The organism is Verrucomicrobiia bacterium, from assembly GCA_023953615.1.
GTDB lineage: Bacteria > Verrucomicrobiota > Verrucomicrobiia > Limisphaerales > JADLHS01 > JADLHS01.
Map to the genome: position 1 here is coordinate 1614801 of JAMLJH010000001.1, position 854301 is coordinate 2469101.

687 protein-coding genes, 6 tRNA genes, 5 pseudogenes and 1 riboswitch are annotated in these 854301 nt (G+C 57.9%); of the genes and pseudogenes, 392 read left to right on the top strand and 306 right to left on the bottom strand.

All coding sequences use genetic code 11. The features are described from left to right. Nucleotides 1–64: 64 nt before the first annotated feature. Nucleotides 65–1366: a hypothetical protein gene (locus M9920_06790; GenBank protein MCO5051992.1), complete on the bottom strand. Its 1302-nt coding sequence runs from the start codon at nucleotides 1364–1366 to the stop codon at nucleotides 65–67. A gap of 298 nt (nucleotides 1367–1664) precedes the next feature. Here M9920_06790 and M9920_06795 point away from each other — a divergent pair, with 298 nt between their 5' ends. Continuing rightward, complete coding sequence (locus tag M9920_06795) at nucleotides 1665–2042, top strand: hypothetical protein (protein ID MCO5051993.1); 378 nt, start codon at nucleotides 1665–1667, stop codon at nucleotides 2040–2042. Between the two features lie 138 nt (nucleotides 2043–2180). Here M9920_06795 and M9920_06800 read toward each other — a convergent pair whose 3' ends face one another. Genes M9920_06800 through M9920_06815 form a run of 4 tightly spaced genes read right to left on the bottom strand, consistent with a single transcriptional unit; the run spans nucleotide 2181 to nucleotide 6219 of the window. Next, a complete protein-coding gene (locus tag M9920_06800) occupies nucleotides 2181–2960 on the bottom strand; it encodes a TSUP family transporter (protein ID MCO5051994.1) in 780 nt (259 codons plus the stop codon). Between the two features lie 22 nt (nucleotides 2961–2982). Then, nucleotides 2983–3618, bottom strand: coding sequence for a DUF1080 domain-containing protein (locus M9920_06805; GenBank protein MCO5051995.1), 636 nt, complete (start codon nucleotides 3616–3618; stop codon nucleotides 2983–2985). Further along, nucleotides 3615–5420 (bottom strand): glycoside hydrolase family 9 protein, encoded by a 1806-nt coding sequence (locus M9920_06810; GenBank protein MCO5051996.1) that lies wholly within the window; start codon nucleotides 5418–5420, stop codon nucleotides 3615–3617. The genes M9920_06805 and M9920_06810 overlap by 4 nt, the downstream gene beginning before the upstream one ends. Nucleotide 5421: 1 nt before the next feature. Next, nucleotides 5422–6219 carry a polysaccharide deacetylase family protein gene (locus M9920_06815; protein ID MCO5051997.1) on the bottom strand — a complete coding sequence of 266 codons (798 nt, stop codon included), beginning with the start codon at nucleotides 6217–6219 and terminating at the stop codon, nucleotides 5422–5424. Between the two features lie 118 nt (nucleotides 6220–6337). Here M9920_06815 and M9920_06820 point away from each other — a divergent pair, with 118 nt between their 5' ends. Next, entirely contained in the window at nucleotides 6338–7732 is a 1395-nt protein-coding gene (locus M9920_06820) for a DUF1080 domain-containing protein (GenBank protein MCO5051998.1), read from the top strand. Nucleotides 7733–7766: 34 nt separating this feature from the next. Next, a complete protein-coding gene (locus M9920_06825) occupies nucleotides 7767–8066 on the top strand; it encodes a DUF971 domain-containing protein (GenBank protein ID MCO5051999.1) in 300 nt (99 codons plus the stop codon). A gap of 1231 nt (nucleotides 8067–9297) precedes the next feature. On the opposite strand, the gene M9920_06830 is transcribed toward M9920_06825, so the two are convergent. From M9920_06830 to M9920_06885, 12 genes are all read right to left on the bottom strand, one after another. Then, nucleotides 9298–10860: a hypothetical protein gene (locus M9920_06830; protein MCO5052000.1), complete on the bottom strand. Its 1563-nt coding sequence runs from the start codon at nucleotides 10858–10860 to the stop codon at nucleotides 9298–9300. Nucleotides 10861–11056: 196 nt separating this feature from the next. Continuing rightward, complete coding sequence (locus M9920_06835; protein MCO5052001.1) at nucleotides 11057–11575, bottom strand: hypothetical protein; 519 nt, start codon at nucleotides 11573–11575, stop codon at nucleotides 11057–11059. A gap of 13 nt (nucleotides 11576–11588) precedes the next feature. After that, nucleotides 11589–12188, bottom strand: a complete 600-nt coding sequence (locus tag M9920_06840) for a hypothetical protein (GenBank protein ID MCO5052002.1) — start codon at nucleotides 12186–12188, stop codon at nucleotides 11589–11591. Next, a complete protein-coding gene (locus M9920_06845; protein ID MCO5052003.1) occupies nucleotides 12185–12859 on the bottom strand; it encodes a hypothetical protein in 675 nt (224 codons plus the stop codon). The genes M9920_06840 and M9920_06845 overlap by 4 nt, the downstream gene beginning before the upstream one ends. Before the next feature lie 15 nt (nucleotides 12860–12874). Beyond that, nucleotides 12875–13948, bottom strand: coding sequence for a pilus assembly protein PilM (gene pilM / locus M9920_06850; GenBank protein ID MCO5052004.1), 1074 nt, complete (start codon nucleotides 13946–13948; stop codon nucleotides 12875–12877). A gap of 264 nt (nucleotides 13949–14212) precedes the next feature. Beyond that, nucleotides 14213–14896 carry a hypothetical protein gene (locus M9920_06855; protein ID MCO5052005.1) on the bottom strand — a complete coding sequence of 228 codons (684 nt, stop codon included), beginning with the start codon at nucleotides 14894–14896 and terminating at the stop codon, nucleotides 14213–14215. 31 nt (nucleotides 14897–14927) lie between these two features. Then, the gene (locus M9920_06860) at nucleotides 14928–16751 is read right to left on the bottom strand and encodes a hypothetical protein (protein MCO5052006.1); all 1824 of its coding nucleotides are present in this window, start codon (nucleotides 16749–16751) and stop codon (nucleotides 14928–14930) included. Further along, nucleotides 16748–17380, bottom strand: a complete 633-nt coding sequence (locus M9920_06865; GenBank protein ID MCO5052007.1) for a prepilin-type N-terminal cleavage/methylation domain-containing protein — start codon at nucleotides 17378–17380, stop codon at nucleotides 16748–16750. Before M9920_06865 ends, M9920_06860 begins: the two co-directional genes overlap by 4 nt. Beyond that, nucleotides 17380–17940, bottom strand: a complete 561-nt coding sequence (locus tag M9920_06870; protein MCO5052008.1) for a prepilin-type N-terminal cleavage/methylation domain-containing protein — start codon at nucleotides 17938–17940, stop codon at nucleotides 17380–17382. The genes M9920_06865 and M9920_06870 overlap by 1 nt, the downstream gene beginning before the upstream one ends. A 118-nt stretch (nucleotides 17941–18058) precedes the next feature. Next, nucleotides 18059–18985, bottom strand: coding sequence for a LysR family transcriptional regulator (locus M9920_06875; protein MCO5052009.1), 927 nt, complete (start codon nucleotides 18983–18985; stop codon nucleotides 18059–18061). 130 nt (nucleotides 18986–19115) lie between these two features. Continuing rightward, on the bottom strand, nucleotides 19116–22541 hold the full coding sequence (locus M9920_06880; GenBank protein MCO5052010.1) for a hypothetical protein: 3426 nt from the start codon (nucleotides 22539–22541) through the stop codon (nucleotides 19116–19118). Between the two features lie 48 nt (nucleotides 22542–22589). Continuing rightward, complete coding sequence (locus M9920_06885; GenBank protein ID MCO5052011.1) at nucleotides 22590–22835, bottom strand: hypothetical protein; 246 nt, start codon at nucleotides 22833–22835, stop codon at nucleotides 22590–22592. A 392-nt stretch (nucleotides 22836–23227) separates the two neighbouring features. Here M9920_06885 and M9920_06890 point away from each other — a divergent pair, with 392 nt between their 5' ends. The 5 genes from M9920_06890 to M9920_06910 all read left to right on the top strand — a co-directional run bounded on the left by M9920_06890 (nucleotide 23228) and on the right by M9920_06910 (nucleotide 28315). After that, complete coding sequence (locus M9920_06890; GenBank protein ID MCO5052012.1) at nucleotides 23228–24364, top strand: histidinol-phosphate aminotransferase family protein; 1137 nt, start codon at nucleotides 23228–23230, stop codon at nucleotides 24362–24364. A gap of 180 nt (nucleotides 24365–24544) precedes the next feature. Next, nucleotides 24545–24985: a hypothetical protein gene (locus M9920_06895; GenBank protein ID MCO5052013.1), complete on the top strand. Its 441-nt coding sequence runs from the start codon at nucleotides 24545–24547 to the stop codon at nucleotides 24983–24985. Nucleotides 24986–25073: 88 nt separating this feature from the next. Continuing rightward, nucleotides 25074–25559 carry an adenylyltransferase/cytidyltransferase family protein gene (locus M9920_06900; protein ID MCO5052014.1) on the top strand — a complete coding sequence of 162 codons (486 nt, stop codon included), beginning with the start codon at nucleotides 25074–25076 and terminating at the stop codon, nucleotides 25557–25559. Nucleotides 25560–25703: 144 nt separating this feature from the next. After that, on the top strand, nucleotides 25704–26792 hold the full coding sequence (locus M9920_06905) for an IS110 family transposase (protein ID MCO5052015.1): 1089 nt from the start codon (nucleotides 25704–25706) through the stop codon (nucleotides 26790–26792). Nucleotides 26793–27499: 707 nt separating this feature from the next. Next, the gene (locus M9920_06910) at nucleotides 27500–28315 is read left to right on the top strand and encodes a sugar phosphate isomerase/epimerase (GenBank protein MCO5052016.1); all 816 of its coding nucleotides are present in this window, start codon (nucleotides 27500–27502) and stop codon (nucleotides 28313–28315) included. A gap of 24 nt (nucleotides 28316–28339) precedes the next feature. Here M9920_06910 and M9920_06915 read toward each other — a convergent pair whose 3' ends face one another. Next, nucleotides 28340–28708, bottom strand: coding sequence for a hypothetical protein (locus M9920_06915; protein MCO5052017.1), 369 nt, complete (start codon nucleotides 28706–28708; stop codon nucleotides 28340–28342). 165 nt (nucleotides 28709–28873) lie between these two features. Between M9920_06915 and M9920_06920 the strand changes: the two genes are divergently transcribed. Beyond that, nucleotides 28874–29605 (top strand): YebC/PmpR family DNA-binding transcriptional regulator, encoded by a 732-nt coding sequence (locus tag M9920_06920; protein MCO5052018.1) that lies wholly within the window; start codon nucleotides 28874–28876, stop codon nucleotides 29603–29605. Next, complete coding sequence (locus M9920_06925; GenBank protein MCO5052019.1) at nucleotides 29602–30423, top strand: DUF4412 domain-containing protein; 822 nt, start codon at nucleotides 29602–29604, stop codon at nucleotides 30421–30423. Before M9920_06920 ends, M9920_06925 begins: the two co-directional genes overlap by 4 nt. Nucleotide 30424: 1 nt before the next feature. Here M9920_06925 and M9920_06930 read toward each other — a convergent pair whose 3' ends face one another. From M9920_06930 to nagB, 3 genes are all read right to left on the bottom strand, one after another. Further along, complete coding sequence (locus M9920_06930) at nucleotides 30425–30958, bottom strand: dihydrofolate reductase (GenBank protein MCO5052020.1); 534 nt, start codon at nucleotides 30956–30958, stop codon at nucleotides 30425–30427. A gap of 120 nt (nucleotides 30959–31078) precedes the next feature. Further along, nucleotides 31079–34507: an N-6 DNA methylase gene (locus M9920_06935; protein MCO5052021.1), complete on the bottom strand. Its 3429-nt coding sequence runs from the start codon at nucleotides 34505–34507 to the stop codon at nucleotides 31079–31081. A gap of 212 nt (nucleotides 34508–34719) precedes the next feature. Next, nucleotides 34720–35505, bottom strand: a complete 786-nt coding sequence (gene nagB / locus M9920_06940) for a glucosamine-6-phosphate deaminase (GenBank protein ID MCO5052022.1) — start codon at nucleotides 35503–35505, stop codon at nucleotides 34720–34722. 151 nt (nucleotides 35506–35656) lie between these two features. On the opposite strand from nagB, the gene M9920_06945 reads away from it, so the two are divergent. Then, nucleotides 35657–36598: a MoxR family ATPase gene (locus M9920_06945; GenBank protein ID MCO5052023.1), complete on the top strand. Its 942-nt coding sequence runs from the start codon at nucleotides 35657–35659 to the stop codon at nucleotides 36596–36598. Between the two features lie 61 nt (nucleotides 36599–36659). On the opposite strand, the gene M9920_06950 is transcribed toward M9920_06945, so the two are convergent. From M9920_06950 to M9920_06975, 6 genes are all read right to left on the bottom strand, one after another. Beyond that, entirely contained in the window at nucleotides 36660–37154 is a 495-nt protein-coding gene (locus tag M9920_06950) for a hypothetical protein (GenBank protein ID MCO5052024.1), read from the bottom strand. Nucleotides 37155–37223: 69 nt separating this feature from the next. Further along, nucleotides 37224–37586, bottom strand: coding sequence for a hypothetical protein (locus M9920_06955; GenBank protein MCO5052025.1), 363 nt, complete (start codon nucleotides 37584–37586; stop codon nucleotides 37224–37226). Nucleotides 37587–37726: 140 nt separating this feature from the next. Beyond that, complete coding sequence (locus tag M9920_06960) at nucleotides 37727–38731, bottom strand: NAD-dependent epimerase/dehydratase family protein (protein MCO5052026.1); 1005 nt, start codon at nucleotides 38729–38731, stop codon at nucleotides 37727–37729. Nucleotides 38732–39030: 299 nt separating this feature from the next. Beyond that, the gene (locus M9920_06965) at nucleotides 39031–40197 is read right to left on the bottom strand and encodes a hypothetical protein (protein ID MCO5052027.1); all 1167 of its coding nucleotides are present in this window, start codon (nucleotides 40195–40197) and stop codon (nucleotides 39031–39033) included. 151 nt (nucleotides 40198–40348) lie between these two features. Continuing rightward, nucleotides 40349–41314, bottom strand: coding sequence for a GDP-mannose 4,6-dehydratase (locus M9920_06970; GenBank protein MCO5052028.1), 966 nt, complete (start codon nucleotides 41312–41314; stop codon nucleotides 40349–40351). After that, nucleotides 41311–42435, bottom strand: coding sequence for an N-acetylmuramoyl-L-alanine amidase (locus M9920_06975; GenBank protein ID MCO5052029.1), 1125 nt, complete (start codon nucleotides 42433–42435; stop codon nucleotides 41311–41313). Before M9920_06975 ends, M9920_06970 begins: the two co-directional genes overlap by 4 nt. A gap of 106 nt (nucleotides 42436–42541) precedes the next feature. On the opposite strand from M9920_06975, the gene M9920_06980 reads away from it, so the two are divergent. From M9920_06980 to ubiA, 3 genes are all read left to right on the top strand, one after another. Next, nucleotides 42542–43099 carry a UbiX family flavin prenyltransferase gene (locus M9920_06980; protein MCO5052030.1) on the top strand — a complete coding sequence of 186 codons (558 nt, stop codon included), beginning with the start codon at nucleotides 42542–42544 and terminating at the stop codon, nucleotides 43097–43099. Nucleotides 43100–43183: 84 nt separating this feature from the next. Next, on the top strand, nucleotides 43184–43342 hold the full coding sequence (locus tag M9920_06985) for a four helix bundle protein (GenBank protein ID MCO5052031.1): 159 nt from the start codon (nucleotides 43184–43186) through the stop codon (nucleotides 43340–43342). A 5-nt stretch (nucleotides 43343–43347) separates the two neighbouring features. Further along, nucleotides 43348–44244, top strand: coding sequence for a putative 4-hydroxybenzoate polyprenyltransferase (ubiA, locus tag M9920_06990; GenBank protein MCO5052032.1), 897 nt, complete (start codon nucleotides 43348–43350; stop codon nucleotides 44242–44244). Nucleotides 44245–44282: 38 nt separating this feature from the next. Here ubiA and M9920_06995 read toward each other — a convergent pair whose 3' ends face one another. Next, nucleotides 44283–44969 carry a UDP-N-acetylglucosamine diphosphorylase gene (locus M9920_06995; GenBank protein MCO5052033.1) on the bottom strand — a complete coding sequence of 229 codons (687 nt, stop codon included), beginning with the start codon at nucleotides 44967–44969 and terminating at the stop codon, nucleotides 44283–44285. A gap of 220 nt (nucleotides 44970–45189) precedes the next feature. Here M9920_06995 and M9920_07000 point away from each other — a divergent pair, with 220 nt between their 5' ends. Next, complete coding sequence (locus tag M9920_07000) at nucleotides 45190–46461, top strand: cysteine desulfurase (GenBank protein MCO5052034.1); 1272 nt, start codon at nucleotides 45190–45192, stop codon at nucleotides 46459–46461. A gap of 183 nt (nucleotides 46462–46644) precedes the next feature. Then, nucleotides 46645–47754: a DNA polymerase III subunit beta gene (gene dnaN / locus M9920_07005; GenBank protein ID MCO5052035.1), complete on the top strand. Its 1110-nt coding sequence runs from the start codon at nucleotides 46645–46647 to the stop codon at nucleotides 47752–47754. Nucleotides 47755–47807: 53 nt separating this feature from the next. Here the strand turns inward: dnaN and M9920_07010 are convergent, their stop codons facing one another. Continuing rightward, nucleotides 47808–49937 (bottom strand): ferritin-like domain-containing protein, encoded by a 2130-nt coding sequence (locus M9920_07010; GenBank protein ID MCO5052036.1) that lies wholly within the window; start codon nucleotides 49935–49937, stop codon nucleotides 47808–47810. A gap of 682 nt (nucleotides 49938–50619) precedes the next feature. Between M9920_07010 and M9920_07015 the strand changes: the two genes are divergently transcribed. From M9920_07015 to M9920_07055, 9 genes are all read left to right on the top strand, one after another. Continuing rightward, nucleotides 50620–51444 (top strand): segregation/condensation protein A, encoded by an 825-nt coding sequence (locus M9920_07015; protein ID MCO5052037.1) that lies wholly within the window; start codon nucleotides 50620–50622, stop codon nucleotides 51442–51444. A gap of 31 nt (nucleotides 51445–51475) precedes the next feature. Then, nucleotides 51476–52159 (top strand): SMC-Scp complex subunit ScpB, encoded by a 684-nt coding sequence (scpB, locus tag M9920_07020; protein MCO5052038.1) that lies wholly within the window; start codon nucleotides 51476–51478, stop codon nucleotides 52157–52159. Between the two features lie 86 nt (nucleotides 52160–52245). Continuing rightward, entirely contained in the window at nucleotides 52246–52884 is a 639-nt protein-coding gene (thiE, locus tag M9920_07025; GenBank protein MCO5052039.1) for a thiamine phosphate synthase, read from the top strand. 104 nt (nucleotides 52885–52988) lie between these two features. Then, nucleotides 52989–54557, top strand: a complete 1569-nt coding sequence (gene murJ, locus M9920_07030) for a murein biosynthesis integral membrane protein MurJ (protein MCO5052040.1) — start codon at nucleotides 52989–52991, stop codon at nucleotides 54555–54557. 289 nt (nucleotides 54558–54846) lie between these two features. After that, entirely contained in the window at nucleotides 54847–55917 is a 1071-nt protein-coding gene (locus tag M9920_07035; GenBank protein MCO5052041.1) for a hypothetical protein, read from the top strand. Between the two features lie 415 nt (nucleotides 55918–56332). Continuing rightward, on the top strand, nucleotides 56333–58354 hold the full coding sequence (locus tag M9920_07040; GenBank protein ID MCO5052042.1) for an LTA synthase family protein: 2022 nt from the start codon (nucleotides 56333–56335) through the stop codon (nucleotides 58352–58354). After that, complete coding sequence (locus M9920_07045; GenBank protein MCO5052043.1) at nucleotides 58351–59130, top strand: DUF1559 domain-containing protein; 780 nt, start codon at nucleotides 58351–58353, stop codon at nucleotides 59128–59130. The genes M9920_07040 and M9920_07045 overlap by 4 nt, the downstream gene beginning before the upstream one ends. Before the next feature lie 505 nt (nucleotides 59131–59635). Beyond that, nucleotides 59636–61174, top strand: coding sequence for an insulinase family protein (locus M9920_07050; GenBank protein MCO5052044.1), 1539 nt, complete (start codon nucleotides 59636–59638; stop codon nucleotides 61172–61174). Further along, nucleotides 61171–62721, top strand: coding sequence for an insulinase family protein (locus tag M9920_07055; protein MCO5052045.1), 1551 nt, complete (start codon nucleotides 61171–61173; stop codon nucleotides 62719–62721). The genes M9920_07050 and M9920_07055 overlap by 4 nt, the downstream gene beginning before the upstream one ends. A 70-nt stretch (nucleotides 62722–62791) precedes the next feature. Here M9920_07055 and M9920_07060 read toward each other — a convergent pair whose 3' ends face one another. The 3 genes from M9920_07060 to M9920_07070 all read right to left on the bottom strand — a co-directional run bounded on the left by M9920_07060 (nucleotide 62792) and on the right by M9920_07070 (nucleotide 64323). Then, a complete protein-coding gene (locus M9920_07060) occupies nucleotides 62792–63307 on the bottom strand; it encodes a ferritin (GenBank protein ID MCO5052046.1) in 516 nt (171 codons plus the stop codon). Continuing rightward, on the bottom strand, nucleotides 63304–63489 hold the full coding sequence (locus M9920_07065) for a hypothetical protein (GenBank protein MCO5052047.1): 186 nt from the start codon (nucleotides 63487–63489) through the stop codon (nucleotides 63304–63306). The genes M9920_07060 and M9920_07065 overlap by 4 nt, the downstream gene beginning before the upstream one ends. Nucleotides 63490–63678: 189 nt before the next feature. Beyond that, on the bottom strand, nucleotides 63679–64323 hold the full coding sequence (locus tag M9920_07070; GenBank protein MCO5052048.1) for a hypothetical protein: 645 nt from the start codon (nucleotides 64321–64323) through the stop codon (nucleotides 63679–63681). Between the two features lie 260 nt (nucleotides 64324–64583). Here M9920_07070 and M9920_07075 point away from each other — a divergent pair. Next, nucleotides 64584–64658 (top strand) — tRNA-Val (locus M9920_07075). A gap of 57 nt (nucleotides 64659–64715) precedes the next feature. Here M9920_07075 and M9920_07080 read toward each other — a convergent pair. From M9920_07080 to M9920_07100, 5 genes are all read right to left on the bottom strand, one after another. After that, a complete protein-coding gene (locus tag M9920_07080) occupies nucleotides 64716–65750 on the bottom strand; it encodes a hypothetical protein (GenBank protein MCO5052049.1) in 1035 nt (344 codons plus the stop codon). Next, nucleotides 65735–66880 (bottom strand): S-methyl-5-thioribose-1-phosphate isomerase, encoded by a 1146-nt coding sequence (mtnA, locus tag M9920_07085; GenBank protein MCO5052050.1) that lies wholly within the window; start codon nucleotides 66878–66880, stop codon nucleotides 65735–65737. The genes M9920_07080 and mtnA overlap by 16 nt, the downstream gene beginning before the upstream one ends. Before the next feature lie 43 nt (nucleotides 66881–66923). Continuing rightward, nucleotides 66924–67286 carry a hypothetical protein gene (locus M9920_07090; GenBank protein ID MCO5052051.1) on the bottom strand — a complete coding sequence of 121 codons (363 nt, stop codon included), beginning with the start codon at nucleotides 67284–67286 and terminating at the stop codon, nucleotides 66924–66926. Nucleotides 67287–67414: 128 nt separating this feature from the next. Further along, entirely contained in the window at nucleotides 67415–68425 is a 1011-nt protein-coding gene (locus M9920_07095) for a UPF0236 family protein (GenBank protein ID MCO5052052.1), read from the bottom strand. Between the two features lie 23 nt (nucleotides 68426–68448). Further along, the gene (locus tag M9920_07100; protein MCO5052053.1) at nucleotides 68449–68745 is read right to left on the bottom strand and encodes a hypothetical protein; all 297 of its coding nucleotides are present in this window, start codon (nucleotides 68743–68745) and stop codon (nucleotides 68449–68451) included. Between the two features lie 200 nt (nucleotides 68746–68945). Between M9920_07100 and M9920_07105 the strand changes: the two genes are divergently transcribed. The 5 genes from M9920_07105 (at nucleotide 68946) to M9920_07125 (ending at nucleotide 73885) form a co-directional block, all read left to right on the top strand. Beyond that, a complete protein-coding gene (locus tag M9920_07105; GenBank protein ID MCO5052054.1) occupies nucleotides 68946–69620 on the top strand; it encodes a response regulator transcription factor in 675 nt (224 codons plus the stop codon). Nucleotides 69621–69734: 114 nt separating this feature from the next. After that, a complete protein-coding gene (locus tag M9920_07110) occupies nucleotides 69735–71207 on the top strand; it encodes a sodium:solute symporter (GenBank protein ID MCO5052055.1) in 1473 nt (490 codons plus the stop codon). Nucleotides 71208–71229: 22 nt separating this feature from the next. Then, a complete protein-coding gene (locus tag M9920_07115; protein ID MCO5052056.1) occupies nucleotides 71230–72249 on the top strand; it encodes a tRNA-dihydrouridine synthase family protein in 1020 nt (339 codons plus the stop codon). Further along, a complete protein-coding gene (locus M9920_07120) occupies nucleotides 72246–72650 on the top strand; it encodes a DUF983 domain-containing protein (GenBank protein ID MCO5052057.1) in 405 nt (134 codons plus the stop codon). The genes M9920_07115 and M9920_07120 overlap by 4 nt, the downstream gene beginning before the upstream one ends. After that, nucleotides 72647–73885 carry a class I SAM-dependent rRNA methyltransferase gene (locus tag M9920_07125; GenBank protein MCO5052058.1) on the top strand — a complete coding sequence of 413 codons (1239 nt, stop codon included), beginning with the start codon at nucleotides 72647–72649 and terminating at the stop codon, nucleotides 73883–73885. The genes M9920_07120 and M9920_07125 overlap by 4 nt, the downstream gene beginning before the upstream one ends. An 81-nt stretch (nucleotides 73886–73966) precedes the next feature. Here M9920_07125 and M9920_07130 read toward each other — a convergent pair whose 3' ends face one another. Beyond that, complete coding sequence (locus M9920_07130) at nucleotides 73967–76021, bottom strand: right-handed parallel beta-helix repeat-containing protein (GenBank protein ID MCO5052059.1); 2055 nt, start codon at nucleotides 76019–76021, stop codon at nucleotides 73967–73969. A 235-nt stretch (nucleotides 76022–76256) separates the two neighbouring features. On the opposite strand from M9920_07130, the gene M9920_07135 reads away from it, so the two are divergent. From M9920_07135 to M9920_07150, 4 genes are all read left to right on the top strand, one after another. Further along, the gene (locus M9920_07135) at nucleotides 76257–76721 is read left to right on the top strand and encodes a PTS sugar transporter subunit IIA (protein ID MCO5052060.1); all 465 of its coding nucleotides are present in this window, start codon (nucleotides 76257–76259) and stop codon (nucleotides 76719–76721) included. A 60-nt stretch (nucleotides 76722–76781) separates the two neighbouring features. Further along, on the top strand, nucleotides 76782–78554 hold the full coding sequence (argS, locus tag M9920_07140) for an arginine--tRNA ligase (protein ID MCO5052061.1): 1773 nt from the start codon (nucleotides 76782–76784) through the stop codon (nucleotides 78552–78554). 190 nt (nucleotides 78555–78744) lie between these two features. After that, entirely contained in the window at nucleotides 78745–79434 is a 690-nt protein-coding gene (locus M9920_07145) for a PEP-CTERM sorting domain-containing protein (GenBank protein MCO5052062.1), read from the top strand. Between the two features lie 113 nt (nucleotides 79435–79547). Continuing rightward, nucleotides 79548–79880 (top strand): hypothetical protein, encoded by a 333-nt coding sequence (locus tag M9920_07150; protein MCO5052063.1) that lies wholly within the window; start codon nucleotides 79548–79550, stop codon nucleotides 79878–79880. Between the two features lie 187 nt (nucleotides 79881–80067). Here M9920_07150 and M9920_07155 read toward each other — a convergent pair whose 3' ends face one another. Genes M9920_07155 through M9920_07165 form a run of 3 tightly spaced genes read right to left on the bottom strand, consistent with a single transcriptional unit; the run spans nucleotide 80068 to nucleotide 82084 of the window. Beyond that, a complete protein-coding gene (locus tag M9920_07155; GenBank protein ID MCO5052064.1) occupies nucleotides 80068–80391 on the bottom strand; it encodes a transcriptional regulator in 324 nt (107 codons plus the stop codon). Between the two features lies 1 nt (nucleotide 80392). After that, nucleotides 80393–80719 (bottom strand): type II toxin-antitoxin system RelE/ParE family toxin, encoded by a 327-nt coding sequence (locus M9920_07160; protein ID MCO5052065.1) that lies wholly within the window; start codon nucleotides 80717–80719, stop codon nucleotides 80393–80395. Between the two features lie 45 nt (nucleotides 80720–80764). Continuing rightward, on the bottom strand, nucleotides 80765–82084 hold the full coding sequence (locus M9920_07165) for a radical SAM protein (GenBank protein MCO5052066.1): 1320 nt from the start codon (nucleotides 82082–82084) through the stop codon (nucleotides 80765–80767). A 162-nt stretch (nucleotides 82085–82246) separates the two neighbouring features. Here M9920_07165 and M9920_07170 point away from each other — a divergent pair, with 162 nt between their 5' ends. Beyond that, on the top strand, nucleotides 82247–83929 hold the full coding sequence (locus M9920_07170; GenBank protein MCO5052067.1) for a DUF1338 family protein: 1683 nt from the start codon (nucleotides 82247–82249) through the stop codon (nucleotides 83927–83929). 222 nt (nucleotides 83930–84151) lie between these two features. On the opposite strand, the gene rsmD is transcribed toward M9920_07170, so the two are convergent. The 3 genes from rsmD to M9920_07185 form a co-directional block, all read right to left on the bottom strand. Further along, nucleotides 84152–84739, bottom strand: a complete 588-nt coding sequence (gene rsmD, locus M9920_07175; GenBank protein ID MCO5052068.1) for a 16S rRNA (guanine(966)-N(2))-methyltransferase RsmD — start codon at nucleotides 84737–84739, stop codon at nucleotides 84152–84154. Nucleotides 84740–84844: 105 nt separating this feature from the next. Then, nucleotides 84845–85621: a dienelactone hydrolase family protein gene (locus M9920_07180; GenBank protein ID MCO5052069.1), complete on the bottom strand. Its 777-nt coding sequence runs from the start codon at nucleotides 85619–85621 to the stop codon at nucleotides 84845–84847. Nucleotides 85622–85672: 51 nt separating this feature from the next. After that, on the bottom strand, nucleotides 85673–87655 hold the full coding sequence (locus M9920_07185; GenBank protein ID MCO5052070.1) for an OPT/YSL family transporter: 1983 nt from the start codon (nucleotides 87653–87655) through the stop codon (nucleotides 85673–85675). Between the two features lie 280 nt (nucleotides 87656–87935). On the opposite strand from M9920_07185, the gene M9920_07190 reads away from it, so the two are divergent. From M9920_07190 to M9920_07200, 3 genes are all read left to right on the top strand, one after another. Beyond that, entirely contained in the window at nucleotides 87936–89318 is a 1383-nt protein-coding gene (locus M9920_07190) for a formylglycine-generating enzyme family protein (protein ID MCO5052071.1), read from the top strand. 223 nt (nucleotides 89319–89541) lie between these two features. Beyond that, nucleotides 89542–90153, top strand: coding sequence for an RNA polymerase sigma factor (locus tag M9920_07195; protein ID MCO5052072.1), 612 nt, complete (start codon nucleotides 89542–89544; stop codon nucleotides 90151–90153). A gap of 14 nt (nucleotides 90154–90167) precedes the next feature. Beyond that, complete coding sequence (locus tag M9920_07200; protein MCO5052073.1) at nucleotides 90168–91526, top strand: hypothetical protein; 1359 nt, start codon at nucleotides 90168–90170, stop codon at nucleotides 91524–91526. Here M9920_07200 and M9920_07205 read toward each other — a convergent pair. From M9920_07205 to dcm, 4 genes are read right to left on the bottom strand one after another with little or no spacing between them, the layout of a single operon-like run. Beyond that, nucleotides 91501–91938: a very short patch repair endonuclease gene (locus tag M9920_07205; GenBank protein ID MCO5052074.1), complete on the bottom strand. Its 438-nt coding sequence runs from the start codon at nucleotides 91936–91938 to the stop codon at nucleotides 91501–91503. The genes M9920_07200 and M9920_07205 overlap by 26 nt on opposite strands. Nucleotides 91939–91971: 33 nt before the next feature. After that, on the bottom strand, nucleotides 91972–92343 hold the full coding sequence (locus M9920_07210; GenBank protein ID MCO5052075.1) for a hypothetical protein: 372 nt from the start codon (nucleotides 92341–92343) through the stop codon (nucleotides 91972–91974). A 60-nt stretch (nucleotides 92344–92403) separates the two neighbouring features. Next, the gene (locus M9920_07215; GenBank protein ID MCO5052076.1) at nucleotides 92404–93378 is read right to left on the bottom strand and encodes an HNH endonuclease; all 975 of its coding nucleotides are present in this window, start codon (nucleotides 93376–93378) and stop codon (nucleotides 92404–92406) included. After that, entirely contained in the window at nucleotides 93375–94532 is a 1158-nt protein-coding gene (dcm, locus tag M9920_07220) for a DNA (cytosine-5-)-methyltransferase (GenBank protein MCO5052077.1), read from the bottom strand. The genes M9920_07215 and dcm overlap by 4 nt, the downstream gene beginning before the upstream one ends. Nucleotides 94533–95286: 754 nt before the next feature. Here dcm and hemL point away from each other — a divergent pair. The 3 genes from hemL (at nucleotide 95287) to ilvB (ending at nucleotide 101984) form a co-directional block, all read left to right on the top strand. Beyond that, a complete protein-coding gene (hemL, locus tag M9920_07225) occupies nucleotides 95287–96576 on the top strand; it encodes a glutamate-1-semialdehyde 2,1-aminomutase (protein MCO5052078.1) in 1290 nt (429 codons plus the stop codon). Nucleotides 96577–96626: 50 nt separating this feature from the next. Next, complete coding sequence (locus M9920_07230; GenBank protein ID MCO5052079.1) at nucleotides 96627–99812, top strand: metallophosphoesterase; 3186 nt, start codon at nucleotides 96627–96629, stop codon at nucleotides 99810–99812. 354 nt (nucleotides 99813–100166) lie between these two features. After that, entirely contained in the window at nucleotides 100167–101984 is a 1818-nt protein-coding gene (ilvB, locus tag M9920_07235; GenBank protein MCO5052080.1) for a biosynthetic-type acetolactate synthase large subunit, read from the top strand. A gap of 261 nt (nucleotides 101985–102245) precedes the next feature. Here ilvB and M9920_07240 read toward each other — a convergent pair whose 3' ends face one another. Further along, entirely contained in the window at nucleotides 102246–103391 is a 1146-nt protein-coding gene (locus M9920_07240) for a Gfo/Idh/MocA family oxidoreductase (GenBank protein MCO5052081.1), read from the bottom strand. Between the two features lie 108 nt (nucleotides 103392–103499). Between M9920_07240 and lpxD the strand changes: the two genes are divergently transcribed. The 6 genes from lpxD (at nucleotide 103500) to rnc (ending at nucleotide 108328) form a co-directional block, all read left to right on the top strand. Beyond that, nucleotides 103500–104531, top strand: a complete 1032-nt coding sequence (gene lpxD, locus M9920_07245) for a UDP-3-O-(3-hydroxymyristoyl)glucosamine N-acyltransferase (GenBank protein MCO5052082.1) — start codon at nucleotides 103500–103502, stop codon at nucleotides 104529–104531. 44 nt (nucleotides 104532–104575) lie between these two features. Next, nucleotides 104576–106159 carry a D-alanyl-D-alanine carboxypeptidase/D-alanyl-D-alanine-endopeptidase gene (gene dacB, locus M9920_07250; protein ID MCO5052083.1) on the top strand — a complete coding sequence of 528 codons (1584 nt, stop codon included), beginning with the start codon at nucleotides 104576–104578 and terminating at the stop codon, nucleotides 106157–106159. Nucleotides 106160–106202: 43 nt separating this feature from the next. Beyond that, nucleotides 106203–106454 carry a hypothetical protein gene (locus M9920_07255; protein MCO5052084.1) on the top strand — a complete coding sequence of 84 codons (252 nt, stop codon included), beginning with the start codon at nucleotides 106203–106205 and terminating at the stop codon, nucleotides 106452–106454. Between the two features lie 100 nt (nucleotides 106455–106554). Further along, nucleotides 106555–107220, top strand: a complete 666-nt coding sequence (locus M9920_07260; protein ID MCO5052085.1) for a hypothetical protein — start codon at nucleotides 106555–106557, stop codon at nucleotides 107218–107220. A 59-nt stretch (nucleotides 107221–107279) separates the two neighbouring features. Beyond that, nucleotides 107280–107582 carry a hypothetical protein gene (locus tag M9920_07265; GenBank protein MCO5052086.1) on the top strand — a complete coding sequence of 101 codons (303 nt, stop codon included), beginning with the start codon at nucleotides 107280–107282 and terminating at the stop codon, nucleotides 107580–107582. Nucleotides 107583–107611: 29 nt separating this feature from the next. Then, the gene (gene rnc / locus M9920_07270) at nucleotides 107612–108328 is read left to right on the top strand and encodes a ribonuclease III (protein MCO5052087.1); all 717 of its coding nucleotides are present in this window, start codon (nucleotides 107612–107614) and stop codon (nucleotides 108326–108328) included. Between the two features lie 584 nt (nucleotides 108329–108912). On the opposite strand, the gene M9920_07275 is transcribed toward rnc, so the two are convergent. Beyond that, entirely contained in the window at nucleotides 108913–112125 is a 3213-nt protein-coding gene (locus M9920_07275; protein MCO5052088.1) for a DUF1080 domain-containing protein, read from the bottom strand. Between the two features lie 601 nt (nucleotides 112126–112726). On the opposite strand from M9920_07275, the gene M9920_07280 reads away from it, so the two are divergent. The 5 genes from M9920_07280 (at nucleotide 112727) to M9920_07300 (ending at nucleotide 116800) form a co-directional block, all read left to right on the top strand. After that, the gene (locus M9920_07280) at nucleotides 112727–113680 is read left to right on the top strand and encodes a hemin-degrading factor (GenBank protein MCO5052089.1); all 954 of its coding nucleotides are present in this window, start codon (nucleotides 112727–112729) and stop codon (nucleotides 113678–113680) included. Nucleotides 113681–113987: 307 nt separating this feature from the next. Further along, the gene (locus M9920_07285; GenBank protein ID MCO5052090.1) at nucleotides 113988–114467 is read left to right on the top strand and encodes a hypothetical protein; all 480 of its coding nucleotides are present in this window, start codon (nucleotides 113988–113990) and stop codon (nucleotides 114465–114467) included. 218 nt (nucleotides 114468–114685) lie between these two features. Beyond that, nucleotides 114686–115345: a hypothetical protein gene (locus M9920_07290; protein ID MCO5052091.1), complete on the top strand. Its 660-nt coding sequence runs from the start codon at nucleotides 114686–114688 to the stop codon at nucleotides 115343–115345. Nucleotides 115346–115794: 449 nt separating this feature from the next. Then, a tRNA-Arg gene (locus M9920_07295) sits at nucleotides 115795–115871 on the top strand. Beyond that, nucleotides 115844–116800 carry a dihydropteroate synthase gene (locus M9920_07300; GenBank protein ID MCO5052092.1) on the top strand — a complete coding sequence of 319 codons (957 nt, stop codon included), beginning with the start codon at nucleotides 115844–115846 and terminating at the stop codon, nucleotides 116798–116800. The genes M9920_07295 and M9920_07300 overlap by 28 nt, the downstream gene beginning before the upstream one ends. Here M9920_07300 and M9920_07305 read toward each other — a convergent pair. The 3 genes from M9920_07305 to M9920_07315 all read right to left on the bottom strand — a co-directional run bounded on the left by M9920_07305 (nucleotide 116794) and on the right by M9920_07315 (nucleotide 118960). After that, nucleotides 116794–117774: an L-histidine N(alpha)-methyltransferase gene (locus M9920_07305; GenBank protein ID MCO5052093.1), complete on the bottom strand. Its 981-nt coding sequence runs from the start codon at nucleotides 117772–117774 to the stop codon at nucleotides 116794–116796. The genes M9920_07300 and M9920_07305 overlap by 7 nt on opposite strands. Nucleotides 117775–117832: 58 nt before the next feature. Beyond that, nucleotides 117833–118051, bottom strand: a complete 219-nt coding sequence (gene infA, locus M9920_07310; protein ID MCO5052094.1) for a translation initiation factor IF-1 — start codon at nucleotides 118049–118051, stop codon at nucleotides 117833–117835. A gap of 120 nt (nucleotides 118052–118171) precedes the next feature. Next, the gene (locus tag M9920_07315) at nucleotides 118172–118960 is read right to left on the bottom strand and encodes a GDSL-type esterase/lipase family protein (protein ID MCO5052095.1); all 789 of its coding nucleotides are present in this window, start codon (nucleotides 118958–118960) and stop codon (nucleotides 118172–118174) included. A 150-nt stretch (nucleotides 118961–119110) separates the two neighbouring features. Between M9920_07315 and M9920_07320 the strand changes: the two genes are divergently transcribed. Together M9920_07320 and M9920_07325 are read left to right on the top strand one after the other, a co-directional pair. Beyond that, nucleotides 119111–120391, top strand: a complete 1281-nt coding sequence (locus M9920_07320) for an L-rhamnose isomerase (protein MCO5052096.1) — start codon at nucleotides 119111–119113, stop codon at nucleotides 120389–120391. An 85-nt stretch (nucleotides 120392–120476) separates the two neighbouring features. Next, a complete protein-coding gene (locus tag M9920_07325) occupies nucleotides 120477–121937 on the top strand; it encodes a rhamnulokinase (GenBank protein MCO5052097.1) in 1461 nt (486 codons plus the stop codon). Between the two features lie 176 nt (nucleotides 121938–122113). On the opposite strand, the gene M9920_07330 is transcribed toward M9920_07325, so the two are convergent. From M9920_07330 to M9920_07370, 9 genes and pseudogenes are all read right to left on the bottom strand, one after another. Beyond that, nucleotides 122114–122902 carry a hypothetical protein gene (locus tag M9920_07330; protein ID MCO5052098.1) on the bottom strand — a complete coding sequence of 263 codons (789 nt, stop codon included), beginning with the start codon at nucleotides 122900–122902 and terminating at the stop codon, nucleotides 122114–122116. After that, entirely contained in the window at nucleotides 122899–124263 is a 1365-nt protein-coding gene (rmuC, locus tag M9920_07335) for a DNA recombination protein RmuC (protein MCO5052099.1), read from the bottom strand. The genes M9920_07330 and rmuC overlap by 4 nt, the downstream gene beginning before the upstream one ends. A gap of 333 nt (nucleotides 124264–124596) precedes the next feature. Then, nucleotides 124597–124980, bottom strand: a complete 384-nt coding sequence (locus tag M9920_07340) for a RidA family protein (protein ID MCO5052100.1) — start codon at nucleotides 124978–124980, stop codon at nucleotides 124597–124599. Between the two features lie 149 nt (nucleotides 124981–125129). Beyond that, a complete protein-coding gene (locus M9920_07345) occupies nucleotides 125130–125609 on the bottom strand; it encodes a GreA/GreB family elongation factor (protein MCO5052101.1) in 480 nt (159 codons plus the stop codon). A 56-nt stretch (nucleotides 125610–125665) separates the two neighbouring features. Beyond that, a complete protein-coding gene (locus M9920_07350; GenBank protein ID MCO5052102.1) occupies nucleotides 125666–125905 on the bottom strand; it encodes a type II toxin-antitoxin system HicA family toxin in 240 nt (79 codons plus the stop codon). Beyond that, nucleotides 125902–126108 (bottom strand): 2-phospho-L-lactate guanylyltransferase, encoded by a 207-nt coding sequence (locus M9920_07355; GenBank protein ID MCO5052103.1) that lies wholly within the window; start codon nucleotides 126106–126108, stop codon nucleotides 125902–125904. The genes M9920_07350 and M9920_07355 overlap by 4 nt, the downstream gene beginning before the upstream one ends. Nucleotides 126109–126144: 36 nt before the next feature. Next, nucleotides 126145–127008: an S-methyl-5'-thioadenosine phosphorylase gene (gene mtnP / locus M9920_07360; GenBank protein MCO5052104.1), complete on the bottom strand. Its 864-nt coding sequence runs from the start codon at nucleotides 127006–127008 to the stop codon at nucleotides 126145–126147. A gap of 932 nt (nucleotides 127009–127940) precedes the next feature. Then, nucleotides 127941–128030 (bottom strand): annotated as a pseudogene (locus M9920_07365) (prepilin-type N-terminal cleavage/methylation domain-containing protein). Between the two features lie 215 nt (nucleotides 128031–128245). Next, nucleotides 128246–128845 carry an NAD(P)H-dependent oxidoreductase gene (locus M9920_07370; GenBank protein ID MCO5052105.1) on the bottom strand — a complete coding sequence of 200 codons (600 nt, stop codon included), beginning with the start codon at nucleotides 128843–128845 and terminating at the stop codon, nucleotides 128246–128248. A 358-nt stretch (nucleotides 128846–129203) separates the two neighbouring features. Here M9920_07370 and tig point away from each other — a divergent pair, with 358 nt between their 5' ends. The 15 genes from tig to hpnD all read left to right on the top strand — a co-directional run bounded on the left by tig (nucleotide 129204) and on the right by hpnD (nucleotide 142935). After that, nucleotides 129204–130514, top strand: coding sequence for a trigger factor (gene tig / locus M9920_07375; GenBank protein ID MCO5052106.1), 1311 nt, complete (start codon nucleotides 129204–129206; stop codon nucleotides 130512–130514). A gap of 7 nt (nucleotides 130515–130521) precedes the next feature. Next, complete coding sequence (ribH, locus tag M9920_07380) at nucleotides 130522–130986, top strand: 6,7-dimethyl-8-ribityllumazine synthase (protein ID MCO5052107.1); 465 nt, start codon at nucleotides 130522–130524, stop codon at nucleotides 130984–130986. A 122-nt stretch (nucleotides 130987–131108) separates the two neighbouring features. After that, nucleotides 131109–131876 carry a hypothetical protein gene (locus M9920_07385; protein MCO5052108.1) on the top strand — a complete coding sequence of 256 codons (768 nt, stop codon included), beginning with the start codon at nucleotides 131109–131111 and terminating at the stop codon, nucleotides 131874–131876. A gap of 206 nt (nucleotides 131877–132082) precedes the next feature. Continuing rightward, nucleotides 132083–133186, top strand: a complete 1104-nt coding sequence (locus tag M9920_07390) for a lactonase family protein (protein MCO5052109.1) — start codon at nucleotides 132083–132085, stop codon at nucleotides 133184–133186. 53 nt (nucleotides 133187–133239) lie between these two features. Further along, entirely contained in the window at nucleotides 133240–134307 is a 1068-nt protein-coding gene (locus M9920_07395; protein ID MCO5052110.1) for an Mrp/NBP35 family ATP-binding protein, read from the top strand. 130 nt (nucleotides 134308–134437) lie between these two features. After that, nucleotides 134438–134674, top strand: coding sequence for a DUF4032 domain-containing protein (locus M9920_07400; GenBank protein MCO5052111.1), 237 nt, complete (start codon nucleotides 134438–134440; stop codon nucleotides 134672–134674). A gap of 269 nt (nucleotides 134675–134943) precedes the next feature. Further along, on the top strand, nucleotides 134944–135477 hold the full coding sequence (pyrR, locus tag M9920_07405; GenBank protein ID MCO5052112.1) for a bifunctional pyr operon transcriptional regulator/uracil phosphoribosyltransferase PyrR: 534 nt from the start codon (nucleotides 134944–134946) through the stop codon (nucleotides 135475–135477). After that, entirely contained in the window at nucleotides 135474–136418 is a 945-nt protein-coding gene (locus tag M9920_07410) for an aspartate carbamoyltransferase catalytic subunit (protein MCO5052113.1), read from the top strand. The genes pyrR and M9920_07410 overlap by 4 nt, the downstream gene beginning before the upstream one ends. A gap of 120 nt (nucleotides 136419–136538) precedes the next feature. Beyond that, entirely contained in the window at nucleotides 136539–137420 is an 882-nt protein-coding gene (locus M9920_07415; GenBank protein MCO5052114.1) for a YicC family protein, read from the top strand. A gap of 11 nt (nucleotides 137421–137431) precedes the next feature. Beyond that, complete coding sequence (gene gmk / locus M9920_07420) at nucleotides 137432–138085, top strand: guanylate kinase (GenBank protein MCO5052115.1); 654 nt, start codon at nucleotides 137432–137434, stop codon at nucleotides 138083–138085. Nucleotides 138086–138160: 75 nt separating this feature from the next. Further along, on the top strand, nucleotides 138161–138703 hold the full coding sequence (locus M9920_07425; protein ID MCO5052116.1) for a phosphopantothenoylcysteine decarboxylase: 543 nt from the start codon (nucleotides 138161–138163) through the stop codon (nucleotides 138701–138703). A gap of 21 nt (nucleotides 138704–138724) precedes the next feature. Continuing rightward, nucleotides 138725–140353, top strand: coding sequence for an ATP-binding protein (locus M9920_07430; GenBank protein MCO5052117.1), 1629 nt, complete (start codon nucleotides 138725–138727; stop codon nucleotides 140351–140353). Beyond that, on the top strand, nucleotides 140350–141762 hold the full coding sequence (locus tag M9920_07435; protein MCO5052118.1) for a sigma-54 dependent transcriptional regulator: 1413 nt from the start codon (nucleotides 140350–140352) through the stop codon (nucleotides 141760–141762). The genes M9920_07430 and M9920_07435 overlap by 4 nt, the downstream gene beginning before the upstream one ends. A gap of 44 nt (nucleotides 141763–141806) precedes the next feature. Continuing rightward, a complete protein-coding gene (locus M9920_07440; protein MCO5052119.1) occupies nucleotides 141807–142058 on the top strand; it encodes a hypothetical protein in 252 nt (83 codons plus the stop codon). A 4-nt stretch (nucleotides 142059–142062) separates the two neighbouring features. After that, the gene (gene hpnD, locus M9920_07445) at nucleotides 142063–142935 is read left to right on the top strand and encodes a presqualene diphosphate synthase HpnD (protein MCO5052120.1); all 873 of its coding nucleotides are present in this window, start codon (nucleotides 142063–142065) and stop codon (nucleotides 142933–142935) included. On the opposite strand, the gene M9920_07450 is transcribed toward hpnD, so the two are convergent. From M9920_07450 to M9920_07475, 6 genes are all read right to left on the bottom strand, one after another. Beyond that, nucleotides 142917–143714, bottom strand: a complete 798-nt coding sequence (locus tag M9920_07450) for a hypothetical protein (GenBank protein MCO5052121.1) — start codon at nucleotides 143712–143714, stop codon at nucleotides 142917–142919. The two genes, hpnD and M9920_07450, sit on opposite strands and share 19 nt — an antisense overlap. After that, nucleotides 143711–145555 (bottom strand): BatD family protein, encoded by a 1845-nt coding sequence (locus M9920_07455; protein MCO5052122.1) that lies wholly within the window; start codon nucleotides 145553–145555, stop codon nucleotides 143711–143713. The genes M9920_07450 and M9920_07455 overlap by 4 nt, the downstream gene beginning before the upstream one ends. Then, entirely contained in the window at nucleotides 145555–147519 is a 1965-nt protein-coding gene (locus M9920_07460) for a VWA domain-containing protein (protein ID MCO5052123.1), read from the bottom strand. Before M9920_07460 ends, M9920_07455 begins: the two co-directional genes overlap by 1 nt. Before the next feature lie 118 nt (nucleotides 147520–147637). Further along, nucleotides 147638–148678: a VWA domain-containing protein gene (locus tag M9920_07465; protein ID MCO5052124.1), complete on the bottom strand. Its 1041-nt coding sequence runs from the start codon at nucleotides 148676–148678 to the stop codon at nucleotides 147638–147640. After that, nucleotides 148675–149229, bottom strand: coding sequence for a hypothetical protein (locus M9920_07470; protein ID MCO5052125.1), 555 nt, complete (start codon nucleotides 149227–149229; stop codon nucleotides 148675–148677). Before M9920_07470 ends, M9920_07465 begins: the two co-directional genes overlap by 4 nt. 77 nt (nucleotides 149230–149306) lie before the next feature. Continuing rightward, nucleotides 149307–150266 (bottom strand): DUF58 domain-containing protein, encoded by a 960-nt coding sequence (locus tag M9920_07475; GenBank protein MCO5052126.1) that lies wholly within the window; start codon nucleotides 150264–150266, stop codon nucleotides 149307–149309. Nucleotides 150267–150529: 263 nt separating this feature from the next. On the opposite strand from M9920_07475, the gene M9920_07480 reads away from it, so the two are divergent. Together M9920_07480 and M9920_07485 are read left to right on the top strand one after the other, a co-directional pair. Beyond that, nucleotides 150530–150754 (top strand): addiction module protein, encoded by a 225-nt coding sequence (locus M9920_07480; protein ID MCO5052127.1) that lies wholly within the window; start codon nucleotides 150530–150532, stop codon nucleotides 150752–150754. Continuing rightward, nucleotides 150751–151056: a type II toxin-antitoxin system RelE/ParE family toxin gene (locus M9920_07485; protein MCO5052128.1), complete on the top strand. Its 306-nt coding sequence runs from the start codon at nucleotides 150751–150753 to the stop codon at nucleotides 151054–151056. Before M9920_07480 ends, M9920_07485 begins: the two co-directional genes overlap by 4 nt. An 85-nt stretch (nucleotides 151057–151141) precedes the next feature. On the opposite strand, the gene M9920_07490 is transcribed toward M9920_07485, so the two are convergent. From M9920_07490 to M9920_07505, 4 genes are all read right to left on the bottom strand, one after another. Beyond that, on the bottom strand, nucleotides 151142–151978 hold the full coding sequence (locus tag M9920_07490; GenBank protein ID MCO5052129.1) for a KilA-N domain-containing protein: 837 nt from the start codon (nucleotides 151976–151978) through the stop codon (nucleotides 151142–151144). 220 nt (nucleotides 151979–152198) lie between these two features. Next, nucleotides 152199–152990: a Cthe_2314 family HEPN domain-containing protein gene (locus M9920_07495; GenBank protein ID MCO5052130.1), complete on the bottom strand. Its 792-nt coding sequence runs from the start codon at nucleotides 152988–152990 to the stop codon at nucleotides 152199–152201. Continuing rightward, the gene (locus M9920_07500; protein ID MCO5052131.1) at nucleotides 152987–154348 is read right to left on the bottom strand and encodes a DEAD/DEAH box helicase family protein; all 1362 of its coding nucleotides are present in this window, start codon (nucleotides 154346–154348) and stop codon (nucleotides 152987–152989) included. Before M9920_07500 ends, M9920_07495 begins: the two co-directional genes overlap by 4 nt. A gap of 21 nt (nucleotides 154349–154369) precedes the next feature. Next, the gene (locus M9920_07505; protein MCO5052132.1) at nucleotides 154370–155350 is read right to left on the bottom strand and encodes a MoxR family ATPase; all 981 of its coding nucleotides are present in this window, start codon (nucleotides 155348–155350) and stop codon (nucleotides 154370–154372) included. A gap of 216 nt (nucleotides 155351–155566) precedes the next feature. On the opposite strand from M9920_07505, the gene M9920_07510 reads away from it, so the two are divergent. After that, nucleotides 155567–157045, top strand: coding sequence for an FGGY family carbohydrate kinase (locus M9920_07510; GenBank protein MCO5052133.1), 1479 nt, complete (start codon nucleotides 155567–155569; stop codon nucleotides 157043–157045). A gap of 8 nt (nucleotides 157046–157053) precedes the next feature. On the opposite strand, the gene M9920_07515 is transcribed toward M9920_07510, so the two are convergent. Both M9920_07515 and M9920_07520 read right to left on the bottom strand, forming a co-directional pair. Then, on the bottom strand, nucleotides 157054–158580 hold the full coding sequence (locus tag M9920_07515; GenBank protein ID MCO5052134.1) for a YifB family Mg chelatase-like AAA ATPase: 1527 nt from the start codon (nucleotides 158578–158580) through the stop codon (nucleotides 157054–157056). Between the two features lie 96 nt (nucleotides 158581–158676). Beyond that, the gene (locus tag M9920_07520; protein ID MCO5052135.1) at nucleotides 158677–158961 is read right to left on the bottom strand and encodes a Smr/MutS family protein; all 285 of its coding nucleotides are present in this window, start codon (nucleotides 158959–158961) and stop codon (nucleotides 158677–158679) included. Nucleotides 158962–159090: 129 nt separating this feature from the next. On the opposite strand from M9920_07520, the gene M9920_07525 reads away from it, so the two are divergent. Then, nucleotides 159091–160350, top strand: a complete 1260-nt coding sequence (locus M9920_07525; protein MCO5052136.1) for a competence/damage-inducible protein A — start codon at nucleotides 159091–159093, stop codon at nucleotides 160348–160350. Between the two features lie 4 nt (nucleotides 160351–160354). On the opposite strand, the gene M9920_07530 is transcribed toward M9920_07525, so the two are convergent. From M9920_07530 to M9920_07540, 3 genes are read right to left on the bottom strand one after another with little or no spacing between them, the layout of a single operon-like run. After that, on the bottom strand, nucleotides 160355–161017 hold the full coding sequence (locus tag M9920_07530; protein MCO5052137.1) for an LUD domain-containing protein: 663 nt from the start codon (nucleotides 161015–161017) through the stop codon (nucleotides 160355–160357). After that, on the bottom strand, nucleotides 161010–162422 hold the full coding sequence (locus tag M9920_07535; GenBank protein ID MCO5052138.1) for a LutB/LldF family L-lactate oxidation iron-sulfur protein: 1413 nt from the start codon (nucleotides 162420–162422) through the stop codon (nucleotides 161010–161012). The genes M9920_07530 and M9920_07535 overlap by 8 nt, the downstream gene beginning before the upstream one ends. Then, nucleotides 162419–163138 carry a (Fe-S)-binding protein gene (locus M9920_07540; GenBank protein ID MCO5052139.1) on the bottom strand — a complete coding sequence of 240 codons (720 nt, stop codon included), beginning with the start codon at nucleotides 163136–163138 and terminating at the stop codon, nucleotides 162419–162421. Before M9920_07540 ends, M9920_07535 begins: the two co-directional genes overlap by 4 nt. Nucleotides 163139–163519: 381 nt before the next feature. Between M9920_07540 and M9920_07545 the strand changes: the two genes are divergently transcribed. The 4 genes from M9920_07545 (at nucleotide 163520) to M9920_07560 (ending at nucleotide 175418) form a co-directional block, all read left to right on the top strand. Beyond that, nucleotides 163520–167311, top strand: a complete 3792-nt coding sequence (locus M9920_07545) for an immunoglobulin domain-containing protein (GenBank protein MCO5052140.1) — start codon at nucleotides 163520–163522, stop codon at nucleotides 167309–167311. 286 nt (nucleotides 167312–167597) lie between these two features. Beyond that, nucleotides 167598–173504, top strand: a complete 5907-nt coding sequence (locus M9920_07550; GenBank protein ID MCO5052141.1) for a lamin tail domain-containing protein — start codon at nucleotides 167598–167600, stop codon at nucleotides 173502–173504. A gap of 136 nt (nucleotides 173505–173640) precedes the next feature. Next, nucleotides 173641–174528, top strand: coding sequence for a prepilin-type N-terminal cleavage/methylation domain-containing protein (locus tag M9920_07555; GenBank protein MCO5052142.1), 888 nt, complete (start codon nucleotides 173641–173643; stop codon nucleotides 174526–174528). Between the two features lie 107 nt (nucleotides 174529–174635). Beyond that, the gene (locus tag M9920_07560) at nucleotides 174636–175418 is read left to right on the top strand and encodes a prepilin-type N-terminal cleavage/methylation domain-containing protein (GenBank protein ID MCO5052143.1); all 783 of its coding nucleotides are present in this window, start codon (nucleotides 174636–174638) and stop codon (nucleotides 175416–175418) included. An 80-nt stretch (nucleotides 175419–175498) separates the two neighbouring features. Here M9920_07560 and M9920_07565 read toward each other — a convergent pair whose 3' ends face one another. Further along, a complete protein-coding gene (locus M9920_07565; protein MCO5052144.1) occupies nucleotides 175499–175987 on the bottom strand; it encodes an antitermination protein NusG in 489 nt (162 codons plus the stop codon). A 43-nt stretch (nucleotides 175988–176030) separates the two neighbouring features. Between M9920_07565 and M9920_07570 the strand changes: the two genes are divergently transcribed. The 3 genes from M9920_07570 (at nucleotide 176031) to M9920_07580 (ending at nucleotide 178591) form a co-directional block, all read left to right on the top strand. Further along, a complete protein-coding gene (locus tag M9920_07570) occupies nucleotides 176031–176396 on the top strand; it encodes a hypothetical protein (protein MCO5052145.1) in 366 nt (121 codons plus the stop codon). Nucleotides 176397–176715: 319 nt separating this feature from the next. Beyond that, nucleotides 176716–177960 carry a molybdopterin-dependent oxidoreductase gene (locus tag M9920_07575; GenBank protein MCO5052146.1) on the top strand — a complete coding sequence of 415 codons (1245 nt, stop codon included), beginning with the start codon at nucleotides 176716–176718 and terminating at the stop codon, nucleotides 177958–177960. Nucleotides 177961–177964: 4 nt separating this feature from the next. Continuing rightward, entirely contained in the window at nucleotides 177965–178591 is a 627-nt protein-coding gene (locus M9920_07580) for a c-type cytochrome (GenBank protein MCO5052147.1), read from the top strand. 36 nt (nucleotides 178592–178627) lie between these two features. Here the strand turns inward: M9920_07580 and cysC are convergent, their stop codons facing one another. From cysC to thiD, 8 genes are all read right to left on the bottom strand, one after another. Beyond that, a complete protein-coding gene (cysC, locus tag M9920_07585) occupies nucleotides 178628–179215 on the bottom strand; it encodes an adenylyl-sulfate kinase (protein MCO5052148.1) in 588 nt (195 codons plus the stop codon). After that, nucleotides 179187–182084, bottom strand: a complete 2898-nt coding sequence (locus M9920_07590; GenBank protein ID MCO5052149.1) for a tetratricopeptide repeat protein — start codon at nucleotides 182082–182084, stop codon at nucleotides 179187–179189. The genes cysC and M9920_07590 overlap by 29 nt, the downstream gene beginning before the upstream one ends. Before the next feature lie 58 nt (nucleotides 182085–182142). Further along, on the bottom strand, nucleotides 182143–185496 hold the full coding sequence (locus tag M9920_07595) for an efflux RND transporter permease subunit (protein MCO5052150.1): 3354 nt from the start codon (nucleotides 185494–185496) through the stop codon (nucleotides 182143–182145). A gap of 10 nt (nucleotides 185497–185506) precedes the next feature. Next, complete coding sequence (locus M9920_07600; GenBank protein ID MCO5052151.1) at nucleotides 185507–187195, bottom strand: efflux RND transporter periplasmic adaptor subunit; 1689 nt, start codon at nucleotides 187193–187195, stop codon at nucleotides 185507–185509. Beyond that, nucleotides 187192–188544, bottom strand: a complete 1353-nt coding sequence (locus M9920_07605; protein MCO5052152.1) for a TolC family protein — start codon at nucleotides 188542–188544, stop codon at nucleotides 187192–187194. Before M9920_07605 ends, M9920_07600 begins: the two co-directional genes overlap by 4 nt. 87 nt (nucleotides 188545–188631) lie before the next feature. Next, nucleotides 188632–188979, bottom strand: a complete 348-nt coding sequence (locus tag M9920_07610; protein MCO5052153.1) for a hypothetical protein — start codon at nucleotides 188977–188979, stop codon at nucleotides 188632–188634. Nucleotides 188980–189035: 56 nt separating this feature from the next. Continuing rightward, on the bottom strand, nucleotides 189036–189323 hold the full coding sequence (locus tag M9920_07615) for a hypothetical protein (GenBank protein MCO5052154.1): 288 nt from the start codon (nucleotides 189321–189323) through the stop codon (nucleotides 189036–189038). Between the two features lie 53 nt (nucleotides 189324–189376). Then, nucleotides 189377–190177 (bottom strand): bifunctional hydroxymethylpyrimidine kinase/phosphomethylpyrimidine kinase, encoded by an 801-nt coding sequence (gene thiD / locus M9920_07620; GenBank protein ID MCO5052155.1) that lies wholly within the window; start codon nucleotides 190175–190177, stop codon nucleotides 189377–189379. A 258-nt stretch (nucleotides 190178–190435) separates the two neighbouring features. Here thiD and M9920_07625 point away from each other — a divergent pair. The 7 genes from M9920_07625 (at nucleotide 190436) to M9920_07655 (ending at nucleotide 197779) form a co-directional block, all read left to right on the top strand. Next, nucleotides 190436–190510: transfer RNA gene (locus M9920_07625), tRNA-Val, on the top strand. 366 nt (nucleotides 190511–190876) lie between these two features. Next, nucleotides 190877–191545 (top strand): hypothetical protein, encoded by a 669-nt coding sequence (locus M9920_07630; protein MCO5052156.1) that lies wholly within the window; start codon nucleotides 190877–190879, stop codon nucleotides 191543–191545. Nucleotides 191546–191911: 366 nt separating this feature from the next. Beyond that, the gene (locus M9920_07635; protein ID MCO5052157.1) at nucleotides 191912–194410 is read left to right on the top strand and encodes a DUF4838 domain-containing protein; all 2499 of its coding nucleotides are present in this window, start codon (nucleotides 191912–191914) and stop codon (nucleotides 194408–194410) included. 133 nt (nucleotides 194411–194543) lie between these two features. Then, a complete protein-coding gene (locus M9920_07640; protein ID MCO5052158.1) occupies nucleotides 194544–195797 on the top strand; it encodes a hypothetical protein in 1254 nt (417 codons plus the stop codon). 146 nt (nucleotides 195798–195943) lie between these two features. Further along, the gene (locus M9920_07645) at nucleotides 195944–196297 is read left to right on the top strand and encodes a HipA N-terminal domain-containing protein (protein ID MCO5052159.1); all 354 of its coding nucleotides are present in this window, start codon (nucleotides 195944–195946) and stop codon (nucleotides 196295–196297) included. Between the two features lie 115 nt (nucleotides 196298–196412). Next, nucleotides 196413–197108: an endonuclease III gene (gene nth, locus M9920_07650; GenBank protein ID MCO5052160.1), complete on the top strand. Its 696-nt coding sequence runs from the start codon at nucleotides 196413–196415 to the stop codon at nucleotides 197106–197108. Further along, a complete protein-coding gene (locus M9920_07655; protein MCO5052161.1) occupies nucleotides 197105–197779 on the top strand; it encodes a lipoate--protein ligase family protein in 675 nt (224 codons plus the stop codon). Before nth ends, M9920_07655 begins: the two co-directional genes overlap by 4 nt. A 46-nt stretch (nucleotides 197780–197825) precedes the next feature. Here the strand turns inward: M9920_07655 and M9920_07660 are convergent, their stop codons facing one another. Next, a complete protein-coding gene (locus tag M9920_07660) occupies nucleotides 197826–198887 on the bottom strand; it encodes an AI-2E family transporter (protein ID MCO5052162.1) in 1062 nt (353 codons plus the stop codon). A 5-nt stretch (nucleotides 198888–198892) separates the two neighbouring features. Next, nucleotides 198893–200521 (bottom strand): glycine--tRNA ligase, encoded by a 1629-nt coding sequence (locus tag M9920_07665; protein MCO5052163.1) that lies wholly within the window; start codon nucleotides 200519–200521, stop codon nucleotides 198893–198895. Nucleotides 200522–201133: 612 nt separating this feature from the next. Here M9920_07665 and M9920_07670 point away from each other — a divergent pair. The 4 genes from M9920_07670 (at nucleotide 201134) to M9920_07685 (ending at nucleotide 204204) form a co-directional block, all read left to right on the top strand. Continuing rightward, complete coding sequence (locus tag M9920_07670; GenBank protein MCO5052164.1) at nucleotides 201134–201913, top strand: metallophosphoesterase; 780 nt, start codon at nucleotides 201134–201136, stop codon at nucleotides 201911–201913. A 30-nt stretch (nucleotides 201914–201943) separates the two neighbouring features. After that, the gene (locus tag M9920_07675; GenBank protein MCO5052165.1) at nucleotides 201944–202831 is read left to right on the top strand and encodes a menaquinone biosynthesis protein; all 888 of its coding nucleotides are present in this window, start codon (nucleotides 201944–201946) and stop codon (nucleotides 202829–202831) included. A 12-nt stretch (nucleotides 202832–202843) separates the two neighbouring features. Then, entirely contained in the window at nucleotides 202844–203272 is a 429-nt protein-coding gene (rpiB, locus tag M9920_07680) for a ribose 5-phosphate isomerase B (protein ID MCO5052166.1), read from the top strand. A gap of 71 nt (nucleotides 203273–203343) precedes the next feature. After that, the gene (locus M9920_07685; protein MCO5052167.1) at nucleotides 203344–204204 is read left to right on the top strand and encodes a sugar phosphate isomerase/epimerase; all 861 of its coding nucleotides are present in this window, start codon (nucleotides 203344–203346) and stop codon (nucleotides 204202–204204) included. Between the two features lie 20 nt (nucleotides 204205–204224). On the opposite strand, the gene M9920_07690 is transcribed toward M9920_07685, so the two are convergent. After that, the gene (locus M9920_07690) at nucleotides 204225–206525 is read right to left on the bottom strand and encodes a hypothetical protein (protein MCO5052168.1); all 2301 of its coding nucleotides are present in this window, start codon (nucleotides 206523–206525) and stop codon (nucleotides 204225–204227) included. After that, nucleotides 206522–207877, bottom strand: a complete 1356-nt coding sequence (locus M9920_07695) for a DUF58 domain-containing protein (GenBank protein MCO5052169.1) — start codon at nucleotides 207875–207877, stop codon at nucleotides 206522–206524. Before M9920_07695 ends, M9920_07690 begins: the two co-directional genes overlap by 4 nt. A 378-nt stretch (nucleotides 207878–208255) precedes the next feature. Here M9920_07695 and M9920_07700 point away from each other — a divergent pair, with 378 nt between their 5' ends. Then, entirely contained in the window at nucleotides 208256–209647 is a 1392-nt protein-coding gene (locus tag M9920_07700; protein MCO5052170.1) for an MFS transporter, read from the top strand. A gap of 65 nt (nucleotides 209648–209712) precedes the next feature. Here the strand turns inward: M9920_07700 and M9920_07705 are convergent, their stop codons facing one another. Next, complete coding sequence (locus M9920_07705; GenBank protein MCO5052171.1) at nucleotides 209713–210951, bottom strand: cation:proton antiporter; 1239 nt, start codon at nucleotides 210949–210951, stop codon at nucleotides 209713–209715. A gap of 124 nt (nucleotides 210952–211075) precedes the next feature. Next, nucleotides 211076–211278: riboswitch (cobalamin riboswitch) on the top strand. A 233-nt stretch (nucleotides 211279–211511) separates the two neighbouring features. Here M9920_07705 and M9920_07710 point away from each other — a divergent pair. The 5 genes from M9920_07710 to M9920_07730 all read left to right on the top strand — a co-directional run bounded on the left by M9920_07710 (nucleotide 211512) and on the right by M9920_07730 (nucleotide 216837). Next, nucleotides 211512–212150: a PEP-CTERM sorting domain-containing protein gene (locus tag M9920_07710; GenBank protein ID MCO5052172.1), complete on the top strand. Its 639-nt coding sequence runs from the start codon at nucleotides 211512–211514 to the stop codon at nucleotides 212148–212150. Between the two features lie 30 nt (nucleotides 212151–212180). After that, nucleotides 212181–212888 (top strand): hypothetical protein, encoded by a 708-nt coding sequence (locus tag M9920_07715; GenBank protein MCO5052173.1) that lies wholly within the window; start codon nucleotides 212181–212183, stop codon nucleotides 212886–212888. Nucleotides 212889–212916: 28 nt separating this feature from the next. Continuing rightward, a complete protein-coding gene (locus M9920_07720; protein ID MCO5052174.1) occupies nucleotides 212917–215175 on the top strand; it encodes a hypothetical protein in 2259 nt (752 codons plus the stop codon). Further along, nucleotides 215172–215999, top strand: coding sequence for a prepilin-type N-terminal cleavage/methylation domain-containing protein (locus tag M9920_07725; GenBank protein MCO5052175.1), 828 nt, complete (start codon nucleotides 215172–215174; stop codon nucleotides 215997–215999). The genes M9920_07720 and M9920_07725 overlap by 4 nt, the downstream gene beginning before the upstream one ends. A 352-nt stretch (nucleotides 216000–216351) precedes the next feature. Next, entirely contained in the window at nucleotides 216352–216837 is a 486-nt protein-coding gene (locus M9920_07730; GenBank protein ID MCO5052176.1) for a hypothetical protein, read from the top strand. A gap of 142 nt (nucleotides 216838–216979) precedes the next feature. Here M9920_07730 and gap read toward each other — a convergent pair whose 3' ends face one another. Together gap and M9920_07740 are read right to left on the bottom strand one after the other, a co-directional pair. Further along, nucleotides 216980–218029, bottom strand: a complete 1050-nt coding sequence (gene gap, locus M9920_07735; protein MCO5052177.1) for a type I glyceraldehyde-3-phosphate dehydrogenase — start codon at nucleotides 218027–218029, stop codon at nucleotides 216980–216982. A 204-nt stretch (nucleotides 218030–218233) separates the two neighbouring features. Continuing rightward, nucleotides 218234–219898 (bottom strand): 30S ribosomal protein S1, encoded by a 1665-nt coding sequence (locus M9920_07740; GenBank protein MCO5052178.1) that lies wholly within the window; start codon nucleotides 219896–219898, stop codon nucleotides 218234–218236. Nucleotides 219899–220180: 282 nt separating this feature from the next. Between M9920_07740 and M9920_07745 the strand changes: the two genes are divergently transcribed. The 5 genes from M9920_07745 to glmM all read left to right on the top strand — a co-directional run bounded on the left by M9920_07745 (nucleotide 220181) and on the right by glmM (nucleotide 224267). Further along, nucleotides 220181–220561 (top strand): VOC family protein, encoded by a 381-nt coding sequence (locus M9920_07745; GenBank protein ID MCO5052179.1) that lies wholly within the window; start codon nucleotides 220181–220183, stop codon nucleotides 220559–220561. 162 nt (nucleotides 220562–220723) lie between these two features. Continuing rightward, nucleotides 220724–221506: a dihydropteroate synthase gene (folP, locus tag M9920_07750; GenBank protein MCO5052180.1), complete on the top strand. Its 783-nt coding sequence runs from the start codon at nucleotides 220724–220726 to the stop codon at nucleotides 221504–221506. 73 nt (nucleotides 221507–221579) lie between these two features. After that, nucleotides 221580–222449 carry a diadenylate cyclase CdaA gene (cdaA, locus tag M9920_07755; protein ID MCO5052181.1) on the top strand — a complete coding sequence of 290 codons (870 nt, stop codon included), beginning with the start codon at nucleotides 221580–221582 and terminating at the stop codon, nucleotides 222447–222449. Between the two features lies 1 nt (nucleotide 222450). Continuing rightward, a complete protein-coding gene (locus M9920_07760) occupies nucleotides 222451–222888 on the top strand; it encodes a hypothetical protein (GenBank protein MCO5052182.1) in 438 nt (145 codons plus the stop codon). 5 nt (nucleotides 222889–222893) lie between these two features. Then, nucleotides 222894–224267: a phosphoglucosamine mutase gene (gene glmM, locus M9920_07765; protein MCO5052183.1), complete on the top strand. Its 1374-nt coding sequence runs from the start codon at nucleotides 222894–222896 to the stop codon at nucleotides 224265–224267. A 56-nt stretch (nucleotides 224268–224323) separates the two neighbouring features. Here the strand turns inward: glmM and M9920_07770 are convergent, their stop codons facing one another. The 8 genes from M9920_07770 to fabG all read right to left on the bottom strand — a co-directional run bounded on the left by M9920_07770 (nucleotide 224324) and on the right by fabG (nucleotide 232295). After that, complete coding sequence (locus tag M9920_07770) at nucleotides 224324–224884, bottom strand: hypothetical protein (GenBank protein MCO5052184.1); 561 nt, start codon at nucleotides 224882–224884, stop codon at nucleotides 224324–224326. A 362-nt stretch (nucleotides 224885–225246) separates the two neighbouring features. Further along, on the bottom strand, nucleotides 225247–226008 hold the full coding sequence (locus M9920_07775; protein MCO5052185.1) for a helical backbone metal receptor: 762 nt from the start codon (nucleotides 226006–226008) through the stop codon (nucleotides 225247–225249). Continuing rightward, a complete protein-coding gene (locus M9920_07780) occupies nucleotides 226005–226373 on the bottom strand; it encodes a cysteine-rich CWC family protein (GenBank protein ID MCO5052186.1) in 369 nt (122 codons plus the stop codon). Before M9920_07780 ends, M9920_07775 begins: the two co-directional genes overlap by 4 nt. Nucleotides 226374–226584: 211 nt before the next feature. Then, the gene (locus M9920_07785; GenBank protein MCO5052187.1) at nucleotides 226585–228192 is read right to left on the bottom strand and encodes an aldehyde dehydrogenase family protein; all 1608 of its coding nucleotides are present in this window, start codon (nucleotides 228190–228192) and stop codon (nucleotides 226585–226587) included. Nucleotides 228193–228396: 204 nt separating this feature from the next. Then, a complete protein-coding gene (gene deoC, locus M9920_07790) occupies nucleotides 228397–229332 on the bottom strand; it encodes a deoxyribose-phosphate aldolase (GenBank protein ID MCO5052188.1) in 936 nt (311 codons plus the stop codon). Nucleotides 229333–229453: 121 nt separating this feature from the next. Beyond that, nucleotides 229454–230833 (bottom strand): HD domain-containing protein, encoded by a 1380-nt coding sequence (locus M9920_07795; GenBank protein ID MCO5052189.1) that lies wholly within the window; start codon nucleotides 230831–230833, stop codon nucleotides 229454–229456. 51 nt (nucleotides 230834–230884) lie between these two features. Then, nucleotides 230885–231424 carry an NUDIX hydrolase gene (locus tag M9920_07800; protein ID MCO5052190.1) on the bottom strand — a complete coding sequence of 180 codons (540 nt, stop codon included), beginning with the start codon at nucleotides 231422–231424 and terminating at the stop codon, nucleotides 230885–230887. 127 nt (nucleotides 231425–231551) lie between these two features. Further along, nucleotides 231552–232295 carry a 3-oxoacyl-[acyl-carrier-protein] reductase gene (gene fabG, locus M9920_07805; protein ID MCO5052191.1) on the bottom strand — a complete coding sequence of 248 codons (744 nt, stop codon included), beginning with the start codon at nucleotides 232293–232295 and terminating at the stop codon, nucleotides 231552–231554. A 101-nt stretch (nucleotides 232296–232396) separates the two neighbouring features. Here fabG and M9920_07810 point away from each other — a divergent pair, with 101 nt between their 5' ends. Together M9920_07810 and pdxA are read left to right on the top strand one after the other, a co-directional pair. After that, complete coding sequence (locus M9920_07810; GenBank protein MCO5052192.1) at nucleotides 232397–233374, top strand: peptidylprolyl isomerase; 978 nt, start codon at nucleotides 232397–232399, stop codon at nucleotides 233372–233374. Between the two features lie 26 nt (nucleotides 233375–233400). Next, complete coding sequence (gene pdxA / locus M9920_07815; GenBank protein ID MCO5052193.1) at nucleotides 233401–234372, top strand: 4-hydroxythreonine-4-phosphate dehydrogenase PdxA; 972 nt, start codon at nucleotides 233401–233403, stop codon at nucleotides 234370–234372. Here the strand turns inward: pdxA and M9920_07820 are convergent. Then, the gene (locus M9920_07820; GenBank protein ID MCO5052194.1) at nucleotides 234369–235451 is read right to left on the bottom strand and encodes a dipeptide epimerase; all 1083 of its coding nucleotides are present in this window, start codon (nucleotides 235449–235451) and stop codon (nucleotides 234369–234371) included. The genes pdxA and M9920_07820 overlap by 4 nt on opposite strands. Nucleotides 235452–235524: 73 nt before the next feature. Continuing rightward, a complete protein-coding gene (locus M9920_07825; GenBank protein ID MCO5052195.1) occupies nucleotides 235525–236841 on the bottom strand; it encodes a glucose-1-phosphate adenylyltransferase in 1317 nt (438 codons plus the stop codon). Between the two features lie 240 nt (nucleotides 236842–237081). On the opposite strand from M9920_07825, the gene M9920_07830 reads away from it, so the two are divergent. Together M9920_07830 and M9920_07835 are read left to right on the top strand one after the other, a co-directional pair. Then, nucleotides 237082–238230: a Gfo/Idh/MocA family oxidoreductase gene (locus M9920_07830; GenBank protein MCO5052196.1), complete on the top strand. Its 1149-nt coding sequence runs from the start codon at nucleotides 237082–237084 to the stop codon at nucleotides 238228–238230. Between the two features lie 175 nt (nucleotides 238231–238405). Continuing rightward, nucleotides 238406–239329 (top strand): PEP-CTERM sorting domain-containing protein, encoded by a 924-nt coding sequence (locus M9920_07835; protein MCO5052197.1) that lies wholly within the window; start codon nucleotides 238406–238408, stop codon nucleotides 239327–239329. 51 nt (nucleotides 239330–239380) lie between these two features. Here the strand turns inward: M9920_07835 and trpC are convergent, their stop codons facing one another. From trpC to M9920_07850, 3 genes are all read right to left on the bottom strand, one after another. Then, nucleotides 239381–240190, bottom strand: coding sequence for an indole-3-glycerol phosphate synthase TrpC (gene trpC / locus M9920_07840; GenBank protein ID MCO5052198.1), 810 nt, complete (start codon nucleotides 240188–240190; stop codon nucleotides 239381–239383). Between the two features lie 91 nt (nucleotides 240191–240281). After that, a protein-coding gene (gene prfB, locus M9920_07845; protein MCO5052199.1) for a peptide chain release factor 2 occupies nucleotides 240282–241428 on the bottom strand; the annotation gives its coding sequence in 2 pieces (ribosomal slippage) (nucleotides 240282–241358 and nucleotides 241360–241428; 1146 coding nt in all). A gap of 367 nt (nucleotides 241429–241795) precedes the next feature. Further along, nucleotides 241796–242899: a DUF4623 domain-containing protein gene (locus M9920_07850; GenBank protein ID MCO5052200.1), complete on the bottom strand. Its 1104-nt coding sequence runs from the start codon at nucleotides 242897–242899 to the stop codon at nucleotides 241796–241798. Between the two features lie 672 nt (nucleotides 242900–243571). Between M9920_07850 and M9920_07855 the strand changes: the two genes are divergently transcribed. The 3 genes from M9920_07855 (at nucleotide 243572) to M9920_07865 (ending at nucleotide 248044) form a co-directional block, all read left to right on the top strand. Beyond that, complete coding sequence (locus M9920_07855; GenBank protein ID MCO5052201.1) at nucleotides 243572–246421, top strand: hypothetical protein; 2850 nt, start codon at nucleotides 243572–243574, stop codon at nucleotides 246419–246421. Nucleotides 246422–246539: 118 nt separating this feature from the next. Beyond that, nucleotides 246540–247424 carry a prepilin-type N-terminal cleavage/methylation domain-containing protein gene (locus M9920_07860; GenBank protein ID MCO5052202.1) on the top strand — a complete coding sequence of 295 codons (885 nt, stop codon included), beginning with the start codon at nucleotides 246540–246542 and terminating at the stop codon, nucleotides 247422–247424. 62 nt (nucleotides 247425–247486) lie between these two features. Then, nucleotides 247487–248044 (top strand): hypothetical protein, encoded by a 558-nt coding sequence (locus M9920_07865; GenBank protein ID MCO5052203.1) that lies wholly within the window; start codon nucleotides 247487–247489, stop codon nucleotides 248042–248044. 344 nt (nucleotides 248045–248388) lie between these two features. Here M9920_07865 and M9920_07870 read toward each other — a convergent pair whose 3' ends face one another. Both M9920_07870 and M9920_07875 read right to left on the bottom strand, forming a co-directional pair. After that, nucleotides 248389–250173 (bottom strand): hypothetical protein, encoded by a 1785-nt coding sequence (locus tag M9920_07870; protein ID MCO5052204.1) that lies wholly within the window; start codon nucleotides 250171–250173, stop codon nucleotides 248389–248391. A gap of 96 nt (nucleotides 250174–250269) precedes the next feature. Then, nucleotides 250270–253548 carry a DEAD/DEAH box helicase gene (locus tag M9920_07875; GenBank protein ID MCO5052205.1) on the bottom strand — a complete coding sequence of 1093 codons (3279 nt, stop codon included), beginning with the start codon at nucleotides 253546–253548 and terminating at the stop codon, nucleotides 250270–250272. 454 nt (nucleotides 253549–254002) lie between these two features. Here M9920_07875 and M9920_07880 point away from each other — a divergent pair, with 454 nt between their 5' ends. From M9920_07880 to M9920_07895, 4 genes are all read left to right on the top strand, one after another. Then, nucleotides 254003–255130 (top strand): hypothetical protein, encoded by a 1128-nt coding sequence (locus M9920_07880; GenBank protein MCO5052206.1) that lies wholly within the window; start codon nucleotides 254003–254005, stop codon nucleotides 255128–255130. Between the two features lie 26 nt (nucleotides 255131–255156). Then, nucleotides 255157–256146, top strand: a complete 990-nt coding sequence (locus tag M9920_07885) for a DUF3616 domain-containing protein (protein ID MCO5052207.1) — start codon at nucleotides 255157–255159, stop codon at nucleotides 256144–256146. 4 nt (nucleotides 256147–256150) lie between these two features. Continuing rightward, nucleotides 256151–257719 carry a TolC family protein gene (locus tag M9920_07890; protein ID MCO5052208.1) on the top strand — a complete coding sequence of 523 codons (1569 nt, stop codon included), beginning with the start codon at nucleotides 256151–256153 and terminating at the stop codon, nucleotides 257717–257719. 139 nt (nucleotides 257720–257858) lie between these two features. After that, the gene (locus tag M9920_07895; GenBank protein ID MCO5052209.1) at nucleotides 257859–259928 is read left to right on the top strand and encodes a thiamine pyrophosphate-dependent enzyme; all 2070 of its coding nucleotides are present in this window, start codon (nucleotides 257859–257861) and stop codon (nucleotides 259926–259928) included. Nucleotides 259929–260152: 224 nt separating this feature from the next. On the opposite strand, the gene M9920_07900 is transcribed toward M9920_07895, so the two are convergent. The 3 genes from M9920_07900 to radC all read right to left on the bottom strand — a co-directional run bounded on the left by M9920_07900 (nucleotide 260153) and on the right by radC (nucleotide 262705). Continuing rightward, a complete protein-coding gene (locus tag M9920_07900; GenBank protein MCO5052210.1) occupies nucleotides 260153–261118 on the bottom strand; it encodes an MBL fold metallo-hydrolase in 966 nt (321 codons plus the stop codon). Nucleotides 261119–261218: 100 nt separating this feature from the next. After that, nucleotides 261219–261782 (bottom strand): YqgE/AlgH family protein, encoded by a 564-nt coding sequence (locus M9920_07905; protein ID MCO5052211.1) that lies wholly within the window; start codon nucleotides 261780–261782, stop codon nucleotides 261219–261221. Between the two features lie 212 nt (nucleotides 261783–261994). Beyond that, nucleotides 261995–262705 (bottom strand): DNA repair protein RadC, encoded by a 711-nt coding sequence (gene radC / locus M9920_07910; GenBank protein MCO5052212.1) that lies wholly within the window; start codon nucleotides 262703–262705, stop codon nucleotides 261995–261997. 149 nt (nucleotides 262706–262854) lie between these two features. Here radC and M9920_07915 point away from each other — a divergent pair, with 149 nt between their 5' ends. After that, nucleotides 262855–263493, top strand: a complete 639-nt coding sequence (locus M9920_07915; GenBank protein ID MCO5052213.1) for a helix-hairpin-helix domain-containing protein — start codon at nucleotides 262855–262857, stop codon at nucleotides 263491–263493. Nucleotides 263494–263747: 254 nt separating this feature from the next. On the opposite strand, the gene M9920_07920 is transcribed toward M9920_07915, so the two are convergent. The 9 genes from M9920_07920 to M9920_07960 form a co-directional block, all read right to left on the bottom strand. Then, nucleotides 263748–264416: a polyphosphate polymerase domain-containing protein gene (locus M9920_07920; GenBank protein ID MCO5052214.1), complete on the bottom strand. Its 669-nt coding sequence runs from the start codon at nucleotides 264414–264416 to the stop codon at nucleotides 263748–263750. Between the two features lie 18 nt (nucleotides 264417–264434). Continuing rightward, the gene (locus M9920_07925) at nucleotides 264435–265121 is read right to left on the bottom strand and encodes a DUF4956 domain-containing protein (GenBank protein MCO5052215.1); all 687 of its coding nucleotides are present in this window, start codon (nucleotides 265119–265121) and stop codon (nucleotides 264435–264437) included. Nucleotides 265122–265190: 69 nt separating this feature from the next. Next, nucleotides 265191–267383, bottom strand: a complete 2193-nt coding sequence (locus M9920_07930) for a CotH kinase family protein (protein ID MCO5052216.1) — start codon at nucleotides 267381–267383, stop codon at nucleotides 265191–265193. 419 nt (nucleotides 267384–267802) lie between these two features. Continuing rightward, nucleotides 267803–268885, bottom strand: coding sequence for an alpha/beta hydrolase (locus M9920_07935; protein ID MCO5052217.1), 1083 nt, complete (start codon nucleotides 268883–268885; stop codon nucleotides 267803–267805). A gap of 28 nt (nucleotides 268886–268913) precedes the next feature. After that, complete coding sequence (locus M9920_07940; protein MCO5052218.1) at nucleotides 268914–270047, bottom strand: aldo/keto reductase; 1134 nt, start codon at nucleotides 270045–270047, stop codon at nucleotides 268914–268916. Between the two features lie 185 nt (nucleotides 270048–270232). Then, nucleotides 270233–271330, bottom strand: coding sequence for an alpha/beta fold hydrolase (locus M9920_07945; GenBank protein ID MCO5052219.1), 1098 nt, complete (start codon nucleotides 271328–271330; stop codon nucleotides 270233–270235). A 21-nt stretch (nucleotides 271331–271351) separates the two neighbouring features. Then, entirely contained in the window at nucleotides 271352–272998 is a 1647-nt protein-coding gene (locus M9920_07950) for a carboxylesterase family protein (GenBank protein MCO5052220.1), read from the bottom strand. 14 nt (nucleotides 272999–273012) lie between these two features. Continuing rightward, nucleotides 273013–273891 carry a carboxymuconolactone decarboxylase family protein gene (locus M9920_07955; protein MCO5052221.1) on the bottom strand — a complete coding sequence of 293 codons (879 nt, stop codon included), beginning with the start codon at nucleotides 273889–273891 and terminating at the stop codon, nucleotides 273013–273015. Next, nucleotides 273888–274889: an AraC family transcriptional regulator gene (locus M9920_07960; GenBank protein MCO5052222.1), complete on the bottom strand. Its 1002-nt coding sequence runs from the start codon at nucleotides 274887–274889 to the stop codon at nucleotides 273888–273890. The genes M9920_07955 and M9920_07960 overlap by 4 nt, the downstream gene beginning before the upstream one ends. A gap of 523 nt (nucleotides 274890–275412) precedes the next feature. Between M9920_07960 and M9920_07965 the strand changes: the two genes are divergently transcribed. The 14 genes from M9920_07965 to M9920_08030 all read left to right on the top strand — a co-directional run bounded on the left by M9920_07965 (nucleotide 275413) and on the right by M9920_08030 (nucleotide 289170). Beyond that, nucleotides 275413–275961: a hypothetical protein gene (locus tag M9920_07965; GenBank protein ID MCO5052223.1), complete on the top strand. Its 549-nt coding sequence runs from the start codon at nucleotides 275413–275415 to the stop codon at nucleotides 275959–275961. Nucleotides 275962–275996: 35 nt separating this feature from the next. Further along, entirely contained in the window at nucleotides 275997–277736 is a 1740-nt protein-coding gene (locus tag M9920_07970; GenBank protein MCO5052224.1) for a GspE/PulE family protein, read from the top strand. Next, nucleotides 277723–278976 (top strand): type II secretion system F family protein, encoded by a 1254-nt coding sequence (locus M9920_07975; protein MCO5052225.1) that lies wholly within the window; start codon nucleotides 277723–277725, stop codon nucleotides 278974–278976. Before M9920_07970 ends, M9920_07975 begins: the two co-directional genes overlap by 14 nt. A 19-nt stretch (nucleotides 278977–278995) precedes the next feature. Then, a complete protein-coding gene (gene gspG, locus M9920_07980; protein MCO5052226.1) occupies nucleotides 278996–279439 on the top strand; it encodes a type II secretion system major pseudopilin GspG in 444 nt (147 codons plus the stop codon). A gap of 13 nt (nucleotides 279440–279452) precedes the next feature. Then, on the top strand, nucleotides 279453–280055 hold the full coding sequence (locus tag M9920_07985; GenBank protein ID MCO5052227.1) for a prepilin-type N-terminal cleavage/methylation domain-containing protein: 603 nt from the start codon (nucleotides 279453–279455) through the stop codon (nucleotides 280053–280055). Beyond that, nucleotides 280006–280416, top strand: a complete 411-nt coding sequence (locus tag M9920_07990) for a type II secretion system GspH family protein (GenBank protein MCO5052228.1) — start codon at nucleotides 280006–280008, stop codon at nucleotides 280414–280416. The genes M9920_07985 and M9920_07990 overlap by 50 nt, the downstream gene beginning before the upstream one ends. Then, nucleotides 280416–281135, top strand: a complete 720-nt coding sequence (locus M9920_07995) for a prepilin-type N-terminal cleavage/methylation domain-containing protein (protein ID MCO5052229.1) — start codon at nucleotides 280416–280418, stop codon at nucleotides 281133–281135. The genes M9920_07990 and M9920_07995 overlap by 1 nt, the downstream gene beginning before the upstream one ends. Then, entirely contained in the window at nucleotides 281132–282463 is a 1332-nt protein-coding gene (locus tag M9920_08000) for a type II secretion system protein GspK (protein MCO5052230.1), read from the top strand. Before M9920_07995 ends, M9920_08000 begins: the two co-directional genes overlap by 4 nt. Next, the gene (locus tag M9920_08005) at nucleotides 282460–283908 is read left to right on the top strand and encodes a hypothetical protein (protein ID MCO5052231.1); all 1449 of its coding nucleotides are present in this window, start codon (nucleotides 282460–282462) and stop codon (nucleotides 283906–283908) included. The genes M9920_08000 and M9920_08005 overlap by 4 nt, the downstream gene beginning before the upstream one ends. After that, nucleotides 283898–284446, top strand: coding sequence for a hypothetical protein (locus tag M9920_08010; GenBank protein MCO5052232.1), 549 nt, complete (start codon nucleotides 283898–283900; stop codon nucleotides 284444–284446). The genes M9920_08005 and M9920_08010 overlap by 11 nt, the downstream gene beginning before the upstream one ends. Before the next feature lie 62 nt (nucleotides 284447–284508). Further along, complete coding sequence (locus M9920_08015; protein MCO5052233.1) at nucleotides 284509–285183, top strand: hypothetical protein; 675 nt, start codon at nucleotides 284509–284511, stop codon at nucleotides 285181–285183. Next, nucleotides 285180–286439 (top strand): hypothetical protein, encoded by a 1260-nt coding sequence (locus M9920_08020; GenBank protein MCO5052234.1) that lies wholly within the window; start codon nucleotides 285180–285182, stop codon nucleotides 286437–286439. Before M9920_08015 ends, M9920_08020 begins: the two co-directional genes overlap by 4 nt. Before the next feature lie 25 nt (nucleotides 286440–286464). Further along, nucleotides 286465–287646, top strand: coding sequence for a hypothetical protein (locus tag M9920_08025; protein MCO5052235.1), 1182 nt, complete (start codon nucleotides 286465–286467; stop codon nucleotides 287644–287646). A 30-nt stretch (nucleotides 287647–287676) separates the two neighbouring features. After that, the gene (locus tag M9920_08030; GenBank protein ID MCO5052236.1) at nucleotides 287677–289170 is read left to right on the top strand and encodes an ATP-binding protein; all 1494 of its coding nucleotides are present in this window, start codon (nucleotides 287677–287679) and stop codon (nucleotides 289168–289170) included. Here the strand turns inward: M9920_08030 and hflX are convergent. The 4 genes from hflX to M9920_08050 all read right to left on the bottom strand — a co-directional run bounded on the left by hflX (nucleotide 289167) and on the right by M9920_08050 (nucleotide 293011). Further along, nucleotides 289167–290450, bottom strand: coding sequence for a GTPase HflX (gene hflX, locus M9920_08035; protein ID MCO5052237.1), 1284 nt, complete (start codon nucleotides 290448–290450; stop codon nucleotides 289167–289169). The genes M9920_08030 and hflX overlap by 4 nt on opposite strands. Before the next feature lie 6 nt (nucleotides 290451–290456). Continuing rightward, nucleotides 290457–290777 carry a DUF5615 family PIN-like protein gene (locus tag M9920_08040; protein MCO5052238.1) on the bottom strand — a complete coding sequence of 107 codons (321 nt, stop codon included), beginning with the start codon at nucleotides 290775–290777 and terminating at the stop codon, nucleotides 290457–290459. Next, on the bottom strand, nucleotides 290774–291034 hold the full coding sequence (locus tag M9920_08045) for a DUF433 domain-containing protein (protein MCO5052239.1): 261 nt from the start codon (nucleotides 291032–291034) through the stop codon (nucleotides 290774–290776). Before M9920_08045 ends, M9920_08040 begins: the two co-directional genes overlap by 4 nt. Before the next feature lie 405 nt (nucleotides 291035–291439). Further along, entirely contained in the window at nucleotides 291440–293011 is a 1572-nt protein-coding gene (locus tag M9920_08050) for a hypothetical protein (protein MCO5052240.1), read from the bottom strand. Nucleotides 293012–293396: 385 nt separating this feature from the next. Here M9920_08050 and M9920_08055 point away from each other — a divergent pair, with 385 nt between their 5' ends. Then, nucleotides 293397–296927: a PDZ domain-containing protein gene (locus tag M9920_08055; protein MCO5052241.1), complete on the top strand. Its 3531-nt coding sequence runs from the start codon at nucleotides 293397–293399 to the stop codon at nucleotides 296925–296927. A gap of 582 nt (nucleotides 296928–297509) precedes the next feature. On the opposite strand, the gene miaA is transcribed toward M9920_08055, so the two are convergent. The 3 genes from miaA to M9920_08070 all read right to left on the bottom strand — a co-directional run bounded on the left by miaA (nucleotide 297510) and on the right by M9920_08070 (nucleotide 300221). Further along, entirely contained in the window at nucleotides 297510–298448 is a 939-nt protein-coding gene (miaA, locus tag M9920_08060) for a tRNA (adenosine(37)-N6)-dimethylallyltransferase MiaA (GenBank protein MCO5052242.1), read from the bottom strand. A 120-nt stretch (nucleotides 298449–298568) separates the two neighbouring features. Next, nucleotides 298569–299345 carry a prolipoprotein diacylglyceryl transferase gene (gene lgt / locus M9920_08065; GenBank protein MCO5052243.1) on the bottom strand — a complete coding sequence of 259 codons (777 nt, stop codon included), beginning with the start codon at nucleotides 299343–299345 and terminating at the stop codon, nucleotides 298569–298571. Between the two features lie 72 nt (nucleotides 299346–299417). Further along, a complete protein-coding gene (locus tag M9920_08070) occupies nucleotides 299418–300221 on the bottom strand; it encodes a TRAP transporter TatT component family protein (protein ID MCO5052244.1) in 804 nt (267 codons plus the stop codon). Nucleotides 300222–300462: 241 nt separating this feature from the next. Between M9920_08070 and hpnH the strand changes: the two genes are divergently transcribed. From hpnH to M9920_08100, 6 genes are all read left to right on the top strand, one after another. Beyond that, on the top strand, nucleotides 300463–301866 hold the full coding sequence (gene hpnH / locus M9920_08075; protein ID MCO5052245.1) for an adenosyl-hopene transferase HpnH: 1404 nt from the start codon (nucleotides 300463–300465) through the stop codon (nucleotides 301864–301866). A 143-nt stretch (nucleotides 301867–302009) separates the two neighbouring features. Next, nucleotides 302010–302792, top strand: coding sequence for a succinate dehydrogenase cytochrome b subunit (locus tag M9920_08080; GenBank protein ID MCO5052246.1), 783 nt, complete (start codon nucleotides 302010–302012; stop codon nucleotides 302790–302792). 1 nt (nucleotide 302793) lies between these two features. After that, nucleotides 302794–304755 carry a fumarate reductase/succinate dehydrogenase flavoprotein subunit gene (locus M9920_08085; GenBank protein MCO5052247.1) on the top strand — a complete coding sequence of 654 codons (1962 nt, stop codon included), beginning with the start codon at nucleotides 302794–302796 and terminating at the stop codon, nucleotides 304753–304755. A 5-nt stretch (nucleotides 304756–304760) separates the two neighbouring features. Continuing rightward, entirely contained in the window at nucleotides 304761–304943 is a 183-nt protein-coding gene (locus M9920_08090) for a hypothetical protein (protein MCO5052248.1), read from the top strand. 15 nt (nucleotides 304944–304958) lie between these two features. Further along, nucleotides 304959–305546 (top strand): ORF6N domain-containing protein, encoded by a 588-nt coding sequence (locus M9920_08095; protein MCO5052249.1) that lies wholly within the window; start codon nucleotides 304959–304961, stop codon nucleotides 305544–305546. Between the two features lie 2 nt (nucleotides 305547–305548). After that, nucleotides 305549–306322 carry a succinate dehydrogenase/fumarate reductase iron-sulfur subunit gene (locus M9920_08100; protein MCO5052250.1) on the top strand — a complete coding sequence of 258 codons (774 nt, stop codon included), beginning with the start codon at nucleotides 305549–305551 and terminating at the stop codon, nucleotides 306320–306322. Nucleotides 306323–306393: 71 nt separating this feature from the next. Here the strand turns inward: M9920_08100 and M9920_08105 are convergent, their stop codons facing one another. Together M9920_08105 and M9920_08110 are read right to left on the bottom strand one after the other, a co-directional pair. Next, complete coding sequence (locus M9920_08105; protein MCO5052251.1) at nucleotides 306394–307743, bottom strand: Gfo/Idh/MocA family oxidoreductase; 1350 nt, start codon at nucleotides 307741–307743, stop codon at nucleotides 306394–306396. 39 nt (nucleotides 307744–307782) lie between these two features. Further along, on the bottom strand, nucleotides 307783–308751 hold the full coding sequence (locus M9920_08110; protein MCO5052252.1) for a PmoA family protein: 969 nt from the start codon (nucleotides 308749–308751) through the stop codon (nucleotides 307783–307785). Between the two features lie 316 nt (nucleotides 308752–309067). Between M9920_08110 and M9920_08115 the strand changes: the two genes are divergently transcribed. Then, nucleotides 309068–310999, top strand: coding sequence for an NPCBM/NEW2 domain-containing protein (locus M9920_08115; GenBank protein ID MCO5052253.1), 1932 nt, complete (start codon nucleotides 309068–309070; stop codon nucleotides 310997–310999). A gap of 451 nt (nucleotides 311000–311450) precedes the next feature. Here M9920_08115 and M9920_08120 read toward each other — a convergent pair whose 3' ends face one another. The 7 genes from M9920_08120 to M9920_08150 form a co-directional block, all read right to left on the bottom strand. Beyond that, nucleotides 311451–314948, bottom strand: coding sequence for a polysaccharide lyase family protein (locus M9920_08120; protein ID MCO5052254.1), 3498 nt, complete (start codon nucleotides 314946–314948; stop codon nucleotides 311451–311453). A gap of 5 nt (nucleotides 314949–314953) precedes the next feature. Then, complete coding sequence (locus M9920_08125; protein ID MCO5052255.1) at nucleotides 314954–315628, bottom strand: hypothetical protein; 675 nt, start codon at nucleotides 315626–315628, stop codon at nucleotides 314954–314956. 241 nt (nucleotides 315629–315869) lie between these two features. Then, the gene (locus tag M9920_08130; protein ID MCO5052256.1) at nucleotides 315870–318101 is read right to left on the bottom strand and encodes an O-antigen ligase family protein; all 2232 of its coding nucleotides are present in this window, start codon (nucleotides 318099–318101) and stop codon (nucleotides 315870–315872) included. Further along, complete coding sequence (locus tag M9920_08135) at nucleotides 318098–318931, bottom strand: prepilin-type N-terminal cleavage/methylation domain-containing protein (GenBank protein MCO5052257.1); 834 nt, start codon at nucleotides 318929–318931, stop codon at nucleotides 318098–318100. The genes M9920_08130 and M9920_08135 overlap by 4 nt, the downstream gene beginning before the upstream one ends. Before the next feature lies 1 nt (nucleotide 318932). Then, entirely contained in the window at nucleotides 318933–319640 is a 708-nt protein-coding gene (mtgA, locus tag M9920_08140) for a monofunctional biosynthetic peptidoglycan transglycosylase (GenBank protein ID MCO5052258.1), read from the bottom strand. 78 nt (nucleotides 319641–319718) lie between these two features. Next, nucleotides 319719–320927 (bottom strand): hypothetical protein, encoded by a 1209-nt coding sequence (locus M9920_08145; GenBank protein MCO5052259.1) that lies wholly within the window; start codon nucleotides 320925–320927, stop codon nucleotides 319719–319721. A 1-nt stretch (nucleotide 320928) separates the two neighbouring features. Next, complete coding sequence (locus M9920_08150; protein ID MCO5052260.1) at nucleotides 320929–322077, bottom strand: hypothetical protein; 1149 nt, start codon at nucleotides 322075–322077, stop codon at nucleotides 320929–320931. A gap of 948 nt (nucleotides 322078–323025) precedes the next feature. Between M9920_08150 and M9920_08155 the strand changes: the two genes are divergently transcribed. Continuing rightward, complete coding sequence (locus tag M9920_08155) at nucleotides 323026–324543, top strand: hypothetical protein (protein ID MCO5052261.1); 1518 nt, start codon at nucleotides 323026–323028, stop codon at nucleotides 324541–324543. Between the two features lie 77 nt (nucleotides 324544–324620). Here M9920_08155 and M9920_08160 read toward each other — a convergent pair whose 3' ends face one another. The 6 genes from M9920_08160 to M9920_08185 form a co-directional block, all read right to left on the bottom strand. After that, entirely contained in the window at nucleotides 324621–325724 is a 1104-nt protein-coding gene (locus tag M9920_08160; protein MCO5052262.1) for an exo-alpha-sialidase, read from the bottom strand. Beyond that, complete coding sequence (locus M9920_08165; protein MCO5052263.1) at nucleotides 325721–327001, bottom strand: sigma-70 family RNA polymerase sigma factor; 1281 nt, start codon at nucleotides 326999–327001, stop codon at nucleotides 325721–325723. Before M9920_08165 ends, M9920_08160 begins: the two co-directional genes overlap by 4 nt. A gap of 91 nt (nucleotides 327002–327092) precedes the next feature. After that, on the bottom strand, nucleotides 327093–327485 hold the full coding sequence (locus tag M9920_08170) for a YciI family protein (GenBank protein MCO5052264.1): 393 nt from the start codon (nucleotides 327483–327485) through the stop codon (nucleotides 327093–327095). 641 nt (nucleotides 327486–328126) lie between these two features. After that, nucleotides 328127–329053, bottom strand: a complete 927-nt coding sequence (locus M9920_08175; protein ID MCO5052265.1) for an IS110 family transposase — start codon at nucleotides 329051–329053, stop codon at nucleotides 328127–328129. Between the two features lie 598 nt (nucleotides 329054–329651). Beyond that, complete coding sequence (locus tag M9920_08180; GenBank protein MCO5052266.1) at nucleotides 329652–331412, bottom strand: DUF885 domain-containing protein; 1761 nt, start codon at nucleotides 331410–331412, stop codon at nucleotides 329652–329654. A gap of 135 nt (nucleotides 331413–331547) precedes the next feature. Further along, nucleotides 331548–332174: a hypothetical protein gene (locus M9920_08185; GenBank protein MCO5052267.1), complete on the bottom strand. Its 627-nt coding sequence runs from the start codon at nucleotides 332172–332174 to the stop codon at nucleotides 331548–331550. Nucleotides 332175–332449: 275 nt separating this feature from the next. On the opposite strand from M9920_08185, the gene M9920_08190 reads away from it, so the two are divergent. Together M9920_08190 and M9920_08195 are read left to right on the top strand one after the other, a co-directional pair. Continuing rightward, entirely contained in the window at nucleotides 332450–332674 is a 225-nt protein-coding gene (locus M9920_08190) for an addiction module protein (protein ID MCO5052268.1), read from the top strand. Then, nucleotides 332671–332970: a type II toxin-antitoxin system RelE/ParE family toxin gene (locus M9920_08195; protein MCO5052269.1), complete on the top strand. Its 300-nt coding sequence runs from the start codon at nucleotides 332671–332673 to the stop codon at nucleotides 332968–332970. The genes M9920_08190 and M9920_08195 overlap by 4 nt, the downstream gene beginning before the upstream one ends. 37 nt (nucleotides 332971–333007) lie before the next feature. On the opposite strand, the gene M9920_08200 is transcribed toward M9920_08195, so the two are convergent. From M9920_08200 to M9920_08210, 3 genes are read right to left on the bottom strand one after another with little or no spacing between them, the layout of a single operon-like run. After that, nucleotides 333008–334156, bottom strand: a complete 1149-nt coding sequence (locus M9920_08200; GenBank protein MCO5052270.1) for a hypothetical protein — start codon at nucleotides 334154–334156, stop codon at nucleotides 333008–333010. 13 nt (nucleotides 334157–334169) lie between these two features. After that, complete coding sequence (locus M9920_08205) at nucleotides 334170–334559, bottom strand: PIN domain-containing protein (protein MCO5052271.1); 390 nt, start codon at nucleotides 334557–334559, stop codon at nucleotides 334170–334172. 1 nt (nucleotide 334560) lies between these two features. Further along, nucleotides 334561–334830 carry an AbrB/MazE/SpoVT family DNA-binding domain-containing protein gene (locus M9920_08210; protein MCO5052272.1) on the bottom strand — a complete coding sequence of 90 codons (270 nt, stop codon included), beginning with the start codon at nucleotides 334828–334830 and terminating at the stop codon, nucleotides 334561–334563. Between the two features lie 66 nt (nucleotides 334831–334896). Here M9920_08210 and M9920_08215 point away from each other — a divergent pair, with 66 nt between their 5' ends. Further along, nucleotides 334897–335100 carry a hypothetical protein gene (locus tag M9920_08215; GenBank protein ID MCO5052273.1) on the top strand — a complete coding sequence of 68 codons (204 nt, stop codon included), beginning with the start codon at nucleotides 334897–334899 and terminating at the stop codon, nucleotides 335098–335100. A gap of 24 nt (nucleotides 335101–335124) precedes the next feature. Here M9920_08215 and M9920_08220 read toward each other — a convergent pair whose 3' ends face one another. Both M9920_08220 and M9920_08225 read right to left on the bottom strand, forming a co-directional pair. Continuing rightward, on the bottom strand, nucleotides 335125–335415 hold the full coding sequence (locus tag M9920_08220; GenBank protein MCO5052274.1) for a type II toxin-antitoxin system RelE/ParE family toxin: 291 nt from the start codon (nucleotides 335413–335415) through the stop codon (nucleotides 335125–335127). Beyond that, nucleotides 335412–335642: an addiction module protein gene (locus M9920_08225; GenBank protein MCO5052275.1), complete on the bottom strand. Its 231-nt coding sequence runs from the start codon at nucleotides 335640–335642 to the stop codon at nucleotides 335412–335414. The genes M9920_08220 and M9920_08225 overlap by 4 nt, the downstream gene beginning before the upstream one ends. 228 nt (nucleotides 335643–335870) lie before the next feature. Between M9920_08225 and M9920_08230 the strand changes: the two genes are divergently transcribed. The 3 genes from M9920_08230 (at nucleotide 335871) to M9920_08240 (ending at nucleotide 337887) form a co-directional block, all read left to right on the top strand. Next, the gene (locus M9920_08230) at nucleotides 335871–337052 is read left to right on the top strand and encodes a HEAT repeat domain-containing protein (protein MCO5052276.1); all 1182 of its coding nucleotides are present in this window, start codon (nucleotides 335871–335873) and stop codon (nucleotides 337050–337052) included. Between the two features lie 173 nt (nucleotides 337053–337225). Continuing rightward, entirely contained in the window at nucleotides 337226–337489 is a 264-nt protein-coding gene (locus M9920_08235) for a hypothetical protein (protein MCO5052277.1), read from the top strand. Then, nucleotides 337489–337887, top strand: coding sequence for an HNH endonuclease (locus tag M9920_08240; GenBank protein MCO5052278.1), 399 nt, complete (start codon nucleotides 337489–337491; stop codon nucleotides 337885–337887). The genes M9920_08235 and M9920_08240 overlap by 1 nt, the downstream gene beginning before the upstream one ends. Before the next feature lie 168 nt (nucleotides 337888–338055). Here M9920_08240 and M9920_08245 read toward each other — a convergent pair whose 3' ends face one another. Further along, complete coding sequence (locus M9920_08245) at nucleotides 338056–338673, bottom strand: hypothetical protein (protein ID MCO5052279.1); 618 nt, start codon at nucleotides 338671–338673, stop codon at nucleotides 338056–338058. 107 nt (nucleotides 338674–338780) lie between these two features. On the opposite strand from M9920_08245, the gene M9920_08250 reads away from it, so the two are divergent. Beyond that, nucleotides 338781–340073, top strand: a complete 1293-nt coding sequence (locus tag M9920_08250) for an MFS transporter (protein MCO5052280.1) — start codon at nucleotides 338781–338783, stop codon at nucleotides 340071–340073. A 41-nt stretch (nucleotides 340074–340114) separates the two neighbouring features. Here the strand turns inward: M9920_08250 and M9920_08255 are convergent, their stop codons facing one another. Next, nucleotides 340115–341020: a phosphoribosylaminoimidazolesuccinocarboxamide synthase gene (locus M9920_08255; GenBank protein MCO5052281.1), complete on the bottom strand. Its 906-nt coding sequence runs from the start codon at nucleotides 341018–341020 to the stop codon at nucleotides 340115–340117. Nucleotides 341021–341189: 169 nt separating this feature from the next. Between M9920_08255 and polX the strand changes: the two genes are divergently transcribed. The 4 genes from polX to M9920_08275 all read left to right on the top strand — a co-directional run bounded on the left by polX (nucleotide 341190) and on the right by M9920_08275 (nucleotide 348643). Continuing rightward, nucleotides 341190–342938, top strand: coding sequence for a DNA polymerase/3'-5' exonuclease PolX (polX, locus tag M9920_08260; GenBank protein ID MCO5052282.1), 1749 nt, complete (start codon nucleotides 341190–341192; stop codon nucleotides 342936–342938). A 1173-nt stretch (nucleotides 342939–344111) separates the two neighbouring features. Beyond that, the gene (locus M9920_08265) at nucleotides 344112–345377 is read left to right on the top strand and encodes a Gfo/Idh/MocA family oxidoreductase (protein MCO5052283.1); all 1266 of its coding nucleotides are present in this window, start codon (nucleotides 344112–344114) and stop codon (nucleotides 345375–345377) included. A 53-nt stretch (nucleotides 345378–345430) separates the two neighbouring features. After that, entirely contained in the window at nucleotides 345431–346876 is a 1446-nt protein-coding gene (locus M9920_08270) for a hypothetical protein (protein ID MCO5052284.1), read from the top strand. Between the two features lie 165 nt (nucleotides 346877–347041). Next, nucleotides 347042–348643, top strand: a complete 1602-nt coding sequence (locus M9920_08275; GenBank protein MCO5052285.1) for a peptide chain release factor 3 — start codon at nucleotides 347042–347044, stop codon at nucleotides 348641–348643. Between the two features lie 37 nt (nucleotides 348644–348680). Here the strand turns inward: M9920_08275 and M9920_08280 are convergent, their stop codons facing one another. Beyond that, nucleotides 348681–351194, bottom strand: a complete 2514-nt coding sequence (locus M9920_08280; protein ID MCO5052286.1) for a glycoside hydrolase family 2 protein — start codon at nucleotides 351192–351194, stop codon at nucleotides 348681–348683. Nucleotides 351195–351817: 623 nt separating this feature from the next. On the opposite strand from M9920_08280, the gene M9920_08285 reads away from it, so the two are divergent. The 5 genes and pseudogenes from M9920_08285 to M9920_08305 all read left to right on the top strand — a co-directional run bounded on the left by M9920_08285 (nucleotide 351818) and on the right by M9920_08305 (nucleotide 353177). Further along, entirely contained in the window at nucleotides 351818–352042 is a 225-nt protein-coding gene (locus M9920_08285) for a type II toxin-antitoxin system HicB family antitoxin (GenBank protein ID MCO5052287.1), read from the top strand. Next, the gene (locus tag M9920_08290) at nucleotides 352035–352232 is read left to right on the top strand and encodes a type II toxin-antitoxin system HicA family toxin (GenBank protein MCO5052288.1); all 198 of its coding nucleotides are present in this window, start codon (nucleotides 352035–352037) and stop codon (nucleotides 352230–352232) included. Before M9920_08285 ends, M9920_08290 begins: the two co-directional genes overlap by 8 nt. Before the next feature lie 175 nt (nucleotides 352233–352407). Next, nucleotides 352408–352638 (top strand): hypothetical protein, encoded by a 231-nt coding sequence (locus M9920_08295; GenBank protein ID MCO5052289.1) that lies wholly within the window; start codon nucleotides 352408–352410, stop codon nucleotides 352636–352638. After that, nucleotides 352635–353057, top strand: a complete 423-nt coding sequence (locus M9920_08300) for a PIN domain-containing protein (protein ID MCO5052290.1) — start codon at nucleotides 352635–352637, stop codon at nucleotides 353055–353057. Before M9920_08295 ends, M9920_08300 begins: the two co-directional genes overlap by 4 nt. A gap of 24 nt (nucleotides 353058–353081) precedes the next feature. Further along, nucleotides 353082–353177, top strand: a pseudogene (locus M9920_08305) (ADP-ribosylglycohydrolase family protein). A gap of 162 nt (nucleotides 353178–353339) precedes the next feature. Here the strand turns inward: M9920_08305 and M9920_08310 are convergent. Both M9920_08310 and M9920_08315 read right to left on the bottom strand, forming a co-directional pair. Then, complete coding sequence (locus M9920_08310; GenBank protein MCO5052291.1) at nucleotides 353340–353741, bottom strand: PIN domain-containing protein; 402 nt, start codon at nucleotides 353739–353741, stop codon at nucleotides 353340–353342. Beyond that, the gene (locus M9920_08315) at nucleotides 353738–353989 is read right to left on the bottom strand and encodes an AbrB/MazE/SpoVT family DNA-binding domain-containing protein (GenBank protein MCO5052292.1); all 252 of its coding nucleotides are present in this window, start codon (nucleotides 353987–353989) and stop codon (nucleotides 353738–353740) included. Before M9920_08315 ends, M9920_08310 begins: the two co-directional genes overlap by 4 nt. Before the next feature lie 295 nt (nucleotides 353990–354284). Here M9920_08315 and M9920_08320 point away from each other — a divergent pair, with 295 nt between their 5' ends. The 4 genes from M9920_08320 to M9920_08335 are packed head-to-tail and all read left to right on the top strand — an operon-like array spanning nucleotide 354285 to nucleotide 361555. Next, on the top strand, nucleotides 354285–355697 hold the full coding sequence (locus tag M9920_08320) for a 3' terminal RNA ribose 2'-O-methyltransferase Hen1 (GenBank protein MCO5052293.1): 1413 nt from the start codon (nucleotides 354285–354287) through the stop codon (nucleotides 355695–355697). A 9-nt stretch (nucleotides 355698–355706) separates the two neighbouring features. Beyond that, on the top strand, nucleotides 355707–357080 hold the full coding sequence (locus M9920_08325; GenBank protein ID MCO5052294.1) for a hypothetical protein: 1374 nt from the start codon (nucleotides 355707–355709) through the stop codon (nucleotides 357078–357080). Nucleotides 357081–357094: 14 nt separating this feature from the next. After that, the gene (locus M9920_08330) at nucleotides 357095–359638 is read left to right on the top strand and encodes a polynucleotide kinase-phosphatase (protein MCO5052295.1); all 2544 of its coding nucleotides are present in this window, start codon (nucleotides 357095–357097) and stop codon (nucleotides 359636–359638) included. Nucleotides 359639–359644: 6 nt separating this feature from the next. Further along, entirely contained in the window at nucleotides 359645–361555 is a 1911-nt protein-coding gene (locus tag M9920_08335; protein ID MCO5052296.1) for an ABC-F family ATP-binding cassette domain-containing protein, read from the top strand. 39 nt (nucleotides 361556–361594) lie between these two features. On the opposite strand, the gene ligA is transcribed toward M9920_08335, so the two are convergent. Continuing rightward, nucleotides 361595–364039, bottom strand: a complete 2445-nt coding sequence (gene ligA, locus M9920_08340) for an NAD-dependent DNA ligase LigA (protein ID MCO5052297.1) — start codon at nucleotides 364037–364039, stop codon at nucleotides 361595–361597. A 210-nt stretch (nucleotides 364040–364249) separates the two neighbouring features. Here ligA and M9920_08345 point away from each other — a divergent pair, with 210 nt between their 5' ends. From M9920_08345 to M9920_08355, 3 genes are all read left to right on the top strand, one after another. Next, the gene (locus M9920_08345; GenBank protein MCO5052298.1) at nucleotides 364250–364630 is read left to right on the top strand and encodes a hypothetical protein; all 381 of its coding nucleotides are present in this window, start codon (nucleotides 364250–364252) and stop codon (nucleotides 364628–364630) included. An 876-nt stretch (nucleotides 364631–365506) separates the two neighbouring features. Next, nucleotides 365507–366406, top strand: a complete 900-nt coding sequence (locus M9920_08350; protein ID MCO5052299.1) for a PfkB family carbohydrate kinase — start codon at nucleotides 365507–365509, stop codon at nucleotides 366404–366406. Between the two features lie 65 nt (nucleotides 366407–366471). After that, on the top strand, nucleotides 366472–367131 hold the full coding sequence (locus tag M9920_08355) for an LON peptidase substrate-binding domain-containing protein (GenBank protein MCO5052300.1): 660 nt from the start codon (nucleotides 366472–366474) through the stop codon (nucleotides 367129–367131). A gap of 51 nt (nucleotides 367132–367182) precedes the next feature. Here M9920_08355 and M9920_08360 read toward each other — a convergent pair whose 3' ends face one another. Further along, the gene (locus M9920_08360; GenBank protein ID MCO5052301.1) at nucleotides 367183–368292 is read right to left on the bottom strand and encodes a peptidylprolyl isomerase; all 1110 of its coding nucleotides are present in this window, start codon (nucleotides 368290–368292) and stop codon (nucleotides 367183–367185) included. Nucleotides 368293–368313: 21 nt separating this feature from the next. Then, nucleotides 368314–369912 carry a phosphoglycerate dehydrogenase gene (serA, locus tag M9920_08365; protein ID MCO5052302.1) on the bottom strand — a complete coding sequence of 533 codons (1599 nt, stop codon included), beginning with the start codon at nucleotides 369910–369912 and terminating at the stop codon, nucleotides 368314–368316. 102 nt (nucleotides 369913–370014) lie between these two features. On the opposite strand from serA, the gene M9920_08370 reads away from it, so the two are divergent. Then, entirely contained in the window at nucleotides 370015–373035 is a 3021-nt protein-coding gene (locus M9920_08370; protein ID MCO5052303.1) for a histidine kinase, read from the top strand. 6 nt (nucleotides 373036–373041) lie between these two features. Beyond that, complete coding sequence (locus M9920_08375; protein ID MCO5052304.1) at nucleotides 373042–373677, top strand: response regulator transcription factor; 636 nt, start codon at nucleotides 373042–373044, stop codon at nucleotides 373675–373677. A 270-nt stretch (nucleotides 373678–373947) separates the two neighbouring features. Here the strand turns inward: M9920_08375 and M9920_08380 are convergent, their stop codons facing one another. After that, nucleotides 373948–374556 (bottom strand): riboflavin synthase, encoded by a 609-nt coding sequence (locus tag M9920_08380; protein MCO5052305.1) that lies wholly within the window; start codon nucleotides 374554–374556, stop codon nucleotides 373948–373950. Nucleotides 374557–374606: 50 nt separating this feature from the next. Beyond that, complete coding sequence (ribD, locus tag M9920_08385; protein ID MCO5052306.1) at nucleotides 374607–375737, bottom strand: bifunctional diaminohydroxyphosphoribosylaminopyrimidine deaminase/5-amino-6-(5-phosphoribosylamino)uracil reductase RibD; 1131 nt, start codon at nucleotides 375735–375737, stop codon at nucleotides 374607–374609. A gap of 160 nt (nucleotides 375738–375897) precedes the next feature. Between ribD and M9920_08390 the strand changes: the two genes are divergently transcribed. After that, nucleotides 375898–376128, top strand: a complete 231-nt coding sequence (locus tag M9920_08390) for a ferredoxin (GenBank protein ID MCO5052307.1) — start codon at nucleotides 375898–375900, stop codon at nucleotides 376126–376128. 123 nt (nucleotides 376129–376251) lie between these two features. Here the strand turns inward: M9920_08390 and M9920_08395 are convergent, their stop codons facing one another. Continuing rightward, nucleotides 376252–377028, bottom strand: coding sequence for a DUF481 domain-containing protein (locus tag M9920_08395; GenBank protein ID MCO5052308.1), 777 nt, complete (start codon nucleotides 377026–377028; stop codon nucleotides 376252–376254). Between the two features lie 120 nt (nucleotides 377029–377148). Then, nucleotides 377149–377748: a hypothetical protein gene (locus tag M9920_08400; protein MCO5052309.1), complete on the bottom strand. Its 600-nt coding sequence runs from the start codon at nucleotides 377746–377748 to the stop codon at nucleotides 377149–377151. A gap of 346 nt (nucleotides 377749–378094) precedes the next feature. On the opposite strand from M9920_08400, the gene M9920_08405 reads away from it, so the two are divergent. The 12 genes from M9920_08405 (at nucleotide 378095) to M9920_08460 (ending at nucleotide 394361) form a co-directional block, all read left to right on the top strand. Then, nucleotides 378095–379021, top strand: coding sequence for an IS110 family transposase (locus M9920_08405; GenBank protein MCO5052310.1), 927 nt, complete (start codon nucleotides 378095–378097; stop codon nucleotides 379019–379021). 146 nt (nucleotides 379022–379167) lie between these two features. Next, nucleotides 379168–379467 carry a Dabb family protein gene (locus tag M9920_08410; GenBank protein ID MCO5052311.1) on the top strand — a complete coding sequence of 100 codons (300 nt, stop codon included), beginning with the start codon at nucleotides 379168–379170 and terminating at the stop codon, nucleotides 379465–379467. A 26-nt stretch (nucleotides 379468–379493) separates the two neighbouring features. Then, nucleotides 379494–380357 carry a pantoate--beta-alanine ligase gene (gene panC, locus M9920_08415; protein ID MCO5052312.1) on the top strand — a complete coding sequence of 288 codons (864 nt, stop codon included), beginning with the start codon at nucleotides 379494–379496 and terminating at the stop codon, nucleotides 380355–380357. A 179-nt stretch (nucleotides 380358–380536) separates the two neighbouring features. Continuing rightward, nucleotides 380537–383479, top strand: a complete 2943-nt coding sequence (locus M9920_08420) for a hypothetical protein (protein MCO5052313.1) — start codon at nucleotides 380537–380539, stop codon at nucleotides 383477–383479. Nucleotides 383480–383595: 116 nt separating this feature from the next. After that, entirely contained in the window at nucleotides 383596–383964 is a 369-nt protein-coding gene (locus tag M9920_08425; protein MCO5052314.1) for a CoA-binding protein, read from the top strand. Nucleotides 383965–383981: 17 nt separating this feature from the next. After that, the gene (locus tag M9920_08430; GenBank protein ID MCO5052315.1) at nucleotides 383982–386258 is read left to right on the top strand and encodes a DUF4038 domain-containing protein; all 2277 of its coding nucleotides are present in this window, start codon (nucleotides 383982–383984) and stop codon (nucleotides 386256–386258) included. An 82-nt stretch (nucleotides 386259–386340) separates the two neighbouring features. Beyond that, on the top strand, nucleotides 386341–388509 hold the full coding sequence (gene uvrB, locus M9920_08435; GenBank protein MCO5052316.1) for an excinuclease ABC subunit UvrB: 2169 nt from the start codon (nucleotides 386341–386343) through the stop codon (nucleotides 388507–388509). Then, nucleotides 388506–389399: a rhomboid family intramembrane serine protease gene (locus tag M9920_08440; GenBank protein MCO5052317.1), complete on the top strand. Its 894-nt coding sequence runs from the start codon at nucleotides 388506–388508 to the stop codon at nucleotides 389397–389399. Before uvrB ends, M9920_08440 begins: the two co-directional genes overlap by 4 nt. Before the next feature lie 17 nt (nucleotides 389400–389416). Beyond that, nucleotides 389417–390364: an FkbM family methyltransferase gene (locus M9920_08445; GenBank protein ID MCO5052318.1), complete on the top strand. Its 948-nt coding sequence runs from the start codon at nucleotides 389417–389419 to the stop codon at nucleotides 390362–390364. Between the two features lie 132 nt (nucleotides 390365–390496). After that, nucleotides 390497–391849, top strand: a complete 1353-nt coding sequence (locus tag M9920_08450) for a hypothetical protein (protein ID MCO5052319.1) — start codon at nucleotides 390497–390499, stop codon at nucleotides 391847–391849. A gap of 138 nt (nucleotides 391850–391987) precedes the next feature. Beyond that, nucleotides 391988–393142: a PQQ-binding-like beta-propeller repeat protein gene (locus M9920_08455; protein MCO5052320.1), complete on the top strand. Its 1155-nt coding sequence runs from the start codon at nucleotides 391988–391990 to the stop codon at nucleotides 393140–393142. A gap of 7 nt (nucleotides 393143–393149) precedes the next feature. After that, nucleotides 393150–394361 carry a glycosyltransferase family 4 protein gene (locus tag M9920_08460; protein ID MCO5052321.1) on the top strand — a complete coding sequence of 404 codons (1212 nt, stop codon included), beginning with the start codon at nucleotides 393150–393152 and terminating at the stop codon, nucleotides 394359–394361. Nucleotides 394362–394369: 8 nt separating this feature from the next. Here M9920_08460 and M9920_08465 read toward each other — a convergent pair whose 3' ends face one another. From M9920_08465 to M9920_08475, 3 genes are all read right to left on the bottom strand, one after another. Continuing rightward, nucleotides 394370–395005, bottom strand: a complete 636-nt coding sequence (locus M9920_08465; protein MCO5052322.1) for an acyltransferase — start codon at nucleotides 395003–395005, stop codon at nucleotides 394370–394372. Nucleotides 395006–395532: 527 nt separating this feature from the next. Then, entirely contained in the window at nucleotides 395533–396027 is a 495-nt protein-coding gene (locus M9920_08470; GenBank protein ID MCO5052323.1) for a hypothetical protein, read from the bottom strand. Between the two features lie 124 nt (nucleotides 396028–396151). Further along, a complete protein-coding gene (locus tag M9920_08475) occupies nucleotides 396152–397387 on the bottom strand; it encodes a KamA family radical SAM protein (protein MCO5052324.1) in 1236 nt (411 codons plus the stop codon). Nucleotides 397388–397536: 149 nt separating this feature from the next. On the opposite strand from M9920_08475, the gene M9920_08480 reads away from it, so the two are divergent. Together M9920_08480 and M9920_08485 are read left to right on the top strand one after the other, a co-directional pair. Continuing rightward, on the top strand, nucleotides 397537–397833 hold the full coding sequence (locus tag M9920_08480; protein ID MCO5052325.1) for a hypothetical protein: 297 nt from the start codon (nucleotides 397537–397539) through the stop codon (nucleotides 397831–397833). A gap of 23 nt (nucleotides 397834–397856) precedes the next feature. After that, the gene (locus tag M9920_08485; protein ID MCO5052326.1) at nucleotides 397857–398867 is read left to right on the top strand and encodes a UPF0236 family protein; all 1011 of its coding nucleotides are present in this window, start codon (nucleotides 397857–397859) and stop codon (nucleotides 398865–398867) included. Between the two features lie 37 nt (nucleotides 398868–398904). Here the strand turns inward: M9920_08485 and M9920_08490 are convergent, their stop codons facing one another. The 6 genes from M9920_08490 to M9920_08515 form a co-directional block, all read right to left on the bottom strand. Further along, nucleotides 398905–400254 carry a hypothetical protein gene (locus M9920_08490; protein ID MCO5052327.1) on the bottom strand — a complete coding sequence of 450 codons (1350 nt, stop codon included), beginning with the start codon at nucleotides 400252–400254 and terminating at the stop codon, nucleotides 398905–398907. A gap of 18 nt (nucleotides 400255–400272) precedes the next feature. Continuing rightward, nucleotides 400273–400596, bottom strand: coding sequence for a zinc ribbon domain-containing protein (locus tag M9920_08495; protein MCO5052328.1), 324 nt, complete (start codon nucleotides 400594–400596; stop codon nucleotides 400273–400275). A gap of 16 nt (nucleotides 400597–400612) precedes the next feature. Then, nucleotides 400613–401854, bottom strand: a complete 1242-nt coding sequence (locus tag M9920_08500; GenBank protein MCO5052329.1) for a DEAD/DEAH box helicase — start codon at nucleotides 401852–401854, stop codon at nucleotides 400613–400615. A 271-nt stretch (nucleotides 401855–402125) separates the two neighbouring features. After that, nucleotides 402126–402350, bottom strand: coding sequence for a type II toxin-antitoxin system HicA family toxin (locus M9920_08505; protein ID MCO5052330.1), 225 nt, complete (start codon nucleotides 402348–402350; stop codon nucleotides 402126–402128). A 3-nt stretch (nucleotides 402351–402353) separates the two neighbouring features. After that, nucleotides 402354–402575 carry a type II toxin-antitoxin system HicB family antitoxin gene (locus M9920_08510; GenBank protein MCO5052331.1) on the bottom strand — a complete coding sequence of 74 codons (222 nt, stop codon included), beginning with the start codon at nucleotides 402573–402575 and terminating at the stop codon, nucleotides 402354–402356. A 253-nt stretch (nucleotides 402576–402828) separates the two neighbouring features. Next, complete coding sequence (locus tag M9920_08515) at nucleotides 402829–402984, bottom strand: hypothetical protein (protein MCO5052332.1); 156 nt, start codon at nucleotides 402982–402984, stop codon at nucleotides 402829–402831. An 860-nt stretch (nucleotides 402985–403844) separates the two neighbouring features. Between M9920_08515 and M9920_08520 the strand changes: the two genes are divergently transcribed. Continuing rightward, the gene (locus M9920_08520; GenBank protein MCO5052333.1) at nucleotides 403845–404915 is read left to right on the top strand and encodes a M42 family metallopeptidase; all 1071 of its coding nucleotides are present in this window, start codon (nucleotides 403845–403847) and stop codon (nucleotides 404913–404915) included. An 89-nt stretch (nucleotides 404916–405004) separates the two neighbouring features. Then, entirely contained in the window at nucleotides 405005–406201 is a 1197-nt protein-coding gene (locus tag M9920_08525; protein MCO5052334.1) for a hypothetical protein, read from the top strand. A gap of 3 nt (nucleotides 406202–406204) precedes the next feature. Here the strand turns inward: M9920_08525 and M9920_08530 are convergent, their stop codons facing one another. After that, a complete protein-coding gene (locus M9920_08530; GenBank protein ID MCO5052335.1) occupies nucleotides 406205–406759 on the bottom strand; it encodes a gamma carbonic anhydrase family protein in 555 nt (184 codons plus the stop codon). A 249-nt stretch (nucleotides 406760–407008) separates the two neighbouring features. On the opposite strand from M9920_08530, the gene M9920_08535 reads away from it, so the two are divergent. Together M9920_08535 and M9920_08540 are read left to right on the top strand one after the other, a co-directional pair. Beyond that, complete coding sequence (locus tag M9920_08535) at nucleotides 407009–407935, top strand: MBL fold metallo-hydrolase (GenBank protein ID MCO5052336.1); 927 nt, start codon at nucleotides 407009–407011, stop codon at nucleotides 407933–407935. Nucleotides 407936–407995: 60 nt separating this feature from the next. After that, nucleotides 407996–408071: transfer RNA gene (locus M9920_08540), tRNA-Gly, on the top strand. A 367-nt stretch (nucleotides 408072–408438) separates the two neighbouring features. On the opposite strand, the gene M9920_08545 is transcribed toward M9920_08540, so the two are convergent. Together M9920_08545 and M9920_08550 are read right to left on the bottom strand one after the other, a co-directional pair. Further along, nucleotides 408439–409179 carry a CBS domain-containing protein gene (locus M9920_08545; GenBank protein MCO5052337.1) on the bottom strand — a complete coding sequence of 247 codons (741 nt, stop codon included), beginning with the start codon at nucleotides 409177–409179 and terminating at the stop codon, nucleotides 408439–408441. A 27-nt stretch (nucleotides 409180–409206) separates the two neighbouring features. After that, the gene (locus tag M9920_08550) at nucleotides 409207–409629 is read right to left on the bottom strand and encodes a hypothetical protein (GenBank protein ID MCO5052338.1); all 423 of its coding nucleotides are present in this window, start codon (nucleotides 409627–409629) and stop codon (nucleotides 409207–409209) included. A 456-nt stretch (nucleotides 409630–410085) separates the two neighbouring features. Here M9920_08550 and M9920_08555 point away from each other — a divergent pair, with 456 nt between their 5' ends. From M9920_08555 to M9920_08580, 6 genes are all read left to right on the top strand, one after another. After that, the gene (locus tag M9920_08555) at nucleotides 410086–410514 is read left to right on the top strand and encodes a hypothetical protein (protein ID MCO5052339.1); all 429 of its coding nucleotides are present in this window, start codon (nucleotides 410086–410088) and stop codon (nucleotides 410512–410514) included. 80 nt (nucleotides 410515–410594) lie between these two features. After that, nucleotides 410595–411125: a zinc ribbon domain-containing protein gene (locus M9920_08560; protein MCO5052340.1), complete on the top strand. Its 531-nt coding sequence runs from the start codon at nucleotides 410595–410597 to the stop codon at nucleotides 411123–411125. An 83-nt stretch (nucleotides 411126–411208) separates the two neighbouring features. Continuing rightward, a complete protein-coding gene (locus M9920_08565; GenBank protein MCO5052341.1) occupies nucleotides 411209–411673 on the top strand; it encodes an NUDIX domain-containing protein in 465 nt (154 codons plus the stop codon). Between the two features lie 69 nt (nucleotides 411674–411742). Next, nucleotides 411743–412318 carry a sigma-70 family RNA polymerase sigma factor gene (locus tag M9920_08570; GenBank protein MCO5052342.1) on the top strand — a complete coding sequence of 192 codons (576 nt, stop codon included), beginning with the start codon at nucleotides 411743–411745 and terminating at the stop codon, nucleotides 412316–412318. 43 nt (nucleotides 412319–412361) lie between these two features. Next, nucleotides 412362–412871, top strand: a complete 510-nt coding sequence (locus M9920_08575) for a hypothetical protein (GenBank protein MCO5052343.1) — start codon at nucleotides 412362–412364, stop codon at nucleotides 412869–412871. Continuing rightward, the gene (locus tag M9920_08580) at nucleotides 412868–413755 is read left to right on the top strand and encodes a DUF3106 domain-containing protein (GenBank protein MCO5052344.1); all 888 of its coding nucleotides are present in this window, start codon (nucleotides 412868–412870) and stop codon (nucleotides 413753–413755) included. Before M9920_08575 ends, M9920_08580 begins: the two co-directional genes overlap by 4 nt. Here the strand turns inward: M9920_08580 and ispE are convergent. From ispE to M9920_08610, 6 genes are all read right to left on the bottom strand, one after another. Next, nucleotides 413752–414687 (bottom strand): 4-(cytidine 5'-diphospho)-2-C-methyl-D-erythritol kinase, encoded by a 936-nt coding sequence (gene ispE, locus M9920_08585; protein MCO5052345.1) that lies wholly within the window; start codon nucleotides 414685–414687, stop codon nucleotides 413752–413754. The two genes, M9920_08580 and ispE, sit on opposite strands and share 4 nt — an antisense overlap. Before the next feature lie 37 nt (nucleotides 414688–414724). Beyond that, nucleotides 414725–415165, bottom strand: a complete 441-nt coding sequence (locus M9920_08590; GenBank protein ID MCO5052346.1) for an exosortase system-associated protein, TIGR04073 family — start codon at nucleotides 415163–415165, stop codon at nucleotides 414725–414727. A 76-nt stretch (nucleotides 415166–415241) separates the two neighbouring features. Next, on the bottom strand, nucleotides 415242–415487 hold the full coding sequence (locus tag M9920_08595; GenBank protein MCO5052347.1) for a zinc ribbon domain-containing protein: 246 nt from the start codon (nucleotides 415485–415487) through the stop codon (nucleotides 415242–415244). A 59-nt stretch (nucleotides 415488–415546) separates the two neighbouring features. Beyond that, nucleotides 415547–416095, bottom strand: a complete 549-nt coding sequence (locus M9920_08600) for a ribonuclease H-like domain-containing protein (GenBank protein MCO5052348.1) — start codon at nucleotides 416093–416095, stop codon at nucleotides 415547–415549. A 132-nt stretch (nucleotides 416096–416227) separates the two neighbouring features. Beyond that, nucleotides 416228–417586, bottom strand: a complete 1359-nt coding sequence (locus M9920_08605) for a sigma-54 dependent transcriptional regulator (GenBank protein MCO5052349.1) — start codon at nucleotides 417584–417586, stop codon at nucleotides 416228–416230. A 54-nt stretch (nucleotides 417587–417640) separates the two neighbouring features. Beyond that, on the bottom strand, nucleotides 417641–418567 hold the full coding sequence (locus tag M9920_08610) for a hypothetical protein (GenBank protein ID MCO5052350.1): 927 nt from the start codon (nucleotides 418565–418567) through the stop codon (nucleotides 417641–417643). A gap of 225 nt (nucleotides 418568–418792) precedes the next feature. Here M9920_08610 and M9920_08615 point away from each other — a divergent pair, with 225 nt between their 5' ends. Both M9920_08615 and tadA read left to right on the top strand, forming a co-directional pair. Next, on the top strand, nucleotides 418793–419635 hold the full coding sequence (locus M9920_08615; GenBank protein MCO5052351.1) for a tetratricopeptide repeat protein: 843 nt from the start codon (nucleotides 418793–418795) through the stop codon (nucleotides 419633–419635). Nucleotides 419636–419637: 2 nt separating this feature from the next. Next, on the top strand, nucleotides 419638–421371 hold the full coding sequence (gene tadA, locus M9920_08620; GenBank protein MCO5052352.1) for a Flp pilus assembly complex ATPase component TadA: 1734 nt from the start codon (nucleotides 419638–419640) through the stop codon (nucleotides 421369–421371). Nucleotides 421372–421453: 82 nt separating this feature from the next. Here the strand turns inward: tadA and M9920_08625 are convergent, their stop codons facing one another. Beyond that, nucleotides 421454–423313 carry a GreA/GreB family elongation factor gene (locus M9920_08625; protein ID MCO5052353.1) on the bottom strand — a complete coding sequence of 620 codons (1860 nt, stop codon included), beginning with the start codon at nucleotides 423311–423313 and terminating at the stop codon, nucleotides 421454–421456. Nucleotides 423314–423364: 51 nt separating this feature from the next. Here M9920_08625 and rsmB point away from each other — a divergent pair, with 51 nt between their 5' ends. Both rsmB and M9920_08635 read left to right on the top strand, forming a co-directional pair. After that, the gene (rsmB, locus tag M9920_08630; protein ID MCO5052354.1) at nucleotides 423365–424720 is read left to right on the top strand and encodes a 16S rRNA (cytosine(967)-C(5))-methyltransferase RsmB; all 1356 of its coding nucleotides are present in this window, start codon (nucleotides 423365–423367) and stop codon (nucleotides 424718–424720) included. Nucleotides 424721–425026: 306 nt separating this feature from the next. Continuing rightward, nucleotides 425027–426412, top strand: coding sequence for a PhoPQ-activated pathogenicity-related family protein (locus tag M9920_08635; GenBank protein ID MCO5052355.1), 1386 nt, complete (start codon nucleotides 425027–425029; stop codon nucleotides 426410–426412). Nucleotides 426413–426460: 48 nt separating this feature from the next. On the opposite strand, the gene M9920_08640 is transcribed toward M9920_08635, so the two are convergent. Continuing rightward, complete coding sequence (locus M9920_08640) at nucleotides 426461–427894, bottom strand: spore maturation protein (GenBank protein ID MCO5052356.1); 1434 nt, start codon at nucleotides 427892–427894, stop codon at nucleotides 426461–426463. A gap of 7 nt (nucleotides 427895–427901) precedes the next feature. On the opposite strand from M9920_08640, the gene nusB reads away from it, so the two are divergent. The 3 genes from nusB (at nucleotide 427902) to ftsY (ending at nucleotide 430278) form a co-directional block, all read left to right on the top strand. Next, on the top strand, nucleotides 427902–428405 hold the full coding sequence (gene nusB, locus M9920_08645) for a transcription antitermination factor NusB (GenBank protein MCO5052357.1): 504 nt from the start codon (nucleotides 427902–427904) through the stop codon (nucleotides 428403–428405). An 85-nt stretch (nucleotides 428406–428490) separates the two neighbouring features. Then, nucleotides 428491–429345: a PHP domain-containing protein gene (locus M9920_08650; GenBank protein MCO5052358.1), complete on the top strand. Its 855-nt coding sequence runs from the start codon at nucleotides 428491–428493 to the stop codon at nucleotides 429343–429345. Between the two features lie 21 nt (nucleotides 429346–429366). Next, nucleotides 429367–430278 (top strand): signal recognition particle-docking protein FtsY, encoded by a 912-nt coding sequence (ftsY, locus tag M9920_08655; GenBank protein MCO5052359.1) that lies wholly within the window; start codon nucleotides 429367–429369, stop codon nucleotides 430276–430278. Between the two features lie 54 nt (nucleotides 430279–430332). Here the strand turns inward: ftsY and M9920_08660 are convergent, their stop codons facing one another. Continuing rightward, nucleotides 430333–431562: an MFS transporter gene (locus M9920_08660; protein ID MCO5052360.1), complete on the bottom strand. Its 1230-nt coding sequence runs from the start codon at nucleotides 431560–431562 to the stop codon at nucleotides 430333–430335. Nucleotides 431563–431795: 233 nt separating this feature from the next. Between M9920_08660 and ruvX the strand changes: the two genes are divergently transcribed. From ruvX to M9920_08675, 3 genes are read left to right on the top strand one after another with little or no spacing between them, the layout of a single operon-like run. Continuing rightward, a complete protein-coding gene (gene ruvX / locus M9920_08665; GenBank protein MCO5052361.1) occupies nucleotides 431796–432206 on the top strand; it encodes a Holliday junction resolvase RuvX in 411 nt (136 codons plus the stop codon). Nucleotides 432207–432210: 4 nt separating this feature from the next. Then, a complete protein-coding gene (truA, locus tag M9920_08670) occupies nucleotides 432211–433059 on the top strand; it encodes a tRNA pseudouridine(38-40) synthase TruA (GenBank protein MCO5052362.1) in 849 nt (282 codons plus the stop codon). A 4-nt stretch (nucleotides 433060–433063) separates the two neighbouring features. Next, nucleotides 433064–433528, top strand: a complete 465-nt coding sequence (locus M9920_08675) for a tRNA (cytidine(34)-2'-O)-methyltransferase (protein ID MCO5052363.1) — start codon at nucleotides 433064–433066, stop codon at nucleotides 433526–433528. 33 nt (nucleotides 433529–433561) lie between these two features. Here the strand turns inward: M9920_08675 and M9920_08680 are convergent, their stop codons facing one another. After that, a complete protein-coding gene (locus M9920_08680) occupies nucleotides 433562–436462 on the bottom strand; it encodes a YfhO family protein (protein ID MCO5052364.1) in 2901 nt (966 codons plus the stop codon). Between the two features lie 138 nt (nucleotides 436463–436600). Here M9920_08680 and M9920_08685 point away from each other — a divergent pair, with 138 nt between their 5' ends. Continuing rightward, entirely contained in the window at nucleotides 436601–437449 is an 849-nt protein-coding gene (locus M9920_08685) for a TylF/MycF family methyltransferase (protein MCO5052365.1), read from the top strand. 191 nt (nucleotides 437450–437640) lie between these two features. Beyond that, nucleotides 437641–438315, top strand: coding sequence for a class I SAM-dependent methyltransferase (locus tag M9920_08690; protein ID MCO5052366.1), 675 nt, complete (start codon nucleotides 437641–437643; stop codon nucleotides 438313–438315). A 68-nt stretch (nucleotides 438316–438383) separates the two neighbouring features. Here M9920_08690 and M9920_08695 read toward each other — a convergent pair whose 3' ends face one another. Together M9920_08695 and M9920_08700 are read right to left on the bottom strand one after the other, a co-directional pair. After that, nucleotides 438384–439061, bottom strand: coding sequence for a PEP-CTERM sorting domain-containing protein (locus M9920_08695; GenBank protein ID MCO5052367.1), 678 nt, complete (start codon nucleotides 439059–439061; stop codon nucleotides 438384–438386). Between the two features lie 169 nt (nucleotides 439062–439230). After that, nucleotides 439231–440280 (bottom strand): glycosyltransferase family 2 protein, encoded by a 1050-nt coding sequence (locus M9920_08700; protein MCO5052368.1) that lies wholly within the window; start codon nucleotides 440278–440280, stop codon nucleotides 439231–439233. A 457-nt stretch (nucleotides 440281–440737) separates the two neighbouring features. Here M9920_08700 and M9920_08705 point away from each other — a divergent pair, with 457 nt between their 5' ends. Continuing rightward, the gene (locus tag M9920_08705; protein MCO5052369.1) at nucleotides 440738–442087 is read left to right on the top strand and encodes a hypothetical protein; all 1350 of its coding nucleotides are present in this window, start codon (nucleotides 440738–440740) and stop codon (nucleotides 442085–442087) included. Between the two features lie 110 nt (nucleotides 442088–442197). Here the strand turns inward: M9920_08705 and M9920_08710 are convergent, their stop codons facing one another. Beyond that, entirely contained in the window at nucleotides 442198–442914 is a 717-nt protein-coding gene (locus M9920_08710; GenBank protein MCO5052370.1) for a class I SAM-dependent methyltransferase, read from the bottom strand. A 187-nt stretch (nucleotides 442915–443101) separates the two neighbouring features. Here M9920_08710 and M9920_08715 point away from each other — a divergent pair, with 187 nt between their 5' ends. Beyond that, complete coding sequence (locus M9920_08715) at nucleotides 443102–444265, top strand: glycosyltransferase (GenBank protein ID MCO5052371.1); 1164 nt, start codon at nucleotides 443102–443104, stop codon at nucleotides 444263–444265. A 2-nt stretch (nucleotides 444266–444267) separates the two neighbouring features. On the opposite strand, the gene M9920_08720 is transcribed toward M9920_08715, so the two are convergent. The 5 genes from M9920_08720 to M9920_08740 all read right to left on the bottom strand — a co-directional run bounded on the left by M9920_08720 (nucleotide 444268) and on the right by M9920_08740 (nucleotide 449651). After that, nucleotides 444268–445152 (bottom strand): hypothetical protein, encoded by an 885-nt coding sequence (locus tag M9920_08720; protein MCO5052372.1) that lies wholly within the window; start codon nucleotides 445150–445152, stop codon nucleotides 444268–444270. A gap of 7 nt (nucleotides 445153–445159) precedes the next feature. Beyond that, nucleotides 445160–446164, bottom strand: a complete 1005-nt coding sequence (locus M9920_08725) for a GDP-mannose 4,6-dehydratase (protein ID MCO5052373.1) — start codon at nucleotides 446162–446164, stop codon at nucleotides 445160–445162. Nucleotides 446165–446170: 6 nt separating this feature from the next. Further along, a complete protein-coding gene (locus M9920_08730) occupies nucleotides 446171–447457 on the bottom strand; it encodes a class I SAM-dependent methyltransferase (GenBank protein MCO5052374.1) in 1287 nt (428 codons plus the stop codon). Nucleotides 447458–447519: 62 nt separating this feature from the next. Next, a complete protein-coding gene (locus M9920_08735; GenBank protein ID MCO5052375.1) occupies nucleotides 447520–448590 on the bottom strand; it encodes a glycosyltransferase family 9 protein in 1071 nt (356 codons plus the stop codon). Between the two features lie 110 nt (nucleotides 448591–448700). Then, complete coding sequence (locus tag M9920_08740; protein ID MCO5052376.1) at nucleotides 448701–449651, bottom strand: D-2-hydroxyacid dehydrogenase; 951 nt, start codon at nucleotides 449649–449651, stop codon at nucleotides 448701–448703. 71 nt (nucleotides 449652–449722) lie between these two features. On the opposite strand from M9920_08740, the gene M9920_08745 reads away from it, so the two are divergent. The 4 genes from M9920_08745 to dusB all read left to right on the top strand — a co-directional run bounded on the left by M9920_08745 (nucleotide 449723) and on the right by dusB (nucleotide 454401). Further along, nucleotides 449723–450025: a hypothetical protein gene (locus tag M9920_08745; GenBank protein ID MCO5052377.1), complete on the top strand. Its 303-nt coding sequence runs from the start codon at nucleotides 449723–449725 to the stop codon at nucleotides 450023–450025. Between the two features lie 68 nt (nucleotides 450026–450093). Then, the gene (gene acs, locus M9920_08750; GenBank protein MCO5052378.1) at nucleotides 450094–452076 is read left to right on the top strand and encodes an acetate--CoA ligase; all 1983 of its coding nucleotides are present in this window, start codon (nucleotides 450094–450096) and stop codon (nucleotides 452074–452076) included. A 63-nt stretch (nucleotides 452077–452139) separates the two neighbouring features. Beyond that, the gene (gene dprA, locus M9920_08755) at nucleotides 452140–453249 is read left to right on the top strand and encodes a DNA-processing protein DprA (protein ID MCO5052379.1); all 1110 of its coding nucleotides are present in this window, start codon (nucleotides 452140–452142) and stop codon (nucleotides 453247–453249) included. A gap of 45 nt (nucleotides 453250–453294) precedes the next feature. Beyond that, nucleotides 453295–454401, top strand: coding sequence for a tRNA dihydrouridine synthase DusB (gene dusB / locus M9920_08760; GenBank protein ID MCO5052380.1), 1107 nt, complete (start codon nucleotides 453295–453297; stop codon nucleotides 454399–454401). Nucleotides 454402–454463: 62 nt separating this feature from the next. On the opposite strand, the gene tmk is transcribed toward dusB, so the two are convergent. Together tmk and M9920_08770 are read right to left on the bottom strand one after the other, a co-directional pair. Next, the gene (gene tmk, locus M9920_08765) at nucleotides 454464–455192 is read right to left on the bottom strand and encodes a dTMP kinase (GenBank protein MCO5052381.1); all 729 of its coding nucleotides are present in this window, start codon (nucleotides 455190–455192) and stop codon (nucleotides 454464–454466) included. Next, nucleotides 455189–455950, bottom strand: a complete 762-nt coding sequence (locus M9920_08770) for a thymidylate kinase (GenBank protein ID MCO5052382.1) — start codon at nucleotides 455948–455950, stop codon at nucleotides 455189–455191. The genes tmk and M9920_08770 overlap by 4 nt, the downstream gene beginning before the upstream one ends. A gap of 136 nt (nucleotides 455951–456086) precedes the next feature. On the opposite strand from M9920_08770, the gene M9920_08775 reads away from it, so the two are divergent. The 5 genes from M9920_08775 (at nucleotide 456087) to M9920_08795 (ending at nucleotide 461864) form a co-directional block, all read left to right on the top strand. Continuing rightward, a complete protein-coding gene (locus tag M9920_08775) occupies nucleotides 456087–457640 on the top strand; it encodes an O-antigen ligase family protein (protein MCO5052383.1) in 1554 nt (517 codons plus the stop codon). Further along, nucleotides 457633–459204: an O-antigen ligase family protein gene (locus tag M9920_08780; GenBank protein MCO5052384.1), complete on the top strand. Its 1572-nt coding sequence runs from the start codon at nucleotides 457633–457635 to the stop codon at nucleotides 459202–459204. The genes M9920_08775 and M9920_08780 overlap by 8 nt, the downstream gene beginning before the upstream one ends. Nucleotides 459205–459290: 86 nt before the next feature. Then, nucleotides 459291–460160 (top strand): glycosyltransferase, encoded by an 870-nt coding sequence (locus M9920_08785; protein ID MCO5052385.1) that lies wholly within the window; start codon nucleotides 459291–459293, stop codon nucleotides 460158–460160. Between the two features lie 82 nt (nucleotides 460161–460242). After that, nucleotides 460243–460887, top strand: a complete 645-nt coding sequence (locus M9920_08790) for a class I SAM-dependent methyltransferase (GenBank protein ID MCO5052386.1) — start codon at nucleotides 460243–460245, stop codon at nucleotides 460885–460887. Continuing rightward, nucleotides 460884–461864 (top strand): hypothetical protein, encoded by a 981-nt coding sequence (locus tag M9920_08795; GenBank protein MCO5052387.1) that lies wholly within the window; start codon nucleotides 460884–460886, stop codon nucleotides 461862–461864. Before M9920_08790 ends, M9920_08795 begins: the two co-directional genes overlap by 4 nt. Nucleotides 461865–461930: 66 nt before the next feature. On the opposite strand, the gene M9920_08800 is transcribed toward M9920_08795, so the two are convergent. The 3 genes from M9920_08800 to M9920_08810 form a co-directional block, all read right to left on the bottom strand. Next, nucleotides 461931–463103: a glycoside hydrolase gene (locus tag M9920_08800; protein ID MCO5052388.1), complete on the bottom strand. Its 1173-nt coding sequence runs from the start codon at nucleotides 463101–463103 to the stop codon at nucleotides 461931–461933. A 60-nt stretch (nucleotides 463104–463163) separates the two neighbouring features. After that, nucleotides 463164–464735, bottom strand: a complete 1572-nt coding sequence (der, locus tag M9920_08805) for a ribosome biogenesis GTPase Der (protein MCO5052389.1) — start codon at nucleotides 464733–464735, stop codon at nucleotides 463164–463166. A gap of 99 nt (nucleotides 464736–464834) precedes the next feature. Then, nucleotides 464835–466991, bottom strand: a complete 2157-nt coding sequence (locus tag M9920_08810) for an immunoglobulin domain-containing protein (GenBank protein ID MCO5052390.1) — start codon at nucleotides 466989–466991, stop codon at nucleotides 464835–464837. Nucleotides 466992–467143: 152 nt separating this feature from the next. Between M9920_08810 and M9920_08815 the strand changes: the two genes are divergently transcribed. Beyond that, nucleotides 467144–468136, top strand: coding sequence for a hypothetical protein (locus M9920_08815; GenBank protein MCO5052391.1), 993 nt, complete (start codon nucleotides 467144–467146; stop codon nucleotides 468134–468136). Between the two features lie 527 nt (nucleotides 468137–468663). On the opposite strand, the gene M9920_08820 is transcribed toward M9920_08815, so the two are convergent. Together M9920_08820 and M9920_08825 are read right to left on the bottom strand one after the other, a co-directional pair. Further along, nucleotides 468664–469401 carry an isoprenyl transferase gene (locus M9920_08820; GenBank protein ID MCO5052392.1) on the bottom strand — a complete coding sequence of 246 codons (738 nt, stop codon included), beginning with the start codon at nucleotides 469399–469401 and terminating at the stop codon, nucleotides 468664–468666. A gap of 95 nt (nucleotides 469402–469496) precedes the next feature. After that, the gene (locus M9920_08825; GenBank protein MCO5052393.1) at nucleotides 469497–470765 is read right to left on the bottom strand and encodes an adenylosuccinate synthase; all 1269 of its coding nucleotides are present in this window, start codon (nucleotides 470763–470765) and stop codon (nucleotides 469497–469499) included. 358 nt (nucleotides 470766–471123) lie between these two features. Here M9920_08825 and dapF point away from each other — a divergent pair, with 358 nt between their 5' ends. The 4 genes from dapF (at nucleotide 471124) to folK (ending at nucleotide 474435) form a co-directional block, all read left to right on the top strand. After that, on the top strand, nucleotides 471124–471933 hold the full coding sequence (dapF, locus tag M9920_08830) for a diaminopimelate epimerase (protein ID MCO5052394.1): 810 nt from the start codon (nucleotides 471124–471126) through the stop codon (nucleotides 471931–471933). 65 nt (nucleotides 471934–471998) lie between these two features. After that, nucleotides 471999–472880 (top strand): 4-hydroxy-tetrahydrodipicolinate synthase, encoded by an 882-nt coding sequence (gene dapA / locus M9920_08835; GenBank protein ID MCO5052395.1) that lies wholly within the window; start codon nucleotides 471999–472001, stop codon nucleotides 472878–472880. Nucleotides 472881–472905: 25 nt separating this feature from the next. Next, entirely contained in the window at nucleotides 472906–473640 is a 735-nt protein-coding gene (gene dapB, locus M9920_08840) for a 4-hydroxy-tetrahydrodipicolinate reductase (protein ID MCO5052396.1), read from the top strand. Between the two features lie 300 nt (nucleotides 473641–473940). Further along, complete coding sequence (gene folK, locus M9920_08845; protein ID MCO5052397.1) at nucleotides 473941–474435, top strand: 2-amino-4-hydroxy-6-hydroxymethyldihydropteridine diphosphokinase; 495 nt, start codon at nucleotides 473941–473943, stop codon at nucleotides 474433–474435. Between the two features lie 7 nt (nucleotides 474436–474442). Here folK and M9920_08850 read toward each other — a convergent pair whose 3' ends face one another. Next, on the bottom strand, nucleotides 474443–475795 hold the full coding sequence (locus M9920_08850) for an MFS transporter (GenBank protein MCO5052398.1): 1353 nt from the start codon (nucleotides 475793–475795) through the stop codon (nucleotides 474443–474445). A gap of 264 nt (nucleotides 475796–476059) precedes the next feature. Between M9920_08850 and M9920_08855 the strand changes: the two genes are divergently transcribed. From M9920_08855 to M9920_08880, 6 genes are all read left to right on the top strand, one after another. Then, complete coding sequence (locus M9920_08855; protein MCO5052399.1) at nucleotides 476060–476755, top strand: response regulator transcription factor; 696 nt, start codon at nucleotides 476060–476062, stop codon at nucleotides 476753–476755. 409 nt (nucleotides 476756–477164) lie between these two features. Beyond that, a complete protein-coding gene (locus tag M9920_08860) occupies nucleotides 477165–477860 on the top strand; it encodes a response regulator transcription factor (GenBank protein MCO5052400.1) in 696 nt (231 codons plus the stop codon). Nucleotides 477861–478027: 167 nt separating this feature from the next. After that, nucleotides 478028–479488, top strand: a complete 1461-nt coding sequence (dnaB, locus tag M9920_08865) for a replicative DNA helicase (GenBank protein MCO5052401.1) — start codon at nucleotides 478028–478030, stop codon at nucleotides 479486–479488. Between the two features lie 58 nt (nucleotides 479489–479546). Further along, a complete protein-coding gene (gene bamA / locus M9920_08870; protein MCO5052402.1) occupies nucleotides 479547–482036 on the top strand; it encodes an outer membrane protein assembly factor BamA in 2490 nt (829 codons plus the stop codon). A 2-nt stretch (nucleotides 482037–482038) separates the two neighbouring features. Then, nucleotides 482039–484447, top strand: coding sequence for an SBBP repeat-containing protein (locus M9920_08875; GenBank protein MCO5052403.1), 2409 nt, complete (start codon nucleotides 482039–482041; stop codon nucleotides 484445–484447). A 96-nt stretch (nucleotides 484448–484543) separates the two neighbouring features. Next, nucleotides 484544–485134 (top strand): OmpH family outer membrane protein, encoded by a 591-nt coding sequence (locus M9920_08880; protein MCO5052404.1) that lies wholly within the window; start codon nucleotides 484544–484546, stop codon nucleotides 485132–485134. Between the two features lie 6 nt (nucleotides 485135–485140). Here M9920_08880 and M9920_08885 read toward each other — a convergent pair whose 3' ends face one another. Together M9920_08885 and M9920_08890 are read right to left on the bottom strand one after the other, a co-directional pair. Then, complete coding sequence (locus M9920_08885) at nucleotides 485141–486322, bottom strand: aldo/keto reductase (protein ID MCO5052405.1); 1182 nt, start codon at nucleotides 486320–486322, stop codon at nucleotides 485141–485143. 120 nt (nucleotides 486323–486442) lie between these two features. After that, complete coding sequence (locus tag M9920_08890) at nucleotides 486443–487339, bottom strand: sugar phosphate nucleotidyltransferase (protein MCO5052406.1); 897 nt, start codon at nucleotides 487337–487339, stop codon at nucleotides 486443–486445. A 191-nt stretch (nucleotides 487340–487530) separates the two neighbouring features. Between M9920_08890 and M9920_08895 the strand changes: the two genes are divergently transcribed. The 14 genes from M9920_08895 (at nucleotide 487531) to M9920_08960 (ending at nucleotide 498588) form a co-directional block, all read left to right on the top strand. Beyond that, entirely contained in the window at nucleotides 487531–488028 is a 498-nt protein-coding gene (locus tag M9920_08895) for a hypothetical protein (GenBank protein MCO5052407.1), read from the top strand. 149 nt (nucleotides 488029–488177) lie between these two features. Continuing rightward, on the top strand, nucleotides 488178–488465 hold the full coding sequence (locus tag M9920_08900; protein ID MCO5052408.1) for an HU family DNA-binding protein: 288 nt from the start codon (nucleotides 488178–488180) through the stop codon (nucleotides 488463–488465). Between the two features lie 131 nt (nucleotides 488466–488596). Further along, nucleotides 488597–488866: a hypothetical protein gene (locus tag M9920_08905; protein MCO5052409.1), complete on the top strand. Its 270-nt coding sequence runs from the start codon at nucleotides 488597–488599 to the stop codon at nucleotides 488864–488866. A 3-nt stretch (nucleotides 488867–488869) separates the two neighbouring features. Beyond that, a complete protein-coding gene (locus M9920_08910; GenBank protein MCO5052410.1) occupies nucleotides 488870–489259 on the top strand; it encodes an NADH-quinone oxidoreductase subunit A in 390 nt (129 codons plus the stop codon). Nucleotides 489260–489288: 29 nt separating this feature from the next. Further along, nucleotides 489289–489897 (top strand): NADH-quinone oxidoreductase subunit B, encoded by a 609-nt coding sequence (locus M9920_08915; GenBank protein MCO5052411.1) that lies wholly within the window; start codon nucleotides 489289–489291, stop codon nucleotides 489895–489897. 217 nt (nucleotides 489898–490114) lie between these two features. Continuing rightward, nucleotides 490115–490594 (top strand): zinc-ribbon domain-containing protein, encoded by a 480-nt coding sequence (locus tag M9920_08920; GenBank protein MCO5052412.1) that lies wholly within the window; start codon nucleotides 490115–490117, stop codon nucleotides 490592–490594. Nucleotides 490595–490623: 29 nt separating this feature from the next. Next, nucleotides 490624–491088 carry a hypothetical protein gene (locus tag M9920_08925; GenBank protein ID MCO5052413.1) on the top strand — a complete coding sequence of 155 codons (465 nt, stop codon included), beginning with the start codon at nucleotides 490624–490626 and terminating at the stop codon, nucleotides 491086–491088. Further along, nucleotides 491066–491701: an NADH-quinone oxidoreductase subunit C gene (locus tag M9920_08930; GenBank protein MCO5052414.1), complete on the top strand. Its 636-nt coding sequence runs from the start codon at nucleotides 491066–491068 to the stop codon at nucleotides 491699–491701. The genes M9920_08925 and M9920_08930 overlap by 23 nt, the downstream gene beginning before the upstream one ends. 29 nt (nucleotides 491702–491730) lie before the next feature. After that, nucleotides 491731–492861: an NADH-quinone oxidoreductase subunit D gene (locus M9920_08935; GenBank protein ID MCO5052415.1), complete on the top strand. Its 1131-nt coding sequence runs from the start codon at nucleotides 491731–491733 to the stop codon at nucleotides 492859–492861. An 11-nt stretch (nucleotides 492862–492872) separates the two neighbouring features. Next, entirely contained in the window at nucleotides 492873–494252 is a 1380-nt protein-coding gene (locus tag M9920_08940; protein ID MCO5052416.1) for a HEAT repeat domain-containing protein, read from the top strand. A gap of 104 nt (nucleotides 494253–494356) precedes the next feature. Continuing rightward, entirely contained in the window at nucleotides 494357–495493 is a 1137-nt protein-coding gene (locus M9920_08945) for a response regulator (GenBank protein ID MCO5052417.1), read from the top strand. Nucleotide 495494: 1 nt separating this feature from the next. Next, nucleotides 495495–495860, top strand: coding sequence for a hypothetical protein (locus M9920_08950; GenBank protein ID MCO5052418.1), 366 nt, complete (start codon nucleotides 495495–495497; stop codon nucleotides 495858–495860). 62 nt (nucleotides 495861–495922) lie between these two features. Continuing rightward, entirely contained in the window at nucleotides 495923–497068 is a 1146-nt protein-coding gene (locus M9920_08955) for an iron-containing alcohol dehydrogenase (protein MCO5052419.1), read from the top strand. A gap of 92 nt (nucleotides 497069–497160) precedes the next feature. Further along, nucleotides 497161–498588, top strand: a complete 1428-nt coding sequence (locus tag M9920_08960) for a hypothetical protein (protein ID MCO5052420.1) — start codon at nucleotides 497161–497163, stop codon at nucleotides 498586–498588. Nucleotides 498589–498746: 158 nt separating this feature from the next. On the opposite strand, the gene M9920_08965 is transcribed toward M9920_08960, so the two are convergent. Next, nucleotides 498747–499478 carry a lipoate--protein ligase family protein gene (locus M9920_08965; protein ID MCO5052421.1) on the bottom strand — a complete coding sequence of 244 codons (732 nt, stop codon included), beginning with the start codon at nucleotides 499476–499478 and terminating at the stop codon, nucleotides 498747–498749. 320 nt (nucleotides 499479–499798) lie between these two features. Here M9920_08965 and M9920_08970 point away from each other — a divergent pair, with 320 nt between their 5' ends. From M9920_08970 to M9920_09010, 9 genes and pseudogenes are all read left to right on the top strand, one after another. Next, the gene (locus M9920_08970) at nucleotides 499799–500038 is read left to right on the top strand and encodes a hypothetical protein (GenBank protein MCO5052422.1); all 240 of its coding nucleotides are present in this window, start codon (nucleotides 499799–499801) and stop codon (nucleotides 500036–500038) included. A gap of 127 nt (nucleotides 500039–500165) precedes the next feature. Then, the gene (locus tag M9920_08975) at nucleotides 500166–501563 is read left to right on the top strand and encodes an ectonucleotide pyrophosphatase/phosphodiesterase (GenBank protein ID MCO5052423.1); all 1398 of its coding nucleotides are present in this window, start codon (nucleotides 500166–500168) and stop codon (nucleotides 501561–501563) included. A gap of 36 nt (nucleotides 501564–501599) precedes the next feature. Beyond that, nucleotides 501600–502721 (top strand): AP protein, encoded by a 1122-nt coding sequence (locus M9920_08980; GenBank protein ID MCO5052424.1) that lies wholly within the window; start codon nucleotides 501600–501602, stop codon nucleotides 502719–502721. A gap of 313 nt (nucleotides 502722–503034) precedes the next feature. Beyond that, nucleotides 503035–503154, top strand: a pseudogene (locus tag M9920_08985) (prepilin-type N-terminal cleavage/methylation domain-containing protein). Between the two features lie 967 nt (nucleotides 503155–504121). Further along, nucleotides 504122–504733: a hypothetical protein gene (locus M9920_08990; protein ID MCO5052425.1), complete on the top strand. Its 612-nt coding sequence runs from the start codon at nucleotides 504122–504124 to the stop codon at nucleotides 504731–504733. Nucleotides 504734–504861: 128 nt separating this feature from the next. Continuing rightward, on the top strand, nucleotides 504862–505464 hold the full coding sequence (locus M9920_08995; protein MCO5052426.1) for a TetR/AcrR family transcriptional regulator: 603 nt from the start codon (nucleotides 504862–504864) through the stop codon (nucleotides 505462–505464). Nucleotides 505465–505554: 90 nt separating this feature from the next. After that, entirely contained in the window at nucleotides 505555–508743 is a 3189-nt protein-coding gene (locus M9920_09000; GenBank protein ID MCO5052427.1) for an efflux RND transporter permease subunit, read from the top strand. Then, nucleotides 508740–509915: an efflux RND transporter periplasmic adaptor subunit gene (locus M9920_09005; protein ID MCO5052428.1), complete on the top strand. Its 1176-nt coding sequence runs from the start codon at nucleotides 508740–508742 to the stop codon at nucleotides 509913–509915. The genes M9920_09000 and M9920_09005 overlap by 4 nt, the downstream gene beginning before the upstream one ends. Next, nucleotides 509912–511366, top strand: coding sequence for an efflux transporter outer membrane subunit (locus M9920_09010; GenBank protein MCO5052429.1), 1455 nt, complete (start codon nucleotides 509912–509914; stop codon nucleotides 511364–511366). Before M9920_09005 ends, M9920_09010 begins: the two co-directional genes overlap by 4 nt. 72 nt (nucleotides 511367–511438) lie before the next feature. Here M9920_09010 and M9920_09015 read toward each other — a convergent pair whose 3' ends face one another. The 3 genes from M9920_09015 to M9920_09025 all read right to left on the bottom strand — a co-directional run bounded on the left by M9920_09015 (nucleotide 511439) and on the right by M9920_09025 (nucleotide 514887). Next, nucleotides 511439–513337, bottom strand: a complete 1899-nt coding sequence (locus M9920_09015; GenBank protein MCO5052430.1) for a type II secretion system protein GspG — start codon at nucleotides 513335–513337, stop codon at nucleotides 511439–511441. 482 nt (nucleotides 513338–513819) lie between these two features. Further along, entirely contained in the window at nucleotides 513820–514338 is a 519-nt protein-coding gene (locus M9920_09020) for an RNA polymerase sigma factor (GenBank protein ID MCO5052431.1), read from the bottom strand. Between the two features lie 472 nt (nucleotides 514339–514810). Then, nucleotides 514811–514887: transfer RNA gene (locus M9920_09025), tRNA-Arg, on the bottom strand. Between the two features lie 292 nt (nucleotides 514888–515179). Between M9920_09025 and M9920_09030 the strand changes: the two genes are divergently transcribed. The 4 genes from M9920_09030 to purQ all read left to right on the top strand — a co-directional run bounded on the left by M9920_09030 (nucleotide 515180) and on the right by purQ (nucleotide 517193). Beyond that, nucleotides 515180–515431, top strand: a complete 252-nt coding sequence (locus M9920_09030; GenBank protein ID MCO5052432.1) for a DNA-directed RNA polymerase subunit omega — start codon at nucleotides 515180–515182, stop codon at nucleotides 515429–515431. Between the two features lie 148 nt (nucleotides 515432–515579). Further along, on the top strand, nucleotides 515580–516035 hold the full coding sequence (smpB, locus tag M9920_09035; GenBank protein ID MCO5052433.1) for an SsrA-binding protein SmpB: 456 nt from the start codon (nucleotides 515580–515582) through the stop codon (nucleotides 516033–516035). A 129-nt stretch (nucleotides 516036–516164) separates the two neighbouring features. Beyond that, nucleotides 516165–516407: a phosphoribosylformylglycinamidine synthase subunit PurS gene (purS, locus tag M9920_09040; protein ID MCO5052434.1), complete on the top strand. Its 243-nt coding sequence runs from the start codon at nucleotides 516165–516167 to the stop codon at nucleotides 516405–516407. A gap of 75 nt (nucleotides 516408–516482) precedes the next feature. Continuing rightward, nucleotides 516483–517193 carry a phosphoribosylformylglycinamidine synthase I gene (gene purQ / locus M9920_09045; GenBank protein ID MCO5052435.1) on the top strand — a complete coding sequence of 237 codons (711 nt, stop codon included), beginning with the start codon at nucleotides 516483–516485 and terminating at the stop codon, nucleotides 517191–517193. Between the two features lie 130 nt (nucleotides 517194–517323). On the opposite strand, the gene M9920_09050 is transcribed toward purQ, so the two are convergent. The 9 genes from M9920_09050 to acpS all read right to left on the bottom strand — a co-directional run bounded on the left by M9920_09050 (nucleotide 517324) and on the right by acpS (nucleotide 534258). Then, the gene (locus M9920_09050) at nucleotides 517324–517578 is read right to left on the bottom strand and encodes a PEP-CTERM sorting domain-containing protein (GenBank protein MCO5052436.1); all 255 of its coding nucleotides are present in this window, start codon (nucleotides 517576–517578) and stop codon (nucleotides 517324–517326) included. A gap of 126 nt (nucleotides 517579–517704) precedes the next feature. Then, entirely contained in the window at nucleotides 517705–519309 is a 1605-nt protein-coding gene (locus M9920_09055; GenBank protein ID MCO5052437.1) for an autotransporter-associated beta strand repeat-containing protein, read from the bottom strand. 170 nt (nucleotides 519310–519479) lie between these two features. Next, nucleotides 519480–520466, bottom strand: a complete 987-nt coding sequence (locus M9920_09060; protein ID MCO5052438.1) for a tyrosine recombinase XerC — start codon at nucleotides 520464–520466, stop codon at nucleotides 519480–519482. Next, a complete protein-coding gene (locus M9920_09065) occupies nucleotides 520456–523251 on the bottom strand; it encodes a DNA topoisomerase III (protein ID MCO5052439.1) in 2796 nt (931 codons plus the stop codon). Before M9920_09065 ends, M9920_09060 begins: the two co-directional genes overlap by 11 nt. A gap of 148 nt (nucleotides 523252–523399) precedes the next feature. After that, nucleotides 523400–526258: a VWA domain-containing protein gene (locus M9920_09070; GenBank protein ID MCO5052440.1), complete on the bottom strand. Its 2859-nt coding sequence runs from the start codon at nucleotides 526256–526258 to the stop codon at nucleotides 523400–523402. Between the two features lie 151 nt (nucleotides 526259–526409). Continuing rightward, a complete protein-coding gene (locus M9920_09075) occupies nucleotides 526410–529811 on the bottom strand; it encodes an Eco57I restriction-modification methylase domain-containing protein (protein ID MCO5052441.1) in 3402 nt (1133 codons plus the stop codon). A 309-nt stretch (nucleotides 529812–530120) separates the two neighbouring features. Continuing rightward, nucleotides 530121–530612, bottom strand: a complete 492-nt coding sequence (locus tag M9920_09080; protein ID MCO5052442.1) for a hypothetical protein — start codon at nucleotides 530610–530612, stop codon at nucleotides 530121–530123. 54 nt (nucleotides 530613–530666) lie between these two features. Then, entirely contained in the window at nucleotides 530667–533729 is a 3063-nt protein-coding gene (locus tag M9920_09085; GenBank protein ID MCO5052443.1) for a hypothetical protein, read from the bottom strand. A 151-nt stretch (nucleotides 533730–533880) separates the two neighbouring features. Beyond that, on the bottom strand, nucleotides 533881–534258 hold the full coding sequence (gene acpS, locus M9920_09090) for a holo-ACP synthase (protein MCO5052444.1): 378 nt from the start codon (nucleotides 534256–534258) through the stop codon (nucleotides 533881–533883). A gap of 96 nt (nucleotides 534259–534354) precedes the next feature. Between acpS and M9920_09095 the strand changes: the two genes are divergently transcribed. Beyond that, nucleotides 534355–534969, top strand: a complete 615-nt coding sequence (locus tag M9920_09095; GenBank protein ID MCO5052445.1) for an ACP phosphodiesterase — start codon at nucleotides 534355–534357, stop codon at nucleotides 534967–534969. Here M9920_09095 and M9920_09100 read toward each other — a convergent pair. Continuing rightward, nucleotides 534929–535669, bottom strand: coding sequence for a pyridoxine 5'-phosphate synthase (locus M9920_09100; GenBank protein MCO5052446.1), 741 nt, complete (start codon nucleotides 535667–535669; stop codon nucleotides 534929–534931). The genes M9920_09095 and M9920_09100 overlap by 41 nt on opposite strands. A 96-nt stretch (nucleotides 535670–535765) precedes the next feature. Here M9920_09100 and M9920_09105 point away from each other — a divergent pair, with 96 nt between their 5' ends. The 9 genes from M9920_09105 to rsmI all read left to right on the top strand — a co-directional run bounded on the left by M9920_09105 (nucleotide 535766) and on the right by rsmI (nucleotide 548096). After that, nucleotides 535766–536566 carry a TIGR00282 family metallophosphoesterase gene (locus tag M9920_09105; protein ID MCO5052447.1) on the top strand — a complete coding sequence of 267 codons (801 nt, stop codon included), beginning with the start codon at nucleotides 535766–535768 and terminating at the stop codon, nucleotides 536564–536566. Between the two features lie 286 nt (nucleotides 536567–536852). After that, entirely contained in the window at nucleotides 536853–539333 is a 2481-nt protein-coding gene (locus M9920_09110) for an Ig-like domain-containing protein (protein ID MCO5052448.1), read from the top strand. Between the two features lie 84 nt (nucleotides 539334–539417). Further along, nucleotides 539418–543698 (top strand): S8 family serine peptidase, encoded by a 4281-nt coding sequence (locus M9920_09115; GenBank protein MCO5052449.1) that lies wholly within the window; start codon nucleotides 539418–539420, stop codon nucleotides 543696–543698. A 103-nt stretch (nucleotides 543699–543801) separates the two neighbouring features. Further along, a complete protein-coding gene (locus M9920_09120; protein ID MCO5052450.1) occupies nucleotides 543802–544176 on the top strand; it encodes a hypothetical protein in 375 nt (124 codons plus the stop codon). A 149-nt stretch (nucleotides 544177–544325) separates the two neighbouring features. After that, nucleotides 544326–544622, top strand: coding sequence for a hypothetical protein (locus M9920_09125; GenBank protein ID MCO5052451.1), 297 nt, complete (start codon nucleotides 544326–544328; stop codon nucleotides 544620–544622). A 23-nt stretch (nucleotides 544623–544645) separates the two neighbouring features. Next, nucleotides 544646–545656, top strand: coding sequence for a UPF0236 family protein (locus tag M9920_09130; protein MCO5052452.1), 1011 nt, complete (start codon nucleotides 544646–544648; stop codon nucleotides 545654–545656). Nucleotides 545657–545899: 243 nt separating this feature from the next. Further along, nucleotides 545900–546112, top strand: coding sequence for a cold-shock protein (locus M9920_09135; protein MCO5052453.1), 213 nt, complete (start codon nucleotides 545900–545902; stop codon nucleotides 546110–546112). 67 nt (nucleotides 546113–546179) lie between these two features. Beyond that, complete coding sequence (hemW, locus tag M9920_09140) at nucleotides 546180–547367, top strand: radical SAM family heme chaperone HemW (GenBank protein MCO5052454.1); 1188 nt, start codon at nucleotides 546180–546182, stop codon at nucleotides 547365–547367. Between the two features lie 3 nt (nucleotides 547368–547370). Beyond that, the gene (rsmI, locus tag M9920_09145; GenBank protein MCO5052455.1) at nucleotides 547371–548096 is read left to right on the top strand and encodes a 16S rRNA (cytidine(1402)-2'-O)-methyltransferase; all 726 of its coding nucleotides are present in this window, start codon (nucleotides 547371–547373) and stop codon (nucleotides 548094–548096) included. Nucleotides 548097–548133: 37 nt separating this feature from the next. Here the strand turns inward: rsmI and M9920_09150 are convergent, their stop codons facing one another. From M9920_09150 to M9920_09175, 6 genes are all read right to left on the bottom strand, one after another. Then, nucleotides 548134–549624, bottom strand: coding sequence for a hypothetical protein (locus M9920_09150; protein MCO5052456.1), 1491 nt, complete (start codon nucleotides 549622–549624; stop codon nucleotides 548134–548136). A 112-nt stretch (nucleotides 549625–549736) separates the two neighbouring features. After that, the gene (locus M9920_09155; protein ID MCO5052457.1) at nucleotides 549737–552910 is read right to left on the bottom strand and encodes a c-type cytochrome; all 3174 of its coding nucleotides are present in this window, start codon (nucleotides 552908–552910) and stop codon (nucleotides 549737–549739) included. 103 nt (nucleotides 552911–553013) lie between these two features. After that, a complete protein-coding gene (locus M9920_09160; protein MCO5052458.1) occupies nucleotides 553014–555356 on the bottom strand; it encodes a glycoside hydrolase N-terminal domain-containing protein in 2343 nt (780 codons plus the stop codon). An 82-nt stretch (nucleotides 555357–555438) separates the two neighbouring features. Next, a complete protein-coding gene (locus tag M9920_09165; protein ID MCO5052459.1) occupies nucleotides 555439–559323 on the bottom strand; it encodes a DUF4981 domain-containing protein in 3885 nt (1294 codons plus the stop codon). Between the two features lie 73 nt (nucleotides 559324–559396). After that, nucleotides 559397–560062 (bottom strand): response regulator transcription factor, encoded by a 666-nt coding sequence (locus M9920_09170; GenBank protein ID MCO5052460.1) that lies wholly within the window; start codon nucleotides 560060–560062, stop codon nucleotides 559397–559399. 52 nt (nucleotides 560063–560114) lie between these two features. After that, entirely contained in the window at nucleotides 560115–563294 is a 3180-nt protein-coding gene (locus tag M9920_09175; protein MCO5052461.1) for an ATP-binding protein, read from the bottom strand. Nucleotides 563295–563514: 220 nt separating this feature from the next. Here M9920_09175 and argB point away from each other — a divergent pair, with 220 nt between their 5' ends. The 3 genes from argB (at nucleotide 563515) to M9920_09190 (ending at nucleotide 565576) form a co-directional block, all read left to right on the top strand. Then, a complete protein-coding gene (gene argB, locus M9920_09180; GenBank protein MCO5052462.1) occupies nucleotides 563515–564396 on the top strand; it encodes an acetylglutamate kinase in 882 nt (293 codons plus the stop codon). Nucleotides 564397–564678: 282 nt separating this feature from the next. Next, entirely contained in the window at nucleotides 564679–564873 is a 195-nt protein-coding gene (locus M9920_09185) for a hypothetical protein (GenBank protein MCO5052463.1), read from the top strand. A gap of 139 nt (nucleotides 564874–565012) precedes the next feature. Next, nucleotides 565013–565576, top strand: a complete 564-nt coding sequence (locus tag M9920_09190) for a hypothetical protein (GenBank protein MCO5052464.1) — start codon at nucleotides 565013–565015, stop codon at nucleotides 565574–565576. Between the two features lie 121 nt (nucleotides 565577–565697). Here M9920_09190 and M9920_09195 read toward each other — a convergent pair whose 3' ends face one another. The 6 genes from M9920_09195 to M9920_09220 all read right to left on the bottom strand — a co-directional run bounded on the left by M9920_09195 (nucleotide 565698) and on the right by M9920_09220 (nucleotide 576601). Further along, nucleotides 565698–566906: a Tm-1-like ATP-binding domain-containing protein gene (locus M9920_09195; protein ID MCO5052465.1), complete on the bottom strand. Its 1209-nt coding sequence runs from the start codon at nucleotides 566904–566906 to the stop codon at nucleotides 565698–565700. Between the two features lie 72 nt (nucleotides 566907–566978). Next, nucleotides 566979–572087 carry a ThuA domain-containing protein gene (locus tag M9920_09200; GenBank protein ID MCO5052466.1) on the bottom strand — a complete coding sequence of 1703 codons (5109 nt, stop codon included), beginning with the start codon at nucleotides 572085–572087 and terminating at the stop codon, nucleotides 566979–566981. Nucleotides 572088–572100: 13 nt separating this feature from the next. Then, on the bottom strand, nucleotides 572101–572541 hold the full coding sequence (locus M9920_09205; protein ID MCO5052467.1) for a cupin domain-containing protein: 441 nt from the start codon (nucleotides 572539–572541) through the stop codon (nucleotides 572101–572103). 339 nt (nucleotides 572542–572880) lie between these two features. Then, entirely contained in the window at nucleotides 572881–573807 is a 927-nt protein-coding gene (locus M9920_09210) for an IS110 family transposase (GenBank protein ID MCO5052468.1), read from the bottom strand. Nucleotides 573808–574093: 286 nt separating this feature from the next. Further along, the gene (locus tag M9920_09215) at nucleotides 574094–574987 is read right to left on the bottom strand and encodes a phosphoenolpyruvate hydrolase family protein (protein ID MCO5052469.1); all 894 of its coding nucleotides are present in this window, start codon (nucleotides 574985–574987) and stop codon (nucleotides 574094–574096) included. 132 nt (nucleotides 574988–575119) lie between these two features. Next, nucleotides 575120–576601, bottom strand: coding sequence for an MFS transporter (locus M9920_09220; GenBank protein ID MCO5052470.1), 1482 nt, complete (start codon nucleotides 576599–576601; stop codon nucleotides 575120–575122). A gap of 140 nt (nucleotides 576602–576741) precedes the next feature. On the opposite strand from M9920_09220, the gene lpxA reads away from it, so the two are divergent. Then, nucleotides 576742–577557, top strand: a complete 816-nt coding sequence (gene lpxA / locus M9920_09225) for an acyl-ACP--UDP-N-acetylglucosamine O-acyltransferase (GenBank protein ID MCO5052471.1) — start codon at nucleotides 576742–576744, stop codon at nucleotides 577555–577557. Nucleotides 577558–577593: 36 nt separating this feature from the next. Here the strand turns inward: lpxA and M9920_09230 are convergent, their stop codons facing one another. After that, the gene (locus M9920_09230; GenBank protein MCO5052472.1) at nucleotides 577594–578400 is read right to left on the bottom strand and encodes an AsmA family protein; all 807 of its coding nucleotides are present in this window, start codon (nucleotides 578398–578400) and stop codon (nucleotides 577594–577596) included. A 168-nt stretch (nucleotides 578401–578568) separates the two neighbouring features. Then, the gene (locus M9920_09235; protein ID MCO5052473.1) at nucleotides 578569–579717 is read right to left on the bottom strand and encodes a hypothetical protein; all 1149 of its coding nucleotides are present in this window, start codon (nucleotides 579715–579717) and stop codon (nucleotides 578569–578571) included. 781 nt (nucleotides 579718–580498) lie between these two features. Here M9920_09235 and M9920_09240 point away from each other — a divergent pair. From M9920_09240 to coaE, 14 genes are all read left to right on the top strand, one after another. Continuing rightward, on the top strand, nucleotides 580499–582310 hold the full coding sequence (locus M9920_09240) for a metallophosphoesterase family protein (GenBank protein ID MCO5052474.1): 1812 nt from the start codon (nucleotides 580499–580501) through the stop codon (nucleotides 582308–582310). 140 nt (nucleotides 582311–582450) lie between these two features. After that, complete coding sequence (lpxK, locus tag M9920_09245) at nucleotides 582451–583623, top strand: tetraacyldisaccharide 4'-kinase (protein ID MCO5052475.1); 1173 nt, start codon at nucleotides 582451–582453, stop codon at nucleotides 583621–583623. A 2-nt stretch (nucleotides 583624–583625) separates the two neighbouring features. Then, nucleotides 583626–584537, top strand: coding sequence for a hypothetical protein (locus M9920_09250; protein MCO5052476.1), 912 nt, complete (start codon nucleotides 583626–583628; stop codon nucleotides 584535–584537). Nucleotides 584538–584584: 47 nt separating this feature from the next. Beyond that, on the top strand, nucleotides 584585–587236 hold the full coding sequence (locus tag M9920_09255; protein ID MCO5052477.1) for a DNA translocase FtsK: 2652 nt from the start codon (nucleotides 584585–584587) through the stop codon (nucleotides 587234–587236). A gap of 206 nt (nucleotides 587237–587442) precedes the next feature. Next, entirely contained in the window at nucleotides 587443–589356 is a 1914-nt protein-coding gene (locus M9920_09260) for a pilus assembly protein PilM (GenBank protein ID MCO5052478.1), read from the top strand. Nucleotide 589357: 1 nt separating this feature from the next. Beyond that, nucleotides 589358–590467 (top strand): Amuc_1100 family pilus-like protein, encoded by a 1110-nt coding sequence (locus M9920_09265; protein ID MCO5052479.1) that lies wholly within the window; start codon nucleotides 589358–589360, stop codon nucleotides 590465–590467. A 4-nt stretch (nucleotides 590468–590471) separates the two neighbouring features. Then, nucleotides 590472–591263, top strand: a complete 792-nt coding sequence (locus M9920_09270; protein MCO5052480.1) for a hypothetical protein — start codon at nucleotides 590472–590474, stop codon at nucleotides 591261–591263. 38 nt (nucleotides 591264–591301) lie between these two features. Beyond that, on the top strand, nucleotides 591302–594022 hold the full coding sequence (locus tag M9920_09275) for a hypothetical protein (protein ID MCO5052481.1): 2721 nt from the start codon (nucleotides 591302–591304) through the stop codon (nucleotides 594020–594022). Between the two features lie 114 nt (nucleotides 594023–594136). After that, nucleotides 594137–594952: a hypothetical protein gene (locus tag M9920_09280; protein ID MCO5052482.1), complete on the top strand. Its 816-nt coding sequence runs from the start codon at nucleotides 594137–594139 to the stop codon at nucleotides 594950–594952. Between the two features lie 83 nt (nucleotides 594953–595035). After that, nucleotides 595036–596916, top strand: a complete 1881-nt coding sequence (locus tag M9920_09285) for a fibronectin type III domain-containing protein (GenBank protein ID MCO5052483.1) — start codon at nucleotides 595036–595038, stop codon at nucleotides 596914–596916. Nucleotides 596917–596927: 11 nt separating this feature from the next. After that, nucleotides 596928–599234: an Ig domain-containing protein gene (locus tag M9920_09290; protein ID MCO5052484.1), complete on the top strand. Its 2307-nt coding sequence runs from the start codon at nucleotides 596928–596930 to the stop codon at nucleotides 599232–599234. Between the two features lie 37 nt (nucleotides 599235–599271). Beyond that, nucleotides 599272–602256: a hypothetical protein gene (locus tag M9920_09295; GenBank protein MCO5052485.1), complete on the top strand. Its 2985-nt coding sequence runs from the start codon at nucleotides 599272–599274 to the stop codon at nucleotides 602254–602256. A gap of 80 nt (nucleotides 602257–602336) precedes the next feature. After that, the gene (locus M9920_09300; GenBank protein ID MCO5052486.1) at nucleotides 602337–606017 is read left to right on the top strand and encodes a S8 family serine peptidase; all 3681 of its coding nucleotides are present in this window, start codon (nucleotides 602337–602339) and stop codon (nucleotides 606015–606017) included. A 175-nt stretch (nucleotides 606018–606192) separates the two neighbouring features. Further along, nucleotides 606193–606807 (top strand): dephospho-CoA kinase, encoded by a 615-nt coding sequence (gene coaE, locus M9920_09305; protein ID MCO5052487.1) that lies wholly within the window; start codon nucleotides 606193–606195, stop codon nucleotides 606805–606807. 3 nt (nucleotides 606808–606810) lie between these two features. On the opposite strand, the gene M9920_09310 is transcribed toward coaE, so the two are convergent. Then, on the bottom strand, nucleotides 606811–611076 hold the full coding sequence (locus M9920_09310) for a lamin tail domain-containing protein (GenBank protein ID MCO5052488.1): 4266 nt from the start codon (nucleotides 611074–611076) through the stop codon (nucleotides 606811–606813). A gap of 231 nt (nucleotides 611077–611307) precedes the next feature. On the opposite strand from M9920_09310, the gene glgB reads away from it, so the two are divergent. The 4 genes from glgB to M9920_09330 all read left to right on the top strand — a co-directional run bounded on the left by glgB (nucleotide 611308) and on the right by M9920_09330 (nucleotide 617566). Further along, a complete protein-coding gene (gene glgB / locus M9920_09315) occupies nucleotides 611308–613608 on the top strand; it encodes a 1,4-alpha-glucan branching protein GlgB (protein ID MCO5052489.1) in 2301 nt (766 codons plus the stop codon). 71 nt (nucleotides 613609–613679) lie between these two features. Next, nucleotides 613680–614930: a glycoside hydrolase family 57 gene (locus M9920_09320; GenBank protein ID MCO5052490.1), complete on the top strand. Its 1251-nt coding sequence runs from the start codon at nucleotides 613680–613682 to the stop codon at nucleotides 614928–614930. A 139-nt stretch (nucleotides 614931–615069) separates the two neighbouring features. After that, a complete protein-coding gene (locus M9920_09325) occupies nucleotides 615070–616542 on the top strand; it encodes a glycogen synthase (GenBank protein ID MCO5052491.1) in 1473 nt (490 codons plus the stop codon). Nucleotides 616543–616648: 106 nt separating this feature from the next. After that, entirely contained in the window at nucleotides 616649–617566 is a 918-nt protein-coding gene (locus M9920_09330) for a class I SAM-dependent methyltransferase (GenBank protein ID MCO5052492.1), read from the top strand. 279 nt (nucleotides 617567–617845) lie between these two features. Here M9920_09330 and M9920_09335 read toward each other — a convergent pair whose 3' ends face one another. After that, the gene (locus tag M9920_09335; protein MCO5052493.1) at nucleotides 617846–618718 is read right to left on the bottom strand and encodes a metallophosphoesterase; all 873 of its coding nucleotides are present in this window, start codon (nucleotides 618716–618718) and stop codon (nucleotides 617846–617848) included. 240 nt (nucleotides 618719–618958) lie between these two features. Between M9920_09335 and M9920_09340 the strand changes: the two genes are divergently transcribed. The 18 genes from M9920_09340 to M9920_09425 all read left to right on the top strand — a co-directional run bounded on the left by M9920_09340 (nucleotide 618959) and on the right by M9920_09425 (nucleotide 642312). Beyond that, nucleotides 618959–620707, top strand: coding sequence for a GspE/PulE family protein (locus M9920_09340; protein MCO5052494.1), 1749 nt, complete (start codon nucleotides 618959–618961; stop codon nucleotides 620705–620707). Nucleotides 620708–620742: 35 nt separating this feature from the next. Continuing rightward, a complete protein-coding gene (locus M9920_09345) occupies nucleotides 620743–622107 on the top strand; it encodes a hypothetical protein (protein ID MCO5052495.1) in 1365 nt (454 codons plus the stop codon). Next, nucleotides 622104–622811 (top strand): hypothetical protein, encoded by a 708-nt coding sequence (locus tag M9920_09350; GenBank protein ID MCO5052496.1) that lies wholly within the window; start codon nucleotides 622104–622106, stop codon nucleotides 622809–622811. The genes M9920_09345 and M9920_09350 overlap by 4 nt, the downstream gene beginning before the upstream one ends. 50 nt (nucleotides 622812–622861) lie before the next feature. After that, on the top strand, nucleotides 622862–625021 hold the full coding sequence (locus M9920_09355) for a hypothetical protein (protein ID MCO5052497.1): 2160 nt from the start codon (nucleotides 622862–622864) through the stop codon (nucleotides 625019–625021). Nucleotides 625022–625335: 314 nt separating this feature from the next. Further along, nucleotides 625336–626829, top strand: coding sequence for a sugar ABC transporter ATP-binding protein (locus tag M9920_09360; protein MCO5052498.1), 1494 nt, complete (start codon nucleotides 625336–625338; stop codon nucleotides 626827–626829). Beyond that, entirely contained in the window at nucleotides 626829–628043 is a 1215-nt protein-coding gene (locus M9920_09365; protein ID MCO5052499.1) for a glycoside hydrolase, read from the top strand. The genes M9920_09360 and M9920_09365 overlap by 1 nt, the downstream gene beginning before the upstream one ends. Further along, the gene (locus M9920_09370; protein ID MCO5052500.1) at nucleotides 628040–628969 is read left to right on the top strand and encodes an ABC transporter permease; all 930 of its coding nucleotides are present in this window, start codon (nucleotides 628040–628042) and stop codon (nucleotides 628967–628969) included. The genes M9920_09365 and M9920_09370 overlap by 4 nt, the downstream gene beginning before the upstream one ends. A 19-nt stretch (nucleotides 628970–628988) precedes the next feature. Then, the gene (locus M9920_09375; GenBank protein MCO5052501.1) at nucleotides 628989–629978 is read left to right on the top strand and encodes an ABC transporter permease; all 990 of its coding nucleotides are present in this window, start codon (nucleotides 628989–628991) and stop codon (nucleotides 629976–629978) included. Continuing rightward, nucleotides 629975–631000, top strand: a complete 1026-nt coding sequence (locus M9920_09380; GenBank protein ID MCO5052502.1) for a substrate-binding domain-containing protein — start codon at nucleotides 629975–629977, stop codon at nucleotides 630998–631000. The genes M9920_09375 and M9920_09380 overlap by 4 nt, the downstream gene beginning before the upstream one ends. Before the next feature lie 209 nt (nucleotides 631001–631209). Beyond that, on the top strand, nucleotides 631210–632295 hold the full coding sequence (locus M9920_09385; protein ID MCO5052503.1) for an agmatine deiminase family protein: 1086 nt from the start codon (nucleotides 631210–631212) through the stop codon (nucleotides 632293–632295). A gap of 60 nt (nucleotides 632296–632355) precedes the next feature. Continuing rightward, a complete protein-coding gene (locus tag M9920_09390; GenBank protein MCO5052504.1) occupies nucleotides 632356–634077 on the top strand; it encodes an excinuclease ABC subunit UvrC in 1722 nt (573 codons plus the stop codon). 395 nt (nucleotides 634078–634472) lie between these two features. Beyond that, a complete protein-coding gene (locus M9920_09395) occupies nucleotides 634473–635234 on the top strand; it encodes an SGNH/GDSL hydrolase family protein (GenBank protein ID MCO5052505.1) in 762 nt (253 codons plus the stop codon). A gap of 327 nt (nucleotides 635235–635561) precedes the next feature. Beyond that, nucleotides 635562–636530, top strand: coding sequence for a hypothetical protein (locus M9920_09400; protein ID MCO5052506.1), 969 nt, complete (start codon nucleotides 635562–635564; stop codon nucleotides 636528–636530). Between the two features lie 264 nt (nucleotides 636531–636794). Further along, nucleotides 636795–637292: a PIN domain-containing protein gene (locus tag M9920_09405; protein ID MCO5052507.1), complete on the top strand. Its 498-nt coding sequence runs from the start codon at nucleotides 636795–636797 to the stop codon at nucleotides 637290–637292. A gap of 100 nt (nucleotides 637293–637392) precedes the next feature. Next, nucleotides 637393–639315: a toprim domain-containing protein gene (locus M9920_09410; GenBank protein ID MCO5052508.1), complete on the top strand. Its 1923-nt coding sequence runs from the start codon at nucleotides 637393–637395 to the stop codon at nucleotides 639313–639315. 104 nt (nucleotides 639316–639419) lie between these two features. Then, the gene (locus M9920_09415; GenBank protein MCO5052509.1) at nucleotides 639420–640712 is read left to right on the top strand and encodes a hypothetical protein; all 1293 of its coding nucleotides are present in this window, start codon (nucleotides 639420–639422) and stop codon (nucleotides 640710–640712) included. Nucleotides 640713–640757: 45 nt separating this feature from the next. Beyond that, the gene (locus tag M9920_09420; protein ID MCO5052510.1) at nucleotides 640758–641996 is read left to right on the top strand and encodes a hypothetical protein; all 1239 of its coding nucleotides are present in this window, start codon (nucleotides 640758–640760) and stop codon (nucleotides 641994–641996) included. A 133-nt stretch (nucleotides 641997–642129) separates the two neighbouring features. Next, nucleotides 642130–642312, top strand: coding sequence for a hypothetical protein (locus M9920_09425; GenBank protein ID MCO5052511.1), 183 nt, complete (start codon nucleotides 642130–642132; stop codon nucleotides 642310–642312). Here M9920_09425 and M9920_09430 read toward each other — a convergent pair whose 3' ends face one another. Both M9920_09430 and M9920_09435 read right to left on the bottom strand, forming a co-directional pair. Continuing rightward, entirely contained in the window at nucleotides 642313–642549 is a 237-nt protein-coding gene (locus tag M9920_09430; GenBank protein MCO5052512.1) for a pilus assembly protein HicB, read from the bottom strand. Further along, the gene (locus tag M9920_09435) at nucleotides 642546–642746 is read right to left on the bottom strand and encodes a type II toxin-antitoxin system HicA family toxin (GenBank protein ID MCO5052513.1); all 201 of its coding nucleotides are present in this window, start codon (nucleotides 642744–642746) and stop codon (nucleotides 642546–642548) included. The genes M9920_09430 and M9920_09435 overlap by 4 nt, the downstream gene beginning before the upstream one ends. On the opposite strand from M9920_09435, the gene M9920_09440 reads away from it, so the two are divergent. The 3 genes from M9920_09440 to M9920_09450 all read left to right on the top strand — a co-directional run bounded on the left by M9920_09440 (nucleotide 642651) and on the right by M9920_09450 (nucleotide 643482). Beyond that, nucleotides 642651–642953, top strand: coding sequence for a hypothetical protein (locus tag M9920_09440; protein ID MCO5052514.1), 303 nt, complete (start codon nucleotides 642651–642653; stop codon nucleotides 642951–642953). The genes M9920_09435 and M9920_09440 overlap by 96 nt on opposite strands. A gap of 68 nt (nucleotides 642954–643021) precedes the next feature. Further along, nucleotides 643022–643231 (top strand): hypothetical protein, encoded by a 210-nt coding sequence (locus M9920_09445; GenBank protein MCO5052515.1) that lies wholly within the window; start codon nucleotides 643022–643024, stop codon nucleotides 643229–643231. After that, nucleotides 643228–643482 (top strand): hypothetical protein, encoded by a 255-nt coding sequence (locus M9920_09450; protein ID MCO5052516.1) that lies wholly within the window; start codon nucleotides 643228–643230, stop codon nucleotides 643480–643482. The genes M9920_09445 and M9920_09450 overlap by 4 nt, the downstream gene beginning before the upstream one ends. A 256-nt stretch (nucleotides 643483–643738) precedes the next feature. On the opposite strand, the gene M9920_09455 is transcribed toward M9920_09450, so the two are convergent. From M9920_09455 to M9920_09490, 8 genes are all read right to left on the bottom strand, one after another. Further along, entirely contained in the window at nucleotides 643739–644269 is a 531-nt protein-coding gene (locus M9920_09455; protein ID MCO5052517.1) for a very short patch repair endonuclease, read from the bottom strand. Nucleotides 644270–644429: 160 nt separating this feature from the next. Further along, the gene (locus tag M9920_09460; protein ID MCO5052518.1) at nucleotides 644430–644699 is read right to left on the bottom strand and encodes a hypothetical protein; all 270 of its coding nucleotides are present in this window, start codon (nucleotides 644697–644699) and stop codon (nucleotides 644430–644432) included. A gap of 146 nt (nucleotides 644700–644845) precedes the next feature. Then, nucleotides 644846–646369 carry a DNA cytosine methyltransferase gene (locus tag M9920_09465; protein ID MCO5052519.1) on the bottom strand — a complete coding sequence of 508 codons (1524 nt, stop codon included), beginning with the start codon at nucleotides 646367–646369 and terminating at the stop codon, nucleotides 644846–644848. 11 nt (nucleotides 646370–646380) lie between these two features. Continuing rightward, nucleotides 646381–647106 (bottom strand): hypothetical protein, encoded by a 726-nt coding sequence (locus tag M9920_09470; GenBank protein MCO5052520.1) that lies wholly within the window; start codon nucleotides 647104–647106, stop codon nucleotides 646381–646383. Continuing rightward, nucleotides 647103–647828 (bottom strand): hypothetical protein, encoded by a 726-nt coding sequence (locus M9920_09475; GenBank protein ID MCO5052521.1) that lies wholly within the window; start codon nucleotides 647826–647828, stop codon nucleotides 647103–647105. Before M9920_09475 ends, M9920_09470 begins: the two co-directional genes overlap by 4 nt. 22 nt (nucleotides 647829–647850) lie before the next feature. Then, entirely contained in the window at nucleotides 647851–649773 is a 1923-nt protein-coding gene (locus M9920_09480; protein MCO5052522.1) for a hypothetical protein, read from the bottom strand. 2 nt (nucleotides 649774–649775) lie between these two features. After that, the gene (locus M9920_09485; GenBank protein MCO5052523.1) at nucleotides 649776–650183 is read right to left on the bottom strand and encodes a type II toxin-antitoxin system VapC family toxin; all 408 of its coding nucleotides are present in this window, start codon (nucleotides 650181–650183) and stop codon (nucleotides 649776–649778) included. Nucleotides 650184–650379: 196 nt separating this feature from the next. Next, complete coding sequence (locus M9920_09490) at nucleotides 650380–650619, bottom strand: AbrB/MazE/SpoVT family DNA-binding domain-containing protein (GenBank protein ID MCO5052524.1); 240 nt, start codon at nucleotides 650617–650619, stop codon at nucleotides 650380–650382. A 155-nt stretch (nucleotides 650620–650774) separates the two neighbouring features. On the opposite strand from M9920_09490, the gene M9920_09495 reads away from it, so the two are divergent. Continuing rightward, nucleotides 650775–651692: an alpha/beta hydrolase gene (locus M9920_09495; protein MCO5052525.1), complete on the top strand. Its 918-nt coding sequence runs from the start codon at nucleotides 650775–650777 to the stop codon at nucleotides 651690–651692. 25 nt (nucleotides 651693–651717) lie between these two features. On the opposite strand, the gene M9920_09500 is transcribed toward M9920_09495, so the two are convergent. The 7 genes from M9920_09500 to M9920_09530 all read right to left on the bottom strand — a co-directional run bounded on the left by M9920_09500 (nucleotide 651718) and on the right by M9920_09530 (nucleotide 660786). Continuing rightward, nucleotides 651718–652107 (bottom strand): hypothetical protein, encoded by a 390-nt coding sequence (locus M9920_09500; protein MCO5052526.1) that lies wholly within the window; start codon nucleotides 652105–652107, stop codon nucleotides 651718–651720. A 44-nt stretch (nucleotides 652108–652151) separates the two neighbouring features. Beyond that, nucleotides 652152–653186, bottom strand: a complete 1035-nt coding sequence (locus M9920_09505; GenBank protein ID MCO5052527.1) for a TIGR00730 family Rossman fold protein — start codon at nucleotides 653184–653186, stop codon at nucleotides 652152–652154. A gap of 61 nt (nucleotides 653187–653247) precedes the next feature. Then, nucleotides 653248–655206 (bottom strand): hypothetical protein, encoded by a 1959-nt coding sequence (locus M9920_09510; protein MCO5052528.1) that lies wholly within the window; start codon nucleotides 655204–655206, stop codon nucleotides 653248–653250. Between the two features lie 3 nt (nucleotides 655207–655209). Then, nucleotides 655210–656574 (bottom strand): sigma-54 dependent transcriptional regulator, encoded by a 1365-nt coding sequence (locus M9920_09515; protein MCO5052529.1) that lies wholly within the window; start codon nucleotides 656572–656574, stop codon nucleotides 655210–655212. An 82-nt stretch (nucleotides 656575–656656) separates the two neighbouring features. Then, on the bottom strand, nucleotides 656657–657889 hold the full coding sequence (locus tag M9920_09520) for an ATP-binding protein (GenBank protein MCO5052530.1): 1233 nt from the start codon (nucleotides 657887–657889) through the stop codon (nucleotides 656657–656659). 3 nt (nucleotides 657890–657892) lie between these two features. Continuing rightward, nucleotides 657893–658894, bottom strand: a complete 1002-nt coding sequence (gene corA, locus M9920_09525) for a magnesium/cobalt transporter CorA (protein MCO5052531.1) — start codon at nucleotides 658892–658894, stop codon at nucleotides 657893–657895. 200 nt (nucleotides 658895–659094) lie between these two features. After that, nucleotides 659095–660786 (bottom strand): hypothetical protein, encoded by a 1692-nt coding sequence (locus tag M9920_09530; GenBank protein ID MCO5052532.1) that lies wholly within the window; start codon nucleotides 660784–660786, stop codon nucleotides 659095–659097. A gap of 232 nt (nucleotides 660787–661018) precedes the next feature. On the opposite strand from M9920_09530, the gene M9920_09535 reads away from it, so the two are divergent. Further along, nucleotides 661019–661642 carry a hypothetical protein gene (locus M9920_09535; protein ID MCO5052533.1) on the top strand — a complete coding sequence of 208 codons (624 nt, stop codon included), beginning with the start codon at nucleotides 661019–661021 and terminating at the stop codon, nucleotides 661640–661642. A 131-nt stretch (nucleotides 661643–661773) separates the two neighbouring features. Here M9920_09535 and M9920_09540 read toward each other — a convergent pair whose 3' ends face one another. The 6 genes from M9920_09540 to M9920_09565 form a co-directional block, all read right to left on the bottom strand. Beyond that, nucleotides 661774–662910 (bottom strand): exo-alpha-sialidase, encoded by a 1137-nt coding sequence (locus M9920_09540; GenBank protein ID MCO5052534.1) that lies wholly within the window; start codon nucleotides 662908–662910, stop codon nucleotides 661774–661776. 74 nt (nucleotides 662911–662984) lie between these two features. After that, nucleotides 662985–664268: a glycoside hydrolase family 5 protein gene (locus M9920_09545; GenBank protein MCO5052535.1), complete on the bottom strand. Its 1284-nt coding sequence runs from the start codon at nucleotides 664266–664268 to the stop codon at nucleotides 662985–662987. Next, entirely contained in the window at nucleotides 664265–665596 is a 1332-nt protein-coding gene (locus tag M9920_09550) for an endo-1,4-beta-xylanase (protein ID MCO5052536.1), read from the bottom strand. The genes M9920_09545 and M9920_09550 overlap by 4 nt, the downstream gene beginning before the upstream one ends. Nucleotides 665597–665604: 8 nt before the next feature. Then, the gene (locus M9920_09555; protein MCO5052537.1) at nucleotides 665605–668376 is read right to left on the bottom strand and encodes a glycoside hydrolase family 99-like domain-containing protein; all 2772 of its coding nucleotides are present in this window, start codon (nucleotides 668374–668376) and stop codon (nucleotides 665605–665607) included. Between the two features lie 154 nt (nucleotides 668377–668530). Then, nucleotides 668531–670858, bottom strand: coding sequence for a HEAT repeat domain-containing protein (locus tag M9920_09560; GenBank protein MCO5052538.1), 2328 nt, complete (start codon nucleotides 670856–670858; stop codon nucleotides 668531–668533). Nucleotides 670859–670903: 45 nt separating this feature from the next. Continuing rightward, nucleotides 670904–672379, bottom strand: coding sequence for an MFS transporter (locus tag M9920_09565; GenBank protein MCO5052539.1), 1476 nt, complete (start codon nucleotides 672377–672379; stop codon nucleotides 670904–670906). 90 nt (nucleotides 672380–672469) lie between these two features. Here M9920_09565 and M9920_09570 point away from each other — a divergent pair, with 90 nt between their 5' ends. From M9920_09570 to M9920_09590, 5 genes are all read left to right on the top strand, one after another. Beyond that, on the top strand, nucleotides 672470–673687 hold the full coding sequence (locus M9920_09570; GenBank protein ID MCO5052540.1) for an NlpC/P60 family protein: 1218 nt from the start codon (nucleotides 672470–672472) through the stop codon (nucleotides 673685–673687). A gap of 164 nt (nucleotides 673688–673851) precedes the next feature. Next, the gene (locus M9920_09575; protein ID MCO5052541.1) at nucleotides 673852–677583 is read left to right on the top strand and encodes a hypothetical protein; all 3732 of its coding nucleotides are present in this window, start codon (nucleotides 673852–673854) and stop codon (nucleotides 677581–677583) included. Next, nucleotides 677584–679635, top strand: a complete 2052-nt coding sequence (locus tag M9920_09580) for an acetylxylan esterase (protein MCO5052542.1) — start codon at nucleotides 677584–677586, stop codon at nucleotides 679633–679635. A gap of 488 nt (nucleotides 679636–680123) precedes the next feature. Continuing rightward, the gene (locus tag M9920_09585) at nucleotides 680124–682370 is read left to right on the top strand and encodes a cellulase family glycosylhydrolase (GenBank protein MCO5052543.1); all 2247 of its coding nucleotides are present in this window, start codon (nucleotides 680124–680126) and stop codon (nucleotides 682368–682370) included. An 833-nt stretch (nucleotides 682371–683203) separates the two neighbouring features. Beyond that, nucleotides 683204–683491: a hypothetical protein gene (locus tag M9920_09590; protein MCO5052544.1), complete on the top strand. Its 288-nt coding sequence runs from the start codon at nucleotides 683204–683206 to the stop codon at nucleotides 683489–683491. Between the two features lie 536 nt (nucleotides 683492–684027). Here the strand turns inward: M9920_09590 and M9920_09595 are convergent. The 5 genes from M9920_09595 to M9920_09615 all read right to left on the bottom strand — a co-directional run bounded on the left by M9920_09595 (nucleotide 684028) and on the right by M9920_09615 (nucleotide 693058). After that, complete coding sequence (locus M9920_09595; GenBank protein MCO5052545.1) at nucleotides 684028–685071, bottom strand: IS110 family transposase; 1044 nt, start codon at nucleotides 685069–685071, stop codon at nucleotides 684028–684030. 708 nt (nucleotides 685072–685779) lie between these two features. Then, complete coding sequence (locus M9920_09600; GenBank protein ID MCO5052546.1) at nucleotides 685780–686862, bottom strand: DUF4434 domain-containing protein; 1083 nt, start codon at nucleotides 686860–686862, stop codon at nucleotides 685780–685782. Next, nucleotides 686859–690590 (bottom strand): hypothetical protein, encoded by a 3732-nt coding sequence (locus M9920_09605; protein ID MCO5052547.1) that lies wholly within the window; start codon nucleotides 690588–690590, stop codon nucleotides 686859–686861. Before M9920_09605 ends, M9920_09600 begins: the two co-directional genes overlap by 4 nt. Nucleotides 690591–690931: 341 nt before the next feature. Further along, nucleotides 690932–691252: a hypothetical protein gene (locus M9920_09610; GenBank protein ID MCO5052548.1), complete on the bottom strand. Its 321-nt coding sequence runs from the start codon at nucleotides 691250–691252 to the stop codon at nucleotides 690932–690934. A 564-nt stretch (nucleotides 691253–691816) separates the two neighbouring features. Then, nucleotides 691817–693058 (bottom strand): hypothetical protein, encoded by a 1242-nt coding sequence (locus M9920_09615; GenBank protein MCO5052549.1) that lies wholly within the window; start codon nucleotides 693056–693058, stop codon nucleotides 691817–691819. A 187-nt stretch (nucleotides 693059–693245) separates the two neighbouring features. On the opposite strand from M9920_09615, the gene M9920_09620 reads away from it, so the two are divergent. Then, nucleotides 693246–694622, top strand: coding sequence for a hypothetical protein (locus M9920_09620; protein MCO5052550.1), 1377 nt, complete (start codon nucleotides 693246–693248; stop codon nucleotides 694620–694622). A gap of 411 nt (nucleotides 694623–695033) precedes the next feature. Here the strand turns inward: M9920_09620 and ald are convergent, their stop codons facing one another. After that, nucleotides 695034–696134, bottom strand: a complete 1101-nt coding sequence (gene ald, locus M9920_09625; GenBank protein MCO5052551.1) for an alanine dehydrogenase — start codon at nucleotides 696132–696134, stop codon at nucleotides 695034–695036. Beyond that, nucleotides 696131–698008 (bottom strand): YihY/virulence factor BrkB family protein, encoded by a 1878-nt coding sequence (locus M9920_09630; protein ID MCO5052552.1) that lies wholly within the window; start codon nucleotides 698006–698008, stop codon nucleotides 696131–696133. Before M9920_09630 ends, ald begins: the two co-directional genes overlap by 4 nt. Before the next feature lie 206 nt (nucleotides 698009–698214). Here M9920_09630 and M9920_09635 point away from each other — a divergent pair, with 206 nt between their 5' ends. Together M9920_09635 and M9920_09640 are read left to right on the top strand one after the other, a co-directional pair. Further along, nucleotides 698215–698907, top strand: coding sequence for a glycine zipper family protein (locus tag M9920_09635; GenBank protein ID MCO5052553.1), 693 nt, complete (start codon nucleotides 698215–698217; stop codon nucleotides 698905–698907). 114 nt (nucleotides 698908–699021) lie between these two features. Beyond that, the gene (locus tag M9920_09640) at nucleotides 699022–699645 is read left to right on the top strand and encodes a penicillin-binding protein activator LpoB (protein MCO5052554.1); all 624 of its coding nucleotides are present in this window, start codon (nucleotides 699022–699024) and stop codon (nucleotides 699643–699645) included. 259 nt (nucleotides 699646–699904) lie between these two features. Here the strand turns inward: M9920_09640 and M9920_09645 are convergent, their stop codons facing one another. Continuing rightward, complete coding sequence (locus M9920_09645) at nucleotides 699905–700102, bottom strand: hypothetical protein (GenBank protein MCO5052555.1); 198 nt, start codon at nucleotides 700100–700102, stop codon at nucleotides 699905–699907. Nucleotides 700103–700105: 3 nt separating this feature from the next. Between M9920_09645 and M9920_09650 the strand changes: the two genes are divergently transcribed. Then, on the top strand, nucleotides 700106–701311 hold the full coding sequence (locus M9920_09650; protein ID MCO5052556.1) for a hypothetical protein: 1206 nt from the start codon (nucleotides 700106–700108) through the stop codon (nucleotides 701309–701311). After that, on the top strand, nucleotides 701308–701727 hold the full coding sequence (locus M9920_09655; protein MCO5052557.1) for a YcfL family protein: 420 nt from the start codon (nucleotides 701308–701310) through the stop codon (nucleotides 701725–701727). The genes M9920_09650 and M9920_09655 overlap by 4 nt, the downstream gene beginning before the upstream one ends. 21 nt (nucleotides 701728–701748) lie before the next feature. Here M9920_09655 and M9920_09660 read toward each other — a convergent pair whose 3' ends face one another. After that, a complete protein-coding gene (locus M9920_09660; GenBank protein ID MCO5052558.1) occupies nucleotides 701749–702264 on the bottom strand; it encodes a tetratricopeptide repeat protein in 516 nt (171 codons plus the stop codon). Nucleotides 702265–702409: 145 nt separating this feature from the next. On the opposite strand from M9920_09660, the gene M9920_09665 reads away from it, so the two are divergent. From M9920_09665 to M9920_09685, 5 genes are all read left to right on the top strand, one after another. Next, nucleotides 702410–703690 (top strand): 6-phosphofructokinase, encoded by a 1281-nt coding sequence (locus M9920_09665; GenBank protein ID MCO5052559.1) that lies wholly within the window; start codon nucleotides 702410–702412, stop codon nucleotides 703688–703690. A 139-nt stretch (nucleotides 703691–703829) separates the two neighbouring features. Continuing rightward, the gene (locus M9920_09670) at nucleotides 703830–704834 is read left to right on the top strand and encodes an aspartate-semialdehyde dehydrogenase (GenBank protein ID MCO5052560.1); all 1005 of its coding nucleotides are present in this window, start codon (nucleotides 703830–703832) and stop codon (nucleotides 704832–704834) included. A 291-nt stretch (nucleotides 704835–705125) separates the two neighbouring features. After that, nucleotides 705126–705677 (top strand): DNA-3-methyladenine glycosylase, encoded by a 552-nt coding sequence (locus M9920_09675; protein MCO5052561.1) that lies wholly within the window; start codon nucleotides 705126–705128, stop codon nucleotides 705675–705677. A gap of 621 nt (nucleotides 705678–706298) precedes the next feature. Then, complete coding sequence (locus tag M9920_09680; GenBank protein MCO5052562.1) at nucleotides 706299–706715, top strand: DCC1-like thiol-disulfide oxidoreductase family protein; 417 nt, start codon at nucleotides 706299–706301, stop codon at nucleotides 706713–706715. A 158-nt stretch (nucleotides 706716–706873) separates the two neighbouring features. After that, on the top strand, nucleotides 706874–707047 hold the full coding sequence (locus M9920_09685) for a hypothetical protein (protein ID MCO5052563.1): 174 nt from the start codon (nucleotides 706874–706876) through the stop codon (nucleotides 707045–707047). Nucleotides 707048–707053: 6 nt separating this feature from the next. Here M9920_09685 and M9920_09690 read toward each other — a convergent pair whose 3' ends face one another. Beyond that, the gene (locus M9920_09690) at nucleotides 707054–709732 is read right to left on the bottom strand and encodes an immunoglobulin domain-containing protein (protein MCO5052564.1); all 2679 of its coding nucleotides are present in this window, start codon (nucleotides 709730–709732) and stop codon (nucleotides 707054–707056) included. 64 nt (nucleotides 709733–709796) lie between these two features. Further along, nucleotides 709797–710522: a hypothetical protein gene (locus tag M9920_09695; protein MCO5052565.1), complete on the bottom strand. Its 726-nt coding sequence runs from the start codon at nucleotides 710520–710522 to the stop codon at nucleotides 709797–709799. A 30-nt stretch (nucleotides 710523–710552) separates the two neighbouring features. On the opposite strand from M9920_09695, the gene M9920_09700 reads away from it, so the two are divergent. Beyond that, nucleotides 710553–712100: an arylsulfatase gene (locus M9920_09700; protein MCO5052566.1), complete on the top strand. Its 1548-nt coding sequence runs from the start codon at nucleotides 710553–710555 to the stop codon at nucleotides 712098–712100. Nucleotides 712101–712194: 94 nt separating this feature from the next. Here the strand turns inward: M9920_09700 and M9920_09705 are convergent, their stop codons facing one another. Next, nucleotides 712195–712536 (bottom strand): hypothetical protein, encoded by a 342-nt coding sequence (locus tag M9920_09705; GenBank protein ID MCO5052567.1) that lies wholly within the window; start codon nucleotides 712534–712536, stop codon nucleotides 712195–712197. Nucleotides 712537–713370: 834 nt separating this feature from the next. On the opposite strand from M9920_09705, the gene M9920_09710 reads away from it, so the two are divergent. Continuing rightward, entirely contained in the window at nucleotides 713371–713808 is a 438-nt protein-coding gene (locus tag M9920_09710; GenBank protein ID MCO5052568.1) for a hypothetical protein, read from the top strand. A 120-nt stretch (nucleotides 713809–713928) separates the two neighbouring features. On the opposite strand, the gene M9920_09715 is transcribed toward M9920_09710, so the two are convergent. The 4 genes from M9920_09715 to M9920_09730 all read right to left on the bottom strand — a co-directional run bounded on the left by M9920_09715 (nucleotide 713929) and on the right by M9920_09730 (nucleotide 719474). Next, a complete protein-coding gene (locus M9920_09715) occupies nucleotides 713929–715686 on the bottom strand; it encodes a hypothetical protein (protein MCO5052569.1) in 1758 nt (585 codons plus the stop codon). A 55-nt stretch (nucleotides 715687–715741) separates the two neighbouring features. Then, on the bottom strand, nucleotides 715742–716689 hold the full coding sequence (locus tag M9920_09720; protein ID MCO5052570.1) for an acetylxylan esterase: 948 nt from the start codon (nucleotides 716687–716689) through the stop codon (nucleotides 715742–715744). Between the two features lie 154 nt (nucleotides 716690–716843). Next, a complete protein-coding gene (locus M9920_09725; protein MCO5052571.1) occupies nucleotides 716844–718196 on the bottom strand; it encodes a Gfo/Idh/MocA family oxidoreductase in 1353 nt (450 codons plus the stop codon). An 18-nt stretch (nucleotides 718197–718214) separates the two neighbouring features. Further along, nucleotides 718215–719474, bottom strand: coding sequence for a PmoA family protein (locus tag M9920_09730; GenBank protein ID MCO5052572.1), 1260 nt, complete (start codon nucleotides 719472–719474; stop codon nucleotides 718215–718217). Between the two features lie 283 nt (nucleotides 719475–719757). Here M9920_09730 and nuoB point away from each other — a divergent pair, with 283 nt between their 5' ends. After that, on the top strand, nucleotides 719758–720285 hold the full coding sequence (nuoB, locus tag M9920_09735; protein MCO5052573.1) for an NADH-quinone oxidoreductase subunit NuoB: 528 nt from the start codon (nucleotides 719758–719760) through the stop codon (nucleotides 720283–720285). Between the two features lie 48 nt (nucleotides 720286–720333). On the opposite strand, the gene M9920_09740 is transcribed toward nuoB, so the two are convergent. Then, nucleotides 720334–720606: a hypothetical protein gene (locus tag M9920_09740; GenBank protein ID MCO5052574.1), complete on the bottom strand. Its 273-nt coding sequence runs from the start codon at nucleotides 720604–720606 to the stop codon at nucleotides 720334–720336. Between the two features lie 59 nt (nucleotides 720607–720665). Between M9920_09740 and M9920_09745 the strand changes: the two genes are divergently transcribed. The 10 genes from M9920_09745 to M9920_09790 all read left to right on the top strand — a co-directional run bounded on the left by M9920_09745 (nucleotide 720666) and on the right by M9920_09790 (nucleotide 726542). Continuing rightward, nucleotides 720666–721253, top strand: coding sequence for an NADH-quinone oxidoreductase subunit C (locus M9920_09745; protein MCO5052575.1), 588 nt, complete (start codon nucleotides 720666–720668; stop codon nucleotides 721251–721253). A 3-nt stretch (nucleotides 721254–721256) separates the two neighbouring features. Beyond that, complete coding sequence (locus tag M9920_09750) at nucleotides 721257–721562, top strand: DUF4160 domain-containing protein (GenBank protein MCO5052576.1); 306 nt, start codon at nucleotides 721257–721259, stop codon at nucleotides 721560–721562. Then, nucleotides 721559–721960, top strand: coding sequence for a DUF2442 domain-containing protein (locus M9920_09755; protein ID MCO5052577.1), 402 nt, complete (start codon nucleotides 721559–721561; stop codon nucleotides 721958–721960). Before M9920_09750 ends, M9920_09755 begins: the two co-directional genes overlap by 4 nt. An 11-nt stretch (nucleotides 721961–721971) precedes the next feature. After that, the gene (locus tag M9920_09760) at nucleotides 721972–722262 is read left to right on the top strand and encodes a type II toxin-antitoxin system HigB family toxin (GenBank protein MCO5052578.1); all 291 of its coding nucleotides are present in this window, start codon (nucleotides 721972–721974) and stop codon (nucleotides 722260–722262) included. Nucleotides 722263–722264: 2 nt separating this feature from the next. After that, on the top strand, nucleotides 722265–722489 hold the full coding sequence (locus tag M9920_09765; protein ID MCO5052579.1) for a hypothetical protein: 225 nt from the start codon (nucleotides 722265–722267) through the stop codon (nucleotides 722487–722489). 172 nt (nucleotides 722490–722661) lie between these two features. Further along, nucleotides 722662–722949, top strand: a complete 288-nt coding sequence (locus M9920_09770) for a hypothetical protein (GenBank protein MCO5052580.1) — start codon at nucleotides 722662–722664, stop codon at nucleotides 722947–722949. After that, nucleotides 722942–724228 carry an NADH dehydrogenase (quinone) subunit D gene (gene nuoD / locus M9920_09775; protein MCO5052581.1) on the top strand — a complete coding sequence of 429 codons (1287 nt, stop codon included), beginning with the start codon at nucleotides 722942–722944 and terminating at the stop codon, nucleotides 724226–724228. Before M9920_09770 ends, nuoD begins: the two co-directional genes overlap by 8 nt. Before the next feature lie 52 nt (nucleotides 724229–724280). Next, a complete protein-coding gene (gene nuoE / locus M9920_09780) occupies nucleotides 724281–724814 on the top strand; it encodes an NADH-quinone oxidoreductase subunit NuoE (protein MCO5052582.1) in 534 nt (177 codons plus the stop codon). 61 nt (nucleotides 724815–724875) lie between these two features. Continuing rightward, nucleotides 724876–725820, top strand: a complete 945-nt coding sequence (locus M9920_09785; GenBank protein ID MCO5052583.1) for a site-specific DNA-methyltransferase — start codon at nucleotides 724876–724878, stop codon at nucleotides 725818–725820. Beyond that, nucleotides 725817–726542, top strand: a complete 726-nt coding sequence (locus M9920_09790; GenBank protein ID MCO5052584.1) for a hypothetical protein — start codon at nucleotides 725817–725819, stop codon at nucleotides 726540–726542. Before M9920_09785 ends, M9920_09790 begins: the two co-directional genes overlap by 4 nt. Before the next feature lie 29 nt (nucleotides 726543–726571). On the opposite strand, the gene M9920_09795 is transcribed toward M9920_09790, so the two are convergent. After that, nucleotides 726572–726645 (bottom strand) — tRNA-Gln (locus M9920_09795). 155 nt (nucleotides 726646–726800) lie between these two features. Here M9920_09795 and nuoF point away from each other — a divergent pair. The 15 genes from nuoF to M9920_09870 all read left to right on the top strand — a co-directional run bounded on the left by nuoF (nucleotide 726801) and on the right by M9920_09870 (nucleotide 742659). Beyond that, nucleotides 726801–728228 (top strand): NADH-quinone oxidoreductase subunit NuoF, encoded by a 1428-nt coding sequence (gene nuoF / locus M9920_09800; protein ID MCO5052585.1) that lies wholly within the window; start codon nucleotides 726801–726803, stop codon nucleotides 728226–728228. A 1-nt stretch (nucleotide 728229) separates the two neighbouring features. Continuing rightward, nucleotides 728230–728685 carry a GxxExxY protein gene (locus tag M9920_09805; protein ID MCO5052586.1) on the top strand — a complete coding sequence of 152 codons (456 nt, stop codon included), beginning with the start codon at nucleotides 728230–728232 and terminating at the stop codon, nucleotides 728683–728685. Then, entirely contained in the window at nucleotides 728682–730421 is a 1740-nt protein-coding gene (locus M9920_09810) for a molybdopterin-dependent oxidoreductase (GenBank protein MCO5052587.1), read from the top strand. Before M9920_09805 ends, M9920_09810 begins: the two co-directional genes overlap by 4 nt. A 3-nt stretch (nucleotides 730422–730424) precedes the next feature. Next, on the top strand, nucleotides 730425–730676 hold the full coding sequence (locus M9920_09815) for a DUF4258 domain-containing protein (protein ID MCO5052588.1): 252 nt from the start codon (nucleotides 730425–730427) through the stop codon (nucleotides 730674–730676). 1 nt (nucleotide 730677) lies between these two features. Continuing rightward, a complete protein-coding gene (locus M9920_09820) occupies nucleotides 730678–730920 on the top strand; it encodes a DUF2283 domain-containing protein (GenBank protein MCO5052589.1) in 243 nt (80 codons plus the stop codon). Nucleotides 730921–730924: 4 nt separating this feature from the next. After that, entirely contained in the window at nucleotides 730925–732001 is a 1077-nt protein-coding gene (gene nuoH / locus M9920_09825) for an NADH-quinone oxidoreductase subunit NuoH (protein ID MCO5052590.1), read from the top strand. A gap of 225 nt (nucleotides 732002–732226) precedes the next feature. Beyond that, nucleotides 732227–732643: a transposase gene (locus M9920_09830; protein ID MCO5052591.1), complete on the top strand. Its 417-nt coding sequence runs from the start codon at nucleotides 732227–732229 to the stop codon at nucleotides 732641–732643. A 63-nt stretch (nucleotides 732644–732706) separates the two neighbouring features. Next, the gene (locus tag M9920_09835) at nucleotides 732707–733249 is read left to right on the top strand and encodes an NADH-quinone oxidoreductase subunit I (protein ID MCO5052592.1); all 543 of its coding nucleotides are present in this window, start codon (nucleotides 732707–732709) and stop codon (nucleotides 733247–733249) included. 6 nt (nucleotides 733250–733255) lie between these two features. Then, entirely contained in the window at nucleotides 733256–733765 is a 510-nt protein-coding gene (locus tag M9920_09840) for an NADH-quinone oxidoreductase subunit J (GenBank protein ID MCO5052593.1), read from the top strand. Nucleotides 733766–733870: 105 nt separating this feature from the next. Further along, nucleotides 733871–734176 (top strand): NADH-quinone oxidoreductase subunit NuoK, encoded by a 306-nt coding sequence (nuoK, locus tag M9920_09845; GenBank protein ID MCO5052594.1) that lies wholly within the window; start codon nucleotides 733871–733873, stop codon nucleotides 734174–734176. Between the two features lie 140 nt (nucleotides 734177–734316). Then, the gene (gene nuoL, locus M9920_09850; GenBank protein MCO5052595.1) at nucleotides 734317–736224 is read left to right on the top strand and encodes an NADH-quinone oxidoreductase subunit L; all 1908 of its coding nucleotides are present in this window, start codon (nucleotides 734317–734319) and stop codon (nucleotides 736222–736224) included. A gap of 227 nt (nucleotides 736225–736451) precedes the next feature. After that, the gene (locus M9920_09855; protein ID MCO5052596.1) at nucleotides 736452–737090 is read left to right on the top strand and encodes an NYN domain-containing protein; all 639 of its coding nucleotides are present in this window, start codon (nucleotides 736452–736454) and stop codon (nucleotides 737088–737090) included. After that, nucleotides 737090–738688 (top strand): NADH-quinone oxidoreductase subunit M, encoded by a 1599-nt coding sequence (locus M9920_09860; GenBank protein ID MCO5052597.1) that lies wholly within the window; start codon nucleotides 737090–737092, stop codon nucleotides 738686–738688. Before M9920_09855 ends, M9920_09860 begins: the two co-directional genes overlap by 1 nt. Then, nucleotides 738685–741126, top strand: coding sequence for a DUF87 domain-containing protein (locus M9920_09865; GenBank protein ID MCO5052598.1), 2442 nt, complete (start codon nucleotides 738685–738687; stop codon nucleotides 741124–741126). Before M9920_09860 ends, M9920_09865 begins: the two co-directional genes overlap by 4 nt. Nucleotides 741127–741201: 75 nt before the next feature. After that, nucleotides 741202–742659, top strand: coding sequence for an NADH-quinone oxidoreductase subunit N (locus M9920_09870; GenBank protein ID MCO5052599.1), 1458 nt, complete (start codon nucleotides 741202–741204; stop codon nucleotides 742657–742659). Nucleotides 742660–742770: 111 nt separating this feature from the next. Here the strand turns inward: M9920_09870 and M9920_09875 are convergent, their stop codons facing one another. The 5 genes from M9920_09875 to M9920_09895 are packed head-to-tail and all read right to left on the bottom strand — an operon-like array spanning nucleotide 742771 to nucleotide 747715. Further along, nucleotides 742771–743715, bottom strand: coding sequence for an SDR family oxidoreductase (locus tag M9920_09875; protein ID MCO5052600.1), 945 nt, complete (start codon nucleotides 743713–743715; stop codon nucleotides 742771–742773). A 43-nt stretch (nucleotides 743716–743758) separates the two neighbouring features. Next, a complete protein-coding gene (locus tag M9920_09880) occupies nucleotides 743759–745153 on the bottom strand; it encodes a sugar transferase (GenBank protein ID MCO5052601.1) in 1395 nt (464 codons plus the stop codon). 22 nt (nucleotides 745154–745175) lie between these two features. Then, nucleotides 745176–745913, bottom strand: coding sequence for an EpsI family protein (locus M9920_09885; protein ID MCO5052602.1), 738 nt, complete (start codon nucleotides 745911–745913; stop codon nucleotides 745176–745178). After that, on the bottom strand, nucleotides 745910–746881 hold the full coding sequence (locus M9920_09890; protein MCO5052603.1) for an exosortase/archaeosortase family protein: 972 nt from the start codon (nucleotides 746879–746881) through the stop codon (nucleotides 745910–745912). The genes M9920_09885 and M9920_09890 overlap by 4 nt, the downstream gene beginning before the upstream one ends. A gap of 39 nt (nucleotides 746882–746920) precedes the next feature. After that, nucleotides 746921–747715, bottom strand: coding sequence for a WecB/TagA/CpsF family glycosyltransferase (locus M9920_09895; protein ID MCO5052604.1), 795 nt, complete (start codon nucleotides 747713–747715; stop codon nucleotides 746921–746923). A gap of 211 nt (nucleotides 747716–747926) precedes the next feature. Between M9920_09895 and M9920_09900 the strand changes: the two genes are divergently transcribed. The 3 genes from M9920_09900 (at nucleotide 747927) to M9920_09910 (ending at nucleotide 751799) form a co-directional block, all read left to right on the top strand. Further along, the gene (locus M9920_09900) at nucleotides 747927–749222 is read left to right on the top strand and encodes a glycosyltransferase (protein ID MCO5052605.1); all 1296 of its coding nucleotides are present in this window, start codon (nucleotides 747927–747929) and stop codon (nucleotides 749220–749222) included. 133 nt (nucleotides 749223–749355) lie between these two features. Further along, complete coding sequence (locus tag M9920_09905) at nucleotides 749356–750996, top strand: NAD+ synthase (protein ID MCO5052606.1); 1641 nt, start codon at nucleotides 749356–749358, stop codon at nucleotides 750994–750996. A 26-nt stretch (nucleotides 750997–751022) separates the two neighbouring features. After that, nucleotides 751023–751799 (top strand): glycosyltransferase, encoded by a 777-nt coding sequence (locus M9920_09910; GenBank protein ID MCO5052607.1) that lies wholly within the window; start codon nucleotides 751023–751025, stop codon nucleotides 751797–751799. A 951-nt stretch (nucleotides 751800–752750) separates the two neighbouring features. On the opposite strand, the pseudogene M9920_09915 reads toward M9920_09910, so the two are convergent. From M9920_09915 to M9920_09925, 3 genes and pseudogenes are all read right to left on the bottom strand, one after another. After that, nucleotides 752751–752876, bottom strand: a pseudogene (locus M9920_09915) (prepilin-type N-terminal cleavage/methylation domain-containing protein). 94 nt (nucleotides 752877–752970) lie between these two features. Then, nucleotides 752971–753852: a prepilin-type N-terminal cleavage/methylation domain-containing protein gene (locus M9920_09920; GenBank protein ID MCO5052608.1), complete on the bottom strand. Its 882-nt coding sequence runs from the start codon at nucleotides 753850–753852 to the stop codon at nucleotides 752971–752973. Nucleotides 753853–753982: 130 nt separating this feature from the next. Beyond that, nucleotides 753983–756658, bottom strand: coding sequence for a hypothetical protein (locus M9920_09925; GenBank protein MCO5052609.1), 2676 nt, complete (start codon nucleotides 756656–756658; stop codon nucleotides 753983–753985). Between the two features lie 463 nt (nucleotides 756659–757121). On the opposite strand from M9920_09925, the gene M9920_09930 reads away from it, so the two are divergent. The 8 genes from M9920_09930 (at nucleotide 757122) to M9920_09965 (ending at nucleotide 766020) form a co-directional block, all read left to right on the top strand. Then, the gene (locus M9920_09930) at nucleotides 757122–758993 is read left to right on the top strand and encodes a hypothetical protein (GenBank protein MCO5052610.1); all 1872 of its coding nucleotides are present in this window, start codon (nucleotides 757122–757124) and stop codon (nucleotides 758991–758993) included. 143 nt (nucleotides 758994–759136) lie between these two features. Further along, on the top strand, nucleotides 759137–760138 hold the full coding sequence (locus M9920_09935; protein ID MCO5052611.1) for a MoxR family ATPase: 1002 nt from the start codon (nucleotides 759137–759139) through the stop codon (nucleotides 760136–760138). Between the two features lie 29 nt (nucleotides 760139–760167). After that, nucleotides 760168–760875 (top strand): DUF5343 domain-containing protein, encoded by a 708-nt coding sequence (locus M9920_09940; GenBank protein ID MCO5052612.1) that lies wholly within the window; start codon nucleotides 760168–760170, stop codon nucleotides 760873–760875. Next, nucleotides 760872–761387: a hypothetical protein gene (locus M9920_09945; GenBank protein MCO5052613.1), complete on the top strand. Its 516-nt coding sequence runs from the start codon at nucleotides 760872–760874 to the stop codon at nucleotides 761385–761387. The genes M9920_09940 and M9920_09945 overlap by 4 nt, the downstream gene beginning before the upstream one ends. 669 nt (nucleotides 761388–762056) lie before the next feature. Then, nucleotides 762057–762503 carry an IS200/IS605 family transposase gene (gene tnpA, locus M9920_09950; GenBank protein ID MCO5052614.1) on the top strand — a complete coding sequence of 149 codons (447 nt, stop codon included), beginning with the start codon at nucleotides 762057–762059 and terminating at the stop codon, nucleotides 762501–762503. A gap of 195 nt (nucleotides 762504–762698) precedes the next feature. Beyond that, nucleotides 762699–763676 (top strand): DUF58 domain-containing protein, encoded by a 978-nt coding sequence (locus M9920_09955; protein ID MCO5052615.1) that lies wholly within the window; start codon nucleotides 762699–762701, stop codon nucleotides 763674–763676. 42 nt (nucleotides 763677–763718) lie between these two features. Next, nucleotides 763719–764111, top strand: coding sequence for a four helix bundle protein (locus M9920_09960; GenBank protein MCO5052616.1), 393 nt, complete (start codon nucleotides 763719–763721; stop codon nucleotides 764109–764111). 58 nt (nucleotides 764112–764169) lie between these two features. Next, on the top strand, nucleotides 764170–766020 hold the full coding sequence (locus M9920_09965; GenBank protein ID MCO5052617.1) for a BatA and WFA domain-containing protein: 1851 nt from the start codon (nucleotides 764170–764172) through the stop codon (nucleotides 766018–766020). Nucleotides 766021–766295: 275 nt separating this feature from the next. Here the strand turns inward: M9920_09965 and M9920_09970 are convergent, their stop codons facing one another. Next, complete coding sequence (locus M9920_09970) at nucleotides 766296–766802, bottom strand: hypothetical protein (GenBank protein MCO5052618.1); 507 nt, start codon at nucleotides 766800–766802, stop codon at nucleotides 766296–766298. A 35-nt stretch (nucleotides 766803–766837) separates the two neighbouring features. On the opposite strand from M9920_09970, the gene M9920_09975 reads away from it, so the two are divergent. Continuing rightward, on the top strand, nucleotides 766838–767149 hold the full coding sequence (locus M9920_09975; protein MCO5052619.1) for a hypothetical protein: 312 nt from the start codon (nucleotides 766838–766840) through the stop codon (nucleotides 767147–767149). A gap of 1456 nt (nucleotides 767150–768605) precedes the next feature. On the opposite strand, the gene ruvB is transcribed toward M9920_09975, so the two are convergent. The 3 genes from ruvB to M9920_09990 form a co-directional block, all read right to left on the bottom strand. Beyond that, complete coding sequence (gene ruvB, locus M9920_09980; protein MCO5052620.1) at nucleotides 768606–769622, bottom strand: Holliday junction branch migration DNA helicase RuvB; 1017 nt, start codon at nucleotides 769620–769622, stop codon at nucleotides 768606–768608. A gap of 132 nt (nucleotides 769623–769754) precedes the next feature. Continuing rightward, nucleotides 769755–771611: a hypothetical protein gene (locus M9920_09985; GenBank protein ID MCO5052621.1), complete on the bottom strand. Its 1857-nt coding sequence runs from the start codon at nucleotides 771609–771611 to the stop codon at nucleotides 769755–769757. A gap of 228 nt (nucleotides 771612–771839) precedes the next feature. Next, the gene (locus M9920_09990) at nucleotides 771840–775376 is read right to left on the bottom strand and encodes an autotransporter-associated beta strand repeat-containing protein (GenBank protein MCO5052622.1); all 3537 of its coding nucleotides are present in this window, start codon (nucleotides 775374–775376) and stop codon (nucleotides 771840–771842) included. Between the two features lie 268 nt (nucleotides 775377–775644). Here M9920_09990 and allE point away from each other — a divergent pair, with 268 nt between their 5' ends. Further along, nucleotides 775645–776394 carry a (S)-ureidoglycine aminohydrolase gene (allE, locus tag M9920_09995; GenBank protein ID MCO5052623.1) on the top strand — a complete coding sequence of 250 codons (750 nt, stop codon included), beginning with the start codon at nucleotides 775645–775647 and terminating at the stop codon, nucleotides 776392–776394. Nucleotides 776395–776475: 81 nt separating this feature from the next. On the opposite strand, the gene M9920_10000 is transcribed toward allE, so the two are convergent. Beyond that, nucleotides 776476–777234, bottom strand: coding sequence for a PEP-CTERM sorting domain-containing protein (locus tag M9920_10000; protein MCO5052624.1), 759 nt, complete (start codon nucleotides 777232–777234; stop codon nucleotides 776476–776478). Between the two features lie 279 nt (nucleotides 777235–777513). Here M9920_10000 and M9920_10005 point away from each other — a divergent pair, with 279 nt between their 5' ends. Beyond that, the gene (locus M9920_10005; protein MCO5052625.1) at nucleotides 777514–779181 is read left to right on the top strand and encodes a site-specific DNA-methyltransferase; all 1668 of its coding nucleotides are present in this window, start codon (nucleotides 777514–777516) and stop codon (nucleotides 779179–779181) included. On the opposite strand, the gene M9920_10010 is transcribed toward M9920_10005, so the two are convergent. Further along, nucleotides 779167–779556: a hypothetical protein gene (locus tag M9920_10010; GenBank protein MCO5052626.1), complete on the bottom strand. Its 390-nt coding sequence runs from the start codon at nucleotides 779554–779556 to the stop codon at nucleotides 779167–779169. The genes M9920_10005 and M9920_10010 overlap by 15 nt on opposite strands. 245 nt (nucleotides 779557–779801) lie before the next feature. On the opposite strand from M9920_10010, the gene M9920_10015 reads away from it, so the two are divergent. Then, a complete protein-coding gene (locus M9920_10015; protein ID MCO5052627.1) occupies nucleotides 779802–780695 on the top strand; it encodes a prepilin-type N-terminal cleavage/methylation domain-containing protein in 894 nt (297 codons plus the stop codon). 76 nt (nucleotides 780696–780771) lie between these two features. Beyond that, entirely contained in the window at nucleotides 780772–783918 is a 3147-nt protein-coding gene (locus M9920_10020; GenBank protein ID MCO5052628.1) for a hypothetical protein, read from the top strand. 69 nt (nucleotides 783919–783987) lie between these two features. Here M9920_10020 and M9920_10025 read toward each other — a convergent pair whose 3' ends face one another. Then, nucleotides 783988–784749, bottom strand: a complete 762-nt coding sequence (locus M9920_10025; GenBank protein MCO5052629.1) for a Nif3-like dinuclear metal center hexameric protein — start codon at nucleotides 784747–784749, stop codon at nucleotides 783988–783990. 104 nt (nucleotides 784750–784853) lie between these two features. On the opposite strand from M9920_10025, the gene speA reads away from it, so the two are divergent. Together speA and M9920_10035 are read left to right on the top strand one after the other, a co-directional pair. Continuing rightward, the gene (gene speA, locus M9920_10030; GenBank protein MCO5052630.1) at nucleotides 784854–786794 is read left to right on the top strand and encodes a biosynthetic arginine decarboxylase; all 1941 of its coding nucleotides are present in this window, start codon (nucleotides 784854–784856) and stop codon (nucleotides 786792–786794) included. A gap of 82 nt (nucleotides 786795–786876) precedes the next feature. Then, nucleotides 786877–787560 carry a hypothetical protein gene (locus tag M9920_10035; protein MCO5052631.1) on the top strand — a complete coding sequence of 228 codons (684 nt, stop codon included), beginning with the start codon at nucleotides 786877–786879 and terminating at the stop codon, nucleotides 787558–787560. A gap of 291 nt (nucleotides 787561–787851) precedes the next feature. Here M9920_10035 and mqnC read toward each other — a convergent pair whose 3' ends face one another. From mqnC to M9920_10060, 5 genes are all read right to left on the bottom strand, one after another. Beyond that, the gene (gene mqnC, locus M9920_10040; GenBank protein MCO5052632.1) at nucleotides 787852–789033 is read right to left on the bottom strand and encodes a dehypoxanthine futalosine cyclase; all 1182 of its coding nucleotides are present in this window, start codon (nucleotides 789031–789033) and stop codon (nucleotides 787852–787854) included. Between the two features lie 50 nt (nucleotides 789034–789083). Then, nucleotides 789084–790787, bottom strand: coding sequence for a hypothetical protein (locus tag M9920_10045; protein MCO5052633.1), 1704 nt, complete (start codon nucleotides 790785–790787; stop codon nucleotides 789084–789086). Then, complete coding sequence (locus tag M9920_10050; GenBank protein ID MCO5052634.1) at nucleotides 790784–791518, bottom strand: ABC transporter ATP-binding protein; 735 nt, start codon at nucleotides 791516–791518, stop codon at nucleotides 790784–790786. Before M9920_10050 ends, M9920_10045 begins: the two co-directional genes overlap by 4 nt. 115 nt (nucleotides 791519–791633) lie before the next feature. Next, nucleotides 791634–792779, bottom strand: coding sequence for a tRNA guanosine(34) transglycosylase Tgt (tgt, locus tag M9920_10055; GenBank protein MCO5052635.1), 1146 nt, complete (start codon nucleotides 792777–792779; stop codon nucleotides 791634–791636). A gap of 67 nt (nucleotides 792780–792846) precedes the next feature. Further along, the gene (locus tag M9920_10060; protein ID MCO5052636.1) at nucleotides 792847–793803 is read right to left on the bottom strand and encodes an ABC transporter ATP-binding protein; all 957 of its coding nucleotides are present in this window, start codon (nucleotides 793801–793803) and stop codon (nucleotides 792847–792849) included. A gap of 104 nt (nucleotides 793804–793907) precedes the next feature. Between M9920_10060 and M9920_10065 the strand changes: the two genes are divergently transcribed. From M9920_10065 to M9920_10105, 9 genes are all read left to right on the top strand, one after another. After that, nucleotides 793908–795143 (top strand): hypothetical protein, encoded by a 1236-nt coding sequence (locus tag M9920_10065; GenBank protein ID MCO5052637.1) that lies wholly within the window; start codon nucleotides 793908–793910, stop codon nucleotides 795141–795143. A 127-nt stretch (nucleotides 795144–795270) separates the two neighbouring features. Then, the gene (locus M9920_10070) at nucleotides 795271–797448 is read left to right on the top strand and encodes a Zn-dependent oligopeptidase (protein ID MCO5052638.1); all 2178 of its coding nucleotides are present in this window, start codon (nucleotides 795271–795273) and stop codon (nucleotides 797446–797448) included. Between the two features lie 155 nt (nucleotides 797449–797603). Further along, nucleotides 797604–798080 (top strand): PaaI family thioesterase, encoded by a 477-nt coding sequence (locus M9920_10075; GenBank protein MCO5052639.1) that lies wholly within the window; start codon nucleotides 797604–797606, stop codon nucleotides 798078–798080. Nucleotides 798081–798110: 30 nt separating this feature from the next. Continuing rightward, nucleotides 798111–798482, top strand: coding sequence for a metallopeptidase family protein (locus tag M9920_10080; protein ID MCO5052640.1), 372 nt, complete (start codon nucleotides 798111–798113; stop codon nucleotides 798480–798482). Between the two features lie 158 nt (nucleotides 798483–798640). Then, complete coding sequence (locus tag M9920_10085) at nucleotides 798641–799789, top strand: family 20 glycosylhydrolase (GenBank protein ID MCO5052641.1); 1149 nt, start codon at nucleotides 798641–798643, stop codon at nucleotides 799787–799789. Between the two features lie 453 nt (nucleotides 799790–800242). Further along, on the top strand, nucleotides 800243–800470 hold the full coding sequence (locus M9920_10090; GenBank protein MCO5052642.1) for a helix-turn-helix transcriptional regulator: 228 nt from the start codon (nucleotides 800243–800245) through the stop codon (nucleotides 800468–800470). A gap of 302 nt (nucleotides 800471–800772) precedes the next feature. Continuing rightward, entirely contained in the window at nucleotides 800773–801720 is a 948-nt protein-coding gene (locus M9920_10095) for a hypothetical protein (protein MCO5052643.1), read from the top strand. A 228-nt stretch (nucleotides 801721–801948) separates the two neighbouring features. Continuing rightward, on the top strand, nucleotides 801949–802620 hold the full coding sequence (locus tag M9920_10100) for a glutathione S-transferase (protein MCO5052644.1): 672 nt from the start codon (nucleotides 801949–801951) through the stop codon (nucleotides 802618–802620). Further along, a complete protein-coding gene (locus M9920_10105) occupies nucleotides 802617–803939 on the top strand; it encodes a PhoH family protein (GenBank protein ID MCO5052645.1) in 1323 nt (440 codons plus the stop codon). Before M9920_10100 ends, M9920_10105 begins: the two co-directional genes overlap by 4 nt. Nucleotides 803940–803946: 7 nt before the next feature. On the opposite strand, the gene M9920_10110 is transcribed toward M9920_10105, so the two are convergent. From M9920_10110 to M9920_10125, 4 genes and pseudogenes are all read right to left on the bottom strand, one after another. After that, the gene (locus M9920_10110; GenBank protein MCO5052646.1) at nucleotides 803947–804477 is read right to left on the bottom strand and encodes a nucleotidyltransferase; all 531 of its coding nucleotides are present in this window, start codon (nucleotides 804475–804477) and stop codon (nucleotides 803947–803949) included. After that, complete coding sequence (locus tag M9920_10115; protein MCO5052647.1) at nucleotides 804432–804665, bottom strand: hypothetical protein; 234 nt, start codon at nucleotides 804663–804665, stop codon at nucleotides 804432–804434. Before M9920_10115 ends, M9920_10110 begins: the two co-directional genes overlap by 46 nt. A gap of 72 nt (nucleotides 804666–804737) precedes the next feature. After that, on the bottom strand, nucleotides 804738–805004 hold the full coding sequence (locus M9920_10120; GenBank protein ID MCO5052648.1) for an ISAs1 family transposase: 267 nt from the start codon (nucleotides 805002–805004) through the stop codon (nucleotides 804738–804740). Continuing rightward, a pseudogene (locus M9920_10125) lies at nucleotides 804943–805224 on the bottom strand (ISAs1 family transposase). The gene M9920_10120 and the pseudogene M9920_10125 overlap by 62 nt, the downstream one beginning before the upstream one ends. A gap of 166 nt (nucleotides 805225–805390) precedes the next feature. Between M9920_10125 and hisG the strand changes: the two are divergent. Both hisG and M9920_10135 read left to right on the top strand, forming a co-directional pair. Then, nucleotides 805391–806272: an ATP phosphoribosyltransferase gene (gene hisG, locus M9920_10130; GenBank protein MCO5052649.1), complete on the top strand. Its 882-nt coding sequence runs from the start codon at nucleotides 805391–805393 to the stop codon at nucleotides 806270–806272. 371 nt (nucleotides 806273–806643) lie between these two features. After that, nucleotides 806644–808101: an NAD(P)/FAD-dependent oxidoreductase gene (locus M9920_10135; GenBank protein ID MCO5052650.1), complete on the top strand. Its 1458-nt coding sequence runs from the start codon at nucleotides 806644–806646 to the stop codon at nucleotides 808099–808101. A gap of 1113 nt (nucleotides 808102–809214) precedes the next feature. Here M9920_10135 and M9920_10140 read toward each other — a convergent pair. Next, nucleotides 809215–809658: a transposase gene (locus M9920_10140; protein ID MCO5052651.1), complete on the bottom strand. Its 444-nt coding sequence runs from the start codon at nucleotides 809656–809658 to the stop codon at nucleotides 809215–809217. 156 nt (nucleotides 809659–809814) lie between these two features. Between M9920_10140 and glgP the strand changes: the two genes are divergently transcribed. From glgP to M9920_10155, 3 genes are all read left to right on the top strand, one after another. Next, nucleotides 809815–812004 (top strand): alpha-glucan family phosphorylase, encoded by a 2190-nt coding sequence (gene glgP / locus M9920_10145; GenBank protein ID MCO5052652.1) that lies wholly within the window; start codon nucleotides 809815–809817, stop codon nucleotides 812002–812004. 164 nt (nucleotides 812005–812168) lie between these two features. Continuing rightward, complete coding sequence (locus tag M9920_10150) at nucleotides 812169–813344, top strand: 23S rRNA (adenine(2503)-C(2))-methyltransferase RlmN (protein ID MCO5052653.1); 1176 nt, start codon at nucleotides 812169–812171, stop codon at nucleotides 813342–813344. Nucleotides 813345–813487: 143 nt separating this feature from the next. After that, a complete protein-coding gene (locus M9920_10155) occupies nucleotides 813488–815131 on the top strand; it encodes an L-lactate permease (GenBank protein ID MCO5052654.1) in 1644 nt (547 codons plus the stop codon). Between the two features lie 8 nt (nucleotides 815132–815139). Here the strand turns inward: M9920_10155 and M9920_10160 are convergent, their stop codons facing one another. Together M9920_10160 and M9920_10165 are read right to left on the bottom strand one after the other, a co-directional pair. Further along, complete coding sequence (locus tag M9920_10160; protein ID MCO5052655.1) at nucleotides 815140–819483, bottom strand: c-type cytochrome; 4344 nt, start codon at nucleotides 819481–819483, stop codon at nucleotides 815140–815142. Nucleotides 819484–819586: 103 nt separating this feature from the next. Further along, the gene (locus M9920_10165) at nucleotides 819587–819889 is read right to left on the bottom strand and encodes a hypothetical protein (GenBank protein ID MCO5052656.1); all 303 of its coding nucleotides are present in this window, start codon (nucleotides 819887–819889) and stop codon (nucleotides 819587–819589) included. 53 nt (nucleotides 819890–819942) lie between these two features. On the opposite strand from M9920_10165, the gene M9920_10170 reads away from it, so the two are divergent. Continuing rightward, nucleotides 819943–821445, top strand: a complete 1503-nt coding sequence (locus M9920_10170; GenBank protein MCO5052657.1) for a mechanosensitive ion channel — start codon at nucleotides 819943–819945, stop codon at nucleotides 821443–821445. A 517-nt stretch (nucleotides 821446–821962) separates the two neighbouring features. Here the strand turns inward: M9920_10170 and M9920_10175 are convergent. Beyond that, nucleotides 821963–823075 (bottom strand): FHA domain-containing protein, encoded by a 1113-nt coding sequence (locus tag M9920_10175; protein ID MCO5052658.1) that lies wholly within the window; start codon nucleotides 823073–823075, stop codon nucleotides 821963–821965. Between the two features lie 177 nt (nucleotides 823076–823252). Here M9920_10175 and M9920_10180 point away from each other — a divergent pair, with 177 nt between their 5' ends. The 3 genes from M9920_10180 to M9920_10190 all read left to right on the top strand — a co-directional run bounded on the left by M9920_10180 (nucleotide 823253) and on the right by M9920_10190 (nucleotide 826211). Beyond that, a complete protein-coding gene (locus M9920_10180) occupies nucleotides 823253–823807 on the top strand; it encodes a hypothetical protein (protein ID MCO5052659.1) in 555 nt (184 codons plus the stop codon). 87 nt (nucleotides 823808–823894) lie between these two features. Further along, nucleotides 823895–824824 carry a glycosyltransferase family 9 protein gene (locus M9920_10185; GenBank protein ID MCO5052660.1) on the top strand — a complete coding sequence of 310 codons (930 nt, stop codon included), beginning with the start codon at nucleotides 823895–823897 and terminating at the stop codon, nucleotides 824822–824824. A gap of 103 nt (nucleotides 824825–824927) precedes the next feature. Then, entirely contained in the window at nucleotides 824928–826211 is a 1284-nt protein-coding gene (locus tag M9920_10190) for a putative Na+/H+ antiporter (protein ID MCO5052661.1), read from the top strand. Nucleotides 826212–826271: 60 nt separating this feature from the next. Here M9920_10190 and M9920_10195 read toward each other — a convergent pair whose 3' ends face one another. Next, a complete protein-coding gene (locus M9920_10195; protein MCO5052662.1) occupies nucleotides 826272–826997 on the bottom strand; it encodes a glycosyltransferase in 726 nt (241 codons plus the stop codon). Between the two features lie 204 nt (nucleotides 826998–827201). On the opposite strand from M9920_10195, the gene M9920_10200 reads away from it, so the two are divergent. Together M9920_10200 and rdgB are read left to right on the top strand one after the other, a co-directional pair. Next, the gene (locus M9920_10200) at nucleotides 827202–830876 is read left to right on the top strand and encodes a hypothetical protein (protein ID MCO5052663.1); all 3675 of its coding nucleotides are present in this window, start codon (nucleotides 827202–827204) and stop codon (nucleotides 830874–830876) included. A gap of 222 nt (nucleotides 830877–831098) precedes the next feature. Continuing rightward, on the top strand, nucleotides 831099–831749 hold the full coding sequence (rdgB, locus tag M9920_10205; protein MCO5052664.1) for an RdgB/HAM1 family non-canonical purine NTP pyrophosphatase: 651 nt from the start codon (nucleotides 831099–831101) through the stop codon (nucleotides 831747–831749). On the opposite strand, the gene M9920_10210 is transcribed toward rdgB, so the two are convergent. The 4 genes from M9920_10210 to M9920_10225 all read right to left on the bottom strand — a co-directional run bounded on the left by M9920_10210 (nucleotide 831738) and on the right by M9920_10225 (nucleotide 838790). Beyond that, on the bottom strand, nucleotides 831738–833465 hold the full coding sequence (locus tag M9920_10210) for a peptidylprolyl isomerase (protein ID MCO5052665.1): 1728 nt from the start codon (nucleotides 833463–833465) through the stop codon (nucleotides 831738–831740). The two genes, rdgB and M9920_10210, sit on opposite strands and share 12 nt — an antisense overlap. A 40-nt stretch (nucleotides 833466–833505) precedes the next feature. After that, nucleotides 833506–834288 (bottom strand): inositol monophosphatase, encoded by a 783-nt coding sequence (locus tag M9920_10215; GenBank protein ID MCO5052666.1) that lies wholly within the window; start codon nucleotides 834286–834288, stop codon nucleotides 833506–833508. Nucleotides 834289–834435: 147 nt separating this feature from the next. Continuing rightward, complete coding sequence (locus M9920_10220) at nucleotides 834436–837657, bottom strand: efflux RND transporter permease subunit (protein ID MCO5052667.1); 3222 nt, start codon at nucleotides 837655–837657, stop codon at nucleotides 834436–834438. Nucleotides 837658–837668: 11 nt separating this feature from the next. Continuing rightward, complete coding sequence (locus M9920_10225) at nucleotides 837669–838790, bottom strand: efflux RND transporter periplasmic adaptor subunit (protein ID MCO5052668.1); 1122 nt, start codon at nucleotides 838788–838790, stop codon at nucleotides 837669–837671. A gap of 215 nt (nucleotides 838791–839005) precedes the next feature. On the opposite strand from M9920_10225, the gene M9920_10230 reads away from it, so the two are divergent. From M9920_10230 to M9920_10240, 3 genes are all read left to right on the top strand, one after another. Beyond that, entirely contained in the window at nucleotides 839006–839476 is a 471-nt protein-coding gene (locus M9920_10230) for a DNA starvation/stationary phase protection protein (GenBank protein MCO5052669.1), read from the top strand. A 522-nt stretch (nucleotides 839477–839998) separates the two neighbouring features. After that, the gene (locus M9920_10235) at nucleotides 839999–841756 is read left to right on the top strand and encodes a DUF262 domain-containing HNH endonuclease family protein (protein ID MCO5052670.1); all 1758 of its coding nucleotides are present in this window, start codon (nucleotides 839999–840001) and stop codon (nucleotides 841754–841756) included. Between the two features lie 409 nt (nucleotides 841757–842165). Beyond that, complete coding sequence (locus tag M9920_10240) at nucleotides 842166–842513, top strand: hypothetical protein (protein ID MCO5052671.1); 348 nt, start codon at nucleotides 842166–842168, stop codon at nucleotides 842511–842513. Nucleotides 842514–842540: 27 nt separating this feature from the next. On the opposite strand, the gene uvrA is transcribed toward M9920_10240, so the two are convergent. Continuing rightward, nucleotides 842541–845780, bottom strand: coding sequence for an excinuclease ABC subunit UvrA (gene uvrA, locus M9920_10245; GenBank protein ID MCO5052672.1), 3240 nt, complete (start codon nucleotides 845778–845780; stop codon nucleotides 842541–842543). 121 nt (nucleotides 845781–845901) lie between these two features. On the opposite strand from uvrA, the gene M9920_10250 reads away from it, so the two are divergent. From M9920_10250 to M9920_10260, 3 genes are all read left to right on the top strand, one after another. After that, nucleotides 845902–847971: an Ig-like domain-containing protein gene (locus tag M9920_10250; GenBank protein MCO5052673.1), complete on the top strand. Its 2070-nt coding sequence runs from the start codon at nucleotides 845902–845904 to the stop codon at nucleotides 847969–847971. A 185-nt stretch (nucleotides 847972–848156) separates the two neighbouring features. Continuing rightward, nucleotides 848157–849005 (top strand): prepilin-type N-terminal cleavage/methylation domain-containing protein, encoded by an 849-nt coding sequence (locus M9920_10255; GenBank protein MCO5052674.1) that lies wholly within the window; start codon nucleotides 848157–848159, stop codon nucleotides 849003–849005. A 231-nt stretch (nucleotides 849006–849236) separates the two neighbouring features. Beyond that, entirely contained in the window at nucleotides 849237–850163 is a 927-nt protein-coding gene (locus M9920_10260) for a sugar phosphate isomerase/epimerase (protein ID MCO5052675.1), read from the top strand. A gap of 15 nt (nucleotides 850164–850178) precedes the next feature. On the opposite strand, the gene M9920_10265 is transcribed toward M9920_10260, so the two are convergent. Next, nucleotides 850179–851474: a site-specific DNA-methyltransferase gene (locus tag M9920_10265; GenBank protein MCO5052676.1), complete on the bottom strand. Its 1296-nt coding sequence runs from the start codon at nucleotides 851472–851474 to the stop codon at nucleotides 850179–850181. Between the two features lie 144 nt (nucleotides 851475–851618). Between M9920_10265 and M9920_10270 the strand changes: the two genes are divergently transcribed. Beyond that, nucleotides 851619–852905, top strand: coding sequence for a nucleotide sugar dehydrogenase (locus tag M9920_10270; protein ID MCO5052677.1), 1287 nt, complete (start codon nucleotides 851619–851621; stop codon nucleotides 852903–852905). A gap of 235 nt (nucleotides 852906–853140) precedes the next feature. On the opposite strand, the gene M9920_10275 is transcribed toward M9920_10270, so the two are convergent. Continuing rightward, nucleotides 853141–853923, bottom strand: a complete 783-nt coding sequence (locus M9920_10275) for an IS5 family transposase (protein ID MCO5052678.1) — start codon at nucleotides 853921–853923, stop codon at nucleotides 853141–853143. Between the last annotated feature and the right edge of the window lie 378 nt (nucleotides 853924–854301).

Below are 854301 nucleotides of genomic sequence, written 5' to 3' on the forward strand. Positions count from 1 at the left end.
GCGGCAAGACAGAAAAAAGCTGGCAGGCCCGAAGACCTGCCAGCTCTGAGAGAACTAAACCGATTTAGTAAACGCGGGTTGATTCTTCCGCCGTCGTCGGGGCCGGGATGTCGGTGGACGTGCGGATGAATTTCACGCGTGCGTCACCCACTTTGGCGCCCTTGGCCTTGACGTGGAATTCGAACACACCCTTCGGTGCGAGGCGCGGATACGCCGGGAAGACCACGCGTTGACCTTGAACTTGGCCGCCGTTGTCGGCGCTCACCGGAGTCAGGTATTCAGGGAACTCAACCACCACCTTGATGTTGGTGTCATCCGTTGAACCCTGGTTGGTCACGCGGACATAATAGGTGGTCTCTTCGCCGATTTGGATCGGGTCAGGATTGTCACCTTTCTCCAGCAACAAGGCCGAGACGCCCACCACTCTGGTTTGGCAACTGGAAGCCACTTGCGCGGCGCAGGTGCCGCGGACGGCGCTGTTGAAGCTGTAAGTGCCAGCCGCAGCGCTGGTGAACGTGGCGCGAACTTCGCGCTGCGCGTCCACGGGCAGCGAACCGAGATCCCAAACCACATTGTTGCCAGAGACGCGGCCACCCGCCGTGGCGGAGCTGAACGTCGCACCAGCGGGAATCGCCAGCACGGCTTGAGCTCCGGCGGCAGCGGTGTCGCCCTTGTTCACGATCGTCAGATCAACATTGTAGGGTCGGCCGATGTATTGCTGTTCGTTGGCTTTGCAGGCAATGGTCAGAACGGCCTGATGCACCGTCGTCGAGGCGGTCGCCTTGGCGGTAACCCCTTGATCAGATGTAACCTCGGCGTTGTTCACGAATTTGCCGGTCTTGGAAGCCGTGGCATTAAACTTAAATTCTTTGCTTTGTCCGGGGGCCAGGGTGCCCGCGTCGAAGGTCAGGACATTCTTGCCTTCGCTGGCGAGACCTGCCGGGAGCGTGTCGGTTATCTTCACCCCGGTCAACTGGCTGCTACCCGAGTTCTTGACCACCAAGGTAACTGGGATCGGGTCGCAAATGGTCACTTCTTGCGGTTCAGTCTTGCTCAACTGAATGGCGGGATTGACCACGCGCGTTTCAGCGCAAGTGCGCGGATCGGCAGAAACGATGGCGCAGTTAACAATCGTGCCTTCTTTGCCAGCCTTGAGGACGAGCTTGATGGTACGGCTTTCGCCCGCATCAAAGTTCCCGAGCTTCCAGGTGAGTTGGCTGCCGTCAACGGTGGCGGCGGGTTCGCTGCGGACGTAGGTGACGCCTGCAGGAATCGTATCTTGCACAACCACATTACCGGCACAGGATTGAGCCGTGAGTTTAATTTCGGAGGTGAATTCCGCGCCGAGAACGACTTCTTTCGGCATGGTTTTCGCCATTTGAATGAGTCCCCGCGTTGCTTCGTTACAGGAAACTTGAGGTGCAGGTGCGGGTGCAGGGGCCGGAGCTGGCTCCACCACAACCGGTGCTGGGGCGGTTGTATTAGTTGATTGATGGTAGTGTGACGTTTGTTGACAGCCCGTAACCACCAAACTGGCGGCGAGAGCGAACAAACCCAATGATTTTAATTTCATAGTATATTTCGTTTCGAGGTTAAAAAACTGTGACCGTAAGTCTGTCCAATAAGCGGGCAAATTCTAGCTAATGTAAATAGGGGGTCAAGCGTTGAACTATCGAAAATTTACGGAATTCGAATCCGGAGTAATCACTGGCACACAAGCTGCGATTCGGTTTTGCCGCGTAATTGTGGCGCAAAGTTCAACACAAGGAGTAAAAATGAAGAAGTGGTTCAAAGTATTGATGGTCAGTTGCTTAATGACTTCCGGAGTAGCCTTTGGTGAAGAAACCAAAGCTGCCGACCAAAAATGGTTGGAAGTGGTCAAAAGCATGGTGTCTGAAGGTCAGTCAGTCGTGTCAACACCCAGCGAGGCGCGACTTAATCTGGTCAAGAACTGGAGTAAACAAAGTGGCTTCACCGCGAGCGTCACCAAAGAGCAAGCGGGTTATCGCATCGAAATTACCAAGGGATTCGCGCAAAAATAATGGCGCTGGAGGTTGGTGGGCATCGAATGCCTCCGCGTGCCGCGCGAGGCCACCTCACTCCACACCCCACGTTCTCATAGCCAAGGCCGCTGTAAACAGCGGGCGCGTTCACAAGGCTCGTTGCTCATCGCAACGAGCCTAATTTTTGCACGCGTCATACAGCAGTTTTATGGTCAGCCCCAATACCACGGTGATAAAAATCGGGCGAATGAATTTGGCCCCTCGCTGCACCACCATGCGACTGCCAATCCGCGCGCCAATGAGCTGGCCGAGACCCATGCAGCCTCCGGCAAGGTAGTTGACTTTCCCGGCCCATAGAAAAATCAGCATCGAGCCGACATTGCTGGTGAGATTCATGGCCTTCGTGTAAGCGGTGGCGCGCGCCAGGTTAAATCCCATGACCAGCACAAAGGCCACAGTCCAAAAAGTTCCCGTGCCCGGGCCAAAAAAGCCATCGTAACCTCCCAGCAGCAGACCGAAAATCAGGTCAAAATACGGGCGTGGCAAACGCGCCGGTATTTCCCGCGCGCCCAGATTGAGATTGCGCAAGGAATACACAGCGACGGCCAGCAAGAGCAGCGGGATGATGGCCTTGAGAAGGTCCGCTCCGATTTGCTGCACGGCCAGCGATCCAACGATGGCGCTGCCGAAGGTGATCAGCCCGCCGCGCCAGCAATCCCACACGTTCACGGTGCCGGCTTTTGCGTAATGCCACGTAGCGCTGGCTGCGCCGAACGTAGCCTGCAATTTGTTCGTGCCGAGCGCCACTTGGGGTTCGCAGCCCAAGGCGAGCAGCGTCGGCAGCGTGATTAATCCGCCGCCACCCGCAATCGCATCCACAAAGCCCGAAACCAAGCCAACGCCAAACAACAGTGGTAATTGCCACGCCAGATCGGTCTCAGAAAGCGAGCGGATCATTGCGGCAACGGATCCCCGACCCTCAATCCAATTCGGCGGCGTAGAGGTGGCGGAATTCGATCTTCATTTTCAAGCCGGGATGCACTTGCAACCCGAGCGGCGCGCCTCCCGGATAGCGCGGGTCCGTGTACTGACTGATTCGCTGACCGTTGCACCAGACGGTGAAAGTGTCGCCGCGCGCTTCAATCCGAAAGTGATTCCAATCCTCGGGTTTGAAAACCACTGCCAACCCCTTGGTGTGCCCCGCTTCCGGATAACCGACCTTGGTGTTGGTCGGCGATTTAGTGAGATAAAACGCGCCCGTCATATCCACCTTCAAGCTGCGCGAGATGCCAAACTGGACCTGCAACTCCGGTGCGCGCAGCATGACGCCACTGTCAATGTCACCCGACCAACGCGCCTCCAATTCCAAAACGAAATTGGTGTAACGCGACTCGGTGTAAATGACATTCCCGCGTAATGATTCATCGTTGGTCCCGATCAGAACGCCATCCCGCACCGTCCAGAAGGGATTGGGCTGCGGTGCCCGCCAGCCAGCGAGGTTGGTGCCGTTGAAAATCGGGGTGAGTTTTAGAGCGGTTGCATCAGCGGCGCACACTGCCGAGCCTGGAAAGCCGGCCAGCAAGCCGCCAAGGAGGAAGGGAGCAATAATTTTCATGGATATAGATTCAACAACGCAAACATTAAGATGGCCGAGGCCGTGCCGTCCATCGTGGGTTCGTTGGTGGAATAATCATGGACGTCATTGTGGTAAACCGCTTCACCTTGAAACGCCGCCAACGGATCGGGCTGCGTGATGCTGACGCCCTTGAGCGAGGAAAAAATGCGTTCATACACGGGGCCATCCACCAACCCCCCGCGCACCGGACGTTTAAGAATTTGCACCGTCATCAAATGAACGTCGGTGGGAAATACACTGCCGATCTCGGTGAACATGGTCGTGCCCCACGGATTGCGCCCCAGCAACCAGTCACATTGCTTGGTGGCGAACTGGCGATACTGCCGATCGCCGGTCATGCGTTCATATAGCAAGCATTGCGTCACGAGCGCGGTGAGCAGATTGTTCGAACACCAGATGAACGGCGCCCCGACGCGATAAGGATTTTTCTCCCCGGCGGCGACGCAACGTTCGATACCGGCGCGGTAATAACCCGCGAGCAACTTCTGAAACTCCGCGTCCACCAAGTCATGGAGCCGGAAGTGGCCGATGTTCATGAACGGATAATACTGGTAGTGCCCGGTCTGTTCCTTGCCCATCCAACCTTCATCCGCCGCGAGTTTCGCGTAACGTTTTGCGTCATCGAGAAACCGCTTTTCCTTCGTCACGCGATACAACTCCGCCGCGCCCCATTCCATGTCGTCGGCCCAGGTGGTTTCTTCGTAACGATACGGTGCGCCGTAGGAATTGCCCTGTTGCACACCTTCCTTGGCGCGACCAAGTTCATAGACTTCCAAACCGGCCTTGAGACAACGCGCGGCAAATTCCTTTTGCTGCGGATCGTTCTTCCAGATTTGATACGCAAGCGCCATCGCCGCCGCGTAACGCCCGGCAAGATTGGCGACACCAGTCGAGGCGCTTTGATAACTCTTCAACCCCTGCGGTTTGCCATCGGCGAAATAAACCGGGCGCGCGCCGCCTTTGCCCCAGCCGTAATCCACGGTTTCGTTTTGCGGCAACCGCCAGCCCGCGTGATCGCGATCATCGGCCACTTGATGATAAAGCTGGTCGGGCGCGGGATGCAGTTTGAGCATCCAGTCCAAACCCCAACGCGCCTCGTCGAGGATGTCGGGGATGCCATTTGTGCCGGGCAAACCAAGCGCGTTGACGTGAACCACTGGGTCATTGTGCAGGCGCGCATGATTGGCGCGATAACTCTCGGAATACCAATGTTTCGGACTGAGTTCATACGCGAGGAGCATTTGCGCGGTCGCGTTCCCGGAAGTGAGCAGGTATTGCAGCAAATCGCCCGCGTCGTGCCAGCCGCCAGTGGCGTCAATCGGCGTGCCGTTGGTCAATGGCCCGTACACCGTGCGTCCGTCGGCCTGATGACAATTCGTGTTCAGCCACGGATTGAAACCGCAACGTTGCTGGCGCATGAATTCCAGCAGGTGCGCCACCGACTCATAATCCGGCTCGCCGCTGATCCGCACCGGCAGAGAATGAGCCGGGCCGAGCTTCAATACAAACTGGCCCGGGGTATAAAACTTCGAGAAGTCCAGTTCCACATGGTTGGAAAATTGGCCCCACGTCGCGTTGGTGATGGGCTTGGTTTTGCCGTGAAACCAGACCTGATTGCTCGCCCCGACCACGGTGAAATCCTCCGGCATGGGCGCCCGGGAAAACGCAATGGCCGATTTCGCGCCGCCGCCGAAATAACCGACCTGATTCGCCCGGATATAAATCTCCTCTGCCGCCGCGGTCGCCAGACTCAGAGCCAGAATGATCAGCAGATGTTTCATATTATTTTTGCGGCGCGAGCAATTCATCCACGCGCACAAATTCGTAACCTTTGCCGGCCAGATAGTCGAGCAGTTCACCAAAGCGAGGATGAAATTTATCCGTGCGCCCCGGCCCACTGCCGAGATGCAACAGTAAAATGAACCCGTTCAGTCCATGCGGATCGGTCTGTTCCCGTTTGATGATGCTGTCAAAAATGGTTTGGGTTGAAACGAAATTCTGGTCGGCCTCGCCCGTGTAATCCGCATTGGACCGCGTGCCGGGCGTGTAATTGATGAGCGTGAAACCCTGTTCCCGCGCCCACGTTGCGATTTGTTGATTGTAATGCTCATAAGCCGGGATGAAGAAACGGCCCGGTCTGGCTTTAAGTTTCAATGCCTCGTATCGGGCGAAGTTGGCTTCAATGTCCGCGTGAAATTCATCACGAGAAACCAGGGTCTGGCGTTCCCGATCCCACGAGCAGAGCAACAGATGTTGATCCGAATGGACGCTGAAATAATGTCCGTCACGCGCCATCTGTTTGAGCCAGGGATGAAAGTTTGGATTGGCAATAAAATGGCCGGTGAGAAAAAACGAGGCGCGCGACCGATGCCTTTTCAACTCCGATAACACCGTGTCGCCGCCCTCCGCAAACTCGTGCGCCGTGAACGCCAGCGCGATAGCGCGGCGGGTTTGATCACCGCGAATGATGCCGCCATTTGACCACTCGCAACGCGCGGCGTCCACTTGAGGTGGCGTGGCGTTTCCCCGTTTTGGCGACTGACAGCCGCCCGCAAACAGCACGACGACACACCAGACCATTAGCCCGAATCGGCGCGGGGATACCGGGGGCCGAATCCTCGGGCGGGCGGAAAGCATCGCTTGACAGGTTCGCATTTTTCTCGAAGTCTCGCGGAAACCGTCCCGGTTCACAAGACGCATGAAAAGACGATTGAACTTCGGAATGCTGCTCGGCGGCAGCGCAGGTTTGGCGCTGATCGTCGTGGCGATGGCGCTTTCCGGCTGTCGTCAAGTGCGGCCTGACAGCAGCAGCAACCACAGCTTTCGTCCGCTGTTCGATGGCCACTCTTTAACCGGCTGGGTCATGGATAATCCGGAAGAACCCAGTTACGGCGTCACCAATGGTTCGATCTACTGCCGGCCCGGCGGCAAGGGAAAATTGTTCACCGAAAAGGAATACGAGAATTTCATTCTGCGCTTTGAGTTCAAACTCGATTCAGGAGCGAACAATGGGATTGGGATTCGGGCGCCGTTGCGCGGGCACACCGCAACGCTGGGGATGGAAATTCAGATTCTCGACGAGACGGCGGCGAAAGAGGGTCGGTGGGGTCAGTTGCGACCCGAGCAATATCACGGCTCGATTTACGACGTCGCGGCGGCGGAAAAAGGCGCGTTGAAACCGGTCGGGGAATGGAACAGTGAGCAAATCACCGCCGACGGACGAAAAATCACCGTCATCGTCAATGGCATCACAATTCTGGATGTGAACCTGAACGAGATTGACGATCCGGCCAAAATCGCGCGACACCCCGGATTGTTTCGTGAGTGCGGGCACATTGGCTTGCTCGGCCATGGCGATTACGTGGAGTTTCGTAACTTTCAGATTCAGGAACTGCCGCGAAAAACGGAGCGCAAGGATTTCGTGTCACTGTTTAATGGCCAGGATCTCACCGGGTGGAAGGGTTCGGTTGGCGCTCCGCCCAAACGCGCGGCGTTGTCGCCGGCGGATTTGGCCGCCGTGCAAACGCGAGCCAACGAACAGGCGCGAGCCAATTGGAAGGTGGAGGCGGGCGCGTTGGTCTATCGCGGCACCAATACGGATAATTTATCCACCGATAAAGATTACGTGAATTTCGAGTTGGTGGCCGATTGGAAAATTGAACCGGAAGGCAATAGCGGGGTGTATCTGCGCGGCACGCCCCAGGTGGAAATTTGTGATCCGTTTACGCACGCGGCGGGCGGCTCGGAGGGAGGTGGCAGCGGCGGATTGATCAATAATCGAACCAACGCCAACCAACCGCTGCTCCTGGCGGATAAACCCCTCGGCGAGTGGAATCGGTTTCGCATCATCATGGTGGCCGACAAAGTGCATGTGTTTTTGAACGACCAACTGGTGGTGAACGGAGCCACGCTGGAAAACGTCTGGCAACGCGATCTATCCGTGTTGCCGTTTGGCCCCATCGAATTGGAGGCGCGCCGGACGCCGGTCTGGTTCAAGAATCTCTACCTTCGGGAATTATCCCCGCCAAAGTCCTGGTCCGTGCTGGGTGCGCTTGGCGGAGCGGGGGCGGCGCAGTTACCGGGGGATGAGTAATTGCCCGCGGGACGATTTGCCCCATACTGACCTCATGCGAATTTTAGACCTGCAGCACATCGGTCAGGAGTTGGCCATCCGTTGGGAAAATGGTGAGGAAAGCTTCGTTACTTTGGAAAAATTGCGGCGCGGCTGCCCCTGCGCGGGTTGCCACGGCGAAAAAGACGTGCTGGGCAACGTCTATAAAAATCCCACGCGCGTGCTGCCACCAACAGCCTTTGAGCTGAAAGAGTTCACTCCCATTGGCGGATATGCGGTCAAATTTTTCTGGGCTGATGGTCACAGCAGCGGAATTTACGCCTTCGATTATTTGCATCGGCTGGTGGCGGGTTAGAGCCTGCCCTGCACTTTTGTCGGAGGGAAACGGACGGTTGCGGGCGGGATGTCGTTCTCGGGGAGCATACGCGCCCGCGCGTGTGGCCGACCGCGCCACGCGGTCGAGACTCTGGCGTGCCACCGCGCCGGCACGCGAGGCGCGTGCGCTCGCCGGGCGAAAGACCTGGGTAGCGGCGGTCTATGACCGTCGCACTTTATGCGCCGTGATGGAACTGAGGAAATGGCTTAGAGCGGATTAAATAAAGCCGTGGCCGCTTGATTTTTTCGTTTATAGCAGCGGGCTTCCCAACCTCAAGCCAAGCGTTGGGGTCAAACGGACAACCGCCCTGGGTTCGGGACAAGCACCGGCGCGACCGGTGATGTGGTCAACCGCCAGCTCGGTCCGGGGAAACATTGGCAGCGGAATAAAGTCCGAGGCGTTCCCGGAGCGCGGACGGTCTCCGTCCGCAGCGCGTGAACGGGAAGATCGGCTTTGCGATCAATCAACGCCTTTTAGTCTGGCGCAGCGCTGCGAGCGCGGGACCGCCCGCGCTCCGTTCCCAGCGCCAGCGGCGCGGCATACGTATGGAAACTCACCCGCAACAAATCACAAGCTCCATAGGAGCGGCAGGGGACTGCCGCAGTCCAAAACCTCGCGGACAGAGGCGCCATTCCCCATCCGAACCTCACCTTCATGGGGTTACACTCATTCGGTGCCATGGCGACAACTTCAATTAAACTGCTGCAGCCGCCGAGACACGGAAGCGCAGAGGATTGAGGATAGATCAAGCGCCCACAATTCAACGCTTTAGGGAGGCGATGATTTAACTACGAATGGACACCAATCAACACGAATACCCGTCCGATGGCCTTGATTTTATTGGGGTTCATTCGGGTGCATTCGTGGTTGATCTGAATGATTCAGCGTTTCCTTAGCCGGAACGATTCGATTGGAGTTTGGGTGGAACGGGCCACTGGCCCGTTCGGTCGGGCTACCAGCCCGACAGCCGAACGCCAAGCGTGCGAACCCAATGGGTGCGATCTCCGTGCGCTCGGCTGGACGGCAGGTTGCCGCCCAGAACGGCCAAGTTGGCCGTTCCACCTGGAGCAACTGCATCCTTCCGGCTTGGGTTGATGCGGTTCCAACGCAGGGCTTGAGTTTGCGGCGGTATAGACCGCCGCTACAACGCAAAAGAAACACCGGCCTGAAGTTCAGGCCGGTGTTTTGTCAAAACGTAGAAGCGATTGGCTTAATCGCGGAACGCGCCCGCCTGCTTCTCCTTGCGGATGTCGCCGGCGGATTTACCGCTATCCCACCAGGACCAATCATCAGTGACCTTTAGATTTGGGGTCGTCTTCAGATAGTCGGTTTGAGTCGGTTGGAAGTCTTCATCTTCCACCACCGTAGGCGTAATGAAGATGGTCAGGTTCTGACGATTGAGTTCCTTGCCATCCTTGCGAAACAGCAAACCCAATCCCGGAATATCACCCAACACCGGCACCTTGGTGCTCTCATTACGTTTTTCATCCTGGATCAATCCGCCCATCACCAGCGTGTTGCCGCTGGGGATCAGGACGGTGGTGTCCAGCTTGCGCGTGTAGAAAGAATCTACGTTGTTAATTACCCCGGCGACCTGGCTTTGGAAGGTTGGACCGAGGCGAAGCACCCCTTGGCTAACGTTCAACTCGATGAAGTTGTTGGCCGCAATGCGAGGCGTGACGTCCAAATTCACGGTTAAGTTCGAATAGCTGATCTCAGAACCGCCAGTGGTATTGGCCGTTCCCGCCGTGATGTTGACGATCGGGTATAAGAGACCCACATCAATGGTTGCCTTTTGGTTATCCAACGTCACCATGCGCGGCTCGGAAACCACTTTGGTATCGCCAGAACTGTTGAGGAACGAGAGCGCCGCCGAGACGCCGTCAGCGTTCAGGAAGGCTGCTGCCGGGTTGAAGCCGAAGCCACCCGCCGCGTCATTCATTAATATTCCCGGATTACCCAAGACCCCGCCCATAATGTCTGCGGTTGTAGGTTGATTATTCCCAGGGCCGTTCGGGACCGCAGGTACAGTTTGTAACGCGCTGTTACCAAACTGGACGTTCTGCGCTTTCAGCGTTCCGCTCCAATCAACGCCTTTGCTGGATTTCGGATTAAGCGTGGTTTCCAGAATCTTGGCTTCGATCAAAACCTGCTTGGTTTGGGTGTCCAGCCGGTCAATGAGCTTATGCACGGCTTCCATTTCTTTTTCGGTGGACGAGACGACCAATTGACTGGTGCGGATGTCCGCAATGACTTTGCTCCGCTTGTCCACAAACACGGTTTGCACCGAGGTCACGATGTTGCTGGGGGAAGCAAACTTGAGCTGCACAATCTCCGTGACCAGCGGCTCGGCAGCGGCCGGATCCTTGATGGTGACCCGGGAAATGCCCGTCTTGGTATCACTGACGAGCTGCAAGCCGTAGGTGGTAATGAGGGCGTTCAAGGCTTGTTCCGCCGTCAAGTTTTCCCAACGGATGGAAATGTTCGGTTGCGCCTTGATCTGGCCGCGTTCATCCGGTTGGCCGTAGCCCACCTTGGGGTCCATGATGTAATTGATTCCCGCCTGTCGGGCCAGATTGTCAATGGCCGTGATCAGCGGAACATCCTGGAATTGGATGAGGGGGATGACTGCCCCGCCGGTGGTGGCAACGTCCGCAAGCGCGGTGGTAGTGGTGGTTTCATCGGCGGCAGTTGCCGCGGGTTCGTTCTGGGCCAGAGCCACCGTGCAGGCGCTCAGCCCGATGAGGGTCATGAGGGCGAATTTCGCTTTCATTTGTTTTATTTGTTTGTTCTCTCCGTTGAGCTTCTACGTTTGTTTGGTACAGCCGCTCAACTCTCAATCCTGTTTAGCAGCAGCGATGCCACGCGCGGGTTTTCGTCAAAATCCCCGGGAAAACCGGGGAAAACCGGGGACAAAAAAAATTCTTGTCCACCTAGTGGACAAGAATGTTGCCAGCGTTTGGGCGCGATTACTTTTGCGGCGCGAGCCGCAATTCCCGACGTTCAGCACCAATCTGAATCAGAACCGTTCCCGCCGACATATTGATCTCGACGCAGGTAATTTTCGGTCGCCCGGTTTTGGTAATGACCTCGTTAACTTCACCGGTGGTGAACGTGGTCGTATTGATGATCGCGAGCGGTTGCTCAGGCGTTCCGGAAATGCCTTTCAACGTCAGGTCGGCTTCAACTTTTGGCGCCTCAGGGGCTTGGATGACGTTCACGGTGTACACGCGCGTCGAGTTGGGAAAGAAGGGATCCCGACCTTCCGACGGTTGCTTGGGAATGACAAAGGTCGAGGTCGTGGGTGCGGGCGCTTTGTCCTCGTCGGCGGCGGCAGATTTTGGTGCCGCCTGCGTGGTGGATAGAGTTTTGGCGCGAACTTGCAATACCTCATTGGTTTCCGCCGCTGACAGCGTTGAGGTACCACAATACGCGACGAGCCAACCCAGGAAGCCAACCGAAACTGTTTTAAGTGAAATGAGTCTCATAATGACGGGGCAATCAGCTTTTACCTGGAGCTTTCGTGGGTTTAACCAAGGTGATGATGTCCATTTTGAAGGCGAGTTTGTCGCGCTCACTGGCGACCGAAGCGGGACTCAAATCCAGCGAAAGATTTGAGATACGCATGAGTGGATGCTCATTTTCAAAGTCGGCAACGAATTGACCCAGATCGTGGTAATAAGCCGTTCCCACCACGGAGAGTTGAGCCTGTTGATACGGAAACCTGGGAATGAGATTCACATTCTCCGGCTGGCTGATGGGGCTGATTTGCGGAATTTCCACTTTGTAGTTGCGTTGGAATTTACGCAGAAAGCTTTGCACCCAGGAATACAGGTCCCCGGTGGCCATGCCGCTTTCCAACTCCGTCAGGCGGTCTGAGGTTTCGTTGAACACGGTTTCGACCTGATCGCTGCGCTTGATGGTTTTTTGCATTTCTTCCAATTTTCCCTCCGCCGCGACCTTGTTCTGCTTCAAGGTGGCCAACTGCTGGTTGCCGCCCAGGATCAGGTAATTACCCAAACCGGCGAGCACGGCGAGCGTGATCACAACCGTGATGATCAGGTGCTGTTTCTTTTCTTTCGAGAGTTTGTTGAATTTCATCGGGTGACCTCGGGATAACGACATTCCAGACTGAAAGTGACAACGGACCGACCGGTGTCCGGCGAAATCTGCGGCGAGGAAGAATTCTTCCAGGCGATGCCGTTGGCTCGATCCAGCGACGTTTTGAAGTACGGAGATTGCGCAATGACATCCTTCAACCGCAGCACCTGTTCCCCGGGATTCGACGAGCTGTCCGTCCCATCCAACGCCAACAGGGTGCGCTCGGTGACCGTGGCCGGCTTGCCGGGAAACGTTTTGTCGCCATCCTTGCGCGGCTTGGTTTCCGCGGTGAATTGATACGACTGGTTGATTCTCAACCGCGTCAATTGCACGTCTTCCACCGTGGCATGCTGTAACGCATCCATGAGGTTGCCGTTCAGAAACCGATTCGTGGTCAGCGTGTGCAGCGCCGCGAGCTTGGAATTCATGTCGCCAATTTGCTTCTGCATGTCCACGACATGCGTGAAATCATTCGTGCATTGCTTCATCTGCGCGGTGACGGCGGAAAGCTCGTTTTTGACAATGATGATTTTGAATTGAATAACGCTGGCCCAGGCGAGCACGAGCACGGTCAGCAGAACACCAATATAGGCCGTCCGCTTGACCGGGTCTTTCCGGCGCAGGTCCTCAAGGGCGTGAGCCTCAGCGAGTAGATTTAATCGAATAGGCATGGTCTTAAAATCAGGTTAAAGCGCGGCAATGGCAGCGCCGATGGCCACTGCCAACTGCGGAGCGACTTGCTCCAATTCCGAGGCTTGTTGCGGCGGCAGATCCAATTTGAGAAAACTGGCGGGATTCCAGGTGTGCGTCTCGATGGACAGTTCCTGTTGCAGCGCTTGCACCATGAATTCGGAACGGGTGGTGCCACCGGACAAATAGGCCGCCGATACGGGGCGATCTTGTTGGTGCTCGAAGAAGTCAATCGAAGCGCGCAACTCGCGGCCCAGGGGCAGCAGAACCGTCTCCAGCGCGGCCTGCACCTCCTGCGGCATGCCGACTTTGATGCCCTCCGCTTCCGCATAGCTGATCTCCAACGATTCAGCCACCGCATGGGTCAGCCGATCGCCGCCCAGATTCACCACGCGACTCAAGATCAATTCGCCTTGTTGCAGCAGACAAATGGAGGAGGAGCGGAAGCCAATATCAATCACCGCCACCACTTCATTGATGAAGGCATCGGGCATGGCCATTTCAAAGGCATTAACCGGGCCTACCAATCCAGGAACGATATGTTCGGCCACCAAGCCCGCGCTTTTGGCGCCTTCGGTGTACTCGTTGATCATCTCCTGTTTGCTGCCGGCGGCCAGCACTCGCTGTTTGGGCAGGGGTGCTCCAGAGCAAGCCGGTTCACCGGCCAAAGACGGCAGCAAATGACAATCGAAGGCGTGATTCAGCAATTCCTGCTGCAGATAGTTGCGTGAATTGTGTTTCAGCATCATGCGCATGTCGTCCAGCGGCATGCGGGGAATTTCGATGTGGCGGACAATGGCGTCATTGACCCCGGTGGTCAGGCTGACCTGTTTGGTTTTGGCCTCCAGCGCCTGGCTGACCGCCTTAAGGTGCTCACCCAGCATGTCTGCCGACATGGCCTTGTCGAAGATCGGAGCATCCAGAAGCGCGTAACGAGACAAATTGAATCCTTCACCGCGACGGTGCAAATGAACGGCCTTCGTGGTGCGGCTGCCAAGATCAATCGCGAGGACTTGTTCCGGCCGCTTCCGTCGCGGACCTGTGAACAACGTGGACAAAACCGTGTGCATTATTCTCTTTCTTTTGATTCGCGCTGCCCTTCACCCGAGCGCATCAGCGGGATTCGCCCGTGAACAGCATTTCACCGCGTATGAATAGCAAGACATTTGCCAGCCACCCGGGGCGGTTACTAGCCGCGCCCCGGAGTCGGCGTTTTACCGGAAAAATGGACGCAAACATGGGGAAACATTTTGATGAGCAACGGCTTGGCGGCGGCAGGATTTGCGAAAACCGTGACACGGGGTGTCTTGAAATGATTGGTCGGCCGGAAAGAATTAACTTTCGCTGTGATAAACCACGAGGGGCAGTTTGCCGTCAAGACCACTCATTTGAAACCCGCGCATCAATACGTACAGAGCGCTCTTGGCGGATTCGAACTGTTCCGGACTGCAGACGGCGGAAAATTCCAGGATGCCGGCGGGAGTTGGAACAAAACCAATCTGTACTTTGCGAACCACCCGATCCACTTTGCAGAGCAGATCAAAGGCGGGGCCGGAGTTTTTCGCGGCGCTGAAGGTATGTTCATTCAGAATTACCGGATCCGCCCAACGGGAAGATATCCAGGTCCGATATGCCGCCGCCGAACCGGGCGCCGGGCTATCTTCAGTCGCTGCCAGAACACGAACCGATAAGAGCGCGGTGAAAGATTCATTAGCCAAGGTGATTTTTTCAGGATTCCTGAGGTCCGCGCGAAATTCTTCTGGTAATACGAACCTCATGTGTCGCTGATTAGCCGACATGAGAATACACCGGACCGATTCGGAAGCTGTACTCTGCTGGTCTTGAACGGTGGCGTCGAACTCCAGCGGGCGAAGTAATTCAGTTGAACTTGGACTGTTGGTCGTCTCCTTCGCTTCGGTTTGATCCGAAGCCAAAGCGCCGAGCTGGCAAGCCAGTGCTAGAATTACAGCACCCGGCGCAAATCTACGAAGCCTGGAATTACGACAGAACGGCAACATGATTCGAAAGACTCGGATAACGCTCACTCGATCAAGGCGTCGCATTGAAAGTAATATTATTCGGCGGCGGCGTAGCCCAGTTGAAGCGGATGGGAATCATGGCACAAGGCATACCCGGCGGCTGTTTGTTGGGGTCGAGAAAATTCAGGTCGTAACTGAACTGCCGCTTGGGCGCTACATAATAAGATCCCGTGCCAGGAGTAATGAATTTGCCAACTGCCTTTTTACTATTGAAGAGATTGATAATGGACGTATTCAGCCAAACCTGGCGAGAAGTAGTCCAGTTTTCCAACAAGCGTGGCAGGTTATGCACACCACCACTGAACGTAGCAGAGGTATTCCCGGTTGAGGGAACAATGCCGGTCAACAAGGCGGCATTTATCGTAATCGCCGAGGAGGGATTGGGACCGGTATCGCTTTCGGTATAACTCGTGCTATCCTTCCAGTTTCCAGAGAGGATGGTAAGCGCATCAGACATCAACGCGGCGGGAACGGTGGAGGTGGTATTGGTCGTGGCGGTGCGAGTGGTCCCATCTTTGGTAACATTGTAATTGTCCCAGACGTAGAGTGGATTGGGGGTGGCAACGCTCCAGCCGAGGTTGTTGTTCTTCGGCAATTCACTGCCATTCACCAACCGCACTCCCGTCAACTTCCCGGACGCTGCGGTCCGATTGTCCGCAACATACAGAACGGTAGGATACAAGCCAGCCACGGCGGGAAACTTGGATTGGACGACTGAATTGGTAGCAATCCATTTACCGTACTTGGCCACATCAATTTGGGTGGTAATAATCTCTTTGTTTTCCCGTTGGTCCTTAAATTTGTTGGTGATACTCAGGAACGGCAGGTTGGTGGCTAAAGACTCCGGAGTCGTGTTCGTATAGCTCAGAATAATAGGACTGGGATCCGCACCGGGCACCTGTTCGCTGACACTCTCTTGAAGCCGAAGCTCAACCACTGAATTACTCACGAGCAGGACTATTTGGGCCTTGTTGTATAAGCGTTCCTGCCCCTCTAGTGATGTAGGCAATTCGGTGGCGGGCGGCTGTTCAATCAACGCATAAGTATTGGTCATGTTAATGGGTAAGGTGACCGATTGGGTATTGGTTCGGTAGTTCGGGCTGCCTGTAAACTTAACATTGCCGCTACTGCTAGTCCACGGACCACTTCCGTTGTTTTTAGGATAACCAATAGCCGCAGCCGAGGTTACTGTATCGTTAAACTGCACCACTTGGCTGGATCCAAGATAAATGTTGGCGTTCGCGTGAACACGGCCATTGATGGTCATCGTTGCGGCGGTGCTGAATTCCAGGAGGCCGTTGTAAAAGATCGCGTAAGTGCTTAAAGGCACAAGCGCCAATAGCACATCCATTTGCGCGGTGCCAACCGACGATACCGCTCCGCTCTTGTTACGTGCATTGGCGATGAGCCGGTACACCGGAGCGCTGATTGTGCTTTTGCCGGTGTACTGGGAGGGCATGGCGCCTGAGTAGTTGCTTAACGCTTGAATATAAACCTGGTTGATATTGCTTCGAGCGTCAGAAAATTCAAAATTGCTCCAGAAGGCGTCTTCCGTCGGAACATTGGTTCGATACAGAGAAAGGTTGTTGGCAACGCCACCGGGTCCCAACGCCGTAAAATCATAGGCCATCCGCGCAAACACTTTTTCCAGTGCCGCTTCCGCAGCATTGTTGTTCACCATGAATTGATTACTGCGCGCGTTCAGATTGGCGACCGTGCTGGTGCGTTGCATGGTGGCCGCCAAAACAATCAACCCTACGGCGATGAGACTCATCACCATGAGCAGGGCAAATCCGGTATTACGACGTAGGAGGGGGATTAAACGTGTTTTCATGGTCCATCAGGAACGTGGGATGCAGCTTTTAGTTCAGTCTTGTAATAATCATATTTCAACCCAGGGCCAACCTGAGTTAACGGGTACTGAAATTGGGCAAATTCCAAAATGGTGCTAACGATGCCTTTATGCGTCAGATCGGTCATGTTGACGCCACGATAGTCCTCCACGCGAAAGGTCATGCTGTTGGGCGTGGCGTTGGTCAGATGAGAAGCCAGAAGCGTCGGCGTGCCCGAGTCCACCTGACGCCAAAGTTGGTAATTGGCCGTATCGTAATAGTAGTAAATGAAATTTGTGGCCGCCGTGGTGTAATTGAAAAAGCTTAACTTGAGAGCGGTCCCTTCCTGTGTTGTTCCATTCGGGATCGGCGTAAAAGTCGAACCTGATTTCGTCCCCACCCGCACCGTCTTCGCGGTTCGAATGTCCTCCAACATTTTGTTCAGACCTATTCGGGATTGATCACTCGCGCCCAATTTACTGAGCACCAATTGGTCATAGCGTTGCCCAAAAAGGTGAATCGAAATCAAGCCGATGGTGACCATGCTGAAGATGCTCATGCTGATCATCAACTCCGCCAGCGTGAACGCGTGACGGAAACGAATCGAACGGCTTGCGAAAGAAGTTCTCATTAGAGTTGGGGATCGCGGTTGTCCGGAGCGAAGTAAGTCGCGATGGTGTTGGTAAAATATTTAACGGCTTGACCCTTGGAAAAAGGCCAGACGGTGTCCACGCGCATGAATTGAACCCGCACCTTGTTCAACAGTACATCGTAGCGCTTGATCGTCACGTAATTAGTCGCTATGACAAAATTACTGCCGGAATACGGCAGGTCTAAAATATTGGTGGTGTAACCAGTAACGGTTGGAACCCCTCCGGAAGCGATTGGATGAACCGTGAAATTCATCAAAGCCAGGTTGGTGATCTCGTTGCGTTCGGCGCCTGAGGAAGCATCCCACACCGCCGAATGAGCGCGCTCAATTTCCCGCAAACCAACCGCCTGTGCGGCCAGCGAGTAACCGGACCATTCGGCGCGGCGCGCTCCTTGGATGTAGGCCGCCAGAATGCCCGCAAACACCAGTCCGGTGATGAAGATCGCGGTAACCACTTCAACCAAAGTAAAGCCGCCCGCAGTGGAGCGGCGCAATGGACGGAAGCTGCGAGAAGTTTTCTGATTACGGTATAACCTCATTGTACGCCTCTAAAGCATTTGGTATTTAGCAAACCCGATGCCAAGCGCGCAGCGGTCAAAATCCGCTGGCAGATCAAACTAAAATGGCGTGGCTGTCTCATTGTTGGAAATGGCTGTCTCATATTTTTCGACGCGGCGATTTTCCGGCGGTTGGGGACGTTTTGGGCAACTGCGGTGCCAGTTGGCGGGCGCGGCTGGCAATGATGTCCAACAACCCCTGCAACACCGGCGTTTTGCGGCCCTGCCAGAGCACGCCAAACGTCACCGGCTTGAAATCCGGCAGCGGCAATACTCGTACGCGTGGATAAAATTGCCGTTCCGGCAAATGCACCGACACGCCGATGCCGTAGCCGTGCGCCACGTATTCCTGCACCAGTTCGATGCTGCTAACCTCGATTCCCACCGGCCAATCCACTTTTCGTTTCGCCAGCCCCTCCTGAAACGCGGTCTGGATGAGTTCGTTGCTGGGCACGGTAATCAGGGAGTCCGTAATGCGATCCTGCCGCCACAGTTCCTCCGCCGTTTGTAGAGGACTGGACTCCGGGATCAACAACGCCAGGGGCAGATCGAACATCGGTTGCGCGTGAATACCCGGAGGCGGTTTTCCGCCCAGCAGACCCATCGCCAGATCAATCTCCTGATTTTCCAGCCAGGCCAGCACCTCTGGATGATATCCTTCCCGCAACGAGACCTTGAGTTTGGGAAAGGCCCGTTTCAGCTCCCGCAACATTTCCGGCAAAAATCCCCGCAACACCGTTTCCGAAGCCGCGATTCGCAAATGTTGGGAAACGCCGCCGCGCAACTTGTCCGCCATGAAGCCGAGGTTGGTGAAGAAAGGTTTGATGAAATCATATAGTTCCTCGCCCGCCGCCGTCAGCGCAAAGGGGCGTCGGTGAAACAGGGTCACGCCGAGAAACTCTTCGAGCTGGAGGATTTGACCGCTGACCGCCGGTTGCTGAATGCCGTAAGGCATGTGGCGCACGGCCGGGCTGATCCCGCCGTGTTTCGCCACGTAGTAAAACAATTCCAGATGGTGAACATTCATGATTTATCGTGTGGCTCGGACACTGCCTTCGTTGTTCGCGCGCACCGCCCGCGTTCGGGGCCAAACACAACAGCCGAGCGGCGGTTGCCGTCGGCTGTTGTTTGATGCGACCCGCTTCGTCAGTCCGCGGTTAACTCGAATGACCGTTGTTCAGCACCGCGAGCGAGGCTTCGCGCACGTCCAACCCGTTTCGGGCGGAGTGATCGCCGTTGCCATTGCCGCTTTTCCAATCCGTCAACAGCGAGGAGGCGTCCGTCAATTTCTTTTCCATGGCCTGCACTTTCTGCAGGTTGGCCGCGGCGCGGCGCCGCGCCTCGTCACGCTCCTTTTCCGTCTGCACCAGCCGTTGATTGAGCGGCTCCAGATCGCGCTGCAGCAGGGTGAATTGCGTTTCCCATTGTTGCTGCGCGGTTTTGTGCGCGGCCAACTGCGCGTTGATTTGAGCGAAAAATTCCTGCTCCTGCTTTTTGTGACGCGCTTGCGCCGCTTCTTCCTTCTGCTGCATTTCCAGGCGCAGTTGCAGTTCCAATTCCCGCAGGGCGCGTTGGTTGGCATCCGCCGACTCTTCTTCGCGGCGCCGCTGTAAATGTTGCTTCTGGCTTTGCAACTCGATTTCCCGCGCGGCAAATTCCGTGTACAACTGCTGTTCGCGCTGGCGCAGTTTGACCTCAAAGATTTCGTCCTTCTGACGAATCTCCTGTTGCAAACGGGCTTCCACGGCCCGGGCCTGGGCTTCCGCCTGGTGTTGCCATTCCTGTTCATGGCTGCGCAAATCCTCGGCCCACTTGTTTTGCAGCTCGATCTCCCGAGCCACACTCTTCGCCGTGAATTCCTTCTCCAACTGCTGCAACTTGCCGGTATAGGTCAACTGTTGCGCTTGCAATTCCTGCTTCAACCGCGTTTCCGCCTCCCGCGCTTGCGCGTCCAGTTGGCGCTCCAATTCCGCTTCCCGTTGACGGAGGGATTGCGCGGCCTGCGCCTGAAGCTGCTGCTCGCGCTGTTTGGCTTGAATCTGCGCCGCTTCCTCCCGCTGTTGCAATTCCTGCTTCCACCGAAGCTCAATCTCGCGACCACGCGCTTCCAGTTGTCGCTCGGATTCTTCCTCGCGATGGCGGAGCTGTTGTTCGACGCGAGCCTGTTCGCGCAACAGACGATCTTCGGCCTCGAGCAGAAGTTCCTGCTCCCGTTGCTTGAGGCGACGGTCCGCTTCTTCGTTCTGCTCGCGGAGCGCTTTGTCGAAATCCAGTTGTTGCCGTTCCAGCCGGAATTTTTCCTGCCGCAGGGATTTGGCGTGCTCGCGAGTCGCGTCTTCCTGGGCCTGGGCCAGCCGCAAGGTGAGCGATTCCGTTTGCTGTTGCAGTTGCCGATCCGCGGCCTCCCGATCTTCAAGGGCCTGTTTCAAGTCAAAGGAAGCTTTGGCGACGGTTTCCTGTGCCAACCGCTCCGTCTCGGCCGCCTGGCGTTTGGCTTGGACGATCTGGTTCTGGCAATCATCCATGACCGCCTGAATTTTTTGCTGTTGTTCCTGGAACAACGCGGCCCGCTCCCGCTCGTAGGTGTGGCGCTGCGTATCCAACTCCTGACGCAATTGATTGACCCGCTCCGTCCACGCGCCCTGGCGCGCCTGCACCTGGCGGTCAATTTCGGATTTTTGGAAATCCAGCAAGGCGTCTTTTTCGGCGGCGGCACGGTTCAGCGAATCCGCCAGACTGCCGAACTTGGCGACCCATTCGGCCTCCTTCAATTTCAACTGCTCTTCGTGCTCGGCCGCCTGCCATTTTAATTGCTCTTCATGTGCGGCCGTCGCGGCTTGCAACGCTTCGCGGGCGGCTTGTGCTTCAGCGGTCTTGTCGCTGAGCGCCTTCTGCCCTTCGCGTCGGGCCTCCAACAACGCCTGCTCGCGTCCGGCGATCTTTGTGGAAGCTTCCTTGATCAGGCGCTCGGCGCGCAAAATCTTATGCCGCCCGGCGCGAATGTAGAGCCGGTGCAGATTGCGAACGAGGAATCCATTCCGCCGTTCCGTCCGCCGGCTGGTTTTCGGCTCGGGTTTGAACACGGTCGAGAAACCGATTTCCACCATCAACGTCGGCAGAAACGCCACGATGAACGCGAACACGGGATAAACCCAGATGCGCACCATGCTGATCTGGTCGGTCAGAATGTCGCCGCGCTCCTTGGCCGAGGCGGTGATGGACATGGGCCGTTCACCGAACAGCAGGCCGCGCACAATTTCCACCGTGGTGGCAATACGATGCACCTGGGTGTGGCGGATCGCGTTTTCGCGCGCTTCGTAGTAACTCTCCGCCGTTTTCCGGGCGGCATCCAACTCCGCGCGCACGGTGTCAATCCGCTGCACCGCCGGCGTCAGCTCGGCGTCAATTTGCTTTTCCTCCGCCTTCCACTCCGTGGTCAAGGTCGTATAGGCCGCCATCAACTCGTCGCGACGGCGATCCGCCTCCTCGCGTTTGGCGCGCGAGCGTTGGTCAAAGTCCTTGCGCAACTGTTGCGCGTTATCGCCCACTTGCGCCACCCGATCGCGACGCTTGTTGTTCACCGCCAGCAACTCGGCTTCCTTGGCTTTGATCTGCTCATCCAGGTCGGCGAGCAACGTCGGCTTCATCAGCTTGTTGACTTCGCGCTCCGGCGCCACCCCGGGGTCCACCGGCTGCCGCATGACCTGGCGCATGAGGAAGCTGGCGCTTTCGTAAGCGAGCTTGTCTTTTTCGTAAGCTGTTTTCTTGTTGGTGTAATCCGCCAGCTTGGCCTTGTAGGCGTTCTCGATGCGCGCCTCTTCCTCGTTCCACTTCGTGGCGTTGGGCAACTCGGCCTCGCGCCGCGCGCGCAGGTCGGTGAGCGCCGCGGATAATTGGGTCGCGTCCGCGTTGTATTGTTTAGTGATGGCGGCCTGTCGGGCTTCTTCCTCGGCCAGTTCCTTTTTCTGATAATCCGTGAGGCTGATGGCATCTTGCCGGGATTCATCGTTGCGCTTCAGCGCTTCTTCCAGGTCGGCCTTCGCCTTGACCTTCTTCTCCGCCAGTTCCGTGAGTTTGGTTTCCCGGTCAATTTTCTTTTGCTCAATGGCCTTCAACTCGCCGTTCAAATGAACAATTTTGACTTCCTCGGTGGCGGCTTTTTCGAGCGCCTCGGCGGCGGGCTGCATGGCAATGCCCATTTCATACACCGCCATGTCTTTGACGAGCTGGAAGGTCAGCACGCAAATCAGCGGCAAACCCGCGAACAGCATGAATTTCTTTTGCAAACCGTCGCGTGAGGCGGTCCAGATCGCCAGCGGCAGTTTCAACAATTCCACCGCCAGGATCGTGGCGCCGATCGGCCCGATACCGAAGAAGGTGACGCCCATGCCTGGCGGCAAACACACCGCTTGCTGGTACTTCCAGCCGGTGGCGATAATCACGTACTCCACCACGGTCGCCATGACCAGCAGCGGAATTGTGAAATAGGAAATCCGTTTGGTTTTTAACAACTGCCACCAGGACAGTTTTTGCGCGGCGGTTGCTGGCGGCGCGTCAGATTCAGCGTTAGGAGAATTATTCATGGAGGTGATGTGAGCGCCCGGAAGGGCGCCAGGTTGATGCGACTTTGGTTACAACTCGTATTCGTTGGGGTTATGAGGACTCATTGAGTGACCTTGAAACGACGCGTGGACGACGCGCGGTTTCTCCGGGTCAACGCGGGGCAGGGTGCGGTTGGGAACAGGTCGTTCCAAACGTTGCCGGGCGCGCTGAATCGAAGCGGGACTTTGCAGCACCATCGCGTACTGCGGCAACCCCTGCATTTGTGGTCCCGGCAGCACGACTCGATTCACCAAATTGGCCTCCTTGTTAGCCATGCGGCGGACTGTGCAGCTTGCGTGCCGGGAGGTTCAGTTCACAATAAATCAACGGCGCGCCCCGGAGTTTTTCAGCAGCGCCAACGCAAGGAGCCTTAAAGCGTTCCAGCGGCTTGACAGCGTTTGCCGAATAATGAGGAATGCGGAAATTTTGTTCCGGGTTTTCCCCGGGTAACTCCCGGTGAACGGAAATTAAAACGTCGCCGGCGCGCGGCTGAAACCACCTTGCACACGAGCGCGCTTGTTGGGTCGGAGGACGCGCGGCCGCCGGAAGTTCAGGCTCCGCTTGCCGTAAAATGCGGTCGGTCGAGACTTCCAACCGGTTGCGGTTTCCCCGGAGAAATTCAAATTAAAAAATTGCGGTGGCGATTGGGTTGAAAAACAATTCGGACATGCAAGACCGGTGTTACCACGGGGGCGCATTCTTCGAGGCGATCGGCCCGCAATTCGACCGCTTGGAACGGCGTCATCGGGTCATCAATGCCGACGTCCTCGATGCGTGGTTTCCGCCCGCGCCGCGCGTGCTCGAAGCGCTGACCGCCGATCTGCCGTGGCTGTTGCGCACTTCCCCGCCCACGCATAATGAAGGCTTGATTCAAACCATCGCGCGGGTCCGCGGCGTACCCGAGGCAGTTCTCCTGGCCGGCGCCGGTTCATCCGACCTGATTTTTCTTGCCCTGCGCGAGTGGTTGCACCGCGATTCCCGTGTCCTGATTTTGGACCCGATGTATGGCGAGTACGCGCATCTGTTGGAGAAGATCGTGGCGTGCCATGTGGACCGGTTGGTTCTACGCCGCGCGATGGGATTCCAACTCGATCCGGATGAATTGGTGGCGGCGGCGAAACGCCATTACGATTTGATCATTCTGGTTGATCCCAACAGCCCGACGGGACGGCACGTGCCGCGCGCGGAATTGCTTCCGGCACTGCAACAGATTCCGGCGACGACGCGGATTTGGGTGGATGAAACTTACGTGGAATACGCCGGGCCGGGCCAATCCCTTGAAACTTTTGCCGCCACCAGCCCGAATGTCGTCGTCTGCAAATCCCTGTCCAAGGTCTATGCGTTGAGCGGGGCGCGCGCCGCTTATCTGTGCGGGCCCGCCGCTTTGATCGCGTCTTTGCGACCATTGAATCCGCCGTGGGCGGTGAGTCTGCCCGCCCAGGTCGCAGCGGTAGCCGCGTTGGAGGATTTGGCCTACTACGAAGCGCGTTGGCAAGAAACCCACCAGTTGCGCGCGCATTTGGCGCGGGATCTGGAATCGTTCGCTGGCTGGGAAATCATCCCCGGCATTGCCAATTTTCTGCTCTGTTTTCTTCCGCCCGACGGACCAACCGCCGCAGAGGTGGTGACGCGGTGTCGCCGGCAAAACCTCTTCCTTCGCGATGCGGGCGCGATGGGCCGGAGTCTGGGAAATCACGCGCTGCGTATTGCCGTCAAAGACGCCCAAACCAACGCGGCGATTGTGCGCGGATTGCAATTGGCGATCGGCGCGCCGATCCCACCTGAACCCGTCACACTGGTTTAATTTCAGATTGGCGATACGATGGGAAAAATATGAAGAACAAATCACACATCAATTTATGAAACCGATCGTGCGTAGCTTATCCGCAGCGGGATTGATTTTATTAACGGGTTGCCTGGTGACGTCCGTTTATCCCTTTTACACCGCCAAAGACCTTGCGTTTGATCCTGCGCTGCTGGGTCGTTGGACGCGGAATCGGGTGAGGGCGAGCCGGCATGGCAGTTTGAAAAAATCGCCACGCAGACTTACCGGCTCACCTTGAGCAATGCGAGCGGCACGAACGTCTTCGACACCCATCTGTTCACGCTTGGCGACGCGCGCTTCCTCGATTGTTTGTCGCGTGACCGCCCGCCGTTTCAGACGCCACAACATTTCATCTTTCGCGTCACCAATCCCGGCGCCGGACTGGAGTTGCACCCAATGAGCTATTCCTGGTTGGAAAAATTGTTGAAGACCAATCCCGCCGCGCTGCGCCATCTCATCGTGCCCAGCCGGGCTGGTGCCGGAGATAAAGACGAACAATTGATGCTCACCGCTGACACGGCGGAATTACAACAGTTCATTCGGCAACATCTGGCGACGACCAACGCCTGGGATCCACCCATCTGCCTGAAAAAACCGTGATGCGCTCGGTTGGCAAGCCGCTCCTGGCGCGAGACCCGCAGCATCAAAAGCGTTGCCAGAACGAAACCGGCCGGAGCAAGATGACCGCGTGCATTTCCGGGACAAGCTGATCTCGTGGGCGGATTTGCCGCAATGGCGGGAAGAGTTGCGGCAGCTCCGGCAAACCTTGGTGGTTACGAATGGTTGCTTTGATCTGTTGCACCTCGGGCACGTCACTTATCTGGAAAGCGCGCGCAACCTCGGGCACACCTTGTTGGTGGGTGTGAATGGCGACGCTTCGGTGCGCCAGCTCAAAGGTCCAAGCCGTCCGTTGCACGCGGAGACGGATCGTGCCTTGGTGCTGGCCGCGCTGGAAAGCGTCAGCGCCGTTTGCATTTTTCAGGAACCGGAGGCGACCCGTTTTCTCACCGTGGCGCAACCGGACGTTTATGTGAAAGGCGGCGATTACACGCTCGACACGTTGAACCAAGCCGAACGACGCGTGGTGGAAGCCGCGGGCGGACGGATTCAGGTGTTGCCCATCGTGCCGGGCAAATCCACGACGGCTTTGCTGGAAAAAATTTCCCGGTTGTGACGCGGAGCAACGGTCCTTTGGCGCAACGGGAGGAGCGCGGACGGTCCCCGTCCGCAGCACGCGACTGACGAGCAGCAACTCGATGAGCGTGAAGGCTATGTTGCTCTTGCATCGGGGGCGAAGTCCCCGCTTGCTGGAACAACTATGAACACGACCTCGCTCAAAACCATCGGTGTGGACCTCCACAAATCCTCGCTCACCGCCACCGTCCTCGATCCTTCGGGCGCAGTCCTCGAACGCCGCGACCTTCCCACCAAGTGCCGCCGCCAGATCGCCGACTACTTCGCCAGCCACGGCCCCGACGTCCAGGTCGCCGTCGAATCGGTCGGCTTTTATCACTGGTTCTGGGACACCGTCAAACCCAAGGTCCGCAATCTGCATCTGGCCGATCCGGCCGGGGTGCGCGCCTGCGCCGGCCGCCGCACCAAGACCGACCGCAATGATTCGCTGCTCCTGGCCGAACTCTTGCGCGACGATCGCCTCCCGATGGCTTACGTGCCCGACGAACCCATCCGCGCCCTGCGCGAACTCTGCCGCCATCGCCACCGGCTGGCCCGCCAACTCGCGCTGGCCCGAAGGCACTTACGCTGGATCGCTTTGAAAAATAATCTGCCCGGCCCCGCCACCTTCACCAGCGACCGCGCGCAAAAGTGGCTGCTCGCCCAAGACGCCAAACTCAACGCCGTGCATCGCCTGTCCGGCCGGCAGTTCGTGGATCAGATCACTGCGCTGGAACGGCAACTGGCCGACGCGGAATGGGTCTTGAAAGACACCGTCGCCACGCACGCCGATCTGGCGCCCACGCTGGCCTTGTTTCAAAGCGTGCCGGGCATCGGTTTCATCACCGCCATCACGGTCCTGTGCGAGTGCGGCGACATCACCCGGTTCGATTCGATTGCTGAACTCAGCGCCTACGCCGGGCTGTGTCCGCGCGTGACGCAATCCGGGGAAAGCGCCCATCACGGCCACATCAGCAAGCAAGGCCCACCCCAACTGCGCTGGGTCTTGCAACAGGCGGCCTGGGTGGCCATTCGCACCGATCCCAACGCGCGGCGGATTTACGCGCGCATCGCCAAACGCGCCGGCAATAAGAAGGCCGCCACCGCCCTGGCCCGCAAGCTCCTCAGTTACGCCTGGAGTGTGTGCCGGCGCGGTCAACCCTTTGTCTGGCCCAACACCGAAACCAAAACCGACCACACCCCGGCGGTTCCGATCTGGAGTTATGACATTTGAGTTCACCGTGTTTCCGGATGGAGTTGTCTGCGCGCCGCTTTCAGGAACCCGACGGAGTTCGTCACTGTGTTCGTTAGCGTGAAGGCAGCACTCCATTCGTGTATCCCCCCCCTGGGCGGGCCCGGTCCGCGAATAGATGAGGACATCCGGTGAACTTGAGAAACCCACGCCAGACGGTGACAGCCAGCCCCCGGGCGCCGCCCCCAAAAAAGCTTTTAAGAAAAGAAAAAAAGCCGCTCCCTACTTGACGAGCAACATAGATAAAAGCGCGGTGGCGAGGTTGCGGATGATTCGGGTTCATGTGCTGTCATCCGTTTAGCACCGGCGATGCCACGCGGAATTGAGCTTGGCCACGCGGTAAATTCAGCCGGATATGCGCGGGCTTCACGCAAAAGGGAGGGAGGCTCGCGTAACGGAAGGAGCGGACGGTCCCCGTCCGCAGCACGCGACTGGATACAAGGCGGCTGAACCATCACAAGCTCTCATAATTAGATCGGCGCCAGAAATAATGTAGCCACCAGCGGTTCGCCGACTCCTCACTCGGCCTGACGGCCACCCTCACCCCATCGGATGGGGTGAGGGGCTCCTGGTAAAGGTACCGCTACATGTTTGACGGAAGCGCACCGGCGGAGCGCTGCGAGCGGAGACCGCTCGCGCTCCGAACTTTGAACCTTGAACTCGGAACTTTGAATCGTGAACCTGCGCCCGTGAAATTCGCCATCTGCAACGAGATTTATCAGCACTGGAAGCTGGAGGATATTTTCACCCACGCCCGCAAGGTGGGCTACGACGCGCTGGAAATCGCGCCGTTCACGCTGGCGGATTCGGTCCTTGATCTCTCCGCCACGGAACGACAACGCATCCGCGCTCTGGCCGCGCAATACCAAATGGAAATCGCCGGTTTGCACTGGCTGTTGGTGCGACCCGAAGGGCTTTATCTCAATCATCCCGAGGCGGCGCTTCGAACGGAAACCGCTAATTACTTCGTCGCCTTGGTGGATTGTTGCGCCGACCTCGACGGGAAAGTGCTGGTGGTGGGTTCTCCCAAGCAGCGGAACATTCTGCCCGGGGTTTCCGCCGACCAAGCCCGCGAATGGGCGACAGCCACTTTTCGCGACGCCGTGAAGCGGGCGGAAGATCGCCAGGTGACAATCTGCTTCGAACCTTTATCGCCCGTGGAAACCAATTTCATCAACACTGCTGCCGAGGCGATCGAGTTCGTCCAGCCGTTTCGTTCCGCCGCCTTCAAAATCATTCTCGATGTGAAGGCGATGAGTTCCGAAGCCAAACCAATCCCGCAAATCATCCGCGAAAGCTGGCCGCACTTTGCGCATTTTCACGCGAACGACAAAAACCTCAAGGGGCCGGGCTTTGGCACGGTGGATTTCAAACCCATTGCCGCCGCGTTGCGCGAAGTGGGTTACGCCGGCTACGTTTCCGTGGAGGTTTTCAATTTCGAGGAAGGACCGGAAGTCATCGCCCGTCAAAGCCGGGAATATCTGCGCGCGACTTTCGGCGCATAAATTCCCGATCGCCAAGGCCCTGGCTCATCGCGCCGCCACGACTTCCACCACGTCGTTGGTTTTACGCAGCGTGATTTGCAACGGCTCGTTGGTTTTCGACAAATGAAATCCGGTTGGCACGCGCACGAAGCGCAAATGGTACGTGCTCGATCCGCCTCGTTTGCTCCAAACCACAACCGCGCTGTTGGCGCCCAGTTGCACGGTGTAGGCTTGCTTCACGCCGTTCAACGGCACGAAAGGAATGGTTAATTCCGTGTCATCCGACGCTTCCAAGGCTTTCGCACCTTGCTCCAGAGTCTCAGCAAGATGCACCCCGTCGTCGCTCAGCAGCGAACAACCCGTGAACAAGAATCCCATCCCCACCGCGACCACCAATATCAGTATTTTTTTCATGGGCGCACCCTACGCGCCGCCGTCACCCACCGCGAATTGATAAAACCATCAGGTCATTGATGGAACCAATGCCCCCTGCCCCGCCCTCGTCCCGCGATTTATAGCCGCGCAAATTCTCCCAACGGTTTTCTTGTCGGTCCGAACAGCTTTCGCTAGGTTTGGCTCATGGGACGTCAGTGGTTACATGCCAAGCGTTTGGTCGCCGGTCTCAAGAAGGGGCGTACGACCAGTAAACTGGTTCGGGAAATTTCTGTTGCCGCCAAGATGGGCGGCCCCGACCCCAGCATGAACGCCCGCCTGTTCACCGCTGTCGAGAAAGCGAAAAAGGAGAGCGTGACCAAAGACGCCATCCAGCGCGCCATCAACAAGGGCGCGGGCATTGGCGGGGAAAAGCTCATCATGGAACACGTCGTGTTCGAGGGTAAAGCCCCGCATCACGTCCCGGTCATCGTCGAAGTTTACACCGACAACGTGAATCGCACCGCGCCCGAAATCCGGGTCCTGTTCAAAAAAGGCCTGCTGGCCACCGCGGGCGCGAATAAGTTTTTGTTCGATCATGTCGGCCTCGTGGAGGCGTATCATCCCGAGGCGCAAACCGATCCCGAAGCCGCGGCCATCGAAGCCGGGGCCAACGAGGTTGAACCGCTCACGCACGAACAGAATGACGATATTCCCGCCGGAGCAGCGGGTGCGAAATTCATCTGCGAACGCGCGGCGGTGGCCGAAGTGGCCAAATGGTTGACCGCCAATGGCTGGACGGTGGTGACCAGCGAGCTGGGCCACCTGCCCAAACAATTCCCCGAACTCACCGACGAGCAACGCGCCGAGGTGGGTGAATTTCTCCAAGCCTTGGACGATCACGACGACGTACACCGCGTTTGGGCGGCGATCCAATGATCCGCGCCGGGCTGCTGGGCGTTTTCTTTGGGATGGTGACGCTGGCCGGTTGGGCGCAACTGGATGGGCCTGCTTCCACCGGCGTGAGCGCCTCGCTCATCCGTTTGTTCGGCACGAACCAGAACTTCACCGCGCAAGCCGAGATGCAAATGTTGGATCATACCAATCAGGAATTGCTCGGCGTCCCGATGCGGTTCGCGCGCGCCGGCAACAAAATCCGCGTGGAAGTGGACCTGGCCCAGATGCGAAACAAATTGCACCCCGATGCCACCGCGCAAATGCGCCCGCTCGGATTGGATCAAACCGTCAGCATCATCCGTCCCGAGACGCGCACCAACCTGATTTGCTTCCCCAAGTTGAAGGCCTGTCTGCAATTGCGGATGCCCGCCAACGAAGCGGACGCCTTCCTGAAACGCGCCCGGGTGGATCGCGCGAATCTCGGCCGCGAAAAAATGCAAGGCTACCAATGCCTCAAACAGCGGGTGACCATCACCGACGCTTCGGGGCAGAAATCGGAGGCGACGGTCTGGGTCGCGCCCGAGTTACGGAATTTTCCCGTGTGCGTGGCGACGCGTGAAAAGGAGGGCGTGGTCATGATGCGGTTTCGCCAGGTGAAGTTTGACGCGGTGGACGCGGCGCAATTTGAGCCGCCCGCCGGATATGCCAGCTTCACGGATTTACAAATGCTGATTGCCGGTCTGGGCACGCAATACATGCGGGCCAATGGCACCGGCTTGAAATCAAGTTCATCCGCCCAGACTCAAACCCGGTCGCCCGCCTCGCGTCCTGCGACGGCTTCTCGCGCCCGTAAGAAATAGATCAGGCCCGCGCCTTTCGCCGATACCGCAAAATTTTGAACTCCGGCGTATCGCGAATTTCCTCCGCCAGCTCGAAGTGATCTTCAAATGGAGGAAAGAAAACATCACCGGCCACCTCGCGCTTCACAAACGTGAGCAGCAGTTCCGAGCAAAGCGGCAGCGCCCGCTCATAAATCTGCGCGCCGCCGCAGATGAAAACCTGGCGTTGTCCGAGCGCGCCCTTCACCCCGTCCCTCTCCCCATCGGGTGGGGAAAGGGTGGCGAAGCCGGGTGCGGAGGTATTCGCCCATGCGAGGAGTTCACTCAAGTCGCGCATGGTTCTCACGCCCGGATGCGAAAACCCCGAGCGACTCAACACAATGGTTTCGCGCTGGGGCAACGGCTTGCCGATGGATTCAAAAGTTTTCCGCCCCATCACGATGATGTGACCGGTGGTGGTGGCTTTGAACCACTTGAAGTCCTCGGGCAAATGCCACGGAATCCGGGGGCCATCGCCAATGACGCGATTCCGCGACATGGCGGCAATGGCTTTCAAAAATGGCAGGGGTTTAACCACGGATGAATACGGATGAACCCAGATGGCCGCAAGGGAACGCAAAGCGCGCAAAGGGGCAAAAGTCTTTGCGTTCCCTGAGTTCTTTGGCGGCGAATGGATTCATGCTTTCCAATCGTAGGTGGCGGCTTTGACGCGCTGGTAATTGGCGTCCAGTTCCGGCTGGAGCAAAATCAGCGCGGCGATGCGGCGGGCGGTATGCGTGACCTCCCGCGCCTCGTCCGGCGTGAGGGCGCGGCCCAGCAACTCGTGCTCACGATAGCTCAACCACTTTTTGATGACCTGATAACCGCCGATGGTGTAGTTCCAGACCTTTTCCGGCACGTTGCGCCAGCAGGTGGTGTCATTGAGAAAAATGTCGTGGGTGGACGAGCCGAGTATGGAGTGCGGTGACTTGTCCCCGCACTCCAAAGCTTCCGCCTCTTCCGCCGTGTAACCGCGCGTTTCCAGTTTGCCTTTGCCGGGCATCGTCACGCCGCCCTTGCCCGCGTGTCCCCAACTGGCGGTGAGGGAGAGATTCAACTTGTCGTTTGTGAGTCTTGTCACCACGGCAATCTTCACTAACTCGGGTCTCACCGTTGCAGCGGTCACGCCGTTCACAGCTGCCTCGATATCCAGTAACGCCGCAATTTGTCGTCCTAGCTTCGCAGATACCAGCAATTGCTCATGTGACGCAGGCAACGGCACGCGTGGCCAATCCTGCCGCAAGGCCCCGCTGTTTTCCTCCCGATAATCCGGCGAATGAAGCACTGCCAGTGTGTGATAAAAAAGCTCCTCCGATTTGTTGCCCAACCGCAGTGATACAAGAAATTCCTTCGCAGCATCAGACAAGTTGGCTTTGGGTTTGCCATCATCCAAGCGGTCAAAAAGCGAAGATGGATCGGGGTTGGGCTTCAGCCAAAGTGGAAAGCAACTTGCGCTCCGGTCCATAATGTCAATGCATCCGATTGCACGGATGAATTGAGGCTCAGTCCACTCCCGACGCGGTTTCTGTTGCGTAACAAGCCAAACATTCCCCTCGAAAACCTGTAGAAAGTAATCGGTTCGCTTTTCGTCGAGCAACTTGGTTTCAGGTTCCCAATAAAGCCAGCGAACGTCAAACGGACGGTAGCAATAACGCACGATGTTCTTTTTCAGAAAGCCGCGCTGACGCAATTCGTCCCGAACCCATTCCGCCCGGAAACGCGCCGAGTTTTCCATCGCCCCCGGGAATTGCCGCCGCATTTCCTCGTGGCTGACCTTCGGATCAAAATACTTTTCCAGCCGCGCAACCAGTTTGTCTTTTTCCACATCCACCAGAAAATCGTCGCGACTGGTTTTTACGCCCGGGAATGAGACGGGAAACAAATCCGGCAGCAACGGCCATCTGAAATAACCGGCTTCGGTCTTGGCGGGCAGGAACGGCAGCCCCATTGCCAGCGGCGGCTTGAGGCGTTGGTAAATTTGCTTCGGCGGTTTGGCGAGTGTTTCCAATAACTCCGCCCGCTTCGCTTTGCCCCACAGATGGCGGAAGTGAATTTCTCCGACGGCAGCCGACGGGAATCGGCTCTTACTTTTTCTCGTCTTTGAAGATGAATGAACCGACTCAAGTCGGCGGCTACGAACCAGCGTGGCAATCGCCGTGCCGACCTGAATGCCTTCGCGGTTGGATTCCGTTGAGAACACGCTGGGGTCGGGCTTGCCCTCCGGCGTGAGTTTGCCGGTCTTGTATTTGTCGCCGTTCAAGCAGTCCACCGTGATGGAATCGAAAACCTCCAGATACTTTTCGCGCATCCCGGTGAACGACAAACCATCCAGCCACGAGTAATTCGAGATGAAGCTGACAATACCTTCGCCAGACATTTCCACGATGCGGCGCTCGGCCATGCGGAAAAAACGGACGTAGAGATCGTTCAATCCCTGGCCTTGAGGCGCGGGCGCTCGCTTCGTGGTGCGGTAAGCGTTGGTCAGGTCCCGCTCTTCTTCCACCGCCAGTCCGGCAAAACCGTTGTAAGGCGGATTGCCGAGAATGACGATGATCCGCTTCTCCTGCTTGATGGCATCCGCCGCTTCTTTTTCCTGTTGGAATTCGGGGATGGCAAAGGTGAGTTGTTTCTTGGCTTCCTCCGAAGGCGGTTCCCATCCGGTGAGCGCGTTCGTTAGATAAATCGCGGCGCGTTCCTTTACGTCATCCAACGGCACGGCGAGACTTTGAAGCAGCAGACCCAATTGCAAATGCGCCACAACAAACGGCGCGGGCAGCAGTTCAAAGCCGAAGATTCGTTTCTGCGCAGCCTCTTTAACTTCAGCATACGCGAGCGCATCCTCGCCTTTTTCTTCTTTGAGGGTTTGCGCAATCTTCCGCAGCACTTCGACGAGATACGCGCCGGTGCCGCAGCAGGGGTCGAGCACGAACACGCGCGGGTCGGCCAGGCCGTCGGCGATGTCCAGTTCCGTGCGCAACACGGTGTCCACGCGAGCGACCTGGTATTGCACAATCTCCGGCGGCGTGTACCAGACGCCGAGTTGCTTGCGGAGTTCGGGGTCGAACGCTTCGAGGAACGGTTCGTAGAAATACTGGACGGCGTGGGTTTCGGCGAATTGCTTAAAAAATTCCGGACGATCCACACGGTTGAGCGCGGCGGCGGTCCAATCCAACACTTCCACGAGTCCGAGCGGGCCGAGTTTGGTGGGCGTGGCGACCTGCTCGAACAGCGCCTTGATCATCGGGACGTGGAGCGTCCACGCGGCGGATTTCCAGTCGAAGTCGTTTTTGCGCGCAGGATTTTCCTTGTGCCACAGCACCCACGCGGAGAACACGCCGTAGAACAGCGTTTGGACGAGCGTGGAGCGGAAGAAGTGCTCGCCCTTGTCCGCCTCGAACTTCATGCCGAGGGCTTCTTCAAGCGCCGTGCGGACGGCAGCCAGCGCGGGCAAATCCTTGGCCGCTTCCACGCGCCCCCGGGCGTCGCGCGCGTACGAGGCGAGGAAGAACGCGACATCCTTGGGATTGTTCAGCGGCGCGTTGTGCAGCATCACGCGCTTGAGGTATTCGGACAGGCGTTCACCCAGGGCGGCGGCGGTTTTGCGCGGGTGCGCGGCGGCGAACCAGAATTCCGTTTCATTTGCCGCAAGCTGAAAACTTTCGAGCGGTTGGATTCTACCGCCGGGCGCGCGTTTGAGCAGAAGAAAATCGCGATAATTGGTCAGCAACACCTGCCCGTAGTGCGCGACGTAATCTTTGACCTGTTGCGTCGTGGCAATGGCGGCGAGATCGTCGCCGGCGGGTTTGACTTCTATCGCGCCGCGCGCGGGCAGAAGTTCGCCGAAAGTGTCCGCCTCATCGTATTGTTTCAACTGGTCGGGCGTAAACAGGCCGCCGTCGGGGATGCCCGCGCCGCTGTTCTTGGGATGGATGATGCACCTGACCTTCGGTTTGAGTGTGTGACCGATGGCGTTGAGCAGATTGGCCAACGCCGGGTAGCCGGAAGTCTCCCGGGTCGCCCCGCGCAACGAGGCGATTTCAGTGAGATAAGCTTCCAGCGGGTGCATGACCGCACGCAGTTAAGCGGAAGCGGAAACTGAAAGCAAACCGCAAGCGCGGGGTTATGCGGTGAGTTTTGCCCCGGACCAACAACGCGGCGCGCTGGTCTCGATTGGAGAACGCGGGTGGCAAATTTTTGCCCCATTTGGAGCAAAAATTGTGGCGGTTCAAACGACGGATGGTTGGGGGTCGCCGGCACTTTACCGGCACGCCGATAATTTCACCGATATTCTTCCCACTCGGGTTCGTTGGCGAAAATCCAGCGGTAGTATTCGCGCTCCTTCAACTTGGCGGCGGCGGCTTCGTCCACAATTACCGTGGCGCGCGGATGCAATTGCAGCGCGCTGGCCGTGACCATGCTGGTGATGGGGCCTTCCACGGCTTTTGCAATAATGTCCGCCTTGGCTTCCCCGGTGGCGAGCAACAAGCAGCGGCGCGCATCGAGAATCGTGCCCACGCCCATGGTTATGGCGCGACGCGGCACGCGCGCTTCATCGCCGAAGAATGGCGCGTTCTGCTTGATTGTCGCGGGCGCCAGCGCCTTCACCCGGGTGCGCGAGCGCAGCGCCGAAAGCGGCTCGTTGAAACCAATGTGGCCCGACTTGCCGATGCCCAGCAGTTGCAGATCAATGCCGCCCGCCTTCTCGATGCTCTTTTCGTAATCGCGACATTCGGCGTCCAGGTCGGCGGCGCAACCATCGGGCAGATGTGTGTTCTCCAACTTGATGTTCACCGGATGGAACAGGCGTTCGTTCATGAAATGCCGGTATGAATTTTTATCTTCGGGCGCCAGGCCAACGTATTCGTCCAGATTGAACGTGCGCACCTTGGCAAAGCTTAACTTGGTCGTCTGGTGCAGGCGCACCAGGTGCCGGTAAACCGCTTCCATGGTGCTGCCCGTGGCCAGCCCAAGCACCGCGCGCGGATTGGCGCGAATCTCATTGGCGGCAATCTTGGCCACCAGCAGGGCGGCGGCGTCCGGGTCGCGTTGGATAATCAATTCCATCCGTCGAGCGTAGTAAATTTGCGCGTCTGAGGCACTAAGAATTGCGAGCCAGCCGGACTCGCGGTAAGGTGCGCGCCATGAATTGGAATTGGAGTCGGCAGGACGGTGCGGCGGCCAGGCCCGAGGCTCGGGAAGCGGCCGGGAGATTTCGATGAGCACCGCTTCCGCGCACGAAATTCTGCAACGCTTGGCCGCCAACATCGGCCGGGTGATGCAGGGGCAATCCGCCGCCACGCGCCAACTCCTGGCCGCGCTGGCCAGTGGCGGTCACGTTTTGCTGGAGGACTTTCCCGGCACGGGGAAAACCACATTGGCCAAGGCGCTGGCGCGTTCGGTGGACGCCCGGTTCAAGCGCGTCCAATTCACGCCGGACTTGTTGCCTTCCGATATTTTGGGCGTCTCGATTTTCAGTCAGCGCGACCAGCATTTTCATTTTCACGAAGGCCCCATCTTCACCAACATTTTGCTGGCGGACGAAATCAACCGCGCTTCGCCCCGGACGCAATCCGCCCTGCTCGAGGCCATGGGCGAAAACCAGGTCAGCGTGGATGGCGAGCGCCGCCATCTGGCCGAGGTATTTTTCGTAATTGCCACGCAAAATCCGGTGGAGTTTCGCGGCACCTATCCGTTGCCCGAAGCGCAGATGGACCGGTTCGCCATGCAGTTCACGCTCGGTTACGTGCCGCCCGCGGACGAAGTGGCCGTGCTCACCGCTCAAGCCACCGGGCATCCGCTGGAAGCGCTCACCAGTTGCGCCACGTTAGCGGATTTGCTCATGGTCAAACGCGCCGCGCAAGCCATCCGGTTCAGTGAGGAATTGAAGCGTTACGTGGTGGATTTGGTGGGTGCAACCCGCACGGCCAACGGCGTGCAATTGGGCGCCAGCCCGCGCGCCTCGCTGGCGTTGATGAAAGCGGCGCAAGCGCTCGCCTTGTTTGACGGCCAGGATTTTGTGACGCCCGAACAGATTCAAGAACTGGCCGGTCCGGTAATCGCCCATCGGCTGGTGATGCAACCGCAGGCGCGCTTTTCAGGATTAACCGCGCGCGGCGTGGTGGCGGAGATCGTCAAGAAAATCAAAGTGCCGGCGTGAACCGAGCGGCTGAGCCGGGTCGCTTCACCCGCGCCACTCACGCGGCGCCGTCCGCAGCGACTCAATTGTTTTCCGCCGCAGCGCTGATGACCGGTGCCGGGCCATTGCGAAATTCGCGATGCCGGATTTTTCCCCCGTTATCGGCGATGACCGCGCCGGCGAAAAGACTCGCCAGCCCGAACAGCAACACCACCCCGGCCGCAATCCGAAAATACTTCGGTCGTTTCCAGCCGATCCCCATGGCCGCCGCCGCTGCCAGGGCCGTCAACAAGTAGGTGAACAACCAGCGATTCGCCAACTGTTCGTGATACCGCAAATAGGCCTGGCCATCGTCATCGGACATGGCCATGACGCGATCCGCGCCACGGTCGCCGGAGCGTTTGACCGGCACCACGGACAGGGCCATCAGACCGACGAGCACCAGCATCAAAAACAGGGGCGCGCGGGATTTGAAAAATAGCGCGAGGGTCAAGCCGAACAGCGCCACAAACAATCCGATGATGGGCAGATGATTGAGCAGCACATGCACGTATTCCGGCTGCTGCAGAGTTTTCAAAAATTCGTTCACGGAAAGCAAACGTCACCGACGCTTTAGAAACGTCGGTGACGTCAGTTCAAGGTTGGATCACTTTTGGATTTCGACGTTTTCGATCATTTTCATGCCGTTACGCTCCACCACCTTGCCCTTGAGGGTGACGGTTTTGGCAGCGAGCGGCGCGAGCTTGTCGTTGATAGGTTTGTGTTCGCCAATCACCAGATATAACTGGTTGTCGGCGGTCAGGAGGCCCACCGGTCCGCCGCCTTTGATGCAGCTTTGCGCGCAGTCGGTGTGCTTCGCACCCTTCGCGCCGTGGTCTATGTAGCACATCAAGTCCACAATTTCGCCCTTGATGGTTTCGTCGGCAGCTTGCGCGGTGGAAATCAATCCCCCGAGACTGCCGCAGGTGGCCAGGGCCAAAGCCACTCCCAACCATTTAGATGAATTCATTTTCATAATCTTCTTTTTCCAGCGGATTCAGCATAGTTCCGCAAAGACAGTGTGTCTAATTAAACAGTTCAGTCAAACTGTCTTGCCTCAAGGCTGAGCCTTCAATCGGCGGTGGCCGCTGGCGCGAGCGGACGGTCGGATTATTTTGCCAGCCCTTGCGCGCGAAACCAGGCGACCGCATCGGCGAGCGCCTGACGCGGTGGTGTTTGCGGCAGCCCCAGCTCGCGGATGGCTTTGGCCGGATTGAAAAACATTTTGTATTTGGCCATGCGCACGCCGCCTAGCGGCGCTTTGGGTGGTTTGCCGGTGAGAGCCGAAACCGCTTCAGCCACGTAAGCCGCGCCCAACGCGAGCGCATACGGAATGCGTGCGCGCGGCGCGGGCACACCGGAAATTGCTTCCAGCACCGCGAACGCTTCGCGCATGGTCCAATTGCCGTCGGCATGGCCGAGGATGTAACGCTCTCCGATCCGTCCCTTCTCCGCCGCCAGAATGTGCCCCACCGCCACGTCGCGGACATGCACCCAGTTCAACCCCGTATCGAGAAACGCGGGCATGGCGTGATTGAGAAAATCCACGATCACCTGGCCGGTGGGGGTTGGTTTGACGTCGCGCGGCCCGATGGGCGCACTCGGATTGACAATGACCACCGGCAGACCCTGGGCCGCCAAGTCGCGCGCCACCACTTCCGCCTGCCACTTGGAACGTTTGTAATGATTGCTCATCTGCGCCGCGCTGACGGGCGTGGCTTCATCCGTGGGCACAATTTTACCCTCCTGAATTCGCGGCAACCCGATGCAACCCACGGTGCTGGTGTACACGATGCGGGAACAACCCGCTTCCCCGGCGGCCTCCAGCACATTGCGCGTGCCGGTCACGTTGGCCGCATACATCGGCGCGTAATCGCGCAACCAGAGGTGATAGCTCGCGGCCACATGAAAGCACCAATCACAGTCGCGCATCGCTTGTGTCAGCAACGCCCGATCCCCGAGGTCGCCCGTCACGATCTCGAACGCGGCGCCCGCCAGCCCGCGCTGATCGCTGCCGGGGCGCAACAGCGCCCGCACCTGATGCCCGCGCGCCACCAGCTCATGCACCAGATTGCCGCCGACAAAGCCTGATGCCCCGGTGATGAAACATTTCATAACGCGGTCAAGTTGCCAAAGCTCCGTCGCCAAAGCGACGCCGCAATGCGCGTGCTTTGCCGCGACCGGGCGAAGGCGTGAAAGTCGTCCCTCCCGATATAACGAAGCCGCCGCCATGAGCGTGTGTCCGGCTAATAATGTGGCGGCGGCGTCCCGCCGCAGTTCCGACCGAATCGAGTCGAGGTGCCTCGGTGGCTCTTAACTTTAGAACCGGATGTCGTCCGCGAGACGCGAACGACTACCGCCGAGGACGGCGATGCTCCCCCATTCCTTTGCCAATCATTCCCTTGTCTCTCTTTCTACTGAGGCCTGCGGCTCAACCGATACAGATGCACGTCCCAAGGGTTGAAATGATCGGTGAAGCGACCGTTCTTAACGGGCAAATTCCGGTTTTCACCAATGACTTCCACGGTGGTTGCTCCGGAGATTTCATTAAGTTGAAAGGTCGCTTCGGTTTGCCCGGAGCGCATGCCGACGGCGAACAGATACGTCGCGCCTTCAGGTTGTTTGACCTGGGTCGCGATCGGCACGTCGGGATTGGACGAGGTCACCTTTACCACGTTCGTCACCGTGGGATGGTTCAAAACCAGGGCGAGTTCGTGAATCTGCCGATTGATGGCAGTAATGGCGCTGAGCATTTCGGGATCAGCCAGCAGTGCGGCCTCGACAAACGTGGGTTGGAATTGATGCACGAAGTAGATCAATCCGCGCGAGCCGTGAATCAGCGACATCCAAACCTCCGCGCGCACTTCCTGCGGAGTGGCTTTGCGATCCGGATTGCCGATGTGTGTACATTCGATGCAATTCCAGACCGACTGCCGCCCTTCGCTCCACTGTATCAAGCGTTGCACTCCGCGCGCCACGAACCAGAGGTTGCCCGCCACGGCGGGGTTATTATGGACGGCAGGATAGATATCAAACGAGACCACGTCGCAGCCTTTAAGGTATTCGGGATAATCCTCGGGATGATTACTGCGTACGCCGCGTCCGGGCCAGCCGTCCCACGCCACGCCCTGCCCGAGATTGAGCATGACCGGACGGGTGGGATCGGTCGCGCGCAGACGCTGATAATCCGCCTCAATCTGCGCCGGTGGAATGGGCGGTCCCCAGCCCGGTCCATCGCTGCGAGGTTGCGCGTTGTCCGGTTCGTCACCGTGCATCCAGGCAAGGATATTGGTGTCGCTCAGATGGCGGCGGGCGACTTCGTTCTGCTCGCAGATGATATACATGCCGGCCTGTCGCAAAGCGGTCAGTTGGGCTTCGGTCGGTCCCTGCCACAAACCGATATAGGTGTTGATGCCGGCGGCGCGATAGCGTCGAGCGTTGGCAGGAGCTTGCAGCCAAACCGCGATGGGAAAGAAGTTCGGATCGGTCCACGGCGCATTCGTCCACTGCGGCAGCGTGGGGGCCGGATTTCCAGTTGGCGGCGAAGCTGCCGGACTGGCTCCGGCGAAAAATAGCGTCACGCAGATTGCGCTCAGGCACATCCATCGCTTTCCGCTACGATGTACGCGCTGGCCGCGCAAAATGGAGCAAGCGGTACTCAAGCGCTTGGTTGTCTTTGAAAAACTCATTGCCTCAAAACCTGGCCGATTATCGGTGTTTACCGGAACCGCGTTAATCGCTGGCGACGGTGCGTTGGATGATTTCCTGTAACGACGTTTGCGGTCGGAAGCCGATGGTTTGGGCCAGTTTATCCACGGAGGGCTTGCGTCGCCGCATGTCTTCAAAGCCCGGCGCATACGCTTGTTCGTAGGGAACGAGTTCAATCGCCGACGTTGAATGGAGCGTGTCAATGACCTTTTGGGCCAGCTCGTGGATGGTCACTTCTTCCGTGCCGCCGACGTTGAAAATCTGTCCGTACGCTGCCGGCGTATGGAGCAGGCGAATCAACGCTTCCACCGTATCCAGCACGTAACAGAAGCAACGCGTTTGGCGACCATCCCCAAAAACTTTGAGCGGCTTATTTTGTCGCGTGGCTGCGATAAAGCGCGGCAATACCATGCCGAAGCGCCCGGTCTGACGCGGACCGACGGTGTTGAACAGGCGTGCGATGACAACGGGCAGGCGGTATTGACGCGCATAGGCCAGCGCCAGAAATTCATCCATCAACTTCGAACAGGCGTAGCCCCAGCGCGAATGGTGCGGCGGACCGATGAGCAAATCGTCGTCCTCGCGAAATACCGCTTTCTCGCTTTTGCCATACACTTCGGAGGTGGAAGCCACGAGCGTGGGCACGGGATTCTTCGCCGCCTGAGCCAGCAACACTTCGGTTTCGTGTTGATTGGTGGCGAGGACGTGAATCGGCTCTTTGATGACCAAATCCACACCGACTGCCGCCGCGAGATGATAAATCGCCGCGGACTGAGCCACCAATTCGGGCAGTTCCGCGCAGGTGGAAATTTTGGCGATGATCAGCCGCAAGTTGGGATGCGTGGCCACGCTCGCCAGGTTTTCCCGGTTGCCGGTGGAAAGGTCGTCAATCACCACCACGCGCTGTCCTTCGCGCAGCAATCGTTCGACCAGGTGCGAACCGATAAAGCCCGCGCCGCCCGTGACCAGAATCTGTTGGCCCTCGGTCATTCGAGCGCCTTGGCCACGGCCCGCGCGAGTTGTTGCCGATACGCGGGATCAGCAATCTGGCGGGCTTCCGCCGGATTGGAAAGATAGCCGCCCTCGACCAGGACGGCGGGACGATGCTGGCCGGAAAGCACATTCAGAAAGCGCGCACGGCGCACGCCCCGATCCTTGCGACCGTTGACTTCCAACAGCGCCGTATGTAGGCGCAACGCGTAGTTAAAATTTTCCGTGTCGTAAGCGTTGTTCGGGAAACTGGCGTTCAGGTCGTCCGCGTAACCGCGCGTAATGGAGGAAGGCATCCCGACGGGCGGCAGGTAATAAGTTTCCAGGCCGGCCGGCAGGTTGTTGCCGCTGCCCGTCGAGTTAAAATGCAAACTTAAGAACAAGTCCGCCTGTTGCGCATCGGCAAACGCGATGCGATCGGCCAGGGAAAGCGTGACGTCGTTGGTTCGCGTCAGCAAAACCCGCCACCCGTTTTGTTGGAGCAACGGCGCGAGGCGCAGCGCCCAATCCAACGTGTAATCTTTTTCATAGCGTCCGGTGGCGACGTTGCGCGTGCCGGTGTGGGTGCCGCCGTGACCCGGATCCAAAACCACCAGGCGATTGGCGGGGGCGATGCTGGAATTACCGTTGGCGAGCGGCTCCAAAATCTTCTTCACATCCAGTGCGTGCAACAGGATTTGGTTGCCGTTCAACTCGGGCGCAAAGCCCAGGCGCACTTCCACCGTCCCCCAATACGCGCTCAAACTGTTCGGGCGCACGGTGAACGTGCCCGACGGGGTTTGCACGGCATACGCGGGAGGCGTCAGTGGGAGTAATTTTACCGCGCCGAACTGGTGCTGCGCGGCCCATTGGTTGAGGGAGATCATTCCTGTTGCCGACGTGACCACTCCCGGCGACTGAACCGTCGGGGGCATTGGTGCGGGGGTTGACGCCGGGACGGACGGATGGGGGTTCCAGGCGTTCACGGACGCGGGCGGCGCGGGCACCGGTTCAGAGAAAGCGCCAGGCTCCGAATCCCAATCCGGTGGCAGCGGCGCTTTCTTCCAGGAACGCATGGTGGGCGCGGCGCAACCCACCAATAACACGAGGGCGCTCACCCCGATAATCCGCACTTTCGACACGCGGCCATTTTGCGGAGGCGCGGGAGCAACTCAAGGAGTTTTGCCAGTGGACGCAAACTTGTTCGCGCCGGGTTTAGTGTTCATACTCCGCGCAACGATTCGAAACTTGAAAATTCTCGTCGCCATCACCGGAGCCAGCGGCACGCTATACGCGCAGCGGTTGTTGGATCATCTTGATCCTACACAACACGAGATTCGCGTGGTGCTGAGCCATTACGCGCCGCAGGTGATCGGCGTGGAATTGCCGGGCGGTTTGCACGTGCCGGCGGGCGTCAAGGTGCATGGCGTCAAAAGCATGAACGTGCCTTTCGTCAGCGGGTCCAATCCCGCCGACGTCATGGTGGTGATTCCCTGCACGATGGGCACGCTGGGACGCATTGCGCACGGTCACAGCAGCGATGTTTTGTTGCGCGCGGCGGACGTGATGTTGAAGGAAAAGAAAAAACTCATCCTCGTGCCGCGCGAAACGCCGCTCAGCCTGATCCACGTAAAAAATTATGAATTACTGCTGTTGGCAGGAGCGACGTTGATTCCGGCCAACCCCAGTTTTTATTCCGGCGCCGCCACCGTCACCGCCCTGGTGGATACGGTGGTCAGCCGCGTGTTGGATCACCTGGGCATTGCGAATCAACTCGCACCGCGTTGGGCGGAAGAACAGGAATGATCAGCCAAAACCTTGAACGTCGAACTTTGAACCTTGAACTCTGAACAACAGTCCGTTCCGCGCAAATATGATCTGGAGGATCGGTTGCTGGATTTTGCCTCAGCGATCATAGACGTTTCAGAAAAACTACCCAATAGCCGGGCGGGAAATCATTTGGCGGAACAAATCTTGCGCTCTGGAACTTCTCCCTACGGGAACCACGGTGAAGCGCATTTGTTCAAAGTTCGATGTTCAACATTTTAGGTTCAATGTTTTCCGTAATTTCCAAATGGGGCGGTTTTGTGCGGTTCTCGCACACTGTCTTCGCGCTGCCGTTCGCGCTGGCGGCCATGTGCGTGGCGGCGCGCGCTCACAACGGCTGGCCAGGCTGGAGAGTTTTTGGATTGATCCTGGCGGCGATGGTTTGTGCGCGCACCTGCGCGATGGCGTTCAATCGCATCGTGGACCGCAAATTTGACGCGCAGAATCCGCGCACCGCCAACCGCCACCTGCCGGCCGGTAAAGTTTCCCTCGGGGGTGCGATGGTGTTTTGTGTCCTGGCCGGAGCGGGACTGGTGGTGGCGAGTTACTTCTTGAATCCGCTCTGTTTTTGGTTGTCGCCAGTGGCGCTGGCGGTCATTTGTTTTTATTCCCTGACCAAGCGCTTCACGGATTACACGCACGTTTTTCTGGGTCTGGCGCTGGCGTTGGCGCCGGTGGGCGCTTGGCTGGCGGTGCGCGGGATGGAAATTCGTCCGCTCGAAATCATCCAGATGCTGGTCTTATCCAGTGCGGTGGTGCTGTGGCTGTTTGGATTCGACATCATCTACGCGCTGCAAGATTACGAGTTCGATAAATCCGTCGGGCTGCACTCGCTTGTAGTGGCGTGGGGACCGAAGAATGCGTTGTCGAGTGCGTTCCTGGCGCACATGGTGATGTGCGGGCTGCTGTTTGCGTTTGGGATGCTCTGTCGTTTTCGGATCGCCTATCTCATCGGCTGGATCATCATCGTCGGCTGCCTGGTGCTGGAGCATTGGATTGCGCGCCGCCGCAGTTTGAACTGGATCAATGTGGCTTTTTTCCGGCTCAACGCCGTCATCAGCACCGTCTTTTTCGTCGTGGTCGCCGCTGAAGTGATGTTCCACGGCGGCTTCCGACTGCGTTAGACTCCACGCGGCATCCGCCGTTGCGACAGGCTAAAAAACTATTCCGAACGCGGACGGCGCACGGCGACTTCAATGACGGCCTTGTTCTTCGCGATGTTGTTGGCGGGTAAAAAACCGCGCCAGTTCACGCCCGGATAAATCAGCGCGCCGCGGCCAATAATGCTGCCGGGATTCAACACGCTGTTGCAACCGATCTCCGCCCGATCGCCAATCAGCGCGCCAAATTTCCGCAAGCCGGTGTCGAACGGAATGCCGTTCAGCTCCACGGTGACGTTCCCGGGAAAGGAGCGCAGGTTGGAAGCGATGACGCCCGCGCCGAGGTGCGCTTTCGCGCCGAGGATGGAATCTCCGACGTAGTTGAAGTGCGGCACCTGACAGCCGTTGAACAGCAAAACGTTCTTCAATTCGCACGAGTTCCCCACCATGCAATCGTCGCCAACAATCACATTTTCCCGCACGTAAGCGTTATGACGAATTTGACAATTTTTTCCGATGATCGCCGGGCCTTTAATGACTGCGCCCGCCTCAATCACGGTGCCGACGCCGATGAACACGGAGTCGCTCAGCCACCGGCCGGTTAAGGTGGAAGCGGCCTTCTGGTTGTTGAGTTGCGTCTCCAGGTAGGCGTGAATTTGCTTCAACGCTTCCCAGGCATAAGCGCCATCCGCGAAGAGTCTCGCGTGTTCGGTCTGGCTCAAATCAAACAAATCAGCGGGTTTGAACATGCGCCCAAACGTAGTTTTGTAAGTTCCAAATTCCAAGCTCCATCAGCGGCAAATCGGTGCCAATTGACCGCCTCCATCCCGCCCTCGTTGTGGCGGCAGGCATCTCTGCCGCCTGGATAAAACGGCGGCTGGTGTAGGATGCTTGGAATTTTTCCACACGCTTGATTCTGCGAGCGGTTCTTTCCGCCGGGCTGGAAGCCCGGCTCTACGGCAGGCAGGGATGCCTGCCGCTACCATTCGGGCATTGGAGTCGGGACTGTTTCCCGCTATGCTGGGCGCGTTTGATGAAAGACACATTCGCTCCGGTTACTTGCTGACCATGTCGCGCACGATTTACTTCGATTACAACGCCACCACGCCCCTCGATCCGGCGGTGCGCACCGCGATGTTGCCCTATCTCGACCAGATTTGGGGTAATCCATCGAGTGTGCATCAAATTGGCCAAACAGCCCGGGCGGCCTTGGACGATTTACGCGATCGCGCGGCCAAGCTGCTGAAGGCCAAACCCAGCGAGATTATTTTTACGAGTGGCGGAACGGAATCCAACAACCTGGCAATCTTCGGCACAGCACGATTGTTGGCTGACAAGGGAAAGCACTTGATTACTTCCGCCATCGAACACCATGCCGGGTTACGCTGTTTCGACTATCTCGAAGCAAAAGAACATTTTGAAGTCACCCGTCTGCCGGTGGATACCACTGGCCGGGTCGCGCCGGAAGCGCTAGAACAGGCTCTGCGACCAGATACCACCTTGGTTTCGATTATGGCGGCCAACAACGAAATTGGCACCATTCAGCCAGTAGCCGAACTGGGAGCGATTTGCCGTCAGCACCGCGTTATTTTTCATACCGACGCCGCGCAATGGTTCGGTAAGGAGCCGGTCGCGACGATTGAGCAATTCAACGCGGATTTGGTTTCCATTTGCGCGCATAAATTCCACGGACCAAAAGGCGCGGGACTGCTTTACATCCGTTCGCCGTTACACCCTGACCTCATTCACTTCGGGGGCAGTCAGGAAAATGAACGGCGCGGTGGCACGGAAAATCTCCCCGCCATCGCCGGGTTGGTTGAAGCGCTGGAACGGTTCGTTCCACAACCCGTCTTCGATCGAACTCGGATGGCACCGCTCACGGAACGGCTCATTACGGCGGCGAATGACATTCCTGGTCTGCAATTTATCGGCTCGCGTGAATCGCGCCTGGCAAATACTGTGGCCTTCGTGGTGCCGGGCACGGACAACATTGCCTTGATGGCGGGTTTGGACCTGGAAGGTATTTGCGCCAGCAGTGGCTCAGCCTGCTCCGCTGGTTCGTTGGAGCCGTCTCACGTGGTCGCGGCGCTGGGTTGGGAGAAAAAGCTGGCCAATTCCCTCGTCCGATTTTCTCTGGGTCGCGAATCCACCGCCGCCGAAGTGGAAACGGTGATCGCGAAACTGCCGGAAGTTTTGCGTCGGGCAAAAGTGCCGAATAAATTCAGAACAACCCGTGAATGAGCAGTGGCTTTTGTGAACAACTTGAATAACTCGTGTTTTTTAATCTGGCGTCCGGATTTTATTTCCGTTTTCATTTTGGAAAATGACCGTTTATTTACGCGCGGTTTGAGGCTTGTTGGTGTTGTTCACCGGCTTTAATAATAATAATTTTTTGAGAAGAAGATAATCTATAAATAGGCTCGCATGAATCTGACCATCACCAAGGAGCAATTGTTGAACGGTTTGCAGGCGGTGCAAAACGTCGTGAGTTCGCGCACCACGTTACCGGTTCTCTCGAACGTATTGATTCAAGCCGACGGCAAAAAAGTGAAGTTCATCGCCACGGATCTGGATGTCACCATTTCCTGTTGCGTCGAAGGTAGTGTGACAAAAGCTGGCGCGACGACAGTGCCGGTGAAGAAGCTCTTCAGCATTGCCCGTGAATTGAACGGCAGCGAGATCGAGCTTTCCGTGGATGAAAAGAATGTCACCAGCGTGAATTGCGGTTCGTCCTTCTACAAAATTCACGGCTTGCCCGCCGAGGAGTTTCCTCCGCTGAAGAATTTCACCGAGGATAAAAGCGTAAGTCTGGCTCAGGAAATTTTGAAAGGGATGTTGAAAAAGACATCCTTTGCCATGTCCACGGATGAAGCGCGCTACGTTCTGAATGGAATTTTTATCAGCCTGAAAGAGCACAAGATGACGATCGTGGCCACGGACGGTCGGCGGCTTGCGCTTACGGATGAGGAAGTGGATTTTTCCGAGAAAAGTCAGGGAGAATTTATCATTCCCGCCAAAGCTGTGAATGAGCTTAATCGGCTGCTCCAGGACAAAGGCGAGGTCACCATCAAATATACGGACAATCAAGCCGAGTTCAGTCTCACGGATGAAAAAGGGTCGGCAGTGGTAATGATCTCAAAATTGATCGAAGGAAATTATCCCAACTACCGGCAGGTGATTCCGACTGAGGCCAAGGAGCGCATCAGTTTGCCGCGGGAGGAATTGCTGCACGCCTTGAAGCGCGCGGAAATCATGACCAGTGACAAGGCCAATTCAGTCAAATTGACGTTTGGCACAAACAATCTGGCAATTACCGCGAACAGCCCGGAAGTGGGTGAAGCGCGCGAAAGTTTGGCCATCAATTACAAAGGCGGGGAGATCGCGATTGCTTTCAATCCAAAGTACATGATTGATTCGCTCAATGCCCTAGCCAACGAGGAAGTGTTTATCGAGCTGGTGGATGAGCTGAGTCCGGGGGTGATCAAAATCAACGGACCCTTTTTGTATGTCGTGATGCCTATGCGGCTGAGTTGATCGAATCGAGATTTGCAGGCAAACGCGAAGTGGCAATGATCGCTTCGCGTTTTCTATTTACGCTGAGCAAAAGAATTTTTATCACCCCAAACTTGAAAGACGGCCAGAAATTCTTCCGCTTGCAGCGGATCATTCAAGGGCACAAAACCGCGCCGAATTCGCGGTCGCGGCGCGCCCTGGAATTCCAGCGGAAATAGGTTTTGTTGTTGGGCCACATACGCGCTGAAACTCGCGCAACCCAGTTTAGGCAGCGCGCGGTTGTTCAATAATTTCAACCGACCAAAACTACCTGGATGGACGTAATTCATCAGCTCCACCAGCACGCGGCCCATTGTGTAGCGCGGATTAATTTCAACGACCGGTTTGAGTTTTGGCGATCCGGAATCATCGTGGTAGATCAAACCATCAATGCCGATGGGGCCTTGAAATCCGAGTTGCTTCAACTCACTCGCGAGCTGCGCCAACAGTTCACCGTAAAGTTGTTTGATGGCATCGCCAACCTGCGGCGTGACGTTAAGTGTGGTGAGGATCGGGCTGGGAAAAGTTTTTCTGAAATGGGGTTCGGCCCAGTTCGCCTGAAACTGACCACGAGCGTCATTGAGCAGACCGGTGAAGCCGCAGAGTTTCAGATCTGTGGCAGTCATTTCCAGTTGCACCGAAAAATCCAGAACCCGGGTCAGCCAGGGTTCAATGATCACCGCGCGTCCTTCCGCAAAGGTGTTTTGCAACCAGCGTTTTTGCGAGTCGAGCAGGTCCGGCTCGAACAAGCGCAACGCCTGACTGCCCGCGGCACCGCAGGTTTCTTTAACAACTAATTTCTGATGCCCGCGGCAGCGGAATGAGCGAATGATCGCCTCAGCTTTTTCGGGAGAATCCGCCATTATTCCAACCACGGTCTCTGGACAAAAAATGTCGCCGGCTGCGGTAAAGCGGGCGTGACGATCTTTTTTCGTAAGTTGTAGTGAACGCAAAAAGCGACGCAGAAAATCAGCGCTCCAAGCTTTGCTGAACAACCCAGTCCGAGCTGCGTTGAAACGGGATGGTATGGATGGGTTCGGTATGGTGAGATTGGAAAATAGCGGGTGGAATCGTTCCACGCTATCCGGTCCCCAGCCCCAAGGACGCAACCCGCCGAGCTTGCGTTCGGCGAGAGCGGCGATGGTGTCAACAAACTCCGGTAGAATAAAATGGGCCTGCTTCATTTGACTCAGGAACAAAACCGAAGGGATGCGTTCCACCAGCACAATGTCATCCTGCCGACACAGAAACATGGGCAGTGCCGTTAAATCGCGCTGCAGGTGAAGCTGATGCTGGTTGGGGGAAAAATTTTTTCCTCCTGCCAATCGCGCTTCAACGAGCGGATTGAAAAGAAAAACCGTGGGGGTGCGACCTTTCGATTGAGTGTAAACATTGAGGTTTTTGATGAAATCTTCCGAAAGTCCGGCCGCTTTGCGTCCTTGAACATTGACCGAGAAACCCTTGGCGCGCGCTGGTGAGAGCGGGAATTTCAACTGTCGGCAAAACGCCGCCCAATCGCTGTCCTGCGGATTTTTCCAGCGCCGAAACCACTTCAGCCCGTAAGCCACATGGCCAATTTCATCGTGATAGATTTTTTGCAACAGACCAGCGGAATCGCCGTCACCGATTTCCGCAAAGCACGCGGAAAAGTGGCGCGCAAAATCAAGATTGGCCTGCTCAAAGGTCAGACTCAATCCGGCGACGTAATCCATCGGGCTTTCCATACCCGAGATGGCGCGCCAGAAATAACCACTAACCGGCAGCGCGCCGAATTCGATGCCGTTGGCGCGCATCCGTTCCAGGTAAAGCCGGGTGTGTTCTTGTTCGTCCTGGAGCGTTTTAAGCACACCGCGGCGAAAGGCGGCGGGAGCGTCCGGAAATTTCAACAACACGAGCGCCATCAACTCGGTGGCCAATAATTCGTGGTTGCCAAAGAAGTGGAGTAACCGACCCCGCTCGACCGAGGCTTCAAGCTGGTGCGCTCCGGGAAATTCCCGTCGGGCGGTGCCCGTAGGCTTAAAAATTAAATCACGCGGACGTCCCGGAGACGCTGGTGTTTTAATGGCCGTTCCAGGTCGTTCATCCGTAATCGGCTCCGGTGGTCGGAGCTTTTCTTCCAGCGATTGGGAGAACAAAACCCGTTCAGCAAATTCTCTAAGCTCCATGCAGCAATGGTTGACAACATCTTCCTGAGAAGCGAGCCAGAGCTGTTATTCCGTTGAAAGTTATGATCATTGAGAAAAAAATCCAAAATAAGAATCCGTTCGGGCGTGATGACTAGGTTCTTAGTCTTGAAAAAGAAGCCAATTATTTCAATAAATTTTAACGATATAAATTTATTCTACCATGCAGATTTTTAATGCGATATCTACTACTTAAAGAAGTTAAACTTCTTATGTTCTAAATGGTCACTCATTTTTTTGCAGAATGTTTGACACGGTAGGGGAGTTGTGTTTTACTTAGGGCACTAAGCAGGACACCGCGAGTGCGACTGCTTCGCTCTTTGAAGATAATTTTAGAATTTCCGTAATTCGCTCGGTGCATGCGAATTTCGGATGTCTCCGGATACCTACTGTAGCACCATTCGAAAATTCCCCGGGCCTCTCGGTCACCCCCTGATCGTTTGGCCCGGTTTTTTTATATCTACATCGCGGCGCTTTCGCCCGCCACTTCCAAAACACGCGAGGTTTTTTTCCTTCAGACCGATCACTTCGCAAAGTGACGCGGTCATTTCACCAGCCTGCCGCTTTCCCAATTCTGTAGTTGCCGACCGCTCGTTCAATCATTGCCAAGCCGTCCGCAGAACTTACAATCCCGCCTGCCGGTTCGAAGTCATCCGTCGACAGCATGTCGGAATACAAAGTTCAATTTGAGGTCTTTGAAGGGCCGCTGGACCTACTCCTTTATTTGATCAAGAAGGAGGAGGTGGACATTTATTCCGTCAACCTCACCAAGCTCGCGACTCAATTCATCGAATACATCGAGATCATGCGCGAATTCGATCTCGAGATCGCTGGCGAATTCCTCGTGATGGCCTCAACGCTCATGTATATCAAAAGCCGTGAGCTGTTGCCGGTGGACCAACAAACGCAGATCGAGGAGGAAGACGAGGGCGAAGACCCGCGTTGGGAGCTGATCCGGCAGTTGGTGGAATATAAAAAATTCAAGGACGCGGCCGCCAAACTCCAGGAGCTGGAAGCCCGGCAAGCCGAAGTTTATCCCCGCTTGCCCATCACGCCGGTTTTTGAGTCGGAACCCCTGCCGCTGAAATCCGAGGTCTCAATTTTTCACCTGCTCAACGCGGTGAACACGGTTCTCAAGCGATTTGAGCAGCGGGATAATCCGCGCGAAATCTACGAGGATAAATGGTCCGTTAGTGAGAAGATCGAACAAATCGTCAATTTAATGGCGCTGCGGCCAGTGGTGCATTTTTCTGAATTGTTCTCGGACGCCACCAGCCGCGGCGAAGTCGTCTGCACGTTCCTCGCGTTGCTTGAACTCATCCGCCTCAAACAGCTCGTCTGCGTGCAGCCCGAGGATTTTGGCGAGATTGAAATCAAAAAACGCGGGTCGTCCGCGTCCGCCGAAAGTGAAGCTGCCCCGGCGACCGGAGAAAAGGCCACGAGCGCGCCAACTGAACCGCGGTCCGACTCCGCGGCGGCCACCTCGTAAATCGTGAATCCAAAATCGTAAATCGAATCGCATGGAGCTGAAGTTCATTATCGAAGCCATTTTATTCTCCGCGCAAAAGCCGCTGACCCCCGCGGAACTCCGCGAGGTGTTGGTCAAAGCCGCCGAGGAAGCCGCCGATGCCACGGTCAAAGCCCTCAAGAAAACCAAGGAAGCCGACCTCATCGCCGCGCTCGAAGCGCTCGCGCAGGAACACGAAACCGCTGCGCGCAGTTACCGGCTCGTGTGCGTGGCGGGCGCGTGGCAATTCGTGACGCAACCGGAATTCGCGCCGTGGCTCAAGGCGCTCGTCGGCGTGAAGGCCCGCCCGCCGCGTCTTTCACCCGCCGCGCTGGAAACCCTCGCCATCGTTGCCTATCGCCAGCCGATGACCCGCGCCGATATCGAGCAGATTCGCGGCGTCAGCGTGGACGGCACCATGCAAACCCTGCTCGAACGCGGTTTGGTGGAACAAAGTGGTCGCGCGGAAGTCATCGGACGCCCGGCGTTGTACCGCACCACGTCCGGCTTTCTCGAATATCTCGGCCTCAAGGGTCTCGAAGATTTGCCCGCCGCCGATGAGCTACGACGGATTCCGATTGAAAAACCGGATGCTCCGTTAACGGCTGACCCCGGTTTGGCCACGGTTGCTCCTGAAGAATTGAAATTGGAGGAAACGCCCGCCGACCCCGCGCCAACCGAAGAAGCGCCCCAATAATTTTTGTAGCTGCCGATGTGAATTGCCTCAAACCAGTTGTTGCACTTCGATGAGCGCCGGATCCCATCAGCGCCCACGAAACCAAGATGAAACCGCTCGCTGATTGTAAACTCTACGCCTTCGTGGATACGGCCTATCTGCATGGTCGCGCCCCGGAAGTCGTGGCACAGCAGCTTTGCGATGGCGGCGCGGACTTGATTCAACTGCGCGCCAAGACTTCCCCGCCCGATGAAATCCGACGTATGGCCGAAAAAATTTTGCCCCTCACGCGCCGCGCCAAAGTCGGCCTCGTCATCAACGACCATCTCGACATCGCCCGCGAAGTTGGCGCGGAAATCTGTCATCTCGGGCAGGAGGATTTTTTTGACGCCGGTTTAACTCACGTTTCGCAGCTCGATACCCGCCGCGCTCAACTCCAGATCGGCTTAAGCTCTCACGCCCCGGCGCAGGCCAAGCGCGCCATCGCTGCCGGAGCGGATTATATCGCCATCGGACCGATCTATGCCACGGGCACCAAACCAACGGCCCAGCCCGTGACGCTTGAATACGTTCGCTGGGCCAAGGCCAACGTGACGCTCCCCTGGTTCGCCATCGGTGGGGTCAACCTGCGAACGCTTGACGCCGTGCTCGCTGCGGGCGCAACGCGCATCTGCGTGGTCTCCGCGATTCTCAACGCCTCCGATATAACCAAAGCCTGCGCGGAATTTCGGAAGCGGCTGGGTTGATGACGGCGCGCACGGACTGGCGCGCCCAACCTTGTTATCTCGCAGTCAACTTCCCCACTTTCCTCTTTGGCCCACAGCCGTCCGTCCTTAGACTCCGGCCCGCAATGTCGCAGATGTTGAAATCCTCCGGCGCCATGGCCGCCGCGACCATGACCAGTCGCGTGTTGGGCTTGGTGCGGGAGGTGGTTTATGCGTCCTTCATGGGAACCGGGCCGGTGGCCAGCGCCTTCAAACTGGCGTTCATGATTCCGAATCTCTTTCGCCGGTTGTTGGGCGAGGGCGCCTTGACGGCGGCGTTCATTCCCATCTTCAAACACAAGGAAGTGCAGGAGGGCGATACGGAAATGTGGCGCGCCGCCAACGCCGTGGTTTCCGGATTATTCGCCGCCGCCGGCGTGATCTCCGTGCTGGTGGTGTTGGGGCTTTCGGGCGCTTTGTGGGTCGGCAAATTTTCCACGGAAACCACGCTCATGCTGGAACTGCTGCGCTTGATGTTCCCGTACATGTTGCTGGTGTGTCTGGCGGCCGTGTTCATCGGCATGGCCAATGCGCGCGGTCATTTTTTTGTGCCCGCACTGGGATCGGTGATGTTGAACGCGGTGATGATTGCCAGCGTGTTGGTGACGTACCTCCCGCAGTTCAAGGACCTGCCGCTGGAGCAGCGTATTTTCGGACTGGCCATTGGCGTGTTGATCGCTGGTTTCGTTCAGATGATCTTTCAACTCCCGAGCCTGCATCACGAAGGCTATCGGTTTCGCTGGGTGACGCCGTGGCGCGATCCCACCGTGCGCGAGGTGGTGAAAAAAATGATCCCCGGTTCAATTGGCGTCGCCGCTTTTCAAATCAACGTGCTGGTGACCCAGGCGTACGTCTTCTTTGTTGATGGCACGAAAACGATCAACGCGACGTTTGACGTGGCCGTGCGGCTGATGGAATTTCCGCAGGGCGTCTTCGGCATTTCACTGGCCACCTTTTTATTGCCCACCCTGTCCGGCCTGGCTGCCGCCAAAAAATATCCCGAGTTTCGCGCCACGCTCAATCAAGGCTTGAACTACATCTCGTTCAGCAATCTGATTGCGGCGGCGGTCGCGTTTGCGGTCGCTGAACCCATCGTACGGCTGTTATTCGAGCACGGGAAATTCGGGCCGGACGCCACGCGCCGGGTGGCGCTGACGCTGCAATGCTTTGCGCCCGGGCTGGTCCTGTTCTCGATGAACAACATTTTGGCGCGCGCCTTCTTTGCGCTGAACGACATCAAAACGCCCATGAAAGTCAGTGTCTTTTGTCTGGTGTTGAATCTCAGTTTTGCGGTGGCGCTGGTGCATCCGTTTCGCGAGGCGGGATTGGCCGTCGCCAATACGTGCAGCGCGGTCATCAACACCGGGCTGTTGCTTTACGCCCTGCGCCGCAAATTGGCCCGCCTGGATTTGATCGGCCTCAACCGCAATGTCAGCATCTTGTTTGCTGCGGCCGTCATTTCTGGGCTGCTGGCTTATGGCGTGTTCCGCTGGTGGGACGCCGCGTTTGGGCATCAGGCGTTGGTCCCGCGTCTGGGAGGAGCGCTGCTGCCGATTGGCGTGGCGGGCGCGGCCTATTGGGCGTTGGCGTTATCAGCCAAAGTCCCCGCCGCGAGTGAGGTGACGCAATTGTTGCTGCGGAAGTTCAAGCGGTGACGGAGCGCGGACGGTCTCCGTCCGCAGCGCTTCGCAAAACCGATGCGCATCGAATCTTCCGGGGCCGCTATTCGTGGTCTCGCGCTGCGACCGGGGACCGGTCGCGCTCCGAACGATTCCGCTTCCTGACCAGGTAGGAGAACGTTCTTAACCGCTTGTGATAAACTGGCTGACATTCGTTGCGAAGTCTGGTATGAATGGCCCGTCGTCCAATCTTGCTCTCCGTTCTCCGCGTGGGGGTGGAAGCGTAGAAAATTAACAAACAAAAGGCGATGACATGAAAAGAATCATGAACTTGAAGTGTAGCAGTCTGTGCTCAGTGTTCTTCGCGATGATTGCGGCGATGGTGATGACCGGCTCCAGTGTATCCGCCACCCCGGCTGAAACGGCGCGCTGGGCACGGATGGTTCACGAAAGCCGTTCAGTTTCAATGCTTCTTGAACGGCAGGTTTTTGATCAGACGGGTGAAAAACATCAAAATGATGATAAGTACCAGATTCGTTCTCAAATCGGTGGGTTTTTCTTCCGGGAACTGACAAAATACGCGGACGCGGCGAACTATACCAATAGTCGCATGTATGTGGCTGGCTATGGCAACGATACGCGATGGATGGTGCAGGCGAACGATCTATTTGTTGAGGAGGCAGAAATGAATTTACGAACCAACATGTTATTGTCGTTTCCGATTGGTATGGGGCAGAGCGTGAGAGACGAGGTTTTGTGTTGGGGCATTTTGAACGCGGATCCAACAACCTTGGTTGCGACAGATGGCAACCGGTTTCAGGCAGCCGTCAAACGACCCATTTGGGAAATTCCTAGTGGGGGCGTGGAGGTTTCCGATACGAATAAGGACGTTGGGCGCGCGGGTTGGGAAATTCGCGGTGAAGTGTTGGAGTTCTCTGATGCGGGACTGCCCCTCCGACTGGAATATGTGACGCACGGACCAAAAGGGCCAGTTCGTACGAATTTGATCGAGTACCGTTTGGATTCCGAGGCCAAGTTGCCCTGTCTGCCTCGAGAGATTCGGACCTTTAAGCTCTCAGGCACTAAAAAAATTCCTCACATGGTTTATTTAATTGAGGACTTTCATTTTACGGCCGGAGTCATGCCCAAAGAGCAATTCCTCCCGACGGTATTTTCGGATGCGGCGCCGTTTCGGGCAAATTTGATTGTCAAACCCGAAGGCTTTTTCCAACAGATGGACGGTAAACTGGTAAAGGTTCCAGATGCTTCCACGGTTAAGCCCATCGGAGTCAAGATCCGTTATCTGTACATTCTCTTGGTAGTGGTTGCGGGCGGCACATTGGTGCTGGCATTGCGCCGCCGAGCACCAGAAGCAAATAAAGGTAAGATATTATGAATGTCGTACGCCTGACTGCTTGGTTACTCAGGGTCTGTGGCGGTATTTTAGCTATCACTGGCCTACTAAAATTGATCAGCTTGTTTGGACATGCCGGGATACTGGAGCAGGAGGACCCGGTCTTGGGTATTAACCTTCGATTGGTTCTACTCTTTGTAGGCATATTGGAAGTGTGCATTGCGGCCAGCTTGTGGCGGTTGCGGAACCGTGCAGTCGCTCTTTCTCTGGTGATGTGGACGGGATTTTGCTTCCTACTCTACCATCTTTTCCGGACCACGTTTGGTGACGGCCAAGCGTGCCCCTGCCTAGGGACAGTCTTTGGCTGGCTGGGATTAAACCCGCGTCTGCTGGACACCTCGCTGGTGGTGGTAAGTGTATTCATGTTACTCGGCGGGGGGATGTTGTTATGGAGATCGTGGAATCTAACAACTACTCCGACTGGAACGATCTGACTATTCGGAGGCGGCGTTGGTTGCGCTTTCAGGGGTGGGCATGTCGCTTCGCCCCGGAATTGGTGCTCACGGTGATCTACCTGACGTACGTGCTCGCGCAGAACGTCAGTCAAGCCAGCCGGTTCGCGGTACAGGATGCGGCTTACACCCACTTGGTGAAGTTGGTGGAGGTAGCGGTAGGTCTGGTCAGTCTGCAACTGTTGGCCGGTGCGCTGCGGCGATTGTTGTCGATGGGGCGACGGGTGGCGTCCGCGCTGATTGTTTTGGCGCTCTTCGGCTACGTGACGTTGTGCTTTTACAACTGGAAAACCAATTCCGCGCTGACCTTCGCATTGCTGGCGGATCATTTCCACGAGCTGCGGCACGCGGAAGCCTGGGTCGTGGTGAGCGATCAGTTGGAACCGGGAAGTTACCTGACCTTGGCCGTCACCTATGCCGGCCTCTGGCTGATCGAGTGGAAAACCGCGATGTTCCGCCGGGCGCTGGAATTGGGCCGGAGGTCATGGCTTACGGCTTGCGGATGTGGCGTGGGTTGGTTGCTGCTCGTGATCTGGGGACCGGTGACGCTGGAGCCCGCAACGCTGCTGGCGCGGAGCGCTTGGGGCGAGTCCTTCCGTCTGCGGCAGTTTGGCCTGACCGTTTCCACTAAAGACTTGGCCGAGTTTCCTTATGTCCGCGAACCGGGAATCCCTCCCACCGCCGTGACGGGTCCGGCGGATCGGCCGCACGTCTTCGTGATCATGATTGAGTCGTTCAACGCGCGTTTTGTGGATGAGCACGCGGCGGATGGGACTCCTTTGATGCCCCACTTTCAAGCGGCCATCCGAAACGGCGCCTGGGTTGAACCTTTCTACGGTAATGCCACCTACACGCTCAAGGGACAGGAAGCGGTTCTGACCTCGCTGCCCCCAACCCTGTCCGGCAATCTGGCAAATGACTACGGGGAGGTCCGGATTCGCGCACTGCCGACGCTCTTCCGGGAAGCGGGCTATGAGACTCGTTTCTTCCAAGCGTACAAGGATATTGATTTTGCCGGGACGGGTGACTTTATGCGCCGCTGTGGCTTCGAATTCATCCAGGCGATGGATCAAGAATTCACCAAAACGATGGACCCGGCGCTATTCTGGAATTGGGGAATCCGCGACGACGCCTTCTACGATCGGTTCTTCGCGTGGTTGCGGGAACGCGACCCAAATCCAGCGTCAGGCCGCCAGAATGAATCCCCCAAGCCCTTGTTTGCTTTGCTGGCCACCATTTCGAGTCACAGTCCGTACGATCAATTGCCGCGTTCTTTTTGCGAGGCCTTCCCTCAGCCAACTTCCAAGGCGGAATGGTATGCCAACGCCCTGCGCTTGGTGGACCGTGGGATCGGACGCTTCTTGGAGAATTTGGAACAGTCGGCCTACGGCACGAACGCCATCGTGGTGATCACTGGCGACCACGGCATTCCCATGGCGGAGCATGGAGTCAGCAGCCTTCAATCGGGATTTTTTGAGGAGTCCTTTCGAGTTCCGTGTTTGATTTTGTGGCCCGGGAAATTGGCGCCGCAACGCATCGAAGGCGGGCCGTTCTCACAATTGGACCTGGCCCCAACGCTGCTGGACCTCTGTGGCATCCAGGCCCGGAACCACTGCACGGGACGATCCGTGTTTGAACCGGTAACCAAGCCGCGCGCGGCGGTCATGCTCCAATCGTACGATGGACTGTACTTGGTGGCGCGGGTGGCATCGTGGAAATACGTATTTCATAATGCGACGGGTCGCGAGTTCATCTTCGACCTTGCCCGCGATCCCCAGGAGCGTCTGAATCGCTTTGGGGAAAGTCCATCCGATCTTCGCCACCGTTTGCGTGAAGCGGTGGGAGAGTTGTGGCTTTACAATCAATTGCTCGCCGAGAATCGCATCTGGCCGGAAGCTGACTTCCGTCCCCGTGACGACGGCCACGCCGTCATCACGCTGGACAAAACCCAAGGAATCCCACAATGAATCTCCTCGACCCCGCTGCGCATCGGTACTCCCGCACGGGAGGCTTCACATTGCTCGAACTGCTGGTGGTCATCGCGATCATCGCCATCCTCGCAGCGTTGTTGTTGCCCTCGCTCGCCAGCGCCAAGGAGAAGGCCCGGCGCACCGGTTGCCTGAACAACCTTCGCCAGCTTGGTTTGGGAGCGCTGGATTATGCGGAACAGTCCGCGCACAACGATCTTTCCGCCACCATCAGTGATGCGGATGATAACCTCAACTACCTCTACCCCGCGCACGTGAACACGTTGGGAGTGTTCGTTTGTCCCTCCACGTCAAACCGGGTGCGGCCAGAGGATATTTTTTACAACCTGCCCGACCTGCAACCGCAACTAACGGATTTGAGTCGCATCGCGATGGACAAGCGCGGTCCCGGCACCAGTTACGAAGTGTTCGGTTTTATGAATGTGTACGGGAGCAACACCACGCCGGTTCTTGTCGCGGGGAAAATGGTTCAGACGCCGGGCATCAGGAAATCGCTGAGTTCGATACAAAACTATGTTCACCGCAATACCGCGTTTGGTTTGCAGGGCACCGTGCCCGGCCCGGCGCGCATCTGGTTGATGGTGGATGCCGATGAGGGCTTCGTCGGCCACAACAATTACCCGGACCCGAGTGACCATCATGGGGATCGCGGCAGCAACGTCGTGTTTTGCGATGGTCATGTGGAATGGGTCACACGCGCCAACTATCTGCTCAGCTACGAGACCTCGCAGGACGAGAATCGCACAGCGCCTTGAGCTTCGGGTCCGCCGCCGCCCTGCGCCGCAAACTGGCCCGCTTGGATTTGATCGGCCTCAACCGCAATGTCAGCATCTTGTTTGCTGCGGAAGTTCAACCGGTGCCGGAGCGCGGACGGTCTCCGTCCGCAGCGCGTCGCAAGACCGATGGGCATCGAATCTTCCGGGGCCGCTATTCGTGGTCTCGCGCTGCGACCGGGGACCGGTCGCGCTCCGAACGACTCCGCTTCCTGACCAGGTTACAGAAACATTCTTAATCGCTTGTGATAAACTGGCTGACATTCGTTGCGAAGTCTGGTAGGAATGGCCCGTCGTCCAATCTTGTTCTCTGGTCTCCGTCCGCAGCACTTCGCAAGACCGATGGGCATCGAATCTTCCGAGGCCGCTATTCGTGGTTTCGCGCTGCGACCAGGGACCGGTCGCGCTCCGGAATTTTTCTGGCACTTCGTGGGAAGCTGACTACCGTAAGCACAGTTGCGGCATTCATTGAAACTCGATTCCTGATATGCGCTTGAAAAAAATCCTCTGCGGCGCCGGGGTGCTTTTCGCCCTCGCCAGTTTCCCGATCTGCGCTCAAAAAGTTCCGGTCATCGAAAAGACGCTGCCCAATGGTATGCGCCTTTTAATGGTCGAGCGGCATGACGATCCTTCCATCGCCGGCGGTTGGGTGGCGCACGTCGGCAGCGCCAACGAACGCCCCGGCATCACTGGCATCGCCCACCTGTTTGAGCACATGATGTTCAAAGGCACGCCAACCATCGGCACGCAGGACTTTCCCCAGGACGTGGAAATCATCGCCGCCCAGGAAAAACTGCGCGACCAGATGCGGACGGAGGAAACCAGGATGCGCGCGGAGTATCGCGCCGGAGAGATTGATGACGTGTTCAAACCGGAGCACCGCTCGCCGCGCTACCAGGAATTGGAAAAGCAATTCAACGAACTGATTGCCGCCCAACGGAAAATTCTGGTGAAGAACGAGTTTGACCGCATCTACAACCGCGCGGGTGGCGCCGGCATGAATGCTTTCACCTCCGACGACATGACGGCCTATTTCATCGGCGTGCCCGCCAACAAGCTCGAACTCTGGATGTGGATGGAATCCGAACGCATCCTGCGCCCAGTATTCCGCGAATTTTACGCTGAACGCGACGTGGTGTTTGAGGAGCGCCGCATGCGCACCGAAGCCACCCCGTTGGGAAAATTTGAGGAAACCTTCAACGCCATGTTCTGGGAATCGCATCCTTACGGCTGGCCGACGGTCGGTTGGCCTTCGGACATTCCGGCCATTTCCAAAGCGCAGGCGGATGACTTTTACGCCACGTATTACGCGCCGCAGAATATCACGCTGGTGTTGGTGGGGGATTTCCAAGCAGGACCGGCGGCGACTCTGGCGGAAAAATATTTCGCCCGGATTCCGCGCGGGGCCAAGGACGCGCCCGACGTGGTGACGCTGGAGGTAAAGCAACCCGCCGAGAAACGGATGAACGCCGAGGCGGAAGCCAATCCGCAGGTGGACATCCTTTGGCACACCGTTCCCTTCGGACACAAAGATTCGTATCCGCTTTCCATTCTGGCGCAGATTCTTTCGACGCGCACCGGTCGCTTATACAAGGGACTGGTGTTGACCAATGATCTCGCCACGCAAACCTGGGCGTGGCAAGGCTCGCAAAAATGGGCGGGCCTCTTCAACATCGGCGGGGAAGCCAAGGAGGGGCGCACGCCAGCGGAGGTCGAGGCGGCGATTTATGCGGAGCTGGATAAACTGGCGCGGGAGGAAGTTTCCGCCGAGGAACTGCAAAAGGTGAAAAATAATTTCGCCGCGGCCGAATATCGCAAGTTGTCCTCGAACATGGCGATCTTGATGCAGTTGTTGCAATACGATGGTTTGGGCAACTGGCACGAAATCAATGATGCTGCCGCCAAGTATCAAGCCGTCACCGCGGCGGATGTGCAAAGGATCGTCAAAACGTATTTCACCCCTGAAAACCGCGCCGTGGCCACTTACGTGCGCAAGGCGGAAACTCCCAAAAATCCCAAGTCATGAAAGCCGCTTTTTACTTCGGAACTGCCGCGCTGTTGATCTCATTGCTCGGCGGCTGCCGCACGACGTCGCCGCAATCCAGCGCGCCCGCCATCGCCACCGGCCCGGAAGTCAATTACATCAAACGGTATCCGGAGATTCCCGAGCGACCCGAGGAATTGAAATTCCCTCCGTTCAACTTTCAACCGCCCCACGCGGCGACCTACCGCGTTCCGCTGCGCAGCGGGCCGGTGGCGTACGTGGCGGAAGATCGCGAGTTGCCCTTGGTGACGATCACCCTGTCGGTACACACGGGGGATTGGGTTGAACCCGAAGGCAAGGAAGGACTGACCGATATGTGCGGCTATCTGCTGACGCGCGCCGGCACCACCACGCGCACCGCTCAGGAATTGGATGAGCGATTGGCTTTTTTGGCGGCCAACCTCGCCTCCAGCATCGGCAGCGCGCAAGGCAGCGTCTCCCTGAATCTTCTTTCCAAAGACCTGGATGAAGGCTTGGCGATTTTGCGTGAAGTGCTGACCCAACCGCGCTTTCAGGAGGATCGTCTCGCGCTTTACAAGCAACAATCGTTGCAGGCGATGAAGCAGCGCAACGACGAATCGGCAAATATCGAACGGTTGGAAACCGGCTATCTCGCTTACGGCGACAAGTTTTGGGATAATCGCAACGCCACGGCCGCTTCGCTGGAAGCCATTACGCGGGACGACCTGATGGCCTTTCATCACCGTTGGTTTTTCCCGTCAAATTTCGTGGTCACCGCGAGCGGCGATTTTGACCGCGCCACCATGATCACCAAACTCGAACAGCTCTTCGCCAACTGGCCCTGGACCGATTCGCCGCCACCGCCCATTCCGCAGGATGTTACCATGTCGCCGGCGGGCATTTATCTGGTGAACAAGGACGTGAATCAGGGCCGGGTGACGATGCTGTTGCCCGGCATCATGCGCGACAACCCGGATTATTTCTCCATCCTCATCATGAATGAGATTTTTGGCGGCGGCGGTTTTACGTCGCGCATTGTGAATCGCGTGCGCTCGGATGAAGGCCTGGCCTACGCCGTGGGTTCGGCCTTTCCGGGCGGCACGTATTTCCCTTCGTACTTTCGCGCGAGCTTCCAATCCAAATCCCGCACCGTGGCGTACGCCACCTCCATCATCCTCGAGGAAATGAAACGCATGGCCGCCGAACCGGTCAGCGCGGAAGAACTGGAGAACGCCAAGAGCGGTTTCATTGACCGGCTGCCGCGCAGCTTTGCATCCAAAGGCCAGATCGTCGGCATGTTGGCGAGCGAGGAATTTACCGGGCGCTACCAGACGGACCCCGGTTACTGGCAAAACGTCGCGGCCCGAGTGCGCGCCGTGACCCAAGCCGACGTGCAACGGGTGGCGCAAAAATATCTCACCCCGGACCGTCTCGTTATTCTCGTCGTCGGCGACAAGGAGGAAATTCTCAAAGGTCATCCGAACCACGACGTGAAGCTGGACGCGTTGGGGGCGATTCACGATCGTCCATTGCGCGATCCGCTGACGCTCGTGCCGATGCGCCAATGACGCGGCGCGGAAATTAAAACCAGGATCACCAGTCCCGAATGGAGCTGGGGTCTGTATTTTTCAAACGGGATCAATCCTCCGCTTCGTCGGACTTCTCGCTTTTGTTTGCGAGGTAGTATTCGACGAACATCAAGCCGCTCTCGCCCGCGCGTTGCACGATTTGCAACAATTCGTCAGCCGAGGAAACCTCCTCCAGTTGTTCCTTGATGAACCACTGCAGGAAATTTTGCGTGAAGGGATCACCCTCCTTCTGCGCCAGCGTCAAAATGTTTTTGATGGAATCCGTGACCTGCAACTCGCTGTCCAGGGCGAGTCGTGCGGCTTCCACTGCGGACTTGAACTTGCACTGCGGCGCGGTGATCGCCGGCAGATCCAGGCTGATGCCCGCGTCCAGAAGATACTTGATGAAGCGATGGGCGTGCTCGCGCTCCTCGGCGGCTTGGCGGGTAAAGTGAACGTGCAAGTGCGGCAAACCTTCCAGTTTGAACCAGGCGGCGATGGCTTCGTATTGGAGCGAAGCGAGAAATTCCATGCCGACTTGCGCGTTCAGCGCGGCAGCAACTTTCTTCGAGATGAGCGGCGTCATACCGACGGCGAATATGGCTGCTGCCGAACGGCTCCGGCAAGCCATTCTTTCGCCGCCGCCGCGGCGGTCGAAGCCCGATCCACCTTGGCGGCTTTCGGAGTCCGGGCCGCTGGCGGATTGCGGCGCCGATCGGCGAGTTGCTGATGGAATCGCATGAAATGCTGGAATTGCTTCGCGCTCATGGGCGGGAAAACTACGTCGGACAAAGGCTTCGCGCTCCCGGTCATTTGCGAAAGATTGTCGGGTGCTTGCACCCGCCGTCCGCCGCGCCACCGTTCGCTGGAGTGTTGATTGCCAGTGGTCTTTATCAACCACCGCAAACTTGCGCCCATGCGCAGCGCCCAATTCGAGACCAGCCCAACACGCTTCTTTCAACGGCGACCGGAAAGCTTTATCCAAGTGTTGACTGGAGGTAGAATGAACGGACTAAAAACTCCATTCGTATCTCTTACAAATAATCTGACTGTTACCTGCAAGCGATAATCCCCCGGCTCGACTATTTTGAACATCTTCATCAACTCCAAGTCCCACAGATGCTGGTCGCCGGCACCATAAGTAAATACCAGTTCGCGAGATTGCCCAAACATCGCCGATATATCGGTTGCGTAGGAGCCATCCAGAAGTTTCTTGTCGGGTTGAAGAGGTTTGCCCAGTTGTCGTCCGAAAAAGGTCTTTTTTATTTCTTTCCCATTCGCGTCAAATAATTGCGCATCGAATGCTTGTTTGGGGAGTGGCTTGTAAGCGACAAGATTGGTGCGGCCAAGGATGCCCACCCACATCAGATTTTTGACCTGACGCCCATCGGTGGTGACGCCATTGTGCAGTCCGCCTACGGTCACTTCCAAATATCCCTTGCGAGCTTTTTCCCAGTGAGCCTGAAGTAGCCTTTGGCTGGCTGCTTTGTCCGGGTCAGAAATGGAATGGGGAGATTCTGGTTCCGCCCGCGCAATCGTTGATGCGATTGTAAGAGACATCAACAAGACGAGAACAAAATGTGGATGCCGCTTGCTCTTCATAAAATGGGCGTCAATGGTTTGGTGCAAGATCAGATTCGAGGCAAGGCCAAATCACAGCAAATCATCGGAATCTACCCTGGGCTACCACCATTCGTCACTTCGCCACGCTTGTCTTTACGGGTACCGCATTGAACGTCTCGGAAACCAAAGTGCCTTTGGAAAAATCAAGAATCAGAATCAGATTGCGTCGTCACCCGTTTTTTCCGATGCTCCGGTCATGGCGCTCGGGCTCAAGAAGCAGACAGGCGCCGGGTCGGAGCGCGCGCTTAGCTCAGTGGTAGAGCATTACCTTCACACGGTAGGGGTCGTAGGTTCGAAACCTACAGCGCGCACCACTTTTCCAAAGGAAAATGCAGGTTTTCAAAAATCTTGCACAGATTTTGCACCCGCGTTTAATCCTGAAGCACCCGCCCCAAATCCACCCAGCGTAATTGGTATCGGACCGGATCCAACCCGGCGCGACGACACAGCTCATCCATGTCTTCCTGCATTTCTCGGCTTGGACCAGAAGTCGAGCGGCCGCTGATGAATACCAATCGCCCCGGTAACGGAATCAGGTTTGGCGATCCGGAATCGCCACCTTTCCAAGTGTTCACGGTCAGCGGCGATACGCCGGTGCTGACATTTCCGCCTTGCTCGGTTTGGAACAGCGGATAGGGCGCGGGACCGAAGCTGGGTGGCGCGTAGAATTCCTTCACGCTCTCCACCGATGCCACCGCCAGAGGCTCGATATCGTCAGGCAAATCGCGATCCAGCAGCAGGATGGAATAATCGCGCTTCGAGGGCGCCTGCGTCCGCACCACGGTCATTTTGATGGTGGCTTCGATCCGACGATTGTCCCGGGTGAAAAACCACGCGCGCTGACCGTTGTGATCGGGATTGAATCCATCGGCGCCAAAACCATGACCGCGGGTATAAACGTGCCGGCGCGTCAACACGGTCAACGGCACCTGTCCGGAATTGCCCTCGCCTTCCCAACACGGACTCAAGCCCGTGATGCCTTGCATGCCCCAGATTACGCTATTGGTATTCCATTCGACCACCGGGGGCGTCTTGGGCCAGCCCGGCGGATGGGTGCGCTGCGACCAGATGCGCAGGGTGCGTCCGTTGGTGTGGGCGATGAAGTTCGTCCAGATCAAATGGGCCAGCGTTCCGGTTTGATAACCCTGAAAAGTCCGATTGGTAAAAGTGTATTCCGTCCGGTAGCGGCGCAGGAACACTTCATTGGTCAACAACCGCGCGGGCAGGTTGGTGGGAATGGCGTTCGAATAGGCCCGCGTGATGGCCCATGATTCCCAAATGCCGCCGCCATTGGTGACCAGCCCCACGGAGTTCGTGATGGCACTGAGCAAAACTGGCGGCGTGGCCGCGCGTCCTTGAGCCGCACCTAAAACCACCAGGGCGAGAGCGATCAATTTTCCGTACATGTCTTGTAGCCTAGCTGGATTCGATGCTTCCACAATTCCGCAGGTTTGAAAATTCCCACCGGCGTAATGATGCCCGTGATCAATTCCGCCGGGGTCACGTCAAACGCCGGATTCCGCGCGGTACTGGTGGGATTGGCCACGCGAATATAAGTGCGTTGCGTCCGCTTTCCAGTCGTCGGTTTGACGGTCGGATTTGCGGGGACGCCCCAAGCGCCAAGTACTTCCGCCGCCGCCCGGTTTTCAATGGGAATTTCGCTGCCGCGCCGTAATTGCCAATCCAGCGTCGAGAGCGGAATCGCCACGTAGAATGGGATTCGGTGGCGCTGGGCCAGCACCGCCAGAGTGTAAGTGCCGATTTTATTCGCCACTTCACCCGTGCGTCCGAGGGTGCGATCGCTGCCCACAATGACCAGATCAACTTCGCCGCGCTGCATCAAAGGTCCAGCCGCGCCGCCCACGATGATTTCATGCGAAATACGTTGCTGCGCCAATTCCCACGCGGTCAATGTCGCGCCCTGCGAGCGCGGACGGGTTTCGTTACAAAGCACGTGGAAATGACGTCCCGCCGCTTGAGCAGCGTACAAAGGCGCGGTTGCTGAACCCACATCCACGAACGCCAGCCAGCCGGCGTTGCAATGAGTCAATATTCGCATGCCGTCGCGGATGAGATTGGCGCCCTGGCGTCCGATGGCTTCGCAGTGGTGAACGTCCGTATTGGCAAACTCCTCGGCGGCCGCGTGCGCCAGCGCCTGTTGTTCCGCCACGGATTTTCCACGCCGCATGGTTGCGCGCACCGCGTCCATGGCGTTCACCGGGTCCACGGCCGTCGGCCGCGCGTTCTTCAAAGTGCGATAAACCAATTGAACGTGTTGGAAAAACCGCTTCCGATCCGCCCCGCGAAACGCCGTCGCGCCTTGGGCGAGTCCGTAGGCGGCGGTGGCGGCGATGGCGCCCGCGCCGCGCACCACCATGTCGCGAATGGCGGCGGCGGTTTCACGAAAAGTTTTTGTGGCGACGATTTTGAACTCGTGCGGCAAGTCCCGTTGTTCGATGAGCCGGACTTGATTCAGTGAAGCGTCAAAAGTGACGGTGCGAAAAGGGCGCGCTTTGCCATTGACGGTCACCTGCATGTGGTCAGCCTACGGCGCGGTCGGGACGAGCGCCAGTTTTCGATTATTTTTCCACGACCTTGATGCGCTGAATCTCGACCTGAATTTTTTGGTAGCGCGAGTGCGCCCGTAAATTTTCCAGATCCGGGTCCTTGGCGAGCCATTTGAAATCCCGATAGCCCAGTTGCAGCGCTTTCTCCAGTGCGTCCGCGGCTGCCTCGCATTGATCCAGCAAAGAGTAGCTGCAGCAAAGATTGTAGAAGACCAGCGGATTGTCCGGTTCAAGCTCCGCGAGGCGCTGGTCCACGCCCAGCCCTTCGCTGAAGCGTCCGCGTTTGGTGTAGTTGTCGCCTAGCAGTTGCAGGGCTTCGATGTAGCGCGGATCGCGGCGCACGACGCCTTCCATGAATTGGATTTGGATGTCCAAGGCCCGCGTTTGTTCGCGAGTTTTACGACTCTTTCTGCTCTTGCCCGGCATACGACGCTTCAAGGTTTTCCGAATCCGGCGGTCAAGTCAAGCGGCGCCTCGGCTCGGGGTGTGATTGGAAGTGACGGTCAATTGAGGCCGAGTTTTGGCGTGGACCAGTAGCGCGACCAGAGTTGGTTGGCGCGGGCCACGCGTAGGCCTAGCATGGCTTCGGCGTTGGTTTCCTTCCACCAACTGCCCGCCAGTTTGAGCCGTTGTTGAATCACATGCCGATGGCCGCTTTCAATCTCGCCGGAGCCGATCTCCAGTCCCGCCGTCCGTGCGCCCGCATAGTCCAGATGCGCCCGCCGTTCGCTCAAGTAGCGGTACGCCGCCCGCACGGGCGCGGTCGGCACGCCTTCGGGTTCGAGGTGCGCAGTCAACGCCCGCAGCACGGCCGACACCTTGTTTTCCAGCAACCGGCTTTGTTGGCGGCGGCGCCAGCGTTCGGGATTTTTGGGGTGAATCACCGTCGCGGCCGCCGCGAGGTATTCGCTCACGTGGTAGAAGTCCAACAAGTAATCACCTTGCGCGCCGAACTGTTCCTGGAACTGGGTGAGAATCCAGGCCGCCCCGTCGCCCACCCCATGGACGTGCGTGCGTGCGCCCAGCCCGGCGGCTTGGGCCGTGGCCCGCCACATCGCGCCAGCCAGCGTCACGCTGCCCAAGGTGGCGCCGTAGCAGGGCGTGGCCGAGTCTTTGGGCCGAGCCAGACACAAACGCGCTTCGCGCCAGATGAGTTGTTTGCCGCAGCGACGATCTTCGCTGTGGGTGGGCGGCACCATGATGGGAATCAGACTGCCGTCCAGTTGCGTGACCAGCGTGCGGACCGCGCGTTTGGGCGGCGTGACGGCCAAGGCGCTGATCCGCGCCCCGTGCGCCAAGGTGTGCTGGCGCACCGCTGTGGCCGTCACGTCCAGCCCGTAGTGTTCCCGCACGCGTTGAGCGGCGCGGGCAAAACTTTCCTCGGCCCCGAAATCCACCAGCGCCCGTTGCAACCGCCGCGAACGGCCGCGCGGATTCACCCTGGCCCGTTGGCAGAAGGGGCGCAACAACCGGCCGCGCCGGCCCAGCCGCCATTGCGTCTCCTGGACTTCCACCCACCCAAAGGTGGTCTGCCACGTCAGTCTTTTTTTTTACCGTAGTGAATGGCATCCGGATGGCGCTGGGGCACCTGGGCTTGGGTGTGGGCCTCGGCTTCGCGGGCCCACTGGCCCAAAAGCTCCTGAGCCAATTGGCGCACCTGCGCGCTCACGCGCGCTTCGGCTTCATCGGCGGTGCAGTCGTCGGTGACGGATTGGTCGAGCGTATCGGCCAGTTCGTGCAGCCGTGCCAGCACGTCGGGCCGATGCGCCAACCGCTCTTCCAGGGATCGGCGGGAAGGGGAAACGTTTTTGGATTTCGGTCGTTCATCGTTCATGAACCACTTCAAATATACAAAATCGTTCCAAGGCGCCAGGGCTAAATCACTTACAAAAAATTAGCCTTTGACCGTCACTTCCAATCACACCCCTCGGCTCGGGTAAAATGCGGAACGGAGACTTGCCTCGGCCCCGCCGCAAGGTATGCTTGCGCTTACCTATATCGGGCAACGCCTGAAGTCGGTTCGGATTTTGGCCCATGAGCGCAGGTAAAAAGAAAATTAAAATCCTCGTCGTTGACGACCACCCCGTAGTCCGCAAGGGACTGATGTCCTGTCTGGCCAACAAGGAGCACCTGAAAATTGTCGGCGAAGCCAGCAACGGCCCGGACGCGATCCAGTTGACGAAAGAACAATCCCCGGACGTCGTTTTGATGGATGTTTCCATGCCGGGGATGGATGGTCAGGCGGTGACCGAAGCGCTGCGCAAGGAAACGCCCCAGGTCAAAGTGCTTATTCTTTCCATGCAATCCGCGCGCGAGCCGGTGCTGCGCCTGATCCGGGCGGGGGCGCGTGGTTACGTGTTGAAAGACGCGCCGCCGGAGGAATTAACCAGCGCCATTGAAGCCGTTTTTGCCGGCGAGGCGTACTTCAGCAAGCCGGTCGCCCAAATTGCGTTGAACCAATACATTTCGGATGCCGACGATACCAAGCCGGTGGCGAAATTAAGTGAACGTGAACGCGAAGTGTTGGCGCTCATCGCCGAAGGCAAGAGCAACAAGGAAATTGCCGTTGACCTCGGCATTGGCGTGCGCACCACGGAAACGCATCGCGAACGCATCATGCGCAAACTGGATATCCACAGCGTGGCCGGACTCACCAAGTTCGCCATCGCCAACGGCATTTCTTCGCTCGAAGAAAAAGATAAACACTGACCGTGCGCGCTGCCGGCCTCCGATCTCCCTCCGTCCGCGCCCGCCGCGCAAAGCGGGATTTATTGCTGACTCAGGCCGGCACGGTTGGCGCCCGGTGTTCCCCATAATTGCCCCATGAACCTCCACCCGCTCGATCTGATCATCATCGTCATTTACATGGCGGGCACTCTGGGAGTCGGTTGGTGGTTCAGCCGCCGGCAGCGCAATATCCGCGACTATTTTCTTTCCGGTAAAGACACGCCGTGGTGGGCGTTGATGGGTTCGATCGTTGCCACGGAAACCTCCACCGTTACTTTCATCAGCGTGCCGGCGTACGCGTTCGCGGTTAATGCCACCGGCACCGGCGGTGATTTTACCTTCCTGCAAATCGTCATCGGCTATCTCATCGGGCGATTGATCATCGTGGCGTTGTTCATCCCGCTTTATTTCAAGGGGGAACTGTTCACGGTCTATCAAGTGCTGGATCAACGCTTCGGCGGACGGGTGAAGCGCACGGCGGCTTCGTTGTTCCTGGTGACGCGTTCGATTGCAGATGGCATCCGGCTGTTCCTCACCGCCATTGTGCTGGTGGCGCTGACCGGTCTGGCGGATCCGGTTTCAATTCTCATCCTCGGCATCATCACGATCATTTACACCTATCTTGGCGGCATGGCGGCGGTGATTTGGACCGACGCCATCCAACTGGTCATTTATCTGGTCGGAGCGGTGGCGGCGGCGCTGGTGTTACTGGGTAAAATTCCCGGCGGTTGGAACGAAGTCGTCACCGTGGGCGGCGAATTGCACAAGTTCAACCTGTTTGATTTCACGTTCGACCTCAGCCGCAATTACACCTTCTGGTCGGGGGTCATCGGCGGTGCGTTTCTCACCACGGCGACGCACGGGACGGATCAACTCATGGTGCAACGCTACCTCAGCGCGCGCAATGCGCGGCAGGCAACCCTGGCGCTACTGACCAGCGGCCTCGTGATTCTTGGCCAATTTGTGCTCTTCCTGCTGATTGGCGTCATGCTCCACATCTTTTATCAAAAAGCTGGTTCGCTGCCGGCGGACGTGGCCGCCCGGGCGGATCGCGTCTTCCCGCACTTCATTGTTACCGAGCTGCCGATCGGGCTTATTGGTTTGGTGGTGGCCGCAATTTTTGCCGCCGCCATGAGCACGCTGTCCGGTTCGCTCAATTCGCTCTCCGCCTCAGCCGTCACGGACTTTTATCGGCCGTTGTTTGCGCCCCACAAGTCGGACCGGCATTACCTCAACGTCTCGCGGGTGCTGACGGCCGCCTGGGGCGTGGTGCAAATCATCGTGGCGATGGTGGCCATCGCCATGAAAGGGCGCGGGGTGGATGCCGTGCTGGCCGTGGCTTCGTTCACCAACGGTCCCATCCTGGGATTATTTCTCATGAGCGCGCTGACGCGGCGGATTGGATCGAAAGGCGCCCTCACCGGCGTGGTCGTTGGCATCCTCGCCATGCTGTTTGTCTGGCTGCGCCTCAACATCTCCTGGCAATGGTACGTGTTGATCGGCTCGCTCATCACCTTTGGCGCGGGTTACGTAACCAGTCGGCTGGTGGAACGCCAAAACCAAGATTAGTCGTCAACCACTGGTCGAGCCATTGTCCGCTGAAGCTCCATCCGCTCGCGCGACCTTCGACGCCCTGCTCGAAGGCGCTGCGCCCATCCTGACGCTCGCGCCCATGCAGGACGTCACGGACGCCCGATTTTGGGCGCTCATCCAGCAACGCGGCGGCGCGGACGTTTATTGGACCGAGTACTTTCGCGTTCACGCCGTTTCGCGATTGGAGAAATGGATCGTGGCCGATATTGAAGCGAACCCCACGGGACGCCCCGTCGTCGCACAAATGATCGGCAACGACATCCCGTCATTAATCCGCACCGCCCGGGAGCTGGAAAAATTACCAGTCGCAGCGATTGATCTGAACCTGGGTTGCCCCGCGCCAATCGTGTACCGAAAATGCGCCGGGGGCGGTCTGCTCCGCGATCCGCAACGCGTGGATTCCATTTTGGGCGCGTTAAGGGATGCGATCCGCATCAAGTTCACCGTGAAGACGCGCCTCGGTTTCAGCGCCATCGAAGAGTTTGAAACGCTGTTGCCCATCTTCGCCAAACACTCGCTCGATGTCCTGACCATTCACGTTCGTACCATCGCGCAAATGTACCGCCTGCCCGTGCATTACGATTTCATCCGCACTGCGGTGAGCGTCATGTCTTGTCCGGTGTTGGGCAATGGCCACATTTATTCAGCGCAACAAGCGCAGACGTTGTTGGCGGAGACTGGCGCGCACGGGCTGATGATCGGCCGCGGCGTCATCCGCAATCCGTGGTTGTTCCAGCAGATCCGGCAACAGTTGCGCGGCGCGCCCGTGACTTTACCGACCGGCCACGAGGTGTTAGCCTACGTCCGCGAATTATGGGAATCCCAGGCCAGCTTCGACGCCCCGGAGCGATTGCAGTGTGAACGCATGAAAAAATTCATGAACTACCTGGGCGAAGGCGTGGCGCCGGACTTTCTCCATCGCATCCGCCGCTCCCAGACCCGTGCGGAATTTTTTGATATCTGCCGCGAATACCTCGCTCACGATCAACCCATGAAATTGGAGCCGCATGTCGAATGAATGATGCCCCGCTTAAATTACGAACCGTGCTGTCGCGTGGAGTGCGGCGGCGTTGCCCGCAATGCGGCGAAGGCGCGATTTATCGCACGTTTTTGCACATGCACGACCATTGCCCCGTTTGCGGATTGAAATTCATGCAGGATCAGGGCGACATGTGGGTTTACATCATCATCGTGGATCGCGCGCTGTTTATTCTGCCGCTGATCGCCATGTTGTATTTCAAACTCTACAACCCCTACACCGTCTGGTTCGTGCTCTTCATCGTGTTCCTGGTCGGCGGACTGTTTTACACCGTGCCGCACCGCAACGCCATCTGCCTCGGGCTTGACCATTGGGCGCATCGCAAATGGGGCAACAAAAATTCTGCGCCCCCGTCAGACGATCCATCCGTGGCGCCATGACCGCGAATCCGCCGCCCCCGCCCGCGCCGCGCCTGCGTTTGCGCGTCACGGCGGCTGCGGAAAAGCCCATCCGCGCCGGGCATCCGTGGGTTTTTTCCGAGAGCCTTCGTGAGCAAAACCGACCGGGCGTGGCGGGGGAGCTGGCGGCGATCTATGATCGGAATGACAAGTTTTTCGCAATCGGTTTTTATGATCCGCAATCACCGATTCGCGTCCGGATTCTGCATGTGGGCAAACCGCTGGCGATTGATGAAACCTTCTGGCGGGGTCGTTTGGTTGCCGCGTTGGCGTGCCGCCGCGAATGGTTTGACGCGCAAACCACCGGATACCGCTTGATCAACGGCGAGAGCGATGGCTGGCCGGGGCTTGTTCTGGATCGTTACGAGCAAACCTGCGTATTGAAAATTTACACGGCGGCGTGGTTTGAACACCTGACTGGAATCGTTCACTTGATTCGTGAACATCTGCATCCCGAATTGATCGTCCTGCGTTTGAGTCGAAAGCTGGCCGCGTCCGATGCGCCTCGGACTGATGGCGAAATCTTGTTTCAAGGCGGGTCGGCGCCGCCACGCGACGCGCCCGTTATTTTTCAGGAACACGGACTGCGATTGGAGGCAGACGTCTGGCGGGGACAAAAGACCGGCTTCTTTCTTGACCAACGGGAAAACCGGCGGCAAGTCGAAGCGCTCGCGGCCCATCGCTCGGTGTTGAATACTTTCAGTTTCTCGGGCGGCTTTTCCCTCTACGCGGCCCGAGGTGGCGCCACGTCCGTCACGGACCTTGATCTCAGCATGCACGCTTTGGCCGCGGCCCGCCGCAATTTTGCGTTAAACCAAAATCACCCGACGATTGCCGCGTGCCGGCATGAACAAATCCAGGCTGATGCGTTCCAGTGGCTGGCGCGCAATCCGGATCGGAAATTCGATCTCGTAATCCTGGACCCGCCGTCGCTGGCCCGACGCGAAACGGAACGCGCCGGGGCCATTCGAGCCTACGAAAAACTGGCCGGCACGGGCATCGCCCACTTGCGAAGGAACGGAATTTTGGTTGCGTGTTCCTGTTCCGGGCATGTGAGCCAGGAAGAATTTTTCGGCGCGGTCCGGGCGGCCGCCCGCCGTTCTGAACGGCGTCTGCTCGAATGGCAAACGACGGGGCAGCCACCGGATCACCCGGCCACTTTCAAAGAGGCGGCGTATTTGAAAGCGATTTATTTGCGCGAGCGCGGCGGAAAATAAAGTCGTCGGTTGCGGTCCCGCTTTCGGCTTCCGTCAGGTCGCCAACTGACATTCGCCTTTCGCCGGGTTGCCGAAGCCGGCTCAACGGCGCGTTCGCCCGCCGCGTTGCAATCCGATCTCGGCAAACGGAATCGGCTCAAATCCGGGAAGTTTTTTGAACACACTCGCATCCCGGCGCAGTTGGAAATTCAGTTGTTGGGCGTCCACAAAGCCCGGGTCCTGATCGGTGACGAGGTTGTCGCGAAGCTCCCAATTTCCGGTCTGCACCGCGTCACAGTTGACGATGACGTTGTCGGTTGCGTAATTACGCCGCGGTGCCCCGTCGAACTCCAGCAGCCGCCGGGCTTCGGGGTAACGATCGGCAAAGGGTGGTTGAGTGATGTCCACGTCGCGGCGCAATTTGGTCTGCCACAATTCGCCCTCCAGCCATTCCCGCCAATGCGCGTCCGGCCAGGGACTGCTGCCCAACGCCAGCGGGCAATCAATGAACACGCAGTTGCGCACGATGTTGTCGTGGCCGCCGTGTGAAAACACCGCGCCAAAACTACCGCCGGCCGCGCGATAGAACACATTGCCGAACACCGTTTGTCCACCCGCTCCGTCGTCGAAGTAAACCGCGCAACTGCCGTGCGTCCGCTGGCTGCCGATGTGATGCCAGAAATTGTAACGCAACACCGACCCGCGCTCGGAGGGATTGCGCCCCATGTAAAACGCGCCGCAGTCGTCCGTCTCCATGCCGGTGTGATGGATTTCATTAAACTCAATCAAGTGATCATTACCCGCCAAGCCAATGGCCTGATGCGGTCCATCGTGCAACAAATTGTGAGCCAGTCGGACGCCGACGCCGCTCAAATGCACGTGATAAGCATGCGTGCGTTGCCGGCGTGAAACATTATAGATGTGATTGTTCACGGCTTCGTGGCCGCAGGACGTGAGCGTTTTGCGGTCGCCGCCGCCCATCTTCAATCCCGACGTGCCGGTTTCAAAAATATCGCAGCCCTCCACCCGGTGGCGCGCTCCGCCCGCGACGACAATTCCCGCCATGCCGGTATTGCGCACCCGACAATCAATGATGCGGCTGTCCGATCCGCCATTGATCTGAATCGCATCGCCAACGCAAGTTTCAACCGTCAGTCCCTGCAAACTGACATGGGTTACGTTGCTGAGTGAAATGACCGGTTGGCGCAACGTCGAGAGGATCATCCGCGCGCCTTTTAACACCGCCGGCGGCCAGAAGAACAAACGATTGGAGGCGCGATCAATGAAGTATTCGCCCGGTTGATCCAGTTCCTCCAACAGGTTCAACGCGAAAAACCGGCGCGGGCCGGGATTACCGCCGCCGAGACCATACCCGTGATTGCGCGCCAGAGTGATGCGTTGTTCCGCCGGATTGATTTTGCCAATGCGGATCGTTTCGCTGGCCCAATCAAAACACCAGTAGCCTTGCAACCAGACAGCCGGCGCCTGCAGCCAGCGCGTTGGGCGGTCGCCCTCGTAAGTGAACGCACCCAATTTATCCGACGCATGATTGCGCCACGGTGCCGGGCCGCTTTCGATCACTTGATGAAACTCGGCCCAGCCGACGTTGGGCCAACGCGCCAGCGTCATGCGCTGATCGTTGAAAAACAATTCCGGCACCAACGCCGCACCGCTGAATTGATCGGGAAACGCACCGAGGTTGGCGAAGCCCAACTCCGGCAACCCGGCAACCCGGACGTGGCGGCGCGCCCCGGCATCCAACCGCGCCAAATCCGCGGCGTTGGTTACAACCGCAAAATCCTTTGCGGCCAACCCGCGACCACCGATGAGCCGCACCTCGTCCTGACGAAACGCGCGATAGAGGATCGGGGAGTCCGTCGTGCCGCTGTCCTCGGCGGTCAAAGTGAAACTGGTGGCAAATGGATAGTCTCCGCGATGGATCAAAACCGTGACGCCGCCGGCGGGCAATCCCGCCGTGGCTCGCCGCGCGCGGATTGCGTCCCGGGCACATTCCCAAGTGGCGAACGGCGCCCGGCGCGTGCCGGGATTCGTGTCGCTGCCGTTGACTGCCACATGAAATTCCATTGGCTTGGCGGCGGCAACCACCGGCGCGCTCAGCGTCGTGGCCAGCGCGAGCAGACAGAGCGTGCGTTTCATCAGACACATGAAAGACCGAGGACCCGTGACAACGCAATCTTTGGATTCGAGGCTGCGGAGCCGTGGCCCGCCTGAAAGAATTGAAGCGCCGTTCCGGAAAACTGGGGCGGCGGGGTGGTTCCCGCGCGCCGATTTTTCCACAGCGCATGAACGTCGTGGTGTTGCCATCGTTGCTTTCAAAATAATTCAACCTTGAATTGTGGCGCATCTTCGGGCGAAATGAGGTTACGGCGCTATGGAATTAGCTGATATCTTGACCAAAGACCAAATCCTTACGGATTTGGAAGCGACCGACCGTTGGCAGGCCATTGATGAACTGATCAACACCCTGGTGACGGCGGGGAAAATTCAACCCGAACATCGCGCCGCCATTGCGGAAGTCGTCAAGAAACGCGAGCGGGCGATGAGCACGGGCATCGGGTTTGGCATCGGTATTCCGCACGCCTCCACCAATTTGATCCCCGAAGTCGTCGGCGCGTTGGGCCGCTCCAAGCAGGGCGTCAATTTCGATGCGCTGGACAATCAGCCGGTCACCCTCGTCATGCTGTTTCTGGTGCCGCAGGGCCAGTTCCAAAAACACCTGCACACGCTCGCCAACATCGCCAAGATTCTCCACAAAGCCGAATTTCGTCAGACCCTGGAACATGCTCCGGACGCGGCGGCCATGCTGCAGGCGATCAAACATCAGGAGAAAAAGTAACCGTTTGTTCCACGGATTTTCCGCGCGTTGGCAACGCTTGGAATCGAGTCAGTCATTTCTGTGTCGCTACATCAACAAATTGAAAGCCAGTTGCAAGCAGCCGTGCGCCGCGTTTTACCGGACGCGGATCTGGCACAGGTATTGGTTCGTCCCTGTCCGGACCCGAAGTTCGGTGATTACCAGTGCAACGCCCTGATGGCGCTGGCCAAGGCGCGAAAAACCAATCCACGCCAACTCGCCACCGCCGTGCTGGCGGAATTGGACGTGGCCGCCTGGTGCGAATCCGTAACGATCGCCGGCGCCGGCTTCCTCAATTTTCAACTCAAAACTGCGGCGCTGGTCGAGACCCTGCAAGCGGCCGCGCGCGGCGAACACTTGTTTTTTTCGCCCGCTGCGGTACCGCGTTGCCTCGTCGTGGATTTCAGTTCACCCAACGTCGCCAAGCCGATGCACGTCGGGCACATCCGTTCCACCGGCATTGGCGACGCGCTGCAACGGATTTTGCGCCTGCTCGGGCACCGCGTCATTACCGACAACCACATTGGCGATTGGGGCACCCAATTCGGGAAACTGCTGTTGGGTTGGAAGGAAATTTTGGATCGGACAGCGCTTGAACGCGATGCGATCACTGAATTGGAACGGCTGTATAAAGTCATCAACGCCGCGTGCGATGCGGACCCGCAGCGCCTGGAAGCGGCGAAGCACGAGCTGGTAAAATTGCAGGCGGGCGACGCGGAAAATCTTGCGATTTGGAAGGAAATGACCCGGCTCTCGCAGGTTCAGTTTGACGCGATCTATAGCCGGCTCGGAGTGAAATTCGACGTGACGTTGGGGGAGAGTTTTTACAACGCGCAACTGCCGGGCGTGGTTCAGGACTTGGTGGCGCGCGGCATCGCGCGGGAAAGCGAGGGGGCCATTGGTGTTTTTAGTGACGGCTCCGTGCCGCCCAAGGAGGATGTGTTTCTGGTCAATCGCGACGGTGAGTGGGTGGCGGATCCGGCGCTGGTACAAAAAAGTGACGGCGGTTTCAATTACACCACCACCGATCTGGCGACGATTGATTATCGGCTCAAAACCTGGGCGCCCCAGGAAATCATTTACGTGGTGGACGACCGGCAAAGCGGCCACTTCAAAAAATTATTCGTCACTTTTGCGCGTTGGCAACCCGAGGCCGCAAAGCGCGTCAAACTGGTTCATGTCGGCTTTGGCAAAATCCTCGGCGAAGACGGCAAGCCGTTCAAAACGCGCAGCGGCGACACCGTCAAGCTGGGGGAATTGATGGATGAAGCCCAGGAACGCGCGTTCCGGGTGGTTTCAGAAAAAAATGCCGAACTGAGCGAAACGCAGCGCCGGGAGATCGCCCGCGTGGTCGGCTTGGGCGCCATCAAATACGCGGACCTGTTGCCCAACCGCCAGAGCGATTACGTGTTCAGTTGGGATAAAATGCTGGCGTTAAGCGGCAACACCGCGCCGTATTTGCAATATGCCTACGCGCGCATTCAAAGCCTTTTCCGCAAGGCCGGATTGACCCGTGAAAGTCTCACGGAGGCGCCGATCCAGTTGACCCAATCCGCCGAGCTGACGCTCGCCAAACACCTGCTGCGCTTTGGTTTGACGCTGGAGGCTGCCGCCAGCGAATGTCGGCCCAACTTCATTTGCTCTTATCTGTACGAATTGGCCGGAGCCTTCACGTCCTTCTACGAAAACTGTCCGGTGCTGAAAGCGGAAAGCGCCGCAGTGCAGGCCAGCCGGTTGCAGCTTTGTGACCTGACCGCCCGGGTGTTGAAGCAGGGATTGGAAGTTTTGGGCATCGGCGTCCTCGAACAAATGTAAGTAGTTTTCCCGGCTTTCAACCACGCGGCCATGAAGGTATGCTCTCCGGCGGATGGGATTTATCGAACCAGTCTGCGCAAGTTGACCTCACGATGGATTCTTAAAAATCGCGTCCAGTTTGAACTGGAGATAGTAAACTAACTCGTAGAAAACAGTCGTAATCGAAGTCGCCACCACCGAAATAATCGTTATGAAAAAAATCCTTATCACCTCGCTCGTTTGCGCGTCACTGGGTCTGACCCAATGGGCCTCCGCCGACATCCTCGCGCAATGGAGCTTTGACACCTTGAGCGTTGATAGCGCGCCTGCCAACACGCCGTCAGTCAATAGTATCGCGGCGGACCTTGGGCTCGGCTCCGCCTCGGCCTATCATGCCAATGCGGCCAGCGTCTGGTCCACTCCGGTGGGCAACGGTTCACCCAAATCGCTGAGCGCCAATAACTGGTCCGTGGATGATTATTTCCAGTTCGAAGCCAGCTCAATCGGCTACGCCGGATTGGTCGTCTCCTTTGATCAGACGGGCAGCAACACCGGCCCGCGCGATTTCGGACTGCAATACAGTGCGGACGGCACCACGTTTCTGCAATTCGGCACCTACACGGTCATCAATGCGGGTTGGAATTCCTCAAACCCAACCCCAAATCCCAGCTCGTACAGCTTTGACCTCAGCGGCATCACGGCCTTGGATAACGCGACGGCCATTTACTTCCGTCTGGTGAACCTCGGGACTACCGCCATCAACGGCAACGATGTCGCCGCTGGCGGAACGGGGCGCGTGGATAACTTCACCATCGCCACGATTCCCGAGCCGTCCTCGCTGACCCTGGTGGGCGGACTCGGTTTGCTCGGCCTGTTTTTCAAGCGACGCCATCAGAAATAATTCAAGTCATATTGCCAACCCTCGGGGCGAAAGTGTGCTTCACTTTCGCCCCATTTTTTTGGCGCAGTTTGACACCGCACAGAAATAATGGACGAGTTGTTTTGAAGGGATGGATGCCCGCTTCGGTCTGTAATTGCGGCGAGGTCGCACCGCCGTGCGAAATGTCACTTGATGCGGTTACTGGGCGGGGTTATACGTCCTTCATGGTTATTAAGTCCATCCGTGAATTCAACCACGCAGTGCCGTTTCGGCCCTATGAAATTTGCATGGCCAGTGGCAAACGCTATATCGTGCCTCACTCTGATTTTGCCACGGTCTCTCCCAAAGGCTCGTTTGTTATTGTATTCGACAACGATGAACGTCCACACCACCTGAGCGCTTTGCTGATCGAAAGCGCCTCGCTCCTGAACGGCCACAAACGGAAGACAAAAAGGCAGTCCGCCTGAATCTCGGCGGCCAGCATGGTTGTATTACGCCGTCGCCAGATTATCTGCCGACACCTTCGATTTACCAGATGGCGGTTCGGCGTCGTTGGCTGAGGACTGAGGGCGGTCAGCTAAAACCTTGATCGGCTCGTAGAACGTATTCCGTTGCACCGGCGTGCGACCGGCTTCGCGGATGGCTTTGTTCGTCTCAAGCTGCCACCACAAACGTCACCTTCGGCTTGATGCCCAGATCGGCGGCAACGGTTTTAACGATGATGCCGAGATTGCGCGCCGTAGGGTTGCCGGTTTGGTTTAACATGCGGTGCAGCGTCTTTTCGCCCAAGCCGGTTTCATGCGCGAGTTCCTTGAAAGTGATTCCGGCGTGAACCAGATCGCGCAGGCGGGAAAGTGCCTCCGCCGTTTCGCCCGCCAGCAGCATATCTATCGCGCCGGCGTATAGCAGTCGCGCGAACTTGCGGTCGCGCTTGATGCGCGCGATGACCGTTTCTTTGTATGCTCGTGTCAGTGCCATGTTAGTTCTTTGTTTGTTTGTAGTGTTTCCACCGCACAATCGCGGCGGCGATGTCCGCACTCTGCCGCCGCTTGCCGCCGCCCCCCAACAGGATGATGAGCGTCTTTCCGTCCCGCCCGAAATAAACGCGGTAGCCAGACCCGAAATCCAGCCGCAGTTCGGACACGCCCTCGCCCACGACCTTGGCCACGCCGAAGTTGCCGGACTCCAGCCGGCGGATGTATCGGTCAACGCGATCTGCGGTTACGGCATCCAACCCATCAAACCATTCTGCAAAAGGCGACCGGCCCTCGATTGTATATTCCCGGATTTCAAAAGCCGCAGCCATATAGTTACATTTATGTTACCATTGTCAAGGGGCGGGCTTGCACGCTCACGCTGTCGCCAAATTGTCTGCCGACACCTTCGATTTACCAGATGGCGGTTCGGCGTCGTTGGCTGAGGACTGAGGGCGGTCAGCTAAAACCTTGATCGGCTCGTAGAACGTGTTCCGCTGCACCGGCGTGCGACCGGCTTCGCGGATGGCTTTGATCATGTCCGCTTCGGTTTGCAATTGCGGCGAGGTCGCACCCGCCATGTGGAAGATATGTTCCTCGATGATCGTACCGTGCAAATCATCCGCGCCGTAGCTCAACGCCACCTGCGCCAGCTTCATGCCCAGTCCGACCCAGTACGCCGTGATGTGATCAAAGTTATCGAGGTAAATGCGGCTGATCGCCATGGTGCGGAGTGAATCGAAAGCCGTCGGTGCGTGTTCAACCGGGATGTCGTTGTCCTGCGGCATGTAAGCGAGCGGCACGAAACCACAGAAGCCGTGCGTCTCATCCTGCAACGCGCGCAATTGGCGCAAGTGATCCACGCGATCGGCCAGCGATTCGACGTGGCCATAAAGCATGGTGCAGGTGCTGCGACCACCGAGCCGATGCCAGATGCGATGCACATCGAGCCATTCCTCCGCGGACTCCTTGCCCTTGGCAATCGCGCTGCGAACTTCCTTGCGGAAAATTTCCGCGCCACCACCGGTGAGCGATTCAAGCCCGGCGGCTTTCAACTCAATCAAGGTCTGTTCCACGGAACGCTTACCAAGCCAGGCCAGGTGCAGAATTTCGTTCGCGGTGAAACATTTGAGTTGAAGTCGGGGAGCACACGCGCCCCGCGTGTCATTTTCCGCGCCGCGCGGAAAATCTCTGTTGACTAACTCCTCCCCCGAAAGCTTGTTGGACGAAGGTTCGGACGAGGCGTCCGAACCAGCACGCGGGGCGCGTGCGCTCCCCAAGTCATCATTCAACGCGCTCAGCGCCTTGAGCATGTCCGTGTAATAGCTGAACGGCAGGGAGGGATGCAGTCCGCCGACGATGTGCAATTCCGTGATGCCGAGCCGCAACGCTTCGCGCGCCTTCTCGACCATCTGCGGGATGCTCAATTCAAAGCCGTCCTTGTCGCGTTTCTTGCGTTGGAACGCACAGAACTGACAGCTCAGGATGCAGTAGTTCGAGTAGTTGAGGTAGCGATTGACGATGTAGCTGGCGCGGTTACCCACCTTCTTTTGCCGCGCCAGATCGGCGATGGCGCCGAGCGCATTCAGGTCTTTGGAGGCAAACAAACGCAGGGCATCAGCTTCGGAAAGGCGCTCCCCGGCGGCGACCTTGTCGTAGAGATCGCGCAATTCGCTGCGGTGCAGGAAGAAACTCACGATTTACGACTAGCAGAATTAGGCGGGCGACGAAAGTCTCTTTAGCCGGAACGATTTCAAGCGATCGGGCGGCAAACGGATTGCGCCAACCGGTCCAAAATTCATTTTGCAAATCCGGACAAATGAGTAGTCTGGTTTCCGTTCGCCAACGAGTGACTGCTTATGAGTGACGCCTTTGCTGACAAGATTGAAATGCAACACCGGCTGTTTGCCGAGTTGTCCGAAATGTTCGGAGCGGAAGTGCCGCTCTATGACAAATCATTGCTCGTCAATCGCGAGTGTAATCGGGCCGTGTGCCACCTGCTCGGCCAGCGCCATCGCGGTTTCGCTCTGACCGACGAGCAACTGGATGAAACCAGCAGCGAACGGCACGGCGCGATCCGCATTGGCAAGCCCGCCGAGTACCGCCTGATCTGCCAGTTCTTCGCGGCGTTCGCCATGGAGCCGCACAATTTCTATGACATGGCCAACGTCGGCCCCAAGAGTCAACCAATCATCGCCACCGCGTTCCGGTCACGAGTGAATCCCGATCACCGGGTGTTCACGTCGTTGTTGCTGACGGACTTTTTTGATCCGGCCACCCGGTCACGCATTGAAGCGTTGCTTGCCACCCGCGAAGTTTTTTCCGAACGCGCCAAGCAGTTGGTGATTAAAAATGAGGAGCAGGACGGGCTGGATTGGGAGGACGCGAAAGCGCTGATTGCAGAAGGCGTGAACGGTATTTTCAAATGGACCGGTCACGCGCGCGATTATCCGCTGTATCAAGAGCTGTGTAATACCGGTTTCAAAATCGCCGCGGACATTGCGTGTTTCCAATCGCACCACTTGAATCATCTGACGCCCAATACGTTCTGCATGGATCTCTACACGGCAGCGATGAAGTTTTGCCTGGGCGAATTGAGCGCGGCGGAATTCCAGTCGCGTGCGGAAACCGCCCTCCGCCGCACCGTCGCGCGCGCTGATCGTGATTGGATGCGCCTGCATTTCAAACACATGGATCGCGCGGTGATTGACGGCTTTCAAGCGGGTGAAGTGCCGCCGCGAGCCGCGAGCGAAATCGCGGCACAATTATTACAGCGTTTGCGGCAGGAAGATCTGGATTGGCAATCGTTGAATCACTCGGGGTTCAAAGATTTCACGGAAGGTCCGCCGCAGGATACGCCGGTGTTGTTGCGGCAGGATTCCTACAAGGCGCTGACGGAACCGGTGCAGTTCCATAACCCGGATGGCACCGTCGTGGCGGGTGCGCACACCGCGCGCTTCGGCGAAATTGAGCAGCGCTTCTATGCGACCACGGCCAAAGGACGCGCGCTTTATGACCAGTGTCTCGCTGAAGCGGATGCCGCGCGCGAGCAGCATCCCGGACTCGTTAAAAAAGATTTCGCCGCGTATGAGGAAAGGTGCGCGCAGGCGTTCGCGCCGTTTCCGAAAACGCTGCGGGAGTTGCTGCGCGCGCGCTTGGTCTATGCGCGTTACCACGCCACGCCGCGGGGCCTCGCGCAAAAAGGTCAGCTCCCGACCACTGATCTCGAGACGCTGATCGAGCAGGGCTACGTGGATTACGAGGGGCTGCGTTACGAAGATTTTCTGCCGGTGAGCGCGGCGGGAATTTTTGCTTCCAATCTCAGCCAGTACGGCACCAAAGCCACCGCCGCGGAACGTCCGGTTTATACGCAGGCCGATCTGGAAAAAATCCTGGACCGTAAAATCGTGGACGCCAACGCCACCTACGCCGGCCTGCAGGCGGAATCGGTGTTGAACACCTATACCCAACTCGGTTTGCTCGACAAACTTTCCCCGGCGGAAAAATCAGCGCTCGAAGAAGCCGTGGCGGCGTTCAAATAATCAGCTTGAAAAGCTGCCGGCGGTTTCACAGCCGAAGCTGCGGAGAGTGGTGATGCCGAAGCAAGCCCTGGAGGGGCGGCAGATTCAGGCGCGCAGCGACGATTTTCTATCGCCCCTGCCGGGGCTGGCAATTTATCCAATCAGAACCCACAGGCCACGCTGTGGACTACCGGCTATCGCGCCTCCGGCGCCAAGGAAGAGTTTTGCAACGCTCGGATTTGGTCACGGCTTTACTGGAGTCGTTTCAAAAAAGCGGATCACGCTGTCACCGTGATTGAGTTGTTTAAGCTCCCGCCACGGCGCGGGTACTTCCAGCCGATCCCGTTTGGCGTGTCCCAACGCGAAGCGTCCGTCGGGAGCCAGCACCTGGGGCAGATGCGGATCATCCAACAGTCGCTGCGCAAAAGACGTTGAACGCTGCTCGCGATTTTTTTCGCCATACGGCGGATCCGCGAGGATCAAATCGAAGGTTTGTTGAGCGGCGACGAGTTGCGGCAACGCGGCGAAAACATCCTGCGTGCGCACCGTCAGATGGGCGACCGGTAATCCGGCGGCCTCCACATTGGAGCGGATGAACGCGGCGTGGCGCGGCGATAATTCCACGCAAACGACGGATTGCGCACCGCGACTCAGACTTTCCAAACTCAATGCGCCACTTCCGGCAAAAAGTTCCAGCACGCGCGCGGACACGATCCGCTCGCCCAGCGAGTTGAACAACGCCTGCTTCAGACGATCAATCGTAGGCCGCACCGCCAAACCTTTGGGCACTTTAAGAATTCGCCCGCCCGCTTGTCCGCCTGTGATGCGCATGGAAATGATTAGGGGTTCAGCAAAATAAATTCAGGTCCGACCCATTTCAGCCAACGCGATGCCGCGCCTGCAGCCCACCGGGGTCCGCCGGATGAAAGAGCGACCTCAGCGGAACAGCTCATCGAAAAACTGTTTCATGGCCGCCCACGAACGCGCATCCGCCGCCTGGTTGTAGGCGAATCCGGTTGAGTTGTCGTTGCCCGCATTCTTCTGGGTGAAACCGTGGACGGCGCCGCCGTAGGCAATCAACTGCCAGTCCACCCGGTGCGTGCGCAACTCGTTTTCAAAAGCGGCGAGATCGGTTGCGGTGATGTAAGGATCATCCGCACCGTGGCAGGCCAGAATTTTGCATTTGATATTGCGACCGTCCGCCGGCGTGGGCGAATCCAATCCGCCGTGGAAGCTGACGATGCCGTTAAGCTCCGCGCCGCTGCGCGCCAGCTCGATCACCGTCGTGCCGCCGAAGCAATAGCCAATGGCCGCAACGCGCTTTTTATCCACCAGTTGGCTTCGCTTCAATTCGTCCAACCCCGCGTTGACCCGGGCGCGCAACAACGGACGATTGGTTTTGTATTTGGTGGCCAGGACGCCGGCTTCACTGGTGTCTTTGGGACGGATTCCTTTGCCGTAGAGATCCACGCAAAACGCCACGTAACCCAGCTTGGCCAGCAGGACGGCGCGGGATTGTTCGTACTCGGTCAACCCGAGCCATTGATGAACCACCAACACGCCGGGGCGCGGCCCTTTGATGGCGTCGTCATAGACCAGCACTCCTTCCAGCGTGGTTTCACCCTGTCGGTATTCAATGGTCTGGGTTTGAATGGTTGCGTGCGCCGTTACCGCGCTGGCGCCGACGAGCGAGGCAAAAAGTAACATTTTCATCCGGCGTCATTCTTACGCTGCTTGCGGACGCAAAAGCAAAGCCAATTTCGGTTATTTGATCGCCAGGAAACCGGCGATGGTGCAAAGAATGGCAATCAACGCGGCCACGAGTGATTCGCCCGCGACCAATCCCGAGGCAATCGGGATGTTGAACGCCTCCCCGGATTTACGATGCACGCGCCGCCAGATCTCCGAGATCACGGCGCCGATGGCGAAGGAAAACACGTTGGCAAACGGCATGACCCAGGCGAGACCCAAACCCATCGCCGAGGGCAGAAAGCGGCGCAACCGTGGAAATAATTTTTCCATGAGCGGCAGCGCCACCCCCACCAGCGCGCCGATGACGATGGCGTAACGCGCCGTGGTGGGCAGCATGTGAACGCCCTGCGTCAGCAGATCGGCCACCGCCTTCCACATGTTCGTGGCGGGCGGATTGAAAGCTTCCAATGCCGCTTTGTCCGGCACCATCGCATACCAGGCGGGCACGATCGCCAGTGTGCCGAAAAAGATTCCAATGAATTGCGCCAGAAATTGTTTGCGCGGATTGGCCCCGAGCAGATAACCGCTTTTCAGATCCGTCAACAAATCCGCCGAGCTGCCGCCGGCGCCGGCCGTGACGCCCGCGGACATCAAGTTCGCCGTCACATGCCCCTTGGCGAGCACGGCGTAAAGCAACTGGGTCACTTTTCCCATCGCCCCGACGGGCGTGGTGTCGGTTTCGCCCGTGGCCCGGCAGCATACCAGTGAAATGACGAATGAGAGCGCAATGGCGATCGCGCCCAGCCACAGCGAAATTTGAAAGGCGTAATACTGCACCAGCAACATGCCGATGCTGATGGGAATCAACCCCATGATGAGCCAGGAATTGGGCACTTCGATTTGATCCAGCACGCCGCCCGCCGCGGGCCCTTGGCGTTTGCGAAACAGACTGAAGGCGCGCGCCAACGTGCGCCATTGCAACGCCACCGAAGCCAGACTGGAAAACACCATCACCGACGTGCCGCCCCAAAGCGCCCAACGCACCGGATAAAAATCCCCGTCCGCGTTCACCTGAAAGGACGGCACCCAGTCCGCCAGACCAGCGTGAGCCGCGTCCAGGGCCAGCAATTGGGGCGCGGCGATGTAATACAACAACACGCCACCCAGCAGCATGGAGAGCGAAACGCGCAGCCCCACGATCATTCCGGCGCCGATCAGCACCACGCTCGGCTCGAAAGTCAGTCCCTGCAGATGCCCGCGACTCAGCGGATTGAGCAGGCCGCCAAACACGATTTCCTCCGGGATGCGAATGACGGCTTGAATTTTCTCCAGCCAAACCTGGGGTCGGCCCGTGTGCCGCAGTTGTTCGATCAACGTGCCCCAGGTCCGCAGCAATCCCACCAGACCGCCCAACACCAGGGCGATGATCAGCGAGTAAGCCTGGTGCAACGCCGCTTTGCCGTGCGAATACAGACTGCGTAACGTTTCCGCCGCCGCGATGCCGCTGGGGAATTTCAACTGCTCGTAATTGATCATCTGCCGCTTCATCGGGATGGCGAGAAACACGCCCAGCGCCGCCGTAAAGAAAACGAAAATCGTCACCACCGACCAGGGCAGATGGTGTCCCGAGATCAGCAGCAACGCGCCAATCGCCGTCCCCACGGTCCCGCCCGTGGAGTAGCCCGCAGCGGACGCGGTGGATTGCATGCAATTGTTTTCCAGGATGGTCATCTGGGAGAGCTTGCCCCCGGACAGGGCGCGGAGCGCGTTCCACACGACGAATGAAATCACGCAAGCGGTGATCGCCACGCCAAAGCTCCAACCCAGTTTCAACGTGGTGTAGAGGTTGGAAACCGCCATGAACATGCCGAGAATCCCTCCCATCAAAACGGAGCGCACGGTCAATTGCGCCATGGAATCGCCGCGCCCGCGATACACCTGCTCCAGCCATTGCCGGTCAATTTCCTCCGGCGTGCCTTTGAACCCGGCCAACGGTAAGGCGGCGGATGATCGGTCGGATGGATCGGAAGCAGACGGCGTTGGCGGCTCAGACATGAACCTTCGTTTGGCGGTTTTTTCGCCCAACGTCAAGTCTGGCTTCGATGAAACAAATAACTATTTCCAGTTCGCGTTAACCGGATAGGATGGTTGCGGCGCCTGGAAAATGAGTTGTGCCCGGCGGCCCGGCTGCCGGTTGAAGCGGCTTGAATGTTGCAACGGCAAATTGGATATCAGGATTCCATGACTAACCAACCATCGTCATCTCCAGAACTTGAGCGTCAGGCGTCGAGCCGGAATGCCCGTTCGTGATGACCGTCAACCCCGGAGAGCTTATATGTTCAACATCCGCTTCGCTTTCGTTCCGCTGTTCACGATGCTGTCATTAACCGGCTCGGGAATCTTCCGCACGCTGGCCGCTCCGGAAATCGTCAACATCATTCCGGTCGCGCAATTAAGCATCCAAAGCGACATCGGCATCAACAATCGGATTGAGTTCAAGACTGCCTTGGACCAGCCCGCTTGGACGATCCTCAGCAACCTGACCGTGCCGCACTCGCCTTACCAAATCATTGACGCCACGCCGCCATCCAACTCGAACCGCTTTTATCGGGTCGCCACGCCCGCCGGGCACCCCACCACAATCGCCCTGCCGCAATTTGTGCGGCAGCTCACCATCACCAGCGAAACCGGAATCACCAACCAAATCCAGTACACTCCCGATCCGCTGCAATTTGCCTGGACCGCGCTGACCAATCTCGTCGTAACTGAAAGTCCGTATGCCGTTGTGGACGACACGGTGTCGGCCTCGACGCCGCGGGTTTATCGGGTCATCGGACCGCAAACCAACGCGCTGCCGCCCACGAACCTGGTCTTCATCCCTGCGGGTGGATTTCAAATGGGCGACGCCTTGGACGGGATGACTGAAGCCCAACCCGTCCACACGGTTCAGCTCAGCGCGTATTACATTGATCCAACCGAAGTCACGCAAACGATTTGGGACGAAGTTCATCAATGGGCCATCACCAACGGCTATGATTTTTCCGCCGGGATTCGCGGGGCGGCCTCCAATCATCCGGTTCATTCCGTGACCTGGTATGACGCGGTCAAGTGGTGCAACGCCCGCAGCGAACGTGAAGGTCGCGTGCCGGCTTATTACACCAACCCCGGCACGACGCTCGTCTATCGCCGCGGCGAAGCGGGCATCCAAATTTCCTGGGTGCTGTGGGATGCCGGTTATCGCCTGCCCACGGAAGCCGAATGGGAAAAAGCCGCGCGCGGCGGCACGACGGGACACCGCTTTCCCTGGACGGACACCGATACGATATCGCAGGAACGCGCCAACTTTTACAGTTTCTGGCGCAACGGCCAACCGCTCTACGCTTACGATGCGAGTGCAACCAATGGTTATCATCCGAATTTTTCCAGCGGCCCGAAGCCGTACACAAGCCCCGTCGAGCACTTTGCGCCGAACGATTATGGGCTGTACGACATGGCGGGCAATGTATGGGAATGGTGCGGCGATTGGTGGTCGGACACGTATTACGCCGCGTCGGCGGAAGCGGATCCGCTCGGCCCGATCTCAGGCTCGTTTCGGGTGCTGCGCGGCGGAAGCTGGGCCACGCAGGCCAATGGCGGTCGCGTAGCCCAGCGCGGCAGCGGCACTCCCGATGAAGGCTTCAACACCGTTGGCTTCCGCACCGTGCTGCCGGCACCTTGAGTGTGGCCAAGCCCGCCGAGTGTTTGTCCTATCGTTCTTCTGTCACCCACATTCCTTCGCCGGGACGGAGATTCACGCGCGCCGGAATTACCTCTCCATCGCATCGCTTCACTTCCCGCTCAATACTCCCGGTTTCACCTTCAGCCTGTGTCTTTTCTCGATTCGCGTTGTCGCGAAAATATGTTCAAAAACCATCCGTATTCGCTACAATCCGGTGGCAATAATGGAAAGTGAAGCCCAACTTCTGGCGCGATGTCGTCAGGGTGAAACCGCCGCCTGGGATGCGCTGTTTGATCAGCACTATGCGGCGGCGGGGCGTTTTGTCTTTCAACTGGCATCAGATTTTACCCGTGAAGACGTCGAGGAGGTCTGCCAGGAAACTTTTCTGAGTGTGATTCGCAATCTGCATTCGTTTCAGGGTCAAAGCCAGTTCCGCACCTGGTTGTTTCACATTGCGGCGAACAAAGCCCGCGATTTTCGCGAAAAGAAAAATGCGGCCAAGCGCGGTGGCGGCCAGCCGCCGCTTTCTTTGCAGGCGGAACTCGAACCGACCGGATCGGTGCTGGAGCCGCCGGATCAAACTCCCGCGCCAGACCTCCGCTTGATCAAACTGGAACAAGCCGGACAGGTGCGCGAGGCGGTGGCCTTGCTCGACGCGCCCTGCCGGGAAATTATCGAACTGCGATATTTCGGCGATTTGAGCTACGACGAGTTAAGCCGGCTGTTGGCGCTGCATCCCAAAACGGTCAGCTCGCGCCTCAGCAAATGCCTCGACAAGCTGGAGCTGATTGTGCGCCGCACCTTTTCACAGGAAAATTCACCAAATCCCGTCTAAACTGGAGTGAGTAAATGAACGACGAACGTCCCATTGAAGAATTGCTTCGCCGCGCGGTTCGCGAACGCAACGCCGCTGCCGGAGCCGCGCTCGAATTACATCCGCTCCACCGGCGCCAGTTGCAAGCGGAGGTGGCGCGACAGTTTCCCGCAGCGTCTGATGCGCCCACGGCTGCGGCCAGCATCCCGTTCTGGAAACTTCCCCTCTGGCGCTTTGGTTCCGCGCTGGCCGCGTTGCTGGTGATCGCCTTCATCATCTTCCGACTATTTTTCCAATCGGATAGAACCGAATTTCAACCAACCCACGAGCTGGCCCAAAACTCCCTCGGCGAAACTCCGCTTCGCGCCCCGAATGAACCGCCCGGCCCCAACGCGGCGGCGCTTGCGCTGGTGTCACCAACCACGGATGCCGCGCCCCAGGAGGAAGTGAAGCCCGTTGCGTCTGGCGAGAAGGAGGTCACCGCACGCGCAATTGCGGCGGCGCCGAAGCCGCCCGCGACCACCGAGGGACAGTCAATCACCATCGCGAAAAAACAGGCGTCACCGGAGCGGGCCGGAGCGCCGGCGGCGGTGCGGATGGATTCAGCGCAAACCGATTCGCAGACGGCCGTCCAATCGCTTGCCGCCCCGCCGCCCGCAGCCACCTTCGCCAACGATGCCAACGCCGCCAATGTTGCAGCGCCCAACAAACCCGTTGCCCGCCCCCTTTTACTCGTCGGTTCAGCCGGAGGTGAGCCTTCCGGAACAGCGATCCGTCTGGCCGCGAATTCGTCGCCCGTAACGACCAGCGTGCCGACCGTGACGGAAGCGGCGCCGGTGGAAGTACACTCGCAATCCTTCGTCCGCTTTGCCACGGTGCAACAGGAAAAAGCGCGTGATGAACGCCTGCCGCAGTTTCCCGTGCCGCCGCTGCTGCAAAGTTTCAAGGTGGAACAAAACGGGTTGAACCTGCGCGTCATTGACGCGGACGGTTCGATTTACCGCGGGATGTTTGATGAAGCGAACACGATTTACGGTCAAGTCTCCGCGCGCCGGACCCGCGACCTGGCGGCCGCCAATCGCAACCGGTTTCGTTCGCCCTCGCCAAAAGCCAGCGCGGAGCTGACACGGCGCGAGCCGGTGATTTATTTCTATCAAGTCAGCGGCACCAACCTGACGCGCAAAGCCACGCTGACCTTTAGTTGGAACTTCGTTTCCACCAATGAAGTGACGCTGGCGGCCATGCCCGATTACCGGCCGGTGATCAAGGACGCGGATTTCAGCAAACAAATCTCGGACTTCCCCGAGTTGCTGCACCGCTCCTACCTCAAGGGCCGCGTGCAGTTTGATGACGGTCGTGTAACCGAAATCAATGCCGCACCCGTAACGCCGTAGCAAAGTTTAGAACGCCAATCAGCCGATTCATGGTTCGCCCTGCCTGCCGCCGCGTGAGCGAACATTCCCAAACCCGCAGCACTGTCCAGCCCGCCGCTCGCAATGTTCGATTCACTACGCGATCACGCTTCTTGTTTGCCAAAAGTTTTCGCTGCCAGAATATGCGATTGTTCTTCGGCTTGGTCGCATGCTTGGGACAGCCGTGCCAGAAACAACCGTCCACAAAAACCGCCAGCTTGAGTTTTGGGAAAATAAAATCCGGTTTGCCAAACACCGGCTGCTGGCGGCGCCAGCCGGTGATGCGATGCGCTCGCAGGAGTTTCGCCAGCGCCAATTCTGTGTCCTTGTTCCCGCGTCCGCGAATCTTGGACATTACCTCCGCCCGTTTGGCTTTGGTGAAAACGTCAGCCATTTTTAACCGCAGATTTCGCCGATGACGACGGATTCATTCCGCGAATCCATCGCCGTGTTCATACGCCAACACCAACCGCCGCTCGATTTCATCGGGTTCGTGCGTATGCATTCGGTCGTAAAGCCCGCTCCATTGCGCGTCGCATGGATAGAGTTCTTCGTCCGTCAGTTCTCCGGCCTCCGCCCGCCGCCACGCCTCGGCAGCAAACCGCTTCAACACGCGCGGCCAGCCGCCATCAGCATCTTCAAATCCGTCGGGATGCAGATTGGGAAAAAGATATGCAACGGCTGACCACGCCCGCACGAATTGTTCACGCGGCAGATTTTCAAGCGGGTTGGCGAGCGAGCGCCGCACTTCGCGTCCAGCACTTCGCAGAGAATTTGGAACATGGCTGATCGTTTTCATGGAGTCCAGGCTAACCCCAGCAACACAATTTGCCAGGAAAAATTTTGCAAAAAAGACGCGTCAATCCCACTGTCGGACTTTGTTGTCGTAGTGCCAAGTGAACGCGTCCGCATGGACTCGCAGGCCTCTTGTCTTGGCCTCTGAAATAGGCTTCTTCTCGAATTGCTTTAAGAACGCGTTCTCGGCCATGCTCTTGACGAGGCGAGGAATGTAAATCGTGCGGTTCGGCAGAACGCCAACCAGACCGCGATCAAATGCCCAATGAATTGTCTGCGACAGAGCGAATCCATTGCGTATGTCATCTGAACCACCTTCACTCAACGGCACGACGTGAGCGGATTCGACTTCGTAAAGCGCTGACGGCGTAGCAATGTCAATCCCACTGATTGCGCATCGGTGCATATATTCCGCGCGAACACTTTCACGAAACGCCGAGCCTCGCGCAATTCTGCTTTGTCGGGTTTCCACGCGCGTCACTTCTGGCTTAACCACTTCGAATGGTCGCTCCGCCAGTCTCGTAATCTCGGTGCAAGCTTGGGTCAGTTGATTTTGCGTGACGGGAAGGTCTGTAACAAAGAGTGCGCCCCAACGCCGACCGTTGACCCACTGGTTCACTTCTTGATATTCAGGCGTGCCTTGCTTCACAAGAACCAGCCGAAAGCAATCTACTGCATCAGCACGCCGCTGGAATAAAAGCAAATCGCCTTCAGCCGCTTTGTTGCGGAGTGGAGCGAAGCCGTCGGTTATGCGACTCTCGGCTGACCGCGTGCCTCCCCACGTTTGGAATTGGTAACGCACAACGCTATCGGTTAGGCGGACCGTTCCCACAAACATTTCGGCACGCAAGTCACGATCCGTCGTAGGCGCAATTTGCGAGGTGGCGGCTTCATCAAGGCTCGGGAGAAAACGGCGAAGCTCTTTCGGCAAAACCATTCCGCCCTGATGACCTGCCGCTTGGCCAGTGTCGTTGTGAGCAAGCCGCTTGAAAAACGGGGCATCCCAATCCGGATTCGCAAGAAAGTCTCTCATGCTCATTTGCTCTTCCTCGCAACCTTGTATTGCACCGGCTTCATCGGCGATTTGGGTTTCATTCGCGGCGTTCGCCCTTCACGCTCGGCAAGTTCAAGCACGAGGTCTTTCCGGTAGTCCACCGGCCTCTGCAAAGCCTCCACGACAGCTTTTGCAATCCGTTCAACAACCGGTACAACGACCGAGTTTCCGAATTGCTTGTAGGCTTGCGTGTCGGAGACAGGAATTTTGAAGTCAGCCGGATAGCCCATGAGCCGAGCACATTCGCGTGGCGTGAGGCGGCGAGGATTTTTTCGCGAGCCTTGTGAGATAAGGATTTCCGAACCGTCCTTGTAGTAGCGGGCGCTCAAAGTTCGCGCAATGCCTTTTCCTGTTACCAGACCGAAACCGAATCCGTTGCCGGCGGCTTTGTGTTTCGCGGCGTATGCCTGGAGATAATTCCAAAGATGATCAGTGAGTGTGTATTTCTCCGGGACTTCGGCGTCGAGGATGGATTCCAGCTTTGGCCCTTCGCGCGGGTATTCCGGAAACTCGAAATGGCGGCGGTCGCGGAAGCCGACGAGGAAGATGCGTTCGCGGTGCTGCGGCACGACACTTTGCGCGTCAATCACACGATGATAAACGTGATATTTCAGATGGTCAGTGAGCGTTTCCCAAATGATGCGAAAGGTATTGCCCTTATCGTGACGTTGAAGGTGTTTGACATTTTCCAACACGAAGGCGTCAGGCCGGCGGTGGTCAATCAACTCAGCGAGCTTGAAAAATAGATTGCCCTGTTCCTTGTCCTCGAAGCCATGTTTCTTGCCAAGACTGAGTTTCTTGGAAACACCCGCGATGCTAAACGGCTGGCAGGGGAAACCGGCGCACAGAATGTTGTGTTGCGGAATGGAGTCATCCGGCACGCCGTAGATGTCGCCATGCGGTTTCTCGCCAAAGTTCGCCGCGTAAGTTTCCTGTGCCTTATCGTTCCAGTCGGAGGAAAATACGCATTCGCAACCCGCGCGCTCGAATGCGATGCGGAAACCGCCGATGCCGCAAAAGAGGTCAATGAACCGGAGCTGGTGCTGAACACCACTGCCGTTGATGCGATATTCCCGCGCGACTTCGCGGAGTGCGTCGGTCGTATTCTTTCTTCTGGCAGTGGCTCTGTGCTTCGACATGTGTCGTTGAGGTTACGCGGCCGCCCGTTTTTTTCGAGCAAATCCGTTCCCGTTTTTCACATTGTAACGATTTAACATTTTAACGCTTTCCCGGTCGCCGCTATGCTGGGCGCATGATTTCGCGGATCAAATCCGGGGCGTTCCCGGAGCGCGGACGGTCTCCGTCCGCAGCGCGTGAACCGGAAGCTCGGCTTGCAGATCAATCAACGTCTTCTGGTCTGACGCAGTGCTGCGGGCGCGGGACCGCCCGCGCTCCGTTCCCGGCGCCAGCGGCGCGGCATCTTCCCGCCGCGCCAACTGATGATGTCGCACCTAGCGGAGCTTGGTTGGTTGGTGATCGCGAAACTACAAATATGTCAGCCCTAACGGGCTTTTCCCTGCACCATCTGTCTTCATCAGATTTCCGCAAGCCGAGTCGGCGCAACCGTTGGCGTTGCCAACCGCCAGCTCGGTCCGGGGAACCATTGGCAACGGAATAAAGTCCGAGGCGTTCCCGGAGCGCGGACGGTCTCCGTCCGCAGCGCGTGAACGGGAAGCTCGGTTTGCGGATCAATCAATGCCTTCTGGTCTGGCGCCGCACTGCGGGCGCGGGACCGCCCGCGCTCCGTTCCCAGCGCCAGCGGCGCGGCATCTGTGTGGAAACTCACCCGCAACAAATCACAAGCTCCGAAACCGCTATGATCCACGAGCGTTCTCGCTACGGGGTAACGATTTAACATTTTAACGCTTTCCCGGTCGCCGCTATGCTGGGCGCATGAGTTCGCGGACCAAATCCGAGGCGCTGTTTGCGGCGGCGCTCAACTGTATTCCCGGCGGGGTTAATTCACCCGTGCGCGCCTTTCGCGCGGTGGGCGGTCAACCGTTCTTCGTCTCCCAAGCCAGCGGCGCTCGGATCACCGACGTGGACGGCAACGAATACCTGGATTATGTCGGCACGTGGGGGCCGGCCATTCTCGGGCACGCGCATCCGAAAATTATTGCCGCGATAAAAACCGCCGCAGATTTCGGCACGAGCTTCGGCATTCCCAATCCGCGCGAGGTCACCATGGCCGAACGGATTTGTCAGTTGGTGCCGTCCGTGCAAAAAGTTCGCATGACCAATTCCGGCACGGAAGCCTGCATGAGCGCCATCCGACTGGCGCGCGGTTTCACCAAGCGCGACCAGATCATCAAGTTCGCCGGTTGCTATCATGGTCACGCGGATTCGTTGCTGGTCAAAGCGGGTTCAGGCGCGCTCACGTTCGGCAATCCGGACAGCGCCGGCGTGCCGGCGGATTTTGCCAGACACACCCTCGTGTTGCCCTATAACGAAACGGAACCGCTCCAGGCCGCGTTCGCCGCGCACCCCGACACCATCGCGTGCATCATCGTCGAACCGGTGGCGGGCAATGCCGGTTTGTTTAATCCGAAACCGGGCTGGCTCGAGTTCCTCCGGCAGATCACTCAGGCGCACGGCGCGTTGCTCATCTTCGACGAGGTGATGACCGGTTTTCGCCTCGCGCCGGGCGGCGCTCAGGAAAGATTCGGCATCACGCCGGACCTGACCACGTTCGGCAAAATCATCGGCGGCGGATTGCCCGTCGGCGCGCTGGGAGGCCGCGCGGACATCATGGATTACCTCGCGCCGGTCGGTCCGGTTTATCAAGCGGGCACTCTCAGTGGCAATCCACTGGCCCTGGCCGCGGGTCTGGCCAATCTGGATGAACTCGCTGCGGGAAATTATTACGAACAACTCGAAACCCGTGGCGCGCAGTTGGAAGCGGGGCTGCGCGCGGCGGCTCGGTCCGCCAAGGTTGCGGCGACGTTTAATCGCTGTGGCTCGATGTTTTGTTGCTACTTTACCGATCAGCCCGTCTGGAATCTGGATGACGCGATGCGGTCCGATCGCGAGCGCTTCAAAAAGTTTTTTCACGGCATGTTGGCCGCCGGCGTGTATCTGGCGCCATCACAATTCGAGGCCGGCTTCATTTCGGCCGCGCACACCGAGGCGGACATCGAGCAAACCGTAAAGGCGGCGACCCAGGTGTTGAAGGGGCTGGCGTAATTGGTTTGGGCAATCAGAGTCATCAGAACGAACCCGCAGGAATCAACGTAATGAAATCCATACTTTTCACGATTACCGCCTTGTGGCTGATCGGAGCGGCCGGGGCCAATGAGGTCTATATCAACGAGGTGTTGCCCAATGCGCCCGGGGCGGATACCGGCAATGAATACTTCGAACTACGCGGCACGCCCAATCTGTCCCTGACCGGTTATTATCTGATCAGCGTGGAGGGGCAAGGCACGGGCACTCCCGGCAAAGGCGACATCAACCAGTTTTTTGATTTGAGCGCCTTCTCCCTCGGGGCCAACGGATATTTGTTTGCGCGGCAAGCGGGCAGCAAATACACGACGACCGCTCCCGCAGCCACAGTGATTGAGAACACCATCGGTACCGGTTGGGGACAAGTGAACGGCGCCGGGAGCACCGTGGGCCATTATTCAGACGGCACACAAGTGGACCTGGAAAACAGTGCGGCTACGATCTTACTGGTTAAAGTCGAACCCGGCGGTATTTTGCCCGCGGTGACGATTGATCTGGACACGAACAACGACGGCTTTTTGGATTTACCCGCGGGTTGGACGGTGGTGGATTCAGTGGGAATCATGGATGGGGCCGGCGCGGCGGCGACGGATGCCGTTTATGGGGCCATTAATTTTCGGGCGCCAGACACCAACGGGAACTACGTGGGCACCTGCGCTTACGGCAACATCATCAATGTGCCGGGGCCGTTGACCACCAGCTCGGGCACATTTTACGTGGGGCGCAAGGGCGAATCCACCGGTTCGACCGCCAACGATTGGGTGGGTGCGATCGCGGATGGTTCGGCGGGCAGTCCGTTGAACTTCATTTTCCATAGCGCCAGTGATCCGGCTTACAACGGCCTGAAGATCGCCGACATGGTTTATGGCGGGACCAACTGGGGACCGACGGACGTGCCGGGTTCGCCCGAAATCCCGGTCTTGATCGGGCCGCCGAGCAACGCGGTGAACGTCGCCACCGCTGCGACATTGCAGGCCAGTGTGGGCGACCCGGGCGGCAGCAATTTGACCGTCGTATTTTATGGGGGTCCGGTTTCGACCGGTCCGGACTTCACGCTGGTGGCGCTGCCGGATACGCAATACTACAGTGCCTCGGCCCGGCGCGGGCTTCCCGCCATGTTCAACGCGCAAACGGATTGGATCATCGCCAATCGCCTCGCGTGGAACATCGCCTACGTGGCGCATCTGGGGGACATCGTGGATACGGGCGATACGCTGACGCAATGGCGCAACGCCACCAACGCTCTTTACCGGTTGGAAAATCCGTTGCTCACGGGGTTGCCGGATGGCATCCCGTACGGCGTGACCGTGGGCAACCATGATCAGGCGCCCAATGGAGATCCGAGTGGCGACAGCACCGCGTACTTCAATCAATTTTTTGGCGTGGATCACTTTGCCGGCAAGTCGTACTACGGCGGCCATTACGGCACCAACAACGACAACCACTTCGATTTGTTTTCCGCAGGCGGCATGGATTTCATCGTGATTTACTTCGAATACGATACCCAAGCCAATGCGGCAGTGTTGGCCTGGGCCAAAGCGCTGCTGCAAACCTACTCGCAACGGCGCGCCATCGTTGTCAGTCATTACATTGGTCGCGCGGCCACGCCTTCCAGTTTTGGCGCGCAAGGCGCCGCCATTTACAACGAACTCAAGTCCCAGCCCAACCTCTTCCTCATGCTCTCGGGACACGTTAATGGCGAGGGAATGCGCGAGGATGTCTTTGCGGGGAACACGGTGCGCACCCTGGTTTCCGATTTCCAATTCCGTCCCGACGGCGGGGGCGGGTTCCTGCGATTGCTGCGTTTCTCGCCCGCTTTCAACCAGGTTCGCGTCTTCAGTTATTCTCCCTGGCTGCGCGAGTACGAAACTGATGCCGACAGTCAGTTGGAGTTTGCCTACAACATGCAGGCGACGACGACCACTTTCACCCCCATCGCCACGAATTACGTGCCGGCGGGCAGTTTGGTGGATTGCAACTGGACGGGTTTGACGCCCGGCGCCGCCTACGATTGGTACATTACGGCCAATAACGGTCGGGAAACTTCGGTCAGCCCCATTTGGCGCTTCGCCACGGCACCAGAGAATCCGCCGTGGACCAACCTCGCCCCGATCCTCAATGAATTTTCGCACCATACGATGCCGGCCAATACCACCGCCGAGATTCCCTTCACGATTGCTGACGCGGAAACGGATCCTACCAATTTGGTGGTGACCGCCGCCTCGAGCAACGCCCCGCTGCTGCCCCCGGCGGGCATCAACGTGACGGGCGCGGGCGCCAACCGCGTGTTGCAATTGACCCCCGCACCCGATCAAGCCGGCGCCGCCTGGATTACGGTTGCCGTGAGCGACGGCGATTACACCCCCAGCAAATCGTTCATGCTTAAGGTGCAACAGCCGGAGATTCTGGCGCTCTGGAATTTCAACAGTAATCCACCGGATAACAACACTTCCACCGGCACCCTGATTCCCGCGATCGGTGCCGGCGTCGCGGCCAGCGTGGGCACGGCCACCGACTCGCTGAACAGCGACGTGGCGTCGCGCAGTTTTGATCCCAATCAGACTGATAATTCCAAGTGGCGATTGACCGCGTTCCCATCCCAAGGCGCGGGCAACCGGACCAGCGGCGCGGAATTCCGCGTCAGCACCGTCGGCAGCCGTAATCTCGGGATTTCCTGGGATCACTACAACAGCGCCACCGCCAGCCGGTATTGGCGGGTGCAATACACCGTGGACGGCGTCAACTTCAATAACACCTCCTTCGTTTATACCAATCCTCATGAAACATTGTGGTTTCCCACCGGGCTTAGTCTGGCCGGTCTTCCCGGCGTGGACGACAATCCCAACTTTGGCTTCCGCATCGTCAGCGAATGGGAAAACACGGCCACCGGCCAGGGCGCGAATCAGTATCGGGGCACGCAAACCAGTGGCAGTTACAGTTCCGGCGGCACCCTCTGGCTGGACATGGTGACGCTCTCGGCGGAGATCATTCCACCGCAACTCACGCTGGAGCGGATGGATAACTTATTGTTCCTTTCCTGGCCCACCAATCAGTGGGCGTTCACGCTCCAAAGCCGCACCAATCTGATCCTCGGGGCGTGGGCAGCGGTCCCGACTCCGCCGGTGATCACTAATGGGCATCATCTCGTCGTGACCACCAATTTCCCCGGCCCGCGGTTCTTCCGTCTGGCTCACTGAGCCGGCGGCGTTTCCATTTCCGCGGCCCGGGGGCGGTTGCAAAATTGTGAATTGTTAATTAAGACTTGACCCGTTGGCAGCGGATTAGCTACGGTTCGCTCGTAATGAACGGGTCGGTTCGACAAGTAGTACTGGCAATCCTCGTAGTCGTAGGCAACGAGGCCGTCGGTCCTTGTCGAAATTGAAACAATTTTAACAAGAACCCACGGCTGGCAACGGCTGTGGGTTTTTTTATTGCCCGCCTGCCGCGTTCGGCCAAAAACAAGAACAAATAGTATGAGAAAAAACACCGAAAGCATAAAAACGAAACCGTCCAAGACCCGCGCCTCCAAGCGGCGTGAAGTGGGTCAGGCCATGTTGGGCCGCGACATCTTTGTCGAGGCGCTCGAGCGTGAAGGCGTGGAAGTCATCTTCGCTTATCCCGGCGGCGCGAGCATGGAAATCCATCAATCCCTGACGAAATCCAAGATACGCACCATTCTGCCGCGACACGAACAGGGCGGCTCGTTTGCCGCAGGCGGTTACGCTCGCGCCACCGGCAAGGCCGGCGTGTGCATGACCACCAGCGGCCCGGGGGCCACGAACATGGTCACCTCCATTGCCGATGCTTACATGGATTCCGTCCCGCTGATCGCCATCACCGGTCAGGTGCCCAGTGCGATGATTGGTCGCGGCGCCTTTCAGGAAACCGACATCATCGGCATGACGCTGCCCGTGGTGAAACAAAGCTATCTGGTGAAGGACGTGAACGAGATTCCGTGGATCATCAAGGAGGCGTTTTATCTGGCGCAATCCGGTCGCCCCGGTCCGGTGGTGATTGATGTGCCCAAAGACGTGCAACAGATCAAAACGCATCCGGTCTGGCCCACGTTGGAGCAGGTCAAGAAACGGCTGCGCGGCTACCAGCAACCGCAGTTGAAGGCGGACGACCTGGCGTTGAATGAAATCATCGGTTTGATCGAAAAGGCCGAGCGCCCGGTGTTGTATTGCGGCGGCGGCATCGTCATGGGCAACGCCATGGCTGAATTGAAAAAATTCGCCGAGGCCACCAACATTCCCGTGACCACGACCCTCGGTGGGCTGGGCGGATTTCCGGAAACGCATCCGCAATCCTTGCGCTGGCTGGGCATGCACGGTTCAGCCGTGGCCAACTGGGCGGTGAGCGGTGAATTCGAGAAACGCAAATCCTTCAGCGAGCCCATGGTCAAGTTGCATGAGGGCGCGGATTTGTTGCTGGCGTTTGGGGTGCGATTCGATGATCGCGTGACCGGCAAGGTGGAGGAATTCTGCAAGACCGGCACGATCGTCCACATTGACATTGACGCCTCGGAGATTAACAAGAATTGCAAAGCGCACCTGCCCATCGTCGGTGAGATCAAGGACGCGCTGACCCGCTTGAACCGCCTGCTGGCCAAGCGACCCTTGAACAAAAAATATCCGGCCTGGTGGAAGCAGATCGAGGCCTGGCGCGAGAAAGCTCCGTTCGCCTACGCCGTGACGCCGGAAATCATGAACAGCGAACACATGCGCAAACACCTCAAGGGGCAGCCCGAGGAATGTATTCTGCCGGAGATGGTCGTGGAGGAATTGTACGCCCTGACCAAAGGCGACGCCTTCATCACCACTGGCGTCGGGCAGCACCAGATGTGGGCGGCGCAATGGTATAAATACAAACAACCCCGGCGCTACATCAGCAGTCTGGGTCTGGGTTCGATGGGTTTTGGTTATCCGGCGGCGCTGGGCGTAAAAGCCGCGTTCCCGAACAAACAGGTGATTGACATTGACGGTGACGGTTCGTTCCTGATGAACAACCAGGAACTGGCCACGGCCAAGGTGGAAAAGCTGGCCGTGAAAGCCATCGTGTTGAACAACCAATACCTCGGCATGGTGATGCAGTGGGAGGATAAATTCTACGGCGGCAACCGGGGGCATACGTATCTCGGCAACCCTGAAGCGCGCACGGAAATTTATCCCGACTACGTGCAGATGTGCGAATCGTTTGGCGTGAAATGCGAGCGGGTGCTGTACAAAAAAGACCTGCGCGCCGCCATCCAGCGCATGTTGGCTGCCGACGAACCCTACGTGCTGGACGTCATCGTGCCGCACACCGAGCACGTGCTGCCGTTCATTCCGGGAGGTAAAACCGTGGCAGACATGATCTGGAAACTCTGAAGTTCGGAATCGGTTGATTTCAAGCCGGGCGAGCCAACCCTCGTCCGGCTTCTTGCTTGGGATTACGAGCTTCCGAACGCCCGGCAGATTGCCACGACCGAGGACGGTCGCACTCCCTTGGGTTTGAGTGAAACGACCAGCCCGATTTTATTTCCTTGGGAGGGACGCGTTCCACCGCATCCCTTTGCCTCGGAATGAAATTCTGATTCGCTCGCCGAGCCGTCAGCCCTCAGACCGGCGGTGCCATTTCAAGTGGCGGTTTCAAGCGGTCCGGACTTTGACCCATTTGCCGGTGGTGGCGGATTTTTCCACCGCGTCCAGCACCCGCTGATTTTGCACGCCGTCTTCAAAGGTGGGTTGCACCGGCTTGCCGTCCACGCACGCGTTCACAAAATCCACAACCGTGTGAATGAAGGTGTGCTCGTAGCCGATGAGGTGTCCCTCCGGCCACCAGTGCGCGCAATACGGATGCACCCCGCCTTTGGTGACGAGAATATCGTGAAAACCCTGACGGTCGGGCGCATCGGCATGATTGAAAAATTTGAGGCGGTTCATGTCCTCGAAATCAAAATAGAGCGAGCCTTTGCTGCCGTTGATTTCAATCTCGATGTGGTTCTTCCGCCCCAAGGCCATGCGCGTGGCTTCCAGGTTGGCCAGGGCGCCGTTGGCAAAGCGTCCGATGAACAGCGACGCATCGTCCACGGTCACTTTGCCGAGTTTGCCGGCGCCTTTGCCGCCCAAGCCCTGTTCTTTACCGGGGGCGGCGGGCAACGGTCGTTCCGTAATAAACGTGTGCAACAAACCGTTCACCTCGGTGAACTCGCCCACCAGATAGCGGCCGAGATCGAGGATGTGCGCATTGATGTCGCCATGCGCGCCGCTGCCGCTGACTTCCTTCTGCAAACGCCAGACGAGCGGGAATTGGGGGTCGGCGGGCCAATCCTGGGCGTAACGCGCGCGGAAGTGGTAAATCTGCCCCAGCGCGCCTTCCTGGATCATTTTCCGGGCCTGGGCGATGGCCGGGATGCGCCGATAATTGTGGCACACCATGTGAACCACTTTGGCTTTTTGTACGGCGGCGAGCATTTGCTCGGCCTGTTTGACTGTCAGCGCGAGCGGTTTTTCGCACAGGACGTGTTTGCCGTTCTGCGCCGCCGCGATGGCGATTTCCGCGTGGGAATCGTTCGGGGTGGTGATATCCACGATGTCAATCAGCGGGTCTTCCACCACCTCGCGCCAATCGGTGGAGGCGTTCTGCCAGCCCAACTGGGCGCGGGCGGCCTGCACGCCGGCGGGGTTACGACCACAGATGGTGTGCATTTCCACGTTCGCCTTGAGCGGAAAGAAGCGCGGGGCTTGTCGCCAAGCGTTCGAATGCGCCTTGCCCATGAAGCGGTATCCAATCATTCCAACTCGTAAAGTTTTCGCCATAATCAAAGTAGGGGTTGAATTGCTGCCGGGCGTCTTTATAGTGACGAAAATTTTTCAAGTCAACGAACGACTTGCCTCCGAACTATGATTTTTTCTGCCGCACAGGTAGCCGAACACCTCCAAGGGGAGCTGTTGGGCGACGGTCAAACCCCACTCCAAGGCTTCGCCCCCGCCGCCCAGGCGCAGCGCGGGGACCTCACTTTCGCCGAAAATGATGAGTTTTTAACGCGAGCGGAACAATCGGCGGCGGCGGCGATCATCGTCGGCGCGCAAACCACTTCGCGGAGCGGCAAGACGCTGATTCGCGTTAACAACGTCCGGATTGCCTTCGCCCGGGCGCTCGAGCTGTTTTTTCCAGAACCGATCCCGCCGCCCGGCATCCATCCCACCGCCGTCGTGGCGGAATCCGCTCAAGTGGACCTCACGGCGCACATTGGCCCCTATTGCGTCGTCGGAGAGCGGGTGAAGCTCGGCGCGCGGACCATCTTGCACGCTTACAATTCCATCGGCGCGGATTCCGTGCTGGGCGCAAGCTGCGTGCTGTTTCCGCACGTTGTGCTGTATCCGCGCTCGGAACTGGGTCAACGCGTGCGGATTCATGCCGGCTCGGTGATCGGCGCGGATGGTTACGGCTATGTGCTGGACCACGGCGCGCACCGCAAGGTGCCGCAGATCGGCAACGTCATCATCGGCGACGACGTGGAGATCGGGGCCAACGTCACCGTGGATCGCGGCGCGCTGGGGCCGACGGTCATCGGCAAGGGCACGAAGATTGATAACCTTGTGCAAATCGGGCACAACGTCCGGATTGGAGAACACTGTCTGGTTATTTCCCAGACCGGCATCGCCGGCAGCACGCAGTTGGGCAACTACGTCATTCTCGCCGGACAGGTGGGGCTGGCCGGACATTTGAAAATCGGCAACAAAGTGACCGTCGCGGCGCAATCCGGGGTGATGCACAACATCCCCGACGGCCAGACCGTGCTGGGCAGTCCGGCGTTGCCCGACAAGCAAACCAAGCGGCAGATGCTGGCGATACAAAAATTGCCCGAGCTGCTGCGCCGCGTCCGGCAGTTGGAGAAAAAACTGGGCGGCCCGGATGCGGACCCCACCTGAAAATGTATCTGGCCAAACGACGGGCAAATCGGAAAAATCCCCGCGTGAGGCTATTTCTACGCGGTCTGTTCGTCATCGGTTTCTGGTTGGGCTTGCCGCAACCGAATTTCGCTCAATCCACCAACGCGCCCGCCACGCTCGTCGAGTTGCGGCAACAGCTCACCGACTTGGTGAATCAGCCGCGCTTTGACGCCGCGCGCTTCGGCATCAAAGCGGTGTCGCTCGAGACCGGCCAAACCCTGTTCGAGCACGAACCGGCCAAGCTGTTCAGTCCGGCTTCCAATTGTAAACTCTACACCATGGCCATGGTGCTGGATAAACTGGGCGGTGATTACCGCCTCCGCACTTCGCTCTACAGCGCCGCCAGACCGGACGCGCGCGGCAATCTGAAAAGCGATCTCATCCTGTACGGGCGCGGGGACCCCACGTTCAACCTCAAAGCCGGTCAGGGCGATCTGCTTCGCGCGCTGCAACCGCTCGTGGCCGCTTTGACCAATGCCGGCGTGCGTAAAATCTCCGGCGACTTGATTGGCGACGATAGTTTCATCGTCGGTGCGCCTTACGGATCGGGCTGGGTCTGGGACGACATGAACTATTATTACGGCGCGGAGATTTCGGCCTTAACCATCAACGACAACACGCTGCAACTTTCCGCTCGTCCGGGCGCGAAGCTCGGTGCGCCCGGGCAACTGGAACTCAATCCACCCACCACTTTTGTCACTTTGATCAACCAAACCCGGACCAGCGCCCCCGACAGTCGCCGCGTGATCAATCTTTACCGGCCCGTGGGACAAAACGTGATTTACGTCAACGGCCAACTGCCGCTGAACTCGACCAACAAATACTCCGACGACGTCACTTTCAGCAATCCCGCCAGCTTGTTCGTCGAGTTTTTCAAGGCGGCGCTGGCGCGTAATGGCGTCAAAGTAACCGGCAAAACCCGCACGGCCCATTGGCTGGAACGACCGGGCGCACCGCTCGACACCAGCCGCTTGATCGAACTGGGCTTTGTGGAATCCGCACCTCTGCGCGAACTGAATGTGCTCGTGCAAAAACCTTCGCAAAATCTCTACACGGATCTGCTGCTGGCGCATGTGGGGTCACTGGAGCGTGAACGTGCGCTTGCCAATCAAGCGCCGAATGACAGCGCCTGGTTGGTGGATGCCGCCGGCAGTTCGGGCACTTCCGAAGATTACGGCGTGCGCGAGTTGTACAAGTTTTTCAGCAAGGTCGGCATCAAACGGAGCGACGTTAAATTCGAGGAAGGCTCCGGTTTGGCGCGCAATAATCTGGTGACGCCCAACGCCACCATCCAGTTGTTGCAATTCATGAGTCAGCATCCGGAAGCGGAAAGTTATTATCAGGCGCTGCCCATTGCGGGGCGGGACGGCACACTGCGCAACCGCCTGAAAGGCACGCGCGGCGAGAACAACGTCCACGCCAAAACCGGCACGTTACGCTGGGCGAATTCCACTTCGGGATATCTGACCACCGCCGCCGGAGAAAAGCTGGTGTTCAGTCTGATGTTGAATCGCTACACCGCGCCCTCGGCTCAATACAGCGCGCGGGGCGAGCTTGATAAAGCCATTCTGTTGCTCGCCAATTTCACCGGGCGCAGCGATGAATAATTCCCGCCGTTGCCGCGAGAAAGGCAATTGAAACGCGTGCGCCATGAGACTGTTTGGTTTTGATCTCTTTCCACCGGGTCGCACCCGCAGCCTGATTCGCATCCAAACCGGCGGGGTGCGCGTTTCCGGCGAGACCCTGCTGCCGCAGGTGGTGCAGACCGTGGCGGAAGTGTTGCAAACCGCGTCCGTCACTCGAGGCTTCATCGCCATCAAACCCGATGGCACCATCACCTTTTCGCATCATGTGCCGGCGACTTTGCACCAGCGTCTCCGCAACGTGATGCTGAATCCCTGACGCGCGGCGCCGGACGGGATTAACGCGTCGGATCGGAATTGAAGATTGAACTCACCGCTTTCCCGGCAAATAATCCAAGCGCGACTGATCAGTTGTTTTCATGAACGAGTGGAACATCCAATCCCGGGCCCGTGCTTGTGAGGCGTGCCAGCGACCGTTTGCCGACCAGCAAACCTATCACACGCTGTTGTTTGATTTAACGCCGGAACTGCGGCGCTCGGACGTTTGCGAAACCTGCTGGCAGGAACGCTACGCCGACGCCTCCATCCAAAAGGGCCTGATCTCACGCTGGCAGGGCACTTACGAACTGCCGCCCCCGCCCGCGGAAGTCATCAAGAAGGAAAACGCGGAAACCTTGTTGAAAAAACTCATCGAACTGAATGATCCGCGCCACATTCCGGCCGGCTACATTCTGGCCGTGATGCTCGAACGCAAACGCCTGCTCAAAGTGAAGGAGCAGATCGTGCGCGAGGGCCAACGCATTTTCATCTACGAGCAACCCAAAACCGGCGACGTGTTCACCATCACCGATCCCAATCTGCGTTTGGATCAATTGGACGAAGTGCAACGCGACGTGGCGCACTTGTTGGAGTACGGGTTAAATCCGCCGGACGCGACGGAAGCCGCCGCCAATCCCAACGCGCTGATTGCGAGTGACGCGGAACCCGCTTCTCCCTCTCCTGGGGGAGAGGGCCGGGGTGAGGGCGAGCTTGCCGCCGAAACGGAAAATCAACCCGCGCCGGTCGAAGCCGCCGCGCCAACGTGAAAACAGCGAACTGTCAATGTATTGACCGCCATTTAATTGGATGAGACTACTCTGCATATATGAAGCCGCTTGACCCCACTCCCTATGTTGCGGTTTATGGTGTGCTCATATTCCTCGTGCCGTGGTTGATTTACATGAGTTTTATTGTGAGGAGTTTGTTGTATGCCCGACGCCAAGGGGTTTCGTTATTTTCACTCACCGGGTCAGCTCAGATGCGGGCGCTTGCGCGTGTTGACAGTTACGCGGCGTTTTTGAAGCGTCGCGCATTGAGATGGTTCGTCATCACGCTGACGATGTGGTTTGTTGGCTTTGCAATCCTGGGTCTGACGTTGTATCTGCTACACAAGCGCGGCATCGTGTAACAAAATTTTGGATGTTCCCGAACTAGCTCATGTCCGATCTTGCCGCACTTCAAGCCCGTCTTGGATACGCCTTTCGCAATCCGCATTTGTTGCAAATCGCCGTGACCCATCCCTCCACGGCGCACGAAAAGGGCGTGCCGACCGAGCATAATCAACGGCTGGAATTTCTCGGCGACGCGGTCATCCAACTCATTCTGACGCGGGAATTGTACGAAAGGTTTCCCGACTTCGATGAAGGACCGTTGACGAAAGCGCGCGCCCGTTTGGTGAATCGCAGTTCGCTGGCGCACTTGGGCCGCGCGCTGAATCTCGGCGCGCATCTGATTTTGAGTCATGGCGAAGAAACGCACGGCGGCCGCGAACGCGCCTCCGCCTTGGCCGATGCGTTTGAATCGCTGGTGGGCGCGCTGTTTCTGGACGGCGGCTACGAGACCGTGCGGACGTTCGTGTTGCGGGAGTTCACTTCGCTCTTGAGCGGTTTAACTCTGCCGCTGTCACTGGATAATCCCAAAGGCGAGTTGCAGGAATTCCTGCAGGCCAAATCGCACGACGCGCCCAAATACTCGGTGGCCACGGCGACCGGGCCAGACCACGATCGCGTCTTTGAATGTGTGGTGCAGCATGGCGGCGTGGAGCTGGCGCGCGGCACAGGCAAAAGCAAAAAAGACGCGGAAAGCGACGCCGCACAGAAAGCGCTGACGCAACTGCGCACGCAGAAAACGCCGGCATCCACCACGGCACCGTAAATCCAACTTGCCCTGGTTGATGCCGCTTACAGCGGTTTAATTAAAGTTGTAGCCGTGGCACCGAACGAGTGTAACCCCATGAAGGTGGGGGCCGGATGGGGAATGGCGACTCTGTCCGCGAGGTTTTGGAGTGCGGCAGGAAGATGCCGCGCCGCTGGCGCTGGGAACGGAGCGCGGGCGGTCCCGCGCCCGCAGCGCGGCGCCAGACCAGAAGGCGTTGATTGATCCGCAAGCCGAGCTTCCGGTTCACGCGCTGCGGACGGAGACCGTCCGCGCTCCGGGAACGCCTCGGTCTTTATTCCGCTGCCAATGATTCTCCAGACCGAGCTGGCGGTTGGCAACGCCACCGGTCGCGCCGGTGCTCGTCCCGAACCCAGGGCGGTCGTCCGTTTGCCCCCAACGCTTGGCTTGAGGTCGGAAGGCCCGCTGCTATAAAGGAAAAAATCAAGCGGCCACGGCTTTATTTAAAGCCGCTCAGCGGCTTTGCCGATCATTCTGCCCTGATCGTACGTGAAATAAAACCGCTCGTGCTGCGGGGCAAACATCGAGACCGAAGTGCTTTTGGCGGCTCGGTTTTATTACGTTTAATTGGCGGACGTTTTGGGTGCGTTCGCGCCCGTCTTGAACATCGGATTAGTCGCGTCACCGCCCGAGAGCAGGTACGCCAGGAGATCAAAAATTTCATCCTGATGCAGCGGGGACAGCAACCCTTCCGGCATTGGCGAAACGGGGGACGGTTCGATCTTCACCATGTCGCTACGCTTGACGGCGATCACCTGCGCCGGATCGAACATGTTCGGATTCACGTTCACCGCGCCATCGGGCAGATGATACACAATCCGCCCCACCACCACGTCGCCGTCGCGCTTGGTGATGCGCACGTTTTGATACAGATCACTGACGGCGCGATTCGGTTCGATGATGGATTCCAGCAACTCGCGCGGACTGAACCGGCCAGCCACCCGGGTCAGGTCCGGCCCGACCGCGCCCCCCTCGCCCGCCACCGCGTGACATTGAAAACAGGAGGCAGCGGAAAACATTTTGCGACCGCGCTCAAAATCACGCTTCTGCAAATCCGTGGTTAACGCGCCCGCCAGCATGGCCACCGTCCAATCGGTCGCCTGCCGTCCGGCGAAGTATTTGGACGCCTCATTCCCCGGTGTTTCCGGAGTCGTCAGCACGTCCTGCAAAGCGTCGCGCTCGGCGGGGGTCAGATTGGCCAGCGCGTCGTTTTTGATCATTTTGATGAACCCGCGAAAGCTCGCTCCGCCACGGTAGGCGGCGGCGGTTTGAAACCAGCCGAAGTAATCGCGACGCAGTTGGGGCGTCCAACCCGTCTTGAGTGCGCGCAGCGATTTGGCCAGATCCATTTGTTCCTCCTGCGTCGGCGCTTCCTGCAGCAGACGCACCGCCACCGCCGCGACCCGGGGCGATTGCAGATAAACCAACAGTTCGCAAAGTTGACTGTTCACTTCCCGGGTTTTCCCCGGAAACCACGGCTCCAAATGCGCCAATAATTTTTGTTGTTGCGCCGCTTCCGGCAGGCCGAAACGCGTCAGGCAAACCGCGTAATTACGCAGCAGGTCGGATTGCTGTTCCGCGGTCAACCGGGTCCAGTCGAGGCGATCCAATGCGGTTAAAATTTGCCGCTGCAGCGCCAGGTCGGGGGCTGGATCCGTGGACTGACGATGGAATTCGTCCTGGCTGGAGACCCGGCTCAACGCCAGTAAGGCCGTCATGGCGGTGGCGGGATCGGTGGCGCTGAGCGCCCGTTCCCGCCAGGTGGATACGGGCTGCCATTCGAGCGCTACGCGGGCCGCATAGCGCAAGGTCCGATCAGCATCACCCAGATACGGCCAGAGGAAATCCACCGCGCCCTCGCTCGCGTGTCCGTGCAGCGCCTCCAATTTCAAGCGCGTTTGCTGCGCGGTGGTGAGCGCGGGTTTCGCGGTGATGGTCGGCGTGGCTTCCGTTCCAGCGTACGTCACCCGATAGACTCCGGTTTGAATGCGCCAGCCGCCCGTGATGAAATAAAGCGCGTGATCCCGAGGATGATTCGCAATGGCCACTACCGGCAACGGTACGCCTGAGAGGAAGACTTCCGCCGCACCGCGATAAGTCGCGCCCTCATTCGCCAGATGTATCGCGTAGATGCGTCCAAACGTCCAGTCGCCGACAAAGAGCGCGTTCTGGTAGCGTTCGGGGAAGCGCGCGCCAAATCCGAACGCCACGCCCGTGGGGGATCCCGGACCGATGTTCAAAATGCCGGGCACGCTGTCGGGATAGTAGGCGGGCCATTTCCCGCTGCCGTTGCGCCAGCCAAATTCCGCGCCGCTGGTGACGTGGCAAATGCGCGTGGGCCGGTACCACGGCGCGCCCACGTCCCATTCCATGTCCGCGTCGTAGGTGAACAACTCGCCGTTCCGATCAAACGCCGCGTCGTAAATATTGCGAAACCCGCTGGCAACCATTTCCCAATCCTGACCGTTCGGACTCACGCGATAAACCACGCCGCCCGGCGCGAGCGCTTCCGTCATGAACCCGCCGGCGTCAGGCAACCGTCGCAACAATTGATCTTCGCCCCAATGCAACGGCACCCGCGACGCCTTCAAGGTGGGCGGCACGGTTTGGTTTCCCGCAATTACGTAGATGGATTGTCCATCCGGCCCGGGCAAAACTCCGTGCCAACCGTGGTCGCCACCGCCACCCAATCCGCGCAGCAACTCCACCGTATCCAACTGGTCGTCGCCATTGGTGTCACGCACCCGATACAGGCCGCTGGGCGTTTTGCCATTCTTGGAAACCAACGCGTACAAAGAGTCAAACGCCCAGCACAAACCCTGGGCGCCGCTGAGATCCACGTTGATCTTTTCCACCCGCGTCCGCGCCGGGTCCGCCCCCAACGGCGGCGGCGTCAGGCGATACAATCCTTCGTCATATTGACCGGAAAAAAGCAACCGGCCTTGATCATCCACGCACATGCTGACCCACGATCCTTCCGTCTCCCGATTGGGCGCGTACACCAGCTCGACCTGGAAACCCGGCGGCACGGTCAGCTTCTCCGGCGGCGTGGCGCGGTCTGCCGCCGTGAACTCTTTGAGTTTCAAATTGCGGAACTGAACTTTCATGGGCGGTCCAGGATGCATTTGCAAACCAATCAACCCTCGCGCCGCCGCCTGTCCCTCCTGCCGATCCACCGCCTGCGACATTTTGACGCCGTTGATGAAAAGTTGAATTTCCGGGCCGCGCGCCACGATACGATACTGATTCCAATCATCGGTATGGATGTGCTGAAATAATTCCGCAGCGGTGGCAAAGGAGGTTGTTTCCTTCTGGCCGTTGGCGGCAATAATCACCGATTGGCCGCGCATGGCGATGCCCCCGCGCTCGTGTTCAAACAACGCGCCGGTCCATTCCGTACCCGCCTCGATGTCGGCCTGATAGCCGCGCATGTCCCAATCCTCCACCTCCCGGCTGCGGAATTGCAGGCCGGAGTTGCCTCCCTGAATGCGAAACTCAAACCGCAACTCGAAATCCGACGGTTCCCCGCCGCGCCAGATGAGGTAATTATGCTTCGTGCAAGGTTTCTCCGGCGTGCTTTCCGCCGTGATGGCGCCATCCTCCACATACCACCAACCGGGCTTGCCATCCCAACCCTCCAGATCGCGCCCGTTAAAGATCGAAACGAAACCGTCCTGACCCCACGAACTCCAACCCACCGTCAAACCCAAAAGCAAAATGACCCGGCGCAACCACGCGCGATCAGCCGCAGCAAGAACCCGTTTCAAAGCCCGCATGGAAAACTCCTTTCGGTAACGGAAAACAGCATCCGTTTGTCAACGCAATGAACCCGCGCCCGCCGGCCGCACGAAACGCCTCGAGACACCTTTGCACCAGTGGCCTTAATCATGCGCGCATGCTAACCCATGACGTTTTATGCCGTCGAGCGACATCGTAACGGCTGGTGGGCGGAGGTGCTTCTCCATTTTCCATTCCTTGGTCTCTCTGCGGAGATGGCTTGGCATTGCAATATCAGAACTATATGTCGTCCGCGAAGGCGCAAACAACCTCGTCGAGGACGGCGATGCCACATTGGGCCGACCAGCGCAATCCAGTTTTACCACGTTGTTCCCCTGGGAGGGACGCGTTCCATCGCGTCCCTGATGAGTTGGGGGCGACGTGGAAGTCGTTCCTCCCTCGTGAAGTATCAGATGCTCCCAGGACAACCGCGCGTTTAAAGTAATTCCCGACGCAATCGCAACGCCCCACAAAATTTCGGCAAGCCAGCGAAGGCACAGACGGCGCCGCCGCATTATGATGCGGTCCGCATGAACAATCCGATGCTGGCTTTTTCCAACGACGACCGTAAGGGCGGGATGATTCCATCACTTTTGAATTATGTCCGGTGATCCCTTCTTTCTCTTGGGCGCGGCGCGGACGGCGAGTTTATTTTGCGGCGCCAAAATTCACCCGGATTGTCTGCACATTGGTGCGGACGGGTCCGTGCGGGTGAGCCTCTCGGCAACGGCAGAAAGCTGGTTTCACACGCTGTCCCAGTTGGGTGAAGTTCTACATCTGACCCGTAATTCCGTGGCGGTGCTGGGCACCATCCGGGCGATACCGGAATTAATAGATTGGAGCAATTCCGCCTTGCCACGAGACGCGGCCCGCCTGTTGACTCCAAATCTCGGGCAATACGCAAGCCTGTGGGCGGTGCGGGAAACTTCTCCGGCGGGACCGGTTTATGGATTGGAAGCCGGCGATGTTTCGGGGCGGCGATTTCAAAAAGTTGTTCTCACTGCGCGCTCTCGCCGGGAGCTTTTTGAGCAATTTGTCATCCGGCATCAATCCCCCCTGGCGGAGACGGAGCATTGGATTTCGCCCAACCATCACGCGAGTCAACACCGCTGCCAAGCCATCAGTCAGCGGCTCGCATACTTGCGGCTTCAGCAACAGGAAGGGGCGACGACCATTCACGCTTTATCCAGCGCCGGATTGCCCCAGTTGCTGGCCGCCGCCGCTGCCGCTCGCGTACCGGTACGCACGACGCATTACAACCACGCGCTCAACTGCGCCGCAGTCTGGCTGCCGGAGCCGCCCACACTGGCGGACCGCGAAAGCGATGGAGTGACTTTTTTCCACGGCGCCAATGTGGGATTACATGTGTTGACGGCGACACCTGAAATGTGGTTGTGGCAGCGTCACTGCCGGTGTTGTGATCGGGAAAATTGGACGATCGAAATTGGCGGACCTGATGATCAAATCGGACTGGCGATTACCGTAGGGGATGAGCGACTGGAGTCGAAATGGCGCGCGCTGGTGGCGGCGACCTTGTTGCGCAGCCCGGCATGAAATCGCGTCCGCAAAAATTCCGTTTTGATTGAACCGCCACCATGGGCAGGCGGAACGGACGGGGCGTCCCTGCTACCAGAACCTGACATCGTCCGTGAGGACGTCAACGACCACCGCCGGGAGCGGCAATGCTCCCCAAATTTTCATTTCCTTGCCGTTCATCCCTTTGCCTCTTTACGGAGATGGCTTGGTATTGCGGTGTTAGCTGGCCGCGATGTGTTGCCTATCTAGTCATGCGGAAACGAATGACTATCACGCTGCGATTCTTGAAACGGCATTAGAATTAAACCGGAGCATTGCTTGGGGGGTGGCCACGAATGGCGTAAAAGCAGGAGTTTATCACAGAAAAATCTCAGATGAACCGCAAACAAAGGGTGGTTTTGGGGACAAAAGCAGCTTCTTGACTGATTGGCAGATTATTCCGGCACTTTCCGGTGTGTCCACCAACGATGTGTTGATGTGGCTTGCGCCACAACAGTCATGGCTGGTTCGCCTTACTTCCGCCGACGGGAAAGGCGTTAAAAAAACGGCGGCGGGGCGTAGTTTGGGAGCACCGATGAAAATAGGAAACAAAGGACTTCAGGAATCTGGATTTGTAGCGTTGCGTGTGAATTCCGACCTTCCGTCCCTACCCGGAAAAGGATTCAAGCTTTCAGATTTTTTTAACGTAAAACAACCGGGAGTTTACACGTTGGAAGTGAGTCTATGTGGGATGGTCGTGACAAATTCTAAAGCTATTCCAACGTACTTTGGCCCAACAAAGACGGTTCTGAATATAAGCGACTGAGCAAAAGCTGTGGTCTTGTCTTGATTTGGTGAACTTGAGCCATGAAAAAAGCGAACTCAATTTTGTGCCTTGGCCTTTTAGTGTTGCTTGCAGTTAGCATACTACTCCAATTCACAGTGGAACATTGTTCCAGGAGTTCCTTCGTCTCCAACTTGGGTAGAGGATAGCGGCTTTCCTGATTGGGTAGATATCACCGCCAACCAGCCATACTAATGCCCATGAAAACACAAAGGATCACCACAGTTCTGTTGTTCATTGGAATAGCACTGAAGGCAACCCTCGCGCCGGCGCAAACCCAGTGGAATCCCACCATTTCTGAAACGCAAAAGGTCGCGATGCTCAAGGAACTCAAAGAAATACAAGACAAATACCGCACAAATCTCTGGGTTGAAATGGCTCCAACCCGCGAAGGCCATTCCGGAACAGATCGAATCATCTGCAAGGTGGGAGTTTTTGGCCGCACTAACGTAGTGCTCTACAGCCCATTGCCCAGCGAGGCGTTCGCTGCGCGGTTGTATGATTCAAATGGGAACGAAATCCGTAAAACCGCTCTCGGGAAAAAATTCGGCAAAGAGCCAATTCCCGATCGCGATTTGTTGAACGGCTTGTTCGGAAAAAACATCAAAGACACGCATGGTCATTGGCGATCACGGTCGAGAGAATTGATTTTTACCAACGCCGAAAGTTCGGATTATTACTGGGACTTCGATGTTACTCGTTCATTCAAAATAAAAGAGGCCGGAGACTATAAACTGGTGGTGGAAGTGCGGCTGTTCGTTAAGCACACCAACGGCGTTTTTACACCGCTGATCCTGCCGTCTGTCAACAGAACCGTAAGGATTTTGGAGAAAGACTTGAAGCGTTCTTCGCTGTTTTGACTTTGCGCAAATTTGGTCAAACCGTCGGGCGATATGATCCAGGAAAATTTAGTTTAATCGCTCCGCATCCTTGCGTTTTAACGACTCGTCAAGCTGGCCACACGGTCGGGGTAAAATTGCCTGTCGAATAGCCGCCGGGAATTATTTCGGCCTTGCCATCACCGCCAACTCGGTCGTGGCGGAGAGATTCCGGCGGAAGTAAATTTGAACCGCGCAAGGTCAGAGTCTTGCCGCGTCAGCGATCCCGTTGATTACGTCGGGAATTTTTATCCGGCGTATTACACGACGACGCAGACCGATACGCGCCAGGCGCAGACCAAGATGAAATTATTCACTGGCGTGAACGGGGATTGCCTTGAACAAACTTGCTGTAGAGACTGACGGAAGCATAATACTTGACCGAAGGTTTTCGACCGATCGGATGCGGCAATTTCGCATCCACCCGGAATGCGCTTGTAGCTCAGTTGGATAGAGCAACTGCCTTCTAAGCAGTGGGTCGTGGGTTCGACTCCCGCCAAGCGCACCATCGGCATTTACGATCGCGCCGCAACCCACTACTCTTGCCGGGTGCTGACCCTCGAACAGCTTTCAGATTTATTTGCACAACATCGCGCCGCTGCCGCCGTGCGGGTGGCGGAATTCACGCTTGGCGGTCAGCCGTTCGCTTTCAATTCCCAATCCGCCATCATGGGGGTGGTGAATCTTTCCGCAGATTCCTGGTATCGCGAGAGCGTTTGTCTCACTGCGGACAGCGCCATCCAGCGCGGCAAACGGCTGGCGGCGGAGGGGGCGCAAATTGTGGATTTGGGCGCGGAATCCACGCTGGCGCACGCGGCGCGAGTCACGGCTGGCGGACAAAACTCCCAACTACTGCCGGTCATTCGAGAATTGCGCGCCGCGCAGATTTTGGTGTCGGTGGAAACCTATGAACCGACCGTGACGCGCGCTTGTCTCGAGGCCGGGGCCAATCTCCTCAATCTTACCGGCACCGAGCATGGCGATGAAATTTTCCATCTGGTGGCGGCTCACGAAGCGGCGGTGATCCTTTGTTACGTGCAGGGGCGTAACGTGCGTGAGGTGGGCGATTTTGATTTGCGAACCGATCCGATTCCGATGCTGCACGATTTTTTTGCGCGCCGCATCGAAGCCGCGCAACGCTGCGGCGTGAAACGCATCTTCATTGATCCGGGTCTGGGATTTTATTACCGCAATTTACAAGACAGTGCGGTGCGAATTCGACATCAGATGCGCGTGTTCCTCAACACGTTTCGCCTGCGGACCCTGGGTTTTCCGGTTTGTCAGGCGCTGCCACATGCCTTCGAATATTTTCGGGAAGAAGTGCGTTGCGCCGAGCCGTTCTTCGCCGTGCTGGCGGCGCTGGGCAAAACCGACCTGTTCCGCACGCACGAAGTGCCACGCATCAAAGCCGTGCTGGACACGCTCCAGGCTTACTGACGTTCGCACAGGAACACGCCTTCTTCGCCGGAGCGCGTGACCCATTGCGTCCGCACCCGCAGTCCGACCTTGGCCAAATGTTGTTGCGCCAATTCCGGCGTGTAGCGGTAGGAGAAAAACAGGCGCACTTTTGTGCCGCGCGGAAAGGGAATCGTTTCGCCGGCCACAGTGATGCGGCGCGCGCGGTGGAAATGAAAGTGCGCCACCACGCGTTGCAGTCCGGTAATCCCGCGTTCGATGCGGAATTTTATTTCACCATCCGTGCGGGCAACGCCCAGGTGCAGCAAGAAGGTCAACAACCATTCCCGAGTCAGTGGGTTGTCGTATTGAGGCAGAATCCGCCTCATGCCTTGCGCGTAATTCGCGCCGGGAGCGAGGTTGGCACTGAAGAGCAACCGATCCTGGCGCCGCACTAATTGGCTTAACCGCGGCAGAATTTTCTCCGGTTCAAAATTTGGGATCATGCCGAAGAAAGTAATCAGTCGCGCGGCGCGCGGCGCGGTCGGCGTCTCGAGAACCGCCGGCAAATCTCGGGCGACAGCGAGATCGCACACCAACGGAAACAAATTTTCCGGCGGCAGCACCGCTCGCGCCGTTTGGTGCGCCACCAGCACCATGGCCGTGCTGACATCCACCGGCGCGTAGCTGAGTTGCTTGCCGCGCGCGCGCAACCGTCGCAACAACCGCGTGTCCTTTTGTCCGCCACCGCAGCCCAAGCCGATCAAGTGAACCGCGCGCGACCGGATTTGATCCGCGACGGCGGCAAACGCGCGATTATAGGTCGCCGCGCAATCGGCATCATTCCGCGACGGCGAATAGACCTGGTGCAACGCGAGCCACTGATTGGTCTGCTGAACGGAATCGTAATGAAATTGATGATTGATGCGGCGGGTGCGCAGCGAGTGCCGCAGCGCACGCTGGATGTTTTCCGGCGTTTGACTGGAATGGATGGCGACGTTGACCACAGACAACATGAATCGGTCGTCGCAGATTTACCACGGGAAAGCAAGCCCGGGAATGAGCCGGGGCGCGTCAGAACTCGCGGAAGGTGATGCGCGCCTTGCCGAGATCGTACGGTGAGATTTCGACTTTGACCTTGTCCCCGACATTGATACGAATCCAATTTTTGCGCATTTTGCCGGAGATGTGCGCGAGGACTTCGTGACCGTTGGCGAGAGAGACACGGAACATGGTTCCCGGCAGAACCTGAGTGACCGTTCCCGTCAGTTCAATTGCTTCTTCTTTTGCCACAAGAACAATTTATTTACGGAAAGCGTAATGAAATCGGCGAAAATAATGCAATCGCTTTTCGGAAGTCGGCGGCTGCCGTGAAACTGCATCCGGGCGCGGCAATTTAACCGGCCGGCAGCATCACGGTTTGACGGGCTCGTCGCCCATCAGTTCAGCCAGCTTGGGTTCCATGATTTCCGCCCAAAGTTGATAGCCGTGCGGCGTTGGGTGAACCGCGTCGCGCATCATGTCCTTGGGAATCCGACCGTCGCGATCCAGGAAGATGTAACCGAAATCGAGGAAGTGAATCCATTCGCCATCATCCAATTTGTGCAATGCCTGATTCACCTCCAGCACCTTGGCGCGCTGCGGATTGAAATCTTCACGAAACGGAAAAATGCCGAGGAGCAGGATTTTGGTTTGCGGCAGCTTTTCGCGCAATTTGGCCACCACCGCCGTCACGCCTTCCAAAATCATCCGCGAGGTATTGCTCGCATCGGGCGCGTTGTTGACGCCAATCAGCACCACCGCAACCCGGGGATGCAACCCGTCGAGATTGCCGTGGTCCAGTCGCCAGAGCACATGCTGCGTGTGATCGCTGCCGATACCGAGATTCAGCGCGTTACGAGGCGCGTAGTATTTGGCCCAAACCTCCTTGCCGTTGCCTTCCCAGCCCTGCGTGATGGAGTCGCCCACGAAAATCAGTTGGGCCCGTCCGGCGTTCTCCTCAACGCGCTGATTCAATTCCGCAAAACGGTTCGTGGCCTTTTCCTCCGTGCGCGGCGCGGGAATGACGCAACGATTCGTGCTGCCGGATTCATCGGCGCGCGCGCTGACGAGATGGGCCAGGAGCGCCAAGGCGACGAAGAGTCGGGCGCGGCGAAAAAGTTTTCCGACGCGGATTGGGCTAAAAGCGATGGCGGTTTGCATAGGCAATTGCGGACGAGTTTGTAGCGGTTCTAACCGTCTCCAGGCAAGAAATCTTCGCGAAATCCTGATGCCTCCCAAGTTGACATCTTCCCAACGTATCCGGTTTTGCGCTTGCCCTATGAATAGCTTAGCTGGTGAGATGAGATACTTATGAGCAAAACCAAGTCTGCCGAGCGCCGTCTTGAAACGGCTTACCAACTCGCCCGCGAACGTTATGCTGGTCTGGGTGTGAACACCGACCAGGTGCTGCGCCAACTCGCCAAAGTGCCGGTGTCGTTGCATTGCTGGCAGGGCGACGATGTGGGTGGCTTCGAAAATTTTGGCGGCCCGCTGACCGGCGGCATCATGGCCACGGGTAATTATCCCGGCAAAGCGCGCACCCCGGATGAACTGCGCGCGGACGCCACCCAGGCGCTCACGCTGATTCCGGGCCGGCACCGTTTCAACCTGCACGCGTTCTACGGCGAATTCGGCGGCAAGAAGGTGGATCGCAACGAAATCGAGCCGCGCCATTTCCGCAACTGGATTGCGTGGGCCAAGTCGCTGGGCATCGGTTTGGATTTCAATCCCACCTGTTTCTCGCATCCGAAATCCGCCAGCGGTTTCACCCTCTCCCATCGCGACGCCGGCATCCGCCGGTTCTGGATCGAGCATTGCCAACGCAGCCGGGAAATCGGCGCCGCCATGGGCCGGGCGCTGGGCACGCCGACGGTGACCAACATCTGGGTGCCCGACGGCATGAAAGACACTCCGGCGGATCGGCGCGGTCCGCGCGAACGGTTGCGGGAATCGCTCGATACCGTGTTCAAAAAGAAACTGAACCCCAAGCACCATCTCGATGCCATCGAAGGCAAATTGTTCGGCATCGGCGCGGAAAGTTACACCGTGGGGATGCACGAGTTCTATCTCGGTTACGCGGTGCAACATCAAACGCTCGTTTGTTTGGACGCCGGGCACTATCACCCCACCGAGAACATGGCGGACAAAATTTCTTCCGTGCTCTGCTTCGTGCCGGAGATTTTGCTGCACGTCAGCCGCGGCGTGCGTTGGGACAGCGATCATGTGGTCACGCTTACCGATGAACTGAACGCCATCGCGCAGGAATTGGTGCGCGGCGATTACCTCGGCCGCACGCACCTTGGTCTCGATTTCTTCGATGCCAGCATCAACCGCCTCGCCGCCTGGGTCATCGGCACGCGCAACATGATTCGCGCGCTGTGTCTGGCAATGTTGGAGCCGCACGCCCGCTACAAACAGCTTGAACGCGCGGGCGATTACACGTCGCGTCTGGCGTTGATGGAGGAGGCGAAGACGTTGCCGTTCGGCGCGGTGTGGGATTATTATTGCCTGCAACAAAATGTTCCCGTTGGCGAAGCCTGGCTGGCCGAGGTGAAGAGTTATGAGAAAAATGTTTTGAGCCAACGCGCGTGAGGTGAGTTTTCAGATACGGCTGGAGCTGAACCGACCCACCGCGAAGTGGTGTCAGAAATTAGCCGGGCGTTGAGCGAAAAAGGCTATGGCAAACAAAGTTTATCTGGCAGTGGATTTGGGCGCGGAAAGCGGGCGCGTCATCGCGGGCGTTTGGAACGGTAAACGGTTGCGACTGGAGGAAGTCAACCGCTTCCCCAACGGCGGAGTGGTCCTGGCCGATTCACTGCGCTGGGATTTGCTGCGCCTCTGGGCGGAAATCCAGACCGGCCTCGCGCTGGCGCAGAAAAAATATGGGCGCCAGATCGTCTCCATCGGCGCGGATACCTGGGGCGTGGATTTTGTTTTGCTGAACCGACGAAACGAAATCCTCGGCCAGCCCTATCACTATCGCGACGCCCGGACGCGCGGCGCCTTAAAGCGCGCGTTCAAACAAGTGCCGCGCGCAGAAATTTTCGCGCAATCCGGACTGCAATTTCTGGAATTCAATTCGCTCTATCAATTGTTGGCCTGGCAGAGACACGCGCCCGAACTGCTCGACGCCGTGGAGACGCTGCTCTTCATTCCGGACTTTCTGCATTGGGCCATGTGCGACGTGAAACGCGCGGAGTTCACCATCGCTTCGACCTCCCAATTCGTGCATCCGCGCCGCCGCGACTGGTCTTTGCCGTTGCTCAAGAAATTTGGATTGCCGACCCATTTTCTGCCCAAAATCGTTCCTCCCGGAACGACGCTCGGTCGCGTCCGCAAATCGCTGGCGGCGGCAACCGGACTCACCGGTGTGAAAGTGGTGACGCCACCCTCGCACGATACGGCGTCTGCGGTGGCCGGCGTTCCCACCGCGCACACCGGCGCTGCCAACTGGGCCTATCTCAGTTCCGGCACGTGGTCGTTGTTGGGCGCGGAAGTGTCCGATCCAGTGCTGTCCCGGCGCGCGTTGGAACTGAACCTGACCAACGAAGGCGGCATTGATGGCACATATCGGTTGCTTAAAAACATCATGGGCCTTTGGCTGGTGCAACAATGTCGGCGCGCTTTTGCCGCCGCCGGAAAAAATTACGATTACGATCAACTCGCGAAACTCGCCGCCCGGGCGCGCCCGATGCGCTCGCTCGTGGACGCGAACGATCCGCGCTTTCTGAACCCGCCGCACATGCCGCGCGCCATTCAGGATTTCTGCCGGGAGACGCATCAACCCGTGCCGCAGCGCGTCGGCGAATTGGTGCGCTGCTGCTACGACAGCCTGGCGTTGAAATATCGAGACACCCTGGCCGCGCTCGAAGAACTTACGGCGACCCCCTGCGAAATCATCCACATCGTCGGTGGCGGTGCGCAAAGTGAATTGCTGAATCAACTTACCGCCGATGCGTGCCAGCGACCGGTTCTCGCCGGACCGGTTGAAGCGACCGCGCTGGGCAACCTGCTCACGCAAGTTCGCGCCGATGGCGAACTCGAATCGCTGGCCGAAATGCGCGCGGTCGTCCGCGCCTCCAGCCCCGTGAAACACTACGCGCCGCGCCCGACGGCATCGAATAATCTGAAGTTATGAATCCGGGTTTTTCAGCTTCGGATTTATGAGTTTTCGAGTTTGGCTGAAGCTGCGCCTTGTTGTCACCAGAGCTTGAGGTCGTCCGCGAGGGCGGCGGCGCTGCCTCGACTCCTCATCAACCATTCAGATGGATTTGGACGCGGGTTTCGTCGCGGTAACGGTTGGTTTGAGGATGGTTACGGTGGCGGCACGGTAAATTTTTCGTGCAGGCGATCGTGTAGCAAACGTTGATCTTCCTCCGTCAAATTCTGCAGATATTCCTGCACGAGGGCGTTGGCGCGAAAGTTTTGTGAGCGTTGGACTGCGGCGGCAAATTCAGTTTCATCCGACCAAAAGGCGGTGCCGGAGTCAAACATCGCCCACGGTTTGGGTCGCAGGTTACCGTCTTTCTTGCGATATTTCACCCCATCCACCAGGGACGATTTGCCGACGAAGCGCCAGGTGCGATCAAAGAACACGCGCTCGGCTCGAAATGCACTCTCCGCCTCCGTGTAGCGCACCCAAAGTGTGAACGACGCTGCAAACTGCCGCCGGCGTTTTTCGTAATCGCGAAACGTGCCCAGATCATTTTCCGGTTGGCGCGTGTTCCGGGTGGCCTTGATGGAAATTTCAATCGTGTTCGTGCCGCAGTGAATGGCCAGATCGGCCAAACGATTTTTTTCCTGGCCGGGCGCGGCGTCACCCGCATCAAAGTTTTCTCGCTGCAATTCGGGAATGCGTTGGAGCAAAATCTCTCGCAACGCGGCAATGCTCACATCTTCAAACTGCCGCCAGACCGTGGTGTAGCTGCCAACCACGACATTGGTACGCAACTGCTCGGTCAATTCGACGCTCAGGTTCGTGGTCAGCAGGTCCAGTTGCGCGATAACCGGCGCGACCCGCGGTTCCGCTGCCTGCCCCGCGCTGGCGCAAATTAAGAGCGTCAGTGCAAGCCACCGGACGGAGCTGGCGCGCTGCAGTTTCACGGCGGCGGTTGGGGTTGCGTTTCGAGCAACGGCACAGCGGCCAGATTTTTATGAGCCGGAGCGCCACCCAAATCGGCGAGGCGTTCGCCCGCTGGTCGCACCCGCGATTGGAAACTCGCGGCGGCTTTATTGTAAGCGGCATTGGCCTTTTCCAACCCGTCGCGGATGGAGTCGAAGTGATCGGTGAAGGTGACCACGCGCGCGTAAAATTCCTGCGCGGCAACGGCGATTTTCTGGGCGTTCTCGGTTTGCGCGTGTTGCTGCCAGCTTACGCTGACGGAACGTAAGAGCGCGATCAACGACGCCGGGGTGGCCAGCAGAATGTGTTTGCGCGCGGCTTCCACGATCAAATCGCGGTCGCCCTCCAGTGCGGCGCTGAACAACGATTCGGCTGGAACAAACAACACGACGTGATCCAACGCGTTGGGGAATTGCCGTGGATAATCCCGTTCGGCCAGCGCTTTGATGGTCGCCTTGAGTTTGGCCGCGTGGGCGGCCAGGGCCTCGGCGCGTTTGGCGGTATCCGCCGCCTCCAACGCACTCAAGAAATCCAGTTCCGGCACTTTGGCGTCCACGATGATGAGCCGGTCGCCGGGCAGCTTCACGATCATGTCCGGCTTCTTGTCGTCGGACTGCGTCTGTTCCGTGAAGTCACAGTGCGCGCTCATGCCGGCGGCCTCCACGACGCGGCGCAACGTCTCTTCGCCCCAGCGCCCGCGCGCCTGGTTCGACTTCAGCACGGAACGAAACTGCGCCGTTTCGGCGGCGAGTGATTGGCTGGATTGCGCGAGTGATTCGAGTTGTTTCTTCACCTCGCCCAACGTGGCGGCCTGCGTGGTTTCACTCTGCTGCAAGCGTTTTTGATACGTGTCCAATTGTTGTTTGAGCGGCTCGACCAACACCTTGATGGATTCCTGGCGCTTGTCCAAATCGCCCTTGGCCGCTTCCTGAAATTTGCCGAACGACTGCTCGGCCAGTCGCAGGAATTCCGGCGCCGTTTGCTTCAACGCATCGGCGCTCAACGCCTTGAACGCCTCGCGCAAATCCGTCAGCGCCTTGGCCTGCGCTTCCTTGGCGTCGGCCAACGCGCGTTCGTGCAACGTTTTTTGTTCGGCCAACAACTTTTCCGCGCTCGCCTGATTCGCCTGCGCCGTCGCCAGTGTGGTTTTGATGGTGACGACTTCACTGCGGAGCGAGGTCAATTCGGCCTCGCGCTGCTGCAATTGCTGGCGCAATTCATTTTCCAGCGCGGCGTTGGTGGGAGCGACCGGCGGTTTGCCGCGCGTCATGAGATAACCGATCAGCCAGCCGAGACCGCCGCCGAGGAGAAAGGCGATTGCGAGTTGTGCGCCGAGGGACATGGGTCAGTTAAATTGGTCTTGAGTTGCGCGAAAGCCAAAAGGCTTGGTGGGCGCGTTAGCGTCTTGGAGTGCGGTGGCCCTCCACCGCTTTTCCCCCGCATGATTGGCGACGTAAAGCGGCAGAGGGCTGCCGCAGTCCAAGACCTGACGGAAAATTGAACGTCCCACGAAAAGATGTCCTGCTTTCTTCATTTTAACGCAATTTTCCAAACAATCTCTTCTCATCATCCGCCAGTTTTTCGCGCTCGGACTTCCTCATGTTTACGCTTCCGGGTTTCCGATTTACGAGCTTAACGCGAAGCCTGCGTGAATCGTAATTCGTAAATCAAGAATTCAAAAGTGCGCGACCACTTCGATTTCCACGTTCGCGCCCTTGGGTAAAGCCGCCACCTGCACTGTCGAGCGCGCGGGAAAATCCTGGGTGAAATACTTCGCATAGACTTCATTCATCGCGGCGAAGTCCGCCAAGTTGGTCATGAACACGGTGGATTTTACCACGTTGACGAGTGTCAGCCCCTGATCTTCGAGAATGGCCTTTACGTTTTCCAAAACGCGTTCGGTTTGTGCCTGAATGTCGCCGGTCACGAGGGTGCCGTCGGCGGGGCGAATCGGGATTTGTCCCGCGCAGAACAGCAGATCGCCGACGCGCACGGCGTGGTTGTATGGACCAACGGCCGCCGGCGACTTGGTGGGTTTGATGATTTGTTTGGTAGCCATAATTACGGAAAGCAATGAAACGGCTACGGTGAACTTGAGGCAAGGTTAAACCGCACGAAGCCGAAAACGCGGGCGCGTCTTGATGAATGGTAGCGGCGGGCACGGATGCCTGCCGCCACGCGAATTTGGAAACTGCGGCTTCACCCGCTTCACCACACGGAGACGACCTGCGCCTTCTGTTTGCGCCCGGCGATTTCCAGCGTCGGTTTGTCGCCCTGTTTCTTTTCCATGAGTTGCGCGCCCAACGGCGATTGCGGGGTGATGACCAGAATCTCCTTTTTATCGTGCGTCACTTCCGTGCCCCCGGCGCGCGGGCCGATGAAATAAAACGACGTTTCGCCGTCGGCCTGCAGTTCCACCAGCGCCCCGATGCCGATGCCTTCACCCGCCGCGAACTTCCGTGCCTCCAGCTTTTCAAATTCCGCAATGGCGGTTTCCAGTTCCGCCGCCTGCTTGGACTGGCCGCGCGCCAGATAGGAAGCTTCCAATCCGCGCGTGTCGTATTTGTTGTCGGCCTTGCTTTGCTCGTGCGTGGCCTCGGCGCGCGAATTTTGCGCGGCGCGAAAATAAATTCCCAGCTCCTCAGTGAGACGAGCGATAATTTTTTGGATCAGGGCGCGTTTGTTCATGGAACAATTCTTACGACGGTGAGCATGGTTGTTTTGCAATTCGCGCGGCGGGAAAATCAACGTGGCTGGAGAACCTCTTCCTTGGAAATTCCTTTGGCTGCGGCCACGGCGCGCAAGATGGCGTTGAGCGTGCCGAGGCGAAGCGGAGCGTGGTCGGGAACTGACAGTCGATGGTGACGCGGCGACTCCGTTTGCAGAATGACATGACTGCCTTCTTGATTGACCTGCTGATAACCGTGGTGTTTGCAGAGCAGCTTGATCAAATCAGCGCCGCTCAGGTCGCGAGGCAGTTTCATGCCACGGCCAGAAGTTCATCCCGCACCAGATGCAACCGCACGGTGGCGGGCTTGGGTTGATCGAAAAAGAATGCGGCGACCGCTTCCCGGACGTTGGTGCGCAATTCCTCCCAAGTGTTGCCCTGGGTGAAAATATCGTGCGACAGACATTCGGCCACATAACCGCCATCGCCTTCCTGCGTGATGTTGAAGACAATTTCCATGCTGGGAGTATCGTCGGAGTACCGCACAAAACAAGTTCACAAATACTTCGCCAAAATCGGTTTCAGCGCCGCGATGGTTGGTCTTGGCCACAGTTTGCGCTCCGTCATGATGGCCCCCTGCAAAGCCGTATGGCAGGACCAGTTTGGCTGAGTCGGAATTTGTGGAATGGTTCGGGCGATGATGGCTTTGGCGGTGGCGGCATTTTTGGCGACGTTGGCCACGACCATTTCCACCGTGACATGCGCCTCGTCCACCTTCCAGCAATCGTAATCGGTGATCATCGCCAGCGTGGCATAAGCGATCTCGGCTTCGCGCGCGCACTTGGCTTCGCCCAGGGCGGTCATGCCAATGACGTCGTAGCCGAGTTTGCGATTCGTCAGGGATTCGGCGCGCGTGCTGAAGGCCGGACCTTCCATGTTCACGTAAGTGCCGCCGTCGTGAACCCGGGCTTTGATCTTCCGAGCCGAGGACAGCAATAGTTTGCGCAAGTCCGCGGAAATGGGCTCCGCAAACGCCACGTGACCGACGAGGCCGCGCCCGAAGAAGGTGTGTTCGGCAGAGCGCTTGGTGCGATCGAGAAATTGGTCAATCAACACCACGTCGCACGGCCGGTATTGGGGTTGGAGTGAACCGACGGCGCTGACGCCGATGATCCAGGCGGCCCCGAGTTTTTTCAGCGCCCAGATGTTGGCGCGATGATTCAGTTCACTGGGCAGAATCCGGTGACCCCGCGCGTGCCGCGGCAGAAACACCACTTCACGGCCCGCCAAACGGCCGGTGAGGAAAGCGTCGGAGGGCGGCCCAAACGGAGTTTTTATCCGCACCCACTTCTGGTGGGTAAAACCTTCGAGGTCGTAAAGTCCGCTGCCGCCGATGATGCCAATCCGAGGTTGCGCCATGTGAATGATTTAACTGCTCAAAATCTGAAAGACACGCAAAAAGCATCCGGACCATGCTCGTTCGCACGGGAGCCTGGTGCGTCTGATGAAATCAACACACGGTAAATGTTCCGATCATTGGTTTTGGCTGGTCGTTTGGTGCGCCGCTGGAGAAACAAAAAACCCCGCGCCGACGGCAGCGCGGGGTTGGTAAAGAGAGAGGCGCTTTACAGCGGATGCGTGGTCACATTCGTCAGCACCCGATAATCGTTTGGACCGCCCGCAGCGCCCGGGGTCCAGTTGCGACTGGCCGGATCCTTGAGCGTAATAATTTCCGCGTGTCCATCGGCATAATTGATGCCGTAGCCGAAGCCGTGATTGCGGGAGGGCAAATCCGCAAAGTACGCACTGCCCATATCCACGAGGAACATGGCGTCGTTGATACTGGCTTGGTCTTCGTCCAGAACTACCCACGTTTGCGTGGGCTTACGAATCTCGCTCTCTTTGCGATAGACCGGGGCGCGGACACTTTGTGGGCCATTCGGAGTAGTCACCACCCAAGCTGGAGATACGCCAGCGTTTCTCCCGTTCAAATACGAGTTCATGGAAACGCTGCGCAAGATGGGCTTGTTCTTATACGCCGCCGGAACTCCCGCCGCGTTGGCAATGCGATGGTCCGCCGGACAATGATAAAGTTGAAGCGATTTGATGTACGGCCAGAGCAGTCCCCGTTCAATCCCGGTGGGGTCGGAGCCACCGTAAACATAGGCCCCTGGCAGCCCTCCCGTTTCCGCGTTCCCGCCACACCATGAACCGGTGAAGCCGCCATAAGTGGGATAAGCGGAAACCAGACGGCCGGCATTATCGTCGGTGTATAAATGCCAGGCTAAAGTGAACTGTTTTAAGTTACTGACACAGTTGATGCGTTGCGCCTTCTCTTTGGCCTTGGCCAGCGCGGGCAGCAACATAGCCGCAAGAATCGCGATGATCGCGATGACCACCAGCAATTCAATCAGCGTGAAGGCCCGGCGGCGCACATTCAGTTGGTTGACGGAGCGATTCATGGTTTCTCGTTTTTAATCTGTGTCCAGCTTCCCTGCTAAAATCCGCGCGATTGGCTCGGACGTCAAGTCATGCCCGAAACATAATTATGTAAAAATGTAGCCAAACCCGGCTTAGATGCGACGCAAATTTTAAGAAATTACGTCTAACGGCAGGTTGGCCGCGGCCTACCCGCAACGGTTCATTTCTCCGGTGGTTACAACGGCTTGCGCAAACGCGAGAGGAAACCGATGTCCTGGCCCATCAAGTCGGTCCGCCGCTGCCGGGCCAACAGCGCGCCGTAGATTTGCACGTCGCGCATGAACATTTCGAGCCGGGTTTTGAAGCTGTCGCTGACGATCTGGCCATTTACCACGTGTTGCCGGTCCGCGAAGGAAATCCCGTAAGGCAGCGTCCAGGCGTAACATTGCCGGGCCACGGTGCGTAAATGGTCGGTGACGGTGAGGCCTTTTTCCGGCGAGGCCACCATGGTGGCGAACAGCTTGCCGGTGAATTCGCGCCAGAAATAATCGAGGAAGTTTTTCAACGCGCTGCTGATGCTCCCGTGATAATCCGGTGTGCCCAGCACGTACGCGTCCGCCACATCCACGCGCGCTTTCAGGGCGGCGAAGCCCGGTTGCTTGTCGGCGGTTTCGACGTTGAAGAGCGGCAACGCCTCCTTGCTCAAATCGAGCAGGTCCACTTCGCAACCTTTTTCGTACAACTCCGCCGCGACGTAGGAAACGACGACGCGGGTGATCGAGGTGGCGTGCGTGCTGCCCACCACAGCCATGACCCTTAATTTTTGTTCAGGCATTTCTGGCATGTTCTTGCGCGAAAATTGTGTGATTTCGAATGGTTCACCGACTTTGCCAACTGTGCGCTGCCGGTTGGAACCCGATTCCGATCCCGATGAGCGCCATTACACCCGTGGAGCTAAGCCAGATTTGTCCCAAACATCAAGCCGGATCGCATCGGCGCCGTTTTAAGCGAAGTCCGCAGGTCGAGTCCGTCATGGCGTTTAACCGCTGTGCCGGCGCTGGTGCGCGATTGCTTCGTCTCGACCTGAATGCGATTCTTGACGGTCGGTTACGAATTGCTACCCTCTCCGACCTGTTGAATCGCAGAAATCCACACGGCTTTCTCCAGTTCTCAGCGAGAATTCAAACTACTTTATGAATGTTACGGTAGAAAATCTAGCTCCCTGTAAAAAGCTCGTGCGGATCGAGTTGGACGTGCAGGCGGTTGACGCCGCCTTTGCCGCGATGGAGAAAAACTTCCAAAAGGAAGCGCAACTTCCCGGCTTTCGCCCCGGCAAGGCGCCCGTCCCCATGGTCGTGCGCAAGTACGAAACCGAGATCAAGGACGAGGTCAAACGCAAGCTCATCAACGAGGCGTACCGGGACGCACTCAAGGAAAAGAATATTGATGTGCTGGGCTATCCCGACATCGAGGAAATTCAATTCGGGCGCGGCCAAAGCTTGTTGTTCGCCGCCACCATCGAAACGCCGCCGGAATTTCAACTGCCGGAATACAAAGGCCTGCCGGTCAAGCGGGAGGCGAAGGAAGTTTCCGATGCGGATGTGGTGAAGGCTCTGGACCTGTTGCGGGAACAGCGGGCGGATTTTGTAAAAGTGGAACGTGCGCTGGCCAGCGGCGACATTGCGGTGGTGAATTACACGGCGACCTGCGACGGTCAGCCGCTCACGGCGATCGCGCCCAGCGCCAAGGGGTTGACCGAGCAAACCGGTTTTTGGGTGGAGATGAAGGCGGGTTCGTTCCTGCCCGGTTTCAGTGAACAATTGCTGGAGGCCAAGGCGGGCGATAAGCGCACCGTGACGGTGGATTTTCCGGCTGATTTCAGCACCAAGGAACTGGTTGGACACAAAGGCATTTACAAAGTGGAAGTGGTGGAAGTGCGCGAGAAGACGTTGCCCGTGCTGGATGACGCGTTTGCCAAATTATATGACGCGGAGAATCTCGAGAAGCTGCGCGAGGGCGTGCGCAAGGATTTGGAGAACGAGTTGAAGCATAAGCTGCAGCGCGATGTGCGCGGCCAGCTCGTCAAGGCGCTGCTGGACAAGGTGAACTTTGATCTGCCGGAGGGCGCGGTCGCCAATGAAACGCGCAACGTGGTTTACAATCTGGTGCGGGAGAACGCGCAGCGCGGAGTGCCGCGCGACCTGATTGAAAAGGAAAAAGACGCGATTTACAACGTCGCCAACCAGAACGCCAAAGAACGGGTGAAGTTCGCCTTCCTCGTGCAAAAAATCGCCGAGCAGGAAGCGATCAAGGTTTCGCAGGAGGAAGTGGCGCGTCGCGTGCAAACGCTGGCCGCGATGTATCAAATACCGCCGGACAAATTTGTTCAGGACCTGCAGAAGCGCAACGGCTTGATTGAGATTTACGATCAGCTTGCCAGCGAAAGGGTCATGGAGTTTTTAGAGCAGCACGCCACCATCGAAACTGTTCCCGCCAAGGCATAAGTTCGGCATGTTGCGGCGCGTTAACAAAGCGGCAGCGGCAACCGGCGACGGTCGGACCTTTGCCATCGTGGCCTCACGTTACAATCCGCGCTACGTGGACGGTCTGCTGAACGCGGCCGTGCGCGAACTTAAAAAGTCGGGTGGAAAACCGCGCGTGATCCGGGTGCCTGGGGCGTTTGAAATTCCCGTGGTCGCCGCGCGTCTGGCGGCGTTGAGCCGCCGGCCGGCCGCCATCATCTGTCTTGGAGTCATTCTGCGGGGTGAAACCACTCATGCGCAGCACATTGGCGAAGCGGTGAGCCAGGCGCTGATGCAAATTCAAATCACCCAGCAACTGCCGGTGATCCACGAAGTTCTGCTCCTGGAAAATCGGCAACAGGCCGAAGCACGTTGCCTCGATCCCCAACGCAACCGCGGGGTTGAAGCCGCCCGCACCGCCATGGAAATGGCGCGAGTGTTGGCGGAACTTTAATCCGAATAAAATTTCCCGAAACCCGTCTGAATTGGCGTGTGCGGGCAACGAAAACAGCCGCGCGGGAATGAGTTACCTGCACGCTTGCTAAAATTAAACCGCGCGGGCATTCTCTCCTCGATATGAAAAGTGTGATTGGCATTGTGGTTTTGCTGGCCATCTGCATCGGCTTGGCGGTTGTTTTGTTCTCGAACAAAAAGCAGGCTGAAGAGCAGCACATCAAGGACGTGGACACCATTTTGAATCATTCCAATCAATGGGTGCGGACCAGCCGGGATCTGGAGGAGCAACGCCAGGTGAATCTCATGCTGACCAACGACCTGGGCGCCGCGCGGTCCGAGTACAGTCAACTGACCAATCGCTACACTGAAGTGGTGAGCAATCTGGGTAAAGTGGAAGCCACCTTGAAGGCCACCCAAACCGCCGTGGCGGAACGCGATCAAAAAATTGCCGCCTTGGAAACGCAGAATCGTGAGCTGGACGAGAAGGCGATTGATCTCAGCGCCGCCTTGACCAATCTCACGGTGCAAATCGCGGAAACGCAACGCAAGCTGGACGCGTCTGAAGGAGACAAAGCTTTTTTGGAACAGGAACTCAAGCGGTTGATGGCGGAGAAGGCCGAGCTGGAGCGGCAGTTCAATGATCTGGCCGTGCTGCGTGCGCAGGTTTCCAAACTCAAGGAAGAACTCTCGATCGCACGGCGGCTAGAGTGGATCCGCAAAGGCTTGTTTGCCACCGAAGGACAGAAGGGCGCGCAACAGTTAAAAAATATGCACAATCCGCCCGCGACGCCGGCCACCAACGGCTACGACCTGAACGTGGAAGTCAGTTCGGATGGCTCGGTCAAGGTCATTCCTAGCTTGACGAACGCGCCCGCGTCGAATCCCTAACGCCATCGTGGCACGATGGTGATCGCGCGGCTCCGATCGAATTTGCTCCGGCAACTGACCAATTGGCGAAGCCTTTTTCGCCGTTTCGCTGGCGGAGTTGTGGTGGACGAAGAAGCGCTCGCGCCGGTTCTCCTTGCCATTCGGCGTTTTCAATGTTTTCTGAAGGCATGAAATTCAGTTGGGTTGCCGCTTGGCTCGGGTTGTTTATGGGGACCGTTTCAGCGCAGGAACAATGGGTGTATTTTGGCACGTACACCGGTGGTGGAAGTGAAGGCATCTACGTTGCGCGGTTCGATCCAGCCACGGGACAATTAACTCCGCCAAAGCTCGCGGCCAAAATCAAAAATCCCAGTTATCTGGCAGTGCATCCTTCGGAAAAATTTCTCTACGCCGTCAGTGAAGTGGGCGACGCGCAGGGGCAAGCGGCGGGGGCGCTGGCGGCTTATGCCCTCAATCGCAAGACTGGTGCGCTAACGTTGTTGAACGAACAATTATCCGGCGGCACTTATCCCTGCCACATTTCCGTGGCGGCGCAAGGTCGGTGCGCTTTGGTGGCCAATTACGGTTCGGGCAGCTTTGCCGCTTTTCCAATCCAACCGGATGGAAGTTTGGCGGCGGCGGGCACGACGATTCAGCATCATGGCGCCAGCGTCAATCCGCATCGCCAAGCCGGACCTCACGCGCATTTCATCACCGCGGACCCGGGTAATCGGTTCGTACTCGCCTGCGATCTGGGCTTGGATCAGATTGCGGTTTATCGCCTAGAAGCGGAGCGCGCGCAACTGACCGCCAACACGCCGTCCGGAGTATCCGTCGCGCCCGGAGCCGGGGTGCGCCATCTGGTTTGTCATCCGAATGGCCGTTGGGTTTATGCCATCAACGAAATGGGATTAACGGTGACGGTGTTGGATTACGATGCCATTGCCGGAACGCTGACGGTGCGACAGACGTTATCCACGGTTGCGGCGGATTATCCGAAGAGTGAAAAAGATTCCGGTGCGGGCATTGCGCTGCATCCGAATGGGAAATTTCTCTACGTCTCGAATCGCGGCCCCAACGACATTGCGAGGTTTGCCATCCAACCCACCACGGGAGCACTGACGCCCCGGCAACGGGTTTCCACCCAGGGCAAAACGCCCCGGCACTTCGCCATTGATCCGACCGGCCAATGGTTGCTCGCGGAAAATCAAGACTCCGCCACGGTGATCGTTTTTGCGCTGGATGCCCCAAGCGGCGAAATCAAATCCAGCGTACAGACGGTCAGGATCACCGCGCCCATTTGCGCGGTTTTTGTGGCCGCGGAAAACTGACGCGCGGCTTGCAAACTTGCGTTCACGATGGCGGATGCTAAACTGCGCTCCCGATGAGCTCACTTTCGCAGGAGACGATTCTCAACACACTCAAAACCATCAAATATCCGGGCTATTCGCGCGACATCGTATCGTTCGGGCTGGTAAAAAACATCGCCATCAATGGCGGCAACATCGCGGTCACCCTGCAACTGACCTCCAACAACGCGGAAGCCGCTCAACAGATTCAAACCGAATGTGAAAAGGCGTTGCAGCAAATGCCCGGCGTGGAGATGGCGCACGTGGAAGTGAATCAACGCGCCGCTTCAGGCGGTAGTGCGGCCTCGAGTGCCGGCCACGGCTCGACGCCGTGGGCGAATCAAAATCGCGTTCCCGGCATCAAGCACATTGTCGCCGTGGCCAGCGGCAAGGGCGGCGTCGGCAAATCCACCACCTCCGCCAACCTGGCGTGCGGTCTGCACCATCTCGGCGTCAAGGTGGGGTTATTGGACTGCGATATTTACGGGCCGAGCATCCCGCTGATGATGGGGACGAAAGAGCGTCCGGGTTTGAGTGAGAGCGAGAAGATGATTCCTCCGGTCAGCCACGGCGTGCGGCTGATGAGCATGGGTTTCTTGATTCAAGACGACCAGCCCGTCATCTGGCGTGGGCCGATGATTCAGCGCACCATTCAACAGTTCATTACCGTGACCGAATGGGGCGAACTGGATGTCTTGCTGGTGGATTTACCGCCGGGCACCGGCGATGCGCAACTCACGCTTTGCCAGACCGTGCCGCTCGATGGCGGCGTCATCGTCACCACGCCACAAGAAGCCTCGTTGGGAGTGGTGCGCAAGGGCATTGGTATGTTTGCCAAAGTGAATGTGCCGCTGCTTGGAATCGTGGAAAACATGAGTTACTTCACCGCGCCCGGCGGGGAGCGGATTGAGATTTTCGGTCACGGCGGCGGCCAGAAAGAGGCGGAGCGATTGGGCATCCCGTTCCTTGGCGAGGTGCCGATTTTTACGGAAATTCGTGAAGGTGGCGACAAGGGCGTGCCCGTGGTGGTTTCCGCTCCCGACCAACCGGCGGGCGCGGCGTTTTTGCATATTGCCCAAAGTCTTTGGAACAAATTGAAATGATCGGTTAAGACGACGTCGCATCAGCCATTACGCTCAAGGCGGCATCGGTTAACGCGATAAGTTTCTGATTGTCAACGGGTGCGTTCCAACGTAACGTCCCCTCGAAAGCCATCGTGCGAATGATTTGCGTATGACGGACAACTCGAAAGAACCAACCACGAGCGACCTGTTGAAAAACTCCTCGCTGTATCGCGAGTTCCAGGCGGAGCGCGAGGAAATCCTGAAGCACAAATGGATCGAATCCGAGAAAGCTGGATACGATATCGGCTTCGAACGCGCGCTGACGGATTGGATCGTGAAGCACCGTTCCAAATGGCGCAAGGCGCGTCAAATGCAACAAAACCCAACCGCCGCCACGCCTCGTTAATCCAGCCCAATCCAACCCGCTCCTTTAAGGGGTCACTGCGAGGACCTCAAGGCGCCAAATGAACCAAACCAACTTTCCTTCCCAGCCCGCGCGCGAATCAACGTGGCTTGGCGCCTCCGCGGAGTGTCCCACCGCGCCATGGCCCGCATTACTTGCGGCTGGCTTCGCGCGGTGGCCCATCGCTGGCCTTTGGATTGAAAGTCCCACCCTGGAGTTCGGTCGCCGGAATTTCTCTGGCGCAGGCCCGGCGGAAAGCCGATGTTTGAGCCATGTCTGAGTCGCATCTGCTTCTAAATGCCGCCGGCATCCAACGCTCGTTGACGCGCCTGGCGCACGAGATTGTCGAGCGCAACGAAACCACCAGTGAGGTTGTGTTGATCGGGATTCAACGCGGCGGAATAGCGGTGGCCAAACGCCTGGGGCAGCTTTTATCCGAGATCACCAAACAGACCATCCCCGTGGGCACGCTGGACGTCAGTCTGCATCGGGACGATCTGGACCGGCGCCCGGCCCCGAAGATTTATCCCACCGACATCCCTTTTGACATCGCGGGGAAAACCGTGGTGTTGGTGGATGACGTTTTGTTCAGTGGCCGCACCATCCGCGCGGCCATGGACACGTTGAACGATTTCGGTCGCCCGCAACGGATTCAACTGGCCGTGCTGGTGGATCGCGGGCATCGGGAGTTGCCCATCAAGGCGGATTTCGTCGGCAAAAATCAACCCACCTCACTCGACGAGAAAGTTCTGGTGCGCTTTGGTTCACCGGACCTGGCTGATGAGGTTATTCTGCGGCGCTCATGAGTTGGAATCGCAAACATCTGCTTGATATCGAATCACTCGACGTCGAGGACTTGAACCTCGTGCTCGACACCGCCACGGCGCTCAAAGCGATCGGCGCCCGCCCCATCAAAAAGGTGCCCGCGTTACGCGGCAAAACCGTGGTCAATCTGTTCGTCGAGCCGTCCACGCGCACGCGCATCAGCTTCGAGCTGGCGGAACAACGGCTCTCCGCGGACATCGTTAATTTCACCGCTGAAGCCTCTTCGTTGCGCAAAGGCGAAACGCTGAAAGATACCGCGCGCACCTTGGAGGCGTTGAACGCGGATTTCATCGTCATTCGCCACAGCGCCGCCGGTGCGCCGCACTTTCTGGCGCGGGTTTTGAACACGCACGTTATTAACGCCGGCGACGGCGCGCATGCGCATCCCACACAAGCGTTGCTGGACGCCTTCACCATTCGCGAACACAAGGGCAGGATTGCCGGTCTGAACGTCACTATTCTGGGCGATATTTTGTTCAGCCGGGTGGCGCGGTCCAACATTTGGGCGCTGACCAAACTGGGCGCCAAGGTGACGTTGTGCGGCCCCTCCACGCTCGTGCCGCGCACCTTCGAGGCGATGGGTTGCCGCGTGACGCATGACGTGGATGAAGCCTTGAAGGAAGCGGATATCATCCATCTGTTGCGCATCCAACACGAGCGCCAGCGCAAGACGATGTTTCCGAGCATTGGCGAATATACCGCCCTGTTCGGCTTGAGCCGGGCGCGGTTCGAGCGCACCAAACCTGACGCGCTGATCATGCACCCCGGACCGATCAATCGCGGGGTGGAAATTGACAATGAACTGGCGGATTGCAAACGCTCGTTGGTGCTGGATCAGGTCACCAATGGACTGGCCGTGCGCATGGCGGTGCTCTACCTGATCAACGGGGGTCAGGGACCGCAGGAGCTTGCGGCGAGTTAACCGTGGCGTCCGTAGCGCGGGTGGTTACTGGCGCCATTCATCGGACTCCAGCCATTGCCAATTGCGCTGGCGGTAGAATTTCATGGCGGGAAAACCAAACCTTTTTCATACTAAGCCATCATGATGTCCATGACGGGCTATGGGCGCGGCGAATGCGCCCGCGACGGCTTCAATGTCACTGTCGAACTCAGTTCCGTAAACCGCAAGCAGGCCGAAGTTTCGGTCAATTTGCCGCGCGAACTGGAGTTGCTGGAGACGCGCGTCCGCGAAACCATTTTGGCGGCCGTCTCCCGCGGTCGCGTCGTGGCACGCCTGTCAGTTCATGCCGCTGAAGGCCGCTCGTCGGTCCGCCTGCGATTGAACATTCCGCTGGCCAAAATGTACGCGCAAGAACTCGATAAACTGGCCGCGGAACTCAAGCTGGCCCACGGCGTGACGTTGGAGCAAATCATTCGCGCGCCGGGCGTGTTTCAAACCGATGAGGAACTGGTTGGACATGAAGACCTCTGGCCATCCGTCAAGCGCGCCTTGCAGATCGCGCTGAAAGCACTGCTGCAGATGCGTCAGCGCGAAGGCGCGCACCTCGCGAAAGAGCTGGTCGCCCGCATCAACCTGATGCAAAAAAGCGTCGCCCGGGTAACAGCGCAAGCGCCCAGGGCGGCGGAGCGATATCGGCGGCAACTCATCAAGCGCATCAAGGCCGCCGGTTTGCCGTTGCTCAAAACCGATGATGAGCGGCTGTTGAAAGAAGTGGCATTTTTTGCGGATCGCTCGGATATCTCCGAGGAATTGAGCCGGTTGCAAAGTCATTTCCAGCAATTTACGACCTGCGTTGCCGGCGCCGAGCCCGTCGGGCGAACGCTGGATTTTTTGGCGCAGGAAATGAATCGGGAAATCAACACGTTGGGGGCGAAAGCCAATGATGCTTTAATCTCGCGCGAAGTGGTCATCTTGAAAGCTGAGCTGGAGCGGTTTCGCGAGCAAGCCATGAACATCGAATAATCAGACGCATTGTGAGCAGCGCGGAACCACAACCCACTTCACCGTCAGTGCCACTGCTCGTGGTGATTTCCGCGCCCTCCGGCGCGGGCAAGACGACCTTGTGCAACCAACTGCTGGCCACGCGACCCGACATGGTGCGGGCGATCACCTGCACCACGCGCGAACCGCGTCCGGGCGAAAAAGACGGTGTAGATTACTACTTCCTTGATGCGACTTCGTTTCTCAAGCGGGTGCAAGCCGGGAATTTTCTCGAACACGCCACGGTGTACGGACAAAGCTACGGCACCTTGAAAGCTGAAGTGCTGGGCAAACTGCGCACCGGCAAGGACGTGTTGCTGAACATTGACGTTCAAGGCGCGGCGGCCGTGCGCAAGTGTGCCGAGGAGGAAGTGGAATTGAAGCGCGCTCTCGTCACCGTTTTTCTGACGCCAGCCACCTTGACCGTTCTCGAAACCCGGTTGAAAAAACGCGGGACGGATACGGCCGCGGACATTAAAAAGCGCCTGGGCGTGGCACGCCAGGAAATCGCCCAGTGGAAAAATTTTGATTACCTGATCGTCAGCCAGAGCGTAGCCACGGATTTGCGCCACATGCAGGCGATCATTGCGGCGGAAAAGATGCGTTCGACGCGATCCGTCGCCCCGGAATTTTCATTGCCAAATTGATTCTGGATTTGCCGACGGCGCGCGGGAGGGCAAATTGCAGATGGCGGAACCGCCCAATCAACCAGGATTATAAGTATGAGCAAACAGATTGTCCTCGGAGTCACCGGCTCCATTGCCGCCCATAAGGCCGCCGACCTGACCAGTCAGTTGACCAAAGCGGGACACCACGTCCATGTGGTGTTGACTGCGGATGCGCAGCGTTTCATCACGCCCCTGCCATTCCAGGTGCTGTCGCGCAATCCGGTGATCACCAGTCTCTATGACGAGGAAGACGGCTGGCGCCCGACGCACATTCGTCTGGCTGATGAAGCGGATTTGCTGCTGCTCGCGCCGGCGACCGCGAATGTGATCGCCAAGCTCGCTCACGGTCTGGCGGACGATGCGTTGACCTGCATCGCCCTGGCGCTGCCGCCGGCGGTGAAAGTGCTGATTGCGCCCGCCATGAATGGCAAGATGTGGTTGCACCCGGCCACGCAGGAAAACGTCAGTCGCTTAAAAGCGCGCGGCGTGGAATTCATCGGTCCAGCCGAGGGCCTGTTGTCTTGTGGTTATGAAGGCATTGGTCGGCTGTGGCCGGTCGAGGAAATCGCGCAGCGCGTCAACGCGCGGCTCGCTTGAGCGCGATCGGATGATCCCGTTATGAATCCGAGCCGGTGGCAATGGTGGCGGCAAATCGCGGCGGCGCTCAGCCAGGCGACCGCCAAGCCGATGGCGCAATCCGAGCACGAGGTCGCCCGCCAGCGAAATATTTTCCTGCCCATCCGCCTGATCGTGGCGTTGATTGTCTTTTATCAATTCTATTACTCGGCCACGCCTTGGATGATTGAAGTCGTCAACACCTACGACGTGGTGTTTGAAACGATCCAAAACCTCATCCTGGCTTACACCGTCACCATTCTGGTCGTGACCGTTTTCTTTTTGGTCGTGCGCCGCTTCCCCACCGGTTTGGTGCAATGGATCATCTTTTTCCTGGGTTTGGCTGATGGCCTGTTCCTGGGCGGATTGACCATTGTCACGGGTGGCTTTGAAAGCAATCTGTATTGGGTTTACCCGGCGCTGATCATCGTCAACGCGGCCTCCATTCCGCTGGCGGCACCGCAGATCGTGCTCAATCTGACGTTGGGAATTTTCTTTCTGATGGCGGGCATTGTGGAACGAGATTCCCAGCGCGAACTCGTGTTGGGCACCATTCCGATCCGCTCGCAGCGCGTTACGGCCGGTGAAATTGACGACCCTTTTGCGCTGGCGCGTTGGCTGGAAACGACGCCCGCGCCGTTCCGCCGCATCTTTTGGGACAACCTCGCTCCCGAAGTGCGCTCCAATCTCGTCAACGCGAGCGCGAACCAACTTTCGGAAGCGGACTTGCGATCCCTGCTGGCTCCCGAAGTGCGGAGCATGTTGCCTTGGCGGCAAAATCTGGCGGCGCTGGTGGCCTCGTCTTCCGAGAGCGAACCCGCCGGCAGCCATTACGTGTTACAAGTTGCCGTGCTGGTGTTGCTCGCTTTCTGCTGTTACGGCGTGCAGGTGTTGGCAGCCGGTCAACGGCGCGCCGTGGACGAGCGAAATGAATTTACCGCGCGCACGGAGCAACTTCGCTCCACCGGTCGGCTGGCGGCCGAGGTGGCGCATCAGATCAAAAATCCCCTGACGGTGATCAATAATGTCACTTTCTCACTGCAAAAAAACCTGGCGGCGACGCACCCGGAAAGCCTGCCTTCCATCGAGATCATCCGCGAAGAAGTGAGCAAGGCGGATCGCATCATCACGCAGGTCATGGGCTACGCGCAATTGACCGAAGGCCGGGTGGAGAAGCTGGATTTGATTCAGGAGCTTAACCGGGCGGTGGCCGAAACCTTCCCGCCCAGCGCGCCCGCCGCCGCGCAAGTGCAAGGTGATTTTCACGGACCGTTCCCGCCGTTGCTGATGCAGCGCCAGCATTTCGCGGATGCGGTGGGCAACCTGTTGCAGAACGCGCGGGATGCCGTTTCCGCCACGGGGAAAATCCAACTCCAGGCGCGCTTGCTGGAGAACAACGCCATCGAAATTTCCGTACAGGATGACGGGCCGGGCATTCCGCCGGATCGGCAGGAACGCATTTTTGAAGCCTACTACACGACCAAGGAACGCGGCAGCGGTCTGGGGCTGGCCATTGCCAAACGGAACATCGAACTGTACGGCGGTACGGTGCGCGTCGAATCCGAACTTGGAAATGGCGCCAAATTTATCCTAACTTTCCCGGCGCGAACTTTGTTGCCGTCGCTGTCATGAGTGCGCCATTGCCACCATTGCTCGTCGTGGATGACGAGAAAAACATGCGCCTTTCCCTGCAAACCTTGCTCGGGGACGAAGGCTACATGGTCTTGGCGGTGGAATCCGCCGAAGCCGGTCTCGAACTGCTGGCCAAGGAGTCGGTGTTCATGGTCATCACTGACGCGCGCCTGGGCGGCATGAGCGGTTACGATTTCCTCTACAAAATTCGCGCGCGCTGGCCGGACCTGCCAATTTTGATGATCACCGCCTACGCCACGCCCAAGCTGGCGGTGGAGGTCATCAAAGCCGGCGCCATGGATTATCTGGCCAAACCATTCGCGCCCGAGGAATTGTTGCACTCGGTGGCGCGTTGCGCGGAGCGGCACCGGTTGTTGCAGGCCAACGCGCAATTGCTCGCGCGCGCCAACGCGACTTATCAACTGGATCAAATCGTCGGCGACTCGCCCAAAATGAAGGAGTTGCGTCAACTCATTCAAACGGTGGCCCCGACTGATGCCCGCGCGCTCATTCTTGGCGAGAGCGGCACCGGCAAGGAACTGGTGGCGGGCGCGCTGCACAGTCTGAGCTTGCGGCAACGCGCGCCTTACATCCGCATCAACTGCGCGGCGATTCCCGAAACCCTGCTCGAGAGTGAATTATTCGGGCACGAGCGCGGCGCCTTCACCGGCGCGTTGAAACAGAAACACGGGCGCGTGGAGGAGGCCGATGGCGGCACGATTTTTCTGGACGAGATCGCCGACATGGGCCGGCCCCTGCAAGCCAAGCTGCTGCGTTTTCTGGAGGATGGCACCTTCACCCGCCTGGGCAGCAGTCGGGAGTTGCGCGTGGACGTCCGCCTGCTGGCCGCCACCAATCGCGATATCGTCAAGGCCATCGAGGCGGGCGATTTTCGTGAAGACCTGTTTCACCGCTTGAACGTCATTCAATTTCATCTGCCACCGTTGCGCGAACGAGACGGCGACGTGCGGATGCTGGCCGAACATTTTCTGCGCCGCTTCGCCAACGCGATGAATAAAAATGTCAAACGTCTCTCACGCGGCGCGCAGCAGAAATTACTGGCGCATCGTTGGCCCGGCAATGTGCGTGAGCTGCGCAACGTCATCGAGCGCGCGTTGATTTTGGAAAAGTCACCGGAAATCACCGCGGAGAGTCTGCCCGATTTTGAATTGGAAACCCGGCTGACCCGCCCCGCGACGCCGACGGTGACGGGGGATCGTTCGCTGGACGAGTTGGTGGCCGATTTCGAGCGCGAATTGATCAACACCACTTTGACCAGCAACGCGCATAATCTGACCAAATCGGCGGACAAGCTGCAAATCAGCCGCCACGCCCTGCGCTATCGCATGCAACGGCTCAATTTGCTGTCCGGCGACGAGGAGACTGGCAAAAATCCAGCCGATGCCTGAAACTCAACCAGCTCATGTTTCACAGTTTTTTGCATAATTGGAATATGGAAAATCGGGTGCTCTACCTGGCGCTAACGGGCCTGGTGGTGCTCCTTTTTCTTTGGGCGTTTTTCATTCGGAAACCGCGTCGGGAACGACGCTACAAATATCGGCGCGCGCCCCGCTCCGCCTCCACTTCCCACTCGAAATCCAAACGCCGACACCGATCCCAACCGCCGATGAATCCGACGCTCGCGGAGACGCGCGGTTTGCCGCCAATCCGCGAACCCGGCACCACCACCTCGGCAGAATCCTGACCGCATGCAGCAGAGCCAGGCGATCACCAAAAAGAGCGCATCCAATCTGGCGCTGGCCTTCATTCTTCTGTCCCGCTCCCGCCGCAACGCCATGGCCGCGCTGTATGCCTTCTGTCGGGAGGTGGATGATGTGGCGGATGAAGACGCCGTACCGGTGGCCGAGCGGCGCGCCCGTTTGGCGGAATGGCGCGCGGACCTTCAGCGCGCTTGCGACGGTGGTGCGCCTCGATTCATCGTCAATCAGGAGTTGCAATCCGTCATCCGTGAGTTTGATTTGCCATTCACCCTGTTCGATCAATTGATTCAAGGTTGCGAGATGGACCTTGATACGCTGCGCTACAACACCGCCGCGGAATTGAAACTCTATTGCCATCGGGTTGCGTCGGTCGTTGGACTCTTGAGCATCGAAATTTTCGGCTACCAAAATCCGCATTGTCGCGATTATGCGGTGGCGCTGGGGCAGGCGTTGCAATTGACCAATATCCTCCGCGACGTTCGCAACGATGCGGAGCGCGGTCGCATCTACCTGCCGCTCGCGGATTTGAAAGCGCACGGAGTGTCGGAGGCCGAAATTCTGCGGGGGCAGTATTCCGATCGGTACGCCGAACTGGCGAGAGCGATTGCGACCCGGGCGCAGGACTATTACCGCGAGGCGCGCGAGGCGTTGCCGCCGGAGGATCAGCGCGCCATGGTGGCCGCCGAATTGATGGGCGCGGTTTATTGGCGGCTGTTGCAAAAGCTGAAGCGCAACCATTTCAACGTCTTTGCCGCCGCTCCGATTCGCCTACACCGGGTCGTTAAAGTTCAATTGATTTTGCGTTCGTGGTGGCGGCACGCGTTACGTTGTCCGCGATCGGACTACGGCAACGTGCTTTGAGCAAACGCCGCTCCAGCGCTCAATGGAGTCGCGATGAGAAAGCTGAATTCTTCACGCGCGACCCAGCCGCGCGCCAACCGGGTTTGCACGAGCAGATAACCATCGTGGGTTCGCAGCACGCGCCCCGGTTCCCCCGCCGCCAATTGCACCACTGGTTCGCCTTCGGCCGTTGGCGTCAGGCGCAACGGCGTTTCCGCCTCGGCGATGAACCCGACTTTTGTGCGCGTCCAAGTGCCATAATTCGCGGGCAGACTCAACAGGAACACGCCAAGTCCGAACGCCATGCCGGCTTGTTGCCAGCCGGTTTTCCGCCAACGCAACACGGGTGGCAGCACCGCCAGGCTGATGGCAAACCAGAAACTGAGGCACGCCAGCCACGCCCAGGTTCGGGCCGTCAACCAAGCGGCTGCAATTTCGCCCCAGGTCCAATGGGGCGCTTCGAGCTGCGCCGTCTCGCGGGCAAATTGCAGATTGTTGCGCGCTTGAGCGTCGTGCGGCGAAATCAACAGCGCCCGTTCCCAGGCCAGCAACGCTTCCGTCGTGTGCCCCAGTTGCCATTCGGAGTTGCCCCAGTTCAAAAAGATTCCCGCCGCCGGCGCCGTGACGGCCAGCGCCCGAAAGTTCGCAATCGCGGTTTCGTAGTCGCCGCGTTCATAGGCCTCCTGTCCACCAGCAAAACTCGGTGACGAAACCGCGTCAGCACCCACGGTCCAAATCGAGTAGAACGCAACGAGAGCGGACAACCAACCGCGTAGTAGATGCAAAGACCTCGCGCTCATAATTTTGCCTCCAAAACGTCAAGCAGCACGTTGAGTTCGGATTGCCAGCCCAGCAGTTCGCCGGCGGGTGGCGGCGTGGCCCCGAACTGCGCCTCGTCGGTTTGCACAAAGAAAGCGCGCACCATTTCCGCCGCGCGACTGGTCCGTGTTGGTTCATCGAAAACTTCCAAAATATCGCGGCTCACCAAGGCGGCCGGGGCGGCGGGAAAGTGCGGGGCGCAGGCCAGTCGCAATGCCTGAACCGCACTGCTGGCGAAGCGGGCTTCATCATTTGCCCGGGCGGCGGCGCGCAAGACCCGGCGTTCCTGTCGCAAGGCCCGGCGGGCGGCTCGCTTTCGGACCACTTCCGGATGGCGCTCCAAAAATTGCCGGCGCCGCGCCCAATACCAAAGAATGACCAGCGCGGCGAACGGAACGAGTTGCCCGATGAGAAACCCGCGACTCAACTGCGGCGCGGCAAACGGATTGGTGCGACGTCCCGGCGCGTCCGCCAGCTCGCTCAGTTGCAGTTTGCTTTCCGGTTCCGGTGCGGCGGCGGCTTGCGCCAATGCCTGCGCCTCCGCCGAGGCGGCGCCCGCTTCCACGCGAATTGGTTGCGGCGGAATGGTGAGGTCCACGTATTGCTTTTGTTCGGGATCGAAACTCGAGAACGGAATCGCCGGAGTTTCCGTCAAATGATCGGCCAGCGGAATCAACGTGTAACTGAAAGCCATGATGGCTCCGGGGCCATTCGGGTTGCCCGCTGGCGGCATCATGGACCTTTCACTCACGGCGGGATAGACCTGCCAATTCGTAACGGCTGGCGGCGGCGGCGCGACCAGACGTCGTGCTCCGCTCTGACTTTCAAACGCGACCATCAGTTTTACCATGTCCCCGACGCGGATGACCCCGGCGGAAAGTTGCGGGGGTAATGCGGAAAATTTGCCAATGGCCCCGGTGAAGCCCGGCAACTCGCCCGTGCGCGGCAGCGGCTCCACGTTCAACTGCACCGTATCGGAATCGAGCAAGAGGAAACGGGGCGAAACTCCAGTCGGCGTGCCGCGAGGATTGAGCATGGTGAAGCCCTGGGCGGACACGTCCAGACGCCCAGCGACGAGCGGCGTCAGCGTGGATTCGTAGATGAACACGGGTCGCAACCGGCCCATAAATTCCAGCGCTTGAACCCGTTGACGCGCGGCTGATTGATCCAACAACACTCCGTCTCCGTTCAGTTGCATCTGGCTGAGCGCCTGCACAAAGTTGTTGCTTGGCGAGGGCAGATAGACTTGGAACTCGACTGGCTGGCCGCAGTAAATGTTGGTTTCCGTCAGTTGCAAATAAAGCCGCGGCGCCGGGGGGAGGTTGTCTGGTGGCGTCGCGACGACTTTCAATTGCACGGCGGGCACGGTGACGGGATTGCCGTACACCTGCACTTTGAATTCCGGAATCGTATAAGTCCCGACGCGACGCGCGGTGACGTGATGATTGATGGTGGTGAACGGACGGATGCGATCCGCTCCCGGCTCCAACATCTGGGCGCGCGAGCCAAATTGCAGGGTTAAGTCCAACGGCGCCAAAATATCCGCCGGCCAGCGGATGGAATCGTCAAGGGCGCTGATCGTTACGCGATAGGTGGATTGTTCGCCGGCGGCAATGATGGGTGGATCAAGTTCAGCCGTTACGGTGACGTTGGTGCTGACGTCCATGGGCGGTTGCGTGAGCATCAATTGCAACAACGGATCCGGGGATTTGACCTGGGACATCAACACGCCCGCGCCACCCAGCAAGCCGAGCACGACGCTCGGAAGCCGCCCCGTCAGGCGACGGAAAATCAACACGGTAGTGGCGACAAGTCGGAGCATCACCAATCTTTTCCTTTTTGATCCTGAGGTTTTTTCTCGTCGCCCTGGCCCATCGGCAGCCGCCGGTCGCCGCCCAGTTTCAACGCATCCAAAATCCATCCCGCTTCCTCGCGCGAGATCAGCAGGGTCTGTCCCTCCCGGGTGCGGCCTTCCTTCTGCCCTTCGCGTGGCCCGTTCTGGCCATCCTCTTCATCGTCTTCATCCTCGTCACCGCTTGCTCCCGGAGGTGCGTCTTCAGCGGGAATTTTCCCCCGCAATTGTTTCATCAGTTCGCCCAGCGCCTGCTGTTGTTGACCCATGATTTGGCCGAGCTGTTGCAGCGCGCGAATCTTGTCAATCAACTTGGCGATGGCTTCCTCCAGAATGGCGATGTTCTCACACGCGTCCTGATCCTCGGAATCCAACTCCAACGCGCTTTTGAAATCATCCAACGCGCGCTGCCATTTTTGCAATGCCGCACCGTGCGCCGCCACGGCGCGTCGCACTTGATCCGTGGCTTCCCGCAAACCGCGTCGCGCGCCGCGCCCGTTGAGATACGCCTGGATCAACCGCTGCAGATCGTCGCTCTCCAGCGCCGCCCGCCCGCTTTTCAAGGCTTGGTCACCGCGATCCAACGCGCCGAGCGCGCGCCGCGCCGTGGTCGTGGCGTCCGGTGATTTTTTCAATTCCTCGATGCCCAACTGATACCGCGTTTGACCGAGATTATAGAGCGTGGCTGGTTGCACCCGCCCCACTTGCAACGCCAGCGCGCTTTGCAGAAAACCTTCCGCTTCATGAAATTGATTCGCTTGTAGCTGCGCGGTGCCGGCGTGGAAAAATTCTGGAGCGGACTTCGGCGCCGGCAACGAAACGGCGGCGGGAACGGAGTTGGTGGGAGCGGTCACTTCAATGGCGGCGCTGGTTGAAACCGGTTGCAACAACAGGACCAGCCCGAGACCCGCCAGCGCTGGCCGCAACCGTCGGCGTGTGCCCAGCAGTGATTCAACCACCAACAACACGAGCGCCAGCGCCAGCGGGAACTGAAACCGGTCTATTCCGTGGCGGCGCACCGGGGCCACGCCCGCGTCGGCGTCAGCCGCGCGCAACGCTTGTTTGACTTTAGCCAGACCTTCGCCGAGTGCACCCAACGGGAAGTACTCACCGTGCGTTGCTTGCGCGATGCTGCGCAAAGTGGGTTCGTCCAGCCGGCTGCGCACCACTTGTCCGCGCGGGTCACGCACAAACTCCACCTGCCCGCGTTCGTTCACGATCCGGATTTCCGCGCCGGCCTCCGTGCCAACGCCAATGGCGTAAACCGTAACCCCTTTTTCCGCCAGGGTTTTGGCCATCCGCACGCCGCTCTTTTCCAAATCCTCGCCATCCGTCATCAGCACCACGACCTTCTTGCGATCCAGTTTTTCCATGGCGCGAAAAGCTTCATCCAACGCCGCGCCCACGTCGGTGCCGGGCACCACGATGGTTCTTTCATCCAGCGCGGCCAAGGCATCCAGAAACGCGCTGTGATCGAAGGTCAGCGGGCATTGCAAAAAGGCCTGTCCCGCGAACGCCACCAGACCCACGCGCCCGTTGGAGTGGCGCCAGACGAAATCCTGCACCGCGAGCTTGGCGCGTCCGAGCCGGCTGGGCGATATGTCCGCCGCCAACATGCTGCGGGAACAATCCACCGCAAATACCACATCTTCAGTCAAGTTCTCCACGGCAATACCGCGCGCGCCCCATTGCGGCCGCGCGAGCGCGAAACTGGCGGCAATCAACGTCAACACCAGCAACAGGTTTTTGAACAACCGCCGTCCGGGACTATGGGAGCGGGTTAATTCCGCCACGAAGGCCGGGGTTGCCAGCCGGGCCAACTGGCGTTCGCGCGCGCGGGCCGCGTACGCTTGCAATGCGAGTAGCGCGATTGGCCCCAGCAGAGCCAGCCAGAGCCATTGCGGTTCGGCAAAATGTGGATCGGCAAAACTCATGTAACGCTTCCCAACTTGATGTCAACCGCGCTTAAGTCAAAGCCCCGCGTCGCCGCGCGCGCCCGGTTCCGTGGCGAACCGGTTCGACTCTCGGTCTTGTTGACGCGGCAATGTGTTCTCATGGCACTCTTCTCAACAGCGTGTTGGTCAACCAACATTCCACGCCAAACAATCCCAAAGCCGCCAGCAGCGGCCATTGAAACAACGGCGTGTGCGTCGTAAAGCGACGCAATTTTACCTCGGTTTTTTCCAGCCGATCAATGTCATCGTAAATGCTCTGCAACTCCCGTCGGCTGGTGGCGCGATACGATCGCGCTCCCGACAACGCCGACATCCGGTGCAGCACCGAATAGTTCGCCGGCTGCAAAGCGATGGTCGGGCGCACCTCGCCGTTTGGCCCCAACAACAGTTTGCCCGTGGCCGGATCAAAGGCCGGTAATTGGCAGGGCGCTTCGATGCCGATGCCCACCGTGTACACCTTGGCCCCCAACGCCGCGGCCAGTTGCGCGGCCGGTATGGGGTCCACTTCGCCTTTGTTGTTATCGCCGTCGGTCAACAGGATGATGATCCGGCTTTTGCTTTCGGTTTTGGCTTGAAGCCGTTTGGCGGCCAGCGCCGTGGCATCGCCGATGGCCGTGCCCAATTCGCGAATCATCCCCACGTGCATGCGCTGCAAGTTTTCTTCGAGCCAGGCGTGATTCAACGTCAGCGGACTCGCCAGATACGGCACGGCGGAAAACACCACCAGCCCGATCCGGTCGCTCTCCCGTTTGCGGATGAAATCCTGCAATACACTGCTGGCGATGTCGAAGCGCGTCACCCGCTCGCCCGGCCCGCTCATGTCCAGCGCCATCATGCTCCAGGACAAATCCAGCGCGAGCATGATGTCCACGCCGCTCGCCTGCGTTTCGGTGCGATCATTCGCAAAGCGCGGCCCCGCCAACGCCACGATGACCAACGCCACCGTCAGCAGACGCAAAAAGAACAACAGCCGTCCGGCGGCGGCTCGGGCCGTTGCTCCAGCCGCCCGGGCGATATCCGCGCTCGAAAATTTCAACGCCGAATGTTTGCCCGCCCGGCCGCGCAACACCGCGTACAGCGGCACCAACGCCAGCAACGCCAGCACCCACGGATATTGAAATTCAAAGCTGCTGTTCATGAAATCCGAAAGGCCAGTTGCCCCGAAGGCAACGCTTGCAACTCGCGTCGTCGTGCCTCGCCCGCCTCAAACAGCTCGTTGGCTTGTTGTAAGAGTTCCGGCACGTTGGCGTAACCCGCCGCCGCGAACCGGGTCGCATCGCAACCGCGCACAAAGCGCACCACGCGATCCGCCAGAGCGCTCCCAACGGATGGGTTGATGATGAGTTCGCGACAGAACGCTTCGGTGGTCGGCTCGCCCGCCGCCAAGCCAAACGCCGCCCGGTAATAACCACGAACGCAACGCACGATGGCACTGGCGGTGTCACGATTTCGAGGCTGTGTCCGCAACTGTTCCAACTGCCGTCGGGTGACCCCGGCGAGCGGTTCCGTCACCCGCGCCCGTGGCCGCGAGAACAGCCAAACGCCAAAGGCACCAAGCGCGAGCAGTTCCAGGCTGTAAAGCGTCAGGGCGCGTCCTTGTCGTTCCCAAAACGTGGTTGGAATTTCAGTACGGATTGGACGCAGTGCCGGAAATTCATCCGCCTCCTGTGCCTCCGTTGGTGGGGTCATTGCCAAAATGCCGGCGAGTGTCAGCACCCGCCACCAGCGGTTTCTCAGGATTTGTGCGGATCGGGGCGAGTCCATTCTCATCCGCGCCTCCTGCCGCGACGTAGTTCAAAAAAGTTTTGCAGCGCTTGAGCGGAAGATTGCTCGGCATTAAGGCGTAACACATCCACGCCCGCGCGCCGCAGTGCGCCTTCCAGTTCCGCGAGACGGATCAGGTTGGTGCGCGCGAACTCGTCCCGCACGGCGGCGCGGTTGGTATCCAGTTCAAGCAGTTCACCCGTTTCCGCATCTTCAATCGTCAACAGACCGGCGCGGGGCAGACTGCTCTCGCGCGGATCATGCAAGTGAATGCAAATCAAATCGTGGCGGGCATTGGTGAGGCCGATTTCTTGGATGGCATCGCGCCCCCTCACCCCGTCCCTCTCCCCATCGGATGGGGAGAGGGTGGCCGACAGACCGGGTGAGGGGTTGTTGGCGAAACTATGCAAAAAATCCGTCAGCAAAAACACCATCGAGCGGCGTGCCAAAACCCGATTCAAAAACGACAGTGCCGCTGGAATGTTCGTGGCGCGATGCTTGGGTTGGAAACTCAGCATTTCGCGAATTAACCGCAAGATGTGGCGCCGTCCCTTGCGCGGCGGCAGGTAGAGTTCCGCCTGCTCGGTGAACAACAGCAACGCCACCTTGTCGCTCGCCCGCGCGGCGGAGAAGGCCAGCGTGGCGGCGATTTCCGTGGCGAACTCGCGCTTGGTCCGCCGCGCCGAACCGAACGAGGACGACGCGGAAATATCAATGGCCAGCACCATGCCGAGTTCGCGCTCCTCGCGGAAACGCTTCACGAACGGACGCCCCATGCGATTGGTGACGTTCCAATCAATATCGCGCACGTCATCGCCGGGCATGTATTCGCGCAACTCCTCGAAGTCCATGCCGCGCCCGCGAAACTGGCTGAGATACGCGCCGACCATCGTGTCGTTGACGAGGCGGTTGGTGCGCACCTCGACGCGGCGGACGGTTTCGAGCAATTCAGCGGTGGTCATGGTAATAGTAGCGTCGGGCCTCCCGGCCTGACGTAGCGGGTGGCATCCTGCCGCCCGGAAAAAAGCGTCGCAATAATTGCAAGCTCGCGAAAGCTTGAATGATTCAAGCCAATCGTTGGCTTAATCCGCTGGGCCGGATGCTCGACGCTTCGGCCGGCACGGATGCCTGTCGCCACAGCGCGTCGGCCGGTTTTCAGCAACTCAGTGGTGGTCATGGTAAAACTCCAGCTTGCGGGAGTAAATCAAGGGGGTAAATTGCCGCCATGAGTGCGGCGCAAATCCTTGAGCAGATCGAAAAACTGTCTCCCGAAGAACAACAGGTGGTCGCCGCAATGATCCGGGAGAAATACGGCGCTTGCGACGATGCGCTTGCGCCCGAACAAATCGCTGAACTGGATCGCCGCGCGGAAGAGGCTCTGAACAATCCCGGGCGCGGAATTCCGTGGGAACAGCTCCGCGACGAGACGCTCGCCAAATACCAGAAATGAGCTTTTGGGTCATTCACGACACCGAAGCGACGTTTGAATTTCAGGAAGCCGTGGCGTGGTATGAAGGTCAGACCGAAGGACTCGGCGTTCGGTTTATCCGGGAAGCGGATGCGGTCATGACGGCGATTGTCTCCCAGCCCTTCCGCTTTTCCAGGGTCGGACGCAAGGCTCGCAAAGCGCGGATGCCTGACCGGCCGTATTCGATTTACTTCGTGGTCAACGAAGCCCGCTCCGAAATCAAGGTGGTGGCCGTCTGGCACGGGGCGCGGAATCCGGCGAAACTGCGACAACGGCTGAAATGACGCGCCGACCATCGTGTCGTTGACGAGGCGGTTGGTGCGCACCTCGACGCGGCGGACGGTTTCAAGCAATTCAGCGGTGGTCATGCTAATTTTTCTTTGCGCCGGGCAGGGCCTTCAAGTTCGACGAAGTCAAAACCCGCATCTGGCGGATGGCGATTTGGTTCAAGCGCTTCAACCGTTCGCCCTGCGCCAATCCCATGTGAATGAATTCCGCGTTCATGCCTTCCATATTCGCCAGAACGAGTAATTGTTCAACGCTGGCATAATCGCGGACATTCCCATCCAGCTTGGGATTCGCGTCGCGCCATTGCCGGGCGGTTCGGCCAAAAAGCGCGACATTCAGCAAATCCGCCTCCGTCGCGTAAGTGATGGCCGCTTGCGCGGGTGTGACTTCCGGCGGAATCAAATGCGCCTGCACCGCGTCGGTATGGATGCGGTAGTTCAATTTTGACAAAGTGCGGTTCAGATTCCACGCCAGCGAGAGGCGACGGTTTTCATCCTCCTTGAGCCGCTGGAATTCCTTGATGAGATAAAGTTTAAATTCCGGGCTTAACCACGAACCAAACTCAAACGCGATGTCCTGATGAGCGTAAGTGCCGCCGCCATATCGCCCGGCCCGGGATTGAAATCCAATGGCGTTGGTGGCTTCGATCCATTTGCGAGGAGTTAATGAGAAGCTGTTCAAGCCCGCCTGATTTCTAAAGGTCTCGAATTCGAGACCTTTGAAATCCGGATTGTGGACTTGCTCCCAGACGCCAATGAATTCGAGGGTGTTACGATTCCGCATCCAACTATAAATCAAGACGTCGTCGCCAAATTTTTTCGCCATGTCAGTCAGGCAGATGAAATCCTGACTGTTCTGATTCAGCACCCCGATGGCCGCGCCTTGGACTTCGATGACGGTTTTCTTTGGTTTGCTCATGCGTTCAGTTGGAGGTGAATGGTAACCACTTAAGTTTCTATTCCCGTCGAATTCGACGGGAATAAGACCGGATTCATTTCGTCCCCCCGATTTTTAATTGTGGCAAATTCGCCACAATTGCCAAACCTCTCGAATTCGATAGGTTTCGCGAAACCGATATTGCCGAGGCGGTTGGTGCGCACCTCGACACGACGGACGGTTTCAAGGGGTTCGGGGAGGGTCATATTAAACTTCCTTTTGCCTCAGGCAACGCTTTCAGTGTGTTGGCATTTCTTTCGTAGATTGGTTCAAGTTTGTTAAAAAGTTTCCACACGGCGTCGAAAATGGAATCTGTCTCGTTCTTTAATTTTGCCGAAATCTTTTTCACCTGTCCCTTGTATGCAAGTTCAAGTGTCTTTTTGTCCACAACCGGCTCGCCGCACATTTCAATGAAACTAAAGCGGTCAAGGTTGTTGAGATATTCAGATTTCATCATCGATGCAATCTTGGGAATCTGACCGCAGTGGACAAAATTGTTTCGCCCTTCTTTGTGAGAGTAAATGAGCTTTTTGATTTCTCCCAAAGCGCCAGCAACAGGAGTTCGCGCAACCCAACTATTTTTCGTGACCAACTCGAACTTGCAGTCGCGTTCACGGTTTCCTAAACAAAAGACCACATTCGTAAGTCTCAAGGAGATGTCGAGCAGACTGACGAGGGTTATGAGATAGTGTGAGTAGTGATATTCTATCCAATCGTGTTGTCTAACACCCCGCTTCACATTTCGGCGAGGTTGCGGAAACGACTCGATAAAATACTGGCTTCTCTCCAAGTTCTCGATTGCGGATTGAATTGCAGCGGTATGACCAAAAACATTGTCTGCATACCCGACGCACCCGCTTAACTGGGCAGATTCCGCGTTCGTCTCAGACGCTTTGCTTTCCAACCAAGGTCGGAGATCGTCCAGCACCTTTTTGGCGAGCGGGTGTCCGGCGATCTTGTGCGAGTTTGGTTTTGGACGGTGAAGACGTTTCATCCGTTTCGCTCCTTTCTCGCCAGCAAAGTTTTCACCTGATTTACACAACCGCGCTCACTGGTTTCGTGGAATGTTGCGACGCCTGCAAAAATTTCGGCATCATTTTGAATGACGTTCTCATCGCGAGTCTCTTGGCAATAGAGCGTGATAATGAGCGGACGCTTCTCGCCATCGCCACGGCGAAGTGTTCTGCCGATTCGCTGAATACGCTGACGGCGCGATTGAGTGGACGCGACGAGAATTGCCGCATCAACTTCAGGAATATCTATCCCTTCGTCGAGACAACGACACGCCAATAACGCTGATTGCTTGTTTGCGCGGAACTCACGGAGGACTTCCTCTCTCTCTGCCCGCTGCAATCCGCTGTGAAACACCTTGCACCAGATTTGCATGACCTCCTGAATCTGAGCGCGAAGTTTTGAGGCGGCTTCGAGCGCAACATCCTCTTGGACATCTTCCGCCGAATCAATCCGCTCAAAGAACACAATTACCTTCTTGCTGCCGTCTTGCACCAAGAGCCGAATCAAATCGGTTGCAAGAGCCATCTTGCGCTCCGACATGTAGTAAATCTTTGTGCGCCTGAAAATCAGTCCGAACAACCGTTTAATCACCGGGTCTTCACTTCCATCGTCTCTTGACATGAGTTGCTTGAGCCGCGTGAAAAACTCACGTTCCGGGACGTTCAGCAATTCGAAGTGAAACGCTTCTCGAATAAGCAGAATCTGGTCTCTGATTTTCTCCGTCAGACTTTCGTAATCTGCTTGCTCGCCCGGCGTTAATGAAACTGTCGTGTTGACCAAGTCAAAACTCGGAACAAGGTCGTCACGGTTTGCATCTTTGAAACGGTATTCGTAGATGACTTTGCCTAGACCGGGAACGTCGTATGGTTCAATCGTGGCCGATAAACCGAGCGTGTAATGGAATGGGAAATCTCGGATGCGTCGAAACACAGGCGCGTCAATGTAATGGTGGCACTCGTCAGCAATGAGAAAACTTTTTACAGTCCCATGCCGCGTGTGACCAAGCAGCTTGTCAACGTGTCGAACCGCAGAGTTAATGATGGCGACACACGCAAAAGGAAATCTGGAAAAATCATCCGAATGCCCGTCTCCAATACGACCGACTCTACGATCTGGAAACAACTGCGACAACTTGTTTAGCCATTGATTCATTAAAGGAACGGATGGGACAACAATCAAGGTGTTCAGGCTCTTGTTCTCGGCTTGCAGTTGTTCCAACGCGCCAAATGCAACGTAGGTTTTCCCTGAGCCAGTTACAGCTTCGATGATTCCTTGCCGTCTAGCAGAGTGCCACTTTGTAAGCGCAGCGGTTTGCCATTGGTGTAATTGGATTGGCATGTAAGCATTGACCGTTTCGCTTCACGGCACCGGCACGGCGTTAAACACTTTCTTGATGATCGCATCCGTGGTCACGGCTTGCGCTTCGGCTTCGTAGGTCAGGATGATGCGATGGCGCAACACGTCCGGGCCGATGCTCTTCACGTCCTCGGGCGTGACGTAAGTGCGGCCTTGCAACAGCGCCCACGCTTTGGCGGCGAGCGTCAGGAAGATCGTCGCGCGCGGCGACGCGCCGAACTGGATGTAATGCTTCATGTCCAGTTTGTATTTCTCCGGCTGGCGCGTGGCGAACACGACTTGCACGATGTAATCGCGCACCTTGTCGTCCACGTGAATCTGATCCACGAGCTTGCGCGCCTTGAGGATTTCGTCGAGACCGACCACGGATTTGACCGGCGTCTCGGGCGAAGTGAAGGCCATGCGGTCCAGAATTTTTCGCTCTTCAGCTTCCGAAGGATAATCGAGAATCACCTTGAACATGAAGCGATCCACCTGCGCTTCGGGCAACGGATACGTGCCTTCCTGATCAATCGGATTTTCCGTCGCGAGCACGAGGAATGGCGCGGGCAACGGCATGGTTTCGCCGCCGAGCGTCACCTGGCGTTCTTGCATGGCTTCGAGCAGGGCGGATTGGACTTTAGCGGGAGCGCGATTGATTTCGTCGGCAAGCAAAAAGTTGGCGAACACCGGGCCGCGCGTGGCGTGGTATTTCCCATCCTGCGGACTGTAAATCAGCGTGCCCACGATGTCGGCGGGCAGGAGGTCGGGCGTGAATTGGATGCGGCGGAAACTGGCCTGCACCGCCGCCGCGAGCGTGCGGACGGAAAGGGTTTTCGCCAGTCCGGGGACGCCTTCGAGCAAGACGTGCCCATTCGCCAGCAAGCCGACGAGGAGACGATCCACCAGTTGTTCCTGGCCGACGATCACCCCGGCGATTTCCGTTCGGAGTTGTTTCACCCATGTGGCGACCGCCTGCGCCGGTTCGTGCAATGAAGAATTCATCCGCAGCACTTTAGAGGGCGAGTCGCACTGACTCAAGCGCCGGAAACGTCAACTCCACGCCGCGACCGGGAAAAGACACGCGGCTTGCCCGGTTTCAGGACACTCTGAGCGCGGGGTGGCGAGCCGTGCGCGTGAAAATTCGCGGCTAACCCGCCACTTCGTTTTCTTCGCCGTCGCCGGGAAAATGGGCACGACACCTGCGTCGAAGCGCCGGTTATGGAGAAGTTGTACATTGCTTGCGAGCTGGGGGCGCGGACGAGTCGGGTCATGTTGGGGTCCTTGGAACATAATACTCTCAAGCTCGGCGAGCTGGCGCGTTTCGACAGTCCGATTTTGGAAGACAAAAAGGCGTTGCAGTGGAATATCCCGGAGTTTTTTAACTACATTCTGCGCAGTCTGCTCGAAGTGGGCGCGCAAGACACCGATATCCACAGCATCAGTTGCCATTCGTGGGGCGCGGATTATCTCCTCTTTGACCGGCGCGAGACACTCCTATCGCCCGTATATCATCATTTGGATTCGCGCACGGAGAAGAACCGGGCGGCGGCCTTGCGGCAAATTACTCCGGAAACCATTTACACCGAAACCAACTCGCCGCTTGACCCGCGCGCCACGCTGTTTCAACTGCAAACCGAGCCGCCCAAACGCCTGAAACAAAGCGAGGTCCTGTTACTGGTGGCCGATGCGTTCAATCACTTACTTGGCGGGATTGCCTGCGCGGAAATGTCGCTGGCCAGCACGACACAATTATACACGCCGGTCAGTAAAACGTGGTCGCGCCGCTTGATCAACGACTTGCATTTACCCGCCCAGTTGTTTCCCGCGATCGTTCCGGCGGGCACCCGCCTGGGTGAGTTGAAACCGGAAATCGCGCGCCAAACCCGCCTGGAAGGCACGCAAATTGTCGCCACCAATTCGCATGAACTGGCGGCGTCATTATCGAGTCTGCCGCTGAATCACGGCAATGATTGGGCCTACGTGAAGATTGGTTCGGAAACTTTGATCGGTACCCAAATCAACGATCCCATCACCACACCCGGCGATCAGGCCCGACTCTACTCACATGCGACCTGCCTCGGTGGCACGACGAATCTTTACCGGCAACTCATCGGCCTTTCCATCTTCGACGCCTGCCGCAAATTCTGGCTCGAACGCGACCGTGAACTGTGCGACGACGTGTTGATGCACCTGGCCACGACCTCGCCCGCTTTCGAGGTGTTGATTGATCCAGCGGACCCGCGTTTCGCCACGCCGGAAGACATGCCGCTGAAGATTCAGGCGTATTGTCGGGAAACGGGTCAGGAAATTCCCCGCAAACCCGGACAAATCATCCGCTGCGTGCTGGAAAGTCTCGCGCTGGCTTATCGCAAGGCTTTTCACGAACTCGAGGTGCTGACCGGGCGGAAGTTCGCCCGCATTTATCTTTTCGGCGCGGGTGAAAACACCTTGTTAAATCATTTCATCGTCAATGCGTTTCAAGTTCCGGCGATCATCGCTTCGCCCGATGCGGCGGCGATCGGCAACGTCATCGTGCAGGCGTTGACGCTGCGGCACATTCCCTCCCTGGAAGCCGCGCATGAAATTCTCCGCAGCTCCTATAAAATTCAGGCGATTATTCCGCACGAAGTGGACTGGGATACTCCGGCACTCCGTCAATCCGAGCTGGCGGCCGCAACGGTGCTGGCGAACGCCTGACCCGCGGCTCACCCCCACAACTGCCGGTCCAACGAACGCAGTTGAATGGCTTCGCTGACGTGATCGGTGGAGATTTGAGCCGCCCCCGCCAAATCGGCAATGGTGCGCGCCACCTTCAAAATCCGATCGTACGCCCGCGCGCTGAGATTGTATTCCGCCATGGCCATTTGCAGCAGTTCCTTCGTTGTTTCGTCCAACTGGCAAAACTCCTTGAGCTCACGCGTCGCCATGCGCGCGTTGCAGGTGATTCCGTTTTTGCGGATGAAGCGTTGCTGTTGGATTTCGCGGGCGGCCACCACCCGGGTCCGAATCTGCGCCGAGGTTTCACCGCTGCGCTCGCCGGTCATTTCGCGAAATTTAACCGGCGGCACCTCGATGTGGATATCAATCCGATCCAACAACGGGCCGGAAATGCGACCCAGATAATTTTGAATCTCGCGCGGCGAGCTTCGGCTCTCGTGCGGCATCTTGCCATCCGGCGTGGGATTCATTGCCGCCACCAGCATGAATTGGCTGGGAAAAGTCATCACGCCCGCCGCCCGGGAAATCGTCACGCGCCCTTCTTCCAATGGTTGCCGCAACGTCTCCAACACGCTCCGTTTGAATTCGGGCAATTCATCCAAAAACAATACGCCGTGATGCGCCAGGGAAATTTCACCGGGCGTCGGATTGATGTTACCTCCCAGCAGACCCGCGTCACTCGCGGTGTGATGCGGCGCGCGGAACGGTCGGCGCGTCAGCAATCCTTGTCCGGTCGGCAACAAACCCACGATGCTGTGAATCTTGGTCGCTTCCAGCGCCTCCGCCAGCGTCAACGGCGGTAAAATGGTCGCCAGTCGTTTGGCCAGCATGGATTTGCCCGTGCCCGGCGGACCGATCAACAGCACGTTATGACCGCCCGCTGCCGCAATTTCCAACGCGCGCTTGACCGATTCCTGTCCTTTCACCTCGGCAAAGTCCACGTCGTCATCGCGAGGTTGATCAAAAACATCCCGTAGATTCACCCGTACCGGTTTGAGCGTAATCAAGCCTTCGAGAAAATCGGTGGCTTCGCGCAAATTTTGAATCGGGATGACCTGCAACCCGGTCACCACGGCGGCTTCCGCGGCGTTCTCCACCGGCACCAACACCCCCGCCTTGCCTTCCTGTTGCGCGCGAATGGCGATCGGTAAAACTCCCTTGCAGGGCCGCACCGCGCCGGTCAACGCCAGTTCGCCCACGCACATGAAATTATCCAACTGATCCGTCTCGATCTGCTCGCTGGCGGCCAACATTCCGAGCGCAATGGGCAGATCAAAACTCGGGCCTTCCTTGCGCACGCTGGCGGGCGCCAGATTGATCGTGGTTCGCCCGTAGGAAACTTTGAAGCCGGAACTGGTCAGCGCCGTGGTGACGCGGTCCTGCGATTCCCGCACGGCCGCATCCGGCAAGCCCACAATCACGATGCGCGTATCGCCAAATCCGGCACTGACTTCCACTTCGACGGGGAAGGCTTCAATACCGTTGACGGCGGCGGACCAGACCCGGGCTAACATATGCCGCATCTTCCCGAACCGCGCCGGGAAGCGCAACCGCATTTTACATCGGCCCGGCCCTCGCTGGCGCCCACCCTGGAGGCGTGTCGCCTCAGATCACATTGTGGCGCCGCGTTTCAAATGCACAATGGTCGCGCCCCAGCCGCCGAAGGATTCATTTGCCAGATGAAATTCCGCGACGTGTGGATGGCGCCGCAACAGATGGTGGACCGTCTGGCGCAGTTGCCCCGTGCCCTTGCCGTGGATGATGCGCACGCGAGAAATGCCGCGCCCCAAACATTCCGCCAGATAATCCGACACCAGGGATTTCACTTCGCGAGGTTGAAACGTGTGCAGGTCCAACACCCCGTCAATCGGCAGTTGCAGCGGTTCGTCGTCCACCCCGCCACCTTACTAAGCCGCGCCGGTATTGCACCCGTAATTCTTGGCGCGGGTGGCGGTCGCATTTTCAGAACCCGTCTGGAATTACCTCGCGCTTGCGTGGCGGGACATCTCCGCCAAACTGGATTGGTGAAGGTCGAATTGATCAATACCGGCAGCGAATTACTGCTGGGGCAGGTACTCAACACGCACCAACAATGGTTGGGGCGACGATTGGCCGATCTCGGTTATATCATCTCGCATCAAGTCGCCGTGCCGGATACTGCCGCGGAAATTGAACTGGCCGTGAAAGCAGCTTTGACCCGCGCCGATCTGATCATCACCACCGGTGGATTGGGCCCCACCTCGGATGATCTCACGCGGGAATTGATCGCGCGGCTGCTGGGCCGGAAACTTTACGAAGACGTTGCCATCCTCCAACACCTTCAGAGCTTCTTTGCGCAGCGCCAGCGTCCCCTGCCCGCCAGCACGCGCGTGCAAGCGCTGGTTCCGGAAGGCGCCACGGTCCTGCCCAATCCTCATGGCACGGCCCCTGGTCTGGCGCTCAAACTCGCGCCGCTGCCGCAACATCCCGCGCGCTGGCTCATCATGCTGCCGGGGCCGCCCCGCGAGTTGCATCCCATGTTTGATCTTTCCGTGGTGCCGCTGTTGCAACGGGAGTTGCCCTCGGCAGCCGGTTTTATTTGCCACACGTTGCGCACGGTGGGGCTGGGTGAGTCGCAGGTTGCCGAACGCATTGATGCGCGATTGCAAACGGCCATCGCTCAAGGTTTGGAACTGGGTTACTGCGCGCACATCGGCGCCGTGGATGTGCGGTTTATCGCCAGAGGCGCAACCGCGAATGAGCTGGTTCGCGCCGCCGAGGCCATTGTTCACGAGGAATTGCGCGGTCACATTTTCACCGAGGCGGACGAAAGCCTGGAAGCGGTCATTGTGCGTTTGTTGACCGAGCGCCGCCAAACCCTGGCGCTCGCCGAATCCTGTACCGGCGGCGGTTTGGCAAACCGCATCACCAACGTACCCGGGGCTTCGGCGGTATTGCTCGCCAGCCTCGTCACCTATGCCAACATTGCGAAGCAGAAATTCCTCGGCGTGCGCGACGCGTCGCTGCAGACTTACGGCGCGGTTAGTGAAGTCGTGGCGCGGGAGATGGCCGAAGGCGCGCGCCGCGAGACGGGCGCGGATTATGCCCTGTCGGTTACCGGGATTGCGGGACCGGGCGGCGGCAGTACGGCCAAACCAGTCGGGACGGTGTTTATCGGCTTTGCTTCCGCATCGGAAAATTTCGCCCGGCCGCAATCCAATCCGTTCGACCGTGAAACCTTCAAACAAGTGACCGGCACGCAAGCTCTGGAAATTTTGCGCCGGAAGCTTCTGGCGTTGGAGTAATTATTCAGCAACACAGGATCGTTAATTTCTTCGGACCGTGCGCGCCGAGCACCAGGATGCGTTCAATGTCGCCCGTCCGGCTCGCGCCGGTGATGAAGGAAATCATGCTGGGATATTGATCCCCGAATCTTTGCTGTACCAACTGCATGGCCGCTGGTAAATCTGACATCATTTGCTCGCGGCGCGCGAGCACCACATGATGCGGCGGCAGACAAGTCAAAGCCCGGCCGCCGGCGGTGCGACTGGTCACCAGCACCGTGCCGGTCTGCGCCACCAAGGCATCACATTCCGTAATCCCGACGTCGCATTGCTCCAGCTCATGTTTTTCGCTGTTTTCTTCGGTAATCATCAAGGGCAATCCCAGACTCCGCGCCTGCGGCTCGGCCAATGAGCCGCGGTGCGTCGCCACGCGCTGCCACTTTTCTGAGTCTCGCAACGCGCGCAGTTCCGCCGTCACTTCGCCCAAATCCTTGACGCGTTTGAAGGTGGCGCGCAGGTCGGTCGCGTTCTTCGCGAACAACTCGAATAACTCCGATTCGGATTTTCCAACCGGCGGCATGACGTGCCGTTGTTCTTCGATGGTAGGTAACCCACGACCGTGCCGCGCGGGCGCTTGCAACTTCAATGCCTCTTTGATGCGGGCGAAAATGTTGTCCCGTTCACTCATGCCCACCTCGTTCTTTCCACCACTCGCGAAAGCTCTGCCGGGCGATCGGCGGCAAATCACGGGTCTTGGTCCAGGCGCGCATCGGGTCCAGCACCCCGCCTTTCACCGGACCATGAAAGACCTGCGCAAAACGTCCGAGTTTGGTGGTCAGTTTCCAGAGCCTGGGACGCGCGGCGATGGCGCCGTAAATTTTGAAAAGCTGTCGCTGCGTCCAGCTCGGTTTGCCGGTCTTGGGCGCGGACGCGTTGCGCCGGTTGCGCAGCAAATGATGATGAATGTCAATGCCCACCGGACAGGTCTCGGTGCAGGCGCCGCACAGCGAGGAGGCGTAGCTGAGATGTTTCCAATCCTGCAAGTCGCGCAAGTGCGGGGTGATCACCGAACCAATCGGCCCGCCATAGACCGTGCCGTAAGTGTGGCCGCCGACGTTGCGGTAAACCGGGCAAACGTTCAAACACGCGCCACAGCGAATACAGCCCAGCGCATCGCGCTGCTCGACGTCCGCCAACACCAACGTCCGGCGGTTGTCCAGCAGCACCACATGGAATTCTTCCGGTCCGTCCGCTTCATCAGTCTGGCGCGGTCCGCCATACATCGTGTTGTAACAGGTCAACGCCTGTCCGGTGCCCATGACCGCCAGCATCGGGAGAAACAACGCCAGATCCTCGTAACGCGGCAGAACCTTCTCAATGCCCATCAACGTGATCATCGTTTGGGGTAACGCCGCCGTGAGCCGCGCGTTGCCTTCGTTCTCGGTGATGGAAATCATTCCCGTCTCAGCGATGGCGTAATTGGCTCCAGTGATGCCGACGTCGGCTTGAATATATTTCTTCCGCAGTTGTCGGCGCGCCACCATCGTCAACTCCTCCGGATCGTTTGAAGGCGCGTCGTGCAATTTCTTCTCGAAGACGTCTTTGATCTCGTCGCGCGTCAGGTGCATCGCGGGGAAAACCAGATGATACGGCGGTTCACCACGCAATTGCACAATGAACTCGCCCAGGTCCGATTCCACCACCTCGACCCCCGCCCGTTCCAGCGCGCCGTTCAAGTGGATTTCCTCGGAGGTCATGGACTTCGACTTCACGACGACCTTGGCGTTCTTTGCCTTCAGAATATCAAGGATGATTTCGCACGCCTGTGCGCCGGTGCTGGCCCAATGCACTTTCGTGCCGCGCGCTTCAAGCTGCTGGGTGAAGCGGGTGAGATGTTTGTCCAGTCCGTTGACCGCCTCGTATTTGGTGCGCGCCGCGAGGGTGCGCGCGCCTTCCCAGTCTTGAAACCAGCGCTTCCGCTGGTCGCGCACCACCTCGTATTTGCCCATCGCGGTCTGGATGGTGGCGCGATGGCGCAAATCCGCAGCCATGCGTTGCGCGTCCGCTTTGAATTGGGTGGCGGGCGCGCTCATGTTTGTGCGAGCACCTCCGCCAAATGCAGGGTCTTGATGGGTTTGCGTTGCCGGTCCGCCAGACCTTGAATCTGCATCAGGCAACTGGAATCACATGAAACCACGTATTCCGCCTGGGTGTCCAAGGCGCTGGCACATTTCACCTCCGCCATGGCGGTGGAGATGGCCGGGAATTTCACCGAAAACGTCCCGCCAAAACCGCAGCAGATTTCCGCCGCGCCCATTTCGACCAACTCCAACCCCTGCACCTTGGCGAGCAATTCGCGCGGCGGTCGTTGGTTATGCAGTTCGCGCAATCCGTGGCAACCATCGTGGAAAGTAACCTTGTGCGGAAACCGCGCGCCCACATCGGTCACCCCCAGTTTGTTGACCAGGAAACTGGAAAACTCCCACACCTTGGGCGCGAATTCCCGGGTCAGGGCGGCATGTTCCGTTTTCGCGAACAACTCCTGGTAAAACACCTTCATCATCGCGCCGCACGAACCGCTTAGGATGACGATCGCCTCCGCCTCCCGCAATGTTTGCATGACTTGCAACGCGAGGTCGCGACATTCATTGCCCCAGTAACCGGTATTGAACGACGGCTGCCCGCAACACGCCGGTCCCTCGGGCACGACCACCCGATGCCCCAACCGCTCGAACAGGCGCACCGCACTGATCGCTACTTGTGGAAACAGCAAATCCACAAAACACGGAACGAACAAAGTAACGGTCATGGCCACCTCATCATGCGCTTCCCGGCCAGGATTTCGAGAAGATTTTCCAGATGACAGACTTGAAGCGGCGCAATTTGGTTACTGCCGGCGTTCTCAAGGAACGTCATGTGAATGATTGTGGGCGGTGGTTTGCGGATAAAGGTGTGGCAGGTTCAGCTTCTACGGGGTGTCACTCGTGATGGTGTCGCCGTCGTGAGTTTCATCCGTGAGGATTCGCATTTGGCGAATTTGAGGTAACAGGTTTTTTTCTGGTAATAATAATTGCTCTTGACGGTCTGCGGAGTTGCTGCTGGAATCACCCCAGCTTCAAGCCATAACGCGCGCTGGTTCTGGGCGGGCCAAATGCTTGGGGTGAAAAATCAAACTTAATCCACTAAAACCATGAAACTTCGCCAAATGATTCGTGTTCTTAGGTGGCCTGGTCGGCTCGGCGCCGGCTTGGTCGCATCTATTTATCTCTTGGGCCAGTCCGTTATTGGCCAAACTATTCCCAATCCCAGCTTTGAGGCTGACACCTTTACTATTTTTCCCGGTTATACCAGCGACAATGGGCCGATTACGGGTTGGGTGGGCAGTCCTGCGGAGCGAGTGGGATTAAATCCAGCGAGTGGCAGTCCATTTGCCAACAACGGAACGATTCCCGATGGCAGTAACGTGGCATTCATCCAGTCCAACGCCACCGATCCGAGCACCCCAACGAAGCTCAGCACGACCATTAGCGGTCTGAGCGCCGGCACGACTTACAAGGTGACCTTTCGTGCCAATGGCCGGGTTCGGACTGCCGATGTGCCGCGCTTAAAGGTTTATGTTGACCAGATTTCAGTTTTACTGCCGGGATTACCAGGATCCTGGCCGGATGGGTTTGCCCCGGGAACAGTGGGCGGGGCCGCTGGTTATTGGTATGTTGCGTTCGAGTTTACGGCCAATGCCGCAACTGCGGAACTCTCGCTTGTAAACGATGCTAACGGCGACCACACCGTGGTGGTTGACGATTTTAAGATTGCTCCCAGCACCCAGCGCTGGTCGGTTGAGGCGTGGAACTCGGACGGCGATTCGGGAATAGATCCGGATTATGTTTACACGCACGCTTACAGCTTTGGCAGCAGTGAAGACACAACCGTTAATGATGTCAATTTTACCGGGGTGGGTGGGGCAAATCCTGCGGTGGCAGGACAATTTTCCACCACCTTGCTGGGGAATGTCTATAACGGTGATGATAACGGACCGAGGTGGGCCGGTGGTGGCGGAGAGATATTGGGCCGTGATTTTTTGTATAGCAGTGCGGTCGCCGCTGGTTCTTATGAAAGTATTACCCTCGAGGGGCTCTCACCGGGAACAGAGTATCTCCTGAGCGTTTTTTCGGTGGGCTGGGAGAATGCTTCCGAAACGGCCCGTTGGGCGACGTGCAGCATGGGCGATGATTATCTGACGTTCAACCAGGACCAATTTGGTAACGATGTGGGCATCCGGCTTTCCTATCGCTACACGGCTGATGCCAGCGGTAGTGCGACGTTTCGAATTGCTCCCTTCCAGGCGGATAACGTGAGTATTCACATCTATGGTTTTGCGAATCGCGAAACGACGCCGCGTCCGGCGGCCCCGAAGATTACTGCGCATCCGAAGAGCACGATCGTTTCTCCAGGTCTTACTGTGGGCTTCAAAGTCACGGCTTCGGCGGTGCCTTTGCCGACTTACCAATGGCGTTGGAATGGGAACAATCTTCCCGGGGAAATCAACAATACCTTGGTGGTGAATTCGGTTTCTGCCGCCAACGCCGGACTCTATGATGTGGTGGTGGCAAACTCGGTTGGCTCAGTCACCAGTCAGGTAGCCCGACTGACGGTGGGCGCGATTAACATCATTAATCCAAGTTTTGAAGAGGATGAGTTTTATATTTGGCCGGGTTACCTTCGTAATCCTAGCTTTGGTGAAAATGCTTCATCAATCATCGGCTGGAATTCGCTCGACGATCACGGCATTAACCCTGTGCGGCCACCAGATGGGCGTAGTCCCTTCGGAGATAACGGAGCCATTCCACAGGGAAGTCAGATTGCCTTCATGCAGGGGAATGGGGAACTGAGTCAAACCCTGAGCGGCTTCACGGTGGGCGGTCACTATTATGTGCATTATTATGAAAACGCTCGTTCCGAGGTCACCCGCCCCGGAATGGAGGTCAAGGTGAATGGTAATACCGTTGTGCCATTACATTCGCTGGCTCCAGTCGGTGGCAGCAATCCTTATCGAGAAGTTTCCAGCGCCATGTTTACGGCCACGGCTACGGATTTAAGTTTGGCGTTCATTAAAAGTGCTCCAGAGGCCGGAGATTGCACTGCACTGATTGACAATGTGGCGATTGTACAAGTGGCACCGGGAACACCGCCCAGCCTTAGCTCGCAGCCGCAATCCGTATCGGTGGTGCCCGGTAGCACGGTGAGTTTTAGCACCATCGCACAGGGTAGTTTGCCCTTAAGCTATCAATGGTATCATGATGGTACTGCGCTTTCCGGCGAAACGAACCCAGGATTGTCAATCTCCGCTGTCGGAGTGGGTGATATAGGTGATTACACGGTAGTAGTGGCAAACAGCTCTGGATCGGTGACCAGCGTCGTGGCGGAGCTGTCCTTGGTGCAACCGATTTATTCGCTACGCAGTACCGGCATTGGCGCTAACGGTTTGCCACAGGCGAACGGGATTGTTACTCCCTTCTGGGTCTTGACGGAAAATCCAGATAGTGGTTCTGCCGATGTCTTTGTAGCCAATGATGATCAGTTCCCCATTTCAACCGGAAACTGGCTGGCCAGTAGCGCTGCGTCCAAATGGGTCGCACCCCGGGCCACGGCTGGCGATACTGATATCGCCATGGGAAATTATCGGTATCGCACCACCTTCGATCTGAGTGGTCGCGATACGAGTACCGTGGTGATCAACGGACGTTGGAGTACGGATAACGCCGGCGTAGCCGTGTATGTCAACGACCAACAAGTAAATGTGCCCTTAAGCACTGGATTCAGTGCCTGGACGGCTTTCACGATTACCAGCGCCGATGTTCCGTTCATTGCAGGAAACAACACGATGGATTTTGTGATGGCTAACATTGGAGAGGTCGGTCCATCCGGATTACGGGTTGAGTTCACCCAGACGAGCACGAAAGTGCTGCCGGGATTGCCGGTGAGCATTGTTAGCCAACCGCAAGGGGTTCAAGCGATTGAAGGTGACAATGTGGTATTGAAGGTGATTGCCAATGGTTCTTTGCCCTTCAGTTATCAGTGGCGTAAAAACGGTCAGGATCTGGTCGGAGAAACCCAGGACACCTTGACGCTGGTCGGAGTGACTGGAGCAGCCGCTGGGACTTATACGGTTCGCGTTTCGAATCCGTGGGGCGACGAGGTCAGCAGTGGGGCTTACGTTGACGTAGCTTTCCAGGTCATCCCGGGCATTTTTGGCACGGGTGTGGGCGCCAATGGAGCGTTGCTAGGTGATGGGGCGGTGGATCCGCATTACGTGCTTTCGGTCAGTGCCGATTGGAACTTCCCCGGGCCGGACGCAGTCTGCATCACGAACGTCTGGCCGATTGCGCCCGCTGGTCCGTGGCTGGCCAATGGCCCAAGCTCGCGTTGGATTGGCGCCTCTTCCAACCAACGCCAGGACATTGATCCGTTGTCTGGCAATCTGCCAGGCCTTTATACATACCAGACGACTTTTGATCTGACTGGTTACGATCTGAGCAAGGTCCGGGTGATTGGCGGGGTCGCGGCAGATAACGCGGTCAACGACGTTTTGCTCAACGGAGTCAGCACGGGAGTCACGGTGGCTGGCTTTGGTGGACTGAACAGCTTCACGTTCACTAGCGGGCTGGTGGCGGGCGAGAATACAGTTGATTTCATTCTCGAAAATGCGCTGACGGGTGGTACTGATTCCGATTCACCCAACCCGGCGGGTTTGCGGGTGGACCTGCGGGGATTGCTGGACATTCGGACCAGTCTGCCCGAAGTCACTCTCACGGTGGGAGCGAGTGGGAATAATATAACCATCTCGTGGTCCCCGGTCGGTCCTGATCAGAAATTACAATGGGCGCCGGATGTGACCGGGCCGTGGACGGAGATTCCCGGGGCCACCAGCCCATATCAGACCACGTCCACCGGAACGCAGCGTTTCTTCCGAATCGCGCAGTAACGGTTGGGCAAACGCGAACCGTAGTCAAAGGCCGGGAGCGTGCGAATGCTCCCGGCCGTTTTTGTTTCTGGTCACGGAAAGGTGTTCTTGAGAATTACGGCGGGCATATTGTTTGGGCCGTGTGACTTGTAATTTCGGGTCGCTTGAGGAAATCTAGGAAGTCGAATTCATGAAGCAGCAATTTAAGATGAAACGCTTTTCGCCACTGGCGACAAGCTTACCTGACGTCATCACCTGGCAAAAACGAGCTAGCGCCGGTAAGCCATCGCACTGGACCGCGCTCCGGATGCTTTTGATTTTTCTCGGCGTCACCGTTCCAACCGCGCTGCGCGCGGACAGCGTCGTGGTCTTCAATGAAATCATGTACCACCCGCCCACCAACGAGGCGCTGATGGAATGGGTGGAGCTGCATAATCAAATGGCGGTGAATGTGGACTTGTCCCGATGGTCATTGAGCAGCGGAATTGATTTTACGTTTCCGGAGGGCACGGTCATTCCCGGAAAAGGCTATCTGGTCGTCGCGGCGTCACCGACGGACTTGATGGCGGCGACCGGTTTGACGAACGTGCTGGGCCCGTTCAGCGGTCGCCTTTCCAACAGCGGTGAGAAATTGGAGCTGCGCAACAACAACCATCGGTTGATGGATGCGATCACGTATGGCGTGGATGGTGACTGGCCGGTTGGGCCGGATGATGCGGGAGTATCGTTGGCCAAACTTAACGAAAACGGCGCCAGCGATCAGGCTTCCAACTGGACGATGAGCACTTTGGTCGGCGGCACGCCCGGCGGGCGCAATTTCGTCACCACGCCATACGAAGTCACCAACGTCATGACGCTCCAACTGGATTCCGTCTGGAGGTACGAGGCTTCGGGAATTGATTTGGGTACGGCTTGGCGGGAAACGGATTTCGATGATGACGGTTGGGCATCGGGCGCGGGGCTTTTCAAGGCCGGAAACATCAGCGTGCCGATTGGCAATCCCGAACCGATCCCCACGCTTTTTAGCAGTGGGCTGGATGCCAATGGTGCGGGGTTACCGCCCGGTGTAACCGACCCGCACTATCAATTGACTCAATCGGCGCAGAGCACTCCACCGCCACCCGCGATTGCTGCCACGGTCATCCAAAACCATCCTGCGTGGTTGGCCAACGATCTGTCATCGAGCTGGATTGGCCCCGTGAATCCAGGCACCGAGAATGTTGCGGCGGGCAATTACAACTACCGCACCACATTTTCTCTCGCGGGCTTCGATCCCACCTCGGCCAGCCTGACGCTCAAGCTGGGCGTGGACAACCGACTGACGGGACTCCAACTGAATGGAGTATCCACCGGCATCACCTTTGAAGGCTTCGCTTCGTTAAGCGGCAATTTCAGTCTTCCGACTGGTTTTGTGGCCGGAGATAACACGCTGGATTTTCTTACGGTCAACGACGGGGACAGTCCGAATCCGGCCGGGTTGCGGGTGCAGTTGACGGGCACCGCGCGGCGGCAAATGGTCAGCAACACCCCGCTGCCGGACGAGCGAACCAGCTACTACTTTCGCACCCAATTCGTTTTGCCGGGCGCGCCACATCTATCCAGTGTCCGGCTTCGTCCGGTGGTTGCCGATGGCGCCGTGTTTTATCTGAACGGCACCGAAGTGTTGCGCTGGAATATGCCCGCCGGCCCCATCACCGCCGGGACGCTGGCCGTGTCCAATGTGCCGAATCCCACGGTGTTGGGACCATTTCAACTGTTGAACACGGCCTTGGTTGCGGGGACGAACGTATTGGCCGTGGAATTGCACTCCGCCTCCGGCAATCTTGTGGAGGCGCTGTTCGGTGCGGAATTGGAACTGACCACCACCAATCTGCTTACGCCGCCGCCCCTGCCTGTGGTGTTCAATGAATTGAGCGCTCCCACCAACGGCACGTTTTGGCTGGAGCTGATCAACTCGGGCGCCGCGCCGGTGGATCTGACGGGTTGCATTTTGTCCCTGCGTGGCAAAGGCGCTCCCGCGGATTACGTTTTCCCCGCGCAGACTTTGGCGGCGGGACAACTGTTGTCATTAACGCAAGCCACGTTGGGTTTTGCGGCGCAACCGGATCAGCGCCTTATTTTGTATCGGCCCAATGGCATCGGAGTGCTGGATGCGGTGGTGGTAAAGGAGTCGGCGCGCGCCCGCTGGCCCGACGCCACCGGACGTTGGTGGTTTCCCGCCACGTTAACTCCGGGGGCTTCAAACCATTTTGAATTTCGTGACGAGGTGGTCATCAACGAGATCATGTATCACCCGCCGATGCTGCCGCCCACGCCGCCCACTTATGCCACCAACATTCTCCTGAGCATCACCAACACTTGGAAGTATAACGCTCAAGGCTCCGATCTCGGCAGCACCTGGCGCGCGACCAGTTACAACGACAGCTCGTGGCCGGAAGGCCGGGCGTTGTTCTATAACACCAGCTCGGTTTTGCCAGCGGAGAAAAATACCGAACTGCCGCTGGTTGACGCGTTGAATCGCCGGATCATCACGTGGTATTTCCGCACTGCCTTTGTGTTCTCTGGGGGCACCAATGACGGGCAGTTGACGTTCAACTCCATCGTGGATGATGGCGCAGTATATTATCTCAACGGAGTCGAGATCCACCGGCAGAATATGCCCGCCGGATCAATCAGTTATTCGACCCTGGCCAGCGCTGGCGTGGCGACGCCCGCCTATAGCGGTCCGTTTACCGTGCCGGTTTTTAATCTGAACGTCGGTACCAACGTGCTGGCCGTGGAGGTGCATCAATTCACCACCAATCCGATTGCTGCCGACATGGCGTTTGGGGTGGAGGTCAGTAATTACGGGTTTCAATTCCCCGCGCTCCCGGCGCAAGAGGGCCCTGATTCCTGGGTGGAATTGTTCAACCGCAGCGCCAACGCCGTGGACCTCACCGGCTGGCGGTTGGATGAGGGCATTGATTTTCGGTTTGCTCCGGGGACCATCCTTCCGGGCGGCGGTTATCTGGTGGTCGCCAAGGAGGTTGGTTTCATGCAATCGAACTATCCCAACGCCACCGTGGTGGGGCCGTACACCAACAAGCTGTCGCGCAGCAGCGATTATTTGGTGTTGAAAGATGCGGCGAACAATCCAGCGGATGAAGTTCATTATTTTGATGGCGGGCGGTGGCCCGGCTCGGCCGATGGCGGGGGCAGCAGTTTGGAATTACGCGATCCCTGGGCGGATAATTCCCAACCGGAAGCCTGGGCGGCGAGCGACGAGACGGACCGCTCCCAATGGCACACCTACTCGTATCGCGGGGTGGCGCAAAACATCCTCGGTCCGACGTTGTGGAACGAATTTGTGCTCGGCTTGTTGGACGAGGGCGAGTGCCTTATTGATGATCTGCACGTCATTGAGTCGCCCGATACCGCACCAGTCGAGTTGTTGCAAAACGGTTCGTTCGAGACGGGACTGAACGCGTGGCGCGTGTTGGGCAATCACGGTGCGAGCGCCGTCATTGTGGACCCGGATAACGCGGGCAACCACGTTCTGCATCTCCGAGCCACCGGCCCCACCGGCCACATGCACAATCATCTGGAAACCACTTACGCCAGCGGAAAGTCGGTCGTGGATGGACGGCAGTATGAAATTTCCTTTCGCGCCAAATGGCTTGCGGGCAATAACCGCCTGAATACCCGGCTCTATTTTAATCGCGTCGCCAAAACCACCGCGTTGCCGACCCCTCGGTTGCGCGGCACACCCGGTGCGGTCAACTCCGCGTACACGCCGAATTTAGGACCCACTTTTGCCGCGTTCCAGCATCACCCCGTGATCCCCGCTCCGAATCAATCCGTCACGGTGACGGCGGACGTCTTTGATCCGCACGGCGTCACCAATGTCACCCTCTACTGGTCGGCCAATGGCGGCAGTTGGCAGACGGAAAACATGACTTTTACGGGTTACGCTGCGACGCCCAATTACGCCACCTATTCGGGACTGGTCCCCGGTCAGGCGGCGAACACGATGGTGCAATTCTTCGTGCAAGCCACGGACGGGTTGGGCGCGGTCACCACCTTCCCAGCCGGCGGCACCAACTCGCGCGCTTTGTATCGGGTGGATAACGGTCAGCCGCTGATGCCGCAGCTTCATCGGTTGCGCTTACTGCTGACGGCGGCGGATGTGACGCGACTACACGCCTCTACCAATGTCATGAGCAACGCCCGGACGGGGTTAACCGTGGTGTATGACGAACAGGAAGTTTTTTACGATGTCGGCATGCACCTGCAAGGCAGCGAGCGCGGTCGGGATGCTTCTTCGCGGGTGGGTTTTACGATTAGTTTTAATACGGATCATCTGTTTCGCGGCACGCAGAAGAGCTTGGTCATTGATCGCTCCGGAGGCTATTCGGGCCGGGGCGGGAAGCACGACGAGATTTTGCTCTGGCACGCGGTCAACCACGCCGGCGGCGGTTTGCTGGGCATCGAGTGCGATTTGGTGCAGGTCTTTGCGCCGCGCAGTTCGGAGGACGGCACGGGGTTGTTGCGGATGCAGGCCTTCAACAACGATTATTTTGAAAGCCAGTTCGCCAATGGCGATGACGGCCAACGCTACATGCTGGAGTTGATTTATTATCCGACCACCACGGCCAGTTCCGGCAACCCGCAATCACCCAAACTGCCGCAGCCCGATGACGTGTTGAATGTGGATTATCAGGACTGGGGCAACGACCAGGAGAATTACCGCTGGATTTTCAGTCAGGAAAATCATTCCGATCTCGATGATTACCGTCAAATCATCGCGCTCAACCAGGCGTTCAGTTTGAGCGGCGCGGCATTTGAAAATCAAATGCGGCAACTGACCGACGCGGATGAATGGATGCGCACGCTGGCGTTCAAGGCGCTGAACGGCGATGGGGATACGTTCACGGCCGGATTGAACCACAACTGGAAGACGTATTTTCGCCCCGAGGATGGCAAAGCGTTGGGACTGCTCTGGGACATGGATTTTGCGTACTCTCAGGACGTTTCGGCGGGATTCCCGGGGAGTGGTTCCTCGAATACCCGCCGCTTTATCCTGCTGCCGGATAACTACCGGCGTTACTACAACCACCTGTTTGATTTGGTGACGACCACGATGAACGCGGCGCATCTCGGGCCATGGGCCACGCACTACGCGGGCTTGCTGGGACAAAACTGGAGCAGCGCCGTGACGTATCTCCAGCAGCGCGGCAACTACGTTTTAAGCTTCATGCCCACGGCGGTGTCGTTTGTCATTACCAGCAACGGCGGGCAGAATTTCGGCACGGCCAACGAGGTCGTGACCCTGGCGGGACTCGCGCCGATAGCGGTCAAGGACATTGCCGTAAACGGCAGCGTGGGCGAATTAACCTGGACCAGCCTGACGAACTGGACGTTGACGGTTTCGCTGCCGAATTTTGTCAATCCGTTTTCCCTGCAAGGTTTGGACAATCAAGGCAACCCCTTACCCAACGCCACCGCTTCCATCACGATTACCAATCTGGGCACGCTGCCGCCCGGACCGGTGGTGATCAACGAATGGATGGCCGCCAATGCCGGCCCCGGTGGTTTCGCGGACCCGTTGGATGGGCTGTTCCAGGACTGGTTCGAACTTTACAATCCGAATACCGTTGCGGTGGATCTGTCCGGATTTTACCTCACGGATAATCTGAGCAATCCTACCAAGTGGCAAATTCCACCCAACGTGGTCATCGCGCCGCACGGCTTTCTGCTGGTCTGGGCCGATGGTGACGTCGGCCAGAATGGCCAGGGCGAAAACGGCGATTTGCACGCCAGCTTTTCCTTGAGCTTGAGCGGGGAGGCTTTGGGACTTTCCACTCCTGATTTAATCCTGCAGCACGCCGTGGTCTTTGGTCCGCAAACCCAAAACGTCAGTCAGGGATTGTACCCTGACGGCGATACCAATGCCGTGTTCTTCATGCCGGATTGGACGCCGCGCGCCAGTAACCGATTGGGCGCGCCCGCTGCGCCGCTGGTTGGTAATATCACCATTCAAGGCAATGGAACGCTCCAATTCCAATCTGGAGCCATCACCGGGCGGACTTATCGCGTGGAATACAAAGACGATTTGCAAGCGTCGTCATGGACGCCGCTGGGCGCCAATCGGACGGCCACCAATTCGGTGCTTACCATCACCGATCTGCTGGGCGAAGCTCCCCAACGCTTCTACCGGCTGGTTTTGCTGCCATAAGTTCAGCGGTCACTGATGGCATTGCCCGGAGTAACTCGCTCCCGGTTCGCGGTGAGCAGCTTGAATAAAATTGGGAATAAGATAGGCTTGCGTTTGCTTGCGGGATTAGTCAGGCTGGCGTCAACAATTCGTCACCATGGCCAAACCAATTCGAGTAACGCTATCCTCGCAACCGTTACAAGCGGAGCCGCTGCCGCGTTGTCGGCGTCCGCAAACTAAAACGGGCTTCACCCTCATCGAGCTGCTGGTAGTGATTGCGATTATCGCCATCCTGGCGGCGATGCTGTTGCCGGCGCTCGGTCGCGCGAAGCTGAAAGCGCAAGCGGCGATCTGTCTCAGCAACGTCAAGCAGCTTAACGTGGGTTGGGCTTTGTACATCGGCGATTACAATGACGTCATGCCGCCCAATTGGTTGAACGATTCGCGGGCATGGATTGATGGGACCGTCGGTAGTGTTTATCAGTTGCCGGGGGCCACCAATCTTCTCGCGATCCGTCGTGGCCTGCTCTTTCCTTACAATCCCAACGTGGGAGTTTACCGCTGTCCCAGCGCCAAAGGCGGTCCGGTGTTGCCGCCGGCACCGGCCAACATGCGGGCTGTGCAATTGGTGCGGCACTACTCACTCGAAGGCCGGATGGGCGGCGCGGATCAGGGCACCGCCGCGAAGTATGGGGTCAGCGATACCAGTTGGGTGCTCGGTACGACCTTTCCGCAGTACAAAAAGTTATCCGAGGTTAAGCGACCGTCGCCAGCGGAGGCCATGACGTTCATTGATGAAAGCATCGAGACATTGGACGACGGTTATTTTGCGGTCAACGCCACGGATCGCGTCAATCAATGGCAAAATTCGCCGACGGTTCGGCATGGTAAGGCGGGGGTGTTGGGATTTGCCGATGGCCACAGTGAGAATTGGAAATGGCGGGCGCTGGCGCGAGACAATGTGCTGGACGCGCCGTTGATTCAAGCGGGCGTCAATACCGAGGTGGATTTGCGCCGGTTGCAACGCGCGGTTTTCCAGCGGTAAAGGGCGCTGCTCATGACGCGGGAATCCACCGAGGGCAGCGCGGCGGCCTCAGTGATCGAGATCGAAGTTGAGTGAACCCAAGCGGTTTGAGTTGTTCAAAACAGTCCATGAAAACCGGCGTCAAACGAGCTTTTACGCTTATCGAACTGTTGGTGGTGATTGCCATCATCGCCATCCTCGCCGCCATGCTCATGCCCGCTTTGGCCAAAGCCAAGGCCAAGGCCAAAGGTGTGCGGTGCGTGTCCAACATGAAAAATTGGGGTTTGGCGACCGTGATGTATCTGGGCGATAACGAGGATCGGCTGCCGCCTTTTGGCGATTTATCCTCGGACTACACCAAGGATTTTTGGCACATGAAACTGGCCCCCTACGTGGCGCGGCGGGTTCAGCAGGGAGTCCAGTTTGGTCAAACCGATGTTTTCACCAACGAACTGCGTCAATGCCCCGGAGGCAGCTACGCCGCGCCGGAGTATTATCGAGGCGCATGGGATGGCAAGACTTGGAATTGCTGGATCGGCGCCAACTTCGGAGCGTTCGGCGATCCGTTGAGCGGCCCGTTTTATTATACCGATACCCGTCCGTCCTTGAAGGCCACGCGAGTCAAGAAAGCTTCCGACGCCATGATGTTCATGGAAACCATCACGCACTATGTCTATTCGCCGGTGCATAGCGGCTATCGCTTTTCATTGGATTTGGATGGCGATGGCCGCCGCGACACCATGCCGCAGTATCCTGACGTGCCGTACAATTATGGCCGGCCCCGAGTTCATGATAACGGAGCGAACGTCACCCTGCTGGATGGGCACGTGGAACGCGTGGCTTTTGCCAAACTGTGGGCAACGGACGCTTCCGGCAAAGTGCTCCACTCCTTTTGGTACCTGGAAGATTGACGCGCCCCGGATCAGGAACGATCCACAGGCTCGCCCCACTTGATTTCCCGCGAAACTTCTCGTCCGTCGGGCGCACGAAATTAAACCGGTTCGAGTACTTCTGCTCCCAGTTCCACCGCTGCCGCCTGATTGATGAAGTCCAGGCGCAGAAAGATCCGGCGTGGACCGGAGCGCGCTTCGATCAGCCCTTCGATGCCTTGCAACGGGCCGGATCGGATTCGCACCCGTGTGCCCACCGTGAGGTTGGGGGCCAGGTGAACCTCCAGTCCGGAAGCCAGGGCGGTGAGGATTTCCTGTAGTTGTTTCTCGAAGGTGGCTTGATCGAAAATGTCCAACAGATTGGCGACGTGATCATTTTGTCGCACCAAGGCGGTTTGCGTGGGTTGCAGTTGTAAAAAGACGTAACCGGGGAAGAGTGGCTTTTGAAAAACCACCGTCTTGCCCCGATACCGGTGCGGAGAATTGTAGCATGGCAGCGTGGCCTGAAGTTCGTGTTGCGCGCAAAATTCGACCAGTTTTTTTTCTCGTCGTGGCCGCGTGTGGGCCGCATACCAAAGTAATTCCGACATGCCCGGAGGATTATCAGCGCTCACGAGAAGTCAATCCGAAGAAATGTCCGCCGCGCAATTTGGCGATGACGCGTCGCGACGGCTATGGAGTTTCGTAAACGCGGAAAAAAGGCCTGAGGTCGGCGGAAATGTTCGTGAAAATTGCCAGTGGCATCGCGACCAAATTCGTGCGGACACCACTCCGATCGTCCGATTGGCCGAAGCCCTCAGTCCCACAAAATATCCGATGTCAGCCCGCCGACCTCAGAAAGAAACTGCTCGTTTTCGGTTTGCGGCGCGGCGAGCTCGATTTCGGTGGACCGATGGCGGTTACGGTAATGCTGCCGTTTCCACCGGTGAAGTTGTCGGAGCAAGTAAGGTTGCCGCCTCGCTGGAACCCTTTGCCGAAGACATCGCCTTCATCGAGTAAAACCACCACAGCCATTTCATCACCAGTCGAGAGACGCTACCGTGGCCCGACAGTAATATCGAGATCCAACCGCCAGTACTGCTCAAACGAGCCATGACAACCTTTTGTTGCATATACGACGAAACTTCGTCGCAACTTCAGGACATGCCATGCTTCATCAAGAACAACGCAGCGTCGTAGAACCGGTAAACCCAAACCCCCTTCCTTCCGCATCAAATGTCTTCCGGCTCCGGAAACATTTAATTTGAGTCAATTCGGTCCAGCTTTCGCGGTGCAAAAAATGTTTCCCTTGGCGCGTGGACGAAGTACAGTTTGCGCCATGTCTGAAGTCCATCACGGAGCAGGCGTTGGTTTTTCCCGCCGCCAGTTTCTGCACACTGCCGCGTTGGCGGGAGCGGGGGCACTCCTGACCCGCGTTGGCGGGACCGCCCGTGCCGCCGAAACGGTGACGCTTCCGTTCGTGAATGGCGAACGCGAACTGGTTCGCTACCCGCAAAAGCGTCCGTTGATCCGGCTGACCGCCCGGCCTCCGCAGTTGGAAACGCCGTTTGCCGTTTTCAACGAAGGTTTGCTCACGCCCAACGATGCCTTTTTCGTGCGTTATCATCTCGCCGAAATTCCCACCGAGATTGACCCCCAAACCTTCCGACTCGAAGTCAAGGGGCAGGTCAAGCAACCGCTCACGCTTTCACTGACGGATTTGCAAACGCAGTTCGAGCCGGTGGAGATTGTTGCGGTCAATCAATGTTCCGGCAACAGCCGCGGCTTCTTCAAACCGCGCGTTGGCGGTGGGCAACTGGGTCATGGGGCCATGGGGAACGCCCGGTGGAAAGGCGCGCGCCTCAAAGAAGTGCTCGCCAAAGCGGGCGTCGCGGCCGGCGCCAAGCAAGTGGTCTTCAACGGCCTGGATCGGGCGGTATTGGAAGCCACACCGGATTTCCAAAAGGCGCTGGACGTGGATCAAGCGCTGGATGAAGACGTGCTGCTCGCTTACGCGATGAATGGCGCCGATTTACCGATGTTGAATGGTTATCCCCTGCGGTTGATTGTGCCCGGCCACTACGGCACCTATTGGGTCAAGCACCTCAATGAAATCACGGTGGTGGATGAAACCTTCAAAAGCTTTTGGATGAATCCGGCTTATTTGATCCCGGACAATGCCGGTGCGTGCGTGGCGCCGGGGACGACGCCCACGCGGACCCGGCCCATCGGACGCTTCAATATCCGCTCCTTCATCACGAGCCTGGCCGAGGCGGATGTAATCCGCAACGGGCATCCGCTCACCGTGCGTGGCATCGCCTTTGATGGCGGTTACGGTCTCCAGGAGGTTCTATTTTCGGAAGACGACGGTCACTCGTGGCGGGCCGCCGAGTTGGGTCAGGATTTGGGCAAATACTCGTTCCGCGAATGGACCATCCCCTTCACGCCGCGCCGGACCGGAGACTTTGCGCTGCGCGTGAAAGCCACGAACCGCATTGGTGAATCGCAACCGCTCGAGCCGTTGTGGAATCCGGCCGGTTACATGCGCAACGTCGTGGAAACCGTTCACATTAAAGCCGCCTGATCTCATGGTGCGAATCCTTCTCTTTGCGGCGGCCATTTTGATTGGCGTGTTTTTGGCGGGCGGCGGTAATCCACCCAATGCCCCGTTAAAAATTCAACTGCCGCCGGAAACCAGCGCTTTCAAACAAGCCACCGGTGCGGCACTGGTCAATGGGCAGTGCCTGGTTTGTCACTCGGTCGAATACGTGACTTCGCAACCGCCGCTGCCGCGCACGTTCTGGAGCGCAGCCGTTAAAAAGATGGTGGATAAATACGGCGCAAACGTGCCGCCGGATCAGATCGAGCCGATTGTGGATTATCTATACCACAACTACGGCGACACCCCGGCAACGGGCACGCCGTCACCGGTAGCGCCGCCTTCACCCACTCCCGATGCGTCTTCCGACCCCGCGCAACTCGGCACGAAATACGGTTGTCTGGCCTGTCACCAGCCCACGGTGAAAGTTATTGGACCGAGCTACCGCGAAGTCGCGCAAAAGTATCAGGCTGATTCCGAGGCCGCGCACAAGATTGCGCAACAGATTCGCCAGGGCGGTTCGGGCAAGTGGGGTTCAATCATCATGCCGCCGTTTCCGCAAATCAGCGACGGCGAGGTCAAGGTGCTGGCGAACTGGATTCTCAATCAGAAGTAGGCGACCGCCGGGCGGGGCCGCAAAATTGAGCGTTGCTCAATCCGTCGGCTTCCACGCGTTGATGGCGGCGCGGATTTTTTCCACACCTGCATTTACCGTCCATTCACCAGTCAGCAATTCCACTTCCGGTCGCAGCGGCGGTTCGTAAGGGGCGGAGATGCCGGTGAACTCCAGCAGCTCTCCGGCCCGGGCGCGGGCGTAAAGTCCCTTGGGATCGCGTTGCTCGCAAACGGCCAGCGGCGCGTTGATGTAAACCTCGATGAATCGTCCCGGCGGCGCGGCGGCACGAGCGCGATCCCGGTCCCGGCGGTAGGGTGAAATCAGCGCCACCACGCAGATCAAACCCGCATCGGCAAACAGCCGCGCCACTTCGCCAACCCGGCGGATGTTTTCCTGTCGGTCCGCCGCCGCGAATCCCAGGTCCGAACACAGGCCGCGTCGCAACGCATCACCATCCAGGACGCAAACCGCGCGATTTTCCGCGCGCAGCACCGCGGCCAACGCACGGGCTGTGGTGGTTTTTCCCGCGCCACTCAAGCCGGTCAGCCACACCACGCCGCCGAGCGAATCCAGCCGTGGCCCCGCCGGTGCGCGCTCAATTGCTGAAGTCGTTGACGGCTTCATCTTGCAAATTTTTCAGGCGCTCGCGGGCAATCGTGGTCAGCGGCGTGACGGCCGGCGCATTGGAGAGCACCGCGTGGTAGTAGCGGAGGATGGCGTTGGTGTCGCGTTGTCGCCAGGCGATTGAGCCCAGGCCGAACAACGCGGACTGACTCGTGTCCGCGTTTTTCAGCAGGGCTTGATAATCCTTTTCAGCATTTTCAAACAAACCGGATTCCACCGCGGCGCCGGCCCGCAGCCAGCGCGCCGTGTGGTTGTCGGGCGCCAATTCCAACGCCCGGGTCAGGGTATTGCGCGCCGCCGTAAAATCCTTGGCCCGCAATTCGGCCCGACCTTTCTTGACGAAGCTCTCCGCGTTTTGCGGATCCAGTTCGGTCAGTCGCGCACTCCATTTCAACCCGGCGGTAACGTCGCCGAACGTCTCGCAGAGATTGACGGCTTCACCAACCACTTCAAGGGTCTGTTGGTGGCGCGTCGTAAAGTGTTCGATAAAATCCAGCGCGGCGTTGGTTTGACCCAAACCCCACAAGGCGGCAGCTTGCGCGCTCAGCAAGCGTGCCTGAAAGCGCGGCGACAAGGTGCTTTCCTGCGTCAATAATTCGGCGCTCAAGGCGTTGGCGTTGGTAAACCGGCCCAGCACATTCAAGGTTTGCGCGGCTTCCAGGCGCGGCGCCAGCCAGTCTGGAGCGAGGATCATGCTGCGGTTGAAACATTCCCAGGCCTGTTGCACGCAACCGCCGTTCAGGTACGTGAACCCCGAGAAACACAAAAACACGGGCGCGTCCACCGGCCCGTTCCGACCGATCACGTCGGGCCAGGATTGGTATTGCGACATTAATCGCGGAAAGGTCTGCTGCGCCCAGGCCATGGTCAGCCGGTTTGATACCTCATTGCCGCCGGGTTCGTTAGCGGCCAGATTGATTTTCGCCGCCAAGTTGTTGGGAGCTAATTCCAACGCGCGCTCGAACCAAACCGTGGCCGCGGCCGGCGTCTCGCCCCGACGCAACTCCACCCCGTGTTGGTTCAGTGTCTTGCCATAAAAATTTCCCAACAATGTCACCGTCTCGTTCGTTGGGATAGTCAGATAAAGCGCTTTCCAAAACGGGGTGTTCCAGCGTCCGACCTGTTGTCGGTGCGATTCAAATTGCCGACTGCGCCGCGCCAGACCTTGCTCCCAGCGCTCCTCCCAGCGTTCTTGCTGGCGTTGCATCGTCTCGGCCGACGGGGCGATGACCACGCCAAACTCATCCATCTGGCGCAGTTTCAGCCATTGCGTCCAACCGTGCGGTTCAGCGGTGAAAGCTTCCAAGAACAAACCGGAACTGGAATGTAAGTAAACCGCCGGCTCGTGCGCGGCAAGCGACCGGATCAATTGCGTCATTTGCACCGGGGTCAGGGAAGTCAGATTCGTCCGGGCGGCTTCCGGCCAGCGCGTCGAATAGCGGGCGGCCAACTGGGCGAGGTACGCCGGTGTGGCCAGCGTCCGCGTTTCAATCAACAGCGGCGTTTTGGATTCGTCGTGCGTGCGTAATTCGGCGCGCAGCAGCGGCAACAGCCACGGTTCATCGCTGAGCGCAATGGTGGGGCCGGCGGGAAGGTCTTCGTAAAGTTGCGCGGCGAATTCCTTCAAGCTTGATCCGTTCGCCAGCCAGATCGTGTTGAAATTGCGGGCCACCAACAGCAACGGCAGCGCGAGGCCCAGCGCCACGGCTGAAACGATCGGCCAGCGTCGGGCGCGCTTCCGTCGTGGAGTCCATTGGAACAGCAACAGATAACCGAGGCCATAACCGGCGACCAGCGCCCATGCGTATTGATAAACCAGCAGGGCGCCGTTGAGTTCGTTCTGGCCGGGCGCAAACAATGGATTCAAAGCCAGCCACAGCGCCGCCAGCATAAACAGCAGATGGATGGAATGGCCGGTGAGTTTGGTCAGAAAAATGCCCGCATGCGTGTCGTCGGCCAGTTGCACGGAATGTGAGCGCCACCGTACCGCCAACAACAGAAAGGGCAGTACCGTCGTCAACGCGAGCAGCCGCCACGCGGGCGTTGACAGAATCCGCAGAAAATTTTTCTGTCCAGCCACGTAAAAGCGCAGGGTGGGCCAGTAATCCGCACCCACGGCGGCCCGTTCGGAAATCATCCACGGCACCAGGAAATACAGGCTCCAACCCAGCAACGCGCAGCCGCTTAACCGCCAGAAAAACCGCCATTCCAGGCAATGCCCGAAACCTTTGGCCCAAATGATTGCCGCCAGGTAAACCGGCGCGTAGGCCAGCATCATCCAGTTGTCCGTCATGCCGACCGCGTAAATCAACGTGCCCCAATACAACCACTTTTCCTGCGCGTTACGGCGATATTCCAGGATGGCTCGGAACGCGAAGGCGAAGCACAGCACGCTGGCCATTTCGCCGGTGGCGGCGGTGGCGTGTTGCCAGAACGATCGTTGCAAGGCCAGGGCGGCCACCGCGAACGCGGGCGGCAACCATTTCCAGGCGCCGGGGGCGGCCACTGTGTCGGCGAGCCTTGAGCGCATCGGGTTCGGCACGACGGAATCATAACGCAGGATGCTGACCGAACGAGCCAGTTGCACCAGGACCAACGCCGCGCTTCCCGCCGTGAATAGATTCAACGCCAGCGGCAGCCACCGCGCCGGCAACCAGCGGAATACCGCGCAGATCAGCCAGCCCAACGGACGACCAAGCTCCGGCTGTTCGGTCCAGCCCGCCCACCGTGCGACCAATCCCAAACTCGTATTGGTGAGCCAACTGTTGAGCGTGAGGAGAAACAGCAGAGCGGCCGCGCCGCCCAAACCCCAAAGCCAACGCGCGGAGACGGCGTCGCTTTCAGTGGACTGACGGTTGGTTACGGTCATTAAACGCTGTCATTATACGAACAATACGCAGCGGATTGGCAAGCCGACAGTCACGCTGTCATGGCGGCGGCGGCGATTTGGGTTGGGACAACTCGCGTCCGCGCAGCCAGGCAAAGATGACGGGCGTCACAATCAAAATATGCAACAAGCTGCTGATCATGCCGCCGATCACCGGTGCGGCCAGTGGTTTCATCACTTCCGCGCCCTGCCGGTGACTCCACATGATCGGCAGCAAACTTGCCACAATGGTCGCCACGGTCATCACTTTCGGACGCAAGCGCAGTCGCGCGCCGTCCTTGACCGCGCGGACCAGATCCGCGGCATTGAAGGCGGCGCCGCGTTCTTTTCGTCGTTTTTCCAACATCTCCTCCAGATACACCACCATCACCACGCCAGTTTGAACGGCCGTGCCAAACAGCGCAATGTAACCGACCCACACCGCGCCGTTGAAGTTGTAGCCCATCAACTTTTGCAGAAACACCCCGCCGCTCAACGCAAACGGCACCGCCAATAGTACGTGCGCCGCTTCCGCCGCGCGGTGATAAATCTGATACAGCAGCAGGAAAATGATCAGCAACACCGCCGGAAAAACGAGTCGCATCGTCTGCGCGAACCGGCGTTGGTTTTCGTATTCGCCGGCCAACTGATACGTCATGCCGCTCCAGTTCAACGTCCGTAGCGCCGCTTCCACATCGCGCACGAAACCACCGAGGTCGCGGTCTTGAACGTTCGCCTGCACATAAGCGCGCAGTTGTCCGTTCTCGCTGGCAATCTCGTTCGCGCCGATTGCCCGGGTGATGGAGGCCACCATTGCCAGCGGAATGTAACCTGGCTCATCCCGCTCACTCGAAACGGTTGCCCTGCCACCAGCCGGGACTGCCGCGCGATTGTTGTTTTCGGAATGAGTGGCGATGAGCAATCGCCCAATCTTTTCCAGATCATCGCGTTCGCCGCGTTCCAGGCGCACCTGGATCGGATAGCGCTCGCGGCCGGCGATGACCACGCTTACGTCTTTGCCGCCCAGCCCCACCTCGACGGCATCCAGCACGTCGCGCGCGCTCAATCCGTAGCGCGCCATGGCCCGGCGATCCACTTTCACGTTGAGATACGGTTTGCCCTGATCGCGCGAGGGCGAAACGCCGGTGGCGCCGGGAATTTTCCGCATGACGGCTTCCACCTCGTACGCTTTACGCTGCAACGCCTCCAGGTTGTCGCCATAAATTTTCACGCCGACCTGCGCGCGAATCCCGGTGTACAGCATGAGGATGCGGCTCTCGATCGGTTGCAGCAACGCGGGCACGTAACCCGGCACGATCCGCAGTTGCTCGGTCAATTCCGCCTTGAGCTGTTCGAGGGTCATGCCTTCGCGCCAGGCAGGATTGCGCACAACGCGGGGTAGTTTGATAAAGCCCAGCACCGTGCGGTTGGTGGAAATCCATTCCGGCTTCAACGTGATGGTGGTTTCCAACATCTCGGTGGGCGCGGGATCGGTGGGCGTCTCGAAGCGCCCGAGCTTGCCCGCCACCATTTCGATTTCCGGGATTTTCGCCAGCATCTCGTCCTGCCACGACATGACCCGTTGAATTTCGGAGAATCCGGTTTTGGGCAGCAGCACCGGCATGGACAGCAATCCGCCCTCGTTCAACGACGGCATGAATTCCTTGCCGAAACCCTGCGCCCAGTTTGCGGTGCGCGTCCAACCCGCCTGCCGCCAGCGCGCGGTCCATCCCGACGGCAAACCGAACGCCACCACCAGGGCCGCGGCCAACACCAAGGCCGCCACCGCAATGACGGTTTTGCGAAAGCGCAACGCCCAATCCAACACCGGATCGTACATTTTCAGCAGTAACCGCATGAAGAGGTTGCGGTCCTCGGAATGAAACGGACCGCGCACCAGCAGGCTGCACAAGACGGGGACCAACGTCACCGCCAACAGCGTCGAACCGATCATCGCAAAGGTTTTGGTCCAGGCCAGCGGATGAAACAGCTTGCCTTCGCGCCCCGTCAGCGCGAACACCGGCACGAAGGCCAGAATGATGATGGCCATCGCAAAGAAGATGGGCCGCCCAACCTGCTGACAGGCCGTCAGCGTTACGCTCCAGCGTTCATTCGCCGTCAACGCGCGACCTCGTTCCGCTTCGCCCCGTTCGCATTGGCGGATCACATTTTCCGTCACCACGATGGCGGCGTCCACCAGCACGCCGATGGCAATCGCAATCCCGGTGAGCGACATGATGTTGCTGGTGATGCCCAATTCCCGCATCAACAGAAACGAAATCAGAATGGAAATGGGCAGCGGCAGGGTGACGATGAAAATGCTGCGGAAATGCCACAGGAAAATAATGTGCGCCAGGGTGACGAGGAGAATTTCCTCGACGAGCGCGTGTTTCAGCGTGTCCAGGGTGCGATCAATCAACGTGCTGCGATCGTAAAAGGAGCGGATGGAAACGCCCGGCGGCAAACTCGACGCCAGGTCCGCGATCCGTTCCTTCACCCGTTGAATCACCGCTTTGGCGTTCTCGCCAGTGCGCATGATGACCGTGCCGCCCACCGCCTCGGCACCGTTGATGTCCAGCGCGCCGCGCCGAAACGCCCCGCCGATTTGAATGGTGGCCACGTCGCGCAAATAGATCGGCGTGCCATTCACGCTCTTGATGGCGGTCAGCTCGAGGTCGTCGGGACTGGTGATCAAGCCGATGCCGCGCAGCACAAATTCCGCGCCGTTTTCCTCAAGCGCTTTGCCGCCGACGTTCAGATTGGCGTCCTGCACGGCGCGCAGAACTTCCCCGAGCGAAACGCCCGCCGCGCGCATTTTTGTGCTGCTTAATTCAACCTGGTATTGCTTGACGAAGCCGCCGATGCTCGCGACTTCCGCCACGCCCGGCACGCTGGCGAGTTGATAACGCACCTGCCAATCCTGCACGGCGCGCAACTGACCCAGATCGTACCCGCCACCCGGCGCCTGAGCCGGGTCCACGTGCAGATAGTATTGATAAATCCAACCTAGTCCGGTCGCATCTGGACCAAGTTGCGGTTGCACACCCGCCGGCAGGTTCGCCTGCAAATAATTCAACCGCTCCAACACGCGTGTCCGCGCGAAGTAGGCATCCACGTCCTCATCGAAAATGATGGTGACCAGCGAGAAGCCGAACATGGAAGTGGCGCGCACGTCTTTGACGCCGGACAATCCCTGCAACCCCGTCGTCAGGGGAAAAGTCACCTGATCCTCCACCTCCTGCGGACTGCGCCCCGCCCAATCCGCATAGACGAGCACTTGATTTTCCGTGAGATCAGGAATCGCGTCCACCGGCGTGCGATACATCGCGCGTCCGCCCAACGCGATGATCAGCAGCGTGGCGCTAAGGACCAGAAACCGGTTCTTCAGGCTCCATTCGATGAGGCGATGAATCATGATCGGCTCCTCAGGGTTTCACTTCCGCGCCGCAATCCAGCATCTCGGCCCCGAACCACGGATTGCGCGCGCCGGGTTGCAGTTGCATCCATTCCGCCCGATTGGGTGCGCCCGGAAACGCGTCCTTCGTCATGGGGCAACGGAACACCTTCACGCCGGCAAACGCGGTTTCGTGTTTGCGCGCCGCCTGCGCCAAAGCGACCGTCGCTTCGCTGAACGGATAAAACGCTTTCCGCGCGGCTTCGAGGGTCGCGGCGGAAGCGAGTTGCCCCGGGTTCAACGTGGCTCGCGCCAGTGGCTGCCACGGCCCCGATTCCTCAAATGCCGCCAGCAGTCGTGCGCTCACTTCGGCCGCCGGCGCGGCGCGCAAATTAAACTGCTTCACGTCGTCCGCCGCGAGCGCCGCCGCCAACGCATCGGCCAGCGCCAGATAATCCGTTACCGCTTGTTGTTGCGTTGCGGTCAAGGCCGGCCACGCCTCCGTCGGGACGGTTGCATCGGCTCGCGCCGGGGTGGGGGGGCGATTAATTTCCACTTGTCCGTCCATCAACAAATTGCCGTTCACCACCACGTTTTCCTCGGCGCTTAGGCCGCCGAGGATTTCCACGAGCGTATCGCCGCGCCGACCCAACTGCACGGTGCGCCGGGAATAACCGCCGCCACCCTCGTCCACGAACGCCACCGCTTCCGGGCCGGCTTGTAAAATCGCGCGGCGCGGCACCGCCAACACTTCAGGTGCGGCCAACTGCACCCGGCCTTCGGCATAACCGCGATAGGTCAGAAGACGCCGCCCGTTGACGACGGGGTTTTCCAATTCCACTCGGGCCCGCAACGTGCGCGTCAACGGATCAAGCTCCGGCGAGAGAAAACTGATGACGCCCGTGACGGATTGACCAGGATGCGCGGGCGTGCTGACGGTTACGGTTTGCCCGGGACGCACCCACGACAAGTCTTGCTCGTAAACCTGAAACTGGAACCAAAGTCGGGAAAAATCCGCGATCTCGAACAGGCGCGTTCCCTCGGAAATATATTGTCCGGCCACGACGTCTTTCGCCGTCACGGTACCGCCGATGGGCGCCAGAATTTCCGAGGTGAGCTGATGAGGATCCTTCTCCGGCACACCTTGAATTTGCGCCTCCGTTAAACCCAGTTGCCGCAATCGCGAAGCGACCGCCGCCCGCAATTCGTCCGGCGCGACCCGGTATTCACGCTCCGCTTGCAGCAGCGCCGGACTGTAAATTTCGGCCAACGGTTGCCCCGCCGCCACCTCCGCGCCGACAAAACCGAAGTGCAATTTATCAATGCGGCCGCCGACGTAAGCCGTGATCGCGCGGCGCCGCGTGTCGTCCTGTTCCATCGTCCCGGCCACCGTCAGGGTCTTGGTCAGCGCCTGCGTTTTCACTTCGGTGGTCTGGACGTTCAGCACGCGCACGGAGTTTTCCGAAAGCGTGATCGTGTTTTCGTCCGCGCCCGCGCCGTGGTCGCTTGCGTAAATCGGGGTGAGTTCCATGCCGCAAATCGGGCAGCGCCCCGGTTGCTCGGCCCGGATATGCGGGTGCATGGAACATTGGTAATACTGCACGGCGCGCACGGCGGCCGCGGGATGATCCCCGGAGTCTCGACAACCGGCCAGCGTGAACCACATCAGACCAAAGCCGACGATGGCGATCAGTCGCCCGCAGCAGGAGAGAGTTTTCATGGTGTATTTCCTTTCGTTTCGCTCGCGAGGGTTTGCAACGCTTCCCAATCGGCACAGCCGCAATAACGAGCCAGTTCGGCAAGCGCCTGATATTGTTCAGCCACGGCTTGGGCGTAACGCAACCGACCGTCCAGCAACATGCGCCGCGCGTCGAGCACATCGCGCAACAGTCCGCCGGATTCAAAGAGCGCCTCGGCGCTGGCCAACGCCTGTTCGCTGCGAGGAATGACTTGATCCTGATACAACAGCGCCTCGCGGCGCGCGGTGGTCGCGCGGGTGATGAGCGCGTGCATTTCCACCCGTACCGTCTGGATGGCGTCGAGCGATTCCAGTTCGGCGGCACGACGCTGCTGTTCCTCGCGGCGGATGGCGGCGCGGTATTTGGCGCGATTCCCCCACGGGATGCTGAAGCCGAGCATGACTTCCGTGGAGCGCCAGTCGCGTTCGCGAACGTAAGTGCTGTTTTGCAATTCCAACATCACGTCGGGCCAGCGTTCCTTGCCCGCCAGTTGTACGCCGGCCGTTGCCACTTGAATATCCGCCCGCGCCCGCGCCAGGTCCGGCGAATGAGCCAGCGCCGCCGCCAGCAAGTGCGGTTGAAATTGAATTTCTGCCGCCACTGGTGGCAATCGCAGTCGAGGCCAGGCCTGGGTCAGATCGCGATTCAGCAATCGGTTCACGACCAGGTAAGCTTGCGCGCGGTTGGCGCGTTCGGTCTGGAGTTCGGCGGCGCGTTTGCTTTGCTCGTTTTGCAAGGTCAACACATCCACGAGTCGCGCGTTGCCCGAGCGATAGCTGGCTTCAATGGTGCGCGTGGTCAAATCCAGCCATTGTAAATCCTGTCCGGCAATCGCCACCGTTTCATCCGCCAACGCCGCGCGACTCAGCGCCTGGAGCAATTCCTGGCGCAACCGTTGAAATTGAGCGTCACCCGCCGTGGCGGCCACGGCCAGTTCCGCCGCCGCCAGCTCGCGTTGCGCGCCCGGCTTGCCGAACAGCGGCAGCTTCTGTTCGAGACCGTAAATAAAATCGCCGTCGTCCTGGCGCATCATGCGGTTTGCCGCCATTCCGCCCACGCGCACCACGGGGTCCTCCCAGGTGCGAATGGATTCAATTTGCGCGGCAGCGGCGTTGGTGCGGGCTTGTGCCGCCAGCAACGCCGGATGGTTCGTTGCCAATTCAGCAACCCATTCCGCGAGCAACGCGGGCGTGAGTTGCCGTCCGGCATCCGCTGTGGGCGGCGGATTGATGTCCGACAACTCTGGCGGCGTCTGGCCGAATCCAGACCCGCTCCCCGCGGCCAACATAATGATGGCCGCAACCAACCGACCCAGTATTTTTCTCTTCATGCCAATCAGAATTTTTCAACTTCAAACCACGCCTCCGTACGCAGTGCGTCCGGATCAGGACACACGTCAGGTGTTTGAGGTGAAGAATCAGATCAGCAGGGCGCAATTTCGCTGGAACAGCGGAACGGCCGGGACCAACTCGAAGAAAGCAGGAGAAGAGGAAAAGTTTGCCGCCGTCATCACGCCAACGACCGGGATCGCGGCGCGCATCAGATCCGCATGGAAATCGGTTGAGCTGTTGACGGGCAGGGTCGCGGCGGTTACCGGCAGCGCCTCGGGAGTGGCGGTTTCCACGCAACCGCAGGTGGTTTTGGCGACGCAACAAGCGCAGGCTGGCTGGGATGCGCCCGCCGCCGTGGTGACTTTGGGTGCGGCCACCATGATTTGCAGCCAAATCATGGTCAGACCCAGAATGATTGCCGCCGTCTTTTTCACCGCTTTAATTTATCATTTACCGTGCCAGACCTCCGCTCGGGAGCGGAATCCGGACGCTACTTTTTCTCCGCCTGAGCCGCCGTTTTTTTCGCGGCTTCCAGCTTTTTGAGATACTTGGCGGGATCCTTTTTGAAGTCCTTCGCGCAAGGTTTGCAGCACAATTTAATCTCCTGATCCTTGTGGACGAACACGTAAGGGTCATCCATTTCGCCGAGCTTCTCATCGGAAACGAGGCACACGTCGAGCGGATACGGTTTGATGGCCGCCTTCTTCTTGCTGGCGGCAAGCAAGGGCAGCGTGGTCGCACTCAACAAAACGAGGAGCAAAGGTAGAATCTTTTTCATAACGCTTCTTTTTCCACGGTCATTAGAGGCGAATCCAGCCATAAAGTTCAAGATTATTTGCCCGCGGCGGCCGGGTATAGCGCCTGATACCTTCCGATCCGATAACTGTGCGCAATGGCGCGGGTGATGAATTGCTTCGCCGCCCGGACGGCGGCTTCCAGTTTCGCGCCGCGCGCCAAATAGGCGGTGATGGCCGCTGAATAAGTGCAACCCGTGCCGTGCGTGGTGACGCCTTTGATGCGCCGGGTCTTTAACACGGTGAAGCGCTTGCCGTCAAACAACACATCCACCGCTTCTCCCTGCAAATCGAGATGGCCGCCCTTCACCAGGGCCGTGGCGCCAAAAGTGGCGCGCAACGATTCCGCCGCCTCGAGCAAATCCTCCAGAGTGCGGAGTTTCCGACCCACGAGAAGCTGCGCCTCATCCAGATTTGGCGTGATCAGGACGGCGCGCGGCAACAAGCGTTCTTTCAACGCGCGGATGGCCGAAGGTTTGAGCAATACCGCGCCACTGGTGGCGACCATGACCGGGTCCACCACCAACGGCGGCCGCCGGCCCGCCTCCCAAAAATCGGCAACGCGGTTGATGATGTCCGCTGAAAACAACATTCCGGTTTTAGCCGCGCCAACGGGCAAGGCGCCCATGACCGCCGCCATTTGATCGCGCACCAGGTCCGGGCGCACCGGCTGGATGCCCGTCACCGCCCTGGGATTCTGCGCCGTGATGCAGGTGATGGCGCTTGTGCCGTGGCAACGCAACGCCGCAAAGGTTTTCAGATCGGTCTGGATGCCCGCGCCGCCGCCACTGTCCGAACCAGCGATGGTGAGCGCGATGGGCCACGCGGGACGTTTCATAAACGGATCGGGCAACGAGCGGAAAAAGTTTTCATTTCAAGCGAAGTTCAAATCATCACGGCTTGGACGCATTACCGCGTTGCTCACTTTTAACACGCAATTTGCGGCCTGGCAAAATTGAATCACGCGTGAAGCGGGTAATCGGGGGGGTGGCGCGCGGCTCGACCCTGAAAATGAGTTTGCGCGGAAAAGCGCTTTTCGGAATACTCTGCCCACGACGCTTGGATGATCTGCGGTCACCGAATGTCGGCTCGGGTGGCGCGGTTAGCTCAGTGGTAGAGCACTACCTTGACACGGTAGGGGTCACAGGTTCGAACCCTGTATCGCGCACCATCTTGCTTTCCGATTTAACGCATCCTTTAATTTGCTGCTTCAAAATTAGAAGATAAGTCGTCATCACTTTATGAAACTCTTGAACGGCGTCCTGCGTTATGATCCTAGCTCGGTCCTGCAAATGGCATTCGTTGATGCTGGCCGGCCAAAGGCATTGAATTTGGTGTGGCGCCTGGATGAGATTTACCGCTGATCTTGCGTCCGGCTAAAGCCTCGGACTGTTAGTAATGTGGGTGGGTCGCTGTCCACCTCCTCCAAGAAGCCCTCGGCCCCGCTACACCGCCAAAATAAAACATGGCAAAGACCGTATTTCTTGCTATCCTATAAAGGTAAAATGCAACGGCGAAAATCAACTTCAGGAAGGTCATGGCCCACGCTAGAAGGACGCTTGAATCAGCCGCAGACTTCACGCGTGGAGGCGGTGCGCCAGCTCCAGGCCACGATGCCGCTCACGCGGATCGCACAAGACGTGTTGAAGCAGAGCAGCAACGGCTCGTCCAGTGGGCCAAAGAAAACCGGAAGCTAGGCGGACGGCTTCCCCCGGAATTCACGCGGGGCGGCGAGCATCAGGTTTATTTCCACAAGGCCAAACAGCGCTACCTCAAGGCCACTTTGCTTGAACGACAATTGGGCTACGGCATTGCCCTCGGCTCAAATTCACGTGGCGCAACCCCCTCCGAATACCTCGACCGGCTGGATCTGCAAAACCAGATTTTCAACGATGACATCCAGTTGGAGCGGGTGGTTCTGAAAAGCGGCAAGCCAGTCATTGTTACTTCGCAACCCTTCATCAAAGGTATCGCTCCCAACCAGATCGCGCTGGACGAATTGATGACTGGTAAGGGCTATGAAAAATTGACGGATGGCGCATACTACGATGAGTACATTGGTCTGTTGATTTTCGACCTTTTCCCGCGCAACGCGATTCAAACAGCGAACGGAGTTATCTTTCCGATTGATCCGGTTATTCAGCGTGTCACGCCTGACTTCGGGGAGTTCCTGCGTGAGCATTCCTGCACTATAAATCTCAACTAGCGTGCTGCCAGCGAAACTGGCGTATGGCCGCACCCCAGCATCCATTGGTGTGCGTTCGTGGTTTTCCAATGTTGTCGCGCCACCCATGTTGGTCGGTTGTGCCGCGCGAAACCGTCAAAGCTAAAATCACGCGCACCTCCCAGTCATCCTCGCTGATTTCCGCGCCGCGCATGGTGGTGGCGACGCTCCGTCGCCTTCCGTTCCAAGCCAGCGACGAGGCGTCGCTGCCACGGTCATTACCAAGGAAGACAGTTCCCGTCGCGATTCTCGGATTGACATGACCGGGCCAAGACCGGAATCGTTTCCGCCAAACTCGTCACCATGTTGTTTCGATCAGGCAACTCAAGTGAAGTAGGAACAAGCGTTATGCGAATGGTTTTGATTACGGTATGGCTCGCGGCGGCTACCGCAACTGCGGTCGGGAAAAGCGCCATCACACTGGCCGATGTCAGCGCGTGGAAAATCGTGTGCGCGCCAATGGCAACGGAGTCCGAGCATTACGCCGCTACGGAATTTCGGCGGCTGTTCCGCGAAATGACCGGGGCCATCCTGCCCATTCAGGAAGCGGCTCCGCCCCACGTCGGCGCGATTTGCATCGGCAGCGCCGCTGTCTCGGAACGCGGCGAACCGGCCTTGGCGCCTGGGTTGTACGGTGACGAGGGATTCCGACTCGAAGTGCGTGATCAAAGCATTTGCATTGACGGGACCGGTCCGCGCGGAGCGCTCTACGGCGTCTATGAATTTTTCGAGGAGTTGTGCGGCGTCCGATTTCTCACCTTTGATCACACGTATTATCCGGAGCGGGCTTTGGAGCGAAAAATCAAACTGGGCAGTTACGGAATCGAGCCGCCCGCCTTTGCTTTTCGCTGGTCATATTATGGAGAGAATGCCCGGCATCCCGAGTTCGCCACGCGTCTGCGGGTGAACACCGTCACCGACGATCCCAAACTGGGCGGCCGCACGGGTTGGCGGTTGGTGAGCCATAACGTGGCTTATCTCGTGCCGCCCGCGAAGTGGGGGAAGGAACACCCCGAATACTTCGCGCTGGTGGATGGCCAACGCCGCCTGGAGATGGGCGGCGGCGGACCGCAATTGTGCATGAGCAATCCGGAGTTGGTCGAAGTGGTGGTGCAAGCGGTGCTTGAGGAAATCCGCAAAGATCCGAGCGCGCGCAACATCAACATCGCGCAGATGGACAACGAAAGTTATTGCACCTGTCCGAATTGTGCCGCACTGGATGCGCGTGAAGAATCCCATGCCGCGACCACGTTGAGCTTCGTCAACGCCGTGGCGGAACGCGTCGAGCGGACGCATCCGGAAATCATCCTTAGCACGTACGCCTATTTGTACACCCGCAAACCGCCGAAAACGATCCGGGCGCGGGCCAACGTGATGATCCAGTTGTGCAGCATCGAGTGCTGCGATTTCCACGCCATTGACGACCGAGCGTGCGCGGTGAACCGGTTGTTCTGCGAGGACCTGGCGGGTTGGAAGCGGAAAGCTGATCGCATTTTCATCTGGCATTACAACACCAACTTCAAGGGTTACACGCTGCCGTTTCCGAATCTCCGCAGTATTGGTCGAAGTGTGGCGTATTTTGCCAAGAACCACGGTCGCGGCGTTTTCATGCAGGCGGCCGGCAACGGTTTTTCCACCGAGTTGAGCGACCTGCGGAATTACGTCATGGCACGCTGTCTGTGGCGACCGGGCCGGGATAGCTGGCAGGAAGCGGCGGAATTCTGTCGGCTGCATTACGCGGAAGCAGCCGAACCGATTCTCGCCTACCTCAAGTATTACCACGATCTGGTTGGCGCGGCGGGAGTGCATCCCACCTGTTTCCCCACCGAAGCCGCGTTGGCCATCAACCCGGAATCAGCGCGACGCATCATGGAGTATTTCGATGCGGCCCTGGCCCGAGCGCAATCGGAGACGATCCGCGCTCGCGTCGCCAAAGCCTCGGTATGTGCTCTGCGCGCGGCGTTAAGCGCCGCCAGCATGGAGCTGGTGCTCACCAACGGCGTTTGCCGTCCCAATCTGGCCGGTTTCCCGCCCGATTTACTGGAGCGCTACACCGCGTTGTGTGAGCGCTTTGAAGTCAAGATGGAGGACGAACTCACCACCACGGCACAGTTCCTGACTGACTTGGGCAAACTGCACGCCGGATTGAAAGCCGTGCCCCTCGAAAACGATTTTTGGCGCGTAGTGACGTTGCCGGAAAGCAGCGTCAGAGTGGTCGAAATGACGTACAAGCCCACCGGCCGTAATGTGGCGTACGCGCGACGATCGTTTGGACGGTTCCGGTTTGAGGAATGGCTGCGCCAGGGCGAAGGCCCGTCCGCGTTGAACGTTGCCTCGTTTGACTACACCGCCGCGCGGGATCGCGCCGTATTTAATTTGACCACCCAGGACGGCACCCGCATTGAGCGTCGTATTACCTTGCAGGACGAGGCGATTCATTTTGTGACCGTGATGACGGCGGGCGCGCCGCGAGAGTTTGATTTTTGGATTCATCCGGAATACGACACGGCGAGCGCCACGGACGATCCACGAGAACTGGCGCTCTACGTGAAACAATCCGGCTGGCAGCAGGTGAACCGTCAGTGGCGGCATGCCGTGCCGACCCCCGAGCAACTGGCAATGGTCCAGCAAGCCGCGAACGGCGGCGGCTACGCTTATTTTAATCGCCGCGCTGGATTCGGAGTGGAACAACGTTTTGCGCCCGGTGATTTCAGCAGTCTGGGCTTGTTCTGGAAACCGTCCCGACAGCAGATCAACCTGGAATTATTTTCGCCCCGCGTGGCGCTGCAATCCGGCGAACAAGCGCGCTACGCCTACGAAGTGCGCTACCTGCAACAACCGCCGTGACCGGTAGTCACCCTGTATAGCGCACCATCTTGCTTTCCGATTTAACGCATCCTTTAATTTGGTGCTTCAAAATTAAAGGATAAGCCGTCATCCTTTAATTTGCCGGACGAGAATTAAAACTTGTTTAACTCCGATGCAACGTGGGCTGACTGGTCATTATGTTCCAATCCCTTCTGCCGCAGGGGAAAGCGCCCGTGCTTTTGTGCCTAATCCCCTGCCCGTGTCGCCACCGCTGGAACTTGATATTGAAATTCAAGAACTCATTGAGAAAGCCATGCTTGCCTTGGGTCGCTTGGATGGATTGACTACCGTCCTGCCCGACCCGACGCTTTTCCTTTATTCTTATGTCCGCAAGGAAGCCGTGTTGTCTTCGCAAATCGAGGGCACGCAATCCAGTCTGTCCGACCTCATGCTCTTTGAAATGGATGGTGTCGCCGGCGTGCCGATTGATGACGTGCAGGAAGTCTCCAATTACGTCGCCGCCATGAAGTATGGCTTGAAACGACTGGAAAAACTTCCACTGTCACTTCGGCTGTTGAAAGAGATTCATGGTGTGCTGCTGGCAAAAGGCCGCGGCAGCGAAAAAGAGTCCGGTGAATTCCGCCGCTCCCAGAACTGGATCGGTGGCACGCGCCCTTCCGCTGCAAGCCAGCGACGAGGCGTCGCTGCTACCATCACCAAGGAAGACATTTTCTACTACGTCTATGGCGTGCTGCATTCGCCGGAGTATCGCACGCGCTTCGCCAGCGATTTGAAGAAGATGCTGCCGCGTCTGCCCTTCACGCGGGAGACGGCGGATTTCTGGCGTTTCAGCCGGGCGGGCCGCGATCTCGCGCACTGGCATCTGGACTACGAAACCGTCGAACCGTGGCCGGTGAAGGAGCATTACAGCGAACAGCCTTTGGGTGGCGGTCAGGCATCCCTGCCTGCCGTAGAGCCGGGCTTCCAGCCCGGCGGAAAAGACGCCGGACACTCGCACGGCGTCAAAATTTCGCACGACGCATCTCCTGCGGGCGCAATTCCGGGCGGCAAGATGCCGCCCGCCACGGCAGATTTTTTCCTCGTGCAGAAGATGACCTTTGGGCGCAAGGACAAGCAGGTGGACAAGACGACCATCCATTACAACGCCCGCATCACGCTCACGGACATCCCGCTGGAAGCCTATGATTACGTGGTGAACGGCAAGCCCGCCCTCGAATGGATCATGGAGCGCTACCAGATCACCGTGGACAAAGACAGCGGCATCCGCAATGACCCGAACGATTGGGCGCGGGAACATAACCAGCCCCGCTACATCCTCGACCTCCTCAAACGCATTGTCCGTGTCAGCCTGGAAACGATGAAGATCGTGAACGCGCTCCCGGCATTGAACGAGCGGAAAGCTTAACCCTGGCGGGCTGAATAAATGCGTTCCACCGAACTCAAATCCATTCTGCGGGCGGACATAAAAATGCGGTCCGGCTTCGAAGTGGCCTCGCATCCCACGATTGTCGTGACGAAATAAGCGGTATGTTGCGGAAGCTTTACAATTGGTTGGCGGGTGTCGAACCTTTGCCCAAGGAGGAGAAACTGGCCTTCAAGGTGATGTTGGATTCCGATGAAATCGGGACGCTCAGGGCCGAGGAGGGCGAATGGCTATTTTCGTATTCAGACGAGTTTCAGAAGCAAACCGAGATCAAACCGATAGCGAATTTCCCGGATGTCAAAAGACAATATCGCAATCGCTCGCTGTGGCCGTTTTTCGCGCTGCGCATTCCCAGTCCGGAACAGCCGGCCGTGCGCGAATTCATTCGTAAGCTACCACACAAGAAACCAGACGAAGGAATCCTGCTGAAAGAGTTCGGAGAGCGGACCATCGCCAACCCATTTCGTCTTGTTCCGGTTTAGCCGCTGACGATTACATGGTGGCGGCGACGCCCCGTCGCCTTCCGTTCCAAGCCAGCGACGAGGCGTCGCTGCTACAATCATCAGCAAGGAAGGCAGCATCCATTGGTGTACATTCGTGGTTTTCCAATGTTGTTGCGCCACCTATGCTGGGTCGGTCGTGCCGCGCGAAACCGTCAAAGCTAAAATTACCCGCACCCGCCAGATCATTGCCGGGTTGCAACAGACGTATCCCGATGCGCATTGCGAGTTGAATTTTTCCAATCCGCTCGAATTACTCATCGCCACCATCCTCTCGGCGCAATGCACGGATAAACGGGTCAATCTGGTCACGCCGGCGCTGTTCAAAAAATACCGCACGGCGGCGGATTACGCGACGGCGCCATTGTCCGAACTGGAGGCGCTGATTCAAACCACGGGGTTCTTTCGCAACAAGGCGAAGAACATTCAGGCGTGTTGTCGGATGTTGGTGGAACAGCACGGCGGCGCCGTGCCGCGTACGATGGAGGAATTGCATGCGTTGCGCGGCGTCGGACGCAAGACCGCGAATGTGGTGCTGGGCAACGCTTATCAGATCAACGCCGGCATCGTGGTGGATACGCACGTGGCGCGGGTGGCGCAACGGCTGGGGCTGACGCGCCAGACGGATGCGGAGAAGATCGAGCGCGAGTTGATCCCGCTGGTGCCGCCGGCGCAGTGGACGTTGTTCAGTCACTGGTTCATCTGGCACGGTCGGCGCCGCTGCTCCGCGCGCAAGCCGGATTGCGCTCACTGTGAAATCGCCGCACTTTGTCCCCGCATCGGTATGAAATGAACTGGTATTACATCAATTCGGGTCCTGGCGAAGCGGCGTTTAACATGGCGTTGGACGAGGCGTTGCTGGAAGCCGTCGGCGCGCTCGGTGCGCCGGTGTTGCGGAGCTACGGTTGGACGCAAGCCGCCGCCACGTTCGGTTACTTCCAACACCACGCTGAGATCGAGCAACTGACGCCGCTGCGCCCGTTGATCCGTCGGCCGACGGGTGGCGGGCTGGTGCCGCACGCGACGGATTGGACTTACAGTCTCGCTTTTCCGCCACAGCACGAATGGCATCAATTGCGGGCTGAAGATAGTTATCGCGAAGTTCACGAATGGATTCAGCGCACTTTCCGTCAGTTGCAGGTCGCCACGGAGTTGGCGCCGTGCTGTCGGAAAACCGCGCCGGGCCAATGTTTCATCGGGCATGAAAAATTCGATCTGCTCTGGCACGGCAAGAAGATTGCCGGGGCGGCGCAACGGCGGAACAAATTTGGTTTGCTGATTCAGGGTTCAGTGCAACCGCCGGCGACCGGGCTTATGCGATCCGCCTGGGAGGAGGCAATGCGAGTTGCGGCGCCGCGGAAGGTGGGTTGGGAGCCGTTGCACGCCAGCGGTCCGCTCCTGGCCCGCGCGGAACAATTGGTTGCGGAAAAGTATGCACAGGCGGCATACAACCGGAAGCGGTGACGCGGCAGAGATCAGAGCTACGCAAAACCGGCGAGGGATTTGAGTTTCAGGCGGTCTCGACGCCCTGGGTGGTGATCTTGTTGCGCGAGGCTTCCACCTTGACGTAATGCAACACCACCGGGGCAAGGATCATGCCGGGGATGCCCATGAGTTTTTCGCCCAGGACAATTCCCACCAGGATCAGCCACATCGGATTTTTGATGCGGTCGCCGATGATTTTGCTGTTCAGGAAGTATTCGAGTTTGTGAATCACCACCAGAAAGATGAGGGAGAAGAGCGCCATCTCCGGTCCATCGGGCATGGTGAAGGCGACGCCGATGATCAAAGTGTTGCTCAGCAGATTACCGAGGATCGGCAGTAATCCGCAAAGGAAGGCGAGGATGATCAACACCGTGGCGTGGGGAAATCCGTTCCAGATCAGGAAGACCGCCGTCAACGCCATGTTGATGGCGGAGATGATGATTTGCGCACCGATGACGCGCGCGAAGCTGGAATAAAAAGTGGTGAAGCGGAGGATCAGTTCCCGCGCCACGGTGGAGTACAAGTTGTCCTTCACCGCCTCGGGATCGTCCTCGACGTTCCACCGTTCATTGACGAAAAAGCTCAACGCCGCCACCAGACCGATGATCAACAACGCCACCACCCAGATGACGTCGTGGGCGTACCGGCCGATGTTGGCGATGCTGTCGTTGGCTTCCTTGAGCGCCATGGCTTTGAAGCTGGTGTAGTCAGTGAAGGGCAGTTCGATACCCTGCTTCTCGGCGAAGTTCACCACCGCCGGGATCGTCTCGTTCACAATCTTCGGCAGGGTGCGGTAGGCGCGTTTGGAAAAGACGACCAGGCCGTAACCGATCCCGACCGCGGCGATCAGGTAGAGCACCACGCCAAGCGTCTTGCTGCGATTGAAGCTGAACATGCGCAGCGCGAAATATCCGAACAACACCGAGAGCAACAAGGTGCCCACATGCAACCAGGCGATCGCCACGAACAGCAACCCCATGATCAGATACGAACTCCGCGCGGCGTACGACAGCGCCCGCGTCTGTGGCTTCGCGCCCGGCTCGGGAGCCGGCGGCGCGGGCGGGACGTTGGGCGTTTCGGTTTCCATCCGGGTTAGCGTAAATGATCCAGCAACCAGTCGCGCAAGGCCGAAATTTTCAGGCGTTCCTGCCGGCCATCATCGCGGTAACGCAGCGTCACGGTGTCGCGGAACTCGGGATTGTCTCCCAACGTGTCGAAATCAATCGTCACGCAGTAAGGCGTGCCGGCTTCATCCTGCCGGGCGTAGCGTTTGCCGATGCTGCCGCTTTCATCGTAAAAGCAGTTCATGTCGTGGCGCAGGGATTGAAACACCGCGCGCGCCCGGGCGACAAGTTCCGGTTTGTTTTTCAACAGTGGCAGGACCGCCACCTTGATGGGCGCGACCCGCGGATGAAACTTCATGACGTAGATCGTCTCGCTCCGGCCTTTGGGGTCCGTCTTCACCGTTTCCGTGTAGGCGTTGGTGATGAGAGCGAGGATCAAGCGGTCCACTCCCGCCGAAGGTTCGACGACGTGCGGGAGGTAATTGCCCTTCGCCAGCGCGTTCGCGTCCTCGGTCGCCTGCCTGGTCGCAGCCTCTTCCGCCACGCCCGTCTTGGTGAGGTAACGCTTGCGATTCTCGTAATAACGCTGCCAGAGAGCGTCCTGCTTTTCCTTCGGCAACCGATTCCAGGCGTTGCGCAATTCCTCATCGAACACGCTCATCGGTTTGCCGGAGAACCGCTGGTGTTGCGACAAATCAAAATCACTGCGCGCCGCGATGCCTTCAAGTTCTTCACCTTTCAACTCGCCTTTTTCATCGCGCTTGCTGAACGGGAATTTGAACAGAATGTCCGTTGTGGCCCGCGCGTAATGCGCCAGCTCCTCCGGTGTCTGCACGTGAAAACTGAGCGTGTCGCGCGACAGCCCGATGCTTTCGTAAAAGCGCACGCGTTCCTCGACCCAGTATTGATGCCATGCCTGCCAGCCCCAATTCGGTTGCGGTTCGCCGGGATGCCCGGTGGTGGGCACGGTCGCCACGCTGCCGTGGATGGCTTCAATCGCCTCATCCGGCTTGATGAAAAATTCCAGTTCCATCTGCTCGAACTCGCGCGAGCGGAAGGTGTAATTGCGCGGCGTCACCTCATTGCGGAACGCCTTGCCGATCTGCCCGATGCCAAACGGAATTTTCTGGCGCGACGTTTCGAGTACGTTCTTGAACTGCGCGAAAATCGCCTGCGCGGTTTCCGGGCGGAGATAGGCGATATTCTCATCCGATTCCACCGGCCCCGTATGCGTCTTGAACATCAGGTTGAAGGGACGAGGCTCAGTCAGGTCGGCGGAATTGCAATTCGGACATTTCGCTCCGGGCGGGAAAAAGTATTTGCCGTTCGCATCTTTGCCAAGCGTGAGGCCTTGTTCTTCGCAGAGCTGATCCGCCCGGTTAAGCTTCTTGCATTGTTTGCAAGTGCTCATCGGATCGGCAAAGGTGGAAACGTGTCCGCTCGCTTCCCAAATCTTCGGCGACATGATGATGGTGGCCTCCAAGCCCGCGACGTCCTCACGTTCCCGCATCATGGTGTTCCACCAAAGTTCCTTGACGTTGCGTTTGAGTTCCGCGCCGAGCGGACCGTAATCCCAAAACCCGTTGATGCCGCCGTAAATTTCCGAGGATTGAAAGATGAATCCCCGGCGTTTGCAGAGCGACACGATTTTTTCCATGTGTAAATTTTCCTTCGCTTCGACCATAAGACAGCGGGCAGTGTTTGGCAGGACTTCGACGATGTCAAGGTGGGCGCAAACCCGGCACTCCCCAAGGAGCGCGGCCGGTCCCCGGCCGCAGCGCGTCACAGTGGGGGAAGTCATACGAACTTCCGGAGGCATCGTCCATTTCCCGCGCTGCGACTGGGGACCAGTCGCGCTCCGCAGGACGGTGATCGAAATCTGACCCGCAGCCGGTTATCCCGTTTGCGATTAAATGGCGGATGAAACCACAAAATTACGGCTGGCGGCAGACAATCCAACCGTCAGCGCGAACGCGAGTTCGGTCCCCATAGCTTGCTCGGGCACTTCCGGGGACGGATGTGCTCCCCGAGAATTGTGCCGCGCCAAGACGAACTGAAGCCATTTCTCGTCAGGCTGCTCCAGATGCCGATGTATATTGGGTGGCGTTGTGTTTGGGCTCAGCCAGATAGTCTTCCAGTGGACGGTATTGCCGCGGTGTCTTATGGATGCACCAGATTGCGCAGCACCACAGGTCAGGCAGATAAGAATCCCGCCCGGCGGCGATTCCTGCTGACGAGAGCGCGTTGTTCGAATTAAAATTTGCTCCGCATGAAAAAGCTCAAGATTAATCGCCGCCGCTTCATCCTGGCGGGATTGGTCCTGGCCCCGGCAGCGGCGCTCGCCGACGCCCGCTGGGTGGAGCCGCACTGGTTGAAGTTAAAAAAGTTGCGGCTAACAAAAGCACTTCCTGCTTTCCGTTTTGTTCATTTCACCGATCTGCACCACAAAGGAGACCGAAGTTATGGTGAATCCATGGTCAAGCTGATCAACGCGCAATCTCCTGATTTTGTCTGCTTTACTGGCGATTTGATCGAGGAGCCGGAGCATCTGGCGGAAGCCTTGGAAATCATCGCTCAGATCAAAGCTCCGGTCTTTGGCGTTCCCGGCAATCATGACTATTGGGCTAAAGTCCCGTTTGACAAGATCACAGAAGGTTTCGCGGCCACCGGGGGCGGTTGGTTGCTGGATCAAAATGTCATCATCCAAAACGGAACCATCAATCTTATCGGGATCACCTGCAAAAGCGCCACTCAACCGGCTGTGCCGATTCAAGCCGGGTTGAAAAATATTCTGCTCATGCATTATCCGGCGTGGGTCAAAAAACTGGGATCACAACAGTTTGATGTGATTCTGGCCGGACATTCACATGGCGGCCAAGTCCGCCTTCCCTTCTATGGCCCGATCGCCATTCCTTTCGGCGTTGATGAATTTGATTTGGGACTGTTTACCACCCAAAACGGACCACTTTATGTCAATCCGGGAATCGGTTGGTTTCTATCTCCGCTCCGCTTCCGGTGTCGCCCGGAAATCACCGTGATTGAAATCTGACCCGCAGCCTGTTACCCCGTTTGCGTTTAAATGGCGGATGAAATCACAAAATTACGGCTGGCGGCGGACAATCCAATCGTCAGCGCGAAATGGCTGGAACGCGAGGAAGCCATTGCGCAGCGCGAACGCGAGTTCGGTCCCCACAGCTTGCTCGGGCACTTCCGCGTCGGTTCGGTGCGGGCTTTGAATGCCGTGCCGCTGACGCGTGGCCTGGAGAATGAAATCATTTATGACGTGCCCGCCAGACTCGCGCAAGCGTTGGAGCGCAACGAGCTGGATGCCGCCTTGGTCAGCGTGGTCGCGGCGCTGTTCCACGATCGTTATGACATCCTCGATGGCGTCGCGGTGGCGTCGTTGGGCGAGGTCAAAAGCGTGTTCATGGCACACCGGAAGCCGCTGACGGAACTGCGCGAGGTCTTTTGCGATCCGGCATCGCTTTCCAGTGTCACCCTGTTGAAAGTGCTGCTGGCCGAGCGGGGGCTGCGACCGGTTTATCGGCCGTTGGAAAATTATGCCGCGGCTTCGGAAAAAGATTTTGTGCTGTTGATCGGCGATCCGGCCCTGGATTTTTATTTTGCCAATCAAGCCCGGCCGACCCACGAGATTTTCGATCTGGGTACGGAATGGCTGGCGTTGACCAATCTGCCCTTTGTCTATGCGGTGTGGGCGCTGCGGCGCGGCGTGCATACGCCGGAGTTGCGGCGGCAACTCCACGCGGCGCGGGACTTTGGTCTCGACACGCTGGATCACCTCATCAACAGCCGACCGGAGTACACCCGGGATTTTCGGAAGGATTATCTGGGCTGGCACATTCACTATCATCTGGCGGCGGATGAGAAGCGTGGCCTCGCGAAATTCATCGAGTTGTTGCGCAAACATGAATTTGGTCCCATATACGAACCGCAGTTCATCTGGTAGAATAGTTGCGTCATGAAAATTGCCATTGGCTCGGATCACGCCGGTTTTGCTTACAAGGAAAAGATCAAAGCGTTGCTGCTCAGTCTGGGGCACGAGGTCAAAGATTTCGGCACGACCAGCGAAACCCCGGTGGATTATCCGACCTTTATTCGACCGACGGCGACCGCGGTGGCGCGCGGCGAATGTGAGCGGGGCATCGTGCTGGGCGGCTCCGGCAACGGTGAGGCGATCGTGGCCAACAAAGTGCATGGGGTTCGTTGCGCGCTTTGTTGGAGTTTGGATACCGCCCGCTGGGCGCGCGAACATAATGACGCGAATGTGCTTTCGATTGGCGAGCGCACCATTCCGTCGGAACTGGCGTTGCAAATTGTCCGGCTCTGGCTGGAAACCGAATTCGCGGGCGGGCGGCATATTGCCCGCGTGCGAGCCATCGAACCGTAAGCCGGACGCCCGCTCATTTTACCGCGATTGTGGTCTTGAACTTGCCGCTTTACTCCGTGTTTAATACCGCCATGAAACGCGCCATTTTATTGGTTTCCATTTTCACCCTGTTACTTCCCGCCTCCGCGCCCGCCGCCGCCGGCACCGGGGACAGCTTCAAAGGGCCGCTGGGATTGCAGCTTTACAGTCTGCGCGACTCGTTCAGCAAGGACGTTCCGGGCACCCTGAAGAAAGTCCACGACTTTGGTTTTCGCACCGTGGAACTGGCGGGCAATTACGGGAAGACGCCGGAAGAATTCAGCGCCCTGCTCAAAGCGAATGGCTTGAAGGCCGTGGCGGGACATTTCAGCTTCGAAACTTTCCGGGACAACCCCGAAGCCATCGCGAAGGAAGCGAAAACGCTGGGCCTGGAATGGGCGGGCACGGCTTGGGCGCCGCACTCGGGACAAGTCACTGAGGCTTGGGCGCACGAAACCGCCAAAATCTTCAATCACGCGGGCGAAGTGCTGGCGCGACATGGCATCAAATTTTTCTATCACAACCACGGATACGAGTTTGTGCCGCTGGCGGACGGCACGGTGTTCGATGTGCTGGTGCGCGAAACCAAACCGGGACTGGTTTATTTTGAAATGGACGTCATGTGGACCGTGTTTCCCGGACAGGACCCCGCCAAGTTGATGGAAAAGTATCCCGATCGCTGGGGGCTGATGCACGTCAAGGATTTGAAAAAGGGCGTTTCCACCGGTTCGTTGGCCGGCAGCACGGATGTCCGTAACGACGTGGTGTTGGGTACCGGTCAAACGGATTGGGTCGCTCTCCTCCGCGCCGCGCAAAAAGCCGGTGTGAAACATTACTTCATTGAAGACGAATCGCCCTCCGTGCTGGAACAAATTCCGCAAAGCTTGAAATTCCTGGAGAACGTGAAGTTCTAAACGTCGTGCAGTGCTAAATTTCAGCGCGCGGCCGGTTGGGAAGCCATTCCCGAAAGACGTTCCAGACAGCGCTCCGTTTCACGTCGCAACGCCGCGCGATCGTCCGGGCTGAGGCCCAGCGGATCGAAGCGATGCCGGTAATGCAGGCGCAACAATTCTTCCAACGGCGTCTGGAGCGTGAGCAATTCCGGTTGGCGCAAGGCGCGGTGAAGCCAGAGCCGCAGCGGTTCCGCCTCTCCGCGCGGAACGCCGCGCGCCGCCAATTGCTGTTCCAGCCGGTAGAAATCCGAATCGGCCCCGGGCCAGTCCGGTGGCGGCATGGTCGCGGCGGAATGGGTTGCTCGCCGCCGCCCGCGTTGAAAGATGATTTGATAGAGCAGCAACGCGAGCGCGGGCACCACCAACCAGATCAGATACTGTTGGAACTTGCTTTGCCCGTTGCGGATTTTGGAAAACTCGAAGGCGATTCGCGACCCCAGGTCCGACCACCACTGCCACGGCGAGAACGCTTGATGTTCGACTTCGATCCACGCCGCCGGCGTAGTGTCAAAATCCCGCCAGACTTTTTCCTGTTCATCCCACACCAGCGTCCAGGCGTGCGCGTCACTCATTCGCACCACGTAGCCGCTGCCTGATTTTTCGTGCAGCGCATAGCCGATGGCGTAGCGGGTGGGGATGCCCAAACGCCGCAGTAACAAGGCGGTGGCGGTGGCAAAATACTCGCAGTGCCCGGCGCGCGTGGTCAAAAGGAATTGCGCCAACGGGGTGTTGGTGAAACTCATCCCGCGCACTGGCGTCTGCCAGGTCTGGTACTTGAATTTCGTATCGAAGAATTGTGAAACAGCCGGCAGCACCGTTGCCAGCCGTTGATCGGGAAGTTGTAATTCGGCGAGGATCGCATCCAAAGCGGGCTGCTCGATCAACGGCACTTCCAGATCCTCGTTGGTCCGCACGGTTGGCGGCACATCCCATCCCGGCGGTGGCGTGAATGGCGGGTTGGATTCGCTGTTCCAGCGTCGCGGCCTTCGGCCTCCCGCCGGATCTGAACCGTCATTGTTGAAGTGGTGCCAGCGACCGCCTTCGGCCAGCAGCCGCTGGGTTTCCGGGTTCTCCGCGGTGCCGGTGCCTGGCGGCGAATCAATAGTTTTGCCCGGACCATAACGCGCTTCGAAAACCACCAATCCCGGCCCGAAGGCGCGCACGGACCCCGCGCTGTTTCGCATCAAATTGTAGGCGTGTAAATTTTCCAATCGCGCCGTCCCGGCCGGCAGCGGCAACAAGCCCACGGGCGAATCCTGCTCGTAACCATCCAGGTAACAGGCGATTTCCAAGGTTGCGTTCGGCACCTTTTCCGGCAGCAAAGTCCAGTTCCCGGGATGTTCCACTGGTGCTTCTTCATACAGTTGTTGGAAGTCGTCCCGGGATGATCCGGCCAACCAGGTTTGCCGCCGATACAAACGATAGCTTGCTTCGCGCAAATACTGCGGTACGTGGGTCGGATCGCGGGGGGTGGCGCGGATGACGATCTTGCCGGAATTTTTGATGCGTCCCAACATTCCCAACGCCGTGCGACTTTGGTTGGCGTCTTCGTTGCGTCGTGTAAATCGCGCGAACCAATGCGGGTTGAGATTGGCGACGTATTGCTGCAACCGGCTCACGCTGCGCTGACCGAAATAGCTTCCGCCCGCCACCACCAGCAAGAGTCCGAGCCAGACCGCCCACCCAAAACGTCGCGACCGATGCGTCCATAACGCCCAGATCAGCAGCGTGCAGAACCCCCAGAAGAAGGAATGGTCATTGGCCGGATGAAAACTGGCCGCCAGCAGCGTGGCGCAAAAATAGGGGTATCCGACGTTCAATCCGCGATCCGCGGTCGGGTCCGGCTCGCGTCGCTTCCGCTTTTTCCAGCGCTTTTGCAAAATCAACGAGATGGTGGACAGGGGCACGGTTTCGCGCGTGCTGTACGTTTGCAACAGCAGAAACGGATAAAAAATCATGGGCAACCAACGGATCACGCTGATGATGGTGCGCGCCCCGGCGGTGGAAGCGGCTTGCGCGGTGCCGGGTGATTTGTCGCCCAATAAAAAACTGATGCTCGAGGGGCCGTCGTGGGTGCTGAAGGCGTACAGCAGCGCGCCAAACAACAACAGCGCGCAGAAGGTCCAGATGCGATTGAAATCCTCGTCGGAGAAATCCCAGCGCACTTTGAAAACGCGCGCGCCTTCCAGGATGACGGCCAGCAACGCTCCCACCAGAAACAATCCGGACTGCCAACCCCAGAACAATAGGGCGGCACCCAACAGAAACGGCGGCGGTCTCATGTCAGTTCAGCGAGTTGTTCCTGCACCCGCCCCACGGTCAGGGCGCGCAAACATTCCGGTGCGTCGCGCATCGGCCCCGGTTCGAGCGGCGCGGTTTCCGTCGCCGCTCGGATGACGAACACCCAAACCGGGAGGCCCAGGGTTCGGAGTTTTTCAATGAATCGTTGTCGCACTTCATCCCATGCCAGCAAAACGCAGATACAGCCACTGACCATCGGCGCGTGTCCCAGCACCAACTGCTCCAACTGCGTGAAGGTTGGCGTCCGGCACGGTTGCACCGCCGCCAGAATTTCCAACATCTGATCCGCGTGCGCCAGGCCGCGACCGGCGGTGAAACTGTACGCTGCGGCGCCGACAAACAGCAGGTCCAACAGGGATTCCTGCGTCAAAGCGGTGCAGGCGAATGAGGCCGCCACCGAGACGGCTTCCTCGAATCCGTCGCTGTAAGGTCGCGGTGTGAACGTGTCGAGAATCAGCGCGTGCCGCACGAAAAATTCGTCCTCAAATTCCTTCACGATGGGGCGATCCACCTTGGCCCAGGAACGCCAGTGGATATGCCGCAAGGGATCGCCCTGCTGATAGTCGCGCAGCGCCACAAATTCCTCGCTTTGGCCGATGTGCGAAGCGAGCGTGACGCCGCCTTGCTGATACTGCCGCGTACCCGGCAAAGCCACGGGTGGAATCTCATAGCGTCGCGGCAACACCAGGATGGATTGGGGCAACGCCTGTCGTTGCAAGGCGCGAAAAATTCCGAACGGATCGGCACGGCCAAGGGTGAAACCTTCAAAGCGGATCAAACCGCGCCGCAACGGATGCAATACGAAATTCAATTCCTGTTCCTGCTGCGGGTCCGTGGGCGGCACTTCACACTCGCGGAGCGTGGCATACTTGAACGGCGAGCGATAGCGCTGCCGATCGAATCGGAACGGGCGCACATGTTTATCCTCATCCAATTTGTAGTCGCGCCACTCGGTGAAGGGCGGTCGCGGGTCCGCCAAATCCTCAATCAGCGTCAGTCCCACCTGCCGCCGCGCGGTGAGGTTCTTGATCCGGACCTGGTAGGTGAGCGGATGGCCCACCGTGGCCAGTTTGGGCAGGCGCCGTTCCACGGCGAAATGCGGTCGAAACCCCCAGCGACTGCCAAAGAGCAGCGCGCTGCCCACAACGAGCGCCAATGGCATGAACGCTTGATAACCAACCGCGTTGTCCGAATCCGTCGAGGCGACCAGCGCCACCACCGTCGCTCCCAAAACGGCCTGGCCGACGATGGTGAACCGGCGTTTGGTCCAGTAAGTGATCCGGGTGTACGCCCGGTAACCCACATACAAAACGCGCAGGAACAGGTTCATCATGTTGTTGGCCGGGATGGCTCCATTAGTTTTCCATTGCCGTGGTCGCGATTTCACCCGCGCACCGTCTGCTGACCGTTTAACTGTCTAACCTTAGTTGCGTTGGTGGTCAACTGCCGGTACTCCGCTGAACCGCGCTCCGGCTGCAGCCACCAGCGGTTTTACTGCGACCGGAGAATCGGACGTAGTTTGGCGCGGCGCGCCCGGCGACCCAATCCAGACAAGACAAGCCCCCGATTTCTCTGCTAGGGTTGGCCGGTGATTGACAAAAATCCCGCTCTCGAAGCCGCGCGTTTTCGCGGTGGCAGTGAGGTCGTTTCCATCTCGGACGCGGCCCGGATGGTCCGACTGGTTGAATAAGGATCACGTTTTGATTTCACGGTGAATCCCCAAACTCTGGCAACCATTGGCCTGATTATCGGCATCTTCTTGGAGGCGCTGGAAGGAACGGTCGTGGCAACCGCCATGCCCGCCATCGTCAACGACCTGGGCAGTCCGCACCTGTATGCGTTGCCTTTTTCCATCTATCTCCTGACGCAGACGGTTTCCAGTCCGTTATGGGGTCGCGTGAGTGATTCAGTCAGTCGGAAGCGGCTTTACCTGATTGGCGTGATTTTATTTTTGATCGGCTCGGGATTGAGCGGGGCGGCGCACAACATGCCGTGGTTGATCACCATGCGGGTCATTCAGGGCTTGGGCGCGGGTTGCGTGCTTACCTTGACCTTCACGTTGATTGGCGGCATGTACGCGCTACATCAACGCGCCCGGGTGCAGGGCTACATCAGCGGGGTCTGGGGCATTGCCGGATTGCTCGGGCCGTTGACGGGCGGATTGATTGTGGATCACGTTTCCTGGCGCTGGGTGTTTTACCTGAACGTGCCGTTTGGTCTGGTGGCTCTGGTTTTGTGTGGCCTGTTTCTGCGCGAAAAAACCTCGCCCCGCCAGGCGTTCAGGCTCGATTGGCCCGGCACAATTTTTCTGATTCTGGGCGTGGGCCTGCTCGTCTGGGGGCTGGATCAAAAATTTCTTGGGATGATCATCGTCGGCGGGCCGGGCATTTTGCTCGCGCTGCCGTTTGAATTAAGACATCCCGCGCCGCTGCTGCCGGTGCAGAGTTTGCGCAACGTAATTTCGCGAAGCTCGCTCCTGAACAACCTGCTGGCGGGGGCGGCCTATTTTGGCGCGGTGGCTTACATTCCGCTGTTCGTACAAACGGTCGCCGGCGCTCACGCCACCACTGCGGGCATTGTGCTGACGCCGATGGTGGTCGGCTGGACGGTGGCCAGCATCATTGGCGGGCGCAGTCTGCAAAAACTGGGTTTGGAGCTGATCAACAAAACCGGTTTTCTGCTGCTATCCATCGGCTTTGCGGGTTTTATCCTGTTGATCCATACCGGCATTTACGCGCTGGCGGTGACGGGATTCATCGCCGGATTTGGCATGGGGTTTGGCATGTTGACGACCTTGCTGCTGGTGCAGGATAACGCGCCCAAGAATGAGTTGGGGGCGGCCACCGCCGCGGCGATGTACGCGCGCACCATTGGCGGCGCGTTGGGCGTCTCCCTGATTTCACTGGTGCTGACGCAGTCGGAAGGAATCAGTCCGGCGCAACTCATCCGCGAATTTCAACAAGGGTTCTTTTTGAGCTTTCTCCTGGCGGTGGCGACCTTGGTGATCAGCGTCTGGAAGATCCGTTTACCCGCTCATCAAATTGTGAAAAATCCGGCGCCGACGACGACCGATCGCGCTACCACTCGTTCGGAATCAGATTAACGCCGGCGCCGAATTCGCGCCGTCCCAACTCAGAGCAGTTGCGTCGGGGCGACCGGGTTGCTGGTTTAAGCCATGGGCGTCGGGGCCGGTTCGGCGGCGAGATTTCGACCCAGCATTTTGTGCGGCAGGATAAATTTGCGAAACAGCACGGGGGTCAGAATGGTCGTAACCACGCCCATCAAAATTAACGTGGAGAACAGTCCCTCTCCGATCAGACCGTGTTGCAGAGCGATGCTGGCGATGACCAATTCCATCACTCCGCGGCCGTTCAAGATGATGCCCAGTCCCAACGCGTCCACATTCGAGAGGCGGATGAGCCGTCCGCCCAGCCAGCCAGCCAGAATCTTGCTGATGAGGGAAGCGACGAGGACGATGCCGACAAACCACGGAGAACCCATTTTGGTAATGCTGAATTCCAACCCCAGGTACGCGAAAAACACCGGCGCGAGAAATCCGGAGGTTACGGAGTTCAGCGTTTTTTCCAGTTCGGAATAGCGCGACGCCAGAAACAAATCCTTGTTGATCAACAACGCGCCGAAGAACGCGCCAATGACGAAGTGAAAGCCCAACACTTCGCTGACCGAGGCGAACACCAGCACCAATAATACGACGATGCCAAACAACGCATCCGCGCCGAAAATCTCCACCAAGCGTTCCGGCACGCGATGCACCGCCACGCCCTTGCGTTCGGCCCAGGCCAGCAAGCTCCCAAACGCGGACACGAGGACGGCAAATAAAATCAACTTCCCGCCGGTGAACATCACGCCGATGACCACGTCGAGCGCGTTGCCGGCCTGCGGTAATCCCAGAATGACTCCCAACGCCAGCAGCGCGACCAGGTCGTTCACAATGGCGGTGACGACGGAATAGCGTGCGATTTCCGAATTCAACAACCGGAAGCTGTCCAGGATGCGGATGGCAACCGGCAGCGCCGTGATGGAAACGCACAAACCGAGAAACACGGTGCGCATGACGCCGAGTTGAAATATCGCGCCAATGCCGATTCCAGCGGCCAGCGGCAACGTAAAGCCCAGTAGCGCCACCAAAAGTCCTTTCCCGGACATGGCTCGGAGCACGTCCTTGGAATTCATTTCCAGTCCGGCGGACAGTACTACCAGGAACACCGCCAGATCGGAAATACCGCGCAGCGGGTCCGTCGCGTGAACCACATTGAACACTGCCGGCCCCAGTAAAACGCCGGCGATCATTTCGCCGACAATGGAAGGCTGTTTATATCGGGCAAACAACCCACCCATTAATCGGGCGGAAACAATCAAAACCAGCAGACTCGTCAGTAACGGCACGCGCAGAGATTATCGGGACGGAAAAGAATAGCAAAAATTTTGCGTGGATCGGCCGGATGAAAAAGCGCCGCTGCCGTGGTTTTCGCTTGGCAACGCGCCGCTGCGGCCTTACAACTAAACTGTTCTTTGAAAAAGACGGACGAGTGTCCGTCACGTCAATCGCAGTTGAATGCAGGGAACCCCGTGCGAATCGGGGACGGTAGCGCCACTGTAACGGATTACGAATTTCCAACAACCACTGTCCGGCGGAAACCGCTGTGGGCGGGAAGGTGGAAACGAGGTTTGACATCCGAAGTCAGGATACCGGTTTGACTGTGCTCGTCATGGTTGCTCGCGAGAGTGACCGACTTCTCCGCAAAGAGAAGGATGAGGCCAGCCCACCGAACTGTTTTCGGCGGGGTTCGTAGATGCCTTCATTTCCGATTTGCGGGAGTTGAAGGCGTTTTTTTGTACCGGAGTCATTCCGGGCACACGCAACTCTTTCCGCTCCCGTGCTGGTCTCCCGAAACCGTAAACCGTTTCGTTCCGTTCGCGGAAGGAAACTTCGTAGTAAGATCAGCATGAAAAAAATTGTTTCACTTATAGTCATCAACGGTTGCGTCGCCTCCGCTTTGGCCGCGCCGTATTATTTCCAAAGTGCTTCCGGCCAGAGCGCGTGGCTGGAGGTGGACGCCTGGGCCGGCAGCGGCGCCAACGAATCCATTCTGGTGGTGGACTGGAACGTTTATGGCCCCAATGCGCCGTATCAGAATCCCTCGCACGCCTTTGGGTTCCGCTGGGACGGCGTGGCCTACGAATCAGATATGCTCAACGCCTTTCATGAAGCCGGCGTGTTCACCGTTACTTCGGGCTATGGCGGCGCATTTTTGTACGACATCGTGTATAACTCCGGCATCGAGACGCTTTCGCATGCCGACGAATCAGGCAGTTGGAATCTGGCCAGCGCCGACAGTCCTTATGCGCTTTGGGGCACATGGGGCGACGGAAACGGGCTGGGCGACTGGCACCCCAATCTGGCCGGTTACGACGCGGAGTTGCTCCAGCATGGTTATCTGGCGGGTATCAATGCGATCTCTTGGTTTGGCGGCGATCCCAATGCCTACTACCTCGATGTGCCCTTCGCGGATGTCGTACCCGAACCCACGACGCTGACGCTGCTGGGACTGGCGACGGGACTGGTTTTCCGTCGTCGCAAATAACTTTAACCCTAAATCATCGAAACAAATAATATGAAAAAAATTCAGCTAATGTCACTGGCCTGCGCCAGTTCGTTCCTCGCGTTCACCACCAGCGCGGCCACCTTCGACGACGTGCAATTCTGGATCGGAACCGGGGCCAATCAGGCCGCGTTGGTCATTGATTGGAATGATGGCAAGGCGGCCGAATCCCTGTTGTGGGGCTATCGCTGGGACGGCGCGGCCACGGGGCTTGATATGTTCCAGGCCATCGTCGCCACGGATTCGCGCCTGTACGCGCATCTCGGCAATTATGCGTGGGGGGTCGCCGTTCTGGGGTTGGGCTTCGATCTGAACGGCAACGGCAATTTTAGCGTCACGCCTGCGCTAGGTTTCGACAGCGCCGGATTTTATTATTCCACCGAACCGGATGATACGCGCGTCGCGACGGAAGCTGGAGATCATTACGCTGAAGCTTGGGACACCGGCTTTTGGGAATACTTCAACAAAACCACGGCGGCCGATGAATGGGCTTCCGCCAGCAGCGGCATGGCGGATCGCACGCTGACCGATGGCGTCTGGGACGGATTGAACCTTAATCTCGGTTTCGCATGGCCGGGGGCCGCGCCTAGCGAACCAGTCGCGGTCACCGCCATACCGGAGCCGACCACACTGGTGTTCGGATTGATCGGAGGCGTTTGCCTCTGGCGTCGTTGCCGGTCGCGTCGCCGGGAAATTATCTCCGACGGTCAGTGTGACTGACGACTGTTGACCCATCCGGGTTATGTCAATGAAACCGCAATTTTCTTCCTCCGGTTGGTGGCGACGGTGGTTGAGGCGACCCGCCCTCTGGTGCGTCGTCGCGCTGTCGGCGGCTGGTCCGGCGTTTGGGCTTGCGCTGGATGACCTGCAGTTCTGGGCGGGTACCGGCACGAACCGCGCCGCGTTGGTGATCCACTGGAGCGCGCCGGAAGTGCGCAACCACACCAGCGTACCGGGACCGATTGCGGAAAAATCCCTCGCGTGGGGTTATCGCTGGAACGGCAGCGCGAACGCGGAAGACTTGTTCAACGCCATCCTGGCTGCGGACCAGCAACTCTTCGCCGCGGTCAGCGACGTGACTCCGTATGGGAAGACGGTGTTCGCGTTGGGATATGATCTGAACAACAATCACCGGTTCGGCTTGCGCAACGGCACGAACCTGCTTGTCGCCGCCGCGCTCACCAATGCGCCTTCCGCCTTCACCAACGGACTGGCGGGGCTGGGTCACGAAGCGGCGGACGTGTTGCAAGCGCTGGAGGGGGCTGACCTCTATTGGGGTGGCTGGTCTGGCGCGAATTGGGAACTGTGGCATGAATCCGGTCAGCAGGGTGGGTTTGATCACGCGCCGGATCGCGGGCCAAATCCTTACTGGACCCCCGACGATCCCGATCTGCCGTTTTCGGGTCATCAAGGGGAATGGGAATACGCGCAGGTGGGTCTGTCCGGCTTGATGCTGCGCGACGGCGCGTGGATTGGTTGGTCGGTCGCGGCGGGCGGTTTGGATTTTGGCGATCCCGAAAATCCGGGCACCAGCGCGTGGGGTTTGCATAAACACGCCCCAGCGTCTCCGGCAGCCGCGCCGACTAATATAAGCCCTTACGCGGTTGAAGTAGTGACTGCCCAGTCGCCGTTCGGTTCGTCGCCCTATGACGATCCGTTGGCGGTGCTGGGTGAACCAGCTTCGCTGGCGGTGAATTTTGATCCCATCATCGGCAACGCGCCGTATCACGTGAAGCTGGTCGAACCGGCGTACAATCGCGACGTGGACGGACAGAAAACCCTGGTGACGCTGCGCCGTTCATTGGTGGAGGGAGAATACGCGTACGGCGCCGTGACCATAAAATTCGATCATCCGGTTCACGACGATCCCGCCAATCCGTATGGCGTGGATTTTCAGGTGTTCGGCAACACGTTTTACGTCGGTAGCGGCTATGTCGGCGACGCTTCCGACATGCGCACTTACAATTTGGTGGGGGGCGCGTTCGGTGAACCGATGTTGGTGTCGGTCAGTCCCGACGGCGTGAATTGGTACACCTACACCAACGGCCCGTTCTGCGATACGCCTTTCCCGACGCACGGTTATGAATGGGACGCTGCCCAACATGACGCCACTGGCAATGGCTGGACCGCCGCCCGCATGGATTTCACCAAACCAGTGAATCCGGCTTTGAACGAAGTACTCGGTGCGCCCGAGGTAACGCTGTCCGCGGCGGACGCCATCCAACTGTATGCCGGTTCGGGCGGCGGCACCGGATTCGATCTGGCGGAAACTGGATTTGAATCCATCCAATACCTCCGCGTGGAAGCGGCGGCGGGTTATTATGCCGGCGAGGTGGATGCGATTTCCGACGTGCGCCCGATGATGTTGGGCGAATCACTGACCGTCACGCCCGATAATCTCACCACGGGCACGGCGACCTTGTTCTTCCAGGACCCCGGCAACGTGGCGAACCACGCGGTGCAAATCCATTTCCACGACGTGAACCAAATTGCGCTGGTCACGGCCACGCCTTTTCAAGATTCCGTCGCGCTGGCCGCGTTGCCCAATCGTTTGGTGGAAAGCGCCGCCGTGACCGTTGCGCCGATGCTGGGTGAAAACCCGCTGAAATATGTCGCCGACCTCGCGCTTCACATCGGTTCTCGTTACGCCGCGGATGGCAGCGATCTGGACGCTTACGCCTGGGACGGAACGAACTGGACGCGGCTGGCGTTCACGTATGATCCCGCTGCCAGAACGGTCGCGCTCGAAAGCGTCACTCGCTCGATTGCGTTCGCCGTGGTGCAAATCACCGCACCGGCTCTGACCATCAACCGGGATGAAAACGGATTTGCCTTCACGTTCACTCCAATGGTGGGCTGGACGCACACGCTCGAACGTACGACGGATTTTTCCACCTGGTCGCCTCTCGACACCGTGACGCCCGACACGGCGACCCCCATCACGCTGCGGGATGATGTGCCGCCGGCCGACCAAGCGTTTTATCGTCTGAAACTGGGCCGACCATGAACGTCCGGAGCCAGCGTCAAGGGGCAGGAGTTACGCACTATGCGTCCGCGCTTCGTGGCGCTTCGTGGCCCTTGTCACTTGTCACCCGGCCCCGTTTCAAAGCGTTCACGCTGATTGAACTGCTCGTGGTCATCGCCATTATTGCGATCCTCGCCGCGTTGTTGCTGCCGGCGTTGAGCCAGTCGAAAGCCACGGCCAAACGGATCCATTGCCTGAGCAATCTGCATCAGGTACTCATCGCCGCGCACGTTTATGTGGATGACAACGCCGGGTCTTATCCCGTCGCGTATCAGTCCGGCACGATCAACGGCAGCGCCGCGTTGATTTGCTGGGACCTCACCACCATTGCGGGCAACCCGCCGACGGTGATTCCGGGACTGCTCTGGCAAAGTCAGGGCAACAAACAGATTCAACAATGTCCGTCATTCACCGGCGGCGCCAATTGGGTGGTGGACCCCTACACCGGCTACAACTACAACACGAGTTACATCGGCCACGGCCAACAGGAAGACATTCCTGAACCAACCAAAAGCGCGGCGGTGAAACAACCAATGAAAACCATCCTCTTTGGCGACGGTCAATATGCCGCCGGCGCGAACAAATTCATGCGCGCGCCGTGGGCCAATCCCGGTGATGATTCCTTTCGCGGTCGCTGGGCGGGCACGCAGGGTTTCCGCCATCAAAAACGCAGCAACGCGGCTTTTGGCGACGGCCATGCCGAATCGCTGCGCGAACGGTTTGTGGAGAACGAGGACGGCGCGAAAAACGTGGCGACGGGCACAGGCTTTCTCTCCACGGACAACTCCCTTTACGATCTCGAATAGATCAACCCACGCCGCCAAAATGTCCAAGAAATAACTCTCTCCCGCTCCTTGCCAAGTGAGGAGCGGATCGGGGCGGGGAGTCGAACAACAACGCGATTCTCTGCTGACACTCAAGAAATTTTATCACCCTTTGCGTACATGGCGCTGGAAGATGACATTCATGAACCGGAGTTGGACAGTCCGGGTGCGAGAATATCTTTTCAGCAGTGATGTGCAGTCCGGCCCGCCTGCGTGGCTTTCAAATTGCTGACTACTTCAAGGTTCTACCATACCGCCGCTGCTTATGCGCTTGCTCTCAGACGGTCAGATAGTTCGAGACACCTATGAAGTGGAACGCCACCTAAACGCCTCAATGATTGAACCGACACACTTGCTTCTGGGGCTGTGCAAGGTTGTTGACCTTGATCTGCCAGAATTGGTGTCGAAAGATTTGCCAGATCGAGATGAGGTGCTTGAAGAACTATTGCGAGAAGTTAGGAGATTAAGAAGTATATTCCGCGCTGCGGGTCTTGATGCGAAAGTTTTCCGCCGCCGCTTGCGGCGAGCTTCGCCAGAACGGCGATTTTCGTTGGAGGAATCAGAACGATTGCGCCGGAGTTCCGCTGCGAAGCAAGTCTTTGCCGATGCCGAGCACTTCGCTCAACTCGGTGGTAGGACAGTTTATCCTGTTCATTTACTTTACGCGACGATACTGGCGAAGGACGAACATCGCGATGCGACCTTAGATGAACTCGAAATCGAAAAGAGGCGCTTAGCCAACGTTGCCAAACGAGAGGTAGTGTCGCCGCAACCCGAATCCACTACTGAATCCAAAAAGATGAGAACGTGGTGGAACTAACCATTGTGCGGTAAGCAAATATAATTGTTCGGCGGCAGAATGATTACGATCTCAGAAAGCGCCCGGCGTTGCGGCGGCGTTGAGGCAAAAGAAAAACGGCAACCCATGACTGGATTGCCGTTGCGAAAAGTGCGGCGCTGACTCAGATGCCTTTCTTGATCATCAACTTGACCAGATCGCCCACGCGGGAGCTGTAACCCCATTCGTTGTCGTACCAGCTGACCAGTTTGAAGAAGTTCTTGTTCAGCTCGATGCCGGCCCCGGCGTCAAAGATCGAGGAGAGATTGCAGTGCAGAAAATCCGTGCTGACCACTTCGTCCTCGGTGTAACCCAGAATGTTTTTGAGATAGGTTTGGCTGGCGCGTTTCATCGCCGCGCAAATCTCGGCGTAGCTGGTATCCTTGACGGTTTTCACCGTCAGGTCCACAACGGAAACCGTGGGCGTGGGCACGCGGAACGCCATGCCGGTCAGTTTGCCTTTGACTTCCGGTAACACCAAGGCGACCGCCTTGGCGGCGCCGGTGGTGGACGGAATGATGTTCTGGGCGGCCGTGCGGCCTCCTTTCCAATCTTTCTTGCTCGGGCCGTCCACGGTTTTTTGCGTGGCGGTGTAGGCATGCACCGTGGTCATCAGACCTTCGGCGATACCGAATCCTTCCTTCAAGAGCACATGCACCACGGGCGCGAGACAGTTCGTGGTGCAGGAGGCGTTGGAAACAATGTGGTGTTGCTTGGGATCGTATTTATCATCGTTCACGCCCAGGACCGTGGTGAGGCAATCCCCCTTGGCTGGAGCGGAAATAATGACTTTCTTGGCGCCGGCGGTGATGTGGCCCTGCGCCTTTTCCACTGCGGTGAACAGACCGGTGGACTCGATGACCAGTTCCACACCCAATTCGCGCCAGGGTAATTCAGCGGGCGACCGGGCGCTGACCACCTTGATCTCCTTGCCGTTGACCACCAATACATCCGCCTCCGCTTTGTCGGGGCTGGATTTCTTGGCGCTGACTTCGCCGTGGAAGCGGCCCTGCGTCGAATCGTATTTGACGAGATAAGCCAGATTGTCGGCCGGAACGATGTCGCCCACCGCGACGACTTCGATGTCTTTGCCAACGAGACCTTGTTCGACCAACGCCCGAAAGACCAGGCGGCCAATGCGGCCGAACCCATTGATTGCTACTTTCACTGCCATAGTTCTAGTTCAGTTAAATGGAAGCTGGCGAAAAAACCAGCGTTGCCAATGGTAACAGTAGCCGAATCCGGGTCAATGTGGAAACGAAAGTCCCTGCGGACGCCGGATAAAACCCTGGCAACGGGGTGTTTTGATGTTGTTTGAGCAAAGAAAACGGGCGAACCCGGAAAGGTTCGCCCGCTGGAAAGAATGGCGCTTCGCCGTTTAATCGTTCTTGGCTTCGTCCGCCGCATCGAACGCGTATTGCAACGCCACGAGGTCTTCCCCGGGCTTGAGCGCGTCGAGCGCGGCTTGTTCCGCCTTCAACTGTTCGGCGGAATAGTTGGCCGCCTTGATGGACAGGCCAATGCGACGGTCGCTGCGGTCAATCTTAATGACGCGCGCGGTGACGTCCTGGCCGACCTTGAGCACGTTTTTAATCTTGTCCACGCGCTCCTCGCTGATCTGCGAGATGTGAACCAATCCGTCAATTTCATGCTGCAGACCGATGAACGCGCCGAAGCTGGCCAGCTTGGTGACCTGACCGGTGACCAGATCGCCCACCTTGTACAGCTCGTCAATTTTATCCCACGGATCCTGGGCGAGTTGTTTGACGCCAACGGCAATGCGCTGGTTCGCCTTGTCCACTTCGAGTACCTGCGCTTCGACCTCGTCGCCCTTCTTGAACACTTCGCTCGGGTGATTGATCTTGCGCGTCCAGGAGATGTCGGACACATGGATCATGCCGTCCAAACCTTCTTCCAGCTCAATGAACGCACCGTAGCTGGTGAGATTGCGAATCTTGCCTTTGACGTGGGTTCCGGGCGGATATTTCTGTTCGGCGGTATCCCACGGATTTGATTCCAATTGGCGGATGCCGAGCGAAATTTTCTGCTCGTCGCGGTTGATGCCGAGCACGACGGCTTCGATTTCCTGGTCCTGCTTGAGCACGTCGCCCGGTTTGGCGATGCGCTTGGTCCAGGACAATTCGGTGACGTGAACCAGGCCTTCCACGCCCGGTTCGAGTTCCACGAATGCGCCGTAGGGCATGAGGTTGACCACTTTGCCTTTGACCTTCGAGCCGACGGGATACTTGGTTTCGATGTCCGCCCACGGATTGGCCATCTTCTGTTTGAGCCCCAGGCTGACGCGTTCCTTCTCCTTGTTGACATCCAACACCACCACGTCCAGGTCTTGACCCACTTTCAGCAATTCGGACGGATGGCCGATGCGGCCCCAGCTCATGTCGGTGATGTGCAACAGGCCGTCAATACCGTTGAGATCAATGAACGCGCCGAAGTCGGTGATGTTCTTGACCGTGCCCTTGCGGATATCGCCCGGCACCATTTCATCGAGTAATTTCTGGCGGCGCTCGGTGCGCTCGGCCTCGATCAGCTCGCGGCGGGACAGAACGATGTTTTGCCGTTCCTGATTGATTTTAACGACCTTGAATTCGTAGGTGTTGCCCACGAATTGCGACAGGTTCTTGGGCGTAACCACGTCAATTTGCGACGCCGGCAGAAAGGCTTCCACGCCAATGTTGACCACCAGGCCGCCTTTGACGACGGATTTGACGCGACCGGTAATGCGACCGCCCTCATTGCAAATGGTGAGAATCTTTTCCCAGTTCTGTTTGAACTCGGCTTTTTCCTTGGACAGAACGACCATGCCGTCCTTGTCTTCCAATTTTTCGATGAGCACATCCACCTCATCGCCGACCTTGACGGTTTTGATGTCATCAAACTCGTTCGCGGGGATGACGCCTTCGCTCTTGTAGCCGATGTCCACCAAGGCTTCCTTGGCGCGGACTTCAATGACTCGACCTTTGACAATTTCACCTGCCGAAAAGCGCGTATGGCTTTGCTTCAGGGCTTCTTCCATCGTAAGCATAATTATTCTGTGAACTGAACCGACTGGGGCTTGAACGGGCGCGGGAACCGGCCCGGTGAAGCTCCATTGCCTAACTGACCGACGTTGCGGGGCAACGGAGGTTGAAGGTTAGGTTGCTTGTTAACTTTCTTTTCTCAGCCTCGGTGAACTTCCACCCTCGTGGAGTTCAGGCGGGGCAAATCCTATCCCGACGGCCGGAAGAAGCAAGTTTTTTGCAAGCGGGAATCTGGTCGCGCGAAAACCGGCTTTGCGTCAGCGGCGCGGCCCCGATAAATTACCCCCATGAATTTAGCCCGAAAGCTATTACACACCCGCTACCGCGTTGACGACCTGGAGCGCACGGTAAAGTTCTATCGCGACATCCTGGGCTTGCAGGAGGTCCGGCGTCACGCCTCACCGCGCGGCGCCACCCTGGTCTTCCTCAAAGCGCCGGAAAGTGAGGAGCAGATTGAAATTTGCTGTTTTCCCAAAAGCGGTCCGGTGCAGGTGCAGGCGGATCTCACCCATCTGGCGTTTGCAGTGGACAGCCTGGCGGAGTTTGCAAAACATCTCGCGCAGCATGGATTGAAATACTCGGATGGCCCGACCGCCACCGCCTCGGGATCGGTCATCGCGTTCATTGACGCTCCGGAAGGATATGAGATCGAGTTGATTCAAAAGTAGCCAGTAACGGTTAGCCGTCAGCCGTCAGCTATCAGAAGTCAGCTTTTAGCTGTCAGTGATAAGCCAGCTCCCGGTTGATAGCTGATAGCTGGCGACCGATAGCTAAAAATGATCTTTCGTTGCCGACAATTTGAATTTCGGTTTCCGCGGCCGACGCTTATCATGGGCATCGTCAACGTCACGCCGGATTCCTTCTCGGACGGCGGCCAATTTGGGGATGCGGAACAGGCGGTTGCGCACGGTTTGGAGCTGGTGCGACAGGGGGCAACGATTTTGGACATTGGCGGGGAATCTTCGCGACCGGGTGCGGCCCCGGTGAGCGAATCCGAGGAGTTGAGCCGGGTGATTCCCGTCATCACCGCGCTGGCGCGACAAACGACCGTGCCGCTTTCCATTGACACGATGAAGCCGGCGGTCGCCCGCGCGGCTTTGCGGGCGGGAGCGAGCCTCGTGAACGACGTGGGCGCGAGTTGCGCCGCCGCGGAAATGTGGCAATTGGTGGCTGAGACGGGCGCGGGTTATGTAGCCATGCACATGCAAGGTCTGCCCCGCACCATGCAGTTGCATCCGGTGTATGATGACGTGGTTAAAGAAGTCGGAGCTTTCTTCGAGGAGCGATTGAAGCGCGTCGAGGCGGTGGGAGTGGCCGCCGAACAAATCGTGTTTGATGTTGGCATTGGATTTGGCAAGAGCGTGACGCATAATTTGCAGTTGCTCAGCGCCTTGCCGGGTTTTACAAAACTGCCACGCCCGATGGCACTCGGGGTGTCACGGAAGTCGTTTATTGGCGCGCTGACCGGGGCGACGGTTGACGAACGGTTGCCGGGGTCGCTGGCCTGCGCCGCGCTGGCGGTGGCGGCGGGCGTGCAGATCATCCGCACGCACGATGTGGCGGAAACGGTGCAGGCGGTGCGCCTGGCGGAAGCCATCCGGGAATTGCGCTGAAGACCCAAGCCGCGCGTTGCCCGAGGGGATATGAAAAGATTGCAGTAAAAATGGTGGGAAGACGAACAACGTCATGTGGCCGTTGATTTCACAGATATGGCGTCCGACGCTGGAAATTTTCATTCTGGCGGTGACGATCTATTTGGCGACCCGGTTTGTGCGCGGCACGCGCGGCTGGCCGGTGGTCGTGGGATTCGTCATTTTGCTGTTGCTGCTGACCATGACGGCGACGCTGCTCAAGTTGGAGGTCTTGCGGTATTTGGTGGGTAACGCTTCGCTCGTCATCATGGTCGGCGCCATCATCATTTTTCAACCGGAAATTCGCCGCCTGCTCGGTGAACTGGGCAACCTGCCACTCTTCGCCACCGCGCACGAACAACGCGAAAGCATGGAGGTTATTTTGGATGCCTGCGAACGACTGGCCGAAGTGCGGATTGGCGCGCTGATCGCCATCGAGCAATCCATCCAACTCCGCGAGGCGGTGGAATCCGGCATTTCCGTGGATTGCGTGGCCACCGCGGAAATGCTCGAGGCAATCTTCTTTCCCAACAACGCCATTCACGACGGCGGAGTGATCATCAAAGGCGATCGGATTGCGTATGCCGCCTGCATTTTTCCACTGACCCGACGTTTGGGACTGAACAAATCATTGGGCACGCGGCATCGCGCCGCTTTGGGATTGAGCGACGAAACGGATGCGGTGATCGTGGTGGTTTCCGAGGAAACCGGCTCGATTTCCTATGCGTACAAGGGCGAACTGGTTCGTGGCGTCAGCATTGAGGAGTTGCGCTCCTTCCTGACGTCGGTGATTGTGCGGCCTCCGCGCGCTTCGGGTTTGTGGAACTGGCTGCGGTTTTGGGCGGTGGACCGTCCGCCCGACGCCACGGCGCCTGCAGCTTCCAATCCTGATGCGTCGGTCGCGCCGCAAGAAGAAAGCAAATAACATGGCGGATTTATCGCAACACATGCTCTTTCGCAACTTTGGCTGGAAACTGCTTTCCTTGATTTTGGCCGTCGTGATCTGGCTGACCATCAGAGCCTTCAGAAATGAACAAGACGTCACGGAGCGATTGTTCCCCAATCTCTCCATTAAAATTGTTTCCGGCACCGCCGACGTGCGCGCGTTTCAAGCGGACCCGCCGCTGGGTTCGGTGACGCTGCGCGGTCGCTCCGGCTTGATCAACCGCCTCGATGCGCGCGAGGTTCACCTGCTGACCGACGTCAGCCTGGTGGATACCACCCAACCCTCGCGCCACCATCTCGTGGTCACCGTCCCCAACGGGGTCACCGTGGTGCGCACCGAGCCGTTGGAAGTCCGGATTATTCCACCTCCGCGACCAGAACCGAAAATCATCATCACTCCTCCTAAAACCATCGAATGAGCAAATTGAAAAAAATCTTCGGCACGGACGGCGTGCGCGGCACGGCGAACATCGAACCCGTCACTGCGGAAACCGCGTTGCGCCTCGGGCGCGCCGCCGGTCACGTCTTCAAGAATTTGGAACGCGTCGCGCGCGGGCATGGCCGGCACAAGATCGTCATCGGCAAAGACACGCGCCTTTCGGGTTACATGCTCGAGAACGCGCTTTCCTCCGGCATCCTTTCAATGGGCGTGGACGTGCTGTTCATCGGCCCGCTTCCCACTCCCGGCGTGGCTTACGTCACGCGCAGCCTGCGCGCGGATGCCGGAATCGTCATCACCGCGTCCCACAATCCCTATGCCGATAATGGCATCAAGTTCTTCCGTCCGGACGGCTATAAACTCGACGACAAAATCGAAGCCAGCATCGAACATCTGGTCTTCAGCGGAGAGATCGAAAACATCCGACCCACCGCTGAGGAAATCGGCAAAGCCGTCCGCATTGATGACGCGCTCGGACGCTACATCGAATTTGCCAAAGCCAGCTTTTCGCGCGGTAAAACCCTCGAGGGCATGCGCATCGTCGTGGATTGCGCGAACGGCGCGGCGTACAAGGCGACCCCCTGCGTGCTGCGCGAGTTGGGTGCGGAAGTCATGGTGTTCGGCGACAAACCCAACGGTAAAAACATCAACGAAGATTGCGGTTCAATGCACCCGCAGAATCTGTGTCGGTTGGTCCGCGAATTTCGCGCCGACCTCGGCATTGCGCATGATGGCGATGCGGACCGCGTCCTGATGTGTGACGAACACGGCCAGATGATTGACGGCGACGACATCATGGCCATCGCCGCGCTTGACCTGCTGGCCCAAGGTGCCCTGGCGGAAAAAACGCTCGTTGCCACGGTGATGAGCAACGCCGGGTTGGATGCGGCCATCACCGCCGCGGGCGGCAAAGTCATCCGCACCGGCGTGGGCGACAAGCTCGTGATTGATGAAATGTTGCGCAGCGGTTTCAACTTTGGCGGCGAACAAAGCGGCCATCTGATTTTCCGCGACTACGCCACGACGGGCGATGGCCTGGTGGCGGCATTGCAAATCCTGCGCATCATGAAAATGCGCGGCAAGAAACTGAGCCAGTTGGCGCAATGCTGGCAACGCTTTCCGCAACTCGTCAGCAACGTGAAGGTGCGCGAGAAAAAACCGTTCGAGCAACTGGATGGCATCCTTGGCCTCGTTGAGAAAGCTGAAGCCGACGTGAAACCCGCCGGGGGCCGTGTGTTGCTGCGTTATTCCGGCACCGAACCCAAAGCCCGCCTCCTCATCGAAGGCCCGCAACAAACCGTGCTCGAAACGTGGAGCAAGCAGATTTGCGACGCCATCAAACGGCAGGTCGGAGCGTGAGAGATGGAGTTTGTATCGAGACGTAAGGGATGCAGCCTATATCCATATTAGGCCGCTTATCTGTGTGCGGTATCATCAACAACTCGACCGTCTGTGTATGCGCGGTGCGGATGAACAACACACCGCAAGAACAACACGTTTGTATCCTGCGCGGTCGCGCCCGGTGCGGCAAGCTCGTAGCTCACGTCGGCAAGTCGGTAAGAACCATCAGTAAAGCGTCCGGTTGCCGGACAAATGAGCACCTGTGGACTCGCTAGATAGTTGCTCAACGACAAGACATCCTGAGGCAATCGTCCCCCGTGGTCTGCCGCCCACTTCCGGCTCGCATCTGCAATGGCCTGCATCCCCTGCACACAGCGCCGCTTGTTCTCTGGTTTGATTACGAACTGGAGCAACGCAAACCAGCCAATCCAAATGATGACAACCGCAAAGACGAGCGTGAGCATAGGCGTGACGAGGCAGCCAACGACGAGTTTCGTCTTGAGCGGCTTGTTCTTGAGTGTCTTCCGAAGAACCAGCCAAACACACAACAGAGCCAGCAGGAATGCAACAACACCAAGAACGCCAAGGGCGAGCTTGGCGACGAGTGCGTCCAGCCAGCGAAAAGAGCCGTGCATAGCGGCCTAACATTTAAGTGGACTGCACACTTTGCAGTCTATCTCGTTTCATGGATTGGACTTTGCGCCTGTCAAAGAGAGTTGTCCACAGGAATTTACGCGAGGCACAACTTGACACTGCCCCAGCGGATGGCCGCGAAGCGGCCCAACCTGAATAGCCGTGGGTGTCAACCCACGGTCCAGCGTTAAAGCAATGTGCGACCCCTACGGGGTCGAACGGGTTTGGCTCCCGTCACCGTGGGCTGACGCCCACGGCTATTCACGTTTTGTCCCTGCGGGACAATCGGGGCAGATGCGCCCATTGACGCGGAAAATGAGCGCGCATCCGCCCCCAACAAAGGCGGCAAATCAGAACGATTCGCTCACGTCTGGAGGTGCCGCCTGATTTGCTCGTAACCATAGACCAGACGAAAGCCCGCTTGCAGAATGTCTGCGCCGGGAATCTCGTGGATGCGCTGTTGCCGCACGGCTTCAATTTTCCGCCAGCCGGGACGCGCGACGATGCTTTCCGCCCGCACCGGCTTGCCGCACCACGAGGCGAAAATAATTTCCGGGTTCGCCCGGCGAATCTGTTCCGCAGAGACAATCCGCTCCGGCGCGGAACGTTTGTCGCGCAATTCCGGGAAAATGTCTTTTCCTCCGGCGCGCTCAATCAATTCGCCCACCCACGCGATGCCGGAAATCAACGGGTCGTTCCATTCCTCAAAATAGACGCGCGGGCGGCCTTCAATCTTTTCCACCGGCGCGAGACGTTCGCGGAATTCGCGCAGCCATCTTTCGGCTTCCGCCTCGCAATTTACAATGCGCCCCAGCAGCGCGAGCGTAGTTTCGATTTCTGCGAGCGTGCGTTGATTCGTGGCGAACACAGGCAGTCCGCGCTGCATCAATTCCGCCGTCAGTTTTGCCTGCACGTCGGAGAACGTGATGACGAGGTCGGGCTTCAGTTTTTCAATTTGTGCGATGTTTGCGGAACTGAAGCCGCTCACGCGCGGCTTTGGCGGTTCATCCGGCGGCTGCATGAAAAACGCCGTGACCCCGACCACTTTTTCCCACGCGCCAATCCGCCAAAGCCAGTCCGCCGCCTCGGCGGAAAGGCACACGATGCGTTGCGGCGCGCGATTCATTTCAAGCGAACGGAAATTTGCTGCTCGCGGGTATACGGACAATGCCGGCAGTGGTTGCCACAACAGTAGCCCCGGCACCGATGATAGGCGGCAGTGAAAACCATCACCCCATGCTCGAAATAAAAATCCCCGGGCCGGATTTTCGGTCCGGGGCGGCCATGCGCTTTGGCGCGCTGAAATTCCATCACGCAGTTGCGGCAGATGCAGGCTTCAGTCCGCCGCTCCGCCGGGACCCGCGCGATCAATTCCTCGGGAATCATTACCGTGGCACACCAACACGGGCCTTTGTAGGCCGCCGCCGTGCAAAGCTGGCACTCGTTGGGCCGGCCGCACAGCGGGCAGTTGCTGGCGCACACCTCGCTCATCACGTCACCATGAAAGTGAGCCGCCGGTTTGGTATTCGGTCAGCCTATACGGTCGGCAATATGGGGCATTTGTGGCAACAGTTCCTGCGCTTGAAGAACTCAAAACACATCCTTCAAAAAAGGTCAGAGAATATGCGATAGAAGCTTTGGAACGCATAGAAACATCATCACGTTAAGACTTGCCTTCGATACGTAGTTGCGCTGAAAAGCATCACTCCACCCGGCAATACGCCGCCAGGCCTTGGATTCCACCTTCGCGACCAAAACCGCTTTCCTTGTAGCCGCCGAACGGGCTGGTCGGATCGAACTTGTTGTAGGAATTGGCCCAGACCACTCCCGCGCGCAGTTGGTTCACAATCTTGAAAATCTTGCTGCCCTTATCGGTCCACACGCCGGCGCTCAAACCGTAAGGCGTGTTGTTCGCGCGAGCCACCGCTTCCTCGGGCGTGCGAAACGTCATCACGCTCAGCACCGGCCCAAAAATTTCCTCCTGCGCCACGCGATGCGCGTGCGTTACGCCCGTGAGAAAGGCGGGCGCATACCAGTAGCCCCGCGCCGGTAACGCACAGCGGGCCTGCGTCAGTTGCGCGCCTTCCTCCACGCCGCTTTGCACCAGCCTTTTGATCTTCTCCAACTGCGGTTTGGAATTGATCGCGCCGATGTCGGTGTTCTTGTCGAGCGGATTGCCGACGCGCAACGTCTGGATGCGGTCGCGCAGTTTTTTGATGACGGTCTTGTAAATTCCTTCCTGCACGAACAACCGCGAACCGGCGCAACAAACGTGGCCTTGGTTGAAATAAATTCCCGCGATGACGCCTTCGATGGCCTGATCAATCGGCGCGTCCTCGAACAAAATGTTCGCCGCCTTGCCCCCGAGTTCGAGCGTGAGCTTGGGAATTTTTGTGGCTGTGTTCGTGAGAATACGGCTAATTTCCTTTGAGTCAGCCGCACTCTCACGAGTGCAGCCACGATTCGCAATCGCCCGCGCAATCGCCTTCCCCACCTCCGTGCTGCCGGTGAACGCGATCTTATCCAGGTCTGGATGATTGACGAGGGCCGCGCCCGTTTCTCCCGCGCCGGTGACGATGTTCACTACGCCTTCGGGCAATTCCGCCTCCTGAAAAATTTGCGCCAAACGCAACGCGGTGAGCGACGTGGTTTCGGCAGGCTTCAACACCACCGTGTTACCACACGCAAGAGCGGGCGCAATTTTCCACGCCGCCATGAGCAAGGGGAAATTCCAGGGAATGATCTGTCCTGCCACGCCGAGCGGACGCGGGGTTCGGCCCGGAAAGGCATAAGCCAGTTTATCCGCCCAACCGGCGTAATAGAAAAAGTGCGCCGCGGCGGTTGGCACATCAAAGTCGCGCGATTCCTTGATGGGCTTGCCGCCATCCAGGGTCTCGAGCACGGCCAGTTCGCGCGCCTTTTCCTGAATGATGCGGGCGATGCGATACAGATACTTGCCGCGTTCGCGTCCGGGCATCTTGCGCCAGACCTTGTCGTAAGCGTGCCGCGCCGACTTTACTGCTGCGTCCACGTCCGCGGCGTTGGCTGTTGCGATCTCCGTGAGTTGTTGTTCCGTGGCCGGATTAAGAGACGGAAAATATTTCCCCGACTTTGGCGCGACGAATTTGCCGCCGATGAATAACCCATGTCGCGGCGCGATGACATAATGCTTGGATTCCTCCGGTGCTGGTGCGTAATCCCATTTACTGCCGAAGTTCAAGCGCCGTTCCTTGAGCGGCACGACCGCAGGCGTTGGTAGGGTAACAGCGCGCTTGGCGGAAAGTTTCACAGCTTTGCTTTTGGTTTTCATGAGATGATTTAGACAGAATTTACCGAATTATGCAGAATTCTTCCCAAGGGCCGGGAAGTTGTGTGGTCTGCGTCTTGAAATTCTGTTCATTAGGTTAATTCTGTCTTCCTTCAGTGGAATTTTATGTCTTCGATCTTTGGGGTCCGGAATTTCTTTTTCAGAAATTTTGGTTGTTGGATTCATCGGCCTTTAATTCTGTCTAAATCACGGCAGTGAGAAGTAGTCCGCACTTTGATAATTTCCGTCCGCTGTTTTCGCGATCTGCATGAGCAGGTCGTTAACCAGCGAGCTGGCGCCGAAGCGGAACAGTTCCGGCGTGAGCCAGTCGTCGCCGAGGGTTTCCTTGACCATCACCAGGTAGGCAAGCGCCTGCTTGGAATTACGGATGCCGCCGGCGGGTTTCATGCCGATGCGGATGCCGGTGGCGAAAAAATAATCGCGGATGGCTTCGAGCATGACGAGCGTGACGGGCAATGTGGCGGCGGGATTCACTTTGCCGGTGCTGGTCTTGATGAAATCGCCGCCCGCTTGCATGGCGATTTCGCTGGCAAGGCGGACGTTGTCGTAGGTGACGAGTTCACCAGTTTCCAGAATCACCTTCAGATGCGCCGGGCCGCAGGCTGCCTTGGTGGCGGCGATTTCATCGAAGACGCGCGCATGGTCGCCAGCCAGAAAGGCCGCGCGATTGATCACCATGTCAATTTCATCCGCGCCCGCAGCCACGGTGCGACGAACTTCGTCGAGCTTCGTCTTGAGCGGATATTGGCCGCTGGGAAAACCGGTCGCGACGGCGGCAATGTTGACCGGAGAATTCTCCCCAAGAAATTTGCGCGCGTATTTCACCAGGTTGGGATAGACGCACACGGCGGCGCAACTGGGCACGGTGTACTTCGGATCGGCGGGTTGCAACGCTTTGCGGCACAAATACGCCACTTTGCCCGGCGTATCGCTGCCTTCCAACGTGGTGAGATCGCACATGGCCACCGCCATTTTCAGCCCGGCCAGCTTGGCGCTGGTTTTAATGCTGCGGCGGGCAAAAGCCGCGGCGCGTTCTTCCACCGTGACCTGATCCACGGTCGGCGCAAAAAACGCGGAAGTCGCCGCACGGTGAAATCCATCTCGAGGGGCCAGCGCTTTCATATCAATGTGGATAAACTTGCGGGCGACTTCGAAGCGAGTCAACTCTGACTCGTTTCCACACGAAACGATTATCAGAAAGTGCGGTGAGTTGTCGGGAAATAAATCGCGTTCACCCGATGGCTCAACCCTCGGGCGTTCGCGCGTCCAGCCAGCGCAGTGCGCCGGCCAAGTCGTTGAAGGCCCCGTCGAGTTGCGCCTCGAAGGCCGCTTTCAGAGTGACGCCAAATTCCCGGTCTGGTCGCCAGCCGCGCGCGATCAAGTGTCGCCCCTGCAGCAACGGCTTCGGCGCGGCGGCTTGCAGGCGCAACGCCGCCGCTTTCTCTTTCAGGGCCAGAATACCAGGCGGAACAATTCGAGGTTTGGGCGGACGACCGAAGGAATCCGCCAGCATGACCAGGCAGAGATCGTCAATCGTGGCGGGCTTCAACGCGTTGGCCAGGCGGCGCACGGAACGAGCGGTGACGGTTTGTAGTTGCGCCAAATGATGTGTGACCAGCGGCACGATGCGGCTCGTCAGTTCCTGCGATACTTTCAACCGCGCGAGGAAGGTCTCCGTCAACGGTCCGCCTTGTTGTTCATGTCCAGGCGAAACGATCCGCATCCGTCCGTGCCGCTCCGCGCGATGGGTGGTCGCGGGTTTGCCAAAGTCGTGTGCGAGCACCGCCACCATCAGCACGCGGCGCGTGGTTTCGTCCGCCGCCTGCCAGTCCGGCAATTCCGCCAGCGCGTCGCAGCAGTGACCCGTGTGCGTGAACACGTCGCCTTCCGGATGCCATTCCGGATCTTGCGGCGTGTTCACCAGCGCCGCCAGTTCGGGAAAATGCTGCAGCCAGTTCGTGACTTGCAGGAAACGCAAACCCGCCGCTGGTTCGCGGCTCGCGCCTGCCCACTTGAGCCACTCCAGGCCGACGCGCTCGGGCGCCAATTCCGTGAAAGTGTGACTGATGGAGCGGCACAATGCGACCGTGTCCGGCGCGGGCGTCAACTGAAACCGCGCGACGAATTGCATGCCGCGCAAGACGCGCAAAGGATCGTCGGCGAAGCGGTCGCTGGTGTGACGCAAAATGCGATCCGCCAGGTCCTGTCGCCCGCCGAAGAAATCCAGATACTCATTCGTGCGCGGATTGAACATTAACGCGTTGATGGTGAAATCGCGGCGGCTGGCGGCTTCGCGCGGCTCAAGGTTCGGATCGAACTCAATCGCGAAACCTTTGTGGCCGGCGGCGGTTTTGGAATCACGCCGCGGCAGGCTGAAATCCCATTGCGCGCCATCCGGACGGGTGAATTTGATGACGCCGAACGATTTGCCGACCAAGTCCGCGCGCCCGTGGCGGCGCAGGCCATTAACCAGCGTTTCATAATCCACGCCATAAACTTCAAGGTCGAAGTCGGTTTGTGGACGACCGAGCCAGGCGTCCCGAACGCAACCACCCACCAGATAAGCGCGGGATAGTTCCGGCGTGGTTTGCAACAATTGACGCAAGTCGGCCGGCAGTTTCATATCACCAGCGGAGGGTTGACGCCACGCGATGAAACCTCGCCGCCGGCGGCGCTAAACAAAGCGTTGCCGGTGCAGAATGAAGTAAAGTCCCGCATACACTTTCGGATCAATCATCACGCCGGAGCGCGCCCTGGCTTCCAGCCAGGCATGGACTTCCGCCAACGACACTTCATGCACCGTGATGGCTTCCCGCGCCACCCCGCCGCCCGCACCGATGCGCTGCAGTTTGGTCGCATAAAAGAACGTCGAGATTTCCGTTCCCATTCCACTGCAGGCGGGGCCGTGCGTCAACTGTTCCAACTGCCCGGCGGCGTATCCGGTTTCCTCAAGCAATTCGCGTCGCGCCGCGGCCAATGCGGATTCTTTTGCGCTGCCTGAATCATCACCAATCAGCCCCGCCGGCAACTCAATGGTGCGCGCATGAATGGGAATTCGATACTGCTCCACCAGGAGAACTTTTTGTGCCTCACTTACCGCCACCAGTAAAACGGCGCCAGTGGCGTTGGGACGGTCCACATATTCCCAATGTCCCTCCTGAATCAGGGCGAGAAATTTACCGGTGTAGAGCCGGGTTTGTGGTAATGCTTCCATCAGTTTCAGAATTTCCAAACTAAAGTCGTCAAGCCCGAGGCGCGCGCCCCGTCCGGCTTGCTTCCGGTTTGATGCATGCTCGCCCCGCCCGGCCAACCCGACGGCTTCGATTCGACCGCGCGGCTTCTTACATCACCATCCCGCCGTCAATGGTCAGCACCTGACCGGTGACGTACCGCCCCGCGTCGCTGGCGAGATAAAGCGCACCGTTGGCGATGTCTTCGGCCTGACCGAACCAGCCGAGCGGCACCTGTTTCAAAATCACGTCGCGCAAATCAGGTTTCAAATCCGAGGTCATGTCGGTTTCGATGAATCCGGGCGCGATGGCGTTCACGGTTACGCCGCGAGAGGCCAGTTCGCGGGCGGTGGATTTGGTGAAGCCGATCAAACCGGCCTTGCTGGCGGCATAGTTGCACTGGCCGGGATTACCGATCAAACCAATCACCGAGGCGATGTTGATGATGCGTCCCGAGCGTTGCCGCGCAAAGTTGCGGAACAGCGCGCGGGTGAAATGGAAGGCGCCTTTGAGATTGGTGTTCAACACCGTGTCCCAATCCGCGTCGCTCATGCGCATCAACAAACCGTCCCGCGTGACGCCGGCGTTATTGACCAGGATGTTCACCTTGCCGCAGTCCGCGAGAATTTTTTCCGCAGCGGCGGTGACGGTCGCGCCATCCGCCACGTCCACCGCCAAGGCCCAGGCCTGGCGACCGAGCGCGCGGATTTCTGTGGCGACTTTTTCCGAATTTTCCACCGTGCGGGAAACGACGGCCACATCCGCACCGGCGGCGGCAAATTTCAAAGCGATGGCTCGACCGATGCCGCGACTGGCCCCGGTAACAACGGCAATTTGACTGGCAAGTTGACTCATGACGGCATGCAGCGTGTTAAGGCATGGCGCTGGCGTCAAGCATCCACTGCGGTGGCGCGCTTGACCCGCCCCAGGCCCGCTCCTAGCATCAGCGGGTGAGGATGAGGAAAATTTTCCGATGGTTGTGCGTGATGGGATTGGGGACGATGGGCCTCGTTCATTCGGCATCAGCCGCCGAATTGATCAACGGCGTCAAAGCCGTGGTGCATACGTCGGTCATCACCTATGGGGAAATCGAATCGGACGTGGCCATGATGGCCGAGGATTTGTATCGCCAGTACGGCCGGCAGCCCGCTGTGTTTCAGGAAAAGATCGAAGCCGCGCGTCGGGAAAGTTTCGAACGCGCGGAAAAGCATCAATTGATTCTGCACGATTTCGAAAAGAAGGGTTACAGCCTGCCGGAGGTGGTGATTGATGAAGTAGTGAACGACGAAATCAAACGCTACGGCGATCGGGCGACTTTGACCAAAACCCTGCAGGCTCGCGGCATGACCTTTGAAAAATGGCGGCAACAAATCAAGGAACGCTTTCTCGTCAGTCAGTTGCGGCGCAAGAACGTCAATCAGGAAACCATCATCTCGCCGTACAAAATCGAGGAGTATTACCAGGCGCATCAGGAGACCTACCAGGTTTCCGAACAGGTCAAATTGCGCATGATCATGCTGAATAAAAACGAGGGTGCGTCCGAGGAGGTGGGCATGACTCTGGACCTCGCCCGGGAAATTCTGGCGAAGCTTAAAGCGGGCGCGCCATTTGCCGAAATGGCCACCATTTATTCGCAGGGCGCGCAACGGACCCAGGGCGGCGAATGGGGTTGGACGGAAAAGTCCGTGCTGCGCTCCGAGCTGGCCGAGGTTGCCTTCAAACTCAATCCCGGCGAACTCAGCGACGTAATCGAAACACCGCAGGCTTATTTCATCATGTTGCTGGAGGATAAACGCACGGCGCACGTAAAACCCATCGGCGAAGTGCGCGACGAAATTGAAAGCACGCTGCAGCAGCAGGAAAGCGCGCGGTTGGAAGCGAGCTATATTGACAAGTTGAGGAAGGAAACCTTCATCCGGATTTTTGATTATTAAATCCGCGGCCGGATGGAATTCTGGTTATGACGCAAGCCATCGGCATCTCGTTGGGAGACATCACCGGCATCGGGCCGGAAGTCACGCTCAAGGCGTTGGCGGCCGAACTGCCACGGGACGATGCGCGTTACGTGCTGTTTGGCGAACCAACGATCCTCCGACATTGGAATGAGCGCTTGCAACTGGCGTTGCCGCTCGGGAAAGCGCGGCTGCAACTCGCCAGCAAGTCCGAACGCGATCTCACTCTGAACCTTCATCCCGGCGCCGCGCCGGCCGCGCGCGCCGCCGTCGCCTGGCTGCGGGCCGGCGCGGAACGTTGTCGGCAAGGCGAACTGGCGGCTCTCGTCACTGCTCCTGTGAACAAGGCGGCCATCGTGCGCTCCGGCCAGCCGTTTGTGGGGCAGACGGAATTGCTCTCCCAACTTGCGCAAACCCAACGGACGGCCATGATGTTGCTCGGTACGGATGAGCGTGGCCGCTGGCTGCGCGTGGCGTTGGCGACCGTGCATATTTCCATCAAGTCCGTCCCCGAAAAACTGACTACGGAGCGAATCAAACTGGCCATTGAACTCGCCACGCAAGCCTGTCGCGATTTGGGGCTGTCGCGCGCCCGGGTGGCTGTTTGTGGATTGAATCCGCACGCCGGTGAAGGCGGCGAATTTGGCACGGAAGAAATCACCACCATCAGCCCTCTCGTGCAGGTGATGCAGCAGAACGGCTTTGATGTCGTTGGTCCGCTAAGCGGCGACACCGTGTTCCACTACGCGTTGCAGGGAGATTACGACGCGGTGGTGGCGATGTATCACGACCAGGGATTGGCGCCGTTGAAAGCGGTGGCTTTTGAAAGTGGAATCAACTGGACGTTGGGATTGCCATTCATCCGCACCTCACCCGATCACGGCACGGCCTACAACATTGCCGGTCAGGGAACGGCCAATCCGTCCAGCATGATCGCCGCGATCCGATTGGCCAAACAACTGATCCGCGCCCGGCGTTAGATATTTTCGCGCGGAGCTGACGAAGTCGCTGCTATCGGCAAAGGCGCGATCCGTTTGACGCGCAATCCATTTTTTTCTGCCGCGCCGGCAAAAGACAGGATGCCGCGTTTGGCGGTCACGCCCGCGTACGGATCGTTGGTCGTCAGCAGATTTCCATCAATATCCAGGTAGTCGCACAATTCGGCCAGATGCGCGGCGGCGCTGATCAGCACGCTGGTTTCGATCATGCAACCGATCATGGTTTTCAACCCCAACTGCCGCGCGCGGCTCAAGGCGTTGAATCCCTCGCTGACGCCGCCGGTTTTAACCAGCTTCACGTTCACGCCGTGGAAACATTCGGCGCAGTGCGCGAGGTCCGCCGTGGTATGGTACGACTCATCCGCGAACAGCGGCAACGGCGAACGTTCCTTGAGCCAGCGCAAATCGGTCGGTGGCGTGGTCTGCGGCATCGGTTGTTCCACAAACTGAATGTGCCCGTCGTCCGCCAGCCAGTGCAGCCGTTCCAACGCTTCTTCCCGGGTTTTCCAACCTTCATTGGCATCCACGCGCACGGGCTTGTGCGGGGCGACTTCCCGCAGTGCCGCGAGGATTTCCCGATCGCCCGCGACGCCAACTTTCAATTTCAAAACCGGATAGGCGTCAGCGGCCTGCACTTTTTGCCGAATCACTTCGGGCCGATCAATGCCGATGCTGAACGAGGTGACGTGATGCTCGTTGCGAAATCCCAGGCCCAACCAATCATAGATCGGTTTACCCGCCAGCTTCCCGGCGGCGTCCAGCAACGCCAGATTCAAGGCGCATTTGGCCGCGCGATTTCCCGCCGCCACCGTTTCCAAGTACGCCATGCTGCCGGGAATGTCTTCGCTGGAAAGCCGGGCGCCGTCCACCTTGCGGAAAAAATCCTCCACCGTGGCGGGCGATTCGTGATAACGCTGGATCGGGCTGGCTTCACCGATGCCAACGGTGCCTCGGGCATCCGTCAACTCCACCATGACGACCTGGAAAAGATCGGTGCTGCCGCGCGCAATGGTCCAGGTGTTGGCCAGTCGCAATTGTTCCCGCCAGAAGTGCAATTTCATGTTGGCAAAATGACAAATTGTGCGGGTTCCGCAATCGCCGCGTCGCACACAAACATGTTGGAACGGATGAATTTCAAATGACGGTGCCGTCCGGAATGGAAGCGTTCTTGGGAATCACCACGATGCCGTCACGGATGAAATACCATTCGTGATCCACGTGGTCGGGTTTGCCCGCCGGGGAGATGATCACGTTGTTGCCGATGCGCGCGTTTTTATCAATGATGGCATTCTCAATCCGACAATTCGTGCCGATACCCACCCGGGGCCGACCGTGCCGCTCGTGTTCGTTGATGGATTCCCGCGATTCAAAATAATCGCAGCCCAACGCCACCACCCGGTATAATTCCGTGCCGCGCCCCACAATGATGCGCAGGCCGACGATGCTGTTGCGGATTTTGGATGGGTTGATGATGCAGCCATCGGAAATGACCGCGTGATCAATCTGCGCGCCGTTCACTTTCGAGCCGGGAAGAAAGCGCGGGCGACTGAAAATCGGTGCGCTCATGTCGAAGAGATTGAACTTGGGCAATTCCGCCGCCATGTCGAGGTTCGATTCGAAAAAGGCGCGGATCGTGCCGATGTCCTCCCAGTAACCCTGATAGATGTGCGAACAAACCCGGTGCGTCTCGATGGCTCGCGGAATGATGTGCTTGCCGAAGTCGGTGAAATCGTTATCCAGCAGTTTGCGGATCACCTCGCGGTTGAACACGTAAATGCCCATCGAAGCGAGGAAATACTCTTCATCGCCTTTGATTCCCAATTTGGAATACCAGGCCGACGGCAACCGCAACGAATCCTGCACCGCCGGGTCCTTGGGTTTTTCCACAAAGCGCACAATGCTGCGGTCCTCCGCGATTTGCATGATGCCCAGCGCCGCCGCCTCCTTGCGGCGCACGGGAATCGTGGCGATGCTGACATCCGCGCCGCTCTCGCGGTGCTCGGCGATCATGCGCCGAAAATCCATGCGGTACAACTGGTCGCCGCTCAGAATGACCAGATACTCAAAATCATGATCCAAAAAGTGAACCAGATTCTTGCGCACGGCATCCGCCGTGCCTTCGTACCAGGAAGCGTCCGCGAAGGTTTGTTGCGCGGCGAGGATTTCCACGAAGCCGCTGGTGAACTGATCGAACTTATACGACAACGAAATATGCCGGTGCAGCGAGGTCGAGTTGAATTGCGTCAGTACGTAAATCCGGCGGAAACCGGAATTGATGCAATTGGAAATCGGCACGTCCACCAGCCGGTACTTGCCCGCGAACGGCACGGCGGGTTTGGCGCGGTCCTTGGTGAGCGGGAACAACCGCGTGCCTTGGCCGCCACCCATGATGACGCACAGGACGTTGCTGGTGTTGAGAGATTGCCGGGTGATACGGTTCGTGTTTGACATAGCGCCAATCCAGTTACAACTGTGATTTCCTGCCATGCTAGGCCAGTCCGCCGGAAAACCGCAAGCTCCAAGCGGATGAGCCAAACGCAAATGAGAATCCCGACGGCCGTCAGGCCCAACCGGAATGAAGTTCCCTCCAGTAAAACCGGCAAAGCCGGGAGTTGCCACCACCGCGCCCAACTGCCACCATGCGGTCGCCGCGCGGGAAATTTACGCCCCCGGAAAGACACGATTTAAATTATGAAAACAATCAAAGCAGGAATTATCGGCACCGGTTTCATTGGACCGGCACACGTGGAAGCCGCGCGCCGGCTCGGCTTCGTGGAAATGGTGGCGTTATGCGAAGCGAATGAGGATCTCGCCCGCGCCAAAGCCACCGCGTTGGGCATCCCCAAATCCTACGGCAGCATCGCCGCCTTGCTCAAAGACAAGGAGGTCGAAGTCATTCATAACTGCACGCCGAACCACATCCATTTCGAGATCAGCAAAAAAATCATGGCGGCGGGCAAACACGTCATCTCCGAAAAGCCGCTGGCCATGACCACCAAGGAATCGCGCGAGCTGGTGAAGCTCGCCAAGCAGACCGGCGTGGTGAACGCCATTGATTTCAATTACCGCTATTATCCGCTCGTCCAAGAGGCGCGGAATCAGGTGGCCTCCGGCCAATTGGGTGACGTGTTCCACGCCACCGGCAGTTACACGCAGGACTGGCTTTACCTCGCCACGGATTGGAATTGGCGGCTCGTCCCGCAATTCAGCGGCAAGTCGCGCGCCGTGGCGGATGTCGGTTCGCACTGGTGCGACGCCATTCAGTTCATCACCGGACTGAAAATCACCAAGGTATTCGGCGACTTCCAAACCATCCACAAGCGCCGCATGAAACCCAAAAAGGAGGTGGAAACCTACTCGGGCAAAATGCTCAAGCCGACGGATTACGAACCGGTGCCGATCCATACGGAGGACTTTGCCAGTGTGTTGTTCCAGTTCGCCAACGGCGCGCACGGCTCGTTCAGCGTGTCGCAATGCTTTGCCGGCAGAAAAAACCGGCTGTTCTACGAACTGGCCGGATCGAAGAAATCGCTCGTATGGGATCAGGAGCGCCCCAACGAACTTTGGATCGGTTATCGCGAGAAGCCGAATGAGCTGCTGATCAAAGATCCATCGCTCCTGAGTCCGGGCGCGCGGGCTTACGCGCATTACCCCGGCGGTCATCCCGAAGCGTATCCGGACGGACTCAAGAATTTTCTGCTCCGCGTTTACGCCTACGTTGCCGGCAAAGAAAAGCGACCGGATTTCAGCACGTTCCAGGATGGACATGATGAACTCGCCATCTGCGAAGCCATTCTGGCCAGTTCCAAATCCAAGAAGTGGGAGACGGTGAAATACTGATGCAACCTGGGTGTTGGCGTAGGGAAATTTACGGATTTAACCGTAACGGTGCGGTTTTCCCTTGATTCCAAGAGAGGGATCTGCCACCGTCGCGTCCGCAACTCAATAAAAGACTGTAAATAAGATCATGAAAATAAGTCCTATAATAGTACCTGTTGTATGTGGCGCTGTGGCAATGGCATTTGCTACCACCACCGTAAATGCACAAACCTTGTGGAGTCAAAATTTCGAAACCGACACCACGGCGAACTGGAGCGTGAACACGTTAGGCCTCGGCTCGGACGCCAACTTCTTCTTTGACTACAGCTCAGTCGGTATTCCCCAAGCCCCCCATTCGGGCGTGTCCGATGGCACGTATGGCCTGCGGTTGCGGGCGAACCAGTTTGGTTTTGGCACTGCGACTTTCCCTGCGGGCGTCAGTGTGTCACCGATTGGTCAAAGCTTTACGGGCGATTATATCCTGCGTTTTGACATGTGGCTAAACTTCACCGGTCCGGCTCCAAGCGGAGGCACGGGTTCGACGCAAATCTCGGGTGCCGGCATCGGCACCGCCGGCACCTCCTCACAAATCGCGGGCGGGGTGGTGGACAGCATCTTTTTTGGCGGTAGCGGCGAAGGCGGCACCGCAACCGATTATCGCGCTTACGCACCCGCGGCTCAAACCAGTTACACAGTCGCTTCTGGAGTTTATGCGGCCGGAAGCCAAAATAATAGCGACGCTTACTATGCCCAGTTCGGTGGTGAGACCGCTCCAGCCGCCCAAATAGCGCTATACCCAAATCAAACTGGGGCCACGGCGGCCGGAACATTAGGCTGGGCTTGGCGCGACGTGGAAATTGCGAATGTTGGCGGTATCATTACTTGGAAAGTGGATGGCTTGCTGATGGCGACGGTGGACGCATCCGCCGCCGGAACGCTTGGTGGCAATAACATTCTCTTCAATCAGTTCGATATCAACGCCTCCACAACCGACCTCACCGGTAACGATGTGTTGTTCGGCCTGTTTGACAACATTGTTGTCACCGCCGTGCCGGAGCCGACCAGCTTGGCGTTGGTTGGTCTTGGAGCGCTGGCGCTGTTTGCGCGCCGTCGCAAGTAAGAATTCCAATTCAGGTTACTTCAACCGCTCGGGAGAAATCCCGGGCGGTTTTTATTTTGCTGCCAGCAACGCTTGAACCTGCGCGGCAATGTCGCCGCCGCGCATCAGACTTTCGCCAACCAGGATGGCGCCCGCGCCGCAGGCTTTAAGACGTTGCACATCCGCACGAGTGAAAATGCCGCTCTCCGCGACCAACAGCGATGCGTGAGACGTAGCAGACGACATGAACAACTTCGCGGCCAGCCGTTCGGTGGTGGCGAGGTCAACTTTGAACGTCTTCAAATCGCGGTTGTTCACCCCGATCAGTTTCGCGCCGATGGCAACCGCGCGGGCCAGCTCTGCCTCATCGTGAACCTCCACCAACACCGTCAAACCAGCCTCCACCGCCAGGTCGTGAAAATTTTGCAACCGGACGTCATCAAGGATGGCGACGATGAGCAAAATCGCATCCGCGCCCCATTCGATGGCTTCGAGAATCTGCCGCTCATCAATGATGAAATCCTTCCGCAACAACGGCAGCTTCACCGCCGCGCGGATTTGCCGCAGATAATCGAGTGACCCTTGAAAAAACTTTTCATCGGTGAGCACCGACAGGCAACTCGCGCCTGCCGCTTCGTATTCCTTGGCGATGCGAACCGGATCGAAGTTTTCGCAGATGACGCCCTTGGATGGCGACGCCTTCTTCACCTCGGCAATCAACGCCACATCGCCGCCGCGTGGATTCTGTAACGCGGCAAAAAAGTCGCGCCGCTCGCCATGTTCGAGCATGGCATCGCGCAAGTCGCCCGCTGCGATCAACCGCTCGGCCAGCTTGGCAACTTCGAGCTTTTTCTGTTCAACGATGGTGTCGAGAATGTTCATGGATTTATTTTAGTGCAAAGACGCAAAGACCCGAAGGCGCAGAGAAAACAAAACCTTTGCGTCTCTGCCTTTTTGCGACTTTGCGTTAAATTTATTCTTCCTCATCCTTCAAGCCCTGCATCCGCTTGAGCGGGCCGCCCGCGCGCAGCCAGCCGTTCACAAACGGGTCCAAGTCGCCATCCATCACGCCTTGCACGTCGCTCGTCTCCACGCCCGTCCGTAAATCCTTCACCATGCGATACGGCTGAAACACGTAGCTGCGAATCTGGTTGCCCCACGACACGCTGCCTTTCTCGCCGTAAAATCGTTCCATCTCGGCCTTCTGCGCGTCCACGCGCTGCGCGTAAATTTTCGAGATCAACATGCGCATCGCGGTGGCGCGATTCTGGTGTTGCGAACGCTGGCTTTGCGAGGCGGCCACTAAGCCCGTCGGCAAGTGCGTGATGCGGACGGCGGTTTCCACCTTGTTCACGTTCTGTCCGCCCTTGCCGCCGGAGCGAAATGTATCCACGTGCAACTCGCTGGGCGGAATCACAATATCGGACGACGTTTCTTCGATTTCCGCAATGGTATCCACGCTGGCGAAGCTGGTGTGGCGCCGTTTGTTCGCGTCGAACGGCGAGATGCGCACCAGCCGATGCACGCCGCGCTCGGCCTTGCAGAAGCCGTAAGCGTTTTCACCCTTGATGATCAGCGTCACGCTTTTGATGCCTGCGCCTTCGCCCGGCAACGCGTCTTCCACTTCCACTTCCCAGCCGCGCCCCTCCGCCCAGCGTTGGTACATGCGCATCAACATCCCCGCCCAATCGCAAGCCTCCGTGCCGCCCGCTCCGGCGTTGATGCTCAGGAAACAATTGCTGTGATCGTGTGGGCCGGTGAGAAAGACGCGCAGTTCAAATCCGTCCAGTTCCTTGAGGAATCTGCCCAGGTCGCGCTCCAGCTCCCGCTCCACCGGCAACTGCGCTTCCGCCGGCTCGGCTTCGCCCAACTCCAACATCACGCGGAGGTCGTCCAACTGCTTTTCCGCCGCCACCAGCGGCTCAATTTTGTTGCGGATGGAACTGCCCTCGTTGATCAGTTTCTGGGCCTGCTCGCGATTGTCCCAAAAGCCCTCGCCGGCCATCAGCGAGTCGAGCTCGCCCTGACGTTTTTGCAGATTGGCGACGTCAAAGAAACCTCCGCAGGTGCGTAAGTTTCTGCGCGGCGGTCTCCAAAGAAATTTTAACCGTATCAAACATAGACCGCGCAGCCTAACGCACGGCGCGAACTGAATCCAGCGGGGAAACAAATCTCTCTTGGGTCCTATGCATCTGGACAGTTTACCGGATTACTGGTTCCATGACGTGTCCCAATGTCAGCAAGAAAAGAACTATTTGGGCGAGAGAGGTTATTATCGAAGCCGTCTATCAAGGCGGTCTGGGCGAACACCCATAATCAGTTTGCCCCAACCGTTCCGTTGGCGGTCAAGGGAAGCGGCTTCGGTTGCGAGTGCGGCTTGCAGTGACCGGCGGCGGATTGCCGCAAGCGGGTAAAGCGGACGATTCCGCAGATTGGAAATGACGCGTTGCGGGTTCGCGACGCTCTGGGAAATTCAGAAGGTTGATCTCAATGGCGAGTGCGGCGCAGCGCAATCAAGGCGGTAATCCCCAAACCCAGCAAAGTGGCAGTAGCCGGTTCAGGAATGGCGACCGTGAAGGCTTGGATGCCTTGATTGGAACTCATGGCCCAAAGTTGCGCCGTGTTGCCGCTGATGTTGCCCCAGACCAATTGTCCCGTGGCGTTCGGATTGGCCGCGGGAGAACCGCCGGTGTTATTACCGCTGGCCAGCCAGAGGGGATTCGCGGGATCGGTGATGTCGTATAAACTCACATGCGAGTCGCCCGTGCTTTGCACCGCCAACAGGGGAATTCCACCCACTTCCGCATACGCCATCAATCGGTCGGCGGTGGCCCCTGCCGGGTCCGGAAAGGGCACCGTGTCCAACAGAATACCGGTCGCATCGGAGAAACTGGTGTACTGATACAGGCCGCTGCCTTGAGATCCGAGCACGTGACTGGAATCGGTGAACGTGATGCCCAGGCGAAAATCGCCTGCGGCGGGTGGTGTGCCCGCGAAGCCAACCGCCGTGGCGCTGGCAGTGGTAGGATCAATTATCAGATAACCATTATTTCCAGCCACTACGGGTGAACTACCGAAACCCAGCGCGAGCCGGGTGGAGCTGCCCCCGCCAATCGCTGCCAGACTGTCGCCCAATCGCGCTCCGCTCAAGACTCCATCCCCCGAATAGACCACGGTGGGAGTGGAGCTTTCCGTCGCCCATTGATATACCTTGAGGGGTGAGGTGGCCGATTGGGTGGTGAGATTGTTCACGTAGATGGCGCCATCGGCACCGACGGCGATGGTATTCACGGCAAAGGTGCCGCCACTGATGCCGGTGGTGTCCAACGCGCCCAGGTCGGCGCCGGTCATCGGATCCAGAATGCGGATGAAATTGCCGCCGCTGCGGCTGACCAGATAAAGATGGCCGTTGCCGTAGGCCAATCCGCGTTCGCTATTTCCCGCCCCGAGATAAGCGTAACCATCTTCGCCTGGAGCGAGCCAGCCGTCACCGTTGCCAAAGCTGGTCAGTGGCGAAAGGATTTGTGCGGACGACCATGCGGTCCCGAGCGCCAAGGTGAGGGCGGCAAGCAAAGATGAGGTTTTGTTCATAAGTTAAATTCGTTTTTAGAGCAAATTTTTGAGTTGGTGCTGGTTCACGCTCAAAGCTCGGTGCGGACTATACCGTACGCGACCACGGTTGTATATCCGCAATTTACCCGAAAAATCAGTTTGCACCCAAGGCGGGCAACCATCCGCGTTTGCGTCTTCTAAGCCGGAACGATTCGATTGGAGCTTGGGTGGAACGGGCCACTGGCCCGTCCTGTCGGGCTACCAGCCCAACAGCCCAACAGCCGAACGCAAAGCGTGCGAACTCAATGGGGTGCGATCTCCGTGCGCTCGTCTGGGCGGCAGGTTGCCGCCCAGAACGGCCAAGTTGGCCGTTCCACCTGGACCAACTGCATCCTTCCGGCTAAGGCGGAATAGGACTGGTAATGGGCGACTCCGGGTTTGGGGCGCTTGGGTTATGAGAACAACGCTCGTGATCAGAATGGGCAGTGGAAGACCGTAACGGAGTATGCGTTAGATTTTGTGTGAGCAAAAACCGTTGACAGAATTTCAGAACCTTGGTACTTAGTGCGTTAACATTTTAATCGCGCCAATTTTTGCTCCAGTTAGCCGGACGCAAGTTGATGGGAGGCGAATGTAGTAACGATGGGAGATTGCGAACTTGACCGGAAAAGTGGTCTTGGCTGGTGAAGTTCGCCAACCAGACAGTAAGTTATGAAAACAAACCAACCTATAAGAAACGGCTGCTTACCGGCCGATTATCAGACTCAGTTCACCGGCTCAGGTTCGCGTTCAAAGCGGAACGGGGTCGCGTCCATGGCGGCATTGGCGTCTGCACTGTTGTTGGTTGCCGGCCAGGCAACCGCAGCCACGACGACAATTTTCACCGATAACTTTGAGAGTTATAACGATGTGGCGACGAGCATGGCGGATACGGCTGATGCCAATCCGACCGGTTCCGAGTGGGTCATTGGCGATGATGTGGCACTGGGGGAAACAACGCCAGGCGCCGGGGTACAGGTGATCAATTGGTTGACTAATTCCGCCGGTGAGCCCACCCAGAGTCTGTTTTTGCGGTCCGGCACCAGAGCCGAAATTCACCTCAACGGTCCGAAGAGCGGCCCGCGGTACCAGTTGGATTTTTTGGCTTACGTCGCCAAGGACTCAGTCAGTGATCGGAGTTTTTATATTCAGATCCAAGGTGAAGGCAACGATTTCAATGGCGGCGATTTCGTAGCTTATCAGGCGAATCGCGCAGCGGACAACTGGGAGGTTCGTCATTATGACGGAGTCAGCAGCCCCGCTGCTTGGAAAAATATCGGAACCTTCGAGACCAATGTTTGGCAGCATCATCGGTTGGTGATGTATCCCAACACTGGAGAAATGAAGGTGTACATTGATGACATGGATAATCCCCTCTATTCCGGCGAGTCTCGGTTGGCGCGGAGCATCGTGGCGGTACCCACCAAGATAAACATTATCCATGAGGGAAATAGCGCCGACGACGGATGGTGGGCCATAGACGACATCACCTTCACGGTGGATGACGCCGTTAGTTTGGATGCGACCATTACCGAAGGTTTTGAGAGCTACGCCGCCCGTGCAAACGTTGACGACGATGCGGATCCGGCGGGAGCCTGGATTACTTCAGAAGTGGATGGATCTGGTGATGCGGGTCGTCCCGCCACGCCCGGCAAGGTGCAAGTCGTGGATTCATCTGTGGTTTCGCCACATTCCGGCAATAAATCGTTGAAGCTTGAAGGCGGTCAGCGCGCAGGGGTCAGTCTGGCTTGGGGCGAAACGCCCGAGAGTGACGTGCAAGTTACCTGGTGGGCGCGAGTGCCGGAGGCCGTGCAACAACAGCCCACGGACGACGCGGTTTATTTGCGGATGTCGCTCTACGGCAAAGAGGGAGCAAATAGTTATGCCGGAGACTGTATGCTGTTTGGCTACGGAATTCGCCGTCAGGGACCGAATGCCAATAGCCTAACCAATGTGGGCGGAAGTTACTCGTTGCTCTACTACACACCGACGACCCTCTGGGTGGAATCGGAAGTCACCTACACTCCGGACGTCTGGGAAGAGTATCGGGTCATTACTCATACCAGTTCAGGTAAATATACGGTGATTAAAAATCCCAGCAGCGCCAATCCGCAGGTTGTGGTGGATCGGGCGCCGTTCATCAGCAGCAGTCCCTTTGTCCGTCCCATCTTTATGGCCGGTTGGAGTTCTTCAAACGGAAACGGGCATCCGCCGGTTTATGTGGATGACATCGAAGTGAAGTCACTGACGTCAATTGCAGACCCGCTGCCGACGCCTTACACTCCGACCCTCCACGGGGAGCGCTTCACGAATTACACGATGATTCGAGTGCCCGGACCGATCGGTAAAGCCGTGGTGGCTCAGGATAATGCGACGATATTATTTACCATGGACGCCCCGCCGCCCGACGGAGGTATTTATCGCGCCAGTAAAGTGGCCAGTGGCAACTGGGTGGTTGACCCCACTCCCATTGTGACTGGAATTGACAAACCGTCCGGATTGGCAGTGGACGGGAACGGTACCCTGTGGTGGACGCATGATTACACGCCGTCGTTGCGCCGGTTAAAAGCTCCGTGGGGCGCTTCCGCATGGGAAGAGGTGGTTTCCAATTTCGGTTACACAGACGGTGATGACGATCCCATTGACCTTTGCATTGCTCCGTCGAGTTTCAACGGAACGCTTGGCAAGCCGGGACAGATTGTGATTGCGGATCGAGGTAGTGACGCTGATCCCAATAATGCGGTTTATGTGCTGGATCCCGCGACGACGGCCTTGGGGCAGACCAATCTGGATCTGGGCGTGCCCGGTCCCGCGGACTGGTGGAAGTTCCTCGTCGAGCCGACCTCCAGTGGTTTGGGCGGTGGAAATCTGAACAGCATTACGCCGCTGCCGCAATCAGGTGAAGTGGTCACCATCAGTACGGATGGCTACATCAGTGCGATCAACGCCGAAGGGGCATATCGCTCCATTTTCCCGGCGACTTTGTGGCAGGACTATTGGAGCGGTGGTCCCGCACCCAATGGAATCGCGCTGGCGGCCGATCCAACCACCGGTCGGCTCTGGGTGGGCGATGATACTCGGGATGAGATTTGGTCTGTCGAATCCAATTCGGGTAATGATTCCGCCGCACCGGATCAATTGGAAGTGTCATTTCCGCTGACCAATCCGGGCCGGCCGGATCTACAGTTGCAAATGCACGATCCCACCCTGGCGTTTGCCAATGACGGCTCGTTACTGGTGCTGACTGACGGTAGCGTCATTAACGACGGTGGTCGCCTGATCATCTTCCACAATGAGCCGGTTGCCACGCTGGACATTTCCATCACGGGCGCGGTTCGCCAGGGCGACGGTTTCCACCTGACGTGGGAAAATGCCGGACCGGCAACCTATGAGGTCTGGCGCTCGACGGATCTGAGTGATCCGAATGGATTCACCAACATCTCGGGTGACGTCTCCGGAACGAGTTATGTGGATGCGAATCCGCCGGCCGGCGCGGCCTTTTATCGGATTCGTGTGAAGTAAACAATGTGGTAACCTCTCCCGCCAGCGCGCGTCCTGCCGCTGGCGGGAGAAAACCTGGCCGAGGGTTGGACGCGCCGCCGAGTTCGGCTAGGTTATCGGCAACTGAAATGGGAAACTTATGAACATCCATTACCCCAAACGTCAGGGATTCACGCTGATTGAATTGCTCGTGGTCATTGCCATCATTGCGATTCTGGCCGCGATGCTTCTGCCCGCGCTGTCGAAGGCGAAAGCCAAAGCGCAAGGCGTTTATTGCATGAACAATCACAAGCAATTGGCGTTGGCGTGGCGCATGTACGTGGATGACAATCGCGACGTCCTGCCTTTCACCAAGGGCAACGGAAACTATGATCCTTACGCCTGGGTAAATGGCTGGCTCGATTACACTGCCTCGGCGGACAATTGGGACGTAAGCCGAACGATCCAAAGCAGCATCCTTTTTCCTTATGCGGGAAAGAATGCGGGCATCTTCAAGTGTCCATCGGATCAAAGTAAAATTACGGTACTGGGTCGCACCATGCCGCGGGTGCGCAGCATGTCCATGGTCAATTGGGTGGGTGGACGTGGCAGTGGCGGAGGTCAGCATGTGGCGATGAATTGGTCCCAAACCACTTTGGGAACCACGGCTGGAGAAGCCCGGATTTATCGCAAGTATAGTGATATGGTGGTACCCGGTCCCGCGCAAACCGCGGTATTCCTTGATGAACGGGAGGACAGCATCAATGACGGAATGTTTGTCATTGCCATGGAAGGCGCGGCCACCGGCGGCAGCGGCGCCGCATCGCCCGGAGCTTATGGGATTACGGATTACCCGGCGGCTTACCATGGGGGTGCGGGCGGTTTCTCTTTTGCCGACGGCCATTCCGAAATTCACAAGTGGCGGGATCCGCGAACCTCCCCACCACTGCGGCGCGGTGAGAATTACGACTATAATTTCAAATCCACACCCAACAATCCGGATGTGGCCTGGATGCAGGAACATTCCACCCGCAGGATTCCCTGAACCGTGCTGGGGCGCGGAATCGTATTGCGATTCATGGTGGAATGACGACCCCCGAGTGATTTATGCGACGCTTTTCAATTTTCCTGATGGCTGCCGGCTTGATGATTCTGGTGGGCTGCGGCAAGGGTGATTCGGGCAAGAACAATCCCCGCCTGCAACAGGCGTTGGAACGCTTGACGGCGGCGACAACCCCCCAGGAACGCTTCAGTGTTTTAGGTGAAGCGGCCAAACAGAGTTTGGCGGCGGGAAAAGCCACGGAAGCCGGGAACTACGCGCAGGAGCTGCTCGATCTGTTGCCAGGTTTGCGGACGCAATCCGGCGCTGGCGACGCGGCCATGGACGCACATCAGGTGCTGGGGCGCATTGCGTTGCGGGCTGGACAGGTGGACGACGCCAAACAGCACTTGCTGGAATCCATCAAGATTCCCGGACCGCGAATGATGGATTACGGGCCGAGCATGAGCCTGGTCAAAGATCTTCTGGAGAAAGGTGAACGCCAAGCGGTGCTCGACTACTTCAGCGCCTGCGAAAAATTTTGGGATCGTAATCGTCTCAACGAATGGACCCAGGAAGTACAGCAGGGCAAGGTGCCCGACTTTCCTCCAAACCTGCTCAACTAGAGCGTTTTAAGTATCACTGTAGCCGCCGATGCGAGGCGGCGGACCTCCCAACTTCAAGCTAAACGCCGGCCTCAAATTGAGGATTACATTGCTTCGGAAGGAGTTTTCGCGCGGCAGCATCTTGGACTGCTACAATCCAAAACCTTGCGGACATAGATTGGATTCCTCCATTTGGACTTAGCCGCCATTGGGTTGCTCCCGTTCTGGTTCGACGGCTACAACTTTAATTGAACCGCATAACGCAGGCATGGACGGCAGAGTAATTTCATTCTGCCCCCGCGTTTTCACATGATTGGCGCGGCTCGGTTGATCCAAACCGTCGCTTTCCAGATCAAAAGGCGCGCTCACCAAGAAGCAGCCACGCGGAAGAATCCCATTCCACTCGCAGGTAGTGGCACGCTGAAGCGGTAGTGGTCGTTGCCAAGGGCTTCGGGGCTGATTCCGGGCACGACTTCGTAGAGGCCGTCCAGTTCCGTAGCGCGTTGCAAGCTAAAGTTCGTCAATGGCGCCGGACCGGTAAACACGATTTCGAGGGTGTGTTCCGAGAGGTTTTGCTCAACGGTCAAAATCTGCATGGTCGGCGTTGCCAGCAACAGTTCGCCCAAACTTTGGCCCGCAATTCCACCTTGATACAAGTACTGCACTTCATGTGGGTTCAAAGCGCGCCGCCAGATGGCAAAGTCATCCACGTAGCCGGTGAAGTAGCTGCCACCGGTTGGGCCTTCACGCCCCATGGCGGCAGCCTGCCCGGGGTTGATGTTTCCCGTCAATCCCACCGACCCGCCGCCGTCGTTGCCGACGTGTGAATCCATCAGTTCCCCGTTCAAATAAATGACCGCTTCACCGGCGCCTGGAAAGGCCCGGCCGTCGTAAGTGGCCACGACGTGAATCCATTGGTTGGTGGTCAGAAAGAGGCTGGAAATTCCCGGTCGGGCGGCGTGACCATTGGCCACCGAGACTTTGAACCGCAGTTCGTTGTTGGGTTTATCCAGGTAGAGCACGTACGAATCCAATTGCGAATCAAAGATCGCCCCATAACTGGCGGAGAGTTGGGCGGGCAGATTTTGCAGGTTCAGCCAGAGCGCAAGGCTGAGTTGGTTGGTGCCGATGTCCATCTCGGAGTTTTGCGGCAGCGTCACGTAAGCGTTGAGTCCTTCCAACTTCAATGCCCCGCCCAGTTTCGCCCAAGGCGACTCAAACCAATGCGACGCGCCGTCATTCCGGAACAAAGTGGCGTCATTGGTGCCCGCGCTGTCTTTGACGGTTGTTGTGAATGCGTTGGTCAGGCCATCATCAAAATTCCAGTAGGCAAACAAGTCGTCCGCCAGATGCACCGGGCCGCTGATATCCGGTGGCACTTGCGCGTCTTTCACGGCACCGGGATCATTGGAAATGATGCCGTCCACGCCGATGGCGATGAAGTAGCGGATTTCGGAGATGCTATCCACGGTCCAGACGAACATCTTCAGTCCGGCGTTATGCACCATTTCCAGAACGTCTGGCGTGACGGAACTCCGTTCCCAAGCCATCGTGCCGACCCCGGCGGCGATGGCGTCGTTTAATTTGGCCTGCGTGAGGGCGCCGCTTCCCAGTGCGGCCAGTTTGAGGTTGGGCGCCAAAGCGTGAATGGCCGTGAGGAAATTCCAATCAAACGACTGCACCACCACTTGATCCACCACTCCCAGCCGCTGAAGCTCGCTCAAATAAACGCTGGCCGAGCCTTGTTTGTGCTCAATCAATGGCGTGGCAAAGGGGAGCGTGTTGGTGACCATTTCCTCCAGCGTTGGTACGCGCTCGCCGATAAATTGGGGGCCGAACCAAGAGCCAGCGTCCAGTTGTTTGATCTGCGCCAGGGTTTTACTGGTAATGGCGCCGGTGCCATCGGTGGTTCGGTCCACCGTGCTATCGTGCATGATGACGAGATAACCGTCGGCGGACACATAAACGTCGGTTTCCACCATATCCGCCTTGCCCTCGGCGGCGCGGAAAGCCGCCACGGTATTTTCGGGAGCGAATCGGGAATCACCACGGTGTCCGATACTGAGGACATCCGCCGCGTTAATTTCCAAGGGGAAGAAGCCAATGATTTGCAAACTCAGGAAGAGGACAACAGATTTACGCAACGACATGGTTAGAGCGTTAACATGCAAGATTGGCCTTGTCAAACGGCAAGCACCGATTGATGCGCAACGCGGGACGAAAGCGGAGCGGCGCCAACGGGAAGCCTACGCTTCCGCGAACAAGTAATCCAAATCCGCCTTGGACAGACTGCGCGCAAAGCCTTCTTCGCCGAGGACGTCGGCAATGGTTTTGGCTTTGCTTTGTTGCAGTTCCCAGATTTTTTCCTCCACCGTGCCGGGCGCGATCAAGCGATAGGCGTTGACGGTGTTGGTCTGGCCGATCCGATGCGAACGGTCAATGGCCTGCGCCTCCACGGCGGGATTCCACCACGGATCGTAAAGCACTACATAACTGGCGGTGGTGAGATTCAATCCCGTGCCGGCGGCGCGCAGACTCAAGAGGAAGACGCCAGGATTCGGGTCTTGTTGAAAAGCGTTCACCACCTGCTGGCGGTCCTTGGTCTGACCAGTAAGCAAATGGGTGTTGATGTTGCGCGTCCGACATTCCTTTTCGAGCAGTTGCAGCATCTGCACGAATTGCGAAAAGACGAGCACTTTCTGGCCTTCGTGGACCAGGCTGTCGAGCAATTCAAACAGCGTCTCCGTTTTCCCGCTGGGCGAATCATTGCCTACCAGCGCCGGATGGCAGCAGACCTGGCGCAACCGCGTCAGTGCGGCCAGCACGTGCATCTTGCTTTTATTGAGACCCTGCTCGGCAACGGCTTGCATGATCTGATCGCGGCTGCGGCGCAATTCGGCGAGATAAAGTTTCCGTTGTTCATCGCCGAGCGGACAATCGCGGCGCTCCTCGATGCGCTCCGGCAAATCCTTGGCCACATGCTTTTTCAAGCGGCGCAATAGCAGCGGTCGCAATTTGGCGGATAATTGGCGGCGCGCGATGCGTTGGGCGCCGGCCACGTCGTTCCCGCTCTTCGGTTCGTAAGTTTGCAGGAAATGTTCCTGGCTGCCGAGGTAGCCCGGCTGAATGAAATCCACAATGCTCCACAGATCGAGCAGCCGGTTTTCCAGCGGAGTTCCCGTCAAGGCGAGCCGACCCTCGGATTTGAGTTGTTTGACGGACTGCGTGACCTGCGCGCCGGGGTTCTTGATGAATTGGGCTTCGTCCAGAATCACCGCGCGAAACGCAAACTTGTTGAGTTCCTCGAGGTCGCGCCGCAACAGCGCGTAATTGGTGACGATGAGATCGTGCTCGGGAATCTGTTTGCGCAAGTTGTGCCGGGCGGCACCGCTTTCCAGCACGAGAACTTTGAGGTCGGGGGCAAATTTCTCCGCTTCGCGCCGCCAGTTATGCAGCACGGACGCGGGGCAGATGACGAGTGACGGTTTGGGATGCTTTTTGTTGCGCTCCTTGAGCCAGGCGAGCCAGGTGAGCGTTTGCAAGGTTTTCCCGAGACCCATGTCGTCGGCCAGAATGCCGCCCAATTTGATCGTGGTCTGATGAGCGAGAAAATCAAAGCCATCCTTTTGGTAGGGGCGCAGTTCGGCCTGAACGTTGGCCGGCAGCGCCACTGCGGGAACGCCTTTGAAATTACGGACTCGTTCGCGCAACGCCCGGGCTTCCGGTGAATCCACAAAGCGCGCGAACTCGTGATCGTTGAGATGGGCGACGTGTTCCAATCCAACCTTTTGAGGAACGGCGGTCAAACCTTCCACGCCAAGCTCCGCCATGGTCTCGTGAGCGTTTTGCACCGCGTCGGAATCGAGTTCCACCCAACCGGAGTTGGGCAGCTTGACGAAGCGCCCGGTGGATTGCGCCAGACATTCCAGATCGGCCTTGCTCAGTTTCATCCCTTCCGCCTCCCATTCCGCCGAGACGGAGAGCCAGTCAATCCCACTACCTTTGACGATCAACTGCGGTTTGAGGCGGCGCGGTTGCAGGAAGAGGCGATGAAACGCCGGGTTGCCAAGAAATTCCACGCCTTCCGGACGGCGTTGCCAGGCAGCGGCAAGAGTCCCCAGACAATTTTCGTTGGCGTCGCCCACCCACAGTCCCGGTTCGGGATTGAACCAATCCAGTTGCCGCAGCCACTGCAACGCCGGTTCGATGCTGGGGCTGTCCAGAATTTCCGGTTTGTCGGTCGGACGCTTTTTATTGTCAGTCGGACGCCATTCTTGTCCGGCCCAATTCCAAACGCTGCCATCGCGCGCGCTTTTTGCCTGCAAGCGCAACCGCACGGTATCGTCGAGCAACTCGAGTACGAATTGCGGCGCGACCTGGTGCGTGACGCAAAGCTGTTCCCAATCCACTCCGTTCGCGCTTTGCGTCTGGCGCAAGTGCATGAGCAACCGATGACTCAGACGGCGCACCGGCACTTCGGGCTGGTCGGCCCAATGCTCGATAACCGCGGATGGCGGCGCATTGCGCAGCAGGTAGAACGTGCGGCCCGCGAGTACCAATGGCGGTTGTTGATTGAAAAATTTCACCTCCGACATGGGGACCGTTTCCCCGCTCGGGAGCGTCAGGCGGTGCGTGAAAGACAACTCCTTGGTGCCGTTCTCCAGGTGGGGATCGAGCGAGGCCACCTGACCAGAGAATCGCAGTCGTTGCCCGGCGGCGGCGAGTTCCAACCGATCCGTATGCCCCCAGCGCGTGAGCCATTGGAACAGGTCCGTGTCCGAAAGCATGAGCAAATCATTGCCATCCTGACGGTGGCGGTGCGTTTCGGTCAGCCAGGAGATGAATTCCCAGTCGGCCGGCGGAAAAAGCTCCTGCTCATGCGCCGCCCGGGTGGCGAGGTCAATCAAATCGCGCAAGGAACGGACTTTCTCTCCGGTCCGAGCCCGGAACAAATGGAAGCGCACGCCGAGGCGGTACCGCGCTGGAAGCGCTGCATCAAGCAACGGTTCGCAAGTGACGCGCAGCGTCGCGCGCGGCGTGTCCAGGTGCGGCAGTTGCGGCGGCAACAACCAGCTTTCCAGGGCGCTCACAAGCTGTTGCTCCCGCTCAACGGCTTCGGCACGGGCGAAGTGATTCATGTCCGCGTGCGCGGAGAGTTCCGGCGGCAGCGAGCGTTTGGCGCGTAGAAACAGGAACGCCAACTGTTCAAGCCGCTGGTTTCCGGTGACGGCCAGCAAGCGCGGCCACCATTCGGTGGCGGGAAAATCTTTGCGCGCCAGCGACAGCTTCTCGAAGTAATCCTCGAGCAACAGCCACGCGCGTTGTGAATCCGGACAGGTGGCGAAGCTGCGCAGAATCTCCTCGCGTTCGCCGATCCGGTTTTTGGAGTCGGACAATTCACGGCGGAGGTCGGCGAACGCGCCGTAAGTTTCCGCTAAAACCTTGTTGTGCGCGTCGTACTTGGAGGTGGTGCTGCCACTTTGGCGAGTCACCCCGGCCCCGTTTTTACCTGCAACTTTGGACATCTGAAATATACAACTCGTGTCTTAGCCTGACATCTCGCCACGGAATCGGGCAGGGGTCAACCAGAAACAAAAAAATTTCTGTCGAGCGCGGATTTTTTTGGATGAGTTAAGCAGGTTGGACGGCGGGCTGCCGGATGATTCGTCGCCGCTTTGACCGGACTTGCTCCAACGAGGTCAATCGGTAAGCGACAACTGGCCACGACCGGAGGATCGGCGGTGGCGGTGGGGCATTTCATGACGACGAACGGCGATCGACGGCCAAAACTGACGACTTCACTGCCTGACTCGCCGATCATCGCATTGGCAAAAAACCGCCAAGACCTGGAACGTGAGGAACGATTTTAGCTGGTTTCAAGGGGCTGTTTTAATCACCGAAATGCACGGGTACGCATAATTCGGGGTTGATTGGGCCATCAATGCAAGTTACATCTACAAGTCGCAGCTGAGTGAAGTAATGAAGGAGACCAAACCAATTCCGATTTCCGTCTCGACGTGGTGGCGTGAATTGCGCACCCGAGTGCTTCCCTTGGTCGTGCTGGTTGGAGCCATTGGAGCGATGGCCGTCATCTGGCGCAACCATACCGGTCAGGCCACTTTGCAGGGGATTGGCGAGGGCGCGAGCGCCAGCATTACCGCGCCGCAAACGGTGCGCATCGAGAAGTGGTTGGTTGAACCGCACACCATCGTTTCGGCCGGGGCGCCGGTGGCCATCGTCATTCCGGCGGATGCCCGGGCCGAGTTTGATCGCTTGCGCACCTTGTATGAAGTTGCCCGCATCCGCTCGCAACCCTCGCCCGCGGAAGACAACGCAATGAGTTTTGAACGGGTGCGCATCGAGTTGCTGAACACCAAGGCGGAGTTGGCCATCGCCCGCGTGAAATTGGAACAGGCGGAACGCGACGTGCAACGCAATACTCCGTTGTTCCACGAGAAACTCGTGTCTGCGGAAATTTACGAGTTATCCGTCAACCTGCGTGATGCCTTGAAGGCCGAAGTGGCGGAACGGGATCGGGCCGTAACGCAGATTGAACAACGCGTGGACGCCTTGCGGGCCATTGGCGAACCCGCCGTCGCGGGCGCGACAGGTACGAACGTCGCTTGGTTGCGGGATTTGGAACAGGCCCAGGCTGCGGCTTTCAAAAATCTGGAGCCGCAGACCTTGCGGGCCCCGATCACGGGCATGGTTGGCGTCCCCATCCGCCAGGCGGGCGAATTCGTTCCGGCGGGCGAACCGCTGATGATGATGCGGTCCACTCGGGCCGACCAGGTGATTGCCTATTTGCGACAGCCTTATCGGTTTGATCCGCAAATCGGCATGACCGCGCGAATCACCACGCGCACCTCAGAGCGGCAGGCTTTTGCCAGCCAGATTACGCAGGTCGGAGCCCAGGTCGAGATATTGACCAATGCGCTGGCGATTTTACGACCGGGCTTGTTGGTGGATGCGGCTTTGCCAGTGGTTTTGCCCGTGCCGCCAGGAATCCGAATTCGTCCCGGCGAAATTGTGGATGTGACGATCACCGATTCCCCCCATCGCTCCACGGATACTTCCACGAGCACCTCGGGCACGCCGCGTTTGTAAAATGTGAAACCTCTGCGAGGAAGTTAATGAAACAACTAAAATCGGCGGTTGCGTATCTGGGGCTGTGGTTGGGCGTTGGTTTGGCGGGGGTGCCGCTGCAGGGGGCGGAAATCACGATCTGCCGCGGCATGTGCGATGCCTCCGCGGTGGTAATGCTGGACAATGATTATTTCGTCGTCGCCAATGATGAGGATAACCGGCTGCGGGTTTATTCCCGCACCCGGGGCGGCAGCCCGATTCAAAGTTCCGACTGGTCTGCGTTTCTCAGCTTGGACCCGCGTTCACCGGAAACCGACTTGGAAGGCAGCGCGGTTTTGGATGGACGCGCCTATTGGATTTCCTCCCACGCGCGGAATAAAAATGGAAAGGACCGCCCCAGTCGGCGCCAGTTTTTCGCCACAACCATTGGCATCACCAACGGCGCCATCACGCTCGAACCCAGCGGCAAAGCTTATACCGGGTTATTGAATGATCTGCTACAGGCGAAGCAATTGCGCGCCTTCGATCTGGCCGCCGCCGCGCAACGGGCGCCCAAAACCGCCGGCGCGTTGAACATTGAGTCATTGTGCGCTACTCCGGACGGCGAGCTTTTGATTGGTTTCCGTAATCCCATTCCCGACGGTAAGGCTCTACTCGTGCCGTTGTTGAATCCGGCGGAATTAATGTTGGGGACTCGGGCGCGATTGGGGGATCCGATCCGGCTCGATCTGGGCGGATTGGGCCTGCGCGATATGACGTGGTTCAACGGGCGCTATTACCTCATTGCGGGCACCTACAATGGCAAGGGGCACTCCGTGCTGTATGAGTGGAACGGGGGGGCGGCAACGCCCCGCTTGTTATCGCATCCGGAATTAAAAGGGTTGAATCCCGAAGCTATGGCCGGGTTTGTCGAAAATGATCAACCGCGCCTGTTGGTGGTAAGTGACGATGGCACGCTCAAGATTGGGGGCGTGGATTGCAAGGAGGTTGCGGATCCGGAGCAACGGTATTTCCGAGTCACGGTGATTGATCTGTGACCCCATGCGAAAATTCTCACGCATCAATGTTTTGTTGAGCTTGCTGATCGGCTTGAGCGGCGGCGCGGGCGGGGCGTGGGCGGGTCTTGACGCGGCGGCGCCGGATGCGGCAGCGGCATCCCATCCCAAACGATTGCGACTGGATGAATGTATTTTCACGGCCTTGCGGAATAATCGCCAGTTGCAAATTGAACGACTGACCCCGGCCGTGGCGGCCTCCTATCTCAGCGGCGCCTACGGATATTACAATCCGCTGTTCACCGCCCAGTTCAACGTCGCACACTCGCAGGACAATGGCACTTTGGACCCGGAGGATTTTAGTCGGGAAGCCCTTTATGACGCCGAATCCCAGCGCGCCTACGGCACGGTGACGGGCGTGTTGCCGTGGGGCATGAACTACAATCTTTTCGGCAACTACGCCCACAGCGACGGCTCGCGTAATTTCTTTAATTTTGAATCTTACGGTTTGCAGGCGGGCATTGATGTGCGGCAGCCGTTGTTGCGGGATTTCTGGATTGATCAAGGGCGGCTCACCATTCAGGTGAACAAACGGACGCTAAAAATTACGGAACTGGGCGTGCATTACGTGGCGATGGATGTCATCAACCGCACCCAGCAAGCGTATTACGAACTGGCGTACGCCATCGAGGCGGCGCAAACCCAGCGTGATTTGCTGGCGACGCGGGAGCAGTTGCTCGCATCCGTCAAGCGCCGCATTGAAATGGGCACGTTGACCATTCTCGATCAGCGTCTGGCCGAAGCGCGTGCCGCCACGGTGGCGGCTGGGTTGGCTGCGGCCGATAACGCCGTTCGCCTCGCTGAGAATGAGTTGAAAACCCAACTCGGAGATGCTTGGACCAATTCCTTCAACGTGCGCTTGGAGCCGGCTGATTCACTGTTGGCCGTGCCGCAATCGTTCGATGTGCAAGGCAGTTGGCTACAGGGTTTGGCGGAGCGTCCGGATTTGACGCAACTGCGCGAAGACCTGGCCAAAGCCGAAATTGACCTGAAATACCGGCGCAACCAGCTTTTCCCCGCGTTGGACCTGGTGGCAGGGTATTCGGCGCGCGGTTCGGATACCGACAAGGTGGTGCCGCCCTTCCAGCCCTCGGGTTCACTGGGTACCGCCCGCCGGCAGCTCACTCGCGCCGATATGCCGTCGGACATGATTGGAGTTTTGTTTTCCATTCCGCTGGGTTCAACTGCGGAGCGGGCAAATCTTCGGGCTGGTAAACAGCTTAGGGAACAGGCCGAGCTGCGCATCAAACAGTACGAGGAATTGGTGATGCGCCAGATTTCGGATGCGTTGCACACGGCTAAAAGCCAGTTGGAACAGGTGAATTTGGCCCGGCGCGCCCGGGAACTTTCCGAAGCGGCATTGGCGGCGGAGAACGAAAAACTGATCGGCGGCAAAAGCACGGTCTATCTGGTGCTGGAAATGCAAAATGATCTGGCCACCGCCCAGACTGCGGAGTGGCGCGCGAAAGCCGATTACAACCAAGCCCGCTCCCAATTGCACTTTGCCGAAGCCTCGCTGCTCGACGAGTGGCGGGTGATGATCGAACTTAAATAGCAGGGCCGCCACGCCTGTTTTTACCGGCTCGTGAGTTCGAGCCAGCGTCCGCTTCAGATTTCCTGCTTCACTTTTCGCTCCCATTTCCGATTATATTAGTTGCGTTACGTTGAAATTAACCTGATCTGATTTTGAGTTTATGTCTGCTGATTCCTCTGCCTCGGTCCAACCCATCGCCGCGCCACCACTGCAACCGCTCGCTCTGAAGTCCCGCCTGGCCGGGACGCCGTCGAGCGCTCCGAAACACGCGGTTAAAGTCAAAAACGCGGCAGGAGCCGACGTTACCCTGGCTGATCCGCGCGCCAGTCGGGCGTTGCTGGCTTTAATGAATCTGCACGCCGTACTGGGTGGAGCGGCGTGTCACTGGGGCGGTCCGGCAGCCTACGCGGAAATCATCGCGTCCATTCACGGCATCCTGTTCGCCACAACCGGTCGCGAGTGGTATGACGCCTATAATTTTGTCAACGACACCGGCCACGCCGAGAATGGCATCTATGCCTTGCGCGCACTGTACGGGTTCGATGGCTTGACCTACGAACAGTTGCGGGGCTTTCGTGGCATTCAAAGCAAGCTCACCGGCCACGGCGAATCGCATTTGAATCCCGAAGGCGTTCTGTTGAGCAACGGCCCGCTCAGTTCCGCGCTGGCCCAGGCGCAAGGATTGGCGATTGGCGACAAAGCCGCGCAACGCGACCGCGTCACCATCTGCACCGTGTCCGACGGCGCGAGCATGGAAGGCGAAGCCAAGGAAGCGTTCGCGGCGATTCCTGGTCTCGCCGCCAAGGGACGCTTGAATCCTTTCGTGCTGATTGTTTCGGACAACGACATCAAACTCTCCGGGCACATTTCCAAGGACGCGTTCACAATGGAGCCATCCTTTGACGCCATGAGCGCGTTGGGCTGGAAAACCATCATCGTGCCGCACGGCAATAATTTGTCGGAAGTCTATCTGGCGATTGAACGAGGCCTCGCGACCGCGCGCGCCAACGACCGTCAACCCGTCGCCATCATTTGCAAGACGGTCAAGGGCTACGGCATCAAGGCGACTGCGGAAAGCTCGACGGGCGGACACGGTTTTCCGCTGAAAAATGGCGAGAAAATTGTGGATTGGATGCGGGAGTTGTTCCATAACGACACCGTACCGGCTGACATTCTGAGCTGGGCCGAATCGCTGCACGCCGACTGGCAAAAGACGGAAGCCGCGCGTCAAGCCAAGGCGGGCACTCCAGCCCCGGCCAAACCGAAGACCGACAAGGTCCAGTCCGGTTTGGTGCGCGCCGTCATTCGCGCGGCCACGGAAGGCTTGCCGGTGTATTCCATTTCTTCGGACGTGCAGGGTTCCACCGGCATCAGTCATTTTCACAAAAGTTTTCCCGAGCGATTTATTGAAGTGGGCATCGCGGAAGCCAACATGATCAGCACCGGAGCCGGTATGGCCAAGAGCGGCTTCATCCCCATCGTGGATACGTTCGGCCAATTCGCCATCACCAAGGGAAACCTGCCGCTCATGATGGCCGCTCTGTCGCAAGCGCCGGTCATTGCCATCTTTTCCCACGTGGGCTTCCAGGATGCCGCGGACGGCGCGAGCCATCAGGCCACCACCTATTTGGCGGCGACCAGTGCGATTCCGCATACGGTGGTGATTGCGCCGAGTTGCGCCGATGAAGCGGAGGCGTTGATGGGTCACGCCATCAAACAATTCGCCGCTGATCGTGCCGCGGGCCGGGACGGCGAGAGCTATTTGTTTTTTGTCGGCCGCGAAAATTATCCGCTCACCTGGATCGAAGGGGCGACCTATCCGTGGGGCAAAGCGCAGGTGCTGGCGTCGGGCCGCGACGTGGTCCTGATTGGTTGCGGCGTGCTGGTGAACAAAGCGATCGAAGCCGGACGCCTGCTCGCGGCGCAAGGCGTCAAAGCCACCGTGATCAACAATCCGTTCATCAATCGCGTGGATCTGGAAACCATCGGCGCGGCGGTCCAGGCCTGCGGTGGCCGGGTCGTGACGATTGAAGATCATCAACGCATTGGCGGCATGGGCGCGCAGGTTTCCCACGCGCTCAGCAGTGCGGGCATCGCGCACACGATGACCTCACTGGGTGTGGCGGGCGAGTTTGGTCAATCGGCATACGTGGCCGAACACCTCTACGAACATCACGGCTTGACCGCCCCGAAAATGGTGGCCGCCGCGTTGAAGTTGCTGAAAAAGTAACGGCCGAATTTATCTGCGATACGGCGCAAAAAGGCCGGCGCACGGAACGGTGCGACCGGCGGGAGAACTGCCGGTTGGGCGGGTTTCAATTTTTTCGCCATTGGCGGCGGCAATATTCTCGATTGCTCCATAGCTCGTCTCCCTCCTCGAGATAATGGTCGCTCTTGCGATTGTTTCGGCTGATCGGCTGGTTAAGCGGCGATAAAGCGAATGACCGCGCGCCGTCAGACGATGGTGGCGGTTTCGCCGATCTGGGTTAACGCCAGCCGATCGTGTTCTCGATCGAGCGCTTGTTGAAAGCGGGCCAGTGGTTCGTTCATCGGTTCGTCGCTGAGTTTGAAAGTGGAGTGATGAATGGGCGCAACGAGTTCCGCTCCCGCCATGTCGGCCATTTGCAACGCCTCCTCGGGAGTGCAGTGATTGCGAATCCACGGATCGTAAGCGCCAATCGGCATCAGTGCCGCCGCATAGGGTGAACCGGTCGAATGTAGATCGCGGAAGCGCGGCGTCAGCGCGGTGTCGCCGCCGAAAATCACGGCGCGTCCTTCGCGGCGCAGCACGTAACCGTTGTAGCCGCGTGGTTTGTCACCCGGCCAGCGCTCGCCCCAATGTTTGACCTCGAAGGCTTCGATGCGTAATTCGCCGCCCGCCGTTTGCAGTGTCGAAGCGTCGCCCCACCCAAGTTCGGTCACTTGCGTAAATTTCAGCGGTTGCAGGAGGTCGCTGGTTTCCTGGGCGGTGATGATGGGTTGCGTACGTTTGAATTTGCCCAGCGTGGGCAGGTCCATGTGATCCATGTGCGCGTGCGAGAGCAACACCAGATCGAGCGGCGGCAACTGCGAGATCGCGAGCGCCGGGGCGACGTAGCGTTTCGGTCCGAGCGTGCCAAGGCCGAGGTCAAAACCCACCCGACTGCTGAACACCGGGTCGGTGAGAATCCGCACGCCGTAGAAATTGATGAGGATGGTCGCATGACCGATCCACGCCAGGGTGATGTGCTGATCATTCCAGCGTTCGGGCGTCGGGACAAGAGGCGGCTTGGCGGGCGAGCGAAACGTGTCCTTGGTCAACTGCCGCGCCATGCGCGCCATGCGCGCCTGCGAGAATCCCACCCACGCCGCGCCGGCGGCGACCGCCGCTCCCGCTGCCGCACCGCTCACTTTCAAAAATTTTCGTCGTGTCGAACTCACTGTCAGTTGCGGCTAAATTAGCAATCACTGGCCATGACGGCAAACGCATCCGTTGCGGGTTTAGCGTGAGATAAAAGGTCGGACCGCTCCAGGCGGCGCGCTAATTCCACGACAAATCTTCGGGAGATTGCGCGAGGATCTCGTTGCGCCAGCCACCTTTTTGGTGCAGCACCGTTTGCCAGAGTCGTTCGGGCGCCACGTCGAAAATCAGTTCCAACGACGCGGGATGCGTCAGCCAGGCGTTGCGCTTCATTTCGCTCTCGAGTTGACCGGGACTCCAGCCCGCATAACCGGCGAAGAGTTTTACCTTTTGCGTTGGAGAGAGTGATTCGCCGATCTCGCGCAAATCATCCGTCGAGTGGCCGAGGCTCAGATTCGGCAGGATCGTGGTGGCAGGCAGAAATTTATCCGTATGCAGAAAACTGAGCGCGGTCGGTTGCACCGGGCCGCCGATGTAAAGTTGTTGTTCGCGGAGGGCGTCCGGAAGGTCCGCCAGAATCATGTCGCCCGCCTTCGTGCCGGTGCTGCGATTGAGCACGAGACCGAACGCGCCGTCCGCATCGTGCTGACAGACCAGCAGCACCGTTCGTTGGAAAAACGAGCCGCGCAGTTCGCCGCTGTCCAACAGCAACTGGCCCATGAGATACTTCGACTGCTCTGCCATGTATCGTGCGCGCAACATGCCTCACGCTTGCCGTCCTGACAAACTCGAATACAGTGAGGCCATGAAAAAATTTTGCTTTTGGTTGGTGTTGGCGGCATTGGGCTTCGCGTTGACCGGATGCCAGACGCATCACTCCGGCAGCCGGGAATTTATTCCGGGCCAGGGCTGGATTCATAATGACTGAACCACGCCCGACACGGCGGACGTAGCGGTCAGGTGTAGAAATGGCCCAACTCGCGTAACGAGGTGTAATCCTTGGTTCGTTCGGCGGTGGCGCGACCTAAAACGATGTGATCCAACACTTCGATTTTCAGTAATTGCCCGGCGCGGATGAGATCGCGCGTGACCTTGATGTCCGCTTCGCTTGGCGTGGGATCGCCGCTAGGATGATTATGTGCCAACACAATTGCCGCCGCGTTGGCGGAGATGGCGGCGCGAAAAACTTCACGCGGATGAACCAGCAACGTGTCCAATGTGCCCTCGGAAATTTCCTCGATCCGGATCAAGCGGCGGCGCGTGTTCAGCAGCAACACCTGCAGCGTTTCAACTTCCTTGACGAGATTATTGGCGCGGAGCAATTGCGCGATGCGCCCGGGATTATCGAGCACCGGGGATTCCAGTTGAAGTTCCTGCGCCATTTTGTGCGCCAGCGCAAAAGCGGCGACCAGCGTCACCGCCTTGTCCCGCCCGATGCCTTTGACCTGGCGCAACTGATCCACGGAAGCCGCAGCGAGTGATTGAAGCGAATTGAAACGCGCCAGCAACTGTTGGCCAATTTCAATCGCGTTGTGTCCCTGGAGTCCGGTGCGCAGCAGAATGGCGATCAATTCGGCGTTGCTCAACGCGGCCGCGCCGTGGGCCACCAACCGTTCGCGGGGCCGCTCACTGGCCGGTTGATCTTTGATTTTGAGCGAGGTGGACATGCGTTATTTCTACTCCGGCCGCGCCGGAAAGACACGAAGATTTTCCGATTTTCATCCGGCGCGAACTGGACCAACCGCGCGCGGCTAAAAAACGGGCGGATGGAGTGGAGCGAATCGCCGCCGCCGCGTCATTCTATTCTTGCCGCGCCGTGGTTCTCGAAGATGCTGGAGCGATGCTCAAGTGGCTCGACAGACTTTTCGCCGGGACGCCCGCTTCGCCGCTGAAATTCCATGCGACGCAGGTTTGCCCGGAATGTGGCTCGCGACTGGCGCAGGAACTTGCAGCCAACGCCGGGGCGGATTGGCAGTGTCCGAATCCGGATTGTCCGCCGCGAGTGCGGCAGCGGGTGATCCTCTGGGCGTCAAAGGATGCGATGGATATTTCCAACGACACGGTGTTGCTGGAGCAACTCGTCCGGCGCGGTCTGGTATTGGACGCGGCCGAATTTTACCGGCTCAAAGTGAAAGAACTCGCGGCCCTTGACGGAATGGACGCGGACCAGGCCAAAGCGTTTTGGGAGGCGATTCATGCCAGCAAATCGCGAGGGCCGCTCTGTGTGTTGCGTGGTTTGGGCATCCCACAAATCGGTTCGGAAGAAGCGGAAATTCTCATTGGCCATTTCGCTTCGCTCGAAGAATTGTTCGCCGCGGATTATCAACAGTTGTCGCAACTGGCCGGAGTTTCGGAAGCGATGGCGCGGTGTGTGACACGTTGGGCCGATGACCCGGTGAATCGAAAATTGGTGCGTCGGTTGCGTCGTGCCGGCGTGAAACTGGAACGCGACTGAGCTTCGCGGCGACTGCGCACAATTTGCGCGGCGCGATTCAATGCGAAGTCATGCGTGTGGCTTTACGGGCGGTCGGCGCATCCAGGGTTGCCACCAAGCGGTCAGCGGAACAATAGATACCATTCTCCGTCGTCTCAGGAATGGTTCTCCAGTTAGAGTTTATTTTTCTCCAGACGGCGACTGTCGGAACGCCACCTGGATCCTGGAATTACCGGATGACATTTCGATTGGTCGCGGTTCGGTGCCAGCGGATTTCATAGTTGCCCGAGCCCCGCGACATATTTTGAAAAACGGGTAATCCGGAATGGCATGGCGTTCGTAACAAGCGCTGCGGCTTCGATATTTTCTGGGGTGAACTTCAGTTCTATAATCACGGTTGCCGTGACGGGTAATGGGAAGAATCTGGGTTGAACGCCCGCAAAGTTGAGGTCCGAATCCACTGTGAGCCGAAATCGGCGGTCAGCACTCACAAAGTAGTGGCGCCGGTAGCGGTTATACAGCGACGGCTCGCGGCATTGTAACGCCAACCGCAGCAGGTCCGGAAGTTGGGCGTCCCTAATCGCCTTTTTAATGGGAGTTTTGATGGATTCAACGCTCATGTTGAATTCTGGTAGTCGGTGACTCGCTTTCCCGCTGACGGCGCCCCGTTTGAGCTTGCGTTCCAGTGTGGGGTGCTTAATCACACCAACCGGTCCGCCATACCAGCGGATGCGGGTCTTGCTGCGGTTGGCGACTCCATTTACATGGTCGAAGTAATCGCCGCAGTCCGGAGAGTCAATATAGAGGTTGTTGACCACCCGGTGCGGATAGGTTTCGACAAAAGCGGAAGGATGACGCTTAACGAACGTCAGCACCTCGCTCAACCCCATCCCGGTTGCGACAAATTTGAGTTCGTGGCGCAGGCCTGGAATAGACGTTGTCATAAAGGGACTGGAATCCAATTAAATCGCCAGACCGCGATCCTCATGGCAGGCAATCCTCACTTGCGGGCTCAGTTCACGCATCTGTTCGGTGAATCGCTCCAAATCCGCTACACGTTTGAAGTCCACAAGCAAGGCGACCTCCAGTTGGTCCGCCGTCTGATCAAATCGCTTGAGGCTCGCGGCCGCACCCAAGCCCGCCAGTAACTGCAGGATTTGATTGGCGCCCAGTTTGGTGGCCGCAGGACTCGACACGGTCAAATAGAGGTTCGGCTGGGTAGAGCCACCGCGGAAAAGGCTTCGTATCATGATCAATCCCAGGATGACGATCATCGCCACGACCGTTACCAGTGCCTGCCCGGCACCCAGTCCCAGTCCGATGCTGATCGCCAGGAACAGGAAGGCCAATTCTTCCGGTTCCTTGATGGCTGCTCGAAATCTGACAATGGACAGCGCGCCCACCAAACCCAGCGAAAGCGCGAGGGACGACTTTACGATGCTGATAATGAGTGTGGTGGTCACCACAAGAATTAGAAAGTTCCGGGCAAAAGCCCGTCGGTTGGACAACGACTGCCCGAAGTGGATGTAAACCCGGCCAAGAATGATCCCGAGCAGAGCAGCGATGCCCAAGCTTAATACCAGTTTCGGCAACCCGGCAGCCATTTCTGGATTCCACAGAAGTTCACGTAACGATTGTTCAATTTGCATAGGTTGAGTTCAGTTAATGGTTTGGTTCAATTGCGATGATTGCGGTGAGCTTTGTTCTTGATCAAAAAGTCATTGGTTGAGAGCGGGGTTATCCGGCACTGGTCTCGGTCGGTTCGGATCAGGGGTCCGATTTTCGCGGGAATTGTTGCCCGGCAACTGGCTCATGCCACCGCCCTCAAAGCCTCGATCGGGCTCCCACACCTGGCCGTCCGAATCCGTAAAAGGTGTCGAACGACCGGCAATGATCCGGATGATTTCAGCGGAGGACGGCGCGAGGGCACCGGCTTCGGTCTGCGGAATGAGTTCAATCGCATTAATCGCCGGGTTTTCAATTTGTCTGGTGAAATCCACGCGAAACTCTCCGTTCGTCACGTTCACCGCCGTGGTTTCAACATAGGCACGGTTGGGGCCGCCGGCTTTGGCCCAAATGTCAAAGTCCTTGAATTCACGTCCCTGAACATTCAGGGAAAACACGCGTTGGCCGGGGCCGGTAATCCCGGCGTAGGTTTCTGAAAAGTAGAGTTTGGCAAGATATTGGCCGTTGGGAAGTTTACAGGAGAAAGCGCTCATGCCCCAATGCTCACTCATGAACAAGCCCGGGTCTTTGGTTCCGGTGATCACTACTGCGGCTGGGCTATTGCGACGCTGAGGAGCGCCGGCACCGCCACCGAACGGGGAGAAACCAGATCCCGACGGAACCAGGTCTTTTGCAATCCCCGCGCGCAGCGGTACAAAGGTGAGATTTCCATGGTTATTTGTATCCCACATTTGAAAAAGTCTGGTAAAGCCGCTGATGAACTCGGTCAGGGACACGGATGCATCGTTGTTTTCATCCAGTAAGCGGAAGAGTGACGGACCGAAGGTCCTGCCGAGGCCGGAACTGCCGGTCGCCCACGAAAAACTGTTGCCGGGTTCCAAGCCGTTCGATTTTCCAGAGAGTTGTTCCAAAACCGATTCGGTGCGCGCTCGCGTAAACGGCTTGATGGGTTTGACCTGCCCGCCGCCGAACGGCGGAGCGCCTTCCCGCTCCCAGACCAGCCCCGCAACCAGTTGGTCGAAGCGGTCCAGTTTGGCCGCTGACTCTTCCTGGATTGCCGGCCGGATGGTCTCCGCCAGTTCATCCACCTGCCTGGCAAAGCGGTCGGGATTGAAAATTGTTCTGCTGAACTCGTTCAACCGCGCCAGATATAAATTTTGGAAAGCCTCCAGCTTGAACATGCGTTCGAGGAAGTAGTTCGCACCTTGCCAGGGGTGTTGGAGGCTAAGCTGTTCCCGTTGCTCCTGACTGGCCCGGTCGAATTGTCCCCAAGAATGGTCTTGGTCCCAAGGGATAAACTCGAACTGTTGCGTTTTGGGATGCAAATAGAGGAACATATTCTGGCCCGGACCGAGAATGCCATCTAGGTCGGAAAGATAAACCATGACCGCCATGAAACGGGCGAACCGGGGCAGGTCAATAAATTCACCGACGCGCGCGGCGAACTCTGTATCATCCGCCTGGGTCACGAGTTGGGAGAACTTCATGACCGTCTGCTTTTGCTCGTCATACAAGTCTCCCTTCGGATCATAGATCTGGTTATACGCCGACCAGTCACTGCCGAGATCGGTAAATAACGACGGGGTGACCGGCTTAAAAAGTGCCCCGCGTCCGGTGCCAAAGTTGTGCCGCGCAAATTGTTTGTCCACGGCTTCGCTGATCGAATACAGCCCAAAATACTTCCGCTCAAACCTGTCCGGCACGGTAACAAACACCCTGGCATACGCCGTCCGTGGTGCGGGCACTCCAGCCTCCCGGTAGAGCCTATAGGCCAGCACCTCGTTCATCTCGGTCGCGTCCGTGATGTTGTTCTGCAAATTCAACATCTTCACGTTTCCCAATCCCTGTCCGCTCACGAAGGCGTTGAGGTTGATCTTGAGCGAACGCTTGAGCGTGTCTCTGGATTCGAGAAACGTCCCATTCCCCTTGTAGCGAACCCCGACATTCCGCAGCCACCGGCCTTCGAATTCCAGATCCGCCCGCACGTATTCAAAACGAATTCCAAATGCTGAAGCGATGCCATTTCGTCCGCCTTCCGGCCCCAGGAGCATCCCCGCTATTCCCCCACCCGCTGGGTTGCGAATTTGGTCCAAACCGGCCCGAATTTGTCTCTCCTCAAGTTTGCCGGCTCCATTCGTATCCCAGGCGTGGAACCACTTCTGCGCGAGGCGGCCAAATTCATCGCGCGAAAGTCTTCCGTCACGATTCAAATCACCCTGGGTCATAAACACCGGGGCCAGCATTCGGGCCGATCCCAAGCCCGAAGCGCCTCCCGGTCGGCCTCCACCGAATGGGCCAGAACCACCTTGGGGCTCCATTGCCGCCCATTGATCCGGCGAGAACTTTAGATGAATTGACCAAACCTTGGTCTGGTTATACAGGTGATCCGAATCCAAAGTCGCGGGCGCGACCGCGCTCGGTAACACGCGTTGTAGCGCGACCGCTCCGCACAGCAGTGCCACGATGAAGATCGCTCCAGCGAATATCGCCAGACGCGGGCGCCAACGCCCGACTCGGCTCCAACCAGTAGATTTTATTTGAGAGTGCAAGTTTGCTCCAGATTCGTTCGTTTGGTTTGAGCAGCGGCGTCAGTCATTCGTCTTCGACCATGAGTAAAGCCTGCCACGACATGTTATTCAATTATTCAGTGGTTATCGCCGCCCGGCGGCATCAACAGGTGCCTCGCATAGAAGGTCGTCAGCTTGCCCATCGCGGCCTCCACATACTTGGGAACCCAGTAGGTCTCGATGTGCGTGGCGCCTTCGATCTTGAACAGTTCCTTGTCCTTCGTGCCCGTGGCCTTGGCGAAGGCGTCTTCAGTCAGGTACAGGCTGTCGGCCTTGCTCCCCGCAATCATCAGCAGCGGTTGGTTAATCAGTTCAATCTGGTCGGTGGCATCCCAGCGCATCAGGTCCAGCAAGCTGCTCGTGGTGTATTTGAACGTCGAGCCCGGATGCGCGTGTGTTTTCCAGTAATACTCATATCCCTGCCGATACAGAGCGAACGGCAGCTTGGCGATCTGCTCGTCGGTCAGGTTGGCGTCTCCCGAATACAACAGTTCGCCACCAGCCTTTTCCTGGGCACGGGCAGCCGAAGCCTGGCGCAGGCGTTGCTGGATGGTGTCCCGTTGCGAATCCACATAGCCATTGCGACGGACCCGCCCAGAGTTGAACATGCTCACCGTTGCAATCGCGTTGAAGCGCTTGTCGGTTTTCGCCGCCGCCAGCGAGTAACCGCCGCCGCCGCAGATGCCGAGCAGGCCCAGACGCTCGGGAGCGACGCCTGCGTACCGGGTGATGAAGTCCGCCGCGCCGTGGATGTCCTCAATGCGGTAGGCTGGTTTGTCCACGTTACGCGGTTCGCCGCCGCTGCCGCCTTGGAACGCCGCGTCCATCGCGATCGTGATGTAGCCCTGCCCGGCCAGGCGCTGGGCGTACAGACCCGCGACCTGTTCCTTCACACCGCCGTTCGGGTGCGCCACGACGATCGCGGCGTATTTCTGCTTCGGATCGTAGTTCGCCGGGGTGTACACGTTGGCGGCAATATCCAAGCCGTTGAGCTTGTACTGGACCGGGTGAATGTTGACCTTCCCCGGCTCGTTCTTCGTGATTGCACCGGCGTAGGCCAACGTGAACGGATTCTTCCTGTAGTCGTCGGCCACGGCTGGCGCGACCGGAATCGTGATCATTGCGGCCAGAAAGGTGGCCTTCATCGCTGTTTGCTTCATTTTGGATACTCCTCTCAATTCTCTTTTGTTATTTTTCGGAGGGCGCTTCCACTCCGGAGAAGCGCAGCACTCCTTCCGGCAGCCGCAACCCGCGAATCTCGATTGCTCGAACGGCGGCATTTAGTTCGGTGACTTCGGTAGCGGTGAATTTAACGTCTGCCGCCCCGGTGTTTTCCATCATGTGCTGCATTACCGTCGTTCCGGAAATCGGAACGATCCAGGGTTTCTGGGCCATCAGCCACGCGAGTGCGATCTGAGCGGGAGTGGCCCGCTTGCGATCTGCCCAGGTTTTTATCAGATCAACCAGCTTCAGGTTGTGAGCCAGGTTCTCGGGCGAGAATCTCGGGGTGCCTGCACGCAGATCGCCGGGGGCGAATCGCGTGTTCACATCAATCCAGCCGGTAAGTAACTGGCAATCCAGCGGCCACCACGGCACGAAGCCTATTCCTAACTCTTCGCAGAGCGGTATCACTTCCTTTTCCGGATCCCTGGTTGCCATCGAATACTCGTTTTGAATCGCGGTCAGCGGAACCGCCGCATGAGCGCGTCGGATCGTTTGCAGGCCCGGTTCGGAAAGTCCCCAATGCAAAACCTTTCCCTGATCCATCAGGTCTTTAACCGCCCCGGCGACATCCTCGATAGGCACTTGAGGGTCAACGCGGTGTTGATAAAGCAGATCTATTCGGTCGGTACGAAGCCGCTTCAGGGAGTTCTCGACCACGACCTTAATGTGATCCGGTTTGCTGTTGAGGCCAGGGAGCTGCCGACCGGTCGGCTGATCTATGTTCCAGCCGAACTTCGACGTGATTCTGACTTGGTTTCGGAATGGCTGTATGGCCTCGCCCAGGATTCGCTCATTTTCCCACGGCCCGTAGGCTTCCGCCGTATCAAAGAACGTGATGCCGCGGTCGAAGGCCGCACGGAGAATGGCGATCATCTCCGGTCGGCACGGCACCGTCGTGTCGTATTTGCGGTGCATGTTTTGGACGCCCATGCCCAGGGCCGAAACCTCCAGCTTGCCAAGCCTGCGGCGGCCCGGCTTGTTTGACCCCGCGCGACGGTTCGCTTGCGGTTGCGCATCGGCTTTATTGGATAACGATGAAAGGGCGGCGACGCTCGCGCCAGCTACAACGGTCTTCGTAATGAAATTACGTCTATTCATACCCACTTCGTTCGCGCTTATCCTCAAGCGTCCCGTGGCGATTTACTTGACAGTTTTACCGTCGGTCGTCTGGAAGCCATCGAATCGCAAAATTGGCATCTCGACCCCATTATTCAAAACTATGCTGTTCATCATTCGTGCGCTCTTCTCGTTATCAGGCGCTTCCAGAGCGGCAACGGATTGGTTCAATCCAGCTTCTTCTTGCCAAGGTATTCCGACATGAGATCCGCAATCTGAACATTGTTCAGATCCGAGAACGGAAAGTGCGTGTTGCCGTTGATCCCCATTTCGGGCAGATGCACGACCGTGACATCACCACCTCGACGATTCACAGCATCTCGCCAAAGTCTCGCCATCGCTAAACGAACCCGCCAACCGTCCTGGCCCGGATTCGCCACCGGTTGCGACGGAATGTTATCGCCGTAATAGATGACGATGGGAATTTTGGTCAACGCCATGAAGTCGGAGAGCGGCACACGCTCCGCGAGAAGCGGGCCGGCAGCGCTGGGCATCGCGGTGGGCAACTCGCCTTCCGGGAAAATGAAACCGCTGCCTGGCTCGTAAGAAACGATGGCACGGACGTTCGAGCTTTTAACCGCCACGCGCCAGCCCATGCCTCCGGCATGGGAATGGGTCACCAGAATCGCCGGGCCAATTTTTTTGAACAGAGCCGTGACAACCTCTGAGTTCAAAGCGGGATCAAGGGGACCAGTGTCGGGTGTGATCTGGCGGAAGTATTGATTCAGCGCCTCCGGTTCGTGCGCGAATTGTACTCCCGGAAAGAAATTGGGCCAGACCCCAAGGCGAAAAGTTCCGAACCAATTCTCCTCGTCGGGCATGGGCGTGATGTTCCCTGGCAGCGTGCTTCGGCCCGCCCGGCCCCGGCGCGGTTGGTCAATCAAGTAAACGGAAAAGCGCCGCCGCAAGAAGATGTTTTGAAAGCCTTCCCGGCCGTCTGGCGTAGTTTCCCAGGTTTTTGAGAACTGCCCGATGCCGTGCCACATCACGAGCGGCAGTTTTCGCGCGTTGACCGGCACCTGGTAGAACACGTAGGCGTGATCGCCATGCAACGTCTGGCCGGCGGGACTTCGGTTGGTGGCGTCGTAGGTGCCAGGATTGGTAATCACCGTCCCGCCGATGGCGAAGCTCCCTTGCTCCTGTATCGTCAGCGGTTCCGACTTTTTGTTTGCGTCCTGAGCGTTGGTGGAGGCAAAGGTAAGCGCACCGACCAGAGTCAGCGCACAAAGCCTGGTCCTGCTTCGAGTGGAGGAGGTGATATTCATATTTTTCCCTATGGCGGGCGGTTACTGCGGCTTCATGATCTCGACGGCCTTTTCAATCACATCCAGTCTCGCTTTCTTGGGATCGAGTTTGCCGACCGCCGAACCATCGAGCTGGAACTCAAGAAGTTCGTCCTTGCTGGAATTGTAACGCGGCCATTTCGGCAAACCCGGACCATTCGGATCGCCGGTCTTGGCGAAGTTCGCCCAGTAGGTGTTCATCAATTTGGCAACCGCCTGGTCTTCGGGCGCCACGGCTGCTCCATTTCGACCGCTCAGATTGTTGAACACATAAGGGATTTCAGACGCGTGCGCGGCGCCAAACCGCATCCTCTCTCGCATGGCGGGCGAGACGTAGGAGAAAAGATAGACATAGGCCGGTGCGCCTTTCGTGGCGAAGGCCCTGGCGGTCAACCGGGCCGGCTCGGCCCATACTTTGTCCGTATTGACCATGGTGAGCATCTCGGCGAAATCGGTAGCGCCGTTCGGATCGAATACTGCCTTCGCCTCGTCACTCAGCTTCCCGAACAGCGAAAGCAATTCCGGCTTTGAACGGGCATTGACGAAACCACCCGGCACCTCGGCGCTATTCGATCCGATGATGAGCGGGACGTTTGCCTGTCTGCCCGCTGCGTAGGCGCTCTCGGCAGTTTCTACCACCAGTTTGCCGTCGAGAATCGGTCCCGAGTAAATCAGGGGGCCGCCGCGGCCATCGCTTTCCTGGCCTCCATCAACAATCTCCGCTGCGCTCAAGGAGCGGAGCTTGGCCAACGCGGTGGCGTCCGCACCCTCGATCCCATGTTTGCGCGCGAAGTTCACTCCGATCGTCTCCGCCGAAACGGGATAGAACGGATCAGCGTTTTCTTGCCGTATCGGCCTGCCGGTCAAGACTCCGTCCCGGCCCCCGCCCGATTGACTGATCGCCTTATGAAAAAGGCCGCGCGCCTCCGGGATGGTCAGCAGTGAATGCACCGAAACCCCACCGGCCGACTCGCCGAAGATGGTGATGTTTTTGGGGTCGCCTCCGAACGCGGCAATGTTCTGCTGCACCCACTTGAGCGCGGCAATCTGGTCCATGTAGGCGTAGTTGCCTTTCGGTTCTTCGGGATGTTCTTGGCTCAACGCCGGGAAGGCAAAGAAGCCGAGGCGTCCCAAGCGGTAGTTGAAGGTGACGAGGATGACTCCCTGCCTTGTAAATTGAGATCGAGAAAAGTCTGGTGAGGAACCACTGCCGAACACGAACGCTCCGCCATGAATCCACACCATGACCGGCAACCGAGCCGTCGCCGCGGCATCGGCAGGCTTCCATACGTTGAGAAACAGGCAATCTTCCGAGGAGTTCTCGCGAAGTGAACCCGCAGCACCGAAGCCTCGTTGCGGACAGTCCGCGCCGAATTTGCTCGCATCACGTTCGCCCTCCCACGGCGACAGGGGTTGGGGTGGTCGCCAACGGTTCGGGCCGACCGGGGCGGCGGCGTAGGGAATTCCTTTGAAGCTGGAAACATCTCCTTCAGCCACACCGCGTACGACGCCTGACGCGGTACGAACCGTTGGGTGAGTCGTGGATTCGGCCCTGCTCTCCTTTGCTTCTTGTGCGCTTGCCGCCGTCGAGAGAACGGCTGCCAGTAGCCAAAGGGCGGTAAACCTCATTTCAGGTCGCTGTTTTTTCATTGTTTTTCCTTCGCTTAATTGTCGAGGTTAAGTCGTTTCTTCTCGAAGACTTCCTTGGCCACGCCGATGGCGGTCACGGCGTTCGGCCATCCAGAGTAGAACGCGAGGTGCGTGATGGTTTCGATCAACTCTGCTTGCGTCACGCCATTGTCGCGCGCCCGTGTGAGATGGGACCGAAGCTGCTCGGGGCGGTTCATGGCAATGAGCGCGGCCACCGTCACGAGACTTCGGTCCCGCTTCGACAGCTCGGGCCGCTCCCAAACGTCCGCGTAGAGCACGTTATCGGTCAGTTCCGCCAGCTTCGGGGCAAAGTCACCGATGGCCCGTTGAGAGGGGCGAGGTTGCGCGCCAGGCGCATTCGTCGTGAGTGACGGCGCGCGAACTGTGACGTCGGGTTGGGAGTCGTCAACCTTCTCCATCCATTCGACCGACTTGCCATCGAGCGCCTCGGAGATGGCGATGTGCGCCATCGAACTGTTTGTCGCGGCTCCGTGCCAGTGCTTCTGACCGGGTGGAATCCAGACCACGTCTCCTTGCCGTATTTCCTCGATTGGATCACCCCATCGTTGTACGCGGCCCACCCCGGCCGTCACGATCAAGACCTGGCCCAGCGGATGCGTGTGCCACGCGGTGCGCGCGCCCGACTCGAACGTGACCAGCCCGCCGGAAGCGCGGGCGGGCGCTTGCGCCTGGAAGAGCGGGTCAACGCGCACGTTGCCGTTGAAGTTTTCTACCGGTCCCTGCCGGGACGGTTGCGAACCGTTGCGAGTGATTCTGATGGTGGGCGACTCCATCGTTCCAGCGGTGGCGGCCGCCGTCGTATTTGTTTGGGCGGAGACTGAAACGGGTAGAGAAAGTGTCGCGACTGTGGCCATAAGCAGTTGCGGATTCATGAATTTACTCCTTCCCGAGACCGCCATTCGCCGGGCGAAGTTCCTTCCCAATTTTGAAAGGCGCGGAAAAAAGAGTTGGCGTCTTCAAAGCCAAGTAAGAACGCTGCTTCGTTCAGTTCCACGGCACGTTGTTTCAGGTAATGACGGGCCAGTTCGCGGCGCGTTTCTTCAACGACCTGTTGAAAGGTGATGCCCGAGTCCGTAAGCCGGCGCTGAAGCGTGCGGGCGCTCAACCCGAGTTCTTTGGCCACATCCCGCAGCGTTGGGCGCTTTCCGGCCAATAATTGCCTGAGAGTTTGCTTCACCTGTTCGCCCACACTCTTATCCGTGCGCCGGGATTGCAGTTCAGATTCCAACTGTGCGCCGATCACCTCCAGCAATTCCTCGTTATACGTCACAAAAGGGCGGTTGAGATCATCGCTCCGGAACACCAGCGCGTTGCGATCCGCCTTGAAACGAACCCGGCAACCGAAATGGCGTTCGAGCAAGGCGCGATGTTTTACCGGGCGGATCAATTCCAATCGAAGCGGAGCGATTGGATCGCCAGTTCCCTGTCGCCCCACACTCAGAATCCACGATAGCAGCATATCAACGAGCGCCTCGGGTTGAGTTTCCCTGGCTTCCACGTAGAAGAATTCGACCGCCGCTTCCTGGCCCGCTCGATGAACGCGAATTTCTTCCGGGCACGTCAGTTGTTTGTAGCGACCGAGTCGTTGCAGGGCGTCGCCAAAGGTCCGGCTGCACATCACCGCGATGCCCGCCGGGTGCGTCCGCGCCAACCGCGTCTCCGAGCCAAGTTTCAAGCCAATTCCGGGATCGGCGCTGAGTTCACTCACGCTCCGCCAAAGGGAAAAGAGTTCAGCGGTTGTCACATAGACTTTTTCCTGCTGAAAAAGCGTCACGGGTAATCCGGCGCGGCGAAGCAATGCCGGCACGGCGATTTTCTGCTCGGCGAATCGCTTTCCCCACAGGCTGGAGATTCGTAATTGATCACTCATGGTTTGATGTTTTGGGTTTCAAAACGGCCATCACTTCGACTTTACGCCGTAACGGCACTGCGGGTCTTGGTCCGGATGGCACTTGATAATGTTGCTCAGCTTCAAGTGCTGACACGCTTGCGCTCGGGCTCCGAATTCCGATGGCCGCATGGTTTTACGATAATCAAAATTCCATCCCTGTCACTTGCAGGGCGTGACAAACTACTTGCCAAACACGCCAAACGCGGCGTGTGACGCGTTGGGCCGATGACCCGGTGAACCGAAAATTGGTGCGTCGGTTGCGTCGTGCCGGTGTGAAACTGGAACGCGACTTTGAACCTGACTGAGCCTCGCGGCGACTGCGCACAATTTGCGCGGCGCGATTGGCGACTGCGCAACTCATGCGCGATTCAGTGCTTGTTTCCCTTGAATTTATTGAGGTTTCGACGCTGGCACGAACTTTGCGGGGGCGCGACTCAGTGCGAGGTCATGCGTGTGACTTCGCGAGCGTTCGGATTAAACAAATCACAGCAGGAGAATAGTTATGAAAGTAAATCAAGCACTGAAGGTACTCAGCCTCAGCACCATTCTGGCGCTGGGCGCGCAAACCGTCATGGCGCAGGACGGCGGCAACCGTCCCCGTCGCAATCGTGACGGACAGGATAATAATCAGCGCGGCGAATGGCAGGGGCGACGGGGGAACTTTGACCCGGCCGAAATGCGTCAGCGCATGTTGCAACGGACCCGGGAGGAATTGGAGGTCAAAGACGATTCCGAATGGAAAGCCATTGAACCGTTGGTCACCAAGGTGGGTGAAGCCCGGATGGCGATCGGGTTTGGTCGTTTCGGTGGTCGCGGCGGCCCCGGTGGTCCTGGTGGCCCTGGCGGATTTGGTCAAGCCAATCCCTCGGCGGATGCGTTGCAGAAAGTAATTGATGCGAAAGCTTCCAACAACGAGACCAAGGCGGCGCTGGCCAAGTACGTGGCGGATCGCAAAGCCAAACAGGCGGCGTTGGACAAGGCACAGGAGGAATTGCGCAAGGTGTTGACCCCGCGCCAGGAGGCCATTGCCACGTTGAACGGATTGCTTTAATTCACGCCAAGGGTCAAGGAGCTGGCATTTGGTTCATGGAAACAACCCAAGCATCATCCGATTTGTTGGACCGCATGGTGGCGTCCCGGCAGCTTTCCGTCGTGGACGCCGCGGAACTGACGCGACAAACGGAACTGCCGCGCCAACGCGAGGAAGACATCCTGCGCTGGCTGGCGGGCGAGTACGATTTGTCCTATACCGCCCTGGATGATGTGGAACCAGATCGCCAGCTGCTTTCCCTCTTTCCCGCCCGGATTCTACTCAAGGAAGAACTGTTGCCGCTCCGGCGCGTGAACGGAGCGGTGGAAATCGCCACCAGTCGGTTGTTCGCCACGCAGGGACTGGACACGCTCAAAACGCTTACCGGTTTGAATCTGCAGCCGGTGTTGACTCCGACGGAAGCGCTCCGCCGCGAACTCAAGAAGCGTCTGGGCGTGGGTGCGGACACCATGGGCGAACTGGCCGAGGACGCCGCGTTGCAGGTGGTGGATGAAAATCGGGAGGACAACGATCTCGACATGGATGCCGAGGACGCCTCGATCATCCGGTTCGTGAATCAAGTCCTCCGCGACGCCATCGAACTGCGCGCCTCCGACATCCATCTCGAACCGTTCGAGCATGAATTTCACATTCGTTATCGCGTGGACGGCGTGCTGCAAAGCATTCCGGTGCCGGCGCAGATCAAGCGGTTTCAACCCGCCATCGTTTCGCGCCTGAAAATTCTCAGCCATTTGAACATTGCGGAAAAGCGGCTGCCGCAGGACGGGCGCATCAAAATCCGGTTGGACGAGCACGAGGTGGACATTCGCGTGTCGGTGATTCCGATGTTGCATGGGGAAGCCGTGGTGCTGCGGTTGTTGCGGCAGAACGCGACGTTGCTGGGGATGGCCGAGTTGGGGATGGATGCGCGCGAGCTGGGCGCCTTCAAACGGGTGCTGGCTTTGCCACATGGCATCATTCTGGTCACCGGTCCGACCGGCAGCGGCAAAACCACCACGCTTTACACCGCGTTGAATGAAATCAATGATCAGGTCCGCAAGATCATCACCATTGAGGACCCGATCGAGTATCAGTTAAACGGCATCAACCAGATTCAAGTTTCGGAAAAGGCCGGGTTGACCTTTGCGCGCGGCCTCCGCTCGATTTTGCGGCACGATCCTGACGTGATTCTGGTGGGGGAAATCCGCGATCGTGAAACGGCGCAGATTGCCGTGCAAGCCTCGCTCACCGGTCACCTGGTCTTTTCCACTCTGCACACCAACGACGCGCCCGGCGCGGTGACGCGGTTGATTGACATGGGCGTCGAGCCGTACCTGGTGGCGTCTTCCCTCGAGGCGGTGCTGGCGCAACGGTTGGTCCGGGTTCTGTGCCGCCATTGCAAACAACCGGATACTTCGCCCACCACCGCCACCCTCAAAACGCAGGTTGGCATTCCGGCGGCCACCACGGTTTACCGCGCGGTAGGTTGCCGCGAATGTCGCAACACCGGTTATCATGGTCGGCACGCCATTTTTGAATGGATGGACATTGATAATGAATTGCGGGAACTCGTGCTCAAGAATGTGTCTTCGGGAGAAATTGCCGCGCAGGCGCGGCGCGCGGGTTTGCGCACGTTGAACGAGGACGGCTGGCGGCTGGTGCGTCAGGGCGTCACCACGCCCGAGGAAGTGTTGCGCGTCGCCAAGGATCAGGCGGTCAATCATCTCGTGCCGGAAGCCGCGCCCAAACCGGCCATTGAAGTTCAGGCGCCACGAATGAATCATGCCGTTGTTTAATTACAAAGCGATCCAGGGGAACGGCACGGTGGCGCAAGGTCAACTTGAAGCCGCCGGTCGGGCGGAGGCGTTTCGCCAGATGGAAGGTCTGGGTTTGCGTCCCATTTCGCTCTCGGAACTGGCCGCCGGTGGAACCAAAAAACCTCGCGCTGCCGAAACCGACTCCGCGCCGCGCCGTTGGGCGTTGCGGTTTGGCAGCGCCAAAGTCTCCGCGCGCGACCTGGAAAATTTTACGCGTCTGCTGTCGAGTCTGCTGGCGGCGGGAGTGCCGTTGAGCCGGGCGCTGGTCATTTTATACAAGGAAGCTTCATCGCCCGCCGCGGCCGCCAAGTGGAAAGAGGTTTATGATCTGGTGATTGACGGGATGTCGCTGGCGGATGCGATGGCGCGTTCGCCGGAGACCTTTCCGCGCGTGTACATCGCCATGGTGCAAGCGGGCGAGACGGGAGGGTTTCTCGATCTGGTACTGGCGCAAATTGCGGACTTTCAAGCGCGCGAAAAAGAACTGCGCGGCAAGGTGATGACCGCCATGCTGTATCCGGCGGTGTTGTTCGTGCTCGCCATTGCCGTGGTGGTTTTTCTCCTGGTGTTTTTTATTCCGAAATTTCAGACCATGTTTTCCTCATCGGGCAACACCCTGCCGGCGTTGACGGAAATCATCATCGCTTTGAGCCACGGATTACGTTCGTACGGGCTGTTCATTTTGCTTGGTTTGGTCGGAGTGGGTTATTCGTTGCGCACCTGGGTGACTTCGGAAGGCGGACGCCGCACTTGGGAAGGGTTCGTGTTGCGCGCGCCGATCGTTGGGCCGCTGGTGGCCCAGTTCGCCATGGCGCGCTTTTGTCGGATGTTGGGCACGTTGCTCGGCGCGGGGGTGAATCTGGTGCAGGCGCTGAATGTCGCCCGCAAATCCATTGGCAACCAGATTCTCGTGGATGCCGTTTCCGACTCGATCACGCGCGTTTCGGAAGGTGGTCAGTTGGGGCAAAGCCTGGCCAACTGCCGCGCGTTGTTTTCCGGGTCCACGCTGGAAATGATTTCCGTGGCGGAGGAAAGCGGCAAGCTGGATACCGAGCTGGTCCGCATTGCCACCGTGACCGAGGGCGATCTGGACCGCAATTTGAAGACCGGCGTGGCGTTGTTGGAGCCGCTGATGTTGTTTCTGATCGCCGGTTTTATCGGGACCATTTTCATCGGCATGGTCCTGCCGATTTTCACCATGCAACAAAACATCAAATAACCGTCCACCCTGACACATTATGAAACTGAACTTGATTAAATTCCCTCCGCGCGCCTCGGCCGGTGGTTTCACCCTGGTTGAAATGTTGCTCGTGCTGGTCATTCTGGGCACGCTCGCCGCCATCGTTTATCCCAAGTTGGCCGGGCGCAGTGAACAAGCGCGCGTCACCGCCACGCAAACCCAGATCTCCTCCTTCTCGACCGCGCTCGATGCGTTCGAGGTGGACAACGGTTACTATCCGCGCGGCAAAAGCGGTTTGCAGGACTTGGTGCAGCAACCCCGCGACGCGCAGAACTGGCGCGGCCCGTATTTGAAAGAAGTTCCGAAGGACCCGTGGGGCAACGAATACGTCTATGAATGTCCCGGGCGGGTTAATGCCACGTCCTACGATCTGACTTCCGCCGGACCGGATGGCAAGGTCGGCAGCGACGACGATATTTCGAACACCGGCGGCAAGAAATAAAGAAGGCCACAGCGTGCGTTGCGCTCATCAGTCACCGACCACTTCGCGATGGCACCGACAGGCGTTCACGCTCGTCGAGTTGATCGCGGTGATGGCGCTGCTGGTGACGGTGATCGCGATTGCCTCGCCCTCGCTGGCGGGATTTTTCCGCGGGCGCGCCCTGGACGCGGAAGCGCGCCGGCTATTGGCTTTGACCCGTCAAGGGCAGAGTCGGGCGATTGCCGAGGGGCTGCCCACGATTTTATGGCTGGACCTGAATCAACGCACCTACGGTTTGGAAACGGATTCCAGTTTTGTGGATAACGATCCGCAAGCGGTGGAATACACGTTGGATGGCAGCCTGACACTGGACCTGGGCGTGGCGGACGCCGCGCTCCAGACCTTCATCACCGGCAACACGTTGTTTGATAATGACGCCGAGGCCGGGAACAGCCGACACGCCGCACTGCCGAACCTCCGGTTTGAACCGGATGGCAGCATTGGGGGCGGCAGCCGGGAGAACCTGCGGCTCACCGATCGCGACGGCAACTCGCTCTGGGTGGGACTGGCCGCCAATCGTTTGAATTATGAAATTCGCAACCAAGCGGCAGCGCGCCCGACGATCCGGCGGCGTTAACGCCTTTACGCTTGCCGAGGTGCTGGCGGCGCTCGTGTTTATGGCGATCGTCATTCCGGTCGCATTGCAGGGGCTGCGCATTGCCGGTCGCGCCGGCGAAGTCGCCGAGCGCAAGCGGGAAGCCGCGCGGGTGGCGGAACGCATTTTGAACGAGAACATCATTTTGACGAATTGGAATCGCGCCGCCCTGAACGGCACGGTGCAGGAGGCGGATCGAAACTATAACTGGACGCTGCGAACCGAAACGTGGACCGAGACGACGACCCAGTCCGCCATGCAGTTGCTGACGGTGTCCGTCGAGTACCCGGTTCAAGGCGATAAATACACCGTGGAATTAAGCACTTTAGCCGCGCCCAACTGATGCAAATCAACGCCACAATCCGAACGCAGAACCGCGCCTTCACGCTGCTTGAAGTGCTGCTGGCGGTCGGCATTTTTGCGATTGTGCTGTTCGCCATCAATACGGTGTTCTTCAGTGCCCTGCGATTGGAGCGCGCCACGAGTCGGAATCTGGATGAACGGCTGCCCTTGAATCAGGCGCTCGATATTCTGCGGCGCGACCTGCAAGGCGCCGTGCCGCCGCTGACCAATTCCACTCTGTTGCCGCGGCATTTCATTGTCACCGGCAGTGGCGGTCGCTTCGATAATCGTGCCGCCAGCAGTTTGGAATTTTACACGACCACCGGCGTGATCTCCGATGATGAACCGTGGGGCGACCTCCAGCGTGTGCGCTACGAACTGTTGCCCTCGACGGACCCGAACAATGCCTACGGAATGGAATTGGTGCGCTCCGTCTGGCGCAACGTCCTGGCGATCAATACCGAGGACGAGGATGAGCAACTGCTGGCCGAGAACATCGCGAGTCTGGATTTTCTTTGTTACGACGGCAGCACCTGGCGCAGCGGTTGGGATACGGAGTCGGGCGGCGACGAGGGCCTGCCGCAGGCGGTGCAGGTGCAACTGCAATTGGCCGGCAGTTCCCCCAACCAAACGCAGCCGACGTTTCAGGAGCCGATTGAATTATTGGTCCCGATCACCACGCAACTGTTGGAATACTCGATTACGGAGGGCGCGGAATGAGACTGTCCCCACCAGCGTCATCTCGCCAGCGGACGGCCGCTTCGGTGCTGATCATCGTGTTGTGGGTCGCGCTCGGTCTGGTGGCCTTGGCGCTGTATTTCGGCAACTCGATGCGCCTGGAATTGCGCGCCTCGGAAAATCGCGTCGCCATGCTCACCGCTGATCAAGCCATTGAAGGGGCCGCCCGGTACGTCGCGCAAATTCTCACCGAACAAGCCACCAATGGCCTCGTGCCCTTTCCCGAGGATTACGCCAGTGAAGCCGTGCCGCTGGGCGACGCGCAGTTCTGGTTGATTGGGCGCAACAATGGCCAATACGCCCCGAACGAAGTCGTGTTTGGATTGGTGGACGAGGGGTCCAAACTTAACGTCAACAACACCAATGTCACCCAGGAGATGTTGGAATTGCTCCCCGGCATGACTTCCGATCTCGCGTCGGCAATCGTGCATTGGCGCAGTCCTGCTTCCGAGGACAGCACGGACAGCGGCGAGGAGCAAATCTACGCGCGTTATCAACCGCCTTATTACGCGAAAGGCGCGCCGTTTGATTCCGTGGATGAATTGCGGCTGTTGAACGGCGCGACGCTGGACGTTCTGCTCGGGGAGGATTTGAACCGCAACGGCGTATTGGACCCGAACGAAACGGACAATAATCGCAACGGCCTCGCGGACCCCGGCGTGTTGGAATACCTCACCGTTTGGAGTCGTGAATCCAATCTCGACAGCGCGGGGACCAATCGCGTGAACATCAACTCCAGTCGCGATGACCTCGCCAGTTTGCTCACGGACCTTCTGGGCAGCGGCGTGGCGGATCGCGTCCAGCAGGCGGCGTTGAGCAACCCCAACCGGCAATTCAGCAGCATCCTGGAATTTTACCTGGATTCCACCCTGACCGAGGAAGAGTTCATGCAGATCGAAACGGAGATCACCATCGAGGACGGAACAATACTGCCGGGCAAGGTGAACGTGAACACCGCCAGCGCCGCGGTGTTGGCCTGCGTTCCCGGTGTGGGCGATGATCAGGCCGCGGCACTGGTCAGCTATCGCCAGTCCAATATCCCTGGAATCAATTCCGTGGCGTGGGTGACCAAGGTGTTGACGCGCGATCAGGTGTTGGATGCCGGACCGTACCTCACTGGCCAGAGTTATCAGTTTTCCGCCGATATCGCGGCGCTCGGAAAATTCGGACGGGGCTACCGTCGCACCAAGTTTATTTTTGATGTCACGGAAGGCGCGCCCAAAGTGGTTTATCGCCAAAGCCTGAGTCACCTCGGCTGGGCGCTGGGCCGGGAGACGCGTGATTATTGGTTGGCCAAGGCAATGCCATGATTGAGTTGAACAAAATAAAATCCAAGCGGCGCAAAGCCGTCACTTCCGTCCTGGGGTTGACCCTCGAGGGCGGGCGCCTGGAAGGGGTTTGGTTGAAGCGAACGAACGGCACGGTGCGCGTGGCGGGTTCGTTGGCGGTAACGCTGACGTTGGATCCGCTCACCGCCGCCGCGGAATTGGTGGGACGCGAAATTCGCAACCACCTGGATACGGCGGAGATTCGCGAGCGCCAGTGCGTGGTCGGCTTGCCGCTTAAATGGGCGCTGCTGACGCAAACCCAACTGCCCGCGCTGTCCGAGGCGGACCAAGCCAGCTTCCTGCAAACCGAAGCGGAGCGGAACTTTCCTTGCGACGTGGCAACGCTGGTCACCGCGTCCTCGCGCTGTCGGGTGACGGCGGACGTGGAAACGGTCACGTTGGTGGGCATGCCGCGCGACCACGTCACCGCCCTGGCGGCGGCGTTGCGCGCGGCGGGGTTGAAGCCGCTGGGCTTTGCGTTGGGCATCACGGCCCTGCAACCGCCCACGACCGAACCGGCGCTGGCCGTTCTGCTCAGTGCCCACCAAGCCGATCTGCAGATCACTTGCGGCGGCGGCGTTTTGAAGTTGCGCAATCTGGAAGGCGCGGTGGATGGTTCCGGCGGGCGCGGCCGTTTGCAGGCGGATGTCATCGCGCGCGAAGTGCGCATCACCTTGGGGCAGTTGCCCGAGTTGGTGCGCCATAGCTTGCGCCACATTCGGGTGTTTGGACCGGCGGAGTTGACCGCCCCCCTGACGGCGGAATTGACCGCGCGGTTTTCCGAATTGGGATTGGAAGTGACGCCGGTAACGCGCTATGAGCCGGCGGAAATCCCTGTCGGCCTGGCGGCGGAAACGCCGGTGTCTGCCGCGCTCAGTCTGGTCGCCGGATGTTTGGCGGGCACGCCTTCGCACTGGGAATTTTTGCCGCCCCAGGTTTCCGCCGCGCAGCAAATTTTGTCGCGATACGGTTCCGGCAAATGGCGCAAAGTGGGTCTGGCGGTTGCCGGGGTGATCGCTATCGTTGGCCTGGCTTTCCTCGTACAACAAGCGTTGCTCTGGCATTATCAATCCCGCTGGGATGCCATTAAAACCCAGGTCACCGCGTTGGAAACGACGCAGGAAAAAATCAAACAGTTCCGCCCTTGGTACGACGAATCCGTGCGGAGTCTCAACATTTTGAAACAGTTGACCCAGGCGTTTCCGGAAGACGGCGACGTGACGGCCAAGACCGTGGAGATCCGCGAAGCCAACCAGGTCACCTGCACCGGGACGGCCAAGGATAATACGGCTTTGTTGCATGCACTGGATCGCTTGCGTCAGGTTCATTCCATTTCCGATCTGAAGGTTAATCGGATTCAAGGGAAAGCCCCGTTGCAGTTCACTTTTGATTTTCGCTGGATGGAAGGAGTCGCCAATGCCAATTAAACCAATTAAAAACCGACAACAATTGCTGCTGGTTCTGGCCGGAGTTGCCGTCGGCTTGCTACTGGCGGATTCGCTGGTTTTTACGCCGATAACGAAAGCCTGGCGCGCCCGGGCGGAGCGGATCACGATGCTGCGGAACAAACTGGCCGCGGGCGAAAAATTGCTGGAACGCGCGGAGGTCTTGAATTCCCGCTGGGCGCAAATGAAGGAGCAGGCGTTGCCGGTCAATAATTCCACCGCCGAACAGCAGGTGCTGAACGCTTTCGATAAATGGTCGCAGGACGCCCGGATCAGCGTGAACTCGATCACGCCTCAATGGCGGCGCGATCGCGACGACCTGGTGACGTTGCAGTGTCGCATGGACGCCGCCGGCAGTCTCGGCACGTTGGCCAAATTTCTCTACAACGTGGAGCGCGATCCCATGGCGCTGCGGATTGAGTCCGTGGAAATCGCCGCGCGCGACAAGGACGGTCAGAATCTGTCGCTCGGGCTGCAAGTCAACGGTTTGGCTTTGAACAATCTGGAGGAAAAGCGATGAGGCGCGGTTCGTTCAAGTGGTTCGGACGGAGTTTGCGGGTGGTGCGGCCACGAATTCCGGTTATGTTGTTGGTGATGAGTTCCACCGTGATTTTTTCAAGTCGGGCGGAAACGACCAACGCGCCGTCAGGTCCGGATTATGACGCTTTCCGCATGATCAGCGACCGGAACATTTTTAACCCGAATCGGCGCGCGGGCACGACGGCCCGGACCACGCCGCGGCCCACTCCGGCGGCGACCACGCAATTGGAAGCCATTTCGCTCGTGGGGATCATGGCCTACGAAAAAGGGACGTTCGCCTTCTTTGACGGCACGCAATCCGATTATCAGCAAGTGCTGTCCGCCGGCGCCGATATTGGCGAATATCACATCGCCCAAATCACGCCGGATCAGGTGCGCCTGACGCAGGGCACCAACACTTACGATTTGAAAGTGGGCATGGAAATGCGGCGCGAGGATGAGGGGAATTGGTTTCTGACAGAAACCAGTGAACCGCCGAAACGACGGGTGGCCACCGGGCGCGCGTGGAATCGCAGCGTCACGGCTCGCGCCGGTAACCCCGATGGCGAGCCGGCGTTGGAGGAAGACGGACCGGAGGTGATTGTGATTTCAGGAGAGGAAAACGGACTCAACGGCGAAGCGCCGCCCGAGGGGACGCCGCAAATGGAATCCGAAGCGCCGCCAACGGATCCGGTACTATTACGATTATTGCAACGACGACAGGAACTGAACCGATGAAAACTATACCATCCATAATCTTGATCACCCTGCTAGCCGCAACGAGTCACAGTGTGGCTCAGGATTCGCCGCCGCCCGCGCCTGCCGTGGTCGAAACCCCCACGTCGCCGCCGGGTGAATCCGTCCCCGCGCCGACCGAATCCGTGGAGACAATCAACACCAATGCGCCCGTGCTGCTGCCTAATGGCGAACCTGGGTTGCGCATGAACTTCCGCAATGCCGCGCTGGATCAAGTATTGAATTACCTCAGCGAAGCCGCGGGTTTTGTCATTGTTCTCGATACCAAAGTCACCGGCAAAATTGACGCCTGGAGCAACCAGCCATTGAGTCGGGATGAAGCGGTGGATTTGCTGAACTCCGTTCTGAACCGCAACGGTTACGCCGCGATCCGCAACGGGCGGATTCTGACCATCGTCAGTAAGGAAGACGCCAAGACACGTGACATCCCCGTCATTCTGGAAGGCGATCCAAATCGCATCCCCAAAACGGACGAAATCGTCACGCAGATTTTACCGGTGCGCTACATCGAGGCGACCCAGTTGCTGAAGGACTTGGAACCGCTGGTCAGTACCAGCACCACCATGACCGCCAATGAAGCGGGCAACTCGATCATTATGACGGACACGCGCGCCAACATCAATCGTGTGGCTCAGATCATCCAGGCCGTGGACACCAGCGCGGAAGACGTCACCGAAGTGCGCGTCTTTCATTTGGATTACGCGGACCCGACCGAAATGGCGACCTTGTTGGGCAACCTGTTTCCGGATGACACGCGCTCGGGAGGAAACAGTCAGAATCAATTTCAGTTCGGGCGCGGCGGCGGCGGTCCTTTTTCGCGGATGTTCGGCGGTGGCAATAACAACAACAACAGCGCCGGTAGCGGCGCCCAGGCCCAGCGAGTCAAGAAGCGCGCGCGCGTCATCGCCGTGGCGGATCAGCGCACGTCATCACTCATTGTCAGCGCGGCTAGTGGTTTGATGGAACAGGTCGAGGAAATGGTCAAACAGCTCGACGCCAATCCCGCCAAGAAACAGAAGGTTTATGTGTATCAGGTCAATCCCGGTGACGTTTCCCAAACGCAACAAATTTTGGAGGACATGTTCCAGGATAATACCACCGTTAATCGCAACCGGCGCAATAACCAGGCGCTTCAGAACAACGTGTTGCAGAATCGGGCCACTCAAAATTCACAAACCACCGGCGGCAACACCAGTCGGAGCGGCAACCGCAGCGGCAATACTGGCAGCGGTTTCTGATTGGATCATCCCGCATTAAAAATTTATGAAACATTCCATTCTGCTTCTTGCTCTGGGTTCGAGTCTGGCTTTGAGCCTTCCAACCCTGGCCCAGTTCCCCGGTGGTGGCTTCGGCAACTTTAACCGGCAAAACACGAGTTCCAGCAACACCCGTCAATACAACAACAGCACCCAGGTGGGGAGCGCGACGATTTCCAGTGATCCGGAATCAGGGCGCATCATCGTCATCACCGACGAGGAAACCAGCGAGCACATTGCGCAGGTGATCACCAACCTTGACATCCCCAAACCGCAGGTGCTCATCAAAGTGGTATTTTTGGAAGTCACCTACAACAACGCCCTCGACATCGGCATCGAAGGCGGCTTCAAGGATCAAACTGTCGGCGGCGGCTCCAGCCAGGGCAACGTCTCCGGCGCGAATGCCTTCGGTGCGTCCGCCTTGACCAGCCTGGCCACGAACGTCAACTCCCTGGGTTTGCCCATTTCCGCGTTTGGCAATACGCCACCGGGTGCGGGATTTTATCAGGTCGTGGGCAATGATTATCAGGCCACGCTGCGAGCCATTGCCTCGGCGGGCAAAACCGAGGTCTTGTCGCGCCCCTCGATTCTGGCGCGGAACAATCAACCCGCCACCATCACCGTCGGCCAATCCGTGCCGCTCATCACCAACGTGCGGTATGACAACTTCGGCAACGCCATCAATTCCGTGCAGTACACCGACGTCGGCATCATTTTGCGGGTCACGCCCTTCGTGGCCAATGACGGACAGGTCGAGATGATCGTCTCGCCGGAAATTTCCTCGCTGACGGATCAGACGGTGACGATTGCCAATGGCGTCAGCGTGCCGGTCATCGCCAAGCGCTCGGCGGACACCGTGGTGGTTACGCCCGACGGTCAGCCGATCATCATCGGCGGATTGATGCAAAACAACAAAACCGGCACGGACTACAAGGTGCCGTTGTTGGGAGACATTCCCCTGTTGGGCAACCTGTTCAAACGGCGGACCAAAAACAACAGCAAGACCGAGTTGCTCATCTTTATGACGCCGCACATTGTGCAATCGCCCACCCAGTTGGTGGCCCTGTCCGAAAGGGAACGCGCGGCGTCCGTACTGCCGAAAAAAGCCTTCACGGAGGAGGACATTGAACAGTTCCTGAACGAGCTGCCCAAGTCGTCCGAAGGCGCCGCCACCAAGAAAAAGAAATGACGGGGCGGCTCGGTTCCTGAACCTTTGTGCATGGAAACGCGACGTAGCAGTTTATGGGGAGTTGGCGTGCTGCTGGGCGCGTGGATTGTGATCCTCGGGTGGCAAGCGCTCGAACATTCGCGCGTCAAGATTCAAGCCCGAACCGAACTGCGCAATCGCGCCAAGGATATTTCCACCACCGTCGGCATCGTGTTGCGCTCGCAACGCCGCTTCGGCGTGATCTCCCGGGAGCGGATCGAACCCGCGCTCGCCGGACTCATCCGACCGCAGGAGTTGAGCACCGTTGCCCTGTTGAATGCCGCGGGCGAAATTGTGGCCGCCGCGCCCACCAATGCCGAATTTCACGCGCGCGTTGATTTGCATCAGCCCGAGCAATGGGGGCGCGATTCGGTCACGATCATCAACTTGGTGGACTTGGGCAGCAATCTGCCGCCGGAACTGGACAGCCCCAATCCCACCATCGTGCTTTCGCGGGAAAACTTTAACCGTCCCGGCGAGACCAATCGTCCGCCTCCCGAATCCCACTTTCGCCCTGGCCCGCCTGAGCATATTCCGCCCGCGCCCGACGCCACCGAACCCGAGCCGCAATTGCGCGGTCGCGAAGGTGGCCGCTTTCGTTTCGGTCGTCCGCCGTGGATGAGCGAACCCGAGTTCAAAGCGATCAGCGCCAAACAGGGGGTGCATAGTTTTCTGCTGATTCTATCCACGCGCAGCGTGCGGGAGGCGCTGCAACGCGATCTCTGGTTGCGTTGCATCATCGCCGGGTTGGCGACCCTGTCCGTGGGGGCGATCGCTTTTGCCTGGCGCAAAACCGTCAAGACCGCCGATCTGCAAATCCGCCTGGTGCGCGCGAGTGAAATGAATTCGCACCTCAAAGAAATGAATCTCGCCGCCGCCGGATTGGCGCACGAAACGCGCAACCCGCTCAACATCATTCGCGGCTTGGCCCAAATGATCTCCAAACGCACCGACACGCCCGACGAAGTTAAAACGCGATCGTTGGAAATTGTGAACGAGGCTGATCGTGTGGCGGGGCAGTTGAACGAGTTCATCAATTACTCGCGTCCACGCGAAGTACGGCGCACGCCGGTCAGCCTGAATCGCGTTGCCGATGAAGTCGGGCGCGCGCTTTCCTTTGACATTGCGGAAAAGCAGATCCAACTGCGCGTTACGGGCGATCCGCTGACCGTGGCGGCGGATGAACAACTTTTGCGGCAGGCACTGTTCAACCTGGCCATCAACGCCGTGCAAGCGGTTCCTAACGGCGGCGCAATTGAAATCCGGGCGTATAAGACTTCCGCCACGGAAGCCACGTTGGAAGTGCGCGATAACGGTCCGGGCGTTCCCGCCGAGGAACGTGTGGAAATTTTCAAACCCTACTTCACCACCACGCAACAAGGCACCGGCTTGGGACTGGCCGTGGCGCAACAAATCGTTCTCGCCCACGGTTGGGAAATCGAATGTGTGGCCAATGAACCCAAGGGGGCCTGCTTCCGCATCAAGCACCTGAAGCTGGCGCGTTAACCCGGCTGGATGAACGCCGCGAATTCCGCGTGGTACTGCGGTGGAATGCGCGCTTTGAACTTGGTGACCTTGGCAAGATACTTGCGCTCCAACACCTGACCCACCTGGTGCAAACGCGCCACGCGTTCCGCCTGCTCATGCGGAATTTTCAGCTCCACCAGTTCGCGCTCCGGTCGAATCTGGCTGCCGATGGCGTCGAGCAGTTCGCTCACGCCCGCACCGGTGCGCGCCGAAATCGCCACGGAATTGGGATGGCGCTCCCGCAAGCGCGGCAGCGTCGCGCCGCCGTTGGTCTGGTCTATTTTATTGAAAACCATCAGGGTCGGTTTGGCCCCCGCGCCCAACTCCTCCAGCACCCGGTTGACCGCTGTGACTTGTTCCTCGGCGAGCGGATGACTGACGTCCACCACATGCAACAGCAAATCCGCCTGTACCACTTCCTCCAGCGTGGCCTTGAAGGATTCCACCAAACCGTGCGGCAGCTTGCGGATGAACCCCACCGTGTCGGTGAGCAAAATGTTTTGGTTGGTCGGCAGCCGCAGCCGGCGCGTGGTGGGGTCCAACGTGGCAAATAAAATATCCTTGGCCATCACGTCCGCTCCGGTGAGCCGGTTGAGGAGGGTGGATTTGCCGGCGTTGGTGTAACCGACGATGGAGGCGAGCGGCCACTGGTTGCGCCGGCGGCCGGTGCGTTGCGTTTCGCGTTGTTGCCGCACCGCCGCCAGGTCGCGCGTGATGCGATCAATACGCTCGTTCACTTTCCGGCGGTCCACTTCCAACTGCGATTCGCCTTCGCCGCCGCGCATGCCGATGCCGCCTTTTTGTCGCGACAAGTGCCCCCAATAACGGGTCAGGCGCGGCAGCAAATGCTGGAGTTGGGCCAGTTCAATTTGCAGTTTGCCTTCGCGCGTTCGGGCGCGTTGCGAAAAAATATCCAGAATGAGCGCCGTGCGATCGAGAATCTTGACCTCGAAAATCTTTTCTAAATTGCGCGTCTGCGCGGGCGTGAGTTCGTCGTCGAAGATGACGGTGTCCACGTCGTGTTCCTTGCAATACTTCGCAAACTCGTCGGCCTTGCCCTTGCCGATGTAGGTGGCCGGATGCGTTCCAATCACTTTTTGGGTGCCTTCGCCCACGACTTCGGCGCCGGCGGTCTGCGCGAGTTCAGCCAGTTCATCCAGGGATTCACGCAGAACCTGCATGCCGCCGGATTTCAATTCGACGCCGACGAGGAAGACCCGTTCGGTCCGGGTGGTGCGGGTTTCAATTAGAGCTTTCAAGTGGATCTAGGCAAAGTTGATATTCCGTCGCAAACCGCTCTCACCGGCAGTTTGCAACAGGTGCAAAAAACGACCGCATTCGGCGATGCGTGTCGTCCGACGAACTAAAACAATGATGCCGGCGTGTGCCATGTCTTGCGCCAACGCCAAAAAATCATCGCGATTGCACGTAACCAGTATGGCGCCGCGGGCGGCTGCCGCAGTAAGCATTGCGCGATCCGAAGCGTTGATAGGCAGATGGTCGCGAAGTCGCAACACTTCGTGTCCAGCCTGTTGAATGACCCGCGCGATCGGGTCGGGGACATCCTGGTCCAAAAGAGAAGTCATTTGCCGGCATCCGCCATTTGGCGGGCAACCAAATAATCAATCTCCGCCAGATGATCCTCATAATAGGCCAGGCATTCATAGACCTGCGCCCGAGTGACTTCGGGAAGTTGACGCGTGACGGACTCGACCGTTTCCCCATTTTGCAAAAGTCCCATTACATCATGAACGCCGATGCGCGTATTTTGAATACGCGCTTTGCCGCCACAGACGTCGGGCGTCTTGACGATGTAACGATAGGTTTCGGCGGTCGCAGCCATGTCTGGACTTTACAACAGGATACCGGAATCGCCAATGGCGATGTTGCCGGATTTCAATTCGACGCCCACGAGGAAGACCCGTTCCGCCCACGTGCGTCATCGCACGTGGGCTACTGGCGCGGCGGCGCGCCAAGGTCCCGACCGCGGGGCGCGTGTGCTCCCCGGGAAACAACATCCCGCCCGCAGCCGCTCGTTTTTTTCCCAGCGCCAGCGGCGCGACATGTTTGTAGTTGTGCGTGGGGAAATAGTTCCAAACTCCAGAGGAGCGGCATGACGCGCGAACGATGTGTCGCTCCTACGGAGCTTGGTTTTATTTTCTGCGTGTAACTATAAACATGCCGCGCCTCCGGCGCTGAAATTTGCGGTGGTCATAGACCGCCGCTACACCTCGTACCTTTGGCCCGCCTAATTTTTGCCCGCTGCCTGCCGGTATTCCGCCACTTCCTCCGGCGTTGCGGGCGCGGGCCAGACGTAATCCTTTCGCCGCCATAAATCGCGGCCCTTGGAACCTTCCGGCATGGACCTATCGCCGCCGTCATCCTTGCCGTCTTCTCCCACGGAATAGAGCGTAAAACTTCCGTCCGTGTTGAGCCGGTACTTGATGGGCTGGCCGTCCATGTAATCCACCGGCACGACGGACAGAAATTCCGGCACGAGCGCGTCCAGTTTGGCGGGGTAATTGCCGTGGCGGAGGGAGTAGCGTTTCAACGCGATGGCGGCGATGCAAAGAGAGCGGTCGGCTTCGGCTCGCGTGGATTTTTTAGCCGCATGAGCCAATATTGCCACGCTTTCGTACGAAGGAAAGCGCAGCCGGTCGTAGAAATTTTTGTCGCCCAGCTTCACAACCAGCGCGTCCAAATCAGATTCGATGGCTTGAAACGAAGCGTTGGTCGCGGCAGTCCGAACCAGTTCGATGAGCCTTTGCAAATTCTTCATGGTTCTCAGTTCCGTTTGATGCGCCCAGGCAAAACGCCAGACCCGGCAATAAGCTTGCTTCCGCAAGCCTTCCAACAGTTCTTCGCCATAAGGTATTTTTTGGAACCATTTCATCCACCTTGGCTCCGGCACATCTTCATCGCTAAAAAAGGCCGCGTATTGACCAAATATCCATTCATACGTCTCGTCGTTGGAATCACGGATTTGTTGAGCGGTTTGAGCTATAAAAATACGTTCACCTTCAAGCTGGACAGCCATTGAAGCCATGAAATGTTGTTTCTCCCAAGCGCTCTGAATGGTGGCCAAATCCGCGTCTGTCCAACCGTCCGCCTGTAACGCCTCCCAAGTGTCGGTTTTGGCAATCGCGCCAATGGCAATACGCACCAGTTCACTGATGACAAGCCCGTCCTCCGCCAATAAACGCGGCAGGTTGATTTGGGACACGAGATACTTTGTCGCCTCGGCAGTGCGGCCTTCATGCAAAGCCAACGCGTTTGCGCTACCAAACCAATAAGTCAGCGATTTGGCGGGCGCGAGATATGGAAATCGTAAGTTGTTTCCTTCCGCGAGATTCAGCCGATTGTTCAGCACCGGCTTCATCAGTGCGGTCTGGATTTCCGCCAGCGGTGCGGCGTTCTCCTGCAAATCGGCGGCGAGGTCGGCCCAGTGATTAGTGAAAAGGCCCTTGAGCGATTGGCCGTCGCGATACGGGTCTTTCTCCACCCATTCCGGCTCGCGGAATCCGACGATGGCCCGGCCCGAGTCCAACACTTTCATGCGCGGCGGATAACCATTCGGCAAAACAACACCTTTGATAAGATTTGTGGTCGCGGCAAAGACGGCGGGCGCGCCGTTGTCGGCTTCATCAAATTTCGCCATGAAATCCTGCGGCGATAATTTTTCGCCTTTGGCGATGAGTTCTTTTTTGTAGTTCGCCAGCGCGATTTGTCCGCGAAACCGCTCGAACAACAGGAACGCCATCAATAGCAAAACGAGCGCGAGTAGCACCTTGGCACAGAGTTTGAGTCGTCGCTTGAGCATGGCGCATGATTGGTTTCCCGGCGCGGCGCGGCAATTACAAATTCCGTCTGGATTTGTGGGGGAGCGGAGCGTCGGGATTCCGGAGTATCTTGCGTCCGTGGCGGCAGGCATCCGTGCCTGCCGTAGAGCCGGGCTTCCAGCCCGGCGGAAAGAACCGCCCGCATAACCAAGCGCGGGGAAAAACTCCCAGCCTCTCGCGCCAGCCACTGTTTTATCTGGGCGGCAGAGATGCCGACCGCTACGGCAGGCACGGATACCTGCCGCTACCATTCGGGGGCGGTGTTAAGGTGCGCCCTTCGAGGTTTCCATCCAAATTACACTCTGGCGTTGCGAGTCTGGCTGCGGCACTTTGGCGGCCATTACGGCGACTTTGCGTCAACGAATTATGCGATACACCGATTTCCTGGCTTGGTTCAACGCTGGCAATTTTCAAAACCCGACTGATGGGGCGCGTCGCTCCGGGCGTGCCATCGAACTGACAACCAGCGGCGGGCATCGAGTGACGCGTCCCATCTTGACGCTCCTTTCCTTGTTCGCGTTCGCGTTTTTATTTCCGTCGCAGTCGTTCGCCGCCGATAAATCCACCCGCATTGACGCGCGGATGATGCGGCAGCCGGATGTTTCGGCGACGCACATTGCCTTTGTGTATGCGGGGGACATTTGGGTTGCGCCCAAGGAGGGCGGCGAGGCGGTGCGGCTCAGTTCGCCGCGCGGCGAGGAATCCTTTCCCAAATTTTCGCCGGACGGCGGCACCATTGCTTTCAGCGGCAACTACGATGGCAACGTGGACATTTACACCGTACCGGTCACCGGCGGTTTACCGCAGCGCATCACGCATCACGGCGCGCCGGATCGGGTGATTGATTGGTATCCCGACGGGCAGAGTCTCCTGTTCGCCACCACGATGACCAGTTTCAAGGATCGGTTTAATCAACTGTACAAAGTTTCCGCGACGGGCGGGTTGCCCGAGAAACTGCCGATGCCTTACGGCGAGTTCGGCACGATCTCACCCGACGGCCAGGCCATTGTGTTCACGACCATCAGCGTGGATTTTCGCACCTGGAAACGTTACCGCGGCGGCATGAATCCGGATCTGTGGTGGATGGATTTGGCGACGCTGAAAACCCGCAACCTCACGCAATCGCCGGCGGCGGAATCCATTCCGATGTGGGCCGGGAACAAAATCTATTTCGTTTCGGATCGGGACGAAAACAAGCGGTTCAATTTGTGGTCGCTGGACTTGAGCAACAATCGCTTCAAACAACTGACCTTCTTCAAGGATTTCGACGTGGAATTTCCCAGCCTTGGTCCAAACGAGATCGTGCTGGCCAACGCGGGCCGGCTCTATCTGCTGGACCTGCAGACGGAACAATTGCGCGAGGTGGAAATCTCGGTCACCACGGATCGTTCCACGCTGAAGCCGCGGGTGCAAAATGTCTCCGGGTTGATTCAATGGGCAACGATTTCGCCCACTGGCAAACGCGCGTTGCTCGCCGCGCGCGGGGACATTTTTTCCGTGCCGGCGGAATACGGAGTGGTGCGGAATGAAACCCGCAGTTCGGGAGTGGCCGAGCGTTATCCCGCGTGGTCGCCGGACGGAAAATGGATTGCTTATTGGAGTGATCGCACCGGCGAGTATGAATTGACGTTGCGCGCGGCGGAACGCAATCCCGAGGGCGACCCCGAGGAAGAAACACTGACGCAACTAGGTCCGGGCTACCGCTACGCGCCGCAATGGTCGCCCGACTCCAAGAAGATTGTGTGGATTGACCAGGCCATGAAGTTGTGGAGCTACGACTTGGACACGAAAACCAATCGGATTCTGGATCAGCAGCAATGGTTGTATCACGGGGAGCTGCAAAGCTTCACCGTCAGTTGGTCGTCGGACAGTCGCTGGATTGCTTACGCCGGCGATCTGGACAATCGCAACCGCGCCATCGTGTTGTACGATTTTGAAAACCACACGCGGCATCAGGTGACCAGCGGGTTCTACAATGACACGCAACCGGTCTTTGATCCGGATGGAAAATATCTTTATTTCATCACGGGCCGCAGTTTCAGTCCGATTTACAGCGATTTGGACAACTCCTGGATTTACGCCAATTCCGCCCGGCTGGCGGTACTGCCGTTGCGCAAGGACGTGGTCTCGCCGCTCGCGCCGCGCAACGATGATGAGCCGCCCGCAAAGAAAAAGGATTCCGAGAAGAAGGAGGCGGCCAAGCCGGACGAAACCAAGCCGGCGGATTCCGAGAAATCCGACGCGAAGGAAGCGGCGCCCGCGGAAAAATCTGAGGCAACGAAACCCGATGTCGCGAAGGCCGACGCCCAGGAAGAGAAGACCACCAAGGACGAAAAGAAAACGGCGGACAAGAAAACCAAGGGCGTCGAGATTGATTTGGACGACATGGAATCGCGCGTCGTGTTGCTGCCCACGAAGGCGGGGCGTTACGCGAACCTCGTCGCCGTCTCGGGAAAACTGTTGTATCGCTGGTTGCCGCGCACCGGGGCCGATGGCGGGGGCAGCCCGATCGAGCTGTACGATTTTGAAAAGCGCGAAACCAAGCGCGTGGTGGATGACGCCAGCGACATGGAGTTATCCGCGGATCGCAAGAAATTGCTGGTCCGATTGAATCAGAGTTACAGCATCGTTGAACCCAAGGAAGGACAGAAACTCAGCAAATGGCTGGCGACGGGCGGATTGGAGGCCTCGGTGGATCCGGTGGCGGAATGGCGGCAGATCTTTAACGACGCCTGGCGGTTGGAACGCGACTTTTTCTATGACCCGAAGCTGCATGGCGTGGATTGGCCCTTGCTGCGCGAGCGCTACGGCAAGCTGCTCGAATCCGCCGTGACGCGTTGGGACGTCAACTTTGTGATCGGCGAATTGATCGGCGAATTGAACTCCTCGCACACCTATCGCAGCGGCGGCGATTTGGAAGGCAGCCTGCAACGCAACGTCGGCTATCTCGGCTGCGATTTTGCGCTGACCAACGGCGCTTACCGTATCACCAAAATTATTTCCGGCGCGCCGTGGGACACGGAAGTGCGCGCGCCACTGGCGCAACCCGGCCTGACCAACGTCAACGTGGGCGATTACCTCCTGGCGATCAACGGCGCACCGTTGGACCCGAAAGCAGACCCCTGGGCGGCGCTGCAAGGATTGGCGGACAAACCCGTATTTCTCACGTTGAATCGCGAACCGCACCTGCAAGGCGCGTGGGAAGTGCTGGTGCAAACCATCGGCAGCGAAGCGCGGCTGCGCAATCTGGCTTGGATCAACGAAAACCGGTTGCGGGTGGACCAGACGAGCAAGGGGCAGATCGGTTACGTGTATGTGCCGGATACCGGGCAGAACGGTCAGAACGAACTCGTCCGCCAGTTCCGCGCCCAATTCGACAAGCCGGGTTTGATCATTGACGAGCGCTTCAACAGCGGCGGACAAATTCCCGATCGGTTTGTGGAACTGCTGAATCGGCCGCTGCGAAATTTTTGGGGCGTGCGTGACGGCACGGACTGGTCCTGGCCGCCCATCGGGCATTACGGTCCGCAAGCGATGTTGGTCAACGGTTGGAGCGGTTCCGGCGGGGATTGTTTTCCGTTTTACTTCAAACAATCCAAGCTTGGTCCGCTGATCGGGCAACGCACCTGGGGCGGGCTGATCGGTATGACGGGTGCGCCGGGTTTGATTGATGGCGGCAGCGTGACCGTGCCGACGTTCGGCATTTACGATGCGTCCGGTTGGATCATCGAAAGCCACGGCGTGGACCCGGACATTGAGGTGGTGGATGATCCCGGAGAAATGGCGCGTGGGGGTGATCCGCAATTGGAACGGGCCATTTTCGAAGTGCAAAAAGCCATCCGGCAAAATCCGCCGCCCAACGTCAAGAAGCCGCAGTATCCGAATCGGGCAAAGTAGAATCGCGCGTTTCGCAAGGTGGAAAGCAGCGGTGGTGAACACGCCGCAGTTCTTGTGGCTTAGCCTGAACGATTCGATTGGAGTTTGGGTGGAACGGGCCACTAGCCCGTTCGGTCGGGCTACCAGCCCGATAACCGAACGCCAAGCGTGCGAATCCAATGGGGTGCGATTTCCGTGCGCTCGGCTGGGCGGCAGGTTGCCGCCCAGAACGGCCAAGTTGGCCGTTCCACCCGGACCATCTGCTTTTTTCCGGTTAGCTAGAGCGGATTAAATAAAGCCGTGGCCGCTTGATTTTTTCCTTCATAGCAGCGGGCCTCCCAACCTCAAGCCAAGCGTTGGGGTCAAACGGGCGACCGGCCCTTGGTTCGGAACGAGCACCGGCGCGACCGCGTCTTGGACTGCGGCAGTCTTCTGCCGCTGTGGAATCATCGGCACGCGACCGAAAAGCGGCAGAAGACTGCCGCAGTCCAAAACCTCGCGGACAGAGGCACCATTCCTCATTCGTGCTCCACCTGCATTGGGTTACGCTCGTTCGGTTCCACGGCTACAACTTTAATTAAACTGCTGTAGCTTTTGAACGCGTCAGCGCGTTGGGAAAATTAAGTTCAGTGTCTCGGTTAAGACACTTCCCGAATTCAATTCCACCCACTGCGCCTGCGCGTGTTTGCGGAACCACGTCAGTTGCCGCTTGGCGAACTGGCGGGTTTTGATTTTCACCAGTTCGATGGTCTCCGGCAACGTGCGTTCGCCGCGCAGGTGTTCCACCACCTGCCGGTAGCCGATGGCTTGCAGCGCGGTTTTGTTTTGTGCCAAACCACGGCGCAACAATTGCCGGGTTTCCTCCACCAAGCCGGCGGCGAACATCTCGTCCACGCGCAAGTTGATGCGGGCGTGGAGATCGGCGGCAGAACGGGACAGGCAGAAAAAATGCGAGGATGGAGGATGGAGGATGGAGGATGAATTCCAATCTGCGCGTTGGGCGGAGAAGGAGGTTCCGGTCAGACGGATGACTTCAAGAGCGCGGATGACGCGCCGCGGATTGTTCTGGTCAATTTTTGCGAACGTGACGGGATCGCGTTGCTCCAGTTCACGCAGCAATTCCGCGGGTGGAATGGATTCCAGTTCGGCGCGAAGCTTCTCGTCGGCGGGCGGCGCTTCACCCAGTCCTTCAAGATACGCTTTGAAGTATAACCCCGTGCCGCCGCAGAAAATCGGGACGTGACCGCGCGCCTGAATTTCCCGTACCGCTTTTTCCGCGAGCACGACAAATTTTGCGGCATCGAAAGCTTCGGTGAGTTCCGCCACGTCAATCAAATGATGCGGCACGCGGGCGCGTTCGGCGGCGGTGGGTTTGGCCGTGCCGAGGTCGAGACCACGATAAACCTGCATCGAGTCCACCGAAATAATTTCGCCACGGGCTCGTTCCGCCAGCGCCATGGCGAGCGCGGATTTGCCCGCGGCAGTCGGACCGGCGAGGAAGAGAGGCAACGTGTTGCGGATGACGTGTTGCATGGCGGACATAGGGGGAGTTCAACGCCAAGACGCCAAGACGCCAAGACGCCGACGAATCTGGAAAAGATTGTCGCGGGTTGAAATCTTTCGCCGGGGGCCTTTGCGCCTTTGCATCGTTGCGCCTTTGCGTTAAATCAAACCTTTCTTCCGCGTCCCCAGAATTGAAAACAGAAGCGCGCCCGCCACAAAAATACCGATGCTGATCAGGTGCGCCGGCGTCAGGCCATTGTGCAGGTGGCCGTCGGGATAGTCGCCCCGGAAAAATTCCACCGTCGAACGGGTGACGGCATAACACATCAGGTACATCGCGAAAATCTGCCCGTCGAATTTGCGTCGGAAGCGAAACAACCACGCGAGGCCGAAGTAGAGTGCCAGGTTCAGCAACGCGTCATAAATCTGGGTGGGATGGATCGGCAGACCTTGGGTGACATGATCGGCGGGAAACCGGATGGCCCACGGCATTTCGCAGGCGCGGCCAAAGCAACAGCCGTTCATCAGGCAGCCGATGCGTCCGAAGACCGAGCCTAACGCGATGCTGGGTGCGAGGATGTCCGCCAGTTTCCAGAGGGGAATTTTTTTGATGCGGGCAAAAGCGATGACCGTGATGGCGGCCCCGATCAAACCGCCGTAGAACACGAGGCCACCGCGTTGGATCATGAACATTTCCCACCACGGTTTGCCGGTGAACTCATCCGACCAATAGGTGGTCACGAACATGATCCGCGCGCCCAACACGCTGCCGAGCAATAACCACGGCACGACGAGATCGGCCACCAGTTCTCCCGGCACGCCGATGCGCGGCGCGCGGCGCACAGCGGTCCACATGCCCGCGAAAAAGGCCGCGGCGATGCAGATGCCGAACCAGTGGACGGTGACGGGTCCGAGATGAAAGGCAATCGGTTGCACTGGCGCTCAACCTAGCGGGAAATCAGGTGGATGAAAAATTGATTCTGTCGGGCGAAAGGGCATTAAGGTGGATCATTTCGATGTCATTTGACGCTGCAACGCGGCGCGGCGGCTTTCCCAATTCAGCCAGTCCCACTCCCAGTCCGGCCCGGCCAGATTCGTTCGGGCCGCCGGCCAAATCCGTTCCAAGGCCGCCCATTGGTTGGTGATCAGCGCCCAATCTTTCCAAGCCACTCCGGCTTCCGCGAGGTTCAATCGGTTTTCTGGATGCGCTCCCGCCAGGTCCACGGCGCGTTCCAGATGTTTGCGCGCGAGTTTTTTATTACCCACACTCAAAGGCCAGCCCGGCGCTTCCCAATAGAGCAAGCCCAGATTCCGATCCGGCCCGGCATGGGAGAAGGTTTCGTCCAAGACCCGCGCCTGCGCAAAGCAACGCTCCACTTCCCGCACCATGCCTAAAGCTGCGAGGTTGCGTTTCAAATCAGCGATTTTACCCAAATTCATCCCGAGATAGTAAAACGCCGGGGCGGCATTGGAGTTCAGCGCCAGACTGCGGCGGCAGGCCGTGACGCCTTCCGTAAAGAGGATTTCGCGTTGGGCGCGATTGGTTTGCAAATCGCCCCAGGCAAAACACGCCTGTCCGAGTTGCCAGGCCGCCACGCTATTGGTGGGTTCGTTGAAGTAGTGATTGCGCGCGACGATCCAATGTTGCTCGGTATGGATCAGAATATTGGTGGGAACGGGCCAGGCCGGCGCGCCCGCACACTTTTCCACCATCAGCAACGTCATGGCGAGCAGCCAAAGCCTGATAAAAATCCGGCAGCCCAACCCCGGACGTCCCGACGGATTAAACCTCAGAAAATAATCTTTGTTCATCGTCCCGTCTCGACCTATACTCAGCCCCTAGTGATTGCAAAGCGGAATCTCGTCCGATGGACGGCCGGCGCGGCGCTGTTAGTTTGCACCGCCGGCTGCGGTGGCGTCAGCGCCACCAAGAGCATCTCCCCATTGGATTTTATCCTGCCCGGTTTGATTCAAAATCATTCCACGCCTCCGGCGCCCGCAGGGACGGATACCAATTCCGTCGCCCGCCTCGCTCAAGTCTCCAAATAAAGCTATGCGATTCCCTCTGGTCTTGTCGGTAAAAATCGCCGCGCACATCATCAAGCACAAAATCAAGCGCACTCCGAAATTCGCGATGGTGCTGCAGCTCGAACCGCTCCACACCTGCAACCTCTCCTGCACGGGTTGTGGGCGCATTCGTGAATACTCCACCTCGCTCAAAAACATGGTGCCGCTGGAGCGCTGTCTGGCGGCGGCGGCGGAATGTGACGCGCCGATGGTTTCCATCTGCGGAGGCGAGCCGTTGATTTATCCGCAGATCGAGGAACTGGTCATCGGTTTGCGCCAGCAACGACGCATCGTTTACATCTGCACGAACGGAGTGTTCATGCGGAAGAAATTGCGCGAATACTTTGCCGCCGCCTACACGCCGCAGATGGAATCACAACTCCAGGAACTGTTGCGGCAGGGGCTGGTCACCGAGGCGGAAGCGGAGGCCATTCGCAATGCGGATGCGACCGCCAAAAGCAAGGCGGTCATTCGACCCAGCAAATGGCTTTATTGGAATGTCCATGTGGATGGACCGGAATACACCCACGACCTCATCGTCGAGCGCGAAGGCGTGTTCAGGGAATGTATTGCGGCGATCAAGATGGCCAAGCTGCTCGGCTTCCAGGTCGCCACCAACACCACCGTGTACATCGAGACGAACATGAACGAAGTGGAAGACACGTTCAAATACCTCAGTTCGTTGCACGTGGATGGACATACCATTTCGCCCGGGTACGATTACGACGCGGCCAAGAAGGACATGGTCAAGCGGCTGGGCAAAGACCCGAAAGAGTTCTTCCTGACGCGCGAAATGACGCGCAAAAAATTCGCGAACATTCTCGACTGGGGCAAGCGCTTCACCATTTTCGGGACTCCGGTTTATCAGGAGTTTCTGGCTGGAAAACGCGATCTCACCTGCACCGCCTGGGCCATTCCCACCTACAACATTCAAGGTTGGAAAGCTCCCTGTTATTTGATGACCGACGGTCATTACAAGGGGTACCAGGAAATGTTGGCCAAGGTGAAGTGGGAAAACTACGGCGTGGTGAACGGCGTGGCGCGGGATCCGCGTTGCGAGAACTGCATGGTGCATTGTGGTTACGATCCCAGCGGCGCGTTGGGCACGAACTACAAGCGCGGCGACAATTGGAAAAATTTCCGCTACAACTTCGGCGCGAAGCCGCACGATTTTGCCGGCAGCGACGAACTCACCAAACGGGTCTTCAACGGTACCAGTATCGGCAAAGGTCATCAGGCGGAAAAGAAAGCCAAAGCCAATGCGGCGGCGACCAGTACGGGAGGCGCGATTGCCGGCAACGGTCACGTCAAGCCCGCCAGCGTTCCCCCTCTGGCAACGGCGAAAGCCAAGCCGGCTGAGGCGGCGGTCTCCGCAAAATCCACGCACTGATCCGATTGTTTCCGACAATTAGTTTCACGCGGAATAATTCAAGCGTCGCTTATTTCGTGCGAAATTTATTGCCTCGAGACTAATCCACTCATAGACTGCCGCACCGTCGTAAGCGTTTCTCGACGGTAAAGATTTTTGCGTCCATGAGCTCAATGTCAGGTATCTTCAAATCTTCTCTCGGCAAAAAATATCTAATGGCGGGAACGGGCTTGGTGTTGCTGTCGTTCGTCATTGGTCATCTGATTGGCAACCTCCAGGTGTTCGGTCCGCCGGAATTGATCAATCGCTACGCCGAGTTTTTACACAGCAAACCCGCGCTCTTGTGGTCGGCCCGGCTCGGATTGCTGGCGGTGTTGGTCATTCATATCGGCACCGCGGCGCGGCTCACGATCGAGAACAAGGCGGCGCGTCCCGTTGGTTATGCGGGCGGCGTGGCGTTTGGTTCCACCTGGGTCTCCCGGCACATGTTTTTGAGCGGGGCCGTAATTCTGGCGTTTGTGGTTTATCATCTGGCGCACTTCACCTGGCGGCTGCCCGCCGTCAATGGTCTGGGCGATTTCACCAAACTCCAAACGGTTCTCGACGGCAAAACGGTGCCGGACGTTTACGGCATAATGATTCTCGGATTTCAGGTTTGGTGGGTGGTGCTGCTTTATTTGATCGCGCAAATATTGCTGCTGGCGCATTTGAGCCACGGCATTGCCAGTGCCTTCTTCTCGCTCGGCTTGCGGAATCAAGTGTGGGCGCCGCGCCTCAAGCGCGCGGGCTTGATCCTCAGTGTCGCGCTGTTCCTCGGTTTCGTCTCCATTCCGGCGGCGATTTTCACCCGCGTCATCGGCGCCGATTACGCCGAGAAGGCCCGGCTGGAATTGCGCGCCGCCACTCAATTCGAGGCCGCGCTCGCCCAAGGAAAGGAGGCAAAGTAATATGGCCACTTTAAATTCCAATCTCCCGCCTGGTGACCTTGCGGAAAAGTGGGAGAAGTACAAATTCAACACCAAGCTGATCAATCCCGCGAACAAGCGGAAATACAAGATCATCGTGGTCGGCGCCGGTTTGGCCGGCGCCTCGGCGGCGGCCACGCTGGCCGAGCTGGGTTACGAGGTGCATAACTTCGTGTTTCACGATTCGCCGCGCCGCGCGCACTCCGTGGCCGCGCAGGGCGGCATCAATGCCGCCAAGAATTATCCCAGCGACGGCGACTCGGTGTACCGCCTGTTTTACGATACGATCAAGGGCGGCGATTTCCGCTCGCGCGAGGCCAACGTCCATCGCCTGGCGGAGGTTTCGCTGAACATTATTGATCAATGCGTGGCGCAAGGAGTGCCGTTTGCCCGCGAGTACGGTGGCTTGCTCGACAACCGCTCGTTCGGTGGCGCGCAAGTTTCGCGGACGTTTTACGCCCGCGGCCAGACCGGTCAGCAATTGTTGATCGGCGCGTATTCGGCCTTGAACAAGATGATTGGCGCGCGCGCCGTGAAATCCTACATCCACTCCGAGATGTTGGACCTCGTGGTGGTCAACGGCCACGCCAAGGGCATCATCGTGCGCCATCTCGAAACGGGCGCCATCACCCGGCACAACGCCGACGCAATTGTGCTGGCCACGGGCGGCTACGGGAACGTCTATGACCTTTCCACTTCGGCGCGCAATTCCAACGCCACCGCCATCTGGCGCGCGTACAAGCGCGGCGCTTGTTTCGCCAATCCCTGTTACACGCAAATTCATCCCACCTGCATTCCGGTCAGCGGCGAGTACCAGTCCAAACTGACGCTGATGAGCGAGTCGCTCCGCAACGACGGTCGCGTGTGGGTGCCCAAGAAAAAGGAAGATTGCAAAAAGCGCCCGCAGGACATTCCGGAAGCGGATCGCGATTATTATCTCGAACGCATGTACGCCGCGTTCGGCAACCTGGCGCCGCGCGACGTGTCTTCGCGCGCCGCGAAACAGGTTTGCGATGAAGGCCGCGGGATTGGTCCCTCGGGACTGGGCGTTTACCTGGATTTTGCCGACGCCATTCAGCGGCTCGGCGAAGGCAAGGTGCGCGAACGCTACGGCAACCTGTTCGCGATGTATCACGAGATCACCGATGAAGACGCGTACCACACGCCGATGCGTATTTATCCCGCCGTGCATTACACGATGGGCGGGTTGTGGGTGGATTACAATTTGATGAGCAATCTGCCCGGGTTGTTCGTGTTGGGCGAGGCGAACTTTTCCGATCACGGCGCGAATCGCCTGGGTGCGAGCGCGTTGATGCAGGGTTTAGCCGATGGTTATTTCGTCATCCCGGCCACCATCAGCGCTTATCTGGCGTCACAGAATCCGGGCCAGCGACCGCAAACCAATCACGACGCGTTTCAGCAGGCGGAAGCGAATGTGCAGACCATCATCAGCAAACTGATGAACAATAAGGGCCGGCACACGCCCGCCAGTTTCCATCGGCGGTTGGGCAAGATCATGTGGGAACACTGCGGCATGGCGCGCAACCAGGCCGGTTTGGAGGAGGGCATCAAACAAATCGCCGCTCTGCGCGAGGAGTATTGGCAGGACGTCAATGTGCTCGGTTCGGCGACCGATTGGAACCAAGCGTTGGAACTGGCGAGTCGGGTGGCCGATTACATGGAACTGGGCGAGTTGATGTGCCGCGATGCGCTGCACCGCGCGGAAAGTTGTGGCGCGCATTTCCGTGAGGAATATCAATACACCCCGGCGGACCCGGAAGTGAAGAACGGTTTGGTAAACGTGGGCGATGTCAAACGTCGCGATGATGTATTCGCTTACGTGGCTGGTTGGGAGTATCCCGGCGCATTGGATAAAGCGCCCATTTTGAACAAAGAACCGCTCGTGTACGAATCGGCCCACATGAGCACGCGGAGCTACAAGTGATTTAAATGCAAAGCTTGATTACCATGCAGCAATATCACATGTACAATTTCAAAGATTTTCTTCCCGCTGCACCCATAAAGTTTCGTTCGGGACAGACCGCGCTGCCGAATGCAAGGACGTTGAACATGCTGATTGACGATTCAAACCCGACCAAGGCCGTGGTTTATAGGATGTGGTTTGAAATGTAAGCCGCTAAAATCACCATGAGCAACCCAAGTCCAGCTTTGATGCCCGCCGCCCGGATCGAGCGGAGGATTCTTTGGCTGCGCCGCGAAAAGGTGATGCTTGATAGTGATCTTGCCGAGCTGTACGGAGTTGAAGCCCGTGTCCTCAATCAGGCGGTCAAACGGAACATGGAGCGATTTCCTAGTGATTTCATGTTCCGCCTTTCGGCCGCGGAAACCCAGTCGGTGCGGGAATTTCAGATGTCGGACTCATCACAAATTGTGAGGAGTTCTAAAAAACATCGTGGGTTGACCTACCGGCCTTATGCCTTTACCGAACAAGGAGTGGCGATGCTTTCAAGTGTATTACGCAGCGAGCGGGCGGTGCTGGTCAATATCGCCATCATGCGGACCTTTGTGCAATTGCGGCGGATGCTGGCATCGCACGCGGACTTGGCGCGAAAGTTGAAAGCGCTGGAGCAAAAATACGACCGGCAATTCAGCGCCGTATTTGACGCGATTCGGGCCTTGATGACCGAGGAAGAAAAGCCCAAACGCGAGATTGGTTTTCACACCTTGATGCCTAAACCCGCAAAAGTGAACGGCGCAAAAGCAAAACGAATTTGATCATGAAAGTTAAATTGAAAGTCTGGCGACAGAAAGATCGCAACACCCCCGGCCAGTTCAAAATTTACGACTCTCCCGAGTTGAACGAACACATGTCGTTCCTGGAAATGCTCGATGTGATCAACGAGGACTTGGCCAATAAAGGCGAGGAACCGATCGCGTTTGATCACGATTGTCGGGAGGGCATTTGCGGCACCTGTTCGTGCGTCATCAACGGCAAACCGCACGGCCCGAATCGGGGCGTGGCCACCTGCCAGACGTACCTGCGCAGTTTCAAGGATGGCGATACCATTGTCGTTGAACCGTGGCGCGCCAAAGCGTTTCCGATCATCAAGGATTTGGTGGTGGACCGCACCGCGTTCGATCGCATCCAGCACGCCGGCGGTTTCATCAGCGTCCGCACCGGCGCCGCCCCGGATGCCAATGCCATTTTGGTGCCGAAGAAGGACGCCGACCTGGCCATGGACGCCGCCCAGTGTATCGGCTGTGGCGCCTGCGTGGCGGCATGTAAAAATGCCAGCGCCATGTTGTTCGTCGCGGCGAAGGTTTCGCATCTGGGATTGTTGCCACAAGGTCAACCTGAGCGCGAACGACGTGTCTTAGCGATGGTGAAGCAGATGGACGAAGAAGGCTTCGGCGCCTGCACGGCCACCGGTTCCTGTCAGGCGGTTTGCCCCAAGGAAATCAGCATTTCCTTCATCGCCCGGATGAATCATGACTACGGCAAAGCTCTGCTGAAGGGCGATCCGCACGCCACCACGGACGAAGCCCACTGAACGGCGGAGTCAATCCTGATGGCTTTTCAAAGCGCGACGGCGCTCCCCGCTGCGTCGCATCATAATCCGCGTCAGAACACTTTGGTGACGCCCGGCATGGCCACGGGATATTGACCATGCGCGTCCGGCAACACGGGGGGATTCGAGTTGCTGGTGAAATTTTCCAAACCCGGGGCCAGCTCCAAATCCGAATGGAAGGCGTCGTCCCAGGAAATCATCTGACCCGATTCACAGGCCATCCGGCCCATGATGGCGGTGAAGCAGGATTTGACGCTGTATTCCGTTTCGTTGTACGGCCGGTTGTTACGGATGGCATCGAAAAACAGGTCGTGCTCGCGTTGATATTGATCACACGGCGTGCCGGTGTATTGCCAGATCAGATTTGCCGAACTGGGTTTGTGCCCTTTGAAAAGGCGCGGTTTGGATTGTCCTTCACCCAAAATCGCGCTGCCGATGGCGCCCTGAATGACATCGCCAAAAAAGTCATACGCGTTGGTAATGTGCCGTCCCTGAGCCAGTAATTTGGTGCCGTCGGCAAAGGTGTATTCCGCCGTGTAGTGATCAAAAAGCTGGTCCGGCGCGGTGCGGACCTGGCGACCACCAATGCCCTGCACGGCGACCGGCCAGTCGTTCTTGATCCAGCAACAGATGTCAATGTTGTGGATCAGCCAGTCCACGATAAATGTCCCGTTGAGCCAGGTGAAATTACTGTAGTTGTTGATCTGGTGGGCCAGCTCGGTCATGCCGGGCGCGCGCGGTTTGAAATCCACCGGACCGTGCATCCGATTGGCCCAACAGGTGATGACGTCACCGATCAAACCCTGATGAATCTGGGCGACGGCCTGTTCCAACGGCACGTAGTGACGGCTCATCAGGCCACTGGCGATCTTGAGATTTTTCTGCGCGGCAAGTTGACCGGCCCGGAGTACGCGGCGGATGCCCGGCGCGTCCACCGCAAAGGATTTTTCCATGAAGATGTGGACGCCCTTGGCTACGGCGTAATCCACATGGATCGGTCGGAACGCCGGCGGGGTGGCCAGCAACACCACGTCGCCCCGGTCCAGCGCGTCAATCGCGTGTTTGAAACCATCCAGTCCCGAGAACTGTCGTTCCGGCGGCGCGTCGAGTTGCTGGGCAAACTTGGGTTTGAGGTGGTTGAGCGTGTGCTGCATCCGCTCGGGAAAAAAATCCGCCAAGGCCCACAGCTTGACCGGCCCGGCAGTCGAGAGCGCTTGCGCCACCGCACCAGAGCCGCGTCCACCGCAGCCCACCAACGCCAGTTTGATGGTGTTGTTTTCCGCTGCGTAAGCGCGGGTGGCAATGGCCCGGGCCAGCGCCGCTCCCGCGGCGGCTTTGGCCGACGTGGATAGAAACTCGCGTCGCGTTGAGGTGACCGTTCTTTTTGTTGCTGTTGTGTTCATTGTTCGATGGGTTGCGCCACCGCCGCCCCGGCGGCTGGGTTATGGTCTCGACCACGTTTCGGCTCGCCGCGCGATAAATTCTCGCGACTGGTTTTCCGAATATACCGTCAGCAAATAGCGCAGGCGGAACCGGTCGCCACCCCGATACTCGAGTGGCTTCTGGTTCAAACCCTGGGTCACGGCCAGATAAGCGAACGGTTCGGTCATGGTGAAAAACCGGGCGCGGTCGTTGGCGTTTGCGTTGGGTCCAAACAGCGCCAGCATGATGTTCTGATTGGCCATCATTCCGGACGCGCTGGTCCACTTGGCGGGAATCACATTTTGCGTGTTGTCGCCGGTGTAAGCCACTCCTTCTGAGTTCGCAAATTGCGCGACTTTATTAAACGCCTCCGGCAGACGTAAACCGAGACCATTGTAATTGGCGCCGCGCAGTTGCACTTGAGGGGTGTTGGTCCCCAGCTCGAACTGAGCCTCCCAAACCAGCGCCACTTCTCCGGCCCTTTCATCCACGGTCAAAGTCAGAGTGCGTTTTTCGATCAACAGCGCGACGGCGGTCGAGTCTACCACCATCCGATTGGTAAAGGCGACCCAATGAATCCACTGGGTGAAAGCTGCTTCCGGCTGGCCGTTGGAATTTCTGCCGGGAGTTCCCGGTTCGAGCCGAATGGATTTTTCGACACCCGGCTCGTCCTGTTCTTCCCAGAAGTTGATTCCGTTCACATGAACGGCGTACATCAGACCGTGATGATGCGGATGATCGGCGGGCGCATCGCGCAGCACATTTTCGCCGCGCAACGTGTATAGTTCGCGCACGTAAGGTTTGATTTGTGTCTGGGCGAAGGCATAGACCAGCAGCGGTTTTCCGCGATACGACCATTGCAGTTCGTCGGCGGCCTGATTCACAACCTGGCTTATCGGCTCGGCGGTTGAACGCACCGACGGTTCGGCTGCGGGCAGCGTGATGCCCAGGCAACCGCAAAACAGCGAAACCAGAAAGGTGCGATTCATACGATGACCTATTTCTCTACCAACGCGTCCACGGAGGCAAATCAATTCTGACCCGAAGCGGGGATTGACCGAAGCTCGTTTTGCGCGCAAGGTTACGCCGTTAAAACGCCAGTTTGCTTTATGCCATCCGATCGCCCCGCGTCTCGCGCTTTGCGACTCAAAACCAGTCGTTGTTCTCGGCTTGTTCCGTTAAGGAGCGGCCGCCGCGCCGATCTTGCCTTGCTTGAACGATCAGTGGTCATGGCGAGCGTTGTCGTGCCGCACCTTTTCATACGTGCTTGAGATGCATATCCGCCGCGCAATTTTTGGTTTCTTGATGGTTTTTCTGACCAGCCTTCTTGACGTGACGGCGGCGGAAACGGTCTGGCTCGACACGCTTGAAATCACGGGGATAACCCAGGGCTGGGGCGTGGCGCAGGCAAATCGCGGTATGCGCGAACAGCCGCTTTCCATTGGCGGACGTAAATTCGATCGCGGCGTTGGCACGCACGCAATCAGCACGACGCGCCTTGAATTGGCCGGCGGCACCGAACGCTTTCTCGCTTACGTTGGCGTGGACGACAACGCCCGCGGTCCCGCCACGATCAGCTTCAAAATCGTGGCGGATAACCGTACGGTGTGGCAATCCGGCGTAATGAAACCCGGCGCCGCCGCCCGGGAAGTGAATGTGGATCTGCGCGGCGTGCAAACGCTATTGCTGCTCGTTGGTGATGGTGGCGATGGGATTAGTTTTGATCACGCAGATTGGGCGGAAGCGCGGTTTATGGTTACCGGGACCAAACCGCGAATCGTGGGCGTGCCGATTGAGCCGGCCGTGATTCTGACGCCCAAACCGGGACCGGCCCCGCGCCTCAACGGCCCGAGCCTCTATGGTTGCCGCCCGGGCCATCCGTTTCTGTATCGCATTCCCGCCCAAGGCGAACGGCCCATGACTTTTTCGGTGGACGAGATGCCCGATGGATTGAAGCTGGACACCACCACGGGCATCATCAGTGGTGTCACCCCGCCGCGCGGCGAATATCACCTGACGTTGCGCGCGCAGAACCCGCATGGCCGCGCCGCGCGCTCGTTCAAGATTGTTTGTGGAGACACCCTTTCCCTGACGCCCTCGATGGGTTGGAATCATTGGTATGCGCATTACGACCGGATCACCGACGCGATGGTGCGCCAGGCGGCGGACCTCCTGGTGAGTCGCGGCCTTGCGGACGTTGGCTATCAGTACGTGAGCGTTGACGATTGTTGGATGAACGCAGAGAAACCCAAAGACCCGTTGCGCGGCGGTCCACTCCGCGACGAGCGCGGCAACATCGTTCCGAACCGCTACTTTCCCGATATGAAGGGACTGACGGATTACATCCACGCCAAGGGATTGAAGGCGGGGATTTACACGTCGCCCGGGCCGCGGACCTGCGGCGGATTTGCCGGCAGCTACCAGCACGAAGCCCAGGACGCGAGGCAGTTCGCGGATTGGGGATTCGATTTGCTGAAGTACGACTGGTGCTCCTATGGCGAGATCGCCCGGGGCGACACCAATCTCGCCACGTTCCAAAAACCCTATCAACTCATGGGCGATCTGTTGCGGCAACAATCGCGGGACATTCTGCTGAATCTTTGCCAATACGGCATGGCCAACGTCTGGGAATGGGGCGCAGCGGTTGGCGGTCAAAGCTGGCGCACGGCGGATGATCTGGGTTTGGAGCTACACAACATTTTCAATGTGGCGCTGAAGAATGTCGAACATCGGGCCTGGTCGCGGCCGGGCAGTTGGAATGATCCGGACTACATTCAGATCGGCTACATCGGCAATGCGCGGGGCGGCGGGCTGCCCGCTCCCTGTCCGCTCACACCAACCGAGCAATACTCTTTCATGTCGCTCTGGTGTCTGATGGCGGCGCCGCTGTTCTACAGCGGGGACTTGACCCAACTCGACGATTTCACCCTCAACGTGCTCGGCAATCCTGAAGTGATTGCCGTGAATCAAGATCCGTTGGGCCAGTGCGCGCGCATCGTTAATCTTGATGAAATCACTTTCATCATGGTGAAGGATCTGGCCGATGGCGCCAAAGCCGTCGGCTTATGCAACCGCAGCGAACTCGAGGTTGAGATCACCGCGACCTGGGCCGACCTGGGAATCGAGGCCGAGCCGCACGTTCGGGATTTGTGGCGGCAGCAAGACCTGGGGCGATTTCCCAAAGCGTTTTCCGCCACGGTGCCGCGTCACGGCGTGATGCTGATCCAGGCGCGCTAAAATACGACCGCGAAATACTCGAACAAGAAGGCAAGGGAATGATGGGCAAAGGAATGGGGAATGGGGGAGCACCGCCGTCTCGGCGGTCGTCGTTCGCGTCTCGCGGACGACATCCCGGTTCTGATAACTGAAACCGGTAGGGCGCGTCACTCCGTGCGCGCCGTCGGGTGATGCGGAATTGCGGCGGGACGCCGCAGCCACATTATTGGCCGGGACGATTCGATTGGAGTTTGGGTGGAACGGGCCACTGGCCCGTTCGGTCGGGCTACCAGCCTGACCGCCAAACGCAAAGAGAGTGAACCCAATGGTGCGTGATCTCCGTGCGCCAGGCTGGGTGGCAGGTTGCCGCCCAGAACGGCCAAGTTGGCCGTTCCACCCGGACCAACTGCATCGTTCCGGCTTGGTGATCTTTGCGTGCTTTGCGGTTTTAACTAGACCTCGGGTGGAACGACTACCGTTTCGCCATCTTTGGGGTCGGTGGTGCGGCTTTCAAACGAAGAGTCGTAAATGCATTCGGCTGGTAGGGCACGGTGATGACATGGTCTTTGACGGTCAATTTGCGCTGGTTCTCCTCGACGCCATTGCACAACCAGGCCGATTGCAGGCGGAACGCTTCCGAATGTAGTTTCGCTTCGCCCGCGCGGCCGGCCACTTCCCGTACACGCAGCACAAAACCATCGCCATCCTCGGCGGCTTTCAACGTCACGATTTCCAGATTCGGCGCCTCCACGGTGAAGAAGGAAGCGCCGCGCGCGGGCATGGGTCGGCCCGCTTGCGAGATCGCCGCCGAGAATGAGGAAAGGTGCGGATAACCCAGCACCGGTGTGCGCGTGTCCTCATCGAACCGCGCCAGCGCTTCGCGGTTCAAGCCGCGCCCGCTGGTGATGGCGTAACGAAAGACCAGCGTCCCGCCCTGTTGCGCGCGGTAGTTGGTGAACCAGTAATTGTTCAGCGCATAGGAATAGACGTGACCGTTTTTGATCGGCAGATGCGAAAGCCAGAGGCCGCGATTGATGTCGGTAAGCGTGACCAGCGGCGCATCGGCCGTGGACCAAGCCACCGAGAAATCACCATCGCGCACGTGCACCAGGTTTTGCGGGGTGAACCATTCACGACATGCTCCCGGCATCTGGTCCTCGTTCGGGCGCACCCAGCCGTTTTGAATTTGGTATTCCAGCGCCGGTTGTTGCGCGGCAAACGGGAACGCGAAGTAAACCGCCTCCTTGGCGCGCGTCTCCTCCTTCTCGATCGTGTTGACGATGTCCACCCGTTTGAGCTGATCGTAAAGCCGGTATTCACTCTGCACTCGCGGCGTGTGTTTGGATTTGGTTTGCACAAGCAAACGCGATCCGAGCGGGGTGCACTGGAGTTGGATATCGGTGACGCTTTCCGGTTCGTGGATGGTCAGGCTGGCGGGCGGCGTGCCGAAATTGCAGTTCAGAATCTGCGAATTTTCGCCGCCGCTGACGTAAAGATACTCGTTCAACTGGTAAGCCGCCTGCGGATCGAGCAGCTCGCGCTTTTCCTGTTTGTCGAACAAGCTGCGCAATCCGCCCGTCCGCCGATCCACCACCAGCCGGTAGAATTCATTCTCAATCGTGTCGCCCGGCGCGGATTCATTGGCGCGATGCGCCTGGGCCTGCCAGCCGCGGATGCCGTAAGCCTTGTAACCCAGCGCCGGCACCTCCGGCGCGAGGAAGCGCACTTTGCGCCAGCCATCCTGCTCGGCGTAAATGTCCATCGGGATGACGCGATCATCGGCCAGGTCCACGAGTTGTTCGTTGCTGTTCAACTCGGTTTCGATCACCGCCGTGCGCGCGCGGTTCTGCCAGTTGAACGCGATGATGCTGCTGCCGTCCACTTCGATGACCTGCGCCAGCCGGTTGTTGGCGCGGGCCAGCAACGTCCGCGCGTCCAGATTCGCGCGGGTGGCGTAGCTCGCTTTGATTTCCCATTGCTGCTCGACGAATTGCCGGCCCGGTTGCGAGACGCTGTTGTGCGCGCCCCAGGTGTGTTCGTTGTAAAACATCACGTTGCGCCAGGCGTGCCAGAAGTCCTCGGCGGGATAGCGGTTGCGCGGTTCAAAGAGGCTGGCCAGGGCCGCGGCAGTTTCCGCCGCGGGCAGAATTTTTTGCGTTTGCCGGTTCAACGCCGTGGCTTGCGCGGTGGAACCCGCGCCGTCTTCCCAATAAGCGCCGCAATCACCGCGATACACCGGCAGCCGGTCGGCAAAGTGTTGCTCCACGTAGTTGAAGTATTCGCCGTCCGTGGCGACGATCAGTTTGGGAAACTCGAACTCCTGATTCCACGCGGCGATGGTATCCGCCTCGCCGGTGTCCGGAATGGCGGCGTTATCCACGTACGCGCCGTAAATCATCACCGCATCCGGCGCGTAATCCGCGCGCTCGTAGCGCACGAGGAACTGCGGCACGCTGCTCTTGAGATAGGCTACGCTGGAAACGTCCTGCCCCCAGCCCGGTCCCACCAACCGCTTGAGTTGCACGTAACTGCGCGCGTACCACATGAAAATCCGCTCGCCGTTCATGCCCTCCCACCAATAGGGCGAATCTTCGTTCAGGTGACTGTGATGCAGAATCGGGGCGCGCGTTTGGTTCGCGCCGTTGGCGAAGCCCTTGATGCCCGCGTCGCTGAACAGCGTCGGCAAAAACCAACTGTGCGACGGCGCATCGGTGAGGCACGCGAAATCGAAATTGCCGTCATGTTCGCGATGCAGCCGGTGCGTGAAGTACATGGCGCGATACAACTCCTCGCCCGAGCAGATGCCCGTCATCAAATTCAGGTAGAGCGCGTTCACGCCGAGTCGCTGCTGTTTGAGCCGGGTGTAAAACTCCTTTTGGTACGGCGGCGTGCGGCAATCGAGAAAGTTGTCCACCAGCCACGCCGTTTCAAAATTGAATTTGTAGGCGGGAAACTGGCGCAGAATGTTGAGCACTTGATCCGAATTGCGATTGTCCAGTTCGTTCACATGCGGTTGCAGATCGGTATAGCCAACGTCGTTATGCACCTTGGGACAAACGAACACGCGCCATTGTTTCGCGGGTTGAAAGGGGCGGGTCACTTCCTGCCGTTGCGCATCCCGGATCACGGTCAATTGGGCGGGACCGGCGGGAACACTCGCCGGCACCAGCACCGGCTCGGTCAATTCGCCAAAGTCATAAGGGCTGTTGAAAGCGGTGGTGTAGGTGTGGCGGCCCAGTTGCAATCGCGCTTCGCCCTGCGTGAACGGCGTCTGGAACGGCACGACGACGTGGCACACTTCCACCAGTTTGCCGCCTTGTTTTTTGAAAAAGATGGTGGGTTGAAGGTGCGGCGTTAAATCCGGCGCGCTGGCGGCCGCCTGGAAGGTGATGGCGTCGTACGCCAGATTACCCACGCCCAACGGAATCAGCGTGATCTGGTTGTCCCGGGCTTGCAGCCACTCGCCTTTGACGGGAATGACCAGCCGCTGTTCCGCCAGCAACATGTCGTTGCCCTGCTCCCCCCACATTGAGTGTTTGGACGCGGGGCGGATGGGAAAAATACCGGTCTTTCCGTTCACCCGCACCTTGAACTGTTGCGGGGCACCGGTGGTGAAAATCAGGTCCAACACCAGCTCGTAGTTCGCGCTCGCCGCTTCCGCCAGATCGAAACGAATCGTGTAGGGCCGTTCCGTAACCTGACCATCAAAACCCGTGGCGCCCTGATGCTGTCCCGCGAAATCCCGGCTGGGCGTACTTTGTCCGATGGTAAAGGTCAATTCACCCCGGCCCCCCGGAGCGAACTCGATCCCGACGCCATCGGGTTTGCCGATGGACCAGAGCGGCGCGGCGCCGGCGCTTCCACCGCATAGCAATCCGCCGATCAATACGGCCAGGCCGCCGCGTAGAATCGAGGGAGCGCGTTGGATGAGTGAGGTGGCGTGGCGACGAAAAACAAAGGAGTGGCGCATAACATTCAAGGTTGTTGCGGGCGATGCGTCTCCGCCTGCTTGGGCGGCGGCGCGCTGGGTTTCTTGGCGGCCTCGGGTTTGAAGACGGCCCGTCCGGAGCGCGAATCGAGTTGGCGCAACTGCGGTTCGCCCCGGTTGATGAACTTCACCTGCGTCAGATGCGACGACCCCAGAATCTTCGGCAGGCGGGATTGGATGATGATGGTGGCGTCGCGCGCCGACACGCGGTAGTGCGCCCGCAACGTGGCGTGGTGGCCGTCCAGTTCGGGAAAAATGCCGGAGGTTTCCGCGCTCACTTTTTGCCCCGCCACCGTCAGCGTCAGGTGCTCCAGCAATTGTTGCGTGATTTTATCCCCTTGCGCGGCGACTTCCGCCGGATCCAGCCGCCCGTTTTGGTTCGTGTCCACCGTGCTGAAGTTGGCCATTTCAAACGGATTGAAATTCAAATCCAGATGCACGTAATCATCATCCACCACCACCGTGAGGTAACTGATGGGCAACAGATGCGCGCGGCTGGAATGGACCCAGCCCACCAGCCCGGACAGCAACCACAACCCCAGCCAGAAGTGAAGCGGAAACGCGCGCGCGCGCCATCGCAAAGCGCCGCGCGGTTGCCGGTGCGCTTCGGATTTTGAATCAAGCAACCGCCTGGGGTTCGCTGAAAATTGTTGTTCGCTCATGATGATCCACAGTTTACGCCCTGATGCCGCGTGATCCGGTTCGTGCCTCGCTCGCCCGTGGCGCGGCAGGGTTCCCAAACCGCTGCGACGGGCGGAACGGTTGACCGCGGGCGATGACGCCTGGCATTTCAGTCCAAATTACCCGATAAAGCAACCAAACTTCATCGCCGTGAAATACGCGACCTCGCGTCGGCGACTGCGGGCATACTGGGAACGTGTGCGGGCTGGGCATGGGGATGCGTCAATCGGCGTCAGCTACGGCTGGTTTTTTTGATTCATTCCACCGTTCTCCATCCCAGTAATCGACCGCACCGGTGGGGTTGAGTCGCGCCGGGATGCCGGCGGAACGGAAAGCGGCCACAGTCAGGAGCGTGGACTCGTCCGACGTGAGCGGTTGTTCCGGGTGCCGCCAGATCTCGGTAAGCGGCCGTGGGGCGGCTCCGGTCGAGGTCGCGCCCGACTTCATGCGTCTCTCCAGTCTCACGGTGATCGTCGTTGTGGCCTCGTCCAGGGTGTTTGCTTTGCGAATGCGCGGATAGAAGTATTCCCACAACTCCCGCCGCCAGTTCAAACCGGTGGCGGCCTCGGGACCGGCGGTGGTCGGGCGGACAATCTCAGGCGACAACACAAATTCGCGATAGAGCGATTCATCCAATTTCCAATTCACCAACCCGCGGGTGTAATGAGCCAGTTGCACATGGGTGAGAAGATGGTTCAGCTTTTGTCCGGCCCAGATGGGTTGGGCGGCGAGAAATTCAAAATCCGCCCGCTCCTCGGGTTGCAACAAAAATCGTCGAGCCAGCGTAAGAGTGCGTTCACTCGTTGGGAATTGCGGCGTGAGCAGATGCAATCCCGTCAAGCCCAAGGCCCCGAGAAAAGCCGCTCCGGCGCATCCACGCAGAATTTGCGATCTCCAGCGTTGCGAGCGCCCTGTTACTGATGGTGATCGCAAAGCCGCCGAGGATGGCGTGCTGGACGGCGCGTCCAGATTCGCCGCCGCCACCGCAGCGCTTGCGGGCATCAGGCGAGCCTGTTCCCACAGCAGCCAGAACACCAGCGAGAGCGACAATCGGAACAATCCGTCGTCAAAGAAAAAGCCCACCGCCAATACCCACAACCCCGCCGCGCTGATTTGCGCGTAACCAATGGCGTGCGGGTCGGACACTCCGTTGGGTTCCGCCCGTGCCTTTCCAGCGCGCACCAGGACTTGAACCAAACCAATCACCAGGCAAATGACGGCGGGAATTCCCGCCGCCAGCGCGAGAGTGAGATAATCATTCAATCCCAACGCGCCGGAGCCTTCGAGTCGTTCGGGTTTATATTGTTCCGCGTATAACGGTCTGAACTCATTCCACCCATGCCCGGCCCACGGTCGGTCTTGAATCATTTTCAATGCCCCGACCCAGGTGGTGACGCGATTGCGCCACGAGAAATCATTGATGTTCCCGACCGAGAAGACCCGCCGCACCATCGGGGCTTCCGTGTGACGGAACTGCCAGAAGGAAATGACCAAGAGCGAGAGCAAAAGCGTGAGCGCCGACCACCGGTTTCGTCGCCACCATCCCGGCAACCCATCGGTGCGCCCGCCGGTCGCGTGCGGCTTGAGTTGCTGAAATCCGAACCACGCCAGCGCCAATGCCGTGCCCAGCCACGCCCCGCGACTGTAACTCTTGAGCAGCCCGATGCTACAAAGCACCGTGGCGGCGAAAGCGAAAAGTGATTGCGCATGGAGGCCAAGGCGGGATTGCCAGCGGCAGGCGGTTGCTTCGCGGGCTGCTGGCTGACGGCTGGCGCGACGATTGGCGACTTGAATTTTCAGGGTCTGCACGAACAGGCCCACCGCCAACACCAGCCCCACGCCCGTCAACAAGCCAAAGAAGTTGGGATGCCCCCATAGACCGGTCCAGCGCGGTTGATCGCGATACTGAAGCCCCGATTCGCCTTTCGGTCCCCAGTATGCGGATGCGGCTAGAAACAGCGTTAGAATCCAGAGGGGTAAAGCGCCCGGTCGCCAGCGCGTCAGCGCCGCCGTGAACTTGCCCAGAACAATACCGGCCAGCAGAATCACCACCGTTGGGCCGGTTGCGGCGGATTTGTAACTCGCAAAGTAACGAACCAATACCAACACCACGAAGGTACCCAACCAGAAGTTTGGGGCTTGCATCATTTGAGCGAGCCACCGCCAGACCGATCGCCCGGACTCAGTTGCAAGACTCGCTCTGCCCCAACCGCCGCCGGTGAATCGCCTTTCCAAAACGAGCAACGCCACCAGATAACTCAGCAGGCAAGCCACCACCATCCATTGCGTGCTCGCATCCCGGCACACGGCCGTTACTTCCCAGGCCACCGCTTGCAGCCATTCCGGCGCTCGAACTTGATGCAACACCGGCCCGAGCAACAGCAGCACGTAGATGATCGTGAAGGTGATCCAAGCGAACGTCCGGATCAGTCGGGAGCGCAGCGGGGAACTCATTCGGTCAAGCGACTGGTGGTGGCGTCGCGCAGGCGGCGCCAGTCCGGATTTTCGGGTTGGTTTTTGATGGGCAGCGTTTTCCAACTGCGAGTGCGGCCATCGAGTAATTTCCACGTTTCCACGTGCCCATCCGCAAAGGACAACGCGTAACTCCCGCCGTGCCGGCTGGCGGGCGCGTCCAGCAAACCGAGATTGCCCACCATGTCCACCGCGAACCAGCCGTCGTTGATGCTGCGCTCGTGTTCGTCAATGAACACCCACGTCTGCGCCGGGGTGGGTTTGACGATTTCTGATTCGTGCCGGAACACCCGGAAATCATGCTGGCCATGCACCGTGGTGCCGCCCATCCAGCCGTTGATGGAATAACTCCGCACCCGCAACACGCCCGCCACCGTCACCTTGTCCTGCGGACACCGGTAAATGCCCACGTCCCCGCTGTATTGAAACAAACTGCCCCACTTGATCCCGTTGAGGTTGGTGGAATCCAGGCGGCCCGGTTGCAGGGGCGGATATTGGCTCGCATCGTCATTCATGCTCCCGCGCACCCAGGCGTTGCTATTGATGATGGCGCCGCCCGAATCGGGAAGGGACTGAAAATGCACCCGGACCAGCCGCCCGCCGTTGTCGTCGGCGTACATTTTCCAGGCGGCGGTCAGTTGCCGGAAATTGCTGATGCACACCGCGTTCAGGGCGCGGCCCTTGGCGCGGCCGAGCGCGGGCAGCAGCAGTGCGGCGAGAATGGCGATCACCGCAATGGTCACCAACAGCTCCAGCAAGGTGAACGCGGGGCGTGGCCCCGGCCAGTCATTGCGTTGGCGTGATGTTTTCATTTCACTCCGGGAGTGGAAAATCCACTCCGTCCGCTCGCTCTAAAATTTTTTCCTGCCGGACCAACATCCCCGCCGTTGGTTGCCGCGGGTCCAGCACTTTGGGTTGCGGCATCATGGCGACCAGCAGTGCGGCTTGTTCACGGGTTAATTCATGGGCGGAGACACCATAGTAATGTCGCGCCGCCGCTTCAACCCCATAAATGCCCGCCCCCAGTTCGATGACATTTACGTACACCTCAAAAATCCGGTGCTTGCTCAACAACAACTCCATCCAGACCGAATAATAAGCTTCCAACCCCTTGCGCACCCACGACCGGCCCTGCCAGAGAAACAAGGAGCGGGCGCATTGCTGCGTGATGGTGGAGGCGCCGCGCGCCGGTTTCCCCGTGGCGCGCGCCTGGGCCCAGGCGTTTTGAATCTCCACCCAATCAAACCCCCAATGCTCGAAAAACCGATGATCCTCCCACAACCAGACGGCGGTGGTGAAGTTCGGGGACACCGCGTTCAAATCCACCCAGCGGTACTGGTTGGCCACATAAGGTTGGGCTTCAAACTTCCCCGCGCCCCAACGCCACACCATCGGCCCGGTCGTGGGCGGATTCACCAACCATAATGCCGCAACCTGCAAACCGGGAAGCAAGAGTGCCGCGATAATCCCGATAACGCTCCACCGGCGCAACCGCTGCCATTTGGATTTTGAGGTCTTCATGGGAAGTCAGCAAAACCACTAAGCCCATATTATTATTTCATCGTCGAACGGGAGGAGTGATTGATGGTGATCCATCTGCTATTTCTTTCTTTGCTGGGTGACAGTGCTTTTGGCGTTCCGAGATAGTTTTTTTACGCTATACACTAACGCCAAAGCTGAAAACAAGATGAACAGTCCAAGGATCAACGCTCTTTTGCGGGCCCGCAGGTCAATTGTGATTCCGGCATTTTCGAATGCTCTGAGGGACGCTTCCCGCGCCTCTCTATAGCTCTGCGTTTGCTTGGCTTGCGCTTCAGAAGGCCACTCGCCGGGTGTAATATAGCCAAAAGTCATTACCACGGGTTTATCCTTTATGAAACGTGCGTCAGCGAGAAACATATTCCCAGGTACCCGCGGCACCGTAGTGCGGATATCCAGATTCTCTGTCTGAAGATTGGTGACGGTGATGAGGAGGTGTCTCCGCCAATCCAAATCAGCAGCCGTCCTAGCGTGTGGGACCGGCGCATAGGTGCGGAGAACGGCAGAGACGGGGAATTTCCCTGCTGCCAAATTGGTATAGTTGAGGACGCTTAAGACACAGTTGGTAAATCCGTTCTCATACGGGGATAAGCGTCGGGTTTCTTGCAACTGCTTCCAAGCGGCCGCATCTGGTGGTTCTAAACCGGGCCAACCGATTTCAAGGCCATCGTCCATAAAAACAACCCGGGAAGGCAAAAAAGGCGATTTCGTGTCGCGCTCCACCAAGGCCGCCATTTTCTGGTTGGCGTACCACAAGTACGCGTCTTGCGGTAGATCCATGTACCGGATCGGCGGAAATCGGACGTCGGTGTTCGTGCTTAAATAACACCCGGACGCCAGCGTCCACCAAAGGACATTGGCCAGCCGGGTTGTTCCTGGATTGGGAATGGAGCCGTCTTCGACCGTGCCGATGAATTCGTTGGCGAGAGGCCGCCCTTCCCGGCGCCGTTGGAGCGCGCGTTGTTCAACTGAATAGATGGAATAAACGTAGCGCCCGTCGGTGCCGCACTCTTGGTAGTCAAACGGCTCATTGCTCTGAGTCCAGCGCATCAGCCAGTTGCAATTTTTAACCCAGACCGAAAACCCACCTTCAGCCGCAGTGACGTTAGTTTCCACATCGGTCGTCAGGTTTTTTCCATCGTGGATGACGAAATGTCCTTGGGCGAGGTATTCGCTGGCTTCACTCGGGAGCGCTCCGGTTAGGAATAACAGAGCGATCAGCAAATGGTGACGGCCCGGCCTGCGCCGTCGGCGAAGCGTTTTTTTCATGTCACGATGTCGGGTGGCGTTTGTTTTTCTGGGCGAACGCTCTCACGCCCCAAAACACGAACGGCGCGCAGAAAATTAATAGAATGGTGATACGCACAATGCCCCGTTGGTTTGGGCGCAGACGGATGGCCCGTTGCGGCGGATTTTTTCTCTTAATTTCCAGCAGCCTGAGCAGTTCGGCATCCGTCTGAGGTTTCCAGTGCTTTGAGGTGTATAACACGTAATCTATTCCATCAGCAGGGCTTGAAAGTCGGAAATCCGCGATGTCCATCAGCTTGGGTTCTGGAGGCTCCACCTGGACATCAGAAGTCTGCACCCGGGAAACCTGGCCAACATAATGAGCCACCAAGTAAGTATCCGTGACCGTTTCGCGCTTGGTCCCCGGAGTTTTGCCCGCCGCATCCACTGTCTGTTGCAGGCGGTTTCTCGCCTCGGGTGAAAGATATTCATACGCTTCCAATTCAAATGCCAATGGCAACGTTTTTCCGTTAAAGTTCGTTTGCGCTGTAACCGCGAAGCGTCCCAAAACCTTTCCCGGCTTGATCCATGTCGAGTAATCAATCAACCGGCGGTCGAGTTCGTCATCCGTAGCCCCTTCATTGCGAAGCCAGGCATTTGTAGCGGCAGACGCAATTTGACCGGTATCAGTAATCCATTCAACTGTTTCGGGCAGGCGAGGGGAATCATGAAACCGTTGGGTGCGGGTGATACAGACATGCGCCAAAGGGTCCGTCCGAGGCTGTCGCCACAGGCATGGGATGGAGTCTTTTCTCGGTGAATGATCCAAAAAGTGGGAAGAACAAAATGCCAGCCACGGAACGGTGACTCGATCAAATTGGAATTGCGGGAAATCGCCCGGGTACACCCTCGCGGGAGCGGGATCTGTTTCACCTTCAGGGTCAATCAGAACCGCGTAATTGTTCGTTCCATCTCCGCTGACCAACATAAACCAATTGGTCCCATACTCCGCCCGCAAGAGCCATCGGTCTCCTTGCAGATTGATGACAAACCCAGTGATTTGTGATCCAAACTCATCTCCGTTCCACCTGTAGTACTTGGCGACCATCTGGCCTTGAACTTTGTATGATTGGGCCGGAGAAATGCTCGCCATGCCGACCAAAACCAAATGGACGCACAGCCATTTCAGCATGATTCGCGGTTGGCAAAAAGAGGTGCCGCGGCAGCGGAGTTGGGACTTCATCCTCCGCATACCGCCAACCTGTCGGCAAGCCGCTATAAATTCATCGGTGTTAAAACCTGTTTGCATGGTTCTTTGCATGGTTCGTCAGGCATGATCCCAGGTTCGGTGCTTCACTGTTACGGCTTGACTGCTGGTGACTCTACTCCCCGCACCGGAGCCGTCCAGTTTTTAATGGCGAGATTTTTATAGCCGTTCTCGGCCCCCCACCGAGTGTGGAGAGAGTAACTGCCCGCCCCATACGCTGCCGCCGCCGTTGGTGTGCCGGGAGGGACGACTTCCACGTCGTCCCCAACTCATCAAGGACGCGGTGGGACGCATCCCTCCCAGGAAAATACAACCGCGAAATACACGAAATACGCGAACGGGAATTATCGCAGTGCCCAGCCAACTCTGCGGAGAGACAAGGGAATGATTGGCAGAGGAATGGGCATTGGGGGAGCACCGCCGTCCTCGGGCGGTAGTCGTTCGCGTCTCGCGGACGACATCCGGTTCTGGTAACTGGAACCGGTAGGGCGCGTCACTCCGTGCGCGCCGCCAGGTGATGCGGAACTGCGGCGAGACGCCGCAGCCACATTATTGATCGGACACACGCTCATGGCGACGGCGTCGGTATGCCGGGAGGAACGACTTTTACGTCGTCCCCAACTCATCAGGGACGCGGTGGAACGCGTCCCTCCCAGGGAAAAATAGAACTCAGCAGTACTGGTCGGCAGGTTGCCAACCAAAACAGCCAAGTTGGCTGTTCCACTCAGACCCAAAGTGGCATCGCCGTCCGCGGCTATGGTCGTTCGTGCCCTTGCGGACGACATCCGGTTTCCCACCGCCTCTTGTTTTGACACCCATCGTCAGGGTCGCCAAAATCAGGTGGTTCCCGAAATTGCGGACGGACGAGTCAATATGAAAAAAATTTTGTGGCGAGGTTTGCGTTGGGGTGCGGTGCTCTTGCTGGTCTTGGGGGTCGTGCTGGTGTGGCGGGGTGTTTATGCCTTTCGTGACCGTTCGCCAGGGTATCAACTGGATTTGAAAATTGATCCAGCCCGCGCTGCTCAGCCGCCGCAACCGTTGCGGGTCGGATTCGGTCGAGTCAAAATCAATCCGGACCTGAGCGATCCCCAGCGTCCGGTCTGGCTGGCCGGGTTCAGTCAGAACCGCGCGGCGACGGCCATTCATGACGATCTGTGGGCAATCGCCTGCGTGCTGGATGACGGCCACACGCGCCTCGGCATGGTGGGATTGGATGCGATCGGTTTCTTTCACGACGATGTCGTCGCCGTGCGGCGCGCGTGTCATTCCGAGTGGAAGCTCGATTACACGATCGTTGCTTCGATGCACAATCATTCCACGCCGGACCTGATGGGGTTGTGGGGACCGAACCCGTTCCGCACGGGTGTGGATAATCGCTACCGACAGCAGGTCATTGCTGCCGCGGCGCAAGCATTGGGTGAGGCCACCGCCGCGTTGCAACCAGCGCTGGTTGCTTTTCATGAAATTCCGATGTCTCCCGAGGGTCTGGTGGCCGACACGCGCAAACCGGTGGTGTTCGATCCGGACGTGCGCGTGATGCACTTCACCAGTCCGACGACAGGGGCGACGATTGGAACGATCGTGGGCTGGGCCAATCATCCGGAAACACCGTGGAGCAAAAACACCGAGATAACCGCGGATTTTTGCGGCTTTCTGCGCGACACCTTGGAATACGGTTTTTCACACAACGGCCAGACGTTTGCCACCGGTCTTGGGGGGATTCATCTCTACATCAATGGCGCGGTGGGCGGATTGATGACCACGCATCCGACGGTGACGGTGCATGATCCCTGGTTGGATCAGGACTTCAAAGAACCTTCGCACGAAAAATCCCAGGCCGTGGCGCATCGGCTTGCCGCCCAGATTTTGCCGCAGCTCACCCAGGCAAATTCGCCCGCCACCTCTGCGGTCGCCATCGGCGTTCGCGCGCGCACTCTCGAACTGCCCGTGGATAACCAACTGTTTCTGGCCGCGAGCTATTTGGGGCTGTTGGATCGGGGCTACACGCATTGGAAAAAAATGCGGACCGAGGTGGCATTGGTCACCGTGGGCGACGCCAGCATTGCTTGTGTGCCCGGTGAAATTTATCCGGAGATTGTCAACGGCGGCATCGAGCATCCAGAGGGCGCAGACTTCGACCTCGCGCCGCTGGAAATTCCACCACTGCGCGAACTGATGCCCGGACGCATCAAGTTCATCTTCGGTCTGGCCAACGACGAACTGGGCTACATCATTCCGAAGAGTGAATGGGACGTTAAACCGCCGCACCTGTACGGCTCGAAAGGTGTGTATGGCGAGGTCAATTCATGCGGTCCGGACACCGCCTGGCGGTTGCATCAAGCCATCAGTGCGTTGGCCCGCGAGCTGACGCCCGCCACAACGACGCCTTGAAACGGAATCGCGATCGCATGACTGCCGGTGAACAAAAGCACTTCGCCGGACGGCCGCGATTCGAAAGATCAGAACGCCTACTTTGGCCAGAGCCAGACGGAGTCGGTAAACGGACGCAGGACCAGTTGGTTTGGGTTCAGCACAACGTGTTTGATCCGTTTGCGCTGCCAGGTGTAAGTGATGTGAACCAAACCGTCCACAGTTTGAATCACCGCCGGATACGAATACTCGGTGGGCGCTTGCGGATCCTCTTCCAAGGTGTAAGCCGCCGACCATTCCCGGACGTCCGACGATACGGCGACATTCAGGCGGTTGCGCTGCCGGTCTGAGCGGTGGTTGTAAACGAGCAGTTGCCGTCCGTCCTGCAGCGTCACGGCATCCGTGCCGGAGTTGGGATTCGGCAACAGCGTCAACGCCATCGGCCCCCACGTTTTGCCGTTGTCCCGCGACCAGAGATCAAACAGCCGCCCCTGTCGGGTGCGGCCGAGCGCCTGCAATACTTCGCCGCCGTGAAACAAAATGCTGGGCTGAATGGCCGCCAGTTGGCGCCCATCATTCAGGAACGGCGTGGCCGTCCAGGTTTGTCCGCCATCGGTTGAGCGCTCGAAATAAACCCGCCAACCGTCGCTTCCCTCCCGGCTCGTCGGCGCGAGAATGTCGCCATTCGCCAATTGCACCGGCTTGTTTTTGATCGGCCCCAAAATTCCCTCGGGCAAACGCCGCGGCGCGCTCCACGTTTTGCCGGCGTTGGTGGACGTGGTCAACATGCCCCACCATTCGCTGGGACTCGGCCCCGCCTTGTAGAACAGCAGGAGCGGACCTTCGCGTGGTTGAAACAATACTGGATTCCACGTCGGCCAGCGCTGCGGACCGAATCCAGCACCGTTGGCCACTTCCCGAGGGGGCGTCCAAACGCCGTCTTCGTGGCGGGAGACGCAAATGCACACGTCGGGATTTTTCTCGGCGGTGCCGCCAAACCAGGCCGCCACCAAACCCGAGGGCGTTTCCACAATGGTCGAGGCGTGACAGGACGGGAACGGTGCCGTCTCGTAAATGAACTCGCTTTGCACGAAACCCGGCTCATTTGCGGCCGACACCTTCAGCGTCACAAACAGGCTGAGGATGGCCAGGCTCGCCGCGCCTTGCGCTTGAATTTTCCATGGATTGCGTTTCGGTTTCATCGTCCCAGACAAGCTTGCAACTGACGTGTTAAATACAACTGTTCCGATTTCAACTCCGCCAACTGCACGGCGGTGTGAAAGTAGGTGGCCGCCGCGCGCGGATTATTTTGTCGAAGCTCCAGTTCGCCCAACACCGCGTGCAGCAGGTAATACGATTTCAGCATGGGCAGATCGGGAATCGCCAGGACGGCATCAATTCCAGCTTGTGGCCCCCGAACTTCCGCCAAAACCACCGCTCGGTTCAGCGCCACCTGCGGTGAGTCGTCGCTGGCGAGAAGTTGATCGTACAAATCCAGAATCTGCGCCCAATCGGTTGCGGCATAACTCGGCGCGGCGCAATGGATGGCCGCGATGCCCGCCTGCAAATGGTATTCGCTCAATGCTTCGCCCGCTGACGCGCGCGCCAGATGGTAGAGACCGCGCGCAATCAGACCCCGATCCCATTGCGAACGGTTCTGCTCGCGCAACCGCAGCAAGTTGCCCGCGCCCTCCGCCGGGGCCGGCAACCGCGCGCCGTTCAACAACAGCAACGCCAGCAGCGCGTGCGCTTTTGCCTGGTCGCCCGCCGGATGTTCCACCAGCGACTCGGCCAGCCGGATCGCTTCCTGGCAGAGCGGGGCGCGACCCAACACCTCACCGCTCGCGGCTTTGCAACCCTCGTTGAAGAGCAAAAACAAACTGTGCAAAACCTGTTCGAGTCGCGAAAACAAAGCCGCGCCATCAGGAATCACCAGCGCCACCTGCTTTTCCCGCAGGGTTTGCCGCGCCTCCGCCAGCCGCTGCAGGATGGCGTTTTCCGCAATGAGGAACGCGCCGGCAATTTCCGCCGCACTGAAGCCGCACAACACCCGCAGCAGCAACGCCACATGCGCTTCAGGTGAGAGCTGCGGGTGGCAGCAGGCGAACAACAGGCGGATGCGGGTTTCGCGCAGGTCCGCCTCCTGCAACGGCGCACTGTCCGCCGCGCGCCCCGGCCATTGCGCCATGAACGCGATCAGTTGCTGTTGTTTGTGTTCGAAGTTCGCCTCCCGTCGAATGATGTCCAGCGCGAGGTTTCTGGTCGTTTGCGTCAACCAAGCCGCCGGATAACGCGGCATCCCGTGAAACGGCCAGATGCGCAAGGCGCGCACCAGGGCTTCCTGCACCACGGCTTCCGCCACGTCGAGACGGTGCAGACCAAAAACCCCGGCCAACGCCGTCACCAGCTTCCCGGCTTCCCGTCGGAACAGATGTTCCGCCAGCCCGACGGGCGCTGTTTCCGTGACGTTCGTTGCCATTTCTCGATTCACCAGTATCGGCAGGCTAGAAAAATTTTTTGCCGCAAGACAGTTTCAATTTTGATCCCGACAGAACCGCGCTCCCGCCCCCTCAGCGCCGCGTCAACTCCTGCGACACCGCGTCATCGAGACGAGGATATTTGGAAGCAATCGGGCGCACCTCCACATCCACGCCGCACGAAAGCCCCGGACATTGCTGCGCCGTGAGCACGGCTTCCTCCAGCGAGTCCGCCTTCAGCACCAAATAACCGCCCAAAGTCTCCCGGGCATCGGCGAACGGCTCCTCCGAAACCACCCGGGTCTTGCCCATCACCAGTCGCCCCTCCCGCTCGACCGCGTCGCCGCCGAGCCATTTTTCCTCTGCCTTCAAGCGGTCCATCCAGGCCACCCAGCTCTCGACCACCTGTTGCATCTGTTCGGGTGAAAGGTCCTGGTACCAACTTGCGCTGCGGAAAATTAAAAGAAAGCCATTGTCTGTGCTCATGCCACCGCCAGCAGAGTCGAGAGGAAGCCCCGCCAAGTCAAGCAGTGGTAATTTTCAACGGGCTTTTAAGCCGCCGCGCCAATTTGTGAGTATGGAAAAAAGTAATTGGCGAGGGAACAACTCGTGAGACCGGGCGAGATTTGGTTGAGATCACCGACTTCGCACCGCAGCAGACAACCGCGAAATACTCGAACGGGAATTATCGCAGCGCCCAGCCAGCTCTGCAGAAAGGCAAGGGAATGAGTGGCAGAGGAATGGGCATTGGGGGAGCACCGCCGTCTCGGCGGTCGTCGTTCGCGTCTCGCGGACGACATTCAGGTTCTAAAGTTAAGAGCCACCGAGGCCCCGAGAGATAGGCGAATTACAAGGGATGATTGTTGCTGAATCTTGGCGCGAAGCAGTTGGAGTTCAAACGCGGAACGCGATCCAGCCGCCAATCAAGAATTTGATCCGGTAAATCTTGTTCATCCTGTCAAAAACCATGTCCGCCCTACCCATACGCTTACGTCACCGGCGTCATGCTGGGAGGGACGACTTCCACGTCGTCCCCAACCAATCAGGGACGCGGTGGAACGCGTCCCTCCCCAGGGAAATATCCCCTCACCCCGGCCCTCTCCCCATCCGATGGGGAGCAACGGTATTTAATTTTGGGGGACAAAGTTTGGATTTTTGAGGGTGTGGTTCATGAGGACGATCAGTTTACGCATAACGGCGGTGAGGGCGACTTTGGCGGGTTTGCCGGCCGCGCGCAGGCGCTGATAGAACGCTTGGAGCTGGCGGTTGGAACGCGCTGCCACCAATGCCGCCATATACAGCGCGCGGCGCACTGGAGCGCGGCCTCCCCCGATGCGCCGGCGGCCATGCCATTGGCCGCTCTCCCGCGGATGCGGGGCCAGTCCGGCCAGTGCCGCCACCTGGCGGCGGTTGAGCGTGCCCAGTTCGGGCAGTTCGGCTAGCACGCCTAACGCCGTAATGGTGCCGACGCCGGTGATGGCGACGAGTTTTTGCACCCGTTCGTCCAGGGAGCTGGCTTGCGCCTGCAGTTGCCCCAGTTGCGTTTCGATTTGTTTCAGATCGCGTTCCAGGCGGCGGACGAGGCTTTGGGCTTGGCGGCGCAAGGCGGGCACGGTGAGCCGTTGGGCTTGCTGGCGTTGCGCCACCAAGAGGGCCAATACCTGCACCCGGCGGCGGATCAGTTCGCTCAGGTGGTGTTCCTGTGGCGTGCGCGGAGCGGTGGGTTGGGGTTGTAAGGCCTGGCCGTAGGCAGTCAGGATGGCGGCATCCAGAGGATCGGTCTTGGCCCGCTGGCCGGTGGCCCGGGCGAAGTGGCGGACGCGGGCCGGGTTCAAGACGCTGACAGGGATGCGGGCGTCATGCAGCGCGGCGACGAGGTCGCGTTCGTAACCGCCGGTGGCTTCGCAGATGACGTGCGTTCCGGGCAGGGAAGCCAGGAGTTTGACCAGCCGGCGGTGGCCCGCTGCCGTGTTGGGCAGGTCGTGGCGGCGTCCGAGGAGGTGCAGTTGCAGGTTCAGCTTGGCAATATCCAAGCCTGTGTAGATAGTGGTCATGGTGTTCTAGCTCCTTCTTGCAAATACGAGCTGGCCGGAGTGGGCCGCTCCATCAACGGTTCGAGTTTAGGACTCCAGCGCGAACGGTTCAGGCTCCCCACGCACTGGGCCAAAAGCCTGTGCCAGAGGGTAACGAACTCATCCGCGCCACTGTCCTGCCGCCTGCAGGCGGCAGGACAGTCCCATCTTCCCCAATCCATCATCTCTGACAAGGATAGACGGAAAGGCAGATACAAGAGGGTGGCCGTCAGGTCGGGAGAGGGGAAAAGCGTTTAATTCCAAAGTGCTACAACCGCGAAAGACACGAAATACGCGAACGGGAATTATCGCAATGCCAATCCACTTCCTCAGAAAGGCAAGGGAATGATTGGCAGAGGAATCGGCATTGGGGGGCATCGCCGGCCTCGGCGGTAGTCGTTCGCGTCTCGCGGACGACATCGGGTTCTAAAGTAAAAGGCCACCGAGGCGTCTCGACTTGGTTCGGTCGGAACTGCGGCGGGGCGCCGCAGCCATGCAGAGGCCGGGTCTCGGGGTGAAGACTCCGTTGGCTTAACCGATCGGCGAGGGGTGAGAGGTAACAGGCGGCTTGCTTTGCGGTTTATTTCCCAGCGTTCAATTGGGTTCGCACCAGCTCGGGCAGGTATTTCACCGGCACCGAGCCGACGTTCAAAACCGCTTCGTGGTAGCGGGCCAGATCAAACTGATCCCCCAGTTCGCGTTGCAGCGCCTGCCGCAAGCGGTAATGCGCCATGCGACCGACAAAGTAGGTGCTCAATTGCGTGGAGCTTTGTTTGGCGCGGATGATTTTGAGCCGCGCTTCGCCTTCGGATTGAAACGCGCCTTCCACCATTAACCGCATCGCTTCGGCATCGGTCATTCGCGCGCAGTGCATGCGATAATCGAGGATCGCGTTGACCACGGTGCGCAGGTAGAACTTGAGCTGCATCAGGCGCAGGCGCAGATCGCCGTCGCCATAGCCCTGGTCCAACAGCATTTGTTCGGTGTAAACCGCCCAGCCTTCGATGTACACGCCCGAGGCCAAAACTTTCCGGATCAAGGAGGGATTCCGGTTGGCGTATTCCAGTTGCACGTAATGGCCGGGATACGCCTCGTGGATCGTGAGGATTTGCAGCAGGTGCGCGTTGTATTCTTCGAGATAGGTCCGCACGCGGGACGCCTCCCAATCCGCAGGCGGCGGACTCACCGCGTAGAAGCTGGCCGCGCGCGGGTCCAACGGCGGCGCGTTTTCCAGGTACGCCACGGAGTTGCCACGATTGAACTCCGGCATTTCAATCACCTGACAGGCGTCCGGCTCAGGCAAGGTCAGAAGGTGGCGGTCGCGAATGAACGTCTTGATGTGGCTCACGGTGGCTTGCACATCCGCCAACAACTGATCCGGTTGACCGTGCTCCTCGCTGACGGCCGCGATTACTTGCGCGATGGTCGTCCGCCGCCCAGTCGCGTCGTCAGGCGGCAGCGGTTGCTGTGGAAAATAGCGACTCCATAACTGGCGCGCGACGAGGTACAGGTCGCGATGCACGCGGGTAAATTCCGCTTCGGCATCAGCCACCACCTGTTGGGCGGTCATACCTGAATCCAGCATCAGCTCGAGTTTCCGGGTAAATTTCTTTTTACCAATGCGCCAGTTGCCGGTGGCGCGCGGGCGCAGTCCGGTTTCCAAAAAGTGTTGGTAATCGCGCAAGGCGGAAACGATGGGCGCGGCGGCGGCTTCGAGTTGCGCGCGTTGCGGCGTCGCGCCGGCAAGTTGAAAGAGTTCGGTTTCGTAAAAGGCGATGGCGCCGCGGTTCTGGCGGATGGCGGTTTCCAAAATGGATTCCGGCGGGTGGGTCAGGGTTTGCTGCGCGATGGCGATGACGCGGGGAATGGCGCGCATGCGCGCGATGCAATTAGCCACATTGGTTTCCGCCGGCAACGTGGATTGGGTCAGCAGCCGATACACGCTGTCCGTGATGTAGGTGCCGTAAGTACGTGGATCGGTCTCAAACGGATGAAAATTTTCGTCGAGCCACAGGTTGCGGCGCAGCTCCTGTTGCAGGATTTCAAAATCTATCTGCGCGGGGCGCGATAACTGACGATAGGCGATGCGGCGCGGCAACTCCCGCAGCGTTTGTTGCGTCAGCTTTTTCCACCCGGCCCGGGCAACGGGCGAAATATCGTCCAGTTGCGCGTCAAAGCGGTGATCGCCCAAGGCCGTGGCGGTGGTGGGTTGTTGTTGGAAGACCTGCTCCAGGTAATCCCGAAAGAACGCTTCGAGGCGCGCGTCTTCCGCCGCGGGCAAGGTTGATGTGCCAAGGACGAACCCCACCCAAAGGCACAACAGGAGTGAACTCGTTTTCATTGAAAGCCCAAGCATGGGCCAAGCGTTGCGGGGTTTCCAGTCTGGATGCGGGAAAACTTTCAGGAAGCAAATTCGGACGGGCGGCGCAACTTTCGCATCACGTCGAAAGAGTTGGGACGGAGCGGGAGCGCCGGGTCACGCGTCCGCGGCGCCGGCGGTCAGAACCAGTTTTTCGCAACAGCTTTGGAACAGTGCGCGGCAATCGGCTTCCCGCAGATGCAAATCGCGGGCGGCGACGTGAATGAAACCGCGCGTGGTTTGGTGGGCGTAACCCAGCAAGCCCTGGCGTAACGGCAGCGAATAAAGCACCAGGGTCATGCCATAAACCAACGTGTGCCAGGCATGCGCCTGTTGGTTTTCCACCGCGGCGAGATACCGTTGCACCACCCGTTCATCGCGCAACGGGCGGAGCTTTTCCAGTTGCGCCTGACCGACGCGGCGGCTGGCGTCGGCAAAATCCGGCAGCGGCAGTTCGGTGGCCAGCGCTTGATCGTAGGCGATCAGTTCCCGCAGTTCATTGCGGCGGATGTGCTGATAGGCGCGGCGGATGGCGGGCAATTCGTGCGGAAACAAAATCCGCTCCAGATAAACCCGTAAAAATTTTCGCAAGGTGTCGAGACTGGTCACCGGTTGCGCCACCAGCGTTTCCGCCAGATGGTGCAACGCCGTCAAGCCGTCCGCCGACCCGAGTTGGGCGACGAGCGGATGCGCATCGCCCAGCCATTCGGCTGGATCGTACGCCAGTTGTGGTTGCGGTTCCATGTGCATCAATTTAGCCAATTACCTGCCTCTCGGCGCGCTGCGAATAAAATTTTTGCGCGGTGGAATGGAGAATGGCGAGTCGTAAAGTTTCCGTTCGGATGATTTAATCCCTTGACGTCCCACGCTTCCTCCGGCGCGCGTTGCCAGAGCGGGCGGGGATTATTTGATTCCTTGCAGCGGCCGACGTGAGGAGGTTCATTCCAAATTCGTTGAAAAGTTTGAGCCTACGGGTTGTAGAGGATTGTCTTTGCCACGCCAAGTGCTACTTTCCAATCATGACTGCTGCGCTGAAAAGCATCGCCGAAACCGTGGAGCAACTTCCCGCCAAGGAGCGCGCCTATCTGGCGGAGCGTCTCATTGCCAGCCTTGACGAGGCGGAACTGGAAACCGCTTGGGCCGATGAAGCCATCCGCCGCCGCGATGAAGTTCGCTCCGGCAAAGTAAAAGCAGTTCCCGCCGCTGAAGCCTATCGCCGCATCGAACGCCTGCTGGCGAAATGAGGCACGAGTTCCATCCCGAAGCGCTTTTGGAATTTGAGGAAGCCGTTCAATTCTACAAAGAACGCGGACACAGACTCAGCCGGCGGTTCGCCCAAGAAATCCAAACCACCAGCGCGAAGATCGTTGCCACGCCTGAGCGTTGGCGAGTCCTTGAACAGGACGTGCATCTCTGTCGAGCGCGGGTCTTTCCGTATGCGGTGCTCTACACCATCGAAGCCGATTACATCCTCATCGTTGCCATTGCTCACGGCAAGCGCCGCCCCGGTTACTGGCGGCATCGGCTCACAACATCGTGAAGTTTGCCGCCATTCGAGACGCGCTAGTGCGGATGATTCAAAAGGGCTGGATCTCGTTGGTTGTCGGCTTGTTAACTTCTTGGGTTGGGTTCGCTGCTGATTGCGCCGAGCCGCGACCTGCCGGATCAACGACCCGAAACAATTCAAGCTCTACAGAAGCCATGGAATTGTAACTGCGCGCTTCGTCGCCGCCATACGCGGCCCTGCATTCGTGAAGTCGAATGGGCAACGCTGGTTCGGGAATCAAGACTTCCAAGCGAGCCAGCAGGCCGCTCTTGCGAAGTATGTGCGAGCGATGACCCGGCATTGAATACTCGTAAAGCTTGATCAGCGAACCAGACTCCGCCTCGCGGGCATAAGGGTCCGCGCCGTCTGGAAAAATCGGCATCGAATCAGAGGCGAAAGTCAGAACTTCTCCCTGCTGCGGGCGCTCGTCTGCTCCGACAGGTGCGAGAAAGGTGTATGACGAGCTTCGGCGATTGCCTGAAGGATCTTCACGACGCACGAGGGTAAATCCCCACTCATCGTCGGTAGGGTGATCAAAATTTCCGTCGAGAATTCGCGGACTGCGGCGGCTCAAAATCAGTTGAAGGTTTTTCTTTCCGCAAAATTCCAGAACACCTGTGCCGCCCATGTTGAATTTTCCCTGAACAAACGGAATGCGAAGCTTGTTAGACTTTTCCAGAGAAAGGAACGTGTCAGGAAATTTGCGCGGCGTTTGTCCTTCGCCAGCGTCGGTGATTGTGATGCAAGGGTCGCCATCTTGAACTTTCATTCCCGTAGCCGCCAGCGTGATGCCTCGCGCGACTTCTCGACGTTTTTCGTTGTCCCATGCACTGATTTGTCCCCCATAGATACTCGTGTTTGGCGTGCCTTCTTCAAAAAACCGTGCAACGGCTTCGCGGATGTTTTGCGGCGCCGATTTCGATTCTGCATTGATGCCGCGTGCCAGACATTCGTGCATTAGGCGCGCGTCAACGGAGTTGACCAGCTTCTCAACCAGCGCGGCATCCGGGCGGTTTTGCTGATTACCAATCGTGCTGAAATTGTTTTCTCGGTCGCCATAGAGACGCCACACTCGTCGGTTTTCCCAAAGTCCGGCTTCGGTTAAAATCCTGACAATCTCCGCCTCGCTGTCGGCTCGCATGAGCGCAAGACACAGTTCTTTCTTCTGATTGTTGTTCATCGCGCTGTTTCCTTCATTTCAGCCAGTTGATTTTGATTTCCTTTTCCAGTGGTCTGAATTCTAGATCGCCCGTGACGAGCTCCGCTTTCTTTTCTTTCGCCAACGCAGCGGCGAAGGCATCGGCCAGACTGATCTTGAATTGTGCTTTGAAATCGGCGGCGGTGTCAGCCAGCGCACGATCCGTGGAATGGAAATCAATTGGCAGACCCTGGAGAACCTTCGCGGCTTCCGCCCACGCATTCGCGCCGTCCTTTTTCATAATGGAGTATTTGACCTCGGCGTAATTTACGTCGGTCATGTGGAGCGGGCTGTCCTTCTTCCCTGCGGTGACGAGCAGGATTTCCATCGCTTCTGCGCCCGGCTCGTCGCGGAAGTAGGCAATGAGCGCGAAGCTGTCGAGCACCTTAGCGGGCATGGCGCTCCTCCAGTTCCCGTTCCTGCTTCTTGTGCTCGGCCCATTCCTCGGCCAACGGTTTGTCGCCTGCCTTGCGCTTGAGGATGCCACGCCCGCGCTTGATGAGCGCGGCGGTCACGGGTTTGAGGAGAATTCCTTCCGGCGTCGCCTGCACCACAACCTTCGTCCCGTCTTCGATTTCAAATTGTTTTCGCAAGCGAAGAGGGATGACCACCTGCCCCTTGGTCGTGAACCAGGCAGTTTCGGCTCTTTCAGTCATATTCATTTCCAGTAGTGTGAATTGCTAAATAAAGTCCGTCAATATAAAATTAGTAAGAATAAAATTATGTATTCTGACTTTATGAAACGGGATTCCTTCATCGAACCGGAGACCAACGAAGTCTATGACTTCATCCGCTTTGCGCGCACCGAAGGCCGCTTCGCGAAGCACTTCGACAAAGACGACAACCCGGGCGAGTCGCGGCTCAAAGCCAAACGAGAACGCCTCGAAAACCGGCGCATCTTGCAGGAACTGGCGGGGATTATTTGAAGTGCTGAACAAAACACCACTTCGCTATTCGCGTCCCAAGCCATGATCCGGATGCCGCTTGTGGTGTCGGACCAGCGTGATGCGAATGCCATCGGGAATCTCGCGGTAAAGAAAGTGATAGGGAAAGCGTCGCAGGTTGGCCCGACGGAATTGGGAACTGACGAGATGAAATCTTCCCGGGTTTGCCGCCGCGAACTTGATGAAGTGCCGTAACTCCTTTTTGAATTCGTCTCCCAGTACGGGTGAAACCCCATCGTAGTAATTGAGAACTTCAGCGACATCCTGCTCAACGGCGGGATGGTATTCGACGTTCATTTCCGGCGGCGGGCTTCGACACGTTGCCAGAATTCGCCGTCGTGAAGCGCCGGCGCCTGGCCGGATTCAATCTCGAAGTCACGCCGTTCGGCTTCGGCCAACTCCTCAGCCTCAGACCGTTCTTCGGTTATTGGGGGCAGCGAACGCAGTAAAGATTCGGCCAATTGAACCCGCGCTTCTACACCGAGGGCGAGTGCCTGCTTCTTAAGTTCTTCCACCGCAGTCATAGCCACACGGTATCGCGACCCAGGCTTCATGACAAGGGCGCAGGGCGAGAAGATCGCGCAACGCCTGAGTCTCCAGGGCGATCCGTCCGGGAAGCCGGATTTCTCCATCGAACCGGAGACCAACGAAGTCTATGACTTCATCTGCTTCGCGCGCACGGAGGGCGAGGCGAAGTCAGCCGCATTCTCACGAACGCGGCTACTGACAAAGACGGCAACCCAAGCGAGACGTTGCACAAAGCCAAACAGGAACGGCTCGAAAATTGGCGCATCTTGCAGGAACTGGCGGGGATTATTTGCTTCACTGGCAAGCCTTGTCGCGGCAGCATCCAAGCCGTGCGAAAGAATGCAATCCTCTTCATCGCGTTATCGGTCTTGTTCGGATTATTAGTCTGGCAGCAGGCCGAGATTCGAGCTTTGCGATCCGAGTTGGAGGATCTGAAGCAGAGGGAGACAACGGTCGTCACTGTTCCCGCCGCTTCAGGTGCTCCGGTTTCAGTCATGAATTCCGATGAGGGTGTGATGCCCCAGCGCCTGGCCGCACTGGAAGAACAGGTTCGCCAATTGACTTTGGCCTCAGAGTCCTTGATGGAGCGCGGGCAACTTCCATTATCGGCTGCCAAGACCGCCGAATTGAGGGGACGATTTTTGGATGCTTCGCTCTCCGACGGCGAGCGACTCCGAATCCTGCGGATTCTCCGTAGAAACCAGGCCATTGACGACGAAGTGTTACGCACCGGTCTGGCATGGATGGAAACGCTTTCCGATACGAAATTGATTGGGGACGTGTTGGAACAATTTGTCGGGCTGAAAAGCCCCGCGTTACGGGACAAGGCGTTGCAACTCGTCGCGACTCATCCGGACGAGCAAATCCGCCGGCGGGCGGCCCAGATTCTGGGAGGCTTCGACGATCTGCAGGTTGAGTCAGCAATTTGGACGGCGCTGGCCTCGGAGCAAAGTCGCGGGGTGCAAGGTCAATTGGAGGATGCGTTACGCGAAATGCCGATGAGTCCGGAGCGTCAAGCTGACTTGGAAAGACGGCTGGCGAACAATACCGCTTCGTTGCAAGAGCGGTTTGCCGCCTTTCGCGTCTTGATGTCAGCCAAGGCAGCGAGTGCGGAGGCCGTAAGGGATTTTGCAAACGAAGTCGTGGCGCAGAACAATGTGGATCAAACGGCGGACTTGTTCCGAATGTTGGACAACACAGGAAATCTTGCCGCCGCTCCAGCCTTGGTCTACGGGCTTCAGATGGATAATCCAAAACTGCGCGCGCTGGCGCTGGATGCGTTGAGCGAAATGCAGTCGGACCCCACCGTAGTCAAATGGCTGCAATACTCCGCCAACAATGACGCCGATGAACGCGTGCGGGCGGAGGCGGTTCGTGCTCTCGCCCAAGCGGGAAACAAACCATAAAGGTTCACAGGTGAGTTTATTCCACCCCGGCACGACAAAGTCGTTTACGCTCCCCCCGATCGGACCGGTCAAAGCCAAACAAGAACGCCTCGAAAACTGGCGCACGCCGCCGAAATGGGCGGGGATTATTTGAGGTCTGGCAAGCAAATTAGCCGTATGCTAGACTGCTTGGCATGAAGACAAATGGCGATACCGTGGCTTTGGAAAAATTTCTTCGTCCGCTGGCGCGTGGGCTTTCCATTGAACTCGCGCGCGCCATCGTCAACCTGACCGCCGATGAGGAAATACAATCCCGCTACGATTGGCTTGCGGAGAAAAACACCGAAGGGCAACTCACGGCAGCCGAGCGGGAAGAATTGGAATCGCTCGTTCGCGTCAATACGTTGCTTGGCGTCCTCAAAGTCGAAGCCAAAGCGGTTCTTGCCAAAGCCGCCTGATGGACACGGCGACCGTCCAGTTGATTCGGCAACGCGCGGGCAACCGTTGCGAGTATTGTCGTCTGCCGCAGGACTTCTCCGGACTGCGCTTTCACATCGAGCACATCATCGCCCGTCAGCATCGTGGTACTGATGACGCCGACAATCTCGCGCTTGCCTGCCCTGAATGCAATTGTCACAAAGGCACGAATCTCAGCGGCGTTGACCCTGACACTGGCAAAGTCACGGAGCTTTTTCATCCGCGTCACGACCGATGGGCCGACCATTTCACAATTGTCGAGGGAAGCATTATCGGAAAAACACCGGCTGGGCGCGCGACGGCGTGGTTGCTGGAAATGAACTCCGGCGAACGATTGAGAATAAGGCAGAGACTGCTCCGGCTGGGGTTATGGATGTAACGAAAGACGGTAATCTGAGCGAGCCGCAGCTCAAAGCCAAACAAGAACGGCTCGAAAACCGGCGCATGCTGCCGAAGTGGGCGGAGATTATTTGTTCCTTATAATGTGGCTGCGTTCGTGAGAACGCGGCTGACTGATGTGCCGCACTCTCACGAGTGCAGCCACGGGTTAAGATTTTTTCAACGGCTCCGTCGGCAACGGCTCGCGCTGTTTGCAGTAAAGCTTCCAGAACAGTTCCCAATAATCCTCCTGAAGCGGATACAAATCGGGATAGCCTGGTACCACCGCACCGCAAAATTTCCATTCCGCCTCTGTCTCAACCAGTTTCGCCCGCATGGGATTTGCCAAGATGTAAAAGCATACGCTCGCCAACGCGCCCTGTTTCCGTTCCTCCTCGCGCAATACGTGGTCGTGCGCCTGCGGCTGGAGTTTCCATATTTCCCGTCGCTGCGCTCGTGCGAGCGCGGCTGACTTTTGCAGCGGTTCACCCGCCAGCAACCGGTTCAACTGCAACCGCAGGAACTTGATCGCATTCAACTGGTCGCTGGCCACCGCCAAACCCAGCAGCATCAGGTGCAGATGATCCGGCATCAGACAATAAGTTGGACAAACCAGTTTTTCACGGACGCCGGCATGAACCAACACCTCGCGAAACTCGTGATGAAAACGGTCGTCCAGCCAGCCGGGGGTTACGGGGACAATTCGCATCGTCCAATGAACGGCGGCAAAGGCTTGATAGTAGGAACGCTCCAGTCGGGATAGATGATGGAGGTCGGGGTTGCTCACGGTTCGTGAAATTATTCCACATCCGACAGAAAGTCAGCCGCGTTCTAACGAACGCGGCACATTTTTAGGCTCGCCGTGGGCCGCGCGCTCGGTTACTTCAAGCGTCCATGACCGGGCCCGTTTCCAAATCAGCCGCCGCTCCGACCCGGGCGCGTTATTGGGTCGTGGGCTTTGCGGTGTCGCTGGCCATTATTCAATACATTGATCGGATTTGCATTGCGCAGGCGGCACCGTTGATGGCTGCCGACCTGCACTTGGACGCGGAGCAAATGGGTTGGGTGTTCGCGGCGTTCACGCTGGCGTACGCGTTGTTTGAAATTCCCACCGGCTACCTGGGCGACCGGATCGGCCCGCGCCGCGTTCTGCTGCGCATCGTGTTGTGGTGGTCTTTTTTCACGGCGGCTACCGGTTGGATGCGCCATCTCTGGTCGCTCCTCGTGGTGCGTTTTCTTTTTGGCGCGGGCGAGGCGGGTTGTTTTCCCAATCTGACCAAGGCGTTCAATCGTTGGTTGCCCACTTCCGAACGCTCCCGCGCCCAAGGCATCATGTGGATGAGCGCCCGCATCGGCGGCGCGTTCACGCCGCTGTTGGTGGCCGGGACGCTGATGTTCGTGTCCTGGCGCGCGGCCTTTTTTCTGTTCGGTCTGCTCGGGGTCGTCTGGGCGGTGATTTTCTTCTGGTGGTATCGCGATGACCCGCGGACGCATCCCGCCGTGAACGCCGCCGAAGCCGCGCGGTTGCCGCCGGAGGACGCGCCCGACGTTCGCTTCAAAATCCCGTGGCGGACGTTGTTTACCTCGCGCACGGTCTGGTGTTTGTGCGGTCAATATTTTGCCTGCAGCTATTGTTTTTATTTCTTCATCACCTGGTTTCCCACTTACCTGTTGCAACAACACGGTTTCGATATGAAACAAAGCGCGCTGTTGGCGGGCACTCCGCTCTTGGTCGGCGCGTTCGGTTCGCTGTTCGTGGGTTGGTTTTCGCCGCAACTGGGGCAATGGCTGGGGAACGTCGGCCACGCGCGCCGTTACATCGGCGCCGCGGCTTCCGCCGGAGCGGTGCTGTTGTTGGTGGCCGCCGCGCAATTGACGCAACCGTATCTGGCCGTGACCGCCATCGCGCTGGTCGCGTTTTGCAATGACGCCCAAATGCCGGGCGCGTGGACGGCCTGCATGGATGTTGGCGGCAAGGCGGTGGCCACGCTGTCGGGCACGATGAACATGATGGGCAATTTCGGCGGTTTCCTTTCGTCGCTCGCTTCCGGTTACCTGGTGCAGTGGACGGGGAATTGGAGTCTGGTTTTTTACGTGGCGGCGGTCATGTACAGCGGTGGATTGATTTGCTGGCTGGTCATGGATCCGGTCACACCGCTGGCGCAACAATCGCGTTGGCGACGTTAGCCGCACCAGCGGACGCAACCGTTCGCTTTGCCGTCGGGCGCTTACAATTTTTGTCCCGTCAACCGTTCGTAAGCTTCCAGATACTTGGCTTCAGTTTTAGCCACCACGTCGTCCGGCAAAGCGGGCGCGGGCGGAGTTTTGTTCCACGACAACGTTTCCAGGTAATCGCGTACGAACTGTTTATCGAAACTGGGCTGGCTCTTGCCGGGGGCGTATTCGGAGGCCGGCCAGAACCGCGAGGAATCCGGCGTCAACACTTCATCAATCAGAATGAGCTGACCATCGAACACGCCGAATTCGAATTTGGTGTCGGCGATGATGATGCCGCGTTGGCGGGCGTAGTCGCGGGCGAACCGATAAATCTTCAGGCTCAAATCGCGGACTTGCCGGGCCTGGTCGGCGCCCAAAATTTTTTCCGCGGCGGCGAACGAAATGTTTTCATCGTGACCGGTATCGGCCTTGGTTGAGGGTGTGAAAATGGGTTCCGGTAATTCGGCGGATTCCCGCAAACCCGCCGGCAACGCCAGACCGCAAACGGTCTGGGATTTTTTATATTCCTTCCAACCGGAGCCGGCCAGATAGCCGCGCACGATGCACTCGACCGCCAACGGCCGGGCTTTCTTGACGATCATGGCGCGTTGGGCGAGCGCGGCTTTGGTTGCGGCGGGGAGATGCGCCAGCGCGGGCACGTGGAACGATTCACCCGCTTTGACCAGGCGATGGTTCGGCACGAGATTTTCCGTTTGATCGAACCAGAAATGCGACAATTGCGTGAGTACTTCGCCTTTGTGCGGAATGCCGTTCGGCATTACGCAGTCGAAGGCCGAGATGCGGTCGCTGGCCACAAAGAGAAAGGCATCGTGTAAATCGAAAATTTCCCGCACCTTGCCGCTCCGAACTTTTTTGATGCCGGGAAGTTCGAGCTGCAACAGAATTGAATTTGCCATAAAAAGTTATGATGAAGGTTTCAGCGCCAGCTTCAATCTCAAAGCGAATTCATTTGGGTTCACGCGCTGGAATCCGCCGGCAAGCGGGCGGGTCGGTCCGCGGTCGCGGGGTTCAGCCGCGCGCCCTTTGCCACTTGGCCTGAAAGCGGGTTTGCGTTACAACCAACGCATGGACAAAGAGCGCGTGGCAGAAATCCTCATCGAGATCGGCACCTTGCTGGAACTCCAGGGGGAGAATCCTTTCAAGACCCGCGCCTACCAGAATGGCGCGCGCATGATCGAGAGCCTGAATGAGCCGCTGGCCACAGTGGTCGCGGAACAACGCCTCGGCGAACTCAAAGGCATCGGCGCGGCGTTGCAACAGAAAATCACCGAGTTGGTGACGACCGGACGGTTGCGGTATTACGAGGAATTGAAAGCCTCCGTGCCCGCGGGTCTGGTGGAAATGTTGGACGTGCCCGGTTTGGGGCCGAAAAAAATCATCGCACTCAACCAACAGCTCGGGGTGGACTCGCTCGAAAAGCTCGAAGCGGCGTGCCAGGCGGGGCGAGTGGCAAAGCTGCCGGGATTCGGCGCGAAGACGCAGGAGAATTTGCTCAAAGGCATTGCGTACCGTCGTCTCTACGCGCAGCGCACGCGCCTGGATGAAGCTTTGCAGGCCGCGGAGCCGATTCTGGAAAATTTGCGACAACATCCGCAGGTGCTGCGGTGCGACCTGGCGGGCAGTTTACGGCGCTGGCGCGAAACCATTGGCGACATTGATTTCCTGGTTGCCTCGCGCCAACCAGTATCGGTCATCGAACATTTTGTGGCGTTGCCGGACATTCGCAACGTGGTGGTTCAGGGCGACACCAAAGCCAGTGTGCTTCTGGCCAACGGCATGCAGGCCGACCTGCGCGTGGTCTCCGACGCGGAATATCCGTTTGCGCTGGCTTACTTCACCGGCAACAAGGAACACAACATCGTGATGCGGCAGCGCGCCATCGCGCGCGGTTTGCGACTCAACGAGTACGGCCTGTTCAAGTCCAAGCAGGAAACCCGCGATCCCAAACTGCGGTTGCCCTGTAAAACCGAGGCGGACATTTTTACCGCGCTGGACCTCGCTTATGTGCCGCCCGAGATGCGCGAAGATCACGGCGAATTTATGGCGGCGGAGCAGGGCAAACTGCCCCGGCTGCTCGAATGGACCGATCTCAAGGGCGCTCTGCATAATCACACGACCTGGAGCGACGGCCATAATACCTTGGAGGAAACCGCCGCGCACATGGACGAGTTGGGTTTGCAATACTGGGCGGTTACCGACCATTCGCGCGCCGCGTTTCAAGCCAATGGACTGGATCCGAAACGGTTGCGGGAACAGATCAAGGCGATTGCAGCGGTGAATCAAAAACTGGCGGATGCGGGACAGGAATTTCGTTTGCTCACGGGCAGCGAGGTGGACGTGCTGAAGGATAAATTGGATTTCGATGATCGGTTGCTCGCCGAACTGGATGTTGTCGTTGCCAGTCTGCACGTGCCCGCCAAGGATGAAGCCGAAAACACCAGACGCCTGATTCGCGCGGCGGAAAATAAATACGTCCATATCCTGGGCCACCTGACTGGACGGCTGCTGCTCGAACGGGAACCTTACCCGGTCAATCAAGAAGCGGTCATTGACGCCTGCGCCGAAACGGGCACGTGGATTGAGTTAAATTGCAATCCGTGGCGGCTGGATTTGGACTGGCGCAAATGGTTTTACGCGCGGAGCAAAGGTGTAAAATGCGTCATCAATCCCGACGCCCACCGCAATGGCGATGCGGGATATTTGCGACTCGGCGCCGGGGTGGCGCGCAAAGGCTGGCTCACCAAGGCGGATGTCATCAACACGCTACCGTTGGCGAAATTGCGGAAGGAACTGACGAAGAAGCGGGGCAAATAGGCCATTTGCGGCAAATCAATGAAAGCCCTAAAAGCATCAAGCCGAGACTGGAAGGCTCAGGAACAACTTGCAAGGAAACTGAATTCCAATATGCACTGGATGGCCCAGCCTGACCGTCGCCCCACCTAAGAACCGAAAAGTCGGACGGCCCACTTGACGTAATTCCAGGCAAGCGCATCACTCCGTCAACCCACAACTCCGCACTTCCAGCAGTGTGGCTATATCTTAATTGATAATCGTGATAACCAGCACCCACTCCATCCATCACGAAAACTGGCCCGTAGGCAAATGCGCCCGCTCGAACAATCGGGTCTCCGTTCGCTTTGGCAGCAAACCACAGATTGTAGGTCCCCACCTGAACGAAACTATTCTCATACGAACGGCCGGACTGTAGTACTCGCATATTGACCGATAGTATCCAGTCGCTCTGAGCCAGAGCTGCAGAACTTAGCTGCCCGGAATACCAAAGAGTGCCTCCAGCTCCAACCTGTGTACTCCACGCTGCCACACCGTCATCATTTTGAATCGCTGACGCTGTGCCGCCAGTCCCGCTGGTAACGAGCGTGAACCCTTCAGTTGTCGGGTCGTTCGCACCGTAATGCTGGTATAGCACCCCTTGGCCAAAGATTGGAATTGAGAGTCCGAGCACAACGACCGCTGTGATGAGAATGCGTGTATTCATAATCGTCTTGCGAGGTGGCCTAAGAGTTGAGTGAGCGACGGTTGCATTGGCTTGTTTGTCGCGTGATAATTGTGTCCGTAAATTGAGCTCGCCCAAACTACTTGTCAAGCTGTGATCCTTCCCAACGGTCAGCGGGGAGTGTGTTCAATGGTGCCACTCGGAAAATGGTGCGTTTGTTAAGCCGCTTCGCCTCCCATCCCAAGTCGCCAGAGCGGGATCGGAAAGCAGGTGATGGTGTTGCGAATGGAAGGATTACTCATGCGTGCGGTTTGCGGCGCACGGCGATGGTTTTCACAAACCGACCGAGGACGTGCGTGCGCGACAGTGCGGACGACGCCCTGTCATCCTGTCGGTTGCTTCCGTTGTGGTTCAGGGACGCGGTGGAACGCGTCCCGCCCGCGGAAATAACATCCATAACCCTCGCACGCCGTGCGGCTTTTACGCATCCGTTCTCGGCTTTACGAAGTGGAATGGGCGTTTACACTCGCGCCATGAAGCAATCGCCATCTGCGGCCGCACCCAAAAGTGTTGCGGAGACTGCATCCCCAACTTCCCCGGCGCTCAACCGACGTTCGTTTTTGCAAACCGTCGGCTTGGGCGCCGCCGCGCTCGGGTTGACACCGGCCGCTACCGCCCAGGCGCAAACGCCCACGCAGCCGATTGCCGGTTTTGAAGCCGCACCCACGACTGCTGAAACCCACGCGGGTTGGCAACCGGTTTCCGATCGGAAATTGCGCGTCGGACTGGTCGGCTATGGCGTGTGCAAGTTTTCCGCCGCCTTCGGCTTCCAAAATCATCCGAACGTCGAGATCGTCGCGGTGAGCGATCTTCTCCCCGACCGTTGCGCGGAACTGGCTTCCGTCGTGAAGTGTAAAACCACCTATCCCTCGTTGGAAAAACTGGTGCAGGACGACCGGATTGAAGCGGTGTTTGTGGCCACGGACGCGCCGAGTCACGCGCAGCATTGCATCGAAGTGTTGAAGCATGGCAAACACGTGGGCACGGCGGTGCCGGCGGTGTTCGGTTCGCTGGAAGACGCGGATCGCCTGTTCCAGACGGTGAAGGCAAGCGGATTGAAATACATGATGTTCGAGACCTCCTGTTTTCACGACGACCTCTATGCGATGCGGCAACTGTATCAGGCGGGCCAGCTCGGGCGGATTGTTTATGCCGAAGGCGAGTATTTTCATTACATGGAACAGCCGATTGATTCCTACCAGGGCTGGCGCGTCGGGCTGCCACCGCAATGGTATCCCACCCACTCGAACGCCTATTACGTGGGCGTGACGCAGGGCAGCTTCACGGAGGTGTCCTGCATGGGCATTCCCAGTCGCATCCCCCATCTGCAACCGCAGAATAACCGCTATCGGAATCCGTTCGGGACGGAGATCGCCCTGTTCCGCACGAGTGAAGGCGGCATGGCGCGCATGGGCGTCAGTTGGGACACGCCCACCAACGAAGGCGAGATGGGACGCATCCGGGGCGACAAGGGTTCGGTCTATTTCAATCAGTTTCGCGGTCTCGAAAAGTTGCAGACCGACATCAAACGTCCGCCGTTGCCACCGGGCGTGGAATCCGGGGGACACGGTGGCTCACACGGTTATCTGATGAATGAATTCGTCACGGCCATTTTACAGGATCGCACGCCGCTGGTGAACGTGGCGCTGGCCTTGAACCTGACCGTCTCCGGCATCGTGGCGCATCAATCGGCATTGCAAAACGGCGAACTGCTCAAGATTCCGCAGTATCAATTATGATGCGATCCAGTGCGCCAGTTCGATCTCGAAGAGGTTGCGGTCGCAACCTTGCCTTGTCGGCCCGTAACGAGCGGTTGCCGCTCGGTTTCAAGCCCGCCACAGCCACGGTGGCATTGCTTTGCGTCCTGCTGAGCTTTGTCGGTTCTCGCGATTTCCTTAACCATGCTGCGGCAGCTGAATCCATCCGCCCGGTGGTTGAAATTGAGGAGGATGTTTACACGTTTACACCGGCGAACAACGGCGCCGGGCCGTTATGGTGCAGCGGGTCCACTTGTCTCGTGCGCAGCGGTGATGAGCTTTTCGCCAGTGGGATTGAAACCCTCCCGGGCGCCAAGCCGCTCCATAATTGTCGTTGGACGCTTTATCAACGCGGAACGGACGGGTGGAAGTTGGTGCGCACGGATGAAACTGATCGCACCCGCGAACCTTCACCCGTCGCGGGCTTTCCCGATGGACGGTTGCTGCTTTCAGTCAACCCCACCCTGGTCACCAATCGTGAGGCTTATAGTGGTCCGGCGCGTCCGGAGATTTTGCAGTGGACCGCGCGCGACCTGAAACGTTCGCCGGAGATCATTGCGCCGCAGTGGCAGGGGAAGCCTCAATTCACTGAACATTCGTATCGCAGCTTTGCGGCGGATGGCCCGGGCCGGGAATTCATCCTGTTGCAAAACATAGGTTACACCCACGCCGAATGGACGTTTCGGGATCGGGACGGTCAATGGTTTAACGGTCAGTTGCGCTGGCCCGACGGTCGGGAATATCCACAACCGCAACCGATCCGCGTTTGTTATCCCAACGTGATGCTGCAAAACCGCGCGGTTTATTTTTGCGGGGTCAGCGACATCATTGAGCCGTACCCGGAATGGCGAGACTACAAAAAGGAGCTCACCGGCCAGCAATGGGACTACGACTTTCGGCGACTGTTTTTTACGTGGTGTCCGGACGTCACCACGGGAAAATTCAGTCCGTGGATCGAGGTGGCGAGCCGCGACTCGACCTGCGGCTGGATCATGCCGGGCGATCTCTGGGTCGGTCCAGACGGCACGGCGCATATTGTGTGGGCCGAGCGGGCGCTGGACGAGCGGTTGCGCGCCAGGTTTTTTCCGGAAGCCAAACAAAGTCATGCGATTGGTTACGCGACGGTGTATGCCGGCAAACTGACGGGCCGCCGCACCTTGCTGATGGCTGAGGAAGGTGGCGCGCAGGAAATTCCCTCGGCCCCACGATTTCAGGTCACGCCCGACCACCGGCTGTTCGTGATTTATTACGTGCGGGGTACGGATGCCGGCGGGCAACGGGTTTCCGAAAATCGCGTGTCGGAAATTCTGCCGAACGGCGCCATCAGTCCGGCGGTGAAAGTGAATTTTCAAAAACCTTTCACCAGTTACTTCACTGCCACCGTTCGCGCCGGTTCGCCGCCTTCAAATACGCTGGAATTGCTGGGGCAACGTGAAGGCAGTCCGCACACAATCAGTTACGCGCGCGTCCGACTGCGCTGAGTCCGAGCCGGGCCGACAAAGAATGGGGTGCGTCTGTTGGTTTGGCGGCGACGCTGACCGCGTTGCCGGGTCGCTATTCAAACCAGGTGGCGATCCTCTGCTCCTTAAGCCGACCGCTTTCCTGACTTGTTCGCGAGCCAATTTTTGCTACCGTTTCCGACCTTTGTGAGTATAGCTCAAGAAATTGCGCGGCGACGCACCTTCGCCATCATTTCCCATCCGGACGCGGGGAAAACGACGTTAACTGAAAAACTGTTGCTGTACGGCGGCGCGGTGCAACTCGCGGGCAGCGTCACCGCGCGCAAAAACCAGCGCGCCACCACGTCCGACTGGATGGAACTCGAAAAGAAGCGCGGCATCTCCATCAGTTCCACCGTGCTGCAATTCGATTACGATGGCTACCATATCAACCTGCTCGACACGCCCGGCCACAAGGATTTCTCCGAAGACACTTATCGCGTGCTCACCGCCGTGGATGCGGTGGTGATGGTGATTGATTCCGCGAAGGGCATCGAGCCGCAGACGCGCAAATTATTCGAGGTCTGCCGGCAGCGCGGGGTGCCGATCTTCACGTTCATGAACAAGTGTGATCGCCCCATGAAAAATCCACTCGAGTTGCTCGACGAGCTGGAGCGGGTGCTGGGCATCGGCGCGTTTCCGGTGAACTGGCCCATCGGCAGCGGGTTCGAGTTTCAGGGCGTTTATGATCGGCAGACGAAACTCATGCACCTGTTCGAGCGCACGGTCGGCGGCCAATTTCGCGCCCCGGTGGAAATTGGCGGCCTGGAGGATCCGCTGATTCAGGAACGGCTCGATCCGGCCACGCGCGCGCACACGGTGGAGGAATTGGAGATGCTGGAACTGGCGGGCGAAATGTGGGACCAAACCGCGGTGCTGGCGGGGCAACGAACACCGGTGTTCTTCGGCAGCGCGAGCAATAACTTCGGCGTGCAACTGTTGCTGGATGGATTTTTGAAACATTCGCCGCCACCTCAGCCGCGCATGATGGCGGGCGTCAAAATCGCTCCGGATCATCCGGCGTTCTCCGGTTTCATTTTCAAGATTCAGGCGAACATGGACCCGAAGCACCGCGATCGCATCGCTTTCATCCGCGTGTGTTCAGGTCGGTTCGAGCGCGATATGACCGTGTATCATTCGCGGAGTGAAAAAAAGGTGCGGCTTTCCAGTTCGCACAAGGTGTTTGGCAACGACCGCGAAACGCTCAACGAAGCGTATCCCGGCGACATCATCGGTCTGGTGGGCCACGACGCTTTCGGCATCGGCGACACGCTCACGACGGATCCGACCATCGTCTATAAGGAAATCCCGCGCTTCACCCCGGAAGCGTTCAGTTACCTGCACAATCCGAATACCGCGAAGTTCAAGCAGTTCCGTCAGGGACTGGACCAACTGTTGCAAGAGGGCGTGATTCAGGCGTTATACCTCCGTCATTCCTCGGTGAAGACGCCCTTGCTTGCGGCGGTGGGGCCGTTGCAGTTCGAGGTGGTGCAGTACCGACTCGAGAGCGAATACGGCGCGGTTTCGCGGTTGGAATCCGCGCCGTGGACGGTCGTGCGTTGGTTGCCCACGACGATTCGCGAGGACGATCTGGATGCGCTCGTTTTGCCCACCGGCGCGCGGATCGCTTACGACCTCGGGCAAAATCCCGTGGTGCTGTTCAGCAACGAATGGTCGGCCAGTTACTTTGGCGAAACCAACCCCGGCGTGACGCTTTCGGCGCTGCCCGTGCAAACGGCGCGGGAATGAACGTCGCGTCCGCCGAGTCGGTGCGTCATCGCGTGGCTCAGTTGTAAGTATCGAACAGGTTGTGAACGTACAAGGCGTCGCGGAACTGTTCCGGCGTCATCGGCTGATCGGGCGTGACCACAATCTCCACCGGCGCCCCCGCCCGCACGTGGACGAAGTTGTCCGAATAACGCGCCCGGCTGCCTTTCAATTCGAGCCACGTCCACAGCGCGGGATGCCGCGCGTCCAGGCGCACCACGAATTGTTTGCCGGAAGCCTTGATGTCCGTTTGCAACCATGGGTCCACCAGCGGCAGCTCCTTGGGCCGCGCCAGCGTCACCAGATTTTCCGAGGCCGGTTGACCCAGCGTCTCCAGTTTCAACCAGACCATCAGATTTTCAGCGCCATGTTTTTTCGCCAGCGCTTGCAGGTCGAGTTTGGTGACCAACTGACTCGCTTGTGTACCGAGCGTCACCCGACGGTTCTCGCGTTGCAACGAAGTGCCGTCAGCCGTGGTGACTTCCCAACTGACGGTGGCTGGTTTTTCCTCCCGCAAATCGCTGGTGGCGTAAATGGCCACGGAATTGTTGGTGGGATTTTCCAAACCAGACACGAGCACCGGCGCGTAAAAGTGTCGCGCGAAGTATTGCAGCGCCTTCCAGTTGCCGTAGTAATCCACCGAAGACCAACTGGTGACCGGCCAGCAATCGTTGTATTGCCAGAACACGCAACCCATGGAGGCGGGCTGGTTTTGCCGCCAGAACTCGGCGCCCATTTTGATTCCGTACCCTTGCAGAATCTGACTCAACCACAAAGCGCCTTCAAAATCCTTCGGTTCGTGGAAGTAACGCGCCGTGGTGTCTTTGATCTTTTGATTGCCGTTGCCGGAGGAGCGTTGGTGCCATTGCATCACGGGCGTGAGCAACGACGCGCGGTCCTGCGGCAGGGTGTAGGTCGCCACGGTGGACGGTTCGGGGAAGGATTGAAAACCGAACTCGCTCATGAACCCGTTGAGTTCGCGAAAACTCTCAAACGGTTTGTCCCCGTGCCAGACGCCCCACGAATGGATGTCGCCCACCTCGGGACTGCCGGGCACGTACACGGCCTGCGGCGCCAGCCGCCGGACCTCGCCCCCGATCAGGTCGCTGAACAGCTTGTCGTAATCCGCCTTGCCCATGCTGTTGGTGGACCATTCCGCCTTGGTCATGAGCGAGATTTCATTGTTGCCGCACCAGACCGCGATGCTCGGGTGATGGCGCAGACGCTTGACGTTATCGCGCACTTCCTGACGCACGTTATCCATGAACGCCGGATCGAACGCCGGATAACTGGAGCAGCCGAATTTGAAATCCAGCCAGACCAGAATGCCCGCGGCATCACACGCCTCGAACAACGCGGGTTCCTCGTAATAACCGCCGCCCCAGAAGCGCAGCAGATTCATGTTTGCCGCCACCGCGTCGTTGACGTAGCGCTGCAATTTTTCCGTGGTGACGCGATTGGGAAACGGGTCCGCGGGAATCCAATTCGCGCCCTTGGCAAAAACGGTCACGCCGTTCACCTCCAGACGCAGCGATTGGTTGCGATCCGGCGGCAGCAATTTCACGGTGCGCAGGCCGATACGTTTGACGGTGTAATCCAGCAGGTCGGTGTCCAGATTCATCAAGCCCACATGCACGTCATATAACGGTTGGCCGCCCAAACCGACCGGCCACCAAAGTTGCGGTTGTTTGATCACCAACGCGCCCGCGCCCTTGCCTTGCGTCAGCGGAATGAAAGTCCGATCCAGCGTCTTGTCGCCATACTGCACGGCAATGATCGCCGTCAGCGGTTCTTGACTGACCGTTTCCGCTTCCACCTGCACCGTCAGCGCGACCTGATCCTTCACGGCGTGGTCCTGCTGGATGGATATGTCGGTAAAGCGCGCCTCGTCAAACGCCACCAGTTGGATGTCGCGCCAGATGCCGCACGTGATCAGCACGGGACCCCAATCCCAACCAAAGTTGCACGGCTCCTTGCGCACCCAGGCGCGACCCGATGGTTCGTGCGATCCGATCCATTCATACATCGGCCGTTCGGCGTTGCGTTCGCGCATGACCGGCAGGGGCGAATCAAACGCCACCTCGATGATGTTAACGCCGGCGGCCAGCGCTTCTTTGACGTCAAATTCCCAGGTGCGAAACATGTTGTCCGTGCGGCCCAATTCCTTGCCGTTCAAGCGCACGGTAGCCAGCGTATCCAGGCCATCGCACCGCAGCAGAATCCGCTGGTGTCGCAGCAACTCCGGTGACGCGAGGAACGTGCGCCGATAGATCCAGTTGGTTTCCCCCACCCATTGGACCAATTTTTCGTTCTCACGGAAAAATGGATCGGGGATGCGCTGGGCCGCGAGCAGGTCGGTGTGAATGCAGCCCGGCACTTTGGCGGGCAACCAGTTGGTGCCGCCCGCTTCGACCACCTGCCACGGGCCGTTCAAACTGACCGTGGTGATCTTGGTCAAATCATCCGCCCCGTGTGAGCAAATCACCCACGCCAGCAGACCGACCAGAGACAAGAAACGCGCCGGAGTTTTCATAATGCAACCACTCTAAACCGTCCGCTCCAGCCTGGCGAGACTGGACTTTCATCAAACTTCATCAAGCGTTAAGCTGCCACCGCGGACGGGGGTGTTTGAAAAAACGGCGATCTACTACCAGCGCCGCGCCAGCAAAAGTGCAATGGCGGGAAGCCCGAAAGATGAATAGCCCAGGGCAAGCGTCGTGAAACGAGCGCCGCCCTGGGTCAACGGACGAAATGAATTCAAGCCCTGAGGGGGCGAAAGATGACACGCGAAGAAGTACCTGTTTGTCAGACAAAGCCTGGCGCTGGGTTGATCTCGGAATGTGCGCGTCGGAAACCATTCGTTGAAACTCCGCCGCTTTTCTGCCGCCCTTTCCGGGCTTGGAAATTTTGTGGACGATTAACCCGGGGGGACGCTCGCGGACTCGCTTTGCCCTGGGCTATTTTCTTTCGGGCCTTTGGCCCTTTCAAATAGGCTGCGCAAGAGAACGAGGAAGCTCACTGAATGAAACTCACCATCCCGGAATTTCCCTTCATGGTGATGGTTGGCGTGTCCGGTTCGAGCAGAGACGCATTTGTGCGGAACGCCCCGCCCGTGTGTGTCTTGCCAAGGCATTGAGTGCCGCGTATTCTGCCTCCATGACTTGCAAGCTCACAGCCATCATCGAACAAGACAAGGACGGCGTGTTTGCCTATTGCCCGGAACTCAAGGGTTGTCACACGCAGGGAGACACCGTGGAGGAGGCGTTGTCCAACTTGCGCGAGGCGGCGGAGCTTTATGTGGAAACCCTAAAGCCGATGGAACGGCGGCGACTGAACGCTAAAACCATTCTCGCCACTTCGTTGGAGATCGCGCATGCCTAAATTGCCCCGCCTCACCGCAGCGGAGGCGGAGCGCAGCTTGTTGGCTGCCGGTTTTATACTCATGCGTTCAAAAGGAAGTCATCGAATTTACTTTCGTGGTGACGTGCGCGTCGTCGTTCCGTTTCATCGAGGTAAAATTTTGCATCCCAAGATCGTGCGTGAGGTGTTGTCGGCAACAGGTGAAATTTGAACGGGCCGCCGCCGCAAGCAACGCTGCCGGATTCTGCAGATAAATCTCACCATCCCGGAATTTCCCTTCATGGTGATGGTTGGCGTGTCCGGTTCGAGCAGAGGCACGTTCGCGTGAGAGCGATTCCGGTCCACGGCCTTGATTTTGCGACATCACTGCATCACTGTATCAGCGTATGAGAACGACCGTGACTTTGGATGACGATGTTTTTGAGGCGGCGCAGGCCCAGGCACAAGCATCGGGCAAGAAGCTGGGTCAGGTGCTTTCGCAACTGGCCCGCCGCGGTTTGCGCGCCGACCCGCCGAGCGTCGGCAAGGCCGGGTTGCCGGTGTTCAAAGTCCAACCTGATGCGGCCATCATTCCCAGTTCGCGAGCGAAGGAGTTGCTGGCGGAGGACGCAACGTGAAGACCGCGTTGCTGGACACGAATGTCCTGCTCGCGCTGGCTTGGCCCAATCATCAGCATCACGCCCAGGCGCATGGCTGGTTTGCCGCCCAGGGAAAGAAGAACTGGGCCACTTGTGCGTTCACGCAGCTTGGTTTTATCCGGCTTTCGTCCAATCCCGCTTACACTGTCAGCGCGGTTTCTCCGCAGGAGGCCGCCATGCTGCTGCAACAATGGACGCGGCTCAAGGGGCATCATTTCTGGCCCGCGCCGGTCGCGGACGAGCCTGCGATTTACGCCCGGGCTCTCGGCCACCAACAGGTCAATGACGCCTGGCTGGTCGCAGTGGCTCGCCGCCATTCGGGACGGCTCGTCACGCTGGATACCCGGCTGCCGGCGCATTCCTTGGAAAGTGAGCGGGTTGAAGTCATCAAGGTTTGATTTCTCCGGGCGTTCGCGGTCGAAGCCGTGGCCAAAGCGCTTGGGAATGGTGCTCAAGTGACGGCGCCAGACACGGTGCCGTTCACGCTTTGGTCTGCGGCGAATCATTTGAATGATTTTGTGGTCGTGTTGAAGTGTAGTGAAACGAGCGCCGCCCTGGGTCAACGGACGAAATGAATCCAAGCCCTGAAGGGGCGAAAGATGACGCACGAAGAAGTACCTAACCGCAGCGTTCAACCCGCGAGTGGTCCCGCGCAGCAACGGCGGCAATTGTAATTCGATTTATTTTAACCAATTGATTTTAATTTCTTTTTCCACGGATTTGAATTCCTGGTCAGCCGTCACGAGTTCGGCTTTTTTATTCTTGGCCAGCGCCGCGGCAAAGGCGTCGGCCAATCCCAAGTCATATTTATTCTTCAACTGCGCGGCCGCTTCCGCCTGTTCCTGGTCAACCGACACGGTTTCCAACGGTGTCGTGCGTTCAAACCGGCGCGCGGTTTCCAAGCCGGCTTTGCCGTGCCTGCGCTCCATTTTGTAAAGCGCTTCCGCCCAGTTGACCGCGCTGATGAAGACCGGGCGATCCGCTTCGGAAGCCAGGTGAAACAAATGTTCTATTTTTTCCGCACCCGGCTCATCAAAGAACAGCGCCAGCAGCGCGGAGGCATCCAAAACAACGGGTTTCATGCGCGGTCCTCCTTTTTCTTTTCGGCGCGGCGTTCTTCCAGAAGCTCTTGCACCACGGATTTTTCGCCCGGCTTGAGTTTGTAAATACCGCGAAAACTGCTGATGTATTCGCGCGTAACGGGCTGGAAGATGATACGTTCGCCTTCCTCCACGAAATTGATGCGCGTGCCGGGCTTGATGCCAAACCGCCGTCGGATGCGCGCGGGGACAACCAACTGACCTTTGGAAGTAACGTAGGCGGTATTCATGATTATTTCACCTTTCTAAAACAACTATGACAAATGATAAATGTAAGACAATATTTATTTAGTAAGAATGTTCTGTGTGCGGCGACGGCTGGACTTGATGGTTGTTCCACCTTGGCGTAACGCGCTTTGCCCCGGTCACAATTTCTGATACAGTGCATTTCGCCTGCGATATCGGCAAAATTCCGTCGCGTTGTTTGCCAACGCATGATTCGCCAACTATTTCGGTAAAATGAATAAAAATTGTTCGCTGTCGGCGTTGCCGTCCCCAGCGGCAAAAGAATAAAATCGTCACGCCATGTTGCTAACTTTGACCACGACGCGAAAGCCGGCGACCGACATCGGTTACCTGCTTCGGAAGAATCCGGCGCGCTCACAGTCGTTCAATCTTTCATTTGGCAAAGCCCACATTTTTTACCCCGAAGCTACGCCGGAACGATGCACCGTTGGGCTGCTGGTAGAAGTTGATCCGGTTGGTCTGGTGCGAAATCGTCGCGGCCCGGCGGGCGAAGGTGGCGCGTTGGAGCAATACGTCAACGACCGGCCTTACGCCGCCTCGTCCTTTTTGAGCGTCGCCATCGCCGAAGTTTTTGGTAGCGCGCTTTCCGGGAAAAGCAAGGAGCGTCCCGAACTGGCCGATGCGCCATTACCTCTGCGTGTGGTATTCTCTGCGCTGCCGTGCCGGGGCGGTGAGGAGTTTCTGAGGAAAATGTTCGAGCCGCTCGGCTACGCCGTGACCGCACGCCGATTGCCGCTTGATGAGAAATTTCCCGGCTGGGGCGAGAGCGCCTATTTCCAAGTGGAATTGAACGCGTGCCTGCCTTTGCAGCGGGTTCTGTCGCATCTTTATGTTCTCGTGCCGGTGCTGGACAATGACAAGCACTATTGGGTGAGCGATGACGAGGTGCGGAAACTTTTGCGCCATGGCGAGGGTTGGTTGATGTCGCATCCCGAGCGCGAGGCCATTACCCGTCGCTATCTCAAGCACCAACGCAGTCTGGTGGACGACGCGCTGGCACAACTTGCGGATGAAGCTGAACCGAATCCCGACGCCGTTGCCGAAGTCCACGCGGCGGAAGAAGAAATCATTGAGCGCAGCATCAGCCTCAACGAACAGCGTCTTGGCTCGGTGCTGGCCGCGTTGAAAAGCACCGGCGCGGCGCGCGTTTTAGATTTGGGCTGTGGCGAAGGCAAATTGCTCCAAGCCCTGCTGAAAGAAAAACAGTTCACCGAAATCGTCGGTATGGACGTGTCGCATCGCGCGCTCGAAATCGCGCATGACCGATTACATTATGACCGCCTTCCGCCCGTTCAGAAAAATCGCCTCCGCTTTCTGCATGGCTCGCTTATTTATCGCGACCAACGTCTGGCCGGTTTTGATGCCGCCGCCGTGGTGGAAGTTATCGAGCACCTTGATGCCGCGCGATTGGCTGCGTTCGAGCGCGTGCTGTTCGAGTGCGCCCGGCCGAAGTCCATCGTCATCACGACGCCCAATCGCGAATACAACGTGAAATGGAAAACGCTGCTCGCCGGGAAGTTCCGCCATCGCGACCATCGCTTCGAGTGGACACGCGCGGAATTTCGGGAATGGGCGAATGGTGTGGCCGCTCGCTTTGGCTACAACGTGCGCTTTCTGCCCATCGGCCCGGAAGATTCGGTGGTCGGCTCGCCGACGCAGATGGGGGTGTTTGAAAGAAGCGCCAAGCAATAAATTATTTCAATGTCACGCAGCATCCACACAACCAGAAGGACATTCTCGCAAATCGCGAAGAAAAAATTCGCGGCGGTAACGGAACGAAGTGAAGCGCTAGACAAAGCACAAGGCGAACTCAGGCGCAAACGTCGCATCAAACGACAGGTAGCGGATGAACGCCGACGCGTACGTGCGCCGCTAGCAGGCTCTGACTCCAAGACGATTCCGATCCAGATGCACAACGTCGGCCAATATGTGCATCACAGCGCTTCGGTTGAAGACTTGAGATCTGTTTTGGGATTACTTCCAGCGGCAGCCACTGAGGGCATATCCTCCATCAAGTTGATTCTGGGCAAGGAATATATTGACGAAGAATACGCAGACGAACGTGAGGATCGCGATCCGTTCACGGGAAGATTGTCTTGTGAGACACTGCCCGGCGTTTATTCCGGCGTCTGTCTCGGCACTTACGCCCAGAGGTCAGGCCAAATCAAACTGCACGCCCATGTTTACGATGCCGACAAACTTCCCCTCGCCCGTAACATTTCCGAATTTTATTTGAAACTGCGAGCGTTAAGCACATTTGTCCATGAAGTCGCCCATCATCACGACGAGACCAATCGTGTTCGCCGAGGACGTTGGCTCGCTGACCGGAAGGAGAACGTCGAGTGGTATGCAGAAAAGATGGAGCACGAATGGACGCGCCAGTTTGTTCTCCCCTATTTGGAGAGGACGTATCCTGCTGCCGCGAAGGATTTGCTCGATTTTGTCGAACATCACGGCGGATTGCGAGTGCCGTTGGAGTTCTTTGCAGGCGACTCGCGGAGCACACTGCGGAACGGACTGATTCGTTTTGCTTTCACGACTGATAGCGCATTTGAATCCTGGGTGGAAGAACTGCCCAAGTGTGCGGACCTCGCGGCATCTCGATTGGCGTTTGCCTGGGAACTTCATTACGCCGACAACTACGACGACTGCCTTCGAGTTTTGGAGCGCGTGTTAGCGGAGAAACCTGCTTTGAGTCCGGCGCTGACCTGCAAAGGCGACACGCTAATACATATCGAGCGCTATGACGAAGCCTTCGCGGTTGCCGAGCGCGTTTTGACTGTAGAACCTGCGAATGGCGATGCTTGGGAGATTCGCGGGGACGTTTTCGAGGCGCGGCAGGATTGGAGTGCGCTGCTGGAGAATTGTGACAGTTGGCTTGCGGGCGTTCCTGAAGATTCGGACAGTCGGTTCGATGCTTTTCAACACCGCGCCGTTGCCTATTGCGCGCTGGGTGACAAAGTGAGAATGGAAATGTGGATTGATGCATGGGCCAACTTTGGCAATCGAAAGCGTAAACCCGAGTTAATACGCAAAGCTGTATTTCGGCGAGCTGGAAAAGAATTGCCCAAATAGATGCTGGTTTCTTGATGACACTCACCATCCCAGAGCTTTCCTTCGTCGTCCTGATCGGTGTATCCGGTTCGGGCAAGAGCACCTTCGCACGGAAACATTTCAAGCCAACGGAGATTTTGTCTTCCGATTATTGCCGTGGTCTGGTGTCGGACGACGAGAACAGTCAGGCGGCGACGAAGGATGCTTTTGAAGTACTTCACTTTATCGCCCGCAAACGGCTCGCGGCGGGAAAATTGACCGTGGTGGATGCGACGAACGTGCAACCGGAATCACGTAAATCACTCGTCACCATTGCGCGCGAATTTCATTGCCTGCCCGTGGCCATCGTTTTGGATTTGCCGGAGCGCGTCGCGCATGACCGCAATAAAGCGCGACCTGACCGGGATTTTGGCCCGCACGTCATTCGCCAGCAATCGCAGCAGTTGCATCGCTCATTGCGCGGACTGGAGCGCGAAGGGTTTCGCCATGTTCATGTGCTGAAATCGCCCGAGGAAATTGAAGCCGTAGTCATCGAGCGGCAGCCGCTTTGGAATAATTTGAAACAAGAACATGGGCCGTTCGACATCATCGGCGATATTCATGGGTGTTTTGATGAACTCGTGGAGTTACTTCGCCAACTCGGACATGGCGTGGATGGAACGACCCTCACGGTTCAACCGGTCAATGGACGCAAGCTAGTATTCGTCGGCGACCTCGTGGATCGCGGGCCAAAAATTCCACAGGTGTTGAAGTTGGTGATGAACGCCGTTGCCGGCGGCACGGCGTTGTGCGTGCCCGGCAACCATGACGTGAAACTCATGCGGAAACTACGCGGGCGTGATGTGCAAATCACCCACGGTCTTGCGGAATCTCTGGCGCAACTCGCCAACGAGCCGGAGGATTTCCGCAAGCGCGTGACGGAATTCATTGATGACTTGGTGAGTCATTACGTTCTCGACGATGGCAAACTGGTGGTCGCACACGCTGGTATGAAAGAATCCATGCAGGGACGCGGCTCCGGCGCAGTGCGCGAATTCGCGCTGTTCGGCGAAACCACCGGCGAAACCGATGAGTTCGGCCTGCCCGTGCGTTACAATTGGGCCGCCGAATATCGCGGCGCGGCGGCGGTGGTGTATGGACACACGCCCGTGCCCGAACCGGAGTGGTTGAACCGCACCATCAACATTGACACCGGCTGCGTTTTCGGCGGGAAGCTCACCGCGCTGCGTTATCCCGAAAAGGAACTCGTCTCCGTTCCGGCAAAACAAACTTACGCCGAATCTCGCAAACCATTTCTACCGCCGGAAGACCAAGCTCCGACCTTGTCTGCGCAACAACAGCACGACGATTTGCTCGATCTCGCCGACGTGACGGGCAAACGCATCGTCAGCACCCGCCTGCATGGCAACGTGACCATTCGCGAGGAGAATTCCATCGCCGCGTTGGAAGTGATGAGCCGTTTCGCCGCAAATCCCAAGTGGCTGATTTATTTGCCGCCCACCATGTCGCCGTGCGAGACCAGCAGTGCGCCCGGTTGGTTGGAACATCCGGCGGAAGCCTTCGCTTACTTTCGCCATGCGGGCGTGCCGCGCGTGGTCTGCGAGGAAAAACACATGGGTTCGCGCGCCGTGGTCATCATTTGCCGCGACGAAGATGCGGCGCGAAAAATTTTTGGCGTGACCGGGGAAGGCATTGGTATTTGTTACACCCGCACCGGGCGAAGGTTTTTCGACAACACGACGTTGGAAGCGGAATTTCTTGAGCGCATCCGCACCGCTGCCAGTGCCGCTGGATTCTGGGATGAATTCAAAACCGACTGGCTCTGCCTCGACTGTGAATTGATGCCGTGGTCGGCCAAGGCGCAGGAATTGTTGAAACAACAATACGCCGCCGTGGGAACGGCAGCGCAAGCAACACTCGCGGCGGAAGTCACCGCGCTTGAGCAAGCCGCCGTCCGCGGCCTCGACGTGAGCGAACTGCTCGCCCATACAACGGCGCGCCGTCAAATGGTGAACGACTACATCGAAGCTTATCGCCGCTACTGCTGGCCGGTGAACTCGGTGAACGATTTGAAACTCGCGCCGTTTCATCTGCTCGCCAGCGAAGGAAAGGTTCACGTTGACAAACCAAACGACTGGCACATGCAAACATTGGCGCGACTCGCGAGCGGCATCATCGTCGCTACGCCGTTCCGCATCATTGATGTGACTGATCCCGAAAGCGAAGCCGAAGGCATCCGTTGGTGGGAAGAACTGACCGGGCGTGGCGGCGAAGGCATGGTCGTAAAGCCGTTGGAATTCATCGCCAAAAGCCGGCGCGGACTGGTGCAGCCGGCCGTGAAGTGCCGGGGCCGCGAATATCTCCGCATCATTTACGGCCCGGAATACACGGCGGTGGAAAATCTCGAACGCCTGCGGGCGCGCGGCCTTTCCACGAAACGTTCGCTGGCGCTCCGCGAATTTGCGCTCGGCATCGAATCGCTTGAGCGTTTCACCCGCAAAGAACCCTTGCGCCGCGTGCATGAGGCCGTCTTTGGTGTGCTGGCTTTGGAAAGCGAATCGGTTGACCCGCGTTTGTGAAATAAAATGTCCACCCTGCTCAATGCCACCGAAGTGACCGTGCGTTACGGCGTCCAAACGTTGCTGGATGCCGCGACCTTCGCCGTTGAAGCGGGGGAACGGATTGGTTTGGTGGGGCGCAATGGCTGCGGCAAGACCACGTTTCTCAAGGTGCTGGCCGGATTGCTCACGCCGGATTCCGGCACGGTCACGCGGCGTCACGATTTATTCACGAGTTATCTGCCGCAGGATTTTCAACTCGATCCCACGCTGGATGTGCGCGGCAACGTCCGGGCGGGCGCGGCGGAAGTGTTGCGGTTGATCGCCGCGTTTGAAGCGTTGCCGCCGGATTCCGACCGCCATGCGGAACTGGAGCATCGGGTTCACTCGCTGGAGGGCTGGACGTTGGATCAGCGGATCGAAACCGCGCTCTCCCGATTGAACTGTCCCGAGGGAACGCGCGGGATTGATCGTCTCTCTGGAGGCGAAAAGCGGCGGGTGGCCCTGGCGCGCGCCATCGTGTCGCGTCCCGAGTTTTTGATTCTCGATGAGCCGACCAATCACCTCGATCCGGAAGCCATCGAATGGTTGGCGGAGTTTCTGGAAAATTTTGGCGGCACGTTCCTCGTGGTCACGCACGACCGCTATTTTTTGGATCGGGTGGTCACGCGCATGGTGGAATTGGACGACGGAAAGTTCTGGGCGCACGCGGGCAACTACACGGATTACCTGCTGGCCAAAGCCGAACGGGAAGAGGCGCAGGCGGTGGTGGAGCACAAACGCCAGATGTTTCTGAAAAAGGAACTGGCCTGGGTGCGCACCGGCCCGCGCGCGCAACGCACCAAACAGAAGAACCGCTTCGAGCGTTATTACGCGGAAGCGGCGAAAGCGGGGCCCACGATTGACACCGACATGGAACTGGTCATTCCGCCCCCGCCACAGTTGGGCAATCGCACCGTGGAACTGACCCAATTGGGCATGGTCCTGGGCGGCCACCGTCTGTTCTCCGGTTTCAGTTTCAATTTTGAGAATGGCCGGCGCATCGGCGTTTGCGGACGCAACGGTTTAGGCAAAACCACGCTGTTGAAAATCATTCTGGGTCAAATCGAGCCGACCGAAGGCACGGTCAAAACCGGGCCGCTGACCAAGTTTAATTACGTGGACCAATCGCGGCAGCAATTGAACGATGATCGCACGGTGCTGGAGGAGGCGTCGGACGGCACTGAGTTTGTGTTGTGGGGGGCCGCGCGGCTTTCCGTGCGCAGTTATTTGAAACGCTTTTTGTTTGCGGACGACCGGATCACCACGCCGGTGCGCAAGCTCAGCGGCGGCGAGCGGAGCCGATTGTTGCTGGCAAAAATTCTCAAGGCGGGCGGCAACTTTCTCATGCTCGACGAGCCGACGAACGATCTGGACCTGCCAACGCTGCGCGTGTTGGAGGAAGCGCTGCTCGCGTTTCCGGGCGTGGTGTGCGTGGTGAGTCACGACCGGTATTTCTTGAATCGCGTTTGCACGGACATCCTCGCGTTCGAGGGCGATGGCCGGATTCATCACAGCGTGGGTGATTACGATTATTATCTGGAAAAGAAACAGCGCGCGGACGTGGCTGCGGCTCGTGAGAGCGCGGCCATTCTCGCCACCAATAAATCCGCCGTCCTCGCACGAGATGCAGCCACCAAAGCCGCCAAACCGCGCAAATTATCCTTTAAGGAACAGCGCGAACTGGAAGGCATGGAAGCGCGGATTCTCGCCGCCGAGGAAGAAGTTGCGCGCATCGAAGGCTTGTTTGCCGCGCCTGATTTTCATCGCACCCACGCGCCGCAGACGAATCAGTTGAAAGCGGATTTGGCGACGGCCAAGGAAACGGTGGCGGCGCTTTACCAGCGTTGGGAGGAATTGGAAACCGCCAAGACCGCTGCGGGGCAACCGGCGGATTGAGTCGCCATCACAACCGAACTGCCGGACGGCAGCAGTGGTTCATTTGCCGCCAAGCAACCGACGGAACTCGGCTTCGTCAATCACGGGAACGCCCAACTCCTGCGCCTTGGTCAGTTTTGAACCGGCCTCCGTTCCCGCCAGGACATAATCCGTCTTCTTACTCACGCTGTTGCTGGTCTTGCCGCCGGCGGCTTCAATCATCGCGGTGGCTTGCTCGCGGGTCAGCGTCGGCAACGTGCCGGTCAGCACCACGGTTTTCCCGGCCAACGGCCCGGGCGCAGCAGCCGTGGCGGCGGGCAAATCGTTCTTTGGTTTGATGCCCAATTCACGGAGTCGTCCGAGCACCTTTTTCCCCGCGTCGGAGGCAAAATAATTCAGCACGCTATTGGCGGCAACCGGACCGACTTCGGGCAGGCGCGCCTTTAATCCGCCTTGTTCCAAGCGCGCTTCAATCTCCGCAATCTCGGCCTTGAGTTTCGCATCGCGTTTTTCGCGCGCCGCTTTTTCCGCGTCGGTCTTTGGCGGATTTTTGCGGGAACGCGGGCTGATCTCGGCGCGTTCGGTTTCCTTGGTGCCCAGCGCGAGAATGTCCCGGAGCACGGCGGATTGGGCGAGGTCTTCCAAAGTCCGATGCGTGGCGGCGAGTTGTTTGGCGGTCGTCTCGCCCACGTCAGAAATCGCCAGCGCGTGAATCCACCGCTGTAACGGCGCGGTTTTGGCGCGTTGCAATCCTTCGATGATTTTCGTCGCGTTCTTCTCGCCGAACACGCGCGGGGCTTCGTCCGTGCCGAGATTCAACTTGGCGAGTTGTTCCAACTTGAGATCGAACAAATCCAGCGGCTCTTTCACCAGCCCGCGCTCGACCAGTTTTTCCGCCACGATGCCGCCAAGCGATTCGATGTCCAACGCCTTGCGCTGCGCGAAATACTCGACGCGCCGCGTGAGTTGCGCCGGACAACCGGCAACGTTCTGACAACGCCACGCCACGGCCTGGGTGGCCCCGTCCGCAATTGTTTCGCGCGCGATTGACCCACCGCACGCCGGACATTTGCCGCCGACATATTCAAACAGATCAAACGCCCGCGCCTTGGCGGGACGCTTGGATTTCAAAACGGTCAGCACTTCCGGAATCACCATACCGGCTTTGCGGATGACCACGGTATCGCCGATCCGGATATCCTTCCGGCGGATTTCATCCTCGTTGTGCAACGTGGCGCGCGCGATGGTCGAGCCTTGCACGAACACGGGTTCCAGTTCGGCCACGGGCGTCAACACGCCGGTGCGTCCGACCTGCACGGTGATGTCGCGCAGCAGGGTTTCCGCCGGCGTGATCCACGGAATCGGCTTATGCACGATGGCAAAACCGGGCGCGCGGGTCTTGTTGGGGATGCGCGCGCAATCGGCATAGCGATTCACCTTGAGCACGATGCCGTCAATTTCAAAGGGTAACTGTTGCCGCAGATCCCGGCTTTCATCGTAGTGCGCCACAATTTCCTCGCGATACACCTGGAGCACGGTGGCAATGTCGGGACAGAGCCACCATTTTTTCAGCGTGGGCAAACCGAACTTCGCCAACGCGCGCAGCATCTCCGCGTGCGAAGCGAACGGTGGGGCCGCGCCACCCCGGCGCGCTTGATCTGGCGACGACGTTGCGTCGTCGGTCAGGAACAGGTCGCCGGGAGTGTTGCGGTGATCGGTCGGCGACGAGGCGTCGCCGCTACGGTACGCGCCGATCGCGTAAAATACGGCATTGAGCGGACGCGCGGCGACGAGTTGCGGATCCAGCAACTTCAACGCGCCGGCGGTGGCGTTGCGCGCGTTGGGAAAAGGTTTTTCACCGGCGGCCTCGAGCCGCGCGTTCAAAGCTTCGAAATCCTGATTCGCCATGTACGCTTCGCCGCGCACTTCGAGCAGTTCGGGCGGGTTCTTAAGATTTAATTCCAGCGGGATGGCGCGCACGGTACGCAGGTTGGCGGTGATGTCGTCGCCGAACGTGCCGTCGCCGCGCGTCACTCCGAGCGCGAGTTTGCCGTAGTGGTAATGCACGCTTAGCGAAACGCCGTCCACTTTCGGCTCCAGCACATATTCCATGTGTTCGCGCCCGAGTTGTTTGCGGATGGTCAGATCAAAAGCTTTCAATCCGCCCAGCGTATTTTCGTCCTGAGCGCGATTGCGGCGGTCGCGATCCGGCTCCGCCTCGACCGAGGGCACTTCGGACGCTTCGATCTTTTCGAGCGAAAGCATGGGTTGCAGATGGCGGATGCGGACGAAACCCTCGGCGGGCGCGCCGCCGACGCGTTGCGTGGGTGATTCGGGCGTGACGAGGGATGGAAACTCCTGTTCCAACTCCTGCAACTGCCGGAAAAGCTGGTCGTATTCGTAATCGGTAATCTCGGCGCGGCCGACGACGTAATAGGCGTGATCGTGGCGGCGGATGGTCGCAACCAGTTTGGCGTGGCGCGTTTGTGCGTCTTTGAGTGTCACGCGAAGATTGTTCCGACCAGGCGGCGGCGTGGGAAGATTTTTCTGCGCACCATTCAGGATTGAAACCACGGATGGACACGAATGGACACGGATTAAAAGTTAACGCAAAGACGCAAAGACGCAAAGACGCGGAGAAATGCGGAGCTTGGTTAGGTCTGGGCAAAACTCCTTGCTGGACGGGCGCAAAATCGCGCGTTAGCGTCCATCATCATGAAAGCGATCAAATCCAATTTTGTCGCTCATTTGGCAGCGATGAAGAGCTTATTTGTTCTCATGCTAATGCTTCTGCTCACAGGATGTCTGCATTTACCATCCAAAAACGATTTTGTGCAAGGTTGGACAAGAATAACGCCACCCATTCAGATGGGAACGGCTGGGGGTTATCTCTTCGATGGGGGGACAAGGTGTGGCCGGTTCACTGATGCGAAAGGCCGCGTGATTGACTTTTATATTGATGATCGCATCGACACAAAGACTCCCGGCGACATCTACCTGTATCATTATCCAGACCAGTATTTCTGGAGTCACGTCCGCATTAAGAATAAAGCCGAGTTTATCCGAAAACTCGGTCATGAAGAATCGTTTCGGTGATTCGGAGGAGCTGTTCCGGCATCCCGGCGGCGTGGGAAGATTTTTCTGCGCGCCATTCAGGATTGAAACCACGGATGGACACGAATGGACACGGATTTTCTTGGCCACGAAACACACGAATGATACGAAAACGGAAACATGAAAAAATCTGTGCCTCTTTCGTGTGTTTTGTGTATTTCGTGGTTCAAATGATTGGGCCAAACTAACGGCTTGCCAAACCACCGAATCCACCGAAAATCGCCACATGCAAGACCGAATCGAGCCAAACCGATTCTTGCCAGACCAAACCCCTGTTTGGCCTGCTCTTCGTTAGACATTATGGGAACACCCGTGTCTTCCAAAGCAGTGATTCCAAATCGAGTGCTACTGGTTTTGGTGATCTCGCCGTGGGGCGTTGCGCTTCTCGCCCTACTTCGTATCGCTTACCTACTACGGACATTTTACGTTGATACCGCTCATCTCGCTCCTGGGACAGAGATTCGTCCGATGGGTTTGACATTTCAGTTATTCCTTGCCGGATTTTTTGCGGCTTGCTTCGGCGCCATTTGCGGCATAGGTGGGTTTGTCGCTTGTATTCGCAGTCGGAGATGGTTGGTGGCGTCATTGACGATTATTGCCGTTGTTATTAATTGCAGCATCATTTCTATGAGTTCGCACTGGTTCCGTTACGTCGTAGATTTAAGAAAGTTGGTATTAGCCGACTGAGCGGAATAATTTCATGACACGTAACCAAACGGTTTTTGATCCGTGTTCATCTGTGTCCATCCGTGGTTGAAACATTCGTGCTCATCCGTGGTTGAATTTTTTGAGGATTGCCTGGCTTTCGGGCTTGGCCTACCGTGCGCAGCGATTTGTAGTCTGATTCACCACTGATTTATGAGCGTATTGATTGTTGGTTCGACGGCTTTGGATTCCATCAAAACTCCCAAGCGGGAAAATCCGAAACTACTGGGCGGCTCGGCGAGCCACGCGGCGGTGGCGGCCAGTTTTTTTTCGCCAGTCAACATGGTGGGCGTGGTGGGCCAGGACTTTCCAAAGAAGTATGTGCAGCTGTACAAAAAGCACGGCATTGACCTGAGCGGGTTGCAGATCAAACCCGGCAAAACTTTCCACTGGTCGGGCGAATACGAGGCAAATATGAACCACCGCCGCACACTGCTGACGGAGCTGGGCGTGTTTGAAACCTTCTCGCCGGAATTGCCGCGCGCCTATCAATCCACGCAGTTCGTGTTGCTGGCGAACATCGCGCCCGCACTGCAATTGCACGTCCTGCAACAGATGCGCCGCCCGAAATTCATTGTCGCTGACACCATGGATTTGTGGCTGAACATCGCCTTGGACGATCTGCTGGCGCTGATCAAACGCGTGGATGGTTTCGTGCTCAACGACAGTGAAGCGCAACAGTTGACGCAGGAGGACAACGTCTTCAGTGCGCTCAAAAAGATCCATAAACTCGGGCCGAAATACGTAATCATCAAACAGGGTTCGCACGGCTCGATCCTCAGCGGTCCGAAGGGATTTTTCCTGTGCCCGGCCTATCCGGTGACCGCGCTGGTGGACCCGACCGGAGCCGGCGACTCGTTCGTGGGCGGCATGATGGGCTATCTGGCCCGCGCCAGGGGCAACATTGAAACCAACCTCCGCCGCGCCATGATCCACGGCAGTGTCGTGGCTTCCTTCTGCTGCGAAGGGTTTGGTTTGAACCGCACCGTGACGGCTACGCGCGCCCAGATTGGCGAGCGGGTAAAGCGGTTGGAACAATTAACCCGATTTTGAAACCACGCTGGAACAGTTGTTGCTGGAACGGCGCAGTTATGACACTGCCCAACGCAGTCCCAGTAATGACGTTGCCTGATGCGATCCTGTTCCCGCAGGCATTACTTCCTCTTTACGTTTTTGAAGCGCACTACCGGCAGTTGCTGGCGGACGCGCTGCATGGCAATCGGCTGTTCGCCGTGGCCATGCGCCAACCGGAAACGAAACCGGACGCGCCGGTAAAAATTGCCGGGGTCGGTTTGATCCGCGTTTCCGTGGAACATAAAGACCACACCTCGCACGTGATTTTGCAGGGGCTGACGCGGGTCAAATTGGGCAACTTAAAAAAACGGCAGCCGTATCCGGTTTATGAGATCGAACCGCTGCCCACGACGGCGGGCGCCGGCCAAAAAGTTCGCGCGTTGTTGACGAGCGCGCGGCGGTTGCTGACGGAACGAGTGAAGCTCGGCATCCCCTTCCCGTTCCCGTTCGTATCCAGCACGCAGCCCAGCCAATCCGGTCAATCGCCCCGCCCGCTTTCCGCGCGGGAAATCATGGGTTACCTCGACTCCATCACTGAACCGGAACGCGCGGTGGATTTGATCGCCGGCACGGTGTTGGCCGACGCCGCCGAACGCCAGAAGATTTTGGAAACGCGCGGCCTGGAAGCGCGCCTCCGCCAATTGGCCAATTTTCTCCAGCGCGATCTCGAGGTACATTCGCCGACCAAGGTTCTGGGTAAATAAAAACGCGCCGGTTGGCGCCGGCGCGTTGAAACACCATTCCAGTGAGCCGGGTTATGGGGCGCTGGCCGCTGGTTCGTTGGTTTTGGATGAAGCCATCAGTTCTTCTATCTTCTTAAGCTTTTCATCCAGAATTTCCACGTTGGCTGCCTTGCGTAAATTTTCAATGAACTTGCCGTCGGCCAGTTTTTTCTGCAGCTCCTGACTGCGCAACACTTCCTTCAAATCATCCGCCACTTCGTCGTAGGAAATCATCCGCGCGGGAATTTTTTCATGCAGCTTGATGAGGTGATAACCGTAAACCGTTGTCACCACGTCGCTGATTTGATTTGTGCTCAAGGAGAACGCGGCGGCGGAAAATTCCGGCACCATGTCTTCGCGCTTGAACGTGTATTCGCCGCCCCGATCCTTCGAGCCGGGGTCTTCGGAATATTGCTTGGCCAGGGCGGCGAAATCCTCACCCGCCACGGCTTTTTTGCGCACGTCATCCACCTGTTTGCGCTTCACCTTCTTCTGTTCGTCAGACAAATCTTCACCCGTGACCGGGTCCTTGGTGCTGAGCAAAATGTGGCTGGCGCGCACCTGTTCCGGTTGCTCGAACCGGGTGGGGTTTTCCTCGTAAAACTTTTTGGCGTCAGCGTCCGTGATGTTCACGTCCAACTCGCGTTGTAACACCGCCGCCACGATCGCCTGCTCCGTGCGTTGTTGGTCCCACTCGGTGCGGGTCACCCCCTGCAGACGCAGTTGATTGCCCAGCTTCTCATCGAACTCGGCGTCCGTGAGTTTGTTGTCGGTCTTCAGGCGTTGCAGCGCCTTTTGAAACATTTCGCGGCCCTTGGCTTTGTCGGCGTCCGTGGCGCGCGCCAACAATAACTGCGCCGCAACCAGATCGTTCAGCTTTTGCAATTGAAACATGCCGAGGCTGTCGGCGGGAATCGAGCGGCCCTGCGCACTGGCCAGCGCCTGCAATTGGATCATCTCCGCATCCAACTGGCTGCGCTTGACTTCGACACCCCGGCCGCGAGCGATCACCGGATCGCCCAGCAGACTGTCCAGTTTGCTGGCGGCATTGGTCGTTTGCGCAAACGTGGTAATGCCGCTGCCAGGCCCCGCCAACAGCAACCCCAGCGTCAGGCAGGAAATCCTGCGGATAAATGAGATCATAATTTTTGGTTTAGAGTTTATTTAAAGTTTAACTACACGCACACTGTGAATGTCTTCGTCTTTTTCCAGTTCCGCCAGCACCGCCGCCGTCGGTTCGCTGTCCAAGTGCAGAACCGTAAGCGCGTCACCCCCTTCGGTGTCGCGGCTCAAGCTCATGCTCGCGATGTTGATCTGATGCCGGCCCAACAAGGTGCCGAGGTATCCGACAATGCCGGGGCGATCTTTGTTCGTTAATAGTAAAATCACCCCGCTGATCGGGATTTCGACGGAGGAACTGTACAACCGGACGATGCGTGGATTGTTGGGCGAACCAAAGAAGGTGCCGCCGGCAGAAATGACTTTTTGATTCTCGTGAAACGCCTGCACATGCAGCCATTCATTGAACGTGACCAGTTCATTGGAACGCTTTTCTTCCACCGTCAATCCCAGGGTGGAAGCAATGCTGCGGACGTTGATGTTGTTCAGATCGTTCACTCCGGCGCGCGACAGAAAGCCCTGCAAGATGGCGCGGGTGATCGGATCAATGTTCGGCAGTTCCTGCGCTTTGCCGCCGTAAGTGATGTAGAGGCGGTCCACCTGCTCTGGCGCCAATTGCGCGAGCAGCTTGCCGAGTTTCTCGCCAAGGACGAGATACGGTTTCACTTGTTCATACGTCTTGGCGTCGAGATAGGGCAGGTTCACGGCGTTACGCACTTCGCCGGTCAACAAATAACCGGTGATGACCTCGGCCACTTCCACGCCGCACTTGTCCTGCGCCTCGGCGGTGCTGGCCCCAAGATGCGGGGTGAGGATCACGCCCGGATGGGTGCGGAACGGATGGTCGGCGGGCAACGGCTCCTGGTGATACACATCCAAGCCGACGGCGGCCACCTTGCCGGATTCCAGCGCGGCCAACAGATCCTGGTCTTCAATGATCTCGCCGCGCGCACAATTCACGACGCGCACGCCGGGCTTCATCTTGGCAAAAGCGGCGGCGTTCAACATGCCCTTCGTTTGATCGGTCACCGGCATGTGAACAGTGATGAAATCAGCTTCGCGATAAACCAGATCCACTTCGGTGGCGAGTTCGACGCCGAGCGTTTTGGCGCGCGCCTCCGTCAGGAAAGGATCGTAACCGATGACGCGCATTCCGAAGGCGAGGGCGCGCTTGGCGACTTCCGTTCCAATGCGGCCCATGCCCAACACCCCGAGGGTTTTGCCGGAAATCTCCACGCCTTGAAACAATTTGCGATCCCATTTGCCGGCGGTCATCGAGGCGTAAGCTTGGGGCACTTTGCGCGCGAGGCTCAGCAACATGGTGAACGTCAGCTCCGCGGTGGTTATGGTGTTGCCGCCGGGAGTGTTCATGACGACCACCCCGTGGCGCGTCGCCGCTTCCACATCCACATTGTCCACGCCAACCCCGGCGCGGCCGACCACGCGCAATTTTTTGGCGGCTTCGAGGACCCGCGCCGTCACCTTGGTTTCGGAGCGGACGATCATGGCGGACACCTCCGCCACCACGGGAAGTAATTCTGCTTCGGTTAATCGTTTGGGCAGAACCACGACCTCGAACTCGGGTCGTTGTTGTAGTAGGGCGATGCCGCGGGGCGAAATCCGGTCACAAACCAAAATTTTCATACAAACAAGGCCGGTCAGTTTAACGCAGCCCCGCCCGAGGTCAAACTTTCAAAAAGTGGCATCACGTCCCGGCGGCCCATCAATCCGCTTTACTTGGCCAACGTGACTTCCAACCATGCCTTGATGCTGAAGCGCTTTCGGACACTACTGATCGGCGCGTTGCTTGGCGGCGGCGCGCTGTGGGGTGTCGTTTCTGCCGCTACGGCCGCAACCAATGACTCCTGGCTGGTCTGGAATACGCAGGACGCGGAATTGCTGCCGCAAAGCTCGGTCATCGCGCTGACTCAGACCCGCGATGGCTACCTCTGGTTGGGCACCATGAGAGGGCTGGTCCGCTTTGATGGTCTTCACCCGGAAGTTTTCTTCGAGGCCGATACGATTGTGCATTTGTTTGAGGATCGCCAGGGCGGTTTATGGGTGGGCACGGAAAAGCCCGGGGTGCGCCGCATCCAGAATGGCACGGTCGCCAAGGTGTCGTTTGGCAACGGGGCAAGTGAACGGCTGGTCTCGGCTGCGGAAGACGCCAGCGGCGCGGTGTGGTTGTTTGCGGCTGATGGACAACTGGCTCGATATCGGAATGGCCAGCACGAAAACACCTGGTTGATCAACCCCGGCGCGGCTAGTTGCCGTTCCGTCGTTGCGGAGCCGACGGGGGAGGTCTGGATTGGCACCGACACCAATTTGTATCGCGTCGTTTCTGATCTACGCAGCCCCAACTTTGAGTTGCGATTGCAAACAATTCCAGTGACCGGCAAACAGGATTTTTTGCTCGCGCACCGGGGCGGCGGCATCTGGCAGTTTGCCAATCAACATATTTATCTGCGCACCACGAACGGCATTTCGCAAACGCTGGGGGCCTATCCTTGGAAATCGCTTTTCACCGCTTCGCCCGTCACGTCGGCCTGTGAAGACGAATCGGGCCACCTGATCGTCGGCACTCTGGGCGATGGCGTGTACCAGTTGGGGGCGCGGGGTGCGGTCACGCGCATCGGCGGCGATCAAGGCTTGAATCACGAAACGGTGTTGTCCTTGTGCGTGGATCGCGAAGGGAATTTGTGGGTCGGCACTGACGGCGGCGGCGCGAGCCGGTTGAGTCCACCGCACTTTCAGTTGCAACCGGAAACCAGCGGTAAAAACGTGCAATCGGTTTCCACCGACAGCCAGGGCGGATTATGGATCGCGTTCAACGGCGGCGAATTGAATTACTGGCGTGACGACGTTATGCGAAAGTACGACGCCACCACCGATCTGCCCGGCGTCAATGTGCGCGCGGTCCTGGTGGATGCCCGGGATACCGTCTGGCTGGGCGGCATCGTGGCGGGTGGCATCTATCAATTCATGGACGGACGCTTTCGTATCGCTCCCGGCACCGAGGGCGTGCGGCCCCAGGTTTCCGTGTTGTTCCAGGATCGCGCAACCAACATTTGGGTTGGCGCGTTAGAAGGACTGGCGTTCTGGAACGGCGCAACGTGGAGGTTGTTCACCACCCAGGACGGTTTGACCACGAACTCCGTCCGCGCCCTGGCGGAAGATGCCCACGGCGATCTTTGGATTGGCACGGACGGAGGCGGGTTAAATCGGTTGCATGAGGGAAAGTTCACCGGCTATCGCGCCGCGGAAACCGGATTGCCCAGCGATTACATCACGGCGCTTCATGCCGACGCGACCGGAGCGGTTTGGGTGGGGACTTCGGGTGGCGGCTTGACGCGTTACCAAAACCATGATTGGAAACACTTTGGTAAATCGGATGGCCTGGCGGGCAACAATATCACCTATCTGGCGGAGGATGATTCGGGGTTCCTCTGGATTGGCTCGAACGAAGGATTGATGCGCGTTGCCAAGTCCACTTTGAACGCCTTTGCCGACGGACACACCAACCGCCTGCATTTGCGCACCTTCGGCAAAGCGGACGGCTTGCCGACCAAGGAATGTTCCTCCGGCTCGCAACCATCAGTCGGGCGCGGTCGTACCGGTCGGATGTGGTTTCCCACCACGAAGGGCCTGGTCAGCTTGCAGCCCACCGCATTACGGCCCAACACGAACCCGCCGCCCGTGGTGATTGAATCGGTCTTGGTGGATGGAAAAGCGCAAAGCACAAACGCCTGGCAGACCACCTGGCCACGGGAGGTCATCGTGCCCGCGCGGAAGGAAGTGGTGGAAATTCATTTTACCAGCCTGAACCTCACCGCGCCCGAGCAGGCACAATTCCAGTACCGGCTGGATGATGGCGACGCCCGCTGGATTGATTCCCGTGGTTCGCGCGAAGTGCGTTTCACGCGACTGCCGCCGGGGCGTTATCACTTTCAGGTGCGCGCCAGCAACGAAGACGGATTCTGGAGTCCGCTCCCGGCGACGCTGCATCTCGTGGTGATTCCACCGTTTTGGCAAAGGTGGTGGTTTCAAGCCGCCGTGGTCGTGGGCCTGATCGGAGTCATCGGCGGAGTGGTTTATTTCATTTCCACGCAGAAGCTGCAACGCCAGCTCGCGTTGTTACGGCAGCAGGAGGCGCTGGAAAAAGAGCGCGCCCGCATCGCGCGCGATCTGCACGATCAATTGGGTGCGAACCTGACCCAGGTCAATCTGCTGGGCGAGATGGTGGGTGAAGACAAGGATTTGCCCGAGGAGGTGGCGACCCACGCGGAGCAGATTTGCAAAACGGCGCGACAAACTTCCGACGCGTTGGATGAGATCGTCTGGGCCGCCAATCCCTCCAACGATACGCTGGAGGGGCTGGTCAATTACGCGTGTAAATATGCGCAAGAATATCTCGCGCTGGCCAATTTGCGGTACCGCCTGGACGTGCCGCCGACTTTGCCCGCGCTCAACATTCCGCCGGATTTGCGGCACAATGTTTTTCTGGCCTTCAAGGAATCGGTGAACAACGTGGTCAAACACGCGCGCGCCACCGAGGTTAAAATCCATCTGCGGTTGATGGATGATCAATTTGTTTTTGAGATCGAAGACAACGGGCGCGGTCCAGCGGAGGCGGCGACGAAAACCGGCAGAAATGGGTTGCGCAACATGCGCAAACGCATGGAAGATGTGGCCGGTTCGTTCCACATGATTCCGGGGCCTGAACGCGGAACGATCGTGCGGCTGACCGCGCCGCTTACCCGGCACTGAGAGCAAATGGCCATCACTGTTTCCATTGTTGAGGACAACGAGCAATTGCGGGATACACTCGCGCGCATGATCAATCGGGCGGAGGGGTTCGCGTGTGTCGGGCAACATCCGAGCGCTGAGGCCGCCCTCACCGGCATCCCCGACGAGAAACCGAACGTCGTCTTGATGGATATCAATCTGCCCGGCATGAACGGCGTCGAGTGCGTTCGCAAATTGAAGGCGATTTTACCGGCAACGCAGATCGTCATGCTGACGGCGTACGAGGATACGGAAAACATCTTCAATTCCCTGGCGGCCGGCGCCGCTGGCTATTTGCTCAAACGCTCCAAAGGCTCGGAAATTTTGGACGCCCTGCGCGACGTGCAAAACGGCGGTTCGCCGATGTCCACTCATATCGCGCGCAAAGTAGTGCAATCTTTTCAAGCGCGCCCCAGCGTCGCTCCGCCCGAACCAACCGCAGAACTTTCTCCGCGCGAACAGGAGGTGTTGGATTTGTTGAGTCAGGGGTTCATGTACAAGGAAATTTCCGATCGGTTGGGCATCAGCTTTGAAACCGTGCGGACCTATATCCGGCGCATTTACGAAAAACTGCATGTTCGCACCCGGACGGAAGCCGTCGCCAAAGCCCTTCGCCGCACATAAGTCGCTGAATATCAGCGACCTAACCTCTCGTCACGCTGGTAATCCTCGTGTCCCCCGCAATGGTGACTACCGTTTCTGGGAATCTTTTCTATGCTGATAACGTTGTTGGACGGGAATTTGCAGAAATTACCGTGTAAGTTGTAAAGGCGTAAAACTGCAGCGCCGCCGGAAGACAACTTTGAATTTCGTTGTTTGAAATTGATTTGTTCTCAGGCAAAGGGCCGGATAAAAATCCGGCTCTTTTGTTTTTTATCGGCAACCGCCAACAACTCAACGGCGCTTGAGCGTCAGAAATTTTTCAACGTATTTCCCCAGTAGATCAGCTTCGAGGTTTACGTAATCGCCAACTTTTCGTGTTTTCAACGCGGTAACTTCGTAAGTGTGTGGAATGATCCACAATTGGAAATGGCTTTTGGCCACTCTGGCGACCGTCAAACTGATGCCGTCCACCGCAATGGAGCCTTTTCGCACCACGTAGCGCATCAGGCTTGGAGCGGCGGAAATGCTGAGCAAACGATCCGCTCCCGATTTTTCCCAGCGCCGGATTCGTCCCAGACCATCCACATGGCCCGTTACAAAGTGGCCGCCCAATTCGTCACTGGCACACAGCGGACGTTCCAGGTTCACAATATCTCCGGGATGCGCAAACTGAAGATTGGTTCGCTGCCAGGATTCTTGCAACACGTCGAAGTGCAGCTTTCGCGCCGATCCGCGCGGCGTGATTTTTACCACCGTCAGGCAGCAACCGTTGACGGCGACGCTGGCGCCAAGCTTGATCCCTGACATCCCGCCCTGGGCCAGGACCACCAAACGGATCGCTTTCGAGGTCGGGTTGATTGCCTCAATCACGCCCGCCTGCTGAATGATACCTGTAAACATGCGCTTATGTTGCGTTGGAAAGATTCCCGACGGCAAGCGCGCAACGCAACTTACGCCGTTACCCGGGCGGTGAGTAGTAAATCATCACCCAATTGCCGCCAGTTCACGTCGGCCAAAGTGAGTACTTCGGCCCACGTTCCCACTCCGTTTCCCGCCACGCCTTTCAAAGCGGTTCGTCCCCCGAGAATCTTGGGCGCGTAAAAAAAGGCGATCCGATGCGCCAGACGACCGAGCAGAAAGGAGGCATTCACCTCGCCACCACCCTCCACCAACAGGCTTGTGACCTCCTCGGCGCCCAACTTCCGCAACAGCCACGGTAGATCAATTTTGCCCTGTCGCGCCGGCGCTTTCAGAACGCGGACACGCCTGGCCAATGCCGCCACTCGCCTCGCCGGGGCGGTTTTACTCACCACAACGGTCGTCGCGTCCGCATGTGCATCGCTGACGACCCTGGCTTTCAATGGCGTGCGCGCATCAGCGTCCAGCACGATCCGACGCAACGGCGGATATTTCGGCGGCAGTCTTTTTCCGGTAATTGCTCTCATCGTCAGACTGGGGTCATCCGCGAGGATGGTGTTGATACCGACGAGAATCGCGTCGTGGCGATGGCGCCATTGCATCGCTTCGGTGCGCGCCGCTTCACCGGTAATCCACTTCGACGCCCCCGCCGCTGTGGCAATTTTTCCATCCAGCGTCAGCGCGGCTTTTACCGTAACCCATGGTGTGCGCTGCACGATCCAATGATTGAAGGCCTCATTCAGTTCGGCACACCGATCCGCTAAAATACCGGCCGTCACTTTAATGCCCGCTTTTCGCAAAATTGCAAAACCTCTGCCCGCGTGGTTTGGGTTGGGATCGGTCGCGCCGGCAACCACGCGCCGGATGCCGGCGACCTGAATTGCTGTGGCGCAAGGTGGCGTGCGGCCCTGCGTGGAACACGGCTCGAGTGACACATAAAGCGTCGCTCCGCGCGCGCTGCGTCCACGTCGTTCGGCGTCGCGCAACGCTTCAATTTCCGCATGCGGTCCCCCCGCCCGCCGATGCCAGCCACGTCCAATGACTTGTCCCGCCTTCACCAGAACGGCCCCGACAATTGGATTGGGAGAGGTCGTTCCACGACCGCGCTGAGCCAAACGGATGGCCTGACGCATGAAATCGAGATCTGAAGCGGCTTTCTTCACTGACCGAAGAAAAGTTTGAGCAACTGCGGCTGCAATCGCAATCCTGCGTTCGGCGAAATTCGGGGTTCGCGCGAGACGGACTCGTTGAGATTGGCGGCCGAATTGAAGCTTGCCACTCGGCGGGCTTACTCCTTACTCTGGCGACGGTTACATATAGTATATGGCTGACGCAGCAAACCGATATCCAGAAAATGTGCCGGGTCGTTATTACGTGGACAATCAATGTATTGACTGCGATCTCTGTCGTGAAACGGCACCGGATAACTTCAAACGCAACGACGACGGCGGCTACTCTTTCGTTTTCAAACAACCGGAAAGCCCGGAAGAAGAAGAGCGCTGCAAGGAAGCCAAGGAAGGCTGTCCGGTGGAAGCCATTGGTAACGATGGTTGAACCATCCCTCGCAGATTTTTGAGCCTGTCATTTCCAAGTGACAGGCTTTTTTCTGTACAAAAAAACGGGGATGGCAAATCTGCCACCCCCGATGACTAAATGTTTTAACGGCGTTGGCCGAGATTAGAACGTATAGGCGGTTTGAGCGATCAACCGGGTATCGGTTGTTTCCTTGCCGTACTTCACCCCGTTGTCGTAGTTCACCTGATACTTCACCTGCAGATCCCAATTGCTGATGATCTTGGTGCTGATTCCGACCTCGAAATTGATCAGATCGCGATCGGGCCAGTCTTTGACTGCGGGGATGTACTCCGCCGTTTGCCAGATCCGGGTGGTATCCGTCAGCTTATGCTCGAATTTTTCTCCAATCCGCAACGCAAAGTATTCCTGCCGATCCCGCAAGGAAGTAGCGGACGCCTCGCGCTCCTCGAGTACGAATGACGGGCCAACGTCGAAGGAGAGGGTGGTTTTCTCATTTTTGATGAGGTAATAACCTACCAAGGGGGCAATCCGCACGCGATACGCCAGATCCGCGATGCCATCATGCTCGCCATCCACGCGCAAACCGAAGTAGAGGCGATCAGTAAACAGATGGTTATACTGGCCGTAAGCCTTAGCGTAATCGGTGGTTCGCGAACGATTATTACCGGTGCTGCTGCTTTTTCCGTAGCCGCCGGAAGCGCCTAACAGCACTTCGTCCGTATCCCACTTACGTTTGGTGTCAATGCCCACCGTGGTTGCGACGCTTTCGCTGTTACCGCTCTGGATGGTCAAACCCGCTGAGGCCACTGTTTCCCAACCCTTCTGTTCCGGTGCCGGGGCTTGTTGCGCCCATGTATTATTGTTGGCCAGGAAAATGGAAGCTCCCAAGCCGATTGCAAATATCAATGTCTTTTTCATAATTACAAAGAAGCGTATTTCTTAGACGAGTTGCGTTGGCTTGGCAATAAATTTTTCGAGCTGAACCAGCATCCACTCAGCCCGCCACCGCCCGTCTCAATCACCATCCAGTGAAATTTATTAATGCCCCGATTCGCTGATATTCGCGCCTGCGGTTGAAGCAGGAGCGGGCGTCAGCAACCCTTCGCGCCAGGGATAAGTATCATCGGTAACCACGCCCCAATAAAGCACGCCGCTATGTCGCCACGGGTCCAATACGATCCCGCTGTCGAATGGTTGCCGCGGCGCGGTTAGCACGACCGTATTGTGCTCCCGAAACGAGCCGGGGTGGGCGACGCCCCAATGCAATTCCAAGGTTTGCAATTTCATCGCTTGCAGTTTTGCTTCCAGGTCCTCGGCCCATTGGTAACACAAGCCGCGTTTTTTCAGACCGAGGTTGATCAGGAAATTGTGCCACAACGGCGGGCGCACCAGCCGATACTGCGCGGCGAGTTCACGAGGATAATCATAAGCCACGTCGGCCACTCGTGCGGCTTCCACTTCCGCCACTTCTGGTCCCAATTGAACCAGGGCCGTTTGCAAAGCATGGACTTGTGTGCGCGAGGCCAGCGGAGGAGCGTAAGCGCAACCTGCCCCCAAGAGCAGCGCGATTAGCAGAAGCCCCACCGCTTGATACGCCCACCGATTCAACCCATCCAACATGACTGGTAACTTTGCCAAGTGCGCGTTTTGCGTCAAAACCATTCGCGCCCTCCCTCGGAGGAGGTCGGAGCGTCACGTCGGAATTTAAGTGCGCACTCATGTGACCCGCGCCGCGGATGGATTCCCTCTTGTATCTGCCTTTCCGTCTATCCTTGTCAGAGATGATGGATTGGGGAAGATGGGACTGTCCTGCCGCCTGCAGGCGGCAGGACAGTGGCGCGGATGAGTTCGTTACCCTCTGGCACAGGCTTTTGGCCCAGTGCGTGGGGAGCCTGAACCGTTCGCGCTGGAGTCCTAAACTCGAACCGTTGATGGAGCGGCCCACTCCGGCCAGCTCGTATTTGCAAGAAGGAGCTAGAACACCATGACCACTATCTACACAGGCTTGGATATTGCCAAGCTGAACCTGCAACTGCACCTCCTCGGACGCCGCCACGACCTGCCCAACACGGCAGCGGGCCACCGCCGGCTGGTCAAACTCCTGGCTTCCCTGCCCGGAACGCACGTCATCTGCGAAGCCACCGGCGGTTACGAACGCGACCTCGTCGCCGCGCTGCATGACGCCCGCATCCCTGTCAGCGTCTTGAACCCGGCCCGCGTCCGCCACTTCGCCCGGGCCACCGGCCAGCGGGCCAAGACCGATCCTCTGGATGCCGCCATCCTGACTGCCTACGGCCAGGCCTTACAACCCCAACCCACCGCTCCGCGCACGCCACAGGAACACCACCTGAGCGAACTGATCCGCCGCCGGGTGCAGGTATTGGCCCTCTTGGTGGCGCAACGCCAGCAAGCCCAACGGCTCACCGTGCCCGCCTTGCGCCGCCAAGCCCAAAGCCTCGTCCGCCGCCTGGAACGCGATCTGAAACAAATCGAAACGCAACTGGGGCAACTGCAGGCGCAAGCCAGCTCCCTGGACGAACGGGTGCAAAAACTCGTCGCCATCACCGGCGTCGGCACCATTACGGCGTTAGGCGTGCTAGCCGAACTGCCCGAACTGGGCACGCTCAACCGCCGCCAGGTGGCGGCACTGGCCGGACTGGCCCCGCATCCGCGGGAGAGCGGCCAATGGCATGGCCGCCGGCGCATCGGGGGAGGCCGCGCTCCAGTGCGCCGCGCGCTGTATATGGCGGCATTGGTGGCAGCGCGTTCCAACCGCCAGCTCCAAGCGTTCTATCAGCGCCTGCGCGCGGCCGGCAAACCCGCCAAAGTCGCCCTCACCGCCGTTATGCGTAAACTGATCGTCCTCATGAACCACACCCTCAAAAATCCAAACTTTGTCCCCCAAAATTAAATACCGTTGCTCCCCTCGGAGGGGAGAGGAGGGCGGAGCGTCGCGTCGGAATCTTCTCTTTTCCGAAGGGAAAGGGCGATCCGCCACCGCGCCGCCCGATATTTGCGCTTGCTGGCGGACGCGGGAGCGGATGACAATCCCCGCCCATGTTTTCGCACGTTGTCATTTTCTGGACCGATCCGGCGCAACCCAACGCGACGGAGGAACTCATCGCCGGGATTAATCAGTATCTCAAAGATATTCCCGGCGTGCTGCATTTTCACGTCGGCAAGATGGTGGGCAGCCACCGTCCGGTGGTGGATCAAACGTATCAAGTCGCGTTAAATCTTGTTTTCCCGAGCAAACAGGCGCAGGACGATTATCAGGTGCATCCGCAACATGTGGCGTTTGTGGAAAAGGTCTTTAAGCGGGTTTGCCAGCGGGTGCTCGTTTACGATTTTGCCTGACCTCCAGCGCGCTGCCATTTGGTTAAATGCAAGTCCTTCGTTCCATTGCCGCCATGCAACGCCTTGCCCGAGGCTGGCGTGGTGGCGGCGCACGGATTGGATTCGTGCCCACGATGGGTTATTTGCATGAGGGCCATCTCAGCCTGATCCGAGCGGCGCGGCGGCGGGTTGGAGCGACCGGCAAAGTGGTCGTCAGCATTTATGTGAATCCCACGCAATTTGCGCCGCACGAGGACCTGGCTCGTTACCCGCGCGACTTGAAACGAGATCTGGCGTTGTGCCGGTCGGAAAAGGTGGATGTCGTTTTTGCGCCCAGCGATGCGGCGATGTATCCGGGTCGTGAATCGGGCGACTACAGCGCTTACGTCGTCGAAACATTGCTCTCGCAACGCATGGAAGGCGCGTCTCGACCGATGCATTTTCGCGGTGTGACCACCGTGGTGGCCAAGCTGTTCAATATGGTGTTACCGGATCTCGCCGTATTCGGAGCCAAGGACTGGCAGCAGGCCGTCATCATCAAACGCATGGTGGCGGATTTGAATTTTCCCATTCGGATCGTCGCGGCGCCAATCGTGCGCGAGCCGGATGGGTTGGCGCGGAGTTCGCGCAACAAGTATTTGACCGGTGATTTACGCGCTCAGGCGCTGGTCCTTTCGCGGTCCATTGCCGAAGTGCGGAAACTTGTTGCAACGGCGCGAGCTGTTCCGGCCGCGCGCTTGAGGCAGTTGGTGAAACGGGTGGTGGCTTCAGCGCCCGACGCTCGCTTGGATTACGTCGAGTTTTTCGATCCCGAAACGCTCACGCCGCGGAAGCGGGTGGAATCCGGCACGCACATGGCCCTGGCGGTTTGGGTTGGCCAGACGCGTTTGATTGACAACGGGCGGCTGTGAAGCCTCCGCTCATTCGCCCGGATTTGCGGCTGGAAAGGAGAATAATGGAGAATAATGCGTTGCGACCGTCGTTCGTCCGAAGCATACTCTCGCGCCAGGATCGCCGGTTCGTGAAAATCAGAAGCTATATTTCCATCCGGTGTTCCGACCGTATCGAACGACAGCGTTGAACCGATCGCATGAAAATTAAACCCTTGCTGTGCTGCCTGATCATCGGCGGCTCATGGTGTGTGACCTCAGCCAATCCGGTGTTGTCCATCGTGGACACAAACCAGAACGACATCAGCGACGTTTGGGAGACGGCGTACAACTGGTCGGGAAACGCGACTGCGGACGATGACGGAGATGGGCAGAGCAACTATGCTGAATCCGTCGTGGGCACGGACCCACAGGATGCCACTTCGGTTTTTCGGATTAGTGGGATGACGGTCTTGCCCGACGCCTATCTCGTCCGCTGGATGTCCGTGGCGGGAAAGCGCTATCAAGTCGAAGGGGCCACCTCGGATCAGACTGAAGATTTTCAACCGGTTGGCGACCCGGTGTTCGGCAACGGCGCAACGGTCTTGGCGGCGATTCCATTGGGAACGGTGCCGTATGTTTTGTTTCGATTGCGCGTGCTTCCCGATAATCCCGCCATCGCCTTAAGCCTTCCCCACCTGAGCGATTTGGACACAGACGGAGACGGCGTATCGGATCTTTCTGAATTCGCCGCTGGCACCGACATGTTTGATCCGGAGTCCTATCTCACCATCTCGAGCGTCGAGACCGGGCAAGCCGCCCGGCTGAACTGGCCGACGGTGAAAGGCAAAAGTTATCAGGTCAGCAGCCGGTCTGCCGCGGATGGCGGAAGCTGGCAGGTCGAGGGGTCGCCTTTCCGTGGCGACGGCAGCGATCTCACCATCGCCGTGGAGATCAATGCGGCGCGGCAATTTTATCGCGTCGAGGTGGCAGATATGGATTCGGATGGCGATGGAGTTTCCGATTGGGAGGAACAGCTTGCCGGACTGGATTCAGGACCGTTTATTTATCGAACCAATCACCCCACTGAAATATCCGAAGTGCTCGCCCGGCTCACGGCCACCAACATCATCAACGTCGAGCCGGCGCTCCCGGTCGCCAATCTGACGACGGGGCAACGCGGCAGTTTTCGCCTGATCCGGAGTGGCAATTTGAATCAACTCACCATCCAGTACAGCGTTGGCGGCGATGCGCTGGCGGGTTTTGACTACGCGCCGTTAACCAACGGCACTGGCGCGGGAGTGATCACGTTCCCTCCCGGCGTCAATGAGTTGGAGCTTTCCGTGACGCCGCTGACCAACAGTTCGCTGCCGCTCAGTCGGAGCGTGACGTTATCCTTGCAGCCCTCGCCAGACGCGTACGTCTTGGGGACGAATACCACCGCTGAGGTTCGGATTTTGAGGGAAGTGCCGCTTTCCGTGCATGATTTCGGCGCGGTCGGTGATGGCGTCACGGACGACACCGCGGCGATTCAGGCCGCCATAGACGCGTTGGAGAGCGACACCAATTACAACACGCTGCATTTTCCGGCCGGGACGTACCGGCTTAACACCCCCACGGCACGCTATCGGGACCTGGTTCCTTGGAATGAGGCGTTAAGGTTGGGAGGCCGCGACCTGGCGGATCGGGATTTAATTTTTCGCGGTGAAGCGGGAGCGATTCTCTTTTCCACGATTAGTCGGGTCCGCACGCACATGGTGGCGGCGAGCGCCAGTTTTCGTTCCCTGGCGTTTCGCGATCTGACTTGGCGCAAGGAAAGTACGGCCTTGCCGGAAGTGTCGGCCGAACCCAATTTCGCGGGCGGCGTTTGGTTTTACAATGCCGACCCACGACGGGTGGAGGGCGTGGATTTTCAAAATTGCACCTTCGATAACTGCCACCCAGCGGTGGAATTTTACTGCATGGATTTTGGTATCCGCGGAACCATAGCGCGCTTTGGCATGCGTGATTGCCAGGTGCTTAATCCGTACGGCTCCAATACGACCAACGCTTCGCCGAGTTCATATAGCGGCGGGCAACAGGTCCGCCTCAGCACCTGGGTCAAAGCGGCCTTTTACGAAGGCAACTATTTCGATGGCGGCACCTCGGGGCCGGTGGATCCGGTGAAAAACCCCGGGGCAGTACGCAAAGATGGCAGTCATTTTGGAAACCCATTGCGGCTGGTATTTACCAACAACGTGGTGCGCCGGATGGCCGTCGAGGGGATCTTTCAAACCGATGGCTCCCGTATCGGCACCGTCGGCACAACGTTCATCATTCCTCCGGCAGATGGAGTCTCCTCAGTCACGATTGCCATTCTGCAAAGCACTTACCCGTTCGCTCCGGGAGAAGTACTCAACCTTCGAATTCCCTATACCGGCGGCGAACCGAGCCGGAATGCCCTCTTCGGAGTCAAGGAGTTTGACCCCGTAAATGTTCTGCTCACCATTACGAACACGGGACAGCTTACCGGCTTGGCGGGTTTAACCATTCCGGTTTGGACGACGATTTGTTCGGAAAAATATGATCCTGGATTTGCCACGATCGCCGGGAACCTCGTTGATCAAGGGGAGCCGCACGGATCAATTGGAATCGCGGCCAACGCCAAAGCTTCCATCTACGGGAATTGCATCGTCAACTACGATAGTGGCATTTACATCTACGAGAACGTCAATAATCCGCTCAACCCGCCGACGCGCGGCTTGGAGGTGGATTCGAACGTCATCCTGGCCCGTAATTCCATGGAGCGGGGTGCGCGCGCGTATGGGATTATTTCGCGCGGACCTGATGAAAAGATCATGAACAATCTGGTCGTGACTCCCATCGGTTATTGGTTTACCGGCGCGGTTTCCCGAGGTGACGGCAGCTGGATCGAGAATAACACGATCATTCCCCGACAGGTCATGCATCAAACCTACAATTCTTGGGCGCGTTCCGTGGGCATTGGTTTTGGCAACAGCACGACTGGTGGCACGGCAGCAATGAACCGCACCTATGGAATGGATGTGGGCGTTGGTCCGGAACAAGCCTTCCAACTTCCGTCGCATCGGGTCATCGGCCACTTCAGCACCAACGACGTGTTGTCGGTTGACCTTAATGGATTGACCCCGGATTCCATCTACTAACCGAGGCTCGCGCCTCTTTTTCACGAGCGCAACGGATCCATTCCGCGCCACGCCGCAGTGGCGAAGAGGCACATTCCGCGCTTTATCTGCGGTGCAGGAATTCAGATAATCGCCGCATGAAAACCGTCGCCATTCTCGGTGCTTCCAGCGACCGAAAGAAATTCGGCAATAAAGCCGTGCGCGCCTTTCAACGCCAGGGTTACACCGTTTTTCCGGTCAATCCCAAGGGCGGCACCATCGAGGGCCTTCCGGTTTTTACCTCCATCACCGCAGTTCCCCAACGCCCGCACAAGATCAGCGTTTATCTGCCGCCCGCGGTGTTGTTGTCCGAGTTGTCGGCGATCGCCGCCAAAGGCTGTGATGAGCTTTGGCTGAATCCCGGCACCGAATCGCCGGAAGCATTGGCGACGGCAGAACGGCTGGGATTGCGCGTCGTGCAGGCGTGCAGCATCCTCGGGATCAACGAGCATCCGGAGACGCTCTGATTCCGTAAGGCGCTTCCGTGAGGTGCCGGTTCACCTTGATTTGTGCCGAGGGCGGCGCGGTCATCGGCAACCAACGGTCGGATCGCTGGGGCGAAGGGTTGCCGTTGCAGCAGACTTGGAATCATCCGTGCGCTTTCGTATCTTGCGACATGAGGCCGCATTTTTCTGATGATCCAGCGCTGGAGCTGGTTTGGCGCTCACGATTCGACATCAACGGTAACTGGCGGCGGCTGACGCGTCGTTTCGGGTTGTGCATGAGTGGAGCGGCGGTGGCGTTTACGTTCATTGCAACGGTGCCGGCGGCGATTCCGATCACTCAATGGCAGCGGTGGGAGCGTCAACTCACCAGTATCACGGAATATGCGAACCCCTGCACCGATGTGAAAATCAGTGTGCGTTTCGACGGTCCGACCGGCCAGACGCGGACGGCGTTGGGGTTCTGGGATGGAGGGCGGCGATTTCTGATCCGGGGTGTTTTCCCCACTGCGGGAGAGTGGCACTGGCAAACCACTTGTTCCGATACCAACAATCTCGGATTGCACAACCAATCCGGAACGGTGCGGGTGAAACGGACCAGCGGCACGGATGCGCTGGCGCAGCATGGCTATCTGCGCGTTTCCGAGGATGGCCGGTTGCTGGTTCATGCCGACGGCACGCCGTTTTTGTGGATTGGCGACACTTGTTGGGCGGCGCCGGTTCACGCTACGGATGCGGAATGGGCGCATTATGTCAGCAATCGCGTAACGCGCGGCTACTCCGTGCTGCAATTGTCCATCGCTCCCGAATGGGCATTGGACCACGCTCCACAAAACCTCCCGCCTCCCTTTCTGTCGAAGCTGCCGGACATCACGCAACCCAATCCCGCTTTCTTTCAACACCTGGACCGAAGGCTGGCTTTGGCGAATGATCAAGGACTGGTGGTGATGATCTCCGGTTTAATGGAAACTCCGCATCGCTATCCGCCGCCAGAACAGATCGCCGTCTTCAGTCGTTACGTGGCGGCGCGGTACAGTTCTTTTGAAGTGATTTTTTCACCGAGTTTCGACAGCCCGATTCGTGAAGCCGAAACTCTGGCGTCCGTGGACGCGGTGCGCGAAGCGGCGCCAGCCAGTCTTGTAACCATGCACCTGGGCACGGGCGTCGGCCCGCGTTTTCACGCTGCCGACTGGCTTGCGTTCGACATGTATCAGAGCGGTCACAACGGGGGCAATCGCGCTCAACAATCCGCGCGCGCCATCGGCATGCCGGCGGATATTTTGGCGCTGGCGCCGCGCAAGCCCGTCATCAACGGCGAAGCGATCTATGAGGGCGAACTGGGCGGCGCCTTCGACGTGCGCCGTACCGCGTGGTTGAGCTTCTTATCCGGGGCCGTGGGCTACACCGCCGGCATCAATGAAGTCTATCGCTGGACCGATCAGGCCACGGCGATGATGAATGTGCCTTCAAGCGACATGATTGCTCTACTGGCTCGGGTGTTGCGAGCCGTTCCCTGGCGGCAGCTTGAACCGCAACCGAAACGGATTCTCAATCAGCCCGAGGATCGCGCCGCTTGGATGGCGTTGGCGTTCACCGCCGACAAAACCGTGGGTCTTGCCTACCTGCCGCAAAATACCAACCTGGTGTTGAACCTGGACGGCCTCGCGCCCCGCTACGAGGTGCTGTGGATTAATCCGGCCACTGGCGAATCAATTCCGGACCACGTCGTCACTGCCGCGCCAGAACTCCAACTGGCCGCGCCGAATGCGAAAGACTGGGTGGCGCTGCTTGCCACCCCGCAAAACCCGGTGTTGGCTCAGGTCAAGAAAGCGCTTGAGCGCGTGACCTACCGACAACCCCCATCCCCCCTCGCGATCAGCTTCGGCGTGAACGCCGCCCCGACGGGTTTGGTGCGGAAATCTCCTCGCGACGGGATGTTCACCAACGCCACCTTTCGAGGCGTGCCGTGCCTTCTGAACGAGAATCCACAACGCAACCGTTATCTCTATCTCGATCTGGACGATCGTATCGCGTTCCGTGGCGGAGTGAATCGGATGCGCGTCGAGGTTCGGCTGCAATCCGATGAACCATTGGAGCAGGTGCAACTGCAATTCGACGCCGCTGGCGCCGCTGAAATCGTCAACACCTACCGTTCGACGGCGTCGGCATGGCTCAAACGGGATGGCATCTGGAGCACGGTGGGTTTTGTGGCGGAAGCGCCTTATCTGGGCAATCGCCAGAACAGTGGCGCCGATTTCCGGGTGGACCTGGGTGGGGTCCAGTGTCGGATTGCGTCGCTTCAGGTGTTTTTGGAATAAACGGATCCGACTCGCTGGCATCAAGAGAGGCAAATTGCGCCCCTGCATTGACGGCGCCGCGATACCAGAATAGCGTGAGTCTGTGTCGTTCAACCTTGTTTCCGAATACGCGCCCGCCGGGGATCAGCCGCAAGCGATTGCGAAGCTGACCGATGGCGTGTTGGCGGGCGCGAAGCATCAGGTGTTGCTGGGCGTCACCGGTTCGGGCAAGACGTTCACGATTGCCAACGTGATTAAAAACGTCAACAAACCCACGTTGGTCATCTCTCACAACAAAACGCTGGCCGCGCAGCTCTACGCCGAATTCAAAGGATTTTTCCCTCACAACGCCGTCGAATATTTCGTCAGTTACTTCGACTATTATCAGCCCGAAGCCTACATTCCGCGCACCGACACGTTCATCGAAAAGGATTCGTCCACCAACGACGACATCGAGCGGCTGCGGCTTTCCGCGATGAGCAGTTTGTTCGCCCGGCGCGACGTGGTGGTGGTGGCCAGCGTCTCGTGCATTTACGGCATTGGCAGCCGCGAGGATTATGAGGCGATGCTGATTCATCTGCACGTCGGGCAACGGTTCACGCGTGAGCAACTGCTCGAAAAACTTGTGGCGCTCCAATACAACCGCAACGACATCACTTTCGAACGCGGTAATTTTCGCGTGCGCGGCGACACGGTTGAATTGTGTCCAGCCTACACGGAGGAGGGATTGCGCATCGAATTTTTTGGCGATGAGATCGAGCGCATCACCCGCTTCGAGCCGCTGACGGGGAAAAAACTGGCGTCGCTCGAAAGCGTGACGGTGTTTCCGGGCAAGCAATTCGTCACCACGCCGGACAAGATGAAGCGGGCGGTCGTGACCATTCGCGAGGAACTGGGCGAACGCATCCGCGAATTTGAGAAACAAGGCAAATTGCTCGAGGCGCAACGGGTCAAGCAACGGACGGAATTCGATCTGGAGATGATGGAGGAAATGGGCTTTTGCTCGGGAATCGAAAATTATTCGCGGCACATCGCCGGGCGTCCGCCCGGTTCGCGTCCCTGCACGTTGCTGGACTTTTTGCCGGAAGATTATCTGCTGGTGATTGACGAATCGCACGCCACCGTGCCGCAGCTCGGCGGCATGTATGAAGGCGATCGTTCGCGCAAAACGGTGCTGGTGGAATACGGTTTTCGTCTGCCGAGCGCGCTGGATAACCGTCCGCTCCGCTTCGAGGAATTCCAGACGATGCAAAACCAGACCATTTACGTCAGCGCCACGCCGGCGCGGCGGGAATTGGAATGGGCCAGGGCGAGTGCGGCGCTCGTGAAGCCGGCGATCATCCCCGTCACCCAACCTTCGGCCACCCCCTCCGCCAGCGGAGGAGAGAGCCGGGGTGAGAAGGCGGCTCAGGCGACGGGCGTGGTTGAACTCGTCGTGCGCCCCACGGGTTTGATTGATCCCAAAGTCACCATCAAACCGCTCCAGGGACAGATTGACGATCTCATCGAGGAATGTCGTCAGCGCGCCGATGCGCGGGAACGCGTCCTGGTGACTACGCTCACCAAGCGCACCGCCGAGGAGCTGACGGATTACCTGCGCGACATCGGGGTGAGCGTGCGTTATCTGCACAGTGAGATTGACGCCATTGAGCGCGTGGAAATTTTGCGGGCGTTGCGCAAGGGCGAGTTCGACGTGCTGGTGGGCATCAACCTGTTGCGCGAAGGATTGGACCTGCCCGAAGTTTCGCTCGTGGCGATTCTCGATGCGGACAAGGAGGGCTTTCTGCGCAGCGAAACCAGCCTGGTGCAAACCGCCGGCCGCGCGGCGCGACATCTGCACGGGGAAGTCATCCTTTATGCCGACGTGAGGACCGACAGCATCAAGCGCTTTCTTGCCGTGACCGAGTACCGCCGCCAGAAACAACTGGCCTACAATGCCGAGCATCACATCACGCCGCGCAGCGTGAAACGGGCGGTCGAGGAGAGTTTGGTGGAACGCGAAGGAGCGCGCCAGGAAGCGGCGGGAGTGTTGCGCGACGCGAGCATGGACGTGGACCTCACGGAAACCATCAATGAACTCGAATCCGAAATGCTTACGGCGGCAAACAATCTGGAATTCGAGAAAGCCGCCCTGTTGCGCGACCAAATCAAGGAATTGAAACGTGCGACCGATGGGGTATCATCCGCAGCGACGGCGAAAACCGCGTCCGTCAATTACTCCCGAAGGGCACCAGTGAAACGTCGGAAAACTACTCGAACCCATCAGGCATGAGGGCCATTGCGCAACTCGCTAATGCGACTCAGGCTCGAACCTTTAGCGATTATCTGCTCGCTCAAAAAATCCCCAATGAAGTGGAGGAGGACAGCGGTTCGTGGATCGTTTGGGTTTTGGATGAGGAACAAATTACTGAAGCCCAGACGCGACTCCAAAAATTTCTGGCCCAGCCCGGAGCGCCCGAGTTTCAGGTGGCCGGCGCCCAAGCCGCTCAAATCCGGGCGGACGAAGCGAAAGCGCACGCCAAGTTTATCCGGCGGCAGCGCGCGGCGCAGCAGCTCCTTGCGAAATCTGGGGAACACAGTCTCGGTTTCCTCACGTGCGGTTTGATTGCGGTGTGTGTGCTGGTGGCCCTTCTTTCGCAAATGGGCGCTGAAATTCAAATCGTCCGCAAGCTGGTTATGGCGGATCCGCTGCGCGCCGATGGGACATTTCTACCCGACGTTCGCGCCGGTGAACTCTGGCGGCTGGTGACGCCGATCTTTCTGCACTTCGGTCTGCTGCATCTGCTGTTCAACATGATGTGGTTGTTTCAATTGGGGAATATGATTGAAGCGCGGCGCGGCGCGGCGATGTTGGGTGCGTTGGTTTTGGTCACTGGCACCCTGCCCATGCTGGCGCAGTATCTGGTTAGCGGTCCCGGCTTTGTAGGGGGCATGTCGGGAGTGATCTACGGTCTGGCGGGTTACGCCTGGATCGTGGGAAGAAAAGATCCAGCTTCGGGTATTGGTCTGAATCAGCAAAGCTGGCTCATTCTCCTCATCTGGCTGGTGTTGTGCTTCACGGGAATGCTCGGTCGCATTGCCAACACCGCCCATGTCGCCGGATTGCTGATCGGATTGGGCTGGGGCTGGTTGAGTGGATGGCAACAGGGACGGCGGCGATAAGTCCGTTTGGTGACGACATGACTGTATTCGGCAAGAAAAATCCTCCGGTGCTGCTGGCCCAGGCTTGGGCTTGTTGGTGGTCGTTACGTAAGAGCGGGGCCTTTTGTTGGGGTGACGCCTGGATGAATTGGCGTTCCTGGCTGCTGCCAAGTCGCTTTGCCTATCGGGCGGCCGGACGTGCCTTGGCGCGCGAGACCACCATTCAGACAATTGAAGCGGACGTGCATCAAGTAACTTTAAAAAAATCGGGGCTGAAGTTTTTTTGGATCGGCAAGTTGGATAACAATGTTTATTGGACGTTGGCCCAAGAGTTTGATCCCACGTATCCGCATTATTACACCACGCCACCCATTCGACTGACTCCGGAAAGCATCATTTTGGACGTTGGCGCTTGTGAGGGACTTTTTGCTTATCGAACGCTGCGGCAGGGGCTTGCGGCCAAAGTAATTTGTTTCGAGCCATCCGAGCGAACTGCCGACTACCTGCGGCGCGGAGCCACCATGAATGCGGTGGAGGATCGGCTCATCACCGAAGTCATGGCGGTCAGTCACCAATCTGGCCGCGTTGGTTTTGCGGAGGGTGACAGCCCAACCGCCAACCGCATCGTTAGTGAAAACGACGGCGCATTAACCAAGCAAATTCCGGCGGTGACCTTGGACCAGTATTGCGCCCAACATCGTCTCGTGCTTGGGCCTCGAGATCTCATTAAGGTGGATGCCGAAGGCGCGGATTTTGATGTGTTGCGCGGGGCCGAGCAGTTGATTCGTCAGGGAAAACCTCAAATCACGGTGACCACTTATCACCTCGAAGCTCACGCGCGTGAAATCCTTACCTATTTGCGTTCCATCCAGCCAGCCTATCGGTTCCGTTTGAAAGGTCTGACCCGCTTCGGCCCGGTTCACGACTCCGAAGGCTCCCGGTTACGTCCGGTGTTATTACAGGCCGCGTTTGAAACGGAGGCTTGACCGCCGTTCGACAAATTCTTCAATTGGGCTGACCGCTGTGTGCGCCATCATTGATCAACTCAAATCAACATGAGCAACCTGAAACGGATCTGCTCCCGCCTTTACCGCTCCGCGGTCGCTTGGTCGTGGATAATGAACGGGCTCCGTTTAACGGCGGGCATCCTTGTTCTTCCGTTGTTGGCGGTCCAACTGGCCAAGCCGGACTTCGACATGTATTTCGTGTTCCTGAGCCTGTCGGCGCTCGTGCCGATTTTGGATCTCGGATTCTCCTCCAGCATTGGTCGGGCGGTAAGTTATGCCATGGGCGGAGCTACAAAGCTCAAGGCTCAAGGATTTGTGCCTCAAGTCGGCGTGAATGGCCCCAACCACGAGCTGCTCTGGAAGTTGTTGCAAACCACCCGAAAAATTTACCGCCTCCTGTCCTTGGGCACGATTGTGCTGCTCGGATGCCTGGGCACACTGCTGGTGGCCAAAGTCGTTCCCGAAACCACGCGCCCCACCCTTACCTGGATCGCTTGGGGACTGACGCTCATCGCGGTCCTGTGGGAAATTTACAGCGGCTGGTGGAACGTGTTTCTCCGCAACATGGATCAAGTGCTGGTCAGCACCCAGCAATTGGCCGTGGCTCAAGCCGTCAAGGTCGCGTTGAGCGCCGCGCTCCTGCTGGCGGGTGGGGATTTACTCAGTGTCCCGCTCGCCACCATCACCTCGAGTCTGCTTCAGCGTTCCTTGGCGCGGCGACAGGTTCGTCGCTTGCTGGGAACACCGACCTCGAAGATGGCCGCGGCGGAACTCAAAGCCTTTGTCGCCACACTTTGGCCCAACAGTTGGCGGGTGGGTCTGCAATATCTGAGCAGCTATCTCGCTGGGCAGGCCAATACGCTCATCTGCCTCCCTCTGCTCGGATTGGCTGCGGGGGGCACGTATGGGTTTTCACTCCAATTGATCATGATCTGCTCAAGCATGGCGCAGGTGTGGATGCAGGTGAAATGGCCGTTGATTGGGCAGCTTCGCATCCAGCAGGATTATGCCGCACTGCGGCGGTTGATCTGGCCGCGTATCTGGCTGCAGTATTTCACTTATCTGGTTCTGGTTCTTGGCGTCATCCTTGTGGTGCCCGCCTTGTTGCAATGGCACGGATCTGAAAAAAATTTGATGCCATCGTTTTGGTTGACCCTGCTTGCACTGCACGGATTTTTGGAAATGAACTACATCTTCTGGGGCACACTGATTTCCACCGAAAACCGGACGCCGTTTACCTGGCCGATCATTACTTCAAACCTGGTGAGTTTTCTGCTCGTGCTGGTCCTGCTCAAGACCACCCGACTGGGACTCGGCGCCCCCGTGCTCGCTCCGTTGTTGGTGAACACACTCTACAACCATTGGAAGTGGCCTCAAGCGGGCGCTCAGAGCATCCACACGACATGGTGGCGGCTGCTCCGACGATCCGCTTTCGTCAAATCGAACGGACCGGCGGCCTCTTGATTCGTGGCTGAAATCCGCTTCCGAATGGATTTATATCTGGCGGACGTTGGGCAAAGCTCCGCGCCTCGACCTCCCGTTTACAATCCGCAACGAAAACCGGCTTTATCCCGGTCATTCAATCCGGCATCGTAGGTTCGAATGAACAAATTTTGGCGTGGGTTCTGGATCATGTGTGGCAGTGCCGTGTTCACTGTCGCGCCGTTGAGTGGGGCCGCTGAGATCCACTATACGGTAACGAATCTCTGGCAGGCGCCGGTCGGGCTTTACAACCAATCCTCGCCGGCACTTGGTTCGGACGGGGTCATTTATATCACGGGTTGGCAGGGACAATTGCGGGCCATCAATCCCAACGGTTCAGAAAAGTGGAACTTTTATTTTGGTGTGGATACCGTGTCCTCGCCTGCCGTTGGCGCCGAAGACGTCGTGTATTTCGGCGCGCGCGATAAAAACATCTATGCCGTTTCCGCCAGTGGCAAAAAGCTCTGGAGCTTCAAAACCGGCGGTTGGGTTGACGCCTCGCCGGCTCTGGGCGCGGACGGAACAATTTACTGCGGGGCGGCGGATGGAAAGTTCCGTGCTTTGACTGCTGATGGTCAACTGAAATGGGCCTTTCCGACCAGTCAGCCCATTGTTGCTTCGGCGGTGATTGATGGTGCGGGCTGCATCTATTTCGGCGCCAATGATCGTAAGTTTTACGCGCTGAATCCGGATGGCTCGCTGCGTTGGGAGTTCGTGACCGGCGGCGCCATTATTTCCTCGCCCGCCATTGGCAGTGAGGGCGAACTTTATTTCACTTCCACCGACGGCAAATTTTACGCTGTTAATTCGGATGGAATCCCGCGCTGGACATTGTCAACCGGCGGCATTTCGGCATCTGCTCCGGTCCTCGGACCGGACGGAACAATTTATGTCTCGGTGAACACCAATCATTGCGCCATTTCTGCGGAGGGAAAAATGCTTTGGCAACGTGGTTTTTGGAATTTGACGCAAGCCGATCTGTTCGGGGAAAGCGCGGCGGCAGTGTTGGCAAATAACACGGTCGTGTTCACTGGACGCGATGGCTACGTGATGACGGTTCCGGACGATGATGGTGGCAAGGAGTGGATCTGGAACTACTGGCTCTTTTCGCCCTCGTACTCATCGCCCTTGGTGGCTCCGGACGGCGTCATTTACGTGATGGGATTGGCGCGCGAACTTAGCGCCTTGCAGCGCAATATCCCGCTCGCTCAGTCGCCCTGGCCCACCGCGCGGGGCAATTCGCAGCGCACGGGACGAATCGCCAGTGCTTTTTGATCCGTTCATGAGTTTGAAGTCACCCAGTGAGTTGCTGTCGGGGGAGCGTCCTTTGACGGTCGCCTGGTTTTCTTTCTTTCCGATCGAATGGTTGCCGGATGCGCCGGAGGAAATCCGGCGCTTGCCCCGGCTGCATCCCGCTTCCTGGCAGCGCGTTTTGTTTGATCAATTTGCTGCCGATCGCCGCCTCAAATTACACATCATCGTCTTACGCAAACAATTTGCGCGGGATCAGACTTTCGAAGTGCGCGGAGTGACTTTCCATCTGCGCAAAGTGCGAGGGGGCACCAGAGCTCCATCATTCTTCTGGTTGGACACCTGGGTGATCCAGCGCGTCTTGCGTGAGATCAAGCCTGACGTGGTTCATGCGTGGGGAACGGAGCAAGGAGCGGCGATCGTGGCCAACCGACTGGGCTATCCCCAGGTGGTGACGATTCAAGGCTTAATCAGCTGGTACGAACAGGTCGTGCCGGTGCCGTGGATGGTCAAATTGGCGGGCCGGATCGAACGGGCTTCATTGCCGAACGCGAAAACGCTTACGACCGAGGCGCGATTCACGGTGAACTGGTTACAACAGCATTATCCGCGTGTTTGCGTTGAACAGATCGAGCACGCGCCCGATCCGGTATTTCATCAATTGCGTCGGCAGCCATCACTGCAACCGCTGCGACTCATTTTTGTGGGCGCGCTGGATTATCGCAAAGGTGGCGACGTCTTGTTGCTCGCTTTGGATCAGCTGCGTACGGAATTTCAATTTGAACTTATCGTCGTGGGCGGCCTGAAACCAGACGTGCAGGAGTTAACCGCTGAAGTGTCGCAGGAGCTTTGGTCGCGCGTGCAAATGAAAAGCAATCTGACGCATGTGGAAATCGCAGCTGAGCTTAGCCAGGCCACGCTGGCGGTGTGTGCTTCGCGGGCGGATGTCAGCCCGAACGCCGTAAAGGAAGCCGTCGTGGCTGGAGTCCCGGTAGTGGCGACGGCGGTGGGTGGAATTCCTGATTACGTCATCCCTGGCCGCAACGGCGTGCTGTGTCAGCCGGGTCGTGTTGAAGAACTGGTGGCGGCCCTACGCTCTGCCTTCACCGATTCTGAATTTTCCAAAGGCCAGGTAAACCTGGAGACGCTCCAGAAGATGCGGGTTTATTTGTCGCCGCAAACCATGGCACGCCGGTTCTACGAGACTTACATTTCGGTCGTGCAAAAAACGGCGCGCGGATAATTCTGGGTTCAGCGCCCGGTCAAGGCGCGCGGAGCGTTTTTGGGCGACAGCACCTGAGCGGGATTGCCTACTGCAACGTGCCCCGATGGGACCTCCCGACTGACCACGGCCCCGGCCCCAACAATCGCCCGGTCGCCGATCCGAACGCCCTTGAGAATAATCGCTCGGGCACCAATAAAAACGCCCCGACCAATGATAACCGGTTTGGGGTTGTCCGATGCGGCTTCCCCCCAATTCCATTCGCCGATGGGAGCATGAAAGTCATTATCGAAGATCATTGCGTCCGCACCTACAAAAGTGCCTTCGCCAATTTCCACCCGTTTCGCCGCACTGATCGCCGTGCTGCTCAATCCCACCCCCGGGCCTAAAATAATTTCTGCTCCTGACCGCGTAGTCACCAATGACACCGGACGACCACATCCAAGCGGGTTGCTGCGCAGAGCGCTGTTCAGGCAAACCCGCTCACCCAAAACAATGCGCGAACCTGGAAACCGTTTGAGGTAGGGGCGGCCGGTGAATATCACTCCTTGCCCTAACTCCAGGCCGCGCGCCCGCGCTTCCGTTCGCCAGAGGGAGTTCAACACTCCGCGTCTGGCGGCGTTGATGAAGCGCAGCCATTGAGGCAACAAACCGGTCGGTTGCATACCGAAGTCTTGCGAGCTATCCGTCGCGACGCAAGTTTTACCCAAGTGACATGTTGCTGGGTATTGAACTTGATTGAATCCACGACTTCGGGTGTCCCATTTCCGAACACATCCAAGTGATCACGACAGGACTTGGTGAAAAATAAGCTTGAATCGGGTCACTCCGTGCGGGCACGGTATGGTATCGGTTGTGCTGAAGGTGTGGCCATGATTACCGCAATCGCCATAGTAACCGGCTTGTTAGCCTCCGGATTCCTGACCGGGTTGTGTATCGCCCACCGGGCGCCGTTCGGCTATCAGGATGAAAATGGATTCCACTTCGGTACCCCTTCTTTTTCCGCCTGATCCAGAGAATCGTTCAGGTGGATTACGCGTTGTGTTCCTGACGCTCAAATGATTTTTGGCCCGCCCCCGCAGCGTCGGGGTCGGTAAACCATAAGCTAATCCCCCCGGCAGATTACCCCAGTCACGGCACCATCCCGCTGTGAATGTGGATTACGGCCGGGGGGATTTGTTTAACGCCAGACTCAGAAGCCGAGTTTGGCCATTTCCTGTTCGAGCGCGAGTTGAAATCGCTCGATATCCGCTGGTGCCGGTTTGTAACCGGCTTGTTGCGGCACCAAACCCAACCGCCCGGTTTGATCGAGATACCATTCCGCTTTCATCCCATCACTGAAAATCACTCCGCCGCTGGCCAATGCCCCCGGACGAGCAATGCGATCCACGGTCACGGACACTTTGCCGCCCGCCGCCAGTGGATCTTCCGCGGCGAAGGTCTTGGCCGCTTCTGGCGACAAAGGAGTCGTGCTCAGTGGCGAATTTGCTGAAGCCGGTGCCGCCACAGACGGCGCTGGCTCAGGGTCCTTCAGCCGCAATTTCAAGTCGTCCACCAGAAACCGCACCTCCATGTACGTGAGCCGAACGCCAAACTCTTCCGCCAAGCGCGTCTGCACCTCGGAAAGTTTGGCCCCGGTGGCCACCCATTCAGAAACTGCCTGCTGCTGCTGCTCAGTCAAATTCATATCAACACGGGACATTCTGCTGCGTTTGGCGGGAATGAAAATGATTTTTTCACCAAGCCAGCGGATTCAGGTGGCACGACGAGAATTTCGTCTGTCGGCATCACCGTGAAACCAAACCGGTTGCTTACGCCGGTCGGGGCTGGGCCAGGGCTTCGGTGGCAACTGCCGCTTCTTTAACCTCGGGATACTCGAAGATTTTACCTTCGTAATTGCGGATGACCACCCGATCCGTATCGCGGGTCAACACGTAACCGGGGCTTAACGGCACCTTGCCGCCGCCGCCGGGCGCGTCAATAACATAGGTCGGCACCGCGTAACCGCTGGTGTGCCCCCGTAACTGCTCAATAATCTGCAACCCCTTCTCCACACTCGCGCGCAGATGCGCCGAGCCTTTGATCAAGTCACATTGGTAAAGGTAATACGGTTTCACCCGGCACATGAGTAACTTGTGGACCAAGGCCCGCATCGTGGTGATGTCATCATTTACCTGGCTCAGCAGCACCGATTGATTGCCCAACGGAATGCCCGCGTCCGCCAGGCGTTCCAAGGCGGCGCGCACTTCCGTGGTCAGTTCGCGCGGATGGTTCGAGTGAATGCTGATGAAAAGTGGATGAAACTGTTTCAGCATCGCACACAACTCGGGGGTGATGCGTTGCGGCAGAAAAATCGGTATGCGGGTGCCGATGCGCAGAAATTCCACGTGCGGGATGGAGCGCAGCCGATGGAGCAAATACTCGATCTTTTCGTCGCTGAACAACAGGGGGTCACCACCGCTCATCAGCACGTCGCGAATTTCCGGATGGCTTTCGATGTAGGCGATTTGTCGGTCAAACTCAGGATGAAAATCGTAACCCGAAGCGTTGCTGACCAGCCGTGACCGCGTGCAATACCGGCAATAGGAAGCGCATCGGTCCGTGACCAGAAACAGCACGCGGTCCGGATAACGATGCACCAAGCCCGGCACGGGGGAATGTGAATCTTCACCGCACGGATCGCTCATCTCCCAGGAGGCGGTGTGCGTTTCTTCAATGCGCGGCACGATCTGCCGGCGGATCGGACAATTTTCATCCGTCGGATCAATCAAATTGAAAAAGTACGGCGTGATGGCCAGCGCCAGCTTGTGATTGACCAGTTGCGTTCCGGCCAGTTCTTCGGGCGTGAGCGTGGGCAGCAGTTTTTGCAACTGCGCGAGCGTGGTGATCCGGTTGCGCAACTGCCATTTCCAGTCGTTCCAGTCCTGGTCGGAGACCTCCGACCAAACGCCGCGTCCGGCTGGATGGAATTGTTTCAGTGCTAAAAACTCGGTTTCAGTAGCGGGCGGTCTCGAAGTATCAGACGGAGCCTTATTGTCACTATGCATTATTTGTAAAGCCACTATAGGATTCGAGTTGACGGTGTCAAGTTGCCCCCCAATCCGGGGTGTGATTGGAAGTGACGGTCAAAGGCTAATTTTTTGTAAGTGATTTAGCCCTGGCGCCTTGGAACGATTTTGTATATTTGAAGTGGTTCATGAACGATGAACGACCGAAATCCAAAAACGTTTCCCCTTCCCGCCGATCCCTGGAAGAGCGGTTGGCGCATCGGCCCGACGTGCTGGCACGGCTGCACGAACTGGCCGATACGCTCGACCAATCCGTCACCGACGACTGCACCGCCGATGAAGCCGAAGCGCGCGTGAGCGCGCAGGTGCGCCAATTGGCTCAGGAGCTTTTGGGCCAGTGGGCCCGCGAAGCCGAGGCCCACACCCAAGCCCAGGTGCCCCAGCGCCATCCGGATGCCATTCACTACGGTAAAAAAAAAGACTGACGTGGCAGACCACCTTTGGGTGGGTGGAAGTCCAGGAGACGCAATGGCGGCTGGGCCGGCGCGGCCGGTTGTTGCGCCCCTTCTGCCAACGGGCCAGGGTGAATCCGCGCGGCCGTTCGCGGCGGTTGCAACGGGCGCTGGTGGATTTCGGGGCCGAGGAAAGTTTTGCCCGCGCCGCTCAACGCGTGCGGGAACACTACGGGCTGGACGTGACGGCCACAGCGGTGCGCCAGCACACCTTGGCGCACGGGGCGCGGATCAGCGCCTTGGCCGTCACGCCGCCCAAACGCGCGGTCCGCACGCTGGTCACGCAACTGGACGGCAGTCTGATTCCCATCATGGTGCCGCCCACCCACAGCGAAGATCGTCGCTGCGGCAAACAACTCATCTGGCGCGAAGCGCGTTTGTGTCTGGCTCGGCCCAAAGACTCGGCCACGCCCTGCTACGGCGCCACCTTGGGCAGCGTGACGCTGGCTGGCGCGATGTGGCGGGCCACGGCCCAAGCCGCCGGGCTGGGCGCACGCACGCACGTCCATGGGGTGGGCGACGGGGCGGCCTGGATTCTCACCCAGTTCCAGGAACAGTTCGGCGCGCAAGGTGATTACTTGTTGGACTTCTACCACGTGAGCGAATACCTCGCGGCGGCCGCGACGGTGATTCACCCCAAAAATCCCGAACGCTGGCGCCGCCGCCAACAAAGCCGGTTGCTGGAAAACAAGGTGTCGGCCGTGCTGCGGGCGTTGACTGCGCACCTCGAACCCGAAGGCGTGCCGACCGCGCCCGTGCGGGCGGCGTACCGCTACTTGAGCGAACGGCGGGCGCATCTGGACTATGCGGGCGCACGGACGGCGGGACTGGAGATCGGCTCCGGCGAGATTGAAAGCGGCCATCGGCATGTGATTCAACAACGGCTCAAACTGGCGGGCAGTTGGTGGAAGGAAACCAACGCCGAAGCCATGCTAGGCCTACGCGTGGCCCGCGCCAACCAACTCTGGTCGCGCTACTGGTCCACGCCAAAACTCGGCCTCAATTGACCGTCACTTCCAATCACACCCCCCAATCCGGTCAAAATCAGGGCGTGAGACCCGCCGGATTCCGGGTATCAACGGAAACTACGTTGGTGGCGGCCAACTGTCGTCGCTGCCGATCCAGGGCGTCGAGCCGTTGAATCGCCGTGTTGGCGGCCCTCGCCGCGCTGGCGGGCAGCGGCATTCGACCAAAAGCGCGCGTGGCCCGTGATCGTTGCTTGGCGAATTCGGACAAGGTCATGTAGTAATTATCCACCAATTCCAAATACGCCGGAGCAATCCGCGGCAGCGCCAGGCGCAGAGCCTGTAATTTTTCCTGCACCACCTGCAATTGCTTGGCGGCATCCCAATCGCGCAGCACCGTTTGCAATGGCGCTTCGGTTCGCACGGGCAATTCGCCCGGACGCGCGCGCACGGCGAGTGACACCCGGAGCAGCTCGTCCAGTTTTTGCGCGCTTTCTTCGGGCGTCCAGAGCTGCCGGTTGTCGCGTCCCAGGAAATACGCCACCTGCAACGCCCACCATTTTTCCAGCGCCAACTGACTCGAGAAGGTCGTTCGATAAGTTTCGAGAAAGGCTGATTGCCAATTGTAATAGCGTGGCAACGCCCGCACCAAGCGGCTCAATTCCTCGTCTCCGCGCTTGAGCTGGCGCAGTTCCGTGACGAATAATTGCGCGCTCGCTTCAAAGTATTCCGCATCAGCAGGCGTAAATTTTTCCGGCGCGGGCCAGCTCAACTCGGCCAGCGTGGGGGGCGGTCGTTTTTGTAGAATTTGCCGGGCGCGGGCCAGGGGATCAGGATCGGTGACTTTCAGGTTTCTTGGCTCGACCATCAACCGGCCAATGCTCAAGGAGGGCGTGGGCAAGATCAGCTCGACTTGCTGCGAGTTCAGGAGTCGTTGAGTTAATCCTTCCGACAGCCAGAGGGGGATTTCGGCGCTGCGTTCGTTGCTGCCGCGATTGGCCATCTCCAGCAATAAAACTTGAACCATCGTCCGGAAAAATGACGCCGGCTCGATCTGCTGCGGTAAATCCACTCGATACAACCACTGGCTGCCCAAGCGATCCACTTTAATCAGCGGGACAAAACCCGCCGATTTAACCGGTCGGATGATCACCTGAATCACATCCCGCCATTCCCGCCCCGTCGCCAGCTCCCGCTCCAGCGCCTGTTTGATCCGTTCACAGGACACGACCAGGAACGGCGCGGTCAGCTCCATTCGCTCGGCATTCGGTTTACTCAAGGGCAACGCCAGCCCGGGGGTGGCCGACTGAAAATCCGAAACGAGAAATTGTCCGGAAACACTGCGCAGCGGTTGCATTCCGGTCGCTGCGCGAACTACCGTTCCGCCGCTTCCAAGCCCGAACAAGAGAATGAGTAACCAGGCTTTCATGACGGCGAACGCAGCGTCTCAGCTTTTCGCGGCGGGCTGGGCCGGGGCGCTTTCGGACTTTGTCGTCGTCTTGCTCGCTCCGTTTGTCGCGGCGGACCTGGCTTCGGTCTCTTTCTTGGCCGCTTGCTTGTAGCCTTCGCTGCGATAATCGGTGATGTAGAAACCGCTGCCTTTGAAAATCAAGCCGGCCCCGGCGCCGATCAGGCGATGGACGCGACCCCCGCATTTCTTTTTGGTGCGCCCCACGGGCAATTGGCATTTCGTCAGCGGTTTGTCCTTCATGGATTGCCGCACTTCAAATTCGCGGCCGCATTTACTGCATTGGTATTGATACGTAGGCATAATGAAATTCTGGGAATCAACGACGGCGCCGCCGTCCGCCGGGCGCGAAGTGATATCCTCCATGCACGCGCACGCCGATGGCCCGGCCGGGGAAACCGCTGGGCTGCCCCGGCTTGTCCGATTCAAACAACGCGGTGTAGCGGTAATCAAAATGCTCCAGTTTCACCCGCGCGATTTTCTTCGCGATAAACCGTTCGATGGCGGCCACCGCCTGCGCGTCTTCCGCCACCATGATGGTAAACGCTTCGCCCCGGGACTCGGCCCGCCCGGTGCGGCCAATCCGGTGAATGTAGTCTTCCGGATGTTGCGGCACGTCGTAATTGATCACGTGACTGACATCCTCGATATCCAGTCCCCGCGCGGCAATATCCGTAGCCACCAGTATTTCATATTTGCCGCTGCGGAATCCATCCAGAGCCTGTTCGCGCTCGCGCTGGGTGCGATTGGAATGTAGCACCGCCACGGCGTAATTGCTTTTCTTGAGCGTGCGCGCCACGCGATCCGCTCCGTGCTTGGTGCGGCAAAATATAATGACCGATTCGTATTGCACCTGATCCAACAGCGCCAGCAACAGATCGGTTTTTTGCGTTTCGGCCACTGGATAGATGACATGCTTGACCGTATCGGCCGGGGAACGGCGCAGGCCAATCTCGACGGTCTGCGGCTGGTGCATCGCCCAACTGATCAGCGTTTCAATCGCTGGCGGAATGGTGGCGGAGAACAACAGCGTCTGCCGTTTTCGCGGACACTTCTCGACGATGCGCCGCACGTCAGGCAAAAATCCCATGTCCAACATGCGATCCGCCTCATCCAGCACGAGGTGCTGAATCTGATTCAACTTGCAATTGCCGTGTTCCAAGTGATCCAGCAACCGTCCCGGCGTAGCGACGATTACGTCCACGCCAGTTTTCAAAGCTTCGGTTTGTCGCCCGTAACCCACGCCGCCAAAAACCACCGCCACTTTCAGATTGGTGAATCGCGCAAAATCCCGGATGGCGGTTTCCACTTGGGCGGCGAGTTCGCGCGTGGGTTCCAGCACCAATAACCGCGATTGGGGTTGATGGTTTCCGAGCTTGGACAAAATGGGCAACGCAAAGGCCGCCGTTTTACCGGTGCCGGTCTGCGCGCTGCCAATAACATCCTGTCCCGCCAGCACCAACGGAATGGCCCGAAGCTGAATCGGCGTGGGTTCCACATATCCCATCGCCTTGACGCCTTCGAGAAGTGACGGCGACAACCCTAAACTACTAAACGACATATAGCGATTATTGCCGGATTTCCCGGCGAATGTCGAAGGGGAAGTTACGGGGGCACTCGCGCCAACCCGCCGCTTTCGCAATCGCAATCTTGATCCTCGTTAAATCGTTACAGCGTTGCCGCGTTAAAATGGTGAGCCGCCGAGGTAACGAAGCCGGAGGGCATGGGGAACCAACCACGTCGGACGCGGCGCCATGGCGCAAGAAACTCGACCAGCCAGTTTTGTTGATAATCAACTCTTTGCATGTCTGGTTTCTCAGGAGACGGTCCTCTCACAATAATCCCTCAAAATCTTCCGTCTCCATCTCTACGTCTTTGAGTATTTTATTCAACAATCCAGGACCAATAGTTTCACCCGCGTGAACCGGCACAACCGTCCGTCGCCCGTCAGGATGCTGCATGAAATGATGACTGACACGCACTCGCAATACGACAAAACCGACACGGCGCAGTGAGGCGATCACTTCCCGCCCACGTAATCGCGGCAGACGTGCCATAATTCAAACCACAATGCGCTGCACACCAACAAACTCGGTGGTGATCGGTGTATCCTGCTCAACTTCCAGACACAACTCGATGGCCTCGCGAACCCGTTCAATAAGCTTGTCGAGGGAGCGTGCCTGCGTATGACAACCCGGCAATTCAGGAACACTGGCAACATAGTAACCCTCCCTGTCCCGCTCAACGATGACGCTAAACTCCTGCTTCTTCGATTTTCGCATGAAGCTGATATGCCAGAGAATAACCGGGGACGCAAGGTCGCCTACCCACCCGTTCGGAGAGCATCCTTTCACCTGCTCGCGCTTGATGCTCTACAGTTGAAATTCTGCGCGCCCTTTCTGCCGCCCCGCTGGGGCTTGGGGTGGTGCAACATTCAACCCACGGCTCCCGCCGTGGGCTACCTTCGGTCGCGCTCCGCGCTGAGTTTTACCAGTCCTCCCCAAAAACCACGGACAACTTCTCGAGGATCAACAGTTAGGCGCTGAAGCGCACGAGGAACCAACCGCGTTGGACGCGGCGCCATGGCGCAAGAAACTTGACCAGCCAGTTTTGTTGGTAATCAGCCTTTTGCATGTCTGGTTTCTCAGGAGTCGTCAGGTCGAATTCAAAGTAATGGGTGGCTGATGGCATAAACAAAGAGCCCCAAATAACTAACAAGCAACGTGCAGCACCAAATGAACTGTCCGGACAATCTACTGCTCCTCCCATGTCCGCACACACTCCAAGTTGCAAATGCTGTGGCCGAACCTGTGAAAAGCAAACCCAACCAAAATAATGCGCCGGGCAAATATGGAGTCTTATGGAAGTGCAGACCAAAGATATGCCAGTAGCAAATATCTAGAACGAACAATAATGCGACAGAGCTGATGACCGAACTGGTGGCGATGAATGTGTTTTTCATAAACGGGTGATGTCGTTTAACGAACTCAGCTCAGCGGCCCGGCGCCCGAACCGTCCCAATTACCAACCTGAGACGCTCAGGCCAAGCTCGCCGAAGCGGTTGGTGACTTTTTTCTGTGGAAACGTATAAATCCGGCATGGCAGTGAGTCAACGGGAAAGCTCGATCAGTTGCTGGATCAGTTCCGTGCGGTTCTGCGTTTGCATTATTACGCCCACGGCTCCCGCCGTGGGCTGCCTTCGGTCGCGCTTTGCGCTAAGCCGGAACGATGCACTTAGTCTGAGTGGAACGGCCAACTTGGCCGTTCTGGGCGGCAACCTGCCGCCCAGACGAGCGCACGGAGATCGCACCCCATTGAGTTCGCACTCTTGGCGTTCGGCTATCGGGCTGGTAGCCCAATAGAACGGGCCAGTGGCCCGTTCCACCCAAGCTCCAATCGAATCGTTCCGACTGAGTTTTACCGGCCATCGCCCGAACTTGCACTCCGTCGTAACGCGGTGACGGTTTAGCATTGTAACGGTTCAACCCCGCAACAAAACTTCGCCCACGCGCGCGCTCGACTCGTCTCCATCCGTTTTCTATGTTGTCGCCATGCGTGAAGCTTCATTGAACTTTCTTCGAACCCTGGTCAACACTCCCAGTCCGGTCGGACACGAAACGCGTGGTCAGCGGGTCTGGCTTGATTATGCCAAAAAATACGCGGATGAAACCCACTCCGATGCTTATGGCAACTGCGTCGCGGTGCTGAATAAAGGCGGCGGTCCGCGGATCATGCTGGCCGGGCACGCTGACGAAATCGCCATGTCGGTGAATTACATTGATGAGAACGGTTTCATCTACGTGCGGCGCATGGGCGGGGTGGACGCGGCGATCACCAAGGCGCAACGCGTTACCATTCACGCCAAATCCGGTCCGGTGCGCGGTGTGGTCGGAAATGTCGCGCCGCACCTGACCAAATCGGATGGCGATCCCAAGCCGCCCAAAATCCACGACTTGTTCATTGATATCGGCGTCAAGTCTCGTGAAGCCGCGGAACAGTGCGTTCGCATCGGCGACCCCATCACGCTTGTGGACGAATTTGAGTTGTTGCGTAACGACCTCGCAATTGCCCGCGCTTTCGATAACCGCATCGGCACCTGGGCCGTCATCGAGGCGCTGCGTTTGCTGAAAGACTCGGCGCGCAACCTCAAAGCCGAAGTCTGCGCGGTTTCCAACGTGCAGGAAGAAGTTGGTTTGCTGGGAGCGCGCCAAATCGCTTACTCCCTGCACCCTGACGTCGCGGTGGTGGTGGATGTGACGCACGCCACGGATTATCCCACCGTCAACAAGGCGCAACACGGCGACGTTAAAATCGGCGCCGGACCGACGTTGACCCACGGCGGCTGTAATCATCCCGAAGTGGTCGCCCGCTTGGAAAGCGTGGCGGCTAAAGAAAAAATTTCCCTGCAACACGAAGCCATGTCGAGCACCAGCGGCACGGATACCGACGCCATTTTCTGGACGCGCGGCGGCATTGCCAGCGCCCTGGTCAGCCTGCCCAATCGCTACATGCACTCTCCGGTGGAGTTGATCAGCTTGAAGGATTTGGAACAAATCCCCCGGTTGCTCGCGGCGTTTGCGCTATCCGTGAAAAAAGGAGAGCAGTTTAAGGTGAAGATTTGAAGCGCCACGCACTCAGCCGCCTCACTCCAGAATCCGTGCGAAATTATAACTGCGTGTCACCGGCTGCCCGCTAGACTCAAAGCGCAAGAATGAAAAATTTAGCGATCAACAGGATTCTGATTGGGCTGGTCTTGCTGTTGCTCGGCGCAGGCGGTTCGATGGCCGCGCCGCCAACAGCATCCGCTCCACCTTCGCCATCGTCGGTGCCCGGCGCGGCGCTGGCCCAGCAAATTTCCGTGCTGACCGGCATTGCCATCAGTCCGTTGCTCGGCGCGAGCGCTTATGGCGGTTATCAATGGTATCAATGGCGCCAAGCTCCGGAAGCGGAACGGAAACCGCTGCCGTGGTTTGCGCATCCGTGGTTCTGGGTTACGGGTCTGGTAATTGTTGGCGCTTGTTTTCTCAAGGACACGCTGGGCAACGCCATGCCGGCGGCGATCAAAAAGCCGTTCGATGTCATCGAAGCTCTGGAAAACAAGTTCAGCGGTCTGTTGGCGACCGGCGCCATTGTGCCGTTGCTCATCTTGCTGACGGAGGATTCCGGGCCGCCGCAAGCTTTGGGGAGTGCTCTGGGAGTGGCGATGGTGGACCCTTCCTGGCTTTACAACCTGATTCTGATTCCGGTGGCCATGGTGGCGTTTTTCTTTGTCTTTCTCGCGTCCAACACCATCAACGTGCTGATTTTGCTGAGTCCGTTCACCACCGTGGATACGCTGTTAAAAGGCGCCCGTCTGGCACTGCTTGGTTCTGTGGTTGGCACGGCTTTCCTCAATCCATGGATTGGCGCGGCTTGGGCGCTGATCATCATCATCGTCTCCTATTTCATCGCTGGTTGGTCGTTCCGGCTATCGCATTTCGGCACGGTCTATCTGTGGGACTTCTTCACGTTGCGCCGCAAGCGCTTCAAACCCAAACCCGATCGTAACCGCCTGTTTCTGGGGCGTTGCGTCAACAAAGTTCCAGCCCGCACCTATGGAACGCTGGTTCGCAATGACGCGGGGCATCTGGTGCTGCATTACCGACCGTGGCTGATTTTTCGTCGTCAAACCCTGATCTTGCCGGGCGGTACTTACGCCGTCGGGCGAGGCTTGATCAATTCAGAAGTCTTGAAAGTGGACGGCGAAAAAACGCAGACCACCCTTCTATTGCCGCCGCGCTATCGGTCGCACGAACAGGAATTGTCTGACGCCTACGGTCTGCTCGGAGTGCGCCCGATTGGGTTGCACGCAGCGCTGAAGTGGTTGAAGGAATTGTTCAGTCGAAGCGCGCCGGCCGTCACGGGCTAAAATTCAAGTTGGTAACGGCCCGCCCACGTTGATGCCGTGCTTCAGGCAATAGGCGCTGTTGGCGACGTATTTTGTCGCCCAAAATTTCAAACCGGCCCGCTCTTGTGGCGTCAATTTCCGAACCACCTTGGCCGGTGCGCCCAGCACCAGCGATCCGGCTGGAATTTTCATGCCTTGCTTCACCAGCGCCTTGGCGCCAATGAGCGACTGCCGTCCCACCACCGCTCCATCCAGAATAATCGCGCCCATGCCGACCAACACTTCGTCACCAACCCGGCACGCGTGGACCACGGCCGAATGACCCACCGTGACGTAATTGCCAATAAGACACGGATAATCATCGGCCAGATGCAGCACGGCATTGTCTTGGATGTTCGAGTGATGTCCGACGACAATGCGATTGATGTCGCCTCGCAACACGGCGCCGAACCAGACACTGGAATGTGCGCCAATTTTTACGTCGCCCAGAACGTGTGCGCCTTTGGCGATATAAACATTTCGGCCCAAACGCGGAGCTTGACGCAGAAATGTGTCCAGTTGTCGTTCCAATTTGCCCATGCGACTGTTTTACCGTTTTAACGCTGAAAGAAAATAAGAAAACCCGCCGCAGTAGCCGCTGCGGCGGGTCACCCAACCCAAATCCCTTGCGGGATTTTCAACCACAACCGCCGGAACCTCAAGACCGGCGACTGTGACGGAACGCTTCCACCCCACTTGGAAGCTGAACCGTCAAACCCAACATTCTCTTTGACCAGCTACTTTCCATTTTATTCAAAAACAATTTTCCGCTAAAGTTGCGGCGTCGTTATGGCTAAACCTTCAGTCCGCCATCCTGCGCCTCGAAAGCGGCTGCCGAAATCATTTAAGGACCTCACTCCGGCGCAACATTTTAATCCCACCTCGTTCTTTCATGAACTGATCTGGAAGGCGCTGCTGACGCGGCGTTACGGCGAACCGCAAAAGCCCGTGTTTCCCGCGCTGCAACCGGGCCAGGTCGCCATTACCTGGATTGGTCACGCTTCTTTTTTAATTCAGTTTACCGATATGAACGTGTTGGTGGACCCGAATTTCGCCAACTGGCTGTTTTTGTTGAAACGCATCAAACGCTCGGGCTTGCGCCTAAAAGACCTGCCGCCAATTGATTTGGTGCTGCTGTCCCACGCCCATTTTGATCATTTCCACAAACCCACCCTCCGGCGCCTTTCGCAACCCAAAATCGGCATCATGCCTTGGGGCGTTGGCGAACTGGCGCAAAACCTTGGCTTCGAGCGCGTCATTGAACTCGATTGGTGGGAGAGCTTTAGCCAGCCCGATGTGAAAGTAACTCTGACACCGAGCCGGCATTGGGGCGCGCGAGTGCTGCACGATCACCATCGCGGTTATGGTGGCTTTGTGTTGGAACATCAGGGACGGCGGATTTACCACGCCGGCGACACCGCGTACTTTGACGGATTCAAGGAAATCGGCGCGAAATTACAACCCGACATCGCGCTGTTGCCGATTGGCGCTTATTACCCGGACAGCTTCCGCAAAGTCCACATGGGCCCGGACGAAGCGGTTCAAGCCTTCATTGACCTCGGCTCACGCTGGTTGATTCCGATGCACTATGGGGCTTTCAAACTTTCCTTTGAAGACCTGGACGAACCCCCGCGCTGGCTGAGGAAACTGGCCGCCGAGCAGGGAATCAGTTCCAAAGTTCAGATTCTCAATGAAGGCGTCCCGGCGGTGTTTTGAAGAAACAAAGGCTTGCCTTGCGAGACGGCTCGCGTAAGCTGCTGGGCGCTTATCTGGGAAGCGAGCGTAGCTCAGTTGGTAGAGCATCACCTTGCCAAGGTGAACGTCGAGGGTTCGAATCCCTTCGCTCGCTCCAATTTTCTCCATCAACGACTTACAAAGCCGCAGGGTCAAAGTTACCACACACTCACCCGCATTCGTCCTCGTCTTATGTGTTTCCTGCTGTCGAAATCAGATGGTGGAAACCTTATTCCCAATTCCGCAACCGCGACGAAATTCACAAAAAAATCGAAAACCTTAAGCCCCTCCCAAAAAACTTTGCAGCCCACTTGAGGGAAACAATCACCTGACTTATACAGGGCGACCCCTGCCAACCTGAAAGGAGACGTTCCACCCACTGCACTACTACGAGTCGAAGATCGCACGGCATAACAAACACGGTGCTCGCATCTGACACTGGGTGGTTCAAGCAGCGGTTCTCGATAACCTTCGGCTGCTCAATCCTAGTGTAGATGTAGAATGTCCCAGCGAGTCACAATTCCCAACAAGCCTTCGTTTCGGCTGCCGGTTTGCGAGATCAGAACCGCCTCCAGCAGTTCTTTCTCACGGAAATAAACCTTCACCTCGTCAACCGCCTGATCTCGACCGACGAACAGCCAGTTAGGCCGCTTTTCTTCTTCCGGTAACACCCGCTTCACCGGGATTTCATCAAGATCCACCAACGCCAATTCCTTGTTTACGTGGCGGGCGAGCCAACGGGTGATGCCATTCTCCGTTAACAGACCGCGGAATCGGCTTTCTTCATAAACTGGGAACTGCGAATATTCTCGCTGCGCGATCAGTCGCAGCACGTGCCCAAGCGAAACGTGCGGTTCAAGCACTTCAACTGACTTTTGAAATGTGGGCAGCAACTTCGGAGGATTGGCGATTCGCTCGCCAATTGATTCAAGCCGTTCAACTATCGGCCGGGTCGGGATTGCCAAATGAAGATGCGGTTTCGTTTGTTGATGGATGAGGACGTTGCGTAAATCTGCTGCCATTCGCAGATAATCAGCCTCGGGGCCAAAACGATGAGTCCGCTCGTGTTCCTTGACCAAAGCAACGAACGACTTTTTGCCATCGCTGTGCTGTTGTTTCCGCAGACACCGATCAATGGAATTGTAGGCTGCTTGAAATCGTTCCCACAAATCGCGCTGTTCCGCAGTCATCTCCCAACCCTGCATAGCTTTGGTTTGTGTGTTCATAGGCCTGCGCTGGTGTTGCTCACGCCTCTACTGCGGCTTAACCTGACGTCGTTTTTTTGGGTCTCGCAGCTTCTTCAGCCTCTGTTCTAAAAATTCGCTGATTTGCCGGTACAGGTTCCCCCGACCACGCCGCCAGACAAAGCAATATGAACCGCTCAGCCCCGGAGCTCCCCCCTCCCAGAACTCATTCTTGTTCTCCGCCAAAGTTGGAAAATTTTCCCCGTACACCTCAAAAAATTCGCTTGCAAATTCAGGACATCCGTCAGGGTCCAGCTCCATTAACTCATTCCATACGGACTCAGCATCACAAGCGGCAATCACTTCGTCAGTTCGCAAATCGTCGCCATGGAACACAAGGTGTCGGCATTCCTTCTCGGCGGCCTTGCGGCATACGGGACATCGAACCGGTTCGATGTCGTCTGAGGATTCTTCATAATTCCATGAGTTCATAACTTGATTTCCTTGGTAGTAATGGCCGTTTTTGTTTCACAGGATTTATCCCGCGCTTAGTTGAAAAGAGGTTCGTGAGAGATTCATTACATGGCTTGGTAGCTATGCCGCGCTCAACCAATGCCGAGATAGACCGAGAAGCTCAGGTTCTGACGAACCATCGAATTCGAAGCTTGTTGGCGAACTCGCAGTCAAGAGTCGTCGGCGATCTCCTTGCTTAAGGATGAGAGCCAGATCACCGAGCAAAATGCGATCGTGACCCTCAAAGAACTCGCAGTACTTGCCGCCGGTCAAAGTCTTCAGGGCAACCAGGTGTAGGTCCGCAGCATCTGGCCAACCCGGCTTGAGACGTTTCACACAGCAGATCACTGCTGGCTCACTTCCATCGCCTTTGCCACGCCTTAGCAGGTCGCCCTCGGCAAAATTCCGCATTCCCGGCAAATCCGATTTGCATGAATGCTCCTCACACTGATGAATGCTCCATGGGCGCAGACAATCAAACCATACGACTCCGCGGATGGTGGGCACGGCGTATATGTCCCGGTTCAAGGTGGCGCACCTAAAGGGTTCGGAGAAGTTAACCATCGCATCCTCAAAGATGGGTGGCCGGTTGTTTCGATGGCAGGAATGTCGGACGAATCTGTTGTTAAGTTTCATTTGTTTCGCATCGTAAGGGATGTGTTGCCCGCCGTCTTTGCTGCGAAATATCAGATATGTCCCACAATTGCCCCAGCACAGTATCGGTTCATCTGCCATCAGTGGCTAACGAAAGCACGTGGCAAGCCAAATTCACCGATAGCCTTGGCTTTACAGAGCGGACGGTTGCGTTACAGCGCGGCTAGTTTCCTGCTCCTCGCCGTCGGTGTTGGCTGGAAAGGTTTCTGATGCGTGACCGCGTTCAAGTGAAACTTGTCACCGGGTTTGGAGCACGGCTGATCTCGACAAAATCCGGGCGTGAAAAATCTTTGCGAACCTGTCATGCTCGCGCCATGCCGATTTACGAATTTGCGTGTCCCCAATGCCGGAAGATCTACAGCTTCCTGTCGAAGCGGTTGAATCCCACGCGCCAACCGGTCTGTCCGAAGTGCGGTTGCAAAAAATTGAAGAAGGAGATCAGCCGGTTTGCCCTTACGCAGGGATTGCGAGAACCTGGGCCGGTTTCCGGCGAACCGGGCGACGGTTCGGCTGAGCCAAATTGGGAGGACCCACGTCTGGAGCGCGCCATGATGGAGATGGAACGCGACATGGCGCATCTGGATGAAAATAACCCGAAACATCTGGCGCACATGATGCGCAAGATGAAGGAGCTGATGCCCGCCGCCGCCGTGCCGAAGGAAATGGACGTGGTATTGAAACGGCTGGAAGCCGGTGAAGACCCGGAAAAAATTGAAGCCGACATGGGCGATATTCTGGAAGATTTCATGGGCGGGCCTGACGCTCCGGGCGGCGGTGGTGGTGGCGCTTACACGAAGGATCCCGGACTTTACGATTATTAAATGCTCCTTCGGATGCTCGCCAATCACGCAACCGGAATGTTCAGATTCAGTCGCGCTGGTGGTTGCGGAAACCCATAAATTACATGCCACACCTTCACGAGAAGATTGATTTTACCGTGGCGATTTTTGTGGTTCACGACCACAAAGTGCTCGTGGTTCATCATCGCAAGTTGAATCAGTGGCTGCCGTTGGGCGGACATATTGAACTGGATGAAGATCCCGAGCAGGCGGCGCGGCGCGAAGCGCGCGAAGAGAGCGGCTTGGAAGTGGAATTACTGGGTGAGCGCCCGCCCACCACCGGTCCGGGGACGCGTGCGCTCATCAATGCCCGCTATCTGGATATTCATCGGATCAACGCCACGCACGAGCATATTGGCATGATTTATTGGGCGCGGCTCAAAAGTGGCGTTACCACGCTGGCCCCCGCGGAACATCACGACATTCGCTGGTGTTCGGAGGCGGACCTGGAGTTATTGCAGCCTCCGATGAGCAACGCGGTAAAATGGTACTGCCAAAAAGCGATTGCGGAAATTTCGGCGCAACCTTGAGCCGCATCAGGTGTTCTCCTAGGCTGACCGACGGTCATGCCCGGTGAAATGGATCCAGATGCTGTTTTGATGCTGCGCGTTAAAGAAGGTGATACGGCGGCCTTCACCGTTTTGATCGAGAAATACAAGCAACCCGTCATGAATCTGGCCTGGCGCATCCTCGGCGATCCCACTGAAGCCGAAGACCTCGCGCAAAATGTCTTCGTGCAAGTGTGGAAGTCGGCGGGGCGTTATCAAGCGACCGCCAAGTTTTCCACCTGGTTGTTCACCATTGCGCGCAATCTTTGCTGGAATGAAATTCGGCGGCGCACCCGGCATCCGGCAGACTCCTTGGATCAAGCCCGTACCTCGGACGGAGAACAACTGGCGATGCAAATCGAAGACAAACGTCAGTCAGGCGTTTCCGACCAGTTGCTGCGTCATGAACTGGAACGCAAAGTGGAGGAAGCGGTGGCCGCCTTGCCCGCAAATCAACGAACGGCCCTGGCTTTATGTCAACAGGACGAGCTGAGTTACGAGGAAATTGCCGCCGTGCTGGGCTGCTCACTATCGGCGACGAAATCATTGATTTTTCGCGCCCGGGAAACGCTCAAGGCGCGACTTAAGCCCTATCTGCAAACTGGTGCGTGGGAGAAAATGAAATGAGCAACTTTCGCGCAAGCCCGGTTTTTAATTTACGAATCGAGTCATGAAGTCCGATCCGATCCAGCGGCAGTTTCAAGAAACAGTGTGGCGACGCCCGTTGACAGCGAGCGAGCGGGCCGAACTGCAGGCGTGGCTGACAGCGCATCCTGAAAGGCAAAGTGACGTGGCCACGGAGAATTTGTTGAGTGAGCTGCTGACCCAACGCGCTCCGGCAACGGTATCGTCCAATTTCACCGCGCGAGTGTTGCGGGCGATTGAATCAGAGAAACATTCCGTTCACATCAATCCGGTTTCCTGGTGGCGCAGGTTTTTGCCTCGGATGGCCGTTGTCGGTGGGGTGCTGTTGGTGAGTCTGATCGGGTATCGGCAACATTTAATCGGCAAACAACGAGAATTGGCGAGGGCCGCGCACGAAGTGGCCAACGTGCGGTCGCTGACGGATCCGGTGGTAATTGAGGATTTTGAGATCATCCGCCAGCTTCCCCCATTCGCAGTGGTGGCGGATGAGAAATTGCTCGCGCTAAGCGACGAGTTGCTGGCGTTGCATCCATGAAACATATTCGCCACGTTTTGAGTTGGGTGGGGATTGGACTGGCGGCGGTTCTGCACGGGTTTAGCGCCGAGACCAACAACCCCGCGCTGCAACCGCCGGTGCCAACGGTCATCACGCGTTCGCCGGTGGAATCTTTTCGTGCGCTGTTGGTGATGCCCGCCGCGGATCGAAGAGCGCAACTCGCCACGCGGCCACCGGACGTCCGGGAGCGGCTGTTGGAGCGCATTCAAGAATACCAAACGCTCACTCCGGAGGAGCGCGATTTGCGGCTGCAGGTCACGGAGTTGCAATGGTATTTCAAGTTGTTCGCCCGCCTGCCCGCAACCAACCGAACGGTGCATTTGCAGAGTCTTCCCGAAGATTTGCGCAACATGGTCACGGTGCGATTACAACAGTGGGACGCCATGCCCGCCAACCTGCAGCAAATGTTGCTGACAAATCCCGTTGGCGCTGAATACCTCGCCCCAAATAGTCGCCCCGATTTCCCTCCCAATCCGGTGCGATCGCAATTGATCGCGCGCTATAATCGGTTGTTCGAACTCAGCGATCGGGAAAAGGAACGCATCTGGACGACACTCTCAACCGCTGAGCAGCGGCAGATGGAAAAGACTTTGCAGGCTTACGAGGCGCTGACGCCAGCGCAACGCGCACATTGCCTTCGATCAATGGCGGTGCTGACTTCGTTGAGTCCCGCCGAACGCCAGATCTTTCTGAAAAACGCCGAACGCTGGGCGCAGATGAAACCATCGGAGCGGCAGGCCTGGCGCGAGGTGGTCAGCAAGGCGGCAACCCTGCCCGCGCTTCCGCTCCCACCGAGACCAGTCCCGCCTTTGCCAACGAATGCGCGCCAGACGGCACCCGGCTTCGCCACGAACGGCGGTTAAACCGGGATGGCTGCCATCCAACCCGCGCGCCCGAATTGAGCCGGGAATGTTTCCAGCATTGCTTCGGCGCGGTTCAAATCGGGGAAAAGCGCAAAGGTGGTTGAGCCGCTGCCAGACATCAAAGCGGCTGGTGCGCCATGGGTGCGCAAAAATTCCTGATACAGCGCGAGGATGGGATATTTTTCCAACACCGGAGCTTCGAGCGAGTTGTAAAATGCCCGGCCCGCAGTCGCGAGGTCGGTCGTCTGTAGCAAAGTAATCAAGCGCTGGGCGCGCCCCGGTATTCCATTTCGCGCCGTTGGAAATCGTGCCAGCGCTTGGTAGGCCCAAGCTGTAGAAACGCCAAAGCCCGGATGTACCAGAAAAAAAGCCGCGTTCCGTAAGGCTGGAAATTCATGCAGCGGTTCGATTTTTTCTCCGCGCCCGGTTGCCAACGCGGGTTGATTTTGCAGAAAGAAATTCACATCCGATCCCAAGGCAGCAGCCAGCGCATGCAGTTGGCTGGAGGTCAGTGGGTGATCAAACAATTCATTCAGCCCCAGCAGGGTGATGGCGGCGTTGCTACTGCCGCCGCCTAATCCTGCGGCCAACGGCAAATGCTTTGTCAAATGGATGCGCACGCCGTCGGAAATCCGTGCGGCCTGAAAAAATGCAGTGGCGGCGCGATGAACCAGATTGCGGCTGTCGGTGGGCAAATCCGTCCGATTACAGGTGAGTTGCACGCCAACGCCGCCACGGGAAAAGGCCAGTTCGTCAAAGCACCGGAGGGGATGGAAAATGGTTTCCAGTTCGTGAAAACCATCCGGGCGTTTGCCGAGCAGGTTCAGCAACAGGTTGACTTTGCCGGGAGATTGCTTTTCCAAGGTTTGCATCAAAGGCTCGCCCGGGTCAAAGTCCGCGCCGTTCGACCGCAGAAAAAACGCGCCAACCAAGGTTGACGCGTGGATGAAAACTGATGGGCTTCAACACTTAATTGTCGAAAATGCGGAATCGGCTGCCGGGCAGAAAGGGCGCGATATCCCCGCCGCCAAAGCCAATGTCCGTATCCGTCGCAAAAACAGAATCGGAAATGACCCCCGGCCGGTAGCTGTCCGGATATTGCGGGGTCGGGGCCAGATAATCGGTGAACACCGGATCATAGGGCGGAAACGGAAAGGTGATGATTTCATACAGCCCGACGCCCGCCCGCGCCATGGTCTTATTGAAGCCTTTGATGACGCCGGTGTTGTAATTGCGTTCTTCCGGCATCGCGAACGAGGTTTGTTCCACGCTGCGGCGCCATTCCGCCAAACGAACGGGTTCGTAGAAATTGTTGATGCCGCGGCCGAGTTTGTTCTCCGGTCCCGTGCAACCCGTCATCAGGGTGGCTACCACCGCGATTCCGCCAAGAATGGAAAATCTTTTAATCATAACAGAGATAGTTCTGAGACGCAGAGTACCGCTCGCGCCAAACTTGTAAAGCCCGATTTCCAGGACCGCCCGAGTTTTATTGGCGCTCATATTCCCCCTTGTTTACCCGCTTGAGGACTGTAAATCCGGCTTTTTTCGCGTCGGTGACGGAAAGGGGCTTCAACTTGTGCGGCGTGTTGAAGTTGGAAAGAACCTTGCGCACGGGCCGCTTGCAGGCCGGGCAATGTGTCAACGGTTTCGCGGATAGCGGGCGGTTCAGTGTGAATCGGCCCCCGCACACCTTGCAGTCGCCTTCACACAATTCGTATTCATAAAGTGGCATGCGCAAATTCAAGATTGAACATTATCCGGGGCTGTCAATTGAGTTTCATCACCGTCCGTTTAATTGCCCCATTTCACCGGGACGACAAGTTTTTTCCCGAAGCGGTTGTGATAATAAAGCTGGCGGCGCGTCGCGCCATACTCATGCACCAACCGGGTGATTTTTACGTCGTAACAGCAGTACTCCGCGATTTCCAACAGTTTGCCTTGTTTGAACCACTCGATCGCCTGCAAGCCTTCGGCGGTTTTTTCCACCCCCAAAGTCGCGGTCGCAATGGAGTCGAGCGAAAGCCGGTGTTGGAGCTCGGCCTGCAAATCCACCAACATGTCGAGCGTGGGCAATTGCGTCAGATCAAACGGAGTGTAACCGTGCAGCACTTCGTAATCGAAGCGCAGGATGTTGAAACCAACGACGAGGTCGGCGCGTTGCAATTCCGTCAGCAGGGCGTTGACCTGCTTCTCGCCATAAATCTTGTAGTCGCCACGGGCCGTGCTGTAGGTCACGCCCACGCTCAGCCCCATGCGATTAACATTGTTCCAGCCGCCCACTTCCTCGGCGGATTTTTGCGTTTCAAGATCGAAATAAACGATGTTTTTCGCCATCTGCATTCGTCGGATATTGCGTCTGCGTCAACCGGGTTGAGTCGGCGGCAACGCGCTCAAGGTCGTTGAGCTTAAAAGAAAATCAGGCCGCCCGTAATCAAATAATTTTTTGTCATGCGCTTCATCGGTAGCGGAAACCTAAACTTCGAAGCCTTGCTCGCGGAAGCGTTGCAATTTGTACAACAACGCGCGGCGGCTGATGCCCAACGCGCGCGCGGTTTCGGTGCGATTCCCTTGGTGTTCGCGCAGAGCCTGAAAAATGGCGTGACGCTCGATTTCCTCCAAACGCTGCGCATCCGGCAGCGTGGTTGGCGCGGCTTGTTCGACTGCGGCGCGGACTCGAGCCGGAAGGTGTTCGGGCAGGATCATTTCCCCGCGCGACAACAACGCCGCCCGCTCCATGGCATTACGCAACTCGCGCACATTGCCCGGCCAGGAGTATCGGGCGAGACCTTCGGTTACCGCCGCCGCAAAGCGCGCCCGGCCCTGGGTAAATTCCGCAATGAAATGAGCCGCCAACGGCAGGATATCCTCGGGACGCTCCCGCAGCGGTGGCACGTTCAATTCCACGACATTAAGCCGATAAAACAAGTCTTCGCGGAACGCGCCGCTGCGCACCCGTTCTTCGAGATTTTTGTTGGTGGCCGCCAGGATGCGCGCGTTCGTCTGCCATTCGCGGTTGGAGCCGACCCGACTAAAACTGCCATTTTGAGTGACGCGCAGCAGCTTGGCCTGCAGGGGCGCGGTCATGTCCCCAATTTCATCGAGGAAAATGGTGCCGTCATGCGCTTCTTCAAACCGCCCAATGCGCTGGGCAATGGCGCTGGTAAAAGCGCCCTTTTCGTGACCGAACAATTCGGATTCCAACAGATTTTCCGGGATGGCGGCGCAGTTCACTTTGATCAAAGGTCCAGACGCCCGACGGCTCCAGGTGTGAATGACGTCCGCCACGACTTCTTTGCCCACTCCGCTTTCACCCGTGATCAGGATGCGCGTGTCGGACGGAGCCACGAGCGCCGCATCGCGGAACACCGCCTGCATCAGCGGACTTTGCGCGAGGATGCCGCCGGGCAGCGGCGGCAGTGCAACGGTGGGTGCGGTTGGCTTGGCGGTTCCCGTTACCTTTTGAATGATGGCGAGCAGCTCATCCAGATCAATCGGTTTGGCGAGGTAGTTCACCGCGCCATCGCGCATGGCCCCGACGGCGTCGCGAATGTCCGTGTACGCCGTGACCAACAACACCGGAAGCGCGGTGTTCTGCTCCCGCGCGCGGCGCAAGGTTTCCAGTCCGGAAATGCCCGGCATGCGCACGTCCGAAATCATCATGCTGAATTCCGCTTCGCGCAGCGTGGTCAACGCGCGTTCGCCGGAATCCACCGCCACCGTGTCGTAGCCTTGCGATTGCAAAAACGAACTCAACAGGCTGCGCTGCCCGGCGTCGTCATCCACGATCAGGAGGCGCGGGGCTTTGTTAAACTTGCGGGTGTCGGCTGACATGCGACGACTCTAACGATTTCTCCATGCCACTTTCAAGCGGACGCTGGCGACGGTTCAAGGTTGGGGGGGCGGCGCGTTGGTCGCCACGTCGAGTTGACTGCTCTCGAGAAATAGCTGGAAGGTTTTGTGTTTGGCCAGGACCTCGGTGTGGCCGAGGTCGGTGGTGAGGAAGATAAATTGGTTCGTACGAAGTTGCGCCGCGGTGGCGCTTGTGTCGGGAGTGAGCAGGAAGGAAATTTTTTGCCGGCGCAAGGTTTCCATCAATTCTTCCGAACGCTTTTTCGTGCCGCCGTCTTCGGTATAAATAATGGCGAGCCGTCCGCCGGTTCGTTCCGCCCAGTGCAGAAATCGCGGAGTCTGCGCGTAGAGCGCATCAAACAACCAGGCCTCCTTCACCGCTTCGTTCAAACCGCCCTGCGTCACGATGGACGACAGGACCTGATAGGCGCCACTGTGACCGGAGAGCACGATGGTGCGCCAGGTCGCGTTGGGGCCGACGATTTTGTTCGTTCGCAACACCGACATTGCTTCGGTCATGAACCGGCGAAAGCCACCATCCTCCTCCAGTTTGCCGCCGGCCGAATCCGGCGCGTCAGTTGGCCCTTGAGGTATGATGAGGATGGCGTTGCGTCCGCTGGCCACCAGTTGCTCAATCAATTGGTAATGCGCCAATACGCCCGCCACCTTGCCCCGCCAACCGTGAAAGTGGACGACAAAATCCACCTGGTCAGTGGCGCGAAAGGTTTTCGGAATGAAAAGCGCCACGGTGTTGTCCTGGTAATGCTCCGCCGCCGAATAAAGTCGGCCTTGATATTCATGTCCCGCTTCCCGGCTGGGATGAGGAAAGGGCGCGGAGTCGAAATGCGTCAGGATTAATTTCCCCTGCGCGGCGTAGGTTGCCGGCGTTAATTCATCCGCGACCAGGCGGAACGAGATCAGACCCAAACCCAGGAGCAGGACAAATTTCATGCGAGACAGCATGGTGAAAAATTTGCCGAAGGGTAGGAAAATTCGCACGGTCCGGCTCGGTTTACCGATGCAAATTCGTGCCAGAACAAGACACGGTGTCTCTGGATCGGAGAAAAAATCGGTTGAATCTTCGCAATTTTCTTTGGGATCACGCCTTGGCCAGCAGATTGCTTTTACCGAGTCGCCCGGCATGAAGTCGTACCAAACAGCAAATCATGTCCGACAAATTTGAACGCAATGGCCACGACGTTAACGCAGAGCGAAGAAGCCCAATTTGCCCAGACGATTGAGATGTTTGAGGTCATCACTCAATCGCAGCCCAATGACTATCAATCGTTGGAGATTCTCAAGGAGGCTTACAGCAAGTTGGGCCGCGAAGCCGAGGTCATCAGCACCGCCAAACGCATCGCCCAAGCGTACGTCCAAACGGGACAGTTTTCCTCGGCGATCCTCGAATACGAGACGATTTTACAGCAGCATCCCAACGATCCCGAAGCGCAAAAAGCGCTCCGGGAAATCGAAGCCAAATCTTCCACCAGCATCACCTACGGCGAGGAAACCGCCATGTTCCGCCGCCCAACCGAGGGCGGCGATCTGGCGCAGCCCGCGACGGGGACCTTCTCCGGAGTGTTGGAGGATGGCCGCAAGCCGATGCACAAAATTTTCGTCAAAAGCAAACTCATGGCGGAGTCAGACTTCGACGCGTGCTGGCCTAGTTTGGATTTAACCACGCCGCCCACCGAGGTTTGCGATTCATTCCTGCGAACCGTCGCCGACAAGGGACTGGTCGCCACCGAAACCGCGCTGAAATTGATCAGCGACCGGTCGCGCCTGCCCTGTCTGCCGTTGGAGCGTTATGAAGTGGATTTCGAGCTGGCGCGCACCTTTCCCGCCGCGAGCTGTCGGCGCTGGTGCGTCCTGCCGTTTGATCGCATGAGCAAATCCGTGCTCATTGCCACCACGAACCCGTTTAATCAGCAGGTGATCAAGGAACTGCAAGCCGCCACCTCTGACCGGTTGTTGTGGTACCTGGCGTCGCCGGCTGAAATCGTGAAGAACCTGCAGAAAATTTTCCGTTAATCATGCGTCCCATAAAAACTTTTGGTGAGCGAATCGCCGACGCGCTGGTCGAGGACGGTTTGTTGTCGAGCCAGCAGGTGGAAGAACTGTTGGAACAACAGAAGACCGAGGGCGCGCGCTTCGTCAAACTCGTCACCGAGAAAGCCTACGTCAGCGAGCAGGACCTGACCGTTTCCATGGGCCGGGTGCTGAACGTGCCGCCCATCAATCTGGCGCGGATTTCAGTTCCGGTGGAAGTTGCCGATTTGCTGCCGCGTGAAGTTGCGCATAACCATCGCGTGCTGCCGGTTTCGCGCGTGGACAACAAGTTGTTCCTCGCGATGGCCGATCCGTTGAACGTCCTGGCCATTGACGACGTCAAGCGCATCACCAAGCTGGAAGTTTTCCCGCTGATCGCCTCCGACAAGGCGATTGCGGACAAATTCAACCTGTTGGACACCGCCAAGAGCGGCAGCATGGAGGAGATTCTCCAAGACGCCGCGAATCAGGGCGTGGACGGGGATGGGGAATTCGAGACGGTTAAAGAGTCGGTCGAAGAGGTGAATCTCGACCAACTGGCGGCTTCCAGTGAGGAAGCTCCGGTCATCAAGCTGGCCAACATCATCGTGATGCAGGCCATCAAGGATCGCGCCAGTGATATTCATATTGAACCGTTCGAGCGGGTGTTGCGCCTGCGCTACCGTATTGACGGATCATTGGTGGACGCCACGCCGCCGCCCAAGAGCATGCAATTGGCGCTTGCGTCGCGCTTCAAAATCATGGCGAGTCTGGACATCGCCGAGCGGCGGTTGCCCCAGGACGGACGCATGCGGGTGCGAGTCGGCGGCAAGGATTATGATTTGCGCGTTTCCATCATGCCCACCGTGCATGGCGAGAAGATCGTGTTGCGCGTGCTCGACAAAGGCAATCTTTCCGCCAGTCTCGACCGGTTGGGACTGGACCCCGACACCTTTACCCAATTCAAACAAGCGGTGGATGCGCCGCACGGTTTGATCCTGGTCACCGGACCGACCGGCTCGGGCAAAACAACGACGCTTTACTCCGCGTTGAACGAACTGAACAGCCCCATTTTCAATATCGTCACGGTGGAAGATCCGGTGGAATTTCAGATTCCCGGCATCAACCAGGTCCCGGTCAAAAAGGAAATCGGCCTTACCTTTGCGAACGCCCTGCGCTCCATTTTGCGTCAGGACCCGGACATTGTGATGATTGGTGAAATCCGCGACATGGAAACCGCTGAAATTGCCATCGAGGCGTCACTCACCGGTCACCAGGTGCTCTCCACGATGCACTGTAACGACGCGCCTGGCGCGATTGCGCGTTTGGACGACATGGGCATCGCACCGTTCCTGATTTCTTCGTCCGTCATCTTGTCCTGCGCGCAACGGTTGCTGCGCCGCATCTGTCCGCATTGCAAGGAGCCGGTGACTTACCCCACCAAGATGTTCGATGATTTGCAACTGGACCCCAGTGTGTTCGACGGCGTTACGCTCTATCGCGGTCGTGGCTGTGACCGGTGTAAAAATACGGGTTACGCCGGGCGACTGGCGATTATCGAAGCCATGACGGTGACGGATGAGATTCGAAAACTGATCATTGCCCGCGCCAATTCGCGTGAGATCAGCAAGGTCGCCATCAGTCAGGGTATGAAAACACTGCGCATGGTGGCGCTGGATCGTGCCCGCGACGGAGCTTCCACCCTCGAACAGGTCATGTTGATGACCTCGGCGCACTGAGCCGCTTCCGTCGGAAATGCGAACATTCACCGGAAGCGCGCGGACCGGCGGTTCCGAGAGAGATGGATTACCGGTTAGCTGATTATGCCGCTGCTTCGGAGGAAGCATCGGAAGCCGCTGGCGGGCTGTAAGCGTCAATCTTTTCGATGCGATAACGGTGTTTCACTCCGTCCACATCCACCTCGGTTTCCTCGCCAATCTTGCGATTCAGCAAAGCCTGCCCGACCGGGGTGAGATAGCTGATGATGTTCTTGGTCACGTCGAAATCCCAGGCCCCGAGGATCGTGAATGTTTCCAGGTTCTGCGCGTTTAGATCCGTAACGCGCACGACCGTGCCGATGTTCACCACATCTGTTTGGGCGTTGTTGAAATCGGTCCCTTGGGCGCGGGCCAACTGAGCTTCGAGTTCTCCTTTCCGCCGCATCAGGATTTTTTGCATTTCCTTGGCGGATTTGTACTCATGGTTTTCGCGCAAGTCACCGTAGCTGCGGGCCACCGCAATTTCCTTGGAGTTGGCTGGAATCTTCTTCTGCACCAGCTCGGCGTATTCCGCGCGGCGTCGCTCCAGACTCTCCCACGAAACGTGAAGCACCGCTTCCTGCTTGTTCGCCGGTTCGCCGGTGATCAGCGATTGCACGGATGGATGACGTTTGACAATCCGCGCCAACAGCGAGCGTTTATCCATGTCCTCGAACGCCGGGGAAAATTGCAGGGCGCGGGTCAAATCTTTCACGACTTCAATGTCGGCGGTGCCCGTCAAATCCGCGATCAACTCATGGTCCGACAACATGAAATCGCGCAAGCGGTTCGAGCGTTTCTCGTTAAATTGGTCGTGCTCAATGGCCGCCAGCATGGCACGGAAAACTTCCGGCCCGAGAATGTCGGCGTAATCATCGCTGCGTTCCTTGCCGAGCCAGAGCAACGGCTCGCTGCTGGCAGCGTGCTGGCTGATGAGCCGCGCCAGCACTTCCTTCAGGTCCGGCAATTTGCCGTTGTGGGCCAGGATGTTGGCGAACTCTTTGCACAAGCGCGCCGAAACCATGTTAAAAGCGGTCAGCAGCGTTTCAACCCAGCGTTCCGGTTGCGCGTCTTTGAAGGACTCGAGCGTCCGGCGGTGTTTGGCCGCCGGCATCGCTTCCATGACGCCACCAAATTTTACCCCGTCCTGGTTCCACAATTGCGTGGCGGTAATCTCGTCCGCCGCGGGTGGCAGATCGGCAATGGCCGCCACGTCGTCGCGAACAAAAACAGCCTCCAGGGCGACTGCCGTTTGCGTCCGCAAATGGGCCGGAATTTCCGCGTTCAACGCCGCCACAATCTCTTTCGCGGCCGCGGCTTTATCGGTCAGGTCCGCGGCGTTTTTCACCACCTCCGCCGCAGCGGCCAGACGCGCCTTTAACCCTTTGGCCGCCTGGAAACTGGCCAGCAACCGATCCTGCAAGGAGGTTTCCTGCGTGGTATAGACAATGGGTTCGCTCTTCTTGGTCGGCACGATGAAATGACCGTCCTTCTTCATTTCCGCGCGCACCGTTTCCCACCATTTCTTCCAATCATCGCGAATGACGTCGGGAACGAGCACCTGCTGAATTTGCGCCGGGGTGGCCTTGCCGTCGTAGCTGTTGAGCACGATGCGGATCAAGTCCAGGTGATTCAGCGCGGCGGTTTTTTGTAATCCCTCAAGGTCCACGGATTTCCGGGCCAGGATGTGCTCTTTGGGAATGGGCTTCAGCGTCTCGGCGGCGAAGGAAAGGTCCATCGCGTGATCCGGCTTACCCGCAAAGTCAATGGTGAACCGCGCAAAAACCGTATCCACGGTCTTGATCCGGCCAAAGCCCCAACTACGATGCTCGCAAAATCCGCTGCTGGTCAACCGCACCAACGGTTCAATCTGCCGCCCTTCGATTTTTCCCGCTGCGGCCAACTTTTCAAATTCTTCTTTCATAGTTCGATTCTTCCTCGCGTCCGTCCCGTTTTCCCGCCAACATTAAAAGCCGTGACTGGCCAAAAACCAAGAGAAATTGCGGTTCGCGTCCTCGGCGAACGCCACCACAGCGACGATTACACGGAGAAATTGCTCGACCGCGCCCTCTCTCGCGCAAAGCTTTCGCCGGCTGATCGTGGGCTGACGCAAGAACTGGTTTTTGGCGTTGTGCGCTGGCAGTCGGCGTTGGACTGGTTGATCGCGAGGAAGACGCAGGACCGTCAGCAGAAGGCCGGACTTCAGGATTTACTACGCCTCGGTTTGTACCAAATTTTCTGGCTGGAACGCATCCCGGATCACGCGGCAGTCCACGAAACCGTGGAGCTGGCGCGACATCAGGGATACGGACGACAAGCCGGTTTCATCAACGCCGTCTTGCGCGGTTATTTGCGCGAAGCCGAGGCGACCCGCCGCCGTCTGGCTGAGTTGAAGGTGAACGATCCGGCGATCGGGTGCTCGCATCCCAAGTGGCTCGTCAGTCGTTGGGAGCAATCGTTCGGTGCGGAGAACACGCGCCGATTGTTGGAATCCAATAACACGCCGCCGCAGACCTATGCGCGCGTCAACACACTGAATTTTGATCGCCCCAGCGCCGCACCGGATTCGGCACAAATCCGACGCGGTGTGCCGGAGAAGATCGCCACCGTTGACGATTTATTAACGCTCTGGCGGGATGAAAACGTGGCGTATGACTTTTTTACCCGAAGCTGGACCGGCGAGAATCTGGTTTTTGAACTCAAATCGCACCCGCCGCTACCAACCCTCAGCAGTTTTCAAAAAGGTTGGTTTTACATTCAAGACCCCAGCACGCTGCTCGCCGTGCAGGAACTGGCGCCGCAACCGGGCGAAACCGTTCTCGACCTTTGCGCCGCGCCCGGCGGGAAGACGACCTACCTCGCGCAGTTGATGAATAACACGGGGAAAATTATTGCCACCGATGAAGTTCCCGCCCGCCTGAAACTGGTTGCGGAAAATTGTCAGCGCCTCGGAATAACCTGTGTTGAATCGCTCTCCCTGGAAGCTCTTGAAGCGCCAGCCCGGATTTTTGATCGCATCTTGATTGATGCGCCCTGTTCCAACACCGGCGTGTTGCGTCGTCGCGTGGACTTGCGCTGGCGGGTGCGTCTTTCCGAACTGAGCCGTCTGAGCCATAAACAGAAAAAGCTGTTAAAACAAGCCGCGCCGCATCTGCAATCCGGCGGGCTGCTGGTGTACAGCACCTGCAGTCTTGAACCGGAAGAAAACGCGCAAGTCGTCCAACACTTTTTGGCGGCCCATTCCGATTTCACATTGGAACGCGAACGCCAGTTGCTGCCATTTACCGATGGGACCGACGGCGCTTACGTGGCGGTATTGCGCAAAAAGTAACGGGCGCTACCAGCTCTGACACTTCCTCAGAGCGGGACGACTTTCACGTCGTAATCAACTCATCAGAGACGCGGTGGAACGCGCTCCTCTCAGTGACCAGTCAGAACGGTCAGGTTGGCCGCTCCACCATCCCAGGGCGGGTCGGTTTTCGAGTGGCGGATTGGATTTTCTTTGATTCCGCTTGCCGATGAAATTGTGGTCCTTCTATGCTGCACGAATATGCAATCCGTATCCGTCAGGTGCAAACGTCGCGCGTTGCGTGCAACGCGAGGTTCCAGCCGTCAACGTCAAACCGTCCGCTTGTTTTTGCTGGGCTGGTTCGTCCTGGGCGGCTGGCTCGGTGGCGGTTGTGTGGCGCAACAAAAAGGCCCGATCACCGCGCTGGATCGCTACGTGGCCGCGCCGGACTCAAATTACAATTTCTCGCTGGTCAACACCATCCCCGGACAAGGCTGGACGACGTATGTGCTGGAGATGACTTCACAACAGTGGCTGACGACTCAGGAAGTGGATCGGCCGTTGTGGAAGCATTGGTTGATCCTGGTGAAACCAGACACGGTCACCTCGACGAAATCGTTGTTGCTGATCAGCGGCGGCGCGAACGGAGGCGAGCCACCCAAGAAAGCCGCGCCGGAACTGGTGAAGATCGCCATGCTCACCAAGTCCGTGGTGACGGAGTTGAAAATGGTGCCCAACCAACCGCTGGTGTTCGCCGGGGAAACGCAGGGGCGCAAGGAGGATTCCTTGATCGCTTACACGTGGGATAAATTCCTGCGTACCGGCGACGAAAAGTGGCCCGCGCGACTGCCCATGACCAAAGCCGCCGTGCGCGCGATGGACACGGTCACGGCGTTTTGCGGCAGTGCCGCCGGCGGGCAGTTGAAGGTGGATGCATTCTTCGTTTCGGGCGCGTCCAAACGGGGTTGGACCACCTGGACCACGGCGGCGGTGGACCCGCGGGTGATCGGTATTGCACCGGTGGTGATTGACGTCCTGAACGTCGAGGCTTCGATGAAACATCATTACGGTTCGTATGGCTTCTGGGCGCCGGCGGTGGGCAATTACACCGAGTTCAACATTATGGATTGGATGGGCACACCGCAGAATGAAGCCTTGATGCGGATTGAAGACCCATACACCTATCGGGCGCGTTACACGATGCCCAAGTTCATGATCAACGGTTCGGGCGATCAGTTCTTTTTACCGGACTCCTCCAAATTTTATTTCAACGATCTGCCCGGCGTAAAATATCTGCGTTACGTGCCCAACGCGGATCATTCATTGCGCGGTTCGGACGCCTACGCCACGCTGGCGGCCTGTTACGACGCGGTGATTCACCAATATCACCTGCCTGAATTTACCTGGACGCAGGAAGGCGAAGATGCGATCCGGGTGACGGCGAAGGATCGTCCGACCCGCGTGCGACTGTGGCGCGCAACGAATCCCACGGCGCGCGATTTCCGGCTCGAATCCTTCGGGCCAAAATGGGAAAGCCAGACGCTTACTGATCAGGGCGGCGGCGTGTTCGTGGGCAAAGTGGAAAAACCGGCGCAAGGCTGGACGGCTTTCTTTGTGGAACTGACCTTCCCGAGTGAAGGCGAGGAAGCCTTCAAATTCACGACTTCCGTGCGGGTTGTGCCGGATATCGAGCCGTATAAGTTTGTGCCGTCGCTGGATCGGATTAAAAAATAAGCGTCGGCAAATCACCCAACGGCCAGTTTGCGGGGCGGGCTGGCTTCCTTACGCGAACATCAAACGGCAAATGATGATGGCGGCAATCATTCCCACGCCGTCGGCGATCAATCCGGCGGGCACGGCGTGCCGGGTGCGTTTCACGCCCACCGCGCCGAAGTAAACGGCGATCACATAGAACGTGGTTTCCGTGCTGCCGAAAATGGTGCCGGCGGTTCGCGCCAACAAACTGTCGGGACCGAATTCCTTCACGAGGTCGGAGAGCAGTCCCAACGTGCCGCTGCCGCTGAGCGGGCGTACCAGGCACAAGGGCAGCAGCTCGGTCGGGAAGTGGACAAAATCCAATACCGGCTTCAAGGCCAGGGTCAGCATTTCGATGCCGCCCGCCTCGCGGAACATGCCGATGGCGACCAAAATAGCGACCAGATAAGGCATGATCATCACCGAGGTTTTGAAGCCGTCTTTCGCACCTTCGACAAACTCTTCATAGACGTTCACCCCGCGCAACGCCGCGTACAACGGAAAAAACGACAACAACAGCGGAATGGAGAGCAGCGAAATCGCGTTGGTGCTGCGCAGGAAAGAGTTTTGCCCGGCCAGCGATGCCAACGGCGCTTTGCCAAACATTTCTGAAAAGCCCAGGCGCAAAAACGCATAAATAAAAACTCCGGCGAACACCACCAACACCAGCCAACTGAACCAGTTCAACGGCGTGAGTAACTGGTTGCTCAGCACGACCGGCGCGGGCGCAGTACCGGCGGCGGCCTCCGGATTTTGCGTTGGCGTCTCGACCGCCAGCGTGACTTTGGGCAACGGCGGCAACCGGTAGCCGGGCAGTTTTTCCAACAATTTGACCGCGGTGATTCCGGCAACGGTGGAGCAGAACGTGGCCATGATGCTGGAGCTGACAATGGCGAAGGCGTTGGTCGCGTGCGCCACCGCTAGCACGGCGATGGCCGTGGCGGGAATCAATTGAATGGAGCTAGTGTTGATGGCCAGAAAAGTACACATGGCGTTCGAGGCGACACCCGGGCGCCGATTCAGCGTTTCCAGATCCTGCATCGCGCGGATGCCCAAGGGCGTGGCGGCGTTCGAGAGGCCGAGGATGTTGGCGGCCATATTCATCAACATCGAACCCATGGCCGGATGTTCGGGCGGCACGTCGGGAAACAAGCGACGCATGAGCGGCCGTAACAGTCGGGCCAGAACGCTGATCAAACCCGCTTTTTCAGCCAGGCGCATGATGCCGAGCCAGAGCGCCATCACGCCCGCCAAAGGCAGCGCCAATTGCATCACGGCAAATTCAGCACGTTCAAAGGCCGCCTTGCCGACGGCGTCGAGCGTGTCGTGCGTGGCGCCGATCACCACCGCCGCCACCATCAACCCCAGCCAGATGTAGTTGAGCATGACGGCGAGCTTAATGGGCGCAGCGGGGCGGTAAAGTTTTTCATTTCGTGAGACGGCATTTTTCGACAACATCATGGTGTTTATGGGCAAACGCCGTGAGGCGCGCGAACGCGCCGTTCAGTTTCTGTTTCAAAACGATTTAAACCCGCGTGAAGATCTCGAGGCGGCGTTGAATGAATTTTGGGAATCGCAACGCGCCGCCGCGCTGGCCGAGGACAAAGCGGGCAAGGCCACCTGGGGCGAACAAGTGGAGCTGCCGCCGCCCACCGCGGCGGAAGCCGAAACGCGCCTGTTCGCCGAGCCGTTGATTCGCGGCACGCTTGAACATCAGGAGGCGATTGACGAGCAGATCCAAAAGCATCTGAAAAACTGGAATTTCAGCCGCTTGGCGCCGGTGGACCGCAACATTCTGCGTCTGGCGATTTATGAGATGCTGCATCGCCGCGATATTCCGCCGGCGGTCAGCATCAACGAAGCGGTGGACATCGCGAAAAAATTCTCCACCGAGGACAGCGGGAAATTCGTGAACGGCATTCTGGATCGCGTTCGCGCCGAGGTGTTGCGTCCGGCGCACGAGCCGAAATGAGCGTTTACCGAACTTCGATGCCGGAACGGTTGGACGACCAACCGCCGCCGGGCAACCGATTTTCACACTTTAATTTTTGATCGAGATGTACGCGGACCTTCACCTCCATTCGTGTTACTCCGACGGCACTTTTACGCCCGAGGAAATTGTGCGTCGCGCTCAACGTCAGGGGTTGGGGGCCATCGCGCTGACGGATCACGACACGGTGGAGGGTTGCGCCGTCGCGGCGGCTGAATGTGCGGCGGCGGGCATTGAATTTGTCATCGGCACGGAATTAACCGCCGAGCATGCGGATCACGAGCTGCACCTGCTGGCCTATTTCATTGATCCCACCAATCCGGCGTTGCGCGATGAAATCAACAAGTTTCAACAGGTGCGCCAGGAACGGATCCGGAAAATGGTGGCGCACTTGAACGAACTCGGGGTGCCGCTGCCAGTGGAAGAGGTGTTCGCGCTGGCCAATTGCAAATCGCCCGGCCGGCCGCACGTCGCGCGCGCGTTGGTGCAGCGGGAATTTTGTCACACGTTGGACGAAGCGTTCGAGCGCTACCTTAAAAAGGGCCGCCCGGCCTGGGTGCCGAAAGCCAGGATGGACGTGTTGACGGTGATCCAACTGGTCCGACAAGCGGGCGGGCTGGTGGTGCTGGCGCATCCGGGATTGAACAAGGCGGACGAACTCATCCCGGAACTGGTCAGCGCCGGACTGGACGGGATCGAGTGTTTCCACACGAAACATTCCGCCCCCGTCGCCCAACGCTATCTGGGGCTGGCGCAACGGTATCATTTGTTGGTCACCGGCGGTTCGGATTGTCACGGCATGGGCAAACGCAAACCGCTCATTGGCACGGTGCGACTGGCGCGCGCCGATTTTGACCGGTTCAAAGCCGCTGCGGAACAGCGAAAACGGACGCAGCAAACGACGCCCGCTGCTCCGGCGTGAATCCGCTTTCATCTATTACTCATGGGACTTTTCGATAAATTCAAAATTGGTCTGGCCAAAACTCAAGCCAAGTTGGCGCATGAAATCAAACGCATCGTTACGCGTTCGCCGAAACTGACGCCGGAAACTCTGGAAGAATTGGAGCAGGCGCTCATTGCCGCCGATCTGGGCATGGCGATGACCGGCCAGATTCTCACTGCGGTCAAAACGGCTTACGAATCGCAAGGCGGCGCGGGCCTGAATTATCTGGCGGTCGCGCGAACGGAAATTGAAAAGAGCCTGACTTCGGATCGAACCGGTTTGATCAAAGCGCCCGCCGGTCCAACGGTGGTTTCCATCGTCGGAGTGAATGGCACGGGCAAAACCACCACGTCCGCCAAGTTGGCGGCTTTCATCCAGGCGCGGGGACAGGTGGCGTTGCTGGCCGCGTGCGATACGTTTCGTGCCGCCGCGATTGAACAACTGAAGTTGTGGGGACAACGTCTCCGGGTGGAGGTGGTGGCGGGCAATTACGGCGCCGACGCGGCGGCGGTGGCCCACGACGCGGTGAGCGCCGCCCAAGCGCGGCAGGCGGATTATCTGTTCATTGACACGGCGGGGCGCTTGCACACGAAGCACAATCTGATGCAGGAATTGCAAAAGTTGCACCGCGTGATCGGCCGACAGCAAACGGGCGCGCCCCATGAAGTGTTGCTGGTGCTGGATGGCAGCACGGGCATGAACGCGCTGAATCAGGCCCGCGAGTTCAACAAGATCGTGCCGCTGACCGGACTGGTGGTGACCAAGCTCGACGGCACCAGCAAAGGCGGCATGGTCGTGGCCATTCAGAAGGAGTTGGGGCTGCCGATCAAGTTCATCGGGCTGGGGGAGCAAGCTGACGATTTACAGCCCTTCGACGCCAAGGCGTTTGCCGCCGCGCTACTCGGAGAATAAACGGCGCCGTCTGCCGGGCGGGCCAGATTCCAGCGGATCGGAAACGAGCCGGATTTACGCCGTTGGCTTCGGCTCGCGCAAATCGGGCAGCAAGACCGTCAGCAACCCGAGCAGCGGCAAAAACGAGCAGCTCTTCATGACAAACGTGATGCTGGTATGATCCGCCAACCAACCCAGGACGGCGGAGCCGATCCCACCCAATCCGAAGGCGAATCCGAAAAATAAGCCAGCGATCGTGCCCACCTTGCCCGGCAGCAATTCAATCGCATAAACCAGAATGGCCGGAAACGCCGACGCCATGATGAAGCCAATGATCACCGACAATCCCGCCGTCCAAAACAGGTTTGCAAATGGCAGCGCCAAGGCAAACGGCGCCATGCCCAGGATGGAAATCCAAATCACCTGCTTGCGGCCGATGCGGTCGCCCACCGGACCGCCGACGATTGTGCCCGCCGCCACGGCCGCGAGAAAGAGGAACAGATATAATTGCGAAGCGGGCACCGAGACGTGGAACTTTCCAATCATGTAAAACGTGTAGTAGTTCGTCATCGAGGCGAGGTAGAAGAACTTGGAAAACATGAGCGTCAGTAGGATCACCAGACAAAACGCGATTTTGCGGCGCGAGGTGATCAAATGCTGATGGGCGGCTTCGGCTTTTTGCGTCAGACGGTGCGCCAATCGTTCCCGGTACCAGCCGCCCACCCGTCCCAGGAGAATTATCCCCATAAACGGCAACAGCGTGAACCAGAGAATGCGGTGTTGTCCGTAGGGCGCGACGAACCACGCGGCCAGCAGCGGGCCAAAGGAACTGCCCGTGTTGCCGCCGACTTGAAAGAGCGATTGGGCAAACCCGTGGCGGCCGCCGGAAGCCATCCGCGCCACGCGCGATGATTCGGGATGGAAGATGGCCGATCCCATGCCCACCATTCCCGCCGCCAGAATGACAATGTGATAGGAAGGCGCCAACGCCAGCAACACCAGCCCGATCAGCGTAATGCTCATGCCCACGACCAGCGAATAAGGTTTCGGGTGGTGATCGGTATAATAACCCACGAACGGTTGCAGCACGGAGCCAACCATTTGGAAGGTCAGGGTGATCAATCCCACTTGCGTGAAAGTCAGCGCATACGACGTTTTCAACAGCGGATAAAGCGCCGGAATGAGCGCCTGAATCGCGTCGTTCAAGAAATGCGAAAAGCTGAGGGTGAACAGGACCGCCAGTGCGGTCGGCGCCGCGCCGGCCGGAACTCCCGCTGGAGGAGCAGCTTCAACTTTCGCGTTCATTCGAGTTTCGTAACCACCAGCGGCGCCCACGGAGCCGAAGCTGAAGAAAACATCGGGAGAGATTTTCGTTGCGCAGTTCGGTCACCCGCCTCGGGCCCGCTAAAACCAATCCGAGCATACAGCCTTCCGCCAACGGCGCAAGAAAACCGTAAGGCGCGGCCTCCGCGCGGGTTCAGATGTGTTTGCCAAGATGCGAACTTGGTTCTGGCGATTACTTCGTTAGCATTCGCGTCATGCGAATTTTGGGATTGGATCATGGCACGCGCCGCATCGGGGTGGCGTTGAGCGACGAAATGCGCCTGATCGCGCAGCCGCTCGAGTATATCCCGTCCGAACCCTTTGCGGAGTTTGTGGAACGGCTGGGTAAAATTTTGCGCGAGCAAAACGTGGAACTCGTCGTGATTGGTCTGCCGCGCAATATGGATGGCAGTTACGGTCCGGCGGCGGAAAAGGTGCGGGAATTTGTTCAGGCGTTGGCGGCGAAAATCAATGTGCCCATCAAACTGTGGGACGAACGTCTGACCACCGTGCAGGCGCAGCGGGTTTTGATTCAGGGCGGCACCCGCCGACAGCAGCGCAAACAGAAAGTGGATCAAATCGCCGCCGCAATCTTGCTGCAAAGTTACCTGGATAGTTTGCTTTGATCCGATGTCCGCCAAAAATTCCGCTCCGCCAAACAAACCGGTCTCGAAACCCGCCGCCAACGCGGCGCGAACGCTTAAGTTCAAGCTGACGATTGCGTACGACGGCGCCGCGTATCAAGGCTGGCAGGCGCAACGGGTGGGCACGGGAGTGCAGGAACTGGTTGAGGCCGGGCTGGCGAAATTGTTTCCAAGCCGACCGCGATTGATCGGTTCAAGCCGCACCGATACCGGAGTCCACGCGCTCGGGTTGGTGGCACATTTTTCCCTGCCGCGCGCGGAGTTCCGCATGCCGGTGCGCCGGCTGGCATTGGCCATCAACGCCACGTTGCCGGCGGATATTCGCGTGATGCGCGCGGGTCGCGCGGTGGATAATTTCCAGGCGCGTTTCGACGCCACTGGCAAGCAGTATCGCTATCGGGTCTGGAATTCGCCCACGATGAATCCGCTGTTGCGCGCCTACGCCTGGCATGTGCCGCAGCCGCTGGACTTGAGCGCGATGCGCGCCGCCGCCAAACGGCTGGTGGGCCGCCACGACTTCCGTTCGTTCACCGCCAATCGCGGTGTGCCGTTGGCCGATGCGGTGCGGACTTTGCGGCGGTGCGACATCAAACGCAGCGGTGCGCAGCTCACATTTGTAATCGAGGGCGACGGCTTCCTTTACAAGATGTGTCGCGGCATCGTCGGCACGCTGGTGCAAATCGGTTACGGTCGTTTTCCCGCGAGTGAAATCAAAACCATGTTGGCGCGTAAAAGTCGGGATGCGGCGGGAATGAACGCGCCCGCGTGTGGTTTGGTGTTGTGGCGGGTGTTTTATCGGCCGCGCCAATCCCGGTCGCGCCCGACCCAAGATTGATTCCATGCACGTCGTTTTGGTTGAACCCGAAATTCCGCCGAACACCGGCAACGTCGCCCGCTTGTGCGCGGCGACCCGGACGACGTTGCACCTTATCGAACCGTTCGGCTTCAAGCTGGATGACGCGACGTTGAGGCGCGCGGGCATGGATTATTGGCGTCAGGTGAATTGGCGACGTTGGGCGAACTGGTCGGCGTTTGCGACGCAACTTCCAAAGACCAGCCGGTTGTGGTTAATCGAATCGGGCGGCCCGCGAATTTATTCCGAGGTCAGTTTCGCTGCGGATGATTACCTGGTCTTCGGACGCGAAACCGCCGGCTTACCGAAGCCGTTATTGGCGCAACACCAAGACCGCTGGCTGCGCATTCCGATGTTCAATCCCGAGGCGCGCTCGCTGAACCTTTCCAATTGCGTGGCGCTGGTGCTGTTCGAAGCACTCCGTCAGCAGAATTTCTCCGGCGGCCACTAACCGCACAAGTACATCACCAACGGTGCGGCGTGTTTATTTTCGTGTGGGTTGGGGGGCACTGCCATTTTTGCCGGGGTCGCCTGATTTCGATGGCTTCGGACGAGCGGGTTCCGACGTTGGTTGGGATTCGGTTCGCCTTGGCACCGCCAGAAAGCCGATTAAAACCAATCCCAACGCGATTGCGGCCAGACTGACATAAAGAAATTTGGCGTCGGGCCGGAAGTTGAATTCAACCACATGTTCACCGGCGGGCACGGCCACTCCGCGCATCAGATAATTGCACCGCAACAACTCGGCGGCCTGACCATCAATCGTCACCTGCCAGTTCGGATCGTAACGGTCGTTCAGCAGCAGAACATTCAGCGCCGCACTTTTGGTTTTGAGCACGATTTTCTTGGGATGATAGCTGACGTAGTCCACCGTCCCGGCGGGCGCATTGGTGTCCGAACCACCCGGAACGACTTGCGCGGGCAAAACTGTCTGTGTTGGATCGAAGTCGGGACTCGACAGTAACGCAAGCGTCGCCAAGTCATTGGTCGCCACCCCGGCGAACGGGCCGTGCCTCGGCGCGGGGATCGTCTCCAGCCATTGATCCACACGGTTCGAGTTGTAAGCGGGCGTTTCCCAGTGCGCGTACATTTTAGCGCGTGGCAAAGCGCCGGTGAATTCAATGATGGCGTAACGCCCATTTTCATTGGTGCGGATCAGAATCGGTCCTCCGGGGCGATTCTGATAAAAGTCGAACGGCAGGCGCACCTTGAAGCGTTGTTGCGCCGCGTCGAAGCCTTGATTCAACAATCCGACGAGCGGCGCGGCGGCAGCGATGTAGCGGGTGCTGGTCAACTGCCAGCGCTGCGTGACGCGAGCCAGGGAGTTGGTTGTGCCCCAGAAACGAAACGCGGTTTCAAAGACGTCATAATCCAGCGGTCGCCGCGGCATTTGCACGACATTGATGGATTGGATGTTGTAGTAAGGAAAAAGGTGCTGCGTCCATTCGCTGCCATAGACGGATTGGAACATGCTTTCCAGATCCATCAAGCGCGGGTCGAGTTGGAACGCGCGCAGATGGAAGGGGTCAATGTTGCCGACGCGTTGCTCATACGGATATTCGCGAAGCAGATCAAAGACTGGGTTGCGCGCGGCGTCGAGGTAACGGCCGGTCCAATTTTGCGCGATCACCCACGGTCGCGCCTGCCAGCCGAGGTCCACAACGACGAGCAATCCCAAAATAATTGCAGCCGTGCGCTGGCGTTTTCCCGTGAACGCTCCACTTATCAGCAGAGCCAGAAAGGCGACCGAGGCCAGCACGAAAATTACCGTCCAAAAGAACTGCCCCAGGCTGAAGCCAACCGTACGTCCGGCGGCGCTGGCAATCGCGCCTGGTTCCGGATTGCCGCCTTGCGACAAGTCCAAGACGTAAAGATAATCGGTAACGTAAGTTTCAAGCAGGCCACGAAATTTAATCAAGCCCACCCAGGCGAGGCCGGTAAAACCGAGCGTAATGAACAGTCCGGTCACCCATTTCCTGTCAAAGCCGCCCGCCGTTTTCCACCAGCTTTTGAACTGTTCCACCGCCCCCCGAGTCGTGGCGGTGGCACGTTCCAAGTAAAGCGTCGTCAAACCGTGCAGTCCATACGCGAACAGAATAATCAACGCCCATGAGAAGACGTGCAGGAATTTCGCGGGATTGCGAAACATGGAAGCGTAAGGCAACGCGTATAAAAATTGGTAGAACGGCGCAAAACGCCCGAACATGAAGGCCGCGCTGACAATCAATACTGCCAACCAGAACCAGATCATTTTTCGTTGTGGCGCGGAAAAAAACGATTTGTCACCTCGAAATGATTGTGCCACAGCCCAAGCTGCGCCCAGCAGAATCAAGATGCCCGCGTAACCGGACCCCATGCCGTAGCGGAAAAAATTCCCCGGCATCGGTCCCTTGCGATCCGTTTGCAAAAAGCTGTCCCACTCCGACCCGCGACCGGCGAATCCCCAATAGCTGCCGTCCGCGAACCATTTCTGCGCCCATTGCGGCAGGTTCGCCGGAGTATCCATACGAAAACCGAAAAACCCGGGCGCAACGATGTCCAATGCTTCGCGCTTGGGCATGCTCCACTGCGTGGCCTCACTCCACCGATTGGCCCGCGTTTGTTCATCCTGGGCCATGCCGACGACGCCTTGGATTTGTGTAGCCACCAGGGAACTCACCGCATTGGAGGCAATGAACCCGGCAAACACGGCGACCAGAAGTAATCGCCAACCCGCCTGAATCATTTTTGACACCCATGAACCTTCCTGCACCAACGCGTGAGCCACCACCCAAGCGGCCACGAAAATACTAAACATCGCGCCGATGTCGGATGCTTCGATGACGCCGAGACCCACCAGCAGACCAGCGAGCATGGCCCGCGCCCATGGGCGTTGGTTCGAACCGGCCAGAATTCCGAGCGCAAAATAGCAAAGCGCGAAGCAAATTGGTTGGTTGGCCACGCCCCAACAGGCAGTGGCCACGAAATCGCCGTTCAGCGCCGCCGCCAACCCCGCCACGCTACCCACCAACTCTGAAAACCCCAGACGTCGAAATAGAAAACGCGCGCCATTTCCCACTAACAACAAAGCGATCGGTGCGAACACCTTGGAAAAAACGACGGGCTTGAGCAGCAGAAGCAACAGATTGGTGATGCTGACGGATTGCATGCCGCCGTTGAGACCGAGCCAATTCAAATCCGCCCAGGTTCCCGTTAATGAGGTGGCGATGTCGTGGTACTCGGCGCTGAGCGCGCCCAACGGTGCGTCGTTGGAAAACACGAGGTAGCCAGACCCCCAGCCACCGCTGAATAATACGGCTAATACCAGAAAAAGCAGCAGATTGAACCGCGCCAACGGGTAGAGTGTTTTCCATCCACCGGCAGTCGTATCACGACGTGAATTCATAAAGTCACAAATTCCCGTCAGGCTAAGGTTTGAGAAGGTGAAGGCAAGGCGCGATTGGCGGCATACGTTTAAGGCTGGCCATCGGATTTTGGCTCCCTGTGGGATTCTTGACTGACACCTGATGATTGTCATAATCCCATGATGTCGCAGAACGCAACGACGACTGATGCTTTGAATCGGCTCTACTTGGACCTCTTAAAAAAGACGCTCCGTTATTGGTTTTGGGAGGATCCTGGCAAGCCAATCGAGACGATTGCCTATCGTGCCGGCCTGTTTCGACCCCTCGTAGTTGGCGTGGCGCGATTACTGGCCAGGATGCGGTTGCGGATTGTGGTATTGCAGGACCAGGAATTGGAAAAAAATATCCCCGGAGCCAGTTGGCCGGCGTGCGCGCACACCATGGTCAGCATGCAACGCCTGGATAATTTGCAACAACTCGTCACCACGGTTTTGCGGGAGGACGTGCCGGGAGATTTGATCGAAACCGGAGTGTGGCGGGGCGGCTCCTGTATTTTCATGAAGGCCATTCTCGCCGTTCATGGTGACTCAACCCGTCGGATTTTCGTGGCGGATTCGTTTGCCGGTTTACCCAAGCCCAACGCCGAACAATATCCATCCGATGCCGGCGACAAGCATCATGTGCATGATTTTCTGGCGATTTCCAAGGAGCAGGTGGAAGAGAACTTTCGCAAGTATGGTTTGTTGGATGACCGCGTGGTTTTCCTGAAAGGTTGGTTCAAGGACACGCTGCCCGCCGCGCCGATTGAGCAGTTGGCTCTCATGCGGCTGGACGGCGACATGTATGAGTCCACCATGGACGCATTGACGAATCTTTACCCGAAATTATCGTCCGGCGGTTTTTGCATTATTGACGATTACGCGCTGCGGGGATGTCGTGAGGCGGTGGATGATTTTCGCACCCGGGAAAAAATCACCGCTCCACTGATTGAAATTGATCACTACGGGCGTTTCTGGCGCAAAACCTAACTTCAAAGCACAAGGTGATCGTTCACGATTTTGCAGCATAAATCCAGCAGGTGTGCGCCATGAAATAGCTTTTGGGGGCACACTTTTCACCGAACGCCACGGCTTATTGGTGACTGGTTACTGTCGTAACAAAAGAGTCGAGGTAAAGCGTAGATTGACGATTCTAAATGCGCTTTGCACAATCCGACTGAATGTCGAAAAGAGAGTTTCCGTTTGTGCGTGCAGCGATTTTAAATCCGGGCCTATTTGCAATGGTAACTGAATTGAATCGCGTCTTGAAAGATTGCAAAACCATATTGGACTTGGGTTGCGGACATAGCTCGCCGGCAAAATTTCTTCGCGGAAAGAGTTTGGTGGGAATGGACGGTTATGAGCCCGACTTGCGCCGAGCGCAAGAACGCGGAACACACGACGAATATATCCTTGGAGACGTTAGGACGGCGGCCGCACATGTGGCCGGTCGTCGGTTTGACGCATGCATTGCTCTAGATGTAATTGAGCATTTACCCAAAGAAGACGGATGGAAAATGATGGAGTCTATGGAAAGGCTCGCAACCCGGTGCGTCGTTCTATTTACACCGAATGGCTTTATACCACAATTCAGTGAAAATGGAGACCTGCAACAACACCTATCCGGTTGGGATGTCGGAGAAATGCAGCAGGCGGGCTACAAAGTCATCGGCATGCTTGGCCCTAAATGTCTGCGAGGCGAGAAAGCCATCATCAAATTTCGCCCGAGGTCAGTTTGGACAATTGTTTCATTGTTGGGGCATTATACCTATTCTCGTCGTCATCCGCGAAAAGCGTTTTCGATTTTTTGCACGAAGCGCCTCTCACCGCAGGCATCAGCTTGCGTAACCCAATAATTTCTTTGGCCAATTGCCCGGCGAGAGGAAAGCCGCACCACTACGCAGAACCATAAAAATCGCGAGCGCTACTTGTTGGCCGACGCACGTCGTTTCAATAAACCACCAATCAGCACGCTGCCGACGAGAGCCAGAACCGAAGGTTCCGGCACCAGTTGAATTTGGACATTATCCAACGCGGCCCCACCAGCTCCCGGCACGAGCGAGCTAAATTGCAGTCGATATGTGTTCGCGTCAGAAACCGTAATTTCAGGAGTGGTTATTGTAACCCATTGCATATCCCAAATTCTGCGCGGTTCGGAGTCAACTCCGTAAGTACCCAAAAGAGACATCTGTCCCGGCGTTCCAAAGTCCACCTGCATTTCCTTCACGCCGAAACCGAGTCCATCACCATAATTGTATAAGTCTGGGTTCGCAGACAGCGAAAAAGTGATTACCCATGTTCCGGCACTCGGAAAAATAAAGTCCTGATAGACGGATCCAGTAATCCAACCGTTTAAATCCAACGACTGCCTTCCTCCACTCGCCGGTTGCCAAGTATCGTGGTATAAGTCTACTTGACCCCAAGCTATTTTCCAACCGAACTCATCCGGAAAGTTATCCGATGCGCTGTATGTGTAAGGGGAAAGGCTTGGAGACTCGAAATCGCCGTTAATCAGGCCGATATTCACCTCCGCGCCAATAACGCCAAAGGAACAAGTGAAGGCTGCAGTTGTCACGATCAGGGTTTTGATGATTTTCTTCATGGTGAGATTTTTGTTGATAGTTTCGAGACTCGTCTATCCTTCTAACACTCCAACAACTACCGTCAAGTGGAACTTCTGAACATCCGTACAAACCGCTTGGTGGTTTGCCCTCGTTCGGTGCAGTTAATCGCGTTGGCATGTGGCCCTTATTGGCCTGCTGCGCCGAGCTTTACCTATCGAAACGAGGAGATCCTTTACGCAAAATTTGCTTCACTTCGTGCATTCGACCAAAACGGCAGCGTAGGAAGCGCAGCATCCAGAAATCACTGCGTTGACGAAGCAAGGCCAGGCGGCGACGAGCGGCCTTGGTTTGCGGTAACAGACGAATAAAATCGGCAAATGGCGACAGACAAACGTGTCGGAATGTTCGCCAACGCCGGGTGAGCACGAGCGTCAGCAAACCCTCAGCGCAAGTCAGCAGAGCGGCAGGAAGCAGCATGAACAGCAGCAGATGCTGGCTATTCTTGGCGATGGTCAACAGTTGATTGCGATTGGCATAAAACCGTTTGAGTTCGCTGGTGCGATGGACTGTTGGCTTGATGCCTCCCTCGGGATTCACCCCAACCGCGCCGCGGTGGTGCAATCGGGCGCGTTTCGCATAAACCACCTTCTCTCCGCACACCCAGAGCCGCCATGAGAGATCCAATTCTTCACCATACATGAAATAGCGTTCATCAAACTGGCCAATCCGTTCGAAAACATTTCGGCGGATAAAATAAAAACCGGCGATGCAAAACAGCGGCTCAGGAATGCGGTTGTGGCTTGGCGAAACAGGATTGCCGAAGAGGTCCAAGCCATCGCTGCCGCGCGCTATCAGCGTGTTGTCAGCGTATTCCAACACCGTTGCTCCAGCAGCGGCGGCGGCGTTCTGTTCGGCGGCGGTGTAAAGCTGTTCCAGACAGTCCGGCTCGAACCAGGTGTCGGAGTTGACGAAGTACAGATACTGGCCGCGAGCTGCCGCCGCTGCCCGATTGTTGCCCGGACCAAAGCCGAGGTTGGCGCCGTTTTGCAAGAAACGTCCCGCTGGCCAATCCGCCAGCAAATGTTGCGCGATCTGAGCCGAATCGTCGTTGGACGCGTTATCGGCCACAATGACTTCGAATCGCGGCGCGAGCGTCTGCTGCCGCAACGACTCAAGGCATCGGGGCAACCACGCTCCATCGTTGTAAATAACGATGATGACGCTAACGGCTGGCGATTCGTTGTCGTCTGTTGACATCGTGGCAAGGGTACTGAACGGCGATGCCACCGTCAGTCAATTCTTGCGGCCAACGTGGAGCTTGTCGGTTACGCTTGTTGTGAGGATCAGAAGGGTTGCGACAGCAGCGGACCGGTGAAAATATCGTTATTGAAGTCCAAGCAACTGAGAACAGCAGGGACACTTATTTACAATCGTCGTCCAAAAGAGACATTTTCAGCGAGTTCCAAAGGGGACTTTCTCAAAGGGTCGAGACAATTACATGGAATTCCGTTGACAAAACCGACTCAAATGGTGAAGACTAGTCGCGTTCTCTACGGTCAACGATTCTTGAACAGAACAGCCCATGCAACCTCCTATGAACTTCAACCTATCGCTGCTGAATAAAAGACCGTTGGCACTTGATTCAGTGTTATTTTTTGCGCTCTGTCTCTTTCTCTCAGGAGCCTTCCCCGCTCTTGGAATTTCATTACTCAACGTGAATTTTGGACAGGATGGGGTATCGAGCGGGAAGGTTGGCGCGGCCGCCATTGGGCAATCCGGGGATGATGTATGGAATTTCTATTCGCGCGATGACGAGGCTGGCGGGTTCAAGTCTTTCGGTTGGTTGTCGAATTTGAAGCTGGCTGATGGCACTACGACCATGGCGGGATTGACGGTGGCCAACGCTCCGGGTTCGTGGGGGAATAGTTCGTCCGATCTGATGTATGCCAACTACCTGTATCCATTTGACGGACTTGCAACCATCACCGTAACCAACTTGGTGGCTGGAGCGTATGATTTGTATGTCTATGCTCACGATGGGAATTACGAGCTGACGGTCGGCAGCACCAGCTATGGGATTAAGACCTGCCGTGACCATAACCCTGCCGGGGTGTCGGCCTGGCAGGAAGGACGACAATATGTGAGGTATAGCGGAATCAATGTGGCTTCGGGCGAAGCTTTGACGCTGACGGTGCGGCCAGGGTTGGACGGTTACGCGGTTATATCCGGAATCCAACTGGTGTATGCGGCTGCGCCCCCATCCTCCACGCAATTTCTGGCGAATGTGGATTTTGGCGGAGCGACTTCAAGCGCCAGAACGGGAGCCGCTGTGGTGGGTCAGGAAGAAAATGATTTTTGGAACTACTATACGCGGGATGATGGTGCGGGCGGGTGGCGGATTTTCGGATTGTTATCGGATTTAAAGCTGGCAAACGGAGTTGTTAGCAGTGTGGGGCTGGCGGTGGCCAACGCTCCGGGGGCTTGGGCGACGACTTCAACGGACCCGATGTATGCGAACTACATTTATCCGTTCAATGGTGATGCGACGTTCATGGTGATGAATCTGCCGGTAGGACAGTATGACTTCTATCTGTATGGACCGGATGCGAAATATAGATTGGAGTCGGGCGGAGTAGATTATGGGATGCGGGCCAACGTGGACGATGATCCCACGGGATCGCCAGTTTGGCAGGAAGGCGTGCAGTATTCCCGTTACTCGAATGTTGTTGTTGCGGAGAGCACCCGACCGGTGGTGATTACCGTTCAGCCCGGCGTCCACGGTTACGCCACCCTCTCCGGACTTCAAATTATTGGCGGCACTCCAATCCAATCAACCAGCCAACGTAGCACCGGCCGGCTGGTGGCACATCGTCAGTCAGATCAGAGCATCCGTTTACACTTTAATGCCGATCGTGTGCAGCGATACCGTGTTCAGGCTTCAATAGATTTGAAACACTGGCTGGATTTAGGATATGTAATGTCAGACGATAACGGAAATTGCGAATTTGAAGATCGGGATTCAGTGAGATTCTCCCAGCGCTATTACCGGATAGTCAGCCCTTGATTTAGCCCGGGAACAAACCTTCAGACGGCTAGCAGATTGTTGCGTGCGTAAGATATTCCCAAGTCGCCGCACTAGATAAAGACGACTCACCGACTTCACCTCAAGTCGTTTTATTTTCCGTCTTTCATGGGGTTCGAGATCAGGAGCGCACAGTTCCACGCCAAAAATTCTCGAATGATCGGAAGGCGAAGGATAAAAGAAAACTCCGGGTAATAGCGGGTTGTCGCCCTTTGAATTCTGGCTGTCGGTGAGGTTTTTAGACTCCGAAAGGTCTTCCCGATGAAGGTCGGGTATAATCCGGCGTAGGGAACATGATCACTCCATTTACCCGTAAGCTTGAACTTTATCCAACGGCCAAAGCGAGGGCCGAAATAATGAAACGGAGCATAATCGTGACCGCCAAAAGGCGACAGCCAGTTGGTCCAACTTAGGTACAAGCGCCCATTTTTTGCCAACGTCGCAGTGCATTGAGAAAGAAACTTGTCCGGTCGAGCGAGATGTTCGAATACGTTCGAACAAATGACCAGATCGTATTGGCCCAATTTATCCAAGTCGTCGTTGTCAATATCCACCTTTAGAAACGGGGATGATTTTAATTCTGGATAAAGATAATTATCCTGATCCGCAAAGGTCACCTGACAGTTGCGCTTTTTCAACTCTCGCCCGAATACACCATGTCCACATCCCAAATCAAGGACCCGCATCTTGGCATTCAGCGAAACCCCATTCCTTTCGAGCCAACGAATCGAATCTTCTGCCTGCATTAGATAAAAAACGGCGTCGTCACCATGCTTGAAGTACCGGAGCAGAAGTTTGTGGATAATCATCTTTTGCTTGAAAAAAGTAACAATGCGGCATAGTTGCGGCAATTTCTTTCACTTGGAGTTTTCACATATCAGCTAAAGACACGATCAAACCTGATGCTTGTGCCGATAGTTAGTTCTTGTCGGAAATCGCCGGGCGCGAAATCCTTCGCGAAGTGATCGCAAAAGATTGGATATTCAGATTGGAGGTATGAAAGTAACCGTATTATCATCAGCAAGAAAGGAGCGCGACGGGATTGCTGAGTACACGCGACAACTGTTCAACCCGGCCTTCTGGCAGGGACAGGACCTGCAAATCGAGGTCTGGGACGTTACTCTCGGCAATTTGCTGAAAGCGCCTTTTGCCCGAGCAAACGTCATCCACGTGCAACACGAGTTTTTTTTGTTCGACCGGCTCGTGGGAGTTACGGCGTTCTTGTTTTATCCGTATCTCTGGTTTTGGTGTCGCTTGTTCGGCTGCAAACTGGTGACGACCATCCATTCAACCTACAACGTGGATGATCTGCCCAGCGCCCTGCCGCACTTTGCCAAGTACCGCGTTCTTTTCCCGTTGGGTCGGATTTACCTCAAACTGCATTTCAAAATGGTCGTGGCCTGCTCGGATCGGATCGTATTGTTGAGCAAAATCGGCGCGACGCATTTGCAGCGCGCGATTTCCCGCCGCCAGTTTGATAACAAAGTGGTGCGAGTTCACTTGGGCAATTACCTGGCGAATATTCGAATGCAAACACACGGTCTGCTCGCAGAACGGTTTGGGGTGGCTTCGACTGAGAAGCTTTTCACACTTTTTGGATTCGCTTGGCCAAACAAAGGCTACGAATACGGAATTCACGCCTTCGATTTATTGGTGAACCAACGTGGGCGAAAGGACATTCGCTTGGTCGTAGTGAGTGGCGAAGCAGGCAAAAGCAGTTTTCCTGGCGGTGGTCAGGGTGAATCCTACATTGGATATCTGAAACGGCTGACCCGCGAATTACGGTTGGAGGAGCGTGTGATCTTCACGGGTTATCTGGCAAATGAAGACCCTTTGTTGGAAGAAATTTTCGCAACCACGTTTTGCTTTCTGTTCCCCTATCTTAATCGCAATTTTCCGTCCGGAGCCATCTCCACGGTGCTGGCTACGCGCAAGCCGGTGCTGGTATCGCGGATTCCCTGCTTTGCTGAATACGAAAACTTACCCGCGTTCGAGGAAAAGAACGCCGCCGATCTGGCGGATAAAATGACGGCGCTGATGGAGGAACCTCAATTTCTCGCCGAAGCCGTGCGGATCACCCAGTACAATGCCGATACTTTTGCCATGGCACAAATTTTTGCCCGGCATCTGGAAATTTACCGTCAGTTGCTTTCGCGCTGAAGTCACGGCGGCGGTGGAACATCTGAGAAACATCGCGGCAGGCCGTCGCGGCGGATCAAGAAATGGCGCGGGGGTTCGTAGTGGTTGGCGGCGGTAAATGGCTCGGCGAACTGGTCGCCCACCAAATCCTTCCGAACGAAGTAAGCGTTCATGCCCGACAAATCGCATCCAACCAGGGCATATCCCTTTTCCGCGCCCAATCGCTCGTAGGCTTTCAGGCTCGCGCCCATGTAGGTGGTGCAGTTGAACACCAATTCCGGGCGGTACTCGACTTTCCAATCCACGTCGGGCGGGAACAGTGAATTGTATTCAACCACCACCACTCGCGGTTGGATCGTGGTCAACGCCTGCCAGACAAAATAGGTGTTCCGATCAATATCAATCGAGAACAGATCGAATTCCCGTGGCACGCCGGCCGCGTCAATCAGACTGCTGATGTTCTCGGCGTTGATGAAGGCCCGCTTCAACTTCAAATTTCCGGCGGCCAATGGTTGCCAGAAATGTCGTTGGATCTTCGCGATGGCGGCGTCATCGCCATCGAACCAGAAACCCTTCCAACCTTGAACCAACAGAAACGTGGTGTTGTTTTCGAGCCCTTCACTCACCCCGATCTCGACGAAGGTTCGATCCTTGGTCCCGATGCGCCGAAAGATTTCCGCCACCGCGCCATCTTCGCCATTTTGTGAAAACACCTGCTGCTCGTGCCGGCACAGTCGCTTTGGCTCCGCGTAACGCGGCTCAGCCAGCAAGCCGCGCAAATACTGGTGCTGCGCCAGCAAGGTCTGTCGCTCGAGGTTTGCCGGGGTCTGATAAAATTTTCTGCACGTCTCCTTGAAATAGCCGAGCATGGATAATTTGTAGGCCAAACGGCGGAACATTGAACTCATAGTCGTATTATTGCCATAACGGGTCGGCCCGCTCCAGTTCCGGACGCGCTTCAAGCTCCGCGCGCACCATGTCCTCGATGGTCCGGGCGAAGGTCCAGCGGCGTTGCCAGCCCAACTCGGTTGCGGCTTTGGTCGGGTCGCCTTGCAGGCCTTTGACCACCTGCTGCGAATTCAGCGTGCGGTTGGTGACGCGGACAAATTTACGGTAATCCAAGCCTGCCGCCCGGAACGCGCAGTCCACCAAGTCCGCCACGCGATGCGGTTGTCCGGAAGCGAAAACGTAATCACCCGGCGTTTGTGCTTGCAGCGCGAGCTGGTAGCCGCGCACCAAGTCTCGCGCATCAGACCAATCGCGTTCAGCGCTCAAATCGGCCAACTCCAATTCCTGCCGCTGCCCGGCCTTGATCCCGGCCACCGCTTCGGCGACGCGCCGGCTGAGATAGTTCGGGTGGCGCAGCGGCGATTCGTGATTGTAGAGAATGCCACTTACCACGAACTGCTGGTAGGTTTCACGATGCAACCGGCCCAGTTGATCGGCGGCGACCTTGGCAATTCCGTACGGGGTACTTGGTTGGCGCAGGGTGGATTCGCGCTGCGGCGTTTCGGACGGCGCCCCGAAGATTTCCGCTGAAGAAGCCAGGAAAATGCGCGCCGCTGGGCACGCCTCGCGCGCCGCCTCGAGCAAGCGCAGTGTTCCGAGGGTGATGCTGGCGATTGTTTCCTCGGGAACGACAAAGCTTTGTCGTGAATCGGAAACTCCCGCCAGATGATAAAGCTCCGTCGGCAACGCGGCTTTCAGGAAACGCAGTAACGCAAACGGATCATTCAGTGAGCCGGTATGCCACCGGATGGCGTTAAGGTCGGTCGGGGGAAAGCGGCGGCGTAATCGGGCTTCTTCGCGATCGAATGGCAATCGCAACAACCCGTGGACTTCGTAACCCTGATGTAACAACCACCGGGCCAGATAGGTGCCATCTTGACCCGCAATCCCCGTAATTGCCGCGCGTTTCATCACGGATCATTTTCCTACCAGATGCACGGTGGGCATGGGCAGCAGGAATTTACCACCGCGATTGAGAAAGGCGGCTTCGCGGCGTTTGAACTCGTCCATGAAATGCCACGGCAAGACAAGGTAGTAGTCCGGTTTTTGCTTGCGGGATTCTTCTTCCGAAATGATTGGGATGTTGGTGCCGATGGTGAAGCTGCCGTATTTGATTGGATTGCGATCGGCCACGGCGGGCACCAAGTCAGGGGTGATGCCGATGTATTGCAAGGTCGTATTGCCTTTCGTGGACGCGCCGTAACCGTGGACGAGTTTCTTTTGGCGCTTGGCCTTCAACAGAAACGCGCGCATGTCTTTGCGGATCGTTTCAATATTTTTTCGAAACGCCGCGTACGGCGCATCGGTGTCCAAAGCCAGTTCAAATTCCTCCAGCCGCAACTGCTGCACTCGTTCGTTGGCATCCGCGCTTGGTTTTAATCGGCCTTTATGGCCCACGGCGATCCGGAAGCTGCCCCCGTTGCAGTCATTCAACGTGACGTCCACCACCTCCAAATCGTGTTCGGCAAGCAATCGTTCCATGGGCGCCAGGGAATAGTACTCGAGGTGCTCATGGCAGACCGTGTCGAAACTGTTCATCTTCAGCATCAGCGGCAGGTAGCTCAGCTCCAAAATCCAGACGCCTTCCTCGTGCAAACAAGCCTGGATATCGCTGACAAAGGCGTGTGGATTCTCCAGATCATAGAACATGGCGATCGAAGTGATGACCTTCGGTTTTTCGTACGGATACGCGGAACGGAGTGACGCTGCCGAAAAGAAATCATTAACCACCTGCAGACCGGCTGCCCGCGCATGTTCCACCATGTTGGAAGGATCAATCCCAAGCCGTTTAAGCCCCTTCGTTTGATACGACTTGAGCAGGGTGCCGTCATTGCAACCGATATCCAGCACCAGGTCTCCGGCCTCGAGGTGGATCAGACTTTCACCAAAATTGGCGATGCCGGCGAGATGATCGCGCATGCTTTGATTGATGCCGGAGCGATAAAAGTAGGCTCGATATAAAATCCGCGGGGGCACGCTGTGACGCAGTTGGACCAACCCGCACGCCGCCTGATCGTGGGCCGGATCGCAGCGTACCAAGTCCAACGGGATCCGGCGGCTTACCGGCGGTCGGCCATCCGGCGAGGCAAAGGATCCCGCAATGTATTGGTCACCCAGTGAAAGCACAGGAGTCAGCGCCTTGCTTCCACAAATGCGACAGGTGCTGCGGGTCACTAGAATTGGCGAAAAAAGCGGTGCCGACATGCGCAAAAACTGGCGAAGCCAGCGCGGGGAATCAAGAATGAACGAACTGGAGTCGCTTTTAATCAGCCGCCAAGCGCTGGCGTCACCGTAGCCCACACGGCGTCCACGGTGACGGAATTCATGCAGGTCAGCAATTCTTCCGTGCTGCCGCGAATGCCATTGCCATCGTAGCGGTAGTACTCCAGGGAGCGGCCATGCGAAAGAGGATTGGGCACCACGGTGAAGGGATTGTCATGCGGTAAATTGGTCGCGTTGAGCGTGGGCGCTTCAATCACGATTTGATGGGGCGTTTGCATTGCGGCCGCCAGGTGCATCAGGGCCGTGTCCACGCTGAGGAACGCCTGGCAACGCGGCAGCAACGCCGCCGCCTGACGCAGGTTTTTGGTTTCGACGGACACGAGCAAGCGCGCGTCGGTTTCCGATATGAGTTGTCGGTGTTGCCGCAATTCCGCGCCGCCGCCGAAAAGCAGGATTTTTACTCGCGGATAATGCTGGTTCAGTCTTTGGAACAATTGCCGGTAGTTTTCAAGCGGCCAGCGCTTCAACGCCAGATTTTTTGTGCCCCCGCTGCCGACGTGAACCCCGAGGCAGGTGAAGTTTTTCAGCTCGTGCGCGAGGACAAAATCCTCCGCCCAACGCGTGTCGGCTTCCGTTAAATGGACTTCAGTGCGGTGCGTGGTGAGCTTGGGTTTAACGCCCAGGCAGCGCAAAAAGTCGAGGTTTTGGTCCACCGTGTGGCGGGTGTAATCTTGCGGCAGGGTTTGATTCACCAGCCAACGATCGAGCCATCCGGTGCAGTCGTAATCGTGGCTCAGCCGCGTGCGCGACGCGATGAGCCGGGCGATGATACGGTAATGAATCCGACTCTGCGGATGGGTGTTGATCGAGACGTCGTAATGTCGGCTTCGCAGTTCGCGCAAAAAATGCCACGCCTCCAGTTTCGGACTGTGCAGTAGATTTTTTTGATAAACGGTGTTGAGATGGGGATTAGTTTCAAGCAGATCCTTCGATCCCGGCCACAAGGTGAGTGCGTCAATGGTCGCGTCGGGAAAGTTTGCCCGCAATTCAGCCAGCAACGGTGTGGCCAACAAGGTGTCCCCAATGCCCGCCAGCGATATGATCAGTATTTTCATCTCACAGCCGCAGCTTGACGCCCGGCAATTCAGCGGTCGTTTTATGCAGAAAGTCGCGGAGAGCAGCAATCAGAAAACGCATCATCTCGAGCGTAGCCGTGCCGACGACTTCAATTGACCACATTTTGCAACTGCCCGTTCAGGAAGGCTTGGATATTGGCCACGGCGGTTTTCAGCAAGCGCCGGCGCGCCGCCTGCGTGGCCCAGGCCTGGTGCGGAGTGATCAAACAGTTCCTGGCCGTGAGCAACGGATTATCTGCCGGTGGTGGTTCGACCGATAGCACATCCAGTCCGGCGCCCGCCAATTGCCCGGAGTTCAGGGCTGCGGCCAGTGCCGCTTCGTCCACGAGCGCGCCGCGTCCGGTGTTTAATAAAAAGGCCGTCGGCTTCATCCAACCCAGGCGTTCGCGGTTGATGAGCTTCTGGGTGTGCGGCGTCAGCGGACAATGCAAGGTGATGACGTCGCTCTCGTGAAACAGCTTTTCGAGCGCGACAAACTCAATCGGCGTCGGTGCCGGTTTGCGCGACGGATTATGCGCCAGAACTTTCATGCCGAAAGCCCGCGCCAATTCCGCAACCGCCGCCCCGATTCGTCCGTAGCCAATAATTCCCAGCGTCAAGCCCTCCAGTTCGATCAGCGGTGCGTCCCAGAAGCACCAGTCAATGGCGTGAGTCCAACCTCCGGCGCGTACTCGTTCGGCGTGATGTCCGGTGCGATTTGTCAGTTCGAGCAACAAGGCAAACGTCGCCTGCGCGACCGCGCGCGTGCCATAGGCGGGAATGTTGGTCACTGGAATGTCGCGCTCCCGAGCGGCGGCCAGATCCACCACGTTGGTGCCGGTCGCCAGGACGCCGATGTATTGGAGTTGCGGCAGCGCGACCAGCGTTTCGCGCGACAACGGAGCTTTATTGGTCAGGACGATTTGCGCGTCCGCCGCCCGGGATCTGATTTCCGCCACCGGGGTGCGGTCATAAATCTGGCACGAGCCTAAACGCTGCAAATCCGTCCAGTCCAAATCACCGGGATTGAGGGTGAAACCGTCGAGAACGCAGATATTCATGCGCGCAGCGTAAGGTTATTGCGTTCCGAGTGAAAGCTTGGCGCGTTGGATTTCCGTGATAAAATCGGCCCATGAACGTGGCAACGCGGCATTGCTGGAAGTGTGGGGCGGAATATAAGGAACGTCGTTCGCCGGGCCGGTCGGAAGTGTGTCTCTGCGGCGCGGACCTGAAAGTCTGTTTGAATTGCGTTCACTACGATCCGACCGTGGCGCACCAATGTCGCGAGCGCCGCGCCGAGCCGGTGATGGACAAGCAGCTTGCCAATTATTGCGAGTGGTTCGAGCTGGCGCGCCGCGTTTATGTGCCCCCCGCCGAGGAGAAATTCCGCGCCGATAAAGCCCGGGATCAATTGAAGCGGTTGCTGGGTGATTAAGCGCGGCAGTTGACACAACCGATATACTTAACCAAGAATTCAAAACTAAACGCACAACGAAACTTATTATGACCGAGTCAGCCAAAACTATTTCCACCAGTTCACTCCTGCAGGAATCGCGCACGTTTCCGCCCTCGCCCGAGACCGTAAAACGCGCCTTGATCAACGCCGAGCAATACCAGGCCATGTACGCTCGCTCGATCAATGAACCGGAGCAATTCTGGCTCGAACAAGCGAACGAACTCGATTGGTTCAAGAAGCCAACCCAGGCCTGTCGTTACACCTGGGATACGGCGGCACGGAAGATCGAGCATACCTGGTTTGCGGATGGTCAGTTGAACCTGAGCGTCAATTGTCTGGACCGTCACCTCAAGACGTCGCGTCGCGATAAAACCGCGCTCATCTGGCAGGGTGAAGCCGAGGATCACGTGCGCCGCTTCACGTACGCGGAATTGCATCGGGAAGTCTGCAAGTTCGCCAACGTGTTGAAATCGTTTGGTTTGAAAAAGGGCGATCGCGTGGCGATTTACCTGCCGATGGCGCCCGAAGCGGCCATCGTGATGCTGGCCTGCACCCGCATCGGGGTGATTCATTCCGTGGTGTTCGGCGGGTTCAGCGCGGATTCACTGACCAACCGCATCAATGACTCGACCTGCCGACTGTTGATTACCGCCAACGCCGGCGTGCGGGCTGGTCGTCCGATTTTGCTCAAGGACATTGCCGATAAGGCGCTGCAAAGCACGCCCTCCATCGAAAAAGTGATCGTGTTGAAGCACAACGATATCCCGTGCCAAATGACGGCGGGCCGCGACGCGTGGTATCACGAATTGATGGCTTCCGCGTCGCCGGATTGCGCGCCTGAAGTAATGAACGCGGAGGATTATCTGTTCATGCTTTACACCAGCGGCTCGACGGGCAAACCCAAGGGCGTCGTGCATAGCACCGCCGGTTATTTGCTGCACTCGGCGCTGACCACCAAATACATGTTCGATATCCATGATGACGATGTGTATTTCTGCACCGCCGACGTCGGCTGGGTCACCGGCCACAGCTATCTGGTTTACGGACCGTTGTGCATCGGCACCACCACGCTGATGTTTGAAGGCGTGCCGACTTATCCCGATCCGGGCCGGTTCTGGAAGATCGTTGAAAAATTCAAAGTCACCGCGTTTTACACCGCGCCCACGGCAATCCGGGCGCTGATTCGATTGGGCGACGAATGGGTTACCAAGCACAACCTGAGTTCCCTGCGCGTCCTCGGCTCGGTGGGCGAACCGATTAATCCCGAGGCGTGGATGTGGTATTATCGCGTCGTGGGGCAGAGCCGGCGGCCCATTGTGGATACCTGGTGGCAAACGGAAACCGGTGGCATCATGATTTCTCCGTTCCCTGGCGCGAGTGTGCTGAAACCGAGCAGCGCGAACCGCCCTTTCTTTGGGGTCGAGCCGGTGGTGTTACGCGATGACGGCACGGAATGCGCGCCCAATGAAGGCGGCAAATTGTGCATGAAAAAACCGTGGCCGGGTTTGATGCGCACCACCTGGGGGGATCACGATCGTTTCGTGGACACTTACTTCACCATGTTCAAAGACCTGTATTTTTCCGGCGATGGTTGCCGCGTGGATGAAGACGGCGATTACTGGTTGATGGGGCGCGTGGATGACGTGGTGAATGTTTCCGGTCACCGCATCGGCACGGCTGAAGTGGAGAGCGCCCTGGTCAGTCACGCGAAAGTGGCGGAAGCCGCCGTCGCTCCCATGCCGCACGACATCAAAGGCCAGGGACTATACGCTTTTGTTACGCTCAAAGAAGAGGTCAGTCCGAGTGAAGAGTTGAAGAAGGAACTGATCCAGCATGTGCGCAAGGAAATTGGCGCGATTGCCGCGCCGGATAAGATTCAATTTGCGCCCGGATTGCCCAAGACCCGCTCCGGTAAAATCATGCGCCGCATCCTGCGCAAGATCGCCGAAGGGCATCCCGATCAAGTGGGCGATACCACCACTCTGGCGGACCCGGCCGTGGTCGAAGCGCTCGTGCAAGGCAAGCAATAGTCGCGGGTAACGCGCCCTTGATTCCCTGCTGACATCCGTGGTCACATTCGATAGAGTGCGGCCATGGATTCCCGTGAAGCGTTTGTCGCGTTAAATCTCATCGAAGGCGTTGGGCCGGTGCGAGCGCGCTCGTTGTTGGAGCATTTCGGAACCGCCCCGGCCATTCTCAGCGCCTCCAAATCACAACTGTTGCAGGTTCGCAATCTGGGCAACGAAACAGCCGAAGCGATTGGCAACTGGGAAAAGCAGGTTGACCTGGCGGGGGAACTGAAGCGCCTCGACGATTTTGGTTGTCGCGTGGTGATCCAATCGGATGAGGAGTATCCCGCCGCGTTGCGTGAGATTTACGATCCGCCACTGGTGCTTTACGTGAAAGGCGCCCTGGTGCCGCAGGATAAGAATTGCGTGGCCCTGGTCGGCTCGCGACAAACGACGCATTACGGAATCGAAACCGCGCGCAAGCTGGCTTATCAACTGGCGTACGTGGGGGTGACGGTGGTGAGTGGCGGCGCGCGGGGCATAGACACGGCGGCGCATCAGGGGGCGTTGGCCGCGAAAGGTCGAACCGTCTGTGTCCTGGGTACCGGACTCAACATCGTGTTTCCGCCTGAGAACAAAGACTTGTTTGAACGCATTGCGGAAAACGGCGCGGTGGTTTCACAATTTCCGTTTAACCGCAAAGGCGACAAACAATCCTTTGCGATCCGCAACCGCATTGTGGCTGGCATGTCACTCGGTACGATGGTGGTGGAAGCGGATTTGCACAGCGGCGCGTTGATCACCGCCAATTTTGCCACGGAATACGGCCGACAAGTCTTTGCCGTGCCGGGACGGATTGATTCGCCGCGCAGCAAGGGCTGTCACGATTTGATCAAGAAAGGAGCGAAACTTTGCGAGAGCGCGGAAGACGTGCTCAGCGAATTCGAGTATCTGTTTCCCGCCAGCAACCGTCCGCCCAGCGCGGGCGAGACCGGCGCGTTGCCCACGCTGGAATTGTCGGCAAACGAACAAGCCGTGTTGGATACACTTTCATCCGCCCAGGAGACGAGCATTGACGAGGTGATTCGACAGAGCGGTCTGCCCAGTTCGGCGGCCAGCGTGGCGTTGTTAAGTCTGGAGATGAAACGGATTGTGCGGCAGTTGCCCGGCAAACTCTTCGTACGCCAACGCTGACTATCTCTTTCGCCCGGCGCAACGCGCTGGTAGTCTGCCGGGCACATGCGCATCGGTTCGCTGACGCTTTCAACGCCGTTGTTCCTCTCGCCCCTGGCGGGTTACACCAATCTGCCGTTTCGGCTCGTAATCCGGGAGATCGGCGGAGTGGGGCTTTGTACCACCGATTTGGTGAACGCGCGTTCGCTGCTGGAAAAACGGGAGAAGGCTTTCAAGCTCATCGAAACAACTCCGGCGGACACGCCCCTGGCCGTGCAATTGTTCGGCAGTGTGCCGGAAGAGATGCGCGAGGCCGCGCTCTGGCTGGAGTCGCGCGGCGCGGCGTCCGTGGATATCAACATGGGCTGTCCGGTGCGCAAGGTGGTCAACGTCGGCGGCGGGTCCGCGATGATGACCGAGTTGCGCAAAACGGCGGCGTTGGTTCAAGGAATGGTGAGCGCGGTAAAAATCCCGATCACCGCCAAAATGCGGCTGGGCTGGGATGAAGACAATTTGACCGCCCCGGATTTGGCGCGCGCCTTGGAAGCTGTGGGCGTGGCGGCGATCTTTGTGCATGGCCGGACCCGACAACAAGGTTTTGGCGGGACGGTGAATCTGACCGGAATCCGCCAAGTGGTCGCGGCGGTGAAAAGCATTCCGGTAATCGGGAATGGCGACGTGGTGACGCCCGAAGCGGCCAAGCGGATGTTCGAGGCGACCGGTTGCGCCGGAGTGAGCATCGGTCGGGGCGCGTTTTACAATCCCTGGATTTTCCAACAGACCAACCATTTTTTAGCCACTGGCGAATTACTTCCAGAAGCGCCCTTCTCGGAACGGGTCCGCGTAATGTGCCGCCATTTGGACTTGATGATCGAAGTATTTGGCGAAGCGTTGGGTTGTCGCATGTTCCGCAAGGTGGCGCCGTGGTATGCCAAACGTTTCGGTCCGGCGAATGAGTTTAACAAGCGTGTTGTCACCATCAGTTCGCGCCAGGAATTTCACGAGTTGTTGGAACACTACTTTCGCTGGCGGCAGCAGTTTCTGGATGAGCACGGCGAGTTACTGCCGCGCTTTCAATCGTCTCCCATGCAAGCGTCATTTATGCTGGGCGAACCTGCCGCCGCGACCCGTGAGCAAATTCCCGTTCCGCGCGGACCGGTGGAAGTTTGGTAGCGCATGGGTCAAGGTTTCGTGGAACGATTGCGCCGACCGCTCATTCGCGTAAAGAAGCTCGATTATTTACCCGCCAAGACCGCTCCGATGTTCTCCTTCAATTCGCGGTTCACCTCATCCACGGGGCGGTGCCCATCCACGATGGTGAACCCGTAGGTTTTCTGGAGCTTGCGGAAGGCGAGACGCATCAGAGTCTGGTACTCGGTGAAGCTGTCGTATAAATCACGGGATAATCCCAGGTCCATGCCGCTTTCCCAGTAATCAAGTGTGGCCGCCTTGGCCAAAACGCGTTGGACCAGTTCGGCTGGTTCGATGGCCAGGTAAAAAACCGCGTCCGGTTTCAACGCGATGCCGTAGAGATTTTTGAGCCAGGCCGCATCCATCCCGCGCACCATGTCGCGCGCCATCAACGTGTAGATGTAACGATCCGCCAGGACGATGAAACCGGCCTTGAGCGACGGCAGGATGACGTTCTCGAGTTGATCGGCGAAGTCGGTGGCGTAAAAAAGACTGAGCGTGGTATGGCTCAGGATATTTCCATTCTGAGCGCGCGCCAGTTCTTCGCTCACCAACGTCGAGCGCTTCAGGCCCACCTGCACGGTGGCGTGACCGCTGATCTCCAGCCATTGCACCAGCAGTTCAATCTGCGTCGAGCGGCCCGAACCATCCGCCCCTTCCACCACGATCAATTTGCCGGCGAGTTCCTCCGGCTTTACGCGCGGAATGCCCTCGCCATAAAAGCTGCGGTCGCTGCGCGACGGCACTTCGAGTTTCGTGTGAACCTTGTTCATGCGGCGGAATCCTCCTCCATTTCTTCCTGAAGTTGGTTGCGACTGGCCGCGCGTTTGATGGGGGGAGGCAGGGGCAGCGGACTGTTGCGGCGGAATTGATCGAAATCAATCCCTTGATTCACGAGTCGGCGCACGGTGGTTTGTTGCGTTTCCACGCGTTCATTGGCGTTGATTGTCACAAAATTAAATTCGGCGCTCATGGCCAGATACTGGTCCAGGATGCGACCTTGAAAAATGCGAAAACTTTCGTAAGGGTCCGGCGACAGACGCAAGTCCATCCCCGCCTCAAAGAATTTCAACTTCGGTCGCCCCTCCAAAATGCGGCTCAACGAGACTTCCAGATCGGCTTTGAAAAAGAAGGTGAGGTCCGGGGCGGCGGCGAAATTGTAAATGCCGCGGACCCAATTCGGGGGGCAGCCGCGGACGACATCGCGGGCGAACGCGGTAAACACGTAACGATCGCACAACACCACGTAGCCCGCGCGCAACAGCGGCAGCAGATGGCGTTCGTAGCGGTCTGCGAAATCAGTGGCGTGGATCAGACTGAACGTAGTGGGCGACAGCAGTTCGCGCTTCTTGCCCTTGCTGGTGGCGGATTTGACCAGTTCCGAGGAATTCCATTCGCTGAAATAAACCTTCACCCCTTCCGCTTCGAGCCAGCGCCGCAGCAGATAAATTTGCGTGGATTTCCCGGAGCCATCGAGACCTTCGACGGCGATCAAGCGTCCGGGGAAACCCTGCTCGGCAAACGTTTTCATTCGTTGTCAAAGCTAGTCACTCATCCGGCCAACTCAATGTTTTTGTGAAGGCGGCGCGGCGCCGGTGGCCCGGATTTGCGTTCGTTCGGTTCTTGAATAAATAAAGGCGGCGTCGGTAAAATCTCCTTCTAAAAATATGGCCAGTACATTTGCCGTAACCAGAAACCATTTGATCTTCGGGCTTTGCCTGCCACTGGCGGTATTGCTGGGATACTTGTTGGCGGAACCCTTCGCTTCCACCACCGTTGTCGTCGTCGTCGTGCTGACAGCGGTGCTGATGGTGCCGGTTATGATGCGCTGGTACCATCCGCTTTTGATCCTCAGTTGGCATATGGCCATGTATCCCGTTTTTTTTCCGGGGCGGATGGCGCTATGGGTGGCCATGACCTTTGCCGGCTTGTTTTTCGTGATTTTACATCGGTCCGTGGATCCCGATTATCGTTGGAATAATGAGCCTTCACTGACAGCACCTTTGCTCGTTTTTAGTCTGGTAATCATTGCCACCGCTCTGGCCACTGGCGGTATTGGCCTGCGCGTTCTGGGTTCGAAAGAGATGGGAGGCAGAGGGTACGTGCTGTTGCTGGCGGCTATTGTGGGCTATTTCGTGTTGACGAGCCGCAGTATCAAGCCCCAGTACGCCAAATGGTACGTCGCGCTCTTTTTTCTCTCAGGGGTTAGCTATGTTATTGGTTATTTCGCGTTAAGGATGGGGACTGGAGCGGAATTTTTAACTTACTTATTCCCGCTCACCTCGCTCTCCGGGGTTGACTCCGCGGGACAAGTATTCGGGCCTGAGAGCGAGCGGATTGATGGCTTGATGCCCGCCGCGGTGTTGGTCTTTTGCTGGCTTCTGGCGCGGTACGGGGCGACAGGAATCCTGGCGTGGAATCGCCCGTGGCGCGCGATCATTTTCGTCGGCGTTATTGTGGTGGGTTGCTTCGGCGGATTTCGTTCCATGTTGGCCTTGATGGGAATGGTATTTTTTCTATTGGTTTATCTGGAACGCATGTGGCGCGGCCCCGCCTTTTTGATTCTATTAATGGGAATGTTGGTGGGCGGCGCCGCCGTGGTGCTTTCCGCAAACAAGTTGCCGCTCGCCATCCAACGAACCATCGCCTTCTTGCCCGTGGACGTTGACCCGGCGGTGCGGATCGGAGCGGAATCTTCCACTGAATGGCGCGTTCACATGTGGCAATCCGTAATCCACATGGTGCCTCAATACCTGTTCCTGGGAAAAGGGTACAGCCTTTCCGCGGAAGAATTATACATGGAGCGGCAGGGCGCGCTACGCGGATTCGGTGAACAATGGAGCGGTGCGGCCCTGGCCGGGGATTATCATAGTGGGCCGCTATCGGTAATTATTCCCTTCGGGATTTGGGGGGCGTTGGCGTTTGGTTGGGTGCTTTATGCTGGGACGCGATATCTCTATCGAGTGTATCGGGACGGGACAGAATCGCTGCGAATGATCAATCGGCTGTTATTCGCGTTGTTTGTGGCACGCATCGTGTTCTTCCTCTTCGTGTTTGGCGCACTTTACTCCGAGTTTTACTATTTCACCGGCATCTTGGGGTTGAGCGTGGCGCTAAATTCAACCGAACGGCAGTCGAGCACGGAATCTGTTGCGGAACTGTCGGAAAGCGAAATGAATCAAGCGAACAGTATCCCGATCGCCCGCGTGAGCAATGAGTAATACCCTTGCGATCATCCGGTCCGTAATCATCTACGGCTTATGTCTGCCGTTGGCGATTTACTTGGGCTACCTGCTCGCGAATCCCGCGGATCGCATCAGTCTGGCGGTTATTGCCGTCGCCTGTCTGTTGCCGTTGATCCCGGCGCTGATGCGCTGGCACCACCTGCTATTGATCATCAGTTGGAACATGAGCATGGTGCTCTTTTTCATCCAAGGTTCGCCTTATCTCTGGATGGTGATGACCGCATTGAGCCTTACCTTGACAGTGTTGCAGCAAGTTTTGAAACGCAACGTGAAGTTCAACGCTCCCAGCACCCTGGTTTTGCCGTTGATGTTTCTGGCTCTGATCATTGCCGGTACGGCCCAGTTAACCGGGGGCATTGGGTTGGCCGCTTTTGGGGGCGATTCCTTCGGTGGCAAGCGCTACATCCAATTGCTGGTCGCCATCGCCGGATTTTTTGCCATTGTCAGCCATCGCATTCCCCCCGAGCGCGCCAATCTTTACGTCGGTTTGTACTTTCTGGGCGGAGTGACCGCTTTGGTTGGAAGTTTGGCACCGTGGATTCCGGGTGGGTTACGAATGATTTATGCCTTGTTTCCGGTGGACGACGCGCGGTTGTTTTTCAACGAGGTTAATACCGAATACCTGCGTTTGAATGGGTTGACGGTCGCGGCCATGAGCGCGCTTTGTTTTATCTTCGCGCTTCATGGATTGAGTGGCCTGTTGGGCATTGGCGAACGCGCGCGATTTTTGCCGCTGCAGTTTCGTGGAGGCTTTGGCCTCAACCAACCTTGGCGCGTCCTTGTTTTCCTGGGTTTGGTAGCTTTGGCGGCGAGTGGCGGATATCGCTCCTATTTGATTACCATTATTCTTTACTGCGGAGCGCTCTTCTTTCTCGAGGGTTTGTTCCGCTCAAAATTATCGCCCCCCTTGTTGCTTCTGGCCGTCTTGATTCCAGTGGTGACTTTGCCGCTCGCGGATAAATTGCCCTTAACCATTCAGCGGTCTTTAAGTTTCCTGCCCATTGAGATTGATCCACGGGCGGAAATGGATGCCGAGAATTCATCCGAATGGAGGTTGAAGATTTGGGAGCAGGTTATTCCCACGATTCCGCAGTACCTGCTCATCGGCAAGGGCTACTCCATTGATGCGCGGGAATTCGAGAAGATTCAGACCGCCGGCCAATCCAGCAGCCAGGCGACCGCCGAATATGCCCAGGACTACCATAGCGGTCCGTTGTCCTTGCTGATTCCTTTGGGCAGCTTTGGCGTTGTCGGATTTGTCTGGTTTCTCGTCGCCGCTTATCGGGTGTTGCGCAACAATTATCGGCACGGTCCGCCCGAATATCGGAAGCTGAACACCTTTCTTTTTGCCTTCTTTCTGGTGCGCACCTTCATGTTCATTGTCATTTACGGCTCCTTTCAAAATGATCTGGTCGTTTTCACCGGCATCGTGGCCCTGAGCCTCAGCCTCAACGGCGGCGTTCGCCAGCCCGCGCTGGCCCCGGCGAAACCGAATCCGGCTTATCTCCCGTTCCGTCTGCCCAAACCGGTGCGCTTGTAGCCCATGCGTCGGTCGTCGAGGACGGCGGCAATTGCCATGCGGGGGAACTGCGAATATGATTTCCCATGGCAACAGAACGCTGAATCTTGAATACCCGGCCGAACATCACCATCGTCACTCCCTGCCTCAACAGCGAGGTCACGCTCAGGGCGACGATCGAAAGCGTGCGCACCCAGGATTATCGTGATTGGGAGCATCTGGTTTTGGATGGCGGCTCGACTGACGCAACGCCAAAAATCCTTTCCGAATATCCCCACCTGCAATGGACTTCTGAAAAGGATGCCGGCAATTACGAAGCCATGAACCAAGGCATCGCCCGGGCGCGCGGCGAATGGATTGTGATTTTGAATGCCGACGATTGTTTTCGTCCGGGAGCGTTAACCGCAGTGGCCCGGGCCGCCGCGCAACATTCCGAATGGGATGCCTTGTTCGGCGACGTCGTTTACGTGGATGACGCGGGACGGGAGATTTATCGTCGGGCGGAAGCGCGATATGATTATCAGGTGTTGCTCTACGCGGTGGATAACATTTGCCACCAGACGCTGTTCGTGCGGCGCGGTGTCTATCAACGCCTCGGCGGGTACCGGCAACGGGAGTTTCGTAGCTCAGCGGATTACGAATTCAAACTCCGGTTAGGCCGGGAGAAATGTCGCGTCGGACATTTGCCGCAGTTCCTCGTGAATTACCGCTATCACCAGCACGGCCAATCCGCCGACCAGCGGCTCATCCGTAACAGCCTTCAAGAAGCGGAAATCATTAAACGAACGTACGGGAATCCGGGTGGCTGGACGGCGTGCGGACTGAAGCTCGTTTACAAAGCCAAACGCCAGTTGCAGAAGCTCTGGTATCGTGGCCACTGTGATCTTGTTCCGGGTCGGTGGAAACTGCGTCCGCACCTGCGGCGGCAAAGTCAGTTTTCCTCCAATAGCGGACTTGACCGGCTCACCTCCGATTAGCTGGCTTTACGGGCGCGCTGATTTCTTTAGAATCCACGGCGTACCGAGCATGGAATCAATGTGGCGGACGGAAGCAATCTGAATGAACTGGGTGGCCTTGCGTTATTTATCGTGGTTGGACACCCGCGCCCGTTTCGTGGCCAGGACGCCGCCTCGCGGACGGTTGCTCGACCTCGGCTCGTCCGATGGTGAAACCCTGAATCACTTTGCCGAGTTGCGGCCCGACCTGACGCTCTATGCTGCGGACAAGTTTGGTCAACCCGAGCGGTATCCACCAAACTGCCAGTTTTCGCGAGTTGATTTCGTTACGGATCGTTTGCCTTGGCCGGATCAATTCTTTGACACCGTTACTTGCATGCATGTCGTGGAGCATCTGGATTCGCTGCAGAATTTATTGTCCGAAATCGCGCGCGTCTTGAAACCGGGAGGGCGGGTTTACATTGAAACTCCACATCCCAAAACGGCACAGTTGCCGAGTGCGGCCGGAAAATTTACGCTCAATTTCTACGATGACGCCACGCATGTGCGGATTGTGTCCGTTGTGGAATTGCGCCGTGCCATGATTTCGACCCGATTGCAACCCCGCCGGAGTGGAATCTCGCGCAACTGGCTGTTTGCCGCATCCTACCCCTGGTTCTATTTTTGCCGCCCAAGCCGGAAACAATTCACGGCCCGCGTACATTGGATCGGTTGGTCCGCCTACCTGGTGGCGCAACGTTTGCCATGAAACCACGATTGCTGATCATTGAACTTTGGGGGTTGGGTGATTTGGTCATCGCCAATTCATTTCTGCAAGCGGCGTGTGAACAATTTTCCGTCACCCTGTTGGCCAAACCGTACGCTCAGGATTTGCGCCGCCAACTTTGGCCGGAGGTCGAGGTCATTCCGTTCGTGGCGCCGTGGACGGCGTTCAAAGCCAAATACCATCTCTGGAACTGGCCGTGGCGCGAAATGCTCCACATCCGCAACCAAATTGCTCACCGCCGTTTTGAAGTGGGACTGTCAGCGCGATGGGATCCGCGCGACCATTTCTTACTCAAGGCTTGCCGCGTTCGCCGGCGTTTGGGTTTTTCCCGGCTGCGTAGCCGTATTTTTCTTACTGATCCCATCGCGCGTCCGGCGCCGTGGGAACATCGTTATGAGTACTGGCGCACTTTGGGGCGCGCTCTTGGTTTGAATCTGCCGGAGCGAAGCGAGTTGATTGCGGCGCCCGTGGCCAAGGGTAAAACCGTCCTCATTCATAGCGGCGCCGCCCAACCGGTGCGGGTGTGGCCATTGGACCGCTACCAACGGTTGGCGCGACAACTTCGCGAGCATCATTATCGCGTCCTCATTGCGTGCGATGCGGATCAGCAAACCTGGTGGACGAATAACGGCGAACCCGACGTGACGGCACCCCATTCTGTGGCGGAACTTTTCAACCTCATGGATCAGGCCCAGGTATTTATCGGCAACGATTCCGGTCCGGGGCATATCGCGGCGATCCACGGTCTGCCGACGTTCACCCTGTTCGGCCCGCAACTCCCGGAATGGTTCGTCCCGCTGCATCCGCAAGCCGCGTTCATCGAAGGCAAACCCTGTCCCTACAAACCCTGCTCTGATTACTGCCGTTTTCCGACGCCGCATTGTTTGTGGAACATCTCGGAAGCGGAAGTCTGGGCCAGCGTGCAAAAATTCCTCCAAGCCAATCTTCCTCTCCACTGAAGCCGCCGCTCTCGCGGTGGGACTGGCCGCCACCCTCCGCCGGTCCTTTCCTGGCGTTCTGTTCGCTTATTTTGCCGGGGCCGGGACTAACCATGCTCCGGGGGACAATCGCTGTAACACAATGGACTCATACGCATTGGTGCGACCGGCCTCAAATAGGCAGGCGATGTCGCCATTCGGGAGCACGGCCAGATCCGAGTACGCGCTGGGACCAGGATGCAAGACTTGAGCGACCGGCCAGGTTTGTCCGTCGTCGAAACTGGCGCGCAACGTGAGATTAACGCGCTGTTCCGCACTGGCTGGATTGCTGAATAAAATCACTCCGGGCCGCTCCGTTTCCGGCCAACGCAAGCGGCGGATCGCGGCCTGACAGAGCGGTTCAATCAGGGCTTCGTCAAACCGTTGGTCCTGCCAGGTCAATCCGCCGTCGGCACTGATGGCCACCTGCCGGCACTTGTGACTGCGTTCGTAGTTCCGCATGTTGAGCAGCAGTCGGCCATCGGTTAATTCAACGATCTGACATTCATTCACCTTGTCGCTGGGAGTGGTGCCTCCCAATTTCCAAGTGGCCCCGTGATCATCGGAATAAATGACGTGTGAATAATAGCGATCCGCTCCCGCTTCATTATGGTCGCAGGGAATGACCAAACGTCCGCGATGTGGCCCGTGAACAATTTGCAAGCCACCGCCCGGTCCGGTCGCATACCAGGTCCAGTTCGTGCGCTTCACGGCTTGGGTAATTTCGCGCGGTGGCTCCCAAGTCACTCCATCGTCACTCGAACTGGTGATGAAAACCCGGCGCGTGTCCTGGCTTTTTTGCGCGTGAATCTGGCGGGCTTTGTCCGCGCCGTTGTTCCAGGTAAGAGCAAGCCACAACACGCCGGTGTCGCGGTCCAGCACGGGACTGGGATTGCCGCAGGTATTGAGGCCATCAGACCAGATGACTTGAATTGGACCCCAAGTTTGGCCGTGATCGGTGGAACGGCGCACCGCCAGATCAATTTTGCCCGTATCCGATGCGGACTCTTTACGCCCCTCGGCAAACGCCAACAGTGTGCCGTTTGCGGAAACCACCAGGGCGGGAATGCGCCAGGTATGGTAGCCGTCCTGCCCGCGCACAAACACCGGTTGTGCCGGGGGCAATGGTTCAGCGACGCTGACGTTGACGAGGCCGCCAGCCAGCAAACTCCCGATCATCAAACCGATCCGGCTCGGTTGACGCAACCAAGCCAAGGTCATGCTTTTGGCAACGGTCGAATTATGTTGGGAAGGAATCATCAGCAATCAATGGCGCGCGTGCTATGCCTTGCGTCGTACGTGCTGAGCGCGCTTTTTATCAACGTGGCGACTTGGCGCGGTCCGCCGGGACGGTTTGGATTTCGTAAATTTCCGCACCGGCTCAATGGTTTTGGGGCGCGGCTTGGGTACCAGCACAATGGGACAGCCTTCGTACCCGAACGCCTTGCGCATTTCGCCGGCGAGATACTTTTTATATGGATCAGAGAAAAGTTCATCCCGATTAACAAAGAGCAGAAACGTTGGCGGCGCTTGTTTAACCTGGGTCGCGTAGAAAAATTTCAACCGGTGCCCCAGCGCGCTGATGGGTTGGCGGCGTTCCACGGCGTCATTGAGCGTTCGATTGAGCAGCGCCGTTGGAATCTTCTGCTGCAATTGCGCGGCCACGTAGCGCACCGCTTCCAACAGTCGGTCCAGATGAAAACCGGATTGGGCCGAGGTGAAAATCACCGGCGCGTAATCGAGAAAGAACAGTTGTTTTTGCACCCATTGACCGAACTCCGCCAGCAACGTCAACGGCACTTCATTTCCCTCGTAACGCTTTTTACGATCCCGCCTCTGAATTTCCTTCGCGCGCGCCTGCCGCACCGCGTCCGCGTAAAGATCCCATTTATTCACCACGAGAATGCAGGCTTTGCGATTGGCGACAATGTGATCGGCGATTTTTTTATCCTGTTCCAAAATGCCTTCCTGCGCGTCCAACACGAGCACGCAAATATCGCTGCGTTCGATGGATTGTTCCGTGCGTTGCACGCTGAAAAATTCCACCGAATCATTCACCCGACGGGTCTTGCGCATCCCGGCGGTATCAATCAAAACGTAGTTCTGTTTGACGCCTTCGGTTTCGACTTCAAACGGCACGTCCACCGCGTCACGCGTGGTGCCCGCGATGGGACTGACAATCACCCGCTCCGACTTGGTCAGCGCATTGATGATCGAGGATTTACCGACGTTGGGCCGTCCGACAATGGCGAGCTTCAACGGTTCCTCAGGTTTCCGCTCGCTCAAGTTTTCGCTTTCGGAAGTGGATTCAGTCCGGGTCGCCGCAGACGGAGTTGCCTCTGCAGTTTCCGGCAGCAGCGTCAACGCTGCGCTCATCAAGTCATCAATTCCTTCTCCGTGGATGGCGGTTACGGGAAAAATTTTGGCAAAGCCCAGTTGCGCAAATTCGCTCACCTGCGGTTCGAGACGCGAGGTGTCCACCTTGTTCACCGCCACCAATACTGGTTTGCCCGATTTGCGCAGGCGCTGCGTCACTTCGCGGTCCAGTGGCACAATGCCTTCCTGAACATTGACGACGAAGATGATCGCGTCGGCCGCCGCAATCGCGAGGTCCACCTGTTCCACCGCCGCCCGGATGATGACGTCCGTGGATTTCTCCTTCCGCAACAGGCCAATCCCGCCCGTATCCACCAATGTAAAGGGTCGTCCATGCCATTCCGCCTCCGCGCTGACGCGATCGCGCGTGACGCCCGGCATATCATGCACGATGGCAATGCGTTTACCGACGAGGCGATTGAACAACGCCGATTTGCCGACGTTGGGTCGGCCAACAATGGCTATTAACCCTGACATGTGTCCAAGATGCGAGAACCCCGGGCCACGAGAAAGCAAAATGGGCGCGGCGGAAGTGATTGAGCCAGGCGCTGACCAATCAAGGGAGAGCGGAGTTCACTACCGCCGCGCGCGATAGAAGCGCGTGTGGTGGGTTGGCGGGTTTGTATCCAAAAATTGCAAGGGTTGATTGGTCATCGTAATGCTCGCCAACGGTTGCCAGACGGATAGATCGTCCGAAACTTCCAATTGAAATTGATCCCCCAACGCGCTGCTGAGGGTCAGACTGACCTTGGCTTCCGGAGTGATGGACACCGCAGTGAAGGTAATCGTCGGCGCCAGATTCTCCACCCGAACATTGTCAAATAGCACGAAGGAATCGCGCGCCGGCGCAGCGATGGAAGGAAAAACATCCATCAACCCCAGCATGATGTTGCCGTGCGAGAAGGCAGAGGTGTTGGTGCGTTGAGCAACGACAACGTCATTCAGAAGCCAGAGAATGGTGTTGTTGGTCTGACGCAATTCGACTTCCACCCAGTTCTTCCCCGGTGCGCCCAGCGTTTCAAAACGGTCGCTGGGAAAAAGACTTTGGAATGGGGCCTGCGTATGATTGGTCCCGATCAAACCACCGAGCGCGGAAGCGCTCAAATCCAGCGGCGCTCCGTTCGGATTCCCCACGTAGGCGCGGTAGTCCCGACTGTCTCCGCCCTCGCCAGTAACCGCGAACCAAATGCCGTCGCTGTCTGGCGCTGCGGTCGTGGCCCAGTTTGCGTTCGTGCCGGAATGATTGATCCCGCACAAGGTGTGTTGTGTGCTACCGGCCACGCCGCTGCCGTTGCCGCCCGCGTTGCCGGGATAATTGATCCACAGATCAAACTTGAGCGCAAAATTGCCCGCCACCGAGAAATTTCGCGGATAGAGGTTCACCGCCGCATTGGCGCCGACCGCATCGGTGTTCACGGTGAGTTTCACGCCTCGAGTGCTGCCATCGGTTGTGTTGGGCGCGGGCGGAATCAGCGCGGTCACGCCGTTGAACGTGTAGGGAATTACTCCGTAATCGAAACCAAATTCCACGGTATAATCCGGGATGCCATTGTCTGCTCCCCAAACGACATTCCATTGATCGGCGGAATTGGTGCTGAAATGGTCTTGAAAGAGCAGCGGGAAATCCGAGGTCCGCTGACGCACCACGGCAACGCGGCTGGTCACTGCCCCCGCGGCATTACTGACGACCACCGTGTAATTGCCTGCGGTCGCCAGTTGTAAATTTGTGATGCTTAAACTGACATTCGTTGCCTGAAAAACATTGGTGTTGTTCAACCGCCACTGGTATCGCAAGGGCGCGTCGCCGATGGCCAGAGTGTTAAGCGAAACATCCGCGCCCGGTAAAACGGATTGACTGACGGGATGACGCATCACCACCGGGGCCAGGGGCGCGACGGTATAACGCGGGATGGGAATCGTTCCATTCGCCGAACCCTCCGCAGCTCCATCATTACTCAGCAACGCGCAGAGCGTCGGGTTGACCAGTACGTTTGTGATCGAATTGGCATTGCCGTCCACCGTCAGCGCCATCTGCGCAAAACGGATTCCGTGCGAGTAATCCACGTAAGTTTCTTCGTGACCGTTATACAGCGGCTGGATGAAGGTGCCGTTCACATAATGCCAGCCGTAAATCACCACGGGCTTGGTGATGGTCGGTCCATTGGCGAAATTGGTGTAAATACGCGCCGAAATGATCACATCCTTTTTCGTGCCGCCAACCAGCGTGCCCAGCGGATACGCATTGGTCAGCGGATTGCGTTGATTATCAATGGCGTTATCCGACGCGGCGAAAACCGCCACGCTCGTGATGTCGTAGTTATCCGGACTGAAGGGCAACGGCGCGAGTTTGACGGGCGCGTTGGTCCAGATTTGGTTCACCATCTGCCGGGTCGGCAACGAACAACCCAGATGATCTGCCAACCGTTGCGCGAGCAGGGGCGTCATGGGCGTGCGGAAATAATCCGTGTTCGAGCCGATTGAAACGTAATCGGGCGTGACGTAATAGGTCGCGCTGTGTCCGCCTGCATTGACGGCGATGGGTTTCAGTGTCCGCAACCAGTCCGGCACGTTGCCACTGATGACCTGCGCATAAATCCATTGCTCGCGCTCGTTGCGAGGCAGCGTGGTGATGATGTTGGTAAACTGCGTTCCGTTCGGTGCGTTGGCGGGACGGGGCGGCAACGGCAACACTTGCGCGGGCGCGGACGTTAAAGCGCCCAGCAAAAGCAGCATTGAAAAACGGTGGGCCAACCCAGATTTCAAGTTGAATGCCGAAGTCATTTTAACACAAGTATGATCCGCTGGGCCGCCGTTGCGATTCGCATGTTCATGTCATTTCCAATCTTGCTGCCGCCCGTCGGGCGCAGTTAAAGTCGCACAAAGCTATGAAGTTTCCATTGCTCATCGTCAGCGGCCTGGTGTTGGTTGGACTCGTCGGTTGCAAAGGTCCGACGGGCGATAGTTGTCCACCGCCGGTGGCCGCGACTCCGCTGACCGTTCCGACCACCACTTCGGAAAACGGTGTGACTTACACCAACAAGATTCCCAAGCGTTACAGCTACACGCCGCGGGTGTATCCGGTGGATGAGCGAGGTTTTTCACCGGTGGATCGGGCGTTGGCCAAGGCCTACGCCCGCGAGGAAATGATCACGGATGACGCCGAGGGATCGTTGAATCCCTATGTGCTCAAGGTAATTTCGGGTTATCCGTTGGACGGTTCTTACCCCTACCACTGCGGTTGGACGCCCCGCGAATACGACATTTACAACGGAGTCACCCAGGACATGTGGTATCAGGGCATGGTGGTTGCCAAGGCTTATCCCGACGGTTCGCGGTGCAGCTATTGTTGCGGCTTCACCTTCGAGGTGTTTATTCGCGCGATGAAACTGCGCAACATCCAAAAAGGGCTGGAGCCGGATGATTTCAATGGGATGTCGTTCAACGACCTCTTCAACATGCTGCAACTTTGGTATATCGAAGGCAAAGGCGACTCAGAGCAACGTGGCATCGTGGGTTATGGTCTGGGGCAGGCGATTACGAATTTGGAAGAGGTGCGCCCCGGCGATTTTCTGAGCTACAGCACCACGCCGCCCGGCGGTCATGCGGTGATCTTCATTGACTGGTTGCGCGACGCGCAAAACAAGATCGTCGGCATGAAATACTTCTCCTCGAATCTGTCCGGCTCAAAAGGGGTGGGGTACGGTCAGGGCAAGTTCAGCGATTCCAATGGCGGCCGCGGGCTGCTGCGGAACTCCCTCAAAATCGCCCGCGTGGGGTCCATTCAGCATTATCAACCGTTCAACCGCGCGGACATTCCGGCGCGCAACGCTTACGCACCGACTCAACCAACGCGGGTAATCTACGTGCCGCAACCGTGAAATAATTTTCCCGGAGCGCGGGTGGTCTCCACCCGCAGCACTGCGTCAGACCGGAAGATGTTGGATGTTCGGACGCGCATAGCTTCGGCCACGCGCTGCGGACGGGGGGACCACCCGCAGCACTGTGCCAGACCGGAAGATGTTGGATGTTCGGACACGCTAGCTTCGGCTACGCGCTGCGGACGGGAGGCCACCCGCAGCACTGCGCCAGACCGGAAGATGTTGGATGTTCGGACACGCATAGCTTCGGCCACGCGCTGCGGACGGGGGGACCACCCGCAGCACTGCGCGAGACCGGAAGATATTGGATATTCGGACGCGCATAGCTTCGGCTACGCGCTGCGGACGGGAGGCCACCCGCAGCACTGCGCCAGACCGGAAGATGTTGGATGTTCGGACACGCATAGCTTCGGCTACGCGCTGCGGATGGGTGACCACCCGCAGCACTGTGCCAGACCGGAAGATGTTGGATATTCGGACGCGCATAGCTTCGGCTACGCGCTGCGGACGGAGACCGTCCTCGCTCCTCAGATGCCGCCGAAGCGGCGGTGGCGCTGGGCGTATTCCGCCAAGGCCGCGTAAAATTGTGGCTTGCGGAAATCCGGCCAAAGGGTGGGCGTGATGACAAATTCCGCGTAGGAAATCTGCCACAGCAAAAAATTGCTCACGCGCATTTCGCCGCTGGTGCGGATGAGCAAATCCGGGTCGGGAAAATTCCGGGTGTACAGGTGATCCGCAACCACCTGCTCGTTGATCTGCGCCGCCGTTAATTCACCCGCCTGCACTTTGGCCGCAATGCCCTGAACGGCATCCACAATTTCCGTGCGACCGCCGTAGCTCAACGCGAGGATGAGCGTCAGCCCGGTATTTTGCGCCAGCGTGTCGCCGGTTTTTTTGAGCTGCGTCTGCACCGTTTTGGGCAGCCGCTCCAACTGGCCGATAACTTCCAGGCGTACGTTGTTGCGGTTCAACTCAGCCGTCTCGGTTTTCAGATAGTGGAGCAGATATTTCATCAAGGCTTCCACTTCACGCTTCGGGCGATTCCAGTTTTCGACGGAAAACGCGTAGAGCGTCAGATACTTGATGCCCAGTTCACCCGCCGCGCGAATGATGCTGCGCGCTGATTCCGCTCCCTGGCGATGGCCTTCAATACGCGGCAGACGGCGCTGCTTCGCCCAACGCCCGTTGCCATCCATGATGATCGCCACGTGCCGGGGTAATTTTTCGGGGGTGATGAAATTCGATGGAGGCGGCGCCGCGCTCATAGTTAACTCATGACGATTTCAATCATGACAACGGCCGGGAAGGCTGACGAGTCCAATGTTGCCGCCAAACCAGCGGCGTTCCGGGCGACCCTGCTTCACACGAAGATGGTTTGCTCCCGGCCGGGGCCGACCGACGTAATGTAAAGCTTCGCGCCAGTCAATTCACTGATGGCTTTCAAATAGGCGCGGGCGTTGGCCGGCAATTCGCGCCAGGTTTTGCACTGGTCCGTTGGCTTCTGCCAGCCGGCAAATTCCTGATAAACCGGTTCGCAGGCCGACAAGGTCCGGATATCACTCGGCAAATACTGATAACGCTTTTTGCCATGCCGATACGCGACGCAGACTTTGATTCTGGCCACGGTATCCAGACCATCGAGATTGGTGATGGCCAGATCATCAATGCCGTTCACCATCGCCGCCTCGCGCGTTGCGACGGCATCAAACCAACCACATCGGCGCGCCCGACCGGTGGTCGCGCCAAATTCGCGTCCCATACCGTGCAGCAAACTGGAAATTTCCTGGTCCTCAGTCGGCAACGGTCCTTCGCCAACCCGGGTGGTGTAAGCTTTCATCACGCCCACCACACGATCCATGCGATGCGGCGGAATCCCTGAGCCGGTGCAAGCGCCGCCCGCCGTGGTGTTTGATGAAGTCACATAGGGATACGTGCCGTGGTCGAGATCAAGAAACGTGCCTTGCGCCCCCTCGAAAAGCAGGTTTGCTCCCTGCTTCAGCGCGGCGTGCAGAAGCGGAACGGTGTTGGTGACGAATGGTTTCAGGAAGCGTCCCGCCTGACGGTATTCGGCCAGGACGGTCGGGTAGGAAACTGGTTTCGCGCCCAGCGCCTTGAGGATGCGGTTGTTCTCCTTGACCCGAACCGACAGCTTTTCCGCCAGTCGTTCCAAGTCAACCAAATCGCCCATGCGCAGACCGGTTCGCGCCACCTTGTCGCCGTACGCCGGACCGATGCCGCGTTTGGTGGTGCCGATTTTGTTTTTGCCGTGCAGCGCCTCCCGGCGCGCGTCCAGTTCGCGATGGTAGGGAAACACCACATGCGCCGTTTCGCTGATGACGAGGTTTTTGCCCACCTTGACGCCGATTTTTTGCAGGCCCTTGATTTCGTCAACCAAGCCGAGCGGATCAATGACCACGCCGTTGCCGATGACGCAGCGTTTGCCGCGCCGCAGGATGCCGGACGGGATCAAATGGAGCACGTATTTCTGTTGGCCGACCCAGACGGTATGGCCGGCGTTGTTGCCGCCCGCGTAGCGCACGACCACGTCCGCCTGCTCGGTCAGCACGTCAATTATTTTGCCTTTACCTTCGTCACCCCACTGGGCTCCGACCAGTATCGTATTTGCCATAAAGCTGTCAGCTATCAGTTGTCAGCCATCAGCCGTCGGCAATCCGCCGAGGGTTCCGTTTCGCGGGCTGAAAGCTGATGGCTGGGAGCTGACAGCTACCGACAATAAAAATCCCCGAACGAGAATTCGGGGCAAAGCGATTCAATCTTTGCGGGCAAAAACTAGGGAAGTTCGTCAGAAGTGTCAATTTCTCGCTGCATTTTTCGCGGTGGCAATTTCTGATGAAGTTCACCGTTGTCGTCACTTGGGGTCGCGCCTGCGGTTTAGAGCTGGTGCCGTGTTTGTCAGCGGAGGTTTGTTGGTGGGCGTGGTTTTTATATTTATCGAGTCGAGACCTCGCGTATAATGAGCCGGTTATATGGTGTTGGAATTTACGAAAATGAACGGGGCGGGCAACGACTTCGTTCTGTTGGATAATCGAGCGGGCAAACTCAAGCTGACGACCGCGCAGGTCGTGCGGTTGTGTGATCGGCATCGCGGCGTTGGCGCGGATGGCGTCATGCTGCTCATTCCGGCACGAGGCCCGCAGGCGGATTGGGCGTGGGATTTTTACAATCGCGATGGCAGCGTGGCGGAAATGTGCGGGAACGGGGCGCGCTGCTTTGCCCGCTATGTGCAAAGCGTCACCGGCGTTAATCGCGATTTTACCTTTGAAACGGTCGCGGGGATCATTTCCGCGAGTTTCCAGGGCGCGCTCGTCACGGTGAACCTTACCACCCCGCAGGATTTGAAATTGCATCAGACCGTAAAGCTCGCGCCCGAAACGGTGATCCTGCACTCGCTCAACACCGGCGTGCCGCACGCGGTGCTGTTCGTGCCCAATGCGGATCAAGCCATGGTAAGCCAAATGGGGCCGGAGATCCGCCATCACCAACAGTTTAGCCCCGGCGGAACCAATGTGAATTTTGTACAGGTGCTCGGTCCGAATCACATTCGCGTTCGTACGTTTGAACGCGGTGTCGAGGGCGAAACGTTGGCGTGCGGCACCGGCGTCAGCGCGGCGGCCATGATTGCCGCGCGGGTTCACGGGTTCACCTCGCCCGTCAAAGTCCAGGTGCAGAGTGGCGATCAACTGGAAGTCAGCTTTACTGAAGAGCAGGGGCGGTTCGGATCGGTCCGGTTGACCGGCCCGGCGGACTTTGTGTTTACGGGGAAAATTGAAATTTGAAAATGTGACGGTCCCGCCTGCGGCAAGCCGTTACCAGCGGGACCGTTCAAACCGGAAAATTGAAAATGCAATTCACAGGCACCTATACCGCGATTGTTACTCCGTTCAAAAAAGGCAAAATAGATGAGGCCGCCTTGGAGAAGTTGGTCAAGGCGCAAATCAAAGGCGGCGTGGACGGCATCGTTCCAGTCGGGACAACCGGCGAATCCGCCACGCTGGATTACGAGGAACATATCCACGTCATCGCGCTCTCGGTAAAATTCGCGGCCGGCAAGATTAAAGTCATTGCGGGCACGGGAGGTAATTCCACGCAGGAAGCCATTTACCTCACGCGGGCGGCGGAAAAAACGGGCGCCGACGCGTCGTTACAGGTCGCGCCCTACTATAACAAACCGACGCAAGAGGGATTATTCCGCCACTTCCATGCCGTGGCCCGGGCCACCCGGCTGCCGATCATTCTCTACAGTATTCCCGGACGTTGCGGCATTGAGATCGGCGTGGAAACAACGAACCGTTTGGCCCACGACAGCGTGAACATTGTCGGCATCAAGGAAGCTGGTGGAAACGCGGATCGCATTTCTCAACTTCGCGCCGCTCTGGGAAACAAGTTCACAATTCTCAGCGGTGACGATTCGCTGACGTTGCCGTTCATGGCGGTCGGGGCGCAAGGCGTGGTCAGCGTGGCGTCGAATGTTATTCCGCATGAAGTGGCGCGCATGGTGCGGACGTACCAACGCGGCAATGCCTCACTCGCGCTCAAGATGCACGAGAAGTATTACGCCTTGTTCAAAGATTTGTTCATCGAGACCAATCCGGCGCCCGTAAAAGCAGCGCTGGCCCTGCTCGGGCAAATGGATGAGGAACTGCGTTTGCCCATGATACCGATCAGCGCGAGCAGCCGGGACAAGCTCAAAAAAACCATGAAAGCGGTGGGTTTGCTGAAATGAATCGCCGCCCGGGTGAAGTGCAACCATGACGAAAATCGCAATCAACGGAGCCAAAGGTCGCATGGGGCAGGCGCTGCTTTCCTGCGCCGCGCGAGTGCCGGAGATTGAAGTGATCGGGGCCGTTGATCAGGGTGACGATCTGAGCACGGTGCTGCCGCAAGCTGACGTGGTGATTGAATTCAGCTTCCACGCCGTGACGCCGTCAGTCGCGGAACTATGCGCGCGACACCGCAAAGCCATCGTCATCGGTACCACCGGCCATAGCGCGGAAGAAAAGGCGAAAATTCTCGCGTTGGGTAACCGGATTCCGCTCGTGATGGCGACGAATTTTTCCACCGGCGTGAATACGCTTTTTTGGCTGACGCGCAAGGCGGCGGAGATTCTTGGTCCGGCGTTCGATCTCGAGGTCGTCGAGATGCACCATCGCTTGAAAAAAGACGCGCCCAGCGGCACGGCGACGACGTTGTTGGAGATTCTCGGGGACGTACGCCAGGTGCAACTTGAAGAGGCGCTTCGGCATGGTCGCAAGGGCATCACTGGCGAACGCACCCGCAGCGAGATTGGCATCCACGCCATTCGCGGCGGCGACGTGGTGGGCGATCATACGGTTATTTTTGCCGCAGACGGGGAACGCGTGGAATTGACCCACAAGGCATCGAGCCGGGACACGTTTGCCAATGGTGCGTTGCGTGCGGCGCAATGGGTCATCCAACAGAAACCCGGCGTGTATGACATGCAGGATGTGTTGGGGTTGAGATGACACTGATGGTTTGAGGTCGCTCCCAACCAAAGGCTGGCGCTGATCCCAGTCTCGGATCGGTTTGAACACTTTGGACTCCACCAGTCTTCCAGCTCGTCCGTCAGGCGAAACGTCGGGTTGATTTAAGAACCACGCGTTTCGAATCTCCGGCCAGTTGTGGTTGCGTCGCGGCATCGGGATTCGCGTGTTGTGAATACCCAGGCCGCAACCAGCGTCTGTCAAGTTTGAGAAATGCATCTCGTAATCAACCGGCCCACCGCTGACAATTGGCGTAACAATTGAGGAGGCGTTTTGAACTCTGTGATTGCCTATATCGCGCTCGGCTCCAACTTGGGCGACTCGCCAACGATCTTAAAGCAGGTCGTGACGCGTCTGGAAAAATTATCCAGTCAACCCTTGCGATGCTCTTCCTTCTGGCAGACGACTCCCGTGGATTGCCCGCCGGGTTCTCCGTTGTTTATCAACGCGGTGGTGGCGTTGTACCCGCTGCCAAACGAAACCGCCTGGTCTTTGCTCCAAAAGCTTCAAACCTTGGAAAAGGAATTTGGGCGGTTGCCCAAAAAGGAACTGAACGAACCGCGGCGTCTGGATCTCGATTTGATTGCCTACGGAGATGAAATTTCCACGAGGCCGGAGCTGGTTCTGCCCCATCCCCGGGCTCATTTACGGCGGTTCGTGTTGCAACCGCTGAACGAAATAGCGCCGGAGCTGGTTTTGCCTGGCCAGCGCGCCACGATCGCGCAATTGCTCGCCACGCTGGTGGGCAAAGAGATCGCGGTGAAATTAAACCCGTAAGCGACGGTCAGGTTTTGGCCCGAGGTCGGAAGAGTCCGACAAACAACAACAGAATAACCCCGGCAAAAATAGCGGGAGCGCCCCACAGAGTCTTCCAGGCAATGGATTGAAGTTCGGTTTTGCGGGCCGCGGTCATTTCTTCCGAAACTGTTTTCAAGCTGACCTCCAGGGCGGGTTTATCAGCCGGCGATGCCTTGGCAATTTCTTCGTTGAGGCGACTGACCTCAGCCGCCTTGGCCGTCACGATTTGAGCAGCCGCCTTGGAGGATTCGGGAGTATTGGCCGCTTCGATGCGCCCGGCAATCTGCGCTCCAATCATCATTCCCAAACCGAGCGTGAACAAAACCAACAAGCCCTGCGCCTGGGCGCGGACTTGTTTGGGGGCGGCCTGATCGGTGTAAATCTGACCCGTGACGAAAAAGAAGTCGTAACAAACTCCATGGAGCACAATGCCCATGATGATCATCCAGCGGACTTCGTCGGCGGCGCCAAACGCGAATAGAGCGTAACGAGCCACCCACGCCAGCATTCCGACCGCCAGCATCCACTTGACGCCCAGCCGCATGAAGAAAAGCGGCATGACCAGCATGAAGAAGATTTCGGACATTTGACCGTAGCTCATGGTCTGGCCAATGGGTAATCCGGTCATTTCCACGATGCGGCTGGTGATTTGATAGTAGAAGGCCAGCGGAATGCAAATCAAGGTCGAGGCGATAAGAAAGACCAGGTACGACCGGTTCTTCAGCATGACCAACGCGTCCAACCCAAGAATCTGCCGCACACTAACCGGACCGGTGGTCGTCGGAGGTGTGTTCGGTAACAGGAAGCTAAACAACCCCAGCGCCACCCCCGCACCGACAGTCAGATAAAACATGCCGATATTGGTGTCGAAACTCAGACCGGTTATCGCCAGGCCCGCAATGATCCAACCAATCGTGCCCAGCACCCGGATGCCCGGAAATTCCTTTTCGGGATTGGTCATGCACTTCATCGCGATTGTATTGGTCAACGCCAGCGTCGGGAAGTAGGTCAGCATGTGGGCAAAAAACAGTAGATTGATCGTGCCCGGCGATGGCTGGGCTGATTTCATTACGGTGGTGGCCGCAAACATTGCGGCCGCACCAAGCAGGTGCATGAACCCGAGCACCTTTTGCGCGGCAAAGAAACGGTCGGCAATCATGCCCACGAAGAAGGGGGCGATGATGCCCGCGATCGGCCCCACCGAATACATGGTGGCAAAGTGTTCGGCTTTGAAACCGATGGTCGCCAGATAGTTCGGGCCGGTGACGTACCACGCTCCCCAAACAAAGAATTGGAGAAACATCATCACCGAAAGTTGAAGGCGTATGGAAAACTTCATGGTGTCGCCAGAATAAGAAGAGCGCCTGCCGACGGCAAGTGGTGAAGTAAACGAAATTGGCGATTTCCGTCCGGTCCAATCCGGGGGCATGGCCGCCGGTGGCGCTGTCTTGATTTATCGGCGCGCTGTCCGCGAGCAGGACAGTTTGCCGTGAGGCGAGGAGCGGTTTCCGGAGATATCCTCGATTTCCTCTGGGGCATATTGTTGGCTTCTAACTTGCGTCGTTGCGACCCAAAGTCAGGAGACTGCTGGATTTTTTGGTGAATGATGCAAACTAAAGACGCGAAGCCTACGGAGCCAAACGACACGAGGAAAAGAATTTTGCTGGTGGACGACCATGCGGTAGTCCGCTTCGGCATTGCGCAATTGATCAATCGACAGGCGGACTTGGTCGTGTGCGGCGAACAGGAAGATGCCCGAAGAGGGCTGGACGCCATCATGCAACTCAAACCCGATTTGGTCGTGGCGGATCTGTCGCTCCGGGATAGCAGCGGGCTGGAGCTGATTCGCAACGTCAAAGCGCAATATCCCGGCCTGCCCATCCTCGTCGTCAGCGTGCATGACGAATCCATTTATGCCGAAATCGCTTTTCGCGCCGGCGCCCTCGGCTACTTGATGAAGCAGGAGGCCCTGGAAAAAATTATTCTCGCCATCCGGCGCGTTCTAAATGGCAACGTTTACGTCAGTGATTCCCTCGCCGCCAAAATGCTCCAGCAACAGGTTCGTGGCAATACTGACATCCAGCAGCCCGCCATCAAATCCCTTAGCGATCGGGAGGTGGAAGTGTTCCACCTGATCGGGCAATGGAAGAAGACCAAGGAAATTGCCGGCGAATTGCATCTCAGCGTTAAAACGGTGGAGTATTACCGCGAGCAGATTAAGCGTAAACTGAATCTGCGGGACGCGGCGGAACTGACGCAGTACGCCACCGCCTGGGTCCAACGCGAAGTGCCCGCATAATCCACAATTTGGTCGGTTGGTTGGTTCGAGGTTTCCCTCATCCGAGTTCGTTTCGGATGAGGGTTTTTCTTTGTTCCCCGGGATGGCCCGGAGGCGCCACTGGGGGATTCATCCGTGAACGCAGGGCAGACTCATCCTGGTTGAGCGGTGTCGCCTTCCGGATTATGGGTTTTTCGTCAATCCGACATCCGGATTGGAAACAAGGAACATATCAAATGCACGATCCCCATGGGTGGTTGATCCAACTCGCAATTGTCCAAGCGGCTTATCTGGCCGTGGTGATTTGGGGAATGCGTACGATGCAAAGAAAATTAACCCGGCTGCGAGTCAACCGCGATGGAGTGCGCCGTTTGGACCAACCCAGTTGGTGTGGCTCCAACCGCCAAATCCGGAAGAATATCTGAAATTTATGAGCGTAAACATTCGCCTGCTGATCGTGGACGACCATCCCGTGGTGCGCCAGGGCATCCGCCTGGCTTTGATGAGTAGCCCACGCATCCAAATCGTTGGGGAAGGCCGGAACGGACGTGAAGCATTGGCCCTGGCTCAACAATTAAAGCCGGACGTGGTGTTGATGGATCTGGACCTGCCGGAAATGAGCGGCTTGATGGCGGTTGATTTATTACATCGCGAACAACCCCATCTCAGAGTCCTCGTCTTTTCCAGCTATTCAAAACCCGATTACGTGATGCGGATTATTCGCAGTGGTGTGCGCGGATTTCTCCTGAAAGAAGCCGCGCTCGAAGAGGTCGTCCAAGCCATCGAGGCCATCCACGCCGGCGCGTCGTATTTCAGCCCGGACGTGGCGCGCGCCACCTTGAATCGCGTGGTGCAAGGGGTTGAAAAGCGCGATGCTTCACTGGTCTGTTTGACCAATCGCGAATGCGAGGTGCTGCTTTATATCGCCGAGGGTTTCAGCAACAAGGAGATCGCCAGTCAGTTGGGCATCGGCGTTCGCACGGTGGAAACCCATCGGGAACGTATCATGCGCAAGCTGGATATCCACAGCATCGCCGGCTTGACGCGTTTTGCGATTTCGCAAGGCATGGTTTCACTTGTTTCCACTCCGTTAAGCCCAGCCCTCGCGCAATTCCACGCCGCTTGACTCGGGCGGCGTTCCTTCGAGGTCGAACCCGCGCGGCCGCTCCCGCGTCTGCAACCCGGATCAAACGTGGTTTTTCGGCAGCTTCATCCGGCGCGGGCCGGCGGCGAATAATTTGTGAGAAAGAAATCTTTGCGTGAATCGGCGGAATGGGTTCCCATAACGCTGGCATGATTGATTCATTCTCCGACACCCCTCAACCTGCGGGAGATTTCAAGAAGTCACGACGGCGCCGCGCTTTACCAAAGGAAACCGCGCGGTTGGATCGTCTGCCGCCTCATGCCGACAGCGCCGAACAAGGCGTTCTCGGTTGCGCGTTGCTGGACCCGAACACCTGTCTGCCACTTTGCGTCGAGAAACTTCAAGTCGGCCCCAAGGCCTTCTACGACCTGCGCCATCAAACGATCTATGAAACACTGTTGGAAATGTTCGACCGGCGCGAGACGATTGACCTCATCACGGTGCAGCAACGGCTGAAAGATCGCGGTTCGCTGGATCAGATTGGTGGGATTGCCTATCTCAATGAGCTGCAAGATGCCGTTCCGTCCACGGCCAATCTGGGGCATTACACCGAGATCGTGGAGGAAAAATTCCTGCTCCGCGGGCTGATTCAGGTCTGCACTGAAACCGTGGGAAAAATCCACGAGCATGACGGGGAGTTGAACGCGCTGCTGGATGAAGTGGAACGCGATATTCTGCGCGTCGGCCAGAATCGCGCCGGCGGCGCCACCAAACCCATGCAGCAACTCGTCACCAAGGCCATTGATAACGTGGAGACTTTTTTTCAACGCCAGGGCCAACTGGTGGGGTTGGCCACCGGCTTTCCCGATTTGGACCGGATGACCGATGGATTGCACGGCGGTGAAATGGTGGTGATCGCGGCGCGACCGAGCATGGGGAAAACCAGTCTCGCCATGAATATCGCCGCGCATATCGCCATCCAGCAGAAGTTTCCGGTGGGCGTCTTCAGTCTGGAAATGACGGCTGAATCCCTGGTGCTGCGCATGTTGTGCTCCAATGCGCGGGTGAACTTGCGCAACATCCGGGAGGGGTTCATGAGCGAATCGGATTTTGCCGAGATTGCGCGCGCGGCGGGGGAGATGTCCCAGGCCCCGTTGCACATTGATGACACCCCGGGACTCTCGGTATTTCAGTTGCGCACCCGGGCCCGCCGGATGTGGCAACAGCATGGCATCAAGCTTTTTGTGATTGATTATCTGCAGTTGCTTAATTCTACTTCGCGCCGGGCACAGGATAATCGGCAGCAGGAAATTGCCGAAATTTCCAGCGGCATCAAAGCGCTGGCCAAGGAATTGAATGTGCCGGTGATTGTGCTCGCGCAGTTGAATCGGGATGTGGAAAAGGACAAGTCCCGGAAGCCGCGCATGTCCGATCTACGCGAGTCGGGCAGCATCGAGCAGGACGCGGATCTTGTCGGCCTGCTCTACAAGCCCAACAGCGAGGATGACGAGGCGGTGCGGACGGAAGAGAGTTTTGATGGCATTCCGGTCAATTTGTTGATTGCCAAGCAACGCAATGGACCAACCGGCGACGTGCCTTTGACGTTTTTGAAACAGTACACGCGATTTGAAAGCGCAGCGAAAGTTAGCGAAGAGGATCTACCTGAATAAAGCCGCTCTGATCCGGGCGGCGCTGCGGATTTGCCTCCTGGCCGTGTGCTGGAGTTGGATGATTCACGCAACGGCCCAGGACGCGGCGGATTTACCCAAGATTTCCCGCATTGATATCAAGTTCGCCGGGCCGGCCAACATCAGCGAAGCCATTATCCGCGCCAACCTTCGTTCGCGCGTTGGCGAGCCTTATCGTCCCATCACCGTGGACGACGACATCCGGAATCTTTACAAGACCGATTTAATTTACGACGTCCGCGTGACGCGGGAGAAAGCCGAGGACGGTGGCGTAATCATCACTTACGTGGTGCAGGCCAACCCACGGCTGGCAGAAATCAAACTGGTCGGAAATGCCAAACTGAAAGATGCGGCCATCCGAAAGAAAATCACCTCGAAGATCGGCGAAGCGCTGGACGAACGAAAATTGTTCACGGATTCGCGCGCCGTTCAGGAGCTGTACCAGAAAAAAGGCTATCCGCAGACCGACGTCAAATACGTGCTGGATATTGACGAGGCTTCCGGTCGCGGCACCGCCACCTTCGAAATCAAGGAGAGTCCGAAAATCAAAATCAGCGACGTGGAGTTCGTCGGTGCGGAAAAGTTCTCGCAGTCGAAGCTGCGGAAAGTTCTGAAGGGCACGCGGCGACATTGGCTGTTCTCCTGGATCACCCGGAATGGCTTCTTTCGGGATGAAAAATTCGACGACGACAAAGAGCTGTTGAAAGATTTCTATCGGGGTGAGGGCTATCTCGATTTTGATCTGCAGAGCGTTGAATTTGTCAGCGTAAAAACCAACAGCATGACGTTGCGGCTCCACGTTTTCGAGGGTCGCCAATATCGGCTAGGCTCGGTGACTTTTGCCGGCACGACCATGTTGCCGACCAATGCGATCAGTCCGGATTTTCACGCCGGGCGCGCGCCCAAAGACGCCGCCGAATTCCGCAACTGGGGCGAGGCAAACGCCCTGCATCAGGACTTCAAAATGAAGCCCGGAGACGTGTTCACCTTCAAAGGCATGGGGCAGGATGCGCAGGCGATTGAAAATTTCTACGATGCGCGCGGTCACATAGACGTCGCTCGGGGAGGCAATCTAAAAACGCGTCGCGTTCCCAATGTCGAAACCGGCACGATGGATTTGCAGTATCAGATCGAGGAAGGTCAAAAATCCTACGTGGAAAAAATCATCATCCGTGGGAACACAAAAACCAAGGACAAGGTGATCCGGCGGGAACTCGCGATTTCGCCCGGGGAAACCTTCGATATGACGCGCGTGCGCCTCAGTCAGCAGCGGCTGCAAAACCTCGAGTACTTCAGCAAAGTGGATGCGCGACCGGAAGACACCGACGTGCCCAATCGGAAAAACCTTTTGGTCAGCGTGGAAGAGCAGCGCACCGGCAAACTGACGTTCGGCGCGGGATTCAGTTCCATTGATTCCTTTGTCGCCTTCACCGAAGTGACGCAGGGTAACTTTGATCTGTTCCATCCGCCGACCTTCACCGGCGGCGGCCAGAAATTCCGGCTGCAATTGCAAGCGGGCACGCGCCGCCAGGACTACGTGTTGTCGCTGACCGAACCGTGGTTTTTGAATCGTCGGCTGCAATTCGGCACCGAGCTGTATTATCGGCGCGCTGATTATCAAAGTCTCGACAACCTCTACGACGAAGTGCGCGGCGGCTTGCGGTTGAGTTTGAGCAAAGCCCTGCCGCGGCCTCTGTTGCTGGATGAAATTTTCGGTCCGGGCGATTTGATCGGCGGCGTTTATTACAACGTCGAGAACACCGGCATTCTCCTGGAGAACGGGATTCACGATGATCGCCTCGTGACGGTACCGGGACAACCGTGGCCGATTCAGGACGGACACAACGCGCCTTACGCCATCGTGCGCGAGGGAGGTTATTCGGTGCTGACGCGCGTGGGCGCGAGCCTGGCGTATGATACGCGCAATGCCGTGCGTTTGCCCAATGGCGGCCAACGCACCGAATTGCGCGCGGAAGTCACCACGAGCGCACTGGGAGGCGAAAAAGATTTCTATAAACTGGAATTGCAATCCATGTGGTTTTTTCCCGGCCTGGCCAAAGGTCACGTATTGGAGGTCGGCGCTCGAAGCGGGGTGACGGATGGATTCCGTGGCGATAGCGTTCCGTTTTACGAACGCTATTACCTGGGCGGTCTCTATTCGCTGCGCGGTTTCCGGTATCGGGCGATCAGCCCGCGCGAATTCAACGCGCAGACGGGGAGCTACTTCAACGAGCCGATCGGTGGCAACTCGTTCTGGTTCGGTTCGGTGGAATACAGCGTTCCATTGATTGATACGGAAAGCGGCGCCGGGGTTCGACTGGCGGCGTTTTACGACATCGGCAGTGTGGGGGCGAACGCGTACAGCTTTAATGCGGGCGATTATAGCGACAACTGGGGTTTCGGCATCCGGCTGAACATTCCGCAACTTGGTCCGCTGCGCCTCGACTACGGCATACCGATTCATCACGATTCATTCAGTAATGGCCGCGGGCGAATCCAATTCGGCGTCGGCTGGCAACGTCCTTTCTAACCATGAGAACGCACAGACCTTTTCAAGGTGGGAATGGCGCGCGAATCCTAAACCGCTTGGCGCTTTGCCTCGGCTTGGTGGGTGGGCTTGTTGGCTCAACCGTCTGCCCGGCCACGATCGCGGAACGCCTGGCGCGCAATGTGAATATGCGCCCGTTGACGTTTGAACAAAATCTGGGGCAGTACCCGGGCGCGGCGAACTTCGTGGCGCGCGGGCCGCATTACCAATTGACGCTCGCGCCGACGGAACTAACGGTCACCGTGTTTCGTTCACCGCCGCCGGCCTCGGAGCGAAACCTCGCCACTCGTCACCAGGCGTCTTCAACGCCGGTGCGTTTCGAGACGCTTGCGGTTGAATTGCTCAGCGCCAATCCACGCGCGACCATTGCCGGCGAAGGCGAACTGGCCGGACGCGCGAATTATTTGGTGGGCGACGATCCGGCGCAATGGCGCACGGGCGTACCGTTTTATGAACGCGTCCGGGTGAAGGAGGTTTATCCCGGCATCAACCTCGTTCATTACGGCAATCAAAACCAGTTGGAGTACGATTTTGAAGTGCAGCCCGGTGCGGACCCCGAATTGATCCGTCTGGCCTTTCGCGGGGTCAGCGAACTGCATCATGACGCCGCGACGGGCGAATTGGTTTTCAAGCTGGGCGAGGCGGAATTGCGTCAACCCAAGCCTGTCGTCTATCAAAATGGTCCCCGAGCGCGAACGCTCGTATCGGGCGATTACGTGGTTGAAACCAACAACATCGTTCGGTTTGACCTTGGCGCGTATGATCGCACGCAACCGCTGATCATTGATCCGCTGGTCAGCTACGCCCGCACTTGGGGCGGCTCCAGTGACGATGTCTTTTGGGCGGTCGCCTTGGATTCGCAGGGTAACATCTACGTCGCCGGCGAAACCATGAGTCTGGGGTTGGCCTCCGCCGGCGCGGCGCAAACCAATCTGGCCGGTGCGCTGTTCGGACACGGCGACGTGCTGGTGGCCAAGATGGACAATCGTTTTCAGGCGACGAATTATATCACTTACATCGGTGGGGCCGCGTATGAGGCGGCATTTGATCTCGCGGTGGATGCGGCAGGGAACGCTTACGTGACTGGTTACACGGGTTCGACCAATTTCCCGGTCGTGAACGCGCTGCAACCGGAAATTGGCGGTCGGGTTACGCCAGGTTTTGCCACGCCGCCACTCGATGCGTTTGTCACCAAGATTTCCGCTTCCGGCAGCAACCTGCTTTTCTCCACCTTCCTCGGCGGTCGATCGGATGATGTCGGATTGGGAATCGCGCTGGACAGCGCAACCAATATCTACGTCGTGGGCCAGACGCTCTCGACCAACTTCCCCACGGCGAACACGACGAACACCTCGGCGAGCGGTTTCGAGGATGCCTTCGTTGTCAAACTGGCGGCGAGCGGCACCAACTTGCTTTACGCGCGTTACCTCGGCGGCACCGGACATGATTACGCCCGCGGCGTTGCCGTGAGCAGTTCGGACGATCCGGTGGTGGTGGGTTATACCACATCGAGCGATTTTCCGATTACGACCAACGCGCTGCAAACCGCACTGAACAACATCACCAATACCGCCACGGCGGCTGAGGACGCGTTCATCTGCCAGTTGGAGGCGGACACGGGTGCAGTCCAGTACGCGACTTATCTGGGGGGTGCGGGCAATGACGAAGCCTTTCGGCTGGCTTTGGATTCATCCAACCGGGTTTATGTTGTCGGGCAGACGTGGTCGCATGACTTCCCGCGCACGAGCACCAATTTCCCGTCAGCGGTGCTGGACAAAAATTCGAGCTTGGCGGATGCGTTTGTGACCCGGTTCGCGTTGGGCGCGACCAACTGGGATTATTCCGTGGTGTTTGGCGGTGCTGGCGCCGAAGTGGCTTGGGGCATCGCGGTGGATGCCATGGGCCGGGCCTCCGTGGCGGGCGAAACGAGTTCCAGTGATTTTCCAACCAACCAAACCGCCGTTGTGGATATTGACGGCTACAAGGTGGGGGGAGTGGACGCTTTCATCGCCCAACTGAACGCGGCGGGGGATGATTTCATTTATTCGGGTTATATTGGCAGTCTCAGTGATGACCTGGCGCGCGGTGCGGCGGTGGACCGTGCGGGCAATGTTTACTACTGCGGCGAAACCGCCGGTGGCGGGAACAAGAATGGATTCATCGTCAAGGTGCTGGCCGATGAGTTGCCCGAACTGAGCGCAAACTTGAGCCAGACCAATTTCGACCTGACTTGGAGCGGTTTATTTCCTGAGCTAAGGGTGCAAACCACCACCGACCTGGCCAGCAGCAACAGTTGGGTGAATCTGGGCCAGACCGCGACGTTGACCAACTTCCAAAGTCAGATAAGCGTGCCGGCCACCAATCCGGCGCAATACTTTCGACTGCGCCGCTAAGCGTGATTCTGAACGCGCCTCCGGCCGGACTGTCCCTATTGTATGACCGAGCGAAAAGAGATTGGCGGAGGGCGACAATTCTGCTTCCCTATTGGGATGAATAAACTGTTTCGAGTTGTTCTGGTGAGCGGAATCCTGAGCCTGATCGGCGCCCAAGCGGTCGTCGCGCAAGGGCGGATGGCCACCGTGAATTTGGTCGAAGTGTTCGACAACTACTGGAAGACCAAACAAGCCAAGCTGGCGTTGGCTGACAGTAAGAACGACGTCAAAAAGGAAATTGAGTCCATGCAGGACGCTCACCGAAAATTGGTGCAGGGATACCAGAAAGCCGTCACGGATGCGAACGATCAAGCCGTCTCGAACGAGGAGCGGGAGCGGCGCAAAAAAGCGCTGGAACCGAAATTGAAGGAAGTCCGTGACAGCGAGGAAACGCTGAAACAGGTGGTTGGCAGTCGCGAGGCGGAGTTGAAGGTGAAGACCGATCGCATGATGGAAGACGTCATCAAAGACATCAAAACCGTCATCGCGACCAAGGCCAAAACCGCCGGTTATTCTTTTGTGCTGGATAGTTCGGCGCGCTCGGTTTCCTCGGCGGAAGTGTTTCTGTTTAACGCGGGCGACTTCGATCTCACCAAACCGGTGATTGATGAACTCAACGTCACGGCACCGCCGGACGCCCAGCGGTAAGCCGCGTCAGCTCTGACTCAATCGCTTGGCCGGGGCTTCGTAAAGCAACTGATGCGCTGCCATTAAAATTCCCGGAATGCGCCCGGCGAACGGACTTTTTTTCAGTGCCGACGCCAAATCCAACTGCGCAACTTTGGCGGCATTTTCACCGGGATTCCAATGATCCGCCTGCCCGAGCAGGTTGTAGCGCATTTTGCCCCACGCCACCAAATCCAGCGACTTGGCGTAGGTCCAGAAGCGGAGGATTTCACCGACGTTGATGTTTCCCGGCACTTCCGTGTAATCGGGCAACCCTTCAAACCAGCGGGCGCACCAATCCTCGCCCAAAACGCGACGCATCTCCGCGCGCAACCGTTGTTCAATGGGCGCGATGACCTCGGCCGCGCGCTCATAATGCGCCAGGGCCGCAACGTGAGCCTCAAAGTCTGACGGTTGCGCCACACCGCAACTCAGCGTATGCACTTCGGGCCGCGCGAGGCAGAACAAATCATTGAAGGCCATCGGAGTCAGCGGCGCGCACAACCGCGCCATTTTTTCCGACGGTTCATATAGCTTTCCGCCTTTATCGTTGGGACTGATGATGAACACCCCCATGTCGTGGGCGTGCGCCGCTTCCACGCATGACCAGGTCAGCTCGTTGACGAAATACCAATGCAGGTTGAGGTAATCAAATTCGCCGGTATTGATTACTTCGTGGATCAGTGCGGGAACGGCGTGCGTGCTGAAACCAATGAAGCGGCAACGGCCTTCCCGTTGCAGTTGGCGCATGACGCTTAGCGCACCGTCTTTCCGTAGCGACCAGTCGAGCAACTGCCGATTGTTGAGTCCGTGCAGGCTGAGCAGGTCCACGTAATCCAAACCCAGATTCTGTAGCGAAGTTTCAAACAGTTGCCGAAAGGTTTTGCCCTTGGCCTGCGGCGCGATTTTGGTTTGAACGATGATTTGGTCGCGCGGCAATTGCGGCAAAATCTGGCCCAGTTGCAGTTCCGAGGTGCCGTAGCCGCGCGCGGTTTCAAAGTGATTGACTCCCAGCTCCCACGCGCGTTGCACGCACGCCTCCAGATTTGCTTGCTGGGCGGTCGGGATTTCCTTCAACTTCGCGTCGCGCCAGCGGAATTGATAACGCATGCCGCCGCAGGAAATCACCGGCAACTGCAACTCCGTCCGTCCAAAACGACGATACTTCATGTCTCAAGGCTGCAACGCGGCGCGGTGGACGCCAACAAGTTTCAGTCGTTGGTGTCGTTTTTTAATTGGAGAAGGAGCAGCGCGCTGCAGTGCAATGGGCTGATTTCTGACGTGGCAAAATCAGGTCCAGAGCTTTTCGGGATACAAGCCTTGCTCGACTAATTTGCGAATGTCGGCAACGACCCGCGGACGATCTTCCCGATAAGTAACGCCAAACCACGAAGCCGTGGATCGCAGGACTCGACAACGCGCCTGGCCATTGCGGATGAGTTGGCCCACCGTCATGGGGATGTAACATTCCGTTTTTTCAGCCGTGCCGTTGACTTTGAGAAACTCGGTAAATTCCCGCTCCAAGTGTGGAAAGATGGCCGGAGTAAAACCCCACATGTTCATCGAGACCGGTTCGTCACCCGTGTATTTCGTCACCGTTCCGTCCGGAGCGGTGGATTTGGCGCCGGCACCGTCGCGTTCCACTTTGGTCAGTTCGATGATGTGCCGCAGATAATGGGCGGCGTCCACTTCGCAAACCCCGCGCGCTACGCTGCCAAAATCCGATAACGTGTTGCGGAGGATGAAGCCCACCATCGAATAATCAGCACTGCCGGATTGCAATTGGCGCGCGAGCACTTGGAACGAGTCCGCCCCGTAAAAATCGTCCGCGTTAATGGCCGCGAAAGGTTCATTGATCACCGGTGCCGCCATCAAAATTGCCTGCGTTGTTCCCCACGGTTTGGTGCGACCGGGCGGCACGCTGAAACCCGCGGGTAATTGGTGCAATTCCTGGAAAACGTATTCGACGGGAAGCCGGGATTCGAAGCGCGCGCCCACGATTTCTTTGAACTGAGCTTCCAAATCCTTGCGGATGACAAAAACGAGTTTGCCAAACCCGGCGCGCAAGGCGTCGAAGATCGAGTAGTCTATGATGGTTTCGCCATGCGGACCGACAGGATCAATTTGTTTAAGTCCACCGTAGCGACTGCCCATGCCGGCGGCGAGAACGAGAAGAGTAGGTTTCATCACAGTATGATTTTCTTGGTTGTTCGTTAAACGCGTCGAGAACACAGCTTAAACGGAGCCAGCCTGGATGAACAGTTTCAATTCCCGCCTGAGCTGATGGCGGAAAAGCGGCAGGTAAATTGCTCAAAACTCGGCGGTGGAGAATAACTTTCAAATGGCAATTCCGTGAAGGTCGGGCTAGGTTGCTGCGCATGAGCGAGTTGGAGCACAGATTACGAGTGTTGTTTGTGTGTACCCAAAACAAGGTACGCAGTCTGACCGCTGAACATTTGTACAGTGTCCGACCGGACCTGCGCGTGAAGTCCTGCGGAACGGCAAATTTTGCCGCCCGGCAGCTCACTCCGGAACTGATGCAATGGGCGGAGATCATTTTCGTTTTCGACCAATCTCAAATTGATGCCATTGATCAACGGTTCGATTTGGAAACTCTCGATAAACCGGTGATAAGCCTCGGCATGGCGGACATCTACAAATACAAGAGCGATGCCTTGGTGCTGAAGCTCATCACGAAATTGGACCCCTATCTCGGTCGCCCCAACGCGTCGAAACGTCCCCGACATTCCGTGCGGCGACTGGAAAAATTGCTGGCCGCCAAACAACCGGCGGAAGCCGCCGATACGGTGATGGAAAAATTTTTGACGGCGGTGGGCGTACGGCGCAAACGGTCGTTGTTGGTGAAATCCAACTAAGCGGACGCTTGACAAATCCCTCGGAAACTCTCCGGTTTCCTAACAAAAACTTCCAAAATCTTCTTGCGTGGCGGCGCCGAAAGCCTTTAATTCGCATCTGTCGAGTGACTTTTTAACACACAACTGAATCAAATTAACTAACCACGAATATGGCTAAAGCATTGTCCAAATCCCAAATCGCAGCCGAACTCGCCGAGCGAGCGGGTCTGAAAAAGAAACAGGCATCTGAGATCCTCGAAATCATCGCCGAGCTGGCCTACAAGAATGCCAAGAACTCTTTCACCTTGCCCGGCATCGGCAAACTGGTGCTCGTCAACCGCAAGGCACGTCAAGGTCGCAATCCGGCCACCGGCGAAACCATCCAGATTCCCGCGAAGAAGGTCGTCAAGTTCCGCGTCGCCAAAGCCTGTAAGGACGCGATCCTCGGCGCGAAATAAGCGCGCGGATTACCGCATTATTTTCCGTTCAGCCCTCTGGTTACCCGGAGGGCTTTTTCTTTTTCTTCAAAAAGCCATGATTTGTCGCTGCCATGCTTGACCCGGTTCCGTTGCCGAACTAGCCTTTTGACATGGCGAACAACGGCAAATCCACCCAAAAGAAAACCATCTTGGTGGGCGTGGGATTGGACTCCGATGGACACAAGCGCATCACCCAGGGACCCAACTTCGCCCTGATTGGCGGCTCCAAGACAACTCATGAGCAGATGACCGAAACGGCCATCAAAATTAACGAGAAACTCAAACAACGCGGGAAGCAGTTGGAGCGCATCAGTCGCGAGGAGTTCGATGACATCGCCCACGAGGTGGGGTTGAAACGACACGCCCCGGAAACGAATTGAGCCATGACGACCTCGCTGCCCAATACTGCCAACGATTATCTGCCGGTGTTGGGACTGTTGGTGGCGGCGGCAATTTTCGCATTCACGCCTTTATTGCTCGCGTGGTTGTGGGCCAGGTTCGTTTCACCGGGCAAACCGGGCGCGGACAAAAACGCCACCTATGAGTGTGGGTTGGAATCCAAGGGCGATGCGTGGGTTCATTTCAAGTCTGAGTATTACCTCTACGCCATCATTTTTCTGATCTTCGATGTCGAGGCCGTGTTCCTGTTGCCGTTTGCCGTGGCGTTTACGGGCCTGGGTCTGGGCGCCTTTTTATCGCTGCTGGTGTTTCTCTTTTTGCTGGTGGTTGGATTGCTCTGGGCTTGGAAGAAAGGCGTGCTGACGTGGAGGTAGACGTTATCAACCTTCGCAACGATTTCTCCATGGATGCCGGCCTCAAAAACGAATTGCAAAAGCAGGGCGTCTTCACGACCACGTTGGAAAGCCTGTACAACTGGGGCCGGCGCAACTCCATCTGGCCTTTGCAATTCGGGCTGGCCTGCTGTGCGATCGAAATGATCGCCACCACCATGGCGCGTTACGACCTCGCGCGGTTTGGCGCGGAAGTGTTCCGCCCGTCGCCGCGTCAGGCTGATTTGATGATCGTCGCCGGCACGGTCACCAAGAAAATGGCGCCCCAAGTGGTGCGGCTTTACAATCAGATGGCCGAACCGAAATACGTCATTGCGATGGGAGCGTGCGCGATTTCTGGCGGCCCGTTCAAGCAAGGCTACAACGTGCTCAAGGGCATTGATCGGTTTCTTCCCGTGGATGTGCATATCCCCGGCTGCCCGCCCCGACCGGAGGCATTGATTCACGCGTTCATGACGCTGCAGCAAAAAATCGCCAAACAGGAATTGACCGGTGCGAACCGCCCGCGCCATCTCGACGCGACGGCGGCGAGTGAATTTCCCGTGCCTCAATTCGGTGAACATGATCTCGTGCCGCCGAATAATCCGGGAGTTTGGAAAGCGCCGGTGATAGCCAGATAATTTTATTTAGCTGATGAAATCGCGGGATAAAATCTACAGTGACAAATACGACGACTATGTCGAACACCCGCGTTATGGTCGTCGTCCGCGCTATACGGGATTGAATCCCAGTCCCAACGATTGGAAGGTTCAACTTCACTTCAACGCCACGAATGTTCACGAGCTTCAAAAGCGCGTGGTTCGAGTCTGCGGCAAGAAATCAGGTTTTTTAGCTTCCTTGGAAAAAATCACCCCCAAAGAGCCGAAGCGCATCGCCAATACAGCAATCAAGGCTGAACCTGATTTGCAAAATCAACCGACAGTTCCAGTCACTCACTATTTTGACATGGAGCGGATTTGTCGAAACTGCCAAAAGCCATTCATATTTTTTGCCGAAGAGCAGAAGTATTGGTACGAGACGCTGAAATTTCCTTTGGCTTCTGATTGTGTCCGGTGCCCGAAGTGTCGGAAGACGGAAAGAGCTCTAGCGCGAACCCGCGCCACCTACGAACGACTCGCCGGAACCAAAAGCCGCGAGTGGCGGGATGACCTCAAGATGGCCGGTTGCGCTTTGATCCTTGTTGAAAATGGAGTTTTTGGAAATCGAGTGATTCAAACCGTTCGGAGACTGCTCAAAACGACTCCTGAATCGGATCGCGCGCAAAGTGATTATTTGGATTTGATGATGCGCGTGAAACAACTTGGGAAGAAAAATTGATTAGTGGAAATACTCGCAACAAATCAGTGATGAACAACTGGTCGTTACGACTAAAGGCTGTTTTCGATTGGCGGAAACTGATTTTTGTTTTTCCGCTTGTTACGCTTTGGAGCCTGCCCGTCACGCGTGCCGTGGCATTCATCGGGTATGCCGATGGGGTCTATGCTGCGGAACAAACCATCAACGCATCAAACGATGTTCGTTATGGGTTGGTGCTGCTGGCTACTTACTTGTTTTGCCTGTCAGTCGAGGTGGTGCTGTGCTGTTTGCTTGCCAGAAAGAGCGTTGTGGCGCTGTTGATTTTGCTTTCGATGCCGGTTTGGATTGCGATTCAAATCATCCGGTTCAAGCCGGAAGAAGTGATTGTCTTGATTCCTCCATTGAATGTTCTCTGGCCGCTCAAATGGAATGCACTCGCACTTCTGCTTGGTTTGAGTGTATTTGCTTTTCAACAATACAGAATTTTGAAACTTGGAAACGCTCGAACAACTTAAATCGCGCCTCGACGCCGCCGTGCCCGGCGCGACGCTGGAAATTATCGCGAACGATTCGCCGTCCGCGCAACATTCGTTGCTGGTGGATGCGTCGCATGGCCTGGCCGTCGCAAAATTTTTGCGCGCCGACGCGGAATTGAAACTGGATTACTGCTCGAACGTCACCGGCGTAGATTGGCCCGCCGCCGAACTAACTGAGAAGATCAAGGTCAAGAAAGTCGTGGACGGCGTGGAGAAGGAGGTCGAGGAAGTGAAGCAGACGCAACGTCCGGCTTATCTCGAAGCGGTCTATCATCTGTACTCGATGGAAAAGAAGCACGGGCCGGTCATCCTGCGGTTGCGGACGGAAGATCGTGACGAGAAAAATCATCTGCCGTCGCTCACGCCGATGTGGCGCAGTTGCGAATTTCAGGAGCGCGAGATTTTCGATTTGTTTGGTATCGTGTTTGATGGACATCCCGATCTGCGCCGCATTTTGATGTGGGATGGATTTAAGGATTTTCCGATGCGCAAAGATTACGTCGAGCCGGATGATTACGAATACGAGCCGACCCCACATGATGAAGTGCTGGTGAAGGCGCAAAAACATCAATTACCGGAGGCGCGTACATGATCGCGGCGACCGGACTCACCACGCCGCAAATGGAGCTGCGGCCCAAAGTCGATGACCGTGAAGGGCGCTGGCTCGAAGTGGCGATGGGGCCGCATCACCCCTCGACCCACGGCGTGTTTCGCATGGACGTGGCGCTGGATGGCGAGCGCGTTGTTAAATTAAAACCCGTCTTCGGCTATCTGCATCGCAACCACGAAAAGCTGGCCGAGGGAATGAGTTATCTGGCGTCCATTCCCTACACGGACCGGCTGGATTATTTTTGTTCGCTGACCAACAACTGGGCGTATGCGTTGAGCGTCGAGAAGCTCGCCGGGTTGCAGGTGCCGGAACGCGCGGAATACATCCGCGTCATCACGGCGGAATTGACGCGACTCCAAAATCACGCCTGTCTGGCGGGTTTTTTATTGCAGGACATGGGCGCCAGCGGCACGCCGTTGATGTACGCGTTCCGCGAACGCGAGAAGATTTTGGATTTGTTCGAGGCGCTGACTGGCGCGCGGATGATGTGCAATTACATGCGTTTCGGTGGTTGCCGCTGTGATTTACCCGAGGGTTGGCTGGCGCAGGCGAAACAAGTCGTGGCAGAAACGCCGCGCTTCATTGACGAGTTTGAGAATTTGCTGGCGACGAACGAGATCCTGCTCGCCCGCACTCAAGGCATTGGGGCGGTGCCGGCGGGATTGGCCATCAATGCCGGCATCACCGGTCCGATGTTGCGCGCCGCCGGCGTGAATTATGATCTGCGCAAAGTGGATCGCTACGGCATTTATGATCGCTTCCAATTCAAAATCCCGCTGGGCGCGCAGGGCGATACGTATGACCGCTATTTCGTGCGCATGTTGGAAATGCGCGAGTCCGTCAAAATTCTGGAACAAGCGCTGGCGGCCATTCCCGACGGTCCGATCATGGATCCCAAATCCAAGTTGCGCGGCTTCCGTCCGAAACCGGGCGAAGCCTACGGTCGCATTGAAGCGCCCAAGGGCGAACTCGGCTTTTATCTGATCAGTGATGGCGGACCGAATCCCTACCGTTATCGAATCCGCCCGCCCAGCTTCATCAACCTCACCGTGCTCGAAGACTTGTGCCTCGGGCACACGGTGGCCGACGCCGTCGCCATTCTGGGCAGCGTGGATATTGTCCTTGGCGAAGTAGATCGCTAATATCTGTGGCCATGCTAAATACGAAGCTCTGGCTGCTGCAACGCGGCTTGAATTCTGATTCAGCGCAAAAGCGATTGGAAACCGTGCAACGCATTCGCGCGCTTAAAGACCCGGCGGCGGTCAACGTGCTGATTGACGCCTTGCGCGATCCCGAAGCCGCCGTGCGCGCGGAAGTCGTCGCCGCGTTGAGCGATTTTGAAGGCGCCGTCGCGCTCAAGCCCTTGATTGACATGTTGCGCGATCCCAGTGACGCCGTGCAGGAACTGGTCGCGCAAGCACTGAAAAAAATCGGCAGCAAGGCGGCGATTGACGGCTTGGTCGGCGCGCTGCTGCGCGGTACGCCTGGCGTGCAATATCACGTAGCCCAGGCGTTGCGCGCGCTGAATTGGACGCCGCGAAATGTCACCGAGCAAATCCCCTTCTTCATCGCTTGTGGCGATTTCAAACGCGTGACCATGTTTGGTTCGATGGCTTTGGGGCCGCTGACCAGCGTGCTGCGGAGCGGGAGCTACGAGCGGCGCGTGGCGGCCGCAACGGCTCTGGGCGAACTGGGCGAAGCCGCCGGACTCAAACCGCTTCTGGACACCTTGAAGGATCACGAGCCGATGGTGCGCGTGGCGGTGGTCAATAGTCTCGCGAGCATGGGCGATAAACAGGCGGTGCCCGGCTTGATTTCGCTCTTGCGCGATCGCGTGCGTAATGTGCGCGTGGCCGCTGTCACCGCGTTGGGGCAGTTGGGGGACGCGCAAGCCGTCGCCCCGCTGCTGAAATTGGCGCGCGATCGTGATTGGGAAGTGCGCGCGGCTTTAGCGGAAGCGCTCGGGCGTTTGGGTGACCGCGCGGCGTTGTTTGCGGTCACGGAGTTGTTGCAAGACCGCGATGCGGAAGTGCGGCAACACGCCGCCGACGCCCTGGGCTATATTGGCGATGAAAATTCGATGGACTGTTTGATTTTGGCGATGGTGGATGAACACATGGGCGTGCGGCAGGCGGCGGCGCGCGCGCTGGCCTCCTTGGATCCGTATTGGGAACGCCATGCCACCGCCAAAGCGTTGGTGCCGCAGTTGCAGGAGGCCGTGCGGCATCGTGAGCCGGGGGTGCAATTTGCCGCCGTGCAATTGATCCGCCGCATCACCGGGCGCCGTGGTGGCGAACTGGCTCGACCGCCCGGCGTGATGGGCGGCGACCTCACCGGCGATCAGGTATTTGACGTGTTGCAAATCCTCTTGCGCGATGCCGATGCGGAAGTGCGTCTTGCTGCGGTGGAAGCGGTCATCCGATTGAATCTGCCCGCGAGTATTCCCGCGCTGCAATCTTTGTTGAACGACAAGAATCGCTGGGTTAAACAGACAGCCGACAAGGGATTATCCGCGCTCATGGCCGAACGATGAATTTTCCTGGCTGCGAAAGTTTGTTGAAACGGAGAGGAATTCGCTTCCCTTTTTCCGGTTGCTCCTTCTGAATTAAAGCGGACTTGTCAGCCAACAACGTCAACATGAGTGATACAGGGACATCAGCCACACCCGCCAACGGTTTGCGTCGGGTGCTGTTTGTGGATGACGAAGAACCGTTTTTGGAAACGGTGCGCGAGCTGATGGGCGTGCTGAGTCAGGGCCAATGGGAAATCCTGACCGCCACGAGCGCCAGCCAGGCGTTCGGGATGCTGCAAAAGCAATCGGTGGACCTGGCGGTGATTGACATGCAGATGGGCGTCATGGACGGCTTGCAAATGTTGTCCCTGCTCAACCGCGGCTATCCTAACGTGCAAAAGGTCGTGCTGACCGGCTTCGTGACGGAGAAGTATCGGACCGCCTGTTTAAGCAACGGCGCGGAGCTGTTCCTGCAAAAGCCCACCAACCCCTCCGGTTGGCAGAGCCTTTACGGAATTCTGAACGAACTGCTGAAACTTCATTCCGAGGAAGGTTTCCGTGGTGTGCTCCGGCGCGTCGGTCTGCAGGACATCATTCAGATGGAATGTCTGGCGCGCAGCTCCTCGATCCTGGAAATCACCAACGCCAGCATGACCGGGCGGATCTTCATCGAAACGGGCCAGATCGTTCATGCGGAAAGCGGCTCGCTCACGGGCGAGGACGCGTTCAATCATTTGCTGGCGCTGACCGGCGGCCAGTTCGTGTTGAAACCGTTCAGCGAACCGGCCACGCGTTCGATCAATGGGCAGTGGGAATTCCTATTGATGGAAGCCGCGCGCAAAAGTGATGAAACCCGGGAAGCGCTCGCCGCCAACCCGCCCGAAGCGCCCGCCGCCGCCACCATCACCGCTGAAGCCGCGCAACTGGAAACCGACGGCGCGATTGATCCCTCCAGACTTAAGGTTGACTATTCCTACGGCGCGGTGCCCATCGTGCCGCCGGGCGTCGCCACGCAGCCGCAGGTGGATGAGTTGTTGATCCTTTCCAGCCAGGGCGAAATTATTTATGGGTGGCAGTGTCACAACATGGATTTGTGGGTGAATTTTTTTGAGTTTGTTTCCCAACGCGGCCAGCGTCTGGCGCAACTGTTGCCGCTGGGTGATTTTGACCGTTTGGAAATCCAAAGCGGCGGCGCGCGTGCCGTGGTGCTACTGACTCCCAATCACGGCGTCATGGTCAAAACCCGAAAGGTGGCGGTCTGAGATGAGCAACGTCAGCAAGGAGCAAATATTGGCCTGGCTGCAAGCAACGCCGCCCACCCGCGGAGTGTTGGTGCGCGGCCTCCGCTTTACCGATGCGACGTTCTTCAGTGACGTGGACGCGCGCGAATTTCCCGCGTCCGCCTTGGAACAAGCCTGGCGCATTGTGGCTGATACGTTTCAAGTCCTCAGCGCCCAACATCTGCCGCCGATGCGGCTCAGTTGGACCCACGAGCGCACGATCCTATACTGCGCCCGCCGCGATGACGGCACCATCTTTGGCGCGTTTGTGTCACGTCGCGCCACGGACTTCGATGCCAACGCCTTGAACAAAATGTTGAGTGACTTCCAGCAACTCGGCGCGGACTGACACAGACGGTGTCGGGCACGCCGGTGGGTTGGTTCGCAATGGAACGCGTCCGGCTTGTCGCCATGAACTTTGAATTTGCCACCACTACCAGAACCATTTTTGGCGCCGGCAAACTCGCCGAACTGGGAGACCTTGCGGTTGGATTTGGTTCGCGAGCGCTATTGGTAACCGGCGCGCGTTCCACTCCAACCCGGACGATTCTATCGCTATTGCAGCGGGTGGGGATTCAGGCGACGCCCTATGCGGTCGCTTCGGAACCCACCATCGCCATGGTTGAAGCAGGCCTGGCGCTTGGCCGGACAACGCAAAGTGATTTCGTAATCGCCTGTGGCGGCGGCAGCGTGTTGGATACCGGCAAGGCCATCGCCGCTTTGCTCGCCAATGCAGGAGCAGTGCGGGACTACCTGGAAATCGTTGGGAGCGGAAGGAAGTTGACCCGATCATCGCGACCGTTCATCGCCATTCCCACCACGTCCGGCACCGGTACTGAAGTGACTCGCAACGCCGTTCTCAGCGTGCCTGAACAGCGAATCAAAGTCAGCTTGCGCAGCGCGTTGATGCTGCCGACGGTGGCGTTGATTGATCCGGAATTGACGTATGCGCTTCCGCCCAAGTTGACGGCCAGCAGTGGAATGGATGCGCTGACGCAGCTCATCGAGCCGTTTGTGTGTCGTCGCGCCAATCCGCTCACCGACGCCATCTGCCGCGAAGGAATTCCATTGGCGGCAAAGTCCCTGCCTCAAGCGTTTCACGATGGAACGAACTCCGTTGCCCGCGCCAACTTGTCCCTGGCGAGTTGGTTTGGCGGTCTGGCCCTGGCGAATGCGGGTCTCGGCGCGGTACACGGTTTGGCGGGACCGATTGGTGGAATGTTTCCCGCACCGCACGGCGCGATCTGCGCCGCGCTCTTGCCGCACGTCATGGCGATGAACATCCGGGCGCTGGAACGAAATGACGCTTCACGAGAACGCTACGATGAAGTGGCGCGTATTCTCACCGGAAACGCCTCCGCTTCCGCGCTTGCGGGAGTAGATTGGGTTGCCGGATTGGTGCGGGACTTGCGAATTCCGGGACTGAGTGCGTATGGGATTTCCCGGCGACATACCGCTGAACTGGTCGCCAAAGCCGCGCAAGCCAGCAGCATGAAGGCGAATCCCGTGGCCTTGAGCGCTGCGGAATTGTCCGCGGTGTTATCCGCCGCGTTATGAGGCGGCTTTGATTTGGCGCCCGACTGTTTTTCAACCTAAACAATGAAACGACCGCTATTGTTGATGGCGATAGGGATGATCGTGACGATGCTTTGATTGGCATCCTCACGTCCGCGCGAAAATCCAGCGCGCGCCAGACGTTGCAGGCTTACAAGGCGCAACTTCAGGCGCAGGGCGAAATACTGAGTTTTGCGGACTTGGGTTATCCGCGCGTGGTGGAATCGAATGATTGCCTGTCCCGGATCGTGGCGGCGGTTGGGCAGATCAAGTCGGCCCGTTTGACTCCCGGGTTGATCAAGCTGATGGATGTGACTGAGCCGACGAACGTCCAACCCGCTTGGGTCCGATCGGATTTGCCGTTGGCCGACAAGACGACCACCAATCTTTCGTGGGAAATCGTACGTCAGGAATTGACCGCCGCCGTGGCGCCGCTGGCGGAAATCCGCGCCGCCTTGCAGCATCCACCCACCCGCTTGGTGAGCGACCCCACCAATTTCAGCGCGCCACCGCAATATCAATTCGTGTCGCAACGCAACGCGGCGCAATGGCTCTCGGCGGAGATCATTTACGCGTTGCGTCAGCAAAATTTGGAACTGGCAAAAGCCGATTTGCAAGCGCAGTTGCAATTGGTTCACCTGCATGAAGAAGACCCGACCTTGATCAACCAGATGATTCGAGTGGCAATTGCCGGGCTGGCCGTGGCGGATACTTGGGAAGCTTTGCAATCGCCCGGCTGGGGTGAGGCTGACTTGGCGGCGTGGCAAGCGGGTTGGGAGCAAATCATTCTGTTCCGTAATTTGGAAATCGGTTTGCTGAGTGAACGATCGTGGGTGGCAGCCATGTTCTCTTACTTTAAGAACTTGAGCGCAAGCGCACAGGTTCAACACATCAATAGCGGCTATGGCGCGTTCGGGGCTTCGCTGCGCAAAAATCTGGAATATTACTGGCAGGTGTTTGTGACCACGCCCCTCTGGAAAATGAACTGTGAAGCCGATGAACTGTTGGCTTTGCGGCATTCTCAAAACAGTATTGAGTCCGTGCGTCGGTTGAGCCATGGCACCAACTGGATAGTCGTAAAACACGAACTCGCTGGCTATAAAGCTACACTGGAAAAGACACTGGATGAGCCGTATGCGTCCGTCCGCTATTCCCTAAGCGCCTGGCTGATTGTCAACATGGAAAAAGCGGCTTGGACGGTTGTGCGCAATGAAACCATGCGGCGGCTGGCGGTCGTGGCGATTGCCTTGAAGCGATATGAGTTGCAACACCAGCAGTTCCCGCCGTCCCTTGATGCGCTCGTGCCGGATTTTATCGCGCAGCTTCCGCTCGACCCGATGAGCGGCCAACCCCTGGGTTATCGCACCAATCAAACCGGTTACGTTCTGTATTCCGTGGGCGAAGACGGCGTGGATGATGGCGGGGATTCGCAGCCGTCGCCAGGAGTCATAGCGACGGATATTTGGTCGGGCCGGGATGTCGTGTGGCCCTCTGTGACCTTGAAAAGGAAATCGGCAGAATAATGAGGCACATCATTCTGACTGTTTTTCCGGAATCATAGCAGGAGCAAACTCACGACTGTAGGCAAGGGAATGTTCGACAAGGAAATGGGGAAAAGCCGGACTTTATTCTTCTGCCAAACATTCTCTTGCCTTGGATGTTTCCTGCGCGGGTTGTCCGATCAAAATTTTCTGTTCCAAGCGGCGGACTGATATTTCCGCAACAGTTCGGCGGGGATTTCCGGCGGATGCCGCATGACTTCTGTCGCCGACCACACGTCGGCCAGCGCCTGTTTCACGGTTGGCGCCGGCAGGTTTAGATTCGTGATGAACTCCCGGTGGGCTCGTCCGTCGCGATAATCAGGTTGTTGCGATGGAAATTTTAGCAGCCGATCAACCAACGCGAGATCGAACGCGTACAGCATCGTGCCGTGAAACAGGAGAAACCGCTTTCGTCGGCGTTGCGAATTTCCGGAAAATTTCAACGCGCCAATCGCCAAATCCGTATGACCGCGAACTTGCACCACGCTGCCGTCGGCGCCTGAAGCTCCGATCAATGAGGCCAGTGCCGTCCGGTTGCGTTCCATGACGAATCGGTTGGTGCTGGTGACATTACGCGTCGGTCCGGTGTCGGCGATTCGGAGGACGAGAGTATAATTAAGACATCCCGGGCCTTGCACCACCGTGCCGCCGCCGGAGCAACGCCGGAATATTGGAACTCCGAGCGTCGCGCAGGCTTCCGCCCCGACCTCGGTGGCAATTTTATTGGCGTAGCCGACCACCACGAAAGGCGTTGGTGATTCCCAAAAGCGTAGCGACTCGCCGCCTGATCCCGTTTCCGCTGATTCTAATAACACCTCGTCGAGCGCCAGATTTTCAGCCGGGGTGGGCAGGGTGAGATCAAGCGACGTCATGGAATATATTCACCGTGACGAAGGCGTCGGTGTTCGGATGTTGTTGATGGATTCTAATCGCATTGTCGGCCGCGAGGTAAGTAACGCAATTCGCGTGTGAAAGGAAGTTTTTCCAAATGCCGCCCGAGTGCAGAACGGCGATTGAAATCGGAGTTCGAAATCCGATTGTCAATTCCGGCGTGAATTGCGAACCTGAACGCGGGCGGACGGTTGGTTTTCCTGATTAATTTACCGTGTGCGGGCAAAGCCTTCAGTCCGTCCGATTTTCATTTCACTCCACCGCGCGGCGACGGGTGATTGTGGACGAAAACACATTTATCATGAAGAAGATCAAACTTATCTGGGACTTCCGAGGCCCTTCAGGTCAGAAGACGGCCGAACACCACGAACATCATGTCGAGGAGTTTCTTCAAGCCAAAAACTTAAAAGCCGAGCAAACGGGCGTGGAAACGCTCAACGCGATGCACTCGATTTGCTTCCTGATTGTGGAGGAAGCCAATCTGGAGCCGATTCGTAACGCGCTGCGGCCGCATCGCGCCACCTGGTACGAACCCAACTGACGTTATCAAAGCCAGCCCGAGTTTGTTAGGAGCCGCCTCGCCGCGAACCGCAACCTCGCTGAATTGTTTGGATTCGGGTAAAAAAACCTTGGGTGAATCCTCATTCTCCACCAACAATACGTTTGCAATGAGCAAAGAACTTCCCGAGAACACTGGTCTCACTTCCTGGCCCATCCGGTTGTTCCTCGTCGTCGCGTTGTGTTTTCCACTGCTTCAAGTCAAGGCCGCCACGGATCGGGTGGTCGTCCTGATCAGTGTGGACGGTTTGGCTGGTTTCTATCTCGACGATCCGCAGGCTGATATTCCCAACCTCCGCGCGCTGGCCGCGGGTGGCGCGCGTTCCGCCGCCATGCTGGCTTCCACGCCGACGGTGACCTGGCCGAATCATACCACTCTGGTTACCGGGGTGACCCCGGCTCGTCACGGCGTCGTGGGTAACAACTACTTTAATCGCAGCACGGGCAAACGCGTTACTTTGATCGCCGATCCCGTGTTCGATAAGGATCAGATCGTGAAGGTGCCAACAATTTACGATGTAGCCAAGGCGAACGGTTTGGTGACGGCGGCGCTCCGGTGGCCGGCGACTCGGAACGCCAAAACTCTGGACTGGACCATCCCGGACATCGGTTCGCCGCAGTTGCGTGAAAAGTATTCCACCCCTTCGCTCTGGGCCGAATGTGAGCGCACCGGACTTTCGGTGAACAAAGCGAAAACTGCGGATGGCGAACCCGGCTTCACCGACCGGATGGATGGCACTTTCACCCAGATTTTTAATCGCGTCTTGCGCGAACACCGTCCGCAACTGGCCTTGTTACACCTCTTGAATGTGGATCACGCGCAGCACCTTTACGGACCGCGCTCGCCGGAAGCTTACGCCGCCATCAAAGGCGCGGATCACTGCGTTGGTCTGGTATGGGAGGAATTGAAACGAGACTTTCCAGGGCGCGCCGCGTTGTTCGTGGTTTCTGACCATGGCTTTTCACCCATCGAAAAAATTATTTTGCCAAACGTCATTCTGAAAAATGAAGCCATCAGCACGCAGACGGGGACGAAGAATCCGGGTGATGTGTTTGCCTTGGCCCAGGGCGGTTCGGCCTTCATCTACATCCGCAATGAAGCCCGACGTGAAGCACTGGAAACCAAATTGCGCCGCGTCTTTGCGGATACGGAAGGCGTGGCTCGAGTCATCGGCACGGATCAATTTGCCGCCTACGGTGTGGCTGATCCGCGGCAAGACCCTCACGCGCCGGATTTAATTTTATTCGCGAAGTTGGGTTACGCGTTCGGCAATACGGCGGCAGGCGCGTTGCCGTTTCAGGATAAACCGGAACGTCGTGGCACGCACGGTCACGACCCGCACCTGCCCGAACTGCACGCCACGTTCGTCGCGTGGGGCGCGGGCATCAAACCGGGCGTGCAGCTCGCCGAGATTTCCAATCTTGACGTCGCCCCCACGATCGCTAGCTTGCTCGGCGTGGATTTCCCGGCGGATGGCAAAGTTTTGACCACCGTATTAACCAACTGAAAACCAAGCTTAACAACACGAAACAAGATGAACCTGATGCTTCTTCCTTGGCATAAGAACCTGCTGCTGACGACCACCCTGTTGGTGGGGCTGGTGGCGATCAATCCCGATGCGGCGCCGGCGGCCGGCAAGTTAAAAACCGAGAACGTGATTCTTATCCACACCGACGGTTTGCGTTGGCAGGAAGTCTTCACCGGTGCCGATCCCGCGCTGCTCCCCAAACCTGACAGTAATCATCCGTTGATCAAAACGTACTGGCGCGATACGCCCGAGGCGCGGCGCGAAGCTTTGCTGCCTTTCTTTTGGCAGGTGATCGCAAAGGAGGGACAGATCTACGGTAATCAAAACAAAGGCAGCGTCGTGCGGGTGACCAACAACGAGTGGTTTTCGTATCCGGGACGCAATGAATTCCTGACGGGTTCGGCCGATCCGCGCATCAACAGCAACGCCAAGACGCCCAATCCCAACGTGACCGTGCTGGAATGGTTGCATCAGAAACCAGCGTTCAATCATGCCGTCGCCGCCTATAGCGCCTGGGATGTCGTCCCGTACATTATCAATCGCGACCGTTGCGGTTTTCCCGTGATGGGCGGCTGGGAACCGGTACCGGATAAATCCCCGAGTCCGCGCATGGCGCTGCTGAACGAATTGATTCGCGACACCACTCCCGCCAACACGGCGGAAGTGTACGACTCGTTTATTTTTCAAGCGGCGTTGGAGCATCTGGTCACCAAACAACCGCGCGTGTTGTACGTGGATTTTCTGGAAACGGATCATTGGGCCCACGCCGGTCAATACGGCGCGGTTCTGAACGCCGCCCACAAGTTCGACAGTTACGTGCAGCGCCTCTGGGAGACGGTTCAGGCCTCAGACCATTACCGGAACAAAACAACTTTGCTCCTGCTCACGGACCATGGCCGCGGGTTGGCGCCGGAAAATTGGAAACACCACGGTCGCAAGATCGAAGGCGCGCAATACATCTGGATGGCTTTCCTCGGTCCGGACACTCCGGCGCTGGGTGAACGCGCCAATTGCTCGACAATTACGCAAAGCCAGTTGGCGGCGACCTTGGCCGCCTTCCTCGGTGAGGACTACAACCAAGCGGTTCCTCAAGCCGCGCCGCCAGTAGCCGAGGCTTTGCCAGCGGTGGGTAAATAATCTTTCACCCAGCCAACAACCGGACGATGGGCTTGAACGCTTGATTCCTAAAATTCCGGGTGTGCTGGGCGGAACGAAACGCCGCGCCGCCGGATTTGATGCGAATCGGCCCGTCGTTATGTTCGGGGTTTGGTGGTAAGATTAAACTTTCTCAATAACCATTCCAGCAGCGCGCGTTGATCATCAATCGTAGCGCGACGGACTTGGGTCAATAGATGAATCCGATCCGGCGGGGGCAGATTGGTGTTCTGCAAACCTGAAGCCAGGCTAAATTTAGCTTGAACAATTCATCGCCAGCTACGTCAATTCCGCTGTGAACTCGTTCGTTGCCCAACGAGAATCTTCGTTTTCCGCCAATCGTCAGGGTTTCACCTTGATCGAGTTGTTGGTGGTCATCGCGATTATTGCCATTCTGGCCGCCTTGCTGTTGCCGGTGCTTGGAAAGGCCAAGGGTAAAGCCCAAGCCGCCGCTTGCATGGGGAATTTCAAGCAACTCCAGCTTTGTTGGCAGTTATATGTGGACGATAGCAACGATCATCTGCCCGCCAATACCGCCTTGAATGAAGACGATATTGGCAATCGCGAGGCGTGGACCTCGGACCCTTTTTCCTGGTTGCAAGGCAATGCCTGGACCGATACCACGCCAGAATATCTGCAACGCGGAGTCCTCTACCCTTACAACCGATCGCTCGGTATTTATCGGTGTCCCGCTGATCGCTCCACCGTGCGGGACCTGGGCGCCATTCCGCGCAACCGCAGTGTTTCAATGAGCATGTATATGAATTTCCGCAATCAGCCGGAAGACCCCGCCTACCGCTTGTGCTGGCATCGTCTGGGGCAAATCCAACGGCCCGGCCCGAGTCGCGCCGCGGTGTTCATCGAGGAGCATGAGAAAAGCATCCAACAGAGTGCGTTTGGAATCAATGCGCCCAATTCCCTCACGTTGTTCGGTTATTCGCTCTGGACGTGGATCAGTTTTCCCGCGACGCGCCACGCTGACTCCGGATTGCTCAGTTTCGCCGATGGCCACGTCGAGAAATGGGCCTGGCGCGAAGCCAACACCCGACAGATTGCCCAGCGCAATGATTGGATTGTGGCGCAACCGGCGGTTGCCAATACGGACCGCGATCTGAGCCGCTTTTTCGAGGTGATTCCCGAAACCGTACCGATTCCTTGAAAGAGGCTCCGCACTTGCGCCCTTACTCAGAAACGTAATTGCAACCCGAACTCACATTTTTGTTTTCCACTGCTGCCGTGTGCTCTCGGTCAAAGTTGAACGAACTGACCGGGTTCGCGTCGGATAACTTGTGAAACACCGCTTGGATCAATCACCGCCACCGCCGCCGGACGCGACCGATCAAAAATCGCCGGCGTATGATTCGTCGCCGGCGTTCACGCTCATCGAGCTGCTGGTGGTCATCGCCATCATTGCCATTTTAGCGAGCCTGTTGTTGCCGGCACTGGCTGCGGCCAAAGCCAAGGCGCGCGATACGCGCTGCATTTCCCAACTGCGCCAATGCGGCATCGCCATGAGTTTATATCTGGATGACTTCAACGATCGCTATTTCTGGACTTCCACCAACGTCAGCACCGAGGGGATGGAATGGTTTGTTTGGGCCGGTCGCACGAACAATAATTTTCACACGGGACAAGACGGCATCTTCAATCGTCTGGATCGTCCGCTCAATCACTACGGTCTGTCCTTTCCGGTGGTGACGTGTCCTTGTGATCAGGGCCGGGAAGACTCCCAACCGCATACGCTGGCCGAATATGTGGGTAATTCCTACATGTTCAACGCGGTTGGTCTGCCAACGGGTACGGGCGGGCTGAATGCGCTCAAATCCACCTCGCTACCGTATCCGAGCCGAACCGTTCTGTTCGCCGACAATGTCGTTGCGTTCCCCACCAATCCCACTGGCTGGCACAAGCGTCGCCCCGCCGGCTTCGTCATGCTTACTGATCTGCATGTCGAACCAGGAACGGCGCTGACAGTGCTCAATCTGGTTTGGTAAGCGACCAATCCGCACCTGAGGTTCCGAGGTTCATTCAATGGTTTTAATTGACTGTTCAGTCAACTTGTCTATCGTGAGGCACGTTCGCTCGAACAGTCGAGCGAACGGATTGTTCCGACCCAAAAGTTATGGGACGCACCAGTGACGCCAAAGAAAAATTGCTCCAAGTCGGTTTCGACCTGATTTGGAACCAAAGCTATGGTGCCGTCAGCGTGGATCAAATTTGCGAGCAAGCCGGCGTCAACAAAGGCAGCTTTTATCATTACTTCCCCTCCAAAGCCGATTTGGTGGTCGCTGCGTACGAAGAAGATTGGCGCGAAAAGCAGCCCGAGTTGGACCGGATTTTTTCACCGCAGGTGCCGCCCTTGGAACGGCTGGAACGCTGGTGCGGTTACATTCAAAAACGTCAGAAAATACGGGCGGAAAAGTATGGTAGCGTTTGTGGCTGTCCATACGGCAGCCTGGGGGCGGAACTCGCCACTCAAGAGGAGAAAATTCGCGCGAAAATTCAGGAACTGGTCGAGCGTAATCAGCGTTATCTGACCAGCGCCGTTGCCGACGCTCAACGGGATGGCTTGATCGAGGTGGGCGATCCGCGCGTAATGGCGACCCAGATTTATTCCACGACTCTCGGCTTTACCCTCCATGCCAAGATTCGTAACAATCTCGACCTGCTGCGCGAATTGGAGCCGGCGATCATGAACTTGATCGGGATTCGCGCCGCCGTTTGAAATCTCATTCGCATGTTTGCCAAACCGAAGATGCCTGTTGATAAAATTATATTTGACCGGTCAGTTAACCCGCAGCGGTAGAGAAATTATATGTGGATTGTTCGTTTAGCATTGCGCCGACCCTACACGTTCGTGGTGGCGGCGTTGCTGCTGGTTTTGTTGACGCCGCTCATTTTGTTGCGGATGCCCACGGATATTTTCCCGGCGGTCAACATTCCGGTGGTCAGCATCATCTGGCAATACACCGGTTTGGACGCGAAGCAGGTCGAGCAACGCATCACCTACGCGCACGAACGCATTCTGAGCGTCACGGTCAACAATATCGAACACATCGAGTCCACCTCCTACAACGGCATCAGCGTGGTGAAGGTTTTCCTGCAGCCTGGCTCGTCCGTGGATTCCGCGGTGGCGCAAATCACGGCGGGCGCGCAAACCATGTTGCGACAGATGCCCCCCGGCATGCAGCCGCCGCTGGTCATTCAATATAGCGCTTCGACCGTGCCGATTTCCCAGTACAGTTTCAGCAGCCCCAAAATGTCGGAGCAGGAGCTTTTCGACGCCACCGCCAATCAAGTGCGCATCGGCCTCTCCACGGTGCGCGGCGCCATGATCCCCTGGCCGTACGGCGGTAAAACCCGCGTGGTTTCAGTGGATCTGAATCTCGACGCGCTGAAGTCCAAAAACGTTCTGCCGCAGGAAGTCGTCAGCGCCATCAACGCACAGAATTTGATCCTGCCCAGCGGCACGGCGAAAATCGGCACCACGGAATTTAGCGTGGCGGTGGATTCCAACGCCCGCATGATTGACGATCTGAATCATCTGCCGGTCAAAGTTGTGCGTGGTGCGACCATTCACCTCAGCGACGTGGCGCAGGTGCATGACGGCTACACGCCCCAGCAGAACGCCGTGCGGCAGGATGGTGTGCGCGGCGCCTTGCTGACCATTATGAAAGCGGGCAACGCCTCGACGCTCGATGTGGTCAAAGGGGTCAAGGCGGCGTTGCCGCGCGTGATGGCCGCTCAATCGCCTGATTTGCAGGTGCAGGAATTCGCCGATCAATCGCTGTTCGTCAGTGCCGCCATCAATGGGGTGGTGCATGAGGGCTTGATTGCCGCCGCGCTGACGGCCTGCATGATTCTGCTCTTCTTGGGCTCCTGGCGTAGCACGTTCATCATTGCGCTTTCCATTCCACTCGCTGTTTTGTGTTCCATCGCCGCCTTGAGCGCGCTGGGTGAGACCATCAATCTGATGACGCTGGGCGGTCTGGCGTTGGCGGTGGGGATCCTGGTGGACGACGCCACGGTGACGATTGAAAACATCCACCGACACATGGCCGCGGGCAAACCTCTGGAACAAGCCATTCTCGTCGGACAAGAGGAGATCATCATGCCGGCGTTTGTCTCGGCGCTGTGCATCAGCATCGTATTTGTGCCGATGTTTTTCCTCGCCGGCGTGGCGCGCTATCTGTTCGTGCCGTTGGCCGAAGCGGTCGTCTTCGCGATTCTTTCCAGTTTCATCATTTCGCGAACCCTGCTGCCCACGTTGGTTGCGTGGTTTTATCGCCACGTCGAAATCCATGGAGATCAATCCGATCTTTCCGCTGCGCCCGTTTGGATGCGCCCGTTCATCCGTTTACAACGCGGTTTTGAGCGTCGTTTTGATCGGTTTCGTCAAGGCTACCGCAATGTGCTCGCGAGTTGCTTCGTCTTCCGTAAAGGCTTTGTCGTCTTCTTCCTCGTGCTGTGCGTGGGTTCGTGGTTGTTGATTCCGTTTCTAGGCCGCAACTTTTTCCCAAGCGTGGACACCGGTCAGTTCCTGCTGCACTTGCGCGCGCCAACCGGCACGCGGATTGAGGAAACCCAGCGCTTGGCGGGCGAGGTGAACGAAATTATCCGGGGCGTCATTCCCGCCGGCGAACTCGGCGGTATTTTGAACAATATCGGCATCCCGAATTCTTCCATCAATTTGAGTTACAACACCAGCGGGGTGATCGGTCCGGGCGACGCCGACGTGTTGGTGTCGCTCAAACCCGGCCATGCGCCCACGCAAAATTACGTGCGACAGTTGCGGAAGCGTCTGACCCATGAGTTTCCCGGCACGCTGTTTTATTTCCTGCCTGCGGACATTGTCAGTCAAACGCTCAACTTCAGCTTGCCCGCGCCGTTCGACGTGCAAATCGTGGGCAACGATCAGGTGCGTAATCGCGCCCTGGCGGTGCGACTGGCCGAGGAGATTAAAAAGGTTCCCGGGGCCGTGGACGTGCGGGTGCAACAACCCGATAACCTCCCGCAGTTCAACGTGGATGTGGATCGCGTCAAAGCCGCTGAACTCGGGTTGACCGAGCAGGATGTGGCGCGATCCGTTTTGCTCGGGTTGAGCGGCAGCAGCCAGGTGCAACCGGCCTATTGGCTTAATCCCAAAGTGGGCGTGCAGTATTTGATCAACGTTCGTGCGCCCGAATACACCATCAACTCGGTGCAACAACTGAACGCCATGCCGATCAGCGCCAATCTTTCAGGCCCGTCTAGCGGACAAATCCTCGCCAACGTGGCCAGCTTGAAACGCGTTCATGCGCCGCCGGTGGTGTCGCATTACAATGTGATGCCGGTCATTGACATTTACGGCGGAGTGGATGGGCGCGATTTGGGGGGGGTGCTGAAGGACATCCAGCCGTTGGTGAAAGAAATTGAAAAGGATTTACCACGCGGCAGCAGCATTGTGCTTCGCGGTCAGGCGGAGACCATGCGCTCCAGCTACCTCGGCTTGGGCGGCGGTCTGATCATGGCCATCATTCTGATTTACTTTCTGTTGGTGGTGAATTTCCAGAGTTGGAAAGATCCTTTCATCATCATCACCGCGTTGCCCGGCGCGTTGGCGGGCGTGGCTTGGGGTTTGTTTCTCACGCAAACCACCTTGAGTGTGCCGGCGCTGATGGGGGCGATCATGAGTTTGGGCGTGGCTACCGCCAACTCCGTGTTGGTGGTCGCGTTTGCGCGCGACAATCTCGCTCGCGGCATGGCGCCAATAGCCGCCGCGCTGGACGCCGGGGTGCAACGCATCCGTCCAGTATTGATGACCGCGTTGGCGATGATCATCGGCATGGCGCCCATGAGTCTGGCGCTGGGCGAAGGCGGCGAGCAAAACGCGCCGCTCGGTCGCGCCGTGATTGGTGGATTGGCCTTCGCCACCGTGGCCACGTTATTTTTCGTCCCGATTGTTTTCAGTTTCCTGCACCGACAGCAGCCACCGCAAACCGCAACCGTACCGGCAACATCATGAGCACCAACGCATTTCCTTCTCCCGAAACCCCGACGCCCATCCGCCTGCGCCGCGTGGCGTTGGCCGTCGTAATCTTGGTTCTCATCGGCCTGGCCATCGGCCTCGCGCCGCGTTCTGTGGCGAGTCGTAAATTGATCGCCGAAACGAGCGTCGAATCCGTGCCGATCGTGAGCGTCGTCACGCCCACTTCCGCCAAAGCGGATTGGGGCACGCCGCTGCCGGCGGATGTGCAGGCCTTTATTCAGGCTTCCATCCACGCGCGCGCCAGTGGTTATTTGAAAGCGTGGTTCGTGGACATCGGCGACCATGTGACCAATGGGCAGGTGCTTGCGGAAATTGACACGCCCGAACTGAATCAACAACTCGCGCAGGCCCGCGCGGAAGTAAATCAGGCCCAGGCCAATCTTGATCTCGCCAAAATCACGGCGGATCGCTGGTCGGAATTACTTAAAACCGCGAGCGTGAGCGAACAGGAAACGGCCGAGAAACAGTCCGATCTCGCTTTGAAAAACGCCAATCTGGAAGCGGCTCAAGCCAACTTCAACCGCTTGCAACAGTTGAAGGATTTTGCCCGCGTCGTCGCCCCCTTCAGCGGCGTCGTGACCGCGCGCAACACCGACATCGGCCAGCTCATCGCCGCCGGGAGCGGGCCGGAACTATTCCGCATGGCGCAGACGGATCCGCTGCGTGTTTACGTGCGCGTGCCGCAACAATACGTGCGGGGGCTTGCCCCCGGCCAAAAGGCCGAACTGACCTTTGTGCAATTGCCGGGTCGCACTTTCACCGGCGAACTGACCCGCACCGCCGGCGCCATGGACCCCACCTCGCGCACGTTGCAGGTGGAACTTCAGGTCAGCAATCCGAACGACGAAATTCTGGCCGGTGGTTACGCGCAAGTGCGCTTCAGCGAATCCGCCGCGCCGAACGTCCTCATGCTTTCTGACAACGCGCTGATCTTCCGCGCGGAAGGATTGCAAGTCGCCGTGCTGGGTCAGGACAATAAAGTGAGTTTGCGTTCCGTCACGCTCGGTCGCGACTTCGGCAAAACCGTGGAAGTGCTGTCCGGGTTGAGTTTGAGTGACCGGGTGATTGATAATCCACCGGATTCAATCACCGACGGCATGACGGTACAGGTTGCGCAAACCGACACCAAGGATTTGGCCGCCCAATGAAAATCGGCTTCGTCATCGGCCTCATCGGTTTGGGATTGTTTGCCGGTTGCGCGGTAGGCCCGGACTACCAGCGTCCGGAAGTGCTCAACTCGCAACCGTTGCCGGCCAATTTCGGTTCGCCGACGAACGAGTGGAAAATCGCGGAACCGTCCGCTCATCTGCCCCGCGGCACCTGGTGGTTGGTTTTTCAGGACGTCGAACTCAATCGCCTCGAAACCTTGCTCGAAAGCGAAAATCAAACACTGGCCGGGGTCGTCGCGCGCTTTGACCGCGCCCGTGCGGAATTCAATCTGGCCCGCGCCGACCTGTTTCCCAACCTGGATGCCATCGGTTCCGCGGCCCGACAACGCACGAGCGCCAACGCGCCGCAAAGTGGTAAAGCGGCCGGCGCCGCGCATACCTATAACACGTTTGCTACTGCGCTCACGTTGGGCTGGGAAGTGGATTTATGGGGCCGCGTCCGGCGCGAATCCGAATCCGCGCGTGCGGCCTACTATGCCGTGGCCGATGACCTCGCTGCGGTACAACTCGCATTGCAGGCGGAGTTGGCGGGCGATTACTTTACGCTGCGCGCCCTCGACACGGAACGCGCACTGGTGGCTGACACCATTGAAACATTTCGCCGCTCGCTCGAATTAACCCGCGACCGACGCAAGGGCGGCATTGTCTCCGACCTCGACGTTGCGCAAGCGGAAACCCAACTGCGCACCGCGGAAGCTCAATTACCCGCGCTGGATTTGCAACGCGCTCAACTATTGCACGCCCTCGCCATCTTGTGCGGCCAACCCGCCACGACTTTCGCGGTCGCGCCATCAAGCCTTGCGAACGTGGCGCCACCCTTGATTCCCACCCATCTACCCAGCGAATTGTTGGAGCGCCGGCCGGACATCGCTGCGGCTGAACGGCGCATGGCTGCCGCCAACGCCAGTGTGGGTGTCGCTCAAGCCGCCTTTTATCCACGCCTCCGCCTCAATGGACTGGCCGGTTTCCAATCCGTCGAAGCCAGCAGCGCGTTTAACTGGTCCAGCCGCATGTGGTCCGTGGGGCCGTCCCTTGATCTGCCGCTGTTTACCGGCGGACGCAATCGGGCGCAACTGGCTGCCACCCGCGCCAACTATGACGCCACCGTGGCGAACTATCGCCAAACGGTATTGAACGCCTTTGCCGATGTGGAAGATCAGTTGGCCGCCCAGCGGCTCCTGGCGGCGCAACTTGAAGCGGAACGCGCGGCGCTGGCTGCCGCCGAACGCACGCTGGCCATTGCCAACAACCGTTACCAAGCCGGGCTGGTGACCTTTCTGGAAGTGGCGACCGCACAGAGCGCCGCGTTGCAACGGGAACGAACCGTGGCTCAACTCGAAGGCGTACAGAACCTTGTGGCCGTAGGGCTGATTCGGGCGTTGGGTGGCGGTTGGGACACCAGCCAATCCCTGGCCGAAACCAAACCGTAATTTCTCGCCCGTTGTCCTGACCACTCTGGATACCTCCTGAGGGAGAGACACGTTCCACCGTGGTGGCCCGGTTCAGAACAACAATCCACCATCGTTGCGCCCCGGCACGGGCCAAGGCCAGTCCAGAGCCGGCCCCCCTCCCAAACGGCGGAATGCCCCGCCATCGTCCCGACCGTTCTCGCCCACGCTGTAGAGCAAAAACCAACCATCATCGGTGGGGCGATAGTGAAAAGGCTGCCCGCTCATTGGATCAGGCAATGGCTTGGGTAGAAATGCCGGAACGAGCGCATCCAGCGTTTCGGGATAACGACCGTGAGCGAGACGGTAGCGTTCCAGTCCGCAAACTGTGATGGCCAGATAGTTCACCGTCTGAATTCGCGCCACCTTGCTGTCGGCCTTGCCCAAAACAGGAAGCAAATTTTTAGCAAAAGCGTTGAACGGAGAGAAAGGAGCGGACCTCAACGCGTCAGCCTTTGGACGGCCTGGATAATGTTTGTCAGCATTACCATTTGTCATAAGGCGAGCGGCTAATCCGTTGGGAGGCACGGCGGAGTCAAGGCTGCGAAGGTCAGTCAACCATTCGGTGTTCATTTCAGCCAAGGCAACTTCATTCAGGCGCAGCGCCCCGAGCGGGAACAACAGTGCGGTGCGGCGGAGGCCGGTAACGCTTTCACTCCCAAAGCCACGACCCGCAATGAGCGCGTCCGTTCCGGTGATGCCCAGCAGCCGTTCTCCTTCAACAGCGCGGATTAATCCGGACCAAAAGTCCACGCGGCCGAGCTGGGATTGGAAAAACACCAATTGCGCATCGGTCCAGCGATGGGTAATCAAGCCGTTCCACAAGGTATCGGTTGCAATCGCATTCTGAGCCATACGCACCAACTGTGAAAGGAGCAACGGTTCGTCCCGCAATAATTCCGCCACGTTCAACGCGTTGGTCGCATCGGCGAAAGCTGCGTGCGTATCGCCCGCCGCCAAATGCGCGATACAACGCACCCTGAGATTTTGTTGAAAGGTCTTGACCACCGAAAGATGTGCAGGGGAGGCAGCATCAAACCCCAGGTCGAATCGGATGGGAAACTGCGATCGTGGACGGGCAGCCGCCGCGCAAACATCCGCCATCACCGCATCACTGACTGCCAGACCGGTCAGTACGTCCTGCGCCGGATTGCCCGGGGGTGGCAACTTGAGAGACGCCACCCAGGGTGGATAGTCCTGCTTGGGTGATTCGCTCAATTTCCGATAAGCTGCCGCCCATGCCTCCACATCTTCGGGACGTTTGAGAAACCGCGTCGAATCCGTTGGTCGCTCGGGTAAAAACCCAAACGGCTGATACAGCGCTTCCTCCAGATGAGCAATGGCGTTAGTGGCTTCTGGACGCAGTTCGTTGCTGCCGGGCCTATAATCAAAGAACGGCGCAAACACTGGAGCCGCGGCGGCATTCTCGGACGCAGGAATTGCCGGCCCCAGCAATTCTGCGGACGTCAGCTTTTCGCCCTGCGCCACCAAGCGCGCATACTCACGGTGCCAGGCCCATTGCCCATAAAGATTAACTGCGGTGAGAACCATGACCACCGGAGTCACGACGGCGAGCATGACATAATAAACGATGCCGACCAACCAGCGTAGCCCGCGATAGCGTGTGGGTGGAGGAGCGAGCGGCGCATTTGGATTGGCGCGTAAACGTGCGGCGCGTTGATTCCAACACAGTGCGGTCAAGCCCGTCATGACGAAACCCTGGCAACCAGCGAGCGAACCGAACAGCCACATCATCCAGGGCATCGGCTGTCGGAGCGCCAGCAACGAGATAAGCCAGCCCAATAAAACTCCGAACACTACTTTGATGCACACCAAGGCGAACCATCGGGTCAAGGACCAACGTTCGGTGATTGCCGGCACCACGCGATGACGCAGGCCAAGCCACACCAACCGGTTATTGGCGAAGGTAAGCAGAAATCCGGGAAGCGACACAACCTCCTCCTTTCATGAAGTGAACAAGTTGAACGGCAGCCAACCGCAAAGTGCGCCAAAGTTTATCTCGCGTCGTCGTTCACTACGCGGTCGGGGTGGTGCATCCGGCGGAATGAGGGCGGGCGCGGTTTTCGCCGGCGGACGCAGTTCGGCAGGTGGTGTCGAGGGATTAGGCGCATTAACCTCAGACGCCGCCAGTCCGCCCAGATGAGTCATCGGCAGTCGGACAAACGGGCTGGGCAACATCAAATTGATTCCAATCAAAGCAACCCACAAGGCTGCCAGAGACGCCCACGCCAGCGGAAACCGGGCGAAGAGCAAACGCCAACCAACGGCCCAATCCGCCTCTCTTTCAGCAGTGGGCCGGGTGGTAACGCGAGGTCGGGCTGCTTCGGCAGCGGAGAGAATTTCGGCGCGCCAAGCAGCCGGGACTCGTCGTAGTGGCTGGCGTGCCAAGCGGTTTTCGAATGTTTCCGGTTCGTTCATTTGATCTCGTCATAGAGCGGACGCAATTGGTCGCGCAATTTGTCTAACCCGTAGCGATATCGGCTCGCCGCGGTATTGGGTGGAATCTCCAAAGCGCCGGCAATTTGTTCGAAAGTCAGCCCTTCCCACAATTTCAGATGCAGCACGGCCCGCTGGTCCGGTGGCAATTCGCCCAGTGCCTTGCTCAGAGTCGTGCGGAATGTCTGCTCATCCGGTTTCTCGGCCGGCGTAAAAGCCGACACGCGCTCCAATTGTTCTCCGAGTTGATCGTGATATTTTCGACGGGTATCGCGGCGGCGGATCAGGTCAATGGCCGCATTATGCGCGAGACGAATCAGGAACGAGCGAAGGTCGCGAACCCCCTGGAGCAGGTTTGGTTGCCGAACCAGTTTGATGAAAACCTCCTGGAGCACATCGCGGGTGTCCGCTTCGTCACCGGTCAGGTTCAGCAAAAAAGCGAACAGAGCCTGGGCGTGCTCATCGTAAAGGCGTTCCAATTCGCGTGCGTCGGGCATCGTTCTGGAATTATGACGCGGGCAACCGCAGAATTTGTCTAGCGTAATATCCGAATGGGTCGAATTGGATTTCGTTCTGGAAGGCTGAAAACTTTAGCGCTGTGGCTGGTAGGGGCTTCATCAGGTTCTGATACTTCATGAGGGAGGGACGACTTCCACGTCGTCCCAACTCATCAGGGACGCGTGGAACGCGTCCCTCACAAGGAAAATACAACCGCGAAATACACGAAATGCGCGAACGGGAAGACAAGGGAATAATTGGCAGAGGAATGGGGAATGGGTGAGCACCGCCGCCCTCGGCGGTAGTCGTTCGCGTCTCGCGGACGACATCCGGTTCTAAAGTTAAAGGCTACCGAGACGCAGAGACACCGAGAGGAGGGCGAATTATGAAGGATGATTTACGCAGAATGAGGCGAGGGATGATGGAGCGTTGAATGAGTTGCAGGGGAAAGTGACGAAGGCGGAATGGAGCTGGTGCGCGAGGCGGGGGTCGAACCCACAACCTTCGGCTCCGGAGGCCGACGCTCTATCCAATTGAGCTACTCGCGCAAACCGGTGGCCAGCATAGGTGGCGCAACGTCGTGGTTCAATGCGTTTATTGTCATCCATGAGGTTGCTTTCCGATAACGAAGTTCTACTCGACCGGCAATAGTCAGTTTGGATTGATCGTCAATCTCGCTGATTTTTAATCGCTTACAAAGCCGGCTGAAGGGATTGACTTGGTTTTGGTGGTAGCGGTTCTCGGGCGGTCATTTGCCTTTGCTTTGCTCGGCACCTGAATTTTGATTGCCACCGGGGTTATTCCCGCTAGACTGCCGAGCTTGGTTTTGAACTGAATACTGTGAACGCTGAACTTTGTCGGAAAGCTTTGGAGAAGGTTGGGGGCACCAACGTCCTGATTAACATTATCTCGCAACGGGTGCGCCAGTTGAATGCGGGCGGCGGCGGCTTGGGGCGGCCCTTGATCGCGGATTACGTTACGCTGGGATGCGCTGATATTGCCTTGCGCGAGGTGATCGAAGAGAAAATCGGGTGGGAGCTGCCCAAGTTCGAGGAGCTAACGCGTCCCGTGCCGAAAAAGCGCCGCAAATAAGGCGCGAGGATTTTCATGCAACCAACGACGCAAATGAAGCGGTAGGTTCATTGCGTTTGGCGACGGTTGCCAGCGGCTTCATTCATCCCGGTGAATGAAGCTTTTTTTGTGGCTCGAATTTTGTTGGTTTCCTTCTACCTTGAGAAGAATGGCGGACATTGTTTCCAATCACAAAGCGCGACGTGATTATCACATCCTCGAAACTTTCGAAGCGGGGATTGTGCTGCGTGGCACTGAAGTGAAGGTCTTGCGTGCCGGCAAGGGACAAATCGCCGACGCTTTCGCGCGGGTGGAGCGGGGAGAGGTCTGGCTGTATAACGCGCACATTGACGAATACTCGCACGGGAATCTGAACAACCACGAACCGAAGGCGCGGCGCAAATTGCTGCTGCACAAGGCGGAGATTCGCAAGTTGTTCGAGCTGGCTTCGGTCAAGGGGAACGCCTTGTTTCCGCTCGCGTTGTATTGGAAGAACGGTCAGGTCAAAGTGGCGTTGGGGGTCGGCAAAGGTAAACAACAGTTCGACAAGCGCGCGGACATCAAAAAGCGCGAGTCGGATCGCGAGTTGCGCCGCGCCGCGATGCACTTTTCGAAGCACAAGTAGGTTGGGGGCGTGTGGCCAGGCGTGGTGTGCCGCGCCGCGATCAAATTGAAATTGCTCGCCCTGCGCCGCGAGACTTGTCACTCTGGAACGGATTTATTCCGGGCCAAGCCCGGCGTGGTTGGGTTTCACATGAAGGCCAGAATCATCATCACACCGAAGAAAGCCGTGGTGGATCCGCAGGGGATTACCGTTCGGCGCGCGTTGGAGCACATGGGTTATGCGGGAGTCACTGATGTGCATGTGGGAAAGTACATCGAGATTGATCTGGCACCCGGCACGGACCTGGCCGCGGCGGAACGGGCGCTCAACGACGCGGCGCACCGGTTTCTGAGCAATCCCGTGATTGAAGATTATCGCTTGGAGATTAAATGAATCCGGGCGAAGGCGAAGCCGGGCGCGTTGATCCGGTGCGATCCGGCTTTGATTTGTAAACCCGCAGACCTCATCATGAATTTTGCCGTCATTCAATTTCCCGCCAGCAATTGCGATCAAGATGCCTTGCACGCGGTTCGCCAACTGGGTTACTCGGCGCGTTACATCTGGCACAAGGACACCTCGCTCGGCGCGACCGATGTAGTGCTCATTCCCGGCGGGTTCAGCTATGGCGATCACTTGCGCTGCGGCGCGATTGCGCGTTTCAGTCCGGTGATGCAGGCGGTAAAGGAGTTTGCGGGGCAGGGCGGATTGGTGCTGGGAATTTGCAATGGGTTTCAAGTTTTAACCGAGGCGGGATTATTGCCCGGCGCGCTGGTGCGCAATCGTTCCTTGCAATTTCGCTGCGAGAACGTCTTTCTGAAAACCGCCACCAAGAACTCGCCATTCACCAATCAAATCCCCGATGGAAAATTATTGCGGGTACCGATTGCGCATGGCGAAGGTTGCTACTTTGCCGATGAGGAAGCGCTCAAGCGCCTTCAGGCCAACGACCAAATTCTGTGGCAGTATTGCGATTCGGAAGGGAACGTGACCGAGCCGGCCAATCCCAACGGGGCGGTTCTGAACATCGCGGGCATCAGCAACGAACAGCGTAATGTCGCCGGGTTGATGCCGCACCCGGAGCGCGCCTGCGAAACCATTCTTGGCAATACCGACGGCCGGCTGATTTTCCAAAGCATGATTACTTGGTTGGAGAAACGCCAGCAAAGCGCCGCCGCGTGAAGCGAAGCAAACCGCCAAGAGATTGGCGGCCGGAATTTTGTGGAACGATTCACCGTTTGACGGTTTTACCCGCAGCGAGGTTCATGCGTCCTGATCACCCTCAAATGATTTCGCTTAAACCGTGAAACGCTTAATCCCCAGGCGGGGCCGAGAGTCGCTCGGAATTTTTAGCGCGGCGGGCGTGCCATAACACCCCCAGGCCCAAGGTGACGATCGCGATGCTGTTCGGCTCGGGAACCGTCACGAGCGGAGCCGGGACGAGTTGCGCTTTACCGGGTTCAGGGCGAGGCGTTTCCACTCGAATCGGATCGGACTCGACCCGCGCGGGTTGAGCGTTGGCGGATTTCATCGTCAGATGCAGCAAACAAACGATGGCCGGAATCATGGCCGCGGTGGTTTCAAAAACTTGCGCCGTACGTGATTTCTGCCGCTGCACCCGACCAAACCGTCGGTGGGCAGCGGCAGCACGCTTGCTGGCTCGCAAAAAAGACGCCTTAAACATGAAACGACACTATGTCTGCCAATTTCGTTTTATCCGCTTGATGTAAACCAAGCTGAACAACCCGAGGCCCAACAGGACCATCTTGCTGGGTTCAGGCACGACAATCGGTGTATAGGTTAAATTCAATTGTTGCCCGTTACCCGAAAGCTCAACAGCAAATTGCCCGCCATCATGTGAATTCATGAAATTTCCCGTCACTACAGTGAAGGCCGAACTGGCATCGCCCCCGCCAGCGAAGGTGATTCCTCCCGTCGCTTCGAGAAAGGTCCAGAGGTAATTTTGCGTCGGATCGAAGTTGGCGGCGAGGCCGCGCGTTCCCGCAAGGGTGAAGGAGGTGACATCAATGATGGCCGGATTGCCTGGCGAGGCCAGAAGCATCAGGTTGCCGTTGACCCGCAACAAATCCCAACCCGTACCCGCCGTGCCGGACGTATCAGAAAGATCCCAACGATTGATCCCACCGCCGAACCACGCGAGATTGCCAATGTTCAAAGTGCCAATTTCATAACCGGCGGAAATGGTGCCGCCGGGGCCATTGGTAACCCAACCGCCAATCGCGCCAATACCCATAACCACCCCGGAATTATTGACTGAAACCGGTCCGCTGCCGGTGGCGCTACCGCTGGAATTGGCCACGATCAGTTGACCGTCGTTCACCTGCGTTCCCCCGGTGTAGGTGTTGGCGGAAGTGAGGAACACATTACCCGACGTGGATTTAATTGCCGCCACCGCGCCACCCAAATTGCCCGAAACGGTACCCGCTTGAAGTTGGTAAGGGGTGCTTCCCGCGATGCTGCCTCCGGTACTGGAAATCGTACCACCGGACAGGGTCACGCTGCCTAAGTTGAGATTGTAATTACCGAGGTTCAGCGTACCGCCGTTGACGGTGAGCGGGCCTGAACCCAAGCCGCTGGCTTTACCGAGCGTTACGGTGCCGTCGTTAATGGTGACTCCGCCCGAGAATGAATTTGCGCTCGTGCCGCTCAAAGTCAGTGTCCCGGAACCGTCTTTGGAGAGGCTGCCGGCGCCTTGAATTGAACCAGTCACCGTCGTGTTGAAGCCGCCACTGAAGTTCAAGTTGTTATTATTGATCAGGTGCAACGGGCCACTGGCCGTGATATTTCCAGCATTGGCGTTCCACGTCTGGCTCTGGCTGATGGTAATGTCGGGCCGCAATGTTTGCGAATTGACGCTGTTGTTCACGATCCCGCCTGAACCCAAAAGCAGATTGTTGTTGTTGATGTTGCCCTGATAATTCAGCGTGAAGCTGGCGGCACCGGCCGCGATGGCAAGGCTGTGAATGTAGTACCTGCGATCCAAAACCGGAGTGGTTTTCCGGGTGCCGGACAGGATGATATCCGTATTGAGCAGCCCCAAGTAAGAATCTATTGGCGGTCGTGCATTGCCGACCCAGTTTTGTGCGCGTCGCCAGGTGCTGTTTCCATTCCCATGCCCGTCCCAAGTGAAGGTGGCGGCGGGAGTCAGCGCCGGGATCACCAGCATCCCCGCGATGAGCAAGGCGACGAGGTGGCGACCCAGAATTAAGGGTTTAAGGAATAGTGCGGCTTCGTTTGGTTTGAAACTTGAAACCTCTCCCTTGAGCGTAACTGGCATAATTAATCTTCTCAGATTTTCGGTTTGCCTTGTGATGCGACCTACCAGGGGAAAACTTGTGGCGAGTCCGCTCGCTCAATTTAACCTCCTTTACAAGGCGAATCAGTGGCTCGTCTTTCGTCGGAAAGCAAACCTCCTGACGGGGGCGTTACTTGCAAACTTGGTGCCAATCAGGCGCGCGGATGGGCGCGGAGATATGCCTGCTTGAGCCGCTCGGTCGAGACGTGGGTGTACACCTGCGTGGTGGCGAGGTGCGCGTGCCCCAATAATTCCTGCACACTGCGCAGGTCCGCGCCGTTATCCAATAAATGCGTGGCGTAGCTGTGGCGCAGCTTGTGGGGCGTGATCGCGGGGTCCAATCCGGCGCGCATCAAATAGGTCTTGAGCCGGCGTTGCAACATGGTCCGGTTGACGGGACCGCCGCGACGGGTTTCTGAAACAAATACCGGGGATTTCCCGGGGGCGCCCCCGGGGCGCAGTGACCAATAATGTTTAATCGCCAGCAAAGCTGTCCGAGCAATGGGCAATAAACGCTCCTTCCGGCCCTTGCCGCGAACGCGGATCATTTGCTCGTTCCAATCAATGTCTTCCACCTGCAAACCGACCAGTTCGCTGATGCGCAATCCGCACGAATAAATGGTCTCCAGGATCGCCACGTCACGGTAGCGCGCCACCATCGAGATTGGTCGGCCGGCGCTTTTTTTTCCCGTGTCAGTGCATCCCTCCAGCGGCGCGTGCAGCAGAGCCTCCATCTGTTTGACGGTCAGAAACTGGGGCAGGCGTTTGGGAGGCTTCGGCAGCGCGACGTTCTTGATGGGTGACGTTTCCACCGTGCCTTGGCGGATCAAAAATTTGTAGAACGATCGCAACGCGGAAAAGCGCAACGCAATGGCGGCGCGGCCCAGGTTGTGCCGTCCGAGAAATCGCAGGTAACTGCGGAAATCGTCGCGTTGCAACTTCGACCAATCGGGTGGGGTCTGTCGTTCCGTGTGCAGCCAGTCAATGAACGTCGTCAGCGCCTGCCGGTAGTTGCGCTGGGTGTAAATGGATGCGCCGCGCTCGGTAGCCAGATGGACGAGAAAGCTCTGAGCCGAGTGATCCAGTGGCGGGGTCTGGGTTGCCGCTGATCCGACGTTGTTCTCAGGCTTATTCGTCATCCCGAGGCGGGAATTCAAAAGTGATTTTGCCCTTGGCATCCATGACCAGATACGCCGGAAACGGCTTCCCGGCTTTGGAGATGAATGTTTTTAGCAGGTCGCTTTTGTGGGTCGCTAAAATTTTCTGCGCCTGATCGGCAGCAATTGGCTGTTCGAGAATGGTTTTGCCGATTTTGAACTTACAGGCTTTGGTTTCCCGCTGTGAATTTTCGCAGACGTAACCCGCCTCGCTGTCGGTATCAAACACCCGTCCGCCGCACTTGGGACATTTGCCGATCACGCTCTTGCCCGTGAAATCGAGTTTGACCGGGGTGGTGGTGGATTTGGTTCTGGGCTTTTTGGTTCGTGGGGCGAACTCGAAAGCCGTCTTGCCTTCCTTGAGCACCAGGTAGGCTTCAAATTTACGGTTCGTCTTTTTGGAGACGAAATTTTTCAGCAGATCGGTCTTGCCCTCCGCGAGCAATTTCTTCATCTGCTCGGGGAAAATTTCCTGTTGCAAAATAATTTTACCGGTGCGGAAGTCGCAGGATTTTTCCGCTCCTGCTTGTTTTTCGCAAACGTAGTTCATGCCGCCGTCGAACACGCCCGCGCCGCACTTGGGACATTTGCCAAGCGGCGTTTTGCCGGAGAGATCCAGCGGGGCCGCGGCTTCGCCGTCCTTGTTCCCGTTGCCAAAATCAAACTCCACCTTGTACTCGCCGTTGAGCTTGAGCACCGCCGCGAACGGAAAACCTTGTTTGCTGCGAAAGCCCTGCAACGGTCCGATTTGTTTGTCCGTGATGAGTTTTTCCACTTCGGCCGGCTCGAACATCCGATTGCAAAGCGTTTTCCAAACGGCGAAGTCACATTTTACGCACTGAAACTGTTTGTATTTTTCGCGGATTTCACCGCCACATTTAGGACACGGGACTTTGAGCGTTCCGAAGTCTCCCGGAATGGTGTCCTGCTCGAAGGTTTTGGCGCGATCCACAATGCGCCGGGTCATCGCCTCGATGCCCTGCATGAATTGTGGGCGACTCAACTGCCGTCGCTGCATCTGGCGCAATTGAAATTCCCATTCACCGGTCAGCTCGGGCTTGGTCAATTCCTGAATCCCCAGTCCGTTCAGCAATTCCATCAGTGAAAACGCTTTGGCGGTTGCCTGCAATTCGCGTCCGTTGCGATGCACGTAACCCTCCAGAATCAACCCTTCAATGATCGCGGCGCGTGTTGCGGGCGTGCCCAGACCGCGTTCGCTCATGGCTTCGCGCAGTTCATCGTCATCCACCAATTTTCCCGCGCCTTCCATGGCGGAGAGCAGGGTGGCTTCCGAGTAACGTGGCGGCGGCTTGGTGACGTTCTGCTTCACCTCGATGTGACTCGTTTGCACGCGCTCGCCCGGTTGCACGGGCACGAGCTGCGGCGCGTCGTCCTGCGATTGCGCTTCCTTTCCGTACACCGTCAACCACCCGGGTTTGACCAGGACTTTTCCGGAGCTTTTGAACGGCTCCCCTTCGACACGCGTGATCCGGGTGGTTTCCAGAAATTCCGCCGCCGGATAAAAGATGGCGAGGAAGCGCTTGGTGACCAGATCGTAGAGTTTGTGTTCGAGTTCGGACAAGCTTTTGGGCGCTTGCGTGGTGGGGATGATTGCAAAGTGATCCGACACTTTGGCGTTGTTGAAAATACGTTTGTTGGGGCGCACCCAGCCGCTTGTAAGAATCTGGTCCGCAAAAGTGCTGTAACCTGTCTCCCCGGTGAGCATCGTCAACGCGCTGCGCACTGTGGGCAGGTAATCCTCCGGCAAAGCGCGGGAATCGGTGCGGGGATAGGTCAGCGCCTTGTGTTTTTCGTAGAGCGCCTGCGCGATGCTTAACGTGGTCTTGGCGCTGAACCCGAAGCGCGCATTGGCATCGCGTTGTAAACTGGTCAGATCGTAAAGCAACGGCGAGAGCGAGGTCGTGGGTTTGCTTTCCTCGGTGACGATGCCAGGCCGGCCCAGGCATTGCGCTTTAAGCGCCTCCGCTTTGGCCTGCTCCCAGATGCGTTCGGCCCGGAGCTGTTCGTCTTCGGATTTGGCGAATTTTTCATCAAACCAACGGCCAACGTACTGGCCGGCGGCCGCGTCAAACGTGGCGAGCACCTCCCAGTAATCCCGTGGCACGAACTCGCGGATCCTCTTTTCGCGTTCGACGAGGATGGCCAGCGTCGGCGTCTGCACGCGCCCGACTGTTGTTTTGAAAAAGCCGCCCAGTTTGGAATTGAACGCCGTCATCGCCCGCGTGCCGTTGATGCCCACCAACCAGTCCGCCTCACTGCGGCTCGTCGCGGCATCCGAAAGCGGCTGCATGGACTCGTCCGACTTGAGCGCCGCAAACCCTTCGCGAATGGCGGCAGGCGTCATGGATTGCAACCACAACCGTTGGATCGGCTGTTTCGCTTTCGTGTAACGGACGATGTTGCGGAAAATCAACTCGCCTTCGCGCCCGGCGTCGCAGGCGTTGATCAGTTGGGTGACATCATCCCGCTTGATCAGTTTCTTGAGCACCTTGAGCCGGTTCTCATTTCGCTCAATCGGTTGTAAATCGAAATGCGGCGGAATCACCGGCAGACACTTGAACGTCCATTTGCCGCGCGTGGCCTCGACCCCTTCCGGGGCGATCAATTCGAGCAGATGCCCCACGGCCGACGAAATGATGTAAGCGTCATTCTCGAAGTAATCCTGGTGCTTCTGAAACTTCCCGAGCGCCTTGGCGATGTCGCTGGCGACCGAGGGTTTTTCGGCGATGATCAATGCTTTGCCCATGTAGCGTGGCAGACTTGTAAGCCTCAAAAGCCGCGGATGGCAACTCATTTCTGCGAGTGACCGAGGCGCAAGTTTGGGTGAATCCACAAAAATACGGCCATTTCACCCCTTTTTTTGAGCGATTAGCGATTCGAGCGATTTTATCCGGTCAAGCGGAGGGTGGGCGACGTCGCGCCCGGCGCTTTGCCTCGAGCAACCGGCTGGTGGTTCGAGCTTCCTCGACCGGTTCTGGCGAGGTCTCGGTTGCCGGGGGGGAGTGGACCGCGACCGACGCTTCCCCGGTCACGGCGGCGGTCGGTTTTTCCAGTGGCGCAATGAGATCAAAGCGTTGTTCGCGTACTGCATTGCGCCGCGAAAGCAACGCGGCCAGTGACGGAGCGGTATCCAAAACCGGTTGGGGGCGGTGCCAGAATGGGAACCAACTTAAAACCCGGCGCGCGAGCCGCTGGAGTTCTTCACGATCTGGTTGCACGCGGCGCAGCCCGACATCGAGAACGAACGCAATGATGACGAACCGCAATAGCCATTCCCACAACTCCTGGGCTTGAAACGTCTTGATGCGTCCGTGCGCAAACGGATCGCTTTCGGGCTGCGTCGGGTCCAGGATGCGCCCGCCGGTCAATTCCGCGAGCCGGCGCAGTAGCGACAGATTGGTGCCGTCGGTGGTGAGTTCAGGTGAATAGGCCAGACTCGTGCCCACAATCTGCTGGCCGACGGGTTGATCGTTTTCCATTTGCAACACGTTGGCCAGGTACGCGCCCGATTCAGTTACGGCAAAGTCGCTCTCGTAACGACCCGGTCCGGTTTGTTGCAGCTTCACGGTCTGCTTGCCGCCGCCCGGCGCAACCACCGTCGCTTGAAAGGTGAGGAAGTTTTGGAAATCACCATGGGCGTCCAGGGCTTCAACCGCGATCCGGCCCGTGTTGGATTCAATCCGCGCCTCGGCGGTAAAATCCGCGTGGCCGAGTCGGCGGAGACTCCATTGGCCCACTTGGCGCCAGAATTGTTGATACTGCGGCCACGCCAACCAGTGTTGCGCCCATTGGCTGCGCGCGTCAGAAGTGAACGCCACGGTGCGCCCCAACCCAAACTGCCAATGCGCCAGGAGCGGATCGCCTTGGTCGGTGCTCAGTGGCAGTTCCGCGCGCGGTTTCGGTTCCGTGGCGACGTGACCAAGCAGTTGCGGATACGCATCAGCGGCGATGCCCCGCACCGGTTCGGTGGCAGCGGTCAACTTGGGCTTGAAGGGGTTTTCATCAATAGCCGACTTCAACACGACGGCGGTTTCCTTGATGAAGATCTGCGGCAGGGTGGTTGGTTGCGGGATGGGGTAAAAGCGTCCCTTGCCCACGTTGGCGATTTGTTGCAATAAAGGGTCGTTCAAATCCTCGCCCAAGCCCACCGTGGAAATGGTGATGCGCGCGTCCGCCATTTTTTGAGTGATTCCGGGAAAGTCGCCATCATTGGAAACGCCATCCGTCAGAATGATGCAATGTTTCAACGCGGCTTTGGCGCCACGCAGCATTTCGTAGGCGCGCACCATCGGTTCGTACATGCTGGTGCCACCCATGGCTTCAAGGCGGCTGATGTCGTCCATGATCTGCCGGCGATTTTTGGCGGGCTGCAGATCCACAATGACGTGCGGTGCTCCGTCAAAGGCGATGACGCCCACGTAATCATTATCCGATAACGCTTTTACGGCGCTCATGGCCGCGCGACAGGCCATGTCAATTTTATCGCCCGTCATGCTGCCCGAGCGATCAATCACCAGCACCAGTGCGCCCGGTGGCAGCACCTTTTTGCTACTCAATTCCATGTCCACCGGCAGGATGGTTTCCAACGACGTGCCGCGATAAGCGCCCGCCGCGTAAGTGTCCGGTCCGCCCACGCAAACGAAACCCACGCCGAAATCGCGCACGGCCGTTTCCAGTTGCCCCAGTTGTTCCTGGCTCAAGTCGCCCGCTGCCACGTTGCAGAAGAAGACCGAGTCGTAGCTGTTCAATTCGGCGAGCGACTCGGGAAAGCCCTGCAGGTTGGCCAGACGCACGTCCAGACCGGAAGCCTGCAACGCCGTGGCGAGCGGACGGTCCTCGCTCGGCGCGCTGGAAATCATGAGCACCCGCGGTTGCCCGCGCACCCAGACAAAACCGAGCGCGCGGTTATCCTGCGGCAAGTGGTCGTCCGGCGCCTCAATCCGCACGTCGTAATTGTAAAATCCCGGTTCGGACAAAGTTTCGGGAAACGTGAACAAATTCTTGCCCGCCTCCAACGCCACCGCGCTTTCCCCGAGATAACGATCGTCCCGATAGAGTTGGAGTTTGGCGGTCGTGGCAGTTGCGGCTTGCACGAATATCTTTACGTCGAACGTCTGGCCCTTGGCCAGCGTGGTGGGCAGTTCGAGACGTTGCAGGGTGACGGCATTATCGCGTTTGGCGCCGAGCGGCACGACGTCAATGCTCACGCCGCCGGCTTTCGCCGAGGTGGCGACACTGAGGGCGTCGTCCAGATTTTCCTGACCGTCACTGAGCAGCACAATGCGGCGCTGACCAGTTTCAGGAAACGCGGCCGTGGCGAGCCGGAGCGCCGCGCCGATATCCGTGCGCTCGGTGGCCACCACCCCTTGAATCGAGGGCAGATCAAATGCGGTGCGCGGCGTCGCTTCAATGGCTGCGTCCGTGCCGAAAATCACCGTGCCCGCGCGATCCGTGGTGGGCTTTGATTTGGCGACCTGATTCAACCAGCGCACGGCTTCGGTTTGTTGGGCGGCGGGAACACTCTCCGAGCGGTCCAGCACGAAAAAGACGTTCATGCCCTCGGTAGGATGTTGCGCTTCCAAGCCGGCGAGTGCGAGCAGGAGCGCGGTGATGACCCCCAGCCGGATCGTCGCGGACAGCCAGCGGCGCACGGGACTCAACTGCGCATCGGAGGTGCGCGCGAGCCAGATGATCCACCCCCAGGCGGGCGCGATCAGCCACAACCAATGCGGATGTGAGAACTGGAACATCATCCACCGACAATCTAGGCAAGCCGCGCCGCAAAGTCATCCTCCCGCTCCTATTATATTATGGCGCGAAGTTCGTTCAAGCGCCGGACGACAAACGGTGGTTTATAGAGCGCATTGTGAGTGCGTCCGTCCGCTGCCGCTTTCCTGCTGGGTGTCAGTATGGATGGGCCGGCGCGGCGGGCACTTTTGCATCCGAGGCAGTCGCTGGCTCGGCCTCGCGCTCGACGATTTTGATTTCGTCCTCGGTCAGGCCGTAGAGGTCATAGACGAGACGGTCAATTTGCGTGTCCGTGGCGGCGATCTGACGTTCCAGCACGGTCTGCTCCTGCGGCGTGCGCGCGGCGGCCAGTTGCTGGTGCAACGCCAGCATGACTTCCACCAGTTTTACCATCCGGTCGTGCGCGGCGTTGTCGGCGTCATTCGAAAAGTCAATAACGCGAACGGGAACTTTCTCCATGTATTGATAAATCAGCCGATAACGGAATTCACCTGCACGCGTGCCAAACGGAATGCTGAGGTTGCTGATCGTAAACCAAAACAACCGACTGTTCAGAAAGCCCAGCAGATAAAGATCGTCCGTGCCAAGGCAATAGGCGGTGTTGGCGAGATAAATTCCCGTACGATCCACGCAAAAGCGCGGGCCTTTGCAGATATCCGGGAAGATGATCTTCGGCGCGTCGAGATGGTGGTAGTAGTCGCAGGGGCGAAGCTCCCACCAGTAATCGCCTTGGTCTTGCCGCTTCCTCAAAGCCGGAGCAAACGGTGCCAGATGCGCAGCCAGCTTCGGGTATTCATCGCTGAACCAACTCCAGGCTGATCGCTCGGAAACATCTACCGCGCCCTTTCCAGCCTTGACCATCTGCCCACGGGTCCAGCCGCAGGGGATGACGATCAGGAAACGTCCGTCGTCTTTGATGAGGTAACGCCGGATGTTTTGTCCGCCAAGGAACGGTTTGATGAGTGCTCGGCTTTCCGGTGATGACTTGGTCAATGCCGCTCGTTGTGCCGCTGTAATCTCAAAGGCTTCGTTTAGTCCGGTCTTCAGGCCATAGAACATCTTTCGCACGACGTAGTCGCGTAACGGCTCACCCGCCTTCATCACCTTGTTGAACACCGCCGCTTCGGCGTCCGATTTCAACGACCACGCTTCCGGTGACAGCCGTCCGTGGGGAATTGTGAACTTGTTGGCGGCGACGTGCTCAACGAGTTTCAGGTTTTTCAGGGAGGTGACCTTGGCCACTTCCACGCGCGATTGCTTCGCGCCTTTGGCGAGCAGCGGAATGCAGACGTAGGTGTCCTTGGCGTGGGCGAAGACCGCAAGACCGCCGAAGTCCACAATGCGAACAACCGCAGCGTATCGCTTCAACGCGCGGCGGAGCGGTTCGCCGTAGGTGGCCCGCAAGAAACTGCTCGAAACGATGATGCTGAACAGGCCGCCGGGGCGCAGCAGCCTCACGCCCTGCTCCATGAAGTAGGCGTAGAGATCAGCCACGCCATTGAACGCCTCATAGTGTCGCCTGAAGTAATCCTTGAAACGGGAAAGCGATTCCTGCCGGACGTAAGGCGGATTTCCAATCACCGCGTCAAAGCCGCCTTCCCATTCGGGTTCAAGCAACCGTGGTGGCGGCACGGCTTTCGGCGCTTTGGTCTTCTGGTAGTTGAAACTGCCGTGCAGCGGCACCCCGGGCATGATGTAGTCCAATGGCGCGGCGGGCGTTTCGTGTAATTCCATCGGTGCGGATTGGCGGCGGAAGATTTCGGGGAATTCCGTTTGCCAGTCGAAGACGTTGATCCGGTAGCGTTCCTCGTCGGTGAGCAGTTGCAGTTCGGCTTGTTGATAAAAATCCGGGCCGATGAGCGAGTTGCCGCACTTGATGTTGTTGCCCAGATCCGGCAGCGCGCGTTCCGCGAATAGTCGGAAAATGGTCTGGAGGGTCTGTCCTGTCTCGCCTTCCAGCACCTTGAGCAGCAGCGAGAGTTTGGTGACTTCCACCGCCTGCGCGTCAATGTCCACGCCGTAGATGTTGGCGAGCAGGATGCGTTTGCGCTCGGCGATGGTCAGTCGCCAGCCTTTGGCGGTTTGCACGAGTGCGGGCCGTCCGCCTTTGGCCCAGTGCGCGGGATCATGCGCCAGATAAAATTGCAGATGCCAGTCGAGCAGGAATTGATACGCGCCAATGAGGAACGAGCCGGAGCCGCACGCGGGATCGAGGATGCGGAGTTTCGAGACACGATCGAGAATTCGGGTGGCGTCGCGCGTGGAAATGGCAGAGGAGAAAAGGAAAGAAGGAGCAGAGGAGAATGAAGCTGCCACGGCGGCGGTCTCTTTTTCTCCCTTTCCCCCTTTCTCAGTTTTGCCTGATTCAGTCGGAGTCTCCTTGCGTCGGCTGCCACAATCATCCACGAGTTTTCCCACCGTCTGACGGACGATATAATCCACGATGTAGGTGGGCGTGTAATAGACGCCGCCGGCCTTTTTCACCTCCGGCTTGTCGTCCACCACGGCGCGGTGTCCTTCAGTCAAACGGATGACTTTACCGAGGAATTGCTCATAGACCTGCCCGAGGATGTCCGCGCCGAGGACGGAGAATTCGTAGGGGCTTTCGGGATAATACAGTCCGCGCAGGAGGTCGCGCAGAAGTTTGTCATCCACCTCGAGATTCAGCGTAAGGTCGTCCGGAGTTTCCCCGCGCCCCGGCTCCTTTTTGAAATGAAACAGACCGGAGTTGTAGCGATCGTCGGCCTGCTCGAAGAGGTTGGCGAGTCGGGGATAAATGCGGTCGCCATTGAGCAGCGCGCGGAGCCGCCCGTAATCCTCGATGCCGCGATCCTCGCAGATGCGCAGAAAAATGATCCGGTCAATGATGCGCTGCACAGCGAAGTTGAGTTCGCGCTGGGTGAGCCGGGGGTTACGAAGCGCGAGGTTTTGGGCCAGTTCCTTGCGCCAGCCTTCAATGGTGGCGAGGAAGTCCTTGTCAAAGCCCGAAGTGCCACGCTTGGTTTTGGTGGATTCGGCGAATTTGTCGAACCCGCCCTTGAGGACGGCGTCGCGGCTGAAGCGTTGGTAAATCCAGTCCCACTTCTCGGCGTAGTCGCGGAAGGTGCAGTAGAAGATGCGCGCGGCGCTGGCGGAGTCGTTCTTGGCCGGCTTGATGCGTCCATCATAGACGGCGAATTCCTCAAAGTCGGAGAGGACGCTCAACGGAAGCGAGGCCGAATACGCATAGCGGCGCAATTGGTAGGCGGCAGCCGGCTCGTCTTTGATGGCGACCGACGGCTTCTTGGCTTCGAGAAAGAATTTGCGCGTGCCCCCGATGCAGAAGCAGTAATCCGGGGCCTTGATGACTCCGGCGACGCGGATTTGATCCTCATGGATGACGTCCTTATAGGCTTCAGCGAAACCTTGGACATTATCAATGTCCCAGCCGAGCATCTTGAAGAAGGGATCGAGAAATTCCCGGCGCACCTGAGTCTCGTTGTAATGGCCGGACTTGTAGGCGTCGAGCTGTTGCTCGAAGCGGGCGACAAGTTCCAGAATTTCCCCGGGCGCGGGCATGGGTGAAGATTAGTGATGCGCCGAGCGGACGTCGAGTCCGCGCGTCAGGCTAAAGCCGGACATGCGCCGCTTGCGGTGCGGCCTCAGCCGGCACGATTCGATTGGAGTTTGGGTGGAACGGGCCACTGGCCCGTTCGGTCGGGCTACCAGCCCGATAGCCGAACGCAAAGTATGCGAACTCAATGGTGTGCGATCTCCGTGCACTCGGCTGGGCGGCAGGTTGCTGCCCAGAACGGCCAAGTTGGCCATTCCACCCGGACCAACTGCATCGTTCCGGCTCAGAGCCGTTCGCGGCCGGGGTTGGTCCGGTCATTGAAAGAAAGAATTGAACACCGCCAGGGACTGCTTGATCTCCTGTCGCTTGGCTTCCTGGACTTGCGGATTGGTGGCTTTCGCGTAGTCGTCGCTCAAGGCGAGGAATGGAATCAGCCATTTGTGCAGTTCATCGTGCGCTTTTCCTTCCATGGTGCAATGCGTCACCAAACCGCTGAGATTGTCCTGAATCGTTTTGGCCAGCGTCGCCGAATTTTGTCCGGGTTGTTGATCAAAATTTTGCACAGCCTGCTCGATGTTCCGCAGGTAACTCATCATCGGCGTCGGCACGGACCATTTCTGGCCCTGATCCAGTTCCAGTGGTTTGCCGCTGTGATGGTGTGCCGTTGACTGGCAACCAGCCGTACCCCAAACCAGTCCCGCAATCGCGAGGAACGAGATAAGTTGACGCAACGATTTGAGTCGTCTGCGATTGCCGGGCACAAAGTTGATCGCCATGCTGTCACCGTGCGGCGTTTTGCGCGACATCGCTTTGACCTGGGTCAACATTACCGCCTGACGGACGTACTGGCCCAGGTAAGGTTAGGGCGCGTTGAGCCGGAAGAATCGGCGCGGTTCGGTCAGATTGATGGTGTGGGGACTGTTGGCGCCGGGGAGGTTCGTGTAAACGCCGGAGGCTTCGGGCGCGCTCTGCAACCGGAACGTGGGGTCATCCCAACTCAAGGTCAAGGCGCTGCCATTGAGCTGCCAATGCAGCGGAATGGGCGCGGCCACCGTTGGCACCGTCACCGCCGCGACGAAGGGGGAAGCGGCTCCGCCCGCGATCATAAATTCGCCGCCGACGTAAAGATTGGTGCCCGCCAACACCAGGGCGTTGACGGTTGGATTTTGCAAGCCGCCGACGCCGGAGCCGATGGCGCTCCAACTGTTCCCATCCCAATGAGCGAGGTGATTGGCGCTGCTGCCGCCCGCTTCCGTGAAATCACCGCCCGCGAACAGATCCCGACCGGATGCGGCCAGCGCGTTGACCCAGTTATTCATACCGGCGCCGAGTTGACTCCAGTTTCCGCCGCTCCATTTCGCGATGTGGTTGGCGACAACTCCGCTGGCCTCGGAAAACGTGCCGCCGACGATCAGCTCGGACTTAAAGACGGCCAGGGCGCGGACCGGAGCTTCAGTCCCGGACGCCAGCGCGCTCCAGTTCGTGCCATTCCATTGGGCAATGTAATGGACCGTTACTCCGCCCGCCGCCCAAAACTCGCCGCCAGCGTATAGATTCCCGCCGAGAGTGACCATGGCCCGCACGCGGTCGTCCATGCCCGTGCCCAATGCGTTCCAACTGTCGCCGTCCCATCGGGCGATGTAGTTAACTTCCAGTTCGCCTGCTTTCCAGAAATCGCCCCCGGCGTACAGCTCATCGCCATCCGCCAACAACGAGTACACGCGCCCGTTCAATCCCGTTCCCAGCGCGCTCCAACTGGTGCCGTTCCATTTGGCGATGTTCGCGGCGGGAACGCCCCCGGCCATCGAGAACTCGCCACCGACATAGAGATTGTCGCCGGCTACCGCGAGCGCATACACCGACGGATAATCAAATTCGTATGCCAGACCACTTCCGAGTTTCTGCCAGTTTCCGGTATCCCAACCAATGATGCGCTGGGCAACGTTGGTGTTCGTGTGTCGAGAGGCGGCATTTTCACTGAACACATCGCCGATGAAGACCTGGTCGCCCAGCACCGCCAGCGCGTTCACGGGATGGTTCACACCCAGATTGAGACTGCTCCATGCGGAACCATTCCATTTGGCGAAGTGATTGGCCGCGTTGCCGCCCATCGAGGTAAAATCGCCACCGGCGTACACTTCATTTTCGGAGAGCGCCAATGCGTACACGCTGTAGTTCGCGCCAGTGTCGAGTGCGCTCCAGGTTGTCCCGTCCCATTTGGCAATACGGTTGGCTTCCTGCCCGCCAGCGGCGCGGAAATCGCCGCCGACATACAGATCGTCACCTGAAACAGCCAGGGCCTGCACGGCGTCATCGGTACCGGCGCCGAGCGAGGTCCAATCGTTGCCATCCCACGCGGCCACATAATTAACCTCAGTTTCACCGGCCATTTGGAAATAACCGCCCGCGTAAAGGGTGTTCCCGGAGGCGGTCAGAGCGATAACCACATCGCTCATGCCTTCTCCGAGCGCGCTCCAACTGCTTCCGTTCCATTTGGCGATGTAGTTGGCCTCAACCGCGCCTGCTGTGGTGAACCAGCCTCCGGCGTACAGATCATTACCGATGACGGCAAAGCTCGCCACCCAGTCATCCACTTCCGCGCTGAGGGCGCTCCAAGAGTTGCCGCTCCACTTGGCGATATGGTTTGCCGTCACGCCGCCCGCACTGCTGAAGCCGCCACCGACGTACAGATCGCCATGCAACATCGCCAACGCATAGACGGCTGGATAGTCGTAAACATCGCTATTCACTCCCGCTCCCAGCGCGCTCCAGGTTGTCCCGTCCCATTTGGCGATCCGGTTTACGGTAATCGGCGTGCCTTGACTGTTGCTGACGGTGGTGAATTCACCACCCGCGTAGAGATCCCCGTTCACCAATAGCAGCGTCCAAACGACGGGTTCACTCCCGCCCACGCCGCCTCCCAAACTGTGCCAGGCGACGCCGTCCCATTTGGCGATGCCGTTGGCAATCACATTGCCGACAATTTGGAATGAGCCACCGATGAAGAGGTCTCCGTTATCATCCACGGCGACGGCGTTCACTTGCGCGTCCGTTCCCGGCAGCGCGCCCAGGCTGATCCAATTGGCGTCACTGAAGGTTGGATCAATCCGAATCGGGTAAGCCGCACCGGCATCGTTGACCAAAAGCACCAGGCTTGAGCTGGAGTCCGAAGCCTCCCGTGGAGTTGCCGATCGGACTTCCATTCGCGCCGGCAGTTCTTTGCCGGTCGCATCGGTCACGCGCAACCGGTTGTAAGCGATTTTTCGTCCGGATGCGGTCAATACCAGTTGAACTCCGGTTGGCGTCCGTTGCGCCGTCGCTCCGCTCACGGCCAGATCCAGACGTAATTCTCCGGCGCCCGCCGTAATCGGATTGACCGGGAACGGCCTCTCCAAAACCACGAAATCCTGCCGCACTCCGTCCATGCTGACGGAGTATTCTTCGATCAAACCGGGCCGGGTGAACTTCACGATTGGTCCGTCGGTGGTAACGCTTCCCGCAGTGGGTAGTTGACATTCCGCATTACAGAAATTTGCGCGGCCAAATTGAAACCGGTTCGCCTTCGAGTTTTCGGAAGCATCGGTGCGCCCAATCGCTGTTGCCAGAACTCGAAAACGGTCTTGGGTGGAATCGTTCACGGTCGAAGTCAGCCACAATCCCGCGCTGGTGGCTTCGGCCTCCAAGCGCTGGAATGCACAGCGCAATCGCGCGCCGTTCTCGGCCGCGGTTACGGTCAGTCCATTGCCTTGGTATTCCGCCGTGGCTTTGGTGCCGATCTGATCCCAGGGAATCGTTTTGGCAACTGGGCGCGCTTCCACGGCGACGGCCGGTTGCGGAAGCGGCAACGCGGTTGCGGCCAGCGCCAGCAGCGCGATTCCGCAAGTTGGGAGCGACGGGAGTTGGGTGACGATAATGTTTTTCATAATGCTCTTATGGTTCGGTGACCGCATTTGGTTTTTCGCGGAAGAGATGCGTCGTTTATAGCGCAATTGACCGGGGAGGCCAGTAAAATTTTTAGCGAGCGCAAGCGGATGAATGATTTGATTGTGATTTGAGCGCGTGGTGACGGAAGCGTCAACCTTCCAATAGCGCCACAGCGGTCGCGTAATTGTGCGTGTGACTCAGTGTGATCAACAATTGTCTGGCGTGGCGCGTGGTGAACAGCGTTTGGCCGCCTCCGTGCAGAACGATGAACGGCTCGCCGGAATCCTTCCGGCAAACCTGCATGTCCAGCCAGCCAAGCTGCGCGCCGATTCCGGTGCCAAACGCCTTGGCGATGGCTTCCTTGGCGGCAAAGCGCACGGCAATGTGCGGCGCGGGATTTTTATAGCCGTTGCAATACGCGATCTCTTCCGGTCGCAAAATGCGTTGCAGAAAGCTGTCGCCGAAGCGTTCGAGCGCCGCGCGGATGCGCTCCACTTCGGTGATGTCCGTCCCGATGCCAAGAATCATGCTGGCAGTATTGTGCGGGTGCGCGCTTGACGGGCAAGCAAACTTAACCTACTTGCAGCAGATGCGGTTTTCCAATCATTGCCCGGAGGCAGCGCCTTGAACTGGCTGGCTCACGCCTTCCTTTCGGAGCCGACGCCGGCGTTCCGACTCGGAAATTTGCTGCCCGATTTTCTGAACGCCACCGAATTGGCGGCGCTTGATCCACGGTTTCAATCGGGCATTGCGCGTCATCGCTGGATTGATGGCTTTACCGATCGTCATCCCGTCGTTCGCGCCAGTGTGCAACGCTTTTTACCGCCGTACCGCCGCGTGGCACCGGTGTTGGTGGATGTGTTCTACGACCATTTTCTTTCGGCAAGCTGGCCGCAGTATTCCCGGCAGCCTTTGTCGGCATTCGTGAGTGAGGTTTACCAAAGCTTCGCGCCGCATCAAATGCACCTGCCGGAATGGTTTGGTCCGGTTTGGCGTCAGATGCAAGTCGAGGATTGGCTGGGATCGTATCAGGATTTCGCCGGACTGGAACGCACGCTGGGGCGAATGGAGCGACGCTTTCGCCGGCGCGTGGATTTGGTTGGCGGTTTGGCGGAACTGAAACGGCATTACGCCGCATTGCAAACCGACTTCCAACAATTCTTTCCCGAACTGCTGGCGGCCCTGCCTGACGCCGGGGTCAGCCGCGGTAATTTTGCAGCAACGCCAGCATCTCCTTGACCGCGACGGTCAGCCCCGCGAAGACCGCGCGGCTGATGATGCTGTGGCCAATGTTCAATTCCACCAGATGCGGAACCTGATGGATGACCGACAGGTTCTCGTAGTTCAGACCGTGTCCGGCGTTGACTTGCAATCCGAGCGCGTGCGCCTGGCGCGCCCCGTTGATCAAGCGCCGCAATTCCACCGCGCACCGGGCGGGATCATGAAAAGTTTCGGCAAACTGGCCCGTGTGGAGCTCGATGAATTGCGTGCCGGTGCGGGCGGCGGCGGCAATTTGATTTTCATCCGGGGCGATGAACAAACTCACCTCGATGTTGGCGTCGTTCATGCGTTGCCGCGTTTCGGTGAGGGCCGCTTCGTGGCCCGCGACATCCAGTCCGCCTTCGGTGGTGACCTCCTGACGACGCTCGGGCACGAGGCAAACGATGTCCGGTCGCAGTTCGATGGCGAGGCGGACAATTTCCGGCACGTTCGCCATTTCGAGATTCAAGCGGGTGGAAATGGTTTCGCGCAGTTTCCACACGTCGCGATCCTGGATGTGCCGCCGGTCTTCGCGCAAATGCGCGGTGATGCCCTGCGCGCCCGCCGCTTCGCAAACATGTGCCGCTTCCACCGGCGAAGGCTCGCCTTCCGTTCGACCGCGATAACGCGCTTCGCGGAGCGTGGCGGTGTGATCAATGTTGACTCCGAGTTTTAACACGTATGGCAGTGTGGGACACGCCGCGGGGGATGCAAATGAGAAATGCGCCCGATTCTGTGCGTGCCAGGGCCTGGGGCGGTGGGCTAGCTTCGCATGGTGAAAATTCTTTTCATTGGAGACATCGTGGGCGAGCCCGGCCGCCGTGCCGTGCAGACTTTGCTGCCCAAGCTGCGGGAAGAACACGCGGTGGATTTTGTGATCGCCAACGGTGAAAATTCCGCCGGCGGCAATGGAATTACCCCGCGCCTCGCCACGGAATTGTTTGGCGCGGGCATTGACGTCATTACGAGCGGCGACCATTTATGGGATCAGAAGGAAGTGTTGGAATTGTTGAACTCGGAACCGCGTTTCCTGCGACCGATCAATTATCCCGAACACACGCCGGGGCAGGGCGCGGGGATTTTCGACATCAAGCGAGCGCGATCGGATGCCGCCGGTCCAATTCGAGTGGCAGTGCTGAATGCGCAAGGTCGCGTGTTCATGGCCGCGCTGGAAAATCCGTTCAGCGTGGTGCCGCCGGTGATTGCGCGGCTCCGATCCGAGACGAAAATCATCTTCGTGGATTTTCATGCCGAGGCGACCTCGGAGAAAATCGCTTTGGCACGCCTGTTGGATGGCACGGTTAGCGCCGTTGTGGGGACGCATACGCATGTGCAGACCGCCGATGAGCAGATTTTTCCGGGCGGCACCGCTTACCTTAGCGACGCTGGTTTTACTGGTCCGCATGAGAGTGTGTTGGGTCGGGAGATAGAGCCAGTCATCAAACGCTTCGTCACCAACATGCCGCAGCGGTTTGAAGTGGCGAAGCACCGGATTCTGCTCCACGGCGCGCTGGTTACGATTGATGCCGCTACCGGTCACGCCCGCCAAATCCAGCGCATTTCTGAAGCTTTATAGCTTTCCGGACCGGGGCGCGGCGCCGTGAGGATATTGTTTGCGGGCTGCGGAAAAATCACCCGTGGCGTGACCCCGGTGCAGTTGCGGGTTTTCAAGACAAACATTGTCTCGTGCTTCTCGATCGCTGTCTTTAATTCGCGACGTGATGTTATTCGGTTGCGGGGTTGAGTTAGTCCTCGCGGAGATTTTGCGCGGATTTGGCGCCGAAACATTGGAAAAATTCCCCGGGGGGCTACCGGATTGGCAATTTTTTTGCGATGCCCTCTTTTCGATGTGTTGTAAAGGAGTGTTGTATTCGGTAAGTCGTAAGACGTGGAGTGTCTTCTTCAGTTGTCTTTCACTTTTCGTCCTGATTCCAGCTGCGCCGGCGGCGGACGTTACTTTGGCGTGGGATGCCAGTCCTGATGCCACGGTGGTCGGCTATCGTGTTTATTATGGCAGCGTCAGCGGCAATTACACCAATTTCATCCAGGTTGGAAACGTCACCACTGCTATCGTGCCGAATCTGCGCGCTGGCAACAGGTACTATTTTGCCGCCACTGCTAACGATTCTGATGATCTTGAAAGCCCCTTTTCCAATGAAGTTGGCTACACTGTTCCGTCCGTCAATCAACCGCCGACCTTGGGGGCGATTGGGGATGTAACGATTGATGAGGATGCGGGTTTACAGACGGTGGGATTAAGCGGGATAGGCGCGGGGAGCGGGGAGACGGGACAGGCGTTGACGGTGAGCGCGGTGTCGTCGAACCCGGGATTGATCCCGACGCCGGTGGTGAGTTACACGAGTCCGAACGGGACGGGGAGTTTACGATTTACGCCGGTGGCCGACGGGCACGGGAGCGCGGTGATCACGGTGACGGTGAACGACGGGCAGACGACGAACAACACGGTGAGCCGGAGCTTTACGGTGACGGTGCGTTCGGTGAACGACGCGCCGACGTTGGACGCGATCGTGGATCAGTACCTGGCGGGCAACGGCGGGGCGCGGACGGTGGGGTTGAGCGGGATCAGTTCGGGAGCGGCCAACGAGGCGGACGCGTTGACGGTGAGCGCGGTATCGTCGGACCCGAGCGTGGTGTTGCCTCCGGTGGTGAGTTACACGAGTCCGAGCGGGACGGGGAGTCTGCGGCTGGAGCCGGCGGCGAACCGGAGCGGGAGCGCGGTGATCACGGTGACGGTGAACGATGGGCAGGGGCAGAACGGGACGGTGAGCCGGAGCTTTACGGTGACAGTCCAAGCGGAGAACCAGTCGCCGACGATCTCGACGATCGCGGACCGGACCATCATTTCAGACACCAATAGCGGGCCGATCGGATTTGTCATCAGTGACGAAGATACGCTGGTTAATTCGCTGACTTTAACGGCCAGTTCATCCGCGCCGGGTATCGTTCCAGTTGCCGGCATCGTATTTGGAGGTAGCGGGACCAATCGAACGGTGCGGATCACGCCCGTTGCTGATTCTGCCGGGACCGCCCGGATTACGCTGACGGTGAGCGATGGCACGGCCTCCGCCAGCACCGCGTTTAATGTGATAGTGCAGAAGCCGCAGCCGGCGGTGGGACAATTGTCCGTGGTGAAGAACGGTGAAGGCACAATCACTCCCGATCTTACTGGCACGACGTTGATTGTGGGGCAGAGCTACACCGTCACGGCCATTCCGGCGTCCGGATATGTGTTCTCGAGTTGGAGTGGCAGCGTGGTCTCCACCTCGCCGACCCTCACTTTCATCATGCAATCCAACACGGTGATTCAGGCCAACTTTGTGGGGGACCCTTATCTGGCGGCGGCTGGGACCTACAATGGTTTGTTCAATGAAACCGATGAAGTGCGTTTGGAAAGCGCCGGGACGTTCAGCGTTTACGTGGATAACCAGGGCCATTACTCGGCCTGGGTGCAGATGGGATACGTTCGTTATCCATTTAGCGGAGCGTTGAGTCAGGAGCTGCGCGCCACCAATACCATCGCTCGTTGGGAGCAAAGTTCCCTCGTGGTCGAGTTGGAGGTGGGACGGGGAGCGACTGCGGGTCAGATTTTTGGGCGCATAACCGACGGACGCTGGACGGGGCAACTCTCAGGAGGACGTCCAGCGTCCAGTTCGGACCTTGCGGGTGAATATACCGCAGTGTTCCCGGGAATCGCCGGAGACCTCTCGCGTCCAGCCGGTGACGGTTATGCCACCATTCACGTGGCGGCCGATGGTCTGGCGACGATGAGCGGCACGTTGGCCGACGGCACCCGGTTCATGCAATCCGCCTACATCACGGTGGATGGCGACTGGCCCTTGGGCGTCTCCATGTATGCGGGCAAAGGTTTGATCCTGAGCTGGGTCACGTTTGCCAATCTCACCTCGAGCGATCTGAACGGGGACATGGTCTGGATCAAACAAGCCGGGGCCAGTGCCACGAGTTATCCACTCGGATTCGCGCTCGGCACCAAAGTGGTTGGTTCAGCGTATGTCGCTCCGCAAACGGAGGAGAAGGCGCTGAATCTCGCGGGCGGCGTGGTAAGCTTCAGCGGCGGCAACTTGACCGCACCATTTAACAATGTCGTCAGTATCAACCCGGGCAGCCAGGTGGTGAATCTGAGTCCGAACACCCTCACTTTCAATATCACTCCGAGTTCCGGATTGTTCAGTGGTCAGGTGCAAGAGCCTGATGGCGGACCGACCCACGCTTTCAACGGAGTAATCCTACAGAAACTGAACGCCGGGTATGGCACAATGGACGGTTCGCCGTTAGCCAGCCGCGTGGTCTTGGCGGCTCCGTAATTTTGACGGCTTGCGATAATTCAGAATGCAGGCGAATGGAGTCCGTCCATATTTAACTACTCCGACCTAAAGCGAATGATTTAAATGGCGAAAGTCCGTCCGATCAGCGACGAAAGACGTATCGGAAGCCGGCTGAGGTTGTTGGCAACCTTGGCCGTGCTGCCGTTGCTGGTCCCGTTCGCTTTCGCCGCGCCGCAAAAGGTGCGAGTGAGCGATCCGGTGTTGGCCGAGCAGTTGATCGAACGAGGCGGCCAGGTACTCGCCGATTATGGCAGCTTCAAAATCATTCGCACGGAGGGTGACTCCGCGGCGGCTTTGCGCGGTGGACGCGCGGGAGACACGGCCGACGAACTGCGGTTGAACGCGCGCAGCATCTCAACGCGGGACATTTCAAAGCAACGACCCCGCCCCACCCGGGCGCTGGCCAATGGACCGCAGTTGCACCTGGTTCAATTCGTCGGTCCGATCAAGCCCACGTGGCGCGAGCAATTACAGCAACTGGGCGCGCAAATCGTGAGTTACGTTCCCGCCAATGCCTACCTGATTCGCGGTGAAGCGGCGACGTTGGCGCAGGTGCAAGCCTGGGCTGCCGTGACGGATTACGTGCAATGGGATGATGACTACGCTGCGGAAGATAAATTAGCGTCCAACATTCGCCATCGGTTTGGTGGAGATTTACGCGTGGCCGAAACCAATGATTTGTTTGCGGTTCAGTTAATCGAATCCGCCGCGGACACTCCCGCAACGCTGACTTTGATTGAAGCGTTGAAACTGCAGCCCATCCAACGTGATTTTCGCGTTCTGCAATATCGTAATCTCATTGTGCGTTTGCCGTCGGGGCGGTTGGATGAATTGACCGCACGGCCGGATGTGGTTTCGATTCAACTTTATCAAGAGCCGCAACTGCGGGATGAGCGACAGGCTCAAATCATCGCCGGAGCTGGGGCCGGATCGCAGTCCGCTGGTCCTGGTTACCTCGCCTGGTTGGCGGGCAAGGGCTTTACGCAGGAGCAATTTGATGCCTCGGGATTCGTTGTGGATATCAGCGACAGTGGAATTGACAACGGCACGATTGCGCCCGGCCACCTGGCATTATATCGCTACGCTGACGCGCCGTTGGGCAGCCGCGTGGCGTATAACCGTTTATTCGGGACGCCACATTCGGGCAGCACGCTGGCCGGGTTGGACGGTCACGGTAATTTGAACGCGCACATTCTGGCGGGTTACGCCGACAATCTCACCGGGTTTCCGCACACGGACAGCGCTGGATTTCAATACGGTCTCGGCGTGTGTCCGTTTGTACAAATCGGCTCGTCGGTGGTGTTCGATCCGGATCAATTCACCCATCCGAATTATGTCGAGTTGCAAGCACGGGCTTATCAAGCCGGCGCGCGCATCAGCGTCAACAGTTGGGGCGCACCGGACAACACCTATTCGATTGACGCCCAGGCTTACGACGCCTTGGTGCGCGACGCGCAACCCGCAGGGTCGGTTCACGACACTCCAGGCAATCAAGAGATGGTAATTTTATTTGCCGCCGGCAACAGCGGACCGTCGCCCCATTCCGTCGGTGCTCCGGGCACGGCAAAAAACGTAATCACCGTGGGCGCTTCCGAGAATGTGCGTTCGCTCAGCCTTGCCAACGGCGGATCAAGCGCGTTTGGTAGTGACGGCGGCGGTTACACGGATTTGAATGCCGATGTCGCCGATGATCTCGCGCTGTTTTCGAGTCGCGGTCCGTGCAGCGATGGCCGACAGAAACCGGATCTGGTTGCTCCAGGAACGCATGTGGTCGGCGGTGTGCCGCAGAGTGCATTGACTTTGGATGGCTTGGGCACCGCGCTAAGCGGGTTCAAGGCGTCTTCGATTCTGGCGTTGAGCGGCAGCGGTACTCCTGGTAGTCCGGCGAATTTCTTTCCGTTGGGCCAACAGTTTTACACCGTTTCCTCGGGCACCAGTCACGCCGTCCCGGCGGTGGCGGGGGCTTGCGCTTTGTTGCGACAATATTTTCTGAATCAAAATCAGTCCGCGCCCAGTCCGGCGATGACCAAGGCGTATTTGATGAACAGCGCGCGCTATTTGACGGGCGCAGGGGTTGGTGACGATTTGTGGTCGTCGGGACAAGGGCTTGGGGCCGTCTGGTTGGATCGCGCCTTCGATGCGACCCCGCGAATTCTGCGCGATCAAATAACTGAAGATATTTTTACGGCTTCAGGGCAAGCCCGCGTGTTTACCGGGCGGATTGTGGATGCAGATAAACCCCTGCGAGTGACGCTGGCTTGGACGGATGCGCCGGGCAGCACGGTGGGGGACGCGTTTAACAACGATCTGGATTTGATGGTGCAGATTGGCACGAACCGGTATCTCGGCAATGTGTTCAGTGGTTCGGATTCGATTCAAGGTGGTAGTGCCGATTCGCGCAACAACGTCGAGAGCGTATTACTGCCCGCCGGAGTTTCTGGCGATATCGTCGTGACCGTGCTGGCGGCCAATATCAATTCGGATGGTGTGCCCAATTACGGCGGTCCATTAGATCAGGATTTTGCTCTGGTGATTTACAACGCGACCAACACCACCGTGCCGCTGATTCGCGCCGCCGCCGCCACGCTGACGGCCGAGGGATTCACCCCGGCCAATCAAGCGGTGGACCCGGACGAAATGGTGACGGTGCAGTTGGCTTTGGAAAATTATGGCACGCTTGACGCCTCGAATCTGTGGGTAACGTTGCTGGCCACCAACGGCGTTTCCAATCCAAGCGCCGCGATAAACTACGGCGACTTGGCGTCCGGCGTGGCGCCGGTCGAACGCGGTTTCAGCTTTACTGCGGTTGGCAACTGCGGCGGGGCCATTTCCCCCACGTTCCGTTTGCAAGACGCCAGCGGCGATTTGGGGTTGATAAATGTGGAATTGCCCTTGGGACAACGGATCATCACCACGCGGCAATTCACCAACGCCACCGAGTTGATCATTCCGGATAGCGGCCCGGCCTCGCTCTTTCCCAGCCCGATTACCGTGACGGGAATGAGCGGTAAAGTCATTGGAGTGACGGTGACCTTGGATGGGTTGACTCACGCCTGGCCGGAGGATGTGGACGTTTTGTTGGTCGGACCGAACGGACAAAAAGTCATGCTGCTGTCCGATTGTGGTGGCGGTAATTCCTGCTCCAATCTGAAATTGAATTTTTCCGTCGCGGCGACGCAATCCCTTCCGCAAGGCGGTCCGATGACCAGCGGAACTTACAAGCCGACGAATTACGGTTTGATCGGTGACGTGTTTTCCGCTCCCGCGCCGGGCGGGCCTTATGGCGATAAGTTGAGCGCTTTCGTTGGTGGCAGTCCCAACGGAACTTGGCGGTTATTTGTTCAAGATGACAGCGCCATGTCGGGTGGTCGCTTGCTGCGCGGTTGGAGTTTAAGTCTCACCACCTCGAATCTCGTTTGTGCCACCACGAGCCAGACTTTTGCCGACCTGGAACTCACCACGGAGATGGCGACCAATCGCATTGCCACCTGGAGCAACTTTACCATGACGATAACCGTGACCAATCACGGCGCAAATCCAGCGACGTTTGTCACGGTCAGCAATCAATTTCCCGCGAGTTATCTGTTGGATACCGCCGTTGCCGGCTACGGCTTGTGGACGTTGTCGAACTCGACGGGCTTATGGGAGATTGGCGCGCTTGATCCTGGCGAAGCGGTCAGCCTCGAGTTGTCCGGCAGGTGTCTGTTGGCCGGAGAACTTGTGAACTCCAGTGTGGTGCGCAGTTTTACTGATGATCCGCAGTTGGCCAACAACGGGGCGACGCTGGAGTTTTCTGTGGTTAAAATTGACGGCACCGGATTGGGCGTTGGTTCGGATCACCCCCCGTCGTTGTCGCCTCTATCGGATCGAGTGGTACACGCCGGCAGTCCGGTGCATTTCGTGGCGGCGGCAACCGTGCCCGATTCGCCCACCAACGAACTCACGTTTTCTTTGTTGAGCGGCGCGCCGGCGACCGCAACCATCAATCCCGTCTCAGGAGAATTTTTCTGGCAGACTCTGGATGTGGACGCCAACACCACCAACTTGATCGCCATTCAGGTTGCCAGCGTCGTTAATCCGACGCAGACAGATACGGGCACCTTCCACATCCTGGTGCAACCCCGGCCGCTGATGGCGAACATCATCCGTCAATCGGAGGCGATGGTGATCAGTTGGTCGGCGATCTCCGGCCAGCAATATCAGTTGGAGACGACGACGAATTTGCTCTCTGATTCCTGGGAGGAATTGGGGTCGGCGCTGACGGCCGTGAATTCGGCGATTTTCTACACCAACTCGCTCCCCATCCAATCGCAGCAGTTTTATCGCGTTCGCGTGATTCCTTGACCACATCGCGCCGCTCGGAGAAACGGGGTGGCTGGGACGCTGAGGAATCGAGTCGCCGAGAAATTCTTTTGCAATTCGGCGCCGCTCGAAACAAAATCTCCTCGTGACCGCGCCCCTGGCTCTGCTGTGCTACGAAGATATTCTTCCCGGTTCCCAATTGGTGAACCGGCTTCAAGATCAAGGCTACCGGGTGCAAACCATGTCGAGTGCCGCCGAACTCCCCGCTGCCGCCGCCGGCAGTGGCGCGATGTTGCTGCTGCTGGACCTCGTTTCACCGCAGCGGAATACTGACGCCGCCATCCGCAAATTGCGAAGTCAGGCGGAAACGGCGCATCTGCCCATTATCGCGTTTGCGGACGAAGCGGAAACCGAACTGCAAACCGCCGCCAAGGCGGCGGGCGCGAATTTGGTGACGACGGACGCCGCCATCGTCATTCACTTGGAACAATTGATCGAGCAAGCGTTGCGGGTGGATTAGAAACGTCGCGCTCCGCGTATTGCGCATGGCGCGCATGGCGTTTGTGTTGTCTGCAGCGGGTGTGATTGGAAGTGACGGTCAAAGGCTAATTTTTTGTAAGTGATTTAGCCCTGGCGCCTTGGAACGATTTTGTATATTTGAAGTGGTTCATGAACGATGAACGACCGAAATCCAAAAACGTTTCCCCTTCCCGCCGATCCCTGGAAGAGCGGTTGGCGCATCGGCCCGACGTGCTGGCACGGCTGCACGAACTGGCCGATACGCTCGACCAATCCGTCACCGACGACTGCACCGCCGATGAAGCCGAAGCGCGCGTGAGCGCGCAGGTGCGCCAATTGGCTCAGGAGCTTTTGGGCCAGTGGGCCCGCGAAGCCGAGGCCCACACCCAAGCCCAGGTGCCCCAGCGCCATCCGGATGCCATTCACTACGGTAAAAAAAAAGACTGACGTGGCAGACCACCTTTGGGTGGGTGGAAGTCCAGGAGACGCAATGGCGGCTGGGCCGGCGCGGCCGGTTGTTGCGCCCCTTCTGCCAACGGGCCAGGGTGAATCCGCGCGGCCGTTCGCGGCGGTTGCAACGGGCGCTGGTGGATTTCGGGGCCGAGGAAAGTTTTGCCCGCGCCGCTCAACGCGTGCGGGAACACTACGGGCTGGACGTGACGGCCACAGCGGTGCGCCAGCACACCTTGGCGCACGGGGCGCGGATCAGCGCCTTGGCCGTCACGCCGCCCAAACGCGCGGTCCGCACGCTGGTCACGCAACTGGACGGCAGTCTGATTCCCATCATGGTGCCGCCCACCCACAGCGAAGATCGTCGCTGCGGCAAACAACTCATCTGGCGCGAAGCGCGTTTGTGTCTGGCTCGGCCCAAAGACTCGGCCACGCCCTGCTACGGCGCCACCTTGGGCAGCGTGACGCTGGCTGGCGCGATGTGGCGGGCCACGGCCCAAGCCGCCGGGCTGGGCGCACGCACGCACGTCCATGGGGTGGGCGACGGGGCGGCCTGGATTCTCACCCAGTTCCAGGAACAGTTCGGCGCGCAAGGTGATTACTTGTTGGACTTCTACCACGTGAGCGAATACCTCGCGGCGGCCGCGACGGTGATTCACCCCAAAAATCCCGAACGCTGGCGCCGCCGCCAACAAAGCCGGTTGCTGGAAAACAAGGTGTCGGCCGTGCTGCGGGCGTTGACTGCGCACCTCGAACCCGAAGGCGTGCCGACCGCGCCCGTGCGGGCGGCGTACCGCTACTTGAGCGAACGGCGGGCGCATCTGGACTATGCGGGCGCACGGACGGCGGGACTGGAGATCGGCTCCGGCGAGATTGAAAGCGGCCATCGGCATGTGATTCAACAACGGCTCAAACTGGCGGGCAGTTGGTGGAAGGAAACCAACGCCGAAGCCATGCTAGGCCTACGCGTGGCCCGCGCCAACCAACTCTGGTCGCGCTACTGGTCCACGCCAAAACTCGGCCTCAATTGACCGTCACTTCCAATCACACCCGTCTGCAGCCTTCCCTTTTTCTCAGGGGCCGATCCGCAATATGCTTCCGTGCAAGCGCGTTGTTTTGCGACGTAACCCTGCCTGCTGGAAAAGTCTTGACGGCTTTGAAATTGGTTTTAAAGTCGCCACAGATGCCACGCTCGGAAGCCTGCCGATGGCCGGGTTGAAAATTGATTTCGAGTTGGGCGCATCAAAACCAGGTAATGCTTAGGAACAACAGGTATGGCAAGTGGTAAAGTTAAGTGGTTCGATAATAAAAAGGGGTTTGGCTTTATTGCCCAGGAAACCGGCCAGGATGTGTTCGTGCATCACACATCCATCATGGGCGGAGGATTCAAGACCTTGGACGAGGGCGAAGTCGTCACGTTCGAGCTTATCACGAGTGACAAAGGTCTCAAGGCTGAGAACGTCCAACGCAACCAACCGCAGGCTTAAGTTCCGCCTCCCCACGTTTGCAAAAATCTGCATCGCGACCCGTGCCGCGATCGGCTAGATTTTCTCCATGCCGGTCACGCCCGCAGTCGAGAGCCTCTATGTTCATGTGCCGTTTTGCGCCCAAAAGTGCGAGTATTGCGCATTCTATTCCGAGGCTTCCAACGGCGCTCTGATCAATCGCTACGTTCGCGCGCTCGAACGCGAATTGGAAATCGTGGCGGCGGATTTACGACCGCGCACGGTCTTTTTCGGTGGCGGCACGCCTTCCCTGCTCAATCTCAAACAGTGGGAAACCCTGCTGCTGGCCATGCAGCGACTCAGCCTGCTCGGAGCCGCTGAGTTCACGGTGGAATGTAACCCCGCCACCATTTCGTTGGACAAGGCCAGACTGCTGCGCGCGTTTGGCGTCAATCGCATTTCCATGGGCGTGCAGTCGTTCGATGAAACCCTATTGCAGCGTTTGGGGCGCATTCATTCGCGAGCAATGGTTTTCAAATCCTTCGATATTTTGCGGCAGGCCGGATTTGACAATCTGAACCTGGATCTCATGTTCGCGATTCCCGGTCAAACCCTGGCCATCTGGCGGGCCACTCTTGATGAGGCGCTCGCGCTCGGCAGTGAGCATTTATCCTGTTATGAGGTGATCTACGAGGAAGACACACCGCTTTATGCGCAACTGCAAGCCGGACAATTTGACGTGGATGAAAATCTCGCGTGCGACATGTTCGAGGAGTTGGTGCATCGCTCCGCCGCCGCCGGATTTCAGCAATACGAAATCGCCAACTTCGCCCGGTCGGCGCCGGGCGATCAAAGCGCGAGCGCGTTGCCGCATTCCGACCCGCTGTTGCCGACTCGGGCCTGCCAGCACAATGTGAACTATTGGCGCGGCGGAGACTTTCACGGTTTGGGACCCAGCGCGACTGGTTACGTTCGCGGCGTGCGGACAAAAAATTGGGCCAACACCCAGCTCTATTGCGATCAATTGGAAAAAGGTCAGCGCGCCATTGAATCGCGGGAGACGTTGCCGCCGTTGCAACGCGCCGGAGAGACCGCTGCCTTCGGGTTGCGCATGAACGCTGGCTGGCCGTTTACCCAATTCGAGCAGGTCACGGGCATGGATCTGCGGCGCGATTGGCAGGCGGACATGACGGCGTTGGTGGGCAAGGGCTGGGCGCAACTTTCCGCGGATCGTTTTCAACTGACCCCGCAGGGACTCCGTTTCGCCGATGCCGCCGCCGAAATTTTTCTGCGTTAAGTCATGGAAACCCGATCGCTGCCTCCGCTCACGCCCGCCACGCTTTATCTGGTGGCCACGCCGATTGGCAATCTGGAAGACATCACCCTGCGGGCGATTCGCGTGTTGCGTGAATGTGATGTGGTGGCGGCGGAGGACACGCGACGCACGGGGCAACTGCTGAAACATCTGGAACTGACCAAACCTTTGGTGAGCTATTTCCAGTTTAATGAAGCCCGGCGCGCCGAGGAAATTCTTCAGCGTTTGGCGCGCGGAGAGAAAGTCGCGCTGGTGACCGATGCGGGCAGTCCTGGCATCAGTGATCCGGGCGAGCGGGTGGTTCGCGCCGCGCTCGCCGCCGGCTTTCGCGTGGAAGCCGTACCCGGGGCTTGCGCGTTGGTGGCGGCGTTGACCGCCAGCGGTTTGCCGACCGACGAATTCCACTTCATCGGTTTTCTCCCGCACAAATCCGGGCAACGCCTGCGGCAGTTGGGAGCGCTTGCGACCACGCCCGGCACGTTGGTGCTTTACGAATCGCCTTACCGCATCGAAAAACTTTTGGGCGAATTACGCGAAGTATTTCCCGAGCGTCAAATCGTGCTGGCGCGGGAGCTGACGAAAAAATTTGAGGAATTTTTGCGTGGCACCGCGACTGAGCTTTTGGCTCAGGCGCAATCGCGATCGTGGAAAGGCGAGTTTGTGGTGTTGATAGCCCCGGCTGGATACAACGCTCCACCAATCCATCAGTGAATCGTGCGCGGACAACCGTTTCACGACGCAGGTGGCTTTATGGATGGTTCACCGGTTTTGTCGGCGACGTTCCGCGTCGAGCCACGCGCTTGAGCAAAGTGACAACGCCTTCCCGGATTTTAGGTTCCGCGCCCACTTCCAGATAACTGGTGCGCGCGCGCCATGTCGTGTAACCGCCCAGCGCGAACTGATCGGGCGGCGGTAGATAGCCGCTGCAACCGTTGGCCAGTTCCATCACCATCGTCAACGGGAATGGACTGGCCTCCTTGATCGCCAGGCCCGTGCTGCCGTACGTCTCGCACGGGGAGGTGCCGATGGCGAAATTGCCGAGTCGCAAGGCTTGAAGTTTCACTTCTTTTTTGGCGGGCCAATTGGCCATCCGCACGGTTTCATTCGCGTAGGCTTCCTCCCAGTTGCGCGGCGGCCGGTCTCCAACATTTTGCGCCAGATACTCTCGCGCGGCGCGTACATCGGTGGCACTGGGACGCCGCACTTTCAAAGTCAGTTTGCGTTCCATCATCGTTACCGGCACCCAGTCTTGATATTGCATGTTCTGAAGCGTCGTCAGCGTGGCGTCCGCCGCCGCGCGGGCGACCATGAAGCGATCGTTCCGCCAATTGGGCTGAGTGAAATCAATACAGTTGGCATCGCCACTGGTGCCGTTGCTCATCAGGGCGACAAACGGCTGGCCTTCCTCGACACCCAGATCGTGCGCGATGACGCGACAGAATTCGCCAAAATAATCCGCGGACAAACCCGCTTGCGAGACCCCGGCATAGTGCGTCGGATAATTGGCGAGCAAACCGAGCGGTTTGCCGGCCAGCGTTTGCACGGAAAGCACGGTGACCGCCGGGTCCACCGGTCCAGTCTGGCGGATCTTGTTGGTGTTTGCGTAACCCGGATTCATCATGACGATGTTGGTGGGTTGGCCGGTGAACGTGGCGGGTGGATGCATCGCCGCACCGGGTTGCATGATCCAGCGGCGGCAGTGAACGAACTCCGGGCAATCCGTTTTTCCCCAACCAATTCGCGCCGGCACCCGGTGTTGCCAGGCCTCGACGATGGCGGTCGTGATCCGCGGAATTAAAAACGCCACGTAGTCGGGTTCGACTTCGTTGCCGAGACAACTGTACGCCGCCGGCGCGGTGTGCGTGTGGGTGCTGGCAATAATCATTCGCTTGGTGGGAATGCCAGTGATTCGCGCGGCGGCGGTTTTGGCTGCGTCCATGGTTTCGCGATCCACCATGCAACTGTCAATCACCGCGATGGCTGCCGTTGTGCGACCGTCGTCCAGCACCAGGGCGCGCACGTGCAGCGGATCGAGAGCTTGAGTGGCCGTGGATAAAACCAGGCTTCCAGCCATGCGAATGGGATAATTTGTCGGCGTAATATCCACCAACGCGGCTCCGGCCCGAAACACTTTGGGCGCGGCGGCGGTAGTCATCGGACTGGTCAGCCAGCCACTGAGCAGCAGGATCAAACCCAAGACTGGCGCGCCTGTTTTTGCGCGGGTGATTGGTGGAAGCATTGGGCCGGTGATTCCGCTGCAATTCTGATTTGGTGACAAGAATCTCTTCATAGCTCGCTCGTAATGCCGTTGGCTCGTTCGTCGCGGATTATGGTTCAAGGTTTGCATAAGTTCACTCTCCTTTTAGACAGGCCAGCAAATCGGCCAGCTCCTGCGGGGTCATGGCTTCTTCCAATCCTTCGGGCATGAGCGATAACTGACCGACCGTCAGCCGGCTGATTCCCGAGCGCGGCACGGTTTCCTCCAGTCCCTGGGCCTGGCGCAACGTCACGCTCGTCGGCGTTTCACCGATGATCAAACCGGTCAACTCTCGTCCGTCCTGACATTCGATGGTGCAGGCGTTGAACCCGGCCACGACTTCGTAGTTCGGATGCACGATGTGCAACAGGATGCTTTCCTTGGGTTGATTGCGGATGCCCAGCAAATCCGGACCGACATTGTAACCCTCTCGATCCAGCCGATGGCAGGAGGCGCAATGAGTCGCGAACACCTTGTGTCCATTGACTGCCTGACCGGTCAGCTCGAGTACGGCGCGCGCTTTTTCGTAAGCCGCCATGCGATCACCGGTCGCTGCCGCGGCAAATAATTGGCGCGCGGTTTCACGAATCTCCGCGTCACGATGATGGCGCAACGCTTCGCGTTGAGCGTGGCTTAACATATTTTCCGGCAACCGTTGTGCCGCCATTGCGGCCAACAATTCCCGCGTATGTCGTGGTTGCGCGAGCAAGGCCGTTAATGCGGCGCCCCGCGTATTGGGCGATAAGGTGTTCCAATGTTCCAATCGCAATAATTCCTGCACCGCCGTTTCGCTCGGCAGACTGGTGAGCGCCCGCACGGCGGCGGTTTGTAACTCTGTCGGTTCGCTGGCGGTGAGTCGTGGCAGCAACGCAGTCGTGGCCGCCGCTGGGTCCACACTGGCGAGGAAGCCAATCGCCGCTTTCCGCGTCGCCACCGATTCCGAGTGGGTGGCAGCAAGCTGCGCGGCAACCGGGGTAAAACGGTTTTGCACTGCGGCGGGTAACGAAGCCGTTGTTCCACGGCGTCGCGCTGATTCCAATACCCCTTCCAGCGCGGCAATTCGCCACGGCGTCGCGGGCACGTCGGGCGGCGCCAGCAAATCGCATAAATTGGTGGTGGCCGCTTCAAGTTGTTCCGCTCCCAATACCTGGCCCAAGTCCGACCAAAATTCTACCGGTGCGGGTGACTCAGTCCGCTGAACGAGTTCTCGCGCCAGCCGCCATGCCGACTGCGTTTGAGGATCGAGACCGCTCAGCATGGCGGCGCGCATCCAACGATCCTGGCCGTCACGGCTGGCGAGTTGCGCCAACACCGTGATGGGATCAATTCTGGCTTTGCTAGCGAAATGGGCGTTGAGGCTTAGAGCCAGCCAAAATCGCGCGCGCGGATTCGGGTCCGTCGCAAGTTGAGGCAACAACTCCATAGGAATGTGAGCGCCGCTCCAGGGATGTTCCGCAACGACGCGCCACGCATTTTCGCGAAGCAGCGGATTGGCCGCGAGTGCGGCAGCCTGAACATGTTTCGCCAGTTGTTGGTGTGCTTCTTCCCTGGCTGACGTCGCCGTGAAACGGGTGAACTGGTTGTTCGTCGCTTGCGTGGTCAAAATAGCCAGCGTACGCAGCGCATTGAGTCTAAACAGGTCTGCGCCCGAATCCGTGTTGGTAGCAAAAGCGCTCCAACCTTCAGCCCGCAAGATGTTGCCGCGTTGTTCGAGTTCCGCTGCATCTGGTAATGGCCACGCCGCTTCAATCGCACGAAACGCTTCAGAACCGGGCGACTCGATCAGGAGCCGTTGCGCGGTTTCGCGTTGCCAGACGTTGGCCTGCCCCAGCATTTGCACCAGCGCTTCGCGGGACGCTTGGGCTGGCCAGGGTTCAGTTGGCGGACGGGATTTGGCGTTCAATCCGGTGATGCGCCAGATGCGGCCTCGATTACGTCCGGAAGTGAAATCCGTTCGCTTGCGCACCTCCACCGGCAGGTAATCCGGATGCTCAATGGTTTTGCGATACATGTCGCACACGTAAAGGGCGCCGTCCGGACCGTCCGCGAGGAAAACCGGGCGAAACCAATCGTCGGGTGAGGCCAGAAACTCGCGGCCTTCGTTGACCATGCGCGAAGCGAAAGTTGGTCCGACCTCCGTGAGCCGATCGCGATGCACCAGGTTGGCGGTTGGGTCGCACGCGAATGCGTCACCACGGTATTGGGCCGGCAACGCGTTTCCGCGATATACATGCACGGCGCAGGCGGCCGTGAACGTGCCCACATGCGAATCCGCGGTGGTGAGGTTTTCACTGATCGGATACAAGCGCGCGGCAAAGTTCTGGTTCGCCCCGCCGAGCAGGTCCGTCACCATGGTTTCCGGCACATTTTGCACGGCGTCCGCCCCGGTGTAGTTCGGGTTGCGCGCCAGATAGCGCGGAGCAATGACGGTTTGCTGAATATGCACCCGGTTCATGCAATGAAACCGATTTCCCGCCTCGTCGAAGGTTTGACCGAACTGACCGCGTCCGCCCACCGGTTCAATTTCCAAGGTGAAAGGATTAAACCGCGCGTCGGTGCCGATGTCCACGGCAGGCCGCCCGGGATGTTCCGGAGCGGAAATTTTGCCCGGACGCGTCAGGCCGCTGGTGATGTAAATCCAACCGTCCGGTCCGAGGAGAGGATGACTGACCCGCAATTGTGTGCTGCCATTGGTCGAGAACCCCGTGAGCAACACGCGTTGCACGTCCGCGTACCCGTCGCCATCGGTGTCCTTGAGAAATAAAATATCCGGGGCGCAGGTGACGATCAGCCCGCCATTCCAGGGCATCAAACCGTTGGGATAGGTGAGGTTCGTGGCGAAAAGGGTGCGCCGATCCATGCGCCCGTCGCCGTCGGTGTCGTCGAGACGGACGATGGCTGCTGCGGACGGCTGCCCTGGCGCCGGACCGGTGGGGTAATCACGATTCTCGACCACAAACAAACGTCCGGCGGTGTCCCAGGCCAACGCGCACGGTTGAAATACCAGCGGTTCGGCAGCAACTAATTCCACGCGAACCTCGGGATCGTGCTGGAACGCGGCCAGAGCTGACTCGGGGGACGCCGGACTTTCAAAGGCGCGACTTGGGAGCGCGACGGTCAAGGTGATGCAAAACAATACGACGGCTTGAAGTCTCGAAATTTTTCGTGCGCCACCGCTGGCGATGAAAGAGAAATTGCCGGGCGGCGTGTCGGATCGCGGCGCCCGGGCGGCGTTGATTGAATCGTCGGATGTCGCTGTGTTGTGCATCACCAATTGAGGAGCGCCGGCACGCTACACAAAGCAACTGACCGCGGCCAGTCATTTCGGGTGTGGCTCGCTTCGTCGCGCAAGTGCCTCGGTCCGGTGATGATTAACGCGGGCGAATGACGACGGGTTGGGCCGCATCCGCTGGCGTCTCCGGAACAGTTGCCGGTTTGGGGAGAGTGGCGGTGAGCACCTGTCCGCGTTTGAGGGTGATTTCAAAATTCTCACCAACTTTCCGCACGTCTGGCCGATCCCAGTTGGGCTGCCGCCCGCCAAAGTTATCGCGGATGCGGAGCCGACCGTCGCGCCCGGCGACCACGCGCAGCCAGGTGGTGGCGTTGTTTTCGCGCCGGGCTGAAACCCGGTGACCGCCTTCCGCGCGCAGGTCATCGAATGAGGCGTCATGCCAGCGCCACGGCGTCGCGGGGAAAATTCGGAGGACGCCCCAATCGCCGCTGCCAGGGGTGGCGCTCCAGCTTTGCAGCAACATTTCGTGGATTGCGGCCAGCGCGAGGAAATTTCCCTCCAGTGTGAATGGGCGGTAGCTGAAGTTGCTGAAGCCGTTCCCGGTTTGATCGCCATTGGCGTGAAAGCCGTTCCGCAGAATAAAGGCGCGCGAGTAAATATCCAGATTGCGCAGCGCTTCCTCCGGCTGTCCCACACGCGCGGAAAGAGCGGCCATCCAGGTGAAAGAGTAACCGCACCACAACTGCGTGCCGAGTCCACGCCATTGTTTCAGCGAAGCCTCGATGATCTGTTGGTCGCGCGCGCCCGTCTCGACCGTCACCAGGTTGAAGGGATACAAGCCCATCAGGTTCGAGAGATGCCGGTGGCTTTCGGGCAGCGCGGTTTGTTCATCAAGCAACAACGTGCCGTCCGCCAGGGCGTGCCAATCGCCCAATTGCCGGTCCGCCTTTACCCACTGAGCCGCGTCGTCCGGGTGGCCGGCGGCGGTGGCCATTTCCTCGAGCGCCCGGAACAAGATGCGCAGCGACATCAGATCGTAGTTGCTGTTGGGAATCAGAAATGCCTGGCGGCGGTTGTCGAAGACTTCGGGTGAACTGGACAGTGGCAGTTTCAGCATGCCGTTCGCGTCCGGTTTGAGCAAACTCAACAGGCAAACGCCGATTTCACGACACCACGGATAAGCGCGGGTGCGGAGGAAGCGTTCATCGCTCGTGTATCGCCAGTGCAGATAGAACAAGTGCGCGTTCCACGCGCCCATGGTGGGCGAGAGGCTGTATTGACCCCAGCCGCCAAGCGCCTGACCTTTGCGACTCATCACTCCGGGCACCGCCGCGCCGGGCGCGTCGTAGAAATCCTTCGCGAACGTGCGGAACGTGGGCAACAAATCCCAGAGCAGGTCGAGAAAGGTTGCGCCCTCATCAAACTGGCCCGCTGCTTGATAACCCATGTAAGTCATCTGCGTATTCAGGTCGTTATGATAATCGCCCTTCCACGGTGGCAATTCACCCGCGTCCGCCGTCCAGACGCCTTGCAACGGCATCGGCGGCGCGCCGCGCCGTGACGCCGCGCCGTAGAAATAGCGCACGAGATAGTAGTGCCGCAGGAGGTGTGGCTCGGGCACGACGACCCGCGAGTGATCCCAGAAATCAGCCCACCAGCGGGTGTGTTTGCGCAACAAGTTTTCGTAGCCGGTTCGCAACGCTTTTTCCACGCGCCGTTGCGCGACGGCCTGTGGACGCTTGCCTTCGTCGCGGGTGGCGACCGTCACCGCCAACAATGTGGTTTGGCCGACGCGGCGCCAGGCGGCGTAAACGGCATACGCAAAACCGTCGGCGGCCGATTGTTCAAACCAACAGGAATCCTGGGAGGCACCCGTTCGGGGCGCGGGATAACCGAGTTTCTTGACGGATTCCGGCGACTGAATCCGAACCGCTTTCAGGGGCGGCCCGGCCAGACGCAGCAACGCGACTGGAGCCGACACCGAGTTCGCATCCACAAACATCCGGCCTTCCGTGTCGTCGTTGAATTGGATCCGGCCTTCCGCCGTGGCGAGGTTCAGCTCGAAGGCGGCGACGGTTTGTGATGCGTCGAGCGTAATCTCGACACGTCCGGCGGGAAGTTTGGTGGGCGGCCCGTTGTAATCGTAATTCGAATCGAAGATGTCGTTGAACTCGTCCATGCGATTGCTGGCGACGAGTTGTTGCATGGTGCGCCAGTTAAATTGCGACCGCACTTCGGTGAAGCGTCGGGACGGACGTTCATCCCAAAGATCGCCGCGATCCAGCGACAACCGCAGCGTATTGGTTTCGCCCCAGAGCAGGACGCCCATCGCGCCGTTGCCGAGCGGCACGGCCTCATCCCAGGTCCGGATGGGCGCGGCCAGTTGCAGATTGAGGGAGGCGGGCGGGAGAAACTCGTCCGCCCACAACGAGGTGGCGCTCAGCGCGAGGGCCGCTAGCAATGATTTAAATGACTGGTTCATGTTGGAAAAGCGCGCCTCACCACCGGCAGCAACGACGGCGGTGAAACGGGCGCGTCAGTTATCAGCGAGGTTCGCCCGGACTTCAAGGCAGAATCTCCAACTCAGCGCCGGAGGCGAAGTCGTTGCCGTTCACTTCGCTCAAGGCAACGAAGCGTAGATAACGCGCGCTGGCCGGTTCCTTCAGGGTGATTTTTTGCTTTTGCGAGGAGTTGGGAAAACGGCCTTCCGCCACCGGACGCCAATGTTCGGCGTCCGTGCTGATCTCGAATCGGTATTGCGCCACGCGTCCGTTGGCGCTGTCTTGTCGTGGTAAGTAAGCCAGCGCGCAAAAGGTTTTGACGCTGCCGAGGTCCAGTTCAATCGAGTGCGGGAACTTGGTCAAAGTCAGCGCGTATTCGGTGTGCCAGTAGGTGTCAGGATCGCCGTCAATCAGATGTTCGGCTTCGCCTTCATCGCGTTGCTGGCTGTCCACGTATTTGATGGTGGCTCGCAACGATTCAGCCGTCACCGGCACTTCAAACTCCGTCGGCTTCGCGGAGGCCCATCCGGTGCGTTCCGCCCAGGCGCTGATTTTGTCGCCGACTTTCGCGCTGATCGGCGCGGTGAAGGTTTGAATTTCACCGTCGTTCAACCGGTAAAAGATGTTGGCGTCATGTGTTCCCGTGCTGAGTTGCAGTTTTCCCTTTTGCAACCTGATGGCGACCGGTGCGACCGTGGCCGTACTCACCCGGGCGGTTGCGGCCAGGTCGGATTTTTTATTCACCGGACGGATCAGGAAACCGAGATGATACGCGCGGTTCGAGCGTGGGATGTCGCGTTCCATCGGGCCGGGACCACAAGACGCGCCGCCCATGCCGAGGTTGGCGCAATTCAACGTGAGCACCGTGCGGTGCGTGGCGGGCAATTCCGGCGGATGATTCACCTGCAACAATTCCGTGGCGGAGTAGGGCAGGGCGGCGGCGCTCAACGGATTCTCCAACGCGGCGAAAATCACGCCGGCGCCTTGCGCGTCGGTCAACGCCAGCCAGCGGACTTCCTCGCGATTCGCCATGTCGTTCGGGCGGGCGTAGGGTTCAAACATTTCGCGCACCGTCCGCGAGTATTGACCCAGGAACGAACCACTTTTCCGGTCGGGATAATTTTCCTCCGGGCCGCGACCAAAATAGGTGACGCGCGAAAAGGATTCGGGCAATTCCAGTTGCACCCCCAGTCGTGCGAGTGGCAGCGTCGGTCCTTCCGGCACGAGCGCGGTCTGCAAGGCGATGCTGCCATCGGGGTAGATCGTCCATTCCAACTGCGCCCGGATCTGGAGCGCATCTTCGGCCAACGGTCCCTGCGCCTCCACGCGGGTGTGGTTGCCGCCGAAATCCAGCACCCGTTCGGCCTGAAGTCCGTGCGCCAGCACCGCAGCCACGATGCGCACGCAATTTCTTTCTGGTTCGACTTGGAAAGCGGTGGCGTGTTGGGTGAGTTGACGCAGACCCTGTTCGAACCATTTGTTCATGGTCCACACGTCGTTGTTCAGCGGACAGCGGAATGCGTTGATTCCAAAGTTGCCTTCGGACGCAGGCGCGGCCATTGGCAGAAGCATGTTTTTCCCGCCGTAACGCAGTTGCGTGAGCATGCCGGTGCGCGGATCGAAGTCCGCGCGGAAACGATCACCCGCCACCGAAACATGATCAGGCGTTTCAGTGACATCCAGAATTGAGTCAGCGATCACCAGCGCGGGTTTGTTGGAAACGGAATTCGGTATCGGAATTTGATCAAACATCAGCTCATAGCCGCGCGGCGCCCAATCGTACTTGCGCGCCAGTCGAAAACTGAACCGCAGCGCGTATTCTGCGCCGGGCCGAAAACGCGGTCGGCGGAAGGGAACGGTTACGGTCTTTTTTTCACGCGGACCAATCCGAGGCAGCGCTAGCTTGCCGGATTGAATGACCTTGCCGTCCTCGGAGAGTTCCCAAACGACCTGAAATTCCATCAGGTCTTTGAAGAAGTATTTGTTGAAAATTTCCACTTCACCCTGGGCGGCGTTGTGCGGCGTCACCGTAATATTTTGATAGACGTGCTTCACCTCAAAGTAACACGGCTTGGGCGTGCGATCCGCGAACACCACGCCTTTGACGATGAATTGGCCGTCGTTGGGCGCGTCCCCGAAATCGCCGCCGTAGGCGACAAACCGTTCGCCGGCGGCGTTGGTTTGGTACAGGCCCTGATCGCACCATTCCCAGATGGCCGCGCCGAGGATGCGGTCTGAAGATTCAATCGCTGCCCAATAATCGGCCAGATTGCCGAGCGCGTTGTTCATGATGTGCGCGTATTCCGAGATGTAGAACGGGTATTTGATGCCGCGTGCGCCGCGCGCCGCGCGCTCGACCCAGCCGACGTCGGGATATTGATTGCTGCCCAGATCCACGATGTCATTGTTGCGTTCGTATTGCGTCGGGCGGGAAGGGGCGCGAGCTTTCAACGCTTGTTCTGCCACGACGAAATTGTGTCCGGGTCCGGCTTCGTTGCCGAGCGACCAGATGACGACGCACGGATGATTTTTGTCGCGTTCAATCATGGCCATGACGCGGTCCACATGCGCCGCTTCCCATTCTTTCGGATGCGATAGCGAATCCTTGCCGTAGTAATAACCGTGCGACTCGATGTTGGCTTCGTCGAGAAGGTAGATGCCGTATTTGTTGCAGAGGTAATACCAGTAGGGATCGTTCGGATAATGCGAGGTACGGACGTGATTCACGTTGGCTTGTTTGAGGCGCAATAAATCCAGTTCCATCTGCGCGCGAGACAAAGCGTGGCCGGTGTCGGGGAAATTTTCGTGCCGATTGACGCCCTTGAGTTTGACGGGCTGGCCGTTGACGAGGAAAACCTGATTTTTGATTTCCACTTTGCGGAAGCCGACTTGCGCGGAGACAAACTCGCGCATTTTCCCTTTTGCGTCCTGCAAGGCCAGCACCAGCGTGTAGAGTTCGGGAGTTTCCGCCGTCCACTGGCGCGGATTATTCACGGCCAGTGTCGCGGTGAAATTCGTGCCCGCCGGCTGGATGATCTGGGTGATTACCGCTTTGCCATTGGCATCGTGCAGCGTTGCCACGAGTTGACTGGTGTTCGCCTCCGACCCGGCGAGGTCGCCGGTGATTTTCAATTCACCGTTCTGATAGGCGGCGTCCAGATCGGGCACGGCGAAGAAATCGCGCACGAAAGTTTGGGGTCGCGCTTGCAGCGACACGCTGCGGAAAATGCCCGAAAGCCGCCACATGTCCTGACATTCCAGATACGAGCCATCCGAGAAGCGATAGACCTCGGCGGCGACGATGTTTTTTCCGGGTTTGAGAAAGCGCGTGATGTTGAACGCGGCGGGCGAGCGCGAGTCTTTGGAAAAGCCGACGTAGTGGCCGTTGATCCAGAGATAGAAGAACGAGTCCACACCGTCGAAGTTGATAAACACTTCACGTCCGGCCCAAGCTTTCGGCACTTCGAAGTCACGGCGATAGGATCCGACCGGATTGCGGTTGCGGAACGCGGTGTAATTTGTCGGCGGTTCGCCCATCACGCGCGGCCAATCGCGTTTGAACAGATAACGCTGGTTGGAATAAACCGGCACGTCGTACCCCTGACATTGCCACGAGGACGGCACGGCGATTTCCTTCCAGCCGGACACGTCGAACTCCGGCTGAAAAAAATCCTGCGGTCGTTCGCTTGGTTGTTTGACCCAGTGAAATTTCCACGGGCCGTCCAGCGAACGCCAGTAACGCGAATGTTCCGGCAGGATTTTTAACGCGGATTTTTCATCGTCGAACGAGGCAAACGTGGCGCGGGCCGGCTCCTTGTTGAGCGACAGGTTTTGTTCCTGTTCCCACTCATGGCCGGTGGGGGATTGCGCCGCGCTGGAAAGACCGTGAGCCAGCAGACTGCCGCTGACGCCGAGAGCGAAAAACAGTTTGGTGAGGTGGAGGTGCATGGGCGTTGGATTCAATGGCCCGCTCGCGCCGGAGGCGGCGCGCTGACAACGGCAACCGATGATCGGTGACGACTCAATGTCCGAGGTATTTTAACGTGGCTTCAGTCCGGCTGTGGACGTGCAGTTTATCGTAAATGGTGCGCACGTAACTGCGCACGGTTTCAAAACTGATGCCGAGCAGTCCGGCGATTTCCTTGTAGGCGTGACCTTTGGCCAGCAACGCGAGCACCTGCTCCTCGCGTTCCGTGAGGGTGCTGACTTCTGGCGCGCGTTGTGGCGGGGTCGGGACTTGATTGATCTCCTGGAAGAAGCGCACGACGCGGCGGGCAATCTGGCGGGACATCGGCGCGCCGCCACTGGTGATTTCGCGGATGGCTTCCAGCAGTTTGTCTTTCGGCGTGCGTTTCAACAGGTAACCCGTTGCGCCCGCTTGCAGGGATTTGAAAATCTGTTCGCTGTCGTCATAGACCGTCAGCATCAACACCGGCACGTCCGGCGCCACGGTTTTGAGTTGGCGCACACATTCGGTGCCGAGCATTCCGGGCATATTGATATCCATCAGGACCACGTCGGGACGGTTGCTGGGAATGTGTTTGAGCGCGGTCAGGCCGTCCGGGTAGGCGGCGCGACATTGGAAGCCGGGCGAGCTGTCAATCATCCGCGCGAGATTGGAACGAATTCCGACGTCATCCTCCACCACGGCCACTTGAATCTTCTTAGTCACGCGCGGTTTACTCATAAGCGTTCCGGTCGCCAAGAGCCATCCCACATTGATGTTAGACCCGGCGGTTTCATTCGTTTCTAGGGGTGGAAATGTTGAAGGTTAAACGCACCCGCGTCCCTTTTCCCGGAGTGCTGATAAACGCCGCCTGCCCGCCACATTCAGCCAGGCGCGAGGCGATGTTACCCAGGCCGTTGCCCCCCGGAGCGACTTTTTGTGGATCAAACCCGCGGCCGTTATCTTCGATTTCCACCTGGACCTGTGCGCCCCGCAGTTTCAAGCGCAACCAGACTTCGGAAGCGCCCGAGTGTTTGAGCGCGTTGTTGCACGCTTCCTTGATCGCCAGGAAAACGCCATGCCGCAGATCGGCGCGCACCGCCAGATTCGGCAGCTCCTCCGGCAGATCATGCCAGCAACGCACTTTCGTGCCTTCAAAACATTCATCGGCGAAGCGCCCGATGTACTCGGCGAAACGCGGCAGATTATCGTTGTGCGGATTGGTCGCCCAAACAATTTCGTCCAGCCCCTGAACCGCCGCGCGCACTTGATCACCAATCCGCCCGAACTGTTCCCGCACGGCGGGGGCTTCGTTCTCGTCCTGCCCGACATCGCTCAGAATGGAGACGCGCGTGAGGAGGCCGCCGATGTGATCGTGCATGTCCTGCGAGATGCGGAGTCGTTCGCGCGCGACCGCATTTTGCAATTCCAACAACGCGAGCCGTTGCTGGTAGCGTTGTCGCACCAGGGTCGAGACGCCTCCCACCAACAGCCCGGAAAAACCCAGGCCAAGCAGCAACCGAAACCAACCCGTCTCCCAGAATCGCGGCAGGACGTTTACGCGCAGAACCACCTCCTGCGGACTCCAAACGCCGGCCGAGTTGCAGGCGGTGACCCGGAATTCATACTTGCCCGGGCTGAGCGGACTGTAGCGGGCGACGCGGCGCGTATCGGCCTCGACCCAATCTCCGTCCACGGGAAACAATTTGAAGCGGAAGCGCACGCGTTCAGGCGAGCGAAAGCTGAGGCCGGTGTATTGAAATTCGCAATCGCGGCGGCCCGCCGGGATCGTCACCGTGGCCGGAGCGTCGGGTCGCGCGAGTCGGGCGGAGTGGTTGATGGGGACCAGCTGGCGGTCGGCGCGCACTTCTTCCAACAGCACTTTTGGCGGCACGGAATCGTACTCCTGATGGCGCGGATCAATGATCACCACCCCTTTCACGGTGGCAAAGGCCAGCGCTCCCGAGCGCAACTGGCAGGCGGCGGGCGACGAGCCCCCGGTACATTCCTCGGCGAGCATTCCCGCGTTGCGCCCGAATGCTTGCGGATGCAGGAAGGTCCGGCGTCCGCCTGCCAGTTCTTCCAGTTCAAACCGGTTGATCCGGAAAATACCGCGATTGCAGCCCAGCCAAAGGTCGCCCTGATCGTCTTCGAGAATTTGCGAGATGGTGTCGTCGCCCAGACCCTGCTGGATGCTGAAGTTTTGGAAGCGGCCATTTTGAAAGCGAACCAGTCCCGCTCCGCCCGTACCAATCCAAAGCACGCCGTTGGCGCTGCGATGCAGGACCCGCACATGACTGCTGGGCAAACCGTCTTTGGCGGTGAAGGTGGTCACTTGGTCCGCTTGCAGGCGACTCAACCCGCCCGCCAGCGAGCCGGTCCAAAGCGTGCCGTCCGCTTCTTCCTGGAAGCAGGTGATGGCGCCGCGCCCCAGGTGGTGCGGCAACACTTCCGTTTGTCCCGCGCGTATCCGGATGACTTTGCCTTGATACGTGCCGACCCAGATGGCGCCGGATTGACTTTCCAGCAGGGCGGAAACGGTCGCGCCGATCATCCATTCGGGAGTTTGCGAGGGCGGCGTCCAGGTTTGCGGCGGACTGGTGAACGCGGCGGCGAGTTGGTTGCTGCGCCAGCAAAGCAAACTGTTGACGCCACCCCACCAGACACTGCCATTGCGCGTCGTCAGGATGGTTTCGACAAATGGATAGTAGGCGTTGTAGGTGGTGTTGGTCAGGAGCCGCAAGCCGCCGGTTTCCGAGCGATACATCCCCCCGCCCGTCGTGCCCACCCAAAGCTGTCCATCCGCCGCCTCGGCCACGGAACGCACGTAATCGTTGGTCAAACCCGAATCCACGTCCAGCGTGACCAGCTTGCTCGCCGTCAGCCGATCCAATCCAGACGTGCGGTGGCCGATCCAAAGATTTCCCTCGCGATCCACGCAGAGCGAACGAACGGCGCGGTCGGATAAACCGGCCCGGTCCGGGATTGGGTGGAAGCGTTCATCCTTGAAATAGTAAAGCCCCGCGTCGAGTGATCCGGCCCAGATCGTGCCGTCGTTGTCCTCCGCGAGACTGGTCACGTAAGCGAAAGGCACGCCGGCGGTTTGATCGTAGCGCGTCCAGGCGCCATCGGCTTGACGGCAGAGGATTTTGCCGTTGCCGATGCTGGCCCACAAACGCCCGCGCTGATCTTCCAGGAGGCAATAGGGGACGATGTTGGTGTCCGGCGCGGGACCGGTTTCCCGAGTCAAGGTTTCGTTGCGCCACGAGTAAAGTTCATTCGCGGTGGCGACCCAGATTGTGCCATCGCGCGACTTCAAAAGGGTGCGGATGAAGTTCCGCGGCAATTGGGTCAAGGTGGGATGATGGAGGAGTTGCTCCTGATCCCAGAGCAGCAGGCCCTCGTTTGAACCCACCCACAAATGACCCTGCGAATTGGCGATCAGGCTGGTGATGGTCTCATCGCCGGAAATGCCCGCGCCGGAAATCGGCTCGATGCGCCCCGCGCGCAGACGGCACAGACCGCCGTTGATGGTTCCAATCCACAAGTCGCCCGCGTCGTCTTCAAACAACGAACGCACCTGCAAATTGGGCAATCCATCCGCCAACCCAAACACCTTGAAGCGCACGCCGTCGAAGCGCGCCAACCCCGCCAGCGTGCCGAGCCAGAGATAACCATTGCGCGCCTGAATGATGCTCGTCACCGTGTTCTGCGGCAGCCCGGCTTCAATGCCCCAGGTGCGGACGACAAATTCCCGTTCCTGGTCGAGCCAGTTGGTGGTCGCGGCGCCGAGATCGAGGGCGACTGGTCCACCGCGAAGCAATCCGCTCGCGAGGCCAAGCAACAGGACGAGCCGGGAAAACGCGCCGGAGAACCGCCGCCAGGCTGGGCGCATGAAATCACGGAGGGGCGACAAAGCATCGTCTCCGGGTGAGCCGATGATCACGGCTTCACCTGCGGTGCGAGCTGCCAAAGATCGTTGCCGCAGCGGGATCACGCCGAAAATTTACCTGATGCACCGCCCGCGCGACAATGCTCATTTATGACGCGGATGGCGTGGGGCGGTTGTTGAGTGTTCGCGATCAACCGCCGGGCGCCTCCGCCACGCCTTAGCCTGGAGGTCCGCGCCGTGGATTGAAAATCTTCATTTCATCCCGCCCATCGCTGTGGCTAAATGAACGCGCTTGAAACCGGTGCAAGAATTAATCGCCAAAGCCAACACGCTGTTGGAAGCGTTGCCCTACATTCAAAAATTCAGCGGGGCGACGTTTGTCGTCAAATACGGCGGCTCGTTCATGGATTCGCCTGATCCGGCCGTGCGCCAGAGTGTGGCGCGAGACATGGTTTTTCTGGAAGCCGTGGAAATCAATCCGGTGGTGGTTCACGGCGGCGGCAAGGCCATTACCCGGGCCATGGAACGGGCCGGACACGAAACCAACTTCATCCAAGGCCAGCGCGTCACCGACGCGGCGACGGTGCAGATTGTGGACGAAGTGCTTTCCCGCGAGATCAATCCCGAAGTGGTCGCCACCATCAATTCGCTGGGCGGCATGGCCAAAGGGTTTGCCGGGCCGGATATTTTCCAGTGCCGCAAACTGTTGCTCGATGACCAGGAGCATCCCGGGCAAAAGATTGACGTGGGTTACGTCGGCGAAGTGGTGGCGGTGAACACTGCGCCGTTGCGCGACTGCATCAAACAAGGCATCACGCCGGTCATCAGCCCGACGGCACGCGGGGCGGACGGGAAAATTTACAACTGCAACGCGGATGTGGCGGCGGCACAACTGGCGGTGGCGTTGCAGGCGGAACGGTTGGTGTTCATGAGCGATGTGCCGGGACTGTTGCGCGATCCTCAGGATGCGGCGTCGCTGATCGAACACCTGCCCGTCAATGAAGTGCCCGCGCTCAAGGCCGCCGGAATCGTGGCCAAAGGCATGATTCCCAAAGTGGACAGCGCCGTGGCGGCGATTCGGTCCGGCGTGGAAAAGGTTTCATTTGTGGATGGGCGCGTGCCGCACGCGGTGCTACTCGAGATTTTCACCGACGCCGGCGTCGGAACGATGGTGGTGCGTTGAACTGGAACGAGGTTGTGACCCTCGACCCAACGTGAATAGCCGTGAGGGTAACCCACGATGGGAGGGTTAGCATGGTTCGATCCCTGCGGAACAATCGGAGGGGGCGGATGACACGTCCCACGAAACGGATTTTCTTCAAATGATTTGTCGTAGCAGGGCGTTGCGCTTCACAACTTGGCTGGGAGCTTTGGGAAACTCATCCATTGACAGGCCATTGGGAAAACTTCATTGTCTCAGCATAGTGATATGAGGCCCGTTAAAGACTACAGCGTAGCCCGGTTTATGATCGTTGGCGCTGGAGTTGGTCTGGTGATCGGTATATTGCGGTTCGCCGTGCGGGAGGTTTTTCCGTCCTCAAGCTGGACGCCATTTCTTAATGGCATGATCGTCGGCTCGGTGGTGATCGCTACTCTCGTCTATTTTGGTTCTGGTGGGAGAGACCGTCAGCTTTTACGAAAAGATAAAAGAGACATTTGATTTTGTCAGGCGTCACCTTAGTGATGCTATTCGTGTATTGCCCTATGGGACAATCGGAGGGGTCGGTGACACGTTCCACGAAACGGATTTTTTCAAATGATTTGTCGCGGCGGGTCGCAGGTGCGAAGCTGCCACGACAATGAATGGCGACGCCCACATTCTTCGCGAAGGCACCGGAACTTCTGGTGTGTTGGCAACCGCCCGCACGGCAGTCGCGCTGTTGGCGGCGCAGGAGATTCCGCATTTGATCGTGGGCGGCATCGCGGTGCAGGAACATGGTTATCCCCGAGTGACGATTGACGTGGACATCGTGGTGCCGGACGTGCTGGAGGCGATGGAGTTTTTGACCGCGAGTTTGACCGGCCCCTTCTATCGAGTGCCGGAAGCGGCGGATCGCGTGGAAGACCGGCGCACGCATACATTTGTTGATTTGCTTCCGGCGGGCGGCGTGGTGAAACGCGGCTGTCAGGTGCGCTTTCCCCAACCCACCCAAGCCACGGAGGATTTGCAGATTGCTCCGCTGGAAGAATTGCTTTCCCTCAAGCTGGACAGTTGGCGGAACAGCCCGTTGAAGCGATTGCGCGACAAGACGGATGTGGTGGAACTTATCCTGCGCCGCAAGTTGACTCGCGCGCTGGCCGTCAATCCGGTGGTGCGTCCGCTCTACGAGGAAATTTGGGACGCGATTCAGGCGGAAACGTGAAGGGCAACGGCCTAATCGGTGCAACTAAACTGGAGCCGCAAAAACGCGCAAGAGGCGCAAAAGTGGTTTTGCTTTGCGCTTTTTGTGCCGTCTTGTGGCCATAAAAATTGAAACGCTCTAGTCACGCGCGGGGCAATAGTTGCAAGAGCGACTGCGCGCAGGCTTCGGCAAATGGTGCGTCGTTGATGGCCGTTTCCAGCTCCTGCACCGTGATTCCTGATCGCAAGTTTTGTTTCAACGCCGTATAGAGCGCGGCATCCGCCTGGGGATCGTGGAACGGCCCGCCCGGCGCGCTGATCATGCTGCCGCCGCGCAGCGGCAACAGCACGGTGACGGGGCCGGTGGAGCGATTTAATTTCTCCGCGAGGAGACGACCGAGTTGCGTATTTTCCTCCGGCGTGGTGCGCATCAACGTCACCTGTGGGTTGTGCTGATAAAATTTCCGGTCGGCGAATTGGGCCGGCACGGTTTCGGGCGGACCAAAGTTCACCATATCGAGGCAGCCGGTGGAAATCACGGCGGGCACGCCACCGCGCGCGGCGGCTTCGAGTCGCTTCGGCCCGGCGCTCAACACGCCGCCGACCAATTCGTCCGCCAGTTCCGTGGTGGTGATGTCCAGCACCCCGGCGACCAGACCGCTTTCAATCAGCGATTCCATGGTGCGCCCACCGGTGCCGGTGGCGGCGAACACGATGACTTCGTAGCCCGCCGCTTCGAGAATTTTTTTCGCGTGTTCAACGCAGGGCGTGGTATTGCCGAACTGGCTGACGACGATGATTGGTTTATCCGTGGCTGGCGGCACGGGAATTTCCACCATGCCGCAAATCGCGCCCGCCGCCCGGGCGAGGAGCTGTCGCGAGAGGCGGTTTAGTCCCGCAATGTCCACCACGCTGGGAAACATGACGATGTCTTTCACGTCCACGTAGGGTGCGGTGTTGCCGCTGGCCAGCGTGGAAACCATGAGCTTCGGGAATCCGATTGGCAGGGTGCGCATCGCGGCCGTGGCGATGGCCGTGCCGCCCCCACCGCCCAGTGAAATCACGCCGTCAATGCGCTTTTCCGCCACGAGTTTCGCGAGCACGCGCGGCACGCCTTGCGACATGACGGTGACGGATTCGCCGCGATCCTGTTTCGCGTTCAGCGCGGCAAAATCCACTCCGGCAGCAGCAGCGATTTCGGCGCGCGTGATGTCCGGCTGCAGTTTTGGCGCTGCGCGCGTGCCGACATCAATGACGAGCACGTCATGGCCGCGTTGTTTGATCAGGTCGGCCACATAGCCATGCTCGACACCTTTGGTGTCCAGCGTTCCGAGGATGGCAATGGTTGACATGAGATTTGGAGTTTTCGGATGACAACCTTTTGTTGCATGTGCAACAAAAGGTTGTCGGTTGTCTGCCGGTGGCTATCGGGTTTCCTTCCCTGCCGACCAAAGAACCGCATTGCGCAGGAGTTGAATGTAAGCAGCATGATTGTGAACGTCACCATCGTGCCCGAGCGTAATGCCGACGACGCGAGCTTTCGGTTGCTCGACCGTGAAGACTTGCGGATACGGTTTGTTCTTCTGAGCAGAATGTGCGGTAGCCAGCACTTTGATGGGCGTGCCTTGCGGGTCGGGTTCAAACCAATACAGCTCGTCCTTGAGGTTGAATTTGGCGGGAACACCGCGCATCAGCGGATGGTTGGGTTCGGTGACGACGACGTCAAACTTGCCCAGCGGATCGTGTCCGCGCGAACCGCCGCCGATGAGGGTGCGATTGTATTCCGGCCAATCTTTCCAGTTATACCAAAGCCCTGGATGCAGACCGATGAGGCCCTTGCCGTTTTGGACATGGCGAACGATGGCCGCCTTGGTGGCGTCGTCGGTGAACGGCTTGTTGTTGCTGATGATCAAAACGTCCACGTCTTTAAGCGCATCTGCTAAGCCGCTTGTGGTTTCAGTGTAATTGGCAGAGACGCCGTCCATCTGGTTCAGTGTTCGCACGTCAGTTTCGTTGAACCACTGCTGATAATCATGACTTTCACCGCCGCCGATGATCAGGACTTTCAAGCCGTTGCCCCATTGAAATCGAATGGGGGTCGGGACCGGGACTGGTGTGGGATTGGCTGATGCGCCCGTCGTGGCGTCGCCCACTTCCGCCGTGATGCTGACGAAGGTGGGTGCGACGTTATTGTTGTAGCTGGCGAGGGTGATTTTTTCCACCACCCCACGCGGCGACAACGTCCGGGCGAAATAGCGCAACTGCCGGCCTTGCTGCAACAGACTGTCCAGGTGATCGAGCGCTTCGGAGCCGGGCACGTCCACGCGCCGGATGTAATCCGCGAACTCGACCTTGTTGCGCAGGACGAACTCCTCGGTCTGACCGCCAGCATAATGGACGGTGATTTTCGCCACCGGTTTTTCTTCGTCCACGGCCGGATAACCCCAGCCGGCAATGCCGCTCAGGAAATGCAGTTTCGTGGCCGGCAGACCGACCGGGACTTCAACTGTTTGCGGAAAGCTGCGCGCCAGGCCGTCGCCGCCTTGCAGCACGATGACGTTCCGGCCGTTGGGCGTGCGTTGCGGGTTCACGATTTCGAACGGCACGTCGCGATGTTTGATCGTTCCCCACTTTTTGAAGCGCAGCGATTCTTCCGCCGCTTCCAGGCTGCGGTAAATGCCCCGCGAGGTGTCGGCGGTGAACGCGCCGCTCAAATCGAGGATGCGAAAGCGTTGTTCGTCCGCGCACAAGAACGTCAGCAGATCGCGCAGATTCTCCGCGCCGAGTTGTTCAAAGCCCTCGGGCATCAGCGACCGGTCGGTGAGCCGTCGCGTGGCGATGTTGTCCTTGCGGATTTCTGTTTCCGCGTTTTGATTGCGCAGCACCACCACGGCGTTGTTCTCACGCAACACAATGCCGTCGTAGCTCAAATCATCCTTGGTCTCGATGTTGACGGTGAAAAAGTTGGGTTCAACGACACGGTTCGGATCGAGAATGTGGATCAACAAATCCTCCGGACCGTGCGCCCCCATGCCGGTGAGGTTGGGCGCGAAATCCGCGCCTTCGTTATTGAAGCGATGACATACCGCGCAGTTGGCGGTGAAAACTTTTGCGCCATTGGCGACGTTCCCCAGTTTGACCACTTCCGGGCGGAATTGGGCGATCAACGCATTCTTCTCCTTCTGCTCCGGGCCTTTTAATTCGGTTAACACCTGAATCGCCTGGGCGGCCACGGCGGCATCCGCATGGGTGCGCAACCGATGTAAATTTCCCGGGCCGAGCAGTCCGGGATCCAGTTGGCGATGGGACAAAGCCTGAATCACCGCAGCGGACCAGTCCGCGCGTTTCAGCAATTGGCCGAAAGCCGCCTCGCGCAAATCCTGATCCAACTTCGGCAACGTCGTGAGCAATGCCTGGCCTGCGGCCGCTTCACCGGTGGTGCCCAGCGCTTCAATCACCCGGCGCTGCAGCGCCACGCTGGCGTCACTGCCGACCAATGCGGCGACGGCAGGTAGAATCCCCGCATCCAGCGCGCGCACGCCGAGCAGATTAACCGCGATCTGACCGCGCTCATTATCACTGAGTGATTTATCAGCCAACCGTGTTTCAGCTTTCGCAATCGCAATTTTAGCTTCATTTCCCGCGATGGAGATGGCGTCCCAACGCGCGATCAGCGGCAGCACCGCGCCGGCGGTGGCGTCGGCACTCAGCAGTCGTTTCAACGCCTGAGTAAGCGCCGCGTCGGCGGCAGGTTTCACTTCGGCGCGCAAGGCGGCGTTCAACGATTGTAACGCGATCACCTGCAACTGGCTCGCAGAGGCGGGTTGATTGCCCGCCAGAACCACGACGTTGCGCGCGGTGACCGCGTTGTTTCGATTGGCTGCCTGTCGCGCAAGTTGCGTAACGAAACCGGTCATCGCCTCCGGCTCGCGGCTGGCAAAAGCGGCTTTTAGAAACAGCACCGGGTCCTTCGCCGTGATGGCGAGGGCTGCCGCTTCGAGATGCGGTTCACGGAACGTGGGCCAGGCTTCAACCAGCGCGGTGGCGAAGTCCGCATCCGGCGTGATGGTGGTGCCGGCCACCAGCGCGGCGATGCGCACGCGTTGATCCGGATCGGCGAGGAGCCGGCGCACCATTTCGAGGTCGGGCGGGTTGTAGGTGTTGTCCTGCGTGGCGGCAATCCAGAGCGCGTTTTTGCGCACGACCGCATCGGAACTGTCAATGGCGGCGACCAATAGCTCGGGCTCCAGTTCGCCAAGGTTGTTCAGCACCCAGAGCGCGTTCATGCGTCCATACGCGGTGCGCGCGTGGGCGGCTTTGCCGGCGAGTCGTCCAATGACCTGACGGCCCGCGCCTTCACTCAGCAGCCGGTTGGCGGTTTCGCGCACCCAACCATTGGGATGATCCAGCAAGTCAACCAGGCCGGTGGGGGCTTTTTGATCCAAAGTGAAAGGCGGCAAGGCGAGCGCGTCTTTGTGTTGAACGCGATAAATCCGGGTGAAATGGTGATCGCGGTCGGGGCGGGTGGCGGCGTTGTGCGCGCCGTGGGCCGGACCGCGCGTATCATTGTGGACGGCGATCTGGTTGTAGAAATCCACGAGGTAAAGTGCGCCGTCCGGACCGACGCGCGTATGGATTGGTTTGAACCAGTAATCGGTACTCGTCAAAAAATGGGTGCGTTCGCGGCCCGGTTCTTTGTGGCCTTGATAACTCACGCCGTCCGGGCTGACAAATTCCTGGTGCGTCAACCACACGGTTGGTTCGCTGACAAAAAACGCCCACGGCGGTCCCTGCCATTTTCCCGGCCACGCGCCGCCGTTGTAGATCGTCGCGCCGGAAGCCGCCGTGAACGCACCCACCCAATCAATCTGCACGTACGGCTGACGCGTTTCATGGCGGGGCGGATACAACTTGTTTTCTTCAATGATGGGTTTGACCGCGCGCACACCGGGGAGGCCCGCCTGGCTGATGATTTTTTCCGGCAACACCACGTGCAACATCGGTTCGCCGCAAGTGGCCGTGCTGAAAAAGATTTCGCCATCCGGCGCGATTTCGCAGCCCCAGGTGTTGCAGGCGCCGGACGCGACTTGTTCCAACGCCGAACCATCCGGGCGGAAGCGGTACAGCCCGGCGGTGATTTTACCGAACTTGCGGGATCCGTCGCCCGAGGTCAGGTCGCCGGCGCTGTAACCGACACTGCCATAAATCCAGCCATCCGGTCCCCAACGCAGATTGCTGGTGACGGCGTGCGTGTCACCCGTGCCCCAACCGGTGAACAGCGTTTCCTTGCGATCGGCTTTTCCGTCGCCGTCCGTATCGCGAAGCCAATACGTGTCCGGCGCCTGGGAAACAATCACCCCATCCTTGTAGAACACGAGCGAGGTCGCCAGTTCCAGTCCTTCGTAGAACACGGTTTTTTTATCCATCACTCCGTCACCGTCGGTGTCTTCCAGCATGGAGATCCGGTCGTGCGCCGGGCGTGGTTCTTTGCCGCCGACGGGATACTCCTCCGGGTGACGCTCGCGCCAGGGGGCAATTTTCGCGTCGTTACGATTGATCGAGCGACCATTGGGATATTCGGGCGTTTCCACCACCCACAAGCGCCCTTGCGGATCCCAATCGAGCGACATGATTTTCTCCGCGAGGTTTTCATCAGCGACGAGGGAGAGCTGAAATTCCGGATGCAGTTGGAAAGTTTTCATCGCTTCCTGAGCCGGCAATGGTCCACCGGGCGGATAGCGTAGCGCCGCGAGTTCGTCCGGTTGGCAGAACTCATCCACGTTGGCGCGGCGGCCGGCCCACGCGATGCCGCGCAACAGCACCACGCGATACTGGGGCGTATTGAACGAATCGTATTCGTGTCCTGGCAGACTGACGAAGGCGCGATACGGCGCGGCGGCTCCGGGCAGCTTTTTTTCGTACGTCCAGATTTGCGGAGCGATGACGTGGACGTTGTGAAAACTGGTTGCCAGCACGCCGGCGTCGTCGGCGAAGTCCATGTCGTAATAGATTTCATCCGTCCAGTCCCAGTTCGAGATGCCGCGGCTGATGGGATGGTCGCGATCCACCCAGCAAACGTCCACCTCGCCTTCGAGGTATTTGGTGGCTTTTTCCGCAGGAAAGTTGGGTGCGGGCCAGCGCCAGGCGCCGCCGATGGTTTTTTTGATCCAGGTGAAATCATCGCCGCCCACCACGCCCGCATGGATCACCACCACGCCGCCGCCCCGCGCGAGAAAGACCTCGAACGCTTCGCGATCGTCACCGACGATTTTCATGCCGGTATCGCAATGGATGATGAGCACGTCGGTTTTGGCCAGTTGTTCCGCTTCGGGAAACTCCATCCCGCCGGTGGCTTCCATGCCGCGCGCGTTGAGCAACTGCGTCCACTCTTTGAGGAAGCGCGGATGATCGTGTTGATTCGGGCCATGCGTCTTGATGCCGCCGCGAATGAAGACGCGGAGCGGCTCGGCGCTGGCCGCGGCAACGAGACCAAGTAAAACGAGGCAGGTTAAAGCCAGAAGTTTTGTTTTCATGGATAAATAAAATCTATTGGCAGGCGGGCAATCCGTGTTTGGTTCGGAGCGACGCCCAGGGTTCTTGAGTGGAAACATCTACGATGCTGGGTTCCGGAGCGTTCGCCGGCGCCAGAATGGCCAGAAAAACGAGTCGTTCGCGGAAAGGATTGTAGGTGCCGTGAACTTCACCTTTTGGCACCAACACCATTTCGCCCGGACCGAGAATCCGATGCTCCTGACCAATCCATTGTTCGGCGCGACCGGAAACGATGTAGATGATTTCCTCGCGGTGCGGATGCGTGTGAAACGGGTGCGCGCGCCCGGCTTCCATGTTGGCGCGGACCAGCATCAATTCCTGATTCGGCACCACGTCGGAACGGCAGAGCCATTCTTCAAGCGTCCAAGGTGAAAGGACATCCACTTTTTCGGCGGCGGTCACGAAACGGCGGGAGTTGATATCAAACGGATTCATTTTCAAGAACAGGCGGTAGTTGCGATCTTCCTCTCCCCTCCGAGGGGAAAGGATTGAGATGAGGGGTGGTCAGACGATGGAAGATAACTCGCGAGTGCTTTCGTCCGGCCAGTGCGTTCCATTGGCGTCCGCCGGATTTCAAACCGAACGCTTTCAATCTCACCTCGCAGTTGATGGTTTCGGAAGCGTAAGACCTTGATGTCCTGCTGCGTGACAAATCGGCTCCGCTTTTCCGCGTCAGTTGATTCGTGGCGCCGGGCAAAATTGCGAGCGGCGGCGATGCGGATTCGCCGCTGCCCCCTCACCCTGACCCTCTCCCCCGCGGGGGAGCAACGGTATTTAATTTTGGGGGACAAAGTTTGGATTTTTGAGGGTGTGGTTCATGAGGACGATCAGTTTACGCATAACGGCGGTGAGGGCGACTTTGGCGGGTTTGCCGGCCGCGCGCAGGCGCTGATAGAACGCTTGGAGCTGGCGGTTGGAACGCGCTGCCACCAATGCCGCCATATACAGCGCGCGGCGCACTGGAGCGCGGCCTCCCCCGATGCGCCGGCGGCCATGCCATTGGCCGCTCTCCCGCGGATGCGGGGCCAGTCCGGCCAGTGCCGCCACCTGGCGGCGGTTGAGCGTGCCCAGTTCGGGCAGTTCGGCTAGCACGCCTAACGCCGTAATGGTGCCGACGCCGGTGATGGCGACGAGTTTTTGCACCCGTTCGTCCAGGGAGCTGGCTTGCGCCTGCAGTTGCCCCAGTTGCGTTTCGATTTGTTTCAGATCGCGTTCCAGGCGGCGGACGAGGCTTTGGGCTTGGCGGCGCAAGGCGGGCACGGTGAGCCGTTGGGCTTGCTGGCGTTGCGCCACCAAGAGGGCCAATACCTGCACCCGGCGGCGGATCAGTTCGCTCAGGTGGTGTTCCTGTGGCGTGCGCGGAGCGGTGGGTTGGGGTTGTAAGGCCTGGCCGTAGGCAGTCAGGATGGCGGCATCCAGAGGATCGGTCTTGGCCCGCTGGCCGGTGGCCCGGGCGAAGTGGCGGACGCGGGCCGGGTTCAAGACGCTGACAGGGATGCGGGCGTCATGCAGCGCGGCGACGAGGTCGCGTTCGTAACCGCCGGTGGCTTCGCAGATGACGTGCGTTCCGGGCAGGGAAGCCAGGAGTTTGACCAGCCGGCGGTGGCCCGCTGCCGTGTTGGGCAGGTCGTGGCGGCGTCCGAGGAGGTGCAGTTGCAGGTTCAGCTTGGCAATATCCAAGCCTGTGTAGATAGTGGTCATGGTGTTCTCTCCTTCTTGCAAATACGAGCTGGCCGGAGTGGGCCGCTCCATCAACGGTTCGAGTTTAGGACTCCAGCGCGAACGGTTCAGGCTCCCCACGCACTGGGCCAAAAGCCTGTGCCAGAGGGTAACGAACTCATCCGCGCCACTGTCCTGCCGCCTGCAGGCGGCAGGACAGTCCCATCTTCCCCAATCCATCATCTCTGACAAGGATAGACGGAAAGGCAGATACAAGAGGGAGACGGCGGCGTGTGTTTCGCGAGGGTTCGACATTTGCCAGTGTGGTTCAGCGTTTGGCCTTTTTGCCGAATCCCTTTGCTGCGGGCACTTTCAACTTTTTGAACTCGCGCGTCAGATTGGTGAGCGAAGCCTCCACGCCCATCCGCTCCAACGAGCTGGCGCCGACGAACCCGACCGCGTCGGTGTTTTTCAACACGCGCTCGGCATCCGCCGGGGTGTTGATCGGACCGCCATGACAAAGGAAGAAGATGTCCTTCCGCACCCGGCGCGCGGCATTGATGATTTCCTGCGTTCGTTGGATGGTGAAATCCCAACTGACCACCGCCCGCTTCACGCCAATGCTGCCGCCCACCGTCGTGCCCACGTGCGCGATGATCGCATCCGCTCCGGCCTTCGCCATGGCGACGGCTTCCTCCGGCGTGGCCACATAGACGATGGAAAACAAATCCATCCGGCGCGCGAGGGCGACCATTTCAAATTCCTTCTGCACGCTCATGCCGGTTTCTTCGAGCACGCCGCGAAAATGTCCGTCCACGATGGTGTGCGTGGGGAAATTATTCACGCCGCTGAAGCCCATGTCTTTGACCTTTAGCAGCCAATGCCACATGCGCCGGCGCGGGTCGGTGGCGTGAACGCCGCAGATTACCGGGACCTCCTCGACCACGGGCAGCACTTCGTATTCGCCAATTTCCATGGCGATGGCGTTGGCGTCGCCGTAAGCCATCAAGCCGCAGGTGGAGCCGTGACCCATCATGCGGAAGCGGCCGGAGTTGTAGATGATGATGAGATCCGCGCCGCCCTGCTCGATGAACTTGGCGCTGATGCCCGTGCCGGCACCGGCAGCGATGAGGGCATTTCCCTTTTTCAGCGTGGCGCGGAGGCGCTCGATGACTTCTTTACGCGTGTAAGGATTCCCCTTACCGGTCCAAGGATTCGGCATAGCACCGTCTGGTTTAGGGAACCACCCCGCCAATCGAAAGAAAAATCGCCGTCACCTTTTGCGGCCACGGTTCGCCCCAAGCAAAAGGGCGGCCTGGTACGGCCGCCCTGTGAATTAAATGCAGACGCCTGATCAGCCCACTTCCTTGGCGCCGTGGCCGCTACCCGAAATATGCACCTGCTTGTATCCGCCCTTGGATTTGAAATACAGAATCAGCAGCAGGTAACACACGGCCATCGTGGTGGGCAGAGCGGCGGTGGTCTTGAGGGCGGTGCGGCCTCCGTGCAGATCGGCGTCATGCACTTGCGTTTCTTCCGGAGTGCGGGTGTCCACGGATTTGTTGCGGATCGCACCCACTTTGCTGCCATCCAATCCCTGAATTTGAGGGAAGAACAGGAAGCGATTTTTGGTCTCGGATTTGTAAGCTTCGTAAACAGCGGGGGCTTTTTGCCGCAAATCCTTGGAGGCGGCGTAGTCCTGGTTGTAGCCGATGCCCGGACCGCCGAGCAATCCAGCCGACAACATTCCGATACCGCCCATGGCGCCGATGGTGATCGCTCCGCCTTTGGGGAACCGATCCGAAACCACGCCGAGCATGGTCGGCCAGAGGAAGGTTTTGCCCACGCCATAAATGGTCGCCGCAATCACAATGAGCCAGCCGGTGGTGGCACTGCCCAGGAACGTCAGCCCGATGGCCCCGCAGGTGGCGCCGACAAACAGCAAGCCGAGCGGGGAGATCCGATGGACAATCGGCCCGGCGAAAAACCGCAGGATGAACATCAGGGTGGAGGTATAAACAAACAGCAACAGCCCTTGTTCCCGGCTGGCGAGAATGTTGCCGGTGATGTTGCTGATCCAACTGTCCGTCCCCAGTTCCACGTAGCCCAGCAAGGCGTGAATCACCAGGAGCAAGAGGAGCAGGGGCGCGGCAAATTCCTTCAGCATGTCGAAGAAACTGATGCCGTGCTCGCTGGCTTCGGATTTCGGGAAGCGTTGTTTAAGGCACATCAGGCCGTAGAGCACCACGGGAATCATGAAGAGGCTGATCTGGATTTCCCATTTGACCTTGCCGACCATGAAATAAGAAGCCAGTCCGCCCGCCACCAAGCCACCGGGCCAGCCCGCGTGCAAGATGTTCAGGTAATGCGTCCGGTTCTTGGGGAATAAAGTGGCGACCAGCGGATTGACCACGGCTTCGGCCGTGCCGTTGCCAATGGCAAACATGAACATGCCCCAGAACAGACATTGGTAGGCGGCGTTCTTGGCCGCGGCGGGGTCGGCGGCGACCATCGAATTATAGATGGGAGTTGCCGCCAGGGTGACGATCGCGGAAAGGAAGTGCATAATGAACGCGAAGATCATCAGCTTGCCGTAGCCCACCTTGTCCGCGATCAGCGCGCCCAGGAGGATGATGATGCCAAAGCCGGTCAAGCCACCGCCGGTGATGGTGCCCAGGTCGCTTTGCGTGAATCCGAATTGGGTGCCCCAATCGCTGAGGATGCCGCCTCGGATGGAAAAGCCGACCCCGGCGGCAAGGATGGCCATGAACCCCGCCCACAACAGGCGGTTGGCGTTGGGGGTGACCCCTACGGTACTGGCAGATGCGTTGCTCATAAGTGGTTGTTTTTTATTCGTTGCTAGTCAATGAATGGGCGGCAATACACCCGTTGTCAGGGCGGCTGTCAACGATTTTTCCACGCTCGGACGGTAAATCTGCGTGAATCCGCCGCCCGAGTCGTTTAGTCTCTCCCCACATGATTCATCCGACGGCGATCATTTCGCCCCAGGCAAAACTTCATCCCACCGTGCGCGTTGGGCCTTACGCCGTCATTGACGCGGGCGTCGAATTGGGCGCGGATTGCGTGGTGGGACCACAGGTTTATCTCACCGGCCAGTTGCGCGTGGGCGCCCGCAATTGTTTTCACGCGGGTTGCGTGATTGGCGATGCGCCCCAGGATTTGAAATACGACGGCCAGCCGACGGAAGTGCGGATCGGCACGGACAATGTTTTCCGCGAGCACGTAACGATCCATCGTTCCGCCAAATGCGGCGAAGCCACGGTCATCGGCTCGCACAATTTGCTGATGGCGCACGCGCATGTGGGGCACAACTGCGTGGTGCATGATCATGTGATTCTGGCCAATGGCGCGTTGCTGGGAGGTTACGCCATCGTGTTTGATCGGGCGTTTATTTCCGGCAACTCCGCCGTGCATCAATTTGCCCGGGTGGGCACTTTGGCGATGATTCAAGGGCTGTCCGGCGTCAGTCAGGATTTGCCTCCGTTCACCGTTTCAACCCAGATCAACGAAATGCGCGGGTTGAATATCATCGGCATGCGCCGGGCGGGCATCAGCGCCGCGGATCGGTTGGAGGTGAAAAAGCTCTATCGCGAGTTGTTCCGCAGCGGCAAAAATTTGCGAGTCGCCGTCGCGGACGCACAAGGACGTTATGCGAGCGCGGCCGCGCGGACATTGCTGGAGTTTGTGCAGAGCAGCAAACGAGGCGTGGTGGCGGATTGCACGCAGCGACGTTGGTCGGCGAACGGGGCGGACGATCTCCCGGCGGATTGAAGCACTGGCGCGACTCAAGGTCCTCCGCCGTCCCGATTACTTTTTCTTTGGCGTGAGGAGATTATCCAGGCCTTTGGCCGCTTTGTTGAGCGCGTCGCCCGCCGCTTCGTTGATGGCGTTGGTGGCCGTTTGGGAAATGTTTTGCAGCGCTTCCGCGCCGACTTGACCTAATTTCTCGCCGTAAGTTTTCAGGGCGGCTTCGTTGATTTTGCTGAGGATGACGCGACCGAGTTCCGCACCGGTGATGCCCTCCGGTCCCTGGCCCAGTCCTTGCAATTCAATCTCGGGTAAAGGCGCCTCGGCGACCGTGCCGCCCAGGGCCGCCGCGCCGAGCAGCAATTTGCCGCCGGTGACCACCACTTCGTCCACCTGCAATTTTTTGCCCGCGTCGGTGTTGGCGGGCGCGGGAGTACTGCCGGATGGGCTGCTGGTGGCCCCGCCACCGATGGCGGCCTCCAATTCCTTCTGTAATTTTTGCAGGTTGCTGCCGCCGGGGCCGACTTCCACGGTCACTTTGGGCGCTTCGATCCGAATGGATTTCACCACGACTTTGTCGGAGAAAATCGAGCGCGGCGAAATGGACACGCTCGCGCGGCCGACGCTCAGCGCTTCCGGTGATTTGTAGCCTTCGGGATTGCCGATGACCAGGTCCTTGATGGAGGCGTTGCCGCGCAGCAGCGATAGATTGACGTCCTCCACGGTGACGGAAGCCTTGGTGAGTTCCGGCCCGAACGTCTCGATGCCCTTTTTAATCGCGCCGTTGAGGGACATGCCCACGATGACCACCACCGCAATCAACAGCACCACCACCACAATCAAACCACGAACCAAAATCTTTTTCATAACCGGATTATTTGAACAGACGCCCGCCGGACGGGCAAATGTAAATCTCGAATTGCCCGAATTGCCCTCAGCACCAGTTTTAACCGCAAATGCGCACCAATAAACACAAATGGAATTTCAAGCAGCACCGTAGCGCGATTGGATTCGATTTGTTCTTCATGGTTTTAGTTATTTTTCGTTACGTGTTTTATTTCGGTGCTTCATCAAGAGCGTCGCAAGGGCCAGCAGCGACAGGGAACCAACGACAAGGAAAACTGTTCTTACAAATGAACCGTTGTTGCGGTTTTGGAGAGAATCGCGCAGCCGTAACTTCTCGGCGCGATGGACGATCTGTGGATCACTGCTTTCTCGCCACGTATCATTTGTAATGAGATAGTCAACCGAGGTGTTCCTCGGCAGGCCGTCAGGTCGAAAATCCATCGCGACCATCAGCGCAGGAAGCAGGTTGGTCTCGATGCCGTCACTGGTGTTCCAATTTGATACCGTCAATAATTGAATCTCGGACCATACCCGTGTGAACAATTCAGAAGAATTGGGGACATCGAAAGCAGGAAACATTCTTTTCACTATTGCGTGAACGGGGAATGTAACGCCTTGATAATTGGTGGTACTCAGCGCTGAGAATTCAAACTCCAAAAACCCCGAATCGAAAGGGGGAGGAAAATTGGATAATATCGGCTCCGCTCCTGGCAGGGAATACTGAGGCTCGATATTCACGCCGTTATTCCAAATACGCAGATTCGAGAGAAAGGCGTTGGCGTCACCACCGTAACTTATCGAGTATTTACCCTCGTTTTTAGGGTGCATTAAGACGGTTACATCGCACTCGCGTGTGTAGATGGGGCGATGAATCCGTTCCGAATTGATGAACGGCAGTTTGGGCCTGGGACAAAATGTCAGCCAGGACACAAAAAGAGCTTCATGCCCAGGGGTTGGAAACGACAATGGGCAGGCGGTTGCGACCGCGGCGAGTTTTTGACCATCTCTATCCCCTGCGTCCAGAGGATGAACAATGTAACGAACGCCGCCCGGAATAGTCATGCAGCTTGAGAAAATTCTGTCGCCGGTCTCCGCATTTGTCTGAACAGAATCCATTCTCCACCACGCATTACTGTAGTACAGCGTGACGAAAGTTTCTGAAACGGAATACGGCGTTTCGGCTGCATTTGCGGCGAATTCCGATGTCCGCACTCGGATTTTTGCTTCGAACGGAAACAGCCGGTTCACATTGGTGCTGTTATCAGCCAGAGTGGTGAAGTGCTCGAGGGAGGCCAAAGCAATCAACAACCAAACGATTGGTAAAGGTGCCGCCTTCATTTTCAGTACGAGTTCAGTTCGGTTGGGTTGATTGGTTGTGGTGGCGCGGCAGACATTAAATCAATCCTGATTTGTATCAGCGGTGAAGCAAACCTAAATTTCAACCCGCCGCGCAATCCATTTTGATTTTCCCTCTCTCTGCGGGACGCCGTGGAAGTCGTCCCTCCTGCGGGCTGGTTGAAACCGCAAAGAACGCAAAGATCACCAAGCCGGGACGGTGTCGTTGTTCGACGCGGGACGCGTCGAACCTGCACCCGAGACGGGTGCGCTCCCGGAAATAATCACCCCATCGAACCTGACTGAACCGCTGATTGGCCCACGGGTCTTTGCACACCTATGATCGTGCCAGTGCGATTGGGGAGCATACGCGTCTCGCGTGTGCTGGCGGGCGTCTCGCCCGACAGAATCTGCATCAGCCAAGCCGGAACGGGCCAGTGGCCCGTTCCACCCAAACTCCAATCGAATCGTTCCGGTCAACAATGTGGCGGCGGCGTCCCGCCGCAGTTCCGCATTGCCCGACGGCGCGCACGGAGTGACGCGCCCTACCGGTTTCAGTTACCGGAACCGGATGTCGTCCGCGAGACGCGAACGACTACCGCCGAGACGGCGGTGCTCCCCCATTCCCCATTCCTTTGCCAATCATTTCACTGTCTTCCCGTTCGCGTATTTCGTGTATTTCGCGGTTGTATTCTCCCAGTATGATGACGTGCGCTTCCGCATCCTTGCCCTGTCTCGTTTCGCTTGGCAACCTGCGAGTTCATTAAACTATCGGTGACGGCTTATGAGACGTTTCAAATTGTTGGTGGGTGTCGGATGGCTCTGGTTCGGTCTGTTGTGGATCGTTCCGAACGTCGGCGCGCGCGACGGCACCGCAGTGGTGACAGATGCGGTGACTGGAATTTTGGAGCGTCTGCAGCGGGAGTTGCCGGCGGATCAATTGGTCGGATTGACCGTGCCGCAAGTGGAGGCGTTTCTGAATCCAGCGGAACGGGAGGTTCTCGGCGCTCGCTACATCCAACTGCGGGTGAATGTTCCGGTGGTGGTGACGATTGCGCAGGACGCGCGGCTGGGGGACGATCCGTTCTGGTTGCGCGAGCGTGGTTTTGAGACCGCGGGGGGCAAGGTCCGTCTGGGCACGCGCGAATACAAGGTTTGGACGAAGGCGTTTGCGGCCGGGGCGATTGGTTTGGGAGTGCCCAGTTTATCCGGGCATGGATCGCATTATCTGGCGTTCTTGCGTCCGCAGGAGGCGGGGCGCGTTCTTAAAGTGACGCAGCTCCGTCCCGCGGATCTGGCAGTGGCGCCCTTCGTGGCCGGGGTGGCCCCGTACGTGGATCAGGATGTGCGTTGGGCAACCATTCCGTCCGAGTTGGAAGGGCAGTTGTTGGTGCGCATGGCTTCGAATCGAGTGAAGCTCGCCCGGCTCATCAGTCTTTTTTACAACACCGAGTATCCCGCCACGAACCGCGCCGACCAGGTGCTGTTGACGTGGAGCGGAGATCCGCGCACGACCCAGACCATTCAATGGCGAACTTCCCCGGCGATTCAGCGGGGCGTGGCGCGCTATCAGTTGAAGTCGGACGGGGCCGATTTTAACCGACTATTCACGCGTTCCAAACCAGCCCGCACGGAACGATTGGAAACGCGACGGTTGTTGAATGATCCGCAAATTAATCGTCACACCGTTGAGTTAAAGGGGTTGCAACCCGCGTCCACCTATCTCTATTCGGTTGGTGATGGCACGGACGCCGGCTGGACGGCGCCGGCCGAGTTCACCACCGCGCCCGCAGCGGCGGTGTCGTTTTCGTTTGTGTACATGGGCGATGCGCAAAGTGGTCTGGACCAGTGGGGGCGGCTGTTGCGTCACGCTTATCAGGCGCAACCGGAGGCGGCGTTTTATCTGATGGCGGGCGATTTGGTGGATCGCGGCGATGGGCGTTGGAATTGGGACAGCTTGTTTGCAAATGCCAAAGGCGTGTTTGACCGGCGACCGCTGGTGCCGGTGATTGGCAATCATGAATGTCAAGGCGGCGAACCCGAGTTGTATCTGGCGCAATTCACGTTGCCCCGGAATGGCCCGCGGGGCGTGACGCCCGGCCGCGCTTACGCGTTTGAGTACAGCAACGCCAAGTTTGTGGTTTTGGATTCCAATTTGGAGCCCGCCACGCAAACGAAGTGGTTGGAAAGGCAACTGGCGGACCGGCGGCCGGTTTGGAAATTTGTCAGTTATCATCATCCGTTTTATTCGGCGGGGGCAAATCGCGACAACGCCGCGTTGCGTCAGGCGTGGGAGCCGCTGTTTGACAAATACCAGGTGGACCTGGCCTTGGAAGGGCACGATCACGTTTATTTGCGTACTTATCCCATGCACGATCAACGGCGGGTGGCAAGTCCGCGGGAGGGAACCGTCCACGTCATTTCGGTTTCCGGCACCAAATTGTACGATCTGCCCGAACACGATTATACCGAGGTTGGTTTCAGCAAAATTCCCACCTACCAGGTGTTGGACATTCAGGTCAACGGCTCGCGATTGGTTTATCGGGCGCGCGACGTGGACGGCACGATCCGCGACGAGTTGGTGATCGAGAAATAGCCGGTTTGCGCGGCGGCCCGCGTTTTGTCGTCGGCAGTTCTAGTCTGGCCAGGGGGGCGAACGGATGGTCATAATACGTCGGTGAGGTTGGGGCGCGTTCTTGCTCTACGCCCGGCGGCTTGGCAACATGCGCACGCAACATGCGGGAATCTTTGCGCGTTTGGGCCGAAGCCGTTGAAACCTTTGTCCTCGAAGTCATTTTCGAGGAACGTCAAGGCAAACGGGCGACGGTGGTGCGCGGCTTGTTGTTCCTCGCCTCCAAACTCTTCGCTCTGGCCGTGAAATTTCGCCGCTTTCTGTATAACGCGCGGATTTTGCGGGACACCACCCTGGGCGTGCAGGTGATTGCGATTGGCAATCTCACCGTGGGCGGCACGGGCAAGACGCCGGTGGTCGAGAAATTCGCGCGTGAATTGCAGGATGCGGGACGCAACGTCGCCATTTTATCGCGCGGCTATCGTTCCAAGCCATCGCCGCTGCACCAGTCGCTGCTGGACCGGATTTTGATGCGGCGCGAATTCACGCCGCCGCGGGTGGTGTCGGACGGCAAATCGTTGTTGCTCGATTCGGAAATGGCCGGGGACGAGCCGCACATGCTGGCGTCCAACCTGAAGGACGTGGTGGTATTGGTGGACAAGGATCGCGTGAAGAGCGGGCGTTACGCGATCGAGCGGTTTGGATGCGACACGCTGCTGTTGGACGATGGATTTCAATACTGGCGTTTGCGCGGTCGGCGGCACGACGTGGTTTTGATTGATTGCCAGCAGCCCTTTGGCAACGAGTACCTGTTGCCGCGCGGCACGTTGCGCGAACCGGCCACGCACCTGGCTCGCGCCCACACGATTTTTATCACCAAGAGCGACGGCAAGACCGAGGCGTTGCGGCAACGGATCGAAGCGTTGAATCTCGAAGCGCCCATCATCGAGTGCGTGCATCAGCCGATGTATCTCGAGGACGTGTTCAGCGGCAAACGCGCCGGGCTGGATTTGATCAAGGGCCGGAAAGTCGCGTCGCTGAGCGGCATTGCGCAGCCGGAAAGTTTCGAGCAAAGCCTGACCCGGTTGGGCGCGGAGGTGGTTTATTCGAAGCGGTTCGCGGATCATCACCGGTTCACGCAACAGGAAGTGCTGAACACCATCAATCGCAGCAAAAAACGGCAGGCAGAAATCATCGTGACGACGCAAAAAGACGCCGTGCGCTTTCCGAAGTTGGATCGCCGGGATTTGCCAATTTTGTTCATGCGGGTGGAAATTAACATCGTCAGTGGCGCGGATGATTTCCGCGATTGTGTGCGCCGCATCTGTTTCCGATAACCATGGACTCACTGATTTACTGGCTGGCCAAATTTATCGTGACGCTGTTGCAATCGCTGCCGTTGCGCGGGGTGGCGCGGTTGGGGCGTTGGGGTGGCGGGGTCGCTTTTCATCTGGATGGGCGCCACCGTCGGGTGGCCCTTCGCAATCTGGCGATGTGTTTCCCGGAAAAGTCAGCGACGGAAGTCCGGGCCATCGCGCAGGAAAATTTCCGGCGGCTGGGCGAAAACTATTTAAGCGCGTTGAAAACCGCCGCCATGACCGCTACGGCGTTGCAACCGCACTTCCAGTTCGCCGGCGCCGAGAAACTGCGGGACGCAAACGCAGCGGGGGAAATCGCGCCGTGTAGTCGGGTGGCGGCCATCGGCCATTTTGGCAACTTCGAATTGTACGCGCGTTTCGACCAGTTCGTTCCGGGGGCGCAAGGGGCCACCACCTATCGGGCGTTGCGGCAGCCGGGATTGAATCGGCTGATGCAGGAATTGCGCGAACGCTCGGGATGCCGTTTTTTTGAGCGTCGCACCGATGCGGAAGCCTTGAAGTCGAGCATGGCGGAGGGACGCTTGATTCTGGGATTATTGGCGGATCAACATTCTTCATTGGGTTCAGTGCGGCTGCCGTTCTTTGGGCACGAATGTTCCACCAACGCCGCTTCCGCAGTGTTCGCGTTGCGCTACCATTGTCCGCTGCACACGGCCATTTGTTATCGCACCGGGCTGGCGGAGTGGCGGATTGAAGTGGGGGATGAAATTCCGACGCGTCACAATGGTCATCCGCGCGCCGTGGCCGAGATCATGGCCGATGTGAACCGCGCGTTTGAAGTCGCCATCCGCCGCGATCCGGCGAATTGGTTCTGGGTGCATAACCGTTGGAAGCCGGTCAAAGGCGCGGCGTTGCGGGCGGCGCACACCTGATGCTTTTCAACTTTGAACTCCACTTTCGGAATTGATACTTTTGGCTTATGGCACGGAAGGATGCAGCGGGGTCTCACAACGGGTGGGGGGATTTTATCGGGGTCGGCTTATTGGCGGCCGCCGCGTTGTTGTTGTTGGCGCAGTTGTCTTTTGATCATGGCGATATCAGCGGCTTGGTCAATCCGCCGAACAAACCGCTGCACAACTGGATTGGTTCGGCGGGCGCGTATGCGGCCTGGGTATTTTTTCTGTTTTTCGGCCTGACGGCGTACCTGGTGCCGGTGCTCTTCCTGGTTTTCGGTCTGGGTTATCTGTTCAACTTCATGGGGTACCTCCGCGAACGCTCCAAATGGAGCATTTTTTGGGCGGTCATGTTGTTGATTTCGCTGACGGGGCTGTTGCACATCATGCACGACTCAGGCATGACCGGGCAGGTGCCGGATCGCCTGGGATCGCAATGGGCCGGGGGCTGGCTCGGGTATGCAACTTTTGAGTATGGCTTTTGGATGGCGGGGAAAGTGGGCGCGATCATTCTGTACATGACGCTGGCGTTGTTTGGGGTTCTGTTCCTGACGAATTTCCGTTTGGGCGTGTGGTTGCAGGCGTGGGCGGCGGATCAATCCATGCCATTTGCCAAGGCCAGTTCCAATTCCGCCGAGGCCGCCTTGGAGCGTAAGGCGCGCGATCTGGAACAGAAAAAACGCGATCTCGAGGCGGAAGTTGCCAAAACCATGACGGCAACCAGCGGTGCCACTCAGCATGGGTTGGGACCAGATTTACGCCCGGTACCCGAACCAACGGTGCGCGATCTGAGCGTGCCACAGGTGAAGAGCCGCGGGAAGAAGGGCGAAAAGTCTGAAGCCCCGAAGGAAATTGAACCGGCGGATGAAGGCGAAGTGATCTCCGCCGATGAAGTCAAAGCGGCAGCGGGTGCGACCGATGCGGATAAATCCAAGACTGAGAGCAAGAAAGACGACGCCAAATCGGAGGCCACTCCGACCGATGGCAGTGCCAACGCTCCAGCGGACGAGGCCAAGCCCGAACCGAAAATTCACATCACTCACGGAGCGCCAGGCCGTTCGCGTGCCCGCCGAAAGCCGATTACCGTCGCTTCGACGCCGCTCATTGGAAACTATCAGTTGCCGACGTTGGATTTCCTGCAAATGCCCGATCTGACCGTCAAGCCGACGGAATCGAAGGAAGAATTACTGGCCAACGCGCGGCTGATGCAGCAGACCCTGGCGCAGTTTGATATTCCCGTGGAACTGGGCGACATCACGAAAGGCCCGACCATCACCCGCTACGAGTTGCATCCCGCGCCGGGCGTGAAGCTGGAAAAGATCGCCGGATTGGCCAATAACATCGCTGCCGCGCTGAAGGCGGAACGGATTAACATTCTCGCGCCCATTCCTGGCAAAAGTTCGGTGGGCGTTGAAGTGCCGAACACGGTGAAAACCAAGGTCATCGTGCGGGATTTGTTCGAGACGGACGAATGGCGCAATTCCAAGGCGAAAATCCCCATCGCGTTGGGCAAGGACGTTTATGGTCATCCGATCATCGCGGACCTGGCGGAGATGCCACACTGTTTGATTGCCGGCAGCACGGGTTCGGGCAAATCCGTTTGTATCAACGGGATCATCGCCTCGTTGTTATACCGGTTCACCCCGGATCAGATGCGCTTTGTGATGATTGATCCGAAAGTGGTGGAATTGCAGCAATACAACGTGCTGCCGCATCTGGTGGTGCCGGTGGTGACCGATCCCAAGAAAGTGATTCTGGCGTTGCGTTGGGTCGTCAGCGAGATGGAAAAACGCTACCAGATTTTTGCCCGCGTCGGCGTGCGGAACATCGCCACCTTCAATGCGCGCCCCAAAAACAAACCGTTACCGGAACGCGAGCCGGAATTGCCGTTGACCAGCAAAAAGGAAAAGGTCGAACCCGGCGCGGAAGGCTTTGCCGTGGAGGTGGATGAAGAGATTGTGGTGCCGCGCGAGGAGGACATCATCATCCCCGAGAAGCTCAGTTATATCGTGGTGATCATTGATGAGTTGGCGGATTTGATGTTGGTATCGCCCGCCGATGTGGAAATGGCCATCGCGCGGATCACGCAAATGGCGCGGGCGGCCGGCATTCATTGCATCGTGGCAACGCAACGTCCTTCCGTGGATGTGATCACCGGTGTGATTAAAGCGAACATTCCGGCGCGCATTGCGTTTCAAGTCGCCGCCAAGGTGGATTCGCGCACCATCCTCGACGCGATGGGCGCGGACAAATTACTGGGCAAAGGCGACATGCTGTATCTCCCGCCCGGTTCGGCGAAATTGATCCGTGCCCAGGGCGCGTTAATCACCGACCAGGAGATTCAGAACGTCGTGGATTTCATCGCGAAACAGGCCAAACCCAGTTACGAGATGGAAATCCATCAACAACTTTCCCGGCCCACGGCGCCGACAAATGAAAATGGAATTAATGAAGATGAAAATTTGATTCAGGATTGCATCGAAGTCATTCGCAGCGAACAGAAAGCGAGCGTCTCGCTGTTGCAACGGCGCCTGCGTCTGGGTTATGGCCGGGCAGCGCGAATCATGGACGAGCTGGAAAATCGCGGCATCGTCGGCCCGAGCAAGGGCGCGGAACCGCGCGACATCCTTATTGATTTGGACGTGCCGTCGGAGGCGGAAAATTCCGCGCCACTTTGAGTCCGCAGCGGATGGATCAGCGTGATTTGTCTTGGTGGTACCGTGTGGCGGCGGCGGTGGCGGCGGAATGGTAAAGCTTACTTGGCGACAAAAATTCGAGTTCAAAAATCTTTTCTGTTTGACCATGACTCGGAATTGAATTAACACTCGCCAGCTTCCATGCCGTCTCCGGACGAGAAGGCGCGGAAAATCCAGTAGCGAAACGCATGGCGAAGAGCACGACATTTTTAGCGGCGGATTTTGGCGCCGGTACGCTCAAGCTGGCCGAGTTCGAAGTGAACGAGGCCGGTGGGTTGGTTTTTAAGAATTACATCTTAAAACCATTGGGCCTGCAAGGCTCTCAGGAAACGCGCCGGGAAGAGCTGGTGGTCAAGAAGTTGCAGGAAGCCATTGCCGAGCTGGACCTCCACTCGAAGGACATCAACGTCTGCGCTCCGGGGTTCCATGTCTTCTCCAAATTCGTAAAATTACCCCCGGTTGACGCGGGGAAAGTCACGCAGATCGTCCAATACGAAGCGCAACAAAACGTCCCGTTCCCGCTCGCCGAGGTTGTTTGGGACTATCAGATTCTCGGTGCGACCGCCGGCGGCGAATTGGAAGTGTTGTTGGTGGCCATCAAGTCAAACATCGTGGATGGTTTGTTCCGCACCACGGAAGCTGGCGGCTTGAAACTGAACATTTGCGATGTTTCGCCCGCGGCGTTGTGCAATGCCTTCCGGTTCAGCTACGGCGAACCGGAGGAATGTACCATGTTGCTCGATATTGGGGCTAAAACCAGCAACTTGGTGATGTTTGAAAAGGGCAAGGTATTTGCCCGCAGCATCAATCTTGGCGCGAACTCGATCACCCAGGATTTTGCCAACGAGTCGAAGCTGAAGTTCGACGCGGCGGAAAAAATCAAGATCGAGCAGGGCTTCGTCAGTTTGGGTGGCGCGTACGAAGAGCCGGAGAATCCGCATCAGGCGGCCATTTCCAAAATCGCCCGCCAGTTCATGACGCGGTTGCACATTCAGGTCAATCAGACCTTGCAATTTTATCGCGGTCAACAGGGCGGGACCGCCCCGCAACGATTGTATCTGGCGGGTGGCGCTTCGATCATGCCCTACACGGCGCAGTTTTTCGCGGAGAAACTCAGCGTGCCGGTCGAGTATTTCAATCCGTTTCGCAGTATTCAAATTGATCCGGCCGTCAACCTAGAAGCGCTCTCCAAAGTGGCTCATTCATTGGGTGAAGTGGTGGGGTTGGGCCTGCGGAATCTGGCGAATTGTCCGGTGGAGTTGAACCTGATCCCGGAAAGCACTTTGCGGGCGCAGAGTTTCAACGAAAAGAAACCTTATCTGATCGCCACCTTGGGCAGCCTGGCGCTGATGGCGTTGGCCGTCGGCTTTTTGTTCAACAAACTGGCCAGCATCAAGGAAGAAAAGCTGAATGAATTGCAGCCGAAGTTGGACGCGTTGAAGAGCAAGGATCAGTTGTTCAAGCGCGAATACGGCAAGGTCAAAAAGTTGGTGGACGAATCCACGCAGTACGGGGATTGGCTGGCCGAGCGCGCGCTTTGGCCGCAAGTGCTCGAGGAAATTCGTGGCGCGCTGATCCGCACGGAAAACATTACCGAGCAGGAGTTTGGCGCGGACACCGGAGTTTGGGTGGAGAAGATCAATTCCTTCAGTCCAATTGGAGCGGACCCGAATGCGGCGGAGAGCGCGTTGGGGGCCATGAATTCTGAGCGTAGTCCAGGGTTGCCCATGGGGATGGACCCCAGAATGGCCGAGCGATATCGTCGCTATGCGCCCGGACCGATGGGCGCGGAGCGGTTCAGCGAAGGTCCCATGCCGGTGCCGGATGCGATGGCGGCTGGCGGCGCCGAGGGGGAGGGCGAGTCCAAGACGAATCAGGTGGGGACCATCAAGTTGGAATGTCGGGGAGTAAGTTTGCGCAACATCAATCCGGCCGCTGATCAACGGATCGTATTCGAGTTCCATAAACAACTCGCCAATACGAACAGTCTGGTGGTGGATCCTGAAGGCACGAAATTGGATCCGCAAATTAACCAGGACGACGCCACGGGCACATTTACTTTCGGTCTCACCCTGTCCTTGAAACGACCACTGAGTTTGTAACATGGAGTGGATCAAACGAAATTTGATTTTTGTCATCAGCGCGGTGGTCGCATTGATCCTGCTCGGCGCGGCCGGCTGGTATGGTTACTCGGGATTCAACAATAACTCGGCCAAAAAAGAGGCCATCACCGGGGCCTATGGAGAGTTGAGCGAGTTGTATCGCGCCAAGCCCGCGCCGGGAGATGGAAAAAAAGTGGATAACATCAAAATGGCGCGTGAGCAGCAAAAGGAAGCCGCGAGCTTTTTGACGAATTTAACTGCGTATTTACAGGAAATTCCCGCCATTCCCGCCAAAGCCGGCGTCACCGGCCCGCAATTTTCCGCCGCCTTGCAGGAAACCATCAGCCAATTGCAACGCGAGGCCACCAACAGCAGTGTGATTATTCCGCCGGGATATAAATTCTCGTTTTCGCAACAGGCTTCCTTGGTGCAATTCGCCCCGGGCACCCTCGACGCCTTGGCGGTGCAACTCGGCGAGGTCAAAGCCATTTGCGATATTCTCAACGAAGCCAAAATCAATTCGCTGGGGGATATTCGCCGGGAACGTGTGCCGGGAAACCCTGATGATCTAAAGGGCGTGGCCACGGATTACATTGATAAAAAATCCATCACCAACGAGTTGGCGGTCGGCAGTTTTTACGAAGTCAGTTTTCAAAGTTTTACGCCTGAGCTTGCTGCGGTCTTGGCTGGGTTTGCCCGTTCTCCCTACGGCTTGGTGGTCAAGGCGATCAATGTTGAACCCTCCACCGCCATGCTCATGAATGAGATGAGCCCGATCCCGGGAGTGCCTTACGGCATGCCGCAACAACCTTACCCGGCTCCGGGAGTTCCGGCCACGCCCGGATACCAACCGATGATCCGCTCGGAAATGAGAATGGGAATCGGCGCGGGAGCGGGAGGCGGAGAAGGTCGGATGAGTCGGTACGGAGGTGGCGCTCAACTATCACCGCGATACGGCCAGGTACCTCAACCCATGCCGATGCAACAACCGTATTACGCGAACCCGGCGGGAGCTGCAGCCAAGCCGGGATTACAACCGTTTTTAGCGGAGAAGCAATTGAAAGTGACGCTTTTGGTCGAGGTAATCAAACTCCTTCCCGCGAAGACGTAACGGCATGGACCTGCTCAAGAAACATTACGAAAAAATCATCCTGGGCGGCGTGCTGCTGGTACTCGCGCTGGGCGCGGCTTGGTTGCCGTTCAAGATCGGGAGTGAACGGGATGAGTTGCGGCAGGAGGAAGATCGCATCATCAACCAGCCGGCCAAGCCCTTGGATCCGCTGAACTTTGTCACGCAGCAAACGCGGATCACTGATTTGCGGATGGCGACCGTATTGGATTTGTCCACGTCCAATCATGTGCTGAATCCGATGTTGTGGGAAAAGGGCGCTGACGGTCGCATTCTAAAGATTAAAACGGGCGAAGAGACGGGACCCAAGGCGCTCGTGGTGACCAAGCAAACGCCCTTATACCTGACGCTCGCCTTGGAAGGAGTCAATACGAGTGAAACGCCGCCGCGTTATGCCATCAGCGTCGAACAGGAAGCTGCGCTCGATCGCAAAAAACGCGGAAAGAAGACCTTTTTTGCCACGCTGAACAATAAAACCGATGCGTTTGTGATCCGCGAAGTCCGCGGCCCGGCGGATAATCCCGAGCTGGTTTTGGACCTCACCGAAGATGGAGGCACGATCACGTTGACCAAGGACAAACCGTATCAGCGCGTGGATGGCTATGCGGTGGATTTGAAATACCCGTTGGAGAACCGCGCTCCCTGGGTGGGGCAGCGAGTGGGAGCCACCCTGAAATTTGGCGGGGAGGATTACATTATCGTTGCGATTACGCAGAACGAAGTTGTAGTCTCTGCCAAGTCTAACCAGAAAAAGACACCAGTTCCGATCCAGTTGTGACCAATTTTGCAAACGTCCAAATATAAGTTTCAGCATTTGTGATCAAAACCAGAAGTCATCTCATGACCAAAGCCGCCGCCATTAAAATTCTCGCCGCCGTGCTCGCCACCACCTTGCTTGCGACAACCAATGTTGTCGGAGCCGAGACGGATGTTGCCATTTCGGAAGCCGTCCGCCGCGATGCCAACAAGATTCTGCTCCGCCAGAAACTGGAACAGGCCAACCAGGCCGTGGTCAACCGCGACATGGTCAATGCTGCCAAACTGTACGACGCTGCCGTGGAGCTGGTGGAACAGATTGGCGCGAACAATTGCGAACTGGAAGCCGATGAAGCCATTCGCGGATTTTCCGGTGTGCGGTTGCAGTTGGTTGAATCGGCCCGGAAGCGTGGAGATTATCGGGAAGTGGACGTGCAGTTGAACCGGATTCTTAAGGTGGACCCCAAGAATCCGCAGGCGTTATTGGCCAAACAACAAAATGACAAGACCTTGAGGGAATTGCGGGGTCAGATTCCCACTGACGCGGCGGTGGCCGAGGCCAAAAAAGGCCAGGAAGCCTTGATTGAGTCCAACACTCATGTGCAAAACGCCCGGGTTCTTTTGGAGTCCGGTCGTTTAGACCAAGCCGATGAGGAGTTGGATCAGGCGTTGCTGCTGGTTCCCGGAAATTCTTCCGCCTTGCGTTACAAGGAGCTGGTGCGAAACCAGCGTTACCAAATCAGTTTGGCGCATAAAAACCGGGATAATGGCGAAAAGATTTTGGAAGTGGTCAATACCTATGCCGACCGCAAGGACCGGAACTCTCTGCCCGTGCCCAATCCCTACAATCGCGCCGACACGGTTCACACGGGAAAAGGGCGTCAGGCCATCTACGAAAAATTGAACAGCATCAAATTTGATATCTTCCCACCGGAAGGCTCGCCCGACTCATTGCCGCTAAGTGAAATCGTGCGGATTCTCGGCCAGGAAGCCCCGAAGCGTGATCCCAAGAAAGAAGGGGTCAATATTATGATTGATCGCACGCCGCCGTCTCAAATGGCGCAAACAGCCGTGCCCATGATTGATCCGACTACCGGCCTGCCAATGCAACAACCCATGGGCGGCGGTGAGGAGGAGGTGGATGTTGGTTCTATTGACGTGAAATTTAGCGCGCCGCTGCGTCGGGTAACTTTGAACCAGGTGTTGGATGCCATTACCACGGTGGCTGAACGCCCGCTTAAAATTTCGTATCGGGAATATGCCATTTACCTGTCGCTGAAGGGACAGGAAACGACGCCCCTGTTCACCCGCCAGTTCGATCTGGACCCCAATACGTTTTATCAGGGATTGGTTAATGTGACCGGCGAGTATCTTGATATTTCCTCTCAAAGCAGCGGTGGCGGTGGTGGTGGCGGCGGTGGCGGTGGTGGTGGCAGTGGCCAAGGTTCGTTTATCATTCCGCGCGTCAGTGTTACCGGGCAGACCAGTTCCACCGGCAACCAGGGCGGTGGCGGCGGTGGCGCGCAGCAACAAATGAATGGCGGTATTCCAGGAATTACGGCAACCAACAGCATGGAAGCGGTTTCCGCGATTGCCCGTCAGTTTTTCTTCAATCTTGGTGTGAACCTGGACCCCGCTTTGGGCAAGAGCGTGTTCTTTAATGACCGCAAAGGCATCTTGTTGGTGCGGGCGACGAGTGAAGAGTTGGATTTGATTGAGCAGGTGATTCGCGTGATGAACGCGGCGCCGCCGCTGATCAATGTCAAAACGCGCTTCACCGAAATCTCGCAGAACGACAGCAAAGCGTTGGGCTTTGATTGGTATTTGGGGAATCTCATGATTGGGAACAAATCCGCCATGTCCGGCGGTACCCAGCCCTCTTATACGGGCAGCCCCTCGCAGGGAAATCCCGCCGGATTCTTCCCAGGCACTGATCTGGCCAATGCGATCCCACCATCGGCCTCTGACGGACTTTTGACGGGAGGCTTACGGAACACGTTCGGTACGGACGCCACCGATATTCCGTCGCTGGCCAGTTTCACGGGAATTTTGACGGACCCGCAATTTCGGGTGGTGTTGCGCGCCATTGAACAGCGCGATGGAATCGAGCTGCTGAACGAAGGACAGATCACCACCTTGAGTGGTCGTCAGGCGCAGATTCAAGTGGTTGAAGTGCGCACGGTCGTTACGGGTGTGGACCAGAGCCAGGGAAACCAAGGTGGCGTCGCCGCCTCCTCCGGCAGTGGCACGGTCAATCAAGCCGTCGCCGCTACGTTCCAAACGCCCAATACGTCCCCAGTACCGCTCGGTCCGGTGATTGACGTTTTGCCGACGGTTTCGTCTGATGGCGTCACGATTCAAATGGCCATCATTCCCACCTATACCGAGTTCGTGGGTTATGACTTGAATACGGCACAGGCCTTTGTGCCGACGGCCATCACTGGAACAGGCGCCACTTTGGCGGGCACGTTGCCGCTACCCATTTTCCGCGTTCGACAATTGGCCACCAGTTGCATCGTTTGGGACGGGCAGACGGTGGTTTTGGGCGGATTGATTTCCGATACAGTGACCAAGCAGAAAGACAAGGTGCCGTTCCTAGGCGACATTCCGCTGATGGGTAAATTGTTTACCAGTGAATCGTCACAGACCAAGAAGAAGAATCTGGTGATTTTCGTTACGCCCCGAATCATTGATCCCGCTGGTAATCCGGCTCATGCGGACAACGAGATGCCGTTCGCGCAGAGCGTGCCGACGCAGATGAACAGCGCCGTGATGAGATAGTTGGATTTGGAAGATGATCTGATAGGAGTGTGATGAGAAAGGACTTGCGTGTCCCGGCTCTTGGTGGTTGACGGTCACGCATACGCCTATCGCGCATTTTACGCGATTCGCTCTTTGAAAACGCCGGACGGGCGGCCCAGCAATGCCATTTATGGTTTTGTGAAAATGCTCGGTAAGATGCGGGCCGGATTGCAACCCAGCCATTTGTTGGTGGTGTGGGATGGCGGGTTGAGTCCGGAGCGACAGCAAGCGTTACCCGGCTACAAAGCCCAGCGCCCCGAGATGCCTGATGACTTGCGGGGGCAATTGGATGAGATCGGACGCTACCTTAGCGCGGCGCGGATCGCCAGTTATTGCGAGGACGACGTGGAGGCGGATGATTACATCGCCCGAGTCGCGCAGGAAGCCGCCGCCCGCCAACTGGACGTGGTTATTGCGAGTTCGGATAAAGATTTTATGCAGTTGGTTGGGCCGCAGGTGGGTCTGCTGAATCCAAATGATAAAACGGATACGCTTTGGGCCCGGCAACAAGTCGAGGCGAAAACGGGTGTGGGTCCTGAGCAGATCGTGGATTGGTTGAGCTTGGTGGGAGATTCGGTGGATAATATCCCCGGCGCCCCAGGCATCGGGCCTAAAACGGCCACGGCGCTGTTGAAACAATTTGAAAGTATTGACGGACTGTATCAGCGGATTGCGGAAGTCCAGCCGCAACGGGTGCGAGAAGCATTGCTGGCTGCGGCGGCGGACGTGCGGCGGAATCAAGCGTTGGTGCGCTTGAATCCAAGCGTCGGGGGTCCGGTGAAGTGGGAAGAATTGGGCGAAAAAGCGGCGAATCGCGAGGAATTGGCGAAGTTATTCCACGACTGGGGTTTCCGCTCCCTGTTGGCGGAATTGTTGAAAGTAAATCAGTCGCAGCCGGAATTGATTTGAGTGTTGCGATGTAAGTTACGGTTGAAACAAAACGACGTGCGAGCGTTAGGTTGTTGGTGGAGCGGTGAGATTTGAAAATCATTATGGCCTTTTTGTTTAAGATACGGCGAGGTGGCATTGCCGCTGGATTGAGCCTGCTGGCTTGGTCGGCTTGGTCGGCCCCGGGGAATTACGCCAGCGAAGGAGGCGAATATAAGCCGATCGGCACTTTGATGGGCGATCAAACGTATGCTGGACTAAGCATCAAACCTTCGGGTGGGTATCTGGTCTGGCAGGATAACATTACCGATGGCGACGGCACTGGAATCAGTGCGCGCAAGTTGGACGGCAGTTTGACGGGAACGTTCAGTCCGTTTCGGGTCAACCAAATCGGTGCGGACGATCAGGAGAAGCCGCAAGTCACCCTCTTGTCCAACGGTGGAGCGGCCTTCGTCTGGCAGGGCGGCAAACAAGGGATGCAGCATATTTACGGTCGGATACTGGGTGCGGATGGATTGTGGGCAACGGATGATTTTCTCGTTAATACCGCCACCAACGTCACGCAGCGCGATGCCGCTGCGATTACTTTGACCAACGGGAATGTGGTGGTGGCTTGGGCCAGCGCGGGACAGGTGTCCAGCACCAGCATGCAGGACGTTTATTTTCAAATTCTGCTGCCTGGCGGCACGAAGTACGGCGGCGAGGTTTTAGCCAATCAATACACAGCCTACAATCAACGATCCGCTCGGCTGGCTGCGTTGAGTGACGGTCGTTTCGTCGCGGTCTGGATTTCCGAATCCCGTCGCTTCGAGAACAGCGTGGATGTTTACGGTCGGGTTTTTTCCGCGTCCGGCACGGCGGCCTCGGCTGAATTTTTAATCAATGCGGGTACGAACGTGTGCGCTAATCCTGCAGTTGCCGCCGTCGCGGATGGTGGCTTTGCGGTGACGTGGTCGGAGATGGACTTGGAAGGAGTGGATAATCGTTGGGATATTTTCGCCCGGGCCTTTTCCGCAAACCTCATGGGCGGAACTACTCGGCGTGTAAATACTTATACAGTGGGAGATCAAGTAGATCCCAAAATCAGCGCGCTGAACAGTGATTATCTGGTGGCTTGGACCAGCGTTGGCCAGGACGGTTCGCGTGAGGGAATTTACGCACAATTCCTTCAAGCCGACGGTTCGCCTCAAGGCTCGGAGTTCGGAGTGAACACAACTACGATCAGTCAGCAGGTCATGCCGGTTATTGCTTCCGACGGCGCCGCGCGGTTTATGACGGTATGGTCCGGTTATGCGGGTGGCGGCGCGAGCATGGATTTGTATGCCCAGCGCTATGTAAATACGGATCAGCCGCTGAACGCGCCGGGCGCGCCCATTGTCAGTGTGCTGGATACCACCCGGCTGGCGTTGACCTGGCCTCATGTGGACGGAATAAGCGTGGCCAGCTACGAGGTCTATATTGACGGCGCGTCAACGGCGGCGGTGGAGACGACTAATAACTTTTGGACCGCCACCGCCTTGAGCGCGGGCAGCACGCACACCTTCCGGCTTGCGTATGTGTTGCCAGACGGACGAAGCTCGCCGTTGTCTCCGGTGGCCACTGGCACCACCTACCTTTTCCCATTCGCTTGGCAGAGCATTCCGTACGATTGGATGTACGCCAATTTTGGAAGTGATGTGAATACTTGGCCTCGGGTCGACCTGGACAGCGATGGCGATGGGGTTTCGAATCTCCTGGAATTTTTACAGGGTACGGACCCGACCGATTCCGCCAGCGTTTTGAAGTACCAACTGCGCCTCACTGAGCAGGGAGTGTTTTTGGATTGGAATACGCAACCTGGATTACTTTATCAGGTGCAGTTCACGCCGGTGTTGAACGGGACATGGACGGATTTGGGAGGGGCACGATTTGCCGCAAGCACCAATGACTCCCTGTTTGTCGGCCAGAGCAGTGGTGGATTTTACCGAATTGGACGCGTTCGCTAATGAAAGTTTTTATGGCGCAAAAGTTTCGTAATTTTTGGATGGTGGTAGGGTTGGTTCTGCCGGTTGGCGTCGCCTTTGGCGCGGCGTTCATCGGGCCGAATAACGAAGCGTACCAAATCACGGAGAACGGGTACAATCCGAATATTCTCGATGCTCTACCGACCGGGCCCAAAAATCTGGGTGAAGAATATCGGCGGGTGACGCCGGTCATGTTCTATACGTTTGACCAAAACTTTATTGATTATTTCGGCACCAATGGCATGGATGCGGTTGATCGTGCATTTCAAGTTTTCAATGGCTTGACCAATGTTTCCGGCTACAGCGCTGATCTACTGGAGTTTCCCATGGAGGCGCAGCGGGTTAACTATCAAGCGCAGGCGTTGTTTCTGAACGACCTGAAATCTGCGACCATGAGCATGATCATGGAGCAATTGGGCGCGGCGCAACCTGATCGCTACGTGTGGACCCTCCATGCGCGCTGGCACGAAGGAAACGTGGAGTGCCCAGCGGGACAAAATTATTTGGTGGTCAAACGGAATTTTGATCCGGTGACCAGCGGCTTGGATCAGTTGCAGGCCAGCAGCTACGTGAACGGCACCTTGTTCAGCTACAAGATTGTTGAGTTTTGCGATCCGCCTACTCCATTCGGCTGGCTGGCGGACGCAGTGGAGTTCAATGTGGACCCCTTGGCCACGCCATTTACCGCCGTTGCTTCGGGATTTGGGTCGATGCCCTATTTGTTGGGCGGCACGGCGCTGACGGCCCTGGGCGGATTGGGTGAGGGGTATTATTATACGGGTTTGACCCGAGACGATGTTGGCGCGTTGCGGTATTTGATGCGCTCCAGCAACATCAATTTGGAAGGTGCAGGTACCAACGTTCTGACCTACGTGACCAACACCACCGCGGAGCTTTTGGGGACCGAGGATCTGGCCACCTTTATTGAAAATGCACGAGTAAGCGATCCGGGTACATTAACGGCGCTTTATCCAGGATTACAGATTGCCAACTCCTCCTCGTATTTCACCAATGTCATTGCCACCAACACGGTTTTCTACGTGACGAATGTTCCGTTCGCCCCGGCGGGAATGGCGGTGCTGCGCTCGGCCAACGTGGTGACCACCAACATCCAGCGCCACTTCTACCACGAATTCCTAAACGCCTACATTACCCCGGAATATCAATTAACTTCCAATTTTGAAGTGCCCCTGGTACCCGGTCACACCACAACCAATTACACGATTGATAACGTAATTACAAATGTCTCCGCTGAGGCCTGCCCCCCGATGAGTCCGGCAGGAAGCATCTGCACCAACGTCACTATCCAAAGCGAAGTATTTAATAGCGTGGGCGGCGACTTCTATATTTTACCAACCAACTGGTGCGCGATCGGAAATGTGCAGACGCAATTGGTTCGCGTGGTGACGCTGGAAGGTGAAACTTTCACCGTGACTAATGCCCCGGGCACCATCAATACGAATGAAATTTCGTTCACCGTTACGCCCACGCTCACTTACACCCAATATGTTTATCAGGTGTACCCGGTGAGTTGTCCGGAAGACTGGGCGGGATATCGCCGAGGGATTGAGCGCGTCCAATTTGTGCGACGCGATTACGACTCCTTGATTGGTCAATTTTATTATCCAACGAATAGCGAATATACGATCGTTACCGTCACCAATAACCAGGATTATCCGCAACACATTCGTCGCGAGGTGTTCCAACCGGACATTTTGATCACCGCGCAGGATTTGACGGGCGGGCCTGGTGGTCCTTCGGGGGCGGGAACGCTGGCGCGCAGCATTGAGTTTGACAGCTCCCGATCTTTGAGCGGTTTGGCCGGTCCAGGCACCATCTTGAATCCGGCCGTAATAACTTTCAGTAAAACGGGACCAGTGATGGGAAACTCCTATCCGCAGATGGATGAAGCGACGGGTTTTCCGCTGTTCCTGTGGGCTTCATACGATGGTTCAACCAATCCGCCCGTGGTGTATCCCAATGGCACCAGCGTGGCGGAATTGGAAAACCATATTTTGATTCAGGCGACACCATCTGGACCTGACCTGCCCGATGCGATTTTAGGCGTGGAGTATGGAACCATTTTTAGCGGTTTTAGCGTAACTGGCGGAACGGCCCCTTTCACCTGGACCATCGCCCCCGCTTCGGGTGGTTTGCCGCCGGGATTGACGTTGGACTCCAGCACAGGACAGATTTCCGGAGTTCCCACCCAGCCAAACATCTATGATTTTACGCTGCGGTTGAGTGACGCAGTGGCGCGCTCAATAGATCTCCACTACACGATTACCGTTACTCCTTGAGCGTATGACTTCCTTGAAACTGAGAATTAGTAGTTTTATGAACCGGTCGTATTTTCCCCTCTTCGGTTTCGCGATGCTTGGTCTGCCCTTGGCGGTCTGGGGGGCTCAAGATACCTGGATCAACGGCAGCACCGCCTCGATCAATTATCCGGTCGCAATTGATGCAACGAATGTGATTAACTACGGCAGCATCGGACCGTGGTTTAATTTCAGTGGAACGCTCCAACCATTCGACACGTCGAATACCCGCAACTTGACGAATTCCGGAACTTTTGATGGATCAATTGGCTTTCATTTCGATAACGCGCCACGCAACAGCAGCGGTCAACTGATCGGGTTGCGCACGCCGCTGGCCAATTTCCATAATCGCAATAGCGGTGCCGTCCACGCCCGGGATGGCGGAACGGTTGGCGGATACATTGGGAGCTTATTATCCATTGAAGCCACGAATCTGATCAATGAGGGAATCATTACCGTAGGCGCCGGAGGTTTGGGGAAATTAACCGGGGTGGATGTGGATCTGTCTTGGGGCGCGTTTGGCGTGGTTTCGGTGGATGCCGATCCGATTTTGCTGGGATCTTTCAACGAGGTGCCGTCCACGAACATGTTCATGCCGGATACGGCGATTACCGACATTTATTGGGGACAGGATCTGGATGAGCTGACGATCAACGTGGCTAATATTTTGACTCCCAATGGTGTCCGCACTCCGTCGCATCGTGTACAAGCGCCACCTCCTGTTGCCGACCGATATACGCAGTTTTCGCTCTCTAGTTTTTACTTCGATGGCATTTCAAATGTGACTCGATGGGCCAGCATTACGGTCACCAACATTGATGGCGACAGTGAGACCATCCAGGTGCCGACTAATGTTGTGAAACAGGGTGTATTTCTCTCGGTGCCGCCGGGAATCGAGGACGTGGATATTTCCTTTGTGCCTTCCAGCCAGCCGACGAATGACTATTCATCCGTCTGTATCACGGTTCAGTTTCCTTATACAAACGTACTGACTGAGGAGGTTGGCGGCACCACGATTTACTTCCAAGACACCTTGGCCGGAGAGAATGACCTTGGCTCCTTGATCAATTACACGACCACGCTGGCCGGCGCCGGCACGCCGCAGACCCAGCGCCCCGCTGGTTATCTCTTGTCCAGACGCACCCAGGGAATGGGCGCTCCTGGCAACGCCGAGTTGACCCCGGATTTCTTCTACAACCAGGATTATGAGACCAACCTCGTCAGTGGATCCTACGCTGCGTATTCTGGCGAGATAGATAACATTATTATTCGTCCGCCGAACATCCCTGCGGGCACCGCCACTAATTTGACGGGACGCGCGGAAATCCACGCTGCAAATTTGAATCTGAGTCGTGCCCGGCTGCGCGGGGAAGGACTGCTTTCCATCCAGGCCACCCACTTGGTGGATAGCGCCAAAGCGGCGGTGGACACGGAAAATTTGAGTTTGGATTTAGGCTCAACCAATGGGCTGTTGCGGATCAAAGACCTTACCAAGACAGAGACGCATCGGGTCAGGGGACCAATCCTGGCGTGGAGCGGAGTCTGGAGTAATTCGTTCAGCATGTTGGTGACGAACTACAACGTCACCACCAATGGGGCTGAAGTGGAGTTGATTACCAATACGGTCAATGTGTTGTTCCACACCTTGATCTATGACATGAGTCGTTTGACGACCACGGTGCCGGTAGCGGTGCAGCAATTCAGCGGCACGGCCACGAACATTGTGATGGACGATCAAGCGAATGTCACTTTGACCTACAAATTGGATGGTCAGAGTTTCACTCTTAACGGGGGCATGAATTTGACTGGCGCGGTTTCGGATTGGCGCACCACGAACGCGCCTTCCCTGCGCTATTTCACCAATAACGGCAGCTTGGTGATGCCCGGTGAGGCTCACTTTGGCGATGACGCGCCGCAATCTTATCTGACTTTTGTGAATAACGGGTTGGTTCAATCCGCCGGACAAAATATTGCCAGCAGCTATGTCGAGTTGGGCGGTACCAACACGAGTCTGAGCTCGTTCGTAGTACAGGCCATTGATGCCAGAGTGGGCAACGGGAGAATCAATGCCGGTAATGATATTGAGTTCGCCGCCAATACTTTGAAGCTCAATCAAGCGATTCTGCAAACACCAACGCGGCTGGTTCTGAATGTCACCAATGCCCTGCAGGACAACGGCATCAATTCGAGCAATCTATTCGTGCTCGGCGATGGGATGTTCGTAGTGCAAAAACCGGCCTCCGGAGATTTGCTGGGCACCACGATTCAATCCAAGGCCAATAATTTTTCCAAAGTGACCCACAGTTGGCCGGGCGAAGATCGCGGGGACACGGTTGCTGGCTTCACCAATAATCTGGCCTTGGGCGTTCTCACCTTGATGCCTAACGGTCCCGTTACGGCCTTCGAGTTCGTCGGAACTGGGGGACAGAAGGCGTTGTACGTGGACTTATTGGATCTCTCACAAGTAGCGGATTGGGAAGAGCAATTGATCATCAAACCCGGCATCACCATTTATTACGCGGCACTCAAGCTGAGTTTCACCCCGCCGGTAGGCTTTACTCCAGAGGAGTATCTCGACAACAAGTTCGGCGGTCGTTTGCGCTGGGTGCCGCAATTTGCCGGTCCGAACAGTTCCGTGGATGTCCTCATCAACGGCAACCAGACCATTCGGGTGAATCAGGCCCGTCGGTACAGTCAGATTCTGGACGACGACGGCGATGGCATTCCCAACTACTTCGATTTTGATCCATTCGGCGGAGTTCAAATTGTTGGCATCGAAACGGTCGTTGCGCCTTCAGGTGTGCGGATTGCGTGGCAAGCCGCGGCTGGGACGACTTATCATGTGGAGTATCGGACCAGCTTGACCTCGCCGTGGCAGCAGTTACTGACCACCACGTTCGATTCGCCAGTCAATGGTGTTTGCAGTGTGGTGGACACCAATGCTGTCGGCGGCAATGTGATGCGGTTTTATCGGGTGCTGTATAACCCCACGAGCCAAGAGTAGCCATTTTGGATTCCCGGATTGGGTAGCAGCAGAATGTCGGCAACAGGGTGCGCCTCGTGGTTACAGAGAAAGAAAGATTCATGAAGATTCAGTTGGTAGTTACTGTATCAAAAACACAGTTGAGTTATGTCGCCCGGAACGTCCGGATGCTCTTGGTTTTGGTCGCCACTTGTCTGGCTGGTTCCGCCGGGGCGGCGCTCCCTGATTCCATCTCTTTGGGTGGGCATGAGGCGCATCCAACGCGGATTCTGGCTCAATTCAAAGAGACGGTGGTTGCTGCGGCCAGTGGTTCGGCCTTGGAGCAACTGGGATCTAAAATCGTATGGCAGTCGCGCTTGGTGCCGGGATTGGTTGTTCTGGGCGATGCCAGCGTGTCCGCGGCCGCTCAAGGTGCGGCGCCGAGCGAGGAAGTGGTACGGGTTCAGTTACTGAACCGCATGAACGCTTTGGCCCTCTCCGGGATGTTCAAATACGTTGAACCGGACTATACCGTCCACCTGAATCTTACGCCCAACGATCAGTCTTTTGTGGATGGCACTTTGTGGGGTCTGCAGAACCTGGGACAGAAAGGCGGCGTCCCCGGTGTGGACATTGATGCGGTGCGGGCGTGGGATCTGACCACCGGCTCAACCAATGTCATCGTGGCGGTCATTGATACGGGCATTCGCTATACCCATAATGATTTGGCCAGCCAGATGTGGATCAATCCGGGCGAAATCCCGGGCAACGGAATTGATGACGACGGGAATGGCTACGTGGATGATATTTATGGCATCAATGCCATTACGGACACCGGTGACCCGATGGATCTCGGCGATCACGGCACCCACGTGTCTGGAACGATTGGGGCCAGCGCCAATGATGAGTATCGTCTGGTCGGAGTTGCCTGGAATGTGCGGCTGATGGGTTGCCGCTTCCTCGGCAGCAACGGCGGGTCCACCTCGGATGGCATCAAATGTATTGATTATGCGGTAACGATGGGGGCCAGGATTCTCAATAACAGTTGGGGCGGGGGTGGTTACTCGCAGGCCTTGTATGACATCATTGCTGTCGCTGGACAAAGAGGCGTTCTGTTCGTTGCCGCTGCGGGTAACGATGGACTGAACAATGATCTGATCCCCGCCTATCCAGCCAGTTATCCGTTGGACAATATCGTCTCGGTGGCTGCCATTGATCGCTACAACCTGCTCGCCGATTTTTCAAATTACGGACAAACCTCGGTGGATCTTGGCGCGCCTGGCGTAGCCATCTATTCGTCCGTTTCCACTTCGGATTCGGCTTATCAGTTGATGAACGGCACCAGTATGGCGACGCCCCATGTTAGTGGCGTCGCTGCGTTGATCCTCAGCATTTATCCCGCTGCGGATCTGAACGAAATGGTCGGTCGCCTGTTTGCCGGAGTCGTGCCGGTGCCGGGCTTGAATGGCCGCACGACGACCGGCGGGCGGGTGAACGCCTACAACTCGCTCACCGTTTCAGGAAGCGGGACCCTTCGTATGACCGTGAACCCAGCTTCGAGGTCCTATCTTCTAAGCGGTTCGGAACAGCCCATTTTTGTGCGAGTGACGGATTTGTTTGGAGTCAATACCGCCACGGTGAATGGAGAGGTGGCCGGACTTACCAATCTGGTGTTCGCCAACGATGGCGTGCCGCCGGATGCCATTGCCAACGACGATATTTACTCGGCAATCCTGCAAGTTCCGGAGATCGAAGGGACTTTAACCATGACGCTGTCGGCTACCGCGACGAATAAATTGGGGATTACCAATGCCGTCAATTACGCCATCCTGCCGCCGCCGCCGAATGATTATTTTACCAATGCGACGAAAGTACCGGCCGCTGGCGGTACCTATTTTGCCAATAACCGTTTCGCCACCCTGGAGGACGGAGAACCTCACCATGCTGACGTAGATACGGCGGTGGGTTCGCTCTGGTGGTCCTACACCCCCACGGTCACGACCAATGTCTTCATTGATACCACGGGCAGCACGATTGATACGGTGCTGGCCATTTACACGGGTACCACCGTGTCCAATTTACACTTGGTGGTGGCCACCAATGATGTCGGCAACCGGCGCGAGGCTTATCTGGGGCTGCCGGTGCAGGCGGGCACCGGTTATCGTATCGCGGTCGCCAGCGCGAGCGCAGATTCCCTGGGTTCGATCCAGTTGCGGGTTGCCCCTGGTGGCGGCCGTGACGTGACCCCTCCGGCGGTATTCGTCGCCAGTCCGCTTAGTGGACTCAGCGTGAGCAATCAATTGATCATGGTTACGGGAACGGCGGCGGATCCCACGCCCAATGCCTCGGGCGTGAGCGAGGTCTTTTTGAGTGTGAACGGCAACATTGCTGCGACGGCCTTGGGCACGACCAACTGGAGCGCTCCGGCGCTTTTGCAGCCGGGGGTGAACACCCTGAAAGTGACTTCGGTGGATGCGGCGGGTAATTATTCCGCCTCCGTGACCCGGCAGGTTCACTATCTTCCCAACAATCCAGTCAATGACATTTTTGCCAACGCTCTGCCGCTGGTTGCGACTCCGGAATTCGTCACGGTCGCCAATACCAATGCGACCAAGGAGGCGGGTGAGCCGCATCACGCCGGTAACGCGGGCGGCAAGTCAGTTTGGTGGCTGTATCAACCGCCAGCCGATGGGGTGTTGGTGCTGAATACGACCAATTCCACCTTTGATACGTTATTGGCGGTTTATACCGGAAGCACGGTGGGCAACCTCACTGAGATCGCTTCCAATGATGATGCCTACGAGGGTATCCCAGGCGGGGCCAGCCAGATTGTTCAAGCCGTGCGCGCCAGTTCGCTGTATTACATCGCGGTGGACGGATACGATGGGGTGTCCGGTCAGGTGGTGCTGAATTATTCATTCACGCCCGCGCCGGTATTCCACCTTGCGGTTGAGACGAATGGCGGCGGGACGGTTGCTCCGGGTTCGGGAGACTATGCCAGTAACACGGTGGTTTGGTTGACCGCCTCACCCTCCGCGTCCCACCAGTTTGGTTCTTGGGCGGGAGACGTCACCTCATCGGCAAATCCCGTGGCTGTCGTAATGAATAGGGACAAGACGGTTACGGCGAATTTTGAGCTGATTCCATTTGCTGATGGTTTTGAATCTGGAGACTTCCAGCAGTTACCTTGGACAACCAGTGGGGAGGTTCCGTGGGTGATTACCGAACAATCGGTTGCCTCGGGGCAATTCGCCGCCCGGTCCGGTGAAATGGTGGATAACAATCAAGGTTTTCAAACCAGCTCGCTGACTTTAACCGTCGCCCTCCAGGACGGCAGCGGTTCGTTCGCTTATCGAGTGAGTTCCGAACCGACCTTTGATTACCTGAGATTTTCGCTGGATGGCGAGGAGTTGCAGCGTTGGTCTGGAGAAACCGATTGGACGACTTTCATGTTTCCGGTTCAAAAAGGCACGCATACTTTGCAGTGGGATTATGTGAAAGACGCCGCGCTCAGTATTGGCTTGGATGCTGCCTTCATAGATAATCTATTGCTGCCACTGGGGTTGCCCGTGGATGAATCCACACCGGCGAGCCTGGAGATCATTCGGCTTCCGGATGGTAGTTTGACCATCGAAATATTGGGGCAGGAAGACCGGGAATATGAAATCCAAGCCAGTTCTAATCTCACGGATTGGGAGCTTGTCGCCACGCAAGTGGCTTCCGGTGGAGTAATTCATTTCACCGACCCCAATTCCGGAATGCATTCGGTTCGATTCTACCGGGCCGTCGCGGTAGTGCCGTAACCAAGGTGCTGACAAGCCGGATTTTCGCACGTAAGCGGTGCGCCGCGCCCGCATTGGCGTTTCAAAGAAACGATACAATCGTCGTAGTAAACGGTGATATTTTGCTCACATACGGTTCGGCCTTGAGCTTTGAAACATTGGCCTTCCGGAAATCAACCGCTTGAATCTTACGCCTATGCTTTCTGAACTTCTGGGATCAGAACTGAAAGTGATTGGCCTGACGGGTGGCGTTGGGATGGGGAAATCCACGGTGGCACGCCTGCTACAGTCGCGCGGCTTCGCGATGGTGGACACCGATGACCTGGCCCGCCAAATCGTTCAGCCCGGGCAACCAGCTCTGGCGGAAATCACTCAAACTTTCGGCGCGCATCTTCAGGATGCTGGCGGTCAGTTGCGCCGCGAAGCGTTGGCCCGGATTGTTTTCGCCGACGCTGCCGCTCGGGCCAAGCTGGAAGCGATCACCCATCCGCGCATCCGTCAACGATGGCAGGAGCAACTGCGGGCTTGGCGCACGGAAAAGCGCGCGGCGGCGGTGGTGGTAATTCCCTTACTCTACGAAACCCGTGCGGAAAGCGAATTCGACGCGGTCATTTGTGTGGCTTGCAGCTTGGAGTCTCAAGCGCAGCGACTGGCTGCGCGGGGTTGGTCAAAGGAACAAATTGAACAACGTCGGGCGGCGCAACTTGCGATTGAAGATAAAATGGATCGGGCGGATTACGTAATTTGGACGGAAGGCGACGCCATCAACGCTTCACGCCAACTGGATCGCTTGTTGCCAGACTTACGATAAAGATCAAGGCTGAGTCGTCAAAACCAGGCGGAAGAACCGAGGCGACTCGCCAACAATCGGAACCGGGATTTCGACCAGCCGATTTGTGGCGACCGAGGCAACCTCGGTAAAGGTTGTCCAGTCTTGAGTGGCAAGATCCGTTGCGACAAGGATGCGGTAGGCACGGTTTGCGACCGCTTCCCAACGCAGTTGCCATTGATTGGGGGTCGAGGTGACGAGCTCCAGGCGTAAGGCACTGCCGGGGTCGAACGGCAGCGTGCCGCAGAGAAATTCTTCGAAGTTGGTAAAACCATCGCCGTCTGGATCTTCGGTTGCGTCGGCCTCTTTCCAATTGGTACCGTGCGACCATTCCCATTCATCCGGTAAGCCGTCGCCATCGCTGTCCGCAGTTGGCAGCAGTCGTCCGGGAGTAGGTGCTGCCGCCTGCCAGATGATCGGATCGTTTCCATAGTGGATTGCGGAAATCCGCTGCAAGGAGAAGCCGCTACCATCAGCGGCCGGAGGCCACGGCGACTTGTCTTTGTATTGGATTTCCTCCACGGCAACGTAGGGCACCAGATCGGGATTGGGGTTGTCTGGCTGGTCCAGGGTGAGTCGGGCACTGCTGTTTGGCAGGGAGATGGTATAAGGCCCGACAATTTGCACTTGCGGCGCCACGGCGTATTTCAATCGGAAAACCTCGGGATCAATGGGCACGACCAGCAGTAATTCCTTCGGCGCCAGTGCGAGGTTGGTTGGAAACGTGTACCCTACAGTCGGGATTTGCCATGCGTTCGTGGTGGCATTGGGATCGAACAACGGCGCGGTGACATCACTGATGTTCATTAATTCAATAAATTCGTCATCGCCGGAAGCGGGGTGATAATGGATTTCATTGATAATCAGCGGCCCGACTTGAGGTCCCACATTGGTCGTGCCGAGAGAGGGGGTTACTTGCGGCGGAAAGAATTCCTGACCGGTGCTGTTGACATAGCGCCCGACACTTGTGCCGTTGAAAGTCGCTCCAAAAGCAAAGCCGTGACTGTAGCCCGTCAACGCGCCGTCGAGAGCGGCCGAGGCGAGATAAACTTCTTCGCCAGTGGAGCTGAGCAAAAACGCGGTGTCGCCGTTCAAACCGCTGTTGAACTGGTCCGCGTAAAAAACGACGAAATCCAACGCGGGGATGATCGTGTCTGGCGGGATTCGATACTTTTTGGGGTTGGTGGCATCATCGCTCAGATACCAACCGCCGATGGCAACATTGGTCGAGGTGGGGTTGTATAACTCGATGGCGTCCTGTAGCGGCGGATCAGTGTGTGCGAGAATCTCATTGATAACGATGGGCGGCCAATCTGGTTCGGGATCGTCCATGCCTGGCGATCCGCCAATTTGCGCGCTTGCCCGCCAGCGATTGCCATTGTCCGGCGCCGCACTCAGGCCGGGCTGTTTGGGCACCAGAGAAAAGCCAAAGCCATCGCTGGCAATCGGCCACGGAGCGCGATCATCGTAATCCAGCGAGAAGAGCGTACTGCCATCCGGGAAGGATAAGGTGACTTTTTCGCCGCTGTTGTCGAGTTGCCCGGTGTAAGTCCCGACCACTTCCACCTCCGGATAGCGCGCAGTGAACGCCGTGGCGTCACGAGCCAAAACTGCAAAACCTCCGGGTTCGATGAGCGTATTATCCGGAAAGGTGAAGCTGATTCCGGCGGTGAAACTCAATTGTGAAAGATCCAAGGCGTTGGTGGCGATATTTTTGAGTTCAATGAATTCAAGCTCGTTACCCGAGAATCCACCCCAGGGGAGCGGGTTGTACATGACTTCGGTAACCACCAACTTGGATAAGTCTTGGGGCGGCGTAAATGCGGCCTCAACCAATGGACTCCAAGCATTACCGTCTTTTACCCGGGCGCGAATTCGCGTTGGATTGAAGATCGAGATTGCCGTTTCATAAATTTGGGCGGAGGCCGCCACGGCTCCGCCGATCCTTCGCGGGTCGCTTCCATCGGTCGTAAAATAAATGATCCCGCTGGGGTTCGTCTGGGTCAGAACGAGAGCAAATCCTGAAGGAATGTTTCCGCCAAATTGATTCATTTGCGGCGCCGCGAGTGTGGAAAAAAGATTTTTGGCGCGTAATTGGTTGAGCACGATGGGGACGCGCGCTTGGAAGTAATTGGTCAGCAGCTTGTCGCTGGTATTGCGCCAGTCGGTGTAAGTGAAAGGCGGTTCGCGCTTGGCATCGCCCCAGCGTGCCGATTCGGCAATCACCGCTTGATCAATTTCGTTGCGTCGGGCTTGATAGCGATTGGTGAGGGCCGTCGCCGTTAGTGCCCCATCGTTGAAGAAATGTTTTTGGATGTGATCGGCGACCAGGAGACGGAACTCTTCATTAGCCGAGAGCCGTTGCCACAAATATTGTGGGTTGCTCTTGGAAAAATTACTGCCTTGGGAGGGGTCGCCGGCTGGAAACGGTCCGGTTCGGTTGTCCGTTAGATTGTAGAGAGCGTTTTCCGAATCATGAGCCACGAAGCGGAAGCCGCCATAAGCGCCACTTCGTTCACGGACGGCAAACCAGTTGTTGGGTGAATTGTTATCGAGGAAGTTGGAGATGGGCGCGTCAATATTCCCCGTGTAAATGATCACCAGCATGTAATTAATCAGCGCCGGTACATCCAGCAGGTTTTCATAAGCTGGGTTCTGTGAACCATCGGGATTTTTGCCCTGAACTTTCTGGTACGCTTCCAAATCGGCGAACCCGTTGGTGGCGGCTTGCCAGAGTCGTTGCCAGGCGGCGAGATCGCCATCGGTGGCGGCGATCGTATAACTCGCGTCGGCATCCACTTTCACGGTATCGTAGTTATCCGCATCGCCACCGAGGTAGCTGTTCGCAAAATCTGCATCCGGCCGTTCTTCGCTGTTGTAAAGTCCCCAATACTGGCCATTGATATAGAGATGGTAATAGTTGCCATGAGTGGCCAGTTCTTCCATGTCCAACAGGGTGTCACGAGAGAAGACGTCGCGAAGGATTTCACTTTGCGTGCCGGAAAAATGCCACGAATCATCCTGATTGGAGCGCAGATCAAATTTTTTGAAACTCGTTGCCGCATTCGGACCAAAGAAGGGAAATTGTAACCGGCTGTTTCCGTACTCACTGCGAAAAAAGATTCGGAAAGAGTGTTTCGGGTTTGCTGAACTCCGGCTGTATCCGCCGCGAATGCGCAGCCCGATGTTGCTCTGAAATTCCCTGGCCGCGTCATTGTCCGGCGCGAGTAGTTCCATCGAGGCCGCTCGTTCCCAATTTCGGCCATCTTGCGAGGCATTGGCGTAAATACCCGTGCTGGAATTAAAGAGCGAACCGAGTGGCAGTACAATCGAAATTGAGGGAATCGTCAGCAAGGCCTGAGGGAACGCGTTTGACCAGGAAGCCGCGTTGACAATGTTTGGGTCCATCCCGTAATCCACGGTGTTATTTCCCCACGACCCCGGCCATCCGGATGGAGCGAGACCGTTAAGCGACTGCCGCGAGACCAGATCCGGGAAAATATAGGTGTGTGTCGCGATGGTGCTGGAGCCGGCTCCGGGAAGGAACGCCGCCGCCCGCAATGCCAGGTTGTTGGTTAGTGTAATCGGATCGGTATAGGTTGTGCCGTTGGATTCGGTTGGAATGGAGCCATTCAGGGTATAGCGGATGACGGCATCGGGAGTCGGGCAGGTCAGGGTGATTGACAACGGGTTCGTGTAAAAACCGCGTCCGGAGCTGACTTGCGGCTCAACGACGCGCACGTAATAACTCGTCGTATTGGTGGCTCCTGGCGTGGCGATCGCGAAATATTTTTGCTCATCGCGGTTGGTTGGGGTGAGTCCGTAGGAAATATCCTCGAACTGAATTGGAAACGCCGGAACGTATTCCGAACTGATGATTCCCGTGGGAGTGGTCAGAGCCAGATATTCACCCGCAGCAGACAAGCTGAAGTTGGCATGCAATGGCTGCCCTGGAATGGCGCGATCCTTGCCGCTTGCGAACAACACCAAAAATCCTCCGGCGGGAAGATTGGTCGCGGGAAACGTCCATTTATCCAGTCGCTCGGGATCGTCCGTGAGATGCCAACCGGCCAGATCAACCGTTAGGTTCGAGGCATTGTGAATCTCAATCCAATCCGAGGTGGCATCATCTTCGTCACGTAATCCGTTGTTATTGGTCGCCAGAAATTCCGAGATCAAGACGTCTGTCTGGCTGTGCATCGAAACGACGCCCATTAGAAGATGAAGGCAGACTAAAATAAATCGTTGCATACAATCAAAATCCGAATCTTAGAGAGCGATGTCGGAGTCGGGTTGATTTACTGAGCTTACCGATGCCTCCTTCATTCGGCTCACACTGCCATGATTACGCCGAAATGTCGAATTTTCCGCGTGCGGTGATGACTCCGCAATTATACTGACTTCATTGTCGTCGGTTTTCGAAAAGATTTCGGCTTCGATAAATTATTGTTCATCCGGCGTGGAGATTGTTAGTGTGGCGACATGATTCTCGCTCCGGATGAATGGCGGAAACTGGTGGAGCTTAAACACCGTTCCCCACATTCCGTCCTCGGTCTGCACGTGCGTGACGCCGCGCCCGGATTGGTGGCGCGCGCGTTCGAGCCGCGTGCGGCCAAAATCACGCTGCGACCGCTGGATAAAGCGGCCGGCCCCACGATTGAATTGCCGCGCGTTCAGGCCGCAGGTTTGTTCGAGGGCACGGATGCCACCGTCGCCACGGTCTTCAAATATGAACTGATCGTCACCGATGCCCAGGGCCGGACGCAAACTCACCGCGATCCTTATTCGTTTCCGCCAACGCTGAGTGACGACGATCTGTATCTTTTCGGCAAGGGTGATGATCGAAAACTTTACGACAAGCTCGGCGCGCAACTCCGCACGGTGGACGGCGTGGCCGGAACCAGTTTCGCCGTGTGGGCTCCCAATGCGCAGCGGGTGAGCGTCGTCGGCAATTTCAATGGCTGGGATGGGCGTTGTCACCAAATGCGCTCGTTGGGCGTTTCCGGCATCTGGGAGATCTTCATTCCCGGAGTGAGTGAAGGCGCGCTCTACAAATTTGAGGTGCGGGATCGCAATAACCGGATTCGCCTGAAAGCTGATCCGTTCGGTTTCTTCATGGAACTGCCCCCCAAGCAGGCGTCCATTGTCTGGAACAACAAAAAATTCAAATGGACCGACGATTCGTGGCTGGCCCGGCGGCGCCAGACCAATCCGCTGCAAGCTCCGGTCAGCACGTATGAATTGCACCTCGGTTCGTGGCGCAAGAAGAGCAAAGCCGAGTCGCTGGGCTACCGCGAACTCGCCGCGCCGTTGATTGAATATCTCCAGCGCATGGGCTTTACGCATGTTGAATTCATGCCGCTGGCGGAACACGCGTTTTATCCCTCGTGGGGTTATCAGGTGACCGGGTATTTTGCGCCGACCAGTCGCTACGGGACGCCCGAGGATTTGCAATATCTCATCAACGAACTGCACCGCGCCGGCCTCGGCGTCATCGTGGATTGGGTGCCCGCGCATTTTCCGCGTGACGATTGGGCGCTGGCGCGCTTTGACGGCACCGGCCTTTACGAGCATGAAGATCCGCGCAAGGGCGCGCATCAGGATTGGGGCACGCTGATTTTTAATTACGGGCGTCATGAAGTCGCTAATTTTCTGATCGCCAACGCGCTGTTCTGGTGCGAGCGCTATCACATTGACGGGCTGCGCGTGGATGCGGTCGCCTCGATGCTCTACCTGGATTATTCCCGCAAGCCGGGGCAATGGATTCCCAACCGCTACGGCGGCCGGGAAAACCTGGAGGCGATTGAATTTCTCCGTCGGTTCAATCATCTCGTGCATACGGAATTCCCGGGCACCATGACCATTGCGGAGGAATCCACCGCCTGGCCGCAGGTGACGCGCCCGCCCTACGTGGGCGGTTTGGGGTTCTCGATGAAGTGGAATATGGGCTGGATGCACGACACGCTCGAATACTTCAAGCGCGATCCCATTCATCGCAAGTATCATCAGAACGATCTGACGTTTGCGATGCTTTATCAGTATCACGAAAATTTCATTCTGCCGCTCTCGCACGATGAAGTGGTGCATGGCAAACGCTCGTTGCTCGGGCGCATGCCGGGCGACGACTGGCAGCGCTTCGCCAACCTGCGCGTGTTGCTGGGTTATCAATGGCTTTTCCCCGGTAAAAAACTGTTGTTCATGGGCGGCGAGATCGGGCAGAGCGGTGAGTGGAACGCCAACGGTCAGGTCGAGTGGCAATTGCTCGAAGCCGGACCGTATCACAAAGGCGTGCAACGGATGGTGGCTGACCTGAACCGGCTGTACCAGGCGGAGCCCGGTTTGTGGCAGGCCGATTTCGATCCTCAAGGGTTCGAGTGGATTGACGCTTCGGATAATCAAAACAGCGTCATGTCGTTCATTCGTCGCGAACCTGAGCGCGTCAGTGAAATTGTTGTCATTCTAAATCTCACTCCGGTGCCGCGGCGCCGGTACCGCATCGGCATGCCGCGCCCGGGCAAGTGGTTGGAAGCTTTCAACAGCGATGCCGCCATTTATGGCGGCAGCAATGTTGGCAACTACGGCAGCGTGACCGCGGAGGATTTGGATTGGCATAATCAATCGTATTCCGCGGAATTCACTTTGCCGCCGATGAGCATCATGTCGTTCAAACCGGAACAACCCTACGCGTCGGAGAAAAAGGAGGGAGTTGTCATCGCGCCCGTGAAGGAAAAGGCAAAAGCAGCCAAATCCGTTGAACCAACAACCCTTAAACCCGCAAAGTAAATTGTCGCCTTCGTTGTCTTTGTTCTGTTCCACCAAACGACGACGGCGGTCTCGAGGACGAACCCAATACCATGCCTGAAATCTTCCACGCGCTCGGATTGCATTTGCATCAGCCGCTCGGCAATTTGGTGGCGTTGCACAATTCCAGTGAGCCGTGGGAAGCCAAACAGATTCTTTGGTGCTACGATCGCATCACGCGAATGCTTGATCAGTATTGGGACGTGGCGCGATTGCACCTGAGTTTTTCCGGCACGCTGCTCAAGCAGCTCGAAGACCCCGGCGTGCGCGAAACCTTTTCCGACACGGTCAACATTGCCGACTTCATGCACCGCTTCCGCTGCGCGAACATCGAATATGTTGGCAGCGGTTTGTATCATCCGGTCTATCCGCTGACGCCTGCTGCCGACTGGGACGCGCAGACGGATTGGTGGAAGGGCCTCGGTCGCCATCTGCTCGGGCGCGATACCTTCAATGGTTTCTGGCCGCCGGAAATGGGTTTTTGCATGGAGATAATTCCGATGCTCGCCCGGCACGGCTTCAAATACGTGCTCGTGGATTCCATCTATATCAAACCCAAGCGCGAGATGCGCTGGGAGGAAACGCGCTATCGTCCGTATCTCGCGCGGTTTGGGGGCGCGGAAATTATTGTCGTGCCGCGCGATCGCGATCTTTCCAACGCGCAACTTTCCGGCCTCGACCCCGGCTGGTTTCAGAACGAAATCTACGAGCGCACCAAGCACTGTCATTTCCCCGCGTTGGTGACGACGTGGACGGATGGCGAGAACGGCGGCTGGTTTCGCACGTCGCAAGTCGAGTCCGGCTTCTGGGGTTTTTTCTACAAGCCGATCCTTGATCGTTACCGCGCCGGAACGCTGGGCTTCACGCCCATTCACATCAGCGAATATCTGCGTCGCTTCCCGCCGACGGAGGAAGTGGAGGTGCATCGCGGCGCGTGGAACACGGAGCATCATTGGGGCGGCGACTTCACGCAATGGACCGGATCGCTTTTGCAAAAGAAAGGTTGGGATGAAATTAAGAATGCCAGCGATTACTACTGGCAGGTGAAAAAGAAATTCGGCGAGATTTTTCTCCCTCGCCCCGTCGGACGGGGAGAGGGCCGGGGTGAGGGGCAATCCAACGCACTGCTGAACGCCGATGAAATCCGTTCGCTCATCGTGCAAGCTTACGATCATCTGCTGACGGCGGAGACGAGCTGTAATTTTTACTGGGGCAGCCGCTGGGTGCATCGCTCGTTTGATGGCCTCGAGCAAACGTATCATTTGCTCGACACCGCCGTGAAAAAAATGCAAATCACGAAGTGATGCCAATGCGCACGAATCAAAAACAAGTGACACCGATTTCACAAATTGGCATAGATTCAATCCGTGCTAATTCGTGGAGTTCGTGTCTGGGAATTATGTCTGTCCATTCGTATCCATTCGTGGTTTTCCAACTCTGAGCATGTACATCATCCAAATCGCATCTGAATGTGCGCCGGTCGCCAAAGTGGGCGGGCTGGGCGATGTGGTATTTGGTTTGAGTCGCGAGCTGGAAATTCGGGGCAACTCGGTCGAGATCATCCTGCCGAAGTATGACTGCCTGCGTTACGACCGGATTTACGGCTTGCAGCCGACGTTTAACGATCTGTGGGTGCCGTGGTATAATGGCGCGATCCATTGCACGGTTTTTTTCGGGTTCGTGGAGGGGCGGAAGTGCTTCTTCATTGACGCGCATGGCGATCACAATTTTTTCAACCGCCGCACGTTCTACGGCCAGCACGACGACGATCAGCGTTTCGCCTTCTTTTGTCGCGCCGCGTTGGAGTTCATGCATAAAAGCGGCAAGCATCCCGACGTGATCCATTGTCACGATTGGCAGACGGGCCTGGTGCCGGTGTTGCTTTATGAGCTTTACCAACCCCTGGGCCTGACGCATCCGCGAGTGTGTTACACGTTGCACAATTTACAGCATCAAGGCGTGACGCGGGAACACATCCTCCGCGCCACCGGGCTGAACCGGCCCGCGTATTTTTTTCACCCCGACCGCTTGCGGGACAATTTTAATTCCGGCGCGATCAACCTGATGAAAGGCGGCATCGTTTACTCCAACTTTGTCACCACGGTTTCACCGCGTTACCTCGAGGAGATTTTATATTCCACGCAAAACTACGGTCTCGGGCATACGCTCCACGTGCATCACCGCAAGCTGGGCGGCATTTTGAACGGGCTGGATTACAACGTGTGGAATCCGGAAACCGACCGGCATATTCCCCAGCAATACGGTCTCAACAACGTGGACGCGAAATACCTCAACAAAACCGCGTTGCGCAACCGGTTTTGGTTGCGCGATGCTTTTCGCCCCATTGTTTGCTACGTGGGCCGGCTGGATCAGCAAAAAGGTCTGCCGCTGATCGCGCACGCCATTCATTATTGTTTGCAGAACGGCTGTCAGTTTGTGTTGCTCGGCACGGCGGCCGACGCCGGGATCGCCCATCAGTTCCACGAACTGAAACGCCAATACAACGACAATCCGGATTGCCATTTGGAACTGGGATTCAATGAGGAATTGTCCCATCTGATTTACGCCGGCGCGGAAATGATCATCGTGCCGAGCCGCTTCGAACCGTGCGGACTCACGCAGATGATTGGATTGAAATACGGCACGGTGCCGATCGTGCGGGCGACCGGCGGATTGGCCGATACCATCTTTGATGCGGATTACGCACCCAAACCGTATCACGAACGCAACGGTTACACGTTCAACGATTTCAATAACGCCGGGATCGAATCCGCTCTCCATCGCGGCATTGGTTTGTGGTATTCCCATCCGCAATACTTTCGCGAACTGGTGGAGAACGGAATGCGCTACGACTACTCGTGGAATCATCCGGGGCAGCATTACCTGAATGTTTACGAATACATCTGTGACAAGTGAGTCTCCAGCTGGTTAATAGTGGAGAGTTGATGGTTGAGGGATAAAAAATATGACGTTCGCCCCTTCTGGAAGCGCCGAGGTGAGAGCGAGCGTTCAACAAATTAAAATGACCGAAACGGCCCAAATCGAAAGAGCTTGTCCCGTCTGTCAAAACGCTGCCGCGCAACCACACTGGCGCAAAGGCGATTTGCAAATCGTGCGCTGCGCCGATTGCAGCATGGTCTTCGTCAATCCTGCGCCCACCGCGATGGCCAGCGGTCAGTTTTATGATACTGAAGGTGCGGATTACTATCTTTCCCCGGCCAAGCTCGCGAGCGATTACGCGGTCGTGCGCTTCGAGCGCGAACTGCGGCTGTTGCGAAAATTTTGTCCGCACGGCGCGGTGTTGGACGTGGGCTGCGGCTCGGGCGGATTTCTTTTCCAACTCAAACAACGCTGGCCGGGCGATTACGAAATCCTCGGCACGGACGTGAGCGGCGGGCCGTTGGATTACGCGGAATCGCGTGGCGTGCCCGTGGCGCGTGGAAATTTTTTGGAGCTGAATTTCAAGAACGCTCCATTTGACGCGGTGACGTTCTGGGCTGTGGCGGAACATCTGGCCGAACCTGGACGCTTTCTGGAAAAAGCTTGCGCGCTACTCAAACCTGGCGGCTTGTGCTTCGTGCTCGTGCCGAATCTGCGTTCGCTCGCAGTGCGCTGGCTCGGCGCGAAATATCGTTACGTTTATCCACAACACTTGAATTATTTTTCTGCGTCCACGCTGGCGCGGCTTGGCGCTCGTACCGGTTTCGCGGTCGTCGCCATGCAGTTCACACATTTCAATCCGGTCGTCCTCTGGCAGGATTGGCGGGGCAGGGGACGCGATGTTTCCAACGCTGAGCGTGGTGAGTTGCTCAAGCAAACCACGGCGTTGAAACAGAAACCGTGGTTGCAACCGGTGAAATGGCTTTATGGACTGACGGAGAAGGCCCTCGGCGTGATGGGGCTGGCGGATAACCTCGTTGTTGTCTTTCGGAAGAAGTAACCACGGATGGAAAGGCAATGGCTGCAAAGGTTAGATCGTTGTAACCGTTGCAACGTATTTAACGCTGGCCAGTAAAATTCGTGTTCCTTCGTGTCCATTCGTGGTTAAAAATTCCAGCGCTTTGATTTTCAGCGGCGCGATGCAGCGTTGGCTCGGGCGCTGGCGGCCGATTCGCGTTTTCGCAACTTGGATGATCAATTAGGAGTCGCCGATTCCACACTGACCGTCTCTCCGGTTCAGGTGTTTGCGGTACGCCACGTTGCGCCTTGAGCTGCGCCATTATTTCGTTGCTGCCGCCGGCGCGTTGAGATTTACCGTCTTCGGGAGTTCGCCAAAGTGGTAATACTGATGGGTGATTCCGTCGTCGCGCACGATGACGATTCGCAATCCTGATTTGCCTTCGGCGATGGGCATGCCAACCGGGCCGGTTGTCACCGCTTCCAGGTCGCCATCGTGTCCCACCGCGTTACGATGGTAATGGCCTGAGAACAGATGCTTCACTCCTGCCGCGTGAAATAGCTGCAGATAGTGGCGACGCCGCTCGGTGGGGATGTTGAAATACTCATCCTTTTCATCCGCGCTTTTCAGAAACCAAGGATGATGCGCGAACACAACGATGTGCGCGGCGCCATTGGCGCGCGCGGTCTGGAGTTCGTGCTGCAACCAATTTTCCTGGGCAGCGGCCAGATCGGGCGCCTTTTGCGGGGAATGAATAAGCATGGAGTTCAAGGCAATGCCCACGAACCCCTCGTGCTGGAACGTAAAGTGATCCGGTTCAAGTTGATTGGTGTAAGTGGCGATGCTGGCGGCGGTGGGTTCGTTGCCAACGTCATGATTCCCCGGCAACGAGTAAACCGGAATGTCGGATGCCACTTTGCCGATGATTCGTTGGTATTCGTGAATCTGTTTTTCATTCCCCGGCTGGTTCACCAGGTCGCCGGTTACCACCACGAAAGCCGGGCGCAGGCGGTTGATCGTGGCGACGGCGAATTCCAAGTTGGCCGTTTCCTGGATAAAATCCCGGTTATCGGTGAACATGCCGAATTGCGGGTCTGACAATTGAATGAAGAAGAAAGGTTTGGCCGCCGCCAAGTGCAAGCCCGCCAGACCGAGCGCCAGGGCGATCCCGATTTTTAATTTGATCCGATTCATCAGCAGGATGATGCGTAAGGCGGACTGGTTAGGCCAGAACCGAACGCTTGCCAAGGGCGCGCGCCCCAAGGCCGCTGGCCCACTCGTCCGCGTCGTCTTGGTTGCCATTTTCACTGACCCGCGTCAAACGTCTGGAGATTTCACCCGTGTCAGTTGGCGTTGCGACGCGATATTCTTTGACCCTTGGCGCAACTTTTTTTAGTTTGCGGCGTTCAGTTTCGCGTACGAGAACAAGAATCCATGGCGTTCAACTCAGTCAAAGTTCTGTTTGCCTCTGTTTTGGGCGTAATGCCCGATCAGTATGAGGAGGTGCAAAAAGCTTGGCGCATCGCCGTGGAAAATGGTTCGCAGGACCCGTTCCTGTCGTTTCTGGCGCGGGAGCTGGGTCTGTCCGAGGATATTTTCCTCCAACGCCTGGCCGAAGGTTTGAACTGGCCGTATCTCGAACTCAACAAGCTGGCCGTCGAAAACGAGGCGCGCGGCAAAATTTCCACCAAGGTCGCGTTCCAGTACAATGTTCTGCCCGTGGCCATGAAGGACGATGCCGTTCAAGTGGTGGTCAGCAATCCGTTTGATAACGCGATGCTCAACGCGGTGCGCTTTGACGCGCACGGTCCGGTGCAGTTCGCGCTTGCGCCCAAAGCTGAAATCGAGAAGGCGCTCAAGAAATATTACGGCGTCGGGGCGGAAACGCTCGATGAGATGGGCGAGGAAATTCCGCTCGATCTGGAATTGCCGACGGACAAGGAAATCACCGAAGGCGATCAGGAGGCGAGCGTCATCAAGTTTGTCAACCAGGTGATCTGGGAGGCGTACAAGGATCGCGCCACGGATATCCACCTCGAACCGCAGGAGGACGAGCTGCGCATTCGTTACCGCATTGACGGCATTCTGCACCAAACGCCAATGCCGCCGCAGTTGAAGCGCTTTCAGGCGGCCATTATTTCGCGCATCAAGGTGATGAGCGGAATGAACATTTCCGAAAAGCGGCTGCCCCAGGACGGGCGCATCAACGTCCGCATCAAAGGCGAGGAGATTGACATCCGCGTCTCCACCGTGCCGACGGTGTATGGCGAATCGGTTTCGCTGCGGCTGCTATCGCGTGGTAAAATTTTTCTCAGTTTGGACAAACTGGGATTTGCGCCGGTGGACGAGGCGGCGATCCGGGAGATCATCGTCAAACCGCACGGCATTTTGCTCGTTACCGGACCGACCGGATCGGGGAAGTCCACCTCGCTCTACGCGATGCTTTCGACGATCAACTCGATCCAGAAGCGCATCATCACCATCGAAGAGCCGGTGGAATACGAACTTAAAGGCATCAACCAGATCGCTGTGCGCCCGGAGATCGGCCTGACCTTTGCCATGGGGCTGCGCCACATTCTGCGCCAGGACCCCAACGTGATCATGGTCGGCGAAATTCGCGATCTGGAAACGGCGGAGATTGCGATCCGCGCGGCGTTGACCGGTCACTTGGTATTCTCGACGTTGCACACGAACGACGCGCCCAGTGCGTTCACCCGGTTGATTGACATGGGCATTGAGCCGTTTCTGGTGGCGTCCTCGGTGGAAGGGATCATGGCGCAACGGCTCGTGCGCACGATTTGTCCCGTGTGCAAAATTGAGCAACAGGTGGAACGGTCCTATTTGAAAAAGATCGGTTTTCCGGAGGAATTGATTGATTCCACCAAGTTCATGCGCGGCGCGGGTTGCGAATCCTGCCGCCAGCTTGGGTATCAGGGGCGGTTGGCGATTTACGAATTGCTCGTGTTGAACGAGGCGTTGCGCCCGCTGGTGTTGAGCCGCGCGGCGTCTTCAACCATTGCGCAACGGGCGATCGAACAAGGCATGAGGACGTTGCGCGATGATGGTTGGAACAAGGTGCGCCAGGGCATTACCACCATTGAAGAAGTGCTGCGCGTGACGCAGATCGAGGAACATCTGGAATCGTTGCCCGCCCCAACCCCGCGGACCACCGTGTCCGTCTGAGGATCACCTTCATGGCCCGCTTTCATTCATGCAATGTGTTACAGAGCGCTGGAGCTGACCGGCAGGTCTGGCAGTTCCAGGCGCAGGGCGCGTTCCCGATGGTGCGGGAGCAGAAGGTCGTTGACGGAGTGCCCCTGGCTCAAGGTATGGCCGGCAAAAGTTGGCGCCAGCTCTGGCAGCCCCGGCTGAATCTTGCGTTGCTGCCGCCCGATCAGGTGTTTTTCCGGGTGGTGCATTTGCCGCCCAGCGCGCCGGCCGAACTACGTGCCATGGTGGAGCTGCAACTGGAAAAGCTTTCGCCATTACCGGTCGGACAAATTCTCTGGAGCCTGCATCCGTTGCCAACCGGCAAGGACGCGGCCGCTTCCGGTGATTTGCAAACCCTCATTGTCGTCCTGGTTGAACGCAAGGTTGTCGAGGACTTTTTGGGCACAATCGAGGCCAGCGGCTACCTCGCGGATCGCCTCGAGTTGAGCGCGTTGGATCAACTGGTCGCCACGGTCGTGGATGGCAATGGCGCGTGGATTTATCCGGAATTGACCGGTGGGCTGAACACGGCGCTGGTCGCCTGGTGGTACGACGGAAGATTGCAGAGCTTGAGTCCGGTGAATCTGCCGCCAACGGGGAATGTGGTTGGCGCGCTTAAAGAGCAACTGGAGCAAATGGCCTGGTCGGGCGAACTGGAAGGCTGGCTCACCGCGCAACCGCAATGGACGTTGGTGGCCAGTGAAGCCGCCACGCCGGTCTGGGAGAAATGGCTGCGCGACAGCTTGGAGGTGCCGGTCCGATTGATTCCCGCGCTGACGCCGATGGCTCTGGCCTCGAAGACCGCGCAACGCGCGGCGGCGGTGGAGGGGAAGGATAATCTCATTCCGCCGGAGTACGCGACGCGTTATCGCAACCAGTTTTTCGACCGGCTCTGGATTCGCGGCATGTTCGCGGTGGGCATCATCTATTTTGTGTTGGTCGCTGTTTATCTGCTGGCCGTGCGCGTGCAGGATTACCGATTGAATCAGGCCGAGCGGCAGGTGACTTCGCTGGGCGGCGCTTACACGAACGTGTTGCAATTGAAAGAGCGGTTACAGGTGTTGAAAACCCGCGAAGACCTCAAGTTTGCCGCGTTGGACTGCTGGAAAATCACCGCCGAGTTGTTGCCGGAAACCCTGACCCTGGACAGCTTTGCCTTTTCGGACGGGCGCAAGTTTTCCCTGAGCGGCAGTGCGCCGGCGGATTCCGCCGCCTCGGTGAACAAGTTTTACGGAGACATTCGCAAAGCGACACTGGCTGGCGCGCAATTGTTCGACGCCAACAAAGGCCAGCAACTCAGCACCCGCGTCGGGCCGGGCGGGGTGGTAATCTGGAATTTTAGTTTGGAACTCAACCGTACGGAGGAAGATTGAAGGAATACCTCGCCCGACTTAGCGCCCAGTTTTCCCGCCTGAGTTCGGCGGAACGCTGGTTCATCATCCTGGTCATCATCGTGGTGTTCGCGGTGGTCAATTTCGTGTTCATCTTCCCCCACTTTGGCGAGTTCGGCCGGTTATCCCGCCGGATTGGTGATGCGCGCGACAAACAGCAACGCTACGAGGATGCCATCGCGCAGACGGTCACGTTGTCCAATCAGGTCGCGAAACTGGAGGGCGCGGGCGCCGCTGTGCCGCAGGAAGATCAAGTGAACAATTTCCTCACGGCCATCCAGAACCAGGCGGTGCAGTCCGGCGTGACCATCGTGGCCAATACGCCGCAGCCGCAGCGCACGAACCAGTTCTTTCTGGAACGCATCCAATCCCTGCGCACCCAGTCCAATGAAGAACAGTTGGTGGATTTTCTCTACAGCCTCGGCGCGGGCAACTCGATGATTCGCGTGCGCGCCTTGTCGGTGCAACCGGACCCGCCACATTACGCCTTGAATGCGAGCGCGACGTTGATTGCCAGTTTCCAAAAGAAACCGCTGGCCCGTTCGTCGCCCGCTCCCGCCGCCAAGCCTGCCGCGCCGGCGTCCACCCCCACCGTCTCCAATGTTCCGCCGGCGCATCCAGCCGCGGCCAAACCCGTTCCGGCTCCCGCTCCTGCGGCTAAACCTGCAACGCCTACGAAGAAATGAAAGTGAAAATTCTACTGCCCGTTTTAGTGTGGCTATTCAGTTTTGGTGGGATGGCGCAAACGCCGCCCGCGCATTCCGCCACGCCCGCCCGCCCGACCTTGAACCGTCCGCCCGCGCGCGCACTGCCGGCCTTTCCGGCGGCAACGCCGGCCACCAACGCGGTGCCGCCGATTGTCACCGCCCCTCCGGGCACGCCGGATTTGGGCGCGATGACGTTGCGCCCCCCGGCGACGGCAGGCAGCATTACTAATCCGGATGAAATCCTTCCCGCCGGCAGCATTCAGTTTACGGCGGCGTCGCTGGATTCCGTATTGGAAATCTATGCGGAGTACGTGGGGCGCAACGTATTGCAGCCGGCCTCATTGCCCAAGGCGGAGATTGTGCTGAAGCAAACCACGCCGCTGACCAAACTCGAGGTCGTGCAAATGATCGAAGCGGCGTTGTATCTGAATCAAATTTCTCTCGTCAATGTGGGGGATAAGTTCGTCACGGTGATCCCCACGACGGAAGCGGTTAAGATTCCTGGCATCATCAACACGAACGACATTTCACAAATGCCCGACCTGGGTTCGGTGGTGACGCATGTGGTGCAGTTGAAATACAACAAACCGTCGGAAATGGTGCAGTTGCTCCAGCCTTTCGCCAGCGGCAGCGTGGCCACGCCCATCACGCCGCTCGAGGGCAGCAGCATTCTGGTGTTGCGGGACAACGTGGCCAACGTGAAGCGGATGTTGGAAATGATCGAGAAGGTGGACGTCGTGGCGGAGTCCGAGATTTTGTCCGAGGTCATTCCGATTAAATTTGCGAAAGCGGAGGAAATCGCCAGCGCTTTGAGCACCGTTGGCGGTGGCACCGCCGGGTCCATTGGCACCCGCAGCAGCTCCGGCACGACGGCTGGACGCAGCGCCGGGATGAATCGGGGCGGGATGGGCAATACCGGATTGAACAACCCGATGATGAATCAGTTGGGCACCACCGGCGCCGCGCAGAATCCCACGCCTTCGTCAAATACGTCATTTGGTGATCGCGTGCGCAGTCTGATCAACCGGGCGGCGGGCAGCGGTGAATTCACAATTTTGGGTGAGACCAAAATCATTGCCGACATCCGCTCCAACTCACTGTTGGTCTTCGCGGCCAAGCGCGATATGGACATGATCAAGGACATCATCGGCAAGCTGGACGTGGTGCTGGCGCAGGTATTGATCGAGACGATCATCATGGATGTTTCCCTGGATAACTCGTGGGCGTTCGGCGTTTCCGGCGCCCAGACGGCGCGCCAGTTTTCAGGTGATTTTTCCGGTGCGGGCGGCATGAACTTGAAGCGATTCACGGAGGTTGGCAATAACAGCAGTCCCGGCGGCACGAACGCGTTCAGCGATCTGATCGGCACCGGATTGAAGTACTTTGGTGTGGTGGATCAGGATATTTATTTGTCAATTGAAGCCGCCGCCGCGGATAACAAAATCAACGTCATTCAAAAGCCGCGCATTCAAACGTCGCACGCCACGCCCGCCTCGATTTTCATCGGTAACACGGTGCCGTACGTCACCGGCACGTATTACGGCGGTGGTTATGGCGGCGGCCCGGGGTCCTCGTATCAACAGTTGCGCGTCGGCATCGGTTTGGACGTGACGCCCTTCATCAATTCTGACGGATTGGTGGTCATGCAAATCCAGGAAACCATTGATGAAATCAGCGGGGCCACCGACATCACCGGAGTGGGCGCGGTGCCGAACACCACCAGCCGCACCTTATCCGCCGAGGTGGCGGTGAATGATCGGGAAAGCATCATGCTCGGCGGTTTCATTCGCAACTCGGACAACAAAAATAGATCCGGCGTGCCTGTGCTCAAAGACATTCCCCTGTTGGGCGCGCTGTTCCGCTCGTCGGGCAGCTCGAAGGAGCGCAAGGAATTGATGGTCTTGATGCGTCCGACGGTGTTGCGGACTCCGAGCATTGCGGCGTTGCAGGTGGAGGTGGAAAAGAAACGCCTGCCCGGAGTGGTGTCCGCCGAGAAAGAATTGGATAAAACCGAACGCGCGCTGGCGGAGCAGGAAGCCGAAGCGGAAAAACCAGGGCGTAAAAAGAAAGCTGCGCCGGTGAAGGCTAAATCCGACCATGATGCGCTGGATAATTTCACCCAACCACAGCCGTTCACCCCCGAGGACGAAATACTGCTCAACGAGCCGTCCGGCCCCACTTCGAGGTAGGCAATCCGCTCCAACGAGGCGGCTGATACGGGTGTTTCAGCGGAAATCGTTTTCGCCCCTCCACGTCGGTGGCGGCGCTTTCCATTTCGCCCGAAAGCCTTTCGTGGCTCCCTTTTTCCAAGATTCACTCCCAACGACCCGCCAGTCAGAATTTAGAATTGTGGAATTTTGGAATTGCGGACTTTGCCTTGCGTCTGCGGTAATTATTTGTAGGTTTTGTGCCGCAACGACCATTCTGGAGCCGATACGCCATGAATTTTAACTTTCCGCCCGCCGCCCGCCCCCGCTGAACCGAACTCCTCCCGACTCCGCTCATGGCTGACCTGCTGCGCTTAACTTCCTTGACGAAATCCTTTGGCGCGGTGCGGGCGTTGCGGCAAGTCTCCCTGGACCTGCAGCCGGGTGAGGTTCATGCCTTGCTGGGCGAAAACGGCGCGGGTAAATCCACCCTCATCAAGATCATCACTGGCGCGCACCAACCCGACGGCGGCACCATCGAAATCAACGGCAAGCGCCTCCGTCACCTCACTCCGGCCTTGGCGCACAAGCAGGGCATCGCCTGTATCTACCAGCAACCGGCGTTGTTTCCGGAACTCACGGTGACCGAGAATATCGGCTTGCGCCTTGAATCCGCGTCGGTGTGGCACCGGGTGAATTGGACGCGCCGCCGCGCCCGGGCCGGAGAATTATTGCAACGCATTGGCGCGGACATTTCCCCAACCGCCGAGGTGCGTTCGCTCTCCATGCCCGAACAGCAATTGGTGGAGATCGCTTGCGCCGTCGGCACGGGCGCGCGGATCGTCATCATGGATGAACCGACGGCGTCGCTCACGCAAAAGGAGCAGCGGCTGCTCTTTGCGCTGGTCAGGGAATTGCGCGCGCAAGGGGTGGGCATTATTTACATCTCCCATCGGCTGGAAGAAATTTTTGCGCTCGCGGATCGGGTGACAGTGCTGCGCGATGGCGAGAGCATCGGCACGCGTTCGGTGCGGGACTTGGACGAGGCGACGCTCATTAAACTGATGGTGGGCCGCGCGGTGGCGCACGTTTTTCCTCCCAGCGAAAGCGAACCGGGAGCGGTCCGGCTCGAATTGAAAAATTTATCCTGCGCCGCCGGTGGAGTGCATGACGTGAACCTCCAGGTGCGCGCGGGCGAAATCCTGGGCCTGGCGGGATTGGTGGGCGCGGGGCGCACGGAGCTGGCGCGCGTATTGTTTGGAATCACCCCTGCGGATTCCGGGGAAATTCATCTGGATGAGGCGCCGATTCGCATTACCTCACCGCAGGAAGCCACGGCGCACGGCATCGCTTACGTGCCCGAAGATCGGCGCCGGCACGGCATCATTTTGGAACTGCCCATCGCTCACAACATGACCATGGCCATTCACCAGCGGATTTTCCGCGGCACTTGGTTGCGGCTGGGCGCCGAGCGGCGCTTCGCTCTGGATTTCATCCGAACGCTCGACATCAAAGCCGCCGGCCCCGACGCGCCGGGCGGTTCGCTCTCCGGCGGCAACCAACAAAAGGTTTCGCTGGCTCGTTGGCTCGCCACCCGGCCGAAGTTGCTCATCCTGGATGAACCTACGCAGGGCGTGGACGTTGGCGCCAAAAGTGAAATCCACAAGATCATTCGTCGCCTGGCGCGTGAGGGTTTGGCGGTATTGATGATTTCCAGTGAACTACCGGAAATCCTCGGAATGAGCGATCAGATCGCGGTGATGCGCGGCGGCACCATCACCGCGTTGCTGCCGGGAAACGCTTCCGCTGATGCGGTCATGACCGCCGCCCTGGGAGCAAAGGAGAACTGATGAAGCGAGTTTGCCTCTATGGTTTCAAAAGTTTGCTGGCGCTGGCGCTCGGTATTGGGATGGGTCGAAGCACCACCAATCCTGAGTTTTGTTCCGTGTTTGATGCGGCGCGCGATGGCTATGATTCGATCCGGATTCCATCCATCGTTGTCGCCAAGACCGGGACGATCCTTGCCTTCGCCGAGGGACGGGCGGCCGACCGGGATCAGGCGTCCAACGATATCATCCTGAAACGCAGCGCGGACGGCGGCTTGACCTGGCAACCCGTGCAAGTGGTGGCCGATGCCGGCGCGGCTTCACTCAACAATCCCACTGCGGTGGTGGATCAGGATTCCGGGCGCGTTTTCCTGATGTACCAACTCATTCCGCAACACCTCAAGGAACACGACGCAAACATCCAGACCGGTTACACCGGCACCAACATCTTCCGTAGTTTTGTCATCTGGTCCGATGACGCGGGCGTAACCTGGTCGAAGCCCACGGACGTCACGCGCTCCACCAAACGCCCCACCGGCGCCACGACCATCGCCAGCGGCCCCGGCATTGGCATCCAATTGACGCGCGGCCCGCAGCGCGGTCGGTTGATCATTCCCTTCAATGAAGGACCGTTTTATCAGTGGAACAACTATGCGGTGTACAGCGACGATGGCGGGCAACATTGGCAATGGGGCGAAAATGTGCCCGGCGCATTCGTAACGGATGCGCAGGGGCGACGTCGCAGTCAGGTCAATGAGGTGCAAATGGTCGAACTCAGTGATGGCTCGGTGCGTTTGAACAGCCGTCCATTTGCCGGTGCCAAAGTGCGCAAAACGGCGATCAGCCGTGACGGCGGCCAGACGTGGTCGCCAGTGACGGACGTGCCGGCGCTGCGCGATCCCAGTTGCAACGCCAGTGTATTGCGTTACTCGTTCGATGATGCTCAAGGCGCGGGGCGACTGCTATTCAGCGGCCCGGACAGCGATCAACGCCGCAACGGCACTCTTCATGTCAGTTACGATGACGGGGCCACCTGGCCACGCCGACGGACCTTTGTGCCCGATGGATTTGCCTACAGCGTCTTGACCCGTCTGCCGGATGGCCAGATCGGTTGTCTGTTCGAACCCAACGATGCCAGACGCATTTTGCTGGCGCGAATTCCGTTGGCCTGGATCGAGCCGGTCAGTGTGGATCAAACGCCTTCGACTCAAACGCCGAAATCGGCGCCGTCGCCATGACCAAAACGAAACTCAATTTACGCGACTGGTCGGCCGCCATCGTGCTGGGCGTTTTGCTTCTGTTGCTAGCGGTGGTTGCTCCGGCGTTTTATCAGCCGCAGCCGCAGCTCTCGTTGCTGGCGCGCGAAGCGCCTTCGCTGGTGGTGGCCTGCGGCGCGGCGTTGATCATCGTCTGCCGCCAGATTGATATTTCGGTCGGCTCACAATTCGCCGTGTGCAGCGTGGCCGCGGGATTGTTGGCTACGCAAGGTCTGTCGCTGCTCCTGGTCGTGCCGCTTGCAATTGTCATTGGCGCCGGCTTGGGGGCGATCAATGGCGTGCTGGTGGCGGGGCTGCGCTTGCCCTCCATCGTGGTCACGCTCGCCACCTTGGTCACGTGGCGCGAGGGATTGCGCTGGTGGCGTCAGGGACAATTCGTGGACCTGCCCGAAGGCACGCAATGGCTGGGATTAAGCCAGGCCGCCGGCCAATGGACCTTGATCAGCGTGGCGGTGGGGTTACTGCTCGCGCTGGCTTGGGCAACCAAGCATCTGAGTCTGGGGCGTTTCATTTACGCGGTGGGCAGTGACGCTGAAGCGGCGCGCTTGTCCGGCATCCGCCCGCAGATGGTGACGTTCCTGGTGTTTGTGCTGATGGGCGCGTTGGTGGGGCTGGCGGCGGTGATGAACCTGGTGCAATCCCCGCAAGTGGACCCGAAATCCGGCTCGGGTTTAGAGTTGAAAGTCATCGCCGCCGTCGTGGTGGGGGGCGTGGAAATCACGGGAGGCCGGGGCAAACTTTGGGGCGTGCTGGCCGGGCTGCTGTTGCTGGCGTGCATTGGCCCCGCTTTGACGCATCTGCATATCGAAGCGTATTGGGAAAAAGCCATTCAAGGCGGCATCATTTTACTGGCCGTCGTCGCCGATGGCCTGCGCCATCGCCAGTAACCGTTCACCACTGAAAGCCATGAACCGATCGGAAATCAAAGCCACGCTGCTGCGCCACGAAACCGTGCTGCTGCTGGTCGTGGTGTTGGAGTGGTTTTATTTCAACTCGGTCGGGCCGCGCTTCGGTTCGCTGGATAACACCTTCGATCTGCTGCGCCACTCGGTGGAAATCGGACTGTTGGCCCTGGCCATGACGCCCATTATTCTGACCGGCGGAATTGATCTCTCGGTCGGTTCCTTGCTTGGGTTGTGCGCGGTTCTGTTTGGCAAATTCTGGCGCGACGCAGGTCTGCCCATTCCTCTGGCCGCCGCCATGACGATAGTTTGTGGCGCGCTGGCCGGCGGACTGAACGCGGTGCTGATCGCGCACTGGCGGTTGCCTTCGCTGATTGTCACCCTGGGCACGTTCTCGTTGTTTCGCGGTCTGGCGGAAGCGCTCACCCGGGGCGCGGACACTTTCACCAACTTTCCCGCTTCGTTCCTTTTCCTGGGGCAGGAACATTGGTTGGGCGTTCCCGCGCAAGCGCCTTTGTTCATCCTGGTGGCGGTGGGCATCTGGCTGCTGGTGCATCGCACCACGTTCGGACGATCCTTTCGCGCCATCGGTTACGCGCCGGAAGGAGCGCGCTACGCCGGGTTGCCCGTCGCGCGGCGACTGGCGTTCGTTTACGTGCTGGCGGGGATCATCGCGGCCATCGCCGCCGTCATTTACACGGCGCGACTCGGCCAGGCCAAAGCCGACGCGGGCACGGGTTATGAACTGTTGGCAATCACGGCGGTGGTTCTCGGCGGCACGAGTATTTTCGGCGGCAGCGGCACGGTGCATGGCACCCTGCTGGGTACCGCCGCGATCGCCATTCTGAACAACGGACTGGTCCACGCCCGGCAGCCCCGTGAAGTGGCCGGAATGTTGACCGGTCTGCTGCTGATCCTCGCCCTGGCCGGATCCAGCTTGCCTAAAATACTGGCGCAACGCTGGCCGCGCCGCCAAAATGCCCTTGTAAAATGAACAGTTCGAACTTGAAAAAAATTTTTTCGCTTTTGGCACTGACCAGTCTGGGTTTCCTGGTGGGTTGCGGAAAAAGCTCCGACTCCGGCAACCGCTCCGCCAATGCCGGCACCAAAAAAGTTTCCATCGCCCTGATGCCCAAATCGAAGGGGAACGCGTATTTCATTTCCTGCAAAAAGGGTGCGGATCAGGCCGCGCAGGAACTCGGCGTGGATTTGTTATTCGATGGTCCAACGGATCCCGATCCCGCCAAGCAAAATGAAATCGTGGAGAACTGGATCACAATCGGCGTGGACGTGATCGCCGTGGCCTGTGAAAACCGCGAGGGCATTTCCACCGCTCTGCGCCGCGCCAAAAGTAAGGGCATCAAAGTGATTACTTACGACGCGGACGCGCAACCCGACGCGCGGGATTTCTTCGTCAATCAAGCCACTCCCGAAGGCATTGGCTTCACCCTGATGGATGAAGCGGCGCGCTTGTGCGGCGGCGAAGGCGAGTTCGCCATCATCACCGCCAGCCTGACCGCGGCGAACATGATCGAATGGCAGAAATACATTGAAGCGCGTCGGGCCAATAAATATCCGCGCATGCAGATGATCGCGTTGCGCCCCTGCGATGATCTCAAGGACAAAGCGCAAAGCGAAGCGACCGCGCTGCTCAGCGCCAATCCGAATTTGAAATGTATCATGGCGATTTGTTCCCCGGCGGTGCCTGGCGCCGCGGAAGCCGTGAAGCAGGCCGGCAAAGCGGGTCAGGTGCAGGTGCTCGGCCTGGGCCTGCCCAACGAGAATCGGCGTTACGTTCACGAGGGAGTGACCGCCAGTGTGATTTTGTGGAACACCGAGCATCTCGGCTACCTTACCATCTACGCCGCCAACGCCCTGGCGCAAGGCACACTGAAACCGGGCACGCCATCTCTTCAGGCGGGCGCGTTGGGTGAATTTTCCATCGCCGGCGACAACATTTTGCTGGGCAAACCCACCATCTTTAACCGGGACAACATTGACCAATTCGATTTCTAAGTGAGTGAAGGGCAACCGCTGGCTTGAGCGGCTGCCGCTTCGGCAGGGATCATCCCAAGACATAACTTCGCGCTGCTTCCTCGCCCAGCGTCGGGCACTTGCCTGGCGTAATAACCAGCCGCGACCTTCGTGGCCCGCCACGTTCGCTGGCCGCCCCGGCGGGAGTTGGCGTGGACAATTTGGCCGCATCGCCTATCCTGCGCGGCGCTATGGCAGTCGCGCAGTCGAAATCATCACCCACGCCGCACGAGCTGGGTTACTTCATGCCGGCGGAATGGACGCCGCATCGCGCCACCTGGATCGGGTGGCCGCATAACGCCTCGGATTGGCCGGGTAAAATCGGCGCCATCCGCTGGGTTTATGGCGAAATGGTCCGCAAGATCACGCAGGGCGAGGATGCGCGCATTCTCGTGCGGCATCCGGCCGAGGCGGAACTGGCCACCAGCTATCTGCAACGCGCCCACGCGAATTTGAAACGCGTTCACTTTGTGGTGCATCGGACCAATCGCGGCTGGACGCGGGACAGCGGCCCGATTCATCTCGTGCGCCAGCGCGGCAAGCGCCGGGACAAGGCCATCGTGCATTTCCATTTCAACGGTTGGGCCAAATACCACAATTGGAAACTGGATACCCGGGTGCCGGAAACAGCAGCGCAAATTCTGAAACGCCCCCTCTTCGACGCGCGCTGGGAGGGACGCCCGTTCGTCATGGAAGGCGGCGGCATCGAGTTGAACGGCGCCGGCACGCTCATCACCACCGAGGAGTGTTATCAACATCCAACAATCCAGGTGCGCAATCCCGGCATGACCAAGGCGGACTATGCGGCGACGTTCAAACGATACCTGGGCGTCTCCAACGTGTTGTGGTTGAGTCGCGGGCCGGTGGGCGATGATACGCACGGGCACATTGACGACGTCTGCCGGTTTACGAATCGGAAAACTTTGGTGCTGATCAAAGAAACCAATCGGCGCGACGCGAACTATCGGCCGCTGGCAGAGAACTGGGAGCGCGTGCAGGACTTCCGGCTGGAAGACGGCTCGAAACCCGAAGTGGTGGCGTTGCCCATGCCCGCGCCGTTGTGGTGTGACGGCGTCCGGCTGCCGGCCAGTTACGCTAATTTCTACATCAGCAACGCGCAGGTGATCGTGCCGACGTTCAACGATCCGAACGATCGGGTGGCGCTGGGCATTTTGGGCGAGTTGTTCCCGGACCGTCCGGTGGTCGGCATTCACGCGGTGGATTTGGTGTGGGGCTTTGGGTCGCTGCATTGTTTGACTCAACAAGAACCGGCTTGAGCGCGTGACCACATGGCGCGTTCCCTTGCCATCGGGCGCTTACGCTTCTAGCTTTTGATCGTGCAGGTTTCCGAGCACATTCGCAAAAAGCTCAGTCAAGTGCCGCACCGACCGGGCGTGTACCTGCACAAGGACCGGTTCGGTACGGTGATCTACGTCGGCAAGGCGCGCGACTTGCGCAAGCGGGTCAGTCAGTATTTTCACCCGTCGCGCCGGCTCGGCTGGGACTTGAAATTCAACGCGCTGGTGGAGGCCATTCACGACTTCGACGTGCATGTGGTGCGCAGCGAACCGGAAGCGTTGCTGCTGGAAAGCAAGCTCATCAAGGAATTTCATCCGCGCTTCAACGTCAGTCTGCGCGATGATAAACGCTTTCTTCTGTTGAAGGTGAATCTCAACGACCCCATTCCCAACTTCGTGTTCACGCGACTGAAGAAGGACGATGGCGCGCGTTACTTCGGCCCGTTCGTCAACTCAACGGCGGCGCGCAACACGCTGGCGCTGGTGCGCCGCCAATTCAATCTGCGCGGCTGCCGGGCGTTTACACCGAACGAAACGGACTACAAACATTGCCTCTACGCGCATTTGAAATACTGCACGGCCCCGTGCGTCGGCAACGTGACGCGTGAGCAATATCTCGAACAGGTCCGGGCCGCGTGCGACTTCCTCGCGGGCCAGTGCGAGGACATGAAATCGCAACTGGAAACTGAAATGCGCCAGGCGGCGCGGGCGCAGGAGTTCGAGCGAGCGGCGGAGTTGCGGGATTTGCTGCAGGATTTGGAACGCACGACGAAGCCGGAAAAATCGTTCGCCCGCGTGCCGTATTCGCTGCCGCTGGCCATCCACCCCGAAGCCGATTTGCAAGCGCTGGCTCAGGTGCTGGGGCTGCCGCAGCCGCCGCGGCGCATTGAAGGTTTCGACATTTCCAACATCAGCGGCACGTTCAAGGTGGCTTCGCTGGTCAGTTTCAAAAATGGCCGTCCAGACCGCGCCAACTATCGGCGCTTCAAAATCAAATCGGTCGTGGGACAGGACGATTTCGCGAGCATGGCGGAAGTAATTCACCGGCGCTATAAACGCCTCCTCGACGAAGCGCATCCGCACGCGCCCGCCGAATCTCAGGTGGCTGCGGATGCCGAGGGCGGCGCGCGGATCGTTTCCGAACTGCAGCAGATGATTGATGCGACCAGCCGCCGGGTGAAACGACAATTGCGCGCCCGGCCTCAATCGTCGGCAAAACCTCCGTCACCGGAATCGCCTCCAGGCGACCAGACGGAAGCCGACTCGCACCTGCCGGATTTGATTTTGGTGGATGGCGGCAAAGGGCAATTGCACGCGGCCCGGGAGGAACTGGAGAAACTCGGATTGCAACACATTCCGCTTATCGGTTTGGCCAAGGAATTCGAGGATATTTATCGTCCCGGCGCGAGCCAGCCGCTGCGGCTGGGACTGGATCATCCGGCGGTGAAATTGTTACAGCGCATCCGGGATGAATCGCATCGGGTGGCCAATTCCTACAACGCGCAACTGCGGCTCAAAAAAATTTCCGAAAGCATTCTTGATGAATTTCCCGGCATCGGCGAGCAACGCAAAGCCGCGTTGCTGAAAAAGTTTGGTTCGGTGCAGCGACTCAAAATCGCTACAACGGAACAGATCGCCGCCGTGCCTGGCTTTGGCAGTAAAGCGGCGGCGGAATTAAAAGCGTTTCTCGCCGCGCGCACGGTACTGCCCACTCAGGAACTTCCCGAAGCCGCCACCGACCACCAATCCTCGGCCTCATAATCTCTCGGCCACATTACCCATGAAAACCCGAGGGTAAAGGTCCTGTTCAGCCGCGTGATGTTGGCCGTCGGGAAAGTGGCGGATATGCGCAAGACGGTATAAATCGCCGGTAATCCTATCCGGCTGCGTCCGGGTAAAATCACCGCTTGAGGGGTGCAAGCAGAGTGGTATTCTCGCCAACGCCCTTTCGCGCAATTTTTATGACGAAACAAGCCATATCGCCCGCCTCAACGACGAGGCGGTGGGTAAAACTGGGGTTGGTTGCGACAAGCATCCTCCTGGCAGGTGGGATCTGGAGCGCTTGGGAATTTTGGTATCGCCAACCCACCGGCAGCGGCCCAGCGGGACCTGCTGTGGACGCCGTCGCATTTCAGGAAACTTGGACGACCAGATCCGTGCTTTTGATTGGTTTGGGAGATAGCATCACTGCGGGGCTTGGCGCCCGCAAAGGCTATTCGTATTTCGACCGCTTGTTGGAAAACCCTGACGATGAATGGCCGGATTTGACTGACATCAACTTACGCAAAGTTTTTCCGAACCTGGAATCTACCAATCTCGCCATGTCTGGAAGCACCTCCCTCGACCACCAACGCCGGCAGTTGCCCCGGCTGCCAGCCGGAGATTCCAACACACTCGCCATTGTGGTTTTCACCACGGGCGGAAATGATCTTATTCACGACTATGGCCGCAGCGAACCCAGGGAAGGAGCAATGTTCGGAGCTTCCTGGGAGCAGGCGCAACCGTGGATTGTAAATTTTGCCGCACGGCTTGAGCAAATGCTGGACGAGATAACGGCGCGGTTTCCGGGCGGTTGCGAAATTTTTCTGGCTGATATTTATGACCCCACGGACGGCACGGGCAGCGCTCGTCGTGTCGGGCTTCCTTCATGGCCGGATAGCTTGCGGATTCATTCCGCCTATAACGAAATCATTCACACGGCAGTGGCGCGGCGGGAAAATGTTCATCTCGTGAATCTGCATGAACCATTTCTCGGACATGGCCTCGGTTGTCGCCGTATCTGGAGCCAGCACTATCGTCGTGATGATCCGCACTACTGGTTCTGGATCAATCTGGAAGATCCCAACGAACGTGGTTACGACGCCATTCGTCGTTTGTTCCTACTCACGATGAGCGAGACAAGGCACAGGCTTCGATAGGAAATTCTTCCTTTTGCATTTCTCCTCGCAGTCGGATTTTTTCCAAGCTCCGTCAGGAGTGAAACCTTTGTAGTGGAGACGACCAAAAACATTTCAAGCCCCGGAGCGGCTAAATATGCCGCTCCTGAATGGAGCTGGGGAATTGTTTGCGTTCGGTTCTACAAAACCGCCCCGATGGGGCTGTCGCGACTGCGGTGGGATCCTCCGCTGCTTTCAGGTGAAGAAAACGATTCTTTTGCCAGAGCCGCAATATGGAATTCAGACGCGGAGGGATTCCCGTTTGACTTGCCGGGGAGCGGGGTTCAACCTCGCAATCAGTTTTGAGCTATGAAGCTTGCATCTTTTTTCCGAATAACCCGACTGACCAAGCATGGTCTGCTACTCGTCGCGTTCAGCGGATGGATGCTGTCTCCATCTTCCGTTGCTCAAGACCAATCGGGGCGCAACCTTATCTTTGGCCGTGAGGGCCGGGTGGGAACAGGTGGACCCACCAGCGATCAAGCGAAGAAAGTTCTCCAGCAGCGTATTCAGGAACAATCCGAAGGTCAGGCTACGCTTTTTGGATTTCGACATATCACAACCAGGCCGCTGGATTTGGAAATCAGCGGAAAACAAGCCTACGCAGTGGAATTTGAAGCGGGCGTTGAATTCGCTGCTCCTTGCCAGTGGGCGAGCCGATATCAAGGCAGACCGTTGACGTTTGTCTTGCTCAAACTTGAATCAAGCCTTCGCAACCCCGATCCACGGAATCTCATCGAAGTGAAGGAAAGAGGTGGGCGATATGTCATGCAAGGTTACGCTTTATTCACTCCGGCTTCGGATGGATGGGTTGTGGCCGGCTTTGGGCAAACGACTCGACCGGTTCTGCAATCCGTTGTCCCGGATGAAACGAGCGCCGCCTGTGTGGCTCAACTGAAACAAATTGGTCTGGCGTTTCGCATGTGGGCGGCGGATCACAACGACAAGTTTCCATTTAACACCAGCACCGGGGCCGGTGGCACGCAAGAGCTTTGCTCGCGTGGGGGTGATGGATTTGATGCAAGCGCGTCAGTTCATTTCCAAGTTATGTCGAATGAACTGAACAGCCCCAAAATTCTCGTCTGTCCTGCCGATACTGCGAAACATCCAGCAACGGATTTTCGACAACTTCAAGCTGTCAACGTCAGCTACCTGGTGCGTTCGGGAGCGAAGATTGATGAGACCAATCCCGAAGAGATTCTCGTTCGCTGCCCGGTTCATGGCCATGTTGGCTTGTGTGATGGGAGTGTAAAGCAGGCTTCGGGGAAGCGGGATTAGCCGAACTGCCTTTAGTAAGTTGATTGGTGTTACGCGGCAAAATTTCCATGGCTAAAAACCGAAGTGTACGCTGCCTCTGCTTGCTTCGGATATGAGTCTGAGCTAGTTTCATCGCGATGAAACGGCCACCACTTAAGCGGAAAAAATTGGATTATCCCAATGTGACCAATGGCACACGTTGGGCTGCGGAAGCCCGCCGGCTTGCAAGCAAATTGACCCCAGAAGAGGAGACGGAACATTTCGCGCAGGCGATGGTGAAAATCTATGGCGGTCAGCCCAAAGAAAAGACTGGCGCTGGACGCTAATCTCCTGCTGGATCTCGCTGAAGAGAAAGATTTCGCGCACGATTTCAGGGAGGAATTCGCACGCCGCGCTTACAGCTTCTGGGTGCCACCGACGGCGCTGGCGGAATTGAATCTCCTTGCCAAGTCTGGCCGCCAGCCGCAAAGCAGGTTCGCCGATATCGCCTTGAAGAATCTTTCCGCGTGGAAGTGCCAGCCGTTGATGTTGACGACTACTGAGCTTGCCATTGCTTATCGCTTTGCCGAAAGGCTACTTGAACTGCGGCTCATTCCTGAAACGGAACTCAACGACGGCAAGATTCTGGCCCAAGCTTCTTTGGCGCAAATTCCGGCGCTGGCCACTTCTGACAAGCATTTGCTTGACGTTGACGAGGATGCGCTGTTGCTCGCTTTCAATGAAGCCGATTTGCTGCCGGTGCATCCGGTGCATCCGAAACGGCTGTCCAAAGCGTTGCGGTAGTTTGCCGAATGGGCTGCAGGCAAGCCGCTTGCGCCGCCACCGCCGCACTTTCCTGTTTTCATCCGCGCCCGTTTGTTTCATTTTACCGCAAGCAATTCGTATGGCCGAAAAATCAAAACACCATTATGACGAGAGCAAGATCAAGACGCTGAGCTCGCTCGAACACATCCGGCTGCGCACTGGCATGTACATCGGGCGCATCGGCAACGGTAATCATTACGATGACGGTTGCTACATCCTGCTCAAGGAGGTCGTGGACAACGCCATTGACGAATACATCATGGGCCACGGCAAGGAGGTCGAGATCACCATTGATGGTACGCACATTTGCGTGCGCGATTACGGGCGCGGCATCCCGCTCGGCAAGGTCGTGGACTGCGTTTCCAAGATCAATACCGGCGCGAAGTACAACGATGACGTGTTCCAGTTCAGCGTCGGCCTGAACGGGGTCGGCACGAAGGCGGTGAACGCGTTATCGAAAAACTTCATCGTGCGCAGCCATCGCGATGGCGAATTTGCCGAGGCACAATTCAAGATCGGCAAATTGAAGAAGGAGGACTCCGGCAAAACCCGCGAACCGAATGGAACTTACATCGAGTTTGAGCCGGACCCGACCATTTTCAAAGATACGGAATTCAAACCGGAACACGTCGAGCGACGGTTGCGCCATTACAGTTACCTGAACACAGGGTTGAAACTGATTCTCAACTGGGAAGGTGGAGCGCGTCACTCCGTGCGCGCCGATGACGAATCCCAATCAGCCGACGGCGCGCAGGGGACTGCGCGTCCTACCGAACATGGCCCAAAGGTGTTCCAATCACGTCACGGGCTGATGGATTTGGTGCTGGAGGATTTGTCGAGCGACGGCAGCGAGCCGTTGTATGCGCCGCTGCATTACGCGAGCAAGACGCTGGAGTTCTGTTTCACGCACAGCAACTCGCGCTACGGCGAGACGTTCTATTCGTTCGTCAATGGTCAGTACACCAGCGATGGTGGCACGCACCTGAGCGCGTTTCGCGAAGGATTGCTCAAGGCGGTGAATGAGTATTGCAGCGGCAAATTTGACGGGGACGACGTGCGTGAAGCGATGGTGGGCGCGGTGGCCATTCGATTGAAAGATCCGATCTTCGAGTCGCAGACGAAGAACAAGCTGGGCAACACGGAAATTCGCACCGACCTCGTGAACAAGGTGCGCGAGGAACTGCTGCATTTTTTCCAGCGCAACAAAACCATTGCGGACACCATTCTCGCAAAGGTGAAGGACACGCAGGAGTTGCGGAAGGAATTGCAAAGTGTGAAGAAACTGGCGCGCGAACGCGCCAAGGCGATCACGCTGCGCATCCCGCAGTTGAAGGACTGCAAAAATCATTTCGATAAGAAGAAGGAAAAAGGCAAGGGCACGATGGTCTTCATCTGTGAAGGCCAGTCCGCCGCCGGCTCGATTACGAGTTGCCGCGACGTGAACCATCAGGCCGTGTTCGTGCTCAAGGGCAAGCCGCTCAACGTCTGGGATCTCAAGCGCGACGTGATGTACAAGAACGACGAGATGTACAACCTCATGCAGGCGCTCAACGTCGAGGACAACACCGAGGGGTTGCGTTACGAAAAGGTCATCCTCGCCACCGACGCGGACGTGGACGGCATGCACATCCGTAACTTGATGATCACGTATTTCTTCAAGTTCTTCGAGCAACTCGTGCAAGCCGGGCACGTGTATGTGCTGGAAACGCCGCTGTTCCGCGTGCGCAACAAAGAAAAAACCATCTATTGCTACAGCGAAACCGAGCGCGATAACGCGGTGAAAGAACTCGGTGGGAAGCCTGAAATCACACGCTTCAAGGGCTTGGGTGAAATCAGTCCGAAGGAATTCGCACAATTCATCGGCAAGCAAATGCGGTTGAGTAAAGTGGAATACGCCCCGCGCGCCGAGTCTGCGCCCATCTTCAACTTTTACATGGGCAAGAACACGCCCGAGCGGAAGGATTACATCATGGAGCGATTGGTTGTGCCGGTGGAGGTGTGAGGCGGATGGGCGGTCTTGTGGTAGAAATTGGTGGTTGACGGGGGCTTTTTTTGCTTATCTTGCGCATCGTCGTGCTGGCCAACAAAACCGAATTGGAATGCGCTATGAAAAACACCCTCCGCAAAAACTCTCCATGTCTTTCAAATCTCAAACTTATCGGCTTTCTCATATTGTCTGCCGTACTCCTGCACTTTTCAGCATTCGCTGAATGCGGTCCGTATGGCGAAGGCCAATGTGGTGAGTGTGGCCCGCATTGGTCTGATTGGTACGCGGAGCAGTGTCCCACAAACAGCAACATCCCTTCGGTTACGCCATCTTGGTACGGTTGTGTCCAAACAGGCCAGTCGCCGCCTCAGCCAACAGTTGTGCCGCCTACTTTCGCAGGTGGTCGGAAAGCGCGCGTCGCATGGTATGATTGCAGCACTAATCTTAACTACCAATATCAAGGCATCACCTATACCGTTGGTGCGGTTCAGTGGGAGCCGCCGCTGCCGGGGACTTTTAACATAAGCCATGTGCCGTCGTTTTCTTCTTCGGCATATGTAACGATAACCAGTTCTGATCCGACAAATTGTCCTGCGCCTGTTGACGAGCAAGGACGTTACTGGATTGGAGGTTGCACATGGAACGTGGTTGATGCGGGAATCTACCTTTCACAGGTTCCTTTTGATTACTGGCCAAGTTGGGCAGAAGACCTGAAAAATCTTCTTGGCTATAATATCAACCTTCCCACGCTCGGGCCGCTCGCCGGATATCACCAAACCTACCAGCACGGCTACTGTTGCAACGACGCCATCGCCTATGTCACTTATCAAAAGCTCGGTTTTAATGGCAGCGCAAACTTTAGTCTCGACGTTGGGTCTGCGACGCTGAGGTCACTGGCGGAAAGTGTGGTTGGTGCCGCACTGGATCTTGCCGGGCTTGGTGGTCTGGGATTGGAGGGGCCAGCCACGTCCTTTATCGACACTTTTGGATTTTCCGCAACAACCCTTGGCGCGAACGGGAGCACGGATTGGAAATCTATTCACAATTACACGGATGGTTGCACTTGCTGGGGAACTTCGGCGACGTACGGATCACATACGGCTCAAGCCCAAAATCAGATTGGCATCGTCGATATACCCGAAAGCGTGTTTGCACCGTTGGGCTACAATTTCTCGATCCATATCATCGCGCTTGACGCGAATTTGTTATACCAATGGAATGAATACGACCTCTATTCCGGTGGCAACACAACTGAGATTCCGCATTTTTACAAGTACCGGCGCTTGGCCTATATTTACACTCGCTACCAGATTGGCCTTTTCCAGAATAAAGTCGCGTGGTCGGAACTTGATGAGAATCCGCCCGCCAGCCAGACAGGCACTGTGTGCGTGGGAAATGAATATCCAGGCTGAACAAGGCGTTAAATTGTGCGCGAATCTTGCTATTTTTGGTCTTCGATGAAGACAATCTGGCTTGTTGCAGTGGCATTTTCGATGGTCCCCTTTTTGTCTGGGGCCGACGATAAAGTCGCCGGACAGAAAGGGGAGTGGAGTGTTCGATTGCACGGGGGCAGCACTGACTTGGCGCTCCAGGCGTCCGGGGCTGCATCGCAGGTGGCCCAGGCGTTCGATGCGGCGCGGAAAGGCAAAAAGAATTCCTTTGCTGATTTTTGGAATTTCGACACAAACCAGCCGTCCCTTCGGATTGAAGCGCTTTACAAGGAATGGAATTCTCTAGGCGAACGATATGTCTTCCTCGTTTCGGAGGAAGCGACCCTTGGGAATGAAAAAACCTCCTCCAATCTTTGCTCCGCAATTTCAATCGTGCCGACGATGGCTCTGGGCCGCACCCCCGGTCAGGTCATCACGAACGAGCCGGTGCTTGAGCCGAGGGTGGTCTTCGCCGAAAACCTCAAAGGGGTCTGGCGGCTGTTGCCCGAGACGCAGGATAAAGTGGTTGAACAGACTTTGCTGTCCCGGGCGGCCAAGTTCCTTCACCGGCCGACATACTCGAAGGAAGAGGCGGACGCGCGACTTCGGAAATTCCGTCAGGGCTATTTGGAAATCATGAGATCGAATGGGGCGTCGCCGGCGCGGATTACCTCGCAGAAGGAACGCATTCGGGTCGAAGAGGCGGATATTCGGCTCGATAACTGGGACGCGTGGACCAACTACTATCATGCGGTCGTTCTGGATTCGCCCGGTGCTTTCAACAAGAAAGAGCCGTTTACGTACGACTACCTTACTCCGTTGTCGGCCCTGAGGTCGTACCTGAGGGCTTTCTGGACAGGCGATGCTGAAGCTCTGTTACAACATGCCGATGCCTCCGGACAGAGTTATCTGAAACAAATAGGAGTGAATGAAGCCAAGCCCCGGTCGACCTACGATATCCCCTCCATGACCCTAATTACGCCCCTGCTGACCGCCGAGACCTCCCTGGAAGGGAAGGACTATGTCCTTGTGTTCTGGAGGGCGCAGAACGATATGAACCCGAAGAATGGTTCGATCGCTCTACAAAACACGATATTCGTCCGGAGCGGTGGCGAATATCTCATGACACGCGATTTAGAAGCCTCTTATCTGGAGGATATTCTGCGCGCTGGTCAGCTCAAAGGCGGTGGCATATGGAAATACCCTGACTTTGAGAAAAAAATGAAGCAAAGCACCTTTCCTCCGTATTTTTACGCGATTCCGTGACGGCGTGCGGTTGATACGATGAAAAACAAAATTCTCTTGGCTGCAATGTTCTTCGCGCTTCCGATCTTGCTCTTGATTGTGGTCGTGAGCAAACGGGAAACAAGTTACCACGGGAAATCAGCTTCAGTTTGGTTTGAGCAAATCCAGACCCTGGGAGAAATTTGCGCAATTCATCGGCAAGGAAATGCGGTTGAGCAAAGTCGAATACGCACCGCGCGCCGAGTCGTCGCCAATCTTCAACTTCTACATGGGCAAGAACACGCCCGAGCGCAAAGACTACATCATGGATCAGCTCGTCGTGCCGGTGGAGGAGTAATCAAGCGGGAACAGCCTCGCGCATGGGGCGAGTGGTGGCAGCGGGAAGCTCTTTACCTTCCACCTGCAATTGCTCCACCTCATTCGTCACGAGTGTGCAGAGTTCGTGGTAGGTCGCTTCCTCGGTAGCGCCGTGGCACACGCCACCCCACGGGAAAAGATCGGGACAGTAGCCGACGTAGAGGCCATCATCTTCCTCCCACCGGACAAACTTTAGATATTGGTCTTGCGCTTTCATTGGCTGGCCTTACGAATCGCGTTGCGAACTTGTTTTTCCTGATAATGCTGCGCGTCATCTCCGCCCTGACCACTGAGGATCACCGCTCCGGGAAACTTCGCATGTCGGAACTTGCGGTGCGAACCTTTGCCGCCGGGAACAAGCATGAAGCCCGCCTGCTCCAAGTCGGCGACCAACTGGCGTATCTTGCGCGGCACATGATGGAAACTGCCATCTCCAATCCGAATTTACCAGCCTCAATTCATCGGCAAGCAAATGCGCTTGAGGTGCTGGCGCACGGCCACCATGTGGAATCCGCCCCGCTCGCCGAGTCCGGCCCGATCCTGAGTTTCTACATGGGCAAGAACACGCCCGAGCGGAAGGATTACATCATGGACCAGCTCGTCGTGCCGGTGGAAGAGTAGCATTGGCGTGAGTCCAGCGCCCAAAGTCGTAGCTTGCGGGCAATTAGAATCAGGCGTAGTTTTCGACCGTGAGTTTCGAGGTTCTAAAAAATGAAGTCTTGGCACTGCCCGCCGAAGCACGACGCAAGCTGATGGCGTTCATGGTGGCGTTGCAGGATGAAGGCCGCGAGGGTTACGCCGCGAAACTGGCCGCCAAGATTGATGACCAGTCTTCCGAACGCTGGCTGACACCCGAACAGTGTGAACAAAAACTGGGGCTCTCTGGTGAGTCCAAATGAGCGACGCCCGTCTGCTCATTGATATCGAAGTTCTCGAATTTTTGCGAACCCTTCACCCAAAGGAACAAGCGGGCCTTCTTAACCGCTTCCGCGAAATCGCAGCGTTCCCTTCCAAATTCTCAGACTTCGTGGAGCTTGATTCCGTCGGTCGCCGGGTGGGGGTTCACATTTTCGGCAAATTCGCCATCAAGTTCTGGGACGACTTCGCCGACCGGCACGTAAAAATTCTCGATGTTCACCCTGCTGATTGATCCAGCCGGGGTGAAATCAGCCCGAAGGAATTCACGCAATTCATCGGCAAGCAAATGCGCTTGAGGTGCTGGCGCACGGCCACCATGTGGAATCCGCCCCGCGCGCCGAGTCCGGCTCGATCCTGAGTTTCTACATGGGCAAGAACACACTCGAGCGGAAGAGGATCCGCGCGGTAGGCAAGGGTTGTCGCGAGAAAACAATTTTACGAGCGGGTCAGGATGAGGTGTTTTGAATCGCGAACTACGCGAAAACAAATCAATGGCTGATTGCCGCAGTAATGCGTCGCATCAGCCGCGCCTCGTGCCCGGGGTCCCGGGCGGCTCGTTGCAAGTCGTGCTCCCACACGCGCAACACCCGCCAACCCGTCCGCCGCAACACGCGCGTCACCCGCGTGTCCCGGGCCTGATTGCCTTGGATTTTTCTCCGCCACCACGCCGCCCGATTTGTCGGCCAAGTCGCGTGTTTCGGGCAACCGTGCCAGAAGCAACCATCCACAAAGACGGCCAGTTTGATTTTTGGGAAAACAAAATCCGGTTTCACGCGAAAGATAGGAGCAGTGCGCCGCGCTGCCTCCGACGGTAAAATCATCGGAAGCTTGCGTTCGCGATCCGGGCACCGACGCCGTCGGGCGACGTTCCTGCCCCGGATCTCGAATTGTCGCCGCCAGCCGGTGAGGTGATGTCGCCGGAATAATTTCGCCAGTGCCAGTTCCGTGTTCTTGTTTCCCTGCCCGCGAATCCGTGACATCACTTCCGACCGCTTCGCCTTGGTGAAAACGTCAGCCATTGCTTCTTAACCACGGATGGACACGGATGGACACGGATTCATTTGCCACAATAGAACACAAGAGAGGCAGAATTGCTTCACCTTCTCCGCCTCGACCGGCGAGAGAGCCGGGGTGAGGTGTCGAATTCATTTTGTGTTCCGTACGTTTTCTCGTGGCGCTTCATTCCGCGAAGCCATCGCCGTGTTCAAACGCCAGCGCCAGCCGCCGTTCGATTTCATCGGGTTCGTGCGTGTGCATCCGGTCGTAAAGCCCTGACCACGCTGCGTCGGAGCAATACAATTCCACGTCAGCCAGCTCGCCCGCATTCGCCCGACGCCATGCTTCGGCGGCAAAGCGTTTCAACACGTGCGGCCAGCCGCTGTCCGTATCCTCGAAGCCATCGGGATGCAGGCCGGGAAAGAGATACGCAACGGCTGACCACGTACGCACGAATTGTTCATGCGGCAGATTTTCAAGCGGGTGGGCAAGCGAAAGTCGCACTTCGCGCCCAGCACTTCGCAGAGAATTTGGAACATGGCTGATCGTTTTCATGGAATCCAAGCTAACCCCAGCAACACAGTTTGCCAGGAAAAATTTTAATCAAAAAGTTTGGCGACAACCTCCGCGATTTGTTTTGCCAGCAATGGCGGCACGGCGTTCCCAACTTGGTGGTATTGTTCCGTGCGCGGGCCTTCAAAAAAATAATTGTCCGGGAAGGTTTGCAGGCGTGCTGCCTCCCGCACGGTCAAGCTCCGGCACTGTGACGGATCGTAATGAATGTAGTAGTGTCCGTCCTTCGCAATGTGCGATACGACGGTCGTCGAAGGACGCCCGCTCACTTGGACACGGAAGCGGTCGTTGAATTTGTTTTCCTTCAGTGCTTGTCTCACATTTTCATGCTTCGGCAACAATGCTTTTGGAAAATCTTCCAGCAGAGGTGATCGCCCGAGTTTGCGGGCAAGGACGGCAGCGAAGAAGTAGCGGTGAAGGTCAGCGCGAATGTGACTGCGGGTTTCGTGGTTGCAGACGCCTTTGAGCTTTGGGTCAACAAACCAGTCCTTGTGAATCTCCGGCTTCACGCTTTCAGGGAGAAAAAGAGCCCCGCGCGTCAGTGTTGTGCCGACTCGTTTCGCCGCGCTGGTGAAGGCGGCTCGCAACTCGGCTGCGATTTCGCCGTTTCCAAACCATTTGAACGACAGCAACTCATGCACGGCATCGCGCCACGCTTCAGCGGAATCTGGCTCTTTTGACAAGCCGCTCCGCAAGCGCGGAAGATCGCCGACGACCTGTTCAATCGCGACTTGTGCCTTGCCCGGCTTCAAGAACGAGTCGGGTTTGGTTGGCCAATCCGAACGCACGCCGAGGATAATGATTCGATGTCGGGCTTGTGGAATCTGGAACTCCTCGGAGCGCAGCACAAAATCCTCTGGCTTGAAATGGCCGAGCAATTCTCCCGCAGTCGCAACAAGCGGGAAGAAATCGTATTTCAAATCTACCTTCCTGCCCGTGCCGGTGGCAAAAAGCGGATGCTCCAAGTCGGCGCGGATTTGATCGAAGATGTGCTCCTTCTTCATCTTCGCTGAGAGAAGTCCTTTGACGTTCTCCATCACAAATACCGGCGGCTTATGCGCGGCGAGAATCCGGAGGTACTCCCGGTAAAGAAAATGTTTTTCGTCGGTGGCAAACTTCGGATCGTTTGCGCGTCGCGAACGTCCTACCAGTGAGTAGGCTTGACATGGCGGCCCACCGATCAGGACCCAGTTCTCCATCTTTTTGCCAAGTGCGACTCTAATGCGCTTGTCCACTTCCTCGTTTGGCGTCTCCCCAAGTTTGGCAAGCCACGCTTCACTGGTTGCCTGCCCTGCTTCAACTGGATGGCACCCGAACAATTTCTCGCGTTTGATTTCGCCACGAAGATATTCGTAAAAAGCTTCGGGCGCACTTTCGGGCGAAAACTCGCGGAAGAATGCTCGCAACTCCAGCGTTCGATGCGCGTGCTCGTCTTTCTCAATCGAGAGTTTGATTTTGAAAACGCGTTCGCTTGGGTTGGCGAGAAGCGCGGAAAATCCTTCACCTAAACCGCCAGGGCCAGCAAACAAATCGATTACGGGAATTGGCATCGCGAAGACGGCTACACCGTTGTCGAACGAAAACGGTCAAATTCTTTCGGGAGCAAGGCAAGCAATTCATCCGCGCTCATGCCATAGAGGTAAAAGGTCAGGTCAAGTTGGTTGAGCAATGCCGCCAAGCGACGGGCCGCACCTTTCACACTCGAACCAGCCCCTCGCTTAAATGATTTTTTCCCCGCGTCGTAGTAAAGCCGCGTCGCGAGTTCAACGATGCCACGATTGGTGACGAGTTCCTTGCGCGAAGCAAGTTGCTCCACAATTTCGCCAGGCTTCCAAAGCGGATTGCACAGCATTGCAATGGCACGCTCCGGTTGGTCATGATGCGCCCGCACGATCAGGAAAGGCCCTAACAGCAAGTGCCGATAAAATCGTTGGTGGTTATCGAGTAGCGGCATCAAGCGCGCCTCATTCTGAGCATCGCGGTTGCCATTTCCATCCGCCGGACACACCTCGTCGAAATAAAACAAAGTGAGCCATGTCCACAACCCGCGGTCTCGCTCGGGCAATGCGATGCCGGAATGTTCCAGCAATTCATTCAGAAAGCACCCGGCATCCAGTCGCGTCTCGAAAGTGCGCTTGGGAACTTTGATCTCACCCGCGATTTCTTCTGTCAACGCAGGGTCTTCGAGTATTTGAACGGGCGGTGGTAAGTTGGGTTCGAGTGTTAGGCGCGCACGATATATTGCGAACTCGGTAATGCCATCACCGTTGAAGCGGCGCAGTTTCATCGCTTGCCCTCCTGTTCTCTATCCCAAATTGTCCGTAGTTGCATCCGCCGTGCGAACGCTGTGACTGCCTCCTCAATCCAAGTGTCACGTTCCTGTTTCTGTCCCGCCGACGGAACGGGCGGAAGTCCGCCAAGATTTCGTGCAAAACGAATCCAGTCCGATTGCCAATCAGCATCCTCTTCGTCCTCCGTCCAATTATCTTCGATAAGAACCTTCGCCAAAATGCGACGCAACACTTCGGGATAAACAAGCGCGATGAAATACGGCGAGCGCGCCAGTTCCTTCCAACTTGGCATGGCATCGCGGTTCACCAACAGCTGCGGCGGCTCGTGTTCCAAGTCGAGTTTCCACAACTCCTGATCCAGAGCGTCAGGCACGGGCACGAGCAAATGACGTCGTCTGTCATCGGCTTCGCCCGCTTTCACTGGCTGGATGCCGTCCACTTCGCCGACGAGCTTGCGGCTTTCTTGACCGGGCGGCTGAACAACCCGCACGCGAAACAACACACCGTCGGGCACATCGAACTCGGTAAGAAGCCGGTTGGTTGGCACGCGCACGGCGGAAATCGTTCCCCATGACCACTGCATCCAGAGGTTTTGCCGGTGAGCTTCAACCCATATCTCAGCGTTGTGTGGAAACTTGTAGTGCGCCAGTTTCAAATCTGCATCGAACGCCCACACCTTGCCATCCGCGCGCACGGTGACAGACACATCCTTGCGCACGATGCTACGTCGCCCCGTGTAGTTAAACGTCCGCTTCATGGTCTCCTTTCAACTCGATGGCGCGCACGACCAAATCGCGCTTGGTGTCAAAGCCCGAGACCCCGAACAAGAAATCAGGTTTTCGGATTTCCAATTCAATACAGTTGCCATTCTCGCGCGTGACCATAACGCCATTTGGTTTCGGGTCATGACGCAACGGTTGCCGCATGAAGGCAAAATCATCTGACGCCCAGCGCTTGATTGCATTGCCACGACGGACGGCATAGCCCGCTTCGATTTGCAACTTGGCAGGCAGGGATTCAAACGACGTGCTACCTGGCTTGAGCAGAAAACCGCCTTTAATTGACTCCAAAACAAATCGCTTTGGTTTTGGTGGCGGAGGTGGAGATGGAGGCTCGGGGGGGACATCCGGCTTGCCCGGTTCGGGCTTCTTCTTTCGCTCGACCGCACCTTCATCCGTTGGCAGATAGAAAATGTGGAGTAGAAGGTTTGGGTCGCCTTTTGTCTCAGCGGCGTGCAAACGCTGTATGATTTCAAAAACACTCCGGCTGACAAACTTGATTGTGTCCGGACCGTGGACGTAGCGACCGTGAAATTTTGGCGAATCTTTTTGCCACTGCGTGTGATTGACTCCTTCTGCATCGCCAAGCAATCCGGCCAGCGGCGGGTCATCCGCGACCACAAGTGAACGCGTTCCGGACATTAGCGGCGACCTGACATCGGTGATGACGATCCCATCGCGGAGAAAAATTGGTCGATGCCCTGAGTCGCGACACGTTGTCAGATAAACCGTGAAGAATGACATTTTCTCCAGACCAACATTGAATTTCGGACGTACTCGAACCGGTATCTTGATTGCGACACGCTGCTCTTTCTCCAAGCGGGTGCGGATTTCATCCAGTTTGGCCTCTGGCAAAAGTTGCTCGCTAATTTGCGCCCACTGTGGCTTGACTGCAGCCTGTTCTGAGAGGCTCACTATTTCCGCAGGTTTTGCAATCGAAGCCCAGCTTGCAAACTCAATCACGGCAGCTTCAGTAGCGAACAGAAGCTCGCGGTGAGTGGCCAGCGTCTCGGCGTTGATCGACCAGGATTTTTCCGGGGATTCTAATTCCACCTCCAGCTCACCCAACAGGATTGGCCAGAAGAAACTCCGCACAATTCCACGGCGCAGGTCATCGGTATTCACCCGTTCATCAACCGAGGGAACAACGATTGACAGGCCGGTTTCATTCTTGCGCTCCAAGCCAAACACACTTGAAAATGAGTCAGTGAATTCTCCAGATGTCACGGGCAGAACGGGGTTGTCGTCGTTTTCTCGACATCCGAACCATGCATCGGGCTGAAAGTCTTTGCCACCGACGGAGTGGTTGCGGACAATTGCTGTTCCCATGAGCGCGCGGTTCGGTGAATCCGCCCGCACCGTAAGCCCGAATATTGCGTGCAGCCGGCTGGCAGTCGGAAACACTTGTTTGCCAATTCCCCAACGGCCAAGATTCTCGCCCGTCTTTGCCGAGCGGCCTTCGGCCCGGAAGAAGCTGAAGAACGCATTCTTCTCCGCGTATTCGAGCCGATACTCGTTTACGTCGCCGGTGAGTCCGCGCGTGCCAAAATCTTCAAAAACAAGATAACCAAGGTCGGCAGCCAAAAGCGGATCAATACTTGCAATGCCAATTCCGCGGGAAAAGTTTTCGCGAGCAGACGCGAACTGCTCGATCAAAAAATTCCGTGCCGCTGTAGAGGCTTTGGGTTGGAAGGCAATCCGTACCCGCACTTGGCGCACGCCGCCTTGATTGCGCTGGGCAGCATCAAGTGAGTTTTGAATTCCCTCACGAACCAACGCCTCACTGAAATTCTCCAGACTTTCAGCGGTGAAGAACGCATCGTTTGCCGAGTCGCGCATTCGGTCGCACGCGCGGCGCGTGTTGAAATGCCATTGTGGTTTCATCTCTATTTGAGCCAGTTGATTTTGATTTCCTTTTCCACTTCCTTGAATTCCGGGTCGCCGGTGAGGAGTTCGCAATTTCTGATCTTTGCCAACGCAGCGGCGAAACAGTCGGCGTAGGACATTTTGTGCGTGGCCTTGTAGATGGCGGCTTGCTTTGCTAGCTGGAGATCGTCGCCCACGCCCACGATGTCAATGGGTAGCGCGGCTATCTCGCGGGCGGTTTGCTCGGCGGCTTCCTGCGAAACTTCGCGCATGGTGTTGTAGTAAATCTCGCCCCAGTTTACGACGCTCAACAAGAGCTTGTGCTTGTCCGCCGCCGCCTGCCCCAGCAGTTTTTCCACGGCTTCTGCCGCCGGTTCGTCCTCCAGGAACGCGATGAGCGCCCAGCTATCCAAGACTTTGGTGGCCATAGGTCAGTTCAATTCTGAGTCCGGCACGTCACTCCGGGCAAATCAAGGTTGAAGGGTGAATGAAGAAGGTCAAATTGCCACACCTCACCCTGACCCTCTCCCCTCCATCCGATGGAGTCGAGAGGGAATAGCGTTCGCATGATTGGTGTAGTTCGCGGTTTCATTTGCGAGTGTTGTGTTCTTTTGCGGCCATGAATCAAAGCTCCCGTTCCGCCTTACGGTCTTCCATCATCGCCTTCAACACGCCCTTGCCCTTGAGCGAACCGCGCAACCCACGAATGAATTTGGTGGTGACGGGTTTAAGGAGGATGCCTTCCGGCGTGGCTTCCACGTAGGCGCGCGTGCCCTCCTCAATCTCAAATTCCTTGCGCAATCGTCGGGGAATGACGACCTGGCCTTTGATCGAGAAGTAAACCGATTCCGCTTTTGTTATCATATTCGCAAAGATCCTACTTACATATCAAAGTAAGTCAATAGTTAGTCTGTTAGAAATTACTTACTGGACTTCGATTGCTCCCCTGGAGCGGTGGGTCGTGCGGAGGGGAATGGTCCAGACTGGCGTGAGTTTTGCCCTTCGGCTAGGGTGCGCGCATGAAGATTCGTCGGATCTTACGCTGGTTCTTTTTGACGCTGCTTGGCCTGGTCGGGCTGCTCGGGGTGATCGTGGGTTCCGCCTGGTGGTATTTCCATCCATCCGTCGAGCGCACGGATGGAATCGTGTATGGCCGGCGCGGGGAACGGGAGCTGGCGTTGGACGTCATCAAACCGCATCGGGCGAATGGCCTCGGCGTCTTGGTGATGGTCAGCGGTGGTTGGAAATCAAAGCATCCTGGCGAACTCAGCACCTGGATGGCGGCGTCCCTGTTGCGTCGGGGTTACACGGTGATTCCGGTCTATCATGTGTCACAACCCGAGGCGAGCATCATGGAGATCATCACGGATGTGAACCGCGCCGTGCGCTTCGTTCGCCATCACGCTCGTGAATACGACATAGACCCGCAACGACTGGGCGTCACGGGGGGCAGCGCTGGAGGTCACCTGAGTTTGATGCTGGCAACGCGCGGCGGGCCGGGGCCGGCGGACGCAAGCGACCCGGTGGATCGCGAGAGCAGCGCAGTGCAATCGGTGGCAATCTTTTTTCCCGTGACGGATTTGTTGAACCTCGGCAAGTCCACGGAAAACCTGGGTGACGGTGGTCCGCCCAAAAGCTTCCGGCGCGCGTTCGGTCCGGAGGGAACGAACCTGCCGGTCTGGCAGGTGATTGGCCGCGATTGCTCGCCGATTTATCATGTGACGACGAATCTGCCGCCCATCCTCATCTATCATGGCGACGCCGACACGCTGACGCCGCTTGAACAATCCGAGTGGTTCATCGCGAAAACGGAGGCAGTTGGGCATCCCGCCAAACTGGTCGTGCATCACGGCGGCCATCATGGTTGGCCCAGCATGATTTTTGATCTTCGCCGTTTTGCCGATTGGTTTGATCAAACGCTGCGAAATCCGAAGTGAAGCCGCCAGGCGCAAGGGCGGCTCGTCATTGGCCGCGCTTGAGCAAGGTGATCACCGCCGCATGGGTGAGGATTACATCCGGGTCGCGCTGCAACGCGTCGTAGTAGTGTGCGGAAAATCCGTGGCCGGCTTCCGAGGCGACGAGCAATTGCTCAGCCTGCTGGCGGAGCGCGGCGGCTTGGGATGCATCAAGCGGATGCCGCTTCGTATCGAGCGCCTGATCCATGCTGACGATCAGAAGCGAGAGCGGATGCAGCCAGGCGAACCACGGATCGGTGGTCAGCAGGTGGAGGAAATGGTTGGGTGTGGGGATTTTACCCATGGTCAACTCGTAACTGACGCGTTCGGATTCCACCAGGGCCTTGTGCAAACGCAGCAGCGCCTCGCGCAGTTTCGTCAGTTGCGCGGCGGTCATTTCACTTTTGAAAACGGGTTGAGTCAAAGCGGGCCTCGACGCGGCTACAGGCTGTTCAACACGTCCACCATCTGGCGCAGGCGGCCGTAATCGCGACGGTTGAAGCCGAACGCAATGCGCTGCTGTTCGAGGCAATCCTGATCTTCGCGCTCCTCGGGCGTGGGTTCGATGCGCTTGATGGGCGCGCCCGAAATGAGGTCGGCAAAATCTTCATTCATGGCTTCCAGCGCGGTGTCGGTCGGCGCGTGACGCAGCCGGATCACCAGCAGGTCTTTGACAAAGCGGGTCGAATGGAAATTGCGATAAAACCGGGAGACAATTTTCACCGCTTCATCGGCATTATCGGTGATGCGATAGAGATGCAAATCGTCGGGTGAAATCAGTCCGTCGCGCAGCAGATGTTCCCGGATGTTTTTATCCCACGTTTTCCAGTACGTGCCGCCGGGTTTATCCACCAACACCAGCGGCATGAGCTGGCTCTTGCCGGTTTGCATGAGCGTGATCGCTTCGTAACCTTCATCCATGGTGCCGAAACCGCCGGGGAAAAGGACGATGGCATCCGAGTGGCGGATGAACGTGAGTTTGCGCGTGAAGAAGTATTTGAAGGTGACCAGCTTTTTATCCTGGGCGATGACGGGATTGGCGTTCTGTTCCCACGGCAACCGGATGTTCGCGCCGAAGCTGTTCTCCGAACCGGCGCCTTCATGTCCGGCCTGCATGATGCCCGAACCCGCGCCGGTAATGACCATGAACCCGGCCTGGACAATCTTGTGGCCGAACTCGACGGCCGTTTGATATTCCAATTTGTTCGACGCGGTGCGGGCCGAGCCGAAGATGGTCACTTTGCGGCGGCGGGCGTAGGGCGCGAACAAACGGTAAGCGTAACGCAACTCGCGCACGGCGGTTTGAATGACCCGCACGTCGCCGGTGTCCTTCACGTCCTGCAGCAGTTTCAGCGCGTTTTCGATGATGTCCGCCACGGCTTCTTCGTTGTAGCCGCCGCCTTTGAATTTGATGAGTTCCAGGACCCGCCGATGTAATTCCGGGTCCACCGAAGCTTTTTCAGATTTCACACTCACAAGACAAAATGATGCTGATTAATTGGTTGGCAATTTAACCGTTCAACCCATCGCGCAATCCTTAAGGTGTCGAAGGGGTATTAGCCGGGGTTGGGGATTGATCCGCTTCTCCGGGCGGCTCCTTGGGTTCCAATTGCGGCGGTACGGCGACGGGTGGCGCGTCGTCCGACCAGCGCTTGTAATCCCAGAGAATCAATTGCTCCGGGAAATAGCGTGGTTGGGCGAAACGCAGCGGGAACTTTTCCGGCGCACGATTGCGGAGCAGCGATTCAAGAATGAACGTGGGCCAACTGCGGTCGCCCGATCGCACCCAATCGGTCAGGATGCGGCTGTCCGTCGTCTCCGGTGTCAGGTAAAGGCAGCGGATAGGCTTGATGTAATCATGCACCTGATAAAACTGCCCTTCGGGATTGCGCGTGAGCCACAAGCACTGGCGGTTGCCGTACCAGGCCACGGCCCACGGAATATCGCTGATCATCATCTCATCGGGGCGCAGGTACTGCGCGATGTCTTGCATCGCCGGCGGATAATAAGGCGGATAATTGAGCGGGCGCACCTTGGGCGAAATCAGGGTGAACGCCAGCGGCAGATTGACGAGGACGGCAAACAAACCGATCACGATGTAACGCAGCTCGCGAATCTTGAGGTTCATTTGATCCAGCAGTTGGAAGAACAAGCCCGCGCCGTAAATGAAAATCAGCGGCACCAGCAGAATGAGCAGATTTTCCGAATTGAACTCGGGTCGTTCCACCGACAATTGGGTTTTGCCCATCGCCTGCACCAGAAACAAGGTGAACAAAGCCGCGAGAATAAAATAGCGCAGCCGGCGGATTGCGAGGCTGCGATACGAGAGCAGCAGTCCGGTCAAAAACATCGCGCTGACCCAGGTGCCGCCCAGCCGCGGCAGCGCGTCCGTGATGAGATCGCGGGCGTTGTACACAAATTTGTAGAAGAAGATGGGCAGCGTGATGCCGCGAAAGTCCGGGGCGAGCGAGCGTTGCAGGCGAAATTCCGGCAACGCGAAAGTGCCCTCCAGCAGCGCGTAACCCGCCGTCCCGAAAGGCGTGCCGCTGACGTGGAAGTTCCGCCAAATCCAGGGCGTGACGATGATTAAAAACGCCGCGCTGATCAGGAGGAGAACGCGCCAGCGTCGCAACGCGCAAATGATGCCGACGTAAACCAGCACGGGGACCAGCAGCCAGCCGAAGGAGTAGGTCGTCAACATGCCCACTCCGAGCAACAGGCCGATCAGCAGCGCGAGCCAGATTTGGGCGCGCGGACTCCAGACCGGGTCGCGTTCTTCCCGCTCAATCCAGATCAGACCCCAGATCAGCCCTTGAAAAATCAGCATCAACAGCAGCGTGGGCAAGCCGGTCACGCTGAAATGCCAGAGCACTTCGCAGCAAATCATCAGGGCAAACGACAGCCACGCGACCGAACGGTCGAAGAGTTTTCGCGCCAGAAAGAACACAACGACGGCGTTGAGGATCAGCAGGCTTTGATTCAACAGCGCGAGCAGGAAGTCCGGCTGATACCGCCAGAAACGCCGGGCCGATGTTTGCTTTAATTCTTCCGGCGTCAGGTCGGCCAATTGGGAATTGGGGACACTCCAGAACGGGTCAACGACGTTGATCGGATAACGGAACGGCAGCACCTTCATCGCCCCCGCCAGGAAGAGCGGATAAACCGGCGGGTTGGCCAGATCGGGATGCATGACCTCCTTCACTTCGGCCAGATCGGGACGCTCGCCCGACGCCGGGTTTGCCGCGCGACCTTGATTGTGCGTCTGAACGAGATACAGACTGAGCGGCCGGATCAAATGCGTGGTGAAGCCGTTTCCATCGGCGATGTTGCGCGCGACCTGGGCGGCATCCATGGCTTCCTGGTTGTTCAGGTTGCGAAAGTCGCGCCAGTTATAGACGACCAGCAGGATGCCCACCAGCAGCCCCACGAACACGATCCGAAACCCGCTGCCGCCGCGTTCTTCAAACTTGTGAATCCAATCCTGAATTGACGGCATAAATCAAAATCCTTCCAGATGGTAGGTATGCAGTTTCCGGTGAAACGTCCGGCGCGGCATCCCAATCTTCTGGGCCGCCAGTGTCCGGTTTCCACCGGTTTCTTTCAAGGCACGGATGATTAATTGTTTCTCGGCTTCTTTCACGGTCAAATTATTCTTTACCAGCAACCGGGCTGGATCACTCGTGGGCGCGGTTTCCGACCGCACCGTACGCGGCAAGTCGCGTGCCGAAATCCGCTCCCCGCGACACATCACCACCGCGCTTTCAATCGTCGCCCGCAACTCGCGCACGTTGCCCGGCCAGCGATGATTCAAAAGCATCCCCATCGCGTCGGTGGTGAAGTCGGCGATGGCCTTGCCGTTTTCTTTGGCGTATTCGCGCAAAAAATTCGTAGCCAACAGGGGAACGTCCTCCATGCGTTCGCGCAACGGCGGCAGATATAACTCCACGATTTTCAAACGGAAATACAAATCCTCGCGGAACGTGCCCGCCTTGACCATCGCCTCCAAATCCTTGTTGGTGGCCGCCATCAACCGCACATCCGCCGTCTGGGTTTTGTTTGAACCGACCCGCTCGAACGTGCGTTCGCCCAGAAAGCGCAGCAGTTTGATTTGCAGCGTGGGATCAATTTCGCCGATCTCATCGAGAAACAGCGTGCCGCCCTGGGCTTGCTCAAAGCGGCCGATGCGCCGCTCGTGCGCCCCGGTGAACGCGCCGCGTTCGTGACCGAACAGTTCGCTCTCGAGCAGCGAAGGCGAGAGCGCCGCGCAATGCACCGAGACCAGCGGTTGTTTGGCGCGCGGACTGAGCTGGTGAATGGCTTTGGCAATCATCTCCTTGCCGGTGCCGCTTTCGCCGAGAATCAGCACCGTGGCCCGCGTGGGGGCCACCTGCTTGACCGTTTCAAACACCTCCAGCATCGCGGTGGATTTGCCGATGATGTTTTCCAGTCCGAACTTGTCATCCAACTGTTGCCGTAACGTGACGTTTTCCGATTCGAGCTTTTGCGCGCGCACCGCGCGGGCAATGCGCATTTCCAACTCGTCAATCTGCATCCGCCCCTTGGCGATGTAATCGTCCGCGCCGCGCTTCATCGCTTCCACAGCCAGTTCCTCCGAACCATAGGCGGTCATTAAAATGCAGACCGGTGGTTTGGCCAGGGACTTGGCCCGCGCAATCAGTTTCATGCCGTCTTCATTCGGCATTTTGAAGTCGGTCAACAACACCTCGAAGTTTTCCGTCTCGAGCAGGTCGAACGCGCTCCTGGCGTCCTCCGCCAGATAAACATCAAAGCGTTCCTCCAACGCGGCGCGCAAGCCTTCGCGCGTCGGCTTTTCGTCATCCACAATCAACAGGGTCGGTTTCATGTCAGTGCGTCAATAGCTCCGAATTCGGGCGGCGCGGGCCGGAGTGGCCCCGAAGTCACGAGGGCTTTCAATGGCGTGTCGTTCATGCTTCCAAAGCGGCGGCCAACAGGCGCGGTTTCTTTTCATGGCGTGGAAACCAGAGTCGGAACGTGGTGCCGTGACCGGCCCGACTATCAAGCTCGAGTCGTCCACCGTGGGCGCGCACGATGCGTTGCACGATCATCAGCCCCAGTCCGGTGCCTTTTTTCTTCGTCGTGTAAAACGGCTCAAAAATCCGGGCCAACTGCTCGGACGGAATGCCGGCGCCGGTGTCGGCAATGCTGACCCAAACCGCGTCGTGACTTTCACCGGTCCGCACGGTCAACGTGCCGCCGCGCGTCATGGCTTGCATGGCGTTCTTGACCAGATTGACGAGCGCCTGTTGGACCTGGGTTGCATCAATGGGCGTGGCCGGCAGTGATTGGGCCGGCTTGATTTTGATGTGGAGACCGCGGTTGTCCAATTCGGGTCGCAACAGTTCGATGGTGCGATCCACCACTTCGTTGAGCGAAACCAGTTTGAGTTGCAACGGCGCGGGGCGGATGGCCTGGAGAAACTGGGTGACGATGTAATCCAACCGGTTGATCTCCCCTTTGCAAACCTCCAGATACTGTTCGAGCCGGCGTACATCCAGTGGGGCCTGGCGCGCTTCGGCTTTGCGCGTAAAGCGCAAGCCGCCCTCCGGTTTGGCTTCGCGACTGCGCTTCAATTCGCGCTCCATCAACTGCAGATGAATGTGCAGGGCGTTGAGTGGATTGCCGATTTCGTGGGCCACGCTCGCGGCCAGCAGGGTCAGGGCCTGCACCCGCTCGCTTTCAATGGCGTCAAACGTTTTTTGCCGCGCCTCGGTTGCGTCGTGCAAAATCAAGGCCACGCCCGAACTGCCCGCCCGCTCGCCATCCAGCGGCGCGGCGTAGAGCCGTAGAAAACGCGGACGCGGATATTCCACCTCAAACTCATGTCGAACAACGTGCGCACCACCCTCCCGATCGAAGCGCGAGACTTTTTCCCAATCCACCTCGGGCAACACCTTGTTCAGCGACTGGCCTTCGGCGCTGGGTTGCAGACCGATCAAGCGGGTCACGGCCTGGTTGAAATAAACGATGCTGCCGTTTTCATCCACCACCAACACGCCATCCTCGATGGTGTTGAACAAGGTTTCCAAGAGCGCGCGTTCGCGAGCCAGCCGCTGGACCACCGTTTGCAGGCCGTCCGTGTCCAACTGCCCGATCCGCCCCAGGACTTTATCGAGGAAACTGGATTTAATCGTCGCCATGAATCAGAACCAGTTGCGCCGTTTCAAATACCAATACGTCGCCAGGGTGGTGAGCGCCGCCAGCGCGAAGACGAACAGGTAACCGTGTTCCCAATGAATTTCGTGCATATCCTTCTGGAAATTCATGCCGTACCAACTGGCGATCAGCGTCGCCGGCGTGGAAAGAATCGTGATGAGCGTCAGCGCCTTCACCACTTCGCCGGTGCGGTTCGACGACATGCTGAGGTAAACCTGCAGAATCCCGGTCAGCGAGTCGGTGTAGCTCTGCGCCAGTTCGGAAATCTGAAACAACCCATCGTAAACATTGCGGTAATACGGCACGAGGTGCGACCGGATCAGTTTGAATTCACCGCGCGCAAACCGGGCCAGCACCTCGCGTTGCGGGCCGATGATCTGACGCAGGTGCATCACTTCTTTTTTGATCTGGATGATTTTGTTCAACGTCTCCACCGAGGGCGATTGCAACGCCTGCTCTTCAAGTTCGGCGATCTCGAGCGAAAGCTCGTCCAGCGCCGGTTTGTAATTTTCCACGATGGAATCCAACAACGTGTACGCCACGCGATCCGGCGCGCGGGCGATGTGCATCGTGGCGTTGATGGCTTGTTCCTCGGTCTGTGTGATGCTCCGCGACGGTCCGTCGTGATACGTGACGAGAAAATTTTTGCCCAGAAAGAAGTTCAACTCGCTCGTGGCAAACACGCCGTCCTTGCGACTGTAATCCACCGCGTGAATCAGCATGAACAGATACGGCGCAAACGCCTCGTCCTCCTTGGGCGAGAACTCCTCCACCTTGGGGGACGGACTGGTCTGCACGCAGTCCTGGATGGAAAGCGGATGGAAATGGAACAGGTCTTCCAGCACAAATTTCTGCTCCTCCTCGGTTGGGTTTTCCAAATCCACCCAGAGAAACAGGTTGGTATCGTTGAGCAGCGTCGGCATGAGAAACATCTCGACATTGCGGGTGTGCAAACGACCCTGAGTGGTGAAGGCAAGTGAGCGAATCATAATCTCATTGGATTAGCCGGACGTGACAGCTTGGCACGAAGCTTAGTCCGTAAATGGAGGGATGCAAGACCCGGTTCGCGCTGAATCGGCACAGCCAAGCCGATGATTCGTTGATGGATGATGAGGAGTGCTCGCCATTCTCACGCTCCAAGTCAAACGGCGAAAAGCAGCGGGGTGATCTGAATCCATCGGCGATCTTTTCAAAAGTCCAACCCCGGCAACCGATAAATTTCCACGTCATCAAACCAGCACACGTCGGCATCGGTTTTCTGATTGTGGACGTTGAGCAGTACCACCAATCGCCCCGTGTCCGGCGGAACGGTGACCACGCCCGTCGTCGTCTGCCAACCGCCTTGATCCGGTGTGAAGATGAAGACGCGGTCAACCGCTTCGTGCGTCCAATCGCCCGCGTCGGTTTGCCAGCGAATCATCAAGTCCGGCGAGGACTCGCCTTGCACCCGGCACTTCGCTTTCACCACAAAGACCTGCCCCGGCGCGGCGGGAACACTCTGCAAAAAGCAGCCGTGCGTCACCTTGCTGACACGACCGGAGCCGCCGCCGATCTGGTTATCCCAGGCAAAAGTGCCGGTTGCCTGCTTTTCGTCCTGCCACGCGTTCCAACCTTCCGGCCGGGTCGCGCCTGAAGCGGGACCGCGATCGAATGCGCCGTTCACCGCCAGATTGGTAGCGGCGTTTCGAGCTTGTAAATTTGCGAGTTCCACTCGCGCCGCCGCTTCGGGATCGCGCACCCAAGCAATCGTGCGCGTGATGCCGGGCAAGACTTCCTCCCACGAACGGCCTTTACCCACCGTGTGCGCCAGCGCTTCCGCGCGCCACGGCTGCTCCTTGGCCAATCCACTCCACCAACGGGATTGCTCACCGTAAATCCAGACGTATTCGTCTGCCGCATCGCGCGCGGCGCTCAGGTTGCGCGCCAACCGCTTGAGTCGCGAGCCGTCCAACGGCGGACGGTAATATTGATTACCCGCTTCATTGACAAACATGTCGAGGTAAAAACCAAAACCGGCCTGCGCCTGTTGTCGGTATTTCGCGCGGTTCTCAGTCGCCACCAGTTTGAGACACGGACCCGACCACGACCGCATGTCGAGCGCGGCGCGTTGATACGCTTCCACGCTGTCCAGGTAGTAACCGTTCTCGCATCCGTCCACGAGGACCATTTCGGGCGGCGCGGCGTCGAGCATGCCGTTGAAAAACGCGGGCAACAAACCGTAATGTTCCCGCGCCAGAACGGACGTCGGATCATCCGCCCGTCCCGCGCGTTGCACCACGCTGTTGAGAAACAAGGTGAGCACCACCGCGTGAGGCATTTCCGCAGCCAGGCTGCGAGTGAATTGCGCGCCGCGTTGCCGGGCGAGCGCGGCAGTTTCAGCAAAGGTCCGTTTCTTGCCGGGGTCAAATTTCCACTGGTTTTCGCCGTAAGGCTCGAAGTCGAGCGCCAACCCTTTCGCGCCGCCTTCGCGGGCGAGCCAGCCGCAGATGCCGATTTTTTCTGCCAGCGCGCTCCAACCTTGATCATCCGCCCAATCAATGAATTTGGGAGTCGCGTTGAAGAGCACAAAATTCTGCGTGTAATTCGTGAACCGGCACGCGCGCAAATCCGCCAACGCTTCCTTGAACCATTCCCGCCGCCACGCGCCCGTCCCCCAGCCGCTTTGCGTGGAGACCATTCGGCCCGCATCGGTCTTGGCCGTAACATAAAAAATGACGCCATCGAACGGCCCTTCGCGTTCCATCTCTGAACCAAATTGCCGCAGAAACGCCGGGTCCGGAATGTCCCAGCCCAACTCAATAAATTTCCGATCTGCAGCCGACGTTGGCAGTGCCATCAACAGACCCAATCCCATCAGCAAAACCGAGGCGATGTGTTTCATGATAAATTTAACCGCCGCGACTCTACCCCGGAACTCGGCGGGCTTGAATCAAATTTGATCAACCGAAGGAAATGCGAATGGAAATATGTTTCGGCGTGATGAAGCATCCGCTCACTGGGCCAGCCAGCTTTTCACCGGACCGCCGTGTTGAATCCAATCTTCGTCAAACACCGCGTGAACTTGGATTAAATCCTGTGTTGGCGGCCTCCTCCAATTTGTTTAGCTTGTTTCCGTGCAAACCGCCACGACCAGTGGAAACGCCCGACCTGCTGACATCCGGATGGGGGAAGTTTCCTGGGAACGGATGATTCGCGCCGTGGAAAAAGTTCGTGAAAGACTTCGCCGCACCGTGGCCGCCCTTGAAGCGGCGGGAGTTCCTTACGCGCTGGCCGGCGGTAATGCCGTGGCCGCATGGGTTTCGCGCGTGGATGAAGCCGCTGTGCGCAATACTCAGGACGTGGACATTCTGCTGCGCCGCTCCGATTTGGCGGCGGCCATCGCCGCAATGGCCAATGCGGGTTTCCACCACCGTCACGTTAAAAGCATTGATATGTTTCTGGACGGTCCGGATGCGAAAGCGCGTGATGCCGTCCACGTTGTCTTTGCCGGCGAAAAGGTGAAGGCCGATTCAGTCGCCGCCGCTCCCGATGTGACGGAATCCGAAGGCACGGAAACTTTCCGGCTGGTAACGCTGGGCGCATTGGTGCGGATGAAACTCACCGCATTCCGGGATAAAGACCGCACGCACCTGCGCGATTTGATCGAAGTTGGACTGGTGGACGCCGGGTGGCTCGAACGTTTAGCGCCGGAATTGGCGGTTCGACTTCAAGAGTTATTGGACAACCCGGAAGGTTGAAAAGCAGCCAAACGATCGCCGGCCCTGCGTGACCACGAAATTCGTCGGCCGGCCCGGCACCGGAGAATTCCGGCGCTGCCCGCCAAGCTGGGCGAGGTGAGTTAAATCAGTCGCTTATGAAAGTCATCCGCTCACTGGGCCAGCCAGCTTTTTACCGGGCCGCCGTGCTGAATCCAATCTTCGTCAAACACCGCGTGATTGATGACCGTGCGTTCGTGCGAGGTGAAGATCAGATGGATTTTTCCATCGCGCGTCTGCGCCGCCACCGGGTAGGCGTAATCGTAAGGCCCTTCAGCCACATTCCGCCGCCAGGGCCAGGATTGATCGCCATCGGCGGAAAGAGCCACCGTCAACGGCGTGCGTTCGTTCATGTTATCATTGAACACCAGCAGCAGCTTGCCGCTGGCCAGCTTGATGAAATCCAACGCGGCATTGGGATTCTTGAATGACGAATTTACGCCCGGACTCCAAGTCCAACCGCCGTCGTGCGATTCCGCGCGGATGGCCCAGCCGTTGGTGGTAGGCTCGTAATCGCCGCCGCGCCGCGCGTACGCCACGAGCTGATCCTTTTGGATTTCCACCGCCACGGGCTGGATGTTGCCCGTCGCCGAGCGGATGCGGCCCGTTTGCTGCCAGACCTTGCGCTTCACGTCATAGTGCAGGAACAGTCCCGCACTGTCGGGCGCGATCACTTCCGTGTCATTGCCTCGCTCTTGATACAGCGGCAGCAGATAATCGCCGCTCGACAAAACAATGGGACGATTGCACACCATCATGCCTTCCTCACTGGCCAACGGAAACGCATCTGACCAAGTCTGGGCGTAGTCGGTGGAGACTTTGGCTTGGACGCGCGAGCTGGACCAGGTGTCGCCGTAGCGCACGACGTAAAACAGCCAGACCAAACCGTCCGGCGCCTGCCAGACCACGCCGTTGCCGAGCGAGCGGAATGGATCGTGGGCAATGCGCACCGGCTGGGTCCACTTGCGGCGGCCGGACTTCAAGCGCGCGCCGAACACGCCCGTGTCGAGCGCGTATTCACCTTCACCGCCGTAATAAACCACGTAGAGATCGCCGTTCGCGAGCGCCTCGATGCGCGCCGGATGTTTGTACGGACCGGTCTTTACTTCCGGCCCAAACAGGCGTTCGATGCACAACTCGCCGGCAACGCCGGACGTGAGCGAGATCAGCATTAATCCCAGCAGCAGGCTCAGTGCGAATCGAAGTCGAAATTGCGCGCGGCAAATCGGGAAATGAAAGGATCGGTTCATGTGGGGCGAAATCATGCCGGGCGACCGCGGGCAAGCCAAGCCAATCTGATCGCCGAACGCAGATCAACCACAAGCTAACGCGCCGGCGAGGCGTTTGACTGAACGCGCAGCCGCTCGTTGGCTTGTTGGATTGCGTCCAACTGCCAGCCGCGCCCGTTGGTCGCGGTGACATTCCAATCCTTGGCCTGATAATCGAAATCAAACACCCAGAGCGCGCTCAAGGGAATTTGATTGATTTCAATGGCGGAAAGAATCGCGGCGAAATCGGTGCGGGCCGTGGGAGTGTCATTACCCGGCACGCCGAACTCGCCCACGAACAACGGCTTTTGTTCCGCGCGCGCCACCGCCACCGCTTGAGCGAGTCGGCCCAGGTCGTTGGTCAGATCGTAGGCGCGGACGGAAAGCGAGTTGATGGGCGAAGGATTATCCGCCGCGAGCATTACCGCGAATTGTTCCGGGGTATCGTTCCGCCAACTGCGTTCCTGTTTTTGGTGCCAGGCCGAGGGACGGGGAAAAGCGTTGCCACTGATAATCAACCGATGCGGATCGTATTTTCGTACCTCATTGGCGAACGCGCGGAAGGCGATCCGGATATCGTCATGCGTCACTTCGTCTTCCGCAGTGCGTTGCGCGGGCGTGCCCAGGTGCGGGGCCACTGGCGGGCGATGCGTGGCGGCGTTGGGCAGATCCGCGGCCAGATTATATTCGTTGCCAAATTCCCAGGCCCAGATGGCTGGCGATTTTACGTAGCGCGTCACCAGTTCGCGGGTGTAATCGCGCATGAACGCAATGGTGCGACTGTTCGTATCGCCCCAGCGCGTACAAGGTTCGTCCATCAGGTCCGGCACGGCGCTCAAGTTCCAGAACAACGACGGAATCAAGCCGATCCCCTGCCGTTCGGCGCTCTGCACCACCGCGTCCAATTGCGTGAAGTACTGCGCGCGGTTGGTTTGATAAAGTTGCCAGTTGACGGGCCAGTAACCACCGGCAGAAAAGCGGACGAACGGAATCTGCCGCGCGGCCAGTTCGCGAAAGCCCGCGTCGTAGTTCGTTCGCGGCGCGCGTTCCAAGGTACGCACGAACGCATCGTAATAATTCACGCCCATGCCGCGAAACGGCACGCCTTGCCACCGCAACTCGCCGTGTTCATTGACGGATAAACCCGGTTCCGCGGAGAAGCTCAATTGACCGGTAGCCACTAAAAGTCCGGCCACCAGCAACCAGCTTCCGCATCCGCTGCTTGATTTAATCTGGGAAAGAAAATGACGCATAAAGCTCAAGGCAGCGTAACCGGCGCTGGGCCAAAGGCGCAACGCGGTTGCAGCGGTGGCGGCAAAATGAATCCGACGCCGGTTCATGACAGTTCGATGTCAATTTGGTTTTTTGCGCCCGGTCGCCACTGAACTTCCTTCGTGATCGTGCGGTCGTCCGGTGTTTTGACGGTGATCCGGTGGGTGCCGTGAAAGGCTCGCACCGACATGGCGCCCGCCGCATCCGAACGGCCTTCAAGCTTGCTCCACCATTGTTCGCGGATGAGCGTTTTCAGGCGCTCGTAAACCGGTTTGGGCGACATATCGCGCCGCAACCAACCGGCTGGAGCGCGCTGCCAGGCGCCGCGATCAGAAAAGTCCCACCAGGTAATCGCTTCCACCGCCGGATGCGCAAAAAGCGCCGTGTAAAGATTCGCCGTTTGCTCCGCCTGACGTGCCTCGCCTTCCGCCGTGGTGTCGCCCCAATTTTCACCCGGCCCCAACCGCGGACCACTCAAGATGGTGGTTTCCGTAAAATGCAGCGGTCGCCCCAGTTCCGCGTAGGCATCGCCAACCCTCCAGACGGTGGACAACGGCCAGACCCGGTCGTGCATGTGCGTCTGCAAACCCACGACGTCGAAGAGCGATTTCGATTCGTCCGACACGCTTCGCAGCAACTTCAGGTAGGGAGCGTCATGGCGATAATCATTTACCAGCAACGTTGCGGTCGGATGGGCCGCGCGCGCCACGCGCAAATGTTTGGTCACGTATTCCACCGGACCGAGGCGTTTGGCCCAACGCGCCATTCGCGTCTGGTTGGCGCCTTCGGGAATATGCGTGGCTTCGTTGACCACGTCCCACACGTCAATGCGCCCTTGGTAACGGGCAATAATCTCACGGACCCGCGCGGTCGAGAGCGCTTCCAGCTCGGCGTCACTTTCCGGCAGCCAATCGGGTGAACCGGCGGGATGATCCCAGACCAGCGGATGCCCCTTGCAGGTAATGCCCTGTTCCCGACACCACGCGACGACGCGATCGGTGTATTCGTAATTCGGCTGGCCGCGTTTCGCTTCGTAATTCGCCCAATAGAAACCCAGCGTGGCAAAATTGAACACGGTGGCGAATCGGCGGCGGTATTGAGCTTCCAGGTCCGGATCACCAACGTGATCCAGCATGAACGCATTGCTCCCAAACCGAAAATCGTGGCGCAGTTGTTCGAGACGGATGGGCGCGCCAACCACCGGTCGTCCCTGCGAATCGCGCAATCGGATTTGCCCCGCGCTCTGGCGGTACTGCTCGATGCGAGCCGGGCATTGGGAAAGAATCTCTTCGTCCGTCGGCTGATCTTTGCCGACTTTCGCCGCTCCGATTCCCGGAGCGAACGCCAGCGTGGCCGCAGCGGTGGTTTTCAGAAAGTCGCGGCGGTTCAGATGCATAATGCAGATTATTTTTCCAACCGGATGAAGGCCAGTTCCACCTGGACATTGGACCGGGTGCCGGGATCAAACCGCAGCCGGGTGATGTGGTCGCGCCAGCGCTGGTTCTGGCCGACGGGGATCCGGTACTCGTGCCATTGACCGTCGCCGCGAACGGCGAAGCGTTCGCTGCTGCTTTCCGTTTCCGCCAGTCGCGTGGTGCTCCAGAAAATTTGGGCCATGTCGGTGAAGGATTGGCCATCGGGGCGACGTAACCGCAGGCGCACGACCACGGTGCTGAAATCGGCGGCTTTGGCCTGCGTGGCCGGACCAAAAAAAGCGGGATCATTCCCCGTCGTCCGCGCGCGCAAGTAACCATCCGCAACTTTTACCTCCGTCAAGTGCATCGTGTTGTTCCAACCCTGATCGTCACGCGTAAATTCCCAGGCGGTTCGCGACGGTTCAGGCGGAGGGATGTCGTAAGGGCCAAGGCCGACATCGGCGGGCGTGAGATCCGTATGCGACCCGGATGCCGTGGTGAAGACACTGCGGATGGCATCCAGATAGCCGAAACCAAATTCCGCCTGCGGTTCGATGTAAGAACCTTCGCCCCATTCGTTCCAGGCCTCGATCAACGCGGCGGGCGCGAGCCGGGGCTGGGACGGCTGCAATTCGATGACGGCTTTCGCGTCGCGCAGGTGTTGCTGAAATAATTGCGGAGTACGATCGAAGCGCACGAGATTGTTCTCCCCATGCCACGGACGGCTATCCCATCCACCGCTGATCGGCAGTGGCGTCAGCGGCACCGGACTTTCAGCCAGCAGATGTTCCCATTGGCGGCGATAAGCCGGGACCAGCTCGGCATACGGTGCGAATTTGCCTTCCCCGGTCATGCCCAGATGCGGCCAGTTGTACGCGGTGACCGCGTCGTAACCCTCCTCCGCCGCGCGGCGTGCGCCGCCCACGTCGCCCACGCAAGCGATCAGGTAAAGCCCTTTCAATCCGGCGCGCTGACATTCCTCACGCATCGCGGTGAAAGCGCGTTTCACGCCGGCGCTGCCCAGATCGGCGGTCAAACGGTCCGTGCTGAAAATGATGACGACCGGTCTGCCATCGAAGGTCAGGTGTTCGGGACGGCGGAAATAATTTTCAATCCAGTAATGCGTGACGGCGCGGCAATCCTCCAGCGAAGAAGTCTGCGGCGGATTGTGATTGGCCCAGAGCAAACAGAATTTCAGGAGGCGCCGGTAGCGCGCCTTGAAATAGCCATCGTGCAAGGCGTGTTCGAGGAAGCGCGCGCCTTGCGACCAATACCAGTCGTAGGCGAAAAACGTGATGCCGTGTTCAACCGCCCATTTGATGTGCCAATCGGCAATTTCCGGATCGCCCTCGCGATACCAGCCCAGCACGGGGCGGCGCTCGGGGAAACGCTGAATCGGCTGCCATTGGCTGGCCGTGTTCCAACCGGGAAAATAATAAACGCCCACTTCGATCGGGCCGCGCACGGGTTGAGGCTCGGGCACGTAACCGGTCGCCGTCACCGTCGGACGCGGAGTGAAATTGACGCGGGCTTGTCCGCGAGCGGCGTCGGCATCCGGAGCGCTCAAGGTGAGCTGACAAATATTGCTGAGCGGGCGATTGGCCTCGACGCGCCAGAGCAACGCCGTCTCGGTACCGGGCGCGAGCGGTTGGTTGAGCGATTGGAGATTTGCGGGTTCAAGCAATTTAAGGCCGTCGGGAAGCTGAAGATCGGCGCGGATTTTCGACGCCGATGCCCCGCCGGTATTGACCACCACCGCGCGCAACGTGGCGGGCCGGCCGACGCGCGGCAACGCTTCGTCCAGCGCGAAGGAAGTCAGTTCGAGTTGCGCCGGACCTTGCGGCGCATCGGAGACTTTCAGCCAGCGCAATTGGACGGTGGCGTTCGCCGCGTCGCTGGGACGCAAACCAATCGCGCTGACCCGCCCGCGCCAGTTGGCCGCGGAAAGCAGATCGAGATTGTAGGTGTGCTCACGTCCGTCAACCTTGAGTGGAAACGAAAAACTGTGCAGACCCGGTTTGTAATCGCTGGCAAAAAACAGCGTGGCGCGTTCACCGCGATCCACCGCCAGGCGCAGTGACACGTAGGATTGATTGGTCGTGTCAATTTGCACCGGTGGACCGAGCAGCAGGCCGTTGGAGGGCATCTTGAACTCGCCGTCTTTCCATGTCGGCGGGGCGGATGAATCCAACGTCTCCAGCCACTGCCAGCCGACCGTGTCCTGGCGGAAATCGAAATCCGCGGTGGCGCTTGGCGTCGCGGGGGTTAAATCAAGCACCCGGAGGGAAGCCAGTTCGAAGCGCGCGCCGTCATACACATCAAAGCGCAACCGCACGATGCGCCCATCGGCCTGCCAGCACGGTAACACCCGATACGTATGCCAATCACTGTCGCCGCGGACATTGAAACGCAGGGCTTTTTCTTGAGTGAATCCGCCGTAGCGCCCGGTGGAAGTGTTGGCCCAGAACAATTCCGCCGTGCCGTCCTGATCGGCTTGCAACCGGATCTCCACCGCCTGAAACGCCGACGCCGGAAAGTTGAGCAGCGGCTGCAATTCCAAAATCGGGTCCGTCCCGACGGCGCGACAATGCAGCGCGCCGCCCGTGATGACGACATCGGTCAAATCGCTGTTGGGCCGCCACCCTTGCAGGTCGTCGGGCCGATTAAAATTCCATTCGACCACGGTTTTCGCGCGCAGCGTTACGACGGCAAACAACGCCAGCGCGATTATTGTCAGCCAATGAATTCTGAAACGTCGCATCGCTGTAGTTTAGTCACAACTCCGGGCAATGCGGGAAATGATTTTTGCATCAGCAGCAAAAACGAGACAATCGGGGCCTCCACATTCCTCGCCACGAAACGAAAGCGGAGCGGCGCAACCGCCACGACCGCCATCAGGCGATTTGGGGAAGCGCTCACCTTTCCAAACTCTGAAGTAATTGTCGGGCGGCGGCAAAATCCGGGCGCAGCTCCAGTGCGCGGGCGGCGGCGGTGCGAGCTTCCTCCTCGCGGCCCAATCGCGCAAGAACCGTGGCGCGAGCGTAAGGAATCTCGGCGGAATGTGGGCTTAATGTTTCCGCGCGCCAAAGCGCCGTGAGCGCGTCGTCCAGATGGTTTTGCGCGGCATCGGCGAGACCAAGATTATACCAGGCCCGCGCAAATTGTGGATTGAGTTTCACCGTAGCGGCCAGCGCTTCCCGCGCCGCCGCGAGTTGACCGTTCTCGTTCAAGGCCAGCGCCAGTTGATAACGGTATTCCGCATTGGTTGGCGCGAGGTGACAGGCCGCTTCAAGGGCTTTAACTGCTTCCGTCGTTTGATTGGCTGTGCTCAACGCCAGACCCAGCGCTTGATGCAATGGTGCGGAATTGGTGTCCCAACTGACCGCGCGTCGGAAGTAATCCACGGCGGCAGCGACGTGGCCACGGTCCAGATGAAATACTCCGAACTGCATCGCGCCAACCGGTTGATCCGCGTTGAAGTTCAATTGGGTCAGCAAATCCTGTCCCGCCAGCGAGTTGGTGTCGAGCGTGCGGCGTAACGCCCAGGCGGCTTCCGTCCGCACCCAACGCACCGGATCGGTGAGGCGTTCACTCAATGCGTTAAAAACGGTTCGGTCGCCCGTGGCCACCAATGGTTCCAAACCGCGCACGCTCATCGCGCGCAACAGTTCGTTGGTGTGCGTGAGGGCAGTCAACAACGCTTGCTGCGCTTCCAGTTGATCGGGCCATGATTTCAACAGGTTCGCCGCGACCGCCTGCCAAAACGCGTTGGTCTCCGTGCGCAGGGTTTTCACCAGTTCCGGCACGGCGCTGACCGCGCCCGCTCGCGCCTGCGCGATGGCAGTGGTCCGCGCCCGAGTCGGCGAATTCGCTCGCGGGCCGTACCACTGGATGATCGCCGTCAACGCCCAATCCGCGCTCTGATTGGCGTGACAACGATTGCAGGCGTTCGGAATGCCCAGCTCCTGCGTGAGTCGTGGATCGGGAATGGTGAACCCGTGATCGTGGCGCGGATGCCGTTGCATGTAGGTCGTGACCGGCATGTGACACTGCACACACTCCGTGCCGTTACCCATGCGGGCGGCGGCTTCGTGTTTCGCAGCGGGCGTGGCGGTGGCGAAATGAAAACTGTGTTTTTGCGGATCAATGGTGGGCGCGCCGTTGGCTGGTGGATTGCCGTGGCAACTCAGGCACATTTGATTGCCTGGTAATCGCAACTGGCTCGTGTGCGGATCGTGACAATCCAGACAGCGCACTCCGGCCGCGTGCATGCGGCTGCCCAGAAACGCGGTGAACTCGTAGTCCTCATCGCGCACTTGTCCATCGGGATAAAACACGTCGGTCTCATCCGGAAGGGTGAGTTGATAATGATCGTAGAAATTATCGCCCGGCTGAAATTCACCGGTCAACTCACCCCGCCGAGAATGACACTGGGCACAGGTGAAAAACGCTTGCTCCCGCGTGAAACGGCGGATGGTGGGGTCGCCGGTTTGTCGCGGGTGCTGGGTCTGCCAGGCGTTGTGCTCGGCCATCGGTCCATGACAGGCTTCGCAACTGACGCCGCGCTCGGCCATGGTCGTGCGGTAACTGTCGGTGACCGCATCGTAGTTGCGCCGCACGCGGGTGTTGTGGCAAGCCGCGCACATGCTGTTCCAGTTCATGCCGCGCCCGGTCCAATGCCCCCATTCGCCGGGCTGACGGTTCTCATCGCCAAAGACGTCAAACCACTCCTGCCGGTGTGGATCATAGGCCAGTTCCGAGGCTTGGTAGCGTCCGTTGGTGGTTGGGATCAAATACTGCCGCAGCGGCGCCACGCCCAACACGCGTTCCGGGATGAAGGGATGCAACCGGTTATCCTGACCCAGCGTGACGATTTGGAAAAATTGGTTGGTCGCCCGCAACTCCGAGGTTTGGCCACCGTGCCGCAACTGGCGCGATGGTGCAAAGGCATCGCCGTCCAGGTCAGCGAGGACCAATCGTTCCGCCTGGGCGTGATGCGATTTTTCCCACTGCGCATAAATTTCCTCGTGACAGGAGCGGCACGACGCCGACGTGCCGTAACGGGCGTATAATTCGGCATCTGGAACGCGATCAAGCGACGTTGGTGTTTTTCCCGAGCGCCGGTTTGCGGTAGTGGAATTGGCCAGCCAGGCAATGACGGCGCCGAACAGGAGTGCCAAGCCCACGGCGATCAAGAGGACCGCTCGCGTTCTAGCCGGTGGCTTGGAGTTCTGCTTGTTCACGCCCGCCGCGGGTTTACGAATTGTCCGGCGTTGAAACCATCCCGGTCATTCCTCCCGTCCTACTTCGTGAACCCGGATGTAAGGACGCAAGAACAAGAGGCCCAACGGACAAAGCGTGGCCACCAACGCGAAGAACAACCACATGGTCGCGGAATGACGCGCGCCCACTTCGGGACAATACTTGGCGAGCAGCGGGCCGGATGAAATGGTGGCGATGACTTTGCCCAGGAGCAGCGGAATGTACGAGAGCGCCGAGTACGAAGCTTCCTGTCCCTTGGGCGCAATAGCCGCCGCGTATTCATAAACGCGCGGCGAATAAAACGCTTCCCCCACGGAAAACACCGCAATGTAGAGCGCGATCATGACGTAATACGGATGAATGTTTCCCGCCAGGTTCAGATACCAATGCCCCACCAGATGGCCCGCCCAACCATCCGCGGCGGCTTGAAACCAGACCGTTGGCAACGCCATCACAAAGACCGATCCGGCGGTGATGGCGCCGCCGATCATCGTCATGCCGTAGGCCGGAAAGCGTTGCGTCAACGCGCCGATAAACGGCACGAGCATGATCACCATCCAACTGTTGATGTTCCACAGCGTGCCCACTTTTGCGCCTTCGCCCAACTCGCGAATGCCAAACGTGGGAAAGACATAATACATCACCATCAGGATGGATTTCAGACAGGCGATCAGCGCCAGGAAGCAGAGCAAACGATAAAAACTGCGTTGCTTGAACAATCCCGCAAACAAATCCGCCGTGTCCCGCGCGGCCTTGGCCACGGTCGCCCACAAGGCCGTGACCACATTGCCCGACCGCGCCGCGTGGGTCGGCGGATGGATTTGCACCCCCGTGTCCGTGACTTCCACGCCGGGTCGCATCCACCACACGAGCGGTACCAAAGCCAGTTCAATGATCCAACTGACGGCGAACAGCGCGCGATACGTGCTGATCGTCGTGCCGAACAGCGGCAGGCTGAACTGTCCGTGTTCACCCAGTGATTGGCGCACGTAATCGAACAGCAGCCCCGTCACCAGAAAACCCACGTTCATCGCCATGTACACCATCGAGAATGAAATTGAACGCTGCTTGGTCGTGGAATACTTGCGCACCGCCGCCACCAATACTGGCGTGCCCAACGCTTCACCGACGGCGAGTGGAAACAACCCGCCGATCAAGGCGATCCATTGGTTCGTCGTGAACACCATGACCAGCCGCGCCACCAGACAAACCCAGACCCCGAGGAAAAAAGTTTTGCGCAACCCCAACGCATCGGTCAGCGAACCGACCAGCAACGTGACGCCCGTCATCGTCAGCGACCACGCCAACACCAGCGCCAGCGCCTGCTCATCGGAAAAGCCGAATTCGGACGAAAGCCACAGCTTGATGGTCAGGTTGGTGACCGCATAAGCCGCCACGCTGAGGAACTTGATGACGAAGGTCAGCCACAACTCCCGCGCCGCGCCGTTGAGCACGAGAAATTTCCCGATGAACCCCTCGGATGCCCGCGTTGCTTCAGCCATAAATGAGTCTGGCGATCATTTTTGAAGTCTGCATCAGAACGAATTTTAACCGTCAGGTAAAGCGCGAACCATCCGGAAGCGGAAAAAGTTTTGAGTTTTCCCGCATCCGCTGACACGTTGATTCGGATTGGTACGATGAAACTCAAGTTCAGTTGGCGGCTCTTAACAACCCTGTTCGCCCTGTCAGTGACCCTGGCCGGATGCGCGACGAAAACCACTTCAGAAAATATCAGCGCGGCGGACCAGTTCGCCCTCGTACTGCCAGTGTTGCGGCAACAATACGCGCCGGACCCCCACCTCGCGCGCTTTGACATTACCGCCACCAGCCAAGGTCGGGAATTGATTCTCACCGGTGAAACGGACAGCGTCGCCACCAAAGCCGCCACGTTGCAGGCCGCCCGCCAAACCGGCGCGACGGTGGTGGATCAAATCCGCGTTTTACCGGCGGCGGAATTGGGCGACACCAACTGGGGCATCGTCACCCTCAGCGTGGCCAACGGTCGCGAACAACCGGAAAACAAGGCCGAACTCGGCACGCAAATGTTGCTCGGGGAAATCGTCCGCGTGCTGAAACGGGATCATTACTGGCTGCTGGTGCAGACGCACGACCGGTATCTCTCGTGGGTGAGCGCGGATTCGCTCCAGCTTTGCACCGAACCGGAAGCGCAAGCCTGGGAACGCGCGCCGTTGCTGATCTACACCCAATTCGACGGCATCATCCGCGAGGCGCCCGAAGCGGAGTCGCCGATCCTCGCGGACCTGGTACTCGGCAACCGGGTGCGCCGAGTTGGGGCCACGGGGTCGCAATACAAAGTGGCCTTGCCGGACGGCCGCACCGGTTATCTGGCGCAATCGGACGTGACGGATTTTTCCACCTGGAAACAAACGCGTCGGCCCACGGCGGAAAACATCGAACGCACCGCGCGCCAGTTCATGGGCCGTCCGTATCTGTGGGGCGCCGGCACCCCGCGCGGGATGGACTGCTCCGGACTCACCAAGCTCACGTTCTTTTTGAACGGCATTGAATTGAATCGCAACGCCAGCCAGCAGGCGCGAATGGGTACCGCCGTGCCGTTGAATCCCGAACTGAGCCATCTGCGCAAAGGTGATCTGCTCTTTTTTACGTTCGACCGTACCCGTGGCGTCGACGCGCGCATCACGCACACCGGAATTTATCTGGGCAACAAACTGTTCATCCAAGCTTCCGGCCGGGTGCGCATCAGCAGCCTGGATTCGAACTCGCCCATTGCCGATCAGAACCGCATTCGCGGTCTTGTCGCCGCCCGTCGCCTCCTGCCGGAAAATTGACGGTGCGCCTTGATGATGTTCACGGGCGACGGCGCTCGCCGTAACCGTCAACATCGCGCCCGCCCACCCGCTCGGCGTCGGTCTGGAAATAATTCATCTCCGGGCGACTTCAGCAACTCGATTTAGGTCTTGGGCTGGTTTCGGCTCTGTGACAATCTGGCGGCATGAAAACGCTGCGCATCCTGCTCCCGTTCCTGTTTTTGGCGACGCTGGCCGTCAATCCAGTTCCGGCTCGCCCGACCGATTCCGCCACGGTGAAGAAGCTCTTCCGTAATCCGCCGCGCGAATACAGCACCGGTCCGCTCTGGGTGTGGAACGATTTGATCACGGACGAGCAAATCCGCTCGACGCTGCGCGATCTGGCCCGACAACAGGTCAAGCAGGCCTGGGTGCATCCGCGTCCCGGACTCATGACGCCGTATCTTTCGCCCGAATGGTTTCATCTGTGGGAGGTGGCGCTGGATGAAGCGCGCCGCCTCGACATGAACATCTGGATTTATGATGAGAACTCTTATCCCAGTGGTTTTGCCGGAGGTTGGGTGCCCGAGTTGGTGCCCGAAGCGCGCGGGCGCGGTTTGAAGCTTTCCGAAACCCAAACTCCGCCCAAGTGGAGCGATGAGTTGATCGCCGTGCTGCGGGTGAACGGCGACACCACCGAGGATGTCTCCGCTCAAATCAAGGCGGGGGAAACGCTGTCGGAAGGGCGGTACTTTGTCGCCACCCTCCTGCGTGCGGCGGATCGCGCCTGGACCGGCGATCACGCTTATGTGGATTTGCTGTATCCGGGCGTAACCGAAAAATTTCTGGAAGTCACGCACGAGGCGTATCGCCGGCATTTCGGCAAGGAATTTGGCAAACGCATTCCCGGTTCGTTCACCGACGAACCGGAATTATTGCCCGCCGGCGGAATGCCTTGGACCGCGGATTTGCCCGAGCAGTTTCAGCAACGCTGGGGTTACAGTCTCCTCGCGAGCCTGCCGAGTCTGGCGGCGGAGGTTGGCGATTGGCGGCGCGTCCGGCACAATTACTATTCCACGTTGAACGAGTTGTTCGTCGAGCGCTGGGGGCAACCGTACTTCAACTATTGCGCGTCCAATCATCTCGAGTTCACCGGTCACTATTGGGAACACGAATGGCCCAACTGCGGCATGGTGCCCGATAACATGGCCATCGCCGCGTGGCAACATCGGCCCGGCATGGACCTGCTGATGAATCAGTACGCCGAGCACACGCACGCGCAGTTCGGCAACGTGCGTTCGTGTCGCGAGGTTTCGAGCCTGGGCAACCAATTGGGGCGGCGCACGTTCGTGGAAGTGTACGGCGCGGGCGGTTGGGATTTGCGGCTCGAAGACATGAAACGCATCGGCGATTGGCTGCAAGTTTTGGGCGTGGATACGCTGAATCAGCACCTCGATTACCTCACGCTACGCGGCGCGCGCAAACGCGATCATCCGCAGAGCTTTTCCTATCACGAACCGTGGTGGGATGCGTATCACGTTTCCGCCGGTTACCTCGCGCGACTCAGCGCCGCGCTGTGTCAGGGCGAACAAATCAATCGCATCCTCGTGATTGAACCGACCACCACCGCCTGGATGTATCAGGGCAACGGCGCCAAGCTCGGCGCGCTGGGCGATTCCTTCGCCAAACTGCTCGTGGCGCTCGAGGCGGCGCAGATCGAATACGATCTCGGCAGCGAAGACGTCATCAAACGCCACGGTCGGATTCGGAACGGTGAATTCTGGGTGGGCCAGCGCGGTTACGACGTGGTGGTGCTGCCGCCGCACACGGAGAACCTGGATGAAAGCGTCGTGGATCTCGGTGAGGAATTTCTGAACGCTGGCGGGCAGGTGGTGTGTCTGGGCGAACCGCCGTTGCGTGTCAGCGGTCGGGAATCCTGGCGCGTGCAGGAGGGCACGAGCGAAGTCGGCTGGACGACGGCGAAGGTCGAAGCCGCGCCGCAAGTGTTGCAGCGTTGGAATCGAACGAATGAATTTCGCATCACTCGCGCCGCTGGCGATCACGGCCTCCTGTTCCACATGCGCCGGCAACTGGCCGATGGCGAATTGCTTTTCCTGGTCAACACCAGCAGCGAGTTTCCCGCCACGGGCGAATTTGTTTCCCGCCGTCAGAGCGTCGAGCAATGGGAACTTTATTCAGCGGCAGTGCAGCCGTATCCGTTTGCCGCCGCCGGAGCCGGAGTCCAAGCGAGCTTCAACCTGCCCCCCTGCGGCAGCTTGCTGCTGTTCCTGTCCAACCAATCCCGGAAGCCGGTGCCGAGGCCCAATGCAACCGTGACCACCATCCCACCGACCGACGCCACCACGGTGCGGCGGCTTGAACCCAATGTGTTGACTTTGGATTACGTGGACATCACGGCGGGCGGCGAAACCAAGCGCGACCTGTATTTCTATCAAGCCAACCAGTTCGCCTTTCAGAAGAACGGACTGGAACGCAATCCGTGGGACAGCGCGGTGCAATTCAAGGACCGGCTGATCACGAAGTCGTTTCCGGCGGACAGCGGCTTCAGCGCGAGCTACAAATTCACCATCCAAGGCGCGGTGCCGGCCAATCTGGCCATTGTGATTGAGCGGCCCGATTTATACACCATCACCTGCAACGGACAGCCGCTGCCCACGCCCGCGCACCCGCCGGCCAAGATCTGGCAAGCGCAGGAAACCACTTACGCCGCCGGCACCGTGCTCCGGCCCAGCCCGGTGTTCAAGGATTGGTGGCTCGACAAGGCGTTCGGCAAAATCCCGCTTGCTCAGGTGGCGCGCCTCGGCGAGAACGTGGTCACCATCACCGCCGCGCCCTTCTCCATCTATCACGAACTCGAATCCGCTTACGTACTCGGCGATTTCACGTTGCAACCGTCCGACTGGGGCTTCGTCATCGCGCCGGATCAACCGTTGCAACTCCGCGCCGCCACGACCGTGACGACGCTGAAGCATGACGCCAATCCGGATCAAAGCATGTGGTTGAGCGGCGGCATCGGGTTTACCGCCGGCGTGGAAGATCGCGCGCCGTTCGTGGTGTTCGATCTGGGTGGCGCGCGAGACCTGCGCACGCTGCGCCTCTGGAATTATTGCGAAGCGAACGTGCGCGACCTGACCTCGCGCGGCGCGAAGGAGATTCGCGTGACCGGCGCGGCGGATGCCGCCACCCCTGAATTCAATCAACCGCTCGGTCAGTTCACCCTGGCCCGCGCCAGCGCCAGCGGCGGCGCGTCCGAAGACCTGGCCGTGACGGCGCGCGGCGTGCGGTTTGTGCGCGTGGACATTTTGAGCAACCACGACGGCGTGACCTTTCCCGCCACCGGCCAGCCGGAGGACAACGGGTTCGTTGGTCTGGCGGAAGCGCAATTTCTCGACGCCACCGGCCGGATGATTGACGGCGTTAAAATCCAGCAAGTCTCCAGCGAACTGGGCGCACGCCAACGGCTGGCCCGGTACCTGGTGGACGGCAGCGGCTTCACGCGGAAAACTTCCGGCGGCTGGAATTCGCAGGGGCATCCGTTCTACTCGGCGGGCGTGGCGTATCAACAACAGTTTCACGTCGCGAAACGCGCGGGCCGCTATGTGGTGGCGCTGCCCCAATGGCTGGGCAGCGTGGCGCAGGTGACGGTGAACGGCAAAGCGGCGGGTTACATTGACGCGTCGCCCTACGAATGTGACGTGACCCGACAGATCAAACGCGGCAACAACACCATTGTAATCACGGTCATTGGCACGTTGAAAAACACGCTCGGACCGCACCACGGCAACCCGACGTTGGGTCTGGCCTGGCCCGGCATGTTCCAAAACGCGCCCAACCCCGGTCCGCCCGCTGGTGAAACCTATTCCACCGTCGGCTACGGATTGTTCGCGCCCTTCGCGTTGAAACAATTGACGGACTGAGTGGTGACAAAAAGTAAAGCCTCGGTGACGGGCATGAAGCGCACCCTGCAATTTCTCGCGATCATGACTGGTCTGATGTCGTTGCGTTCCGGCGTGGCCGCCGCGCCGGCAGCTTTACCCGGGGATCGCATGTTGTCCGCGTATTTCCGTCACGAAACGGCGGCGCTCAGCGAGCAGTGCCTGACGGAGATTCAATCGCTGGCCGACTGGCAGGTCCATCGCGCGGAGTACCGGCGGCAGTTGCAGGAGATGCTCGGATTGTGGCCGCTCCCGGAGCGGACCGAGTTGCATCCGGTCGTCACGGGCAAAATCGAGCACGACGAGTTCACGGTGGAGAAGCTGTATTTCCAAGCGGCGCCGCAGCTTTATGTGACGGCGAATTTGTGGTTACCCCGGCACCGGACCCGACCCGCGCCTGGCATCCTCTACGTTTGCGGTCATTCCCGGCAGGTCGGCAACGGGGTGAGTTACGGCAACAAGACCGGTTATCAACATCACGGGGCGTGGTTCGCGCGGAACGGTTACGTGTGTCTGATGATTGACACGGTGCAACTGGGCGAGATCGAGGGGCTGCATCACGGCACGTATCGCGAAGGGATGTGGTGGTGGAACTCGCGCGGTTACACGCCGGCGGGCGTCGAGGCGTGGTTCGGTCTGCGCGCGCTGGATTATCTGTGCGCGCGGCCCGAGGTGGACGCGGAACGCATCGGCATGACGGGGCGTTCGGGCGGTGGTTCGTACACGTGGACGGTGGCGGCGCTGGACGAGCGGGTCAAGGTGGCCGCGCCGGTGGCGGGCATCACCGATCTGCAAAATCAGGTGGTGGATGGTTGCGTGGCCGGACATTGCGATTGCATGTTTTTCGTGAACACGTACCGCTGGGATTTTCCCCAACTGGCCGCGCTGATTGCGCCGCGACCGTTGCTCATCGGCAACACGGACAAGGACACCATCTTTCCGCTGGAGGGCGTGGTGCGTTTGCACGAAAAGGTGCGCCGCATTTATCGCCTGCACGGAGCGGAAAAAAATCTGGGACTGCTGATCACCGAAGGACCGCATCAAGACACGCAGGATTTGCAGGTGCCGGTGTTCCGCTGGTTCAACCGGTTTTTGCAACCGGAACAACCGTTGATCGAGATGGCGGCAACCAAGTTTTTCGAGCCGGAACAACTCCGGGTGTTTGATCAACTCCCCGCCGATCAGGTGAACACGGAAATCCATGCGCGGTTCGTTCCCCAAGCCAGGCCGCGCACGAGCGCGGAATTGCAAACACCGCGCGCCACCCTGGCGGCAACGCTCAAAGCGCAGACGTTTGCGGGTTGGCCGGAGGAAAATTCACCGTTGACGCCGGAGCGGGTTCGCTCGGTCGAGCGCGAAGGGTTGCGGTTCAGCGCCTGGGACTTTATCAGCCAGCCTGAAGTGCGGCTGCGCCTGTATTGGCTCGAACCGGTGGACGGTGGCGGCAGCAGCAACGCGATCAATCTGAACGTGCTGAATGTGGATGACTGGTCGGATTGGCTGGCCGCGATGCGCGTGGTCTTTGCGGATCAATTAGCTGAAGAACTGGCGCTGCCGCATCCGCCGGCGGCGGCAACCGAGGCGTTCACGCAATTGAAAGCGCGGGTGACGCAGGGCGGAGCGAATGGCGCAGTGTCGGCGTATTTCGCGCCGCGTGGCGTGGGGTTGTCCGCCTGGTCGGGGGATGCCAAACAGCGGACGCAGATTCGGCGGCGCTTCATGTTGTTGGGACAAACCCAGGATGGAATGTGCGTCTGGGACATTCGGCGCGCGGTGCAAGCGCTGCGTTCGGTGCGTGGCGCCGCGACCCGCCGCGTGGATTTGCAGGCCAACGGCCCGATGGCGCTGAATGCGGGTTGGGCGGCTTGGTTTGAACCGAACGCGCACCTGGTCTCCCTCGCGGTTGTCCGGGCGTTGACGGAAACCACCGCGCCGGATTACTTGAATCTTTACAGGGTGCTGGACTTTCCGCAGGTGGTGGAATTGATGGAGTCCACGCATGCGCCTGATCAGACCGACGCGACCGAGAAATGAGTGAGAGTGAGTGCGATCGTCCCCCTGGTCGCAGCGGTTCGCGCAATGCCAATCCACTTCCGCAGAGAGGCAGGGGAATGATGAGCACAGGAATGGGAAATGGGGGAGTACCGCCGTCTCGGCGGTGGTCGTTCGCGTCTCACGGATGACATCCGGTTGTAAAGTAAAAGGCCACCGAGGCACAGAGGCATTGAGGGGAGGGGGGAAATACAAGGGACGATCGTTGCTGAATCTTGGTGCGAAGCGGTTGGAGTTCAAACGCGGTACGTAAACCTATGGTCTCCAGCCGCCGATCAGAAATCCGATCCGGTAAATCCTGTTCATCCTGTCAAAATCAAGCCCGCCCTACCCATGCGTTCGTACCACCGTTGTGCTGGGAGGGACGACTTCCACGTCGTCCCCAACTCATCAGGGAAATAAGCGAGGCACGCCGGCATTGAATGTTCACGCGCGCCAACTTAAGCTCGGATGTGCTTCACCACAGTTTTATGGTGTGTTCAGTCAACTGGCTGACGCGGGTATTGATCGGCACGATGATTGTGTCGTCGTTGTCCGCCTTGGAAATCATCCCGCTGGAAACGCCGGCGCCATGGCAGCGACTCGAATTTCGCATCGTCGGAGTGCCCCCTGTGGCCAATCCCTTTGATCCTGAACAGATCCGGGTCGAAGGCACGTTTCGGTTGCCGTCCGGGTCAACGCGGTCCGTTCCCGGCTTTTGGTATCAGACCTGGCAGCGCCAATTGATCGGCGACAACGAGCAATTGAGTTCGACGAACGCGCCGGAGTGGCGCCTGCGGTTTACTCCGCCAGCGGCCGGAGATTATTCCGTGAGCGTAACTGTTTTCACCAACGACCAGGCCACCGGGCTGGCCGCCAGCAGGAATTTTTCCGTCACGGGTGAAGCGCCGTCACGCAGCGGTTACGTGCGCCTCGCTCCGGGCAGGCAGTATTTCGAGACGGGCGATGGTCAGGCGCTGCGGATGATCGGCGCGAACGTGTGCTGGCATGGCAGTCGGGGCACGCACGATTACGATGACTGGTTCGCCGCGATGGCGGCGGCGGGCGCCAATTTTATGCGCCTCTGGATGTGCCCGTGGTCGTTCGGTTTGGAAACCGAGCCGGACTCGCTCAACCGTTATCGCCTTGATGAAGCGTGGCGGCTGGATTACGTCCTGCAACAGGCCGAGCAGCGCGGTTTTTACGTCGAGTTGTGCCTGGATTACCACGGCATGTTCGCGTCTAAACCAGATTACTGGGGCGGCAACGATTATTGGCCCAAGCATCCTTATAACGTCGCGCAAGGCGGACCGTGCGCCACGCCCAACGCGTTTTTCACCGACGCCGCCGCGCGCACGCTTTACCAAAAGCGGTTGCGCTATCTGGTGGCGCGTTACGGTTACAGTCCCAACCTGCTCGCGTGGCAGTTCTTCAACGAGATTGACAATGTTTATTCCGTGCTGAACGCCACCGACATCGCGGCGTGGCACGCGGTCATGGGCGACTGGCTGCGCGCCCACGATCCGTTTCAGCATTTAATCACCACCAGTTTTACCACCGCCGATCCGCACGCGGAAATCTGGTCGCTGCCGCAAATGGACTTCGTGTGCATCCACTCCTACGGCGCGGGCCGACCGGCGCGCGCGTTGAGTGCGAACACGCAGAAGTTGGGGCAGGAATTTGGCAAGCCGGTGTTGATAGATGAATTTGGCACGAGCTGGCAGGGTTGGAATCGCGCCGCGGACCCGCACCTGCGCGGGTTGCGTCAGGGCCTCTGGGGCGGTGCGTTGGGCGGCTCGGTTGGCACCACGATGTCCTGGTGGTGGCAGAACCTGCACCGTGAAAATGTGTATCCGATTTATGCGGCGTTGGGGAAAATTCTCAACCCCACCAGTTGGGGACAAGGCGCGTGGACCAATCTGGTTTTCGACATGTCGCTGACGCCGCCGCCGACCGTGGATGAACCGCTGCCCAATGCGTCACCGTTCAACGTGACGCTGCCGCTGGACACGCGTTGGGGACCGAAACTCGCGGGTGAAGTCGCCGTGGCCGCTCCGGGCGCGTCCAGCTATTCCGTCAGCGCGCTCAACAGTTTTGTGCATGGCACGACCCATCCCCATTTGCGAATTCCCTTCCGCCTCAACGCGTGGCTTACCAACGACGCGCGCCTGATTTTGCATCTGAATTCGGTTTCGCAAAATTCCATCCTGGTGGTGCGCGTCAACGACACGGAATTGTATCGCACCAACCTGGTCAATCTCGACGGCGGCCACGCCGTGAGCCACGAATACAACACCGACCTGACCGTGCCCCTGCCGGCGGGACAATGCCGGATTGAAATTCTCAACGCGGGCGCGGATTGGTTTTATCTCGATTGGGTGCGATTGGAACGCGTGCTGCCCGCCACCTATGCGAACCACTGGCAGCCGCCGTGCGAGCCGATCGGATTGGTCGGAGCGCGCGAGGCGTTGCTGTATGTTGTCGCGCCCGGCGCGGCGTTTCCCGGCAGCGCCACCGAACCGACTCTTCCCGTGCGGTCGGGCCAATTCATCACGCTCAGCAACTGGTCGCCGGGCCGTTACGTGGTGGAATGGTTTGACCCCGTCAGCGGAGACCATGTGGGCCAGACTCACGCCACCACTCGCCAGACGCGATTGCGGTTGCCGTTGCCTGATTTCAGCACCGACCTTGCAGGCGTGCTCCGCCTGCCGCCCCGTTTATCGCAATCCGGTTTTTGATTTGTCGCGCCGCACGTAATTATCGTCCCCAACTGATCAGGGAAACATCCCCTCACCCCGGCCCTCTTCCATCCGATGGGGAGAGGGTGACCGACAGGTCGGGAGAGGGGAAAAGCGTTTAATTCCAAAGTGGCTACAACCCGCGAAAGACACGAAATACGCGAACGGGAATTATCGCTACGCCAAGCCAGCTTCGCAGAGAGACAAGGGAATGATTGGCAAGGGAATGGGGAATGGGGGAGCACCGCCGTCTCGGCGGTGGTCGTTCGCGTCTCGCGGACGACATTCAGGTTCTGAAGTTAAGAGCCACCGAGGCACAGAGGCATCGAGGGGAAGGGAAAATACAAGGGACGATCGTTGCTAAATCTTGGTGCGAAGGAGTTGGAGTTCAAACGCGGTACGTAAACCTATGGTCTCCAGCCGCCGATCAGAAATCCTGATCCGGTAAATCCTGTTCATCCTGTCAAAATCAAGCCCGCCCCGCCCATGCGTTCGTACTACCGCTGCGCTGGGAGGGACGACTTCCACGCCGTCCCCAACTCATCAGAGAGATACAGCCGCGAAAGACACGAAATACGCGAACGGGAAGACAAGGGAATGGTGGGCAAAGGGATGGGAAATGGGGGAGCACCGCCGTCCTCGGCGGTCGTCGTTCGCGTCTCGCGGACGACATCAGGTTCTGATACTTCAGTTGCCATACGACTCCTCTGTGGACAGCGAGAAGTGCTTGCGGCGCAGCACATTTTTCAATTTTTCTATTGCCTCCACGGCTTTCACGGCCATGATTCTAATATATGAACCGCTGTTCGTATATTAATAGTTAGGCGACTATCATGCGTCTTGAAGATTTCGCCGAGATTACGCAGCGTATCATCCAGAAGGATGGCTTCGATGGCTTTCTACCGACTCTCTGTTTGCCGGAGCGCAGACACATCACCGTGCTTGAGGGTGTGCCAGACGAGAAGCAGCCAGAGCTACGTTCCATTTCACTCGCATGGGCCAAGGATAAGGCGACAGGCGAGGAGGAGTTTCTCCTTGCGTTCCGAGAGGACAGCGTATCCTTTCGAGTCATTCGGAGTTTTAGAGGTGAGCTTGATGAGAGAGTATTCCCAGTCGCCTAACCATGCGCTGCAGCGCCTATGAGGGTAGTCAAGAGGGTCGTGATTTTTCCGCCAGGTTTTTTCTAGTGAAGACTTCGTCGCGCGGAGCGTAACGGAGTGGAGCGGAGGCGCGCGCGAAGCGGTGGCGTTAACTTCCCACCGGCCCGCATCGGCTCGCTTCAGGTTCGGCTCACTTTTTCAGCTTAAAAGTTTTCCCTTTCGTTTCGCTCCTGGAGTCCGTCGCGTGAGATTTGCCGACCGGGGTCGTCGCTTGATGAGTGTGGACCGGCTTGCGTCCCGCACCAGCTCCTATCCGAGCAGTTCCCGTTCGGGAACGCCCAACGTGTCATGCTTGTGTGACGCGCGACGACCGGGGGCAGCGCCCCATCTAACCGACGGATGGTTCGCACCACGCCAGCTGCAGCTCCGAGCAGCCGCCGCCCGGTCGCAAATTGTTTCACGCTCTGACTCAAGGAAATTAAAGGTTGTCCCCGCTCCCTGTCCCCCCCATCCGCTGGGGAGAGGGTGGCCGCCAGGCCGGGTGAGGGGTAAATCGTTCACGCCGCGATCCAGCCCAGGTCTTCAAACGTGGCCCGGCCCGTGCGCCAGCGCCACAGGTCAATGGCCAGCCGCCGCGCCAGCGCCACCACCGTTTTCTTCTTCAACGCGCCGCCGCCGGCCAGTTTCACTTTCATCCCCTGCGCCGCTTTCCAGCCCGGCTGCCATCTCAGGAAACGCCACACCGCCTCCACCAGCAGCGTGCGCACGCGCGCGTTGCCCATCCGGTCAATGCTGCCCAGCAAACGCTTCCCGCCGGAACTGTGTTCCCCCGGACAACAACCGGTGTAACTGCCGATCTGTTTGCGATTGTGAAAGCGTTCCCAGTCGCACACCTCGCCGTCCAAGCTCACAGTGGTGAGCTCACCCAAGCCTTTGGGCAACACCTGCGCCTGCACCCGCGCCACCAGTTCGGTTTCGAGAACTTCCAGTTGCGCCTCCAGTTCCAGGATCACCTGCCGCAGTTCGGCCAGCCGTGCGCGCAACCAATCGTCCAGCGTTGCGAGTTTCTTCCAGTTGCGCGCGCCCCACCAACGACTCGGCAATTGCACATGCGCGTATTCGCCCACTTGCCCGTGCCCGCGATTGCCCAGCATGCGGATCAGCCGCCCGAGGAACTGCCGCCGCCGCGTGCCTTCCCGTTGCCGTTGCTCCGCCTCGCTGGGAATGCGGATGGGACTGAGTTCCGCGCGATTGCCGTCGAGCCAGCGGGAGAGGCGCAGACACAACGCCCGCGCATCGAGCTTGTCCGTCTTGCGCGCCCCGTTGAGCGCGATGGGGGTGATGAGAAAACTCTGCGCCCCGGCCGCCACCAGTTCCCGATGCAACGTGAACCCGAACCCGCACGACTCCTGCACGCAGAACACCTGAAAACCTTCGGCCACTTGCTGGCGAACGTGCGCGACGAGTTGCTCGCGACTGAACTGGCGGGGCGACTTGGGATGGCTATGATCCTGTTGGGCGACGGCCATGATGCTTGCCAGATGCACATCTAGGCCCAGCTTGAGCAGCGGCTTGGCCGGATCAATGACGGGCGTGGGCAAGGGCTGGCGTGGCGGGCCGGGGCGCACCACTGCGGGCTTGTCGAGGGTGGGGTTGAGGCTTACAGTTTTGGGCGTCGTGCTGGGTTTGAGGCTGTGTAGGTTTTTTTCATGAATGTGATGGTTGATGGTTTAACTTGCGCTCTCAGCGTGGCGACTCCGGTCGCCGCGTTCAACCCAGCATGGCATCTAACCCGGCGTGGGCGTCGCGGTTGCAGGCGTTGCCTCCCGTGCGCCGGGTCGCTGAGCTTGGGACGTTAACCAACTTCGCGCCTCTCGATTTTATGAAGTCACTAATTCCCAAATTCGCGTCCGCTGTTTTTCTGTTCTTTGCTGTTTGCGTCACAACCTGTGTCGCTCGCCTTGTCGGTCGGAACTGCGGCGGGACGCCGCAGCCACATTATTGGCCGGGACGATTTGATTGGAGTTTGGGTGGAACGGGCCACTGGCCCGTTCGGTTGGGCTACCAGCCCGACCGCCGAACGCAAAGTGTGCGAACCCAATGGTGCGTGATCTCCGTGCGCCCGGCTGGGCGGCAGGTTGCCGCCCAGAACAGCCAAGTTGGCCGTTCCACCTGGACCTACTGCACCGTCCCGGCTTAGTGATCTTTGCGTTCTTTGCGGTTTCAACCAGCCCGCGGGAGGGACGACTTCCACGCCGTCCCCAACTCATCAGGGACGCGGTGGAACGCGTCCCTCTCAGGAGAACATCTCAGCGTTGTGGTGCGAGGAGTTGTTGATAGTCCAGATATAGATGATTGGTGCGGCTGACCGCCGGGCGGATGAATTCGCGGTAGCCCCAGGTGATGGCCGTGGGCGTGTAGGCGCGGACAAAGCGCAGTTTCGCCGCCAGTTTTTCGGCCGGCACCCCGCGCCAGTAAGGTTGGGTGCGCGGATCATTCACATGCGTTTTCAGACCGAACGTCGCCACGTAATCCTCGGGACTGTCCATCAGCAGTTCGCCGGTTTCCACGTTGGCCCAAAGTTGCTTTCCGGTGATGGCGCAGGCTTGTTTCATGGCCGCAAAAAACGGCGCGCACTGGGCGTCGGTGTAATAGGCAAGGTGCTCGCCGCGATCTTGCAGCGCCACGATATCAATGGCCGAATCGCGCAGGATGTCGGTCCAGAATTCGGCGTAATCCGCGGGCGTGGCCCAGCGAAAATCCCCCAGCACCTGCGCTTCATCCAAAATAAAGAAGGGCGAAATCATCACCGGCTTGGTGGGCGCGATGGCTTTGCAGGCGGCGGCGACATCGCGATAAAGCGTGCGGGCCAGTTCCCGTTGCGCGCTCCACATCACGTAAGTTTCGTAGGGCACGTAAAACCCTTTGAACGACGGATGCGGTCCGTAACGCTCCAACAAAGTTTGAATCCGCTCCCGGGCGCGCGCCAGCTCGGCGGCGGCGTCCGGTTGCGTCCACCACTCGCGCATCGAACCGGTGCTAACGTAAAATTCCATCTGCCGCTGATCCGCCGCTTGGAACAAAGCTTCCGTGGGATCACTCGCTCCCGCCGGCGGCACCGCGCCAAACGCCGAGCCCATCAATACCACCACGTTCAGGCGCAGCGCTTTGAGGGCGTCCAACTCCGCCGCGTTCAGGTCGAAGGCGTGGCTGGCTTTGTCGGGCGTGACGTACCAAAGACAACCGATCAAGTTGGCTGACTGACTAGCGGGACGATGCGCGCAGCCGACCAGCGTCGCCAGGAACAACGCCAACCAACCGCGTTGCCCCCAAGTCGCCAACTTGGCGAGAAGTTTTCGAGGACCAAAGTTCGGGCGGCTCATCGGGGTCATGGCGAAGATGATTTTGTGGCCGCGGTTTTCCAATCCAGGCGGTAACCAAAATCTAATGGTTGGGTGGTGAAGGTCAGCGATGAACCATCCGGACGCCAGGCAACCGTTCGCAAGGATTCACCCTGCGCATTCATGGCTTGCAGCGTCGCCACCTCATCTGCCGTGCGTTGGAATTGTTTCAAATTAAGCGCGATCTCGAACGCGGGTTGATCGGGGAGCGGAATCAGTGTGAGATGACCCGCAGCTTCCACCAGCCGCAATCCGTGCGTTGTTCGCACCGGGCCAAAGTCCACCCGCTGCGACTGCGGCGACGGAGTCACGTCGTTCGATGCCGGAGCGGTGGCGGTCATGCTGATTTGGGTGATGTTGGTTTGTCCGCCTTGAATTGTGCCTTCAACGTGCAGCGTCCCGAGTGCATAACGCCGGGTCTGGCGCGCGGCCCCGACGAGCCGATAGCGCGTGCCGCTGCCTTTGGCGTCGTAAAGACCGCAGAGGATTTCGTAGTCGCCCGGCGGACAATGTTCCGGAACGTGGATCGTCCAATTCGTGCCGGTAATGATTTCACCCGCCCAAGCGCTGGTGGGAATTGCTGGATCGCCACCGCCATAAAATTCCGTGTCGGTGTAACGGCCCGGGGTCGGGCGGCTGAAATGGTAGAACACGCGCAAATCCTTGGGCGCGGCTTGCGCGGCTTCCCAGCGCGTGATTAAACGGAAATTGCGTCCCCCCAGCGGTTCGAGTCGCTCGGCGGTGGGGCGGATGGCCAGCGTTTCCGCATCGGGCGGCCGTACGTTCACATAACGGATCGGGCCGGCACTGGATTGTTCGATGACGTGGTCACCGATTTTTTCCACGCTGCAAAGCACCGAACCGGCTTGCGCGATAAAACCGTAGGGCGGCAGCGTGCGACCGGCGATTGACCAATCCGTCGCGCCGCGGTTCACCCAGGCGGTCGCGCCGGAAGTCCAGTGCACGAGTAGCCGGTGTAAATCGCCGCCCGGATTTTCCACCGCCGCGATTTCATCCAGCGCGACCTTTTCCGCGAACGGCTGGAGCAGCCAGTATTTGCGGATGGCGCCCTCGGACAACATGGGCAGATCGGCCATCAAAGCGTGACCGGCCAGGACTTCGACGCCCAGGTAATCGTCGCTTGTGATGCCGTGCTCATCGCGCGAGCGGTTGCCCTGGTAGCGATTGGAATATCCCGCGCCGTGCAGACTAAACCGGGTGTGATTGACCAGATCGAACCACGGCACGCGTTCCCAATCGTCGCCCGGCACCATGATGCTGAACGCGCCGCCGTGCGGCTGGAGTTGCAGCCATTGACAATCCGCGCCATCGAGCCAGCCGATCAATTGGTCGCTGCCCGCTTCGCTGATGGTTGGCCCGCCTTCGAAGGTCGCGCGGATCGTTGCGAACGCCTCGCCCCAATGTTGGAGCGTTTCCATTTTGGAATGCCAGCGTCCGTCGCGGTCCAAATAATCAAACGCATTCATTGAGGTCCAGACATCCACAAACGAAGCGGTGGGTTGAAGCGCGGAATTGATCAGGCGCAGATTGCGTTCCAAGAACGGCTGCACGTGGTCGGGACGAAACTGCCAGGCCTGCGCGTTGCGACCTTCGTTGAGCCAGGCGCGCCGCGGTTGCCCGCCACTGTCGAACGTGATGTGGTCGTAGCTGAACCCCTCGGCGTCCGGATAGAAATCAATATAATTGTCGTGCAAGCCCCAGAGGGCCCCGGCACGCGTGCAGATTTCACCGAGGCCGCGCAGTTCCTCCAGCGTGCCGAGTTGCGGTTGCGGCGGAAAAATATCCGGCAGCCGATAATCGTAACCCCAGCGTTGCCAGCCGTGAATGATCGCCACGGAATTCGTCAGGCCGTAATCAAAACAGCGCTGGAGCGCGGTGGCGTTGCGCTGATACGCGCCGCCCCAAAGATCGAAAACAAACCGCCCGGCTTTTCGGGCGACCGCCGGCGCCGCGGACTTGTCGTAGAGCGCACGATATTGAATGGCGCAATCCATCGCGCCGTGGCGACCCGGTACGAAGGTGAACGTCGGCGCGGGATGCGTGTGCAGCGCGTAAATCCGCGCCTCGGGATCCACTTGAAAGGAATCCGGCGGTGTATCGCAGGCCTGCAACAGCGCCACGCCGTTGGCAAAATCGCAACCGACATGACTGGTGGAAAGATCGTGCCCACCGCCATGCACTTGGAATTTTCCCGGACGCACCACCGCATAGCCGTGACCGAAATAAACCCGCTCGGCCAACTGATCAACGGGACCCATGGCCGCGTCCGTGATCCGGGCGTCGCTGGAAAACTTCACGCGCAAACCGGGGCCGTCCGCCCAGATCGTGGCCGTCAAAGTGGCCGGAGTGACGCCGGGCGCGGACCGTTTGCCGCGCCCATCGAATTCGCGTTGCAACTGGAGGTGATGCCGCAATTCCAGGCGGTTGTCGCCGGGCACAATCTCAATCTGGTCCAAGCGCGTGGCCGATTCCCAAACGCCCACCCGTTCGCTTTCGAGGCTCAGATCAAATCCGTTGATCACCACGGCGCCGGCGGCGTCTCCGAACGCCAGCGCGGCATCCAACAGCCCTTTCGCCCCCGGCGACAAGGCGGCGCGCAGACCACCAGCCAGCGTGAATACATATGTTCCCGGCGCGGTTTGTCCCGTGGTCACACTTTGGCGCGCTAGAGCGGCCCGTGGCCCGAAATCGTTGGTGACAGTTGACGAAGGCGCGGCGTCCGCCAGCAAAATCGGATCACCCCAGAACCCCAGGTCGCAAGTGGTGTCCAGGTTGGGGCCGGGATGAATCTCCAGGCGCAACTGGATGGTTTGACCGGCCCAGCGGGAAAGGTCCGCTTCGCCCGGCACCCAGGATTTACTCGCGGTGTGACGCTCGAAAACTTTTTCATCGCCAACCCAGACGCGGAACGTGGCGCCGTCACTGGGCGGCTCGGGAGGAACGGCATCACGAATGGCGTTGAAGAAGCGCAGATGCAGCTCGCGCGCCGCCGGCAGCTTGAGCTGATATTCCATGAACAAAGCGCCCGGACCGTTGCGATATGGTGGGTGCATAATCAGCGATTCCCGCGTCTGACCGCGCGCCATCGCGCCGCGTTGGAAGTGGGCCATTGATTCGGGTTCGGTTCCCTCCCAGCCGATCGGCAGGGAGTGCAATGGGCCACCGATCCGTTGCCAGAGCGGTCGGTAGTTGGTCAGTTTCGCCAGCGCTAGACCGCCGGAAGCGGGTACGACGCTGATGGCGACTTTCTCCGGCGCCGATTGCGCGGGCGAATCGAACTGCGTTTCAAAAATGCGGACGGCGTGCGCGGTGATGGCTTCGGAATTTTCCGCAGAGCGAAATCGGGCATAAGCGTGAACGGGATACAGGGCCGAATACGCGCCCGGCCCGAACTGGAAGGCAAAATCCTCGGCCGCAGCGCCCCGACCGGGAAGCTCCAGCGTCACGCGCGAGCGACCGACCGGCATGCAGGGCGAAACCCAATCCTTGAGCTCCAATTCAATTGTCAACGCGGTGGCGGCGTGGTTGGTCAGCGTGATCCGCACCGACTGCGTGGCGGCGAGTGAACGCACGATGGGGATTTCACCAATCGTCAAAGTGATTGGGCCTTCAATCACTTCATGACCGTTGAACGCCAGAGCAGAAATTGCGCTCACCATCAGGAGCAGCCCGCCAGACCAGAGTTGCAAACGACGCATGGTCAAAGCTTGTCCGGTACGGCAGGTTTTGTCACGCCGTTGCGATGAAGCCGGGAAGGAACGCTGAAGTTAAGCGGATTGAAACGGAAGTCGGTCCATTTTGAATATCCCTTCACGCCAACGTTCCCTTCCGCCACCGATATAGTTGGTGGTTCACATGGCTGGCCGTCCCCATCCCCGCCCGCGCCGCAATCCACTTCACGGTTACGAAAGTCTCTTCGCACAATCACTCCGAAATGTTCGCCTTGCCCGCATCGCCCTTGGCTCACTGCGTCAAATCACTTTCCTTCCACCGCCGCGCCTGCAAACTCCTCGCGAATGACCCGCCCGTCCTTTCACTATTATTGAATGGTGTCGCTGAAGCCGAATAGCCAGAGGGTCAACGCCCCCAGGAAGAGAACCTCGAAAGGCAGGATCACGAGTGGCGCCAGTATGAAGGCCATGGTGCGGCCAAGTGGTTTCTTCATCGCCAAAGCTCCCGCCACACAAAGTAGGTAGCTCACAAGCAGGTCAAAACCCACGCCGGGCCCGCCTCGCAGAGTCCAGCCCAAGCCAAATTCCATCACCGCGCTCAATCCAGTCACTGCCGGAATCAAGCCAAGGCCAAGCGCGTACAACACACTGGGCAAGGCGCGAAAAGGGTCTTGGTCTTGTTTACTCATGTCCTGTGCGCCAACGTTCCCTTCCGCCACCGATACAGTCGGTGGTTCACATAGCTGGCCGTCTCTATCCCCGCCCACGACGCAATCCACTTCACGGTCACCAGAGTCTCCTCGCGCAATCGCACCGCCATCTTCACCTTGTCCATACCGCTCTTGGCTCGCTGCGTCAAATCACTTTCCTTCCACCGCCGCGCCGGCAACTCCTCGCGGATAACTTGCGAGCCATGCGCCAGCAGATGACAAAACTCCAATAGTTGTCAATGCCAAGACTCTTCGTGCCGTGGCTCGACAGCAATTTCGAAATGCAACCGCCTGTGCTGCTCAAACGAGCCATGATAACCTTTTGTTGCACATGCGACGAAACTTCGTCGCGACTTCAGGCCATGCCATGTTTCACCAGGAACAACGCAACGTCGTAGAACTGATAAACTCAAACTCCTGTCGCCTCTGTTCCGACACTACTCCATGCCAGAATCGGAATATGCCATCACCTTTCTGATCGGCAGTGAAACTAGAGATTAGCGGCGGGCGGAAGTTTGCAGGCGTGTCGCGGGAACGGACGCATCAGGGAGTGCGACCGATTCGCACCAGCGCGCCGACGCCGGGCGCGAGTTTGAAGTCCAACCGGTTTTGTTGTGTGCCGTTCCAGCGGCGTCCGACCGGATCGAAGATTTCCAGCGGACCGGTGCCGCGCAGACCGATGGTGGTTGTGGCCTGATAATCCAGATTCACCAGGACGGCGTGAGTTGGCGTCATTCGTTTACCCGGTTTCCCGAATACGCCGATCAGGGCGCCGCGTGCGGGTTGAGGCGGGGTGAATTCCTCGCGCGGCAACGGCGGATCAAACTGGAACGCGCAATCCGTCGGTACCGCCACCGCGCCCGGCGGGAACATGCCGCCGTGATACACGCCGAGCGATTGCAACGGCTGTAGTTCTGCGGCCATGACGGCAAAATCCCGGTTCAACAATTTCAACGCCGGATAGAGGGCGGTGGGCGTGCCGTCCGGATGAGCAATGCCGCCGGTGTGTTTGGGCCAGCAATACACGTAATACGAGATACCCTGCGCGCCGTAAGCCAGCGTGGTGTAAACCAGATAGCGCATCTCTTCCGCGTTCGGTACCCGCATGGAGGGCGTCCAGGTGGCGGCCTGCACGATATTCAGGAACGGCACTTCGGCATCCAGCGCGGCCTGGCGGATCAACGCCAGATTGAGAAAATAATCCGGCATGTCGCCCTTGATGCTGAACTGGTAGTGATCGTAACTGATCAACGACGGATTCACCCGCTCGACGTATTGCTGCAAGTGCTCCTGATACGCGGGGATCGGAGCGCCGCTGTTGCCCAGTTGCTCATTGCTGGCGTAGGTGGGGAAGAGATTGATGTAGGCCAGGTGCGCCGGATCATGCTTGCGCAGATAGGAAACCAGTTCGCCCAGGGCGACAAAATTCGTCGCGTTGGGTTCATCGGTGATGAAATAAGAATAGAGGGCGGGATGCCGTTTCACACGTCGGATCAACGCGTCCAACTCCTGCCGCTGCGCCGGATTATTGAGCGCTGCCGGCGAGAGCAATTGGTTTTGCAATTGTCCCCGCAACCCGTGGCGCGCGGCCACGTCCAGTTCCGCTTCGGTACACCAGACCAGATTCCAACCGCCCTCGGCCATCTGGCGGGCGACCGGGTCCGTCAGGTTTGGTCCGGCCCAATAGGTGACAATCGGCGTGCCCACCTGCCAGGCTTTCGCGGCCTCGCTGTTTTGCGGGCAACCGAGCGTCAAGGTCAGGGCGGCCAGGATTCGCACAACCATTCCGTATTTCATGCTCCAGCGTTAACAGGTCCGAGCGGAAACTGAAAGCGCCAAAGTGCGATCTGGAGGTGGTAATTTCTCAAAACCCAACTTGGAGAAGCGCAGCAGTGTTTTTGTCATTCGGATTGAAACCAGAGGTTGAAGTCGCCTATGGTTTATCCCGAACGTGATACCCTGATGGCTGCCAATGAACTTTTACACGCCCATCTTTGCTGATGCCATCAATCTGCCGTTGGTGCTGCTGTTCGGTATCGGCGTGCTGATTCCGCTCCTGGCGTTCCAGGTTGTCGTCGAAGGTGCGATCCTCGCCCGGTTCTGGCGGATTCCATTTCGCGGGTTGGCGCGTTGCGTTTTTGTCGCTAATTGCTGGTCGTTGGTCGCCGGGTTGCCGGTTAAAATTTTTAACGCATGGCTTTACAGCCGGCTGCTGCCTGCGGATCTCGCCGGATTCTTTGCGTATTACCCTTACGCGGTGGGGTTGGGCACGTTGATCTATTTCCTTGTGACCTGGCTGGTAGAATCGGTTTACGCGGCGCATTGGCTGGCGCGGGAGGGCTACGTCGTGAGCCGACGACGAGTGTGGTCCCGGATGCTGCTGGCCAATCTCGCGACGTACGTGGTGCTCGCGCCGGTGCATTATTGGGCGACGCGCCCGATCCACGACATTCAGGAATTCACAACCGACACCGCCTGGGCCAGCCAGCCCGTCACGCAGATTCTCTACGTTGACACGGCGACGCAGCACCTGAAAACCATTCGCTCCGATGGCTCGAAACTCGAGACAGTCGTGCCGTTGCCCGTGGTGGATTATCAGGTTTCCGCCGATCTGAACCTGTGTTTGTTTCGCGCTCCGGATGGGAACTTGTATTTGTATCGGCGCGAGGCCGCCACCGCCCAACGGGTCTGGAAAACCAAGACCCGATATTTCATGGAGAATGTGGCCTTCAGTCCTTCGGGGCGTTTCGTCGCCTGGTTCGATCCGGACACGCGAGTGCTGGATGTGACCGAGCTGCAAAGCGCGGGACACTGGTCGGCGACGTTGGCGAAACCGGAGACGACGACCCAAATCGCGTGGACGACCAACGATTCACAATTGGTATTTTCATCACGCACCCAAAAAATCTGGTTGCGGATAACTCCAGATCTGGGTTTGGAAGAATTGGCCTCTCAACCCGAAGCGTTGCCGTCGCTCGCCCAAGTGTATGGTCGAGTGGGAGGCAGCCACCGTTTCAGTGGCCAAAATTGGGGGCAAGCTTATTCCACCGATGAACTGGATGAGTTAAAAGTTTGGGCGCTGCCGGGTTTGGGCGCATCCATGCGGATTTACCGCGCCAACCGTCCATCCGCAGGTCTGGTGAAACTCGCGGTCAATCCGGGTTTGCTTCACCTCTCGCGTTACGATTTTACCTTCACGCATCCACGCTTTCTCGCGGCCGGACGCGAGTGTCTTTTTGAAACGTCCACCGATATTTATTTGCTGGACCTGGAGCGCAAGCGCATCGGTCGGGTGGTGGCCGGGCACAGTTACAGCTTGTTAAATCCACGTTACGCCAAGGGGCAATGATATTGCCGTTCTGATTTTCGTGCGATTGGGCGGCGTAATGCGAGTGATAATTAGAGCATTTCGAGTATTCCTGTAGCTCTCGACGCGAGGCGCCGAAGTTCTAACTTCAAGTCAAGCGCCGGTATCAAATTGATGACCGCCATTGGTTCGGGATGAGCACTCCCGCAACCGCGTCCTGGACTGCGGCAGTCCTCTGCCGCTGTGGAATCATCGGCCCGCGTCGGAAAGCGGCAGTGGGCTGCCGCACTCCAAAACCTCGCGGACACAGACCTCATTCCACCATTCGAACTCAGCCTTCACTGAGTTACACTCATTCTGCTTCGACGGCGACGGCTCTAATTGAACCGCCATAGATCGTATCAGCCGTGAGGCCGATGTAATGGCACGGACGAGACGCATGCAATCGCCGCGTTATATTTTCGGCGCGGTGTAATCCAAGCCATGCGCGGCGGCCACGGCCCGGTGGGTGATTTTTCCGTTCATCACGTTGATGCCGCCGAGCAGCGCGGGCTGGCGTTGGATGGCGTCGCTGAGTTTGTTATCGGCAAGCGTCGTCAAGAAGCGGAACGTGGCATTGGTCAAAGCCTGGGTCGCGGTGCGCGCGTAGGCGCCGGGCATATTGGCCACGCAGTAATGGGTCACCCCTTCCTCGACAAACGTCGGGTTATCGTGCGTGGTGGGATGTGAAGTTTCGACGCAACCGCCCTGATCAATCGCAATGTCCACCAACACGCTGCCGGGGCGCATGGATTTAAGCATTTCCCGGGTCACCAGTTTCGGCGCGCGCGCGCCGGGAACGAGCACCGCGCCGATGAGCAAATCCACTTGCGGCAACAGTTCCATGAGATGCGTTTCATTGGAATAAAACGTGTGAACCGAAGGCAACGTGAGATCGAGAAAGCGCATGCGTTCCAAATCCACTTCCAGAATGGTCACATCGGCGCCGAGTCCCAGCGCCATGCGCGCGGCATTGAGGCCGGAAGTGCCGCCGCCCAGCACTGCGACTTTGCCAGGCAATACGCCCGGCACTCCGCCGAGCAACACGCCGCTGCCGCCCAGGTGTTTTGCCAGGAAATAGCCGCCGACTTGAAGGCTCATGCGCCCGGCGATCTCACTCATCGGTTCGAGCAGCGGCAGGCGATGGTTCACCTCGATGGTTTCGTAAGCGATGCAGGTGGCCCCGGACTGGAGCAACGCTTCCGTGAGCGGCTGACTGGCGGCGAGGTGCAGGTAGGTGAATAAAATCTGGCCGGAGCGCAACAATCCGTACTCGGACGGCAACGGTTCTTTGACCTTGACGATCAAATCCGCCCGGGCAAAGACGGCTTCGTGCGTGTCCACGAGCTGAGCCCCGGCGCGTTCGTATTCGGCGTCGGCATAACCGGCGCCCACGCCGGCGCTGCGTTCGACGAGAACGGTATGGCCACGTTTGGTAAGTTGATACGCACCGCTGGGCACGAGGGCCACGCGGTATTCTTGAGTTTTAATTTCTTTGGGTACGCCAATGATCATAAGGGAAAATCTTGTTCTTCGGTTTCCAGCGCGGCCACCGCCGGAGCGGCGGCGGGAGGATTTGTGGTCGCCAACGTTGGCGCGTTTGTTTCCACAGGCGATGCCACGTCGGCGGAGGCAGCGGGAACGTCCACTTCAATTTCAGACGCGCTCGCCAGACGGCTGGCGAGCGGTGGTGCCGGCTCGGATTTTAGAGCGGCTTCCGTCGCCACAGCGGATTCCACATTGATGGCCGCATGGGTTGAACGGGCGTCGTTCAGCGCCAAGCGCGCCTGGGCGCGATCCACCAGATCGCGCATGGAAACGGCGGTGGCGGCGTGTTCTTCAGCCGCTTGAATGCGCGCGAATTCACCCAGCACCTCCAGCCGCACCGGTTCATCGCGGGTGGCGGGCTCCTGACCGTGCGCGGCGCGCATGGCGTAAAGGACCTGGTGGCAGTTGATGGTTTCCAAGGGGCGCGCCGGTGAATAGCCCACCTCGACGCCGCCGACTTCCACGACCAGTTGCGACGCGAGCAGCGTGTGCATGATCTGTTGCACCAGTTTGCTCGGGATGCCGAGTTCGCTGGTGATCTGCCGCACGGTCGCCGGTGGCAGCCCGCGTTGGAATCGTTGTCCGATGCAGGTCATCAAGCGCAGCGCGACGAATTCGCGTCCGCGTTGATTCACGTTTTCCGCCAACCGATCCTGCAAATAGGAGGCGCGATTTTGGAAGGCATAAGCCACTTGCGCGCCGAACAGCACGGTCAACCAACTGATGTAAAGGCCGCCCATGAACAGCGGTACGATCGCGAGTCCACCGTAAATCTTGTTGGCGTTCACCCAACGCGACGCCAGTAAAAAGCCGAGGTGATTGTAAAAATGCCAGGCCACGCCCGCGAGCACGCCTCCGACCAGCGCGGCGCTGAAATTGACCCGCGTGTTGGGAACGAGTTTGTAAAACAGCGCGAACGTGAAGGCGATGATGGTCACCGGCAGCAGGCTGGTGATCAGTGGTTCCAAAAATGGAATGATGGTGATCAAATCCCGCGTGCGCTGAAAATTGGGCTGGTTCATCAACCCCAACGCGAGAATCAACAGCGTCGGTCCGAAGCCAATGGTGAAGGTGTAGTTGGTGATGCGCGACCACCAATCGCGTCCGTGCGCCACGCCCCAAATGTCGTTAAACACCTCCTCCACCCGCGCGAGGGTCAGAATGGCGGTCACGATTAGGAAGAACATACCCGTGAAACCGAGCGTGGCGCTGGAACTTTTTTTAGCGAAACCGTAAATGAAATTGGCGACCTGTTCCGCCACGCTTTCCTTGGCGTGCGTCAGTTCGGTGCTCTCGCTGGGGCTGGGCAACTGAGCGTTGGCGGACGCGTTCGAACCGGCGGGAGCGGCTTCAGAAACGGCGCGAGAATCCTCCGGCGCGATCAAGAGCGGACCGTCTTGCCGGGCGCGCAGTTCATCCACTCCGAATTGGATGCGATCCAAACCGCTGGTGAAATCGGAAACCGGGCCGAGCGGCTGTTCCGGATTCGAGGTCAAGGCAACGACCGGCGGCTGATTTGTGCCGGTGGGAGCGGGGACGATGCGTTCGACCATTTGGGCGATGAACGCGCGGATTTGGGCTTCACCCTTGGATTCGAGAATGGCATTGGCGACGCCCAGCACCACGGTGAGGATGGGAATCATCGCCACCATGGTCGTGAAAGATAAAGCCGAGGCGCGGATCGGACAGCGGTTGCGGACAAAACTGCTGCCCACCAACGCCCAGAAATGGAAGAACCGCTCGAACTTGCTCAACCCACCCTCGAACAGAAAATCGTCTTCCTTCGAAGGGTCAAAGGAGCTGGAGGCGATTTGCGCGAGGCGTTGGAACCATTTCTTCATTGTTCGACCGAAATCACGCTAACAAAGCGCCCCCTCAAGTCAATCGGCGCGACAGCTTTTGTACGATTTATCCGGCAGCGCAACGGGATGCAATCGGCAACATCGCCGAACGCGGTGCTCCCGGTGCGATTGGCTTTTCAGAAGGCTGATGCTAACTTGGCGCGGCGAATAAAGTGAAACTGCAGGCGTCGAACGACAGTTGAGTTATGAAGAAACTTGTGATCATTCTTCTGAGTGGAATAGGGCTTATCCCGGCGCGGGCGCAATGGCTGCATCCGGAGGCCGTGCAAGGCGCGTTTCTGGGCGGATTGATCGGCGGCATCGCCGGCGGTCATCACCATGCGTTTTCAGGTCGGGACGCCGCGCTCGGAGCCGGCATGGGACTTCTGGCCGGCACCCTGATGGGGGAAGCCAACCGCTCGCGCTACGATTACGGAACGACGTTCTATGCGGATCCCGCAGTGAGTCTCAATTTGGGCTACGGTTACTATCACCACGGCCGCTCGGTGTATGTTGGTTATACGCCGGGTTGGTATCGTGCGCCGCGCACCGACTACCGCGCCACGCGCCCCAACTACGCCGTGAGCGGGACGGTGCTCGGCGCCGCTTCGGGCGCGTTGATTGGGGCGGCCAGTCATCACGCGGGTCAGGGCGCAATCATCGGCGCCGCGGCGGGATTAGTGGTCGGTGGCGTAACGGAAGCCGCGACAATTAAACGCGAACGCGCCGAAGCGCAGAACGTCAATCCCCAAGTGGAAACGGTTTCAACCTTCGCCCGCCCGCCGGAGGGAGCGAGTCATCAAATCACTTCGCAACCGAGCCGCACTTCGACGTATTATTGGACGCCGCGCCCGCAGATCGCGAATGCGCCGCGGGTGCCGAACGCGCCGACGTTTTGATCTCCCAACGAACGCTTGAAAAGATCGTCGCGAGAGTTGGCTTGTTTCCGATTAACGTCCGTGTTCCCCTGAGCAAGTTGGGTGTGAAATTCGATTATTAAGCAATTATCAAATATGAAAACCATTGGTCGTAAAATTACCGGTCTGGCTTTAATTGCGCTGGTCGCGGGTTGCGCCTCGCGCGGCGTCAAAAATCCTTCGGGCGTCCCGGTCACGCGCATGAACGCGGACGAGCAAGGATTCGTCGCGGGCACCGGCGTTGAATCGCAGGATTTGGTGGCGGTGACCGATAAGATGGCGCGCAGCATCCTGGGCATTCAATCCATTGCCACCGCCGCGGCGCCGCCCATCATCGTGCTCGATCCGGTGGAGAACAAAACCCGTTTCCCCATCAACAAGGACATCTTTCTCACCCGCATCCGCACCGAGCTGATTAAAAAGGCGGGTGGCAAGGTGACGTTCCTCGCCCGGGATCGGATGGCGGCGTTGGAGAAGGAACGCAACTTGAAACGCGAAGGCGCCGTGACGGCGTCGAGCAATCCACAGGCGCAGGAATTTGCCGGCGCGGACTATTTTCTGACGGGCACGTTGGAAGGCATGTCCACGCGCACCTCGGCGGGAACGAGCGATTACATCCTGTACACCTTCCAACTCATCAACGCCCGCACCAGCGCCATCGTCTGGGAAGACAACGCGGAGATCAAAAAGCAGGGCTTGGAAGACGCGGCGTATCGGTGAAGAAAAGTTGTTCGAAATGTCCGGTGCTAAAACCATGCGATCCATTCGCCAACAAATTAGCGCCGGAATTCCCCGTAGCTTTGGTTACACCGGGGTTGAAATCGGAGATTGGCCATTGAGCCAACTGAGTGGGGCGGCCGCCTCCAAAGCTCAAGGCAGAAGGAAACGATCCAGCGAGGTTACGAAAGCCCAAGCGCGCGAGTGGTCAACGTGGTTTTCCACCACGGAAGCGATGAGAAGATTCACGTCCAGCAGCGCTTCATTCATCATCGAGAATTTCCGCAACCTGTTTCGCCGTGATGCGTCCACCGGGAAGCTTTACGGTTTGGAAACGCTGTGGCTTAAGCGACGGCGCGGTGGGCGTGAGCGTTTGCATCATCCGTTGCAACAAACCCTGTTGCTCCGCGGGGGAGAGTTTTTGCAATTCGTGCCACAAGGCTTCAGCCGTCTCGCTCATGGGATGGAAGATAAATTCATTCCCCGATTTGGCAAACTTCTATTCCCGGCAATCATCCTGATGCTGACGCTGCTGCTCACCGGTTGCGCCAGCGTGTCCACGCCTCAAATTCCCCTGACGGGCGACATCCTCGTGGACGGGCCGCGGATGATTGCGGAAGGTCCGGCGCGCGATCAGGTGCTTTGGCAGTATCGCACGGCGGCAGCCGCACTGCGGCACGGGCAATTCGAGGCTGCCAAACCTTTGCTGGATGCCGCGTTGGCGCGATTGCAAGGCGTGTATGGGCCCGACTCCGAGGCGCGAAAATCGCGCGGCGTGTTCCAACGCGAATCGCGCAAGACGTTCATCGGCGAGCCGTACGAGCGCAGCATGGCGTATTTGTATCGCGGCATGATTTACTGGCGCGATGGGGAACTGGACAATGCCCGCGCTTGTTTTCGCAGCGCCGAGTTCGAGGACAGCGATGCTGAAAACCAGGAATACCAGGGCGACTGGGTGTTGCCGGATTACCTCGATGGTCTGGCCACGGTGAAATTGGGCGGCGACGGGCGTGACGCTTTGCAACGAGCCCGCGCCAACGCCAGGAACATCACCCTGCCCGATTACCAGCCGCAGGCGAACGTTTTGTGTTTTGTGGAATACGGCCCCGGACCGGAGAAATATCGCGCCGGAAGTTACGGTGAGGAATTGCGTTTCCGCGCGCGCCGATCCGAAATTTTTTCCGCCACGATAAAAACCGGCGCGATCGTCCAACCCGTGGCGCCCTGCGATGATTTGAATTTCCAGGCGACCACGCGCGGCGGGCGGCTCATGGATCACGTTCTGGCCAATAAAGCCGTGTTCAAAGGCGCCACGGATTCCGCTGGCGACATGGCTTTGTTTGGTGGACTGGCAACGGCCACGGTGAGTCGGGATCGCACCGTGCAAAGCGTTGGTCTGGGAGTGGCCCTGGCGGGTTTGATCGCCAAAGGCATTTCTTCAGCCGCCACGCCCGAGGCGGATATCCGCCAATGGGACAACCTGCCGCAGTTCATCAGTTTCGCCTCGTTGAAATTAACGCCCGGCAACCATGTGCTGACGGTGGAATTCAATAACGCCGGCCGCGCTTCCCTTTCGTCCTTAACCAAAACCATCAACGTGAACGTGCGCGCGGATCGAGACACGGTCGTCTATGTCAGCGACAGTTCCACAACTCCCGAAAATCAATGAACGCAAAATATCTCCTCCTGATTCCACTGCTCGGCGCGATGCTGGCCACCGGTTGTCGCACCCATGATCGCGGCCCGTATCTGCCCGAGAACTCGAAGCAGGCCGCCTACGAGAACACCGAGCGCTTCGTGCTGCTCGATCCCGGCACGCAATACTCCGTCACCTGCTCCGGCATCAACGAACGCACGCTGGAGGACGGTCGCTTGGAAATCACGGCGCTGCTGCGTAACCGCGAGAATCGGCGCATCGAGATCCAGGCCAACTGCGTTTTCAAAGATGGCAACATGATGCCGATTGACGATGAAACTCCGTTTCAAGCCGTCATTTTGACGGAGAACGCCACGGAAGCGGTGAAGTTCACTTCCATGAATAATCGCGCGAAAAAATACACCGTTCGCGTGCGCCAGGCGCGTTGAGCTGAAGTCGCCTGCCCCGACTCACGCGTCGAGTTGGGGCGATTGGATTTCACCCCACAACTCCCGCAAGTCGTCATCGGCCAGCGCCATGGCGTGAATTGGTTGTGTGCCGCCGATCTCGCAGGCGCGCCACAACCAGCGCCGCGCGGCGGGCAGATTGCCCAACCGACACTCGTAACACGCCAGGTTGAAGGCGATGGTGGCCTCGCGCGGAAATTTTTTTGCGGCCGGGATCAGAAAATCGCGCGCGGGTTCGATGCCGCCGCCGGTTTTGCGTCGCAGGGCGTACGCGCAATGCAACCAACCCGCCGGTTCATCCGGCAGCGCGCGCACCAGTTGCTCGGCACATTGAAAGGCCGCGTCCCAATCCCGGTCCGTCGCCGCCAGGGCGAAGCGCAAACTCAACACGGCTGGATGCGTTTGGTTTTCCGGACTGATCGCCGCCAGTTCCGTTCGCGCTTCTTTGGGATTACCCAGTTCCAACCAGCCACACGCCGCGCTGACGTAATGTGCATCCGGATTCTCCAGCGGTTTCACGCGCCGAACATAGGCCCGCGGCGTCGCTTCGGCAATGCCCTTCCGACAATGCGAAGACGGCCGCAACGGTCGGAATTCTTTCCCAGTTCGATCAGAATTCCGTTTTGACTAATAACCTCCGAGTTGGCAAGGTGACGAACATTTTATGGCTGAACTTATTGGAAACTTACTGGTGGCACAATCGGGCGGGCCCACCGCCGTTATTAATGCAAGTGTGGCGGGAGTAATCACGGAAGCGGGAAAACACGAGAATATTGAAGAGATTTACGGTGGTTTGAATGGAATCCTCGGCATTCTTAATGAGGAATTGATTGATATCAACGACGAGAAACGCAGCACCATTGAGGGATTGAAGTACACTCCGGGCGCCGCGCTGGGCACCTGCCGCTATAAAATAGATTTTAAGAAATCGCCCGAAAAAGCTGCCCGGGACATGGACCGGTTGTTCGAGGTTTTTGCCGCCCACAACATTCGCTATTTCTTTTATGCTGGCGGCAATGATTCCCAGGATACTTCGCATAAAATTCACGAGGAGGCGATCAAGCGCGGCTACGATATTCGCGTGATCGGCGTGCCCAAGACCATTGATAACGACCTGCCCTTCACGGATAGCTGCCCCGGTTACGGTTCGGTGATCAAATACAATTCGGCCACGGTTATGGAAATCGGGATTGACGCCGGCTCCATGGCAACGGACAGCGGCTCTTGTTACATCATTGAGGTGATGGGGCGGTCGGCGGGGTGGATTGCCGCCGGAACGGTGCTAGCCAAGCGGGGCGATGTCTCCAAGCCGCCGCATATCATTTTATTGCCGGAGCAGGCGTTTGATGAGGAGGCGTTTCTGGCCAAGGTGAAGGAGATCGTTGCGGCGCATAAGTATTGCGTTGTTGTTGTCGGAGAAGGCATCAAGGACAAGGACGGCAACGAGGTGGGCGTGGATAAAACGCGCTTGGATTCGTTTGGACATCCGGTGTTGGCGGGCGTGTCGGAGAAGTTGAAGGATTTGGTGCAGGAGCGGATGGGTTTCAAGACGCGCATCGTGCTGCTGGGATACGCGCAGCGCGCGGCGGGCCACTTTGCGAGCGCCACCGATGCGAAGAACGCGTTTGCCTGCGGCGAAGCGGCGGTGCGCGCCGCCGTTGACGGCAAGGCCGGTTACATGGTGAAAATTGTGCGCCAGACCAACGCTGACGGTTCGATTTCTTGGGGCACGGATCTGCACCTGCTGTCAGAAGTGGCGAACGTGGAACATTTGATTCCGCAGGAGTGGATCAATCAGGATGAATTCCTGCCGAATGAAAAATTCGTTGCGTATGCGAAACCGTTGATTGAAGGCGAAATCCAAGTGCCGATGGAAGACGGTTTGCCGAAGTACGCCGTGCTGGAGAAGGTGCCGGTGGATAAACAATTGCCCGCTCGGGCGTAACCGCAGGTTGTTCTGGATCAGCCGTCGGGATTCCAATTCCGGCGGCTTTTTTCAGGCGTATCGCGAAGGCCGGTCGGCGTTTCGACTCCGGGCATCCATTGACACTCCCGCTGCGTCCGTTACAGTTTGATTTTGAGTTATGAATAAAAATCCACACCTTGCCATCGTCGGGGCCACGGGCGCCGTGGGCGTCGAAATGGTGAAGACTTTGGAGAAGCGCCGCTTTCCCGTCGGCCAATTGACTCTTTTGGCCTCGGCGCGTTCCGCCGGCAAGAAGCTCAAGTTCGCCGGACAGGATTTGGTGGTGCAGGAATTGACCCCGGATTCTTTTCGCGGAGTGGATATTGCCTTGTTCAGCGCGGGCGGCAGCATTTCCAAGGAGTTTGTGCCGCACGCCGTGGCGGCGGGTTGCGTGGTGGTGGATAATTCCTCGGCGTTTCGCCAGGACCCGAAAGTTCCGCTGGTGATTCCAGAAATCAACGCGGCGGATATCAAGGCGCACCAAGGCATCATTGCCAATCCCAACTGCACCACGGCGATTACCTTGATGGCGTTGTATCCGTTGCATCAGGCGTTTGGCGTGAAACGCATCTTTGCCTCCAGTTACCAGGCGGTTTCAGGCACGGGCGCGAAGGCTTTGGAGGAACTTGAGCGGCAGGTGGGGCAAATCGTTCATCACGAGCCGGTGACCCGGCAGGTGTATCCGCACCAGATCGCCTTCAACGTGCTGCCACAGGTGGATTCGTTTCTGCCCTCCGGATATACGAAGGAAGAGATGAAGATGGAGAACGAGGGTCGCCGCATCATGCACCATGACCAATTCCGCGCCAGCGTCACCTGCGTACGCGTGCCGGTTTATCGCTCCCATTCCGTCGCGGTGAGTGCGGAGTTTGAACGTCCGGTCAGTGTGGAGTCGGCGCGCGCGGTATTGCGGCAGGCGCCGGGCTTGGACGTGGTGGATGAACCGGAAAAACAGCAATACCCGATGCCGCTGTTTACCACCGAAAAATATAATTGCGAAGTAGGGCGACTCCGCCAGGATTGCGCGCTCGATAACGGATTGTGTTTTTGGGTCAGTGGCGATCAATTGCTCAAAGGCGCCGCGCTGAACGCGGTGCAGATCGCGGAAGAATTGGTGAAATGATTTTCAACCACGGATGAACACGGATAAAAACCAAGCAGCGCAGAAATGCGGAGAACGCAGAGAACCGCAAAGATTTTGAGTTGTCTCGGGCGCATCGTCGGAGCGCGACCGGTCCCCGGTCGCAGCGCGTGGCCCGCCACCAAAGCGCTGGAAAAGCTCGACGCTTTCGCCGGGGCGGGGCGCTGCGGGCGGAGACCGCCCGCGCTCCGGGGTAATGTCAAGCAGCGTCCTTTTATCTCTGCGCCGCTCCGCGTTCTTTGCACCTCTGCGTTTTTTCGGCATATTTCCGCCATGCAAAAACTGCCGCGCTGCTTTTACGATCGCGACACCGTCACCGTTGCGCACGAATTGCTGGGCAAACTGCTCGTGCATCGCACGGCGGCGGCGGAACGCATCGGGCGAATCGTGGAAGTGGAGGCTTATCTGGGCCCGCACGATCTGGCGGCGCACTCGTCCAAGGGATTGACGGAGCGCACCAAGGTCATGTTCGGTCCGCCGGGTTACGCCTATGTTTATCTCATCTACGGGATGCACCATTGCCTGAACGTTGTGACCGAGCGGGAAGGGCGCGGTTGTGCGGTATTACTGCGCGCGCTGGAGCCGGTGGCGCAGCTTCCCGAACGCACCAACGGCCCGGCGTTGCTCACTCGCGCCTTGCAAATTGACCGGCGATTTTATGGCCACGACCTGCTGAGCGACGACCTGTTCATCGCGGCGGACGCCGTGGCGGCGCCCATCAAAATCGTGAAACGCCCGCGCATCGGCGTGGATTATGCCGGGGTCTGGGCGAAGCGACGCCTGCGCTTTTACATCAAAGGCAATCCGTTCGTCTCGCGGCGGTGAAATGGAGCGTTGGCAGGATTGACGGGTCCCATAATTTTGGTGGGTATCCCCTCGGACCGCGAGCGGTCCCCCGCTCGCAGCGTTCCGAAAGGCCGAGGATTTGAAATTGCTCGAACGCGTCTCTCATCATTCATGCGCTGCGGATGGGGACCATCCGCGCTCCGGTATCTTCTCGGGCTGCGAGCCGTCTCGGCTCGCAGCGTCCCACAAGGCCGAGGATTTGAAATTGCTCGAACGCGTCTCTCATCATCCACGCGCTGCGGATGGAGACCATCCGCGCTCCGATATCCCCTCGGAGCGCGAGCGGTCCCCCGCTCGCAGCGTCCCACAAGGTCGAAGACTTGGAATTGTTCGGATGCATCTCTCGTCATTCATGCACTGCGGATGGGGGACCATCCGCGCTCCACAACGGTGCGCTCTTTTCCTGTCATAAGCGCGTCGCGCGAGGGTTTTTGATCGCAGCAGGTATTATCTTTGGTGGCGGTATTTTGCTTTGTCGTCTTTCAATAGCCTTGGGGAAGAGGCTTCATTTGTTATGAGCTGGTGATCGGCCTTGCGCATCTCCCACGGTGTGCCGTTGTCATTGAAAGCGTCGAACCTTGAACCTACAGTCATATTCTGATGCTTGAAGCCCGTACTGAAACTGGAATCGTCTTTTACGATGGGGTCTGCGGGTTATGTCAGCGTTGGGTGCGGTTTCTCTTGCAGCGCGATAAAGCGCAAACGCTCCGCTTCGCGCCGTTGCAAGGGGAGACGGCCAAGGCGCGGACGGATTTGCCAACCGAATTGCGCACCGTGGTTTTCATCCTGCGCCCCGGCACGCCAGACGAGCAAATCTTCACGCGTTCGGAGGCGGCGTTGCGATTGCTGGAGCACCTCGGCGGCATCTGGCGGGTGGTTTCCTGGTTGCGGATCATTCCGCGCGGCGTTCGCGATGGCATTTACGATTTCATTGCGCGGCGGCGCTATCGGTGGTTTGGAAAGGATGAGTCGTGTCCACTGCCGCCGACGGAATGGCAGGCAAGATTTTTGCCGTGAATTTGGTAGGTCGCGTCACTCTGTGCGCGCCGTCGTCTGACTGGCACAAATGCGGCGGGCGGAAGATTGCCCGCCTTACCTGTTTTTCAATCTAACAATGCGGCACGGCCGGATTCGCGATTGTGCTTTGCGTGGGAGCGGCGAATAATGGCGTGGTTATGAATGAAACACCTGCCCCAACTGAAACCAAGCCGCGTTACACCTGGCCCTGGTTTGTGGCGGCGCTGGTTTTGGCGGCGGTGGTGATCACGGTTTTATCGGTGCGTCGGGAAGCCCAGCGGGTGCAGCAGCAGCAAGAATTGTTGCAGCGATTCCCCGGCACCAACAACTAACCGGCCTCAGGGACGGCGGACGCGGAAGTAACGCGATTCATTGGTTTCGAGTGGAACGGCGATTTCAACCGGCGCACCCGTGCCGAGCAGATTGGTTTGCGTCACCCAGGTAGGAGAGGTCAAATCAGCGGTCCATTCCACGGTGTAGCTTGCGTCGGCCTCGGTGGTGAAGCGGAAATGAAATTCATTGCCCACCAGGTGCGGCGATACGATTTCCGCCGGTTCGACGATCAGGTTCGCAACGCGGATATTATCGAAGATCGCGAAGTTGTTGAAATCGCCGACGGAATTAAAGTGGTCATTGTAACCAATCAGGATGTTTCCCTCCGTGTAGTCGTAGGTGTTGGTGTATTGCGCCACAATGGTGTCATTCAGCAGCCAGGTGATGTGATTGTTGATCTGGCGCACTTCACCGCGAATCCAGCCCAAGCCCGCCGTGCCTGCTGGTGTGGCCTCTAAACCCGGAATGATCTTGGCCGGAAACAACGCTACGAATCCGGGATCGGCGCTGTCGAAGCGCGGCCCAAGTAACGGGGCCGGACCGAAATCGGTATTGTCCGCGGTCATCAAAATCGGCGCTCCCGCGCCGCCGCCACGGAAGACGGAGTAGTCCCGCAACGTGGTCGAGGTGGCGGAAGAATCGTTTTCGCCTTCCACGGCAAAGAACAGTCCGTCACTCGGCGCCTGTCCGACGCGGTTGGTGACGTTGCCGGAATGATTGATGCCGAACAACGCGTGTTCCGTGGACGTTGCGGGATCAAACCAGTTGATCCAGAGATCGAACTTGAACGAATAATCGCCCGAGAAATGCTGGCCGACGGGATAGAGATTGACCGCCGCCGCGCCGGGAGTCGCGTCTTTGTTCACCGTCAGGAAGAGTCCCTTGGTTGTTCCATTCGCCGAATGGGGCGCCGGCGGAATTTCGGTGGGAAATGCGACGCTTGAATAGTCGAAGCCAAAAATGGCCTGGAAATCAAAACCGCTCGCCGCGGAGCGATACACAATTTTGTAACCGTTCGTGATGGCGGGACTGGTGACTTCAATCAGTGTATCGTAAGCCTCAAAATCGTCAACAAACCCGAGCGCGAGCCGCGCCGTGGCGCTGGTCACGTGGCCCAAGTCGTTCGCCACCACCACGGAATAGATTCCCACATGAGCCGCCTGCGCGTTGGTGCGGGTAAAGGTTGCGTTGGTGGCGCCGTCGAGATTACTGCCGTTGAAACGCCATTGATAGGTGAGGGGAGGACTGCCGGCGGCACCGACGGTGAACGTGGCGTTGTCGCCGGGATTCACCACCTGGCTCAGCGGTTGCGTGGTGATGGTTGGCGGAAGCGGGACGCCCGTCACGGTCAGTAAGGTTGTTGCACTGGTGATTGAGCCGCTGAAATCGCTCACGATGACCTCGTAGTCGCCGATGGCTTCCGCTTGCGCGTGCGCAATCGAGAAAGAGCTGGCGGTTGCGCCCGGCAGATTGGTGCCGTGGCTGCGCCATTGGTAATGCAACGGCTCGGTGCCGTACGCATCGGCGGTAAAAGTGACCGGATCATTCAAGGCGACCGTGGGGTTGGTGGGAGCAACGCTGACGGAGAGGGGAATGTGATAAACGTGCAGGGTTTGACCGGACATGTAACCGAGGGTCGGACTGGCGAAGCGGATGCGATTGATCGAACGCGTATTGCTGTAGCCTTCCGGGGTCCAAGTGACGCCGCCATCCACGGTGTGGATAAAGGTGTACGGCGGATTGAGCACGGTGGAGCCGCCCATCCAACCTTCCGTTTCGCTGACAAAGCCAATGCCTTGCACGCCAAACGAGCTGGGTGAACCGATGGCACTCAGCGGAATGCCGTTGGAAACCCACGTCGAGCCGCCATCGGTGGTTTTGTAGAAAATGACTTTGTCGTAGGCGCTGTTCTGTTGCAGCGAAGCGTAACCGACATCGGGCGAGGGCCAGGTCATCTTCCAAAAATAACTGTTGGCCACCGTGGTGGTCACGAGCACCTGCCAGGAAAGTCCGCCGTTGGTGGTGCGCGCGATGCTGCCGTAATAAGGCGGCGCGCTGAACTGATTGGTGTCCATGCCCAGAATAAATCCCGTCTGGGAATCCTTGAAATAAACGTCCATCAATCCACCCATCACTCCGCCGGCGGTCAGGTTCGTCGTCCACCAACTGTTGCCGCCGTCTTCCGTTTTGGTGAAATGCGCCGGGCCGCGCACGCGGCCCACCCCGTAAACGTGTTGCGCATCCAGCACGTGCATCGCGCAAAAGCCCTTCATGTCCGTGGCGTTGATGCTCGGAACAACGCTCCAGGTTTCACCGCCATCGAACGTCTCGTAGAGCAGGTTCGTATCCGTCACGTTGCCATCGTAAGAGCCGGGACCGAGATTGCCCGCCCAGCCGCGGGTGAGTGACGCGAAACCAATCGCGCGAAAATGCGGGATCGGCCCATTCAGCGAAGTCATGCGCGTCCAGTTCAATCCGCCGTTGGTCGTGCGGTAAATTCCGTCAATGCCGCGCGCGCTCCAGCCGTTGGTCTGGCCGATAAAAACCACGTCGTCGTGCCGTAGCGTATTGTTGAGTGGCGTGCCGGGAAACTGAGTCCACACCGGCGTTTGCGCGGATAAGTTGTGCGTTACCCCGAGGATGACTGAAACGAAACCGGCAATGAAACAAAGCAGACGACGCATAAAATAAACGTCGTTAGTCTATCCGAAATCCGTGGTTAAGCCATCGCCAAATCCAGTCGGCGAATCATTCCGCGGCGGGAGCGGATTCCGCACCGGAATCGGCAGGCGCGGTTGGCTTCGCTGGTTTCGCCGGTGGCCGGTTCCCCTTATGCGACTTGTGAAAATCACGTTGCGGACGAGGTTCGCGATGCGCCTCGCGCGGATGATGCGAAGCTTCCGTCGAACCATGCGCGTGTTCCCGGGGGCGATCCTGCAATTGCCGCAGCGCGCGCCGTAGCGACTCGATTTCCCGTTCGTCAGCCAGTTTTTGGCGTTCCGCCAGTTCCACCAGCTCCAGCGCTTCTTCCATCTGATCCGCCGCTTGTTTAAGGGCTTCGATCACTTCCATCACCTCGTCAATCGCCCGATGCACGGCGGTGGGTTGATGGTCGGATCCTGAACCACTTTTTATTTCGTGCGGTTTCGAGACGGGCTCGGCTTTGGCGCGGGTGGCCATCGGTGGCGGCGTAACTGCTGCCGCGCTTTCAGCCGGCGAAATGGCTTCGCCGGCTGGTGAAGTTTCCTCGATAGGTGGTTCGGTTGTCTGCGGCGCGGAGGGCGTTTCAGCAACGGATTCCACTTGCGGCGATGCGGTAATTGGCGCGGAAACGTCCGTTGGTTTCTCGCTGGTCGGACGGCGCCGACCGCGCCCGCCACGGCGGCCCCGTCGCCGGGGTTTTTCTCCGGCTGCCGGGGCGTTGGCTTGCGGTGTATCGGGATGACTCGCTAGAGGCTCGTCGCTTTCAGACATGCAGCAGCAGGGTGCGGGGAAAGAATTTGAATGAAAAGCCAATTCGGTGGTCGGAAGATTTCAATGGACGGCACCAATCCCGTTTTCCAATATCGTCAACTCATGAATGTCTGGTTACCACGGTTCAAGCTGACGGGCCGACTCGCGTTGGTCGTCGCGCTGATTCCGCTGGCCTTGATCGCCGCGCCGGAAGCGGAGCCGATGCCGCCGCCCGCGCCGCGCCGCCCCAGCATCATTCTCATCATGGCGGACGATCTGGGCTACGGCGATCTGGGTTGTTATGGGCAGACCAAAATTCAAACGCCCAATCTGGACAAGCTGGCGCGCGAGGGAATTCGCTTCAGCAATGCCTACGCCGGCAGCACCGTTTGCGCGCCGTCGCGCGCCGCGCTGATGTTGGGCGATCACACCGGGCATTTGAACATCCGCGGCAACGCGGCGATCACCACGTTACAGCCCAACGAACTCACGCTGGCGGAAATGTTGAAAACGGCGGGATACAAAACGGCGTTGATTGGCAAGTGGGGCTTGACCGCAAAAGATCAACCCGGCGTGCCGCAAAAAAAAGGCTTTCAGGAATTTCTGGGTTACCTCGACAACATGGAAGCGCACGATTATTACCCGGAATGGATCTGGCGTTACGATCCGCCTCGACCCGGTCACGGCGGTTTTGACGGGCTGCGGCGTAATCGCGAGAACAGCGGCGGCCAGCGCAACCTCTATTTGCCGGATCTCTTTACCAAGGCGGCATTGAATTTTTTGAGCATCAACAAACCGACGGCCTTCAATCGTTACCAGCCCTTCTTTCTTTTCCTGAGTTACAACCTGCCGCACGCCAACAACGAGGAAGGTCAGCGCACGGGCAACGGCATGCAGGTGCCGTCGGACGCACCCTATTCCAGTGAAACCTGGCCCGCCCCGGAAAAGAACAAGGCGGCGATGATTACGCGCCTGGATGCCTACGTCGGCCAGATCATGGATCAACTGGTCCGTTTACAGATGGACACCAACACCGTGGTCATTTTCACGAGCGACAACGGCCCGCATGCCGAAGGCGGGGTGAAGGTGGACTTTTTCAAGAGCGCGAGGAATCTCCGGGGTTACAAGCGGGATTTGTACGAGGGCGGCATCCGCGTGCCCGCCATCGTGCGCTGGCCCTTCCGCACCCGGCCCAATCAAGTCAACGATCTGGTTTGGGCAAACTGGGATTGGCTGGCGACATTTGCGGATCTGGCCCTGACCAAACCGCCGACGAACACGGACAGCATTTCCATTTATCCGACGCTCGTCGGTCAGCCGCAGACCAATAAACATGATTTTCTGTATTGGGAATTTCATGAACGCGGTTTCCAGCAGGCCGCGCGCACCGGCGATTGGAAAGCCGTCCGCCCGCAGGCGGATGAGCCGTTGGAGCTGTACAACCTGGCCTCGGATCCGCGCGAACGGTTGAACCTGGCCTCGCAACATCCCGAGATCATTGCGAAGTTCGAGACGTACTTCAAAACGGCGCGAACTGAATCCCCCGCCTGGCCCATCAAACCCAAACCGCCGGAGAAGAAGGAAGGCAATGCGAAGTGAAGTTTTTTGTAGGAGACGAGGCGACGAGTCTCCTGCGATTTCAAAGCAGCTTTGGGTGTTTGACAGCGCCTGGTTAGCGGCATCAGTGAATCAATCATGTGGGTGAAACCTCCTCGGATGATGCTCGCGGGCGGGCCGGTAAGACCACGCGCAGCAGCAAGCCAACAAGCACAGCCGCGACGGCGCAAGCCAACCCACTGCCCCAGGTCCACGCAAAATTGTGACTAGCACCCGCGATGTTGCCGCCCACGTCGTCCCCGAAGTCGGGGCGGCTGAACATGCCAGAAAGCCAGATGAACAACGCCAGCACAGAACCGACACGGAGCGACCACCGCATACCGCGCCACTCATGCGCTCGAATGAAGAAGCTGAGAAGAAACGGCAAGTAGATGGGCAAGTAAAAGAGGGCGAACAATGGGACAACCAACAGCAGCATGGGCATGGAAATGACCGCGACGCCGAATAAGAGAAGAAGCCCAACGCCAACAACGATGCGGCCTCGCCGAGAAAGACTCGGTGCAGGTGGTGCAGGCTCTGCCGACGTTAACTCTGTGCCGCACTCCCGACAAGCAGCGAGTGCGTCTTCGTTCTCTCGTCCGCAGTAAGTGCAAGTCTTCACAAGCGCGAAATGCCGCCTAACTCTTAATATACGAACAGCGGTTCATATATCGAAATCATGGCCGCGTGTGACATGGAGGCAATGAGAAAATTGAAAAATATGTTGCGCCGCAAGCATTTCTTGCTGTCCACGAAGGTGACGTATGGCAACTGAAGTATCAGAATCGGATGTCGTCCGCGAGACGCGAACGACGACCGCCGAGGACGGCGGTGCTCCCCCATTCCCCATTCCTCTGCCAATCATTCCCTTGCCTTCTCGTTCGCGTATTTCGTGTATTTCGCGGTTGCAGCCACTTTAGAATTAAACGCTTTTCCCCCTCTCCCGACCTGACGGCCACCCTCTCTCCATCGGATGGGGAGAGGGCCGGGGTGAGGGGATATTTACCTGGGAGGGACGCGTTCCGCCGCATCCCTGATGAGTTGGGGACGACACGGAAGTCGTCCCTCCGAGCACCGCAGCGACAGCGCCAACGCCCACCATCGAGGACAGCGATGATACCTTACACCTTATCCTTTCTGACGGACGAGGCGTCCGCCAGCACACGCGAGACGCGTGTGCTCCCCAGCCCCAGTGGAGTCGTTGTGGCTTTGTGGCATTCGGGTGCGGTTCGTGGTATTGACAACGCCTGGAGCGGCCCCCCACGCTTTGGGCATGGCTCGCCAATTACGCGCGAAGTATCCCGCCTTCCAATTGTTATGCGTCGTGCGGATGCTGTCGCTCCTCGTTCTTGCCTGCGCCCTCATGGGATGTGGCTCCCGCGCGTATCGCGAGGTGAAGCGGGCCAGCCGTTTAGACCCGGCGTCGCTCGTTTTGGAGCGGGCCTATAATGATTACGTTCGGCGCGCGGACCTCTCGGACGGCACCGAAGTCGGCATAATCAGTTGTCGGGACGGCAGTTCGGCGCGCTTCTGGTTTCGGTCGCATCATCTCACACGCGATGACGGCGGCACCTGGTTCCGTTTCTCTGACGGCACCGAGATTTTCATGTCCGGTTATTTTTGTTGCGAGGTCCAGTTGCCGGAGCGGCCCCTCGACTCCTTGAATGACCTGCGAGCCTTCATTCAACAGCACGATGGAATCAGTCCCTGAATCAGGGTTCGATTGCCCAAGGGCCGGGTGTTGAAACCCGCAATCGAACCAGCACCCGCTCCTCGAATGGGGCGTGGCGGATCCAGCCGTCGCCCGTGGTGACGGACTTCATTGACGATTCTATTCCAACCAGGCCCAGCCGTGCGCGGGGAGTGAAATTGAAGCGTCTTGGAACTGAATTTCGGTCGGCTGATCCAAAAAGCTGTAAACGCACGCTTCCTGGCCCGCCAATACCAGACCCACGCCGGCGGGCGCGCGGAATTTTATTCCGAGCGGCGCGAGGAAATCCGTGCGCAATGCGTCGGCCAGGTTTTGGGGAATGACGGGTAATCCCAACAATTGCGGGGAGAGCAGCCACTCGCCGGTTTTGCCAAAGTCTTCGGTGGAGAAAGTCCGCACGTTGAGGACGAATACCTGGCCTTTGCCCACGGCCCGACGAGTCAGGAATGGTTGGGTCTGATCGCCAACTTTTGCGGTGATCAGCACCGTGCTGTCAGTGGCTTGTAATCGCGCGCCCAGGTCCACCGGGCGTTCGGCAGTCGCGGTTTCGGCGCCGATTTGAAATCGGTCTGCCAGGAGTCCGGCATCGTGGGGCAAACCTTTCACTCCGGCCAGGGTTGCGGCTTCCGGCCCCAGCGCTTTCACCAGCGCCGGAGTCAAAATCAGCGTTGCGCCACTTTTCAAATGGCGGCGCATCTTTACCAGCAATTGCGCGTCCGCCGCGGCTTGGACGGGCAGGAAGGCGACTTGGGCCTTTCGTGGATATTCGCCCACGGGCAGAATCGGCAGTCCGATCATGCCCAGGTAATCCGCCAGGTACAGGTTCTCGCTGCTCTCGCTGTCGGGCGGTTTATAGTAGGCAATGCCGCGTCGGTCTTGGCCGCGCCCGCGCGAGGCGAGTTGCTGCAAATCGGGCAAACGCTCCGCAAACAAGGCGTCGCCGGGATGCGCCGCCATCAGGTTGCCCAGGTTGAAAAGGGTCAATTCCTGCGCGCCCGCCAGGACGCTTTGATAGGCCTGATCCACGAAATTCTGGGCGCTGCACTCGATGTGATCAAACCACGCGCCGCGCACCTTTTTGCCGACAACGGAACTGATCCAGCGGAAATTCATGTAGCCCTCGGTGGGTTGCACGTAACCCATGCGCTGCGTTTGCGGATCGCGCACTTCTGTGCCCACCCAGACCGAATCGAAAAATTTCGGCATCCGCGCCGGATCGTAACCGAACAGGTGAAAGCGGTCGTACCATTGCGGAAATTTCAGGATGAGCTTGGTGCGGCGATTCGCGGCGCGCGTGGGCTGCACCATCATCGGCTCGATCAAGGAGACCAGCAGGTCGCGTCGGTACGTGCCCCAGTCGCGGCCATTTCTGGCGCGGTCGGATTCGGGCGAGACGTCGCCGGTGCAATAGAAATCGTCCACGATCAATTCATCGAAGACGGGCGCGTTCTCCTTGAAAAATTCCGTCACGCCCGCCTGCGTTTTGGGGCTTTCCCAATTCAACCAATTCAATCCGCCGGTCTGGCGGGGAGCAAATTCATTTCCGGGCACGGTGGCAATCCCACCGCTGCAGTGGATTCCATGCGCGGTGAAGAAGTCGCGGATTTCGCGCAATTGCTCCGGCGCGACGTATTCATCGCCCCGACGACCTTCGAGAAAGATTCGCGAAACGTGGAGTGGCGTGATGGTTTGCAAAACTTTTTGACGGCCTTCGGGGGTGCTGAGATGGGTTCGCGCCTCCCCGGCAGTGCAATAAACACTGATCTGAAGTGGCGCGCTTTTCGTCGCGGCGAACGCAGTGGAAGTGGCCAGGCCCAACAGCAGTACCAGCCAGTGGTTCAGGCGACGGGGAGGATGATTCAACAGGTTCGTTTTCATGATGAGTGTGATCCGGTCAGTTGGGTTGAAGTTGAGTTGGTTCGCAATTTGGATTTCATTGGTGGCTCAGCCCGGCGACGTTGGGTTGGTTTTTCGCATCTTCCGCCTGCAAAAATTTGAGCGAGTCCGCGATCACGCGCACGACGAGTTCCTGGTCCAAATCACTGGTTTTACCCAGGTGATCGCCTTCGTACCAGATGATCTGCTTCGGTTCGCGCGCGGCTTCCTGCAGCGCGCGGGCGGCGGCCGGAGACACAACGGTGTCCGCCTTGCCATTTTGCAGCAGGACCGGGCGCGGCGCGATGCGGCCGACGTATCGGGCTGGATCAAAAACGCTGCCGAAGTACCAACCCACCAGATAAGCCGGCAGTCGCCACTTTCCCAATTCATCGGCGGCTTCAGCCGACAACAAGCGCCACAAGTTGCCGCCGCCGTAAACCAGCGTGGCCGCGCGGATGCGTGAATCGAAGGCCGTGGCGGTGCTGCCGGTGATGGCGCCGTAACTGGCGCCGCAGAGATAGATGCGATTGGTGGCGATGTCCGGGCGCATGCTCAGATAATCAATCAGGCGCCGGATGTCGCCGACGGTGTAAGCCGCGCGTACGCGAAAAGCTTCCGCCTGCGCCAGACTGGACTGGTGGTTGATCTTCCGCTCGCCGCGCATGAGTTGATCAAAGCAGACGAAGGCGAAGCCGGCGTTGACGAATGGCTGATCCAGTCCGTGCCGGTGCATGAATTCCTTGTCGTTGCCGATACCGTGTACGAACACCACGCACGGGAGCGGCGACGGGGCCGCCTTGGGCGCAACCATCAGTGCGGGCACGCGATCATCGCGGAAGCCGCGATAGTAGAACTTGGTCCAGCGATAATCGGCCTCCAGCTTTTCCTCCGTCACTTCCACACGCAACGGCGCGCCAGGGTGGTAACCGCGGAAATAAGTTGCGTCCAGATACCATTTCAAACCGATCAGTGACAGCAGGCACAAGATCGCCAGCGCGCCCAAAATTTTGAGCGTCTTGCGCAGGATGCGTCGTTTCCTGTTTGCGGTTGATGCCGGGGCGGACATTGAGATGGCGCCGGTCAATTAAGCCCGGCGAGGCTCAAATGACAATGCAATTTGCGTCCAATCCCGTGGTGGATTGAGGGCCGGCCAAAGTTCAAGCGAGATATTGTTTCGGGAACTTCCACGGACGGCGATAGGTCGGCACGGCCAGCTTGGCCGCTTCAGAGTCGCCCACGATTTCCTCCCGCACCGGATCGAAGCGGATCGAGCGGCCCAGTTGGAGTGAAAGCAGACTCAGCACCACCGGCACGTCCACGCGGGTGTGATAAAACACGCTGCAACTCGGTTGCTGGCGGGATTTGATGCAATCCAACCACTCGCGCTCGTGTCCCGGCGAGGGGGGAATTGAAGCGGCCGGAGTGGGCTTGTCTTTCAGGGCGTCGCCTTCGGGGACGATGTTGAGTGTGCTGTAGTTCGCAAAGAGCGTTCCGTTCACGCCATGAAAATAAATGCCGAGCCGGCGCCGGGGTTGGGGATCGCCCTCGAAGTCGAATCCGTAACTGTTGGTCAGCGACGTCATCCAGGTCATCGTCATTTTGGGGTAGCGCCACAGGACTTCGTGATGGTCGTACATGTCGCCATCGTCATGGATGACGAAGCGTCCGCCGGAAGAACTGATCTCTTGCGGATAACCCAAATCCAGCGCCCAGATGGGCAGATCAATAATGTGCGGCGCCATGCCGGGCGTCCATCCGCCGCTGTAAGCCATCCAGGACGAATGGGTGCCCGCGCCCTGAACGGTCAAGGGATTGTAGGGCATCAGCGGTCCGGGGCCGCACCACAATTCCCAATCAATATCCGCGGGTTGCGGCCCCCGGGGCGCAAAGCCAATTCCGCGCGGGCCTTGGTTCATCACGTGAAAAGTGCGCACGGTTCCGACCGCGCCCAGGTTGCCGCTGCGCAGATATTCCACCACGCGCCGATAATTCTCCGAGGCATGAATTTGCGTGCCGACCTGCGAAATGATGTCGTGTCGCCGCACCGCGTTGCGCACCGCCAGACTCTCGCCCAGATGCAGCGTCATGGGTTTTTGCAGATAAATGTCCTTGCCCGCCGCGCACGCATCAATGGCTTGCAGGCAATGCCAGTGCGGCGGCGTGGCGATGATGACTGCGTCCAGGTCGGGTTGTTGCAACATTTCCCGATAATCCGTGTAACCTTTGCAAGTATCCTTGAACTCGGCGACGACCGCGTCGCGCCGGGGCGCTTGCACGTCACAAGCCGCCGTGACCACCACGTCGGCGTGTTTGGCGCACGCCTTGAGATTGGAACGGCCCATGCCACCACAGCCGATCAATCCAACGTGGATGCGGCTGTTTGGCGACGGTTTGCGGCGCGGTTGCGGACTGGCCCCGAGCGCCAGATGCGGCGCGGCGAATCCAATGGCGGTAATGGTCGCAGTTTTCTGGATAAACTCGCGACGAGAGGTGGTGTTTTCAGTGTTCATAAATTTTCCTTGGTGAGTTTAACGCGAACCGGCGAATCCTGGCGCCGCCGGAGCATGATACGCCCGCCACTGCGCGACCGATTGCTGTTCATCGGTCGGTGGTCCCTGGTGCAGCCAGAGGCGGAACCGCAACCGCAGCGGTTTTCCGGGTCGCAACTCGTAGCGGGTGCCGCTGGCGGGAAAGGTCGGTTGAAACCAATTGATCTCAGGGAATTTAACCCAATCGCCGGGATAATCCGGATTGCCGTTGTGCTGGAACACCACCAGGCTGGTCGTTCGGCCTGCTTGAACAAACCGGCCGTTCAACTCCGCCCATGCCATGCGCGGCAGTGAGTTGCTGGAATCGGTGTGGAAAGCAATTGCTTGATCCAGCACTTTGCTGAAACGCAGGTTCAACCCGCCATATTTGTCGGTGTCGCGCCGCGCAAGCTGAACGGGTTCGGTCAGCGCCGTGAATTGAAATTCCAGATCAATTAAACGCTGCGCTCCAGTCGCTCGATAGGCGCGGATGATGGCGCGTTCACGGACGATGGCGTCCTGATCTTCCCATTTCCAGATGTTCTCGGCTTCAATCTGCGCGAAGACGAGACCACTGCTGACGCGGCATTGGCCCGTTGGCCGGGCAAAGACGGATTGCAGCGCGTGCAGGTCGCCGCGTTGGCCGCGCCAGTCCACTTCCGGCCACGCCCAATAGATGCCGCGGTGATGAGGGTGATCAATCGGCCAGTCCAACGTGAGCGGTTCGCCGTCAAAACCGAACAGCGGATGAATGTAATCACTTCGGGCGCGGGCATACTTGCGGTTGCCGGGCGTCACCTGTTCCAGCACCGCACCCGGCTCGATCGTCGTATAGACATACCGCAACACTGGTTTACCAGCGTCGGTAATGTCGTATTGACCGCTCACTGCATCCAGTTGCGCCAACAACTCGTCGTCCGGGCGTTGTCGGCTGGTTTGCAATTCAAACTGTCGTTCGCCGCTCGCGCCCGGTGGCATGAGCCAACAGATTTGCGCTTCGTTGCGCGGCCCCGATGGATCCAATAATTGTACTGAAATCGCCGGTTCCGCCACATTTGCCGTTGCTGACAACTCGCGTAATTGCAGTCTTCCCTCCAGTGCGGCGCGGTGCTGGGTGCGATTTAGCTTAACGATTGCGGTCGTGGGCGCGTGCGCAGCGCCAAGCGCGCCACCTGGATCGTTAACGCTCACGGCGGCTGGTAACGCCAGCAGCGAGGCCATAAACCAGCCGAAAATGCTTGGGAGAGTTCGACTCATCATGCTTTCAGACTTTGCTGGGGTTAAAAATTAGAAGTTGCCGCACGCGCGGTCGAGTAGATTATGCGGACGAATGACTTGACCAGTCGGGTTGGTTGTCGCGTCACATTCTCACAGTGAGGGCCAGTTGCGCCTCCGTCGTCAGTAGCAGTTTCTCGAGGGCGATTAACTTCCGCGCGCGAGTGCTGAAATTGGCGACTTTGTGAAAAAAATCACGAATCGTTCTTGCTCCGGTTGTGGGCGTTGTTTAAGCTGCGGCTGCGTTTTAATTCGACGCGCGCTTTGTATGCCTCAAACCACCGATTTTGGATACGACTCACGTATTGAGGGTGATGTCATTCACACCCGCGTGGACGCCGTTATCAACTGGTTTCGGAAAAATTCCCTCTGGCCCATGCCGATGGGGCTGGCTTGCTGTGCGATTGAGTTGATGGCCACCGGTGCGAGTCGCTTTGATATTGCGCGCTTTGGGGCGGAAGTCATGCGGTTTTCTCCCCGTCAATCCGACGTGATGATCGTGGCGGGGACCGTTACCTACAAGATGGCCATGTCGGTGAAACGCATTTACGACCAAATGGCCGAGCCCAAGTGGGTCATCGCCATGGGGGCGTGCGCGTCCACTGGCGGCATGTATCGCAGTTACTCAGTGTTGCAGGGGGTGGACCATATTTTGCCGGTGGATGTTTATGTGGCGGGCTGTCCGCCGCGACCGGAAGCGTTGCTGGACGCGCTGATAAAGCTCCAAAACAAGGTGCAGCGGGAACCGTTTCTGGCCACTTTGAAGAAACCCGGCCCGGCACTGCCGAAAGTTTGAGGCCGAATGACCATGAATTTTGAAACGCAGAATTGCGCTCCGTCGTGGCTAGAGGGTTGTGTAACCCGCTGGGAAACCCTGCCACAAAATGGCGGTGTACCAGTGAAACACACTGCCGATCCATTCCACTCGGGTCAAAGACAACAACGGCAGGTACAACATCCAGATTTCGTCAGGCAGATAGCGCGGATGGAAAGCATCATTGGTCGCCCAAGCGACCGGTCCGGCACTAAGCACGTAAAGCGGCAAAGTTATTATCAACCATTGGATCGCGGTTCGAAGCCGGGCGGGAAAGAGTTTTGCTCGCAGGATCGAATTCATGCTGATGGATTAAGTTCCGGCCGTCAAAATGTCACGGTAATTATTGGGGAGGAACAGCCATGACCGCACTGGAATTGGCTAATCAACTCAAAGCCCGGTTTGGGGAGCTTATTTCCGAGCCGACGGAATTTCGCGGCGAAGTGACGCTCAAAGTGCTTGATGCCGAGAAGATTGCTGACCTGTGCGGATTTGCCAAGCAAGAGCTGGGTTTTGATTACCTGGTGGATATTTCGAGCGTGGACAATTACGGCGATGATCCGCGTTGGATTCTCGCCTACCATTTGGCGGGGCTGGAGCATAATCAATATCTGCGCCTGGTGGTGAGTGTGGGGGAGGAAAAATCGGAATTGCCGACGGTGACCACCATTTGGCGCACGGCGGATTGGCACGAGCGGGAAATCTACGACATGATGGGCGTTCGCTTCCGTGGGCATCCCGATTTGCGCCGGATTCTAATGTGGGATGGTTATCCCCATTTCCCGCTGCGGAAGGATTTCCCGGTCACCGGCAAACCGACGGAAGTACCCGAAGTGGCGGTGACGGGAGTTGCGCCCATTGAAGGCGGTCCGTTCGTGACCACGCCTGGTCGCAAAAGCGCCATTTCCCGCGAGCCGCGCGCCAAGACCTTTGAAAGTTCACCGCAATGAACCATGCCGAAGCTCTACGAATATCTTGGCATCTTGATTTATTTTTACTCGAATGAGCACGAACCGATTCATGTTCATGGCAAACACGGCAAGCAGGAGAGCCGCGCGGAAATCATTTTGGAGAATGGCCGGGTCATCCGCGTGGTGGTTGGCCACATCCCCGGCAAACGCCCGCTGGATGGATCAAGGTTGAGGGATTTTGAAACATTCGTGAATGCCAGGGCGGAAGAAATTGTGGAACACTGGATCAACTTTTTCGTGAACAACATTCGGAGCAAACCGGAAATCATCACCCGGAGGATCAAATGAAAACGAGCGCGACGCAGTATCTTGAAGTGACCGAGGCGAAATACGTTTCGGGCTACAAGCTGCGGCTCACGTTCAATGACGGCGCGGTGCGCGTGGTTGACTTCGGACCGTTTCTCGCCAAGGCGCGCAATCCCGACACGACCGATTATCGCGATCTGAAAAAGTTCAAGCGCTTCCACATCCAGGACGGGGATTTGATATGGGGCGACTACCAGATGATTTTTCCCATCATGGATTTGTATCACGGGACAATTCTTAAAGGGGAAGCGCCGACTCCAGCGCATTTGGTTTTGAGTGAAACCATTTTTCCGGCGGCGTCCGTCTCGCAGCGAAAAACCAAGCCGGTTTCTTACAAAAAATCGAAACACGAATCGCGTGTGCGGACGCCGGAGGATTGATTGCATGAGTTATGCATATCATTACGCGCAAACGGTTGAACGAATTTGCAAAGCTGCATCCGGCCGTGGCGAGCGGCTTGATTCATTGGTATCAAGCGTTAAAGAAGAACAATCCGGCCAACTTCGCCGAGCTGCGGCGTGTGTTTCCACACGCGGATCAAGTAGGCGGGCTGACCGTGTTCAACATTGGCGGCAACAAGGCTCGTTTGGTGGCGGCGCTTCATTACAATCGCCGCAAGGTGTATATTCGGGCCGTGCTCACACATGCCGATTACGACAGCGGTAAATGGAAAGAGAGCTAACGATGTCAAACGCACAAATCAAAAGAGCATTCCAAGCTTGGCCGCAAGTTGAGCCTACCTTGCGGGTGCCGCACAACGAGCGCGAATACCGTCAGCTTGTAAAATTGCTCGACCACTTGGTGGATGAGGTGGGCGAGAATGAAGAGCATCCGCTGGCTTCGTTAATGGAAGTTCTTGGTGTGCTTATCGAAAAATACGAAGATGATGCCGTTGCAGAACTGGTGTAAATCCGGGTTTATGAATTTGCGAATTACAGCTAGCCAGTATGCATTGCCGAACTGTAGGAATATAAACTTCGGCGGCCATATCGCTCTTCAAACGAGAAATTATTTGGTGGCTTACCGCAAACCGAAATGGGCAACGTGGTCAAAGACAATCTGGGAAGCATCGGGTAACTAAATGAAGTTGTTCTTCCTCGCTTTAATTATTTTGGAGTTATGTTTGCTCATGATAGCGATTTCGCGCGTTTCACCTTTTATAGATTTGAATCCGACGGTACGGGCCTACGATGCCTGGCAGAAGAATCCGACGACAGAAAATGAGGCCCGGTGGTTGCGCGAAAAAGCGAGTCTCCAACGAAAGCAATTGTTTGAAAATATCTGTATCTACACCTTTTTGGCGGTTAATTCGGCAGGCCTGATTGCGTTACTCCGAAAGTTTGGAAAACAGAAAAAGCTCCATGTCTGACGTTCAAGAAATCACGATTCGCGACACTGCGGCGCAGGCGCAGGTTGCACCGGCATTGCCGCTCGCCGAAGAGCTGCAAGATTTGCAGGGCGAAAAAATGGTCCTCAACATGGGACCGTCTCACCCGTCCACGCACGGCGTTCTGCGCATCGTGTTGGAGTTGGATGGCGAGGCGATTCTCAAGGCGACGCCCGACATCGGTTATTTGCATCGTGGCGACGAAAAAATCGCTGAGAACATGACTTATACCCAGTTCATTCCGTACACGGATCGGCTGGACTATCTGGCGCCTTTGGCCAACAACGTCGCCTATGCGCTCGCGGTGGAAAAATTGCTCGGCATCCACGAAAAACTGCCGCCGCGTTGCCAATATATCCGCGTTATTTGCGCGGAACTGGCGCGTATTTCGTCACACTTGATCGGACTGGGCGCGTTTTCAATGGACGTGGGCGCGATGACCGTTTTCCTGCTGACGTTCACCGAGCGCGAAAAGATTTACAACCTTTGCGAGGCGCTCACCGGAGCGCGATTCACCACCACCTACACGCGGATCGGCGGGGTTTCCCGGGATACGCCGCCCGGTTGGTGCGCTGCCGTGCGCCAATTCGTCAAGGAAGTGATCGTCAACATTGACGAGGTGGAACTGCTGCTGACCCGGAACAAAATCTGGGTGGACCGCACCCGGGACATCGGCGTGATCTCTCAGGCGGATGCGATTGATTATGGCTTGAGCGGACCGAACCTGCGCGGCAGCGGAGTGAACCGCGATCTGCGCAAGGATCATCCGTATCTGTGCTACCGGGATTTGGAATTTGAAGTGCCGGTGGGCGAAGTGGGCGATTGCTACGATCGCTACCTGTGCCGCATCGAGGAAATGCGCCAGAGCGTGCGGATCATTCATCAGTGCCTCGATAAAATTCCGGGCGGTTTCGAGAACGAGTCAAAGGAGCCGGTCAATGTGGCCGATGGCAAAATCATTCTGCCGCCGAAGCAGAAGGTGCTGACGCGCATGGAGGAGTTGATCCATCAATTCATGCTGGTGACCGAAGGCGTGAATTGTCCGCCGGGCGAGATTTATTTCGGCCACGAAAATCCGAAAGGCGAATTGGGTTTTTACATTTACAGTCGGGGCGGCGGCACTCCATATCGGATGAAAATTCGCAGCCCCAGCTTTGTGAATCTGAGTATTTTGTCGCACCTACTGCCGGGCCACATGGTGGGCGACACCGTTTCCATTCTTGGCTCGCTGGATTTTGTGATGGGGGAATGTGACCGATGAAACCCAACTCTCAACGTGAGATTATTCGCCGCGAGCCAACCATGAGTTTGTCATGAAAGCCACTGCTTTAACCCCCATTCCAAATCTGCTGCGACCGCAAGGGAACTTTGCGATGACCCCGGCATTGGAGGCGGAGATTGACGAGGTCATTTCGCACTACCCGGTCAAGCGCAGTGCGTCGCTCATGCTGCTGCACGCGATGCAGGAGCACTTCGGCTGGATTTCACAGGAGGCCGTCGAATGGATTGCGCGCAAACTGGGATTGCCGCCGATCAACATTTACGAACTGCTGACGTTTTATCCGATGTTTCGGTTGCAGCCGGCCGGGAAATATCAGATCAAGGTCTGTCGCACGTTGAGCTGCGCGCTCGGCGGCTCGCACAAGCTCTACGAACATTTTTGCACGAAGCTCGGTCTCGACCCGCACGCGCACGGTTTGCAGACGTCGAAGGACGGCAAGTTCTCGGTCGAGTTCGTGGAATGTCTCGCCGGTTGCGGCAGCGCGCCGGTGATAATGTGCAACGAGGATTTTTACGAAGGCGTCAGCGCAGCGAAGGCTGACGAGATTGTGGCAAAGTGCCATTGATGTGATGAAGAACAACCCGCTACCACGCCTAGATGCGAGCGAAGAGCTTCGGCAAAGAATTTTGCCGCTCTGCCGCCTGCATCCGGGCGAAACGTGGGTTGATCCGAAATGTCAACACAAGGTCGCTTGCGTTGATGCGTCTGATGCGGGCGCGGTTTTGGAATTGATGGATGGCAATAAGGCAGATTTGGCCATCCACGATCCGCCTTACAATCTGGTGGCATTCGACGAGCGCGAGCTTGGGGAATACATCCGCTGGTGCAGGCAATGGGTGAATAACAGCACAGCAATCCTAAAGTCCGACAGTTCGTTCTATGTTTGGCTTGGTGCGGATCAGCGCAATGGATTTCAACCTTTGCCAGACTTCATGATCATGATGCGCGAGACCGCATTGCGTCCGCGTAGTTTTATCACGATGCGCAATCAACGCGGCTATGGCACGCAGAAGAACTGGATGGCTGTGCGGCAGGAGCTTCTTTATTACATCAAGGGCGAACCGGATTTCAATGTTGAAGCCGAATACACGGACATCCCCAAGATTCTTCGCGGCTATTACAAGGAAGTGAACGGCAAAGTCACGGAGAACGGCGAGCGCAGCAAATCAGAAAACATCCGAGCCGGGAATGTCTGGGTGGACATCCAACAGGTTTTTTACCGGATGGATGAAAATGTTTCCGGGTGTTACGCGCAGAAGCCGTTGAAGTGTATTGAGCGCATTGTGAAGGCGAGTTCACCGATAGCTGGGTTGGTTGTGGATTTCTTCGCGCATTCCGGCACGACGTTGCTCGCTGCAGAAACAAACCAACGCCGTTGTTTCACAGCGGATATTGATCCTGTGTTTTGTGAAATTGCCATCCGCCGCTTGGAACATTTCCGAACAACTGGACGATTGGGTTGGCAAAACGGGCATCCTTTTGAAAAGGAACTTCCCGAGTTCGAATCCGAAACCGCTGGCGAGCCAGCCGGAGCACAAATCGAAGCGCAGCTTCAAGGCACGATGTTTTGACAATGGAAAAACTCCAAGCACAACTCGACGAACTGCTCTCTCGCCTTAAAGATAAGGCGGAGGTGAAGGCTTGTTTGGAGTCGCTGGTTTCAGTTTATCCATTTAACGAGTTTGAATACATCATCTCGACTTTGCTCGGTGCGGATGCGCTTTCGCTTGACGGCTATTACGAGCTTCGCGAGGAATACATCGCGCGGAATCTTTACCTCTACATTTTTGAGATCAGTGCGCCGCGAGGTTTTGGCGAAACTTGGGCGCAAGGTCATTTGAAGGAACTCTTACCGGATTTGGTGAAACCGACCAAGAAGCTCGACCGAAACTATTCCGGTCAATATGACTTTCTTTTGGACGGCAATATCAGAATCGAAGTCAAAGCGTCACGGGCGGTGGATTTCGACAGCGATGAGCCGCTTTATGTCAAGGCATTGGCGGCAGGTTCACAGCGCCGATTCGACATGAACTTTCAGCAAATCAAGCCCGGCTGTTGTGATGTCTTTGTGTGGGTTGGTGTCTGGCGGGACGTGATCCGCTATTGGGTCTTGTCCTCGAAAGAACTGGAGGCCAACAGATATTACTCACCCGGACAACATCGCGGAAACGTCGGCGAAGGCCAGCTTCACCTCAAACACGACAACGTAGCTGAGTTTTCAAAGTATGAATCCCGCTCCAATGAACTGGCATCGGCAATTCGGAACGCAAACAAAAGGCAGACTGCCAAATGAACCTCGTGGAAATCAAATTTGGTGAAAGATGGTTGCCCGACATGGATTTGAACCATGACAAACAGATTCAGAGTCTGTTGTGCTACCGTTACACCATCGGGCAAGCCGGAGCGTCCGACAGACTAAACGCTTCACCGGCCCAGTCAAGCCGCCGCGCCAGATTGTTCCGGGTGGCCCGGTGCGCGGTTGGCGCGACCCGGGCGATTTGCCGTCCATTGAATCACCGAGCTTTTGCTCTTCAGGGAGCTTTGAACTGAGATGCCGCAAGAATACCGACTGATCCTCAAACACGCTGATGAGCCGGGTTACACGCCCGACATCGAATGTTATCTGCGGCACGGCGGCTACGCATCGCTCCAGAAGGCGCTGGCCATCAAACCGCTCGATTTACCCGACGGCAAAAAGAAATCGCCGCAGGAACAAATTCGCGACGACGTAAAACAGGCCGGATTGCGCGGTCGCGGCGGCGCGGGTTTCTCGTGCGGATTGAAATGGAGTTTCGTGGACCGCCGGAGTGGCAAGCCGATTTATCTCATCTGCAACGCGGACGAATCCGAGCCGGGCACGTTCAAAGACCGCCAGATCATCCACAAGGACCCGCACCAATTGATCGAGGGCATGATCATCTCGTGCTTCGCGAACGATGTGCATCTGGCGTACATCTACATTCGCGGGGAAATGCCGCAAGGCGCAAAACTGTTGAACGCGGCGTTGCGGGAAGCGCGGGCGAAAGGTTTCCTCGGCAAGAACATTCTCGGCAGCGGTTACGATCTGGAAATTCATGTGCATCGCGGCGCGGGCGCTTACATCTGCGGCGAGGAAACCGGTCTGATTGAATCGCTCGAAGGCAAACGCGCCTACCCGCGCATCAAGCCTCCTTACTTCCCGGCGGTGCTCGGGCTTTACATGTGCCCGACCATCGTCAACAACGTCGAGACGCTCTGCAACGTGAAGCACATCGTGGCGATGGGCGCGGCGGAGTACGCGAAACTCGGCACGCCGAACAATACCGGCACGCGCATCGTGAGCTTGAGCGGCCACGTTAAACGCCCCGGCTATTTCGAAATTGAAGTGGGCAAGGTGACGCTGGGCGAGTTGATCAATGATCCGAACTTCGGCGGCGGTCTGCGTGAGGGACGAAAATTAAAGGCGATCATCCCGGGTGGTTCGTCCTCGAAAGTGCTGAAGGCGGGCGAGAAGTTCAAGTTGAAGCGCAAGGTGGACGGCAAGGACGTGGAACAGGAAGTGGATTTGTTGGATCTGCCTTATGATTTTGATTCGCTGCTGCAGGCGGGCACGATGTCCGGGTCGAGCGCCATCATCGTCATGGATGACAGCACGGACATCGTGGAAGTGCTGGCCAACATCAGCAAATTCTACGCGCACGAAAGCTGCGGCCAATGCACGCCGTGCCGGGAAGGTTCGCTCTGGATGAGCAAGGCGCTGTATCGTCTGACGCACGGTCAGGGGCGGGCGCAGGATGCGGATTATCTGGTGAAAATCGCCAATAACATTCCCGGTGGCCGCACCATCTGCGCGTTTGGCGAAGCGTGTTCGTGGCCGGTGCAAAGTTTCGTGGCAAAGTTCCGGGATGAATTTATCGCCAAAGGCGCGGCGGATGAAAAACGACGCGCTCAAGAAAAAGCCGATTCAACGAAAGATTTGGTCACTGTCACGTCCGAGTAAAATGAAACGCAGAGACGCCGAGACGCAGAGTTTTAGAGCCATCACCGAACAAGTGATTGGGGCTTGTATTGAAATTCACAAACATCTCGGCCCCGGTCTGCTCGAATCGGCTTACGAAGAATGCCTGTGCTATGAATTGTCAGCGCTAGGGATCAACTTTGAACGACAAAAAACGCTGCCGGTAAAATACAAGACGGTCAGTTTGGATTGCGGCTACCGCCTTGATCTGGTCGTCGAAAATAAAATCATTTTGGAGTTGAAGACCGTAGAGAATCTGCTGCCGATCCACGAAGCACAGTTGTTGACCTATTTGAAGTTATCCGGATTGACGCTGGGTCTATTGATTAATTTCAACGTCCCGGTTTTGAAGAACGGAATTAAACGAATCGTGAACAACTTCATTGATTTCTCTGCGTCTCCGCGTCTCTGCGGTGAAAGGAAGGAGTTTCTCCCGTGAGCACACCGGATACCACCCAGCCCGCGCCGCCGCCGATCGAAAAGATCAAGATCAAGATTGACGGGCGCGAAGTCGAAGTGCCGAAGCTCTCGCCGGATTGGCAGGGCAAACCGGCGCCCACCACCATGTTGCAGGCGTGCAAAATGGTGCGCAATGACATCCCGCACTATTGCTGGCATCCCAAGCTGCCCATCGCCGGGAATTGCCGCATGTGCCTCGTCGAGTTTGGCACCCCGGCGCTCGGGCCGGATCGCAAACCCTTGCTGAACCCCGATGGCACGCCGGTGATCCGCAAGTCGCCGCGTCCGGCCATCGCCTGCGCCACGCCGATTTCGCCCGGCATGGAAATTTATACACAGACTCCCGGCGTGAAACAGATGCGCGAGGGCGTGCTGGAATTTCTGCTCATTAATCATCCGCTCGATTGTCCGATTTGCGACAAGGCGGGCGAATGTAAGTTGCAGGAGTATTCGCTGGATTACGGTGAAAGCGCCAGCCGCCTGGTCGAGCCGAAGGTACACAAGCCCAAGGCCGAGGACCTCGGGCCGCGCATTGTGCTGGATGCCGAGCGTTGCATCATGTGTTCGCGCTGCATCCGGTTCACTCGCGATGTGGCCGGCGACGACGCGTTGAGCTTTGTGAATCGCGGCAGCTACAGCACGTTGACCGCGTATCCCGGCAAACCGTTCGACAACAATTACACGCTGAACACGGTGGACATTTGTCCCGTCGGCGCGCTCACCTCCAAGGATTTCCGCTTCCAAATGCGCACCTGGTTTCTCAAGGAAACCAAAAGCATTTGCACGAGTTGCGCCACGGGTTGCAACATCCTCATCGGTTCGCGGGAAGGGAAAATCCATCGCTACACCCCGCGCGAAAATGACGGCGTGAACGGCCCGTGGATGTGTGATGCCGGACGGTTGAATTACAAATGGATTCATCGCGAAGACCGGTTGAAGGACGTGCTGGTGCGCGGCGAGAAATCCACCTGGACCACCGCGCTTAGTGAAATTGCCGAGAAGCTGAAACAAGCGCCGGCCGGATCGGTGGCCATCATCGCCTCGGCCCGGCAAACCAACGAAGAGCTGTGGCTGTTGAGCAAGCTCAAGGCGAAGCTCGGCGCAATCAGCGATTCCATTCCGCGCATCGGCAAAGGGGATCATTTGCTTTTGGATGCGGACAAAAATCCGAACACCAACGGCGCCCGGCTCACGGGCATCAGTTTCACGGAAATGGGCATCAACCTCGCGAAGATGGCCGAGGGCATTGCCAGCGGCGCAATTAAGACCCTGATCGTGTTCGGGGAGGATTTGTTGATGCACTCGGTCGAGAGTGACCAACTGGGCGCGAAAGAACTCACCAGCGAAGTGGTGCAGGAACACGGCATTACCGCGGAGCTGCTCGGCAAGTTGGAGACGTTGATCGTCAGTGACATTTTACCGAACGCAACGGCGAAGTACGCGCATTACGTTTTGCCCGGTTGCGCTCACGCCGAGAAACGGGGTTCGTTCACGAATCGCGAAGGTCGGGTGCAGCGTTTCATGCAGGCGATCCAGCCGCCGGGCGATGCGCGCGCCGAATGGGATTTTTTACACGATGTGGTTTACAACGTCACCGGCCGCAGCGGTTTTCAAACCATCGAGGGGCTGTTCAACGAGATGGCGAAGGATGTTCCCGCGTTCAACAGTTTGACCTGGGCGGGGCTGGGGGATATCGGCGTAACGGTGAAGATTTGAAAAATGGCAACGCGCATCCATCCTCACGCACAGCAACGTCTGGCTGAACGTGGAGCGACCGAAGCGGAAGTCCTGGCGACGGTGCCGGACGGCGGTTCGTTCCCTGCGAAGATGGGACGAACGGGATTTCGTCGTAACTTCCCATTTGGAGGGAAGTGGTGGGGAAAATATTATGCGAATAAACAGGTGATTGCCTACGCGGTGCGTGAGCAGCGCGACTGGTTGGTCATCACGGTCATAACAAAGTTTTTTTGAAATGAAACTAACGTACGATCCTCGGTATAACATCGCTTATATCCGCCTGTTGAAGAAAAAGGCGCAGGTGGAAACCATCCAGGTCAGCGATGAGTTGAATATCGATATTGCACCTGATGGTCGCGTCTATGGCATTGAGCTTCTGAACGCCAACAAACAATTGCGCTCTCAAGACGGCGGACGACTGGTCGTGCGCAACGAAGCGGCGGGCGAAGAAATCGAATTGCCGTTGGCGAAACAGTGAATCAATGAGTGCCTGGTTTAACAGTTTGGATGCCACGACCCAAATGGTGCTGTTCACAGCGCTGAAGGCGATCGTAAGTTTTGCCATCTTGATGACGATGGTGGCCTACACGGTGTTGCTGGAGCGGCGCCTGTGCGCCTGGGTGCAGGATCGGCTGGGGCCAAACCGGGTCGGCCCGTTCGGGCTGTTGCAACCCGCTGCCGATGGCATCAAGGCGTTCTTCAAGGAGGAATTCACCCCCGCGCACGTGCGCAAGGTGCTTTTCGTGCTGGCGCCGATGATTGCGCTCGCGCCGGCGATTTTGAATCTCGCCATCATTCCGTTCGGTTCGACGCTGGGGCGGCAACCCATGGTGTTGGCCGATCTCAACATCGGTATTCTCTACACGTTCGGCATTGTGTCGCTCGGCGTTTACAGCCTGGTGCTGGCCGGTTACGCGAGCAATTCCAAGTTCCCGTTCCTGGGGGGCATTCGCTCCAGCGCGCAACTCATCTCTTACGAGATTGCGATGGGTATGAGCGTGATTCCGGTCTTTCTTTACGTGGGCGATTTGAACCTCAGTGCCATCATCGCCGCGCAAACTGGAACGCAACTCGGTTTCCTCCCCAACTGGTTGGTGATCCAGAATCCGATGACTTTTCTGGCTTTCTGTCTGTTTCTGATCGCGTCGTTCGCGGAAACCAACCGCACGCCCTTCGATCTGCCCGAGGCCGAACAGGAGCTGGCCGGCGGTTACAACATCGAATACAGCTCGATCAAATTTGCGATGTTTTTCATGGGCGAATACGCGAACATGATTCTGGCCTCGGCCATGATGGTGACGCTGTTTTTCGGCGGCTGGACGTTGCCGTGGTTCGGGCTGGATCAACCGGCGTCCACGTTGCCGGGCGGCGTGTTGCACATCGTGATTTTCCTGGCCAAAGTTTTCGCCTTCCTGGTGCTCTTCGTTTGGGTGCGCTGGATGTGGCCGCGTTTTCGTTACGATCAATTGATGGATCTCGGCTGGCGCCGGATGATTCCGGTGGCCTTAGTCAACATCGTGGTCACGGCCATCTGGTTGTGGTGGAGGAGCCTAAAATGAGAGCGAAGGTAACAACTCAAACGCGCGTTAACCGTCGGGTGTTTGGCTTTGGCCTAACGCAGGCTGGAACGCCGTTTCTCTCATTAGCACCCAGCTTCAGCTGGGTGTTAACGATTCGAAATAACGCAAAAACCGTTTTAACGGTTTTTCAGATCGGGAGTAGAGCCGAATATTGCCCATGACCAACCTATGCCACTCCATTCCTATACGCGTTGTTGGTTGCACATGGTTTGGGCAACAATCGAGCGGCGTCCGCTTTTGCCAAAACCGGCGGCAGCAAGGTTGTCAGCGCATTTGCACGAGCATGCCCACAAGAAAGGCATCTACATGAAGATCAACTTTGTCAATGCTGACCACACCCACGTGCTGGTGGACTTGCCCGTCGGCAAGGCGATTGATGAAGTAGTGCAATTGCTAAAAGGTGAATCATCGCACTGGGTGAACGAAAGCAACCTGATTGCAGGCAAGTTCGGGTGGCAACGCGGTTATGGCGCTTTTTCCGTTTCCCATTCCGGGGTGAACGAGGTGTGCGCTTATATCGCCCGACAGGAAGAGCATCACCGGAAAAAGACTTTCTCCGAAGAATTAAGGCAATTTGTCGAACGCTATGGATTAGCATGGCAAGAGGAGGAAAACCGTTGAAACGGTTTTCCCAACTGGGCCTCGAACCCACCCGGCTGAAGCCGGGTGCTATTGAGATTTGAAATGATCATTAAACGCAAACCTTTAAGTCTCTGGGAACGGTTGTACCTGCCGGCCATCATTGGCGGCTTCAAAGTCACGCTGCGTCACTTCTTCAAGAAAAAGGTGACCATGCAATATCCCGAGGAAAAATGGGTGGTGCCCGCCGGGTACCGGGGCGCGCCGTATCTGGTGCGCGATCAGGAAGGCAACACCAAGTGCGTGAGCTGCCAGCTTTGCGAATTTGTCTGTCCGCCCAAGGCCATCAAAATCACGCCGCCCGGTCCGGCGGGAGAACTGGCGGATCGTCCGAACGCGGAGAAAATGCCGAAGGAATTCGAGATCAACATGCTGCGCTGTATCTTCTGTGGTTTCTGCCAGGAAGTCTGTCCGGAGGAAGCCATCTTTCTGCAAAAGGATTATTCCCTGACCGGCACGAACCGGAAGGAAATGATTTACAACAAGGAAAAACTCCTCGACTTGGGCGGCACCCACGCAGGCGTCCAGAAATGGAAACACAAACTGGAAGAAGCCAAGGCGCAGGAAGATTTTCCGGTAAAAGTTTGAAAACACATGGCCATCCCTGATTTCTTATTCTATCTCTTCGCGGCGGCTACGCTGATCTTCGGCGCACTGGTCATCGCGAATCCGTTCAGCCGTAATCCGGTCACGAGCGCGATGTTTCTGGTGCTGACGATTGTCTCGCTCGCCGGATTGTTCGTCTTGTTGCGGGCCTTCTTCCTTGCGGCGGTGCAGGTGATTGTTTATGCGGGCGCGGTCATGGTGTTGTTTCTCTTTGTCATCATGCTGCTGGATTTGAAGGAAGAGGAACGCCGCCGAGTCAAGCTGGCCGGGTTGGTGGCGGGCGTGGTTTCCGTGGGCGCCATTGTGGCTTTGTTCGTGCGCTCGCTGCTCGCGTCGTCGCCGGGCCAGGATTTGCCCGCCCCGACCGCCGTTGGCGACACCGCCGCGCTGGGCAAACTGTTGTTCACCAATTACCTGTTGCCGTTCGAGATCGTTTCCATCCTGCTCCTGGTGGCCATGGTGGGGGTGATTCTCCTGAGTAAAAAAGATTTGAAATAAAATGCGTTACAGCGTTACCGAGTTAAACGGTTACAGCGGCCAAACGCCGCTGCGTCAGTCTCGTTTTAACGATTCAACGTTTTAACGATGTAACGATTCGAAGAAATGAACGTAGGACTGGAACATTATCTGGTGGTGAGCGCGCTGTTGTTCGCGCTGGGGCTGCTCGGCGTGATCACGCGCCGCAATCTGCTCGTGATGTACATGTCGCTGGAGTTGATGCTCAATGCGGCGAATCTGGCGTTGGTTTCCTTTTCCCGGTTCAACGACAATCTCGACGGGCAGATGGTGGTGTTTTTTGTAATCACCGTTGCCGCGGCCGAAGTGGCGGTGGGGTTGGCCCTGATTGTGGCGCTCTATCGCAAGCGCCGCTCCGCGCATGTGGAGGATTTGACGAGCCTGAGAAATTAAGGCAACCACCAATGGACACGAATAAACACGAATCTGTTAAGACGTTAAAACGTTGCCCCGTTAAATCGGGCGATTCGTCCGGCGTGAAGTTCGTGGCAACGATGCAGTATTTTAACCTTGTAACGCTTTAGCGAATGATCTTGGACCAGTTACCTTGGATAATCCTGTTCCTGCCGCTGGTGGCGACCGGATTGATTACGTTGTTTACGCAACGCAACCGGGCCGTCAGCGCCACGCTGTCCATCGGCGCCATTTGCGCGAGTTTCGTCCTCACGCTCACGCTCATTAAGTTAGGCGGTTGGGAAACGCGCGAGGTCGCCGTCAATTGGCTGGCCATCGGCGACTTCAACGTGAGCTTCGGTCTCAAGCTCGACGCGCTGAGTTTGATGATGCTGCTCATCGTCACCGGCGTGGGCAGCATCATTCATATCTTCTCGTACGGCTACATGCGGGACGATCCCGGTTTCTCGCGTTTCTTCGCGTGCATGAGCCTGTTCACGTTCTCGATGCTCGGCATCGTGCTCGCCACCGATTTCCTGCAATTGTTCATCGCCTGGGAACTGGTCGGCCTGTCGAGCTACCTGCTCATCGGATTTTGGTTTGAAAAGCCCAGCGCCGCCGATGCCGCGAAAAAAGCGTTCATCACAAACCGACTGGGCGACTTTGGGTTCATCTTGGGAATCTTAACTTTCTGGGCGCTGGCAGGCTCGCTTGGATTCGACGCTATTAAAGCTTGGATGGAAAAAGGAATCGATCCCGGCACGAAAGACATATTGGTCGTTCATTTAGGGTTGGGCTTCGCCGGCCTTCTGATCTTCTGCGGCGCGGTTGGCAAGTCCGCGCAATTCCCGCTGCACGTCTGGTTGCCCGACGCGATGGAAGGTCCAACGCCCGTCAGCGCGCTCATCCACGCTGCCACGATGGTTGCCGCTGGCGTTTACATGCTCTGTCGCGTGTTTTTCATCTTCACGCCGGATGCCCTCACCGTCATTGCCTGGATCGGCGGATTTACCGCATTGCTCGCCGCGCTGATTGCCGTGCAGCAAAACGACATCAAACGCATCCTCGCCTACTCGACGCTCTCACAACTCGGCTACATGGTGATGGCGGTGGGTTTGGGCGGACCGACCTCGGCAATGTTTCATCTCACCACGCACGCGTTTTTCAAAGCCCTGCTGTTCCTCGGCGCGGGTTCAGTGATCATCGCGCTGCATCACGAACAGGACATTTGGAAGATGGGCGGACTGCGCAAGAAAATGCCGGTGACGTTCTGGACGTTTCTGGTGGCCACCCTGGCGCTCTGCGGCGTGCCGCCGTTCAGCGGCTTTTACTCCAAAGACGCCATCCTCGCTCAGGCCTGGCAGAGTGCATCGGAGCATCCGTTTAGTGGTTACGCGCTGTTTGGCATCGGCACTCTCGTCGCGGTGCTGACCACGTTCTACATGTTCCGCCTGCTCTACGTGGCGTTCCTTGGCGAAGCCAAAGTGCCCGAGGCTGAACATGCGCATGAATCGCCCGGGGTAATGATCTGGCCGCTGCGCATTTTGGGGGTTGCGAGCATCGTCGGTGGCTTGATTGGCATCAGCCAATTATTCGATTCGCAATTTGACAATGTTGCGGCCGGTGAGGCCGATTCCACGGGTTGGTTCACGCAAATCATCGCGCCATTTTTACATGCGCCGGTGGCGGCGTTCAGTGGTTTGATTGCCGTGGCCATTGGTTTTCTTGCCGCCCGCGCGCTTTACGCCCAAGCCCAGAGCGATCCGCTGCCCGCCAAGCTCGGCGCGCTGTCCCGGGCGATGGCGAACCGCTTTTACTTCGACGAAATTTATGAAGCCACGGTCATCCGGCTGCACGATACGATTGCGGCAATTGCCGCTTGGATGGACCGCTGGATTGTTGAGGGCTTTTGCATTGGCTTTGTGCGCGGCGGAACGGATTTGGCCGGCCGCGCCTTGACCCAGTTCCAAACCGGCAATCTCCGGACCTACGCCTTCCTGTTCGCGGTTGGGGTGGCGGTGGTGCTGTGGTTCGTGCTTGGGAAGTAAGATGACAACGCTAACTCTAATTTTTCTTTTGCCGCTGCTTGCCGCCGTCGCGCTGGCGCTGGTCCCGCGTAATCTGTCCATCATCATGCGCGGCGTAGGCGTTTCAAAATCCGCGGTTGACAAATTTCAGCCAAAACGGTTACTTATCCGGAGTGCTTCGGCACTAGATTTATCTGCCCCCCGCGGACACGCCGAAAGGCCTCTTGCGGGGTTATTTTTTCTCTCTCATGCCTGCTGAACCAGCCATTAAGCGCGCAATGGTTTTTGTGGATGGCCAGAACTTGTTCTACGCCGCCAAGCAGGTTTTTGGTTACACGTATCCGAATTACGACATTGCTCTGCTGTCGGCAAAAGTCTGTCAGCAGCAGAATTGGCAATTGACGCAAACGCGGTTCTACACCGGTATCCCAAATTCCGACGACGACGCGACGTGGAGTCATTTTTGGAAGGCAAAGCTGGCGCAAATGGGACGGCAGGGCGTCCACGTTTTCTCACGTCCGTTGCGATATCGCTTGCACACAATCCGCCTACCAGATGGCCGCCCGTATTCTGTCCCGGTGGCTCAAGAAAAAGGCGTGGATGTCCGACTGGCGATTGATGTGGTTGGTCTGGCGTACCGGAATCAATTCGATGTGGCGATCATTTTCAGTCAGGACCAAGACTTGTCGGAGGTCGCCGATGAAATCCGTGTGATTGCCAAGGAACAGAACCGTTGGTTGAAAATCGCGTCGGCCTTTCCTATAAGTCCCGTCCCGCACAACGCGCGGGGTATCAATGGGACGGATTGGATCACCATTGATCGGATGACTTATGATGCCTGCCTGGATACGCGAGACTATCGCCTGAAACGGAGATCCAAAAGCTGATGACGACCTTGACCTTAATCTTTGCTCTACCGCTGCTCGCCGCCGTCGTGCTGGCGCTGGTCCCGCGCAATCTGTCCGTCATCATGCGCGGCGTCACCATCGGGGTGACGTTTATCACGATGCTGCTGGCCCTTGTGATGTTCTGGCAGTTTAACGACGCCGTACCGGATGCGAATGGCTATCGGTTTGTCAGCACCATTCCGGGATTGGGAGCGGAAGCGTTGGGCATCGCCTGTCGGCTGGGTGTGGACGGTTTGAACGTCGGCCTGGTGTTAATGGGCGCGATTGTGGCGTTCGCTGCGGCGTGTTGTGCGTTCGAGATCAAATCGCGCGAAAAGGAATTTTACATCCTGCTGCTCGTAATGACCGGCGGCATTCTCGGCGCGTTCATGTCGCTGGACCTGTTCTTTTTCTACTTCTGTCATGAACTGGCGTTGGTGCCCACATTCATCATGATTGGCGTCTGGGGCCGTGGCGAACGGAAGAACTACGCGACGTTTCAGATTACGCTTTATTTGAGTTTCGGCGCGTTGCTGGCGTTGATTGGGCTCATTGCGTTATATCTGCAAATGCCGGCGGACGGGCGCACCTTCGATATTCCCACGCTCACCCAGTATTTCGCTGAGCATACGATGGCGTTGAACGCGCAGAACTTCATCTTTCCGCTGTTGCTGTTCGGCTTCGGCATTCTGGTGTCACTGTGGCCGTTTCATTCGTGGGCGGCGCTGGGTTACAGTTCGGCTCCGAGCGCCACGGCCATGTTACATGCGGGAGTCTTGAAGAAATTCGGCCTCTACGGTTTGATCCGCGTGGCGTTACCGATGATGCCGGAGGCGACGCGCGGTTGGATGACCATCCTCGCGTGGTTGTGTTTGGGCAACATTCTCTACGTCGGTTGGGTGGCCATTCGGCAGAAGGATTTGAACCTGCTCTATGGCAACTCCAGCGTGGCGCACATGGGTTTCGTGTTCCTGGGGATTGCGAGTTTGAATCTCATCGGAGTAACGGGCGCGGTGGTGATCATGGTGGCGCACGGTTTCCTGGCGGCGTTGACGTTTGGTTTGAGCGGTTTCATTTACCATCACACCGGCACCCTGGTGATGAGTGAACTGGGCGGACTGGCGCGCAAGATGCGCTTCATCGGCGTTGCGTTCGTCATGGCGGCAATGGCGGGCTGCGGCTTGCCGGGCTTTCTAAATTTCTGGGGTGAAATCACGGTGTTCTTCGGTGCCTGGGCGGAGCCGGCGTTGCGGGTGGTGGTCGTGCTGGCGATTTGGGGAGCGTTGATCATCGGCGCAGTTTACATGTTGCGCGCCGTGCGAACGGTCATGCACGGTCCGCTGGACGAAACTCGCGCTTATGCGCCCAACGTGGCCGACGCCACCCTCTGGCGCAAGCTGCCCTACGCATTGCTAATTGCCAGTCTCTTGGTGTTCGGCTTTTTTCCGCGTTTGCTGACGGAAAAAATCAAACCGGTGACGGAGCAGATTGTCAGCATGGCGACGGCGATTCGCACCGGCACTGATTCCGCTCCGGCGATCATTGCCGGGAATCCGATCCAGCCAACCGCGCAACTTCAATCTACCGGGGACAAATGAGCACGCCCGATTACGAAAAGCTCGGTGTGTTCTACTTGGGTCGGCGCTACGATCCGCGGCAGAAGCAGGCGCAATCCGATCTGATACTTTACGAGTCAAAGAACCTCGTGACGCATGGTCTGGTCGTCGGCATGACGGGCAGCGGCAAGACCGGGCTTTGCTTTGATTTGATTGAGGAAGCCGCGATTGATGGCATCCCGGCCATCGTCATTGATCCGAAGGGCGACCTTGGCAATCTGCTGCTGACCTTTCCCGAGTTGCGACCGCAGGATTTCGCGCCGTGGATCAACGACGATGACGCACGGCGACAGGGACTGAGCGTGGATGCGTTCGCCGCGCAACAAGCTGCGCTTTGGAAAAAGGGCTTGGCCGCGTGGGAACAGGATGGCGAACGTATTCGTCGGCTGCGCGAGGCGGCGGATTTTACCATTTATACGCCCGGCAGCAGCGCGGGACTTCCGGTTTCCATTTTGAAATCGTTCGCCGTGCCGCCTCCGGAAATTTTGGAGGACGGCGAATTATTGCGCGAGCGCGTCAGTTCCACGGTGACTGGCTTGCTGGGCTTGGTGGGCATCAATGCCGATCCAGTCAAAAGCCGCGAGAGCATTCTGTTGAGCAACCTGCTTCAGGACGCGTGGGCCAAGGGACGCGATCTCGATTTGGCGGCGCTGATTCAAGCGGTGCAAAATCCGCCCGTGCAGCGCGTCGGCGTGCTGGAACTTGAAGCGTTCTATCCGGCGAAGGAACGTTTTGAACTGGCGATGCAACTCAACAACCTGCTTGCTTCACCCAGTTTTGCCACCTGGATTGAAGGCGAGCCGCTCGACGTTGGAAATTTTCTGCACACGGCAACCGGCAAACCGCGCGTCGCCATTTTCTCCATTGCGCATCTGGGCGATTCCGAACGGATGTTTTTCGTCACGTTGTTGCTCAATCAAGTGTTGAGCTGGATGCGCAGTCAGTCCGGCACAAACAGTCTGCGGGCGTTGGTGTACATGGATGAAATTTTTGGCTACTTTCCGCCCGTCGCGAATCCGCCGTCGAAGCCGCCTTTGCTCACGCTGCTCAAGCAGGCACGGGCGTTCGGTGTCGGGGTGGTGTTGGCCACTCAAAATCCCGTGGACCTGGATTACAAAGGTCTGGCCAATATCGGCACCTGGTTCATCGGGAGACTGCAAACGGATCGGGATAAAGCGCGCGTACTGGAAGGTTTGGAAGGTGCGGTCGCCGGACGCGGAGCGCGCTTTGACCGGAGCGCCATGGAGGAAACTTTGGCTGGTTTGGGCAGTCGCGTGTTTCTGATGCACAGCGTGCATGATGAGGGAACGGAAATTTTTGAATCGCGTTGGGCCATGGCCTATCTACGCGGGCCGCTCTCGCGTTCACAAATCAAGATGTTGATGGATGCGCAGCGTGGTGCTGCCGCCTCGAAAGCGGTACCGCAAACAAGTCTGGCCGCCGCGACGGCGGTTGCCGCGACTGCGCCCGCCTCCGCGCGTCCGGTCCTGCCACCGCAGGTCGCTCAATTTTTCGTTCCGTTGCGTGGCGGAATTCCGACGAGTCACACTCTGGTTTACCAGCCACGATTGCTGGGCGCGGCCCAGGTGCGTTACGCGGATTCGAAGTTGAAGATTGATTTAACGCAAGATTTGCTGGCCATGACGGAAATCACCGACAACGCCGTGCCGGTGGATTGGGCGAACGCCGAAGCGTTGAGTCTTACGGTCAATGATTTGGAAAAAAATCCCGCCGCTGCTGAGTTTGCTCCCTGTGCCTCGGCCGCCAGTCAGGTGAAGAATTACGCCGGTTGGGCGAAGGATTTTACCGCCTGGATTCAGAACGATCACCAACTGGCTCTACTGCAATCACCCGTCACGCGCCAGGTGTCCAAGCCGGGAGAGACGGAACGCGAGTTCCGCATCCGGTTGCAACAAGTGGTCCGCGAATCGCGCGATGCAGCGGCGGAAAAGTTGCGCCAGAAATACGCGCCCAAACTGGCCGCGTTGCAAGAACGCGTGCGCCGTGCCGAAGCCGCCAAGGCGCGGGAAGCCGAGCAGGCCCAGCGCGCGAAGTTTGATACGGTGATTTCTTTCAGCTCGACGCTGCTGGGCGCGTTTCTCGGCCGAAAGGCGGTGTCCGCCGGAACGATTGGCAAAGCGGCAACGACCATGCGCAGCGCCGGACGCGCCATGAATCAGTCGGGCGATGTGACTCGAGCGCAGGAAACGGTCGAGGCGTTGCAGCAACAGTACCGGGACCTTGAAGCTCAGTTCAAAGCGGAAGCGGAAGCGGCGGGCGCTGGAGTTGATCCGGCGACGGAGGTTTTGGAAACTTTGGAGCTGCGCCCGACGCGGACGAATATCAACGTCCGTCTGTTGGCGCTGGTTTGGTTGCCGTTCAGTCGGGATGCGGTGGGGATTCTGAATCCCGCTTACTGACCGGTGAACGGAGTCGGTTGGAAGCATTGAACGCGCGGCGCGGCGCCGCGGAGCAGTAATGATTTTATTCAAAATATGAATCTGTCTTTGATCAGTCTGGAGATGATGGTGGTGGCCTTGGGCCTCCTGATTTTACTGGTGGACCTGTGGTTGCCGCCGGCGCGCAAACGGCAATTGGGTTATCTCGCCGCCGCCGCGTTGACGTTGTTGTTCGTGAACACGTTCACCGCGCACAGCAGTTGTGCGCTGAGTGGCGAGGCGTTTGGCGGCATGTTCGTGCAGGACGGACTTTCGGTCTTCTTCAAACGCATGTTTCTGCTCGCGGCCATCATGGTTTTGATTTTTACCGTGGAATACGCGGATCGCGTCGCCGTGGGCATTTCGGAGTATTACGCGCTGATTCTGTTCGCGTTGACGGGAATGTTGTTCGCGGCCTCGGCCAATAATCTGGTGCTGCTGTACGTCGCGATTGAACTGATCACGGTGACATTTTTTGTGCTGGTCAGTTTTACGCGCGGGAGGGTGACCGCATTGGAGGCAGGCGTCAAATACCTGATCATCGGAGCGCTATCCTCGGCGTTCATGGTGTATGGCCTGGCGCTGGTTTGGGGGATTACCGGGAAGCTCAACTTTAACGAACTGGCCATGGTGTCCGAACAGTATCTTGGCAACCGGGTGTTCCAGGCGGGCGTGTTGCTGGTGTTGGTGGGGATCGGATTCAAAATTGTGGCGTTTCCTTTTCACATTTGGGCACCGGACGTTTACCAGGGAGCGCCGTCGCCCTCGGCCACTTTCCTCGCGTTCGGATCGAAGACCGCCGGCTTTGTTTTGCTGCTGCGCTTCCTGTTCGGCGCGGTTCCAGCCATGACGATTCATTGGGAGAAACTGCTGCTGATCATTTCCGCAATGACAATTTTGTACGGCAACCTGGGGGCGTTGCCGCAACGGAATCTGCAACGCCTGCTGGGTTATTCCAGCATCTCACATGCGGGCTATCTGCTGCTGGGGGTGGCCGCGCTCACGAACGCGGGGCAGGCGGCGGTGCTTTATTATTTAGGCGGCTATCTCTTTACCACGCTCGCGGCTTTCGCCGTGATTGTTGCCGTGTTACGCCATCTCGGAACGGAAGACATTGGCGGTTTGGCCGGGCTGCACCGTCGCTCGCCATTGTTGGCGGTCACGTTGGCACTGGCGATGATTTCTCTGGCGGGGATTCCCCCGCTGGTGGGCTTCTTTGGAAAATTTCTGCTGTTCAAAGCGGTCATCGAGCGCGGAGCCGATTATTACGGTTACTATTATCTCGCGTTCGTCGCACTCGTGGGTGTGGTCATTTCGCTCTATTACTACTTCGGCGTGGTGAAAGCGATTTACTTCAGCAAGAGCGCCGGTGAAACCACGCCCATCGTGGTATCCTGGCCGTTGAAAGCCACGGCATGTTTTTGCATTGTTGGAATGCTCTGGTTGGGAACGGCGCCGAATGGTTTGTTGAACGTCGCGCGCCGCGCCGTTGGCACTTTAGCCGGAGTGGAATAACCGCAATTCGTTCAATTGGCGGAGCAACTCAAGTTTTAACCAGAAGACCGCGCTTTTCCGCAGACTGGCATCATCCATTCTGGATTCGAATGGGATCGCAGAATTATTTGCTCAAACCCGATTCCGAAAGTAAGCGATGGTTTCGGCAATGCCTTTTTCCAAGGTCACCTGCGGTTGCCATTGTAAAAGTTTGCGCGCTTTGCGGATGTCGGGTCGGCGTTGCTTCGGATCGTCCTGCGGCAGCGGCTTGAAGGTGATCGGACTGCGCGCCTTGGTCGCCTTGAGGATGGCGCGCGCGAATTGCAGCATGGTCATCTCGCGCGGATTGCCAATGTTCACGGGCAAATGATGACCGCTCATCATCAGTCGGTAGATGCCTTCGATCAGATCCGATACGTAGCAGAAACTGCGCGTTTGTTTGCCCGTGCCGAAGATGGTGATCGGTTGACCGGTGAGGGCCTGACTGATAAACGCGGGGACAACTCGACCGTCATCGAGGCGCATGCGTGGACCGTAAGTATTAAAGATGCGCACGATCCGGGTTTCCAGTTGGTAGGTCCGGTGGTAGCCCATGACCAAGGCCTCCGAGAAGCGTTTGGATTCGTCGTAACAACCGCGCGGGCCGATCGGGTTGACATTGCCCCAGTAATCTTCCGTTTGCGGATGGACGACGGGATCGCCATACACTTCCGAGGTTGAAGCGGTTAAAAAGCGCGCTTTTTTGCGTCGCGCCAATTCCAGCGTTTGGTAGGTGCCGAACGAGCCAACTTTGAGAGTTTCAATGGGAATTTGAAGGTAGTCAATCGGACTGGCCGGCGAGGCGAAATTCCAGACGTAATCCACCGGTCCGGCAATTGAGATCGGACGGCAAATGTCCTGTTTGATCAGGCGAAAATTTCGATGGTTCCGCAGATGCGTGAGATTGGTTCGGCTGCCGGTGATGAAATTATCAATGCCGACAACGTGATGGCCGTGCGCCAACAGCAAATCGGTCAAATGCGAACCGAGAAAACCGGCGGCGCCGGTGACGACAGAGAGGGGTGGCTTTGCTTTCATGAAAACTTAAAAAGTGGGGCGGTGGTGGGAATACCCGGCGCGGTCATTTGGCTCCGGAGCCGCGAAACACGGCGGGAATGGTGCGCAGCAAAATTTTGAAATCGAGCCACAGCGACCAGTTATCAATGTACTCCAGGTCCAGACGCACCCAATCCTCAAATTTTTTAATTTCGTTGCGTCCGCTCACCTGCCAGAGGCAGGTCAAACCGGGCTTGACGCTCAATCGGCGCCGATGGGCCATGTCGTTGATGCGCTTGATTTCGTCCACCGGCAGGGGGCGCGGGCCGACGAGGCTCATCTCGCCGCGCAAGACGTTAAAAAGTTGTGGCAGCTCGTCAATGCTGGTTTTGCGCAGTAATCGGCCGAGGGGAGTGATGCGCGGGTCCTTGGTGATTTTGAAGACTGGCCCGGACATTTCATTCATGGCGGCAAGCTCGTGTTTGATCTGCTCGGCGTTTGTAACCATGGTGCGAAATTTATAAATGGTGAAGGGAGCGCCATTCAAACCGGAACGTCGTTGTTTAAAAAAGATGGGGTCTTTGGAGGTCAGTTTGATCAGCAGCGCAGCGGGAATCATGAACAATGGGCCCGCGGTCAACAGCATCACCAGCGCACCAACGAAATCCATGACTTCCTTCATCTTGCCCTGCCAGGAGACTTCCGGAGTGGAGCGGAAAACCAGCATGGGGCGGCCATAAAAATCATCCATGGTCGTGGTGGAAATTTGCGTTTTGAAGAAATCGGCAACGAGCCAAACCTCGATGCCCTCCAATTCGCAGGCATGCACCACCATTTCAGCGCGATCAAAGAGCGAATGTCGCGAGCTTAGAATGACGCCATTGATGGCGCGCTCATGTAGCAGCGTAACCAGTTCCTCTTGTTGAAGTTTGTTCAAATCCAATTCGGCAATGATTTCCACACCGGATTCAGGCCGTTGTTGAATCATTTGACGGATGCGTTCGGTTTCCGTTTTGGTGCCGAGAAGGAGAAAGTGGCGGCGAAACTGGCTTTGACCATACCGACTTTGGGCGGCGAACTTAAGTAATTCCTCTTTGAGCAGGACCAGGCAAAAAGCAATCACGCCAAACCCGATGGGTACCAACCGGGCGATCAGCAGGCGTGAAAAGAACAGGGCCAACGTCAGTCCCAAGGAAATGAAGAGGCAACCCTTGAAGAGCGCCCAGATCAAACTTTTCCGGGAACGTATCAGGGAGCGATCGTAGAAACCCTGAAATTCCAAAACCAACGGCGACACCGGAATCAAGATCAGGTAGTGCCAGAAAAATACGTCAAAAGGAGCAATCGGTGGTTGCCCCAGGGTGACGGTGACAAAGTCGGAAGCTCGGAATTCGTAAGCCAGCCAGAAACTGGCGGCGAAGATGCAAGCGTCCAGCAACTGGCTGATTTGCATCCGCATTTGACGATCGCGTCGAAGCATGGTGGGGAAATTTGATCCGAGTTTAGTTGGCGCGCGCCAAGGCTTGAGGTTGACCGTGAACAAGCTGGAACTCCGGCACGGCGGCGGCGATCAATTTTTTCATGCGTTCGTAGGTGGCATCTTCTTGTCCCGGCGGACAAACGGCAAAGAAAGTGATGTACGCCCAGCGTTCCAGAACTCCAGTGGTCAGCAGCGTTCGCGCCATGGACCACATGTGCTTTTTGCCATCGGGATCGGCGCTCATGTTTTTATCCGAGACATACCAATAGACATAAACGCCGCCCGCGCGGACGGGTTGACCATCTTGCGTGAACGTGCCGGACAATTTCAATTTAATGACGGACAAATCGTAAGGTGCCGGCTTTTCAATGGGGATGGTGGTGATTTCAGTCGAATCAATGCTCCATCCCGCGCCGGTCAGGCAGAATTGTGGTTTGTGCATGCTGGCGCGGTCTTCGCCCATCAGGACTACATTGGCGCTGACGGAAAATTTATCGGGCGCGAGATACTGTCGCTGACCGTAGCAGGTGTCTTTCGGCAGGGTGTTGGTGACAATTTCACTCTGCGGAATCCATTCGGAAGAGTAGCCCAATATGTCGGAAGGCAGTACCACCTCGACGTTGTGGCTGCCGGGAATCGGCCGGGTTTTCACGCCCGGCTCACCCAGGCGCTGAATGGTTTTATAGCGCGCCAATCCCATCGCCGCACCGCCAATAAGCAGCGCCGTGATGCCCGCAAGAAAATACTTGGTTCGGTTCATGGCTGGTTGTGTGGAGTGCTGGACGTTTCGGGTTGTCCGATTCGCTCCAGGAAACGGCCGATGTACATCACTCCAATAATTGCCGGGATATAAGGTAGCAGATTAAAGAAGGTGTTGTCGTGTACGTAATTGCCCGCCGATTGTCCGCCCCATTCTCCCGCTCCGACGATGAAGGAAAGCCGCACCACATTGCCAATAACCGCCAGTGGCAGCGAGGCCAGAACCATGACGATTCGTTTCCAAGGAGACCGGAAAACCAGGAACCCATACGTCAGGGCGATCAGAAAAATGGAAATTAGACTCCGCATCCCGCCACAGGCCGCCGCCACTTCGTATTGGTAGGTGCCCGTCGCATCAAACAGCAGCGCCCCCGCGCGGATGACCCCGATGCCGAATACGTCGTCAAACAGGTGTTGCACAATCCAGGTGACCATCATGCGGAGCGGAAACGCGATTTTCTCCGTGAACGATCCCAAGGGCACCATGAAGATGAAAAGGAAGTAAGGAAAGAAGGTGGCCTTCAAAAAACGTGGCCCCCAAATCATGCCCATCAATCCGTAAATGCCACTAAACAGTCCGACGATGGAAAGTCGCTGTTGCTGGATGATGAAACCGATCGCGTGCATCAACAGACCGAAAACCACGAAACTGAGCGCCGGCCACCAGGCGCGCAGTGGTTGCGCGGCCAAGTCCTTCCGTTTCCACCAGAGAATTCCCAGCACGACCAACGGAATCATATTGCCGTGGCCATCGTCAGAAATGGCATTTTCCCGATACGCCACGCGCATCCATTGGAACAAGGAAGGCGTGGGCGTGTAGCCAAAGGAAGCGTTGCCCCATAATTGGAAGAGCAGGCACCAGCCAATCAACAGTCCAAAAAACAAAGCTTTGTCCGGGAACTGCCGCCAATAAGCCCGGATTTCATCCGTCAGGCTGTCGGTGGGAGGATGAAAGGACGCGCGGTTCATCAGGTAGTTATCTTAGACCAAAAGCATTGGATAAGAAATTTAGGGTTTTTGCTCAATCAAATTCCCGGGGAGTTTCCCGTAGGCGCACCCGCGACAGCCATCGCGCAACAGGTAAAGCAGGAAGAGAAAATTCCATTTGAAATAACGTGGGATCAATCGGCGGGGTTCAGAACCCATGCGGTGTAACCACGTCAATCCGCTCCGTTGCATCCAGTCCGGTGCGTCGGACTTGGTGCCGGCATTAACGTCAAAGGCGAATCCAACCGACAAAATAACGCCGCGTCGGATTTGTGCCTTGTGCTTCTGCGTCCACGCCTGCTGCTTGGGGGTGCCCAATCCTATCCAGATAAAATCCGGCGCAAGCTGATTGATCTCCGCAATGACCTCTGCCTCGGCCGCCCCTTCCAGAGTGCCGTCGGCGTGGCAGCGACCGTGAAACGCGCCGACGAATTTGAGGTTCGGATTCTGGCGCAGAAAATAATCTTTGAGATTTGCGCCACATTCGGCGGAACCGCCGAGCAAGTAGTGGGTGGTCCCCGGCGGCGCGGTTTTGAGGAAGCGGCGCATGAAAGTCGGCCCGTAAACGCGATCGCGTAAATTGGCCCCGGCCCGATTCAAACACCACACGAGAGGCATGCCATCCGGCACCTGGTCATCATACGCTTGCATGACTGCCGCAAAGGCCGGTTCGTGCCGTTCCATGGTGACGATCTGGGTGTTGACGAACTCGATGGCCCGGCACTGCGGTGCTTTGGCCCAATCGAGACACAAGCGACCCAGCTCCTCGTAATGAGTTACGAGCAAGGGGACCTGGAGCACATGCAACCGTTTCATCAATAGGTCGGGGCGGTATTATTCGGGTGCCGCCACCTGGCTCGAATGACCTCCAAAGGTGAAAAGCGACCCCGCCAGAACCGCGCTGCAACCAGTGGAAAGTGTTGTCATAACGCAACGGCAAGCAAGAAAAGACTTCTTTTGCGGTCACGGTTCGGCAAAGTAATGGCGTGTCGCAACGCTGGATTTGTAACGACTGTAGCCGGACCGCATGAAGCTGCTGGTCTTTGCCCATACGCCGCCCCCGCTGCACGGCCAGAGCTACATGGTGCAGTTGATGTTGGCGGGATTTGGTGGAAACCGGGCTGCCGGAAAAGGGCAACCCGCTGCCAACCCGGTGGACTACGGAATCGAGTGTTATCATGTGAACACCTGCCTGTCGAAACGCATCGAGGACATCGGTGAATTTCACGGAAGCAAGTTGTTACGCCTGTTCTTCTATTGCGTGTTGGCCATCGGGTATCGCTTTCGTTACGGAGTTACAAACTTCTACTATATTCCGGCCCCCGGCAAACGCTCCGCACTTTACCGCGATTGGATGGTGATGCTCCTCTGTCGGCCATTTTTCAAGAAGATGATTTTCCATTGGCATGCGGCCGGACTGGCCAAATGGCTTGAAACCAGCGCTCAAATCCGCACTCGGGCATTAACCTATCGCTTCATGAAACAGGTGGATTTGAGCATTGTGCTTTCAAATTACAACCGGCTGGATGCGGACAAATTCTTTTCGCGGCGAGTTTGTATCGTGGCTGACGGCATTCCGGATCCCTGTCCGGATTTTGAGGCTACGATATTGCCCCGGCGTCGCCAGCGTCTTGAAGAACGGAAGAAACTACAGTCCGGAGACTTTGCCGCCGGGTCACGGCAGGGACCGGGCAACGGCGGCTTCCATCAGTTCAATGTGCTGTTTCTTGCTCATTGCACCCGAGGCAAGGGGCTGTTCGACGCTATTGACGGTGTGGCGCTAGCGAACCGGCATTTAGCCGAGCTTAAAACGCCAATCCGCATTCACCTTACGGTCGCGGGTGAATTCATGTCCGCATCGGAGAAGCAGGAGTTTCAACAGCGTATTCAGCAACCCGACTTGCAAGTGGCCGGTCAACAATCTTGCGTGCGCTACCTGGGTTTTGTCACTGGCGAAGCAAAACACCGCGCCTTTGCCGAAAGCGATTGTTTTTGTTTTCCGACGCACTACTACGCCGAGAGTTTCGGTCTCGTGGTGTTGGAAGCGATGGCCTTTGGGTTGCCGGTTATCGCCAGCCGTTGGCGTTCGATTCCTGAATTACTGCCTCCGAACTATCCGGGCATCGTTCCGCCGCGCGCTCCAGATGAAATAGCCAAAACTTTGGTGCAAATGATTACCGCCACGTCGAGTGAAACCTTGCGCAAACACTTTTTGCAACACTTTACGCTGGAACAGCATTTTTTGGCGCTGGCCAAAGCCTTGCATACCGTCGAGAAACCTTTGGAAAATCACACTTGGGTTTCCGCGCCACAGCCCTCTTGATACTGCATTCCTGATCTTCCATTTGGTCCCGCATCGGACGAAAGCGATTCGAGGAGCGCTACCATGGGAGCAGGCTGAATAAGTCCTTTTCAAACTCATTGCGCAGAGGCTGACAATCGTTACTTTGGGACGGATGAAAATTGGTGTGCTGCAACTCAACTCCACCGTCGGGGATTATCCGGCCAACCGCCGTAAACTCATCGCCGGGTACGAACGTGCCGTGGCGGCAGGAGCGGAGTTAGTCTTGACGCCGGAACTGTTCCTTAACGGCAGCACGCCGCATGATTTGTTGCTCCAGGAAGATTTTATCGAGGCTGGTCTGGCGGCGTTAAATGAAACCGCCCAAGTTGTCGGTCCCGTTCCGTTGTGTGTCGGGTGCGTAACTTCCAGTGCCAGTAAATCCGGAGCAACCCTCGCCAATGCCGCCGTCATTTTGCAGCACGGTAAAATCGTCGGGCAGCAAAATAAAACCATACTCTCTGAGCGCGGCGCGATGAATGAGAGCCGATATTTTCACCCCGCCCAATCAACGCGCCCGTTTGCATTTAATGGGCGCAAGATCGGAATCACCATTGGCGACGATGCGAACCCGGCAGACGGGGAGGCAAACGAGCAATCACCGGCTCCGGATCGCGTCCGCGAGTTAGTCGCTCAGGGGGCGGAGGTGATTTTGAGTCTCGCGGCCTTTCCCTGGCATGTGGGGGAGGAGCGGAAGCGCTTCGAATTCTTGCAGCGGGTGGCGCGGAATAATCGGGTGCCGGTGGTTCAAGCGAATCTCGTTGGTGGGAATGACGGAAGCATTTTTGACGGGCAGAGCATGGCATTTAACCGTGCGGGCGAGCTGATCGCGCGCGGCGCGGCTTTTGCAGAAGACGTTTTGATCGTCGAATTGGATGAAGCGCCGTCAATCAACGTCCACTGGCCGGCCCGGGAAGAACAGTTGTTTCGCGCGCTGGCGTTGGGCATTCGGGATTACGTTCATAAGTGTGGGTTCAAATCCGCAATCATTGGCTTGTCTGGCGGTATTGATTCTGCCTTGGTGGCGGTATTGGCGGTCGAGGCGCTTGGCGCCGATCAAGTCATGGGAGTTTCCTTGCCGGCCCGTCATTCAAGCTCCGGCAGTTTGACCGATGCCGCCGCGCTGGCGAAAAATCTCGGCATTCGGTATGAGGTGGCGCCCATCAAGCCGGGAGTGGCGGCGGTGGAAAAGCAGTTGGAACAGTGGTTTGCGGGAACGCAACCCAACGAAGCCGAGGAAAACATTCAGGCCCGGTTGCGGGGCGTAACCTTGATGGCGCTGGCCAATAAGTTTGGCGCCATGGTATTGAATACCGGCAATAAATCCGAGTCAGCGGTTGGGTATTGCACATTATACGGCGACACTTGCGGCGCCTTGGCGGCGCTGGCGGACGTTTACAAAACCGAGGTTTACGCCATCTCGCGCTGGATCAATCGCGACCGCGAAGTGATTCCAGCGGCGACCATAGCCAAACCGCCCAGCGCCGAGCTGCGCCCCAACCAGAAAGATCAAGATTCGCTTCCGCCTTATGAGGTGCTGGATGCTCTGCTGCGAAGCTACGTGGAGGAAAATTTGAGTGTGAAAGAAATCATTGCCCGCGGTTTTTCCCCGGCGTTGGTTGAGGAAATCATCCGCAAGGTGGCGCAGAGTGAGTACAAGCGTCGCCAAGCGCCTCCCGGTTTGCAGGTATCGGCGCGGCCTTTTGGCTCGAGGCGGTGCGTGCCCATTGCCCAACGCTTTCGAAGTCCCATTTGAGCACCCGAAGCGCGCCTGATTTCGCCGTGAAGTTTTCCATCGTTACCCCGAGTTACAACCAAGGCCGGTACCTACCTGACTGCATTGAGAGCGTGAAGGCGCAGACCGGAGTGAGCTGGGAACATCTGGTTATTGATGCGGGCTCCACGGACGAAACCTTGGACGTCCTGCGCGCCCATGCGCATCTGAAATGGGTTTCCGAGCCGGATCAAGGCATGAGCGATGGCATCAATCGCGGCTTTCGCAAAGCCACTGGTGATTGGGTGATGTGGCTCAACACGGATGATTATTTGCTGCCCGGGGCGCTGGCGAAAGTGGCCGCTGTCGCCAATCGGCATCCAACGGCGGACATTATTTACGGCGATTGCCTTTTCGTGGACCAGGCCCGGCAACCCATCCGTCGCAAACGAGACCATCGCTTTCACTTTGGCGTGCTGCTATTCTACGGTTGCTATATTGCTTCCACGTCCACTTTCCTCAAACGCCGAATCATTACCGACGGCCAATTGCTGGATTTGGATTACAAGGTTTGCATGGATTTTGAATACTACGTGCGCTTGGCGCTGGCCGGTTATCGCTTCGAATACCTGCCTGAAGTGTTGGCGGAATTCCGTTGGCATGGACAAAATACCAGCACGATTTTGCACACGCGCCGCCGGGCGGAACGGCTGCAAGTCCAACGTAAATACTTAAAGCAACTGGGGTACGGTTGGTTGGGACGAAAGTGGTTGTTGAGCGTTCTGACCCGCGTATTTCAAGGTCGCCGGATCCTGCTGCGCGGTTGGCCGCCGTTCGGTTCTTGAACCGCAACTCGGTTGAGGCAGGAGGATGACGCGCCCGGCGAATGTCGTGTATTAACCGTCCGTCAGGCCTGGAAGGGAATGTGACTCATTTCGATGCCGCCAGCGCATGAGACTCATCAGTGCCTAAAATAAAACTGCGGACGTAGTTTACCTGCTTCATCCATTCAGCATGGCCATCGGCAAAAACGTATCACGCGGAGGCGTGATCTTCGACCCGGAATCTCAGCGTGGAGCGCTAGTGCGTTGAACCATCCAGTTATTATCCCGGGTGGAAGTTTTTCCGGTGCCAAGGCTGGGATTGAGCATTCTTATGGGTTGTTTGGTGCCGGCATCCATCCATTTCTTAATCTCCGCATGTCCGTCCGCAAACGATAGTCCCCCGGCGCCGTTGTGATACGAGGCGGGCACATCGTCCCAGACCGTAAATCCATTCGGCCAAATGTTTGCTGCCGGCATCCGCATGCCGAAGAAACCGTCATTGATGCTATCCGGGTGTTCGTCAATAAACACCCAGGTCATGGCGGGGCCCGGACGGGTGAACTGGGATAATTTAAGGAATAACTGATAGGTAGATTGGCCGTATGCAGTCCACATCGTGCGGTCGTAATCTCCGACGAATCCATTCATGGAAAGACTGCGGTTGCGCCGTCCGACCGCGCTGGGAATCTTGTCGGCGGGACAATGATAGACGCCTACATTGCGCGCGGTATAGGGTCCCAATGCGCCGTCCTTGAGGTATTGATCATTGGTATTGGCGCCCATTGGCGTTCCCGACCCCCAATCCAACCAACCCGTGACCCATCCGCGCAGATCGCCGGACAGACTGCTTGCACCGAGATTGGTCACCACACTATCACTGCTGTCCCCCGCATAAAGATACCAAGCCAGTTGGAGTTGCTTGAGATTATTTAAGCAACCGATCCCTTCAGCTTTGGATTTCGCCTTGCTCAGCGCGGGTAACAACATGGCGGCCAGGATGGCGATGATGGCAATCACCACCAGCAACTCGATCAGTGTAAAGCCGGGGAGACTTTGCCTTTTCGCGCCGTTTAATAATTTCGTGTGCGCTGGATTCATTCGCATATCTCTAGCGGTTAATAATGGATGAGGTCAAAACGGTTATCCGTCAAGGTGGATGGCGTCCTCCGTTTCTTCATTGCTCAATTGCTATTCAGCGGGTCAGTGCCAAAGGGTGGGCTTCGTCCGTGCCCAGAATAAAACTGCCAACATACCTTTTGCTTGGAACCCATTCGGCATGACCATCACCGAAAACGACGTTGCCGCCTTCGGCTCCATGATTGTCGCCGGGGTCCGGGAAATCCTCGTTGGGACGACCGGCTCCCTTGTCAACATCCCCAAGCTTTCCTGCGTCATCCTCGTCGTAAATGATCCAAACCTCGGATGGACTGGCGTGCCGTCCCTGCTGGTAATAATTGTACTTAGTACCGGCTTGCGGCGTGGCGTACACATGGGAAGCAACGGAGCTTTGGGTTTTCCGCACATTGGTCTTCGGATTGACGGTGGTTCCGTTTGCGCCACAGAAGTAACCAGAAACTTCATAGCTGTGGCCGTAGGGGTCCAGCTTGCCGTGTCCGTTTTCCAGCAAACTGCGCACGTAACGGGTGTTGCCATGCATGCGATCCGTGTAGAGCCGCACTCCGGAAACATTCGGGGCATACGGGCCGGTGTCATTCGGAAACATCGTCACGAAATCGTTCGTCACGTTATTACGAGTGGACGGACACATAAAGCTGCGCAGGTTCGATAAATATCCCGGATACAACCAATTTAGATCGTCGTCCGCGTAATTAGCTGCACCCGTCAATGCGCCCTTATCATCGTCATCCGCATACATCTGGCTGCCGAGGCCCATCTGTTTTTCGTTGTTCAGGCAATAGATTTTTTGTGCTTTGATTTTTGCCCGACTGAGCGCGGGCAGCAACATGGCCGCCAGAATGGCAATGATGGCAATGACCACCAACAATTCAATCAGGGTAAACCCCTCGCGAATTGAGCCGCGGCGGCGGATCAGCGGATTCGGATTTGTTTTCATACGCAACACAAGATTCTGCTCAATGTTCACTTTTGCAAAAGGCTTTGTTTGCCTTGGCGATTCAGAAAAAGAGGCATCCACTCGGCGTGGATGCCTCTGCGGTTAGTCCTCCATCACTGGTGGAAACCGTTTAAAGGTGACGCACCCGATAAAACTGCTGGTCGCCAACCTTGGCCACCACCGCCCGGTAGGATCCGGGACTCAGTTCGGTGATCGTGGCATTGGCCGGGCTGGTGATGTCGGTGGCGGCAGTTCCGCGCAAGACTTCAAACGCGCTGGGGGCGTCCGCGAGATCGAAGGTGAAGTCCAGTTGCAATTCGCTGCCCAGATCGGTGACGGTGGCGATGGTGATCCCCTGGAGGCGCACCACTCGCAGGTTGTCAATGAGAACGAACGACTGGCTGCTGCCGACCGAACTATACGGATCGGTGTAACCGATCATGATGTTGCCACTGGTGAACTCGTTGGTGTTGTTATAACTCAGGATTGGAGTGTTATTGACTCGTAGCGTGATGACATTTCCAATCTGGCTCAGTTCCACATCCGCCCAGGTGGTTGCTCCCAACTCGCCCTGGCGGCTGGAAGGCACGCCGGCAATTCCATAAGGCGGCGACTTGAAAACGTCCTTCAAAACATCTGAAGTGGTGCCGACCACCCCGCCCAATCGAGTGGGAACATTCCCCGCTGTGGTTGGTGCGCTATAGAGGGCGAAATCTCCGCCCAAAGCGATGTTGCCTGCGCCCAGTCCTCCACCGTCCGCTTCAATGGCGCAAAAGATTCCGTCATAAGTGGCGCCAGGGGTGCCGCCGCTGCCGTTGTTGAACCAATTGGCTTTCGTGCCGGAATGGTTGAGGCCGAACAACGCGTATTCGGTGGCGGACGCACCGGTGATCCAATTGAGCAGCATGTCAAAACGCAGGGCGTAATTGCCACTGAAGGTCTTGCCGTTTGGATAGAGGTTTACGGCGGCGGCGGAAGCGCCTCCTTCTTTATTGACCGTCATAAATAGACCCAGGGTATCGCTTCCATGCGGGGCCGTGGGAATGTTGTATTGGCTGTAGTCAAACGCGAACGTCGCCGGATTGGAGTCCGGTGTGTCATTGGCGGCCACGTTAAGAATGGTCCAGTTCGCCGAGGAATCATTGTTGAAGTTGTCGGCGAACAATACCGTCTCGGCGGGAACATTGGCATCAATGATCGTGATGGAAGCCGAACCGGGCGTGCCAACGGCGTATTCATTGCCACTGGCGGGAGCGATAACCATCGTCGCGGTTTCATTGCCTTCGTACAGCGTGTCTTCGATTGGGTAGATGGTGTTGGTGACGCTCTGTTCGCCGGAATTGAACCAGATCGGGTATGACCCGGGGTCGTTGGCGTAAAAGTCCGTGTTGTTGGCAGCCGTTCCTGAATAGGAAAAGTTAACCTGAAATGCTGTCGTTAAGTCGCCCAGCCGGGTGATTCGAAAGGCGGCAAAGTCATTGGTACGTTCGTACATCTGCGTGGAAATATTGGTGATGGTCAACACCGGCGTTTCATTGTCCGCAATGGTTATGGTGGCGCTGCCGGCTCCCACGTAACTGATGTCCGGAGTGATCGAGAGGATCACCGTTTCGGTTACTTCGGGAATGGCATCATCAATCGGCACCACGGTGACATCAACACTGAAATCGTTCGCCGGGAAGGTTGCCGAGCCCGACAGGGTTTGGTAATCAACGCCATTCTGCGCCGAACCACTCATCGTGTAGAACACCGTCAACGCGGAACCGGCAGCGCTACGGGTGATCGTGAAGGTTCCTGGCGTTGGCCCCGCTTCCGAGGCGTTGGGAGCGCTTGCCGTGACGGAAACCACGTTTGTGTATTCCGTGACGCGCACATTATCAATCAATACAAATTGCAGGGCCGCCGCGTTGGGATCGGTGGAGGCGGTCGTGTTGATATCGTAGGCATTGAATAAGATGTTGCCCCCGCCCAGTGTTCCGGCGTCGGTGGTATCGGCCGTGGCAATCAAAACCCCATCCACCGAATAGGTGATGATGTTGGCCACCTTTTTGAGAGAAACTTCGTGCCATTTGAAGGCCAAAGAGCCGTCGGCGGCAGTACCGGTCTGTTGCGGATACAACGCCGTTTGCTCCGCCGGAACGGGCTGTCCGGGGAAATTTGTGACGTAATAATTCCCGCCGCCCGTATTATTGCGTGAGCCGCAGAAGTAAACGAGTGGCGAGCTGGGGTCGTCCGCGATGATGTGATCGGCGTCTTGGTAACTGACCGCGTGAGCTGGCGCATAAACCCGGTAGTCCGCGGAGGAACCTCCGTCCACTGTGGCGCCAATAAATACACTATCGGCGATGCCGGCAACCTGAGCGGATGTTCCCGCCGTGCCGTAACCAGCTCCGCCGACAATCGTGGAACCATTACCACCACCCGGGGCCGGCCCGTTGAAATTCATCCACATGTCAAACCGCATCTCGAAGTTTTCCGTGATGGAAAACCCCAGGGGCGACACGCTGACGCCGCTGGGAAACTGTTGCACAGTTGCGTCCAAGTTTGCCCCCAGCTTCAATCCGTGGGTGTCGCTTCCGGTCGAGTTGGGCGCCAATGGTATTCCGAGGGCACTATAATCGTAAAACAGATCAGCGAGATTCACGCCGCCCACCGTGTTGGTGACGTAGGTGTCGTCTAGCCGGTGATCGATTTCAAAATCCTCGCTGAAAACGACATTTTGTCCCCAGGCGCTGACCGCCGTGGCCATGATCGTTCCTGCACTCAGCACTTTGACTAGTGATTTCATGTAGGGTGTACTTTTCATAGTTTTTTCCAGATGTGGTTATTTCTTCAACTGTAAATCAGATCATGGTTCGCGGCAGCACTATCAGTGATGTCGGTGCAAACCGCCCGATCGCTCTACCAGCTAAACTCCAAGAACCGTCGCGCTTATCCATGATGCGAATAATGAAACCTAAACAATCCACCCACCAACGCTCAATCCTAAAACCTCCGGAACGCCAATCAATTTGGGGGACAATTACTGTCCCCCCTTACCCACGGGTGAGCGAAGGACCGCTCCGACCCCATTTGTGACCTGGTCCACACCGCGAGAATGATTGCGAAATGGAAATCATCGCCGCCGGTAAGGTCGGTTGGTTATTTCGCAGTCGGCATATCCGTCGGAGGTTTGAGTTCCAATGAAACTCCAAAAATCGGGATCGAGTGTTGAGGCTGCGCCGACAGATCAGGATACTTTTTATCTGGCTAAAAATGAATTTTGAACCATGCTGAGGCCAACCAGCGTGAGTGAATTGAGTCAAATCCAAGCAGCCCTGCGGCGAGTGGCACGCCGCCGCCGCCGGGGCCGTGCCTGGCACGGCTTCTGGCGTGGCGGATTGCTCGGCGCGTCGGTCTGGGGTTTGAGCCTGGCGTTGTTCAAGCTGATGCCGATTCCCACAGTGGTCCTTTGGTGGACGGGCGCATTGGGGATCGCTTGCGCGGTAATCGGATTTATTGTGGGCGGTTGGCGTCGCCCGGAGCTTGCGGAAACCGCCCGTTGGGTGGATGTGCAACTGCGGCTACGCGAGCGTTTGAGCACCGCTTTGGAGTTGGCCGCAAACGCCGATGCCGGTTCGTGGCGGGATTTGGTTTTGCAAGACGCTTTGGGTCAGGTGGCGAAAATTGAGTCCAAAAAGCTGGTGCCGGTGCGTTTCCCTAAAGTGGCACGCTGGGCTTTGGGGGTGTTGGTGGTGGCAGTGGGATTGGGCTTTATACCGGAATATCGCTCGTCGGCGCATCAGCGTCGTCAAGCCGACACCAAAGTCATTCAGGAAGCTGGCGCACGCATGTTGGAACTGACGAAACAGGAATTGGCGCAACATCCGCCCGTTCTGGATTCGACCCGCAAATCGCTGGAGGCTCTGACCGAACTGGGCACGAAACTGGAACGCGTTTCGCTGACGCGCGGCGAGGCCCTGAAAGAAGTGGCGAGCGCCACAAGCCGATTACAGGAGAGTCTGAGCGGTCTCGGCAAGAATCCCGCCTTGCAAAAAATGACGTCCGCGGCGCGCAGCGGTCGTCCTGCCGAGGACCTGCAAAAGCGGATCGAAGCATTGCAAAAACAGTTGGCGGCCCAGGCGGAAGATCCGGAAGCCTTGGAGGACTTGCAGAAGCAGTTGGAACAGATTCAGCAATTGGCGCAGTCCTATGCGCAGCAAACCGGAGCTTCGGCTGCCGCGGCCCGGCAGCAATTATCGAACGCGCTGAATGCCTTTTCGCAATCGGCGCTGCAGGCCGGCCTCAGTTTGCCGCAACTCGATGACGCCATCGCGGCACTGGCGGCGGCAAATCCCGATCAGTTCCTCAAAGACATCACGGCGGCATTGACGGATTTGGACAAGTTGCGGGCGCTCAAGGACAAGTTGGAATCCCTCCAGGCGCAGGCGGAAAAGTTGGGCCGGGATTTGGCTGAGCAACTCCAGCAGGGCCAGGTGGAAGCCGCTGCCGACACGCTGGAAAAGTTGGCGGAAAAATTGCAGGCGGCCAATCTGAGTCCGGAGGAAATGCGCGCGATGTTGGAGGAACTTACCAAGGCGCAATCGCCCGCCGGTGAATATGGAGACCAGATCGCGGATTTGTTGAAACAAGCCATGGAACAAATGCAACAGGGTGATCAGGGCAAAGGCGCGCAATCCCTCGCCGCCGCCGCGCAGGAACTGAAAGATTTGCTCCAGCAATTGGGTGACGCCCAGTCATTGTTGGCGGGCTTGGATAATTTGGATCACGCCTCGCAATCCATCAGCATGGGCCTAGGCTGGGGGCAATGCCAGTCGCGCGGAATGAGCTTCAATTGGTTTGCCGATGCGGGCGGCAAAGGTGCCGGCAGCTCGTCAACGGAATCGGGCTTGGCGGATCGTCCGCCCGAGGCGTTGGCCGGCGACTTTGAGCCAACCAAGATCAAGGGCCAAATCTCGCCGGGCGCGCCCATGCCGAGCATCACTTTGAAAGGCGTGAGCATCAAAGGTCAGAGCCGGGTGCAATACGAGGAAGCGGCAACCGCCGCTCAAACTGAGGCGCAAGCGGCTTTGAGCCAGGAAAAAATTCCCCGCGCCTACCGTAACGCGGTGCGGGACTATTTTGATGATTTGAAGCAGTAGGCGGAGTTGCGGCGTGACAAAGTGAAAATGTCAAAACGTTAAATCGTTACATGGTTGCCACGTGACGCATTCTGCCGCGAAGTCGTTCTAACGATGTAACATTTTAACTTTGTAACGATTTAACGAGATCCATTTATCAACCCATGAGCACTGAATCGCAAATCCAATCTTTTCGCACCACCTATGCCGCGCTGCGTGGTGAGATCGCCAAAGTCATCGTCGGTCATGACGAGATCGTCGCGCACACCTTGATCGCGCTGTTTGCGGGCGGCCATGTGCTTTTGGAAGGGGTGCCCGGTCTTGGCAAGACCCTGCTGATCCGGACGCTGAGCGAGGTGCTCGATCTTGGTTTTAATCGCATCCAATTCACGCCCGACCTCATGCCGGCGGATATCCTCGGCACAAATCTGGTCATGGAAAGCGATTCCGGGCGGCGCGAGTTTCAGTTTCAACGCGGCCCCATTTTCGCGCACCTGATTCTTGCCGACGAAATCAATCGCGCCACGCCCAAGACGCAAAGCGCCATGCTCGAAGCCATGCAGGAAAAACAAGTCACTGCCGGCGGCGAACTCCGCAAACTCAGCGAACCCTTCTTTGTCATGGCCACGCAAAACCCGATTGACCAGGAAGGCACGTATCCGCTGCCCGAAGCGCAACTGGATCGCTTCTTCTTCAAAATCCTCGTCGGCTATCCGAGCGCGGCGGATTTGAACGAAGTCATCAACCGCACCACTGCTGGCGCCCGTGCCGAAGTGAACAAGGTTTTGACCCGCGAAAATTTATTGAAACTGATGAAGCTCGTCCGCGAAGTGCCGGTCGCGTCGCATGTGAAGGATTACGCCGTACGCCTCGTGCTGGCCACGCATCCCAAAACCGACACCGCGGCGTCGATTGCGAATCAATATCTCCGCTTCGGCAGCAGTCCGCGCGGCGCGCAAACGCTCATTCTGGCCGGCAAAGTCCGCGCGCTCACGCAAGGCCGCTTCAACGTCAGCTTCGAGGACATCCAGACCGCCGCGCTGTCCGCGTTGCGCCACCGCCTCATCCCGAATTTCGAAGCCGAAGCCGAAGGCATCACCACCGACCACGTCATCGCGCAGATTTTGCGAGACGTGCCGGTGACGGCGGAGGCGGTGAACGCTTAATCCTAAACAAACATAACCAATAAAAACATATGGCCGACGAGAAGAAGACTTCGTTCCCGAAAATGCCAACGAAAAACTGGTGGGCGTTAAGGGATAAATTTAAACAAACGATTCCGACCACCGTCACTGACAATTACGTCGCTTCGGTGCTTAACATGACGCAGGATTCAGCGCGTGCGAATGTTCTAACGCCTTTGAAGTTAGTGGGTATTGTCACCGCGGAGGGAAAGCCAACTGAGTTGGCGAAACAGTGGCGCGACGACCAACAGTATCCCAAGGTCTGCGAAACAATTCGTAACAGCGTTTATCCGAAAGAGCTTCTTGAGGCGTTTCATTCCCCTACCGAGGTAACAGAGGGAATCGAACGCTGGTTCATGAACCACTCGGGGGTCGGAGCGCCCGCCGCCAAAATGTTTGCGTCCTTTTACGTTCTGCTTTGCGAGGCAGACTTCAGCAAGGCGAAAGAGGCAGCCAAGGCAAACTCGAAAGAAGGCAGAAAGAGTGATCCCGTAGCAAAGCCGCAAAAAGTAAAAGCGCCGGCAGTTAAACAGAAGGGAGTTCATGATGGATCGGGCGGAGCGCATCTACATCCTTCCACTTCCTCGTCACCTTCACTGCACATTGACGTCCAAGTTCATATCGCTTCGGATGCATCGGCAGAACAAATTGATAGAATTTTCGCTAGTATGGCCAAGCATCTAAAGGGTGTGCAGCACACCCAAGAATCCAGTGAATGAGCGAACTAAGGCACTCAGCTTTGGCCCTTGCTAAGGCCCTGCAGAAGGATTGTGATCAAGAGCATCGCCCCTCTTCTGCGGGAGCGGCTGCCAAGTCGGACAAAGTAGTTTATTTTGCGATGGTCAAAAGCACGCGAGGCTACATTGAGCAAATCGTTCATCAGATCAATGGAGCCTACGAGCGTGGCTGGCATGACGCTTGTGCGGTCATGATTCGACGGCTCGTTGAAACTCTGATTATTGAAACCTTCGAGGCGCACTCCATCGCTCATAAAATCAAAAATTCAAAAGGTGATTTTTTCTTTTTGAGCGACCTGATTCCTCTGACGATTTCTGAGACCAGTTGGAATCTTGGCCGAAATACAAAGCAGGCATTACCTCGGCTCAAAGATGTTGGCGACAAGTCCGCTCACAGCAGACGGTTTGTCGCGCATCGCGAAGACATCGACAAGGTCATAACAGATTTGAGAGTTGTCGTGCAGGAGTTGTTATTTCTCGCCAAATTGAAATAAATGAGCGCACTCCTCACTCCTGAACTTCTGCGCTGGCTGGAGCAATTTCAATTGCTCGCGGCGTGGCGCGCGTGCCTTCCCCCATCCGCGAAGCGGATGAACGTGAATAGCCGTGGGTGCCAACCCACGGAACAATGTTCCAAAATCAAATTCGACCCTGAAAGGGTCGAACAACGCATTATTCCGCCCTTTCAGGGCGGGATTGTTTGCTTGTCGCCGTTCCGTGGGTGTCAACCCATGGAAAACCATCGAAAAACAAACCCGACCCCGAAGGGGTCGCACCATCATTCATCCCACCACTCGCGTCGAATTCACAGATGCCATAAATCAATCGCCGCATGGTTCGGCCCTTTCAGGGCCGATGATAATTGTGATCGCATTCCGTGGGTTTTACCCACGGAAAATCGTCGCAAAACAAATCCGACCCCAAAGGGGTCGCACCGTCAATCATCCAAACCCATATTTCACATCCGCCCGACGTGTCATCAACCAACCGGCCTTTGGTTCGGCCCTTTCAGGGCCGCGGCTTTTTTTGCCGCGCTACCGTGGGTTGCACCCACGGCTATTCATGTTGTTCGCCTCCGGCGAACGGTCGAATCTAATGTTTACGGTAATTGTTCGCCCGCAACAACCCGGCAACGGTTGCACTTTTACAAACTCCTAAACGCCATGCCCACGTTCACCCAAATTTATTACCACATCGTCTTCTCGACGAAGAACCGGGAGCGTGTGCTCCTCACCAACAAACGTGATGACCTTTTCCGCTACACCTGGGGCATTCTGAAAAATAAAGACTGCCACCTCTACCGGATTGGCGGCGTGGAAGATCATGTCCATGTTTTGACCGAGATTCATCCCACCATTGCGCTGGCCGATTTGGTAAAAGACATCAAAATCAGCACCAGCAGTTGGATTAAACAAAACCACGTTTTCCCCGGCTTCGATCATTGGCAAGAGGGTTACGGCGCATTCACGGTCTCGCACAGTGACAAAGACGCGGTGATTGAATACATCAAAGGGCAGGAAGAACATCACAAGAAAATTTTATTCAAGGACGAGTTGCGTGAATTTCTGATTAAACATGGGGTAACATTCGATGAAAAATATCTGGTTTGATTGCGCAGGCGATTTGTTTCGCCCTTTCAGGGCGAGATTATTTTCACAATCGCTATTCCGTGGGTTTCACCCACGGCTATTCAAGTTGTTCGCCTCCGGCGAACTGGAACGCGCACGGCAAAACCACAAGGCCGCTATTCCCGAAGTGCTTCATTCTCCCATTTTTTGCGTCGTTGCGCCTTTGCGTTAAAACTCATGTCTTCACTGCTCACCCCCGAACTTCTCCGCCGCTTGGAGCAATTCCAATTGCTCGCTGCGCGGCGCGCGAAGAGTTCCGCCAAGGGCGAGCGCCGCAGTCGTGCGCGCGGCCAATCCGTCGAGTTCGCCGACCATCGTAGCTACGTTCCCGGCGACGATTTTCGTTATCTCGATTGGAATCTGTTTGGGCGACTGGATCGCCTGTTCCTCAAGCTTTATGAGGAGGAACGCGAACTGCCGGTGCGCATTTTCCTCGATGCCAGTGAATCCATGACTTTCGGTGAACCACGCAAATTTGATTTTGCCCGTCAGGTCGCCGCCGCCATCGGCTACGTGGCGTTGTGCGGGTTTGATCGCGTCAGCGTCATCCCCTTTCCCGGTGCGGAATTCGGAGTGCGGGGTGCGGAATCACCAAGCGGCGCGGCGGACGCAAATGTTCCGCACTCCGCACTCCGCACTCCGCATTCATCCGAGGAGTTGGCAGCGCGTGGCGCATTGCGAAGCGTCCGTGGAAAGAAGTCTTCGATGCAATTTTTCCACAACCTTAATGCCCTCACCGCGGGCGGCGGCGCGGATTTGAATGCAGCCTTGCGGCGCGGCGCATTGGAAGCGCGTCACACCGGCCTCGCCATTGTGTTGAGCGATTTTCTCGATCCTGCCGGTTACGAAGCGGGCTTGATCGCATTGGTCGGGCGTGGCTTTCAAGTGAACTGCGTCCAGATTCTCGCGCCGGAAGAATTGTCGCCTTCGACATTTGGTGATTTGCGCCTCGTGGATTCCGAGAGTGGCGGCCAGCAGGAAGTCACGTTTGGTCGCTACCGCATGAAGGCTTATCAGCAGACCGTGCAGAATTTCGTTCAACGCCTCCGCGAGTATTGCACGAACCGGGGCATCAACTTCTTCATGGCCCCATCGAACATGGATCTTCAGGATTTGCTGCTGAAACAGCTAAGGAAATCGGAGGTGTGGGGCTAGGCGGAGCGAGGATGGAAGATTGAGAATGGAGGATGGAAATTTATGGCAGTCATCCAAAGTTTTAGAGACTTGAAGGTATATCAAGCTGCGCGAATCGAAGCTCGCAAGGTCTTCGAGACAACACGCGTTTTTCCGGTTGAAGAAAAATATTCGTTGACGGATCAAATCCGTCGGTCATCCCGTGCGGTGAGTGCCATGATCGCCGAAGGGTGGGCGCGGCGACGTTATCAAGCTGCGTTCGTGAATAAGATAAACGAGGCGCTTGGCGAAGCGATGGAAACTCAAGCGTGGCTTGATCATGCTCTGGATTGCGCTTACCTCAATCCCGATAAATACCGCGAGCTTGATGCAGCCTGGCAATCCATCGGCGCAATGCTCCACAAGATGATGGGCCGGGCGGACACATTTTGCCCGAAGCTTGAATCACACGCCTGACCTTGCGAATGAAATCCATTCTCCATCCTCCATCCTCCATCCTCGCAGGAGGCCGCGCATGAGTTTCCTCGCGCCACTTGCCTTCGCGTTCGCCGTCAGCCTTCCGGTGGTGATCGTGTTCTATCTGCTCAAGCGCAAGCGGACGACGAAGCTTGTTTCCAGCACTTTGCTCTGGCAAAAATTTCTCGCCGATACACAGGCCAGCGCCCCGTTTCAAAAGTTGCGCAAGAATTGGCTGCTTTATCTGCAACTGCTTTTGCTCGCGTTGGCTGTGCTCGCGCTCACCCGACCCTATTTCCAAACCACCGCCCAACCCGCGCAATTGCGTGTGGTCATCCTCGACGGCTCGGCTTCGATGCAGGCCACGGATGAATCTCCATCGCGTTTCGCGAAAGCCCGCAGCGAAGCGCTTCAGTGGGTGGATAACCTTCAGCCCGCCGATCAAATGGTGGTGCTGCTCGTGGGCGCAAACACCGAGGTCAAGCAGTCCGCCACCAGCGAGAAAGCCGCGCTGCGCCGCGCCCTGCAAGCGTGCGAACCATCGGATACTCCCACGCGACTTCTCCCGGCGCTCAAAATGGCCGAGTCGCTCGTGCGAGATCGCCACGACGCCGAGATTCATCTGTTCAGCGACGGCGCGGTGCCGGAACTTGCCGAGTTCGAGAACAAGGCGTTGCCGTTGGTTTATCACAAGGTTGGCCAACGCGCGGACAATCTCGGCATCACCGCCCTCGACGTGCGCGCGAATCCCGAGGACGCCACCCAGCGCGCCATCTACGCCAGCGTGTTAAATGTTTCGTCGAACCCGATGAGCGCCGATTTGGAACTTTATTTTCAAGCCAACGACAGTGGTGCGCGCCGCCTGCTGGAAACCCGTCCGCTCACCGTTCCGGGGCGGCAAACCGTGCCGCAGGTTTTTCGCGCCGCACAGAACCGGGACGGTGTTTTTACCGTGCGGCTGACTGGGCCGGATGATCTGGCCGCCGACAATGAAGCTGCGATCGTCAGTCTGTTGCCCAAGCCGGTGAAAGTGGTGCTGGTCACGCGCGGAAATCAGTTGCTCGAAAAATCCTTGCGCGCCATTCCCAATGTCCAACTTACCGTGGCGACCGACCTGGCTGTCGCCGACGCGACTCTGGGCTTCGTGGTGCTGGACGGAGTCGCACCGACGGCGTGGCCCGAGGGCAACGTGCTCGCATTTCAGGTCGCCGACACCAATTGGATCGCCGCCGCGCGTTTGGTGGAGGCGCCGGTGATCGTGGATTGGAAAGCCACGCATCCGCTGTTGCGGTACGTCGGATTCGACAACGTGCAAATCGTGCGGAGTCTGGTCGCACGGGAGTCGCCGTGGGCGGCGCCGATTCTCGAAGCGCCGCAGGGGCCGCTCATCCTCGCGGGCGAACTGGGTCGGCAACGCCTCGTTTGGGTTGGGTTCGATCCGCTGGAGAGCAACTGGCCGTTGCGCGTGTCGTTTCCGATCTTCATGGCCAACGCCGTGGATTGGCTCGATCCGGCCAACGCCAAAACATCCCAGCTCCTCGTCAAAACGGGCGATCCCTTTCGCCTCGCACTGGCCGAACCAGTGACCCGCGCGGAAGTAAAATTCCCTGACGGCAAAACCACCACGCTCAATCTCGAAGGTGCGAATGAACTTGTCTTTGGCGACACGGCCAGACAGGGAGTTTATCAGGTGCGTATGGGCACGAATGAAGTCACCTTTTGCGCGAACTTACTCGATGCTGCCGAGAGCGATATTCATCCGCGCGAGGAATTGAAGTTCGGCGAGTACGTCCGCGTTGCCGCCACGACCGCGCAACGCACGAACCGGGAGTTCTGGCGTACGCTCGCGGCCCTCGGGTTGGTGGTGTTGCTGTTCGAGTGGTGGTGGTATCACCGACGGACAGTGTGAGCGGAATAAAAAAATGAAAGAGATCGGAATCCAGTCAGTTGAGAAGGAGCCAGGTGCGGAAGACCTTCGCGTGTATCCGGATTATTTGATTGGTTGCCTGCTCCGAGCAGGCGTGGGGATGATTGAGGCTGACCGTGCGCATCACCACAATGGCAAAGTTGACGGCATTTTGCATTCGTAGTATCAACCCTATTTGAACGCGTTTGGGAACCTCTAAATTTCACTTTCTCAAACTAGTGCCACTCAACAGTTTGCACTCACCAACTTAAAAATGTTTAATGCGTAGGCCCTGCCATTTTGTTATAGGCCAGCTCCTGCTCGACGCTCAACCGGTACAAGCCGTTGATCAGATTCCCACTCCGTTGCTGGATGTAGCTTTCAAACGAAATATCCTGCCCGCGCGTGACCGCTCCGCTCATCAGCATGGCCAGTTGCTGGTTGATCTGCCGGGCCACGTCGGGCGACACGCCCTCGACTGTGCTACGCATGATGTGTTGCACCTTGCCGGCGGCATCGGTCGTTTCTTCCATCCAGATCGCCGCTCGGAATCCCAAGTCACCGTTGGCCGAAAGGCTGTTGCCCATGAGCGGTCCCAGTGCGCCAGCCCGCTGGCCCGTGGCCAGATAATTGGAAAGGTGCTTGGCGACCAATTCCTGCCGTTCCTCGTCGGTCAAAGCGCGGGTCTGGCTGCCCACCGTCACCCGCAAGTCTCCCGCCATCGCGGTGATGATGGCGTAATCGGATTTCGGCACCACGGTGATGGCGTGGTCTAATTGAACCACCGCGCCCGGACAACCGGATCACCGGCGGCAAGATCATGAGTTCCTCCACGCGCGAGGTGAAAAGCCGGGCGGCCATGGCGTTGCGCCTGGCGGCACAGGGACTGAACCAGGCGCAGAACTATTTTGGCGACCTCTACCGGCGTTGGAAGGCGCGGCTGGGAACGCCCAAAGCCATCACCGCCATGGCGCACAAATTGGCGCGCATCCTCTGGCACTTGTTCAAACATCGGGAAGCCTTCAACCCGGAAGTCTTCCAAAAGGAGGAGGAAAGAATGCAGCGCAAGAAGCTCGCCCGCCTGCACCATACCGCCACCGCCCTCGGCCTCAGGCTCGTTCCCGCCCAATGACTTAACCCATCAGCTTATCAGGAGACGGCGTCACCATAACTGATCAACAACTGCTCTCACAATCTCTTACCTGTTCGTGTCATACGCTACAAAGCCGTAAAAGTAAGGCAAGCCCTCGCCGTTGAAGCGCACGACCAACAAATTCGAGACGGTCTGTAACCCAAGTGTGCTGCGAGCGTGCTCCAAGCCCTCTGCGGAATCAACGTGGCTGTATCGTGTGCGAATAGTCTTCGTAATCTCGGCAAAGTCTCCGGTGCGTCCCTGTAACGCTTCGATGTGTGAAATGGCCCGAACGGTCGAGACTCGGAGCGACACGATAGGAATGGCCAAAATGGAAAGCAGAACCAATCCAATTATCCATGCGCGTCGCATAGCCGTCTAACGTCCCCAAGCTCAGCGACAGGCGACAGGAAGTCAAGCGCACCCCCCGGGACGCTCAAGAGCCTGATCGCTGCAGTGCCTGGTTAGACCTTACCGCAGGCTGAGGGCGTGGCCAGCCTGCGCAGAATGGCGTCTATCTGCTCAAGGTGCTGTTACTGAGAAGGTTGCAGCGAAAAGAGTTAAAACCGAAACAAGCCCTAAAAGCCTGCGGTGGGTTTGTTTCTGGTTTTGGCTCTTGGCGCGGTCGCCTTGCCCGGGGCTTGAAACATGAAGAAATTCGGCGCAACACGCTCTATTGCAACCAGATGCGACTACTTGAAGGGCGCGGGCCATTGACCGCCGCGCCAGCGGCGGGCAAGGCCGCGCCTAACCTTGTTATATTAAGAACAACTCAACAGATGGAAATTTTGCGCAGTAAAACATCCTTGGACAGCGTATCAGGACAGGGAGGGTGGATGCGGTGAGGTCTAACTATTGATATACGAACAGCGGTCCATATATCGAAATCATGGCCGTGAATGTTACAGGGGCAATAAAAAAATTGAAAGATATGCTGCGCCGCAAGCATTTCTTGCTGTCCACGAAGGTGACGTATGGCAACTGGAGTATCAGAATCGGATGTCGTCCGCGAGACGCGAACGACGACCGCCGCGGACGGCGGTGCTCCCCCAATCCCCATTCCTCTGCCAATCATTCCCTTGTCTTCCTGTTCGCGTGTTTCGCGGTTGTAGCCACTTTGGAATTAAACACTTTTCCCCGCTCTCGACCTGTCGGTCACCCTCTCCGCCATCGCGATGGAGGGCCGGGGTGAGGGGATATTTCCTTGGGAGGGACGCGTTCCACCGCGTCCCCGATCAATTGGGGACGACGTGGAAGTCGTCCCTCCCAATATAACGACGCCGTCGCCATGAGCGTGCGCCCGGCCAATAATGTAGCTGCGGCGTCCCGCCGCAGTTCCAACCGAACCAAGTCGAAACGTCTCGGCGGCCTTTAACTTTAGAACCAGATGTCATCCGCGAAGGCGCGAACGGCTACCGCTGCGGACGGCGGTAATCCCCCAATTTCCCTTCCGCTTTCACAGCAGCCCCGGTTGTTTACTGCTCGTTGCTTTCAAACCGAGTTTTTTGTAACTCAACTCCGTCGCCACGCGGCCTTGTGGGGTGCGGTTTAGATAGCCTTCCATGATGAGATACGGCTCGTAAACTTCCTCGATGGTGTCCGGCTCTTCGCCCACGGCAACGGCGAGCGAATTGACGCCCACCGGGCCGCCGCCAAACTTGGCGATGATGGCTTCCAGGATGCGCTTGTCCATTTCATCGAGACCGTTCTCGTCAATCTCCAACATGGCCAATGCCTTGTCGGCAACGAGCGCCGTGATTTTTCCGTCGTGGCGCACTTGTGCGTAATCGCGCACTCGGCGGAGCAGGTTGTTGGAGATGCGCGGCGTGCCGCGGCTGCGTCGGGCGATTTCATGCGCGCCCGCCGCTTCGATCGGCACATTGAGCAAGTTTGCCGAGCGAATGACGATTTTCTGCAAATCTTCCGCGACGTAATAATCCAACCGTTCACGCATCCCGAACCGGGTCAGCAACGGCGCACTGAGCAAGCCGCTGCGGGTGGTCGCGCCGATGAGCGTGAAGCGCGGCAGATTCAACCGGACGCTACGGGCATTCGGGCCTTGGTCAATGATGATGTCCAGTTTGAAATCCTCCATCGCGGGATACAGATATTCCTCGATGGTTTTTTGCAGGCGATGGATTTCATCAATGAACAGCACGTCGCCCTCCTCGAGATTGGTCAGCAGCCCGGCGAGATCGGCGGCTTTCTCGATGGTGGGGCCGCTGGTCGCTTTCAGGTTTCCGCCCATCGCTTTCGCCAGGATGTTGGCGATGGTGGTTTTGCCGAGGCCGGGCGGCCCTGAGAGGAGGATGTGATCCAACGCTTCGCTGCGTTGTCGGGCGGCGGTGACGGCGATTTCCAGGCGCTCCTTGACTTTGTTTTGCCCGGTAAAATCGGAGAACAGCGCCGGGCGCAGTGTTAATTCCAGTGCGACGTCGGGCTGGTTGAGCGTGGAAATGGACCGTTCCGCCATAACGAGAGAGCATGGGCAAACGACTGCGCACCGGCAAGATGGAAACCGTTCCAGAGGGCGCGGCGAAGCATCAAACGTGAGGCTTCAGCGGAGTTCTCGGGCTGGTGACGGATGGAACTGGTTGCGATCCGGTTAATCCCGAGAGGCGCGGAGATCATCAAATACCGCCAGCAGCGCGAGGTAGTTGTCCACCAATAATCCTTCGTAGCCGTGGCCGCCGCCCTGCCAATCGCGCCAATCCCGGGACCTGCCGTCGGCCCCGAAGCCTTGGAATTCGCCATGCGCGTAACCTTTGAGCATGGGATAAAGAATGCGCTCGGCATCCGCACGGCGGCCCAGTTGATAGAGCGCTTTGATGGTGAAGTAGGCAAAGCACCCGGTGGCTCCGCCGTTTTCGTAGAATTGAAATCCATCCGAGCCATCCTCCAACTTGGGTTCGCCGAATTGCTCGGGTGGGGAATTGTGAAAGACGTAATCGCCTTTACGCACCGGCACCAGGTTGCCGGGCAAACCGAGCGAGAAATTCGTAAACCCTACGGCGCTCATTTTATCGAGCAAACGGTCCATGATGGGGTTGGCGTCTTTTGCCTCCAACAATCCGTACGTAATGGCCACCCCGCTCACGAATGTGAACCAGTAATCGTGCAATGCCCCATCCGCACTGCGCCAGCCCGCGAGTACGCCGGTGGCCGGATTGAAAAACGTCGGCAAATAAGCGGCGCGTAATTTGGCGGCGCGCGCGATGAACCATTCCGCGTCGGCGTCGTGACCCAGTTGGCGCGCGCAGTCGGCCCATTGGGTGATCGCGCGGTACGCCAGGGCATTGGCGTAGGCGTCCTGGTGGCCGAAGTTGATCGTATCCCACCAGTTCGCCGGGCGGCGCTCGGAGACCGGGCGGTCGCCGTAGTTTCCCGAAGCGGGATATTCAAGTAGCCCGTCATCGTCGCGATCCATCGCCAGCAGCGTTCGCGCCCAGCGCGTGACGCCGGCATAGTTGGCTTGCGCCCACTTCCGGTCCTTTGCGCCCTGGATGTAATAACTCGCGGACAGTACCAGTGAGGGATAGGAATCGAGCGAGTCGTAGGGGGTTTGCCAGCCGACGATATCTGCGGTGGTTGTGGCTGGCGAGTAGTTGACCTGACCATAGCCTTTCGCGCCGGCCAGATAGCGGTCCAGTGTCATTCGCACCAGATCCAGACAGGTCAGATTTGACACCAAGGGCGGCGCGTGGCGGGCGACTTCCGCATATTCGTAAAGGGTAAACGCGCAGGGGTCGCTGGCGGAATTATTCGCCAACATTTGCAACCGCGGATTGATCTGAAAAATGTTCAGAAAGTCCCGTCGGAAACCATCGTAGCGCGGGTTGTTTTCAACGCCTTTAAGGTTGGGATAAATTGCCGTGATTTCCAGACGGTAACTTACTTGGGGTTGTTCGGCGGTCGCTGGTGGGAAGGCGATGCGTACGAACGGGGTTGGGACAAAGCGCCGGGCATCGTAATCCAGTTCCAATCCGGGGAGATTTCCGGTGATCCGCACCGAACCCATGCCCGGCAGATGCAGCACGCAGGGCAGCGGCATGGTTTGCTTTCCGGGCGGCATCAGACCCAGCAGCGTGGCGTGGTTGAGCTTCTGGTTGAACTCGAGCGTCAAGGGTGGCGCCGGTGTCTCCGCGACAAATTCTGATTCGAGCGTAATGACTTGTCGCTGACAGTTGATTTGCCAACCCGCGGGGCCGGTTGAAGAGCGATAGATGAAATGGCCGGGGCGGGTGGTTTCCAAGTGGAAGCGGCTCGCGCTGTTAGTGTCCATGATGAGCGGATTGACGCCGAAGCGCTGCTGCCCAAGCGCATCCACCATCAGGCTGGCGAAGGCGGGCGTGTCGCGTGCGAGAGTTAGTGAGAAGTAGTCTGATTGAAAATCCGCCGGGGTTGCAACCAAGGCGAGGATTCCCGCCCACAGCCCCAGTCCGATGGCGCATGGTTTATTCATGATACGAGTAAATTCAGAAAACCGAAGGTACTAAAGAATGTACCGAACACAAAACCAAAGGTGTTGCCGGGTGAACTTTGAATTTTTTACGGTCATGGCTTTGGTTAATTCACCATAAAATCAGCCAAACGCTAGAGCGATTGTCGGATAAGCGCAATTGCAGGTGAAAGAAAAGAGCCGGATTTTTCAATCCGGCTCTGACGGGAACGCACTGAGCTTCAGAGGAGGTTACTCACTCTGAATCCGGTAATACGCTTGAGGCTCAGCTCCAATCGCAATCGAGAACGAGCCGGCGGCGGCCGTGTTCGTGGCCACCCGTTCCCAGTTGTTGAGCGGTGTGGTGACGACGGAGGCGCGCAACAGAACGAACTGGTTGCCCGTGCCGCCGGAGTAGTTAATGGTCGCCGTACCGGCTCCCGCTCCAGTGATTTGCATGTCGGTCACCGGTTGCGGGGCCGTGCCGCCACTCGTCACATTGAGCATGCCGGTTCCGGTGAAGAACGCGCTTTCATGATCAGCGCCAGAACCAATCGCGCCCCAGGTGCCGGCGGCTTGCGGGACGCCACCGAAGGAGAGCCCCTTGATCGTATTGGGTGCACCGGTGAAGTCGAGATTCACAACCGGCGCCGCGCCGATCAGCCTCAAGGTAGCCTGCGAATTGATGTAGGCATTCGCCGTGCCCTGGCTCAATTTCAAGGTGGCTCCGTTGGTGACCGTTACATCGCCCGTGCCCAATCCGCCATCCACCCGGACGTCGGTAACGCCGGCGTTGACGAAGGTGCCGCCGGAGTAGGTGTTGTTTCCGCTCAAAATAAACACTGGCGCGGCATCTGCCGAAACCCCCAAGGTGAGCGGTCCCGTGCCCGAGATGGGGCTGGGAATCTCGAAGGTGCCCGCCCCGACGTCGCCCGCAAATGAGCGGAACGTGCCGCCGTTCACCAGGGTGATGCCTTGATTCGAGTCCAGCGCGATGCTATTTCCGCCGGCCTTGCGGATTTGCGCTCCATTCATGATGGTAATGGCGTCGGCCAGCGGGGTTTCTGGGATTCCACCAAAGCCGGTGTTATAGGCGATGGCGGTGGAGTGGCCGACGGTGTACAAGCCAGCGGCGACGACCAATTTACCAAAGGAATGTTCCACGCCATAAGTTCGCAATTCGCCTGGTCCGGTCTTGGTCAGGGTTCCAGTGCCCAAAATGGGGCTGCCATCTCCAACGAAGAGAATGGCCCCGCTGGTGGGAAGATCCAGCGTGCCGCCACCGGCGCCAATGGTCATCGTTTTTCCGGACTGGATGAAGTTGCCACCCACTGCTGCCGAGGTGTTACGCAGTACCGCTCCATTGTCCAAAGCCACCGAATAGAAGCTGCCCAAGCGTGCCGCATCCGCGATGGCAATGGTGCCGGCGTTGATGTAAAGATCGTCAATGATTGTTCCAGTGGTTAGCGTGGTGGTGCCGGAACCTACTTTGGTTACCGGAAGATTATTGTTGATTTCTCCGTCCCACGTCGTGTCGGCGTTATTTCCGCCGAAGGTCAGAATCCCGCCGTAGCTCTCCAAGATGGCTCCGGCATCTCCGGCCAACCCGCCGATGGTTTCGTCGAAAGTTTGTAAACTGAACTTTCCAGTGGCGCCAATTTTAACGGTGGATCCGTTGGGAATGCGTTCGGCGGCGCCAATTTGCAAAGTGCCGCCTCGGATTTCCGTGGTGCCGCTATAGGTGTTGTTGCCACCCAGTTCGAGCGTGCCGGGGCCGTCATAGAGCAAACCGGTCGTTCCTGCGAGTACCGAATTGATCGTGCCAATCATTCCATCCGTTACGCGGGTGCCGTCGGCGTTACCCAGGTTCAAGGTGCCGCCGTCCAAGGTGACGTAGCCGTCTTCGAAAGACAGGAAATCAGCGGTCTGGGTACCGTTGATGGTGACGGTGAATTGTCCATACGCGTTATCGCCCGCGGAGAACACCGCCGCGGCGCCGGGGATCCAAGCTGTAGTGGCTCCAGTACCGTCCACGACGGAATTCCAAGTATTTCCACTTCCCCAAGTGCCTTCGGCGGATCCGGAAAAATCGTCGGTGGCGCCTATCGCCGGACCGTTTACGTCCCAGTAAAGTACCGCACCATCGTTATCGATGATATTGATGGTAGCCGTGCTGGGGTTGCCCAAGTAGTAGGCATCGTTTTGGGCCAGGTTCAAAATAACAGTTTCCGTGGCTTCCCGATCGTTGTCGTTAATGGGGGTAATGGTGATATTGGTACTCGCCATTCCCGCTTGGAGGACGAACGGACTGGCAACGGACACGGTGTAGTCCACGTTACTTGTCGCTGTGCCGCCCAAGGTGAAATGAACCGCTAAATTTTCGTCCAAGTTCTTGGAACGGGTGATGGTGAACACGGCGGGATCGCTCCCTTCTTCCGAAGCTTCCGCGTCCTCGTCCGCTCGCACGGTGAGTGTGGGCGGAGTGTAAAGTTCAAAGGTGCCGTCGGATTTGGTGGTGGCAACGGAATATCCGCCGGGCGACCAAAACCGGGCGTATTCAGTCGAGTTGTCCACGCTCACCATGTTACCCGCGATATCAAAAGCAACGTCCAAGCAGATGTTGCCGATGTCAAAAGTGTCCTGCAAAGTGCCGTCGGCCAGACTGTAGAAATACACTTGGCCGGAGCCGCTGACAAACCGCCCGGTGGCCACGGTGCCACCGGCCTCGTTGACGCCGATGCCCCGAACGTAGTCATGACGGCCGTCCGAGTTCCAAGCCACGGTGTTGATGGGCCACTCCTGCGATCCGTCAAATTTACTGATGTCAGGCGCTTGATCCACGGTGGCGCGATAACAACTGGTGTACCAGTTTCCCTGGCTATCACGGTCAATTTCGCTCGGATAGAAGACGTTGGCCGTGCCGTTTATGAAGCAGTCGGGACCCAGCATCTGAGTGCCCAAGTCGTTTGGGGCCACCGCTTCATTACTGCCTAATTCGTAAGCAATGACTCCCTTCTGTGAATCATTGTAGTTGGGGCTGAGGAGATAAACCGTCAAGTCTCCAGTAGCACGTGAGCCAGAGGCATAGATGCTTCCGACCCATTGCGCGGCGCCTTTGTTGGAACCGTCAATGAGCGAGGTCGCAACGCTCAAGTCCTCATTAAAGCTGTAAGCCAAATCGTCATATAAGTTGGCTGCGTAAACGCAATCATCGTCCGGATTGATATTTATTTTGAACGGGTTGAGATAACTGTTTCCGTCGGATACCATTTCCAGTCCGCCGGTGTGCGGGCCGCTGATGGCTTGACCGTTGGCGTTCAGGACGTAGATGCCATCCGTGGTCAAACGCCCGCCACCAGTCATGCCGGGAGTGGCCAGATTGTTGTTGGCCACATAGACTTTCCCAAAGTTGGTGCTCGCTGGATTCTTGTTAATCGCCACGCTGTCTGGGTGCCAAAAATTACGGTCCAAGCCGTCCGGAACGTATTGCGTCCAAGCCTTGGTTGTATTTCCGGTGACAATGATCGAGTAGGTGCTAAAGCCGGTCATGTCGAACGTCTTGGTTCCGGCAGCGGTCGCATCTATGGCGGGCGTCACAGGATTGCCCCCATCACGCAGCACGGTGATACCCGCGGCCGGATGATTGAGCACGAAGGAAACAGTATTTCCGCTTCTGGTCACTTGGGACGCGTAAGGCGTCGCCAATGCGGATGAAATAAGCAGCGAACCGCCCAAGGCGAGCAGCAGTCCCCGCAGTTTTTGATAGTGATGATAGGCTCTGGTTTTCATAACGGTTATTACTTGTCTGTCTGGTTTGTCTGAATCATTGGGCTTTATGGCGAACGCGGACGATTATTAGTCAGTTGGCGTTGATTGACAATCTGAAATTTATGAATTTTTGAATTTTCCCATCGCTCTTGCCGCCGCCGCTTCCTTATATTTCCAAGCTTGTTTTGGTCGCCGTGGCGGTGTCCGAAAGCTTTAAGTTGACCTGAAGAAAGGTTGAGGAAAGAACCGGCGATGAAGGGGAAGAGATCGTTAGCTGAAAGTGGGAATTATGACTGACTTGTTTGCAACAACCCGGACGGTGATTAAATCACGGTACGCGCTGCTGACCCCGGACAGCGCGGTGGCACGCCCCTTGCCCGGCTGGAAAGACGCCGCGTGTGTGGTGAGGGTTTCTCCCGCGCTGCTCGGGCCGCGCTTTACGCAATTGGAAGTCACCCTGGAACGCGAGCGAGTCGGGGAGGGCAACACCGGCGCGAATCAGTATTTTATCCAGGTGCTGGCCGGGACGGGAACGATTGATCTGACGCAAAAGCGCCACCGTTTGGAGCCGGGGAGCTTTGTCTATCTGCCGCCGGGCAGCGACTTGCTGCTGAAAAACAATCAAGCGTTACCGTTGAAACTGCTGATATTTCAAAAGCGGTATCTGGCGCTCAAAGCCGTGGCGGCGCCCGAACCTTTTCTCAGTCACGAACGTGAAATCAAAGGTGAACCCAAGCGTCGCAATGAGGCGGTTCAGATTCAGAAGTTGCTGCCCGATGCGCCGGCTTTCGATCTGGCGGTGAACCGGGTCACCTATTCACCGGGGGCGGTCATTCCCGCTGTTGAAAGCCACAGTGCGGAGCGCGGCATGTTAATGATTCACGGACAGGGTATTTGTCGGCTGGCCCAGGATTTTCATCCCGTGCAGGCGGGGGATGCGATCTGGCTGGGGGCTTACTCGCCGTATTGGTTTGCGCCACTCGGAAACGCGCCAGCGACCTGGCTGGTTTATCAGGAAGTTAATCGCGATCCGATGTGAGCGACGGTTTGGTGGACATGACAAAAAGGCCGGCTTTTTCAAGCCGGCCTTGGTTTCGTCAAGAGTTGGTTGCCGTTCTGATTACCGACGGGAGCGCCGCCAAGCGAGCAGGCCGCTCAATCCCAAACCCAACAAAGCTGCACTGGCCGGTTCGGGAACAACTTCCAGTTTGATGTTGTCCACCAAGAAGCTGCCACCAGCGGAGGAGACTCCGGAGGGACCGCCAAAACGCAGATCGGAAAAGACGCCGGTTGCATTCGCCCCCGATGAACTTAACAGTCCGTCCCACGTTCCATCCGCCCCAAGATCCCACCGGATATTCAGGGTGGTGGCTGCGAAAGTTGCTTCAAAGCGGATCCATTGTTCTTGGCCGGCACCCAAGCTGGTATAGCTTGCCAATTCAATCCAATTTTCGTTACCCGCGAAGTTTAAGATGCGCGCCGATAATCCGTTAGCCCCAGCCTGATTATAGAAGCCAATTTCGAACAACGGATCCGCTCCGGTGCGCAGACCGATGGTATTTCGCTGTCCGCCCGTACCTGAGAACCAGAGGTCGCCGGATAGCACCAAAGGCGCCGCATCAGTTGGCGTGACTGAAAAGGCCGGACCAGACCAAACATGGAAAGAGGCAGTGCCGTCGTGCGCGCCGGATGGAGCGCTCAAGCCGGCCTCGGTGTTCAAGGTGCCACCGGCACCACTGCCGCCGCCGCTCCAGTTGAGCAACATGGCGGTGGTATCCGCGTAATCGAAGGTTTCATTCACGAGCACTTGGGCCTGGCTGGAGAGCGACCACGCTCCGGTGCCGAGGATGGCAATTAGGGGAACAATTTTTAATTTCATAGGACCGTACTGTTTACTATTCGATAATAGGGCTGATGTAATTACTGACAGGATAGTTTATAGCGTTAATGCGGCGGCGATAAAACCCACATGAAGATGTATTTACAGCGAAATTCTGTACGGAAAAATGCGGATGCGCTCCCGGGAAGAATTTGCTTTGTGACGAGGTTTTAATTACAACTCGCCTCCGATAACGCGATATTACTCACGCGGCTCCCAATGGAAAATTCCAACAATTCAATCGCTCCGACCAGTTTGCCGCGAACTGATTCACCGGTCGTGCTGCTGGTTATTCGCCACGAAGTCGGATCGGTAGTGGTTGACGCAAAAAAGCGGCTGCAAACGGCTTTGGCGCGGTTGCCGGTTGGCGGTTGGCTGTGCCTCTATGGCGAGCCGGCCGATTTGCCGGGTTGGGCGGAGTTGCTACGCCGAGAGGAAACTTTAGCCAAACAGGTGTTATTCAAATACTGGATTGCGCTCGATTTGCATGACCGGGCGCGAACCGGCTTTTTGCAACCCACGCATCAAGGTTTGATTTTATTCACCAAACGCGATCCGGCCCGCCGAACGCCGCCGCCGTTCCGGCTTTACCCCAATGCCGCGCGAGTCCCGCACCGAACCTGCGCCGCCTGCGGTGAAAACGTCAAGGACTGGGGCGGCAAAAAGCATTTGCTTAATCCACTCGGCACCGCGCCCTCCGACGTGTGGCGGGATTTGCCAAGACGCAAGCTTTCGAAAACTGAAGTGCCTGCGGAAGTTGGGGAGCGGATCGCCCGACTGGCCGGCGTATCGCTGGAGGACATTCAACTGATGCTGACGCCGGAAACGAAAGCGGAAAAGCCGGCCGAAAAAGCAAAGGTTCCACCCATCGAGTTGACGTCGAGTCGCAGCCGCAATTTCGCGGAACTGAAACAGATCGAACCTGATCGGATTTACGAAGGCGATTGTCTCGCGTTGCTCAACCGCACTGCGGTTTTATATCCGAATGGCCGGTTTGATCTGGCCTTTGCCGATCCACCCTACAATCTGGAAAAGCGTTATGGTCGCTGGGACGACGCGCTGGCGGAGGAAAAGTATCTTGCGTGGTGTGAGAGTTGGTTGGGAGGAATGGCCGCGGCCTTGAAACCCGGTGGGAGCTTGTTAGTGCTCAATCTGCCCAAGTGGGCGACGCATCACGCCGCCTTCTTGCAGCGCTTTCTGGATTTTCGCCATTGGATCGTCTGGGATGCGCTATCTGATCCGCGAGGGAAATTGATGCCCGCGCACTATGCGTTGCTTTGGTTCACGAAACCCGGTGGCAAACCGGTCTGCAACTATGCGCCGTTGGGGCGAGCGGCGACGGTCGGCGAGGTTGTGCCCCCGGACGCGCCGCGGTATTGTTTGCGCGCCAAGTGTATTCGCCAACGCAAAGCGCGCGGTGACGATGCCAAGGTGGAGTTGTCGGATATCTGGTTCGATGTGCATCGGATCAGACACAAACGCGATCGTGATGCGCATCCCTGCCAATTACCCGAGAAATTGATGGAGCGCATCATCAAGCTCGCTTCGCGTCCGGGCGACCTGGTGTACGATCCGTTTGGTGGCGCGGGCACGACGGCGATTGCCGCGCTGAAATTAGGACGCCAATTTGTGTTGAGTGAGTTGGATCGCGATTACGTGCGGATCGCCAATGAGAAACTTGCGGCGTTGCGCAAACATGCCGACCTCTTCGGCGAATTCAACGTGCCGCGACCGTCCACGACGCGTTCGCGCTCTGATCTCACCAAAAAGGAAGTCGAGTCTTACCTCCAACAACTGGCGCAGCGTTTGGAACGCCTGCCCACGGAAGCCGATGTGCTGGCGGATCGTCCGGGTTTGTTGACCGAAATAGACCGGATGTATCCGAATCGCGGCGCCGCTTTCAAGCGCGCCAAGGTGGGATTGGCGGCCAATTTACTTTCCCGGTAAGCACCAGTCGAGCGCGATGGCCGCGATGGACAATACGAAGATTGCGAGATAGTTCCAATCTTCCTGGGAGGCGCGCACGGATTTCAGGAGATACAGCGCCGCTTCGCGTTCCGCCGGTGCCAAAGCCACTCCATCGCGGATTTTCTCGATGACCTTGAAGTGAGTGATGACCCGTTTGCGCCGTTGGGAAATGTAATACCGATAGAGAAAGAACAGCAGGTAACCGAGTACGCCGAAGTACCAGACCGGCCGCACCCAACGCGGCTCGTATTTTTGGAGCAGAATGATGGCGCGGAAGGCCACGCTGGACATGAGGCCGAGCAGGAAGAAGCCAATGATGACCGGGCGCGGAATAATTTTCGGAGCGGTAAACATATTCTGTCGTCACTTCGTAGAAAACCGCGCGCGCTTTCGCAAGCGGGAAACGCCCCGTCGGATCAGGTGGATTCGACATGATTATGTAATGACAGATTAGTTTGATTTGCTTGCATTATTGGGAAATCCGATTAAACAGTAGCCGCGTCCATCATCAAGTCAGGCCCGGTCCGGCAGCTTGAAGCGAAAAACGGTGGAGTAAAACCTGAATGCGGAAGGAATTGATTGAGCAAAAAACGATGCCCATGACGCCATATCGAAAGCCGAAGGCTCATCCCGCCCTGAAGATTCAGTCGGGATGCAGCGGGTTCACGTTGATTGAACTCCTGGTGGTCATCGCGATCATTGCGATTTTGGCGGCCATGTTGTTGCCCGCGCTTTCCCGGGCCAAGCTCAAGGCGCAAGGCGTGCAGTGCATGAACAACCACCGGCAGTTGAGCCTCGCTTGGCGCATGTACTCGGAGGACAACAATGACACGTTGCTTTACGCGAGTGCGGATGTGGGTAATCTGAACAATCCCGCGCATCCGTCCTGGGCCGCCACCTGGGTGACTGGCAAGATGGATTTTAACTCCGGCAACGCCTCCAACTACGATCCCAACGTGGACATTTACAAAAGTCCGATGTGGCCTTATTGCGGCAAGAACCTCGGGATCTGGCGGTGTCCATCGGATCGGGCGGGCGTCACCGTGTCAGGCCAGTTCCGCCCGCGGATTCGGACGATGGCCATGAACGCGTTCGTAGGCGGTTTTGGTGGAAAAGCCATCACGACGGGAAACATGACTCCCTACCGGGTGTATCTGAAATTCAGCGAGCTGTCGGTGCCGGGAGCCAGCCAGATTTTTATTTTCCTCGATGGTCGCGAGGACATGATTAACTGGGGAAATTATTTGCAGAATATGGCGGGCTACCGTCCGACGACCCCGGCGGCGTACGGCTGGGTGGACATGCCGGGTTGGTACCACGGGAACGCGGGTGGTCTCTCATTTGCGGACGGGCACTCCGAAATTCATCGTTGGCGGGATGGGCGCACCAGCACCCCCATCAAGAGCACGGGTTACGATGGGAGCAGTGTGACCCCGGCGACAAACAGCGTGGACGTTGCCTGGATGCAGGATCACTCCACCCGGCCCAGATGATCGAACCGCACCGGCCACCGCGAATTTCTCCACTCAAACTTTTAATCGCAAACCTGAACCAAAAACAAACATTCCTATGAACTCAATAAATACACAGCGGGTCGCCGTGGGCGCAGCGCTTGGATTGCTCATGTGCTTGGCGCCGTCGGCGTTACAAGCCACACCGTACGCATGCGATGTTACGAACAACGCGGGCATTGTCTCGTTTCGATTGAATGAAGCTGCGGACAACGTCAAGATCGTTCATGGCGCCACCTCGATTGATCTCGGGGCGGGGGTCAAAGGTCTGACCGTCACCGATCTCACCGCCAATTTCACGGATAGTGGAGTCATCAAGGTGGAGGTCACGCGTTCCGCTTCGGCTGGCTACACCCAATCGAGTGCTGACGATTACCAGGACCCCAGCGGGTACTACGTGAACAAGTTTTACTACCCGCGCTCGATTACCGTGAACAAGTACCCGTCCAGTCCCACTTTCGGGCGAATCTACGTTGCCAACACTTCGCCCGGGACGACGACTACCTCGGGCGTATCGCGGTACACCGGGCGAGGTATATTCATGCTCAACTCCGACGATTCTGCCGCGTTGGATACGGGGGATAATCCTAGAACCGCCGGGCTCAACTGGGACAACGGCGGCGCCGCTTCGCCTTATCGGCTCCGCGTCAATAATGACGACAACAATCTTTACATTGCCGATTACTCGGATTCACAGGGAGGTCTTTGGTACACGGATCTGGATGTCAGTAGCGAGAACCCCGCTGGCAACGTGCTGGACGTCATCGGGGATGCTGGGGCCACCACCGGCGGGAATCATGGCAGCGTCGCCATGATGTGGGTGGAGGGCGCCATCACGGCCAATAACCTAACGGTGTGGTCCATGGATGAAGATCTGCTTCCGGCCAACTCGTTTTGGCGCTATGACATCGGTTCGGGGCCACTGCCTTCTACGGTTAGTCCGGTGAAGCTTAGTCAGGCCACGTCCAACAACGCCAACAACACGGGAAACATGGTGCGCGGCGGCGAGCATAATTATTTCTACCTCTCCATTAACCGTTCAGCGGGAACTGACGCGGCAACGTTACGCGTCTTCGACGAGGACGGAACACTGGTTTGGGACTCGTTGGCGGCAAGCCTCGAGACTGGCGCGAGCGCCGATCTATTGCGGAATTCGACTTCCATTGATCTTTCCTATGACGGCAAAACGCTTGCGTTACTGGGCGGTGCGGCCATTGGCGGGGTCAGGACCATTCAACTTACCAACGGCATCCCGGATTTCTCGACGCTGGCGACCGTTTTTGCGGTACCTGCTACAGACAGCGAACGAGACATTGCTTTTGATGCCGCCGGCAATCTCTACGTGGTCAGCAATCCCGCCGAATTCCTTCGTATCTTTTCCAGAGGCGGAACGACTGTTGCCACCACGGGAACGGATGGGACCTTTGATCTCACGGTACCTCAAACTGAGATCAACCTCGCGACCAGCAGCAATGGAAACGAAGCCGGCCCCGTCAATGGAGGGTTTACGCTGACTCGCACGGGCAATACGGCCGATCCCTTGACCGTTAATTACACCGTGACGGGCACGGCGACCAGCGGCACGGACTACGTTGCGTTACCGGGGTCGGTGACGTTTCAGGCGGGCGAAGTTTCGACCGTTATTCCGGTAGTGGTAACGGATGATTCCGAGGCTGAATTTACCGAGACGGTCGTCCTGACCATTGATGGCAGTCTGGACTACGCCATCGGCAACGGTTCAGCCACCGTCAGTATCCTTGACGACGAACCCGCCACCATCTCGATTGCTCCGGTTGGCGAAATGCGTCTGTTGGAAGGTTATTCCGCCCAAAAACTCGGCTTCACGCTCTCGCGCAAGGGCCTCATCAGTTCGGCTTTGAGCATCAATATCAGTTACTCTGGGACGGCCGCCAACGGCGTGGATTACAATGCGCCCGCCAGTGTTGCTCTCGCCGCCGAGGCCGCGACCGCCACGTTTTACGTCACGCCGATTGACGACGACACCTACGAGGGTGATGAAACGCTGAACCTCACTGTTGGCAGTGGCAGTTATACGGTGGGAACTCCGTCCGTCGCCAACGTGACCGTCATTGACGACGATTATCCGGCGGGCACCGTGCTTTTCGCGGACAACTTCGACACCGATTCCTCGGCGCTCTGGGCGGTCAACGCTTTCGACGCAGCCAATGCCACGGCGACGTTTGCGGAGGATTACAGCGTTACCGGTTATGTCCCGCCGTCCAAACCCGGCGGCACGACCAAAGGTCTGGTGTTCCGGGCCAATCTCGGCCCCAGCCTCAACGCAAACGCCATCAGCGCTTCGCCGCTAGGTCTCGATCTTACCGGTGATTACCGGCTGCGCTTTAAGGCGTGGAATAATTACAATGGCCCGATTGCTGGCGGCGGCTCCGGCTCCACCTACCACCTGACCGCCGGCGTCGGCACCACCGGCGACCACGCACAATTTTCCGGGGGCAACTCGGACGGCATCTGGTTCGACATGAACGGTGACGGCGAGTCCACGACGGCGTTTGGCGACACCAGCGCTTACGCAGACAATTTTGTGCTGCTGGGTGAGTCCGGTGTTTATGCTGCCGGCAGCACCGAAGCCGAAACGCCGCGCTCTTCCGGCAATGAATACTACTCCATTTGGGGCGGCATTCAGGCTCCGGCAGCGCAGATCGCCGCCTACCCAGTGCAGGCGGGTACCACTGACGTCGGCTCGTTCGGCGTTTCCTGGCACACCGTGGTCATTGGCCACGAAACCAACACCGTGTATTGGGTGATAGACGGCATCTTGATCGCCAGTGTTCCGGACAGTTCCACAACTCTCGGGCCGAACCTTTTCGTTGGTTGGGCGGATAACTTCAACAACAGCGCAACTTCGTACCCGAATCCGGCGGAAATGAGCTTTGGCATCATTGACGATCTCCGCGTCGAGACGATTGCGGCTGCGCCCATCGAGATTCATATCACGGGCATCGCCCTCGTGGGCGGCAATGTGGAAATCACCTTCACCGCGCCGGCGGACCTTTCGACCAGCCAGCTCCGTTTGCAAGGAGCGGTAACGGTGGATGGCAGTTACAACACGGATAATTCCGCAAATATCAGCCAAACCGGGCCGGGAGTGTTCAAGGCCACCACCACGCTGAGCGGTGCGAGTCACTTCTACCGCATCATGCAGCAAACGGTTTTCGCGGAATAGTTTGGTTTGGGTGGTGGTTGGGAAGACCGGTGCTTGCCACGGCAGGCGCCGGTTTTCTTTTACCTGGTTTTAGAGTCCCGTGGGGTGATCCAAAAAGACCCACGGCAGGTGAAACTTCCTGGCCAACTGTGCCGCCAGCGCTTTGACGCCGAATGTTTCCGTGGCGTAATGGCCGGCGTAAAACACGTTCAATCCAAGTTCCTCGGCCAGGGCATAAGTCCAGTGCGGCCCTTCGCCGGTGATGAACGTGTCCACTCCCGCCGTCGCCGCCAGTTTGAGTTCTGATCCCGCGCCGCCCGTGACGATGCCAATGCGCCGACAAATTTCCGGTCCGCCTGGAATGCAAAGTGGTTGGTGGCCGGTGGCGGTTGCCAATCGTGCCGTGAGCGTTTCGCGCGGCACTGCGGCTGTCGTTTGCAAACCGATGTATTGTCCGTGGCTGGGGAAGAACGGCACGCCCGTTTTGAAGCCCAAAGCGCGGGCCAGTTGGGCGTTATTCCCGAGGCGCGGATGTAAATCCAGCGGCAGGTGCGAACTGTAAACCGCCAGATCCTGCGTCAGGAGCGACTGGAGCAGTTCGTATTTTTTACCGGTCCACGGGTGGGACGCTGACCAAAACAGTCCGTGATGCACGAGCAGCAAATCCGCTTGGGCCGCCCGCGCCAGTTTCACCGTGGCGAGACTGGCATCCACCGCGGCGGCGATGCGGCTGACGCTGCCGGAATTTTCCACCTGCAATCCGTTGACCGCGCCGGCGTAGTCGCCGACTTCCACCGTGCGCAATAAGCGGTCGCAGTAGCGGACCAGCGTGGCGAGTGATGTTTTTGCCATGAGGGAATGAAAGCAGTCCGGCGCGCGCGAGGAAAACTTTTTCGCGTAAGCATGATTGCTTTCTGGCGGCGAGTTTTTATAGTGCGCTCGTTGAATCGTACGAGATGAACCATTCTTCTGAAGCGGCGGCGCCTTGGAGCACCGCCACGGCACGCAACCTGTACCACATTCCCCGCTGGGGCGCAGGCTATTTTGATATTAACGACGAAGGTCACGTGATCGTCAAACCGTTGCAGGAAGCGGGGGCGACGGTGGACATCACTGATGTGATTGAGGAGGCGAAAGGCCGCGGACTGAAGTTTCCGTTGCTGATCCGGTTTCAGGACATCCTGCGGCACCGTGTGGAAGCCATCAACCGGGCGTTCCAAAACTCCATTCGCGAATTCAAGTATCGCGGCAAATTTCGCGGCGTGTTCCCGATCAAGGTGAACCAGTTGCGCGAGGTGGTGGAGGAAATCCTGGATGCGGGCAAGCCATACGAGTTCGGGTTGGAGGTGGGCAGCAAACCCGAATTGTTCGCCGGGCTGGCGATGCAAAATCATCCCGGTTGTCTGGTCATTTGCAACGGTTACAAGGACGCCGAATTTATTCGCATGGCGTTGATCGGCATCAAGCTGGGCACCAAGGTCATCATGGTGGTGGAGAAGCTCGAGGAGTTGCTGCACATCATCACCATTTCCAAGCAGGTCGGCGTGGAGCCGTTGATTGGCATCCGGGCGCGGCTGTTGAGCAAGGGCGCGGGCAAGTGGGCCGAGAGCGGTGGCGAGAACGCCAAATTTGGTCTCAGCACGGTGGAGCTGATCACCGCCACGGAAATGCTCAAGGCGGAAAACCTCGGCCATTGTTTGAAGTTGCTGCACTTTCATATCGGTTCGCAGGTGCCGGATATTTTGACCGTCAAGAAGGCCGTGCAGGAGGCAACGCGCTTTTACGCCAAGCTCTACAAGATGGGTTTTGCCATCGAGTTCATGGACGTGGGCGGCGGTCTGGGCGTGGATTACGACGGCAGCCGCAGCGCGTTTGATTCTTCCACGAACTATTCGTTGCAGGAATACACCAACGACATCGTGTATTACCTGGGCGACGTGTGCGACGCCGAGCAGGTGCCGCATCCAAACGTCATCAGCGAGAGCGGGCGCGCGATTGTCGCGCATCACAGCGTGTTGATCGTGGAGGTATTTGGCGCCATCAAAAAAATCCGCAACGGCGTGAAGTTTGAATATGGCGATGACGATCACGCGCTGGTGAAGAAATTGTGCGCCATCCGCGAAAACCTGTCCCGCCTGAACAAACTGGAGGCGTTTCACGACGCGCAGGAACGGCGGGACGATGCGCAGCAGTTGTTCACGCTGGGACATCTGGACCTGCCGGATAAGGCCAAGATCGAGCATCTCTACTGGGAAATCAGCGCGGCGGTGGTGGACAGCTTCAAAGGCCAGTCGTACGTGCCGGAGGAAATCCGCAAACTCGAAGACAGTCTGGCCGACCAATACCTCTGCAATTTTTCCGTGTTCCAATCCCTGCTGGACCATTGGGCGTTTGGCCAGTTGTTTCCCATCATGCCGGTGGCGCGGCTGAACGAGCGTCCCACCCGCGAAGCCACGTTGGTGGACATCACCTGTGATTCGGATGGCGAGGTGAATCAATTCATCAATCTGGGCAACGTGCGCGACACGCTGCCGCTGCACGAGCTGCACTTGAACGGCATCGGCCCCGCCGAACCGTACCGGCTCGGTTTTTTCATGATGGGCGCGTATCAGGATATCATGGGGGATTTGCACAACTTGTTTGGGCGGGTCAATGAAGTGCACGTCTTCCTCGAACCGGATGAGCCTACGGGGTATTACATTGAGGAAATCATTGAGGGCAACACCATCATGCACTCGTTGGCCGCCGTGCAATACGACGAGAACGAGTTGAAGCGCCAGATGAAGGCGCAGGTGGACGAGGCCATCAAATCGGATCGCCTCAAACCCAACGAAGCCATGCGCCTGCTCGACGATTATGAGCGCGGCCTGAAAGGCTACACTTATCTCTCCTTTTGATGGTGGATCGAGACCTCTGCTCGTCGGAACTCAGGCGCGCGCTTGTTTCCCCGGTCGGAATCCGTAATTTCTCCGGGTGACGATGGCGGATGCTTCTCCCGATCCCGAATTATGGCGCGCGCTCGGTAAACTGGTGCGCGGTCTCTCGGCGTTGTTTTGGGGCTTGCCCGCCGCGTTGCTGGTCGGCGTCGGCACGGCGCTGCTGGGCTGGTTCAACGCTTTGAGCATTGTACCCGGATTGGTCACCACCGGTTTGCTGCTCTACGGCTTGTGGCAGTTTGGCGCGTTCCAACGGCAGGAACGCCCCTGGCGCCGCGCGCTGGATCGCACCCGCCTGATGGCGTTGATCAATTTTGGTCTCAGTCCGTTTTTGTATTGGTGGCGCCAGATGCCCGCCAACCTGTTTTTTTCGCTGGTGGCTGGATTGATCTGCGTGACCGGTTTGCTGTTCCTGTTCAACTTGAATCTGGTTATTGCACGATTAGGCGAAATGTTGCCTGACGAAACTTTGCGGCAGGAAACCCGGCAGTTTACGTGGCTCAACCGGATTCTGCTGGTGGGATTGATCGGTCTGGCTGCCGTGTTCATTTTTCTCGTGCGAATGCCGCAGTTGCCGGAGTTTTGGCTGGGAATTTTGGCCCGTCTGCAACGCGCTAGTCAGTCCGCGCTGCTGCTCCTGGTGCTGCTGCCCGTTTCACTGACCATGGCCCTGCTCTGGAAAACGAAAGAGGTCATTCTGGACAGCGTGTTTCATCGGCACGACTGAATCCGTGGGAGCAAATGGGGAGCGGCGCAACCTGGGGCTTTTTAAGTATTTCTATAGCCGCCGACATGACGCAGCGGCCTGCCAACCTCAAGCCAAGCGTTGGAGTCAAACGGACGACCGTCCTTGGTTCGGAACGAGCACCGGCGCGGCCGCAGTCCAAAACCTCGCGGATAGGGGCAACATTCCCCATCCGGACCCCACCTTCATTGGGTTGCACTCGTTCGGTGCCACGGCTACAACTTTAATTAAACCGCTATAGGTGCGAAATCGAGTTTGTGCGCCGGCCTCCGTTCAATTTAGCAATTGATACCAGTTGTTGCGCTGGCGCGGTTCGTAACCCAGGTCCCTGGCGAGCCGGTGCATGTCGGCCACGGTCATGTGGAAAGTCGCCCCCGCCTGGCTCACTACGTTTTCCTCGATCATGATGCTGCCGAGATCGTTCGCGCCAAATTTCAACGCGATCTGTCCGATCTCGCGCCCCTGCGTGACCCACGAGCTTTGCACGTTCTCGAAGTTGTCCAGGTAAATGCGGGCCAGCGCCTGCGTGCGCAGATACTCGTGCGCGCCGACGGTCGGGGCGCGCAGCTTGGTGTGCTCCGCTTGAAACGTCCAGCCGATGAACGCAGTAAAATGACCAGTTGGATTTCCCCTCGCCGGGCCTTCGGCCACCCTCTCCCCATCCGATGGGGGGAGGGTAGGGGTGAGGGGTTTTCGGGCGTAACTTAACGACTTGTCCTGTTGCGCGCGCAGGCGTTCCAAATGTTCAATCCGGTCCGCATGCGTTTCCACATGACCGAACATCATCGTGGCGCTCGAATAAAGTCCAAGCCGATGCGCCACGTCCATCACTTCGAGCCAGTCGTCCGTCATGGCTTTGCGCGGGGAAATGCGTTGGCGCACCCGGTCCACGAGGATTTCCCCGCCGCCGCCCGGAATGGAGCCGAGGCCAGCCGCTTTGAAATCGCCTATGATTTTTTCCAGCGGCTCGTTGAACACCTCGCGGAAATGGATGAACTCGCTCGGGCTGAAACCGTGAATGTTGAAATGTGGATACTTGCTTTTCACATGCGCGAGCAAATCCAGATACCATTGTTTGGTCAGCTTGGGATGATGCCCGCCCTGCAACAACATCTGCTCGCCGCCTTGCGCGATGGTCTCCTCGATTTTGCGATCCAACTCGTCCCGGGTGATCACGTAGGCGTCCGGCGCTTTTTCCGTGCGATAAAACGCGCAGAATTTGCAATAGACATTGCAGATGTTCGTGTAATTGATATTGCGATCTATGTGGTAGGTGACGATCTCATTGCCGCGTCCGCCGTAGGCGGATTGCTTGGCGAGTTGTCGGCGCCGATCCGCCAGCGCGGCCAGTTCTTCCAACGGCAAATGGTACAGGCGTTCCGCTTCACTGGCATTGATCCGCTGGCCATCCCAGACTTTCTGCAACAAATCGTCAAGTGACGCGTCGTAAATCACACGGGCAACTTAACCAGCACAGCGCAAGGAAACAAGTGTGCGTGCAGCCGCTAAACCCCTTCGCGCGGCAGGTTCATGATGTCGAATTTATTGGCGTTGTAGAACCGGCCGTACAGCCGCCAGAATCCCCAGGCCGCCAGCAGCGCGCCCAACCCGAGTCCGAAGGAAAGCACGGGAGTGGTGATCCGGACGCAGGCCACCGCCAGCCCGGCAAAGACCGCACCAACAGATAGAAACATCCCGATCAGCGCAATTGCGTGTAGGCGGAATCGCGAGGAATCATTCGTCCCGGCGCTGAACGCCATGGCGATGATAGGCCCGCGCGCGGCGGCAAGCAGCAGCGCGGCTTTGCATCCCATGATGACCCCCATGGCCCATCCCAGTCCGGTCAGGTGGGCGATCGCTCCGCCGCAAATCGCCAGGTATCCCAGCAGGCCTGGAAGTTGCACGAGCGTGTATTTGAACAACACCCGCGATAGTTCGCGATAACCCACGGGATAAACCGTGTGCAGTTGAAGGTTTACCCCGCTGCAGAAGATCGGACTGAACGCTCGTCCCTTTGCGTAGAAAACGTCGAATCCGCGAAAGACCGTGATTAGAATTGTTCCCAACCAAGCCCAGGTTTGAAACGCGGGATTGATTTGACCCAACGCGGTGGCCGTCACTCCGCCGATGATAAGGTGCAGATAAATTTTCTTCCATCGCCGCGTGATCCGGACGGTCTTGGGAAAGGCGAGTTCCGCGAGGTTTCTTTCATGGTCAGTCAACCAGCGCCACCACCACACTTCAAACCAGCCGGTGATGGATGCGGTTGCCGGCGTGAGAAATTCGCGTGTCGCCACGTACTCCGCAATGGTCGTTACGCCCACCCGTCCGGAGACGTTATTTACCTCGGTTGACTCCGAACCGGATCCATGCGGAAGCACATCCGCCGCCTCTGGTTCGAGCGGCTCGGCGAATTCGTAGGTTGCGGCAAGTTGCCGGACGGTGTGACGCAATGTCCAAATCAAACCGAGGCTGGGAATCAGGAACAAGAGTTCGCGTGGCGAGCCGTCAGGAGCGACTGCCCGCAGCAGTGCCAACGGCCAGGTGGTGGGCAACAGCAGGTTCAGCGTGTCGGCGCTGCGTTCCAAAAGAGCCAGCAGAGGCGCACCCACAAAGGAGTGACACACCAGGATGATTATCCCAATCCAATAAGTGAGGGTTGCCATCATGCCGTAGGGCAGTGAGGAACAGTGCCGTAGCGCCAAGCCAACGAGCGCCAGTGTGATCAACCACGCCAGCGCCACAGCGGGAATCAAGACCAACCCTTTAACCGCAGGCCATTCGAGCCAGAACATCAAGGTGCCCAACATCGCGGCCAAGTCCACCAGCAACCAGAGCGAATGTCGTAGATATCGGCCGAGCTGACGGCGGAAGATCGTTTGCGTCTCCAGTGGCAGCAGCGATAACGCCGGCAGGTCGGGTGACGCATACAGGTGTTGGGCGAGGGACAACACTTGGTAAACGATCATGACGCCAGGCCAGATTCCAACGAAAGCCAGGGCCGGGGCCAGATGGCCGCTTTTACTGGCAATGCTGAAGGTCGCGCCGGCCGCGATGACGGATAGCAGTAATCGAAAGAGAGAGCGGGCTTGATAGTGGCGGGAGCGGCGACCGCGCCGTGCCTGACGTTTCAACTCCGGCGAGCGCCGGATGGTGTGTTGAATCCGGCGCCGCAAGCGGCGTTCGAAGGCTGGCGAGTGCAGTTTCATTCAGCTTCGTTGCGCAACCGACGGAACATTTCCTCCAACACATTTGCCTTGTCGCTGGCCAATTCCCGCAGCCGCGTCATGGTGTCGAACGCGTGAATTTCGCCCTCGTGAATCACGCAGACGCGATCACTGAACCGCTCGGCCACATCCAGCAATTGTGTCGAATATAGAATGGTGCGCCCGCGCGCCGTTGCCGCCCGGGCGTGGCGTTTGAAGGCGTCAATGCCGTGCGGGTCCATGCCCGAGGCAAATGGTTCATCCAACAGCCACACCTCGCGATCCGCCGCCAACAACGCCACCAAACCCGCCTTGTAGGCTTGTCCGCGCGACAGGGTTTGCACCGGCCGCAAGGCCAGCGGCAGCAGATCGAACTCGCGCAACAATTCCAGCACGCGATCTTCCGCGTTGTTTCCGTCCGCCTCGTAAAGGCGCAGAATGATGGCCAGATTGCGCAACACGGTTTGATCCCAGAATAAAAACGGAAAATCGGGCAGCACGAAAAAGCGCCGGCGCAAATCCAACCGGTCGCGCCGGAACTCCTGATCGTCAAAGTAGATCTGGCCTGAATCCGGCGCGGCGATACCGGCCAGACAGCGCAGCAGCGTGGTTTTGCCCGCGCCGTTCGGGCCGAGCAAACTGATGATTTGCCCGGGGGCAATTTCCAGGGACACCCGGCTCAACGCGTGAATGGAGCGATACGATTTACTGACCGCACGCAGTTCAATTTTCATGGGGTTTGCGTTTCCGTAACATTCTGGGAAATGGCGGGAATTTCCCGGCGGGTCAATGTTTAATTGAGACACTTCCGGCGATCCCGCTCAATGGAGGCGCGCGGGATCCGCCGCCTCAACGCTCCAATTGGGTCATTTCTCGTTGCGAGAGGATTTTCTGTGACGGTACGTAGTTCGCAATGAATTCGCGTTGAAATGTCGCAAAGGTTCCCGCCGCCAGGGCCGCCCGGATGTCCGCCATCAATTTCACGTAAAGGTGGGTGTTGTGCAGGCTGACCATGCGCAGTCCCAGAATCTCGTTCACGTTCAGCAAATGTCGCAGATAGGCACGGGTGAAATGACGGCAGGCGAAACAATCGCAACCGGCTTCGATGGGGCGGAAGTCCGCCTTGTACGCGCCACCTTTCAAACCGAACTGACCCTGCCGCGTGAAGGCGGTGCCGTTACGCGCCACCCGGGTCGGCAATACACAATCAAACATGTCCACCCCGCGCGCCACCAGTTCCACCAGTTGCGCCGGAGTGCCCAGCCCCATGGCGTAACGCGCTTTGTGTGCGGGCAGATGCGGTTCGGCCAGTTCCACGGCCTTCATCATTTCCGGCTCGGGTTCACCCACGCTCACGCCGCCGATGGCGTAGCCGTCGAAGTCCAGCGCGACGATGGCTTTTGCGCATTGCTCGCGCAGCTCGGGATTGATGCCGCCCTGACAGATGCCGAAGACCAACTGTCCCGGAGCGCGCGGTTGGGCGCGACATTCCCGGGACCATTGAATGGTGCGCTCGACGGCTTTGCGTTGTTCGCGCGCCGGAGCGTTGTGTGCGGGACATTCGTCAAAAACCATGGCGATGTCCGAGCCGAGCGTGCGTTGGATTTCCATGGATTCTTTCGGTCCAAGAAACAACGACGAACCATCCAAGTGCGAACGAAACTCGACACCGTGCGTCTTGATCTTGCGAATTTTCGCCAGGCTGAACACTTGAAATCCGCCGCTGTCCGTGAGGATGGGTTTTGGCCAGTTGATAAATTGATGCAAGCCGCCCGCCGCACGGATGATGTCCATGCCGGGGCGGATGTTGAGATGATACGTGTTGCCGAGGATGATTTGCGTGCCCATCTCGTTGAGTTCGCGCGGATCGAGCGCCTTCACGCTGCCCTGCGTGCCCACGGACATGAACACCGGCGTGTCCACCGCGCCATGCGCGGTGGTTAATCGGCCCAGCCGCGCTTTGGAATGTGGATCAGTTTTCAGCAGTTCAAACATGGCAATGACGGTTTTAGCGGAAGGGCGACGAAATGAAAACATTTACCGTTGGTTAACCCAGCTCCGTTCAGACCTTGAGCCAACAGCGCACCCAATGCCCCGGCCCGACTTCGCGCAGTTCTGGCGCGGTTTGGCGGCACTCGTCTTTGGCAATTGGACAACGCGGCGCGAAGCGGCAGCCGGCGGGGAAATGGCCGATGCGCGGCACCTGACCGGGAATCGCGCTTAAACGACGGGAATGCTCGCCCAAACGCGGCACGCTCGCCATCAACGCTTGCGTGTAGGGATGGCGCGGACGTTGCAACAATTCCCGCGTGGGCGCGCTTTCCACAACTTGTCCGGCGTACATCACGACGACGCGATCCGCGATGTCGCCGACGATGCCGAGATTGTGCGTGATCAAGAGCATCGCCATGCCCAGTTGCTGCTTGAGCGAACGTAGCAATTCCAGAATTTGCGCCTGAATCGTCACGTCCAGCGCGGTGGTCGGCTCATCGGCGACCAGCAATTGCGGTTCGCTGGCCAATGCCATCGCGATCATCACGCGCTGCTGCATGCCGCCGGATAGTTCGAACGGATAGCTTTTGATGCGCTGCTCCGGCGCCGCAATTCCAACGCGCTGTAACAGATGAATAACCTCCGCGTCCGTGGCGTGCGGCGGCCGGTGCAACTTCAACATCTCCTTGATCTGCGTGCCGATGCGAAAGACGGGATTCAGCGACGCGCCCGGTTCTTGAAAGACGTAACTCACCACGCCGCCCCGGATGGCGCGCAATTCCTCCGGTGTCATCTTCAACACGTCGCGGCCCTTGAGCCAAATTTCGCCGCCGGCATAGCGGGCGGGCGGCGCGGGGACGAGGCGGGCGATGGATTGCGCGGTGACGCTCTTGCCGCAACCGCTTTCGCCGACGAGACAGACGGTTTCGCCCGCCGCGAGCGCCAGCGAGACGCCGTCCACGGCGCGGGCGGCGCCGTCATGCGTGACGAAGTCGAGTTGCAGGTTTTTGATTTCGAGCAGAGTCATGGTTGACGCCGCGCCGATTATGGAGTGTTCTAGCGTCGTTTGCAAAATGCGTTGGTGAACATCTGCATGCGTAGATTGCTGACCAACCAGACCACGTTACGGCCATGAAACAAATCTCGTTGCTTTGGGTGTTGGTGATTCTGACCTACGCCAGCCGGACGGCCGCTCATTACAGGATTCCAGAAACGGAAAAAGTGCCGATCCAGCGTTTGTTCACCAACCTCCAGCAACGACTCAAGGCAAACACAAATGACGTTGAACTCACCTACCAGCTTGCGCGTTTGTACTCGATGGCTTACGCGACCAATCTGACGCAGGTCGTGGTGGTGAAAGAATCCAGCTATCCAGACGAATGGCAAACCCGGTTTTCCGGTTTGCCGAAAACCGTGCAAGAATTCCAATCGCCCGAGGCCCGGACTGTTGGTTTGGCGCATCTGACCAATGCGGTCGTTTTTTACGAACACGCTTTGACCTTGCTCAAGACCGCCACCAACGCTGCTCCGTGGCGCATTGTGCGAGCGGAGTTGGGAAAAGCCTGGTGTCTCGATCAGTTGGGACAAAGGGATCAAGCCCTGACGGCTTACCGAAAAGCGTTGCAAACCGCCTGGCACATGGAGGTCACGGGTGATTTCGACTTCAAGGAGTGGGTTGCCGATGCGTGGTCTGATGTCAAAGCCGGACGCAACCCGATCCGAAGCCACAATCGCGGCTCCATCATCATGGTGGGAGAATGTTATTGCGAGGAGATCATCGGCTATATGAAGAAGTTGCTGGATCCGACCAAGGACGCCAGGGAACTCGCCGGGTTGCAGGAGAAGGAAAAGAGGTTAAAGCAAATAGGCCGGGCCATCACGCCGATTCTTGTGCCGCTGGAAGCTGAAACTTCGTTCGCGGAGTTGGTGAATCCAACCGCCGGCGTGGAGTTTGATCTGGATGGCAGCGGGCTGAAACGGAAATGGGGCTGGATCACTCCGAAAGCGGCTTGGCTGGTTTATGACTCGGATGGCAGCGGACAAATCACGTCGGCTTTACAGATGTTCGGGAACGTCACCTTCTGGATTTTTTGGCAGGATGGCTATGCGGCGCTCGCGGCGCTGGATGATAACCACGACGGGATGCTCACCGGCCCTGAACTGGAGCATCTCGCGCTCTGGCAGGACGGGAACAATAATGGGGTGAGCGACCCCGGGGAGGTGCTGCCGCTGGCGCATTATGGAATCACGGGAATCCAGACGACGGGCCGGGTCTTCAACACGACAACGAAGTGGAATAGTCACGGTGTCACGCTCAAGGACGGCACCACCCGCCCGACGTATGACTGGTCCGCACCGCTGAATTGACGCGGTTTGCGGCTGGACGGCTGGTGCCCCGCCTTGACCCCGCAGCGTGTTAAGTTTGCTTGCGCGCCACTGTCACGCGAAGAATTGTCATCTGGCGACGGAACCGCGGCGCGCGCAAGAACTTGGCTTGAAGAAACGAGCCGGCGCGGCTAGTGTGCGCCGCATGTTTGTCAAGCAATTGAGCTGGCTGGCCCTCGCGGGCTTTGTCGCTTCTTGCGCCACCAAGGAGCTTGGCCACAACCCGGAAGTTGCATCGAAAGTGAAGACATTGACCGATTTTCAACAGGCAGGAAAACCTTTCCACAACCGGCTGCGCCTGCCCGGATTCGAAATTACGCCCGAGGCCATCGCGCAGACCGTCTCGCGCACCAGGGCCGAGGCGGATGCGGCGTTGGATCGCATCGGCCAACTGGCGCCCGACGCGGTTAGTTTCAACAACACCGTACGCGCACTGGATGCGAGCGGCGCGATCGTCAACGAGAATCTCAACCGGCTTTATCTCATCAAGGAAACCAGTCCGGTGGCGGCCATTCGCGACGCCGCGACCGAGGCGGTGAAGCAGTTGCAGGAATGGGCGGTGGGTTTGGATTATCGCGAGGATGTTTATCGCGCCGTGAAAGCCTACGCCGATACGCAGCCGAAACTGGCGGGCGAGGAGGCGAAATTGCTGACCGAAACCATGCGCGATTATCGCCGCGCCGGATTGCATCTGCCCAAGGTTCAGCGAGATGAAGTGGAGCGACTGCGCAAGGAACTCACCGCCGTCAGCACGGATTTCGACAGTCACATTACCGACGCGCAAAAGACGCTGCGGTTCACCCGGGCCGAACTGGAGGGCGCGCCGGAAAGTTTATTGACCGCGGCTGGCGTCAAAACCGGTCCGGACGAATACAGCCTCAAGGTGAATGTGACCTGGCAGGCACTCGCGGTGTTGGAACATGTGAAAAGTGAGGCGGTGCGGCAACAGGTGGTTACGGAACAGGCGCGGTTGGCGCGCGCGGAGAACGCCCCGCTCGTCGGTAAAATTTTGTCGTTGCGCCACGAGATCGCCACGAAGCTTGGTTATGCGAACTGGGCCGATTACCAGCTCGAAGTCAAGATGGCGCAGAACGGTCGCACGGCCATCGCGTTCGAGGAGCGGCTTCGCGACGGACTGCAGGCGAAATTTGAAAGTGAACTGGCTCAATTTCAGCAGTTGAAAACGGCTGAAACCGGCGATGCGGATGCGCGCGTTCAACTCTGGGACTGGCGCTATTACGCGGAGCAGTTGCGCAAAACGCAATACAACGTGGACAGCGAACAGTTGCGTAACTTCTTTCCGCTGCAACGCACGTTGGACGGGATGTTCACCATTTACCAACGGATTTTCGGATTGAAGTTTGCGCGCGTCACCGCGCCGTACCGTTGGGTGGATGACCTGCAACTTTGGGCGGTAAGTGATGCGCAGTCCGACGAGCCGCTTGGCTTCTTTTATCTCGATTTGTTTCCGCGCGAAGGCAAATACCACCACTTCGCCGTGTTCCCGTTGATTAGCGGCCACCGCACCGCCAACGGTGACAATCAACGTCCGGTGGTGGCCATGGTCTGCAATTTCACCCCGCCTACCGGCGACAAACCGTCGCTGCTGGATCACGGTTCGGTGGAAACGCTGTTTCACGAGTTCGGTCATGTGATGCACGAATTGTTGACGCGCGCCACCTTCGCGCGCTTTGCCGGGGCCAATGTGCCGCGCGATTTTGTCGAAGCGCCCTCACAAATGCTGGAGAACTGGGTCTGGGACCGGCGCGTGCTGGATAGCTTCGCCGCCGACTATCGTGATCCTTCTCGCAAAATTCCATCCGACATTCTGGATCAATTGAAAGCCGCCAAATACGCGACTTATGCCTGTCACTATCGGCGCCAGCTTTCCTTCGGATTGATGGATTTGATGTTGCACACGCGGATCACCGATCAAAATTCAAGCGAAGCTCTGCCGCTCGCCAACCGGGTGCTCAGCGACACGTTTTTACCCGTGCCGCCAGACACGGATTTCATCTGCTACTTCGGCCACTTCACCGGTTACGACGCCGGGTACTACGGTTACGCCTGGGCGGATGCAATCGCGGCGGACATGGCGACGGTTTTTGAAACAGCCCCGGACGGTTATTTCGACGTGGCGGCGGGACGCAAGATGCGCACGGAGATTTACGCCACCGGCGATTCACGCGACGTGAACGTGAGCATCGAAAAATTCCTCGGTCGCCCGCGCTCCATTGAGCCGTTCCTCAAGAAAATCGGCGCTCAGGTGAAGGGAAGGGAAAATTAACCACGGATGAACACGGATAAACACGGATGGGGAAAAAATGCCGAAGCTCGAATGTCGGATGACGAAACCGCCGCGCGGGATTTAATTCGGATTTCGGCATTCGTCATTCCGCTTATCCGTGTCCATCTGTGTTCATCCGTGGTTGAAAAATCGAGATGAAAGAACTGCCGCACACCCATTCGTGCTTTGTATGCGGCGAAGCCAATCCGCACGGACTCAAATTACGCTTCCACACCGATGGTCAAAAGGTGACGACGCGCTTCCGTCCCGGGCCGACGCATGTGGGTTTCAAAGGCGTGGTTCACGGTGGCTTGGCGGCGACCGTGTTGGATGAAATCATGGTGTGGGCGTGCGTCGTCGCGACCAAACAATTCGCCTATTGCGCCGAATTAACCGTGCGTTACCGCAAACCACTTCAACCGGATCAGGTGGTGCGGGTCACCGCCGAGCTGACGGGCAATCGCAAAGGGCGACTCTTCGAAGCGCGCGCCATCATTCTGGACGAGGCGGGCAATGCGCTTGTGGAAGCCACCGGTAAATACATGCCCATCGCCGCCGCCGCTTTGGCGCCGATGCAAGCGGATTTGGTGGGTGATCGGCGGATGATTGAACATTCCCGTGAAACCGCCTGAAGCACTCCCGCTGAACGACGGCTGCATCGCATGAATTGGGAGCATCTGCAAAATCTGGCGCGGATGGAAATTGACGCAACGCTGGCCGAACTGCCGGCGCCTTTGCGCGAACGGGCACGGCAAATTCCCATCGCGCTGGATCGCCAGCCCGATGCGGCCTTCGTCGCCGATGGCATCGGTCCGGAAACGCTCGGGCTTTTTACCGGCCCCGCCTTTGCGGATGCCGATCACGCGATGTCACCAGTCCCGGCGCAGATTTTCCTGTTTTTGGAAAACCTGTGGCGTTACGTCAGTGGAAATGAAACCGCCTATCGCGCGGAAGTCCGCACCACCTACCTGCACGAGCTGGGGCACTACCTCGGTTTGGATGAAGATGAATTGACCGATCGCGGTTTGGGCTGAGCGAGGCCGCGCGTGCGCTTTGCCCGGCGCACGCTAAATCTTCGCGGGATGTTCGGAAAACGAAAACCGGGATTGCGGAATTGTGGCTTGACGATTCGACTCCCGCCGGGATTGATTATCGCCAGCAAGCAGCAACCTAAACGCAATTTGAAAACGCCATGAAGACCATGAACAATTATCGTCCCACTGTTTTGTCCGGAAACTGGTCGTGGCGTATCGGAGTTATGCTCCTGGTGGTATTGGGTTGCTTAAGTTGTTGGACGGCTACGGTTACAGCGGCAACGTCAGCAGAGCCATCCTCCACGACGTTGCCGATTCGCGGCTTGCATCTGTCCGCTCCCGGAAAACAAGCAACGCCGCTTCTGGTCAAGTTCATCCGTGAGGAGCTGCCCAAGCAGGGCGTGAATACGTTGATCCTGGAGATTGGCTACCAGTACGATTACACGTCGCTCCCGGAATTCGCCGATCCGTCCGCCATGGGCGAAGCGGAGCTTAAACAAGTGTTGCGGGCGTGTCGGGAAAACGGCATCGAGTTGATTCCGCAAATCAATTGTTTGGGGCATCAATCCTGGGCCAAGTATAACGGGCGATTGTTGGACAAGCACCCCGAGTTTGATGAGACCCCGGGGAAATATCCGGAAAACAAAGGGATTTACTGCCGCAGTTATTGCCCGTTGCATCCGCAGGTGCATGAGGTCGTGTTCGCTTTGATGGATGAATTGATCAAAGTCTGCGAGGCCAAATCGTTTCACGTTGGCATGGATGAAGTTTTTATTCTGGCGGATCCCGATTGCCCGCGCTGTCAAGGCAAGGATCCGGCGCAGTTGTTTGCGGATGAAGTCAACCGCTTGCACGCTCACTTGAAAACCTTGGGCTGCCGGACCTGGATTTGGGGTGATCGGTTTTTGGATGGGAAAGCCACCAAGTTGGGCAAATGGGAGGCGAGCGAAAATGGAACCGCCGCCGCGCTGGATCTTGTGCCGAAGGATCTGCTGATTTGCGACTGGCATTACGAAGCGCCCGCGCCGACGGCGAAGTGGTTTGCCGAAAAGGGATTTGACGTGGTGACGTGTCCGTGGCGACGCCCCAAGGTGGCGCTGGAACAGTTGACGCAAATGCGCGCCCTGCGGGCCGATCCCAAACTGGCGCAACACGCGCTCGGCCTGGTGCAAACCACCTGGTGCGGCGTGCCGGAATTCGTGAACGCCTACCAAGTGGTGCAAGCCGGTGCGTTCCGCGAAAAAGATCGCGGCGCCGATTCGGCCCAATGTTTTGTGACGCTGTTTGAAGCAATGCGAAAAAAATGAGCGACGATCGCGTCGTGTTCCGCATCCAGGTTGTTGGGAAAGTCGGCAACGGTCGTTGGCCGGCGACGAAAGTTAGGGAAATCTGGAGACATGGTGACCTTGGCAGCGGAGGCGCAGCAGTTCCATTTCGCGTCGGGTGCTCAACACCTCGAGCTTTACCACCAGGGGGTCACGATGCCTCCAGTCTTTCCCCCAAAATATAAATTTTCTATTGCAACGATAGGTGAAAGGTGGAAAATCGGCATCGTTGCACCCTTTTGAAGTTCCGTTGCCCGACAGCCTTTATGGACTGATGGGCGAGACTGAACGATTCAAAAGCAATCCGCAGCCTGCTGGCTGCAAAACCAAAGGTCGGAAATGGCAAGAGCGTTACAGAAAATCACCGATTGGCCGAAACGGGCACAAATGGCGAACTATTGTGTGAAAACTTTGGCGAAAAATTGCCGGGTATCCGTGCGGACTTTGGAGCGGCATATCCAATCGCAATACGGCTTGAGCCCCCAAGCGTGGATCAACGAACTCTGGGCGCAGCGCGCGCAGCAACTGCTGTCGGCAAGCAAGAGCATCAAAGGGGTGGCGTCGAAATTAGGTTACGATGACAACCGTGTACATCACTTCACGCGAGATTTCAAGAAATGCTGTGGCATCACGCCAAGTCAGTTTTTGACTGGCGTTGCCTGATTTGCACGGCGCATGGTTTGATGGATGCGAAGTTGCATGAGAAACAAAACTGGAATGAGCCAAGGCGAAAAGTCTTTGCAGGAGCGTGATGCGAACGGTTGTGCTGGAGCGTCAAAAGTGAAGACTGACCTTCTTAAATAACGATGAATTTACACCGACTAATAAAAGAGATACTACCCGTTTTTCTGTCTATCTTGGTTGTAAGCTTTACGCTTAATGGGTTTTCCGAACAGAAACAAGTGATCAGTGGAGTTCTAAAAAGATCATATAGGCCGCCGGCCGGCATAACGAATTGTGAGCCAATGCTTTTCTCGGCTGAAGTTGCGAAACATCAGTGCAACATCTTACTTCTAGAATCGGGGCCAAATACTCCGGTGTTCAACTATGTCGTCAGTGACGGAGTGGATGTGTATCAGAGTTGGGTGCCGTTGGACCAAGCAACCGGTCATGGGTCAGAAGTTGAGTGGTATCCCCAAGGACACGGAACAACATTGATGGCCGATATTGATCAAGGTTCATTTCCCAGTCGGTTATCGGTGGCCGTCCAGATATTGTTCTTTGCATTTAATAGCACCGATTTCGCGTTGGGTAGCAATAATGTTGTGAATTTAAACGCATTTCAAAACGATCCACTTTATGATCTCTCAAACCTTTGGCAGACGGTTGAATTCTTTCCAGATAAGGCGGTCAAGGGATTTAGGGTGTTCGCACCACAACGGGGGATTCATAAGGTTGAGAATTTCGAATACACATGGTCGGAGGGTTACACGAATGGTTATTATCTACTTGCGGAATATTCCGTTGCAAAATATGACGCTAAGAATGCGCTGCCGCTAGAGTTTTCGTTCCGGCTGTATCGGCCAAAAGCTGACGATGCTGCAGGAACCGAGGATGTCGATTTTTGGGGGGAGTGGAGTTATTCTACCGAATCTGTTGATTTACAAGAAGGCGGCGTTTCTTTCGACGCCGTCCCGAAGAATAGTATTTTATCGACCAATATTCGTTCGGTGTCAATAAGTGATAATCGCCTAAACGGCCCAACAGGATCGTTTGGCTATTCAATCGCAAGTAAGGATGCGGTACCATTTAGAACTACTGAGAAGTACAAATTAGTTGCAAAAGAGTTTGCGCAGGAAACTTACAAAGGGAGAAAGGGCGCTTTTGCATTTATTTTTTTAATGCTTTCCCTGTTGCCGGTTATGGCATTGCTAGTTTTGAAAAAGAAAACAAACAATAAAATGTCGAACTAGCTAAATAGGAATCTGAAAAAATTATTAATGGGAGAATCTGGGGACATGGTGACCTTGGCGACGGAGGCGCAGCAGTTCCATTTCGCGTCGGGTGCTCAACACCTCGAGCTTTACCACCGGGGGGTCACGATGTCCCCAGTCTTTCCCATCAGCAACGAAAGTTCCGCTTGTCACCGGATGTAGCGCCGCCCAACATGTTGCCGATGTCTGACGTAACGTGGTTTTGAGATGATCGAGTTGATTCAGTTTCCGTGGAGTCCGTATTGCCTGGTGCAGCGCCACATTCTGCGGTTTGCCGGAGTTCGTTTCCAAACCACCAACCTCAAACGCATTGGCGACCGGTCGCGCATCTGGAAACTTACCCAAGCCCGCTATTACGGCGTTCCGATTCTGCGCGATGGATCGCGCGTGGTTTTTGAGACCAGCGAGACCTCCCAGGTCCTCGGCAAATATCTGGATCGGAAATTCAAACTGAACTTGTTTCCGCGTGAACGTGAAGGCGAGCAGATCATCCTCTGGCAATACCTCGAAGGGGAAATCGAAAGCCTGACGTTCAAGCTGAACGACATTTACTATCGCGAGTTTGTGGCTCAAGCGGACCAACTTCCGTTTCTTCGCCATAAAGAACGCAAGTTTGGTCGTGGTTGTATAGACGCCTGGCGCGCGCAACGCGCGTCTCTGCGGGCCGAATTGGTGGCGAAACTGACGCCGTTCGAGCGCATGGCGGCGCATCGTCCGTTTCTCCTGCGGGAACGCCCCAGCTTTGTGGACTTCGATCTGCTGGGTCTGATGAACAACTTTTTCTATTCCGGCCACTACACCTGGCCGGCGGCGTTGCCGCAACTGCATCAGTGGTACCGCCGGATCACCGCCGCCCGGCTGACTCAATTCGTCATGTGAAGAACTACATTCTCGACACCAACGTCCTGCTCCACGACCCGAACTCCTTGCTGAACTTCCGCGAGCACCACGTTCTGATTCCCATCGAAGTCATCGAGGAAATTGACCGGTTCAAACGCGAGTCCTCGGAACTGGGTCAGAATGCCCGTGCGGTTTCCCGCTTGTTGGATGCGTATCGCGGTCAGGGCAGTTTGAGCGACGGCGTGAAACTGCCCAACGGCGGCAAATTGCGGATTGCGATGCAGAAACGCAGTTTGACCAACGGCAACGGGAGCAGTAAGGGCCTGGGCGGCTCCAAGAGCGTGGATAATAAAATCCTGGCGATTGCCAAAACGCTGCAAAAAGCCGAGCCGAAACATAAAACCATTCTGGTCTCGAAAGACATCAACCTGCGCATCAAAGCTGATGCGTTGGGATTGGACGCCGAGGATTACGAAACGGATCGCGTTCATATCAAGGACCTGTACACCGGCATGATCCAGATTCAGGTCAGCCCGCAAAAACTGGCGACGTTCCGCGCCCACGGCGAGCTGGAAGTTCACGACGGTAAAATGTATTTCCCCAATGAGTACTGCACGTTGGTGGACGAAACCAATCCGAAGAAGTGCGCTTTGACCAAGGTGAACGCCACCGGCGACCGGCTCATTCCGATCCTCGACGTGCGGGATGGGGTTTGGGGCATCAAACCGCGGAATCGTGAACAACATTACGCCTTCGACGCGCTGTTGGATGATCGGGTAAAACTCGTCACGCTCATGGGCAAAGCCGGCACCGGCAAAACCTTGCTCGCGATGGCGGCCGGTTTGAAACGCACGGTGCAGGATCGTGAATTTCGCCGCGTGGTGGTGGCGCGTCCCACCATCTCCATGGGCAAGGAGCTTGGCTTCCTGCCGGGTTCGCTGGAGGAAAAACTCGCGCCGTGGATGCAGCCGATTCATGACGCGCTCGAAATGTTGAGCGATCTCAACATGGGCCACGACCATCGTCGCGGCGGCGATTTGATGCGCAGTGGCAGCATCGTGGTGGAAGCGTTGAGTTACATTCGCGGGCGCAGCATCGCGAACCAGTTCATGATCATTGACGAGGCGCAAAACCTCACGCCGCTCGAAGTGAAAACCATCGTCACCCGCGTCGGCAACGGCACGAAGATCGTCTTCACTGGCGACCCGTATCAGATTGACAACCCTTACGTGGACAGCTCCTCGAACGGGTTCAACTACATCGTGAGTAAATTCCGTCCGCAATCGGTTGCCGCCCATGTGGAACTGCAAAAAGGCGAGCGTTCCGAACTGGCCGAACTGGCCGCGAACATTCTTTGAATCGGAGTTAGACCGCAGGTGGCGTTTCGCCGCGCTCGGCGAACCAGTGGCGTAAGAACACCAGATCGGCGGCGTCCTTTTCCCGATGCGTCACGGCTTTCATGCGCCACAGCAGGCGCGGCGAAGCAAACGGAATCGGCACGCCGTCCACTTCGCGAATGACGACATCCTTGGCCGCCTCGGCGTAGTCAATTCCTCCCGCGGACCGCATCAAATCCACCAGAATCTCGTCAGCCACGCGGATGACATTATATTGCTGAAGTTCGCCGGGTTGCAGTTCCCGAACCGCGTTATCCGGCAGCGTGGCGAGCGCGGCATAAACCTTCGCCTCATTTTCCCGATCCACCGCTACCATCAGGTCCACATCGGTGGTGAGACGAGCCAAGCCGGCGGAGATGATGGCGAAACCGCCGACGACCACATATTTTGCGCCGCGCTGGTTCAACTCCTGGCAGAGTTTTGCCAGATCCGCTTGAACGGGCGGGCGACTGACTAGATTTTCGGGAGGGTGGCCCGCGCTTGCATCTTGATCATCCATGCGTCCGCTTCCTCATGAGTTTTGAACCGATAAACGCCTTTGCGCGCCCAGCGATGTTTGAACGTCCGATGCAACTCAGACCCCAACACCTGCAACTTCATCCCCGCAGTCCACGCCTCGGGCGTGACTGTGCGCCGACCCACAAAACGGTCAATCTGCTCTTCGACGTTGATAAATGGCGGTTTCAAAGCGCAGTCAGAATAAGGCGGAAACTGTGGCCTCGCAAGGGGACTTCCACGGCACTTCAGGGCTGACGCATATCAGCTTGTGAGGATGCGTTTAAGGTAATCGGGGTCAATGGCAGCACGCATCAGCTTCCCTTTGATACTGCGTTTGCAAGTCTTGTCCCGCCGCAACAGGTTCACCGCCAGTCGCCGCGTAGCGGCCAGATTCTCGGCGGCGTGCCCGCTCCGGGCGCGGCTCTGATCTTCCCCAAACACCACGTCGAGCACCCAGTGCAGGCTGTTCTCTACGCCCCAGTGTCCGCGCACTGCGCGCGCAAACTGGGGCGCGTACGTAGTCGGCATCCGCTGCGATGATTTCCTTGGCCATGTTTTTCTGGCAGTGCCGCGCGTCGGCGGTGACGATGCACCTGGCCAGTTCCAGCGCCCGCAGTAATTCGGGCATGGCGGTGATTTCGTTGCGCTTGTTTTTAACTTTGCGTTGGCCCAACCGCAGGCCGCTTTCGGTGGCCCAGGCACTGACGATCACCCGCGGGTCCTCGCCCTGGTTGAGCGCGCGCCGCACGGTCTTGCCGTCCAGCGCGACCACTTTATCAGCGAGCGAAGTGGTTTAGCCCGCCCCCGCGCCGCTCGGGACCAAACCCTCTGCCGGCATGGTGATTTTGCGATCCGCCGAAAAAATCATCGTGTTTCCCGCCGCCGTTTCACTATGCTGGAAAACATTGATGGTTATGAGCAGCAAGAAGATGCTTCGGTTCGGGTTACCCAAGGGCAGTTTGCAGGAGGCCACCATTCAAAAGATGGCCAAGGCTGGTTGGAACATTTCCGTGAGCAGCCGTTCCTACCTGCCTTACGTGGATGATCCCGAGATGGAAATCCGGCTGATCCGCGCGCAGGAGATCAGCCGCTACGTCGAGCACGGCTACCTGGATTGCGGCATCACCGGACACGATTGGGTCGTGGAGAACGGCTCGAAAGTGCATGAGGTGGGCGAATTTTTGTTCAGCAAGGTTTCCCGGCGGCCAGCGCGCTGGGTGTTGTGCGTGCCGGAACATTCACCGGTCAAATCGGTGCGGGATTTGCAGGGCAAACGCATCGCCACGGAGGTGGTCAATCTGACCAAGCGTTACCTGAAAAAGCACGGAGTCAAAGCGGACGTGGAATTTTCCTGGGGCGCCACGGAAGTGAAGGCGCACGAACTGGTGGACGCAATTGTGGAGGTGACGGAAACGGGATCATCGCTGCGCGCCAACAACCTGCGCATTGTGGACGAGCTGCTCAGTTCCACCCCGCGCTTTATCGTGAATCGCGCCAGTTGGAAGGACCCGTGGAAGCGCGAGAAAATCCAAACGATGACCATGCTGCTCAAGGGCGCGCTGGATGCCGAGGCCAAGGTGGGACTCAAAATGAACCTCCGCGAGAAAGATCTGGCGGCGTTGCTCAAAAAACTGCCGGCGCTGCGGATGCCCACCATCTCCCAGCTCAGTCTGAAAGGCTGGGTGGCGGTGGAAACCATCATTGATCAACACGTCGTGCGGGAAATGATTCCGGCGCTTAAAGCCGCCGGCGCCGAGGGCATCATCGAGTATCCACTCAACAAAGTGGTTTACTAAAACCGCTCGCAGCCGCCAAAGCTGCGGAGCAGCGAGAGCCGGTAGCCTGCGGCGTCAATCGGGGGAAAGCGACGAGCTTGGAGCAAACCCCGGAGGGGCGACCGATTCAGGTGTGCGCCGCCGATTTTCTATTGCCCCTGCCGAGGCTGATGATTTCTCCGCCCAGCACCCGCAGCTCACGCTGGGGGCTACCTTCTACCGCGCCTCCGGCGCTCAAAAGATTTCCCTGCTGAATCTTCTCTTGTTTTTTAGTGAGTTGCTTCCGGTCCACTCCCGGATGCCAAATTGACCGCGTTCGCGCGTCCGCTACGTTGCGTCGTCATGGTTTTCTGTTTCGCTTTCGTGTGCTTCATGGTTGAAAATGATCCGCAATGAAAATCAAGTTTGATTTCGATGTCGCCATCCTCGGCGCGGGCAGCGCGGGATTTGCCGCCGCGCGAACCACCACGGCGGCCGGATTGAAAACCGCGCTGATTGAGGGCGGTCGCGAAGTTGGCGGGCTTTGTATCCTGCGCGGCTGCATGCCCAGCAAGGCGTTGCTCTACGCGGCGGAAGTGCGGCATCTGGCGCGCCACGGCGCCACGTGGGGGCTGCGCCCCGGACGGATTGATTTCGATTACAAAAAAGTCATGGCGCGCAAGACGGCGATGGTTGCGGATTTCGCCGGGTACCGTCGGCAACAACTGGAACGCGGCAAATTCAAATTCATCCGCGCCAACGCCAGATTTCTTGACGCGCATACGCTGGCACTAAATCCCCTCACCCCGTCCCTCTCCCCATCCGATGGGGAGAGCGTGGCCGTCCGGCCCAGTGAGAGGAAATCGCGCCGTCTCACGGCCCGATATTTCATCATCGGCACCGGATCCATCGTCGCGCCGCCACCATTGGCCGATCTCGAAATGGTGGGCTACCTCACCAGCGACCAAGCGTTGTCGCAAACCAAACTGCCTCCATCGCTGATCGTCCTGGGCGGTGGTGCGACGGCGTGCGAACTGGCGCAATTCTTCGCGCGCTTTGACGTGACCGTGACGCAAATCCAACGCAGCCCGCACATTCTGAAGCAGTTCGATCCGGACGCGAGCGCCGCCATCGAAACCGCTTTCCGTCGGGAAGGCATCAAACTGTTCACGAACACCAAGCTGTTGCGCGCCACCCGGCAGGGCCGGTTGAAGGTGATTGAATTTGAGCAGGCCGGAAAACGGCGGCGCGTGGCGGCGGCGGAAATTTTGCTGGCGCTGGGGCGCTCCCCCAACACGGCCACGCTGGGCTTGGAACAGGCGGGCGTCAAAACGAAAAACGGACGCATTATCGCCAACACCCGACAACAAACCGGCGCCCCGCACATCTACGTGGCCGGCGATTGCACCGGACCGCATGAGATTGTTCACATTGCCATTCAGCAGGGGGAAACGGCGGCGCACAACATCGTGAACGCGCGTCGCCCACGCACGATGGATTATCGCCTGCTCACCAGCGTGGTGTTCACCGATCCGCAGGTGGCATTCGTCGGACTGACCGAGACCGAAGCGATCGCGCGCAACATTCCCTTCCGCGTCGCCAGCTATCCATTTAATGACCACGGCAAATCGCTCATCATGGAGGCGCTGGATGGTTTTGTGAAACTGCTGGCGCATCCCAAGACCGGGGAAATCCTCGGCGGTTGTTGTGTCGGGCCGTCGGGTGGCGAGCTGATTCACGAAGTAATCGTGGCCATGGCCAAGCGCATGACGGTGCGGGAATTTGCGGCCACGCCGCACTATCATCCGACCCTTGCGGAAATCTGGACCTATCCAGCGGAGGAACTGGCGGAACAGATTCCAGCGCGGTAATCCTGTTGCTGCCAGGCCGCCGCACTTGAGATTTAGCGCATTTTAAGTATTCCTATAGCCGCCGACATGACGCAGCGGGTCTTCCAACCTCAAGCCATGCGTTGAGGTCAAACGGACGATCGCTCTTGGTTTGGGACGAGCATTTCCGCGACAGCGTTCCTGGACTGCGGCAGTCTTCTGCCGCTTTCCGATCGCGGGCCGATGATTCCAAAGCGACAGAAGACTGCCGCAGTCCAAAACCTCGCGGACAGAGTCGCCATTCCCCATCCGGACCCCACCTTCATGGGGTTACACTCGTTCGGTGCCACGGCTACAACTTTAATTAAACCGCTATAGAACCTGGAATGCTCGGTAGAAACCTTCTCATTAACACCGCGTTTCAACGCGGTGGCGGACGAGGTGCCGACCAGAAAAACCGTTTGAAACGGTTTTTCCAAGCTCCGCCGCCATTAACACCCCGCTAAAGCAGGGTGTTAATGAAAGGTTTCTACCGAGCAAGCCTGTAACCAAAGTCGGCCTGGGCCAACCCGGCTGCGGCGCGAAAAACCGCGAGGTCATGGAGTGCGGTGGCCCTCTACCGCTTTTGCTCCGCAGGCTCGCGCTGGGAAAGCGGCAGAGGGCTGCCGCAGTCCAAGACGCTGCCGCGCCGTTCGCCAGCGCCACGGCAAACCTGGCTTCGCTCATTTCGGTAACGCCCCCCAGCCTGACACGGAATCCCGAAGGGATTACTGATAGTAGCCCGGCGTTTCAACGCCGGGCTATTTTCAAACATCCCTCCGGGACAATATCCCAACCCTAAAACCATCTGGAAAGCTTGGGAAAGCGGGCCTACAGTTGCGGCAGAAAGCTTGGACCGAAGGTTATTCGTCACCGCGCGTCACATGCAAACACTCCAGCTCTCCGCCAGGTCCCGATTCAGTCGGGCCAGAGCGTGGTCTTTTCGCACCACGATAGTTCATCTTGCCTCGTTACTCGTGTATCCCTTGTCCATTTGCGGGTGTCATTTTCACGCCAGCGCGTTGGCCATCAGGGCTTGAAAACGATACCCTTCGACCTCGAACAACGTCTTGCCGCCCGCCTCGGGCCGTTGGCTGAGGCGTTGGCGAACCACGATCAATCTCCGTCCCGGCGGCTCCAGTTCCACTTCCTGCACCTCCAACGGCCCTGACGGAACGCATCAAAGAAGCGGCTCAAGGTGGATTGACTGGCCACCGCTTCAATGCCCAAGACCTGCACGATGGCCGGATCACTCTGCCACCACGCCACGCGCGAGAGTTGGTCCGCGCCGCACAGAATGCCGCCCACATAACCCGACGCCACGTCGGTCGGATCATAGGCATGGGGACTGGTGGGGGCGGGCGGCAAGACGGCGCGCAACTGGTGGCGGAAGCGTTTTTGATGCCGGAAATGCGACCACACGATCATGCCTCCGTGAGCGGTCAGTCGCTGATCGGTGCAGGAAATGCGAATGGACGAAGTGGCGTCTTTGGGGTCAAGGTTCAGGCGCACCGTTTGGTGCGCCTCCGGTTGAGGCGGTCGAGCCAGAGTTTTTTGCATAAATCCAAGCTCGCCAAACGGCGCTCACTTTTTCAACTGCATCGTTCCGGCTAAGGATTCGGGGTAAGTCGCCGGGCGTGGAGTTTTTTATTTACGCGAGCCGCATGAGACGACTAAGGTTCTGACTGGGTAGATACCGATAATGGATCGCTTCTTATGGCTACGAAACCAATTCCGCAAACTGAAATAACAAATCTCGTCCAGGGCCTGCATAAAATGGCCCGCAACCTGTGGTGGACCTGGGACCAGGAAGCCCAGGAATTGTTCCAGGAACTTTCACCGCGCGGTTGGACGACGCTGTATCACAATGCCGTCGCCATTTTGAAGGAGGTTTCGGATTACGAACTGCGCGTGCGTCTGCAGGACCCGACGTTCGCCAACAACGTTCGTTACGTGTTGAAGGATTTTGAGGATTACCTGAACGAAAAATACACCTGGGGTCGCAAGTACGCTCCGGCGTTACATGAGCATCCGGTGGCTTATTTCTCCGCGGAGTTCGGGCTGCACGAGACCATGCCGATCGCCGCCGGGGGGCTGGGCATGTTGGCGGGCGATCATACCAAGTCCGCGAGCGATCTGGACATCGGGTTTGTGGGGATCAGTCTGTTCTATCGCGAGGGCTATTTCCAACAGGCGATTGATCATAACAACTGGCAGACGGAGTATTATTCCCGGTTGAACCCCGAGAATCTGCCGATGGAGCCCGTGTTGGACGCGAAGGGTCAGCGGGTGGTCATCCAGGTCCGCATTGCGTTGTCGGATGTGAAGCTCTACGCGTGGCGGGTGAACGTCGGGCGGGTGCCGATTTTATTGCTGGACGCGGATCATCCGGATAACGAACAGCATTTCCGCGATCTGACCCGGCGGGTTTATGGCGGCGACAGCACCACGCGCATCATGCAGGAAATCATTTTGGGCGTGGGCGGCGTGCGCTTGCTGCGCGCTTTGAATATCGCGCCCTCGACCTTCCACATGAACGAGGGACACGCGGCGTTTCTGACCGTGGAATTGATCCGGGAAAAAATGGCGGCGGGCCTGGAATATGCCGCGGCATTAAACGCTTCGTCCCGGGAATGTATTTTCACGACGCACACGCCGGTGGAAGCGGGGCATGACCGGTTCAATTCCGAACTGGTCGCCTACGCCGCGCACACGCTCGGGGATCAGATCAAGTTGTCGCACGAGCAGTTCATGGGGTTGGGCCGCGTGAAGCCCGAGGATCCGCGCGAGCCGTTTTGCATGACGGTGCTGGCGCTGAAAATTTCCCGCGCCGCCAACGCGGTCAGCGAACTGCACGGGCAGGTGAGCCGCGAGATGTGGCATTGCCTCTATCCGAATCGGTCGGTGGATCAGGTGCCGATCGGGCATATTACCAATGGCGTTCACGTGGCTGGTTGGATGAAAGGCACGGTGCGCAAATTCTGGCGGCAACGGCTGATCCATCCGGAACCCGTGGCGGGCGGCGGCACGACGCGCTTTTGGAAAGCCAAGGCCGGTCACGATTGGGCGCGTGAAATCAATTCCCTGGATTTTTGGAAGAAGGTGGCCGATCCGGATTTTGTCAGCGATGAGGAGTTGTGGGCGCTGCGTTACAAACTGCGGCGCGAGCTCTTGGAATTCACCCGCCGCCGCTTGTTATTGCAGGCGCAACGCGTGACGCATGAGGATTTCATTGCGTTCGATTCCTTGCTCAATCCGGACGCGTTGACCATCGGTTTTGCGCGCCGCTTCGCAACCTACAAACGCGCGCCGCTGATTTTTGAGCAGTTCGATAACATCGTGAAACTGACGCGCGATGTGAAGCGCCCGATTCAGTTCGTCTTCGCGGGCAAGGCGCATCCACGCGATGACGCGGGGAAAGCGTTCATTCAAAAGATCATTCACCTCAGCAGGTACAGCGATCTGAAGGGCCGGCTGGTCTTCATTGAGAATTACGATGTGCATGTGGCGCGGCAAATGGTCTCCGGCTGCGACATCTGGTTGAACAATCCGCGGCGGCCTCTGGAGGCGTCGGGCACGAGCGGCATGAAGGCGGTTTGTCAGGGGTGCTTGAATTTCAGCATTCTCGATGGCTGGTGGCGCGAGGGGTATAATGGCGAAAACGGCTTCGCCATCGGCGCGGACTCGAATCCTTCCGATGTCAACCAGCAGGATCGTCAGGATAGCGCCAACCTGTACCAAACGCTGACCGAGCAGGTGATTCCGACGTTCTTCGATCGCGACGAGAACGGCATTCCGCATCGGTGGTTGCAAAAGATCCGCAACGCGATGGCCACATTGGTGGTGCAGTTCAGCACGGACCGGATGGTGCGTGATTACACGGAAAAATACTACCTGACCAAATAAGACTGAAAGGCTGGTTGACCGTCCGCTGCGGGCCGCGATAAGCGTTCGAGAGGTGGCCGGAGTTGAGGCTGCGGAATCATCCGTTCCAAATGAAAAATATGCGCCAGCGTGATTGCGTCTCAGGTTTCAACGCAAACGGCGGGTGGGGTGGCCACTGAAAATTGATGCCCACGGATATTAAATCTCTGACCCGGGACGAACTGGAAGCGCAGTTCGCCGCCTGGGCGCTACCCGGCTACCGCGTGAAGCAGGTCATGGACTGGCTTTACGTCAAGCGGGCCACCTCGTTCGAGGCAATGAGCAATCTGCCCAAGGCGCTCCGCGAGCAGTTGCAGCGGGAGTACACTTTGCAGACGCTGACGCTGGTGCGAAAGCAGGGCAGCCGCGACACCACGCAGAAATTTTTGTGGCGGCTGGCGGATCACGCTTTGATCGAGAGCGTTTTGATTCCGGCGAATCCCTCGCTCTATGGCGCGGCGAGTGATCGCCACACGCTATGTCTTTCCACGCAGGTTGGCTGCGCGCACGGTTGCAAATTCTGCGCGAGCGGTTTGAAAGGCTGGAAGCGGAATTTGCTGCCGCACGAAATGGTGGAGCAGGTTTTAGGCGTGGAACGATACTGCGCGGACGAGGCGGTTGCCGCGCCCGCCGTCACGTCAGGATCAGTTGCCGTTGAAGCGCCACCAGCGATATTGTCCCCCCGCAATCCCGGACGCGCATTCCCCAGCGAGCGGGCCGTGGACAACATTGTCGTGATGGGCATGGGCGAACCATTTGCCAATTACGATCAACTGATGAAAGCGCTGCGATTGTTGAATTCACCGTGGGGCGGACGGATCGGCGCGCGCAAGATCACTGTGTCCACCAGCGGCCTCGCGCCGCAGATCCGGCAGTTTGCCGACGAGCCGGAACAGTTTTCCCTCGCCGTCTCCCTGCATGGCGCCACGGACGCCGTGCGCGGCCAGATCATGCCGGTGAATCGCAAGTATCCGCTCCAGGAACTGGTCGCCGCGCTCGACTATTATCAGGCCAAGCGCGGGCGGATGATTACTTTTGAATACATTCTCATCGCTGGAGTGAACGACGCTTTGGATCAAGTGAAGCCATTGGCCGCGCTGGCCCGACGGCTCAAAGCCAAGGTGAATTTGATTCCTTACAACACCGTCGAGGGCTTGTCCTGGCAGCGTCCTTCCGATTCGGTTTGCGAGAAATTTCTACTGCTGCTCAAGGCGCAAAAAGTGGTTTGCACGTTGCGCCGGGAAAAGGGCCACGACATTGACGCGGCCTGCGGACAGTTGCGCTTGAAGACTGAACGCGAGTTGGAAACGGCCAAATCCTGACGCGCCAGCGCGCTTTCCCGGCGGTCCCCCCCCCGCAAATGTTCCCGGTAGTTCCCAGCCAGCGCCGGCAGCGCGGCTGGCGACTGGCCCGAATGAGTACTGGACGAGGCTGGATAATTTGGGTTTTTTAGGCGGCGTTCGCCATGAGTTGGCTCCAGAATTACGATCCACTCGGAAATACTTTTTTATCCACCATCGTGGCGGCGCTGCCGGTTGTGGTGTTGTTATCCGCGATTGCCTGGTGGCGAATCCGTGTGCATCTGGCGGCATTGGGCGGCTTGGTGGTGGCGTTGCTGATCGCGTTGTTCGTGTATCGAATGCCAGCCGTGGCGGCGGGCGCAACGACGCTGTATGGCGCCGCGTTTGGTTTGTTTCCCATCGGCTGGATTATTCTCAACGTCATTTTTTTGTATCAACTCACGGTGGAGCGCGGGTTGTTTGCCACGTTGCGAAACAGTCTGGCGCGGATTGCGCCCGATCCACGCATTCAACTGATTCTCATCGCGTTTTCTTTCGGCGCCTTCATCGAAGGCATGGCGGGCTTCGGCACGCCGGTAGCCATTACGGGCGCGATTCTGATTCAGCTTGGTTTCAAACCGTTGCAGGCCTCGGGCCTGGCGTTGATTGCCAACACCGCGCCGGTGGCGTTCGGTTCGCTGGGTATTCCCATCACCACATTGGAAGCCGTCTCCGGTCTGGATGCCAGACTGGTTTCGGCCATGATCGGTCGGCAGTTGCCGTTCTTCTCGCTGATTATTCCGTTTTGGATTGTGGCCGCCTTCGCCGGTTGGCGGGGCATGTGGGCGGTTTGGCCGGCCGCCTTGGTGGCTGGTGTTTCCTTCGCCGTACCGCAATTTCTGGTTTCCAACTTTCACGGGCCGTGGCTGGTGGACATCATTTCCGGCGCGTGTTCCATTGGCGCGACGGTTGGGTGGTTACGGGTTTGGCGGCCAAAGGAAATCATGCGCCTGCCGACGCCGGAAGGGACCGCGCCGCCGGAGGCAGCGGCGTCCGTGCCGCGTCGGGCGGTGGTGCGGGCGTGGTTGCCGTGGGTCATTCTGACCATGCTGTTGTTGCTTTGGGGCACGCCCCAGGTGAAAACATTTCTGGATCGGGTGGCCCCCTTCAAGTTTGCCGTGCCGGGGTTGCATCAGGTGGTCTCGCGGGTGCCGCCGGTCGCGCCACCGGACGCCAAACCCGAGGCGGCGATCTTCAATTTGAATCTCGGGTCAGCCACGGGCACGGGCATCTTGGTCGCCGCCATTTTATCCGGTTTATTGATGGGCTACTCGCCGCGCCGGTTGGTTTGGCAGTACGGCCGCACGTTTTGGCATATCCGTTTTTCCCTCCTCACCATCGCGGCCATGCTCGCGTTGGGCAATGTCACGAAGTATTCCGGCACGGACGCCACCCTCGGATTGGCCCTGGCGCGTACTGGTGTCTTGTACCCATTTTTTGGCACGTTGCTCGGCTGGTTGGGCGTGGCGCTGACCGGTTCCGATACCGCGTCCAACGTGCTCTTCGGCAGTTTGCAACGCATCACTGCCGAGCAGACGGGGGTGAGCGCGATTCTGATGGGCGCGGCCAACAGCGCCGGCGGGGTGATGGGGAAAATGGTGGATGCGCAAAGCATCGTCGTGGCCAGCACCGCCACGAATTGGTTCGGTCACGAAGGGAAGATTCTCCGCTTCGTGTTTATCCACAGCCTGGTGCTGGCGATTTTGATGGGGCTGTTGGTGTTGTTGCAAGCCTACGTCGCGCCCTTTACCAGCATGGTGGTGAAGTGAGCGCGCGCCTAGTTCAGACTGAACGTGCCGTCCGAGGCGCGCAGTGAAAGCGACTCGGGCAGCTTCTGCGGATTGATGCGAACCAACACTCGATGCACTCCCGCGCTCAAGTCCGCGGCGGATTCGCCGGGACCGCCGATCAGGCGTGAATCCACCCACAGGTCGCCCGAAGTGGTTTGAAGATTGAACGTCACTTTCCCGGCTTGCGGCAGGGTCAAATCAACCGCCGCCACCACTTCCAACAAACCGGCCCAACTCCGCTCCTGGTTGGCCGCCGCCAACGTGTCACGATTCAACTGACCCTTCACCAACGTGTAAACCGGCTGCCACATTTTATCCGTCAACGGCGCGGTCCACATGCGCCCGCTTTGGTTGTTTTGCTGGTCCATCGGGAGCACCGGATAAATCCACCAGCGCCGCGCCACGCCACCCTGACTCGCGTCAAATTCGCCGGGCTTGCCCAGTTGGGCGAGAAACGCGATCAAGTCCGCTTGTTCAGCGGCAGTCAGGGTGTCGAGTAATCCGCTGGGCATCAGCGAAATCGTTCCGTTCTGGCGATGCTCAATGTTGCGTTTCGCGATTCGCACTTCGGCATTCTGCAAATTGCGCAAGATCACTTCGTCCGGAGTTTCGCCCGCCAGCGTGCCGGTGAGGCTTTGCCCGTCGTCGGTGTCAATGTTCACCGAAGCGTATCCCTCCTTGATTTTGGCGCTTGGCAGCACGAGCGATTCAACGAGGTAATCCACCGGCGCACTGGCCCCGATGCTGGTCAGATCCGGACCGACCCGGCCCCCCGCACCGCCGATGGCATGACAGGTCAGGCACGCGAGGTCCTGACGGCGATAAATCAATTCGCCCCGCTGCGGATTACCTTGAGCCATGGCTCGGCTCGCGAGTTCGTGAATGGCTTCCGCCGTCAGCGTGGTCGTGTCAACATTCAATCCGCCCGCTTTGGCAAACGCGGCGACCAGTTCCACATCGTTGCGACCACCTTCGCGGGCGACCTTCATGCCGGCCGAGGCTGCCACCGGTGACAAACCGGTTTCCGGCAGCGCGGTCCGCAAGGCGGCTTCCGCGCCTTTGCTGGCTAAAATCGCGCGCCAAAGTTCAAGCGCGGTGGCTTCGTCCGAAATGGTTTTTGCAATGGCCATGGCGCGCGGCAGGGCGGCGTCCAGGCTGATGGTGGCCAGGGCGGTTACGGCCTCGCGGCGCACGACTTCGTTCTGATTTTCCTCGGTCAAAGAAATCAAGGTTGCGGTGGCGGACTGGCCCAGTTGCCGCAGCGCGTTGAAAGCGGCCGCGCGTTGGGCCGGCGTGGTGTCGGGTTGACTTGCCAATACGCTCAGTTTGTTTTCCTGCCCACCCCAGGCTTTCCACTCACTCCCGAGTTTGAGCGCGGCCAGTTGAATGTTCGCGTTTGGATCCTCCAACAGCGTGTGAATTTCAGTCAGGTCGCCGCGGGGCTTCTGTTCACGCAACCGGGCGGCTTCACTCAGAGCCTGCAAGGCGCGCGTGGCGGCGGCCGCATCAAAACCGTGGTGCAAAACCTGATCGAAAAGTTGTCGCAGTTCCTTGGGCGTGCCCGCGGTGCCAATGATCTCAATCCAAGGGCCGCTGCCATCTTTGGTCAACGGACGCGAGGCGAGCAGTTGTTCAAGTACGCGACTGGTTTGTTCCGGGCGGAGCGCTTGCAAACCGAATTCGAGCTGCTTCTCGCGACCTTCCGGTTGCCACTCGCCGCTTTGCAGGGCGGCGATCCACGGCTCCGCCAGATCGTTGATGGTCAGCCAGAGCGCGTAATCCAGCGTGGCGTCCATGGACTGATTTAACACACTGAGAGCGAGTTCAGCGGATCGCGCGGTTGGAACGTGTGCGAGCGCTCGCAGCGCTTCGACGCGGACGCGCGGGGAGGGATCATTGATGAGTTGAGCGAGCTGATTGGTGGCGTTCGCCGTGGCGGGATGGTTCGCCAGGAACCGCGCGGCGGCGGCGCGAAAGTTTGCGTCGCTGGCCGTGGCGACGGTTTGCACCAGTGATGCGTCCGTCCCTCCCAAAGCTTCCGTGAGCCAAAGCGCTTCGAGTTGGGCGCGCGGTTCACTTTGTCCGGCCAACCATTTCGCAACTTTCCGTTTTGCCGTGTCGGGTTTGGTGTCCTTGAGTTTTAACGCGCCGAGGCGGCGGGCTTGCTCCTGCGTCCAACCGTTGTCCGACAGGGTGAGATCAAGCAGCGATTCGAGCGGGAGTTTGGCGAGATTGGCGCGCGGTGTTGGGCGACTGTTTTTCGCCGCCACGCGCCAGATCCGACCGTGTTCGTGGTCGCGGCGTGGATCGCGAAAATCCACTTCGCCATGTTGAATGATGGGATTGGACCAATCGGCAACATAGAGCGCGCCGTCCGGACCCATGCGCAAATCAATCGGGCGGAAGGTGACATTGGTCGAGCGCAGCAAATCAGGCATTTCCTTGCCGTGAAAAGTCGAGCCGTTTTCGTTGAGTTTGAAGCGGACGACGCGATGGGCGCGAAAATCACAGGTGATCGCGTCGCCCTGCCAATCGGCTGGGAAACCGCTGCCGCGAATCATTTCAAGACTGCAAAACTTTGGCCACGCTCCGGGCGTAACGCTGTCCGCCTCGCGGCGCATATCGCTGTAGGTGAAATAAGTCGCGCCTTCCATCGCGTGGTAGATGCCTTTAAGTCCCGCGCCATCGGTAAAAAAATCATTACCGAATTGGTCCCAATGATGCCCCCACGGATTGCATGGGCCTTTGAGAAAAACCTCGAGCCGCCAATTGTCCGGATTAAAGCGCCAGATGCCGCCGCTGTTGAGGCGGCGCACTCCGTAGGGCGTTTCAAGATGAGAATGAGTGTAGAGCGATTGTTGCAGGTAAAGATGGCCGTCGTAACCCCAGCGCAGCGTGTGGAGGTTGTGATGCGTATCCTCGGTGCCGAAGCTGGAGAGGACGATGGTTCTTTCATCCGCTTTGCCGTCTTGATTTCGATCCGCAAAGTGGAGCAATTGATGACTGGCAGCCACGTAACAGCCGCCGGCATTATCCGGCACCACTCCGGTGGGGATGAGCAGTCCGTCCGCAAAGACCGTGGACTTGTCCGCTTTGCCGTCGCCGTCGGTGTCTTCCAGCACGATGATGGCGTCCTCGGCATCCTGCCCGGGCGCAATTTGCGGATAGACGCGTGAGCTGGCGATCCATAGCCGTCCCTGCGCGTCCCAATTCATTTGGATGGGTTTGTAGAGCAGCGGGTCCTCGGCCCAGAGCGTCACCTCGAATCCGTCCGCGATTTCAAAAGTGGGCAGCGTTTGTTGGCGATAATTGGGATCGCGATGCTCGCGGGCCGGCTCCAATAGTTTCTGTTGTGCTTCAGCCACTCTGGCCGCGTCTTGGTGTTTCAAATTCCGCAATCCGCCAATGCGGGTTTCCCATGCGGCAATGAGTGGATCAAACTCGGGAATCTCGCGGGCGTTTTGCCCCTGTTCATGTTTGCGAAAGCCGAAGAGGTAGGTCCAGTTGGCGGGACGCCAGCGGTGAAAGAACAGTTCGTTCTTTTTGCGGATCGCGGCGCGCAGGAGTTCGTAGGGTTTTCCCGTGGCGACCTTGCGGGACGGAAAAAGTTGGCGCTGCAGATAAGCCGCCAGACTGGCATAACCGGATTCGGTCAAGGTGACTCCGTCCAGGGTTGCCGCCGGTGGGCGTGAAAAAAAAGTTCCCGCCGACCAATCGAGCAGCGATTGGAAATCCGCGTGGCGCGCGGCAGCGACCGCAGCGATGGCGTCATTGCATGAGGTCAAACAAGCCTGGGCCGCTTCGCGACACAATGGGGAACAGCCTTCGTGATCTCCGTGCGGCGTCGGCCCCAGCAGAACAAACCGCACCGGTTGTGGAGTGGTGGCTTCGATGGTGTCCATCAAGCGGCCGAGGTCGGCTTTGAATTTCTCCAACTTGGCGGCTTGCGCTTCGGGTCGGGTTTCCTGCAGTTCAAGCGCGGCGGTCATTCCGTAGCTCAGGAAGGCCACCGTGGGTTTCACCAGAGCCACCTGTTCTTTCACCCGTTTGAGCCACTCGGACTCCGGTTTGTTCCAATCAAAACTTGCCTTGCTGCGGCCGAGCGGAGTGTCCGCCGACCAGGAAAGGTTACGAAAGGTGAGGGTTCGATCCGGAAACGCGGCGGTAAAGTGAGCTTCGATGTGTCCGTAATCACCCTCGCGCTCGAAACTGGTATCGCCCATGAACAGCACGCGATCGCCGTCGTGTGGTTCCGTCACCTCGGCGGCATAGGTCAAAGAGCTTAACCCCGTGAGAACGATTAAAATTCCGGTCTGATAAAGTAATTTCATGTGCGGTTATCCTGGGCACTATAACGATTCAATTAAGCGATGGCGAGGGCTTTAGGCAAGCCGCGAAACTCGAAGCGGCGTTTTGGCATCACGCCGGCCATTATCAATTCTCGGCGCCGGGTTGCGTGCTGGCGGCCACAGGTCTGCGCTGCCGGTTGGCCGAGCGGGTAAAAGCGCTGCATGGCACTGGAGCATTGCGTGTCGAGAGCGTTGCCTCAGCAGACGATTTTTCCACCGGACATTTTTTACTTTTGGCAAGGCGCTGGTTTGATATAAATATGCCAAGTAACAGATAAGCTGTAGTGATGCTTTCAAATCCAAGCGTCTGAAATAATTCCACAGCGGCGGGTATTAAGTCCCGCGATGCGAGCTTGGTCTGGAGTTGCGGGCTTTCCGCCAGCGTCACGGTAGAGTGAATACGGATTCTCCCAACCAAATTGAACAACCGAAAGAAATCAAATGAGTGAAATAATTGATCAAATAAGCGTCCAAGTGGCTGAATTCGGCCCGAATTTACTGGCAGGATTGGCCATTTTGATATTGGGGTGGTTGGTGGCGTTGTTCGCGGCGTTCCTGGTGCGCAAGCTCCTCGATAAGACCGTCCTCGACAACCGGATTGCCCAATGGTTGGTCGGGACCAATTCCAAGATGCCGATTCCGGTGGAACACTGGGTGAGCCGGGCGGTTTTCTACTTCATCATGCTGTTCGTGCTGATTGCGTTTTTCTCGGCGGTCAAGTTGCAAGCGGTCATCGAACCGTTGAATGCGTTGCTGCAACCGCTGTTGGACTACCTGCCGCACTTGGTGGGAGGAGCGATTCTGGTGCTGATCGGTTGGGTGGTTGCCACGATCTTGAAGAAAATTTTAAGCGGCGCGTTAAAACTGGCCAAACTGGATGAGAAGCTTGGCGGCGCGATCGGTCGGGACGGGAAAGGACTGATCTTGAGCGATGCGTTGGCGGAAACCGCATATTGGTTGGTGTGGCTCTTTTTTCTGCCTTCCATTCTGCAAGCCCTGCGAATGCAGGCTCTGTTGGAACCCGTTACGACCCTGCTGAACAAGGTCTTTGAATTTTTACCCAACCTGGTTTCAGCCGGAGCCATCGGTTTGGTTGGCTGGTTCATCGCGCGGGTGGCGCAGCGGCTTGTGCAGAGCTTGTTGGTCGCCGCCGGAGCCGATCAGTTGGGCGAGAAATGGGGTCTCAACGCTTCTCTGGGCAAACAAAAGTTGTCGGGAGTGCTCGGACTGGTGGTCTATTTTGTTATTCTCGTACCCGTTTTGATCAGCGCCCTGGCCGCTTTGAAGTTGGACGTGATCACCCAGCCGGCCAGCGACATGCTCGGAAAAATTTTGGGCGCACTGCCGAATGTCATCGGCGCACTGGTGATTCTGTTGATTGCCACTTTGATCGGCAAGGTGGTCTCCGGCTTGGTGACCAATTTGTTGGCCGGGTTGGGCTTCAACAACGTCCTGGTCCGGTTGGGGCTGACCAAAACTCCCGCCCAAGGCAAGCAAGCCCCGGCGGCGATCATAGGGTTGCTGGTATTTGCCGTCATTCTGCTCTTCGCATCCATTGCCGCCGCCGAGTTGTTGGAGTTCCAAGCGGTGGGGACCTTGATCAAGGATTTTATCGGATTCGCCGGTCACGTCATCATGGGCGTGGTCATTTTAGGATTGGGCTTGTGGCTTGCTGAATTTGTCAGCAAAGCGATCGCCACGGCTTCTTCCCGTCATGCCGCCGGGCTGGCGACTTTTACGCGGATCGTGATTCTGGCATTGGCCGGAGCCATGGCACTGCGCCAAACCGGACTTGCCAATGACATCGTGAATCTGGCCTTTGGACTGACTTTGGGTGCGGTGGCCGTCGCGACGGCTCTGGCCTTCGGGTTGGGAGGACGGGAAACGGCGTCTCGCATGTTGGAAGATTGGTCGAAACGCTCCAAAGAAAATTCCGATAAATGAAGCGCGGCGGTGCGGCCCGCTACAGCAGTTTAATTAAAGTTGTAGCCGTGGCACCGAACGAGTGTAACCCCATGAAGGTGGGGTCCGGATGGGGAATGGCGCCTCTGTCCGCGAGGTTTTGGACTGCGGCAGTCTTCTGCCGCTCCTATGGGGCTTGTGATTTGTTGCCAGTGAATTTCCACACGTATGCCGCGCCGCTGGCGCTGGGAACGGAGCGCGGGCGGTCCCGCGCCCGCAGCGCTGCGTCAGACCAGAAGGCGTTGATGGATCCGCAAGCCGAGCTTCCGGTTCACGCGCTGCGGACGGAGACCGTCCGCGCTCCGGGAACACCTCGGTCTTTATTCCGTTGCCAACGATTCTCCGGACCGAGCTGGCGGTTGACCACATCACCGGCCGCGCCGGTGCTCGTCCCGGACCCAGGGCGCTCGTCCGTTTGATTCCAACGCTTGGCTTGAGGTTGGGAAGCCCGCTGCTATAAACGAAAAAATCAAGCGGCCACGGCTTTATTTAATCGGCTCTAGGCGGCATTCTGACGGGGCGCGGCGGCGGAACGGTCGCTGGTGACCAGGAGCGCCGTCACGCCGACCCCGAGCAGCAACCAGAGCAACGTGAAGAGGCCGGCGCGACCTTGGAAAGCGTTCCATCGGAGTGCGCTAAGATCCGCCGTTTGAATCAACGCGTTGAGGTAGGTCTCGCGATCGGGACGACCCCGCGCGAACTCCCGCAAGGCGGGCAGTTCCGTAGCTTGAAATATTTGGATGCGCACATCGGAAATATCCGCAGCGGCGACGCCGGCCTCGGCGGCAAGCAGTTGTCGAATTTCTTCCATCGTTCCGGCATGGCTTACGGCTTGGGCAAATTGCAAGCGGGCTTGATAATTTTTCTCCGCGGACTGATGCAAGCTTAAGCGCGCCGTATGGTGCGAAGTAAGATACGTGCCCGCCAAGGTGGCCACGGCAGTAAAGGCGCAAGTCATTACGGTTGGTAACACCTGACGCGTTTGAATGAACCAACGCGCGCCCACACCGGTCAATACCCCCACCACGCAGGCGAACCAGTTCAGCTCCTGTCCGGTCCAGCGCACCAGATAAAACCAGGCGACCACCCCGGCCAACGCACCCAGCAGTGCGCCTATCAGGGCGGGTTTCCCGGCGTGCCAGAAAGAAGCGGTGGCCGGTTCTGCGGATGCTTCACCGACGGCGTCCGCTGAGGCTGCTGATTCATTCTTGGTTCGCGGAATTGGTGCTCGCGGCGTGATCAGCGTTGTGGCGCTGGGGTCCGCGATCAAAATTCTCGCACCATCCGCCGGCAGATTGACTGCATCCGGCAGCACGGGCAGTCCGTGCGATTCAAACACCAGTTCCACTGCTCCCAGTTGAATGCGATGACCGTTTTGCAGTTTGAATTCGGTCACTGGCACTTGCGAAATGAACGTGCCACTGGCGGATTCGAGGTCGCGAAGCAGAACCCCATCGTCGGCGACGGTCAACTCGCAGTGTTGCGCGCTGACGGAAGCGTGAGGAATAACGACCTCGTTTTGCGCCGCGCTGCCAATGCCGTTGCGCCCGAATTGGAGTTTGATCGCCCAAGCTTCGGGGGTGCCAGGATTAACAATCAGACGATGGCTCATAAATACGACTCTGAGCTCGTCTTGCGTCAGCCAAGCTCCTTGTCCACGCCGGGGAATTAGCAGGTTTAACGCCAGCGGCAGCGTCGTTTTGTCGCTATGACGTCGTGATTTTCGCCGGATTTTGCTTTTTGCTTTCTTCTTGGCCTCCAATTTCGCCATCTTGGCGCGGTTAAGTTGATGAAACTTTCGTTGCTTTCGATTTTGCTCGGACTTGGTTTTGCCGCCCCTCAGGTTTACGCGCTGGTGAAGCCGGCTGGATTTGTCAGCGCCGCGCGGAAATTTCCCCGGCATTTGCCGACCGGGATTGTGCTGATGTTGATAGCGACGGTTTGGTTCGTATGGAATGTGCATATCGAGCCGATTGCCGACTTTGCGACGATCAAACCTTACATGATGGCTGCCTTTGCAGTGGTTGGCGTGGGGGCCTGCATTTTTGTGCAGGATTACCTCGCGGCGCGCGGTCTGGCTGTCATGCTGCTATTGCTGGCCAAGCTGGTTTTGGACACTGGCCGACCTCATTTAGGCGAAACTCATTGGGTGTTGCTCATTCAAGCGTGGGCGTACCTTTGGATCGTCGCCGGCATCTGGTTCACTATTTCGCCCTGGCGGATGCGCGATTTTCTGAATTGGATCACCGCCACGGAAAAGCGCGTAAAAATCGGCAGCATCGTTCGCCTGATCTTTGCGTTGATCGTGGTGGCGTTGGGATTGACGGTGTTTCGGACCATGTGAATGGAGCGCGGCTGAAAAGGGCCGATGCGCTTGGAGGAGGCGGCAACGGCGTTTGCATCAAACGGCGTGTAAATTTTGGCTTGAGCAATGACTTCCGGCAAAATTCTCGTTATTCGCGGCGGCGCGATCGGTGATTTCATCCTGACGCTGCCTGCGCTCGCGGCTTTGCGGCGCCAATTTCCGCAGGCGCACCTGGAGGTGTTGGGTTATCCGCACATCATCCAATTGGCCCAGGCGGGCCGGTTGGTGAATCGCACCGCAGCGATTGAAGCCCGTGAGCTGGCCAGTTTTTTCGCGAGCGGCGGCGAGTTGCCGGAGCCGTGGCGGGATTATTTTTCCGAATTCGATCTCGTCATTTCCTATCTCTACGATCCGGATGAGATTTTCCAGAACAACGTGAAGCGCTGTTCGCCGGGTCAATTTATCAGCGGACCACATCGGCCCGACGAGGCGGAGCGCCGTCACGCCACACAGATTTTTCTGCGACCGTTGGAACGCCTGGCCATCTTTGATGCGGACCCGATCCCGCGTTTGACTCTGCCGCCGGCGGCAACCGAGCCGGTCGGTTCGCTGGCGTTGCATCCGGGCAGCGGCAGCGAACGCAAAAATTGGCCCGAGCCTCAGTGGCGTCAATTAATTGAACAGTTGGTGGCGACCACGGACCTGTCACTGCTGCTGGTTGGAGGCGAAGTGGAGGGAGAAAAATTATCGCGATTGGCGGCGGTGGTGCCGTCCGAGCGCCGGGCCGTTGCCCGGAATCTACCGCTGGCGGAACTAGCCCGTCGACTGCAAACCTGCCGCGGTTTCATCGGGCACGATTCCGGCATCACGCATCTGGCCGCGGCGCTCGGCTTGCCGTGTGTGGTGTTGTGGGCGGATACGGTCGAGGAAATTTGGCGACCCCAAGGCGAGCGCGTGCGGATTTTACGTCCGCCCGCCGGCTTGTCCCGGCTGGGGGTGGGGGAAGTGCTGGCGGGATTGCAACCGCTTCTGGAGCGAGCGGCCGCTTCGGATTGAGGCGAAATTTCAACCGTCCCTTGAAATAATCTTTGTTCTTCGGTTCAGTCCTGCTTGAATGGAATGGATGGTTTTCTTCACCCTGAAGCTCTGATGATTCGGCATGAATCCCAGCACCATTGAAATTCTCGCCACGGTCTTTTTTGGCCTGGCCGTGTTGCACACGTTTTGTGTGAAGCAATTCACGCTTTGGGCGCATCGCTATCCGCCGGATTCCGCCGCTCATCAATTCCTCCACTTTTTGTCGGAGACCGAAGTCGTGTTTGGCCTGTGGGCCGCCGCCTTGTTTCTCGGTCTCGCCGTCGTTGAGAAATCGCTCGGGGCCGCGGTGACCTACATTGATTCACTCAACTTCACCGAACCGAAATTTGTGTTCGTCATCATGGTGATGGCGGCCACGCGCCCGGTGGTGAAGCTGGCCGAGGCACTTATCAGCGGCGTGGCGCGGCTTCTGCCGTGGGCTGAAGGCATCTCCTTTTACCTGGCCGCGCTGGTATTGGGGCCGTTGCTCGGATCGTTCATCACAGAACCGGCGGCCATGACCCTGCTGGCCTTGATCTTGAAAGAGCGTTATTTCAACCAAGGCATCAGCCGGCGTTGCGCCTATGCCACCCTCGGGTTGTTGTTTGTGAACATTTCGATTGGCGGCACACTGACGCATTTTGCCGCGCCGCCGGTTTTGATGGTGGCTTCGAAATGGGACTGGAATCTCGCCTACATGTTTTTGCATTTTGGCTGGCGCGCGGCGTCGGCTTGCCTGGTGTCGGGCGGGGTCATCGCGTGGGTCTTTCGCGCCGAACTGAAGCAGATTGAACCCGTGCCTGCCAGAGGCGAACGCGTTCCGCCCAGTCTGACGCTGTCGCATCTCGTGGCGCTGGCGCTGGTGGTCGTCTTCGCGCACCATCCGGATGTGTTCTTTGGCGTTTTCGTTTTGTTTCTGGGCGTGGTGGGGGCGACCGCCAAACATCAGAGCAAATTGCAATTGCGGGAAGGGTTGCTGGTCGGATTTTTTCTGGCGGGTTTGGTGACGTTAGGCTCATTGCAAACCTACTGGCTCAAACCCTTGCTCCACAGTCTTGATGGCAGCGCGTTGTATTTTGGCGCGACCGGATTAACGGCGGTGACGGACAACGCGGCGCTGACTTACCTCGGGACGTTGGTGGAAGGACTTTCCGATGAATTGAAGTATGCGCTGGTGGCGGGCGCCGTTACCGGCGGCGGACTGACCGTGATTGCGAATGCCCCCAATCCGGCGGGCGTTGGGATCTTGCGCCACGCCAAGGTTTTTGCCGGCGCAGGCATCAGTCCGTTGGGCTTGTTTTTAGGCGCGCTGTTTCCAACGCTCGTGGCCATCTTCTTTTTCTGGGTTGTTCACTGGTTCATTTGAAACACGATTTTCACGACTCCTGATGGGCCGCACACTGGACGTATTCAGTCGCACTCGCGCTCAACGCCGTCCGTCATACCAGGCGAAACACGCCTTCTTATCCCGCATGGTTCGCCGCGGCCGCAGCAACGCGGTAAACAAAAATCCCAATAGTTCACGACCCGAGTAGAGTCGCATCTTCCGATCCGAAGTGAGCAGGGGATGCTGGTGCAGAATCATGATCCGGCGATGGGTCTTTCGTTCCAGCGGTCGCAACCGTCGGCTTAAATCCAGTTCCTCGCCCGTGAACAGTTCCTCGCTGAAACCGCCAATGCTTTGGAAAGTGGATTTTTCGATGAAAATAAACGAACCCGCCAGCAACCGCCGGGCGCGACTCAACCAGTTCCAGCCGCGCGTTAGTAATTGCGCGCCCCGGTGCTGGCCTTGCAACCGAATCGTGCAACCGCCAGCCAGACAGTTGCCGGAGCGGATCGCTTGGGCGACGGCGGCGAATAATTCCGCGCTCGGCAGCGAATCGGCGTCAATGAACAGCAGCCAGTCGCCGGTCGCGATTGACGCGCCACGATTCCGCGCGCGCGCGATTTGATTGATGGGTTCAAAAACCACCTGCGCCCCATGTGCGGCAGCGATGGCCGCCGTATTGTCCGTGGAATTATTGTCACACACGATCAACTCCGACGTGAAACCCGCCGCGTCCCAGATGTGGCGATGCCGCTGGATCGTCGCGAGCGTTTGCTCAAGCAGTCGCGCTTCATTGTAAGCCGGAATGATGATGGATACTTGCAACGCTTTAGCTTGGGCAACGAACTGGGGAACGTCCATTCGGAATCGCGCGTGAACCGTGCGCAAATTTAGGCGAAAAATATCCGTGTGGAAAATCTCGGTTGACGGTTTTGTTTGATCTGCTAAAAACAGCGACATCCCTAAAGTGGCGTTCCGGGATCGAGAGCCGAACCGCCGCCGCTAAGAGTAACAACCAACGAAATTGTCATGAACTCCCTCAAACCTCATTCGCTCCTGTTCGTATTCGCCATCTTGTCGGGTGGCGTTTTACTTGTGAACGAGCCACATCGGGCGCTGGCCGCTACGGTTGACGCACCCACCAACGCGCCGATTCCGTGGGATCAGATTGGGGCGAAGGCGGGGGCGGATTATCAGGGCGATGGCCTGCGCGTGGTGGCTCAAGGGGGCAACGTGAAGTTGAATTGCGTGTTCCAGCGGTTGGAAGGGGAAGCCACGCCGGAAGGATTATGGCTCACCTCCACGGTAACCAATCAAGTCCAAGACCGTTTTCGGGTGGTGGCTGCGTCACTGGGCCGGACGGAGGCGCCCGCAAATCCGACCGGTTATGGAGTGCGCCAGTCCTCTGGCGCTTTGGTGGGTGAGACGCACGGAAAGCGGCAGGAGACTGCCGCCGTCCAAGACGCTATCGCGCTTACGCCTGCCGGGACGGTATCAGTGGATGGTCAGACGGTGCGGTATGCGCGTCCGGGCGTGGTGGAAGAGTACACGGTGAGCATGGACGGCGTGCGCCAGGATTTTGTGGTATTGGAAAAACCCCTCTTCCGACCTGACGGTCACTCTCTCCCCACGGCGGAAGGCCGGGGTGAGGGGAACAATCCGGTGGCACTAAACTGGACGGGAGCACTCGCTACGCCGACCGGTTATGGAGTGCGCCAGTCCTCTGGCGCTTTGGTGGGTGAGACACCCGGAAAGCGGCAGGAGACTGCCGCAGTCCAAGACGCTATCGCGCTTACGCCTACCGGGACGATATCAGTGGATGGTCAGACGGTGCGGTACGCGCGCCCGGGCGTGGTGGAGGAGTACACGGTGAGCATGGACGGCGTGCGCCAGGATTTTGTGGTATTGGAACCACCCCTCTCCCGACCTGACGGTCACTCTTTTCCCACGGCGGAAGGCCGGGGTGAGGGGAACGATCCGGTGGCACTAAACCGGACGAGGGCGTTCGCAAATCCGACCGGTTATGGAGTGCGCCAGTCCTCTGGCGCTTTGGTGGGTGAGACCCCCGGAAAGCGGCAGGAGACTGCCGCAGTCCAAGACGCTATCGCGCGGGCCGAGGATTCGGGTGAGCTGCGGTTGGAGCTGGCAGTGAGCGGGGCGCGGGTGGAACGGACGGCGACGGGCGCGCAACTGGTGCTGGCGGAATCAGGACGGAAGATAGCCTACAGCCGGTTGCGGGTGACGGACGCCACGGGCCGGGAGTTGACGGCGCGCTTGGAAGTGGCGTCGGGCATCCTGCCTGACGTGGAGGGCGGGCATCCTGCCACCCGGAAAGAAACCGGTGCCAACGACGCGGGTTTGGAATTTCCGGACGGTTTGGCGGTGGCGAGCGTTTCTTCCGCCGGGCTGGGAAGCCCGGCTCTACGGCAGGCAGGGATGCCTGCCGCTACCACGCTGGCCATTCTGGTGAATGACACGGACGCGGTGTACCCCGTGCGCATTGACCCGACGTTCAGCGATGCCAACTGGATCAGCATGGGCGGAGTGCCCGGAGCGGACAACTATGTTTATGCCGCCGTGGTGGATGGTTCGGGCAACCTCTACATTGGCGGTTATTTCAAATTCGCCGGCGGCGTCGAGGCCAACTGTGTGGCCAAATGGGACGGGAGCAGTTGGAGCGCGCTGGGTTCGGGGATGAGGGGAGGGGACGAATTCAATTTACCTTTCGTGCGTGCGCTGGCGATGGACGACAACGGCGACTTGTATGCGGGAGGCTATTTCGAGACAGCGGGAGGCGTGGCAGTCAATCAGATTGCCAAATGGAATGGGAGCAGTTGGAGCGCGCTAGACTCGGGGATAGACGGTGCGGTGTTGGCACTGGCGGTGGACGGCAACGGCAACTTGTATGCGGGAGGCAGTTTTGGGACGGCGGGAGGCGTGACGGCCAACGAGATTGCCAAATGGGATGGAAGCAAGTGGAGCGCGTTGGGCTCGGGGGTGGACTACGAGGTGCGGGCACTGGCGGTGGACGGCAACGGCAACTTGTATGCGGGAGGCTATTTCGAGACAGCGGGAGGCGTGGCAGTCAATCAGATTGCCAAATGGGATGGGAACAGTTGGAGCGCGCTCGACACAGGAGTGGGCTACGTCGTGTATGCGCTGGCGGTGGCGGGCAATGGCGATCTGTATGCGGGAGGTCGGTTCGAGACGGCAGGAGGCGTAGCGGCCAGCTATATTGCCAAGTGGGATGGGAGCAGTTGGAGCGCGTTGGGCGCGGGGATGGATCACATTGTGACTGCACTGGCGGTGGCGGATAACGGCGATGTGTACGCGGGAGGCAGTTTCGAGACGGCGGGAGGCGTAGCGGCCAACGCAATTGCCAAGTGGGATGGGAACAGTTGGAGCGCGCTGGGCGCGCAAGTGGACTACATTGTGAGTGCGCTGGCGGTGGCGGACAATGGCGGTCTGTATGCGGGTGGCAGTTTCGGGACGGCAGGAGGCGTGGCGGCCAATAATATTGCGAAATGGGATGGGAGCCGTTGGAGCGCGCTGGGGGGAACGGGGATGAACGGTGGCGTGCAGGCGTTGGTGGCGGCGGGCGACGACTTGTATGCGGGGGGCGGATTCACGATGGTGGGAGGCATAACAGTCAATAGGATTGCCAAATGGGATGGGAGCAGTTGGAGCGCGCTGGGCACCGGGATGGACGATTTGGTGGAGGCGTTGGCGTTGGCGCCCAACGGCGATCTGTATGCGGGGGGAAGGTTCACGACGGCGGGCGGCGTAACGGTTAATCGGATTGCCAAATGGGATGGGAGCAATTGGAGCGCGTTGGGTGCGGGGATGAACAACTGGGTGCATGCGCTGGCGGTGGCGGGCTCGGACTTGTATGCGGGAGGCCAGTTCACGACAGCAGGAGGCGTATTAGCCAACTATATTGCCCGATGGGATGGGAGCAGTTGGCACGCGTTGGGTGCGGGAATGAACAATTGGGTGCATGCGCTGGCAGTATCGGGCAACAACTTGTATGTGGGAGGATTTTTCTACACGGCAGGAGGTATGTCGGCCAATCGGGTTGCCAAATGGGATGGGAACAATTGGACCGTATTGGGCATGGGGTTAAACGACCCCGTGCTGACACTGGCAGTGGTAGGCAACAACCTGTATGCGGGGGGAGAGTTCCACGCGGCGGGAGGCGTAGCGGCCAACTTTATTGCCAAATGGGATGGAAGCAAGTGGAGCGCGCTGGGCTCGGGGATGAACAACTCAGTGTATGCGCTGGCGGTGTCGGGCTCGGACTTGTATGCGGGAGGCTATTTCACGACGGCGGGTGGCGTGACGGCCAACTATATCGCCAAATGGGATGGGAACAGTTGGAGCGCGCTGGGCTCGGGGATGGACAACGTCCTGTATGCGCTGGCTGTGTCAGGCGACAACTTGTATGCGGGAGGCTCTTTCGCGACTGCTGGCGGAAAGATCTCGCCTCACCTGGCTCGGGCAGTTTTAGGGGAGACGCTCACACCCATTCCGTTGCAGTGGCAACTGCAAAACCAGCAACTGGTGCTAAGCTGGACCAATTCCAATTTTCAATTGCAAGCGGCCCCGGACGCCACCGGCACTTATACCAACGTCCCGAACGCCACGAGTCCCTACACCAATCCGCTCACCGGCCCGCGCCGCTTCTTCCGGTTGAAAGCGCCGTGATGCTGGCGGTGAAGTTGGTTGCTTCCACTTTGATTCAGGGACGCGGTGGAACGCGTCTCTCCTCGTGAAATACAACTGCGAAACCCACGAAACGCTTCAACGAAAATAAGGCTGCAGAAGCGGTCGCTTCGGCCGCGAGGTTTTGGAGGGCGCAATCCTCTTTGGCGCGTTTCATTGTCGCTGCGGCGTTGAATTGTCGCGGCGGATCGGTTTCCATGGCGCATGGTGACGTTGTTGATCGCCACTCATAATCCGCACAAGGCTGCGGAAATTCAAAGTTTACTGGGCTTGACGTATCGTTGTCGGCATTTGGCCGAATTTTCCAATGTCCCGACGGTGATTGAAGATGGCGCTACTTTTGCCGGGAACGCCGGCAAGAAAGCGCTGACGCTGGCTTCCTGGTGGAAAACAACTCAAACCGGATCGGTGGTGGATTTCATTTTGGCGGATGATTCGGGTTTGGAGGTGGACGCGTTGGCGGGGGCGCCCGGCGTACATTCCGCGCGTTTTGCCGCACTCGATTCAGACGTTTCCGGCAACGCGACCGACGCCGACAACAATGCAAAGTTGCTGCGGTTGTTAAAAGGAGTGCCAGCGGAAAAGCGCACGGCGCGTTTCAAGTGCGTGATGGCTTTGCTGCCGACGCACGGGACGGTGGCGACGCCCGAATTGTTTGTCGGTGCCTGCGAAGGACGAATTGCATTCGAGTGCCGCGGAAAGGGTGGTTTTGGCTACGATCCTTTGTTCCTGCCGCAAGGATACGATCGGACGTTTGCGGAACTCGGAGCGGCGATCAAGAATCAACTCAGTCACCGCGCCCGAGCTTTGGAGCATCTGAAAGCGCGGTTGGAAGCGCGTGCTTCAGCGACGTAAGCGGTAGAACGCGGCCGGTTGTGGGGTGGTATTGGTGAGCCACATTTCGTATCCGTTCAGCGTGGGAAATTCCGGCAGGTTGCTCCACGCGGGGGCGCGCAAATCCGCGCTGATTTGCACTTGGTAATCGGCTGCCCAGGCCGGCCAGTGCAGCACATCGACAGCGCCGTAGCGAGCCAGCGTCAAACTCGGCGCGACGTAGGCGGCGCTGACGACTTCGGTCGTTGCGCCCAGCGTGCTTTGGATGGTGATGCGGATGGGGTAATGACCTGACTGAACGTACGTGTGCGCTCCGCGAACTTCCTTGAGTCCACCACTGCCCGCGACGACCGAATTCGTCGTCAGCGTGTTATCGCCCCAGTTAATGATGGCCGTAAAGTTGCCGGGCGGACTGTTCGGAATTCCATTGGTGAACACCGCCAGCAATTGGTTGCTGAAACTCTGTTGCGGTTGAGCGATAAAAGCCGTCGGCGTGGCGCGGATGGCCGTATCACCCACGGCGAATCGGTAGCGTTGCCAATCATACGGCGGCCAATAAGACGGCGGGAAAAGTTGATAATAAGTGGGCCAGTCGGGACTGGAACTGATGACCAATTGATATTCGATCGCCCCGCTGAAGTTCGGGTTTGGAGTCAGGATCATCTGGAGCTGGTCGTTGACGATTGCAAATGCCGTGTTGGTGGCGGAGTTGTCATAGGGCAAGACGAACCAGTAGTAGGCTTGGCCTTCCAAATCCGTGGCGGAAAACGCGTTGGTGACTTTTCCATTCACCGGGCAGATCAGATTCAGATTCGCGGGCGGATCCAGAAAGGGCGGCGCGTTGTTCGCGGCATCGCTGATGGTGGTCGCCGTGAAACTGTTGGTGGCGCGGCCGCCGGGCGCACCGTCATCCGCAATGATCTGGATGACACTACTGACGCCCGCTGCGCTGGGACCGGTCAAGGTGATGACCGTGTCGGTGTAATTCGTGACGAACGACGCGCGGGTAATGATGACGTCGGCCAACGGTCGGTCGCTGACATCGCGCGGGGTGTTGATCACATTGGTCAGAACTGGAAATCCACGCAGCAGTTGTCCAAACAAGGTGTGCTTGAAATCGAGAAACCGTTGCGCGCCTTGCGTGATGAAGAATTGTGAGCCGCAGGCGTCTTTACCGGGATTGGCGAGTGCCAGTTGCCCGTTTCCGCTGAAGATCGTGCGCGGATCAAATTCGTCGTCATACCGGAAAACCGTGCTGCCGGTACCGTTGGTGGACGGATCGCCACCTTGAATCATAAAGTCGGGAACGATCCGGTGAAAAATGGTGGTGGCATCGTAAAACCCGCTCATGGTCAAACCCTGAAAGACTTCCACGGCGTGCGGAGCGCGATCGGGAAACAGTTGAAACGTCATGTCCCCAAGATTGGTCACGGTGACCGTGCCGCCGCGGAAGGGCGTCGCGTAGGCGCCCGACGCATTGGCGGGCGCGATTTGCGCGACGGACAATTTCCAGAAGGGATTGTTGGTGTGAACTTCCACGCTGATCTGCGGGTTACTGCTGGTCACCGTATAACGCAGCGGTTGGCCCAGCGGTGACGTGGCCGTGATGGGCAGAGTCAGCGACTTACCGGCGGGAACCGAAGCATTGGGAAGGGCGTCAATGACCGGAGCGGCCGGGCTGAACCCGAGGGCGTTTCCGACTAACAGGACACTCAGACCGATTTTGCGGAGCGGCATAGGGCAGCAAATATAGGTGAACCTGGGGAAAATTCATCCGTTACTTTGGCAACGGCAATTGGGAGTGGATCAAGCCGTTGCTGGCCACCATGCGGATTTGATGCCGACCGGGAATGGCTTCCGTCCAAAATTTTCCGCCCGCGCGTTCAACAATCAGCCCACCCGCCGCCACGTCCCACAAACTGACGCCACGTTCGAGATAGGCGTCAAAGCGTCCGCTGGCCACGTAAGCCAGACCCAGCGCCGCCGCGCCCATCATCCGCATCTTGCGCACCCGCCGCGCCATCCAGACGAAGTGGGGCAGGGCGCGTTGCAGGCTGTGACGACTTTTGGCAAACCCGACACAAACGATGCACTCGGACAACTGCTTCCTCGCGCTCACATGGATCACGCGGCCATTAAGTCGCGCCGGACTCGATTGGGTGGCCGTCCAGATTTCATCGGTGAACGGATCGTAAATCACTCCGACGATGGTGGCGTAGGTGGATTGAGTGGTGCGTTGTTGCAGCGCAATGGAAACGCAGGCGTGCGGAATGCCGTAGGCGAAGTTCACCGTGCCATCAATCGGGTCCACCACCCAGCGCCGCGCTTCGTTGGTGGCGCCGGAATCGCCCTCTTCACCCAGCAATGAAATTTTAGGAAAGGCGCGACGCAATTTTGTTTCAATCAATTTCTGGCAGCGCACGTCCAGATCGAGTTTGATGTCGTGTGAGGTCGTCGCGTTCACCTTCTTGGGGCGGCGCAAGTTCTGTCGCATCAACTGACCCGCCGCGCGCGCGGCCGTTTCCGCCGCCGCCAACGCCTTTTTCAAATCCACATTCATGAGCCAACAGCTTACCGAACCGCCGATTTGAAGCGAGACGAAGTTTGCCCGTTGGCCGCGCCGCTGCGGTCAGGTGCCGTCGGCGAGCCGCTGGATCGGTGCGGATGAAAAATCAGAACCGAAGTCGCGCGATGGATGCCGGTTCAATCAAACCGTGGCGGCGGGCGGATTGGTTACGGGCGACTCCTGGCGAATGCGCCAATGTTTCCATTGAAGTTTTTGCGCGAGATCGTCGAGCAGCGAGTAGGCGACCGGAGTAACGATCAGCGTGAGCAACAGGCAGAGCGCCTGGCCTCCAATCACCACCACCGCGACCGCGCGACGTTCTTCCGCGCCCGGCCCGGTGCCCAGCGCCAGTGGCAACATACCGGCGATCAACGTGAGCGTCGTCATCAAGATCGGGCGGAGCCGCTCCCGGTTGCCTTGCAGGATGGCGTCAGCGCGTTCCAACCCGTGCTCGCGCAGTTTGTTCATGTGGTCAATCTGGAGAATGGCGTTTTTCTTCACGACGCCAAAGAGCACCAGCAGTCCGAGCGCGGAGTACAGATTGATGGTTTGATTCGCCACCAGCAGCGAGAGGAAGGCGAACGGCACGGACAAGGGCAGCGACAGAAGAATGGTGAACGGATGGATCAGGCTCTCGAATTGTGACGCCAGAATGATGTACATCAGGATGACCGAGAGCAGGAACGCCCAGAGGAACTCGCCGAATGTGCGTTCCAATTCCCGGGCGCGTCCCGAAACCCGGGTCGAGTAACCCGTCGGCAAACCCATGCGTTCCACCTCGGCGCGCAAGGTCGCGATGCGATCCGCCTGCGCGTAACCGGGCGCGACTCCGGCGCGCAAGCTGACCTGGCGCTGACGATCCAGGCGGTCAATGCGCGAGGCGGCTTGAGTGGGCGCCAGCGACACCACGTTGTCCAATCGCACCAAGCCGCTCCGGCTGCGGCGCGAGGGCACGTAGAGTTGCGCGATGGTTTTGGCGTCGCCCCGGTCGCTTTCGCGCAACCGCACCTGCACGTCGTAATCTTCATTCATCGCCTCGTCGCGGAAGCGGGTGACCCGTTCCTCCCCGCCCACCATGATGCGTAGCGCGGTGGCGATGTCTTCCGTGTCCACACCCAGGTTCGCGGCGCGCTCGCGATCAATGGCGACGTGCAATTCCGGTTTGTCGAGTTTCAAGGTGATGTCCGCGTCTTGCAGTCCGAGTTCGGGCGCTTTTTGGCGCAGACGCTCGGCGTAGTCGTAGAGGACATCCAGGTCCGGGCCGAGCAGGGCGAAATCAATGTCGAAGTTCGCGCCGCCACCCACGAAGGTTTGCGGATTGCGCACGGCGAAACGGATGTCGGGAATCTTTCGCAAACGCTGCCGGATTTCCTGTTGCACCTCGCGTTGGGTGTAATTGTTTTTGAACGCGTCCCACGGCGGCCAATGGAGCAGGCGTTTCCAGCCAAAGGTGCGTTCTTCGTGCGGCACCAGGCGGACGAAAAAATTGGCGCTGTTGAGACCGCCGAGAAAACCGCTGCCCGCCGAACTGAGGACGGAACTCACGCCCGGCACCTGACGGATTTCATTTTCCGCGCGCAACGCTACGACTTTGATCGCGCCCAAACCCGTGCCTTCGGCGGTGGTGAGGTTCACGTCAAATTCGCCTTCGTCCACGTTGCTGGGCAGATATTCCTGGCGCACCATTTTGTAGAGCGGGATGGATGAAGCCATGACCAGCAACGCCAGGCCGGCCACCAACCAACGGCGGCGCATGGCCGCGCAGAGCAGGTGCGTGTAGATGCGATCAATCCAACCGTAAAATCCGCTGCGTGATTCCGCATCGGCATGACCTGCCGAAGTGGGGCCGGCCTCCTCGTCGGAAGCGGATGCGGAGGATTGCCGTCGCACGCGCAGCAGGCGGGCGCTCATCATGGGTGTCAACGTGAAGGAGACGAGCAGACTCACCAGAATTGAAACGGCGGAGGTCAGGCCGAACTGATAGAGGAAGCGCCCCGAAATGCTCGACATGAATGAGACGGGCACAAAGATCACCACCAGACTGAACGTGGTGGCCATGACCGCCGGACCAATATCCGCCGTGGCGGCTTTGGCCGCTTGAAACGGCGGCATCTTCTTTTCTTCGATGAATCGGAAGATGTTCTCCAGCACCACAATGGCGTCATCAATCACAATGCCCACCATCAATACCAGCGCGAGCATGGTCACGCTGTTCAGCGTGAAGCCCAGCAGCTTCATCATTCCAAAGGACGCGATCACCGAGGCGGGAATCGCCACGGCGGCAATGACGGTGGCGCGCCAGTTCCGCATGAACAACAGCACCACCAGACACGCCAGAATGCTGCCCAGCACGAGGTGGACTTTGATTTCGTGCAAGGCTTCGTAGATGTAGTTGGATTGATCGCGAATGACTTCGAGTTGGAGGTCGTCCGGCAGTTGGGTTTTCAGGGTTTCCAGCCGCTGTTTGACGCCTTCGATGACCGCGACGGTGTTGGCGCCGGATTGGCGGACCACGTTCAACGTGACGTTGAATTTACCGTCGAGCCGGGAGACGCTGCGCTCCTCTTTGGTGCCGTCTTCCGCCCACCCGATGTCGCGTACGCGGATCGGGTAGTCGCCGCGGGTGGCGATGACCAGATCATTAAAGTCCTTGGCGCCGGCCAGGCGTCCCATGGTGCGCAACGAAACTTCGCGTTCGGCGGTGGTGACGTTGCCACCGGGAGTGTTGGCGTTCTGACGGTCCACGGCGTCGCGCACGGCGGTGATGGGCAATTGATAAGCCGCGAGGCGGTTGGCATCCACCCAGATGTTGATGGCGCGTTCCAGTCCGCCGACAATCGTCACCTCTCCCACGCCGGGCGACCGCTCAATCTGCGTCTTGACGATTTTATCGGCGATCTCGTTCAGCTCCCGTCGCGAACGATCTCCGGCCAGCGAGATGGAGAGTACTGGTTGCTGGTCGGGGTCCGCTTTGGAAATCGTCGGTGGGTCCATGTCGCGGGGCAGGGTGCGCACGACGGTGGCGACGCGATCCCGCACGTCCTGCGCGGCGATGTCAATGTTACGATTGAGATTGAAAGTGGTGATGATGAAAGCGCTGCCCGAGCCGCAAATGGAACGCAGTTCGTCAATGCCCTCGATGGTGTTGACCACTTCCTCAATCGGCTGCGCGACGTTCGATTCCATTTCGCCGGGAGAGGAACCCGGCAGTCGGGCATTGATGCGCACGACGGGAACATCCACCGAGGGAAACCGGTCCACGCCAAGATTGAGGTAGCCGGCCGTGCCCACGACCACGAGCGAGAGAATGATCATCATCGCGAAGACCGGGCGGCGGATGCAGATTTCAGCGAGCTTTTGCATCAGAGGTGGGTTCAGCGGGCCGCGTTGACCGGCAGGATCGCCGGAGTGGGTTGACCTTCCACGACGGTTAAAGCCTGACCGGTGCGCAGTCCGGCGGGATTCAGCACCACGGATTCGCCAGCGGTCAAACCGGAGAGCAACTCAACGAAACGGCCCGCACGGCGGCCGGTGGTTACGCCTTGTTCCACCGCTTTGCCATCGCGGAGCAACACCACTTTTTCCAATCCCGCAAATGTAATCAGCGCATCGGCTGGAATGCTGACGACGTTCTCGCGGTCGTTGATGATGATTTCCGCTTCCACGAAGGCGCCGGCACGCAAGCCGTTGGGATTGGGAATGTCGGCTTCGACCGTGAGCATGCTGTTATCCGTGCGCAGGGACGGGGCGATCCGGCTGAGTTTGCCTTCGTGGCGTTGATTGTCACCGGCGAGCGAGAGCCGCACGATCTGTCCGAGCCGAACCTGGGAGGCGTCGCGTTCCGGCACACCCAATCGCAGCCGAAGCGGATCCGTTTGCACGAGCCGCGCAATTGGCGCGCCCACGCTGAGGAAATCGCCCGCCGAGGCAATCCGTTCCGCGACGATGCCAGTGAACGGCGCTTTCACCCGGGAATGATCCAGGTTCAATCGCGCCAACGCCTCGTTTGCTTCCGCCGCTTTCACTTCCGCCTGGGTGCTGGCTGCGGATGCGACGGCGGAATCCAGATCGCTGGCGGACGCAATTTTTTCCCGCTGCAAATCCTGCGTGCGTTTCAGATTTTGCGCGGCGTTGGCGGCATTGGCTTGCGCTCGGGCCAGGTTCGCGGCGGCGACATTGGCCAGCGCCTCGTACGTGGTGGTGTCAATCAAGGCGATTTCCTGGCCCGCCTGAACGTGGTCGCCCAGATCCACGAAATTCTGGTCCAGTTGCCCGGCGACTTGCGCGGCAATCGTCGCCGCTTCCTGAGCCGTCAACGTGCCGATTACCGAGATGGTGCGCTCCATGGGCCGCAGTTCGGCCGACGCAATGCGGACTTCATGTGCGGGCAGGTCGGATTTTGCGCCGGACGGGGCCGTCGTTGACGGGTTGCACCCGGTGAGAACCAAAGTGCCAAGCCAAGCCAGACCAATCCGCATTTTCAGTGAGAATCTCATCAATGTTGTCGAGCGTCGCTTCGACGCGCGAACGCCAACATTTAATCAAAAATTCATGTACGGAAGCAACCCGGAGTGATTGTCAGCTTGACGCGATTTTTGTGCGTGCCATGCTGGCCGCGCTGGGAACGGAGTGACATTCGACCAAGAGGGAACGACCGAAACGCACTATTATCGTTCGATCCGTTCGGCCCAAAACCAAAAGGAAATTTTTTATGAAAACAACCAAGCATAATAATCGAAAAGCGCTGATGCCATTGTGTGAGAGCCTGAATCAAGTCCTGGCGGATTCCTACGCCTTGATGGCCTTGACGCATCTGGCGCATTGGAACGTGGAAGGCCCGGGATTCTTCGCGCTGCACACCGCTTTCCAAACGCAATACGAGGAGTTGTTCACGGCGGCGGACGACATTGCGGAACGCGTGCGCGCTTTGGAGTGTTACGCCATCGGCGGTCTGCGGACCCTGGCGGATGCGGCGCGCATGAAGGAATTTGCCGCGCCGTTGTCGCAGGAAAATTACGTGCGCCAACTGATCGTCGCCAACGAGAAGCTGCTCAAGGATGCGGCTAAAGCGCGCGATCTGGCCGGGGCCGCCAACGACGCGGAAACGCAGGATTTGATGATCGCGCGCATCACCTTGCATCAAAAAACCGTCTGGATGCTTAAAAGCTTTCTGAAAGATTAGGCAGCAACGCGTGTCGAGTTCCCAGACGTTACTTGAGAGGTCAGGAATCTTTGGCCGCTCCCTGCGCCTCGGTCCAAATAGGCAGTTAAAGTGCAAGGTGAATTAATCTGATCTGTCAAGAAATTGCGATAGGAAGCGTGGAACAACGCAACAGCAATAGGGATTGTGGGTTCGGTCGTTTCTGCACCGCACCGAGCGTGCATGCTCACGCGTCCACGATTTTCGGTTGGATTTCCCGTAAAGAGATTCAGGTAGGTGTTGCTCGGTTACGCGGCTCCGAACACCTTCAAAGACTGCTCTAGCGCGGTCCGCCAGCGAGATCTGAGCGACCTCGTGGGCTTCGGCACACTACCTAGGAGTAGTCCCGTCAGTGCCGAGGCGGAAGTGGTGGGCGTCATCACCGCCTCTGGTGTTCGTGGGACCTAGCAAGTCAACAGCAAACTCGAATCTCGACGACACACAAGCATAAACCTGAGTAGTCACGCAATTGACACATGATTTGGTGTTTGATCTAATCCGCCCATGCTCAATCCCGTCATAACACGGATAGAAACGATTCTCAGCGGGTCATCAGTATTTGCTATTCCCGTTTACCAGCGAGAATATAAATGGGGAAAGGAAGAAGCACTGGAGTTAATTGAAGACTTACGCAGCTACATGGGGGCGAAAGATGAGAATCTCTTTTTGGGGAACTTAATCTGTGAAAAGGCAAAAGATCAACGAGCCTACGTTGTTGACGGGCAGCAGAGGTTGACAACAATTTTTCTTCTCTTGATTGCATGTCGGATGCGTGCTCGCCAACTCAGGCTGGAAAAGCTAGAGCCGCGCATTCAGGACAAGATCACGTTCATAGACTCGACGACTGGTGAATCGTCTGGGCCACGGTTAGTTGCGTCTGAATCTGTTCGGGAGGTCTTTGAACACATGGCCAATTTGGGGTGGGATGGAAGGTTTCCGCATCAAATCGGGAAGAAGCCTGTTAAGAGAAAAGTCAACAAGATCAAGCCGATTTACGATTTCTTTGAGAAAGAGATTGCAGGACTAGATGCTAGCCAGCTAAGCAAGTTTCTCAGGGCGATTTACGATTCTTACGTAGCTAAGTTTGAAGTCGAAAATGAGGTCGAAGCGTTGAGCATTTTTGAACGCACCAACGCACGGGGATTGGATTTGGAAATCTCGGACCTGCTGAAGAATTTTCTCTTTAGCAAGAAGGTCAAAGACATTGAGTCTTTGTGGGACCAGATATTGGATAACTCGGGCGGCACCATTTTGCGGATGCTCAAGTACTTTTACGTTTCCAAAAACGGTTATGTGCGTAAGCCGGAGCTCTACAACAAGCTGAAATCCTACGGTGACGACGTGACACCACAGCAATTGACACAGCAATTGGCAGACTTTTCTAACTTCTACGCACTTGTAAAAGCTCCGACCAAAGACGGAACCAAAACTTACTTTGAAGCGGAAGGCTTCAGCCAGATTTCAAGCGACCAATACCGCTACGAAAGGATCCACCGGGCGCTCGAAGCATTGCGCGAGTTCAATGTCGTTCAGTTTTGCCCTCCAGCTTTTGCCGCAATTGAGTGTATTGCTAGGAACCGAGCAAAGAAAAAACCGGGCGAAGCAAAAAAGCTGATTCAACTCTTCGAGACATTTGAGAAGTACCACTTTATCAACAACGTCATTTGCGAACGTGTAGGAAATGAAGTTGAGCAACTCTACGCCCAGTCGTGCGTATCGTTCGCGGGATCGCGCAACTTTATCCAAATTGCCGACCAACTGATAAAGGAGCTGCGGCATAAGCTTGCGAAGGAAGACGAATTTATCGCCAACTTCTCCGATTTATCATACGCCACAGATCCCGTCTCAACCCTTGGATATATTTTTGACCGATTAAACAACGCTGGCCTCGATCCCGGTCAGTGTGTTCAGATATTCAATCCTGATCCGAAACTTCACAGGAGGAATTACAACATCGAACACTTCCTTCCGCAAAAACCTAGCTCTGGAGTCAAAAATGAAGACTTGAACGCGGTTGATAACATCGGGAACCTCTTGGTAATTTATTTCAAGGATAACTCTAGTCTAGGGAACGCTATGCCAGCCGAAAAGATTAAGCGTTTGAAGAGCGACCTGCTTAGGAATGTTCAAAATATGAAGTACGTAACTGACTTTATTGCCGAGTACGGCAGCAGCGCTGAATCATGGGATGCGGACAACATTTCCAAACGCGCTAGGTCTATGGCATTGAAAGCTTATCGTGAAGTCTGGAAGATTGCTTGAAGATGAAAGTGCAAAACTCGTTGTCTCACCCTTGATTCATCCGCGCCTGCAAGTCGCGCAGGCGATGCCTCTCAAATCAAACTAAAATATCGTGAATCGTATTGCTGTATATTGCTTTAACCAAACAGGTTGTGACGATTTTGATCTTGGTTGAAATTGGCGGTTTTTGACAACGGTCGGGGATTTGCTAGTATCCAACGCGTAATTATGGAGGTTCAAAGCATCCAAATGAAGATGGGAACTCAACCGGAATGGTCATCCATTCGGCTGTGTGTTTCCAGTCAGAGTGGCGGAGCGGGTTGCGACTCCTAAAGGTAATACCGATTTTAACCAACCCGCGATTGCCAGACAGTCGCGGGTTTTTTGTTTAATGACGAAGACGGATAATGTTCAAAGTAGTGAGAAAGAGATGAGATTGAAGACGGAAAGAGATGCCATTGAGTTCGCGTTGCCGCGGAGTTTCGCGCCTTCGGGTGCGGCGAATGGCTCCATTTATCGCGGGGCCTTCGAGACGGAGCTTGAGCGTTTGAAAGAACGTTTGTTGGCGCATGAATTGGCGCGAACGGTGAGTTTGGAAGTGAACGTGTTGTTGCGGCGCGCCGCCAACGACGCGATGGCGCTGGCCTGGCTGACGCCATTTCCGCTGTTGTTGTTGCCGGTGTTGTTCGAGGAGAAAGCTTTGGCCGCTCGTAAAATGGCGGCGCGTCAGGCCTTGATTCGTGAGCGAAGCCAGGAACTGATGGTTCTCACCGAATAGCGCGACCTCCAGTAATCTTTCCGAGCTTCAAAGTTTTCGCGTGCGTTGATTCCGCAAGGAAGCGTCTCGAGGCCGACGCCTTGGTGCGCGTTCGCCGCTGTAGCTCCGCCGCAAATACTGACCAGTATGACTGGCAGGATTTCGCGCGATGTTTTCTGGAGTGCCGGTGGCGACGACTTTGCCGCCTTCGGCACCGGCTTCCGGCCCGAGATCAATAATCCAGTCAGCGCATTTGATCACCTCCAGATTGTGTTCGATAACCACGACGGAGTGCCCGGCCGCCACCAGTCGTTGGAAAACTTGCAGCAGCACACGGACGTCGTCGAAATGTAAACCCGTGGTGGGTTCGTCAAACAGGAACAGCGTGGCGGTCGCGGCGGGTTGATGTCCGATACGCTTTGAATTTCGGCGATTCGCTGGCCGGTCCGTTGCGGCTGAGTGCTGCGTGGCTTCGGCCAAGTGGCGGACGAGTTTCAACCGCTGACTTTCCCCACCCGAGAGCGTATTGATGGGTTGGCCAAGACGCAGGTAGCCCAGCCCCACCTCTTGCAATAATTTCAAACTGGCGGTCGCGCGCCGGGCGGGTTTGGAATCAGCGAAGCCCGCGAGAAAATCAATCACTTCGTCCACCGTGGCTTCGAGGAAATCGCCGATGCTCCACTGCGGGGTGGTAGCAGATGCGGGACGCGGCGGACTGATTTTCAAATCCAGAATGTGCTGACGATAGCGGCGTCCGTCGCACTCCGGGCAGCGAATGAAAATGTCGCTGAGAAATTGCATCTCGATTTTCTCAAACCCGGCCCCGTGACACTTCTCGCATTGGCCAACGCTGGAATTGAAGCTGAACGCGCTGGCGTTCAATCCGCGTTGTTTGGCGATGTCGGATTGCGCAAACACTTCGCGGATGTCATCGAACGCGCCGATGTAAACGGCGGGATTCGAGCGCGGTGTTTTGCCGAGCGCGGATTGATCCACAAGAACCACCTGGCGCAGGGTTTCGTAGCCGGTGATCTGCGTTAGGGCGGGGGAGTGATTCGCGGTCTGGTCCGCTGCGGCGTCGTTGACGCTTTCCTCGGAGTCAAGCCGGTCGGAGGCTTTGGTGGGGCTGATGTCTTGATCGTGGAGTCTGGCTTGCAATGTCGGTAGGAGCACGTCACGAATCAACGTGGACTTGCCCGAGCCGCTGACGCCGGTGACGACGACGAAGCGCCCCAGCGGAATCTCGACGGAAAGGTGGTTGAGATTATGGCGCGTGGCGTCCTCAATCTTTAGCATGGCGCTGTTTTCGAGAATATAACTTTGATCCGCTTTGGGCTTTTGCGCCGCGCCGTTCGCCGCTGCGGAATGAATTGGCCGGCGTTGCGAAAGTTCGATGCGTTTTCGTCCACTCAAGTATTGGCCGGTGAGTGAAGTTTTGGATTTCAACAGATCACGCAGCGGACCTTGAAAAACAATTTCGCCGCCGGTGGCGCCGTGGCCGGGGCCGATATCCACAATCTGGTCGGCGGCGCGCATGACGCCGGCTTCGTGTTCCACCACCACCACGGTGTTGCCGGTATCGCGAAGTTTTTCGAGGATGCGGACGAGGCGGTCCGTGTCGCGCGGATGCAGCCCGACGCTGGGTTCATCCAGAACAAAAAGAGTGTTCACCAAACGCGTGCCGAGGCAGGTCGTGAGGTTCACGCGCTCGGTTTCCCCACCACTCAAGGTGCGCGTGGGCCGGTCCAGCGTGAGGTATCCAAGCCCGACCCCATCAAGGTAAGCGAGGCGGGTGCGCACCTCGTCCAAAGCGAGCCGCACGGAGTCTTGCGGCGAGGTTTTGCGGAGTCGCGACCGTTGCCGGATCAATTGGTTGACCAGGTTCAACGCGTCGCGAATGGGCAACGCGTAGAAATCAGGCAGCGTCAGGCGTGTCGTCGGCTGGGAAGTATTGCCGGTTGGCGTGGCCGCTCGCGAGGTTTTCGGCGACTTCGATCCGGCGGCGTCCACGTTGAGCCAATAAAGCAGCGCCTCGGGTTTCAAGCGCGCGCCGTGGCAATCCGGGCAGCGGGTGTAAGCGCGATAGCGTGAGAGCAACACCCGGACGTGCATTTTGTAGGACTTGGTTTCCAGCCAGCGGAAATAGCCTTTCACGCCGTACCACGCGCGCGGCCATTCGTGCGCTTCGTCAATGCCGTAATCCTTGTCGCCTTCAATGACCCAGCGTTGGTGTTCGGCGGCGAGCTTGTGGAACGGCACGTTCATCGGAACTTTGCGCGCCTGGCAAAACTTTTTCAAATCGCGCTGACACTCCGCGCTGAATCCGTTGCGCCACGGCTTGATCGCGCCTTCCGCCAGCGTCAGCGTGCGGTCGGGAAGCGCCAGATCGTAATCAATCGTGATGGTGCGACCAAAGCCCTTGCAAGTCGGACACGCGCCGAGCGGATGATTGAAACTGAACAAGGCGGGCGTGGCCTCGGGATACTCAATGTCACATTGGGCGCAATGGCGCCAGTTGGAAAAACGGCGCGGCTGGCGCACTTCGGTTGTGGCGGACATTGTCCAGACGGTCAATTTGCCTTTGCCGAAGTGGTAGGCCTGTTCGCAGGCTTCGATGATGCGCGCGCGCGCCGTCGGTGTGAGCTTGAGCCGATCCTGCACCACGATTAAAGCGGTTGGCGGTGGTTGAAGAGTCGCAAGTTTGGCGGCTTCGTCGAGCCGCGTCACCTCGCCGTTTACCAGCAGTCGTTGGTAGCCTTGCTTGGCAATCAACGCGAGCGATTCAGCCAGGGAAAGCTTTTCCGAAAGTGGAACTTCAAAGGTGATCAAAACTTCTGCCGATGGCGCGACTGACAATGCTTGCCACACACCTGGCGGCGCTGTTTTCGTCACCGGCCGACCGCAACCGCGACAGTGCAGTTGCGCGAGGTGCGGCCAAAGGACTTTCAAGTGATCGCAAATTTCCGTCATCGTGCCGACCGTGCTGCGCGTGGTGCGAACCGCGTTGCGTTGTTCGATGGCAATGGCGGGCGGGATGCCTTCGATGCTGTCCACTTGCGGTTTATCCATGCGGTCGAAGAACTGCCGGGCGTAGGGCGAAAAAGTTTCGATGTAACGTCGCTGGCCCTCGGCATACAGCGTGTCGAAGGCGAGCGAACTTTTACCCGAACCACTCAAGCCGGTGATGACGATGAGCCGATGCAGCGGCAGATCGAGATCGAAGCTTTTGAGGTTGTTATGCCGCACGCCGCGCAAGCGAATGACGGCACCCGAAGCCGAATTTGACACGCAACGAAATTAGGGGAGAGCGCGACGATGTCAACCGGGTGCGTGGTGCTGAGCGAGACTGCGACCGGATTTAGTTGGTTTTGTATTGAAGATATCGGCGGCGAGACCACAATGTGATCTTATGAAAAAACCAGTGTTTCTGACTTGTTTGGTGGTAGCACTTTGCGTGAGCCAGGCCGCCACCGTCAACGATCACTTTAGTCGCGCCGATACGGCACCTCAAACAGCCGCTGACGATCCGAATGCCATTGGCGGTCACTGGACCGTGGCTCAGGGCGAATGGATGCTGAAGGATGGGAAATTGATGCCGGGACCAACCGGGGTGGATCAGCAATTAATCATTTTGAACGCCGTGCCCACCTATAACACCGAAGGCACGAATTTCACCTTGCAGGCGGTGGTGCAGTTTAACACACCGGGAGACGATCTGACTCTCTGGGCGGGAGTGATTTTCAATTACCAGGATCCGCTCAATTTTTGCACGGTTCGCTATTGTGGCGCAGGCCTAGTGCAATTGGTGAAGTGGGAGAATGGCGATGTGGGCGGGTACGGCGAAATCCCAAGCACGCCGCCGATCACCGGTCGGCCTTACCGCATTACGGTCTCCTCCACTGGGTTGGGAATTTATTCGGCGAGTATTGATGATGCGATTACGGGCGAAAACATGGGCAGCATTACCGACTACGATCTGGGCGGTGGCTTTGCCAATGGTTATGGCGGCGTGCATAGCGGGTTTAACACCGGATATTGGAAGATCGCCTTTGACAACTTTAGTTTGGAGGTGGGGCCCGAAATCGCCGTGCCGCCGCTTTTGCTCGCCTTGCCCACGACGGCGAGCGCCAACCCCGGAGGTCAATTGGCTTTGACGGCGGATATCGGCGGCAATCCGTTGCCGCAAGTGCAGTGGAAATTCGAGGGGCAAGATATTCCCGGGGCCACCGATCTAACCCTGATTGTGGACAACTTCCAAGCGGCGAACGTGGGCGGTTATTCCTTGGCGGCTACGAACAGCTCGGGTGGGCTGGAGACTCCGGTCGTGGATGCTTCCTTCGGCTCGCGGTTTGCGGATGATTTCAATCGTGCCGACACGTTGCCGCAGGATGCCAGCAGTGTGCCGAATGCCATTGGCAGCGCTTGGAACATCTTTTCAGGTGAGTGGGCGATCCATCAAAATCAATTGGCGCAGGCCGGCAACACAACTGGCGAGTTGATGGCCTACATCAATTCGCCCGCCACAATGAGTGATGGTAGTGGTGGGAATTTTACTCTGACGGCCACGCTGCAACTGGATAGCGAAGACCCCACTGGGTTTGTCGGGTTGATTTTTAATGCGGCCCCCGACGCAGGGGATACTTACGTTTTGCGTTACAATGGGCAGGGCACGGTCCAGCTCATTGGTGTTCTGGGTGGAGCAATCGGGCCGGTACCGTTGAGCGTAGAAAATGCGTTTATTCACGTCCAAAACCGGCCGTATCGCGTGACCGTAGCCTCGGAAAGTCCCAACGCCTTCACGGTTCAGATTTATGATACCGTGGCGGACATGGAGGTTTATACCACCACAGTGGCCGATGGTGGCGCGAACCTCGTGGGCGGCTCCGGTGGTGTTTACGCCTTCCCCGGTTTCGAGCTGATGCGGTTTGATGACTTTAATCTGACGGTTCAACCGTGGGCTAACCAAAATCCCAGCGTGCTTTCCTTCACCACGGGTGCGTTGACAGGATTGCCCCAGGACATCCAGATCATCGGTGGACAATATGCTCCGACGGATCCGGATGGCGATGCGCTGACGGTGATCGCTGTCACCCCAAGCGTAAATGGCGGCACCGTTACGACTGACGGCAACAAAATCACGTACACTTCGGACGCCGCCTTCACGGGCGCGGATAGCTTTGACTATACGGTGAGTGATGGCCAGGGCGGTGCGGCGACCGGCACGATCACGGTTAATGTGATTGCCAATAGCGCGGCGCAAAATCGGATTGTTGTGAATGGCCCCGTGAGCGACGGGACGATCCATCTCGCTTTCCAGGGAATTCCGAGTTCGGCGTACGTGCTGGATTGGACCTCGAGTCTGGCGGCACCCGTGACTTGGACATCGGTCAGTACGAATCTGACCGACGCGACGGGGGTTTTGGAGATGTCCCATACCACGGCTACTCCAGAAAATTTTTATCGGCTCCGAAAACTTTAAGGCGTTCAAATCACGCGGCCTTGGTTGACGGTTGAGACCGGGTTGGCAGAGAGATGGGCCTGTGTTTGTGAAGGCGTTCCGTTCTTCCAACCCGGCAGTGAGCGCAAGTTGGAGTCGAAAAAAGTCGCGCGGCACGCTAGGTTGGGACGGATGGTTAAGCCATGATTGTTAACTCAAGGAGACTGATGAAGATGGGAGCACTAAAGCCGCGTGTCGCTTTTACGTTGATTGAATTACTGGTGGTGATTGCCATCATCGCGATCCTGGCGGCCCTGCTGCTGCCGACGTTGGGGCGTGCGAAGGAACGATCCAAGACGATCAGTTGCGTCAACAACCTGAAGCAGATTTGCCTGGCCACCAAAATGTATATGGACGACAACGCTGGATACGCGCCGCCCCTTTATTGGCAGATCGGCAGCCCGTGGATGCCCGCCGATTTCAAGTTCGGTTCGGATTATCTCGTGCAGAATCCTTACGGCTTTTTCTGGCAGGATCGGTTGCGGGTTGGTGGTTACGCCAAGGCGCTCAAAATTTTTAATTGTCCCTCATTGCGCGCTTATGCGGCCAAGGATATCGGGGGCGGTTACAGCACCAACAATCCGCTGGGTATTGGCATCAATGTGTTCGAGTTCGGCACGACCATCGGTTACACCGAACCGCTGTGGGTGAAGGAATCCATGATCAGTCGCCCGAGCGGATTCATCATTTACGCGGATGCGGGCGCCGTCACCCCAGGCACGCTCAAATTGAATCCGGACCAATGGGTGTCGGATTCGGCGTCCGATGCTGCCGCGGCGCAACTCACCGGCGCCGGTGCCACTTACTTCTGTCCCCCGTCAGGCTGGCAGTACGCCTCGGGTATTCAACCGCGCTCGATACCGCGTCACAATCGGCGCTGCAATTTCGGCTTCTTTGATGGTCACGCGGAAAACCTGAAAAACAGTTCGGTTGGCTACCAGTATTTAAACGGCGTGGAGGGCGCTGCTGTGGGTACTCCCCAGCCTGAAGCGGCGCTTTGGGCGCGTGCCCACTGAGCGGAAGCTTCACGACTCTGACCCACTCGTGGTGATCCGTCACAGTTACCTTCGACCGGTCAGAGTGTTTCAAATATTTCTGTGGTCGCCGTGAAGCGACGGAATTGGATCCCGTTATGCGCTTTCGATAAAGAAGGTTTTGAGCTCGATCAGAGCGCGACGATGTCAAATTCTGCGCGCCCTCAATCGCCATCAGTTGACCGGCAACATGGGTTTTGTCATGCTGTCGCCATGAATCGTCGCCAATTTATTCAAATTTCAAGTCTGTTCGCCGCCGGAATCTCCATGGCCGCGCTCTCGGGTTGTTCCAGCCCCCGCTCAGCTTCTGCCAAACCGTGGTTTCAAATCTCCCTGGCCGAATGGTCGTTTCATCATGCCTTGTTCGGCAAGCAGATGACTAATTTGGATTTTCCCAAAATCGCGCGGCGCGAGTTCGACATTCACGGGGTGGAATACGTGAACCAGTTTTTCAAGGATAAGGCGGACGATCAGGCTTACTTGAAAGAGTTACATTCCATCTGCGATGGCGAGGGGATCCGTAGTGTGCTGATCATGTGTGACGGCGAGGGAAATCTTGGCGATCCGGAAGCGCAAAAACGTGCGCAGGCGGTGCAGAATCATCATCGCTGGGCGCGCGCGGCCAGATTTCTCGGCTGTCACAGCATTCGCGTGAATGCCGCCACGGGCGGGGTGGGGAGTTTTGAAGAACAGCAAGAGCGCGCCGCGGAAGGGCTGGCGAAGCTCGGCGAGTATTGCGCGACGTTGGGATTGAACACGATTGTGGAAAATCATGGCGGGCTGTCGTCGAACGGCAATTGGTTGTCCGGCGTCATGCGGATGGTCAACCGACCGAACGTCGGAACGCTGCCGGATTTCGGCAACTTCTGGATTGATCACGCCAAGAATGAACAATACGACCGCTACCTGGGCGTGGAACAAATGATGCCGTTCGCCAAGGGCGTGAGTGCCAAGTCGAATGACTTCGACGCCGCCGGCAACGAAACCACCACCGATTACCGGCTCATGTTGAAGATCGTGAAAGACGCGGGCTATCGCAGTTTCATCGGCATCGAATACGAAGGCTCGCGACTCAGCGAATACGATGGCGTTCGCGCCACCAAAGCGCTGTTGGAAAAAGTGCGCGACGAACTGGCGTAAGCGACGTCCCGCAACTCAGCCCGGCTTCTGGAACAGAACAATGCGGTTCGTGTTCGTGCCCTGGCTCATGTTGTTCACGCCCCAGCAGTTTGCCGTTTTGGTGAAGGCTTGATCGTTGATCAACACCAGCACGGGCACCAGGCCGACGGCGACTCCACACGGCAGTACGGTTTCTTCCAGCTTGGTTTTGCCGCCGTGAATCTCGCCGACTTCGAAGGCTAGAAATCCGCCCGGCTTGAGCAGACGAAATAGCTCGCGCATCACCGCCGTCATTACTGCTGCCCAGTCGCCCAATTTTCGGGGTGTGGTCAGGGTGATCGAATCGGCCTCCAGACCGAGGAACCAGCAGCGCAACCAGTTATCCTGGGCGTATTGCACCACGTTCAGAAACGGCGGCGAGGTGACGATCAGTGCGACCGATTCGTCCGGCAAGACCGAGGTGGCATCCGCCGGGCAGTTGGTGAAGCGCGCCGCTCCCGCCACCCCTTGGAGCGTTTGCCGGACCTCATCCGTCACGTCGCCCAAAAGTTGGCGCGACTTCTTCAGCATGAGCTTCACAACCTCGCGCCGCGGTGGGGTTTGATTTCGTTTGGTGTTGATCTTGCGCTGAGAGGCAATGCTGACCGCTTGATTGGGCGGGAGTGTATAGACCGAGAAAAATCCGGCAGAATGACCGGTAAGCCGGTTGAGCGCCACCATGCGCAACCAGGCGTCCGTTGCTGTGGCTGCCGTCGTGGCGTGGCTCTGACCGGCGGGAGCCGGTGGGAGGCTATTGCGGAAGTGTTTTTTTAGCGCGCAAATTTCACGGAGCGTGTCGGGATGATAAAACACCAGCAGATCCTCAGGAAATTCGTCGTGGTCGGTCAGATTGATTTCCTGCAAGCGCGCGGTGAGGTCTGCCAAGGTCGGCGGGCGTAAGCGCGGTTGCGTGAGCGCGAAGCTCAATGGATTGAGATCATTGCCCCACGGAATGCGACCGAGCAAAGCCGCTTCGAGCGGGGTCGTCCCGCGACCCATGAACGGGTCATAGACGATGTCGCCGGGTTGCGTGAGGCGTTCGATGAAAAAGCGCGGAAGCTGTGGCTTGAAACAGGCGCGATAGGAAATTTCATGCAGCGAACTCGCCTGACGCTGTCGCGCCGTCCAGAACTCATTGACGAAAGTAGGAGTTTGCCGCGTGCGTCCATCGTCCGCGAAAGCGGTGGTGAGACACTTCGTCGCTTGGCTGAACTCGGCGAAATCGCGTAATTGCGCTGCAAAATATGGCGCTCGATGGTGTTTCTGAACTGGCGTGGTAACGGCGTCTGACATAATCAGGAGGCAACTTTAGCAGGCGAATGGAGGCGGCCAAACAAGTTTTATGCCGTCCTCCACAAAATCTTAACGAAGTTGAAAATTGGGTTGAAGAACGAGCCGACTGGGGCATTTTCCCCTCCACGGTTGGAAACTGAAATTATGAAAATTGCCATTGTTGGTCTGGGTTATGTGGGGTTGCCGTTGTGTTTGCAGTTTGCGCGCAGCGGCGTGGAAGTCATCGGGTTGGATGTGGATGCCAAGAAGGTTAAATCCATCAATTCCGGTCGCAGTTACATCGCGCACATTGATGCCTCAAACATCCGCGAGATGGTGCAGGCGGGGCGACTCACTGCTTCCGCCGATTTTGCCCGGGTAAAAGAAGTCGAAGCGGTCATCATTTGTGTGCCGACGCCGCTGAATAAGAATCGCGAGCCGGACATTTCGTACATCGTCAACACCGGCAAGGCCATCGCCCGGCACCTGCAAAAGGGCGCACTGGTCGTATTGGAATCCACCACGTATCCCGGCACCACCGACACGGATTTACGGGAAGTCTTGGAGATCGGTTCAGGCCTGGTCGCGGGGAAGGATTTTCATCTGGCCTTCTCGCCGGAACGCGAAGACCCGAGCAACCCGGACAGTCAGGTGGCCAACATTCCGAAAGTGGTGGGAGGCTTGACGCCGGCGTGTCTGGCCCGCGCCCAGGCGTTGTATGGGAAGGCGATTCGGACGTTGGTACCGGTGTCATCGTGCCGGGCGGCGGAGGCGACGAAGCTGTTGGAGAACATCTTTCGGAGTGTGAACATCGCGTTGGTGAACGAGTTAAAGATGGTGTATGAGGCGATGGGGATCGACGTGTGGGAAGTGATTGGGGCGGCGAAGACGAAGCCGTTTGGGTTCATGGCGTTTTATCCCGGACCGGGATTGGGAGGGCATTGCATTCCGATTGACCCGTTTTATCTGACGTGGAAGGCGCGGGAATATGGGCAGGCGACCCGGTTCATCGAGTTGGCGGGAGAAGTGAACACGGCGATGCCGGAGTACGTGTTACACCACGTGGCGGACGCGCTGAACGAGCGGCACAAGTCGGTGAAAGGCAGTCGGGTGCTGTTGTTGGGTCTGGCGTATAAGGCCAACGTGGATGACGATCGCGAATCGCCGAGCTACGTGCTGATGGACTTGTTGAAGCGGCGCGGGGCGCATGTGGCGTATTACGATCCTCACGTGCCGGTGATTCGGCCGACGCGGGAACATGCGCATTGGGCGGGGACGAAATCGGTTGCGTGGAATCAGGAGACCATCGCCAGCTACGATCTGGTTTTGATTGCCACGGCGCATCGGGCCGTGAACTACGCCGAGCTGGCAGACTGGGCGCAGGTCATCGTGGACACTCGCAATGTGATGACGGATTATCCCGCCGCCAAAGTGAAGCTGCGGAAAGCGTGAGAACGCGGGATGATTTGTTCACGAGTGGCGGCAGTTGGCGGTTGGCGATGAGCGATGCGGAATAAGGCCGTCAGGATTGCGCGGATACGGCTCAGTTTGGATCTACCGTCTGTTTTTAACCAATTCAGGCGCACTGCATTTGATCTGCGACCATTCCTTGTTTGCGCTCAACTCAGATTCTTGAACCGGGCCAATCACCCGCTTCGTTTTCACGTCTAAGAGCCTGTTTGAAAAGTCATGACTTTGCGGCGAGTCGTGCGAGCATGAGGCGGATCATGGCAAGGTAGACCATGGTTTCGCCGGTGTGCGCCTGACGTTCATAATCGCGGCTGAGGCGGCGATAGCGGTTGAGCCAGCCAAAGGTGCGTTCCACCACCCAGCGCCGGGGCAATCCTTTGAACGTATGCAATTCCGTGCGTTTGACGATCTCCACGGTGCAACGCCACACCGCCAGTGCCCACGCCACCAGCGTTCCCGCGTAGCCCGCATCGGCCCAGAGGTGTTTGACGCGCCGCCGGGGGCGCCGGCCAAAATGTTGGTCCAAGAGTTGTCGCGCGCCGTCGCGATCCTGAATGTTGGCGGGCAGCACCAGCACCAAGAGGACCAGCCCCAAGGTATCCACCAGCAGATGCCGTTTGCGACCGTTGATCTTCTTGCCCGCGTCGTAGCCGCGCGCGTCGCTGCACTCGCTGCTCTTGACACTCTGGCTGTCCACAATCGCCGCGCTGGGTTGAGCGTGACGCCGCGCGGCCCGTCGCACTTGCTGGCGCAAGCGCGTGTGAATCCGTTCCCACAAACCGCTTTGCTTCCACTTCCGAAAGTAGTGATAGACCGTGCCCCACGGCGCAAAGTCCTTGGGCAGGTTACGCCATTGGCAGGAGGTCCGCACCAGATAGAACATCGCGTTGAGCAGTTCCCGGTAACTGTGCTTGCGTGGGCGTCCGGTCGAAGCGGGTTTGGGAAAATAGTTTTGCAGCAGTTGCCATTCGAAGTCGCTCAGATCAGTCGTATATCGCATCCCCAGCGTACTGCGACAAATAACGCCAAAAGTACAGCCTTTTTCGCGATTTTATTCAGCTCTTTTGACTTTTCAAACAGGCTCTAAGGCATACCAGCCGCTCGTGTCGCCACGATACAGTCTGGTTACTCGTGCCAAAATCCAATTCTGATTCCAGCCAATCTGGTCTTTAGTGCCGTCCAAAACTGGGGGGCGGGCCCCCCCCCCCCCCCCCCCCCCCCCCCCCCCCCCCCCCCCCCCCCCCCCCCCCCCCCCCCCCCCCCCCCCCCCCCCCCCCCCCCCCCCCCCCCCCCCCCCCCCCCCCCCCCCCCCCCCCCCCCCCCCCCCCCCCCCCCCCCCCCCCCCCCAAAAAACCGCTCTAGCTTTTTTTACATCGGG

Coding starts and splice junctions, on each gene's coding strand:
- M9920_06790 (MCO5051992.1), bottom strand. CDS start 1,366: ATGCCGAAAGAAGTCGTTCTCGGCGCGGAATTCACCTCCGAAATTAAA.
- M9920_06800 (MCO5051994.1), bottom strand. CDS start 2,960: ATGATCCGCTCGCTTTCTGAGACCGATCTGGCGTGGCAATTACCACTG.
- M9920_06805 (MCO5051995.1), bottom strand. CDS start 3,618: ATGAAAATTATTGCTCCCTTCCTCCTTGGCGGCTTGCTGGCCGGCTTT.
- M9920_06810 (MCO5051996.1), bottom strand. CDS start 5,420: ATGAAACATCTGCTGATCATTCTGGCTCTGAGTCTGGCGACCGCGGCG.
- M9920_06815 (MCO5051997.1), bottom strand. CDS start 6,219: ATGGTCTGGTGTGTCGTCGTGCTGTTTGCGGGCGGCTGTCAGTCGCCA.
- M9920_06820 (MCO5051998.1), top strand. CDS start 6,338: ATGAAAAGACGATTGAACTTCGGAATGCTGCTCGGCGGCAGCGCAGGT.
- M9920_06825 (MCO5051999.1), top strand. CDS start 7,767: ATGCGAATTTTAGACCTGCAGCACATCGGTCAGGAGTTGGCCATCCGT.
- M9920_06830 (MCO5052000.1), bottom strand. CDS start 10,860: ATGAAAGCGAAATTCGCCCTCATGACCCTCATCGGGCTGAGCGCCTGC.
- M9920_06835 (MCO5052001.1), bottom strand. CDS start 11,575: ATGAGACTCATTTCACTTAAAACAGTTTCGGTTGGCTTCCTGGGTTGG.
- M9920_06840 (MCO5052002.1), bottom strand. CDS start 12,188: ATGAAATTCAACAAACTCTCGAAAGAAAAGAAACAGCACCTGATCATC.
- M9920_06845 (MCO5052003.1), bottom strand. CDS start 12,859: ATGCCTATTCGATTAAATCTACTCGCTGAGGCTCACGCCCTTGAGGAC.
- pilM (MCO5052004.1), bottom strand. CDS start 13,948: ATGCACACGGTTTTGTCCACGTTGTTCACAGGTCCGCGACGGAAGCGG.
- M9920_06855 (MCO5052005.1), bottom strand. CDS start 14,896: ATGTTGCCGTTCTGTCGTAATTCCAGGCTTCGTAGATTTGCGCCGGGT.
- M9920_06860 (MCO5052006.1), bottom strand. CDS start 16,751: ATGAAAACACGTTTAATCCCCCTCCTACGTCGTAATACCGGATTTGCC.
- M9920_06865 (MCO5052007.1), bottom strand. CDS start 17,380: ATGAGAACTTCTTTCGCAAGCCGTTCGATTCGTTTCCGTCACGCGTTC.
- M9920_06870 (MCO5052008.1), bottom strand. CDS start 17,940: ATGAGGTTATACCGTAATCAGAAAACTTCTCGCAGCTTCCGTCCATTG.
- M9920_06875 (MCO5052009.1), bottom strand. CDS start 18,985: ATGAATGTTCACCATCTGGAATTGTTTTACTACGTGGCGAAACACGGC.
- M9920_06880 (MCO5052010.1), bottom strand. CDS start 22,541: ATGAATAATTCTCCTAACGCTGAATCTGACGCGCCGCCAGCAACCGCC.
- M9920_06885 (MCO5052011.1), bottom strand. CDS start 22,835: ATGGCTAACAAGGAGGCCAATTTGGTGAATCGAGTCGTGCTGCCGGGA.
- M9920_06890 (MCO5052012.1), top strand. CDS start 23,228: ATGCAAGACCGGTGTTACCACGGGGGCGCATTCTTCGAGGCGATCGGC.
- M9920_06905 (MCO5052015.1), top strand. CDS start 25,704: ATGAACACGACCTCGCTCAAAACCATCGGTGTGGACCTCCACAAATCC.
- M9920_06915 (MCO5052017.1), bottom strand. CDS start 28,708: ATGAAAAAAATACTGATATTGGTGGTCGCGGTGGGGATGGGATTCTTG.
- M9920_06920 (MCO5052018.1), top strand. CDS start 28,874: ATGGGACGTCAGTGGTTACATGCCAAGCGTTTGGTCGCCGGTCTCAAG.
- M9920_06925 (MCO5052019.1), top strand. CDS start 29,602: ATGATCCGCGCCGGGCTGCTGGGCGTTTTCTTTGGGATGGTGACGCTG.
- M9920_06935 (MCO5052021.1), bottom strand. CDS start 34,507: ATGCACCCGCTGGAAGCTTATCTCACTGAAATCGCCTCGTTGCGCGGG.
- nagB (MCO5052022.1), bottom strand. CDS start 35,505: ATGGAATTGATTATCCAACGCGACCCGGACGCCGCCGCCCTGCTGGTG.
- M9920_06945 (MCO5052023.1), top strand. CDS start 35,657: ATGAGCACCGCTTCCGCGCACGAAATTCTGCAACGCTTGGCCGCCAAC.
- M9920_06955 (MCO5052025.1), bottom strand. CDS start 37,586: ATGAATTCATCTAAATGGTTGGGAGTGGCTTTGGCCCTGGCCACCTGC.
- M9920_06960 (MCO5052026.1), bottom strand. CDS start 38,731: ATGAAATGTTTCATCACCGGGGCATCAGGCTTTGTCGGCGGCAATCTG.
- M9920_06970 (MCO5052028.1), bottom strand. CDS start 41,314: ATGACCGAGGGCCAACAGATTCTGGTCACGGGCGGCGCGGGCTTTATC.
- ubiA (MCO5052032.1), top strand. CDS start 43,348: ATGTTTTCCGTAATTTCCAAATGGGGCGGTTTTGTGCGGTTCTCGCAC.
- M9920_06995 (MCO5052033.1), bottom strand. CDS start 44,969: ATGTTCAAACCCGCTGATTTGTTTGATTTGAGCCAGACCGAACACGCG.
- M9920_07000 (MCO5052034.1), top strand. CDS start 45,190: ATGCCTGCCGCTACCATTCGGGCATTGGAGTCGGGACTGTTTCCCGCT.
- dnaN (MCO5052035.1), top strand. CDS start 46,645: ATGAATCTGACCATCACCAAGGAGCAATTGTTGAACGGTTTGCAGGCG.
- M9920_07010 (MCO5052036.1), bottom strand. CDS start 49,937: ATGGAGCTTAGAGAATTTGCTGAACGGGTTTTGTTCTCCCAATCGCTG.
- M9920_07015 (MCO5052037.1), top strand. CDS start 50,620: ATGTCGGAATACAAAGTTCAATTTGAGGTCTTTGAAGGGCCGCTGGAC.
- scpB (MCO5052038.1), top strand. CDS start 51,476: ATGGAGCTGAAGTTCATTATCGAAGCCATTTTATTCTCCGCGCAAAAG.
- thiE (MCO5052039.1), top strand. CDS start 52,246: ATGAAACCGCTCGCTGATTGTAAACTCTACGCCTTCGTGGATACGGCC.
- murJ (MCO5052040.1), top strand. CDS start 52,989: ATGTCGCAGATGTTGAAATCCTCCGGCGCCATGGCCGCCGCGACCATG.
- M9920_07035 (MCO5052041.1), top strand. CDS start 54,847: ATGAACTTGAAGTGTAGCAGTCTGTGCTCAGTGTTCTTCGCGATGATT.
- M9920_07045 (MCO5052043.1), top strand. CDS start 58,351: ATGAATCTCCTCGACCCCGCTGCGCATCGGTACTCCCGCACGGGAGGC.
- M9920_07050 (MCO5052044.1), top strand. CDS start 59,636: ATGCGCTTGAAAAAAATCCTCTGCGGCGCCGGGGTGCTTTTCGCCCTC.
- M9920_07055 (MCO5052045.1), top strand. CDS start 61,171: ATGAAAGCCGCTTTTTACTTCGGAACTGCCGCGCTGTTGATCTCATTG.
- M9920_07060 (MCO5052046.1), bottom strand. CDS start 63,307: ATGACGCCGCTCATCTCGAAGAAAGTTGCTGCCGCGCTGAACGCGCAA.
- M9920_07065 (MCO5052047.1), bottom strand. CDS start 63,489: ATGAGCGCGAAGCAATTCCAGCATTTCATGCGATTCCATCAGCAACTC.
- M9920_07070 (MCO5052048.1), bottom strand. CDS start 64,323: ATGAAGAGCAAGCGGCATCCACATTTTGTTCTCGTCTTGTTGATGTCT.
- M9920_07080 (MCO5052049.1), bottom strand. CDS start 65,750: ATGTACGGAAAATTGATCGCTCTCGCCCTGGTGGTTTTAGGTGCGGCT.
- mtnA (MCO5052050.1), bottom strand. CDS start 66,880: ATGCAGGTGACCGTCAATGGCAAAGCGCGCCCTTTTCGCACCGTCACT.
- M9920_07100 (MCO5052053.1), bottom strand. CDS start 68,745: ATGAACGATGAACGACCGAAATCCAAAAACGTTTCCCCTTCCCGCCGA.
- M9920_07105 (MCO5052054.1), top strand. CDS start 68,946: ATGAGCGCAGGTAAAAAGAAAATTAAAATCCTCGTCGTTGACGACCAC.
- M9920_07110 (MCO5052055.1), top strand. CDS start 69,735: ATGAACCTCCACCCGCTCGATCTGATCATCATCGTCATTTACATGGCG.
- M9920_07120 (MCO5052057.1), top strand. CDS start 72,246: ATGAATGATGCCCCGCTTAAATTACGAACCGTGCTGTCGCGTGGAGTG.
- M9920_07125 (MCO5052058.1), top strand. CDS start 72,647: ATGACCGCGAATCCGCCGCCCCCGCCCGCGCCGCGCCTGCGTTTGCGC.
- M9920_07130 (MCO5052059.1), bottom strand. CDS start 76,021: ATGAAACGCACGCTCTGTCTGCTCGCGCTGGCCACGACGCTGAGCGCG.
- M9920_07135 (MCO5052060.1), top strand. CDS start 76,257: ATGGAATTAGCTGATATCTTGACCAAAGACCAAATCCTTACGGATTTG.
- M9920_07145 (MCO5052062.1), top strand. CDS start 78,745: ATGAAAAAAATCCTTATCACCTCGCTCGTTTGCGCGTCACTGGGTCTG.
- M9920_07150 (MCO5052063.1), top strand. CDS start 79,548: ATGCCCGCTTCGGTCTGTAATTGCGGCGAGGTCGCACCGCCGTGCGAA.
- M9920_07155 (MCO5052064.1), bottom strand. CDS start 80,391: ATGGCACTGACACGAGCATACAAAGAAACGGTCATCGCGCGCATCAAG.
- M9920_07160 (MCO5052065.1), bottom strand. CDS start 80,719: ATGGCTGCGGCTTTTGAAATCCGGGAATATACAATCGAGGGCCGGTCG.
- M9920_07170 (MCO5052067.1), top strand. CDS start 82,247: ATGAGTGACGCCTTTGCTGACAAGATTGAAATGCAACACCGGCTGTTT.
- rsmD (MCO5052068.1), bottom strand. CDS start 84,739: ATGCGCATCACAGGCGGACAAGCGGGCGGGCGAATTCTTAAAGTGCCC.
- M9920_07180 (MCO5052069.1), bottom strand. CDS start 85,621: ATGAAAATGTTACTTTTTGCCTCGCTCGTCGGCGCCAGCGCGGTAACG.
- M9920_07185 (MCO5052070.1), bottom strand. CDS start 87,655: ATGTCTGAGCCGCCAACGCCGTCTGCTTCCGATCCATCCGACCGATCA.
- M9920_07190 (MCO5052071.1), top strand. CDS start 87,936: ATGTTCAACATCCGCTTCGCTTTCGTTCCGCTGTTCACGATGCTGTCA.
- M9920_07195 (MCO5052072.1), top strand. CDS start 89,542: ATGGAAAGTGAAGCCCAACTTCTGGCGCGATGTCGTCAGGGTGAAACC.
- M9920_07200 (MCO5052073.1), top strand. CDS start 90,168: ATGAACGACGAACGTCCCATTGAAGAATTGCTTCGCCGCGCGGTTCGC.
- M9920_07205 (MCO5052074.1), bottom strand. CDS start 91,938: ATGGCTGACGTTTTCACCAAAGCCAAACGGGCGGAGGTAATGTCCAAG.
- M9920_07210 (MCO5052075.1), bottom strand. CDS start 92,343: ATGAAAACGATCAGCCATGTTCCAAATTCTCTGCGAAGTGCTGGACGC.
- M9920_07215 (MCO5052076.1), bottom strand. CDS start 93,378: ATGAGCATGAGAGACTTTCTTGCGAATCCGGATTGGGATGCCCCGTTT.
- dcm (MCO5052077.1), bottom strand. CDS start 94,532: ATGTCGAAGCACAGAGCCACTGCCAGAAGAAAGAATACGACCGACGCA.
- hemL (MCO5052078.1), top strand. CDS start 95,287: ATGAGTTCGCGGACCAAATCCGAGGCGCTGTTTGCGGCGGCGCTCAAC.
- M9920_07230 (MCO5052079.1), top strand. CDS start 96,627: ATGAAATCCATACTTTTCACGATTACCGCCTTGTGGCTGATCGGAGCG.
- ilvB (MCO5052080.1), top strand. CDS start 100,167: ATGTTGGGCCGCGACATCTTTGTCGAGGCGCTCGAGCGTGAAGGCGTG.
- M9920_07240 (MCO5052081.1), bottom strand. CDS start 103,391: ATGATTGGATACCGCTTCATGGGCAAGGCGCATTCGAACGCTTGGCGA.
- lpxD (MCO5052082.1), top strand. CDS start 103,500: ATGATTTTTTCTGCCGCACAGGTAGCCGAACACCTCCAAGGGGAGCTG.
- M9920_07255 (MCO5052084.1), top strand. CDS start 106,203: ATGAGACTGTTTGGTTTTGATCTCTTTCCACCGGGTCGCACCCGCAGC.
- M9920_07260 (MCO5052085.1), top strand. CDS start 106,555: ATGAACGAGTGGAACATCCAATCCCGGGCCCGTGCTTGTGAGGCGTGC.
- M9920_07265 (MCO5052086.1), top strand. CDS start 107,280: ATGAAGCCGCTTGACCCCACTCCCTATGTTGCGGTTTATGGTGTGCTC.
- rnc (MCO5052087.1), top strand. CDS start 107,612: ATGTCCGATCTTGCCGCACTTCAAGCCCGTCTTGGATACGCCTTTCGC.
- M9920_07275 (MCO5052088.1), bottom strand. CDS start 112,125: ATGCGGGCTTTGAAACGGGTTCTTGCTGCGGCTGATCGCGCGTGGTTG.
- M9920_07280 (MCO5052089.1), top strand. CDS start 112,727: ATGTCCGGTGATCCCTTCTTTCTCTTGGGCGCGGCGCGGACGGCGAGT.
- M9920_07290 (MCO5052091.1), top strand. CDS start 114,686: ATGAAAACACAAAGGATCACCACAGTTCTGTTGTTCATTGGAATAGCA.
- M9920_07305 (MCO5052093.1), bottom strand. CDS start 117,774: ATGTTGTCTGTGGTCAACGTCGCCATCCATTCCAGTCAAACGCCGGAA.
- M9920_07315 (MCO5052095.1), bottom strand. CDS start 118,960: ATGCAAACCGCCATCGCTTTTAGCCCAATCCGCGTCGGAAAACTTTTT.
- M9920_07320 (MCO5052096.1), top strand. CDS start 119,111: ATGAGCAAAACCAAGTCTGCCGAGCGCCGTCTTGAAACGGCTTACCAA.
- M9920_07325 (MCO5052097.1), top strand. CDS start 120,477: ATGGCAAACAAAGTTTATCTGGCAGTGGATTTGGGCGCGGAAAGCGGG.
- rmuC (MCO5052099.1), bottom strand. CDS start 124,263: ATGTCCCTCGGCGCACAACTCGCAATCGCCTTTCTCCTCGGCGGCGGT.
- M9920_07340 (MCO5052100.1), bottom strand. CDS start 124,980: ATGGCTACCAAACAAATCATCAAACCCACCAAGTCGCCGGCGGCCGTT.
- M9920_07345 (MCO5052101.1), bottom strand. CDS start 125,609: ATGAACAAACGCGCCCTGATCCAAAAAATTATCGCTCGTCTCACTGAG.
- M9920_07350 (MCO5052102.1), bottom strand. CDS start 125,905: ATGAAACTGCCTCGCGACCTGAGCGGCGCTGATTTGATCAAGCTGCTC.
- M9920_07355 (MCO5052103.1), bottom strand. CDS start 126,108: ATGGAAATTGTCTTCAACATCACGCAGGAAGGCGATGGCGGTTATGTG.
- mtnP (MCO5052104.1), bottom strand. CDS start 127,008: ATGGCGCAACCTCGGATTGGCATCATCGGCGGCAGCGGACTTTACGAC.
- M9920_07370 (MCO5052105.1), bottom strand. CDS start 128,845: ATGCCTGAACAAAAATTAAGGGTCATGGCTGTGGTGGGCAGCACGCAC.
- tig (MCO5052106.1), top strand. CDS start 129,204: ATGAATGTTACGGTAGAAAATCTAGCTCCCTGTAAAAAGCTCGTGCGG.
- ribH (MCO5052107.1), top strand. CDS start 130,522: ATGTTGCGGCGCGTTAACAAAGCGGCAGCGGCAACCGGCGACGGTCGG.
- M9920_07385 (MCO5052108.1), top strand. CDS start 131,109: ATGAAAAGTGTGATTGGCATTGTGGTTTTGCTGGCCATCTGCATCGGC.
- M9920_07390 (MCO5052109.1), top strand. CDS start 132,083: ATGGGGACCGTTTCAGCGCAGGAACAATGGGTGTATTTTGGCACGTAC.
- M9920_07395 (MCO5052110.1), top strand. CDS start 133,240: ATGAGCTCACTTTCGCAGGAGACGATTCTCAACACACTCAAAACCATC.
- M9920_07400 (MCO5052111.1), top strand. CDS start 134,438: ATGACGGACAACTCGAAAGAACCAACCACGAGCGACCTGTTGAAAAAC.
- pyrR (MCO5052112.1), top strand. CDS start 134,944: ATGTCTGAGTCGCATCTGCTTCTAAATGCCGCCGGCATCCAACGCTCG.
- M9920_07410 (MCO5052113.1), top strand. CDS start 135,474: ATGAGTTGGAATCGCAAACATCTGCTTGATATCGAATCACTCGACGTC.
- M9920_07415 (MCO5052114.1), top strand. CDS start 136,539: ATGATGTCCATGACGGGCTATGGGCGCGGCGAATGCGCCCGCGACGGC.
- M9920_07425 (MCO5052116.1), top strand. CDS start 138,161: ATGAGCAAACAGATTGTCCTCGGAGTCACCGGCTCCATTGCCGCCCAT.
- M9920_07430 (MCO5052117.1), top strand. CDS start 138,725: ATGAATCCGAGCCGGTGGCAATGGTGGCGGCAAATCGCGGCGGCGCTC.
- M9920_07435 (MCO5052118.1), top strand. CDS start 140,350: ATGAGTGCGCCATTGCCACCATTGCTCGTCGTGGATGACGAGAAAAAC.
- M9920_07440 (MCO5052119.1), top strand. CDS start 141,807: ATGGAAAATCGGGTGCTCTACCTGGCGCTAACGGGCCTGGTGGTGCTC.
- hpnD (MCO5052120.1), top strand. CDS start 142,063: ATGCAGCAGAGCCAGGCGATCACCAAAAAGAGCGCATCCAATCTGGCG.
- M9920_07450 (MCO5052121.1), bottom strand. CDS start 143,714: ATGAGCGCGAGGTCTTTGCATCTACTACGCGGTTGGTTGTCCGCTCTC.
- M9920_07455 (MCO5052122.1), bottom strand. CDS start 145,555: ATGCTCCGACTTGTCGCCACTACCGTGTTGATTTTCCGTCGCCTGACG.
- M9920_07460 (MCO5052123.1), bottom strand. CDS start 147,519: ATGAGTTTTGCCGATCCACATTTTGCCGAACCGCAATGGCTCTGGCTG.
- M9920_07465 (MCO5052124.1), bottom strand. CDS start 148,678: ATGAACAGCAGCTTTGAATTTCAATATCCGTGGGTGCTGGCGTTGCTG.
- M9920_07470 (MCO5052125.1), bottom strand. CDS start 149,229: ATGACCCCACCAACGGAGGCACAGGAGGCGGATGAATTTCCGGCACTG.
- M9920_07475 (MCO5052126.1), bottom strand. CDS start 150,266: ATGACCACCGCTGAATTGCTCGAAACCGTCCGCCGCGTCGAGGTGCGC.
- M9920_07480 (MCO5052127.1), top strand. CDS start 150,530: ATGAGTGCGGCGCAAATCCTTGAGCAGATCGAAAAACTGTCTCCCGAA.
- M9920_07485 (MCO5052128.1), top strand. CDS start 150,751: ATGAGCTTTTGGGTCATTCACGACACCGAAGCGACGTTTGAATTTCAG.
- M9920_07490 (MCO5052129.1), bottom strand. CDS start 151,978: ATGAGCAAACCAAAGAAAACCGTCATCGAAGTCCAAGGCGCGGCCATC.
- M9920_07495 (MCO5052130.1), bottom strand. CDS start 152,990: ATGAAACGTCTTCACCGTCCAAAACCAAACTCGCACAAGATCGCCGGA.
- M9920_07500 (MCO5052131.1), bottom strand. CDS start 154,348: ATGCCAATCCAATTACACCAATGGCAAACCGCTGCGCTTACAAAGTGG.
- M9920_07505 (MCO5052132.1), bottom strand. CDS start 155,350: ATGAATTCTTCATTGCACGAACCGGCGCAGGCGGTCGCCACATGGGTG.
- M9920_07510 (MCO5052133.1), top strand. CDS start 155,567: ATGGAGAAGTTGTACATTGCTTGCGAGCTGGGGGCGCGGACGAGTCGG.
- M9920_07515 (MCO5052134.1), bottom strand. CDS start 158,580: ATGTTAGCCCGGGTCTGGTCCGCCGCCGTCAACGGTATTGAAGCCTTC.
- M9920_07530 (MCO5052137.1), bottom strand. CDS start 161,017: ATGAGTGAACGGGACAACATTTTCGCCCGCATCAAAGAGGCATTGAAG.
- M9920_07535 (MCO5052138.1), bottom strand. CDS start 162,422: ATGAGCGCGCCCGCCACCCAATTCAAAGCGGACGCGCAACGCATGGCT.
- M9920_07540 (MCO5052139.1), bottom strand. CDS start 163,138: ATGACCGTTACTTTGTTCGTTCCGTGTTTTGTGGATTTGCTGTTTCCA.
- M9920_07545 (MCO5052140.1), top strand. CDS start 163,520: ATGAAACTTCGCCAAATGATTCGTGTTCTTAGGTGGCCTGGTCGGCTC.
- M9920_07550 (MCO5052141.1), top strand. CDS start 167,598: ATGCTTTTGATTTTTCTCGGCGTCACCGTTCCAACCGCGCTGCGCGCG.
- M9920_07555 (MCO5052142.1), top strand. CDS start 173,641: ATGGCCAAACCAATTCGAGTAACGCTATCCTCGCAACCGTTACAAGCG.
- M9920_07560 (MCO5052143.1), top strand. CDS start 174,636: ATGAAAACCGGCGTCAAACGAGCTTTTACGCTTATCGAACTGTTGGTG.
- M9920_07565 (MCO5052144.1), bottom strand. CDS start 175,987: ATGTCGGAATTACTTTGGTATGCGGCCCACACGCGGCCACGACGAGAA.
- M9920_07570 (MCO5052145.1), top strand. CDS start 176,031: ATGTCCGCCGCGCAATTTGGCGATGACGCGTCGCGACGGCTATGGAGT.
- M9920_07575 (MCO5052146.1), top strand. CDS start 176,716: ATGTCTGAAGTCCATCACGGAGCAGGCGTTGGTTTTTCCCGCCGCCAG.
- M9920_07580 (MCO5052147.1), top strand. CDS start 177,965: ATGGTGCGAATCCTTCTCTTTGCGGCGGCCATTTTGATTGGCGTGTTT.
- cysC (MCO5052148.1), bottom strand. CDS start 179,215: ATGAAGCCGTCAACGACTTCAGCAATTGAGCGCGCACCGGCGGGGCCA.
- M9920_07590 (MCO5052149.1), bottom strand. CDS start 182,084: ATGACCGTAACCAACCGTCAGTCCACTGAAAGCGACGCCGTCTCCGCG.
- M9920_07595 (MCO5052150.1), bottom strand. CDS start 185,496: ATGATTCATCGCCTCATCGAATGGAGCCTGAAGAACCGGTTTCTGGTC.
- M9920_07600 (MCO5052151.1), bottom strand. CDS start 187,195: ATGAAAACTCTCTCCTGCTGCGGGCGACTGATCGCCATCGTCGGCTTT.
- M9920_07605 (MCO5052152.1), bottom strand. CDS start 188,544: ATGAAGAGAAAAATACTGGGTCGGTTGGTTGCGGCCATCATTATGTTG.
- M9920_07615 (MCO5052154.1), bottom strand. CDS start 189,323: ATGAAAAAGATTCTACCTTTGCTCCTCGTTTTGTTGAGTGCGACCACG.
- thiD (MCO5052155.1), bottom strand. CDS start 190,177: ATGAAACGTCCCGCGTGGCCCATCGCGCTCACCATCGCTGGTTCGGAC.
- M9920_07630 (MCO5052156.1), top strand. CDS start 190,877: ATGGCCCACGCTAGAAGGACGCTTGAATCAGCCGCAGACTTCACGCGT.
- M9920_07635 (MCO5052157.1), top strand. CDS start 191,912: ATGCGAATGGTTTTGATTACGGTATGGCTCGCGGCGGCTACCGCAACT.
- M9920_07640 (MCO5052158.1), top strand. CDS start 194,544: ATGCAACGTGGGCTGACTGGTCATTATGTTCCAATCCCTTCTGCCGCA.
- M9920_07655 (MCO5052161.1), top strand. CDS start 197,105: ATGAACTGGTATTACATCAATTCGGGTCCTGGCGAAGCGGCGTTTAAC.
- M9920_07660 (MCO5052162.1), bottom strand. CDS start 198,887: ATGGAAACCGAAACGCCCAACGTCCCGCCCGCGCCGCCGGCTCCCGAG.
- M9920_07665 (MCO5052163.1), bottom strand. CDS start 200,521: ATGGAAAAAATCGTGTCGCTCTGCAAACGCCGGGGATTCATCTTTCAA.
- M9920_07670 (MCO5052164.1), top strand. CDS start 201,134: ATGAAAAAGCTCAAGATTAATCGCCGCCGCTTCATCCTGGCGGGATTG.
- M9920_07675 (MCO5052165.1), top strand. CDS start 201,944: ATGGCGGATGAAATCACAAAATTACGGCTGGCGGCGGACAATCCAATC.
- rpiB (MCO5052166.1), top strand. CDS start 202,844: ATGAAAATTGCCATTGGCTCGGATCACGCCGGTTTTGCTTACAAGGAA.
- M9920_07685 (MCO5052167.1), top strand. CDS start 203,344: ATGAAACGCGCCATTTTATTGGTTTCCATTTTCACCCTGTTACTTCCC.
- M9920_07690 (MCO5052168.1), bottom strand. CDS start 206,525: ATGAGACCGCCGCCGTTTCTGTTGGGTGCCGCCCTATTGTTCTGGGGT.
- M9920_07695 (MCO5052169.1), bottom strand. CDS start 207,877: ATGATGAACCTGTTCCTGCGCGTTTTGTATGTGGGTTACCGGGCGTAC.
- M9920_07710 (MCO5052172.1), top strand. CDS start 211,512: ATGAAAAAAATTGTTTCACTTATAGTCATCAACGGTTGCGTCGCCTCC.
- M9920_07715 (MCO5052173.1), top strand. CDS start 212,181: ATGAAAAAAATTCAGCTAATGTCACTGGCCTGCGCCAGTTCGTTCCTC.
- M9920_07720 (MCO5052174.1), top strand. CDS start 212,917: ATGAAACCGCAATTTTCTTCCTCCGGTTGGTGGCGACGGTGGTTGAGG.
- M9920_07725 (MCO5052175.1), top strand. CDS start 215,172: ATGAACGTCCGGAGCCAGCGTCAAGGGGCAGGAGTTACGCACTATGCG.
- M9920_07730 (MCO5052176.1), top strand. CDS start 216,352: ATGATTGAACCGACACACTTGCTTCTGGGGCTGTGCAAGGTTGTTGAC.
- gap (MCO5052177.1), bottom strand. CDS start 218,029: ATGGCAGTGAAAGTAGCAATCAATGGGTTCGGCCGCATTGGCCGCCTG.
- M9920_07740 (MCO5052178.1), bottom strand. CDS start 219,898: ATGCTTACGATGGAAGAAGCCCTGAAGCAAAGCCATACGCGCTTTTCG.
- M9920_07745 (MCO5052179.1), top strand. CDS start 220,181: ATGAATTTAGCCCGAAAGCTATTACACACCCGCTACCGCGTTGACGAC.
- folP (MCO5052180.1), top strand. CDS start 220,724: ATGGGCATCGTCAACGTCACGCCGGATTCCTTCTCGGACGGCGGCCAA.
- cdaA (MCO5052181.1), top strand. CDS start 221,580: ATGTGGCCGTTGATTTCACAGATATGGCGTCCGACGCTGGAAATTTTC.
- M9920_07760 (MCO5052182.1), top strand. CDS start 222,451: ATGGCGGATTTATCGCAACACATGCTCTTTCGCAACTTTGGCTGGAAA.
- M9920_07770 (MCO5052184.1), bottom strand. CDS start 224,884: ATGCACGGCTCTTTTCGCTGGCTGGACGCACTCGTCGCCAAGCTCGCC.
- M9920_07775 (MCO5052185.1), bottom strand. CDS start 226,008: ATGAATCGCGCGCCGCAACGCATCGTGTGCCTTTCCGCCGAGGCGGCG.
- M9920_07780 (MCO5052186.1), bottom strand. CDS start 226,373: ATGAGCGAGGTGTGCGCCAGCAACTGCCCGCTGTGCGGCCGGCCCAAC.
- M9920_07785 (MCO5052187.1), bottom strand. CDS start 228,192: ATGAAAACCAAAAGCAAAGCTGTGAAACTTTCCGCCAAGCGCGCTGTT.
- deoC (MCO5052188.1), bottom strand. CDS start 229,332: ATGAAAGCGCTGGCCCCTCGAGATGGATTTCACCGTGCGGCGACTTCC.
- M9920_07795 (MCO5052189.1), bottom strand. CDS start 230,833: ATGAAACTGCCGGCCGACTTGCGTCAATTGTTGCAAACCACGCCGGAA.
- M9920_07800 (MCO5052190.1), bottom strand. CDS start 231,424: ATGGAAGCATTACCACAAACCCGGCTCTACACCGGTAAATTTCTCGCC.
- fabG (MCO5052191.1), bottom strand. CDS start 232,295: ATGAGTCAACTTGCCAGTCAAATTGCCGTTGTTACCGGGGCCAGTCGC.
- M9920_07810 (MCO5052192.1), top strand. CDS start 232,397: ATGAGGAAAATTTTCCGATGGTTGTGCGTGATGGGATTGGGGACGATG.
- pdxA (MCO5052193.1), top strand. CDS start 233,401: ATGACGCAAGCCATCGGCATCTCGTTGGGAGACATCACCGGCATCGGG.
- M9920_07820 (MCO5052194.1), bottom strand. CDS start 235,451: ATGAAATTGCACTTCTGGCGGGAACAATTGCGACTGGCCAACACCTGG.
- M9920_07825 (MCO5052195.1), bottom strand. CDS start 236,841: ATGTCAAACACGAACCGTATCACCCGGCAATCTCTCAACACCAGCAAC.
- M9920_07830 (MCO5052196.1), top strand. CDS start 237,082: ATGAAAACAATCAAAGCAGGAATTATCGGCACCGGTTTCATTGGACCG.
- M9920_07835 (MCO5052197.1), top strand. CDS start 238,406: ATGGCATTTGCTACCACCACCGTAAATGCACAAACCTTGTGGAGTCAA.
- trpC (MCO5052198.1), bottom strand. CDS start 240,190: ATGAACATTCTCGACACCATCGTTGAACAGAAAAAGCTCGAAGTTGCC.
- M9920_07850 (MCO5052200.1), bottom strand. CDS start 242,899: ATGAACAAAACCTCATCTTTGCTTGCCGCCCTCACCTTGGCGCTCGGG.
- M9920_07855 (MCO5052201.1), top strand. CDS start 243,572: ATGAAAACAAACCAACCTATAAGAAACGGCTGCTTACCGGCCGATTAT.
- M9920_07860 (MCO5052202.1), top strand. CDS start 246,540: ATGAACATCCATTACCCCAAACGTCAGGGATTCACGCTGATTGAATTG.
- M9920_07865 (MCO5052203.1), top strand. CDS start 247,487: ATGCGACGCTTTTCAATTTTCCTGATGGCTGCCGGCTTGATGATTCTG.
- M9920_07870 (MCO5052204.1), bottom strand. CDS start 250,173: ATGTCGTTGCGTAAATCTGTTGTCCTCTTCCTGAGTTTGCAAATCATT.
- M9920_07875 (MCO5052205.1), bottom strand. CDS start 253,548: ATGTCCAAAGTTGCAGGTAAAAACGGGGCCGGGGTGACTCGCCAAAGT.
- M9920_07880 (MCO5052206.1), top strand. CDS start 254,003: ATGAAGGAGACCAAACCAATTCCGATTTCCGTCTCGACGTGGTGGCGT.
- M9920_07885 (MCO5052207.1), top strand. CDS start 255,157: ATGAAACAACTAAAATCGGCGGTTGCGTATCTGGGGCTGTGGTTGGGC.
- M9920_07890 (MCO5052208.1), top strand. CDS start 256,151: ATGCGAAAATTCTCACGCATCAATGTTTTGTTGAGCTTGCTGATCGGC.
- M9920_07895 (MCO5052209.1), top strand. CDS start 257,859: ATGTCTGCTGATTCCTCTGCCTCGGTCCAACCCATCGCCGCGCCACCA.
- M9920_07905 (MCO5052211.1), bottom strand. CDS start 261,782: ATGGCAGAGCAGTCGAAGTATCTCATGGGCCAGTTGCTGTTGGACAGC.
- radC (MCO5052212.1), bottom strand. CDS start 262,705: ATGTCCACCTCGCTCAAAATCAAAGATCAACCGGCCAGTGAGCGGCCC.
- M9920_07920 (MCO5052214.1), bottom strand. CDS start 264,416: ATGACAACGTCTATTCCAGGCCTGCGCCACGAACTCAAATTTGTCGCA.
- M9920_07925 (MCO5052215.1), bottom strand. CDS start 265,121: ATGCAAATTGAACAATCGTTACGTGAACTTCTGTGGAATCCAGAAATG.
- M9920_07930 (MCO5052216.1), bottom strand. CDS start 267,383: ATGACCCAGGGTGATTTGAATCGTGACGGAAGACTTTCGCGCGATGAA.
- M9920_07935 (MCO5052217.1), bottom strand. CDS start 268,885: ATGAAGCAAACAGCGATGAAGGCCACCTTTCTGGCCGCAATGATCACG.
- M9920_07940 (MCO5052218.1), bottom strand. CDS start 270,047: ATGAATAGACGTAATTTCATTACGAAGACCGTTGTAGCTGGCGCGAGC.
- M9920_07945 (MCO5052219.1), bottom strand. CDS start 271,330: ATGAATATCACCTCCTCCACTCGAAGCAGGACCAGGCTTTGTGCGCTG.
- M9920_07950 (MCO5052220.1), bottom strand. CDS start 272,998: ATGAAAAAACAGCGACCTGAAATGAGGTTTACCGCCCTTTGGCTACTG.
- M9920_07955 (MCO5052221.1), bottom strand. CDS start 273,891: ATGAATCCGCAACTGCTTATGGCCACAGTCGCGACACTTTCTCTACCC.
- M9920_07960 (MCO5052222.1), bottom strand. CDS start 274,889: ATGAGTGATCAATTACGAATCTCCAGCCTGTGGGGAAAGCGATTCGCC.
- M9920_07965 (MCO5052223.1), top strand. CDS start 275,413: ATGAAAGTAAATCAAGCACTGAAGGTACTCAGCCTCAGCACCATTCTG.
- M9920_07970 (MCO5052224.1), top strand. CDS start 275,997: ATGGAAACAACCCAAGCATCATCCGATTTGTTGGACCGCATGGTGGCG.
- M9920_07975 (MCO5052225.1), top strand. CDS start 277,723: ATGCCGTTGTTTAATTACAAAGCGATCCAGGGGAACGGCACGGTGGCG.
- gspG (MCO5052226.1), top strand. CDS start 278,996: ATGAAACTGAACTTGATTAAATTCCCTCCGCGCGCCTCGGCCGGTGGT.
- M9920_07990 (MCO5052228.1), top strand. CDS start 280,006: ATGAAATTCGCAACCAAGCGGCAGCGCGCCCGACGATCCGGCGGCGTT.
- M9920_07995 (MCO5052229.1), top strand. CDS start 280,416: ATGCAAATCAACGCCACAATCCGAACGCAGAACCGCGCCTTCACGCTG.
- M9920_08000 (MCO5052230.1), top strand. CDS start 281,132: ATGAGACTGTCCCCACCAGCGTCATCTCGCCAGCGGACGGCCGCTTCG.
- M9920_08005 (MCO5052231.1), top strand. CDS start 282,460: ATGATTGAGTTGAACAAAATAAAATCCAAGCGGCGCAAAGCCGTCACT.
- M9920_08010 (MCO5052232.1), top strand. CDS start 283,898: ATGCCAATTAAACCAATTAAAAACCGACAACAATTGCTGCTGGTTCTG.
- M9920_08015 (MCO5052233.1), top strand. CDS start 284,509: ATGTTGTTGGTGATGAGTTCCACCGTGATTTTTTCAAGTCGGGCGGAA.
- M9920_08020 (MCO5052234.1), top strand. CDS start 285,180: ATGAAAACTATACCATCCATAATCTTGATCACCCTGCTAGCCGCAACG.
- M9920_08025 (MCO5052235.1), top strand. CDS start 286,465: ATGAAACATTCCATTCTGCTTCTTGCTCTGGGTTCGAGTCTGGCTTTG.
- M9920_08030 (MCO5052236.1), top strand. CDS start 287,677: ATGGAAACGCGACGTAGCAGTTTATGGGGAGTTGGCGTGCTGCTGGGC.
- M9920_08040 (MCO5052238.1), bottom strand. CDS start 290,777: ATGACTTCTCTTTTGGACCAGGATGTCCCCGACCCGATCGCGCGGGTC.
- M9920_08045 (MCO5052239.1), bottom strand. CDS start 291,034: ATGGCTGCGACCGCCGAAACCTATCGTTACATCGTCAAGACGCCCGAC.
- M9920_08050 (MCO5052240.1), bottom strand. CDS start 293,011: ATGCTCAAGCGACGACTCAAACTCTGTGCCAAGGTGCTACTCGCGCTC.
- M9920_08055 (MCO5052241.1), top strand. CDS start 293,397: ATGCGATACACCGATTTCCTGGCTTGGTTCAACGCTGGCAATTTTCAA.
- miaA (MCO5052242.1), bottom strand. CDS start 298,448: ATGTCCGCCATGCAACACGTCATCCGCAACACGTTGCCTCTCTTCCTC.
- M9920_08070 (MCO5052244.1), bottom strand. CDS start 300,221: ATGAACAAAGATTATTTTCTGAGGTTTAATCCGTCGGGACGTCCGGGG.
- hpnH (MCO5052245.1), top strand. CDS start 300,463: ATGCGATTCCCTCTGGTCTTGTCGGTAAAAATCGCCGCGCACATCATC.
- M9920_08080 (MCO5052246.1), top strand. CDS start 302,010: ATGAGCTCAATGTCAGGTATCTTCAAATCTTCTCTCGGCAAAAAATAT.
- M9920_08085 (MCO5052247.1), top strand. CDS start 302,794: ATGGCCACTTTAAATTCCAATCTCCCGCCTGGTGACCTTGCGGAAAAG.
- M9920_08090 (MCO5052248.1), top strand. CDS start 304,761: ATGCAAAGCTTGATTACCATGCAGCAATATCACATGTACAATTTCAAA.
- M9920_08095 (MCO5052249.1), top strand. CDS start 304,959: ATGAGCAACCCAAGTCCAGCTTTGATGCCCGCCGCCCGGATCGAGCGG.
- M9920_08100 (MCO5052250.1), top strand. CDS start 305,549: ATGAAAGTTAAATTGAAAGTCTGGCGACAGAAAGATCGCAACACCCCC.
- M9920_08105 (MCO5052251.1), bottom strand. CDS start 307,743: ATGAACACAACAGCAACAAAAAGAACGGTCACCTCAACGCGACGCGAG.
- M9920_08110 (MCO5052252.1), bottom strand. CDS start 308,751: ATGAATCGCACCTTTCTGGTTTCGCTGTTTTGCGGTTGCCTGGGCATC.
- M9920_08115 (MCO5052253.1), top strand. CDS start 309,068: ATGGTTTTTCTGACCAGCCTTCTTGACGTGACGGCGGCGGAAACGGTC.
- M9920_08120 (MCO5052254.1), bottom strand. CDS start 314,948: ATGCGCCACTCCTTTGTTTTTCGTCGCCACGCCACCTCACTCATCCAA.
- M9920_08125 (MCO5052255.1), bottom strand. CDS start 315,628: ATGAGCGAACAACAATTTTCAGCGAACCCCAGGCGGTTGCTTGATTCA.
- M9920_08130 (MCO5052256.1), bottom strand. CDS start 318,101: ATGAGTTCCCCGCTGCGCTCCCGACTGATCCGGACGTTCGCTTGGATC.
- M9920_08135 (MCO5052257.1), bottom strand. CDS start 318,931: ATGAAAACATCACGCCAACGCAATGACTGGCCGGGGCCACGCCCCGCG.
- mtgA (MCO5052258.1), bottom strand. CDS start 319,640: ATGAAGACCTCAAAATCCAAATGGCAGCGGTTGCGCCGGTGGAGCGTT.
- M9920_08145 (MCO5052259.1), bottom strand. CDS start 320,927: ATGAAAAAAACGCTTCGCCGACGGCGCAGGCCGGGCCGTCACCATTTG.
- M9920_08150 (MCO5052260.1), bottom strand. CDS start 322,077: ATGCTGAAATGGCTGTGCGTCCATTTGGTTTTGGTCGGCATGGCGAGC.
- M9920_08155 (MCO5052261.1), top strand. CDS start 323,026: ATGAAAAAAATTTTGTGGCGAGGTTTGCGTTGGGGTGCGGTGCTCTTG.
- M9920_08160 (MCO5052262.1), bottom strand. CDS start 325,724: ATGAAACCGAAACGCAATCCATGGAAAATTCAAGCGCAAGGCGCGGCG.
- M9920_08165 (MCO5052263.1), bottom strand. CDS start 327,001: ATGGCAACGAACGTCACGGAAACAGCGCCCGTCGGGCTGGCGGAACAT.
- M9920_08170 (MCO5052264.1), bottom strand. CDS start 327,485: ATGAGCACAGACAATGGCTTTCTTTTAATTTTCCGCAGCGCAAGTTGG.
- M9920_08175 (MCO5052265.1), bottom strand. CDS start 329,053: ATGACCACTATCTACACAGGCTTGGATATTGCCAAGCTGAACCTGCAA.
- M9920_08180 (MCO5052266.1), bottom strand. CDS start 331,412: ATGAAAACGAGTTCACTCCTGTTGTGCCTTTGGGTGGGGTTCGTCCTT.
- M9920_08185 (MCO5052267.1), bottom strand. CDS start 332,174: ATGGAACCGCAACCACAACTGGCGTACGATCCAGCCGAATGGCTGGGC.
- M9920_08190 (MCO5052268.1), top strand. CDS start 332,450: ATGACTGCTGCGCTGAAAAGCATCGCCGAAACCGTGGAGCAACTTCCC.
- M9920_08195 (MCO5052269.1), top strand. CDS start 332,671: ATGAGGCACGAGTTCCATCCCGAAGCGCTTTTGGAATTTGAGGAAGCC.
- M9920_08200 (MCO5052270.1), bottom strand. CDS start 334,156: ATGAACAACAATCAGAAGAAAGAACTGTGTCTTGCGCTCATGCGAGCC.
- M9920_08210 (MCO5052272.1), bottom strand. CDS start 334,830: ATGACTGAAAGAGCCGAAACTGCCTGGTTCACGACCAAGGGGCAGGTG.
- M9920_08215 (MCO5052273.1), top strand. CDS start 334,897: ATGTATTCTGACTTTATGAAACGGGATTCCTTCATCGAACCGGAGACC.
- M9920_08220 (MCO5052274.1), bottom strand. CDS start 335,415: ATGAACGTCGAATACCATCCCGCCGTTGAGCAGGATGTCGCTGAAGTT.
- M9920_08225 (MCO5052275.1), bottom strand. CDS start 335,642: ATGACTGCGGTGGAAGAACTTAAGAAGCAGGCACTCGCCCTCGGTGTA.
- M9920_08235 (MCO5052277.1), top strand. CDS start 337,226: ATGAAGACAAATGGCGATACCGTGGCTTTGGAAAAATTTCTTCGTCCG.
- M9920_08240 (MCO5052278.1), top strand. CDS start 337,489: ATGGACACGGCGACCGTCCAGTTGATTCGGCAACGCGCGGGCAACCGT.
- M9920_08250 (MCO5052280.1), top strand. CDS start 338,781: ATGACCGGGCCCGTTTCCAAATCAGCCGCCGCTCCGACCCGGGCGCGT.
- M9920_08255 (MCO5052281.1), bottom strand. CDS start 341,020: ATGGCAAATTCAATTCTGTTGCAGCTCGAACTTCCCGGCATCAAAAAA.
- polX (MCO5052282.1), top strand. CDS start 341,190: ATGGACAAAGAGCGCGTGGCAGAAATCCTCATCGAGATCGGCACCTTG.
- M9920_08265 (MCO5052283.1), top strand. CDS start 344,112: ATGAAGCAATCGCCATCTGCGGCCGCACCCAAAAGTGTTGCGGAGACT.
- M9920_08280 (MCO5052286.1), bottom strand. CDS start 351,194: ATGAAAACTCCGGCGCGTTTCTTGTCTCTGGTCGGTCTGCTGGCGTGG.
- M9920_08285 (MCO5052287.1), top strand. CDS start 351,818: ATGACTTGCAAGCTCACAGCCATCATCGAACAAGACAAGGACGGCGTG.
- M9920_08290 (MCO5052288.1), top strand. CDS start 352,035: ATGCCTAAATTGCCCCGCCTCACCGCAGCGGAGGCGGAGCGCAGCTTG.
- M9920_08295 (MCO5052289.1), top strand. CDS start 352,408: ATGAGAACGACCGTGACTTTGGATGACGATGTTTTTGAGGCGGCGCAG.
- M9920_08310 (MCO5052291.1), bottom strand. CDS start 353,741: ATGAAACCCGTTGTTTTGGATGCCTCCGCGCTGCTGGCGCTGTTCTTT.
- M9920_08315 (MCO5052292.1), bottom strand. CDS start 353,989: ATGAATACCGCCTACGTTACTTCCAAAGGTCAGTTGGTTGTCCCCGCG.
- M9920_08320 (MCO5052293.1), top strand. CDS start 354,285: ATGTTGCTAACTTTGACCACGACGCGAAAGCCGGCGACCGACATCGGT.
- M9920_08325 (MCO5052294.1), top strand. CDS start 355,707: ATGTCACGCAGCATCCACACAACCAGAAGGACATTCTCGCAAATCGCG.
- M9920_08330 (MCO5052295.1), top strand. CDS start 357,095: ATGACACTCACCATCCCAGAGCTTTCCTTCGTCGTCCTGATCGGTGTA.
- M9920_08335 (MCO5052296.1), top strand. CDS start 359,645: ATGTCCACCCTGCTCAATGCCACCGAAGTGACCGTGCGTTACGGCGTC.
- M9920_08345 (MCO5052298.1), top strand. CDS start 364,250: ATGAAAGCGATCAAATCCAATTTTGTCGCTCATTTGGCAGCGATGAAG.
- M9920_08350 (MCO5052299.1), top strand. CDS start 365,507: ATGAGCGTATTGATTGTTGGTTCGACGGCTTTGGATTCCATCAAAACT.
- M9920_08355 (MCO5052300.1), top strand. CDS start 366,472: ATGACGTTGCCTGATGCGATCCTGTTCCCGCAGGCATTACTTCCTCTT.
- M9920_08360 (MCO5052301.1), bottom strand. CDS start 368,292: ATGATCTCATTTATCCGCAGGATTTCCTGCCTGACGCTGGGGTTGCTG.
- serA (MCO5052302.1), bottom strand. CDS start 369,912: ATGAAAATTTTGGTTTGTGACCGGATTTCGCCCCGCGGCATCGCCCTA.
- M9920_08375 (MCO5052304.1), top strand. CDS start 373,042: ATGGCCATCACTGTTTCCATTGTTGAGGACAACGAGCAATTGCGGGAT.
- M9920_08380 (MCO5052305.1), bottom strand. CDS start 374,556: ATGTTTACAGGTATCATTCAGCAGGCGGGCGTGATTGAGGCAATCAAC.
- M9920_08390 (MCO5052307.1), top strand. CDS start 375,898: ATGGCTGACGCAGCAAACCGATATCCAGAAAATGTGCCGGGTCGTTAT.
- M9920_08395 (MCO5052308.1), bottom strand. CDS start 377,028: ATGAAAAAGACATTGATATTTGCAATCGGCTTGGGAGCTTCCATTTTC.
- M9920_08405 (MCO5052310.1), top strand. CDS start 378,095: ATGACCACTATCTACACAGGCTTGGATATTGCCAAGCTGAACCTGCAA.
- M9920_08410 (MCO5052311.1), top strand. CDS start 379,168: ATGTTTTCGCACGTTGTCATTTTCTGGACCGATCCGGCGCAACCCAAC.
- panC (MCO5052312.1), top strand. CDS start 379,494: ATGCAAGTCCTTCGTTCCATTGCCGCCATGCAACGCCTTGCCCGAGGC.
- M9920_08420 (MCO5052313.1), top strand. CDS start 380,537: ATGAAAATTAAACCCTTGCTGTGCTGCCTGATCATCGGCGGCTCATGG.
- M9920_08425 (MCO5052314.1), top strand. CDS start 383,596: ATGAAAACCGTCGCCATTCTCGGTGCTTCCAGCGACCGAAAGAAATTC.
- M9920_08440 (MCO5052317.1), top strand. CDS start 388,506: ATGAGGGCCATTGCGCAACTCGCTAATGCGACTCAGGCTCGAACCTTT.
- M9920_08445 (MCO5052318.1), top strand. CDS start 389,417: ATGACTGTATTCGGCAAGAAAAATCCTCCGGTGCTGCTGGCCCAGGCT.
- M9920_08450 (MCO5052319.1), top strand. CDS start 390,497: ATGAACGGGCTCCGTTTAACGGCGGGCATCCTTGTTCTTCCGTTGTTG.
- M9920_08455 (MCO5052320.1), top strand. CDS start 391,988: ATGAACAAATTTTGGCGTGGGTTCTGGATCATGTGTGGCAGTGCCGTG.
- M9920_08460 (MCO5052321.1), top strand. CDS start 393,150: ATGAGTTTGAAGTCACCCAGTGAGTTGCTGTCGGGGGAGCGTCCTTTG.
- M9920_08465 (MCO5052322.1), bottom strand. CDS start 395,005: ATGCAACCGACCGGTTTGTTGCCTCAATGGCTGCGCTTCATCAACGCC.
- M9920_08470 (MCO5052323.1), bottom strand. CDS start 396,027: ATGAATTTGACTGAGCAGCAGCAGCAGGCAGTTTCTGAATGGGTGGCC.
- M9920_08475 (MCO5052324.1), bottom strand. CDS start 397,387: ATGCATAGTGACAATAAGGCTCCGTCTGATACTTCGAGACCGCCCGCT.
- M9920_08480 (MCO5052325.1), top strand. CDS start 397,537: ATGAACGATGAACGACCGAAATCCAAAAACGTTTCCCCTTCCCGCCGA.
- M9920_08490 (MCO5052327.1), bottom strand. CDS start 400,254: ATGAAAGCCTGGTTACTCATTCTCTTGTTCGGGCTTGGAAGCGGCGGA.
- M9920_08495 (MCO5052328.1), bottom strand. CDS start 400,596: ATGCCTACGTATCAATACCAATGCAGTAAATGCGGCCGCGAATTTGAA.
- M9920_08500 (MCO5052329.1), bottom strand. CDS start 401,854: ATGTCGTTTAGTAGTTTAGGGTTGTCGCCGTCACTTCTCGAAGGCGTC.
- M9920_08505 (MCO5052330.1), bottom strand. CDS start 402,350: ATGGCACGTCTGCCGCGATTACGTGGGCGGGAAGTGATCGCCTCACTG.
- M9920_08510 (MCO5052331.1), bottom strand. CDS start 402,575: ATGCGAAAATCGAAGAAGCAGGAGTTTAGCGTCATCGTTGAGCGGGAC.
- M9920_08515 (MCO5052332.1), bottom strand. CDS start 402,984: ATGCCATCAGCCACCCATTACTTTGAATTCGACCTGACGACTCCTGAG.
- M9920_08520 (MCO5052333.1), top strand. CDS start 403,845: ATGCGTGAAGCTTCATTGAACTTTCTTCGAACCCTGGTCAACACTCCC.
- M9920_08525 (MCO5052334.1), top strand. CDS start 405,005: ATGAAAAATTTAGCGATCAACAGGATTCTGATTGGGCTGGTCTTGCTG.
- M9920_08530 (MCO5052335.1), bottom strand. CDS start 406,759: ATGGGCAAATTGGAACGACAACTGGACACATTTCTGCGTCAAGCTCCG.
- M9920_08535 (MCO5052336.1), top strand. CDS start 407,009: ATGGCTAAACCTTCAGTCCGCCATCCTGCGCCTCGAAAGCGGCTGCCG.
- M9920_08545 (MCO5052337.1), bottom strand. CDS start 409,179: ATGAACACACAAACCAAAGCTATGCAGGGTTGGGAGATGACTGCGGAA.
- M9920_08550 (MCO5052338.1), bottom strand. CDS start 409,629: ATGAACTCATGGAATTATGAAGAATCCTCAGACGACATCGAACCGGTT.
- M9920_08555 (MCO5052339.1), top strand. CDS start 410,086: ATGCTCCTCACACTGATGAATGCTCCATGGGCGCAGACAATCAAACCA.
- M9920_08565 (MCO5052341.1), top strand. CDS start 411,209: ATGCCACACCTTCACGAGAAGATTGATTTTACCGTGGCGATTTTTGTG.
- M9920_08570 (MCO5052342.1), top strand. CDS start 411,743: ATGCTGCGCGTTAAAGAAGGTGATACGGCGGCCTTCACCGTTTTGATC.
- M9920_08575 (MCO5052343.1), top strand. CDS start 412,362: ATGAAGTCCGATCCGATCCAGCGGCAGTTTCAAGAAACAGTGTGGCGA.
- M9920_08580 (MCO5052344.1), top strand. CDS start 412,868: ATGAAACATATTCGCCACGTTTTGAGTTGGGTGGGGATTGGACTGGCG.
- M9920_08590 (MCO5052346.1), bottom strand. CDS start 415,165: ATGATTAAAAGATTTTCCATTCTTGGCGGAATCGCGGTGGTAGCCACC.
- M9920_08595 (MCO5052347.1), bottom strand. CDS start 415,487: ATGCCACTTTATGAATACGAATTGTGTGAAGGCGACTGCAAGGTGTGC.
- M9920_08600 (MCO5052348.1), bottom strand. CDS start 416,095: ATGCAGATGGCGAAAAACATCGTTTATTTCGATCTTGAAACGCAAAAA.
- M9920_08605 (MCO5052349.1), bottom strand. CDS start 417,586: ATGTCAGCCGACACCCGCAAGTTTAACAAAGCCCCGCGCCTCCTGATC.
- M9920_08610 (MCO5052350.1), bottom strand. CDS start 418,567: ATGCTGTCTCGCATGAAATTTGTCCTGCTCCTGGGTTTGGGTCTGATC.
- M9920_08615 (MCO5052351.1), top strand. CDS start 418,793: ATGGCCACGACGTTAACGCAGAGCGAAGAAGCCCAATTTGCCCAGACG.
- tadA (MCO5052352.1), top strand. CDS start 419,638: ATGCGTCCCATAAAAACTTTTGGTGAGCGAATCGCCGACGCGCTGGTC.
- M9920_08625 (MCO5052353.1), bottom strand. CDS start 423,313: ATGAAAGAAGAATTTGAAAAGTTGGCCGCAGCGGGAAAAATCGAAGGG.
- M9920_08640 (MCO5052356.1), bottom strand. CDS start 427,894: ATGATGTTGTCGAAAAATGCCGTCTCACGAAATGAAAAACTTTACCGC.
- nusB (MCO5052357.1), top strand. CDS start 427,902: ATGGGCAAACGCCGTGAGGCGCGCGAACGCGCCGTTCAGTTTCTGTTT.
- M9920_08650 (MCO5052358.1), top strand. CDS start 428,491: ATGTACGCGGACCTTCACCTCCATTCGTGTTACTCCGACGGCACTTTT.
- ftsY (MCO5052359.1), top strand. CDS start 429,367: ATGGGACTTTTCGATAAATTCAAAATTGGTCTGGCCAAAACTCAAGCC.
- M9920_08660 (MCO5052360.1), bottom strand. CDS start 431,562: ATGAACGCGAAAGTTGAAGCTGCTCCTCCAGCGGGAGTTCCGGCCGGC.
- ruvX (MCO5052361.1), top strand. CDS start 431,796: ATGCGAATTTTGGGATTGGATCATGGCACGCGCCGCATCGGGGTGGCG.
- truA (MCO5052362.1), top strand. CDS start 432,211: ATGTCCGCCAAAAATTCCGCTCCGCCAAACAAACCGGTCTCGAAACCC.
- M9920_08675 (MCO5052363.1), top strand. CDS start 433,064: ATGCACGTCGTTTTGGTTGAACCCGAAATTCCGCCGAACACCGGCAAC.
- M9920_08680 (MCO5052364.1), bottom strand. CDS start 436,462: ATGAATTCACGTCGTGATACGACTGCCGGTGGATGGAAAACACTCTAC.
- M9920_08685 (MCO5052365.1), top strand. CDS start 436,601: ATGATGTCGCAGAACGCAACGACGACTGATGCTTTGAATCGGCTCTAC.
- M9920_08690 (MCO5052366.1), top strand. CDS start 437,641: ATGTCGAAAAGAGAGTTTCCGTTTGTGCGTGCAGCGATTTTAAATCCG.
- M9920_08695 (MCO5052367.1), bottom strand. CDS start 439,061: ATGAAGAAAATCATCAAAACCCTGATCGTGACAACTGCAGCCTTCACT.
- M9920_08700 (MCO5052368.1), bottom strand. CDS start 440,280: ATGTCAACAGACGACAACGAATCGCCAGCCGTTAGCGTCATCATCGTT.
- M9920_08710 (MCO5052370.1), bottom strand. CDS start 442,914: ATGATTATCCACAAACTTCTGCTCCGGTACTTCAAGCATGGTGACGAC.
- M9920_08715 (MCO5052371.1), top strand. CDS start 443,102: ATGAAAGTAACCGTATTATCATCAGCAAGAAAGGAGCGCGACGGGATT.
- M9920_08720 (MCO5052372.1), bottom strand. CDS start 445,152: ATGAGTTCAATGTTCCGCCGTTTGGCCTACAAATTATCCATGCTCGGC.
- M9920_08725 (MCO5052373.1), bottom strand. CDS start 446,164: ATGAAACGCGCGGCAATTACGGGGATTGCGGGTCAAGATGGCACCTAT.
- M9920_08730 (MCO5052374.1), bottom strand. CDS start 447,457: ATGTCGGCACCGCTTTTTTCGCCAATTCTAGTGACCCGCAGCACCTGT.
- M9920_08735 (MCO5052375.1), bottom strand. CDS start 448,590: ATGAAAATACTGATCATATCGCTGGCGGGCATTGGGGACACCTTGTTG.
- M9920_08740 (MCO5052376.1), bottom strand. CDS start 449,651: ATGAATATCTGCGTTCTCGACGGTTTCACCCTCAATCCCGGTGATTTG.
- M9920_08745 (MCO5052377.1), top strand. CDS start 449,723: ATGAACGTGGCAACGCGGCATTGCTGGAAGTGTGGGGCGGAATATAAG.
- acs (MCO5052378.1), top strand. CDS start 450,094: ATGACCGAGTCAGCCAAAACTATTTCCACCAGTTCACTCCTGCAGGAA.
- dprA (MCO5052379.1), top strand. CDS start 452,140: ATGGATTCCCGTGAAGCGTTTGTCGCGTTAAATCTCATCGAAGGCGTT.
- dusB (MCO5052380.1), top strand. CDS start 453,295: ATGCGCATCGGTTCGCTGACGCTTTCAACGCCGTTGTTCCTCTCGCCC.
- tmk (MCO5052381.1), bottom strand. CDS start 455,192: ATGAACAAGGTTCACACGAAACTCGAAGTGCCGTCGCGCAGCGACCGC.
- M9920_08770 (MCO5052382.1), bottom strand. CDS start 455,950: ATGAAAACGTTTGCCGAGCAGGGTTTCCCCGGACGCTTGATCGCCGTC.
- M9920_08775 (MCO5052383.1), top strand. CDS start 456,087: ATGGCCAGTACATTTGCCGTAACCAGAAACCATTTGATCTTCGGGCTT.
- M9920_08780 (MCO5052384.1), top strand. CDS start 457,633: ATGAGTAATACCCTTGCGATCATCCGGTCCGTAATCATCTACGGCTTA.
- M9920_08790 (MCO5052386.1), top strand. CDS start 460,243: ATGAACTGGGTGGCCTTGCGTTATTTATCGTGGTTGGACACCCGCGCC.
- M9920_08795 (MCO5052387.1), top strand. CDS start 460,884: ATGAAACCACGATTGCTGATCATTGAACTTTGGGGGTTGGGTGATTTG.
- M9920_08800 (MCO5052388.1), bottom strand. CDS start 463,103: ATGACCTTGGCTTGGTTGCGTCAACCGAGCCGGATCGGTTTGATGATC.
- der (MCO5052389.1), bottom strand. CDS start 464,735: ATGTCAGGGTTAATAGCCATTGTTGGCCGACCCAACGTCGGCAAATCG.
- M9920_08810 (MCO5052390.1), bottom strand. CDS start 466,991: ATGCTGCTTTTGCTGGGCGCTTTAACGTCCGCGCCCGCGCAAGTGTTG.
- M9920_08815 (MCO5052391.1), top strand. CDS start 467,144: ATGAAGTTTCCATTGCTCATCGTCAGCGGCCTGGTGTTGGTTGGACTC.
- M9920_08820 (MCO5052392.1), bottom strand. CDS start 469,401: ATGAGCGCGGCGCCGCCTCCATCGAATTTCATCACCCCCGAAAAATTA.
- M9920_08825 (MCO5052393.1), bottom strand. CDS start 470,765: ATGGCAAATACGATACTGGTCGGAGCCCAGTGGGGTGACGAAGGTAAA.
- dapF (MCO5052394.1), top strand. CDS start 471,124: ATGGTGTTGGAATTTACGAAAATGAACGGGGCGGGCAACGACTTCGTT.
- dapA (MCO5052395.1), top strand. CDS start 471,999: ATGCAATTCACAGGCACCTATACCGCGATTGTTACTCCGTTCAAAAAA.
- dapB (MCO5052396.1), top strand. CDS start 472,906: ATGACGAAAATCGCAATCAACGGAGCCAAAGGTCGCATGGGGCAGGCG.
- M9920_08850 (MCO5052398.1), bottom strand. CDS start 475,795: ATGAAGTTTTCCATACGCCTTCAACTTTCGGTGATGATGTTTCTCCAA.
- M9920_08855 (MCO5052399.1), top strand. CDS start 476,060: ATGATGCAAACTAAAGACGCGAAGCCTACGGAGCCAAACGACACGAGG.
- M9920_08860 (MCO5052400.1), top strand. CDS start 477,165: ATGAGCGTAAACATTCGCCTGCTGATCGTGGACGACCATCCCGTGGTG.
- dnaB (MCO5052401.1), top strand. CDS start 478,028: ATGATTGATTCATTCTCCGACACCCCTCAACCTGCGGGAGATTTCAAG.
- bamA (MCO5052402.1), top strand. CDS start 479,547: ATGATTCACGCAACGGCCCAGGACGCGGCGGATTTACCCAAGATTTCC.
- M9920_08875 (MCO5052403.1), top strand. CDS start 482,039: ATGAGAACGCACAGACCTTTTCAAGGTGGGAATGGCGCGCGAATCCTA.
- M9920_08880 (MCO5052404.1), top strand. CDS start 484,544: ATGAATAAACTGTTTCGAGTTGTTCTGGTGAGCGGAATCCTGAGCCTG.
- M9920_08885 (MCO5052405.1), bottom strand. CDS start 486,322: ATGAAGTATCGTCGTTTTGGACGGACGGAGTTGCAGTTGCCGGTGATT.
- M9920_08890 (MCO5052406.1), bottom strand. CDS start 487,339: ATGAAACCTACTCTTCTCGTTCTCGCCGCCGGCATGGGCAGTCGCTAC.
- M9920_08895 (MCO5052407.1), top strand. CDS start 487,531: ATGAGCGAGTTGGAGCACAGATTACGAGTGTTGTTTGTGTGTACCCAA.
- M9920_08900 (MCO5052408.1), top strand. CDS start 488,178: ATGGCTAAAGCATTGTCCAAATCCCAAATCGCAGCCGAACTCGCCGAG.
- M9920_08905 (MCO5052409.1), top strand. CDS start 488,597: ATGGCGAACAACGGCAAATCCACCCAAAAGAAAACCATCTTGGTGGGC.
- M9920_08910 (MCO5052410.1), top strand. CDS start 488,870: ATGACGACCTCGCTGCCCAATACTGCCAACGATTATCTGCCGGTGTTG.
- M9920_08915 (MCO5052411.1), top strand. CDS start 489,289: ATGGATGCCGGCCTCAAAAACGAATTGCAAAAGCAGGGCGTCTTCACG.
- M9920_08925 (MCO5052413.1), top strand. CDS start 490,624: ATGAACAACTGGTCGTTACGACTAAAGGCTGTTTTCGATTGGCGGAAA.
- M9920_08935 (MCO5052415.1), top strand. CDS start 491,731: ATGGAGCTGCGGCCCAAAGTCGATGACCGTGAAGGGCGCTGGCTCGAA.
- M9920_08940 (MCO5052416.1), top strand. CDS start 492,873: ATGCTAAATACGAAGCTCTGGCTGCTGCAACGCGGCTTGAATTCTGAT.
- M9920_08945 (MCO5052417.1), top strand. CDS start 494,357: ATGAGTGATACAGGGACATCAGCCACACCCGCCAACGGTTTGCGTCGG.
- M9920_08950 (MCO5052418.1), top strand. CDS start 495,495: ATGAGCAACGTCAGCAAGGAGCAAATATTGGCCTGGCTGCAAGCAACG.
- M9920_08955 (MCO5052419.1), top strand. CDS start 495,923: ATGAACTTTGAATTTGCCACCACTACCAGAACCATTTTTGGCGCCGGC.
- M9920_08965 (MCO5052421.1), bottom strand. CDS start 499,478: ATGACGTCGCTTGATCTCACCCTGCCCACCCCGGCTGAAAATCTGGCG.
- M9920_08970 (MCO5052422.1), top strand. CDS start 499,799: ATGAAGAAGATCAAACTTATCTGGGACTTCCGAGGCCCTTCAGGTCAG.
- M9920_08975 (MCO5052423.1), top strand. CDS start 500,166: ATGAGCAAAGAACTTCCCGAGAACACTGGTCTCACTTCCTGGCCCATC.
- M9920_08980 (MCO5052424.1), top strand. CDS start 501,600: ATGCTTCTTCCTTGGCATAAGAACCTGCTGCTGACGACCACCCTGTTG.
- M9920_08995 (MCO5052426.1), top strand. CDS start 504,862: ATGGGACGCACCAGTGACGCCAAAGAAAAATTGCTCCAAGTCGGTTTC.
- M9920_09000 (MCO5052427.1), top strand. CDS start 505,555: ATGTGGATTGTTCGTTTAGCATTGCGCCGACCCTACACGTTCGTGGTG.
- M9920_09005 (MCO5052428.1), top strand. CDS start 508,740: ATGAGCACCAACGCATTTCCTTCTCCCGAAACCCCGACGCCCATCCGC.
- M9920_09010 (MCO5052429.1), top strand. CDS start 509,912: ATGAAAATCGGCTTCGTCATCGGCCTCATCGGTTTGGGATTGTTTGCC.
- M9920_09020 (MCO5052431.1), bottom strand. CDS start 514,338: ATGCCCGACGCACGCGAATTGGAACGCCTTTACGATGAGCACGCCCAG.
- smpB (MCO5052433.1), top strand. CDS start 515,580: ATGGCGGACATTGTTTCCAATCACAAAGCGCGACGTGATTATCACATC.
- purS (MCO5052434.1), top strand. CDS start 516,165: ATGAAGGCCAGAATCATCATCACACCGAAGAAAGCCGTGGTGGATCCG.
- purQ (MCO5052435.1), top strand. CDS start 516,483: ATGAATTTTGCCGTCATTCAATTTCCCGCCAGCAATTGCGATCAAGAT.
- M9920_09050 (MCO5052436.1), bottom strand. CDS start 517,578: ATGATTCCGGCCATCGTTTGTTTGCTGCATCTGACGATGAAATCCGCC.
- M9920_09055 (MCO5052437.1), bottom strand. CDS start 519,309: ATGCCAGTTACGCTCAAGGGAGAGGTTTCAAGTTTCAAACCAAACGAA.
- M9920_09060 (MCO5052438.1), bottom strand. CDS start 520,466: ATGACGAATAAGCCTGAGAACAACGTCGGATCAGCGGCAACCCAGACC.
- M9920_09065 (MCO5052439.1), bottom strand. CDS start 523,251: ATGGGCAAAGCATTGATCATCGCCGAAAAACCCTCGGTCGCCAGCGAC.
- M9920_09070 (MCO5052440.1), bottom strand. CDS start 526,258: ATGATGTTCCAGTTCTCACATCCGCATTGGTTGTGGCTGATCGCGCCC.
- M9920_09075 (MCO5052441.1), bottom strand. CDS start 529,811: ATGCCCGCGCCCGGGGAAATTCTGGAACTTGTCGCCCGCTTCGAGCAA.
- M9920_09080 (MCO5052442.1), bottom strand. CDS start 530,612: ATGTCGCGCAAAACGCCGCACGGTGACAGCATGGCGATCAACTTTGTG.
- M9920_09085 (MCO5052443.1), bottom strand. CDS start 533,729: ATGAAAAACATTATCGTCACCCAACTCCCGTCGCTCCCAACTTGCGGA.
- acpS (MCO5052444.1), bottom strand. CDS start 534,258: ATGATTCTTGGCATCGGGACGGACATCACCGAAGTGGAGCGCATCCGC.
- M9920_09115 (MCO5052449.1), top strand. CDS start 539,418: ATGGCGAAAGTCCGTCCGATCAGCGACGAAAGACGTATCGGAAGCCGG.
- M9920_09125 (MCO5052451.1), top strand. CDS start 544,326: ATGAACGATGAACGACCGAAATCCAAAAACGTTTCCCCTTCCCGCCGA.
- M9920_09135 (MCO5052453.1), top strand. CDS start 545,900: ATGGCAAGTGGTAAAGTTAAGTGGTTCGATAATAAAAAGGGGTTTGGC.
- hemW (MCO5052454.1), top strand. CDS start 546,180: ATGCCGGTCACGCCCGCAGTCGAGAGCCTCTATGTTCATGTGCCGTTT.
- rsmI (MCO5052455.1), top strand. CDS start 547,371: ATGGAAACCCGATCGCTGCCTCCGCTCACGCCCGCCACGCTTTATCTG.
- M9920_09150 (MCO5052456.1), bottom strand. CDS start 549,624: ATGCTTCCACCAATCACCCGCGCAAAAACAGGCGCGCCAGTCTTGGGT.
- M9920_09155 (MCO5052457.1), bottom strand. CDS start 552,910: ATGCACAACACAGCGACATCCGACGATTCAATCAACGCCGCCCGGGCG.
- M9920_09160 (MCO5052458.1), bottom strand. CDS start 555,356: ATGAACCAGTCATTTAAATCATTGCTAGCGGCCCTCGCGCTGAGCGCC.
- M9920_09165 (MCO5052459.1), bottom strand. CDS start 559,323: ATGCACCTCCACCTCACCAAACTGTTTTTCGCTCTCGGCGTCAGCGGC.
- M9920_09170 (MCO5052460.1), bottom strand. CDS start 560,062: ATGAGTAAACCGCGCGTGACTAAGAAGATTCAAGTGGCCGTGGTGGAG.
- M9920_09185 (MCO5052463.1), top strand. CDS start 564,679: ATGATCGTTGGCGCTGGAGTTGGTCTGGTGATCGGTATATTGCGGTTC.
- M9920_09190 (MCO5052464.1), top strand. CDS start 565,013: ATGAATGGCGACGCCCACATTCTTCGCGAAGGCACCGGAACTTCTGGT.
- M9920_09195 (MCO5052465.1), bottom strand. CDS start 566,906: ATGTCAACCATTGCCATCCTCGGAACGCTGGACACCAAAGGTGTCGAG.
- M9920_09200 (MCO5052466.1), bottom strand. CDS start 572,087: ATGAAAACAAAACTTCTGGCTTTAACCTGCCTCGTTTTACTTGGTCTC.
- M9920_09205 (MCO5052467.1), bottom strand. CDS start 572,541: ATGAATCCGTTTGATATCAACTCCCGCCGTTTCGTGACCGCCGCCGAA.
- M9920_09210 (MCO5052468.1), bottom strand. CDS start 573,807: ATGACCACTATCTACACAGGCTTGGATATTGCCAAGCTGAACCTGCAA.
- M9920_09215 (MCO5052469.1), bottom strand. CDS start 574,987: ATGCCGAATCCTTGGACCGGTAAGGGGAATCCTTACACGCGTAAAGAA.
- M9920_09220 (MCO5052470.1), bottom strand. CDS start 576,601: ATGAGCAACGCATCTGCCAGTACCGTAGGGGTCACCCCCAACGCCAAC.
- lpxA (MCO5052471.1), top strand. CDS start 576,742: ATGATTCATCCGACGGCGATCATTTCGCCCCAGGCAAAACTTCATCCC.
- M9920_09230 (MCO5052472.1), bottom strand. CDS start 578,400: ATGAAAAAGATTTTGGTTCGTGGTTTGATTGTGGTGGTGGTGCTGTTG.
- M9920_09235 (MCO5052473.1), bottom strand. CDS start 579,717: ATGAAGGCGGCACCTTTACCAATCGTTTGGTTGTTGATTGCTTTGGCC.
- M9920_09240 (MCO5052474.1), top strand. CDS start 580,499: ATGAGACGTTTCAAATTGTTGGTGGGTGTCGGATGGCTCTGGTTCGGT.
- lpxK (MCO5052475.1), top strand. CDS start 582,451: ATGCGGGAATCTTTGCGCGTTTGGGCCGAAGCCGTTGAAACCTTTGTC.
- M9920_09250 (MCO5052476.1), top strand. CDS start 583,626: ATGGACTCACTGATTTACTGGCTGGCCAAATTTATCGTGACGCTGTTG.
- M9920_09255 (MCO5052477.1), top strand. CDS start 584,585: ATGGCACGGAAGGATGCAGCGGGGTCTCACAACGGGTGGGGGGATTTT.
- M9920_09260 (MCO5052478.1), top strand. CDS start 587,443: ATGGCGAAGAGCACGACATTTTTAGCGGCGGATTTTGGCGCCGGTACG.
- M9920_09265 (MCO5052479.1), top strand. CDS start 589,358: ATGGAGTGGATCAAACGAAATTTGATTTTTGTCATCAGCGCGGTGGTC.
- M9920_09270 (MCO5052480.1), top strand. CDS start 590,472: ATGGACCTGCTCAAGAAACATTACGAAAAAATCATCCTGGGCGGCGTG.
- M9920_09285 (MCO5052483.1), top strand. CDS start 595,036: ATGGCCTTTTTGTTTAAGATACGGCGAGGTGGCATTGCCGCTGGATTG.
- M9920_09290 (MCO5052484.1), top strand. CDS start 596,928: ATGGCGCAAAAGTTTCGTAATTTTTGGATGGTGGTAGGGTTGGTTCTG.
- M9920_09295 (MCO5052485.1), top strand. CDS start 599,272: ATGAACCGGTCGTATTTTCCCCTCTTCGGTTTCGCGATGCTTGGTCTG.
- M9920_09300 (MCO5052486.1), top strand. CDS start 602,337: ATGAAGATTCAGTTGGTAGTTACTGTATCAAAAACACAGTTGAGTTAT.
- coaE (MCO5052487.1), top strand. CDS start 606,193: ATGCTTTCTGAACTTCTGGGATCAGAACTGAAAGTGATTGGCCTGACG.
- M9920_09310 (MCO5052488.1), bottom strand. CDS start 611,076: ATGCAACGATTTATTTTAGTCTGCCTTCATCTTCTAATGGGCGTCGTT.
- glgB (MCO5052489.1), top strand. CDS start 611,308: ATGATTCTCGCTCCGGATGAATGGCGGAAACTGGTGGAGCTTAAACAC.
- M9920_09320 (MCO5052490.1), top strand. CDS start 613,680: ATGCCTGAAATCTTCCACGCGCTCGGATTGCATTTGCATCAGCCGCTC.
- M9920_09325 (MCO5052491.1), top strand. CDS start 615,070: ATGTACATCATCCAAATCGCATCTGAATGTGCGCCGGTCGCCAAAGTG.
- M9920_09330 (MCO5052492.1), top strand. CDS start 616,649: ATGACCGAAACGGCCCAAATCGAAAGAGCTTGTCCCGTCTGTCAAAAC.
- M9920_09335 (MCO5052493.1), bottom strand. CDS start 618,718: ATGAATCGGATCAAATTAAAAATCGGGATCGCCCTGGCGCTCGGTCTG.
- M9920_09340 (MCO5052494.1), top strand. CDS start 618,959: ATGGCGTTCAACTCAGTCAAAGTTCTGTTTGCCTCTGTTTTGGGCGTA.
- M9920_09355 (MCO5052497.1), top strand. CDS start 622,862: ATGGCGCAAACGCCGCCCGCGCATTCCGCCACGCCCGCCCGCCCGACC.
- M9920_09360 (MCO5052498.1), top strand. CDS start 625,336: ATGGCTGACCTGCTGCGCTTAACTTCCTTGACGAAATCCTTTGGCGCG.
- M9920_09365 (MCO5052499.1), top strand. CDS start 626,829: ATGAAGCGAGTTTGCCTCTATGGTTTCAAAAGTTTGCTGGCGCTGGCG.
- M9920_09370 (MCO5052500.1), top strand. CDS start 628,040: ATGACCAAAACGAAACTCAATTTACGCGACTGGTCGGCCGCCATCGTG.
- M9920_09375 (MCO5052501.1), top strand. CDS start 628,989: ATGAACCGATCGGAAATCAAAGCCACGCTGCTGCGCCACGAAACCGTG.
- M9920_09380 (MCO5052502.1), top strand. CDS start 629,975: ATGAACAGTTCGAACTTGAAAAAAATTTTTTCGCTTTTGGCACTGACC.
- M9920_09385 (MCO5052503.1), top strand. CDS start 631,210: ATGGCAGTCGCGCAGTCGAAATCATCACCCACGCCGCACGAGCTGGGT.
- M9920_09400 (MCO5052506.1), top strand. CDS start 635,562: ATGAAGCTTGCATCTTTTTTCCGAATAACCCGACTGACCAAGCATGGT.
- M9920_09405 (MCO5052507.1), top strand. CDS start 636,795: ATGGCGGTCAGCCCAAAGAAAAGACTGGCGCTGGACGCTAATCTCCTG.
- M9920_09410 (MCO5052508.1), top strand. CDS start 637,393: ATGGCCGAAAAATCAAAACACCATTATGACGAGAGCAAGATCAAGACG.
- M9920_09415 (MCO5052509.1), top strand. CDS start 639,420: ATGAAAAACACCCTCCGCAAAAACTCTCCATGTCTTTCAAATCTCAAA.
- M9920_09420 (MCO5052510.1), top strand. CDS start 640,758: ATGAAGACAATCTGGCTTGTTGCAGTGGCATTTTCGATGGTCCCCTTT.
- M9920_09430 (MCO5052512.1), bottom strand. CDS start 642,549: ATGAAAGCGCAAGACCAATATCTAAAGTTTGTCCGGTGGGAGGAAGAT.
- M9920_09440 (MCO5052514.1), top strand. CDS start 642,651: ATGTCGGAACTTGCGGTGCGAACCTTTGCCGCCGGGAACAAGCATGAA.
- M9920_09450 (MCO5052516.1), top strand. CDS start 643,228: ATGAGCGACGCCCGTCTGCTCATTGATATCGAAGTTCTCGAATTTTTG.
- M9920_09455 (MCO5052517.1), bottom strand. CDS start 644,269: ATGGCTGACGTTTTCACCAAGGCGAAGCGGTCGGAAGTGATGTCACGG.
- M9920_09465 (MCO5052519.1), bottom strand. CDS start 646,369: ATGCCAATTCCCGTAATCGATTTGTTTGCTGGCCCTGGCGGTTTAGGT.
- M9920_09470 (MCO5052520.1), bottom strand. CDS start 647,106: ATGAAACTGCGCCGCTTCAACGGTGATGGCATTACCGAGTTCGCAATA.
- M9920_09480 (MCO5052522.1), bottom strand. CDS start 649,773: ATGAAACCACAATGGCATTTCAACACGCGCCGCGCGTGCGACCGAATG.
- M9920_09485 (MCO5052523.1), bottom strand. CDS start 650,183: ATGGCCACCAAAGTCTTGGATAGCTGGGCGCTCATCGCGTTCCTGGAG.
- M9920_09490 (MCO5052524.1), bottom strand. CDS start 650,619: ATGATAACAAAAGCGGAATCGGTTTACTTCTCGATCAAAGGCCAGGTC.
- M9920_09495 (MCO5052525.1), top strand. CDS start 650,775: ATGAAGATTCGTCGGATCTTACGCTGGTTCTTTTTGACGCTGCTTGGC.
- M9920_09500 (MCO5052526.1), bottom strand. CDS start 652,107: ATGACCGCCGCGCAACTGACGAAACTGCGCGAGGCGCTGCTGCGTTTG.
- M9920_09510 (MCO5052528.1), bottom strand. CDS start 655,206: ATGCCGTCAATTCAGGATTGGATTCACAAGTTTGAAGAACGCGGCGGC.
- M9920_09515 (MCO5052529.1), bottom strand. CDS start 656,574: ATGAAACCGACCCTGTTGATTGTGGATGACGAAAAGCCGACGCGCGAA.
- M9920_09520 (MCO5052530.1), bottom strand. CDS start 657,889: ATGGCGACGATTAAATCCAGTTTCCTCGATAAAGTCCTGGGGCGGATC.
- corA (MCO5052531.1), bottom strand. CDS start 658,894: ATGATTCGCTCACTTGCCTTCACCACTCAGGGTCGTTTGCACACCCGC.
- M9920_09530 (MCO5052532.1), bottom strand. CDS start 660,786: ATGAAACACATCGCCTCGGTTTTGCTGATGGGATTGGGTCTGTTGATG.
- M9920_09540 (MCO5052534.1), bottom strand. CDS start 662,910: ATGAACCGATCCTTTCATTTCCCGATTTGCCGCGCGCAATTTCGACTT.
- M9920_09545 (MCO5052535.1), bottom strand. CDS start 664,268: ATGAACCGGCGTCGGATTCATTTTGCCGCCACCGCTGCAACCGCGTTG.
- M9920_09550 (MCO5052536.1), bottom strand. CDS start 665,596: ATGCATCTGAACCGCCGCGACTTTCTGAAAACCACCGCTGCGGCCACG.
- M9920_09555 (MCO5052537.1), bottom strand. CDS start 668,376: ATGCGACGTTTCAGAATTCATTGGCTGACAATAATCGCGCTGGCGTTG.
- M9920_09565 (MCO5052539.1), bottom strand. CDS start 672,379: ATGGCTGAAGCAACGCGGGCATCCGAGGGGTTCATCGGGAAATTTCTC.
- M9920_09575 (MCO5052541.1), top strand. CDS start 673,852: ATGAAAACGCTGCGCATCCTGCTCCCGTTCCTGTTTTTGGCGACGCTG.
- M9920_09585 (MCO5052543.1), top strand. CDS start 680,124: ATGGTGTGTTCAGTCAACTGGCTGACGCGGGTATTGATCGGCACGATG.
- M9920_09590 (MCO5052544.1), top strand. CDS start 683,204: ATGCGTCTTGAAGATTTCGCCGAGATTACGCAGCGTATCATCCAGAAG.
- M9920_09600 (MCO5052546.1), bottom strand. CDS start 686,862: ATGACCCCGATGAGCCGCCCGAACTTTGGTCCTCGAAAACTTCTCGCC.
- M9920_09605 (MCO5052547.1), bottom strand. CDS start 690,590: ATGCGTCGTTTGCAACTCTGGTCTGGCGGGCTGCTCCTGATGGTGAGC.
- M9920_09610 (MCO5052548.1), bottom strand. CDS start 691,252: ATGAGTAAACAAGACCAAGACCCTTTTCGCGCCTTGCCCAGTGTGTTG.
- M9920_09615 (MCO5052549.1), bottom strand. CDS start 693,058: ATGGTTGTGCGAATCCTGGCCGCCCTGACCTTGACGCTCGGTTGCCCG.
- M9920_09620 (MCO5052550.1), top strand. CDS start 693,246: ATGAACTTTTACACGCCCATCTTTGCTGATGCCATCAATCTGCCGTTG.
- ald (MCO5052551.1), bottom strand. CDS start 696,134: ATGATCATTGGCGTACCCAAAGAAATTAAAACTCAAGAATACCGCGTG.
- M9920_09630 (MCO5052552.1), bottom strand. CDS start 698,008: ATGAAGAAATGGTTCCAACGCCTCGCGCAAATCGCCTCCAGCTCCTTT.
- M9920_09635 (MCO5052553.1), top strand. CDS start 698,215: ATGAAGAAACTTGTGATCATTCTTCTGAGTGGAATAGGGCTTATCCCG.
- M9920_09640 (MCO5052554.1), top strand. CDS start 699,022: ATGAAAACCATTGGTCGTAAAATTACCGGTCTGGCTTTAATTGCGCTG.
- M9920_09645 (MCO5052555.1), bottom strand. CDS start 700,102: ATGAGCGAGACGGCTGAAGCCTTGTGGCACGAATTGCAAAAACTCTCC.
- M9920_09650 (MCO5052556.1), top strand. CDS start 700,106: ATGGAAGATAAATTCATTCCCCGATTTGGCAAACTTCTATTCCCGGCA.
- M9920_09655 (MCO5052557.1), top strand. CDS start 701,308: ATGAACGCAAAATATCTCCTCCTGATTCCACTGCTCGGCGCGATGCTG.
- M9920_09665 (MCO5052559.1), top strand. CDS start 702,410: ATGGCTGAACTTATTGGAAACTTACTGGTGGCACAATCGGGCGGGCCC.
- M9920_09670 (MCO5052560.1), top strand. CDS start 703,830: ATGAATAAAAATCCACACCTTGCCATCGTCGGGGCCACGGGCGCCGTG.
- M9920_09675 (MCO5052561.1), top strand. CDS start 705,126: ATGCAAAAACTGCCGCGCTGCTTTTACGATCGCGACACCGTCACCGTT.
- M9920_09680 (MCO5052562.1), top strand. CDS start 706,299: ATGCTTGAAGCCCGTACTGAAACTGGAATCGTCTTTTACGATGGGGTC.
- M9920_09685 (MCO5052563.1), top strand. CDS start 706,874: ATGAATGAAACACCTGCCCCAACTGAAACCAAGCCGCGTTACACCTGG.
- M9920_09690 (MCO5052564.1), bottom strand. CDS start 709,732: ATGCGTCGTCTGCTTTGTTTCATTGCCGGTTTCGTTTCAGTCATCCTC.
- M9920_09695 (MCO5052565.1), bottom strand. CDS start 710,522: ATGTCTGAAAGCGACGAGCCTCTAGCGAGTCATCCCGATACACCGCAA.
- M9920_09700 (MCO5052566.1), top strand. CDS start 710,553: ATGAAAAGCCAATTCGGTGGTCGGAAGATTTCAATGGACGGCACCAAT.
- M9920_09705 (MCO5052567.1), bottom strand. CDS start 712,536: ATGCTGCTGTTGGTTGTCCCATTGTTCGCCCTCTTTTACTTGCCCATC.
- M9920_09710 (MCO5052568.1), top strand. CDS start 713,371: ATGGCTCGCCAATTACGCGCGAAGTATCCCGCCTTCCAATTGTTATGC.
- M9920_09715 (MCO5052569.1), bottom strand. CDS start 715,686: ATGAAAACGAACCTGTTGAATCATCCTCCCCGTCGCCTGAACCACTGG.
- M9920_09725 (MCO5052571.1), bottom strand. CDS start 718,196: ATGAACACTGAAAACACCACCTCTCGTCGCGAGTTTATCCAGAAAACT.
- M9920_09730 (MCO5052572.1), bottom strand. CDS start 719,474: ATGATGAGTCGAACTCTCCCAAGCATTTTCGGCTGGTTTATGGCCTCG.
- nuoB (MCO5052573.1), top strand. CDS start 719,758: ATGCCTCAAACCACCGATTTTGGATACGACTCACGTATTGAGGGTGAT.
- M9920_09740 (MCO5052574.1), bottom strand. CDS start 720,606: ATGAATTCGATCCTGCGAGCAAAACTCTTTCCCGCCCGGCTTCGAACC.
- M9920_09745 (MCO5052575.1), top strand. CDS start 720,666: ATGACCGCACTGGAATTGGCTAATCAACTCAAAGCCCGGTTTGGGGAG.
- M9920_09750 (MCO5052576.1), top strand. CDS start 721,257: ATGCCGAAGCTCTACGAATATCTTGGCATCTTGATTTATTTTTACTCG.
- M9920_09755 (MCO5052577.1), top strand. CDS start 721,559: ATGAAAACGAGCGCGACGCAGTATCTTGAAGTGACCGAGGCGAAATAC.
- M9920_09760 (MCO5052578.1), top strand. CDS start 721,972: ATGCATATCATTACGCGCAAACGGTTGAACGAATTTGCAAAGCTGCAT.
- M9920_09765 (MCO5052579.1), top strand. CDS start 722,265: ATGTCAAACGCACAAATCAAAAGAGCATTCCAAGCTTGGCCGCAAGTT.
- M9920_09770 (MCO5052580.1), top strand. CDS start 722,662: ATGAAGTTGTTCTTCCTCGCTTTAATTATTTTGGAGTTATGTTTGCTC.
- nuoD (MCO5052581.1), top strand. CDS start 722,942: ATGTCTGACGTTCAAGAAATCACGATTCGCGACACTGCGGCGCAGGCG.
- nuoE (MCO5052582.1), top strand. CDS start 724,281: ATGAAAGCCACTGCTTTAACCCCCATTCCAAATCTGCTGCGACCGCAA.
- nuoF (MCO5052585.1), top strand. CDS start 726,801: ATGCCGCAAGAATACCGACTGATCCTCAAACACGCTGATGAGCCGGGT.
- M9920_09805 (MCO5052586.1), top strand. CDS start 728,230: ATGAAACGCAGAGACGCCGAGACGCAGAGTTTTAGAGCCATCACCGAA.
- M9920_09815 (MCO5052588.1), top strand. CDS start 730,425: ATGGCAACGCGCATCCATCCTCACGCACAGCAACGTCTGGCTGAACGT.
- M9920_09820 (MCO5052589.1), top strand. CDS start 730,678: ATGAAACTAACGTACGATCCTCGGTATAACATCGCTTATATCCGCCTG.
- nuoH (MCO5052590.1), top strand. CDS start 730,925: ATGAGTGCCTGGTTTAACAGTTTGGATGCCACGACCCAAATGGTGCTG.
- M9920_09830 (MCO5052591.1), top strand. CDS start 732,227: ATGGTTTGGGCAACAATCGAGCGGCGTCCGCTTTTGCCAAAACCGGCG.
- M9920_09835 (MCO5052592.1), top strand. CDS start 732,707: ATGATCATTAAACGCAAACCTTTAAGTCTCTGGGAACGGTTGTACCTG.
- M9920_09840 (MCO5052593.1), top strand. CDS start 733,256: ATGGCCATCCCTGATTTCTTATTCTATCTCTTCGCGGCGGCTACGCTG.
- nuoK (MCO5052594.1), top strand. CDS start 733,871: ATGAACGTAGGACTGGAACATTATCTGGTGGTGAGCGCGCTGTTGTTC.
- M9920_09855 (MCO5052596.1), top strand. CDS start 736,452: ATGCCTGCTGAACCAGCCATTAAGCGCGCAATGGTTTTTGTGGATGGC.
- M9920_09860 (MCO5052597.1), top strand. CDS start 737,090: ATGACGACCTTGACCTTAATCTTTGCTCTACCGCTGCTCGCCGCCGTC.
- M9920_09865 (MCO5052598.1), top strand. CDS start 738,685: ATGAGCACGCCCGATTACGAAAAGCTCGGTGTGTTCTACTTGGGTCGG.
- M9920_09870 (MCO5052599.1), top strand. CDS start 741,202: ATGAATCTGTCTTTGATCAGTCTGGAGATGATGGTGGTGGCCTTGGGC.
- M9920_09875 (MCO5052600.1), bottom strand. CDS start 743,715: ATGAAAGCAAAGCCACCCCTCTCTGTCGTCACCGGCGCCGCCGGTTTT.
- M9920_09880 (MCO5052601.1), bottom strand. CDS start 745,153: ATGCTTCGACGCGATCGTCAAATGCGGATGCAAATCAGCCAGTTGCTG.
- M9920_09885 (MCO5052602.1), bottom strand. CDS start 745,913: ATGAACCGAACCAAGTATTTTCTTGCGGGCATCACGGCGCTGCTTATT.
- M9920_09890 (MCO5052603.1), bottom strand. CDS start 746,881: ATGAACCGCGCGTCCTTTCATCCTCCCACCGACAGCCTGACGGATGAA.
- M9920_09895 (MCO5052604.1), bottom strand. CDS start 747,715: ATGAAACGGTTGCATGTGCTCCAGGTCCCCTTGCTCGTAACTCATTAC.
- M9920_09900 (MCO5052605.1), top strand. CDS start 747,927: ATGAAGCTGCTGGTCTTTGCCCATACGCCGCCCCCGCTGCACGGCCAG.
- M9920_09905 (MCO5052606.1), top strand. CDS start 749,356: ATGAAAATTGGTGTGCTGCAACTCAACTCCACCGTCGGGGATTATCCG.
- M9920_09920 (MCO5052608.1), bottom strand. CDS start 753,852: ATGAAAACAAATCCGAATCCGCTGATCCGCCGCCGCGGCTCAATTCGC.
- M9920_09925 (MCO5052609.1), bottom strand. CDS start 756,658: ATGAAAAGTACACCCTACATGAAATCACTAGTCAAAGTGCTGAGTGCA.
- M9920_09930 (MCO5052610.1), top strand. CDS start 757,122: ATGCTGAGGCCAACCAGCGTGAGTGAATTGAGTCAAATCCAAGCAGCC.
- M9920_09935 (MCO5052611.1), top strand. CDS start 759,137: ATGAGCACTGAATCGCAAATCCAATCTTTTCGCACCACCTATGCCGCG.
- M9920_09940 (MCO5052612.1), top strand. CDS start 760,168: ATGGCCGACGAGAAGAAGACTTCGTTCCCGAAAATGCCAACGAAAAAC.
- M9920_09945 (MCO5052613.1), top strand. CDS start 760,872: ATGAGCGAACTAAGGCACTCAGCTTTGGCCCTTGCTAAGGCCCTGCAG.
- tnpA (MCO5052614.1), top strand. CDS start 762,057: ATGCCCACGTTCACCCAAATTTATTACCACATCGTCTTCTCGACGAAG.
- M9920_09955 (MCO5052615.1), top strand. CDS start 762,699: ATGTCTTCACTGCTCACCCCCGAACTTCTCCGCCGCTTGGAGCAATTC.
- M9920_09960 (MCO5052616.1), top strand. CDS start 763,719: ATGGCAGTCATCCAAAGTTTTAGAGACTTGAAGGTATATCAAGCTGCG.
- M9920_09965 (MCO5052617.1), top strand. CDS start 764,170: ATGAGTTTCCTCGCGCCACTTGCCTTCGCGTTCGCCGTCAGCCTTCCG.
- M9920_09975 (MCO5052619.1), top strand. CDS start 766,838: ATGAGTTCCTCCACGCGCGAGGTGAAAAGCCGGGCGGCCATGGCGTTG.
- ruvB (MCO5052620.1), bottom strand. CDS start 769,622: ATGGCGGAACGGTCCATTTCCACGCTCAACCAGCCCGACGTCGCACTG.
- M9920_09985 (MCO5052621.1), bottom strand. CDS start 771,611: ATGAATAAACCATGCGCCATCGGACTGGGGCTGTGGGCGGGAATCCTC.
- M9920_09990 (MCO5052622.1), bottom strand. CDS start 775,376: ATGAAAACCAGAGCCTATCATCACTATCAAAAACTGCGGGGACTGCTG.
- allE (MCO5052623.1), top strand. CDS start 775,645: ATGACTGACTTGTTTGCAACAACCCGGACGGTGATTAAATCACGGTAC.
- M9920_10000 (MCO5052624.1), bottom strand. CDS start 777,234: ATGAAATTAAAAATTGTTCCCCTAATTGCCATCCTCGGCACCGGAGCG.
- M9920_10010 (MCO5052626.1), bottom strand. CDS start 779,556: ATGTTTACCGCTCCGAAAATTATTCCGCGCCCGGTCATCATTGGCTTC.
- M9920_10015 (MCO5052627.1), top strand. CDS start 779,802: ATGACGCCATATCGAAAGCCGAAGGCTCATCCCGCCCTGAAGATTCAG.
- M9920_10020 (MCO5052628.1), top strand. CDS start 780,772: ATGAACTCAATAAATACACAGCGGGTCGCCGTGGGCGCAGCGCTTGGA.
- M9920_10025 (MCO5052629.1), bottom strand. CDS start 784,749: ATGGCAAAAACATCACTCGCCACGCTGGTCCGCTACTGCGACCGCTTA.
- speA (MCO5052630.1), top strand. CDS start 784,854: ATGAACCATTCTTCTGAAGCGGCGGCGCCTTGGAGCACCGCCACGGCA.
- M9920_10035 (MCO5052631.1), top strand. CDS start 786,877: ATGGCGGATGCTTCTCCCGATCCCGAATTATGGCGCGCGCTCGGTAAA.
- M9920_10045 (MCO5052633.1), bottom strand. CDS start 790,787: ATGAAACTGCACTCGCCAGCCTTCGAACGCCGCTTGCGGCGCCGGATT.
- M9920_10050 (MCO5052634.1), bottom strand. CDS start 791,518: ATGAAAATTGAACTGCGTGCGGTCAGTAAATCGTATCGCTCCATTCAC.
- tgt (MCO5052635.1), bottom strand. CDS start 792,779: ATGTTTGAACTGCTGAAAACTGATCCACATTCCAAAGCGCGGCTGGGC.
- M9920_10060 (MCO5052636.1), bottom strand. CDS start 793,803: ATGACTCTGCTCGAAATCAAAAACCTGCAACTCGACTTCGTCACGCAT.
- M9920_10065 (MCO5052637.1), top strand. CDS start 793,908: ATGAAACAAATCTCGTTGCTTTGGGTGTTGGTGATTCTGACCTACGCC.
- M9920_10075 (MCO5052639.1), top strand. CDS start 797,604: ATGAAAGAACTGCCGCACACCCATTCGTGCTTTGTATGCGGCGAAGCC.
- M9920_10080 (MCO5052640.1), top strand. CDS start 798,111: ATGAATTGGGAGCATCTGCAAAATCTGGCGCGGATGGAAATTGACGCA.
- M9920_10085 (MCO5052641.1), top strand. CDS start 798,641: ATGAAGACCATGAACAATTATCGTCCCACTGTTTTGTCCGGAAACTGG.
- M9920_10095 (MCO5052643.1), top strand. CDS start 800,773: ATGCTTTTCTCGGCTGAAGTTGCGAAACATCAGTGCAACATCTTACTT.
- M9920_10100 (MCO5052644.1), top strand. CDS start 801,949: ATGATCGAGTTGATTCAGTTTCCGTGGAGTCCGTATTGCCTGGTGCAG.
- M9920_10110 (MCO5052646.1), bottom strand. CDS start 804,477: ATGGATGATCAAGATGCAAGCGCGGGCCACCCTCCCGAAAATCTAGTC.
- M9920_10120 (MCO5052648.1), bottom strand. CDS start 805,004: ATGCCGACTACGTACGCGCCCCAGTTTGCGCGCGCAGTGCGCGGACAC.
- hisG (MCO5052649.1), top strand. CDS start 805,391: ATGAGCAGCAAGAAGATGCTTCGGTTCGGGTTACCCAAGGGCAGTTTG.
- M9920_10135 (MCO5052650.1), top strand. CDS start 806,644: ATGAAAATCAAGTTTGATTTCGATGTCGCCATCCTCGGCGCGGGCAGC.
- M9920_10140 (MCO5052651.1), bottom strand. CDS start 809,658: ATGCAAAAAACTCTGGCTCGACCGCCTCAACCGGAGGCGCACCAAACG.
- glgP (MCO5052652.1), top strand. CDS start 809,815: ATGGCTACGAAACCAATTCCGCAAACTGAAATAACAAATCTCGTCCAG.
- M9920_10150 (MCO5052653.1), top strand. CDS start 812,169: ATGCCCACGGATATTAAATCTCTGACCCGGGACGAACTGGAAGCGCAG.
- M9920_10155 (MCO5052654.1), top strand. CDS start 813,488: ATGAGTTGGCTCCAGAATTACGATCCACTCGGAAATACTTTTTTATCC.
- M9920_10160 (MCO5052655.1), bottom strand. CDS start 819,483: ATGAAATTACTTTATCAGACCGGAATTTTAATCGTTCTCACGGGGTTA.
- M9920_10170 (MCO5052657.1), top strand. CDS start 819,943: ATGAGTGAAATAATTGATCAAATAAGCGTCCAAGTGGCTGAATTCGGC.
- M9920_10175 (MCO5052658.1), bottom strand. CDS start 823,075: ATGAGCCATCGTCTGATTGTTAATCCTGGCACCCCCGAAGCTTGGGCG.
- M9920_10180 (MCO5052659.1), top strand. CDS start 823,253: ATGAAACTTTCGTTGCTTTCGATTTTGCTCGGACTTGGTTTTGCCGCC.
- M9920_10185 (MCO5052660.1), top strand. CDS start 823,895: ATGACTTCCGGCAAAATTCTCGTTATTCGCGGCGGCGCGATCGGTGAT.
- M9920_10190 (MCO5052661.1), top strand. CDS start 824,928: ATGAATCCCAGCACCATTGAAATTCTCGCCACGGTCTTTTTTGGCCTG.
- M9920_10200 (MCO5052663.1), top strand. CDS start 827,202: ATGAACTCCCTCAAACCTCATTCGCTCCTGTTCGTATTCGCCATCTTG.
- rdgB (MCO5052664.1), top strand. CDS start 831,099: ATGGTGACGTTGTTGATCGCCACTCATAATCCGCACAAGGCTGCGGAA.
- M9920_10210 (MCO5052665.1), bottom strand. CDS start 833,465: ATGCCGCTCCGCAAAATCGGTCTGAGTGTCCTGTTAGTCGGAAACGCC.
- M9920_10215 (MCO5052666.1), bottom strand. CDS start 834,288: ATGAATGTGGATTTGAAAAAGGCGTTGGCGGCGGCGGAAACGGCCGCG.
- M9920_10220 (MCO5052667.1), bottom strand. CDS start 837,657: ATGCAAAAGCTCGCTGAAATCTGCATCCGCCGCCCGGTCTTCGCGATG.
- M9920_10225 (MCO5052668.1), bottom strand. CDS start 838,790: ATGAGATTCTCACTGAAAATGCGGATTGGTCTGGCTTGGCTTGGCACT.
- M9920_10230 (MCO5052669.1), top strand. CDS start 839,006: ATGAAAACAACCAAGCATAATAATCGAAAAGCGCTGATGCCATTGTGT.
- M9920_10235 (MCO5052670.1), top strand. CDS start 839,999: ATGCTCAATCCCGTCATAACACGGATAGAAACGATTCTCAGCGGGTCA.
- M9920_10240 (MCO5052671.1), top strand. CDS start 842,166: ATGAGATTGAAGACGGAAAGAGATGCCATTGAGTTCGCGTTGCCGCGG.
- M9920_10250 (MCO5052673.1), top strand. CDS start 845,902: ATGAAAAAACCAGTGTTTCTGACTTGTTTGGTGGTAGCACTTTGCGTG.
- M9920_10255 (MCO5052674.1), top strand. CDS start 848,157: ATGAAGATGGGAGCACTAAAGCCGCGTGTCGCTTTTACGTTGATTGAA.
- M9920_10260 (MCO5052675.1), top strand. CDS start 849,237: ATGAATCGTCGCCAATTTATTCAAATTTCAAGTCTGTTCGCCGCCGGA.
- M9920_10265 (MCO5052676.1), bottom strand. CDS start 851,474: ATGTCAGACGCCGTTACCACGCCAGTTCAGAAACACCATCGAGCGCCA.
- M9920_10270 (MCO5052677.1), top strand. CDS start 851,619: ATGAAAATTGCCATTGTTGGTCTGGGTTATGTGGGGTTGCCGTTGTGT.
- M9920_10275 (MCO5052678.1), bottom strand. CDS start 853,923: ATGCGATATACGACTGATCTGAGCGACTTCGAATGGCAACTGCTGCAA.